Annotated in this window: 613 protein-coding genes, 3 tRNA genes, 4 pseudogenes and 1 CRISPR repeat array (1 of these 621 cut by a window edge); of the genes and pseudogenes, 404 read left to right on the top strand and 216 right to left on the bottom strand. The window is 34.6% G+C overall.

Annotation, left to right across the window (positions count from 1 at the left end; genetic code table 11):
• The 4 genes from ftsH to FNE73_RS02665 all read left to right on the top strand — a co-directional run.
• Positions 1-1,481: the 3' portion of an ATP-dependent zinc metalloprotease FtsH gene (gene ftsH / locus FNE73_RS02650; RefSeq protein WP_143883231.1), read on the top strand. Its footprint begins 532 nt before the window's first position; the window shows 1,481 of its 2,013 coding nt (coding positions 533-2,013); its start codon lies beyond the left edge, outside the window; the stop codon is at positions 1,479-1,481.
• Between the two features lie 135 nt (positions 1,482-1,616).
• The gene (locus FNE73_RS02655; protein WP_143883232.1) at positions 1,617-2,198 is read left to right on the top strand and encodes an LUD domain-containing protein; all 582 of its coding nucleotides are present in this window, start codon (positions 1,617-1,619) and stop codon (positions 2,196-2,198) included.
• Positions 2,199-2,220: 22 nt separating this feature from the next.
• Positions 2,221-3,081 carry a phosphatidate cytidylyltransferase gene (locus FNE73_RS02660; protein WP_143883233.1) on the top strand — a complete coding sequence of 287 codons (861 nt, stop codon included), beginning with the start codon at positions 2,221-2,223 and terminating at the stop codon, positions 3,079-3,081.
• 37 nt (positions 3,082-3,118) lie between these two features.
• Positions 3,119-3,772: a phosphatidylserine decarboxylase family protein gene (locus FNE73_RS02665; protein ID WP_089741683.1), complete on the top strand. Its 654-nt coding sequence runs from the start codon at positions 3,119-3,121 to the stop codon at positions 3,770-3,772.
• A gap of 220 nt (positions 3,773-3,992) precedes the next feature.
• On the opposite strand, the gene FNE73_RS02670 is transcribed toward FNE73_RS02665, so the two are convergent.
• Entirely contained in the window at positions 3,993-4,370 is a 378-nt protein-coding gene (locus FNE73_RS02670; RefSeq protein ID WP_228429846.1) for a helix-turn-helix domain-containing protein, read from the bottom strand.
• A 125-nt stretch (positions 4,371-4,495) separates the two neighbouring features.
• Here FNE73_RS02670 and FNE73_RS02675 point away from each other — a divergent pair, with 125 nt between their 5' ends.
• The 3 genes from FNE73_RS02675 (at position 4,496) to FNE73_RS02685 (ending at position 7,692) form a co-directional block, all read left to right on the top strand.
• Positions 4,496-6,067 (top strand): hypothetical protein, encoded by a 1,572-nt coding sequence (locus FNE73_RS02675; protein ID WP_143883234.1) that lies wholly within the window; start codon positions 4,496-4,498, stop codon positions 6,065-6,067.
• Between the two features lie 13 nt (positions 6,068-6,080).
• The gene (locus FNE73_RS02680) at positions 6,081-6,659 is read left to right on the top strand and encodes a DUF6705 family protein (protein WP_143883235.1); all 579 of its coding nucleotides are present in this window, start codon (positions 6,081-6,083) and stop codon (positions 6,657-6,659) included.
• A gap of 556 nt (positions 6,660-7,215) precedes the next feature.
• Positions 7,216-7,692: a hypothetical protein gene (locus FNE73_RS02685; RefSeq protein ID WP_143883236.1), complete on the top strand. Its 477-nt coding sequence runs from the start codon at positions 7,216-7,218 to the stop codon at positions 7,690-7,692.
• A gap of 189 nt (positions 7,693-7,881) precedes the next feature.
• Here FNE73_RS02685 and FNE73_RS02690 read toward each other — a convergent pair whose 3' ends face one another.
• The 4 genes from FNE73_RS02690 to FNE73_RS02705 all read right to left on the bottom strand — a co-directional run bounded on the left by FNE73_RS02690 (position 7,882) and on the right by FNE73_RS02705 (position 11,626).
• Positions 7,882-8,229 (bottom strand): DUF1801 domain-containing protein, encoded by a 348-nt coding sequence (locus tag FNE73_RS02690; RefSeq protein WP_143883237.1) that lies wholly within the window; start codon positions 8,227-8,229, stop codon positions 7,882-7,884.
• A gap of 19 nt (positions 8,230-8,248) precedes the next feature.
• Positions 8,249-10,087, bottom strand: coding sequence for an ABC transporter ATP-binding protein (locus FNE73_RS02695; protein WP_143883238.1), 1,839 nt, complete (start codon positions 10,085-10,087; stop codon positions 8,249-8,251).
• A gap of 50 nt (positions 10,088-10,137) precedes the next feature.
• A complete protein-coding gene (locus tag FNE73_RS02700; protein WP_143883239.1) occupies positions 10,138-11,064 on the bottom strand; it encodes a M28 family metallopeptidase in 927 nt (308 codons plus the stop codon).
• 172 nt (positions 11,065-11,236) lie between these two features.
• Positions 11,237-11,626 carry a DUF4293 domain-containing protein gene (locus tag FNE73_RS02705; RefSeq protein WP_143883240.1) on the bottom strand — a complete coding sequence of 130 codons (390 nt, stop codon included), beginning with the start codon at positions 11,624-11,626 and terminating at the stop codon, positions 11,237-11,239.
• Positions 11,627-11,771: 145 nt separating this feature from the next.
• Between FNE73_RS02705 and rho the strand changes: the two genes are divergently transcribed.
• Together rho and FNE73_RS02715 are read left to right on the top strand one after the other, a co-directional pair.
• Positions 11,772-13,613 carry a transcription termination factor Rho gene (gene rho / locus FNE73_RS02710; RefSeq protein ID WP_143883241.1) on the top strand — a complete coding sequence of 614 codons (1,842 nt, stop codon included), beginning with the start codon at positions 11,772-11,774 and terminating at the stop codon, positions 13,611-13,613.
• A 152-nt stretch (positions 13,614-13,765) separates the two neighbouring features.
• Complete coding sequence (locus FNE73_RS02715) at positions 13,766-14,362, top strand: superoxide dismutase (RefSeq protein ID WP_143883242.1); 597 nt, start codon at positions 13,766-13,768, stop codon at positions 14,360-14,362.
• Between the two features lie 58 nt (positions 14,363-14,420).
• On the opposite strand, the gene FNE73_RS02720 is transcribed toward FNE73_RS02715, so the two are convergent.
• The 9 genes and pseudogenes from FNE73_RS02720 to ileS form a co-directional block, all read right to left on the bottom strand.
• Entirely contained in the window at positions 14,421-16,223 is a 1,803-nt protein-coding gene (locus tag FNE73_RS02720; RefSeq protein WP_143883243.1) for a 3-coathanger stack domain-containing protein, read from the bottom strand.
• Positions 16,224-16,226: 3 nt separating this feature from the next.
• Positions 16,227-16,532 (bottom strand): annotated as a pseudogene (locus FNE73_RS17045) (hypothetical protein); the annotation flags it as partial.
• A 469-nt stretch (positions 16,533-17,001) separates the two neighbouring features.
• A complete protein-coding gene (locus FNE73_RS16810) occupies positions 17,002-17,958 on the bottom strand; it encodes a hypothetical protein (protein WP_228429850.1) in 957 nt (318 codons plus the stop codon).
• Between the two features lie 353 nt (positions 17,959-18,311).
• Positions 18,312-18,956 carry a SanA/YdcF family protein gene (locus FNE73_RS02735; RefSeq protein ID WP_143883807.1) on the bottom strand — a complete coding sequence of 215 codons (645 nt, stop codon included), beginning with the start codon at positions 18,954-18,956 and terminating at the stop codon, positions 18,312-18,314.
• A 14-nt stretch (positions 18,957-18,970) separates the two neighbouring features.
• A complete protein-coding gene (locus FNE73_RS02740; RefSeq protein ID WP_143883244.1) occupies positions 18,971-19,612 on the bottom strand; it encodes a lipoprotein signal peptidase in 642 nt (213 codons plus the stop codon).
• Entirely contained in the window at positions 19,612-19,803 is a 192-nt protein-coding gene (locus FNE73_RS02745; protein ID WP_143883245.1) for a hypothetical protein, read from the bottom strand. Before FNE73_RS02745 ends, FNE73_RS02740 begins: the two co-directional genes overlap by 1 nt.
• 15 nt (positions 19,804-19,818) lie before the next feature.
• Positions 19,819-20,064 (bottom strand): DUF6576 domain-containing protein, encoded by a 246-nt coding sequence (locus FNE73_RS02750; protein ID WP_143883246.1) that lies wholly within the window; start codon positions 20,062-20,064, stop codon positions 19,819-19,821.
• Positions 20,065-20,150: 86 nt separating this feature from the next.
• Complete coding sequence (locus FNE73_RS02755) at positions 20,151-20,531, bottom strand: TraR/DksA family transcriptional regulator (protein ID WP_089741706.1); 381 nt, start codon at positions 20,529-20,531, stop codon at positions 20,151-20,153.
• Positions 20,532-20,590: 59 nt separating this feature from the next.
• Entirely contained in the window at positions 20,591-23,980 is a 3,390-nt protein-coding gene (ileS, locus tag FNE73_RS02760) for an isoleucine--tRNA ligase (protein WP_143883247.1), read from the bottom strand.
• Between the two features lie 400 nt (positions 23,981-24,380).
• On the opposite strand from ileS, the gene FNE73_RS02765 reads away from it, so the two are divergent.
• Positions 24,381-25,673: a phenylacetate--CoA ligase family protein gene (locus FNE73_RS02765; RefSeq protein ID WP_143883248.1), complete on the top strand. Its 1,293-nt coding sequence runs from the start codon at positions 24,381-24,383 to the stop codon at positions 25,671-25,673.
• Between the two features lie 34 nt (positions 25,674-25,707).
• Here FNE73_RS02765 and FNE73_RS02770 read toward each other — a convergent pair whose 3' ends face one another.
• Positions 25,708-26,952, bottom strand: coding sequence for an NAD(P)/FAD-dependent oxidoreductase (locus FNE73_RS02770; protein WP_143883249.1), 1,245 nt, complete (start codon positions 26,950-26,952; stop codon positions 25,708-25,710).
• A 97-nt stretch (positions 26,953-27,049) separates the two neighbouring features.
• On the opposite strand from FNE73_RS02770, the gene FNE73_RS02775 reads away from it, so the two are divergent.
• The 10 genes from FNE73_RS02775 (at position 27,050) to FNE73_RS02820 (ending at position 37,645) form a co-directional block, all read left to right on the top strand.
• Positions 27,050-28,570, top strand: a complete 1,521-nt coding sequence (locus FNE73_RS02775) for an HAL/PAL/TAL family ammonia-lyase (RefSeq protein ID WP_143883250.1) — start codon at positions 27,050-27,052, stop codon at positions 28,568-28,570.
• Positions 28,571-28,613: 43 nt separating this feature from the next.
• Positions 28,614-29,345 (top strand): 3-oxoacyl-ACP reductase FabG, encoded by a 732-nt coding sequence (gene fabG / locus FNE73_RS02780; protein ID WP_143883251.1) that lies wholly within the window; start codon positions 28,614-28,616, stop codon positions 29,343-29,345.
• 87 nt (positions 29,346-29,432) lie between these two features.
• Positions 29,433-30,653, top strand: coding sequence for a beta-ketoacyl-[acyl-carrier-protein] synthase family protein (locus FNE73_RS02785; RefSeq protein ID WP_143883252.1), 1,221 nt, complete (start codon positions 29,433-29,435; stop codon positions 30,651-30,653).
• 3 nt (positions 30,654-30,656) lie between these two features.
• Positions 30,657-30,908: an acyl carrier protein gene (locus FNE73_RS02790; RefSeq protein WP_143883253.1), complete on the top strand. Its 252-nt coding sequence runs from the start codon at positions 30,657-30,659 to the stop codon at positions 30,906-30,908.
• A 77-nt stretch (positions 30,909-30,985) separates the two neighbouring features.
• Positions 30,986-31,870 (top strand): LpxL/LpxP family acyltransferase, encoded by an 885-nt coding sequence (locus FNE73_RS02795; protein ID WP_143883254.1) that lies wholly within the window; start codon positions 30,986-30,988, stop codon positions 31,868-31,870.
• Between the two features lie 280 nt (positions 31,871-32,150).
• Entirely contained in the window at positions 32,151-33,680 is a 1,530-nt protein-coding gene (locus FNE73_RS02800) for a phytoene desaturase family protein (RefSeq protein ID WP_143883255.1), read from the top strand.
• Entirely contained in the window at positions 33,680-35,341 is a 1,662-nt protein-coding gene (locus FNE73_RS02805) for a C45 family autoproteolytic acyltransferase/hydolase (protein ID WP_143883256.1), read from the top strand. Before FNE73_RS02800 ends, FNE73_RS02805 begins: the two co-directional genes overlap by 1 nt.
• A 197-nt stretch (positions 35,342-35,538) precedes the next feature.
• Entirely contained in the window at positions 35,539-36,507 is a 969-nt protein-coding gene (gene trpS, locus FNE73_RS02810; RefSeq protein WP_143883257.1) for a tryptophan--tRNA ligase, read from the top strand.
• A gap of 35 nt (positions 36,508-36,542) precedes the next feature.
• Complete coding sequence (locus FNE73_RS02815; RefSeq protein WP_143883258.1) at positions 36,543-37,418, top strand: SDH family Clp fold serine proteinase; 876 nt, start codon at positions 36,543-36,545, stop codon at positions 37,416-37,418.
• A 2-nt stretch (positions 37,419-37,420) separates the two neighbouring features.
• A complete protein-coding gene (locus FNE73_RS02820) occupies positions 37,421-37,645 on the top strand; it encodes a hypothetical protein (RefSeq protein ID WP_143883259.1) in 225 nt (74 codons plus the stop codon).
• Between the two features lie 42 nt (positions 37,646-37,687).
• Here FNE73_RS02820 and FNE73_RS02825 read toward each other — a convergent pair whose 3' ends face one another.
• The 5 genes from FNE73_RS02825 to FNE73_RS02845 all read right to left on the bottom strand — a co-directional run bounded on the left by FNE73_RS02825 (position 37,688) and on the right by FNE73_RS02845 (position 42,453).
• On the bottom strand, positions 37,688-38,383 hold the full coding sequence (locus FNE73_RS02825; RefSeq protein WP_143883260.1) for a YjjG family noncanonical pyrimidine nucleotidase: 696 nt from the start codon (positions 38,381-38,383) through the stop codon (positions 37,688-37,690).
• Positions 38,384-38,585: 202 nt separating this feature from the next.
• Complete coding sequence (locus FNE73_RS02830) at positions 38,586-39,173, bottom strand: RNA polymerase sigma factor (RefSeq protein ID WP_143883261.1); 588 nt, start codon at positions 39,171-39,173, stop codon at positions 38,586-38,588.
• A 189-nt stretch (positions 39,174-39,362) separates the two neighbouring features.
• The gene (locus FNE73_RS02835) at positions 39,363-39,851 is read right to left on the bottom strand and encodes a hypothetical protein (protein ID WP_143883262.1); all 489 of its coding nucleotides are present in this window, start codon (positions 39,849-39,851) and stop codon (positions 39,363-39,365) included.
• Positions 39,852-39,999: 148 nt separating this feature from the next.
• A complete protein-coding gene (gene metK, locus FNE73_RS02840; protein ID WP_143883263.1) occupies positions 40,000-41,280 on the bottom strand; it encodes a methionine adenosyltransferase in 1,281 nt (426 codons plus the stop codon).
• Between the two features lie 222 nt (positions 41,281-41,502).
• Positions 41,503-42,453: a LysR substrate-binding domain-containing protein gene (locus FNE73_RS02845; protein ID WP_143883264.1), complete on the bottom strand. Its 951-nt coding sequence runs from the start codon at positions 42,451-42,453 to the stop codon at positions 41,503-41,505.
• Positions 42,454-42,560: 107 nt separating this feature from the next.
• Between FNE73_RS02845 and FNE73_RS02850 the strand changes: the two genes are divergently transcribed.
• The 5 genes from FNE73_RS02850 (at position 42,561) to FNE73_RS02870 (ending at position 46,830) form a co-directional block, all read left to right on the top strand.
• On the top strand, positions 42,561-44,048 hold the full coding sequence (locus FNE73_RS02850; protein ID WP_143883265.1) for a catalase: 1,488 nt from the start codon (positions 42,561-42,563) through the stop codon (positions 44,046-44,048).
• A gap of 106 nt (positions 44,049-44,154) precedes the next feature.
• The gene (locus FNE73_RS02855) at positions 44,155-44,922 is read left to right on the top strand and encodes an enoyl-CoA hydratase-related protein (protein ID WP_143883266.1); all 768 of its coding nucleotides are present in this window, start codon (positions 44,155-44,157) and stop codon (positions 44,920-44,922) included.
• Positions 44,923-44,954: 32 nt separating this feature from the next.
• Complete coding sequence (locus tag FNE73_RS02860) at positions 44,955-45,380, top strand: deoxycytidylate deaminase (RefSeq protein ID WP_143883267.1); 426 nt, start codon at positions 44,955-44,957, stop codon at positions 45,378-45,380.
• Between the two features lie 20 nt (positions 45,381-45,400).
• Entirely contained in the window at positions 45,401-46,315 is a 915-nt protein-coding gene (xerD, locus tag FNE73_RS02865; RefSeq protein ID WP_143883268.1) for a site-specific tyrosine recombinase XerD, read from the top strand.
• Complete coding sequence (locus tag FNE73_RS02870) at positions 46,312-46,830, top strand: NUDIX hydrolase (protein WP_143883269.1); 519 nt, start codon at positions 46,312-46,314, stop codon at positions 46,828-46,830. The genes xerD and FNE73_RS02870 overlap by 4 nt, the downstream gene beginning before the upstream one ends.
• On the opposite strand, the gene FNE73_RS02875 is transcribed toward FNE73_RS02870, so the two are convergent.
• The 13 genes from FNE73_RS02875 to FNE73_RS02935 all read right to left on the bottom strand — a co-directional run bounded on the left by FNE73_RS02875 (position 46,827) and on the right by FNE73_RS02935 (position 58,015).
• The gene (locus FNE73_RS02875; RefSeq protein ID WP_143883270.1) at positions 46,827-47,285 is read right to left on the bottom strand and encodes a heme-binding domain-containing protein; all 459 of its coding nucleotides are present in this window, start codon (positions 47,283-47,285) and stop codon (positions 46,827-46,829) included. The genes FNE73_RS02870 and FNE73_RS02875 overlap by 4 nt on opposite strands.
• On the bottom strand, positions 47,285-49,057 hold the full coding sequence (locus FNE73_RS02880; protein WP_143883271.1) for an Ig-like domain-containing protein: 1,773 nt from the start codon (positions 49,055-49,057) through the stop codon (positions 47,285-47,287). Before FNE73_RS02880 ends, FNE73_RS02875 begins: the two co-directional genes overlap by 1 nt.
• 25 nt (positions 49,058-49,082) lie before the next feature.
• Entirely contained in the window at positions 49,083-50,342 is a 1,260-nt protein-coding gene (locus FNE73_RS02885) for a serine hydrolase domain-containing protein (protein ID WP_143883272.1), read from the bottom strand.
• A 132-nt stretch (positions 50,343-50,474) separates the two neighbouring features.
• Entirely contained in the window at positions 50,475-51,425 is a 951-nt protein-coding gene (locus FNE73_RS02890) for a 2-hydroxyacid dehydrogenase (RefSeq protein WP_143883273.1), read from the bottom strand.
• 42 nt (positions 51,426-51,467) lie between these two features.
• Positions 51,468-51,725 carry a phosphopantetheine-binding protein gene (locus tag FNE73_RS02895; protein WP_089741758.1) on the bottom strand — a complete coding sequence of 86 codons (258 nt, stop codon included), beginning with the start codon at positions 51,723-51,725 and terminating at the stop codon, positions 51,468-51,470.
• Positions 51,726-51,828: 103 nt separating this feature from the next.
• The gene (locus tag FNE73_RS02900; protein ID WP_143883274.1) at positions 51,829-52,365 is read right to left on the bottom strand and encodes a 3-oxoacyl-ACP synthase; all 537 of its coding nucleotides are present in this window, start codon (positions 52,363-52,365) and stop codon (positions 51,829-51,831) included.
• Positions 52,366-52,375: 10 nt separating this feature from the next.
• The gene (locus tag FNE73_RS02905; RefSeq protein ID WP_143883275.1) at positions 52,376-53,509 is read right to left on the bottom strand and encodes a beta-ketoacyl synthase N-terminal-like domain-containing protein; all 1,134 of its coding nucleotides are present in this window, start codon (positions 53,507-53,509) and stop codon (positions 52,376-52,378) included.
• Positions 53,506-53,928: an acyl-CoA thioesterase gene (locus FNE73_RS02910; protein ID WP_143883276.1), complete on the bottom strand. Its 423-nt coding sequence runs from the start codon at positions 53,926-53,928 to the stop codon at positions 53,506-53,508. Before FNE73_RS02910 ends, FNE73_RS02905 begins: the two co-directional genes overlap by 4 nt.
• Before the next feature lie 143 nt (positions 53,929-54,071).
• Positions 54,072-54,452: a GxxExxY protein gene (locus FNE73_RS02915; protein ID WP_143883277.1), complete on the bottom strand. Its 381-nt coding sequence runs from the start codon at positions 54,450-54,452 to the stop codon at positions 54,072-54,074.
• Positions 54,453-54,609: 157 nt separating this feature from the next.
• Complete coding sequence (locus FNE73_RS02920) at positions 54,610-55,869, bottom strand: ABC transporter permease (RefSeq protein ID WP_143883278.1); 1,260 nt, start codon at positions 55,867-55,869, stop codon at positions 54,610-54,612.
• Positions 55,859-56,611, bottom strand: coding sequence for an ABC transporter ATP-binding protein (locus tag FNE73_RS02925; protein ID WP_143883279.1), 753 nt, complete (start codon positions 56,609-56,611; stop codon positions 55,859-55,861). Before FNE73_RS02925 ends, FNE73_RS02920 begins: the two co-directional genes overlap by 11 nt.
• A gap of 1 nt (position 56,612) precedes the next feature.
• Entirely contained in the window at positions 56,613-57,608 is a 996-nt protein-coding gene (locus FNE73_RS02930; protein WP_143883280.1) for a BtrH N-terminal domain-containing protein, read from the bottom strand.
• A 2-nt stretch (positions 57,609-57,610) separates the two neighbouring features.
• Positions 57,611-58,015, bottom strand: coding sequence for a hypothetical protein (locus FNE73_RS02935; protein WP_143883281.1), 405 nt, complete (start codon positions 58,013-58,015; stop codon positions 57,611-57,613).
• Positions 58,016-58,841: 826 nt separating this feature from the next.
• Between FNE73_RS02935 and FNE73_RS02940 the strand changes: the two genes are divergently transcribed.
• Both FNE73_RS02940 and FNE73_RS02945 read left to right on the top strand, forming a co-directional pair.
• Positions 58,842-61,754 carry a M16 family metallopeptidase gene (locus tag FNE73_RS02940; RefSeq protein WP_143883282.1) on the top strand — a complete coding sequence of 971 codons (2,913 nt, stop codon included), beginning with the start codon at positions 58,842-58,844 and terminating at the stop codon, positions 61,752-61,754.
• Positions 61,755-62,024: 270 nt separating this feature from the next.
• The gene (locus FNE73_RS02945; RefSeq protein WP_143883283.1) at positions 62,025-62,531 is read left to right on the top strand and encodes a hypothetical protein; all 507 of its coding nucleotides are present in this window, start codon (positions 62,025-62,027) and stop codon (positions 62,529-62,531) included.
• A 42-nt stretch (positions 62,532-62,573) separates the two neighbouring features.
• Here FNE73_RS02945 and FNE73_RS02950 read toward each other — a convergent pair whose 3' ends face one another.
• The 5 genes from FNE73_RS02950 to FNE73_RS02970 form a co-directional block, all read right to left on the bottom strand.
• Positions 62,574-63,014 carry an ABC transporter permease gene (locus tag FNE73_RS02950; protein ID WP_143883284.1) on the bottom strand — a complete coding sequence of 147 codons (441 nt, stop codon included), beginning with the start codon at positions 63,012-63,014 and terminating at the stop codon, positions 62,574-62,576.
• A 98-nt stretch (positions 63,015-63,112) separates the two neighbouring features.
• The gene (locus tag FNE73_RS02955) at positions 63,113-63,544 is read right to left on the bottom strand and encodes a hypothetical protein (RefSeq protein ID WP_143883285.1); all 432 of its coding nucleotides are present in this window, start codon (positions 63,542-63,544) and stop codon (positions 63,113-63,115) included.
• Positions 63,544-64,683: a beta-ketoacyl-ACP synthase III gene (locus tag FNE73_RS02960; RefSeq protein WP_143883286.1), complete on the bottom strand. Its 1,140-nt coding sequence runs from the start codon at positions 64,681-64,683 to the stop codon at positions 63,544-63,546. Before FNE73_RS02960 ends, FNE73_RS02955 begins: the two co-directional genes overlap by 1 nt.
• A 1-nt stretch (position 64,684) precedes the next feature.
• The gene (locus tag FNE73_RS02965; protein WP_143883287.1) at positions 64,685-65,599 is read right to left on the bottom strand and encodes a dialkylrecorsinol condensing enzyme DarA; all 915 of its coding nucleotides are present in this window, start codon (positions 65,597-65,599) and stop codon (positions 64,685-64,687) included.
• Positions 65,600-65,638: 39 nt separating this feature from the next.
• A complete protein-coding gene (locus FNE73_RS02970) occupies positions 65,639-69,298 on the bottom strand; it encodes an MMPL family transporter (protein WP_143883288.1) in 3,660 nt (1,219 codons plus the stop codon).
• 185 nt (positions 69,299-69,483) lie between these two features.
• Here FNE73_RS02970 and FNE73_RS02975 point away from each other — a divergent pair, with 185 nt between their 5' ends.
• The 5 genes from FNE73_RS02975 (at position 69,484) to topA (ending at position 79,261) form a co-directional block, all read left to right on the top strand.
• Positions 69,484-70,473, top strand: coding sequence for a hypothetical protein (locus FNE73_RS02975; RefSeq protein ID WP_143883289.1), 990 nt, complete (start codon positions 69,484-69,486; stop codon positions 70,471-70,473).
• On the top strand, positions 70,474-71,613 hold the full coding sequence (locus tag FNE73_RS02980) for an EpsG family protein (RefSeq protein ID WP_143883290.1): 1,140 nt from the start codon (positions 70,474-70,476) through the stop codon (positions 71,611-71,613).
• Between the two features lie 257 nt (positions 71,614-71,870).
• Positions 71,871-75,314: a T9SS type A sorting domain-containing protein gene (locus FNE73_RS02985; protein ID WP_143883291.1), complete on the top strand. Its 3,444-nt coding sequence runs from the start codon at positions 71,871-71,873 to the stop codon at positions 75,312-75,314.
• Between the two features lie 183 nt (positions 75,315-75,497).
• Complete coding sequence (locus FNE73_RS02990) at positions 75,498-76,643, top strand: hypothetical protein (protein WP_143883292.1); 1,146 nt, start codon at positions 75,498-75,500, stop codon at positions 76,641-76,643.
• Positions 76,644-76,690: 47 nt separating this feature from the next.
• The gene (topA, locus tag FNE73_RS02995; protein ID WP_143883293.1) at positions 76,691-79,261 is read left to right on the top strand and encodes a type I DNA topoisomerase; all 2,571 of its coding nucleotides are present in this window, start codon (positions 76,691-76,693) and stop codon (positions 79,259-79,261) included.
• A 50-nt stretch (positions 79,262-79,311) separates the two neighbouring features.
• On the opposite strand, the gene FNE73_RS03000 is transcribed toward topA, so the two are convergent.
• Positions 79,312-79,812 (bottom strand): hypothetical protein, encoded by a 501-nt coding sequence (locus tag FNE73_RS03000; RefSeq protein WP_143883294.1) that lies wholly within the window; start codon positions 79,810-79,812, stop codon positions 79,312-79,314.
• 232 nt (positions 79,813-80,044) lie between these two features.
• Here FNE73_RS03000 and FNE73_RS03005 point away from each other — a divergent pair, with 232 nt between their 5' ends.
• From FNE73_RS03005 to FNE73_RS03065, 13 genes are all read left to right on the top strand, one after another.
• Positions 80,045-81,115 (top strand): formimidoylglutamase, encoded by a 1,071-nt coding sequence (locus FNE73_RS03005; protein ID WP_143883295.1) that lies wholly within the window; start codon positions 80,045-80,047, stop codon positions 81,113-81,115.
• Between the two features lie 3 nt (positions 81,116-81,118).
• On the top strand, positions 81,119-82,120 hold the full coding sequence (locus tag FNE73_RS03010; RefSeq protein ID WP_143883296.1) for a glycosyltransferase family 2 protein: 1,002 nt from the start codon (positions 81,119-81,121) through the stop codon (positions 82,118-82,120).
• Positions 82,121-82,210: 90 nt separating this feature from the next.
• Positions 82,211-83,341, top strand: a complete 1,131-nt coding sequence (locus tag FNE73_RS03015) for a glycosyltransferase family 4 protein (protein ID WP_143883297.1) — start codon at positions 82,211-82,213, stop codon at positions 83,339-83,341.
• Positions 83,342-83,373: 32 nt separating this feature from the next.
• Positions 83,374-84,219, top strand: a complete 846-nt coding sequence (locus tag FNE73_RS03020; RefSeq protein ID WP_143883298.1) for a polysaccharide biosynthesis/export family protein — start codon at positions 83,374-83,376, stop codon at positions 84,217-84,219.
• A 3-nt stretch (positions 84,220-84,222) separates the two neighbouring features.
• Positions 84,223-86,721, top strand: a complete 2,499-nt coding sequence (locus FNE73_RS03025) for an exopolysaccharide transport family protein (protein ID WP_143883299.1) — start codon at positions 84,223-84,225, stop codon at positions 86,719-86,721.
• A gap of 210 nt (positions 86,722-86,931) precedes the next feature.
• Positions 86,932-87,825 carry a type IX secretion system protein PorG gene (gene porG / locus FNE73_RS03030; protein WP_143883300.1) on the top strand — a complete coding sequence of 298 codons (894 nt, stop codon included), beginning with the start codon at positions 86,932-86,934 and terminating at the stop codon, positions 87,823-87,825.
• 7 nt (positions 87,826-87,832) lie between these two features.
• Positions 87,833-88,582 carry an isoprenyl transferase gene (locus FNE73_RS03035; RefSeq protein ID WP_143883301.1) on the top strand — a complete coding sequence of 250 codons (750 nt, stop codon included), beginning with the start codon at positions 87,833-87,835 and terminating at the stop codon, positions 88,580-88,582.
• Between the two features lie 29 nt (positions 88,583-88,611).
• Positions 88,612-91,149 carry an outer membrane protein assembly factor BamA gene (gene bamA / locus FNE73_RS03040; RefSeq protein ID WP_143883302.1) on the top strand — a complete coding sequence of 846 codons (2,538 nt, stop codon included), beginning with the start codon at positions 88,612-88,614 and terminating at the stop codon, positions 91,147-91,149.
• A 4-nt stretch (positions 91,150-91,153) separates the two neighbouring features.
• Positions 91,154-91,702 (top strand): OmpH family outer membrane protein, encoded by a 549-nt coding sequence (locus FNE73_RS03045; RefSeq protein WP_143883303.1) that lies wholly within the window; start codon positions 91,154-91,156, stop codon positions 91,700-91,702.
• 73 nt (positions 91,703-91,775) lie between these two features.
• On the top strand, positions 91,776-92,279 hold the full coding sequence (locus tag FNE73_RS03050) for an OmpH family outer membrane protein (RefSeq protein ID WP_130914299.1): 504 nt from the start codon (positions 91,776-91,778) through the stop codon (positions 92,277-92,279).
• Between the two features lie 61 nt (positions 92,280-92,340).
• Positions 92,341-92,826 (top strand): acyl-CoA thioesterase, encoded by a 486-nt coding sequence (locus FNE73_RS03055; protein WP_143883304.1) that lies wholly within the window; start codon positions 92,341-92,343, stop codon positions 92,824-92,826.
• Between the two features lie 3 nt (positions 92,827-92,829).
• The gene (gene rfbD, locus FNE73_RS03060) at positions 92,830-93,693 is read left to right on the top strand and encodes a dTDP-4-dehydrorhamnose reductase (protein ID WP_143883305.1); all 864 of its coding nucleotides are present in this window, start codon (positions 92,830-92,832) and stop codon (positions 93,691-93,693) included.
• A 1-nt stretch (position 93,694) separates the two neighbouring features.
• On the top strand, positions 93,695-94,381 hold the full coding sequence (locus FNE73_RS03065) for a hypothetical protein (RefSeq protein WP_143883306.1): 687 nt from the start codon (positions 93,695-93,697) through the stop codon (positions 94,379-94,381).
• A 217-nt stretch (positions 94,382-94,598) separates the two neighbouring features.
• Here the strand turns inward: FNE73_RS03065 and FNE73_RS03070 are convergent.
• From FNE73_RS03070 to FNE73_RS03075, 3 genes and pseudogenes are all read right to left on the bottom strand, one after another.
• Positions 94,599-95,543 (bottom strand): annotated as a pseudogene (locus FNE73_RS03070) (IS256 family transposase, variant Zn-binding type); the annotation flags it as partial.
• Positions 95,544-95,754: 211 nt separating this feature from the next.
• Entirely contained in the window at positions 95,755-95,916 is a 162-nt protein-coding gene (locus FNE73_RS16665) for a hypothetical protein (RefSeq protein WP_160811848.1), read from the bottom strand.
• Positions 95,917-95,958: 42 nt separating this feature from the next.
• Positions 95,959-96,786 (bottom strand): ion transporter, encoded by an 828-nt coding sequence (locus FNE73_RS03075; protein ID WP_143883308.1) that lies wholly within the window; start codon positions 96,784-96,786, stop codon positions 95,959-95,961.
• A 58-nt stretch (positions 96,787-96,844) separates the two neighbouring features.
• Between FNE73_RS03075 and FNE73_RS03080 the strand changes: the two genes are divergently transcribed.
• Positions 96,845-97,942, top strand: a complete 1,098-nt coding sequence (locus FNE73_RS03080) for a Nif3-like dinuclear metal center hexameric protein (RefSeq protein WP_143883309.1) — start codon at positions 96,845-96,847, stop codon at positions 97,940-97,942.
• A gap of 2 nt (positions 97,943-97,944) precedes the next feature.
• Positions 97,945-98,721, top strand: a complete 777-nt coding sequence (locus FNE73_RS03085) for a zinc ribbon domain-containing protein (RefSeq protein WP_143883310.1) — start codon at positions 97,945-97,947, stop codon at positions 98,719-98,721.
• 168 nt (positions 98,722-98,889) lie between these two features.
• Here FNE73_RS03085 and FNE73_RS03090 read toward each other — a convergent pair whose 3' ends face one another.
• Entirely contained in the window at positions 98,890-100,668 is a 1,779-nt protein-coding gene (locus FNE73_RS03090) for an AMP-dependent synthetase/ligase (protein WP_143883311.1), read from the bottom strand.
• A gap of 239 nt (positions 100,669-100,907) precedes the next feature.
• Here FNE73_RS03090 and FNE73_RS03095 point away from each other — a divergent pair, with 239 nt between their 5' ends.
• Positions 100,908-102,047, top strand: coding sequence for an acyl-CoA dehydrogenase family protein (locus tag FNE73_RS03095; RefSeq protein ID WP_143883312.1), 1,140 nt, complete (start codon positions 100,908-100,910; stop codon positions 102,045-102,047).
• A gap of 26 nt (positions 102,048-102,073) precedes the next feature.
• A complete protein-coding gene (locus FNE73_RS03100) occupies positions 102,074-102,439 on the top strand; it encodes a hypothetical protein (protein WP_143883313.1) in 366 nt (121 codons plus the stop codon).
• A 136-nt stretch (positions 102,440-102,575) separates the two neighbouring features.
• On the opposite strand, the gene FNE73_RS03105 is transcribed toward FNE73_RS03100, so the two are convergent.
• Positions 102,576-103,499 carry a DUF4349 domain-containing protein gene (locus FNE73_RS03105; RefSeq protein ID WP_143883314.1) on the bottom strand — a complete coding sequence of 308 codons (924 nt, stop codon included), beginning with the start codon at positions 103,497-103,499 and terminating at the stop codon, positions 102,576-102,578.
• A 280-nt stretch (positions 103,500-103,779) separates the two neighbouring features.
• On the opposite strand from FNE73_RS03105, the gene FNE73_RS03110 reads away from it, so the two are divergent.
• Both FNE73_RS03110 and FNE73_RS03115 read left to right on the top strand, forming a co-directional pair.
• Positions 103,780-104,268 (top strand): hypothetical protein, encoded by a 489-nt coding sequence (locus tag FNE73_RS03110; protein WP_143883315.1) that lies wholly within the window; start codon positions 103,780-103,782, stop codon positions 104,266-104,268.
• Between the two features lie 19 nt (positions 104,269-104,287).
• Positions 104,288-106,666: a reprolysin-like metallopeptidase gene (locus tag FNE73_RS03115; protein WP_143883316.1), complete on the top strand. Its 2,379-nt coding sequence runs from the start codon at positions 104,288-104,290 to the stop codon at positions 106,664-106,666.
• A gap of 99 nt (positions 106,667-106,765) precedes the next feature.
• On the opposite strand, the gene FNE73_RS03120 is transcribed toward FNE73_RS03115, so the two are convergent.
• A complete protein-coding gene (locus tag FNE73_RS03120; protein WP_143883317.1) occupies positions 106,766-108,361 on the bottom strand; it encodes a peptide chain release factor 3 in 1,596 nt (531 codons plus the stop codon).
• Positions 108,362-108,515: 154 nt separating this feature from the next.
• Here FNE73_RS03120 and FNE73_RS03125 point away from each other — a divergent pair, with 154 nt between their 5' ends.
• Positions 108,516-109,346 (top strand): CPBP family intramembrane glutamic endopeptidase, encoded by an 831-nt coding sequence (locus FNE73_RS03125; RefSeq protein WP_143883318.1) that lies wholly within the window; start codon positions 108,516-108,518, stop codon positions 109,344-109,346.
• Between the two features lie 64 nt (positions 109,347-109,410).
• On the opposite strand, the gene FNE73_RS03130 is transcribed toward FNE73_RS03125, so the two are convergent.
• From FNE73_RS03130 to fbp, 4 genes are all read right to left on the bottom strand, one after another.
• Positions 109,411-110,634 carry an MFS transporter gene (locus FNE73_RS03130; RefSeq protein WP_455423419.1) on the bottom strand — a complete coding sequence of 408 codons (1,224 nt, stop codon included), beginning with the start codon at positions 110,632-110,634 and terminating at the stop codon, positions 109,411-109,413.
• A 94-nt stretch (positions 110,635-110,728) separates the two neighbouring features.
• A complete protein-coding gene (locus FNE73_RS03135; protein WP_143883319.1) occupies positions 110,729-112,402 on the bottom strand; it encodes a glutamine--tRNA ligase/YqeY domain fusion protein in 1,674 nt (557 codons plus the stop codon).
• Positions 112,403-112,629: 227 nt separating this feature from the next.
• Positions 112,630-113,652, bottom strand: a complete 1,023-nt coding sequence (locus FNE73_RS03140; protein ID WP_143883320.1) for an o-succinylbenzoate synthase — start codon at positions 113,650-113,652, stop codon at positions 112,630-112,632.
• The gene (gene fbp / locus FNE73_RS03145) at positions 113,652-114,668 is read right to left on the bottom strand and encodes a class 1 fructose-bisphosphatase (RefSeq protein ID WP_089741916.1); all 1,017 of its coding nucleotides are present in this window, start codon (positions 114,666-114,668) and stop codon (positions 113,652-113,654) included. Before fbp ends, FNE73_RS03140 begins: the two co-directional genes overlap by 1 nt.
• A gap of 314 nt (positions 114,669-114,982) precedes the next feature.
• On the opposite strand from fbp, the gene FNE73_RS03150 reads away from it, so the two are divergent.
• The 6 genes from FNE73_RS03150 (at position 114,983) to recA (ending at position 120,822) form a co-directional block, all read left to right on the top strand.
• Positions 114,983-116,221 carry an aspartate kinase gene (locus FNE73_RS03150; protein WP_143883321.1) on the top strand — a complete coding sequence of 413 codons (1,239 nt, stop codon included), beginning with the start codon at positions 114,983-114,985 and terminating at the stop codon, positions 116,219-116,221.
• Positions 116,222-116,244: 23 nt separating this feature from the next.
• A complete protein-coding gene (locus FNE73_RS03155; protein WP_143883322.1) occupies positions 116,245-118,086 on the top strand; it encodes a lysophospholipid acyltransferase family protein in 1,842 nt (613 codons plus the stop codon).
• Positions 118,087-118,176: 90 nt separating this feature from the next.
• Positions 118,177-118,249: transfer RNA gene (locus tag FNE73_RS03160), tRNA-Phe, on the top strand.
• 52 nt (positions 118,250-118,301) lie between these two features.
• Positions 118,302-118,374, top strand: a tRNA-Phe gene (locus tag FNE73_RS03165).
• Between the two features lie 76 nt (positions 118,375-118,450).
• Positions 118,451-119,647, top strand: a complete 1,197-nt coding sequence (locus FNE73_RS03170; protein WP_143883323.1) for an oxygenase MpaB family protein — start codon at positions 118,451-118,453, stop codon at positions 119,645-119,647.
• 173 nt (positions 119,648-119,820) lie between these two features.
• Complete coding sequence (gene recA / locus FNE73_RS03175) at positions 119,821-120,822, top strand: recombinase RecA (protein ID WP_130915321.1); 1,002 nt, start codon at positions 119,821-119,823, stop codon at positions 120,820-120,822.
• A 127-nt stretch (positions 120,823-120,949) separates the two neighbouring features.
• On the opposite strand, the gene FNE73_RS03180 is transcribed toward recA, so the two are convergent.
• Together FNE73_RS03180 and FNE73_RS03185 are read right to left on the bottom strand one after the other, a co-directional pair.
• Positions 120,950-122,164 (bottom strand): hypothetical protein, encoded by a 1,215-nt coding sequence (locus FNE73_RS03180; protein WP_143883324.1) that lies wholly within the window; start codon positions 122,162-122,164, stop codon positions 120,950-120,952.
• 19 nt (positions 122,165-122,183) lie between these two features.
• A complete protein-coding gene (locus tag FNE73_RS03185) occupies positions 122,184-124,817 on the bottom strand; it encodes an outer membrane beta-barrel protein (protein WP_143883325.1) in 2,634 nt (877 codons plus the stop codon).
• 189 nt (positions 124,818-125,006) lie between these two features.
• On the opposite strand from FNE73_RS03185, the gene FNE73_RS03190 reads away from it, so the two are divergent.
• The 5 genes from FNE73_RS03190 to FNE73_RS03210 all read left to right on the top strand — a co-directional run bounded on the left by FNE73_RS03190 (position 125,007) and on the right by FNE73_RS03210 (position 129,392).
• On the top strand, positions 125,007-125,684 hold the full coding sequence (locus tag FNE73_RS03190) for a response regulator transcription factor (RefSeq protein WP_089741930.1): 678 nt from the start codon (positions 125,007-125,009) through the stop codon (positions 125,682-125,684).
• A 45-nt stretch (positions 125,685-125,729) separates the two neighbouring features.
• The gene (locus FNE73_RS03195; RefSeq protein ID WP_143883326.1) at positions 125,730-126,761 is read left to right on the top strand and encodes a sensor histidine kinase; all 1,032 of its coding nucleotides are present in this window, start codon (positions 125,730-125,732) and stop codon (positions 126,759-126,761) included.
• 132 nt (positions 126,762-126,893) lie between these two features.
• Positions 126,894-127,490: an IS1096 element passenger TnpR family protein gene (locus tag FNE73_RS03200; protein ID WP_143883327.1), complete on the top strand. Its 597-nt coding sequence runs from the start codon at positions 126,894-126,896 to the stop codon at positions 127,488-127,490.
• A 97-nt stretch (positions 127,491-127,587) separates the two neighbouring features.
• The gene (locus tag FNE73_RS03205) at positions 127,588-128,934 is read left to right on the top strand and encodes an alpha-amylase family glycosyl hydrolase (RefSeq protein ID WP_143883328.1); all 1,347 of its coding nucleotides are present in this window, start codon (positions 127,588-127,590) and stop codon (positions 128,932-128,934) included.
• Positions 128,935-128,951: 17 nt separating this feature from the next.
• Positions 128,952-129,392, top strand: coding sequence for a GreA/GreB family elongation factor (locus FNE73_RS03210; RefSeq protein ID WP_143883329.1), 441 nt, complete (start codon positions 128,952-128,954; stop codon positions 129,390-129,392).
• A gap of 163 nt (positions 129,393-129,555) precedes the next feature.
• On the opposite strand, the pseudogene FNE73_RS03215 reads toward FNE73_RS03210, so the two are convergent.
• The 3 genes and pseudogenes from FNE73_RS03215 to FNE73_RS03230 all read right to left on the bottom strand — a co-directional run bounded on the left by FNE73_RS03215 (position 129,556) and on the right by FNE73_RS03230 (position 133,959).
• Positions 129,556-130,598 (bottom strand): annotated as a pseudogene (locus FNE73_RS03215) (DNA polymerase beta superfamily protein).
• Complete coding sequence (locus FNE73_RS03220; protein WP_143883330.1) at positions 130,595-132,250, bottom strand: hypothetical protein; 1,656 nt, start codon at positions 132,248-132,250, stop codon at positions 130,595-130,597. Before FNE73_RS03220 ends, FNE73_RS03215 begins: the two are co-directional and overlap by 4 nt.
• Positions 132,251-132,576: 326 nt before the next feature.
• The gene (locus FNE73_RS03230; protein ID WP_143883332.1) at positions 132,577-133,959 is read right to left on the bottom strand and encodes an RtcB family protein; all 1,383 of its coding nucleotides are present in this window, start codon (positions 133,957-133,959) and stop codon (positions 132,577-132,579) included.
• Positions 133,960-134,182: 223 nt separating this feature from the next.
• On the opposite strand from FNE73_RS03230, the gene FNE73_RS03235 reads away from it, so the two are divergent.
• From FNE73_RS03235 to FNE73_RS03245, 3 genes are all read left to right on the top strand, one after another.
• A complete protein-coding gene (locus FNE73_RS03235) occupies positions 134,183-138,184 on the top strand; it encodes an AAA domain-containing protein (protein ID WP_228429854.1) in 4,002 nt (1,333 codons plus the stop codon).
• Positions 138,184-138,516 carry a HopJ type III effector protein gene (locus FNE73_RS03240; RefSeq protein ID WP_143883333.1) on the top strand — a complete coding sequence of 111 codons (333 nt, stop codon included), beginning with the start codon at positions 138,184-138,186 and terminating at the stop codon, positions 138,514-138,516. Before FNE73_RS03235 ends, FNE73_RS03240 begins: the two co-directional genes overlap by 1 nt.
• 253 nt (positions 138,517-138,769) lie before the next feature.
• Positions 138,770-139,780, top strand: coding sequence for a helix-turn-helix transcriptional regulator (locus tag FNE73_RS03245; RefSeq protein ID WP_143883334.1), 1,011 nt, complete (start codon positions 138,770-138,772; stop codon positions 139,778-139,780).
• 53 nt (positions 139,781-139,833) lie between these two features.
• Here the strand turns inward: FNE73_RS03245 and FNE73_RS03250 are convergent, their stop codons facing one another.
• Together FNE73_RS03250 and FNE73_RS03255 are read right to left on the bottom strand one after the other, a co-directional pair.
• Positions 139,834-141,195: a hypothetical protein gene (locus FNE73_RS03250; protein ID WP_143883335.1), complete on the bottom strand. Its 1,362-nt coding sequence runs from the start codon at positions 141,193-141,195 to the stop codon at positions 139,834-139,836.
• 57 nt (positions 141,196-141,252) lie between these two features.
• A complete protein-coding gene (locus FNE73_RS03255; protein ID WP_143883336.1) occupies positions 141,253-142,179 on the bottom strand; it encodes a helix-turn-helix domain-containing protein in 927 nt (308 codons plus the stop codon).
• A gap of 234 nt (positions 142,180-142,413) precedes the next feature.
• On the opposite strand from FNE73_RS03255, the gene FNE73_RS16955 reads away from it, so the two are divergent.
• The 7 genes from FNE73_RS16955 (at position 142,414) to FNE73_RS03285 (ending at position 148,223) form a co-directional block, all read left to right on the top strand.
• Positions 142,414-142,542, top strand: coding sequence for a hypothetical protein (locus FNE73_RS16955; protein ID WP_262711329.1), 129 nt, complete (start codon positions 142,414-142,416; stop codon positions 142,540-142,542).
• Positions 142,543-142,847: 305 nt separating this feature from the next.
• Positions 142,848-143,420 (top strand): hypothetical protein, encoded by a 573-nt coding sequence (locus FNE73_RS03260; protein ID WP_143883337.1) that lies wholly within the window; start codon positions 142,848-142,850, stop codon positions 143,418-143,420.
• 113 nt (positions 143,421-143,533) lie between these two features.
• Positions 143,534-144,583: a glucokinase gene (locus tag FNE73_RS03265; protein ID WP_143883338.1), complete on the top strand. Its 1,050-nt coding sequence runs from the start codon at positions 143,534-143,536 to the stop codon at positions 144,581-144,583.
• 106 nt (positions 144,584-144,689) lie between these two features.
• Complete coding sequence (locus FNE73_RS03270) at positions 144,690-145,256, top strand: YceI family protein (protein ID WP_143883339.1); 567 nt, start codon at positions 144,690-144,692, stop codon at positions 145,254-145,256.
• A gap of 78 nt (positions 145,257-145,334) precedes the next feature.
• Entirely contained in the window at positions 145,335-145,946 is a 612-nt protein-coding gene (locus FNE73_RS03275; RefSeq protein ID WP_143883340.1) for a YceI family protein, read from the top strand.
• An 85-nt stretch (positions 145,947-146,031) separates the two neighbouring features.
• Complete coding sequence (locus FNE73_RS03280) at positions 146,032-146,673, top strand: alpha/beta fold hydrolase (protein ID WP_143883341.1); 642 nt, start codon at positions 146,032-146,034, stop codon at positions 146,671-146,673.
• Positions 146,674-146,804: 131 nt separating this feature from the next.
• On the top strand, positions 146,805-148,223 hold the full coding sequence (locus FNE73_RS03285; protein WP_143883342.1) for an L-serine ammonia-lyase: 1,419 nt from the start codon (positions 146,805-146,807) through the stop codon (positions 148,221-148,223).
• Positions 148,224-148,341: 118 nt separating this feature from the next.
• Here the strand turns inward: FNE73_RS03285 and FNE73_RS03290 are convergent, their stop codons facing one another.
• The 4 genes from FNE73_RS03290 to FNE73_RS03305 all read right to left on the bottom strand — a co-directional run bounded on the left by FNE73_RS03290 (position 148,342) and on the right by FNE73_RS03305 (position 152,113).
• The gene (locus tag FNE73_RS03290; RefSeq protein WP_143883343.1) at positions 148,342-149,988 is read right to left on the bottom strand and encodes a serine hydrolase domain-containing protein; all 1,647 of its coding nucleotides are present in this window, start codon (positions 149,986-149,988) and stop codon (positions 148,342-148,344) included.
• Positions 149,989-150,113: 125 nt separating this feature from the next.
• Positions 150,114-150,686 (bottom strand): YIP1 family protein, encoded by a 573-nt coding sequence (locus FNE73_RS03295; protein WP_143883344.1) that lies wholly within the window; start codon positions 150,684-150,686, stop codon positions 150,114-150,116.
• A gap of 5 nt (positions 150,687-150,691) precedes the next feature.
• The gene (locus FNE73_RS03300; protein ID WP_185147278.1) at positions 150,692-150,958 is read right to left on the bottom strand and encodes a DUF2089 family protein; all 267 of its coding nucleotides are present in this window, start codon (positions 150,956-150,958) and stop codon (positions 150,692-150,694) included.
• A 309-nt stretch (positions 150,959-151,267) separates the two neighbouring features.
• Positions 151,268-152,113, bottom strand: a complete 846-nt coding sequence (locus FNE73_RS03305; protein ID WP_143883346.1) for a prephenate dehydrogenase — start codon at positions 152,111-152,113, stop codon at positions 151,268-151,270.
• A 157-nt stretch (positions 152,114-152,270) separates the two neighbouring features.
• Here FNE73_RS03305 and FNE73_RS03310 point away from each other — a divergent pair, with 157 nt between their 5' ends.
• Positions 152,271-153,260, top strand: a complete 990-nt coding sequence (locus FNE73_RS03310) for an NAD(P)H-dependent flavin oxidoreductase (RefSeq protein WP_228429856.1) — start codon at positions 152,271-152,273, stop codon at positions 153,258-153,260.
• A gap of 9 nt (positions 153,261-153,269) precedes the next feature.
• On the opposite strand, the gene FNE73_RS03315 is transcribed toward FNE73_RS03310, so the two are convergent.
• Together FNE73_RS03315 and FNE73_RS03320 are read right to left on the bottom strand one after the other, a co-directional pair.
• Entirely contained in the window at positions 153,270-153,890 is a 621-nt protein-coding gene (locus FNE73_RS03315; protein ID WP_143883347.1) for an HD domain-containing protein, read from the bottom strand.
• Positions 153,891-153,932: 42 nt separating this feature from the next.
• Positions 153,933-154,211 carry a rhodanese-like domain-containing protein gene (locus FNE73_RS03320; RefSeq protein WP_089741980.1) on the bottom strand — a complete coding sequence of 93 codons (279 nt, stop codon included), beginning with the start codon at positions 154,209-154,211 and terminating at the stop codon, positions 153,933-153,935.
• A gap of 106 nt (positions 154,212-154,317) precedes the next feature.
• Between FNE73_RS03320 and queG the strand changes: the two genes are divergently transcribed.
• Positions 154,318-155,265, top strand: a complete 948-nt coding sequence (gene queG, locus FNE73_RS03325) for a tRNA epoxyqueuosine(34) reductase QueG (RefSeq protein ID WP_143883348.1) — start codon at positions 154,318-154,320, stop codon at positions 155,263-155,265.
• Positions 155,266-155,337: 72 nt separating this feature from the next.
• On the opposite strand, the gene FNE73_RS03330 is transcribed toward queG, so the two are convergent.
• Positions 155,338-156,516, bottom strand: a complete 1,179-nt coding sequence (locus FNE73_RS03330; RefSeq protein WP_143883349.1) for a carboxypeptidase regulatory-like domain-containing protein — start codon at positions 156,514-156,516, stop codon at positions 155,338-155,340.
• A gap of 416 nt (positions 156,517-156,932) precedes the next feature.
• Here FNE73_RS03330 and FNE73_RS03335 point away from each other — a divergent pair, with 416 nt between their 5' ends.
• The 11 genes from FNE73_RS03335 (at position 156,933) to FNE73_RS03385 (ending at position 168,913) form a co-directional block, all read left to right on the top strand.
• Positions 156,933-157,334 carry a hypothetical protein gene (locus FNE73_RS03335; protein ID WP_143883350.1) on the top strand — a complete coding sequence of 134 codons (402 nt, stop codon included), beginning with the start codon at positions 156,933-156,935 and terminating at the stop codon, positions 157,332-157,334.
• A gap of 403 nt (positions 157,335-157,737) precedes the next feature.
• Positions 157,738-158,703, top strand: a complete 966-nt coding sequence (locus tag FNE73_RS03340; protein ID WP_317129863.1) for a mechanosensitive ion channel family protein — start codon at positions 157,738-157,740, stop codon at positions 158,701-158,703.
• A gap of 136 nt (positions 158,704-158,839) precedes the next feature.
• Positions 158,840-159,559 (top strand): pyridoxine 5'-phosphate synthase, encoded by a 720-nt coding sequence (locus tag FNE73_RS03345; protein ID WP_143883352.1) that lies wholly within the window; start codon positions 158,840-158,842, stop codon positions 159,557-159,559.
• Between the two features lie 92 nt (positions 159,560-159,651).
• Complete coding sequence (locus FNE73_RS03350) at positions 159,652-160,446, top strand: alpha/beta fold hydrolase (protein WP_143883353.1); 795 nt, start codon at positions 159,652-159,654, stop codon at positions 160,444-160,446.
• Between the two features lie 108 nt (positions 160,447-160,554).
• Positions 160,555-160,752, top strand: a complete 198-nt coding sequence (locus tag FNE73_RS03355) for a microviridin/marinostatin family tricyclic proteinase inhibitor (protein WP_130915351.1) — start codon at positions 160,555-160,557, stop codon at positions 160,750-160,752.
• Positions 160,753-160,835: 83 nt separating this feature from the next.
• Complete coding sequence (locus FNE73_RS03360; protein ID WP_143883354.1) at positions 160,836-161,795, top strand: MvdC/MvdD family ATP grasp protein; 960 nt, start codon at positions 160,836-160,838, stop codon at positions 161,793-161,795.
• Complete coding sequence (locus FNE73_RS03365; RefSeq protein ID WP_143883355.1) at positions 161,785-162,792, top strand: MvdC/MvdD family ATP grasp protein; 1,008 nt, start codon at positions 161,785-161,787, stop codon at positions 162,790-162,792. The genes FNE73_RS03360 and FNE73_RS03365 overlap by 11 nt, the downstream gene beginning before the upstream one ends.
• Before the next feature lie 7 nt (positions 162,793-162,799).
• Positions 162,800-164,956 carry a peptidase domain-containing ABC transporter gene (locus tag FNE73_RS03370; protein WP_228429860.1) on the top strand — a complete coding sequence of 719 codons (2,157 nt, stop codon included), beginning with the start codon at positions 162,800-162,802 and terminating at the stop codon, positions 164,954-164,956.
• Positions 164,957-164,959: 3 nt separating this feature from the next.
• Entirely contained in the window at positions 164,960-165,976 is a 1,017-nt protein-coding gene (locus FNE73_RS03375) for an NAD-dependent epimerase/dehydratase family protein (protein ID WP_143883356.1), read from the top strand.
• Entirely contained in the window at positions 165,976-167,745 is a 1,770-nt protein-coding gene (locus FNE73_RS03380) for an AMP-dependent synthetase/ligase (RefSeq protein WP_143883357.1), read from the top strand. Before FNE73_RS03375 ends, FNE73_RS03380 begins: the two co-directional genes overlap by 1 nt.
• Positions 167,746-167,851: 106 nt before the next feature.
• Positions 167,852-168,913, top strand: coding sequence for a diphosphomevalonate/mevalonate 3,5-bisphosphate decarboxylase family protein (locus FNE73_RS03385; RefSeq protein ID WP_143883358.1), 1,062 nt, complete (start codon positions 167,852-167,854; stop codon positions 168,911-168,913).
• A gap of 575 nt (positions 168,914-169,488) precedes the next feature.
• Here the strand turns inward: FNE73_RS03385 and FNE73_RS03390 are convergent.
• Positions 169,489-170,637, bottom strand: a complete 1,149-nt coding sequence (locus FNE73_RS03390) for a methionine aminotransferase (protein WP_143883359.1) — start codon at positions 170,635-170,637, stop codon at positions 169,489-169,491.
• 75 nt (positions 170,638-170,712) lie between these two features.
• On the opposite strand from FNE73_RS03390, the gene FNE73_RS03395 reads away from it, so the two are divergent.
• The 5 genes from FNE73_RS03395 (at position 170,713) to FNE73_RS03415 (ending at position 177,285) form a co-directional block, all read left to right on the top strand.
• On the top strand, positions 170,713-171,495 hold the full coding sequence (locus FNE73_RS03395) for a TIGR00266 family protein (RefSeq protein ID WP_143883360.1): 783 nt from the start codon (positions 170,713-170,715) through the stop codon (positions 171,493-171,495).
• A 148-nt stretch (positions 171,496-171,643) separates the two neighbouring features.
• Positions 171,644-173,527 carry a DNA topoisomerase IV subunit B gene (locus tag FNE73_RS03400; protein WP_143883361.1) on the top strand — a complete coding sequence of 628 codons (1,884 nt, stop codon included), beginning with the start codon at positions 171,644-171,646 and terminating at the stop codon, positions 173,525-173,527.
• 29 nt (positions 173,528-173,556) lie between these two features.
• Positions 173,557-174,039 (top strand): hypothetical protein, encoded by a 483-nt coding sequence (locus FNE73_RS03405; RefSeq protein ID WP_143883362.1) that lies wholly within the window; start codon positions 173,557-173,559, stop codon positions 174,037-174,039.
• Between the two features lie 3 nt (positions 174,040-174,042).
• A complete protein-coding gene (locus FNE73_RS03410) occupies positions 174,043-176,628 on the top strand; it encodes a DNA gyrase/topoisomerase IV subunit A (RefSeq protein ID WP_394366293.1) in 2,586 nt (861 codons plus the stop codon).
• Between the two features lie 3 nt (positions 176,629-176,631).
• Entirely contained in the window at positions 176,632-177,285 is a 654-nt protein-coding gene (locus tag FNE73_RS03415) for a rhomboid family intramembrane serine protease (RefSeq protein WP_143883363.1), read from the top strand.
• Positions 177,286-177,324: 39 nt separating this feature from the next.
• On the opposite strand, the gene FNE73_RS03420 is transcribed toward FNE73_RS03415, so the two are convergent.
• From FNE73_RS03420 to FNE73_RS03430, 3 genes are all read right to left on the bottom strand, one after another.
• Positions 177,325-177,762, bottom strand: a complete 438-nt coding sequence (locus FNE73_RS03420; RefSeq protein ID WP_143883364.1) for a hypothetical protein — start codon at positions 177,760-177,762, stop codon at positions 177,325-177,327.
• A 123-nt stretch (positions 177,763-177,885) separates the two neighbouring features.
• Entirely contained in the window at positions 177,886-180,081 is a 2,196-nt protein-coding gene (locus FNE73_RS03425; RefSeq protein WP_143883365.1) for a DUF2339 domain-containing protein, read from the bottom strand.
• Between the two features lie 73 nt (positions 180,082-180,154).
• Positions 180,155-180,565 carry an acyl-CoA thioesterase gene (locus FNE73_RS03430; RefSeq protein WP_143883813.1) on the bottom strand — a complete coding sequence of 137 codons (411 nt, stop codon included), beginning with the start codon at positions 180,563-180,565 and terminating at the stop codon, positions 180,155-180,157.
• Positions 180,566-180,701: 136 nt separating this feature from the next.
• On the opposite strand from FNE73_RS03430, the gene dnaA reads away from it, so the two are divergent.
• From dnaA to FNE73_RS03450, 4 genes are all read left to right on the top strand, one after another.
• On the top strand, positions 180,702-182,156 hold the full coding sequence (dnaA, locus tag FNE73_RS03435) for a chromosomal replication initiator protein DnaA (protein ID WP_143883366.1): 1,455 nt from the start codon (positions 180,702-180,704) through the stop codon (positions 182,154-182,156).
• Positions 182,157-182,250: 94 nt separating this feature from the next.
• Positions 182,251-182,712 (top strand): low molecular weight protein-tyrosine-phosphatase, encoded by a 462-nt coding sequence (locus FNE73_RS03440; RefSeq protein ID WP_143883367.1) that lies wholly within the window; start codon positions 182,251-182,253, stop codon positions 182,710-182,712.
• A 26-nt stretch (positions 182,713-182,738) separates the two neighbouring features.
• Positions 182,739-183,452, top strand: coding sequence for an SAM-dependent methyltransferase (locus FNE73_RS03445; RefSeq protein WP_143883368.1), 714 nt, complete (start codon positions 182,739-182,741; stop codon positions 183,450-183,452).
• A gap of 54 nt (positions 183,453-183,506) precedes the next feature.
• Positions 183,507-183,887, top strand: coding sequence for a hypothetical protein (locus FNE73_RS03450; RefSeq protein ID WP_143883369.1), 381 nt, complete (start codon positions 183,507-183,509; stop codon positions 183,885-183,887).
• Positions 183,888-183,942: 55 nt separating this feature from the next.
• Here FNE73_RS03450 and FNE73_RS03455 read toward each other — a convergent pair whose 3' ends face one another.
• Positions 183,943-185,148: a metallophosphoesterase gene (locus tag FNE73_RS03455; protein WP_143883370.1), complete on the bottom strand. Its 1,206-nt coding sequence runs from the start codon at positions 185,146-185,148 to the stop codon at positions 183,943-183,945.
• Positions 185,149-185,224: 76 nt separating this feature from the next.
• On the bottom strand, positions 185,225-186,292 hold the full coding sequence (locus FNE73_RS03460) for a 3-oxoacyl-ACP synthase III family protein (protein WP_143883371.1): 1,068 nt from the start codon (positions 186,290-186,292) through the stop codon (positions 185,225-185,227).
• Positions 186,293-186,392: 100 nt separating this feature from the next.
• Between FNE73_RS03460 and FNE73_RS03465 the strand changes: the two genes are divergently transcribed.
• From FNE73_RS03465 to FNE73_RS03545, 17 genes are all read left to right on the top strand, one after another.
• Entirely contained in the window at positions 186,393-186,962 is a 570-nt protein-coding gene (locus FNE73_RS03465) for a hypothetical protein (RefSeq protein WP_143883372.1), read from the top strand.
• 3 nt (positions 186,963-186,965) lie between these two features.
• Positions 186,966-187,697 (top strand): bifunctional demethylmenaquinone methyltransferase/2-methoxy-6-polyprenyl-1,4-benzoquinol methylase UbiE, encoded by a 732-nt coding sequence (ubiE, locus tag FNE73_RS03470; RefSeq protein WP_089742038.1) that lies wholly within the window; start codon positions 186,966-186,968, stop codon positions 187,695-187,697.
• Positions 187,698-187,700: 3 nt separating this feature from the next.
• Complete coding sequence (gene porT, locus FNE73_RS03475) at positions 187,701-188,483, top strand: type IX secretion/gliding motility protein PorT/SprT (protein ID WP_143883373.1); 783 nt, start codon at positions 187,701-187,703, stop codon at positions 188,481-188,483.
• 134 nt (positions 188,484-188,617) lie between these two features.
• Entirely contained in the window at positions 188,618-188,920 is a 303-nt protein-coding gene (locus FNE73_RS03480; RefSeq protein ID WP_130912961.1) for a hypothetical protein, read from the top strand.
• Positions 188,920-189,207 (top strand): cell division protein ZapA, encoded by a 288-nt coding sequence (locus tag FNE73_RS03485; protein ID WP_143883374.1) that lies wholly within the window; start codon positions 188,920-188,922, stop codon positions 189,205-189,207. Before FNE73_RS03480 ends, FNE73_RS03485 begins: the two co-directional genes overlap by 1 nt.
• 307 nt (positions 189,208-189,514) lie before the next feature.
• Positions 189,515-191,086 (top strand): ribonuclease Y, encoded by a 1,572-nt coding sequence (gene rny / locus FNE73_RS03490; protein WP_143883375.1) that lies wholly within the window; start codon positions 189,515-189,517, stop codon positions 191,084-191,086.
• A 181-nt stretch (positions 191,087-191,267) separates the two neighbouring features.
• Positions 191,268-192,704: a helix-turn-helix transcriptional regulator gene (locus tag FNE73_RS03495; RefSeq protein ID WP_143883376.1), complete on the top strand. Its 1,437-nt coding sequence runs from the start codon at positions 191,268-191,270 to the stop codon at positions 192,702-192,704.
• A gap of 234 nt (positions 192,705-192,938) precedes the next feature.
• The gene (locus FNE73_RS03500; RefSeq protein WP_143883377.1) at positions 192,939-193,358 is read left to right on the top strand and encodes a hypothetical protein; all 420 of its coding nucleotides are present in this window, start codon (positions 192,939-192,941) and stop codon (positions 193,356-193,358) included.
• Positions 193,359-193,403: 45 nt separating this feature from the next.
• Positions 193,404-193,979 carry a hypothetical protein gene (locus tag FNE73_RS03505; RefSeq protein WP_143883378.1) on the top strand — a complete coding sequence of 192 codons (576 nt, stop codon included), beginning with the start codon at positions 193,404-193,406 and terminating at the stop codon, positions 193,977-193,979.
• Positions 193,980-194,193: 214 nt separating this feature from the next.
• The gene (locus FNE73_RS03510) at positions 194,194-194,547 is read left to right on the top strand and encodes an MliC family protein (RefSeq protein WP_143883379.1); all 354 of its coding nucleotides are present in this window, start codon (positions 194,194-194,196) and stop codon (positions 194,545-194,547) included.
• Positions 194,548-194,573: 26 nt separating this feature from the next.
• Positions 194,574-196,481, top strand: coding sequence for a hypothetical protein (locus tag FNE73_RS03515; protein WP_143883380.1), 1,908 nt, complete (start codon positions 194,574-194,576; stop codon positions 196,479-196,481).
• 32 nt (positions 196,482-196,513) lie between these two features.
• Positions 196,514-196,867, top strand: coding sequence for an MliC family protein (locus FNE73_RS03520; protein WP_143883381.1), 354 nt, complete (start codon positions 196,514-196,516; stop codon positions 196,865-196,867).
• 26 nt (positions 196,868-196,893) lie between these two features.
• Positions 196,894-198,141 carry a hypothetical protein gene (locus FNE73_RS03525; RefSeq protein ID WP_143883382.1) on the top strand — a complete coding sequence of 416 codons (1,248 nt, stop codon included), beginning with the start codon at positions 196,894-196,896 and terminating at the stop codon, positions 198,139-198,141.
• A 36-nt stretch (positions 198,142-198,177) separates the two neighbouring features.
• Positions 198,178-199,638 (top strand): hypothetical protein, encoded by a 1,461-nt coding sequence (locus FNE73_RS03530; protein ID WP_143883383.1) that lies wholly within the window; start codon positions 198,178-198,180, stop codon positions 199,636-199,638.
• Positions 199,639-200,030: 392 nt separating this feature from the next.
• Positions 200,031-201,989, top strand: coding sequence for a hypothetical protein (locus FNE73_RS03535; RefSeq protein ID WP_143883384.1), 1,959 nt, complete (start codon positions 200,031-200,033; stop codon positions 201,987-201,989).
• Positions 201,990-202,194: 205 nt separating this feature from the next.
• On the top strand, positions 202,195-203,307 hold the full coding sequence (gene prfB, locus FNE73_RS03540; RefSeq protein WP_143883385.1) for a peptide chain release factor 2: 1,113 nt from the start codon (positions 202,195-202,197) through the stop codon (positions 203,305-203,307).
• Positions 203,308-203,393: 86 nt separating this feature from the next.
• Positions 203,394-204,110, top strand: coding sequence for a DedA family protein (locus FNE73_RS03545; RefSeq protein ID WP_143883386.1), 717 nt, complete (start codon positions 203,394-203,396; stop codon positions 204,108-204,110).
• 27 nt (positions 204,111-204,137) lie between these two features.
• Here the strand turns inward: FNE73_RS03545 and FNE73_RS03550 are convergent, their stop codons facing one another.
• On the bottom strand, positions 204,138-204,998 hold the full coding sequence (locus FNE73_RS03550) for an alpha/beta hydrolase (RefSeq protein ID WP_143883387.1): 861 nt from the start codon (positions 204,996-204,998) through the stop codon (positions 204,138-204,140).
• 142 nt (positions 204,999-205,140) lie between these two features.
• Here FNE73_RS03550 and FNE73_RS03555 point away from each other — a divergent pair, with 142 nt between their 5' ends.
• The 17 genes from FNE73_RS03555 to gldG all read left to right on the top strand — a co-directional run bounded on the left by FNE73_RS03555 (position 205,141) and on the right by gldG (position 229,897).
• Positions 205,141-206,049, top strand: a complete 909-nt coding sequence (locus tag FNE73_RS03555; RefSeq protein ID WP_143883388.1) for a DUF808 family protein — start codon at positions 205,141-205,143, stop codon at positions 206,047-206,049.
• Positions 206,050-206,466: 417 nt separating this feature from the next.
• Positions 206,467-211,134, top strand: a complete 4,668-nt coding sequence (gene dnaE, locus FNE73_RS03560; RefSeq protein WP_143883389.1) for a DNA polymerase III subunit alpha — start codon at positions 206,467-206,469, stop codon at positions 211,132-211,134.
• A gap of 303 nt (positions 211,135-211,437) precedes the next feature.
• Positions 211,438-216,591, top strand: a complete 5,154-nt coding sequence (locus tag FNE73_RS03565) for a T9SS type A sorting domain-containing protein (RefSeq protein ID WP_143883390.1) — start codon at positions 211,438-211,440, stop codon at positions 216,589-216,591.
• A gap of 169 nt (positions 216,592-216,760) precedes the next feature.
• On the top strand, positions 216,761-219,379 hold the full coding sequence (locus FNE73_RS03570; protein WP_143883391.1) for a fibronectin type III domain-containing protein: 2,619 nt from the start codon (positions 216,761-216,763) through the stop codon (positions 219,377-219,379).
• A gap of 136 nt (positions 219,380-219,515) precedes the next feature.
• Positions 219,516-219,971: a DUF1569 domain-containing protein gene (locus FNE73_RS03575; RefSeq protein ID WP_143883392.1), complete on the top strand. Its 456-nt coding sequence runs from the start codon at positions 219,516-219,518 to the stop codon at positions 219,969-219,971.
• Positions 219,972-220,002: 31 nt separating this feature from the next.
• Entirely contained in the window at positions 220,003-220,473 is a 471-nt protein-coding gene (locus FNE73_RS03580) for a hypothetical protein (protein WP_143883393.1), read from the top strand.
• Between the two features lie 103 nt (positions 220,474-220,576).
• A complete protein-coding gene (locus FNE73_RS03585) occupies positions 220,577-220,948 on the top strand; it encodes a VOC family protein (protein WP_143883394.1) in 372 nt (123 codons plus the stop codon).
• Between the two features lie 81 nt (positions 220,949-221,029).
• Positions 221,030-221,476 carry a VOC family protein gene (locus tag FNE73_RS03590; RefSeq protein ID WP_143883395.1) on the top strand — a complete coding sequence of 149 codons (447 nt, stop codon included), beginning with the start codon at positions 221,030-221,032 and terminating at the stop codon, positions 221,474-221,476.
• A gap of 123 nt (positions 221,477-221,599) precedes the next feature.
• Positions 221,600-222,274 (top strand): DUF2490 domain-containing protein, encoded by a 675-nt coding sequence (locus FNE73_RS03595; protein WP_143883396.1) that lies wholly within the window; start codon positions 221,600-221,602, stop codon positions 222,272-222,274.
• Between the two features lie 10 nt (positions 222,275-222,284).
• The gene (locus FNE73_RS03600; RefSeq protein WP_143883397.1) at positions 222,285-223,289 is read left to right on the top strand and encodes a bestrophin family protein; all 1,005 of its coding nucleotides are present in this window, start codon (positions 222,285-222,287) and stop codon (positions 223,287-223,289) included.
• A gap of 80 nt (positions 223,290-223,369) precedes the next feature.
• The gene (locus FNE73_RS03605; protein ID WP_143883398.1) at positions 223,370-224,395 is read left to right on the top strand and encodes a glutaminyl-peptide cyclotransferase; all 1,026 of its coding nucleotides are present in this window, start codon (positions 223,370-223,372) and stop codon (positions 224,393-224,395) included.
• A 91-nt stretch (positions 224,396-224,486) separates the two neighbouring features.
• Positions 224,487-225,410 (top strand): hypothetical protein, encoded by a 924-nt coding sequence (locus FNE73_RS03610; protein ID WP_143883399.1) that lies wholly within the window; start codon positions 224,487-224,489, stop codon positions 225,408-225,410.
• A 21-nt stretch (positions 225,411-225,431) separates the two neighbouring features.
• Positions 225,432-226,046 (top strand): deoxynucleoside kinase, encoded by a 615-nt coding sequence (locus tag FNE73_RS03615; protein WP_089742080.1) that lies wholly within the window; start codon positions 225,432-225,434, stop codon positions 226,044-226,046.
• A 16-nt stretch (positions 226,047-226,062) separates the two neighbouring features.
• Complete coding sequence (locus FNE73_RS03620; protein ID WP_143883400.1) at positions 226,063-226,410, top strand: arsenate reductase family protein; 348 nt, start codon at positions 226,063-226,065, stop codon at positions 226,408-226,410.
• Between the two features lie 458 nt (positions 226,411-226,868).
• On the top strand, positions 226,869-227,417 hold the full coding sequence (locus tag FNE73_RS03625) for a CopD family protein (protein WP_143883401.1): 549 nt from the start codon (positions 226,869-226,871) through the stop codon (positions 227,415-227,417).
• 79 nt (positions 227,418-227,496) lie between these two features.
• On the top strand, positions 227,497-228,225 hold the full coding sequence (locus FNE73_RS03630) for an ABC transporter permease subunit (RefSeq protein ID WP_143883402.1): 729 nt from the start codon (positions 227,497-227,499) through the stop codon (positions 228,223-228,225).
• Positions 228,226-228,229: 4 nt separating this feature from the next.
• Entirely contained in the window at positions 228,230-229,897 is a 1,668-nt protein-coding gene (gene gldG, locus FNE73_RS03635) for a gliding motility-associated ABC transporter substrate-binding protein GldG (protein WP_143883403.1), read from the top strand.
• A gap of 188 nt (positions 229,898-230,085) precedes the next feature.
• Here gldG and FNE73_RS03640 read toward each other — a convergent pair whose 3' ends face one another.
• The 6 genes from FNE73_RS03640 to FNE73_RS03665 all read right to left on the bottom strand — a co-directional run bounded on the left by FNE73_RS03640 (position 230,086) and on the right by FNE73_RS03665 (position 234,121).
• Positions 230,086-230,841 (bottom strand): DUF6882 domain-containing protein, encoded by a 756-nt coding sequence (locus FNE73_RS03640; protein ID WP_143883404.1) that lies wholly within the window; start codon positions 230,839-230,841, stop codon positions 230,086-230,088.
• Positions 230,842-231,062: 221 nt separating this feature from the next.
• Positions 231,063-231,566, bottom strand: coding sequence for a hypothetical protein (locus FNE73_RS03645; protein ID WP_143883405.1), 504 nt, complete (start codon positions 231,564-231,566; stop codon positions 231,063-231,065).
• Between the two features lie 62 nt (positions 231,567-231,628).
• Positions 231,629-231,928 carry a hypothetical protein gene (locus FNE73_RS03650; RefSeq protein WP_143883406.1) on the bottom strand — a complete coding sequence of 100 codons (300 nt, stop codon included), beginning with the start codon at positions 231,926-231,928 and terminating at the stop codon, positions 231,629-231,631.
• Between the two features lie 293 nt (positions 231,929-232,221).
• Positions 232,222-232,713 (bottom strand): VOC family protein, encoded by a 492-nt coding sequence (locus FNE73_RS03655; protein WP_143883407.1) that lies wholly within the window; start codon positions 232,711-232,713, stop codon positions 232,222-232,224.
• Positions 232,700-233,338 carry a DUF3267 domain-containing protein gene (locus FNE73_RS03660; RefSeq protein ID WP_143883408.1) on the bottom strand — a complete coding sequence of 213 codons (639 nt, stop codon included), beginning with the start codon at positions 233,336-233,338 and terminating at the stop codon, positions 232,700-232,702. The genes FNE73_RS03655 and FNE73_RS03660 overlap by 14 nt, the downstream gene beginning before the upstream one ends.
• Before the next feature lie 162 nt (positions 233,339-233,500).
• Positions 233,501-234,121 carry a hypothetical protein gene (locus FNE73_RS03665; RefSeq protein ID WP_143883409.1) on the bottom strand — a complete coding sequence of 207 codons (621 nt, stop codon included), beginning with the start codon at positions 234,119-234,121 and terminating at the stop codon, positions 233,501-233,503.
• A 226-nt stretch (positions 234,122-234,347) separates the two neighbouring features.
• Between FNE73_RS03665 and FNE73_RS03670 the strand changes: the two genes are divergently transcribed.
• Positions 234,348-235,025, top strand: coding sequence for a YceI family protein (locus tag FNE73_RS03670; RefSeq protein WP_143883410.1), 678 nt, complete (start codon positions 234,348-234,350; stop codon positions 235,023-235,025).
• 74 nt (positions 235,026-235,099) lie between these two features.
• On the opposite strand, the gene FNE73_RS03675 is transcribed toward FNE73_RS03670, so the two are convergent.
• Positions 235,100-236,017, bottom strand: coding sequence for a tetratricopeptide repeat protein (locus tag FNE73_RS03675; RefSeq protein ID WP_143883411.1), 918 nt, complete (start codon positions 236,015-236,017; stop codon positions 235,100-235,102).
• 223 nt (positions 236,018-236,240) lie between these two features.
• Positions 236,241-236,669 carry a DUF4268 domain-containing protein gene (locus FNE73_RS03680; protein ID WP_143883412.1) on the bottom strand — a complete coding sequence of 143 codons (429 nt, stop codon included), beginning with the start codon at positions 236,667-236,669 and terminating at the stop codon, positions 236,241-236,243.
• A gap of 101 nt (positions 236,670-236,770) precedes the next feature.
• On the opposite strand from FNE73_RS03680, the gene FNE73_RS03685 reads away from it, so the two are divergent.
• Positions 236,771-237,178 carry an RrF2 family transcriptional regulator gene (locus tag FNE73_RS03685; protein ID WP_143883413.1) on the top strand — a complete coding sequence of 136 codons (408 nt, stop codon included), beginning with the start codon at positions 236,771-236,773 and terminating at the stop codon, positions 237,176-237,178.
• Here FNE73_RS03685 and FNE73_RS03690 read toward each other — a convergent pair.
• The 11 genes from FNE73_RS03690 to FNE73_RS03740 form a co-directional block, all read right to left on the bottom strand.
• On the bottom strand, positions 237,175-237,738 hold the full coding sequence (locus FNE73_RS03690; RefSeq protein WP_143883414.1) for an RNA polymerase sigma factor: 564 nt from the start codon (positions 237,736-237,738) through the stop codon (positions 237,175-237,177). The two genes, FNE73_RS03685 and FNE73_RS03690, sit on opposite strands and share 4 nt — an antisense overlap.
• 99 nt (positions 237,739-237,837) lie before the next feature.
• On the bottom strand, positions 237,838-240,237 hold the full coding sequence (gene pheT / locus FNE73_RS03695) for a phenylalanine--tRNA ligase subunit beta (protein ID WP_143883415.1): 2,400 nt from the start codon (positions 240,235-240,237) through the stop codon (positions 237,838-237,840).
• Between the two features lie 226 nt (positions 240,238-240,463).
• On the bottom strand, positions 240,464-241,093 hold the full coding sequence (gene def / locus FNE73_RS03700) for a peptide deformylase (RefSeq protein ID WP_143883416.1): 630 nt from the start codon (positions 241,091-241,093) through the stop codon (positions 240,464-240,466).
• A gap of 4 nt (positions 241,094-241,097) precedes the next feature.
• Positions 241,098-241,970, bottom strand: a complete 873-nt coding sequence (locus FNE73_RS03705; RefSeq protein ID WP_143883417.1) for a ChaN family lipoprotein — start codon at positions 241,968-241,970, stop codon at positions 241,098-241,100.
• Between the two features lie 285 nt (positions 241,971-242,255).
• Positions 242,256-243,284: a hemin-degrading factor gene (locus tag FNE73_RS03710; RefSeq protein WP_143883418.1), complete on the bottom strand. Its 1,029-nt coding sequence runs from the start codon at positions 243,282-243,284 to the stop codon at positions 242,256-242,258.
• Between the two features lie 2 nt (positions 243,285-243,286).
• Positions 243,287-243,937 carry a class I SAM-dependent methyltransferase gene (locus FNE73_RS03715; protein WP_143883419.1) on the bottom strand — a complete coding sequence of 217 codons (651 nt, stop codon included), beginning with the start codon at positions 243,935-243,937 and terminating at the stop codon, positions 243,287-243,289.
• The gene (locus FNE73_RS03720) at positions 243,937-244,710 is read right to left on the bottom strand and encodes a heme ABC transporter ATP-binding protein (RefSeq protein WP_143883420.1); all 774 of its coding nucleotides are present in this window, start codon (positions 244,708-244,710) and stop codon (positions 243,937-243,939) included. Before FNE73_RS03720 ends, FNE73_RS03715 begins: the two co-directional genes overlap by 1 nt.
• On the bottom strand, positions 244,710-245,750 hold the full coding sequence (locus FNE73_RS03725) for a FecCD family ABC transporter permease (protein WP_143883421.1): 1,041 nt from the start codon (positions 245,748-245,750) through the stop codon (positions 244,710-244,712). The genes FNE73_RS03720 and FNE73_RS03725 overlap by 1 nt, the downstream gene beginning before the upstream one ends.
• Positions 245,734-246,612, bottom strand: a complete 879-nt coding sequence (locus tag FNE73_RS03730; RefSeq protein ID WP_143883422.1) for a heme/hemin ABC transporter substrate-binding protein — start codon at positions 246,610-246,612, stop codon at positions 245,734-245,736. Before FNE73_RS03730 ends, FNE73_RS03725 begins: the two co-directional genes overlap by 17 nt.
• A 12-nt stretch (positions 246,613-246,624) precedes the next feature.
• Complete coding sequence (locus FNE73_RS03735; RefSeq protein ID WP_143883423.1) at positions 246,625-247,710, bottom strand: HmuY family protein; 1,086 nt, start codon at positions 247,708-247,710, stop codon at positions 246,625-246,627.
• Between the two features lie 23 nt (positions 247,711-247,733).
• Entirely contained in the window at positions 247,734-249,869 is a 2,136-nt protein-coding gene (locus FNE73_RS03740) for a TonB-dependent receptor plug domain-containing protein (protein ID WP_143883424.1), read from the bottom strand.
• Positions 249,870-249,977: 108 nt separating this feature from the next.
• On the opposite strand from FNE73_RS03740, the gene FNE73_RS03745 reads away from it, so the two are divergent.
• The 3 genes from FNE73_RS03745 (at position 249,978) to kbl (ending at position 253,776) form a co-directional block, all read left to right on the top strand.
• Positions 249,978-251,276, top strand: a complete 1,299-nt coding sequence (locus FNE73_RS03745) for a T9SS type A sorting domain-containing protein (protein WP_143883425.1) — start codon at positions 249,978-249,980, stop codon at positions 251,274-251,276.
• A 268-nt stretch (positions 251,277-251,544) separates the two neighbouring features.
• Positions 251,545-252,459, top strand: coding sequence for a T9SS type A sorting domain-containing protein (locus tag FNE73_RS03750; protein ID WP_185147279.1), 915 nt, complete (start codon positions 251,545-251,547; stop codon positions 252,457-252,459).
• Between the two features lie 120 nt (positions 252,460-252,579).
• Positions 252,580-253,776 carry a glycine C-acetyltransferase gene (kbl, locus tag FNE73_RS03755; RefSeq protein WP_143883427.1) on the top strand — a complete coding sequence of 399 codons (1,197 nt, stop codon included), beginning with the start codon at positions 252,580-252,582 and terminating at the stop codon, positions 253,774-253,776.
• A gap of 114 nt (positions 253,777-253,890) precedes the next feature.
• On the opposite strand, the gene FNE73_RS03760 is transcribed toward kbl, so the two are convergent.
• The 3 genes from FNE73_RS03760 to FNE73_RS03770 form a co-directional block, all read right to left on the bottom strand.
• Positions 253,891-254,817 (bottom strand): malate dehydrogenase, encoded by a 927-nt coding sequence (locus FNE73_RS03760; protein ID WP_143883428.1) that lies wholly within the window; start codon positions 254,815-254,817, stop codon positions 253,891-253,893.
• A gap of 119 nt (positions 254,818-254,936) precedes the next feature.
• Complete coding sequence (locus FNE73_RS03765; RefSeq protein WP_143883814.1) at positions 254,937-255,485, bottom strand: biliverdin-producing heme oxygenase; 549 nt, start codon at positions 255,483-255,485, stop codon at positions 254,937-254,939.
• Positions 255,475-257,694, bottom strand: coding sequence for an ATP-binding protein (locus FNE73_RS03770; protein WP_143883429.1), 2,220 nt, complete (start codon positions 257,692-257,694; stop codon positions 255,475-255,477). Before FNE73_RS03770 ends, FNE73_RS03765 begins: the two co-directional genes overlap by 11 nt.
• Positions 257,695-258,004: 310 nt before the next feature.
• Between FNE73_RS03770 and FNE73_RS03775 the strand changes: the two genes are divergently transcribed.
• The 3 genes from FNE73_RS03775 to FNE73_RS03785 all read left to right on the top strand — a co-directional run bounded on the left by FNE73_RS03775 (position 258,005) and on the right by FNE73_RS03785 (position 260,690).
• On the top strand, positions 258,005-258,574 hold the full coding sequence (locus tag FNE73_RS03775; protein WP_143883430.1) for a cob(I)yrinic acid a,c-diamide adenosyltransferase: 570 nt from the start codon (positions 258,005-258,007) through the stop codon (positions 258,572-258,574).
• Complete coding sequence (locus tag FNE73_RS03780; protein WP_143883431.1) at positions 258,564-259,193, top strand: thiamine diphosphokinase; 630 nt, start codon at positions 258,564-258,566, stop codon at positions 259,191-259,193. The genes FNE73_RS03775 and FNE73_RS03780 overlap by 11 nt, the downstream gene beginning before the upstream one ends.
• Positions 259,194-259,298: 105 nt before the next feature.
• Positions 259,299-260,690, top strand: coding sequence for a type III PLP-dependent enzyme domain-containing protein (locus FNE73_RS03785; RefSeq protein ID WP_089742150.1), 1,392 nt, complete (start codon positions 259,299-259,301; stop codon positions 260,688-260,690).
• Between the two features lie 148 nt (positions 260,691-260,838).
• On the opposite strand, the gene cdd is transcribed toward FNE73_RS03785, so the two are convergent.
• Positions 260,839-261,321: a cytidine deaminase gene (gene cdd / locus FNE73_RS03790; RefSeq protein ID WP_143883432.1), complete on the bottom strand. Its 483-nt coding sequence runs from the start codon at positions 261,319-261,321 to the stop codon at positions 260,839-260,841.
• 106 nt (positions 261,322-261,427) lie between these two features.
• Here cdd and namA point away from each other — a divergent pair, with 106 nt between their 5' ends.
• From namA to FNE73_RS03820, 6 genes are all read left to right on the top strand, one after another.
• Complete coding sequence (gene namA / locus FNE73_RS03795; protein ID WP_143883433.1) at positions 261,428-262,477, top strand: NADPH dehydrogenase NamA; 1,050 nt, start codon at positions 261,428-261,430, stop codon at positions 262,475-262,477.
• Between the two features lie 26 nt (positions 262,478-262,503).
• Complete coding sequence (locus FNE73_RS03800; RefSeq protein WP_143883434.1) at positions 262,504-262,791, top strand: DUF2752 domain-containing protein; 288 nt, start codon at positions 262,504-262,506, stop codon at positions 262,789-262,791.
• Between the two features lie 22 nt (positions 262,792-262,813).
• Positions 262,814-263,146 (top strand): CCC motif membrane protein, encoded by a 333-nt coding sequence (locus FNE73_RS03805; protein WP_143883435.1) that lies wholly within the window; start codon positions 262,814-262,816, stop codon positions 263,144-263,146.
• A 153-nt stretch (positions 263,147-263,299) separates the two neighbouring features.
• Entirely contained in the window at positions 263,300-263,683 is a 384-nt protein-coding gene (locus FNE73_RS03810) for a DoxX family protein (protein WP_143883436.1), read from the top strand.
• Between the two features lie 109 nt (positions 263,684-263,792).
• Complete coding sequence (locus tag FNE73_RS03815; protein ID WP_143883437.1) at positions 263,793-264,125, top strand: hypothetical protein; 333 nt, start codon at positions 263,793-263,795, stop codon at positions 264,123-264,125.
• Between the two features lie 302 nt (positions 264,126-264,427).
• Complete coding sequence (locus tag FNE73_RS03820; protein ID WP_143883438.1) at positions 264,428-265,435, top strand: cytochrome-c peroxidase; 1,008 nt, start codon at positions 264,428-264,430, stop codon at positions 265,433-265,435.
• A 19-nt stretch (positions 265,436-265,454) separates the two neighbouring features.
• Here FNE73_RS03820 and FNE73_RS03825 read toward each other — a convergent pair whose 3' ends face one another.
• Positions 265,455-266,762, bottom strand: a complete 1,308-nt coding sequence (locus FNE73_RS03825) for a DEAD/DEAH box helicase (protein WP_143883439.1) — start codon at positions 266,760-266,762, stop codon at positions 265,455-265,457.
• 77 nt (positions 266,763-266,839) lie between these two features.
• Here FNE73_RS03825 and FNE73_RS03830 point away from each other — a divergent pair, with 77 nt between their 5' ends.
• Positions 266,840-267,262, top strand: coding sequence for a PaaI family thioesterase (locus FNE73_RS03830; protein ID WP_143883440.1), 423 nt, complete (start codon positions 266,840-266,842; stop codon positions 267,260-267,262).
• Positions 267,263-267,312: 50 nt separating this feature from the next.
• Positions 267,313-267,654, top strand: coding sequence for a phage holin family protein (locus FNE73_RS03835; RefSeq protein ID WP_143883441.1), 342 nt, complete (start codon positions 267,313-267,315; stop codon positions 267,652-267,654).
• 75 nt (positions 267,655-267,729) lie between these two features.
• On the opposite strand, the gene FNE73_RS03840 is transcribed toward FNE73_RS03835, so the two are convergent.
• Complete coding sequence (locus tag FNE73_RS03840) at positions 267,730-269,949, bottom strand: NADP-dependent isocitrate dehydrogenase (protein ID WP_143883442.1); 2,220 nt, start codon at positions 269,947-269,949, stop codon at positions 267,730-267,732.
• Positions 269,950-270,118: 169 nt separating this feature from the next.
• Here FNE73_RS03840 and tpx point away from each other — a divergent pair, with 169 nt between their 5' ends.
• From tpx to FNE73_RS03920, 16 genes are all read left to right on the top strand, one after another.
• On the top strand, positions 270,119-270,616 hold the full coding sequence (gene tpx, locus FNE73_RS03845) for a thiol peroxidase (RefSeq protein WP_143883443.1): 498 nt from the start codon (positions 270,119-270,121) through the stop codon (positions 270,614-270,616).
• 69 nt (positions 270,617-270,685) lie between these two features.
• A complete protein-coding gene (locus tag FNE73_RS03850; RefSeq protein ID WP_143883444.1) occupies positions 270,686-271,897 on the top strand; it encodes a DUF763 domain-containing protein in 1,212 nt (403 codons plus the stop codon).
• 153 nt (positions 271,898-272,050) lie between these two features.
• A complete protein-coding gene (locus tag FNE73_RS03855) occupies positions 272,051-272,641 on the top strand; it encodes a Crp/Fnr family transcriptional regulator (RefSeq protein ID WP_143883445.1) in 591 nt (196 codons plus the stop codon).
• A 102-nt stretch (positions 272,642-272,743) separates the two neighbouring features.
• Complete coding sequence (locus FNE73_RS03860; RefSeq protein WP_143883446.1) at positions 272,744-273,115, top strand: DoxX family membrane protein; 372 nt, start codon at positions 272,744-272,746, stop codon at positions 273,113-273,115.
• Between the two features lie 11 nt (positions 273,116-273,126).
• Positions 273,127-273,651, top strand: coding sequence for a DinB family protein (locus tag FNE73_RS03865; protein ID WP_143883447.1), 525 nt, complete (start codon positions 273,127-273,129; stop codon positions 273,649-273,651).
• Positions 273,652-273,667: 16 nt separating this feature from the next.
• A complete protein-coding gene (locus FNE73_RS03870) occupies positions 273,668-274,099 on the top strand; it encodes a VOC family protein (protein WP_143883448.1) in 432 nt (143 codons plus the stop codon).
• Positions 274,100-274,162: 63 nt separating this feature from the next.
• Positions 274,163-274,576 (top strand): SRPBCC family protein, encoded by a 414-nt coding sequence (locus tag FNE73_RS03875; protein WP_143883449.1) that lies wholly within the window; start codon positions 274,163-274,165, stop codon positions 274,574-274,576.
• Positions 274,577-274,607: 31 nt separating this feature from the next.
• A complete protein-coding gene (locus FNE73_RS03880) occupies positions 274,608-274,844 on the top strand; it encodes a helix-hairpin-helix domain-containing protein (protein WP_228429862.1) in 237 nt (78 codons plus the stop codon).
• A gap of 61 nt (positions 274,845-274,905) precedes the next feature.
• Positions 274,906-275,772, top strand: a complete 867-nt coding sequence (locus FNE73_RS03885) for a VOC family protein (RefSeq protein ID WP_143883451.1) — start codon at positions 274,906-274,908, stop codon at positions 275,770-275,772.
• A 136-nt stretch (positions 275,773-275,908) separates the two neighbouring features.
• Positions 275,909-276,742 (top strand): SDR family oxidoreductase, encoded by an 834-nt coding sequence (locus FNE73_RS03890; RefSeq protein WP_143883452.1) that lies wholly within the window; start codon positions 275,909-275,911, stop codon positions 276,740-276,742.
• A 29-nt stretch (positions 276,743-276,771) separates the two neighbouring features.
• Complete coding sequence (locus FNE73_RS03895) at positions 276,772-277,200, top strand: SRPBCC domain-containing protein (RefSeq protein ID WP_143883453.1); 429 nt, start codon at positions 276,772-276,774, stop codon at positions 277,198-277,200.
• Between the two features lie 25 nt (positions 277,201-277,225).
• A complete protein-coding gene (locus FNE73_RS03900; protein ID WP_143883454.1) occupies positions 277,226-277,669 on the top strand; it encodes an SRPBCC family protein in 444 nt (147 codons plus the stop codon).
• Between the two features lie 107 nt (positions 277,670-277,776).
• Positions 277,777-278,232 (top strand): DoxX family protein, encoded by a 456-nt coding sequence (locus tag FNE73_RS03905; RefSeq protein WP_143883455.1) that lies wholly within the window; start codon positions 277,777-277,779, stop codon positions 278,230-278,232.
• A gap of 122 nt (positions 278,233-278,354) precedes the next feature.
• The gene (purB, locus tag FNE73_RS03910; protein ID WP_143883456.1) at positions 278,355-279,782 is read left to right on the top strand and encodes an adenylosuccinate lyase; all 1,428 of its coding nucleotides are present in this window, start codon (positions 278,355-278,357) and stop codon (positions 279,780-279,782) included.
• A 157-nt stretch (positions 279,783-279,939) separates the two neighbouring features.
• Positions 279,940-280,413 (top strand): transposase, encoded by a 474-nt coding sequence (locus FNE73_RS03915; protein WP_143883457.1) that lies wholly within the window; start codon positions 279,940-279,942, stop codon positions 280,411-280,413.
• Between the two features lie 331 nt (positions 280,414-280,744).
• Entirely contained in the window at positions 280,745-284,443 is a 3,699-nt protein-coding gene (locus FNE73_RS03920; protein ID WP_143883458.1) for a phosphoribosylformylglycinamidine synthase, read from the top strand.
• Positions 284,444-284,499: 56 nt separating this feature from the next.
• Here the strand turns inward: FNE73_RS03920 and FNE73_RS03925 are convergent, their stop codons facing one another.
• Positions 284,500-284,865 carry a diacylglycerol kinase family protein gene (locus tag FNE73_RS03925; RefSeq protein WP_143883459.1) on the bottom strand — a complete coding sequence of 122 codons (366 nt, stop codon included), beginning with the start codon at positions 284,863-284,865 and terminating at the stop codon, positions 284,500-284,502.
• 168 nt (positions 284,866-285,033) lie between these two features.
• Between FNE73_RS03925 and dnaN the strand changes: the two genes are divergently transcribed.
• Complete coding sequence (gene dnaN / locus FNE73_RS03930; protein ID WP_143883460.1) at positions 285,034-286,164, top strand: DNA polymerase III subunit beta; 1,131 nt, start codon at positions 285,034-285,036, stop codon at positions 286,162-286,164.
• 163 nt (positions 286,165-286,327) lie between these two features.
• Here the strand turns inward: dnaN and FNE73_RS03935 are convergent, their stop codons facing one another.
• Genes FNE73_RS03935 through FNE73_RS03950 form a run of 4 tightly spaced genes read right to left on the bottom strand, consistent with a single transcriptional unit; the run spans position 286,328 to position 289,578 of the window.
• Positions 286,328-287,665: a UDP-N-acetylmuramate--L-alanine ligase gene (locus FNE73_RS03935; RefSeq protein WP_143883461.1), complete on the bottom strand. Its 1,338-nt coding sequence runs from the start codon at positions 287,663-287,665 to the stop codon at positions 286,328-286,330.
• A gap of 7 nt (positions 287,666-287,672) precedes the next feature.
• Positions 287,673-288,107, bottom strand: coding sequence for a hypothetical protein (locus FNE73_RS03940; RefSeq protein ID WP_143883462.1), 435 nt, complete (start codon positions 288,105-288,107; stop codon positions 287,673-287,675).
• Between the two features lie 6 nt (positions 288,108-288,113).
• Positions 288,114-288,920 (bottom strand): lysophospholipid acyltransferase family protein, encoded by an 807-nt coding sequence (locus FNE73_RS03945; RefSeq protein ID WP_143883463.1) that lies wholly within the window; start codon positions 288,918-288,920, stop codon positions 288,114-288,116.
• Positions 288,921-288,948: 28 nt separating this feature from the next.
• Positions 288,949-289,578, bottom strand: coding sequence for an NUDIX hydrolase (locus tag FNE73_RS03950; RefSeq protein ID WP_143883464.1), 630 nt, complete (start codon positions 289,576-289,578; stop codon positions 288,949-288,951).
• Between the two features lie 247 nt (positions 289,579-289,825).
• Between FNE73_RS03950 and FNE73_RS03955 the strand changes: the two genes are divergently transcribed.
• Genes FNE73_RS03955 through FNE73_RS03980 form a run of 6 tightly spaced genes read left to right on the top strand, consistent with a single transcriptional unit; the run spans position 289,826 to position 295,594 of the window.
• A complete protein-coding gene (locus FNE73_RS03955) occupies positions 289,826-291,085 on the top strand; it encodes a hypothetical protein (protein ID WP_143883465.1) in 1,260 nt (419 codons plus the stop codon).
• Between the two features lie 57 nt (positions 291,086-291,142).
• Positions 291,143-291,535: a hypothetical protein gene (locus FNE73_RS03960; protein WP_143883466.1), complete on the top strand. Its 393-nt coding sequence runs from the start codon at positions 291,143-291,145 to the stop codon at positions 291,533-291,535.
• Positions 291,536-291,537: 2 nt separating this feature from the next.
• Entirely contained in the window at positions 291,538-292,269 is a 732-nt protein-coding gene (locus FNE73_RS03965) for a CsgE family curli-type amyloid fiber assembly protein (RefSeq protein ID WP_143883467.1), read from the top strand.
• An 11-nt stretch (positions 292,270-292,280) separates the two neighbouring features.
• A complete protein-coding gene (locus FNE73_RS03970) occupies positions 292,281-292,694 on the top strand; it encodes a curli production assembly/transport component CsgF (protein ID WP_143883468.1) in 414 nt (137 codons plus the stop codon).
• An 8-nt stretch (positions 292,695-292,702) separates the two neighbouring features.
• Positions 292,703-294,088 carry a CsgG/HfaB family protein gene (locus tag FNE73_RS03975; protein ID WP_143883469.1) on the top strand — a complete coding sequence of 462 codons (1,386 nt, stop codon included), beginning with the start codon at positions 292,703-292,705 and terminating at the stop codon, positions 294,086-294,088.
• A 3-nt stretch (positions 294,089-294,091) separates the two neighbouring features.
• Positions 294,092-295,594 carry a carboxypeptidase regulatory-like domain-containing protein gene (locus FNE73_RS03980; protein WP_143883470.1) on the top strand — a complete coding sequence of 501 codons (1,503 nt, stop codon included), beginning with the start codon at positions 294,092-294,094 and terminating at the stop codon, positions 295,592-295,594.
• Between the two features lie 62 nt (positions 295,595-295,656).
• On the opposite strand, the gene FNE73_RS03985 is transcribed toward FNE73_RS03980, so the two are convergent.
• Both FNE73_RS03985 and FNE73_RS03990 read right to left on the bottom strand, forming a co-directional pair.
• A complete protein-coding gene (locus tag FNE73_RS03985; RefSeq protein ID WP_143883471.1) occupies positions 295,657-296,925 on the bottom strand; it encodes a DEAD/DEAH box helicase in 1,269 nt (422 codons plus the stop codon).
• A gap of 163 nt (positions 296,926-297,088) precedes the next feature.
• Complete coding sequence (locus FNE73_RS03990; RefSeq protein ID WP_143883472.1) at positions 297,089-297,577, bottom strand: DUF6438 domain-containing protein; 489 nt, start codon at positions 297,575-297,577, stop codon at positions 297,089-297,091.
• Between the two features lie 141 nt (positions 297,578-297,718).
• On the opposite strand from FNE73_RS03990, the gene FNE73_RS03995 reads away from it, so the two are divergent.
• Positions 297,719-298,450 carry a class I SAM-dependent methyltransferase gene (locus tag FNE73_RS03995; RefSeq protein WP_143883473.1) on the top strand — a complete coding sequence of 244 codons (732 nt, stop codon included), beginning with the start codon at positions 297,719-297,721 and terminating at the stop codon, positions 298,448-298,450.
• 65 nt (positions 298,451-298,515) lie between these two features.
• Here the strand turns inward: FNE73_RS03995 and obgE are convergent, their stop codons facing one another.
• The 3 genes from obgE to hpt all read right to left on the bottom strand — a co-directional run bounded on the left by obgE (position 298,516) and on the right by hpt (position 300,873).
• Positions 298,516-299,499, bottom strand: a complete 984-nt coding sequence (gene obgE, locus FNE73_RS04000; protein ID WP_143883474.1) for a GTPase ObgE — start codon at positions 299,497-299,499, stop codon at positions 298,516-298,518.
• A 111-nt stretch (positions 299,500-299,610) separates the two neighbouring features.
• On the bottom strand, positions 299,611-300,189 hold the full coding sequence (locus FNE73_RS04005; protein WP_143883475.1) for an adenylate kinase: 579 nt from the start codon (positions 300,187-300,189) through the stop codon (positions 299,611-299,613).
• A gap of 129 nt (positions 300,190-300,318) precedes the next feature.
• Complete coding sequence (gene hpt / locus FNE73_RS04010; RefSeq protein WP_143883476.1) at positions 300,319-300,873, bottom strand: hypoxanthine phosphoribosyltransferase; 555 nt, start codon at positions 300,871-300,873, stop codon at positions 300,319-300,321.
• Between the two features lie 288 nt (positions 300,874-301,161).
• Here hpt and FNE73_RS04015 point away from each other — a divergent pair, with 288 nt between their 5' ends.
• Both FNE73_RS04015 and FNE73_RS04020 read left to right on the top strand, forming a co-directional pair.
• Positions 301,162-302,064: an ABC transporter ATP-binding protein gene (locus FNE73_RS04015; RefSeq protein ID WP_143883477.1), complete on the top strand. Its 903-nt coding sequence runs from the start codon at positions 301,162-301,164 to the stop codon at positions 302,062-302,064.
• Between the two features lie 2 nt (positions 302,065-302,066).
• Positions 302,067-302,912, top strand: coding sequence for an ABC transporter permease (locus tag FNE73_RS04020; RefSeq protein WP_143883478.1), 846 nt, complete (start codon positions 302,067-302,069; stop codon positions 302,910-302,912).
• A gap of 146 nt (positions 302,913-303,058) precedes the next feature.
• On the opposite strand, the gene pruA is transcribed toward FNE73_RS04020, so the two are convergent.
• The 5 genes from pruA to FNE73_RS04045 form a co-directional block, all read right to left on the bottom strand.
• A complete protein-coding gene (gene pruA, locus FNE73_RS04025; RefSeq protein ID WP_143883479.1) occupies positions 303,059-304,684 on the bottom strand; it encodes an L-glutamate gamma-semialdehyde dehydrogenase in 1,626 nt (541 codons plus the stop codon).
• Positions 304,685-304,775: 91 nt separating this feature from the next.
• Positions 304,776-305,174 carry a hypothetical protein gene (locus tag FNE73_RS04030; protein ID WP_143883480.1) on the bottom strand — a complete coding sequence of 133 codons (399 nt, stop codon included), beginning with the start codon at positions 305,172-305,174 and terminating at the stop codon, positions 304,776-304,778.
• Between the two features lie 78 nt (positions 305,175-305,252).
• Entirely contained in the window at positions 305,253-306,356 is a 1,104-nt protein-coding gene (locus FNE73_RS04035) for a DNA topoisomerase IB (protein WP_143883481.1), read from the bottom strand.
• Positions 306,357-306,367: 11 nt separating this feature from the next.
• The gene (locus FNE73_RS04040; protein ID WP_143883482.1) at positions 306,368-306,535 is read right to left on the bottom strand and encodes a phosphatidate cytidylyltransferase; all 168 of its coding nucleotides are present in this window, start codon (positions 306,533-306,535) and stop codon (positions 306,368-306,370) included.
• An 84-nt stretch (positions 306,536-306,619) separates the two neighbouring features.
• Entirely contained in the window at positions 306,620-307,057 is a 438-nt protein-coding gene (locus tag FNE73_RS04045) for a DUF6526 family protein (protein ID WP_143883483.1), read from the bottom strand.
• Positions 307,058-307,406: 349 nt separating this feature from the next.
• Here FNE73_RS04045 and FNE73_RS04050 point away from each other — a divergent pair, with 349 nt between their 5' ends.
• A complete protein-coding gene (locus FNE73_RS04050) occupies positions 307,407-309,176 on the top strand; it encodes an aminopeptidase P family protein (RefSeq protein WP_143883484.1) in 1,770 nt (589 codons plus the stop codon).
• A 231-nt stretch (positions 309,177-309,407) separates the two neighbouring features.
• On the opposite strand, the gene FNE73_RS04055 is transcribed toward FNE73_RS04050, so the two are convergent.
• Positions 309,408-310,400, bottom strand: coding sequence for an IS110 family RNA-guided transposase (locus tag FNE73_RS04055; protein ID WP_228429864.1), 993 nt, complete (start codon positions 310,398-310,400; stop codon positions 309,408-309,410).
• Positions 310,401-310,796: 396 nt separating this feature from the next.
• Here FNE73_RS04055 and mnmE point away from each other — a divergent pair, with 396 nt between their 5' ends.
• From mnmE to FNE73_RS04075, 4 genes are all read left to right on the top strand, one after another.
• On the top strand, positions 310,797-312,248 hold the full coding sequence (mnmE, locus tag FNE73_RS04060; RefSeq protein WP_143883485.1) for a tRNA uridine-5-carboxymethylaminomethyl(34) synthesis GTPase MnmE: 1,452 nt from the start codon (positions 310,797-310,799) through the stop codon (positions 312,246-312,248).
• Positions 312,249-312,285: 37 nt separating this feature from the next.
• Positions 312,286-314,775, top strand: a complete 2,490-nt coding sequence (locus FNE73_RS04065; RefSeq protein WP_143883486.1) for a PIG-L family deacetylase — start codon at positions 312,286-312,288, stop codon at positions 314,773-314,775.
• Between the two features lie 100 nt (positions 314,776-314,875).
• Positions 314,876-316,567 carry a sodium:solute symporter family transporter gene (locus tag FNE73_RS04070; RefSeq protein ID WP_143883487.1) on the top strand — a complete coding sequence of 564 codons (1,692 nt, stop codon included), beginning with the start codon at positions 314,876-314,878 and terminating at the stop codon, positions 316,565-316,567.
• 39 nt (positions 316,568-316,606) lie between these two features.
• Positions 316,607-317,125: a DUF2911 domain-containing protein gene (locus FNE73_RS04075; RefSeq protein ID WP_143883488.1), complete on the top strand. Its 519-nt coding sequence runs from the start codon at positions 316,607-316,609 to the stop codon at positions 317,123-317,125.
• A 72-nt stretch (positions 317,126-317,197) separates the two neighbouring features.
• Here FNE73_RS04075 and FNE73_RS04080 read toward each other — a convergent pair whose 3' ends face one another.
• Positions 317,198-318,412 carry a hypothetical protein gene (locus FNE73_RS04080; protein WP_143883489.1) on the bottom strand — a complete coding sequence of 405 codons (1,215 nt, stop codon included), beginning with the start codon at positions 318,410-318,412 and terminating at the stop codon, positions 317,198-317,200.
• 439 nt (positions 318,413-318,851) lie between these two features.
• Here FNE73_RS04080 and FNE73_RS04085 point away from each other — a divergent pair.
• The 13 genes and pseudogenes from FNE73_RS04085 to FNE73_RS04145 all read left to right on the top strand — a co-directional run bounded on the left by FNE73_RS04085 (position 318,852) and on the right by FNE73_RS04145 (position 329,178).
• Positions 318,852-319,647: pseudogene (locus FNE73_RS04085) on the top strand (sulfite exporter TauE/SafE family protein).
• Positions 319,648-319,845: 198 nt separating this feature from the next.
• A complete protein-coding gene (locus tag FNE73_RS04090) occupies positions 319,846-320,409 on the top strand; it encodes a YeeE/YedE family protein (RefSeq protein WP_143883490.1) in 564 nt (187 codons plus the stop codon).
• Positions 320,410-320,420: 11 nt separating this feature from the next.
• On the top strand, positions 320,421-320,903 hold the full coding sequence (locus tag FNE73_RS04095; RefSeq protein WP_143883491.1) for a DUF6691 family protein: 483 nt from the start codon (positions 320,421-320,423) through the stop codon (positions 320,901-320,903).
• A gap of 97 nt (positions 320,904-321,000) precedes the next feature.
• Positions 321,001-322,392, top strand: a complete 1,392-nt coding sequence (locus FNE73_RS04100) for an MBL fold metallo-hydrolase (protein WP_143883492.1) — start codon at positions 321,001-321,003, stop codon at positions 322,390-322,392.
• Between the two features lies 1 nt (position 322,393).
• On the top strand, positions 322,394-322,708 hold the full coding sequence (locus FNE73_RS04105) for a rhodanese-like domain-containing protein (protein ID WP_143883493.1): 315 nt from the start codon (positions 322,394-322,396) through the stop codon (positions 322,706-322,708).
• Entirely contained in the window at positions 322,708-323,319 is a 612-nt protein-coding gene (locus FNE73_RS04110; protein WP_143883494.1) for a class I SAM-dependent methyltransferase, read from the top strand. The genes FNE73_RS04105 and FNE73_RS04110 overlap by 1 nt, the downstream gene beginning before the upstream one ends.
• An 8-nt stretch (positions 323,320-323,327) precedes the next feature.
• Positions 323,328-323,561 carry a hypothetical protein gene (locus FNE73_RS04115; protein ID WP_143883495.1) on the top strand — a complete coding sequence of 78 codons (234 nt, stop codon included), beginning with the start codon at positions 323,328-323,330 and terminating at the stop codon, positions 323,559-323,561.
• A 12-nt stretch (positions 323,562-323,573) separates the two neighbouring features.
• The gene (trxA, locus tag FNE73_RS04120; protein WP_143883496.1) at positions 323,574-323,870 is read left to right on the top strand and encodes a thioredoxin; all 297 of its coding nucleotides are present in this window, start codon (positions 323,574-323,576) and stop codon (positions 323,868-323,870) included.
• The gene (locus FNE73_RS04125; protein WP_143883497.1) at positions 323,871-324,581 is read left to right on the top strand and encodes a thioredoxin domain-containing protein; all 711 of its coding nucleotides are present in this window, start codon (positions 323,871-323,873) and stop codon (positions 324,579-324,581) included.
• Positions 324,582-324,585: 4 nt separating this feature from the next.
• Positions 324,586-325,194, top strand: coding sequence for a TlpA family protein disulfide reductase (locus tag FNE73_RS04130; RefSeq protein ID WP_143883498.1), 609 nt, complete (start codon positions 324,586-324,588; stop codon positions 325,192-325,194).
• Between the two features lie 178 nt (positions 325,195-325,372).
• On the top strand, positions 325,373-326,005 hold the full coding sequence (locus tag FNE73_RS04135; protein WP_143883499.1) for a Crp/Fnr family transcriptional regulator: 633 nt from the start codon (positions 325,373-325,375) through the stop codon (positions 326,003-326,005).
• 514 nt (positions 326,006-326,519) lie between these two features.
• The gene (locus FNE73_RS04140; protein ID WP_143883500.1) at positions 326,520-327,932 is read left to right on the top strand and encodes an MBL fold metallo-hydrolase; all 1,413 of its coding nucleotides are present in this window, start codon (positions 326,520-326,522) and stop codon (positions 327,930-327,932) included.
• 328 nt (positions 327,933-328,260) lie between these two features.
• Positions 328,261-329,178 (top strand): acyltransferase family protein, encoded by a 918-nt coding sequence (locus FNE73_RS04145; RefSeq protein WP_143883501.1) that lies wholly within the window; start codon positions 328,261-328,263, stop codon positions 329,176-329,178.
• Between the two features lie 114 nt (positions 329,179-329,292).
• On the opposite strand, the gene FNE73_RS04150 is transcribed toward FNE73_RS04145, so the two are convergent.
• From FNE73_RS04150 to rbfA, 3 genes are read right to left on the bottom strand one after another with little or no spacing between them, the layout of a single operon-like run.
• The gene (locus tag FNE73_RS04150) at positions 329,293-331,077 is read right to left on the bottom strand and encodes an endonuclease (RefSeq protein ID WP_143883502.1); all 1,785 of its coding nucleotides are present in this window, start codon (positions 331,075-331,077) and stop codon (positions 329,293-329,295) included.
• A gap of 49 nt (positions 331,078-331,126) precedes the next feature.
• The gene (locus tag FNE73_RS04155) at positions 331,127-332,332 is read right to left on the bottom strand and encodes an ABC transporter permease (protein ID WP_143883503.1); all 1,206 of its coding nucleotides are present in this window, start codon (positions 332,330-332,332) and stop codon (positions 331,127-331,129) included.
• Between the two features lie 6 nt (positions 332,333-332,338).
• Positions 332,339-332,698 (bottom strand): 30S ribosome-binding factor RbfA, encoded by a 360-nt coding sequence (gene rbfA / locus FNE73_RS04160; RefSeq protein WP_089745576.1) that lies wholly within the window; start codon positions 332,696-332,698, stop codon positions 332,339-332,341.
• A 250-nt stretch (positions 332,699-332,948) separates the two neighbouring features.
• Here rbfA and mce point away from each other — a divergent pair, with 250 nt between their 5' ends.
• Together mce and FNE73_RS04170 are read left to right on the top strand one after the other, a co-directional pair.
• The gene (mce, locus tag FNE73_RS04165) at positions 332,949-333,344 is read left to right on the top strand and encodes a methylmalonyl-CoA epimerase (RefSeq protein ID WP_143883504.1); all 396 of its coding nucleotides are present in this window, start codon (positions 332,949-332,951) and stop codon (positions 333,342-333,344) included.
• A 64-nt stretch (positions 333,345-333,408) separates the two neighbouring features.
• A tRNA-Ile gene (locus FNE73_RS04170) sits at positions 333,409-333,482 on the top strand.
• A 106-nt stretch (positions 333,483-333,588) separates the two neighbouring features.
• Here FNE73_RS04170 and FNE73_RS04175 read toward each other — a convergent pair.
• Positions 333,589-334,113 carry an antirestriction protein ArdA gene (locus FNE73_RS04175; RefSeq protein WP_143883505.1) on the bottom strand — a complete coding sequence of 175 codons (525 nt, stop codon included), beginning with the start codon at positions 334,111-334,113 and terminating at the stop codon, positions 333,589-333,591.
• 1,088 nt (positions 334,114-335,201) lie between these two features.
• Between FNE73_RS04175 and FNE73_RS04180 the strand changes: the two genes are divergently transcribed.
• Both FNE73_RS04180 and FNE73_RS04185 read left to right on the top strand, forming a co-directional pair.
• Complete coding sequence (locus FNE73_RS04180; protein WP_228429866.1) at positions 335,202-337,067, top strand: ATP-dependent nuclease; 1,866 nt, start codon at positions 335,202-335,204, stop codon at positions 337,065-337,067.
• A complete protein-coding gene (locus tag FNE73_RS04185; protein WP_143883506.1) occupies positions 337,064-338,710 on the top strand; it encodes a UvrD-helicase domain-containing protein in 1,647 nt (548 codons plus the stop codon). Before FNE73_RS04180 ends, FNE73_RS04185 begins: the two co-directional genes overlap by 4 nt.
• Before the next feature lie 29 nt (positions 338,711-338,739).
• Here the strand turns inward: FNE73_RS04185 and FNE73_RS04190 are convergent, their stop codons facing one another.
• On the bottom strand, positions 338,740-338,931 hold the full coding sequence (locus FNE73_RS04190; RefSeq protein ID WP_143883507.1) for a hypothetical protein: 192 nt from the start codon (positions 338,929-338,931) through the stop codon (positions 338,740-338,742).
• Between the two features lie 19 nt (positions 338,932-338,950).
• Here FNE73_RS04190 and FNE73_RS04195 point away from each other — a divergent pair, with 19 nt between their 5' ends.
• Entirely contained in the window at positions 338,951-339,637 is a 687-nt protein-coding gene (locus FNE73_RS04195) for an NgoBV family restriction endonuclease (RefSeq protein WP_143883508.1), read from the top strand.
• Here FNE73_RS04195 and dcm read toward each other — a convergent pair.
• From dcm to FNE73_RS16670, 3 genes are all read right to left on the bottom strand, one after another.
• The gene (gene dcm / locus FNE73_RS04200) at positions 339,618-340,946 is read right to left on the bottom strand and encodes a DNA (cytosine-5-)-methyltransferase (RefSeq protein ID WP_143883509.1); all 1,329 of its coding nucleotides are present in this window, start codon (positions 340,944-340,946) and stop codon (positions 339,618-339,620) included. The two genes, FNE73_RS04195 and dcm, sit on opposite strands and share 20 nt — an antisense overlap.
• Positions 340,943-341,221, bottom strand: a complete 279-nt coding sequence (locus FNE73_RS04205) for a DUF6471 domain-containing protein (protein ID WP_185147280.1) — start codon at positions 341,219-341,221, stop codon at positions 340,943-340,945. Before FNE73_RS04205 ends, dcm begins: the two co-directional genes overlap by 4 nt.
• A gap of 89 nt (positions 341,222-341,310) precedes the next feature.
• Positions 341,311-341,457, bottom strand: a complete 147-nt coding sequence (locus tag FNE73_RS16670) for a hypothetical protein (RefSeq protein ID WP_185147281.1) — start codon at positions 341,455-341,457, stop codon at positions 341,311-341,313.
• A 348-nt stretch (positions 341,458-341,805) separates the two neighbouring features.
• Here FNE73_RS16670 and FNE73_RS04210 point away from each other — a divergent pair, with 348 nt between their 5' ends.
• The 8 genes from FNE73_RS04210 (at position 341,806) to FNE73_RS04250 (ending at position 348,675) form a co-directional block, all read left to right on the top strand.
• The gene (locus FNE73_RS04210; RefSeq protein WP_143883510.1) at positions 341,806-342,252 is read left to right on the top strand and encodes a hypothetical protein; all 447 of its coding nucleotides are present in this window, start codon (positions 341,806-341,808) and stop codon (positions 342,250-342,252) included.
• Positions 342,253-342,257: 5 nt separating this feature from the next.
• The gene (locus FNE73_RS04215; RefSeq protein WP_143883511.1) at positions 342,258-342,617 is read left to right on the top strand and encodes a hypothetical protein; all 360 of its coding nucleotides are present in this window, start codon (positions 342,258-342,260) and stop codon (positions 342,615-342,617) included.
• A gap of 7 nt (positions 342,618-342,624) precedes the next feature.
• Complete coding sequence (locus FNE73_RS04220) at positions 342,625-343,083, top strand: hypothetical protein (protein WP_143883512.1); 459 nt, start codon at positions 342,625-342,627, stop codon at positions 343,081-343,083.
• Between the two features lie 731 nt (positions 343,084-343,814).
• A complete protein-coding gene (locus FNE73_RS04230; RefSeq protein WP_143883514.1) occupies positions 343,815-344,699 on the top strand; it encodes a DUF3347 domain-containing protein in 885 nt (294 codons plus the stop codon).
• 10 nt (positions 344,700-344,709) lie between these two features.
• Complete coding sequence (locus FNE73_RS04235; RefSeq protein ID WP_143883515.1) at positions 344,710-345,231, top strand: DUF305 domain-containing protein; 522 nt, start codon at positions 344,710-344,712, stop codon at positions 345,229-345,231.
• Positions 345,232-345,269: 38 nt separating this feature from the next.
• The gene (locus FNE73_RS04240) at positions 345,270-345,929 is read left to right on the top strand and encodes a DUF3347 domain-containing protein (RefSeq protein ID WP_143883516.1); all 660 of its coding nucleotides are present in this window, start codon (positions 345,270-345,272) and stop codon (positions 345,927-345,929) included.
• A gap of 1 nt (position 345,930) precedes the next feature.
• A complete protein-coding gene (locus FNE73_RS04245; RefSeq protein WP_143883517.1) occupies positions 345,931-346,380 on the top strand; it encodes a heme-binding domain-containing protein in 450 nt (149 codons plus the stop codon).
• A gap of 24 nt (positions 346,381-346,404) precedes the next feature.
• Positions 346,405-348,675, top strand: coding sequence for a multicopper oxidase domain-containing protein (locus FNE73_RS04250; protein ID WP_143883518.1), 2,271 nt, complete (start codon positions 346,405-346,407; stop codon positions 348,673-348,675).
• Between the two features lie 349 nt (positions 348,676-349,024).
• Here the strand turns inward: FNE73_RS04250 and FNE73_RS04255 are convergent, their stop codons facing one another.
• From FNE73_RS04255 to FNE73_RS04275, 5 genes are all read right to left on the bottom strand, one after another.
• On the bottom strand, positions 349,025-349,366 hold the full coding sequence (locus FNE73_RS04255; protein ID WP_143883519.1) for a hypothetical protein: 342 nt from the start codon (positions 349,364-349,366) through the stop codon (positions 349,025-349,027).
• 109 nt (positions 349,367-349,475) lie between these two features.
• Positions 349,476-350,882 carry a DNA primase family protein gene (locus tag FNE73_RS04260; protein WP_143883520.1) on the bottom strand — a complete coding sequence of 469 codons (1,407 nt, stop codon included), beginning with the start codon at positions 350,880-350,882 and terminating at the stop codon, positions 349,476-349,478.
• A 199-nt stretch (positions 350,883-351,081) separates the two neighbouring features.
• A complete protein-coding gene (locus tag FNE73_RS04265; RefSeq protein WP_143883521.1) occupies positions 351,082-351,420 on the bottom strand; it encodes a hypothetical protein in 339 nt (112 codons plus the stop codon).
• 158 nt (positions 351,421-351,578) lie between these two features.
• Positions 351,579-352,493 (bottom strand): hypothetical protein, encoded by a 915-nt coding sequence (locus tag FNE73_RS04270; protein ID WP_143883522.1) that lies wholly within the window; start codon positions 352,491-352,493, stop codon positions 351,579-351,581.
• Between the two features lie 16 nt (positions 352,494-352,509).
• Positions 352,510-353,733 carry a site-specific integrase gene (locus FNE73_RS04275; RefSeq protein ID WP_143883523.1) on the bottom strand — a complete coding sequence of 408 codons (1,224 nt, stop codon included), beginning with the start codon at positions 353,731-353,733 and terminating at the stop codon, positions 352,510-352,512.
• Between the two features lie 484 nt (positions 353,734-354,217).
• On the opposite strand from FNE73_RS04275, the gene FNE73_RS04280 reads away from it, so the two are divergent.
• Positions 354,218-355,207, top strand: a complete 990-nt coding sequence (locus tag FNE73_RS04280; RefSeq protein WP_143883524.1) for a hypothetical protein — start codon at positions 354,218-354,220, stop codon at positions 355,205-355,207.
• A 48-nt stretch (positions 355,208-355,255) separates the two neighbouring features.
• On the opposite strand, the gene FNE73_RS04285 is transcribed toward FNE73_RS04280, so the two are convergent.
• Positions 355,256-355,543, bottom strand: coding sequence for a hypothetical protein (locus FNE73_RS04285; protein ID WP_143883525.1), 288 nt, complete (start codon positions 355,541-355,543; stop codon positions 355,256-355,258).
• Positions 355,544-355,667: 124 nt separating this feature from the next.
• On the opposite strand from FNE73_RS04285, the gene FNE73_RS04290 reads away from it, so the two are divergent.
• The 22 genes from FNE73_RS04290 to FNE73_RS04395 all read left to right on the top strand — a co-directional run bounded on the left by FNE73_RS04290 (position 355,668) and on the right by FNE73_RS04395 (position 382,063).
• Positions 355,668-357,233 carry a primase-helicase family protein gene (locus FNE73_RS04290; RefSeq protein WP_143883526.1) on the top strand — a complete coding sequence of 522 codons (1,566 nt, stop codon included), beginning with the start codon at positions 355,668-355,670 and terminating at the stop codon, positions 357,231-357,233.
• Positions 357,234-357,251: 18 nt separating this feature from the next.
• Positions 357,252-357,752: a ribonuclease H-like domain-containing protein gene (locus FNE73_RS04295; RefSeq protein WP_143883527.1), complete on the top strand. Its 501-nt coding sequence runs from the start codon at positions 357,252-357,254 to the stop codon at positions 357,750-357,752.
• Position 357,753: 1 nt separating this feature from the next.
• Complete coding sequence (locus FNE73_RS04300; protein ID WP_143883528.1) at positions 357,754-359,025, top strand: DNA polymerase; 1,272 nt, start codon at positions 357,754-357,756, stop codon at positions 359,023-359,025.
• A 32-nt stretch (positions 359,026-359,057) separates the two neighbouring features.
• Positions 359,058-359,771, top strand: a complete 714-nt coding sequence (locus FNE73_RS04305; protein ID WP_143883529.1) for a hypothetical protein — start codon at positions 359,058-359,060, stop codon at positions 359,769-359,771.
• Between the two features lie 93 nt (positions 359,772-359,864).
• Entirely contained in the window at positions 359,865-360,878 is a 1,014-nt protein-coding gene (locus FNE73_RS04310) for a hypothetical protein (RefSeq protein WP_143883530.1), read from the top strand.
• Positions 360,879-361,007: 129 nt separating this feature from the next.
• On the top strand, positions 361,008-362,255 hold the full coding sequence (locus FNE73_RS04315) for a site-specific integrase (RefSeq protein ID WP_143883531.1): 1,248 nt from the start codon (positions 361,008-361,010) through the stop codon (positions 362,253-362,255).
• A gap of 963 nt (positions 362,256-363,218) precedes the next feature.
• Positions 363,219-363,857 carry a hypothetical protein gene (locus FNE73_RS04320; protein ID WP_143883532.1) on the top strand — a complete coding sequence of 213 codons (639 nt, stop codon included), beginning with the start codon at positions 363,219-363,221 and terminating at the stop codon, positions 363,855-363,857.
• A 548-nt stretch (positions 363,858-364,405) separates the two neighbouring features.
• Complete coding sequence (locus FNE73_RS04325) at positions 364,406-365,053, top strand: hypothetical protein (RefSeq protein ID WP_143883533.1); 648 nt, start codon at positions 364,406-364,408, stop codon at positions 365,051-365,053.
• 164 nt (positions 365,054-365,217) lie between these two features.
• Positions 365,218-366,831 (top strand): hypothetical protein, encoded by a 1,614-nt coding sequence (locus FNE73_RS04330; protein ID WP_143883534.1) that lies wholly within the window; start codon positions 365,218-365,220, stop codon positions 366,829-366,831.
• A gap of 20 nt (positions 366,832-366,851) precedes the next feature.
• Positions 366,852-367,139 (top strand): hypothetical protein, encoded by a 288-nt coding sequence (locus FNE73_RS04335; RefSeq protein ID WP_143883535.1) that lies wholly within the window; start codon positions 366,852-366,854, stop codon positions 367,137-367,139.
• Between the two features lie 54 nt (positions 367,140-367,193).
• Positions 367,194-367,613 (top strand): very short patch repair endonuclease, encoded by a 420-nt coding sequence (locus tag FNE73_RS04340; RefSeq protein WP_143883536.1) that lies wholly within the window; start codon positions 367,194-367,196, stop codon positions 367,611-367,613.
• 271 nt (positions 367,614-367,884) lie between these two features.
• The gene (locus tag FNE73_RS04345; protein ID WP_143883537.1) at positions 367,885-369,006 is read left to right on the top strand and encodes a DNA cytosine methyltransferase; all 1,122 of its coding nucleotides are present in this window, start codon (positions 367,885-367,887) and stop codon (positions 369,004-369,006) included.
• Positions 369,007-369,014: 8 nt separating this feature from the next.
• Complete coding sequence (locus FNE73_RS04350) at positions 369,015-370,079, top strand: DNA cytosine methyltransferase (RefSeq protein ID WP_143883538.1); 1,065 nt, start codon at positions 369,015-369,017, stop codon at positions 370,077-370,079.
• A gap of 7 nt (positions 370,080-370,086) precedes the next feature.
• Complete coding sequence (locus tag FNE73_RS04355) at positions 370,087-372,183, top strand: GmrSD restriction endonuclease domain-containing protein (protein ID WP_143883539.1); 2,097 nt, start codon at positions 370,087-370,089, stop codon at positions 372,181-372,183.
• Positions 372,173-373,348 carry a DUF3696 domain-containing protein gene (locus FNE73_RS04360; RefSeq protein WP_143883540.1) on the top strand — a complete coding sequence of 392 codons (1,176 nt, stop codon included), beginning with the start codon at positions 372,173-372,175 and terminating at the stop codon, positions 373,346-373,348. The genes FNE73_RS04355 and FNE73_RS04360 overlap by 11 nt, the downstream gene beginning before the upstream one ends.
• A gap of 3 nt (positions 373,349-373,351) precedes the next feature.
• Positions 373,352-374,173 carry a hypothetical protein gene (locus tag FNE73_RS04365; RefSeq protein WP_143883541.1) on the top strand — a complete coding sequence of 274 codons (822 nt, stop codon included), beginning with the start codon at positions 373,352-373,354 and terminating at the stop codon, positions 374,171-374,173.
• A gap of 316 nt (positions 374,174-374,489) precedes the next feature.
• Complete coding sequence (locus FNE73_RS04370; RefSeq protein ID WP_143883542.1) at positions 374,490-376,274, top strand: histidine kinase; 1,785 nt, start codon at positions 374,490-374,492, stop codon at positions 376,272-376,274.
• A gap of 23 nt (positions 376,275-376,297) precedes the next feature.
• Complete coding sequence (locus FNE73_RS04375; protein WP_143883543.1) at positions 376,298-377,032, top strand: LytR/AlgR family response regulator transcription factor; 735 nt, start codon at positions 376,298-376,300, stop codon at positions 377,030-377,032.
• Between the two features lie 111 nt (positions 377,033-377,143).
• Entirely contained in the window at positions 377,144-377,689 is a 546-nt protein-coding gene (locus FNE73_RS04380; protein WP_143883544.1) for a lipocalin family protein, read from the top strand.
• A gap of 159 nt (positions 377,690-377,848) precedes the next feature.
• Positions 377,849-380,110, top strand: coding sequence for a glycoside hydrolase family 3 C-terminal domain-containing protein (locus FNE73_RS04385; RefSeq protein ID WP_143883545.1), 2,262 nt, complete (start codon positions 377,849-377,851; stop codon positions 380,108-380,110).
• Positions 380,111-380,260: 150 nt separating this feature from the next.
• Positions 380,261-381,064 (top strand): patatin-like phospholipase family protein, encoded by an 804-nt coding sequence (locus tag FNE73_RS04390; RefSeq protein ID WP_143883546.1) that lies wholly within the window; start codon positions 380,261-380,263, stop codon positions 381,062-381,064.
• Positions 381,065-381,244: 180 nt separating this feature from the next.
• Positions 381,245-382,063: an OmpA family protein gene (locus tag FNE73_RS04395; RefSeq protein ID WP_143883547.1), complete on the top strand. Its 819-nt coding sequence runs from the start codon at positions 381,245-381,247 to the stop codon at positions 382,061-382,063.
• A 108-nt stretch (positions 382,064-382,171) separates the two neighbouring features.
• Here FNE73_RS04395 and FNE73_RS04400 read toward each other — a convergent pair whose 3' ends face one another.
• Together FNE73_RS04400 and FNE73_RS04405 are read right to left on the bottom strand one after the other, a co-directional pair.
• The gene (locus FNE73_RS04400) at positions 382,172-383,182 is read right to left on the bottom strand and encodes a cytochrome d ubiquinol oxidase subunit II (RefSeq protein ID WP_143883548.1); all 1,011 of its coding nucleotides are present in this window, start codon (positions 383,180-383,182) and stop codon (positions 382,172-382,174) included.
• A complete protein-coding gene (locus FNE73_RS04405; protein ID WP_143883549.1) occupies positions 383,179-384,522 on the bottom strand; it encodes a cytochrome ubiquinol oxidase subunit I in 1,344 nt (447 codons plus the stop codon). Before FNE73_RS04405 ends, FNE73_RS04400 begins: the two co-directional genes overlap by 4 nt.
• 253 nt (positions 384,523-384,775) lie before the next feature.
• On the opposite strand from FNE73_RS04405, the gene gyrB reads away from it, so the two are divergent.
• The 8 genes from gyrB to gcvP all read left to right on the top strand — a co-directional run bounded on the left by gyrB (position 384,776) and on the right by gcvP (position 396,240).
• On the top strand, positions 384,776-386,710 hold the full coding sequence (gene gyrB, locus FNE73_RS04410) for a DNA topoisomerase (ATP-hydrolyzing) subunit B (RefSeq protein WP_143883550.1): 1,935 nt from the start codon (positions 384,776-384,778) through the stop codon (positions 386,708-386,710).
• 132 nt (positions 386,711-386,842) lie between these two features.
• Positions 386,843-388,735 carry a DUF3857 domain-containing protein gene (locus tag FNE73_RS04415; protein ID WP_143883551.1) on the top strand — a complete coding sequence of 631 codons (1,893 nt, stop codon included), beginning with the start codon at positions 386,843-386,845 and terminating at the stop codon, positions 388,733-388,735.
• Positions 388,736-388,779: 44 nt separating this feature from the next.
• Entirely contained in the window at positions 388,780-390,714 is a 1,935-nt protein-coding gene (locus FNE73_RS04420) for a transglutaminase-like domain-containing protein (protein ID WP_143883552.1), read from the top strand.
• Between the two features lie 240 nt (positions 390,715-390,954).
• Entirely contained in the window at positions 390,955-391,509 is a 555-nt protein-coding gene (locus tag FNE73_RS04425; RefSeq protein ID WP_228429868.1) for an RNA polymerase sigma factor, read from the top strand.
• Positions 391,510-391,517: 8 nt separating this feature from the next.
• Positions 391,518-391,865: a hypothetical protein gene (locus FNE73_RS04430; protein ID WP_143883554.1), complete on the top strand. Its 348-nt coding sequence runs from the start codon at positions 391,518-391,520 to the stop codon at positions 391,863-391,865.
• A gap of 79 nt (positions 391,866-391,944) precedes the next feature.
• Positions 391,945-392,214 (top strand): hypothetical protein, encoded by a 270-nt coding sequence (locus FNE73_RS04435; RefSeq protein ID WP_143883555.1) that lies wholly within the window; start codon positions 391,945-391,947, stop codon positions 392,212-392,214.
• 132 nt (positions 392,215-392,346) lie between these two features.
• Positions 392,347-392,994, top strand: a complete 648-nt coding sequence (locus FNE73_RS04440) for a J domain-containing protein (RefSeq protein WP_143883556.1) — start codon at positions 392,347-392,349, stop codon at positions 392,992-392,994.
• A 387-nt stretch (positions 392,995-393,381) separates the two neighbouring features.
• Complete coding sequence (gcvP, locus tag FNE73_RS04445; RefSeq protein ID WP_143883557.1) at positions 393,382-396,240, top strand: aminomethyl-transferring glycine dehydrogenase; 2,859 nt, start codon at positions 393,382-393,384, stop codon at positions 396,238-396,240.
• A 123-nt stretch (positions 396,241-396,363) separates the two neighbouring features.
• On the opposite strand, the gene FNE73_RS04450 is transcribed toward gcvP, so the two are convergent.
• Positions 396,364-396,933 (bottom strand): hypothetical protein, encoded by a 570-nt coding sequence (locus FNE73_RS04450; protein ID WP_143883558.1) that lies wholly within the window; start codon positions 396,931-396,933, stop codon positions 396,364-396,366.
• Positions 396,934-397,258: 325 nt separating this feature from the next.
• On the opposite strand from FNE73_RS04450, the gene FNE73_RS04455 reads away from it, so the two are divergent.
• The 5 genes from FNE73_RS04455 to FNE73_RS04475 are packed head-to-tail and all read left to right on the top strand — an operon-like array spanning position 397,259 to position 401,694.
• On the top strand, positions 397,259-397,615 hold the full coding sequence (locus FNE73_RS04455) for a hypothetical protein (protein WP_143883559.1): 357 nt from the start codon (positions 397,259-397,261) through the stop codon (positions 397,613-397,615).
• Positions 397,616-397,641: 26 nt separating this feature from the next.
• Positions 397,642-398,007, top strand: coding sequence for a BlaI/MecI/CopY family transcriptional regulator (locus FNE73_RS04460; protein ID WP_143883560.1), 366 nt, complete (start codon positions 397,642-397,644; stop codon positions 398,005-398,007).
• 2 nt (positions 398,008-398,009) lie between these two features.
• Positions 398,010-399,962 carry a M56 family metallopeptidase gene (locus tag FNE73_RS04465; protein WP_143883561.1) on the top strand — a complete coding sequence of 651 codons (1,953 nt, stop codon included), beginning with the start codon at positions 398,010-398,012 and terminating at the stop codon, positions 399,960-399,962.
• Positions 399,963-399,967: 5 nt separating this feature from the next.
• Positions 399,968-400,798, top strand: a complete 831-nt coding sequence (locus FNE73_RS04470; protein WP_143883562.1) for a GLPGLI family protein — start codon at positions 399,968-399,970, stop codon at positions 400,796-400,798.
• Positions 400,798-401,694, top strand: coding sequence for a GLPGLI family protein (locus FNE73_RS04475; protein WP_143883563.1), 897 nt, complete (start codon positions 400,798-400,800; stop codon positions 401,692-401,694). Before FNE73_RS04470 ends, FNE73_RS04475 begins: the two co-directional genes overlap by 1 nt.
• A 54-nt stretch (positions 401,695-401,748) precedes the next feature.
• On the opposite strand, the gene FNE73_RS04480 is transcribed toward FNE73_RS04475, so the two are convergent.
• From FNE73_RS04480 to FNE73_RS04500, 5 genes are all read right to left on the bottom strand, one after another.
• Complete coding sequence (locus FNE73_RS04480; protein ID WP_143883564.1) at positions 401,749-403,605, bottom strand: M61 family metallopeptidase; 1,857 nt, start codon at positions 403,603-403,605, stop codon at positions 401,749-401,751.
• A 66-nt stretch (positions 403,606-403,671) separates the two neighbouring features.
• A complete protein-coding gene (locus tag FNE73_RS04485; RefSeq protein WP_143883565.1) occupies positions 403,672-404,082 on the bottom strand; it encodes a hypothetical protein in 411 nt (136 codons plus the stop codon).
• 150 nt (positions 404,083-404,232) lie between these two features.
• The gene (locus tag FNE73_RS04490; RefSeq protein ID WP_143883566.1) at positions 404,233-405,879 is read right to left on the bottom strand and encodes a M1 family metallopeptidase; all 1,647 of its coding nucleotides are present in this window, start codon (positions 405,877-405,879) and stop codon (positions 404,233-404,235) included.
• Positions 405,880-406,019: 140 nt separating this feature from the next.
• Complete coding sequence (gene tatC, locus FNE73_RS04495; RefSeq protein WP_185147284.1) at positions 406,020-406,844, bottom strand: twin-arginine translocase subunit TatC; 825 nt, start codon at positions 406,842-406,844, stop codon at positions 406,020-406,022.
• Between the two features lie 103 nt (positions 406,845-406,947).
• Positions 406,948-407,907 (bottom strand): KpsF/GutQ family sugar-phosphate isomerase, encoded by a 960-nt coding sequence (locus FNE73_RS04500; RefSeq protein WP_143883567.1) that lies wholly within the window; start codon positions 407,905-407,907, stop codon positions 406,948-406,950.
• Between the two features lie 143 nt (positions 407,908-408,050).
• On the opposite strand from FNE73_RS04500, the gene recQ reads away from it, so the two are divergent.
• From recQ to FNE73_RS04535, 7 genes are all read left to right on the top strand, one after another.
• Positions 408,051-410,255, top strand: a complete 2,205-nt coding sequence (gene recQ, locus FNE73_RS04505; RefSeq protein ID WP_143883568.1) for a DNA helicase RecQ — start codon at positions 408,051-408,053, stop codon at positions 410,253-410,255.
• A gap of 215 nt (positions 410,256-410,470) precedes the next feature.
• Positions 410,471-411,553, top strand: coding sequence for a glycosyltransferase (locus FNE73_RS04510; protein WP_143883569.1), 1,083 nt, complete (start codon positions 410,471-410,473; stop codon positions 411,551-411,553).
• 57 nt (positions 411,554-411,610) lie between these two features.
• Complete coding sequence (locus FNE73_RS04515; protein ID WP_143883570.1) at positions 411,611-411,961, top strand: hypothetical protein; 351 nt, start codon at positions 411,611-411,613, stop codon at positions 411,959-411,961.
• Between the two features lie 35 nt (positions 411,962-411,996).
• Complete coding sequence (locus FNE73_RS04520; protein ID WP_143883571.1) at positions 411,997-412,479, top strand: hypothetical protein; 483 nt, start codon at positions 411,997-411,999, stop codon at positions 412,477-412,479.
• A 118-nt stretch (positions 412,480-412,597) separates the two neighbouring features.
• Positions 412,598-414,001, top strand: a complete 1,404-nt coding sequence (lpdA, locus tag FNE73_RS04525; protein ID WP_143883572.1) for a dihydrolipoyl dehydrogenase — start codon at positions 412,598-412,600, stop codon at positions 413,999-414,001.
• A gap of 118 nt (positions 414,002-414,119) precedes the next feature.
• Positions 414,120-416,348 carry a reprolysin-like metallopeptidase gene (locus FNE73_RS04530; RefSeq protein ID WP_143883573.1) on the top strand — a complete coding sequence of 743 codons (2,229 nt, stop codon included), beginning with the start codon at positions 414,120-414,122 and terminating at the stop codon, positions 416,346-416,348.
• A gap of 138 nt (positions 416,349-416,486) precedes the next feature.
• Positions 416,487-417,311, top strand: a complete 825-nt coding sequence (locus tag FNE73_RS04535) for a CvfB family protein (protein WP_143883574.1) — start codon at positions 416,487-416,489, stop codon at positions 417,309-417,311.
• Between the two features lie 74 nt (positions 417,312-417,385).
• Here the strand turns inward: FNE73_RS04535 and nadE are convergent, their stop codons facing one another.
• Both nadE and FNE73_RS04545 read right to left on the bottom strand, forming a co-directional pair.
• A complete protein-coding gene (nadE, locus tag FNE73_RS04540) occupies positions 417,386-418,177 on the bottom strand; it encodes an NAD(+) synthase (protein ID WP_143883575.1) in 792 nt (263 codons plus the stop codon).
• Between the two features lie 52 nt (positions 418,178-418,229).
• Positions 418,230-418,763, bottom strand: coding sequence for a GNAT family N-acetyltransferase (locus FNE73_RS04545; protein ID WP_143883576.1), 534 nt, complete (start codon positions 418,761-418,763; stop codon positions 418,230-418,232).
• Between the two features lie 42 nt (positions 418,764-418,805).
• Between FNE73_RS04545 and gldB the strand changes: the two genes are divergently transcribed.
• From gldB to FNE73_RS04570, 5 genes are all read left to right on the top strand, one after another.
• The gene (gldB, locus tag FNE73_RS04550; protein WP_143883577.1) at positions 418,806-419,792 is read left to right on the top strand and encodes a gliding motility lipoprotein GldB; all 987 of its coding nucleotides are present in this window, start codon (positions 418,806-418,808) and stop codon (positions 419,790-419,792) included.
• 34 nt (positions 419,793-419,826) lie between these two features.
• Entirely contained in the window at positions 419,827-420,153 is a 327-nt protein-coding gene (gene gldC, locus FNE73_RS04555; protein WP_143883578.1) for a gliding motility protein GldC, read from the top strand.
• 77 nt (positions 420,154-420,230) lie between these two features.
• Positions 420,231-421,370 (top strand): cystathionine gamma-synthase, encoded by a 1,140-nt coding sequence (locus tag FNE73_RS04560; RefSeq protein ID WP_143883579.1) that lies wholly within the window; start codon positions 420,231-420,233, stop codon positions 421,368-421,370.
• A gap of 60 nt (positions 421,371-421,430) precedes the next feature.
• A complete protein-coding gene (locus FNE73_RS04565; protein ID WP_143883580.1) occupies positions 421,431-421,877 on the top strand; it encodes a GNAT family N-acetyltransferase in 447 nt (148 codons plus the stop codon).
• Between the two features lie 78 nt (positions 421,878-421,955).
• Entirely contained in the window at positions 421,956-422,459 is a 504-nt protein-coding gene (locus tag FNE73_RS04570; protein WP_143883581.1) for a DinB family protein, read from the top strand.
• Between the two features lie 17 nt (positions 422,460-422,476).
• On the opposite strand, the gene FNE73_RS04575 is transcribed toward FNE73_RS04570, so the two are convergent.
• Positions 422,477-422,851: a winged helix-turn-helix transcriptional regulator gene (locus FNE73_RS04575; RefSeq protein WP_143883582.1), complete on the bottom strand. Its 375-nt coding sequence runs from the start codon at positions 422,849-422,851 to the stop codon at positions 422,477-422,479.
• A 194-nt stretch (positions 422,852-423,045) separates the two neighbouring features.
• Between FNE73_RS04575 and FNE73_RS04580 the strand changes: the two genes are divergently transcribed.
• From FNE73_RS04580 to lpdA (FNE73_RS04625), 10 genes are all read left to right on the top strand, one after another.
• Positions 423,046-424,107 (top strand): NADH:flavin oxidoreductase, encoded by a 1,062-nt coding sequence (locus FNE73_RS04580; RefSeq protein WP_143883583.1) that lies wholly within the window; start codon positions 423,046-423,048, stop codon positions 424,105-424,107.
• 254 nt (positions 424,108-424,361) lie between these two features.
• Positions 424,362-424,880, top strand: coding sequence for an RNA polymerase sigma factor (locus tag FNE73_RS04585; RefSeq protein ID WP_143883584.1), 519 nt, complete (start codon positions 424,362-424,364; stop codon positions 424,878-424,880).
• Between the two features lie 10 nt (positions 424,881-424,890).
• Positions 424,891-427,239, top strand: coding sequence for a T9SS type A sorting domain-containing protein (locus FNE73_RS04590; protein WP_143883585.1), 2,349 nt, complete (start codon positions 424,891-424,893; stop codon positions 427,237-427,239).
• A 74-nt stretch (positions 427,240-427,313) separates the two neighbouring features.
• Complete coding sequence (locus FNE73_RS04595; RefSeq protein WP_143883586.1) at positions 427,314-430,085, top strand: hypothetical protein; 2,772 nt, start codon at positions 427,314-427,316, stop codon at positions 430,083-430,085.
• Between the two features lie 49 nt (positions 430,086-430,134).
• On the top strand, positions 430,135-434,661 hold the full coding sequence (locus FNE73_RS04600; RefSeq protein WP_185147285.1) for a TonB-dependent receptor plug domain-containing protein: 4,527 nt from the start codon (positions 430,135-430,137) through the stop codon (positions 434,659-434,661).
• 151 nt (positions 434,662-434,812) lie between these two features.
• Positions 434,813-435,316 (top strand): GbsR/MarR family transcriptional regulator, encoded by a 504-nt coding sequence (locus FNE73_RS04605; protein ID WP_143883588.1) that lies wholly within the window; start codon positions 434,813-434,815, stop codon positions 435,314-435,316.
• A gap of 140 nt (positions 435,317-435,456) precedes the next feature.
• Complete coding sequence (locus FNE73_RS04610; protein ID WP_143883589.1) at positions 435,457-436,269, top strand: DCC1-like thiol-disulfide oxidoreductase family protein; 813 nt, start codon at positions 435,457-435,459, stop codon at positions 436,267-436,269.
• A gap of 6 nt (positions 436,270-436,275) precedes the next feature.
• Positions 436,276-436,599, top strand: a complete 324-nt coding sequence (locus FNE73_RS04615; protein WP_185147286.1) for an SRPBCC family protein — start codon at positions 436,276-436,278, stop codon at positions 436,597-436,599.
• A 56-nt stretch (positions 436,600-436,655) separates the two neighbouring features.
• The gene (locus FNE73_RS04620; RefSeq protein WP_143883590.1) at positions 436,656-437,552 is read left to right on the top strand and encodes a TIGR01777 family oxidoreductase; all 897 of its coding nucleotides are present in this window, start codon (positions 436,656-436,658) and stop codon (positions 437,550-437,552) included.
• A 184-nt stretch (positions 437,553-437,736) separates the two neighbouring features.
• On the top strand, positions 437,737-439,125 hold the full coding sequence (gene lpdA, locus FNE73_RS04625; RefSeq protein ID WP_143883591.1) for a dihydrolipoyl dehydrogenase: 1,389 nt from the start codon (positions 437,737-437,739) through the stop codon (positions 439,123-439,125).
• 85 nt (positions 439,126-439,210) lie between these two features.
• Here the strand turns inward: lpdA (FNE73_RS04625) and FNE73_RS04630 are convergent, their stop codons facing one another.
• Entirely contained in the window at positions 439,211-440,572 is a 1,362-nt protein-coding gene (locus tag FNE73_RS04630) for an aldehyde dehydrogenase (RefSeq protein ID WP_143883592.1), read from the bottom strand.
• Positions 440,573-440,751: 179 nt separating this feature from the next.
• On the opposite strand from FNE73_RS04630, the gene FNE73_RS04635 reads away from it, so the two are divergent.
• From FNE73_RS04635 to FNE73_RS04675, 9 genes are all read left to right on the top strand, one after another.
• Positions 440,752-441,252 (top strand): hypothetical protein, encoded by a 501-nt coding sequence (locus FNE73_RS04635; protein ID WP_143883593.1) that lies wholly within the window; start codon positions 440,752-440,754, stop codon positions 441,250-441,252.
• A 211-nt stretch (positions 441,253-441,463) separates the two neighbouring features.
• Positions 441,464-442,078 (top strand): outer membrane beta-barrel protein, encoded by a 615-nt coding sequence (locus FNE73_RS04640; protein WP_143883594.1) that lies wholly within the window; start codon positions 441,464-441,466, stop codon positions 442,076-442,078.
• 427 nt (positions 442,079-442,505) lie between these two features.
• Entirely contained in the window at positions 442,506-442,874 is a 369-nt protein-coding gene (locus FNE73_RS04645) for a DNA glycosylase family protein (protein WP_143883595.1), read from the top strand.
• A 231-nt stretch (positions 442,875-443,105) separates the two neighbouring features.
• A complete protein-coding gene (locus tag FNE73_RS04650; RefSeq protein ID WP_143883596.1) occupies positions 443,106-443,720 on the top strand; it encodes a TetR/AcrR family transcriptional regulator in 615 nt (204 codons plus the stop codon).
• A gap of 75 nt (positions 443,721-443,795) precedes the next feature.
• Positions 443,796-444,311, top strand: coding sequence for a carboxymuconolactone decarboxylase family protein (locus FNE73_RS04655; RefSeq protein ID WP_143883597.1), 516 nt, complete (start codon positions 443,796-443,798; stop codon positions 444,309-444,311).
• Positions 444,312-444,637: 326 nt separating this feature from the next.
• Entirely contained in the window at positions 444,638-445,231 is a 594-nt protein-coding gene (locus FNE73_RS04660) for a TetR/AcrR family transcriptional regulator (protein WP_143883598.1), read from the top strand.
• Between the two features lie 69 nt (positions 445,232-445,300).
• Complete coding sequence (locus FNE73_RS04665) at positions 445,301-446,653, top strand: TolC family protein (RefSeq protein ID WP_143883599.1); 1,353 nt, start codon at positions 445,301-445,303, stop codon at positions 446,651-446,653.
• Between the two features lie 7 nt (positions 446,654-446,660).
• Positions 446,661-447,722: an efflux RND transporter periplasmic adaptor subunit gene (locus FNE73_RS04670; RefSeq protein ID WP_143883600.1), complete on the top strand. Its 1,062-nt coding sequence runs from the start codon at positions 446,661-446,663 to the stop codon at positions 447,720-447,722.
• A gap of 6 nt (positions 447,723-447,728) precedes the next feature.
• Positions 447,729-450,917 (top strand): efflux RND transporter permease subunit, encoded by a 3,189-nt coding sequence (locus FNE73_RS04675; protein ID WP_143883601.1) that lies wholly within the window; start codon positions 447,729-447,731, stop codon positions 450,915-450,917.
• Between the two features lie 224 nt (positions 450,918-451,141).
• Here FNE73_RS04675 and FNE73_RS04680 read toward each other — a convergent pair whose 3' ends face one another.
• A complete protein-coding gene (locus tag FNE73_RS04680; RefSeq protein WP_143883602.1) occupies positions 451,142-451,588 on the bottom strand; it encodes a KTSC domain-containing protein in 447 nt (148 codons plus the stop codon).
• A gap of 319 nt (positions 451,589-451,907) precedes the next feature.
• On the opposite strand from FNE73_RS04680, the gene FNE73_RS04685 reads away from it, so the two are divergent.
• The 8 genes from FNE73_RS04685 to FNE73_RS04720 all read left to right on the top strand — a co-directional run bounded on the left by FNE73_RS04685 (position 451,908) and on the right by FNE73_RS04720 (position 462,134).
• The gene (locus FNE73_RS04685) at positions 451,908-453,338 is read left to right on the top strand and encodes a tetratricopeptide repeat protein (RefSeq protein WP_143883603.1); all 1,431 of its coding nucleotides are present in this window, start codon (positions 451,908-451,910) and stop codon (positions 453,336-453,338) included.
• Positions 453,339-453,465: 127 nt separating this feature from the next.
• A complete protein-coding gene (locus FNE73_RS04690) occupies positions 453,466-454,104 on the top strand; it encodes a hypothetical protein (protein ID WP_143883604.1) in 639 nt (212 codons plus the stop codon).
• Between the two features lie 77 nt (positions 454,105-454,181).
• Complete coding sequence (locus tag FNE73_RS04695) at positions 454,182-455,378, top strand: hypothetical protein (protein ID WP_143883605.1); 1,197 nt, start codon at positions 454,182-454,184, stop codon at positions 455,376-455,378.
• Positions 455,379-455,452: 74 nt separating this feature from the next.
• Positions 455,453-456,379: a hypothetical protein gene (locus tag FNE73_RS04700; protein ID WP_143883606.1), complete on the top strand. Its 927-nt coding sequence runs from the start codon at positions 455,453-455,455 to the stop codon at positions 456,377-456,379.
• 3 nt (positions 456,380-456,382) lie between these two features.
• Positions 456,383-457,363, top strand: coding sequence for a hypothetical protein (locus FNE73_RS04705; RefSeq protein WP_143883607.1), 981 nt, complete (start codon positions 456,383-456,385; stop codon positions 457,361-457,363).
• An 86-nt stretch (positions 457,364-457,449) separates the two neighbouring features.
• Complete coding sequence (locus FNE73_RS04710; RefSeq protein WP_143883608.1) at positions 457,450-459,897, top strand: lectin-like domain-containing protein; 2,448 nt, start codon at positions 457,450-457,452, stop codon at positions 459,895-459,897.
• A gap of 246 nt (positions 459,898-460,143) precedes the next feature.
• Positions 460,144-461,556, top strand: a complete 1,413-nt coding sequence (locus tag FNE73_RS04715) for a hypothetical protein (RefSeq protein ID WP_143883609.1) — start codon at positions 460,144-460,146, stop codon at positions 461,554-461,556.
• A 41-nt stretch (positions 461,557-461,597) separates the two neighbouring features.
• Positions 461,598-462,134: a hypothetical protein gene (locus FNE73_RS04720; protein ID WP_143883610.1), complete on the top strand. Its 537-nt coding sequence runs from the start codon at positions 461,598-461,600 to the stop codon at positions 462,132-462,134.
• Between the two features lie 99 nt (positions 462,135-462,233).
• On the opposite strand, the gene FNE73_RS04725 is transcribed toward FNE73_RS04720, so the two are convergent.
• From FNE73_RS04725 to FNE73_RS04745, 5 genes are read right to left on the bottom strand one after another with little or no spacing between them, the layout of a single operon-like run.
• Positions 462,234-462,632, bottom strand: a complete 399-nt coding sequence (locus FNE73_RS04725; RefSeq protein ID WP_143883611.1) for a hypothetical protein — start codon at positions 462,630-462,632, stop codon at positions 462,234-462,236.
• Between the two features lie 12 nt (positions 462,633-462,644).
• A complete protein-coding gene (locus FNE73_RS04730; RefSeq protein ID WP_143883612.1) occupies positions 462,645-463,193 on the bottom strand; it encodes a hypothetical protein in 549 nt (182 codons plus the stop codon).
• A gap of 25 nt (positions 463,194-463,218) precedes the next feature.
• The gene (locus tag FNE73_RS04735; RefSeq protein WP_143883613.1) at positions 463,219-464,139 is read right to left on the bottom strand and encodes a TIGR01777 family oxidoreductase; all 921 of its coding nucleotides are present in this window, start codon (positions 464,137-464,139) and stop codon (positions 463,219-463,221) included.
• A gap of 7 nt (positions 464,140-464,146) precedes the next feature.
• Positions 464,147-464,488 (bottom strand): hypothetical protein, encoded by a 342-nt coding sequence (locus FNE73_RS04740; RefSeq protein WP_160811663.1) that lies wholly within the window; start codon positions 464,486-464,488, stop codon positions 464,147-464,149.
• A 2-nt stretch (positions 464,489-464,490) separates the two neighbouring features.
• Entirely contained in the window at positions 464,491-465,087 is a 597-nt protein-coding gene (locus FNE73_RS04745) for an HPP family protein (RefSeq protein WP_143883615.1), read from the bottom strand.
• A 299-nt stretch (positions 465,088-465,386) separates the two neighbouring features.
• Here FNE73_RS04745 and pnuC (FNE73_RS04750) point away from each other — a divergent pair, with 299 nt between their 5' ends.
• On the top strand, positions 465,387-465,980 hold the full coding sequence (gene pnuC / locus FNE73_RS04750) for a nicotinamide riboside transporter PnuC (RefSeq protein WP_143883616.1): 594 nt from the start codon (positions 465,387-465,389) through the stop codon (positions 465,978-465,980).
• A gap of 251 nt (positions 465,981-466,231) precedes the next feature.
• Positions 466,232-467,242, top strand: coding sequence for an acyl-CoA dehydrogenase family protein (locus FNE73_RS04755; protein WP_143883617.1), 1,011 nt, complete (start codon positions 466,232-466,234; stop codon positions 467,240-467,242).
• A 68-nt stretch (positions 467,243-467,310) separates the two neighbouring features.
• Here the strand turns inward: FNE73_RS04755 and FNE73_RS04760 are convergent, their stop codons facing one another.
• The 7 genes from FNE73_RS04760 to FNE73_RS04785 form a co-directional block, all read right to left on the bottom strand.
• Positions 467,311-467,859: a hypothetical protein gene (locus FNE73_RS04760; RefSeq protein ID WP_143883618.1), complete on the bottom strand. Its 549-nt coding sequence runs from the start codon at positions 467,857-467,859 to the stop codon at positions 467,311-467,313.
• An 81-nt stretch (positions 467,860-467,940) separates the two neighbouring features.
• On the bottom strand, positions 467,941-468,624 hold the full coding sequence (locus tag FNE73_RS04765; RefSeq protein ID WP_143883619.1) for a hypothetical protein: 684 nt from the start codon (positions 468,622-468,624) through the stop codon (positions 467,941-467,943).
• 121 nt (positions 468,625-468,745) lie between these two features.
• On the bottom strand, positions 468,746-469,369 hold the full coding sequence (locus FNE73_RS04770; protein ID WP_143883620.1) for an FEKKY domain-containing protein: 624 nt from the start codon (positions 469,367-469,369) through the stop codon (positions 468,746-468,748).
• A 139-nt stretch (positions 469,370-469,508) separates the two neighbouring features.
• Positions 469,509-470,222 carry a hypothetical protein gene (locus tag FNE73_RS04775; protein WP_228429870.1) on the bottom strand — a complete coding sequence of 238 codons (714 nt, stop codon included), beginning with the start codon at positions 470,220-470,222 and terminating at the stop codon, positions 469,509-469,511.
• 3 nt (positions 470,223-470,225) lie between these two features.
• Positions 470,226-470,363: a hypothetical protein gene (locus FNE73_RS16675; protein WP_185147287.1), complete on the bottom strand. Its 138-nt coding sequence runs from the start codon at positions 470,361-470,363 to the stop codon at positions 470,226-470,228.
• Positions 470,364-470,514: 151 nt separating this feature from the next.
• The gene (locus FNE73_RS04780; protein WP_143883621.1) at positions 470,515-471,177 is read right to left on the bottom strand and encodes a hypothetical protein; all 663 of its coding nucleotides are present in this window, start codon (positions 471,175-471,177) and stop codon (positions 470,515-470,517) included.
• 292 nt (positions 471,178-471,469) lie between these two features.
• Positions 471,470-472,486 (bottom strand): serine hydrolase domain-containing protein, encoded by a 1,017-nt coding sequence (locus tag FNE73_RS04785; protein WP_228429871.1) that lies wholly within the window; start codon positions 472,484-472,486, stop codon positions 471,470-471,472.
• A 269-nt stretch (positions 472,487-472,755) separates the two neighbouring features.
• Between FNE73_RS04785 and FNE73_RS04790 the strand changes: the two genes are divergently transcribed.
• The 4 genes from FNE73_RS04790 to FNE73_RS04805 all read left to right on the top strand — a co-directional run bounded on the left by FNE73_RS04790 (position 472,756) and on the right by FNE73_RS04805 (position 476,202).
• The gene (locus FNE73_RS04790; RefSeq protein WP_143883622.1) at positions 472,756-473,088 is read left to right on the top strand and encodes a single-stranded DNA-binding protein; all 333 of its coding nucleotides are present in this window, start codon (positions 472,756-472,758) and stop codon (positions 473,086-473,088) included.
• A gap of 24 nt (positions 473,089-473,112) precedes the next feature.
• On the top strand, positions 473,113-473,571 hold the full coding sequence (locus FNE73_RS04795) for an HRDC domain-containing protein (protein ID WP_143883623.1): 459 nt from the start codon (positions 473,113-473,115) through the stop codon (positions 473,569-473,571).
• Positions 473,572-473,709: 138 nt separating this feature from the next.
• The gene (gene hisS / locus FNE73_RS04800) at positions 473,710-475,077 is read left to right on the top strand and encodes a histidine--tRNA ligase (RefSeq protein ID WP_143883624.1); all 1,368 of its coding nucleotides are present in this window, start codon (positions 473,710-473,712) and stop codon (positions 475,075-475,077) included.
• Positions 475,078-475,209: 132 nt separating this feature from the next.
• On the top strand, positions 475,210-476,202 hold the full coding sequence (locus FNE73_RS04805; RefSeq protein WP_143883625.1) for an aldo/keto reductase: 993 nt from the start codon (positions 475,210-475,212) through the stop codon (positions 476,200-476,202).
• 120 nt (positions 476,203-476,322) lie between these two features.
• On the opposite strand, the gene FNE73_RS04810 is transcribed toward FNE73_RS04805, so the two are convergent.
• Both FNE73_RS04810 and FNE73_RS04815 read right to left on the bottom strand, forming a co-directional pair.
• Positions 476,323-477,087 carry a succinate dehydrogenase/fumarate reductase iron-sulfur subunit gene (locus FNE73_RS04810; protein ID WP_143883626.1) on the bottom strand — a complete coding sequence of 255 codons (765 nt, stop codon included), beginning with the start codon at positions 477,085-477,087 and terminating at the stop codon, positions 476,323-476,325.
• Between the two features lie 379 nt (positions 477,088-477,466).
• Entirely contained in the window at positions 477,467-477,655 is a 189-nt protein-coding gene (locus tag FNE73_RS04815; protein WP_143883627.1) for a hypothetical protein, read from the bottom strand.
• A 276-nt stretch (positions 477,656-477,931) separates the two neighbouring features.
• Here FNE73_RS04815 and FNE73_RS04820 point away from each other — a divergent pair, with 276 nt between their 5' ends.
• The 7 genes from FNE73_RS04820 (at position 477,932) to FNE73_RS04855 (ending at position 484,415) form a co-directional block, all read left to right on the top strand.
• Positions 477,932-478,393, top strand: coding sequence for a hypothetical protein (locus FNE73_RS04820; protein ID WP_143883628.1), 462 nt, complete (start codon positions 477,932-477,934; stop codon positions 478,391-478,393).
• 101 nt (positions 478,394-478,494) lie between these two features.
• Positions 478,495-478,878 carry a hypothetical protein gene (locus FNE73_RS04825; protein WP_143883629.1) on the top strand — a complete coding sequence of 128 codons (384 nt, stop codon included), beginning with the start codon at positions 478,495-478,497 and terminating at the stop codon, positions 478,876-478,878.
• 787 nt (positions 478,879-479,665) lie between these two features.
• A complete protein-coding gene (locus tag FNE73_RS16680; RefSeq protein ID WP_185147288.1) occupies positions 479,666-480,634 on the top strand; it encodes a KGG domain-containing protein in 969 nt (322 codons plus the stop codon).
• 72 nt (positions 480,635-480,706) lie between these two features.
• On the top strand, positions 480,707-481,330 hold the full coding sequence (locus FNE73_RS04840) for a YciE/YciF ferroxidase family protein (RefSeq protein WP_185147289.1): 624 nt from the start codon (positions 480,707-480,709) through the stop codon (positions 481,328-481,330).
• 66 nt (positions 481,331-481,396) lie between these two features.
• Entirely contained in the window at positions 481,397-482,194 is a 798-nt protein-coding gene (locus FNE73_RS04845) for an SDR family NAD(P)-dependent oxidoreductase (RefSeq protein ID WP_143883632.1), read from the top strand.
• A gap of 32 nt (positions 482,195-482,226) precedes the next feature.
• Positions 482,227-483,750 carry an FAD-dependent oxidoreductase gene (locus tag FNE73_RS04850; protein WP_143883633.1) on the top strand — a complete coding sequence of 508 codons (1,524 nt, stop codon included), beginning with the start codon at positions 482,227-482,229 and terminating at the stop codon, positions 483,748-483,750.
• Between the two features lie 65 nt (positions 483,751-483,815).
• A complete protein-coding gene (locus tag FNE73_RS04855; RefSeq protein ID WP_143883634.1) occupies positions 483,816-484,415 on the top strand; it encodes a hypothetical protein in 600 nt (199 codons plus the stop codon).
• 21 nt (positions 484,416-484,436) lie between these two features.
• On the opposite strand, the gene ccoG is transcribed toward FNE73_RS04855, so the two are convergent.
• Positions 484,437-485,894, bottom strand: coding sequence for a cytochrome c oxidase accessory protein CcoG (ccoG, locus tag FNE73_RS04860; RefSeq protein WP_143883635.1), 1,458 nt, complete (start codon positions 485,892-485,894; stop codon positions 484,437-484,439).
• Positions 485,895-486,247: 353 nt separating this feature from the next.
• Here ccoG and FNE73_RS04865 point away from each other — a divergent pair, with 353 nt between their 5' ends.
• Together FNE73_RS04865 and FNE73_RS04870 are read left to right on the top strand one after the other, a co-directional pair.
• Positions 486,248-487,510, top strand: coding sequence for an SDR family oxidoreductase (locus FNE73_RS04865; RefSeq protein WP_143883636.1), 1,263 nt, complete (start codon positions 486,248-486,250; stop codon positions 487,508-487,510).
• A gap of 12 nt (positions 487,511-487,522) precedes the next feature.
• Positions 487,523-488,998 (top strand): alpha-amylase, encoded by a 1,476-nt coding sequence (locus FNE73_RS04870; RefSeq protein ID WP_228429873.1) that lies wholly within the window; start codon positions 487,523-487,525, stop codon positions 488,996-488,998.
• Between the two features lie 19 nt (positions 488,999-489,017).
• Here FNE73_RS04870 and FNE73_RS04875 read toward each other — a convergent pair whose 3' ends face one another.
• Both FNE73_RS04875 and FNE73_RS04880 read right to left on the bottom strand, forming a co-directional pair.
• Positions 489,018-489,425 (bottom strand): hypothetical protein, encoded by a 408-nt coding sequence (locus tag FNE73_RS04875; RefSeq protein ID WP_143883637.1) that lies wholly within the window; start codon positions 489,423-489,425, stop codon positions 489,018-489,020.
• A 24-nt stretch (positions 489,426-489,449) separates the two neighbouring features.
• Positions 489,450-490,715, bottom strand: coding sequence for an NAD(P)/FAD-dependent oxidoreductase (locus FNE73_RS04880; RefSeq protein WP_143883638.1), 1,266 nt, complete (start codon positions 490,713-490,715; stop codon positions 489,450-489,452).
• A 273-nt stretch (positions 490,716-490,988) separates the two neighbouring features.
• Between FNE73_RS04880 and FNE73_RS04885 the strand changes: the two genes are divergently transcribed.
• Positions 490,989-491,600 carry a DUF4142 domain-containing protein gene (locus FNE73_RS04885; protein WP_143883639.1) on the top strand — a complete coding sequence of 204 codons (612 nt, stop codon included), beginning with the start codon at positions 490,989-490,991 and terminating at the stop codon, positions 491,598-491,600.
• Between the two features lie 63 nt (positions 491,601-491,663).
• Here FNE73_RS04885 and FNE73_RS04890 read toward each other — a convergent pair whose 3' ends face one another.
• From FNE73_RS04890 to FNE73_RS04925, 8 genes are all read right to left on the bottom strand, one after another.
• Positions 491,664-492,311 (bottom strand): MarR family winged helix-turn-helix transcriptional regulator, encoded by a 648-nt coding sequence (locus FNE73_RS04890; protein ID WP_143883640.1) that lies wholly within the window; start codon positions 492,309-492,311, stop codon positions 491,664-491,666.
• Positions 492,312-492,343: 32 nt separating this feature from the next.
• Positions 492,344-493,042: an SDR family NAD(P)-dependent oxidoreductase gene (locus FNE73_RS04895; RefSeq protein ID WP_143883641.1), complete on the bottom strand. Its 699-nt coding sequence runs from the start codon at positions 493,040-493,042 to the stop codon at positions 492,344-492,346.
• Positions 493,043-493,269: 227 nt separating this feature from the next.
• A complete protein-coding gene (locus tag FNE73_RS04900; RefSeq protein ID WP_143883642.1) occupies positions 493,270-493,551 on the bottom strand; it encodes a TIGR03643 family protein in 282 nt (93 codons plus the stop codon).
• Between the two features lie 152 nt (positions 493,552-493,703).
• Entirely contained in the window at positions 493,704-495,179 is a 1,476-nt protein-coding gene (locus FNE73_RS04905) for a cryptochrome/photolyase family protein (RefSeq protein ID WP_143883643.1), read from the bottom strand.
• Entirely contained in the window at positions 495,167-496,462 is a 1,296-nt protein-coding gene (locus FNE73_RS04910; protein ID WP_143883644.1) for a DASH family cryptochrome, read from the bottom strand. Before FNE73_RS04910 ends, FNE73_RS04905 begins: the two co-directional genes overlap by 13 nt.
• Positions 496,414-496,569, bottom strand: coding sequence for a DUF2256 domain-containing protein (locus tag FNE73_RS04915; RefSeq protein WP_143883645.1), 156 nt, complete (start codon positions 496,567-496,569; stop codon positions 496,414-496,416). Before FNE73_RS04915 ends, FNE73_RS04910 begins: the two co-directional genes overlap by 49 nt.
• Positions 496,570-496,738: 169 nt before the next feature.
• Positions 496,739-498,055, bottom strand: a complete 1,317-nt coding sequence (locus tag FNE73_RS04920; RefSeq protein WP_143883646.1) for an ABC1 kinase family protein — start codon at positions 498,053-498,055, stop codon at positions 496,739-496,741.
• Between the two features lie 416 nt (positions 498,056-498,471).
• Positions 498,472-499,131, bottom strand: a complete 660-nt coding sequence (locus FNE73_RS04925) for a TetR family transcriptional regulator C-terminal domain-containing protein (protein ID WP_143883647.1) — start codon at positions 499,129-499,131, stop codon at positions 498,472-498,474.
• Between the two features lie 97 nt (positions 499,132-499,228).
• Between FNE73_RS04925 and ribA the strand changes: the two genes are divergently transcribed.
• Together ribA and FNE73_RS04935 are read left to right on the top strand one after the other, a co-directional pair.
• Entirely contained in the window at positions 499,229-499,819 is a 591-nt protein-coding gene (gene ribA / locus FNE73_RS04930; protein ID WP_143883648.1) for a GTP cyclohydrolase II, read from the top strand.
• A gap of 48 nt (positions 499,820-499,867) precedes the next feature.
• Complete coding sequence (locus FNE73_RS04935; protein WP_143883649.1) at positions 499,868-501,298, top strand: SDR family oxidoreductase; 1,431 nt, start codon at positions 499,868-499,870, stop codon at positions 501,296-501,298.
• A 57-nt stretch (positions 501,299-501,355) separates the two neighbouring features.
• Here the strand turns inward: FNE73_RS04935 and FNE73_RS04940 are convergent, their stop codons facing one another.
• Positions 501,356-502,243 carry a Ppx/GppA phosphatase family protein gene (locus FNE73_RS04940; RefSeq protein WP_143883650.1) on the bottom strand — a complete coding sequence of 296 codons (888 nt, stop codon included), beginning with the start codon at positions 502,241-502,243 and terminating at the stop codon, positions 501,356-501,358.
• 156 nt (positions 502,244-502,399) lie between these two features.
• Entirely contained in the window at positions 502,400-504,292 is a 1,893-nt protein-coding gene (gene dnaK, locus FNE73_RS04945) for a molecular chaperone DnaK (RefSeq protein WP_143883651.1), read from the bottom strand.
• 290 nt (positions 504,293-504,582) lie between these two features.
• Between dnaK and FNE73_RS04950 the strand changes: the two genes are divergently transcribed.
• The 17 genes from FNE73_RS04950 (at position 504,583) to FNE73_RS05025 (ending at position 526,518) form a co-directional block, all read left to right on the top strand.
• Positions 504,583-506,739: a glycoside hydrolase family 97 protein gene (locus tag FNE73_RS04950; protein ID WP_143883652.1), complete on the top strand. Its 2,157-nt coding sequence runs from the start codon at positions 504,583-504,585 to the stop codon at positions 506,737-506,739.
• A 216-nt stretch (positions 506,740-506,955) separates the two neighbouring features.
• Complete coding sequence (locus FNE73_RS04955) at positions 506,956-507,792, top strand: cyanophycinase (RefSeq protein WP_143883653.1); 837 nt, start codon at positions 506,956-506,958, stop codon at positions 507,790-507,792.
• Positions 507,793-508,464: 672 nt separating this feature from the next.
• Entirely contained in the window at positions 508,465-510,447 is a 1,983-nt protein-coding gene (locus tag FNE73_RS04960; protein WP_185147290.1) for a PAS domain-containing sensor histidine kinase, read from the top strand.
• A 91-nt stretch (positions 510,448-510,538) separates the two neighbouring features.
• Positions 510,539-511,888 (top strand): sigma-54-dependent transcriptional regulator, encoded by a 1,350-nt coding sequence (locus FNE73_RS04965; RefSeq protein ID WP_143883655.1) that lies wholly within the window; start codon positions 510,539-510,541, stop codon positions 511,886-511,888.
• 157 nt (positions 511,889-512,045) lie between these two features.
• Complete coding sequence (locus FNE73_RS16685; protein WP_185147291.1) at positions 512,046-512,207, top strand: hypothetical protein; 162 nt, start codon at positions 512,046-512,048, stop codon at positions 512,205-512,207.
• A gap of 81 nt (positions 512,208-512,288) precedes the next feature.
• Complete coding sequence (kdpF, locus tag FNE73_RS04970; RefSeq protein ID WP_143883822.1) at positions 512,289-512,366, top strand: K(+)-transporting ATPase subunit F; 78 nt, start codon at positions 512,289-512,291, stop codon at positions 512,364-512,366.
• 77 nt (positions 512,367-512,443) lie between these two features.
• Positions 512,444-514,141, top strand: coding sequence for a potassium-transporting ATPase subunit KdpA (kdpA, locus tag FNE73_RS04975; RefSeq protein ID WP_143883656.1), 1,698 nt, complete (start codon positions 512,444-512,446; stop codon positions 514,139-514,141).
• A 15-nt stretch (positions 514,142-514,156) separates the two neighbouring features.
• On the top strand, positions 514,157-516,178 hold the full coding sequence (gene kdpB / locus FNE73_RS04980) for a potassium-transporting ATPase subunit KdpB (protein ID WP_143883657.1): 2,022 nt from the start codon (positions 514,157-514,159) through the stop codon (positions 516,176-516,178).
• A gap of 113 nt (positions 516,179-516,291) precedes the next feature.
• Positions 516,292-516,852, top strand: a complete 561-nt coding sequence (locus FNE73_RS04985) for a K(+)-transporting ATPase subunit C (protein WP_143883658.1) — start codon at positions 516,292-516,294, stop codon at positions 516,850-516,852.
• A gap of 15 nt (positions 516,853-516,867) precedes the next feature.
• Positions 516,868-517,956: a porin gene (locus tag FNE73_RS04990; protein ID WP_143883659.1), complete on the top strand. Its 1,089-nt coding sequence runs from the start codon at positions 516,868-516,870 to the stop codon at positions 517,954-517,956.
• Between the two features lie 152 nt (positions 517,957-518,108).
• The gene (locus FNE73_RS04995; protein WP_143883660.1) at positions 518,109-519,230 is read left to right on the top strand and encodes a sensor protein KdpD; all 1,122 of its coding nucleotides are present in this window, start codon (positions 518,109-518,111) and stop codon (positions 519,228-519,230) included.
• A gap of 17 nt (positions 519,231-519,247) precedes the next feature.
• Positions 519,248-519,610 (top strand): four helix bundle protein, encoded by a 363-nt coding sequence (locus tag FNE73_RS05000; protein ID WP_130913210.1) that lies wholly within the window; start codon positions 519,248-519,250, stop codon positions 519,608-519,610.
• Positions 519,611-519,646: 36 nt separating this feature from the next.
• Positions 519,647-521,377, top strand: coding sequence for a sensor histidine kinase (locus FNE73_RS05005; RefSeq protein ID WP_143883661.1), 1,731 nt, complete (start codon positions 519,647-519,649; stop codon positions 521,375-521,377).
• A 191-nt stretch (positions 521,378-521,568) separates the two neighbouring features.
• Positions 521,569-522,093 carry a DUF421 domain-containing protein gene (locus FNE73_RS05010; protein ID WP_143883662.1) on the top strand — a complete coding sequence of 175 codons (525 nt, stop codon included), beginning with the start codon at positions 521,569-521,571 and terminating at the stop codon, positions 522,091-522,093.
• Positions 522,094-522,156: 63 nt separating this feature from the next.
• On the top strand, positions 522,157-523,380 hold the full coding sequence (locus FNE73_RS05015; RefSeq protein ID WP_143883663.1) for a DUF2254 domain-containing protein: 1,224 nt from the start codon (positions 522,157-522,159) through the stop codon (positions 523,378-523,380).
• A gap of 142 nt (positions 523,381-523,522) precedes the next feature.
• Complete coding sequence (locus FNE73_RS05020; RefSeq protein ID WP_143883664.1) at positions 523,523-525,544, top strand: BCCT family transporter; 2,022 nt, start codon at positions 523,523-523,525, stop codon at positions 525,542-525,544.
• Positions 525,545-525,795: 251 nt separating this feature from the next.
• On the top strand, positions 525,796-526,518 hold the full coding sequence (locus FNE73_RS05025) for a fatty acid desaturase (protein WP_143883665.1): 723 nt from the start codon (positions 525,796-525,798) through the stop codon (positions 526,516-526,518).
• 63 nt (positions 526,519-526,581) lie between these two features.
• Here the strand turns inward: FNE73_RS05025 and FNE73_RS05030 are convergent, their stop codons facing one another.
• On the bottom strand, positions 526,582-526,959 hold the full coding sequence (locus FNE73_RS05030; RefSeq protein WP_185147292.1) for a response regulator: 378 nt from the start codon (positions 526,957-526,959) through the stop codon (positions 526,582-526,584).
• A 363-nt stretch (positions 526,960-527,322) separates the two neighbouring features.
• On the opposite strand from FNE73_RS05030, the gene FNE73_RS05035 reads away from it, so the two are divergent.
• From FNE73_RS05035 to FNE73_RS05060, 6 genes are read left to right on the top strand one after another with little or no spacing between them, the layout of a single operon-like run.
• A complete protein-coding gene (locus tag FNE73_RS05035) occupies positions 527,323-528,795 on the top strand; it encodes a hybrid sensor histidine kinase/response regulator (RefSeq protein ID WP_143883667.1) in 1,473 nt (490 codons plus the stop codon).
• Positions 528,796-528,799: 4 nt separating this feature from the next.
• Entirely contained in the window at positions 528,800-532,405 is a 3,606-nt protein-coding gene (locus FNE73_RS05040; RefSeq protein ID WP_143883668.1) for a response regulator, read from the top strand.
• 15 nt (positions 532,406-532,420) lie between these two features.
• The gene (locus FNE73_RS05045; protein ID WP_185147293.1) at positions 532,421-532,786 is read left to right on the top strand and encodes a response regulator; all 366 of its coding nucleotides are present in this window, start codon (positions 532,421-532,423) and stop codon (positions 532,784-532,786) included.
• A 1-nt stretch (position 532,787) separates the two neighbouring features.
• Positions 532,788-533,615 carry a CheR family methyltransferase gene (locus FNE73_RS05050; protein WP_143883670.1) on the top strand — a complete coding sequence of 276 codons (828 nt, stop codon included), beginning with the start codon at positions 532,788-532,790 and terminating at the stop codon, positions 533,613-533,615.
• A gap of 7 nt (positions 533,616-533,622) precedes the next feature.
• Positions 533,623-534,204, top strand: a complete 582-nt coding sequence (locus tag FNE73_RS05055; protein WP_143883671.1) for a chemotaxis protein CheB — start codon at positions 533,623-533,625, stop codon at positions 534,202-534,204.
• Between the two features lie 32 nt (positions 534,205-534,236).
• Positions 534,237-534,593, top strand: coding sequence for a response regulator (locus FNE73_RS05060; protein WP_143883672.1), 357 nt, complete (start codon positions 534,237-534,239; stop codon positions 534,591-534,593).
• A gap of 41 nt (positions 534,594-534,634) precedes the next feature.
• Here FNE73_RS05060 and FNE73_RS05065 read toward each other — a convergent pair whose 3' ends face one another.
• From FNE73_RS05065 to FNE73_RS05085, 5 genes are all read right to left on the bottom strand, one after another.
• The gene (locus FNE73_RS05065; RefSeq protein WP_143883673.1) at positions 534,635-534,919 is read right to left on the bottom strand and encodes a hypothetical protein; all 285 of its coding nucleotides are present in this window, start codon (positions 534,917-534,919) and stop codon (positions 534,635-534,637) included.
• A 335-nt stretch (positions 534,920-535,254) separates the two neighbouring features.
• Positions 535,255-536,055: a hypothetical protein gene (locus FNE73_RS05070; RefSeq protein ID WP_185147294.1), complete on the bottom strand. Its 801-nt coding sequence runs from the start codon at positions 536,053-536,055 to the stop codon at positions 535,255-535,257.
• Between the two features lie 181 nt (positions 536,056-536,236).
• Positions 536,237-537,247 carry a DNA topoisomerase IV subunit B family protein gene (locus tag FNE73_RS05075; protein WP_143883675.1) on the bottom strand — a complete coding sequence of 337 codons (1,011 nt, stop codon included), beginning with the start codon at positions 537,245-537,247 and terminating at the stop codon, positions 536,237-536,239.
• Between the two features lie 150 nt (positions 537,248-537,397).
• Positions 537,398-538,651: a glycosyltransferase gene (locus FNE73_RS05080; RefSeq protein WP_143883676.1), complete on the bottom strand. Its 1,254-nt coding sequence runs from the start codon at positions 538,649-538,651 to the stop codon at positions 537,398-537,400.
• A gap of 426 nt (positions 538,652-539,077) precedes the next feature.
• On the bottom strand, positions 539,078-541,240 hold the full coding sequence (locus FNE73_RS05085; RefSeq protein ID WP_143883677.1) for an outer membrane beta-barrel protein: 2,163 nt from the start codon (positions 541,238-541,240) through the stop codon (positions 539,078-539,080).
• Positions 541,241-541,546: 306 nt separating this feature from the next.
• Here FNE73_RS05085 and FNE73_RS05090 point away from each other — a divergent pair, with 306 nt between their 5' ends.
• The 4 genes from FNE73_RS05090 to FNE73_RS05105 all read left to right on the top strand — a co-directional run bounded on the left by FNE73_RS05090 (position 541,547) and on the right by FNE73_RS05105 (position 545,868).
• Positions 541,547-543,349, top strand: coding sequence for an Ig-like domain-containing protein (locus tag FNE73_RS05090; protein ID WP_143883678.1), 1,803 nt, complete (start codon positions 541,547-541,549; stop codon positions 543,347-543,349).
• A gap of 18 nt (positions 543,350-543,367) precedes the next feature.
• The gene (locus tag FNE73_RS05095) at positions 543,368-543,901 is read left to right on the top strand and encodes a hypothetical protein (RefSeq protein ID WP_143883679.1); all 534 of its coding nucleotides are present in this window, start codon (positions 543,368-543,370) and stop codon (positions 543,899-543,901) included.
• Between the two features lie 362 nt (positions 543,902-544,263).
• Positions 544,264-544,680 (top strand): nucleoside-diphosphate kinase, encoded by a 417-nt coding sequence (locus FNE73_RS05100; protein WP_089741181.1) that lies wholly within the window; start codon positions 544,264-544,266, stop codon positions 544,678-544,680.
• 561 nt (positions 544,681-545,241) lie between these two features.
• A complete protein-coding gene (locus FNE73_RS05105) occupies positions 545,242-545,868 on the top strand; it encodes a DUF4082 domain-containing protein (protein WP_143883680.1) in 627 nt (208 codons plus the stop codon).
• Between the two features lie 72 nt (positions 545,869-545,940).
• Here FNE73_RS05105 and rpe read toward each other — a convergent pair whose 3' ends face one another.
• Both rpe and chrP read right to left on the bottom strand, forming a co-directional pair.
• Positions 545,941-546,591 (bottom strand): ribulose-phosphate 3-epimerase, encoded by a 651-nt coding sequence (gene rpe / locus FNE73_RS05110; RefSeq protein ID WP_143883681.1) that lies wholly within the window; start codon positions 546,589-546,591, stop codon positions 545,941-545,943.
• Positions 546,592-546,926: 335 nt separating this feature from the next.
• On the bottom strand, positions 546,927-548,003 hold the full coding sequence (chrP, locus tag FNE73_RS05115) for a chryseobasin maturation metalloprotease ChrP (protein ID WP_143883682.1): 1,077 nt from the start codon (positions 548,001-548,003) through the stop codon (positions 546,927-546,929).
• 53 nt (positions 548,004-548,056) lie between these two features.
• Here chrP and FNE73_RS05120 point away from each other — a divergent pair, with 53 nt between their 5' ends.
• On the top strand, positions 548,057-548,761 hold the full coding sequence (locus FNE73_RS05120; RefSeq protein ID WP_143883683.1) for a DUF4294 domain-containing protein: 705 nt from the start codon (positions 548,057-548,059) through the stop codon (positions 548,759-548,761).
• Between the two features lie 8 nt (positions 548,762-548,769).
• Positions 548,770-549,183, top strand: a complete 414-nt coding sequence (locus tag FNE73_RS05125; protein WP_143883684.1) for a hypothetical protein — start codon at positions 548,770-548,772, stop codon at positions 549,181-549,183.
• Here FNE73_RS05125 and FNE73_RS05130 read toward each other — a convergent pair.
• Both FNE73_RS05130 and mnmD read right to left on the bottom strand, forming a co-directional pair.
• Positions 549,170-549,592: an NUDIX hydrolase gene (locus FNE73_RS05130; protein WP_143883685.1), complete on the bottom strand. Its 423-nt coding sequence runs from the start codon at positions 549,590-549,592 to the stop codon at positions 549,170-549,172. The genes FNE73_RS05125 and FNE73_RS05130 overlap by 14 nt on opposite strands.
• Before the next feature lie 122 nt (positions 549,593-549,714).
• The gene (gene mnmD, locus FNE73_RS05135; RefSeq protein ID WP_143883686.1) at positions 549,715-550,389 is read right to left on the bottom strand and encodes a tRNA (5-methylaminomethyl-2-thiouridine)(34)-methyltransferase MnmD; all 675 of its coding nucleotides are present in this window, start codon (positions 550,387-550,389) and stop codon (positions 549,715-549,717) included.
• Between the two features lie 84 nt (positions 550,390-550,473).
• Between mnmD and FNE73_RS05140 the strand changes: the two genes are divergently transcribed.
• From FNE73_RS05140 to FNE73_RS05160, 5 genes are all read left to right on the top strand, one after another.
• The gene (locus FNE73_RS05140) at positions 550,474-551,544 is read left to right on the top strand and encodes a branched-chain amino acid aminotransferase (RefSeq protein ID WP_143883687.1); all 1,071 of its coding nucleotides are present in this window, start codon (positions 550,474-550,476) and stop codon (positions 551,542-551,544) included.
• Between the two features lie 191 nt (positions 551,545-551,735).
• Positions 551,736-554,567: an excinuclease ABC subunit UvrA gene (gene uvrA, locus FNE73_RS05145; protein WP_143883688.1), complete on the top strand. Its 2,832-nt coding sequence runs from the start codon at positions 551,736-551,738 to the stop codon at positions 554,565-554,567.
• A gap of 138 nt (positions 554,568-554,705) precedes the next feature.
• Entirely contained in the window at positions 554,706-554,990 is a 285-nt protein-coding gene (locus tag FNE73_RS05150) for a GIY-YIG nuclease family protein (RefSeq protein WP_317129873.1), read from the top strand.
• A gap of 198 nt (positions 554,991-555,188) precedes the next feature.
• Positions 555,189-557,105: an AAA family ATPase gene (locus FNE73_RS05155; protein WP_143883689.1), complete on the top strand. Its 1,917-nt coding sequence runs from the start codon at positions 555,189-555,191 to the stop codon at positions 557,103-557,105.
• Complete coding sequence (locus FNE73_RS05160; RefSeq protein ID WP_143883690.1) at positions 557,098-558,036, top strand: HNH endonuclease; 939 nt, start codon at positions 557,098-557,100, stop codon at positions 558,034-558,036. The genes FNE73_RS05155 and FNE73_RS05160 overlap by 8 nt, the downstream gene beginning before the upstream one ends.
• Before the next feature lie 71 nt (positions 558,037-558,107).
• On the opposite strand, the gene FNE73_RS05165 is transcribed toward FNE73_RS05160, so the two are convergent.
• On the bottom strand, positions 558,108-558,917 hold the full coding sequence (locus tag FNE73_RS05165; protein WP_089741198.1) for an enoyl-ACP reductase FabI: 810 nt from the start codon (positions 558,915-558,917) through the stop codon (positions 558,108-558,110).
• A gap of 124 nt (positions 558,918-559,041) precedes the next feature.
• On the bottom strand, positions 559,042-559,341 hold the full coding sequence (locus FNE73_RS05170) for a hypothetical protein (RefSeq protein ID WP_143883691.1): 300 nt from the start codon (positions 559,339-559,341) through the stop codon (positions 559,042-559,044).
• A 294-nt stretch (positions 559,342-559,635) separates the two neighbouring features.
• On the opposite strand from FNE73_RS05170, the gene FNE73_RS05175 reads away from it, so the two are divergent.
• Positions 559,636-560,778 carry a hypothetical protein gene (locus tag FNE73_RS05175; RefSeq protein WP_143883692.1) on the top strand — a complete coding sequence of 381 codons (1,143 nt, stop codon included), beginning with the start codon at positions 559,636-559,638 and terminating at the stop codon, positions 560,776-560,778.
• Between the two features lie 48 nt (positions 560,779-560,826).
• Here FNE73_RS05175 and FNE73_RS05180 read toward each other — a convergent pair whose 3' ends face one another.
• On the bottom strand, positions 560,827-561,681 hold the full coding sequence (locus FNE73_RS05180; protein ID WP_143883693.1) for a nucleoside phosphorylase: 855 nt from the start codon (positions 561,679-561,681) through the stop codon (positions 560,827-560,829).
• A 269-nt stretch (positions 561,682-561,950) separates the two neighbouring features.
• Positions 561,951-562,274: a translation initiation factor gene (locus FNE73_RS05185; RefSeq protein WP_130913245.1), complete on the bottom strand. Its 324-nt coding sequence runs from the start codon at positions 562,272-562,274 to the stop codon at positions 561,951-561,953.
• A gap of 80 nt (positions 562,275-562,354) precedes the next feature.
• Between FNE73_RS05185 and FNE73_RS05190 the strand changes: the two genes are divergently transcribed.
• From FNE73_RS05190 to FNE73_RS05215, 6 genes are all read left to right on the top strand, one after another.
• Positions 562,355-563,590: a DUF2268 domain-containing putative Zn-dependent protease gene (locus FNE73_RS05190; RefSeq protein WP_185147295.1), complete on the top strand. Its 1,236-nt coding sequence runs from the start codon at positions 562,355-562,357 to the stop codon at positions 563,588-563,590.
• Between the two features lie 108 nt (positions 563,591-563,698).
• Positions 563,699-565,240, top strand: coding sequence for a 2,3-bisphosphoglycerate-independent phosphoglycerate mutase (gpmI, locus tag FNE73_RS05195; RefSeq protein ID WP_143883694.1), 1,542 nt, complete (start codon positions 563,699-563,701; stop codon positions 565,238-565,240).
• A gap of 223 nt (positions 565,241-565,463) precedes the next feature.
• Entirely contained in the window at positions 565,464-566,441 is a 978-nt protein-coding gene (locus FNE73_RS05200) for an acyl-ACP desaturase (RefSeq protein ID WP_143883695.1), read from the top strand.
• A gap of 93 nt (positions 566,442-566,534) precedes the next feature.
• A complete protein-coding gene (locus FNE73_RS05205; protein ID WP_130913247.1) occupies positions 566,535-566,966 on the top strand; it encodes a BT0820 family HAD-type phosphatase in 432 nt (143 codons plus the stop codon).
• 131 nt (positions 566,967-567,097) lie between these two features.
• On the top strand, positions 567,098-567,907 hold the full coding sequence (map, locus tag FNE73_RS05210) for a type I methionyl aminopeptidase (RefSeq protein WP_143883696.1): 810 nt from the start codon (positions 567,098-567,100) through the stop codon (positions 567,905-567,907).
• Entirely contained in the window at positions 567,908-568,675 is a 768-nt protein-coding gene (locus FNE73_RS05215; protein WP_143883697.1) for a class I SAM-dependent methyltransferase, read from the top strand.
• Between the two features lie 34 nt (positions 568,676-568,709).
• Here FNE73_RS05215 and FNE73_RS05220 read toward each other — a convergent pair whose 3' ends face one another.
• A complete protein-coding gene (locus tag FNE73_RS05220; RefSeq protein ID WP_143883698.1) occupies positions 568,710-569,411 on the bottom strand; it encodes a T9SS type A sorting domain-containing protein in 702 nt (233 codons plus the stop codon).
• Positions 569,412-569,450: 39 nt separating this feature from the next.
• Positions 569,451-569,777: a DMT family transporter gene (locus FNE73_RS05225; protein ID WP_143883699.1), complete on the bottom strand. Its 327-nt coding sequence runs from the start codon at positions 569,775-569,777 to the stop codon at positions 569,451-569,453.
• Positions 569,778-569,900: 123 nt separating this feature from the next.
• On the opposite strand from FNE73_RS05225, the gene era reads away from it, so the two are divergent.
• Positions 569,901-570,776: a GTPase Era gene (gene era, locus FNE73_RS05230; protein ID WP_143883700.1), complete on the top strand. Its 876-nt coding sequence runs from the start codon at positions 569,901-569,903 to the stop codon at positions 570,774-570,776.
• A gap of 66 nt (positions 570,777-570,842) precedes the next feature.
• Positions 570,843-571,271 (top strand): DoxX family protein, encoded by a 429-nt coding sequence (locus FNE73_RS05235; protein WP_143883701.1) that lies wholly within the window; start codon positions 570,843-570,845, stop codon positions 571,269-571,271.
• A gap of 71 nt (positions 571,272-571,342) precedes the next feature.
• On the opposite strand, the gene fsa is transcribed toward FNE73_RS05235, so the two are convergent.
• Positions 571,343-571,996 carry a fructose-6-phosphate aldolase gene (fsa, locus tag FNE73_RS05240; RefSeq protein WP_039372485.1) on the bottom strand — a complete coding sequence of 218 codons (654 nt, stop codon included), beginning with the start codon at positions 571,994-571,996 and terminating at the stop codon, positions 571,343-571,345.
• Between the two features lie 124 nt (positions 571,997-572,120).
• Between fsa and pepE the strand changes: the two genes are divergently transcribed.
• The 11 genes from pepE to FNE73_RS05295 all read left to right on the top strand — a co-directional run bounded on the left by pepE (position 572,121) and on the right by FNE73_RS05295 (position 583,410).
• A complete protein-coding gene (gene pepE / locus FNE73_RS05245) occupies positions 572,121-572,813 on the top strand; it encodes a dipeptidase PepE (RefSeq protein ID WP_143883702.1) in 693 nt (230 codons plus the stop codon).
• Positions 572,814-572,875: 62 nt separating this feature from the next.
• Positions 572,876-574,249: a D-alanyl-D-alanine carboxypeptidase/D-alanyl-D-alanine endopeptidase gene (dacB, locus tag FNE73_RS05250; RefSeq protein ID WP_228429875.1), complete on the top strand. Its 1,374-nt coding sequence runs from the start codon at positions 572,876-572,878 to the stop codon at positions 574,247-574,249.
• Between the two features lie 5 nt (positions 574,250-574,254).
• Positions 574,255-575,409 carry a sensor histidine kinase gene (locus FNE73_RS05255; RefSeq protein WP_228429877.1) on the top strand — a complete coding sequence of 385 codons (1,155 nt, stop codon included), beginning with the start codon at positions 574,255-574,257 and terminating at the stop codon, positions 575,407-575,409.
• A gap of 52 nt (positions 575,410-575,461) precedes the next feature.
• Entirely contained in the window at positions 575,462-576,130 is a 669-nt protein-coding gene (locus FNE73_RS05260) for an ABC transporter ATP-binding protein (RefSeq protein WP_143883703.1), read from the top strand.
• Between the two features lie 22 nt (positions 576,131-576,152).
• Complete coding sequence (locus FNE73_RS05265; protein WP_228429879.1) at positions 576,153-576,710, top strand: murein L,D-transpeptidase catalytic domain-containing protein; 558 nt, start codon at positions 576,153-576,155, stop codon at positions 576,708-576,710.
• Positions 576,711-576,736: 26 nt separating this feature from the next.
• On the top strand, positions 576,737-577,414 hold the full coding sequence (radC, locus tag FNE73_RS05270; RefSeq protein WP_143883705.1) for a RadC family protein: 678 nt from the start codon (positions 576,737-576,739) through the stop codon (positions 577,412-577,414).
• Positions 577,411-578,319 carry a hypothetical protein gene (locus tag FNE73_RS05275; protein ID WP_143883706.1) on the top strand — a complete coding sequence of 303 codons (909 nt, stop codon included), beginning with the start codon at positions 577,411-577,413 and terminating at the stop codon, positions 578,317-578,319. Before radC ends, FNE73_RS05275 begins: the two co-directional genes overlap by 4 nt.
• A gap of 70 nt (positions 578,320-578,389) precedes the next feature.
• Positions 578,390-579,322, top strand: coding sequence for a phytanoyl-CoA dioxygenase family protein (locus FNE73_RS05280; RefSeq protein WP_143883707.1), 933 nt, complete (start codon positions 578,390-578,392; stop codon positions 579,320-579,322).
• A gap of 36 nt (positions 579,323-579,358) precedes the next feature.
• Positions 579,359-579,871: a DUF7935 family protein gene (locus FNE73_RS05285; protein ID WP_143883708.1), complete on the top strand. Its 513-nt coding sequence runs from the start codon at positions 579,359-579,361 to the stop codon at positions 579,869-579,871.
• Positions 579,872-579,892: 21 nt separating this feature from the next.
• Entirely contained in the window at positions 579,893-580,504 is a 612-nt protein-coding gene (locus FNE73_RS05290) for an inorganic pyrophosphatase (protein ID WP_143883709.1), read from the top strand.
• Between the two features lie 170 nt (positions 580,505-580,674).
• On the top strand, positions 580,675-583,410 hold the full coding sequence (locus FNE73_RS05295) for a sodium-translocating pyrophosphatase (protein WP_143883710.1): 2,736 nt from the start codon (positions 580,675-580,677) through the stop codon (positions 583,408-583,410).
• Positions 583,411-583,459: 49 nt separating this feature from the next.
• On the opposite strand, the gene FNE73_RS05300 is transcribed toward FNE73_RS05295, so the two are convergent.
• Positions 583,460-584,599 (bottom strand): aminotransferase class I/II-fold pyridoxal phosphate-dependent enzyme, encoded by a 1,140-nt coding sequence (locus tag FNE73_RS05300; protein ID WP_143883711.1) that lies wholly within the window; start codon positions 584,597-584,599, stop codon positions 583,460-583,462.
• A gap of 127 nt (positions 584,600-584,726) precedes the next feature.
• Here FNE73_RS05300 and FNE73_RS05305 point away from each other — a divergent pair, with 127 nt between their 5' ends.
• From FNE73_RS05305 to purF, 7 genes are all read left to right on the top strand, one after another.
• Entirely contained in the window at positions 584,727-585,779 is a 1,053-nt protein-coding gene (locus FNE73_RS05305) for a M28 family metallopeptidase (protein ID WP_143883712.1), read from the top strand.
• A 21-nt stretch (positions 585,780-585,800) separates the two neighbouring features.
• Positions 585,801-586,166, top strand: coding sequence for a VOC family protein (locus tag FNE73_RS05310; protein WP_143883825.1), 366 nt, complete (start codon positions 585,801-585,803; stop codon positions 586,164-586,166).
• 7 nt (positions 586,167-586,173) lie between these two features.
• Positions 586,174-586,680, top strand: a complete 507-nt coding sequence (locus FNE73_RS05315) for an endonuclease V (RefSeq protein ID WP_143883713.1) — start codon at positions 586,174-586,176, stop codon at positions 586,678-586,680.
• Positions 586,681-587,032: 352 nt separating this feature from the next.
• The gene (locus FNE73_RS05320; RefSeq protein WP_143883714.1) at positions 587,033-587,638 is read left to right on the top strand and encodes a SatD family protein; all 606 of its coding nucleotides are present in this window, start codon (positions 587,033-587,035) and stop codon (positions 587,636-587,638) included.
• A gap of 1 nt (position 587,639) precedes the next feature.
• Entirely contained in the window at positions 587,640-588,335 is a 696-nt protein-coding gene (locus tag FNE73_RS05325; protein ID WP_143883715.1) for a DUF3307 domain-containing protein, read from the top strand.
• A 30-nt stretch (positions 588,336-588,365) separates the two neighbouring features.
• Positions 588,366-589,085: a phosphoribosylaminoimidazolesuccinocarboxamide synthase gene (purC, locus tag FNE73_RS05330; RefSeq protein ID WP_089741268.1), complete on the top strand. Its 720-nt coding sequence runs from the start codon at positions 588,366-588,368 to the stop codon at positions 589,083-589,085.
• 90 nt (positions 589,086-589,175) lie between these two features.
• Complete coding sequence (gene purF / locus FNE73_RS05335; protein ID WP_143883716.1) at positions 589,176-590,675, top strand: amidophosphoribosyltransferase; 1,500 nt, start codon at positions 589,176-589,178, stop codon at positions 590,673-590,675.
• 89 nt (positions 590,676-590,764) lie between these two features.
• Here the strand turns inward: purF and FNE73_RS05340 are convergent, their stop codons facing one another.
• Positions 590,765-591,634: a mechanosensitive ion channel family protein gene (locus FNE73_RS05340; protein WP_143883717.1), complete on the bottom strand. Its 870-nt coding sequence runs from the start codon at positions 591,632-591,634 to the stop codon at positions 590,765-590,767.
• 93 nt (positions 591,635-591,727) lie between these two features.
• Here FNE73_RS05340 and FNE73_RS05345 point away from each other — a divergent pair, with 93 nt between their 5' ends.
• On the top strand, positions 591,728-592,363 hold the full coding sequence (locus tag FNE73_RS05345; RefSeq protein ID WP_143883718.1) for a peroxiredoxin: 636 nt from the start codon (positions 591,728-591,730) through the stop codon (positions 592,361-592,363).
• A 106-nt stretch (positions 592,364-592,469) separates the two neighbouring features.
• On the opposite strand, the gene FNE73_RS05350 is transcribed toward FNE73_RS05345, so the two are convergent.
• The 3 genes from FNE73_RS05350 to FNE73_RS05360 form a co-directional block, all read right to left on the bottom strand.
• Positions 592,470-593,060 (bottom strand): porin family protein, encoded by a 591-nt coding sequence (locus FNE73_RS05350; RefSeq protein WP_143883719.1) that lies wholly within the window; start codon positions 593,058-593,060, stop codon positions 592,470-592,472.
• A gap of 161 nt (positions 593,061-593,221) precedes the next feature.
• Positions 593,222-593,737 (bottom strand): hypothetical protein, encoded by a 516-nt coding sequence (locus tag FNE73_RS05355; protein ID WP_143883720.1) that lies wholly within the window; start codon positions 593,735-593,737, stop codon positions 593,222-593,224.
• Between the two features lie 78 nt (positions 593,738-593,815).
• Positions 593,816-596,098 carry a TonB-dependent siderophore receptor gene (locus FNE73_RS05360; protein WP_143883721.1) on the bottom strand — a complete coding sequence of 761 codons (2,283 nt, stop codon included), beginning with the start codon at positions 596,096-596,098 and terminating at the stop codon, positions 593,816-593,818.
• A gap of 179 nt (positions 596,099-596,277) precedes the next feature.
• On the opposite strand from FNE73_RS05360, the gene FNE73_RS05365 reads away from it, so the two are divergent.
• Positions 596,278-597,333 (top strand): Gfo/Idh/MocA family oxidoreductase, encoded by a 1,056-nt coding sequence (locus FNE73_RS05365; RefSeq protein ID WP_143883722.1) that lies wholly within the window; start codon positions 596,278-596,280, stop codon positions 597,331-597,333.
• Positions 597,334-597,454: 121 nt separating this feature from the next.
• Here FNE73_RS05365 and FNE73_RS05370 read toward each other — a convergent pair whose 3' ends face one another.
• The gene (locus FNE73_RS05370; RefSeq protein ID WP_143883723.1) at positions 597,455-599,347 is read right to left on the bottom strand and encodes an ABC-F family ATP-binding cassette domain-containing protein; all 1,893 of its coding nucleotides are present in this window, start codon (positions 599,345-599,347) and stop codon (positions 597,455-597,457) included.
• A 144-nt stretch (positions 599,348-599,491) separates the two neighbouring features.
• A complete protein-coding gene (locus FNE73_RS05375) occupies positions 599,492-600,706 on the bottom strand; it encodes a cation:proton antiporter (protein ID WP_143883724.1) in 1,215 nt (404 codons plus the stop codon).
• Between the two features lie 119 nt (positions 600,707-600,825).
• Between FNE73_RS05375 and FNE73_RS05380 the strand changes: the two genes are divergently transcribed.
• The gene (locus tag FNE73_RS05380; RefSeq protein WP_185147296.1) at positions 600,826-601,968 is read left to right on the top strand and encodes a GNAT family N-acetyltransferase; all 1,143 of its coding nucleotides are present in this window, start codon (positions 600,826-600,828) and stop codon (positions 601,966-601,968) included.
• 95 nt (positions 601,969-602,063) lie between these two features.
• On the opposite strand, the gene FNE73_RS05385 is transcribed toward FNE73_RS05380, so the two are convergent.
• On the bottom strand, positions 602,064-603,665 hold the full coding sequence (locus tag FNE73_RS05385) for a S8 family peptidase (protein WP_143883726.1): 1,602 nt from the start codon (positions 603,663-603,665) through the stop codon (positions 602,064-602,066).
• Positions 603,666-603,812: 147 nt separating this feature from the next.
• Here FNE73_RS05385 and FNE73_RS05390 point away from each other — a divergent pair, with 147 nt between their 5' ends.
• The 4 genes from FNE73_RS05390 to FNE73_RS05405 all read left to right on the top strand — a co-directional run bounded on the left by FNE73_RS05390 (position 603,813) and on the right by FNE73_RS05405 (position 606,917).
• Positions 603,813-604,937, top strand: a complete 1,125-nt coding sequence (locus FNE73_RS05390) for a DegT/DnrJ/EryC1/StrS family aminotransferase (RefSeq protein WP_143883727.1) — start codon at positions 603,813-603,815, stop codon at positions 604,935-604,937.
• Positions 604,938-605,372 carry a hypothetical protein gene (locus tag FNE73_RS05395; protein WP_143883728.1) on the top strand — a complete coding sequence of 145 codons (435 nt, stop codon included), beginning with the start codon at positions 604,938-604,940 and terminating at the stop codon, positions 605,370-605,372.
• Between the two features lie 16 nt (positions 605,373-605,388).
• Positions 605,389-606,411: a UDP-glucose 4-epimerase GalE gene (galE, locus tag FNE73_RS05400; RefSeq protein WP_143883729.1), complete on the top strand. Its 1,023-nt coding sequence runs from the start codon at positions 605,389-605,391 to the stop codon at positions 606,409-606,411.
• 65 nt (positions 606,412-606,476) lie between these two features.
• Positions 606,477-606,917, top strand: a complete 441-nt coding sequence (locus FNE73_RS05405) for an adenylyltransferase/cytidyltransferase family protein (RefSeq protein WP_089741295.1) — start codon at positions 606,477-606,479, stop codon at positions 606,915-606,917.
• A 50-nt stretch (positions 606,918-606,967) separates the two neighbouring features.
• Here FNE73_RS05405 and FNE73_RS05410 read toward each other — a convergent pair whose 3' ends face one another.
• From FNE73_RS05410 to pnuC (FNE73_RS05430), 5 genes are all read right to left on the bottom strand, one after another.
• A complete protein-coding gene (locus FNE73_RS05410) occupies positions 606,968-609,529 on the bottom strand; it encodes a TonB-dependent receptor domain-containing protein (protein WP_143883730.1) in 2,562 nt (853 codons plus the stop codon).
• A 165-nt stretch (positions 609,530-609,694) separates the two neighbouring features.
• On the bottom strand, positions 609,695-610,720 hold the full coding sequence (mltG, locus tag FNE73_RS05415) for an endolytic transglycosylase MltG (RefSeq protein ID WP_143883731.1): 1,026 nt from the start codon (positions 610,718-610,720) through the stop codon (positions 609,695-609,697).
• Between the two features lie 37 nt (positions 610,721-610,757).
• Positions 610,758-611,525, bottom strand: a complete 768-nt coding sequence (gene dapF, locus FNE73_RS05420; protein ID WP_143883732.1) for a diaminopimelate epimerase — start codon at positions 611,523-611,525, stop codon at positions 610,758-610,760.
• Between the two features lie 97 nt (positions 611,526-611,622).
• Positions 611,623-612,168, bottom strand: coding sequence for a hypothetical protein (locus FNE73_RS05425; protein WP_143883733.1), 546 nt, complete (start codon positions 612,166-612,168; stop codon positions 611,623-611,625).
• Complete coding sequence (gene pnuC, locus FNE73_RS05430) at positions 612,165-612,842, bottom strand: nicotinamide riboside transporter PnuC (protein ID WP_143883734.1); 678 nt, start codon at positions 612,840-612,842, stop codon at positions 612,165-612,167. The genes FNE73_RS05425 and pnuC (FNE73_RS05430) overlap by 4 nt, the downstream gene beginning before the upstream one ends.
• A gap of 161 nt (positions 612,843-613,003) precedes the next feature.
• On the opposite strand from pnuC (FNE73_RS05430), the gene FNE73_RS05435 reads away from it, so the two are divergent.
• From FNE73_RS05435 to FNE73_RS05475, 9 genes are all read left to right on the top strand, one after another.
• Positions 613,004-614,512, top strand: a complete 1,509-nt coding sequence (locus FNE73_RS05435) for an APC family permease (RefSeq protein WP_143883735.1) — start codon at positions 613,004-613,006, stop codon at positions 614,510-614,512.
• 59 nt (positions 614,513-614,571) lie between these two features.
• The gene (locus FNE73_RS05440; protein WP_143883736.1) at positions 614,572-615,606 is read left to right on the top strand and encodes a WD40/YVTN/BNR-like repeat-containing protein; all 1,035 of its coding nucleotides are present in this window, start codon (positions 614,572-614,574) and stop codon (positions 615,604-615,606) included.
• A 103-nt stretch (positions 615,607-615,709) separates the two neighbouring features.
• Positions 615,710-617,068, top strand: a complete 1,359-nt coding sequence (gene hemN / locus FNE73_RS05445) for an oxygen-independent coproporphyrinogen III oxidase (protein WP_143883737.1) — start codon at positions 615,710-615,712, stop codon at positions 617,066-617,068.
• Between the two features lie 285 nt (positions 617,069-617,353).
• Complete coding sequence (secD, locus tag FNE73_RS05450; RefSeq protein WP_143883738.1) at positions 617,354-620,248, top strand: protein translocase subunit SecD; 2,895 nt, start codon at positions 617,354-617,356, stop codon at positions 620,246-620,248.
• Positions 620,249-620,373: 125 nt separating this feature from the next.
• Positions 620,374-621,591, top strand: a complete 1,218-nt coding sequence (locus FNE73_RS05455) for a TCR/Tet family MFS transporter (protein ID WP_143883739.1) — start codon at positions 620,374-620,376, stop codon at positions 621,589-621,591.
• A 61-nt stretch (positions 621,592-621,652) separates the two neighbouring features.
• Complete coding sequence (locus tag FNE73_RS05460) at positions 621,653-621,991, top strand: Sec-independent protein translocase subunit TatA/TatB (RefSeq protein WP_143883740.1); 339 nt, start codon at positions 621,653-621,655, stop codon at positions 621,989-621,991.
• 2 nt (positions 621,992-621,993) lie between these two features.
• Positions 621,994-622,563, top strand: a complete 570-nt coding sequence (locus tag FNE73_RS05465) for a phosphatase PAP2 family protein (RefSeq protein ID WP_143883826.1) — start codon at positions 621,994-621,996, stop codon at positions 622,561-622,563.
• A gap of 60 nt (positions 622,564-622,623) precedes the next feature.
• Positions 622,624-623,439, top strand: coding sequence for a tetratricopeptide repeat protein (locus FNE73_RS05470; protein ID WP_143883741.1), 816 nt, complete (start codon positions 622,624-622,626; stop codon positions 623,437-623,439).
• Positions 623,440-623,472: 33 nt separating this feature from the next.
• Complete coding sequence (locus FNE73_RS05475; RefSeq protein WP_143883742.1) at positions 623,473-623,928, top strand: tRNA (cytidine(34)-2'-O)-methyltransferase; 456 nt, start codon at positions 623,473-623,475, stop codon at positions 623,926-623,928.
• 370 nt (positions 623,929-624,298) lie between these two features.
• Here FNE73_RS05475 and FNE73_RS05480 read toward each other — a convergent pair whose 3' ends face one another.
• On the bottom strand, positions 624,299-624,772 hold the full coding sequence (locus FNE73_RS05480; RefSeq protein ID WP_143883743.1) for a 23S rRNA (pseudouridine(1915)-N(3))-methyltransferase RlmH: 474 nt from the start codon (positions 624,770-624,772) through the stop codon (positions 624,299-624,301).
• A 31-nt stretch (positions 624,773-624,803) separates the two neighbouring features.
• Between FNE73_RS05480 and FNE73_RS05485 the strand changes: the two genes are divergently transcribed.
• On the top strand, positions 624,804-625,799 hold the full coding sequence (locus FNE73_RS05485; RefSeq protein ID WP_143883744.1) for a YihY/virulence factor BrkB family protein: 996 nt from the start codon (positions 624,804-624,806) through the stop codon (positions 625,797-625,799).
• A 3-nt stretch (positions 625,800-625,802) separates the two neighbouring features.
• Here FNE73_RS05485 and FNE73_RS16815 read toward each other — a convergent pair whose 3' ends face one another.
• The 14 genes from FNE73_RS16815 to FNE73_RS05560 form a co-directional block, all read right to left on the bottom strand.
• Positions 625,803-626,723: a VOC family protein gene (locus tag FNE73_RS16815; protein WP_228429881.1), complete on the bottom strand. Its 921-nt coding sequence runs from the start codon at positions 626,721-626,723 to the stop codon at positions 625,803-625,805.
• A gap of 11 nt (positions 626,724-626,734) precedes the next feature.
• Positions 626,735-627,931 (bottom strand): Na+/H+ antiporter NhaA, encoded by a 1,197-nt coding sequence (nhaA, locus tag FNE73_RS05500; RefSeq protein WP_143883745.1) that lies wholly within the window; start codon positions 627,929-627,931, stop codon positions 626,735-626,737.
• Positions 627,932-627,942: 11 nt separating this feature from the next.
• Positions 627,943-630,147 carry a RelA/SpoT family protein gene (locus tag FNE73_RS05505; RefSeq protein ID WP_143883746.1) on the bottom strand — a complete coding sequence of 735 codons (2,205 nt, stop codon included), beginning with the start codon at positions 630,145-630,147 and terminating at the stop codon, positions 627,943-627,945.
• Positions 630,148-630,273: 126 nt separating this feature from the next.
• A complete protein-coding gene (locus tag FNE73_RS05510) occupies positions 630,274-630,636 on the bottom strand; it encodes a hypothetical protein (protein ID WP_143883747.1) in 363 nt (120 codons plus the stop codon).
• Positions 630,637-630,817: 181 nt separating this feature from the next.
• Entirely contained in the window at positions 630,818-632,749 is a 1,932-nt protein-coding gene (gene acs, locus FNE73_RS05515) for an acetate--CoA ligase (RefSeq protein ID WP_262711332.1), read from the bottom strand.
• A 241-nt stretch (positions 632,750-632,990) separates the two neighbouring features.
• A complete protein-coding gene (locus tag FNE73_RS05520) occupies positions 632,991-634,877 on the bottom strand; it encodes an AMP-binding protein (RefSeq protein ID WP_143883749.1) in 1,887 nt (628 codons plus the stop codon).
• A gap of 101 nt (positions 634,878-634,978) precedes the next feature.
• Positions 634,979-635,338 (bottom strand): response regulator transcription factor, encoded by a 360-nt coding sequence (locus tag FNE73_RS05525; RefSeq protein WP_143883750.1) that lies wholly within the window; start codon positions 635,336-635,338, stop codon positions 634,979-634,981.
• 139 nt (positions 635,339-635,477) lie between these two features.
• Positions 635,478-635,981: an IS200/IS605 family transposase gene (gene tnpA / locus FNE73_RS05530; RefSeq protein ID WP_228429883.1), complete on the bottom strand. Its 504-nt coding sequence runs from the start codon at positions 635,979-635,981 to the stop codon at positions 635,478-635,480.
• The gene (locus FNE73_RS05535; protein WP_394366294.1) at positions 635,978-638,680 is read right to left on the bottom strand and encodes an ATP-binding protein; all 2,703 of its coding nucleotides are present in this window, start codon (positions 638,678-638,680) and stop codon (positions 635,978-635,980) included. The genes tnpA and FNE73_RS05535 overlap by 4 nt, the downstream gene beginning before the upstream one ends.
• Positions 638,673-638,867, bottom strand: coding sequence for a hypothetical protein (locus FNE73_RS05540; RefSeq protein WP_059137151.1), 195 nt, complete (start codon positions 638,865-638,867; stop codon positions 638,673-638,675). The genes FNE73_RS05535 and FNE73_RS05540 overlap by 8 nt, the downstream gene beginning before the upstream one ends.
• Before the next feature lie 95 nt (positions 638,868-638,962).
• A complete protein-coding gene (locus FNE73_RS05545) occupies positions 638,963-639,187 on the bottom strand; it encodes a DUF6814 family protein (RefSeq protein WP_143883753.1) in 225 nt (74 codons plus the stop codon).
• Between the two features lie 45 nt (positions 639,188-639,232).
• Positions 639,233-640,813, bottom strand: coding sequence for an MFS transporter (locus FNE73_RS05550; RefSeq protein ID WP_143883754.1), 1,581 nt, complete (start codon positions 640,811-640,813; stop codon positions 639,233-639,235).
• A 35-nt stretch (positions 640,814-640,848) separates the two neighbouring features.
• Positions 640,849-642,228 carry a porin gene (locus tag FNE73_RS05555; protein WP_143883755.1) on the bottom strand — a complete coding sequence of 460 codons (1,380 nt, stop codon included), beginning with the start codon at positions 642,226-642,228 and terminating at the stop codon, positions 640,849-640,851.
• 418 nt (positions 642,229-642,646) lie between these two features.
• Complete coding sequence (locus FNE73_RS05560; RefSeq protein ID WP_143883756.1) at positions 642,647-643,063, bottom strand: IS1/IS1595 family N-terminal zinc-binding domain-containing protein; 417 nt, start codon at positions 643,061-643,063, stop codon at positions 642,647-642,649.
• A gap of 160 nt (positions 643,064-643,223) precedes the next feature.
• On the opposite strand from FNE73_RS05560, the gene FNE73_RS05565 reads away from it, so the two are divergent.
• The 8 genes from FNE73_RS05565 to argH all read left to right on the top strand — a co-directional run bounded on the left by FNE73_RS05565 (position 643,224) and on the right by argH (position 652,330).
• Positions 643,224-643,820 (top strand): GNAT family N-acetyltransferase, encoded by a 597-nt coding sequence (locus FNE73_RS05565; RefSeq protein ID WP_143883757.1) that lies wholly within the window; start codon positions 643,224-643,226, stop codon positions 643,818-643,820.
• The gene (gene argG, locus FNE73_RS05570; RefSeq protein WP_143883758.1) at positions 643,792-644,985 is read left to right on the top strand and encodes an argininosuccinate synthase; all 1,194 of its coding nucleotides are present in this window, start codon (positions 643,792-643,794) and stop codon (positions 644,983-644,985) included. The genes FNE73_RS05565 and argG overlap by 29 nt, the downstream gene beginning before the upstream one ends.
• 114 nt (positions 644,986-645,099) lie before the next feature.
• A complete protein-coding gene (gene argC, locus FNE73_RS05575; RefSeq protein WP_228429885.1) occupies positions 645,100-646,089 on the top strand; it encodes an N-acetyl-gamma-glutamyl-phosphate reductase in 990 nt (329 codons plus the stop codon).
• A 319-nt stretch (positions 646,090-646,408) separates the two neighbouring features.
• Positions 646,409-647,548 carry an aspartate aminotransferase family protein gene (locus FNE73_RS05580; protein WP_143883759.1) on the top strand — a complete coding sequence of 380 codons (1,140 nt, stop codon included), beginning with the start codon at positions 646,409-646,411 and terminating at the stop codon, positions 647,546-647,548.
• A gap of 288 nt (positions 647,549-647,836) precedes the next feature.
• Positions 647,837-648,793 (top strand): N-acetylornithine carbamoyltransferase, encoded by a 957-nt coding sequence (locus FNE73_RS05585; protein WP_143883760.1) that lies wholly within the window; start codon positions 647,837-647,839, stop codon positions 648,791-648,793.
• 55 nt (positions 648,794-648,848) lie between these two features.
• Positions 648,849-649,643 carry an acetylglutamate kinase gene (argB, locus tag FNE73_RS05590; protein ID WP_143883761.1) on the top strand — a complete coding sequence of 265 codons (795 nt, stop codon included), beginning with the start codon at positions 648,849-648,851 and terminating at the stop codon, positions 649,641-649,643.
• A complete protein-coding gene (locus FNE73_RS05595; protein ID WP_143883762.1) occupies positions 649,618-650,700 on the top strand; it encodes a M20 family metallo-hydrolase in 1,083 nt (360 codons plus the stop codon). The genes argB and FNE73_RS05595 overlap by 26 nt, the downstream gene beginning before the upstream one ends.
• Positions 650,701-651,025: 325 nt before the next feature.
• Positions 651,026-652,330 carry an argininosuccinate lyase gene (gene argH / locus FNE73_RS05600; protein ID WP_143883763.1) on the top strand — a complete coding sequence of 435 codons (1,305 nt, stop codon included), beginning with the start codon at positions 651,026-651,028 and terminating at the stop codon, positions 652,328-652,330.
• Between the two features lie 115 nt (positions 652,331-652,445).
• Here the strand turns inward: argH and FNE73_RS05605 are convergent, their stop codons facing one another.
• Positions 652,446-652,907: an Lrp/AsnC family transcriptional regulator gene (locus tag FNE73_RS05605; protein ID WP_143883764.1), complete on the bottom strand. Its 462-nt coding sequence runs from the start codon at positions 652,905-652,907 to the stop codon at positions 652,446-652,448.
• A 243-nt stretch (positions 652,908-653,150) separates the two neighbouring features.
• Between FNE73_RS05605 and FNE73_RS05610 the strand changes: the two genes are divergently transcribed.
• The 13 genes from FNE73_RS05610 (at position 653,151) to FNE73_RS05670 (ending at position 669,753) form a co-directional block, all read left to right on the top strand.
• On the top strand, positions 653,151-654,041 hold the full coding sequence (locus FNE73_RS05610; protein ID WP_143883765.1) for an aspartate carbamoyltransferase catalytic subunit: 891 nt from the start codon (positions 653,151-653,153) through the stop codon (positions 654,039-654,041).
• 187 nt (positions 654,042-654,228) lie between these two features.
• Entirely contained in the window at positions 654,229-655,302 is a 1,074-nt protein-coding gene (locus FNE73_RS05615) for a carbamoyl phosphate synthase small subunit (RefSeq protein WP_143883766.1), read from the top strand.
• 42 nt (positions 655,303-655,344) lie between these two features.
• The gene (locus FNE73_RS05620) at positions 655,345-655,698 is read left to right on the top strand and encodes a four helix bundle protein (RefSeq protein WP_143883767.1); all 354 of its coding nucleotides are present in this window, start codon (positions 655,345-655,347) and stop codon (positions 655,696-655,698) included.
• A gap of 59 nt (positions 655,699-655,757) precedes the next feature.
• Entirely contained in the window at positions 655,758-658,940 is a 3,183-nt protein-coding gene (gene carB, locus FNE73_RS05625; protein ID WP_143883768.1) for a carbamoyl-phosphate synthase large subunit, read from the top strand.
• 327 nt (positions 658,941-659,267) lie between these two features.
• The gene (locus tag FNE73_RS05630; RefSeq protein WP_143883769.1) at positions 659,268-662,018 is read left to right on the top strand and encodes a S8 family serine peptidase; all 2,751 of its coding nucleotides are present in this window, start codon (positions 659,268-659,270) and stop codon (positions 662,016-662,018) included.
• Between the two features lie 11 nt (positions 662,019-662,029).
• Positions 662,030-663,682 (top strand): amidohydrolase family protein, encoded by a 1,653-nt coding sequence (locus FNE73_RS05635; RefSeq protein ID WP_143883770.1) that lies wholly within the window; start codon positions 662,030-662,032, stop codon positions 663,680-663,682.
• 132 nt (positions 663,683-663,814) lie between these two features.
• Entirely contained in the window at positions 663,815-664,300 is a 486-nt protein-coding gene (locus tag FNE73_RS05640; RefSeq protein WP_143883771.1) for a hypothetical protein, read from the top strand.
• Between the two features lie 79 nt (positions 664,301-664,379).
• Complete coding sequence (locus tag FNE73_RS05645) at positions 664,380-665,531, top strand: ABC transporter ATP-binding protein (RefSeq protein WP_143883772.1); 1,152 nt, start codon at positions 664,380-664,382, stop codon at positions 665,529-665,531.
• Positions 665,532-665,550: 19 nt separating this feature from the next.
• Positions 665,551-667,425, top strand: a complete 1,875-nt coding sequence (locus FNE73_RS05650; RefSeq protein ID WP_143883773.1) for a hypothetical protein — start codon at positions 665,551-665,553, stop codon at positions 667,423-667,425.
• A 66-nt stretch (positions 667,426-667,491) separates the two neighbouring features.
• Entirely contained in the window at positions 667,492-668,016 is a 525-nt protein-coding gene (locus FNE73_RS05655) for a Crp/Fnr family transcriptional regulator (RefSeq protein ID WP_143883774.1), read from the top strand.
• A 59-nt stretch (positions 668,017-668,075) separates the two neighbouring features.
• Positions 668,076-668,615 carry a DinB family protein gene (locus FNE73_RS05660; protein WP_228429887.1) on the top strand — a complete coding sequence of 180 codons (540 nt, stop codon included), beginning with the start codon at positions 668,076-668,078 and terminating at the stop codon, positions 668,613-668,615.
• A 67-nt stretch (positions 668,616-668,682) separates the two neighbouring features.
• Positions 668,683-669,288 carry a DUF2911 domain-containing protein gene (locus FNE73_RS05665; protein WP_143883776.1) on the top strand — a complete coding sequence of 202 codons (606 nt, stop codon included), beginning with the start codon at positions 668,683-668,685 and terminating at the stop codon, positions 669,286-669,288.
• Positions 669,289-669,381: 93 nt separating this feature from the next.
• A complete protein-coding gene (locus FNE73_RS05670) occupies positions 669,382-669,753 on the top strand; it encodes a cupin domain-containing protein (RefSeq protein WP_143883777.1) in 372 nt (123 codons plus the stop codon).
• A gap of 84 nt (positions 669,754-669,837) precedes the next feature.
• On the opposite strand, the gene FNE73_RS05675 is transcribed toward FNE73_RS05670, so the two are convergent.
• Both FNE73_RS05675 and FNE73_RS05680 read right to left on the bottom strand, forming a co-directional pair.
• Entirely contained in the window at positions 669,838-670,581 is a 744-nt protein-coding gene (locus tag FNE73_RS05675; RefSeq protein ID WP_185147297.1) for a dienelactone hydrolase family protein, read from the bottom strand.
• Between the two features lie 240 nt (positions 670,582-670,821).
• Positions 670,822-671,253 carry a type I restriction enzyme HsdR N-terminal domain-containing protein gene (locus FNE73_RS05680; RefSeq protein ID WP_143883778.1) on the bottom strand — a complete coding sequence of 144 codons (432 nt, stop codon included), beginning with the start codon at positions 671,251-671,253 and terminating at the stop codon, positions 670,822-670,824.
• A gap of 9 nt (positions 671,254-671,262) precedes the next feature.
• Between FNE73_RS05680 and holA the strand changes: the two genes are divergently transcribed.
• Together holA and trxB are read left to right on the top strand one after the other, a co-directional pair.
• Positions 671,263-672,300: a DNA polymerase III subunit delta gene (gene holA / locus FNE73_RS05685; protein WP_143883779.1), complete on the top strand. Its 1,038-nt coding sequence runs from the start codon at positions 671,263-671,265 to the stop codon at positions 672,298-672,300.
• A gap of 191 nt (positions 672,301-672,491) precedes the next feature.
• Positions 672,492-673,433: a thioredoxin-disulfide reductase gene (trxB, locus tag FNE73_RS05690; RefSeq protein WP_143883780.1), complete on the top strand. Its 942-nt coding sequence runs from the start codon at positions 672,492-672,494 to the stop codon at positions 673,431-673,433.
• Between the two features lie 98 nt (positions 673,434-673,531).
• Here trxB and FNE73_RS05695 read toward each other — a convergent pair whose 3' ends face one another.
• Positions 673,532-675,949: a hypothetical protein gene (locus FNE73_RS05695; protein WP_185147298.1), complete on the bottom strand. Its 2,418-nt coding sequence runs from the start codon at positions 675,947-675,949 to the stop codon at positions 673,532-673,534.
• Positions 675,950-676,279: 330 nt separating this feature from the next.
• Between FNE73_RS05695 and cas9 (FNE73_RS16985) the strand changes: the two genes are divergently transcribed.
• From cas9 (FNE73_RS16985) to FNE73_RS05730, 8 genes are all read left to right on the top strand, one after another.
• Positions 676,280-677,524 carry a type II CRISPR RNA-guided endonuclease Cas9 gene (gene cas9 / locus FNE73_RS16985; protein ID WP_317129871.1) on the top strand — a complete coding sequence of 415 codons (1,245 nt, stop codon included), beginning with the start codon at positions 676,280-676,282 and terminating at the stop codon, positions 677,522-677,524.
• A complete protein-coding gene (gene cas9, locus FNE73_RS05700; protein ID WP_317129872.1) occupies positions 677,451-680,477 on the top strand; it encodes a type II CRISPR RNA-guided endonuclease Cas9 in 3,027 nt (1,008 codons plus the stop codon). Before cas9 (FNE73_RS16985) ends, cas9 (FNE73_RS05700) begins: the two co-directional genes overlap by 74 nt.
• 10 nt (positions 680,478-680,487) lie before the next feature.
• Complete coding sequence (cas1, locus tag FNE73_RS05705; protein ID WP_143883782.1) at positions 680,488-681,381, top strand: type II CRISPR-associated endonuclease Cas1; 894 nt, start codon at positions 680,488-680,490, stop codon at positions 681,379-681,381.
• A 168-nt stretch (positions 681,382-681,549) separates the two neighbouring features.
• Entirely contained in the window at positions 681,550-681,888 is a 339-nt protein-coding gene (gene cas2, locus FNE73_RS05710; protein WP_007842732.1) for a CRISPR-associated endonuclease Cas2, read from the top strand.
• A gap of 57 nt (positions 681,889-681,945) precedes the next feature.
• A CRISPR array of direct repeats spans positions 681,946-682,684; the repeat unit is 47 nt; unit sequence GTTGTGTCATATCTCAAAGATACTCAAAAATGAAAGCAATTCACAAC.
• Between the two features lie 345 nt (positions 682,685-683,029).
• The gene (locus FNE73_RS05715) at positions 683,030-683,305 is read left to right on the top strand and encodes a helix-turn-helix domain-containing protein (RefSeq protein WP_143883783.1); all 276 of its coding nucleotides are present in this window, start codon (positions 683,030-683,032) and stop codon (positions 683,303-683,305) included.
• 518 nt (positions 683,306-683,823) lie between these two features.
• Positions 683,824-684,465 carry a DUF6266 family protein gene (locus tag FNE73_RS05720; protein WP_143883784.1) on the top strand — a complete coding sequence of 214 codons (642 nt, stop codon included), beginning with the start codon at positions 683,824-683,826 and terminating at the stop codon, positions 684,463-684,465.
• Between the two features lie 130 nt (positions 684,466-684,595).
• A complete protein-coding gene (locus FNE73_RS05725) occupies positions 684,596-686,164 on the top strand; it encodes a type I restriction-modification system subunit M (protein WP_143883785.1) in 1,569 nt (522 codons plus the stop codon).
• A 40-nt stretch (positions 686,165-686,204) separates the two neighbouring features.
• Positions 686,205-687,404, top strand: coding sequence for a restriction endonuclease subunit S (locus FNE73_RS05730; protein ID WP_143883786.1), 1,200 nt, complete (start codon positions 686,205-686,207; stop codon positions 687,402-687,404).
• A 61-nt stretch (positions 687,405-687,465) separates the two neighbouring features.
• On the opposite strand, the gene FNE73_RS05735 is transcribed toward FNE73_RS05730, so the two are convergent.
• On the bottom strand, positions 687,466-688,674 hold the full coding sequence (locus FNE73_RS05735; RefSeq protein WP_228429889.1) for a restriction endonuclease subunit S: 1,209 nt from the start codon (positions 688,672-688,674) through the stop codon (positions 687,466-687,468).
• Positions 688,675-688,749 lie beyond the last annotated feature (75 nt).

Here is a 688,749-nt window from a genome sequence, read left to right on the forward strand (position 1 = left end):
TTGATGAAAAAGAAAGAATTCAGGTGACATTCAAAGATGTTGCAGGTTTAGAAGGAGCAAAAGAAGAAGTACAGGAAGTTGTAGATTTTCTTAAAAATTCTGAAAAATATACAAAACTGGGAGGCAAGATTCCTAAAGGAGTACTCTTGGTTGGTCCTCCGGGAACGGGTAAAACATTATTGGCAAAAGCAGTAGCTGGTGAAGCGAAGGTTCCTTTCTTCTCGCTTTCAGGTTCAGATTTTGTGGAGATGTTTGTTGGTGTAGGAGCTTCCAGAGTAAGAGATCTATTCGCTCAGGCAAAAGCCAAGTCTCCGGCAATTATTTTCATTGATGAGATTGATGCCATCGGAAGAGCAAGAGGAAAAAATAACTTCTCGGGCGGAAATGATGAAAGAGAAAACACTCTGAATCAGCTTTTAACAGAAATGGATGGTTTCGGAACAGATACCAATGTAATTGTAATGGCAGCAACCAACAGAGCAGATATTTTAGATAAGGCTTTGATGAGAGCCGGTCGTTTTGACCGTTCGATTTATGTGGATTTGCCGGAACTTCATGAAAGAAGACAAATTTTCGATGTTCATTTGAGCAAGATTAAAATGGATGATACTGTAGACAGAGAGTTTTTAGCTAAACAGACGCCTGGTTTCAGTGGTGCAGACATAGCAAATGTTTGTAACGAAGCTGCTCTTATTGCAGCAAGAAACAATCATGAAGCTGTTACTAAACAGGATTTCCTTGATGCGGTTGACAGAATTATCGGTGGTCTTGAGAAAAAGAATAAAGCAATCAAGCCTTCGGAAAAGAAAAGAGTGGCTTATCACGAAGCGGGACATGCAACAATTTCTTGGTTGGTAGAACATGCTTCTCCGCTATTGAAAGTAACAATTGTTCCGAGAGGGCGTTCTTTAGGAGCGGCTTGGTATCTTCCGGAAGAAAGGCAGTTAACTACCACAGAACAAATGCTGGACGAAATGTGTGCAACATTGGGCGGAAGAGCTGCAGAGCAGGTGATATTCAACAATATTTCCACAGGTGCGCTTTCTGACCTTGAAAGTGTAACGAAAAGAGCTCAGGCTATGGTGACCATTTATGGTTTGAGTCCAAATATCGGAAACATATCCTACTATGACAGTTCAGGACAATCTGAATATTCTTTCGGGAAACCTTATTCTGAAGAAACAGCGAAGAAAATTGATGTTGAGATCAAAGGAATTATTGAAAATCAATACGATAGAGCAGTTCAGATTTTAACAGAAAATAAAGATAAGCTTGATGCTTTGGCAAGTAAGCTTTTGGAAAAAGAAGTTATTTTCCGTGAGGATCTTGAAGAGATTTTCGGAAAAAGAGCGTGGGATCCTGAATTAACAGAAAAGCCGGTTACCAATACAATTCCGGAAAACAGACTGGAGCCAAATAATGACGAAGGCAATATAGCAGAAGGTGAAATTAAGGCACCGGAAAGCCCTACACAGATTTAAAAAACTGGTTAATATTGTACAGAATTCCCGATAAATAAATATTTGTCGGGAATTTTTTGTTTTTAAGTCATATTATTGGATTCTTTAAGATTATATTTTCTATTTTTGTACTAAGTTGACTAAAAATATACTAAGTTGAGTTTATTTAAAAGAATTGTAAGCAAACTTACCAATCAGCCTGAAGATGAGGAGAAGCAAAGCCTGGAAAAACTTGGAGATTCGCTGAAAAACGCCGATCTTGATTACAAGTTTGCACAGTTGTTTACTCATTCGGGTGGGTTTTTCAACTACTGTGCAGATGAGGCCGAAGCATTGCAGACTTTGAACCAGATTATTAAAATTGAGGGAATCAGCTCAATGTTTTGTTGTGATAAGGATTTACAGGGTTTTCTGAATGTTTTGAAAACAAACTATAATGCAGAGCTTCAGCAGTCGAATGATGCAGCATTTATTACGTGTGAGTATTTAATTGCTTATGACGGAAGGATTATGCTTTCTCATAATAACATTTTGCACTACCATTCTTCCAGGCTTCCCGGTAAGATTATCATTATGGCAAATGTTTCCCAGATTGTAAATAATCTGAATGATGCAATGGGCAAAATAAAGCGCACCGGGAATATTAAAAATCTTACATCAATCAGCGGAAATCATTCTAAACTGGATGCAGCTGCCAATAACAATACGAAGCTTTTTTTACTTCTATTGGAAGACTAACAAGCAGATTAAATTTTAAATTTTGGACAAAAATCTTATTCAGAGAACACTTTCGGGGCTTGTTTATGTAGCAGTAATTTTTCTTTGTACAACTCCGTTCGGAGCGCAGCTTCTGGATGGAATTGTAAAGCAGCAGTATCTGTTTTATGGCTTGATGAGTTTCTTTTTGCTCGCAGGAACTTGGGAATGCATCAGGATCATGCAGTTTGGTAAAGGATACGAAAAATGGATTGTTTTTCCGATTGTATTATTCATCTTTTACACTTTTTCCAAAAGATTTTTCCATCATGATTTTTACTTTAATTTCAGGTTATACGAAATTCTTGCGTTATCATTGGTTTTAATCGCTGTCGTTACTTTATTTAAATTTTCAAGTGAATTGTATTTTGACAGCGGAAAACTCATTTTTACCGTTATTTATGTAGGATTGCCGTTTTCATTAGCTTTGGGTCTGCCTAAATTTTCAAATTTTGATGATACTTTTACTCTGGAAGTATTTTTTCTTTTTCTCCTGATATGGAGCAGCGATACTTTTGCGTATTTAACAGGAAAATTTTTTGGAAAACATAAAATGGCACCTAAAATTTCACCTAAAAAAACGTGGGAAGGTTATGCAGGTGGAGTAGTTCTAACTTTAGTGCTGTCTTACTTTGTGGAATTGTATCAGCCACAGCTCCGCGGGAACTGGATGGCCGTAGGTTTTCTGATTGCAGCATTTGCGCCTTTGGGAGATCTTGTGGAAAGCCAGCTGAAGAGAAATTTCGGGGTGAAAGACAGCGGAAATATTATTCCGGGACACGGGGGAATTTTAGACAGGCTTGATAGTTTTATCATTTGCGTTCCTGTCGTATATTTGTACTTTATTTTAGAAAAATTTATTTAATCGTAAAAGATCATCATCGACTTATAAAAATCTACACATGAAACTACATAAGGAATCAAAAGGAACAATTGCAGTTGCAACCATACTCTTTGCCATCATTGCAGCAGTCTCTATCTATTATCTGGAAATGTTTTCCTTGTTGATTATTGTGCCTTTGCTGGTAGTTTACAGTCTGGTTTTCTGGTTTTTCAGAGTTCCTAACCGGGATATTCTGGATCATGTTGAAAACGTAATTGCCCCAGTGGACGGAAAAGTCGTTATGATTAAAGAAGTAGAAGAATCAGAATTTTTAAACGAAAAAGCAATTCAGGTTTCTATTTTTATGTCACCTCTTAATGTCCATATTTGCAGATTTCCGGTTTCTGGAAAAGTTATTTATAAAAAATATCATCCGGGAAAATATTTGGTGGCATGGCACGAAAAATCTTCTACAGAAAACGAAAGAACAACGGTTGCCGTAGAGAGTTTAACCAATCATAAGGTCGTTTTCAGACAAATTGCAGGATATGTTGCCAGAAGAATTGTATTTTACTGTAATGAAGGAGATAATGCAAAGGCAGGACACGAATTCGGGTTCATCAAATTCGGGTCAAGAATGGATATATTTTTACCTTTAGATACAGAAATCATCTGCAAGATTGGGGATAAGACTAAAGGCGGAATTGATGTGATTGCTAAAATGAGAGATTGATTTTATAAAAGATACATTTGAAAAAGCCTTGTCAAAACTTCAAACTTTGACAAGGCTTTTTTTGTATAATATCGCACTCTTTCTATTTTTCCGAAAACTTCTTGCAGGGATGGAATGACTTTTCGGATGTTTCCGAAAACCTCTTGCAGGGGTGCGACAAGCTTTCGGACGTTCCCGAAAGTCTGTTGCACGGGTGCAGGAGCCTCTGCGGAAGAGTGTTTTATGAGTTGCTGTCCTGCGACCGGCTTTTCCAGAATTCTACCTGCTCTTTCAGCTCTTTGATGCGTTCTTCGTATTGCTCAATCAGTTTTTCCGATGTATTGATTGTGGCATAATTCTGTGCTATGGCGATCTCATTATCATTTTGATTAACTGTAATATTATCACCACTCAGAAAATCGAGTACGCTGGTCTGCAGTGCCTGTGCAATGCTTTCTACCTGCTGAAAATCGGGCTTGCTTTTATCGTTCTCAAAATTGGAGTAGGTCTTTTGCGAAACCTGCAGCAGATCGGCAAGGTATTCCTGCGTAAAGTTTTTGCTGATTCTCGCTTTTTTCAGTTTTTCCCCTAATGTCATAGCACCATGTATTTTTTTCAAAAGTACATAAATTTTCTTTTAGTAAAATAATACGGAAACCAGTAATTTTCTTCCGTTTGTTTTTTAGATTTTTGTCACAGAGTAATAAAATTATTATATATTTAAACCTTTAAAAACTACAAAGCATGAAGAAAAAATTATTTCTCAGGCTCTGCCTGATGCTCTTAGTCGGTGTCTCGGCATTCTCCTGCCGCACCGAAGAATTTCACAACGAAGAAGAAGCGCACGGCAACACGGGCTTGCTACTGACTTCCAAAAGAATTTCCCTAAGCGAAGCTAAACACAGAACCCAGCTTGTACCTGAGCTTCAAAAAGCAGAGATTGGGATTAAAGCCTTTGCACAGAAAAATGCAAAAAGTAAAATTAATTACGCCAACGGAGTATCTATTGATACCGATCAGGTAACGTACATTGAGAACGGTCCCAACTTTCACACCTACACTTTTCATCTTAGCCGTCAAAACGCTTTGCCTACAGATCCTGTAGAAAATCTTGTGCTGTTTCCCACTACAGACGGAACCTACAAAGAGCTTCTGGTAAGCTATGCTCTTAGCGTAACGGAAAAAGAGACCCTTAAAAATGGTGGTTTTGTTGATACAAAAGGAAAAATGAGCATTACGGAATTAGCCTCTGGGACTTACAATCCGTTATCAAAAGGGATGACCGCCTGCGGATGGCAGGAAGAAAACACCTTTGTAACGGTATGCAGTGAAAACCAGCACGGGATGTGGAATACGGAATCGTGGGGAAGCTGTAGTGCAGACCGTAAACCGGGTTGGCATACGACAATGGTGTATAAATGTGATTTTATTTATACCGGGAATGAGACGGGTGGTACCGGCTGGTGGGCAGGTCCGGGAGGCGGAACAGACAACGGAGGTGGAGAGCCTTGCCCTACCTGTCCTACCGATCCTACACAGCAGCCCTGCAACGGGAATGGAGTATCAACAGGTTTAATAGACCCCAATACCAATATTGGTGAAGGAGGTTGTGCGGGGATTCCTACGGTGATAGAGGTGCCTTTATTTAGTTCGTGTGGAAAAATTAAAGGAGTTACAGATAATTCTTTTTTTAAAGATAATGTTACAGATCTTCAGAGTAAAACTTGGGAGAATCGTGAGTGGGGATATACATTAGGGAATCCTGTACAGGGAACTTCGCAAACCGGTGTACAAAATCAGCTTCTCGAAAGCAAGTTTGGATCTAAGTCTGTAAAGTTTACTTTTCACTACAGTACATTTGCATTTATGCATACCCATTATAAAGGAATTTATCCTATCTTTTCTCCGGGAGATGTGATTGAATTTAACAACTGGCTTATCTGGGCAAAAAACTGGAATGCAAACCCAGCAAATGCCAATAAGCAAATAGATTTAAGCAAACTTAGCTATACTGTAGTAACGGATGACGGAAATTATATGATGACCTTCGACGGTACAGATATTGTTCCTTTTCCAAATTACACTAAACAAGATATTGAGAATTTAAATGTTGAGTATCAAAAAAATTTAGCTTCTAGCTACACAGTAGGTGCTTCGGGACCAATATACAATATGGACAAGCTGGAATTAGAATTTATGAAGTTTTTGCGAGATAAACTCAATATGACAGGCTTGAAGCTTTATAAAATTGAGAGTGATGCCAATTATGAGCTCTATCTTCAAAACGGAAGCAGAAAAAAAGTAAAATGCAGATAATTAAAAAACAACAATGAAAAATAAATTAATAATTTTAGTAATGTCTTTAGTGGCTCAATTATTCCTTTCACAGGAATATCCATTAAATACGACTCCCAGCGATGTACCTAATAATGCATATATAAAAGATATGTTCGGAGAATTAGATAAATATGTAGGATTGTGGAAAGGAAACTGGAATGGAAAAATTGTTTATATAGAATTCAAAAAAGTCAAATTTTACAATTCAATAACAGGGGCAACACATACTTATTATTCAGATGATATTTTTGGAGAAAGAAAAATCATTAGTTCTAATGGTATTATAGAAGTAGATAGAATAAGTAATTTTGGTATTGACGGTGCGGAATTTCGTGGAATTTTTAAAAGCTTAAAGTACCCTGGAAAAGAGACAATAAGCTTTTTTCCAAAAAATATGTGTGGAAAAACAGCAACTATACACATAACGAGCTTTACCACAAATCAAATGACCTTACATTTAGAATATGACCCAAGCTTTTGGAAAGAAGATTGTATTCATAATGCCTACGTTGATCAATATGACGATTGGCCGATAAATTTTCCTAAAGATATTGTTTTGACAAAGCAGTAAAGTGTGAAAAATATCTTAATTATATTCGTTTTAAGTTTTATTAGCTGTAAAGCATAGCAGCAAATTTTACCACTAGAAACACGGAGAATTCCTATCGAAGGAGCATATTATAAAGATCTAAATAATGAGTTAGCTCTTTACATAGGAACTTGGAAAGGAACTTTTGAAAATAAGACTTTTACCATCACGTTTACAAAATATAAGGACCTTGGTGGATTATAAAACTTTTATAAAGACCGCTTAGCAGGAAAGTATACGATGCTTGACAGTAATGGAAATATCTTGTACTCTACCTATAATCTGCTGATGAAGATGCTAAAGTCAGCAGTTTAGGTTTTGTTGAAAATACTAATCATACAAAACTGAGATTTCAGTTTTCAGATTTATGTATTGATGGTGAGATTCATATCAGCTTCAACAATATACAGAAAACGCAGATTTACTGGAAGTATTTTACGTATCAGGAGTTTGTTACTGATGATTCCGGGTGTGCTCCTTACAACGAAATGCCAAGAGGTGAGTTTGTGTTGACAAAACAGTAGAAAATGCACAACCTATGCAAAAAAATATCTTCTATATAGTTTGTATCTTTTTAATTAGTTGTAATTCTAATAAGAAAATCTTAGAATCCAATTTTTACGAAGAAAATAAAAATATCAATTTATATTGCTTTGTAGGTGAGAGAGTATCTGTAGAATATTTTGATCCTAATGTCAATTATAAAAAAAAGGTTAAAGATCCTACATCGGGTGACTCAATTATTGTAACCGAATATTATATGGATGAAGCTTTTTTATGCAAATATATTGTTCGTCAAAATGTATTTAATAAAATAGATCATGATACAATTCATTTTGAGGCTTACGACCATTATGGAACTCCTGAATTCAAAAACTATAAATATGCTCTACTTTATTTGTCGAAAAATGATAAGGGTGAGTTTATTCATATGAAATATCAATTTGATGCCATAAAAAATACCAAAAAGGCTTCAAAGGAAGAAATGGAAAAAGTATTAAAAGATTATTTTTAGATAAAAAGAAAACTTATTTAAAGAAAGAGAGACATCTTTTTTAGAAATTAATAACCTTTACAATAAATCTGCTAAAATCTATGGTATTCCTGTCAATCAGCAGTTTGATATTAGTATTTTGTTAAGTAAAAGAAATGCTTAAATGAGATAAAAGAACAAATCCTCCCGAAAATTTCAGGAGGATTTGTCTTAACGTGTATGCTTTTTTACTTCCTCAACAATATTCAAAATCAGCTCCACAGGCAAATCGGCATTTTCATCAATTAAAAGGATTTTAAACTTTTTTCTTCCTTCACTGATGAGTTCAGGATAGTCCAGCCGATCACCGTGATAAAAACTGATATAATGTTTTTTGTGCTTTTTGCTGAAATAAAAATAACAGAGCATCTTCTTTTTATACTTGAAAAAAGGAAGACCAAAGCTGAATGTCTCGGTAATGTTGTCAGGATCAGATTCCAGAATTTTCTTTCTTAAAAACAAAAGAATACTTCTTTCAGGTTCACTGATTTTGTAGAAGTATTCTTGTATAAGGTTCATTTAAACGTAAAGAAATTGATTAATCGAAATTCTGAAGTTCCACCAATTTATGGTAAACGCCTTTTTGAGCCATTAGCTCTTGATGACTTCCCTGTTCCACGATGTCGCCTTTTTCCATTACGACAATCCAGTCAGCTTTCTGAATGGTTGAAAGGCGATGGGCAATAACCAGTGACGTACGGTTTTCCATCATTTTTTCCAGGGCATCCTGCACAAATTTTTCAGATTCTGTATCCAAAGCAGAAGTTGCTTCATCCAAAATCATAATCGGTGGATTTTTAAGAACAGCTCTTGCGATAGAAACCCTTTGCTTCTGTCCGCCGGAAAGCTTCCCGCCATCATCTCCGATATTGGTTTCGTAACCATTAGGAAGCTGTGAGATAAAAGTATCCGCATTCGCAATTTTAGCAGCAGCAATCACTTCATCTCTTGTAGCCTCGGGTTTTCCCATCAGAATATTGTTGTACACCGTATCGTTGAATAAAACAGATTCCTGAGTAACCATACCTAAAAGCTTTCTGTATTCTTTAAGCTTCAAATGTTTGATGTCGGTCTCATCAATCAGAATCTGACCTTCTGAAACATCATAAAATCTTGCAAGAAGATTGGCAATAGTTGTTTTTCCGCTTCCGCTTTGTCCCACAAGAGCAACTGTTTTTCCTTTAGGAATTGTAAGATTAAAGTTCTTTAAAATTAAATTAGATTTATCATAGTAGAACCCGATATTTTTAAACTCAATATGGTTATTCAGTGTAGAAATAGAAACAGGTTCGGCGATTTCTTCAATCTTTACATCAGCTTCCAGAATTTCCAATACTCTTTTGAGTGAAGCTTCGCCTTTCTGTACATTAGAAATAGATGAAGATAATGTTTTTACAGGAGGTAAAATCTGGAAGAAAATTCCTAAAAAAACAAGGAAATCTGCTGGAGAAATACTTTGATCTACAATAATTTGTTTTCCTCCGTACCACGCAATAATCAGGAAGGTTACAGAACCCAGAAACTCGCTCATAGGAGAGGCTAATTCTTTCTTTCTTCCTAATCTTATAGAACTGTTGATCCACTTCTGCATTGAACCCATAAACCTGGTATTCATTATCTTTTCTGCACTGAAAATTTTTATCACCTTTGATGATTTTAAAGTTTCATCTACAATAGAAAATATGGTTCCCATTTCGTGTTGAGCTTCATGCGAATCTTTTTTCAGGCTTTTACCAATCAAAGCAATTAAAGTTCCCATTACCGGTAAAACCAAAAGAGAAAAAAGTGTCATTTCGGGACTTAACCAAAATAAAGTTATCAGCGTACTTATCAGCATAAAAGGAGCATTAATAAGTTCCACTAAGCTTCCTAGTATATTACCTTCTACGTCGCCAACGTCATTTGACATTCTAGACATCATGTCGCCTTTTCTGCTGTCGGTGAAGAAAGAAACAGGAAGAGACAAAACTTTCCTATACATTTCGCCACGAAGATCTTTAGTAACTCCTACACGATAATTAATCAAAAGAAAAGATCCCAAATATCTGAATACATTTCTCAGAAAAAACATAAATGCAGTAACGATGCAAAGCCATGCCAGAACTTTAAGAGATCCGTAATCTGCTACTAAAGTCTGGATGTAGTAGTTGGAATAGTCTTTCAGATATGAAAATAAATCCAGAACATTACCTGAATAAACAGGAGCAGAGTCGTACTTTTCTGGTTTTATGGTGCCAAACAGCATCCCTAAAACTGGCAGAATTGTACCTAAAGATGCAATCTGAAATACCGAATACAAGAGATTGAAGAACAAACTTCCGTAGATGTATTTTTGATGAGGTTTTGCGAATTTTAATATTTTTCTATATTCGTTCATTCAATAAAATTGGATAGCAAAATTACTTAAAATATAATGATTAGACGTTTTTAATCAAACTTTACTTTATTGTTGTATTTCGGGCTGAAGTTTTTAGGGGTAAGCTTCTCAACCGTTTTTGAAAAGTTGTTGATAATCTGCGCCATGTTGGTGAAATTTACAATACTTAAGTCATCATTCGGTTGATGATAATGCTTGGCTTTCGTCATATCTACTGTGGAAATAGAATGGGCGATAATTTTCTTTTTTACATAGCTTACATTGTCGGAGCGATAAAATAATTGCTGTTTAGCATACGGATCAGGATGAATTTTTAAACCGTCTACAGCATATTTGTTAAAAAGCTCGTCCAAATCAGAGAATTCATCACCGGTAATAAAGACCGCATTTTTTCCGAATTGAGATTCTGTAGCAACCATTTCAAAATTAAATAGGGCAGCAATGTTTTCATTAATGCGATTCATGTTGTCGTCTTCTGAAATTGCTTTAGAACCCAACATTCCCTTTTCTTCTCCGTTAAATGCCATAAAAACCATAGAAAATTCTGGATCCTTATCTTTGAAATAATCTGAAATACCCACTAATGCGGTAATTCCGCTTGCATTGTCATCTGCTCCGTTATAAATATTGTCACCGCCAGATTTATTTTTTGTGCTGATATGATCAAAATGTCCGGAAAATCCTAAAACTTTTTCTGATTTTCCTCTCTTTATTCCACATACATTGTAAGCAGTTTTGCCTTTGTAGTCAAATGGGATTAAATAAGAATTTCCTGTACAGTATTCCAGATTATTTTTCTCAAAAAGTTCTGCGATATATTGTGCAGATTTGTCGTTTTCCGGAGTTCCGATTTCGCGGCCTTTCATTTCGTCTGAAGCCAAAACTGAAATGATGGTTTTTATTCTTTCTTCAGACACCTCTTGTGCAAAAGTAGATATACTGAAAAATGAAAGTAATACAAAGGTTAATTTTTTCATGTTAATTTTTGCTTTTAATTTATTTAATCTGTATATGTCGCAAATTTCAGCAAATTGTTTCTGAGATATAAAAATAAATATTATTTATTTAAAGTTGATGCAGCCAACGCTGAATATTAAAAAAACAGCTCCTAATAAAGAAGCTGTTCTCACTCAAAAAATCGTTGTTAGGTTATCGGAGTCTGTCTACAGATTTTACGAGCCTCTCATCTTTTCTGATAAAAATATTTGCCATAAGCAAGCAGATTATCGAAATAAATGGAAAAACCGGCTCAATACCCTTCTCAGGAAAATCTATTCCTCCGGATAAATTTTGCAGCCAATACACCAAAATACCAATCAACAAAGCGTTTATAATCATGCTGGCTGTATTAAGCATGATTTGTCTTTTTCTGTTTTTATAACTGAATAAACTGAATGCTCCAATTAAAACAAGAACTACTGAAGAAGCATCAATCACCGGGAAACTTCCGAAAACATCAACATCCTGTCCTGTTATAAAAAGAAATACTGCGCCTAAAACCGCAAGTAAAATCCAAACCGTCTGTATTCTTTGTAGCATAGAATTTAAAATTCAGAAGCAAAAATAATATAAATTTTGCACAATTCAAAAATAAGTGTAGATTTGCAATATACAATGTACTTGAAAACAAAAGTCACCGGACTTACTTTTCTTACTCACAATTAATTACATTTTTACATAAAATATGTTTAACATAGAAACGTTAAGGTCAAAATCCGTTACGGAATTGACTAAAATCTTGAAAGATTTAGGCGTGAAGGTTGCAAGAACAAGCAATGAAAACGATAAAATCTTTGCTATTTTAGATTTTCAGGCTTCCAATCCAAAAGTGACGAAAGAGTATTTCAACTCTACGGAAGTTTCTGAGAATAAAGAAGAACCACTGCCGGAAAAACCGGCAAAAACAACCTCCCGAAAAACAACAGCTCCTAAAAAAACTGCTAAAAAGGTACTGCCTGAAGCTGAAGCTGAAAAAAAGGAAGAACAGGAAACTCCTGAAAAGGAAATCAAAAAAGAAGAAATTCTCTCTCCTGAAGCTGCTGAAGAGGATAAAGTAAAGGAGGTTGCTGAAGAAAAGCCAGCAAGCGCACCCAAACAAAAAAGAAAAAGAGTTTCTGCAGCACCTAAAACAGAAACCGAAATACAGGAGAAAACAGAAGCTCCGGTGAATACAGATTCTCAGCCTGTTCAGGCAAAAGAAGAAAGACCTAAAAGACCGCAGGGTCAGCCTCAGAATACAAAAGGTCAAAACCATCCAAATCCCAATAACGGAAATTCTCAAAACAGAAACCAGAATAATAATCCGAATCAAAATCAAAATCAGAATTCGGGTCAAAACCAGAATACTAATCAAAATCCTAACAGGCATGCTGAAAAGCAGGAAGAAGCTGAACCAAGGAAAGAGTTTAGTTTTGACGGAATGGTTAGCATTGAAGGAGTTTTGGAAATTTTACCGGATAATTACGGTTTTTTAAGATCATCAGATTTCAGCTATATTTCTTCACCAGATGATGTGTATGTTTCTACAGCTCAGATCAGAAATTTCGGCTTAAAAACCGGAGATACCGTAAAAGGAATCGTACGTCTGCCTAAAGAAGGTGAAAAATATTTTTCTTTACTAAAACCTACTGAAGTTAACGGACGCGATTTAGCTTTCATCAAAGATCGAGTTGCATTTGAATATCTTACGCCGCTTTTTCCTGAAGAGAAATTTAATTTAGCCGGAAATAATTCTACTATCTCTACAAGAATAGTTGATCTTTTTGCTCCTATTGGTAAAGGCCAAAGAGCGATGATCGTTGCACAGCCGAAAACCGGTAAAACCATGTTGCTGAAAGATATTGCCAATTCTATTGCGGCCAATCATCCTGAAGTGTATATGATGGTACTTCTGATTGATGAACGTCCTGAAGAGGTAACTGATATGGAAAGAAGTGTAAATGCTGAAGTAATTGCGTCTACCTTTGATGAAGCTGCCGATAAACATGTGAAAGTAGCCAATCTTGTTTTGGCAAAAGCCCAGAGAATGGTAGAATGCGGACATGACGTAGTTATTCTTTTGGACTCTATCACGAGATTAGCTAGAGCTTACAATACGGTAACTCCGGCTTCTGGTAAAGTTCTTTCCGGTGGAGTTGATGCCAATGCGCTTCACAAACCGAAAAGATTTTTCGGAGCGGCAAGAAAAATTGAAGGCGGCGGATCTTTAACGATTATTGCAACAGCTCTTATTGATACAGGATCTAAAATGGATGAGGTTATTTTTGAAGAATTCAAAGGTACCGGAAACATGGAACTTCAACTAGACAGAAAAATCGCCAACAGAAGAATTTATCCGGCAATTGATCTTGTAGCTTCCAGTACACGTAGAGATGATCTTTTAATGGATGATGTCACTACTCAAAGAATGTGGATTTTAAGAAAATATCTTTCTGAAATGAATCCTGTAGAAGCAATGGAATTTGTGAATAAAAACATCAGAGGAACTTTGAATAACGAAGAGTTTTTAATGTCAATGAATAAATAAGATTTTTTATCTTAAGAAACAAAGCAGTCAAATTTTTTGGCTGCTTTTGTATTTGTTATTATCAATGTTAAAGATTTATTAAAATAATCTCTATTTTTTGAACTTGGCTTGAATATTGGCTAAATTTACATATTAACATTAAAAACAAACTTATGTCATTTGAATTACCAAAATTAGGATACGCTTACGAAGCTTTAGAACCAACAATTGATGCAAAAACAATGGAGATTCACCATTCTAAGCATCATCAGGCTTATGTTGATAATTTAAACAAAGCAATTGAAGGAACAGATTTGGAAGGTCAGTCTATCGAAGATGTTTGTAAAAACGGTTCTGAAAAACCAGCTGTAAGAAACAATGGAGGTGGTCATTTTAATCATACACTATTTTGGGAGATTTTAACTCCGGGCGGTAGCAAAGAACCTGTAGGAAGTGTAAAAGCTGCTATTGAAAACTACGGAGGTTTTGAAAAATTCAAAAATGATTTTTCTGATGCTGCCAAAACAAGATTCGGTTCAGGGTGGGCTTGGCTGGTAAAAAATGAAGACGGATCTGTTTCTGTAACTTCTACTCCAAACCAGGATAACCCACTCATGCCGGTTGCTGATGTACAGGGAACTCCGGTATTAGGATTAGACGTTTGGGAGCATGCTTACTATTTGAACTACCAAAACAGAAGACCTGATTATGTAACTGCATTCTTCGATGTGGTAAATTGGGATAAAGTTGAGGAGTTATTCAACAAATAAATCTTCAGTTTATATAATTAAAAAAGGTTCAGAATTTCTGAACCTTTTTGTTTAGATTTTAGTTAACAATAACTTTTTTAGTAATTATTTTATTATTGATATTAATATTTAATAGATAAGTTGCCTTAGGCAAACCTTGTACCTTTATCTGAGTAGAACTGCCTTTTAGAACACTTCTTCCTGAAATATCTAATAGTTCCCAAGAAGTTAGTTTCTCATTTCCTGAATCTATACTCATGAAAGTAGAAGCAGGGTTAGGGAAGACTTTTAATTCAATTGAATTAGCTCTAGTTTCTTTAGCAAAATTATTTGCAGATGTATTGCTATTTTTTGCGAAGTTTCCAATTATTCCATCACATGGACCAATGTATGCATGGAATAAGCCATTTTCTGTAGCTCTAACATAAAAACCAGGAAGTAAAGTGACATTATTTCCAGCTTTGTAATTAACAGTTAAGCCGTCATTAATTACTGATGAAGCTGTGATTGATTGACCTGCTTGGAAATTTTGTGAAGAGCTAACTTGATAGTTTATGTTTAAGTTATCAGGACAGTAATTCAACGTAGGGATTAATTGTGGAAATGAAAATCCGTTTTTTGTATCTCGTGGTGGGGGTATACTACTTAGGGGAGAGATGGTAGAATTCCAGATATTTGGATTGTTAATTACTCCCCAATTATAAGAAGTGTAAACTCCTGTGCTAGGAGGATTAGTATATCCAAATATTACCTCGCGATAACCATTTCCAGTAGTATCATTGAGGACAGCTTTATAAAGTAAATATATCTTACCATTTTTAGCAAGTTGCATACCAGCGACTAGACCATCAAGTGAAAATTTGTAAGTAGGAGCTGTATTTACAACACCAATTAAACTACTTGTACTAATATTATACATGGATAATCCAGACCAAGTTACATTATATATGCAATATGGATATGTGCAAAGATTTGAACTTGAACTAATAAAATATATAATATTACTGTCGGGAGAAAATTCAGCACTATTGGGACCTTGACTGTGGTCAGCATAGTATGATGTAAAATTATTATTGGGAATAATATTGAAAGGGTTTGTAACAGTTCCTGTATTATTATTAAAATCATACAATAAAACACTGTTGTTTTGACGTGTTAAAAGTTTTTGAGAATTAGGAGAAATCTTAATAAATGTACCATAATTTGTTCCTTGGCTTACCACAGGATTAGTATTAAGACCATTAGTACTTAATTTATAAGATAAAAAATTGCCATTATTTGCTGTAACAATCCAGTATGAGTTACCATCACTTGCTAATGTTGAAGTTAATGCGTTAGTTTCTGAATTATTAAATAATAAATTGTTTTTAGAAGTTACAGCTCCTAAACCTCCAGATAAATTCATATCAACAATCGCATATCTTAGACCATAATTAGTGGTTGGTGTTGGTGCTAAGAAAAAAGTCTGGTCTCTCATTGTTCTATTTCCATTAATATAAAAAACATAATACAATGATGTAGAATTTGGAACTGGTACTATAATAGAAGATTGGTCTGATGGGTTGCCGAAATAATCATATTGATAAACTGTGGTATTAGTAAATAGATTATCTCCATTTGTCATAACCGCTCCATTCTTATTATAAATCTTATATCCATCACTAAAAAAAAGAAGTTCTCCTGTATTTTTGTCACTAACTACAGAGCTGCTATATCTAATATTGGGCGTAAGATTTGTAGTATGTGTAAAGCCATTTGGCATTGAATTATCGAACTTCCATTTGTTATTGCCAAATAACCAATTGTCATTTTCATGTTGCGCAAGTAAAAGATTGCTTCCAAAACATAAAATTATAAATAATAAATAAATTTTGTTTATCATATGTTATTTGTTTTTGTTTTCAAGTTTTTCAATTCTCTTCTGCTGTTCTTTAATCAACTTATTCTGCTCAATCGTATAAAGAGTAAGCTCTTCAATTTTCTGCAACAGTTTGATTTGAAATTCACCTACATTTACACCTTCTTTTTCCATTTCTTTGGCAGAAGCAATTTCAGGTAAGTGTCTTTTCTCTTTAATGTGTTTTTCAACATCTTCTAATTTCGGAAGATTATAAGATTCTTCAAACACAAAATCTGCGGTTGGTGTAAGGGTTACTTTTATTTCTTTGGCTTCGAATTTTCCTTGTAAAGAAGCGTTATCACCCTTTACCAGAAAAGTGGTTCCTAATTTAGTGCCCCCTGTAAAATCATTATGATAATTCAAGGTTAATATATTACCATTGTCATGAACAATTGCTCTACCACCTGATCCTCTAGGTTCAAATCTTAAAAAGATGTCTGCTAATCCTTCATATGACATGATATTATTGTTGTTTACTATTTTAAAAATACCATTGGTTACTTCTACATTGCCATGTAATTTTATGGATCCTTGAGTTTTTAAATTTATACCGCCCCACCAATTTGTATCCAATACCCATCCATATGGTGTCAGGATATTGGATATCTTATAATTTTGATGTTCTGACGGTACATCTTTGAACTGTCTAGCTATTAAATTTGTGAAGAATATGTCATCATATGTCCCAGTTTGTGCATTCACAAAAATTGCCGAAATAGTAAACATTAATGTTATTATGAATTTTTTCATAGTTTAAAGTTTAGTTTTTGTTAATTTTAGATTCTAGCTCTTTTATTCTTTTATCCTGCTCAATCGTATAAAGAGTAAGCTCTTCAATTTTTTGCAAAAGTTTAATTTGAAATTCACCAACATTTACACCTTCTTTTTCCATTTCTTTAGCAGAAGCAATTTCAGGTAAATGCTTTTTTTCTTTAATGTGTTTTTCAACATCTTCTAATTTTGGAAGATTGTAATCTTCTTCAAAAACAAAATCTGCGGTAGGGATGAGAGTTACTTTAATTTCTTTGGCTTCAAATTTTCCCTGAAGGAAAGCATTGCCATTAGTGTTAATAAAAAACTTAGGATTTGATTCACCTCCTGTAAACATTCTTATCCCTTTAAACGCGGCCATCCATAGTTCGGCACCGCCTGATACTGATGGAGATAGAATGCCGTAATGTGGCATGGATATAGTATTAGTAAGAACAGGAACATCAGATGCTGTAACATTAAATCTAGTGTCGTCTTGAAGGCTTATTGCAGAACCTCCAATTGCATAAATGTCACCATTTACTGTCAAGCTTCTTGTAGGGTTTACAGTGTTAATGCCGACATTTCCTAAACGATCAATTCTAATTCTTTCCTGGGTACCTGTAGATAAGCTTACACCAAAATATCCAGAAAGATTAGTTCCGGGACCTTGGTCATTCTGAATTCCTGTGGGATATATTCCTAATAGTGATAACCCGTAATTTGAAATACCGTTTGTTTTATCGGTAGTATTAAATCCAATATTCAGAATTGAATTTTGAGGTAAATTCCAACCTGTAGAATTTATATCTCCATTAACATGTAGCTTGGAATTTGGTGAAGGTACACCTATACCCACATTTTCGGTTAATGGATTTGACGTGATAGGCGCACCATTTGGAGAATAAAGTTGTGCGGATAGAGTTGCTGAGGTTAAAATAGCCAATGCCAGAATTTGTTTTTTCATGATTTATTAAGATTAGATAAATATATGTTCTTATCACTCTTTTTACAATTTCGCTTGTAAAAGAGTAATGGAAACCTATAAGGTTGTAGCTTTTAGGTTTGAAGTATTAGTTGAAGTAGTTTGAATGGAATATACGAATGTATATAAATGAAGATGTCATAGTATAATAAATTTTGAGTTTGGTTTATATTAGTCTTTGAAACAAAGATAGCAAAATTTTGGTACGAAAATAACTTTTGAATTAAAGACTGAATTTGTTTTCTATAATATAACGAATCAGTTATCAATAAAATCAGATATTTTAAATTGAATTATTTTCTTAATTCATTGGCAGAGTGCTATATCTTAATCTACTACGGAATCAAAATCTTATCACCGCCAAATTTAGGTTCAATTTCAAAGAGTAAATCCCAATACGCTTTAGATTTTGCAAGATATTCTCTGAGGTTTGTTTTGAGACCTGCGTATTTATTAACATTTTCAGCATTATAGCCATACGCTTCAATATTATTTTTTCTGGCGAGAAAGACAGCTCTTTCGTTATGGAATTTTTGTGAAATGATAATCAGTTGCTTCTGACTGAAGATTTCTTTGGCTCTTACTACTGAATCTAAAGTTCTGAATCCTGCAAAATCAAGAAATATTTTATCCTGTGGAATTCCTTGCTGCATCAGAGCCTGTTGCATATCTTCAGGCTCATTGTAATCTTTTCTGCTGTTGTCACCGCTTACGATGATATATTTAATTTTTCCGCTTTTATATAAGTCTGCCGCAGCTTTTATGCGGTTGGTGAAATACGCATTCGGATAACCGTTGCTCAGCGTTTTGCTTGTTCCTAAAAGCATGGCAGTTTTAGTCTGCGGAATCTGTGAAGTTTCATCATAGAGAAAAGTTTCAGTGCTTTTCTTAATGCTGTAATTGGCAAAGACAACAAAAATAAATCCTGCCACAAAAAGAAGCAGGAAAAATTTAAAAAAGTTTTTCAGTATTTTTTTCATCATGTGATTGTATTTTAGAACTCCAATCCGTTTGGAAATGCTTTTTTTCTGAAAATTAATAACAGTGCAGCTCCCACGGTAATTGCAGAATCGGCAATATTAAAAATATATTTAAAAAACTCAATGTGCTTTCCTCCAATCAAAGGCCAGCTTTCAGGTACATTCCAGTCAACAATAGGAAAATGCAGCATATCTACCACACAACCTTTCATAAAAGCAGAATATCCTTCTCCAAAAGGAACCAATTTAGAAACTCCGCCATAGCCGATCCATCTTCCTGTATTTTCGTCGAAAACAGTTCCGCTGTCAAAGATTAAACCGTAAAACATTCCATCAATCAAATTTCCGATGGCTCCTGCAAAAATCATTGCCATAGGAATCAGAAGATAATTAGATTCTCCTCTTTTCAGCCATTTTTTAAAGAGATAAATCATTCCGCCAATCAAAAACAGTCTTATGATCACCAGAAAATATTTGCCGATAATTCCGCCAAAATGAAATCCGTAAGCCATTCCGGGATTTTCAACAAAAGTTTTATTAAAAAAGCCATCAATTACAGGAACGCTTTCGTTTAGCTGGAAATTTGTTTTTACATAAATTTTAGAAGCCTGATCTATCAATAAGATAAGAAAGGTCACCAAAGCAATCTTCTTCATTACAATCCTTTTGGTTTTGATGGGTTATTAATTTTTTCGTTTTTCTTTTCAATTACTTTTTTAATCGTTTTCTGATTGTGAAAAGTATTTTTTGTGTGAAATTTTTCATATTTAATTCCCATCTCCTTCAATACGCTTTTCAGCGCATTCAGTTCCATAGAATTTTTGGTGTGTACGATGATAGATTCCATTGTTTGATTTTAAAATTATTTGCGGGAAAGCTCATCCAGTCTTTTTCTGTCTTTTGCAGAAAGATCATTGATGCCGTTTTTGCCCATTTTACCCAGAAGTCTGTCTATTTCCTTCTCTCTTTCGCGTTTGTCAGAATTAAATTTGTCGTCAATCGTGTAATTTTTTTCCTTTTCAGGAAAAAATTTCTCTTTCAGCTTTTCTCTGTTGAAAAATGCCAAAACAGCAATGATGATTACGGCTAAAATCACAAATTCAGTCATAGCTATAATTAAAAATTAGGTTTATAAAATGCTGTAAAAACATTATATAAACCCAATTAATTATTTACAAAAATAAGATAAAATAATTATCTCTGCATATTTTTAGCTTCAATACTTAATGTAGCATGCGGAACCGCCAGAAGTCTTTCCTTCGGAATCAGCTTTCCGGTTACTCTGCAGATGCCATACGTTTTATTTTCAATCCTGATCAGTGCATTTTTCAGATCGCGTACAAACTTTTCCTGTCTTCCGGCAAGAATAGAATTCTGCTCTTTACTTAATGTTTCAGCACCTTCTTCAAAAGCTTTGAAGGTAGGCGAAGTATCATCTGTACCATTGTTCTGGTCATTGATGAAACTTTCTCTGATCAGCTGAAGATCTCTTTCAGCTTTATCTATTTTTTCTTTGATTACTTTTTTAAATTCCTGTAAATCAGCGTCGCTGTATCGCACTCTTTCGTCTTGCATGGCTCTTTTTCTTTTTAATAAAATTATGAATTGGAATTTGAAAAAACAACAATTAAATATTAATTTTTTTCAACATTCACTTTAAAATTTTGGTCATCAATGTCGAATTCGTTAAAATTTGAAAGTGAAGATACAACTTCTATTTTGTTTGACAACACCTCAGATGAAATATATTCTTCATTTTGTCTGATTTGTTCAAGAAAAGGATTATTTTCTTCCAAAATAATGCTGATTTTATCTGTTAAATCAAAATCTTTTTCTTTTCTAAGATTCTGAATCCTGTTGATAAATTCTCTTGCGATACCTTCAGATTTCAACTCATCTGTCAGCTTCAAATCTAATGCCACAGTTGTTTTTCCGTCTGAAGTTACCGTCCATCCCGGAATGTCTTTGGTGGAAATTTCAACATCCGCTGTTGTAATTTCATAGCCTTGAATATTGATGCTTCCGTTTTTCTCTAAAGTAGAAATTTGTTCTGCTGAAAGATTAGTAATTTCATTACCAACCACTTTCATGTCTTTTCCAAGTCTGGAACCTAAGGTTTTGAAGTTAGGTTTTATCTGTTTTACGATTAAATGAGATGCTTCTTCCGCATTGATTAATTGTAATTCTTTAACGTTAACTTCTTGTTTAATTAATTCTGCAACCGCCAAAATCTGTTCTTCAGTTTTAGAATCCAATACAGGAATCAAAACTTTTTGCAACGGTTGACGCACTTTCACATTTTCTTTCTTTCTCAGAGAGAAAACCATACTTGTAATATTTTGTGCCAAATGCGTTTTCTCTACCAGATCCTGATCGATTAAACTTTCATCCGCAACCGGGAAATCTGTTAAATGGACAGATTCATTGCTGTCTTTTCCTGTTACTTTATTCAAATCCTGATACAGCTGATCCATAAAGAACGGAGCGATAGGAGCCGATAATTTGGCAACCGTTTCCAGACAGGTGTATAAAGTCTGATAAGCAGAGATTTTGTCGTCAGAATAATCTCCTTTCCAGAAACGTCTTCTGCACAATCTTACGTACCAGTTTGATAAATTGTCATTCACAAAAGTACTGATGGCTCTTGCTACTCTTGTCGGCTCATAATCTTCGTAGAATGCTTTTACTTCTTTAATTAAGAGATTTAATTCAGATAAAATCCATCGATCGATTTCTGGTCTGTTTTCAACTTCTTTTTCAGAATAATTAAATCCGTCAACATTTGCATACAAAGCAAAGAATGAATAAGTATTGTAAAGTGTTCCGAAGAATTTTCTTCTCACTTCATCAATTCCGTCTTTATCGAATTTCAAATTTTCCCAAGGATTTGCGTTAGAAATCATGTACCAACGTGTAGCATCGGGACCGTAATCTCCAAGCGTTTCAAAAGGATCAACTGCATTTCCGAGACGTTTAGACATTTTCTGACCGTTTTTATCCAAAACAAGTCCGTTACTCATTACATTTTTATAAGCAACAGAGTCAAAAACTGCTGTTCCGATTGCGTGAAGTGTATAAAACCATCCACGAGTCTGGTCAACGCCTTCAGCGATAAAATCTGCCGGAAATGCTTTATTGTTATCAATTAATTCTTTGTTCTCAAAAGGATAATGTAATTGTGCATAAGGCATCGCTCCGGAATCAAACCAAACGTCGATTAAATCGCTTTCGCGCTTCATTGCCTTTCCTGAATCTGAAACCAAAACAATTTTATCAACAATATTTTTGTGTAAATCAACCGAAGAATAATTTTCTTCAGACATATTTCCGATTTCAAAACCTTTGAAAGGATTTTCTGTCATTAATCCTGCAGCTATTGATTTCTCAATTTCATTGTATAATTCTTCTACAGAACCGATGATTTTTTCATCTTTTTGATCTTCTGTTCTCCAGATTGGCAACGGTATTCCCCAATATCTTGATCGCGAAAGATTCCAGTCATTTACATTTTCAAGCCAGTTAGCAAAACGACCTTCTCCGGTAGATTTTGGTTTCCAATTGATGGTTTCGTTGAGTTCCACCAAACGGTTTTTCACCTGAGACATTTTCACAAACCATGAATCGAGCGGATAGTACAAAACAGGTTTATCGGTTCTCCAGCAATGTGGGTAGCTGTGAACATATTTTTCTACTTTGAAGGCTTTGTTTTCTGTTTTCAGCAAAATCGCCAATTCTACATCCCAGGATTTTTCAGGAGCAGTTCCTTCATCGTAATATTCGTTTTTAATATATTTTCCTGAGAAAGTTTCCGGAACATTTTCTCCTTTAATAAATTTACCCTGCAAATCTACAAGAGGAACCAGATTATCATTTTCATCTTTTACCAACATTGGTGGAATTCCCGCATCTTTCGCTACTCTCGCATCATCCGCACCAAAAGTAGGAGCAATGTGAACAATTCCGGTACCGTCTTCCGTAGTTACAAAATCTCCGATAATCACTCTGAACGCCTTCTCAGGATTTTCATTTGGAGTAAACCAAGAAATTAGCTGTTCGTATTGAGTTCCAGCTAATTTTTCTCCGGTAAATTCTTTTAGAATTTTAAACGGAATGGTTTTGCTGTCTGAAGTATAGTTTGCCAAATCTTCATCAGTTCCTTCAACGAATTTTTTACCAAAATTTTTCTCCAATAGAACTCTCGCCAAAACAACGGTTACAGGCTCAAAAGTATATTGATTGAAAGTTTTCACCAAAACATATTCAATATCTCTTCCTACCGCCAAAGCTGTGTTTGAAGGTAAAGTCCACGGAGTTGTCGTCCATGCTAAAATATTTACATCTCCGTCAACATCATTGAATAATTCTGAAGAATCTTTTTTTACTTTAAATTGGGCAACAATTGTAGTATCGGTAACATCACGGTAAGTTCCCGGCTGATTCAGCTCGTGAGAAGAAAGTCCGGTTCCCGCTTTTGGGGAATAAGGCTGAATTGTATACCCTTTATACAACAATTCTTTGCTGTACAATTGTTTTAGCAACCACCAAACGGTTTCCATGTATTTTGATTTGTACGTGATATATGGATCTTCCAAATCTACCCAATATCCGATTTTTTCGGTAAGGTGATTCCAAACATCAGTATAACGCATTACCGCTTCACGACAAGCTTTGTTGTAATCTTCAATCGAAATTTTTTTGCCAATATCTTCTTTAGTAATTCCGAGTTCTTTTTCAACTCCTAATTCTACGGGAAGTCCGTGTGTGTCCCAACCAGCTTTACGGAAAACCTGTTTTCCGTTCTGCGTTTGGTAACGGCAGAAAATATCTTTCAACGCTCTTGCCATAACGTGGTGAATTCCGGGCATTCCGTTGGCTGAAGGCGGACCTTCATAAAACACAAACTCAGGATTTCCCTGACGCGTTTCCACACTTTTTGCAAAAGTGTCATTTGCTTTCCAGAACTCCGAAACATTTTCGGCTACGTCTATAAGGTTGAGGTTTTTATATTCTTTAAATTGGCTCATTGTAATTTCTCAATTTCGTTGATTAATCAAGTTGGCAAATTTAGTGAATTTTGTCGGTTTATAATATATGTTTTATTTTGATGTCGTCTAATAAAAAGTTGGCAAAAATTGATGTAGCGAAGAATGTGAAGTTTCAACAGTGAAATATGAAATTTTTAATCAGTTTATCCGATTTGTAATTTATTATTTTATCAATAGGAATGGGTTTTAACCCGCTTTCAATGTTGCGTGCTATGGCTTTAGCCAAATTTACTTTACTCTTGCAGATTTGCAGATAATGCAGATTTTTAATTTAATCTAAAAGATCATCTGTAAAAATCTGTGCAATCTGTTGGAACAAAATTTTGCATCCGACTTTTAATTTTAATTTAAATAAATTTGTCTTTTAAAATTTAAATCATTGGAACTCTTCCCACTCATCGAAAAATCAGACATTCAAGACATCAAAAAGTTTCAGGAAGAAAAACTGAAAGAGCTTTTGAAATATCTTGAAACTCATTCTCCTTTTTATCAGAAGTTATTTAAGGAAAAGAATATTAATATTTCTACCATTCGTACGTTAGAAGATTTGTCTAAACTTCCAACCACTACAAAGACTGATCTGCAACTTTATAATGATGATTTTTTCTGTGTTCCGATGACCGAAATCGTAGATTTCAGCACAACATCAGGAACGTTGGGAGACCCCGTTACGTTCGGACTGTCTGAAAAAGATATGGAACGAATTGCCTACAATGAAGCAATTTCTCTCTCTTGTGCAGGGATTTCCAAAGGCGATGTTGTACAGATGATTACGACAATTGATAAGCGGTTTATTGCTGGTTTGGCATATTTGCTTGGTTTGAGAAAAATTGGTGCGGGAGTTGTGAGAATGGGACCCGGAATTCCGGAATTGCAGTGGGATTCTATTTTCAGGTACAAACCGAAATATTTAATTACCGTTCCGTCTTTTTTGCTGAAAATGATTGATTATGCTGAGAAAAACAATGTAGATTATAAAAATTCAGGCGTAATTGGTGCGGTCTGTATTGGTGAAAGCATCAAAAATCAGGATTTTTCGGATAATATTCTTTCTCAAAAAATTAAAGAAAAATGGAATATTCAACTGTATTCAACCTATGCTTCAACAGAAATGAGTACAGCTTTCACAGAATGTGAATTTCAGAATGGCGGACATCAACATCCGGAATTAATCATTACCGAAATTCTTGACGATGATGAAAATCCTGTAAAAGAAGGCGAAACCGGAGAATTAACGATTACGACTCTTGGCGTAGAAGCACTTCCTTTGTTGAGGTTTAAAACTGGAGATATTGTGAAAGCACATTACGAACCTTGTCGATGTGGAAGAAACACGATGAGACTGGGTCCAGTTATCGGTAGAAAACAGCAGATGATTAAATATAAAGGAACAACTTTATATCCACCTGCGATGAATGATATTCTGAATGATTTTAATGGAATTTTGTGCTACCAGATTGTTATTCAATCAAATGAAATAGGGTTGGATGAAATTATAATCAAATTAAGCACAGAAATCAGCGACGAAAATTTTGAAAACGAAGTTCGGGATCATTTCAGGGCAAAATTAAGAGTAAGTCCGAAAATTGAAATAGTAGATTTTGATATTTTATATAAAACAGTTTTTAATCCGAATAGTAGAAAGCCAATCAATTTTGTGGACTTAAGATAAACAAAAGCGGTCTGAAAATTATCAGACCGCTTTTTTATGCTTGTATTTTTTCTGTTTTAATAAATTCTGCCAGATTTTTGATCGCTGTATCATGTATTCTCACAAAAGTATTTTTCTTGTTCCAAACGTAACCCGCCAAAACTGCACAGATTTTTCTTTTCACGTCTGGATTTTCAGGTTGATGAAAAAATAATTCCTGAAGATTTCCGGTGTACCATTCTTTTACGTACGTTGTGAAAACATTAACGCCATATAAAATATAGTCCGAATATTCTTTTTGCCAGTCGATTTTTTCTCCGTTCAATTGTCTGATAGCCAATTTTGCAGCCAACATTCCGGATTCTGTTGCGAATGCCATTCCCGATGAAAAAACAGGATCAAGAAATTCTGAAGCATTTCCCGTTAAAGCAAATCCGTCACCGAATAGTTTTTTGACGGAACACGAATAATCTTTCAGATGTTTTGGTTCAAATAAAAATTCTACATCCCCGAAGCGTTTTACATAATAATCTGAAAGAGAAATTGCTTTTCGTAAAGCTTCGGCAGTGTTACCATTTTCAGAAAGTTTATCGATATAATCAGTGGGTCCTACAATTCCTACACTTGTGTTGCCGTTGGAAAAAGGGATTACCCAAAGCCAGACTTCGGTTTCAATAATGTCAAAAGAAATTAAAGTTCCTTCCGTACCTTCTTCTCGGTTAATATCTTTTACGTGAGCAAAAATAGCAGAATGCGGAGACAGTTTTGAAGGTTTTTCTAAGTTTAAAAGTCTCGGTAAAACTCTTCCGTAACCGCTGGAATCAATCACAAACTTTGCGTGGATTTCTTTGGTTTCTCCGTTTTTATTTTTTACGGTCGTAACAGAATCTGTTCCGTTAAATTCAATTCCGGTTACTTCTGTTTCAAATTCGAGATCTACACCTTTATTAATGACTTCCTGAGCCAAAACCTGATCAAAATCTGCTCTCGGAACCTGCCATGTCCAGTCCCATCCTTCTCCAAATTTATTACTAAAATCAAAAAGACACACTTCATCACCTCTTAAAAAACGGGCGCCAAGTTTTTTTTCAAATCCCATTTTATCCAGAGCAGGAAATAGTCCCGCTTCATCAAAATGATCCATCACTCTTGGAATTAAGCTCTCGCCTACAACCAATCTGGGAAATCTGGTTTTTTCAACCACTTTTACATTGATGTTGTTGTTCTTTAAGTATGAGGAAGATACACATCCTGATGGACCAGCTCCTATGACAAGAACATCAACAAATTCTTTGCTCATCTCCGATTTTTTATTTTATAAATAACTTCTATCTTTGCCGCAAAATTAATTACAATTAATTTTAGATCTGCAAAATTATACATTATTACTTTACTGAATGAAAATAAATAACTTTTTAAAGCTCAGTGATTTTCAAAAAATCATTATTGGAAATGAAAAAATTGAATTGGATGATGAGCTTTTATCTCGGGTAAAAAAAAGTTTTGAGTTTCTGAAAGAATTTTCAAAAAATAAGGTAATTTATGGAGTCAATACAGGTTTCGGACCGATGGCTCAATTTAAGATCAGTGATGAAGATACCCATCAGCTTCAGTATAATTTGATCAGAAGTCATTCTTCTGGTATTGGAAATCCTTTACCGGCAGATGAAGTGAAAGCCTGTATGTTAGCAAGAATGAATACGCTTTCGAGAGGAAATTCAGGAATTCACGTTTCAGTTGTTAATTTACTTAAAGAATTAATTAACAGAGATATTACACCATTGATTTTTGAACACGGCGGTGTTGGAGCGAGCGGAGACTTGGTTCAGTTAGCACATTTGGCTTTGGTTTTAATTGGTGAAGGCGAAGTTTTTCATCAGGGTGAAAGAAAATCTACAAAAGAAGTTTTTGCAACAGAAGGTTTAACGCCTATTAAAGTTGAGATTCGTGAAGGTTTAGGTTTAATGAACGGAACTTCTGTCATGTCGGGAATAGGTGTAGTTAATGCATATAAAACCAATCAGTTAGTTGATATTTCCTTAAAACTTTCTTGCGCAATTAACGAGATTGTTCTGGCGTATGACGATCATTTGTCGGAAGCTTTGAACCAGACAAAACTACATTCCGGACAGCAAAAAATTGCTGAAAAAATGAGAGCGCATTTGTCTGACAGTCAATTGGTAAGAAAAAGAGCAGATCATTTATACACTCATTTTGAAGAACAGGAAAAGGTTTTTAAAGAAAAAGTACAGGAATATTATTCTATTCGATGTGTTCCCCAAATTTTAGGACCTGTTTTGGATACATTGGAATATACAGAGAAAGTCCTTGAAAACGAGATTAATTCTGCCAATGACAATCCGATTATAGATGTTGAAAATCAGCACGTTTATCACGGCGGAAACTTCCACGGAGATTATGTTTCTTTAGAAATGGACAAGCTGAAAATTGTGGTGACAAAACTAACAATGTTGGCGGAAAGACAATTAAATTATCTTCTGAATTCTAAAATCAACGAAATTTTGCCTCCTTTTGTCAATTTAGGTAAATTAGGATTCAATTTCGGGATGCAGGGAGTTCAGTTTACGGCAACTTCTACAACGGCAGAAAGCCAGATGTTGTCTAACCCGATGTATGTTCACAGTATTCCTAATAATAATGATAATCAGGATATTGTAAGCATGGGGACTAACTCTGCTGTGATTTGCAGAAAAGTCATTGAGAATGCTTTTGAAGTGTTGGCTATTGAAGCCATTACCATTGTTCAGGCGATTGAATTTTTGGAGTATCAGGATAAAATTTCTTCTTCTACAAGAGAGCTTTATGATCATATTCGAGAAATTATTCCTGCATTTTCAGATGATATGGTGATGTATCCGTATCTGGAAAAGGTGAAAAAATATTTAAAGACAACGTAATAATTAAGACCATAAAAATGTCTTATCATAAAAACAAGTAACGATGAAATGTGCAATTGTAACAGGAGGTTCCAGAGGTATTGGTAAAGCGATTTGTATAAAACTGGCTGAAGAAAAGAACTATCATATTTTAATCAATTATACTTCAAACGAAACTGCAGCTAAAGAAACGTTGGCTAAAGTGGAAGAATTGGGATCTACAGGAGAAATTCTAAAATTTGATGTAGGAAATACCGAAGAAACACAGAAAGTTTTAACGGAATGGCAAGAGAATAATCCTAAAGCGATTGTAGAAGTCATTGTCAACAATGCCGGAATCACAAGAGACGGATTATTTATGTGGATGCCAAGTGAAGATTGGAACTCTGTTATTAACACGAGTTTAAATGGTTTTTACAACGTCACCAATTTCTTTATTCAGAAATTACTGAGAAATAAATACGGTAGAATCATCAATATGGTTTCGGTTTCCGGAGTGAAAGGAACGGCAGGACAAACCAATTATTCGGCAGCGAAAGGAGCTTTAGTAGGAGCTACAAAAGCTTTGGCTCAGGAAGTTGCCAAAAGAAATATCACTGTAAATGCTGTTGCGCCGGGTTTTATCAAAACAGATATGACGCAGGATTTTAATGAAGACGAATTAAAAGCAATGATTCCTGTGAACAGATTTGGCGAAGCCGAAGAAGTTGCAGATTTGGTGGTGTTTTTAGCCTCAAGAAAATCTTCTTACATTACAGGAGAAGTCATTAATATCAACGGTGGAATTTATTCATAAAATAATGTAACAATGTAATAATGTACCAGTTTACCAATGTTTTTAATTGATACATTATTAGACTGATACGTTGTTAAATTTAAAAAAATGGAAAATAGGGTAGTCATTACCGGAATGGGAATTTATTCTTGCATCGGAACTTCTTTGGAAGAAGTGAAAGAATCCCTTTATCACGGTAAATCCGGAATTGTTTTAGATGAAAACAGAAAAGAATTTGGTTTCAGATCCGGATTAACGGGTGTTGTGCCAAAACCAGATCTCAAAAATCTTCTGACTCGCAGACAGCGCATAAGTATGGGCGAAGAAAGCGAATATGCTTACATCGCAACACTTGATGCTTTGAAACAGGCAAATATTGACCAGGATTTTTTAGATACTAATGAAGTAGGAATTCTTTATGGAAACGACAGTGTTTCAAAAGCCGTGGTAGAATCCATCGATATTGCCAGAGAAAAAAAAGACACCGCGTTGATGGGTTCCGGAGCAATCTTTAAATCTATGAACTCTACGGTAACGATGAATCTTTCTACTATTTTCAGATTAAAAGGAATCAACTTAACAGTGAGCGCGGCTTGTGCAAGCGGTTCTCATTCGTTAGGATTGGCTTTTATGATGATTAAAAATGGTTTTCAGGAAATGATTATTTGCGGAGGAGCTCAGGAAACCAATCATTATTCAATGGCGAGTTTTGATGGATTAGGCGTTTTTTCGGCAAGAGAAAATGAGCCTACAAAAGCATCCAGACCTTTTGATATAGATAGGGACGGCTTAATTCCCAGTGGAGGAGCGGCAACTTTAATTGTTGAAAGCCTGGAATCTGCCCAAAAAAGGGGTGCGAATGTTATTGCTGAAATCGTAGGATATGGTTTTTCATCAAATGGAGGACATATTTCTACGCCTAATGTTGACGGACCCGCTTTAGCAATGAACAGAGCTTTGAAGCAATCCGGCTTAGAAGCAAAAGACATAAATTATATCAATGCTCATGCTACTTCCACGCCAATTGGTGATGCCAACGAAGCGAAAGCAATTCACGAAATTTTCGGGAGCGAAGTTCCTGTGAGTTCTACGAAATCAATGACGGGGCACGAATGCTGGATGGCAGGAGCCAGTGAAGTGATCTATTCTGTTTTGATGATGCAAAACGATTTTGTTGCACCTAATATCAATCTGGAAAATCCTGATGATGAGGCAAAAAAGATAAATCTTATAGCTGAGACAAAAAGTCAAAAAATTGATGTATTTTTGTCAAATTCTTTTGGATTCGGAGGAACAAACTCCGCGTTAATTGTTAAAAAATTTGAGTAAGAAATGGAAAGAGAAAAAATTGTTGACATTGCTAATGATTTTTTGATCAATGAATTTGAAGTCGATGGCGATGAAATCAGCAATGATGCTCATTTTAAAAAAACTTTGGGTTTAGACAGTTTAGATTATATAGATTTGGTTGTTGTTATCGAATCTAATTTTGGGGTGAAACTAGGTGAAGCTGATTTTAAAAACATCATCACTTTCGATGATTTTTATTCAACAATAGAAAACAAAATCAACTCTAAGATGTAACAATTTTCCAGTTTAGCAATGTGCCAATGATTTAATTGTTACACTGTTACATAAGTAAATTGTTAAATTAAATTGTTATGAACAAATGGAAAGGTAGATCTAAGGGAACGATTCTGGGTTATCAGATTTTCGTTTGGTGTATTAGAAATATCGGAATCAGAAGTTCGTATTTTGTTCTCTATTTTGTTGCATTCTATTATTTTTTGTTTGAAAAAAACAGCAACAGATATTATACTTATTACTTTCGCAAAAGACTTCATTACAGCTATTGGAAAACAAAACTTTCGCTGTTTAAGAGCTATTTTACTTTCGGACAGACCCTTATTGATAAAACTGCAATTTCTGCAGGACTGCGTGAAAATTACACTTATGAATTTGACGGAATTGATACATTGCGCCAGCTTTTAGCGGAGAAAAAAGGAGGCGTGCTCATCAGTGCGCATATCGGGAATTTTGAAGTGGCAGAATATTTTTTTGCTGATATAGATTTTGACTGTCAGATAAATTTAGTCACTACAGACCAGGAAGTTACAGTGATTAAAGAATATCTGGAAAGCGTTTCTGTAAACAAAAGCAGCATCAAATTCATTTACATCAAAGAAGACATGTCACATATTTTCGAGATTAATGAAGCGTTATCCAAAAACGAACTCATCTGTTTTACCGGAGATCGTTATTTTGAAGGTTCTAAGTATTTAGAAGCAGATCTTTTAGGTAAAACGGCAAAGTTTCCGGCAGGTCCTTTTCTTATTGCCTCAAGATTGGGAGTCCCTGTTGTTTATGTGTATGTGATGAAAGAAAAAAATCTTCATTATCATTTATATGCGAGAAAAGCCCAAAACATCAAAAAACGTGATGCACAGGGACTCTTGAATTCTTACATCCAAAATCTTGAATTAATGATTCAGAAATATCCGCTTCAATGGTTCAATTATTTTGACTTTTGGGATGATGTAGACTGATTTTTTTCCTCCTTTGACATTTGTTGAAGACTTTTCCAATTTTTAGGGCAGCTTTATCCGTCTTCCGCTCCCAATCTTTTTTGCTTTGCAAAAAAGGATTTCCGCTCAAGTCGGGCTGCGTTATTCGGTGTTTATTCTTTCGCTTTACTCAAATGGTAAGTTCACCATTAAATCCTTGTCAAGGTTCAAAACCTTGACAAGGATGATGTAAAATAACCAATATCCATTTTCAAGTAAATAAACTTTTGTACCTTTTGCAATTAAAAACGATAATCAAAATTTGAAAAAGCACTACGAAATATTGGTAATCGGAAGTGGTATTGGCGGTCTTGTTTCAGCACTTATTTTAGCAAAAGAAGGTCTGAAAGTCTGTGTTTTGGAGAAAAACAACCAATATGGCGGAAATCTTCAGACGTTTTCACGCGACAAACTCATCTTTGATACGGGAGTTCATTATTTAGGCGGGCTTTCAAAAGGTCAAAATCTTCATCAGTTTTTTTCCTATCTGGAAATTATGAAGGATCTTAATCTTCAGAAGATGGATGAAAACGGCTACGATAAAATTACTTTTGGAAATGATAAAACTGAATATCCGCACGCTCAAGGTTATGAAAATTTTGTCGAGCAATTGTCAAAATACTTTCCGGAAGAAAAAGAAAATTTAGAAAATTATTGTGAAGAACTTCAAAGAGTATGCAGCAATTTTCCGAGATATAATTTAGTTGGAAAAGACAATTATAACGAAGAAATTTTACATCTTAATACCAAAAGATTTATAGAATCCATTACACCAAACAGAAAATTACAGTCCGTTTTATTGGGTTCCAACTTTCTCTATGCAGGAGATTCCGAAAATATTCCGTTTTACGTTCATGCGTTAACGGTTAATTCTTACATTCAAAGTGCGTACAAATGTGAAAAAGGCGGAAGTCAGATTTCAAAACTGCTCGTCAGAAAACTGCGTGAATACGGAGCAGAAGTTTATAAACGGACAGAAGTTTCAGAATTTGTTTGTAATTCGGAAGGAAATCTAGTTGCTGCGAAAACTAAGGAAGGAAATGAGTTGTATGCCGATAAATTTATATCAAACATTGAAATCCGCTCTACAATCAAAATGATTGGGGAAAAACAGCTGAAAAAGTCATTTGTTAATCGGGTTTTGAGTTGGGAACCTGTTTCCTCGTGCTTTAGTGTTTATCTTGTTCTGAAGCCGGAAAAAATCCTGAATTTCAATTACAATTTATATCATTACGCTTCTGAAAATATGGTTTGGAATGCTTTTAAATATACCAAAGACAATTGGCCACAAACCTATATGCTGTCGTCAACGCCTTCTAAACAAAATTCTTCTTTTGCAGAAAGCCTAACGGCAATTTCTTATATGGATTTTGAAGAAGTGCGTAAATGGGAAGATACATTCAATACTGTTACGGATGAACGTGATAGAGGAGAATTATATGAAAGATTTAAGATTGAGAAAGCTTATAAAATGATTGATGCACTTGAAAAAAAGTTTCCTGATCTGCGTGCTTCCATTAAAAATATTTATACATCTTCTCCGCTTTCCTATCGTGATTATATCGGCAATTTTGAAGGGAATATGTATGGTTATGCAAAAACATCTGAGAACCCTTTAAAAACAATGGTTTCTCCGCGAACAAAAATTAATAACCTTTTTCTTACCGGACAGTCGGTGAATATGCATGGAATTTTAGGCTGTACTATTGGTGCATTTAATACTTGTACAGAAATTTTAGGTAAAGAAATAATTGATGAACGGCTCAATGAAGTTTTAAATAAGACAAACTAATGAAAAGTAAATTTCTGCTCTATTTATTTCTGAGTTTAAATCTTATTTCCTGCGGTGTTCGGAAGTCAATGAAACATCTTCCTGATATACAGCAATATTCACTTGAAATTCCAAAAGTTGATAAAATTAATGACTCTACTTTTAGTTTTAAACAAAATTATTTAACGAAAAACAAACAGCAGCTTTGGGAATTGTACATTAAAGGAAATTCTTTGCAGCTGGGATATAATAACGGAGCTTTAACTAAAGATTTAATGCAGATACAAGAGAATATTTTCTTTTCTAAGGTAGAAGATATTGTTCCGTCAAAACTGAAGCAAAGCCTTCTGCGTGGTTTTCTGAAATGGTATAACCGGAAAATGCATCTCAATGTAAGAGAAGATTTTCAGGCGGAATTGTATGGTTTGTCCCAATATTCATCAGATCAGTACAATTTTATTGCTCCGAAGTTTCACCGAACTCTATACTTACACGGAGCTCACGATATTGGTCATGCAATGCAGGATCTGATGATGGTGGGATGCAGTTCTCTCGCAGCATGGAATGATAATACAGAGGATGGAGATTTGCTGATCGGAAGAAATTTTGACTTTTATGCGGGTGATGATTTCGCCAGAAATAAATTGATACAGTTTGTTGAACCAGAGAATGGGATTCCGTATTTTTCTGTAAGCTGGCCCGGAATGATCGGAGTGGTTTCTGGGATGAATAAAGAAGGAATTACCGTAACCATCAATGCCGGAAAATCCCAAATTCCTTTTACTGCAAAAACGCCAATTTCTTTGGTGACAAGAGAGATTTTACAATATGCTGCAACAATTGATGAAGCAATCAAAATTGCCCGGAAAAGAAAAGTTTTTGTTTCGGAATCTATTTTAGTAGGAAGTGCAGCTGACAAAAAAGCAGTCATTATTGAAGTTTCACCTAAAAACTTCGGTGTTTATGATGTTGTAAATTCTGATGCGATTGTTTGTACTAATCATTTTCAGTCAGAAAATTATCAAAATGATAAAAGAAATCAAAAACATCAAAAAGAAAGTCATTCAGAATACCGGTACAATAAACTTCAGGAACTCTTAGATCTCAACAAAAAACTAAATCCGGAAAAAATAGCTTCAATTTTAAGGGATAGATCAGGATTGCGTGGAAAAAAAATAGGTTATGGAAATGAAAAGGCAATCAATCAGCTTTTGGCTCATCATGCGGTAATTTTTTCTCCAGAAAAAAAGCTTGTTTGGGTTTCTTCAAATCCTTATCAGCTTGGAGAATTTGTGTGCTATGATCTGAATGAGATATTTTCGGATAAAAGATTAGAGAATGGAAAATTTTTAAAATCTGAATTGAATATTCCCGAAGATCCGTTTGTAAATTCTAAGGAATTTGAAGATTACGAAGTTTATAGATTGATGCAATCGGAAATTCTTAATGCCATTGAAAAAGATAATATAGTTTTGAGCGAAGATTTTATATCAGAGTTTCAGACTCTGAATCCGGATCTTTGGTCAGGTTATTTTTTGGCTGGAAAGTATTATTTTAAGTTTAAAGATTACCAACGTGCAAAGATTGAATTTGAAAAAGCGTTGACCAAAGAAATTACGACTTTACCTGACAAAAAACAGGTTGTAAAGTATTTGAATCAAACTAAAAGAAAATTAAGATAGTTCTGGTAGTTTTCCACAGTTGTAAAGTTAATTTTCCATCTTGAGGGTTAATTTAGAGTATTGGTGGAAAATCATTACTCCATCGTTTAATTAAATACAAAACGAGCTCTTAGTTTAGATCAAAATCTTCGCTACAATTCTACTAATCTGCCGGAGAAATAATTAAATTTGCACTTTGTTAATTTAAAAATTAAAAAATGTCAAGAATTCTTACCGGCATTCAAGCCACCGGAACACCGCATTTGGGAAACCTTTTAGGTGCAATTATTCCTGCGATTGAGCTTTCAAAACAATCGGAAAACGAATCTTTTTTATTCATTGCCAATCTGCATTCTTTAACGCAGATCAAAAATGCTGATGAACTGAAACAAAACACCTACGAGATTGCTGCGGCTTGGCTTGCTTGTGGATTAGATACCGAAAAAACTTATTTTTACAGACAAAGCGATATTCCTGAAACCTGTGAACTTTCTTGGCATTTATCATGTTTTTTTCCGTATCAGAGATTAACTTTAGCGCATTCGTTCAAGGATAAGGCAGACAGACTACAAGATGTGAATGCCGGATTATTTACCTATCCTATTTTGATGGCTGCAGATATTTTGCTGTACGATGCAGAAATTGTTCCGGTAGGAAAAGACCAGCTGCAGCATTTGGAGATTGCACGTGATGTGGCTTCAAGATTTAATAACCAGATGGGAGAAGTTTTTGTGCTTCCACAATCTGAACTGCAGGAAAATACCAAATATGTTCCGGGAACTGATGGAAATAAAATGTCTAAATCAAGAGGAAATATTATTAATATTTTCTTGCCCGAAAAAGAATTAAAAAAGCAGGTAATGGGTATTGAAAGTGATTCTAAAACTTTAGAGGAACCGAAAGATCCGTCAACAGATAAAACTTTTGCAATTTACGAACTGATTGCAACTCCAGAACAAACTGAAGAGCTAAGAGCAAAATACTTAGCAGGAAACTTCGGTTATGGTCATGCTAAAAAAGAGCTTCTGGATCTGATTCTTACAAAATTTGAAAAAGAAAGAGAGTTGTTTTCTTATTATATGAACAATCTTGATGAACTTGAAGCAAAACTTCAGGAAGGTGCATCCAAAACGAGAGTGATTGCTGTAGATACATTAAAAAGAGTTAGAAAATATTTGGGACTGTAAAAATTTAATATATATTTGGAATATAATTTGTTGCGATGAAATTAGATCACATCATTACTTTAGCAAAACAAGATTTAACAAATAAATTAAATGATTTAGCAAATCATTTTAATGCAGATGTTATTTCATATACTGGACATTTTTTCAATGGTATTGAGAAAACTTTTTTAAATATTATAGAATCTTTAGTAGCAGACGGAGATAAAAAAGATAAAATTTATATTATATTAACATCCACGGGAGGTTCAGCAAATGCAGTGGAAAGATGTGTCAATATATTAAGATATCATTACGAAGAAGTTCATTTTATAGTTCCTGATTATGCATATAGTGCTGGAACAATCTTTTGCATGAGCGGAGATAGCATATTCATGGATTATTATTCTGTATTAGGACCAATAGATCCACAAATTCAAAACAGGGAGGGTAAATTTGTTCCAGCTTTAGGTTATTTAGATAAAATTAATGAAATGTTAGAGAAATCAAAAACTGGAGACTTAACACAACCAGAGTTTTTAATCTTAAAAGATTTTGATTTAGCTGAATTAAGAAGTTACGAACAAGCTAGAGAATTGTCAGTTGCTTTATTGAAAAAATGGCTTGTTAAATTCAAATTTAAAAATTGGGATAAACATACTACTACGAATATTGGCAGTCCTGTAACTGATGAGGATAAAGAAAGAAGAGCTGAAGAAATCGCAAACGACTTAAGTAATAATAATAAATGGAAATCACATGGAAGACCAATTAATATTGAAACTTTAGAAAAGGACATCCGACTCAAAATAAACGACTATTCTTTAGATCCCGTGTTAAGTAATCTTATAAGGTCATATAATGAATTATTAAACTCATTTTTAGAATTCACTAATAATCAAGGTATATTTATACACACAAAAAATCATTTTTAAATATGGAAAAGTTAGAGAAAAAAATAGAAAAAATTGCTTCTGAGCAAGTAGTAAAAGGGAATCCTAAAGAAAAATTAGAGGAATATTTAGCAGCTTCTAAAGTTTTTGATGATTTAGTAAAAAAAGGATTGGCAAAAAGAAGAGGTTTTAATTTATTAAGTATTGATAAAAAAAATAATTTTCAATCAAATGATATTTCTCTTAATGATTATTTATTTAAATTATAAGAGTTTCGGCGGCACCAAAGATGCCGCCGAAATTTTTAGTGTTTATAAATAATCCTTTATCTGTAAAAGATGTTTTATTACTTTAAGATTTTCCTCTTGTGGATTGTCATTTAATGCATCAAAGAAAATTACATCTATTCCGAACTGTTTGGCTCCGATAATATCAGCAATCCAGTCATCACCAATCAGTATGCTTTCTTCCTTTTCTGCCTCTGCAAGCCCTAAAGAATATTCAAAAATAGCAGGATGAGGTTTTCTTACGCCTACAGAATCTGCGCTGGTAATTGATTTGAAATAATGATCAATTCCTGAAAGGATACATTTTCTTTCGGTAACTTCCTGAAAACCGTTAGAGATTACATGAAGCGTATAGTTTTTACTTTTTAGATAATCCAAAATATACGCAGCGCCTTCTACCAGATGATTGTGATTTAAAATTTTATCCAGAAAATGCTCCTCAAAATACATAGATAACTGCGGATCATCAACTCCGAAACGGATGAACGCATCATAGAAACGATGTTTTCTTAAATAATCTTTATCTATTTCGCCGTCTCTGATCTGTTCCCAAAGCCTTTCATTTATCTCATGATAGATAGAATGAAATTCTTCAAAATCTATATTGTATTTTAAAGTAATTTCTTCTTTATCAAAAAGATCTTTAATTGTAAGATATGCATTTCTGCGGTGATCCCAAAGTGTATTGTCTAGGTCAAAAAAAATGTGCTGAATTTTCATACAGCACAAATTTAGATATTTTTAATTTTTTGTCAGGTGAAAATTTTTATTTTTTACCTTTACGACTTGCAGGTTTTTAGAGAAACTCAGAAGAAAATCAATAGTTTGTTTTTTTGGTTTCAAGCTTTTCAATTTTAAAGAATCGTTATTTTTCATAGGCGAAAATTGTAGTTTCTTTAAAAACGAAAATTGTACCAAAATATTATCTAGTCAGAATAATATTATTGTCCTCCATTATTTTTCTAAGGTTAATAAGAGCGTACCGAACCCTTCCCAAAGTTGTATTGATGCTCATATCAGTGTGTTCTGCAATTTCTTTAAAGCTTAAACCGTCAAAAAACCTGAGTTTTATCACCTCCTGCTGATTTTCAGGAAGAAAATGGAGCATTTTCAGCAGATCCTCATGGATTTGTCTTGTTATCAGATGATCTTCAATATTTTCTGATGGCTCTCTGATAAGATCAAATATAGAAAACTCATCATTTTCAAAAGTTGTTTCGGATATTTTTGTGTTTTTTGCTTTGGCTCGATAATAATCAATAATCAGATTCTGAGCAATTCTTTTTGCCCAAAGGATAAATTTTCCTTCCTCGTTGTAACGTCCTTCTTTCAGCATCACAATGATTTTCATAAACGTGTCCTGGAAAATATCATTTGCCAGATCCTGATGATTTATTTTATATAAAATAAACGTAAAAAGCTCTCTTTGATGTCTGTGTATAAGGATAGATAATGCCTCTTCGCTTCCTTTTTGGTATAAGGATATTAGTTGACTGTCTGTAGATTTCATAACTCTTCTCAAAATTTATTATAGTACAAACCTGTTCCTGATTTAGTTATCAAGCTGTATATGGTTTGCCGTAAAACGGATTTTAAAGTAGAGTATATTCTATAAGCATTAAATTATGCTGTAAATATAATAAAATTTTAATAAGTATTAAATAAATATTAAATATTTACTAATTTTTTACAAGAAAAATTACTTTAGCATATCATGTAAGAATGTGGTAGGGATATTTAATGTGAAATTGATATTCAGTCCTTTTAATTCTTTTCCGTTCAATCCTTTATCTCCTATAGGGAATGCATAGCCTCCGGTAAGATCCAAAAGTCCGAAAAGGGTAATTCCTATTTTAGGAGCTACATACTTATTGGTGCCTTCCACACCGGCTATAAAGTAATAGGAGTGGTAAAAATCTACATTTCTTTCAAAATTGAGCATTACATCTGCCTGTACTTTTGGCATGATCGCAAAATCTGAGTTTGCAGAACCCATTAGTGCAGAAGCACCTAATCTGTATATAACATCATCGTTTTTCAGAAATAAAAGCTTACCGCCTAACTCTCCAAAACTTTGATTTTGGTATACATAGCCAACATTTACCATTTTGTGAACAGTATATTGTGCTTTTATTGCAATGCTTGCCAAAGAGAAAAATAAGATAAAAATAGCAGATTGTATTTTCATGTGTAGATATTTATTTGTTTTATAAGCAGTATGTTTCGCTGATCTTCATCTGTTTTTAAACTTCATACTGGAACTATTGAGGTGTAAAAATAAAAAAAACTGCTTTAGCATCTTCATGTTAAAGCAGTTTCTATACCGAAAACCTGAATTAAATTCCGAAAGCAGATTTTATTTCCTCTACTTTGTCTAGTTTTTCCCATGTAAAGAATTCCAAACCTTCAAGAGTCAATTCATTTTTTTGTCCTTTATTGAACGTTTTATCAGCAATATAATGCTCTCTTCCCATGTGTCCGTAAGAAGCAGTTTCCTGATAAATTGGGTTTCTCAATTTTAAGTTTTGCTCGATAGCATAAGGTCTCAGATCAAAAATGGTTGAAACTTTTTTAGCAATTTCACCATCATTTAAACCAACTTTAGAAGTTCCGTAAGTATTGATATACAAACCGCAAGGTTCAGCTACACCAATTGCATAAGAAACCTGTACCAAAACTTCGTCGGCAATACCCGCAGCAACGAGGTTTTTTGCAATATGTCTTGTAGCATACGCCGCACTTCTGTCTACTTTTGAAGGATCTTTCCCGGAGAAAGCACCACCACCGTGAGCACCTTTACCACCATAAGTATCCACAATGATTTTTCTTCCTGTAAGACCTGTATCTCCGTGAGGTCCTCCAATTACGAATTTTCCTGTAGGATTGATGTGATATTTGATCTGATCATTAAATAAAGCTTTAATCTCTTCAGACTGTTTAGAAACAACTCTTGGAATCAGGATGTTTTTAATATCTTCTCTGATTTTGTTTAGCATCTCTTCTTCAGATCCGAAATCATCATGCTGTGTTGAAACAACAATAGAATCTATTCTGATAGGTCTGTGGTCATCAGAATACTCAATAGTAACCTGAGATTTTGCATCAGGACGAAGGTAAGTAATTTCAGAGTTTTCTCTTCTGATTGCAGAAAGTTCTTTAAGAATAGTATGCGCAAGATCTAAAGCCAAAGGCATATAATTGGCTGTCTCGTTGGTTGCGTAACCAAACATCATTCCCTGATCTCCTGCTCCCTGAGCATTTGCTTTAGCTTCAAAAGATTCGTCATTTACAGCTCTGTCAACACCTTGGTTGATATCCGGCGACTGCTCATGAATTGCAGAAATAACACCACAAGAGTCACCATTAAACATATATTCGCCTTTGGTGTAGCCAATACCATTGATGACTTCTCTGGCAATAGTCTGTACATCAAGATATGCATCAGATTTTACTTCACCTGCCAATACAACCTGTCCTGTTGTAACCAGTGTTTCACAAGCTACTTTAGACGCTTTGTCGTATGCTAAAAAGTTGTCAATTAATGCATCGGAAATCTGATCGGCAATTTTATCCGGGTGCCCTTCTGAAACTGATTCAGACGTAAATAAATAAGACATATTATTCTTTGTATTTTTATTTTAATATGTGAAGAAAAAAATGAATAATTGCCCGTAAATAGCTAAAAGAATTACTGTTTTAGCATTTTTTTAGAGAGGTTGCAATCAGGTCAAATTTTTCCTCGTTAATAATCGAACGCAAATTTAAGCACTATTTTTTTAATACTCAAAAGTTTTGCAGAATTATAGTAATTTTCTTTAAATTAATGATTTAAATCACTTTTATTGTGGTTTAATACTTACAAACTCTTTAGGGTTTTCATTAAAGTTAAGTTTAGAATCTAACGAGTTTTTAATGAAAGATCCCAGTTCATCAATAATTTTTTGCTTAAAAGTAGGCTTGTAGTAAATAATGCTGATCTCTCTGTAAGGAAATGGTTTCTTGAAACGGAAAACTTTGTTTTTCTGCTCTTCTGAAAGTTGATTCAGAGCCAGTTCCGGTAAAATGCTTATTCCGCCCACTTTATCAACCATTTGTATCAATGTCTGGATGTTTGAAGCTAGAAAGTCAAGATTTTTAGGTTTAAGTGTGTTTTCTTTCAGGTGACAAATGTTTTCAAACTGATTTCTTAGGCAGTTTCCTTCCTCCAGAAGCCATACTTTTTCTACATTGAGTTCATCAGGTACGATAAATGTATTTTTTTTGTTGGCTTCGGTATCAGAGCTGTAAATCATCAATTCTTCATTGAAGAGAAAGTCATGATAAAATTCGGAGGCATTGTCATAAGGCGTAGAGATAATACCCGCATCCAACTCACCGGTTTTCAAAGCTTTGATAATGTTATCTGTAGTCATTTCCTTTACATTCATCTGGATCTTCGGATTATTCTGCAGGAAATTAAAAATTTCGGTTGGTAAAATGAAAGATGAAACTGTTGGAATGATACCGAGATTAATAGTTCCGCCTAAAATATTATTAAGAAGATTGGCTTTATTTTTCAGTTCGTTTACAGATTCTATAATTACCTTTGCCTGGTCTATAATTTGTACACCTACGTCTGTTGTCCGGATCGGGTGGGTGGTTCTGTCAAAAACTTTGACATCCAGTTCGTCTTCAAACTTTTGTATCATTGCGCTCAATGTAGGCTGGGTAATAAAACAAGCCTGAGCTGCCTTTCCGAAATGTTTGTACTTATCAACAGCGATAAGATATTCCAATTGCTGAATGTTCATTTGATTAATATTATCTATGACAAAGATATGACGTTTTTGGCAGAAGCAATTAAAAATTCAACTAAATTTGAAAGATTAAAGTAGAAATAAAACTCAAATCATAATATATGGATAATAAAAAACTTACAGCGAGCAACGGGGCTCCATATTATGAGCATCAGGATTCTCAGACAGTAGGAGCCAGAGGTCCGGTTTTGCTGCAGGATTTTATATTACAGGAAAATCTGGCTCATTTTGTAAGAGAAAGAATACCTGAAAGAGTGGTGCATGCAAAAGGAACAGGAGCTTACGGAACCTTTACCGTAACCCACGATATTTCACAGTATACTAAAGCAAAATTATTTTCAAAAGTGGGAAATTCATGCAGAATTTTTGCAAGATTTTCTACGGTAGGAGGAGAGAAAGGGAGTGCAGATACAGCAAGAGACCCTAGAGGTTTTGCCCTGAAATTTTATACAGAAGAAGGTAATTGGGATTTGGTGGGGAATAATACGCCTGTATTTTTTATAAAAGACGCTAAAAAATTTCCGGATTTTATCCACACTCAGAAGCGTGTTCCTAAAACCAATTTAAAAAGTGCTACCATGATGTGGGACTTCTGGAGTCTTAATCCGGAATCTTTGCATCAGGTTCTTATCCTTATGTCAGACAGGGGTACACCTTACGGTTACCGGCACATGCATGGTTTCGGATCTCATACTTTTTCCATGATTAATGATAAAAATGAGAGAGTGTGGGTTAAGTTTCATTTCAAAACAAAACAGGGAATTAAAAATTTCACAGATCCTGAAGCGGTAAAAATGGCAGGTGAAAACCCGGATTTTGCTCAGGAAGATCTTTGTAATGCTATTGATAAGGGCGATTTTCCTAAGTGGACAATGTATATTCAGGTGATGTCGGAAGAACAGGCAAAAGAATTTCGCTGGAATCCTTTTGATATTACGAAAGTTTGGTTTCAGAGTGATTTTCCACTTATTGAAGTCGGCGAAATGGAGTTGAATGAAATTCCAGTAAATTATTTTGCGCATGTTGAACAGTCTGTTTTTTCACCAAGTCATTTAATTAACGGAATCAGCTTTTCACCAGATAAAATGCTTCAGGGAAGATTGTTTTCTTATCCGGATGCACACCGATATAGGGTTGGAGTAAATGCGCATTATCTCGAAGTTAACAGATGTCCTTTTGAAATTAACAATTATCAGAGAGATGGTTTTATGGCAGATTCAAGCCATTATCGGGATAAGCCGAATTATTACCCGAACAGTTTTGATGATATTAAACCCGATTCATCGTATAAAAATTTTGAATATGAATTAGACAGCAATCAGGTTGCCAATTTCAGCAGAAATGAGAACGATGATGATCATTACACTCAGCCCGGGCTTCTTTACACAAAAGCAATGAATCAGCAGGACAGAGAAAACTTGGTTAATAATATCATTGGAAGTATGAAGGGAATTGACGGACTTAAAAGAGATGAAATCATTAACCGCCAGCTTTGCCATTTTTTCAGAGCAAATATAGAACTGGGAATGAAGGTGGCAATGGGATTAAATATCAATATAGATTCCAATATGATGAATCATTCGAAATAAAGGATGCTTAAACAATAAATGCTTATAAAAGGAAAAAATACACATTTTTTCCTTTTTATTTATAATTTTTCTTTAATTTGCATTTTATTTTAGATTAAAGTATATAATGACTTACGAAAATATTCTTATCAGTAAAGAAGAAAGAACTGCTGTAATTACCATCAACAGACCGGAGAGCCTCAATGCTTTGAACGCTTTAACGATTAGTGAAATCAGTTCCGCACTGGATGAATTACAGAATGACCACGAGGTAAGAGTAATTATTTTGACTGGAAGTGGAGAAAAATCTTTTGTTGCCGGTGCAGATATAAAAGAATTTAGTAACTTTAATCAGGAAAAAGCAGAAGAATTAGCGAGAAACGGGCAAAACAGTCTTTTTGATAAGATCGAAAATCTGAATAAGCCTGTAATCGCTGCCGTAAACGGATTTGCTTTAGGAGGAGGCTTGGAACTTGCAATGTCTTGTCATATAAGATACGCATCAGAAAACGCCAAACTTGGTTTGCCTGAGGTAACGTTAGGATTGATTCCAGGCTACGGAGGAACTCAAAGACTGCCTAAACTTGTAGGGAAAGGTATTGCCAATGAAATGATTTTTTCTGCGAAAATGATTCCTGCACAAAAGGCAAAAGAAATTGGCTTGGTAAATGAAGTTTTTCCTGTTGAAGAGCTCTTGGCAAAGACAAAGGAATTAGCTTCCACAATTGCAAAAAACTCACCGATGGCAATTTCTAAAGCAATTAAAGCAACTAACCTGTCAGATACAGATAAAGGTTTTGAAACTGAAATTAAATCTTTCGGAGAACTTTTTGATATGGATGACAAAAAAGAAGGAGTTTCTGCCTTTCTAGAAAAAAGAAAGCCGAACTTTTGATTATACAAAAGCAAATTATTTCGTAAACACCAATGCAGATGTATAGTAAGTTTGATAAAGCTTATCTGAAAATGGCTCAGGAGTGGGCAAAACTTTCCTACTGTGAAAGAAAACAGGTGGGAGCGCTTATCGTAAAAGATAGGATGATTATTTCGGATGGTTATAATGGTACACCATCAGGATCTGAAAACTGCTGCGAAGACGAAAATGGTAAAACCCATTGGTACGTTCTTCATGCAGAGGCAAATGCAATCTTGAAATTAGCAGGCTCCACACAATCAGCAAGAGGAGCAACGCTTTATTTAACACTGTCGCCATGCAAAGAATGCAGCAAGCTGATTTTGCAGGCAGGAATTTCGAGAGTTGTCTATATTAATGCTTATTCAGATGACGAAGGTATAGACTTTTTAAGGAGTCACCATATTGAAATAATACAAGTGTCAGAAAATGAATTATAAATAATTAAAAACAAAACACAATGACTTGGGATGAAAAAATTAAAGATTTCGAAATTTTTTTAAGATTCGAGAGAAATTTCTCAGAAAATACACTGGATGCTTACATACGTGACATCAAAAAGCTAAAGGATTATGCTGTAGAAGAATTGGATGGTGTTGATCCTAAAGCAATTACCTACGATAACCTTCAAGAGTATATTTTCAAATTATCAAAACAAAAATTCAGCGAACGATCTCAGGCTAGATGGATTTCTTCTATCAAGGCTTTTTTTAAATATCTTGTTGAGGAAGAAGTAAGAGATGATAATCCTTCTTCTTTGCTTGAAGGTCCTAAACTCGGATTATATCTGCCGGATACTCTGAGTCTTACCGATATTGAAAAAATTATTGATGCAATTGAGAAAAATTCAGATCTCGGGAAAAGAAATCACTGCATTATAGAAGTTTTGTATGGATGCGGACTTCGTGTTTCAGAATTGATTGATATTAAAATCTCTAATATCAACTTTAAGGAAAGATATATAAAAGTAACAGGAAAAGGTAATAAAATACGTTTGGTTCCTTTGGCTCAATATACCGCAAAACTGTTGAAAGAATATATCAACGAAGTACGCTCAAAAGTTAAAGTGAATAAGAAACATGAAGATACTCTTTTCCTTAACAGTAGAGGAACTTCAATGTCAAGAGTAATTGTCTTTATCATTATTAAAGAACTTACAGATAAGGCAGGAGTAAGCAAGAAGATATCTCCCCATACATTCAGACACTCTTTTGCTACTCATTTATTACAAAACGGCGCAGATTTACGTTTCATTCAGGAAATGCTGGGACATTCCAGTATTACAACGACGGGTATTTATACCCATTTAAAAACAGAAGAACTTCGCGATGTGATATTGAATTTTCATCCGCGAAATGCTAACTTTGCTGGATGAAAGCATTAAAATTTTGTCCGAACTGTGGAAAACAGACCCTTCACTGGGATCAGGAAAAAAAGTGGAGCTGTCCCGAATGCAGCTTCACTTTATACAATAATGTAGCAGGAGCTGTTGCAGTAGTCATAAGATATAAAGATGAAGTTTTTCTCACAAGAAGAAATCAGGAACCTAAAAAAGGAAAGCTGGATTTAGCCGGAGGATTTGTAGATCCTAAAGAAGGCGCAGAAAACACCTGTAAAAGAGAGCTTTTTGAAGAGCTGAAATTAGATATTAATAGTGATGACCTTAAATATCTAACAAGTTTACCAAATATATATACTTATAAAGAAATAGATTATAATACGATTGATCTATTCTACGAATATCAAGTTACGAGTAAATTTGAGGTTGATATAGAACTGTCGGAGATTTCTGAAGCAGTTTGGATTCCTTTAAAAGAGCTGCATCTTGAAGATATTGCTTTTGATTCACAGAAAAAGTTTTTTGAAAAATATCTGAAAGATTTTATCTAATAACTTCGTGAGTTTAGGATTTCCTGAAAATAATTTTTAAGTAAAGTTTTTTCAACATCAGTAAGATTAGCTTCGTTATGGTAGATAATGTAAGCAGGCATTGGCATTGACTTATTTTCAATAGTCTGAATTGATTTCTCGAGCATTCCTTTTTTTAAATCGTCATTATAAGTATTCCATACAGAGAAATTAAGGTGTTCTCTGCCTTCATTAATGTGGCTTTTTACAGACCAGGAAAACGGAGCAATATAAGCATAGCCAGGATATTGGGTTTCATTGGAATGACAGTCATAACAAGCATTCTTCAGAAGTGAAGTAATATTTTCTGGTGTTTTCTGCACATCTGTGAAATTTTCACTTTTTTTTACCGGCAGATTCTCTTTGTCAACAGGGATTAGCTGAATCACAATAAGGCACACAATAACCCAGAAAATTATCTTTATGGTCTTATTCATTATCTGGTATTTTGGAGATTACGTCCTCTTGTGGCACCTCCCGGAACTGTGTTTTGAAAAGGAGTATTATTTTGAGGAATATTCTGAGGATTAGGATCTTTCTTATTCTGATTTGGCTTGTTGGTATTGTTGTTTATGAGTTTGCTGGCATCCAGAACTCTTGTGTCTTTCAGATCCCAATCTTCTTTTGACTGCCATAAAGGTCTTGTAATTACTGTTTTGTAATATATATAGGATTCTTCCGCAAAAATTCCATTCTCAAAATCTGCTTCATCCCAAAATCTGTTTTCGTTGTTGTCTACCAGAATTCGTACAATGTACTCTGCAGGTTTTACAATGTCAAAAGTAACCTTATTTCCGTTGGTGTACTTTTGATAAACAGGTTTTTCTGATGAATCTAAAAGCTGAATCCAGTATTTTGTAGCAGGAGCATTTGTCAGATTAAAAGTCAGACTGCCGTAATTTTCAATTTTATCCACTTCAAAATCAAATCTTTTAGATTCAGGATTTTTATCATAATAGGAAGAAACGGTCGTTTTTGGTACTGTCAGCTGATATTTTTTTCCTTCCGCAAAGTCAGAACTTATCAGGATCTCATAAGGATTGGTTGACGAAATTTTTGCAGTAAAAGGCTGCGTTGTCAGACTGTCAATTTTAAGAGTCCATTTTTCCGTATTAATTTTATCAATCACATAATTAGAAACCAGCCTGAAATCTGATTTTGGAGCTAAGGTTCCGCCACCACTATCCAGAGTCATGGCGTTTTTCTTATTATACCTGTAAAAAACGGTTGCGGTATCTTTTTTAGTCTCTGTTTCATAGGCAAACTGAAGTTTTTCATTTGCTGTCTGTCCTGCATCAGCTTTTACAGCATCAAACCAGATTTTTACCGTATCAGATTTTTTATTGTGAGTTACTTTAATATCATTCAGCTTTTCGCCGATAGGAGACACTTTTACTTCTTCCGGATTTCCTTCAAAGAGCATCAGAATTCCGCCTGGTATTTCCTTCAGTTCAGGCTTTTTAAAAGGTTTTTTGGATGGGTATAGTTTTAAATTTAATCCTGAAATAGATTTTTCAATGACTACCGTATCTTTCTGAAAAGCTATTTTTTCTTTTCCGGGATTGAAGATCGAATTTTCGTTTTCGTCATCAAATGCAATAATTTTATATTTTCCCGGTGCAAGATAATTCAGTTCATAATATCCATCGTCATCTACTTTAGTGATATAGTAAGGCTTTTTCTTATAATCCATACTGTCTTTCAGCTGATAAAGACCAACCACCATTTTGTTTTGTGCATTGGTCTGTTTTTTTATTGCCATTGCGTCTTTTACCTCACCACTGATGTAAAGATCATCAAGCTTTTCGCCGGTTGAGAAAGCAAAATTATAATATCTTAAAGGATTGCCTTCACTATTATCTACAATTGCATTTCCAAAATTAAAATTGTAGGTAGTATTTGCCTGTAAAGTGTCGGTCCACTGGATCACCAGAAATTTATTGGCAATATTGGAAGGCAGGATTCTCTTGATATTATTAATGGGTGGTGATATATTGAGATTTTTGTTGATATCTTTTAAGGTGATGTATTCATCGAAATCAATTCTCAACTCTCTGATGTCTCTTCTTATATTAGTTCTGGAAGTGTCTATATTGGATCCCACAACATTTGGGGCGAGCGTATCTTTTGAACCACCGATAGGCGAACCTACTCTTGCACAGGATTGTACAAGTATACCGATAATGAATAGAAGAAATAATCTTTTCATGAAAATATTTCAACAAAAATAAACATTATTCTCCAAAAACTTCAGTTCCTGATTTTAAAGTATCTTCATTATCTTTCATCACACTGTGAAGTTTGTCTTTCTGAGCCGGAAAATCCTCAAACAGACCTGATAAAGCAAGTGCAGAATACACTCTTCCTGAGTATTTATTTCCTATAGCAACAATGGTTACTTTAGATTTCAGAAGATGGGCAAAAACAGAATTGCTTCCGTGCCACCATCCGTTATGATAAGTTAGTTTTTCACCGTTATCAAATATTTTCATTCTGAATCCTAATCCGTAATTGTTTTGTCCTGCTTTTTCGTTGCTATAGGGTGTGAAAACCATTTCCATCAATTCAGGTTTCAGAAAATCTTTTGAAAACATTGCTTTTGAGAAATTCAGAAGATCTCTTGGAGTAGTATACACATTTTTGTCACCATAGATTAAATCTAAACGATCTAAAGGATATAAACGGTTTCCGCCAAAGTAAAAAGACTGGGAAGCCGTCGGAATGTCTTTTTCCTGAAAGATAAAAGTGTTTTTCATTTTCAAAGGAGTAAACACCATTTCTTCCATTGCCTGCGGAAAAGGGATGTTGGTAAGTTTTTCAATCAGTAAAGCCAAAAGAGCGTAATTTGTATTGCAATACATGAATCCAGTGTCTGTTTCTCTTGCGAGATCCGGCTTATATTTAATAATCATGTTCAGAATGTCCTGATTGGTTAAATAACTTTTTGAAAGTTCTGCAGGTGCCGGTTGAATTTTTGTGATAAAATATTCGTATTTTGGAAGACCGCTCCTTTGATCCAAAAGACTTTGCACGGTCACATTCGGATACGGAAACTGCGGAAAAAATTGGGTGAGATGATCTGAAAGCTTTATTTTGCCTGCTTCTACCAGTTTCATCATTGCCATTGCCGTTAATGTTTTGGAAACTGAAGCTACATGAAGCGGAGTATTTTTATCGATGGGTTTCTGGTTGTTTTCTCTGGCAAAACCTCTGTAATTTTCATAAATAATTTCATCTCCCTGTGCTACCAGAATGCTTCCGCTTAGATTACCCTGCTCCCAGATTTTTTTGTAATACTGATCTATGTACCCGGCAAGAAAATTTTTATTGGAAATATGAATACTCTCATTTTCAAAAATTTTATTCAAATCTACATTTCCAAAATTAGGCAGATTGGTTGTCGGTTCTTCAGCAGCAGATTCTGCTTTATCTTTTTTACAAGAAACAAGAAATATAAATAGACCTAAAAGGAGTAAAATGCTAAGCTTCTTCATGAGTTTTCAAAAAAATGAGTGGCAATTTAATAAAACTCAAAACAAAAGATAAAACTTGAGAATAAATTAAGATTAATTTAACATAATCAAAAACTGGAAATAGTTAGTAAGCGTAGAGATATTTATGTACAATTAGCAAAAGGATGAAATAATTTTATCCACAATAAACTGCGCCAGCTTTTCTTTACTTTGATGCGTCCAGCCTGCAATGTGGGGAGTTAATATTACTTTTTCTGAGTTTAAAAGATATTGCAAGTCTTCATTTTCTCCTGTATTGAGCGAATTTGAAGTGTCGAGATTTTCAAATGAGGATTTTTCGTATTCCAAAACATCAAGGCAAGCACCTTTTACTTTTCCAATCTTTAAAGCCTTTACCAGACTTTTAGTATGTACATTTTTACCTCTTGCTGTATTAACGAAATAAAAATCATTTTTCATTTCATTAATAAATTCAGCATTGATATGATAATGAGTGTCTGATGTAAGAGGAATATGTAGGCTGAGAATTTCTGCTTTTGCTTTCAATTCTTCCAGACTTACCTGTTGTGCATATTTATCAGAAAGGTTAGGCAAAATATCGTGGAAGATCACCTTACAGCCAAAACCCGAAAGTCTTTTTGCCGTTGCTTTTCCCATGTTGCCGTAACCAATGAGACCGACTGTTTTTCCTAAGAGTTCATCACCACGGTTTTCTTCACGCAGCCAGATCCCGTTTTTTACCTCGTTAGAAGCTATAAATAAACGGTGCATAATGATTAAAAGCATCCCAACTACATGTTCTGCAACAGAATCCCGGTTTCCTTCCGGAGAATTGATGAGCTGTATTCCCAATTTTTCGGCTGTCGGGATGTGTATATTTTCCATTCCGGCTCCAACTCTTGCGATAAACTTTAGGTTTTTTGCTTTTTCTAGAAAGTTTTGGTCTAAAGGAATTCTGCTTCTGATGATAATTCCGTCATAAAGTTCAATTTTTTTTAGAACCTCTTCGTAGGTGGAATAAAAGTCTTCTTCAAGAATAAAATTTTTAGCCAAAAGCTGCTCTGTAATGAGCGGATGGTTTTTATCTAATAGTAAAATGCGCATATTCTGTTCTTAAAAAAGACTTTTAAATTGAAACAAGAGCAATTATTTCGTTCTGTTTTCTTCAATATACTTTGCCATTGTTTCGATGGAAGAGAAAATCTCTTTTCCTTTTTTCGGATCTGCCAGTTTGATTCCGTATTCTTTATCCAAAAGAACAATCAATTCCAAAGCGTCAATAGAATCCAATCCAAGACCACCTCCGAATAACGGATCTGTATCTTTAATTTCTTCTACTGCAATATCTTCCAGGTTAAGTACTTCAATGATTTTGTGTTTTAATTCTTCTTTCAAGTTTTCCATAAATAAATTTCATTTATAATGTACCTATGTATAAGTTTAACAGTAGCAATAATTATTTGCGTATTTAAAAATTGGTAAACCGGTACATTTTTACATTGTTATATTACGTCAGCAAATATACAAAAGCGCGGTAACTTTCACCATATAGTTCTACCCACCCGCACAATACTTTTTCGGCTTTTCCTGACTGCAAAATCTGTTCCGAGTAAGTGTTCAAAAACTCTTCATCAAATTCATCCAAGACAAAAAATGCATTTTCAGTCTGCATTTTGTGTCTGATGCTGATTTCACCTACACAAATATTGGGTAAAGTATACACAAAAACCGCAGGACTCGGAAAATAATTTTCCTGGGAATTAATGCTTTCCTGATATTTAGAATCAGTATCTAAACTTGATGATTTATTGGCAAAAACCAAAGCTGTGCTGCTATGGTCTTCCTCTTTGAGAATGATTTCTGAAGCAAGAAAAGCAAGTTTACTTAAGTTATCCATTTTATGAAACTTTGGATAGTTTAATTCTAAACTTTTATAAGTTTCTTTTGCGAAATCTGAAAAATTTTGAGTCGGAGTTTCAAAAACAATGTCATTATTGAACACTATTTTTGAATTTTCTATGGTGCAAATGTCTGTTTTCTTCATTATTTTCATTTCAGCATTTTTCCAAAACAATCGCCGCATTACATCCTCCAAAACCAGAAGCCGTTTTCAGAATATATTTAATTTTTGCCGGCTGATTTTCTTTTATAATATTCAGAGGTTGTGATGTTCCGATTTCTACAAAGTTCTTTGATGGAATTAATGTATTTCGCAAAGCAGATTCCATTGAAATGATGCTTTCTAACAATCCGGAAGCGCCAAGACAATGTCCGTAATAAGCTTTCAAACTGTTTAAAGGAACGTTTTGCAAATCTATTCTGTTGAAAGCAATGGCTTCCATTTCATCATTGTAAATTGTAGCTGTTCCGTGTGCAGAAATGAAATCAATTTGCTGTGCCGAAACATTGGCTTCTTTCAATGCGTTTTTGATACTTGCAAACAGTCCATCTCCAGTCCTTGAAGGTCCGGAAATATGGTTTGCGTCATTGATGGCAGAATCTCCTGAAACTTTGAAACTAAAACTTCCGTTTTGAGTTGGTTCTGAAGTCATATACACCGCTGCTGCTGCCTCACCAATATTGATTCCGTTACGGTTTTTATCATAAGGTTTACATATTTCAGATCCGATTGCCTGAAAAGAATTGAATCCTGAAATCACAAACTCCGAAATTTCGTCTCCGGCAATAACAAAAGCATCTTTATATTTTCCAGCCTGAATCATATTTTTGGCAACAGCAATTGCCATTACTCCGGAAACACAGGCATTGGAAACCACAATCGGTTTTGTTTTAAATCCGAAAAAATCAGCAATCTTTTGAGCTAAACTGGAAAGAAAAACGCTTTCCGGTAAAGTATCCTGATTTTTTAGTAAGCTGATATTTCCTTTTGTTGTTGATAAAATAAAAGCCGTTTTATCTGAAATGTGATTCTTTTCAATCAGTGGTTTTAAGCTTAGCAAAAACATTTTTTCAAGCCTTGTAAAATTCTGATTGTCGAAGTTTTTATTAAATTCTTCATTCAGTTTTTCAGAATCAATCATTGAGGCATAAAAAGGCTTCTGGTTTTCTATGATTTTATGTAAACCTACACCAGATTTCCCTTCCAAAAGAGCACTCCAATTGGATGAAACATCAAAACCTAAAGGAGTGATGCAGTTGTAATCTGTGATGTGAATTTCCTTCTTCATGATAATCCCATTTTATCTTTCCAGTCCTGAAAAAACTCTGGATTATACAGGCATAAATTGTTGCCGGAATCCAAAAAAACCTGAATGGTTTCTCCCGAACAGACCAATTTATTGTCTTCGTTAAAAAGTTCGTATTTGTAAATTAATTTCGCTGACGTTGAATTTACGAAAGTGGTTACAATTTTAAATGTCTCTCCATATCTTAACGGGAGAAAATGTTCACAGGTACTTTTTACAATCGGTGTTACAAATCCTGCTTTCTGAATATCAAGATAGGTTAAACCATGCTGTCTTCCGAAAGCTTCTCTTCCGTCTTCAAAATACACAATATAATGACCGTGCCACACAATTCCCAGCGGATCTGTTTCATTGAATCTTACGCGTACTTCTTCGGTACAAGTTAAATCTTTAGACTGCATTCTGTTTTATTTTTTACCACAAAGGCACAAAGTTTTTCACAAGGTTCACAATAATCTTCATATTTCCGCTTGTGTTCTTTGTGGGAAATCATTGCGTTCTTATTGGATAAAAACTACAAAGTATACAATGATTATTTAAAATTTTATATTGTTCCGTTGATTAATCTTTTAACACCATTCTTAAACAAAACTGAATTAAAATTAATCAATAAACCTAATTTGCAATTGCTTAATTTTAAATACGTTAAAACTTGAGCAATATGAATATTATTTAATGATTCTACAGATTTTATTTCTACAACAACTTTTTTTTCAATCAAAAAATCAAGTCTGTAGCCTATATCAAGTTTTATATCCTCATATATCAACGGCATCGGTTTCTGTTTCTCTATCAATAGTCCGGATTTCTGCAATTCAAAATATAGACATTCTTCATATGCACTTTCTAAAAGTCCAGCTCCTAGTTGGCGATTAACTTTTAATCCTGCATCAAATATAATCCTTGAAACATCATTTTCATTCATATTATTTGTGTTTTTTAAGTTTAAATTTATTATGTTTAAACTGTTCATTTTTACCACAAAGCTCACAAAGGATTTCATAAGGAACTCAAATTTATATAAATTTTTAGAAACTTATTTTATTTGTGCTCTTTGTGAAAAATCTTAGTGTTCTTTGTGGTTAAACCGCATTCTGTTTCCTTTCGTAAAATAATGCAATGGCAACCATCGTTACATAGAATAAAAATAAGAAAATCAATTCTTTGGCAATATCGCCGATTCCACTGTTTCTTAAAATGATGTCGTAATAGGCATTCAATCCCCAATTCATCGGGGAAAATGCGGCGATTTTCTGCATAAATTCAGGCATCAAAAATACCGGAACCCAAATTCCACCGACTGCTGCCAAAACTACTACCGAAGTTGCACCAAACGGAGCAGACTGTTCCTGAGTGTCGGCAATTGTTCCCAATAAAACACCGAATCCTATGGCGGCTAATCCGGCAAACAATGTAACAACAAGAAGATTAAACATTTTTCCGGTCACGTCAAATTGCGGTAAATCCAAATAAGGAAAAAGGTAAATTCCTACTGCAACCATGAGTAAAAACTGAATGATGCAGATGATAAGATATGTAAATGTTTTCCCTAAAATATGAATATAATACGGAGTCGGACTTACGCGAACTCTCACGCTCGTTCCCTGACTTTTTTCTTTTACTAAATTAATCGACAAAGGGACAACAATGAAAAATATAGCAAACAAAGCCCATGCAGGAACATTATGCTGCACAGAGTTGGGTTTGGCTTCTAAAGCGGATTCCGGAACGATTTCTTTAAAAGTAATTAAACTCTTGTTATCTAGATCTTCTGTTGTTCCAAGTTGGTCTTGGAATGCTTTGTAGATTTTTTTATTTTCAATCTCAAAAACCATTTTGTTAATGGCATTTATCACAGAGTTTTTAAATCCGGCATTGGTTGCAGGATCGAAATATAAATGAATATCTTTTGCTTTTGAAATTTGTCGGTTAATTGTGGCAGAATCTGTTTCCAAACCAAATGAACTAACAACAGTCTGAACTTTTGAATCAATATTTGAATTGATATCTTTTGTAAGATTCTTGGGAATCACAATTGCCATTTGATATTCTCCTGAAAAAACAGCTTCTTTAGCCGAATTTTCATTATAGTAAGTCAATAATTGAAAACTTTTGCTGGCATTCAGTTCGGATTCTATTCTTTTTGAAATTTCAGAATGGTCTTTGTCGATGAAAATAATCGGGATTTTTGAACCTTCCAGATTTTTAAACGTTGAATCCTGGATCAATGTAATGGTAATAATCAGCAGCAATGGCATTAAAAAAATAATGACAATTCCGCCAATATCACGCTTGAGCAATAGAATTTCTTTAAAAAAACTTCTCCACAGTTTATACAACATCTCTCAGTTCTTTTCCGGTTAATGATATGAAAACGTCTTCCAGATTTTCGGCGTTATCAACTTTTTGAATCAGTTCTTCGGGAGTTCCGGCTGCATGAATCTTTCCGTGATCAATAATAGCGATTCGGGTACAAAAGTCTTCTGCTTCCGATAAATGGTGCGAAGTGTAAATGATGCATGTTCCTTTTTTGTTTAAATCTAAAAGGTAATCAATAATCGCTTTTTTGGACTGAACATCAACACCAACAGTTGGTTCGTCCAGAAAAAGAACTTTCGGGTTGTGAAGTGTTCCTGCCAGAAGGTTGCAACGGCGTTTCATTCCTCCAGAAAACTGGTCAACTTTTTTATCGGCAAACTTTGATAAACCCATCAATTCCAGAGATTCATCAATAGACTTCTTTAAATTTTTATGGCTTAAACCGTATAAGCTTCCGAAAAACATAAGGTTTTCTTTTGCGGTTAAAGTCGGATACAATGCATATTCCTGCGGAACAACACCAATGCTTTGTTTCAATTTTCTGCTGTTTTTCTGAGGCGAAAGTCCATTGATGGTAAAACTTCCTGATGTTGGTTTAATTAAACCTGAAAGCATAGAGATCAAAGTAGTTTTTCCAGCTCCGTTAGGACCAAGAATTCCGTAGATTTCGTTTTTATCAATATTCAAAGAAATATCATTTACAGAGAAATCTTCTGCATTTTTGTACTTTTTGTATAGGTTTTTTATTTCGATGATATATTCCACCTTAGATTGCTTTTCTCAGTTTCTTATAAAAAGCCTCCTCCAAATCAGCAATATGCAGCATTGATTTTGATAGCTGATTGTAAATGTCACTTTTTGAATTTCTGTTTTTATACACTCTTGCAATATCCACGGCGAAGTCTCTCCAAAGATCACCAATGGCGGTAATTTCTTTAGAAAGTTCTCTCAATTGATCATTTTTAAGAATTTCTGCTGCTTCCTGAAGAAAAGCTCCGTAAATAAAGCGGAATCCTCCACCGCCGGTACCGATTTCTTCCTGCATTCTGATCAATTGTCCGAGATAATGATTGGTTGTTTTTGTACCTTTTTTCTCAGCCCATTTCGGAATGCTTTTTGCAACCCATCTCATGGCTTTAATACCGATAATAGGGACAGGAGCGAGCATATTTTTACAAGTGTCTTTGATGCCTTTTTTAATGGCTTCTTCAAGATTTACAGTTTCCGGAATATAAGTTGGGAAGTACATATGACCTTTTGGAGCTAAAGCACCCTTTGCATACCTTACTTTTTCTAATTCTGCTTCGGAAAGAGTAGTGGTGAAGTCCATTACTGGATCACTGATCAGAAATTTGCCATTTTCTTTTCCGTAAACCACAAGATTGTGAGCGTTGAAGTGGAATTTATATTCTTCAGGGAAATATGTCAGGTTGAAAACCCCAACCTGTAAACCTGTAGGAATATTTTTTTCTAAATTTTTTTCTAAAGCAGTCTGCGCTTCTTTTGGATTAGAAAATTTTTGTCTTTTGATTTTAATTCCCAATCTTTTTGCAGCTTTGCTGAAAATTGCACCCGGCATAGGACGGTAGCTGAATCCCGGTGCAAAATTTACTTTTAAAAAAGGTAAATACACAAAAAATAATCCGGAACCTATTCCGAAAATCATAGGTTCGCTGATTTTTAAACCTTTATTAAGCAATAAATTAGAAGCTACACCGTTTTCACAGTGTGCAGTCTGATGATGTTTAAAGTTGATTTGCATAACTATTTACCGTCGAAGTTTTTTAGTTCGTCTACTGAAATTCCGAAAGTGTCGGCATATTTTTTCAGGGTTGAATCACTAAGTTTTTTGAATTTATTGGGTTTAGCATGGCGTTTTACCGTCCATTGCCACATCCCTACGTAGGAAGCAAGTACCTGAAAATCCATTTTATTGAGTTCCATAAAATAGATAATTGGACTTACCAAATTGTCTGCCACTTTTTGTTTTGCCTCTTCAATTCTTTCATTAATGAGTGAAAGCGACTCTTCGAGAGCGGCTTTTTTAGCATCCCAGCCAATACTGTTGGCGGTGGTATAATTATCATTTTCATCAGTAACGTATAACACCTCGGTCATATTTGCTGATTTCAGATTACTTTCGTCTTGTGGCAGATCTTGTTTTTTCACAAAAAAATCTATTAAATAATTATGTTATTAATTGGCTAAAATAAGAAAATTGCAGGACATGGATTTGTCTGTGTTATAATTAGCTTTATTTAAGCTTTTAAGAGAATATATTTTACATTAATTCGGTAGCTAAATAAAAAAGACTGCCTTTTTGGTGGCAGTCTCTTTTTTGTTTTGATGATTTCTAAATTTTGTCTTGTAATGTAATTTTCTTAAAACTTATAAAAATTAATGTGACTGAACTAGTTATGAAAATTAAAAAAGGCAATAAAAAGTATAAGTTTGAGTAATAGGAATTAAAAATTCCAGAGAACATTACTAATGTAATTAGTGCTAGAAAGCAAAATATTTGTAAGTACTTATCTGTATAGTGCTTACATTTAAAAAAGACAAATAGGGTTGCAATTGTTAATGTGCTGAGGATAAAGGAACTCCAAGAGATTCCTAAATTATTGTAAGTGAAGCTTTGAAAAAAATCTACTAAATATATTAATAACATTATAATGATTGGAAATCCCTTTTGATCTGTACTACAGATCAATAAATACGATACAATGGATATGATTTTCAGTGCTTTCATAGTTGTCTTAATTTAATTGCATGTTCTTTTAGCAGGATGTTCCATTTATTTTAAATTAGCTTGCTAGAATAGAAAAAGAAAGGTAAAAAGAAATATTTTTAGCCGTTTAATTTGTTGTTTCGTTACTTAAATTTTTTTAATGTTGGTAAAATTATATAAAATTTTCAGGCAGTGGTGAAAAAATAAAGATTCTGTAACATTCCATTCATTTATAACACTAATCTGTTTTAAAATTTTAAATTCAATATGAAGAAATTTTTTATATCTGTTTCTCTTTTTTGTACCATCATTGCAATGGCTCAAAAGTTTGAAACTCAAAAACAGATCGATCCACAAGGTTACAGCTACGAAACCGTAAAAAATGATCTTGCCGGAGTAAGAGTATATACTCTGAAAAATGGTCTTAAAGTGTATCTTGCTAAAAATGACGATGCACCAAGAATTCAAACCTATATTCCGGTAAGAACGGGATCTAACAACGATCCGTCAGATAATACTGGTCTTGCTCATTATCTGGAGCATATGGTCTTTAAAGGAACTTCTCATTTGGGAACTTCAGACTGGGCAAAAGAAAAAGCTTTATTAGCGCAGATTTCAGATCTTTATGAGCAGCACAAAGCTGAAAAGGATCCTGAGAAAAAGAAAGCTTTATACAAAAAAATAGATGAGGTTTCTCAGGAAGCTTCAAAGTATGCCATTGCTAATGAGTATGATAAGGCTATCTCCTCTTTGGGAGCAACCGGAACCAACGCTCATACTTGGCTTGATGAAACAGTTTATAAAAACAATATTCCTTCTAACGAGCTTGAAAAATGGCTTAAAGTTGAAAAAGAACGTTTTTCTGAGTTGGTTTTAAGGCTGTTCCATACAGAATTAGAAGCTGTGTACGAAGAATTCAACAGAGCTCAGGATAATGACGGACGTCTGGTAAATTATGCATTAATGGATGCGCTTTTCCCTAAACATCCCAACGGTCAGCAAACGACAATCGGAACTTCCGAGCATCTGAAAAGTCCTTCTATGAAGGCGATTCACAAATATTTTTACACCTATTATGTGCCTAATAATATGGCTGTAGTTTTGGTGGGAGATTTAGATTTCGACAAAACGATAAAATTAGTTGATCAATATTTTGGCACATTCAAATACAAAGAATTGCCGATGAAGAAAATGGTTTCTGAAGAGCCAATGACTAAGATTGTAGAAAGAACTGTAAAAAGTCCGTCAACTCAAAGAATGACAATGGCTTGGAGAACAGATTCTTACGGAACTCAGCAGGCAAGACTGGCCACAATGGTTGCGGAGATTTTAAGCAATAATGGTGATGCAGGTTTAATTGACCTTAATATCAATCAGAAACAAAAAACATTAGGAGCGGGAGCTTATGCGAGTCCTTTGAAAACTTACGGATCTTTCAGCTTATCGGTTACTCCAAAAGAAGGACAAAGTTTTGATGAGGCTAAGAAACTTCTTTTGGCACAGATTGACCTTGTGAAAAAAGGTGAATTTCCAGACTGGATGATGAAAGCTATTGTGAATGACATGAAAGTTCAGCGTATGAAATCCTGGGAAACTGCAGATGGATTGGCAACAGAACTTTACGGAAACTATATCAATGAAAGAACCTGGGAACAGGAGCTGGATGAGATCAATCAGTACGAAAAGATTACAAAAGCTGATATTGTAAAATTTGCCAACGATTTCTTTAAAGATAACTATGTGGTTATTTACAAAGAAAAAGGAGTGAATGATAAGTTGGTTCGTGTAGAAAATCCGGGAATTACTCCGATCAAAATCAACAGAGAGGCACAGTCACCATTTTTGAAAGAGGTTTTAGGAATTAAGCCTGCTGAAATAAAGCCTCAGTTCGTTGACTATAAGTCTGCCATTGCAACCAGTCAGATCAAAGACAAGAAAGTAAGTTTTGTAAAGAATAAATACAATAAAGTAGCTCAGGTAAGCTATATTTTTCCTTTTGGAACTGACAATGATAAGGAACTTTCTTTAGGAGTGAGTGTCCTGCAATATTTAGGAACGGACAGATACACACCGGAACAGTTAAAAGAAGAGTTTTACAAACTCGGAATCTCCAATAGTTTCAGAACGTCAAATGACCAGATTTTCATCACATTAACGGGTCTTGAAGCAAATATGAAAAAAGGGGTTGAGCTTCTTAATCATTGGATGAACAACGTAAAAGCAGATCAGGCTATTTATGATCAGACTGTAAAAACTATTCTTGAATCTCGTGAAGCTGCCAAAAAAGATAAAAACAGAATTATGGCTGCTCTTGCCAATTATGCTAAATATGGTAAAGAATCAAGAATGACTGATATTATTTCAAAGGAGCGTCTGAAAAGCATCAATGTTAATGAACTGATGTCTAAAATCAAGGCAATGAATAAATATCCTTATGAAATATTTTTATATGGAGACAGCCAGTCAGATTTAGAAAAATCGGTTAAGCCATTTATCAGCAATGCATCTTTACAGCCTTCAAAAGCAAAAGATTATCCTGAACCGGCAGCGCAGGGAAAAGTTTATTTTACCAATTACGACATGGTACAAATGGAAATGTCTAAAGTTGCCAAAGGCAGCGATGTAAACATTTCAGATTTTGGAAAAGTGAATGTTTTTAATGAATATTTTGGAAGAGGTTTGTCGTCTATTGTTTTTCAGGAAATCAGAGAGAGTAAATCACTGGCATATTCTGCTTACGTTTCTTTTGCAAATGCATCTGAAAAAGGGAAGTCTAACTATGTGACCAATTATATCGGAACTCAGGCAAATAAATTACCTTTAGCAGTAAATGCAATGAATGATTTAATGGCAGATTTCCCTCAGATTCCGGCGCAGTTTGAGAACTCAAAAGGTTCAGCTTTGAAACAGATAGCATCAAACAGAATCAATAGAACAAATATCTTCTTTAATCAAATGGCTCTTAAAAAATTAGGAGTAGATTATGATATCAGAAAAGATATTTATGCTGAAATCCAGACACTGACTTTACCTCAACTCACCAATTTCTACAACACAGAAATAAAGCCGTTGAAGTACAATACAGCTATCATCGGAAAGAGAGAAAATCTGAATATGGAATCAATCAATAAAATGGGAGAATTTAAAGAAGTAACTTTAGAAGAAATCTTCGGATATTAATTTCATTAATATAAATTGTTTGAAGTGAGGCAGAAATGTCTCACTTTTTTTATAATAATTATGAATGTGTTGAATAAATATATCAGAAAATATGGCTGATTAAAAAGATAATGAGAGCGTTTTATATTACTAAAAATTAACAATGTGGTATTTTTTTATATTATATGGTTGTGATAATGGAATATTGTTTAATTTTATTTAAAATTAAGAAGTATTTATGTGAATTTAAAACATTGCTAATAGCTTAAACTCATCATTAAAAATTATATTATGAAAAAACTAGTATTCTCAACACTATTTATTATGTTGTTTTCTCTAACAACTTTTAATGCACAAAAGATTACCGACGGCTCCACTGTCGATGTGAATGGTATATCGGTAACATTTAATATTTTAAATAAAGAATCTATCAGTGTCGGAGGTAAAAATTTTGACCGGTATAAAGTTTCAGCAACCGCTACCAATAACAGTGGAAAAAGTATTAACATGAGAATGGCAACCGCACCACAAATTGTAACCAATATTGCTTTAGTTGAGGTAAACTGCATCAATGCGACCGGAGCAAAATTAACCTCAAAAAAGATTGATTTAAAACCTAAAGCACATAACCTTAACGTAACTTATTGGGCATATAACAAAGAGGGTAAGTATGTAAGTTCGGTAATTCCGGTAATTGCTGGTTATTATCTTGATCCCGGTGACACGGTAAGTGATAATGCAATCTTCATTGTTCCTCAAGGCGAAGCACCGGATGTTTCTGTAAGAAAGTTACAATAATAAATTGAGTTGTATTATGGTAGAAATTTTTGCAGATAATATTTATACAATTTCCTGAATAAACAAACTCATTTCCGTACGAATTAATAATTTTTCATCTAAAAAGGTTTCACAGGAAATCTGACAGATATTTTCGTATTTTGAAATTAAAGAAGCTTTGGAAATAATTTTTTCACCAGCTTTTGGAAGTTCAAAAATTTCAATTTTTTTAATGTTGGTGATAAATCCGATAACTTTGGTTTGTGTGTTGGGGTTTTCAAAAAAGCTCTGTCCCAGAATGGAAGAAGAAGTCTGTGCCGAATGTTCAATCAGTCCCGCTTCTATAAATTTATTATGGTAAACGAAAATATTTTCCGGTTTAATCTCAAAAGAAGTAACCACTTTCTCCGGAGTAAGTTCAAGAATAAAATCTACCATCAGCATCGGCTCGCGATGCGGTAAAAAATGATGAATGTTGATCAGGTTTTCTTGTTGTAACTCCATATTTGAATTTATTAAACCTAACGGATTTCTGAGCCCGTTAGGTTTTTTTATATAAAAGTTGATTATTAAGTATTAAATTATAATATTCCTCTTTTTGGCTACTTTACCACTGTTTTCATCTGCGATTTTACAATCATTTTACCGTTGATACTGGTTGTAATTTCTACCAGAGTTACACCCAGCATTTCGTTGAGAATATGAACTTCTGTTTTCAGAATGTCGCCCGTTTTGGGTAATGCTTCAGCCTCAAAAGATTTGATCGCACCAATATATCCGGTTGGAGCTTCTTTTCCCAACAGATAAAACTGATATCCGGTGTGAAGTGCAACACTTTGAGCCTGATGCTCAATCAGTCCTGAAGCCTGAAAAATTCCGTTGCTTACAAAGATGTTGTCTTCATTAATTGTAAAGCCCGAAACCAGATGATTTTCAGAATACTCCGTAAGTTCACTCACCATTACAAAAGGAAATTTCTGCGGAATAAGGCTTTCCACAAAATTTTGATCGGATAAAGGTCGCTGATTTATCATTAAACGACTGTTAGTAATGAGCAAGAATAGGCAAATCTTCCGCTTTCGGGAATACAAAGGAGTACTTTTTCACCCTTTTTGAGCTTACCTGAATTCATCAGCTGTTCCAGCGCAATAAAAATAGAACCGGCACCGATATTTCCTACTTCAGAAAGGTTGTAAAACCATTTTTCCCAAGGAAAATCAAGACCCACGTTGGCAAACTCTTCTTTCAGACCTTCTTTGAAATAGCCGGAAGAAATATGAGCGAGTACATGATCAATAGAATCAGGATCAAGCTCGTGTTTATCAAAAGAAGCTCTCAGACTCTCTGCCCCTTTTACCAGAATGTACTGGTCTAAAAGTTTTGTATCTTGTTTTAGTGCAAAAATAGATTGGTTCAGCCATTCTTCTGCGGGATATTCTGCCCAGGATTTCAAACTTCCGTCTTCCTGCTTTTCACAGCCAGAATACATACAGGCTTCAATCTGATGAGCATACGAATAAAAATCAATCCATTCTACTCTTAAAGAAGTGCTGTTTTCTCTCGGTTTATTTTCAAGCAAAAAAGCGCCCGCACCATCAGAAAGCATCCATCTTAAAAACTCTCTTTTGAAAGCAACAATGGGTTTTTCTTCTAAAAGTTTAAGATTTTCAGCTTCATGATTGAATTTGTCGGCAGTCATCCATGCAGAAAACCTTTCAGAACCTACACAGACAGCGTTGTTTTTTACTCCGGCTTTTACATTTAGAAAAGCATAGTTGAAGGCATTCATTCCGGAATTGCACAATCCTGTTGAAGTATTAATTTCTACTGATTTTCCGATATTCAGCTCGCCATGCACCATAGAGGCATGAGAAGGCTGGATCTGATCTGCAGAAGTGGTTCCGCAGGAAAGAAGTTCCATGTCCTCTTTTTTGAAATGTTCATCAAAGAGACCTTCCACAGCTTTTGCGGTAATCTGTGCGTTGGTATGTGTGGGCTTTCCGTTTTTATCTAAAGCGTAGTATCTCGTAGTGATCTTATTGTTTCTAAGAATTAAAGCACGAGCTTTAGAAGGTGTATTATTGACCAGGCCAAGATAGCTTTCCATTTCATCATTAGAAATCGGCTCATTTGGCAAGTATGTAGATGCCTTGGTTATAAATACTTCGTTCATTTTATTGTTTTAATTTTATACCTTGTAAATATTCTCTTTGTTTTTGTCTCTTTCTCCACAACAGCGGAGCAAGAAGTATGTGAAATATAAGAACAATCGGAGAAATAATCCAAATCGCCGCCATCAAATATACCTTAAAGAATTTGATCAGCAAAGGACGCTTTTCTTTTTTCTTGATAATAAGATGAGACCATACTGTGAAGATTTTGTTGCCTACTTTTTCTACTCTTACCAGGAAAGGGCGTATTTCTACAGCTCCGTTTTGTACGAGTTCCGGCTGTAAGTTTTCAAAATTGTTTTCAAAATGCTTTTCAATAATTCTTCCATACTTTACAGAACCCTGTATTTCTTCAACCGAAACTCCGGCTGCAGGAAGCATTCCCGATTTTTCTTTTTTTCCGGTGGTCATCCATCGCAGGATTGTCAGAACGCTGGTGTAATTATCGTGTCTGTCCACCAAAGCAATATTTCCTACCAGTTTTGCGCCTAGGTTTTTCAGGTAGACTTTTAGTTTTTCCTGAGAAAGCATCCACATATTTCTGGTTCCGGAAATGGTTACCACGGGAACATCTTTCATAATGCTTTCGGCATAACCGCTTTTCAGAAAAGAAATTGTGGGAATGGAAGGAGTAAGATACCAAACCTGATACCCAAAAAGAATCAGATCAAATTTTGTATTGAGCACTTCTTGCGGAGGAGGAAGGATTTCGCTTGGAATCTGCAGGTAAGACTCGGGAAATGTGTTGAAAAAAACATCACTTGGCCACGGAAAAGGAAAGTCTTCTTTAAGCTGAATAGAATAGTAAGTTACGTTGTATTCGTCTTTTTTTTCTTCAAAAGGACGGGCAATATTCTTTACAATATCTTCCAGCTGACCGGTTTGTGTATAATAGATGACAAGTATGTTCTTTTGCATCAAAATATTTTAATAATTACAAAAATAAGATTTTAAAATTTATTTTTTCACGCGGAAAATGCTTACAAATTCAGAGCCATATTCTTTTGTGTAATTTAAATTTTCAAAATTTCTATTTTTAATGTTGAATAAAATAATGACAGGATAATTTTCTTTAATTTCATCAAAATAAAAAGCGGGATCTGAAATTAAAAGAATGTCAGCTTTTTTGGTGATTTCAAATGGGTTTTTAATATAAAAAACTGATCTTTTCTGAACTAAGTAATTGTTTTCGGCAATATTTCTCTTCTCTTCATCACGAATCCATGAAAATATCTTTCTTTTTGCCTGCTGAAGTGAGAGAAGAATATCTTTCTGCCCAAAATCATCGGCAATATGAAAAACAACGGCATCTTTAGGAATTGTTTGATTCAGTTCAGAATAAACAGATTTATTTTGGTTAAAATCTTCTTTTATCGATTTTACCACCTCATTTTCCTTATATAAAAAGCTTAGAAATAATTTGTATCTAAAGTAGTTTTCATCTTCAAGCTCATGTCTGAGTGCAGCAAACTCTTTACGGAAATAGGCATTGATTTTCTTGGTTCTTTCAGAATAAGTTGTTCCGAATGATTCGTCCCGGAGCGGGATTCTTTCACCAATTTTTATTGTGATTTTTCCATTGTAAATAATAAAATCTCCCTTCGGCAGAACTTCTGAATTTCCATGGATGTATACGGGTAAAATATCAAGCTGCAGCTGTTCGGCAAGGTAAAATGCGCCTTTATGGAAACGTTTTACATCATTATCATACGATCTTTCTGCTTCAGGAAAAACGATGAGAGAATACCCCTGATCTGCTTTTTCCCGCAGTTTTTCAAGTCCGTTCTCAATTCCCTGAGAAACAGGATAGAAGCCTAAAGCTCTTACCATTTTTCCGAAAACTGGAGAATTGTACACCCAGTCATTCACTAAAAAAACAATTTTAGGCGTAACCAAAGCTACTGCTAAAGTATCCAGAAACGAAGTATGATTGGCAATAATCACAGCAGGTCTGCTAAAGTCTTCTTTTGGATTTCTGATGATTTTTTTCTTCACAAAAAAATTGGTGTACAAAACAGATCCCAAAAATTTTGCAACGAGCAATTTAATGATATATAAAGATTTTCCTTTGGCGTTTTTGGCAAAAAAACTTCCGAAAACCGAAATGATAAAACCGAATAAGCCGTAATATAAAAACGATGCAACAGAATGTAAAAAAAGTCTCAGTGTAATAGGTGAGAGTCCTTTTTTTGTGCGGTTAATAATTAAAAATCTAAACCAGAAAGGATATAAAGTTGAGGTGATAACAATTACGGAAAACATCCCTATTAAGGCAACCAAAGCCAGAGAATGCAAAGCTGGATGCTTCGCAAAAATCAATGATCCGATGGATAGAACCGTGGTGAAAACTGCCAGAATAATTGAAATTCTGTATGTAGGAAGTTCGTTTTTTCCTGTTGTATGCTCTTTCTGCATTGCTTTTGTAAGAAAAATGCTGAAATCGTCTCCCACACCAAAAACCAGCGTGCAGACTACCGTGCTGAAAATATTGAGTTCCAGTCCTAAAAAATAAAGAAGCCCTGCAGTTACAATTCCTGTTAAAACAATAGGAAACATTGTAAGAAGTGAAAGTTCAAAGTTTCGGAAGAACAGGATAATGGTAAGAATAATGGCAAGAAGAGAATAGTTGATCAGCGTATTAAAATCGTCTTTCAGTAAACCCAGAAAATTCTCGTTCATCTGCTGTCGGTCGATTGCTAAAGCCTTCTGATTGTTTTCAACATCCTTTATGAAAGCATCTCTGTTATTTTCATCTACTTTCACAACATTTGAAATGGTGTAAAAACCATGTTCAATACTGAGAAATTCTTTCATCTGAATTGCTTTAACTGAGGAATAATCTTTAAGGTTTAAAAGAGCGTAATTTTTGTTCAGATTTTCATCAAACCGACTGAATGCTGATGAATTAAAGCCAAACTTATCTCCGTTTTTAACCAGTTGATGAATGGTTTCTGTTTTGCGGTCTGAATTCCAGAAACGGTTCCACTGTTCTAATTTTTCACGTTGTTTTTTTTCAGATAAAACAATGTTTCCGATGGAATTATAGCTGAGGATTTTACCGTCTTTTTTTTCTTTTTCTAAAAGCTGTGATAGCTGAGAGTTTTTTTCTAATGCTTCCTGTTCAGAATTGCCGTAAGAGATGGCGTAAACAGATTTGGAAGTTATATCTGAAAGTTTCTGAATTTTAGCTTCGCTTATTTTTAATTCTTCAGGAATATAATTTAAATCTCCAATGTTTTTATTAAAGCCAACATATCTGAAACCAAAAAGACAGGCAATAATAATTAGTGTGCAGATGATAACAAGCGGGTTGTTTTTTTCATACGGATAATTTCCGATAGCATCAATAAAATTTGTTTTAGAATTTTGGCTTTCAGATTTGGGATGATACAGCTGCGGAACAATGATAAGCGCAGCAACAGAAGATATAAAAACCGTCATAGCAGCGAAAAGCCCGAGGTCTTTGAGTGCTTCCGATTTTACAAAAACAAGACATAAAAAAGAAACCGCTGTTGTAACACTGCTTAAAATAACAGGCTGCGTAATTTCTTTATAAAGTTCCTCAATATTGTTATTGTGTTTGTAATGTGTAAGAATGTGCAGCGCATAATCAATCGTAATTCCGATGAGAATAGCGCCAATTCCCAGCGAAATGGCAGAAACTTTATCTTTTATAAAATAAAGAATCATCAGAGATATAAAAACTGAGACAATCGTGGGTAAAAATACAATCAGCGGAGTGAAAAAGTTTCTGAAATAATACATCAGCAAAATCAGGAGAACCGTCATCGAAATAATGACCGTATTCTGAATATCTTTCTTAATTTGCTCTGCATTGGCAACCGCTATTACGGGCGAACCGAAATAACTGATTTCTGTTTTTCCTTTGAATGTATGATTGAGGCTTTTTTTAATTTTATTCAGTTCATCAATAAAAAATTCGTTGTTTTTGGTTTCGCTGCCCTTGTTTTTGGGACTGATAAACAGCAGCAGGTTTTTCCCGTCTTTTGAAATGATATAATTGTCTTCCAGCTTAAAATCTTCGCTAATGTTGAGAGCATTCAGTTTTTTTAAACCTAAAAAAGTAATTCCTAAAGGATCTTTTTTGATAAACTCTTTGGTCACCAAACTCGTAGGAGAAACCAAAGACCTGTAATTGTTTTCTACCTGTTTTGCAATGCTGTCATTATTGAGCTTATACTCAATCTCTTTATAATCTTCTTCATCTAAAAAAAGCGGCAGGTTCTGATTGACAAAATCAAACGTTTCGGAAATCTGGTTTTTATCAACTTTTCCTTCTACAGCATCAATATAATTTTGCAGAGGTTTGATTTTATTCAAAAATGTATCTGCAGTTTCTGAAAGCCGGAATTCATCATTTAGATTATTTTTCTTTTCGATGATGACAACGATTTTATCTGAAAAGTTGAGCTGTCTGAGTACTTTTGCGGTGAGATCAGATTTTTCGTTTTTCGGTATAATCTGACTGATGTCTTCTTCAAAATTAATTTTTGAAGTAAAAAATCCGCAGAATAATAAAATCCCCACCGTCAAAACGGCGGATAGGAAACGGTTTTTGGAAATTAGATAATATAGATAAATGAAAATGCGGTGCATTGCCTGAGAAAATCAAGTTGCAAATTTAATTTTTTAAGAGTTAGATTAAACTATTAATTCGTAAGTTTTAATTGAAAATCAGTAAAATATTCATTATAAAAAGAAAAAAACTTATACTTTTGCATAAGTTCCCTTTTTGGCAAGAAGTAAAAAAACAAATTCATCTTAAAAAAGATGCTGATCGTATGTTGAAAACGATTGATGAAAAATTTTCCGGATTTCTGTTTGTAGTAATTTTACCGTTTCTGCTGTTTTTCATGTCGTATTATGGCTTTGAATCTGTCTATGTCGGTTTAAAAACTATGCAGAAAGCTCCCGACTTTATGTTTTCGTCAGTATATGCATATCGTGTCATTCCGAATTTTTTAATGTTGGAAGTTTTTGATGGTCTTAATTTTCTGATAAAGAATTATTTTGCGTCACAGGAAAGTTTTATTCTGAAAAACGGCACTGTTTTTTATCACAGTATTTTTTTGATCAATGCTTTCTTTTTTATTCTTTCATCTATTGTTTTAAACAAAATTTTAAACGAAAATTCAGCGGGGATTATAGATGGAAGGTTTAAAAGAATTTTTCATCTGCTTGCCGTTTTTTTTATCGTTATTGTGCAGTACGTTCCAACCAATTGTGACTTGATTGCAATGTTTTTTTACCTTTTGGGAGTTTTACTGACAATAAAATATTATCACAACAGAAAAATATCAAATTTGCTGTTGCTTTGTTTTACTGTTTTTATTTCAACCTTTGTAAGAGAAACCGCTTGTCTTAATATTGCTTTTTTCGGAGCGTTGTTTTTAGATATTAAGAATCCGAAAAAAACTGAGTTTTTAAAAGAAACTGTACTTCTGATTATTTCGTTTGTGCTGCCATATTTTGCATTAAAGCTGATGATTCCTCAGGAGACTTCTTTTTTTGAGGGTGTTTATATCATCAAAAATTTCATCAGCCCTTTTAATCTTGCAGGACTGATGTTCGGAGTGTTGGGATATTATTTTTTCTTTCAACTGGGGAATTCTGAGCAAAAAATCATAATGAAAAAGTATTTGTTTTTTTCACTGCCTTATTTGCTTATGATTACTTTTGTTGGGCTTTTTTGGGAGAGCCGGCTGTTTTTGCCGATGATTCTTACGTCTTTTATTATTGTTTCTTACCGAGTTAACACTTATACTGTATAAATGAGTTTATTACATCCATATTATATCATTGCTATCGTCATTATGATATTTTTTAGCTTTCAGGAAGTTTACGGAAGAAAAGTTGAAAAAAAATGGCTTTGGTTTTTGGGTGGGTACCTTATTATTCTTGCCGGTTTGAGAAATCAGGTTGGTCCTGATTATGGCAGTTATGTAGGTATTTATAATTATTCGGATACTAAGTCTTATATAAGTATCATCATGAAGGCTTTGTATATGGAAGGCCCGCAACCAATGGAACTTGAGTGGCTGTTTGTCCTTATTAATAAACTTTTGCTTAATGTTTTTGATGCTCCTTTTTATATGCTGACTCTGGTTATTGCGGTAATAACAATTATATTGAAAGTAGAGTATATTGAGGATAATACGTTTTATCCTTTTACATTTATGCTTTTCATGTTTATTCCGGGGTTTTTTATTGGGGAAAGTGGTCAGATAAGGCAATGTCTGGGATCTTTTATTGTTTATTACGGTATAAGATATATAAAGCAGGAAAATCTGCTGATGTACCTTTTGTGTATTTATCTTGGTGCGGGCATCCATAATGTCTGCTATGTTTTTCTTCCGATGTATTGGGTAGCAAGAATTCCGATTAATAAATTCTGGATGCTTATTTTTATTATTGCATCTATTTTTGCCTCACCTTTTGAGGTGTATCGTATTTTCGGAAGTTTTATGGATAGTGTAGCAGGAGATGTGATGATTGTAGAAGGGTTTAACGGGTATATAGATGAATCCGTTGAGCGAATCAACGGAGGTGTTGGTATACCGGAGGCAATGATGGCAATTCTTACTTTCTTCCTGTTTTATTTTGATAAACCTATGAAAGAGAAGTATCCTTATTATGAATATCACAGGAATTATGCGGTTGTAGGTATATGTTTTTATTTTATCTTTAGGAATAATCCTATTTTCTCCTCCAGGCTTGCAGGTGCTTTTATTGGTTTTTCCTACATCATTATTCCTAATGCCATGTATGTTGTTTCATATGGCACCAAAAGGCTTATCCATACATTTATCATTACTCTGTTTTTATTCAACTTTATTGTTTTTGCCAGTTTCCGAAATATTGTTAATGGTAATTTCACAGTTGATCGCTATAAGAATTTTTTACTTCCGTAATCATATTCATAATACTTTCATTATTTTGCGAATGAATAAATTTTTATTAAATCTTAATAAAAATTTATTTAATCATATTGTAATTTCTTTCATTATTGTAATTTTGTATTAAACCAAATCGAAATTAAATTTATTCTTAAAAGAATTTATCTTAACTAATTTTTTATTTATTCAAATTGATATTTAAATAATTTTTATTAGTTGTGGTATGTTAGTTATTATATTAATAAATTTAAAAATCGCAAAATTATTACTTTATGAAAAAGCATTACTTGTTTTGTGTTGCGGCAGCTCTATATCTTTATTCTGCCGATGTTTATGCCCATAATCCACGAAAAAATACAATAAAATTTGTCTCCGATATGTCTGAAAAAGACAGTCTGGAAAACAAAGTTCGGGAGACAGAAGTTCTTAATGCCAGAAGAACTGCAGGAAAAGACTGGATGAAAGCTCCAAACAGCTATTGGTTTGACCCCTCTCAGGCAGAAGATGGATTATATATTCCTGTAAAAAAAGCTTATGCAATGTGGTTGGGTTACAAATATTTGGGATACTCCGGTGTCCCTTCGGGTGCTGTTACAGCCGATGTTCTCTGGGAAGATAACCACGGATTAATCAAATCGGGAAATAATTATGCATTGGAGGTTGAAGGTTCAGGGGAAGATGCTAAAATCAAAGTTCTCGTTAATAAGTCTAAAGAAGGGAATGCAGTGGTAGTATTCCGTGTCAACGGAGAAATTTTCTGGTCTTGGCATATCTGGGTAACAGATAATCCTGCAAACGGATCTTCGTATAAGAGTTTTACTCAGGTAAAAAGACAAAAAAGTGACGGAACAATAGAAGTAATTCCTGATGATGAATGGAAATGGATGGACCGCAATCTGGGAGCTCTCAGCAACTCCAATACCGCAGATGACTGGAATAAAAATGGCGGACTGCTTTATCAATGGGGAAGGAAAGATCCAATTCCGCCGTTGGTTTACAAAGGAAATGATTTTTACGAAGTTTCAGGATCTGTGGGAAGAGTTCGTCACAGAGGAGCGCGAAATTTTACCAATGCAATCAATTTTGATAATTTAAGAAGATTTGTTTTATTGTCTAATGCTACTCTTGATAATAATATCCGCCTTTCTGTAAAAAATCCGTTAAGTCTTATTTACGTTAATAAAGACGATAATTCAGGACCTGCTTTTTATAACAATAATAGTAATTTAATGCTCAATTGGTTTGGCAGATCGGGAGGTTTGTCTGATGACCGTCTTACAGAGCTCAATCTGTGGTCAGACAATTCCCGTGGAAGACTTGAAGGCGATTATGCAACAGATGCTGCAACGGCTCCTTATAAAGATAAATCGGGCTTTGATCCCTGTCCGAATGGTTGGAGGCTTCCTTCTGTTTTAGTAGCTAATCAGGCTTCCGGCAGTTATATTGATGATATAAGAATTGATTTTTCGCCGTTTGGAGTAAGAACCAATTTAGGAAAAAATACTTTTGAATCTAACGGGTATCATATCATAAAGCCTAATGATAATGGAGTTCCGTCTTTTATGACGGGTTTTAAAGTCTATCCAAATATAGGATTTGATTTATCGAATGCAGGTGGCTATAATATGGGCGTTTTTCCGGGAACCGGACAATTGGCAGTCAATTCACAGGCAGGTCAGTATACAGATCAGCATCAGGTCGGATTATGGACAGCAACAATGACAAGGTTTTATGATACAACTCCTGCTGTTGGAGCAAGAACGCTGTTTATGGTTCCGGATCAGTATCAGCCAGATACTCCGGATCCTTCTAATCCCAATATTAAAGGGAGATATTGGTATAAGCCCCTTTCTGTGGCTAAAACTTCCGATGCAAATGCATGCCGTTGTATAAAAGATCCGCTTTACCTTCTTAATAATTATGATTTCCCGACTGAGTTTATTACTGCTTCCAATAGTTTTACCGAAGGTTTAAATAATCCAAATACTTATCAAGTGGTAAAAAGTACTGTTGCAACAGCAATAGAAATTCCGGTTACGAAAGCATTTTCTGCTCAAAGTCAGTTGCTGAACAATCCTGATGTTTTAAATCCGTCAAGCTTTAATGATCTTAAAGCAAATGTTTTGTGGTCCACCAATACAGCTTTAATCAGCACGGTTAATATTATTAATCCTTCTCCCGGATCTGTCTCAGCATTATCAAATTCCAAAATTGTTGTCAATATTGCTCCCAACCAAAGTGGAAACGCTGTTGTTACTCTGCATAATGGCAATACTGCTAATCCTGTTTACTGGTCTTGGCATATTTGGGTAACCGATACTCCTGTAGGAACATATAATTACACTACCGAAATGCCTAATTCTTCTGCTCCAAATTATATAAATTATGTAGGAAAAGGAGATGTTTTGAAAACAGAGTTTATGGATCGTAATCTGGGCGCTACAGACGCTTTTCCAATTGTTGCAGATCCTGTGACTCCTACAGCTGCAGAGTATGCCAAGATAAGAGCTTCTACCGGTTTACAGTATCAATGGGGAAGAAAAGATCCAATTCCGACGTTTCAGCATGCTGATACAAGGGCTTCCTATAATGTTTTTTTAGGAACAGTAGGTTCATCAGGATCTGTGGCTTATACTACACTTACTCCGGCAACGTATAATAATTTATCAGGTAATTATATTGTGCCTTACAATACATATACCAATTCCGCAAATGCGAATGTTTTAGCAACCGATAAAGTAAATGAGAAAATAGCAAAAGTTTTGTCTTATTCAGTTAAGAATCCTCTGGTTTACATGATTCCAAGTTCATTTGCGCCATATAATTCAGCTGTGCCGAATTACACCAATGGCACAGACTGGCTCTTGAATGAGCCTAATGCAGCTCCCGAAAGATGGGGCAGAGGCGGAGAAAAATCTCCATTCGATCCTTGTCCTGAAGGATGGAGAATTCCTGATCTTACAGGTGTAGCCATTATCACAAATAAAGATTATGGAATTTCACCTTGGTATAAAAAGGATAAAAAAGTAGCGACAAGCTATAGTGTAATTACTGATTATGCAGGAGTAAGAGTCAGAAATACCACCACAACAACAATTGGTTATATGTTTAATGATCCTACTTATTCCGTAGGAAATTATCCCAACTCAGGTTCACGCGGGTTCAGAAGTGTTACTGCTAACCAGATAGCGACAGGAACTTTCAATGTTAATAATTATCAGTTTCCGGGAGTATGGACAGCGGCTTTGAATTCGAATTATATCGGAAGACCGGTGAATATCTTATTTAATGCCGCTTCTACAGCCAATCGGCTTATCGCATTTCACGACAATAATGATCCTTATTTTGGAATGAATTGCCGTTGCGTAAAAGTAAAAACCAATCAGACTGGTTTTGAAGAAGGTCCTATTCCTGCAATACCTGTTTCTCCGGGAATTTCTTCTGTAAAAGCCTCAAATATTTTTACAGAGAAAGAAATTGAAACCAAAGTGAAAGAAAATCAAATTGTTTTGTTTCCAAATCCGGTGAAAGATGTTTTATATATTAAAGCAACTGAAGCCAAAGATTATTACTACCAGATTTATAATGTTTCAGGACAGCTGATACAATCAGGAAAGTTTGAAAGCATGAAGACAGACGTTTCGTCACTTGTTCAGGGTGCTTATCTGGTAAGAATCAACAATTCTGAGAGTATTGTTAAAATAATTAAAAGGTAGAATTAAGTTATGTAATGCTAAATATTTAGTCATTGAAATTATAGCAATTGAACTAAATTTAGCTACATTCTGCATAAAATAGCTTTCAAGTACGGCAAATTTCATAATTTTGGAACTGAATATGAGATTGTCCGGATTTGAGAGCTATTTCTTTTTTGTGACAAACTTAGAAAACACAAAGACTTGAAGAATATTCTGTCTTATATCAGTATTAAAATTTTAATCTATCTTGTTATTATTGCAACAGCATTGTTTGCAATTGTATTTACGTATAATCACAATGCGAATTCAGACGGCTATATTTTAGGTGACTGGCTTATTAATTATCAGGATGGCGGTTTTAAAAGAAGAGGGCTTTCCGGAAGTTTTTTTTTCTTTCTTCAGGATGTTACAAGCTTTAAGCTCCAGTATTTAGTGTACGGCTTTCAGGTAGTTATTATAACCTCTTTTTTTTATTATTATTTTAAAACCATTCAATATAAAGAGGTGACCTTTCTATATCTCTCACTATTGCTGTCTTCCATTGGTTTTATTGGGATTTTCAACTGTGTGGATTATGTTGGAAAAAAAGAATTTATCGTATTTTTTCTTTTTGCCTTTTTTGTTTATCATCTTAGCAAAAATTCATTATCAGAGCTTAAAGAAAAGTCCGTAGTGGCTGGTCTTTTTATTGCCATGTTTTTTCATGAGATTACACTTTTTTTTATTCCTTATTTTTTAATTGCCTTATATTTAAAAAATCAGAAATGGGAATGGAAAAGATACATAAAGTATATTGTGGCAGTTTTACTTCCTGCAGTGATTATTATTTTGTTCGGGAAAGAAATTAATGAAGGTCAGTCTTTAAAGATTCTGCAAGATCGTGGTGTGGTTCTCACGAAAGGTATTTTCTTTTGGGATATTGATGAAAGACAGTACATCAAAGAGCATTTTAATGAATATAGATTGTATTTTCTGAGTTTGTTAATCAGTGTTTTTCATGTAGGATATTATTTAAAAAATCAAACTCAGCAAAAGCATCTGTCTATTTTGTTAACAGGAGCTTTTTTATTCTCATTACCATTGTTCTATCTAGCTATTGATTGGGGAAGATGGATGTACATTCATATGATATTCCTTATTGTTCTTTTCTCTTTGTTATTGAGAGATTCGGCACATTCATCGTCTTATAAAAAGTTAGTTGTCAACAGGAAATTCTGGGTAACATTGTGTATTGTTTTGTTCTCGTTAATGTATCGTGTTGAGATGTCGGGAAGAGGGTTTACTTTTGAAGGATTCTTCTACAGAACGCTATTTGTACCGTTTGAATTATTAAATAAAATGATTTGACAAAACCCATCTAATAAAAAAGCTTTACTTTTGCAAAAATTTTCAGTATGTCGAAAAATTTAGTAATCGTTGAGTCTCCGGCAAAAGCAAAAACTATTCAGAAATATTTAGGAAAGGATTTTGAGGTGAAATCCAGTTTCGGTCACATCCGTGATCTTCCTAAAAAAGGAATGGGGATTGACTTGTCTACATTCAGTCCCGATTACGAAGTTTCAGCCGACAAAAAGAAATTGGTTGCAGAATTGAAAGCAGCCGTGAAAAAAGCCGATCTGGTTTGGCTGGCTTCCGATGAAGACCGTGAAGGAGAGGCTATTGCATGGCATTTGGCAGAAGAATTAAAACTAAAGCCGGAAAACAGAAAACGGATTGTTTTTCACGAAATCACCAAGAATGCTATTCTAAAAGCCATTGAAAATCCAAGAGATATAGACCAGAACTTGGTCAATGCACAACAGGCAAGAAGAGTTCTCGACAGAATTGTAGGTTTTGAGATGTCTCCTGTGCTCTGGAAAAAAGTAAAACCGGGGCTTTCTGCGGGAAGAGTACAGTCGGTTGCGGTACGTTTGGTCGTAGAAAGAGAGAAGGAGATCCGCAGTTTTGTTCCGAAAGCCAGCTTTAAGCTTGATGGTGTATTTTTAAATAAAACCGGTCAGGAAATTGCAGCAAAGCTTAAAAAAGATTTCGATAAAGAATCGGAAGCTGAAAATTTTCTTGAACTGGCTAAGACAACCGAATTTAAAGTATTAAATGTTGAAACCAAGCCGGGAAGCCGTTCTGCATCTGCTCCTTTCACAACTTCTACTTTACAACAGGAAGCTTCTTCAAGATTAGGTTATAATGTGACCAATACGATGCGTCTTGCTCAGAGATTGTATGAAGAAGGATACATTACCTATATGAGAACTGACTCGGTAAACCTTTCTCAGGAAGCAATTGAGGGTGCAAAAAATCAGATTATTTCAGAATACGGAGCAGAATATTCTTCTCCAAGAAATTATACTACAAAATCTTCTTCTGCACAAGAGGCGCACGAGGCGATCCGTCCGACAGACTTTTCGGTAAAAACAATTGGTGATGCTCAGTTGAGTAAATTATACCAACTCATCTACAGAAGAACATTGGCTTCGCAGATGTCGAATGCTAAAATTGAAAAAACGACCATCGAAATTGGAAATTCTAAACTTCCGCAGCATTTTGAAGCGCAGGGTGAAGTGATTATATTTGATGGTTTCCTAAAGGCTTACGGAATCGTAAAAACGGAAGATGAAGATGAAGAGAACAACGAAAAGCTGCTTCCAAAAGTAAGTGTTGGTGAAGTTTTAAGTTATAAAAAAATTACAGCTACAGAAAAGTTTACCAGACCAAGCGCAAGATATACCGAAGCGGGATTGGTAAGAAAGCTGGAAGAATTAGGAATTGGGCGTCCTTCTACATACGCGCCGACCATTCAGACCATTCAGAACAGAGAATATGTTGATAAAAGAGAGATCGAACCACAAATAAGAGAAGTGGTGAAGATTTCTTTAGCCAATGATAAGGTTAAAAAAGAAGTTCTTGACGAAAAATTCGGGGGCGATAAAAATAAATTTGTTCCTACAGATATTGGAGAAGTGGTAAACGACTTCCTTACTGATAATTTTACAGAAATTCTTGATTACGGATTTACCGCAAGAGTAGAAGAAAGTTTTGACGAAATTGCCAATGGCGGTCAGAAATGGAAGGAAATGATGACGGATTTCTACTCCAAATTTCATCCAAAAATAGAAGATGTAGAAGAAAATGCAGACCGTGCCACCGGAGAAAGACTTTTAGGTGTTGACCCGAAAACGGGTAAAAATGTACACGCCAGAATCGGAAGATTTGGCGCCATGATTCAGATTGGTGAAACGGATGATGAAGAAAAGCCGACTTTTGCGTCATTAATGGCAGGGCAAAATATCGCAACCATTACTTTAGAAGAGGCTTTGGAACTTTTTAAACTTCCTTTCGATCTGAAAGAAGTTGACGGAAATCCTGTCTCGGTAGGTGTAGGCAGATTCGGACCTTATGTGAAATGGGGCGAAACGTATATCAGTATTCCTAAAGGTGAAGATCCGCTTTCTGTAGATCAAAACCGTGCAGAGGAAATTATTGCCGAAAAGAAGAAAGCTGACGCTCCTATTGCGACTTATAAAGGCGAACCGGTGACTAAAGGAAGCGGTAGATTTGGTCCGTTTATTAAGTATAAAGATATTTTTGTGAATGTTCCGAAGCGTTATGACTTTGATAACCTTTCTCAAAGCGACATCAACGAACTTATTGATGCTAAACTCGAAAAAGAAGCAAACCGTTATATTCAGCAATGGGAAAGCGAGAAGATATCTATTGAAAACGGAAGATGGGGACCTTTCATCAAATTCGGAAAAGCGATGTTTAAAATTCCGAAAAAAGCAGATGATACGAAGTATGAAAGCGATGAGCTGAAAGAAATTTCCCTGGATGACGTAAAAAAATGGATTACCGCCCAAGATCCAAAAGCGTTTGCTGAAAAGAAAAAACCTGCAGCAAAAAAGCCAGCTGTAAAAAAAGCAACAACAGCGAAAAAGCCTGCTGTTAAGAAACCATCAGCGAAAAAGTAATATGATTTTAATTTACATTAGCATAAAACACACCTTACCACGGTGTGTTTTTAATTGATTAAGTTTTTTAGTTTCCATTTTGAACCATCTTCAAAAACAATTTCCTCAGGTCTGCATCCTATGATATTTTTCCCATCGTTGCTATAGTTGTTCCAGCTAACAACTGCTTCTTCATTTGGTTTTACTAATTGCTCAGACGATCCACCTCCATAACCTTTGTATATTCCCATGTCAGCTGGATCACCGTAAATATTTTCACCATACCATTTAAATCTAACAGCTACAATATTTTTTTTAGAGACATTCTTGTAAAATAGTTCAATATTTCTTTGTGTAGAGGTAGAATCTTGAACAAACTTACAGAATAAAATTTTTACAGGAGCATTTTTTATTTCATTATTATTGAAATTTCTTTCAATGAAATTATCTCCCATCTCATCCATTAAGACATTCATTATGCTATCTTTAATCTGCTGTTCTGATGCTTTTTCTATTTCTGTTTTACATGAAAACAAAAATATCAATATAAGGATTGGTAATAGTTTTTTCATAAATATTTAATTAAAAGTTTGGTTCTTTTGTTTTTATTAATTGAATACCTTCATTTGAAATAAATCCGTTTTGAATATCAGATAAAAAAATGTTAAAAAGTTAATGTGATTAAAAGCGAAATATTTACTGATAAAAGATTTGGTTTTGCTGTAATATTAGGATTTTTTCTTTGATTTTTCTAGTTCATAATTTAATTTTAATATTTTTGACGATCAATAAGCACTCACAGACATGAATTTTGAAGACTTTATCATTCCGCCGCGGAATTTCAGGACAGAAAATTGGCAAATCGGGCATAAGATAACCAAAGAAATCAAAGAAGACAGCATCGTTCTTCTTTTTGTTTCTGATTACAGAGGAGCTAATGGTGATGCAGAAGTTCAGGATTTTACAGCTGTCAGAAAAGAGTTTTATAAGCTTTCTCAGCTTGATTTTGAAATTCCGGTTGTTGATTTGGGGGACTTAGTTTCCGGTAAATCTGTAGAAGATTCTCATTATATTTTGCAGGAAGTTTTATCGGCATGTCATTACAAAAGAGCAATTCCGGTAATTATCGGCGGATCCAACGATCTTGCTTTTTCGCTTTTTTCTGCGCTTCATTTTCATCAGAAAAACATCAGTTACACACAGATCAGCAATATTATTTCGTTAAAGCAAGGCGAAAATATTAATGAAAATACTTTTTTGAGTAGAATTTTAGGTTCAAAAAATTTTCAGATTAAAAATTATCATCATTTAGGCTATCAGAAGCATTTGAATGAAACAGATTCTGTAAAGCTAATCAAAGAAGTAGAATTTGATATTGTCCGTTTGGCAGAAATGATGAATTCTACAGAAAAAACAGAACCTTTTTTTAGAAAAGCAGACTTGGTAACCGTAAATTGTGATGCTATTGAAAGTTTCAGTGACGCTTTTTCAATGAATCCTCAGGTAAATGGTCTCAACCGAAGAGAAATCTGTGCATATATGAAAGAGATTGGTTTGAGCGAAAACCTTAAATCTGTAGGTATTTTTAATTATAATATTTATTCGGAAAATCAGCTCAATCACCAGCTTTTAGCACAAATGATCTGGTATCTGATTGAAGGCATCAATATACAGCACTCACATCCGAAAGAAAGAAAATACGAAATGTTTTATGTATTGATAGAAGACCGGCAATATGCCTTTAAGCGAGATACGTTTAGCAATCTTTGGTATTTTGGCGATGATGATAATATTGAAAACTGCATTCCGTGTTCCAGAAAAGATTTTGATGAAGCCAAAAAAGGCTGGCTGAGTCCAAGATTTACAAAATCATAAGCAATGATGAATGTTCCCCCCAAAGTTTCAGTAATTGTTCCGGTTTATAATGTAGAAAATTATTTGGCTAAATGTCTGGATTCTCTTGTTAATCAGACTCTTGTTAATATCGAAATTATAGTCGTGAATGATGGAAGTATGGATGCTTCGGAAGGTATTATTCAGCAATATTCAGCAAAATATCCGGAGAAAATTAAATCTTTTACCAAAGAAAATGGTGGACTGAGCGATGCAAGAAATTTTGGAATTGATAAGGCAACGGGAGATTATTTCGGATTTGTAGACAGCGATGATTATGTTAATGAAACTATGTTTGAAGAAATGCTGAGTCTGGCTGAACGGCATAATGCCGAAATGGTGATCTGCAACATTCAGAAAGTTGATGAGAACGGAAATATTACCCAAAAGCTTACACAGATCCCAAATATGCCTGAGAAGATTGATTTGGAAAATAATTTTTCGGTCTTTTCAGATTTAAGTTATTTTGCGTGTAATAAATTGTTCAGAAAAGAACTTTTTAAGAGCAAAAGATTCAAAAAAGGAGTTCATTTTGAAGATATTCAGCTCATTCCGCAGCTTTTGCTGGAATGTGAAACTTTAGCGCAGACTCAAAAATTTCATTATCAGTATCTTGAAAGAACCGATTCTATTACAAAAACTCATAACGAAAGAGGTTTGGATATTCTGAAAGCTGTAGAAGATGTAGAACTGGCTTTTCTCCATTCAAAATATTCTGATAAGCAGAAAGAGATGAAAGGATTTCAGATCCTGGAAGGAATTTATACTTATCTGGCTTATCTGGCTTTTGTAAAAAATGATCATGTATTTTATAAAATGTCTCAGGAATTAGCAGATTTTACACATAAAAGGGGAATTAATTTGAAAGATATATTGACTTACAGTCGTTTCGGTAAGAATTATATTTTATCTTTGCCCCTGAAAAAAAAGATTTTCTATCTTCTGTTTTTTGCAGGACAGAAAAAATTGATCAGAAAATTGATGTAACACAGAATGAAGTTCATTATTTTTTAATGAAAATAATGACTTTTTAATCTTTGCTTTCCCAATCTGGCGAAGAAACTAATAAAGACAACGATGAAAAATTTTGAATTGTTCTTAACCCAGACAGGTATTTCTATTTTTTATGTAAAAGTAGGGTTAGGTTTTTTATTCTCTTTTTTAATTACTTTTTTTTCAATTCCTACAATTATTAAGATCTCCCGGAAAAAAAACCTGATGGATGAACCGGGTGTAAGAAGCTCACATCTCAGAAAAATACCGAATCTGGGAGGAATTGCCATATTTTATTCAATCGGAATATGCATGTCTATTTTTGCATATGAAATTTTTGATTTGTACAAATTTCTTTTTGCCTCACTTATCATCCTTCTCTATATAGGAATCATGGATGATATTGTAGTTATGCGGGCTTACAAAAAACTGATTGCCCAGATTGTTGTTTCTGTGTTTATTGTCATTGGTTCAGATGTGAGAATCAGAAGCTTGTTTGGTATTTTTGGCATTTTTGAAATTAATTATTGGATTAGTGTATTTTTTTCAATAATTACTTTTATTATACTTATCAATGCATTTAATCTCATTGACGGAATTGATGGACTTGCAGGAGGTTATTCTATCATTTGCAGTGCTATTTTCGGCATCAGCTATTACAGATTGGGCGAATATAATTATCCGCTGGTTGTACTTTCTTTTGTAATTATTGGTTCTGTACTGGCTTTTTTATACTATAATTTATCCAACTACAGAGCAACAAAAATATTCATGGGAGATACAGGGTCTATGCTTTTGGGCTTTTTACTTGCCTTTACCTGTATTTGCTTCATAGATATATTCATAGATAAAAATCGTGTAGATGTTCCCAGATATCACCTGAAATCTGCGCCGGTAATTGCTGTCGCTATTCTTATTCTGCCTATTGTCGATACTTTAAATGTAATTATTGTGAGGCTTTGGAAGGGAAAATCTCCATTTGAAGCAGATAAAAATCATATTCATCATAAATTATTAAAGCTGAACCTAACTCATAGGAGATCAAGTTTTTATATTGTGACTTACTATCTTTTTATTATTGGCGTGACTTATTTTCTGCGTCATTCCAATGTTAACCTTCTGCTTTTTACAGTAATGTTTTTGGGATTTGTCGGAGCATATATTCCGGATGCTGTATCTGCATTACAAAACAATAAACAAAAAAGTATTAATTAAATTTCTATTTTTGCAAACTACATTTTATTACGATGAAAATTTATAAAAATTTATTATTTCTCATAGTGCTATTTTTTCTTACTTCTTGTATTACTTCCAAAGATGTAAAATATATGCAGGAAAACGAAAGTCTGGTTATTAATGAAGAAGGCCTGATTCCTTACAATATTCCTGTTTACAGAGTCACCAAAAATGATATGTTAACTTTAGACATTGTTACCACGCCTAAAGGTGATGCAGCTCAGTTTTATTCTAATTTAAATGCTTCGTCTGCAGGAGGCGCTTCTATTACCATGGCAGGAGGTGCCGGCGGTGCAAACGGAGGGGGCGATGCAATTATCTATTTTAGAGGATTGAAGGTTGACGCTAAAGGCGAGATCAATATTTTTGGAATAGGATTCATTAAAGCAGAAGGAAGAACGATAGATGAAATAAGTGCTGAAATTCAGGAAAAAGTAAATGAGAATTTCCAGGAAGGAAAATCTCAGGTAAGACTAAATACTGATGGGATAACGTATTTTGTTCTGGGTGATATCGAAACAACAGGAATGACGGGTGAGAAAAAAGCTTACAAAAATACCCTTACACTCACCGAAGCTATTGCAATGAACGGTGGCCTGAACCGTACGGTTGACCGAAAAAATATTGTTATTTACAGGAAGCTTCCTGAAGGAATAAAAAAAGCAAAAATAGATCTCACCCGTGAAGATGTAATGAATTCTCCATATTTCTATGTGCAAAATGGTGATGAAATTTTGCTTACTACAAACAGAAGAAGTTTGAACGGATTTGGAAAAGATCCTCTTCAGACTATCATAAGCGGAGTATCTGTAATTACTACGGCTTTATCAATTTACTTACTCATTAAAAATCTTTAAGCTATGATTCCTGAAAAGCAGAATGCAAAGAGTAAATCGGATGAGCAGAAAGAAAAATACGGATCATTTGCGTTGTTTGATGTAGAGCATTTTTTAAGAAGGGTTCTTAAAAACTGGTATTGGTTTGCTTTAATGCTTTCCATAGGTTATGTAGTTTCATGGTTTTATGGTAAATATTATGCGCAGAATATATATTCGTCAAGCCTGTCATTAAGTATATCCAATAATACTTCAAGTTATTTTACCCCCAATCAGTCAATTAATTTTATTTGGGGACAAGGTGGTAACCAGGATGGTATCTATCTCAAAAAAATGCTTTTGTCCAGATCTCATAATGAATATCTGGTAAAAGAGCTTAATCTGTTTGTGAATTATCAGACTAAAGGTACGATCAAGGCAACTTATCTGGATAAAGATGATTCACCGGTGTTTTTAGAAGTTGACAGGAAGCATTTGCAGCAGGTAAATTATCCCATAACACTTATTCCTAAAGGAAAAGACTCTTATGAAGTAGTTCTTCCTGAAGAAGATCAGTCCACAAATCTTTATTCTTACGAATTTGAAGGGTTTCAGAGTATTGATGCTTTTCCAAGACCTGCCAATAAAATTATTAAGGTAAATGAGTGGTACACTTCTCCGAATCTTCGTTTCAGATTAATAAGTAATCCTATAGAAAGCAGAATCAAACTAGATAACGTTATTGTAAATCTTTCTACGGTTAATGATGCCGTGAATGGGATTATTAACTCTGTTGGAGTTGAATTTGATAAAGAGATCAATACGATAATGATTGTTTCCAAAACAGGATATAATCTTAACAGTACCGTTAATTTCCTCAATACATCCATTGAGGAGCTCCGTAAAAAAAGATTTCAGGATAAAAATACCGTTGATAAAAGAACTGAACTTTATTTGAAGGAAAGTTTGGATTCTATAAGAAAAAAGCTCGATTCAAGTGCAACTTATCTTAATTACCTTAAGGTTTCAGAAAAGCTATACGATATTACAAACAGGGATGAAAAGTCTTTGGAAAGAATAAAAGATCTGGAAGCCAAAAAAGCAGATTTTCTAAGTAAAATGAATTCTCTTAGAAACATTAGAAATTCTGTAGATTCAAGAAATTTTGATAAGATGATTAGTCCTTCTGCAGCCGGATTTGATGATGGTATGTTTTCCGCATCTGTATCAGAATTGAAAGCATTGTATGCTAAGAAGAGAGAGATCGCTACAATCTACACGCCGAACTCTGAGCCGATTAAAGAAATCAACAGACTGATAAATGAAGCAATGACCAATTCTTCGGGATCATTACGAAATGTTTACAATGTTTACACTTCGGAGATTAATAAAATTGACCAGCAAATTGCAGAAGCCAGCTCAGAACTTTCAACTTATCCGGAAAAACAGCGAAAATATCTGGATGCCGAAAGAGGGTATAACATGATTGAAGCTACTTACAACAGTCTTCTAAACAGGCAGAATGACAGTAAAATGAGACTTGCTACCAATCAATCGGATATTACTGTGATAGACCCGGCAAAAAATCTTGGTCAGGCTCCTATTGGTCCTAATATCAAAGGAACAAAAATGGCAATTTTCGGAAGCCTTTTTGCCCTTCCGCTTTTAATTATATTGTTGGGAAGCTTGTTTGACAGTAAGATTAGAAATATTAAGGAACTGGTAAGTGTAACGAGAATCCCTTTACTTGGAGTCATCGGTAATAATTCTACAGATAATATGCTTACCGTTTTAGATTCGCCAAAATCTTCTGTTTCGGAAGCCTTTAGAGGAATTCGTGCCAATGTGAGATTTTTATCAGGTGAGGACAATAAGAGTAAAGTGATTTTGGTTACGTCTTCGGTCGGTGGTGAAGGGAAAACCTATGTGTCAATTAATTTAGCTTCAGTTTTAGGATTAAGCGATAAAAGAACCATATTATTGGGTATGGACTTAAGAAAGCCTAAAATTTTCGGAGATTTTAATATTGATAATAAGTTTGGTATATCTAATTATCTTACAGGTGAAACCACTATTGATCAGATTATCAATAAAACGAATGTTCCGAATCTTGATGTTGCCACTTCAGGGCCAATTCCTCCCAATCCGTCAGAATTGCTTATGAGTGAAAGAAATATTCAATTTATTGAAGAGCTTAAAAAAATCTATGATTTTATTATTATAGATTCTCCACCCGTAGGATTGGTTGCAGATTCCTATGAACTGATGAAACATTCTGATGCCAACTTATATATTGTTCGTCATGAATATACCGAGAAATATATGCTTAAAATGATTACAGAAAAATATCATAATGATGAAATTAAGCATTTAGGATTGATCTATAATGATTATGTAGCTAAACAAGGTTATGGTTACGGTTATGGATATGGTTATGGCTACGGATATGGCTATGGATATGGCTATTTTGATGAAGATAAAAACTACAAGGAGCCATTTCTGATCAAACTGAGAAATAAATTTAAAGCAATTCTCAACAGATAAATATGTAAACCCTGTTCAGCGGGGTTTATTTTTTTATTTTTTTAGGCATAAGTATTAAAAAAAGAATAAATTTGCTACTTTGTCGTTTACTTTATAACAAATTATATTTTTTTGTTTATTTTTAACTAAACATTAAGAATATCATTAATATAAAAATGTTTTATATTTGCAAAAATTAAATTTTAAAATAACCATAAATCCGTATTCTTTATGAATAAAAAATTATTGTTTAGCTTTCTTACCCTTTTAGGAACGGTGGTAAGTATGAAAGCACAAAGAAATGAATTGGGAATTCGATTGGGGATGAGTAATCTTGTTGGAGATATAGGTAAAACCAATTACATTTTGCAGCAGCCTTTGGATTTGAACAGGGTTTCAGATTTAGGCTTTCCGTTTTATGGTGGTATTTTATATAGATTTAATTTTAATCCTCACCAAACTGTAAGATTAGATCTGGGATACAATCAGGTGCAGTTTAGCGATAAAGCGGCTAAAGAGGAGTATAGAAGAAACAGAAACTCTTTTGGGAAGAATAATATTTATGAAGCGAGCTTAGTTTTTGAATATAACTTCTTTCCGGTAAATAATGAGCAGATGAGTATGGTAAGTCCATACATTTTTGGAGGTATTGGAGGGGTGATGTTTGATGCTCCGAAAGCAACTGTTAGACATGATTTCAGAAGGAATTCTGATGGCGTTGCGCAGGCTCCTATTGATGAATTGGATTTTGTGACTACAACAGAATATTCTTTAGGAAAGAAAACGGTAGCTCAGATTCCTTTTGGAGTGGGTTTAAAATATAAATTTAATCATGGATGGGCAATATTTGCAGAAGCAACTTTCCGATATGTTTTAACAGATCAGTTAGATCATAGTAAAGTATTGTCTAAAGATGTTGTCTCAAATTATAATGCAGAAATTTTGAGCCCGAATACAGGAGGATCATTATTGGAAACGGGGAATTATTACATTGTGTCTAAAGAAAGAGAAGCTGCAATTATCAACAGAAGAGCTTTGGGTGATACAGAATCCCGAGACTGGATGAATACATTTAGTGTAGGACTTACGTATTCTTTCGGAAGACCGCCATGTTATTGTGATTAAGAAAAAGATGTCATTGATAAAAGAAAAGATTAATTCTGAGAATTTGCCGAAACATGTGGCTATTATCATGGATGGTAATGGAAGATGGGCAAAATCAAAAGGTAAAGAAAGGACTTTCGGTCATAAAAATGCGATTAATGCAGTAAGAAATGCAATCAACGCATGCAACGAGATTAATATCCCTTATCTTACGCTTTACACGTTTTCTTCGGAAAACTGGAAAAGACCTAAAGATGAAGTAAACACACTGATGGCTCTGCTTACAGAAACCTTACTGCTGGAAGCAGATGAGATTTTCAGTAAAGGATTAAGAATGCACGTGATAGGTAATTTAGATAAATTGCCTCCATTGGTAAAAGATCAGCTGCTGAAGGTGGTAGATCTCACAAAAGAAAACACAAAAGGAAACTTGGTCTTGGCAATAAGCTACGGATCGCAAAACGAAATACTTAATGCTGTAAAAAACATCAGTAAAGATGTGAAAGAAGGCAGAGTAGAAATTGAAAAAATTGATGAAAAACTTTTTGAAGATTATCTTTATACAAAAGATTTTCCTCCTGTTGATTTGCTTATAAGAACAAGCGGCGAAATAAGAATCAGCAATTTTCTCCTTTGGCAGATAGCTTATGCAGAACTACAGTTTTTAGATGTTCTGTGGCCGGATTTTACCAAAGATATTTTCTTTCAGTGTATTGTAGATTATCAAAACAAGGAAAGAAGATACGGTCTTACCGGCGATCAAGTTCAAATCCAATAAAATTTTAAGAAAAGAAAGATTACGATAAAATGAAGTTTAGACTATTACCCATCATTATGTTTGCGGCTTCTGCACATTTTTATGGACAGGTAACTCCACAGGACAGCACAAAGGTAAGTACAACTGCCGTTCTTGCAGAAAACCAGACAGGAACATACATTCTTAAAGATATTGTTGTAGATGGGGTAAAAAAATTCTCGACCGCACAAATTTTAAGATTTACAGGACTTTTAAAAGGAGAGGAAGTAGATATTCCGGGGCAGAAAATCAGTAATGCTATTAAAAAACTTTGGGATTCTCAATCTTTTTCGGAGGTTGAAGTGTATATAGAAAGTATTGAAGGAAAGACTGTTGTTTTAAGATTTTATCTTCAGGATCTTAAAGAACTTGGAGAGGTGAAATTTGCTGGTAAGGGAATCGGAAAATCCAAAAACGAAAAACTAACAAAAGATAATAATCTAAAACCCGGTACAAAAATTACCCAGAATTTAGTTTCCAGTCTTAAAACCAATATTCCTAAAGATTATGTAAAGAAAGGATTTGCTGATGCCAAGATTACAATTGAAGATAAAATCAATGCAAGTGATCCTAATCTTGTGGACTGGACAATCAATGTTGATAAAGGAAAAAGAATTAAAATAAGCCACATTGAGTTTGAAGGAAACGAAAGTGTAAGCGATTCTAAACTAAGAAAAAAAGCCTTTAAAGAAACCAAACAAAAAAGATTTGGAATCGGCGGGATTTTAAAATCTTCAAAATTTATTGAAGAAAAATATCAGGAAGATAAACGTAACTTAATCAATTATTATAATTCATTAGGATACAGAGATGCTAAAATTGTATCTGATTCTGTCTGGAGAAATAAGAAAGACAATTACGAAATCAACGTAAAGCTTGAAGAGGGTAAAAAATACTACATAGGAGATATTACTTTTGTAGGTAATACAGTTTATCCTACAGAATATCTTCAGCGTTTGCTGGGTTACAAAAAAGGTGATATTTATGATGCTGTTGGTTTTAACAAAAAAGTAGGTGAAGACGGAGGTAAGGAAGATGATTCCGACCTTAGATCTTTATACATGAATAATGGTTATTTATTTTCCAATGTAGTTCCGGTAGAGAAATCTGTCAAGGGAGATGCTATTAATCTGGAAATCAGAATTACAGAAGGGGAGCAGGCAACCTGGAATAAAGTTACCTGGTCTGGTAATACAACTACTCATGACCACGTGATTTTAAGAGCGTTAAGAACCAAACCTGGGGAATTATTCAAGAAAACTGAAATAAAGAGAACTTATTTTGATCTGGCATCCATGTCATTCTTTGATCCGCAGCAGATTGGTCAGGACATTCAGCCAAATCCACAGGATAATACCGTTGATATCGGTTGGAAATTAGTGGAAAAAGGATCGTCTCAGGTACAACTTCAGGCAGGTTATGGTGGTAACAGCTTTATCGGAACTTTAGGGCTTACATTTAATAATTTTTCATTGAAAAATTTCCTTAAGTTTAAAGATTTCAGACCGGTACCACAAGGTGATGGGCAAACCTTATCTATTCAGGCTCAGGCAGGACAGTTTTTCCAGAATTATGGAGTTTCTTTCACAGAGCCATGGTTATTCGGAACCAAGCCGACTGCATTATCTGTAAGTTTAAATAATTCAAGAGTAAATTACAATCAGGTTTCAGGACCAGATCAAAGATTAAATATATTTTCTGCTACTGTTGGTTTAAACAGGTTATTAAGATGGCCGGATGATTACTTTTCTCTATACACAGGGATTCAGTATCAGAAATATAATTTTAGCAATTATCCATTTGAGTTTGGTGACTCTACAGAGTTATACGGTAACGCAAATAACTTAAGTTTGAATGTTGGTTTAAGCAGGAATTCTGCGGGTATTGATCCAATATTCCCTACAATGGGTTCTAATATAGAATTGTCAGGTAAATTTACACCTCCATTTTCTCTATTCAGCAATAAAAACTACTCTACAATGACTCCTGTCGACAAATACAAATGGATGGAGTTTTATAAAATTAAATTCAAGGCAGATATCTATAATGAGGTAGTGGGAAAATTGGTGTTACGTTCGTCTGCAGAAATGGGCTTTATGGATGGCTACAATAAAGAATTGGGAGCACCGCCGTTTGAAAGGTTTTATGTAGGAGGAACTGGTCTGTTTGGAGGTAGATTTGATGGTAGAGAGCTTATCCCGTTGAGAGGTTACGAAAATGCTTCTACTTACGGAGGTCAGGCAGAAGATATTACTCAAAGAGGAGGAGGTACTATTTATAACAGATTTACGTTAGAGTTAAGATATCCGATTTCATTGAATCAAACGGCAAAGATTTACGGACTTACTTTTGCGGAAGGAGGTAATGTTTGGAACTCATGGAATAAATACAATCCTTTCCAGCTTAAAAGATCTGTTGGTGTGGGAGTAAGAGTGTATATGGGAGCATTTGGTTTAATAGGATTTGATTTCGCATACGGATTTGATAAAACAATTGACGGAAATGTGTCAGGAAACAAAACACACTTCCTGATGAACCAATCTTTATAACGATATGAAAAAGTTTAAAACATTCTTCACCATTTTCGCTTTTTTGTTATTCGGCTTTACCCATGCTCAGAAAATTGGTGTGGTAGATACTGAATATATATTAAATAAAATGCCGGAATATCAGGAAGCAGCAGCAAGACTTAATGCTCAGATTGATACATGGGAGCAGGATTTGCAAAGATTGCAGGCTGAATATGATCAAAAAAGATCAGCTTTTGAAAACGAAAGAGTTTTGTTGATCGGAGATCAGCTTAAGCTGAGAGAGAAAGAAGTTTTAGATTTAGACAAAAGCATAAAAACGACCACCAGCTTAAGATTTGGTAAGAATGGAGAAATTACTCAGCTAAGAACTAATCTGGTGCAGCCGTTTCAGGATCAGATTTGGACTGCCATCAAAGAGATGTCAGAGAAAAATGGCTTAGGTATCGTTTTTGATAAAAGCAATGACGTAAATGTGATATTTCTTCAAAAAAGATATGACTATACAGATAAAGTATTAGACATTTTACTAAAAGGAACGAAAGACAAAGAGAAAAAATCAAATAAAAAATAGTAAAAGTTTTTTCGGAACTTAACTTTTACTTAAATTTAAAATCTAAAAACAAATTAATTATTTATTACCCGTTATGAAAAAATTAAGTGTATTATTTGCAGCAGTAATGATGGTTGTATCTGTAGGTATGGCAAAAGCTCAAAAAATTGCTACTTTGGATGTTGCAGCGATTCTTAATGCAATGCCGGAAAAGAAAAAAGCAGATACAGAGTTGAATACTTTTGCAGATACTAAGCAAGCAGAGATTAAAAAGAAAGCAGATGCAGCTCAGGCAAAATTCCAACAGTATCAGACTGAAGCTCCTAAAAAAACAGCTGAAGAAAATACTGCAAGAGAAGCAGAAATGAAGAAATTGGGAGAGGAAATCCAGCAGATGCAGGATAAAGCGCAGAAAGACTTTTTAGCAAAGCAAACCGCTGCTTATGATCCGATTGAAAAGAAACTAAACGCAGCTATCGAAAAAGTAGCTAAAGCAAACAGCTATGAATATGTAATGGACTCAAATTCTACAGGTATTCTATACAAAGCCGGTCCGGATGCTACTGCAGCAGTAAAAAAAGAATTAAACATACAATAATATTGTTGTTAAAAGATTGACAAACCACCTTTTTTAGAGGTGGTTTTTTTATTTTTGCATTATGAATAAAGAAGTTTCTACAACCGTAAAAGTAAGATTTAGTGATTGTGATCCTATCGGACATCTTAATAATGTCAAATATCTTGAATACATGTTCAATGCAAGAGAAGATCATGTAGAAGAATTTTATGGATTTACCTACGAAGAATATACTCAAAAGACCGGCTGTACATGGATAGCCATTCAGAATGAAATAGCTTATCTTAAAGAAGTGAGATATAATCATCAGGTAGTAATCAGCAGTAAAACAATTGAAGTAGGAGACAGGACCGCAAAAGTTGAAATTCTGATGAAAAGTCAGGACGAGAAAACAATTCATGCTGTACTTTGGGTTACGGTGATCTATTTTAATGTAAAAACAAGAAAATCTGAAGTGCATCCGAAAGAAATTAAAGAAACATTTGGGAAATTCTTTGTTGATTTAGATCAAAAAGATTTTCAGTCCAGATCAAAATTTTTAAGAATACAAAACGCAAAAAGTTCATAAACAATGCAAAAAAAAATACTTGTTGCAGGAGCAAACGGTCAGCTCGGAAGTTGTATCAGAAAAATAGCCCCTGATTTTGAATTGGACTACGATTTTATTTTTGCTGATTCTCAGACCTTAGATGTTACAGACCAAGGAAAAGTGAATGATTTTTTTGCAGAGTATAAACCTGATTTTTGTATTAATGCATCTGCATATACTGCTGTAGATTTGGCAGAGAAAGAAGAAGAAAAAGCTTTTGCTGTAAATGCTTATGGCGTTGCAAATCTTGCATCCTCATGTGCTGAACACAATACAGTTCTCATTCATATTTCTACTGATTATGTTTTTGACGGGGAAACCAATTTAGACTATTCGGAAGATGACTTCACCAATCCTGTAGGAATATACGGGAAATCCAAACTTTTAGGTGAAGAACTTGCCTTAGAAAATAATCCAAAAACAGTTATTCTGAGAACGTCATGGCTATATTCGGAGTTCAATAAAAACTTTGTAAAAACAATGCTCAATTTATTTTCCCAGCGTGATGAACTTGGAATTGTTGCAGATCAGTTTGGTCAGCCAACCAATGCCAATGATTTAGCTGAAGCGATTATGACTATTGTAGAAAGTCCAGATAAAAATTTTGGAGTTTTCCATTTCTCAAATTATCCTGAAACAACGTGGTTTGATTTTGCAAAAAAAATTGCAGAATTTTCACATTCAAAAATAAAGTTAAATCAACTGAAAACAGAAGAATATCCTACCCCGGCAAAAAGACCTCAAAGAAGTACAATGAATTTGGATAAAATTGAGAAAGTATACCAAATTGAACCGAAACATTGGGAGAATAGTCTTGAGGATTGTGTTAATTTATTAATAAAATAATATGAATTTGAGAAAATTTGTAGTTTGTATATTATTTTTGTTAGGATTGTTCTTACATGCACAGAATGTTTATCTATCCAAAGTTGAAAAGACGAATGACAATAATGATAAATATTTATTTCAGATAGGAAAAGATATTACCAATGCGGAATATCTAGGGGAAATCGATGTGATAGGTTACTCTGATAATGATTTGGCGGTTTTTGCAAATGTTTATAAAAAAGCAAAAGATATTGGAGCTAACTCATTTGCCTACCAACCGATAGAAACGATTGATGGAAAAATTCAGCCTTTTAATCCGGCTAATTATAAAATTAAACTTTATTATTCTTCTAAAGAAGAACTTTCAAAACCATCTGATCTCGTTTATATATTTTCCTCGTCACAGAAGCCACAAAAGATAAGCATTAATAAGCAGGAATATGTTCTGCAGCCAAGATCATTTATGTCAATTAAAACCATTTCTGGAGATACATACGTAATTTCTACTAAAAAGCTGTTGGGATCGACCATAAAAATTTCTGGGCAATCTGGATCTTCTGCTCAATATTTTCAGATGTCTTCACTCAGAGTCCGTTCAAATACTTATGGCGAACCTGGAATTAATCTTAAATCAGGAGATATTACCGTTTTGGATCGCTCGTATGGAGATTTTTTAAGAATGATTTATACTGAAAACCAAAAATAAGAATCTTTTAAATATAAGGTAATGTGGTCAAAAATAGTTGGTGCTTTTGACAAAAATAATTTGTAATATTCTGCGGTTGATTGGAAGAGGAAATGAGCAATGCAAAGGTGCAACTCATCAGCAATACAATCGACGCTGTAAACAATAGTTTAGAAGGATGGTTTTGCCATCCTTTTTTTGTAAATTATTGGAACAGCTCAATGGCTAATAAAACCTTTTACGAGTTGATATTTTTATAAAAAAGATACCATTGGATAAACTTTTTTCTCCGACTTTTGGTGAGCCCCCGATGAATGTTGAGATTACCTTTCAGGTGACCGAAAAACGACTCTATTCCGTTGGTTGTTTTCGGGATTTTAGGATTTTGAAGGAAGGTAAACATATTGGGTAAAGCCTTTCTGATAACCGAAAAACATCTTCGCACCATCTTATGAGTGTACCAATATCTCCCGGTTTCCTGGCTGTATGATTTTTCATTCAAAAATTCGTGATGCTTTTCAGTCCAATCTAAAAATTCCCTGATCCAGTATTGTTTTTTAACTTCATTATCAATAAAATGAATCTTGCAGACAATTTCACGCAGCTCAAAACCCGCTGCAGACTTTGGATAGGCAGAAAGCCATATTTTGCACATCCTCTGTATATGAACCAGGCATCTCTGAACAGGAACTTTCGGACAGACTTTACGGATAGCCTTCAGCAAAGATTTATCGCCATCGCAGGTTATTCCGCCAATTTTTATTCCCAGATTCAGAATATTCTCCAAATCCTCTTTCAGTTCTTCATAATGCTCACCGTCGGTAATTCTGTAGAGCTGAGTTTGTTTAAAAACATTGTCCCGGTACACGACCAGGCAGATCTCATTAGAAAAGTAAGTGCCATCAATGAGCAGGTAAACCTCCTTGTTTTGGCTGTAACTTAGCTTTGGAGCTTTCTCAAGCATTACATTAAAATACCGTTGAAGCGTACTGACAGAATATCCGGACTCTATTGAAATCTGCTCATAAGTCTGTTTTCCAACAATCCATTTTTTGAACCAGATTTCTTTGTTTTTCAGGCTCACAGATTTATTTTCGGAAGTAAAATAAATGTCACAATTTTTACATTTAAATCGACGCTTACCCTTTTGCTTCCCCCAAGAAATCACATCTAGACTTTTGCAACTCCAGCAACGATTTTTTTTGAATTTTCAGCCATAAAAAAAATTATTGAAACAAAGTTCAATAAACTTTCTATATCATCACTAATTATCAGCATTTCAAAGAATTTTACCAACTATTTTTGACTATTAAACCTATGTTAATATCTACAATAACTAACTTAAAAGAGTTATATTACAAATAACAAAACTTTAAGACATTCAGATTTAAGAATTATTCATTAGGTCTTACAGGTTGTATTTCGCCTGTATTCATATTTTCAAAAACGGCTGGGAAAAACATAACGAGTACGCCGTATATAATAATCATTAATGCTGTCAAAGCAATTAAAACAAGAACTAAATTGTTGGGTCTGTTTCTTTTTTGTGGTTCCATGATTTTGGTGGTATTGAATTAATAGAATTTTTATAAAAACTACTAAGCCAATTTCTTGCCACACTGTTTGCAATATCTTGCATCATCATCAATATCTTCATTTCCGCAGCGTTCACACACCTTTTCCAGATTCTGTCTTTTATTTCTCATTTCTGCAGTTACAATTCCCGTAGGAACAGCAATGATAGAATAACCAGCAAGCATCAGAATAACTGCGAAAATTTTTCCGGCAGGAGTAATCGGTGAGACATCGCCATATCCTACAGTAGTTACTGTCACCACTGCCCAATATATAGATTGAGGGATCGATTCAAATCCTTGTCTTCCACCTTCCACCATAAACATTAAAGAGCCTACGATGACAGAAAAGATAACCAGAAACAGAAGAAAAATATAAATTTTTCTTGAGCTGTTTCGCAATGCTCTTACGATCACAAACCCGTCATTCATAAAATCCAGAAGATTAAAAATCCTGAAAACTCTCAGCATTCTCAGCATTCTGAAAATCAGGAAATATTTGGTGAAAGGGAAGAAAAAACTAAGATAAAAGGGAACAAGTGAAAGAAAATCTATAATTCCGAAAAAGCTGAAAATATAATTCTTTTTATTTTTAACAACGGCTATTCTCATTCCGTATTCAATGGTAAAAATGATAGAAATAATCCATTCAATTATTATAAAATAAAGATTAAACTCCTTATTGAGCTTCGGAATACTTTCCATCATGATGATAGATGTACTCAGCAAAATAAGAATCAGCAAACCCACATCAAAAAGTTTTCCCATTCTGGTATCTGCCCGATAAATAATGCGAAACCAGATTTTTTTCCAAAGCTTGTCTCCGGCAGCCAGATCGTGTTCTCTTTCCATGAATGTTTTTTGTTTTAACTAAATAATAACTAATTTCGTAACAAACTTACAGAATAAAATGACAATAAAAGAAGTAATTTCTATCATAGAAAAGCAGATTGCCATTCCGCAGGCAGAAGATTTTGATAACGTCGGATTATTATGCGGAGTTCCGGCAAGAAACGTCAGCGGAATCCTTGTTTGTCATGATGCTCTGGAAAATGTGGTTGATGAAGCTGTCTCTAAAAACTGTAATCTTATTGTTTGTTTTCATCCTATTATTTTTTCAGGATTAAAATCAATTACCGGAAAAAATTATGTCGAAAGAGCGGTTTTAAAAGCCATAGAAAACAAAATTGCGATTTATGCCATACATACAGCCTTCGATAATGATTTTTTTGGGGTGAATGCAGGAATATGCAACCATCTAGGTCTTAAAAACTTAAAAATTCTTCAGCCTAAGAAAAATAACCTGAAACAGTTGACAGTTTTCGTTCCGAATGATTATGCAGAAGCTGTAAAGGAAGCATTATTTGAAGCGGGAGCCGGGAATATTGGTTTTTATGATGAATGCAGTTTTACTATCGAAGGTAAAGGAACATTCAGACCCAATGAAGGTTCTAATCCTTTTTCAGGACATCAGAATGTACGTGAAAATGCGGATGAAAGCATGATTTCTGTAATTTTTGAAGCTTATAAAGAAAAAGCAGTTACGTCAGCCATGATAAAAGCGCATCCTTATGAAGAAGTTGCGCATCAGATTTACAGTCTGGACAATCATAATCAATATTCAGGTTTGGGAATGTTTGGCGAATTTGATGATGAAATGGACGAAAAAGATTTTCTGAGATTCATTAAAGGTAAACTCAATGTAGATGTTATCAAACATTCAGATTTCATAGATAAAAAAATTAAAAGAGTAGGGGTTTTGGGTGGTTCCGGAGCCAGCGGAATAAAATCTGCTTTGGCAAACCAGTGTGATGCTTATATTACGGGAGATCTTAAATATCACGACTATTTTCTGGCGGAATCCCGGATGCTGATTTGCGATGTGGGACATTATGAATCTGAACAATGGGTTGCTCAACAAATATTTGAAATTTTATCACAAAAAATTAGTACATTTGCAATCTTAAAATCTAGTGAAAAAACAAACCCAGTAAATTATTTCCTTTAGATATGGCAAAAACCACCGAAATTTCAGTCGAAGAAAAATTAAGAGCTTTGTATGATCTTCAAATCATCGATTCAAGATTGGACGAAATCCGTAACACAAGAGGAGAATTGCCAATTGAAGTAGAAGATCTTGAAATTGAGATTGAAGGTCTTGAAACGAGAGCTGAGAAATTTCATGCAGAAATAAAAGATCAGAACGATCAGATCAATACAAAAAATGAAGTGATCAATCACGCCAAAACGCTTATTGAAAAATACAAATCTCAGCAGGATAACGTAAGAAACAATAAAGAATTTGAAGCGTTAGGAAAAGAAATAGAATATCAGGAACTGGAAATTCAGCTTGCCGAAAAAAGAATCCGTGAATTTGGCGCTAAAATCGGTCATAAAGAAGAAACATTAGCAGAGCTGAACAACAAGATTAATGATCTTAAAAATCACCTTAAATTCAAGAAGGAAGAATTGAACGGTCTGATTTCAGAAACGCAGAAAGAAGAAGAATATTTAATAGAAAAATCTAAAGAATTTGCTTCTAAAATTGATGAAAGATTGCTGGCTTCCTATAACAGAATCAGAAGCAACTCTTCTACAGGTTTAGCAGTTGTAGGCTTGGAAAGAGGAGCTCCGAAAGGTTCATTCTTCACGATTCCGCCACAAAAGCAAATGGAAATCGCTCAGAGAAAGAAAATCATCATTGATGAGCATTCAGGAAAAATCCTTGTGGATGACGAATTGGTAATCGAAGAAACAGAGAAAATGAAATCTGTGATTAAATTCTAATAATACTTCGTTTTAAAATATAAAAAAGCTGCCTTAATTTAAAAAGGCAGCTTTTTCTTTATATAACTATAATGTACACCAAAACAAGCTGAAAAGCATCAAAATTCCCATCTTGTTTTTAATTAAAAGATAAATTATAAAACCGCTTCTTTTGAAGCGGTTTTATATTTATTCCTGATATCCGTACATCTTATTATAAAGATCTATAAATTTTTCTTTAATTGCTTTACGTTTTAGTTTTAAAGTAGGAGTGAGAAGCCCGCTTTCAATACTCCATACTTCAGGGGTGAGTTCAATTTTTTTAATTCTTTCCCAATTGCCAAGATGTTCGTTTATCTTATCAATCTCTTTTTCAATTCTTGCCTTCAGTTCAGGACTTTTGGCAATTTCCTGTGGCGTTGTTCCCAGATTCAAGTTGTTTCTCAATGCCCAGTTTTTGGCAAACTCAAAATCGGGCTGTACAAAAGCTGTCGGCATTTTTTCGCCATCACCTACAACCATAATCTGCTCAATAAATTTTGATGCTTTCGCCAGATTTTCAATTGTTTGGGGAGCAATATATTTTCCGCCTGACGTTTTGAACATTTCTTTCTTACGATCTGTAATCTGAAGGAAGCCTTCGCTGTCGATGTGACCAATGTCTCCGGTTTTAAAGAAGCCATCTTCGGTGAATGTTTCTCTGGTCATTTCTTCATTTTTAAAATAACCTTTGAAAACAGAAGGTCCTTTTACCGTAATTTCGCCATCTTCCTGAATTTTCACCGTTAAATTATCTAACGGATGACCCACTGTTCCCACTTTCATTTTCCCGAAAGAGTTAACGGATATTACAGGCGAAGTTTCGGTAAGCCCATATCCTTCCAGAATGGGAATTCCTGCGTTCTGAAACATCAGATTCAGTCTTGTTGACAGTGCTGCAGATCCTGAAACTAGAGTAATGATTTCGCCGCCAAGTCCTTCTCTCCATTTTTTGAAGACCAATTTATCGGCAATGATTTCCTGTAGTCCGGAAGGTTTTGAAATCACTTTTTTCTTCTGAATTAAATTCAGTGCCCAAAAGAATATTTTTTGTTTTAATCCGCCTGCATTAGAGCCTGTATTGTAAATTTTATCATACACCTTTTCTACAAGTCTGGGAACTACGCTCATGTAGTGAGGTTTTACCTCTTTTACGTTTTCACCCATTTTTTCGATACTCTCCGCAAAGTAAATAGAAAACCCATTGTATTGAAACAAGTAGAAAAGCATCCTTTCGAAAATATGACAGATGGGTAAAAAGCTTAAAATCCGGGTGTCTTTATAGTCCAGACTTTTATTTTTAGGAATTCTGGGAACAGAACCCAAAACATTCGACACAATATTTTCGTGAGTAAGCATTACTCCTTTTGGTTTTCCTGTAGTTCCTGAAGTGTAGATGATGGTTGCAAGTTCTTCAGTATTAATTGCTTTGGAAAGGTCTTCAACTTCTATTTGGGTAGAATCATCTTCGCCCAGATCAAGTACTTCTTTCCAGTTGGCTGCGCCGTTGATGTTGTCAAAAGTAAAAACACCCTGTAAACTCGCTACATTATGTTTTATTTTCATCACTTTATCCAGCAATTCTTTATCAGATACAAAACAATATTTTACTTCAGCGTTATTAAAGATAAAATCGTAATCTTCCGGAGAAATACTAGGATACACAGGTACCGAGACAACACCGATTTGTGAAAGTCCAAGATCCATTACTGCCCATTCCGTACGGGAATTGGTGGTGATCAAGGCGATTTTGTCTCCGGGTTTTATGCCAAGTTTCAGAAGTCCGCGCGAAATTTTATTTCCCTGATTAATAAACTCCTGTGTGGATGTTTTTTTCCATTCACCCTGATATTTTGTAACAAACATATCATTTTTAGGCAGGTTTTGCAGCGCATAATAAGGGATATCGAATAATCTTTTTATAGTCATGATTTTTTTTATAATAGTTTGAAACTTAAATATAAGAATTTTTTTTAATTGTGGAATTGTTTCGTATTAATTATAAATATTTAAAATGCGCACCATAATACCGAAGATAATTGAATTGATTTTTATTTTTGTTGAATATTTAAAAATTATTGATGATATGTGTTTTATCTGCAATCATTAATTTTTTTTAACATTAGCCTAAAAAGTGTAAATTTACAGACATATAATTCTTACATTTTATGGACTTTAATTTATCAGAAGAACAGCTGATGATTCAGCAGGCAGCAAGAGATTTTGCACAAAACGAACTATTACCGGGAGTTATTGAAAGAGACCGTGATCAAAAGTTCCCAACAGAGCAGGTTAAAAAAATGGGAGAAATGGGACTTATGGGGATGATGGTGGATCCTAAATACGGTGGTGCAGGAATGGATAGCGTTTCTTACGTTCTTGCAATAGAAGAAATCGCAAAAGTAGATGCTTCTGCTGCCGTAGTAATGTCTGTAAACAACTCATTGGTGTGTGCCGGTCTTGAAAAATTTGCTTCTGAAGAGCAAAAAGTAAAATACCTTACTCCTCTTGCAAGTGGTGAAGTGATCGGAGCGTTTGCTTTATCTGAGCCGGAAGCAGGTTCTGATGCTACTTCTCAGAAAACAACAGCAGAAGATAAAGGAGATTACTACTTGTTGAATGGTATCAAAAACTGGATTACCAACGGTGGAACAGCGACTTACTACATTGTTATTGCGCAGACTGATCCTGAGAAAAAACATAAAGGAATCAATGCTTTTATCGTAGAAAAAGGCTGGGAAGGTTTTGAAATTGGTCTAAAAGAAGATAAACTGGGAATCAGAGGAAGTGATACTCATTCTTTGATTTTTAATAATGTAAAAGTTCCGAAAGAAAACAGAATTGGTGAAGACGGATTTGGTTTTAACTTTGCAATGGCTGTATTAAACGGAGGAAGGATTGGAATTGCTTCTCAGGCTTTAGGAATTGCTTCAGGAGCTTACGAGTTGGCTCTTAAGTATGCTAAAACCAGAAAGGCTTTCAGAACTGAGATCATCAATCATCAGGCAATTGCTTTCAAACTGGCAGATATGGCAACTCAGATTACTGCTGCAAGAATGCTGTGCTTTAAAGCTGCTTCCGAAAAAGATCAGGGTAAAGATATTTCTGAAAGTGGAGCCATGGCAAAATTATATGCTTCTCAGGTTGCAATGGATACTACCATCGAAGCGGTACAGATTCACGGCGGATACGGATATGTAAAAGAATATCATGTAGAAAGAATGATGAGAGATGCAAAAATTACTCAGATATATGAAGGAACTTCTGAAATCCAGAAAATTGTGATCTCAAGAAGTATTTCAAAATAATTAAACAAAAACTCAAAAACACTACTATGAAAAAACCTTTGTGGATTACGGTCGGAGTCATTCTGCTTTTATTAGGAGTTTTCTTCTGGTATAAATTTTTCTTCGTCTTCGGAGAGGGGGTGAAATCTGGCTATCTGAACTATGCCATCAAAAAAGGATATGTTTTTAAAACCTATGAAGGCAAGCTGATCCAGGAAGGTTTCGGAAAAGGAAAGACAGGAACAATTACCAGTTATGAGTTTGAGTTTTCCGTTTCTGATCCAGAAGTTTTCAAGCAGTTGGAACTCAACAGCGGGAAAGTTTTTGATCTTCATTACAAAGAGTACAATGGTGCTCTTCCGTGGAGAGGAAATACAAGGTATGTTGTAGATAAAGTAGTGAATATGAAATAAACAGTAAAGGCTCTCAATCTGAGAGCCTTTTACTTTACCAACCAAATATTTAATAAATATTATGCAACAAAAATAATATGTTTTTTTATAATTTCATAATTCTTATCATTAAAATCTGATTAAAATTAACTATAATTTAATTGTTTTTTTTATCAGAGCTGTTTCGCAGTCTTTTTTTATAAAAATGATAGGCTGTTCCTAAGATTAGGAATAACGGCCAAAACGGCAGCAGGAAGAGAAAAACAGAAGTAATTACATTCCATCCGGATGACACTGCTGCTAAAGATTTTCCTCCAAAGCTTTGAGATTCTTCTGGTTTTATAGTGCTTTCTGTTTTGCCGTAAATGGTAATTTCTACATCACATAAAATATCGTTTTTGTAAGTGCTGCCATTTGTTTCTACAGTTTTGTTTTCAACAATTCCGATATTGTAGCTGAGATCATCCATCAGATAATCAAATGTCCGGATAGGAACCTTCGCTTTCAGATAAGCAATTTTGTTTTCGGTGTTATTGAGTGAAGTATTTTCACTTTTCAAAATTCCGTCATATTTACTGATAAACTGTTTTACCTTTTCTTTTGATGCTTCTGTATTTTCCGCATTGATTTCAATCACTCCATTTTTAGTAATGATATCTTTTACAGGAATATTTTTAGGCTTTGATTCTGTTTTATAGACAATTCTAGTTTCTTTTATAACCTTTGGTGCCGGAACATTGCTCGTAATTTTATCATTTTTCTTTTCTGAAGAATCTTTTTTTGATAACGATTCAAGATTTAAAGAAGAAATTTTTTCGGACAAAGAATCTATACTTTTTGCAGTTTCTTCAATCGTATGCATTGCCTCACTTTTAGTTTTATCCAATTCTTTAATTTTGATATTTGCAGAATCAAAATCAGCTTTCGATTCTTGCTGTGTCTCATTAACTTTGCTGTTGACATCAGCAACAGTGCTGTCTACCTGTTGTGTTATACGTTCAGATGATAGATTTACAGATTCTCCTTTTTTACACATAATAAAAGTGCTGCATACCATGATGGTAATAATGTTCTTTTTCATAATAATTATTTTTATGGATATTGTACGATTACCAATCAAAATCTATAGATGACGGTAATTGTAATTTTGTTGTTTACTGGTGTAAATCTACTCTCAGATTTTTCGGGAAATTTGTAAAAGAAATGTATGATTCTGGTAAATTCTTATGTTTTTGTAAATGAGTGTTTTGTAAAATTTATTTTTTTATTTTACAAAAAATTATGTTAATACCACATTATATCTAAAAAAAACTTTTTTTGTAAATACAATAATAATTACCTTTGCTTTTTGAGACATTTAAATGAAAAACTCTTTTTTGTTAACAGTATCGTTTTTACTGATGGCTGCATTCGTAAGCTGCAGTAATTCTGGTGTATATAATAATGTAAACAACAAGTCAATAGTGAATTATCAGCAGGATAAAATTGAGTTTTCCGAAGTTAAAAGATTTAATAAAGATGTTTTTCTTCCGGAAGTAACCCTTATTACTACATTTAAAAAAACGGTTGAAATTTATGGCAAACTGAGTAATAAGAATTTTTCAAGATCAGAACCCATTCCGACTTTTGAAGAAGGTGAATATTTGCTTGTGCTTAAACCAAAACTCAATAAAATTCTCTACGGAGATATTGAAGTTAAAGAAATAGAAAGTAAAAATCAGGATCTCATAATCAAATACAGAGAAGTAGAAAGTGAAGAATACAAATCTGATAAACTAAAAAATCCGGTTTTAATAATAAAGCTAACAGGTGAAACTCCGGGAAATATAAAACTGTTAGCAATCAATTGAAAAATTAAAAGAAAATTATATGAAGAAAAAACTATTGATTCTGGGTACAGTACTTGCCTTTTCGGCAGCGGGATTTGCCCAGCAAAACCAATGGAAAAAGCTTGGCTCAAATCCCATTGGGGAAGTTCGTGAGAGTAATGTAAGAATTTCAGATTCATCTCTCTTTACGCTTAATGTTGATGAGATTCAGAATAAGCTGAAAGATGCTGCAGACAGAGACTATAAAAACTACAGAAAAGGGGTTTTGCTTAGTTTTCCAACTCCTGCAGGAACATTTGAAACTTTTGAAGTTTATGAATCTTCAACCATGCATCGTGATTTGCAGAACAGGTATTCTGATATAAAATCTTATATCGGTTTTAAAAAAGGTGATGAATCTGTAATTTTAAGATTTACGATTGATCCTTATTTTGGTTTTAACGGTATGATCGGCAATAACGAAGGAACTTATTACATAGACTCTTATACCAATGACAATAAGGTGTACAGATTGTATAAAAGAAATGATGCGTCTCCGCTTGGTCAGTTTAATTGCCTTTTCGATGGAAACAGTGATATGACAAATCCTTCATCACTTGTTCAGAAAACGGTTATTGACGGACTCAACAGGAAATACAGACTTGCTATTTCAACAACGATAGAATATACTGCTTATATTGCCGGGCAGGCTGGTGTAGGAAGCGGAACTGATGCACAGAAGAAAGCGGCAGTTTTAGCAGCGGTAAATTTGGTTGTTACCCGTCTCAACAGTGTTTTTGAAAGAGATATCGCAGTAAGACTGCAGCTTATTCCGAATACTGATGCTTTGTTTTTCATTAGTAGTGATACTTTCGACACTTTAAGTGCACCACAGATGCTTAACGAAAATATAACAGTTACCAATAATATTATTGGTTCTGCTAATTATGATATCGGACATTTGTTTTTTAGAGCAACAGCAGGCAATGATAACGGATTAGCGGCTACTCCTGCTATTTGCGGGAACAGCAAGGCAGGTGCAGTAACAGGTTCTGCAGTTCCGGTAGGAGATCCTTTTGTTATTGATTTTGTTGCACACGAAATGGGTCATCAGTTTGGGGCAATGCATACACAAAATAACAACTGTAACAGAAACCCTCCTACAACCATAGAACCGGGAAGTGCCAGTTCTATCATGGGATATGCAGGTATCTGTCCGCCAAACGTACAGCAAAATTCTGATGCTTATTTTCATGCAGTAAGCATTAATGAAATGTATACCAGACTTACAACAGGAAATACATCAACTTGCGGTACCAAAACGCCAATTGCCAACGCAGAGCCTGTGGTAAATGCAGGTTTAGACAAAAGTATTCCTAAAAGTACACCGTTTATGCTTACGGCAACAGCCACAGATGCCAATAATGATCCGCTTACGTATACATGGGAGCAGATTGATGCAGGTGTAGCACCAATGCCGCCTCAGCCGGCAAGTACTGTTGGTCCGCTTTTCAGATCTGTAATGCCTTCAGCATCGCCGTCAAGATATTTTCCAAGACTATCAACCATTGTTTCCGGATACGATCCTGCAATTGTAACTCCTACGGATTACAGAGCATGGGAAAAACTGCCATCTGGAGCTAGAGAACTTAATTTTTCTGTTCTGGTAAGAGATAATAATGCATTGGGCGGGCAGACAGGACGCGATGATGTTAAACTCACAGTAGTAAACTCTGCTGGTCCTTTTGTTGTTACTTCGCAAAATACTCCAGGTATCGTATGGACAGAAGGTCAGTCACAAACCGTTACTTGGAATGTCGCAAACACTACTGCTGCACCGGTAAGTACACCTAATGTTACTATATTATTATCAACAGACGGTGGATTAACTTTTCCTTTCGTATTGGTGGCAAGTACGCCGAATGATGGGACTCATACATTTACAGTGCCGGGTAATTTAGGAAACAGTACGAATGCAAGAATTATGGTAAAAGCAATTGATAATGTTTTCCTAAACGTAAATTCACAAAATTTTACGGTTAATTCTTCTGCTGTTGTTGTACCTCCGATCCCTAACCCGGGAACGCCTGGAACACCGGGAACACCAGGAACGCCGGGTGTACCAGGAACACCTGGGAATCCTGGTACAACTCCATCTACCTTCTTTGAAGGGATGATGATTTATCCAGTTCCATCTTATGACGGATATGTATATATTAAATTAGACTTCCCGAGACTGACTCCGCTTCGTCCGTATGCATTTAACTATACCATTTATGCAATGGATGGTAAACTGGTAATTCCTAAAAGATCAAGATTATTCTTCTCTGATCATTTAGAAAAAATTGATTTAAGACATCTTCCTACTGAAACGTATATGATAGAGGTTGAACTGGAAGGTAATCAGATCGTTAAGAAACTAGTAATGTTTAATAAATAATATTTATATCATTAACATAAAAACCGTTCAGCAACTTAAGCTGAACGGTTTTTTATTTTTAGATTGTTTATTGTTTCTCAACAATAGTGTATTCTGCTTTTATGAATTTTGAAACTCACTGATAAAATGCAGTTTCACATTAGGAAATTTTTCCTGCGTCATGTGTATGGTAAAAGAAGAATCTGCTAAAAATACAAGCTGATTGTATTTGTCTCTAGCCAAAAATCTCTGTTTCAATCTGGCAAATTCCTTGAATTCATCAGATTTTTCATCAGCTTCCACCCAACATGCTTTATGCATAGAAAGTGGCTCGTAAGTACATTTTGCACCGTATTCATGCTCTAAACGGTATTGTATTACCTCGTACTGAAGCGCACCAACGGTTCCAATGATTTTTCTGTTGTTCATTTCGAGGGTAAAAAGCTGAGCAACACCTTCATCCATCAATTGGTCAATTCCTTTAGCAAGCTGTTTTGCTTTTAAAGGATCATTATTATTGATGTATCTGAAGTGTTCCGGAGAGAAATTCGGAATTCCCTTGAAACTCAATTTTTCACCGCCTGTCAATGTATCACCAATTCTGAAATTTCCGGTATCATGCAAACCTACAATATCACCAGGGAAGCTTTCGTCTACCACTTCTTTTTTATCTGCAAAGAACGCATTGGGAGAAGAAAACTTCATTTTTTTCCCTTCTCTCACCAACAGATAGTTTTCATTTCTTTTGAATGTTCCCGAAACAATTTTTACGAAAGCCAGACGGTCTCTGTGCTTAGGATCCATATTTGCGTGGATCTTAAATACAAAACCTGTAAACTGATTTTCTTCCGGTTTTACTAAGCGCAAATCACTTTCTTTGGGTTGTGGCATTGGTGCGATATCAATAAATGCATCCAGTAGCTCACGAACTCCAAAATTATTTAAAGCAGAACCAAAAAATACAGGCTGAAGATCTCCTTTCATATAATCTTCGCGGCTAAATGCAGGATAAACAGACTGTACCAGATCTAATTCTTCTCTTAGAGTAGCGGCTGCTTTTTCACCGATTACTTCATCAATAGAAGCATCATTAATATCATCAAACTTGATTGCCTCACCAACTTTCTGTTTTTTCTCTTCCAAAAACAGCTGTATATTATTTTCCCAGATGTTGTAAATCCCCTGAAAATCGCTTCCCATACCAATTGGTAATGAAAGTGGACAAACGGTTAATCCAAGTTTTTGCTCTACTTCATCCAGAAGATCAAATGCATCTTTACCTTCACGATCCAGCTTATTGATGAAAACCAGCATCGGAATATTTCTCATACGACAAACCTGAACAAGTTTTTCAGTCTGTTCCTCAACCCCTTTAGCTACATCAATAACAACAATCACAGAATCTACTGCAGTTAAAGTTCGGTAAGTATCTTCAGCAAAGTCTTTGTGACCGGGAGTATCAAGAATATTAATTTTGTGATCTCTGTACTCAAATGCCAAAACGGATGTTGCTACAGAAATTCCTCTCTGTCTTTCAATTTCCATGAAATCGGAAGTCGCTCCCTTTTTTATTTTGTTGGATTTTACGGCACCAGCTTCCTGAATTGCACCTCCGAATAAAAGCAATTTTTCAGTAAGGGTGGTTTTTCCGGCATCGGGGTGAGAAATGATCCCAAATGTTTTTCTTTTTTGTATTTCTTTGATTAAGTCTGACATATCGTATTTTGAAGTTGCAAAAATCGTGAATTTTAATGGATTGTGAAAATCAAATATTTCAGAAGAAGGCAACATGCACCTCTTGTTAATTAAAATCAAGATTAAAGTGTTTTAAACAACAAAAAAATTATCTTTGTTACTGTAATTTTTAGACATGGAAAAAAGCAGATATCCGAAATTTATTTTTGACTGGGTTGGAGGTTTAATTCTCTTTGCGGGTTATATTGCAGGGAGTATGTTGGCCGGTTTTTTTGTATTGATGATAAAAGTTCTTTTTCAGATTGATGTAGCTCAGAAACCGTGGTTTTTAATGATGGCAAATGCTTTGGTTTTCCCTTTAATTATTGCGTTTTTCGATTTTTTTGTAGTTCGTCCTTCTACTAAAATGAAATTAAATTTTAATTTTTCTCCCACAAATTTCTCCACTTATCTTCTTATTTTCCCCATGATGTTCGGAATGATGCTGATAGGAGAATTCACGACTTCGCTTATTCCTACAACAGGACCTTTTTTTGGTGATATTTATCGCTTTTTTGAAAATGTGATGAAGAGTTTAACCGATGATCCGGCTGTCATGATTATAGCAGCGGTGATTATGGCACCTGTTTTTGAGGAAATCATTTTCAGGGGAATCATCCAAAAAGGAATGATCAATAATGGTGTAAAGCCCTGGAAAGCAATTTTTATTGCATCTTTATTGTTCGGTCTTATTCATGGAAATCCTTGGCAATTTGTAGGAGCATCTTTATTGGGAATTGTTTTGGGATTAGTTTATTATAAGACAAAATCTTTGCTTTTGCCCATTCTTTTGCACGGTTTTAATAATTTAACCTCATCAATTCTGATTTTTTACACTCAGAAAGAAAGTTTTGCTGAGGTTTTCCGTTTGGAAGAATGGATGATTTTAATTATTGGAATTGTACTGTTTGCATTATTTTATTATTTATTTATGAAAAAATATAAAATACATTATTCTGAAAATTGATTTCTAATGAATTTAGGAGTACAGTATAAAAAAGCATATCACGATAAAATGATATGCTTTTTGCTTATAAATTTTTAGGCTTAATCATCCATGGGATAAGAAAATAGAATGCTGTGGCGGTTGCTGTAAGCAGAATACCGGTTCCGATCCATAAAATTGTAAAACCAAATTTTTCAGCGATTAAAGTTCCCAGATAGGGTGTGATAATGAAGGCGATAGAAAAAGCAATTCCATTCAGTCCCATATAAGCTCCCTTATTGTTTTGTCCGGATCTCAAGGCTGTAATTGTTGACATGAACGGCAATGCCCAGATTTCTCCAACCGAGAGCAAAGTCATCGAAATAATCAGCGTTATTATGCTGTAGTCAAAACCAAGCATGGCGTAAGAAAGTCCGCAAATAAAAGTTCCGAGAAACATCGTTCTTGCTAAGTTGAGGTATTTTTCTGCAGCCTGTACCAATCCCATTTCAAGCAAAACTACAATAAAACCACTGTAACCCAAAAGATAACCAATGTTCTGCTGGCTTAGATGCGCTGTTTCTTTGTAGAAAATCGTTAAAGTACTGAAAAGCTGAAAAAAACATATTGAAAAAAGCATACACAGAAAGCAGTAAATCAAAAATTTACCGTCTTTATAAGGCGAGTTCTCTTTTTTTATCTCAATAGCTTCTTTTACTTTTCTAGCTTTCAGTTTTGCTAATTTATTGCGTTTATTGAAAAAGATAATGTATAAAATACCTGCCGAGAGAGCAGCAAAAGCATTAGAGTAAAATAAAAACTCGTAAGATATTGCCGACAAAATTCCACCTAAAGCCGGACCGATTGAAAACCCCAGATTAATTGCCATCCGGTTCAGGGAAAAAGCCCGTGTTATATTTTCGGGTTTTGCATATTTGGTAATGGCAACTGAGTTGGCAGGACGAAAAGAATCGCTTACAATACTCTGCAGCAAAATAATTGCTGCCACTCCGATTTCTGTTTTGAATAATGGAATTAAACAAAATAACGGAACACTCAACAATAAGCTAAGATATTGAACTCTGTATTCCCCAAATTTGTCGGTAATAAAACCTCCAAACCACGAACCGATTACCGAACCGATTCCGAAAAAGCTAAGTACAATTCCTGTATTTTCGATACTGAATTTTAAATGAGCAGTCATGTACACACCCAAAAAGGGAAGTACCATGGAGCCGGAACGGTTGATAAGCATAACCAGTGCCAACATCCAGCTTTCTTTAGACAGTCCTTTGAAGGAGTTGGTATATAAATGTATAATTTTCACAATTTCTAAAATTTAATAGTTTATAGTCTGGATTTATAAAACAAAAAACAGGACTTAAAAAATAAGCCCTGTTTTATTTATTTGAAACAAACAAATTTTACTCCGGCTTATAAGAGTCCTTTAATGTCACAGTTCTGTTGAATACAAAATTGGTATCCGTAGAATCCTGATCCTTTGTAAAATATCCAATTCTCTGGAATTGAAGAGGTTCTCCAACTGCCACATCTTTTAGACTTGGCTCAGCAAACCCCTGAACTGTAGTTACAGACTCAGGATTGATGAAATTTAAGAAATCCACATCTTTCTCAGCATCAGGCTGTTCCACAGTAAATAGTTTATCATAATTTCTTACTTCCACAGGAATGGCATGCTTCGCAGAAACCCAGTGAATTGTTCCTTTTACTTTTCTTAAACTTTCTTCAGTTCCGCTTCCAGACTTAGATTTTTCATCATAAGTAGCATATATGGTCGTGATGTTTCCGTTTTCATCTTTTTCTACTCTTTCACCTTTAATGATATAAGCAGATTTCAGACGAACTTCTCCGCCTAACTTTAGTCTGAAGAATTTGTTGTTTGCTTCTTCCTTAAAATCTTCACGCTCAATATACAATTCTCTGGAGAACGGAATTTCTCTTGTTCCAGCATTTTCCTGTTCAGGATTATTTTCTGTTTCCAGCCATTCTTCCTGTGCTTCAGGATAGTTTTCTATGATTAATTTCACAGGATCAACCACCGTCATTACACGTTTTGCGACTTTATTCAGGTCTTCACGAACGCAGAATTCCAATAGCTGAAGTTCAATTAAGTTTTCTCTTTTGGCAACACCTACTTTTTCAATGAAATTTCTAATGGAAGTTGGGGTAAAGCCCTTTCTTCTCATTCCGGAAATCGTAGGCATTCTCGGATCATCCCATCCATTCACTACTTTTTCAGCGATAAGCCTCTGTAGCTTTCTTTTCGAAGTAATCATGTAAGAAACATTCATTCTTGCAAATTCCCTCTGTTTGTTTTTTACCTTGCCTTCTTCGTACACCTGATCCAGATACCAGTTGTATAAAGGTCTGTGGTTTTCAAACTCCAGAGAACACAGTGAGTGAGAAATTTGTTCGATATAATCAGACTCGCCATGTGCCCAATCGTACATTGGATAGATTTTCCATGCCGTTCCTGTTCTGTGATGAGGTTTATTCAGAATTCTGTACATCACAGGATCGCGCATGTTCATATTGGGTGAGATCATGTCAATTTTTGCACGAAGAGACATAGAGCCGCTTTCAAATTCTCCGTTTTTCATCCTTTCGAACAAATCTAAAGATTCTTCCAAAGGACGGTTTCTGTACGGCGATTCTATTCCCGGTTCTGCGGGATTTTTTCTCTGTTCGGTAATCACTTCAGAAGGCTGCTCATCTACATAAGCTTTTCCTTCTTTAATGAGCTGAACTGCCCAATCGTAAAGCTGCTGGAAATAATCGGAAGCGTACAATTCTTTATCCCATTTAAAGCCCAGCCATTCAACGTCTTTTTTAATTGAATCTACAAATTCCTGTTCTTCTTTTTCAGGGTTTGTATCGTCGAAACGAAGGTTTACAGGAGCATTGTATTTTTCGCCCAAACCAAAGTTGATGCAGATAGCTTTTGTGTGTCCTACATGCAGATAACCGTTGGGCTCAGGCGGAAAACGGAAACGGAGCTGGTCTTTTTCCAGACCGTTTGCCAGATCTTCTTCTATAATTTGCTCAATAAAATTGAGTGATTTTTTTTCTTCTTCCATTAATTTCGCTTTAAAGTCGTACCAAACGACAGTTTGCAAATTTAGTAAATTTAGATGTCTAAAAAAAGCAAAGATTTTTTAAATAAAACTCACAACTATTGGAACTTTTTTACGATATTTGCTAAACCAAAAAACTAAATATTACCTGTCGCTATGAATAAGTTCAAAAAGAAATTTTCTGAATTTTTAAATTACATCAAAAAATCAATCTTTATTGATGGAGTAATTTAACTATTTTCAAGGATATACGTTTCAAAAAAAAGTTTATCCCCATCTAAATGTAAGGGACTTGGAAAGTTATTTGTAAATAAATTTCCTGTCCCTAATCCTTGTGGCATATTGCTTTTTTTTGTGAAGGTATATTGAGAAATAGCATTCAAACCTATGTTGCTTTCCAACGCAGAGGTGATCCACCATTTAATATTTAATTGTTCAGCAAGGGATATCCACTCATCCGAACCTGAAAATCCTCCAGCTAATGCAGGTTTTAGGATGATGTACTGAGGTTTTACTGTTTCTAAAAGCTTTTTCTTTTCAGAATAATCAATTATACCAATTAATTCTTCATCTAATGCAATTGGAGTTGGAGTATGGGAGCATAATTCAGTCATGTCATCCCATTTTCCTGCTTTTATGGGCTGTTCTATGGAGTGGATTTGTAAGTCTGCTAATTGTTTCAAAACAATTTTTGCTTTATCTTTAGTAAAACCTCCATTAGCATCTACCCGAATTTCAAGTTGATCTTTTGTGAATTTTTTTCTTAACTTTTGAAGAATTGTATGTTCTGATTGCCAGTTTACACCAATTTTCAGTTTAATACAATAAAATCCTTTTTCCAGCTTATCTGTTATTTGTTCCTGCATGTATTCAATATCACCCATCCAGATCAGCCCGTTGATTGTTATTGCTGATTTTCCTTCGGTAAACTCACTCGGAAAATAAATGTTTTTCCCATGTTTCAGATTGAGCAATGCCTGTTCATAGCCAAACCAGATGGAAGGGGACTCTTTCAATTCATCCTTTAAAAACTCTGGTTTTTGGTTGATGTTATTACAAAGCCATTGCAGTTTTTCTTCATAATCGGGTCGGTCATCAAAACTTAATCCACGGAAAATTGCACATTCACCAATTCCTTTTTTATCGTTGTCAAAAACTTCAAGAATGTAGGTCTCTTTATCAAGCAAAACGCCGCGAGCTGTTCCACTCGGGCGTTTGAAGTTTAATAAATATCTGAAATATTTTGCTGTCATTATTTTACACTGTCAATTCGCATAAATTCTTCTGCTTTTTCTACCATGTCAACACTTCCACAGAAAAATGGTATTCTTTGGTGAAGTTCCGTTGGTTCAATTTCAAGGATTCTTCTAAAACCGTCTGATGCTTTTGCGCCTGCCTGTTCTGCCAGAAAAGCCATCGGATTGCATTCATACAGCAACCTTAGTTTTCCATTCGGAGCCTGAGAATAAGAAGGGTAGATGTAGATTCCTCCTTTCAGCATATTTCTGTGAAAGTCTGCTACTAAAGAACCGATATATCTTGATGTATAAGGTCTGTCGCCTTCTTCCATCTGACAATATTTGAGGTAGTTTTTCACTCCCTGAGGAAATTTTATATAGTTTCCTTCGTTGATAGAATAAATTTTTCCTGTTTTCGGAAACATCATGTTGGGATGCGAGAGATAATACGTTCCCAAAGAAGGATCAAGTGTAAAACCATTTACACCATTTCCTGTTGTGTAAACAATCATGGTTGATGAGCCGTAAATCACATAACCGGCTGCAATCTGATTGATTCCTTTTTGTAAAAAATCTTCAAGCTGTACAGGGGTTCCGGGTTCTGTAACTCTTCTGTAAATGGAAAAAATTGTACCTACAGAAACATTTACATCAATGTTTGATGAGCCGTCAAGAGGATCAATTAGCACAACATACTTACTAAGATGCCCGTTTTCTCCGCATTTGATATCAATAAAATCATCATTTTCTTCAGAGGCAATTCCGCAGACTACTTCTCTTTGTGATAATGCTGTGATGAAAATTTCGTTGGCAATTACATCCAGTTTCTGCTGCTCTTCGCCCTGTACATTTTCATTTCCTGCTTTTCCGATGATATCTGCAATACCTGCTTTATTAACTTCCCTGTTTACAACTTTGGATGCTAATCTTATGGCACTCAGAAGACGCGAAAACTCTCCTGTGGAATATTGGAAGTCATCCTGTTTGTCAATAAGAAATTCTCCTAAAGTCTGTAATGGCTGATCTGACATATTTTATCTTTTTACGATTTGCCCAAATTTCGGAAAATTTATTGCAAATAAAAAATAAAATGCATAGAAGTGTAATGTTATGAAATTCAGTGTTTTATTGTTTTATTCTTTCTGTTGTTGCCAAATTTGCATGAATTAAAAAAAACTAATTTATTGATTAATATTGATTATTTGGGGGATATCCGGAATTTTAATAAAATCTTAATCCTATTACAATACTAGGGTATTTCATATCTCGGTGTAAATTTATAATTTTGTGACCCGTAAAAAACGATCTTCAATTTTTATCTAACAATTTTATTTCTAACTATTTAATGAAAATTTTTAAGTTTGGTGGAGCGTCGGTAAAAGATGCCGCAAGTGTAAAAAATGTATCTATGGTTCTTGAAAGCCAAGGCTTTGAAAAATGTCTTCTGGTGATTTCGGCTATGGGTAAAACAACCAATGAGCTGGAAAAAGTGGTGGAGCACTACTTTAATAAAGAAAATTACCAAACTGAAATTGAAAAGATAAAACGAAAACACATCGAAATTGCGAAAGGTTTATTTTCTGAAAATCATGCAGTATTTGCAGAAATTAACTTGTTTTTTGATGATATAGATTCATTTTTAAGAAGAAATAAATCTCCTAATTATAATTTTGTCTACGATCAGGTAGTGAGCTGCGGAGAAATGATTTCTACAAAAATCGTGAGCGAATATCTGAATGAAATTCAGTTTAAAAACCAATGGCTGGATGCGAGAGATTTCATCAAAACAGACAATTCTTACCGTGAAGGAGTGGTTAATTGGGAAAAAACGGAACAATTTATTTCACACCTTAGTAAGGAAATCTGTTATGTAACACAGGGTTTTATAGGTTCTGATGAGAATAACTTTACCGTAACTTTAGGAAGAGAAGGATCAGATTATTCTGCGGCTATTTTTGCTTATTGTATGAGTGCAGAAGCTATGACGATATGGAAAGATGTTCCCGGTGTGATGACAGGAGATCCCAGAAAATTTGATGACGTAAGTCTGCTTTCTAATATTTCCTATGAAGAGGCTATTGAGATGGCATATTACGGAGCAAGTGTTATCCACCCAAAAACACTTCAGCCGCTGAAACAGAAAAATATTCCTTTCTTTGTGAAGTCTTTTGTAGATCCTTCAAAAGCAGGAACCAAAGTAGGTATTTCAGATAAAAATCAGAGTGAGGAATCTTATATTTTAAAGGAAAATCAAACATTGCTGAAAATTTCAACCAGAGATTTTTCTTTCATTGCTGAAGATCATATGAGTTTGATATTTAATAATTTAGCTAAATATAAAATTAAGGTTTCTTTGATGCAGAACTCGGCAATTTCTCTCGAACTGTGCCTTGAAGATAAATTTAATACTGTAGATGATCTGAATGATGAGCTTCAGAAAGTTTTCAAGACAGATGTTATAAAAAATGTATCTTTATTTACGGTAAGAAATGTAAAAAAAGAAAATATCGATAAATTTTACCAGGGAAAAAGTGTATTATTGGAGCAGATTGCAAACAATACACTGCAAATGGTAACACAATAAAACTAATTTCGACTAAAAAACACATGAGCTTAATCTCGAAAAACGATTTAATACAAGCTGCCGGTCTGAATAAAATAGGTTTTCTAAAGAATCCTGTCGCTTCTGCTGTGATGAATATTACAAAAATAAATGAAGTCAACAGGCTTTATGATAAACTAAAAGATAAAGAAGGTAAAGATTTTTTTGATTCGTTTGTTCGGGAAAGAAATTTAAGCTACATCGCATTTGAAGAAGATCTCGCCAAAATTCCGAAAACAGGACCGTTTATCTTGGTTTCCAATCATCCGCTTGGCGCAATAGACGGTATTTTGATGTGCAAAATTCTGTCAGAAATCCGTCCGGATTTTAAAGTAATGGGAAATTTCCTGTTAGAGAAAATAAAACCGATGGAGCCTTACGTGATTCCTGTCAATCCTTTTGAAGGAAGAAAAGAAATCAGAAACAGTGCCACCGGAATGCGTGAAACGCTTAAGCATCTTGGAAACGGAGGCTGTGTAGGAATTTTTCCGGCAGGAGAGGTTTCCAATAAAAATAATCCTTACGGAGAGATTTTAGACCGTGAGTGGGAAAAACCTGCTTTGAAATTGATCAGGATGGCGAAAGTTCCTGTAGTGCCAATGTATTTTCATGCTAAAAACAGCACTTTATTTTATCAGGTTGCCAAAATTCATCCCAATTTACAGACACTTATGCTTCCGACAGAGATGATGAACGACCGTGAGAAGCCAATAAGGATAAGAATAGGGCGTCCGATTACCGTAAAAGTAATGGATGAAATGGAAAGTATTGAAGAGCTGGGTGAATTTTTGAAACGCAAGGTTTATATGATGAAATCTTACTACGAAAAAAGAAAATCTATTGCACAGTCTATCAATCTCAAAAATCTATATGTAAAGTTTCCTTTGCTGAAAGAAGAAAATATTGTACAGAATATCATAGATGAAACGCCAAAAGAAGACATTCTGAAAGATATTTCCAAACTGAAAGGAACAGACAGAATGCTTTTCAGTAACGGGAATTATGAAATTTATTTTACTCCTTACGAAGAAATTCCTTCGGTAATGAGGGAAATAGGAAGACAGAGAGAGCTTACTTTCCGTGCAGTGGGTGAAGGAAGTAATCTGCCTTTTGATCTGGACGAATATGACCAGCATTATCATCATCTTTTTTTATGGGATAGTGCCGCTGAAAAACTTGCAGGAGCCTACCGTATGGCATTAGGTAAGGATGTGATGAAGAAATTTGGAATAAAAGGATTTTATACCAGCTCTTTATTTGAATTTGAGCAGGATATTCACCCATTTTTCAAGAAGGTGATAGAAATGGGTAGAGCCTATATCAGCGAAGAATATCAGCAGAAGCCGCTTCCGTTATTTTTGCTTTGGCGTGGAATTGTACATGTGTGTTTACGGAATCCCGACCACAAATTTCTGATGGGCGGAGTAAGCATATCTAATAAATTTTCTGAATTCTCCAAATCATTGATGATTGAGTTTATGCGTTCTAATTATTATGATTCTGCAGTTGCTCAATACATCACTCCGAAAAACGATTTTAAAGTAAAACTGAGAGAGCGTGATAAGCATCTTTTTCTGAATGAAATGAACGCAGATCTTAACAAGCTGGATAAGTTTATTGATGATCTGGAACCTGAACTCAGAATGCCGGTTTTAATTAAAAAATATATTAAGCAGAATGCAAAGGTAATTGCCTTCAACGTCGATCCGAATTTCAATGATGCGATTGATGGTCTTATGTATATCAGGATAAGTGATCTTCCGGAAAGCACAATAAAGCCGGTTTTGGAGGAAATGAGTGAGCAGATAAGAAAAGAACAGGAAAATAATCAGACTGAAAATCAGTAAGTTTTTATTTTCATTGAAAAAATGTTGCGTAATACTTGCTTCATATACCAAAACTTCCTACTTTTGCATCACTTTAAAACAACGAAGTAAGGTTTCTTAGCTCAGTTGGTAGAGCAACGGACTGAAAATCCGTGTGTCCCTGGTTCGATTCCTGGAGAAACCACAAAAACCGCCTGTAAAAAGGCGGTTTTAATTTCAAAAGTTTTAAATGGTAAGGTTTCTTAGCTCAGTTGGTAGAGCAACGGACTGAAAATCCGTGTGTCCCTGGTTCGATTCCTGGAGAAACCACTCAAAACCACTCTTCTCAGAGTGGTTTTTGTTTTTTTGGTCAGAAAGGTAATATTAATGTTGTAATTTTGTTTTAATGAAAGAATGCAAATTACAGCCAAGATTTAAAGATTCATCTCATTTTAAAAATTTTTGGGAAGAAGGAAATGGTAAACAGCTGATTGAGTTGTCCGGTGCTGAAGTGAGTTTGAAAGACTTTGACCAATTTTCTGAATTCTATTATCATATCGACACAGTGGGTGATGAAGTCGTAAAGGATATTTATTTCACAAAAAACTTTCATGAAGCATCCAGAGAAATAGAACAATATATCAGAAATGGAGTTTCTATAAATGAAAACGTACCTGAAAGCGTAAAAGAATTGTTTGAGCAAACACAGAAAATACCCGACTGGCTCAATTATGACCTTCTGAAAAGCGGAGCAGAACTTTGTATGAGAAGCAATCTGGATTCGCTTATTTCCTTAAGAGATTATTGTCTGATCGGGGGCTACGACTATGCTTATCTCAACAAGCCTCTTATGGCTACGGAAGCCCTAAAAAAAGGTGCGGTAAAGAGACTTTCGGAGACGCTTGATTTTTGGGTGAATGTTACCCGTTACAATGCACTGGAAGTTCATCATAAAGGATACGAATTTGCGATTAAAACAAGACTGATTCACTCTTTTGCAAGGCTTTCCATCAAAAGAAATTATAAAGATTGGGATACTGAAAACTGGGGAGAGCCGATTAATTCATGGGATATGATGGCAACCTATATTGGTTTTAGTCTGGTGTTTATGCACAGTCTGAAAAAACTTGGAAATGTGGTTTCTGATGATGAAGAAAAAGGGCTTTTTCACCTTTGGAAATATGTAGGATATCTGTTAGGAATTCCCGAAAAAATCCTTCCAGACAATAAAAAACAGGCAACAGAATATTTTTATTTGTGGACTTCCGTTCAGCCATCTTCAGACAATGATTCTATATTGCTTGCTCATTACCTGCTGAATGAGTCATTAGAAAATCCGATATTAAAATATCAGTTCCAGCGCAGAAATCTCCGTTATCTGCATATTTGCTGTACCTGGTATCTGCTTGGCGATGAGGTCTGCAAACGATTGAAAATTCCGGATGTGCCTTTTAAGGGAGGGTTTCCAGTAACTAAAAAAATTCTTAACAAGGTGTACAATAATGTGGTAAGTCGTGAAGCAAGAATTAAAAGAGGAAACAAAGATCAGATGAAAGTTCTTGAAGATTATCTGAGCATAACACAGAATTCCAACTTTCATTAGGATGGTTTATGATTTGGATTTTATTAATTTGAATGCTGAAAAAAATAAATGTTTTAATCAACGGATTGGTGAAAAATTATAATTTTTTTAACATCAAAAAACATTTTCAGACCCAAATAAAATTAGATTTTAATAGTAAAATTTCGTATTTTTGATAAATTATATTTAATCGAATGAGTAATATTGATGATAAGAAAAAAGCACTTGCATTGGTGCTTGATAAATTAGATAAAACGTACGGAAAAGGTACGGTGATGACATTGGGAGATGATTCTGTTGATAATACGATTGAAGTTATACCTTCAGGCTCATTGGGATTAGACATCGCACTAGGAGTGGGAGGTTACCCAAGAGGAAGGATTATTGAAATTTATGGTCCGGAATCTTCTGGTAAAACAACTTTAACCCTGCATGCTATTGCAGAAGCTCAGAAAGCCGGCGGAATTGCTGCTTTTATTGATGCTGAACACGCTTTTGACAGATCTTATGCTTCAAAGCTGGGTATTGATCTTGAGAATCTGATCATTTCGCAGCCAGATAACGGAGAACAGGCTTTGGAAATTGCAGACAACCTTATCCGTTCCGGAGCTATTGATATTGTAGTAATTGACTCTGTGGCTGCATTGACTCCTAAAGCTGAAATTGAAGGCGAAATGGGGGATTCTAAGATGGGTCTTCATGCGAGATTGATGTCTCAGGCTTTAAGAAAGTTAACGGCTACTATTTCCAGAACTAAATGTACTGTGATTTTCATTAACCAATTGAGAGAAAAAATCGGGGTGATGTTTGGAAATCCTGAAACAACAACAGGTGGAAATGCCCTTAAGTTCTATGCTTCTGTAAGAGTCGATATCAGAAAGGCAAGTGCTCCTATTAAAAACGGAGATGAAGCTATCGGAAGCCGTGTAAAGGTGAAGATTGTGAAAAATAAAGTCGCTCCTCCTTTCAAACAGGCTGAATTTGATATTATGTACGGTGAAGGAGTTTCTAAAGTAGGAGAGATTCTTGATACCGCAGTTGACTTGGGTGTTGTTAAGAAAAGCGGATCATGGTTCAGCTACGAAGATTCTAAGCTTGGACAAGGAAGAGATTCTGTAAAAGATGTTCTGAAAGACAATCCTGAACTGGCAGAGGAAATAGAAGGGAAAATTAAAGAGGAACTGAAAAATAAATAAATTTTTAGTCATATATAAAGAGGATTGCTTTCAATAAGCAGTCCTTTTTTTATTTGAAAAAATAACAAAAAACACGTCTGAAATTCGAGACGTGTTTTTTGTTAATATGAAGAAACTAATTATTATCTTATAATGCAGACAAAAGATTGACACCATCAACAGTTGCCCATGCTCCTGCTGGAAGTGATACTTTGGTTACGGTTGTAGAATTGGTGAAAGTCTTTCCTCCATTTGGTGTGAAAGCATACCCCCAAACACCGGCATTGTCAGAGTCAAGATAAGAAAGAGGTGAAACAGAAATTTTATTATTGTTTACTTGATTGTTTTCTGTTGCTGCATCCTGAATTAATACTGAATAAGCTTTTTGAGCGCCAATATTTTTATATCCGCTGATATAAACATTACTGAAAATCCCTGAACCCTGTTTTTTAAACTGAATAGCAGAAATTTCTGGAGAATTTGCTGATTCAGGATTTGTTCCTGTTGCTCTCATCAAGGTAAGGTTGGTAATTTTTGGAGCAACGTTATCTGCATTACTAGAAGCTTCGATTTCCATTCCGAAATTTCCTGTTCCTACTTGATAAGCAAACCAATTTGAATTGTTTTGTCCGCTCCATGCATCCTGCCAGTCGAAAGAATCATCAAAATTTCCATAAGAAACTAAATTTTTAGCACTTACAGTTCCACCGAACCATTCAAAACCATCATCTGTACCTTTATAAGCTACAAGGTTTTCTAAAACGGTTCCAGCTCCTACAGAGTAAAACGTGAACGTGTTGGTTTCGGAAGTACCATCTCCAATTTTCTTACCAGCATATTCTACACGTACGAATTTCATGATTCCAGAAAAGTCATTTGGATTATTGCCTCCATATGAAAGAGCATTTCCATCTTCTGAAATAGCTGATGTATTTCCATTAAGAGCTTTGATAGGAGCTTCACCATAAATGGTAATTCCACCCCAATCTCCCGGAGTTTTTGTAGATGTTGTAAACACAATGGGTTCATTGGCGGTTCCTTGTGCATCAATCAATCCATCATTTAAAATTACCAATGCACTAGTTTTATTCGTTACAACATTAAATATTGCACCCGGTTCTATTGTTAAGGTTGCTCCATTTGTAATTTTTACAATACCATCTAATGTATAGTTTCCTTTTTTAATAAGTAGATCTTTTGATATTGTTCCTTTTAGAGTTCCGGTTCCGCTTAATACGCTTTCTGATGTACCTGGGACATTTGTATTTGTATCTTCGATGCCGTCATTCACTTCAATTGTACAAGAAGTCATGCTCAATCCTGTGATCATTGCAATTGCTAATGGTAAAAGTATTCTTTTCATTTTATTTTTATTTATTTTTTTAGAATGTATAGCCTACAGTAAAATTGAAGGTTGTACCTCTGTAGTAGTTAGTGTATTGAAAGTTGTTGTTAGTGTTTACATTATAGTAGCTGCTGTCTCCAAGCTCAATTCTATATTGAGTATTTAAAATATTTTGAACACCAAATTTGATATTCCAGTTTTTAGTCAACTGTTCTTGGTAAACAAAATCTAATTGATGAAATGGTCTTTCGTAGAAATTATCTGTTCCTGAAGTACCTACTGCAAATATTTTGGATCCTGAAACATTGTAAACAAGAGACAATGTCCTCGGCAAAGAATTTTGTTTTTTAAATTCGTACTTTAAATCTGCATTTATTGTATAAGGAGCAGCACCCTGTAGTCCTCTTTTTCGTAATTGGTCATCTGTAAATCCGTTTGGCTTTTCAAGCGCCAATTGATCTGTGCTTCTCTCTACATTGGTATGCATTATCGTTGCATTAGCCCCAAATGTAAAATTGTTTAAAGATTCTGAAATTCTTGCTAAATCAATAATTCCTTCTAACTCAAATCCATAAAGATCTGCTTTTTTGGCATTAAAGAAGGTTACTGTAACACCGTTTGAATTTCCTGAAGTAGTGAAAGATCTTTCAATAGCATTGTCAATTCTTTTTGCAAAAAGATTGACTGAAAACATTTCTTTTCTTGTAGGAAAATATTCCCATTTCAAATCAATGTTGTAATTTTCGCTGTTTAGGATATTAGGATTACCTAAAATTGTTTCATTATCTGGATTTATGTAAGGAATTGCCATAGTCTCTATCAATACAGGTCTTGTTATCGTCTTACTGAATGCAAGTCTCAGATTATTTCTATCATTGATAGCTTTTTTGATGGCTAATGAAGGAAGGAACATATTTCTGTCCTTCTCTATATTTTCAGTTTTCTGTTGACCCTGAGGATTAAAACGAATGAGACTTAAATCATTTTCATATCTTGCTCCTAATAAAATATCCCAAGAATCGTTTGGTTTATAGTTAATATTTGCATAGCCAGCATTTACAAACTGATAAATAGATGTGAATGATTGATATGCATCAGATTCTTCTTGAAAGAAAAATAAATTGTTTGCCATATCCTGATCAAAACCTTGTTGTGGCTTATTTCTATCAATAATAAAATTTTGTCCTGCTGTTCCATTTGGTTTTCCAAAAATAAATCGGTAAGAAGTTCTTCTAAGATCAGCGAAACCATTATATCCAATGCTTAACTGGACTGGGTAATCTTTTCTGTCGCCTTTTTCACCAAATGCAATATTATACTCGCCAAATGCTGAACCATAGAATCTAGAATTTACATCCAGATATTGTCTGATGATATTATTACCACCGTAAGTGATTAATAATTGATCATCATTAAGCATATTGCCTTGATTGTCTTGTCGGGATCCCTCCATGATTTTACGGTCTGGCTGCTGATAATTATTCAGCACGTAACTTCCACCAGCTTTTATGCTTTGTCTGTCATTTATTTTGTGCGATCCAGTAAGCTGAAGATCCAAAAATCTTGATATATCAAGCTGATTTACTCTGAAAAAACCAATATCTTCATTTTGTACCTGTTGATTTTTATATCCAAAGTAGTCTTCTATGATATTATTTGCACTTTGCAAATAAATAGCATTGAGGTTAATTTGAGTTTTTCTGTTTTTATAACCAAAACCCATCAAGGCTGAAGATTCCGACTCGAAATTGTATTGCTTTCTGTTAAGCTTATTATTAAGGACTATACTCTGTCCTCCGTTATCCAAAAATTGGTTTTTTGCACCTTCTCTAAAAGCAAATTTTGAGCTTTGATTTAATGAAAATAAAATCCCAATGTTGCCGTTTTCTCCAGTTTTTATTTTTTGTGCAGTAGTAAATCCAATACTCGTATTAGGCATAGATTTTACCTCATCTACATTCCAAGAATCTTTAAAATACCTTTTTGATTCTTCGGAATTAAAACGATAGTTAGAGGGTCTTAAACCATCAAGATTATCAGGGAGCTGTCTATCTTTGCTGTTTAATCCTAAATATCCTTTCATGCCATCAGCATTTTCAGATACAAAAAAATTGTCTTTAAAGTTACTGATTGTATTTACTCCAACACTGAATTCAATCTTAGAAAAAGAGCGATCCATCGTCAGCGTTTCAATATCAAATGTAGCTCCTGCAAAATCTCCGTAAAGATTAGAGTTGAATGTTTTATAGATATTTAATTTTCCAACTACATCAGTAGGGAACTGCTTCAGCGCGATGATTTTTTGGAAAGGATTATTCGATGGTGATCCCAACCCATTTATTAGCAGGTAATTATATCTCTCTTCTAATCCTCTTACAAATAAGCCTCGTCCATCTACAGTTGTAATACCCGTTACTTTAGTAAGTCCTTGCTCCACATTAGATATACCTTTTCTTGAAATTTCCTCTGCACTTACTGCTTGTTTCTGAATGATAGCCTTCTTTTGATCGAATAATACGGCTGTTTCTGTTTTTTTGTTTGTGCTTCCCTTAATAACAACACCTTCAATACTTCTTTCGTTTTTTAAAGTGTCGTTTTTTTGTTGAGCGTAAAACAATGTTCCTGATGTAGTAAGGAATAGTGCAGCGATACTCAGTTTTCTATAATTCATTTTCTTTTTTACTAGATTACTTTCGGTGCAAAGGAATGAAAGTTTAGTATTGTAAATGGTTTAGTAAAATTTAATTTTTTTTTAACTAAACATTACGAAAACGCTATTATTGTTAACTTTATATGAACGATAAATATTGAGTTAATTCATCATTCAAAATTTGTTAACTTTGAAACGTAAAAATTAAAAATGAATCAAAAGAAAATACTTCTGATAGACGACGAATTGGATATTCTGGAAATTTTGTCTTATAATCTGGAGAAAGAAGGATATGACATCTACACCGCTACAAACGGGAATGAAGGAATTGAAAAAGCCAAAGAGATCATTCCAGATCTTATTTTGCTGGATGTCATGATGCCGGAGAAAGACGGAATAGAAACCTGTCAGGAACTTCGGAAAGTAAAAGAACTTCAGAAAACACTTATTGTGTTTCTTTCTGCAAGAAGCGAGGAGTTTTCGCAGTTGGCTGGCTTTCAGGCAGGTGCTAATGATTATGTAGTGAAACTAATCAAACCGAAAATTCTTATCTCTAAAGTAAACGCTTTACTGCAGCTCACTTCACAGGTTTCAGACAATTCCAAATTAATAGAAATAGGAGATTTGGTAATTGATAAAGACAATTTCAGAGTTTCTAAAAGCGGACAGCAGTTTTTATTGCCCAAAAAAGAGTTCGATCTATTGTATCTTTTGGCATCAAATACCGAAAAAGTATTCAAAAGAGAAGAAATACTTGAAAAAGTTTGGGGCAATGATGTCATTGTAGGTGAAAGAACTATTGATGTACACATCAGAAGGCTGCGCGAGAAATTAGGCATCAATACCATTCAGACCTTAAAAGGAATAGGATATAAACTTATTGTTTAAGTTTTAAATTCCTACATTTACACCTAATCCAAAAATATTGTAAAATTGAAGTTTTACAGGCTTACTTTTGTTTCTTCATGTCTTTTAACGATGGCAATGTTTATATTGGTCATCACTTTCGATACACTAAAAGACATTTACTATCCAACTTCCAAGTTTACGATAGGACTTATTTTTGGGGTTATTCTGATGTTTTTTATCAATTATGTGGTTTTAGAGCTTTTATTTAACTACTATGCCAAAAAACAGGTCAGAAAAATATCCAAAATCCTTCCCGAAGAGATCGTCTACAGCGACCAGAATAATATTACCCTGAAAGAACTGGGAGAAAGGTTTTCTGATTTTAACCAGCAGAAAGTCACAGAAATGGACATGATGAAGGAGATGGAAAGCTATCGTAAAGAATACATCGGAAATGTTTCCCACGAGCTGAAAACACCTCTTTTTTCAATTCAGGGATATGTAGAAACTCTAATGGACGGAGGAGTTGAAAATCTGAAAATCAGAGACAAATATCTGGAAAGAATCGGCACTTCGGTAGAGAGACTTATTGCCATTGTCAATGATCTGGATATGATCAACAGGCTCGAAGCAGGGGAAATCAATCTTAATATTTCAAAATTTGATGTCAATATTTTAATCAAAGAAATTTTTGACCTTCTTGATCTTGAAGCCGAGAAAAACAACACCATGCTTCAGATTCAGACCCTGCAGCCGCAGATTTTTGTAGAAGCGGACAAACAAAAAATATCTCAGGTTTTTATCAATTTAATTTCAAATGCCATTCACTATGCCAACAGACAGGAAGCCAAAGTGATTGTGAAAACCAGTGTTTTGCGAAATAAAGTACTTATTGAAGTGATTGATAACGGAATGGGTATAAAAGCTGAGCTTCTGCCAAGGATTTTTGAAAGATTCTACAGGGTGGAAAGCAGCCGCAGCAGGAGACAGGGCGGTTCTGGTCTGGGACTGGCAATTGTAAAGCATATTCTGGAAGCACACAACGAAAATATCACCGTAGAAAGCGTCTATCTTGAGGGTACAACATTCAGCTTTATGCTCGAAAAAAGTAAATGATTTCGGCGAAATGTAAGAAAAAAAACTTTCTAAAAAAAAGCATAAATATTTTTGACGAAATATCAATTATTATATATTTGCAACAAGAATTTATCATAATAAATAAGGCAAAAAAGTAATTGAAATACTGATATGGTTTACAAAATCCGGGTAATATTAGATACGAAAGAAGACATTTTCCGCGATGTAGAAATCAAAGGAAAACAAACACTCTGGAACTTACATTTGGGAATTAAAAGTGCGTTCAATCTCAGCGGAGATGAGTTATCTACTTTTAATCTTCTGGAAGAAGACGGTACTGTGATAAAAAGCGTACCTCTTGAAGACATGAGTGATGATGGCGATGGCGAAATTATGTCAGACGTTTACATTGATGAAGCATTTGAATCTGTTGGCAATAAGGCTCAGTTTCAGTATGGTCTTTTAGATCTCTGGGAGTTTTTCTGTGAGCTTATTGAGATCAGCGATGAGACAAAAGGAGTAAATTATCCTATCACTACGTACAGATTCGGGAATGCTCCTCTGAAAGCTCCTGTGAAAAGCGGAAATTCTTCCGGTTCAAAAAACAAAAAATCTGCGATGCCTTTGCTGGACGATGATTTTAGTTTTGATGATGACTTTAGCGGAGGTGCTAACTTTATAGATGAAGATGATGATTTCAATGACGATGAAGACGACTTCGATGATGATGTTTTTGACGATGAAGACGATGATGATAACGAAAGATAAGCAGTAAATATACAACCCTGAAATTCTCAGGGTTTTTTTATTTCAAAAAACTAAGCCGTAAAAATCTTTATTAGTATTTTTGTGTTAAAATACGATTATGCGAAGAGTTATTTTTGCCGGAATAATTAGTTTGGGACTGATATCCTGCGCTACAAAAACAAATGTAAAAAAGATGAATTTACCACAAAACTGGAAACACACCACCAATATTTACGAAGTCAATGTAAGACAATATACTCAGGAAGGAACCTTTCAGGCTTTTGAAAAAGAAATGCCGCGTCTTAAAAATATGGGGATAGAAACTTTATGGTTTATGCCGGTTACCCCAATTGCCCAGAAAAATAAAAAAGGAACTCTGGGAAGCCAATATGCGGCGGCAGATTATGTCTCCATTAACCCTGAATTCGGAACAATGGATGATTTTAAAAGACTGGTAAAAAAAGCCCATCGTCTTGGCTTGAAAGTCATCATAGACTGGGTTGCCAATCATACAGGCTGGGATCATGTCTGGACAAAAACGCATCCTGAATTTTATCTGAAAGACGAAACCGGTAATTTTAAAATAGCATCCGGAATGGATGATATTATTGAACTGGATTATCAGAATCCCGAAATGCGGAAAGAAATGATTGAAGCCATGAAATTCTGGATCAGAGAAACAGATATTGACGGATTCAGATGCGACTTGGCATCCTGGGTGGAAGTAGATTTCTGGCAGGAAGCAAGACCCGAAGTGGAAAAAATAAAGCCTCTTTTCTGGATCGGGGAATTTGATGAACTGGAAAATCCGGATTATGGAAAAGTATTCGATGCAAGCTATTCCTGGAAATGGATGCACAAATCAGCCGATTTTTATAAAAACAATCAGCCTATTCACGAGCTTACAGATTTGCTGAGACAATATTCGCAGATAGGAGATTCATCCATGAGAGCCTGGTTTACAACTAATCATGATGAAAACTCTTGGAACGGAACAGAATATGAAAAATATGGGGATATTGCTTTGCCAATGGCAGTTTTCTCGGTAACATGGAATGGTATTCCGCTTTTATATTCCGGTCAGGAGCTTCCGAATCTCAAGAGACTTGAGTTTTTTGAAAAAGATCCTATTGCATGGACCAACAATTATAAAATGGCAGATTTCTACAGAACACTGCTCGAGCTGAAATCTTCCAATCTGGCTTTGCGTGGAGGAGATCCTAATGTTTCCACATATCTGCTCAACACTACCGCCAACGATAAGATTTTCGCCTACATCAGGAAAAATGGTAAAAATGAAGTTCTTACAGTATTAAATTTCTCAAAACAGCCGGTAGAATTCAGCATTGAAGATGATCAGGTTTCAGGAACCTTCAAAAATGTATTTGACGGAAGTAAAAGAGATTTCAGCAACGGTAAAAACTTCAGCTTTAAAGTTTCTGATTATGCTGTTTTTGAGAAGTAACGGAGTGAAATTGAAGAATGAATAAACAGGAGATTATTGATGTTTTGCATCAAAAAACAACAGAGAAAATACAGGGTCTGGAAAAGCTCATTGATGAAACCCGTGCTTCCAACAACGATACCAAAAGTTCAATGGGAGACAAGTATGAAACAGGAAGAGAGATGCTGCAGCAGCAGATCAATAATCTTCAGATTCAGCTGAATGAAGTGATGAAGCAGCAGGCTTTTCTTAAAAGTATCGTTGCAAAATCTTCCCAAAAAGTAGAAAAAGGAGCGGTAGTAAGTACAGAAAGAGGAGTGTTTTTTATTTCTGTTTCTTTGGGTGAAATTACCCTCAATGATTATAAAATCATGTGTATTTCTCCCGAATCTCCTTTGGCTAAAGCAATGAATGGTAAATCAGTCAATGATATTTTTACTTTGAACAATGTAAACCATACAATTATCAACATCGAATAATTTTTTAATGATTGTCCATAATTTATCATAATTGAAAAAAAACTTTGAGTTCTTTGCTGAGTCAAATGCCTTTGCGAACTTAAAAACAGTTGGTATATAAAAAAGCTTTTGCGCTCTTTGCGTGAAAATTAAGCAAAAAACTCCATCAAGCTTTTTGATGGAGTTATTTGTATAGCTGCGTCCTGATTTCAATTAAAAGTTTTTCTGCTTTTTTCTGATCAGGATAATCAGGCAGAGAAGAATTTTCAGACAAAAAGTTTAATTCTTCGATCAGTTGGTCTGAAAACAGCAGCAAATCATCATAATCCCATTTTCCGGCTTTGATGTCGAGCAATTCTTCCCGGTTTTTTACCCGGATTTCGAGCTGATTATTCCTGAAAATATTAACTGCAGACTGTAACAGGCGAATCGTATGCATCATGTTTTTGCTGTCGTAGTTCTTTCCGTGCTGTTGATTGGTGTTGTATCGGTCTTCGTTTCGTTTGGCAACCCAATCCCAGTATTCTTTATAATTTTTGCAATATGTAGAATAGGCATCCTGGTTGAAAAACAAATAAGCATCTGATTTTTCACCTTTGGCAATAGAAGATAAACTCACCTCGTTAGAATCTTCACTTTTGAAAATTCCTTTGTAGTTTTTGTTTCCTGTTTTGTCATAAAACAATGCAAAAAGACCTTTAGAGTGAGGCATTTTTACCAGACCACAAAGCTCTTGTAGAAAATTCCTTTTTTCCAGCCAGTTTTTTGCAGGAATGGAATTTGAATTTTCCAGAATCACACAGAAATCCAAAATTCCTTTTCGTTCTTTTTCAACCGGATTGACAATTTTTTTATTCAGCCCTCTCGCTTTCTGAATTTGGGCAGAAGCATATCCGCCAAAAGTATCTTTACACAATTTTGAAAGAAAATCCTCCTGCTGATAAAGATCCATCAAAGGATTTTTATACAAAATACAATCTTCGGGAGTGGCGAGAATTTCCAGAATATTGGGATTGTTTTTCAGCAAAAGTTCGGTGAACCGTCCGATTTCGTAATACGTAATATCATTGGTTTCATTAGAAATCTGCGGAATATAATTGAGTCCGAAAAAATTTCTTTCCGTAAATAATATACTCCTTTTATATCGGTATCTGAGTTTTCTGTTGCCAAACCGAAAGAGCGGCTTTCGGAGATGGCTTGGAAGAGGAGGAGGTTTTGAATGGTTATTTATTATTTCGAATTGATTTTAGATAGGGATACTCTATTCTATATGGATAAATTATATTAGAAGCAGTTTGTTTTTGAAATTCTATATCTTCATATGGTTTCATATTTATAAGAATCTTTTTTAGAGCACCTAATGTATAGATTGGAAATTTTGAATCACAATACATGTACAATGTTGGAGTGCTTATTATAAAACAACCTATTATATTATAAGTTGATATATCAATATTTTGATCTTTATATTTAATTTGAAAATGTGTGTTTAATAAATCTATATTATCACAGATATACTCTACTTTATTTGTCAATTGTGGCTCAAGTTTAGTTATGAAACTGCTGAAGTCCATTTTATAACCAACATTTTCTGTTCTTAATCTTAAAAATTTAGCATCAGCCACATAGATGTTCTTTTTAATTACATCTAAGAAAATGAAATCTATTTCTCCACATTTTTTAATTATATCTATATTTTGATTATTTATAGTTTTAAGGCTCGTAAGATTCGTATCATAAAATTTATCTTTTAATTTTAGAATATCTTCAATATTTCTTTCTAATGATCTACCAGTTATATTACTAATGTTTTGGACATATTCTTTCATTTTTCTATTACTTTTCCATTCGTCATACATTTCATTCCATGGATAAGCTTTTAAATGAAGCATTAGGCTAGTTTCTGTAATTTTATTTAATGATGATAATACTCTTTTTTCATTATTTATTTTATATACTAAAAGAGGTTTGTAATGAAATCTATTTATATTATGAGGTCGTCTTACAGCTTCTTTGATATTTTGTTTATTATCACTAGACATATACAGTCCATTATAAAATTGTCTAACTAAAGTTTCATCTCCACCATTTTTAATAAGGTTTTGTTCGAGAATACCAAATTCAATATCCTCTAAATTTGAATATAATGGATTGTGATGTTTTTGAATTTCATTCAAAAGACCTAATGCAAAATCATAATTAAAGCCAAAATTATTTTGAACTTCAGTTTTGTAATTATTAATTCTTTCAATACTTGCATTATGTTGTGCTTGTTCAAAATGATAATCTGATTCTTTATAAAAATGCTCGTATATTTTTTCAATATCCGAAGATTTATATTTTATTTCAATTATATTTTCTTTATCAATATCAATATACAAAGAGTCTCCTAACATACTTTGTATTGCTATGAAATCGGAGATAAAATATGCCCAACTTCCTATATATAATAAATCTTCTAATGTCTCTCGAAAAATTCTTTTTTTAGAATCATCATATTCAGTTCGAGTAATATCTACATCACATCCTTGTTCTAAAATAAGACCTAAAACTCTTCTATTTATTACAAAATTTTTATAATTTATTTGTTCAAGTTCTTTTCCGAAATTACTTTTTAATAAAAGATCAATATAATTGTTGTTGAAATGAAATACATATTTGAAAAACCATACATCCTTTTGATTTTGAATGATAGAAGTAAAAAGATCTGTAATCTCATCAAATAAGCAGTGTAAAATAGTCTTAACTTTTTCATGCTCCTCAATATTTTGATTACCAAATTTTTCACATATTTTATGCGAAAATAACTTCCAATACTTTTCCCAAGATCTATCATCCCAATGTAAAATGAAGATTCCTTGTTCGTTTATTAATGCCATATTCTTTTATTTTCCAATTTATTAATATTTTAGTTTAGTCATTTCAATAAACAAATATACTTTCTACTTATAGAAAACGACTATGGATTCCCGTAATCGTTTAATTTATAATGCTAATATCTCCCTAAAAACCCTCTCCATCTCATACTTATCCGAATTTCCAGAAGAAAGCGTTTTAGATTTTTCTTCGTTATCCAATATCATTTTCCCCCGCTGCGCAAAGTCTCCCGACTTTGAGCTAATTATATATAGTTTTAATTTGAAATTTAGCAAATATAACTTAAGCCAATACAAAAAAAAGATTACGGCAACCCGTAATCTTCTCATTATTTCCTAAACTTCTTCTTTTTCTTCCACGGCGCATTCTTCTGAACATCACCCGCCATAATACATCCGTAAGGCATCACTTCATCCAGAACTTCACACAACCCATATTCTTCAATCTGCGCTCTTACGTTTTTGGCACTTTTATAAGCGGTCGGCAGCTCAGAAATATCAATTTCATTGGTGAAAAAACGGATATCTAATCCTTTTGTTTCTTCTTCAAAAACTTCGTCAATGGTTTTGTGTGCGAGAGATTTTTTATGAAAACTTCTGCTGAAATTTCTTCCTGCACCGTGAGGAGCAAAACCAAGATTTCTTTCATTGGTTGTTCCCTGTACAATCAATACAGGTTCCGCCATATTCAGAGGAATCAGTCTTGGACCTGTAATATCCGGCAAAAATTTGTCATCCAGCGGAGTTGCTCCTTTTGCGTGGTAGAATAAATCTCCGTCCCGGAATACAAAGTTATGTTCGTTCCAGTATCGGTTTAGCTTTTCGGTGTTTAATTTTTCCAATGTCGCATTGTGAATAGATTCGTGGTTTTCTTTCGTCCATTTTCTGATGAGCTGCAAAGCTTCCCAATATTGTTCTCCCTCTTCAGTCTCAAACGGGATCCAGGCATTTTCTTTCAACGTTTCCGGTGACAGTTCCATTCTGAAACGGTTGGCTACTTTCATACCTTTATCATACAGTTTCGCACCCGGCGCTCTAGAACCGTGATGGGTTACCAGCATTGTATTTCCGGTATTTTTAGAAATTCCGACAAACAGAAAATGGTTTCCGTCACCCTGAGTTCCCATATGTGAACGGGCGATGCTGATTAAATCTTCATCTTTCAGAAATTCATTTTCCCTGAAAGCGTCCATCAGCTCTTGTGACATCGGCATTTGTTCGCCTCTTGGTCTTCCGCCGTAACCGAAATGGGTGATAGAATGGGCTGCATCCAAAACATCTTTCGGCTCCATTTTTCCAAAATCTGTGAGCATAACCGAGCAGCAAATATCTGCTGAGTGAAATCCCGGGTGAATGGCATTTTTCGCCACCACAACACCGCCCACCGGAATATGACCTTCCGGACCAGTAGGACAGGCATCGGGCATAATTGCGCCATTGGTTAATGTCGGCGTTTTCATCAGGACATTCATCGTATTGATTACTTTTTCCACATTATCATTTTCACTTTCGTGTTCTGCGCGGATGTTGATGACGAAATCTTTTGGGGCAGAATGCAGCGGAATCGGTTCCGGAGATTTGAATTGTTCCAGATAATCTTTCATTTGATTTTCGTCTAATTGATTTTCGTTAATATATTCTAAAGCTTCAGCAAACCATTTTTCCGGTCTGTATCCCAAAGCGATTAAGTTATTTTCTGTAATTGTTTTCATTTCAAAATTTATTTTTGATTATTGGGCAGCTATTCCGCCTTCCACTCCCGCTTTTTTATTCGTCGTTCCTCCTTATAAAAAGAGCTCCGTTCAAGTCGGGCTGCGAGCCATTCGCTGTTCCAGTTTCATTGTTTGATGATGCAAAGTAAGGAGACAAGTGCGCAATGTTTTTGCATTGTAGAAAATTTTTATACATTTAATGAAAATTTTTTAAAAACGCAGAATGAATAATTTGAATTCAGAAATATTCCAGGCCTTTCAGACCAAGCTGAAAACCGGTAACAGAAGAGGCGTTCACCTCAATGCTATTCCGGGGAATTCCCGATACAAATTTGATTTGGCAAGGTTGTCTGAAATTCAGAAAAGTCTTCCCGAACATTTCATTATTGATCTTCTTACGCAGAAAAACATCAGTTTCAGGTTTTCAATTCTGGATAAAAAGCAGGAAGCTGCTCCTAAAACTGAAAAGAAAGACAGCACTTATCTTTACGCAGATGAAAAGGAAAATCTTCAGAAAAAAACTGTTGAAAGTTCTGATAATCCTATCGAAAGCCGTTCCAAAATTCTGGATAAACTTTCGACAGGTTTGGAAAATCTGGTGTTTCAGAACGATGTCATTCAATCGGAAAAAGGGATCAATTCTTTGGGTTTTGGTTTTCCGCTGCTTATCAGGAGAGATCTGGACGGACAGCTTACTTCGGCACCGGTTCTCATCTGGTCTGTAAAAATAAAGCCTGTTAATGAACTTAACACGTGGGAAATCAGCAGAACAGAAGATGATCCGATTTATATGAACGAAGTTCTGGTCAATCATCTGCAGAACGATTCCGGAATTACATTAGAACAGATTCCTGAGGAAATGTTGCTGGATGGTAAAATCGACAAGCCTGAACTGCTTCAGATCTGCCAGAAACTTCTTGAGCAGCTCAAAATTTCGCAGAATCTGGATTTTATTCTGAATAATTATGAGGAAATACCATTTATTAAATCAAAATCGACCTTTGAAAATCAGCTTCCTGAAAAAGGCGATGCGGTTATTGTAAAATCCGGTCTTTTTTCATTGTTTGAGGTTCAGAAACAGAATATTATCAATGATTATGAAACTCTGAAACAGGAGTACAAACCGATAGAGAATTTCGAGAAAAAAGAATTTCAGACGATAACTTCCGTAGAAACAGATCCTTCGCAGCAGGAAATCTTAGAATCGCTTCAGTCACAGTCCAAAATTCTGATCCAGGGTCCGCCCGGAACAGGGAAAAGCCAGACTCTGACTGCCGTTTTGCTCAATGCGCTGGAAAATAAACAGAAAACCATTGTGGTGTGCGAAAAGCAAACCGCATTGGAAGTGCTCTACAATGCGCTTCACAAACTAGGACTGGAACGCTATTGCATTATGATAAAAGATTCGGCGGCAGACCGCAGACCGGTTGTAGATGCAGTTCGGAATACGATAGATTCTGCAGATTTCAAAAAGACCGTTCAGCCATATTCTGTGCAGTCTCTGCAAGCTCAGCTTACGGAAATTTCTTCTCATAAAAATGTGATCAACTCGGTTCATGAACTTTTAAATCAGGATATTTTATCCGGAAAAAATCGTACGGAAATTGTGGCAAATCTACTTTCTTATCAGAATCTGAAAGAAAGTATTGATTTGAATGATATTCAGTTCTCGTTTTCGGAAGAGGAGTTCAGTGCCATTGAAAATATTCTGAAAAACGGTAAGGAGCTGTATCAGGAGTTCCAGCCTTTTAAGGGAAATTTTTTTCTCAATCCCGAAAAATTGGTTCAGAAAGATTTTTACAGCAGTCTGCAAAATCTTGATTTATCATTTCAGAATTATGAAAAAGATCTGCACGAGATTCAAAAACTGATTGCGGAATTTAAACCTGTTTTCGAATCAAAAAAGAAAAAAAAATTCTCGGAAAACATCAGCAAACTCCATTCGTTGATTGACGAAACGGAAGTAGCCACCGCTGTTTTAAATCAAAATTCAGAAGAATTTCATCCGGAAATTACGAGTGGTTTTTTCTATCGGTTAACAGCATTTTTTTCAACATCAAAGAAAAATAAGATCAATACGCAGAAGCGTTTGAAGGAGATCAGCGGATTGATAAAGCAGATCAGCCTTACCGAATTTTTCCCACCAGTTGAATTGTCTGATAATCTCTGGAACAATAGAAACGAGATCATCAGTTACCGTCAGAAAATTCAAAATATATCGTTTTCAATCGAATCAGATCTGGAAGCGCAGTTTGGGAAAACTGATTTTCAGAATGTTTTTGATTCTGTGATTTCAGGAAAAGAAACTGAACTGATTTCACAGAAAATTCAACAGTTAAAACAAAATATCAGCAACGAAAACTGGTTAAAAAACACCGATTTCGGAAATTCTTACCAGACTTTTGAGCAATTTTTAACGGAGACTTTTGAATTATTTAAAATTTACAGAAATCATCCTGAAAACCCTTTGCTGAAGGCTTATAACTGGTATTCTTTTCATCTTCCGCTTACAGTATTCCAGAAAAAAATTACTGAGAAATTATTTGCAGTTGAGAATTGGTCGCCATCATTCTTTGCGGCATATTTTCCTTTGGTTTTGAGCCATTATTCAGATCCCGGACTTCACTTTAATGAAAAAAATTATGAAGATCTTGGTAAGAAAATAAAACAGTTCGGAACATTTCAAAAATCATTCATAGAATATTTTTGGAATACTTCTCAGCAGGAAGCCGTGAAAAATTTTGAAAAAATCAATAAGGATATTACAGTTGCCAATCTTTATAACAAGAGAAGCAGTACTAACTATAAAAAACTGACGCTGAGACAAATAGTGCAGAAAGATATTGATCTGTTTACCAGCTTTTTTCCGGTGATTTTTACCACACCAGATGCGTGCAGCAATCTTTTCCAAGGCAGAAATTTTTATTTTGATAATGTGGTTTTTGATGAGGCAAGTCAGCTGAAACTGGAAGATAATCTTCCGGCGATGCTGAAAGCTAAAAATATTATCATTGCCGGAGATGAACACCAGATGCCGCCTTCCAGTTACTTCAGTAAAGTTTTTGACGGAACAATTGAAGATGAAGAAGATATGGAATCTGAAAATGAAGTGATTACTTACAAAAATGCATTGCTGAACATTGAGTCTTTGCTGGATTTTGCAACAGAAAACCAGTTTGAGAAAAATCATCTTGATTTTCATTACCGTTCCAGACATCCTTACCTGATAGATTTTTCCAACCATGCATTTTATCATTCCAGACTGAAACCTCTGCCTTCAAAATCTGAAGACAAACCCATTGAGTTTTTCCAGACAGACGGTGTTTTTGATGAGCATATCAACAAAAAAGAAGCAGAAAAAGTTATTGAAATTCTTGAAAATATTCAACAAAAAAAAGACGGAACGTATCCTTCAATCGGTATCGCAACCTTCAATATTACACAGCGAAATTATATCAGGAGAATGATTCTGCAAAAGGCTGCTCTGCCTGAAAATGAAGCTTTCCGAAATAAAATTCAAGCATTGGAAACCGCCGGATTTTTTATAAAAAATCTTGAAAACATTCAGGGAGATGAACGGGATATTATCATCATATCAACTACTTACGGAAAAAAGCCGGGTGGTAAATTTGTTCAAAGTTTTGGACCGGTCAATCATACGAAAGGATATAAGCTTCTGAACGTGATCATAACAAGAGCCAAAGAGAAAATTTATATCTGCAACTCGGTTCCTGAAGAAATTTTTACCCGTTATAAAGAAGCTCTGGAACTTGAAGGAGCCAACAACAGAAAAGCAGTTTTCTATGCTTATCTTGCGTACTGCAAAGCGGTGAGCGAAGAAAATGAATCTCAAAGGCAGGAAATTCTGAATACTCTGAATGTTTTTGGACATCAAAATAGTCATAAAAATGAAAAGGCAGCTGATCTTTTTATTGATGAAATTTACAGCCGACTGACCGACAGTTTTACGGATGTAAAGATTTTTAAAAACCATCATTTCGGAGGTTATGAATTTGATATTCTGATCGAAAATAAAAATGGAAAGTCACTGGTCGCCGAATGTATGAGCAAAGAAAAATACTCGGGAAATCTTGGATATTTGGAAGATTTGCACAAGGAAAAAGTCGTTGTAAATTCAGGATTTGACTACATAAGAATCTGGAGCCAGAACTCTTGGCAGAATCTGGATGCAGAATTAGAAAAAATTAAAAAGAAAATAATATAATGATTTTAGAACAGCTTAAAAATTCACCGGAAAGTATTGATTTTAAAGACGTGATTGCTTTTATAGATGAGCATTACGATTTCACGCCAACGAAATTTGCCAACGGAAATACGGTAAATGAAGCCAATCAGAATAACGGTTCGTGTAAAGTTTTCAGTTTTGCAAAATTGAATAAACTTTCAAAAGAAGATACGTTGGCTTTGTTTGGAGATTTTTACAGGAAAGATGTTTTACAGAATCCGGAAGGGGACGACCATCAGAATATCCGTAATTTTATAGAGTTTGGCTGGGATGGGATTTCTTTTGAAGGGACAGCTTTGGTGAGAAAGTAAACTGTCATTGCAAACAGGCGGGAGGTCTGCGAACCCAGTTCAGAAATAAGGAAGCAATCTCAAATAATTTGGAAGAGATTGATTTGAGTGCTTCCTTAGTAAGAAAGAGGTCATGAAAAATGGCAACTTTTACCACCCCGTCAAAAAATCAAATATTTTTCGCCACCCCTCCAGAGGAGGGAATTTCACTGCCTTATATTAGATTCAACATCAATCTAAATTTAAGTGTTAACCTAAAACTTAACCTCATCGTATGTCATCCAACAAAAACGCTCTCATCCGGTACAAAACACTGGACAAATGTCTGAAAAACAAGTATAAAAAATATACGCTGGAAGATTTGATGGACGAATGTTCCGAAGCTTTGTTTGAATTTGAAGGAAAAGAATCTTTCGTAAGCAAAAGAACGGTTCAACTCGATCTGCAGAATATGCGAAGTGAAAAATTCGGGTATGAAGCGCCTATTGAAGTTTATGAAAGAAAATATTACCGATACAGCGATCCGGATTACAGCATTCATAATATTTCTGTCAACGAAAGTGATCTGAAAGCGATGAATAATGCGGTGCAGATTTTAAAGCAGTTCAAAGATTTTTCGATGTTCAAGGAAATGAACGGGGTGATTCAGAAGCTTGAAGATTCGATCCATTCAACGAATCAGAAATCAATTATTCATCTGGATAAAAACGAGCAGCTGAAAGGTCTTGAACATATTGATATTCTGTACGAAAGCGTTCTGCATAAAAAGGTTTTGAAAATTTTATATAAAAGCTTCAAAGCGAGGGAATCCAATTATTATATCGTTCATCCGCAATTGCTGAAAGAATATAATAACCGCTGGTTTTTGATTTGCTGGCATAAAAGCAAAATAATGAACCTGGCTCTGGACAGAATAGAAGAAATTTCGATGGAAGAGCAAACCGAATATATTGATAAAGATTTCGATGCAGATCGTTATTTCGGTGAAGTGATCGGCGCTACGGTTTCTGAAACACAAAGACCTCAAAATGTAATATTCTGCATCACTCCAAAACACGCTCCTTATGTGAAAACCAAACCTTTTCATCATTCTCAGGAGATTCTAAAGGAAGATGAGGACGGAACGGTATTTAAAATATGTGTACAGCTTAATTTTGAGCTGGAACGGCTGATTTTGGGAATGGGAGAGTGCATCACCGTTCTCAAACCGGATAAGCTTAAAAAGAGGATTTACAAAAGTCTTACAGAAGCTGTGCAGAATTATTCCGAAGATAATGACAGTTGATTTTAATTAAAAAGCTTACACCGCAAAAATCAGAGTAAGCTTTTTGATGTATTTTACTTTAGTCTTGTGAAACTGAAATAAGTACCAATCCCGCTTCCTGTAGCTCCTGTAGGACTAGCAACTAATGTCATAGATTTATTTACCGGTGCTGCTAATCCAAAATAGTAACTTGTACCAGCTGTTAGTGTAACTATACCTTTGGCTAAAAAGTATCTTGTGTCTGTGGAGTTTTCTATATTAGCTCTGGCTACCCATAAGTTAGTTGAATTACTGGCAACGCCTATTACAGCTCTCTCTGCGCTTACTCCAAAGTCATTGTCAACAGCATTGGTGCCAAAATATGATGTTGCAAATTCCCATATATATACACCCGTTTCTAATGGTGTAAATAGTCCTGTAGATGTATCATATTCATTTTCAAGGTCAATCTGCTCATTGTCTATAATTACTTTAGCAATTGAATTTCCAGTTGACGGCTGTGACATGGAGAAGTTTGTTGTAATGTAGCCTCCAAATTTTATTCTTTGAAGGAAACTGGTTTTTACTACACCGCTGGGATCAATTACTAAGCTGCTAACATTTGTAGCATTTGTATTTTGTACACCTTCAAAGCGTACCGGATCTGATGTATCTACCACATGAAACTTATTTGATGGAGATATTGCACCTATGCCCATTTTACCGTCACCTGTTATCCTTGCTTTTTCAGTGCCTAGAGCACTGCTTCCCGCGCTTGTTATAAATCTGATAGGTACGGAATTAGTAGTTGCATTAGAGCCTATATCTAAAGATATGGCATCTAATCCTGCAAAAACCTGTGTGTTTGACTCTGGGAAAGCCTGCAGGCTCAATCTAGTCTCTACATTGTTGCTATTTCTATCCGGTGACACTATCAAAATATTTGAAAGACCCGTTGAAGATGAAGCTAATGATTCCTGACGAATACCTGATCCTGAATTAATAATAGTTCTTTGGTTATTTCCTAGAAAGGTTAAAGTTTTACCATCCATTGTCATTGTTCTGTTTGAGGTAAGAGTTCCATCATCTTTATAGATGTTAATGTCCGGACTAATTTTAATCCACTCCGTTCCGTTAAAATAATAATAACCTACAGATGTAATGTTTACTCTTTGTGAAAGTATGTCTCCGCCAGAAATGTCAGTAATGTATATCAATGCTCCTCTTTGATCCTGAGTATATAGAGTATTGCCTTTATTTGTAAGTTCAAGTCTCGTAAGTCTTGGAGCCTGCAAACCTGTGATGTCATTTGTTAAAGATACACCATTGCTGTCAGATCTTCCGTTAACATCTAATGATGTTTTAGGGGATTCTGTATTTATGCCAACCCGCCCGGTTTGAGCAATGAAGAGTGATGCCGCAAGCAGAAGTTGGGCAGTAAATAGATTTTTTTTCATAATTTTAAAGTTTACTAATTATATAATAAAGCTTTCAGGTAATATGTTTTTTAATTTTTACAGTAATGCTTTTTTTCTAAATTGGTTCGGGGTTATATCTACGTTTTTTTTGAAAAAATTTACAAAATGTGAGGGCTCATTAAAATCCAAAACATAGGATATTTCTTTTATTGATAGATTGGTCTGCCTTAGAAGGGATTTTGCATCGTGGATAATAAGATTATGAATATGCTCTTTAATTGTTTTACCTGTTTCTGTTTTTAGTCTTCTACTTAAATAGTTGGCATTTATTTTAAGTGAATTAGCGTAAAAATTGACAGTTTTTTCGTATTTGAAGTCTTTGTTTTTCTTTTCTTTATTAAGAAGTTTTAAAAAAGAGACAACAATATTTTCATCAGAGTGAGTTATTTTTCCTACAAATTGTGAATCATAGTATTGGTCATATAATTCCTTCACCTTTAACAAAATAATATGAAGGCATGAAGCAAGAACTGTCCTGTTTTTTATGCTGTATTTATTATATTCTTTATTGAAAAATTCAAAAAGTATAATTAGGTCATCTATTTCTTCAGGAAGGATTTTAATGGGAATTGATTTATCTAATTGAAAGTACTGATAGTTGCTAATTAGTTTATTCAAAAAAGGAAATTCTTCTATAAAATTTTCAGAAAAAAACACACCATACTTTATAAGTATAGACTCTTCTAATTCACAAGACACAGTTTGTCTCGGGGGACAGAGATACACGCTTGGAAACTCCATTTGTTTTTCCCAGTGTGCAATTTTTATTGTACCGGTACCTTCAATAAATAAATTGACAGCAAATAAATCTGATTTTAAAGGAGATATAGTGAGATTGGGAGCTACCCAAACCTGCTTTACTTTGTCCAGCCATATGTCTGAACATTTTGGTGGCGACACATTAAGATAATTGCAAACATCATATATGTTTTTGAAATAAACGACTTCTTGCTGGGAATTCATAATAATTATTTTTCAGATAGGAACAGTTTTCATATTACAAATTTAACTACAAAATTTTATTTGTAATTGCGAAAAAAAAGAATATTATTGCAAAAATCGTTTTTGTAATAAAGTATTATTGATTAAAATTATTTGTTTTATCTATTATGTTGTAAACGGCATAATGTATCTTTAACAGGTGAGTTTATTGAAAGATTGGCTTGCTTATTGTAATGTTTTTCTAAATTTAAAATTATGAGATCAAGAATATTAAGAACAGCGCTTACGCTTTTAGCCCCAATTGTGATAGAATTTTTCATTAAGAAAATTACAGGAAAAAAAGAGGTGAAAAATGCTAATAAACAGATTCCTTCGCCTCATTAAAGCTTTTCCTTACTTATAAGACCTTACTTCGGTAGGGTTTTTTGTGTATTGTTTTTTGTTTCAGTCTCAGTGCTTATTCTATGATAGTGAATCCATTGCAGTCTTTCTTTTTTAAAGGAACAATAAATCATCTTAACAATCTAATGCGTTTACTATTAAATGGAATTAGGCTGAAAATATTTATCTTTTGCTAATTTGTTGTCTAATAAAGCTTTAATACGTATTCAGAACACAATACTGATCGCAGTATTTGCTATTGGCATGATTTTTACATCCAGCAAAATGTAAAATTTAAAATCAGAGTTATGAAAATGATTAAACAAACCATTATAGCAACAGGAATTTTAACTGCAGGGTTAGTAAGTGCGCAGGATGCAAGTATGAATAACATGATTAAAGTAGGAGCTACAGCAGGTTTGGCAGTTCCGGCAGATAATCTCTCTGCGGCAATAGGAGTAGATGTAGCTTATCAGAACCTTATCACTCCGGGGTTTGGTCTTGGTATCGCTACAGGATATACACACTATTTTGGCAAAGACAATAATGGCTACAAAAACAATGATGTTGGAGTAGTTCCTGTAGCAGCGCTTATCAGAGTGTATCCGAAACAGACAGGATTTTATTTCGGAGCAGATCTCGGGTACGGATTTTTGATAGGAGATGACATGGTAGCAAGCAATTCTACCGTAAGCAGACCGGATGGCGGCTTTTACCTGAAACCTGAAATCGGGTATCACAACAGAGACTGGAATTTCTTTCTTCAGTATCAGAAAGTATTTGCAGGAAGTAATGGTGATATTGCCGGTCCGGCTTCACAAGACTATAATGTGGGAAGCATCGGAGCAGGATTTTCTTACAATATTCCTCTAGGGAAATAATTATTAAAGATACAACCAATTATTAACCAAACCTTTTCGACTTTTTGAAAAGGTTTTTTGTTAGGATACAAAAAATACCAAAACAATTATTATATTTGATAAAATTTGCGATTATGAACTTAAATCCAAAATTTCCTCTCTATTTACCAGGGGTGAAAAACAGCAATAACGACCATGTTTCTATTATCGGAGCAAACCTTAGAGAAGACACCACAACTATTGGATATTATCTTTCGGGAAATGCAGGAATAGAACTTCAGCTTAAAAAAACATATATTACAAAAGAATATTCATCTTTTTCGGATGTTCTTGCTCAGTTCATGCAGGAATCACAGCTTGAAAACATTAAAAGACTGGGAATTTCTGTTCCGGGTCCGGTCATTGATGGTAAGAGTTATCCTGTAAGACTTAACTGGAATCTGGATATTGCCGAATATCAGGAAAGATTTGGTTTTGAAAAAGTCTATATGCTGAATGATCAGGAGGCAGCTGCATATGGAATCGGTCTTTTGGAAGATTCTGAACTGGATGCAATTTATACCAGCGGACATCTTGAGAAAGGGAATGTTGCCATTATAGCACCCGGAAATGGATTGGGAGAGGCAGGATATTTCTTTGACGGAAAATACCTCAGACCTTTTGCTACTGAAGGCGGACATTCTGAGTTTTCTCCAAGAACTAATGTTGAGGTAGAATTTTATCAGTTCCTTAATAATATTTATGGAATCGTAAGTTGGGAAACTGTACTTTCAAAAGCAGGATTATTCAATATTTACAGGTTTTTGAGAGATGTGAAGAGACATCCTGAACCGGAATGGCTTTCTGAACGTCTTGCTAACGGAAATTTTACTGAAGAAATCTTTAAAGCTGCCATGGAAGAAGATGTGATGATCTGTAAAATTGCACTAGACACATTCCTGGAATTTTTAGCAAGGGAAGCAAATAATCTTACCCTAAAGCTAAAAGCTACCGGCGGACTTTTGATTGCTGGAGATATTACGCAGATAGTGAGAAATTATATTAATAAAGATAAGTTTTACGAGAAATTCAAAATCAGCGACAAGATGGAAAATATGCTCAAAAATATTCCTATTTATCTGATTAATACCGATAATATAAGCATTAATGGTGCTGCACTTTACACTGCTTACTTTACAGAATAAAATCAAGCTCCGAAGATACCGGAGCTTTGTTTAATTTATTGATGTAGATCAATAGCAACAGCAGACAAAGATGATTATCTTTGCTTCGTTAAAATTTATTTAAAACATGAAAAAAATAATATTATTGGCTGTTTTGGCGAGCGGACTTGCTTTTGGACAGACTAAAAAAGTAGTAAGTTCAGATGTACACTGGTGGGGTTATAAAGTAGCTAAATCTGCGGCAAGTTCGCACGATGGTACTGTGAATGTTAAATCCGGAAATCTTGTAATGAAAGGGAATGAAGTTGTGGGCGGTTCTTTTGTGCTGGATATGACTTCCATTAATGCTACTGATCTTTCGGGCGAGATGCAGGGTAAACTAAACGGACATCTTAAAAACGGTGATTTTTTTGAGGTTGAAAAATTTCCTACGGCAAATTTTAAAATTACTTCTGTAAAGAAAAATAAAGATAAGAATTACAACCGAACTGTTACGGGAGATCTTACTGTAAAGGGTAAAACAAGCTCTGTTTCTTTTCCTGCAAATATCACGGTGAAAGATGGTTTGGTCTCTCTCACATCAGACAAATTTTCATTTGACAGACAAAAATTTGATGTGGCATACAAATCTTCCATGAAAGATGTATTTGTGAAAGATGAAGTAGATATGACTGTAAAGCTTACTGCGAAATAATTTATTTAAAAAAAGATTGTTAAAAGTGTAGAAGTTCTACACTTTTTTTTATTTTTGTTGAATTGTAAATAAAATATAATGAAAAGATTACTATTGTTTGTTATGATGTGTTCATGCATATCATTGGTTTTTGCCCAAAAGAAGGGAGATAAAGTTTCTAAGGTAATAACTTCTGAGATAAAATGGTGGGGACACAAAGTGGTAAAAACTAAGGCTACATCACATTACGGTACTGTAAAGCTGAAAAGCGGTAAGTTTAATTTTGATAAAACTGTGCTTGTTGATGGTGAATTTATTATTGATATGAGGAGTCTGATGGTTGCCGATTTATCTGGTGATGACCAGACAAAGCTTACCAATGATCTGAAAGGACCTACTTTTTTTGATGTTAAAAAATTTCCAACAGCTAAATTTCATTTAAAAAGAATCATTCCGCTGGCGAATGAAGAGTATAATTCAACAATCGTAGGTGATATTACGATAAAAGGAGTAAGAAAAACAATTTCTTTCCCGGCCAATGCATATATTACCCAATTTACGGTAGAGATAGAATCTTCAAGATTTTCTTTAAACAGAAGAGATTTCAAAGTATTTTACCAAAGCTCTGTAAAAGATTATTTTATTAAAGATGAAATGGAGATTCAGTTTAAGCTTTCTACAGAGAAAGTGGATAACGAAAGACCAAGATAAGGTTAAACTTATGATAAAAATCAAAGGACTGCTTTTCATTGAGCGGTCCTTTTTTTATTTTAGCTGATTAAAAAATGGTTTTTAAATGAAAATTTATGTAGTAAGCGGTCTTGGCGCAGACTTCAAAGTTTTAGAAAGGCTTCAGTTTCCAAAACATCATGAAGTTGTTTTTATCAGCTGGCTGATTCCCGAAGCCGGGGAAAGCTTTTCCGCCTATGTAGAACGTATGAGTGCAGTAATTGATGAGTCTGAACCTTTTTTTCTTTTAGGCTATTCTTTCGGGGGGATTATGGTGCAGGAAATCAATCGTATCAAGCCGGCTCAGAAAGTGGTTATTTTGGGGAGTATAAGGTCAGATAAAGAAAAATCGCGCCTAATAAAAATGGGAGAAGTTACCAAAATTCCTAAATTTCTTCCGGTAGGTTTTTTCGGAGAGAAAACTTCTCTTCTTTACACCCGACTCCGAAAAATGATAGATCCGAAAAATCCGAAAGTCATCCAGTATTTTCAGGTTCGGGATCCGTACTATTTAAAATGGTCTGTAGAAAGGATTTCGGAGTGGAAGTTTGAAGAAGATCCCAATGTTATTCAGATTTTGGGAGATCGTGATATTGTTTTTCCGATCAAAAACTGCAGACCGGATTATGTCATTAAAGGCGGAACTCATCTTTTTCCTGCTACCAAACATAAAGAGGTTTCGCTTATTTTAAACAAAATTTTTGAATAATACCTTAGGCTTAATGTTTCTTGAGGTGTTCATGAATGAAAAGAAATAATGAAATTATTATGATAAATTATTCTTCCCATTCTAAAATATTTTCCATGTATATTTGCTTTTAGCGAAAATGGAAAATATATATGGAGTCAATATCTGTATTTGAGATTATAAAAGTAGGAATAGGTCCTTCAAGTTCTCACACAATGGGACCGTGGAATGCTGCTGCGGCATTTGTCAGAATTATCAATCGTGAAAGATCTGTTGCGGAGGTAAAAGAAGTTTTTCTGGAATTTTTTGGCTCGCTGGCAAAAACGGGAATCGGTCACGGAACCGATATTGCCGGAATGCTTGGTCTGAATGGTGAAGATTTTAAAACTATTGATACTACGAAAATTGATGAAATTGTTGACAGGATAAAAAAATCTCAGATCATCAATTTGGGAGGCGAAAAAGAAATTCATTTTATTTATGGACATCATTTAGTTCTCAATATGTCTCAGACGCTTGATTATCATCCCAACGGAATGATTTTCAAAGCGGTTTTTGAAGATGGAACCGAACTTGTGCAGGATTTTTATTCTGTCGGCGGAGGTTTCATTATGAGCCAGGAAAAAAAATCTATTGATAAGCACTGTGTGCGCACTTTATATCCGTGTCATAAATCTTCGGATATTGTAAAATACTGTGACAAATTAGGATTTGAAAAGATTTCAGATTTAATACTAATTAATGAAGAAAGCTGGAGAACGCAGGAAGAAACCAGAAAAGAGGCTCTTTATATATGGCAGCAGATCAAAGAATGTATTTATAAAGGCGTAAATAAAGAAGGAATTTTACCGGGCGGGCTCAATGTAACCCGTCGTGCCGCAGGAATCAACAGAAAACTTTTAGGCGATAAAATTTATAAAAATAAAGATGAATGGTTTCAGCTTGTGGTTGATGCAGAAGAAAATTTCACCAATATCAATAAATGGATTTCCTGTTTCGCATTGGCCGTGAACGAAGAGAACGCTAGTTTTGGGAGAATTATTACTGCGCCAACCAATGGCGCAAGTGGGGTGATTCCGGCAGTTTTGATGTATTCTCAGGCTTTTACCCATGCGACTACAGAAGATGATATTGCAAGATTTATTTTGGTTGCGGGAGAGATCGGAACTTTATTTAAAAAGAATGCTACAATTTCGGCAGCAATGGGCGGCTGTCAGGCGGAAGTAGGAGTTTCTTCCGCAATGGCTGCAGCGGGCTTAACGGAGATTTTGGGAGGCAGCGTCGGTCAGGTTTTAATGGCGGCAGAAATTGCGATGGAACACCATTTAGGACTTACTTGCGATCCGATAAAAGGATTGGTACAGATTCCTTGTATTGAAAGGAATACAATGGGAGCTATAAAAGCGATTACCGCTGCAAATATTGCTCTGGAAAGTGATCCTGCGAAAGCAAAAGTAAGTTTAGATCAGGTAATCCAAACAATGTGGGAAACTGCTTTGTCGATGAATGACCGTTTCAAAGAAACTTCGGAAGGTGGGCTGGCTATTGCAGTTAATGTTCCGGAGTGTTAAAAATAAAAGTCAACAGCATACTATAAAAACGTGCGCATCTTTCAAGCAAAAGATGCGCACGTTTTGAGTAAAAGATACGGGCGTTTTAGATGAAACGTCCGTATCTTTTCTACATAGATTATTTCTTATCAAAAATAAGGCTATTTCCGTTTTGAATGAGAGTAAGCTGTTTCTTTTCCGGCGTAAAGATTATTTTCGCACCGGCATTATCAGATTTAAACTGATCTTTTTCAACATATTCCAAAGGGAATTCAGGTTGATTTGTACCCTGCGCAAAAAGACTGTCATCTTCAATAAATATTTTTAAACCTAATGGAATTTCTTTAGAACTGTACTCACCTGTATATTTTTGCAAATCTGAAGCAGGTATTTTTTCATTGTTCAATTTGGGATATTCATATTCTTTATTGTATAAAAGACTCAGAACACCAATGGCAAAATTATTGGCACCAATCCGGTCTGCATTCAGAGAATACGAAAAAGAAATTTTGTCTTCGGGATTATAAACCATCAGGGAATTGGTTCCGTAAGTACCGCCACTATGCCCGTAGTATTTTTTGGAGAAAAAAGGAACAGTTATAATTCCTTTTCCAAAATTGTCATTTCCTTTAGGCATCATTTCAGAAAGTGAAGCTTGGGAAACAATTTTACCTTCAAAAATATGATTAATGATGATATTCAGCGTTGTAGGGTCGGTTGCAATATCTCCAACACCTACTACATTATTAAAATCGAAATCTTTTTTGCTTATCCATTTTCCGGTAAAATCATAAGGCAGATAAACATTAGCAGGATTTTGGCTTGCAGTATAAAAATTATTTAATTGTAAAGGGGTTGTAAATGTTTCTTTCAGATTTTCGGCATACGTTTTTTTAGTGACTTTTTCTAAAATTTTAGTCAGAAGATAATATCCTGTGTTTGAATACCTTTTGTCTGTACCCGGCTCAAAAACAGAACCCTGTTCTTTGATATGAGCCATTATTTTTTTATCATCAGATTTATTGATGAGCCACATTATATCGTCTTTTCCCTGCACATAATCTCCCAGACCTGAAGTGTGGTTCAGCATCTGGCTGATGGTAATTTTTTCTGCATTGGGAACCTCCGGGAAAAACTTTGAGAGTTTATCATTCAGATTCATCTGTTTTTTTTCAATCAGTTTAAAAATCATGGAAGCCGTCATGGTTTTGGTAACAGAACCAATCTGAAAAGCAGAATGTTTTTCTGAGCTGGAAGGAAGATTCTGCTGCCCGAAATTTCTTTTGTAAATTTCTTTACCGTTTTTGAATAAAGAAATTTCTCCGGCTTCTGCATTGTTTTTTTCAAGGTAAGAAATGAAATCATCAATTCTTTTAATGCTCTCATTCAGATTTTGAGGCAGCTGCAAAGTTTCATTTTTCGCAGCATAATTGCCTTTTTCACTTGAAGGTTCTAATATTAGCGGAAGCGAGATACCATTTTGACTGAATGTTCCTGTAATTTTTTTTCCTTCCAGCATACCTGTGTAAATTCCTCCGATAGCTGAAATCTCAAGTGTTAACTTATTTTTTTCAAAAACAGTTTTGTCGACAGGAATATCTTTTACTTGCTGTAACGGGCTGTCTGCAGTAGAAGTATAACCTTCTTTATCTTTTTTGATATTAAAAATCAGTGGTAGTTTTGAACCCTGAAAGTTGAGCTCGCCTTTCCACGTACCAGTAATTTCCTGTGAAAAAAATGACGTGAAACAGATCAGCATCAGAAATATTGAAAGTTTTGTTTTCATATGGATGTTTTTATTGGTTTTTTACGAGAATCGACAATTTTCATTGGTTTGTTTCATATTATAAGGTTGATCAATTTTATTTGCTAATCAGGTAATTTAATTCCTGTTTTTCAAAATACTATAATTCAGACTAAAAATTGCGAAACGATAATCGTTATGATAACTGTAAAAGCGAATAATATAATTTTTTTCACATCTTTTATATTAGTTGCAGTTTTAAAGCCGTTATAAAGTAAAGTGAATCCGTGGGCAATGGTGATTAATGCAAAAAATGCAAAAAAGCAGAGAATAATGAGATCCGAAGCTGGAATTTGAGGTGTTTTATCTTTCGGAAGTTCTGCGGTGGTCAATATTGCCTGTTCTACAACCGGAATTTCTCCTATTAAAATAAGCAGTAGACCCGGAATTTGCGCAATAATGACGGTATTGATGATATCAATAAGTCGTGTTCTCCTGTTGAAAATTTTTCCCAGAGCGAAAAGAACAGCAATAGCGATTAGGTAGCTTTTCAAAGTGATAAGCACCGTTCTCAATAGAGAATCATTTTCCCCGATGTATCCGTAATGAAAAATACTGTCCATATGAAACCCCAATAAATAAGTAACAGTAAAATTTATCAGCATAAAAATAAGACCGGCAGTAATCAGCTGTACTTCACTGAATTTTGAGAAAGGATTTAAAAGAATTTTCCACTTCATGAGTTTTATTTTTTTAGTTGATTAATTTTCTGAATAAGATCGTCCATTTTATTCCTCATAGTCGGATAAGAGAGTGCAGCCTGTTTTGCCATTTCTTTGATGCTTCCGCTGGAAAGAAAGAAATTAAGGATAAAATCCTGCTCATCTCTGTTGAGTTTTAAGAAAATGGGTAGTTCATAATCGCCGTTTACATTTGTGCCGCAGTCAGGACATTTCATCTGACTTACGTTGAGAGTATGATCGCAACTTGGACAAAATATTGGAAGTTTCATTGAAATTTATTTTTTACAAATGTAATATTTGTTTTAATAAAATTAAAATATTTTTTAATAAAATTAAAATAATATTGAGTTTATAATAAACAATATTCAAGAATAAATTTGGATTAAGTAGATTAAAACCTAAAACAAAGGTAAAATTTAAGCACAAAAATTTTTTCTGCTCACATTTAAAAAAGCGAAAACAAACAAAACTATCTTCGTTATGTTATAGATTTAAGTTTAAGTAAATCAGTAGGTTAATTCAAATTTTCTTTAAGCCTTAAAATAAAATTTTTGTGTTGGAAAAATTAAAATTATGTTTTATTTATTCAGAATTTCCCTTATTCTGTTAGCATTAACGATAAGTTCTTCCAGATAGTCAAAATTATCTTTTTCCAAAGCCGATTTGAATTTTCGGAGCTGGGAAATATGTTCGTTTAAGACATCCAGAACATTGTCTTTATTTTGCTTAAAGATTGGAACCCACATTTCAGGATGGGATTTTGCCAAACGAACAGTGCTGGAAAAACCCGAACTCGCCAGCTGAAAGATGGTATCTTCCTCTTTTTCTTTTTCCAGAACCGTGTTGGCTAATGCATAAGAGGTGATATGTGAAATATGTGAAATATAGGCAGTATGGATGTCATGATCTTCTGCACTCATATAAATCGGATGCATGTCAAGGTTGGTTACCATGTTTTCTACAAGCTGTAATGCGTCATCCGCTGAATCTTCACGGTTACAGATAACGCCGGCTTTTCCTGAAAAACTCTCTGCAACAGCTGATTTCGGACCATGATTTTCTGTTCCCCACATCGGGTGAAATGCCACAAATCTTGATCTTTTAGGATGATCTTTTACCGAATTTACGATTCCTGATTTGGTAGAGCCAACATCCATTACCGTTTGTTGATCTGAAATTAAATTTAAAACTTCCGGCAGAATCTCTCTTGCGAAATCTACAGGAGTTGCAATGATAATCAGATCTGAATTTTTTATTCCATTTTCAAAGTCAGCTTTTCCGCTGATAATATTTAAAGATAATGCTTCGTTGAGATTGTCTGTATTGTTGTCAATTCCGTAAATAAAATCTACGGTGTTTTTCTGTCTTAATTTTAATGCAATCGAACCGCCGATTAATCCTACGCCAATAATGCTTATTTTCATATATAAGTCTATATTTTTTAGTTGTCATGTAGATGTCAGATTTTAAAGCCTGAGTTTTCCGGTCATGACCATTTTCATAATTTAAATTTAAAAAAATAAACCCCGCCAAAAAAGTTTTTTGTTTTTTGACCTCAATAAAATTTAATATTTTTACGCTATGAGTAATTTTATAGATTTTAATGCAGCTAAAAAGCTTCACGATATGCAGGAAAATAAAAACAGGCTTACCGAACTTTTCAAAATACAATATCCGATCATTCAGGGCGGAATGATCTGGCATTCTGGGTGGCGTTTGGCTTCTGCAGTTTCCAATTGCGGAGGATTGGGAATGATTGGTGCAGGAAGCATGTATCCCGATATTTTGCGTGAGAATATTCAGAAATGCAAAAAAGCTACAGACCGGCCTTTTGCCGTTAACGTTCCGATGCTTTATCCTAATCTTGAAGAGATTATCAATATAATTTTAGAAGAAAAAATAAAAATTGTTTTTACATCTGCCGGAAATCCAAAAACTTATACTGAAGCATTGCAGAAAGAAGGAATAAAAGTAGCTCATGTAGTTTCTTCTACAAAATTTGCGGTGAAGTGTGAAGATGCAGGTGTGGATGCTATTGTTGCAGAAGGTTTTGAAGCCGGCGGACATAATGGTAGAGATGAAACCACAACACTATGTCTCATTCCCAATGTAAAGAAACATATTTCTAAACCATTGATTGCAGCGGGCGGAATTGCATTGGGTTCTCAAATGAAAGCTGCCATGATCCTCGGAGCAGACGGAGTACAGATCGGAAGCCGTTTTGCAGCCACTTTAGAAGCGAGTTCCCATGATAACTGGAAAAAGAAAATTACCGAACTTAACGAAGGAGATACTCATCTTACGCTCAAAGAACTGGCACCTGTAAGAATGGTGAAAAATAAATTTTTCAATGAACTGGAAGAAATTTACAATGCTGGAAGAAATACAGAAGCATTAATAGCTTCTTTAGGAAGAGCGCGGGCTAAAAAAGGAATGTTTGAGGGTGATATGGAAGATGGTGAACTGGAAATTGGTCAGGTCTCCGCTTTGATAAATGAAATACTACCCGTTGAAAAAGTTTTTGAAAATCTTCTGAAAGAGTTTAATGAAATTAAAAATCCTGTTTTGTAAACAGGGTTTTTAATTTAAGTTTTTTAGCTCATCCATCATATTTTTCCTTGCAGTTGCTTCGTATTTTTCACGGAAAAATTCTGTTTTGTAAATGTTTTCCAAATCGAGAAAATGCTGTAAAACTTTCTTTCTGCCCGGTTTGTACACGAAGTCAGGATAGATTGAATATTCTTTTCTTATCTGTTGTATATATTGGCTGTAAATTTCAGAATTTTTTCCAAGAATAGACAGATCAGCGTCCAGAAGATAATTGGTATCCGTATCGTTTGATTTTTGATGAGATTTTGTTGCTAAAATCTGGCTGCAGATTACCTCAATATCATTTGTATTCAGATCTACATCAGTCAGTCTTTTTGCAGCATAATCTGCACTTTTTTCTTCATTAGATTTCGAAGTTGCATTATAAATCACATCGTGATAAAAAATTGAAAAAGAAATAATTTCAAATTTTTTAATATGCTGTTTTACATGCCCGATTTCTTCAAAAAGTTTTTTTATATGCAGAAGATTGTGATAGTGTCTTGACTTTTCAGCATAATTTTTACTGACCTCTGTCCATAGTTTTTCTATTAATTTCTGGTCATCATAATAATGAAAACATAGATTTTTAAATGTTTCTTCTAAAATCATATTCTTATTAACAAAAAAAGGAACCTGAAGTTCCTTTAATATTTACAGTTGAGATTTCAATTCTGCCCAGCCTCCGCCGTTATATCCTTCTTTCAAACCCTGTGAGTTCAGATATTCCAAAGCTTTTCCGCTTCTGTTTCCGCTTCTGCAGAATAGGATTACAGGCTTTTCGATAGATAAAATCTCATCTTTTCTGTCTTCCACTTCTCCGAGCGGAATATTTTTTGCGCCTTCTATATTTCCGTCCATTTCCAGTTCCATAGGTTCACGAACGTCAATTAATTCATAGTTTCCTGATTGTAATACATCTGCTAATGACATAATGCTTATTTTTTTATTAAATTAATGATTTTGAATAACTGATTATTGATGAAATTCAAATTCAAACAAATTTATAAAATAATCTTAGTTTTGCAATGCGAAATCTATGAATTCAAAAGCCGAACAATATTCAAAGCTCATAAAAACCAAAGCTAGCAGTTTTGGATTTCAGAATTGTGGAATTTCAAAAGCTGATTTTCTGGAAGAAGATGCAAAACATCTTGAAAACTGGCTAAAAAGGAATTATCATGGCGAAATGAAATACATGGAAAATCATTTCGACAAAAGACTTGATCCGAGATTGCTGGTAGAAGGTTCCAGGTCTGTTATTTCTCTTTCTTACAATTATTTTCCCGAAGAAAAAATTCCTTCTCTGGACAATTTTAAAATATCTAAATATGCATATGCCGAAGATTATCATGAAGTCATTAAGGATGTTTTAAGAGAAATGGTCACTGAGCTTCAGCAAGAAATAGGTGAGTTTTCTTACAGGGTTTTTGTAGATTCTGCTCCGGTGATGGAAAGGAGCTGGGCAAAAAAATCAGGAATAGGATGGGTGGGAAAAAACGCTAACCTGATTACTAAGCAAAGCGGCTCATTTTATTTTCTGGCTGAAATTATTTGTGATCTGGAATTAATTGCAGATCATGAAACAACAGATCACTGCGGAACGTGCAGAAAATGTATTGATGCGTGTCCAACAGATGCAATTGTCTCAGATAAAATTATAGACGGAAGCAAATGTATTTCTTATGCAACCATTGAGCTAAAAAATGAAATTCCGGATCATTTTAAAAATAAAATGGAAGACTGGATGTTTGGCTGCGACATTTGCCAGGATGTTTGTCCGTGGAATCGTTTTTCAGTTCCGAATTTTCAGAATAAGTTTAAACCGAATGATCAGCTCAGAAATTTCAGAAAAGGAGAGTGGAAAGAGCTTACACAAGATCTGTTTTCGGAAATATTCAGAAAATCCCCGGTAAAAAGAACCAAGTTTTCAGGATTGAAAAGAAATATAGATTTTCTTGCTCAGTCTGAAGAACACAAACTTTAATTCAGAAAAAAACCGGAAAATAATTTCTCCCGGTTCTTGGTTATTAGTAATCAGTCTGAAGTGTTCAATTTTCTAAAGGTTCAAAATCACATACTGTAAAATTACCCCTGCATTTCCGATGTTTCCGGTAGCATGATTGTGAAAAGTGGTATAATAGATATATCCGCTGTTGGTAGTTCCGGTACAAGAGCCTACAGTAGCTCCTAAAGCCACAAGATAAGGTACTGCAATTTGTGGAACAGAAACACTAATTTGAATATTGCCGGGTAGCGTTATGCAAACTGTGGTAAAGGTCGAGTTGGAGGAATTCCCGATAGGTGTATTGGGAAGCCCTGTTGCTGTAAATTGATTGGTTCTCAGCATTAATGCATCATTGCTTCCTGCATCTTTTACCATAACTTCCCAGTAATTTGCATCATAATTGATGATTTTCTGCCATGCTCCCATGTCATAATCAATATTCAGGGTATTGAAGCCTAAAGCGGTTGATAAACCCGTATTATTAACGGATGCAGCAACCATTCCCGATGAGCCGGTGTTTTTAGAACAAAGTTTTGAGTCAGGAACAAAACCTCCGGGAAGCGCACAGTTGTTGGTATTGTCATTACCTCCTACAAGATAAGAAACATCCCAGTCTGAAGCATAAATACTTCCTCCGTTTGCCACAAAAATAGCTAAATTATTGTCTATAATCGGATAAAGAGAAGCATTGGTGCTGTATTTTCTGGATCCGCAATTAAGGAATATAATGTCGTACTGTGCAATAGTAAGCATATTGGCAAGATCTGCATTTGTAATTTCAGTTGCGGTATAACCAAGATTTTGAATAATATCTTCAATTTTATCGAAACTTCCCTTTACATAAGCAATTTTAGCAACCTGATTGAGTTTGGTCTGGGCAGAATTGAGACTTAAAGTTTCATTTTCTTTAATTGTTGCAGAGATCTCTGTGCGGAAATTACTTCCGTTACCGGTCTGAATGTAGATGGTATGATTTCCTGCAGGGGCGTCCATTGTAAAGTTTCCATTGGCATCAGAAGTAGTATGATAAATCTTGTATTTATCGTCGAAAGTAAAAACAGAAGCACCACCAATTGGTTTGTTTCCGTTTTGTGACATTACTCTTCCGGATATTTTTCCGGTTTTTACTGTGTTGTCTATAACAGTTTCTACGGCTGTTTCGGATTCCGAACGGCAGGAAATCACCGCCAACAGGAAGATTAACAGAAAAAGAAGATTAAGCTTTCTCATAAATGTAAGTTTTTTAGGTTAGGATTACTAAATTAGTTAATTTTTATTAAGTTGTTAATTTTATCATCTTATTTTTATTATTAAATTAATTTTTTATAATTTTTATTAATAATAATGCCTATTGGATGAGCGATTAGCGACGGATAATTTATTAGTTTTGTGAAATGAAATATTCAGAAGTATTTTTTTATTTTTATTATGAAAAGGTATGATTATGGGTATTTATTTGATAAATAAATTTAAGGATGAAAGACGAAATAAAAGATACCAAAAGTTTCTACACGAATTATGCGAGCGTTTTACATACGCAATATTAAATCAGTAAAATTATTTGATGTAATAATTTTTTTAATTTTTTTTGTTTTTTAATTTACAATTTATTAGCTTTGAATTACTAATCAAAACAAATTAATATCATGAAAAATTTCTTATTGAGCTTAATTGCTATTTTTATTTTGTCAGTCTCTGTCTCTGCAAGACTAAATAATGATGATAATAGATATATCAATGAAAAATTAGCTGCGAATGTTAAAAATAAAGTAACCAAGGAGCCTATAGTAGATAGTTTTGAAGTTGTTGAAGATGCAGAGGAGGCAAATGGAAGTAATAATAGTGCAGATGCAATAAAACCTTGTAGAATAACTGTTAACTATTATTATGAGGGGCATTTTGTTGCACAACAAACATATACTGGTAATACATGTCCATTATATGGACAAACCACCTGTAGAGAATGGAAGGCAGATGTTATGAAAATGATTTGGGGTCACATTCGTGAACATGAGACAATGATGCCTACTGGAGGACTTACATGTTAAGAGAGTTAAAAAAATAAAAAGAGCTGCTTTCATTTGAAAACAGCTCTTTTTATTTTAAATAATAATATTTAGAATTTGAAAAAATATTTAAAATACCTTAAAAAAAATGAAAGAAGAAATACAAGGGACTAAAAATTTTTTAGAAAACTTCAGTGACGAGATTCATTATTTCATAAAAGATAATGTTCACCATGACTTTGTTCTTTCACTGCAAATATTTTTTAAATTTATTTTGCTGATTAGTATAATCTTTGTAGTTGATTTAACTATTAAGCTTTTTTTAAATACGGTTTTTAAATTTTTTTTCAATAAAGATAGATACCCTGTTTTAAAATCTATTTACTCTTCTAAAATAACAAATTCATTTAGTCATTTAATTGCTCTAAATATCGGAAGTTTTTCGATGTTATCTATTTTTTGGAGACATACAAAGAGTCCTGAGTTTTTAGAAAAAGTAATTAATTTAGCAATTGTTTTCATTATTGCAGGTCTGTTTTATAGATCTTTAACAACTTTTAGATATTATTTCACTATAAAGCAGGATTATTATAAAGTAATGGCAATCAATGCAGTTTCCGAGACTATTAAAATTCTTGGGATTTTTGTGTTTTCTGTGGTGGGTATCTGTGTAATTTTTGGAATCAAGGGTACTACGATTGTCGGTAGCTTAGGAGCAATTACTGCAGTGTTGGTTTTGGTATTCAGAGATACAATTTTAGGATTTGTTACCGGTATTCACGTAGCAACATCTAAAAGTCTGAAAGTTGGCGACTGGATCGGAATTCCGAAATATAACATTGAAGGAAATATTTTAGATATAAGTCTTTTAACAACAAAAATTGCCAATTTTGATAAAACGATTTCTTCTATTCCTACTTACGATCTGCTTACAACTGAGATTAAAAATCTCCAGGTAATGTCAGAATCCAATACCAGAAGAATAAAAAAATCAATATTCTTTAATATTAATTCGTTTAAATTTCTGAGCAATGATGAAATTGAAAAATTAAAAGAAATCAACCTGCTTTCAGACTACCTCAACCATAAAACTTCTGAAATTAATTTTGAAAAAGAAAATATAAAACATAAAGATAAAATTATTAACGGTAGGCAGCTTACCAATATTGGTGTTTTCAGATATTATACACAAAAATATCTTGAGCAGGATCCGCAGGTAGATAAAAACAGCCCAATTATGGTGCGTCAGCTAGAAATTACTACACAAGGTCTTCCAATGGAGGTCTACTGTTTTGCCAATGACTCAAAATGGGAGCATTTTGAAGAAATCCAGGCTGATATTTTTGATCATTTACTGGTAGCTTCCAAAGAATTTGATTTACAGATCATGCAGATTGGTTTGCCAAAATAATCATCATTTTTGTGATAATAATTTTCATTCATTCTGAGATAAAAAGAACTTTATAAAGAGACTTTGAAGAGGTTTCTTTATTTTTGTATATTAATAAAAAGAGGTAGTGATCATAATCCTCAAATTTTAAGTAAAAATGACAAAACTAAGTGTAAATATTAATAAAATAGCTACCTTAAGAAACGCAAGAGGCGGAGAAACGCCCAGTGTAACGGAGGCAGCAGTTAAAATTCAGGAATTTGGAGCGCACGGAATTACCATTCATCCCAGACCTGATGAAAGACATATTACGAGAAAGGATGTCTATGATCTGAAACCTTTGGTTCATACCGAATTTAATATTGAAGGAAACCCGCATCGTGAATTCATCAATATGGTTTTAGAAATAAAGCCGGAACAAGTAACATTGGTTCCTGATGCTGATGATGCTATTACCTCAAATGCAGGTTGGGACTGCGAGAAAAACCTGGATTTTCTGAAATCGGTTATTGCTGAATTTAAAAACGCGGGAATCAGAACTTCTATTTTCCTTGATCCGAATCCGGAAATGGTGAAATTTGCTGCAGAAACAGGCACTGACAGAATTGAATTGTATACAGAAGCCTATGCTAAAAATTACTCTGTGAATAAAGAACAAGCGATCAAGCCTTATGTTGAAACTGCTGAAAAAGCGGCTGAATTTGGTTTGGGAATCAATGCAGGACATGATTTGAGCTTAGAAAATTTAAAATATTTTTCAGACCATATTCCAAATCTCCTGGAAGTTTCTATCGGACATGCTTTGGTTTCTGAAGCTTTGTATATGGGAATGGAAAACACGGTTCAGGCATATCTGAAAAGATTGGCAAAGTGGTAAATTCATAGACATCAGATGTTAGATTCAGATATTAGACTAAAACGTCATAATTATAATCTAACATCTTGTGTCTGAAATCTAATATCTAAAAAATGGAAATTTTACATTCAAAAATATTTGGCGAAAATTTATCGTCAACACCGCTCTTAGTGTTTCACGGATTATTCGGAATGCTCGATAACTGGGGAAGTTTTGGGAAAGAAATAGGCGAAATTATGCCTATTCACTTAATAGATCTGAGAAATCATGGCAGAAGTTTTCATTCCGAAAATATGTCACATGATGATCTTGCAGACGATATCGCTAATTACATGAGCCATTACGGCATACAAAAAGCGCACGTTTTAGGACACTCATTAGGCGGAAAGGCGGTCATGCAGTTTGCTGTCAATTATCCCGAAAAGGTTGAAAAACTTATTGTTGTAGATATTTCTCCAAAATCCTATCCGCCACACCATCAGGGAATTATAAAGGCTCTGGAAACGGTAAATTTTGATGAGATGAAATCTAGAAGTGAAGTAGAAGAAGTTTTGAGTCAGTATATTCCTGAAAAATCTACTATTCAGTTTTTGGCTAAAAATCTATATTGGGAAGAAAACGGCGATTCTAAAAGGCTGAACTGGAGATTTAATCTTAAAACTTTAGCAGAAAAATACAGTCAGTTTGTATCTAATGCCATTAAATTTGGTGTTTTTCAAGGTGAAACTTTATTTATTGCCGGGGAAAAATCAAACTATATTTTACCGCAGGATGAATTTTCCATCAAACAGCAGTTTCCTAAGGCGCAGTTTGTGAAAATTAAAAATGCGGCGCATTGGGTTCAGGCAGATAATCCTGTTGATTTTGCGGTTATAGTAAAAGATTTTTTAGATTTAGCAAAAGTTTAAATGGCGGTGAATTATAATGTTAAAATTTTCTTAAATAATGTATTTTGCTTTTATTGATCACTAATAATTATTACTTTAGTAAAGTCAAATCAATAAAAATATTTCATTATGGAAAAGAAAAAATTAAAAAAACCGTTTTTTGCTTCGTTTTTAGAAAATCAAATAAAAGATACTAAAGCGGTAAAAGGAGGTGCATCGGGAACAGGACTTACAACTCCTTTGAAAGATACGGTTACGAAGCCTGTTTATGATACCCATCAAACAATGAAGTATCCGTCAGACGGAGATGAAGGAAGTGATATTTAAATTTTCTCTTAGAAAAGCATATTAACAACTTTATATTGAAAGGAAACTTAGACGTCAAGTTTCCTTTTTTATTATGATTAAAGATGATTCTCTGTATCACTCATTCTCAGGACTTTTACAATATTGATCTTTTTTTTGAATATCTTGCATCGAAAAATATTCCTTTTTTTCGGTTAAATTCTGATTGTTTCAACCATCAGATGAAGTTAAGTCTTAATACTAGTTCGTTTACAATAACGGATGAATCGGGAAATCAAATCAGTTCTGAGGATATAAAAGCGGTCTGGCACCGCAAAACCTGGAGTATTAAATTCCCCGAAGATCTTGATGATCATTACCGGTCTATTTTTTTAAATGAATATCAAAGCTTAAGATTAAATGTTTTCACGACACTCGAACATCTTCCATGGATCAATCCTTTGCAGTCTGAAAGAAACATTGAGTCCAACAAGATTTTGCAGCTGAAAATTGCCAAAAAGAATGGCTTAATAATTCCTGAAACACTTTTTTCAAACAATGAAGATGGGGTAAAAGATTTTTTCCGTAATTTCTGTAATGGTAAAGCAATTGCAAAACTTCACGGAACGATTTCTGCGTCTATGAATGGTCAGGAAATGATTTCGACTATAGTTTTTGATGAAAATAGTCTTGAGCATCTGTCTGATATTACTTCTTGCCCAATGATTTTTCAGCCCTATATTCACAAGCAGTATGAGCTGAGAATTGTGTATGTAAATGGTGAATTTTTTACCGGAAAGATCAATAACAGCATTCATGCTGACTGGCGGGTTTCCCGGTCAGACTTTTTCTGGGAAAAATATGATTTGCCGGAAGCTGTAGAAAACAGTTTAAACTTAATGATGAAAGAAATGGGATTGATTTTTGGAGCTATTGATATGATTAAAAGTACTGATGGAAATTACTATTTTCTGGAAGTAAATCCGCAGGGAGAATGGGGAATGCTTCAGAAAGAATTAAATTTTCCTATTGCAGAGAGAATCGCAGATTATCTTATAAACAGAATATACACCAATGAACAATAAAATATTAATTATTACACATACACAAGACAGTTTTTCCTTAGAAAAAGTTACAGAATTTATCGCTCAGAATAACTTCGAGGTTATCCGTTTCGATGTAGATCTATATCCTTTAAAAAATCAACTTTCTACTGTTTTTGAGAATGGAAAATGGATTTCATATTTAAAAACACAAGACACCAAAATTAAATTAGATGATCTTTCTGCAGTTTGGTACAGAAGAGCTTACAATATAGGGACTGGCTTAAAAGAAGAGCTGGAAGCTAAATTTTTTGGTCCTGCTATGGGCGAAATCAGACATACACTTTTTGGTTTTATAGAATCTCTGGATTGCTATTCATTAGGAAAGCCAAGTGTGTACCGCAGAATCGACAGCAAAGAAGAACAGCTTAAAATAGCACATAAATTAGAATTTAAAATTCCTGAAACCTGCATTACAAATGATCCGGAAGAAGCTAAAAGATTCATTATGCAGCATCAGAATGTTGTTGGGAAAATGCAAACAGGTTTTGCAATCTACGAAGATGGCGTTGAAAATGTAGTTTTCACCAATGTTATTGATGAAGAAAGCCAGGAAAGATTAGATTCACTGGTGTATTGTCCGATGCAGTTTCAGAAGAAGATTGAAAAGAAAAAAGAGCTGCGGATTACGATAGTCGGGCAGGATGTCTATGCGTTTGAAATTGATTCGCAGCAATCTGAGGATGCAAAAATAGACTGGAGAAAAGATGGCATCAATTTAATTGACAAATGGAAAAAAACGAATATTCCGGCAGATATTGAGCAGAAACTTCTGAATTTACTTGATGTTTATCATGTAGATTATGGTGCCGTTGATATGATTGTTTCGCCCGAAGATGAATATTATTTTATCGAAATCAACGCCGCAGGAGAATTTTTCTGGTTAGATAATCTTTTGGATGATCATGCAATTTCAAAAAGCATTGCCGATGTTCTCTGCGGAAAAGTGCCCAGAAGAAACAATATGGTTTTAAAATAAATTTTTCGTGGCAAAAATTACCTTTTACAGGCAGCTCGATTCGATGGATTGCGGACCGACATGTCTTAGGATAATTACAAAATATTTTGGAAAGAATTTTTCAGCGGAATATCTTCGCCTGATTACGCTTCAGTCCAGAACAGGGGTGAGCTTTCATGATCTCATTTCCGCTTCTCATGAACTGGGTTTTGAAACTCTTGCGGTTGAAACTGATTTTGAAAAGCTGATGTCTAAAGCTCCTAAACCCTGCATTTTACACTGGAAGAATGAGCATTTTGTGGTTTTGCCTCCACAGGAAAAAACGGATAAAATTCTGATTGCTGATCCTGAATATGGAAAAATATTGCTCTCTGAAGATGAGTTTAAAAGCAGTTGGCTTCAGAACACTGAAACAGGGAAAGCTCTTTTGCTGCAGCCTGCTCAGAAATTTTATGATAAAAAAGAAGAGAAAATTCAGGAAGGCTTTGGTTTTCTCATCTCATACCTCAAGCCTCACAGACAATCTTTGGCTGTGTTGGTTTTTACTTTGCTTTTGACCAGCATAATCACGCTTGCTTTTCCTTTTCTTACACAGAATCTCGTAGATAAAGGAATCAATTCTAAGGATAAAAATCTGGTTCTGATGATCATTGCTGCGCAGATTTTTCTTTTTTCCGGAAACAGTTTTATGGAATTGATAAGGAGCTGGATTATGCTGAAAGTCAATACCCGGGTAAATATCAAACTGATCAGCGATTTTATAGAGAAACTCATAAAGCTTCCCGTTTCTTATTTTGAATCTAAAAAGCTGGGTGATATTCAGCAGAGGATTTTAGATCATCAGAGAATCAATTCTTTTCTTTCAACCAATACGCTTTCAATTCTTTTTTCATTTTTAAACCTTATTGTATTTTCAGTGGTTTTGGGAGTTTATAATCTCGTCATTTTACTGATATTCTTTGTCTTGAGTGCACTTTCGGTCATCTGGATTTCTGTTTTTTTAAACCGGAGAAAAATTTTAGATCAGAAAGAATTTGTTCTTAACAGTAAAAATCAGAATATTCTGAACGAAATGGTTTTGGGAATGTCTGAAATCAAAATCAATCAATCAGAAAATTTCCAGAGAACTAAATGGGAAAATCTGCAGCATGATGTATTTGAAAGAAATAAAAAAGCGCTGAAGCTTTCGCAATATCAGATGATTGGGGCGGGTTTCATCTCTCAGCTTAAAAATATTCTTATTACAGGATTTGCAGCCTTTTCGGTTATTGATGGTGATCTTACTTTGGGGATGATGCTTGCCATCAGTTTTATTGTCGGTCAGATGAATTCGCCTTTCGATCAGCTTCTGTATTTTATAGAGATTTCTCAGGATGCAAAATTAAGCCTGGAAAGAATTGCTGAGGTTCATACCAAACCGATAGAAAATACAGCCCAGCATTTTAAAGAAATAAAGAACAATAATGATATTGTACTCAATAATGTAAGCTTTGGTTTTGGAGATTTTGATATTCTGAAAAACTTGAATGCCGTCATTCCGCATGGTAAAGTAACGGCAATTGTAGGAGAAAGCGGAAGCGGGAAAACTACACTTTTCAAGCTTCTTCTTCGTTTTTACGAGCCAGATTCAGGACAAATTGATTTTGGCGGAACTTCATTATCGGACATTTCACTTAATGAATGGCGTAAGATCACGGGAACTGTTCTGCAAGAAGGTTTTGTTTTTTCTGAAAGTATTCGGAGAAATATAACTTTGAAGCAGGATAATATTGATGAAAATCTGCTGGATTATGCTGTAAAAGTTGCAAATTTGCAAAAACTGATTCAGCAGCTTCCGCAAGGTATGGATACCATTGTCGGAAACGACGGAATAGGTCTGAGTACAGGGCAAAAACAGCGTATTTTGATTGCAAGAGCCATCTACAAAAATCCGTCTGTTTTTCTTTTGGATGAAGCAACGAGTGCTTTGGATGCGCAGAATGAAAAGGAAATCATGAGCAATCTTTTTGATTTTTTTAAAGGAAAAACGGTGATTATCATTGCACATCGCCTTAGTACGGTAAAAAATGCAGACCAGATTCTTGTTCTGAATGACGGAACTTTTATTGAAAAAGGAACTCATGCCGAACTGTTGGAAAAGAAAAATTTTTATTTTAATTTAGTAAGTAATCAAGTAGGAATATAATTAATGGTTTTCGTAACAGGTGCTACAGGGATTTTAGGCAGGGTAATCGTTCTGGAACTTTTGAAAAAAGGGAAAAAGGTACGGGCAGCCAAAAGACCTACCAGTAATTTAATTGAGGTAAAAAATTCTTACCGTTATTATACTGAAAATTCTGATGATTTTTTCAGCAAAATTGAATGGGTAGATATTGATTTTGAAGATATTCTTTCTGTTGAAGCTGCATTAAACGATGTTACGGAAGTTTATCATTGTGCCGCCAAAGTAGGGTATAACCCAAAAGACAGTAAAGAAATTTATCGTACCAACACAAAAAGCACTGGAAATCTTTTATATGCATGTGAAAATTCCACTGTTAAAAAATTTCTTCATGTAAGTTCTATTGCAGTCTTAGATTTATTCAACGAAAACGGAGAGCTTGACGAGAGCTCAGATTTTAATCCTAAAGAAGATCATTCTGCATATGCGATTTCAAAACATATTTCAGAAATGGAAGTCTGGCGCGCTTCTGCGGAAGGATTGAATACGATCATCATCAACCCCGGAATGATTATAGGAACCGGAAACTGGGGAAAAAGCAGCGGAGATGTTTTTCCTACTTTTGAAAACAACAGCTTTACATTTTCCGGAGGCACAAGCTATGTAGATGTGAGAGATGTTGCAGAAATTGCTGTACACCTTATGGAGAAAGAAAAGTTCGGTGAGCGTTTTGTGATTGTATCAGAGACTAAAAAATATGCTGAAATAGGAGAGCAGATAAGAAAAAAATTAGGTCTGAAAGAAGCTAAAATTCTTTCAAAGAATATTCTTCAGATCGGCAGAGTTGCCAATGTATTGTTCAGCTGGCTTATTCCTCAGCTGAGAATGGCAACAAAAACTAATATAGAAGCTGTTTCAAACCTGAATTTTATTTCAAATAAAAAAATAAAAGAAAGACTGGGGTATCAGTTTATTCCTGTTTCAGAAAGCATAGACTTTCATCTTAATAACTATATTAACGACAAAAAGCTGAATAAAAAGTAATGAATCTTGCAGAGGCTATCATCAGAAAAAATGTAGAAAAACATCCTTTAAAATCAGCAGTCGGCTTTAAGAAAAAAGATTCGGGATGGAAGGAACTGAGCTGGAATAAATTCAGTGAAATTGTTTACAAAACCGCCAATGCACTGAAAAATTCAGGAATTGGAGAAAATGATAAAGTTGCTATTTATGCAGACAATTCAGCAGAATGGATGATTTTTGATCTTGCTGTATTATCTGTAGGAGCCATTACTGTTCCTATATATTCAACCAATAATGGTGAACAGACAGAATTTATCCTTAATGATTCGGGTTCGAAAATGATTTTGGTGGGAAATCAGTCTCAGTATGATGCTTGTCTGGAAATTTTACAGAAACAAAATACTCAGTTCGCAACCATTATTGTTTCTAAAAAAGCAGTCTGGATTAAAAAAGAGTTCAGCAGTTTTTATCTAGAAGACTTTATTGCTAAATCATCTCCAAAATTTGACTTTATCAATAAAGATGATGAGGACACTGCAACATTGATCTATACATCAGGTACAACGGGAACACCAAAAGGGGTGATGCTCTCGCATGGTAACTTTATCAAAGCTTTTGATGCACATTTTGATTATTTTAAATTCAGGAATTTTGAAGAAGAATTGTCGCTGGCATTTTTACCTTTAACCCACGTCTTTGAAAGAAGCTGGAGCTTACTTTGCCTTTACGGCGGTGCAAGAGTTTATTTTCTGGAAGATCCGAAAGATATTGCCAAAACTCTGGAAGAAGTAAAACCGACGATGATGTGCGCTGTTCCAAGATTTTTTCAGAAAATTTATGCAGGCGTTTTAGAAAAAGCAGAGGAAGGCCCTTCTTTGAAAAAGAAAATTTTCAGTTGGGCACTGGAAACAGGATGGCAAACTGCTGAATTAAGAAGAAATGAAAAAGCTATCCCTTTTGGATTAAAGATAAAAGAAACTTTTGCCGATCTTCTAGTCTTTAGTAAAGTAAAGGAAAAGATGGGCGGCAGACTTTGGTTTCTTCCATGCGGAGGAGCATCTTTGTCACCTGAAGTAACCCGTTTTTTTGAATCTATCGGCATTCATGTAACGGTTGGTTACGGCTTAACAGAGACAACCGCAACATTAACGGCTATGCCTTTTACTCGTTTTGAACACGGCAGTTGTGGAAAGCCTTTGCCCGGAGTTGAAATAAGAATTGGAGAGCAAAACGAAATTCAGGCAAAAGGTAACGGTATTATGAAAGGTTACTACAATAAAGCTGAAGAAACCGAGAAAGTTTTTACTGAGGACGGCTGGTTTAAAACCGGTGATGCAGGAAGATTTGATGACCATGGAAATCTTTTCATTACAGATCGCATCAAAGATCTTATGAAAACTTCCAACGGAAAATACATTGCTCCGCAGCAGATAGAAAATCTTCTTACCAACAATAATTTTATTCAGCAGATTACTTTAATTGCTGAAGGACGCCAGTTTGTTTCTGCTCTGATTGTTCCGAATTTTGAGTTTTTAACAGAGTTTTTAAAGAAAAACGCCATAAGTTTTACCAATTGGGAAGAAATTGTCAACAAAAAAGAAATTATAGATTTTTATAAAGAGAAAATAAATGAACTTCAATCTCATCTTTCAGATTTTGAAAAGGTGAAAAAGTTTACTTTAATGCCGGCTGAATTTGAAATTGGCAGCGGAGAGATTACTCCTACTTTAAAAGTAAAAAGAAATGTTGTCTTGAAAAAGTATGCTGATGTGATTGAAAAAATGTATTAATGTAATTATAAGAAAGCTCCAAAAGGACAAAATTACCAATAACAGGTTAAATCTGATTTAGAAAAATAAGCAAAACGATGAAGCCCTGAAAAGGCGAATAAAAATTATGACAACAAACGAATTTTTAGGAAAAGAAAATTTCACAGTAAAAAATATATCAGTTTTGGAGAGCTGTCCGTCTAATATTGCTTTAATTAAATATTGGGGCAAATATAAAGACCAGATTCCGGCAAATCCGAGTATCAGTTTTACTTTGAACCATTGTAAAACCAATACTGAAATAGAGTTTTTTGCTAATGAACCATTCTCTGTTCAGACTTTTTTAGCAGGGAATGAAGAAATTAAATTTGCTGAAAAAATAGAAAAATATTTTAAGAATATAGAGCAGTATTTGCCTTGGATTCTAAAGGGAAAATATATCATCAAAACAGAAAATACATTTCCTCACAGTTCGGGAATTGCAAGTTCAGCTTCCGGTTTTGGAGCTATTGCAAAATGTCTGATGAAATTGGATGAGTGTTTTTCTTCTGACATTCAGGATCCATCATTTATAACAAGAAAAGCTTCATTTTTGGCAAGATTAGGAAGCGGAAGTGCATGCAGAAGTTTGTATGACGGATTGGTTGTTTGGGGAGCAACTGATGAGGTGGAAGGTAGTTCAGATCTGTTTGCAGTTAAATATTCTGATGCTGAAATTCATCCTGTTTTCAAAGATTTTAATGATTGGGTTTTATTAATTCATGAAGGTGTAAAAAGTGTTTCTTCCACTGTGGGTCATGGTTTGATGAATACTAATCCTTATGCTGAAAGGAGATTTCAGGAAGCCCGGGAGAATTTTGTTCCGATGAAAAAAATATTGAAATCAGGAAATATGGAGGATTTCATTAAACTTGTGGAGCATGAAGCATTGACCCTTCATGCGATGATGATGATGAGCGATCCGGCTTTTATTTTAATGAAAACCGGAACTTTAGAAGTTATCAATAAAATTTGGGATTTTAGAAAAGAAACAAGTTTGCCATTATTTTTTACTTTGGATGCAGGAGCGAATGTTCATTTATTGTTCCCGAATGATGGTTTCGAAGAGCAAATTAAAACATTTATTGAGTCTGAATTGCTGCAGCATACTCAAAACTATGGAGTTGTGAAAGATGTGATGAAATGGTAATAAACTTCCATATTAAGAAGCGGCGAATGTCTAGAATCAAAAACCATTTTTTTAAGGAGCAAATTCCGGATAAAGTTGTGATTGAAAAAAGTAAAATTTCGTACGCACAATATTTCATTATTCCATCAATTTTTACTTTTGTAGGTTTACAATATTTTAAACAAAGTGATTATAATCCTACTTTTTTGTTTTTGATTCTGCTTGGTGGTTTATTTAGTTTTGGACTGAATATTTTTCTAACAAGAAAATTCAGAAAAAATCCCGAAATTGTTTTAAACAAAAAGGGAATAACTTTCTCAGACAGTCGAACAATTTTTTGGAATGAGATTGAATTCTATCATCTACAGCATAAAAATTCAATTTTGAGAATTTTTTTAAAATGTAAAAATGAAGATTTTGCTTTTGAATTTAATTATTTACCAATTTCAAAGGTTAAATTAAAAGTTCTGTTGAACTCTTTTTATAGAAAATCTAACAATCAGAAACCTGCTTATAAGCCCATTGTTAATAATGTTTTGCAAATCAATGATGTAAAACTTAATAATTATTTAAATTAAACCTGTAAGATTGTTTTCTTAAAGCTTTTGTAAATTCTCAAGCGCTTTTTCGAGCGTTTCATTCTTCTTTGCAAAGCATAATCTGATTACATTTTCATTCATCTTGTCTTTGTAGAAAGAAGAGAACGGTACGGTTGCCACTTTATGATTAATGGTAAGTTCATAGGCAAAATCAAAGTCTGTTTTATCAGAAATTTTATCATATTTCACCGCCTGAAAGTAGGTTCCTTCACAATCCAGAAGCTCAAAAGACGTGTTTTTAAGACCTTCTCTCAGAAAGTCACGTTTTTCCTGGAAGAATTGACTGAGTTGAAGATAGTTGTTTTCATTTTTCATGTAGTCTGCTAATGCCAATTGTAAAGGGGTATTCACACAAAAGACATTGAATTGATGTATTTTTCTGAATTCATCAGTCAGTGATTTTGGTGCTGCGCAGTAGCCGATTTTCCAGCCGGTAATATGGAAAAGTTTTCCGAAAGATGCAATGAGAAAGCTTCTTTCTTTCAGTTCGGGATATTGGCAAATGCTCAGGTGCTGATTTCCGTCAAAAACCATGTTTTCATATACTTCATCACTTAAGATTAAAATGTTTGTGTCTTTTACAATTTTTATTAATTCCTGAATGTCATCTTCCTTTAAAATCTTTCCGGAAGGATTGTTTGGATTATTCAGAATGATGAGTTTTGTTTTGTCTGAAATCAGATTTTTAATTTCATTCCAATTGATGGTATAATCTGGTGCCGTCATCCTGAATCTTTTAACAATTCCTCCGAAAAGCTCTACGGTTGGTTCATAGCAATCATAAGCGGGTTCGAAAATAATTGCTTCATCACCATCTTTTATGATTGTGGCAATAGCTGTGAAAATTGCCTGTGTTCCGCCTGCGGTAATGGTGATTTCTGTATCGGGGTGATAAACAGAACCGTGAGAATTTTCAATTTTTTGTGCAATTTGCTCTTTCAACGGTAACATTCCGCCTAGTGGCGCATACTGATTAAATCCATTTTTGATATAATGATCTGCAAGACTTAAAAGTTCAGGATCTGCAGGAAAATCAGGGAATCCCTGAGATAAGTTAATGGCTTGGTTTTCATTGGCAAGCTGGGTCATCAAGCTGAAAATTGTGGTTCCTACATTAGAAAGCTTAGATAAAGGAAGTTGTATCATAGATCAATATGGATTTATACAACTAAAATAGGTTATTTTTAGGATTAAAATTGAATAAATTAAAAAAATAAAATTATGAATAATCACGAAATTGATTACAAGATTCACGGCGAGGAAATGCAGTGTGTTGAGATTGAACTTGATCCACAGGAAAGTGTGATTGCTGAACCGGGAAGTTTTATGATGATGACAGAAGGTATAAAAATGGAAACTCTTTTTGGTGACGGCAACGAAAAAGGATTGATGGGTAAACTTTTCTCCGCCGGAAAAAGGCTGCTTACAGGTGAAAATCTTTTTATGACTGTTTTCACCAATATTGCTCACGGTAAAAAGCATGTCACTTTTGCAGCTCCTTATACAGGTAAAATTATTCCTTTGGATTTAAGCCAGCTGGGCGGGAAAGTAATCTGCCAGAAAGACTCATTTCTTTGTGCAGCAAAAGGTGTTTCTGTGGGAATTGAATTTCAGAGAAAATTGGGAACCGGGCTTTTTGGTGGCGAAGGATTTATTATGCAAAAGCTTGAAGGAGACGGGATGACATTCGTACACAGTGGTGGTCATGTTATTGAAAAAGATTTGCAGCCGGGAGAAATTCTTAAAATAGATACAGGCTGTATTGTCGCATTTACAAAAACGGTTGATTATGATATTCAGATGGTTGGCGGAATTAAAAATACTCTTTTTGGCGGAGAAGGTGTGTTCTTTGCCCAGCTTCGCGGACCGGGAAAAGTATGGATTCAGACACTCCCTATTTCACGTCTTGCCGGCAGAATTCTTCAGTTCGGAACCGGACAGCGGAAAGAAGAAGGCGGGATTCTCGGAGGTTTAGGCAATATTCTTGACGGTGACCGTTTTTAATACAAAAAGACATAACTTTTGGTTGTGTCTTTTTTTGTACCTCATTATTTATAAAGCTTTTAATTGTGATACTCTGAGAAAAAACATCTCTTAAAATTCGTCTTTTTTTGTTCTAATTCGTATTTTTGTCTGTTTACTGAATTTATATATGTCACAAGATTTACAGCCCAACTATTCCGAAGAAAATATCAGAACCCTCGATTGGCAGGAACACATCCGTCTGCGTCCCGGTATGTATATTGGGAAGCTTGGTGACGGCTCTTCTGCCGATGATGGAATTTATATTTTGCTGAAAGAAATTCTGGATAATTCAATTGACGAATTCAGAATGAAAGCAGGAAAAAGGATTGAGATCAAAGTTGATGAAGGGAAAGTCCAGATTCGTGATTTCGGTCGCGGTATTCCGTTGGGAAAAGTTGTAGATGCGGTTTCAAAGATGAATACCGGAGGTAAATATGACAGTAAGGCTTTCAAAAAATCAGTCGGTCTGAATGGGGTAGGTACAAAAGCTGTAAATGCCTTATCAGATTATTTTCGGGTACGTTCTTTCCGTGACGGAAAAATGAAAATTGCAGAATTTTCCCGAGGTTTAATTACAGAAGAATTTCCGGAAAAAGAAACTTCAGACAGAAACGGAACCGAAATCTCTTTTACTCCTGATGCGGAAATTTTTCTTCATTACAAATTCAGAAAAGAGTATATCGAGAGAATGCTCCGCAATTATGCATACCTAAATCCTGGATTGAAAATTATTTTTAACGGTGAAACTTTTTTCTCGGAAAACGGTCTTAAAGATTTGCTTGATGAAGAGCTTGAAAATGAGACGCTTTATCCGATCATTCATTTGAAAGACAATGATATTGAGGTAGCCATTACCCACACCGATAAATCTCAGACGGAAACTTATTTTTCTTTTGTAAACGGACAGAATACAACACAGGGCGGAACTCACCTGAATGCATTTCGTGAAGCTTTTGTAAAGACAATACGGGAGTTTTTCAACAAAAATTTTGATGCTTCGGATGTACGGAAGTCAATTGTTGCTGCTGTCTCTATTAATGTTGAAGAGCCTGTTTTTGAATCTCAGACCAAGACCAAACTTGGTTCAAATGATATCGGACCAAATGGTCCGACTGTGCGTACTTTCATTATTGATTTTCTTAAAAGCAAATTAGATAATTTTCTACATAAAAATCCTGAAATTGCAGAAGCAATTCAGAGAAAAATTTTGATTTCTGAAAGAGAAAGAAAAGAGCTTTCCGGAATTCAGAAATTAGCGAGAGAAAGAGCCAAAAAGGTTTCGTTGCACAATAAAAAACTCCGTGACTGCAGACAGCATTACAATGACCAGAAAGCAGAAAGAAAAGCGGAGACACAAATATTTATCACTGAGGGGGATTCTGCTTCCGGATCTATTACAAAATCCAGAGATGTAGAAACTCAGGCTGTATTTTCACTAAAGGGTAAGCCACTAAACTGTTATGGCTTAACCAAAAAAGTGGTATACGAAAACGAAGAATTCAACCTTCTTCAGGCAGCTTTGAATATTGAAGAAAGTCTTGAAGACCTGCGCTACAATCAGGTCATTATAGCTACGGATGCCGATGTTGACGGAATGCACATCAGACTTTTGATGATTACATTTTTCCTTCAGTTTTTCCCTGATGTAATCAAAAACGGGCATTTATATATTCTTCAGACTCCGCTTTTCAGAGTAAGAAACAAAAAGGAAACAAGGTACTGCTATACAGAGCAGGAAAGAATAAAAGCTTTAAACGAATTGGGCAAAAACCCTGAAATTACGCGATTCAAAGGTTTGGGAGAGATTTCTCCTGATGAGTTTAAGCATTTTATCGGGAAAGATATTCGTCTGGAGCCAGTAGTAATTGGGAAAGATCAGACGATTGAGCAGCTTCTTGAATTTTATATGGGTAAAAATACTCCGGACAGACAGGTTTTTATTCTCGAAAACCTTGTGGTGGAAGATCCCGATATTGATAAGAAGGAAATTTTGGATGAAATAGAAATTTAGAAAGATTTAAAGATAAAAACACAAATAGAATGAGACTTAGCAACAAAAATAAAATTCCTGTTTATAACTTTTTCAATACATTATTATTAATGTTGTTTTCGGCAGGAATTATCGGCTTTATTTTCAATGAGCTTAAATTTGATATTTTAGGAAATATAAGCTATGTACTGATTGCGGCGCCGATGTTATTACTGGTTATTTTTCACCTCGTAGGACGCCAGATTTTTGAGTATGACAGTGATGGTGAAGCTTTAAACTTTAAAAACAGAAACATCATTCCGTTTATACATAAAGAGCTGAGTGATGAGTTTCCTAAATATAAACTGATAAGATTTGAAATTGTTGCTATATTTTTTATTAAACGGCTGTATATTACGGTATCAAGTAAAAATAATGGTGCCACACTTCTGAAATATGAAATTTCATATTTGACCAGAAAAGAAATAAGTGATTTAAAAGTTTCTCTCAATAAAGTGGTGAAAGCCAATCAGGAGAAAAGACATCAAGAATAGACAATGATAGAAGAAAACGCTCACGAAGGCGAAAGCTTAAAAAAAGTTTCAGGACTGTATAAAGACTGGTTTCTGGATTATGCATCTTATGTAATTTTAGACAGAGCAATTCCGTCTGTGTATGATGGTTTCAAGCCAGTTCAGCGAAGAATCATGCATTCTATGCGTGAACTGGAAGACGGACGTTACAACAAAGTTGCCAATATTGTAGGAAATACAATGAAGTATCATCCTCACGGTGATGCTTCTATTACCGATGCAATGGTAGGAATCGGGCAGAGAGAACTTCTGATTGATACGCAGGGAAACTGGGGAAATATATATACAGGAGATTCTGCCGCAGCTGCAAGATATATTGAAGCCAGGCTTACTCCTTTTGCGTTGGAAGTGGTTTTTAATCCTAAAACAACCATTTGGTCTAAATCTTATGACGGAAGAAACAACGAACCCGTAGATTTACCTGTAAAGTTCCCTTTGCTGTTGGCACAAGGTGTTGAGGGGATCGGAGTTGGTCTTTCCACAAAAATTTTACCGCATAACTTCAACGAACTGATCAATGCATCCGTTGCTTATCTGAAAGGGAAAAAGTTTGAGATTTTTCCGGATTTTCTTACAGCGGGTTATCTTGATGTTTCTGAATATAACGACGGTGCAAGAGGTGGTAAAGTAAGAGCAAGAGCCAGAATTTCTCAGGTTGACAAGCATACTTTAATGATCACTGAGCTTCCTTTTTCCAAAAATACCGGCGATCTCATAGATTCTATTCTGAAAGCCAATGAAAAAGGTAAGATTAAAATCAAAAAAATTGAAGATAATACTTCGGATAAGGTAGAAATCCTCATTCATCTTCATAATGATGTTTCGCCAGACAAAACGATTGATGCTTTATATGCATTTACAGATTGTCAGGTTACTATTTCTCCGAATGCATGTGTCATTGTAGGTGATAAGCCTATGTTTATGAGTGTATCTGAAATTCTTAAAATGAATACAGATCATACTGTTTCCTTACTTAAAAAAGAGCTTGAAATAGAACTTCATGAGCTTCAGGAAAGCTGGCATTTCTCGTCTTTGGAAAGAATCTTTATAGAAAACAGAATTTATCATGATATTGAAGAAGTAAAAAGCTGGGAAGAGGTTCTTAAAACTATTGAAGAAGGTCTGAAACCACACACTGCACACCTTTTAAGAGAAGTAACACAGGAAGATATTCTGCGATTGACGGAAATCAGAATTAAAAGAATTTCCAGATTCGATCTGGATAAATTTAAAGAAAATATTGCAGCTTTAGAAGGAAAAATAGAGCAGGTGAGATTTAATCTGGCAAATTTAATTGCTTATGCAATAGATTATTATACCAATATTCAGAAAAAATACGGTAAAGGAAAAGAGAGAAAAACCGAATTAAGAATTTTTGATACGATAGATGCTACAAAAGTAGCGGTTGCCAATGAGAAATTCTACGCCAATTTCGAGGAAGGTTTTATCGGAACTTCACTTAAAAAAGACAAATATCTTTTTGACTGTTCAGATATTGACGATATTATTACTTTCCGAAAAGACGGAAGTATGAAAGTAGTAAAGGTAGAAGCCAAAACGTTTATCGGAAAAGATATACAGCATGTAGCAATCTGGAAGAAAAATGATAAAAGAACGGTATATAATATGATCTATCGCGAAGGCAGAGAAGGACCATATTATATGAAAAGATTTTCTGTAACAGGTGTTACCAGAAATACAGATTACCCTTTGGCATCAGACAAAAAAGGTTCTGAAATGCTTTATTTTTCGGCAAATCCGAATGGTGAAGCTGAGGTGGTAACTGTTCTTCTGAAACCTAATCCAAGAATCAGAAAAAATAAAATGGAAATAGATTTTTCTGAATTGGCAATTAAAGGTCGTGATTCTAAAGGAAATCTCGTAACCAAATATTCCATAAAAAAAGTGGATCTGAAAGAAGAGGGTGTTTCTACTTTGGCTCCAAGAAAGATTTGGTTTGATGACACAGTACGAAGGCTGAATGCCGATGCAAGAGGAAGTTTTCTGGGGAACTTCAAAGGTGATGATAAAATTTTGACCATAAATTCTCAGGGAGAAGCCAAGCTGGTAAGTTTCGATCTTGGCAATCGTTTTGATGACGAATATATTGTCCTTGAAAAGTGGAAACCGCAACAGGCTGTCACCTGTATCTATTATGATGGTGAAAAAGATATTTATTTTATCAAACGGTTTTTACTGGAAAACACAACAAATATTCAGACCTTTATGCCGTCTGAACATCCGAAATCTTTTATAGAACGTATTATTGTATCTGATAATGCAACGGCAGAAATTATTTTTGCAAAAGATAAAGGAAAAGAGCGTGAGCCGGAAACGGTGAATATTGACGAATTTATTTCTGTAAAAGGAATAAAAGCTATTGGAAATCAGTTTACCAAATTTAAGGTTAAGAATATTAATATTACCATTCCTGAACCTGCAGAAGAGGAACCGGAAGTATATGAGGAACCTGATTTCGGATCTTCAGCTGATGATGAAGGAGGAACAATCGGAGACTTGTTTGAGAATGGGGCTAATCAAGAAAATTAAGAAATGAATATTATTATATTAATTATTGCAATTACAGCTATTGTAACATTTATGGTTCCTAATGGGAGCAGTAACTTTGAGAAATACAAGTTTAATGTAGGGGCGATTATGTATAGAAAAGAGTATGTAAGATTGCTTTCATCGGGCTTTTTGCATGCAGATTTTATGCATCTTCTGTTTAATATGATGACGTTATATTTTTTCGGACCTGTCATCCTGCAGGGTTTTGGAAATTTAGGATTTCTTTTAATCTATTTTGGGGCGATACTTCTGGGTAATATCTTCTCTTTATTTATTTATCAGAAGCAATCCTGGTATTCTGCAATCGGAGCGAGCGGCGGTGTTTCAGGGATCTTGTTTGCAGCAATTGCATTAGCTCCTCAAATTGGAATTTATTTCTTTTTTATACCAATTCCTATTCCCGGTTTTATCTTTGGATTATTATATTTCAGTTATTCTGTTTATATGATGCTCAACCCTCGAATGAATGATAATATAGGTCATGCAGCCCATTTGGGCGGAGCATTTTTCGGATTGGTGTATGCGATTATTATTCAGCCAGAAAGCGCAATTCAGAATTCCTTATTTACAGGTATCATGTCTCTTCCGCTGATCTATTTGGCTTACGAAATATTTATAAAGAAAAGAATCGGTTAGTTTTCTAACCGATTCTTTTTTATTGTAACTTTTTTTAGATTATTTTCTAACAGTAGTAATTACTAGGGTTTTTGTCCCGTTTACTACATCTACTTTCGTAGAAGCAATCATATCAGCATAAATCATGGTCTCAGTATCTTTAAATTCGTAGCCTTCAATCATTACCGGAGTTTCTTTCGGAAGACCGTGCTGAGAATTATACATAGCAAGAGACATGATATCCAGAGTTCCTACATCTTTTTTAAATTTTACTTCAGCCAAACCATTGTCTGCCAGATAATCAAATTTTTTAAGGTTTTGAGGGATGTTTGCCTTTGTTTTGAAAACATTTACACTTTGCACAAATTCCTTGTGAGCGTCAAACATAGCAACCGTACCTACAGCATTATTGGAAATGGCAAATTTTACATTAGAATTTTTTTGTGCAAAAACTGTTGCAGATGCACAAATAAGGATAGAATATAGAATTTTTTTCATAGTAAATAAAATAACTGTTAAAAACTTGATAAATATACTTATTTTTTATAAAATTTCATTAAAAAAAATGAATAATTTAAGAATATTAAATAAATAGTTGGTTTTATTGATATTTAATCATATTTATATTTGTTCTCTTTTGTCTTTCTCTATGAACGTCTTTACCAGGTTTTTAAAATACTGGAATAGAAATGAGCTTACCAGTAAAATTATTCCTAATATTGTAAAAGCAATAATTCTTGACAGGTGATCCATTTGCCATACATCATAAACGTAAAGTTTTATAATGGTAATTCCCAGCAATGCAAAACCTATTTTAAGCCATTCTTTTTGGTCCTTTTTTAAGCTTACATAAATAGCAATACAGGAAATTATTCCCCATATAATGGTCAGGTAAAGTATTCCAAAATGCTTTTCAAGAGGAGATATTTCTGCAAAATTTACCGCATTCAGAAGAATATAAGATCTGCATAACTCAAAGCTTATCGTTGTAACGATGGTTAAAAATACAATCCATGATGAAAATTCCTCTCTAAGAAAAGATGATTTTGGAATAATGCTTCTTAATAAAACAACAAAAGGTATGATGTATAGTAAATGTATGAAATAAAAATCTGAATCTATTTCCTTTCTGTAGACTGAATTCAAGAGTTGTGATGTGACCGCAAAAATAAGATAGAGAAACAAAAGAATGTAAATCAAAATTCTCTCAATATTTTTATCTGTATCAAGTTTTTTTCTAAATATTAACAGCAAGGTAAAAAAGACAAAACTGTACAAAAAACTATAAGTGTAAACTGCTGTTAAAGGCTGAGCAGAGATCTGGAAAATGATTTCAAAGAGAATGGCAAAATAAATTACTGCAAAAAACAGAATTTTAAAAAATCTTTCAAACAAAGAAACAGGATGTTTTTTGGGTGAATTGTTTTTAAACATTATCAGATTGAAAAAACAGCTTGCAATAACTACAAAACTGGTCAGAAATACAGGGTTAAAAACAACTATAAAGATTTTTTGATCTAAATATTTTGTCCACGTAATCATTTGTGAAATAATGACCATTGGAAATAGCACGTAAAAAAACAGCTTAAAAATGCGGTGATCAGTTTTTCTCCAGATGAATAGCAGAAGAGAGGCTTCTACAGCCCAAACACTGGTAATAATGTGAGTTTTAAATTCTAAAGCAATGGCTATGGTAAAAAGACTTATCGCAATACCTGAAAATATGGAATAGTTTCGGTCGGGTTTGTTATTTTTAAATTCTTTAAAGATAAAATAAAAGTTTATTACTGCAAAGCTGAAAGGAAATATGCTTAAAGGGCTGTAATTTAAAGTATTAAATAAATAAACGAGTCCGATAATACTCGAAAAATTGATGAAAATAAGCATAGCAATATCAGATACGATCAGTTTTTTAGACTTGAAGTAATTCTGTAAAGCAAACGCATAAAAAATAGTGTAGGTTATGATGTAGAAGATAATACTTTTAATATCAGGTTGATTTGCCGTCCAGAAATACAGATAAACTGCAGTAAAGAAAAAAGCTATCCAGCCGACGCTTTTCCAGTTTTTTAAATAAACCATTATCAGCATTCCTGCATTCAGAAGTGTAAGATAGGTAAACAGGAAAATATAATTGCTTTGTCCGGTACTGATCATCAGTGGAGCCAGAAAACCGCCAAATAATGAAAATATAATTAAAGTTTCACTTTGATAACGGTAAGACAGGACTATGGAAAGTATAGTAATAAAGCACGTAATAATAAATGCTGTGTTCTGTAAAAACAGATGGTACTCTCTGAATGCAATGGTAGTTGTAAAATAAAGAACAGCAATGCCTCCTCCGGTTATGATTGAAGCAAAAATTGTGTATTTCTTTCTGATAAAATGCGCGGCAATCATCAAAACCACTCCGGAAACAAAACCTATTGCCGTTCTGCTGTTTTCGCCAACCCAGTTTTTATCAATGGCATATTTTACGAAATATCCTATACCTAAAACCAATGTGAAAATTCCGATTACGGTGAGAATATTCTGTTTTACAAAATCAAAAATAGGATTTATCCAGTCTTTCTCAGTAACAGGTATATCGGTTTCCTTATGTGCCGTATTTTGGTATAAATGATCTTGTGCAGCTTGGTCTGAAAGAAAAATTTCTTCCGGAACATCATCTTTATCTGGTGTTATGCGTTTTTTCTTTTCATCTAATTCATCATTCAGTTCAGATACCTTCTTTTCCAGAATCCCGATTTTTCTGTAGAGATTCAGATAAAAGACGATCATTAGAATGACTAAAATGATGAACCAAAGATTATTCATGAACTGGATTTAAAACCAAATATAGACAAATTTGTTCTTTGAAGTTATACAATTCCGGCATTGTATTTTTTAATCACTCTTTCCAGTTCTTTTCAATCAGTTTCATAAGAAAGTCGGGACATTTGATGATTTTGCTGTTTTCTGCATTCAGAAAAAAAAGAGTAGTAGAAGCCTCTGTAATTTTTATTTTTTCCTCATTGTAGATTTCATATTCAAACTCAATTCTCACTCCCGGAATTTTTTTCAAGTAAGTATGGACTTCCAATTTCTGATCGTATAATGCTGGTTTTAAATACTTAATTTTATAATCTGAAACCGGAAGCCAGATTCCCTGTTTTTCAATTTCATCATACGAGATTCCTATGCTCCGGAAAAGCTCTACCCTCCCGAGTTCGAAGTAGGTTGCGTAATTTCCGTAATATACATATTTCATGGGGTCTGTTTCTGCGTAACGTACTCTTAATGAGTGTGTTGAGTGTATCATTCGAAGTGGTAAATTATTCATACAAATATATTTTTAAATAATCAATATGAGAAATATTTTTTTTTGAAAATAAAAAATTAGACCTTTGTCTTCCTTCTAAAAACGAATAATCATAGTATAAATCAGGGCATAAAATATGGATGAAAATTTAATGATGGTTTGGCAGAAATGCCTTCAGTTTATGCGGGATAATCTTAACGCAGCCGAAGACAATTCTGATCTTAAAAAGCTTGAAAAATCGTTTGATTTACTGTTCGATAAAGTTCAGCCGATTTCATTGGTTGAGAATAATCTTACGTTGATGGTTCCGAGCGATTTCTATAAAGAATATATTGAAGATAATTATCTGTCATTGCTTTCTGCTGCCCTGAAGAAAAACATTGGCAAAGGAGTGAAACTTTGGTATTCTGTGATGGAAAACAAACCGGCAGGTCTGGAAAAACCTGTTACGATGAATATGAAGGGGAAATCTGTTCCTACGCCAAAGGTTCAGGAAACTATGCCACAGGGTTTTTCATCCAATATTGTCAATCCTTTTGTTGTGCCTGGAATTAAAAAAGTAAATATTGATTCTAATCTTAAGGCTGATTTTTCGTTTGATAACTATGTAGAAGGTGAAAGTAATAAATTTGCGGCAACTGTAGCAAAATCAATTGCTAAAAGACCCGGAGCAACAGCTTTCAATCCATTATTTTTATACGGAGGTTATGGAGTAGGGAAGACGCACTTGGGTCAGGCTGTAGGATTGGAAGTAAAAAGTCAGTTTCCGGATAAGGTGGTGCTTTATCTTTCTTCAGAAAAATTTATACAGCAGTTTATTTCAGCAGCAAAAGCCCATAAACAGACAGAGTTTGCTAATTTTTACCAAATGGTGGATGTTCTGATTATTGATGATATTCAGTTCCTTTCGGGGAAATCTGCAACACAGGACAGTTTCTTCCACATTTTTGATTATCTGCACCAAAACGGAAAACAGATTATTCTTACATCAGATAAGGCTCCTGTTGACATTATGGATATTCAGGACAGAATTGTTTCCCGATTCAAATGGGGACTTTCTGCGGAAATTAAATCTCCGGATCTTGAAACAAGAAAGAAAATTATTGAAGATAAACTGAGCCGTGACGGAATTGTACTCACAGAAGATATGCTGGATTTTCTTGCTTCGGAAGCCAAAACCAATGTAAGAGAGCTTATTGGGGTCATTAATTCTGTAATTGCGTATTCTACGATTTACAAATCTGATCTAAGCTTGGAGTTGTTGAAAGAAACAATCAATAAAATTGCAGCCAATCAGAAGAAAATTATCAATATTCCTTACATTCAGGAAGTGGTTTGTGATTATTTCGGAATTAAAAGAGAACAGCTTTTATCTAAAACCAGAAAAAGAGAAATCGCTCTTCCAAGACAATTGGCAATGTATTTTGCAAAAGAGTTTACCAATGCAACATTCACCAAGATTGGTGAAGAAATGGGCGGTAAAGACCATTCTACTGTGATGTATGCCTGCGAAACTATTAAAGATGTTTCTAAAATTGATAAGGAGGTAAAGAAGTATGTGAAAGAACTTACTGAAAAGATAAAAAGCTGATTGCTTTTTTGCAGATATATAAAAATGGAGGATAAGATTATTCTCCATTTTTTATTTAGTTTTGTGTTCAATTAGTTTTAATAAATTTTTTTCAATGAAAATTTTAATGGTCTGCCTTGGGAATATATGCAGAAGTCCGCTTGCCGAAGGAATCTTAAAATCTAAACTTCTTGATAATTTTGAAGTACACTCCGCAGGAACAATCAATATGCATGAAGGAAGCAATCCAGATAAAAGATCTGTTGAAATTGCGTCTAAAAACGGAATTAATATATCAGACCAATGCTCAAGACCTATTAATCCGGAAGATTTGGATTATTATGATAAAATTTACTGCATGGATAAAAAAAATCTGCAGGACGTACTTTCTCTGGCTAAAAATGAACAGCAAAGAAACAAGATAAGTTTATTAATGCATGGCTTAAATCTTGAACAATATCCTGATGAAGTGCCGGATCCTTATTGGAGCGAGGCAGAAGGTTTTGAGAAAGTTTTTCTTCAGATTAATGATGCCTGTGAAATTATTTCAAAAAAACTTATCCGATCTCAGCTTTAATTTTAATCTTGTTATAAGCCATAATTATGTTATTTTTAATTCCAGCATATCTTTCAGAAAATACTTCTGTTAATCATTTTGCACCGGTCATCAAAGATTATATCATGCAGACCGATTATTTTTTCGTGGAAAATGAAAAAACAGCAAGAAAAGTAGTTAAATTTTTTGCTCCCGAAAAAAAGCAGGCAGATCTTAAGCTTTTTCTTTTAGATAAATACACAGAGAATTCAGACATAAAAGAAGCGCAGCAACTGATGCTTCAGGGACAGGATTTCGGTCTGCTTTCAGAAGCCGGGCTTCCGTGTATTGCAGATCCGGGAAATTTGATGGTGAAATGGTGTCACGAGAAAAATATCAGGGTGATTCCTATTTCAGGACCTTCATCTATTATTTTGGCTTTAATTTCCAGTGGTTTTAATGGGCAGGAATTTACTTTTAACGGATATCTCCCTATTGATAAATCAGAAAAGAAGAAGCAGATCCTCCATTTGGAAAGTTTGGTTCAGAAAACAGGATATTCACAGATTTTCATGGAAACTCCGTATCGGAATAATCAGCTTTTGGAAGATTTGGTTAAATTTTTATCACCGAATACCAAGCTTTGTATAGCAGCCAATATTAATGATCCTGAACAGGAAATGATTAAGACAAAAACGATAAAGGAATGGCAGAAACAAAAGCCTGAACTTCACAAAATCCCGGCTGTATTTGTATTGGGAAATAATTTTAACAACTATTAACATTCATTTTGCATTATTCTTGTCTTATCACGGCATAACCAAAATCAAAATATTATGTCAGAAAAAAGATTAGCAGGAATCTGGATGGATAGCCGCAAAGCTGTTGTTGTTAAAAATCATGATGCTCAAAATGCTTTTAAGTTCTTTTTGTGCAGTCCTGTAGAAGCAGTTGTGCAGCACGGTAATTCGAGTGAAAACGCAGGAAATAATGCCGAACAGACCAATAAAGCCAAATTTTTTAAAGAAATTGAACATCTTCTGATTAATTCCGAAGAAGTTTATATTACAGGACCGGGAAATATTCAGGAAGAGTTTAAGCATTATCTGCATGACACGGCACAATTTAAAGACCTTAATGTTACGCTGGATACAGCGCAGCAAATGTCAGATGAGCAGGTTTTAGAAACGGTAAAAAATCATTTTAATGCTTCTTAGCTCCACAAATAAAAAATCCGAATCTAATTTTTATGATTCGGATTTTTGCTGAATATTACGCAAGTTCCAGAAGGGTAATTTCTGGTAGAACACCTACTCGTCCAGGATAGCCAAGGACTCCGAAACCTCTGTTAACATACAGTAATTTCCCTTCACTTTCGTACAAATCTGCCCATTTCGGATACCGATACTGTACAGGTGACCATTTTATATTTTTTAAATCTAATCCAAACTGCATTCCGTGTGTGTGTCCGGATAAAGTTAAGTGAATATTGGAAGGGTGCTTTTTCACAACAAAATCAAAATGGGTAGGGTCGTGGCTCATCAATATTTTTGCAGCTTTTACAGGAACATTTTCCAAAGCATCATCAAGCCTGCCAAATTGCGGAAAGGGCTTTAATCCCCAATTTTCAACTCCTAATATATAAAGTTTTTCGCCGTTCTTATCAATAATTCTATGCTCATTACGAAGCATATCAAATCCTGCTTCTTTTTGGTAATCGATAAGGGTCTGTAGATTGTTTTTCTTTTCATCAAGAGATTTCCAGGTAACATAATCACCGTAATCGTGATTTCCCAAAACAGAAAACTTACCGTCTTTTGCCGAAATTTTTGAAAAAAGCTGAATAAATGGTTTAAACTCATCTGCAACATTATTCACCATATCTCCGGTGAATAAAACCAAATCGGGTTTCTGTTCGTTAATTAAATCAATAGCATGAGCTAATTTATTTGGGTCATTAAAACTTCCGCTGTGAACATCCGAAATCTGAATGATTTTATATCCTTTGAAACTTTTCGGAAGATTGGCAATCTTTACTCTTACTTTTCGCACTTTGTGGCGGTATTTACCAAAAGCTGCTCCATCAATAAATAATGCAGAAAGCACTCCTCCTAATCCGAGTCCCATTAAACTTAAAAACTTTCTTCTTTCAGGGAAGAAATTTTCTGATTCACGGGTAAATCCTACAAGATAGCTTCCGATTCTGAAAATGTCATCTACCAGAAGAAATAAAATAACAAATAACTTAGGAATTATAAACACCAGAAACAAAATACTGATAATGTGTGCTCTGGTTGCATCGCGGTCGCTTCTCTGGAAATTCAGAATTTCATAGGTGAAAAGTCCATAAATGATAAGGTAGAGGAGAATATAACTCCATCGGATCCATGAATTATCGGTTAATGTTCTGATTGCCTGATAAACGTAGATTTCCAGAAGAATAAAAATTCCGGTAATAATCAAAAAGTTTCTTTGCATACAATAAATTCTATAAAAAAGCACAAAAGAATAACTTCCTTTGTGCTGCTTTATCTTTAATTAATAAATATATATTCTAAGGAAATTTGTAAACAATCGCATTGATGTTCATTCCTGCACCAACAGAAGCCATCACGATGTTGCCTTTATCTTTAAACGAATGACCGTCCATTTTTCCTTTAATTATCAAATCAAACATGGTAGGAATAGTCGCAACCGAAGAATTGCCAAACTCCTGAATCGTCATTGGAGAAATAGAGTGATCATAATTTTTTATATCATAAAGCTTGTGAAGTCTTTCGATCATCGCATAATCCATTTTTGCATTAGCCTGATGAATAAGAATTTTATCAATATCAGTAATAGAAAGCTGCGCATCATCAATGGTTTCCTTTATTGCAGGAGGAACATTTTTCAGAGCGTACTCATAAATTTTTCTTCCCATCATTCTGATATATACACTTCCATCATTGAACTCCTTATTCAGAGAGCAGCCGTTTCTGAGATATTCAAGCTCAGGACCATTGTCGCAAATCGTATTATGGGCAATGATTCCTACATTTTCCTGTTCTGTAGCCTGTACAACAACAGCGCCTGCTCCGTCTGCAAAAATCATTTTATTTCGGTCGTAAGGATCTGTCACACGGCTTAATGTTTCCGAGCCAACTACCAAAATTGTTTTTGCGGCTTTTGCTTTGATTAGCTGATCAGCCAGTATCATAGATTCAACCCATCCCGGACAACCGAAAATCATATCATAAGTGATGCATTTTCTGTTTTTTATTCCTAAATGATTTTTTACTCTTGCTGCCATATTAGGCATAAAATTAGTTGCTCCGCTTATGCTTACTTCTCCAAAGTTGCTTGCATAAATGATATAATCCAAATCTTCACCATCAATATTCGCATCTTCCAAAGCTATTTTAGCTGCTTCATATCCGATTTTTGAGTTAGAAAGATCATCTTCAATAAATCTTCTGTTTTCTATTTCCGTAATTTCTACAAATTTCGAAATGGTTTCTTCAGCAGGCTTGTCAATCTTCAGCCCATCTTCTGTATAGAACTCTGAATCTAAGAAAAAATCTCTTCCGATAACTCTGTTCGGAAGATAAGATCCGGAACCTATAATGATTGTATTCGGCATTCGTTTGTATAATTTTTTAAAGATGCAAAGTTAATAATTAATATTAATAAGAAAGAATTAAAAATATTATTAAATTTGCAAAAATTGTTTCAGACAATCTATGAAAAACAACCCTTCATTAAAAGGCTTACTTGTTGCAATTCTGGTATTTATAGGTGCTTTTGCGATCTATTATTTCTTTTTGGCAAAAAAAAATTATTACCTTGTAGATAATCCTACTCCTGATACGTATTATTTCAGAATAAATAACGGGAAAGAAAATATTATCTCAGGTGGTCAGTACGTTCAGGTAGATTTACAGAAAGGCAAAAACTCCATTAAAGTTTTTGATCAGAACAAAAAAATGCTTTACGATTCTGCCTTTGATGTAAACAAGATTCGCGGGCTTATCAATATCACTCATAAAGATTATTACATCAATGATCAATATTATGGCTACAATCTTAAAAAAGATTCATTACTTTTGGCATTGGATAAAACCATGATAGACGGGAAACCTTATTTTGGCGGGGCAAAGCATTTTAATAAGCTGTATACAGAAGATTTTTATTACAATATTGATGAAGATTATGATCAGCTGATCAAAAATATTCAGAAAGTAGAGTCCAGATCCAAGATTTTCCGTAAGCAGGATTATCTCAATTATTACAAAGAATATTATAAGTTTTAAGTTTTGACAAAAGATACTACACAAGTTACGCCCTACAATTCTGACTCCAGCAAAAAAAGTCAGGTAGAGGACATGTTCGACAATATTGCACCCAAATATGATTTGCTCAACCACGTTCTGTCTATGAAAGTAGACGTGTTGTGGAGAAATATTCTGGTAAAATGGATGAAGCAAGACAACCCGAAAGAAGTTTTGGATGTGGCTACCGGAACCGGAGATTTAGCTATTGCCGTAGAAAAAGGTACTGATGCAAAAGTTGTAGGATTAGATTTATCGCAACAAATGTTAAATGTTGGCGTTATTAAAATAAAAAAACTTAATTTAGACGGCAAAATTTCCATGCAAAAAGGAGATGCGGAAAATTTACCTTTTGAAGATAACAGATTTGATGCAGTTTCCGTAGCTTTCGGTGTAAGAAATTTTGAAAACCTTACCAAAGGTTTGGCAGAGTTAAGAAGAGTGGTAAAAGAAAATAAAAGTGTTTATATTCTTGAGTTTTCTAAGGTAGAAGGTTTTTTAGCGCCTTTTTATATGTTTTATTTTAAAAATATATTGCCGGCAATCGGCAGATTGGTCTCTAAAGATAACAGGGCGTATACTTATCTTCCTGATTCTGTAAATGTTTTTCCGTATGGAGAAAAAATGAAACAAATTCTTATAGACACAGGATTTAAAAATGTAGAATATAAAAAGCTAAGTTTAGGTATAGCCACAATTTATAAAGCAACAAAATAACCTATGAATAAATTTCTATTAAAAGCTCTGGTTTTAGCCTCAGTAAATATTGCAATTTTTGCAGATGCTCAATTTAGAACCCGTAACAGGATGGATAAGCTGGAAGATTTTGACCAGCAGACATTCAGCTGGGGTTTTTATTTGAACGGAAACAGGCTGGATTACCGCATTGTTCTTGATCCCAGATACGGAATGTTTGAGAATCATAATTTGGTAAAATCTACAGAAAGCTACAGTTTCGGAGCCGGTTTAATTGCAAAATTCAGATTAAACGATTATCTGGATGTAAGACTGGAGCCAGGTTTGCAGTTTGCTCAGAGACAATTGACTTTTAATACTCAGACCAATGATATTTATAGAGACGGAAGTTTGACTAATGCTCCGTTTATTCCTATTGCACTTCAGGATAAAGACAGAATAAGAGATATAAAATCTACATTGGTAGATGTTCCTGTTCTTCTGGAGTTTCATGGTGACAGATGGTACAATTCCAGACCTTACGTGGCGGCGGGTGTAAATTATATTGTGAATTTACAGTCAAACTCAGATTCTCAGGATGATAATTTGCAGCAGACTTTCAGGTCTACAACTCACAATTTTGCCTGGTCTGCAGAAATGGGTATTCAGTTTTATTTTAATAAATTTAAGCTGACTCCTGCAATCAGAGGTACATTTTTTATGAATAACGAAATGGTGGCAGATAATCCCACAACACCTCCTTATTGGTCTGCAGCAATTTCTACTTTACAGACAAGAGCAATCATGTTTGTACTTAAGTTTGAATAAAAATAACAGAAAATTAATATAAAACGGGGTTGCATGGCATCTCCGTTTTTTGTTTTGTCAAAATATAGAGACATTTATTTTTGTTGATGGTAATATTTTCCTATTTTTGCTATTAGTTAGAATAAAAGCCTGAAATGCTTCAAGAATTAGAAACTCAATTTTCAGAACTGGAAAAAAAGATTTTGAATCTTCAAAAAAGTTATCAAAGTCTTTCTGATAAATTCTCTGATCTTAGCACGGAGCATCAAGCGCTGAAGAAGAAATATGAAGAGGAAAGAAAGAAAAATCAGGTTTTAGCAGAAGAACAGAAAAATATAAAATTGTATTCAGCAATATCAGGAAATCCTGAGCACAACAGACTCATGAAAAACCATATCAACAGATTGGTAAAAGAAGTAGACTTTTGTATTGCACAGCTTCAAAACAGCGGATTATAATGGAGGTAAGGAGAATAACCATCAATATTGCAGGAAGAATATATCCTCTGAATGTACCCGCAGCTGAGGAAGAAACTTTGCGTAAAGTGGGGAAGCAAATCGAAAATATGATTAAAGATTTTGAACAGAATTTTGATGTAAGAGATAAACAGGATGCTCTGGCAATGTGCGCCCTTAAACTGGGAACCAATGCTGAAGTTGTTGCTCTGAATCATGAAAGAAATATAAAATCTTCCACCGAAAGGCTAATAAAGATTAATCAGTCGCTGGAAGAGTTCGGAAAATAATTTCCGGGAAAATCTGCCTACAGTAATTCTAACACATTAAAGGTAAACTCAACGCTAAACAATTACCGAACAAATGTCCATTGAATGGCGTGCCGGTTCGTCCGGATTACAGACAGTGGAAATCAGTTCAAATCGTGTTGATTAGGAGTTTACTCTAAATCACTGGATTGCTGTAGGTTTTTTTATGGATTATTGTTAAAAGAAATAGCGGAATTTATTAACAGGTTTATAATGATTAATATTTTTCTAGTATCATTTTTTTAATAGTATGAAAAGATAGTTAGACAATTAAAACTCAATATATATTATGACAGCAACCGCTATTATTATAGGCGTTATTTGTCTGGTAATAGGAGCTGCAGTAGGGATGTTTTTCTCTAAAAGCTCGCTCAATACCAAGGCAAAATTTATCATAGACGATGCAAAGAAAAATGCAGATAACTTATTGGAAAAAGCCACAGTACAGGCAGAATCCATAAAGAAAGAAAAACATCTTCAGGCAAAAGAGAAGTTTTTGGAGCTTAAATCTCAGCATGATGCAGATATTCAGGTTAGGGAAAAGAAAATGCAGGAGGCAGAGAAGAGAATCAAAGACAAGGAAAATAAGCTTAATGATGAGCTAAGCAAAACCGGAAAACTTGAAAAAGATCTTGACAGACAAATTGCAGATTATGCAAAGAAGAATGAGATTTTAGATAAAAAACAGCAGGATCTGGATTCTGCAACTGCCAAAAAGGTTGAAATGCTGGAGAAAATCTCCAACTATACTGCAGAAGAAGCCAAAGCAGAATTGGTAGAGACAATGAGAGCTGAAGCGAAAACAAGAGCTCAGGCGCATGTTCAGAGCATTATGGAGGAAGCTCAGCTTAATGCAAAAAGCGAGGCTAGAAAAATCGTTATTCAGACAATTCAGAGAATCGGTACAGAACAGGCAATTGAAAATTCTGTTTCTGTATTTAATATAGAATCTGATGAAGTAAAAGGACGAATCATTGGTAGAGAAGGTAGAAACATCCGTGCTTTGGAATCTGTAACAGGAGTTGAAATAATTGTTGATGATACACCGGAAGCCATTCTTCTATCATGCTTTGATCCTGTAAGAAGGGAGATTGCGAGACTTTCTCTTCACAGATTGGTAACGGACGGAAGGATTCACCCTGCGAGAATTGAAGAAGTTGTAGAGAAAACCAGAAAGCAGATTGAAGAGGAAATTATTGAGGTTGGTAAAAGAACGATTATTGATTTAGGAATCCATGGTTTGCATCCTGAATTAGTTAAAATTGTGGGTAGAATGAAATACCGTTCATCTTACGGACAAAATCTTTTACAGCACTCACGAGAGGTTGCAAATATTGCGGCAACAATGGCTGCAGAATTAGGCTTAAACGTAAAATTAGCTAAAAGAGCAGGTCTTTTGCATGATATAGGAAAAGTTCCGGAGCAGGAATCTGAACTTCCTCACGCTCTTTTGGGTATGCAGTGGGCTGAGAAATTTGGTGAGAATGCAGAAGTTGTGAATGCAATCGGAGCTCACCATGATGAGGTTGAAATGACTTCGCTTTTATCACCAATTATTCAGGTTGCTGATGCTATTTCAGGAGCGAGACCGGGAGCAAGACGCCAGGTTTTAGAATCTTACATTCAAAGACTAAAAGATCTGGAATCTGCAGCATTAAGCTTTGACGGTGTTTCTTCAGCATACGCAATTCAGGCAGGTAGAGAATTGAGAGTAATGGTTGAAAGCGGGAAAGTAAACGATGAAGTTGCCTCTCAGTTGTCTTACGATATTTCAGAAAAGATCCAAAACGAACTGACGTATCCGGGACAGGTGAAAGTAACGGTTATCAGAGAAACAAGAGCGGTAAATATCGCAAGATAATTTATGCTCTTTCATATAAAGAATCCTTTCAGAGTAATTTGAAAGGATTTTTTATCTTTAAATAAAATATTACGCTTTGTTAAAAATAATTTTATTGAATAAATTTTATGATGAATAAAATTTAAAATTTGATATTTTTATTTGCGTAATTATTTTCTTTTCTTTAATTCTTTTCTTTATTATGAAATATCTTTTTTTTATTTTATTATTTGCTGGTTTTTCTTCGTTTTCACAATCAAAGAAAGACTCAGTTATAAAGAAAAATCTTGCAGAAGCCGAATACTATTTAGACAATTTTGATGATTATAAATGCTTTGCTAAAGCTTATGAAGCTTATAATCTGGCGAAAAATAATAAAAAATATACTGCAGAAAGTTGTATATATATGGCTTCCAGCAGTGTAAATTTAAATTTATACAGTCTCACCCTAAAATACACGAAAATTGGATTGCTAAATTGTAATGATGAAGATTATTTTCGCAAATCTTTATTATATAATATCGAAGGTGCTACATATTATGATTTAGGAATGTTTAATCAATCATTAAAAAGTTTACACAAAGCAATTGCTATTTTAAGAAATACTAAAGATGATTATTTGAAAACGTCTAGTGAGATTAGAAATTATCAACATCTTATAGTGGTTCATGAAAAAATGAATAATATAGATTCTATAAAGCTATATGATTCTAAAGAACGTAGCCTTATTGATAAACTTCCAATAAATACGTTTGCAGATCTTCATGTAAACTCTCATTATCTAAGGGTTCTAAGAGCTTTGAATTTTAATAGAAGATCAGAAGCGTTACAATCCTTAAATAGCAGTTATGATATATGCATGAAATATGATGATAAGTCTTTATATATCTATTACCACGGTATGGGCAAATACTACGCTTCAATAGATAAAGAAAAAGCCCTGAATTTCTACTTAAAATCAATAAATGCGATGGAAAAATATAATATTCAGGCTGGTTTTTCAGAACCGTACCATGATGTTTCAAAGCTTTATGAAGAACTTGGAAATAGAGCGAAACAAAACCAGTATCTCAAAAAATATGTTTATTATCAGCAAAGAGAAAAGGCTATTAAGGATAGAAATGTTGATTTGGTATTAGAAATGACATTGAATGATCAGAAAAAGAAAGACACTCAATTACTTAAAAACATCATGTGGCCTGCAATATTTTTACTTTTGATTATTACGATTGCCGTTACTTTTTTTATTAGAAAATTGAAACTCAAACAAAGCAAATTGAAGAACCACCTTACTGAAAAATATAATGAAGTAGAAGAGTTACAGGTGAAAGCAAATGTATCTTTTTCTGAGGTTGTGGAATATGCAAAAAATAATGATCCTCTTTTTTGGGCAAGATTCCAAGAGTTGTATCCTAATTTTTTAAATAAAATGCTTGTTTTAAATTCTAAACTAAAAGTTTCTGAGCTAGTTTTGTGTGCTTATATCTATTTAGGGTTTTCTAATAAAGAGATTGCAGAATATACTTTCAGATCTTTAAGAACAATAGAAAACAACCGTTACAATCTCCGTAAAAAATTAGACTTTTCCAAAGATGAGGATTTTACTGTATGGATCAGAAAACATATTGATTCTGATTAATTATTTGATTATCAATTGTTTAATAAATCAAGTACTCGTTGAGTAGTTGATTTTTTTTGTTTATACAGCTATTACTGTTTCTTTGCTGTCAGAATATTTATGTTCCCAAATACGATATAATTTAAAGGTGAGCTGCATGATTTAGTTTCTCACAAATACAAAACAAAAACAAAGAAACAATGCCAATATTTGATAATGAGAGAATTTGTTTCTTGTGTAATATTTAGAATTAAAATGGATAATTTAAAAATCAAAAGTTTTTTTTGTATTCTTATAATTATTTTTTCGTTTTCTTGCGCCTCAGAAGATGAAACGCAGACTATAGATCCGCCTGTTTGGATTCTTGGAAACTGGGCAGAAAAGAGTTTTATAAGATACCGCTTTACCAATAACGATTTTATTACGATAGATAGCAACGGAAAAGATTATAGTTTTTCCAGCTATCTTACAAGAGGTAGATTTTTTCTGAAAACTAAATCTGATACTGAATATGCTTTTTCTTTCAGAGGAAACATTGTAAACGGTACAATTGGCTCTCATAATATGCCAAACTCAAACTTTCAGAATCAAGAAGATTTTACTTTTTACTTTAAAAAAATCAACGAAAATACAATTGTTGATGCTCAGGGAAAAGTTTATGAAAGATTTCCGTGATCAATTAGAGAGTTAAAAAAGACTTCATAGAAGATATATAAAACAATGATTAATAAAATAGCTTTTGTTATAAGAATAAATAGTAACAGTAAGTATAGGATACTTATTGCTGTTTTATTATTGTTAATTGGGAATAATTTTTTTGGGCAAGTTTTGTATGTTACAGGTCATACTTTGGTGCACGGCGAAAACAATATCACAATAATCAATGCTGATTCAATTCAAAGCCCAATAGTTGATACTTATGCTGAAGTACAAATAAAAAAGGTTTATTGGAAAACCAATGATCCAAAGAAAAGATTGCTAAGAAAATTAGCCAATATTACAAAAAAGGATAAGATAAACGAGGTTTCTCAATCTATCAAAAAGCAAACAAGCAATTATACTATACTACCGTCTAAAACGAATAGTGACTTTTCGTTTGTATATCTTTCATTATCAGAAAAAGGATGCGTAACAGACCAATTAAAGAGATACCAATCAGGTACTCTAAATAATTATAGCAAGCTTTTTATTCATTTTTCCGGCTACTCTGTATTGCATTATCTGAAGTATCAAAATAATTTTGCTTCAGTAAACCATCGCTCGAGTTTTTCAGTAAGACCTCCGCCATTTTCATAATTTCTTTTATGGTGCATATATCTTCCCAGTTAATGCACTTTTTACATATTTGTAAATCATTGCAAGGCTTTTTTATTAAAAAATAAGCACAGTCAACTGTTGTCTATTGTTAAATTATTTTTCATAGATCTACAATAATAGTTAGACTTGGCTTTTATTTCAAAAATGGGTTATTAATTTATACTCTAAAGAATTGCTAAAATACTGAACACAAATGAAGAAGTTATCAATAATTGCAATAAGCATTTTGCTGTTATCCTGCAAACGTAACGAGCAATCAAAATCATTAGAAATTTCCAGAAATACTGATATGATTTCATCTGGAAATATTATTCCTGATGATTTAATACACGATACTTTAACCACCAACAAAGGGTATCTGGTGAATATAGTTTTCAATAATGCTACCAATACGGTTTCAATATTTTATGAAGGAGGTCATGTTGAGCTTAAAGGTCAGCAAACAGCTTCAGGAATAAGATATACAGGTGACGGTTACGAATTGCTAGGCAAAGGAAGTTGCTTAGAACTAAGAAAAGACAATAAAACCATCGCAAAAAAACAATAAACGTAACCTTTTTACAATTTAACACAATGAAAAAACAATTATTAGCAGTAGCACTTCTTGCTACAGGTCTTTTTTTTGCCCAAGAAGGCAGAGTGGGGATTAATACCACAACACCACAAGCTACTTTAGATATCGTAGGGAAGCCTGCGGTAGCAACAAATGTAGATGGTATCATCGCACCAAGATTAACAGGTGCTGAGTTAAGTGCAAAAGATGCAGTTTATACCTCAGCCCAAACAGGGGCATTAGTTTATGCTACAAGTGCAGCACCCAATAGTGGCAAAACCACTAAAGTAACAGCAGCAGGATATTACTACTTTGATGGAACAGAATGGGTGAAAGTAGGAAGTGGATTGCCTGTTACTGACATTAATCTTTATAAAGATAACGGGACACTTACTTCTAACAGAACTGTTACTTTAGATGGTAAAACCTTGACGTTCGATGGAAGCAATGAAAAAACTACTATTTCTCCTACTGGAGGTTTAACACAAGAAGGGAAAGTTAACGTAGCTAATATTACACTTAGATCTCCTGATAACAATTCGAATGGAAAATCATCAAGTTTATTCATACAATCTTTTTCAGAAACTGCTGCACAGATTTTAGCAGGAGACGATGCTTCTTCTCTTACTATAGGAACACATTTTACTAGTGCTCCAGCTCCCATCATTTTTAATACTACTACAGCAACCAATGTTCTTGGAACTGAAAAAGCAAGAATTACTAGTAGTGGAAATATGGGAATAGCCACTAATCTTCCTACTCAAAAATTAGATGTAAACGGCAATGTGCGTTTTAGAGGTGTGCCTACCACAACTAGTTTAGCAGCGGGTGATACTTTTTTAGTATTGGAATCAGACGGTACTGCTAAAAAAATTACGAATCCTGCAGGCAATGCAGTTATTACCGCAGAAAATGGTCTTAATAAAACTGTTGCAGGGGCAGTACGATTAGGCGGAACGTTAGATGCCAATACAATAATTACACAAGCCGATAAAACATTAGCGCTGACAGGAACAGCAGCCAACGCATTTTCTGTTGATGGAAATACATTTTCTGTAAATGCAGCTAATAACAGAGTTGGTATAGGAACAACTACACCAGAAAGGCCCTTAGAAATAGTAACAGGAGATGGCACAGGTTTTCAACACTCTAATGGCACAATAAAACTAAGTTCTTATGTAGATAATACTGGGGCTACTTTTGGTACAAATACTAATCATAATTTTAAATTGATGACCAATGCGAGTACAAAAATGCTAATTACTCCAACAGGTAATGTAGGGATTGGTACCGAGTCACCAAACACCAAACTACATATAGCAAGTACAGCCAATCCGCTTACGATGACAGGTGTACAAACCGCTGCAATAGCAGATGATATCTTAACGATAAGCAACACGGGTGTAGTAAGAAAAAACTCTTTAGATAATTTATTGAACGAAAAATCAATCCCTACCCCTGCTGTTTGGTTTTTAACAAACCAACAGAATAATTTTTTAAATGGTATTGCTGCAGGAAATACTGTTGTAACACCTATGACTTTATTAAAGAATAACATCCCTGGATTAACCTATAATGCATCTACTAGTACTATAACATTCCCAGCTGGTCTTTTTCAGATTTCTTATATCTATGAAGGTCTTCATAACAACACAGGCTGTACTATTAGCTCATACATAGTAAATTTTCCTGATACAACTGCGGCAGGTGATGTAATACCTGCTGGAACTAGAATTCACTCCACAAGCTCTCATAATCAAGGAGGACAATCTAACCATGGGGGTACTGTAACCTATACAGCAAGACTTAATGCTGGGCAAACATGGCAAATAAGATTCGGAAGAGGACAATCAGGAAATTGCACTGGTACTGGCGGAGAACTCTATGCAAAAAGAACCCAATTAAGTATAATTAAAATTGGTGAATAAAAAAATACATTCTAAAAACAAACCATACACAAATGAAAAAAACAGTATTTCTTTTGGCAAGCATACTTCTAATGTCTTGCACAAAAACAGAAAAAAAAGAACCACTAAGCAATTCTAAGGATACAGAAAATTCTGTAACTAAATCTGATATTTCAGAAGATTTGGTAATGGATAGTCTTTTCACTAAAGAAAAGGAAAAAATAGATATTATTTTCGATAATTCTAGCCAAACAGCCACTGTACTTTTTGAAGGTAATCAAGTACAACTAGAAGCACAAAAAACCGCTTCAGGAATAAGATATACAGGTAGCGGTTACGAATTACTAGGCAAAGGAACTGCTCTAGAATTAAAAAAAGACAGTATAACCATCGCAAAAAAACAATAAACATAATCTTTTTAAAATTTAACACAATGAAAAAACAATTATTAACAGTAGCAATTCTTGCTACAAGTCTTTTTTATGCGCAAGAGGGCAGAGTGGGTATCAATACCACTGACCCTAAAACTACACTTGATGTGAGAGGCAAAGTGGGCTCCGATGGTAAATCTCCTTCAACTGAAATTACGGGTTTGCAAGCACCAAGATTAACCAGAGAAGAATTGACCAATAAAGCAGCCATCTATGGTACAGATCAAAGAGGTGCATTAATCTATATTACAGATATTACAGGAGGAAACGCAGATTCAGCCTCACCAAGAAAAAATGTAACCTCTGTAGGATATTACTACTTTGATGGGATAGAATGGATAAAAATAGGCTCTGGTTCTGGAACAACCAGTATAACGGCTGATAATGGTCTTACGATGTCTACCACGAACAATGCGCAATTAGGAGGTACACTATTGAAAAATACAGATGTTGCGTTAGGTAATTTTAAACTTAATTTTACTGAAACAGCCACAAACAACGGAAGTATTCTTGTCGGAACTTCTGCACCTACAGGAACGGGAGGTGTAGGTGCACCAACCGAAAAGTTAAGATTAGATGTAGATGGTATGACCAGAACTGATAAGCTTACTGTAGGAGGTTCTACCTCTCTTACAGTTGCTGCTGCGCATATCAGAAATGAGAAATCTTCTGAGCCCATTTTGGTACTAACAGGAACAAATTCTAATGCTTCAATAAATACAGGACTCCCTCTAAGAAAATTTGAGGTAACAGATGATGGTAAAGTAGGGATTGCTGCGCCAAACAGTTGGATTCAGACCTCTGGAACAACTCGCCCAACAGAATCTTTAGATGTGGGTGGAAATGTACGTTTTAGACAAGTGCCTTCTGGTACAGAAACAGCAGGAGACAAAATGATGGTGTTGGCTTCTGACGGCACAGCTAAGTTATTACCACTGCCATCACCATCAACAAGCTTAAATATATCTCCTGTAATTACAGCAGGTAGTGCAACACCTGTTTCAGCAACTTACGATGTTTTATTATTAGATATAAATGTCCCAACTCAAACAGTTACTTTACCAACATCTGCTAACGGTATTGCTGTTGGTAAAGTTGTGTATATATCACAAAAAGGCAGTGCGACAGTTACTATTAAGCCGCTTGTAAGAGAAGGAAGTCATGCAAATTTAGATGGTAGTTCAGGGGGTACTTATATTTACATAGGAGGTACGGGAGATGGCTCTTGGATTCGTGCTTCAGGTTACTAATTCTATTGATAATCATTCAATTAACAACATAAAAAAATGAAAAATAATTATATTAAAATAAAATTTTTAGTTTCAGGTCTTATTCTTGCCACAGCAAGTTTGTCGTCTGCACAAGTTAGAATTGTAAATACTACTACACTTCAAGAAGCAGTTAATAGTTCTGCTTTTATTGATGCTTCATCCAATTTTACTCTAAATGAAACTCCAAACATTGGAAAAGGTATGCTTTTTCCCAGAACAGATTTATCTAGATTTACTTCTTTTGGGGGTGCGCCTATAGGAATAGGAAATTCTTATCCTACTCGTTATGATGGATTGATTGTCTATAACATCAAAGACGGTGGTAAAGCAGGGGTAGGTGCTACTGAAGGCGAATTAAAGCCGGGTTTTTGGTTTTATGAAAACAAGTCTACAACAACCAATGGTGGTACTTGGAAACAAATAAGTAGTCCTACTACCAATTTGCTTACTATCGCAGGAGCTACACTTACCAGCACCGTAAATGGTGTTACTAGTACAGTTACTTTACCTGCCGCAAACAGTGGAGTAGATAACCCGGCCAACAACGGTCTTAGCAAAGATGGTACTACTGTGCAGCTTGGTGGTAGTCTGCTAAAAGATACTTCTATTGAGCTAAATGATAAGAGCTTAAATTTTACTGGTGCACAAGGAAAAATTGGGGTTGGTACCAATAATCCATTGTCTAAATTCAATATTCAAGGAGGCGCTTTAAGTATTGGAGACCTAACAAATTATTCTGGTGGTTTACAAGTGGTAAACCAAAATGCTGATAGAGCTATTATGCGAGTTTATTCTTCTAATAATACAGAAAGATTTACGATACAAGAGAACGGAAATATCGGTATAGGAACTAATAACCCTACTAGAAAATTACATATTGATGGTAATATAAGGATAGAAAATATGATTGAGGGTGATGTAAATAATGGAGACAGAGTCCTTGCAATAGCTATCGATGGAAACGTGAAAAGCGTAGCTGTTAACGAAATTCTTAACAGTGAACCTAGATTTATCAATGCAGGGAATATAGAAGGAGAAAGAGTTATAGCAGAAGGGGTAACCAATCTAATTGATGGCGCACAAATTAATGTAACAGTACCTGCAAATACAACTTATAAAGTAGTAGTTTCAGGAAATGCTGTAGTGCAACACCCAGTAAAGGTTAATGATCCTCAAGCGCCAAACTTTACCTATGGAAGTGGGCAGTTTCAACTTAGAGTTAATGGGTCTACTGTAGCAACTGTAGGTACAGGATTTTCAACACGGAAAATAACCGAGTTAAATCCTACTCATTGGCAGTCTACAGGTAATGCTACTACATTGAACCACGTTATCGAAATCAATAATACAAGCGGTTCTCCAATAACCAGAACCATCAATGTTCATTATTGGGCAAAAAATACTACTACAGGATTAGCTAATAAAAATCATCAAGCATTTTTTAAAGGAACTTTCCAAACGTATAGAATGCCATAAATCAAAAATTAAATAATGCTGTTCCTGCAGTCGGTATTGTAGGGACAGTTGAGAAAACATGTATAATTAATTTTTATTTATATTTTAATTATTTGTATTAATTTAAGTGTATATTTTATAATATGTGGTATTTATTTTTGTTTTTTAAAAATTATATTGCTAATTTTACATCTAAATTATAATGATTATATGTTTTTATTATTAAGACATATATATAAACAAATAGGTTAATAATATGAATTTATTCGGTAGAAGAAATAAGAATGACCTATATAGCTGTTTACATAAATAAAAATTTAATCTTTTTTCTCAAATTTTTATTAGTCTGTATAGTATTTCTTATTCAATTATTTTGAATTGTAATGATACGTCTAATTAAAAATTTGAGAAAAATGAAAAAAGTTTTATTTTCAATTATGTCATTAGTATCTGCTTTATGTTTGGGACAAGAAGGCAGAGTAGGTGTTAATACCACAGATCCCAAAACTACAATGGATGTACGAGGCAAAACAAATGCCTTAGGAGTTTCCTTAGCAACAGACATTACGGGTCTGCAAGCACCAAGATTAACAAGAGAAGAATTAACCAACAAAGGAGAATTGCTCTACGGAACAGATCAAAGTGGCGCTTTAGTTTATATTACAGATGTTACAGCAGGTACAGCTTCAGGACAAAGAATTAACATGACTACATCCGGTTATTACTATTTTAATGGATCGCTTTGGGTTAAAATAGGAGCAGGAGATCCTGCTCCAGAAATTAATCTTTACAAAGATGATGGCACTCTTACTAATAACAGAACGGTAACACAGAATGGAAATAGCCTTGCCATAACAGGAACCAACCAAAGAACAGTTTTTTCTCCTAATGCAGGAATTTCACAAGAAGCTCTAGCTAGCTCAACCACTGGATTGGCTAACATCATTATTACTTCTCCCGATAGAAATAGTAATGGAACAGTCTCTAGACTTAGTTTGCAGTCTTTTCCAGAATCAAATGCACAAGTATTTGCAGGATTGGATGCTTCCACATTAGATGTGGGTTCAAACGCAACTACTAACCCTGTTCCACTTCGTTTCTTGACGAGTTCGGGATCTGGTGCATTAGGCACAGAAAAAGCAAGAATTGGCGCTGATGGCAGAATGGGCATAGGGGTTACTATACCTTCAGAATTATTAGACGTAAATGGTAATGTAAGATTCAGAAGCGTACCTACAGCAACTGCCTTAGCAACTGGCGATGAATTTTTGGTTCTATCATCAAATGGAACTGCAAAAAAAATTACCAATCCGGCAGCCAGTAGCATTGTTGATGCTCAAAACGGACTCACAAAAACCCCAAGCAACTTCGTAGAACTAGGTGGTGATTTAACCAGAGCTACAACGGTTTCTAATCTTTCTGCAACCAATACAATGCAATTTACTGGTACTGGTATTAATGCTTTTTCGGTTGACGGCACTACTTTTTCTGTAGATGCAGATGCAAATAGGATCGGGATAGGGACTGCTGCTCCTACGCAAGCTTTAGATGTAAGAGGAAATATAAATGTAGAAAATGCAAATGCGGGAGTGGTGGTTAACTCAACAGATTCTACACCTTCTAGATTGGTTCTAACAAGAAGCAATGGAGGAGTAAATCTTGCTGCAAATGATGAAATAGGCAGAATTAATTTTAATGGGAGAAGAAATGGAGCTGTTGCCACACTTAGCACAATACTCTCTACTTATGAAGGAAACGGAACTACTAATCTTACAGGATATGAATTTTACAATAACGGTATTCTCACTACACCATCTTTGGTGCTTCGATCTACAGGAAATCTCGGTGTAGGTGTTGTTTCTCCTTCTGAAAAATTAGATGTTAACGGGAACATCAAATTTTCTGGTGCCTTAATGCCTAATAATGATCCTGGAACAAATTTTCAGATCCTAAAAAGTACAGGTTCAGATAGTCCGCCTGTTTGGTCACCAGATGTTAATACACTTGGAAATGGAGCAGGCCGGGTAAGTTCTGCAAATGGGGTAAGCACTACTATTACACCATGTAATACTTCAGCAGCAAATAAAAATGTTACTTTAATTAGAGTGTTTTCTAATTTAGATGGTCTTAATAATGGATTGTACCTTGAACTTCTAGTTACAACGGGAGCCAATACGGGTGTTCAGGAGTTGCATAACTTGAGGTTTAATGGTGGTACAACTACTGCTGATACATCTACTGCGGGTACTTGGACGTATAACTTAGGAAATGGTATTTTTAGAGTGATACTTTCTGGTACAAACAGACCTTTTACGGTTAGATTTGAAGGCGCATCGTTTGCAGGGAATATTGTTTACGAATGTTTGAGATAAATTTTTTAAAATAGTCGCTTAATAGCATTAAAATTATCTTATACAAAATCAAGCCCATTGCATTTGTGATGGGTTTTATTATTTGTTAATTAGTCTTTTATGTTTTTTTATTCCAAAAGTATAAACGGAAAACTTAAGTAAAATACCTTGCAGTCATCTGTTTTCACTCTTAAATTATCCGTATTTTTGCAAAAATTATAGAATCGTGATTAATAACGACCAGATAAAAGAAGTACAGTCAAGAATTGAAGACCTTCATAGGTATTTGCAGATTGACAAAAAAAAGATAGAAATCTCAAATGATGATGAAAAAACTGCTGCTCCGGAATTTTGGGACAATCCCAAGACTGCCGAAGTTTTCTTAAAACAGCTTCGCTCTAAGAAAAAGTGGGTGGAAGATTATGAAGAAATCAATACACAGTTTGAGGATCTTCAGGTTTTGATGGAATTCGCTAAAGAAGATTCCGATTCTGAAAAAGAGCTTGACGAAACTTTTCCAAAACTTTTGGAAAAAATTGAAGATCTTGAGTTTAAAAATATGCTTTCTAATGAAGGTGATGAGCTTTCAGCAGTTCTGCAAATTACAGCAGGAGCAGGAGGAACCGAAAGCTGTGACTGGGCTTCAATGCTGATGAGAATGTATACAATGTGGGCAGAAAAACAGGGGTATAAGATTCGGGAACTCAACTTTCAGGAAGGTGATGTCGCCGGAGTGAAAACGGTGACGCTTGAAATAGAAGGTGAGTTTGCTTTCGGATATCTAAGAGGTGAAAACGGTGTACATCGTTTGGTAAGAATTTCACCGTTTGATTCTAATGCCAAACGTCACACAAGTTTTGTTTCCGTATATGTTTATCCTTTGGTAGATGATACGATAGAAATCAATATCAATCCTGCAGATATTTCTTTTGAAACCATGCGAAGTTCCGGAGCAGGAGGACAGAATGTAAACAAGGTGGAAACAGCGGTTCGCCTTCGTCACGCCCCAACAGGAATTATTATTGAAAACTCCGAGTCCCGTTCTCAGCTTCAGAATAAAGAAAAAGCAATGCAGTTGCTTCGCTCCAGATTATACGAAATGGAACTGGAAGAAAGAATGAAAGCACGAAATGAAATAGAAGCCAACAAAATGAAAATAGAATGGGGAAGCCAGATCAGAAATTACGTAATGCATCCTTATAAATTGGTAAAAGATGTACGCTCAGGATATGAAACTTCAGATGTAGATGCAGTAATGAACGGTAATCTGACTCCGTTTCTGAAAGCATTTTTAATGGCAGATGGAACAGCCGTTTCAGATAATGATGTAGACTTATAAATCTCATGTCAGAATTTTCGTTAAAAAGTGCTAATATATTTCCTTTTCAAAAGGATTAAGCTTATTTTTGCTACTTATCATTACATATGGAAGATATCAATAGCTGGAAAGATTTATTAAACCCGGAACTCTACATTAAAATGGGTGGGTTTTGGCTGATTTTATTTATTGTTTTTGCTGAAACAGGCTTGTTTGTAGGGTTTTTCCTTCCCGGAGATTCACTGCTTTTTGTTTCAGGAATTTATGCGGTAGAAATCATCAGAGAGACTTTCGGTTCTACCGGTAGTGATTTTTTAGATACTACATTACTGGCAACAGCCGTTGCAATTGCTGCCATTGTCGGGAATCAGGTAGGATATTGGTTTGGGCGCAAAACAGGTCCTGCTTTGTATAATAAGAAAGATACCATGCTTTTCAAGAAAAAATATTTGTATCAGGCGCATGATTTCTTTGAGAAAAACGGAGCTTTAGCAATTATCATGGCAAGATTTTTACCGGTCGTAAGAACTTTTATGCCGATTGTTGCGGGAATTGTACAGATGGACAGAAGGCAATTTGTAAGAGATAATGTGATTGGAGGTATCTTATGGTCTTTTATTCTGATTTTTGCAGGGCACTACCTGAATGAGCTGTTTAGAGCACAATTTGGAATTGATCTGAAAGATAAACTTGAATTTATTATTATTGTAATCGTATTAATTACTACTGTTCCGGTAGTTCTTAAATTTGTATTTGGAGCACCAAAAGGAAATCCTAAACTGGAAGATGAAAGATTGGATGAATTGATTGATAAAGAAGATTAATATAATTTAATAGCCTGCATTTGCAGGTTATTTTTTTATCCATTCCAAAATTGCAGGATAAATGATGCTGTCTCTCTTTTTACGGTTGAAAAATCTTGGAGCGTGTCCCGTTTTATCCATAAAAACCAATTGGTGCGAAATATTTTTTTCAGTAAGTACAGAATCTAATGCTAAACCTTGTCTGTAATTAACCAGAAAATCCCGATTACCCTGAAACAGCAATGTAGGAACATTACTTACATTTGCAATCGGACTGGCTGTTTTAAATTCTTCAGAAAGATTTTTTCGGTTAAATTTTGTTCCCACCATTTTCTGTACAGTTCCGGATGTGTACCGGGAATAAAAAGAGTTGAGATATTCGTCTGTATAAAAATCTGTTGGACCGCTGAGTGAGATGATTTTTTTTATTCTTTCGGGGTTTTTATAACCATAGAGCAAAGCCAGATGTCCGCCTGCACTTTCTCCTAGAATAATGTAGTTATCAGGATTGAGTTCTGCTTTTTCAGATAGCGAATTAAATTTTTCAATGGCTGACTGTATATCTTCCAGCTGCTGTCGGTAAGTAATGCTTTTTGCAACCAGCCTGTAATTTATATTGATACTTGGGATATTGTTTTCAAAAAGGAACTTCTGAATTTTAATCATGTGTTCTTTTCTTCCGTATTTCCATGCACCACCATGCACTATAAGTACCACCGGAGAATCCTTCGGATATTCTGCGGGCAAAAAAACATCCATTTTCTGGCGCTTATGTTCGCCGTATTTCAAATTGTAAATTTTCTGACTATCGTTTCCCACCCAAACCCGGAATTTAGTGTTACAAGAATTAAGAATAAAACCAATAAATCCAAGAACAAAAATAGGGTATTTCGGGATTAGTTTTTTCATACAGTAAAGGTAAGGAGAAATATGAATCTATTGTGATCTGCAAAATAGTTTTCCGGAAAATAAATCTATCCCGTCATATATTTATATACCGAAAAATATATACTTTTGCATCACTTAACAAAGATTAAAAATTTATTAAAATATGGCATCAGGTTTTTTTGCGATTTTAGATGATATTGCTGCTTTGATGGATGATGTAGCCGTTACAAGTAAAATTGCGACTCAAAAAACAGCAGGAATATTGGGAGATGATCTGGCTGTAAACGCAGAGAAAGCAACAGGTTTTCTTTCATCCAGAGAAATTCCGGTGTTGATGAAAATTATGAAAGGCTCCTTCATCAATAAGCTTATTATTGTTCCTTTTGTTTTTCTTCTGGAGTGGTTGTATTCTCCGGCGATTAATATTATTTTAATCATAGGTGGATTTTATCTAGCTTATGAAGGTGTAGAGAAAATTGTAGAATTTTTATTTCACAGACAAAAAAAAGGGCATGAGGTAATTAAGGAATCTGATGATATTGTTGAGGAAGGCGAAGTGGCAGAAAAAGCTAAAGTAAAATCTGCGGTAACCACTGATTTTATTCTTTCACTGGAGATTGTGATTATTGCTCTTGCTGCTGCAAAGACCGGGTATGAAAGTCTTAAATCACAATTTGATCCTTTGCTGGTAGAAATTGTTACTGTTTCTGTGGTTTCAATTATTGCAACAGTAGGTGTTTATGGTATTGTAGCATTAATTGTGAGGATGGATGATGCAGGTTTTAAATTAATTAAAAAAAGTAATGATAAAGGTTTTTTTGCAAAACTAGGGCATTTGCTTGTGAAAGCACTTCCTTGGGTTATTAAAGCTTTGGGAGTAATTGGTACTATTGCGCTGATTTTGGTTGCGGGCGGAATCTTTGACCATAATATTGATTATCTGCATCATGCATTGCCAACTTGGAATGAAATGCTGAAGCAAGTTATTTTCGGTTTAGCGGGTGGCTTAATTGCTTTATTGATCATCTCAACGGGAAAAAAAATATATTCTTTGGCAACTAAAAAAGCATAGAATTATTTTAATTGAAATATCATCCTCTTTCCTTTTGGTAAGAGGATTTTTTTTGCCTTAATTTTAACTAACCTGAGTTCGGGATAAGTTTTCTTAAACGCAATGTTAAACAAAGAGATTCAATTATCAAGAATTCAGCTTTTAAGATATACAAAGGCGTAAAACTTATCAAAATAATACCATTTTTTGTCTTTTTTCAATAAACGAAGTGTCTTTGTTTAGCTTAAAAACTTTCAAAAAGTAAAAAATCTTTTGTTTTTTTTGCGATAAATTAATATGATGCTATAAATCAGTTATTTAAATTTATTTCTTATCCCGAACTGAGGTTAACTAATAACTGTCAGGTCATATCTTGTTATAACTAAAAAAATACCCTAACTTTACATTCTTTTTTAATTAAAAAGCTAAGAAAATTACATGTATTTAGTTTTTGATACCGAAACAACAGGATTACCTAAGAATTTCAACGCACCGCTTTCAGATTCAGATAACTGGCCCAGAATGGTTCAGATTGCATGGCAGCTGCATGATGACGACGGAACTTTAGTTGAAAATCAGGATTATATTATAAAACCGGAAGGGTACGATATTCCCTTCAACGCTGCCAGAATTCACGGGATTACCACGAAAATTGCCAATGAAGAAGGTCGTGATCTTGAGGAAGTTCTGAATGAGTTTGCAGAAGTTCTTCAGAAAGTAAGAGTGGTCTCCGGACACAATGTGGAGTTTGATTACAATATTGTAGGAGCAGAATTTTTCCGCAAGAGTATAAAAGACAACCTTCAGGATAAGCCAAAAGCAGATACCATGATTCTGGGAACAGAATATTGTAAGCTTGGAGGCGGAAAAGGCGGAAGATACAAATCTCCAAAACTGGAAGAATTATACGAAAAGTTATACGGTCATAAATTTGATGAAGCCCACAATGCAGCAGCCGACGTAAATGCTACAGCACAGGTTTTCTTTGAAATGATGAGAATCGGCGTGATTCCGGCTGAAGTTTTAAAGATTTCTGAAGATCAGCTTTCTTATTTTAAAGCACTTCATCCGGATCCGGTCAAGCCTTTTAATATTGTTATCAGAAGGCAGGTTGCAGATTTTAATAATAAGAAAAAACAGAAAGATTTCGGAAGTATTGATGAGATTGATCTCGGAAAATATTTCAACTTTGATAATCACAGTGTTTTTTCCACTTTATCGGCGACTTCAAGTATTAATGATTTGATCAAAAAAGCTACAGATGATCAGTTTCCTGCGGTCGGAATGGTCGATCTGGGAAATATGATGGGAGCTTTTAAATTTGTTTCGGCAGTAGAAGCCGCAAATGGCGACAGAGCAAAAAAGCATAAAGAATATTTAGCCAAAAAGCAGGAAGCAGAAGAAAACGGAATTGAGTTTAATGAACCTGAACCAGTTTCTGAACCTTTAATTCCGGTAGTAGGCTGCGAGTTCTATATTTCAGACCGTTATGAGCAAAAACAATTTACCAAAGACGATCCTGACCGCAGAACACAGGTTGTTTTGCTGGCAAAAGATTTTAACGGATATAAAAATCTGGCAAAACTTTCCAGTATAGGATTTTTAAAGGGTTTTTACTTCGGTGTTCCGCGTATCAGCCGTGAATTAATTGCTGAATATAAAGAAGGAATAATCGCATTAACGTCGGGAATTAACGGAGATATTCCTGATGCGATTTTAAATACCGGTGAACAGAAAGGGGAGGAGCTTTTCAGATGGTGGAAAGGTACTTTTGGTGATGATTTTTATGTTCAGATCCAGAATCATAAGCTGCCAGAAGAAGAGCATTTGAATGATGTTTTGCTGCATTTTGCAGATAAATATAATGTTAAAATATTAGCTCAGAACGAAACTTTTTACACCAATAAAGACGATGCCAATATTCAGGATATTGTAAGCTGCATTAAAGATGGTGAAAAACTGACAACACCTGTTGGAAAAGGTTTTGGAAAAAGAAGAGGATTGGCAACAGGAGAATATTATATCAAAAACGCAGATGAAATAAAAGAAGCTTTTCTGGCTTATCCTGATGCATTTGATGCTTACGAAGAATTTACATCGAAATTTAAACCTTATACTTTAAAAAGAGATGTTCTTCTTCCGAAATTTGATATTCCACAGGAGTTTGTGCATCCTGAAGATGAGATAGACGGCGGAAAACGAGGTGAGATGGCTTATTTAACCCATTTAACCTACGAAGGAGCCAGAAAAAGATATGTTGAAACCGGAATTACGGATGAAATAAAAGAACGTCTGGATTTTGAGCTCGAAGTTATTGCCAATACAGGTTATCCGGGTTACTTCCTAATTGTTCAGGATTTCTGTAATGAAGCTAGAAATATGGGTGTTTGGGTTGGTCCTGGTCGTGGTTCTGCAGCAGGTTCTGCGGTAGCTTACTGTATTGGAATTACCAATGTAGACCCTATTAAATATGATCTCCTTTTCGAGAGATTTCTAAATCCTGAAAGGGTTTCCATGCCCGATATTGATATTGACTTTGATGACGAAGGAAGAGACCGAATCATCAAATGGGTAATTGATAAATACGGACAAAGTCAGGTAGCACAGATTATAACTTATTCTGTATTGGGAGGGAAATCTGCAATAAAAGATGCGGGAAGAGTACTGGATGTGCCAATTCCCGATACGAACAATATTGCAAAGCTGATTCCTCCGAGTCCGGGAATGAATATCGCCAAAGCTTTATCAAAATATGATAAGCTGAAACCAGAAGAGCAGCAGCTCGTGGATGAAATGAGACTTGTTTTAGACAGTCCTCACGATCCCCGTCATGATGTTTTGGCAAGTGCGAAAAAAATGGAAGGCTGCATCAGAAATACCGGAATCCACGCATGTGGAGTAATTATCACACCGGAAGATGTAAGTAATCTTGTTCCGGTCACAATTGCCGCAAAAGATGCAGATATTCTGGTTTCTCAGTTTGATAACTCGGTAGCGGAAAGTGCCGGTCTTCTGAAAATGGACTTTTTGGGGCTGCGAACTTTAACCATTATAAAAGATGCATTAAAACTTGTAAAAGCCAGATATGGGATTGATATTAATCCGGATGAAATCCCGTTGGATGACACAAAAACGTATCAGTTATTCAAAGAAGGAAGAACAGTCGGAATTTTCCAATATGAAAGTCCCGGAATGCAAAAATACATGAGGGAGCTTAAGCCTACGGTTTTTGCCGATCTTATTGCTATGAACGCATTATATCGTCCTGGTCCTATTAAATACATTCCTAATTTTATTAACAGAAAACACGGTATTGAGGAGATTGTCTATGATTTACCGGAAACTGAAGAATATTTAAAGGAAACTTACGGAATTACTGTTTATCAGGAGCAGGTAATGCTTTTATCCCAAAAACTGGCAAATTTTACCAAAGGTGAAGCTGATACGCTGAGAAAAGCAATGGGTAAAAAGCAGATTGATGTTCTTAATAAAATGTACCCTAAATTTATAGAAGGCGGAAGAAAAAATAGCCTTAATGAAGAAAGATTAGAAAAAATCTGGAATGACTGGAAAGCATTTGCCGAATATGCCTTTAATAAATCTCACTCTACCTGTTATGCATTGATTGCCTATCAGACAGCATATCTTAAAGCCAATTATCCTGCGGAATATATGGCGAGTGTGATGAGTAACAACATCAACAATTCAGATTCTATTACCATGTTCATGGAAGATTGTAAGAGTATTGGTGTAGACGTTTTAGGACCGGATGTAAATGAATCTCAGTATAAATTTTCAGTAAACGAAAAAGGACAGATTCGTTTTGGTCTGGGTGCGATTAAGGGAATTGGCGAAGGTCCGAGTGAAGCGATTACGAAAGAAAGAGAAAATGGAAGATTTAAAAATATTTATGATTTTTTTGAAAGAATTCTGCCGTCTCAGATGAATAAAAGAGTAGCTGAAAGTTTGGTTTTGGCAGGTGCCTTTGATGAATTGGATTCTTATCATCGAGGACAGTATTTTGATATTGATATGTCGGGAAGAACAAATCTTGAAAGACTGATCCGTTATGGACAGAGCTTTCAGGAGAGTAAGAATGAAATGGAAAATTCTCTATTTGCTGATTTTGCTGAAGAAGTTCAGATCGAACAGCCTAAGTTGCTGCCTTGTCCTGAATGGCCGAATATGCATAAATTAAATAAAGAAAAGGAAATTATCGGATTTTATCTTTCTGCACATCCGCTGGATGAATTTAAATTTCAGTTTCAGTTTATACAGGGAGAGCTTTCAAAAAAAGCAGTACTCGAAAAAGGGGATGATGTAAAAGCAGTCATTGATGAAGTGCCGATTCTTGAACAGGAAGCACCGGAAGATGTAGCTGATCTGATAGAAATAGTTTCAGATGAAGTCTTGACAGGTGAAGAGGAAATTATAGAAGAAATCGTGAAAAAAGCTGAGCCTAAAGGAGTGTTTGGTTTTCTGAATCTTGATGAAGTAGATGCATATAAGGAACAGGCTTTTGCCAATAAGCAGGAGGAATTGTTTGAGGAAAAGAAAAAAGACTGGAAAACCATACAAAAAGAGAGGGAAAATGGTGGCGGAGGAAAAGAATATACTGTGGCGGGTTTGATTACAGAATATGTTGTAAAAGACGGCTTTCGAAGTGGAGAAAAAGTAGCATTTCTTACATTGGAGGATTACTCAGGATCATATTCTTTCAGGCTGGGAGACCGGGATTATATGAAATTGAAAGAAAAACTCGAAGTACAGCGTTTTGTGATTTTAAAAATAAAATTTGCTCAGGTAAAAGACGGAAGGGTATTTGTAAATGTGGTGGATGTGATAGAACTTCAGGAAGCATTTGAGCGTTATGCAAAAAGTATTTCTTTGGTAATGGATGTAATGGATTTCCGTCCTGAAGATCTCAATTTTTTCCGTAGAGTTTTAGAAAAAAATCAGGGATCGCAAAAAATCAAATTTTATATTAAGAATATTGAAGATGACTCACAGATTGAATTGCAGTCTATGAAACAATCTGTAAATCTTAACGGAGAACTGATAAAGGAAATTCAGCTGTTAAATAAATATGAGTTTTATCTGAACTGATTTATTTAATAATTTTTTGAGTGGCTTTAAGCCACTTTTTTTATTTAGAATTTTAATAAATTATCTTTCTGATAAAAGTTACTTTTTTAGTTTTAAAGATATTTACCATGGTTTAAAGTTATTGATAATCATTATTTTATATTTTTAAGAATACTTAAGTTTGAAAAATAATTAAATGTTTGTTTAATGAATATTTAATTTATTACACCTTTTTAACATAATGTTTATAAAATATTAAGACTTTTTTTGATTTGTATTATAAATATTTAGTAATTTCATCCCCTAATTTTAATTTAACTGAATATGAAAAAGGCTTATCTTTGGCTCTCGTTGTCCTGCAGTTTTGCAGCAATGAAAGCGCAAACCACGTATTATTCCAAAGCCTCGGCGACGGATTTTACGGCTGTTAGCAGTTGGGGAACTGCAACGGATGGTACAGGCACATCACCAACAAGCATTAGTAATGCAGACAATTTTGTTATCCAAAACAATGCTGCATTGACACTTCCAAGTAATGCTTCAGTGAGACAGCTTACTATTAATTCTGGAAGTTTAACTGTTGCAAGTAACAGTCTTACGGTTTCCAGAGCTGCTGGGAATAATAGTACTTTACTTATTGCTGGAGGTTCATTAATACAGACAGGAGGATCAATTATTTTAAATGGTAATTTCTTAATGACTTCTGGAGCGTTCAACCAATCTGGCGGCGGTATTGTCTTGGATGGAAATGATAATAATACAGCAGCTACTTCGGTTGCTTCTGGCACGGCTTTATTTGCATTAACAGGAGGAACTTCAAATTGTTCTGCAGGAACGATTACGTTAGTAGATCCACATGTAAATACATATTCTGCTGGATCTGGTACTAATAGGTCTGTAAATATAGGTCTCAATACGTCGGTTACATATTTTACAGGGACACATACCTTTATTTTTGGAGATGGTGTGAGTACAACAGCTGGGAATGCGGATGGATTTGTTTTAGAAACTTATTCTAATGGATATGCACCAGTACAAAACGTTATAGTAAATGGCGGCGCAACTACGGGGAGATGGCTTACTGCATCCAATAATAATTCGACAATTTATGGAACTCATATAAAAGGAGATTTAACGATAAATGCCAATGCTGAATTCAGACAGAATTATACTTCAGGATTATTGGCTGTTGGTGGAAATATAATCAATAATGGAACGATGACGGTGCAGGGCTCCACATCGACTTCTGCTTTGGTTTTAGGAACAAACAGTGCATTTACAGTAACGGCACCTCAAAATATTTCTGGCTCAGGTGTTTTTAGAAACCTTACAGCTTCACCGACTGCTAATTTCTCTAATTTAACAATTAATAACCCAGGAGGAGTTACTTTCTCTAATGCAAATTCATTATTAAGTGGAAGTAATACAGGTACGGTATCAGGAACATTGACTTTTACCAATGGAGTTGTGAATACAGGTTCTAATACTTTTGTATTAGGAATATCGGGCACAACAGTAGGTACATTATCGTATACTGCAGGTGGATTTGGTTCAGGTTCTACATTTAGCAGATGGTATGGAACAGCTGGCTCTGGAACTACTATAACAGCTTCTACCATCCCATCTCCAGGTGCAGGTACTTATCCTTTTGTAACAGGTGCTGCAGGTTCTTACAATGTAAATCATTTTCATAGAGCTACAGCGGCTTTAACGGCTGTAGGTCAAATGGCGGTTAAATTTAATGGGGGTGTTGGTACTTCTGCAATAACTCCAATAACTGAGGGTTCATTGACTTATGATAGACAGACAAATGCTAACTGGGTTGTAACAACTTCGGCAGGATATGCTTCTTCCGCAACACATACTATTGCAATTCAAGGTCAGGGAACATTTACGGCTATTACTCCAAATGTTACGATATTAAATAATGGAGCTTTGGCAGGTACTGCACAGGCAGGTACAAACCAGCCGATTGGGCAAAGAGCCGCAGTGCCTGCCGCAAATATAGCTGCAACATATACATTAGCTTCTATTACATCAGAAGCTGCTGTAGAGTCTGCACAATCAGGTCCATGGGAAAGTGCAAGTACATGGGTGGGCGGAGTAGTACCTTCTTCTTGTGCTAGTGTTGGTATTCTTTCGGGGCATACAGTTACTGTCTCTTCTTCTACAACTGCAACGCCAAGTAATGTAATTATTAATCCGGGAGGAGCTTTAGCTGTTACTGGAGGTTCTATAACTGTAGGTTGTGTTAATAGAAATAATTATGTTAACAACAACGGTAGCTTATCAGTATCTGGAGGAACGTTAGTAGTAAATGGTAATATTAATAATGTATCAGGTTCTACTTTTGCCCAAACAGGAGGAAATATAAATGTAGATGGAAACGACGCAGGTGCTACTGCAACAAGTGTAGCTTCGGGTACGCATTTAGTGAATATAGCTACCGGAAATGTAACACTTACTGGTGGAACAATGACCGTAGTAGATCCTCATGCAGCTAACAGTACCAGTTCATTTGCATTTTCTTATTCTGGCGGAACTGCTATAGATAACACGGTTGGTTGGACTTTAAAATTTGGTGATGGATCCTCTACAGATGCAGGAGGAACAACGGCCACTGCTTCAGCTGCAGGAGGATTTATCTGGAATAATGCAGGAAGCAAAATCTATTTCAATAATGTAATAATAGACGGAACTTTAGGAACAAATAGATATGTGTCAAATTCTTCAACAACGATTGGTATTAATACATTAACTATTAATGCAAATGGAGAATTTAGAATGCCTACTTCGGGAATAAGTATTGCAGGTAACTTTACCAATAACGGTACATTTACTCATACTGCTTCTACTTTGAGTTTCCAGGATTTTAAAAATTCAACTGCTTCTGCTTCTACTACACCTCAGACTATTTCAGGAACTGGTGTATTTAGAAATAATATTGTTACTGCAAGCTCTACGGCTAATTTTAATTCAATTACAATTAACAATAGTTCTTCAACGGGTGTTACTTTTGCTAATGCCAATTCGTTATTGAGCGGAGCAAATACAGGAACATTATCAGGAACATTAACATTGACAACAGGTTTTGTAAATACAGGTGCTAATACTTTTGTTTTAGGAACTTCAACTTCCTCCAATGGAACTTTATCTTATACTGCAGGTGGTTTTAGCACAGGTAGTACTTTTGCAAGATGGTGGCCTACTACGACAGGAGGAGCAACTATTACAGCTAATACTACTCCTTCTGGAACAGGAACGGGAGTATATCCTTTTGCTGCAGGAACCTCAACCGCTCTTGTTGCAAGAAATCTTTACTTAAACCAGACAGCAGCTGCAACAACAGGTGGAAGAATTGCAGTAAAATATAATGACGTTGCAGGAACAAATGCCGTAAATATTGTAGACGGAGCATATACCGTAGATACGCAGGCAAGATCTAACTGGGTTGTTTCTCAGTCTGGTATTACAGGAACGCCTACTTATAGTATGGCAATAAACGGACAAAATATTTATCAGTCTGCTAACGGAAACAGCAGAATTACATTGGCTTCGGCTCCGGCTTCAGGGACACATCAGGCTGGAACAACTTACGTAAATGCACAAAGAACAGCTGTTCCATTGTCTAATTTAGCTGATACCTACTATTTAGGTATTGCAGCTTCTGATATTCCTTTTATATCTGTAACAAATGGTAATTGGAATACTGGTTCTACCTGGAACAAAGGAACATTACCATCTTGTACAGATGTAGTGCAAATTGCAGCGGGTACTACAGTAACTGTAAACTCAGCAGGGAATGTGTCTAGAAATATTACTATTAATACTGGAGGAACATTAGTAAGTACTTCAGGAGATTTAACAATAGGTTGTACTCTTAAAAACAATTCATTAGTAAATAATGGAACACTAACAGTTTCAGGTGGTATACTAAACGTAAATGGTAATGTAAATAATGCAAATGGATCAACATTTAATCAATCAGGTGGAGAGATTATTGTAGATGGTAATGATGCAGGTGTGGTGGCTAATTCTGTTGCTTCTGGTACCAATATATTTGGTTTTGGTACTTCAGGAACAGGTGCTGCATTAAATTTAACAGGTGGTAAAATTGTTATTGTAGATCCGCATGCTGCAACTTCAGCAGCAGCAGGTACTTCAAATGGACACGCTTTTGCTTATTGGGGTAATGGTTACCGTGCAGGAGTAAATCATACAATTCAATTAGGAGACGGAGTTTCTACTGATGCAGGTGGACATACAAGTGGTCTTCAGTATAATACTTGGCCAGGCAGTGGATATTTTATTGCTGGTAATTTAGTTATTAATTTATCTACAGGTACAAATAGATTAGTTGTAGCTCCTTACACAGTAGGTATTGAAAAAGATTTAACAATTACTTCCGGTGAGTTAAGATTACCTAGTTCAAAAATTAATGGTAATATTGTAAATAATAGTACACTTACTTCTACTGGTACTTTAGAATTAGCATCATGGGGAGCAGATTTAACATCTTCTGCCTCTAGCGTGGCATCTACAAATGCACAAGCTATATCTGGTACAGGTGTATTCAGAAATTTAGCTACATCCTCTACTGCTAATTTAACTAGTTTCGCTGTAAACAATACAAGCACAGGTGGAGTTACATTAAGTGTACCATTATCAGTAAGTGGAACTTTAACACTTACGGCAGGAAAAGTAAATACAACTTCTGCTAATTTATTAACATTAGGTACAGCAGCAGCAGCAGGTACATTATCTGGAGGTAGTGCAACAGCGTATATTGCTGGACCTTTTGCAAGAACGATTGCAAATGCAAATGCTGCCACTAATTATATATTATATCCTGTAGGTAAAGCGGCTTATGCTCCTATCTGGTTAGCGCCTGTAACTACGGCAGTAACTAATATGCAAGCAGAAGCATTTGATACTAATTCAGGAACTGGATCTGCTACAATCCAGAATTTATCTGCTACAAAAAGATGGGAAGCGCCTTTAGTATCAGGAGCGTTCTCAACAATTAATGTAAGACTAGGAGGTAATGCAATTGCAAGTACGAACTTCCCGGTAATTGCACCAGCTGCAGGTGGGGTATATGATAGTTTATTTGGTACTACAGGTACTTATGTTGCTGGTACGCCAAATACAACACAGTCTACAACTGCATTAGCATTTGCTGATTATACGGGTTTCTTATCTTTTGCTGAATTATCTGCTGCACTTGGAACAGGTGAGATCTTAATTAAAGAGAAATCAATCAAAATTTATCCAAACCCATTCTCTGATGTATTAAACATTTCAGATATCAAGAATGTAAAATCAATCTCTGTAATTGATATTGCAGGTAGAGTGGTTAAATCTTTTGATAAACCTTCGGCTACTCTTCAGTTAAGAGAACTAAATTCAGGAATGTATTTAGTGGTACTTAATATGAATGATGGTACTAAACAAACTTTAAAAGCTATTAAAAAATAATTTTTAATGTAAATTAATGAGAAGGTGGTCTGAATGACCACCTTTTTTTGCTTTTATAATGTCTATAAATATTTATATTATTTTGAATAATGCTCAAAAAAATATCATATTGTTTGTTGATGTGGTATTTATTTTTTATTTTTAACTATTAAATTAAAAACTTGTAGACATGAAGAAAACTTATCTTTTGTTTGTGCTTTTTTCTGCCATCTGGATGAGTGCACAGACTTATTGTACACCAAACTACGCCAGTGGCTGTGACGGTGGAGATCAAATTAATGACTTTAAAATCCCTACCGCTGGTTTCACACATTTAGGAACCGGATGTTCTGCAGGAACATATGGTGATTTTTTTGCAACTCAAACAATAACCTTGTCACCGACAATTCCTTACGCTTTTGAGGTTGTGCATGATTATGCAAATCAATATGTAAGGATTTACGTCGACTTTAACAATGACGGAACTTTTGATGAAACTTCAGAATTGATTGGTTCAGGCAATAGCGGAACAACCATGATTACAAACGGAACTATCAATATCCCTTCAGCAGTTACTCCCGGAAATTATCGAATGAGAGTAGCAGACAGATGGAATACCGCTCCCACATCTTGCGATACATCAGGTTACGGCGAGGCGCATGATTATAAGCTTACTGTAACTGCACCCCCTTCATGTATTGCTCCTACTTCGCTCACAGTATCTGGAATTACTCCAACAAGTGTTACTGTTTCCTGGGCAAGTCCTTCCACAGTTCCGTCCTCCGGATATGATGTGTTTTATTCAAATACAGGTGTTGTTCCTACGGCTGCTACTGCACCATTGCTGAATGTAACAAACCCTACCGTTACAATCACATCGCTTACACCGGGTAGTAATTATTGTGTTTGGATTCGATCAAAATGCACGGCAACAACTACCAGTAACTGGGTAAATGTTTGTTTTGTTACAAGCTGTGTTGCTTCAAATGTACCTTATATTCAGGATTTTGAAAGTGCTGCTGTTCCAGCAATGCCAAACTGTACTTTAGCTGTTAATACAGGCTCAGGTAACAATTGGATCATCGAAAACAATCCTGGAAATGGTTTTACGAATAAAACACTCACCTATAAATACAACTCGCAAAATGCTGCCAATGCATGGTTCTTTACCAATGGAATCAATCTTACGGCAGGTACAGTATACAGAATTAAATATGCCTACGGCAACAATAGTTCAACTTATGCTGAAAAATTGAAAGTTACTTATGGTACAGCGGCCAATTCGGCTTCGCAAAATACCACAATACATGATTATTCCAATATTGTAAATATATTAACACCGCAGACAGATTTTTACACATTTACCCCAGCATCAACCGGAGTTTATTATTTCGGATTTAATGTGTATTCTGATGCAGATATGTTTAATTTGTATGTGGATGATATCGTTATTGAGGTAAACCCTACTTGCGTAGAACCTTCTGCTCTCACATCAAGTGCAGTTACGCCTTTTACGGCTACGGTTTCATGGATGGCTCCTGCTTCAGCTCCTGCAAACGGATATGAATACTATCTTTCCACAAGCAATACTGCACCTACAGCAACTACAACAGCAACAGGTACAGCGACTTCAACAAGTGTAAATCTTTCATCGCTTAACTCCTCAACACAGTATTATATCTGGGTAAGATCATTATGCAGCGCAACCACTAAAAGCTCTTGGTCACCAATGGCAATGTTTACAACTCAGAGTTTTTGTCCTACAGTAACTAGTCCTGCAAACGGAGTAAGCGGAACTTCTATTACACCAACAATTACATGGAGTACTATGAGTGGAGCTACAGGATACAGAATTACGGTAGGAACTACTTCAGGAGGATCAGATGTTGTAAATAATGCAGATTTGGGTAATATGACAACTTATACATTTGGTACTTCGTTAGCTTATAATACCACATATTATTACACTATTAATGCATACAATGCCGGATCAATTTCCAGCAATTGTTTAGTGAGAAGTTTTACCACACAATGTGATGCTATTACTCCAACTTATACCAACAATTTCTCATCAGTCAATACAGCTTGCTGGAATCAAGGATCTGGAGGATCTGTTGCAACAGGACCTTCAGGAAACTCAACTTACTGGTATGCTGATGGGTTTGCAAACGTAGGAAGTACTGGGGCGGCAAAAATCAACTTGTACAGTACCAATATCACAGGATGGTTGATGACTCCTACATTCAATTTAGCAGGTGGAGTTTATACAATTTCTTTTGATTATGCAATGACAGAATATAGTTCAACTAATGCAGGTAGTCTTGGTTCTGATGATAAAATTGAGGTTCTTATGTCAACAGACAATGGTGCTACTTGGACTTCTATTCAGTCTTGGAATGAATCTACCAATATTCCGAATGTCTCTACTACATTTACGTATACTATAACAGGGGCGACAGCTCAGACAAAGTTTGCATTCTATGGTAGCTCTGGAACTGTTAATGATACCGCAGATAACGATTTCTTTATTGATAACTTCTCAATAACTTCTACATTGTCAACCGTAGAGAATTCATTAGATAGAAATAAAGTTCAGGCATATCCGAATCCGTTTGTTGATGTCTTAAATATTTCAGACATTAAAAATGTAAAATCTATTTCTGTCATAGATATTGCCGGAAGACTGGTGAAATCATTTGAAAAACCAAGTAACATTCTTCATTTAAGAGAATTGAATGCGGGAGTTTACCTTGTTGTTCTTAATATGAACGATGGTACTAAGCAAACCATTAAGGCGATTAAAAAATAATCTTTAAATAATAGTTTAAATAAACAGAGCAGAAATTATTCTGCTCTGTTTTTGTATTCGACTGATTGCCGTATTTTATGCTGATATTTCACACCACAAAAAAAACTGATATATTTGTTTAAAAGAATAAACCATTATGGAAAATGTATTTGACCCGAAAGATGCTCAGAATTATATTAACAGAATCAATAATTTGGTAGAAGATACCCATGGTTTGTGGGGTAGAATGACGGTCGACCAAATGCTGGCTCACTGCTCTGTAACCTACGAAATGGTTTATGAGCCTGAAAAACATAAAAAGCCGGGCGCAATAGCAAAGTTTATACTCAAAACATTTGTAAAACCAAAAGTGGTTGGAGAAAAATCTTATCCTAAAGATTCTCCCACTGCACCACAATTTTTGATAAAAGAAAGAAAAAATTTTGATGAAGAAAAAAGGAGACTGATTGGTTTTATTCAGAAAACTCAGCAATTGGGAGCTTCGGCTTTTGATGGTAAAGAATCTTTTTCTTTCGGAAAACTTACTTCCCAGGAATGGAATAATATGTTTGCTAAACATCTTAACCATCATTTGAGCCAGTTCGGAGTTTAATATCCGGTTTCATTGAATAAAACAAAACCCTATGAAAAAATTTTTATTTTTCTTATTACTCATGCCTTTTTTTCTGCTTTCGCAGATGCCGGATATTTCCAAAGTCTGGCTCAATAATTCCAACCCTTATATCGGGACGATAGGCAATGATAATCAGAAAATTAAGCTTAAAATAAATATTTCTGAGCAGAATAAGAAAAATGACCAGGAATATTTTGTTTCGGGATATTCTCTTGTTGATAACAATTATACAAAGTTTGAAGGGAAATTTACCATTATCAAATACAAGGATGGTAAGAAAGACGGAGCGGTATATGGCGATTATGAATTAGCTGAAGAAAGTAAAGGGAAACATTCCGGTATTTTTTCGGGTATGTTTATTTATCATTTTAAATGGAATAAAAAGACAGAAAAAATTGAAAACCATTCTATTGAATTGACAGGTGACTGGAGAAGCTATGACAGAAGTTTAGATTTTAAAACAAAACTTAAAAATTTTTGATTACATTTTTAAAACCGCAAAACTTTAATTCGTAAAAATATTTGCGTATTTTCTGTCAAATTTCAATATAATTAATAACTGAAAATCAATTAAAAATAAAGCAATGAAATTAGGAGCTTTCTCTATCAGTTTAAGTGTAAAAGATTTAGCTAAATCCAAAGAATTTTACGAAAAACTGGGCTTTAATGCTATGGGCGGCAGTATGGAGCATAATTATCTTATCATGAAAAATGAAGACACCTTAATTGGTCTATTTCAGGCGATGTTTGATGGAAATATGCTGACTTTCAACCCGGGATGGGATCATAACGCTCAGAATTTGGAATCATTTGACGATGTTAGAAAAATTCAGAAGCATTTAAAGCATCATAATGTTGAGCTGGAAAAAGAAGCCGATGAAAATTCATCAGGTCCCGAACATATCTATCTTAAAGATCCGGACGGAAATATGATTCTTATTGATCAGCACAGATAGATCTTTTTGTAATGGCTAATCAATGATAAAGAATAGTAATAATAATTAATAATCATCAATAAAAACCTATATCAAACAATTATGGCAACAGTAAACGTATATCTTACATTTAACGGAAATTGCAGACAGGCTTTCGAATTTTATCAGTCAGTTTTTGGAGGAGAAATTCCTTACATGGGTACCTTTGGCGATATGCCGCCTGCGGAAGGTAAAGAAATGCCGGAAGAAGAAAAAAATAAAGTTATGCATGTTTGCCTCCCTATTTCTAATGAAACAATGTTAATGGGAAGTGACACAGGCGGAGAATGGGCTTCTCAGTTTAAAGAAGGTAATAATTACGCCATTTCAATAAATGCAGACACAAGAGATGAAGCAGATAAGTTATTCAATGGTCTTTCAAATGGCGGAAATATTACAATGCCAATGGCTGATACATTTTGGGGAGCTTATTTCGGAATGTTTACCGATAAATTTGGAATAAACTGGATGGTTAATTATGACGATCCTGAAAAGCAGCAACATCCTTAGCAATAAAGCCGGCAGATTTGTTCTGCCGTTTTTTTATTGAATGAATGCAGAGCATTATATTTTGTTTGATAGGTAATTATAATTAGATTTGTGCTGATTGATAGGCAATGTAAATAATAAACTATGATATTTTTTAAGAAGTCGATATTGGTGTTGATGTGCGCTCTGGGAGTTACTGCTATTGCTCAAAATAGTGATTTAGGAGCTTGGTATATGTATTTCGGAAACAATAAAATCAGTGAAAAGTTTAATTTTCATAACGAAATCCAGTACAGGAATTTTGATGCAGGGACAGATTTGGAACAATTGCTCATCAGAACCGGGATTGGCTATGATCTTACAGAAAACAACAATAATATCTTGCTGGGTTATGGTTTTATTTTAAGCCAGCCTTATATTAGAGGTGAGAAATCTGAAAATATTGAACACAGAATCTTCCAGCAGTATATTACAAGACAAAAATTCGGCAGATTTTTCGTTCAGCACCGTTACCGCCTGGAAGAGCGTTTTTTACAGGATGATTTCAGAATGCGTTTCCGGTATTTTTTAGGATTAAATATTCCGATCAATAATAAAGAAATGCTTCCAAAAACATGGTATGCTTCCGCTTACAATGAGATTTTTCTTCATTTTGACAACCCTGTTTTTGACAGAAACCGTGTCTATGGAGCTGTAGGATTTGTTATCAACAAAAATATGCGGATTGAGGCAGGATATATGAATCAGATCCAGGAAAATAGAAACCGGGGACAGATACAGATAGGATTTTACAACAATATTCCTTTCACAAAGAATTAATTAATAGTATATGCATTCAGGAAAAAAATTTAGTGCGACAGAATTTATTGTCTGGACGAAGAGAAGCATTTTTGTTCTTTCGCTTTGGGCGGCAGTTCCTACGATACTTTATTATTTAGGACTTACTTTTCTGTCATTTCCGTGGCAGCCGATTGCAATTATGGGAACTGCGGTAGCTTTTATCGTTGGCTTTAAAAATAATGCAAGCTACAGCAGGCTCTGGGAAGCAAGGCAGATTTACGGATCAATCATCAATGATAGCAGAAGTTTCGGCTATATCTTAAGAGACGCATTGTCCGGAAAAAATCCGGCTAAAGTAAAAATGATGTTTGAGCGGCATTATGCATGGCTTACAGCACTTCGTTTTCAGCTGAGAGAACATAGGGATTGGGAAAAAGTGAATTTGGCACAGTTTGAAGAATATGCAAAAAAATATGAAGTTGAGGAAAAAAAGTTTAAAGTAGAAAATGAGCTTAAAAAATTTCTTTCTGAAAAAGAGCTGGAGTACGTTTTAAGTAAAAAAAACCGTGCAACACAGTTAATGGCAATTCAGAGCAGAGAGCTTTCCGAGGCTTATTCAAGGGGAGAAATCAATGATTTTCAGTGGACACAGATCAATCAGCAACTGGTGAAATTTACGGATAATCAGGGAAAGGCAGAAAGAATAAAAAATTTCCCCTATCCAAGGAATTTCTCATCCATAACCACTTATCTTCTGCATCTCTTTATCATATTTGTACCTTACGGATTGGTAAAAGAATTTGATAAAATGGGAGATGGAACTTTACTGGAAAATTATACACTCTGGTTTAATATTCCGTTTTCACTATTGGTTACATGGTGTTTTCATACTTTAGACAGCGTAGGAGAGGCTTCTGTAAATCCGTTTGAAGGAAGTCCGAATGATGTTCCGATTACGCAGATCAGCAGAACTATAGAAATAGACATGCGAGATATGCTTGATGAAGACAATCTTCCGCCGCCTATTACGCCACAAAACAGTATTGTTTTATAGTGTAGTATAGATCAAACAATAGAAACAATTAGCAAAGCGTTATAAATTTTGCTATTTTTGAAAAAATTTTAGGAATCATAATGAAAAATAAAATAATAGCGGGGTTTGCAGCATTATTACTGATCGTTTCATGTAATAATAATGATAAGATGCTGTCTTCTCTTGCAGATTACAACAATGGAATGGAACAGAAAGGTTATCATTTTGGTGATAAGCTCAATCTTCCTGATGAAGTTCTGGAAAATGCAGAAAGCATTACCATAAGTTTTGGCGAAAAAGAATCAAACAGTCTTATCATAGATCCTAAATATTTTACATTAGGTGATAATGCGGTAACTTTTAACATCAAAACCAAAGGCGGAGAAACTTTATATCAGGATGCGACCATTAATGTTTACAGCAAAACTCCTGAAAAGGCTATCAATTATGAAATTGTTGCTGAGTATCCTCATGATCCTGCTAATTTTGTTCAGGGATTTCAATATGACGGAAGTTTGATCTATGAAAGTGAAGGGCAGTACGGATCTTCCAGATTAATTGCCTATAAACTGGGCGATACAATTCCTGTAAAACAAACAAAACAGCCGGATGATGTTTTTTCGGAAGGAAGTACAATTGCCGGCGACAAAATCTTTCAGTTAACCTGGGAAAACAAGAAAGGTTTAGTATATGATAAAAATTCATTGAGCCTGAAGTCCGAATTTCCTTATACAAGTATGATGAATCAGGGTTGGGGTCTTACGTATGACGGGAAAAACCTTATTGCTTCAGACGGAACCAAAAACCTTTATTTTCTTGATGTAAACGATCCTTCCAAAATGGTAAGATATATTTCAGTAGCAGGAAATACAAGCGTTTATGATCAGCTTAACGAGCTTGAATACTACAAAGGACATATTTACGCCAATGTTTGGCACAAACCGATTATCTTAAAAATCAATCCCGCCAACGGAGAGGTTGTGGGAAGATTTGATTTTTCTAAAATTGCACAGCCTTATACAGATGACAATAGTGAGCATGTTTTGAATGGGATTGCCTTTAAAGGCGATAATATGCTGATTACCGGAAAAAACTGGTCGAAAATTTATGAAGTAATCATTAAATAGTTGAAAACATCATCATAATTTTTTCTGCAATAAAGTAAAAATAATGTAAATTGGTAGCGTTCCTTAGGAACGCTATCTTAGTAAAGAAGATTTGAGATTATTACAATTTTTGTTCGTTATTCTGTTCTGTACCATATCGGCGCAGAAAGTACTTCCTTTTGACAGTTTAAAGCTAAAGGAAACCAGAGATATGTTTGCTGATGACTACGGGAATCTGTATCTATACAAAAACAAAGATTTCAGCTTTACTAAATATGATTCTTTAGGAAGGCAGCTGGGCAAAATGATGCTCACCGTTCCTTTTAAAGTTCAGGGAGTGCAAAATCCCCTGAGTATAGCTTTGTTTTCGGAAAATGCTCAGGAAATGAAATTTGTAGATCAGAATCTCAATGAGATTCAAAGGCTTGATTTCAAGCAAAAGTTTGGCTTTATCAAACAAGCCTATGCGGAAGATCTGCAGCAGGTCTGGCTGATTGACGAAAGCAGTAAAAGGCTGCTTCAGTATAATTTCAGGAATGATATTACCATCAATTCTTACCCTTACACGGTAAATATGGATGAGATCATTGATCTGCTTGTTTTTGAAAATAGACTCTACATTTTATCTAAAAATACATTCAGGGTTTTTAATCTGAAATTTGATAAGCTTTTTGAAGCTCCGGTAGAAAATGCCAAGAGATTTCGCCGTGAAAATGAAAATATTCTGATTGTCACAAAAACTGCGGTTTTCAAATATATTCAGAACAAAGAGCTTTTAAAATTATTTGAAGATCCCGAAACACAGATTGTGGATAAAAACTCACTGGCATATTTTGAAATAAAAGGCAACAAACTGTATCTTTACAGCCTTGAAAATTTACGTAAAGCAAAGCCTCAGAAATCTTTGGAAGAACTTGAAAAAACTAAACAGGAACTTGAAGAAGAGATAGAAAAACTGGAAAAGGAGAAGACTGAAAAAGGTGATATTTTAAAAATCATCGAAGAAATTTCCAACGTAGAATCTTTTGGTATTTAAACAAAAACTCTCATATACAATATGCACATTGCTGTCACAGGAAACATCGGAGCCGGAAAAACGACACTTACAACCATGCTTGCCAAACATTACGGCTGGGATGCGCAGTTCGAAGATGTAGATCATAATCCTTATCTGGAAGACTTTTATGCCGATATGAGCAAGTGGAGTTTTGCACTTCAGATTTATTTTCTTGGAAGCAGATTTCGTCAGGTAAAAGAAATAAGAGAAAGTGGCAAAAATATTATTCAGGATCGTACGATTTATGAAGATGCTCACATTTTTGCGGAAAATCTTAATGATATGAAACTTCTTTCAGACAGAGATTTCAAAAATTATGCTTCGCTTTTTGATCTGATGAAAACTTTTGTTTCGGCACCCGATTTGCTTATTTATTTAAAGTCTGATGTTCCTAATCTCGTAAAGAAAATTTACAAAAGAGGAAGAGAGTACGAAGCCTCCATCAGCATAGAATATTTATCTAAGCTAAATCAGAAATACGAAAAATGGATCGACGGTTATACAGAAGGAAAACTTCTGGTAATTGAAGTAGATGATCTGGATTTTGTAGAAAAACCTGAAGATTTTGGATTTATTCTTGAAAAAATTGATGCGGAACTCAACGGTTTATTCTAATCAGTAAAAATTTAACATGATAAAGGTCTTGCATAACGGAAGCTGTTCAAAATCCAACGCTATTTTAGAATATCTGGATGAAAATGGTGTTCAGTTTGAAATCATTAATATTATGGAAGATCCTCTAAGCGTTTTGGAACTCAAAACAGTTTTGAAGAAACTCAATCAGCCTATCTCCCATATTATCAGAAAAAAAGAGAAGCTTTATCTTGAAAAATTTGCAGGTAAAAATATTTCGGAAGAAGAATGGCTGAAGATTTTATGTGAAAACCCGTCTCTTATTCAGCGACCTATAATCATCAAAGGTTCTGTAGCTATGCTTGGAAGACCTATAGAAAATGTAAAGTTTTTTATTGAAAAGTAGGCTAAGCTAGTTAATACTTCCAGCTTAGAATCAAATAATATTGCAACAAATAATATTCAGTAGTTTGAAAATAACTGCTGTTTTTTTATATTTTATTATTCTACGTTTGTAGAATATGTTTATGGTATTTACATAAATATTTACGATGAAAAATAATATTGTTATCTTAATCTTGAATCGGCTTTATCAAAAAAATAAAACCAGAACAGAGTCTCCAATACCAAAATATTTCATTCTTATGGCAGAATAATGGAAAAAAGTCAGTCCCGGCTGGATGTTAAAGAAAACGGAAAACAACTGATATTACTACGGTGACTGGAAATGTTATGATGAAAACGGAAAGCTGGAAACTATTAAGAAATATGATAATAGTAAAAAAACAGACAGCGTCGCTATTAAACGGTAATTTTTGAATACATCATCTGCAAAATCATTATCTTTGCAGACAAATTAAAAGGATGCTGTATACCATCATCAAAGCATTGCACATTATTTTTATGGTAAGCTATTTTGCGGGGATTTTTTACCTCGTGAGAATTTTTGTGTATTATAAAGATACCGATGCGTTCTATGATGAAAAAAAACAGATCCTCAGAGAGCAGTATACTTTTATGGCTCGAAGACTTTGGAACATTATCACGGTTCCTGCAGGGGTTATCATGGCAGTCTGCGGATTAATTTTGATTTTTCTCAACTTCGGATTGATGAAAACTCCATGGTTCCATCTCAAGCTCACCTTCTTAATCGGGCTTGCCGCTTATCATTACTGGTGCTGGCAAAAAGTAAAGCAGCTGGTAAAACTCAACGGAAATACTCTGGAAACAGCTAATCTGAAACTAAGACAGGCGAATGAAATTGCTACATTTATTTTGTTCCTTGTTGTTTTTACGGTCATATTAAAATCTTCAGTTATTGAATATTGGTGGCAATTAATTACCGGATTTTTCGTTCTGGTATTTTTGATCATGATGACCGTGAAGCTGGTGAACAAGAAAAAGAAAAAATAATAATGGCTTTAGGCTAAAGGTAATAAAAAATAAGCTTTGCCTGCTGCTTATAGCATATTCTTACTGCAAATTAAAAACTATGATTGCAATACTTAAAAAAGAACTTTGGAGTTACTTCGGGAACTGGAGCGCATGGGTAATCATTGCGGCATTCAGTCTCATCACAACATTGTTTTTGTTTTTTTTCGAAAATGACTCTAATATTTTTGACATCGGACTTGCTTCACTGCAAAGCTATTTCGTTTTGGTTCCGTGGCTTTTGATGTTTATCATTCCGGCATTGTCTATGAAAACCTTTGCTGAAGAGCAGCAGACAGGAACTTTAAACTGGCTTTTTTCACAGCCTATGAAAGTGTCTGATTTGGTATTTGGTAAGTTTTTTTCTGTTTGGATTGTCGGAATCCTTTGCCTTATTCCATCACTTATCTATTTTTATACTGTTTTTGTTCTGGGCGTTCCGGAAGGAAATATTGATATGGGAATGACTTTTGGCAGTTACTTTGGTCTCATTATGCTCATTGCGGCATTTGCAGGAGTAGGTATTTTAGCATCGTCGCTTTCACAAAATCAGATTATGGCTTATTTATTAGGCGTTTTTATGTGCTTTATCATGTATTTCGGAATTGAGCAGTTGGCGAGTTATAAATTGTTGGGAGGAGCAGATTTTATTTTACAGAATTTAGGTTTTTATCATCATTTCTTAGGATTTACCAGAGGATTGATAGACTTCAGAGATGTTGCCTATTTTATTTTCGTCATCGGTTTGAGTTTAGCATTATCTAATCATTTTATCACCAAAAAGAAGTAAGAATATGAAGAAGATCAACCTAAAATCTCCATTCGGAATTTTGCTTATCATTATTTTACCATTGGTAGTAATCATGATGTTTTCCGGAATCCGTTTAGATCTAACCAAAGAAAAAAGATACACGCTTTCTGAAAGCACCGTAAAAGTTCTGGAATCTATAAAAAAACCTTTAACTGTTGAGGTATATCTGGAGGGCGATTTCCCTGCAAGCTTCAAGCAGCTGCAGAACGAAACTAAATTTATGCTGGAAGAATTCAGAAAAATAAATCCTAAAATAGATTTCAAATTTATTGATCCTATTAAAACCAAAATGTCTCAGGATACTTTGATGGCAATGGGAATGCAGCCTTCCATTCTTCCGGATGTGAAAGACGGTAAAGTAACTCAGATCCGTTTGTTTCCTTATGCCGTAGTAAAATACAACCAGAGAGGCGTTTCTATTCCTTTGGTGGTAGAGCAGGCAAACATCAATGCTGATGAACAGCTTAGGAAATCTATTGAGAATCTTGAATATAACTTGGTTTCCAATATCAAATCTGTTGCGGAAGATAAAAGAAAAAAAGTAGGTATTCTAGTAAATCAGGATGAGCTGGGTCCTCGAGAATTTGAAGGATTTATGCAGCTTGCTCTGGAAAATTATGACGCCGGTCCTGTAGTTCCGCAGAATAATGTTGAGCTGACGATGGCAGATCTTCCTTTGCTGAAAAAAATGAGCGCACTGGTGATCGCAAAACCCAGAAAAGCTTTTACTGACAATGAAAAAGTAATTTTGGATCAATACATCATGAATGGTGGGAAAACACTTTGGATGATTGATGCTGTGAATGCTGAAATGGATACTTTAACAAGATCTAAAAAAGTAATGCCGTTTCCGATTGATATTAATATGACCGATTTTTTCTTCAATTATGGTCTTAGAATCAATTCTGCGCTGGTAAAAGATGTAAAGAAATATGCACTCCTCAAACTCGTAACCGGTGAAGTAGGAGGGAATGCACAATATACAAGTCTTCCATGGCCGTATTTTCCTTTGGGAATTGCAGAGCAGGAGCATCCGGTTACCAAAAATATCAATCCGGTAAAACTGGAATTTCCGACTTCCATTGATACTTTGGGCGGAAAGAAATTTAAAACCCATGTACTGTTTGAATCGAGTGAAAGAACTTTGCTGAAGCAGGTTCCGAACTATGTGGAGCTGAAAGAAATTGCAAGTGTAGACAGTCTTGGACAAATGGAAAAACCGAGTACGCCAAAAATTTTCGCTGTTGCTCTAGAAGGAAAATTCAGTTCTGCATATGCTTCAAGAATAGAAAGAAAATCATATCCTGGCTTTAAGGCTACAAGTCCTGAAAACAAAATGATTGTCATTGCAGACGGTGATGTGGGAAGAAATAAGGTCATTAAAGGTCAGCCTTTGCCTTTGGGAGTTGATATGCTGACTGATGAGCAGTTTGGTAATGAGCAATTCCTCAGAAATGCGTTAGATTATCTTCTGGATGACAGCAATATTATGGATCTCAGAAACCGGAATATTGAAGAACGTCTTTTGGATCGTCACAGAATCAGTGAAGAGCGCTCAAAATGGCAATACCTGAATTTAGTTTTACCTTTAGCGATTATTGCATTATTAGGAGGATTGTTCTTCTGGTTAAGAAAGAAAAAGTTCGGATAAAAAGAAAAGAGAAACTGTTGAGGTTTCTCTTTTTTATTTTAATTCAGATGTCTAGAAAATTTATAAAATATGCTTTGTTATTATTTAAATTATTTGTTAAAATTATTCCAAAGTCAGACTGATCGTTGAGAATACTTTCTTCAAATGCAGAAATTAAGAGTTCAGGGTATTGTCTAAAGGTGTAGTTTTTAGTTTTGATTTAGCCTTTTAATTTCGAAATAGCAGTTTTCACAAATTAATTTTATCTGTGCAAATTTTTCTGATTCTGCGTTCCATTCTCCGTATTTCTGTCTTATTTTTTCACATTCATTGCACCAAGCTTGTAAATCTTCATCATTATCTAATTCCATACCCGGATAAGTTTCAAAAGCTTCTTCAAATCCCAGAGCAGTTTTTATGTTTAAATGCTTACATACAAAAGCTGGTCTTTGAAATCCGTGATTGTCACAGTCTAAGGTTCGTTGTTTTAACAATTTAATTTCAGGATGATTTTGAGGTTCAATTTTTTCTGTTAACAGCAAATAATAATTAAGATTTTCAGTTTGAAGATTATAAACACCAATTCCATTTAAGAGTTTAAAACTGATTGCAAGAAATTCCCAACCATCATATTCATCACTTTGAAATGTCTCTTCAGACAATTTTTTGTACTCATTTTCAAATCCAAAATTCTTGATTTTCAGCGTTTCAGTTTTACTTTTTTCATTGAGATGGTTATTAAACCAACTCCACATCCATGTTTTTGTGTTTAAGGAAAATGTTCCGATGGGAATATATTTAAAGTAAATTTCGTCTCCTGCATCATTATATAATCTCAGAATTTCCAGATCACTATCATAAAACCAGTTTGTAAAGGAATCAATTTTATATTGTTCTTTAAATTCTTGTTGAAAAGAAATCAGATTTTTTAATTCAAATTCTGCAAATTCTCGGTAATCCTTCATTTAGTTATTATTGTTTTTTGTCACATTTAATGACTTAAGCATATTTTCATGCTATCCAAATTTTATTGGATATTTTATGAAATTTCGTAATCATAATAGCAGCTATTTGTAGATGAAATTTAGTTGTATATTGCTTGGTATCGTTATAACCACGAGCATTCAATTATCATTAATCGCCATTTTAGCAAAGCATTTTTGTGCTTTAAGCTTAATTTGTTTTTTTAATATTTTCTAAAAAATTTAATAGGATCTTCCAAAAAACGGTATGCATTTGAGTTCTTTATACTATTTTTGATTTCTTCAAAGTCTGGTTTCATAAGTTTTCCTTTTCTGTCAAAGAATAACCATTCATTTTCTATAGCTAACTCTATCATATTTTTCAAAAAAAATAGTTTTTTTTCTCTTAAATCAGCTCGGAAAGAAAACTCTCTAATTGTTAAAGATTTTTCATCCAAATTCATATAGGCATCATTGTCAACATCCTCTGAGTAGGTTTTCCAATTATAGCTTGTATTGTCGTTTCCCCACTTTGCTCTTTTAACAATTAAATCAATTTTCGTAATAAAATCGTCCGCTTTCATTTCGACTTCTTCCCAGTAGATTTCAGCATCAGATTCAAAATATTTTGTTTCCATACTAACACCAATTTGATCTGGAATAGAGCCATGCTTTTTTTTAATTCCTTGTTTTGGAACTACTCCTAAATAATATTGATATACTGCCATTTTTTAGGTTTAAGCTGATGCATTATGTTTATCGTAAAGCAAATATTAGCAAAAGTGATTTATTAAGGTTTTTCTTTGCAAATTAAAGTATCAAAATCTACATATAATTGTGTTGACCCCGTATTACCCATTGGTATCCATTTGTAATTTGTAAGAACAAATGTATTTCCTTTATCAAGTTCAACCCATTCGTCAATACCTTTTGCAGCATTTTTCAAGTCATTTTTTGCAAATAATCCTACCGGAGCGGCGTAACTTCTTCCTTTGGTTATGTATTTGCATTTTTCAGATGAAATTAAGTCTGGGATTTCACTTTGCAAAACAAAATTTGATTTTGTGAGTGTCGGTAGAACTTTATTCATTTTGGAAGGCGTGTAAGAACCTTGACATTTAAAAAATGAGGTTGGAAAAGCTAAAAATAAAATTAAAAAAATAAATTTCATATCTTCATATATTTAGTTAGATGTACGATTCTATATACTATATTTTTCAATTTTACAGTAATTTCTTTATGTAGCCAAATTTTTTGTCTGCCAATAATATGATTTTTTCTATTTGCTGTTTCAGTATTTCACTCATTTTTGTGTTAACGTTGTAAATTTTGATGCTAATTGATGTTCTTGTTTTTATCTGATATTGCTTACTATAATTCTTATCATTTTTTAGACTGATATAATGCTATTCTGTTTCCTTCTGTATCTTCAAATTCGGCAACAAGCCCAATTCCGTTATCTGTTTTGGGATATAAAATTTTTCCACCATTTGATGTAACCAATTTAAGTGTTTCATCAATATTTTTTGTATTGAAGTAAATCACAACTCCGTTTATTGTAGGTTTGTAAATTTCCCCTTTTGCTAATGCACCTGAAATGCCTGAATTTTCTTCCACCAAAGGAAATAATGCCATTTCATTATTGTCAATATTTTCTCTCTTGAATTTGAAGCCAAATACATTCTTATAGAAGCCGATTGCTCGATCAATATCCGTCACCGGAATTTCAAAATATACAACAGGATTTGTTTTTTCTGTGATAGTTTTTTTGTCATCTTGCTGAATTGTTGTTTTTGGATTATCATTACAAGAAGTTAGCAGTTGAACTAAGACTCCAAAAGTTATGGTTGTCACTATATTTTTAGTTCTGTTCATTCTTCTTATCCTGTTTTTTATAAAAATATGTTTCACCTTTTTCTTTGTCATCATAGGTAACCATTTCTTTATTCGAGGCTAAATAATTTAATAATGTAAAATCACCACTGCAAAAAATATTATGAATAAATAAAAAAATCACTGCTGTTAATTGAAATTCTACCGATAAAAACGGAAATGATATTAAAGTTCCAATTAATACTAAAGTAAAGGGTAGAATGGCTATAAATGTAAATTCAGATAAATTGGTAACAAACTTGTCTGCTATTGTGGCAAAATAGAATTTTTTAAAATTTAAAAAGAAAGAAACAGATTTAGCTCCAGTAATTTTATAAGCAAAGTAGTGTATTAACTCGTGTATAGGAATAAAGAGAATAGAAATAATGATGCCCAGAAAAACATATATTAAAGAATTAACAATGGTTAATTCTTTAGTAATTAGATTTTTTGTAATTGTATATGAAATTATACATAAAGGACTTATCAATATAATCATATAAATATTGAAAAACCATTTTTTATTCAATTTTAGTTTTTCATTTAAGAATTTATGTAGTTCAGAGTGTTTTAGTTTGTCTTGTAAAATATAATTTTTATTACTTAATTCGGAGATTTCAATTTTCATAAATTTCAAATTATTATTCAGTTCAATTTTTAATTAAACAAAATTCTTTTAAGGCTTTGATATGGCTTATTCTGGCAAAAAAGATCAATAGGATTGCTGCTGTTGAACTTTGTAGGGATTTCTATAACCCGTCATTTACAAACTGTTGGTATGCATAATACTTTAGTGTTTTAAGTCGATTACTAATTTTTCAATTTCTTTTAGAATGTCTGATTGAGATAAATTATTACCAATTCCCAACGAGTAGATATTGTCACAAATCTTAACAAGTCTTCCGAGTAAAGATTTCTCAGCAGGAGACCAGGTTTCACCAATTTTTAACTCACCGTTTTTGTCGGTTGTTGCAAAATAGTATGTTATTCCGTCAAGCCCCATTGATTCATGTTCTGGCTTTTTTGTCTGTTCTTCTAATAATTGGAATAAAGCAACAATTTTAAGATACAAGTCATTTGTTAATTCTGTCTTGTTTGAAATTAGTTTAACCTTATTTTTATTTTTTGAATACCAATAACTTTCAGACAGTTTATTACTTACTACATAATTTTTACCATCTAATGTTTCTACCGAATAGGAGTATTCATTGGAGAAAGATGGCATTGATGTATATCTCGCAATAGGTTTTTCAGAATATCCTTTATATAATCGTAGAAAAATGTTATCATAATATTCCTTTAAAACACCTTCGTATTGTTTAAAGTCCTTTGCAGGCTCCAAATGTTGTTTTTGTCCAAAAAATAAAGATGTAGTCATAATAAAAGCTGATATTAAAATTGTCTGTTTCATTGTCGTTTTACTATTATATACACCTTTAATTCACGCATTGTCTTCCAGTTTATGGATGTTAGCAAGTTTTTATTCATCAATCAAATATAAATAAATTAGCTGCTCACAAATAAAATTATTTACGTTTTCTTATCCTATGTTAATGATTTCAATCATAATTTTTACGAGGTTTGCAAAGTCAAATATTAACAAGAAAAAGATTCAACAATAATTAAAACTTAAAGAAATGAAAAAATTTGGTGTAATTGCTTTGGCTGGATTAGGATTGCTTTTAGCATCTTGCGGTGATAAAAAAGCTGATAATGCTGCAACTTCTCAGGAGCAAACCGTAGCTGAAAAAAACGGTGATGTTTTCGCAGTAGATACAGCGGCTTCAAAAGTAAACTGGAAAGCTTTCCACAAAGGAGGTTTTGCTCCACGTTGGGGAACTCTTAATGTAAGTACAGGTGAGCTTACCGTAGCTGAAAACAATCTTGCTTCAGGGGAATTTGTGATTGATATGAAATCTCTGAAAGTAGATCCTGCTTCGGTAACGGAAAAAGATAAAAAATATACGGATCTTGAAGGGCACCTTAAAAATGCAGATTTCTTTGATGTAGAAAAATTCCCTACCGCAGATTTTAAAATTACTAAAGTGGAAGAACTGGCTGCAGGTGCAACCAACGCTATTGAAGGAGCTAATAAAACCATCAGCGGAAATCTTACACTTTTGGGTAAAACTATGAATGTAACTTTCCCTGCTAAAGTAGAAGTAATGGAAAACTCTGCCGCTATCAAGGCGATGTTTACTGTAAACCGTGCAGATTGGGGAATCAAATTCGGAACGGATGAAACAGATCCTGCAGAATGGATGATCAGCAAAGATATTGAGATCAATATTGATGTAAAAGCTGATAAAAAATAAATTTTTTCTTCAAATATAAAAAAGACATTCGTTTTTGCGGATGTCTTTTTCATTATTCAAAAAATGTAAAAATGTTATAAATTTTCAAGATCTGAAAGCAGATTTCTAGGATCGTACTCATAATCTTTCGGCAATTCCGTACCATACATGAGATGCTCAAAATAGAGTGGTGGCAAACCTACTAATTTTCTTCTTTTATCAAGATTTTGAATATCTATATAATGATTAGATCCAACACTTCCCAACCCACCGATAGTATAAATTGCGCCTTTGTTTGATTTATTTGGCAAATTTTCTGTTGCATTATCAAATTCTTCAAATTCTACAAAGAAATCTTTATTTACATTATCTTTTTCAATCTCTTTTTTGATGAAAGGTATAAAAAAATTCCAAACAAATTCATTGTCTTGTGAACGACCTCTATGATGCCAAAGTAACAGCCATGCCCGATCTTCCCAACCGTATTTTCCGGTAAGCTCAATCAATCTTGTAATGTTTGCAGAATCAATTTTTTTAGCTAATTCACCGAAAACTTTATTTTCCTGTCTTATTAACTGGTCTTTCGCAATAAGCCTCTGAATTTCCATATAAGCAGCCGGATTTTTAAGTTCTCTATAGTATTGGTTTTCTAAAGAATCGTAATCTGACAATACATCTTTCATTTCTTTAAAATCTTTGAAAGGCTGAAGACTTTTAAAATCCCGGATAAAATCTAAAGGAGCCAGTTGTTTAGTGATACTTTTGGTAATAAGCTCTTTGGCAGTTTCGTTTTTCTTAAGTTTAAATGCAAGAGAAGCCGCTTTAAGATAATCGTAGCTATTGGTCTTAGGATTAAGATGTACTGCTTCAAGATAATAATCAAGGGCTTTTTGATCATTTTTTAGATGAATGTAATATTCGGCTAAATAAATTTTCTTTTGAGATTTGAATACATTTTGACAAAATATGCACTGAGAAATGAATAGGTAAAAAATCAAAATTATTTTTTTCATTGTGTTTTATTTTGGATTTTATAAATAGTTTCTTTTGAATCTTACACGAATGTTGCAAGCTTTACGGTAAATATTTTGATACTTAAGAGTTTAGCTAAGCATCAGGGACGAATTTTATTTTTCTTCAAAAATAGCATTTTTACTTTCCGATAAATAAAAACGGGAAGTTTAAAAAAAATTAATTCAAATAAAATTTCTGCTATTATTTCGAGAATCATATTATTTATACATCTTTTATAAAATCCTCATACTCATAGTAAAATCTTTCAAAGCCATCCATTTTTTCAATAAAAAATTCAAAAATTTCCTGCCATGTATTTTTATTAAAGACAGAGACATTGTGCTTTTCAACCCAGATTCTACTTATTATTTTTCCGTTTTCGAGCGTGTAATATTCGTCTTTTGAGAATTCACCCACAAAATCTTTCAGAATATCTTCCAGAGACCAGATTTTTTCGTAATACGCATTCCGGAAAATTTCATCCTTCATTTCAATGTCTATAGAAACTTCGGCTTTCTTTTTATCTGCGTAAAATTTGAACGAAAAATCTTTTATTTTCGTATCATATAAAATCCATTTTCTCGGAAATGATTTTCCAAAGGCGATCCAGAATTCTTTTTTTAATTGTTGGGCTTCCTGTTTGCTAAACATGATACAAAGATAAGTTTTTTGATTTATAGCATTGGATATAAAACATCACCCATCATCATTATCTATCCTTTATATCCCAACTTTTTATTATTTTTGCTGTAATGCTTTCAAAAAAATCACAATACGCATTCAAAGCCCTTTCATATCTTGTAGAAAAGAGAAATGAAGGTCCCATTCTTATTTCTGAAATAGCTGATGCCAAAAAAATTCCGCTTAAGTTTTTAGAAAACATCCTTCTTCAGCTGAAAAAAGCAGATATCCTGGAAAGCAAAAAAGGAAAAGGCGGCGGTTATTTCTTCAGGGAAGATCCTGAGAAAGTGAATCTCGCAAGAATCATCAGACTGGTGAACGGACCTATAGCGTTACTGCCCTGTGTAAGTCTTAATTTTTACGAAAAGTGTGAAAATTGTACCGAAGATCACTGCGGTCTTCATGATGTTTTAATTGAAGTAAGAGATGCTTCGCTAAAAATTTTAGAAGAAAAGACACTTCTGGATTTGGTTGATTAGCTGTGATCTCCCAATCCGTTATTTTTCAGAAGTTCTGCAAGTACTTTTTTGGCGCGCATCACACGGACTTTTGTATTAGCAACCGAAATGCCGAGTTCTTCAGCAATTTCTTTAATGCTTTTTTCCTCGAAAAATCTCAGCCGGATGATGTCCTGATAATTGGCGTCCAGAGATTCTATGGTTTTGATGATTTTCTTTTGTTCTTCTTCTGAAATCATCAGTTCTTCAGGAGATTTTGCAAACTGATTTTTTACTTCTTCGAGATTTTCCGTAGGATCCTGATTTTCTCTTGATTTTTTTCTCCAGAAATCAATAATCGTGTTTTGTGCAATGGTTAAGATCCATGTTTTAAACTGAAAATTAGGATCATACATATCCAGTTTTGATAAGACCTTAGAAAAAACATTCACCGTAATTTCATCAGCGTCATTTTCGTCCTGCACTTTTTTCATTACAAAAGAAAAAACATCCACCCAAAATATATTAATGAGCTGTGTCTGTGCTTTCTGATCCTTATCTATTGCTTTTTGGATGAGCGGAAATAGCTGTTCGTTTTTCATAAGTAAGCAAATATAGCAATATTTATTCCTGTTGCTGTCTCTTCAAAAAAAGAAAAAAACGGACAAAAGCCCGTTTCTGTATCATCAAGATGTATTGTTTTATCTTAATTCAGCATTGAATTCTTTCTTGAATGTTTTGATCAGAGAATCCATTACCTGAGTGATTTCTTTTTCTTCCAAAGTTTTTTCTTCATTTAAAAGTTCAAAGCTCATAGCGTATGATTTTTTGCCTTCGGGAAGATTTTTTCCTTCATATACATCAAAAAGATTGATGTTTTTGATGAAAGGAGATTTGTTTTTTCTTGCAGACTGATACAATTCCTGATATGTAATGTTCTTATCAATCAGCAATGCCAAATCTCTTCTGATCTTGTTGAATTTTGGAATGTCATAAAATTTAAGCTGATTGGCAGCACGCAGCTTTTGAGCCAGTTCAAGTTCAATTTCTGCGTAGAAACAGTTCTGGTCAATATCTGCATCTTTCATCAACTGTGGCGCTACTTTTCCGATTCTTACCAACGTTTTACCGTCAGCTTCATAAGCAATAGCATCAGAAAATCTGTCGTCCGCTAAAGCAACCTCCTGATAATTGATTGCAAGTCTCTCCAAAAGAACTTTTACAAAAGATTTCAGATTATAAAAATCGGTAGCAGATTTTGGCTGCAGCCAGTTTTCGGCAACATTTCTTCCGGAAACTAAGATAGCAAGCTGCTTTCTTTCTTCGTACTTTTCTTTTTTGTGATAAATTTTTCCGAACTCAAAAAACTTGATGTCCTGATTTTTTCTGTTGATGTTGTACACCGCATTCTGCAAAAGACCCTCCAGTAAAGATTTTCTCATAAAAGCCAAATCTCCGCTTAAAGGATTCAGGAGTTTTACTGCATCCGTTTCATCTTTTACGGAAGTAAGAGAATTATTCATCACTTCATTGAAGCCTAAGCTCTGCAATGTTCTCGCCCAGGAGTTTTCCAGTTCATCCTGATCATTGGCGCTCAGTTTTACAGGAGTGAAGGAGATTTTCTGAGGCGCATCAATTTTATTGTATCCGTAAATTCTTAGAATTTCCTCAATCACATCTATTTCTCTTGTCACATCTGCTCTGTATGCAGGAACCGAAATTTCAAAACCATTCTGAATTTCGTTCAATACCTGAATTTCCAGAGCCTTCAGAATTTCTTTTACTTTTTCCCTGTGAATCTTTGTTCCTAAAATCTGTTCAATTTTAGAAAATCTTAAAATAATATACTGATCTTCAATTTTCTTAGGATATTCTTCAAGCAATTCTCCCGTAAGTTTCCCTTCTGCAAGATCTTCAATCATTTTAATAGCATGAGTAACGGCGGTTCTTGTGATATTCGGATCCACACCTCTTTCAAATCTGAAAGAAGCATCAGTATTTAGACCATGAAATTTTGCCGCTTTTCTTACTGCAACAGGATTAAAATATGCGCTTTCCAGGAAAATATTTTTTGTCTCAGAAGAAACTCCTGAATGAAGCCCTCCAAAGACTCCTGCAATGCACATTGGGTTGTCTTTACCGTCTTTAATGATGATTTCGGAACCGTTTAATGTTCTTTCTACACCATCTAAAGTGGTAAATTTTGTTCCTTCTGCCACAGTTCCCACTTTTACTTTCTGATCTGCAATTTTATCTGCATCAAAAGCGTGAAGCGGCTGTCCGTAGCCGTGAAGGATATAATTGGTAATATCTACAATATTATTGATGGGGCTTAGTCCGATCGCTTTCAGCCTGTTTTTCAGCCAGTCGGGAGAATCTGTAACTTTTACATTACTGATAACGGCTCCGATGTATCTTGGGGTAAGCTCGCTGTCTTCTACCTCAAGCTTGAAATTGTGCGAACCCTCATTATTTAAAGCAACACTTGAAATTTTTTCAAATTCAGATTTTTGCTGATTCGTAGACAGATAAGCATGAAGATCTCTTGCTACGCCGTAATGCGACATCGCATCTGTTCTGTTGGGTGTTAAACCAATTTCAAAAACTTCGTCATTCGTCAGTTCAAAATAATCGGCAAAATTCTTCCCGATTTCATATTGAGTTTCGTCCAGAACCATAATTCCGCCGTGATCATCGCTCAATCCCAGTTCGTCTTCTGCACAAATCATTCCCTGAGAAACTTCACCTCTTATTTTGGCTTCTTTAATTTCAAAAAAACTTCCGTCTTTTGCATATATTTTAGTTCCTACAACGGCTACAGGAACCGTTTGTCCGGCAGCAACATTGGGAGCTCCGCAAACGATGTTCAGGATTTTTCCGTTTCCGATATCTACGGTAGTCTTATTCAGCTTATCTGCATTCGGATGCTTTTCGCAGGTCAGAACTTTTCCTACAACAATACCTTCCAGACTTCCTTTTACACTTTCAAATGCTTCAATTCCTTCTACTTCAAGACCTATATCTGTAAGAAATTCTCCGATTTTTTCGGTTTTTAAATCTGTTTTGATGTAGTCTTTCAGCCAGTTACCTGATATTTTCATTGGTAAAATTTTAAAAATTTAATCTTCAGAGGGTATATTCATTACTTTTTATAACACTGCATACCTCTGAATTTTGCGTGTACAAATGTCGTGTTTTTTTAAGAAATACCGAAATCGACTGTAGCTAAAATTATATTTAAATCAGTAATGATGATTTAAAAGTCTATCATCAAAAGCAGATATAATTTATCGCGGAATTATATCCTCGTATTTTTATTTTGAATAATCACTTTCCTACTGCATCACTTTTCTTAAAAGCATCAACTTTATAGTATTCATCACCCGATTCTTTTTTCTTTTTATCTGAAATTAAAATTCCGAAAAGATGGTCGATTTCATGCTGAAAAATAACTGCCGTAAAACCTTCAACAATTTCGGTATATTTTTGTCCTTTTAAATCCACATATTCCAGCTGAATGGCTTTACTTCTATAAAACTGATCCCTGAATTCAGGAATAGACAAATCTCCTTCCGGACCGAGATTCTGAAGTTCAGACTTCCAGGTAATGACTGGGTTTATAAAATATTCAAGTGGCTCGTTTGGTTTATCAAAACGCTTTACCCAGATAATTTTTCTGTTGATTCCTACTTGCGGTGCTGCAATTCCTACACCGCCATCTGTAGACAGCAGAGATTTTTTCATTCTCTTAACTAAAGTTGCAGTATTTTTATCAAGCGGATCAATCTCTTGCGAAACAGCCAGTAAAGTATTGTGCTGCTGTTTATCCGTTGTCTTATAAATTGGCAAAGCTGAATTAATATCACCCTGATTGATGAGCGCAATTTCAGGTTCTGAAAGTTTTTGCGCATTGATAATGCCGATGAACAGAACTAAAAATAGAGAAAGTTTTTTCATTTTTTTAATATGTTTTGGTCATATCGCTCGGAATAATCAGATTATAATCTGTAGGAAAGTAATCTTTTTCAGGAATTTTCAATTCGGAATCTTCAGTTTCAAAAACCGAAATGACCGCCATTTTCAAATTGGGATTTTTCTTTTTCAGATACCAGTAAATTCCGCCAAATTCTTTGGTGTGAAAATTTCCGTTGTAGTGTATGAATGTTTTTCCGGGCTGTAGATTTCTCAAAATAGATTCTGCCATTGTAGCATCTTTTATTGCCTGTGCAGAAATAAAATTCATCACTTTGGTGCCTTCCGCATGGTCGCCCATCATTTTTTTCATTTCCGGATAACCTGGAGTGTCCAGTGTAACTTCTATAGGCAATTCTGCGATATAAGATTTTTCTTTTTCTGAAATTTTACTGAGAGATTCAATACCTTCTTTTGCTGTTTGTGAAGCATATTTTCTCGGAACATTGGTAGCAATGAAATTCAGGTTTTTATCTTTCGCAAAATCAAGTAATGGCTGGTAATCTGTTGTGTAGTTATTCCACAAACGAACAGAATCTTTCAGGCTTTTGGCGTCAATTTTTCCGGCTAAATACTGATTCAGCTGCGGCTGATTGTCTCTTTCAAACATTTCTGCGCCTAAAGTAATTTCTTTGTTCTTTTTTTCATACAAGGCTGCAGTTACTTTAAGCTGAAGCCAGTGAATGATAGAGTTATTGTGAAATTCCCCAAAAAACACAACATCATAATCTGCCAAATCTTTGATCATTTTTTCTGTTTTTACGGCTTTTCCTTTTTTGTCGTAAAACTGATACGGCTTGAAATTTTGTGATTTTAGAAGAGAAAATCCTAATACAAAGACAGCAACAAGAATATTTTTCATTGAATATTTTGATTGTTTAATGGTTGTAAAGTTCGTGAAGTTTTTTTTCAATCCGAAGATTTTTTAGTTGAAATTCTTTTAATGTTAATTTAATTGAAGTTTGCCGGGTATTTAATAGTAACCAATCAAAGGCAAGCTGAAAAATTAAAGCTAAATATCATTTAAAATTTGTAAAATAAATTAAATTGAATCTCCGTTACTTTAATTATGGTATTACGGATAATCAGTCAAAATAAAAGACCGCTTTGCATTACTTACAAAACGGTCTTTGCACAATATTTAATCTTATTTTTCTAATGCTGCTACAAGATCTTTCCATTCCTGAAGCTCCGGAATTCCGGGTTTTCTTTTTCCGAAAAACTGTACGATAAATTCGCCGTCTTTGTTGAATACTTCAATGGCAGTTACTTCGCCGTCTTCGGTAGGCTTTTTTACAATCCACGATTCTGCAATTTTTGTAACGTCAAGATGAAGATTGAAATCAGGATCCATTACATTAAACCATTGCTGATGCCACAATGTCTTTTTTACATTTCCTGTATGAATCTGAATAATTCCTCTGTTTCCGACAAAAATCATGATCGGGATCTGTTTTTCAGAAGCATCTTCCAATACATTTACGACTTTAGATGGGTCAATCTTTTTGGCAAAACCTTCAGGAGCAAGCCTCAAAGCCTGTGTTCTGCTTACTCCGAATTTTCTGGTCATCATAAAGAAATCGTGGGTGTCTTTCAGATCAGTCCATGCTTTTTTGAATCCTTCCACATCAATATCTTCATCCGGTTTTTCGGCTGCTTTTGGAGCAGTATTTTCAAAATCAGGTGCTGCATCCTGATCTTCGGCAGCAAATTTCTCAACCAAATGATCAAATGCTTCCGGATTGCTGTCTTTTGTAAGATAAATTTTGTGTAAAGCCAAACCGTCTTTTCCGAAGAACTGAAAGCTCTTTTTATCTCCTTCTACAACTGCAAAAGCAAATTTCCAATGATTAAGAAAAATTCTAAGGTCAATATCTTCACCTACGAAAAGCTGTGCATGCGGACTGCTGAAGTCACCGTTTTGGTAAATACCTTTGCGCTCATGTACACATTCGTCATTTCTGGTAAGAGCCATTACTTTTCCCAGTTTTTCAACTTCGGAAAGAATGTTGGAGAAATCGGTTTTTAAAATAGTAACTCCTTCATTAACATTGGTCAAAAGCAATTCTGCCTCACTTACTCCAAGCTGATGAGCTGCATTGCGTATTCTTATGTGTGGATTTTCTGTCTGCAGAGCTTCCCATTTTTCTTTTAGGCCGTTGATTAGTGTATTCATTTTTATTTTTTTATGGTTAAAACTGTATATGTTCTTTTAATTAATCCGTTTCCGGTTTTGCTTTTTATTTCTTCTTGTTTTTCAGATATTTTCATCCGTTTAAAATGGCTTTTAGAAACCAGTTCTGCTAAATCTTCGTTGCTGTAGAGCGTAAAATGATAAGCCGTGAAAGGCAGATTTTTCATAAACTCTTTTTGCCCGAAAGTGAGAACAAAGATTCCGTTATCTTTCAGGACTCTGTAGATTTCATTGAGGTAATCAACAGGATTTTCCCAGAAATAAACCGTATTAACAGTAAATATTTTGTCGAAAACCGTATCCTCGAAAGGCAGCTTTTTTCCTTCGTACAAAATAAATTCAGTCTGATCCGAAAATTCAGCATTTATTTTTCTGGCTTCTTTATTCATCGTTTCAGAAATGTCGATTCCGGTATATTTTACTTTCTTAGCTCTATTTAAAATATTTTGAAGATGTCCTGCATTTCCATGACCAATTTCTAAAATCGAATCATGATCTTCTATAACGAGAGCTTTAATACTTTCCAGGGTCATTCCGATATTGGTTGCATTCATCATTCCGCCAATCTCAATTCCTTTTTCTCCTTGCGGATTGGCAAGGTTTAGGGCTAATATTTTTAATTCATTCTCTTCCATTATCCAAAAATAATCATCGGGTTTGCATTGACAGGGTGCGAACATATAGTACATGGAAAATTATAGGCATAGGAAATATTTTCCGAGGTGAAAACTTCTTTGGGAGTTCCGTATTTTGCTACTTTTCCGGATTTCATCAGTAAAATTTTGTCAGCAAACTGAGCGGCAAGATTCAGATCGTGAAGAACAACAATGGCTGAATTGGCTTTTTGCGTAAATTTTTTAATGATTTCCAAAGTTTTATACTGATATTTAATATCCAGATTATTAAGTGGCTCATCCAAAAAAACCAGTTTATGTTTAATCTCGTTTTTGAGCTGTGCCATAACCCTGGAAATATGTACTCTCTGCTTTTCGCCTCCTGAAAGAGAATTGTAATCTCTTTCCTGAAGGTGAGAAATTTCTGTTTCCTGCATCAATAGTTTTGTCGCTTCAAAATCTTCCTGATGTGGCTGTGCATCGAAGTAGGGATATCTTCCCATCATCACTATATCTTTTACCGGCAAAGGAATCTCTACGGCATTGTGCTGTGAAAATTTAGATTTATGTTTAGAAAGTTCCCTTACATTCCAATCTGAAATTGGTTTGTTTTTAAACAGAATTTTTTCTTTTTCAGTTTTTACTTCATTAGCCAGAATGCTCAACAAGCTTGATTTTCCTGCACCATTCGGTCCCACTATAGCTAAGAACTCGCCATATTCTACAGACACATTTACTGCATCCAGAATATGAAAATCTTTAAATTTATAATTAATGTGATGTGCTTTAATCATTAGAGTGTCTTTTTGAATTTAACTAAAATGGCAATGAAGACAGGACCTCCCATCAATGCAGTTAAAATCCCGATAGGTAATTCCGACGGAGCTACAACGCTTCTGCTGATGGTATCTGCGGATAAAAGAAGTATGCTTCCCATCACCGCAGACAGCGGAAGAATAAAAACGTAATTGGATTTGAATAATAGTCTTAATATATAAGGAACAATTAATCCCACAAATCCTATTGTACCGGAAAAAGCAACGCAGGTTCCTATCATGAGTGCGGTGGTGATAACAATTTGCTTCTTCAGCTTTTCTACATTGATTCCCAAATGTTCTGCATCTTTTTCGCCCAGCATCATGGCATTCAGAGCTTTGCCTTTTGGTAGCAAAATGGAGTAGGAGATGATTAAAACAACAGTCAGAATCAGATTTTTGGTCCAGGTTGCTGCGGCAAGACTCCCCATATTCCAGAAAGTTAGATCTCTGAGCTGCTCATCTTTAGAAATATAAATTAAAAACCCGGTGATGGAAAACCCGATAGCAGTTATGGCAACTCCACTCAACAGCATCATCACGACATTTGTCTTTCCGCTGCTTGTGGATATTCTGTAGACCAAAATCATGGCTAATAAAGCTCCGATAAAAGCGGAAATTCCAACCAATGAAAACTGAATGGCTTCCGGAAGGTATTCTTTAAAATATCCTCCCAAAACAATCGCAATGGCAGCCAGTAAAGTTGCACCTGACGTTAGCCCGATAAGATCGCCTGTTGCCAGAGGATTTTTGAACATTCCCTGAAGACTCGTTCCTGAAACAGCAAGCAGGCTTCCCACCAAAATTGCCATTATGATCCTTGCACTTCTCACTTCCCAAATCACATAACGATCGCTGAGAGAAACCTCGGAATTGCCAAGAATTATATCTTTCAGAATGATGAATGGTGAATTTCCGCCGAAGTCATAAACTCCGACATGAAGTGACCCGATTGCCAGTACAACCAGCAAAAGGGCACTTATAAAAATGTGAATATATAATTTATTTTGTGTTTTCAACTAAAAGTTTATTTAATGCAACAGCTGCTTCTCCTAATCTTGGTCCGAAAGAAGATACCAAGCCTCCTTCCATTGCGATAATTTTTTTGTTTTTGCCTGCATTGGTCTGCGAAACTCCCGGCATTTTCAGCACTCCTTCATTTCCACCTGCTCCCTGCAGACCGGATGAAAAGAAGAATAATACATCTGGATTGGCTTTTACTACACCTTCAGGAGTCAGAGGCTTGAAATCTTCAAAATCGGTCACGGCATTTTCTCCGCCTGCAATTTCAATCAGAGAAGCCATTGGTGTATTTTTACCGGAAACCATCATCATATTTCCTCTTGCGTAGATGAATAATACTTTAGGTTTTTTAGCAATCGGCTGAATCTGCTGTAAGTCTGCATCAATTTTATCATTAAGTTTCTGATAGTCAGAATTTCCTAAAGCTTTTGCAACCTGCTCAATCAGTTTTTTGGTTCCGTTTACAGAATATTCCTGACTGAAAAGCTCTGTTTTTATTCCTGAAGATTTTATTTTTCCTAAAAGTTCGGGATTGATATCTTTATCTGAGGCTAAAATCAAAGTGGGATTTACTGCCATTATAGGCTCAATGGTCATTGATCTTACATGACCTAAATCTTTTGCTGTTGATTTAAGCGTTTCAGGGTATGTACTTGTTACATCTGTGCCTACAATTTCGTTTTCATGACCAAGAGCGCTTACAATTTCTGTAATTCCACCGCTTAGAGAAACAATTTTCTGATTGGATTTCGGTGTTTCGGAAGAAACAGAAATTTCGTTTTCTACAGGTTTCTGAACTTCTTTTTTGCATGAATATACCATTGCAAGAAAAGATACCGTAAGAATAAGTTTTTTCATTTTATATTATTTTTATAAAGGTTTGTATTCAAATTGAGGAAAACCGCGTTCTCCCGAAGTATTGGTAAGACGGGTAAATTTCAGTTTGAAGTAATATCCGTCTGCATCTTTAATGATGTAAAAACGATCGCCATAGACTTCAAGACCGTTGGTTCCTACGGGATTTCTCCAGTTTCCGCCAATAATGCGGTGGTCATTATACACTAGTTTTGAAGGGTCGATATTTTCAGATTTGAAATTATTATACGCTTCGGTTCCCGAAGTCTGTGCAGGAACTTTTACTTCATAAGCGCCAACACCTCCTACATTATTATTGAGGACAAAATCTGCGAAAACATAACTCCCTGCTCCGGTAATGGTATTGGTAAATACGGTGAAACACAGATCCCAGTCTTTTTTTTCAGGCTGTATATAAACTTCTTTTCCCTGCGTAAGACTGACGAAATTATAGTTGTAGGCAGTATTTTTTTCTATAACTAATTCTCTATGGGAAGTTTCGTTAATCTTTGCATATTTAATTTTATAACCTGATGAATTTCTGGTTACCTGAATTTTCATCCAGCCTCTTAAGTCTCCACCGGTTGCAACCGAACCTACAGCAACATTTCCGCTGTAGATTTCTCTTCCCATATTGACAAGATAAACAGCATTTTGAGAATCATTTTCTTTTACCGATTCTATTGCGGTATATCCTGAAGGAAAATTTCCGTTCACATCATCAATATATGCTTCATTATCTGGTGTAAAAGTTCCTACCTGAACCAGATTCATCAGTCCGGCAACATCAGATTGGGTAACCAGGTCAATATTAACTGCATTAGGAATTTTTGCAGCAGCCATCATGATAGAAGAATTTAAAATAACCTTAAATTCATTTCCTGTATACAATGCAATATCCCAATTGGTACGTTTTGTATACACTTCTTTTCCTTTGCTTAAATCAAACCAAACCTGATTGGGCTGTGTAGCTCCGCCTACATTTGGGTTTACAATAGATCCCTGAATAGGTGCTACTGCTACCGGATCTTCATTGTCATTAATGCATGACTGCGTGATAAATGCGCTGCTGAAAATGAAAGCGATAAGTATTTTTTTCATGTGCTGATATTTTTATTCAAATATTAAAACTGATAATTGAGTCTGGCGAAATAGCTTCTTCCGTAGAATAAATTCTGAGAACCTGCAGCTGAATTGTGAGCACCGCCCGATAGTACGGTATTTCTTACATCGGAAACGTCAAAAATATTCTTTACACCCAGACTGATCTCCAGATGATTGTTGAAAAAGGGCTGACTTACAGTAAAATTCATCATATTGAATGCGCTGATTTCTCCTAAAACATATTGCGGATTTTCACCCGGATTCTGGGATGCTTTCTGTGTGAATCTTTTTTGCAGTCCGGTGTATTTATAATATAATGCAAAAAGAGTGTTCAGTTTCGGAAGGGTATAGTTTGCTGCAAAATTGGCTTCTGCATTGAAATTGTAATCGTCAGGAGAAGTCAGATTTCCGGTGTTTAGATTTTGTGAAATTCCCAGCACCGAAACACCGCCGTTGAATGAAATATTTTCTTTTTTCAGGCTGAAACCTCCTCCAAAAAGCAGAGATTTATAGCTGTCTACATTCAGAAAGGTGTATTTCAAAGGACTGTTGCTTACAATTATGCTTTCTATTCTGTCTTTTACATCAAGGTACATTGCAGAAAAACTGAGATTCATTTTCCATAAATTATTCTGCGAGTTGGTAAAATCATAAGACAATCCTAAAAAATAACCTGTTTCGGGATTGAGATTTTCGTTTCCTCTGATGTCATGGTTGTTATCAACAACGAAAGTGTAAAGCTCTTCGTAAGTTGGAAATCTGTTAGATGATCCAAAAACGGCTCTGAAATCTGATTTTTCTGTAGGATTGAACCTTGCCGTGAAAGAATAATTATACTGAGAATCGAACCTGTCGCTCAAAGCAAGTCTTACACCGGGACGAAAAGATAATTGACTGTTGATTTTCCATTCAGCAGACAGAAAGTTGGCATAATTGAAAATTGATCTGCTGATGTTGATTCCGTTGTTATTAAATTCAAAAGTTTCTGATCCTGCAAAACCGCTGGTGCGGTCTAATTCGTATCCTAGCTGAAAGTTAATTTTGTCACTATCCAGAAAGTTGCTGAACATCCCTCTTGAATAAAAAACTTTAGATTCATAAAAAGATTTTTTTTCATTTTCTGTAAGCTTTTTTCTGTTGGGAATATCATAAGTAACATCCTGCGATTTCCTATCCTGTGCCTGGTAAGAAAAATCTCCGAGATAGTTGATTCTTGATCCTATTTTTGTCTGAATATTAAACTGATGGATCCATCGTGTGGTAAAATAGTTTCTGTCGTTTCCGATGTAGGTGCGGTTTCCGTTTCCTAAAGGAAGATCTTCTATAACCGGATTGTAGAAATTAACAGTTTCGGTCAGAAAATTAGATTTAAAGAATAAAGACGTATTGTTTTTTGCATATCGTAAGGCAGCATTAGCAGTGATCTGATCTTTCGGAAGCCAGTCGTAACCTCTTTTTTTATCATTATTTTCATTGAAATATTTGTAACCTTCCAGATTGCCTTTATATCCCTGAAAATCATTGCGGTTAAAATCAGCTGTTATATTCCAGTTTTCTGAAATTTTATATCCTAGATTCAGGTTCTGCACATGGCGTCCGTTTCCTTTTTTGTACCAGTCGTAATCTTTTCCGACTGTTTCTTCCTGTAATGACAATAATGCCGTTAATTTTTTAGCATAATTTTTTTTAGTAATGATATTAATGACTCCCGCAACCGCATTATTTCCGTATTCAACGCCCATAGCACCTTTTACGATTTCTATTCTTTCAATATTATTAACATTGATTTTGCTTAAATCTACCTGATTCCCCATTCCCTGATCACTTACAACAGGAATATTATCAATTAGAATTTTGGTGTAAGCGCCTCCCAATCCCATAATTCTGACATTAGAATCGCCGTTTCCGCTATTTGGCTCAATTAATATGTTCAGGTTCTGATTCAAAACTTCCGAAGCTGTAGTTGCTGCCATGTTTTTAATCTGCTGTGCATCAATTATCTCAACTTTATAGATTGACTTATTGATCGACTGCTGTTTGTACTGACCGGTAATTACCACCTCGTCAATTTTTGATAATTGTAAAGAGTCTTGAGTCTGTGCATTAGCCCAAATTACAGCTGATAAAAGACCGACAGATAAAACCTTCTTGTTCATTACTCCAATAATTTTCAGCAAATATATAATTTTATTTAGAATGAATAAAAATTAATTATTAATTTTGTGGAATAATTCTAAATAATAAATTTTAAACAATAAAAAATTATGAAAGCAAAGCTACTTTTAGCCTCAATGATCAGTTTAGGAATTCAGCAAATGAATTTTGCCCAGGTAGATTCTAATGGATACACAACCGTAAATATGTCGATGGGAAATTCTTATCAGAACAGAGTTTTTTTTGATTTTTCTTCCAATACCAGTATTTCGCAGGCAGCAGATACGTGGGATATTGCTTTTTACAGAAACAGCGCAATGGATAAAGGTATCAAGGTAAATGATGCTAAAAATATTACTGTTTACCAGATTTCAGCTAATCCTTCAGATTTTGATGCCGTGCTTCCTTCTCAGAAAGCGACATGGGGAAATCCGATTTATAATCCAGATCAGACAACGAGAATTCAGGACGGAGCCTTCGATTCTGCAACTTTACTTCCTTCTGGTCCGTTTAATTTCGGATGGGGTAATTACAATATTGCCACTCATAAAGTACAGGGGCAGGTAGTTTTTGTTCTTGATTATGGCAATGATAATTATTATAAATTTTTTATCAACGAATTTTCTGCAGGTTACAGCTTCAAATATGCTCAATGGAACGGAACCTCCTGGAATCCTACTCAGTCTAAAATTTTGACCAACGGATCTGATGACGCATTTTTTAACTATTTTTCTTTCACAACAGGCGAAAAAGTAAATAATATGGAACCGTCTAAAGCCAATTGGGATCTGATGTTTACCAGATATTACACTAATTATGTGTATCCTGGAGGCGCTATGATGTATAAAATGGCAGGTGTCATTCAAAATCCGAATGTTACCGTTGCAAGAGTACAGCCAGAAACACAGGCGACATCCACGGTAAATCTGCCGGCTTCATCAGCTTTTTCCAGCACCATTACAGCAGTAGGTCATTCCTGGAAGCCAACGTCTGGAGCTCCTTTGGCAGATGTAGTATATTATGTGAAGCAGGGATCAGATTATTACAGAATGTATTTTATTACCAATGAAGGAACTTCTACAGGAAATATGTATTTTAAATATAAGAATATTACTTCGACTTTAGGAGTGAAAGAAATTGGTAAAAAAGCAGCGTTCGGGATTTATCCTAATCCTACTACAGCAGATAAAAAAGTGACTGTTTTATTTGATGTGAAAGAAAAAGCTGAAAATAAAGGTAGTGTTGAGGTTTTTGATATCTCGGGTAAAAGGGTATATCAATCTGAACTTACAAATCGGGAAGGGTTTTATAAGCAGGATTTAAACTTATCTCATCTTGCAACAGGAAATTACCTTGTAAAAATTACTTACGGCGGACAGACTGAAACCAAAAAACTGATCGTAAAATAATCTGCTATTCCAGAAAATTTTAATACTTTCTATTTTTTCTAAAGACAGGATCGTTAATTCGGTTCTGTCTTTTTTGTTCAAAATATCTTCATGAATAAGTATTAAAAGTTATAGATATAGTTTTATATGAATTAATTTTAATGTATTTGTTTTAAATGTCTTAATAAATTTAATTATATTTATAAATATTTATTTATTGCTATTAATTAATGTGGTATTTAGCTTTATTTAACCTATTCACAATATTTTAATTTTAAAAATGATTTTTATGAAAAAAAAATTACTTTTTCTAAATGCAGTTTTTCTGCTGAGCTCATCTTTATACAACGCACAGATCAACAGAATTTCTTTTGAGACCTCAGAAGGATATACTGTAGGAAATCTTGGCAGTCAACAAGGCTGGACTTATTGGGGTGGAATACCGCCTGCAAATGCACAGATCGTTAATAATAATGCAACGCACGGGGTAAATTCTCTGAATGTAATCAGTAACGAAGATGTACTTGATATGTGCGGAATCGAAAAAAACATTGCTTCTTTGGTAACCAGTAATGATATTGAAATTTCTTTTGATTATCGTTTTAGTGGTCTCGACGGATCCGATTATGAAATGGCAGTGTATAATGATGGTACAAATTATTATTATACCGCAGCTTTTAAGATCAATTATCTTACGGGAGCATTAAGCTACAGAACATCAACCGGATTTGTGTCAGGTCCTGTTTTAGCCCCTAATCAATGGCATAATCTGAAAATTGTCATTAAAAAATCTGATGATACATTACAATACTTTGCCAATGGAAGTCAAATTTATACCGGCGCACTGGGAACATATAAGAATTCACAGATTATAGATTTTGTTTACGATGATTATGGTACAGGTTTCAGGGTAGATAATATCAGTATTAATAATCTTTCCGTACTTTCTACTCAGGATATTTCAAAGAAAGAGAGGGTTAATGTTTTTCCAAATCCGGCTACAGAAAAAATAAGCATTGAAACCGAGAGTAAAATTGAAACGATTGCCATTTATGATGCTCAGGGAAAAATGATGAGAAATTACGCTGAAAATGGAATTTCGAACGGTAAAATTATTGATGTTTCAGATTTTGCATCAGGAATGTATCTGGTGAAAGTGAAAACCAAAACGTCTGAATTTACCAAAAAAATCATTAAGAAATAATATTGGTAAACTGTAATCAGCTGTCTTTTAAAAGCTCATAGTTTTAATTATGATAAAATAATTTTTAAACAATTTGTTTGAAGGCTTTTTATTAAATTAGCACCAATAAAATTTTATTATATGATTTCCGGAAAATATCTAGAAAACCTACAGAACGAGTTGAAAAATATTGAGAATGACGGTCTTTATAAAAGAGAAAGGATCATCACATCTCAGCAAAGTGCCGAAATTGAAGCTAATGGAAAAAAACTGCTGAACTTTTGTGCCAATAATTATTTGGGACTTTCCAATCATCCGGAAGTAATGAAGGCTTCACAGGATATGATTGCTTCTCATGGTTACGGGATGTCTTCTGTACGTTTTATTTGCGGAACTCAGGATATTCATAAGCAGCTTGAAGAGAAAATTTCTACTTTTCTTGGTTTGGAAGATACTATTTTATATGCTGCTTGTTTTGATGCTAATGGTGGTGTATTTGAACCTTTATTTACAGAAGAAGATGCGATTATTTCAGATGAACTGAATCATGCTTCAATTATTGACGGAGTTCGTCTTTGCAAAGCGGCAAGATACCGTTATAAAAACAACAATATGGAAGATCTGGAAGCGCAGCTGATTGCAGCTTCTGAGAAAAATCACAGATTTAAAATCATTGTTACGGACGGCGTTTTTTCTATGGACGGAATTGTTGCTGATCTGAAAGGAGTGTGTGATTTAGCAGATAAATATGATGCTTTGGTAATGGTAGATGATTCTCACGCTACAGGTTTCATAGGGAAAACAGGGCGCGGAACTCATGAAGCTAATGAAGTAATGGGTAGGGTAGATATTATTACCTCTACTTTAGGAAAAGCTTTGGGAGGTGCTTTGGGCGGATTTACTTCTGGTAAAAAAGAGATCATTGATATGCTTAGACAGCGTTCCAGACCTTATCTTTTTTCAAATTCTCTGGCTCCGGGTATAGTTGGTGCAGCAATGAAAGTTTTGGATATGATTTCCGATGATACAAGCCTTAGAGACAAAGTGATGGAGAATGCAGAATATTTCAGAACAGAAATGAAAGCAAAAGGTTTTGATATTCCTGATGGTGATGCAGCTATTGTTCCTGTAATGCTTTACGATGCTCCTTTATCGCAAAAAATGGCAGAAAAACTGATGGATGAAGGTATTTATGTTATCGGATTCTTTTACCCTGTTGTTCCGAAAGGAAAGGCAAGAATCAGAGTTCAGCTTTCAGCGGCTCATACACGAGAGCATCTTGATAAAGCAATAGCAGCTTTTGAGAAAGTGGGTAAAGAATTGGGTGTCATTTCATAACAAATTGCAGCGTATCTAATATTTGAGAATAATAATATCAAAGATTATATTGAAACAATAAAGCCAAAGCTGAATTTCAGCTTTGGCTTTATTTATATTGTAATATTTTTTAAACTAGAATTTCAAATCTCCGTTTACTTCTCTTACCGCTTTTGCAGCTTCAGCAAACTTCGCTTTTTCTTCTTCTGTTAAAGTAATGTTTACGATTTTTTCTACTCCGTTTGCACCGATGATTGCCGGAACTCCAAGGCAGATATCGCTTTCTCCGTATTCTCCGTCAAGCATCAGTGAGCAAGGGATCATTTTTTTCTGATCACAAGCAATTGCCTGAACCATTACAGAAACTGCCGCACCGGGCGCATACCATGCTGAAGTGCCTAGAAGTTTTGTTAAAGTAGCCCCGCCTACTTTAGTTTCTTCAATAACATATTTCTGCTTTTCATCATCAAGAAATTCTGTTACCGGAACACCATTTCTTGTAGCTTTGCTTAATAATGGTAACATTCCTGTATCACTGTGAGCAGCGATTACCATCCCGTCTACATCAGAAATCGGAGCTTCAAGAGCTTCTGCCAATCTGTATTTGAATCTGGCAGAATCTAATGCACCACCCATACCAATGATCTTATGCTTAGGAAGACCGGAAGTTTTGTGTACAAGATAAGTCATAGTATCCATTGGGTTAGATACCACAATAATGATTACTTCAGGAGAATTTTTTACTAAGTTTTCTGTAACTTCTTTTACAATTCCTGCGTTGATACCAATTAATTCTTCTCTTGTCATTCCTGGTTTTCTTGGGATACCAGAAGTGATTACTGCTACATGAGAACCTGCTGTTTTGCTGTAGTCTCCTGTTGTACCTGTAATTTTTGTATCAAATCCGTTCAAAGATGCAGTCTGCATCAAATCCATTGCTTTTCCTTCTGCGAATCCTTCTTTAATGTCTACTAAAACTACCTCTGAACAGAAGTCTTTCATTGCGATGTATTCTGCACAACTTGCTCCTACCGCGCCTGCACCTACTACAGTTACTTTCATAATGTGTACTTTTTAATTATTTATTTTTGTTTAGTCTTTCTTTTTATTTGAACTTCCCAAATGTACAAATTCCCGAAAAATTGAGCAATTTTTCAGGAATTTTAATTTTTATTTAAGATCTAACCGATGTTGATAAGAAATTCATACATTTTCTTTGCTCCGGACAAGACCTTATTATGGTTTTCTTCTTTTATCTGATTATCCAGAACTTCTTTAAAGCTTTTCCACATCGTTCCGGTCTTTTCCTGATAACATCCAAAAAAATAAAAGCTTATATCTTCAAATCCTTCAGTCTTAGAAAGCTGTTTAGCAATAACATTTCCACCCAAAGTAGATCCTTCAATTACATATAGAGCTCCTAAAGCTTCAGATTCATTAGAAATATCAAACGAAAATGTTGAATCATTTTTCAGCTGAAGGGTTAAAAAATCCTTTTCGATAAGATGAAATTTTTTTCTGTTTTCCAGCTGAAGCTTTTCGCTGTATGTTTCATTTAAAAGATTAAAGATTTTTTCTTCACTGTGAAGAAGCATCAGGTAATTGTTGTAAATGATTTTTTTGTAATCGTTTAATGTGAAAGTTTTGGTGAATATTTTATGCGATTGAAAAAGTTTTTCGGCAGTATCGTGATATTCGGCAGTATTTTTTTTAAGATATTCAGAGAGCATTATTAACTTCGTTTTTGATGATGGAAGGTTTTTGAAAAGTAAGTATAAAACAGGTTCCGTTTTTATTGCTTTCATAATCTACACTTCCTCCCAGTCTCATCATGATTCTGTGCACGATAGATAATCCTACACCATTTCCTTTAAATTGTTTGGCATTATCCATCCTGTTGAAAATCTTAAACATTTTGTGTTTGTTTTCTTCAGGTATTCCGATCCCGTTATCTTTTATTCGGTAGATAATTTTATCACCTTCATCAGTTCCTTCAATCTGCACGACCGGCTTTTCCTGATTTGATGAATATTTTATTGCATTGTTAATAATATTTAAAAATACCTGATGCAGCATGGTTTTATCTGCGAGAACTTCAGGACATTCTTTTATAACGATCAGACTCTTCGGACTACCAAAAGTGATTTTGGCGTTTTCGGTTATTTTTTGAATGGTAGCATTCGTCTCAATTGTTTCCAGCTTAATCTCAATATGTTTTGCTCGGCTTAGCTGAAGGACATTCTGCATCATTTCCGCCATACTGTCAATTTCTTCTATGATCGAATTGATTTTGTTTTTCTCGGCAGTTTCGCCAAGAGATTTTAAAAGCATCTGTGCATTAAGTTTCATTACCGTAAGCGGAGTTCCCAGATCATGCGAAATGGTGTACGAAAAACTGTCGAGTTCTTCGTTTACCCTTTTGAGCTGATCATTAAGTTTTTTTATGGTAATGTATTGCTTGTGCGAAGTCTCCAGAATTACGTCCCTGATCAGACTAACAGAAATAATGTTGTTTGAACTCCATTTTTTGGAGCTTCCTTTAATGTTTTCAGTAAATACTTCAAAAGATTTTCTTGGTGAAACGGTATGTTTTTCTATACCGTTATCCAGAAAAACATCAATTTCTTTCTTTGGATTTCCTGCCCAGTTAATATGTTCGTCAAATTCTTTTCTGAACCAGATCATCATTTCGCGTTTTGTTCTTTCTACAAAATAAATGATGATACCTGCTGTTTTATAATCTAATCCTAGCTCTTCTCCGTGATTCTTCAGAAAACTGTTGCTGCTGAAAATATTATCTGTGGTATTTTCGTAAGCCCATTCTATAATTGAGAATATTTTTTTCTTATCAGGAGTAATTCCTTCAAGTACTATATCCTGATCCGAAACAATGGCGAGTCCGTCTGCTTTAGGGATTTTTCTTAGCTCTGCTTTGTTGGCATCAAGAGCTTCAAACAAAGTTCCGTGCTTCAAAAATTCAGATTTAAGAAAGTTTAGTTTTTCGTTTAAATTAATCCTGTATTCCAATTCTCTTTTAGATTTAAAAGAAGAATAGGCATTAGAAGCTAAAACGGTAAAAATTCCGGCCTGCACTCGATCTTCAAGATCAATATGTTTTGGATCTTTGTTTTGGCAGGTTACCAATCCCCAAAGCTGATCTTCTATAATAATAGAAATGCTAAAACTGGATGAAGATCCTGAATTTTTGATATATTGCCCATGAATAGGTGCCATGGCTCTTGTTGCGGCGAAAGTAAGATCAATATCTTTTTTGGTATGGCTTAATATTTTTACCGGTTCGGAATAGACATTAGAAAAAATTCTTTTTCTCTTTTTTTTGTACAATTCTCTGGCTTGTCTAGGGATGTCATATTCGGGATAATTCAGCCCCAGATAACTTTCGAGGTTGCCGTTGTTTTTTTCAGCAACAACTCTTCCGGAACCGTCTTCCATAAACTGATAAACCATCATCCTGTCATAATTTATGATCTTCGAGATGGTTGTAAGAAGCTGATCCCAGATTTCCTGTTCAGTGTCAATTATATAAAAATTATCATATTTGCTGGTAATTCTTTTATTTCTGTTTTCAATAACCGCTTCGAACTCTAAAAATATATATTGATTGGATCTGAATACAGAAAAATGATAAATTTTCTCATTAATGGTAATTTTGTCAAAATAAGTTTCGTTTTCTCTTCTTGAAAGAAAATCTGCATTTTCAAATATATCTGATGCCAAAACTGTCTGAAAAGTTTCAGGGAAATCTGAAATTTTTTTACCTAAGAGAGAAGATGTGTTTTCAATTTTGAAAACATCTTTAATATTTTCGCTAAAAAAAGAAATGGTATGATAAGCTGTGTCAACGCCAATCAGATAACCAAAACTTTGGATGTAACCCGGTGTATGTATGGGTTCATCGTGGCATTCCACAAAATTCATATTAATATAATAATTACCAAAGATAAAAAAATATTATGCAAAATGACATATGGATAGTATGTAATATTAGATCTTTAATAATAATTAACAAAAATTAAAATTTATAAATATATTTTTGGTGGTTGAATTAGATTTATTATACATATTCTTTTATCAAAGTTAATTATTTATAAAAATAGATAAAAGAATGCTCTTAATAATTCATTAAAAATATTTAAAAGCTACAATATTTGCCTGCAATATCATAAAAGGCTATTTTAGTCTAAAATTTTTCAAAACATTTTTTTAAGAAAAATAAATCAAATTTAAAATGAAAATTTATACTAAAACAGGAGATAAAGGCGAAACAGCTTTGTACGGAGGAACAAGAGTTTCCAAAGCCAGTGCAAGAGTGGAAAGTTATGGTACTATTGATGAACTCAATTCTTTTATAGGAATTGCCAAGAGTCATATTGACGATGAGGAGGTTTTGAAGCAGCTTAAAAAAATTCAGTTTGATCTATTTACTGTGGGCTCTGAAGCCGCAACGCCCGTTGATAAACTTTTTTTGGCAAATGGAAAATCAAGGCTGACACTTGTTATTTCGGATAAAGAAATAGAAGAACTTGAAAACTGGATGGATGTTTTTGATGATAAGCTTGAACCTCTACAGTATTTTATTCTTCCGGGAGGCGGTAAATCTGCAACTTTTTTGCATGCAGCACGAACGATTTGCAGAAGAGCGGAGCGGTCTTTAGTTTTCTTAAATGAGTCTGAAGAAGTACGTCCTGAATTGATTAAGTATCTCAATCGTCTTTCAGATTATCTTTTTGTTTTGGCGAGATATATATCAAAATTAAACAACGAACCGGAAGAATACTGGAATCCGAATGAAAGATAAAGCATTACTTTTCATTAACGGAGAAGCTCCCAAATCTCTTCCGGATTTAGAGGACTATTCTTTTATCGCCTGTACAGACGGGGCTTTTCATTATTTGAAGCGATTAGGTTTTCCTTTAGACGAGCTAGACTTTATCTCCGGTGATTTTGACTCGCATTCCGGAGCAGACGAAAATGTATATGAAGATAAATTTATTTATACTCCCGATCAGAACAAAACAGATTTTCAGAAGGCTTTAGAAATTATTTCAGAAAAAGGCTTTAAAAATATTGATGTTTTGGGCGGAAGCGGCGGTGAGCAGGATCATTTTTTGGGAAATCTCACAGTTGCTTTTTCTTTTAAAGAAAATTTAAACATAAAGTTTTACGACGAGTTTTCTGAATATTTTTTTATTCCCGATAATTTTGTGTTGGAAAATGTAAAAGATAAAATGATATCTCTTTACCCTTTTCCCTATGTTGAAAAGATTTCTACGTCCGGACTTAACTGGGTTTTAGATAACGAAAACCTGAGCATGACCTCAAAAATCGGAAACCGTAATTTTGCGGTAGAGAATGAGGTGAGCATTAATTATGAAAAAGGAAACCTGCTTGTTTTTATAGGAAAAAAGTATGTGTAGATGCTGCAATTACAGTATTTTATTTTTTGAAAATTTTAATAGAATTTAAAACCCAAAAACCAAACTTTTTTAGCAATTTTGCATTCTTAATTTACTCGTTCAAAAATGAAGATAAAATACTCGGAACTTATTGATCAGACCTTATATTTTCCAACGGAAGAATTTAATGTTTCTGAGAACAATTTGTTGTTTCATGATATTCCGCTGATGGATGTCGTTGAAAAGTTTGGAACGCCTCTAAAGGTAAGTTACCTCCCGAAAATTTCTCAGAATATCCAGAAAGCAAAAGGCTGGTTTAAAGAAGCTTTCGAGAAAATTGATTATAAGAAAGAATACAGATACTGCTATTGTACCAAATCCAGCCACTTCAAGTTTGTAATTGAAGAAGCGCTAAAAAATGATATTTCTATAGAAACTTCATCGGCTTATGATATGGATATTGTAAAGTCGCTTTATAATGAAGGAAAGGTTTCTAAGGATATTGAGGTAATCTGCAATGGTTTCAAAACGGATGATTATCTGGCGAAAATTTCAGACATGATCAACAGCGGTTTTGAAAATATTACCCCGATTCTTGACAATTACCGTGAGCTTGATAAACTTACGGAAAGTATTGATACTACTTTTGATATCGGAATCAGAATAGCTTCTGAGGAAGAACCGAAATTTGAATTTTATACTTCCAGATTAGGAATCGGATACAAAGACATTATCCCATACTATAGCCAGAAAATTGCGGAGCATCCTAATGCAAGACTGAAAATGCTTCACTTTTTCATCAATACCGGGATAAAAGATACAGCTTATTACTGGAACGAATTATATAAGTGTCTTCGTGTATATGCGCGTCTGAAGAAAATTGCACCGGAAGTAAATTCTCTGAATATCGGAGGTGGTTTTCCAATCAAAACTTCTCTCAACTTTGATTATGACTACCAGTATATGGTGGAAGAAATTGCTTCCCAGATCAAAAAATTCTGCGAAGAGGAAGGAGTGGAAGAACCTAATATTTATACAGAATTCGGAAGTTTTACGGTAGGAGAGAGTGGTGCTAATTTATACAAAATTATTTCTCAGAAACGCCAGAATGACAGAGAAAAATGGAACATGATTGATTCTTCTTTCATGACTACACTTCCCGATACATGGGCAATTTCGAGACACTTTATCATGCTTCCTTTAAATCGTTGGGAAGATTCTTATGAAAGGGTTTTTCTCGGTGGATTAACTTGTGATTCAGACGATTATTATAATTCTGAGCAGCATACCAATGCTATTTACCTTCCTGTTTTCAGCGATACTAAACCTCTTTATATTGGCTTTTTCCATACCGGAGCTTATCAGGAAACGATAGGAGGTTATGGAGGTGTGCATCATTGTCTGATGCCACAGCCAAGACATATTCTGATCCAGAAAGATGAAAACGGTGAGTTTCAGTATGAAATTTTCAGAGAAAAACAGGAGCCGGAAGATGTTTTAAAATTATTGGGATATTAAACAATCTTCTCAACTACATAGTTTCTAAAAGGAATTTATAAACAGCCTTTATCATCAATAAAATTAAATTATCAGGTTTAGGCTGTTTATGAATAATACTTTAAAAAGGATTTTCTATCCTAAGTAATGTCTTTTGCAAAGCTGCAGTTTATAAAAAAGTAGAATCAAAATAAAACGGAAGCAAATCTTTTATAGATGAAACTTTGATGATATCATCATTCAGATTCGCAAAATACAGTTCAATATTTTCATTCTGTTTGGTTTCATATTCCATAATGCTCTGTCTGCAAGCACCACAGGGAGGAATCGGTGGATTTTTTTCTGAAAATTCTTTCGGTCCGCCCACAATAAATATTTTCTTAATTTTTTGATCCGGATAATTAGCTCCAATCCAGAAAAGTGCTGTTCGTTCTGCACATAACCCGGAAGGAAAAGCTGCATTTTCCTGATTGTTGCCGGAAAAAATCTCACCATTCTCCAAAAGAACTGCACAACCGACAAAAAACTCAGAATAGGGAGCGTAAGCATTTTTTCGTGCGATTTTTGCCTGCTCGAAAAGTTTTTGTTCTATTTCTGTCAGTTCAGTTTTGCTTTTAAAATGATTGTACTTTATTGCTATGTTTTTTTCCATAATGTATTTAAAAAGGGGGCGTAAATGTAAACTATTTTAATGACTTGGGCAATAAACCTTTCTCAATCTATTTTTTGTATTTTTAGTGCATTAAAAATTAAGCTTAATGTTATATTCTCCAATAAAATTCAGAAATGTAGAACTTAAAAACCGATGGGTAATGTCGCCTATGTGTATGTATTCTTGTGAAAACGGACTTGCAAATGATTTTCATTTTGTACACTACGGCAGCAGGGCTCAAGGCGGAACAGGACTTTTGATCGTTGAAGCAGCTGGTGTAGAACCGAAAGGAAGGATTACGAACCACTGCATGGGAATCTGGAATGACGAACAGGCTGAAGAATTAAAAAAAATTGTACAGTTTGTACATCAGCATTCAGAGAGTAAAATAGGTATTCAACTCGCTCATGCGGGAAGAAAGGCTTCAACGTGGAACAATGTTCAGACTTCGTTGGAAGATGGCTGGGAAACTCTAGCTCCGAGTGCAATTCCTTATCAGCAAGGAGAAAGAGTACCTCATGTATTGACTCTGGAAGAAATAAAAGAACAAGTTCAAAATTTTAAAGAAGCTGCAAGAAGATCTGTAAAAGCAGGATTTGATGTGATTGAAATTCATGGTGCGCACGGCTATCTTATACATCAGTTTTTATCACCATTATCCAATATCAGAAATGATGAATATGGCGGGAGTTTTGAAAACAGAATCAGATTTCTGATTGAAATTGTGGATGCCGTGAACGAAGAGTTAAATGAAAATGTTGCGCTTTTTGTAAGAATTTCGGGTACAGAATATGCCGAAAACGGTTGGAGTATTGATGACAGCGTGAAACTTGCGCAGGTTTTAAAGAATCATGGAGTAGATTTGATAGATGTTTCCAGCGGAGGAAATATCCACGGAGCTAAAATCTCTGTATTTGACGGTTATCAGGTGCCTTTTTCTTCAGCAGTAAAAAATCAGGCAAATGTACAGACAGGAGCAGTAGGATTGATCACTACAAGTCAGCAGGCAGAAGAAATTCTTCAGAATGGTGAGGCAGATCTTATTTTTGTAGCAAGAGAGATCCTAAGAAATCCTTATCTTGCTGTTCAAGGCTCATTTGAAATGAAAGAAGATTGTTTTTTTCCTCATCAGTATTTGAGAGCAAAAATTTCTTAGATTTGTGAAATAATAATTAACAGACGATGCACATAGAAGATTTTATGCTTCCGTGTCCCAGCAAAAAGTTTTTGGGAATAGAATGTTTTGGCTGTGGAACGCAGAGGGCAATTGTTTTGGTATTTCAGGGGAAGTTCTCAGAAGCATTTCAGATGTATCCTGCGGTGTACACTCTTCTGATGTTTTTTGGCTTTGTAATACTCAATTTTTTAGACAAGAAAAGAAATTACGGTCAGATATTGATATTTTTAGCCATAATTAATGCAGTCATTATGGTTTTTTCTTATTTTTATAAACATTTTTCAGCTTTTTAAACTAAACATTAAAAATTATATTATGAATCAACAAAAATTACCCAATGCTACAGCTGTTCTTGTTTTAGGAATTGTTTCCATTGTGGGGTGCTGCTGTTACGGAGTTTTAGGGCTTATTGCAGGTATTGTAGGACTTGTGCTTTACAAGAAAGATATTGCACTTTACAATGCCAATCCGTCTCTTTATTCTGATTACAGCAATCTGAATACGGGTAGAATCTTATGTATCATCGGTTTGATATTAAGTGCTCTTTACTTAGTAATTAATATCATTTTCATTGCGGTGTTTGGTCTTGAAGCAATTTCTGATCAGGAATTGATGCAGGAAAAAATGAGAGAGCTTTTAGGGCAATAAGATATTATAGATAGATATAATGGCTGTTTTATTCTAAATAAAGCAGCCATTTTTTTTGAGTAATCAGCCATTTTATTTAGTTGTTAATACATTGAATTTATACTTGTTTTTCTTTTTGGAATAATTATTGGCTTTTTATCAAAAAATTATTTTATGAATTCAGACACTATTAAAACAATCGCGAAATACGGATTAGGAGCAATGTTGATTACCGCAGGAATCGGACATCTGACCTTTGCAAGAAAAGAGTTCCAGGCGCAAGTTCCGGAATGGGTTCCGCTCGAAAAAGATGATACTGTTGTTTATTCGGGAATTGTAGAAATTGCGATGGGAACCGCCATTATTGCAGCACCCAAAAAATATGAATCTTTTGTAGGAAAACTTGCCGCAGGATTATTCACCGCTGTTTTTCCGGGAAACTATACCCAATACAAAGAAAGAAGAGATGCTTTCGGACTTGATTCTGATAACAAAAGATTAGCCAGACTTTTTATGCAGCCACTTCTTTTGCTTTGGGCGGTTAAATCTACGGATTAATCAATTAATGTTTTAATATATTGACCTGTTTTACAACAGGTTTTTTTATGATTGATATATAATATTGATTATATTTGTATCAGTATTAGACATTAAAATAAATAAGATTATGATAGCTGAAATTGAAAAATTTATTGAAATACAAAATAATATAGATGAGATTTTAAAAAAATCTCCTTTTAAAATGTCTTATATCATTGAAAAATCAGGAATTAAAAAACCAACATTTTTTAAAAAGCTAAAAGAGAAAAGATTTACTCCTGAAGAGCTTTTAAGAATTTCAAAAACTATTGAGCCCATTTGGAAAAATGAAACTAAAGAAGAGATTCTTGAATCACTAAAAAAAAGTGAAGAAGATTTTCGAAATGGTAGAGTTCATGATTACAAAGAGGTAATGAAAATGACAAGATTACGTTTGGAAAACTATAAACATGGAAATTAATTTTTCTGACGAATCACTTTCTGATTTAAAAAATATTGAAGAATACCTTCTCAAAAAATGGAATATCAGCGTTTTTGAAACTTTCTAATAAAATTAGATGAAGTTATTGATATTATTACTGAAGGTAATGTAGTTTTCCAAAATTACGAAAGTACTAAAGACCATAAAATTTTAATTACGAAACATAATACTTTGATCTATATTGTTGAAGACAATGTTTTAAAAATAATCAAAACTCTCCAAAATTATCAGAATCCATCAGAAAACTATAAATCCATTAAAGATTAAAAACTTTATTAACCGTGAACTTAAAATTTAAACCGATTATTTTTATTTTTCTTTTTGTACTGATGGGATTTTATGGTATTCAGGATATGAAGTTAATGTATCCATCATATTTCCCCAAACCTGTTTATAATTTCAGGAAAAATCCGCTCAAGAGTTCTACGGTAGAACTGGGAAGAAAGCTTTTTTATGATCCGATTTTATCCCGGAATAATACCATTTCCTGTTCATCCTGTCACAATTCTAATCAGGCATTTTCCCACGCAGGAAATCATTTAAGCAAAGGAATTGAAGAAGGAATCGGAGAACGAAATTCACCGGCGATCTTTAATCTGGCGTGGCAAAAAACTTTTATGTGGGATGGAGTGGTGACTAATATTGATGTGCAGGCTTTAGCTCCGATCAATCATCCTAAAGAAATGGGAGAAGACATTAATGCGGTAGTAAGAAGACTGAATAAATCAAAAGAATATAAAACGCTTTTTTACAGAAGCTTCGGTGACAGCATTGCAACGGCAGAACGAGCCATGAAAGCACTTTCGCAGTTTCAGCTCACGTTTATTTCAGCTGGCTCAAAATATGATAAAATAAAGCAGAAAAAAGCCCAGTTTAACCAATCTGAGCAGGCTGGTTACGAGCTTTATAAAGCAAATTGCAGCTCATGTCATGCAGAGCCGCTTTTCTCAACCTATGATTTTGCCAATAATGGACTTCCTATTGATCCCACACTTAATGATTACGGAAGATGGAATAAAACGATGGAACCGAAATATAAACAGATGTTTAAAATTCCGAGCCTTAGAAATCTGGCATTTACTTATCCTTACATGCATGATGGAAGGTTTCAAACTTTGGACGAAGTTTTGGATCATTACGAAAAAGGAATTGAAAAATCTTCCACTTTAGCAAGCCAGCTTCAAAAGCCAATTATTTTTAGTGCAAAGCAAAGGGCTGATCTTCTGCAATTTTTGGCAGCTTTGAATGATTCTGCATTTATTTCTAATCCTGCATTTCAAAAAAAATAGATACATCAGTTAAAGAAGATCAGTAAGCGATCTCCATTTTTACCTTTTTATTTTTCAGTCTTTCAGAGCTTAGTTTTTTGAGTAGTGCATTGACTTTGCTTCTGGAAACGGCAACATAAGAAGTCGTGTCTTTTACTTCAATCAATCCTACATCATCTTTTTGGAGTTCACCTTTTTTCATCAGAAATCCTACAATATCTACTTTGTTAACTTTATCTTTTTTTCCTGCGCTGATGTATATCGTCTGAAACGAAGTTTTTTCCGGAACTTTGGTGAATTCTTTTACGTCTTCAACCGGAACATCGTTTTTGATGAAAGGAAAATTTTCCTCTTCCGTCATAATGAGATATACAAAACCTTTGGCATTCATTCTTGCAGTTCTTCCGTTTCTGTGAATAAAAGCATCTTCTTTGGGCGGAAGCTGATAATGAACAATCGATTCCACTTCAGGAACATCCAGTCCTCTTGCTGCAAGATCGGTTGTAATTAAAACTCTCGCAGAATCGTTCCTGAATTTCAGCAGAGCACGCTCTCTTTCATCCTGTTCCATTCCGCCATGAAAAGTTTCACGGTCTATACCTTTATCTTTTAAAAGCTCAGAAATACGGTCAACAGCTTCTCTGTGATTGCAGAAAATAAGCGTTCTTTTGTTTCCTATTTTGCAGATGAGGTGAAATAAAGTATCCAGTTTCTCTTCTGAAATGGTCATTACTTTTCTCAGCTGAATATCAGGTTTGTTTTCTCCCAGTTTCAGGAAATCAATTATTTTTTCATTCTGAAGTCCTGTAAATTTTGGGATTTCGTTCATTGCTGTGGCAGAAGTCAGGATTCTTTGGGATAAACCTTTTAAATTTCCGATAATATATTCCATATCTTCCTGAAAGCCCAATTCCAAAGCCTTGTCAAATTCATCCAGAACTAAAGATTTAATGGTGGAAGCATCAAAGTTTCTGTTTTGAAGATGATATTTAATTCTTCCCGGCGTTCCTATCAGTACAGCAGGAGCTTCAGTCAGATTATTGATTTCAATTTTTTTATCGTGTCCTCCGTAGCAGACGGAAACTTTGAAATCTGTTCCCATTGCTTTAAAAACCTGTTCAATCTGTAGTGCGAGTTCTCTTGCAGGAACCAATATCAAAGTCTGAACTCCAGATATGTTTTTTTTAAGATTTCTGAGAACCGGAAACAAAAACGCCAGTGTTTTTCCCGAACCTGTCGGAGACAATAAAATAACGTCCGTATTGTTTTCTGTTGCTTTGAATGCAGATTTCTGCATCTGATTCATCTCCTGAATTTTAAGACTCTGATAAATTGACTGTAATTCCATGCTGCAAAGGTAAGCGAAAGATTTTTACTGTAAATTGAATAAATTTAAAGAAATTTGCTAAACCTTAAACCTTAAAAATGTCTCCCGAAAAAAGAAAGCTCATTACCGACAGTTTCAACCGTTCCGAAACCTTAAAATTCTACAAAGCAGAATTACTGGAAGCTGAAACCGATTTTATTTCCATTAAAATTCCGAAAATGGAACTCATGACCAGAAAGGCAGGAATGTTTAACGGAGCTATGATTGCTTCTTTAGTTGATGTTTCTTCCGGTTATGCAGCAGTAAGTCATTACGAAGAAGATTGCTACGTTGTGACGGTTGAGCTTAAAGTTAATTATCTGCGTCCTGCGATTGGTGATGCGTTGGTTTCAAAATCTTATGTTGTAAAAGGAGGTTCTAAAATTAGTGTGATCAGAACTGAAATTTATATCGTCAACGATAATAATGACCATGAAAGTCATGTGGCTACTTCTCTGGTAACGATGATGAAAATCAAATAACCGCCGTAATTAAAAAGTTTTTTATAATTTTAATAAATAAATTTCAATATATGAATCTGATTATCCGTTTGCTTATTACTGCAATAGTTGCATTTTTTCTCACAAAACTTTTGCCAGGTGTTCACTTTCAGAGCTTTTCAGCGGCAGTTATTTTTGCAATTGTGCTGGGAATTTTAAATCTTATTGTAAAACCGGTTCTGAGCCTTTTCAGTCTTCCGCTTACGATCATTACATTAGGTTTTTTTGCATTGGTTATTAATGCCGTTATTGTTCTTATCGCAGATTACTTTATAGACAGCATGAATGTTGACGGATTCTGGTGGGCTTTTATATTCAGTATTGTTTTGTCATTTATTACTTCTCTGGCAAATTCCATGTTTTCAAAAGATTAATGGTAATTTTCTTCAAAGTTAAAAATAAAAAGTTCGGCAATTTTGCCGAACTTTTCTTTTTATATGTAACAGGAATTAAATTCCGTCAATGATTTCATTCAGAACAGTACTTGGTCTCATGGCTGCATAAGTTTTATATGTATCTGTCTTATAATAACCGTCAATTTCCTGCGGTTTACCTTGAGCACCGATCAATTCAGCATTGATTACGTCCTCATTTTCCTTCATTGCCTCTGCAATCGGAGCAAACTGTTTAGCCAATTCAGCATCAGAAGTCTGGTTTGCTAATGATTCAGCCCAATACATTGCCAAGTAGAAGTGAGAACCTCTGTTATCAATCTGTCCTACTTTTCTTGCCGGAGATTTGTCTGTAGCTAAAAACTTAGCATTGGCTTCATCTAATGCATCAGCTAAAACCTGAGATTTTGTATTTCCCTGAGTTTGTGCCAAATGTTCCAAAGAAGCCTGCAAAGCAAGAAACTCACCTAAAGAATCCCATCTCAGATAACCTTCTTCGATGAACTGTTCAACGTGTTTCGGGGCAGAACCACCCGCTCCTGTTTCGAATAACCCACCACCGTTCATTAATGGAACAATAGAAAGCATTTTTGCAGAAGTTCCAAGCTCCAGGATTGGGAAAAGGTCTGTTAAGTAATCTCTTAAAACATTTCCTGATACAGAGATCGTATCTTTTCCTTCTCTTGCTCTTTTTAAAGTTTCGGTCATGGCATCTTTTACATCAAGGATTTTGATATCAAGTCCGTTTGTATCATGATCGGCTAAATATTTTTCAACTTTTTTGATCATTTCTCTGTCGTGAGCTCTTCCTTTATCCAACCAGAAAATTGCCGGAGTATCAGAAAGTCTTGCTCTGTTAACCGCTAATTTTACCCAGTCCTGGATTGGAGCGTCTTTTGTCTGACACATTCTGAAAATATCTCCTTTTTCTACTTTCTGAGAAAGAAGGATATTTCCGTTTTCGTCCTGAACCTCAATACTTCCGTCAGCGGATGCCTGAAATGTTTTATCGTGAGAACCGTATTCTTCAGCTTTCTGAGCCATCAAACCAACATTCGGAACAGAACCCATTGTCGTAGGATCCAATTTTCCGTGAGTTTTCATATCATCAATTACAGCCTGATAAAAACCTGCATAAGAACGATCCGGAATAATGCACACCGTATCTTCTTCGTTTCCGTCTTTATTCCACATTTTTCCTCCGCCTCTTACCAATGCAGCCATAGACGCATCAACAATAATATCAGAAGGAACATGGAAGTTGGTAATTCCTTTGTCTGAATTTACCATCGCTACTCTTGGACCGTTGGCTAATGCAGCTTCAATATCGCCTTTGATATTAGCTTCCTGCTCATTTCCTTTGATTTTTTCAAATAAGTCAGCTAGACCGTTATTTGGATTGATGTCTAAAGATTTAAAAGTATCCGCATATTTAGCAAAAACATCTTTGAAGAAAGTTTCAACAATAGCTCCGAAAATAATAGGGTCAGAAATTTTCATCATCGTTGCTTTCAAATGAGCAGATAACAAGACGTTTCTGTCTTTAGCTTCCTGAATTGCTTTTTCAACGAAAGTTTTCAGAGCATTCAAATTCATTACTGAAGAATCAATAACTTCTCCAGCCTGAAGAGCAGCGAAATCTTTTAATTGAGTTTCAGAACCATCATTTCCTTTAAATACAATTTTAAATTTTGTTGCGTTTTCTACTGTTGTTGAAGTTTCTGTTCCGTAGAAATCTCCGCTTTCCATGTGAGCAACATCTGTTTGGCTGTCTGAAGCCCAGTTGCCCATTCTGTGAGGATTTGCTTTTGCATAGTTTTTAACGGCTTTTGGAGCACGTCTGTCAGAATTTCCTTCTCTTAACACAGGGTTTACAGCACTTCCTAAAACTTTAGCGTACTTCGCTTTGATCGCTTTTTCCTCATCACTTTTAGGCTCTGCCGGATAATTGGGAACCGCAAAACCTTTGGACTGCAATTCTGCGATTGCTTCATCTAACTGAGGTGCAGATGCAGATATATTGGGTAGCTTGATAATATTTGCATCAGGTTGAGTAGCCAATTGCCCCAGTTCAGCCAAAGCATCACCAATCTTTTGATCTTCTTTCAAAAACTCCGGGAAGTTGGCAAGGATTCTTCCAGACAAAGAAATATCAGGAACGGCAATCTCAATATTTGCAGATTTTGTAAACGCTTTTACAATCGGTAAAAACGAGTGTGTTGCCAACATAGGAGCCTCATCCGTAAGTGTGTAATAGATTTTTGATTTTTCTGACATTATACTGTTCGTTTATTGTTTGAAATTTAAGATTCACAAATTTAGTTAAATTTTAAATTCTTTAATTTAATTATCAAGGAGATTTTCCAATTTAAGATTAATTTAACCTTTATACCATAGGAAAAATTTTCTTTTATGACTAAATTTGAAAAACTTTAAAAAATAAATTATGTCAAAAATTACCCTGAAAGGAAACGAAGTAAATACTATAGGAAATCTTCCTGAAGTTGGTTTTACAATCAGAGATTTTGCTTTAGTAGATGCAGGTCTGAATGTAAAAACTCTTGAAAATTTTGAAGGAAAGAAAAAAGTATTCAATATTTTCCCAAGTATTGATACGCCTACTTGCGCATCTTCTGCAAGAAAGTTCAATGAGCAGGCTTCTGCATTAGACAATACGGTAGTTATTAATGTTTCTAGAGATTTGCCTTTTGCATTAGGAAGATTTTGTGCTGCCGAAGGTTTGAATAATGTAGAAACTTTGTCAGATTTCAGAAGCAGTTTCGGAGATGATTATGAAGTAACAATCACCGATTCTCCAATGAAAGGACTTCTAAGCCGTGCCGTGATCGTGACGGATGAAAATAATAAAGTAGTCTATACTGAGCAGGTTTCGGAAATTGCTGACGAACCAAATTATGATGCAGCTTTAGCATCATTAAAATAAAAACTTAAAATAGAAAGCCTTATGAATAGATTCGTAAGGCTTTAATTTCCATAATCAAAAATCTAGACAGTGAAACGCTCCGGAACCGCTACATTACCTCTTCACTACGGCAAAGTACCACCTTGGCTGTATGAGCGTATGTCGATTCTCGGGCTTTCAATTGTAGAAGTCATTCTTGCAGATTACGGAAAAAACGAAGTTCTCAAAAGGCTCGCAGATCCGTTTTGGTTTCAGAGTTTTGGTGCGGTGATGGGCATGGATTGGCATTCCTCAGGAATTACAACGTCTGTGATGGGCGCTTTGAAACGAAGCATCAATCCTCATTCTAAACAGCTTGGCATTTATATATGTGGTGGTAAAGGAAGGTTTTCAAAAGAAACACCCAACGAATTGTTGGTGATTGCAGACAAAACCGGACTCAATGGAAATGAGTTGATTAGAGCAAGTAAGCTTTCTGCAAAAGTTGATAACACAGCAATTCAAGATGGTTATCAGCTGTATCTTCATAATTTCATTTTGTCGGATGAAGGGAGCTGGTCGGTTGTTCAGCAGGGAATGAATGACTCCGACGGAACAGCAAGACGTTATCATTGGCATTCAGAAAATATGGAATCTTTTGTTGAAGAGCCTCATAAAGGAATTCAGGGAATCAATCGTGGAAATATTCTGAATCTCACAGCCAGTAAAGCTCAAGAAAACCGCAAAGGTATTCTGGAGATTTCGCACACCAACTCAGAGAAAATCATGCAGGATTTTGCAAATCTGATTCTGCCTGCTCATCACGATGTACGTGCTTCGGATGTAGATCTGAAAAAACTGGGAACACTTCTTTATATGACCAGAGAAAATCAGCCCGAAAATTTCGAAGAATTGCTGCTGTTGAAAGGCGTTGGTCCCAGAACTTTACAAAGTCTTGCTTTGGTAAGTGAAGTTATTCATGGTGCTCCTTCAAGGTTCAGAGATCCGGCGAGATTTTCTTTTGCACATGGCGGAAAGGATGGTCATCCGTTCCCGGTTCCTATTAATGTGTATGACGAAACAATTTCAATTTTACAAAAGGGAATTGAAAAATCAAAGTTGGGAAATTCAGATAAATTAAAGTCTGTCAATCATTTACATAAGATAATTTCTGATGCTGAGAAAAATTTCACTCCGGATTTTGATATTAATGATGTAATTGAAGAAGAAAGGCAAAACTCATGGCGTTTCGGAGGGAAAACCGTTTTTGGTGATGCTAAAAAACCTGCCGACACAAAATCTATTCAGCTTTCTCTGTTTTAGTTACGCCTTTGCTGAATTTATGTCTATTTTAAATTGAAAAACATCTATGTTTTTGGAGAATTTATAGTTTTTCGATAAAATTAAATCCGACGGTAAAATATTTCACGCTCTATTCCAATAAAAATTTTAATTTTAAGACTCAAAAAACTAATTGTGAGTAATAAAGCTTTAGAAATATGTTATGATTTCCCGTTTTTCTTAGAAGAAGAGCTTGAAGAGATTTTTCAGGCACATCAAAGAGTATGCTTTCAGAAAGGAGACTTTATTTTACAGGAAGGAAAAACAGCCAACGAGTATTATATTTTGGAGAAAGGTTTAGCTCGTTCTTTTGTAAATGATTTCAACGGAAATGATGTAACAATCAGCTTTTTTACAGAAAATGAAATTATTATTGAGGTCTCATCACTTTTTCAGAGGATTCCGACTCAGGAAAATATTGTCTGCATTACAGACTGTGAATGTTGGAAATTTAGTTTTGACAGTTTTCAGGAGCTTTTTCATAAAATTCCTAATCTCAGAGAATGGGGAAGAGCATGGATGTCGCAGCAGCTTTTCATCGGAAAACAGCGTTCCGTTGAAATATTTACGCGTTCAGCTACCCAACGTTATCTTAATCTTTTAGAGCAAAAACCTCATGTCATCCAGTTTGCACCTCTTAAGCAGATCGCCTCTTATCTTGGCATTACAGATACCTCATTAAGCAGGATCCGAAAAGAATTGGTTTCTCATCCCACAAAAAATTAAAACTTGTCTTATGGCAAGTTATTTTTTTGGATTAAACTCTAAATTTGAATTAATAAAATACAGTATATCATATAATTTTTATCAATTAAAATTTATATAACCATGAAAATAATTAAAACAATAGTATTCGCCATTTTCGCTTTGATGTTTATCAATGCTGGCTTAGATAAATTTTTACATTATATGCCTGTTCCGCCAATGCCGGAAGCGCTTCAGAAAGTGAATGAAGCAATAATGTCTCTCCATTGGCTTATTCCGTTAGTCGGTTTTATAGAACTGCTCAGCGGAATTCTGATTCTGATTCCTAAAACAAGAGCATTGGGTGCTGTTATGGTTTTTCCGGTAATGGTAGGGATTATTTGCCACAATGCGACTTTTATGCCTGAAGGATTGATGATTTCAGGAATTTTCTTTATCATTAATCTATGGATTCTTTTTGATAATAAAGAAAAAATTAAAATGCTGATCAATTAACTGTTAATTCTATGGATACACCACAATCAACAAAATTAGACATTATCATTCCTGCATTTCGTGGTCACAGCCAAAATTTTCTGATGGCTCTGGATCAAATTTCTGAGGGAGACGCTTTAAAAAGAATAGAAGGAAAAACCAATCACATCATTTGGATGGCTGGGAATTTTCTTGACATGCGCTATGCCATGGGAAATGTTTTAGGGCTTAATGAGGAGTTTGAATTTAAAGATTATTTCTTTCAGGGAAAAACTCTGGATGAAAATTTAGATTACCCAACCTTGAAACAGCTTAAGGAAAGTTTTCATAAGATTTCTCCTTTGGTATACAGGAAATTATTGGAAGTTTCGGATGAATATTTAGATAAAGCTTTTCCGATGGGAATGAATATTGATTTTTTTCCGGAAACTGTGCTGAATTTCGTTGGAATGTGCATTGGAAGAGAAGATTATTTGTGCGGACAAATAGGATTGATGCGCAAAATCTTAGGATATGAAGGCATGAAATATGATTTTGACGAAAATATGAAATATTAACATTTAAAATAATATCATGGCTAAATTAAACCCTTATTTAAATTTTGATGGAAAAGCAGAAGAAGCCTTCCGTTTTTACAAATCTGTTTTTGGAGGCGAGTTTGTGGGAGAAATTCATAAGATGGGAAATGCTCCGGGAACTGAAAATCTATCAGATGAAGAGAAAAACAGAGTAATGCACATTGCCCTTCCAATCGGGAATGATCTGTTGATGGGATCGGATATTATTCCGGGTTTCGGACAAACACTGAATATTGGAAACAATAATTATGTTTCGGTTTTCCCGGAATCCAGAGAAGAAGCAGAGTTGCTTTTTAAAGGACTTTCTGAAGGAGGAAATATAGAAATGCCTTTAGAAGATCAGTTTTGGGGAGATTATTTTGGAAGTTTTCAGGATAAATACGGAATTTATTGGATGATTAATTATAACGAAGAATACACAAAATAACCCTATATTTAAAACTAAATGATAAGAATTGTACAGAAATAAAAATCAATTTAAAATAATATTATGGAACCTATAAAAATAGATATTACCATTTTGGCTCCCGTGGAAAAAGTATGGAATTATTATAATGATCCGCAGCATATCACCCAATGGAATTTTGCTCATGAATCATGGGAATGTCCACACTCGGAAAACGATCTTCGGGTAGGTGGAAAGTTTAAAAACAGAATGGAAGCAAAAGATAAAAGTTTCGGATTTGATTTTGAAGGAACTTATGACGAAGTAAGTCCTTATCAGAGAATTAAATATCATCTGGACGATGGAAGAAAGGTTGATATTGTTTTTGATGAGCTTGATGCCAATACAACAAATATTGAAATAACTTTTGATCCCGAAAATCAAAATTCTCCGGAAATGCAGCGTGAAGGCTGGTATGCCATATTGGATAATTTTCACAAGCATGTAGAAAACAATTAGCATTTCTTACCACATGATCAATTTAGTAATCATGGCAAAAAGTTTACGTTTGTTTTCACAGGCGGAGCAAGAGCAATATGGTTTGTTTTTAGAAGGACTTATTGCGGCGCCGGCAAGGCGTGCATTGGCAAATGAGAAAATAGATTCATGGGAGAAACTTGCAAAATATTCAGAAAAAGAAATTATGCAGCTTCATGGATTTGGGAAGAATACGATGAAAAAACTCAAGATTTATATGCAGGAGAATCAAATTTCCTTTAATAACTAATACTGTTAGTTAATGTCGAAATACTATTTAAATAAACGATACTAAATTCAAACTAAGCAATATGAACAACAATATTTTCCCTTGTCTGTGGTATGATGGGGATGCAAAAGAGTCAGCAGACTTTTACTGTAAAGTATTTAACGGGAAAATTACTGCAGATACACCTATGGTAGTCAATATAGAAATCTTCGGTCAAAAGTTAATGTTGTTGAATGGAGGACCGCATTTTACAAAAAATGCGTCAGTTTCGTTCATGGTTATTTGCGAAACGGAAGATGAGGTACAGAAATACTGGGATCAGCTGACAGATGGGGGAATAACTTTGATGGAGCTTGGTGAATACCCCTGGAGTAAAAAGTATGGTTGGGTTCGCGATAAATTCGGTGTTACTTGGCAGGTTTATCTCACCGGAAACAATGATGTGGAACAGAAAATAATCCCAACCTTGATGTTTATTCATCAGAACAACGGTAAAGCGATGAAAGCGATGGCGTTTTACACGAATATTTTTCCTGATTCCAAAATTGGAAATATTCTGAGATACGGAGACGGAGTAGGAAACGAAACTCATGAAATTCCTGAAAATATACAGCATGCCCATTTTGAGATCAATGGATATTCATTCTTTTGTATGGATAATTCTTACGATCATCAGTTTGATTTTAATGAGGGAATTTCTATGGTTGTGATGACAGATAATCAGGAGCAGACAAATCATTACTGGAACAATTTAATAAGCGGCGGTGGGAGAGAAAGTATGTGCGGATGGCTGAAAGATCAGTTCGGATTCAGCTGGCAGATTGTTCCTAAAATATTGATAGAGTTAATGAACGCTTCAGATCAGGAAAAAGCACACAAAGTAGTAATGTCAATGATGAAAATGCAGAAAATTATCGTTCAGGATTTGGAAAACGCTTACAATTCTTAAATATTTGGCTGAAAGCTTGATTTTGGAGGTCGGAATTAACATTAAGTCTGAAAATAACTTCCAACATCCAGCTTCAATCATCCGACTTTTTTCTCTTCGGCTTGCTGTTTGATAGCATTCATGAAAAGATTTGCTTATGAAAACACAGAACAAGTCAGACGCTAAGTCAGAAGTTCCGCAGGAAGGTCTGTTTCCTGAAATTATTCGAGAAAATTACAGAGGAAGCGATAAATTACTCAACAAAAAAGCCCTGATTTCCGGTGGAGACAGCGGAATCGGACAGGCGGTTGCAGTACATTTTGCAAGAGAAGGAGCTGATGTTGCCATTATCTATAAAGAAAGCGATGACGATGCTAAAGAAACCCAGAAACTGGTAGAAAAAGAAGGTAAAAAATGTCTCTTGCTTAAAGGAGATATTTCCAAAAAAGCTTTTAGGAATAAGTGTCTGGATAAAATTAAAAATGAATGGGAAACATTGGATATTCTCGTCAATAATGCTGCAATTCAGTTTCCGAAAAGTGATGTTGATCAAATTACTGATGAGCAGATTAAAGAAACTTTTGATGTCAATATACTTTCAATGATTTCTTTTACCCGCGATTCTTTAGCATTGATGAAAAAAGGCGGAAGAATTATCTGTACAACTTCTGTTACAGCGTATAGGGGAAGCGATCATTTAATTGATTATTCTTCTACCAAAGGTGCAATTGCAACTTTCGTACGTTCTTTAGCAACAAGCATTGCAGAAAAAGGAATTCTGGTGAATGGAATTGCTCCCGGACCAATCTGGACACCCCTTGTGAAAGAAACTTTTGATGATTTGTCAACTTTTGGAAAAGACAATCCGTTAAAAAGAGCAGGACAGCCTTCTGAAGTTGCTCCGGCTTATGTTTTTCTCGCTTCGGAAGATTCAAGTTTTATTACAGGAGAAATTATTCATATCAATGGAGGAGATTTCGTAGGAGGATAAATTAGTTTGTAGTAACCAAATATTATTAAATGAAAAAATTACATTACGAAATAAAAATAAATGCCGAACCGGAAAAAGTGTGGACTACACTTTGGGAAGATATGCATTACAGGCAATGGAGTTCTGCTTTTTGTAAAGGATCATTTTATCAGGGAACTTTGGATGAAGGGTCAACCGTAAAGTTTTTTGACCCTGAAAATAATGGAATGTTTAGCAGAGTGATAAAAAATATTCCCAATCAGGAAATGGTTTTTCTTCATCAGGGTGAAATTCATGATGGGATTGAAATTCCTCAGGATTGGGAAAACGCTACGGAATCTTATATTCTGGAAGAAACTGAGAACGAAACAGTTTTGAAGGTTGAAGTAAATTCTTCCGAAGAATTTGAGAGTTTTTTTGAGGAAGCGTTTCCAAGAGCATTGCAAAATGTGAAAAACCTTGCAGAAAACCAGCTTTAATTTACAATATCTAAAACAAATAATTATGGAAACTCTATCGTACGAAATTATTATCAACGCTTCTAAAGAGAAAGTATGGGATGTTCTTTGGAGCGGAAATACCTATGCTGAATGGACTCAGTTTTTTGGCGCAGGTTCCCAAATGAGAACGGATTGGAAAGTAGGAGGAAAGACCTATTTTGTGAATGCTGAAGGTGAAGGAATGGTTTCTACCATTGATAGTCTCGAAAAACCTGATCAGATTATTTTTAAGCATTTGGGAATGGTTGATAAAGAAGGAAATGAAGATACTCAAAGCAAAGAAATTATGGAATGGAGCGGATGTTTTGAAAAATATATCCTGATTGATTATGAAGGAAAAACAAAACTTCATGCCGAGGTACAGACGCATAAACAATGGGAAGATCACATGAATTCGGGATTTACACAAGGTTTAGAAGTCGTAAAAAGACTTGCAGAGTCAAACTAATATGGCTTGAATATTTTATATAAAGAGGTTTTCCCGAAAAGCCTCTTTTTTTATTTATCTTTAAAAAATATTGTCGTATAGATGATGATTATCAAAATTATAAAATCATGAAATTGTTACTCATTCTTTTCATCACCTTTATTGCCGCACTTTTAGGAACCAAAATTTTTCAGGATAACTGGGATTTTCTCTTTTCAGGAAACCTGGGCATGGCAGTTTTCATCATTTTCACAGGATTATCTCACTTTAAATTTCAAAAAGGAATGGCAATGATGATACCTGATTTTATTTCGGCAAAGATGTTTTGGGTTTATTTTACAGGAATTCTGGAAATAGCAGCGGGAATAGGATTAATGATCCCTTCTTTAAGAATGATGACGGCAATATTTTTGATTATTTTTTTGATATTGGTATTTGTTGCAAATATTAATTCTTCTCAAAAAAACATCAATATTTTCAAAGCAGATTTTTCAGGACCTGGTATGAATTATTTATACAGAGAACGCATCCCTATGCAGATTATCCTTATTTTGTGGACTTGGTTTTTTGGAATTTATCTGTAATTAATGATAATAATCATAAATAGCCTTGCCCGATTTTAATAAGGTTGAAATCGGTTTTTTTCAATTTTCAACTCTCGCAGAAATTCTTTATTTTTGCATATCTAAAAAAGTAAAAGTAAAGAATGAATTCCTACAAAAATCCATTGGAAGAACGCTACTCCAGTGAAGAAATGTTATTTAACTTCTCACATAACAACAAATTCCAAAATTGGAGAAAGCTTTGGATTGCTCTTGCTGAAATCGAAAAAGACCTTGGTCTTGACATTACAGATGAGCAAATCGCCGAATTGAAAGCCAATGCAGAAAATATCGATTACGAAAAAGCGGCAGAATATGAGAAGAAATTCCGTCATGATGTAATGGCTCATGTTCACGCTTATGGTGACGTAGCACCTTCTGCAAAAGGAATTATTCACTTGGGAGCAACTTCCGCATTTGTAGGAGATAATACCGATTTAATTCAGATCCGTGACGGACTTTTAATCTTAAAGAAAAAGTTGGTGAACGTAATGAAAAATCTTTCAGATTTTGCCATTCAATATAAAGATTTACCAACTTTAGGATTTACACACTTTCAGCCGGCTCAGTTAACGACTGTCGGAAAAAGAGCAACACTTTGGTTGCAGAGTTTGGTTCTTGATATAGAGGAACTTGATTTCTTTTTAGAAACTCTGCGTTTCAGAGGTGTGAAGGGAACAACGGGAACAGCAGCAAGCTTCTTGGAGCTTTTTAACGGAGATTATTCTAAAGTTAAACATTTAGATAAAGAGTTGTCTAAAAGATTTGGTTTCGAGAAAGTTTTCGGAGTTTCCGGACAGACTTACGACAGAAAAATTGATGCAAAAGTTGTGGCTTTATTGGGAAATATCGCTCAGTCGGCTCATAAATTCACCAACGATTTACGTCTTCTTCAAAATCTGAAAGAAATTGAAGAACCTTTCGAGAAAAACCAGATCGGTTCATCGGCAATGGCTTACAAGCGTAATCCGATGAGAAGCGAAAGAATCGGAGCATTGGCAAAATATGTAATGTCTTTAACGACAAGTTCTGCAATGGTCGCTTCAACTCAGTGGTTCGAAAGAACTTTAGATGATTCTGCAAATAAGAGATTGACGATTCCTCAGGCATTTTTAGCGGTTGATGCGATTCTATTAATCTGGAACAACGTCATGAACGGAATTGTGGTGTATCCAAACAGAATCAACAAACATATTATGGAAGAATTGCCGTTTATGGCGACAGAATACATCATTATGGAAGAAGTGAAAGCCGGTGGTGACCGTCAGGAAATCCATGAAGTAATCAGGGTTCATTCTATGGAAGCGTCCAAAAAAGTAAAAGAAGAAGGGAAAGAAAATGACCTTATTGAAAGAATCTTAAATGATGATTCTTTAAAATTAGATAAATCAAAATTAAAAGAAGTGCTTGATCCTAAAAACTTCATCGGTTTTGCACCCATTCAGACGGAAGAATTCATTGCCAATGAAGTTCAGCCGATTATTGATGCCAACAAAGATTTGATAGGATTGGAAGCTGATCTTAAAGTATAATTTAATATGCAGTCTTTTTGGCTGCATATTTTATTTAATTTTTGACTTACGATTTAATTTATTCCGTAGGAATAAAATCTGTGTAGAAAGTTAGTTGCTGTGAGGGCGGCATTCCGTAGGAATGCTATCTTTGTAAAGATGATGAAAATAAAATTTTATGCCCAACACCTATACACAAATTTACATTCAGGTTGTTTTTGCTACAAAAGGACGTGTTATTAAAATTAAATCAGAGGTACGAGATGAAATTGAGAAATATATTTGTGGAATATTTCACAATAAGAAACAAAAGGTATTAGCAATTTATGCAAATCCTGATCATTTACATATCTTTTTCAGTTATAAAAATTTGCAGATTACAATTCCTGAATTGATAAAAACGGTTAAGATTGAGTCGACAAATTTTATAAATGAGAAAAAACTTTGTTTAGGCAAATTTTCCTGGCAGGAAGGTTACGGTGCTTTTTCTTATGCAAAGAGTCAGAAGGAAAAAGTTATCAATTATGTTATGAATCAGGAAAAGCATCATTTAAAAAAGAGTTTTAAAGAAGAATATCTTGAAATGTTGAATGCTTTTGAAATTGAATTTAAGAACGAATATTTGTTTGAATTCTATGATGCTGGAGAATGATTTGTAAGATGAAAAGAAAAAAATAGCAGTCCTACGGACTGCCTCATCCTTACAAACGGGATTTCTACACAGATATGATTCCTACCGGAATCAGCTTGCGGCAATCGTAGTAAAAGAAACATTCCGTAGGAAGGTTATGTGTGTAGCAAGAAATGAATAGGATCAGATTTGCAGTCCGTAGGACTGTTATCTGTGTAGCAAACAATAAGTATCAATGAATTTGCAGTCCGTAGGACTGCTATTTAATCAATGGTTTAATGATTTTAAATCAATGTCAATTAAATTTGACAAAAAAATAATTAAAATAAATCTAATAAATATCTGACATCTAATGTCTCAAAACAAAAGAATTTTCGTAGAAAAAAGAGGAATTTTCGATGTAGAAAGTCCAAAAATTTTTGATGAAGTAAAAGCGGTTATTCCGTCCATCCAAAAAGTAAAAGTATACAACGTGTACGATATTTTCGGATTAAATGACGGTGAATTCGAAAAGGTAGTCAACAGCACTTTCGTAGATCCGGTTACTGATATTTTAATCGAAGAAAATCCTGCACAGGGAATTTATTTCGCATTGGAATTTTTGCCGGGACAGTACGATCAGCGTGCAGATTCCGCGCAACAGTGCATCGCTTTATTGACTGGAAATGAGAAATCTAAAGTAAGAAGCGGAAAACTGATCGAGTTCGAAGGAGTTTCCGAATCTGATTTAGCAAAAATCAAAGACCTTTTAATCAATAAAGTGGAATCTCAGGAAAAAGATTTAACCATTTTAGATATTCCTGCGGAAGAAACGCCGTCAAAAGTGATTGTTCACGAAGGTTTTATCAGTTTTGATGATGCTCAGTTAGAGGAATTTTTTAACAATCACGGTTTTGCATTAGGTTTAGACGATTTGAAATTCATTCAGGAATATTTTAAATCTGAACAAAGAAATCCAACAGAAACTGAACTTAAAGTTTTAGACACCTACTGGAGCGACCATTGTCGTCACACAACATTTGAAACAGAGTTGTCAAATATTGAATTTGAGGGACAGTTTAAACATACATTAGAGACCATTTTCAATGATTATATTGAGAAAAGAAAATTCTTAGGACGTGAATTGAAACCTATTTCCTTAATGGATCTGGCGACCGTTTGCGGAAGATATTTCCATAAAACAGGTCAGTTGGAGAACTTGGTGGTTTCTGACGAGATCAACGCCTGTACAATCCAGATTGAAGCGGAATACGACGGTAAAAAAGAACCTTGGTATTTATTATTCAAAAATGAAACACACAATCACCCGACAGAAATTGAACCTTTTGGGGGTGCTTCAACTTGCTTAGGGGGTGCAATCAGAGATCCTTTGTCCGGACGTTCTTTCGTTTTCCAAGCGATGAGATTAACCGGTGCTGCAGATGTCTTGGAACCGGTTGACAAAACTTTGCCGGGTAAATTGCCTCAAAAAACAATCACAAAACAGGCTGCAAATGGCTATTCTTCTTACGGTAACCAAATCGGTTTGGCGACTACAATGGTTTCTGAAATTTATGATGAAGGCTACAAAGCGAAAAGAATGGAAGTTGGTTTCGTTGCCGGAGCCGTTCCTGTAGACTGGGTAAGACGTGAAAAACCTGCAAATGGTGATTCCATCATTATTTTAGGAGGAGCGACTGGTCGTGACGGTGTTGGTGGAGCAAGCGGAAGTTCGAAAGAACAGGACGAAACTTCGATTCACACGATGAGTTCTGAAGTTCAGAAAGGAAATGCCGTTGAAGAGCGTAAAATCCAGAGATTATTCAGAAATCCTGAAGTGACGAGATTGATTAAAAAGTCTAATGACTTCGGAGCGGGAGGTGTTTCTGTAGCTATCGGTGAAATTGCTGATTCTTTGGAAGTTAATTTGGATGTTTTACCTTTAAAATATGAAGGTTTGAACGGAACCGAGCTTGCTATTTCTGAATCTCAGGAAAGAATGGCAGTTGTGGTTGAACCAAAAGATAAAGAACAGTTCATCAAGTTCTGTGAAGCTGAAAATATTGTGGCTGTTGAGGTTGCAAAAGTGACAGATTCCGGAAGGATGCAGATGTTCTGGAAAGGTGATAAAATTGTTGATCTTTCGAGAGCGTTTTTAGATACGAACGGTTGTTCAAAAAGTCAGGAAGTTAAGATTACTCACTTGAATGAAGTAAAAGAAGAAACTCTTGCATTCAATGAAGAGAATTTTTTAAAAGTATTAAGCGATAAAAATGTTGCTTCTCAAAAAGGATTGCTGGAAATGTTCGATTCATCAATCGGTGCAACTACAGTTGCGATGCCTTTAGGTGGAAAATATCAGCAGACTTTGATGGAAGGAAGTGTTCAGACATTGCCGATTATCGGAGCAAAAGACATCGAAACCGTTTCTTTAGCGAGTTGGGGATTTGATGCCGAAATTTCTAAGCAGAATTCTTTACTGGGAGCTTCTTATGCCGTGGTTGAAAGTGTGGCGAAAATCGTTGCGATGGGTGGTGATTATAAAAATATAAGATTCAGTTTTCAGGAATATTTTGAAAAGTTAGGTCAGAATCCTGAAAAGTGGGGGAAACCTTTAGCGTCTCTTTTGGGTGCTTATGATGCTCAGATTAATTTTGGTTTAGCGGCAATTGGAGGTAAAGATTCAATGAGTGGAACGTACCAGGATTTGAATGTTCCGCCAACCTTGATTTCATTTGCTTGTGCCAATGGAGAAAAGAAAAATATCATCTCTCCGGAATTTAAACAGGCAGGTAATAAACTGTATTTCTTCAATCATATTCCGCAGGAAAACGGACTGCCAAACTATAATAAACTGAAAGCAGTTTACGAGTTAATTTTCGAAAATATCAAAGCTGGAAAAATCGTTTCTGTGAAAACTGTAAAAGATGGTGGAGTTGCAGTTGCTTTGGCAAAGATGAGTTTTGGAAACAGATTGGGAGCTGACATAAATATTGCTGATGAAAACATTTTACTAGCTAAAAATATTGGTAGTTTAATTATAGAATCGACTGAAGAATTAAGTTCTTTTGAACTTCAATTAATTGGTGAAGTTAAAAATTCAAATATCCTAAAAATCAGTAATTTTAGTTTTGAAATCGAAAAATTACTTGAAGCAAATGTAGTTACTTTTGAAAACCTATTTCCAACCGTTGAAAAAGAAAAAATTACGGTTAAAATTGATGAGAAATTAAACTCGATCAATCCAAGAAATATCATTATCAAGAAACACGGATTGGCGAAGCCGAGAGTTTTCGCACCTGTGTTTCCGGGAACAAACTGTGAGTATGATACATTGAATGCCTTTGCAAAAGAAGGGGCAATTGTCAACAGTTTACCATTGAAAAATATCAATCATCAGCTGCTTGATGAAAGTATTGATGCATGGATTAAAAAAATTAAACAGTCACAAATCTTAGCATTCTCCGGAGGGTTTTCTGCGGGTGACGAACCGGACGGTTCTGCGAAGTTTATCGTGAATGTTTTGAAGAATGAAAAGATGAGAAATGCCGTTCACGAATTGCTTGACAGGGACGGAATGATTGTCGGAATCTGCAACGGTTTTCAGGCATTGGTGAAATCAGGATTGCTGCCTTATGGAAGAATTAAGGATTTGGATGAAAATTCTCCGACTTTAGCTCACAATGCTATCAGAAGACATATTTCTCAGATGGTGAATGTGAAAGTATTGAATGACGAATCGCCTTGGCTGAAAGGAATGAAAGATCAGGTATATACAATTCCTATTTCTCACGGTGAAGGGCGTTTTATAGCTTCGGAAGCGGAAATTCAGAAGTTGTATGAGAACGGACAGATTGCCACGCAATATTTGGATTTAGAAGGAAATATTGCTCACGGAATGCCGTTTAATCCAAATAATTCCTTATTCGGGATTGAAGGAATAACATCTCCTTGCGGAAAGATATTTGGCAGAATGGGTCATCCAGAACGTTTTGCAGAGGGACTGATGAAAAACATTCCAACTGTGAATTATCACAATATCTTTAAAAATGGGGTGGAGTATTTTCAGTAAGAACTAGCCTTAAAATTATAGTTTTTATCCTAACGGGTTCAAAAATCCGTTAGGATTTAAAACAGATTCGCAAAGACATATTTCCAATAAACTATCATTCCAACAGCTACAGAAAGTACTGCTGTCAAAATAACTGCTCCTGCTGAAATATCTTTGATAAAACCAATTCTTTTATCAAATTCCGGCTGAATAAAATCGCAGATTTTTTCTATGGCTGTATTGAATATTTCTGCCGCCAAAACGGCAAAAGAAACAATGAGAATGAAAATTGCATCAGTTTTGGATAATTGAAGGTAAATAATGAGAAAAATATTAGCAGCAAATGCCAACAGTTCAAGCTGAAAATTTCTCTCGGATCTGATCATTAAAAAAAGACCACGAAAAGCATTCAGAAAACTTTTATGAAGAGGCGGTTTGCGCATTTTTGTTATAAAATAAGTCTTTTTAAAGGGTTTTTAGATATCATTCTTCTATCTTGCAATATTCTGCATCAAAGATAAACTTATTTTGATGTTTGTTAATAACTCGTTATATTATTTTTCTTTATCTGTTTTCTATTTGTTATATTTGTAAAAACTTATTTTAAATCTATGAAATTTATTGTTTCAAGTGGTGAACTGCAGAAGGCTTTACAAACTGTAAGTGGTGTAATATCAAGTTCTCAGTCGAGACCGATTTTAGAGAATTACCTTTTTGAACTTAACGAAAACAACCTTACCATTACTGCATCTGATGGCGAAACAACCTTAATTACTTCTTTAGAAGTAAAGTCTGATGATTCGGGTAAATTTGCTGTTCCTGCGAAAATTTTTCAGGATTTTATAAAAACTTATGGCGAACAGCCTCTTACTTTGGCGGTAAAAGACAACGCTGAAGGAACTGGAAGCCAGCTTGAAATTTTAGACGAAAAAGATAACTTTGCTGTTGCTCTGGATAACGCAGATGATTATCCTGATATTCCTGAATTTGACGCTTCACAAAGTGTTACGATGGCTGCAGGAATTTTGTCTGAAGCTTTAACCAATACTCTTTTTGCAACCAGTAACGATTCTCTTCGTCCTGTGATGACTGGAGTTTTGTTTCAGTTTGGTGAAAATGAGACCAATTTTGTGTCTACAGATTCCCACAGATTGGTGGTGTATAAAAGAACGGATCTGATGAATGCCGAACCAATGGAATTTATCATGCCTAAAAAACCATTGAATATTTTTAAAAATATATTGGCTTCTTCCAACGAAGATGTGACGATAGATTTTAACGAAAATATGGCTAAGTTTACTTTTGGTCAGCACATCTGGATTTGCCGTCTTATTGATGGAAAATACCCGAATTATACTGCGGTAATCCCGAAAGAAAATCCTAATGTATTAACAATTAACAGAAACCTTTTATTGAGTGCGATCAGAAGGGCTTCTATCATGTCTAATAAATCTACCAATCAGGTGAGATTTAAGCTTTCAGGAAATATTCTTCACCTTCATGCAGAAGATACGGAATACGCAAACAAAGCAGATATGCAGATTCCTTGCGATTATAACGGTGAAGATATCAATATTGGTTTCAGTTCTAAGTTTCTGACAGAAATGTTGGGGATTTTAGGAGCAGACGATATTACGATGAAAATGTCTCAACCAAACAGACCTGGAATTATTGAGCCGCTTGACGGGCTTGAAGAAAACGAAAATATCTTAATGCTTTCAATGCCTGTAATCGGATTGTAAGATTAATAAAACAATATAATAAAAAAAGGATTTCAAATTTGGAATCCTTTTTTTATTTTAATGATTGTTTGTCATATCTAAAGCTTAATTTTAGTATGATTATTACAAAACAAAAATCCGTTTCAATAAATTTGAAGCGGATTTCATTATATTTTATTAAAGTTTATTTCGTTAAATCAAGTCCTCCGAAATTTCCGGAACTCATCATCATATAAACTCCCTGCGTTTTGTCTAAAGTGTTCCAGTACTGATGTAATTCTTCCGCATTGGTAAATACGGTGAGATTTTCATTTTTAAATTTCTCTTTGATCAAATCGGGAGAAATAGGTTCCATTCGCTTAATTTTAAGCGCATCTTCAGAATAGAATACGATAGCATGTTCTAATCCGTCCATAGCATGGTCATACTGCTCAAGAAAAACAGGATTGAGGCTTGAATAGGTGTGAAGTTCAAGGAAGCCATATTTTTGCTCATCTTTAAATTGTTCACAAAAAGCTTTCACTGCAGCTTTTACTTTACTTGGAGCGTGCGCAAAATCTTTATATAAAATGCCTTTATCGTCTCTTTCTACTTTTTCCAGACGTTTTGATGCTCCTTTAAAGCTCATAATTGCCTCATAAAATTCTTCGTCCATAATCCCTAAAGTCTGACAAATATGTCTCGCTCCCTCAAGATTCAGCAAATTATGGGCTCCGAAAACAGAAAGCGGAATGTCTCCCATTTCAGTTTTCAGTAAAACTTTTCCGTTGGCAATCTCATATTCCGGGGTCTTGTAGGGCATTTTTCTGAAATAATTTTCAGCATTTTCTACTACTTTCACAACCTCAGGATCTTCTTCGTTATAGACTAAAACACCACCCGGCGTAATACTGGCAACAAATTTTCTGAATTGTTCCACATAATCATCAAAAGTTTTAAAAACATTGATATGATCCCATGCAATCCCGCTCAGCAAAGCAATATTTGGCTGATATAATAGAAATTTGGAACGCAGATCAATAGGAGAAGACAGATATTCATCACCTTCCAGAACCATAAAATCATTATCCTCCGTCAATTTTACCATACAGTCAAAACCTTCAAGCTGTGCACCTACCATAAAGTCGACTTCTTTCTCATGAAAATTCAGAACGTGAAGAATCATAGAAGTAATGGTGGTTTTACCGTGTGATCCGGCAATTACAACTCTTGTTTTGGTTTTTGACTGTTCGTAAAGAAACTCAGGGTATGAATAAATTTTCAGACCTAATTCTTTTGCTCTTGCCAGTTCGGGATTATCCTGATGAGCATGCATCCCCAAAATAACAGCATTAATATCTGAAGTGATTTTTTCTGGAAACCAGCCCAATTCTTCGGGTAAGATTCCCTTTTTATCCAGTCTGGATTTTGAAGGTTCAAAAATAGCATCGTCTGAACCTGTTACATGATATCCTTTGTCTTTCAGAGCAATGGCAAGATTGTGCATGGCGCTTCCGCCAATAGCGATGAAATGAGTTCTCAAATTTGTGTTAATTTTTGATTTTTTTATTGATAATTTTCTGGAAAGCTGTTACAATATTTCTCCAGTTAGTTTCATAATTCGGCATTATTGCACTTCCGTCATTTTTGCTACCTTCATTTGCTCCTTTCTTTATATTGATAGACGTGGTGATATTATCATACATTTTTTTATGATCTTCCTGAATCTGTCTGAAATTATTTTTAGACAAAACTTCATTAAGATTTTTAATTTCTGAATCTGAAACTTTAAACGTCTTCTTTACCTTTTTTTCCTGTCCTTCAAAAGAATAAAAAGCTTTGTTGTTTTTAATCAAAAGATTTTCGTAGGTAGGAGCAAAGCCGCCGCTACGGGAGAAACTGATGTCGTAATCCGAGTAAATTTTCTGGTTATTACAGGAAACTGCGAATAATATTACTAAAATAATTCCTAAAATCTTTTTCATCGATCTTTAGTTTTGAGATTTATTCTGTTCAGATTTTTTAGCTTTAATCTCTTCATCATAAGTGTGAAGCACATTGAAGTCTTCCGTCTGCTCAATAGCAGTCATGATTTTGTGAAGGATTTCCTGTGCATTTTCGTTGTCATAATCAATGTCTAATGGTTTTTTAAATTCCATTGTTGGTTTTACACCGGTTACTTTTACACGGAGTCCTTTTTTATCGAATGCTCTTCTGAATCCGTTTATTTTAATCGGAATAACGATCGGTCTCTGGTTTTTGACTAGCTTTGCGGTTCCCTTTCTGCCTTGTGCAAAAGCAGCAGTGGTTCCCTGAGGAAAAGTGGCAACCCAGCCATTATCCAAAGCTTTCATGATATTGTCAATTTCATTAAGGTCAACCATTCTGTTGACATTTTTGCCTTCTGCTCTCCAGGTTCTTTTTACCGTTACTGCGCCTGCAATTTTAAAAATTTTAGGAAGAATGCCCTTATTCATGGTTTCTTCCGCTGCAACGTAATAAAAATCGACTCTGGGATTCAGCAGATAAATAGGATTTTTAATCGTATTGAGATATCCGTTGTTTACGGCACAAAATGCATGATACATTGCCGCCACATCTGCAAAGTAAGTCTGGTGGTTGGAAACAAAAAGCACATTGGAATCGGGAAGATCTACCAAATTTTCTGTACCTGTGATTTTAAGTTTGTTGAAACCATTAAATCTTCTGTAAGAAATAATTCCCAGAATAAAAATGATTAATCTTTTTAAAAAATAAGGTGTTCCGAATGAATCGGTGAAAATGTTTTTCTTCGCCATATTTCAATTAAACATAATATTTGCAAAGTTACATTTTTTTAATCAACTGGCTGAATTCACTTAGAATCATTGCTGTTGCTCCCCAAATGATGTATCCGTTGAAATTAATTACCGGAACCTCGTGTCCTCCTGCTCCCGGAAGTGCCATTATTTGAGGTGTATCAGAAAGATTCAGAAACGATGTTATAGGAAACTCAATAACTTCAACTGCTTCAGATTCCTGCAAAATAAATTCAGGATTTCTTTTGGTGTAAGAAATATAAGGATAAACGTAAAAATTACTCGGTGGAATATAGATAGGTGACAAATCGCGGATGATCTTCACATAAGGTTTTTCAATACCGATTTCTTCGGAAGTTTCTCTGATGGCAGTTTCAGCAAAATCCTGATCCATTTCTTCTCGTTTTCCTCCGGGAAGAGAAATTTGTCCGCTGTGTCTGTCATGCTGATTCACAGATCTTACAATTAGAGGAAAATGCCATTCATTATTTTTAAGGTATAAAACAATATTTACTGCTGCAAATTTTGGATTTTTTTCTAAAATCTGCTCATGACTGAACAATGGTCTGTAAGGCGGAGAGAAAATTCCGTGTGCATTCTGACCTTCAAGAGAAGCATTTTTTATTTTTTGTAATAAATCTTTTCCAAAACTTTCCATATTCAAATTTACTAATATATCCTGATAAATAGGGAAAAACTGTGGCTGACTAATTTAAAATTTTAGAAACTACCGGCCATAGTGTTTTCACGGTATATTTTGTAACTGTAATATGGTATAAAGGATTTCTGTAAATGGTTACAAATAGCATGGTAATTGGTGATTTTGTTAATTTACAAGATTTACATGATTTTTGTCATGTTTTATAGTTCTAGCTTTGTATCACTAACCAACAAAAAATTTCACCATGAAAAAATTAGTTACCGGAGCTTTCGCTTTATTATCAGCCAGCTTCATCTATGCACAAAGTACTAATAGTTCAAACACGGTTTCCCAAGACGGAAACAATAATTCAGCTACAGTCTCGCAGAAAGGTCTCGAACAAATTAACGAATCTACACAGACCGGAACTCTCAATTCTGTAAATGTAACCCAAAAACATCAGTATAATGAAGCTGCGACTGTACAAAACGGACTAGGAAACAACGCGACTGTTGTACAGGGAATTGCCTGGGCAAACAAAAACTATGTAACGCAAAATCAGGATGGTATTTTGAATAATGCTAGTGCTACTCAGGACAAAACCTACATGAATGAGATCAATCAGGAGCAAGACGGAATGCTAAATGAAGCTACAGCTTCACAAAGCGAAGGTTCTAGAATGTATATTGACCAAATTCAAAACGGAATGGGCAACTCGGCTACTGCTTCGCAGGTCGGAGATTCAAGCCCGGCAAGCTTAAGTGCAGATGCTAATGATATTTATCAATGGCAGGATGGTCTTTTCAATTCTGCATCTGCTACACAATCCGGATGGAAAAATGATCTGGATCAGATTCAGGATGGAAATTTTAACTCTGCAAACTCAAGCCAGACTGGTTATTTTAATATCGCCAACCAATCTCAGACCGGAAATTTGAATGACGCTGATGTAATGCAGGAAGGAGATGAGAACTCTTCTATGCAGACTCAGGCGGGAAATAATAATGATGCTGAAGTTCTTCAGGATGGTAACAATAACATGGCAACACAAACTCAGACAGGAAACGGAAATGATGCTTATCTTTCTCAGGTGGGAGATATGAATTCCGGCACACAAATTCAGAGTGGGAATAATAATGATGCTACCGGCGAACAGCAAGGTAATTCAAATATGTTATCTTCTACACAAACAGGAAATGGCAATGCAGCGTATGCTTCCCAAGTTGGAAACTCAAATTCAGCAATGCAAATTCAGACAGGAAATAACAATAACGCATCCGGCTATCAGTTAGGAAACGGAAACTCATTATCATCTTCACAGATCGGAAATGGTAATATGGCTTACGTTTCTCAGGATGGTGATTCCAACCAGTCTTCTTCTGTACAGACAGGAAATAATAATGACGCTTGGGCTTATCAGACAGGACTTTCTAACCAGTCTACTCTTATCCAGACAGGTAACGGAAATTATCACATGGGCACACAAACAGGTAATGGAAATTCTATCACAGTAACACAAAACTAGAGTTTCTTTCAAATGTATAGGAGAGCAATCTCCTATACATTATACCAAAAAAAGGCTATGAAATCAATTGTCATCATATTATTGCTATGTTTTCCGATGGTGTTTTTTGCACAGCAGAATATTTCTTTCGAGAAAATCAACAGCCAGAATATTCTTCACTTATATAGTGAAGGAAAGATAATTGATAACTCCGTTAATACAGTTGTGCAGATCGGAAATTACAATGATGTGAAAGTTTATGATAAAAATCCTAAAGAGCTTACGATTGTTCAGCAGGGAGATTATAATACAACACTTTACATCAATGCAGGAAATAATCCGACAAAAGCATCTGTAAGCACAAGAGGAGACAATAATTATATTGATATTACGGGAAGCAACAGTATTTCCGAAAAGATGAAAATCAATATCAATAACAGTAACATGACCATTTTTGTAAGAAATTACTAGCCATGAAAATTCGTTTTTACTTTTTCGTTTTGTTTTTGCTTAGTATGAGCAGCATTTCTGCACAATACGAGAATCTGAGCGGAAAAATGAAAGCGAGAATCATTTCTGAAAACGCAGATGGTCTGTATAATTTTGCGGCAACAGCCGAAAACAATTCGGAAATCCATTACCCAATCAAATACATTCTTTTAGCTTTAAAAAAAAGCAGTACCGGAAATACATCTACTAACAAACAGGAAGGCAAATATGTGGTGAAGCCCGGCGAAACCCTTAAGCTTTCTGAAATAAAAACCAATCTTGATAAAAATGATGCATTGAAGGTATACCTTTTTATAAAAGATGAAGAAAACGACAAAGTTATTTCTAAAGACAGCATTGAAATTAATCCTGAAAAATTAGCAGCTAAAAAACCTCAGTATATTCCTGAAAATGATATAGAATTAGTAGGTCTTACGATAGATGAAACCCGTACCAAAATAGGGAAACATTATTACGATCAGTTTTTTATGTATTATCTTCAGAACGACAGAAAATTTCCGGGAACCGTAAAAATTGTAGAAATTCCGGGACTGGCAAGAAGTACAAGAATATCAGTTTTTTATAACGATCAGGAAATTTACAATTTCAATACAACTCCGGATGAGGAGACTACAGAAAACGAAGCCAGAAATACTTTGGAAATTTTAAAAAGAATCACATTACCTAAAAACGAATTGTTAAAAAGTTCAACTTAAAAACTTTAATCATGAAACTCTTTTTTAGCGGATTACTATTTCTTGTTACCACAAGCAGTATATTTTCCCAGCAACTGGTTTATACACCAGTCAATCCGGCATTCGGAGGCAATACATTCAATTATCAGTGGCTGCTCAGTTCGGCTACTGCCCAAAATCAGTTTGATAACGATAAAGGGAATCTCTTTTCTAATCAAAGTTCATTAAGCAGTTTTACTGAGAGTTTAAACAGACAGCTTCTCAGTCAGCTTTCCACAAAATTATTCGGTGAGCAGTTTGGCGACGGAGATCTTAAACCGGGAACGTACGTTTTTGGTTCTATGTATCTTGAAGTTATCCAAACCAGCAGCGGAATGATGATCAAAATTCTAAACACCAGTACCGGTGAACAATCTGAAATTGTAATTCCCGGTGCTAACAAATAATTTATACCATGAAAAATCTAGTTCAATATCCAAAATTTTGGGTAACGATACTGTTGATTTTTTTGGTGTTAAACAGTTGCAGTACATTATTTAATTTACCAACAGACAGCGAAAGATCAACTTTAGGAGAAGTTACTCAGTACACATCCAAGATTAAAAATCTTCCATTACCAAACGAAAAAATAGTTGTAGGGGTGTACAAATTCAGAGACCAGACTGGTCAGTACAAGCCATCAGAAACAGGAGCCAACTGGAGTACCGCAATTCCTCAGGGAACAACCACAATACTTCTGAAAGCTCTTGAAGACAGCAAATGGTTTACACCCATTGAGAGAGAAAATATAGGAAATCTTCTCAACGAAAGACAAATCATCCGTACCACACGAAAAGAATATATGCCGAACCAGAGTAATGAATCTGGCAATCTTCCTCCGCTTTTATATGCAGGAATTATTCTTGAAGGCGGCGTTATTTCTTATGATACCAACATTATGACGGGTGGAGTGGGAGCAAGATACTTCGGCATCGGAGCGTCAACGCAATACCGTCAGGACCGTATTACTGTTTATCTTCGTGCGGTTTCTACTCAAAGCGGAGAAATTCTTAAAACAGTATATACTTCAAAAACAATTTTGTCTACCAGTATCAACGGAAGTTTTTTCAGATACGTGGATACCGAAAGGCTTTTTGAAGCTGAAGCAGGTTTTACACAAAACGAACCGGTGCAGCTTGCGGTAACCGAGGCTATTGAAAAAGCAGTACATTCTCTGATTGTGGAGGGTGTGAGAGACAGAGTTTGGAGCAAAAGAGTACATGATCCCAATAAATTTACACGAATTATTGAAGAATACAATGCTGAACAGAATAAAAATAATGACCGGCTGATTAGTGATAGATTTCCTGTGAGCCAAAGAGGAAAATCTTCTTTATTTGTGATAGGAGAAGGCACTCAGATCAAAGGTGATTATGCCAATCCTAAAATGAATATTGGTGGAAAAGCGGGCTTTAAATATTTTATTACAGATCATCTGAATGCTGAAGCCAATGTTGGTTATCTTACTTTTGAAAACAAAAATATTTATCAGGCAAATGTTTTTACTACAGAAGCTAATATTGAATATCTTTTATTTCCTAAATATAAAGTTACACCTTATTTGTACGGAGGTTTAGGCTCATTGTTTTTTAAAAATAAAAATGAATTTAAGATGCAGCTTGGTGGTGGAATAGAATATCTTTTTTCTAAAAGCTTGGCGGTGAGAATAGGAACGCAGTATGATTTCGGATTCAACGACGGATGGGACGAATATGTCGGCGGAAAACGAAATGACCAAAGTATAAGAGTTGGTCTTGGATTGAACTGGTACATCAACAACAGACCTTTCAAAAAAAACTAAATCATGAAAACTTTTAATCTATTCTTATCATCAATTATATTCTTGTTCTTCGTTGGATGTAGCGAAGATCTGGTTGAAAAAGAACTCAAAGGCACTATAAAAGGAGTTGTGGTAGCAAAAGGAACCAATACGCCAATTGCTAATGCTAAAATATCTACAAGTCCTTCTACAAGCAGCCTTTTTACAAAATCTGATGGAACATTTGAAATTACCGATGTTGCTTTGGGCGACTATTCTGTGAAAGCAGAAGCTTCAGGATATGTAGCATCTTTTCAGGGAATCAATCTGAAAAGTGAAGCTCAGACAGTTAATATTATTTTTGAACTGGCAGATGATAATTCCCTCAACTCGCCTCCTACAATCCCGGTTTTGGTTTCGCCGGCAGATAATTCTGAAAATCAGCCACTTTCCGTAAACCTCACCTGGACCTGTACAGATCCGGATCAGGATGATGTTTTAAAATATGATCTTATCATTAAAAACAGCATCAACACCAGTGTTTTAAACATCAATGATATTTCTGCAACCAATTATACATTAAATAATCTTCAGTTTGGGGTTACCTATTTTTGGCAGGTTGTTGTTTCTGATGGTGTCAATCCGAAAGTTTACAGCGAGATAAAGCAATTTAAAACCAGCAGTACGCCCAACAACAGATTTCATTATGCAAAAAAAGCAAACGGAAATTATTATCTGATATCTACTGATGAGGCAGGAAACAACTTTTCGGTTACTTCACAGTCTCAAAACAGTTTCAGACCACGATTGAATAATGATGCCAATAAAATAGCATTTTTGAGAAATGTAGGCGGAAACTTTCAGATTTTTACGGCAAAGAGGGACGGTTCAGATATTACACAAGTTACCAATCTTCCCGTAACAGGTTTCAATAATGCGGAAATAGATTTTTCCTGGAATACCAACGGAAATCAGTTTATCTATGCTAATTTTAACAAGCTGTACCGAATTAACAGCGATGGAACCGGTCTTACCTTATTGTATACTACGACAGACGGAAGCCTCATTTCGGAATGTGACTGGAGCTATGACGGCAGTAAAATAGTTTTGAAAACGAATGGATTGAATGGTTACGGCGTTAAGATTTTCATCATAGATATGGCAGGAAATGTCATCAAAACAGTTTTATCTTCTGTAACAGGCGGAGCAGGAGGAATCAATTTTTCAATTGACGGAAAAAAACTTTTGTATACCAGAGATGTTTCAGGGTTTGAAGACGTTGCTTACCGACAGTTAGATTCCAGAATATTTATATACAATCTTGAAAATAATACCGAAATAGATTTATCAAATTTAAGTCAGAAATCCAATGGAACCAATGATCTGGATCCCAGATTTTCGCCTAATGATTCGGAAGTAATCTTCGTCAATACTTCCAATGATAATATTTCGCCAAAAAATATTTTGAAAATTACCATTAATTATAACAACAATACCTATCTAAGGACCACACTTTTTACCAATGCAGAAATGCCCGATTGGGAATAAAAGTCAATCACCTTATCTATTCTAGGAGAAGTGCCTTCCGTTTTTGGAAGGCACTTCGTATTTTATTTTTTGCGGGAAAAGTTACTCTTGTTTTTTGGTTTTTTATAACCGGCTTCTTTCCTTTGCTGAACAGGATTTGCGGGTTTTGGCTTTGGTATAAAAGGTTTGTTGTTAGAATCTCTTTTTTGTACTACCAGATCATCTGTATGAAAAGGATGATCTTTTATTACAGGAATTTTCATCCCGATCAGTTTTTCGGTATCTTTTAGGTTCAAAAGATCCAATCCGTCTACAAAAGAAATAGAGCTTCCTCTTGCTCCGGCTCTCCCGGTTCTTCCGATTCTGTGAACATACGTTTCAGCGACATCAGACAATTCGTAGTTTACGACGTATTTCAATTCATCAATATCAATTCCGCGGGCTGCAATGTCGGTAGCAACCAAAATTCTGGTTTTCCTGGATTTGAAATTGTTCAAAGCATTTTGCCTTGCATTCTGGGATTTGTTTCCATGAATGGCTTCTGCCGTAATTTTGCTTTGCTGAAGTTTTCTTGCAATTTTATCGGCACCGTGTTTTGTTCTGGAAAAGACAAGTACAGAATCCGAAATATTATTTTGTAAGATGTGCGTAAGCAAATCCAGCTTATTTTCCTTCTCTACAAAATAGACCGATTGTTTAATGGTTTCAGCAGTAGAGGAAATCGGTGTTACCGATACTTTAATCGGCGTATTGAGTATAGAATCTGCAAGTTTCTGAATTTCACCGGGCATTGTTGCAGAGAAAAAAAGAGTCTGCCTTTTCTGAGGTAAAAGTTTGATAATTCTTTTTACATCGTGCACAAAACCCATATCCAGCATTCTGTCGGCTTCATCCAATACAAAAATTTCAAGATTTTTTAAGCTGATGATTCCCTGTGCGATAAAATCCAGTAATCTTCCCGGTGTTGCTACCAGAATATCAACACCTTTTTTTAAAGCGGCTTCCTGATTGCCCTGTTTTACGCCGCCGAAAATCACCAGCTTTCTGAGAGGAAGATTTCTTCCGTAGGCATTAAAGCTTTCTTCAATCTGTATAGCAAGCTCTCTTGTAGGCGTGAGGATTAATGCTTTTATGTGATTGTTTTTCGGAGCTTTTCTTTCGGTAAGATTCTGAAGGATAGGAATGGCAAAAGCTGCCGTTTTTCCTGTTCCTGTTTGGGCTGTTCCCAAAACATCTCTGTGTTCTAATATAGAAGGTATTGCCTGTTCCTGAATGGGTGTTGGTTTTTCATAACCCTCGTTTTGAAGCGCATCCAGGATGGGCTTAATCAATTTTAAGTCGGTAAATAACAAATTCTTAATGTGTATTTAAATAATGCGGTCGAAGCAGTTTACTTCATCATTTTTAGCAGATCTGCTAATTTTCGTAACAGAATTTTTAAGTAATATCAATTACTTTCTGGCTGAGAATGCCGCCGAATATTTTGCAAAGATAATGTAAATTAATTAAAGCCCGTTACTGTATCTTTTGCCATTCCTGATTATGCTTTAAATCTTCAAAAAACTGATAAACAACAATCAGTTCTTCGGTTCCTCTTTTACCATAATCTTCAATTGTTTTTGCTGTGCCATTACTGGGTTTTATTCGAAGATAAGATGTTGGCAGATCAGTTACGTTTCGTGTGCCGTATTTGTCTTGCAGATTTTTGATTTCCAGTTCATCAATAAGTCTCACCAGCTTCAGATAATCTTCTTCTTTGATTGTTGTTTTAAAAGTTCCTTCTCTTGGTTTATCAAACTCACCTTTAGAAAAATCTTTTGAAAAGTTAAAATGTTCAGCTTCCAGAACAGCAGTTCGATCACCCTGAATGGTCATTTTATAAATCGGACAAGATCCGAAACAGGCTCCGGCTTCATATTCAATTTCCGAATATTTTGCTGATATTTTTTGAGAATTGCAAGAACACAAAAAAAGAAGTGCACAGATAGCAAATAAATATTTCATTGTAAAATTTTTCTAATGTCTTCCAATAGTTATTCCAAAAAACAGATGTTGTTGCCCAGATCATTATTTTGTCTGCAGATTCCTTCTAAATGGGTGAATTTGTATAAATTTTTGTTATTTTGAAGTCAGAAAAAGTATTTCATGTATAATTTCGTAAAAGCGGTTGTAAAAAATATCATTCCACAAGAAATTCTCATCAAGAATGAGGACAGGTTCAGAAAGCTTCTCAAGCCTTTTTATCAGGGGAAAAATCATGAATGTACCATCTGCTCTGCACGTCTTAAAAAATTTGCAGTGCTGGAAAACGGTCAGCTTATCTGTCCTGTTTGTGGAAGTTTACCCAGAACAAGAAGACTCAATCAGCTTTTAGATCAGGAGTTTTTAAAACCCGGGATGACTTTTCTGGATTTCTCACCTTCCAGAATGCTGTATAAAAAGTGGAAAAAAAGAAATGATATTTTCTATTATCCTACCGATTTTGAAAATGAATTTCTTTCTGATTATCAGTTTGATATAACGAACATAAGCTCTGAAAGCGAAAAATTTGATCTCATTGTATGTTATCATATTCTGGAACACATTATTGATGATAAAAAAGCAATGAGCGAATTGTACCGTGTCCTGAAAAAAGGGGGTACAGCTTTAATTCAGACACCTTTTAAGGATGGTGAAATCTATGAAGATTACAGTATGGTTACTCCGGAAGATCGTCTGAAACATTTCGGGCAGGAAGATCACGTGAGAATTTATTCGGTTTCAGAATTGAAAGAACGGCTGCAAAATGCAGGATTTAAAACCGAGGTAAAAGTTTTGGAAGAGGATAGTTATCAAGGGTTTGCGAACAATGAAATTGTGATAGTCTGTAAAAAATAAAGGAGAAATGTCATATTTCTCCTTTTACTTTTATTTAATTTTAAAATGAAATCACTCATTTATTTTTATCCGTGAAGTCTTTTCCAGATCGCGTCTTTCAGCTCCATCAATCCTTCTCCGGTGACTCCTGAGAAAAACAGCGGTTTTCGGTTTTCAGGAAATTCTGCAGATATTTCTTTTTTTAGTTCATCGTCCAGAAGATCAGATTTGGAAACTGAAATAATGAAATCTTTATCCAAAAGTTCAGGATTGTATTCTTTCAGCTCATTTTCCAGAATTTTAAACTCCTGAAAATGATCTTCAGAATCTGCCGGAATCAGAAACAATAAGATTGAATTTCTTTCAATATGTCTTAAAAAACGATGTCCCAAACCTTTCCCTTCAGCTGCTCCTTCAATAATTCCCGGAATATCTGCCATTACAAAAGATTTGTAATTTCTGTAATCTACAATACCCAGATTGGGTGTTAAAGTGGTGAATGCATAATTGGCAATTTTAGGTTTTGCAGCAGACACAGACGATAAAAGGGTAGATTTTCCTGCATTTGGGAAACCAACCAATCCTACATCTGCCAGAATTTTAAGCTCGAAAACTACATAGCCTTCCTGGCCTTCCATTCCCGGCTGTGCAAATCGGGGAGTCTGGTTGGTAGAGGATTTGAAGTGTTCATTTCCTTTTCCGCCCATTCCACCTTCCATCAGAATGATTTCCTGACCGTCTTCCATAATTTCACCGATGATTTCGCCGTCTTCGTTTTTAGCGATCGTGCCAATCGGAACCTCAATATAAACATCGGCTCCGTAAGCTCCTGTTAACTGGTTTTTTCCTCCGTTTTCACCACGTTCGGCTTTTACGTGACGGGTATAGCGTAAAGGAAGTAAAGTCCATTCATTAGCATTTCCCTTCATGATTACATGGCCGCCTCTACCGCCGTCTCCGCCATCAGGACCACCTTTGGGAATATATTTTTCACGGCGAAGATGGGCAGAACCTGCACCTCCATGACCGCTTTTACAATGAATCTTTACGTAATCTACAAAATTTGACATAATTTTAATTCAAGGTTTAATGTTGAAGGTTCAAAGTTTTAACCTTGAATTTGTACTTTGAACCTTGAATCAAAAAATTTTAATTTTTGAATTTGAATATTGAATCAAAAATTATGAAAATTTTTGAACTTCAGCAAAAATTTTTTCGGAAATTTCATTGATGTTTCCGACACCGTTGATCTCTACATATTTTCCTTGCTGCTTATACAACTCGGCAACTTCTGCTGTTTTTGTATAATATTCTTTTATTCTGTTTTGGATGATCTCTACGTTGCTGTCGTCTGATCTTCCGCTGATTTCTCCTCTTTTCAGAAGTCTTTCAACTAAAATTGAATCTTCAACAACTAAAGAAAGACAAACATCAATCTCATCATTCAGTTCTTCTTTTACAATTTTTTCTAAAGCTTCTGTCTGAACTGCCGTTCTCGGATAACCATCAAAAATAAATCCGGCTGCATCAGTAGGTTTTCTGATCTCGTCAATCAGCATATCTGTAGTTACCTGATCCGGAACCAATTCTCCTTTGTCGATATAAGATTTTGCCAGTTTTCCAAGTTCAGTATCATTTTTCATATTGAATCTGAAAAGATCGCCTGTTGAAATCTGCTTCAGATTAAATTTCTCAATCAGGTTTTGAGCTTGTGTACCTTTTCCGCTTCCCGGAGGACCAAACAGAACAATGTTTATCATAATTTTCTTTCGCTTCCGGCAATGGGCAGTTGGCTTCTTGCTTTAGCTTTATTTAGTTATTATTAAATTTATTTCTTATTTATTTCACTTTTTTAAGCTAAAAGCTATCAGCTAATAGCCAACAGCGTTTTAATGATTGATTTGTCCGTCTTCCAATTGGTACAAATTCGGTAAGTTTCTTCCGAGCTCATCATAATCTAATCCGTAACCCAGAACAAATTTGTTCGGAATTTCTTTTCCGATATAATCAAGCTTGAAATCTTTCTTATATACTTCAGGTTTTAATAAAAATGAAGCTAATTTTACAGATTTCGGACGCTGTGTTTCTTTAAAATATTTAAAAAGACTCTCAACCGTATTTCCTGTATCCACAATATCTTCTACCAGAATAATGTGGCGGTCTTTTACATCCTTGGTAAGTTCCATTTTCTGGTAAACGATACCGGTAGATTCTGTTCCTGCATAAGAACTCATCTGGATAAATGCAATCTCACAAGGACCCGGATAATGTTTTAAAAGATCTGAAAAAAACATGATGACACCATTTAAAACTCCAATGAAAACCGGTGTTTCATCTTTGTAGTCTTCGTATATTTTTAAAGCGGTTGCTTTTACGATTTCCTGAATTTCGGCGTCCTTTAAATAGGGTACAAAAGTTTTGTCGTGTACTTGAATACTTTCCATAAAATTTTTCGTAGAGTGCAAAGTTACATTTTTTTGATTAAAAAATAAGGACGTTTAGTATTGCAGTTTTTACACAATTACTTGTAAAGTGTTTGGCTAAGCTTATTTAATCAGCAAAAAGCTTTCATTTAGAATTACTCAATACAAATATAATCTTCAAATCAAAATATTCAGAATAATTTGATTTTATGTTGAAACATGTTTTGATATTTTAATATTGATAATAATTTACATTTTTTGTAACAAACAATGCAAAAGTGAGACTTTTTAGTATATAACTCAATTTACATGGAAAAAGTTTTATCAGTAAAGAATCTGACAAAAAAATTCAAAAGAGTAGTGGTAAACAATATTTCTTTCGATGTAGAAAGAGGTAATGTATACGGACTTCTCGGTCCTAACGGAAGTGGAAAATCTACTACGTTCGGAATGCTGCTTTCCACCATCAATCCTACAAGCGGCGACTGGTTTTGGTTTGGTAAAAAAGGAACTGATCCCGAAACGCTGAAAAAAATTGGTGCGATTATAGAACAGCCTAATTTTTATCCTTACCTGAGCGCAGAAACCAATCTGAAAATTGTTGCGGAAATTAAAGGAACTCCAGTATCAAGAATTGATGAAGTACTGAATACCGTTAAGCTTTTAGAAAGAAAAAAAGATAAATTCAAAACTTTTTCTCTGGGAATGAAGCAGCGTTTGGCAATAGCATCAGCTTTGCTGAATAATCCTGAAGTTCTGATTTTGGACGAACCGACCAACGGCTTGGATCCTGAAGGAATTATCCAGATCAGAGAAATCATCGCAAGTATTGCAAAGCAGGGAATTACGATTATTATTGCAAGCCATCTTCTGGACGAAATAGAAAAAATATGCAGCCATGTGATTGTTCTGAAAGAAGGTAATTCTATTTATTCCGGAAGAGTAGATGAAATGACCAGTAATCAGGGCTTTTTTGAACTAAAGGCAGACCAGAATACAGTTCTTTTGAGTGCGCTGGAAGATTTGCAGTGGTTTAGTTCGGTTTCTGCTGAAGGGGATATCATCAAAGCTTATATACGTGATGATGCTTCAATTTCTGCTTCTGCACTCAATCAAAATCTTGCCGAAAAAGGTATTTACCTTTCTCATCTGGCTAAGAAAAAGAAATCTCTTGAAAATCAATTCCTTGAACTTGTAAAAAACAATAACTGATCATGATGAAATTATTAAAATTAGAGTATTATAAAAACCTGAATTATACGCCGTTTAAGGTTTTTACTATGATGTATTTTGCTATTCTGATCATCTTCCTTTTTATGGGTTTGGCAGATTTTGAACTGTTTGGTGGCACTATTAATCTGAAAAAAGAAGGAGTGTATAACTTTCCTGAAATCTGGAACTTTACGACCTGGACGGTGGCATTGCTGAAAATTTTTCTTGGTTTTATCATCGTATTTTCTATTTGTCAGGAATTTAGCAACAGAATGTTCAAGCAAAACACAATAGATGGTCTTAGCAGAGAAGAGTTTATCGGCTCAAAGCTTTTAACCATTACTGTTTTTACGATTATTTCCACCGTTCTTGTTTTTGGGATTACGCTATTTTTAGGATTAAATTATTCTACAAAAACAGATTCAGCTTTAATCTACGAAGAAATCTATTTTATAGGAAGTTATTTTCTTAAATTATTTACTTTCTTCTGTTTTCTGATGTTTCTGTCTATACTTTTGAGAAAATCAATGTTTGTATTCTTGGCGTTTTTTGTTTTATGGGTAGGTGAAAATATCATTGGTGGACTTGAAACCTTTATGAAAGTAAAAGGAACACAAGCGGCAGAACGAAATGAGATTCTTCAGAATGATTTTTTTGTTAGCAAATTGTTGCCTCTGGAAAGTATGTCAAGTTTAATTCCTAATCCAATGTTGAGGCTTAATATGGCTAAAGCATTGGGATTAAAATATGAGTTTACCTATCCTGTAGAAAGTATTTTTGTTTGTTTGGTTTGGTGCGGTTTATTCATTTTGGGATCTTATCTGATTTTAAAGAAAAGAGACTGGTAAAATTTTCTCAATATTATTCAAACAAAAAGTGATTCCATTATTGGAGTCATTTTTTTTATCTCGTCCTTTTTTCAGCGAAATCATTAAAGCAAAAGCCCCGAAATTAAAATTCCGAGGCTTTATTAAATTATTTTAATGATAATTTATTACCCAAGATATGGATACTTATAATCTTTAGGCGAAACAAAAGTTTCTTTAATTGATCTTACTGAAGTCCATCTCAGTAAATTCATTTTAGAACCTGCTTTATCATTTGTTCCGGATGCTCTTCCTCCTCCAAATGGCTGCTGACCAACAACAGCACCGGTTGGTTTGTCGTTGATGTAGAAGTTTCCGGATGCATTTTCTAATGCTTTGAAAGCTTCATTCACAGCATATCTGTCCTGCGCAAAAACAGAACCGGTTAATGAATAAGGAGAAGAAGAATCTACCAGTTGTAAAGTTTCAGCCCATTTTTCGTCTTCATAAACGTAAACAGATAAAATTGGACCGAAGATTTCTTCTACCATACTTTCATACTGAGGATTTGTGGTTTCAACAACTGTAGGATGCACGAACCAGCCTTTAGAATCATCGCATTTACCGCCGATAATTACCTCGGCTTCGTCTGAAGCATTGGCTCTGTCGATATATCCTTTACATTTTTCGAAAGAATTTTTGTCTATTACAGCGTTTACAAAGTTAGATGGGTCTTCCGGAGAGCCTACTTTTATAGAAGAGATCTGAGTCTCCATTACTTTTTTCACATCAGCCCAAATAGACTGAGGGATATAAGCTCTTGAAGCTGCGGAACATTTTTGTCCCTGATATTCAAAAGCTCCTCTTACCAAAGCAGTAGCAACCGCTTCTACGTTTGCAGACGGATGGGCGATTACGAAATCTTTTCCACCTGTTTCTCCAACGATTCGTGGATAGGTTCTGTAATTGTGGATATTATCGCCAATCATTTTCCACATTCCCTGAAAAACTTTTGTAGATCCTGTAAAGTGAAGTCCTGCAAAATCTCTGTGTGCCAAAACTTTATCCGCAGTTTCTTTTCCGTCTGTGAAAATCATGTTGATTACCCCTGCAGGAAGTCCAGCTTCTATTAAAACATCCATAATTACTTTTGCAGAATAGATTTGTTTATCAGAAGGTTTCCAAACCACTACGTTTCCAAGCATTGCCATACAAGTTGGTAAATTTCCTGAAATTGCTGTAAAGTTGAACGGAGTTACCGCAAAACAGAAACCTTCCAAAGGTCTGTATTCTACTCTGTTCCATATTCCTGCATCAGAAACCGGTTGTTCCGAATACATTTCCGTCATAAATTCTACGTTGAATCTTAGGAAGTCGATGAACTCACAAGCGGCATCAATTTCAGTCTGGTGAACATTTTTAGACTGTCCGATCATGGTTGCCGCATTGATGATATCTCTATATGGACCTGCCAAAAGATCTGCTGCTTTTAAGAAAATTGCTGCACGGTGCTCCCATCCAAGCTCATTCCACTGTTTTTTTGCGGCTAAAGCTGCATTGATGGCATCATCCACATGCTGCATGGTTCCTTTGTGATAAAAACCGAAATCGTGAGCATGATCCTGTGGAGACTGTAACTGAACTTTGTCACCTGTGGTTACTTCTTTTCCGTTAATGATCATTGGGATTTCAATCTTTTCAGACCACATTTTTTTGTAAGTAGCGAGAAGTGATTTTACTTCTGATGATCCCGGTTCGTAAGAAGTTACCGGCTCATTTACTGCAAATGGTACTTGCGAAATTGCTTTTGACATATCGTTGTATTGTTTGTTTTTGCTTTTTTACAAATTTACAACATTTTAAAATTTATTATGTTATAAAGTACGAATAGTCTATTATCATTGATTATTGATTTCCATTTATCAGTTCAGAATGATTTTTAGCTGCTCTCAAATCTGACAGCCATTTTTCACTATGCTTATCCTTTTCTAATTCTGAAACGCGGTCGATTAAATATTTTCGCAATTTTTCAACTGACCAGTTTTTTCCGGTTGATTGAAAAATAATTTCTCGCTTCCATACATTGGGAATGAATCGTAACCAGTGTCTCCATTTTCCTTGCAATTCATATTTTCCAATGGGAATAAAGATATTTCCATCACAATCAATAAAATGTTGATTTCTATAGAATTGGTTAAATATTGATTCGTTGTCAGAATATATAAATTCATCAAAAATAATATATTCAAGCAGATATTCTGCATCCCATTTTTCAGCAGATATATTAATTATTGGAAAGTTCATCATAAAATGGTTACCACCCAAAAATACATCAAAAATTAATAATGGAGTAATTATGATTTTAGATATTAGAATTTTTCCTTACATCTTCTCTGTTTCCAGAATTTTCAGAACCAGTTTTTCTTCATGGGTAAGATCTGCTTTGTCGTCATTTTTTTCAATAACTTCCAGTTCATCAAGATATTTCTTGATTGTATTATTTTCATAGAGATTGATGACCAGAGGATGCACATAATATTTTCTGCATACGGTACTTGTATTTCCCAGATGTTCAGCCACAATTTCCAGAGCCTCTTTTACTTTTTTCTTGTATTCTTTGTTGGTTTCGGCATAGCCGATTTCCTTAAAAGCAATAAGCGCATTTACAGTTCCTGACCAGGTTCTGAAATCTTTTGCGGTAAAATCTTCACCACTGATTTCTTTAATGTATTCGTTAACCATTCCGGAATCAATTGTATGTCTCTTTCCTTCTTTGTCAATATATTGAAAAAGCTCTTTGCCGGGGATTTCTTTACATTTCATAATCAGCTTTGCAAGACGTTTGCTTTTAAGGCTTACATCATGCATTATTCCTTTTTTTCCTTTAAATGAAAATCTTATTTTCTGCCCTTCAACTTTCACATGTTTTCCCTTCAGGGTTGTGAGTCCGAAAGATCCGTACAGTTTTTCGTAGATGCTGTTCCCGATACGAATATTGGTACGCTGCATCAGGCTTACGATTAAGGCTAAAATTTTTCTTTTCTCAAAATTTCTTAAAGCAAGATCCTTTTCCAGATGAAGGCGCATTTCTGGTAGAGCATAGCCAAACTGAAGCATACGGTAAAACTTGGTGTGATTTCTCAAAGCACTCCATAAAGGGTGGTAGCGGTATTGCTTTCGTTTTCTGGCATCCAGACCGGTTGCCTGAAGATGACCGTTGTCTAAAGCGCATATCCACACATTTTCCCATGCAGGCGGAATCACCAGCTTGTTGATTCTGGCAATCTCTTCCTTGTCTTTGATTTTCTCTCCGTCCCTAAAATACTGAAATTTTTTTCCTCTTTTTTTTCGGATAATACCGGCAGTTTCCGCATCAGAAGTATAAATAAGGTTTACTGCTTTTGCAGAAGCCACCGGATCTTTCATAATTTTAATAATCTTTGAAGGCTTCAGATGAGAAATAATCTCTAATTCCGGCTGATCCATAAAAATTTTGGTTAAGAGTTTCTACCCCTTGAAAACAGCCATAGTAATAAACCTATAACTCCGACAACCAGAATGATTCCCCACCACATTCCTGCTTTAAAAATAGTTTCTACTGCTTCACAGCTTGTTAAAAGCATTAAACTCATTACGGTAATACTGAATAGTGTTATTTTTTTCATAAGTAAATATTTTATTGTTTTAATTTTTCAGGTTGATTGGTGTATGATAATTATTATCTATTTGATTTTATTGATTTGAATTATTTAAATTCTGTGGTAATCTCCTTTCCAGTTTTTGATGGCTTTTTTTATTTCATCACTGGAGATTTTTTCTGTTAAAGCTTTATTCAGGAGTTCCTTAAATTCATCATCGTAAGCAAAACGCAGTGCGGCAATCTGTCCGAAGCTTAGATTTTCTTCTGCTTCATCTGATCTTTTACCATAAATCTCAAAATATCTTTGCTTAAATTCAAGTCTTACCAGGCGGTTTTGTAATCCTAAAGCATAATGCTGACGAACCATAATAGATAAATACAGCAGCAGAAAAATAATAACTGAAAACAAAATCCATACAAGTTGGTTTTCATCATTTTGCAGAGATTTATAAATTCCGTAAATCTGTAATGCCAGCAGAAGCGGAAGATAGATAAAATGATGTGCCGGATAGAATTTTCTGTGATTCTGATAATTTTGGGTGTTCATATATTGTATTGTTTTAAAAATATGGTTTGAATTAGTCGGGTGCAAAGTCTGTAGTTTAGTAACAGCGATACACAGAACTATAATAGCAAGAATCTTTCCAATTTTTTTTGATTTGCAGCAGGGAAGAGGTGGGAAGAAGGATACTATAGGCCGGAAGTGATTTTAGATCTGCAATTTATGGTCAGTTTTGTTATAAGAAATTTACCGAATAAAAGAAAATCTTAATAGGGTATTTAGTCAGACTCCGCATCCGGGATCAGAAAACACTTAAACTTTGTATATATTTTAACTTTAAGGTTTATCTGCAAATCTTAAAAATCCGTAACTTTCCGTTTTTAAATCATATAAAATGACTTCAAAAGATAGAGTAGCTGCGCTTCGGGAAGAAATGCAGAAAAATAATGTAGATGCATTTATTGTTTATTCGGCAGATCCTCACATGAGTGAATACTTACCCGAAGAATGGCAGGAAAGGGCGTGGCTTTCAGGTTTTATGGGTTCGGCTGGTTTTGTTGTAGTTACAAAAGATAAAGCAGGTTTGTGGACCGATGGAAGATACTTCACGCAGGCTCCTATAGAATTGGCAGGCTCCGGAATTGATCTTTTTAAAGACGGTATGGAAGGAACTCCTCATTATATTGACTGGATAATTTCTGAAATTGCGGCTGAAGGAAAAGTGGCGGTGAATGCTTTGGCAACTTCTCATGCCAACTGGGAAATGCTTCATTACAGATTTAACGAAAAAAACATCCAGCTGGTAGATCTTCCGTTATTAAAGGAAGTCTGGAAAGACCGCGGAACTCCATCTCAGAATCCTGTTTTTGTACACCCTGTAGAAAGGGCAGGCAAATCTGTGACCGATAAAATCTCATCCATTCGCCAGAAAATGGAAGAAATGGAAGCAACAGTGCATGTTATTTCCAGCCTTGATGATGTAGCCTGGACCTTAAATCTGAGAGGAAGTGATGTAGAAAGCAATCCTGTGTTCCTTGGTTATATTATCATTACTAAAAATGACGCTATCCTGTTTACCGGACTTGAAAAAATGGAAGTGGAAGCCAGAAAACAACTGGATGAATCTTTCGTGAAAATGATGCCTTATGAAGAATTTTACAATCATCTGAAAACTTACAAAAACGAGAAAGTTTTAGTCTCACCCAACAGCAACCAATCAATTTTTGAAGCCTTGAAAATTGATAATACATTTATAAAAGCTGCGCCTCCGGGAAATCTTATGAAGGCTCAGAAAAATGAAACCGAGCTGGAAGGTTTCAGAAAAGTAATGGTGAGAGATGGAGTGGCGATGGTGAAATTTCTGTATTGGCTAACCCAGACTGCGGGAAAAGAAACGATGAATGAATATTCTATTGGTGAAAAGCTGCGGGAATTCCGTGCTGCAGGAGAAAATTTTGTAGGTGAAAGTTTTAACAATATTATCGGATATAAAAATAACGGCGCTGTAATTCACTATTCAGCAAAACCGGAAGGAAGCAATGAGGTAACCAATGAGGCCAGTATTTTGGTAGATTCAGGAGGGCAATATCTGGAAGGAACGACGGATATAACAAGAACTTTGGCATTGGGAGCGGTTTCGGAAGAGTTTAAAATTAATTCTACATTGGTTTTACAGGGAATGATCCGTTTATCAATGGTGAAATTTCCAAAAGGAACAAAAGGAGTACAGCTTGATGCTATTGCAAGACTTCCTTTGTGGATGAACGGAAAAGATTACAATCACGGAACCGGACATGGTGTCGGAAGCTTTATGAATGTACATGAAGGTCCACAGAACATCAGAAAGGATATGAACCCTCAGGAACTTTTGGCAGGAATGGTTTGTTCTAACGAGCCGGGGTATTATGTAGAAGGCGAATACGGAATCCGTCACGAAAATCTGATTGCCGTAAAAGAAGCTGAAACAACAGATAACGGAATTTTTTATGAGTTTGAAACCTTAACGATTTGTCCGTTCTTTAAAGATACGATTGTGAAAGAAATCCTTTCTGGAGAAGAAATCAACTGGCTGAATGCTTATCATAAAACCTGCGAGGAAAAACTTGCTCCGCATCTGGAAGGCGAGGTGAGAGAATGGTTTTTAGACTTAGTCAGTCCTCTGTAATGGTATAATAATCACTATTGATGTTGAATTGAGATTAGAAGTGTTTCTAATAGAAAACTTTGTGTTTTTCAGTAAAAAAACCTGATGTTTTATTGAATAAATGATTCTATTTTTGACACCGTTAAGCCCAATAAAAGTATAATTAATTTTTGCAATCATCTTTTCGAAGGTGATTGTTTTGTTTTTAGGGATGAAGTTAGCCCTGATGTTCTATGTTAATATGCAAATTCTTCAAGTTAAAATTTTAAAGTTTTTCTGATAATCTTGTTGATATTTAATTCTATTTTTCACTACACCAAAGCAGATTCTTAAAAGTTTATTGCAAACAGCGATCAAAGCGAATTTCTTTGGTTTGCCTTTTGCCAGTAGACGAAGGTAGAGCTCCTTACAATGAACATTATGTTTCATTGCAGTCCAGGAACATACATATAGCAGACTTCTGATATGGGTTTTCGATGTTCTGCACTTTCCGGGCGAATAAGATTTCTTGCCCGATTGGTAAATCCTGGGAGCCAATCCAAAATATTTGACCAATGATTTTGCCGAATCAAAATTCTTAAAACCCGAAGTGGCTGTCATCAGTTGTAATGAGGTCTTCTCTCCAATTCCGGACACACTTTGTATTAAATCCTTTACTTCTTTAAATTCCTCATCCTGAAGCTGTGGAAGACGGAGCTCTACTTCTTTAATCTCTTTTTCCAATTGCTTCAGCCGCCTTTCATAATGCTTTTCCGTGTTGGGATTGAGATAAGGATTAAAACGAAGCGCTTTTAGCTTTACTGCATACCTGCGCTTTTCTTCCTCCAAATCGTTCAAAAGCTTAATCTCCTGATCCAAATATTCAATCTCAGTACTTTTTGGAATATAATTCTCTGGACGGAACATCTCACCATAAAGTCTGATTAATTTAGCATCTTCGGCGTCAGTTTTTGCAATGATGTTCTTCATCCTTGCAAAATGCTTGACAGACATACAGTTGATCAGGCTCGTTTCAAAACGCTTTCCTAAAGAAAGATGAAGTATCCTGCTGCTGTAATTCCCGGTAGCTTCGATAACCAGACAATAATCATCTGACGATATTTTCTTTAAAAATGATAAAATTGAGCGCTGATTGTTTTCGATATTACAAACCTGATCCTGATTATTAGAATCCTGGAAACTCATTGTTAAAATCTTTGCGCCTACATCTACTCCAATCACTTTTTTTGGTAATTTTGTCATCATAAATCTTTTTTATAAAGAGGTTTTCTTCTGATCCATCATGGTAAAAGTTTTTACCAACAATGTTCTATCCGGATTTGGAAGAAAACAGCAGCAGGGGAATAATATCAGGGACGATATCTAAGTATCATTGAAGCGTCTGCCTTTATCCTGCTGCTTTTCTTTTAGTTAATTTTTTTAACTAATTTAATAATCAATGAAGTTTAATGCAAACTTACCATTGAACGGCGTGTCTGAGCTCTTTTTGCAGAAAGGATAAAGAAATGGCGCAAAAAAGCGAGTAGTGAAAGCAGGTTCCCGGCTTCCAAAAAGAAATATATTTAGTATGGCTAAGTTCTGTTCTGTATCTGTAACTTTAATTTTAAATGTTTGCCGGTGAAAATTCCTTAATTTTGCAGTATGAATCAGGATACCATCTGCGCATTGGCAACAGCCAACGGAATAGGAGCAATCGGAATTATAAGAGTTTCGGGAAACCAGTCTATTGAAATTGTAAACAAAGTTTTTCAGGGTAAAAATCTTGAAAAAGCCGATTCTCATACCGTACATTACGGGTTTATTGTTGATGATGAGATTAAGGATTCGAGATTTGAGATTCGAGATTCTGAAAATTTCAACCAACAACCAACAGTCAACAACCAAATTGACGAAGTGATGGTTTCGGTTTTTCGTGCGCCCAAAACTTTTACCACAGAAAATTCGGTGGAGATTTCCTTTCACGGTTCACCGCATATTGCCAAAAAAATTCTTGAAGTACTCATCAAAAACGGAGCAAGAATGGCAAAAGCAGGCGAATTTACCATGCGTGCGTTTATGAACGGCAGAATAGATCTTTCGCAGGCGGAATCTATAGCAGATCTGATTGCTTCGGAAAATGAAGCATCCCGAAAAGTAGCTTTAAACCAATTAAAAGGCGGAATCACTAATGAAATTTCTGTTTTACGGGGAGATTTGCTCAATTTTACGTCTCTCATTGAACTGGAACTCGACTTTGCAGAAGAAGATGTGGAATTTGCAGACCGTACTGCTCTGAAATCACTGCTCAAAAAAACTGAAGAAAAATTACGCTCATTAATAGACAGTTTTCAGTACGGAAATGCCATTAAAAATGGAGTAGATGTTGCTATCATCGGGAAACCGAATGCCGGAAAATCTACTTTGCTGAATACTTTGCTGAAGGAAGAACGCGCGATTGTTTCGGATATTGCAGGAACAACAAGGGATACTATTGAGGAGGTTCTGCACATCAAAGGAACAGCTTTCCGTTTTATTGATACGGCGGGAATCCGTGAAACGACTGATCTGATCGAAGAAATCGGTGTTAAAAAAGCCAAAGAAAAAATAGAAAGTGCCAAAATTCTTCTGTATCTGTATGATGAGACAGATTCTACACCGCAGGAAGTTATTGATTTTATAAAAGAGTTTTATCGGAAAGATCTGAAAATCATTCTTCTTCATAATAAAATTGATCTTCAGAACGGTTATTTTGAAAACGAATTTGACAAAGCATTGAAATCTGCACTTTTTCCTGATTACACTACCCAGATCATAGGCATTTCTGCCAAAAACCAAACAGGAATTGAAGCTTTGAAATCAGAACTTTCAGAATATATTCAGAATCTGGAAACTCAGGAAAATACCATCATCACCAATCAGCGTCATTACGAGGCTCTGCAAAGATCTCTGGAATCTGTAAAGAAAGTGGAAGATGCCATTTCCGGAAGTATCTCTACGGAATTACTCGCATACGAACTTCGTTACGCTTTGGAATATCTCGGCGAAATTTCCGGTGAGTTTACGAATGATGAGGTTTTAGGGAATATTTTTTCTAAGTTTTGTATCGGGAAATAATTTTACCGTACGTATATTTGTCAGCAAAGCAAATTTAATGTTCAAAAAAGCAATCCTTGTATTTATTCTTGGTTTTTATGCGGTTTTTTGTTCGGCTCAACAGGTTCGGCCTTCAAAATCATCTGAAATTTACCGTGAAATCAAAACCCTGAAACACTTACCTAAAGTTCTGTATCTTGCGGCACATCCCGATGATGAAAACACAGGATTGCTTTCCTGGCTGATCAACGATCAAAATGTGGAAACAGCTTATTTATCATTAACACGAGGTGATGGCGGTCAGAATTTATTAGGCACAGAACAAGGTGCTGCATTGGGATTAATCAGAACCCATGAGCTTTTAGAGGCAAGAAAATTAGACGGAGCCCAACAGTTTTTTACCAGAGCAATTGATTTCGGGTTCTCAAAAAATACAACCGATACTTTTAAACAGTGGAACGAAGACACTGTTATTGCAGATGTAGTCTGGGTGATCCGGAAATTTCGTCCTGATGATATTATCTGTCGTTTTCCTCCGACTTCTGCGGCAGGTCACGGACAACACGCGGCTTCTGCTGTTGTTGCGGAAAAAGCTTTTAAGTTGGCAGGTGATAAAACTGCTTTCCCAGATCAACTAAAATATGTGAATGTATGGCAACCAAAAAGAGTATTGTGGAATACTTTCCGTTTTGGTTCGGTAAACACAACCGCTGAGAATCAACTTAAAGTTACGGTTGGGCAATATGATCCACAACTGGGAATGGGATATGGCGAATTGGCAGGATTAAGCAGAAGTTTACATAAAAGTCAGGGTGCAGGAACACAATCTGTTGCAGGAATTAAAACGGAATATTTTTCCCACGTTATCGGAGATCCTGCAAAATCAACACTTTTTGACGGTATCACTAAAACATGGACTTCGCAGGGAAATGCAGACATTGATCAGTCTTTAGATAAAATCATTTCAGACTTCAGTTTCAATAATCCGGAACGGAGTTTACCATTTTTACTTAGTTTGAGAAAAAAAGTGATGACACTAAAAGATTCAGACCTAAAAAAGGATAAAATTAAATCTCTTGACAACATTATTCTTAGCTGTGCAGGATTTATGGGCGAAGTGGTTACAAACAAAGCGGAAGCTGTTACCGGAGAAAGTCATAATTTTAGATTAAATCTCATTTCAAGAGTTACAGATCCTGTTGTTTTAGAAAAAGTAAAATGGCTGAACCAATCTGAAAGTTTGAACAGAAACCTTTCAAAAGATTCTTTAATTACCATTCTGCATACTATTCAGATTCCTGAAGATGCATCGCTCACAGAACCTTACTGGTTAGCAAAACCAGCTGTAAATGCGGCAACTTTTTCTGTCCCGAATGATACTTTAGTCGGTTTGCCTGAAGCAGAATCACCTCTGAATGTTTTGCTTGATTTAAAAATAGGTTCAGAAAAGTTTCAGGTTAAGCTTCCATTGTCTTTCAAGAAATTAGATCCGGTAAGAGGTGATGTGGTAGAACCTTTGCGCATTGTTCCTGCTCTGGAACTGAAATTTACACAGCCGCTTTATCTTGCGAAAGATAATGAAGATCTGCCTGTGAGTTTAAATTTTAAAGTTAATTCAGACAAACCGTTCAGTAATGGTAAAGTCAATCTTATGTCTAACGGAAAAAGCTTAGGCGGAGGCGATTTAAAATCAATCAATGGCAAAGATTTCACGGTTGATTACATAATTCCAAAAAGTGAACTCGCTAAATTCTATTCGTCCCGTTTACAATTGGAGGCTAATTTTGTTGCAGACGGAGTTACTTATAATAAAAAGCAGGTATTAATTCAATATCCTCATTTACCTTCTTTACAGTATTTTGCACCTGCAACGGTAACCGTAATGAAAGGTGATATTCAGACAAAGGTTAAAAAAGTAGGATATATAGAAGGGGCAGGAGATTTTATTCCTGAATTTCTGCGCATTGCGGGGATTCAGGTTGATGTTCTTAAAGATGAAGATTTTTACAGCGGAAACGGAAGCCAAAATAAACTTTCACAGTATGATGCCATTATCTTGGGTGTTCGAGCCAATAATACAGAGAAAAAGTTAGGTCGTTGGATGCCTTTTTTATGGTCTTATGTAAAAGCCGGAGGAAATCTGGTGATGCAATATAACACCAGTCAGGATACGACAGTCGATCAACTGGGAATCTACAATTTCAGTATTGCCGCAAGTAAACGCGTTACTGAAGAAAATGCTGAGGTTACATTTTTAAATCCGAATCATAAACTGCTGAACTTTCCGAATAAAATTACCGCAGAAGATTTTAAAGGCTGGGTACAGGAACGGGGGGCTTATTTTGCGGATCAGTGGGATCCTGCATACGAGCCGCTTTTTGAAATGCATGATACCGGTGAAGCCCCTTTGCAGGGATCTACTTTATATACCAAATACGGAAAGGGTAATTTTATTTATACACCGTTGGCATTTTTCAGACAGTTGCCTGCAGGAAATGTAGGTGCGGCACGTTTATTTTTAAACTTTTTATCTGCACAGAAAAACTGATGAATAAGCCATTTAAAAATTGGAATACGTTGTATCTGTTATTAGCAGCTGCATTGGTTATTCAGATCGTATTTTATTATTTATTTACTAAATTCTGGGCATGAGTACGATAGACTGGACGGTTCTTATTGTGACACTTGTTGCAGTAGTTGTTTACGGCGTATTCATCGGGCGTGGACAAAAAAGCAACGAATCTTATCTGAAAGCAGATAATAAAATGCCGTGGTACATTGTGCTTATCGGTATTATGGCAACACAGGCAAGTGCCATTACCTTTCTTTCCGCACCGGGACAGGCTTATACAGACGGAATGCGTTTCGTTCAGTATTACTTTGGTCTGCCTTTGGCGATGATTGTGATATGTATTACTTTCATCCCGATTTTTCAGCGGTTGAATGTTTACACGGCTTACGAATATTTAGAAAACCGTTTTGATAAGAAAACAAGGGTTCTTACTTCGCTGCTTTTTCTTTTTTCGAGAGGTTTGTCGACAGGAATCAGTATTTACGCGCCGAGTATCATCTTATCAAGCGTTTTAGACTGGAATATTTACCTGACTAATGTCTTAACAGGCGGAATTTTAATGATTTACACTTATGTTGGCGGAGCAAAAGCCATTGCGCATACCCAAAAACTACAGTTTCTGATTATTCTGGGAACGATGGCTTTTGCAGGATATTTACTTATCGAAAATATGCCGAACGGAATCGGTTTTAAAGATGCACTTTATCTGGCGGGAAAATCCGGAAAGCTGAATGTCATCACCACAGAATTCGACTGGAAAGATAAATACAACATCTGGAGCGGATTGATTGGTGGTTTTTTTCTGGCATTGTCTTACTTCGGGACAGACCAGAGTCAGGTTGGAAGATACATTACTGCGAAAGACAATACCAACGCAAAAATGGGCTTGCTGCTGAACGGTTTGGTTAAAATTCCGATGCAGTTTGCCATTCTTTTAATTGGTGCTTTGCTTTTTGCGTTCTTTTCTCTGAAACCGGCTCCGATTTATTTCAACGAACGTTCTTATCAGTATTTAAAAGAAACAAAACCTGAACAGGCTGTAGTTTTCGAAAAAGAACATCAGGATTTACAGACAAAATTTAATGCAGAATCGCAGGAAATTTTAAAGTTAAAACAAAACAATTCTTCTCAGCTTGAAACAAAAATTCAGGATTTTAAAAATACGCAGTCTCAGGTAAAAGCACTTCACGGAAGGGTAGAGGAAGCCATCAATCAGTCAAACTATAATGCGGAAAAAACCGATACCAATTATATTTTCCTGTATTTCGTAAAAAATACGTTGCCTGCAGGAATGATCGGGTTGTTGTTTGCTGTCATTTTTCTGGCAAGTTGGGGCTCTATTTCGGCGGCGCTTAATTCCCTTGCTGCGTGTTCTTTGAAGGATGTTCATCTGATCTTTAAAAAAGAAATTCCGGATGATACCACTGAATTAAAATACAGTCGGTTACATACTTTAGCATGGGGAATTTTCTCCATTGGAGTAGCTATGTTTGCCACACAGATGGGTTCTCTTATTGAAGCAGTGAATGTATTGGGTTCTCTTTTCTACGGTCCGATATTGGGAATTTTTCTTGTTGCCTTTTACTTTAAAAAGATCAATGGAGCGAATGTATTTATATCTGCCATTTTATCTGAAATTACGGTGATTGCCGTTTATCAGTTCGATATTGTTTCCTTTCTGTGGCTCAATTTGATCGGTGCAGCGGCAGTGATTATATTTTCGGCAATCGGACTATTGTTTTATAAGCCGAAAGCAGTAAATTCGTAAAGGAATAACAACAATTAAATTAACAAACAAAAAAATAGTATGAAAACAATTTTTAAATCTGCTACCGTTCTTGTGGCTGCCATGACGCTTTCTGTAAATGCATTTGCACAGGAGACGAAAAAACCTGCGAGTCCGGCAATGACGGCTACAGGAAAAATTAAAGATGCCAACATCACCATTGCTTACAGCAGTCCGTCTGTGAAAGACCGTAAAATATGGGGAGATTTGGTTGCTTATGATCAGGTTTGGCGTGCGGGAGCGAATGAAGCTACTACTTTTGAAACAGATAAAGACATTACCGTTCAGGGTAAAAAGTTACCTGCAGGGAAATACAGTTTTTTCTTAATTCCTAAAGAAAGAGGAGTATGGACTGCCATTTTCAACAAAGAGCCAAAACAATGGGGTTCTTATAAATACGAACAGGCAAAAGATGCTTTGCGTGTAGACGTAAAAACAAAAGCGCTGCCTGCAAAACAAGAAGCTCTGGTTTACAAAATAAATAAAAATGGATTTACTGTGGATTGGGATAAAGTTTCTGTTCCTGTAGAGATTAAGTAAATTTATATTTGAAAGTTTAAAATCCCGGTTGTCCGGGATTTTTTTTTTGAACTTCAAGCGAAAACGAAGATTTTATTTTCTATTTATTAAAGCTTCATAAATTACATATCTTAAATATTCGGAAGCTTCTATATCTTCATTTGCTAAAACTTGGATATTATTGAAAAGATGTAAGAGATCAAGAATGTTTTTCGTCGTAGTTTTTGTTAATTCATTTAGGATAGATACTCTAAATTTTTTAATATCTTCATTTTTAGCATTATCGATTTTTCTACGAATTAAGAATTTTATTTGTTCCGTGTCCTTGATCTTTTTTATTGTCTTAATATCTTCATAAAGTTCCTTATGTACATTATCTACATTTTCAAAATCAGCAAGACTCTTTAATCCATTTGCTGGTTTTTGATTATGCTTAATTGTTAGAATTTTTGACTTTATATCTCTTGGCTTAATATAAATTTCATTTTTTTTCTTGTTAACATCATAAACAATTGTGCAGACACCTGAAAAACGTAATGCTTCTCTTTTAATTTCATCATTTGAAATCTCAACGATATTTCTTACATTTCCGATTCCTTCAAGTTCTTTTTCGACAGTTGTATCAAAAAACATTCTGATATTTGATTCGTTATATTCGCATAATTTAAGAGCATAAGCAATTCCAGAAGATTTTACTTCCTTATAAAGTGTCAACAGCGCAATAACTACAGCAATTGAATTGTTGTAATCATGGTAATTATCAGTCGAAACGATAGCACGTAAATAGTAATTGTTGTCAGGCTTATAATGTATTAATCTATATTTTTTGTCTTTGATCTTTTGTGCCTTTAACAACTCAAGATTTGTTTCAACAATTTTCTTAAAACCTTTATCTATAAGTTTTTTTGCATATTTATCCATGCTGAACAAGCTTCCAAAAAAATCACGTTGCGCAGAATATTTTGGATATGTTGTAAGTGTTATATTTCCTTCAAATTTTTCTCGATCAGTAATATTATTAAAGTTAATTGTGAAATTGTTATCCGAATAGAAAGAAATGTTTTCAATACTAGAAATTAAATCTTTTTTGATATAACTTTTGTTTTGAACAATTTGAGAATTGACAAGAGTATAAGCTCCTGGAATCGGAATGAATTCATCTTGTTCAAATTGTTTAATTAGCACTTCTTTAATCTGACTTGCTGTTTCATCTGTTGAAATTAATAATTTAAATAGATCTCTAATTAATATCCCTTTATCAGATTTAGGAATATCTAGTTTTAATATAGATCGTTTTTTTGTTTCCATTAGTTGATTTTTTTAAATTTCTAATTTTCAGATAGATAGTAAAGTAAGTTTTGTAATATTCAAATTTACATATGGATATTATTATTTGATTACGGTTTACCGCAAGTAGCAAAAATAAAAATCATTACACGATTGTAAATCAGTATTTTCCCTGAAATTTTTAATAAAACAAAAGCTCAACATTCATCAAACTCCCAAATTTATTTTATAATCAATCTTTCAAACACAATGAAACTATACTACAATCTATACCTATGAAATCCCATCTGAAATTGTATATTTGAAAGAACTTATTGATGATGAATCTTGACGTAAGCGAATTTTTAACAAGATTTCGGAAGAATAAAATTACTTTCAAAACAAACTTTAGTTCTTATGTAACAAAAGTAGCGGTACAGCTTTTCCGATATGTTCAACTTTGCATCATAAAGTTGAGAATATGGAAGTTTTTGGATATATCGCTTCGGTTTTAATAGGCATTTCATTAGGTTTAATCGGTGGAGGTGGAAGTATTCTCACCGTTCCCGTTTTGGTTTATCTTTTCGGATTAGACGCTTTTCTGGCTACAGAATATTCACTTTTTATTGTCGGGATCAGCAGTATGGTTGGTTCCGTTTCCTACTTCAAAAAAGGATTGGTCAATATAAAAACCGCTTTAGTTTTTGGGATTCCTTCTATTATTTCAATATTTCTGACCAGAAATTATATTCTTCCGTTGATTCCCGATGAGGTTTTTACCATCAGAGCTTTTGTGGTAACCAAAGATATTTTTCTTCTTTTGATTTTTGCGGGATTAATGATTCTCGCTTCCTATAAAATGATTCAGAAAAGCACGGAGTTACACATCGAAGCAGTTCATTCTAATAAAAACAGCGCGATTTTGGCAGCAGGAGAAGGTTCGGTTGTAGGAATCTTGACAGGCTTAGTCGGAGCAGGAGGCGGATTTATGATCATTCCCGCTCTTGTTAATCTTCTCAAAACCCCGATGAAAGTTGCTATCGGAACATCGCTTGTCATCATTTCCCTCAATTCCCTTATCGGTTTTTTTACCTCAATGCACAATGTTGCCATAGACTGGAAATTACTTGCAACAGTATCATCTATCGCTATTGTCGGGATCATTATAGGATCACAATTATCCAAAAAGATTGACGGAAAAAAAACTGAAACCGGCTTTTGGATGGTTTATTCTCGTAATGGGAATTTACATCATCGTAAAAGAAGTTTTTCTCTAATTATTTTTTGGGCAGCTATTTCCGTCCTCCGTTCCCGCTTTTTTGTTCCGCTCCGCTGCACAAAAAGAGCTCCACTCAGGCCGGGCTGCAAGAGATTCGTTTTCTGGTAAAGAATAACATAATATCAAACTTCTGTAACAAAAATAGCGGAGCAGCAAATTCTAAAAATATAATTTTGTAATATAATAATCAATAACAATGGTAGAAATCATAAAACAACCCTGGCCGTGGTATGTTGCCGGACCGTTAATCGGGCTTACCGTACCGGCTTTGCTCATTTTGGGCAACAAATCTTTCGGAATCAGTTCATCTCTAAGGCATATTTGTGCAGCCTGCATTCCTGCCAACATCGGCTTTTTCAAATACGACTGGAAAAAAGAACTCTGGAATTTATTTTTTGTCCTCGGCATTTTGCTGGGCGGCATTATCGCATCTCAATTTTTGATGAACCCCGGAGAAATAACGGTCAATACAAATCTGAAAACCGAACTTGCAACTTACGGCATTACCGATTACAGCAATCTCGTTCCTGTTCAGCTGATGAATTTTGCGAGTCTTTTAACGCTTAAAGGTTTCATTACAATGGTTGTCGGCGGATTTTTGGTAGGTTTTGGAACCCGTTATGCAGGTGGTTGTACCAGCGGACACGCCATTATGGGATTGGCAAATCTGCAGTTACCATCGCTTATTGCGACAATATGCTTTATGGCAGGCGGTTTTTTAATGGCGAATGTTATTTTGCCGATAATTCTTTCACTTTAATTTTAAAAAAAATGGCAACAGAAAAAGATATACGTCATCAGGACAGCGTTTGTACCAACGAAAGTCATCTGACGCACCAATGGTATTACAATCTGAAATACCTTGTAGTGGGTATTCTATTCGGGATTGTATTTGTAAAAGCAGAGATCATCAGTTGGTTCAGGATTCAGGAAATGTTTCGTCTGCAATCGTTTTTTATGTATGGTGTGATAGGAAGTGCAGTATTAACAGCGATGATTTCGGTTTTCATCATTAAAAAGTTCAATATTAAAACAATTTATGGAGAGAAGATCTCTATCGCATCGAAAAAATTCAATAAAGGTCAAATCTATGGAGGGCTGATTTTTGGATTTGGCTGGGCAATGACAGGTGCTTGTCCGGGACCGCTTTTCGCACAGATCGGAACAGGTGCTTTGGCAGTTGTGGTTACTTTGCTTAGTGCTATTTTCGGAACTTGGGTCTATGGATATTTGAGGGATAAATTGCCCCATTGATTCTGCACTTATGTAACAAAAGTAGCGGTATAGCATTGTGCAAAACCCGAAATTTGTACTATAAAATTAAAAAAGTATAACCCTAAAAGATTACATTATGTTTTTTCAGCATATTTATGATAAAAGCCTTGCGCAGGCAAGTTATTTAATCGGATGTCAGGCAAAAGGCGAAGCCATTGTTATTGATGCCAAAAGAGATATTGACACCTATCTTCAGATTGCCAAAGAAAATAATCTGACAATCACACACATTTCCGAAACCCACATTCACGCCGATTTTTTGTCGGGTTCCAGAGAACTTGCAGAAGTAACGGGAGCTAAAATGTATCTTTCGGATGAAGGTGGGGAAGATTGGCAATATCAGTTTCCGCATATCGGATTAACCAATGGAGACACTATCAAAGTCGGAAATTTAACTTTAAAAGTCATTCACACGCCGGGACATACGCCGGAAAGCATCAGCTTTTTATTGACCGATCATCCTGCAACGGACGAACCGGTAATGATTTTCACGGGAGATTTTGTTTTCGTCGGCGATATTGGAAGACCAGATCTATTGGAAAAAGCAGCAGGAATTACCGGAACTCAGGAAAAAGGAGCGAAAGAAATGTTTCATTCTGTTCAGAATTTTAGCAAGTTGCCGGAATTTATTCAGGTGTGGCCAGGACACGGTGCAGGTTCGGCTTGCGGAAAAGCTTTAGGCGCAGTTCCGAGTTCTACTGTGGGATATGAAAAAATCAGAAACTGGGCTTTTCAGTATGAAGAAGACGAGGATGGTTTTGTAGAATACCTGTTGGAAGGACAGCCGGAACCTCCGAAATACTTCGCAATGATGAAGAAACTCAACAAAGTGGATAGACCTTTATTGACAGAAGTTCCAAAACATCCAAAACTTTCCAAAGAAGAATTTTTGAAAGCTTATCAAAACGGTGTTAAAATTATAGACACGAGAAATAAAGCAGATTTTGCCGATGGTTTTATACCAAACAGCATTAATATTCAGGGTAATAATTCGTTTTCTACCTGGATGGGATGGATGGTCAATTATTCTGAGTCGTTTATTTTAGTTGCGCACGAAGAACAAATGGAAGATCTTACCCGAAAACTAATGAGAATCGGGATGGATCAGATGATGGGCTATATTGATGATGTGGAAAGTTTGGAATTTGAGTTACAGACTGCTGATATTATTGATATTGAAGATTTCAAATCATATCTGAACAGAGATGATATTCAGGTGGTTGATGTAAGAAATAAAACCGAATATGACGCAGGACGTATTGAAAATGCTGAGAATGTCTTTGTGGGAACTTTAGTGGATAATCTGGATAAAATTTCCCGTGAAAAGCCAATCGTAATTCATTGCCAAAGTGGCGACAGAGCGGCGATTGCCTATTCTCTACTGAAGAAAAACGGTTTTGAGTACGTGAAAAATTTCTCCGGCGGAATGAAAGAATGGATGGAAAAAGCGAACCCTATAAAAAATTAAGATGGATATTTTATCAATGTTATTCGGAAAAAAAGACAATGCAGCACTGGACAAAGCGTTGGAAGAAGGCGCTTTTTTGGTAGATGTAAGAACGACCGGAGAATTTGCTTCGGGAAGTGCAGAAGGAGCTGTTAATATTCCTTTGGATGTTCTGAAAGATCAGATTTCCAAGTTCAGGAACAAGAAAAATATCATCGTTTTCTGCAGAAGCGGAAATCGCAGCGCAATGGCAAAAGGCACATTGGAACGAAACGGATTCACAAATGTTCTCAACGGTGGCAGTGTACAGAATATGATCAAACTTTTGGAACAATAATGAAAGATTTTTGGGATGAAAGATACCGCCAGTCGGATTTTGTGTACGGAGATCAGCCTAATGTCTATTTTGAGGAAAAATTGGCTGAACTCACTCCCGGAAAAGCTCTTTTTTCTGCTGAAGGAGAGGGCAGGAATGCTGTATACGCCGCAACTCAGGGTTTTGAAGTCGAAGCTTTTGACCAAAGTGAAGAAGGCAAAAAGAAAGCGATGAAACTTGCTGAAAAGAAATCTATGAAAATAAATTATACAACGGTTTCGGCAGATACAATAAGTTATGAAAAAGAAAGTTTTGACCTTTTAGTAATGGTATTTGCCCATTTTCCTGAAACATTTAGACGGGATTTGCACAGACGGTTTTCATCGCTCGTGAAGAAAGGCGGTAAAATTATTCTGGAAGGTTTCAGTAAAGAGCATTCTAAATTTCAAGACGAAAATCTAAATGCAGGCGGACCAAAAAATTTGGAAATGCTTTATGATCTGGAGGAATTGAAAGCTGATTTTTTAGATTTCGATTTTCAGGAAGCATATATTTCCGAAACCGTACTGAATGAAGGTGCTTATCATCAGGGAAAAGCTTCGGTTGTACGCTTATTTGGTACAAAAAAATAAAGAAAAGTATGGATAATTTATTTAAAAACTGGAACTTTGTAAGACTGCTTCGTTTGGCAATGGGAGTTTTCCTTGTAGTAGAAGCCGTACAATCTGGAATGTGGATTTTAGTAGCTGTCGGAACAGTTTTTGTGGTAATGCCATTATTGAATATCGGCTGTTGTGCTGCGGTAAATTGTTCGGTATCAACTCGTGATCCAAAAAACAGCAGTGATGAAGTACATTATGAGGAAATTAAATAAAAATTGAGAAAAATGAATAAATTTCAGGAACTAATCAGTCAGGAGAAACCCGTATTGGTAGATTTCTTTGCAGAATGGTGCGGTCCGTGCAAAATGCAGGCTCCCATTCTTCAGGATCTCAAAAAAAATATAGGAGATGCAGCAAGTATCGTTAAAATTGACATTGATAAAAATCAGGCAATTGCTGTACAGTTTGGAATCAGAAGTGTTCCGACTCTGATGATTTTTAAAAAAGGTGAAGTGAAATGGAAACAATCTGGTGTTTTTCAGGCAGATGAACTGGAAAGATTAATTAAACAAAACATCTAAATGTATAAAAACCTAATCGTTTTATTTTTTGTCATCCTATTGACAGGTTGTGGAAAAGCTCAGAATAATGGCGAAAGCAATCTTTCTGCTACAGAATTTTCTAAAAAATTAAACCAGACCAAAGATGCACAGTTGGTAGATGTGAGAACACCGGGAGAATTCTGGAACGGACATTTGAAAAACGCAATGAACATCGACTGGAATGCCGATGATTTCGCTGAAAAAGCAAAAGCTTTAGACAAAGAGAAACCTGTTTTTCTGTACTGTATGAGCGGACCTAGAAGTACGGCTGCAGCGGCAAAACTTCAGGAGATGGGTTTTAAAAATGTGTATGAAATGCAGGGCGGAATGATGAAATGGAGAAATGCAAATCTTCCGGAAATCAAGGCTTCTACTTCCGCAGGAATGAGCCTTTCTCAATACCATGAATTGCTGAAAAGCGATACGCCGGTTTTGGTAGATTTCTATGCAGAATGGTGTGCTCCGTGCAAAAAAATGGAGCCGTATCTTACGAAAATGTCCACCGAAATGCCTGATAAGGTGAAAATTATCAGAATTAATGCTGATGAAAATACAGAACTTTGCAAAACATTAAATGTTTCTGCACTTCCTGTTTTAAAACTTTATAAAAATGATCAGTTAGTCTGGGATAACCTGGGTTTTGCCGGCGAAGAGCAGGTAAAAGCGCAATTGCTACAGATAAAAAATTGATAATTTGGAAAAATTTAAAATATGGTTTCGGAAAAACTGGAGTACAACGATTCTGGTTCTAGTATTTATCGTATTGCTGGTAAGTCCGGATGCAAAAGCCTGGCTGATGAGACAGATTATTTCAACTGGTCTTCTGAATTCAAAGATTGAAAAAAAGAAAGCAGAACCAAGTTCTGAGTCGAGTTCTTTAGCCATCACTGAAAATTTCAGCATCAGAAACGAAAAAGGAGAAGTTATCAATACTTCTGAACTCAAAGGAAAAGTGGCTTTCATTAATTTTTGGGCATCGTGGTGTCCGCCTTGCCGGGCGGAATTTCCATCAATTCAGAAGTTTTACAATCAATATAAATCAAATAAAGATTTGGTTTTTCTAACGGTAAATTTGGATGAAAAGCCTGCTGTAGGTAAAATGTATCTCGAAAAAGAACAGTTTACAGTGCCATTTTTAGTTCCGGAAGGTTCTATTCCGTCTTCATTTTTTAATGGCTCACTTCCTACGACGGTAGTTTTGGATAAATCGGGAAAAATCAGGATGCATCACGCAGGAATGGCAGATTACAGCAAAGATTCTTTCTATAAAGAGATTGATCAACTTTTAAATGAACATCTTTGACAATATGATAAAAGTAATGATTTTGTCTGTTTTCCTGATCGCCTTCACAAGTTTTTCCCCAAGATAAAACCGTTTGTGAATCTGTAATTCGCAAGGGTTCATATTTAAATTTATTTATAAGTCAATATTAACTATTTTTGTGTCAGAGATTTTTTAATTAAATACATTACTATAAAACATGCAGCCCTCCATACTTGCTTCAGAATTCACTTCTTCACCTGAATTGCTTGAAAAACTCTATAAGTATGGAGTAACAAAAACCTATCAGGAAGGAGATGTAATTTTAGATGAAAATTCATCTATCCGTTCCATTCCTATTGTGATGAAAGGGATGATGAAAGTCATTCGTACGGAAGAAGACGGACGCGAAATTCTCTTGTATTACATCAAAGCAGGGGAAAGCTGCATCATGTCTTTTCTTGGTGGTATGCACAATGAAAAAAGCATCGTAAAAGCCGAAGTAGAAGAAGATACGGAAATTCTTTTTCTGCCTGTTGATAAAGTTTCGCTCTTTATCAAAGAATATCCGGAATGGCTGGATTATATTTTCAGACTCTATCATAAAAGGTTTGAAGAACTGTTGGATATTATCAACGCTATTGCATTCAAAAAAGTAGATGAAAGATTATTGAATCTTCTTCATAAAAAATCTGAGAATCTTAATTCAAAAACCATTAATGTCACCCACGAACAACTTGCCAACGAACTCGGTACGGCAAGAGTTGTTGTTTCAAGACTCCTCAAACAGCTTGAGGATTCAGGGAAACTTATGCTCGGACGAAATAAAATCACGCTTTCAGGTAATCCTTAGACTTTCTGTAACAAATTAGCAATATATCTTTCCGAAATTCAATTTCGGGTACATCGCCTCGGCTTCAATAGAAATTTTATTTGGCTTAATTTGCGGTAGCGGAAATATTATTAGCTTTCCTATTTTTTGTTTATATTTTTTGTTAGACGTGTTTTAGCGACATCACTTTTAGATAGGCTTAGTACGACTTATGATTATTCCTGTTATTGTCTATTCTAAAAAATCCAGTCTGTGTTCCCGTTTTTTCCGTTTTACTTTATAAATAGAGAACTATTCATGCAGGATTGCGAAAGATTCAGTATTAAAAAGCATCAATATTGCCCAGCATAATGAAAATTAATTAATAGTTCTTTTATAAAGATTATCTGCTTTATGAACTTAAAACAACGAAAGTCAAAAACTCTGGCAAATTTTAAAAAATAGAAGTCTTTTATGTAACAAAAGTAGCGGTATATAAAATCTCAAACTCAGAAATTTGTATCAGAAAAATAATTAAAATTTAAAATCATAAAAAATGAAAATAGAACAGATTTATACAGGATGTCTTGCACAAGGTGCATATTATATCGTTTCAAATGGTGAAGCAGCAATTATAGATCCATTAAGAGAAACGCAGCCTTATATTGAAAGATTGAAAAAAGATGATGTTACTCTTAAATATATTTTTGAAACACATTTTCATGCAGATTTTGTAAGCGGACATTTGGATTTAAGCAGAAAAACAACAGCACCTATCGTTTATGGACCGACTGCAAAACCAGAATTTGAAGCCATTGTTGCAGAGGATAATCAGGTTTTTGAGATCGGAAATATCACCATAAAAGTTCTTCATACACCTGGTCATACAATGGAAAGTTCATCATTTCTTCTTATTGACGAATATGGCAAAGAGAAAGCATTATTTAGTGGAGATACTTTATTTTTAGGAGATGTAGGCCGTCCCGATTTGGCTCAGAAAGCAGCCAACATGACACAGGAAGAACTGGCTGGTTTACTATACGATAGTTTGTATCAGAAAATTTTGCCACTTGATGATAATATTACCGTTTATCCGGCTCACGGAGCAGGTTCAGCATGCGGGAAAAATATGCAGAAAGAAACGGTAGATTCATTAGGAAATCAAAAGAAAACCAATTATGCGCTCAATCAGAAAGATAAGCAAAGTTTCATCAAAGCGGTTACAGACGGACTTCTTCCGCCACCTGCTTACTTCGGGATGAACGTGGCAATGAATAAAAAAGGCTATGACAATTTTGATGAGGTATTATCCAAAGGTTTGCAAGCACTTTCTCCAGATGAATTTGAAGAAACGGCAGCACATTCCGGAGCTTTGGTGTTAGACGTGAGAAATGATGAAGATTTTGCGAGGGGATTTGTTCCGCAATCCGTTAATATCGGTCTGAACGGAGATTTTGCACCTTGGGTCGGCGCTTTGATTGTGGATGTGAAACAGCCAATTCTTCTCATAACCAATAAAAATGAAGAAGAGGAAACTGTGACCCGATTAAGTCGTGTAGGATTCGATAATGTTCTTGGATTTTTAAAAGGCGGATTTGGAGCGTGGAAAAATAGCGGAAAAGAAACCGATTTCGTAAAAAGAATTTCAGCACAACAATTGGAGGATGAAATTAAAGAAAAAGAAGTCAACATCATTGATGTGAGAAAAGAAAGTGAGTATAATGCAGAACACTTAGATGGAGCATACAACAAACCTTTAGCTTATATCAATAATTGGATACATCATATCAATCCGGAAGAACATTTTTATCTGCATTGTGCAGGAGGTTACAGAAGCATGATGGCAGCAAGTATTCTACAAGCAAGAGGTTACAGAAATTTTACAGAAATAGAAGGCGGATTTAACGAAATTTCCAAAACAGAACTTCCGAAAAGTGATTTTGTTTGTCAAAGTAAAGTTTTAAAATAAATTAAATCGCAAAAGATACAGAAGATTTATCTTCATTAAAGTAAATCATAAGCCGAAAGAAATGGGAATATTTAAAAATTTTCATTTTGTATTTCATATTTTTTATTTAAAAATCAATAGTTTGTCTTCTGTTTCTTTTGCGATTTAAATTCAATTTACAGGTACAATAATATCTTAAAATTAATAATGATTTAATACATCATCAATGTTAGAGAAAAACATCGAAAAAACCATTTTCATAGTGTTTAAAGGACTTTTGATAGAAGTATTACTTTTTTAATATCATAGAATAATTTTTCGCAAATTTGCAGATATTTATTCCAGATATATGGGCAGAAATTTATCAATAGATGTACTTAAAATTATTCTTGCTTTTTTTGTTGTCTTTCTGCACATGAATTTCCTTAAAGAGAGCAATCCGGCCTTGAGCTATGTTTTGGTTAACGGACTTTTCAGGGTGGCTGTTCCTGTTTTTTTAATTATTACAGGGTTTTATTTTTTTCACATTGATGATACAAAAAAGCTTAAAAAATGGCTTTTCAGGACATTTGTTCTGTACATTATCTGGATGGCGGTGTATTATTCTTTCTGGAAAAGCAGTGAGAATGTTCTTCTTACTATTATTTTCGGATATCATCATTTGTGGTATCTCATAGGAACTTTTTTTTCAGGAATTATACTTTATCTTTTGAGAAAAAGCCCTTCTGCTTTTTTATTGAGTATTGCTCTGGGCTTGTTTATCACAGGTTATATCATTCAGGTTTTGGGTAATCTTCATTACTTCGATAAGGAAAATGATTCTTTACTTAATAATTATTTAATATACCGTAATTTTCTGTTTGTCTGTTTACCATTTTTAAGTATTGGTTTTTTAATTCATAAAGAAAAAATAAACCTTTCACAAGTCAAAAGTTCCACACTCGTGGTAGTTCTTTCCTGTGTTTTGGTGATTGCTGAAGCGTATTTTAACTATAATAACATCAGTAAAGAAAGCACCGATATTCTGCTGTCGCTTTTTTTAATAAGTCCCGTTCTGTTTTTGTACGGACAGGAAAAATATATCAAAAGCAGTTCAAAAATTTTAGCAACATTATCTACAGCTATTTATTTTGTACATCCTTTTCTGATGAAATCTGAATGGTTCTCCAAAATAGAATCTTACAGGGTTTTAATTTTTATTGTGGTTCTTATTCCGGTAAGTTTAGGATTGGTCTTAATCAATAAAAGAATCAAATATTTATTATGATTAAATAACCGAAGCCTGCTTAACAAGAGATTACATATTAATAAAAAAGAAAACGATTATCCATAAAAAAAGACCGAAACAGAAATTCCGGTCTTTTATATATTTATTAACGTATTATTCTACAATAAATTTCGTAGAAAAACGCTCAGTTTTCAAAATATATACACCTTTCACTATTCCGTGTAAATTGATTTTATTAGAATGTCTGAAAGGATTTTCAATACTTCTGATCATTTTTCCTGAAAGATCATAGATTTCAGCTTTTGTAATGTTTTTAAGATTTTCTCCTTTTACAGATAATTCCTGATTTTTTACCGGATTAGGATAGATTGTAAACTCAGATTTATCTTTTGATACTTCTGAAGTTGATAACGATGAATTGTAGCAAGTCCAGCTTAAATCATCAATAGAAATTCTTTTTCCTTGTTCTGCATTGATTATCTTAATAACAACATTATTGGAAACATTAATATTGTTGATTGTGGTGGTCGTAGCTGTGGTGCTAAAAGGGATAGTTCCCACATTATTTCCGTTGATCTGTATAATAAGATTGCCAGCTGAATCCGAGAATGGCAATTTGGTAGTAACTGTTAAACTGCCTATACCTCCAGAAATGGTAGAACTTGTAAGATTTCCGTTTCTGATAGTGATTGCTTTACCGTTAATTGTTTGGTCAATTCTTGCGTCTGTTGCAGTCCATGTAATGTTATTGTTTGTCCATATCTGTGTACTGTAAGCAGGGTTGCTTGTAGCAGGGATATTTGAGAAATCTTCTGTACCGCACGTTCCGCTTCCGCCGCCGGATCCTGCGAGAGTAGTCTCTGTGGCAGTATTGCTCTGAGCGGAAGAGTTTCCGGCTGCATCTTTAGCAATAATATAGAAACTGTATGTTGTTGACGGATTCAGGTTTGAAATAGTTGCTGTTGTTGTAGTAACGGTGGAATGTAAAACTCCGTTTACATAAATTGCATAGCCTGTAACGCCCACATTATCGGTAGAAGCTGTCCAGCTGAGAGATATTGTGCTTGAAGTAGGGTTATTGGCAACCAGGTTGGAAGGAGCTGTCGGAGCCTGAATATCTGTTGTAGGACTTCCCCAAACTAAATTTACGTAATTTGGATTGTCAATATAAGGATTTCTGTTTCCCTGATAAACATAAGAAGCATTATTTCTACCGATTTCAGTAGAAGAAACAGGATCTAAAGCATGCCAAGCCAGTAATTGATCCAGCTGCCATTGCTGAAGTCCTGGATAAGCAGAATTTCCAAGCATATTTCCTGAGCTGAAGCCAGATAATTGTGTTTCGTATCTGGTCACAAAATAAAAAATCATTCTGGCAACATCTCCTTTAAACTCATCAATAGGTTCAAAAACGACTCCTGAGTATCCCGGTGAAATAGAGTTTCCTCTTTTTGATCCGTTATTTGAAATATAATTGGTAACTCCAACTTTACCAAAAGGAAGACTTCCTCTCATGTTGTTTACATAGCCGTCTGTAGCACGTATAAAATGCACATCAGAAACCATAGGTGATGCTTCATTGAACAAACTTTGAGGAACGATGTGCTCTCTGTTATAGCAATCAGCTTCGCTGTTGTAGCTACCACACTGATTGGCTCCCACAGTATAGTTGTAAGGATCTGCAGCCGTTGGATTTTCAGAGTAGATATCTAAAATTGTTCCGTCATTTTCGTAGTAATAATCGCGGTCTGTAGTTTGATAGGCCGTCCACAATCCGTTATAAGAACCGGGATTGTGTCCTGCGGTAATGATGTTTTTCAGTTGAGTCTTTAGCGTAGCACCTGTCCCGGTAGCTGTGCTGTAATAATTAGCAGGAGCCTGAGCCGATATACTTACTGCTAAAAGACTTATAAGAAGAGAATAAAAAATTTGCTTCATTTTTTTTGAATTGGACGGCAAATTTACGAATATTCTTACTATATAAATATTAATTTTTGGTAATATAATTTTTACTGATTTTTGAAAAAAACCAGGAGATTAAAACTCCGAATAGAGCTGCAATAGCGGCTACCGTAAAATAATTTTTTGTGACAATCTTCACCGGAAATGGTAAATCTTCTACAGCTTTAAATAATTCGGTGTAAATCTGAAAATAACACAGGGCTGTTCCCAGAAGCAATCCTGTAACAATACCTGTAATAACGATCAGAATACCGGTATAGAAATAGGTCATTCTAAGATGGCTCAACGGAAAACCTAACGAAATCAGCGATTTTGCCTGTTCTTTTTTATCCAGCTGAAGAATGATAATAGCTCCTGCAAGATTAAAAGTAGTAATGAAAATAACCAGAGCAAAAATAAGATAGATAAACAGCTTTTCGGTGTTAATCATCTTCCAGAATGCTGCATTTTCTTCTTCTTTTGTTTTAATTTCAATATTTCCGCCAATTTTTTTTAGTAAATCTTGCTTTACCGAATCTGCATTTTGCGGATTTTTTAATTTAATAACTATTTGATACGCTGAGTTTTTTGGAAGACCCAGAAGTTCCTCTGTAAGCTCAACTGGAGCAATGATGTAACTGTTGAGCTGTTCATTTCCAGGAAAAATACCGGTAACGATAATCTCTCTTTTATTGTAAATGTCTTCTTCTTTATTGATGATTCCCGTCCCTGATTTAGGCATAAAAACAGTGGTGAAATCAGTTTCAGAATCTACAGCTATTCCCAGTCTGTTCTGTAGATTATGTTCCATGATCACCTCATTGGTATATTCAAAAGATGGGTATTTACCGTAGAAAATATTTTTGTTGACAGGATTTACTTTGGTATAATTGGTATCTACTCCCCGCAAATATGCAATATCACCTTTACCGTTAAAGCTTACGTAAGCTTTCTCTTCTATAATTCTTGAAAAACCGGCAATTTCTTTTTCTTTCTTTAAAATTTCATTGATTTTGCTGAAATTCTGGATGGTCTTACCAGATGTACTTTTAATTGTAAGATCAGCATGAAGATCGGAAATAAGATTTTTATTAAAATCTTCGAGTCCTGAAAAAACCGATATAATCACAAACATTGCAGCAACCGCAACACTCATCGCCACGGCAGCAAGCCAGGTAATAAATGTTACAGCAGTACTTCCTTTTTTTGATAAAAGGTAGCGTGAGGCAATATAAAATGCAATGTTTCTCAAAGCGAGTTATAAAACCGGGTTTTCGCCTTCTCCACGTAATTCTTTCTCAATTCTCTCTACATCATCCAGTGTAGTGTCAAGATAGAAATTCAATTGAGGAATGATACGCACTTGTTTTGCCATTTTCTGACCTATAAAGTTGCGGTATTGTGCTTTGTTTTCTTCGATTTCTTTCATTACTGCAGTGCGAAATTCCTGTGGAAATATGCTGAGATAAATTTTAGCAATCCCAAGATCAGGAGTTACTTTCACGTCAGATACAGAAACAAGAATATTTTGTTTGCTTTCTGACGACTGCTTTCGGAAAAGTTCTGCGAAATCTTCCTGTATAATCTGTGCTACTTTTCTTTGTCTGTTACTTTCCATAATTTATGCAAATTTAGTACTTTTGTTTGAATTGATCGGCTGAAATTGGAATACAAGATAATAAACTTGTTTTAAACTTTTAGGACAATCACAAAATTCATATTGTTTTACTTTGAATCCTCTTTAATAAAAGCCTATGATACAATGTAAACAATGATATGATTTCGTAAAAAATAGTTTATCGGTCATTTTTGCTATAAGTACCGATGAAACAACGAATAATAAACAATAAAAGAAATAATATTTACGTATGAAATTAGAGCATATTGGTATTGCTGTGAAATCTTTGGGAGTTTCAGATGAACTTTTTGCCAAACTTTTGGGAAAAGAATCCTACAAAAAGGAAACAGTTGAAAGGGAAGGCGTAACTACATCGTTTTACGAAACTGGCGAAAGTAAAATTGAACTTCTGGAAGCGAACAATGATGAAAGTCCTATCGCTAAATTTATTGATAAAAAAGGGGAGGGCATTCACCATTTGGCATTTGGTGTCGAAAATATCTTTGAAGAAGTGGAAAGATTAAAAAAAGAAGGATTTCAGTTTATTTCAGAAGAACCTAAAGAAGGTGCTGATAATAAATTAGTTGTCTTTCTACATCCTAAATCTACCAATGGCGTGCTTGTAGAACTTTGTCAAGAAAAGTAAAAAAATATTTTGTAGAGAAATAATTTTTACTATTTTTGCAAACACAAAATTTAACCAGTTTTGCGGTCCTATAGCTCAGTTGGTTAGAGCACCTGACTCATAATCAGGTGGTCCCTGGTTCGAGCCCAGGTGGGACCACAATCATAATCAAGCACTTACATATTTGTAGGTGCTTTTGTTTTGTAATGGGTCAAGGTACAGGTCAAGTTTAAAGGTAAACACAAGTAAACTTAATAATCTTTATTTAACTACGGAAATAATGCCCGTTACTTTCAAAATAATCAAACATTATGCTTCTGGCGGTTGCTTTCCAATCAATCACAACCCAATTTGGAATATTAAACGTATCATCTTCATATAAGTATTGTACAAAATCTTCATCACTCGAAAATTCACCGTAATAAAAATTGTTTACATATTCGTATAGGCTTTGGAAGTCCATTTTCCCGAGATTATCTAAACACGCTTCGTAAACCTCTACATCATGCCCTGAATCATTGATTTGTTCCAGTACATCGTATATATCATTTGATATATGGCACTCGCTTAACAATCCTAGTTTTTCCAGAATCGGACATTCATAATCCTGAAACATAAATTCGGGGTCGGCTTCGTCAGAATGAAGCTCATACATTGCAGTAAGTAGTTCGTCATAATCGGAATAATCTGAAAGATTCAACCATTTGCCGTAAAGGCTTCCGTTGTTATACTTGGCATACGTGCCACAATAGATACTAGTAGTATCAAGACAATTTTGTAACTTTGTCATGTCGATAAGTTTTAGGTATGTTAAAATTTATTGATTCGCCTAGCAGTACGCCAATACTTCTAGGCATTTTTGTTTTTATATTGAACCTTGTATCCAAAGATAAAAGTAGCTTGTAAAGATGTATAAATATACGTCAAAAAGCCCATAAAAACAAGTATTTACAGCAGTTTTTAACCAAAATATCAACGTAAGTTAAAAACTTTTTAATCACTCGGAGCGCAGGACGACAAAAACAGCCGTCAAAAAACAAAAATCTTTGACAGGGGGCGCAACGAAAAAACCTCGCTGACGGGGTGTTAAATCCGTATAGTAGGTACAGTCCTAATGCCTATATAAAATTTTTGAGATACGGTATAGGGGTGTATTTTTACAGCAAAAATTTGGAGGGTGGTGTAAATAGTAACCTAAGTATTATACATTCTCCCTGTATATCCGTAATTGAATTAAGTATTGAGCCAAACATCACAAACCGTTTACCCTAGCCACCCGAAATGTTGGTTTAGAGTTGTTAGAAGAGAGTTAGGTGTGATATAATTTGTAGAATATTTTTAGGATATATAGATACTATGTAGCAGAAACTCTGAAAACACTTCTGTTTATGGTAGTTTGAGTAGACTGCACGTTAAGATTGCATGAACCAACCAAAGGTGATATATTAATCCCAGAAAAATATTTTTTTTCATCATTTATGTTTTTAAAGTCTTTCGTTTAATCGAGGGACTTTTTTTGTTTTGGGGTAAATAGGTAGATATATATTGACAAAAGTACACTTGCTATGATTACAGCTTTTTTACATCCCGACCAAACCACAAAGATTACTTACCTAAGCCACAATAGACTTGTAACAATTTACAAAAATGAATCAAATTTTGTAGTTTACAGCGAATATATAATAACTTATAAAACTATTGCAGATAGAGTCATACCCCCAGTTTCTCACAGTACAGATGTGATATAATTTCCATTAGTGTGTTTTAATCAAAAATAGTATAAATATGCGCCTACACAAAAAGAGCATAAAAAACAATTCATATTTTATCAATGAAAATCAAATAATTACATACATGAATTCATAAACGTTAAAAAAATTGGCGCAATATCTATTGTTAATATTGGCGCAATGCGTAAATTTAGATGTTATAGCCAATACTAGCAAAACCACACAACAAAGTGAGAAACCAAGACAAACAATTATGATTTTAGCTACAGTAAAACTTCAAGGATTTAGAAACTTCAAAAAAGCAAAAATAAATCTTGCGAAAAAATCTCTAATTATTGGTGCAAACGATGTTGGGAAAACCAATTTACTTTGGGCTGTAAGACTTTTATTAGACAGAAGTTTATCGGATTACGACATTGAACCTAAAGACACAGACTTTTATGCTTTTGAAGAAACAAATTCTTTTACAATTCAACTACATTTTGACGATGTAACAGAAGATTGTGTTGTTTCAAAATTAAAAGGCAAAATTGGAGATGACAACAAACTTGTTTTATCATACAAAGCTTTTCGTGATAAAATTACAAAAGTCAAGACATATCAGTTGTTTGCAGGACCAACGGCAGACCTACTTGAAGAAATTGAAGACAGATACTACAGAAAAGTATTAAATGTAAAGTACATTAGTAGTAGACGAGATTTACATAACTACATAAACCGAGAAAAAGGATACTTATTTCAAATTGCGAAAGAAAACAGAGAGGAAGACGAAATTGCTCAAGACGAAAAACTTTATTCTGAAATTCAATCGCAACTAAAAAATGTAGATGAAAAAATACCCAAACTGAATTTTATATCTTCCGCAACAAACACAATCAATGAGGAACTTTCCAAATTATCACTTCATCACACCAAACAAAAAATTGTATTTGATGCAACCTCTTCCAATGTGGACAATTTTATAAATAGTGTTTCTATTGCTTCAAAAAGCAATGAACAAAGCGTTTTAATAGGCGGTGATGGGCGATTAAACCAAATATACCTTGCATTGTGGGCTTCAAGAAATGAACTAACTAAGGACAGTTTGAAAGAAGTTACAATCTTTTGTATTGAAGAACCAGAAGCTCATTTACACCCACATCAACAACGTAAACTTGCAGATTACTTAAACACATCAATCAAAGGTCAAGTTTTACTAACTTCTCATTCTCCTCAAATTGCATCGGAATTTAGTCCTAATTCGATTGTCAGATTATTCAATAAAAAGGGAGAAACTAAAGCTGCTTCAAATGGTTGTTCCGAAATCATAGATACAGCATTTAAGGATTTTGGTTATAGATTAAGCATAATTCCTGCTGAAGCTTTTTTTTCCGATGTAGTTTTTCTTGTGGAAGGTATTTCCGAAGAATTATTCTATAAAACCTTATCAACTCAATTAAAATTAGATTTAGACAGACTTAATATCAGTATTTTAATGGTTGACGGAGTTGGCTTTTCTACCTTTATTAGAATACTAAATAGCTTAAACATAGAATGGGTTATGAGAACGGACAACGATATTTTCAAAGTTCCCAAAAAAGTAGAATATCGTTTTGCAGGTATTCAGCGTTGTATTGACATTTACCGTGAGCATTTTAAAGAAGACGCTGATACAGAAGGTATTTTGAGTTCAAATGAAATAAATTTGAAAGGTTTCACAACGGAAACTCCCGAAGAAGTCAACACTAAATCAGCATTATTAATTACTAAAGACCTTGAATTGTATAAAATGTATTTATCGAAAAAGGATTTAGAAAATGACCTCTTTAACACAGATATTAAGGAAGATTTGAAAAAGCATTTTGCCGACTTTGATGAAACTGAAATTGTGTTTGAAATGCAAAAAAGAAAAGCTTCTTTTATGTATGATTTTTTGCGAAATAATAAAGAATGTCTTGCGAAATTGGCTAAAGACCCAATTGCAAAGCCCTTAATTAAATGCCAAGAAATAATTGAAGAAATACAAAAGAAATGAAACCAACTGAACAACAAAAACTTATTCTTGATTATGATGGCAATGCAGTTGTTATAGCTGCTCCAGGTAGCGGCAAAACATTTGTCATATCTGAAAAAATAAAGGGAAATTTAAAAAACATGCTTGAACATCAAGGTGTAATAGCAATTTCATACACCAACAAAGCAAGTACGGAACTAAAAAATAGAAGCCTTTCAAATGGCGAAAACCCAATGAGTTCTTTTTTTGGAACTATTGATAAATTTAATCTTTCGGAAATAATAATTCCTTTTGCGAAACATCTTTTTGGAATTCCAAAAAATCAAATTAAAATCACAAAACTCTCATCATTACCAAAAGATGAAAGTGAAAATTTTGAATGGTTCGATAGAAATCTAACTTTAGAAAAACTATCAGACGCAAACATTGATATTTTAAAATCATATTTTCTTAATGGCTCAATTTTCATTGAAACTATTGGTTTACTGGCAAACTATGTTTATACAAATTCTATTGCTTGTCAAAATTATATTCGTGCCAGATACAAGTACATTTATATTGACGAGTACCAAGATTCAGGATTTGAGCAACATCAAATTTTTCAAAAAATAAAATTTTTAGATATAAAGGCAGTTGCAGTTGGCGACTTAAATCAATCTATTTACGCATTCTCGGGTAAGGATGCAAAATACTTGGAAGAATTGACCAAAGATGAAACTTTCAAGTATTTTAAATTAGACAAAAATCATCGTTGCCACCCGTCAATAATTAATTATTCAAACTACTTACTTAATCCTAAAACAGAATTAATTTCTACGGAACAAAATCTGATTTTCTTTTGCAGAGTTGAAGGTAATGAACAAGCGATTGCAAATTGGTTAGACCAAAAAATAAAAGTTATTCAAGAGGCTTTTAAAATTGAGAAACGAAACCAAATTGCAATATTGACAAGAACAACAAGAACTGGAGAAATTATAAACACAGAACTTAAAGAACCGCATAAACTATCTGTAAGCAATAAATTAGACACAAATCTTAATGTTTGGTCATCAATTTTTTCAAATTTATTGCATTTTGGTTACGATAAGAATTTTAAATTTATTGAAGTTATTGAAGTTTTTACATCATACGATAATTTCAGTAATAGTAATTTAGAAAAACTTAAAACTGCGAAGGAAAATATTGAAAGGATTTTCTCTGCAACCGTATTGAATAAGCAAGAACTTACTACGGAATTTATCAATATTGCTAACATTATTGCTCCACATTCAAAAAGCCAAGAATCTATAGACTTATTAAAATTTGTATTAGACAATTCAATAGAATTAAAATCTTACGAACCAGCAAATGAAAACGAAGTTAATATATTGACTTTACATAAGTCGAAAGGACTTGAATATGATTTTGTCTTTCATTTGGACTTATACGAATGGGTTTTCCCAAACAAACAACCTGGAAAAAATAATGACTTTAACAATCCTCTTTTTGGAGATTGGACACAGGACTTGAACTTACATTATGTAGGAATAACAAGAGCAAGAAAAGGATGTTGGTTATTATCAAGTACAAAAAGAACGAATAATGAAGGAGAAACAAGGAATGGCAAAGACTCTGAATTTATATGGAAGGACGAAATAGAAAAATTGAGATTTAAAAGAAATTGAACCAAGGATTGATTAACAAAAAGCACTGGCTATAACAGCATTTTGGCAAAAGGCGGATTCAGTACTAAATTCAAGACCAGTTCTTCGATTAAATTTTGTGCAAAACTGAACATTTGCGCTACGATTTCCGTCACTTCGCCAAGCTGCAAATCGTTACCTGCCATATTACCCAACCAAACGCCAAAACTGAACATCAGAAAAAAATTAATAACTTTGCACAAAATTTAACAAACTGACAGAATGAAATTATCGGGACAAGAGCTACACAACAAATTGGTAAACGAATACAAGATTATCGGAGAAAAAGGAATTATCAATTTTTCGCTCAAAGACCTTACAATTTCAATAGAAACTAAAGACACCGTTGGAAACCTTTTGCAAGAATGGTTGAAAGCTTGGCTAATGAAAGAAAGTATTGAGTTTGAAGAAAACTCCAACTCTCAAGTTTTTCCTGACTTTTATCTTGACAAACATAACAAAAAATTAGGGCTTCTTGAAGTAAAGTCATTTGATTGGGACAGAGGTCCAGGTTTTGACCTTGCCAATTTCGACTCCTACTGTAATTCTTTACTAACTTCGGCTTATCGCTTAAATTCTGACTATCTTATCTTTGCTTACCAAATGAAAGGAAGCGAACTGACTATCAAAGATGTTTGGATTAAAAAGATTTGGGAATTAGCTTGTCCAAGCGGAACTTATCCATTGAAAGTACAAGAAAAGAAAAGTGTAATTTACAACATCCGACCAGGCATCTGGTATTCGGAACGCTCTAAATTTAAACCGTTCAATTCATTGGAAGAGTTTCTTTCTGCACTCAATGAAACACGTTACCAATATCCACAAACTCGCCACGGAAATGGTCATTGGTTACAAAATGTGTTGAAAAATTATGAAGAACATACAGGTATTAAACTGCAAGTTCGCTAACATAAACTTCGGCTAATTTATTTGCTACAAATTCCACAACAGGCACAGCAACCGTGTTACCCAATAAATCAAAAGCATCATATTCTTTTGTAGGGATTTCGTACCATTCGGGATAGCCAAACAATCGCAATCCTTCACGAATAGTCAATCTGCGTAAACCTTTACCATCAGGAACAGCTAAACGAGAAACGTCTGTTGCTACCAAAGTTGGGGCAATATCTTTCGGGTCAAGAACTTTATTAACCTCAAAACTTAATTTTCCAGCTACAATGTTGTAACCTTTCGGTTTGGTTTCGTCATACTCACGAGAAGTTGCAATTCCGTTTTCTGTTTGAATTTTAACTAACTTTTTTGGATGTTCTAATTTTAAATACCCTTTTGAGGTCAAATCATCTAGCAATGATTTTAATTCCTTTTTAGGTAAATCTATAAAGGTATTGATTTGCTTTAAAGTCAAAGCCATTCCATCCATCCAATCAATTCCAATTTCTTCTGCCCATTGCTTTTTACGCCTTTGCTTAAACAATTGATTGAGAATTTCGGCTTGCTGTTTAGACACACTTCCTTTTATTTCAATATCCCAACTATGAATATTGTTATTGCCACCACGTTTGTCTTTTATTGATTTTCCGTACAAATCTTCGATAGAAAAATGAGACAAAAGTTTATCAATAAAATCAGATTTCAGAGTTGGTAACCCTTTTTCTAAAACACTTTCCAAAGCATTAAACCGAGGTTCGTTACCATTCAAATCTATCTTTTCATCTTTTGTACCAACGATAAAAATTCTTTTACGAGATTGTGGCAAACCAAATTCTAAACTATCAAAAACTTTCCAACTTGTTTTATAGCCCAATTCATTTTCAAGTGTGTACAAAATGGTTTTCAGTGTTCTGCCAATTTCGTCATTCTTATTTTCCAAATCGTGCTTTACCAAACCTTCTACATTTTCAAGAATAAAACCATAGGGCTTTTTCTCTCTCAATATTCTTTCTATTTCAAAAAACAAAGTACCTCTTGTATCTAAAAAACCTTGACGTTTTCCACCTGCACTAAAAGGCTGACAGGGAAAACCGCCCAACAAAAAATCAAAATCGGGAATAAATTCATTGTGTACTTTAAAAATATCGCCTGCTAAAAATTCGTGACCAAAATTGTGTTTAAGGGTTTTTACAGCATACGGTTTTATTTCCGATGTCATCACACATTCGGTGTCTACTCCAACCTCTTTAAATGCTTTTTCAAAACCTAAACGGATACCACCAAGACCTGCAAAAAGGTCAATAAATCTTACAGTATTACTTTTCATTTTTTAGAAGTTTTATAAGGTTCGCTTGGTTCGGCAACCATTAACAATTGACTTTCATAATCTTCAATTTCTAATTTATGACAACCTATAACAGTAAGACATTGTAGCAGAAAAGTAGCACTAAAACTGCCTCGACTAATTTTACTGTCGATACTTGCTTTCGTTTCCTCGACACCAATTTCGTTCAGTAATCCTACCAAATCGGTATTTGTATAACCACGTTTTACCATTTCCGACTTTAATAGTCGTTTTGCTTTATCGTCCCAGTTTGACATAATTGAGATAGATTTATTTTGCAATATTCGATAATAATTATCATATTTGCAAATAAAATAACGAAAATAAAAAATACGGCAAGTAATAGCTAAGTTTTCGTTGGGCTTGCAAAGCCAACAATGAAAACCCTGTTGAACCCTTCGGCAAGCTCAGAATAAACTTCAGCTTCGGGAGCTTTTTCTGCTATTACAGGTTTATCATAGAAATATTTTAAAGAGATAGAAGAGACTTTCATAAGAGTCTCTTTTTTTGTTTGATGATACACTAACGTGTACATTCCACTAAAAAAACAAACTGTCACATAATTACAAAAATTCTTATATTAGCATCTCAAATTTTATCGAACAACGAAAAAGCGTTAATAATTATTCTGCTAATAGGAATCTGGTAAATTCAAAAAGTAGTGCAGAATGGTGAGTTGAACGCTCACGTCCTTTATAACTATTGGGCGTGGGTTTCGCTTACTTGCACTACAAGGCTTACCAGAGCCTCTATTAGTAAGTAAGAATTACGAGCCTACGTCCTTTTTCTATTTTACAACCCAAAAACAAACTTTTAGGCTCGGAGTGAACAGCACTCATTTATGAAAAAGATTCTGCTCTCTGCACTACTGTTACTCACGGTATTATCCTGTGAAAAATCCAAACCCACTAGAGAACCCGACCCTTATATTGATTCTATACAGGCACGTATGAAAGCCAATGAAAAGATTCAGTTTGAAGAAATCGACCGCAAACTTGAAGCACACGCCAAAGCTCAAAAACAATACGTATTTGTTCGGTTGCTTGTTGAAGAAGATTACGGAATGGATACAAGACAAGCCAACTTTGTCTCAGGAATCCAGGATATAACCACAGACTTGAGCGAGGATGAAAAAGCACAGATGGAAGACCTGATAATTTCAAACTATCTCAGTTCATCCGATGCGAAAATTCGTAATGGCAGGGTCAAAAAGAAAGAAATGTTTGTATTTGGCAGTTATGCAGAAGCAAGCGAAAAAAGAAACAGTTTTTTAATAATCACCGAATAACAAGTATGAAAAAGATTTTACTAGGTCTAGCAGTAAGCCTGACATTACAACTATCTGCACAAACAAAAACATTCAGTTACAATATGGTTCAGATTGTCAAAAACATGAATGTAACGGAACTCGCCACACGGAAAACAAAGATTGTCGTGAACAAAACGAAAAACACAATCAGTGTAATAGATTCTGAATTTCCCACTCCCTATGTTTTCAAGATTGACAGCTATTGCGATATTACCACCCCGTCTATCAATTGCATGATACGGGACAGACAAAACAAACTCAACTTTTTTTCTTATAACAAAAACAGGTTAGAGATTATGAATCTCGCAGGAGACGGAACAAGATATATTAACATAAAACCTTGATATTATTATGAAAAAAAACTATTTCAAAGCTGTTACGATAGCATTATCCCTAACCGTATTATCATTAGTAACCGTAAACTGTTCTAGCAGTAACGATGACGATAACACCCCAACCAATCAACAGACACCTGCAACAACCCAATATTTTCATCCGCCAACATGGATTCAGGGAACTTGGGGCGTGACTAATGGAACAACCTCAAACAAGCTGTTCAGATTTACAGCAGATGATTTTATATTAGTCGTAACAGGTGTAAGCGAACAGAGTATGACGGGAACAGTTAAATCAAGTCCAAACGGTGGAAGTGTTGACGAAACTGTTAACAGTGGTACACAATATAACTTTACTGTCAAATATAACATCACAACCACAACACAGAGTTTTGAGTTCAGGAAAGTATCAGCTACTCAGATTCAGTGGAAAGATAATAGTAACGGAACATGGTTTGACTTGGTGAAAATGTAGAAAAAAAACAAAGCCTTGACCTTGTGGGTTCGGGCTTACTTTTTATCTTTGTAAACATTAATGAACAAAGGGGTTAACAAAGAATCTGCTATATAATACCAATACTTATATAAATTTATATCAATTATTATTGTACTTTAACTATTACTCGCAAATTTATTTAAACGGGAAATTTAAAAAAAAATACTTAAATCAGGAATTGATGAAATCCAATTATTAAGATAAAATTCATAATTTTGTAGTGTTGAAAACTTTGAGTAAACATATCAGCTTTATTATTTTATTGTGTGTAGGATTTTTTCTTGCGCCGAGCATATGCTATGCTTGTGCTAAAAAAACAGTGAACACAGAACAAAAATCCTGCTCAAAAGAAAAATCTAAAAAATCAAACCATAAAGAAAGTTGCAAGGACAAGTCCTGTAAAAAATGTAAGAATGGTCACGATTGCTGTGGCGATTGTAATCATAGTTCTTGTAGATGCAGCACTTCTTCATCTTTTGTGAGCCTACCAATTCCCATTGATTTAAAAGTAACAGACCCTTTTGCTGAAACTAAAAAGCAAAAATTCGGTTTTAAACAAGTCTATTATTCTTTAGACTACTCATCCATTTGGCAACCGCCTAAAATAAGCTAAAACGATGGCTTGATAGCCACAGGTATGTCTTGTCGAGAACCCAATGAGGTTGTCGCACCCCTTTAGTATATCTTATTCAATTTAAAAAATTTTAAAAATGAAATCATTATCAAAAATAATGATGGTAATCGCTGTATTATTATCATCAATAAACAGTTTCGCTCAAATAAAGAATGCGAAAACAGAAACCGTAAAAATTTACGGTAATTGCGGTATGTGTAAAACCACTATTGAAAAAGCAGGCAACGAAAAAAAGGTAGCCAATGTGGAATGGAACAAGGATACTAAAATGGCTACGCTCACTTATGATAGGGATAAGACCAATCAGGATGAAATATTGAAACGTATCGCTTTAGCAGGTTACGACAGCGAAAAATTCTTAGCACCTGATGACGTGTATGCAAAGCTGCCGGGATGTTGCCAGTACAGCAGAGAATTAAAACCAATCGCAAAATCTAATGATGCGGGTATGGATATGAAAAACGGACACACCAACCATAGCCATAACGAAATGATTGCAACAAATACTGCTGATACCCAAAATGCACCACAATTAAAAGCTGTTTTCGACAATTATTTTTCAGTGAAGGATGCTTTGGTAAAAACTGATGCAGGAACTTCATCTGTAAAAGCTGCCGAATTGGTAAAAGCTATCAAATCGGTAGAGATGGCAAAACTTTCGACTGACGAGCATACAGCTTGGATGAAAGTAATGAAAGACTTAATGGCAAATGCCGAAAAGATTGCCACTTCCAAAGATGTTGCCAAACAAAGGGAAACATTCGCTTTGCTTTCTAAGAATATGTACGAATTAGCTAAAGTATCAAAACAGGAAACACCTGTTTACTATCAGCATTGCCCGATGTACAATAATGGGAAAGGTGCTAATTGGCTAAGCAAGCAAGAAGCGGTAAAAAACCCATACTATGGTAATCAAATGCTAACCTGCGGTAGTGTACAGGAAACAATTAATAATAAATAAATTCCCAGTTATGGAAAATATAGAAAACAAACAAGGTATGCAGCGCCATACGCCTAATGAGGGGCATAACACCAAACATTCTTCGGCAATGTATAAGCGGTTTGCTATAATGGCTGTTGCGATGTTCGCAGCAATGTATTTCCTTATGTATGCAATGATTGACGGGTTAGATAATCTTATCCCAAACATTAATAATTTATATATGACCCTGCTTATGGTTTCAGCAATGTTGGTCATTGAATTATGGATAATGAAAGGAATGTATCAAAACAAAAAAATCAACTTGGCAATTATTATAGCATCTCTTGTGATTGGCATCTTCTCTTGGTTTGGTATTAGGGAGCAAATAAACGTGGGCGATAAACAATTTGTAAAAGGAATGATACCGCACCACGCAGCAGCAGTATTAATGTCTGAAAAAGCAAAGCTAACCGACCCCGAACTGATAGAGCTACAAAAAAATATACTCGAAACACAGGCAAAGGAAATAGAATTTATGAAGCGAAAACTGAAGGAATTTAATAACAAGTAATACAACAAAATCTTTAATAACATTAAATAGCAATTAAAATGAAAAATATATTTTTTTCCATCATCGCATTGGTATCAGTTGCGGCAATAACAGTTTCCTGCAACCAAACGAATAAAAATAACGAACAACAAGCTAATGATAGTACAATAGTATCTGCAAATCAAAATTTGCAATCATCAGAACAAAATGATACAGTAATTTCTACTGTCCCAGTTGATACATTAACTAAAGTAGCAGAAAATTCAGATGTAAAAGAGCAGGCAAAAAACTTCTCTATTGCACCAATTGTTAAGGATTATTTGGCTTTAAAAAACGCACTTGTTGCAGATAATGACAAGGCAGCAGCCAGTGCAGGCAAACAGTTGTTCAGCACTTTGAAAAATGTAGATATGAAATCCATACCAGCAAATAAGCATCAACAATATATGGAGATAGCTGAAAATGCAAGAGAAAATGCAGAGCATATTGGCGACAACGCAGGAAAGATAGACCACCAAAGAGAACATTTGGCTTCGCTTAGTAAAGATGTTTCAGACCTTATAGCGTTATTTGGAACTAATCAGAAATTGTATAAAGACTATTGTCCTATGTACAATGATGGTACAGGTGCTGTTTGGATTAGCGAAACAAAGACAATCAAAAATCCATACTATGGAAGTCAGATGCTTACCTGTGGTTCTGTAAAGAAAGAGTTGTAAAATGAAAAAAGTATTAAAGATAATTTTGACAGTAGTCTTGTTAATTTTTATTGAAATACAATTTTATCAACCTGCCTTTAATGTAGATGAGGGGCAGGCTTACACTACAGATTTTACACAGGCATATAAAATGCCTATCGAGGTAAAAGTAATGCTTCAAGCTTCGTGTTACGATTGCCATAGTAGTAATACAAACTACGTTTGGTACGATTACATTCAGCCAGCAAGAGCATTGGTAGAAAATCATATCAAAAAGGGTAAAGAAGAGTTGAATTTTAACGAATGGGGCAATTATTCTAATCGAAAACAGGAAAGATTAATTAACTCAATTAAAGAACAGATTGAAGCAAAGCAAATGCCCTTATCATCCTATACTATAATGCACAATAATGCAAAACTGAATGATGCGCAAATTAAAATATTAACCAATTGGTTAAAAGAACAAAATTAAGTTTCTTATAAAAATTACGATAAAATGGATATACCCAAAAATATAAAAATTAGATTGTTTCAGGCAGTTATTTTACTGCTTTATGCACAATCTCTTTTTGCACAAAAAGTGGTTCGCTACGATTTGTATGTAAAAGATACACTGGTAAATTACGCAGGCAAGGAAAAAAAAGCCATAGCAGTAAACGGACAAATACCAATGCCTACGCTTACATTTACGGAAGGTGACACCGCCGAAATTGTAGTACATAATCAATTAAAGGAAAGTACTTCATTGCATTGGCACGGAGTATTTTTACCAAACAAAGAAGATGGTGTGCCGTGGTTAACACAAAAACCGATAGAACCAGGAGCTACCTACACCTACCGTTTCCCAATTATCCAACACGGAACGCATTGGTATCACTCGCATTCGGGTTTGCAGGAGCAAATAGGGATGTATGGGAGTTTTGTGATGAAAAAACGAACTGATGATAAAACCTTTAGAAAAGGAATTGATGATTTGCCCACAGTACCTATAATCTTGAGCGAATGGACTAACCTTAATCCTGATAACATCAACCGTATGTTACATAATGCAAACGATTGGGCGGCTATCAAAAAAAATGCGACACAATCTTATGTAGAAGCTATAAGGGAAGGACATTTTAAAACAAAGCTTACTAACGAATGGAAGCGTATGTTGGCAATGGATGTTAGCGATGTGTATTACGATAAAATTTTAATCAATGGCAATAATGCCACAGACTTAAAAACAGTAGATGGCAAGAAATTAAAAGCGGGGGACAAAGTAAGATTACGAGTTTCCAATGGTGGTGCATCTTCATATTTCTGGCTGCGATATGCAGGCGGAAAAATTACCGTTGTAGCCAATGACGGCAATGATGTAGAGCCTGTAGAAGTAGATAGATTAATCATTGCGGTTTCAGAAACGTATGATATTGTAATTACCATTCCCGAAGACGGTGTATCCTATGAGTTTTTAGCCACAACAGAAGACCGTACACAATCTGCAAGCTATTTTGTGGGTAATGGCATCAAACAGCTCATTTCGCCTCTTCCTCGCCTAAAATATTTTGAGGGTATGAAAATGATGAACGATATGATGAAGATGAATGGCGATTTAGATGATATGGGAATGAAAATGAGCCTTAACCAAATGGACATGAATGTAGTAATGTATCCTGAAATTACGGGCGATGCAAAGCAAAAACAAGACCATAGCACGCACAATATGAAAATGGACGAAGACCCAAACCGCTACAATGCAAATGCTTTGGGAGATATTAAAACCTTGAACTATGCAATGTTACAATCACCATACAACACATCACTTCCCAAAGATGCACCAGTAAAGGAAATAAAATTTACCCTTACTGGAAATATGAACCGCTACGTGTGGAGTATGGACAATAGAATACTTTCTGAAACAGATAAAATACCTGTTAAAAAGGGAGAAATTTTACGCATTACCATTTACAACAACTCAATGATGCGACACCCAATGCATCTACACGGGTTCGATTTTAGAGTAATTAATGGCAAAGGCGAAAAATCTCCATTGAAAAACGTATTGGATATTATGCCAATGGAAACAGACACCATAGAATTTTTAGCCAATGAAGAAGGCGATTGGTTTTTTCACTGCCATATCCTTTATCATATGATGTCGGGAATGAACAGGGTTTTTGCGGTAGATGATTATCTAAATCCATATTTGCCCAATAAAAAGCAAGCATACAATAAACTGCAACGAGAAAGCAATATGCCACACTTTATGGCACAAAACGATTTTGCAACCAATGGTAATGATGGCGAAGCAATGTATCAGAATGCAAGATGGAGTTTAGGTACAGAATGGCGATTAGGCTATAACGATATGCACGGTTATGAAGTAGAAACACATTTAGGAAGATACATCGGAAAAATGCAATGGTTTATGCCTTTCATCGGGTTTGATTGGCGTTATCGTAAAATGGGAATGGACGAACACGAAATCAATCTATTCGGACAGAAAAATGAAAAAGACACACGCAGGGCTTTTAGTTTAGGATTTATGTACACGTTGCCTATGCTTGTTAATTTTCAGGCAGAAGTTTATCACGACGGTATTGTGCGACTGTCATTAATGCGTGAAGATATTCCTATTTCCAAGAGATTAAGAGCGGGCTTTATGTTGAATACAGATAAAGAGTATATGGTAGATTTAAAGTACATCATCAATAAAAATATGGGTATTCGTACACACTATGATAGTGATATGGGGTTTGGTATAGGACTTTCTCTTAATTATTAAAGATGTAAATATCAAGCTTAAAAAATTATAGTGATAACGAAAACCGCTTCCTATATGTCACTTGGTTTAACAAGGATGCTTATTATGATGGTAGTAAAGCTATAATGACATCATCAATTGAAAAATCGAGTTTTATAATTAAATTTTAACCCAAATATAAAACAGCATTTTTAGAGCAAACTGAAGAACAGGTAATTTGAAGAAACAAAAAAGTATAATAATATTATTTTAAAATTTGGCAACACTGAAATTTTAATTTCAATTTGCAAAATATAAATGATTGGTTCTACCGCAAATAGGTAAAGCCAATCATTTTAATTTTAGAGTAATTCAAAAATCGATTTATAGATTAATTCCAATAAATATACCCAACACTATCTTTCCATTTTGACATACCTTGACAAACAATGCGAATATCCGAAAGATATTTTTTAGAGGGATTCCATAGAGGGTCATCCTCATTATCTAAAAAATGCAGTAAGTGTATTTCTACCTGTAACGGCTGGATTTTGTATACCGGATTAATATCTATTTCCAGCCAACCCTCAAATTTATTATACAGCACACCCATTATCGAACCGTCTTTTTTGTCATACAAGACAATGGTATAGTCTGATTCTATGTAAAATCCAATCTCATTTTCAAAATCCTGTACCGTTTTTCTGTTGATGATATATTTTTCTCTAATCATGTTTATAATATTTGTTTGAAAAAAAATGTTTAAAACGAGGTTCAGAAATTCAGTTTTTCATAATTCTCCGAAAAACTGAAAAACTGAATCTTAAAAACAAATCTTTTTTTTAGAAAGGCAAAAAGTCATCAATATTATCTGATTGAGCGGAAGCCATACCGAAACAGATAGAACCATTACTCGCTCTGGATTTTTCAAATTTTTTGCTTTCCAGTTTCTTTGAAAATTTATTCTTTCCAAGTGGCTTATAGCCATCATCCTGACAAAACTGCTTATAGTCTTTGTACAGGTCGGATAGATGTACTTTGTTTGTATCCGATGCCGTATAGTTGAATTCATCAATGAATAAGTTAACCTTATCTGATTGCCATTTAAACTCATCTATGGCATTATTGACTTTTTCGCTATGGGTAAATCTTCTGTTTTTAACAATTCTGTCCAATCCCTGTAAAAGCCAATTGAAAACTCCTGCTAATTCATTTGCAATTATTTTTTTAGACAAATCAATATCTTTTTCCTCTTCACTGATTTGAACTTCAAAAGGAATAATAATCCATCTTCTGAAAAAAGCATCTGTAAGCTCAATTTCACTCGGAAGCTCATTAGCATTAATAATAAATCTGACGGTATTATGCAAAGTGAAACTTCTGCCATAAGGTTCTCTTGCCTGTAACGGTTCACCGCTGACTAATGCTTTAAAGGTATCGGGGTTTACATCAGTCCCTTTTTCACTGCTGTAATTAAGCAATACATCTGTCAATTTTGCTCTGTTGTACTCACTTGAAAATGCTCCGAGCGTATATTGTAAAACATTCTCTCTGCCAAGCAAAGCACATATAATATCAAAAAATACACTTTTCCCGTTTTGTCCTGAGCCTGTGAGCATCAACATTTTTTCAAGATTCAGTTTGGTGAAAATATATCCGGCAAACTCCTGTAATATCATCTGACTGTCTTTATCAGGCAAAACTTTATCCAGATAGCTGTTGAACATAGGACAAGTGGCTGTCTCATCATAGCAAAACGGGAGCTGATAGGTCATAAAATCTGCTGAATCGAAGTCACGAAGCGTCCACGTATCATTTTCAAATTCAAAAGTCCCATTCTGGAGGTTGATTATCATTTTATTTTCATCGGGAACGGGCTGTGATAAATGGCAGTCGGTCAGGAACTGCTTTAACAGTTTATCTTTGAACTCATAATGAGCGGCATCATAATCAGGGCAACCCATTTTAGCGGCACATTTGCCCAGAAAGTCTTTTAATTCGTCTTTATCCAACTGTTTCCAGTACTCTCCGTTATAGATATAAGTATAATCAAAACTTTTGCATAAGCTCCATTTATTAGCCTTTGCAACTTCGCTCAGATTTTTTATAATACCTACTAAAAGATGTTTTTGTTTAGTGTTTTCGTTTTCGGGTAAGTTCAAAAACGTTCTGAAATCTACTCTATTGATTTCATTTAATAATTGCTCTAAAATCTCATGCTGAGATTGTACTACTTTTTCTTTACTCATTTTTTATTCTTTGTTTCTTAAAAAAAGACACAGCAAGGGCTATACACAGCTTTTTTTGCTATGTCTTTAGGGTTTGTTATAAAAATTGTTTTAGGGGATTTACAAGGCTATCACGGTGTTCACGCACAGAGTTTTAGTGCGGTGTAATAGTAAAAAGATTCTGCTTTCCCAGCCTTGTACACTAGCGCATAAGGTTTTATTATGCTGCTTTTTTACCTTTTTTTGAGAAATAATCATCTACCTGATTCTGAAAATCATTGAAATTATTTCTTTTGTGTTTTGTCATCCATTCCAATAACTCCAATCTTTTAAAGTAAAGTTTTCCGTTTCCTGAAGATGAATAAATGGGTAAATCTGTTCCGACACTACTAAGTTTATGAAGATAGCTTACCTTATACCCTGTAAGTACGGCAGCTTCGTTTACGTCTAATACTTCCTTATTCAAAATAGTTGACATTCGGACTGTTTCTTTCAGTTCCTTTAATTCGCTCAAAATGCTCATCAGCATTTCTTTGAATTCTGTTAAAATTTTTACCATAATCTTTTTTGTTGTTTCTATACTCAGCTTCGTTGCTGAATGTGTTTACAAAAGTATGGCAGGAAATGCGGAACGGTCGAGGAATAAAGCATTCCGCAAAAAACAAAAACTCCCTGTATAAAGGAGTTTCAAAAGTTTTACGTTAAGTTTATGCGGAATTACTGCGGAACGGTTTTGAGATTTTCGACAATTTGATTGATTATACATTCTTTTGCTGACTTTCTATTGCCTACTTTCACTTCACTAATCATCCTGCTGATACCATTTTTATCTTTGACTTTTGGAGTCCGAGCGTCACCATTAGTCTGAAACTCGAATCTTTCTGCCCAGAATGTGTTAAAAAGAGTTTTGTCCTGATAATCTTCTTTGAAGAATTCTCGTAAGGAATCAATCAAATATCCGATGTCGGATTGGCTTCTCCCATGCAATACTATCCGAGTTTCAGGAACAGTATCTACAAAAAAATGCTGTAAAAACATTTCTTGCGTACTGGATTCATGAACAAAACCCTCTATCAAAAGGTTATCATATAATTTTCCGATAAAATCAAAGTTCAGCCCAAAAACAGTTTGCTTGACTAGGGGTTGTAACCGCTCATGTCGAGATACCGCTGTTCTGGTCGTGGCTGTACCTTGAGTTTGTGGTGTTTCAGGAATGTTATTGCTTTTTACCCTGCTGATAATCTTTTCTATCAAAGATAATTCTTCCAAAATAACATGAAAATATTCATAACATGTATCGCTATGCTGTTGTTTTTGCAAGGTTTCTTTGTAAACACTTATTCTCGTTTTGCAGTGGTCTATCTGTGCAGCTCGATTGGTAAAAGATTGGTCGTAATATTTCAGAATCTCCTCTGTAAAATGGGTTCGGAGGTATTTTTGAAAATGTGTTAAAAGTTCCTGTTTATCTTTCGCCCTTGTAGCAGGAAGGTTTTTATTGATGAATCTAGTCAAATCATCGTCAGATATGACTTTAAGTAATTTATCTAGTTTTTGGTATCGGGTATCTGTATTTTGTGCAGGGTCAAGTCCAAGTTTTTCTGCTAATATTGTTGTAAGGCTTTTTTGTTCCATTTTGTTTGTACTTTGGTTACGCTAATTTACTGAAAGCATCATCAATAATATCATCCTCAAAATCTTTCAAATATGAGTTTGTGACAGCAACAGAAGAATGTCCCATTACTTGACTAATCACATCTGAAGAAACATTATTGAATTTTAAATGTGTGGCAAAGGAATGACGGCTTACATAGCTGGTTATATCTTCGTCAATTCCTATTTGCTCTGCTATGAATTTCAGCCCAGAATTAAATATTCTTAAACATCTTCTGTATCTCCCGTGTAACTGCTTATCAACAAGTCCATTTTTTAGGATAACAGGAAAGATATATTTTGTTGCTTCTGGTCTTACATAGCTTCTGTAATACTCCAAAATTTCTAATGCTTCTGCCCGTAAAGGAACATTAAAATCCCGACCTGTTTTGCTTCGGGTGTAATGCAGGCGGTCGCCTTTTATGCTATTCCATTCTAAAAATGCCATGTCCTTAAAATTCATTCCTCCAACATAGTAAGAAAACAGAAACATTTTGTAAGTGTCTGTATATTTGGGGAACTTTCCACAATCAAAACTTTTGAACATTGCAAACTGCTCTGTACTCAATGCGATTTTGCGAGATTGCATTTTTAGTCTTTTCTGAATACTATAATTTTTGAATGGGTAATCTTCTTTTTTTGCATATCCTGACCGTATGGCAAGGTTAAATAATGTCCTTAAATCAGTCATTCTAATTCTTATAGTTGCGTTATTGCACGTTTTTGCTAAGAAATTTTCGTATTTTACTAAATATTCAAAATCAATATCTTTAAATCTAAGGTCTTCGTTTTTATCAAATCTGAACAATGCTTGCATAGATTCTTTAATTGCTTTAGCATATCCAAATCTGGTTAATTCATCTAATGAATCAACTCTCTGCTGAAAAAAATCTTTCACAGAAGTAGATTTTATCTTGTTACCTGCTGATTGTGTTAAGAATTTTGTAACAATATCATTTAAATTGTAATCAAGCTCTTCGGATTCCAGTTCTATTATTGCTTCATTAAGACGGGTATCTAGTTTTTTCAGAGTTTCGTTAATTTCACGTGCTTTGCCATGAGACGATTTCACTTTTTTATTTTTGGCATCCCATTGATTCTCCTGTACGGAAAATGGTGTAGTCAAAATTTTAGATTTATTGCCTAGATATACTTTAAAAACAATTGGAAGACTTCCGTCTGCTTTAGGTTTATTTCGTAGCATTAGTTGTGTTGTTGCCATAGGTCAAGTTATAGGTCAAGGTTGAAAGTCAAAAATAGTAAAAATAAGTCAAAATTCAAAATGAATTCTTGTTATAAGTGATTGAAAAACAGTATTATTGTAAATAAAAGTAAGCTAAAGTAAATACCGTGACCCCTTACTCATAATCAGGTGGTCCCTGGTTCGAGCCCAGGTGGGACCACTACAAAAATTCGACAAGCCCCTATTTATGGGGCTTTTTTATTTGCCAAAATCGCAACGCTGAAATATACGCTTAAACTTCCCCGGAAAAGCCTTGCTGGATTGACTTTGCAAGAATGTGTTTCTTTTTTAAAATAAATATTAAAATGATTATGTGATAATAAAAATTAAGAAGTCATTTTACAAATTTATCTCAGAAATGTGTTTGTCTAAAGAGCATTAAAAAGTTTCCGTTTTCGTCAACTTGCAATATTTCCTTAAATTTCCATGAATATTTTTACCTTAGCCCTTCCAAAAGTCTTCTATGCCAAAATATGAACGTATAAAAACTCATCTTACAGATCTTTCTCCTTTATCTGTTTCAAAGGTATTTGAGTTCTTGGATCAACTATATAGAAACGATTTGGAAAAAAGCTATTTCAGTGATAGCATTAAAAAGTATACGATTCAAGAACAATATTTTATATGCTATTACGCTAAAATTTATTTCGGGGAATTAGATAACAGTTTTTTAAGTATAGAACTGGATAAAATATTTAAAACATCTGATGGTGAAAGAAATTCTGAAATTAGAAAATTAAAACATAATGCAGTTGATCTTTTACTGTATATTGATAATACACAATTTAAAACTCTGCAGAGAAGAGCAAAACTTATAAAAAAAAGAGCTACTGGCTTTGAAAAACATTTTTTTAAACCTAAAATGAGTAATTTAAGGTTTAGGCTTCCACTCTATTCTGTTCCTACAAAAATTACATACAAAGAAAATCCAGAGTTTGTTAGTAGCTTCTATTCTGAAGAAGATAAAGAATATGCTTTATCGACCGGAACAGAAATGTCAGTTATTGCATCTTCTGAATTTTTTGAGAATTTTAAAAATTATTTTTTTAGTGCTTTTGAAAATGAGTTAGATTATGAGCAGATAGGTATGTTATTTATCAATTCATTTTCTTTTACAGGTAATAATGATATTGTAGAGTTATTGGATTTAGAGTTTGATAATAGCACTGTAATTCACAATATTTTTTTCAAAATTTATAAAAAATATAATGAAATCCAATCAGAATTAACTGATCATATAGCGAACCAGAGGGAAGCTACTAAGAACTTTAAAAAAGCACGTAAAAAATTGCTGAATAAAGTTCGAATATATACTGCTACAAAAAAGGATTTTATGAAGGTTATGTATAATGCATTTCCTCAGATTCGAGAGTCTTATTCTTCGTTTAAGAAAAAAAATACTAAAATTACTCTGGAGCAATACTTGACTACCAAAAGCAGAAACATAAAATAGTTATTAGACTAGGTTTCAGAATTTTCTCAATCCCCCTCAAAAGGATTTTTACTTTTTATAAGTGCGTAAAAAATTCATTAAATTTTTGATTTTACGCATTTCACTTAAAATTTTCATTATTCTATATAAACTTGCATCAGCAAAATTGAGTAATGGATACCAACGCACTAACATATCATCTAGCAAAAGTTTTTTCAGAACTGGAAGTTCGGATTGCGGAGAGAGTACTATCTCTGCTAACGGAGCAAGGTTTGGGATTGGCAGGGACGCCTGTGGGTCAGGAGAAGCTTTTGACTGATAAGCAGTTATGCGAACAGCTTCAGATCTCAATTTCACACTTCCACAATTTTAAGAGAACTCATTCCGGCTTTCCTTCTTATACGATCGGTAAGAATGTTAGGTATAAGCTTTCTGAGGTTTTGGAGTTCACTAAAATTCAATCATTAAAAAATAAGAAATAATGCGTAAAGTAAAAATACCCGCAGGGATCATTCTTGTGCCTTGGTACATAGTTGATGGGAAATATGTCAGAATAAAAACCATTGATTTTCTGAATTTCCTTGTCTTTCTAAATATTATGGTCGCTAAAATAGGCAAAGAAAGAGAATATGTATTTATTGAGAATAATATTATCAGAATCATTGAAGTGTCAGACATTGTACAGATGTTACTCCAATGGCTGGATGAGAATTTTGTAAAATTTGAAGCAGAAGTTCCTATAGATGATGTTAAAGAGGCTTTTATCATTAAATCAAGCATGTTGTTCGATAAGACAACGCTTTTTTTTCTGAAAGAAATTGAGTTCAAACAGAAATTTGACTCTAAGGATGAAAGCTATCTTTATTTTCTAAATACGGCTGTAAAAGTTAACAGGGATGGCATTGATCTCATAAAATACAAAGACTTAGAATGGCTGATAATGGATGAGCAAGTTGTAAAACGTAATTTTTTCCTTCCGAAGAAAGCGATTACTAGGCTCATTATTCCATATCAAATATTTATCTGGAATATCGCTGGACAAGACGAAGTAAGATACAAGGCTTTTATGTCCGTTATCGGTTATCTGCTTCATCGGTATCAGGATGCAGCTAATGCTAAAGCTATTAATCTTCTTGATGAAACAGAAGAAACTGATCTTGCAGAAGGAGGTAGAGGAAAATCGTTGTTTGTCAAAGCAATTGGGTTTATGGTTGCTGTCTGTGCGTTATCAGGTAAAGATTTTACAGGAAACAACATTTTTGCTTTCCAAAGGGTCAGCCGTTATACAGCTGTTTTATTAATAGATGATGCAGGGCATAACCTGAGATTTGAAGTTTTTTATAATCGGATCACTGACGGCTTTACAGTTAATGTCAAATATAAGCAGGAATACCACATTCCTTTCGAGGAATCCCCTAAGGTTGTGATTACCAGCAACCACATCTTGAAAGCTCTCGCTGGGAACAGTACAGACAGGAGAAGATATGAGATAGAATTGAGTTCACACTATGGAAAAGATTTAACTGTATATGATGATTTCGGACATTATTTCTTTACAGACTGGGATCAGAGGCAGTGGGACGAATTTACTTTGTATATGCTAAGCTGTGTTCAGCTGTATTTAACAGAAGGATTAATAGAAGCTCCATCTATCCACCTAAATGAGCGGAGATTGGTTTCTGAACTTGGAATTGAATTCTTGGATTTTATGGAAGAGGAACTACAAGGAAAAACCAAGCTTCATAAAAAAGAGCTGTTCAGCAAGTTTTCAAAAGGTGGGTATGTCAATCAAAGGTATCTCCCGAATCAGAGGACATTTACCACAAAGGTTAAGAAATATCTTGAATACAAGCAGATTCCTTACAGAGAGATTCCTCTGAATACCAAAATGTACTTTGAAATTCTAAGTGAAAAGGACTTAAAGCCAATGATTACTATTGATAGCGTTGATACCGACTACAGGACAGTTGATACCGCTAATAAATTGACACGGCTGGTTAATCAGTTACAGAAATTTTTCAGTACTGATAATACCACTAAAAATTAATTATTAAAACGTAACAATATGAATAAAAGAAAGATCCTTGTCATGGACTTGGAGACTACGGGATTAGACCCATTTACAGACCATATAGTGAGTGTTGCTGTATCTGTTGAAAAAGGAAAGGGATTTAATATCGTTCTCCCTTTTTATAAAAATAAAGCCAAGGCTAAAGAGTTCTTACAGCCATTGCTTCCGATACTTGAAGATGAAACGATTACCAAAGTCTTTTCCAATGCTAAGTTTGAATTAAAATTCTTTCATCAGTACGGAATTGAAATTAAAGGTGAAATCAGGGATACCATGATTTTAGATTATCTCTTGGATCCTAACCGTAAAACCCACGGACTAAAGGAAATTTCAGAACGACATCTGCAATACCACCAAATTTCCTTTGAAGAAATGTTAAACGGTAGGGTTATCACCGAAGTTCCGAAAGAAGAACTCTCCAAATATGCCTGTGAAGATACAGACCTGACTTTACAATTGTATCATTACTTAACTCAACAACTAAATCATAACTAAAATGGATATAGCTATTAATCAGTTAGAACACGATTTAATACGTGTTCTCGCTAAAATCGAATTCAGTGGTGTAAAAATAGACACGAAGAAATTAGAACGTGTAGAACATCAGCTATTGAATCGACTACAAATGACCACTGAAAAAATATCAGAAATCGCGGGATCAGAAATTAATCTTAACAGCAATGAACAGCTGAGTACTCTGCTTTTTGAAACGTTAGAAATTCAACCGAAAGTTACTACCAAAGGTAAATCGGGATTGATTTCTGTTGATAAATCACACTTAGAGAAACTGAAAGAGGATCACGAAATTGTATCACTCATCTTGGATTATAGGAAAACCAACACTCTGTTAAACTTCTGTAATCAATTGAAAGAAATTCACCCGAAAACAAAAAGACTTCATTGCAACTTAAATCAGATAGAAACAGCTACAGGACGATTTAGCTGTAGTAATCCGAATTTACAGAATATTCCTAATGTAAAACTTAAGGACAACGAAACTGATGAACTTAAAATTATCGCTTCCAAGTTCAGAGAGGTTTTTATTGCTGAAAAAGGATGTTTATTGATTGGTGCAGATTATTCGCAGATTGAACTTAGGGTTATGGCTGAGATAAGTCAGGACAGCTTTTTACTCCATGCTTATAATAATGGTATCGATATTCACGAACTAACGGCTTCTAAAGTGTTTAATTGTAAAATTTCGGAAGTAAGCGAAGAACAGAGGAAGATTGCCAAAACAATCAACTTTGGACTAATCTACGGAATGTCAGCGGTAGGTTTAGCGGAATCTCTTACAGCAATTACAAAGAAACATCATTTTAAGGAAGATGCTGAAAAAATGATGTCAGATTATTTTGCCGAGTTCAATGGAGTAAAATCCTGCTTGGAAGGATTAGTGGATTATGCAGATCATCATGGTTATTCCAGAACATTGTTCGGACGTACTAGGCCAATTCCCGAACTGTCTTCTAATGATTTGAGTACTCGAGAGAAAGGAAAACGCCTTGCAATGAATTCTCCTGTACAGGGAAGCGCAGCCGATATTATCAAAATGGCAATGGTTAACTGTGACAAAGCGATGTCAGCAAAGAGGTTGCATTCAAAAATCATACTTCAAATTCATGATGAACTACTTTTTGAAGTCCCTGAAGATGAAGTCGCGATTATGGAAAAAGTGATAAAATATGAGATGGAGAATGTTGTAAGGCTGTCTATACCTCTTACAATAGAGCTTGGTAAAGGTGAAAATTGGGCAGTAGCTCATTAAATAATATTATTAATTCTAAAATCATAAAAAAAATGACAGAAGTAAATTTTAAAACTGTAAATATTGGTAATGTAACCAATGTACAACAAAACAATTCGAATATGTCAAAATTCGAGACAGCCGACGATTTGTTATGGATTTCGAATATACAGCTAATCGTCAAAAATGTGAACTTAAAAAATATTTATTGGCGAAATCTAATAAAAAAGAAGTCTAAAGAAGAAGCTTTTAAGCTTGATCCTAATGTATATAGTTCGTATGAATATGACCTACTTGTAAAATTCTCAAATGAAAAAATAGTACTTGATTTAGAAATGCCGGCATATTTCATTGATCTTATAGAAAATAAAACTGACAGGAATTTGTGGGATAATCTAAGACATGTAATTATAAAACTTCTGAATATTGATATTTCTAGTGCTAAAGTGAAAGGTTTAAGATTTATATTGAGTAAATCGATTGAAGATGAAGCCCACTTTAATAACAAGATTGAACTTGAAGGATATACACAAGACTACGAAACAGCAAGTTCCAGAAAATTTATTAGTGTTGATAGAAAAATAGAATATAATATATATAAATATTCTGTAAGCAATGAAATTGTTATTAATGAAGCTGTTACAATAAAAAAGAGACATGAATTTTTAAAATTACGTAATTACTCAGATTTTATGAATTCATATTTGGAAACAGAAATGCGAGAAATCATTTTCGAGCATAGAAAAATGCTAAAAATCCACAACTAACTCCTAAGGCTTTATAAAATATTAAAATTTCAGCCTAATCTCACATTAGGTTAGGCTAATTATTTTCAAAAATATAAATAATTAAATACATACATGACAACAAAAGTAGAATTCATAGGTAGTACAGCCGATTTGAATACCAACAAAGCAATTAACAACCACAAAAATTTTACAGCAATGGAAAAGTCAAAATCAATTAATTTCTACAATAATCAGGTAGATTTTATCTCACTACGAATCTCAAAAGAAGATTCAGCATCAATAAAAATGGAAAACCTTACCGAACATCCTGTTTTGAAAAACCAATATACCATCAACAGTGAAGATGATGAGCATCTTAAAAATATTGCGCTGTACTTTAAAAAAGACGGAAGCATCATTTTGAAATCCAGCATGCCTTATTTTTTGTATGGACACAATCACGTTAGATTTAACGAAGACAAAATCGCTGAATTTGCAAATAAAATCAGAGAGATACTGAATATTGATATTGAAAAATCAAAAATACTTGAGTTTGAATATGGTGCGTTTGAAAAGGTATCGATAGATATGAAATCATATCTAAATAATCTAATTGGACTTAAAGAATGGGACTTAGAGTATAATAAAGGTGGTATGAAAATGTTCGGAAATTCAAAATTAGGTTTGCACTACAAAATTTATAATGCTGTTGCCAATGCTAAAATGAAAGGTACATTGATTAAAGGCTGTTTTCCTTCCGAGGGAATTATGAAGCATGAATTAAAATTCAGCAATCCAAAAAAATATTTTGGAATTGATCTTTATTTTGAAGATTTGATGATTAACGATTATACTGAAGAAGATTACATTATAGTTAACAGACTTAGTCGTTTATTATGTAAACTGCGAAATAGCTTAGTTGAGAAAGCAGATTATCAATTTTTTCCGCAGAAAACAGATGTATCAAACATTCTTTATGCTGTTCTTAAAAATATTGAACAAATGAAAGACGTAGCATTCCAAATACCTATTTACAAAGAGATTTTAGAGCTTATTAATATGATGGACTTATCACCGTCACAAAAAAGCAAACGAAAAAAATCTATAGAAGAGCTTGAAGATTCTTACGATCCTGCACCCTTTTAGATAATTTTCAAAAAGTTAATGAAGAAACTTTAGCCCTAACTGTTGTAGCGCATAGTGGTTTAGGGCTAAAGTTACCACAACAAAACTATGTCGCAAAATTTACAGTTAGCAATCTAAAAAATTAAAATAATGGCAACATTTAAATTTATCCTGAGTAAGCTTGATTATCAGAAGAAAAAGAAAAGTCCTGAATCCCTTCTGATGCTGAGGTATACTCATAAAAAGAAGACAACTCATTTTTCAACTCATAAGAATATTGACGAAAAATACTGGGATGAAAGAACACAAATGGTAAAGAGAAGTTATCCCGGTTCTGACAGATTTAATATTTACATTAAGGGAATTCGTCAGAAAGTGGAAGATATCGTTAATGGTATGCTGATCGATGGCAATGATCCTACCACAGATTATGTAAAGTCTGTTTACAATGCTGATAAGAATGGAACGGAGAAAAAGAAGCAATATACGTTCTTTGAATATGCTGAAAAGTACTTAGAAAATGGTAAAAATCGTCTTACAGCAAGTACGATTAAAAGCTATCGTACTGCTTTACATAAGCTTGAAGATTATCAGGACTATAGCAGAAACAAATTAGACTGGATGAGTTTTGATATTGATTTTTATTATGACTTCATGGATTTTTATACAGGAATTGAAGGGCTGACTAATAATGGTTTTGGTAAAATCATTAAAAATCTTAAAGCGATTTTAAACTCAGCAACTGAGGACGGTTATAACACTTTCACAGGCTACCAGCATAAAAATTTTAAAACCGTAAGAGAAGACGTCAATAATATTTACCTCAGCGAAGAAGAGATTTCCAAGCTTTTAAAATTGGATTTAAGTAGTGATAAAACAATGGAAAGAACGAGGGATTTATTTGTCTTCGGTTGTTATACAGGGTTGAGGTTTAGTGATTTTAGCCAAGTAAAGCAGGAACATATTGTTGGTGATATTCTTAGAATCAAAACCATAAAGACGAGTGAATGGGTAAATATTCCGATTCTTCCAGCAGTAAGGGAGATCATGGATAAGTACAAAGATAATCCGAACAATCTTCCGAAATCTGTATCTAATCAAACAATGAATAGAAATTTGAAAGTGTTGGGTGACTTGGCAAAAATTAATGATAAAATTCTAAAAATTAGAAATAAAGGTAAAGAAAGGATTGAGGAAAATCTTTTAAAATATGAAATGATTTGTACTCATACAGCTAGAAGATCTTTTGCTACTAATATGTTTAAAAGGGGTGTTCCAACAAGGGTAATTATGAATATCACGGGGCACAGAACTGAAAAAGCTTTTAATAGCTATATCAAAATATCGCAGGATGAGAATGCAGAATTGTTAAAAGAATACTTCAGTAAATCAGCATAGATTTTTACATTAATAGTAAAACCTGCCAAATAAGCAGGTTTTTACTTTTTGTTTTCTTTCAGTGTCTTTTTTTTTAGGAGGAAGGCACTCAAAGAAACTTGGGCTTACCTGCGGATCCAAAACTTAAGAACAAACAAACTTAGAAAGAAATATGACATAACCTCCTGTTAAATATAGTTTGCAAACCTTTGATTATTTAACACGACGAAGTCCAGAAGTACTTTTGAATTACACAACATCAGTTAATTATAATTCCAAAATATTGAAAAAGAATCCAAACTGAAAATTTAATAATTTCTTTTGTAGGAAATGTTTTCAGCGATGTTCTACATAATCATATGTAAAATCCAATAGAGATTCTCAATTAAAAGTTTTCCAATGGAGAATAATGTTTAAAATCAATGACGTGATTTGTTTAATTTCATTTATTCAAAGGAACATTATTAAAACAGTTCAATACTATCTAATTCCAAGAGCTACTAATTGTTAAAACGACAAACCCTTTTATTGATATTCCGAAGGAGAAAAAAAAGAGAGGCGGTTTTACCGCCTCCAGTCAGTTAACAGTCATCTTTTTTTTAATTATGGTTTTTAATTGAACTGTTTAATTATGTCATTAATTATAAGTGCATGATTGGTGAAAATGTAATGCATATTTGGTAAGAATGAAATGCAAATTTGGTGATATTGAAATGCAAGATCGTTCAGATTGAAATGCAATATTAGGTGAATTAAAATGCACAATTGGGTATAAAGTAGTACTGTTACTCCCTGAAAAAAGTAATAATGGTAGTAGTTTTTACGAAAGTAGTCATATTAAACCTCTCAGATACAACAAAGGAATCGAGTGGTACTACAATGAAAAAGGACATGAATTTTTTGAGTCTGTAGTAAATTAAACCTCTTGAACTCACTACTACTATCAGTAAGGAAACAGAATTTATCACATAAAAAAATAGTACAGTGAAAAGATATACTGAAGGGAACTTTGAAGATGAGTTCGCACCGCATTTAGGATTTACAAAGAAATTGATAATAGAAATTCCTTTTGAAATCTTATCAAATAAAGAATTGTCCCTAAATGAAAAGCTGATGTTGGGCTTGGATTTTTCCCTGAAAAAGAAACTCGGATTTAATCAAATGACAAATAAAAAGATTGGGGAATTACTTAATTTACATCCTAATATTGTTGGGAACTGTCGGAAAAATCTCGTAGAAAAGCAATATTTACTTAAGAAGGGAAGACAATATTTTTTAACTGACCACTATAAAAATATTCAGGAGTTAGAAATTAATGATGCTGAAAGAGTAGAAAATAAAGACAGGAGAAACATAAAGCTACCTATTGAAATTTACTCCCATAAAGATTTAAAAACAGGAGAAAAACTGCTTTGGGGAGAGTATAATTCAATTAGCAAAGGAATTATAGAGTATTTTGCAAAAAGGGAGTATACTGCAAAACGATTAGAGGTAAGTGTGGAAAGCATTTCAAATTGGACAAAAGCTCTTTATGAAAAAGGTTTACTTGAGGAATACAAAGTTATAAGTGGATACTGCGTTAGGCGAAAAATAATTATTACTTGCAGCTTTGATAAAAAGTGAAATTAAAATACAAAACTGGTGCTTTAAAATGCTCCTTTATATAAACATTGTTTTTAACAAAGTAGATTAATTTATAACTGGGTTTGATGCCAGACACCCAAATTGAAATAAAACCCGATTTTTGAACCGAGAACACTACTCAAATTAAGTTTTATCCTTATTGAGATTGAAGAATATTGAATTGTTATTAAGGTTAAAACATAAAAATGTTGTTTGAAACTGTTAAAATTAATAGCTTTACAACAGTAAAAAAAACAAATTATATAAGATTAGAAATATTTAAAAATTAAATAAACATATTACATTTCGCAAACTGACGTCTGTCTTTGAAAGGTCGAAAATTCAAAAGTACAACAGGATAAAGTTTAGCAAAATGTTCAGGCTTGGGCTTGGGCATTGCTTTACTTTGTTGTACAGGGCTTCGACCCCCTCAAAGACAGGTAGAGATAATGTTTCAAGCCTGTTTTTTGTTTTCATATATCATTACGGGTTTCAGTAAGGAATATCAGATAAAAGTCTATAAGATTGAAAACCTAATAAATAATAAAATGAAAACGAAATTTTCTACATTACTACTTATTCTATTTACTTCATTAGCCCTCATCAACTGCAATAAACAATCAACCAATAATGAATTAGATACCTCATATCTCAATGAAGATGGAACAGAAAAATTTTTAGTCGAAAAAAATAAGTTCAGTAATTTCATTGTATTAAGCAGTTCGATAGGAAGAAATAACAATCCTGTATCTACACTATATGCATTCAAAGGCATTCTAAAAAATAATACCAAAAATATTTACAAAACTGCTACTATTGAAGGAGAAGTTATTCTTGTTCTTGATAATGGGAATGAACTTAATTGCAGAAGTATGTCTGATTCTTTAGATCCCGTCTTGAGTTCTATTGCAAATTCCAAAACTAAGTACAACTGGAAACCAAATGAAAACTGGGTAATAGATGAGTTGAAATCATGTATTATTCCTGTAGAATATTTCAGTTATCCAGTGAAACAGGTATTTACCCAGTACTATATCAATACAGAAGACCAAATCAATGATACCTCCGAAAGAATACTGGTGTCTCAAAGAGATGTAACAGACCGATGGTTAAAAGCAAAAAAGAAAGCAGAAAAAAATATTCCAGACTCTGATGATTATTCATTTAGTATCTCAGAGTATCTTGAAACCAAATGATGCTATCAAAATACAATAGCGTTATTGTTATATAGACACTATCATATTCAATATGAAAAAATTAGTAATTGCTTTTTCTCAATGTATTTTTGGGTATTCAAATTATATATTCATGAAGAACTAATTTTATTCTTAATTTAGTATGTAATATTTAAAAAAATCTCATGCAGTTAAATCCTAAACAATATGACATTACTCTTCAAAATTTTTTATCTTCCTGGAGTCTGGAACGAATAAAAGTCATGACAATTGATGAATATGCTGACTTGTCAAATCACGATTCATTGTGCTACTGGTTAGAGTATGGGACTAAAAGTCTAGGAGAGATTGGTGGTATGCAAAGCAATAAATTTGAATTGTGGAAACCACAAGCAGGTGAAAATAAGCAATTCAAGGATGGTCGATTTACTATGGAAGGTAAATATGCTTACAAGAGTAAACGTGGGGCTACATTAAATCAAGCTTTTGAAACTATAAGAAATTTAATTATTGATATTGTACATAATTCTTTAGAAGAGAATTGGGAGGCTATAGTTGATAATGAATTTCATGCAATTGTTAAATGGAAACTTGCATGTCTCTTTTCAAAAAAGCAGCTACTTTCAATATATAGTAGAAGAGCATTACTATCTATTGCTAGAGGACTGGGTTATTCCTTTACCAATGGGGATAATATTTTAGTTATTCAACAGGCAATTATCAGCAAAAAAACTAATGATGAAGATATTGTAGATTTTGCGTATAGAGTTTACTCAGAATTTGCAGAACGTGATAAGACCGATAAAAGGAATTATTTTATAATTGGTAGTAAGTATAGCGACGATGAAGGCTACGATACAGTTTCTGTTATAGATAAATTTATTGATAATCGTTGCATCGCAATAGGCTGGTTAGATTGGTTAGATTTTAGTAGCTATATGGGAAAGAAGCATAAAGAAGTTGACGACTTTGTTGAGAATAATTGGAACAGTGGCTCGCCAGCTATTAGTAAAATCAAAAGTTACTTTCGACATTTATCTGATATGAAAGCAGGTGATATTATAGCTGTCAAATCTCAAGGAGCCTACGGAAAATTGACAATAATTGCATATGCACAGGTGGTAGAAAGGGAAGGGGGAATTTATTGGCATGATGATAGCCTTTTAGGACATCATATTAATGTTGAATTTTTGGAGGTGGGTTTTTCTCATGAAACTGGAGAAACATATGCAGGCACAGTTCATAAGCTAACTGCTGATAAGGATGGTGAGAGGTTTAGTAAAGTATTCGGATGGCACGCTGCTGATTGGCAAGAGGATAGTGAGGAAGAGGATGAATACGGAGAGATTGTTGTTTTTGATGAACCTGATGATGAAGGATATAGAGTTAAAATAGAAACAAGTTTTCAAAGAAGTGCAATAGCTTCAGTCACAGTAAACCGTATACACAATAGGATTCAAAATCGTTTTGTTGAATATTTGAATACACAATATCCAGATGATGCATGTTCGGGAGAAAAAAGATATATCGATGCCAAACGGATTACTGCAGATAAAATCTTTATATATGAAATAAAGCCTTTTACTAGTGCATATTCTTGTATTAGAGAAGGTTTAGGTCAGTTGTTTGATTATATGTATCGAGAACATACTAGTAAAGAAAAAAGGCTTGTTATAGTGGGCCCGAACGAACCTAATCCAACAGATGAAAGATTCCTGAAACATATTAGAGATATTTTAAAAATACCATTCTCTTATATTGCTTTTAATGAATCAGAAATGATAGCAAAGGAATATTAGATAATGACCAATATAATCATATGGATACAACTGATTTAAAATTGAAATTTGAATTTCAACTAGCAAAAAATGTTTCGGAAATGAAAAAGATTCATTCATTTAAGCAATTGCAAAGAATGTTAGATGAATATGGGTATTTTGAAGGGGCGACAAAATTGATAGATGGTCATGGGACCTCTGGACTAGCGGACTTGCTAATGGCTGGTAGAGAAGATTTATCAATAGAGCATTTAGCTTTATCTGAAGAGTTTCAGTTATTGTTTAATGAAAATCAATTAAAGAAGTGTAAACAAAAGCTTGGTTTTTGATCTACTTTTAATCTATCAGGATCTATATTACTTTTCATAATCAAAATTAACAGCATGAAAGATAAGTTTTCAAAAGAAAAGAGAAGTGAGATAATGAGCAAAATTAAAAAGACAAATACGAAGCCTGAAATGATTGTTCGTAAGTTTCTCTTTAGTCAAGGATTGAGATATAGAATTCATAATAAGAAATTAATTGGAAATCCAGATATCGTGCTTCCAAAATATAAAACAATAATTTTTGTAAATGGTTGCTTTTGGCACGCTCATAATAACTGCAAATTGAATAGGATGCCTAAAAGCAATACAGATTATTGGATACCAAAGATATTGAGAAATGTTGAAAGGGATGAGATAAATAGAGTTGAGTTAGAAAAGTTAGGTTGGAATGTGATTACAGTTTGGGAATGTGAACTAGGCGTTAAAAAAAGAGAAGATACATTAATAGAATTATATAATAAGATTAAAACTGAATAAGATTATAAATTATTTGAGATTGAGGAAATACATTTAAGTTTCTTTAATATTATACATCGATAGCCAAATAATTATACAATGCTATTTTATCATTACATTAAATTCTAATTTATTTATAAAGCGACATGTTTTGTCGCTTTACTATTATAGCTTTGTTTTTACCAGTCTAAAATTAATAGCTACAGTGATTTTGTCATGAAGAATAAAAATCTTAGTCAAGATAAAACGCTTATCTTTGTTGGTTATAATTTAGGAATAGAGGTTGAAGAGTATGAGAAATATAAAAAGAGATGACTTTAACGATAAAAACTTTACTGCAAATGATAAGGATACTTTTGAAAAAAGTGCTGAATCAAAGATTAATGCAATTAGTTTCTTCTCAGGGGCAGGAGGCTTAGATATAGGTGCTCAGTTGGCTGGAGTAAATGTTATTTCAAGTTTAGATTTTGACAAAGATAGTGTTGAAACAATGAGGAGTAATAAAATTTTTAAAAATTCTACTCACTTTCATGAGGATATAAGAAATGTTTATGGCTCTAATTACTCAAATATATTAAAAGAAAATAGTTCTGATAAGCTAATATTGATTGGAGGACCACCTTGCCAGCCTTTTTCGAAGGCAGGATATTGGGCTAATAATAGATTGGGAGATAAAGATCCACGAAATATGATTGGTGAATATTTAAGAATTATTTCTGAATTGCTTCCAGACGGATTTTTGTTAGAAAACGTTGAAAGTATTTTACATCCCAAGAATAAAATTGCTGTTGAGCAAATCCAAGAATTTGCAGACTTACTGGGATATAATTTAATTGTTTATAGGGCTAATGCATTAGATTTTGGTGTTCCTCAAAAAAGAAAAAGAGTTTTTTTTATTGGTACAAGAAAAAAAATTAAAGGAGAGCCTCAAAAGACGCATGGTTCTCAATTGGAGATATTTGCTAAGAATGATGTAAAGCCCTATGAAAAGGTTGTTAATTGGATTGGTAAGTATGATGAAGAAAAATATTTTGAAAAAGAAGAGTTGACTATTGGTAAAACGTATGATGAAGCATTAAAAATGATACCACCTGGCGAAAACTATTTTGCTTTAACAGAGCGTAATGGAAATCCAAACCCAATGTTTAAGGCAAATACAAGATTTTGGAACTTTCTGCTAAAGCTTCATCCTGAATTGCCTTCTTGGACAATAGCTGCTCAGCCAGGACCTTGGGTAGGGCCATTTCATTGGAATGATAGGAGGTTGCGAGTTCCAGAGATTGCAGCTATACAAACCTTTCCAGAAGATTATATTTTCAAGGGAAGTCGTAGATCAATTCATAAGCAAATTGGTAATGCCGTGCCACCATTATTAGGAAAGTCTATGGTGGAATTTTTAATTAAAAACATTTAGTTAGTAATATGAACCCTAAAATCGTAAGTGTTTTTTCAGGAGTAGGAGGTATAGATGAAGGATTTCACAAAGCAGGATTTGACGTAGTTTATGCCTCAGATATATGGGATGTTGCTTGTAAGTCCTTAAAAGAGAATTTTCCAAAAACAGAGGTTGTATGTGATTCAATAGAGAATGTGAATTTTAGTGAAATTCGTGAAAAGTATGGTGCTATTGATGGTCTTGTAGGAGGACCGCCATGCCCTCCATTTTCTAAATCACGATTTTATAGGACTGAAAAAAAGAGAGGTATAAATGATGATGATGGATCTATGACTGTCTCAAATTATTTTAGAGCAGTAGAAGAATTGAATCCATCGTTTTTTTTATTTGAGAATGTTCACGGATTTATCTATAAGCCTCATAAGGATGCTCTTGAGTTTGTTGAAGCTGAGTGTGAGAGGCTTGGGTATAACTTATATTATGACGTATTAAATGCCGCAGATTATGGCATTCCTCAAACTAGAATGCGATTCATAGCAATTGGAGTTAAAAAAGGAATGAAAGAGTTTGTATTTCCTGAGAAAACAAACTTTGAAAAAGCAACACCCCGTTGGGTTACTGCGGGTGATGTATTATTTGATATTGATTTTGATTTAGATGAAGATAGTAAAATGCAAGCAGGATCAAAGCATAAGCATTTGTTAAAAGAAATTCCTCCTGGAGATAATTATCTTTTTTTTACAAAAGAAAGAGGACATGAGAATCCAGCTTTTAAATGGAGATCAAGATATTGGTCTTTTTTACTAAAGCTTTCACCAGATAGACCGTCTTGGACAATTCAGGCTAGCCATTCTAATAATATGGGACCTTTCCATTGGAAGAATAGGTTTTTAAGAATTTCGGAAATTAAAAGATTACAATCGTTTGATGATGAATATATTATTTTAGGCTCCTTCAAGGATCAATGGAGGCAAGTGGGAAATGCTGTTCCTCCTAAGTTAGCTTTAATTTTGGCAAGTCAGATAAAATCTTTATATTTTGAAGATGTTTTGGAGGTTGTTAAAAAAAATAATGTAAAAGAAAAAGCTTAATTAAAAAATGATAAGATATGAAGCTAATTTAGACGGTACTTTAGTTATAGGAGAGCCGTTTACTGATTTTAGTGAGTTGGAGATATTAAAGGATATTTTCGATGAATTAGGCTGGAAAAATTCATTGCGTGGAGACGGAAGAGGTGGGTATTATGTATTCGATATTGAATTGAGGAACGAAAAAAAAATCAGACTACATATTTATCTAAAGAGAGTGACCTTTGGAGGACGAGAGTCAAGACCTAAAGAAAAAAGAGTTCAATTTTCTGCTGCATTAGAAAGAAAAGGGTTTTTAAATTATAATGAGGAAACAGAAAATGAATTTAGTCTTATATTAGGTATCTATAAAAATAAGAATTATTCTGACGTTATAATTTGTGCATGGGACATACATGACTGGGGTCATAATTTTGGAAGAGCCTTCAATTGTTTCGTTGATGTGACTACTATATCAAAAGCTTTGAAAAATGGTTTTGCCCAACATAAAACATCTAAGGGGCAGATTGTTTGTTGTTTTAGACCACAAGAGTTTAAATACTATTTAGATAATCGTAAAATATTACATTCTGAAATTCAAAAAGATATTCACAGTGAATATTTTGAAAAAATGGAAGAATTAATAACTGATCTGAAAAGTTATTCTGATGAAATTCCTAATTATCCAGATTTATTTCAAGTAACAATTGATATTCTAAAAAATCATAATGGAATTACGAATATTAATAGAATAGAACTTGAGGCAGGTGATAGTTTAAAACTAACAGATGAAGCAAGATTTAAAATTCATAATCATAATGAAGGTTTTAGAACTGAATTAGGATATCAGTTGGCCTGGGCTAGATTTTATTTAAAAAAAGCAGGATTAATATCTAGTCCTAAAAGAGGGATATGGGAATTGACTAATAGTGGATGGAATCAAATTGTTAATAAAAGCTTTATAATGAAAGCTGCCACTCAAAGAGAAATTCAAAATGAGATTAATCAAGATATACAGTTTGAAGATGATATTGAGATAGAGACAAATATTGACAATCAAATAATAGAAAATCCTTTTAATTCAAATGATGTTGACATTAGAACAAAGACAATGTCTTTAGATCTTCTTATTAAGCGTTTAAGAACAGATGCGATTGATATGAACACAAGCTTTCAGAGAAAAGCAAATTTGTGGGATATAACTAAGCAAAGCCGATTAATTGAGTCAATTTTAGTTCGATTTCCTCTACCCGCATTTTATTTTGATGGTTCTGATGATGATCATTGGCTTGTAGTTGATGGGCTTCAGAGATTGAGTTCTTTGCATAATTACGTTAATTTGGAGGCTTTTGGATTAGAAAACTTAGAATTTTTAACTCAGTTTACAGGAAAGAAATTTTCAGAATTGCCTCCTTCTCTACAGCGTAGGATTGAAGAGTTTGAAATAACTTCTTATATTATTGCTGCAGGTACTCCAAAAGTTTTGAAATTTAATGTGTTTAAAAGAATTAATACCGGAGGACTAACGCTAACTACTCAGGAGATTAGAAATGCATTATATCAAGGCAAAGCTACAGAAATAGTGCAGAGACTTGCTGAATTACGATCATTCAAGGTTGCCACAGCCCACACAATATCGGAAGATAGAATGTTGGATCAAGAGTTTGTTACTAGGTTTTTAGCATTTTATATCTTTTCGTATGATAGTTATAATGCTGATTTGGATTCTTTTCTTAACAATGTCATGGATAGTATAAGTTCAGGTGTTATAAATTTTTCTGCGGAAGAAATAATATTAGATTTTGATAAGGCTATGAATGCAGCTTTTGCTATTTTTCAAAGTCATGCTTTTAGAAAAAGATATGAAGTCAATGGAAGAAGAAAGCCTATAAATAAAGCTTTATTTGAAGTGTGGTCAGTTCTTCTTAGTAAGCTTGAGCAAGACGAATTAGATTTTTTAATAATAAATAAAAATCTTGTTGTAGAAAAGTTTATTAACTTATTAAATACAGACGATTACTTTAACCAATCTATTACATCTGCTACAGGGGATAAATCTAGGGTTAAAAAGCGTTTTACAGAGATTAAAAAAATTATTGAATCAACATTATTGGAATATGATTACTAAAATACAAGTTCAAAATTTTAAATCCTTAGAAAACCTCTCTTTGGATTGCAGTTATTTAAATGTGCTAACAGGACTTAATGGTATGGGTAAATCCTCAATAATTCAAATCCTTTTATTATTGAGACAATCTTATGAAAGAGGATTACTTCAAGAAGGATTAGCTTTGAATGGAGATTTAGTGCAAATTGGACTGGTTAAAGATGCTTTATACGAATTTGCTGATATTGAAGAACTAAATTTCAAGCTTGATTTTTTTGTCAATAATCAAGAAATTAAAAAAGACTGGCGTTTTATAAGAGATGTAAATGACATTGATAATCCAGAAGAAGAAAGGACATATTCAGGCTCTGACTTTATGCCTTATTCTACAGAAGAAGATGCCGATAAATTTAGAGATTTAAAAGATCTAAATATACTTTCCCTCTTTAAGCATAATGCTTTCAAATATTTAAATGCTGATAGATGGGTTAAAAATGAATATGAAACATCAGATTTTAATGTTGTAAGAAATAAAAACTTAGGAAAGCACGGTCAATATACTGCTCATTATTTGGATTATTTCGGAACGCAAAAAGTATCTGATGAATTAGTTTTTGAGGGTACTGATAATAATGAATTAGCATTTCAGGTATCTGCTTGGATGAGTTATATAAGTCCTGGTACAAAAGTTAAAACAGAGAGGGTTTCTGGTTCTGAATCTATAAAATTGAGATATGTATTTGAAGAAGATGGAATTAATACAACTGAATTGAAGCCATTAAATGTTGGCTTTGGTATTACTTATATTTTACCAGTTCTTGTTGCGCTATTAAGTGCCAAAAAAGGGGATATTCTTGTGATTGAGAATCCTGAATCTCATGTTCATCCAAAGGCTCAATCCATAATAGGGCAGTTAATTGCAAAAGTTGCTACAATTGGTATTCAGATTTTTGTAGAAACTCATAGTGATCATTTATTGAATGGAATTCGAATAGCTGTAAAGAATGGTGTATTTAATGAATCGATTAAATTATTCTTTTTTGACAGAATAAAATCTAAAGAAAAAGCTAAAATATATTCTACTTATCAATCACCTGTAATAGAACAGGATGGTAATGTCAGTTTCTGGCCTGATGATTTTTTTGATCAAGCAGTAAAAGATTTAAATTATTTATTTGATATATAATTTATGGAGATTTTTTTAAACGAATCTTCATTAGATTCTCAATATAAAAATGAGTATGAATTTGCGGAAGCTATAAGATTCTTTGTAAGTTCAATATCGAGAATAAGTAAACACTCTGAAACACAGCGAAAAACATTTAACAGTGATTATTTGTTTTATCGTATAGGTTTTTCGGATACTATGTTAGGGTCAATGCTTAAAAAAAATCATGCAATAAATTCTCTTTTTATTCAAAATCTTAATCTTATTAGTCCCAAAATATGGCAAAAAGAACAACAGCACGATTCAGATATTTTATATGAATATAACGATATTCCATATCAAGGTTTTTCTCCTGCTGAATTAGCTGAACGTAAATTACAGAATAATGATTTAAAAGGATTTCTCTTAAACTTTGTCAATTCTGAGTTTAAGGATTTTGATAATATCAAAGTTATAAAAAATAAAGTTGATACTATTGAAATTGACTGTGTAGTTTATGAATCTAATGTAGAGGATTGGCTTATAAAAAATGGATTTTATAATCCTGATGATCAATATGATATTAAATCCGGAATAGCTCCAAGAGATTCACAAACAATACTCAAAAACGAAAAGGTGTTTGTTAAAACTAATCATAAAAGAAATAAGGGAAGGGTTGTATATAAGAAAATTGGAACTAATCAATTATGGGTAGTAGATGGATCTTCTAAGCATGCTGGAGTAAAAGCGCACATTGAAGTTTTTGATGAGAATACTAGAAAACATTTAGGTACATCACTATACTTTGAGGATAGCTTAAATACTAATTTTAAGGTTGATAATAGAGAAATATTTTTAGAATAAGTATTATTTTCTTAAACACGCTTAAACCCATCTACATCTACAACACTCCATACAACTCCAATATTTTTATAGATAGTTGATATAAAGTAAATATAACTCCATCTAATACCACATAAATACACGGGGGACATTACAGGTGGGACCACTACAAAAACTCGACAAGCCCCTATTTATGGGGCTTTTTTATTTCCCAATCATACGCTGAAATATAAAGCATATTCAGATACCACAATTTTACATCATCAGACTTGGTTAAAGCATCTTTTCACTTGGTGAAATTGTTTTTCGGTAATATAGATATGTATATCTTTGTGTTATGAAATGTTTTCGAATAATTCTTTTAATCATCCTGATCTTTTCTGCGAATAATCTTTATTCACAGGAGGATGTGGCAAAGGAGGTTGTAGCAGAAACATCTAAACTGAAAAAGGCAGTAAGAACCAAAGACGAACCTGCAGAAGCTGAATCGTATTATAATATTGGGGAATCATATTTTAAAACCGGAAACTACTCTAAGAGCGAAGAATACTTTTTAAAATCAAAAAATATTTACGAAAAGATCAACGATAAAAAAAATCTTGAAAAAGTAACCCGGAAACTGGCACAGTCACAGGAAAATCAAAATAAACTGAAGTCTGCACTCAGTAACTATGAATCGGCATCAAAAATAGGGTACTCCAGGACAGGCAGAAATATAAACTCTAATGATGTTTCCAGAATTTCGGCTCCTACTTCTGTGCAGAAAGCTGAAGCAATCCGCAGTAATCTTGTCATCAGCGAAAAAGAAAATAATAAAGAAGATCTTGCTACCGGTTACAGCCAGATGGCAGATGTCAATATCGAAAATAAAAACATTCCTAAAGCAGAAGAAAATCTTAATACTGCGTATAAAATTTCAAAGGAAGAGGCGCCACAGCAGGCGTTGGCGATCAATCAGAAACTAACCGATTTTTATGTTGAAAATAAAAATTTTGATAAAGCCATTGAAGCAAAAAAATCGGTTTTAGAGGAAAATTTTGTAAAAGAAAACTCGCAGAAAAAAGTTGAGCAGATTCAGGAGCTTGCCGAAATTTATATCATGAAAAATGATCCAGAGGAAGCAATAGCTTTATTGAAAAATGCGTACAAAATTGCTTTACAGAAAGGGCATACTTTGGAGGCACAGAAAACGGTTAAAAAGCTCGATAGCTTATATCAGACATCACAAAATATTGATGCTTCTGTAAATTTGTATCGTGATTTTTTGGGAAAACTGCCCGATTTGGTTTCTAAAGATAAAAGTCTGGTAGATGAAAAAATTTTGGAAGACACTGAAATGAAGATTGAGCAGCTGGAACAGGAAAAAAAGCTTAAAGATGAACTAATCCGAAAGAAAAATATGTTCAATTACAGTTTAATTGCGGCATTAATGATTTTATCAGGATTAGTAATCTTTATTTTCAGAACACTTAAAAAAGTACAGGTCAAAAACAAAAAAATCGCCCTTCAGTCGCTTCGACGTGAGATGAATCCGCATTTTATCTTTAACAGCTTAAATTCTGTAAATCATTTTATCGCTACCAATAATGAGCTGGAAGCTAATCAGTATTTGACAAAATTTTCAAAACTGATGCGTGGTGTTATGGAGAATTCTACGGAAGATTTCATTCCGTTTCAGCAGGAGTTAGACTTGCTGCACAACTATTTGTCTTTAGAGAAAACCCGGTTTACGGATAAATTCGATTATGAGATAGAAGTTGATGAAAGCCTCAATGTTCAAAGTTTAAAAGTTCCCGGAATGTTGGTGCAGCCTTTTCTTGAGAATGCAATCTGGCACGGTTTAAGATACCGCACGGAAAAAGGGTTTTTAAGTTTAAAGTTTGAAAAAAATAATGATTTTCTCAATATTTTGATAGAAGATAACGGCATCGGAATTGAAGAAAGTAAAAGGCAAAAAACAGAACATCAGAAAAGCCGTAAAGGTCGCGGTATGAAAAATACGCTGGAGAGAATTGCTTTACTGAATGATCTGTATCAAAAGAATATTGATTGTGCCATTACTGATAAGAAAGATATACCGGGAGTACGCGTTAAAATTTCTTACAAGTTGATAAATGGTTGAATCTCAATTTTAATCTCAAAGAAATGAAAATAAGAGCTGTAATTGTAGACGATGAAATGATCGCAAGAGAAGTTTTAAGAAACTATCTCATCAAATACTGTCCGCAGATTGAGGTTTTAGGCGAAGCGGAAAATATTAAAGAAGCTGTTCCGCTGATTGTCGAAAAACGGCCACAGCTTGTTTTTCTAGATGTAGAGATGCCTTTCGGAAATGCTTTTGATGTGTTGGAAGCAACGAAAGATTTCTCTTATGAAACGATTTTTATTACTGCATTTTCTCAATATTCTTTACAGGCTCTGAACAAATCTGCCAGTTACTATATTCTGAAACCGATTGATATACAGGAATTGATTGTTGCTGTTAATAAAGTGGCAGAAAGTATTCATAATAAAGAAGAAATCAACCGTAATAAAGTTCTTCTGGAAAATCTGAAGCTGAAACCGGAAAAGCAACAGCTTATTCTTCCTACTTTACAAGGATTTGACGTAGTAAAAACAGAAGACATTCTCAGGTTGCAGGCAGATGGAAATTTTACGCAGGTGTATCTCACAGATGGTTCCAGAAAAATGGTGTGCCGTTTTCTTAAACATTTTGATGATCTGCTGGAACATCCTTTTATCAGGGTACATCGCTCTCACATCATCAACAGCAATTTTGTGAAATCATATCATAAAAGTGGTACAGCAACGCTTTTAGATAATACCGAAATAGAGGTTTCGGGAAGTTTTAAAGATCAGTTTCTTAAAGTTTTTTCTTAATGACGAATGTGTTCGACTGATCCAACATTGATGATTCATTTAATGTTGATTATCGTATTAAGATCATCTAGGCATCATTTTTGAATTTTTATCTCTATAAAAATAGACGATATGAAAACCCTACAAAAAGTTGCCATTCCTGTTTCTTTAGGAATTTTAGGATTATTTATTCTTAGTTCTTGTTCAGTAGGAATTCCTAAAGGAGCGACTGCGGTAAAAAACTTCAACTCTAATAAATATCTGGGAAAATGGTACGAAATTGCCCGTTTTGATTATAAGTTTGAAAAAAACATGGATAATGTAACGGCTACCTATTCATTAAATCCTGATGAAACCATCAAAGTACAAAACAGAGGGTATAATTATGTGAAAAAAGAATGGAAAGAATCGGTTGGCGAAGCGAGATTTGTCAATGGTAAATCTGAAGCCAGACTTAAAGTTTCTTTTTTTAAACCGATATGGGCTGGTTATAATGTAATTGATATTGATGAAAATTATCAATACGCTCTCGTTGTAGGAAACAGCACGAAATATATATGGATTCTTTCCCGAACTACACAAATTCCCGAAAGCTATAAACAAAGATTTATTGAAAAAGCTCAGAAATTAGGATATAATACAGATGATTTGATTTGGGTAAAACATGATAAGCAATAGTTTTTCTTTTAAAGTAACAAGATAAATAGCTTAGAATATTCGCCCTTATAAGATAAATGTAAGCCGTAATTAATTTTATTTTAACATTTTAATTTTATTTTCTCAATTTGAGATAATAAAATTTTTTGTAATTTTGAAATTAATTAATAATAGTTTTTTATGCTGAAGAAAACTGCCTTTATTGGCTTATTTGCTTTGATGACAAGCCCTCTTATGGCTCAAGATACAAAAACTCCTGTTTATCTGGACGAAACTAAACCTGTGGAATTAAGGGTGAAAGATGCTCTTTCAAGAATGACTCTTGAAGAAAAAGTAGCCATGCTTCACGCACAGTCAAAATTCAGTTCACCCGGCGTACCAAGATTGGGAATTCCTGAATTCTGGACCACAGATGGTCCGCATGGAGTTCGTCCGGAAGTAATGTGGGACGAATGGAATCAGGCAGGATGGACGAATGATTCAATTATAGCTTATCCTGCTCTCACTGCTCTTTCTGCAACCTGGAACAAAAAAATGTCATGGAATTACGGAAAAGCTTTGGGTGAAGAGGCGAGATACAGAAAGAAAGATATACTTTTAGGTCCCGGAGTAAACATTTACAGAACTCCTCTTAACGGAAGAAATTTTGAATATATGGGCGAAGATCCGTATTTAACTTCCAAAATGGTGGTTCCTTACATTAAAGGGGTACAATCTAATGGCGTAGCAACTTCTGTGAAACATTTTGCGATGAACAATCAGGAAATGTTCCGTCATACGAGCAATGTAATTGTAGATGACAGAGCATTATATGAAATTTATCTTCCGCCGTTTAAAGCCGCAGTTACAGAAGGCGATTCCTGGACGATTATGGGAGCTTATGATATGTACAAAGGTGAGTATGCGAGTCAGAACAAATATCTTTTGAATGATATTTTGAAAGGTGAATGGAAATACAAAGGAGTGGTAGTTTCTGACTGGGGTGCGGTAAATGACACACAGCAGGCTATTCATAACGGATTGGATCTTGAATTCGGAAGTTGGACCAACGGACTTTCGGCAGGGACAAAAAATGCTTACGATAATTATTATCTGGCAAAACCTTACTTAGATTTAATTAAATCCGGAAAAGTAGGAACCGCAGAGCTTGATGATAAAGTGACAAGACTTTTAAATCTGGCTTTTAAGACGACAATGAATACCAAAAAACCTTTTGGGAATATTGCTTCTGAAGAGCATAAAGCTATTGCCAAAGAGATAGGAGAGGAGGGAATTGTATTATTGAAAAATCAGGGAAATGTTCTTCCGATTGATATTAATAAGGCTAAAAAAATTGCAGTAATTGGGGAAAATGCAATCAAAATAATGACTGTTGGAGGTGGTTCTTCTTCGTTAAAAGTGAAATATGAGACCCTTCCTTTAGACGGAATCAAATCAAGATTCGGAAAACAGTCTGATGTACAGTATGCAAGAGGCTATGTAGGAGATATTGGCGGAGAATATAATGGCGTAAAATCTGGTCAGGATCTTAAAGATGACCGTTCTCCGTCTGAATTGCTGAATGAAGCAGTAGAACTGGCAAAAAATTCTGATTATGTAATTTTTGTAGGAGGCTTAAATAAAGCTGATTTTCAGGACAGTGAAGGAAACGACAGAAAAAGCTACGGACTTCCGTACAATCAGGATAATGTAATTTCGGCATTAGCTAAAGCGAATAAAAATCTTGCGGTAGTTCTTGTTTCAGGAAATGCAGTGGCAATGCCGTGGATTAAAGAAGTTCCTACTGTTGTTCAGGCTTGGTATTTAGGTTCAGAGGCTGGAAATTCAATTGCATCAGTTTTAGCAGGAGATGCTAATCCGTCCGGAAAACTTCCGTTTACTTTCCCTGTAAAACTGGAAGATAATTCTGCTCATCAATTAGGAGAATATCCGGGGAATAAAGAAGAATTGGCTGCCGGAAAAGGAAAAGATCAAAAAAATCTGATCAATATTACGTATAATGAAGGAATATTGGTGGGTTACAGATGGCATGATACCCAAAAAATTAAGCCTTTATTCAGTTTCGGACATGGTTTAAGTTATACGACATTTGAATTTGGTAAAGCTAAAGCTGATAAAACTGCCATTTCACAAAATGATCAGATAACTTTTACGGTTTCAGTTAAAAATACCGGCAAAAAAGCAGGTTCAGAAGTGGTTCAGTTATACATCAGTGATTTAAAATCATCATTGCCTCGTCCTTTGAAAGAACTTAAAGGTTTTGAGAAAGTATTTCTAAATCCGGGAGAAGAAAAGCAGGTTTCGATTACTATTGATAAATCGGCTTTAAGTTATTTTGATCCTGAAAAACATGACTGGATTGCAGAGCCGGGCGATTTTGAAGCACACATCGGAAATTCTTCAGACAATATTAAGACAAAAATAAAATTTACGTTGAAATAGTCGGTAAATCATTAAAATTCTGATTATAACGAAAAATTATCATAAAGTTTATTGAGCATTCTGTTCAGTAAACTTTTTTTTATAGGTGAAATTAATAGTTAAGATTAAATTTAATTTTGAAAGTTTGCAGCATTTTTATAATTTTATTCAATGAAGGATGAGAAAATAGGACTTGTTTTATCAGGTGGCGGAACCAAAGGCATTGCTCATGCAGGAGTTTTAAAGTTTTTGTCTGAGAAAAATATTGATATTGATATTCTTTCCTGTTGCAGTGCAGGTTCAATTGTGGGTTGTTTATATGCAGTCGGGAAAAAGCCGGAAGAAATTCTTGATTTTTTTCAGTCAGTATATTTTTTCAACTGGAAACATTTTGCTTTCAATCAGCCGGGATTGGTTTCATCAGTGATTTTTAATAATTATCTTAAACCTATTTTTAAAGACATGAAAATAGGAGATCTTCCAAAAGAAGTTAAAATTGTTGCTACAGAATTGGTTTCGGGGACAGAGAAAATATTTGAAAAAGATTTTCTGGTTTCTGATGCAATTATTGCTTCGTGTTCTATTCCCGGAATTACTACGCCGTATGTATTGGCTGATGAAATGTTTTGTGATGGCGGTGTACTCAATAATTTTCCGGCAGATATCATCCGTAAAGACTGCGATCAGCTGATCGGAGTGTTTGTATCTCCGCCCAATGATATAAAAATCAATGATTTGAAGACTATTAAAGCTATTGTTTCACGATCTTATGATTTGCTTTCCTACAGAATAGAAAAAATAAAATTTGAGCATTGCGACTGGCTGATTTCTTCTCAGGAACTTTCAAAATACGGAACTTTTGAACGTAAAAAAGACAGATTGGAGCAGATTTTTAATATTGGCTACCAAGCAGCCAGAGAAAGTTTTTCAGAAAGTCATTTTTTTAGTTCTTTAAAGAATACAGCTGAAAATTAATGATACTTCAGTTTAATTCAGCATAAAAAGTCGGCAGCGTATTTTTATAATTTGTAATCCATATTCTCTCATTGTCAGTAAGAAGTTTTTTGCTGAAAAGTTTCAGGCAATAAAATGTTTTTTTTATGGTTCTAATAATAATAGTGAGATTTAATTAAATCAAAAAACTTACGAATTGCCATGAAATATGTTATCTTATTTTTGATTGTATCAATGAAACTGTATGGTCAGATGATGACATCTGTTTATTTTCAGACTAATTCTTCCGGGCTTGATAACGAATCAATCAGAAAACTAGATAGTTTGTCGCTGCTTAATAAAAGTCTGAAATTTAAAATTTTTGGTAATTGTGATTCTTCTGGAAGTGATGCTTACAATATGAAGCTTTCTGAAAAAAGAGCATTGGCTGTTGCAGAATATTTAGCAATAAAAAGTAAGGATAACATAAAAGTAGTAAGCATTAAGGGGCTGGGAGAGCAAAAGCAGATCAACGACAACAGTACAGAAGAGCTTAAAAGTAGAAATAGAAGGGTTGATATTTTCATTGAAAAAATTTTTAAAGACAATGAAAAAATTCAAAAAAAGCTTTTACCGGATTTCATAAGTACGGATGTTTCAAAAATGAAAAAAGGTGATACTCTCTCTATACAGAATATCAATTTTGAGGGTGGTCGTCATATTTGGCTTCCAAAAGCTAATCATTCGCTGATTCTTTTTGTAAAGAAAATGCGTGAAAATCCTTTGCTTAAAGTGGAATTGCAGGGGCATATTTGCTGTGATTATGATAATTTTGACGGGCAGGATCTTGATCTGGGAACCTACAACCTTTCTTTCACAAGAGCAGATGCAATTAAAAAATATCTGGTAAAATACGGCATCAGTCCGGAAAGGATTCAGGTAAAAGGATTAGGACATCTCAATCCTATAGTTTATCCCGAAAAATCGGAAGCTGACAAAATAAAAAACAGAAGAGTTGAAGTCTTAATTGTTGATAAATAAATTTAAAATCGCTAAAACTTCAATTAATGTTAATGCTTTTGCAGATAAAAATTTGAAAAGGTTACGTTAAAAAAATCTTCAATATAATTAAAATGGATATCATAAAAATTAATCTTTCGCATGTCTTCTGCTAAATGAAAACATCAGATAAAACAAAAACGGCAGAATAAAAACACAGCCAATCATCAAAGCCCAGGCTAAAAAATTAATTGTTTTTTCGGGAGCAATGTTTTCAGTTAAAGATAAATGATTGCCATTCTGAAGAAGGATGATATCCGGATAAAGCTGATAGGTTGCGGCAACAAGAATCATCAGAATCTGCGCGCCTGCCAAAACTCTTACCAGAAGCAGTCTTTTGGTTTTAATAAAGAGAAAAAGCATCGCCAGAAAAACACTTGCGGTAACAACCGCAGAAATGCCAATCCAATGTCCGAAAACTCTTTCAAGTAAAGGAATTCCCGATACATATGCTGCAATAAATACTAAAATACCTGTTACTACTACAAAAATCATCGATTGTTTTGCTTTTTTTATCATCAGATTGAGATTGTAGCCTGCTTTTGTTTCCCGAAGACTAAAAATAGATGCGAGATAAAAACAAATAGCAACTGTAAACAATCCAACACTGATTCCAAAAAAATTAAACCAGTTCAGTATATATAATTCCACAAAACTGTTTGCGTCTGGATTCAAAGTTCCTGATATGGAGGATGCACCAATCATTCCTAAAAAAAACGGTGTCAGAAGACTCGAAAAATAAAAAATGTGTGTATAAACCGTCTGCCATTGGTCTTCTACAGCATCATAATGTCTGAAAGTAAAAGCTGTTCCTCTTGCAATGATTCCCACAAGCATTAAAACCAGAGGAATATGAAGATAGGTGGAAGCGAAGCTGTAAATATCAGGAAAACCCACAAACAGAATGACAATTGCAATAATCAGCCACATATGATTGGCTTCCCAGATAGGAGCAATAGATTCATACATTATTTTTTCGGTAAATTTTCTTTCTTTTTTCCGGCTGAAAAACTCAACAATTCCCGCTCCGAAATCGGCCCCTCCTAAAATGATATAAAGACATATAGAAAGCCAGAGAAACCCAATGACAATATAACTCATAATTTTTTGTTTTTAGAAATAAACTCACTATCGGTAGGATCATACAGTTTCGGAACCATTTTAATCTGTCTTTTCAGAAGAAATAAAATAATTAACGATAGCGAAACGAAAATAGCAGTAAAAAAGTAGAAAGAATACTGTATTCCCGGCATTGGAGTGACTGCGTCTGCGGTTCTCATAATTCCGTAGATAATCCAGGGCTGTCTTCCGACTTCGGTTACTGTCCATCCCGCTTCTAAAGCGATATAGCCGAAAGGAGTTGCCCATAAAAAAGTTTTCAGGAGCCAGTTTTTAGTAAGCCATTCTTTTTTGAAAAATGATGCATATAAATAGATACTGCCGATAATAATCATCACAACGCCAAAGAAAATCATAATCTGGAAAGCATAATGAACAACTGCTACAGGCGGCCATTCGTCTCTGGGAAAGTCATTTAATCCTTTTACTTCAGAATTGAAGTCACTGCTTACCAGAAAACTCAATACTTTAGGAATTTTTAATGCGTAATTGATTTCGCCTTTTTCTTCATCAGGAATTCCGCCAATGACAAAAGCAGCACCTTTTTCAGTTTCAAAATGAGCTTCCATCGCTGCCAGTTTTATTGGCTGTCTTTCCGCAACAGATTTCGCAGCTACATCACCGCTCAGCGGCGCACCAAAAGCCCCGATCAATGCAAAAGAAGCTGCAATCCTGAATGCTTTTGTATGAAATTCAACGTTTTTCTTTTTTAAAATTAAATAAGCATGCACTCCTGCAACTGCAAAACCTGTTGCGCAAAATGCTGCAACCGTCATATGCAGCGCCTGTGAAAACCATGCATCATTGAACATTGCTTTTACAGGATCAATATTAGTATACTGTCCGTTTATATAATCGAAACCAGTAGGAGAGTTCATCCAGGCGTTTGCTGCAACAACCAGAATTCCGGAAGCCAAACCGCTCAAGCCTACCAAAAAGCCACAAAACCAGTGAAACCATTTGTTAAATTTATCCCAGCCATAAAGGAAAAAGCCGATGGCAATTGCTTCTATAAAAAATGCGGTTCCTTCCAGAGAAAAAGGCATCCCGAAAATTGGACCGGCATGTTTCATAAAGCCGGGCCACAATAAGCCTAATTCAAAAGAAAGCATTGTTCCGGAAACTGCACCCGTTGCAAAAAGAATAGCAACACCTTTGCTCCATGCTTTGGTGAGACCTTTATACATCTCATTTCCTGTTTTAAGGTATTTCCAGTGAGCAAATGCCATCAGAAAAGGCATAACCATTCCTACACAGGCAAATATTATATGAAAACCTAAAGAAAGAGCCATCTGCGCCCTTGCCGCAATAAAATCATCCATAAGATTAATTTTTCACAATAAAGTTATGCATAAATTATTTTGCTTCAGTATGATTTAAAACATTCTCAACTTTTCGTATTTTTCTTATAACTTTAATGGTTTTATATTTTCTTTAGGCATAGAATTAATGATTATACAGATGCTTTTTTATCTTTCACAACTCGAAAAAAATCACGATATTTGTAAGCATTTTTATTAAAAAAATAATCTAAAGAAGCTGCAGGCAAAAACCAGGCAGCGGTTAGCTAAAAATATGAGTCAAAAACAATATACAGCAAGTAGTATTCAGGCATTGGAAGGAATGGAGCACGTTCGTATGCGTCCTTCCATGTACATTGGTGATGTAGGTTTCAGAGGTCTTCACCATTTGGTTTATGAAGTAGTAGATAACTCAATTGATGAGGCTTTAGCAGGATACTGTGATACAATTTCCGTAAAAATCAAAGAAGGAAATGCCATTGAGGTGATGGACAACGGTCGTGGTATTCCTGTAGATTTTCACGAAAAAGAGCAGAAATCTGCGCTTGAAGTAGTAATGACCAAGATTGGTGCGGGTGGTAAGTTTGATAAAGATTCTTATAAAGTTTCCGGAGGTCTGCATGGAGTTGGGGTATCTTGTGTGAATGCTCTTTCCAATGAGATGGTGACTACAGTTTACAGAGACGGAAATGTTTATCAGCAGATTTACTCTAAAGGTAAAGCACAAACTGAAGTAGAGGAAATAGGGAACAGTGACATCAGAGGAACGAAGCAGTTTTTCAAACCGGATGATACTATTTTTACTGAATTAGTTTATAATTATGATACACTGGCTACTCGTTTAAGAGAGCTTTCATACCTTAATAAAGGAATTACGATTACGCTTACTGACGAAAGAGAAGCACTTGAGGACGGATCTTTCAGATCTGAAGTTTTTCATTCTGAAGGCGGATTGAAAGAATTTGTTGAGTTTATTGACGGAAACCGTGAATCAATCATGGAAAGTGTGATTTTCATGGAAGGTGATCGTGATGATATTCCTGTGGAAGTTGCCATGCGTTACAACACATCTTTCAGCGAAAACCTTCACTCTTACGTTAATAATATCAATACCCATGAAGGGGGAACTCACTTAGCGGGTTTCAGACGTGCTTTAACGAGAACACTTAAAAAATATGCGGATGATTTAGGAATTCCGCAAAAAGAAAAAGTAGAAATTACCGGCGATGATTTCCGCGAGGGATTAACGGCTGTAATTTCTGTAAAAGTAATGGAGCCTCAGTTTGAAGGTCAAACGAAAACAAAGCTTGGGAACTCTGAGGTTTCCGGAGCGGTGGATAAAATTGTTGGGGAAATGCTGACCAACTTTTTGGAAGAAAACCCTAACGAAGCGAAGCAGATCGTACAGAAAGTTGTTTTGGCAGCTAAAGCAAGACAGGCAGCAAAAAAAGCCAGAGAAATGGTTCAGAGAAAATCTCCGATGGGAGGTTCTGGTCTTCCCGGGAAACTTTCTGACTGTTCTTCAAAGGATCCGAACGAATCCGAATTGTTTTTAGTAGAGGGAGATTCGGCTGGTGGAACGGCTAAACAGGGCCGTGACAGACATTTCCAGGCAATTTTACCATTAAGAGGTAAGATTTTGAATGTTGAAAAATCTATGCTTCACAAAGTGTATGATAATGAAGAGATTAAAAATATCTACACGGCACTTGGTGTTTCCGTAGGAACTGAAGAAGACAGCAAAGCCTTAAATATGTCTAAGCTGAGATACCATAAAATCGTTATCATGACCGATGCGGATATTGACGGTTCTCACATCTCGACATTGATTCTTACATTTTTCTTCAGATTTATGAAAGAATTGATCGAAAATGGATATGTTTATATTGCACAGCCACCTCTTTATCTTTTGAAAAAAGGAAACAAGAAAGTTTATGCTTACAACGAAAAAGAGCGAGAAGAATTAACTCTGGAAATGTCACCGGACGGAAAAGGAGTAGAAGTACAGCGTTATAAAGGTCTTGGAGAGATGAATCCTGAACAGCTTTGGGAAACTACTCTTAATCCTGAAAACAGAATTCTGAAACAGGTGACTATTGATAATGCAGTTGAAGCTGATAATGTATTTTCTATGTTGATGGGTGATGAGGTACCGCCACGAAGAGAATTTATCGAAAAAAATGCTAAATATGCCAAAATTGATGCATAGCGTTTTTTTAAAATAATAATTGAAAGGTTTCACAATTCTGTGAAACCCTTTTTTATTTTCAGTCTTAATTATTTGATTTTATTTAACTTTTTCTTAAGAATTTTTTTATTTTTGGGAAAAATTCTAACCTTGATGAAAATTTGGTGTCTCGGGGCGCTTTCAATGGCGTCATTATACTATGCTCAAAATTATCCTGTTTCTTCAATCAGTGATGTTTTAAAGAAAAATGCAAGTGCGGTAATCAGAAATGAAAGTACTGTACTTGAAATTAATAAAATTGATGAAATAGTTTATCATAATTCTTCTGCAATTACGGTTATCAATAAAGATGCAGTCGGATTTTCTACTCCCAAAATTTATTATGATAAAGGGAATTCCATTTCAAATATTAAAGTGACTTTATATGATGAAAAGGGAAACAAAGTAAAAACTTTTTCTAAAAGCGACTTCAACGATATAGCTGCCAATTCGCAGGGATCGTTCTATTCAGATAACAGGATGATGTATTTGTCTTTTACTCCTACATCGTTTCCGTACACAATAGAGTTCAGCTACGATCAGAAGGATCAGAATACGGTTTTTATTCCGGACTTTACTCCATACCATGATTTTAATATTTCACTGGAAAAAAGCAGTTTTAAAATCATTAACAAATCAGGAATCAATCTTCGCTCAAAAGTGTATGATTCTCCTTTCAAATTTGCCGCCGTAAATTTATCTGATGAAAATGGGGCTAAAATTTACAGCTATCAGAATATTCCTGCTATTGACAATGAAGATATGGTTCCCAATCCTCAGAAAATATTGCCTAAAGTAAGTTTTTCGCTGGATCAGTTCAGTCTTGTAGGGAAAAAAGGGAATATTACAACTTGGAAAGATTTTGGACTTTGGTATTACAATAATCTATTAACTCCGGTTTCGGTTTCCACGCCACAGATTAAATCTGAAATTGCTGCGCTTAATTTATCGGGATCTACAGAAGAAAAAGTAAAAAAAATCTACCAGTATATGCAAAGTAAAACACGATATGTTTTCGTTGCATTGGGAATTGGAGGTTGGCAGCCGATGATGCCGGATGAGGTTCAAAGAAAAGGATATGGCGACTGTAAAGGTCTTACCAATTATATGAAAACGCTTTTGGATGAAGCCGGGATAAAATCTTACTACGCAATTATTAATTCTAACTCATCGCCGATAAGCTTCGATACAGAGTTTCCAAAAATGGGAGGCAATCATGTCATCCTTGTAATTCCTACCGAAAAAGGAAATATCTGGCTGGAAAATACTTCTCAGGAAATTGCGTATAATCATTTAAGCTACAGTACCACCGACAGAAATGCTTTAGCCGTAAAGCCTACGGGAATTGAGATTCTTGAAACCCCAAGTTATAGTTCTGAACAAAATAAAGAAAAACAGATTTTAAACATCAAGATCAATCCTGATAAAACCATTTCAGGAAACGGAAAATTTTCCTATACAGGAAATCAGTATGATTTTAATCTCTCGTATGCTTCTCTGGGACAGCAGGATAAAAATAATGCAGTAAAAAATGCCATTTCTACACTGCATTTGGAAAATGTTGAAATGTCTAATTTCAAAAACAACAGAGATCTTGCAACTATTGATTTTGATCTGAATTTTAAAGCAGTCAATTATTCTAAAATGGTGGGTTCCAGCTATATTTTCCGTGCTGTTCCTATTTACGCCAATGCTGCTTTTCATAAAGATGAAAACAGAAATCTTCCGTTTGAAAACAGATTTGCGTATCAGGATGAATATGAAATCATTTACGAAGTTCCGAAAGACTACATTATCGAAGAAATTCCTGACAACGGAAACATCACTTCCGATTTTGGAAATTATAAAATTTCTTTTGAAAAGAAAGATGATAAGCTGATTGTAAAAAGGATATTTGAAATGAAAAAAGGGCTTTATTCGAAAGAAAAATATAACGATTACATCAATTTCAGAAAAAAAGTTCTGAATGCAGATAATGCAAAAATTCTTATTTCTAAAAAATCTTAATCAGATACAATATTAAAACAATTAACTACGATAACAAATTATACATGAAAGGTTTTATTAAAGTTTTCTTCTTTTCTATGAGCATTACTTTATCTGCACAAAATCAGCAGTTTTTGAAGATGCCTAAATTTAATAAAGAAGATTTGACCAAAGAAAAATCGGCTGTTGATCCTAAAGCTCCTGCCGAATTGCTTTACCGCTCAGTACATTACAGGATTGATAATAACAACGGATATCTAAAAAAGAAAAATGTTTACAGGATTAAGATTTATGAAAAAGATAAATCTGAAGAATGGCACAATCTGGAAATTCCTTTATATGATAATAATTCCGGTGACAGAGAAGTTTTAGATAATATCAAAGCGGTTGTTTATAACCTGGAAGGAGATAAAGTCACCGAAACGAAAGTTGAGAAGAGCTCTAAATTTAAATCTAAAGAAAATAAATATTATACTGTCAATAAATATGCATTTCCTAATATCAAAAACGGATCTGTAATAGAATATCAGTATGAAGTTTCTTCTCCATTCACTTATGAAATTCCGCTGACTTACATTGAGTTGGATATACCTTCGGTTTATACAGAATATGTTTTTGATACTCCGATTCAGGTTTCTTACAGTGTAGATTTTACAGGAAGTTTAATGCCTAAATATAAGGTTATGAAAGAAGACGTTCTGTACGGTTCACAGCATAAAACATATCGTTTCGGATACGATAATTTAAAAGGATTTAAGACTGAAAAATATGTAAAGAATAATGATAACTACAGAACTAAAATCAGAGCGGAACTGCATTCTACTTATTTTGGAGAAAATTTAAAAATGTATACTTCAACATGGGAAGATATCAGAAAAAAATTATGGGATCACGAAGATTTTGGCTCGCAGTATAAGAAAGACCGTTTGGTAAAAGACGTGATGCCCGCAGGAATAATGGATGAGAAAAACGAACTCAACCGTGCCAACAAAATTTTAGATCATGTAAAAGCAAATTATACATGGAATTACAACAACGGTTTTTATGCAGAAAACGGAATCAGAGAGGTTCTCAAAACAAAGACAGGAAACACAGCCGATCTTAATCTTTTATTGATTTCAATGTTCAGAAGTGCAGGAATCAGCTCTAGTCCGATTTTAATTTCCACGGTTAAAAACGGAGCGCTGAATCTGGGTTTTCCTAATTTGGGTAACTTTAATTATGTAATTGCAGGAGCAGAAATTGATGGTAAATTTTATCTTTTTGATGCTACTTCAAAACAATCTCAGGCAAATCTTTTACCTTCAAGAGTGTGGAATAATAATGGACTTCTTATAAAAGATGATAAGGCAGAGGTGATTAGTATGTTTAATGCAAAAATGAGTTACGCCAACCTTACAGCAAAAGTGAAATTCAATGAAGATGGCTCAATATCCGGAAGATATTTTGACCGTGACGCCGGACTTTTGGCATTGAATGCTAAAGAAAGCTACGACGAAAATCCTGATAAATATAAAAAGCAATACAAAGAGAACTTTTCACAGGATTTTACCGATATTACTTCAACTGTTCTGGCTAATGGAGACTTTGAGTCTAAAATGAGCTTCAGTTCTCAAAACCTTATTGATAATGTTGGAAAAAAGAGAATTTTCAATCCTCTTTTGTTTCTTAATCAGTCTGGAACAGATTTTAATGAAACCGAAGAAAGAAAATATATGATCAACTTTGTGTCGCCTTTTGTAAGAGTGAAAAAAGTTGAGATAGAAATTCCTGAAGGTTATACCGTTTCAGATCTTCCGAAAAGCAAAAAGATTACAACAGATGATAAAGAAATTTCCTACTCTTATATTGTAGAAAATAAAGACAACAAAATTTTTGTAACATCAGAAGTGAAGATTGCAAGTGCAGATTATCCTAAAGAATATTATCCCGCATTCAAGCAAATCTGGAAAGTTATTTCAGAATCTGAAAGTCAGGTAATGAGTTTGATCAAAAATTAATAATTTCATGTTATATGTGAAAAACTGTTTAGATTTGCTGTATATTAAAACACTAAAGATATCTTTGGTGTTTTTTTATGTAAAAAATCTCAGATCAGATTCGTGAATAATTTGAAATATTTTATCTTAAGAACTTTATAACATCTTAGATTGAGAATTATCAAAAATATTTTAATTTTAATAAAGTAAAACAAAAACTACAATCGTCATAGCAATATGGAGGTTGTCGAAAAAATATCAATGCCGCAAAAGGAAAAAGAAAGCATCATTTCTCAGACTGTATCTAGTTACGGAGGTAAACTGATGTCTTTCATCCGTCCTAAAGTAAAAAATACCGAAGATGCAGAAGATATTCTGCAGGAAGTCTGGTATCAGTTCAGCAGTCTTACCAACCTTTCTGAAATTGTGAATGTTGGTGGATGGCTCTATAGAGTAACGGCAAATAAGATTACCGACAAATACAGGAAGAAAAAAACAGAAAATCTGGAAGACTTTGTTTATGAAGATGAAAACGGTGAATTTTCTATTAAAGATATTCTGCTGATGGATGAAAGTGCCGGTCCGGAAATCAAGATGTTTCAGGATGAAATCTGGAAAAAACTTTTTGAGGCGCTGGATGAGCTTCCCGAAAAACAAAGGCTGGTTTATACAGAAAACGAGCTTAATGATAAAACTTTACAGCAGATTGCAGATGAGCAGGGTGAAAATATTAAAACAATTATCAGCAGAAAAAACTATGCGGTAAAGCATCTAAGAAACCGATTGAGAAAATTATACGAAGATTTAAACAATTAAAACTGAAAATGAAAAATAAAAATAAATATCGAAAAGGTTGGTGGTTCTGCATTATTTTATGTCCTCCGATTATTTTCTTGTTGATTTCATGGATCGTCATGTTGCTTTGGAATTGTCTTTTGCCGGAAATTTTAGGTGTTAAGGCAATCAGTTTTTGGCAGGCAATGGGAATTTTGGTACTAAGTACAATTCTGTTTGGCGGTTTTCATGGGAAATTCGGACAGGGGATGAGACAGATGAAAGAAAAACATCTTCAGCATAAAATGGAAGGAATGACACCGGAGGAAAAAGAAAAATTTAAAGAAGTCTGGAGACAAAAATGTTCCGGAGGTTTTTTTAACAAAAATAACGAGTGATTTTAATTTTTGAAGTAGTAAAAGTAAAATTAAAACAGATTCGTCTTTATAAAAAAGTAGTAAAATTTAAAATTAAGAAATGAAAAATTCAGTAGTAAAAGGTGCTTTAGGAGCACTTGCTGTAGCAGGTATTGCTATGATTGCTAAAAAAGCAATTCAGAGAAAAAAAATTGTGAAAGGTATTTTTGAAGAATACGGAATCAAAGAAAAATCTCCTTTTGGTTTTGCGGATAAAATCAGAGAGATGAATGATGAGGATTATCAGGAATTAAAAGGAAAACTGAAAAAAGAATTTGCTTCAAAATGCTGTAAGAAAGAGTTTAAAAAAGAAAATTTTGTTGAAGCATAATTTTTTTAATAACTAAATTGAAATTGTTGATTTCGCCCCGAAAAGCTGAGCTTTCGGGGCGAATTTTTATAAAAATTACCATATTCAAATATGCTTACATAAAAATGAAATTCCTTATTTTTGTAGGATTCAATGAAAGATTACTATTATTTTCTCGGGATTTCTCATGATGCTTCAGAAGAAGACATCAAAAAATCATACAGAAAACTTTCACTAAAATATCATCCTGATAAAAATGAAAACGATGTTTTTTTTGCAGACCGTTTTCGTGAAATTCAGGAAGCTTATGAGACGCTGAATGACAGAGATAAAAGAAAGACTTACGATCAGAATCTGGAAAATCATCAGAAAAGTTTCAGGTATAATATTCCGCCTTCTATTAAGACATTTACCGCCAATAAAATTCATGCTAAGAAAGGGGAGGAGATTATCCTCAACTGGCAGACTCAGAATGCAGATGTGGTGAAGGTTTTGCCTTTCGGACTGGAGAAAGCTTACGGTGAAAGAATTTTCAAAATTACTGAGTTTAAAGACGGGAAATTCCAGATTCTGCTTCATGCAACCAATTCACTGCTGCACAAAACTGTGGTGCAGGGAATTACCATTACAGAAGTTTTTGAAAACGACGGGGAGAAATTCAGAGATAAGGCAGAAGATTTATTCAAATCTCAGCCAAAAACTGCTGCAAATCCATCCGGTCAACCGAAAGTTTTTAGAATTATTGCGGCTGTAATTTTGCTTTTGCTGGCAATTTATTTTCTCATCAAAAGCTTTAATTAAGCCATTTTTTTCCTTCCTGGGCATTTTTTGCATCTTTTGCCTTTCTTAAATTTTTTACAGCAGGATTTTTTTTCACAAAACATCTCTTCGTTTCCGGATGACAATGCCGGAGTCAGAGTCGGAACTTTAAAAGGAATAATTGCATTCATGTGACAAATATATTAATTTAGAATAAATATAATTAATTTTTTTTACTGATTTTTCACCATGATAAATCTATAAGAGCTATTGACGAAATTTAACTGTAATGATCTGATTGTTAACTAAACATTCATCTATCATTTCCGTATTCATAATCTATTTTGATTGTATGATTCTCTATTGTATAGTCATCGGAAAAAGCGTAATTTTACGAACCTTTTTTACAATCAAAATCTAATATAAAAAATGAATACAGAACAGTTTGTGAGCCGTCACATCTCCCTTAATGAAGCCGATAAGCAGGCAATGTTGGAAAGAATTGGCGTTTCAGATATTGAGGAATTAATTTCTCAGACCATTCCTTCGTCTATCCGTTTAGAAAAGGATCTTGAAATTTCGGAACCGCTCTCGGAATACGAAATGTTGAATCATTCTAAAGAGCTGGCTTCTAAAAATACAGAATTTACAAGCTACATTGGGTTCGGATATTACAACACCCTTCTTCCTTCAGCTATTCAGAGAAATATCTTTGAAAATCCGAGCTGGTATACTGCTTATACACCTTATCAGGCAGAAATTGCACAGGGCAGATTAGAAGCTCTTCTTAATTTCCAGACTGTTGTGTGTGATCTTACGGGTTTTGCTTTGGCAAATGCTTCATTGCTGGATGAATCTACAGCTGCTGCAGAAGCAATGCATATGTTTTTCAACAACAGAAGTAAAGACCAGAAAAAGTCAGGAGCCAATAAGTTTTTTGTATCTGACCTGGTATTACCACAAACCGTTTCTGTTCTAAAAACTAAAGCACAAGGTTTGGAAATCGAAATTGTAATAGGAGATCACCAAACTCATTCTTTTGATGAGTCTTATTATGGTGTTTTGTTACAGTATCCGGGTAAAAACGGAATTGTTCTGGATTATACCGAAAATATTTCTGAATATAAAAAGCTGGATTTGCAGGTTGTGGTTGCCTGTGATCCGATGGCATTGGTAAAATTAAAATCTCCTGCTTCTATGGGAGCAGATTGTGCTGTAGGAACTACTCAAAGATTTGGGATTCCAATGGGGTACGGTGGTCCTCATGCGGCTTTCTTTGCCTGCAAAGAAGATTATAAAAGAGATATTCCGGGAAGAATCATCGGAGTTTCTCAGGATGCTTACGGAAAACGTGCGTTGAGAATGGCATTGCAGACCAGAGAACAGCACATTAAAAGAGAAAGAGCTACATCTAATATCTGTACAGCCCAGGTACTTCTGGCTGTAATGGCGGGAATGTACGCTGTATATCACGGACCAAAAGGTTTAAACTATATTGCAGACCAGATTCATTTTAAAGCAAATGCTTTGAATAATGGTTTGAAAACTTTAGGCTATCATACTGTCGAAGAGCCGATTTTCGATACTGTAAAAATCCTGATGAGTGAAGATGATAAAGCAAGACTGATGAGAATGATGAAAGATCATAAAATCAATCTTAATTATTTCACTGAAGGAGTGGTAAGTATTGCCATCAATGAAAGTACAACCATTGAAAAGCTTAATTATCTGATGACTTCTTTTGCTAGTTTTAAGGATAAACAGGCTTTTAAATTAGAACTTAAAGAAGAATACAGCATTCCTTCGGATATTCTGAGAAAAGACGAAATTCTTACGGAAGAAGTATTCAATAAATATCACACGGAAACAGAATTGATGCGTTACATCAAGCGTCTCGAAAGAAAAGACTTGTCTTTAACGCATTCTATGATTTCTTTAGGATCTTGTACCATGAAACTAAATGCGGCTACTCAGATGCTGCCTCTTTCTTGGGATAACTGGGGAAGTGTGCATCCTTTTGTGCCGGTAGAGCAGGCGAAAGGATATCAGGAAATGATCCATGAGCTGGAAAAAGATCTTGCAGAAATTACAGGTTTTGCAGGAACTTCTTTACAGCCAAATTCAGGAGCTCAGGGTGAATATGCAGGTTTGATGGTGATCAGACAATATCATATCTCAAGAGGTGAAGGTCACAGAAATGTAGTTTTGATTCCTCAGTCAGCGCACGGAACCAATCCTGCGTCTGCTGCAATGGCAGGAATGAAAATCGTAGTTGTTAAGAATCTTGAAAGTGGTGAAATTGATTTTGAAGATTTGAAAGCTAAAACAGAGCAGCATTCTGCTAATTTATCTTGTGTAATGATCACTTATCCTTCTACTTATGGTTTCTTTGATGCCAATATTAAGGATATTACAGGTTTGATTCACGAACATGGCGGACAAGTGTATATGGACGGAGCCAACATGAATGCTCAGGTTGGTTACACAAGTCCGGGAAATATTGGAGCGGATGTTTGTCACCTGAATCTGCACAAAACTTTTGCCATTCCTCACGGTGGAGGAGGTCCTGGAGTGGGTCCGATCTGTGTTGCGAAACATTTAGTTCCATTCCTGCCAACCAATGCTAATATCAATGTAGGATCTAAAGATGCTATTGACGGAATTTCAGCAGCGCCTTACGGATCTGGTCTGATTTTGAATATTTCTTACGCTTACATCAAAATGTTGGGAACTGTTGGCTTGAAAAAGTCAACCGAACATGCAATTCTTAATGCTAATTATCTGAAAGAAATTTTGGCTGAACATTTCCCTATTTTATATTCTAACGAAAACGGAAGAGTAGCTCATGAATGTATCGTAGATTTCAGACAGTTTAAATCTTTAGGAGTTGAAGTTGCAGATGTAGCGAAAAGATTGATGGATTATGGTTTCCATGCTCCTACAGTTTCTTTCCCTGTTGCAGGAACATTGATGATTGAGCCTACTGAGTCTGAAGGCAAGGCAGAAATAGACCGTTTTGCAGAAGCTCTGATTGCTATTAAGCATGAAATTGATGAGATTGCTAACGGAGAAGCAGATCCTTCAAACAATGTATTGAAAAATGCACCTCATACAGAGCAGATCGTTGTTTCAGATTCTTGGGACAAACCATATAGCAGAGAAAAGGCAGCTTATCCTCTAGATTGGGTAAGAGATCACAAATTCTTTGCTTCAGTTTCCAGAGTAGATGAAGCGTATGGCGACAGAAACCTGGTTTGTACCTGTGAGCCTATTGAAGCTTATATGTAATCAGATTGCAGATAATTAATAAATTGAACCCTGAAAATCAATATTTTCAGGGTTTATTTTTTAGATTTAATGCTAAAAAAATCCGGGAAAAACCGGACTTTATAATTAATAAAAATTATTTTTTTATTTAACCAAAGTATCGAAAGGAGCCAGTTTAAGATCATCAGATTTTACCTGCTCAAAATAAGAAGATTTGCTGTTGCCTTTCAGTTTTTTCATTGCTTTAGAAGCTGCAAGAAAGTCGGTATCAACTTTGGTAGCAATTTCTGTCGGCTTAAAATCCAGCTTTACAGATTCGTCTTCTACTCCCAGATAGCCATTTTTCTTTGTAATATAATTTACGTAGTTATTATAGTTACCTAAAGTATTTCTGAAATACAAAGTATGATAATTCATGCACTTTGTAGATTTTTTTGGCTTGTTGACAATGCAGCTCGCCATATTGCCTCTGTAAAGGTCAAATTCCAAAGCAACAGTTTCATATTCTTTTTTCAAAGCAGCTTTACCATTCGTATAAATAGAACTATCACCTTGCGCTTCACTTATTTTTTTAAGATGTTCCAATACGACAGGAACGGTGTTTTCAATTTTTGATTTTGCTTCAGTTACAGATCCAAAAACTGAGGATGACTGTGCTGAAACCACATTAAAAAATAATAGTAATAATACAGAAAATAGCGAATATCTTTTCATGAGTAATTTTTAAAGCACTAAAATAAATATATTTTCTCATTTTAGCCGTATTCATTTTGATTTTATTTAATATAATTTAACAAATTTTAAGGATTTTGCCTAAAAGTGTGTGTTTTTATATTAACTTGAAATTAGATTAGCCTTAAAATCAGATATTACCTTTAATTTAATTATTTGATAATCAGCAAAATATGTAATTTTAACAATTTATAACTATAAAAATAGTTGTATGGATTAAAATAATTTCTACATTTGTATAACTAATTGATTAGTGATAATAATTTGAAAGAATAAAATATTACAATAATTAAAAACTTTAACCATCATGAAATATTTAACAATTTTAGCTTTATATTTTGGATTGAATGCTGACACTAATTTTGAATATAAAAATCTTTTGGGCTCATGGAGTCAGAAATCTATTGCCAATACAAAAGATACGGGAGTATTTATTTTCAGGGCAGACAGCACAGCTTCTTTCGAAATGAGAAAAGGAAATACAGATCATCTCATTGCAGGAATGGAAGGTCCTTACAGCATTGGCAGATCAAAAGGTATTTTGAAAATTTCAATGTTGGGAAAAGAAAAAGTTTTTAAACTAATCAAGTTATCAAAAGATTCCTTAATTTTTACCAACGTACTTGAGAACAGAGAACCGCAGATTTTCGTGCGAATCAAATAATCATTTAATATAATTTAATTAAAATAATGAAAATCCAGACTTTAACAAAAGCAGAAGAACAGGTAATGCAGTTTTTATGGAAAATACAAAAAGGTTTTCTGAAAGATGTTTTGGATTTGTACCCAGAGCCAAAGCCTCATACAAATACGGTTTCTACGATCCTGAAAGTACTGAAAGACAAAGAATTTGTAGATTATGAAGTTTTTGGAAGACAGCACCGGTATTTCCCTTTGATTACAAAAGAGCAGTATTCGGGTAAAACTATGAAAAATCTTGTGAAAAATTATTTCAAAGGATCTTATAAAAGTGCCGTTTCTTTTTTGGTTGAGAAAAACGAAATGAGTGTTGAAGATCTGGAGATGCTGCTTAATGAACTTAAAAACAAAGATTAACGATGGAAACTTTCTTTTTTTATTTAGGTAAAGTAATTCTGTGTTCCGGTGTAATGTTTCTGTATTATCAGTTGTCTTTAAAAGACAGAACATTTCATCATTACAACAGGTTTTATCTTTTATCGGCAATGGTAATCTCCATTTTACTGCCTTTAATAAAAGTAGAAGATTTTACCATTGAGGTGAGCAATAATCTGTTTTTGCTGATCAGTCAGTTTCAAAATATAAACCAGGAAAAAACTATAAACAATGACTACATTTATCTTACAATTATTTTTTCAGCTCTGGGAGTGGTTTCTCTCTATTTTTTAGCAAAATTTCTCTACGGAATTTTCAGAATCCGACAGCTGAAATCCCAGTTTAAAAAGGAAAGCTTTGAAGGGGTAAACTTTTATCAGACCGATCTTTCGGAAGCTCCTTTTTCTTACTTCAAAAATCTTTTTTGGAAAAATACCATTATGCTGAATTCTGATATAGGAAAACAGATTCTGAAGCACGAAATGGTACATATTGAGCAGAAACATTCTGTTGATAAAATTATTGTGGAAATCATTACTTCTGTATTTTGGTTCAACCCGTTTTTTCACATCATCAAAAAAGAAATTAACCTTATCCATGAATATCTGGCTGATAAAAAAGCCGTAAAACAATCGGACACTAAAGCATTTGCGCAGATGCTTTTGGCAAGTCACTTTTCCGGAACACAGTTGCCTGCAACAAGTCCGTTTCTTAGTTCAAACCTCAAAAAAAGACTTAAAATGTTACAGAAACCTAAAACAAAATTCGGGTATGCGCGAAGGATTTTTGCCTTACCAGTGCTATTTACCGTTGCTTTTGCCTATATGGTAAATGCTAAAAATAAAGAAATTAAGGAAACCAATACTGAAATTGATAAAGCAGTTGCAGAGATTAAGAAAGATACGCTGTCTCCCAAAAATGAAATTGATCAGATCGTAAAACTGCAGCAGGAAAAAATTTTAAAAGCCAGTGAAAAGCTGAAAGTTCAGTCCGAAAAGCTGAAAACATTAAGTGAAAAATCAAAGGAGAAAGCATCTGAACTTCAGAAAATTGCCAAAGAAAAAGGCGATAAAAGTTATGAATTTGAATTGAAAGCTAAAGAATTAAAACAGCTTTCTGGTGAAATGGATAAAATTGCCCGCGACAAACAGTTTTCTGCAGATTTTGAAGATTTACTTAGCAGAAGAGATAAAATACTGGCAGAAAAAGATGCAAAAGTTATTCTTAAAGATCTGAGTTTTAAAAGAGTTTTTCCAGATGGAGATAATTATAAAATAAGTGTAAATGGAGAAAGTATCGACTTTGATAAATTGTTTGATTCTAAAGAGTTTAAAGATTTAGGTTTAAGCGAAGATAAAATCAAAGCAATAAAATCAAAATTTAATTCACCTGAATTCAAAGAGAAATTTGATCGTATAAATAAAGTTTATATAAACGGGAAGGATCTGTCTCCCAATGTTGAAGAATTAAGAAAAATTTCCAACGGATTTAATCTTTTTGACGGCACAAACAGCTTTTCTAAAAAAGAGCTTACCAAAAAAGAAAAAAGAAAACTTGAGAAATTGACTAAAGAAAGAGCAGAAGCTGAGAAAAAACTCCAGGAAATAAGAAAGCAGCAAAGAGAATTGCAGGGAAACCCATGGATGCTTTCTGTTGATGCTCATGCGCCTAAAAATATAGTGAAGTCAAATTATTCTATAAATTTTGAGAATGATAATACTAAACTACTCGCCGCTGCAAAAAAATATAAGGAGATAGAGAGAGCAACCATTCTCAAATCTAATTTTGAAGATGATGCCATAATCTATATCAACGGAAAAATTGCTACAAGAAATGAAGTAGACGCTTTAAGTCCTAAAGAGATTTCAAAAATTAATATTAATAAATCGAACAATAATGGTGATAGAAAAAATGAAATTCGTATAGAAACAAAATAACTTTAATGATACAAAAACTATTTGCCTTCCCGATTTTATTCTTAATTCTGTTTTGCAATGCTCAAAATAAACGCTTCAGCTACGAATACCGCTTTATTCCGGATTCTGCTAATATTTCCGATGTAAAAACCGAAATGATGAATCTTGATGTTTCATCTGAAGGATCCAAATTCTACAGTTATACTGTTCATGAAGGTGATTCTGTGGCAAAAGCCGAAATTGCAAAACAATTGGAAACAACGAGAATGATTAAAATGAGAGCAGATATGCATAAAGGATTAATTAAGTATTCGGTTACTAAAAAATATCCTAGCTATGATGTGGCTTTGCATTCTAAAATTTTTCTGGATCAATATAAAGTGGCAGAAACAAGACCGATGAAATGGAAGATCATTTCAGAAAACCAAAAGATCGGGAAATGGAATGCTCAAAAAGCAGAAGCAGATTTTGCAGGAAGACATTGGATAGCTTGGTTTACAACAGAAATTCCTATTCAGGACGGACCTTACAAATTTCACGGTCTTCCGGGACTGATCGTAAAAGTTGAAGACCAAACAAAGTCGCACCAATTTACATTAAGAGCTATCAAAAGCATTGGTTCAGCACCTATAATTTTAAATTTTAATAAAGAAATTCCTGTTAATTTAAAACAGTTTGAAAAACTTACTAAAGACTACGAAAAAGATCCCACAAAAGGATTGAAACAAATGCAAATGGGAGGCTTTACAATGATTATGGAAAGCGGACAGAACAATCATATGAAAGATCATGAAGCCCGTTTAAAAGAAAGATTTAAAAAAAATAACAACAGAATAGAGCTTAATACCGTACAATAATGAAAAAAATATCTTTAGCTTTAATGATCGTATTCGGATTTTTCAGTTTTGCCCAAAACCGTTTTTTCTATGAGTACAAGTTTATTCCGGATTCTACTAATAAAGCTGATATAAAAAAAGAAATGATGCTTCTGGATATTGATAAAAACGGCTCAAGCTATTACAGTCAGGACAAATTTATCGCAGATTCTACCATGAAAGCTGATATGGAAAAACAGCTGAAAGCAGCTTCAGGAAATTTCACCATCAACCGTACCGAAAGACCGGGACAGGTTGCGTATAAAGTCACTAAAGCTTATCCTGACTTTAAAACTTTTCTTTTTCTGAAAATTTCTACAGACAGTTATAAAATTGAAGAAGATCAAAAACCGGAATGGAAAATACTTCCGGAAAAGCAGAAAGTAGGAGAATACAATGCCCAGAAAGCGACTACGACATTCGGGGGAAGAGAATGGACGGCTTGGTTTTCCACCGATCTTCCTTTTCAGGACGGACCATATAAATTTTACGGGCTTCCGGGTCTGATTGTAAAAATTGAGGACAAAACAGGTTCGCATTCGATGACTTTGGTAGGAAATAAAACCTTTCAGATCGCAAATAACGAAGAACCTCAGCTTCCGCAGGGAATTCAGCTCTTCGGAATGGGCGGAAAAGATGTCGAAACCAACAAAAAACAGTTTAAGAAAGTCTGGAAAGCGTATGTAAATGATCCTGCAAAAAACATGCGTGAAATGATGATGAAAAATACAGACACCAATAGAGTTGTTTTTAAAACACGATCGGCAGACGGAAGGGAAATTTCAGATCCGAATCAGGTTTTCAGGGAAATGGAAAAAAGAGCAAAAGAAGGTTTTAAAAAGAATAATAATCCTATAGAACCGGATTTGTATAATTAATTTTGAAGTAGTAAGAAAAAGGCTGTCCAAAGATTTTTGAACAGCCTTTTTGTTTTATTTTTTTCCGGTCAGCCACTGATTTTGCAGTTTTTGCTCTACAGCCGTAGGATTAGGTTTAAACTCCAGAGTTTCTAAAACTGTTTTTTCAAGGACGGCTTTGCCTTTCAGATCAATTTTATCAGTTTTATCTCCATTTTTGCGAAGAACAGTTACGGTAACGTTTTGTCCGTCTTTGATGGATTGCGCATAGCCGATAAACTCCTGAATGTTCTGCACATTCACCGTTTTTCCGTCTAAAGCAACCACTTCGTCGGTAATCTTGAATCCGATGCTTTTTGAGAAAGCCGAAAGTGCAGAGCTTTCATCAAAAACAAAGGTGTTGTTTTTCTCATCATAACCGGTCTGCTCAGGATTTTTAATAAACCAGAACATTGGCGGTGTTTCCTGTTTTTTGATGTCGACACCCACCATATTCAGATATTCTGCATACGGAGTAGGCTGGCTTCCGGCAATATACTTATTATAAAAATCTTTTACCTGCGGATAACCAGTGATAGAAACCAGTTCGTCAATCAGCTTATCATCTTTAAATGGCTTGTTTTCTCCGAATCTTTGTGAAAGCTTTCGGATCATGTCACGATAACCCATTTCTCCGTTAGAAAGTTTTCTCAGCTCAATATCCAGACACATGGTAAGAAGCGTTCCTTTTTCGTAGACGTTTCTGTACTGGTCTTTATATTCATCCAAAAGAATATTTTTGCTCATCACCGTAAAAGGCATGGTGTCGTTATAATTTTTGGAGTTTTTAATTTTATCGCTCATTCTCTGCAAGAACTGCTCTTTGGAAATCAAGCCCTCCTGTATCTGAAATAAATTGGCAAAATATTCGGTTCCTCCTTCGTACATCCAGAGATGCTGAGACATTTTCGGATTGGCATAATCGAAGTAATGAATTTCTTCAGAATGCGTTTTCAGAGGATTTACCGTATGGAAAAACTCATGGGAAACCACATCTACAATCGCTTCGTCTATCGCTTCTTTCGGCATCATCTCATGAAGCACTACGCTGGTTGACTCATGATGTTCCAGCGCTCCGAATCCTTTGATCTGCGGACCGGTTAACCCGCCCAGATAAAGCATGATGGCGTATTTTTTATTGGTATTCATATCACCCAGAAATTTTTTCTGAGCGACGACCATTTTTTCTAAATTTTCTTTAAAATCAGCAGCTTTATATTTTCCGGTTGGGGAGTAAACACCTAAAACCAGATCCATTCCGCCTGCATTGAAGGTAATATAATCGGGTTTGGAATACATCAGCGGAGAATCGGTAAGCTTAGCATAATTTGCCAGTGTAAACGTATCTGTCGCTTCAGATTGATCTTGGTCTACCAAAGCGGTAGTTCCGTAAAAATCTGTTGGCTTTTTGATGATCAGCTGATAAGGAACATCCTGCATATTTTCAATATATCCTACAAAACCATGAGTATTGATAAGATACACTTTGCCTTCTTCAATATTGGTTCCGGATGGTGAGAATACGGCTTTGTGTTTTGATGTGTCCTGTTCTTCATCAAAACTGTCATTTACAAGATAGGTTATTTTGCTTAAAGACTGCGCATTTTTCAATGAATAGGTGTTATCATTTACTTTAGTAAAAGCCAGCTCTTTTCCTTTATTGTCAAAAAATTTTATTCCTTCTACAAATCTTCCGTAATCATCTACCGAATAGGTTCCGGGAACGGTTTTTGGGAAATGAAACTTTACATCTGCCGATTTCATTTTCGGAAACTCCATGGTTACGGCTACTTTATCATCTTTTACATTCACAAGATCAATATTGGTCTTAATTGACTGTGCATTAAAAAACAATGCGCCCAATAACGCCAAGCTTATTGCTGTTTTTTTCATGTTACATTAATTATAGATAAGTAGTTGACTGTAAATTGAATTTGTTACAGAATATCTTTAAAGTGATTATTTTTTCTTTAAAAAATTTTCTACTTCAGTAAAATAATCAGAACCGTAGTATTTCAAAAATTCACCAGTGGGCTTTAATATAAAAAATGCTCTGCAATTTTCCTGCAATGTAAATATGGTTTGAGCAAAGAAACCGGAATCTTTTATGTAATTTTCTCTTTTTTCAAATCTCTCTTTATTCAGTGCATCGTTTGTGAAAACAAAAAAATCAACAGCATGATAAGTTGTACTCATTTTTGATGATAACTTAATATAATTATCTATCAATTGGTTGGCATATTTTTCTTTCAGATTGTATTCGCTGCAGTTTTTTCCGTATTGAAAATAATTGATAAGTATTGATTTATCTTCTTCAATTTCTACTTTTAATTCATTGCTAATTAAAGTCCTGATTTGTTTTAACTGCACAGAGTCTAATTTTCCATGAAATTGTTTTCGGCTTAATAAATAGCTTTCGTTAATTTTTGTGTTTATTTTATCTGGTTTCTTTTGTGCTTTGTAACTAATAAATAAATTTAAAATAAGAATTAATAATAATTTTCTTTTCATTTGTATTAATTAAACTTTTTTATATCTGATATAATAATTCCTGTTAAACTGTACCGGGTTTGAGCTGGTAAGTTTTAAGCTTTGCCATTCTTCTGTAGGAGAAATGGTCTGATCACCAACTTTTAGGGGAAGCTTTAGGTTTTTTACAGTATTAGCATATCGGAATTTAAGCTGATTACCCTTTTGAGAATATTCCAGAACGGGAACGTTTGTTGTTCTGAGATATTGGTCGAAAACAGTCGAAAAATCAATACCCGCTTTTTCAGAAATATAATTTTCAATTTGCTGTGTAGTAACGGTCTGATGATAAAAATCTTTATTGATTCCTCTCAGAATCTGACGGAATTTTTCGTCATTATTGATCATTTGCCTGATGGTATGTACCAGACTTGCGCCTTTAGGATACATATCGCCGCTGCCTTCATTGTTTACGCCATATTTTCCGATAATCGGAATGTCGTTTTCTATATTATTCTGAATTCCCTGCGCATAAATTTCTGCTGATTTTTTATCCATATAACTTTCGGTAAACAATACTTCAGAATACATGGTAAATCCTTCGTGAATCCACATGTCGGCTTTGTCTTTTGCCGTGATATTATTGGCAAACCACTCGTGTCCGCTTTCGTGGATAATGATATAATCCCAGTTGAGTCCCACTCCTGTACCGGAAAGATCTGTTCCCAAATAACCGTTTGTGTAGCCGTTTCCGTAGGCAATGTTGCTTTGGTGTTCCATTCCAAGATAGGGAGATTCCACCAGTTTATAAGAGTCTTCGTAAAACGGATAAGGGCCAAACCAATATTCAAACGACTGAAGCATGGGTTTTACCTGCTGAAATTGCTTTTTAGCTTTATCTAAATTATAATCTATCACCCAGTAATCCAGATCAAGTTTTCCTTTCTCACCTTGATAAGCATCTTTAAAATTTACATATTTACCAATATTTGGAATGATAGAATAAGCATTGATAGGGTTTTTCACTTCCCATGTCCATACCATTCGGTTGTCTCCGATAGAGTTTCCGATTTTTACTTTTTCATCAATTAATCTTCCGTTTCCGATACCTACCAATCCCATGGGTGTGATGATATTCATAACTACTCCTTCATCCGGTTCGTCACTCCAGATATCTTTTACAGGAAGCCAGACAGAAGCACCAATCCCTTCATCGGCAACACTCATCCAGGGATTTCCTTTTTCGTCTGTTGTAAATATCCATCCGCCATCCCACGGAGCATTTCTGGCAATAGTTGGCTGACCCGAATAATCTACATTAATGGTAAATTTCTCTCCTTTTTTAAAGTTTTTATTGGATGGTATAAAAATAAAATCACCTTCTCTTGTAAATGATTTCGGTGTAGGAAAACTGCACTGCACTGCGTCAGCTTTCATAGGCTGTTGAAGATCAATCTGGAATACAGGATTGGAAATGTCTTTGGTGATCTCAAACGTAATTTTGTTATTTCCTGAAATGCTTTTTTGCTCAAAATCTGCTTCAACGGAAAGCTCATATTTTTTTACGTCCCAAAAGTTCCGATATTCAGTGTTGGAACCTTTTAAAGTATCAGATTTGGTAAAGGATGTATTATGGCTAAACAACTGACCAAAATAAAGGCTTGAGCTGAGTATTAAAGCAAAGGAAATGATTTTCATCTTAAATTTTATGAATTTGTCGTCCAAAAATAAAGAATATTATTTAAAGGAATGCAAAATCAGTAATGATTGATTCACTTTTTTATGAAAAGAGCGGTAAAATATTTGATTTTACCGCCCATAAGTATATTTTTAAGAAATTATTTTGCTTTTTCCAGCCCCATTTCACGTTTAAGAACTTTCTTGTAGGTGTAAGAACACATCACGATACTGAATTCGTAAAGCAGCAAAAGAGGAAATGCTGCCATAAGCATACTTAGAACATCTGCAGGAGTAATGATGGCTGCAATAACCATAATAAGTACAATAGCATGTCTTCTGTAAGTTTTCATAAAAGTGGGGTTCAGAATTCCGATATTGGTAAGGAAATAAATAAGAACCGGAAATAAAAACACAACTCCCATTCCTAAAACAACCTGCAGGAAAAGAGTGGTATAATCACTCAGATCATACAAAGGAATAATGATATCTGAGATTTTAAATATAACCCCAAAGTTGACTGCAAATGGTAAAATAAGGAAATATCCGCATAAAACTCCTGTCATAAAGAGAATCCAGACCGAATTGATGATAAAAATAGAGTTCTTTCTTTCATTAGGATGCAGGGCAGGACTTATAAATCTCCATAATTCCCAGACTATATAAGGAAAAGCAGCTACAACACCTCCAAAAATAGAAACCGCCATCATTACATTAAACTGCTGATATAAACGCTGTACACGAACGGGAAATTCTGCGGGCAGAGTAATGCTGTCTTCTCCCAAAACCCAGCGTGAAAACTGATTGACAATTTTAAAAGTTGGAAAATCATTTCTGGTAGGACCGAAAAAAATATGATCCATAATCCAGTTAATATTAAACCCAACAACAATTGCTGCTATAATTATGGCAAGAATAGATCTGATAAGATGTCCTCTTAGTTCTCCAATATGTCCAAGAAAGGACATTTCTTTTTCTTCGCTCACAGATAAAAATTTAATGTTTCAAATTTAGTTAAAAGTTTGTTTATACCGGAAGCAGAATATTTGATTCCGGAAATTGCAAATCTTGTTTAATCTAATACCAAATCTAATTAATTCCCTCATCCAACAATTTGTGCAGATCAATAATTCCGAAATATTTTCCGTTTTCTGTGACTACAAGCTGTCCTATATTATTGTCTTTTAAGATTTTCATTGCTTCTTTTGCCAGTGCATCTTTCTCAATTGTTTTTGGCTGTGAAGACATAATGTCTTTTGCCAAAGTTTCAGATATGTCATTGCCGTTTAAAAGCATTCTTCTTAAATCTCCGTCTGTGATAACGCCTACAAGCTTTTCACCGTCTGTTACAACCGTTATTCCGTGGCTTGATGCACTGATAGATATAATTACATCTTTTATTGACGCATTTTCAGACACATACGGTTTCTGTGAAGATAAAAACTGCTCAACTTTTGCCGTTAAATTTTTTCCCAGGCTTCCACCCGGATGAAATTTGGCAAAATCATTTTCCTTAAAATCATTCAGCTCCATCAGGCAGACTGCCAAAGCATCTCCCAAAGCCATTTGGATGGTGGTTGAACTTGTAGGAGCCAGTTTATTGGGACAGGCTTCCAGATCAACATGTGTATCCAGAATTACATCAGCATATACGGCTAATTTGCTTGTTCGGTTTCCGGTCATCCCAATAAGTGCAGAAGAATAATCTTTAAGATAGGTAACCAGATTGGCAATTTCAGGAGAATTTCCGGAATTGGATATGCACAAAACAACATCCTGTTTCTGGATAACCCCCAAATCGCCATGAATCGCTTCAGAAGCGTGTAAAAACTGAGCAGGAGTCCCCGTCGAATTTAATGTTGCCACAATTTTATTGCCTACATGAGCAGATTTCCCGATTCCTACCACAATTAATTTTCCTTTAGCCGAATGAATAATTTCTATGGCTTTCACAAATTCGTCACCAATTCTGTCTTTCAGTTTTTCTAATTCGGAGATTTCAATTGAAAGGGTGTTTTTTGCAATTGAGATAATCGAGTCTCTTTCCATTATTGTTTAAATTAAAATGCAGATTACCAAAGTTTTTAGTTTATACACTGTATAAATAGAGGGCTTAAAAAATCTATTGCTTTTGTTTTAACTAAAATTTTTATAACTTTGGATTGGATGCAAATTTAGCAATACAAAATTAGATGAGTGCAAAAAAAGCCAATTTATCAGGCGAATTGAAAAAATACTTTGGGTTTTCTACCTTTAAAGGACAACAGGAAGAAATCATCAGTAATCTTTTGGATGGAAAAGATATTTTTGTGCTAATGCCTACCGGTGGCGGGAAGTCGCTGTGTTATCAGCTTCCGGCTCTTATTTCCGAAGGTACTGCAATAGTTGTTTCACCTTTAATAGCCCTGATGAAAAATCAGGTAGATGCGGTGAACGGATTATCGTCAGAAAGCGGTGTTGCGCATGTTCTGAACTCTTCTCTGAACAAAACACAGACCAAACAGGTCTTTGATGATATTAAAAGCGGAAAAACAAAACTTTTATATGTAGCTCCGGAATCACTGATTAAGGAAGATTATCTGGATTTTCTGAAAGATGTAAAAATTTCTTTCTTTGCGATAGACGAGGCTCACTGTATTTCAGAATGGGGACATGATTTCAGACCCGAATACAGAAATTTAAAATCAATAATAGATAAAATTGCCAATGTGCCGGTAATTGCCTTAACGGCAACTGCAACTCCTAAAGTACAGGATGATATTCAAAAAACTTTAGGGATGACCAATGCTTTGGTTTTTAAAGAAAGTTTTAACAGACCCAATTTGTTTTACGAGGTAAGACCGAAAGTAAATATTGATAAGGAAATTGTAAAATTCATCAATAAAAATAAAGGAAAATCGGGGATTGTATATTGCCTGAGCCGAAGAAAAGTGGAAGAATTTGCCCAGCTTCTTCAGGTAAACGGAATCAATGCGCTTCCTTATCACGCAGGTTTAGACCAAAAGGTAAGAGTTGCCAATCAGGATAAGTTTCTGATGGAAGAGGCAGATGTAATTGTAGCAACCATAGCTTTTGGAATGGGGATTGATAAGCCGGATGTCCGTTTTGTAATTCATTATGATTTCCCGAAATCTCTGGAAAGTTATTATCAGGAAACGGGACGGGCAGGACGCGATGGAGGCGAAGGGTACTGTCTTGCCTTCTATGATCCGAAAGATATTGAAAAGCTTGAAAAATTTCTTGCCCAAAAACCAGTCTCCGAAAGAGAAATAGGTTTGCAGCTGCTGAATGAAGTGGTAGGTTATGCAGAAACGTCAATGAGCAGAAGACAGTATATTTTGTATTATTTTGGTGAAAAGTTTGATCCTGTAAACGGTGACGGAGCCAATATGTGCGATAATTCTGCAAATCCGCCTAAGCTGAAAGAAGCAACAGAAGATCTGAAAAAAGTTTTACAGCTGATTGATGAAACTAAAGAGAAATTTAAAGCAAAGGATTTAATTTCTGTTATTGTCGGAAAAGAAACCGCTGTTACCAAATCTTATAAATTAGAACAAAGCTCTTTTTTCGGTTTTGGAAAAGAAGAAAAAGACAACTACTGGAAAACTATCCTAAGACAGGCAACGGTTCAGAATTTTTTAACCAAAGATATTGAAACATACGGCGTTTTAAAGATTGCCGAAAAAGGAAAAAAAGTATTAAGCGGAGAGTGTAAAGAAGCATTCCAAATCGCTGAAGACCGCGAATTTGATTTAACGCAGAGCAAAGCAGAAAGCGATCAGGTTCAGATGCAGTCAGGAGGCGGATTAGATCAAAATCTTTTTGCCCTTCTGAAAGACTTGCGGAAAAAAATTGCTAAAAAACATGAGATTCCGCCGTATACGGTTTTTATGGATCCAAGTCTGGAAGATATGACCGTGCAGTATCCTGTCACTGTAGAAGAAATTGCAAAAATTTATGGAGTAGGAGAGGGAAAAGCCAAAAAATACGGGAAAGAGTTTGCTGATTTTATAGCAAAATATGTGGAAGATAATAATATTGAACGTACTCAGGACATGGTTCTGAAGCAGGTTGCAAACAAATCCAGCCATAAAGTTTTTATCATTCAGAATACCGATAAAAAAATTGACCTTGAAGATATTGCAAGAGCCAAAAATCTTTCGATGAGTGAGCTTCTTAAGGAAATGGAACGTATCGTTTATCAGGGTACAAAGTTGAATATTGACTATTATATCGAAGAGAATTTTGATGAAGATATTGTGGATGATTTTATGGAGTTTATGCGTGAATCGGAAAGCGACAGTATGAAAGTCTTGCTGGATGAGTTTGGTGATGAGCTATCTGATGATGAGGTAAGAATACTCAGAATTAAATTCATTTCTGATGTCGCTAATTAGACATGATTTTAATTTCAATGTTAGAAATACGACAAAAAAATTAATATAGTTTGGTAAAAGTTTTTACGATACAAAGCAAATAACAATCCTTCTTGTAAATATTTTTTGACCAGAAGAAGAACCGATTTTTAATTAATTATATCATCAATAATCATTCTTCAAAATTTGAGGATTTATTTTAAAGTCAGTAAATTTATCATTACTAATTTTGCAGGATGAACAAGAGAATTACCGTCATATTTATTTTGCCCGATTTGGAAACCGGTGGAGCAGAAAGAATTGTTACCACTATTGCCAATCACCTGTCAAGAGATTTTTTTGACCCTAAAATTTTATTGTTGAGAAAACAGGGCGGTTACTTGGATTTACTGAAAAAAGATGTTGAAATTATTGATATAAAAACTGAAAGAATAAGACACTCTTTAAAGCCAATTCTGAAAGAAATTTACAAACGAAAGCCCGATATTGTTTTTTCCGGATTTGGTGAAGTTAATGCTTACCTGTCATTATTTATAAAGCTTTTTCCTAATACAAAATTTATTGCCAGAGAAACCAATGTGGTTTCAGAGCACGTTACCCGAAAAGAAATCAGATTTTTCTATAAATTTTACAACAATTATCATCAGATCATTGCCCAAAGTGACGATATGATGAAAGATTTAACGGGTAATTTTGATGTAAAACCATCTAAAATTGTTAAAATTAATAATCCTGTCGATTTTGATTTTATTAATTCTAAACTTGCCATTTCCAATAAACCGGAAAGTTTCAGATACAATTACAAAAACGTTGTGGCAATCGGTAATCTATCTGCCAGAAAAGGTTTTGATAATTTGCTGAAAGTTTTTTCCCGGCTCAAAAATGAAAACATTCTGCTTCATATTTTGGGTGATGGGCGAGATAAAGAAATACTTCATCAGATGAAAGATTTTCTTGGTTTGAAACATGTAATTTTTCACGGTAGACAAGAAAATCCGTATCGGTTTTTGAAATTTGCAGATCTGTTTATTCTCTCTTCAAGGTATGAAGGGTTTCCCAATGTTTTGCTTGAAGCCGGAGCTTGTGGCACATACGCCTTAGCGAATAACTGTCCGGGAGGAATTAATGAAATTATTCAAAACGGAATCAATGGCGAAGTTTCGGATATTGATAATCATGAAGAGTTTTCGCAGATGATTTTGCAGGCTTTACATCGGGAACATGATGCTGATGCTATTAAAAATTGCATTAAATCAAGATTTTCTAAAGAAATTATTTTAGATCGTTATGAAAATGTTTTAAAAGATGTTTTGAATTAGATAAAACATTTAATATTCCTAAATTTACGCTCAATTTCGTTAAACATTATTTCGAGTATGAAAAAACTTCCGAAATTAGGTTGTGTCTGTGAAAAACACGATCTGATTGAATCTGAATACAGAACTTCAACGGTGGGAACTGATTTCACCGATGGCAGAAATGCTGAAATAAGTATTATTCAGTGCAGACTTTGTCAGAGAATCTGGCTTAAGTATGAAATTGAGTCTCCGGATAATCCCCAATATTCAAGATGGTACAAAGGAATTATTGCCAAAAAAGAAGTTGCCGTAATGAAACCGGAAAACGCAGTTGAATATTTGGAAAATCTTGACTGGTACATTTGTGGTGGTCCTTATTTTGGAAATAAAGAAGTTTTTAGACAGGGTAATCTCAGTTTTGATATTTAAAATTCTCTTTTAAATAAAGTTGTAATTATTTTCAAATGAATGCAAAATTTTTACTAATAATCTTTGGAACTATTATTTTAGTCGGATGTAAAAGTCCAAAAGATAAAATCACAGATACTGTTCTTTATCAAGATAGTGTTGGTTATTGGAACTATGAATGGGATAGAACAGGAGTTGAAGATTATGGTTTTACTTTTAAATTTTTAAGGAAAAATAAGCTTCAAAAGTTATCATTTAATAAAATTAAGAACAAAAGATGGATGTGGAATGATTATCCATATGATGAGTCTATTTATAGATGGGGCGTTACTGATGATTCAATTTTCACTTTCATGAATTATGACTCAAAAATAAAAATTACCAAATACAATAATGATACAATCTGGCTTAATGATAAAGAAAGAAATAGGAAAATGCTTTTAATTAAGGTAAAGGGAGAATTAAATATAGAAAAGTCTATTGAAGTAAAAGCTGGGGACGGAGATGCAGGTAAAGAAATTCAACCGCTAGATATTTAATTCCCGTCATCTGACATACCGCTCAAAAAAACCTGACAAAACTTACTTTGCCTGTTCTAAATTATTCAGTAAATTTGTAAGAATCAGTCAACAGATAATAAATAAATTAAAATATACAATGAGTCAATTCGATGTTACCGTAATCGGTTCTGGTCCTGGAGGTTATGTTGCTGCTATTCGTGCAGCACAATTGGGTTTCAAAACCGCAATTATTGAGAAATATCCAACTTTAGGCGGAACTTGTCTTAATGTTGGGTGTATTCCGTCAAAAGCACTTTTAGACAGCTCTGAGCATTTTGAAAACGCAAAACACAATTTCGAAAATCACGGGATTATCATTAATGAGCCAAAGGCAGACATCGCAAGAATGATTGCCAGAAAAAACGAAGTGGTAGAGCAGACAACAAAAGGAATTAACTTCCTGATGGATAAAAACAAAATTACTGTTTTTGAAGGTGTTGGAAGCTTCGAATCTGCAACTCAGATTAAAGTTACAAAAAACGATGGTTCTTCTGAAACTATCGATTCTAAATATACCATTATTGCAACAGGTTCTAAACCGTCATCCTTACCTTTCATCACTTTAGATAAAGAAAGAGTAATTACTTCTACTGAAGCTTTAAATTTAAAAGAAATTCCTAAGCATTTAGTCGTAATCGGAGGGGGGGTAATTGGTCTTGAATTAGGTTCGGTTTACTTAAGATTAGGTTCTCAGGTAACTGTCGTTGAATTTATGGATAAAATCATTCCTACAATGGATGGAGCTTTAAGCAAAGAATTGACTAAAGTTCTTAAAAAGCAGGGAATGAAGTTTATGCTTTCCACAGCGGTTTCTGCAGTGGAAAGAAGCGGAGATTCTGTAAAAATTACAGCAAAAGACAAAAAAGGAGAAGAGGTTACAGTTGAAGGAGATTACTGTTTGGTTTCTGTAGGCAGAAGACCTTTCACAGATGGTCTTGCTCTTGAAAAAGCAGGTGTTGAACTAGATGAAAGAGGAAGAATTAAAACCAACGATCATTTACAGACAAACGTTGCCAATATTTATGCAATCGGTGATGTGATAAAAGGTGCGATGCTTGCTCACAAAGCTGAGGAAGAGGGAGTTTTTGTTGCTGAAACTTTAGCGGGACAAAAACCTCACATCAACTATAACTTAATTCCCGGAGTTGTGTACACTTGGCCGGAAGTTGCTGGAGTTGGAAAGACAGAAGAGCAATTGAAAGAAGAAGGAGTTGCCTATAAAGTAGGAACTTTCCCGATGAGAGCTTTAGGCAGAAGCCGCGCAAGCGGTGACGTGGATGGTTTGGTGAAGATTATCGCTGATGAAAAAACAGATGAGGTTCTTGGCTTCCACATGATTGGTGCAAGAGCTGCCGATTTAATTGCTGAAGGAGTTATTGCAATGGAATTCCGTGCAAGTGCAGAAGATATTGCAAGAAGTTCTCATGCGCACCCAACGTATGCAGAAGCTATTAAGGAAGCTGCTTTGGATGCTACAGGCAAAAGAGCGCTTCATATGTAAGAATAACAAAAGAACTGTTATTTACATTTTAAAATTATATAGAATGCAGAAATATTTTGATGTTTCTGCATTTTAATTTCAAATTATGTAGTAATTTTGATAGGTTAAAAATTATTTTATGAAAATAAAACGTTTACTCTGTTTATCAGTAATTATATTCTTATCTTCTTTAACGAAAGCACAAGATTTTTTTACTGTATTTAATGAAAGAAGTATTTCAACCGATTCTAAATCCAGAACGGTACAACCGGAAAAATATCTTACCTATAAGCTCAATGTTGAAGATTTGAAAGCTTATATTAAATCTGTACCGCAATTAAGTGATATGGATTCTAAAGAAAATGCAAGCATTATTGTATTACCGATGCCAAATGGAACAAAAGCCAAGTTTAAAATTTGGAAATCTTCTGTTATGGAGAACGAACTTGCAGCTAAATTTCCGAATATCGTGACATTTACGGGGCAGGGTGTGGATGACCGTTATGCAACAGTAAAATTAGATTTTACTGAGCTTGGATTCCACGCTCAGATAAAATCTGTGGTAACCGGAGATTTATATATTGATCCGTATGCACAAAATGACAATACTCATTATGTTGTCTATAAGAAAGAAGACTTAAGGGATAATCACGCTAGAAGTTGTAAAGTTCAGGATGATCTGCATGTCGAAAAAAAGATCGAGCAGAAAAGCGTAACTCCAAGCGTAGGTAATCAGATAAGAATTTTTAGACTAGCTGTTGCGTGTACAGGTGAATATGCCATTGCAGCAACCGGAAACCCTTCACCTACTGTAGCGCAAACTCTTTCTGCGATTGTTACTACAGTAAATAGGGTTAATGGTGTTTATGAACAAGATTTGGCGGTACGATTAATATTAGTGGCAAATCAAACGAGTATCATTTTTACAAATCCTTCTACTGATCCCTTTACCGGAAATAATGATGCTTTTACATTAATAGATGAAAGCCAGATAAATATTGATGCGTATATTGGTAATGATAATTATGATATAGGACATACCTTTAGTACAGGAGGAGGAGGTTTAGCAGGATTAGGCGTAATCTGTAATAATTCTTCAAAAGGAAGCGGAATTACAGGCTCACCATTTCCTGTTGGTGACCCTTATGATATAGATTATGTAGCACACGAAATAGGACATCAGTTTGGTGGACCCCATACTTTCAATGCTACAACAGGCAGCTGTAATGGTAATAGGTCTGCGGCTAATGCAGTAGAGCCGGGAAGTGGGGTAACTATTATGGCATACGCAGGAATTTGCGGATCTACAAATGATCTAGCTAATAATAGTATTGCAATTTTTCATACGCGTTCATTTCAATCAATAACTACAAAAGTTCAATCAACATTTTGTCAGGTGACAACCCCTGTGTCAAATACAGCTCCGGTAGTTAATGCCGGAAATGATTACACTATACCAGTTAATACACCTTTTAAATTAACGGGTTCTGCAACTGATGCACAGGCAAATGCGCTTACCTATTGTTGGGAGCAAAATGACACTGGACCTGCGGGAAACTGGAATGTTCCGACAGGAAATGCACCTTTATTCAGATCATATTTACCAACGACAGTTCCACACCGTTACTTTCCAAGACTTCAGGATGTTTTGAACAATCAGGTAACAATAGGCGAGTTTTGGCCAAATTATGCAAGATCTATGGAGTTTAGATTAACCGTTAGAGATAATAATGCCGGCTGTGGCGGAGTGGCAAATGATGATGTTATAATTACTGTTAATGGTACTTCTGGTCCTTTCAGAGTAACATCACCTTCTACAGCAGTATCATGGGCAGGTAACAGTTCTCAAACTGTAACATGGAATGTAGCAAACACAACTCTGGCGCCTGTAAACTGTGCAAATGTTAGTATTTTACTTTCCACAGACGGAGGTCTTACTTATCCTATTACAATTCTGGCTTCAACACCAAATGATGGTTCTCAGGTAATTACTGTTCCAAATGTCAACACATCTCAGGCGAGAATTATGGTGGCAAGCGTAGGAAATGTTTTTTACCATATTAATCCGGCTACATTTAGTATTACCCAGACATTAAGTGTGGATGAAGCTTCAATGGATGATGATGCATTTGTAATATATCCTAATCCGAGCAAAGGGATTTTAAATGTAAAATTCACTAAGCAGAACGATAACCATGATATCACTGTTTATGATATGAGTGGTAAATTGGTTTTCAGAAAATTAAACAACACAGTAAACAAAGAAAGAATTGCAACATACAATTTAAGCAGTTTGATAAAAGGTGAATATATAATCAGCATTAAATCTAAAACGATTGACAAATCAATAAAATGGATTAAAGAATAGTTGATTTAAAATTAAAGCTAAACAGAAGAGAAGTATTTTTTGCTTCTCTTTTTCATTTTAAATGATCTCTAATTGAATTGATTTAGATTAAACTCTCCAACTTATTTTTCCTTATCTTTGTCAGCTAAATAATCATTAATGCAACCCGGAAAAACTCAGACTTTAAAAATTTCAGAAAAAAACAATTCAGGATGGATTTTAGAAGACAATAGCGGTGAAAAAGCTTTTTTGTCTAAGATTTTCATTGATGAAGAAAAAGAAGTTGGAGAAGAAGTTGAAGTATTTATTTATCAGGATGATAATAAGCTGAAAGCAACAACAGAAATTCCGTTGGCGGAAGTAGGCGAGTTTGCGGTAATGAGCTGTGTGCAAAGCCTCCCTAGCGGAGCATTTATGGATTGGGGAATTATCAAGGATTTGTTTATTCCTTATAAGCAGCAGAAAACCAAAATTATTGAAGGTAAAAGATATCTGGTGTATTTGTACATAGATGAAGATTTTGAGTTAATTACCGGAACTACAAAGTTTAAACGGAATCCTCAATACGAAAATCTTCCATTTCAACAAGGGGATAAAGTGGATTTGATTATGATGAACGAAAGCGAACTGGGCTGGAATGTAGTCATTAATAAAAAATACATCGGTCTGATCTATGCCTCTGATGTTTTCAAAAAATTGTATCCGTTATCTGAAGAGCAGGGCTACATCAAAGAAATTCGTGAGGACGGAAAAATAGATGTTTCTCTTCAGCCTCAGGGTTTTGAAAATATTGATGAATTTAAGCAGAAAATTCTTACAAGACTTGAAGAAAATTTCGGATTACTTCATCTTTCAGATAAGTCTTCACCGGAGGATATCAAAGATGAGGTTCAGATGAGCAAAAAGAATTTCAAAAAAGCAATCGGCGGATTATATAAAGATAAATTAATAGAAATTCTTGACGATAAAATCAGGCTTCTGTGAAAATTTTTCAGCATAAAAATAAAAAGGCTCAGATTGTATTGTCTAAGCCTTTATTTTATTTCTAAGATTGGCTCTTAATTCCGCCATTCTTCATTGATGTCGCATATAGGAATAGGAACCATTTTATGTTTTGCAGCCTTATGCATTCTGTCGAAAATTATAAAAACTTCTTTATCCCGACCTTCATAATCATCAGCTGTTTTTGTGCCGTATTCTTTCTGAATTTTTTCCAGCTCCGGATAAGTTGCGCCAATTTGCTGCTCATCGGTTCGGTCTACATCCCACAATCCGTCTGTAGGAATTGCATTTTTAATGCTTTCAGGAAGATTCAGCGCTTTTGCCAGTTCATAAACTTCCGTTTTATAAAGGTCAGCAATTGGCGAAACATCTACGCCCCCATCACCGTATTTAGTATAAAATCCGATTCCGAAATCCTCTACTTTATTTCCTGTTCCGCACACCAAAAGTCCGTTAATCTGCCCGTAGTAATATAATGTAAGCATTCTTAATCGTGATCTTGTATTGGCAAAAGCCAGTTTTTCATTGGGGAATTCGTCATCTTTTACATCAAAAATATTGTGTAAAGCTTCAAAAGGAACGTTGAGATCTACCGTAAATCCTTCTACATTGGTAAAGTTTTCTTTAAGGAAATCAATCTGTTCCAGAGCTCTTGAGATCTGATCTTCCTGCTGTCTGATCGGCATTTCAATAACCACAGTTTTCAGCCCTGTCATGGCACATAGTGTGGAAACAACACCGGAATCTACACCTCCGGAAACTCCTATAATATATCCTTGTGCGTTAGCTTTTTTTGCATAATCTTTCAGCCATTCAATGATGTGGTCTATAACCTTTTGTGTTTGCATATTTTATTTTTTAGGGCGAATCTTATGATTTCAATGCATTCGCTGTTATACTTTATTTTAAAAATTTTATTCTGTCAATTTCATACCAAAAACATTTGTCTCCTTCATCGGTGAAAGTTTCTTTCTCCTCGAAACCTAATTTTCTCAGCACATGATTGGATGCATCATTATTTACATCTGCATACGCATAAATTTTCTTAAGGTTCATGGTATTAAATCCAAAATTTAAAACGGCTGAAGAACTTTCAGTAGCATAGCCTTTTCCCCAATGTTCAGGTGTGAAGCGGTAACCAAGATCATAAATGTTTTTATGATTATTGATTTCTTTAATCAGTTTAAGTCCGCTCCAGCCAATGAGCTGATGATTTTCTTTTTTAATGACAGCCCATCTTCCGATTCCGTTTTCATGGTATTGGGTTCGGATATTTTTTATCATTTCTACACTTTGGCTGATATCGGTAAGTGGCTTTATACCAACATATTTTACGACTTCAGGATTGCTGTCCATAGCAAAGAAACCTTCTGTATCTTCAGGAATTATTTCTCTTAAAAGAAGTCTTTCGGTTTCAATGAATATTTTTGCCATTAATTTTCCTTATTTTTGTATACTTAATTCTATGTAAAAATAATGAAGATTTTTAAAATTGCTATCCTTTCTCTTGTTTTAGTTTTAAGTTTAAATTCCTGTAAGAAAGATCAGGAAAAACAATGGAAAGTAGAAATCAAAAATCCTGCTGAAAAAGTGGAAGTGACCGATATTTCCAAAATATTTTACGATCCTGATGTTCCGTTGGAAAAATTTAAGGCTCAGTTTCCGTGGTTTCAGGGAACAGTTTCGGATGAAGACTTTGCCAAAAACAAAGTAAACCAAACCGAAATAAAAATTTATAAAGAAGCAATTTCCAAAATTGATCAGGCGAAATTACAGAAAGAACTTCAGGATCTTTTTTCGCATATCAAATATTATTTTCCCGAATTTAAAACACCGAAAGTTTTCCTGTTTTCATCAAGTCTGCAGATGATTCAGGATCCTATTCTGTATGATGATAAAACCAATTTTCTGTTTATTGACGTATCAGGATTTATGGGGAATAAAAATCCTAATTATACAGGTTTGGAAGAATATTTTCAAAAATCTATGAATCCGAATAATATTGTTCCTAAGATTTCTAGAGTTTTTGCGGAAAATATTGTTCCATTCTCTACAGATCACCAGAAATTTATAGATTTACTGGTTTATAACGGCAAAATGATGATTCTCCAGGATGCTTTCCTTCCGGAAACTCCTGATCATCTGAAAATTGATTATGATCAGAAACAATATCAATGGGCTTCTTCCAACGAACCCAACATTTACAATTATTTTGTGGAAAATAATTTAATATTTGGGGATGATCACCGTTTAATTGACCGTTTCATCAATCCTGGACCTTTTTCCAAATTCTATACAGAAATTGATAATGAGTCTTCTCCAATGGTAGGAGTTTTTATAGGATGGCAGATTTGTAAAGAATTTTTAAATAAAAACCCTGAAATTAAATTGGCAGATTTCCTCAAAATGGATGCAACAGAAATTTTTAATAAATCAGGATATAAACCAAAATTAGAAGAGTAAATGCAACTCACTAAAATATAAGAAAATAGATAAAATGAGAAAAACTCAGATTACAATAGATGTAGAGCTGGACGAGAACCACATCCCTGAAAATATGACATGGAACGCTCAAGATGGCGGTGTTGAGAAAGAACCAACAAAGGCAACCATGATTTCAGTTTGGGATGACAAAGCGATGGAAGCTTTAAGGATAGATCTCTGGACCAAAGATATGCCCGTAGATCAGATGAAAATGTTTATCCATCAGATTTTGGTTTCTTTAGGAAATACTTACCAAAGAGCTACAGGTGAAGAAGATGTAGCACAGTGGATGGAACAGATGGCTGAAGAATTTGCGGTAAAATCTGCTATTAAAATGTAAACAATGAATGTAACAGTCTACCAAAGTACCAATCATTGGTGAACTGGTATATTGATACATTGCTAAATTATAAAATAATGAATTTCAATACAAAAGTTATACACGGCGGGCAACATCATGAGTCTGCAACAGGTTCTGTAAATGTTCCTGTATTTTTAACCTCAACATTTGCACAAAAATCTCCGGGAGTACATTCAGGATATGAATATTCAAGAGCAGCAAACCCGACCAGACAGGCTTTGGAAGACTCTTTGGCAAGCATCGAAAATGGTGCGAAAGGCTTGGCTTTCGGTTCTGGTTTGGCAGCAATCGACTGTGTTTTAAAATTATTGAATCCGGGTGATGAAGTAGTTGCAGTAGACGATTTATACGGCGGTACTTACAGAATGTTTACAAGGCTTTTTGAAAAATATCAGTTGAAATTTACCTTTGTAAGCTTTGATGACGTTTCTAAAATTAATGATCTGATCACTGATAAAACTAAGTTGATCTGGGTTGAGACTCCAACGAATCCATTGATGAAATTGGTAGACATCAAAGCGGTGGTAGAAATTGCAAAAGGAAAAGATATTCTGGTTGCGGTAGATAATACCTTTGCAACACCTTACCTGCAGAGACCCATTGATTTGGGAGCCGATATTGTGATGCACTCAGCAACAAAATATTTAGGAGGACATTCTGATGTAATCGCAGGAGCTTTGATTGCCAAAGATGCAGAATTGGGAGAAAAATTACACTTCATTCAGTTTGCAAGTGGCGGAATTTTAGGACCTCATGATTCTTATTTGGTTTTGAGAGGGATTAAAACATTGGCTTTGAGGGTTCAGAGACATTCTGAAAACGGAATGGCTGTTGCAAAATATCTGGAATCTCATCCTGCTGTTGATAAAGTAATTTATCCCGGATTGGAATCTCATCCGCAGTATGAACTGGCAAAATCTCAGATGAAAGATTTCGGAGGAATGGTTTCTTTCACTTTTAAATCGGGTAAAAAAGAAGATGCGGTCAAATTTTTAGAAAGAGTAAAGGTTTTCACTTTGGCAGAATCTTTAGGCGGAGTAGAATCTCTTGCCAATCATCCTGCTTTGATGACTCATGCATCTATTCCGGCGGAAAAACGTGCAGAATTAGGAATTACAGATGATTTGGTTCGTTTAAGTGTTGGAATCGAAGATGCAGAGGATCTGATTGCAGATTTAGAAAGAGCATTTTCTTAGATAAATAAAGCCTAAACATCCGTTTTTAGCGGATGTTTTAGGTTTAAATAATAATTATCAATGAGAATTACAAGAAAGGCTGATATTAAAGATATAGATCAGTTAGCAGAGTTATTTGATCAGTACAGGAGTTTTTACCATAAGGATTCGGATATTCAGAAAGCTGCAATATTTTTAACAGAGAGAATTGAAAATAAAGATTCTGCAATTTTTGTAGCTGAATCTGAAGGAAATTTAGCTGGTTTTGTGCAGCTGTATCCGTTATTTTCCTCAACCAGAATGAAGCGTTATTGGTTGCTGAATGATTTGTTTGTAAATGAATATTATCGTGGAAGTGGTTTTTCAAAAGCATTAATTGAAGAAGCAAAGGATTTGGCAAAATCAACAAATGCCTGCGGTATTCTTCTTGAAACCGGAAAATCTAACGACATCGGAAATAAATTATATCCAAGCTGTGGTTTTGAGTTATACGATGAAGTGAATTTCTACGAATGGACGACCGAATAATTATTTAACAATATATCATTTAACAGGTTGCCAAAAATTGTTATACTGATACACTACTAAATTGCTAAATTCAATTTGATGACTGATTTTCAAAAATACATCCAAAGATATTTAGACTTAATTCCATCTGAAAGCTGGCTGGAAGAACTTAAAAACTGTGGAGAAAAAACGTTTAAAATTTATTCTGAAATTTCAGAAGAACAATCGCTTTTTGCTTATGCTGATGGAAAATGGACCCTGAAGGAATTGCTTTTGCATCTTTCGGATACGGAAAGGGTCTTTCAGTACAGAATTCTGGCTATTGCGAGAGGAGATCAGAATGAGTTGCCGGGTTTTGACGAAGAACTTTATGCTAACCAGTCTTTTGCAAACGAAAGAACACTGAATTCTTTGCTTGAAGAATATCAGCTGATCAGAAAATCTTCACAGATTTTACTGGAAAGTGCTCATTCTTCTGCATTGAAAAATATCGGAACAGCAAACGGAAACAGAATTTCCGCAGAAACCATAGGACAACTGATTGTGGGGCATAATATTCACCATTTGAATATTATTGAAGAGAGGTATTTACCAAGCTTATAAGTAAAAATTTCTATTAATTAAGTCGAAGCAGCTTTCTCCTTTTCTAACGCCATTTGCATTTTTTTGCATTCAGGACTTTGGTATTTTGATTCCCATTCTTCAAGAAGATAAAGAATCGGCAATAACGCCAAACCTTTTTCAGTTAAAGAATACTCAACCCGGGGAGGAATTTCTTTAAACTCTTCACGGATAATCAAACCATCAGTTTCCATTTCCCGAAGCTGATCTGTCAGAACTTTTCTGGAAATTACATTAATTCTCACAGCAAGTTCTCCAAAACGTAATTTTCTGTCTTTAATTACCAAAGCAATAATAGGTTTCCACTTACTGCCCAATGCTGACATTGCTTTGCCGAGCGGACAGTTATATTTCATCATTTCATTTTTTTTCATAATCAGATATTTTTAAGGTACATACAACAGCTTGTTCTTACTCAGATTTTATTTTTAGTGATGTTACATCTAATCGTTACTTTATGGTTACCATCACTGGTTACTGCAAAGTTACTACTTTTTTTTATTGAAAGATACAAATGTGAACTATTATTAGTTACTTTGTGTAACAATTAATATTTAAGCATAAATAAATGAGTACAGAATCACTATTCAAGCCATTCCGATATAAAAACCTGGAACTGAAGAACAGAATTGTCATGGCGCCTATGACCAGAGCTCAATCTGATAAAGGTGTTCCTACACAACAGATTGCAGATTATTACGCAAGAAGAGCAGCTTCTGAGGTGGGATTAATCCTTTCTGAGGGAACCGTGATTAACAGACCAGCCTCAAAAAATCTTCTAAATATTCCTGACTTTTATGGAAATGAAGCATTAAACGGATGGAAAAACGTCATAGATGCAGTTCATGAGAATGGCGGAAAAATGGGACCGCAGATCTGGCATGTAGGTGATACAAGAATGTCTGAAGAATATCCGGCTTTTGATATGGAGAAGGCTTCTTCAATGACTTTAGAGGATATTCACGATACCATTGCTCAGTTTGCTGCGTCAGCGAAGTCAGCTAAAGAATTGGGATTTGATGTTTTGGAAATTCACGGAGCTCACGGCTATCTGATTGACCAGTTTTTCTGGGAAGTAACCAACACAAGAACTGATGAATATGGCGGAAAAACGCTTAAAGAAAGAAGCCGTTTTGCTGTAGATGTTGTAAAAGCGATCCGTAAGGCAGTTGGAGAAGATTTCACCATTATTATCCGTCTTTCTCAATGGAAGCAACAGGATTACTCAGTAAAACTTGCCAACACACCACAGGAAATGGAGGAATGGCTAATTCCTTTAAAAGAGGCAGGAGTAGATATCTTCCACTGTTCTCAAAGGAGATTCTGGGAACCTGAATTTGAAGGATTTGATCTGAATTTTGCAGGTTGGGCAAAGAAAATTACGGGGCAGCCAACTATTACTGTAGGTTCTGTGGGTCTTGAAGGAGATTTTATGGAAGCATTTTCAGGAAAAGGTACAGGAAAAGCCGATCTTTCTGAACTTACCCGAAGACTGGAAAGAGGTGATTTTGATCTTGTAGCGGTGGGAAGAGCGCTTTTGCAAGATCCTGAATGGGTAAAGAAACTCAAAGAAAATAAAATTGATGAGATAAAAGATTTCTCTGCTGAAAGTATGGCAATACTCTATTAAATTTAAAGCATAATTTTACCTATAATTTTTTTGATTTTAACCGTTTTCAAGTTTTTGAGAACGGTTTTTTCGTAGGAATATAGATATTGATATTTTTTACTGAAACCATTTTCGGGGTTTAATAATATTCTAAACAAAGTATAAGTAAGAAAAAATGATTGTTTTATTACTTTTTAGATTATTTTTAAAAAAAGTTTATCATGTTTCCAACCAAGATTAAAATTCCTGCATCTATTAAAGTATAAAGCCAGACTATGGAACAAAAACTACTAATAGAATGCCAGCAAAACGACCGCAATGCACAGCGCAGGGTTTATGAAAAAATGGCGGGCAAACTATACTCGGTTTGCAAGCGCTACCTGAAGAATGATGAAGATGTTGAAGAGGTACTCGCAGATACTTTTTACAAAATTTTCACCAAACTCAATCAGCTGAATAATCATGAAATTTTCGAAGCCTGGGCAAAAAAAATTGCGGTGAACGAATGTCTGCAAAAATTGAGAAGTATGAAAGCACTGAATGTTTCTTTGGAAGAAGAGTTTATCGAATCAGCGGATTCTCCTACAGACAGTATTTCTTTCGAGAAAGATATTTTGAGGCTTCTCAATTTTCTTCCGGAAGGTTGTCGGGCGATTTTTAATCTCTTTGCAATTGAAGGTTATCCACACAAAGAAATTGCAGCGATGCTTTCAATCAGTGAAGGAACTTCAAAATCCCAGCTGAATTTTGCGAGAAAAAAACTTCAGGAACTCTTGGTTAGTCACAACATTTAAACTTTATACAATGGAAAATAATCACGATATAGATAAAAAATTCAATAAGGCTTCTCAATCTCTGGAAGAGCCTGTTACTTTTCAGGGTTTTGATAAAGTCTGGGCTAAAGTTGAAGAAAAATTAGATAAAAAAGAAGACAAAAAGAGAATCCTTCCAATTTGGTTTCCTTACGGAATTGCTGCGAGTTTAATTATCGGTTTGGGTGCATTTTATTTTATTAATAAAAATGATGTTTCTGAAATTGAAAAACCAGCTATCGTTCAAAATACAGTTTCACCTAAAACGAATTCAAACGTTCAGACGATTGACAGTACGGTGAAATCGAATATTGAAAAGGAAATTGATGCTCAAAAACAAGTACAAAATCCTGAAATTTTGGCTTATGAAGATGTAAATATTACAAATTTTGATAAAGGATTGAAATTAATAGAAAAAGGATTAATTACTACAAGCGAGAGCAAATATATTAAGCCGGCAGAAATTAATCTAATATTTCCTCAAGTTCCTGTAGATAGTGGTTTTAAAGAAAAGAATATTGAGGAGGTTTTAGTTTTAGGATATAGTAAAACGGCAACTAAATCTTCATCTGTTTCTTCTTCAGCAGGGAGCGGAAATCTTATTGCAAGTAATTCACCGAGTGCAGGATTTTTAAATTCTATAAGTGGAGCAGCTCCGGGAGTATCAATAAGTTCTTCTTCTGGAACTCCGGGATCTTCCAAAAATGCTATTCTTATTCGGGGAGCTGCATCAATTAAAGAACATTCAGAACCATTATATGTCATTAACGGTGAAATCGCAAGCGGCGAAAAATTTAAAAAACTAAAACCGGAAAATATCAAGGAAGTTTCAATAATTAAAGATGCGACAGCAACTTCTATTTATGGGAGCAGAGCCACAAACGGCGTTATTGTAATCTCCACAAAAGATGCTTTAAAATCAAAGAATAAAAAGTTTAATAAATTTTTAAATAAACTTTTTCCCAAAGCTAAAACGGATATCACAGATAAGCCAGAAGAAAAAGAGGAAATACTCCCAAAAGCCGGACAATTGACTGCAGGAGAAGCAAACGATTTTTCTAAATGGAGCTATTGGATGGATATTGCTGTGCCTGCTTTAGAAAGATATAAAGACGAGTGGAAATTTTTTCCTGAAAAAAGAATATCTGTACAATTGGTAAATAAAAATAAAAAACCGATTGTTGGAGAAAAGCTAAAATTGATTAATGATAAAAATGAAGTTGTTTGGGAATCCATTACAGATAATCTAGGAAATGCAGAATTATGGATTAATCCAATGAATGGTTCTGATCAGAATCCAGAAAAATATATTTTGAAAGATCAATCAAATAATATAATCAGTAATAATCCCAAAGAATTCAAAAACGGACAAAACCTTATAGTTCTTGACAAACCATGTCTTGAAAAAAGAGCTTTAGATTTAGCTTTTGTAGTTGATGCAACAGGTTCGATGGGTGATGAAATTGCTTATTTACAGGCTGAACTTTTGGATGTTCTTAAAAAGGTTGAATCTAATCTTAAAAACACAGAGGTAAGATATGGTTCTGTTTTTTACAGAGATAGAGGGGATGAGTATGTAACCAAAAAATTTGAATTTAATGATGATGCGAATCAGCTTTTGAAATTTATTAAAGAGCAGAATGCTTCAGGTGGAGGTGATTTCCCTGAAGCTGTGGTTGAAGCAATGGATGTTTCTGTGAATGAGCTGAAATGGAGCAATGAAAATTCCACTAAAATCATGTTTTTAATTCTTGATGCACCTCCACATCAATCAGAAGAAAATATTGATAAACTTTTTAAATATATAAAAACTGCTGCTCAGAAAGGAATTACCATCATTCCCCTTTCTGCAAGTGATATTGATAAACAGACAGAATATCTCATGAGGACTTTTGCATTGATGACGAACGGCACTTATACATTTCTGACCAATCACAGTGGAATTGGGAACAATCATATTGAGCCTACTGTAGAATCTTATGAGGTAGAAAAGTTAAACGATCTCTTTCTAAGACTTATTTTACAACGGGCATCGCTCACCGAATGCGATAAAAATATCTCTCAGAATTATCTGAACAAAAAATTGGAAACAGAAGCGGGTAGCCAGGTTGAGCATCAGATAAAAATTTTTCCGAATCCAACCAATGGTCCCGTAAACATTATTTCGGAACTACCAATACATGAATTATTTGTTTATGATTTAGCAGGAAAAATTATCATGAACAAAGAGAAGCTTTCCGGAAAAAGTGCGATTGATATTTCATCTTATCCTCAAAGTGTTTATCTCATTAGAGCCAAAACAGAAAAAGGATGGGAAACATTTAAAATCATTAAAAACTAATAAAAGATGATTTCACAAAAAAAGAAATTTCTTCGGGGATTTCTTTTTTTTCTCTATTTTTAGACATATTATCTATGATGAAAAAAGTTTATCTGTTTTTACCTGTATTTATGGTTCAGTTTGTCTATGCGCAGGATTCTCAACGTTATTTTTCGGGTACATTTTATAATGAAAAAAAGAAACCTCAGAATTTTCTAAAGGTTTTTAATAAGAATAAAGGAGTTTATGAATTAACCGATGAGAAGGGTTTTGCGATTATTCAGGCTGATGTAAGCGATACCTTGGTCTGGAATAACGGCAAAAATATCCAGGTGGTTTATAATGTCTATGAACTAAAAAATATTCTCGAAAGACAGATAAACAGGAAATATGTAGAAAGTATCAGTTCCAAAGATTATGACAATCTGATTAAAAAGCCTGAATCGGATAAATTCAGCGTTGAGAAATCTTATGATTCTATTAGGAATTATTCAGATTACAGTCTTTCTGCGGTCAGAAAACTGAAATTAAAATCAGATTCTACCTACAAACTTAAAAGGCAGCCTGAAAAATTTCTCGTTTTTAACGGGAGTTTCAGCAGTTCATTAGATATAAAAAACAGAAACCGTATTCCTAACACTCAGAACAGATATGTTCAGGGAAGATCAGAAAATGGGTTTTTAGTTTGGAAAGGTCCAGAGACAGGTGAAATGTTCAGTTTCGGACCGGATATTTCAACTTTAGGCTATAACGGACAGCCTTATGAATATGATGTTAACGGACAATTAATCAATTTGTCCAACGGAATTTCTCCTGCAAAAGCTTACAATAACAATCTCTTTAGAACTACAGTTGGTTACAGCAATCAGCTGAACGTCAATGCAATTATTAGGAGTAACGGTTACAGCGAAAATGCAAGACTTTCTTTGAATATTGTACAGCAAAAAGATCAGATGTATTTTATAGATCAATTTGATATTGTAAATTCTTTTAAGGCGAAATTCAGCACTGAACTTTTAAAGTTTAAAATCAATGCAGGATTTAATTATGAAGAAAATAAAGCAACCAATACCAACAGAATCGGACTTTTCAACAGGGTGTATCAAAATTCTCTTTTAACGCCGGTTTCATTTTCAAATCAGCAAAATGCTTTTTTAAGTAATGGCTTACAGAGAAGTTACAGTCCAACTGCAGACAACCCTGAATTTCTTTTTAAGCAGGATAATAAATACAATTATTACGAAAATGTGCGACAACTTAATTTTGATGTAAGTAGACAATGGAGAGGTTTTAAACTCAATATCAGTCAGGCTTATGACGATCAGGAAATTGCGCATCGTGATGTTTATAAGATTTCAACAACTGGTTTTCAAAACGGATTATACAATATAAGAAATCAGAAAAATGAATTTTACAATTCAAATATTTCAGCGAATTATGATTTGCAGGGTGGAGATTTGACGAATAAATTCAGTCTAAATCATATCTTAAATGACCGGAAAATCAATATTGGTCATAGTTTAGATACAAATTATTTTTATCAGCGAACTTCTCAGGATTATATTTTTAATTATAATTTGGATTTCGAAGATTATAATAATATAGAATTCGGGGTTAATCTGGGAAACTCATTTTATATTTCAAACACTTCTATAAAAAACAATTATTGGCTGCCAAAAGTAAATGCTTACTTCACTTTTAAAGATGTTTTAGGTTGGAATAATTTGGATATTCAATTCATGGGAGCGCATACTCAGTTATCTACTGAAGCTGAAATTGCAAAATCATATTCATCATATACTACTACACAGTTTTCTGCACAAAACGCATATCAATATTTTCCCATTAAAGAAGTTCAGACCTTTAATAATCTCTTGAATATTAATATCAAAGAGTCTAAAACAGGTTTTAAAATTATTTTATTTAATCCACGACTCAGTTTGATTGCAGAATATTTCAACCGAAAAATTTACGATGATGTATTTCCTGTCTTTGAAAACCAGAATTTAGTCTTAAAAAATCTTGCAGACCATACATATGACGGGTATGAAGTTAATTTTAATTACGATAACATCATTCGTAGTCAAAGTATCAGTCTAAGCAGTAAAGCCTCATTCTTTAAATACCGGGATATGGTGAATCGTGTTAAATCAGGATATAATAATCTGATGATTTCAGGCTTCACTGATATTTATAAAACTTTGACTGAGGGTGAGGTTTTAGGTGCAGTTGCGGGAAGTTATTATGAAAGAAATACAGATGGAAATGTAATCATTGATAACCATGGTTATCCGGTAAAAGCTTCAGGAACGAAAATTATTGCAGACCCGACTCCGGATTTTGTGATGAAATTTTCCCATAGTCTCACCTATAAAATGTTTGCTTTGGATGTGAATTGGGAATGGAAAAAAGGTGGTCAAATCTGGAACGGAACTCAGGCTGTTCTTGATTATTATGGTCGTTCTCAAACTTCGGCAGACGAAAGAAATATTAAAAATTATGTTTTCGAAGGGGTTAATTCTAATGGAAATGTCAATCAAATTCCTGTTGATTTTTATAATCCTAATTTGTCAGTCAACGAGAATCGCTGGACGAGATATGGTTTTCTTGGTGTTGCGGAATATTATGTGCAAAAATCTGATTATATAAGAATAAATGATATTGCACTTTCTGCCTATTTTGATGTTGGAAATTTGAGAAGAGCTTTGGGCGTGAGTTTTTATGTTAACAATATTTTTATTTGGCAGGCAAATACTGGTGTGGATTCTAACCAGAATTTTTATGATTTTGATAACAGCAGAGGTTTGGATTTTTTCAATCTTCCGTCTTTTAAAACGTATGGTTGTACGGTTTCTTTTAAATTCTAATTGAATGTCACCAAAACCAAAAGTATTTTCAAACTTAAAACGAAATTCAATGAGATTCAATATTTTATCTTACATAATCCCTGTTTTAATTCTACTTTCAAGTCCTTTTTGTAAAGCGCAAAATAAATTCAGCGACTTCAAAAAGGAAAAAACATACATACAGACCAACCATGTTTTTTACAAACCGGGAGAGGAAATGTATTTTAAAATTTATATTGTTCAGGCAGAAAACCAACTTCCGACAGAGCAATCTAAAGTTGTCAATTTTGAAATTGTCGATCCTAGCGGAACGGTGGTGAAAAAATCTAAGTATGAAATTAAAAATGGTCATGCAGAAGGATATTTCTATTTCGATAATGACATGAAAGGCGGAATTTACAAGGTAAGAGCTTTTACAGCCTGGATGCAGAATGAAGCTGGAAAAAATGTTTTTGAAAAAGAAATTACACTTCAGAAAATTGTTTCTCCACGAATTTTAATGAAACTTGATTTTCCTAAAAAAGGTTATGGAGCCGGAGATGAGGTTTTGGCAGATTTTTCAATAAGAAGTTTAAGCAATCTCCCGATTCCATTTTACGAGGCTAATTTTACAGTAATGCATCAAGGCGAAAAAATTACTGAAGGTAATTTAATTACTGATAAAGAAGGAAAATACTTGTTGAAATTTCAGCTTCCTGACGTTTTGAAATCTCCTGACGCTCTTTTGAATATTAAAGTTAATTTTGACGGTTTCACAGAATCTATTTCCAGAAATATTCCAATAGTTTTAAATAATCTTGATTTAAAATTTATGCCTGAAGGCGGAACTTTTATCAATGGAATCGAACAAAACATCGCTTTTAAAGTTTTGGATGAATTTGAAAAGCCTGTAGACGCTGTTTTAGGGATTTATAACCAGAATAATCAGAAAATTTCTGAAGTTTCAGCCTACAATTTCGGGATGGGAAGCTTTTATTTAACTCCAAAAAATAGTGAAACGTATTATGCAAAAATTTTAAAACCGGAGAATATCAGTCAGATTTATCAGCTTCCTGCCGCAAAAGATGATGGAATTGTTTTTAATGCTAAAAAAGAAAATCAAATTATCCGTTTGATCGTCAACTCGACCTCCGAAAGAAACATTTTAATCTCCGGGAATTTTCGTGAGAAAGAAATTTACACTAAAAACTTAAGCTTAAAAAAGGGCTTAAATCAAATTGATATTTCTGAAAAAGAATTCCCAATCGGAATCTGCAGGTTTACGATTTCAGAGAATAATATACCACTTGCCGAAAGAATTGTTTTTACGAATGAAAGTAAGCAGATGAAAGTAAAGGTTACTCCGGTCAAGAAAAATTATTTACCGAGAGAAAAAGCGATTGTTAATATTGAAACTTCCGATGAAAATAACAATCCAATCCCTGCAAATCTTGCCATATCAGTGATTGACGATAAATTGTGGACTTATGCAGATGATAAACAAAATCATATTCTGTCATGGCTTTTAATGGATTCTGAATTGCGAGGGAAAATTGAAAGACCTCAATTTTATTTTGATAAAAAAGAAGAAAAAGCGGTAAAAAGTTTGTACTTGGTTATGTTAACAAACGGTTATCGATACTTTGAAATGAATTCTGAAGTGAAAAAGACAGGAAACTACAAATATCTTCCTGAAAAGAAAAACCCGATTTACGGCATCGTTGAAGATGAAAATAAAAAGCCTGTGAAAGCAGAAGTTTATTTGGTCAGCAGTAATTCCAAAATAAAAAAACAGATTACTTCCGAAAACGGATTGTTTTATTTTTCAGATTTGAATCGGAATGAATATTATTTTGTTATTGCAAAATCTGCAGATCAAAAACAGAAAGTAAAAGTGAGAATGTTATCTTATAAACTCAATATAAATCCTTTAGTAAAGCAATCTTTAGAAAATATTGATGTAGATGAGATTATTAAAGAAGCAGAGATTAACGAGAAAAAGCCTTCAATTTCTCAAGAAATAGAAGGTTTGCGGAAAACTTTACCTTCAGTGAATTCTAAATCGGATACAATTAATAAAGAACAAAAAATTGAGGAAGTTGTAGTTGTCGGTTACAAAACGGTAAAAAAAAGTGTAGCAACTTCATCAATTGTGAATTTAAACCAACGACCGAACTCAAATGTTCTCAATATAGCTCAAGGGCAATTAGCTGGAGTCAATATTTCTACAGGAACAGGGCAACCAGGTACAACACCGTCAATTGTTGTAAGAGGACTTGGTTCTTTAAGTGGAAATACTGAGCCTTTATATGTAATTGATGGTTTTCCAACAAATACTAATGCTTTTAGAATCCTAAATCCGAACGATATCAATTCGATGGAAGTTTTGAAAGATGCAGTAGCCACATCAGTCTTTGGTAACCGCGGCTCAAACGGAGTAATCATCATAAACACAAAAAAAGACAGAAACTCAAACCTAAAATTCAATATCACGCCCCAAAGTTATTTTGCGGTAAAAAATATTCCAAATGACAGTTTAGTCAGTTATGAATATTCACGGCAGTTTTCATATCCTGTTTATGAGTCAACCAATACCGGATATCGTCATGATTACAGGGAAACTTTATATTGGAATCCAGTTGTTGAAACTGATAAAACCGGAAAAGCTCAGATTGAATTTTATCAGTCTGATGCCAATTCAGCTTTCAGAATTATGACGGAAGGAATTTCCGCAAACGGATTAGTCGGAAGAGACGAAACGACTTATGCTGCGCAAAGTTTAATTTCCATTGATGCTAAAATTCCGCAATATTTAACACGGACAGACCAAATGACAGTTCCTGTTGTTGTCAAAAATAATTCTTCGGAAATCCGAACTTTGAAAATGGATGTGATCGTTCCTAATAATATTAAATTGATGAAAGCTGACAGTTTAATTACTTTAAAACCTTTGGAATCCGGAAGATTATTTGTAACCATGCAGACCGATAAACTGATTAATTCTAATATTCAATTTGCTGTAAAGTCTGGAGAATCCAGAGAAACAATGATTTTGCCTTTGAAAGTTGAGGAAAAAGGTTTTCCGTATCATTTTTCAATAATAAATAATAAAAATGAAAATTTTAAAATTAATATTCCGGAATATATCAACGGAAGTTTTGTGTCGTCTTATTACGTTTATGAAAATTCGGCATTGCAGATGTTTGAAGATTTAGAAAGAATAAAGCAAGAACCTTACGGATGTTTTGAGCAGCTCTCATCAACGGTGTATCCTAATATTTTTATTCTGGATTATTTGAAGTCTACGAAAAAAATTGATCCGAATACTGAACTTAACGTTATTAAAAATATGAAAAAAGGATATCAGAAAATGCTATCCTATAAAAATAAAGATGGCGGTTTTTCATATTTTGGAGGTAATGAATCTGATGTTGCGTTGTCTGCATTTGCTTTGTTAGAATTCAGAGATTTGAAAAAATATGTGAATGTAGATACAAAATTAATTCAGAATTTAAGTTCATTTATTTTATCAAAAAAGAATGCAAACGGACTTTTTGAAGTGAGAAAAAGCTACGAAATGACAACTGTCTATTCCGAGTATTCATGGTCGAGAAATATGTATGTTTTGTACGCGCTTTCTAAACTCGGATTTAAAAATGAACTGCTTCAAAACTATGATTACAGCTTAAAAAGAGTTTTAGCAACAAAAGATTCATATCAATTGGCTTTGATGGCAAATACAGCAAAAAGTCTCGGAAAAAATGAAGATTATACTCATCTCATTGAAATTCTTAATAAACAGTATGCTGATAAAAATATAAACGTAAAAACTACTTTCACAGGTTCAGCAGGGATTTCAGCCAATGCAGAAACGCTTTCGCTTTATATGATAGCATTGCAGAAAAATGAGAAAAATAATCAGCTGAAAATCGCTGAAGTTGCGGATGAATTGATTAATTATAATGGTTATTACGGCTTTGGTTCAACTCAGGCAACATCTTTGGCATTAGAATCATTATCCGATTTCTTTGCTAAAAATGAGAAGCTCTACGGAACTGATCAACCTACTATTAAGGTAAATAATGTAGTTGTTTCAGATAAAAACAACAGCTTTGCATCAGCTTTCAGAAAAGGAGAAAATGATTTGAAAGTTGACTATAGCTATGAAAAAGGTTTACCATACAAATTAGATTATCAATATTATACTTTAGAAGCTCCAAAGAGTGAAAATATTCCGATAATCTTAGAGACAAAGCTGAAATCTCAGGTTTCTAAAGTAGGAGAGACCAACAGAATGACAGTGACGATAAAAAATAAAATCAATAGTCAATTGCCGATGACAACAGCAAAAATCGGAATTCCTGCAGGCTTAACTCTTCAAAATGCTTTGATGAAAGATTTAATTGATAAAAAGCAGGTTTCCTATTACGAAATTTTTGATAATTATCTTGTTTTGTATTGGGAACATTTCGATAGCAATGAAACGAAAACAATTAATCTTGATTTAAAGGTAGAATTTGCTGGAGAATATACAGGAAAAGCAAGTAATGTATATCTTTACTACATGCCGGAATCTAAGTTTTGGAATGAAGGAATCAAGGCGGTAATATATCCGTAATTTTAAAGATTTAATTATATAGAAGTGGCTGTTTTAAAACTAAAATCAGCCACTTTAATTTAAAGGCTAAGATTTTAAAATAAATTTTCAAAAATTATTGAAAATTCAAAAAGTATTGTTATCTTTGTAATAGAAATTTAAATATAAAAAGATGCAGCTTTCAGAAGCCAAAGAAAAATATATTCAAACTTGGGGAACATTTGCAACCAATTGGGGAATCAATCGTACAATGGCACAGGTTCACGCTTTGCTTTTGGCAAGTGGAAATGCACTTTCTACGGATGAGGTGATGGAGCAACTTGAAATTTCCCGAGGAAATGCCAATATGAATTTACGAGCTTTAATGGACTGGGGAATTGTAAGAAAAGAATTTGTAAAAGGTGAACGAAAAGAATATTTTGTTGCTGAAAAAGATGTATGGTTTTTGTTTAAACAAATTACCAAAGAAAGAAGAAAACGGGAAATTGAACCTGTTATTTCTTTTCTGGAAGAACTGAAAAATATTGAAGATAAAGATTCTGAAGAAGCAAAGGAATTTATTAAGCTGATGAACGATTTTAGCACTGTAACGGGAAAAATCAACAATATAATGGATCTGGCTATTAAAAGTGATGATCATTGGCTGGTTGGAAAAATCACTAACTTATTAAAATAGAAAGGACTAAAATCCTTTTTTATTTCATAAAAACTTTCAAAAATTATTGAAAATATTATAATTATGAAAAATTTAATCATTCATTTGTTTCTGATTTTATATTTCGGAATTAATACAAAACATTAAAAAAACAAATAATCATGAAAACTCTCAACAACCACACGCTCATCTACGATAACGAATGTCCATTGTGTAATCTTTATTCAAAAGGTTTTATAAAAAGTGGAATGCTGAGTGAAAATGGAAGGGAAGCCTTTACTGAACTAAGCTTAAGCAACGAAAAACTCATTGATCTCAACCGTGCAAAAAACGAAATCGCATTAGTTGATTATAAAAAAAATACGGTAATCTACGGGTTAGACAGTCTTTTGCTTATTATCGGGAATTCGTTTCCGACATTAGAAAAAATTGCCAGAATAAAGCCTTTATATTGGTTTTTCAAGAAATTATATTCTTTCGTTTCTTATAACAGAAAACAGATTATTCCTTCTGCTAAAGATCATTCTGTGAAAGCTTGTGTTCCAGATTTTAGCCTCAAATACAGATTAGCTTATATTACTTTCGTTACATTTTTTTCTTCCTATATTCTGAGTGCTTTCAGTGGAAATTTAGGGTTAAACCTGCAACAGAATTTTGGCAGAGAACTCTTCATTTGTTTGAGTCAGATTATTTGGCAGACCATATTTTTAAAATCATATTTAAAAGAAAAATTCTGGGATTATCTTGGAAATATGATGACCGTTTCTCTTATCGGAACTTTGCTGCTGATTCCAGGTTTACTTTTCAGCTTTAATTCATTATCAGCAATAGTTTATTTTGGAATTGTAGTTTTCATTATGTTTTTAGAGCATTTAAGAAGGTGTAAAGTTTTACAATTAAATTTTCTTCCCACTATTTCGTGGATGATTTTCAGAATAACAGTTTTGGTCATCCTTATATTGATTAATTATTAAAGTAAAATGTCAAAAATTCACTTAAAAACAATCATAAAAGCTGATATTGAGACCGTTTTCGATTTGGCGAGGGATATTGATCTCCATCAAAAGTCAGCTTCACAAACCAATGAAACAGCAGTTGCAGGAAAAACTTCAGGACTTATTGAGGAAGGTGAAAGCGTGACTTGGAGAGCTAAACATTTAGGTTTTTACCAAACGCACACATCAAAAATTATTGAAATGCAAAAACCTCATCAATTCACGAGAAATCAACTTATAAAATCAATTGCCGAAAATGAATTTGAAAAAAGGAAAGTGCAAAGCAATCGTGCAAATATTAATTACTAGAGATGCCGAAATATCTCAAGACGACAAACCATTAATCTATATAACTTTTAATTAAAATGAAAATAATCATCGCAGCCGGAACTGGTTTCTTAGGCAAAAATCTTGAAGAATATTTTATGCAAAAAGGAGATCAGGTTTATATTTTAACCAGAAATCCAAAACGTAAAAACGAAATTTTCTGGGATGCAAAAACTTTAGGGGAATGGAAAAATTTACTTGAAAATTCCGATGTTCTTATAAATCTTGCAGGAAAATCTGTAGATTGCCGATATACAGACAAAAATAAGAAGGAGATATATTCTTCACGTATTGAAAGTACTAAAGTTTTGCAGCAGGCGGTCGATTTATGTACCAATAAACCTAAAATTTGGTTAAACGCAAGTTCAGCAACGATTTATATTCATTCAGAAAAACAGTTAAATACAGAAGAAAATGGTATTATCGGGGACGATTTTTCTATGAACATTTGTAAAAGCTGGGAAAGTGAATTTTTCAGATCCAAAACAGAATATGTAAGAAAGGTGGCTCTGCGAACTTCAATTGTTTTAGGAAACAACGGCGGCGCTTTTCCAAAGCTTAATATCCTGACTAAAATTGGTTTGGGTGGTAAACAGGGAAGGGGAAATCAGAAAATAAGCTGGATACATATTGACGATTTTTGCAGAGCAGTTGAGTTTGTTATTGCAAACGAAGATCTTACGGGTGAAATCAATATAACTGCGCCCAATCCTTTATCTAACAATGATTTTATGAGAAATTTAAGAAAGGAAATGAAAGTTCCTTTTGGGCTAAATGCTGCGGTTTGGCAATTGGAAATCGCCTCTTCGGTCATGGGAACTGAAACCGAGTTATTACTAAAAAGCAGAAATGTATATCCGGAAAAGTTGATTAAAAACGGTTTCAGTTTCAATTATCCGGATGTTGGAAAAGCTTTGAAAAACCTTATTAAATAAGTTTTATATAGGTTTAAGCCGAATCTGATTTTGTTTTGGGAAATTGAGAAAAAAACAAAACCGAATGAAATTGAGCCAGATTCTGCAGGGTTTGAATTAATTTGAGACAGCCTTAATTGATGAAAAAACCGTAGGGCGTAACATCCAATATTTTTCCTTAAATTCGCATAAAAATTTTAAGCTAATGAATTACGATATTATTGTCATCGGGAGTGGTCCCGGTGGATATGTTACAGCAATCAGAGCGGCGCAGTTGGGTTTCAAGACTGCAATTATCGAAAAAGAAAACTTAGGGGGAATCTGCCTGAATTGGGGTTGTATTCCAACAAAAGCTTTATTGAAATCTGCTCAGGTTTTTCATTATATTAATCATGCTGAAGATTATGGATTAAATAAAGTAGAAGCTAGTTTTGAGTTTCCAAACGTAATTCAGAGAAGTCGTGGGGTTGCCTCAAAAATGAGCAAGGGAATTGAATTCCTGATGAAGAAAAATAAAATTGATGTAATTCTTGGTACAGCTAAAGTTCAGAAAGGTAAAAAAGTTTCTGTAACGGATAAAGAAGGAAAAGTAACCGAGTATACAGGTACTCATATCATTATCGCTACAGGTGCGCGTTCAAGAGAATTGCCAAATCTTCCACAGGACGGTAAAAAAGTAATCGGATACAGACAGGGATTATCTCTTCCTGAGCAGCCAAAATCTATGATCGTAGTAGGTTCCGGAGCTATCGGGGTAGAGTTTGCTGATTTCTATAACACAATGGGAACAAAAGTTACTGTTGTTGAATTTATGCCAAACATTGTTCCTGTAGAAGATGAGGAGATTTCAAAACACTTGGAAAAATCTCTGAAAAAATCAGGAATTGAGATCATGACCAATGCTTCTGTAGAAAGTGTTGATACAAGCGGAGAAGGTGTAAAGGCTAAAGTGAAAACAGCTAAAGGAGAAGTTACTCTGGAAGCAGACATTTTACTTTCAGCAGTTGGTATTGCTGCAAATATTGAAAATATCGGACTTGAAGAAGTGGGAATTCAGACAGATAAAGGAAGAGTTTTGGTAAACGAATGGTACGAAACTTCAGTTCCTGGATATTATGCAATCGGAGATATTATTCCAACTCAAGCTTTGGCTCACGTTGCTTCTGCGGAAGGAATTACCTGTGTTGAAAAGATCAAAGGAATGCATGTTGAAAAAATTGATTACGGCAATATTCCCGGATGTACTTACTGTCATCCTGAAGTGGCTTCTGTTGGTCTTACAGAAAAGCAGGCAAAAGAAAAAGGTTATGAAATCAAAGTGGGTAAATTTCCTCTTTCTGCAAGTGGAAAAGCAACAGCAAACGGCAATACAGACGGTTTTGTAAAAGTAATTTTCGATGCTAAATACGGAGAATGGTTAGGCTGTCACATGATTGGAGAAGGAGTTACAGATATGGTTGCTGAAGCAGTTGTCGCAAGAAAATTAGAAACGACAGGTCACGAGATCATCAAGTCTATTCACCCGCACCCTACAGTTTCAGAAGCAATTATGGAAGCTGCTGCAGCTGCTTATGGCGAGGTAATTCATATTTAATAAATAGTTTTGACCTATTTTCAGGGAAAAAATAGAAGGAGAATCAATAATGGTTCTCCTTTTTTATGGACCTGTATTTATTTATCTAAAACATTTTTTTGATCCAGTGAAGTTTTTTCTCAGAGTAAGGAGGGTATTTGATGTTGGGTTCGCCCCAGTTGACTCTTTCAAGAATAGCTTTCTGATGCGAGAAAGTTTCAAAACCAAACTTACCGTGATAGCTTCCGATTCCGGAATTTCCGACACCTCCAAAAGGGAGATTTTTATTGCCTAAATGCATAATCACATCGTTGATACAGCCACCGCCAAAAGAAATTTTTTGGGTGAAATGCTGTTTTTCTTCCGAATTGTTGCTGAATAAATATGCTGAAAGAGGTTTTTCTTTTTCAAGAATATCATTAAGAGCAATATTAAAGTTACTGAATGTTAAAACCGGAAGTATAGGTCCGAAAATTTCTTCCTGCATTATATCATCTTCCCAATTTGTATTTGAAAGAATTGTGGGTTCAATATAGAGATTTTCACGATCATAATTTCCGCCATAATAGATTTTTTCTGTATCTACTAAGCTAAGAAGTCTGTCAAAATTTTTATCGTTTATGATTCTTGTATAGTGTTCTGCATTAGGCTGATAATTAAATTGCTTAATATATTTTACCAGAGTTTCCATAAACTGTTCCTGTATAGATTCTTCTACCAAAACATAATCAGGGGCAACACAGGTTTGTCCTGCATTCAGAAATTTTCCCCAGACAATTCTTTTGGCTGCAACTTCAAGATTGGCGTCTTTGGTGACAATTGCGGGAGATTTTCCTCCAAGCTCCAGAGTAACAGGTGTAAGGTTTTTTGCAGCGGCTTCATAGACTATTTTTCCGATCTTGGTACTTCCTGTGAAAAATATTTTGTCAAATTGCAGTTTTAGAAGTTCAGTAGTTTCATCAACTCCGCCTTCGAAAACATACAGATATTCAGGAGGGAAGTTTTCGTTGATAATTTTTGCCATCAGTTTCATGGTATTTTCTGCAATTTCGCTTGGCTTCAGAATACAGCAGTTTCCGGCAGCCATTGCAGCGATAAGAGGGGAAAGTGATAATTGATAAGGGTAATTCCATGCTCCGATAACAAGTATATTGCCTAAAGGCTCAGGATAAATTCTGCTTTTTCCAATTTGGTTGGTGAGATTGGTGCTTACTTTTTTTGGCTTGGAAAGTGATTTTAAATTTTTCAGATAATATTTAATATCATTCAGAATAAATGAAATTTCAGTAGTAAAGGTATCAAACCTGGATTTTCCAAAATCTTTTTTGATTGCTTCATATAAAGAATCCTCATTCTTTTGAATCAAATCTTGCATTTTCTCCAGATACATCTTTCTGAAATTAAGATTTTTTGTTTTATGTGTTTTAAAAAAGTCTTTTTGAAGCTGTACTATTTCTGAAATATTCATAAATATAAATTTAGATAATCAGAAGCAATTTTTCTGCCTAAAAAATTTAAGAATATAATTCAGTAAATTCCATTACAGCATTAAAGTTATTATTGCCGGGTTAAAATTAGATAAAACTGCTGTGGCATTGTGTTTGCTCCCAAAAGAATATTGAGTTAACAACGAAAAATAGAATCATTATGAAAAAACTATTATTATTAGGAGCTTTTGCATTATTTGGAACAATCAATGCACAAAGCGGCTTTAAGCTTGGTGGTCATATTGGTGCTCCTGTAGGAGATGCCTCAAAAGTTTCAAGCTTCACACTTGGAGTAGATGCTGCTTATATGTGGAACATTATAAGAGGACTGGATGTAGGAATTGCATCAGGATATTCTCACTTTTTCGGAAAAGACAGATGGGATGATTTTGGTTTTATTCCGCTTGCTGCATCAGGAAAATACAAATTTGCAAGTGTTCCTTTGTTTGTAGGTCTTGATCTGGGAGGTGCTATTTCAACCAAAGATGGTGTAGACAGCGGCTTGTATGTTTATCCTAAAGTTGGTTATCAGATGTCTAATGCAGAATTGTATCTGGGATATCAGAATATCGGAAGTGAAAGAAGAGATTTTGACAGAGACAGAAGGATAGATTCAAATTTTGGTGCAATTAATTTGGGTATCAACTTTTTCCTTAAGTAAAATATTTTTTTAGTTATCATATCATACTCCAATTGCAAAGTTGGAGTTTTTTTTATTTTATTTTTAAATTTTATACAATTAAGTCTCGTTAAAGCGATTTTAGTCCATAAAACCTCAGTATTGGTGAGTGATATTAATCATGTTAACAAATTTTAATATTGCAAATATCACTTATAAATTTGCAGTCAGAAAATATTAAATAATTTAAAACATGAAAAAAATATTATTAGCAGCTGCAGTAGTAGCTTTTGGTTTATCAAACGCTCAAATCGCAAAAGGAACTACTTATGTATCAGGAGTAGTTGGATATTCTTCTACAGAAAATAACAATGATGATACTAAAGTAGAAAACTTCGCAGTTGTCCCAACAGTGGGTTATTTTGTTGCACCAAACTTGGCAGTAGGTTTAGGAGTTGGTTATGCATCAGCTAGTGAGAAAGAAACTTTTCAAAATGGTTTCGATAAATATACTCAGTCTGCATTTGTAGTTGAGCCTTTCGTAAGAAAATACTGGACTTTAGGAGATAAATTGTATATCTTCGGTCAGCTTTCAGTTCCTATGCAGTTTGGGAATGAAAAAATGGAAGAAAACTTAAACAACACTACAGTTTCAAACAAAGTAAACTATAACTCATTTGGTGTTTCTGTAAAACCAGGTTTAGATTATTTCTTAAACAAAAACTGGACTATTGAAGCAACTATCGGAGAGTTCGGTTACAATACATCAAAATATGATGTTGACGGAGCAAAAAATGTAAACAACTTCAACTTCGGATTGAACCTTGCTAACGTTGGTATCGGTGTGAAATATGTTTTTGCTAAGTAATAAATAATTTCTGAACATTTGTTTAGAAGTAATCATTACATTAAATAATATAATAGTCTGGTAATTTTTGCCAGACTATTTTATTTTGCTATTGTTTAAATCAACTTGATTTTGCATTAATTATAATGCTTTTTTAATGTAAAAGGTTGTCAGGATTCTTTTATATACTAACTATTTCTAAGTTTGCAAAGGCGTTTGACTTCGTCGAATCTTCAATTTCACTCAGCAAATAACTCAGAGGGTTTTCAATGATGACAAATTACGAACAACCATTAAAATAAAAGGAATAATGAATATTGAAAATGAATTATTTTTTCACAAAAGTTTTTAAATGGAAATATTTATCATCCAGAGACAAAAAATATCAGTAATTTTATCATAAAACATTTTTTTATCTTAGTTTTTTCTACATCATCAAATTAAGTTTATGAAATTAAGCATAGAAAATAATTTAGCTAAGTCAGATCCTGTTCTTGAAAAGATTATTTCCCAAATACCCAGTATTATTATCAATTCCACAAATAATATTTTTCACGATGTAATAAGCTGTATTATAGAGCAGCAAATCCATTACCGAAGTACTAAAAAAGTCTTTGAAAAAGCTTTGGAGCGAGCAGGAATTGAATTTTTAACTATAGAGAATTTTCATTTAATTGAAAAACATTCTCTTTCAAAAATCAGACTCTCAATGGGAAAGTATGAGACTATGATGGCTTTTATAGAATATTGGAATGCAAATACAAAAGACTTTAGTAAATTATCTGACGAAGAAATAAGAAAAGAGTATCTGCTGTAAAAGGAATTGGCAGATGGACTATTGATATGATTTTGCTTTACACTCTGCAGAGACCAGATGTTTTTCCCTATGATGATTTCCATCTAAAAAATATCATGGTTTCACTTTATAATCTAGATCCTAAAATTAAACTGAAAACACAAATGTTGTCAATAGCACAACATTGGGGAAATCAAAAGTCATTAGCTGTATTATATCTACTTAGCTGGAAAAACTTACAAAAACAATACAATGCGAAGAGCCAGAACCGAAATATCTAAAGAAAACCGTAAACAATTTATTTTAGATTGTGCAGAAGAGCTAATTCTTGCAGAGGGTTTATCAAGTTTAAGTTTAATAAAAGTATCTAAAAAAACCAAGCTTGCCGTTGGTACTATTTATCTTTATTTTAGTAGCAAAGAGGATATCATTGCAAATCTTACAATTAAATCCAGAGAAATTTTACTTGAAAAGTTTATACAATATACCAGCGAAAAAGAAAATGCCATTGAAAAAATAGCTGAACTTCTTAAGGCATTTTATTCTTTTTATAAAGAAAAGCCTTTCTATAATCAGCTGGTGTCCTTCTATGAAACCAATTCAGGTCTTGAAGAAACTGAAGAATTAAAAGCAGCAAGCTTCAATATAACAAAACTAGTGTCAGATATTATAAGAGAAGGAAAAAAAGAAAATATCATTCAAAAAGATTTAAACGAAATGGAATTTTCGTTCTGGCTTTGGGCAACTACCATCGGTGTTATTCAGCTTTTAGAAATAAAAGGGAATATAGTGACTGATACATTAAAACAATCTGAATCTGAATTTTATAAAAACCATATTAAAATGATAATCAGTTCTTTAGGTTAATAGTTTAAAAATACAAAAATAAATGAATGTAGTTCATTTATTTTTGTATTTTTGTTCTTATTAAAACTTAAAGAAATGAAAGAAACAAAAATTAGATTATTTCAAGAAGCTGAAAAATTAGGAATGTTTGTAGTTGGTCAAAAAAGACCAGACATTTTTAATGCCTTTTTGAATCTGGCTCATGAGGTTATGCATCCCGAAAGTGCTTTTAGTCCCTTAATTAGAGAGTTGCTGGGTTCCTATGTATCAAAGAAGTTCGGGTGTAGTTTTTGTCATTTAGGACATTTAGAAACAGCTTTTGCTATTGGCGGAGATAAAGTAAGAACGCTTGTAGACAATCCGTCAGAAGAATTAAAACCAGTATATTCACTGGCTGATAAAATAGTTGATAACGCTGTAAAAGAACAAGACGTAGTAGATTTTCTTAATTTAGGCTATACTGAAAAGCACTATGAAGATATTGTTTTTGTATGCGCTTTATTTGGATTTGCTAATCGAATGGTTACCGGCTTTGGAATTGAATACAATCCAACACGAGATGAATCGTCTTCTCGCTATTTAGCAAGAGGATATAAAATGATAAATAATTAAACTGACTCTGGTAATTTTCATAATGCTTATATTTCTTACATTAGAATAAGCTTAACCAAATCTAGACAAAGCCGCTTCGCTTATTAACAGTAATTTACATAATCCTTAATTGATAAGTGTAACGGCTTTGTATATTAGGATAAAGAATATTATAGTGCTAGTTTCTTTATTCCTGCCTTATCATTCTGATCTATAGTCTCACTTTATTGTATAAATGATATTGACAATATATGATGCATATCATAATAATTTTATTAATATTTTAGTTTAACAATTTTGTCAAAACATTTGTTTGGTATAAATTTGCACAAATTTGTTTAACAAAAATGTCAAATCAAAATAAGAAAGATCAAACTCAGGAATTAATAAAAGATACTGCCAAGAATTTGTTTTTCGTACAGGGAAAGTTCAATTCAACGACACAGGAAATTGCAGATGAAGCAGGAGTAAACAGAACTTTGATTAATTACTATTTCAGATCAAGAGATAACCTCATTCAGATTATTTTTAACGAAGCACAACGTGTGGAAAAAGAAAAATCTGAAATCATTATGAATTCTGATCTGCCACTCAAGCAGAAAATCAGCGAGTTTATAGAAGGAAGTCTGTCAACAAGCCTGCAATATCCATATCTTGAAACTTATATTGTTTCTCAAATCAATAAAGGAACCTGTCATCAAAAAGATATTGAAGAGAGAGATCTGAAAAGGCTGTATGACGATATTGAAAAGGAAATGGATAAAGGCAATATCGAAAAAATGGCTCCCGTTCAGTTTCTGATCAATATGGTTTCGCTACTGGTTTTTCCAAGTGCAGTGAGACCTTTATTCATGGAAAATCTTATGCTTAGCGAAAGTGAATTTAATAAAATTATTTCCGAGCGAAAAGAAATTATCATCAATATGCTTTTTAAGAATTAATTTTTAAAGTAAATGAAACAGTATTCCGTCATTTAATAATAACATAGAAAAATAAACGAAGTATAAATTATGAACAGAAAACGTATAACTGCTAAAAAACTCAAAATAGGAGTTGCTGCAGCATTTATGTTGTTTACCTCTTCTTCTGCATTTGCCCAGCAGCAGGTTTCTTTACAGGAAGCCATCAAACAGGCTCTTCAGAATAAAGCGGAAGCCAAAAAGGCAGCTTTGCAGGTAAAAAAAGCAGAGTACAAGATCAATGAAGCAAAGGCAGGAGCCTTGCCTCAGATAAGTGCTAATGCGGGTTTAACGTATAATCCCATCATTCAGGAGTCTTTGCTTGAATTTGGAGGTCAGCGTTTACGAGCACAGTTGGGTCAGCCTTGGGTTTCTCAGGCAGTCGTGCAGGTTCAGCAGGCAATTTTTGACCAAAGAGTTTTCACCGGACTGAAAGCAGCAAAATCAACCAGAGAATTTTATATCCTCAATGCACAGCTTACCAACGAACAGCTTATAGAAAATGTTGCAACCGCTTACTATCAGGTTTTTGTACAGGAAGAAAATCTTAAAACCATTGAAGCCAGCTACGCTAATACCGAAAGAGTACGCAATATCATCAAAAGTCTGGTAGATAATGGTCTGGCTAAAGGAATTGATTTGGACAGAACCAATGTGCAGCTTACCAATATAGGTTCTAATAAGCAGCAATTGATCAATGCAGTTGAACTTTCAAAAAATGCGCTGAAGTTTTATATGGGAATCCCTATTGACACAGCAATTGAACTGGAAGAGAAAACGATAGAACCACAGCCTCAGCTTTTAGAAAATACAGTAAATCTGAATAACAGAACCGAGCTGAAAGTCCTTAACAAAAACAGAGAACTTTTGGTATTCAATAAAAAGGCAACGGAAGCATATCTTTATCCAACTGTCGGACTGCAGGCAAATTACGGATGGGCAGGAATGGGTTCTAAATTTCCTTTAACCAATGGTTTCAACAACGGAGTTTTGTGGAGCGATTATTCTGCAATCGGATTGAATATCAATATTCCGATTTTTACAGGAGGATCTACCAAATCTAAAATCCAACAGGCGGAAATTGATATTCAGGATCTGGATCAGGATATTCAGAACACGCAGCAAAGTCTTGATCTTGATTATAAAAATGCAGTTACCAATATTGAAAACTCTTTAATCAATATCGAAAGCATGAAGAGTAATGTAGCACTTGCCGAGAAAGTACAGAAAGATACACAGGCAAACTACCAATATGGCCTTGCTCCTCTTACAGAAGTTTTGGATGCTGAAAATGCACTTACCCAGGCAAAACAGAACTACGCCAATGCACTTTTGGACTATAAGCAGGCAGAAATTAAATTAATAAAAGCTAAAGGAGAACTCAATACACTACAAAACCCATAATTAAACAATGAAAAAAACTTTAATATACATTATCGTAGCTGCTGTACTGATAGGTTTGGCAGCATGGAAAATTGCTGATAATAAGAAGAAACAGGAAACAGAAGTAAAAGAAGTAGCAAAACAGGTTGATAAAATCAATGTAAATGTAGTTACTGTTTCCAGAGAAAATATCAATACAGATTACTCAGCCAACGGAACTTTTATTCCAAAGCAGGAAATGAATCAGTCAGCTGATATTTCCGGACGTATTGTAAGCGTGATGGTAAAAGAAGGAGCAAGAGTTGGTGCAGGTCAGGTTTTGGCTACAATAAAAAGAGACGCTATTGAAGTAGATGTTACTCAGGCTCAGAATAACTTACAAAACGCGATTATTGACAATCAACGTTACGAAAACGCTTTCAAAACAGGCGGTGTTACCAAACAGCAGCTTGATAACTCCAGATTACAGCTTAAAAATGCACAGGCTGCAGTAAGAGCACAAGGTGTGAGAGTAAATGATACAAGCATCAGAGCGGGTATCAGCGGAACAATCAACAAAAGAATGGTAGAGCCGGGAAGCGTAGTTGCTCCGGGAACTCCTTTATTTGAAATTGTGAATATCAATACTTTAAAACTTTCAGTTTTAGTAGATGAAAGCCAGATTGGAAGAATTTCATTAGGTCAGGATGTTGCTATTAATGTCAATGTTTTACCAGAAGAATCTTTCAGCGGAAGAATTACTTTCATTGCTCCGAAAAGTGATGCTTCTCTGAATTTCCCGGTTGAAATTGAAGTTCAGAACAGAGGAAATCTGAAAGCAGGGATGTACGCGACAGCAATATTCAAAACCAATAACGGAGCTGAAACACAAAATATGCTTACCGTTCCTGCAGAAGCATTTGTAAACGGAGTAAGTTCAGGGCAGCTATTTGTTGTAAATAATGGAACTGCGAAACTCATTAAAGTTCAGACCGGAAAAGTGTATGGTGATAAAGTACAGATTTTAAGCGGACTTAACGGTGGTGAACAAGTGGTAACAAGTGGACAGATCAATCTGGACAACGGTTCAAAAATCAATATCGTAAAGTAAGAGAAGATGAAGTTAGCAGAAATATCCATTAAAAGACCATCCCTTGTCATCGTATTGTTTACGATTCTTACATTGGGAGGTTTATTAAGCTACTCCATGATGGGGTACGAGCTGATTCCGAAGTTTGAAACCAATATGGTAACCATTTCTACGGTATATCCGGGAGCTTCACCGAGCGAGGTAGAAACTTCGGTAACCAGAAAGATTGAAGATGCTGTTGGTTCTTTGGAAAATGTAAAAAAAGTTGAATCATCTTCCTATGAGAGTTTGTCGGTAATTATGGTTCAGCTGAATACCGGAGCCGATGTAAACTATGCTTTGAATGATGCTCAGAGAAAGGTAAATGCGATTCTGGCAGATCTTCCGGAAGATGCAGATCCGCCTTCTTTGCAGAAATTCTCATTAGATGATTTACCAATCATGACTTTGAGTATTACCAGTGGTAAACTAAATAATAAAGAGCTTTATGATCTTTTAGATAAAAAAATAGAGCCTATTTTCTCAAGAGTAAATGGTGTTGCTCAGGTTGACCTTATTGGCGGACAGGAGAGAGAAATTCAGGTAAATCTGGATGAAAAGAAAATGCAGGGGTACGGCATTGCTATTGGAGATGTGCAGCAGGCAATTTTATCTTCCAATTTAGATTTCCCTACCGGAGCACTGAAAACAAGAACTTCAAGATCAACGATCAGACTTTCAGGAAAGTACCGTAACATTGAAGAGATGAATAATCTTGTGGTTTCCAATAAAAACGGAGCACAGGTTCGTTTGTCTGATATTGCTATGGTTTTTGATACTCAAAAAGATGTAGAAAAAGTAGCACGTTTTAATCAGAATCCTACGATTTTACTTCAGGTAAAAAAACAGTCTGATGCCAATGCGGTTTCTGTTTCGGAAGCTATTCAAAAAACAATTGCTCAGGTTCAGGAAGATTACAAAAATCAGTCACTTAAAGTGAATATCGTTGATGACAGCACCAATTTCACGTTAGATGCAGCAGATCACGTAATATTTGATTTATTTCTTGCCATTATTCTGGTAGCGGTTGTAATGCTTTTATTCCTTCACAATATCAGAAACGCATTTATTGTAATGGTTTCTATTCCGGTATCATTGATTGCAACGGTTATTGGAATGTATTTGATGGGATATACTCTTAACTTAATGAGTTTACTTGGTCTTTCGCTTGTGGTGGGTATTCTTGTGGATGATGCCATTGTGGTATTGGAAAATGTTTACCGTCACATGGAGATGGGGAAAAGCAGAATCCGTGCAGCATATGACGGAGCTTCAGAAATTGGCTTTACGGTAACGGCAATTACTTTGGTAATCGTTGTAGTATTCCTTCCGATAGCAATGAGTTCAGGATTAGTTTCTGATATTCTTGCGCAGTTCTGCGTAACGGTGGTAATTGCAACAATGTTCTCATTATTGGCATCATTTACCATTATTCCTTGGTTATCTTCAAGATTTGGTAAATTAGTTCATTTGACAGGTAAGAATCCTTTCGAGAAATTCATTCTCTGGTTTGAAAAGCAATTAGAAAAGTTTACTCAGTGGATCAGCGGAATTCTGGAATGGTGTCTTAAAACAACTTTAAGAAGAGTAATGACTGTGATCGTGACTTTCATTATTTTAATTTCTTCATTTATGCTGGTAGCGTTCGGATTTATTGGAGGTGAATTTTTCCCTAAAATGGACAGAGGACAGTTTCTTGTTCAGATGGAATTGCCAAAAGATGCTTCTGTAGAAAAAACCAATCAGGTAACTTTGGAAGTTGAAAAGTATCTCCGAAATGATAAAGATGTAGTAGATATGATTACCACAGTAGGTCAGCAGTCTTCCGGATTTGGTGGAGTTCAGGCTACTTTGTATCAGTCAGAAATTCAGGTTATCTTAGTGGATAAATCAGAACGTAACGAAAGTACCGATATTAAATCTGCCAAAATCAAGAGAGCTTTAGAAGAAAAATTTACAGGAGTTGAGTTCAAAACAGCGCCAATCGGTTTAATGGGGGCAGACAATGCGCCAATTGAGTTGGTGGTAACTGCTCAGGATAACGAAACGGCGAATAAAGAAGCCAACAGAATTTTGGAATTGCTTAAAAAAGTACCGGGATCTGTTGATGCAGAATTATCTACCGATTCCGGAAATCCTGAAGTTCAGGTAAATATCGACAGAGATAAAATGTCTTCTTTAGGATTAAATCTTGCAAGTGTAGGACAGACTATGCAGACGGCATTCAGCGGAAATACAGATGGGAAATTCAGAGCTGGTGAATATGAATATGATATTAACATCCGTTTTGGTGATGCCAACAGACAATCTATTGAGGATGTAAGAAATTTAATTTTCACCAATCCTCAGGGAGAACAGGTAAGACTAAGTCAGTTTGCTGAAGTGAAAATGGGATCTGGACCAAGTTTGCTTGAACGTAGAGATAAATCACCTTCTGTAAAAGTAAAATCTAAAGTAGTGGGTCGTCCTGTAGGAGATGTAGCGAATGAATGGGCAGCTCAGTTTATGGATAACGAAAAAACAAAACCTGCTGGTGTAAGTTATATTTGGAGTGGAGATATGGAGAACCAGACAGAAGGTTTCGGTACTTTAGGAATCGCTTTATTGGCAGCTATTGTATTGGTATATCTGGTAATGGTATCGCTGTATGATTCATTTGTGTATCCTTTTGTGGTATTATTTTCTATTCCTCTGGCGTTAATTGGAGTAATGGTAATTCTTGCTATCACAGGAAATTCTTTGAATATCTTCACCATGCTCGGAATGATTATGTTGATCGGTTTAGTAGCGAAAAATGCAATTATGATTGTCGACTTTGCCAATATGAGAAAAGCAGCGGGGGCAAATACACATGATGCGTTGATTCAGGCAAACCACGCCCGTCTTCGTCCGATTTTGATGACAACAATTGCGATGATTTTCGGGATGATTCCGATTGCTATTGCAAAAGGAGCGGGAGCTGAAATGAATAATGGTTTGGCATGGGTAGTAATCGGTGGTTTAACATCATCTTTATTCCTTACATTGATTATTGTACCGGTAGTTTATTCATTGTTTGATTCTATCTTAAGAAGAATGGGTAAACATGAAAAAGTAGACTACGATGCGGAAATGAAGGCAGATTATGAACACAGAGAACTGAGTGAGGATGGTTTTACTCCTAAACACGTAGATTAAATTTATAACAGCCATTAATTAACCTTAAAACCGTATCAGAAATGATGCGGTTTTTCTATTTATGTATAAGAAAAGTGATTCATAAAAATTATACATTTAGTAAAGAAAGTAATTTCAGCAGAATTTCGTAGAAAAGTTCAATCATTTTATTGGTATTCGTACCAATCAATAAAAAAAGCTTCCAGAATCCTCTGAAAGCCTTAATTTGTTTCTTGAAAAAAAAATTAATCTGCCATTACTTCGCCTGATTTTCTGTACAGAAAATTTCCGTAGATATGTCTTCTTGCAAAACGGCTTGGAGAATCAGAATTAACCATTTTAATATACGTATTTCTGGGTACTCCGATGTATTCAAACATTTTCCCATTCAAATGCTGTACTTTCAGAATTGATTTTTCCAGATAAAAATCTGTAATGATTGATTTTGTAATGGTTTCTGTATATTCCTCTTTGTACTTTTCCTGAGTTTCTTCGTTAATGCTTACCAGAAAATGGTAGGCTTCAATCACAGATTTGCTTTTCTCCTCTGCTTCAATTTTTCCTGCCTCATTATTGATAAATTTATCAGGATGAGTATCCTTCATTACATTTCTGTAAATATTTTTAAGTTCCTTCAGTGTAACATTTTTATCAACTTCTAGAAGCTTTCTGTATTCGCCTAATTTTTTCATATGGTTGAATCCTTATTTCGGAATGCAAAATTAAGCTTTTTTAATTGATAAACTGTAAGTTATGTATTTTATTAATAATGTGTTTCTAGAGTCTTAGATATTGTAATGTATAATTAACGTAAATTTAATATTACGGGAATAATTTTTTATAAATGATACTTTTTTCAGAAAAAAAACCAATATACCACAATTTTGAATTAAATTTGCAAACCACCTTAAAGTTCTAGTATTCTTAAAAGAGATTGTCCGTTTTCTAAACGGTCTCATCATATATCACCATTTCACAAGCTTTATTTGCACGACATAAAAACGAAATGTGATGATAAAATTTAAGCTGTTATTTTTACTGATACTTTTTTTTGCTAAAGTAAATTCGCAGAATTCTTGTGTGATATTGGATTCTTTGATGATGAAAGAGCCTGATAAAATGCTGGCTGATAATATTTCCAGACAAAAAATCATCAACTGGAATCTATTGATGATGAAAAAGGCTCAAAAAGAAAATTGCAAAAAGGCAATAGTTTGGGGGAATATTAATCTGGGAGTACAACATTACAATCTGGCAAAACCGGATATAAGTCTTACATATCTTAATAAGGCTAAAACGCTTGCAGATGAAATATCTGCTGATAATGAGACTTATAGCAGGATTTTTCAGGAGTTTTCACAAACTTATTATACATTGGGAATGTACGATGTTAGTTTAAAATACAATTCCAAAGCAATGTATTATGGAAGAAAAATTACAAATATTAAATATAAAAACTGGTTTTTAAGTTTTGTTTACAATTCTCGTGCAAGTAATCTGATACAATCAAAAAAAGATTCTGCTCTGTTTTATCTACATAAGGCATCAGCTGCTTTAAAAAATCCCGTAACATATTCAGCTTTAGCAGGATATTATATTAATAACAATATTCATACAGATTCTGCCAGGTTTTATTTGAATAATGCTGAAAAACTTTTTAAAGAAAAAAAAGTTAATCCTTACAATTTATCTGTATTGTATTATCGTTATGCCTGTTTATATGCAAATGAAAAAAACAACGAAAAATCTCTCGAATATCTGGAAAAATCTCTCGATTTAGCATCCAACGGTAAGAACAGACAGCATCTTTTAAACGTATATAACCTGCTTGGAGAGATGTACAGAAAAACTGGCGATATTGATAAAGAGAAAAAAATACTGGAGGAGTACAAAAAATTTAATGATTCTTATAAAGATGCCCAGGCAAAAAGTGTTGATATAACAATACAGAATTTAGAAAAAGAATTGTCAGAGAAACAAGATAAACAAACTAAAAAAATAATTATTATTTCTTCAGTTTTATTATTAATCTTGTCATTATTACTTCTTTATTATAGTAAAAACAAAAGAAGATCTGTTAAATTGGAAAATACTATTGATGAAGTCTTTACAGTTGCTGAAAAAAAAGAAGAAGTACTGCCTTCTGTTACCTTGGATGAACTGTATGAATCTGCAAAATCAAGAGATCCTAACTTTTATAATAAATTTCAAATCTTTTATCCCGAATTTTTCAAAAAACTTACAGAGTTCAATTCTGATTTACAAAAAAATGAACTTCATATTCTGGCTTATATTTATTTAAATTTTGAAACAAAACAGATCGCTGATATTCTTCATTTGTCTACAAAAACTATTCAGAATAAAAAATATAATATCAGAAAAAAGCTCAATATGCAGACTAATGAAGATATGTATATATGGTTAAAGGTCTTTTATCAATAAAATTACAGAGTTTTTTGATTACGTAACTGTCTAACTTTCAGTATTTTATTTTGTAGGGTAGATTAGGGGTAGGCGTTTTTTTTGTTTTCATATTCTGCTTTTATTTCTTTGCATCAGATATACACAGATGCACAGTTGGAAAAAAAATATTACGGCAACAAAACATTACACTGTTTTTACAACAGTTGTAGTGTTTTTTGTTTTTTTGTTTCCTGCTTCATTATTTTCACAAAAGGCTAATCCCGACTCACTTACTCAAAATAAAGAATTAAAACCGGCTGCAAAAGAAAAACTTACTTCCGATAGAAATGCCATAGTAAAATCTCAGGATTCTAATCCTGTCTTGTATGTAAAGGAAGGGGTTACAGTGTATAATTTTGATAATATCAATAATATACGTATTGTAGAAATTCGGGAAAATTCTGAAAAACCTGTAAGAGTTGCTAAGATTTCGGTTCATAAAAAACAGAAAAAGAAAGAACATATTAGAATAGCCGTAAAAAAGGCTACTGTACCGAATAAGTTTACTTATAAATCATTTCCCAATCATTCTCGTTTTACTGTAGAAAGTTTAGTAAAAAACGTTGCTGTAATCATCAGTAATAGCTCCAATCATAAGAATGTTTCTGGTCTTGCTACTATATATACTCCTTTTATTGCTTTTTATGCAATTCCAGAAAGTAATTTTGGGGAGAATTCTTTTTTATATTACAATATAGTCTCACAAAATAATTTTGCGAGACCTCCTCCTGTGAAGATTTCATAAAAACGATCATTTTTTAATTATTCAACATACTAATATGTTGATGAGTTATTTATTGTTTAAAAATTAAAAATAATTAAATGAAATCTCAGATCTTTATCTTATTATCACTTGCTGTATCTTCATATGCATATTCTCAAACAGGAAGAGTAGGTATCAATACCGAAAATCCGCAAAATACCTTTCATATAGATGGGGGAAAAGATAATCCTCTAACCGGAACACCATCGGATGCTCAGCAAGCAAACGATATAATTATTACCAACGATGGCAAAATTGGAATCGGAATGACAGTTCCAAAAAATTTGCTGAATATCAGCAAAAAAGGAAATGCAACAGGGATAGTAACTCCTTTTGTAGATGGAATTACCATTACAGCTGATACAAATAGCCCTGGTTGGTCTGGTCCCGGTTTATATTTAGAGGGCGCAAATGCTACAGCAGGACAAAAGCTTTTTAAATTAAATTATACCAGAAATACAGCCGGAAACTCTTTCTTAAACTTTCAGGCAGTAGCAGATGATGCTTCTAACAGTACTAGACAAATTATGTCTGTATACCATAACGGCAATGTCGGGATTGGTGGCAATCCTAATACTACGCCTGCAGCAGAGAGACTTGATGTGGTTGAAGGTAATGTAAGAGTAAGAACCATAAATACTAATGTAGGTGCAACTACCGACAAAGCAGTAGTAGCAGATGCTACCGGAGTTTTAAAAACAGTAAGCCTACCGGCAGGAGCACTTATAGGTGATATAAAGCCAGGTTTTCAAACCGGAGATCATTCTGGCTGGGTAAGATTAGACGGCAGATTAAAAAGCAGTTTATCTGCATCTCAGCAAACGGCAGCAACTTCTTTAGGTTTCGGAACAAATTTACCCAATGCAACAAATTCTTATTTATCCCAAAACGGCACAACACTCGGAAGTATCAGCAGTGCCAACACCAAAGTGATTAATCAAAATAATCTTCCCAATGTAACTTTGGGTGGGAACACCAATACTGTACAGCCTGCTATAAGATATGATATTAAAAATGGTTCGGGAGCTAATCAGGCACAAATTGCTAATGGTCCATCAGTTACTTTTCTGGCTGCTGACGGCACCAATGGTATAGGGGTTTATAATGACGATGTGGTTAATAATAATATTTTATCTCAAAATTCTCATAACCACACGATCACTACTGAAAGTATAAATGGGGGAGTAACACAGCAGGCACTTAATATTCAGCCACAGACAATGAGCGTTAATATGTTTGTTTATCTAGGACAATAATTTAATGAAAAAATACTTACACTATCCCTGTCAACCACAGGGATAGTATGATAACACAAAATTTATAACACAAAATGAAAAAAACAATTTTATCACTATCAATAGTGATATCAGGAATTCTTTCTTCTCAGGTAGGAATCAACGAAAACAATCCATCTGCAACATTAGACATCAAATCCAAAGGAAACACCAGCGCAACAAAAGCTTTGGAAATCAATAATTCTGATGCCAAAGAACTGGTCACCGTATTAGACAATGGCAATGTAGGAATAAATGTTCCGACACCAACAGCAAAACTGCATACCGATGGAGGAGTACGATATGAAAATCTACCACAGATAAGTACAGGTATTACTCCTATTGCAATAGATGCCAATGGCTATGTAGGCACTTATGTGCCATCGGTACTTTATTCTTATCTTACTATTGACAACACTCAAGCTGTAGATAGTTTTCCTTTGGCCAGTAATACTTCATTTACTCTACTACCTTTTCTCACTTCAGGAATCCAAAATAATCCTTTGGGTGTTTCCATAGGAACAGACACAAATTCTATGCTTACCAGAACCAATGGAACTAATATTATGGGAGTAAATGCACGTTATATTACGATTCCAATTCCGGGTGTTTATAAAATTAATTTAAATTATTATACCTCTTGTTCAGGAAATAGGACAGGAAATAGTGGCGGTGTAAATCTCTTAGGAATAGGAACAGGTATCTACAAAGCGAATTCAGGAAGCACTAACTATTCAGAACTTACTACCATTCGATATAATGCTTTGCCAAGAAGAACAGATGCAGGAGCTTTGGCGACAGGATATTATAATTATCCATTTGCTCACAATATTTTTTCTATTGTAGAAACTACTACAGCCAATGAAAAAGTGGCGTTTTTTGTGAATTGGGGAACTGGTGATCAGTATAGTGGTGACTCCTGTACATTTCCTGCACCTGCTGGTTTGGATAAGAGGGTAACATTAATTATTTCAAAACTGTAGAAGATGAGAAATGTTAATATTATAGCCTGTTTTTTTCTATTTGGATTTACATTTGCACAAAATGATAAAGTAGGAATTGGTACAGAGACTCCGTCTGCAATGTTGGATATTGTTACAAAAGGAAATAATGATGCTGCGAAAGCTTTAGAGATTAATAATTCTTCTAATACAGAGCTTTTAAAAGTAACGAATGACGGGAAAGTAGGAATTAATATAGGTGCAAATATTCCTGATGCACTCCTTCACATTAATTCCCAAGGAATAAAAAATATCAGACACCAGAATTTACCTGTACTTAACGAAACAGATTATACACCTCCTTTTAACAATTTAGGTGTATCTTCTAACGGTAACGCCGTAGGAATTCCTACCACAGTAAAATATCTCTATTACCAAAATGGAAGTGCATTTCCTGCAACCTATAACAATACTAATAATACAGGTGGATTTTCATTGTCAAATACAAATCAATACATTAATTTACCCATACGAAATGATGCTGGTCTAAAAGGTGATACTATCGGAATGACCTTTGGTACAGATACAAACGCTACCATCAATGGTCAGTCGGTAAGCAACGTGCAGTATATTACGATTCCGGAGCCGGGTGTTTATTTGTTTGAATTTTATGGTACAGCAAGATGTAACAGATTTAATGATACCCAAAACTACACATTCAACGGACAAATTGAAGTCAATACCATTTTTGCTTCTGCAAGCGGAACGATTTATACTACAGACACTATTTTTAGAGGCAGACTAGATGGGATGAGGAATGATAGTGGCAGTACTTTTAACACATCATACAGTTTAGCAAATCCTCAAACTCTTACTGTAGCCTACCAGACAACACAGGCAAATCAAAAAGTAGCGTTGTTTTTTAATTATGCAGGTGGTGATAATGACTTCAGTAAAGACGAGTGTCTATTCAATATTCCTGCAGGTTCAAACTTCAGTTATTATTTTATTATAACAAGATTATAAATTTCAAAACAACATATTCTAGTTAAATGAAATTCTATTAAAATAAAAATTAAAGAATAGTTCTTTTAACGAAAAAAACAAAAAAAATGAAAAACAAAATTTTTATACTTATTCTAAGTATGATGAGCGTAATTGGATATGCTCAGTGTGTCCCATCTGCCACCAATCCTGATTCAGACGGTGACGGAATTGCAAATGTCTGTGATTTAGATGATGATAATGATGGGATTTTAGATACAGTAGAATGTCCTACTGTAAATAATAAACCTCTTTTTCACCTTTTTGATTACACCCCTACAAATTTAGCTGATCCTTTATGGCTTTATAAACAGACAAATGGTATTGCTTCAGCATATGTTTGTGCGAGTGGTACAGGTTGTAGCACAGCACCAAATGGACAACCTTATTTAAATGCTAATGTAACAGGAACTGTTGATAACTTAGCGTATGATGATGGTAAATATTATATCATAAATTCTGCTGGTAATTTGCTTTATTCTGCCAACATCATAACAGGAAACTTTGTCAACCTAGGGAATGCAAATATTGGCAGCGGTTATAAAAATCTGGGTTATGATAATGGTGTATTTTACCATTGGAAGAGGATTGGTACAACCAACAATATAGAACTATATCGTACAACCAATCCCGTATCTGTTCCATGGACTTCTTTAGGTACAATAGTAGGAGGTACATATACTTTTGGAACCGGAGGTTTCAATTATTTATTGAAAGATATTGCTGTTAATGATGGTGTTTTCTATTTTTTGTATGACGGTACTGATGTCCCTACTGATGAGTCGTACAGTAGTGTTCGCTCTATAGTTTATTCAAACAGTGCTCCTACGACTGCTGCTTCTAGTTGGCAAAATTTAGGTTCTGCCAATTTTGGTGTAGATGTTTACAATATAGCTTATGGCTCTGAAGATGTATTAACTCTCTGTGATACTGATGGTGACGGAATCCCTAATCATTTAGACTTAGACTCTGATAATGATGGTTGTCCGGATGCAATTGAAGGTGGTGCGGCTTTCACATCTACTAATCTTGTCAACTCTTCAATGTCGGGAGGTAACTCTGGTGCTACAAGCGGCACTTTCAATCAACCAATTACTCAGAATTTAGGTAATACCGTCAATACAACTTCCTCTTCAACGCGTTATGGTGTACCTACTGTTGCAGATTCAGGACAGACTTTAGGAACTTCACAAACTGCGAATCCTGTTTTAGCGGCAGGAACTGCAGGAACAAATCAAACTATAACTTCAGGAAGCACACCAACAGCGTTATCGTTAACAGGTGCTACAGGAAGCGTTCAATGGCAGCTTTCTAATGACAATACTACATTTACAAACATTTCAGGAGCAACTAATACAACTTATGCTCCGGGAACATTAACGGCTACAAGATATTACCGTGCAATTGTTACCAGTGTTGGTGGATGTACTTCGATAAGCAATACGGTAACAATTACCGTAAATAATCCTTGTTTAATTTCTGCAACTAATCCTGACTCAGATGGAGATGGTATTGCTGATGCATGCGATTTAGATGATGATAATGATGGAATTTTAGATTGTGAAGAAAATCTTTTAAATAGACCAGTTAATGAATTTTTTAAGATTAACGGTAATGCTCAGATGGTTAATAGTACAGAGGTACGATTGACACAAAATGCACAGGCACAATCAGGACAACTGTGGTCTTATGGAAAAACAGATTTTACAAAAAGTTTTACAATTTCTTTTCAGGCTTATTTAGGTGCTGATAATGATGGTGCTGATGGAGTTGCTATTGTTTTTCACAATGATCCGGCAGGAGTTAATGCTACTGGTCAGATAGGATCTGGTATTGGGGCAAGAGGTATTCAAAACGGAATAGTTTTAGAACTTGATACGTTTGAAAATTGGTGGGAGCCAATTTCAGATATTACTGCAGACCATGGTCATATATGGCGATCTAGTAATCAAGCTTCATTATCAACCCCTGTCGCTTTGCCAAATTTAGAAAATGGTGCATGGCATGCGGTAATTTTAACTTGGAATCGTTCAACAAATACGCTTTCTTATACTGTAAATGGCACATTGGCAGGATCTTATACAGGAGATATTATTAATTCTATCTTTGGAGGAGCTAATAAAGTATATTTTGGTTTCACGGGATCAACCGGAGTTTTTACCAATGAGCAAAAAGTAAGGTTTTCTCAAACCTGTTCCTTACCTTTTGAACTTGATACCGATGGTGACGGTATTCCTAATCATTTAGATTTAGACTCAGATAACGATGGCTGTCCGGATGCAATTGAAGGTGGTGCGGCTTTCACATCTACTAATCTTGTTAACTCTTCAATGTCGGGAGGGAACTCTGGTGCTACAAGCGGCACTTTCAATCAGCCGGTTACTCAGAATTTAGGAAATACGGTCAATACAACCTCAACCTCTACAAGCTATGGTGTGCCTACTGTTGCAGGTTCTGGACAGACAATTGGAACTGCGCAAACGGCTAATCCCGTTTTGGTGGCAGGAACAGCCTGAGCCAATCAGACCATAATTTCAGGAAATACGCCAACAGCGCTTTCATTAACAGGAGCTACAGGAAGCATCCAATGGCAGGTTTCTACCAACAATACATTATTTACAAATATTTCAGGAGCGACCAATGCTACTTACGCTCCGGGAGCATTAACGGCTACGAGATATTACCGGGCAATTGTTACCAGCGCAGGTGGCTGTACGGCAATAAGTAACACGGTAACTGTCAATATTACAACGCTTTGTAGCGTGAGCACTTTACAGCCAACAGTTTCCGGTACGCTTACCAATACCTGTCCTGCCAATTTTGCAGATTTGAACACAACGTATTCAGGAACTCTGCCTCCAGACTCAGAGATGAAATGGTTTACGAATAATACCCATAGCGGAACAGCATTAACATCGGTGCAGGTTTCAAAAGCAACTGCAGGAACTTACTATGCATTCTTCTATGATACAGTAAACAATTGTTACAGCAATGCTTCTGCGCCTGTAACAGTTACGATAACTCCTTGTTGTCCGTCTTTTACAAGTTACAGTACGACGGGCTGGTCTGCAAGAGTATTTGATGCTCCTGCCGGAACTGATGCTTGGACAGAGATCTCAAATGCTAATAACTTTCCTACGAGCAGCTATTCTCAGGTAGCTACATTTAATTATAATGTAAAAGCAGGAACCAGTGATGCTTACAGTATAGATTTTCAAACATTAGGTACAGGTTTAATGCCTTCTAATCCACAAATTCAAAATTATGTCGGAACTCAGATCAACAATGATCCAAGCTGGCCGGTTGGTGATCCCAGAATTAATGAAGATTATGCTGTTTTATTTAGTAAAACGGTTGCGAGTGGAGAAGAAGGAACTTATCAATATGATTTAACGTATGGTGATGATCATATCTTTATTTATAAAAACGGTGTGAAAATTAATCAAATGGATAATGCTTACTATCTGTATCCTTTTGTCAATTTTGCAACGGTAAACTTAGCGGTGGGTGATGTTATTTCTGTTCTGATGGTAGAGGAGTTTGAGTTCAATACAGAAGTACAGATATTTGCCAATAAAATTCCGACAGTACAAAATATCACCAATACCTGTCCATCTACAACGGTTAATCTGAATGATGCCTATACAGGAAATACTGCACCCGGAGCAAATCTTGTATGGTTCAACAATAATACGCATAGCGGAACGGCTTTAACGGCAGCACAAGTTGCCAATGCTGGTGCAGGAACTTATTATGCTTTTTATTCTAATGGTTCAGGATGTTACAGTCCAGCTTCCAATGCAGTAACGGTCACTATTAATAGTTGTGTTTGCTACAGAGATCCTGTAAATAACGGAAGCGGAACAGAAACAAAAATGGGAATTACATTATTAAAAAGAGCAGGAAGTAATGATCCAAGTAATTGGCCAATGGTAAGAAAATCGGGACATATCGCTCTGGAATCTAATACACAAGGTTTTGTAGTGACAAGAATTGCTAAGGCAGATTTAGGAAATATTACCAATCCACAGGAAGGAATGATGGTGTATGACACAACAGATAAATGTCTGAAAATATATTCTGACAATGCCTGGAAATGTTTCAGCACGCCTGCTTGCCCTGATGAAAGCCCAATTCCGCCTGTAGTTAATCCCAATACTTCTCCTCAAACTTAAATCTTAATTGGATTGATTTAAATTATTAATACAACAAAAAAATGAAAAAAATATATTCAACAATTTGTCTGGTCATAGCATCTCTTTGCTTTTCACAGGTAATTATAGGTAACAATATAGGAACGACCAACGACAAAACATCCGTTTTATTAGAATTTGCTGACCAAAATAAAGGTATCATACTACCTTACAACCGAACATTACCTTCTGGTTCTGGCTTGGTGGAAGGAACAATTCTCTTAGATGCTACAGATCCGGTCAATGCTAAGGTAAAATATTATAATGGCACTTGGCAGGATTTGAGCAGTGGTAACGGAGCAAATGTAAGTTCTTATTTGTCGATACAACCTTCTACAATAGAAGATACAACAAAAGGTGCAATTATAGGTGCTCCAACATCTTCAGCAAACGGTGTACTTATCTTGGAATCTGCCAACAAAGCAATGGTTTTACCAATGGTAGAAGATACAGACAATATTCCTGATCCTGCTCCTGGAATGATGGTGTACATCAACAAAGCAGGAGCTAAAAGATTAGCGATTTTTAATGGTTCTAAATGGACTTTTTGGAAATCATAATTGTATTAAAGCTTAATAAAAAAGAGGATAAATATTTATCCTCTTTTTTTGTTATCAGTTGAATAAACTGACGTATTAATCGTTTGATTTTCAATGTAATTATATAAAAGTCTTTTTTGAACGTTGATATTCTGCAAAAGCTTTATAACTTTCAGAAAATCCGAAATGATAAATAGCATCAGCATATACAAATATCATTACATATAAAGGAATTTCCTGAAGAGGAGAAAAATTTGAAGAAAATATAAATGAAACTGCCATAATGACGGCGAGTGAGAAAAGAATGAGAGACACCGTTCTTGCCCATTTTTTACCAATGAAAACCAGATACATCAGTCCACAGGTAAGTATAAAGCGGATAATCTGCGAAATAAGTTTTAAAAGCTTAAATTCCGGAACAACAGATTGATAAATATAAATAGAGTAGAGACTGACCAAAAGTATACTGATGATGACAGCAATTGTTCTTTTCCTGCCTCGTTGCTGTAGTGATGTCAAAAGATATAATATTTAATTTCCGATGTATGAAAGTTTCGATCCTTCTATAAAAGTTTCCAAAGGCATTTCTTTTGTTGCAGCATTATTAATGAGTTCAAAATAATACACTGAATTTATTTTAAGACGATGATCTCTGAAATCAGTTTTAAATCTTTTTACTTTTATATTTTTGTTGCCACTGCTAATCTCTGAAGCATTACTTAGTTCAATATTATTGACATCAAAGGCAGCTCGGGGATCTTTCTGTAGCTTCAAAAACCTTCTTTGGGTTTTGTCTGTATTTTCATCAAGAAATTTCTGCATTTGGTAATCGGTCATAAGCTGTGGATAGATAAGCCCTTGTTTCAGGACAGAAGTAATGATCTTATCTTTGTTATCATAGTAAACCGTTTTGTTGTCAAAAACAACCGCTTTTTCCTGCATATTGATCTTTCCGGAAAATCTTTGATAGTTTTTCTTTTTATAATGATTTTTAAAATGTTCCACTGCTTTTATGTCATTTATAACGTCTGTCTTTTGAGCGTAAAAGCATAAAGACAGCAATATAAACACTATCATCATACATTTGTTTTTCATAACCATTGTATTACTTTTTATGTTCTTGTTTATTTAATAAATCTTCCAATGTTTCTTTCAGATTCGGAAACTTGAATTCATAGCCTGCTTTTTGTATTTTTTCAGATGATGCTCTAGACCCTTCCAGTAAGACATTTGAAAGTTCACCAAAAATTAATTTCAGCATAAAACCCGGAACATTCGGCATAAACAATGGTCTTTTCAGCACATTTGCAATCGTTTTTGTAAATGTTTTATTGGTTGCATGTTGCGGTGATGAAGCGTTAAAAGCTCCTTCCATATCAGGGTTTTTTAAGGCAAATTCATAAATTCCGCAAATATCGTCAATGTGTATCCAAGGCATATATTGTTTCCCGCTTCCAATAGGTGAACCAAAGCCTAATTGTATCGGGATCATCATTTTACTGAGTGCGCCATCATTTTTAGATAAAACAACAGCAGTACGGATTTTCACAACCCGTTCTGCCATATTTTCGGTTTTGAACTGGTCTGCAGCATTTTCCCATACAATAACGACGTTGCTGAGAAAATCGTGTCCGGGAGGATCATTTTCGGTAAATATTTTTTCGGAAGTTATGGTGCCGTAATAATTAATCCCGGATGCAGAAATAAATGATTTTAGTCTGATGTTTTTTTGCTTTAAGTATTCCAGAATAAGATTTGCAGATTTCACCCTGCTCTCAATAAGTTCTGTTTTACGGTCTTCACTCCATCTTTTTTCAGAAATATTGGCTCCTGCAAGGTGGATGATGTGATCTACATTTTCAAAAGCTTTTTCATCTGCAATATTATTTTCCAGATCCCATTCAAACTCATTTTCAGCCTCTTTTTTTCGGGTAAGAAATCTTATAGAATAGCTGTTTTCCAGTTTTTTTGAAAGTGCTCTTGCAATAGCTCCGCTGGCTCCTGTAATGAGTACAATTTCTTTCATTGTGAAATTAATTTTTAACGATTAAAACAAAATCTTCTTCCAGTATTTTGTATCCCTGGTCGTAAATAAATTTGTATTCCGAACCGTTTTTATAAATTTTTAAATTGGTAAAGTAATTAAAATCAAAACCTAAGCCATCAAGCTTCTTTTTCGGAATTTTTGTTTTCCCTTCTGTATTGATTTCGCTCAGGATTCTGTAGTTTTTGCGCAGTTTATTGTTTACGTTGCGCATCAGGTTGGTAGAATCTTTATTTTGTTTGTTATTGTAAGCGTTTCTGCATGCATCGTTGCAGAATTTTTTATCAGATCTTCCGATAATTTTTTCGCCGCATTCCATACATTCCATAATCATTAATTTTTCAATTTGTGTTGATGTTTTTTCCTCAGCATATTTTTTATTCTGCTGTGATTTGGGTAAGTTCTGTTTTGGGTTAAATTGTTGAATACCAATGCAACTGCCAAAAGTATAATACATCCCGAAAGAACAGGAGAAAGTACATACCAGTATCCCAGGTCAGGAATTTTTCCTGTTGAACTTACCGCAATAAGTGCTGTAGCGCCACCTGGAGGATGCAGAGTCTTTGTATACTGCATAATGACGATAGAGGAGGCTACCGCAAGGGGAGCAGACAGCCAGATAATATCCGGAACAAACTGATAAACAGTAACTCCTGCCAAAGCAGATAATACATGACCGCCGATCAGATTTCTCGGCTGTGCGAGCGGACTCTGGATCGCTCCATAAATCAGTACGCTGGATGCACCGAAAGACCCGATAAGAAATATATTTTCCTGCTCAAATAAATATTGCGACTGAAGAAATGCAATAATGCCAATTCCGAAAAATGCGCCTAAAAATGACCATAAATGTTCTTTTTTGTCAATCAGCGTTTCACGGTAAATTACATATTTTGAAACTCTTAATGTTCTTTTTATCGTTTTTTTCACAACTTTATTTGAGCTTTAAAAATACAAAAATATCCGTTTGTAAACGGCTAATTTAAAGAAATAAAAAAATATGCAGATTAAAATTTCTTACGCTGTAATTCCACAACGGGTATTTAACAGTTTAAAAAAATCAAAAGATTTTCATTTTCCAAAAAAAAGTCTCACATTTGCGCCATCAATGGGGTGCTGCAATAGCGGCTGAGATGATACCCGGGAATTTTTTTCACACCTGATTCGGATAATGCCGACGTAGGGATTTTTTGATTTATCATCTCATCATTTAATTTATATAAGTTAATTTGATGCAGGAAATTTTACAGCAGACTACATGGCAGGAATGGCTCGGTGTTGTCTTTTCAGTATTTCAGGTGTTATTGGCACGAAAAAATAACTCCAATAACTATCTTTTCGGAATTGCCGGAATTTCACTTTCGCTTTATGTGATGTTTTTCGCAAAACTTTACGCAGAGTTTACCTTAAATCTCTATTACCTCGTCATGAGCATTTACGGATGGCTGTACTGGAAATTTGGTAAAAAACAAAAAGAAACAGCGATTTCAGAAACCACCAATCATGAGAAAATAATTACGGCAGCAATTGTAATTGGGACATTCTGCCTTTTCTGGTATTTTCTAACCCGGTTTACAGATTCAGATGTTCCAATTTGGGATTCTTTGGTCAGTGCTTTTGCGTGGGCAGGAATGTGGCTCATGGCACGAAGAAAAATAGAAAACTGGATTTTACTGAATATGAGCAACATCATTGCAATTCCGTTGTTGATCCACAAAGGTCTTTACTTGTATGCTGCTTTAACGGCTTTTTTATTCATCGTGGCGATCTTTGGTTACTTAGAATGGCGGAAAATTATTAAATCGAAAGTGGTCGTTGCGTAATCTTTAAATGAATAAAATAATTAAACGCAAAGATTTAAATAAGAATCAAAGATTGCGACACGTCGCTTGATGAAGCTTCAAAATAGATGCACGTTTAAAATTAATTTTATTGATTATCCTTTGCTGACTGGAATAAGCAGAGTGTAAAATAAATGTTTGCGTTTAAAATAATTAAAGTCAAACACGGGTTTTATTAATCATAAAAATTTTCAAGAGAATGATTAAAATCCATCCATACTAATTTAAAAGATATGTTGAGACCTCAGGAAATCAGAATTAAAATGCAACAAGTTTCAGAAGTTCCTGCTGAAATTATTGAGCAAATTCATCAGGAAAGACTGCTTCAGATCTGGGTTCCGAAAATATATGGCGGATTGGGATTGCGCTTGAATCAAGGTTTAAAAGTGCTTTTTAACTGGTCAAAAATTGATGGAAGTCTGGGTTGGATGTTAACTTTATGTTCGGGAGCCAATTTTTTTTCAAGAAATTTAAAGCCTCATATCGCAAGTAAACTTTTTTCGGATCATAAAACCTGCTTCGGCGGAAGCGGAATGATTGGCGGAACAGCCGAAAAAGAAACTGACGGAACTTTTTTAATCAACGGACTGTGGCATTTTGCAACCGGAGCACCTCATTTAAGCCATTTTACATTAAATGCAAAGCTTACGGATAATGAAATTCCTTTGCTGGATGAATCAGGAAATAAAATGATTCGGTCATTTATTATTTCTAAAAATCAGGCTGAAATTATCCCGAACTGGCAATCAATGGGAATGAAAGCAACTGGAACCTATTCTTTTAAGGTTGAAAATGTAAAAGTTACAGAAGATTATAGTTTTGTGTACGATGAGTTTTTTACGGATGATGTTCTAGATAGAATTCCGTTCAGGATTTTTGCTGATCTGACTTTATTGGTCAACTATCTTGGCATGGCTTCTCACTTTGCAGAAGAAGCTCTTAAAATTAGACCTCATCTAAATTTGGATTTATTCAATAAGAAAATAGAAGAAGCAATGAAAAAGGCTGTTGAATTTGCAGATGAAATTGAATCTCTGCTTACTAATTCTAAGTTGGTTATTTCTGAAAAACAGTCTGAAGTTCATGATTACTCTTCATCTTTAGTGGAAAGCTTATCGCATCAGATTCTTGAAATTTATTTTCAGCTGGGAATAAGAGCAAGTCACACAGATTCTGCAGTTTACCAGGTTTTTTGTGATTATTTTACAGCAACGCAGCATGCCAATTTCAGGAGGGAGTTTTGATGTTTATAATTGAAAAATATTTAAAATTATTAGACTTTCAGATTTTTTCATGAAACTTAATATGTTATTTATTCAACTTTACTTTCTAATTCAATTATTTCAGGATACTTTATCGAATAAAGAATTTTGTATTGATCTCCTTTCTGGAATTGGTTTCCATCATTAAAAATCCCCTTTTGATAAATTTCATTTTCGGAGGTTTTATATCTGAAAATTGCCCAAATTTTCCAGCCTCCTCTTGTATATCTGCTTTCAAGGTCTATTACTTCGGCAATCGTTTCATCATTTGGTTGTGTATAGAGTATTTCTTTTATTCTTTTTTCAGTGAAATGTCCGGTAACAATAATTGAGAAGATAATTCCAACGACACTTAATGTTATTATTCCGGTATTTTTTATCGTTTGGTTCAGCCACAGAAATTTATTTGAAAAGAATTTTGATTTATTAAAAGTGTAAAATTTCCCAAAAATTGAAAAAATTACTATAAGCCAACCAAAAAAGAAAGTAAAATAACTTATCATCCTTAAAAGATCACTGTCTTTATATCCCAAAAAATAAGTTACTGAAAATCCAATTAGGATTAATAAAATTCCAAAAACTATAGTTTTATTTTTCACTTTAATATATTGAGAACTTTTTAAAATTGTCGGAATGTGACTTAAATAAACTGTTTAAAAGTGTTATAAATTTTTTTTAATCTACTTTTGAGAATATTTTATTGGAGGCAGTTTTTCATATTTCTCAATGTATTCCCAAATGTACTCCATATTAGGTAGGAAATATCCATCTTTTTCTAAATTGGCAAGTTCATTGTCTTTTATATTTCTAATGTCAAATGGTTCAAGTTTATTTTCCCGTAAGATTTCTAGACCTCTTGAAATCTCATTCTCTATTTTTGTACTTTTTGTCCAAGGATAATAGTTTATGAATATTTTTAATCGATCAAATGCAAAAATTGTTCTTTTAGTTTTTGACCAAAAAGTTTTATCATATTTTTTATTTAATTTGTTAATTTTTACGTCGTCTATAATATTGTTGAATATTTGAGGTCTAAAGAAAATGTCAATTTCAATATCGCCGAAACTCATAAAACCCTCTGCTACTTTATTCCAATTATAAAATATTCTTATTGTTCTTCCGTTTTCGGTCTTTATTAAGCCTTCATATTTGTCTATTTGCTCTTTTTGAAAATTTCTAAACTTTAAATCTTCAAAAATTTTTTTTGAAAAAATTTTGTTATGTACATTTTTCCCGACGTAATCATTTACATCAATTATTATACAAATGAATATCCAAAAAATTATAAAACAAATTAACGAAAAGACTAGTTTTTTTGATGAGAAATATATTGCAGGAAAAATAAGAATAAATGAAATAATCATGTTTATTATGTACTGATGAAAATCAACATAATATTTACCGTTTTTAATTTTTTAATGGTGATTAACTTGTTTTCCATAAAGTTTATAAGAGTTGTAATTCTGTTTTTTGGGTAAACACTTATTATTTGCAGTTTCTTTTTATTATTTCAATTTCTTTTGCCATTTTCTGTTCCCAATTTTTTCCATTTCTTTTTTCAAGATACGGTTTTACAATTTCTGCATATTTTTCTTGAGCATTAATTTCACGTTCCATTACAATACAACCTGTATTTACGAATATTAATCCATATCTTTTGTTGATACTGTCAATTTTATTTTCAGTATTTTGATTACATTCCGAAATTGTTAAACCTCCTGCATATCTGTACGTAACTCGATCATTTTTAATATCCAGATTTGCTTTATTAACGTATTCTTTTTCTAATTTGAGATACTCATTTTTCATCGTTTTATATCCTGAAATACCTTCAAATATTATAAAGGCTAAAAATACTGTATTAACTAGAGCAAAAATTCCTAAAAATTTATTTTTAAAATTCAGATTTTTAAAGTTTAAAGTCGAAATGAGGGCTGTAGAAATCGCAATTATAACTAAAATAATGATTATGTATTCAAATTCATATTTATTAAAATTGAACAAAAAATTAAATTTTGTTGGATAATTAATTCCATAAAACGTTATAATATTTGAAAAAAATATTAAAGTCAGAATTATAATATTTATTATTGTGAATTTTTTTGTCACGGCATTTTTTTATGGCTTTATCTACAGCCGTTTTCGGCTTTGTTCAGACATGAAGTTGAAATATAATGTTGATATTATTACTAAATTTCAATTGAAAAACTACACTTGAGTTTGTACTTCAGTCGCTACGTAAAACTTGCTACTGATTGTTATTCTTTTTAGTTCCATCATTATTTATAAATGTAAACTCGTGGTCTTGATTGATAATTTCTCCGCCTACTTGCAAAAAAAATTCAAACAAACCTAGCCAATCCTCAAAGTCATTTTCTTTTTCAGTATCCCATCTAATTAAACCATATTCATTTCTGCCATCACTTTTATCTATTACAACACCAAATTTATTATGAAGTGAAACTTTTGTTCCTAATAAGAACTCTTGGTTTCTTTTCCACTTGTCAGTAATACGAAAAACATTGCGCCCAATTTTTTGTCCTTTATCACCAAGCAAAATTTCCCATTCTTTTGTTGGTGTGAACCATTCCCAAATTCTTGTGAAGTCTGCAACATTATCTCCTTCAATTTCATATAGCTCTTCAATAAATTCGTTCTTGAATTTAATGAGTTCGTCATCATTTTTTTTATCTAAAATATCAATCAGAAAATTTTCTGCTTTATGCAACTCGTCAAACAATTCAAACAGCTCCCATTTTTTCCAATAGTCAATTTTGGAAATTCCGTCAGATTTACGTTTTTGAAAAAATCGTTTGTGCATAATGTTGATTTTTAAGCTTGCTAACGGTTGGCGGGTTTCGGAGCAGAAACTTTCAATTTTAGCACTAAAATTTAATTGGAAAACTGAACTTGAATTTTGCACTAAACCCGCCATTACGCAAAACCGTTGTGCTTGTTGCACAACTCAAATATACGTTAAAACTCTTATATTTAAGAAATTACTGAAATTTACTGCCCAAAAAGTGAAAAAGTAAAGCTCAGATACTGAACCTTCCAAAAGCAAAGTTTGTGCTTCTTCGGAATCTCGCAATACGTCCTTCATATCCTTGAATTAAGCGCCTCAAAATTCTAAAAAATTTCCTACTGAAAATACAGAACCTCTTTTAAAGCCATTTAAAAGAGGTTGTATACTTTTAATGATTTTTTAAAAATGAAGGTTGTGCAACGGTTACCGATGTTATGCACTGTTTTTTTTAAATTATTGTTATTACAAATGGGAAATCAACTTCTCCAATTTTTGTCGGATTTTGATTTCCTTTTGTCAATTCTACAACTTGTTTTTTTGTTTGTTCAAATATATAGGTTGCACCTACAATTTCTTCTCTAAAATATTCGTGAATGTAAATTGAAATGTCTATAATAATTTGCAGAAATAAATAGCCACTCGCACTTTCGTCAATACTTGCAGCGAAAAGATACAATACTCCTTCTTCTGATTTTAATAATGATTGATTAAACTTTAAAACTGCTTCCTCACGTGTTAATGGTCTTTTAACAATACCTCCATATTTATATTTTGGTATAAGTCTGTTTATTCTTTTTATGTCAAGTTCAAAGTCAATTATATTTCTGCAAGTTTCAAGAATATGTAATTGTCTTTTGCATTGAAATTGTATTTGTCCCGGTTGAACAAATAAATTTTCCTGCATTTGGAAAACTTGTACACCATCTTTATTTGCACCGTGTCCGATAAGCAATATAACTAAATAATCATTTTCATTTAAAAAATCAAGATTGTTGAGTGTATCTAATTCGGGTTCTTCATAAATAAATATTTCTTTGTTAAAGTCAAATGCTCCTCCTGCATTGCTACAAAAAAAGTCAATATATAATTGAATGATTTTTCGGTCATTCAATAATTAAATGTCTGTTTTGCTGTGTCCTTTGATTATTAAAATTGATTTCTTCATTTCGGTTTATGTCGGTCTTAAAATAGTGCATAACGGAAAAAGTATTGGCGAAGTGCGGGCTAAATTGGACGAAAAGTTCAATTTCGACCAATCTTAGCCGATATTTTTTCCATGAAGTAAACTAACTAAAAAACTACGAAATGGAAAAATAGCGGCGACAAAAAAATGCACAAAAGTTCAACTATAAATTCAACCCCGCATTTTGCCAATGCTATGTTATCTGTAGTGCCAATTTCTGTCAATTTTTTTGTAAGATTTTTTTAATTGCATCCGAAATTTCAAAAATTTTGCCTTTATAATTATTGCTCAAAAGTATTATATCGAAGTTCTTTTCTAAATCCGAAATTAAAATTGCTTCGTAATTTCCTGCTCTTCCATCGTGAGAATGTTCAATCATTTCTTTATTAACAAATTTTGCTTCACCTAAAGCAGATTGCGTATCTTCTTGCTTAAATCGTTGACCTAATTCAAACAAAGAATTTTTATTTATTAGCTTTTTCGAATGTAGAGATTTTAAAAATTTTAGCAGTTCTGTTGTTGTAATAAAAGTTCCTCCAATTAAGAAATCGGGATTATCTTCAACAAGTTTATTATTAAATCCTTTTGCAATAAAATTTACATCAACGATTGGGGTGATTTCTGCAGATTTCATTTTGCTCGGTTTGAAAATATATTTTTTCACATATTGTTTATATGACATTCCTGTAATTTTTTCGACAATAAACTGTCTTAAAAATACATTGTTCATATTGTAATCATATTTTGTTCCAGGGACAAAATCAAGTGTGTCAATTAATTTTAAATCTGCAAAAACATCTGGATTACTCTTAATTTTTTTCCAATTTACGTTTGGAAGTCCACTTGTATACTGTAATAAATCTTTTATGGTAACTTGACTTGACCATTTTGGTAATTCTGGAAAGAACTTGGAAACTTTATTGTTTAAATTCAGTTTTCCTTTTTGCTTTAACTGTTGTAAAGCAACCGCACTAAATTCTTTGGTTATTGATCCAATATTAAATTTATAATTAGGTGTTAATTTGATATTTTTACTAGCATCAACAAACCCAAAAGAAGAATTATAAATTATTTTGTCATTTTTAGCCACAAGAATATTACCATTAAACATCTCATTTTTACTCGACCACTCCATCAAAGAGTCGATTTTGTATTGAATTTTTTCTTGTGAATAAATTTTATTTGTAAAAAGTAGAAGAAGTATAAATAATAAAAACTTGTATTTAATATTGAGCATATTTTTATTTTTAATTATTTGTACGTAATGCTTTTATGGCATTACAGATAACATCCAAATTTACGCAATTACCAATAATTATAAACAATTACTAATTTATTTTTATTCATCTAATATTCAAAAAAATATCCATTTTCAAACGACTACAAACGAATTTAAATAGTTTTCTACCGAATAAATTTCCCAGGCTGATGAATCTTTGCAACAGAGATTTGAGAAAACAAGTGAACGTCTCTTATCTGAATTGTTAATCTAAAAAAAATAAAGTTATGTCACTAAGAAACAAAGTAACCTTAATCGGGTTCACAGGAAAAGAAGTTGAAAAGGTAAACTTCGAAAACGGAGGAATGAAAATTTCAGTTTCCCTTGCTACAAACGACCATTATACAAATGCAAAGGGTGAAAAAGTAGAAGAAACGCAATGGCATAATCTGGTTGCTTTCGGAAAGACTGCGGAGATTTTTCAGAAATATGTTACCAAAGGAAAAGAAATCGCTATTGAAGGGAAACTGACGTACAGATCATACGAAGATAAAGATGGTGTGAAAAGATATATTACTGAGATAAGAGTGGATGAACTTCTGCTTTTAGGCAGCAAATAATTCCTCAACTTTAAAATGACCGAGATGAATGTAAAAGTTTTAAAAATCAGAATTGCTGATGAATTTCTGTTGCAGGATCAGAAGATGATTGATAATTTTCTGAACAATCACGAGATTATAAAAGTGGAAACCGCTTTCGTACACGAAGAAAACTTTTGGTCAGTGGTTTTGTATTTCAACGAATATAAGACAGAGATCAGTAAAAACACGGTGAAAGATTCTAAAGCAATGAAATATTCTGCGGATGATGAAATGCTGACCAGTGATGAAATTGAAATTCTGGAAGCCCTGAAACTATGGCGTTCCGAAAAAGCCAAAGAACAAAATCTTCCGTCCTACTTTATTGCGACCAATAAAGAACTGATATCTGTGGCTAAATTTAAGCCTGCCAAAAAACAGGAATTATTGGAAATAAAAGGATTTGGTAAACATAAAATCGAAAATTATGGCGAAGAAATTCTTGAAATATTAGAAAGTGTATAATATGATTCAAAAAAGCATAAGTGATTACAGGATGCCGGAGAAATTATAATCTCTGGCTTTTTATTAATTTAAAAGTCTTTTCAAATCCTTATTTTTGCAGTCTATATCATTTATAAAACATCAATTATCATTCATACAATGAAGCCGAGCTTAGCAAAAGGAACAAGAGATTTTACATCTTTGGAAGTATCCAGAAGAAAATATATTATCAATATTTTACAGAAAAATTTTGAATTGTTTGGTTTTCAGCCTTTGGAAACCCCAAGCTTTGAAAATCTTTCAACTTTAACAGGAAAATACGGAGAGGAAGGAGACCGCTTGATTTTTAAAATTTTGAATTCCAGTATAAATGAAGCCAAAGAAGATAAAAAAATGCAGATGCTGAATGATTTTCAGAAAGCTTTAGACAAGCCTTTTAGTTCAGAAAATCTTACGGATAAAGCCCTTCGTTACGATTTAACCGTACCTTTTGCGAGATTTGTAGCGATGAATCATGGGAAACTTACTTTTCCGTACAAGCGCTATCAAATCCAGCCCGTTTGGAGAGCAGACCGCCCGCAAAAAGGAAGATTCAGAGAATTTTATCAGTGTGATGCCGATGTGGTGGGAAGTGAAAGTCTTTGGCAGGAAGTAGAATTGGTGCAATTATATTTAAAATCTTTTGCAGAGCTTAAAGTTTCCGTAACGATTCACATCAACAACAGAAAAATTCTTTCCGGATTAGCGGAGTTTGCCGGAATTACAGATAAATTAATTGATTTTACGGTTGCATTAGACAAGTTGGATAAAATAGGGAAAGATGGAGTAGTGAAGGAGCTTTTAGAAAGAGGAATTTCTCAGGAATCTATTGATAAACTGGATTTCTTATTTACTCAATCTGATGATGCTCTGGAGAATCTTCTTCAATTAAAAGAAAAATTTGCAGGAAACGAAATCGGCTTAAAAGGTGTTGAAGAATTGGAATTTGTCATTACTCAATCATTAAATCTTGGTGTTGATATTCAGAATCTTGTTTTTGATATTACTTTAGCCCGAGGTTTAGATTATTACACCGGGGCAATTTTCGAGGTGAAAGCAGATGAAGCGCAGATGGGTTCTATTGGAGGTGGTGGAAGATATGATAATCTTACGGAAGTTTTCGGAGTGAAAAACGTTCCGGGAATCGGGATTTCTTTTGGTCTGGACCGTATTTATCTGGTGATGGAAGAGCTGAATCTTTTTCCTGAAGAAGCAGCATCAAATGTAGAATATCTCTTTGCAAATTTTGGAGGCGAAGAAACTTTGGAAGCACTAAAGCTCATCATACAGCTGAGAGAGAAGGGTATTTCTGCTGAACTTTATCCTGAAAATGCAAAAATAGTAAAGCAGTTTACGTATGCTGAAAAAAAGGGTATCAAAAATCTGGTGTTTTTGGGTGAAGAAGAGATAAAAAACAAAACAGTTACTTTTAAAAATCTTGAAGCAGGAGAGCAGAAAACAGTTTCTCTGCAGGATTTTTTAGGATAATTGATCTGAAACTGAACACATATTACAAATCGCCGGTCTTTACGCTGGCGATTTTTTATTATCTGAAGTAAAACATCAGTTTAAAAACTCTGCATGAAGTTTGTACTGTTTCATCATCACAAAAAATATAATATGAGTAACAGTATTTTAAAAAAAGAACATGAATTGGGTTTGGGAGGCGTTGCGATCGGAACGGCTTTTGAAAAATTAACAGACGAGCAGTCACACGAAATTTTGGAAAAAGCCTGGGATGAAGGAATAAGATATTATGATACCTCCCCATGGTACGGTCTTACTAAGAGTGAGAGAAGGTTTGGTGATTTTTTAAAGGAAAAAAACAGGGAAGATTTTGTTTTTTCAACAAAAGTAGGAAGGCTTTTCACAGAAGTGCCTTCTTCTGAAGTTCCTGAAACCATGTGGCAGGATCCGCTTAATTTTGATTTTGAGCACAATTATACAGCAGACGCAATTAAAAGATCCATAGCTGACAGTTTACAGAGAACAGGTCTTGGCTATATTGATATTGTTTATATTCACGATCTGTCCGAGGATCAGGTAGGTGATAGGTATCCGTACTTTATGGATCAGGCAAAAAAAGGAGCTTTCAAAGTCTTATCTGAATTGCGCGATGAAGGGATAATAAAAGCTTGGGGAATGGGCGTTAATAAAATAGAACCGATTTTAGATTGTCTGGAATTTGCGGATCCCGATATCTGCCTTTCAGCAACTCAATACTCTATTCTGGAACATGAGGACGCTGTTGACAGATTACTTCCGGTAGTAAAAAAGGCTGGGATCAAACTTGTTTCGGGAGCAGGATACAATTCAGGATTCATCAATGGCAGAAACCGTTATAATTATAAAGAGGTTATTCCTAAAGGGATGACCGAAAAAAGAGACAAAATAGCAGCAATAGCTTCTAAATATAATATTGATATTGTAGATGCAGCTCTACAGTTTGTGCTCGCAGCCGATGAATTCGTTTCTATCATTCCCGGTGCAAGCAAACCCGATCAGGTTTCCGATAATATCAGTGCATGGAAAAAAGAAATCCCTCAAGAATTCTGGCGTGAGATTCAGGAACAAGGTCTTGTTTATGAAAAAGCACAGTTGCCATTATACTGATTTTAATGAAACGAAAACTTACCTCTTTCCGAAGGGGTATTTTTTTAAATAAAACTTAGAATGATCTCCAGCAAAACCAAAATCTAATTTCATGGTTTAATATAAAAACACCTGATTGATTTATGGCTCTTTGCTCATCCACGCATTCATATATTCTCTGTTGAGTCTTGCAATATTATCAAGCGAAATATGTTTTGGGCATTCAACTTCGCAGGCTCCGATTACAGAACAGTTTCCGAAACCTTCATCATCCATAGCTTTTACCATATTCAAAACCCGTCTTTTAGCTTCGGTTCTGCCTTGTGGAAGGAGAGCAAAATGAGAAACTTTTGCACCTACAAAAAGCATTGCAGCACCATTCGGACAGCAGGCAACACAGGCTCCGCAACTGATGCATGCGGCAGCATCCATGGCTTTGTCTGCATCTTCTTTAGGAACAGCAATTGCATTGGCATCTAAAGTATTTCCAGAAGTATTTACAGATATAAATCCTCCTGCAGCCATAATTCTGTCAAACGAACTTCTGTCTGTGATAAGATCTTTAATGATAGGGAATGCCGCACTTCTCCAAGGTTCAATTACGATAGTTTCACCATCTTTAAACATTCTCATGTGCAATTGACAGGTGGTAATCCCTGTATCAGGTCCGTGTGCTCTTCCGTTGATATACAATGAGCATGTCCCACAAATGCCTTCTCTGCAATCGTGATCAAAAGCTATCGGCTCTTCATTTCTGGTAATCAGTTGTTCATTTAAAATGTCAAGCATCTCAAGAAAAGAAGCATCCGTTGAAATATCAGAGACTTGATATATCTGAAATTTTCCTTTTGTTTTGGAATTTTTCTGCCGCCATATTTTAAGCGTAAGATTAAGATTTCTCTTCATAAGATTGTTGTGATTTGTTAGTTATATAATAATCTGATAATCAGGATAAAATACAGTTTTTATTCCTGATATTTGGATCTGTATTAATATAAAACCCCAGTTCGGGATAAGAAATAAATTTTAATAATTGATTTATAGAATCATTATTAATTTATCTCAAAGAAAAACAGAAGATTTTTTTACTTATTGAAAGTCGTTAAGCTAAACAAAGGCACTTCGTTTATTGAAAAAAGACAAAAATGGTATTACTTTGATAAGTTAAAGTTTATATTGAGCGTAGTCGAAGTGCCTTTGTGTATATTACAGAATTACAGATAATTTCAGAATAATTTACACGCAAAATTAAAAGCTGTAATTAAACTGAAAAAACAAAATAGTTTTAATTTTTGTGACTTCGATCTTGATTGATTTGTGCAGTATCAGAAACTTCCTGTAAGGTACGAATGCTATCACTTTGAGGATTGTTAACCGATTGTTTTTTGTTTTCCTTATCAATATACTGAGTTTCAGATTTTGTACATGAAGCAGCGAAGGAAATAATGATCATTACTGATAATAACTTTTTCATAGGTAAATATTTATTGTTTTTATTTCTGATATTTAATCGCATGATATTGATGATGAATGTTTTACAGTCACAGCGATACAATATAGAGGATTTGGTATTCCAAATGTAATCAATATCTTCTATAGATCTTATGACAGCGATCATAAGAAATTTACCACTACTGATGAGATATGCTTTGGGTCATAATTTAAACAACGGTTATATTGATAGTTTTACAAAAAATATGTTGTGTTCTTTTTTGTAATGGTGAAGCGGACAACATTATAAACCGGTATAATGATTAAAGCCTATATTCTCGTTCTTTCGTTTTTGTGTGTAAATTTTTGCTTCTGCCAACAGCTTAGTATAAAAATTCTGGAGGATGCCGCAGAAAATGAATTTCTGTTGCTTGATGAATTGATGAGGAATCATCAGTACACCAGAGAATACGATCCTGAAGAGACAAAGTACAGAGTTTACAGCAACAGTTCTAAAGATACAGAAAAGCTCGTTGTTCTGACAGTAATTGCTGTAAAAGATAAAACGTGTAAAAATATAGTGAGTGCAGTTTCCGGAAAAAAGACAGATATGAGGGACCTTAGAAAACAACTGTCGGATTCAGAATATATTTTTCAGGGAGAAAAAAGTCTTACAGATCAGATAAAGCTTCTGCATTATTCTAAAAATAATAAAGGAATATCTTTTACAGAAGAAATTACGCAATCTGGTGGTTATCAGATTTTATTTACCTGCAGATAAGCTTATAACTGATTTATGTTTACCGTAACAGGCATTTGTTTTTACTAAAAGCATTTGTATGGCATACATTCTGTAATATAACAGCCAAGCAAATATTATTTATGGAACAAATCAACATTAAGGTAGCATTCTGCCTGCAGTGCGGAGGCTATCATTCATCGGCACCTGCTGATTTTAGCCAGGTTAATGATCCTGAAGTTACTGATCATTTTTTCTATCATGGGGAACCGTGGTTTACATTAAATAAGGAGACTTTCGAAAAGACTCTGCTGCTTGAAGACACAGTAGTAAAAACATTGAGCTTATCAAACCATAAAATAAACGATAAAAAATACTGTAAGTGCACACGGTCGCCAAAACCTGTCAATAAAATACAGGTCTATTCATTTCCTGTGTCTGACGAAATTTTAATGAATAAAAATCAGGTTTCGGATAGTGAGCTTTATTTTACAGAAGTGTACAGATTATGCTATAATTTTCATTAATTTTTTTATATTCTAATTTTAATGAGAATCTAAAGAAAGATTTAAATTATTACAATTACATTAATTGAGGTTTATACTCGAAATAATCCGTCTTGTAAAACGATACAGGACGGATTATTTTATTTGAAAATGCTTAACACGTATTGCGGAAGTTATTCTAGAATCTATAAACTTTTAATCTCTTTTGTGTAAATTAATCTTTACTACAGCTTAAATTTTTTGTAAGAGAAAGTCATATTTATGAATCTTCAGAATTTCTTTTTTTATGATCAGACTAATACACATTATTTGTTTCAAAAATTAATAATTTTTAGAAATAGGTTATTGTTTTTATGTTGAAAATCAGTATTTTACTATAGTATTAAGTTAATAAAAGCTAAAAACGTTAAAATTATCAAAAAACTTTAATATATGACTTTGATCATAAATAATGGTAAGTATATTCTCGTAAATTTGGTATACCAAACCAGATATATTATGAAAACAAGTAATGCTACAGCATATTTGCTTTCTGCATTTTTATTACAAAAAATTGCAGACCTATTAGAGAAGTCCCAATTTTCTACCCAAAATTCAACAGGGTAATTACCATAATTTTCACGGTATATTTTAAAGATTTTTGATTGAACGTCAATAATCTTTCATCGTATGCTTTCATTATATCATTGATCATCCTGAACGAGAATACGTTCAAGGCTGTCAACTAATGCTTAAAAAAAACAGAAATCCGAATACTAGTCAAGGGTTTTTGAAATCACTCAATATTTAATATTTAAAAAATTCAGTTATGAACAACAGAAATTCAAACAGAAGAAATTCAGGTAACCGATCTTCGCAAAATGACAGATCAACACTGGAAGAAGTTTATCAATTAGGTTATGATCACGGTTTTACCGATGCATCGGAAGATGAAGATTATGATGATGATTTCTCAGATTATGAGGATTATTATGATGATGACAATGAGGACGACGATTATGAAGATTACGATAATTATGATGACGACGATGATTATGATGATGACGAAGACTATGACGACGATGATTATGACGACGATGACTATGATGACGACGATGATGATAATGGTGGAAGTCGTGGAAGATCTGGACGTTCAGGAAACAGAAATCCAAACAGAGACAGTCAGGGCAGATTTACTTCAGGTGGAAGAGGCTCCAGAGGCGGAAATTCAGGTTCTGGATCAGGATCTGGAAGAGGAAGATCAAATAGCGGCAGCTCCGGCAACTCAGGACGAGGTTCAAATTCAGGAAGGGGTTCCAATTCAGGAAGATCTGGAAATTCAGGGAATTCAGGTAGAGGTTCCAATTCAGGTTCAGGAAGACAGGGATTTGCATCTATGAGCAAATCTGAACGTACCAGAATCGCACGTATGGGAGGCGAAGCTTCTCACGGTGGAGGAAGAGGTTCAAATTCAGGTTCTGGAAGATCTAACAGCAGTAACTCGGGAAGCAGTTCTAGAGGAGGAAACTCAGGTTCTGGATCAGGATCAGGAAGAGGCAGATCAAATAGTGGCAACTCTGGTAATTCTGGAAGAGGTTCCAATTCAGGAAGATCTGGAAATTCAGGTAACTCTGGAAGAGGTTCCAATTCAGGTTCAGGAAGACAGGGATTTGCATCGATGAGCAAATCTGAACGTACTAGAATCGCACGTATGGGAGGTCAGGCTTCTCATGGTGGAGGCAGAAGTTCAAATTCAGGATCAGGAAGATCTGGTTTTGGAGGAAGAAGAGATTCATAATTTATAACCCAGACTGCCTTTTTTATAAGAAAGGGCAGTCTTTCATTAATTAATCTTAAAATTTATAATAATATGGCAACTAAAACAAACAGTACAGCTGCTCAGACCACTGATACACCAGATATACAAAGCAAAACAGCAGAAAAAGATTCTTCTACAATGAAAGTAGATAATGCAACAGTAGAAAAAGATCAAATGAAAAACGCACCATTGCATAAATTCTTTGTAGACGCTTTAAAAGACATTTATTATGCAGAGGAAGCAATAGTTTCTGCATTGGGAAAAATGCAGGAAGCTGCAACAACAGAAGAACTGAAAGATGCATTTGAGGATCATCAGCTTCAGACTAAAAAACACATCAGTCGATTGGAAAAAGTTTTCAAATCTATTGATGAAAAACCAGAGAAGAAAAAATGTGATGCTATCGAAGGGATCATTAAAGAAGGTGAGGAAGTAATCAAATCAACTCAGGAAGGAAGTATGACAAGAGATGCAGCTCTTATTATAGCTGCACAGAAAGTTGAGCATTACGAAATTGCTACTTATGGCGGTCTTGTACAGCTTGCCATTACGATGGGTCACGATAAAGCAGCAGATCTCCTGGAAAAAACGCTTCAGGAAGAAGAAGATACAGACTATGATCTTACTGAAATTGCAGAAACGTATATCAACTTTGAGGCAGAACAAGAAGATTAAGTCCCACTTTATTCAGCCATACGGTCAATGATTTCGTATGGCTTTATTTTTTAATACTATGAATTTATGAATCAACAAAAAAAATATGCTCTGATTACCGGAGCTACAAGTGGTATAGGATACGAACTTGCAAAGTTATTTGCCAAAGAAGGCTTTAACCTGATCATTATTGGAAGGAAAAAAGAAATTCTGGAAGATAAAGCTAACGAATTCAAAAAGTTAGGGGTTGAAGTAATTCCATTGGTCAAAGATCTATTCAACAGTGATGAGGCAGGTTCTATTTACGAAGATCTGAAGAAATTAAATGTGAGTCCGGAAATATTAGTTAATGATGCCGGTCAGGGAGCTTACGGAAAGTTTCAGGATACAGACATCAATAGGGAAACAGATATCGTAAATCTCAATATTTCATCAGTTATTATTCTTACCAAATCATTTCTAAAAGACCGCCTTCCGCAAAAATCTGGTAAAATACTGAATCTTGCATCTATTGCCAGCAAGGCTCCCGGACCATGGCACTCAGTATATCACGGGACAAAAGCGTTTATTCTTTCATGGTCTGAAGCTATCCGCGAAGAGCTTAAATATACAGGAATTTCTGTGACAGCTCTTTTACCGGGACCTACAGATACAGATTTCTTTAATAAAGCGGATATGAACCGAAGCAAAATTCTCGAAGACAGAGATAATCTTTCTTCACCAGAAGAAGTGGCAGAAGATGGGTTCAAAGCTTTAATGAATGGCGATGATAAAATTATTTCAGGAATGAAAAATAAGCTTACTGTGGCGATGTCTAACATCTCTCCAGACAGTATGGCAGCTCACCGCATGAGCGAAATGCAGAAGCCTGCAGATGAGAAATAACAGTTTTTTTACAATAAATAAAATCAGACAAAATGTTTAGAGACGGAGCAAGAAAAAGTGCTTGGCAGGAAGAAATAAAAAGATTTTCTTCTGTGAAAGTAAATTCAGATCATATTAAATTTGACGTTATTATTGCAGGTGGCGGAATTACAGGGATTTCGACTGCACTGCATCTTCAGAAGCTAGGGAAAAAATGCCTTCTTATAGAAGCTTCAAATATCGGATTTGGTACAACAGGCGGAACAACCGCTCATCTCAATACTTTTTTTGATACTACTTTTGATGAAGCAATCAGCAAATACGGTGAAGATCAGGCTAAGTTGCTGGCCGAGGTTGGGAAGGATGCTATTGCAATTATTCAGAATAATATTGCGGCACATGAGATTGATTGTGATTTTGAGACAAAATCGGGATATGTTTTTGCTCTGGATGATGCACAGAATAAAAAGCTGGAGAAAATGGTAGAAGGCTCAAAAAAAGTAGGCGTAAATATGGAATTTTGTAAGGGAATTTCGTTTCCTGTTCCGTTTATAAGTGTTGCTATGGTTCCTAATCAGGCTCAGTTTCATCCGGTGAAATATATCAAAAAACTAGCAGAAGCGTTTATTTCTTCAGGCGGTACTATATTAGAAGATTGTATCTGTATAAGCCATCTTGAAGAAGATTCCACTATTACTGTGAAAACTTCTCAAGGCGAATTTAAGACAGAGAATCTTGTTTACGCCACTCATACGCCACCCGGAGTCAATATTCTTAATATGATGACGGCTCCTTACAGAAGTTATGCAATAGCTTTCGAAATTAAAGATAATAAGTATTCTGACGATCTGATTTATGATCTGGAAGATCCTTATCATTATTACCGAACCCATATTATCAATGGACAAAAACTTCTCATTGCAGGTGGTGAGGATCACAAAACAGGGCATGAGGATACGGGAGTCTGTTTTTCAAACCTGGAAAACTATGTTAGAAAATATTTTGATGTAGGAGCAGCGGCATACAGTTGGTCAAGTCAGTATTACGAATCGGTAGACGGCTTGCCTTTCATAGGAAAACTGCCCGGAAGCATCGGAAATGTTTTTACGGCAACAGGTTTTATGGGTAACGGAATGATTTTCGGAACCATCAGTTCGCAGGTTATTGGTGATTTAATTATCAGAAAAGAAAATAAATATGAAAAGCTTTTTGGTCCGGGAAGAGTGAGACCTGTTTCAGGCTTTAGTGATTTTGTAAAAGAAAATGCAACATCAGCATTTGATTTTATTAAAGATAAGCTCTTTATGACAAAAATCGACAGTCTTGCGGAAATAAAAGATGGTGAAGCTAAAGTAGTGAAGTATGAAGGTGAATCTTATGCCGTTTACAAAGAATCTTCTGACAAGATTCATGTACTCAAAAGTACCTGTCCTCATACCCGCTGTGAAGTACGGTGGAATTCCGCAGAAATAAGCTGGGACTGCCCTTGTCACGGCTCCAGATTCTCTGTAAACGGAAGACTTCTTACTGCGCCCTCTACCCAGGATTTGCAGAGAATAATGCTGGATGATAAGTAAGTATTGAGCATATCTGAATTCTTTTAAATAATTAAATATATTACTGAATTATTTATAATAAAACCATGAAACCTAAGAACATCCCCGGAGTTCCCAAACATTATAAGGGAAGCTACCATGATACTGAAAGTGTAAAAAATATTGAAAAACATGAAGATATTGATTTTCAGTTTAATATTCTGAAACAACGTTTTTTTGCAATTAATAACTGGCGGAAATATTGTCCGGAAAGCACTACAGATTTTAAACTTTTCGATTCTGCGGGAATCAGTACAGAACGGATTCCCGAAATTGGAGATTACATCAGAATTGATATTCCCGGACCTGGCGGAAGTGAAGGCAGATCATTCGATTGGGTTCAGATCGTAATGTTGGATAAAGAATCTGAAGATTTTGTATTAATGCAATGCAGACCCTGTCATGATCCTGCAAAATCAGGAAGCAGAAAAGTTGCCCATTTTTATTCTAATGCGGCAACTTCTACTTTTGTTGTTTCAAAACATACAACCTTTATAAAAGCCGGTATTTATGGCAGAAATGAATCGCCTAATTTCAATTCCGGTTTTTTTAACAGTTTAAGAAACCTTTTGGTCGCTATCGGAGGAATGCTTGGTTTTTCAAAGATACAATGGAAATGTCTGAGCAACGGTCTTGTTGATTTTTGATAAAAAAACACAGCTTCATTTTCATTTAAATTGCAGCCTAAACGGACCTTCAAAATACGTTTCATAAGAATCTACCAGATTTCCTTTAAGGTCGTAAACACCAATTTCTATATTTTGTTTGGATAATTTCATCTCATTCTCAGGGAATGAGATTGTAATTGTCCCTTTGGCTATTTTGTCTCTTTCTACTGTAATTTTTTCTGATTGCGTGAAGCTGATTCTGCCATGTTCCGGCGAAATAACTTTGACTGTCAGAATTTTCTTGTCATTCGATTTATTCAGAAAAGTATAATTGTATGAGTTAGTAATCATGCCATCTCTTACAAAAAAGGTACTTCCTGCAGGCTTTATGAATTTGGCTTCAAGGTCTCCTCTGCTGTAAAGCAAAAAGCCTAATAGAAGCTGTAATCCAACCAGCAGAACAACAAAAATCTTCATTCTTCCGGTAAATCTGGTTGGTTTTCTGGTTTCAATTTCTTTTTCTGAAGCATATCTGATAAGACCTTTAGGCAGACCCACTTTTACCATTACCTCATCACAGGCATCTATACAGGCGGTACAGTTTACACATTCAAGCTGTTGTCCGTCACGTATATCAATACCTGTAGGACATACTACTACACACTGAAAACAATCTATACAGTCTCCTTTTCCGGCAGCTTCACGATCTTCGCCTTTTCTCCATTTTGCTCTGTTTTCACCTCTTTTATAATCATAAAATACATTGATGGTTTCTTTATCTATCAAAACTCCCTGCAATCTTCCGTAAGGACATACCAATGTACATACCTGCTCTCTGAACCACGCAAAAACAAAATAAAAAGCCAGGGTGAAAAGCATGATAACAATAAAATTGGTAGGATGTGCCAAAGGTCCTTCTGCAATAGTCTGAAATACTTTTTCGTATCCAACAATCGTCATCATCATAAAATGCGTAAAGATTAAAGACAGAATAAAAAAGATGGTCCATTTTAGTGATCTTTTCCAGATTTTCTCACTGTTCCATTCCTGCCGGTCGAGTTTCATTTGTCTGTTTCTGTCTCCTTCAATAGCAAATTCAATTTTTCTGAAAACACTTTCCAGAAAGATGGTCTGCGGACAAATCCATCCGCAGAATATTCTTCCGAAAGCGATGGTAAATAAAATAATACAAACTAATCCGACAATAGCTCCCAAAGTAAGAAGGAAAAAATCCTGGGGATAAAACGGCTGTCCTAAGATAAAGAATTCACGATCTATCACGTTCAGCATCAGAAAAGGATTTCCGCCGATTCTGATAAATGGAATAATTAAATAGATGGCAAGAAGAATATAGGCAACAATGGTTCTGTAATTGGTGTATTTACCTTTAGGTTTTTTAGGAAAAACCCATTTTCTTTTTCCGGACTGTTCCATAGTTCCAATGGCGTCCCGATAAGTTTCCGGATCTAAGACCTGACCTTGTCCACCGCGTATTTCTGAGTTTTCATTTAAAGACATTTGTAATTGGATTGTTTGGTGTGAAATAATAAAATCTGTAAAGCCTAATACAATTATAAGACCACATTATCTTAGTGAAAACAATAATTATTTGATAGTCTGTGGTTTATGATTTCAGTCATAATAATTTATGTGAGAATCTTTTAAAAGAAAAATTAAACCGCTGTGATTGTAAGCATAAAGAGAATAAATCTAAATTATGTAATTTCGATTAAAATCAACTTAATCACAATCATTGTACGAACTATTAATATGGAAGTTTATTCTGGACAGCCTTATAAATGGATATGCCGTTTTCAATTGAGAAGTGATTCAATCTAAGGAATATATTTCCTGCTTAATTCTTATATTTTATGGAACTTGAAAAAAATCTTCTTTCCGAAATCGGACAGTTGTTAGCAGATATTGATGAAACTGTAGCTGTTGCAGAAAGTGTTACCTCTGGTTATCTTCAGTTTTGCCTTTCTCAGATGAAAGATGCCTCAAAATTTTATTGGGGCGGAATTACCACTTATACCCTTGATGAAAAAGTAAAATTTCTACAGATCAGCAGGAAAGAAGGCGAGAAATGCGATTGTGTATCAGAAAATATCTCTGAAGTAATGGCATTGAATGTTGCAAAATCTTTCCAGACCGACTGGGGAATATCAGTAACAGGTTATGCTACTCCTGTAGAAGAATCAGATTTTAAACTTTTTGCCTACTTTAGTTTTAGTCATAAAGGCAAAATTGTTTACAACAAAAGATTAGACCTGCATCCGCGTACACAGTCTCAGAATGCGCAGATTTGTTATGCAGAATATATTTTAGGATGCTTTAAAATACAATTGGAAAAACATCTTTCACAACAATATGATAATACTATGGAAAATTTAACTTTAAAAGATAAAACTGCACTTATTACCGGTGGCAACAGCGGAATAGGAAAAGCCATTGCTCTTCTTTTTGCAGAACATGGAGCCAATGTTGCCATTATGTACTATGATGGAGATGATGAAGCAAAATCTACTGAGGAAGAAATTGTTGCATCCGGTAACAAATGCATGATGATGAAGGGAGACGTCGGTGACAGCAGTTTCTGCGAGCAATCTGTGCAGAAAATAATGGATGAATGGGGACAGATTGATATTTTGATTAATAATGCAGGAACACAGATTCCTTCAGATAATATTGTCAATCTAAAAGAAGACGACATCCGCAAAACTTTCAATTCAAATATTATCGGGATGATATTGCTTACAAAAGCTGTTTTTCCACACTTGAAGGAGGGCGGATGTATTATCAATACAACATCAGCCGTAGCGTATCAGGGACACGCAGAATTACTGGATTATTCTGCGACAAAAGGAGCAATAGTTTCATTTACCCGTTCACTTGCTTTACAGGCAAAACCATTGGGAATAAGAGTAAATGCTGTAGCTCCCGGTCCGGTAGCAACACCGCTTACAAAAAAAACTTTCGGAGAAGAGGAAGAAGATCAAAGCCAACCGCCTTTGCAGAGAAATGCTTCTACAGAAGAAATTGCTCACAGCTACTTATTTCTGGTTAGTGACGGATCCGTACAAATGACAGGTCAGGTTTTGCATCCGAACGGCGGAATTATTGTAAATGGCTAAAAATCTGTAACCATGATTAACGGAGTTATTTTTCAGTTTTTTCACTGGTATCATGAGGGCGATCTCTGGAATGAATTTGCAGAAAAGGCATCATATCTGAATGAATTAGGAATAACGGCTGTTTGGCTGCCGCCTGCAACAAAGTGTTTTCTTGGTACGGAGGGAAGGGGTTATGATGTTTACGATCATTATGATTTGGGGGAATTTTTCCAGAAAGGAACGGTGAGAACAAGATACGGAACTAAGCAGGAATATCTTAATGCTATTCAGAAAGCACACGAGTGCAACATTCAGGTATATGCCGATGTGGTGTTAAATCATAAAATGGGCGGTGATAAAACTGAAAGCGTAACTGTGCATGAAGTTGATGCTGAAAACCGGACTCAGAAAATAGGAAATCCTTTTCAGGCGGAAACTAAGACATATTTTAATTTTCCAGGCAGAAACGGAATGTATTCTGATTTTGTATGGGATTATCAATGTTTTAGCGGAATTGATATTATTAAAGTAAACGGAGAAGAAAAAAAAGGAATTTTTAAGATCCACAATAATTCCGGCACCGAATGGGATGATTCTGCAAGTCACCAGTTCGGAAACTATGACTATCTCATGGGTGCAGATGTTGAATATCGAAACCCTGAAGTAGCAGAGCAAGTAAAAAACTGGTTAAAATGGTATTTGGACCTTACCAAAGCAGATGGTATAAGGCTGGATGCGCTTAAGCATATTTCATCAGATTTCCTTATACAACTTATTGATTTTATTAAGAATGAAATTAATGAAGATTGTTTTATAATAGGTGAGTACTGGAAAGATAAGCCTGATATGATGTCTGCTTTTTCGGAAAAGATTAATCATCAGATTTCATTGTTTGATGTGCCTCTTCATTACAATTTTCATGAAGCTTCAAAAAAATACAGTAAATATGACCTGCGAACAATTTTAAAAAACAGCTTTTTAGAAGAGCATGCCCGGATTTCTGTATCATTTGTTGAAAATCATGATACACAGCCTTTGCAGGGATTAGAATCTTCGGTTAATGAATGGTTTAAACCTTTAGCTTATGCGATAATATTACTTATGGAAAAGGCATATCCGTGTGTTTTTTATGCAGATTTTTATGGAGCTGAATATTGTGATGCTAAAGATGGCGCAATTCAGAGAATAACATTAAACAAAGTTGAAATTCTTCCGAAATTACTTGAAGCCAGAAAGAGATTTGCTCTGGGCAACCAGATCAATTATTTTGATCATCCCAACTGTATCGCATGGCTTAGAAAGGGGAGTGATATCTCTTTATCCTGTCTGGTTATTATTTCTAATGGTAATGTTGATCGAAAAGCAATTACCCTTGGAAGCTGTTTCGGCAAAAGTAAATTTGTTGATTTTTTAGGTTACAGATCCGAAACTGTTGAGTGTGATGAAAATGGCAAAGGAACCTTCATGGTAAACCCCAAATCTGTAAGTATTTGGGTAATGGAATCCTAAAAGTTCCTTTGCCTTGTAATTATTTTATTCTGTTGTATATCAATTTGGTAACTATTGCTCCAAATGTGTAATATCCTATGGTCATTAGCTTTTTCTTGTTGTTTTCGGCTACAGGTGTATCGTCTAATCCTAATTTTTCGGGAAGCATTATAGCACCAACGCCTGCTGCAATACCGCTGAGAACTTCATGATTGGTTGCCGTTCCTGCATAATAAACTGCATTGCTGATAACGTCACCAGCTAACGTAGCTGCGTAAATAGTATCAGGATCAGATAATTGTATATCATTGGCTTCAGCAGCTTTTTGCAATGCTTCTTCTCCAATTTCATTAATGTGCGGAACGTCTTCAAAATTCTTTCTGATGACTTCATGCAGGATGTTGAGGGCGATCGCTCCTCCCAGTCCTGCGATTAATTTCTTAAGCATAATATATTTATTTTAAGTGATAATTTATGATTTACTGTTCTTTCCGGGCTGCATGATCATTCTGATAGAAGGATTATTGGTAATAAACAATCTGAACCATTCTGTAGCCAGTCTTATTTTAGTTCTGAAACCGGTCAGCGGAATTATATGGATAAAAAGCCAGGTAAGCCAGGCAAAAAATCCGGTGTAGGAAAAAGCCGGGAGATCTACTACGGCTTTAAATTTAGATATAATAGCCATACTTCCTTTATTCTTGTAGATAAATGGCTGCATAGCCTCTCTTTTTCTATGTTTCTGAATATTTTTAGCAGCCAGTTTCGCCTGTTGAATAGCGACCTGTGCAACTTGAGGATGACCTTTTGGATATTCTTTATCATTAAGCTGCAGGCAAATATCGCCTAATGCAAAAATATTTTCAAAACCGGCAACACGGTTGTACTCATCAACCAGGATTCTTCTTCCTTTTCCTAAAGCATCTTCAGGAATCCCCGGAACTTCTTTTCCTATAACTCCTGAAGTCCAGATCAGGCTTTCTGTCTGGATTTTCTTTCCGTCAGATAAGATGACATTTCCGTCAATATAGTCTTTCACCGAGACATTCAGAAGGATGTTTACACCAAGTCTTTGTAGATTTTCATAAGCTGATTTTTGTGCCTCATCACTCATAGGAGATAATAGAGTAGGGAGCGCATCCACAAGGTAAAGGTGAGAAAGATTAAGCGGAATCTCCGGATATTCTTTTTCGGCAATATAAGATCCCATCTCTGCGATCATTCCGGCAAGTTCCACACCTGTTGGTCCGCCTCCTGCAATTACAATATTCTGCAGACGTTCTGCTTTTTCTGGATCTTTGTTTCTGGATGCCTCTTCTAAGGTTAGCAAAATATGATTTCTAAGATATAACGCTTCATGGATAGTTTTCATCGGAAGAGCGCATTTTTTTACATTTTCCATACCAAAAAAATTGGTCTCGGTTCCCATACAGATTACCAGATAATCATAAGATATAATGCCATTGTCGGTCTCAATAGTTTTTGTTTCAGAATTAATTTTTTTAAGACTTCCCATGTGAAAATTAAAATTTTCATAGTCTGCAAAAAGCTTTCTGAAAGGATAGCTGATGTGTGAAGGCTCTATAAAGGCTGTAGCAACCTGGTAAATAAGAGGAGGAAAAAAGTGGTAATTATTTCTGTCAACCAAAGTTATTGTGAAATTCTTATTATCAGCAATATTTTTTATCAAATTAATTCCGGCAAAACCTCCTCCAAGTATAACGATGTGGTTTTTCATAAGTAAAATAAAATGTGAGTAGTGTATAATGACCGCTTCAATAATAAGACCAAAGAAGATTGCAATAGGATCATTTTAATACATAGGTACTAATTATTGCTTTAAATTTTAATTTTTAGTAATGAAAAATTGGATTTGAATAATTTATTTCAGGATATTTTCAGGGATAGATATTATTAAAATAATTGATTATTTTTAAAATTCTGATAATTTGGCAGCAAAATTGTTAGTAAAACACAAAACAAATTACATTAATCAACCAAATAAAATATTATGAAAAATTCAATTCTTACAGTTCTGGCTGTTGCAGCTATGGTTTCATGTAACAAAAAAGAAACAACCACTGCAGACAATTCTTCTGATACTATGATGATGACAAATTCTGATTCTATGACAACGCTGGATGACTCGGCTACAACTGCAGGTACAATGGGAACAGAAAACTCAATGCTTAGCTCGCAGGACAAAATGTTTGCAGATGCAGCAGCAAGCGGAGGAATGATGGAAGTAATGATGGGAAAATTAGCTGAAACCAATGCAACCAGCGAAACTGCAAAATCTTTAGGGGCAATGATGGTAAAAGATCACAGTGCAGCTAATGAAGAGCTTAAAAAATGGGCTGAAGCAAACAATTACACATTGCCTACGTCAATGAAAGCAGAACATCAAAAAAAATATGATGAACTGAAAATGAAAAAAGGAGCAGAATTTGATAAAATGTATGCCGACATGATGGTTACAGATCATAAAAAAGATATTGCTGAATTCAAAAAGCAAGCTGCTGAAGGAACTGAATCTTCTCTTAAAACATTTGCAGGTAATAAGGTTTCTACCTTAGAGCATCATTTGATGGAAGCTGAAAAAGCAAAATCTACTTTAAAATAATTGATTAGTCAGATAAAAAAAGCCGTTGTTTAAATATAAATAACGGCTTTTAATTTTTAAAATTTATTTGATTATTTCATTAATTTTAGAAATATTTTCGTTTTTGTATTCTGTATAAACATGAGAATGAAAATCATTTAATTTTCTGAGTAATTCCAAAAGCTCGGTCTTCTCTTTATTTTCAAGTTTTCCGGCGAGAATTCTGGAAGTCATATTCACTTTTTCAACGGAACGGTGGAAATAATCTTCGCCTTTTTCGGTGAGGTTCAAACGTTTGCTTCTTTTATCTTCGCTGTCGTTTTTTTCCTCAATTAAGCCATATTCCAGCAGACGTTTGATGATTTGAGTTCCGGTTTGCTTTTCGTGTCCGTTTCTTTCAATCAACTGAATTTTAGTAAGATTAGGCTCATCTTTTAGTCGGTAGAGATAGGTAAATTCTTCATTGGCAAGTTCTGGAAAATCATTCAAACCTTTTCGAATGAGTTGTTTAGAATATCGTCCCAAAAGCAAAACCTGTTTGCAGATCTCATTTTCTGTGAACGAAACCTGATGCTGTTCTTTCTTAAAAAGCTTGGTCGGACTTTCTTTTCTGTATTTTTTATCATTCAGCCATAACCTGAAATCCTCAACGGTGGAGTGAGGTCTGTAAGCATCGGAATTTTCAAATTCTTTAACCTGATGAAGCAGATCAATGAAAAAGTCAGTATTCATAGTACAAATTTAATATAAATATTTTTTCTTTTTTACAGTTTTACACTTCCCATTCCGCCATCAATTCCAAAAATCTGTCCCGTAATCCACGATGACTTATCGGAAACAAGGAAAGCTGCCATTTCAGCAATTTCTTCAGCAGTTCCTACTCTTTGCAAAGGATGTCTTTTCGCAGAGGCTTCCCTTTTCTCGGATGTTGCTAAAAGCTGTGAAGCTAGGTTCGTATCCGTTAAAGAAGGTGCAATTGCATTCACTCTGATTTTTTGTACCGAAAATTCTGCCGCCAGACTTTTCGTAAGACCTTCTACTGCGTTTTTGCTGGCTGCAATTGAAGCGTGAAAAGGCATTCCCAGTTTTGCCGCTACGGAACTGAAAAGCACAACCGAAGCTGAATCTGATTTTTTAAGATTCGGTAACAGTTTCTGAATCAATTTTACCGCTCCCAAAACATTGATCTCAAAATCATTCTTAAAATCATCCACAGAAAGTCGGTTAAAAGGTTTTAAATTAATACTTCCCGGTGCATAAATCAATCCGTCGATAATTTCCGGAAAACTGATTTCCTCTAAATTTCCCGAAAGAATATCCATTGTGTGGAATTCGATATTCGGATGATTCAATTCAGGATTTTCCGTTCTGGAAATTCCGATAATTTTGTTTTGTTCTGAAAGGATTTTTGCCGTTGCCAATCCAATTCCTTTTCCGCAACCGATGATGACGATATTTTTCATAATGATTTATTTTTATGTTTTTGAACACGAAGTTCACAAGGTTTACATTTTGAGACACTTCGACAAGCTCAGTGTGACATCTCTAATACTAACTGTTTTTACGTTGTCAGGCTGAACTTAGTTTATCCTGAGTCTGGCGAAATAAAGTCTCTATTTACAATGCTTTTTTGCTCTTTTACAAACTTTATTTTCAAACAATTCTTTTGTGGCTTTTGCGGTTAAATCAACTACCTTTTCGAAATTTTATTATTGCTGATAACTCTCTGTCTGCTGCATTTAAAGCGGTTAATCTCTTCACTTCTTTTTTTCAAATGTTTCTGGCTCACTCCCGAATTCACTCTTTTTCTCCAAAGCTTAAAACTCGATTCCTTCAGTTCCGAACGCATCAGTTCAATGACTTCCGAGTCACTGATTCCAAACTGAAATTGTATCGCTTCAAACGGCGTTCGGTCTTCCCACGCCATTTCGATGATTCTGTCGATTTGCTGTATGTTGAGGTTTTTGTTCATTTTTTATTTTGATAAATATTCTATCAATTGCCTCGGGCTTTAGCCAAAATATATTTTAAGTTTTGGCTAAAGCCAACCATTTTATTCCTTTTTTGCAAACGGGTTAAAACCCGTTCCTATTGATATTAAATTCTTGTATGATTAAAAAATCATTACAGATTTTCAATAACTTCCTTCGCTGTTTTAAAATGCTGTTTTCGTTTTTCTTTCGGCATTTTTTCCAGTGTTCTCAGCATCATTCCCAATCTTGGATTTTTAGCAAAAAATTCTTGGTTATCGTTGATGAAGTTCCAAAAAAGCGCATCCCATTTTTCATTCCATTCTCCGTCGGGATAATCGCTCATTTTTTTGATGTAATTGCTTCCGCTGATGTACGGTTTCGTACTCATCTTTCCGCCGTCCGAAAAACTGCTCATTCCATACACATTCGGAACCATTACCCAATCGTAGGAATCGATAAACATTTCCATAAACCATTGATAGACTTCATCCGGATTGAACTGAGCAAGATTCATAAAGTTGGCAAAAATCATCAGTCTTTCGATGTGATGTGCATAACCAGTTTTCAGGATTTTCTGAAGCGAACTGTCAATCGGTCGGATTCCTGTTTTGGCGGTGTAAAAAGATTCCGTAAGTTTTTGCTTGTGTTTCCAGTAATTTTTATTTCGTTGATACGTTCCCTGATAGATGTAAACACCACGCACAAATTCTCTCCAACCCAAAATCTGGCGGACAAAACCTTCCAGAGAATTCACTGGAATATCATTGTCTTGTGCAAATGAAATCGCTTTTTCCAGCACATTTTCAGGTGTTAAAAGTCCGACGTTCATTAATGGAGACAGCACGCTGTGATGAAGGAAATGTTCCTTTTCCACGATGCTGTCTTCGTAAACGCCAAATTCCATAAAACGGTTTTCAAGAAACTGTTCCAGCCAATGTTCAGCTTCTTTAAAAGTCGTTGGATAGAGCTGTTCATCCGTAAGAGTTCCGTAATTCTTGGTGAAATGTTTTTCGGTGTAATCTTTTGCTTCCTCGTAAAATTCATTGCTTTTCGGAAAATGAATGGCAGGCGCTTTTTTGTTTTTTGGGTATTTTTTTCGGTTTTCCGTGTCGTACGTCCATTTTCCACCCAACGGTTTTCCGGCTTTCATCAGGATATTTCGGGTGATTCTCTGCTGCTTGTAAAAATCAGTCTGATGATAAGATTTTTTACCCTCAAAATAATCTTTCAGGTCATCTTTGGTATTGATGAAAAGCGGACTGTCAAGAATTTTGAGTTCCAGTTTTGTTTCCTTTAATCTTTTTTCCAGCCAATTGTCGCAAACATCCGTTATTTTTATCGTTGTAAAATTTTCTTTTTCAAGCTTCGGAATTAAATTTCGGATGTCTGAATATTTCGAAGAACTTTCAATATATTCAACTTCAAAACCTACCTTTTTTAGTTCATTTTCATAAAATTTCATTGTCGCACGATGAAACGCAATCTTCTGTTGATGAAAAGAATACTGCTTAAAAAACAGAAATTCCTCAATCAAAAACACAGGCTGACTTTTATCCAGATAATCCGTATCCTCAAAAAGCTGATGCGGAAAGATTAATTGGGCGGTATGTTTTACTACTTTAGCCATAATTTTCTGAATTCTTTATTAGAATCATACATTTCTGCCTGTTTTTCAGGGTTAAAAGTCCGGTCACGATTGTCATTTCCGACTCCGGCGAGATACATCCAGTTTCCGTAATTGCTGTGAACATCATAATCAATCAGCATTTCCTCAAAGTAAGCCGCTCCGATTCTCCAGTCCTGTTTCAGAATTTTGCAGAAATACGAAGCTACATTCTGTCGACCACGATTGCTCATCCAGCCGGTATTTTTGAGTTCGAGCATATTTGCATTCACAAAATCGGAATCTGTTTCTCCGTCTTTCCATTTTTCAATCAATGTTTTATTGTTTTCAACGAAATATTTCTGATGATTGATTCCGCTTTTCCAGAAAATCAAATCTTTGTACTGTAAGGAAATATATCTGAAAAAATCCCGCCAGAGCAATTCGAAAATCAACCAATAGGTCGAATCATTGGCTCCGAATTCCTCTTCATATTTCTTAATTTCATAGTAAATCGTTACCGCAGATATACTTCCGTCCGACAACCAAGCGGAAAATTTTGAACTATAATCTGTTCCTACCAAACCGTTTCGGGTTTGTTTGTATTGACTCAAATTTTGTGTTCCAGAAAAATATTGATGCAGCCTTTTCAGAGCTTCATTTTCTCCGCCCGAAAAAGGAAAAGCAGTTCTTTCATCCATTCCAAAATCTTCAAAACCGAGCGATTTCAATGAAATGATATCGCTTTTAAAATGAATTTCCAATTTATTGTACACCAAGTCTTCCGATTCAAATTCTGGACGAATCAGCAGATTTTTTTCAATTTTTTGTCTAAAACTGGTAAAAAGCATCGGGATTTTATCCAAAGTTTTAAATACAAAAAGCGGATGAACCAAAAATTGTGAATACGATTTTTCCCAAACGGCTTTCGGAATTGCTTTTTCAATTTTAGCTTGTAAATCAACTTCTTCCTTCGTCCATTCTTCCTGACAGAAAATTTTCACGATTTCAAATTCCTCGGAAATTTCTTTGAAAACATCCTCTGTTTTGCCGTATCTGACTGAAAAAGGAATTTTCTGTTTTGCTAAATTCTGTTTTAAATCTTCTATACTTTCCAGCAAAAATTTTACACGGTATTTTCCGATTTTCCTGAAACCAAATTGTTTTTGAGCAAAAAATTCAGTGTCAAAAACATACACCGCAAGAAAAGGCAAATCTTCCTGCATCGCTTTGTATAAGGAATCTGAATCTCTCGTTCTCAAATCTTTGGTGAACCAGAGGATGTTGATTTTTTGTTTTTCCGGCATCTTTCGCTGCAATATTTTACTTCGTCCCAGTTTTTCTTCCACTTTTTGCGCCAGTTGAAGGGTAGTCCGCAGACTTCACAGATTTTGGAAGGTAATTGTGAAGGCATATTTTAAACTTTTTATTTATTATAACCACAAAAGACACAAAAGAAAGTATAAATTGAAAAGGCAACTGAAAGCTAACAAAAATCTTGTGAATATCTATTTTCAGCCTTTTTTGCTCTTTTGAATAACTTAAAATTCATTAAAATCTTTTGTTACTTTTGCGGTTAAATATCATTTACAATAATTTTTAAAATTATTTATTGCCACATCTTTCGATTTCAAATCGTGCATCATATTATACAATCCGAAAAATGTTCGGTTCAGGTAAATGAAATGTCTGGAACCACGATTGGTATTCATTCCCTTCATATCACTGGCTTTGGCGTATTTTTGTCCCAAATCGGCAATCTCCTGAAAGAAAGATTCGTCTGAAAAATCAAACATTTCTTGATTGAAAGGTCTTGTAAATAGTTCCAACAATTCGTAGAATAATTTTGCAAAAAACTCTTTTTCCTGTGGCGAATCATCTTCACGCAAAATTTCCAGTGTAAACAATTTCTCACGGAAAACTTCAGGATTTTTAAGATTTTCCTCTTTTGCCAGTTCGAAATACGGAATGTAAAAATCTTCCGGAATTTCTTTGATACAGCCAAAATCGATAACCAATAATTCCTTGTCTTCAGAAATCAGGAAATTTCCCGGATGCGGGTCGGCGTGTACTTTTTTTAGAATATGCATCTGATACATATAAAAATCCCAAAGCGTTTGTCCGATTTTATTCAAATCTTCCTGAGAATTTTGTTTTTTGGTAAACTCAGAGAAATGAATTCCCGACATCCAGTCCATCGTAATGATTTTTTCGCAGGAAAATTCAGGATAATAATGTGGAAATTTTACATTCGGAAGGTGACTGCATTCTTCTGCAAAATGTTGACTGCGTTTCAGTTCCAAGTTATAATCTGTTTCCTCAAATAGTTTGTCTTCTACTTCCTGAAAATAAGATTCTGAACCTTCTTTTTTGATGTTGAACATCTTCATCGCAATCGGTTTTACCATTTTCAGGTCACTCGAAATGCTTTCTCTCACACCGGGATACTGGATTTTAACCGCCAGTTTTTTGCCGTCTTTTTTTGCGGTATGAACCTGTCCGATGCTCGCTGCATTAACCGATTCGGCGGAAAATTCATCAAAAATATCTTCCGGATTTTTCCCGAAATATTTTCTGAATGTTTTCTTCACCAAAGCACCCGACAAAGGCGGAACGGAAAATTGCGAAAGCGAGAATTTTTCCACATATTCCACCGGAAGAATGTTTTTTTCCATACTCAGCATTTGGGCAACTTTGAGCGCGGAACCTTTCAATTCTTTCAGTGAGTCGTAGATGTCGGTTGCATTGTCCTCGTTCAGAATTTTGCGGGCTTCATCTTCATCTTTTGTTATTTTATTTCCGTAATATTTCAGGTAATTAACACCAACTTTCGCTCCTGCTTTGAGCAGGCTGCTTGTCCGTTCTAATTTTCCTGTAGGAATTTTATCTAATGTTTTCATTTTTAAATTTTGTTTGTAATGTGTTTGATGTACTAAGCTCCTTTGGGAGCTTTATCTGTGTAGCTTAAAGCATTTGTTCTTGGCGGCACTCCGTAGGAGTGCAATCTATTAATCTTAATCTTTTTTCATTTTAAGATTGAACTCCTACGGAGTTCTCTTCAATACGATTATTCGTAATTTCTAAACAGATTCCGCTCCTACGGAGCGCAACATTCTGCTGTCTATTTTCTTTCATTTTGCATCCGAAGTGCTTTATTCTTTTACTTTTACTTTTGAATTGGCAAATCTCGCAGCCCGACCTGAGTGGAGCTCTTTTTGTAAGACTGGCAAAAGCATTGGCACAAAAAAGCGGGAACGGAGGGCGGAAATAGCTGCCCAAATAAATATTAGCTTTATTTGAAGCCAAAAGCTATACATCAACTCATTTTAAACTTTTCCTTCCACAGAAATTTCCCAAGGTCGAAAACTTTTCTTAACGGTTCATTATCCATTAATTCAAAACCGGTGTCGATGGTTTTTTCAATAAAAATATCGGTCTTTTCAAAATCCGGCGAAGTGTCTTTTTTCCAGAAATCAATAGCGGAAATCAAATGGAGCCAAAGTGCTTCCTGTCTTGATTTTTCGTTGAATTTTCGGATGTCTTCCTTCGCTTTTTCAATCATTTCCCATTCGTTGAAATTAAGGGTATTGACAAATTGTTTGTGGGTTTCCCTAAGATTCTGAAGCGTTTTGATGTTCTGAATTTTATTGCTTCCCAAAATTGATAATACCAGAGAACGGTTCATCGTCATATTTTCAAAGAAAATATAATAGACATTCAGGAGTTTTTCTTTGGTTGTCACTTCGCTCGAAGAATTAACTTCCGAAGCGAGTTCCAGAGATTTTGTGAAAAGATGATTCACAATTTCTCTTTCGATTTGCTCAAATCCTGAAAAATAATGGTAAAACTCTTTTTCCTCAAAATTATTTTCTTTGGCAAAAAGATAGACGTTTTTAGGTTTTTCTCCGTGATTCAAAAGATAATCTCCGTATAATTCAAATATTTTTTCCTGCGTGATATTGGCTTGTTCTTGCATAATAGAATTTATTTATTGACAAATTTAGTAAATAAATTTACATTTAATTAAAATAAAGTATAAATTTGTACTATATAAACCATTTAATTTTTGAATTATGTTGACAATACAGGCACAATCGAATATACCTACAGATTTTGGAATGTTTACTGTTTATGCGTTCTCAGAACACGAAGAAGACTGGAATCCGCACTTGGTTTGGGTGGCAGAAAATACAGATTTCAGCAAAACGGTAAACGTGCGTTTTCATTCTGAATGCATCACAGGCGAGATTTTTCATTCTAAAAAATGTGAATGTGGACAGCAGTTGGACGCAGCAATGAAATATATGTCGGAAAACGGCGGAATGATTATTTATCTTCGACAGGAAGGGCGTAATATCGGAATCATCAATAAATTAAGAGCGTATGCGCTTCAGGAAAAAGGTTTTGATACGGTGGAAGCAAATTTGAAATTGGGTTTGCCTGCGGATGGAAGAAATTTTGATGTGGCAGTTGAAATGCTTAAGATTCTGAACGTTAAAGAAATTAACCTATTGACCAATAATCCGGATAAGCTTAAATCTTTGGAAAACAGCGGAATTAAACTTAACCATCGGGTTTCTTTGGAAATAGAATCGAATGAGGTGAATGAAAGTTATCTTTCAAAAAAGAAAGATTATTTCGGGCATCTGTTGGAAAAGGTATGATTTTCTCACTAGCTGAGAAATAATTTTACACACCAAAACTCAAATCTAATGCAAAAAATTCTGCTTACCGGAGCTACCGGATATATCGGAAAACGAATGATTAACGTAATCGCTGCACAAGGTTATCAGGTAATCTGCTGTTGCAGAGATAAAAACCGTTTTTCTAAAAGTGTGGATATTGATGATGCACAGATTGAAGTGGTGGAAGTGGATTTCCTGAAACCTGAAACGCTGGAAAAAATTCCAAAAGATATTTCCGGAGCGTATTACCTGATGCATTCGATGAGCAACAGCAATGATTATGCAGAAATTGAAAAACAATGCGCCGTTAATTTTTCAGATTATATTGAAAAAACCGATTGCAAACACATCATCTATCTTTCGGGTTTGGCGAATGAAAAAGAATTATCTCAACATTTGAGTTCAAGATTTGAAGTTGAAAAAATCCTGATGAAATGTAAAGTTCCGGCAACAGTTTTACGGGCTGGAATTATCATTGGCTCAGGAAGTGCCTCGTTCGAAATCATAAGAGATTTGGTGGAAAAATTACCAGTGATGGTGGCTCCGAAGTGGCTCCATACAAAATGTCAGCCGATTGGAATTGCCAATGTGCTGGATTTTCTGATTTTTACTTTATTTAAAGAACAGGCATATCATAAAAATTTCGATATCGGATGCGATAATGTTTTGACATATAAAGAAATGCTTTTGGAGTTTGCCAAAATCAGAGGACTGAAACGAAAAATTTTTACGGTTCCTGTAATGACTCCGAAATTGTCTTCGTACTGGCTCTATTTTATTACTTCGACATCTTATAATTTAGCTTCTGCATTGGTGGGAAGTATGAAGATTGAAGTCATTTGCAGACCGGAAAGCCTTGCGGAAATTAAACAGATTACCGGAGTTCAGCCATTTTCTTATGATACGGCTCTGAGAAGAACGCTGGCTAAAATTCAAGACAACGAAATTGCCTCAAGCTGGAAAGACAGTTTTATCAGCAGCAGAAGCGATTCCAGCCTGAAGGATTATCTTGATGTTCCGAAGTATGGCTGTTTTACAGATTTGAGAACTGAAGAATATGATGACCGTGAAAAATGTCTCGACAGAGTTTTTTCGTTGGGCGGCGCAAACGGATGGTATGGTCAAAGTCTCTGGAAGATCCGTGGATTTATGGATTTACTGGTGGGCGGACCCGGATTGAGACGCGGAAGAACACATCCCGACAAGCTTCACGAAGGCGATGCCCTGGATTTCTGGCGTGTTCTTTATGCCAATAAAGATGAAGGAAAACTGATTCTTTTTGCTGAAATGAAACTTCCGGGTGAAGCGTGGTTAATGTTTAAAGTCTACAAAGGTAAACTTTGGCAAAAAGCGGTTTTCCGACCGCACGGATTATCTGGAAGATTATACTGGTATTCCGTTTTGCCGTTTCACGGAATTATTTTTAAAGGAATGGTGAAGAGATTGGTTGGCAAATAGTATTTCCTGTAGCATTTACTTATAAGTAAAACAATCAATCTCTATATCGGTTGTTGATTACAAATTTTTCGAGCTTACTTTGTTATAAATATGATGGATAAGACCGTCTGCAACAGATATTTTTGGAACAAAAATCTTCGTGATTTCTGACCATGTCATAACATTGTTGTAAATTTTGAGAGCATGAACCAAAACGTCGGCTCTGTCTTGTCTGAAACCATATTTTGTCATTCTTTCTTCCACCGTAAGCTCATTAAACTCTTTATAAACTTTTTTAAGGTGAGCCGAAGAAATTGGTCTGCCGTCTTTTGTTTTGCTCATTGAGAAAACTTTATTGATATTTCCGCCGGATCCAATAGCCACAATAGGTTTTTTGCTGGAAATATTTTTCTTTATTTCTTCTTTCATTTCCTTCCAATTGCTCTCTGTAACGAGATTATTAAGCAATCTTATAGTCCCAATATTGAAGGATCTTTCGTAGATCATTTCACCGTTTTCATAAAAAGTAAGTTCTGTGGAGCCACCACCAACATCTACATAAAGGTAAGCAAAATTTTTATCAAGTCCTTCTGCCACGTGGTTTTCATAGATAAGTGTAGCTTCTTCGTCCCCCGAAATAATTTCAATATCTATTTCTGAAGTCTGCTTCACCTGCTGTATAATTTCCTGACCATTGGCTGCATCACGCATTGCACTGGTTGCACAGGCTCGGTAATGATCTACTTTATAAATTCGCATCAGATCACTGAAAATCTTCATAGAATCAATGACCATTTTTTTTCGTTCATCACCAATTTTTCCTATGGTGAAAACATCCATTCCCAATCTCAAAGGAATTCTGAGCAGATTAAGTTTAATAAACTCAGGTTTACTGTTCTGAATTTTCACTTCATTGATTAAAAGTCTGGCTGCATTACTTCCTATGTCTATCGCTGCAATGATCATATCTGATGATGAATTTTATTGAAAACTTTAAATATTACACAAATATAGGATAAATGGTGAAAAGATTATTGCCATGACATTCTTTAAGGCAACTTAATAATATAAAAAATCCCCAAGCTTTCGCTCAGGGATCATATTTAATAAGTTCTAGACTTCTTATTTCACTTCTTCGAAATCTGCGTCCTGTACATCTTCTGCACCTCCTGCATTTCCTGCGTTCTGTGCTCCTGCATCAGCTCCCGGCTGTTGACCTGCTGCATACAATTCTTCTGAAGCTGCCATCCATGCTGCGTCTAAAGCTTCTGTTTTAGCTTTTACATCGTCTGCATTTTTAGCTTCAAAGGCTGTTTTTAATTCTCCATGAGCAGTTTCGATGGCTGCTTTTTTATCCGCAGATAATTTCTCACCAAACTCTTTCAATTGCTTTTCAGTCTGGAAGATCAATCCGTCTGCTTTATTAAAGATTTCAACTTCTTCTTTTTTCTTAGCATCGGCAGAAGCATTTTCCTGAGCTTCTTTCTTCATTCTCTCAATTTCTTCGTCAGAAAGACCAGAAGAAGCCTGAATTTTGATAGACTGCTCTTTACCAGTTCCTTTATCTTTAGCAGAAACACTTAATATACCGTTTGCGTCGATATCGAAAGTTACCTCGATCTGAGGAACTCCTCTTGGCGCAGGTGGAATATCTGTAAGGTCGAATCTGCCGATTTCTTTGTTATCGTTGAACATTGGTCTCTCTCCCTGTCCAACTCTGATGCTTACAGCCGGCTGATTGTCAGACGCTGTAGAGAATACCTCAGATTTTTTAGTTGGAATCGTAGTGTTTGCTTCAATTAATTTAGTGAAAACAGAACCCATTGTTTCGATACCTAAAGAAAGTGGCGTAACGTCTAATAAAAGAACATCTTTTACATCTCCTGTCAATACACCTCCCTGAATTGCAGCACCAATCGCTACAACCTCATCCGGGTTAACTCCTTTAGATGGTTTTTTACCAAAGAATTTTTCAACTTCTTCCTGGATGATCGGGATTCTTGTAGAACCTCCTACCAAAATTACTTCGTCGATATCTGAAGTAGATAAACCTGCATCTTTCAACGCTTTCGCAACAGGCTCCATAGATCTTCTTACCAAATCAGCAGACAATTGCTCGAATTTAGCTTTCGTTAAAGTCTTCACTAAGTGTTTAGGACCTGTAGCGGTAGCGGTAATATATGGAAGGTTGATTTCAGTTTGTGGAGAAGAAGACAATTCGATTTTAGCTTTTTCAGCAGCTTCTTTCAATCTCTGTAATGCAATTGCATCAGATTTTAAATCTACACCTTCTTCAGATTTGAATTCATCTGCCATCCAGTTGATAATTACATCATCAAAGTCATCACCTCCTAAGTGTGTATCTCCATTTGTAGACAATACTTCGAATACACCATCTCCTAAATCAAGGATAGAGATATCGAAAGTACCACCTCCTAAATCGTATACAGCAATCTTTTGGTCTTTATGATTTTTATCTAAACCGTAAGCTAATGCCGCAGCAGTTGGTTCGTTGATGATTCTTTCTACTTTAAGACCTGCGATTTCACCTGCTTCTTTCGTAGCCTGTCTTTGAGCATCGTTGAAGTATGCAGGAACAGTAATTACCGCTCTTGTTACTTCCTGACCAAGATAATCTTCAGCAGTTTTCTTCATTTTCTGAAGCGTCATTGCAGAAATTTCCTGTGGAGTATATTCTCTGTCGTCAATTTTTACTTTTACCGTATCGTTTGGTCCTGATACTACTTTATATGGTACTCTTGTGATTTCAGAAGCATCATCTTTAAAATGCGTTCCAATAAATCTTTTAATAGAATAAACCGTTTTTGTTGGGTTGGTTACCGCCTGTCTTTTTGCAGGATCTCCTACTTTTCTTTCACCATCTTCTGTAAATGCCACAATAGACGGTGTTGTTCTTTTGCCTTCTGCGTTAGGAATAACAACAGGGTCTTTTCCCTCCATTACAGCAACACAAGAGTTGGTTGTTCCTAAGTCAATTCCAATTATTTTACTCATAATATTTTATATTTTTTCTAAATTTTAAATTCAATTTACACTCACACTTTCTCAATATCTGTACCATTCATTTTTTTGTGACAAATTGACATATTAAATTAAAATAGCCTGATTAAATAATTCTAAAAGTAAGCTTATTCCAAACAGAACAGCGTTTTTGCTATGAGAACAAAAAAATAAATATCAATGGCGATTATTTAAAAAATGGATTATTATCAGTTTATTAAGTTTAAAATTAAAGCTGGTATCGTACTTGTACTCTTCACAAACCTTTCACAATTTATACCGATATGAAAAAATATAATCTCACCATTGTTGTATTTTTATTCAGCCAATTTCTTTTTCATGCTCAAAAACTAAAGTCGCCGGACGGAAAACTGGAAATGACTTTTACGATTACAGACGGAGTTCCATTTTATAATCTGAAATATAAAGGGGATTTGGTAATTGAAGATTCAAAATTGGGATTAAGAATATTCGACGACACTTACGTACATTTTGCTTCCGAACAGGAGAAAGCAACAGATAACAATTGGGATCTCAACCGTGGTTTCATTAAATTGTCGGAAAAAAGGGATAATAAAAATGAAGAATGGCAGCCGGTCCTCGGAGAAAAGAAAATGTATATCAATCATTATAATGAGCTGAGCGTGACATTGCATCAGTCATCTTCCGACAGAAATATGATTATAAGATTTCGATTGTTTAATGATGGTCTAGGGTTCAGATATGAATTTCCTTATCAGAAAAATTTTGAGCATTTCAGAATTAAGGAAGAAGATACTGAGTTTGATTTTCCTTCAGATATGAAAGCATGGTGGATTGTTGCAGATTACGACTCACAGGAATATCAACCGCAAACGACATTAATTTCTGAAATTCCCGGACGGTGGGACAAAGCCTACGATAAACATTCATCCCAAACTTTAGTAAAAAATGCTGTGCAGTCGCCGCTACTTTTGAAAAAAGAAGGGAAAAATGAATTGTATGTCAATGTGGCGGAAGCTGCTGTCCTGAATTATCCGGCATCTCATTTGGAAGTGGATGCAGAGCGTTATAAATTTAAAACCCATCTTACCCCTAACAAACTAGGCATTAAGGCGTATCTTCAGACACCATCTGTTACACCTTGGCGAACCGTTATTGTATCTGATAAAGCCGCACAAGTTTTAGATTCTAAACTTTTATTCAACCTTAATGAACCTACGAAGTATAAAGATACTTCTTACATTCATCCTACAAAGTATATGGGAGTTTGGTGGGAAATGATTATTGGAAAATCAAAATGGTCTTATTCTACCAATACAAGTGTAAATTTACAGGAAACCGATTTTTCTAAACTTACGCCAAACGGAAAGCATGGCGCAAACAATGAAAAAGTGAAAGAATATATTGATTTTGCATCAGAAAACGGTTTTGACGGGCTATTGATTGAAGGCTGGAATATTGGGTGGGAAGACTGGATGGGACATGACAAAGAATTTGTCTTTGATTTTATTACTCCTTACCCTGATTTTGATATTAAAATGCTGAATGAATATGCACATTCTAAAGGATTAAAGCTCATTATGCATCATGAAACGTCTGCTTCAGCAACCAACTACGAACATTGGGCAGATGAAGCCTTCAGGCTGATGAATAAATATGGTTATGATGCCGTGAAAACAGGCTATGTTGGTGATATTATTCCCAGAGGAGAGCATCACTATTCTCAATGGACTGTTAATCATTATTATCGAATTGCAGAGAAAGCCCATGAATACAAAATTATGGTTAATTCCCACGAGTCAATAAGACCGGGTGGAGAAAGCAGAACTTATCCCAATTGGATTACCTCCGAAGCTGCACGAGGAACTGAGCATGAAGCTTTTAAAGGAAATAATCCTGATCAACAGACTATTCTTCCTTTCACCCGATGGATAGGGGGTTCTATGGATTATACACCTGGAATATTCCAGACTAAGCTAGATTATTATTTCCCGGGAGATAAACGATTTGTAAAAACAACTTTAGCAAAACAGCTTGCTCTGTATGTTGTCATGTATATGCCCTTGCAGATGGCTGCAGATTTGCCGGAAAATTACAAAAAACATATGGATGCTTTTCAGTTTATAAAAGATGTAGCAGCAGATTGGGACGACACAAAGATTCTTGCAGCAGAGCCGGGAGATTATATTGTGACTGCGCGTAAAGAAAAAAATACTGAAAACTGGTTTGTAGGAGGTATTACAGATGAAAATCAAAGAGAATTTATGGTTGATTTTTCATTTCTCGCCAGCAAAAAACGATATGAAGCTACGATATACGAAGATGGGAAAGATGCCGATTATATTGATAATCCCCAAAGCTATCATATTTATAAAAAAGATATTACCAGAAGTACTAAAATCAAAATTAAAATGGCACGCAGCGGTGGTTTTGCTATCAGCATTAAGCCTAAAACCTAATGGTTGTATGATTGGATTTTTTAATAGCAACTTATATTGTCATTTAAAAATTCAAATGGTTAAAATATTCGGGTTAGCCGGACATTTTAAAATTGTTTTTCTATTGGAAGTGATTAGTATCATAAGATTTTAGATCACTTATTTTATAAGTTTGATGAGCCAACAAATCAATTTGGCAAAATTGATAAGGAGACCAATTTAAAAGACTTATAAATTATGAATGCAAAAGGAAAATTGCTGATTATTGGGGGGCATGAAGATCGAAGTGACAACCATATTGATATGGAAGAAGCTAATAATCATTTCTCACCTTATGAAATTCTTAAACTTTTAGCACAATTTAAAGATCACAGGATCGAAATTATTACAGCGGCAAGTTCTGAACCTGAAGATATGAGGAAGACGTATAAGGAAACATTTTCTAAAATCGGATTCACCAACTTTGGATTTATGCATTTGTCTGATGAATCTAAAATTGAAGAGTATATTGAAAGAATAAAGCAGGCAAAAACTGTTTTTTTTACAGGCGGGGATCAAAACAATATCTGTAAAAAGCTTAACAATTCGCCTATAAATGCTGTATTAAAGGAGAGATACTATAATGATAAAGATTTTATGGTGGCGGGAACAAGTGCTGGAGCTATGTGTATGCCGGAGATCATTATCGTTGAAGCAGAGAACGGCGAAGCAATTATTGATAATGATATCCAGCTTGGCAAAGGTCTTGGTCTGTTGAATAGTTCTTTGGTAGATACTCATTTTATACATCGCGGGAGGTTTGGGCGTTTAGCTCATGCCGTACTGAAAAATCAGGAATTATTTGGATTGGGTCTTGGAGAAGATACCGCGCTTCTTATTGAAAATGGAAATCGTGCTATGTGCAAAGGCTCCGGAATGGTAATCGTGATTAGTGCAAAAGAAGTTATGCAGACCAACGTTGAAACTGTTGATAAAGATTGTCCGATATATGCTGAAAATTTGAAGGTAAATCTTTTAACTGACGGATGTATCATTGACTTATCCAGCGGTAATATGGAAAATACACAATGCTAAATGAAAAACAAATAATAGATTTAATCATTGTCTATTGGAATTGTAGACTATTTGTTGTAAATTTGTACCCAGATTCTCATGTTTAATTTGAGTTTTCATGGTTATTAGTTTTTATCCTCGGCATTGCCGGGGATTTTTTATATTATTACTAGTAATAAAACAAAATGAATCGGGTGAATGATTAATTGTTTCCCTTTTTATATCTTAAAAACACATGTTATATAAATATTTATGTATTAGTTACTTATATTTATTAGTTCATGTGATAATTTCAAAATTTTTACGTCGATATTGATAAATCATAACCACATACGTTTGTTATTGCTCTCAGATCATTCTACTTTTGTCTAAGAAATCAAGGACACCAAATTACAAATATATTTTCATCATTCAGTTTTCATGTAGATCAAGGGTTCAGATCACTAGGGAGAGCGAACCCTTTTTTCTACATTTCTTACTAAATCAATAACACAATAATTGTATATAAATGGTAAAGCGAATCCAGATGGAATTCGCTTCCATTTTTTCATATAAAGAGAAACAGTTATTATTGATCCTGATTAAGTATCATAATAGCTTTAAAAATTCATTTATTCTTAAAAAAATGAATAAGTAAATTAGGAGATAATATTAATGGCAATAATGGTTCTTTTATATATATTTGTCAAATTTATGATCCCCGAAGAAAATCCTTTCAATAATAACTTTAGTTCTGATTTAATTATTCAGGCACTAACTTCTTCTTCTGCACCAACAGCTATTTATTCAGGCGAAAATATGGTCATACGTTTCGTAAATGAAGGTATGCTTGCAATTTGGGGCAGGGATTCTTCGGTGGTAGGAAAACCATTAATGGAAGCAATTCCAGAGTTGGAAGGTCAGCCTTTTTTAGGATTGCTTCAGGAAGTTTGGCATACTGGTAAAACTTATTCCGTGTCTGAGGCTCCTGCCAAACTGATCATCAATGGTAAAGAAACGCTTGATTATTTTGACTATGAATACAAAGCACTCACTGATGCTCACAATAAAACATGGTGCATTATCAATACAGCTCTTAAGGTAACTTCAAGACGTGAATTTTTACAGCAGATACGTAAAAAAGAAGAGCTAGAACAGGCACTCAACAGAGAAATGGCAGCAACTCTTGAAGAACTCACTTTAACTAATAAAGAGCTAAACCATTCTTTAAAGCAACTTGCGCACAGCAGAGAATATATCCGTACAATCATTGAGCAGGCTCCTGTAGGAATTGCTATGCTGAAAGGACCCGAACATATTATTGAAATTGCTAATCCGGCAATTCTTAAGATTTGGGGACGCACAGAATCAGAAGTAATTGGTTTTCCACACGAAAAGGTGCGTCCGGAATTACGTGGGCAGCCGGTGAATAACTGGCTTAGAGAAGTTTATCATAGCGGAAATCTTAGAATAAATACAGAATTCCTTGTCAGATTGCGTCATAATGATGGTTTGAGAGATGCTATAGTAAATTCTGTGTATCAACCCATACGCTCCGCTGACGGAGATATTTCAGGTGTTCTGGTAATCCTTGAAGAGATCACCCAACAGGTTTTACAACGCAGAAAAAACGAAAATGATCAGCAAATGCTTGCTCTTGCTATAGATGCAGGGGAACTGGCTACCTTTTATTATCAGCCTTCAACAAATCTTTTTTCGGGAAATACGCTGCTTAAAACTTGGTTTGGACTGGCTTCCCATGAAAATATTGATCTTTCACTTGCATTAGCTGTTATTTTGCCGGAAGATAGAGACCGTGTATTTGAAGCTATCAACAAAAGTCTCAGTAAAGATTCTGACGGAAATTATTTTGTAGAATATCGCATCAGAAATAATACAGATAAAAAAATAAGGCTGCTGCAGGCTAATGGAAGAGTTTTCTATGATCAGCAGGGCAATCCTTTGAGCCTTAATGGTACGCTTAGAGATATCACCGAACAGAAAAAAGAAGAAGAAAGAAAAGATGATTTTATGGGAATGGTAAGTCACGAACTTAAAACACCTCTCACGTCACTTAAAGCGTATCTTCAGGTTTTGCAGCGTATGTCAATGAATACAGAAAACCTTTTTCAGCAAAATACACTTGAAAAATCTTTAAAGCAGGTGGATAATATGAACAGCATGATTAATGGTTTTCTTAATGTATCAAGACTTGATTCTGGACAGATGTATATAGATAAAACTCTTTTTGATGTGGAGTTGTTATTCTCTGAAATTAAGGATGAAGTTCTGGCAACTAACCATACGCACCAGATTATGTTCAAAACATCCGGGCAAATATTTGTACTTGCAGACAGAGAAAAAATATCACAGGTGCTTCATAACCTTATTGGGAATGCAGTCAAGTATTCTCAGCCGGAAACTATAATTACAGTAGAATATCAAACCATTGGTAATACTTTAAAGATTAGTGTTCATGATCAGGGAAAAGGAATTTCCCTAGAAGATCAGCAGCGGATATTTGAACGATATTACCGGATAAAAGGTATCAATAGCGAATCTATTGCAGGATTTGGTATCGGACTTTATCTTTGTAAAGAAATTGTTGAGCTTCACAGCGGTACCATTGAAGTTCAAAGCTCAGAAAACAATGGGAGTATATTTTCATTTGTTTTGCCACTGAATGAACAGAAATAATATATTTTTGAAGTAATCCTAAAGATAAAGTGTTCAGTTTAATATTATTTCGATAGGTAATAATTACATTTGCAACACAATTTTTCATCCATTGAACAAAATTCTCATCATTGACGACGAAGAAAAGATCAGGACACTGCTTTCCAGAATTATCGGTCTGGAAGGTTTTGAGGTTTTTCAGGCTTCTGATCTGAAAAATGCCAGAAAAAGACTTGAAGTTTCTGAAATTGATGTCATTATCAGCGATGTGAAGCTTCCGGACGGAAGTGGTGTGGAGTTTTCTAAAATTATCAAAGACAATTATCCTGCTTCAGAAGTGATTCTCCTGACAGCATTCGGAAATATTCCCGACGGTGTACAGGCTATCAAAAACGGTGCTTTTGATTATATTACTAAAGGTGATGACAATAACCGGATTATTCCGCTCGTGTATAAGGCTTTGGAAAAGGTAAAGCTCAACAAACGTCTTTTCCAGCTGGAAAAACAGTTGGGTGACAAACAGTCTTTCGATAATATTATCGGGAAATCTTCGCTTATAAAATCTGCCATTGTTTCTGCAAAAAAAGTTGCGGTGACAGATGCTACGGTGCTTTTAACGGGCGAAACAGGAACAGGAAAAGAGGTTTTTGCACAAGCCGTTCATAATGCAAGTAACCGAAGCAGACAAAATTTTGTAGCCATAAACTGTTCTGCTTTTGGCAAAGATCTACTGGAAAATGAGCTGTTCGGACACAAAGCCGGAGCCTTTACAGGCGCAATGAAAGATTCTAAAGGTATTTTTGAGGAAGCTAATAACGGAACGGTTTTCCTGGATGAGATCGGAGAAATGCCTTTGGATCTGCAGGCAAAGCTGCTTCGTGTTTTGGAATCCGGCGAATTTCTGAAAGTTGGCGACAGTAAACCGACGAAAGTCAACGTAAGAATAATTGCTGCAACCAACCGGGATTTGCAAAAAGAAATTGATAACGGAAACTTCCGGGAAGATTTATATTATCGGATCAATATTTTCAATATAGTTTTGCCATCTTTGAGAGAAAGACCTTCAGACATTGAAGAACTTGCCTATTTTTTTCTCAGAAAATTTTCAGGTAAGATCGGAAAAAAAACAACCGGTATTTCCGATGAGTATCTTAATTCACTCAAAAAACATTCCTGGAAAGGAAACATCCGTGAGCTTAGAAATATTATTGAAAGGAGCGTGATTTTGGAAGAAAGTCAGGAATTGTCTGTCAGTAGTCTGCCGTTTGATTTACAGCAAAATTCCAGCACAAATTTATCTGAGAATAAAATTTTATCGGCTTTTTCAATGGCAAGTGCAGAGAAACTTCATATCCAGAAAATCCTCAATCACACCAAAGGTAACAAAGCTGAAGCCGCTCGTTTGCTGGAAATCGGCATTGCGACACTTTACCGTAAGATTGAAGAATATAAAATATCATAATCAGCCTATCATTCTGATAACGAGCCTATCATTTTGATAGGTTTTTTTATTTATTTAAATCTCAAAATTTAATGTATTTAATTGTAAATGAATATATTAAATTCAATTTAATTAAATCGGAATATATCTTGGCATAGTTGATTCAAATAATTAAAGAATGAATCATCGAAAAACATTACATCCAATCACAAGATTTACTCCACAATCTTCACAAAAAGAAACTGAAAATCCATTAAAGGTTGTTCCCTGGAATCTGTTGGTTACATTTTACGGAATAATCATTTGCGCTGGAATTATTTACAGAACATTCAATCCATAAAATGATGACATTTATACTCACGTTATCAGGAATTTTCCTGTTTATCATCTTTTTTTTAACAGTTAAATATTTTGAAAAGATATGATTGCATTATTCATCATTGCGATAGCCGTATTCGGATATATGTGCTACGTGCTGATAAAACCAGAAAAATTTTAAAAAGTAAAAATGTGAGAAGTTAAAATTTAAGGTCAATCCTTCGTACGTTTTACATCTCACTTCTAACGAATATAATTATGAATACAGAAATTTTAGGAATTATCCTGATGTTTGCTATCACCGTAACTCTGGCGATACCCTTAGGAAGATACATAGGAAAGATCTTTACCAAAGAAAAAACCTGGCTGGATGGGATTTTTAACCCAATCGACAAATTATTTTACAAAATTTCAGGAATTGATCCCGAAAAGGAAATGAACTGGAAGCAGCATCTTGCCGCATTGCTTACCATTAATGCGGTTTGGTTTCTCATTTCAATGTTTGTACTTACCAATATGAGCTGGCTTCCCCTGAATCCCGACAACAACCCTTCAATGAGCGGAGATTTGGCTTTTAATACCGCCGTAAGTTTTGTGACCAACACCAACCTTCAGCATTATTCGGGAGAATCCGGATTGTCTTACTTAGGACAATTAACCTTAATGCTTTGGCAGTTTATTTCTGCAGGTTGTGGTATTGCGATTGCCGCTGTGGTTTTCCTTGCCATGAAAGAGAAAACGACTGATAAATTGGGGAATTTTTATTTTCTATTCATCAGAACCTGCACCAGAATTTTATTTCCGGTTGCAGTAATTGTAGCTTCATTATTGGCTCTAAACGGTACTCCGATGACGTTTGAAGGTAAGGAAAAAATTATTACTCTTCAGGGAGATGAGGTTGAGGTAAGCCGTGGTCCGGTGGCAGGATTTGTAGCAATCAAACAGTTAGGAACCAATGGTGGGGGTTTTTTTGGACCTAACTCTTCGCATCCGCTGGAAAATCCTAGCTATTTTACTAACATGGTCGAAACCATATCGATTATGCTGATTCCGATAGCGATGGTATTTGCAATGGGTTATGTTTTAAAAAGAAAAAAGCTGGCGTTGACTGTTTTCGGAGTAATGACCGTTGGATTTTTACTTTTATTGATTCCAACAGTAATTAACGAAATGAATGGCAATTCAGCTATTGAAAAAATGGGAATTACTCAGAATTTGGGTAGTATGGAAGGAAAAGAAGTTCGATTCGGACCGGCTGCTTCCGCATATTGGGCAATCAATACAACGGTGACGAGTAATGGTTCCGTTAATTCCATGCACGATTCATTAACCCCGCTTTCCGGAATGAATGCTATGCTCGGGATGATGGTGAATGCATTTTACGGAGGTGTTGGTGTTGGTTTTCTTAATTTTTACATCTTCATTATCCTGGCGGTTTTCATCAGCGGATTGATGGTCGGCAGAACACCGGAATTTCTTGGTAAAAAAGTCGAAGCCAAGGAAATGAAAATTGCCATGATGATTGCACTTCTTCATCCTTTTCTAATTCTTACAGGAACTGCCATCTCCAGTTTTATGGTTGCACACAATCCCGATGAATACGGAAGCTGGCTAAATAATCCTGGGTTTCACGGTTTCAGCGAAATGTTGTATGAGTTTACCTCATCCAGTGCCAACAACGGAAGCGGTTTCGAAGGATTGGGAGACAACACACCATTCTGGAATATTGCCTGCGGAATCGTAATGCTGATGGCAAGATATTTACCGATTATCGGTCCGGTAGCTATTGCAGGAAGCCTTGCTGCCAAAAAATACATTCCTGAAAGCGCGGGAACTTTAAAAACAGATACCGCAACATTCGGCTTAATGGTATTTGTAGTAATTGCTATTGTAGCAGCTTTATCATTCTTCCCGGCTCTGGCTTTGGGACCTATCGCTGAATATTTTTCAATGTAATTAATTATTAAAACAATGAAAGGAAATAACAATTTGTTTCAGGCAGAATTAGTCAATGAGGCACTGAAACAATCAATTATAAAACTTCACCCTTCAAAAATGTTCCGCAACCCGGTGATGTTTATGGTATACATCGGAACTCTGGTAATGACCGGAGTATGTATCTGGATTGCGATGGGTGAAAAAAGCCAGGGAAGCCTGGGGTACAATATCATCGTAACCTTTATTTTATTCATCACGCTTTTTTTTGCCAATTTTGCAGAGGCTATCGCTGAAGCAAGAGGTAAAGCACAGGCGGATTCTTTAAGAAAAACAAGAGAAGAAACTCCAGCTAAAATACTGGCTTCAAATGGAGAAGTTAAAATAGTTCCGTCCAATCAGCTTAGAAAAGGAGATGTATTTGTTTGTGAAGCAGGAGACATCATCCCGTCTGACGGAGAAATTATCGAAGGTTTGGCTACGATTGACGAAAGTGCCATTACGGGAGAATCTGCTCCGGTAATCCGTGAATCTGGCGGAGATAAAAGCAGTGTAACCGGAGGAACAAAAGTGCTTTCTGATAAAATTAAAGTAAAAGTAACAACAGAGCCTGGGGAAAGCTTCCTTGATAAAATGATTGCTTTGGTGGAAGGTGCTTCCAGGCAGAAGACACCCAATGAAATTGCTTTAACCATTCTTTTGGCAGGTTTCACATTGGTTTTCATCATTGTAACGGTCACTTTAAAACCTTTCGGTGATTACGCCAATACACCGATCACGATTGCGGCGTTCATCTCCTTATTTGTTTGTCTGATCCCAACAACGATTGGAGGATTATTATCAGCCATCGGTATTGCAGGAATGGACAGAGCTTTAAGAGCCAATGTGATCACCAAAAGTGGTAAAGCGGTAGAAACTGCAGGAGATATTGACGTTCTTTTATTGGACAAAACAGGAACTATCACGATCGGAAACAGAAAGGCTACTCATTTTTATCCGGCAAACAGCATAGACGAAGCCGTTTTAGTTAAAGCAGCCGTACTCAGCTCAATGGCCGACGATACACCGGAAGGAAAATCAATTATTGAACTCGCAGGTATCAATCCTTTGAGCTATGAAGTAAAAGAACCGCAATTCATCAGTTTTACGGCAGAAACAAGAAGTTCGGGAATTGATTATGAAAACATACGAATCAGAAAAGGAGCAACTGACGCAATTAAAAATATTGTTACAAATTCGGGCAATCTATTTCCGGCAGAGGTTGAGCAAAAGGTCAGAGAAATCTCGCAAAACGGAGGAACACCGCTCGTGGTTTCAGAGAATGAAAGAGCGCTTGGGGTTATAGAACTTCAGGATATCATCAAGCCGGGAATCAAAGAACGTTTTGACCGTTTAAGAAAAATGGGAATCAAAACCGTTATGGTTACGGGAGACAATCCTTTAACTGCCAAATTTATTGCTGAAAAAGCCGGTGTAGATGATTTTATCGCAGAGGCAAAACCTGAAGATAAAATGAATTACATCAAAAAAGAGCAATCGGAAGGAAGATTGGTAGCGATGATGGGAGACGGAACCAACGATGCTCCAGCTCTTGCTCAGGCAGACGTAGGTGTTGCGATGAACAGCGGAACACAGGCTGCCAAAGAAGCCGGAAATATGGTGGATTTGGATAACGACCCGACTAAACTGATTGAAGTGGTTGAAATCGGAAAGCAGTTATTGATGACCCGTGGAACGCTTACAACATTCAGTATTGCGAATGACGTAGCCAAATATTTTGCAATCGTTCCGGCATTGTTTATTGCTTCGATTCCGGCATTGCAGGGTCTTAATATTATGGGACTTCATTCTCCGGAATCAGCGATTCTTTCTGCAGTAATTTTCAACGCGATTGTCATCCCGATGCTGATTCCTCTGGCTTTGAAAGGTGTAGCTTATAAACCAATTGGAGCTAGTGCATTATTGAGAAGAAATCTTCTGATTTACGGTTTGGGAGGTGTTTTAATACCATTTATCGGAATCAAATTAATTGATTTACTCGTGTCAGTATTTATTTAAACTAAAAATAATTAATGTTAGGACACCGGTACAGGTGGATTTATCTGAAATTTTAATAGTAAATTACTATCCATCTGCCCGGATTCTAACAATCAATTTTAACAATAAAAGAAATGAAACAAAATATATTACCAGCCATCAGATTAACACTTTTCTGCGCTGTATTTTTCTCAGGAATCTACACATTTCTCATCTATGGAATCGCTCAGACTGCCCCGAATAACGGAAAAGGAGAAATCATTGAGCATAATGGGAAAAAATTTTACGCTAATGTAGGACAGAAATTCGATAAAGACGAATATTTTTGGTCTCGTCCGTCGGCTGTAGATTACAACGCTGCGGGAGCAGGGGGAAGTAATAAAGGACCTTCAAATCCTGATTACCTAAAAGAAGTTGAAGGCAGGATTGAAAACTTTATGAAGCACAATCCAACGGTTAAGAAATCTGAAATCCCTTCTGATATTGTGACGGCGAGTGGAGCGGGTTTGGATCCGAATATTTCGGTTCAGGCCGCTAAGGTTCAGGCTCAAAGAATTGCCAACGTTAGAAAAATTGACCTCAGCAGGGTGAATTCACTCATCCAAAACAGTATCGAACCTCCTTTCCTTGAGATGTTCGGAACAGAAAAAATCAATGTTTTAAAACTCAATATCGCATTAGACGGTTTGAAGTAAATTATATTACTAAAAATGAAGAAATTATCATTACTTGCATTTGCAATGCTTGGCGCATTTTCTACACTGCACGCTCAGGAAGAAACAGAAACTAAAAACCCTTTAAAAATCTCTGGATATGCAGAGGTGTATTACCAGTACGATTTCAATAATCCTGAAAACAACACAAGACCCGGATTTGTGTACAGCCACAACAGAAACAATGAGGTAAACCTTAATTTGGGATTTGTAAAGGCTAATTACGAAACCGAAAAATTCAGAGCCAATGTAGCTTTAGGTGTGGGAACTTACATGAATGCCAATTATGCGGCAGAACCGGGTGTTCTTAAAAATATTTATGAGGCCAATGTTGGGGTAAAAATATCAAAAAACAAAAACCTCTGGATTGATGCGGGTGTAATGCCATCACATATCGGTTTTGAAAGTGCAGTAAGCAAAGATTGTTTTACTTTGACCAGAAGTATGTTGGCAGACAACTCGCCTTATTTTGAAAGCGGTGCCAAAATCTCTTACACCAGCGACAGCGGAAAATGGTTTGTAAGTGCTTTAGTTCTTAACGGATGGCAAAGAATCCAGCGTGTAGACGGAAATTCAACCGTAGCGTTCGGACATCAGTTGACTTATAAACCTAACGATAAAATTACCCTGAACAGCAGTTCTTTCATCGGTAACGATAAGCCGGACAGCATCAGACAGGTGAGATACTTTCACAATCTGTACGGAAGTTTTCAAATCAGTAAAAAGTTTGCTCTGATTACAGGGTTCGACATCGGAGCTGAGCAGAATGCCAAAGGCAGCGAGCAATATAATATTTGGTATTCACCTGTGGTTATTGCAAAATACAGTCCTGCAGAAAAATTGAGTTTTGCTGCGAGAGGCGAATATTACCAAGATAAAAATGGTGTTATTGTGCCTACAGGAACAGAAAAAGGTTTTCAGACTTTTGGATATTCAATGAATGTAGATTACTGGATTCTTCCTAATTTGGTTTGGAGAACGGAAGTAAAAAACCTGAACAGCAAAGACCAGATTTTCTTTAACAGAGATAATGAATTAAGGAAAAATAATTTATCGGCTGTTACATCACTGGCTGTTAGCTTCTAATAAGTGAGAAGTTTGAAGTGAAAATGTAAAAGTGGAAACGGTATTTATTGGTAAAAATTAAAGTTTTTTTTCTCACTTTAAGTCTTAATTTCTCGTTCTACATTACATATCACTTTTTTACTTCTAACTTTTTACTTCTAACTGAAAAAATTATGGACGAAAAAAAATCTGCTCAGGATTTCCTCAGTCTGATCAAAAAATCAAGACGCGGAAAATTCAAGATCTATATCGGGATGAGTGCAGGCGTCGGAAAAACTTATCGGATGCTGCAGGAAGCGCATTCACTTCTGTCAAACGGCATTGATGTAAAAATCGGTTATATTGAAACGCATCACCGTAAGGAAACACACGCATTGCTGGAAGGTCTGCCAATCATTCCCAGAAGAAAATTGTTTTACAAAGGAAAAGAGCTGGATGAACTGGATGTACAAGCAGTCATTAATCTTCGTCCGGAAGTAGTGATTGTGGATGAATTAGCACATACCAATATAGAAGGCAGCAAAAACCAAAAACGATGGCAGGATGTTTTAGAAATTCTGGAAGCAGGAATTAATGTCATTAGTGCGGTTAACATTCAGCATATCGAAAGCCTGAATGAAGACATCAAAAGCATAACGGATATCGAAGTAAAAGAAAGGATTCCCGACAGCGTTTTGGCTCAGGCGGATGAGGTAGTGAACATCGACCTGACCGCAGAAGAGCTGATTGACCGACTGAAAGCTGGAAAAATATATGATCAATCAAAAATCAATTCTGCACTGAGCAATTTCTTTAAAAGTGAAAACATCCTCCAGCTTCGTGAATTAGCTTTAAAAGAAGTGGCATCACAAGTGCAGCGAAAAGTGGAAACAGAAGTGTCGGTCATTAAAAATATCCGGAAAGAACGTTTTCTGGCCTGCATCAGTTCCAATGAAAAAACCGCAAAAAATGTGATCCGAAAAGCGGCAAGACTTGCGAATTATTACAACAGTCAGTGGTATCTGCTGTATGTTCAGATTCCAAAGGAAAAACCGGATAAAATTGCGCTGGATAAGCAGAGATATCTTATTAATAATTTTAAATTAGCAACAGAATTGGGAGCAGAAATTATCAAGGTTGAAGGCTCAAATGTTGCACAAACCATTATGCAGCAATGCGAGGATAGGAAAATTACGACTGTATGCATCGGGAAACCTCATCTCAGTATCTGGAAAATCATTGCTGCAACAGATACTTTCAATTCACTGCTCAATAAATTATCAAAAGAAAATATAGACTTAGTTATATTAAGTTGAAAATTTAAAATTGAAATATGAAAAATCAAAATATTTTAAAAGATAAGTCTTACCTTTTTGCGGTAAGAATTGTAAAGTTTTATAAATTTTTGAAAGACGATAAAAAAGAGTTTATTCTATCAAAACAAGTTTTAAGGAGCGGAACTTCTATCGGTGCAATGGTGGAAGAAGCTTTGCAGGGAGAAAGTAAAATGGATTTTATTCATAAACTTTCAATTGCAAACAAGGAAGCAAATGAAACGAGATATTGGATAAGATTATTGAAAGATACAGATTTTATAGACGAAAAATTATCACAGTCTCTTATTTTTGATTTGGAAGAATTGATAAAACTTTTGGTTTCAATCATTAAAACAACTAAGAATTCTGTTGCTAAGTAATTTCAATTTCTAATTCACAATTATCAATTTATTAAAGTGAAAATTAAAACAAAACTCAATATTGGTGTCGGTTTGCTCTTTATCATGATTTTTGTATTGTCGGTTCTGAGCGGATGGTACATTAATCAATTGAAAAAAGATACCAATAACATCCTGAAAGCCAACTACAACACATTAGAATATTCCCGAAATATGCTTTTGGCGCTGGAGGAAATAAATTCTGACCCGCTTGCTTATCAGGTTTTTCAGAAATATTTACACAAACAGCAGAAAAATGTAACAGAATCCGGTGAGAAAGAAGCCACAGATAATGTTTCCGTACATTTTGAAGCATTGAAAAAAGACACCGGAAATATATTTCTTCAATCATCCATAAGAAAGGATATTGCAGAACTGATGCAGCTGAATATGAGTGCGATCGAACACAAAAGTAGCATTGCAGATTCTACTGCTGAAACTGCGATAATGGTAATTTCCGTTACGGGAATGCTGTGTTTCATTGTTGCGTTTATTCTTTTGGTAAATCTGCCGTCTAATATTGCGGATCCTATTAAGATTCTGACAGAAAGCATCCGGCAGATCGCCAATCAGAACTATAAAGAAAGGGTTCATTTCCAAAGCAAAAGTGAGTTTGGCGAACTGGCAAAATCCTTCAATACAATGGCGGAAAAACTTCAGGAATATTCTGAAAGTAAGCTGGATAAGATCATAAGAGGCAAAAAACGTATTGAGACTTTGATTGATAATATGCACGATCCCGTAATCGGTATTGATGAAAATAAAAAAGTGCTTTTTGTGAATGATGAAGCTCTTAAAATTACAGGATTGAAAAAAGAAGCTTTTGTAGGAAAACTGATTCAGGATGTAGCAGTAACCAATGACCTTGTGAGAGATTTGATCAGAGAATTGATAAAGCCTGACAATATCAATCCAGATAAAGAACCTGTAAAAATATTTGCTGACAGTAAGGAAAGTTATTTCGAAAAAGAAATAATTGATATTAACGTAGTTCCAACCGGAGAGCAGGAAAGCCGCTTTATTGGTCAGGTAATAATGCTGAGAAACATTACCCCTTTTAAAGAATTGGATTTAGCTAAAACCAACTTTTTAGGAACAGTCTCGCATGAATTTAAAACGCCAATTTCTTCTATTAAAATGGGCTTACAACTCTTAGAAAACGAACAAATCGGAAACCTGAATAACGAGCAGAAAAATTTGGTGAATGGAATCAAAGAAGATGCTAACCGACTTCTGAAAATTACTGGTGAACTGCTCAATATTACTCAGGTAGAAAGCGGTTCCATACAGTTGAATATAAAGTCTTCGGACATCAAAGCAATTATTGATGATGCCGTAAAAGCCAACAAGTCTGCCTCGGAACAGAAAAATATTCACATTAATGTTACAATTGATGATAATATTACAAACGTCTTGGCAGATAGTGAGAAAACATCCTGGGTTTTGAATAATCTGTTGTCTAATGCCATCCGCTATTCATATGAAAATGCTGAAATTGATATTGAGGTTTTCGGTGATAGTGAGCATATTTGTTTTTCGGTGCAGGATTATGGAAGAGGGATTGAAGAAGAATATTTAGACAGAATTTTTGAACGCTACTTTAAAATTCCGGGAACAAAAAAACAGGGGACAGGTCTTGGATTAAATATCAGCAAACAGTTTATTGAAGCACAAGGTGGAAAAATTACTGCTAAAAGCGAATTGGGAGCAGGAAGTATATTTACTTTTTTGTTGAAAAGAGATAAGTAATTTACTGAATAAAGCCGCTTAAAATTAATCAGGCTAAGATTTGTTATTAAAAGTACCTTTTAAGGAACATTAATTGCACTATAATTTTGCATTCATAATACAATTATGAAGTTTAACTATTAATTACAAAGATAGTTTGTCATTAGAATGAACATCTCATGATAATCTGTTATAAAAATCACAAAATTATTATGGAAAATTTGTTTTTTGACAATTGGGAAAGTCTTGTCAGAACTTTTATAGTGGGATTATTAGGCTACTTCGCATTGATATTGATGCTTAGAATATCTGGTAAAAGAACATTATCACAAATGAAAGAATTTGATTTTATTGTTACCGTTGCTTTAGGCTCTACGTTGGCAACATTGTTATTAAGCAAAGAAGTTTCACTGGCAGACGGTATTTTAGCTCTTGCAATGCTAATCTCATTACAATACCTTTTGGCATATCTGTCTTTAAGATCCAATAAAGTTTCTAAACTCATCAGCTCAGATCCAACATTGTTGTTTTACAAAGGAGAATTTCTTTGGAGCGCATTAAAAAAAGAAAGAGTAACAGAAGCAGAGGTGCGTTCTGCATTGCGTAGCAATCAAATTACTTCTCTGGAAAATGTTGAAGCTGTTGTCATGGAAGCAAATGGTAAATTCACAGTAGTGAAAACGGGTTCGCTTTCAGATAAAGATTCGCCTTTGTCCAATGTAAAGAGAATTGATTGATCTTCAATATTCCAAAAAAATTGTAATCATAGGTAAGTTGATTTGCTTATAAAAATTTGAACCATGAATAAAAATATATTCAAGTCTGTAAGAAAGATCTATAAAAATATTACCAACAGTATCGCATTTATTCCCGGAACAGTAGCATTTGCGTTTTTGGTATTATCGTTTTTTATGGTTCAGTTTGATTTTTCTGATGCAGGAAAAGAAATAAAAAGCAATGCATATTGGCTTACATTAAAGGACGCAAGTACCGCAAGAACCATCATTTCAACCATTACAGGAGGAATTATCTCTTTGACTGTTTTCAGTTTCAGTATGGTAATGATTTTACTCAATCAGGCGGCATCGCAGATGAGCAACCGCATTTTAGACAAACTCATAGGAAATCGTTTTCAACAGACTATCTTAGGCTTTTATATCGGAACAATTGTGTATGCACTTTTTTTGTTGAGTACCATAAGAGATATAAATTCAGGTATTTATGTACCGGCTATCAGTACTTATTTTTTGATCGCTCTTACAGTTGTAGATATTTTTTTATTTATATATTTCCTGCATTATGTTACTCAATCGGTGAAATATGATACAATTATCCATAGAATTTATGATGCTGCCTGTCATTCACTTAAAGAAAATTGTATTTCGGAAGATATTTCCGATCCTAGCTTTTCTGTAAATGACTACTTTCCAATCAACGCATATAAGTCCGGCATATTTCAGGGATTTCTGCGTGACAGCATGTTGAGAATCTGTGAAAAAGAAGATATCATTATTGCTTTTAATTATCCTGTAGGAACCTTTGTTATACAAGATACACCATTGATGAAGGTTAACAGAGACGACATTTCTGAGGATTTGCTGAATGAGATCAATAGTTTGATAGACATTCATCGGGGTCAGAATATTGATTCATCATACCATTACGGATTCCGGCAGTTAATGGAAGTTGCTATCAGAGCTTTAAGTCCGGGAATAAATGATCCGGGAACTGCTGTTTTGAGTTTACAATCACTAAGTCAGTTATTAGCATTTCGGTTGAAAAACAATCCGTCAAATCAAATTAAAGGTGACAATGGTTGGGTAAGGATTATAACCAAAGAACGCTCGTTTACTGATCTTTTTAATGAATATATCTATCCTATATGGGACTATGGTAAAGATGACCGCCTTTTGATCAACGAGATGCATCACATTCTAACTCAGCTACAAGAATTGCACGATACAAAAGCAATACGTGAACTTTTAGCGGTTGTAAAGGAGGCTAAAATTAAAAAGGGTATTTAGGCCGCTCGCAATAAAAATTACACAAGCCTTTACTAAATAATTTTTTTTGAAAATAAAAATTCAGACAGAATTTAAAGTCTGTTAAGAAAAATATTGGATATTCCATTTATGTTTTTTTGTTTTTTCCTCGTAAATTTAGTCAATGAATATTTTAAAAAAATATAAAATAAGAAGCACTCTCAAAAAAGGGATCATTGTTCCCAGTATGATTTTTATTGTCGGAATCTGTCTGGTTTCAGCAATATATCCTAAAATAACCGACGGTTTATTAACAATCGTTAAAAATTTTATTTTTGTGAATCTCAACTGGATTTACGTTTGGGCAGTAACGATATTTGTGATTTTTCTGGTATATATCATGACAAGTTCATACGGAAATATCCGTCTTGGCAGAAATGACAGCAAACCGGATTACAGCTTTTTTTCGTGGCTCTCTATGCTTTTTGCTGCAGGAATGGGAATTGGTCTGATGTATTTTAGTGTGGCAGAGCCAATGCAGCATTATTCTAATGATATTTTTTCAGGAAAATCTTCTGTTCAAAGAGCTCAAAATGCTCAGCTTTATACTTTTTTCCATTGGGGTATTCATGCCTGGGCAATTTATGGTGTTGTCGGGCTGGCTCTTGCTTATTTTTCCTACAGGTACCGGCTTCCATTGTCACTGAGAAGTTGTTTTTACCCGTTACTTAAAGATAAAATTAAAGGAAAATGGGGAAATGTTATTGATGTTTTTGCATTATGCAGTACTTTTTTCGGAATTACCACAACATTGGGATTTGGTGTTGTACAGATCAATTCGGGACTTGTAACGCTTGATATTTTACCTGAAACCAGTTTTTTATATCAAATTCTGATCGTCGCTGTTTTGGTTTCACTTGCCATATTATCTGCAGTAACAGGATTAGATAAAGGAGTGAAAATTTTAAGCAATGTCAATATTATTGCTGTCGTAGTTCTGTTGATTTTTGTATTGGCTTTGGGACCAACGGTTTATCTGATCGGAAGCTTTACTGAAGGAATTGGGACGTATATCAACAGCTTTTTCAGCCTTACTTTTAATACTCATGTTTATGAAGAAAATACCCAGTCATGGTTCTATGACTGGACGATTTTGTACTGGGCATGGTGGATATCATGGTCGCCGTACGTAGGACTTTTTATAGCAAGAATCTCAAAAGGAAGAACAATAAGAGAATTTGTATCTGCGGTGTTGATTTTACCAACTCTTTTCAATTTTATTTGGATGTCTGTTTTTGGTAATAGTGCAATATGGTTTGATGCCAATGTTGCCGACGGATTTTTGAGTAAAATGGCTAGAGATCCGGACGGATTGATGTTCCAGTTTCTTGAATATCTTCCTTTTACTCAACTGGTAAGCTTCTTAGTCATAGGCATTATTATCATTTTTTTCATAACGTCTGCAGACAGCGGTATTTATGTGATGAATAGTATTGCTACAAAAAATTCGAGAGTTTCACCAAGATGGCAGACCGTTGGTTGGGGATTATTGCTGGCAGTATTGTCATTAATGTTGCTCAATGCAGGCGGTTTAGCTGCTTTGCAAAGTATGACACTTATTACGGCACTGCCTTTTTCAATCATTATGCTCTTATTTATCATAAGTCTTGCCAAAGCATTGATCATAGATAAAAATTATTACGAAAAAGATTTTTCATCAACAACGGTTCCCTGGTCGGGTGAGCACTGGAAGGAAAGACTGAAACAGATTGTCTCATTTAATGATGCTCAATCAACCGAAAAATATATCCAAACCACCGTAATGCAGGCATTTGAGGAGCTGCTTTCCGAATTTGCGGTAAATAAAGTGGAGGCAAAGATCAATTCTGAAAACATTCCGCAAAGTATTGAAATTGAAATCAGGTATGATATCATCAACAACTTTATCTATGGTGTAAAAAGTGAGCCTAAAGTTGTTTCAGAGCATTTGCTGAATGAGGAAAATCTTCCCGGATCTGAAGAGGATCTCATTTATTTCCCAAAATCATATTTTGGTGACAACAGGGAAGGATATGATGTAAAACTTTTTACAAAAAACGAACTCATTTCCGATGTTTTAAAACACTACGAACGCTTTTTAGAAATAATTTCTGAAGAAAAAAATACAATGTTTATCAGCAGTGATGCTAATCACCGTTTCAAGTAAAATAGGCAAACGCAAGATCAGTTTTTCACTTGCTACAACAGAAAGTTTATTATAGTTTTCTAATTCTTTCATAAATAATTTTTAATTCATGGAAAATTAGCTGTCAACCAGTTTATATAACCTATCTTTGTTAAAACCATATATTAAATTATTTCGTATATGATATAAGTTGTCGGGCAATTTTATGTTTAGGTATTTCTATTGCACTGCTGACCATATTCAGAGTTCAATTGATATATAAACAAGATTTCATGGCTATACTTATTTTCATTATCATTCATTGGTATGCATCACTTTTTTTTCAGTCGGTATTTCATCACAGATATGCGGCACATAATCTCTTCACGATGTCAAAACTTTGGGAGAGAGTGTTTTATTTTGGATGTTTTATAACGCAGGGGTCGTCTTATATCAGTGCCTATACTTACGGTCTTATGCACAGGCTTCATCATGCTCATACAGATAAGGCAGAAGATCCGCATTCGCCGCATAATGATCCCAATCCTTTTTTGATGATGTGGACTACGAGAAACAATTATTTCAATTTACATATCGGAAAAACCGGAGCCGAAGACAAATACAAAAAAGATCTGCCGGATTGGGAAAAGTTTGATAAAATTGCTCACAATTATATTACCAGATTTATCTGGATCGGGATTTATGTTTTTATTTACTGGCTTTTAGCAACAGCTTGGTGGCAATGGTTGTTTCTTCCTGCTACAATTATTATGGGTTCTTTGCAGGGTATGGCAGTTAACTGGTGGGCTCATAAATTTGGTTATGAGAATTATAAGATGAAAAATACTTCAAAAAATATTCTTCCATTTGACTTTATTTTCTGGGGTGAAGCCTATCATAACAATCATCACAGACATCCACAGAGACCCAATAACGCATCAAGATGGTTTGAATGGGATATGGGATTTCAGACCATGGTTATTTTACATAAACTTCGCGTAATCAGAATTAAATAACTTTTGGAACAATCAATAAAATAATAAAACCTACTGGAAATCGGTAGGTTTTATAGTGTCAAATCAATTGGTTACTGATTTGGGTTTATTGATCAGATTTTCAATTTTTACCAGAACATCGTCAATATCAAATGGTTTACCGATAAATTCATCCGCTTCACAGGCATTAGTTACCTGTTCTGCTTTAGCGTGGGCACTGATAATCATTACAGGAATATCAGAAGTTGAAGGATCTTGCTTTATTTCATTGCACAGATCTGTACCGAGTCCGTCAGGAAGTTTCACATCTAAAATAAAGATATCTGGAATTACCGATTTGTCTCTGCTGTTAAACAACGCTGCAGTCGAAAAAGAGCGTACGTCATAATTCTCAAATGACAGGAGTAGTTGCAATGCATCTCTGATGCCTGTCTCATCTTCTACGATAAATATTGTTTTCATATCACCATCATGACAAAAACAAAGCCAACCCAGATTGAAATTTAAAAATTTGTTCAAAATTTAAGATGCAACCACACAACTTTGAACAATAAAACAAAAATATAACTGAAGATACGCACACCTTAGATAAAATGATTTTTATCATAAAATACACTATAGAAAGCCTTTTCCTGCGATTTGGGGGATTTGGCAGAATTAATTAAGCATTAGGATAAAGTTTTGTATAATTTTTGCTTCTAAAATTTGATTAAATTTTAAGAATATTAAAATATAGATAAAAATACACTATTCATAAGTTTTTATCTGTTAGTTATAATTATTTTTGAAATGTAGATCCTGTAACTAAACTGAATTTTTTCTGTTATGATTTTAATTGTTGACGACAATCCAAGCAATCTTTATTCACTAAAAAAACTTTTAGAATCAAAAGATTTTGAGGTTGATACAGCAGATTCCGGTCAGCAAGCATTGGGGAAAGCACTGAAAAATGATTATGCACTGATTATTCTGGATGTTCAGATGCCCGAAATGGATGGTTTTGAAGTAGCAGAAGCTTTAGCGGGATACAGTAAAACAAAGGATATTCCTATTATATTCTTATCTGCAGTAAATACTGAGAAAAGATTTATCACTAAAGGATATGCTTCGGGAGGTAAAGATTACGTTACAAAACCTGTAGATCCGGAAATTCTGATGCTGAAAGTAAAAACTTTTTACAATCTTCAGGAGAAAAATGTAGAGATGAAAAAAGCTCATCAGAGTCTTGAGCTGGAGGTAAAAGGCAGAAGAGAATCTCAGGTCACCATGAAATCGCAGATAGATCATTTTCATCTGATGCTTGAGTCTCTTCCACAGATTGCTTTTACCATGAATGAAGAAGGATGGGTAGATTTTGTCAACTGCAAATGGTACCAGTATTCTAAATCGGAAAAACATTTTCCGGAAACTCATCCTGATGATCCGGATATAAACGAAGAACTTGAAAGGTGCAGAAAAAAAGCAAAAGCATTAGATTTAGAAATAAGAATTAAAAATATTGAATCTGGTGATTTCAGATATCACTTACTTCGTATAACTCCTGTACTTGAAGATAACATTGCAAAAAAGTGGGTGGGAACTTTCACTGATATTGATGCTCAGAAAAAAGTAGAAAAAGAAAAAGATGAGTTTTTAAGTATTGCAAGCCATGAGCTTAAAACCCCTTTAACCAGTATTAAAGCCTACATTCAGTTATTAGACAGAAAGCTGAAGCTCAGCGAAAGCAGTACAGAATCTGGTTTTATGGTAAAAGTACACGATCAGATCGAAAAGCTTAATATGCTGATAACAGATCTTCTGGATGTATCTAAGATTGAAAATGGCAAGCTTAAAATAAGTAAACAGCCTACCAATCTTGAAAATCTTATTCAAAACACCATAGAAAATATTCTTCAGACCAACGAAAACAAAGTGAAGATTGAACGTCACGGTGTAATTACCGATATTCTCATTCCATTGGATGCTATAAGGATAGAGCAGGTTCTGATCAATTTTTTAACCAATGCCATCAAATATTCTCCACAGAACAATCAGGTAATCGTTACTACTTTTGTAGATGAGGAGGAGCAGGAAGTGAAAGTGAGTGTTACCGATTTTGGAATTGGTATTCCGGATTACAAACAGGAATCGGTTTTTCAGAAATTTTACAGAGTAGATGAGTCGTCGCTTCAGTTTCAGGGAATGGGAATCGGGCTTTATATTTGTTCGGAAATCATCAAGCAGCATCACGGAAATATTGGAGTTTCCAGCATTGTAGACGAAGGTTCAACATTCTATTTTACATTACCATTAAATTAATTTTATGCCTAAAAAAATACTTAGGAATTTACAGTTTGGAGTAGGTTTTTCTTTGATTATTTTGATTGCGAGTTCTATCTCGTCCTATCTAAGTATTCAGAATCAGATGAATCACCGCGAAAGCGTTGGAAAAAGCCGGCGGTCTGTAACGGCTGTAAAGGATATTCTGGTATCGCTTCTGGATGCCGAAACAGGAAACCGGGGCTATCAGCTTACAGGTAAAGAAAGTTTCTTAGAACCGTACAACCGAAGTATGCGCGAATATTCGCAGGCTATAGAACGTGCAGAAAGTTTGGATATTGAAGATCCAAAGCAGGAAGAAAGACTGATGTATCTCAAAAAAAATGTAGAAAGTAATATCAGTAATCTCAAGCTTTTTGTAGAAAACAGGAAAAAAGGTATTGTGATGACTCAGGATCAGATTTTACAAAGTAAAATCTACATGGATCGTTGCAGGAAAATGGTAGATGAATTTGTGAAATATGAAGATTTTAATCTTGAGAAGAAAACAATATCGCTCAATAACTCTTCCAATACAACAGTTCTTTTCATTATTTTTTCAGCGCTTTCTGCCATTGCTGTTACTGCGTTTTTTTATTTTAAACTAAGATCAGATCTTATAAGGAGAGAAAAGCTTGAAAACGCATTAAAGCTTAAAGATATAGAAATTACCAGAAGGGTAAGTGCTATACAACAGATAGCCAACAGAGTTGCCAACGGAGACTACAGCCAAAAAGCAGAAGATGATTCTCAGGATGATTTGGGTGATCTTGCAGATTCGCTGAATCACATGACAGAGTCTCTTAAAATTTCGTTTGATAAAATTAATAAAAGTGAATGGAGGCAAAAAGGACTTGTTATTCTGAATGAGTCTTTGGTTGGAAACAAATCTGTGAAGGATGTATCTGAAAAGTCTCTTCAGCAACTCTTAGAATACGGAAACTGCATCAACGGTTCGCTGTATTTATATGACGAAGGAATTCTCAGACTTTCTGCTGCGTTCGGCTTAGAAAATAATATGAAGAAAACCTTTGATCCGGGAGAAGGCATGGTAGGACGGGTTTTCATGACTGAGAAAATGAAGGTTTATAATAATCTGCATCAGGATGATTTTGTGGTAACTTTTGCCAGCAGTACAATCCAGATTTACGGAATTATGCTGTTACCTGTTTTTGGAGACGGATTCTGTATTGGTGTTATTGAATTAGGCTCTACCGTAAATTTTGAAGAAGATAGAATTGATTATTTTATTGAATGCAGCAGAAACATCGGGATTGCTCTAAGTGCAGCAAAAAGAAGAGAAAAAGAACAGCAGCTGCTTGAAGAAACACAGGCGCAGTCAGAAGAATTGCAGGTGCAGCATTCTGAACTTGAAAATCTGAATACAGAACTTGAAGCACAGACTCAGAAACTTCAGGCTTCGGAAGAGGAGCTGAAAGTACAGCAGGAAGAGCTGATGCAGGCAAATGCCGAGCTGGAAGAACGTTCCAGATTATTAGAAGAGAAAAACCACCTCATTGCCGAAAGAAATATTGAGATTCAGAAAAAAGTAGAAGAGCTTGCGCTGAGTACAAAGTATAAATCTGAGTTTTTGGCAAATATGTCTCATGAATTGCGTACACCGCTGAATTCTATTCTCTTGCTGTCAAGACTGATGGCAGAAAATCCTGAAGAAAACCTTAATGAAGATCAGGTAGAATCTGCCAAAGTTATCCAAAGTTCAGGAAGCAGTTTGCTTACACTGATTGACGAAATTTTAGATTTGGCTAAAATTGAATCCGGAAAAATGACTTTGGAATATGAAGATGTAAATGTGATTGATGTTGTGAAAGATCTGCAGAGTCTGTTTAATCCTGTTTTCCAGGAGAAAAGGCTGCTGTTTAATATAGACATTGAAGATAATTTAAATAAAATTATCAAAACAGATCGCCTGAGAGTAGATCAGGTATTAAGAAATTTACTTTCTAATGCGTTGAAATTTACCAGAAAGGGAAGCATCAGTCTTTCCATCAAAGCAGATACAAAAAAGAAAGATTTTGTCGTGTTTTCGGTAAAAGATACGGGAATCGGTATTCCGGAGGACAAACAGAAAATCATTTTTGAAGCCTTCCAGCAGGCAGACGGATCTACAAGACGGAAGTTCGGAGGTACGGGTCTTGGGCTCTCCATCAGCCGTGAGATTGCAAGATTACTGGGTGGTGAACTTGTATTGGAAAGTAAGGTAGATGAAGGAAGCGAATTCAGCCTGATCATTCCGGTAAAAGAAATATCGGAGATCGTTCATCTGGAAACTGATCAGGATATTGTAGAAATTATCCGTGAAGATGTAGAGCAGATACAGCATATTCTGGAAGATGGCGAGCAAAAAGAGATGGTAAATACGCTGGAAATTCCGGAGGATGTGGAAGACGACAGAAATGATATAGGTGAAGATGATAAAGTAATTTTAATTATTGAAGATGACACCAATTTTGCCAAAGCTCTTTTAAAATATTCCAGAATGCAGAATTATAAAGGAGTAGTTGTTGTAAGAGGAGATTACGGACTTTCTTCTGCGTTAAAATACAATCCGAAAGCAATTTTGTTAGATGTTCAGCTTCCCGTAAAAGACGGATGGCAGGTAATGGATGATTTAAAATCTAACCCTAAAACAAAGCATATTCCCGTACATATGATGTCGGCGTTGCACGTAAAAAAAGAAAGCCTGATGAGAGGTGCAATTGATTTTATCAATAAGCCTGTTGCTTTGGATCAGATGGATGATATGTTCCGAAAGATTGAAGATGCGCTCAAAAAAGCTCCGCAAAAGGTTTTGATTGTGGAAGAAAATGCAAAACATGCAAGTGCACTTTCTTATTTCCTCAGCAATCTCAACATTTCTTTATCTGTAGAAAACAATGTGAAAGATAGTGTAAAGGCTTTTAAAGAAAATCAGATTGACTGTGTGATTCTGGACATCAGTGCTTCTAAAGGCAATGAATACCAGATTGTAGAATCTATAAAAAGTTTTGAAGGACTTGAAAATCTTCCGATTATTATTTTTAAAGAGAATAATTTATCTAAATCTGAAGAGCTTAAAATAAAGCAGTATGCAGATTCTATTGTTGTAAAAACTGCGCACTCTTACCAGAGAATTTTGGATGAGGTTGGCTTATTCCTTCATTTGGTGGAAGAAAAAAACAGCGCACTTGAAGTAGTGAGAAGCAAAACATTAGGTTCACTGACAGAAGTTCTGAGCGGTAAAAAAATACTGATTACCGATGATGATGCAAGAAATATATTTTCGCTTACCAAAGCTCTGGAGAAATATAAAGTGGAAGTTGTTGTCGCAATGGATGGGAAGCAGGCTTTGCAGCAGATAAAGGAAAATCAGGATGTGGATGTGGTATTGATGGATATGATGATGCCCGAGATGGATGGTTATGAAACAATAAAAGAGATACGGAAAATGCCTAAGTTTGCAAAACTTCCGATTATTGCCATCACCGCAAAATCTATGATTGGTGAAAGAGAAAAATGTATTACTGCAGGAGCATCAGATTATATCTCAAAGCCGGTAGATATAGATCAGTTGCTATCCTTGCTTCGTGTTTGGTTATATGAAAGTTAAACAGCTAAAATTCTGATGAATAAGAAAGTACTCATTGTGGATGATGATCCACGTAATATATTTGCTCTTACACTTACACTGAAGGCAAAAGGCTATCAGATAGAAAGCTGTACAATGGCGCAGGAAGCAATTGATATTTTGAAAAAAGATAATCAGTTTTCTATTGTCTTAATGGATATGATGATGCCGGAAATGGACGGCTATGAAGCGGTGAAAATTATCCGTGAAACTCCGGATATCAGCCATATTCCAATCATAGCTGTTACCGCACAGGCGATGCCGGAAGACCGGCAGAAATGCATTGATGCCGGAGCACAGGATTATGTCTCAAAACCTATTAATGTAGATCAGCTGATGGCTGTTATTCAAAAATATTCTTAAAATGCTGGAACCAAGTATAATAAAAGATGAAGAAATTGAATATCTTATAAAAGATGTTTATGATCTCTACGGATATGATTTTTCTGAGTACAGCAGAGCATCTTTTAAAAGAAGGGTAAACCGTATCTGTCTGATCGACAGATTTACAAGTTTTGCTGAACTTCGTTATACTTTGATCAACGAACCTGAATATCTGAAAAGATTTATTGAAGAAATCACAGTAAATGTAACAGAGATGTTCAGAGATCCTCATTTTTTTAAAGCTTTGCGGGAAAAAATTCTTCCGCAGTTGGGTACATATCCGCTGATAAGAGTTTGGGTTGCGGGCTGTTCTACCGGTGAAGAAGCATATTCAATGGCAATTCTCCTGAAAGAAGCCAACCTTTATCATAAATGTCTGCTGTACGGAACAGATCTGAATCCTTCCGTTTTGGAATCAGCCAGAGCAGGAGTTTTCCCGTTACATCAGATGAAGCTGTACTCTGAAAACTATATGCTTTCGGGAGGAAAGAGAGATTTTTCAGATTACTATACCGCCAATTATGACAGTGTAGTTTTTGATAAAAGTCTGAAAGAAAAATTGATTTTATCTACGCACAATCTGGTTTCGGATAGCTCGTTCAACAGCTTTCAGTTGATCATTTGCAGAAATGTTCTGATTTATTTTGACAGAGGTTTGCAGGAAAGAGTTTTCCGCTTGTTTGATAACAGTCTGGAAAATCTCGGATTTTTAGCTCTTGGAGCAAAAGAAACACTTAGATTTTCTAAGCTGGATAAAAATTATCAGCAGATAGAAGACCAGAGAATCTGGAAAAAAACTGATTCATAAAACTAGTATGGAAACAAAATTCAATACCACAGAATTAGTATTAATAGGAGGATCAGCAGGAAGTCTGCAGGTTATCCTGGAATTTATTAAAAATCTGAACAGAAAAGTTTCGTTTCCTATCGTTTTGGTGCTTCACAGAAAGGCTCATTCCAATAATGTATTACAGGTTTTGCTGCAACAGTTTACAGATTCTGAGGTGGTTGAGATTGATGACAAAACAGAAATAATGCCCAACAAAATATACATTGCTCCTGCAGATTATCATTTATTATTTGAAAACAAAAAAACCATGTCTTTAGACGGCTCCGAAAAAATGAATTATTCCCGCCCTTCAATAGATGTAACTTTTAAATCCGGTGCTGAAGTTTTCGGTAAAAACCTTCTGGGAATTTTGCTTTCCGGAGCCAATGCAGATGGAGTGGAAGGATTGGTATACATAAAAAAAAACAACGGAAAAGTATGGATTCAAAATCCGGATACAGCCGAAGTAGATTATATGCCGCGACAGGCAGCAGAACGGGTTGCTTATGATTTAATGATTAGTCCTCAAGATCTTGCAGAGCAGATTAATCTTCTTGATATAAACTAATTTAAACTAATAACTGAATAATTTTCAATTCTATGAATAAAAAAATATTGATTTTTGATGATGATAAAACCATTTTGGAGGTTATAACGATCATTTTTGAAGAAAATGGCTATCAGGTCGAAATTTCTGAAACTTCTCATGATATTTTGGAGAAAGTTTCCCAATTCCGTCCGGATGTTATTTTAATGGACAACTGGATTCCGAAGATTGGTGGAGTAGAGGCGACACGGCTGCTGAAGAACAGTACAGATTTTAAAGATATCCCTGTCATTTATGTAACGGCAAATAATGATATTGTAGCACTTGCAAAAGAAGCAATGGCAGATGATTATGTTGCCAAGCCATTCAATCTTGATGATCTCGAAGAAAAAGTAGCAAAATATATATAAGAAAGATCCTGCAACATATACTGATGCAGGATTTTTTTTGATTAGCTAATCTCTTTTAAGTCCTGTGAGCTTTCCAGCATTGTTCTGATGCGGGTTTCAATAACAGATTGATCACAGTTTTCAAGATTAATCTCATTAATCATCGCCGTGAAAAATTGTTTTAAATCCGAATGCTCTGTAATTTCGTCACTAAAAGTTGGGGCAACAATTACTTTCTTTGATACTAGATTTTCAATAAGAGAAAATTCACATTCTGTATTCAGGTCTATATTGAATTGTTGTTTTATACTCAGCTTAAAATAATCATTCAGTAAATCTTTTTCCATTTTCGTATTTTTGTTTATATACATATAACTTTTATGCCACAAATGGTATTTTTCAGTTATTTGTTAAAAATAATTGGTTCTTCGCCAAAACTGTGAAATGGGATTTTAAATATTTGTTTTAATAATCGGATATATTTATCAAATTCTGAATACGCTAGCTCTATGCATATTTTAGTGTTATCATTTAGATTTTTAATTCAGGGTTCATAAATAACGGTTTAGGACTTTAAGTTCAAGCAGGAAATCGAAGCACAAAAGCTTGTATTATTACTAAAGTTCAATTGAAAAACTGCAATTGAACTTTGTACTTCAGCCCGCCTGACGCAAAACCCTTGTTACCTGCCGTTTTTCTTCTGTCCATTTTGTATTACTTCTATTTTCGTGTATCTAAAAACCTTTCCTTCTTCGTCTTTTTCAACTTTACCCAATTTCATTTTTGGAAATCCGTTTTCAGTTACAACTTGCCCTGTAACTTTAATAATTATGGGTAAATTTTCTCCATTGAAAAGTGTGTCAGCATTAATTAGCTTTTCCTTTGCTGGTTCTAACCAATAATTTTGTTTTCTGTTTTTATTTTCTGTTTTTCGAGTATCACTCCATTGAGCACAAGTACAAGAAATTGCATTGTAGATTAAAGTTAATGTTTCAACTTTACTGTTGGGTTTGAAGTTTGGATTGTCAATTACTTCAATTTTTGTATATCTAAAAACCTTTGCTTTCGGCATTGGTTCTTCCATTTCAATTGTTCCTTTAGGATAATCTTCTTTTTCATAAAATTGTCCTGTAACTTTAACTTTGTGTCTGTATGGTTGAAAATAAATCGGAATTTTTAATGTGCTATCTGCTGGTTCAATATAAAAATGTTTATCAATAAATTTTGTAGTTGTATCTTTGATTTTAAGGTCTTTAGACTTTGTCCATTGAGGACAAGCACAACCCCAAATTGTGTATTCAATTTCTAAATTTTCAACTTTATCATTAAGTTTGTTAGTCGGGTCAGAAATTACTTTTGTGTAATTCTTCTCGACTTCTTTAGTCATTGTAACTTCATCAACTCTTTTTTTAGTTTCTGCCTGTCCACAAGAAATCAATATTAAGCTACAAAGTAAAATTGTCAATATGTTTTTATGTCTCATCATTTTATTTGGTGTGTCGCTCAGAAATTGCAGGTAAGGTTCTACGGCTTTGCGATGTGACGGCTTTTTAGCACAAAAATTCAACAGAATTACTGCTGTTGAACCTTGCACAAATGTTTCATAGAAGCACTTCCGCCGCTATATTGCCAAACCGGTGTTAGCGGTAGTTATTTTCATTTCGTTAATACATTCCACTTTTCAATTGTGTTGTGTCAAACCGCCAAAGAAACTTATCTGCTTTTTCCTTTTGGTTGTTAAAAAAGTCTAAAGCTAATTTTTTCACCAACTTTTTAGCTTCTTTCTTTACTACAGCATCTTCTAATGTTTCTTTCCAACTACCACCATATTTGTAATCTTCTCCACGAACAGCACAAATAAGAATAAGTCCGTTTACGAATTTCTTTTTATTGATTTTATAGGTAGTCAAGTTGTTTTCTTTTGCATAAATTTTACAGGCATTTATTAAGCCTTCTAAAATTCCATTAACCAATGAACCACCACAAATAGTGTAAACATTGTTTGCAAAACTTATAACGTTTGCTGATGGAAACCAGTCTGTGCGATATGCAAGACCTATTTGATATTTGTTAGAATTTATCTTATTGTCAAATGTTAACTTAAATTCTGGTTTCCCTAAAACCTCTGTTGTTGCAAGGTCGAACAAATAGAAAACACCTTGTGGATAGTGATAATAGTTTTGAGTTAAATATTTCTGTCTTTTGTCAATTGTAATTACTTCGCATTGTCGGTTTAACAAAGCAAATTGTAACACTTTTTCGGTGAGTTTTAAGTAGTCAATATTTGTGTTTGAAATTACTGTTTTGTCAAATGAAAAGGCAACTTCTGTTTTTGAATTCTCTTTGGTTATTATCTCAAATGTCTCTGAAACGATCTTGAGAACCTTAGGGAAATAATTTGAGAACTCTTTACTTACATCCGTGAACTGTTTAATAAATGGATTTATGTCGTGCCGTGATGTCAGCCCGAAAGTAAAGTCGTTTTCCCCTGATATTATTATTTCAAAAGTGATTTCGTCAGTCTTACAAAGTTTAATGCAGTCTGTTAATAGTCCTTCAAAAAGTCCAACAATACCGTCATTGCCGATATACATAAAAGGTCGTTTCCTAACGTGTTCTGAAAAATTAAGAACTTTTATGTCGTCAGAGGAATATTTATTGTCTGTGTCTGTCATTATAATGGCTTGTAACGTTTTGGGGCTTTGCGAATGTGGGGAAATTGAAGCACATATGTTCAATTTAGAACAAATGATGATTAGAATTCCAATGCTCAAATTTAGCACAAATGCCCCACTTTTGCAAAACCCCTGTTATAGCCAGTGCTTTTAGTTCATAATTGATTCATATAGTTCATTTTCAAAATTTTCTCGTCCCATCTTTTCGGCAATTTCACTTGCCTTTAATTTGTATTTTTTGTTCTCTAATAAATCTACAATAAGAGGTTTTAAATTTTGTTCAGTGATTTTATTTATAGCTACCCCTTTTGGACCTAAGTCTTTTTTTGCTATTAAATTATTCCAACCGAATTGGTCAAAAATATGGGGTAAAATCATTGAAACGCAACCATACTTTATACTGCTGTGAGTTGTTCCCGAACCACCGTGATGTATAATCCCATAACATTTTTCCAAAACCCAATCGTAGGGGATTTGCTTTGTAAAATAAAATAAGTCGTTTTTTTTAAACTCTTCCAGTTGGACTAGACCACCCGCAGCAAGGTTAATAATAGTTGGAACTTTCAGTTGGTTAAGTACATTTAAGATAGTTTGAGTGGTCTTTTCTGGATTTGAATTAATCATACTTCCAAATGTCAAAAACAGTATTTTCGTATGTTTTTTTGTAAACTGTATAATCATTTCGTCAGGTAGCCAATCCATTTTTTTATCTCTCTCGTGGTATCCTAAAACCTGAACATTTGAAGTCCAATTCGTAGGTTTGGTAAATAATGAAGGTGATATAGCATATATTAATTTTTCTGAAAACAACTTCTCTTTTATTACATTTTTAGTTACTTTATTACTTGTGGATGGTAGTATTTTTTGTGCGTCATAAATGGTTTTTACAAGTCCAAAGTTGGCGATTTTGTATGTTAATTTGTTTATGAACTCTCCATAGTAAAAACTAAACCCTGTATGTCCGAAACCTTTTACATAGTGAATGAAATATGGAATAGGGCTTATTAAAACTATTTTTTTACCTGTTGATAAATTCCATAGTAAAGGATAATTGCATTTTCCATTATGTATGACTAGTTCAGGCTCTTCGGTTTTTAAAATATTGAATTGTTCGATTACCAATATTTTATTGACAGTCATTCCTTCTTTGTAAAGCCTTACGATTGCATTCAATTTTTTTAATCCCATAGAACCACCCATTACAATTTTTCCATCTTCTCCTTCAATAAGGTCTAAAAATCTGGAAGTAAAACCATAGCTTTTAGCATTGTCTGGCATCAAATGATTGTATTGTTCTGGAAAGGCATAAGTAATACTATGCCCTTTTTTAGATAGAATTTCTCCAATTGCCAAAAAAGGTTCAATGTCTCCACGTGTTCCAATTGACATTAATAGTATTTTCATTCTTCGGTGTTGTTTTTTAGCATTGGCTATAACGTTTACATTGACGCATTGCGTCAAACTATCAATAAACTCTGGTATTGACGCAATTCGTCAATCCAAATTATCAATTCTCAAATATAAAAAAAACAATTCAATAAAAAATTGCGGTTTTCCGTAATTAATTTTATACTTCATGGGTGTTAATGAGTTATTAAATTAATTAATGGGATGAAATAACTGATGATTCCTTAATCCGGATTTTTTTTATCAAATTTCCTTAATGCCTCCGTTTTCTGTGTCGAGACAAATCCAATCAATAATAATTTAATTTTCATATTTTTTGGTGAAAAGCTAAACAGTTTAATAATTTTTTAAAACTTTTCAAAAACAAAAAAAGAGCAGTAATACATGATGATTACCACTCTTTTGAACAAGATAAAATAAAATCTATTTACCGCCGCCGCCGTTTTTCTCGACATCGGTTTTGGAGTTTTCTTTAACTTTCTGGTTTCCAAATCTTTTCACAAAAGATAAAGAAAATCCGTACCAGTCTGATCTTACAGAATTTCTGAAAGTTCCTGTCTGGCTGAATGTTGTTACATCAAAATTGGGTCTCTGAAGAATATTCATCAGCTGAAGACTGATTTCCATCTGTGTTTTAGGGAAAATTTTAGTTGCTGAAATATTATGGAAAACATTGGTGAGGTTGGCGTAAGAGTTTCCGTTGTTCTGATTAGAAACTTCTACCCATGCACTCAGATTGATATTTTGGTTGAATAAATTGGTATATGAAACATTGGCAGAACTGCTCCAGAAGCTGATGTAGTCTCTGGCTCTGAGGTCATTTCTCTGGTTAAAATCACTGTTGTCAATATAATTCCAGCCAAATCCTACATTTACATTAAGCTTGTTTTTGAAGAATGTCTGGTTGGTATTGGCATTGATAAAGTATTTATGCACTTTTCCATTAAAATTTTGTGGCTGTGCAATAGTTTTATCAAATTCCGGAGTTGCTCCTTTTTCGGAAACATAGGCAGTCCAGTAATCCTGATTGGTAAATGAATATCTTGCAGAAAGGAAATACTTCTTGAGAATCCCAAATTTCATATAAAGCCTGTCACTCGGATTAGGATTAAGATTCAGGTTGCCACGGTAATAAATTCCGTCATTATTCGGAATAAGAAAAGGATTAAATTCCGAATACCAAGGTCTCCAAAGGTATCTGTTGTACGTTAAACTCAGATCGTAGTTTTTGGAAAAAGAATACTTCAGCAACAAGTTGGGTAATAATGTTCCGTACGATTCTTTTCTTTTTGCTCCTGAAACATCCTGACCTACAGAATAGTCAATATGTTCATAGCGCAATCCGACTCTGGTTTCTAATTTTTCAAAAAAAGTTTTACTGAAATTTGCATAAAGAGAATTGATGTTATCTTTATAACGGAAGATGTCATAAGTCGGCAGGTTGCTCAGGTTATTCCCGTAAAGCTGATAAGGAATGACATTATTATTAAAATCCATTTTACCTCCTACTTCCATATTTCCTCCGGATTTTCCCAAAGGCTGTGTGTAATCTACTTTAATATAGTAATTTCTTGACTGCTGTTCAGACAATATTCCTATTTTGTTGGCTTCAGTAAGAGCAGAAGATGTTTTGATGAATAAATTGTCTTCATTGGAACCATCATAGTTTGACCCGATATTAACGTCCAGAATTTTATTCTTTTCTTTATCGTAATATTTGTAGAAGAAGTTTGTTCCTAAAGTTTTATTCAATACGGATGCGTTTTGGCTTTGACTGTATGAACTGTTGAATGCTCCATCCAAAAATCTTGTTCCATCTGCCTGAGAATAGCTGTTTCTGTTACCTTGATACGCTTCAAGGATGATTCCAACAGAGTTTTTATCATTAAGTTCGTATTCCGATGTAGAAGAAAGCGATGGATTTTTGCCTTTAAAAATATTTTCAGAGTCAATTTGTGTAACATCATTATTTTCGTACAGAGTATTGATGATAGAGTTTTTCTGAACGAAAGTATTATCACTATAGCTTCCGATTAAAGTCTGTGTGAATTTATTTTTATGGTAATTCAGGTTAAAATTGGTGTATTGCGAGTTCTTGGTATTCTGACGGTTGTTGACGGTTACACTTCCTTTAATTCCTTCGTCATCACGTTTTTTTAGAACAATATTGATCACAGATCCCGATGTTTCATATCTTGATGACGGACTTGTAATGACCTCAATTTTCATTAAATTATCAGCAGGGATGGTCTGCAGATAATCTTTCAGTTCCTTTCCTGTAAAAACAGATTTTCTGTCGTTGATATAAACAGTAACCTGTTCGCCTTCAGCTTTCAGAGCATCATTATTGTCAACACTTACCAATGGAGTCATTCTCAATACATCCCAAGTAGTATTTCCAGCCAGTATAGAGCTGTTGGCAACATTGAAAACTGTACGGTCTACTTTGGATTCTACGGTGGGTTTGCGTGCGGTAAAAGTTACAGCTTCAATCTCTTTTTCTTTAGTTTTTACCGTATCGGTTTTTGCCTGAGCAAAAGTAAAGGTACCTGCCAATAGTGCAATAGGTACGAAAATGTTTCTCATGAAAACTTAATTTTATAAATAAGACACTTTAAAGGGAATATTTGTTACATGAAAGCACTCATAAAATTTGTTAAATTTTTATTGTTAACCAAAAACCGTGTGGTATGTATTCGTTTTTCAGATAGATATTGATTTTAATTCAAATATTAATGATAAATTTTAAAAAAAATAATTCACTATTGCGAATTGTTAAACATATTGCGTTTTTCGTATGACATAAATCATATAATCATAATATGTATGATAATTAATATGTATTAAATATCAATTTCTATATTTTTACGATTCCTAGAAAACTATTGTGTGATGATAAAGTCTCTCTCAGCCCTTATCGGGCTAAGCATATCTATTTGCGTCTATTCTCAAAAACCGGTTTCAACAATTTATTCTGACTTCGGCGGCTTTTGGCAAAGTACTACTTCTCCGGCTACTCCCAATAACAATCATAATCTACTGGCATTCACATGGGATGCTGATGGAAGCGGAACGGTTTATTCACCGATTACTTACAGTACCGGCGTGAATGATGCTGTTCTTAATACAAATGGAGTGGTTTTTCAGGCGGGAACTTTCATTTCTTTGCCAATTTATAATATTCCTACTCCGGGAAGCAATACTTTTATAGGAGTAGGACAAGCATTTGGAGGGAATGGCAATGTTTCTCCTGTTCCGGTAAATAATAATCTTGTGGAATATCTCTCTGACGGATTGAATGGATTAGGACTCGGAACTGCTATCTTTAATATTCCTCAGGGTTCAAGCATCAGCTTAAATACAATGGGCATTGTGCCGTCGTCAATAGGTGACGGTATACCAGATCTTATTTTTACACAAATGGGGGAGCCTTCCGGAGCTAATGATACTTTTTATTTTACAGATGCAAGTAATAATATCATAGGAAATACGTATTCTGTTGCATTTAATAGTGTACCCGTAATAGGTAACGCCTGCTGGAAGTTTTATAATGCCAATACAACTCCTCCGACTTATAATTCAAGTATTTCAAGTAACTGTACCCGTGCGATAAGAGTTTTGGCAGCTGACTGGTCAGAATTTGGTATTACGAGTGCTAATTATTCTCAGGCGATAAAATTGGTACAGACTTTTTCCGGTACTTCAGATCTTGCTTTTATTGGAGCTTATAATGAAGATTCTATCACCTTTGCGGCGAGTATCAACGGTTCTGTTTATAATGATAATAATGCTGGGGTTCCTGATGGAAATGCTTATCAGGGTGCAACGGTGAGATTGTTTAATAATGGTACTGAAATCAGGTCAACGGTTACTGATGTCAACGGATTTTATTATTTTGATAACATCAATACCAATACTTATCAGGGACCTTATGCAGTAACGCTTACTGTACCTTCAGGATTTGCTGTTGTAGGGAATAAAAGTGGTACAACCAGTAATAGTCTTAATGTTAATCTTACCAATAGCTCCTCCAGCGGAAATAATTTTGGAATCAATCGGCCACCGGTGGCTGTAAATGATAATTATTCTGTGCCAAAAAATACGCCGAAAACCTTTAATATTCTTGCGAATGATTATGATTTTAATTCAGGCTTATTAGTCGCTTCGACTATTAATTTAGTACCGCCTTCCGGAGCTTCATCAGTCGTAAGTCAGAGTGGTGCTGTAAAAAGTTTTTCTGTGTCAGGACAAGGATCCTGGAGCGTGGATAATAGTGGTTTATTAACTTTTACGCCAGAAAATAATTTCTTCAATAATGCTTCTGTTGTAAACTATACAGTGAAAGATAATGCGGGACTTACCAGTAATATTGCTTCAATTAATATTGCTGTTGATTACTGTTTCAAACCTGGAATTGGCGGTACTCCCGATGCTTATACAAATGTGGGTATTTCTACGCTTTCTCAGAGATACAGAAACTGGCCTGAAGGTCCGGGACTGAATCAGGGCGGAGTTCCTAATGGCTTTTTAGCATTAAATTCTACCAACAAAGGAATGGTCATAACCCGGGTGGCAAATACTGGACTGATTAGCCAGCCTCAAAAAGGAATGATTCTCTACGATATTTCTGCTCAATGTGTGAAACTTTATGATGGTAATACATGGAAGTGTATCAAACGAAGCTGTAATGATTAATACTTTTAAATTTTTATAATGATTAAATATATTCTTCCTCTATTAGTTGCAGGATTGGCAAACGCACAGGTAGCAATAGGTAAAGCTGAAGTGTCGGGAAGCAGTTCTATTCTGGAATTTGCCGGAAATGTTACGAATACCACAAATTCTCGCGGAATAATTCTTCCTGCAGTAAACTCTTCACCTGTTTTTCCGGTGGTTTCACCATCTACCAATAATCCTCAGAACGGCACATTTATTTTTGACAAACAATCAAGAAAAGTCAGAATGTTTGAAAATGGAAGTTGGATAGATTTGTCTGATGAAGGAAATTCTGGCAGTATTATTCCTGTTGCTGGGTCAGAGGCAGGATCTGGTGTGATTATCGGTGCTCAGAATACCACTGCGCAAGGCGTTCTCGTACTTGAGTCGGCAGACAAAGCGCTTGTATTGCCCCATATCAGCAATCCGCATCTTACAGTAAAAAGTCCATATCCCGGAATGATGTGTTATGATATTGTAAGTGATTCTCTGGCAGTCTATGATGGCATCAACTGGAATTTTTGGAAATAAACTAAAAATTCGTTTCAAGGTTATTGATTATCATTAAAATAAAAACCCAGCCGAAGCTGGGTAAAAACTAATAACCATGAAAACTCAAATTAAACATGAGAATCGCTATAGTAATAACAATTTGTATGCCAAAAAACCAGCAGTTTTTTCATAATAAATGTTATAATTTGTTAAAATATTTTAAAGTTTTAAACTGATACTTATTTTACGTTAGCCAGTTATAATAAAGGTTTTCTTTTATTAATATTTTAATTTAATTATGCCGAAATCATAGCAGGTTTCTTTAATAAAGAAAATAACAAAACCGGAAATATTTCTTTCATTATTTTTTGTACTTTTGCGCCATTAAAAAACATTTATTTATGTCAAATATTACGTTTACAATGATTAAGCCTGATGCAGTTGCAGATGGTCATATTGGTGCTATTTTAGGGAAAATCGCTGAAGGCGGATTCAAAATTAAAGCATTAAAACTTACGCAGTTAACTGTAGCAGATGCAAAAAAATTCTATGAAGTGCATGCCGAAAGACCTTTCTATGGTGAATTGGTTGATTTTATGAGTTCAGGGCCAATCGTTGCGGCTGTTTTAGAAAAAGAGAATGCTGTTGAAGATTTCAGAACATTAATTGGTTCTACAAATCCTGCAGAAGCTGCAGAAGGTACTATCAGAAAAATGTTTGCAAGAAGTATAGGAGAAAATGCTGTTCACGGTTCAGATTCTGATGAAAATGCACTTATTGAAGCTCAGTTTCACTTTTCAGGCAGAGAAATTTTCTAAGAAAAGATTATTTTACATACTACATAAATCCGGAATTTTTTTCGGATTTTTTATTTAACCTGAGTTCGGGATAAGTTTTCTTAAACGCAATGTTAACAGAGGGATTCAATTATCAGGAATTCAGTTTTAAATATACACAAAGGCACTTCGACTACGCTCAGTATAAACTTTAACTTATCAAAGTAATACCATTTTGTCTTTTTTCCAATAAACGAAGTGCCATTGTTTAGCTTAAAACTTTCGAGGTTGTTTTAAATTGTCAAACTGCTTGTATGTGACAATTTGTCTTCACAAAAATACCGTGTTTTTACGGATAGTTTTCAATCTCAAATTTGCGCATCTTTACGAAGTAAAAACAAATAAAAGCTAAGCATCAATTTTCAAAAACTAATAACCATATAATTCTCTTTTATTTGTGAGAAAAGACAGTTTTTTTAAGCTGTCTTTTTCTTTTGCCATAGTTTTTTGGGGTAAACAACTGCTCCTGAAAAGGTGTTTTTCCTTATGATATAGTTTTGATTTTGAGTCAACTTTGTCTCATTAATTTTAAAATAAAAAATCATGAAAAATTGGAAACACATTCCGGCAAAAATGTCCTTAGTTAAAAATTTAATTTTATCATTAAGCATATCTGTAGCTGCAATTTCGGTAAGCTGCAGTAAAGATGATGAAGCCGAACAGCCTGTACCAGTAGTTTACGCAGAAGAAAATCCTTTGGCGAAATATTATGAGAATACAGGATTTACGACATCTTCAGATTTTATTAATGCAGGAGATTACGAATTCGGACTCGCTTTTACACCGAAAGTGAAGGGTAAAATCAACGCTTTGGTTGCAAAACTTCCTGCGGCAAACTCAAGTCTGAGGGTTACTATATGGGATTATGCCACTAAGACAGTAATAAGATCTGAAACAGTGAATGTAGGATCTGCCAATACCGAGATTGTAAAAAGTATTCCTGAACTGGTTTTGGAAAAAGATAAAATGTATCTTATATCAATGAATTCAAATGATTGGTATAAAAGAAATAAACCAGATAATTCTAATACGGTATATCCTGTAACCGCCGGAAACATTGTTTTTTCTGAATACAGATGGGTTTCAGGTACAGCACAAAACTGGCCTACCAATGTATCTTCTAATTACAATGCAGGAGATTTAAGCTTTAAATTCCAGCAAATTGATTAACCAATTATTCTTATATATTAACAAAAAGGCTGTTTCAACATTGAAACAGCCTTTTTAAGTCATAAAATCATATTAAACTTTCAGTAGTTCAATAGTCCGTTCCGGAGATTCTGCAGAGAAAACTGCATTTCCGGCAACTAAAACATCTGCTCCTGCATCAAATAATTTCGAGGCATTGTCCAGATTAACCCCGCCGTCAATTTCAATCAACGCTGTGGAATTGTTGCTGAGAATTAAATCCTTAGTTTCAGCGATTTTTTTGTAGGTGTTTTCAATAAACTTTTGTCCGCCAAATCCAGGATTGACACTCATCAGCAAAACAAGATCTACATCTGCAATAATATCTTCCAGCATAAGAACAGGCGTAGAAGGATTCAGTACGACTCCTGCTTTCACCCCTTTGCTTTGAATATGGTGGATGGTTCGGTGAAGATGGGTGCATGCTTCATAATGTACTGAGATAAGATCTGCTCCGTGATCAATAAATTCATCAATATATTTTTCTGGTTCTACAATCATCAGATGGACATCTACAAACTTACTGGCATGCTTCTGCACAGTTTTCATGACCGGAAATCCAAATGAAATATTCGGGACAAATCTGCCATCCATTACATCAATGTGAAACCAGTCTGCCTGAGAATTGTTCAGCATTTCGATATCTCTTTGCAGATTCCCGAAGTCTGCGGATAAAAGGGAAGGAGCAATAAGCTTCGTTTTCATTTTTACTTTTTATACTTAATTTAGATTTATATTTTAAAAAGGATTAACAAAAATAAAATAATACAGTAAAATACTCACTGATACAATTACTTCGATTACTGTTAATTTAATGTTGTTAATTTTAATCACTAACAGTCTGTCAATTATATAAAGTACTAATGGAACGACACTAAAGATCAGCAAGATTTCCAAAATCATATTGTAAGCCGAACCAATTTTAGGAGGATCAAACAGTTTATAAAAAATTAAGAAAATGATATAAGTAAAATATAGCAAACTTACAATTGATATAAATGTTGGCTTCCTAATTAAATAATAAAAGACAGTTTTCACTATTAATGGTATTTCAGCTTCATTTCCGGTGTGATTTTCAGAATCGTTTCATAAATCAGCTGAATAACATTTCCCACATCTTCTTTCGCAACCATTTCTACTGTTGTGTGCATATAGCGCAAAGGTAAGGAAATCAGCGCACTCGGCACACCGCCGTTAGAATGGGCAAATGCATCAGTATCTGTTCCGGTTGCTCTGCTTGCAGCGGCTCTTTGAAAAGGAATTTCTTTTTCTTTTGCAGTTTCGATGATCAGTTCCCTTATCTTATGATGTACACTTGGCGCAAAAAATACTACAGGACCATTTCCACATTTTTGATCTCCTTCTTTTTTCTTCTCAATCATTGGAGTAGTTGTGTCATGGGTTACATCAGTAACAATAGCAATATTGGGCTTGATGGTATCCGCAATCATATCAGCTCCGTAAAGACCTACTTCTTCCTGCACAGAGTTGGTAATATATAATCCGAATGGAATTGTTTTTTTATTTTCTTTTAGAAGTCTTGCTACTTCTGCGATCATAAATCCGCCGATTCTGTTATCCAAAGCGCGGCATACAAAATACCGGTCATTCATTTCAAAAAACTCATCGGGATAGGTAATCATACATCCTACAAAAATTCCCAGATCTTCTACTTCCTGTTTTGATGTAGCTCCGCAGTCAATAAATATATTTTCAATTTTAGGAGTAGGTTCGTTCTGGTTGGTACTTCTGGTGTGTATAGCAGGCCAGCCAAAAACTCCTTTTACAATTCCTTTTTCTCCGTGAATATGCACAACTTTTGACGGTGCAATAGTCTGATCAGAGCCACCGTTTCTTATAACATATATCAATCCGTCATCTGTAATATAGTTTACATACCACGAGATTTCATCGGCGTGAGCCTCAATCACAACTTTAAATTCTGCTTCAGGATTGATGATTCCGTAGCAGGTTCCGTAATGATCAACTTCAATTTTATCTACAAAAGCAGTGATGTATTCCATCCATATTTTTTGTCCTTCATGCTCATAGCCTGTTGGTGATGAGGTGTTTAAGTATTTTTCAAGGAATTTGATTGATTTCTTTTCAAATTTCATATAAAAGGAATGATTTTTGTTGTTAAAATTTGCTATTAATACCTGTAAAAATAATGAAATTTCATAAAATTGCCCTCCTTTTTCTGATCTTTTTGGGAGTGCATATATTTGGGCAGCGAGATTCTGTAATTACTAAGTCATTGGATCAATATCCTCAAGACCTGCTTCAGAAGGATGAATTTGGAAATCTGTATTATTACGATGAAAGGCAGAAAGCAAAAATCTACGAAATCAACGGTGAAACGGTGGTAGTAATGGATGAGCTTACGCTTTTAAACAAACCCAGATTCAATAATCAGTTAGATAAAAATTATTATTTCTTTCTTAATAAAAAACTGTACAGAGTATATCCTCTTTTTTTAACAGCATTGCAGCAGTACCGCGATATTAAAGTGGAAATGGATGATATGAATACTTCAGCAAGACGTAAATATGTAAAAGACAGGCAGAATATGCTTGCTGATCAGTATGAAAAGCAGTTAAGAGATCTAACCACAACAGAAGGCCAGGTTTTTGCAAAGCTGATGAACCGTGCTACCGGTAAAAATGTTTTTGAGATTATAAAGGAACTTCGTGGAGGATGGAGTGCTTTCTGGTGGAATCTGAAAGGTAAAATGGCAGATATTGATTTGAAAGATCAATACAATCCTCACAGAAACCGAACTGATGAATATCTGGAGTCTTTGCTGCAATCTAACTGGAACTCGGGTTATTTGGAACCCTATCCTGGAGCAAAAGATTTTAGAGTTTCAAAATAAAGCGTTTAATGAAAAAGATAATTATTGTTTACCTTGTCACATTTGTAGCAGGCTCTTTATTTTCCCAGCAGCTAGGAAGAGGGGATAAGAATTCTGAAGTTGATAAGAATGATTGTATCACTTTCATAGATGAAGAAAAAATCAAAAGTAAGGTTGGATCTGACCGAAGATTGATTGGCTTTATTCCCGGAACTTTAGGCAGGGATAAAAAGAACAGACCTCCGCTGAATTGTGAGACAAGTCACGGAAAAATTACAATCTTCTACATTGTAAATAAAAATGGTGTTGTAATTTATGCAAGAAGAGATGCCAGTCTGGAAGATGTGTGCGTAGTTTCTTCGGTTGTCGGCTGGGTTCAGAAATACGTAAAAGCAGAGAGGTCCTCAGACTTGTCTTATGGCAGATATACTATTGATATTTAAATCGTTTTTTTAGTTTGTCAAAAACTATTCTGTCAACCGGCAGTGTGAAAGGATTTTCTTCCTGATCAATAGGAATCCATTCTGTTTTTTCGATGCACGGATCCAAAATAATAAAGTCTTCTTCGTTAATGATGTTGACAAGATAATACACTGTGATCAGCTGTTCATTATCCCTGAATCTCGAAACCAGAAAATCTTCCTGAGTATAAAGATGTTCAGCAATTTCTATGTTTACATTCAGTTCTTCCTCAAATTCTCTTTTAAGACATTCCGTCAAGCCTTCGCCATATTCCAGTCCGCCGCCGGGAAATTTCATTAAAGGCTGTCCGGCATATTCTTCAAAAAGGGTCAGAACTTTCATATCCTTTACAACGCATGCATACACTCTTACATTAAAGCTGTTGATCATAATAATAATTTGTAGAGCTAAAATAAGGAAAAATATTTTGAAACATATACCGAAAGCTGAAAGTGAACGTATATTATATACCTGATAAAAGAATGTCCGGGTTATAAATTTTCGGTTCTTTACTATAATTTAACAGCGTTAATCATCTCTCTCTTTCCTGGAGGTCCCTGTTTTTTTTCTATTTTAAAATTAAGCTCTTCCAAAATTCTTCTCACGCTGCCTTTTGATGAGTAAGTGGTAAGCAACCCGTTTGAATCCATTTTCTCTGAAACCATTTCAAATAAAGGTTTTTCCCACAAATCAGGCTGTACTCTTGCTCCGAAACAGTCAAAATAGACCAGGTTAATTTTTGGTAAATCAATATTTCTGAGATCAAAGAAGTCACATTGAATCTTTTTCAGGTGGAAACCTTTAATGATTTCTACTGAATTTTCCCATTCGCAGGTATGAATTTTATGATAAATATTTTTTAATTCAGGATTATCAAATAATTCAAAATAGGCAAGATCCTTAATTTCCGATTCATTTATGGGATATTTTTCAAGAGAATAATAATTGATGATATGATTTTTGTCAGTTTTTAAATATTCATTAATTGTTACTAAAACATTCAAACCTGTTCCAAAACCGAGTTCTAAAATGTTAATTTCGTAATCATAAATTAAATTCAATCCATTTTTAATAAACACGTGTTCTGCTTCCTGCAATGCTCCGTGGTGAGAATGGTAGTTTTCATTTAATTCGTTGATGAATAGGGTTTTACTGCCGTCTTTTGTGGTTTTTATTTCTCTGTTCAAGGTATTTTTTTTCAAATTTAACCTAAAATTTTTATATTTAAAAAATTATGTTAAATTTGTAGAACATCATAAAAATTTTAAGAAATGATAATTCAAAAAACTGAAAACTCCAGAATTTCTGCTTTCGATCCTAATAATTTTTCTTTTGGTAATACTTTCATCGATCATATGGTGATCTGTGAGTACGAAAACGGAAAATGGGGCGAGGTAAAATTGGTTCCATACGGTCCTTTGCTATTCACACCGGCGATGATGGGAGTAAATTACGGACAGGCATGCTTTGAAGGAATGAAAGCCTACAAAGACAAAGACGGACAGGTTTTCCTTTTCAGGCCTGAGAAGAATTTTGAACGTATCAATAAATCTGCAAAGCGTCTTGCAATGCCAGAAGTAACTGAAGAAATGTTTCTTGAAGGATTAAAAGCATTGGTAGATATGGATAGAGACTGGATTCCTCAGGGTGAAGGAATGTCTTTATATATAAGACCGTTGATCTTCGCTACCGAAGAAGCTCTGAAAGCAAGAGTTGCCAATAAATATATGTTTGCTATTGTAGCTACACCGGCAAAAATGTACTATACGGAACCTGTTTCTGTAAAAATTTCAGATCATTATTCAAGAGCGGCTAATGGAGGAGTAGGATCTGCGAAAGCGGCAGGAAATTATGCAGCAGCATTTTACCCTACGCAATTAGCCATCGAAGAAGGGTATGAGCAGATTATCTGGACAGATGATGCAACACACGAGTATTTTGAAGAAAGCGGAACTATGAATGTTTTCGTAAGAATCAATGATACTATTTTCACACCGCCTACTTCAGAAAAAATTCTTGACGGTGTAACAAGAGACAGCTTTATTCAGCTTGCGAAAAAGAGAGGAATAGAAGTGAAGATAGAGCCTGTAAAAGTAAAAGACGTAATAGAAGCTCAGAAAAATGGAACTTTAAAAGAAGTGTGGGGAGTTGGGACCGCTGTAGTTACCACTGTTTTCCAGGCGCTGGGTTATAATGGAGAAAAACTTGAACTTCCTAGACTTTCGGATGAAGAAAGTTATGCAGTAACACTTAAAAATGATCTTGTAAGCTTGCAGACTAATCTTTCAGAAGACCCTTTCGGATGGAGAGTATTGGTAGATCATGCTATGGAAACTGTATAATCTCTAATAAAATATTGATTGAAGCCGGAATTTTCCGGCTTTTTTTATTGAAGCAATGCTGTTTTGGATTGTAATTTGTTTTAAACTCCAGTATTTTTTCAAAGAGAATAACCGGAAAGTTTGACATCAAAATTACCATAAAATTCCGTAATTTTGCACAGCGTGATTTTCTGGTAAAATCGCTCCAAATTATGAGTAAATCAACAGAATATATAGAAGTTTACGGTGCACGTGAACACAATCTTAAAAACATCAATGTAAAAATTCCGCGCAACGAATTGGTCGTTATTACCGGGCTTTCCGGCAGTGGAAAATCCTCACTGGCTTTCGACACCATTTTTGCTGAAGGTCAACGCCGATACATTGAAACTTTTTCTGCTTACGCAAGGCAGTTTTTAGGCGGGCTGGAACGTCCTGATGTAGATAAAATTGAAGGACTGTCTCCTGTAATTGCCATCGAACAGAAAACCACCAACAAGAATCCACGTTCTACCGTAGGAACGGTTACTGAACTGTACGACTTTCTCCGACTTTTATTCGCAAGGGTTTCAGATGCATATTCACAGACTACCGGAAAAAAACTGGTAAGCTATACCGAAGATCAGATTCTGGAAACCATCAAACAAAATTATAAAGGCGAAAAAATTATGCTGATGGCTCCCGTGGTGCGTTCCAGAAAAGGACATTACCATGAGCTTTTCGTACAGATGGCAAAAAAAGGTTACGGACAGGCAAGAATTGACGGCGAATTGCAGGATATTGAATACGATCTGAAACTTGACCGTTATAAAACCCACGATATTGACATCGTAATCGACCGCTGGATTATTGGAGAAAGTGCTTCTGAAGCCAGAATGGAAAAATCTCTACGTACCGCCATGGAAATGGGAGAGGGCTTGATCGGCATTCAGAAATTAGGCAGCAATGAGATAGAATATTTTTCTAAAAATCTGATGGATGCAGAAACCGGTCATTCTTTGGCATTGCCGGAACCGAATACGTTTTCTTTTAATTCACCGAAAGGAAGCTGTCCCAATTGCAAAGGTTTGGGAACCATCAAAAAAATCAATACCGATTATTTTGTTGAAAATCCTAAATTATCAATTAATCAGGGAGGTTTGCTGCCTTTGGAAGATATTAAATCAAACAAATATATTCTTTCCCAAATTAAAAATATTCTGGAAATCTTTGGACTGGATTTATCAACAGCTTTCAAAGATATACCGGAAGAGGCGCTGGATTATATTTACAACGGATGTCATAAAGAATTCAATAAAGATCTTAAATACGCAGGAATTACCAAAAAGATAAAGGTAAGTTTTGATGGGCTGATTCCTTTCATGGAAGAAATCATTGAGGAACGAGAATCTTATGAAGCCATCATGCTGGAAAGACATTTTACAACGGAAGAAACCTGTCCGGTATGTAAAGGAACCCGTCTTCAGCAGGGAAGTCTGAGTTTTAAAATTGATGGAAAAAATATTGCGGAAGTCAATGCTTTGAGTTTAATTGATCTAAAAGAATGGCTTGCTGACGTAAAAGATAAATTTTCTGAGAAAAATAAAATTATTGCTCATGAAATTTTAAAGGAAATAGAAACCAGATTGCAGTTCTTGTTGGATGTAGGTCTGGATTACCTGAGTCTGAGCAGAAGTTCCAGAACGCTTTCCGGTGGAGAATCCCAAAGAATCCGCCTTGCAACACAGATCGGTTCGCAGCTGGTAAATGTTCTTTATATTTTAGACGAGCCAAGTATCGGGTTGCATCAAAGGGACAACGAAAGGTTGATTAATTCATTGAAAAATCTTCGTGACATCGGAAATTCCGTTTTGGTGGTAGAACATGATAAAGACATGATTCTGGAAGCTGATGAAGTTTTAGATATTGGTCCGAGAGCCGGGAAATTTGGCGGAGAAATTCTTTGGCAGGGAAAACCTGAAGATCTGGTAAAAGCTGATACGATTACAGCGCAATACATCAACGGAAAAAGAAAAATAGAAATTCCTGCGGAAAGACGAAAAGGAAATGGTAAAAATATTGTGTTAAAAGGTGCAACCGGAAACAATCTTAAAAATGTTACGCTTGATATTCCTTTAGGAAAACTGGTGGTGGTTTCAGGGATCTCCGGAAGTGGAAAATCTTCATTGATCAACGGAACTTTGTATCCTATTCTTAACAAGCATTTTTACAGAGCTGTTCAGGAACCTTTGCCGTATAAAAAAATTGAAGGTCTTGATAATATTGATAAAATAGTAGATGTAGACCAGACTCCGATTGGAAGAACCCCACGTTCAAATCCTGCAACCTATACAGGAATGTTTACCGATATCCGAAATCTTTTTGCCGAATTGCCGGAATCTAAAATCCGAGGCTACAAGCCGGGAAGATTTTCTTTCAACGTAAAAGGCGGAAGATGCGAAACCTGTCAGGGAGGCGGTTTGAAGGTTATTGAGATGAATTTTTTACCCGATGTGTATGTTCACTGTGAAACCTGCAACGGAAAACGTTTCAACAGAGAAACGCTGGAAGTCCGTTACAAAGGGAAATCAATTTCTGATGTATTGGAGATGACGATTGATGAAGCCGTAGAGTTTTTCCAGCCGATTCCTAAAATTTTCGCAAAAGTAAAAACGCTGCATGATGTAGGATTAGGATACATTACTCTTGGACAGCAGTCTACCACGCTTTCGGGAGGCGAAGCGCAGCGTATCAAGCTGGCAACAGAACTTTCGAAAAGGCAGACCGGAAACACTTTATATATTCTTGATGAACCGACAACCGGACTTCATTTTGAAGATGTAAAAATTCTGATGGAAGCCATTAATAAACTAGTTGAATTGGGCAACTCATTCATTATTATTGAACATAATATGGATGTCATTAAATTGGCAGATCATATCATCGACGTGGGTCCAGAAGGTGGAAAACACGGCGGACAAATTGTTGCACAGGGGACACCTGAGGAAATTGTAAAGTCTAAGAAGAGTTTGACGGGGAAGTTTTTGAAAAAGGAAATGGAATGATAATATTTCCTTTTTTAACATTTCATTACCACTCTTCGTTTTGTTTTGCTCGTAAAGACTCGCTGCTTTTATTAGGAGGAGCAAAACAAATAACTAAGTAATCCAAAGAATAAATACTATGAGCCCGGTTTTATATATATTCTTACAAACAAAAATCACACAACCCTATATGTAGGAGCTACCTCACATATTGTTCAAAGAATCAACCAGCATAAAGACAAAATTTTTGAAAAGAGTTTTACGGCAATGTATAATTTAAACAAATTAGTTTACTATGAAGCTTTTCAGGAAATTGGTGATGCAATTAGTAGAGAAAAACAAATAAAAGGTGGCTCTCGTCAAAAGAAACTTGATTTAATCAATTCTAAAATCCAGAATGGCAATATTTGTATGATGAGATTATTGAAAATTATTCCAATCTAAATTTTCCTTTTTAGATTTGGATTGCCACGCTTCACTTCGTTTCGCTCGCAAAGACGAGTCGCTGTCATTGCGAGTCTCGGAACGGAGTGAAGAGAAGAAGCAATCTTCTAAATAAAATTCTGTAAACTGAGATAAATTACGGAAAACCACAATTCTAGTTGTGGTTTTTTTATTTACATTTGAGGAAAGCGAATAAACATGAGACTTGCAGCTGTTTATGTAAAAGAACACTTCTTATTTTCTGAACCGCAAACCATAAATTTAGGTGGAAAATATCTCTACACCATTATTCCAAGAAAAGGAACAGAAAATGAATACGATATTACAAGAGTAGAAAACCTAAATTTTATAAAGGGATTTTGGGGAGAAAATATTTCTTTGGTTTCTGCTATTGTTGGAGAGAATGGAGCAGGAAAAACGAGTGTCTTAAAAGAGTTTTGCACTTATGAAAATAATTATCCTAATACCTTTTTTATTTGGGAAGAAAACGAAGAAATGAGTTTTACACAAATATATTATAATTCTAATACAAGAAATAAAGTTAAATTATTTGAAAACAATTTTTCAATAAATGATAAAAGTAATGAAATTTTAAAAGAGACACAACAAATATGTTTCAGTCCTTTTTTTGACTATGATATTGAGAAAGTCTTAGGAAACGGTTATTACTCTCGATATATAAATAGATTGAATAATATAAATTCATTTGATATGTTAAATAAAGGAGGCATTACTGTTAAAACATTATTTCTAACTTTTGGAAATCTTTTAAATGAAAATGATCCTATAGATTTGATGTCATTTATAAATAATGATACAATAAAAAACGTTAAATTTTGTGAAAAATTTAATGAATTTAAAGAAAAATTTGGTTTTTTAGATTATAATTTGGTTTTTACAAATTCATTTATTTCTGATGAAAAAACATTTGATTTTTATCGTTTAAGTAAAGGTGAAAAAGAAGATATTAATTACACTCAAGATTATTTAAAAAAAGCTTTTGATTCAAATGAAAAAGAGCTTATAATAAGATATTATGATTTGAAATTTTTTCTACAGGATAAGATGAATTACTATTCAGAACGTTTTGTTTCTGATTTTTATGCAAATTTAATTATTTATATAGATTATTATTTTGATGGTTTTCATGATTCCGTTTTAGCAAAAGTAAATGAAAGCAACAATATTAATCTTGACAAAATAATAAGAGAATTATTAGCTGAAAGACAAAACAATATTTCAGAAAAAATTTTAGATTTATACAGTACTTTGTATAATGACGAAAGTAGTGGAAGAATTGATCTTAAAACTATTATTAATGAATTTTATCATTATAAAAGAGCTGATGCTATTAAGATAATTAAATTGCAAAAGGAAATTTCTAATCTATATAAAAAGGGTGAAAATGCTGTTGCTGAAAAAAAATTATTGTATTATTATCCAGATAGAGTTTTATCATCGGGAGAAAAAACAATGATTAATCTATTTGCAACAATTTTTCATCCTGTTTCTGAATATATAAATAATGTAAAAGATATTGATAATCCTTTAAAAAATATAAAAAATATAATTCTCCTTTTAGATGAAGCTGATTTAGGATTTCATCCACAATGGAAGAAAAAATATGTTAAAATTCTTACGGATTTTTTACCAATAATGTTTGCAGAAATCCCAGGTTTTGAAAGTGTACAAATTATTTTCACTACACACGATCCTTTAACATTGTCAGACATTCCCAATAGCAATGTTGTTTATTTAAAAAAAGAAGGAGAAAAAACAAAAGTTCTTAGCCAAAATGAAAAACCTAAAAAATCTTTTGGAGCCAACATTACCGATTTATTAGCAGATAGTTTTTTTATAAATGATGGCTTGATTGGAGATTTTGCAAAAGGGAAGATTGAGGAAGTGATTAAATTTCTGAAGAAAGAAAAATCAGAAATTAATTCTAAAGAAGAGTGTAAAAAAATAATCGAACTGATTGATGAGCCTTTAATGCGAGAAAAATTATTGGAAATGTATTATGAAGCTTTTGATGAAGAAAAATTAAAGGAAAAAGAATTGAAAATCTTAGAAGAATTGGCAAAAAAACATAATAAAAAAATTACAGATGCTTAAAATTAATCCAACACAAGAAGCATTAGATTTTCACTACGAAAAAGTTTCTAAAATATTTGATAAAATAATTAATAGGGATATTGGAAATGGATTATTAGAAGACACTACAATTAAATTTATTAAAGGATATAAAAACATTCTTATAAAAGGAAAACCAGAATTACTTTTGAAAGTTCATCAGAAATTCAATAGAATAATTACAAATCAGGACTTTGAAAATTTGAAAACTTGTTTTAATAGAGCTTATGAAAATCAATTGCAAAAAAAACATGGTAAAGAATTTTTAGAAAAACTTAAAATAGATACTTGCATATATTGTAACAGAAATTACACCTTATATTTTGATGGAAATTTTGCAAGAGCAGAATTAGACCATTGGTTTCCGAAAGAAAAATTTCCTCTTTTAGCATTAAGTTTTTATAATTTAATCCCGAGTTGTCATTCTTGTAACCATAAAAAAGGAAATGGAGATAAAATAATTAAATCTAAATTCTTATATAATGAAAATGCTACCAATATTGAAATTCAAAACTGGTGGAATAATAAAGCATTGACAAAATTAATACATCCATATTCTAATAAAATTGATTTTAATTTCAGTTATAATGTGGAAGGTATAAATACATATAGCTCGAAGATTAAAGTCCAAAAAGATTCAATATCAGAAGAAACACTTAAGTTTAACAAAACAAAAGAAATCTACAGTGCCCACTCCAATAAAGAACTAAAAGATCTATTGGATTTGCGCTACAAATACTCAAAAAACTATTTAGACATTCTTTGTAATAAAACTTTTGAAGGATTAAATTTATCACAAGAAGAAGCGTACAGAATGATTTTCGGTATCGAAATCAACGAAGAAGATTACCATAAAAGACCTTTCTCAAAATTTAAACATGATATCATTGAAGAACTTAAAAAAAGTTTTTAAAATAATTTGAATTAGTATAAAAAAATCCGTCATCAAATGACGGATTTTATATTTATAAACAAAAACAGAAATTATTCTGTATCGTATTTGCTGATTACTTTTTGGGTAACTCCGGAGCTGCTGAATCCACCGTCGTGGAAAAGATTCTGCATCGTAACTTTTTTGGTAAGATCTGAGAAAAGCGTTACACAGTAATCTGCACATTCCAAAGCAGTTGCGTTACCAAGAGGAGACATATCTTCGGCATAACCTAGAAAACCACCAAAACCTTTCACACCGCTTCCTGCTGTGGTTGGAGTAGGAGACTGGGATACAGTGTTGACACGCACTTTTCTTTCTCCCCAATAGTTTCCGAAAGTTCTTGCAATGCTTTCAAGATAAGCTTTGTTATCAGACATATCGTTATAATCCGGAAATGTTCTCTGAGCAGCAATATAAGTAAGTGCTAAAATACTTCCCCATTCATTCATACAGTCTTTTTCGTACGCTACTCTCATTACTTTGTGGAAAGAAACAGCAGAGATGTCCCATCCTTTTTCCAACCAGTCATAGTTCATTTCTGTGTAATGTTTACCTTTTCTTACGTTGATAGACATTCCTATGGAGTGTAGAATAAAATCAATCTTACCAAATTTTGCGATAGCGGCATCAAAAAGCTTTTCAAGATCTTCAATAGAAGTTGCATCTGCACCAATTACTTCCGAGCCAGTTTTTTCTGCTAATCCGTTTAGCTCGCCCATTCTCAGAGCGATGGGAGCATTAGATAAAATGAATTCAGCACCTTCTTCGTGGCATCTTTCAGCAACTTTCCATGCGATAGATTGTTCATTAAGGGCTCCAAAAATAATTCCCTTCTTGCCTTTAAGTAAACCGTATGACATAATTTTTTAATGTTAATTTGATTACAAATGTAGCAATAATTTGTGTTTAGAGCATAATAAAAACGAAGCCTTCGTAAAAAAGACTTCGTTTTTCTCTGATAATATATAAAAGACTAAAAAACTATTAATTTGTTTTCTTGTTCCATTCTGCTTTTACATCTTCAGCAGCATCTTTGGTTTTTTCCCAAGCGTCATTCGCTCCGTCTTTAACGTTTTCCCAGGTTTCTGATGCGTTGGCTTTTACTCTGTCGAACCAATCTTCCTGAGTCGCTTCCTGATCATTATTTCTTTTTTCGTTGATATAATCTCTCGCTCTGTCAGCTAAATCACTTACTTTCCATTTTGCATCATTAGCTGTATTTCTTAAAGAATTTTCTGTGTTGTCAACCGCTTTCTCAGCTTTGTTGTAATCTTGATTTTCCATAATATTGATATTTAGTGTTAATTGAATTACAGTAAAACAGACAAGAAGTGTTCCTAAAAGAAGAATTATTTTGTTAAACTTTTCATAAATCTTCAGTTTCTGGCAGTAATTGTCAGTAAACATCTATTTGTATAATTTCTATTCTAATTGTAGCACAGTTTAATTTATCAATAGGAATTGCTGAAATTGTGAATTTATTTAGTTTTTATTGAATTTTATATTAATAATTATATTTTATGGTATTTTTATTCAATTTATTACTAATTTTCCTATTTTTGTATTAAATAAAAACTAATGAAAACAAAATTTTTAACTGTTGCATTTATTGCTGTTCTTAATTTAAGTAATATGTTTGGTCAGGTTGGGATAGGAACAACAGCTCCTCATTCATCATCTATTTTGCATCTTAACAGCACAAATAAAGGTCTTTTGCTGACAAGTATTTCTTTGTCATCTGTAACGGATGCCTCTACCATTCCATCACCTGCAACAGGACTCTTGGTCTGGAACAATGGGACTGGTGGACTTTCTCCCGCCGGATTATATTATTGGAACAATTCTCAATGGAATTTTATATCCAATACTAGCAGCGGAAGCTCATCAACAGGATGGAGTACAAACGGAAATAATGCAGGATCATATTCCGGTGCTTCTACTACGCTGTCTATCGGAACTTCAACATTTGATGATTTGGTTTTTAAAGTGAATAATGCAAATGCAGGTCGTCTTGGAACTAACGGATCGGTTCTTTTTGGTACAGGAACTTCTTCTTCACAGAATGGTGTTGCTATAGAAACCAACTCGACAGCAAACAACAATGAAAGTACAGCAGTAGGAGCAGGTTCAAATGCCGCAGGTTTTCAGTCTGTGGCTTTGGGATACAATGCAAAAGCAACTTCAAATAATGCAACTGCTGTTGGTAACGACGCACAAGCCGGCGGACAAAATTCTACTGCACTGGGTACAGGAACCAATGCATCGGGTCAAAATTCTACAGCATTAGGATTTGGAGCGTCAACAGCACAAGCTAATGCTATTGTTATAGGTAATAACAATGCTAACGTAGGGATCGGAACAAATACACCCAATACTTCTGCAAAAATAGATGTAAACGGACAATATAAGCTTGGAGAGAGGGGAAGCATTCACAAAAATCAGATAAGTTTTGAAGTATTTCCATCAGTTTCAATTGCTGGTTTGCAGTCAGGAAGAACTACAACAATCAATATTCCAATTCCTGCAGCATTACAGCCAGCTTCTACACGTGCAAGTATTGTAGTTTCTCCGGCATCAGATTTTGCAGGAATTTCAGAATTTGGAATTAATAACCCACGCCTTACTTCCACTTCCAACATAACGATCAATGTCACCAATATTACCAACGGAACGGCCAGTTTAAACTCAGGACATTTTTATGTAACAATCAATGAATTTTAAACCAAAATCAATATAAATGGAAAAGGATTGCAACCAGCAATCCTTTTTTTACTTTATAATCCTTTCTAAAACCCATTCAATCAGTTTTCTTTCGGAAGCCTGATGGTCGGAAGAAAATTCACCGCGCCTTCTGTTGGCAATAACATTATTAACTGTAATTGCTTTATGACCTAATAATTTTGAGAATGCATAAATTGCAGAAGTTTCCATTTCGAAATTGGTGATTCCCAGATCATTTAAGTTTTCAAGAAATTTTTCATCTAAAGCTTTTAAGCGAAGCTGTCTTCCCTGCGGCGCATAAAATCCCGGAAAAGTAGCGGTATTGCCGTGATAAGCTGCATCTTTATACAATTCGCCCAATTCTTCAGACCATTCGGAGAAATAAAGCATTGGCTTAATATTCAGATAAGGGAAATTTTCATAAAAGTTTTTAGAAAAATCATTTTCAAAATGATAATCCTGATAAAAATTCATCAATCCGTCTAAACCTACAACATTCTGGGTAACCAGCATATTATCTACCTTTACATCCGGATTTACACTTCCGCATGTTCCCATTCTGAAAAGACTTAACGACTGATGTTCTTTTTTGAATTCTTTGTTTTTCAGATCAATATTCACCAAAGCATCAAGCTCATTCATGACGATATCAATATTTTCTGTACCAATTCCTGTAGACATCACAGAAATTCGTTCACCACGCAAAGTTCCGGTATGCGTATAAAATTCACGTTTATTCTTTTTGATTTCAATCGTATCAAAGTACTGCGAAACTTTCGGAACTCTGTCGGGGTCACCTACCAATATTATTTTTTCAGCAATATCTTCAGGTAAAAGATTCAGATGATAAACACTTCCGTTCTCATTAAGCACCAGTTCTGAAGCAGCAAGTTTATTAAGCATAATTATTATAAGTTTATGTATTCAGTTTAATTTTTTGGGGAGTTAAAATTACTAAATTTTAGGTGAATAAAAGATAAACATTATTTAATTCGCTGTTAAAACTGCTCAGGAAAAGAAACTGCTAACTTCTTTTTTAATTTATTTACGATATAAGTAAACTTAAAAGGAAAATATTAATAGATACTTGGGTTTTAGCGGGAAATCCGATGAATCATGAGACTATTGAGAAATTAAAAAAATAATGCCTCACACACAAATCTATTTTTAGATTATCCGCCGACTCTTTTGGTTTTATAGCCCATTTCTTTCAGGATATTCATTATTTTATCCCGGTTGTCACCTTGTATGATAATCGTTCCGTCTTTTTCAGAACCACCTATTCCCAGCGTGGTTTTTATTTTTTTTGAAATTTTCTTCAAGTCTTCTTCACTGCCTTCCCATCCTTCAACTATGGTTACAGGTTTTCCGTTTCTGCCTTTTTTTTCAAACTTACAAACCAGAGGTTCTTTTTGCTTAAATTCTTCTTCAGGCATTTGAAAATCCTGTTCTTCATGTTCCGGGAAAAGGTTTTTGAGTTGATCACGTAAGTCCATAAAGCAAAATTAAAAATTATTGTTAATTTGATGTAACCTTTCCTTATATTTATTTGTCTTTTTATAATAATTCAACCACTATGAGAAATATTATCTGCATTTTAACGACAATATTATTGTCCTTTGGCATGGCAAAAGCACAGTCAGGGTTTTCAGAAAGTCCTCTGAATGCCATATTTGAAACTAAAGATGTTGACAACTTCTGGAAAGCATTTGATGCTATGGAAACTTCAAAAAGCAATCCTTTTGAAGAATATATGAGCAGCGGTTCGCCGGGAGTGAAAGGGTTTACACCATACAGGATATTGAATGCCGACTCATTATACCTTATGGTAAAAAACAGAAAAGAAGATTATATAAAAAGTAAAAATGTTCTGTCTGAAATCGGTTATAAAGAAAAAAGAATAAAAGCTATATACAGCGCATTGAAATATTGGTATCCGGAAGCTAAATTTCCGCCAGTATATTTTGTTTACGGACGTTTTAATTCCGGAGGTACGATTTCCCAGGACGGAATAATCATCGGAACGGAAATGCTTAAAGATCTGAACGGAATTACCGGGCTTATTGCACATGAGCTGATTCATTTTCAGCAGAATATCAAGGGAGACCATTCTTTATTGAGACAGTCTCTGGTTGAAGGCAGTGCCGATTTTGTAAGTGAATTGGTGTCCGGAGAAAACATCAGCAATCCACACTTTAAGTACGGAGAAGCAAATTCTGAGCAGCTTTATAAGGAGTTTGTAACAAAACTGAAAGAGGACGATTTGCAGGACTGGCTTTATGGAACAAGCGGGAAGGATAACAGACCCAATGATTTGGGGTATTGGATTGGTTATAAAATTACCGAAGCATATTTTAACAAGCAATCGGACAAGCACAAAGCAATTCAGAATATTCTGAATATAGAGAATCCTCTATTATTTCTCAAAGAAAGCGGATTTTTGGATCCTTACATCAGAGAATATGTTAAAAAAAACAATACGAAATTCGATGACTTTTTTAAAGAATATTCTGACGAAACTCATGAGGTAACCTTTATAGTCAATGTTCCTGATAAAAATGATGAAATTTATATTACCGGAAATCAGCCGGAACTGGGAAGCTGGAATCCATCTTCTTTGAAAATGAACAGAAAAAACAACTACCAAAGATACATTACCTTAAAAATTCACCTTCCTGCACAATTAAAATTTACAAAAGGAAATTGGGACAAAGAAGCTGAAGTTTCAGGAATTGATAAAGGCAGCAATATAAAAATACAAACATTACCTTCAAAAACAATACGTTATCAGATAAAAGGGTATCGCAATTAAGCAATGATTTTAATCTTTGTAGTCAATAATATTTCGTCGAAATTTAAGTCTTTCAAATTCTTCAATTCGCTTTAAAATCAATAAATTTGTTTGTTAAATAAATTTAAAATGTCAAAAAAAGCAATATTAGCAATACTTGATGGTTGGGGTTTAGGAACAAATCCTAATGTTTCGGCATTAGCTCAGGCAAATACACCATTTATAGACAGCTGTTATCAGAAATTCCCACACACAACTTTAGAAGCAAGCGGTTTGGCAGTAGGACTTCCTGCGGGACAAATGGGAAATTCCGAAGTAGGACATATGAATCTGGGAGCAGGAAGGGTTGTTTATCAGAATCTGGTAAAGCTCAATATGGCAGTAGAAAACGGAACTTTAGGACACGAAGAAGTTATTCAGCAGGCATTTGCTTATGCAAAAAGAGAAAATAAAAATGTGCATTTTATCGGTTTGGTTTCTAATGGTGGAGTGCATTCACATATCAATCATTTAAAAGGCTTATTATCTGCGGCCAAAGAGTTTGGTTTAAATGAAAACGTATTCGTTCATGCATTTACAGACGGCAGAGATTGTGATCCTTACTCAGGGCTCGGATTTATTGAAGAACTTCAGAATCATATGCTTCATACTACTGGAAAGCTGGCTTCCGTGATCGGAAGATACTATGCGATGGACAGAGACAGAAGATGGGAGAGAGTAAAGCTGGCTTATGATGCTATGGTGGAAGGTATTGGTCTTCAGACTACAGATGCTGTTACGGCAATAAAAGCTTCATACGAAGAAAATGTAACAGACGAATTCATCAAACCGATTGTAGTTGTAAACACTACACAGCTCGGAAATATTGTTCCGGTAGGAAAAATTGTAGATCATGATGTGGTAATCTGTTTCAACTTCCGTACAGACAGAGGAAGAGAAATTACCGAAGTACTTTGTCAGCATGATATGCCTGAGTATTTTATGCATAAACTGAATCTCCATTACATTACACTTACCAATTATGACAAGACTTACCAAAATGTAAATGTTGTTTTTGACGAAGAAGTTTTGAGAGAAACAATGGGTGAGGTTTTAGAAAGAAATGGCAAGACACAAATCAGAATTGCTGAAACCGAAAAATATCCTCACGTTACATTTTTCTTTTCCGGAGGTAGGGAAGAAGAGTTTCACGGTGAGAAAAGACTGCTGTGTCCAAGCCCAAAAGATGTTCCTACCTACGATCTGAAACCGGAAATGTCAGCTTACGAAATTACCAATGTTATTTTGCCTGAATTGAAAAATCAGACAGCAGATTTTATTTGTTTAAATTTTGCCAACACAGATATGGTAGGTCATACCGGTGTTTTTGAAGCTGCTGTAAAAGCTGCCGAAACTGTTGATCAATGCATTGAAAAAGTAGCAACAATGGCTTATGAGAATGGCTACACAGTCTTTATTCTGGCAGATCATGGCAATTCGGATGTCATGATAAATGAAGACGGATCTCCAAACACACAGCATTCTACCAATCTTGTTCCGTTTATTGTAATGGATAAAGATAAAGAGTGGACTCTGAAACCAGGAAAACTGGGTGATGTGGCTCCTACTATATTACATACAATGGATATTGAAATTCCTGCAGTAATGACAGGAGATATTTTGGTATCTTGATACAAAATAATAATCTTAAAATAGCGTTACAATAAGAGCGTGTTTAATTTGTTTGCATAAGACTTTTGAAATATTATGTTAATTAAAAAGTTTTTGATAAGCAAACTCAGATAGTAATGCTATTTTTAATGATTTATATCAGGCATGGTATGAGATACATACGATATTATGCCCCAAATAATAAATAAATCATATCTTTGTAAATTATAAATTTTATTTTTAAATGTACAATCAGCTGGTAAGAAAAGAGGTAATGAGTATTTTGGAGAAGGAAGTCAGTTCTTTTCTTGATAAATTTTTGACTCCGATAGAAAAAATATGGCAACCTTCAGATTTTTTACCTGATCCGTCAAGCGAAGATTTCAAACACGATTTAGACGAAATACAGACCTTTGCACGAGAAATGCCTTATGATCTTTTTGTAACCTTAATTGGTGACTGTATTACAGAAGAAGCTCTACCGTCTTACGAATCATGGTTAATGGGTGTTGATGGCGTTAATCAGGAAGAAAAAGTAGGCTGGGCAAGCTGGGTAAGATCTTGGACTGCTGAGGAAAACAGACACGGAGATCTGCTGAACAAATACCTTTATCTCTGCGGAAGAGTAAATATGAGAGAAGTAGAAATTACAACTCAGTATTTAATCAGTGACGGTTTTGATCTGGGAACAAGTATGGATCCTTACAGAAATTTTGTCTATACCAGTTTTCAGGAAACAGCAACCAATATTTCTCACAGAAGAGTAGGTACACTGGCTAAGCAGTCAGGAAACGGTAAACTGGCAAAAATGTGCGGAGTAATTGCAGCAGACGAAGCAAGACACGCAAAAGCTTATAAACATTTTGTAACTAAAATTTTAGAGCTTGATCCTTCAGAAATGATTTTAGCGTTTGAAGATATGATGCGGAAAAAAATCGTAATGCCTGCTCACATGATGAGACAGTCTGGTCAGAAAGCCGGAGAACTTTGGGGGCATTTTTCAGATGCAGCGCAAAGATGTATGGTCTACACAGGTCAGGATTACATCAATATTATGAAAGAGCTTCTTGATGAATGGAAAATTGAGCATGTAACAGGTCTTACCGAAAAAGCAGAAAAAGCACAGGAATATTTAATGAAACTTCCTTCCAGATTGCAAAAAATAACAGACAGATTATCCACACCGGATTTACAGTTTGAATTCAGCTGGGTGAAGAACTAAAATATTTTAATTAAATTATAAATGAGAGTGCTGATTGTTTTTCGGCACTCTTTTATTTATTTCTTATCTTTGCACAGCTAAAAACGCAACAAAATGTTAAATAATAAAAAAATTGCTGTAGATTTTGACGGAACGATTGTAGAGGATGCATATCCTTCAATCGGTAAACCTAAAATTTTCGCATTTGAAACCCTCAAAAAACTTCAGTCACAAGGCTTTAGATTGATACTGTGGACTTACAGACACGGGAAAACTTTGGACGAAGCAGTAGAATTTTGCAGACAAAACGGGATAGAATTTTATGCTGTCAATTCCAGTTTTGACGGAGAAGTTTTTGATCCTCAGACACAATCAAGAAAACTTGATGCAGATTGGTTTATAGATGACAGAAATCTGGGAGGCTTTCCTGGTTGGGGCGAAATATACAATATCATCAACGAAAGAATTGAATTTCGCGTTGAAGGTAAAGAAGTTTTAGCTTATTCAAAACTTAAAAAAGAAAAGAAAAAAGGACTGTTCTGGTAAATCAAGAAATTAGAAGTTAGTAATTAGAAAATAGTTCTAAACGGTGCTTCAAATTACTGGTCAGAAAATATAGATGTTTGCTGTTATTTAAAACTAATATCTAACATCTAATATCTAACATCAAAAAATAAATGATTCAATTAAAAAATATAGACGAACTTCGTCTGATGAAGCAAAGTGCTCAGTTGGTTTCCAGAACCTTAGGAATGTTGGCAAAAGAAATCAAACCGGGAGTTACTACTTTGCATTTAGATAAATTAGCGCACGAATTCATAAAAGATCATGGTGCACAGCCCGCTTTTTTAGGATATGGAGGTTTTCCTTATTCACTGTGTATTTCACCTAACGAACAGGTGGTGCATGGTTTTCCTAGCAAAGAAGAAATAAAGGAAGGAGATGTGCTTTCTGTAGATTGCGGCGTTATTCTCAATGGTTTTGTAGGTGATCATGCATATACTTTTGAAATTGGTGAAGTAAAACCAAAAACCCAAAAGCTATTAAAAGTTGCTAAAGAATCTCTATATAAAGGAATTGAGCAGTGTGTAAAAGGAAAAAGGATAGGAGATATTTCTCATGCTATTCAAACACATTGTGAAAAAGAAGGATACGGAGTGGTAAGAGAGCTTGTTGGTCATGGAGTCGGAAGACAAATGCACGAAGATCCTCAGGTTCCGAATTACGGAAGACAGGGAAGCGGAAAAGTAATCAAAGATGGTTTGACTATCGCTATTGAGCCGATGATCAATCTCGGAACAGAAAAAGTAAAGTTCCATAACGACGGATGGACGGTTACTACGCTAGACAATCAACCTTCTGCACATTTTGAGCATGATGTGGCGGTAATTAACGGTAAACCTGTTTTATTGTCTACTTTCCAGTATATTTATGATGCTTTAGGAATTGTAACAGATGAGGAAAAAGCTTTTCAACTGGATTTTTAAATGAAAAAGCTGACTAAGTTTTTGCTCAATAAAATTCCTCGTCCGATGCTTATTCAAATGAGTGTTTGGGCGAGACCGCTTATTTATCAGTTTTTTAAAGGAGATCAGTTTTTTGATCCTATTGACGGAAAATCATACAGGAAATTTCTTCCTTACGGCTATGGTAAACAAAGAGAAAATGCTTTATCTCCGGGAACTTTAAGTCTGGAAAGACATCGGCAGATGTACCTTTATCTGCAGAATGAAACCGATTTTTTTATTAAAAATTATAAAGTACTTCATATTGCTCCCGAACAGGAATTTTTAAGGAAATTCAAAAGAATGAGCAATATCAACTACATATCGGCAGATTTATATTCTCCGATTGTAGATGTAAAAGCAGATATTTTAGATTTGCCCTTCCCGGATGAAAGTTTTGACATCGTTTTTTGTAATCATGTTTTAGAACACATTCAGGATGATACCAAAGCTATGAAAGAGCTCTATCGTGTTATGAAGCCTGGAGGATGGGGAATTTTACAGGTTCCTATGAAAAACTCTTTAGAAAAAACTTATGAAGATTTTTCTATTACAGACCCAAAAGAAAGGCAGAAACATTTTGGACAGTATGACCATGTCCGATGGTATGGAATGGATTATTTTGACCGTTTGCGAAATGCCGGATTTGAAGCTGAAGCTAATTATTATTCTCAAAAGTTTTCTGACGAAGAAATCAAAAAATATGGTTTGAGAAAAAATGAAATTCTCCCGGTAGTATTTAAAAAATAAAAAACAGGCTTTAGAAATTCTGAAGCCTGTTTTTTTATTTCTTGATGATAAATTCAGATGTATGATTTTCAATACTCAGGATATATTGTCCTTTTGCAAAATTGCTCATATCTATTTTCTGCAGCTGTCCGGAAGTAAGTGTTTCAAACAATATTTTACCTGAAACATCATAAATCTTCAGAGCAAGATTTTTTTCTGAAGAATCTATCATAATATAATCTGATGTAGGATTCGGAAACACCTTAAATAATTTCTTTATGGAAGCTTCTTTGGTGCTGAGAAAAGAATTGTTGTAAAATACTTTATTTCCGTCAGCAGTATTAGTAATGATCAATGTTTTTGCAGTTCCGTTATTCAGAATTTCATAATTAAAAACAGCTCCGTTTGCCACTAAATAAAAATCACAATTTTTCTGATCATAAGGTCTTGCGTTTTGCCAATTGGTTCCCCAATAATCGGCTAGAGTACAAGCTCCGCTGGTTTTAGTAAAAGAATTTTGAGTTGCTGAAAAAACTATTTGTACACCTGCAGTATTAAAATATCTCGAGCTGAAGGTATATAAAGATCCGTTCTGCACAAATGATGATGTCGTAAGACTTTGATCCATCATGGGTGAGTTGGTAGTCTGTCCGTTCATCTGAATTTGGGAAATATACCAGCTATTGTTGAAAAGCTCAGGATTTTGTGCAGAAATCAGTCCGCCAATCAGAGTCAGACAGAGTAAAGTTTTTTTCATGGAATTATTTTTTTAAAGTTACAAATTTTTTTGAAAAAATTAGTGTGAAACAGCTTTCAATCCAATTACAGAACCAATTAAGGTACTGATGAAGAATATTCTCCAAAAACTTACTGGATCTTTGAAAAAGAAGATCCCAATCAAGACGGTTCCTACAGCCCCAATTCCGGTCCAGACTGCATAAGCGGTTCCGATAGGCAAAGTTTGGGTAGCTTTGATTAATAATAGCATACTGATCGTTAAGCAGACCAAAAACCCGGCGAACCATGCATACATTTCGTTTCCGGTGGTTTCTTTTACTTTTCCGAGGCACGATGCGAAAGCTACTTCGAACAGTCCCGCAATGATTAAAATAATCCAGTTCATAATTTATCTCTTATTTTAATGTCAAAAATAAACCTTTTAAATATAATGATGAAGGCAGGCAAATTTTGTTTTAGTAACTTTGTAAAACTTTAAACGTAGAACATTAAACTTTAAACAAAATAAATGCACAAAGCAGGATTTGTAAACATCGTTGGAAAACCAAATGCAGGAAAATCTACTCTTCTTAATCAATTGATGGGAGAGAAGCTGGCAATTGTAACACAGAAAGCCCAAACAACACGACATAGAATTTTTGGAATTTATAATGAGGAAGACTTACAGATTGTATTCTCTGATACACCAGGAGTTTTAGATCCCAAATACGGTCTTCAGGAAAAAATGATGGATTTTGTCAAAGATTCTTTGCAGGACGCTGATGTTTTTCTTTTTATTGTAGATGTTACAGATAAAGCCGATCCTTCAGAGTTTCTTATAGATAAACTGAATAAAATTCCTGTTCCGGTATTGCTTTTATTGAACAAAGTAGATCAAACCAATCAGGAAGGTTTGGAAAAACTGGTAACGGAGTGGCACGAAAGAATTCCGAAAGCTGAAATTCTTCCAATTTCGGCACTAAATGCTTTTAATACAGATATCATTCTTCCAAAGCTAAAATCTATGCTTCCGGAAAGTCCGGCATACTACGATAAAGATATGTACACAGACAAACCGGAAAGATTTTTTGTAAACGAAGCCATCAGAGAAAAAATTCTTTTAAACTATGATAAAGAAATTCCTTATTCGGTAGAAGTAGTGACCGAAATGTTCAAAGAAAAAGAAGGAATTATTTTTATTGATTCTATTATTTATGTAGAGAGAGATACCCAAAAAGGAATTTTAATTGGGCATAAAGGCGAGGCGATCAAAAAAGTAGGAACCGAAGCTAGAATTGATTTAGAAAAATTCTTTGACAAAAAAATTCATCTGAATCTTTTCGTAAAAGTAAAGAAAGACTGGAGGAAAAACGATCGTGATCTTAAAAATTTTGGCTACAGATAAACTAAAAAACCAATATCCATCGCTGTATTAAAAGATTTTATTATCTTTAATTTTAAAATTTATTCAATGATCTATTTTAACTCGAAAACCACTCCTGTAATTTTTGATATTGTTATTTTTATAGTAAGATTATTGGTTGGATTTGCGATGATTTCTCACGGATTTCCCAAACTTCAGATGCTGATTGAGGGCGGAGATATCCAGTTTTTTGATTTTATAGGACTAGGTCCGAGAATAACTTTAGGATTAACGGTCTTTGCTGAATTTGTTTGTTCGATTTTTATCATATTAGGACTTTTCACCAGAGTTGCGGCAGGTTTTCTGGTTTTTACTATGATGATAGCAGCGTTTGTTGTACACGGCTCAGATCCTTTCAATAAAAGAGAGATGAGTCTTTTGTATCTTTCAATTTATCTGATTATCATTTCATTGGGAGCCGGGAAAATTTCAGTAGATCACATGATCGAAAAAAGGAGAAGAAATTCAGAATGGTAAACTTATTTGATATAAATAAAAATCCCGAAGCATTTAAAAATGTTCCGGGATTTTTTATTGTGAAAATAAATTTAAGCTAATTTCTGAGAATCTGCTACAAACTGAGCCAGTCCGCTGTCTGTCAAAGGATGCTTCAGCAGACTCAAGATCGGAGGAAGCGGTGAAGTGATAACATCTGCACCGATTTTAGCACAATCTATAATGTGCATAGAGTGACGGATGGAAGCTGCTAAAATTTCGGTTTCATACATATAATTATCAAAAATCAATCTGATTTCCTGAATTAAATTTAAACCGTCTGTCGTAATATCATCTAATCTTCCTAAAAATGGAGAAACGTAAGTTGCGCCTGCTTTTGCTGCCAAAAGAGCCTGTCCCGGAGAGAAAATGAGTGTACAGTTGGTTTTGATTCCTTTATCTGAAAAATATTTTAAAGCCTTAATTCCGTCTTTAATCATCGGGATTTTCACCACAATATTCGGGTGGATTGCCGCAAGTTCATCACCTTCTTTGATCATTTCTTCATACGTAGTAGAAAGCACTTCTGCAGAAATATCTCCGTCTACAATTTCGCAGATCGCTTTATAATGATTTTTGATTGCTTCCGCTCCCTGAATTCCTTCTTTAGCCATCAATGAAGGATTTGTCGTTACACCATCCAGAATTCCAAGATCTTTTGCTTCCTTAATCTGCTCCAAATTGGCAGTGTCAATAAAAAATTTCATTCGTTTATAGATTTATTCGCACAAAGATAATCATTCCTTTGTAATTCATGGTTTCACTAATAAAATGATTAGTTTTAATTATCTTTGTTTTTGTCAGAAAAATTAATTAAACATTAATCATATCATGAACATCATATTGGCTTCGACCTCTACACTTTTCGGCGGAAATTATCTGGAATATTTAAAAGAAGAATTAGTAAAGCTCTACGATGGAGTAGATGAAATTATTTTTATTCCTTTTGCCAGACCGGGAGGAATTTCTCATGAAGAATATACCCAGAAAGCACAATCTTTTTTTGAAACATTAAATATTAAAGTAAAAGGTCTGCATGAATTTGAAGATAAAACTGAGGCTGTGAATGCTGCAAAAGCATATTTTACAGGCGGCGGAAATACTTTTTTGCTGGTTAAAACTTTACATGAAGAAAATTTGATGTCTGTTTTAAAGCAAAACATAGAAAGCGGAAAGCCTTATTTAGGATGCAGCGCCGGAAGCAATATTGGCGGACAAAATATGAAAACAACCAATGATATGCCGATCGTTTATCCACCGAGTTTTGATTGTATGGGGTTGGTTCCTTTTAATATAAATCCTCATTATCTTGACCCAAACCCCGACTTGAAACACAATGGAGAAACTAGGGAAACCAGAATTAAAGAATTTTTAACACAAAACGATGTTAAAGTTGTAGGGCTTCGTGAAGGGAATTGGATCAGAAGAATAGCAGATGAAATAACCGTTGAAGGCAGCGAACTGACAAAAATTTTTGAGAAAGGAAAAGAGCCTTATGAAATAGAGGCAGGAAGTAGATTGTAGTTTGATTTCTGTATTTGATGTTCAGCAAAGTGTTATTATGACAAATTTTTAAATTATTTTTCGTGAAAAACGTACTCATCATATCTATTCTTTCCACGCAGATTATTATTGCTCAAAATATTGCGCAGAAATTAGATAATGCCACAAAAAATCTGATGAACTCACCTTCAGCCATTTCATCAAACTTATCGTTGTATGTAGCTGATGAAAGTGGAAATCTCATCTATGAATTCAACGGCAATAAAGGACTTTCAACCGCCTCTACCCAAAAGATTTTTACCGCTGCAGCTGCTCTGGAAACTTTGGGCAGTAATTATACATACACAACAACTTCTTCATATTCAGGAAACATTTCAGATGGAAATCTGAATGGGAATCTGTACATTTCTTCCAATGGTGATCCTACTTTAGGAAGCTGGAGATATGACGGCTATAAGCCGGAAAACTTTAAGCAAAAGTTTGTGGAAGCTGTGAAAAAGTCAGGAATTAAAAAGATTTCGGGGGATTTGATTGTTGATGATTCTTATTTCGATCATCAGACTATTCCGGGAGGCTGGCCTTGGGATGATTTAGGAAATTATTACGGAGCCGGAGTCTGGGGGGTAAACTGGCGCGAAAACCAGTTTGATATTAACATCAGCGGAACCGATTTCAAAAGTTTTTCATATCCTTTGGAAGGAGTGAGATGGCTGAATGATTTAACAGCTGCCGGAAGTTCTGATCAAAGTCTGATTTTTACGGCTCCTCATTCTGATGTTGCTTTAATCAACGGAAGTTTGCCCGCCGGAAAAGTGACCACCGTTTCAGGATCTGTACCCAATCCGCCTTTGCAGCTGGGCGCTGAAGCAGTAAAATGGCTGCAGGAATCGGGAATTGAAGTTTCAGGAAAAATAATAACAAGTTCCCGGCTGGAAATCGAAGGTAAAAAGATGCAAGAAGCATCTGTAAATAATGTTATCTTAAACTACAAGTCACCAACTTTAGACAAAATTGTCTACTGGTTTTTAAGAAAAAGTGTGAATCTTTATGGTGAAACTTTAGTAAAAACTTTAGGTAAAGAAAAAAAGGCAAATCCAAGTTTCAGAAGCGGGATTTCTTTTTTAAAAGAATTCTGGACATCAAAGGGAATCAATTCCAACATGATTAATTTTGCAGACGGAAGCGGACTTTCTCCACAAAATTATGTTTCGGCAAAAGCTGAAGTTCAGGCTTTGATATATGCTAAAAAACAACCTTGGTTTGAAGCATATTATGAAGGCTTTCCAACGCAGGACAATGGGATGAAAATGAAAAGCGGGACAATAAGAGATACCAAATCTTACGCAGGATATCATACCTCAAAAGACGGAAAGAAATATGTATATTCTATCATTATCAACAATTTTCCGGGAAGCGGAAGTGCGGAGCTGCAGAAAATTTTAAATGTTTTAAAATAAAAATATTGAAAAAAAGAACCATTTTAGGCAGGTTAAATAATTGGTTTATTTTTATGATGATGACTATTGTGGTGATCGCAATCGTTATATCTTCCACTCTGGTTATCAATTATCTAAAAAGAGAAGAGATCAAAAGGGTTGATATTTTGGTCAATGCCATCAAATTTCAGCAGGATGCAGTCACGCCCAGTCTGGAGGTTCAGGAGTTGCTGCTGAATATTTACAGTTCAAATACCACCATTCCGGTTATTATTTTAGATAAAAATGATCAGGTAATTGAGTTTAAAAATTTACCCAAAGAAGTAGGATCTGAAGCCAAAGATGTGATTGCTCTTGCCAAAAGCATGGCAAAAAAATATCCGGTGATTGAAATAAAAGTAGCGGGAGGAAATGATCAGTTTGTTTATTATGACAATTCAAAAGCACTTAATTACCTTCAATACTCGCCTTATTTACTAGGTTTATTTGTGTTGAGTTATTTTCTTTTTTCATTTTGGTTTTTAAGAACAGTTAAAAAAACGGATGAAGGCTATTTGTGGGCGGGACTGGCAAAAGAAACTGCGCACCAGATCGGAACTCCGTTATCATCAATGATCGGCTGGATGGAAATTATGAAGCTGGAAAACCCGGATTCAGACGGAATTATAGAAATAGAAAAAGATATTGAAAGACTGAGAACCATTTCAGAAAGATTTTCAAAAATCGGTTCGGTTCCGGAGCTTAATGACATGAACTTCAATGAAACCATTCAGGAAAACTTTGATTATCTAAGAACGAGAATTTCAAAAAAAATCAACTTCACCCTGCAGATTCCCACTTATAATATTCTGGTTCCTCACAATAAAATTCTGATGAGCTGGGTAATCGAGAATCTGGTAAAAAATGCTGTAGACGCAATGAAAGGAGAGGGTACTTTGAAGATGTCGGTTTTTGAGCGTAATAAAAATATTCTGGTAGAAGTAAAAGACAATGGAAGCGGAATGACAAAATATCAGGCAAATAATGCTTTCAAGCCAGGTTATTCCACTAAAAAACGAGGTTGGGGATTGGGGTTAAGTTTAGCTAAAAGAGTAGTGCAGGAATATCACAACGGCGATATCAGAATTTCTCAGACTGAAGTAGGAAAAGGCAGCACTTTCAGAATTCTGATTAAGAAGTGAATTAGGATAAAAGCTACATAAAAAAAGTAAAAATTTTCACTATTTTTGAAACATGATTAAAGCTAAAAACATCCATAAATCATATGGAAATCTGGAAGTACTGAAAGGAGTTGATATTCACATAAAAACTGGTGAAGTAGTGTCTATTGTAGGAGAATCTGGTGCGGGAAAATCTACGCTTCTTCAGATCTTAGGAACATTAGACAGCCCGTCTAATCCTAAAAATTACGATACTGAAATCACACTGAACGGAGAATCATTTATCAACATGAATGATAAGCAGATCTCAAAATTCAGAAATCAGAATATTGGTTTTGTTTTTCAGTTCCATCAGTTACTGCCGGAATTTACTGCTTTAGAAAATGTATTGCTGCCTACCAAAATTGCGGGAAGCATCGAAAAAGAAGCCTTAGAAAAGGCACATCAGCTTTTTGAAGATCTTAAAATTGCCCAGAGACTGCATCATAAACCAAATCAGCTTTCAGGAGGAGAAGCACAAAGAGTAGCAGTGGCAAGAGCGTTGATCAATTCGCCTAAAATTATCTATGCAGATGAGCCAACCGGAAATCTGGATTCAAAAAATGCAGATGATCTTCACCGCCTATTCTTTGATCTGAGAGATAAGTACAACCAGACTTTTGTCATTGTAACTCATAATCCCCAATTGGCGGAAATTACTGATCGTAAATTGGTAATGAAAGACGGAATGATTATAGAATAATTTTTTGTATGAAATTTTTAGTGTGCATTTTATCTTTTTTACATCCTTCAATGCCATAAAAGCTCAGGATACGAAGGACGTTTTATCAAAAGAGAAAATAACTAAACTGAAAAACTATCTGAAAGATAAAAATTATAATCAGGATCTGGCAATTTTCATCAATTTTAAAATTCATTCAGGTAAATACAGATACATTGTTTATGATCTTAAAAATGATAAAGTTTTGCAGAAAGCAATCGTTTCTCATGGATCGGGTTCTGTGATTTCCAATTCAGATAAGCTGCGTTTTTCAAATACAGAAAACTCTTACCAGTCATCTTTGGGAAAATATGAAATTCAGGAAAGTTACGAAGGAAAATTTGGTAAATCATATCGGATGAAGGGACTGGATTCCAGCAACAATAATGCGAAACAGCGAGCCATTGTTTTGCATTCTTACGATTGTATTCCTGATAAAGAATCTTATCAACCGTCTTGTTTAAGCTTAGGGTGTCCGATGCTTTCAAAAAAAGCCTTTAAAGAAACCGCTAAATTTCTGGATTCATCAAAAAAACCTGTGATTTTATATGCATTTTACTAAATTTGTGTTGATAAAAACACAAAAAGATGTCTATAAAATTTTTAGCTGAAGATGACCGACCAAGGGAAAAGTTCCTGCTGAAAGGCAAAAATGCACTTTCTGATTCCGAACTTTTAGCGATTATTATGGGTAGCGGAAGCCGTGATGAGACAGCTGTTGAACTGGCAAGAAAAATTTTGGGTTCGGTAAATAACAATTGGCATCAGCTTAGTCTGCTTACGATTAAAGATTTAATGAAATTTAAAGGCGTAGGAGAAGTGAAAGCAATTACAATTGCGTCATCTTTGGAGATCGGAAGAAGAAGAGCCAGTCAGGAAATTCCCGAAAAACCTCAGATTTCCGGAAGCTTAGATGCCTATAATGTTTTAAAATTCCATTTGTCAGATTTAAGAACGGAAGAATTTTGGGCTGTCTTTCTGAATCAGAGCAATAAAGTGATACATATTGCACAGCTCACACAGGGCGGAATCAGTCAGTCGATTGTAGATGTCAGAGTTTTATTTAAAACAGCTTTAGAACACTTTTCAACCGGAATTATTGTGGCGCACAATCATCCTTCGGGAAACAAAAAACCGAGTACTGAAGATATTAATATTACTAAAAAAATAAAAGATGCCGGAAACCTGATGAATATTCAGCTTCTGGACCATTTGATTATTACTCAAAACGCTTATCTTAGCTTTGCCGATGAAGGTTTATTATGATTAGAAGATTAAAGTATCACGAAATAGATTTTAACAAATATTCAAGTTGTCTTGAAAATTCATTTCAGCGGAAATATTCCGCAGCAAGACTATTTTTGGATATTACTTCTGATAAAAAATGGGAGCTTTTGGTTTACAAAGATTACGAAGCTGTAATGCCGGTTCCTTATGTTTTTAAACTGGGAAAGAAAATTGTTCATAACCCGATGCTTTGTCAACAGCTTGGTATTTTTTCCAAAACAGATGATGTTGAAATCAATGAAGCTTTTCTGCATTTTCTGGAACAGAACTATCTTATCAGAATTTATACTTTTAATGAACACAACCAGTTTAAAACCTCTTTAAAAACCAAAAAAAATTTTCTAATTGCTCCTGATGATTATGAGAGAGTATATTCCAGATATTCACCCAAAAGAAAAAGAAAGCTGAGACTTGATGAGGATGTGGTCAATCATTCTGAAATAAGAAAAATAAGTTTTGCTGAAGCTGAAGGTTTTATTAGACAAAACTTTTTGGGAGCAAGCAAAGAAGAGGATATTGATTCTTTTTTGAACATTTTTAAAAAGATGGCTGATGAAAATTGTATTGAAATTACGGCATTTTTTCTTCATGGAAAAATAATCAATACCATTATTACCTATATTGATGATTGTACAGCTGCGCTTTTAGGAACTTTCAATGATAAAGAATATGTGAAAATTTCAGGAGCTTCGGTATTGATAGATCATGCCATAAAAGAGAATATTGGCAACAGAATTTTCGATTTTGAAGGAGGCGAAATTCCCAATGTGGAAGAGTTTTTTCGGGGCTTTCGTCCGGAATTGCGTCCCTATCGTTTAATAGAATATTCCAAAAAAGAGCTTATCAGAAAAATGATCACGTTGAAGTTTATCATAAAATCGTAATTTAATGTACTCTTAAACTTCTTTGTGAATATTATTTCCTACATTTATATCTGTTTTTGAATCATAGAAAATGCTTAATAAAATTCGTCAGTATAAGCTTCCTTACATCATCTATAATTTTTTCAACAAAAAAAAATTGGAACATAATATTCCGCTTTATAAAAAATACGGAATTGATAAAAGCTATTTTTCCAGCATTTCGAGCAAAGATTTTGCACACCTTCCACATCACGAAAGGAAGTTTGACGCTCAAAAACTTTATAATACAGAATTTTACAAAAATTTATCCGAAGAAAATAAGCTGAGCGCACAGGGTTTTGATGAAAACGGATTTTTGGTACTCAGGAATTATCTTTCACCTGAAACTGCGGATCAGATCAACAGCGAGATAGACCGGCTTCTGAAAGACGGAATCATTAAGTTCCGATATGCCGGAAAACTGATGTTTGTCATTCATCATTCTGAAATCTTAAAAAATATCGGAAATGATAAAAAACTACTCGAATTTTTATCTGTTTTAATGGACGGTGATGCTAAACTATTTCAGAGTATCAATTTTATCAACGGAAGCCAGCAGAAGACTCATTCAGACAGTATTCACATGACAACTTATCCTTTAGGCGGATTGTTGGGAGTTTGGATCGCTTTGGAAGATGTGGAGGAAAGCAATGGTGCATTACATTACATTCCTAAAAGTCATAAACTTCCCTATTTTTTGAATTCTGATTATGATAATGAAGGAACATCGCTTAAAATCGGTAAAAAAAGCTACAAAGCCTACGAAGAATTTCTTGAAGAAAAAGTAAAAGAGCTGGGACTGAAAAAAGAGGTTTTCAGAGCAAAAAAAGGAGATCTTTTGATATGGCATGCTAATATTTTACATGGCGGAGAACCCCATCTAGATAAAAACAGAACAAGGAAAAGCCTTGTTTACCACTATTTTGATGCAAAAAGTGTGTGTTATCATGAGGTTACCCAAAGACCTGCATTATTTGAGCTGTAAATTCATAAAATATTATTAATTTTGCATCCTTAAATTATGTCAGACTTCTCAGAGTATTTTCCGTATGCTGCGGCATTAGTTATTGCAATTCCTTTTTTGGTTTTGCTCAGACAGTTTGTTTATACTTACATTAATTTAAAAAATCAGGAATTAAAATTACTTTCCGTCAAGTCAAATTCTGAAAACAAGACTCATTCTTACGAAAGAATGACTTTATTTTTAGAAAGAATAAAACCATCCAATCTTATTCAGAAATTCGACAAAGATTTGGCGGTACACGAGTTTATTTTTCTTACTGAAAAAACCATCAGCGAAGAATTTGAATATAATGCGTCACAGCAGTTGTATATCACCAAAAATTCATGGCAGAATATTGTAGATTCTAAAAACGCTATTATTGATCTGCTGCACAAAACGTATGAAAGTCTGAATAACAATCCTGATCTTAATGAATTTAAAACTGTTTTCATTATGAATTATATGAATGAAAACGATTTTATCGGAGCAACGATTGAGGATTTAAGACGAGAAATTTTAATAATTGCCTAATTAAAAAAATAAATATAAATAATGATTCCAAATTTTAAAGCGCATCCATGGCACGGAATTTCTGCAGGGGAAGATTCGCCAAACATTGTTAATGTTTTTGTTGAAATTGTTCCTTCAGATACGATCAAATATGAAATTGATAAAGTAACAGGTTATCTTAAAGTTGACCGTCCGCAAAAGTTTTCAAACATTATTCCTGCATTATACGGGTTTGTACCGAGAACATACTGCCACAATGAAGTAATGAAACTTGCTATTGAAAGCGGTGCAAATGATGTAACAATGGGTGATCACGATCCATTGGATATCTGCGTTTTAAGCTCGCACAACATCCATGCAGGAGGGCTTTTGATGGAAGCTATTCCAATCGGCGGATTTAAAATGATTGACGGAGGTGAAGCAGATGATAAAATTGTAGCGGTAATGATCAACGATCATGCTTTTGGTCATTTCAGAGATATTTCTGAACTTCCGGCTGCTGAAGTTAACCGTCTGATGCACTATTTTCTTACATACAAAAACTTACCGGATGAGCCTGCAAAATGCAGAATTCAGGAAGTTTACGGAGCAGACCACGCCAAAAAAGTGATCGAAGCATCCAAAAGAGATTATTCAGAAAAATTCGGAGGTTAAGTTTATTTAAGATTTCGAAATTGTATATATGGCAGATGAGCAATCATCTGCTTTTTTTATGTAGTAAATTAAAAATTTAGCATTATTATTAATAAGTCATAAATTTTTAGAATGTTTTATGGAAATAATTGATTATATTTAAAAATATATTACCAAAAAAATATTAAACTATGAGCTTATTTATGTTAGTGCCAATTTTTGGCGTTATTGCATTACTTTACACTTTTCTTCAAAGCAACTGGGTGAGCCGGCAAAATGCTGGAAACGAAAAAATGAAGCAGATCAGCGGATATATTGCTGATGGCGCAATGGCTTTTTTAAAAGCTGAGTATAAAATTCTTACTTATTTTGTCATTATTGTTGCTATTCTTTTAGCATTTATGGGAATGAGCAATGCCAATTCTCACTGGAGTATTGGAGTTGCTTTTGTAATCGGAGCGGTATTTTCTGCTTTGGCAGGCTTTATCGGAATGAAGATCGCCACAAAAGCCAATGTACGAACAGCAGAAGCTGCAAAAACTTCTCTATCCAAAGCTTTGAAAGTTTCCTTCACAGGAGGCTCTGTAATGGGTATGGGAGTTGCTGGATTGGCAGTTCTGGGATTGGGAGCTTTATATTTGATTATTAAGCAGATTTTCGCACCCAATTCATCTGTAGATTCTCACGAAATGGAAAAGACGATAGAAATCCTTACCGGATTTTCCCTGGGAGCAGAATCTATTGCATTATTTGCAAGAGTTGGTGGAGGAATTTATACAAAAGCTGCCGATGTGGGTGCAGATTTGGTAGGAAAAGTTGAAGCAGGAATTCCAGAGGATGATCCTCGAAATCCTGCGACCATTGCAGATAATGTAGGTGATAATGTAGGTGATGTTGCAGGAATGGGTGCTGATTTGTTTGGTTCTTATGTAGCAACGGTTCTGGCAACAATGGTTTTAGGACGAGAAACGGTTTCTGTGGATGATTTCGGCGGATTTGCCCCAATCTTATTACCAATGCTTATTGCAGGAACAGGAATTTTGTTTTCTATTATCGGAACTTTTTTTGTTAAAATAAGTGATAACGAAGGTGCGTCTACTTCTAATGTACAGAATGCTCTTAATCTCGGAAATTGGAGCAGTATCATCATTACAGCAATTGCATCTTATTTTTTAGTGACTTATTTGTTACCGGAAAAAATGGTTCTCAGAGGGTTTGAATTTACTAAGAATGGAGTATTTGGAGCTATCATTGTGGGTCTGGTTGTAGGAACCTTAATGAGCATCATTACAGAATATTATACAGCGATGGGGAAAAGACCTGTTTCCAGTATCGTAAGACAATCTTCAACAGGTCATGCAACCAATATTATCGGTGGACTTTCCGTGGGTATGGAATCTACCTTTTTACCAATAATCGTTTTAGCAGGCGGAATTTATGGTTCGTATTTATGTGCCGGACTTTACGGAGTTGCTATCGCCGCAGCAGGAATGATGGCTACAACTGCAATGCAGCTTGCCATTGATGCATTCGGACCTATTGCAGACAACGCAGGTGGAATTGCTGAGATGAGCGAACTGCCAAAAGAAGTTCGTGAAAATACAGATATTCTGGATGCGGTAGGAAATACAACTGCAGCTTCTGGAAAAGGTTTTGCCATTGCTTCTGCAGCATTAACAGCATTGGCGTTGTTTGCAGCATTTGTCGGTATTGCAGGAATTGACGGAATTGATATTTACAAGGCAGATGTTTTGGCGGGACTTTTTGTAGGCGGAATGATTCCTTTTATTTTTTCTTCACTGGCTATTACAGCGGTTGGTCAGGCTGCGATGGCAATGGTAGAAGAAGTAAGAAGACAGTTCAGAGAAATTCCTGGAATTTTAGAAGGAAAAGGAGAACCCGAATACCAGAAATGTGTTGCTATTTCTACTGATGCTTCTATCAAAAAAATGATGCTTCCCGGAGCTATCGCTATTGCATCTCCATTATTGATAGGATTTATTTTCGGACCTGAAGTCTTAGGCGGATTTCTTGCCGGAGCAACGGTATCCGGAGTTTTGATGGGGATTTTTCAGAATAATGCGGGCGGAGCTTGGGATAATGCCAAAAAATCTTTTGAAAAGGGTGTTGACATTAACGGACAGACTTACTACAAAGGTTCTGAACCTCACAAAGCTTCTGTAACTGGTGATACAGTAGGTGATCCTTTCAAAGATACTTCAGGACCTTCTATGAATATTCTGATCAAATTAATGTCAATCGTTTCACTGGTTATTGCGCCTACTTTGGCAGTTTTACACAAAGATAAAATTGATGCCAACCGAAAAGCAAAAATAGAAAGCCTTACCGGAGTTAATTCAAATTCAATCATAAGTACGGAAAATGATAATTCTCAGGAAATGTCATCTCCTGAAATTATGAAAGGTCAGCTAAATGAATTTGGTGATTTTGTTTATGAAACAGGACAAATGAGAGACGTAAAACTCAGCAATGGCAATACAATTTCTTTAGGCGAAAACAGTCAGCTTTTCTATTTGAATAATAAATTGACTAAAAAGGATAAAGAATTGTTAAATCCTGAAAAATGGTTTACAATAGAAAATTTATATTTTGAAAGCGGATCAAGCGACTTAAGAGCAGGTTCGGAAAGTCATCTTAAAAATCTGGCAGAAATAATAAATGCTTATCCTGAATTAAGAATTAAACTGGGAGGCTACACCGATAATTCAGGAAGCGAAGAAACCAATCTGAAGCTTTCTAATTTACGAGCTCAAACAGCAAAACTCAAATTACTTGAAATGGGAATTGCGGGAGACAGAATAGAAGCAGAAGGTTATGGTTCACAGTTTCCTCTTTGTACGATGGATGAAAGTGATGAATGCCATGCTAAAAACAGACGTTTAGATGTACGGGTTTTAGCTTACTAAATAAAAAATAATTAATTATAAAGCACTGCTTATTGGCGGTGCTTTGTTTTTAAAGGTTTTTCCTGAGATGTTCTAATGCATGAATGATAAGTTCGTCTTTTTTTGCGAAGCTGAATCTTATATAGTCTGAATTTTGTCTGGAGGTGTAAAAAGCAGATAAGGGCAGACAGGAGACTTTCTTTTCTACCGTAAGCCATTTTGAAAACTCAATATCTGTCATTGTTTTATTCAAGTTTCTGAAATTTACAATCTGGAAAAAACCGCCTTCTGCCTGAGATTCAATTTGAAGCGGAGTTTCCTTAATTAGACTGATAAAGATATCTCTTTTATGCTGCAACATTTCCTGGTTTTCTTTAGGATCGAAAACTTTTAGGTATTGTGCAATGGCATACTGACACGGCGCATTGGTGCTGTAAGAGATATACTGCTGATAACTTCTGAAATTTTTGAGCAGATTCTCATTGGAAATAAGATAGCTTACTTTCCAGCCGGTTGCGTGAAACATTTTTCCAAAAGAAAAGATACAGAATGTTCTTTTTTTTAATTCGGGATGAAGAAACGAGCTGTAATGATCTACGGAATCATAACAGTAAAGATCATAAATTTCTTCTGAAATTAAATAAATTTCTCGGTTTTTAATCAATTCATAAAGCTGATTCCAGTCTTCTTTTTTCCAGATTTTTCCTGTAGGATTCTGAGGAGAGTTAACTATAATTGCTTTTGTTTTATCTGAAAAACATTTCTGTAATTTTTCCCAGTTTATACTAAAATCAGTTTCCAAATCATAATAAACAGGAATTCCGCCATTGATAACAATAGATGGTGCATAAGTATAATAAGAAGGCTGAATAACAACAACTTCGTCGCCAATATCTAAAATGGACTTTAAAGAAGTAAAAAGAGCAAATGTAGAGCAGGGCACAATATTAACCTCATTTCGATTAATGATTAAACTGTGCTTTCTTTTAGCATGAAGATTTATAATTCCCTCAATGAGCATTTCATTTCCTGCAAGTGATTCATAACTGTGCGAACAATCATCTGCAGCTTCTTTGAGATAGTTACGTAAACGTACATCTACTTCAAAATCGGGCAGCCCTAATGACAAATCATAACTTTGATGTCTCGAAGCGAGTTCAGACATCTCAGTGAAAAATGTAAAATCATTAAATCCGTAATTATTTACCATAGGCTTTATCAAATATATAAAAAAATAGTTTTGCTAATACAGCTAAAATATTTTTAGTATTTTTAAACCAATAATTCTTAATCTGCTATTTTTTATTCAAAGCAGTCGTTTTTAAACAAATATTTATATGAGAAAAATACTAATACCACTTTTATCTGTAGTTATTTTAAGCAGTTGTGGATCCGCAAACATTTCAGAAAGTACGAAAAAAACTGATGTTTCAAATTCAAGTAGTTTAAAAAATAATAAGGCTTTTAATTCTGCATATCAGCAAATTAAGATTGATAATTTGAAGAAAAACTTAACAGTAATTGCTTCTGATGAAATGGAGGGAAGAGACACCGGAAGTCCGGGGCAGAAAAAAGCGGGTGAGTATATGATCAACTTTTATAAAGATTTAGGTATTTCTTATCCTAAACAACTAGGTTCATATTACCAGAAAGTTCCGGCTTCATTTATGAAACAGAGAGGCGGCTGGAATTTGCCCGACTCAGAAAATATTCTTGCTTTTATTGAAGGAACTGAGAAACCGGAAGAAATTATTGTTATTTCTGCTCATTATGATCATGTAGGAAGTAAAAATGGTGTTGTTTATAACGGCGCAGACGACGATGGAAGCGGAACTGTTGCTGTGATGCAGATTGCAAAAGCTTTTCAGGCTGCTAAAAAAGCAGGAAACGGTCCTAAAAGATCAATTTTATTTCTTCATGTTACAGGAGAAGAACATGGGCTTTTCGGTTCTGAGTATTATGCAGATCATCCTGTTTTTCCATTAGCAAATACCGTTGCAGATCTCAATATTGATATGATTGGTCGTGATGATCCAGAAAACAGAGGCAAAAATTATGTCTATGTAATTGGTTCGGAAATGTTAAGCTCAGAACTGAAAGTAATCAATGAACAAGCTAATAAAGCAACGAATAATCTTGAGCTGAATTATAAGTATGATGATCCTAAAGATCCGGATAGATTATATTACAGGTCAGATCACTATAATTTTGCCAAAAACAATATTCCTGTTGCATTTTTCTTTGACGGAATTCATGAAGATTATCACAAACCTACTGATGATGTGGACAAAATAGATTTTTCTTTATTACAGAAAAGAACTCAGCTTGTTTTTGCTACTGCTTGGGAACTGGCAAACCGAAAAGATAGAATTGTGGTAGACAAAAAATAGATTTTACTAAGTCAGAAGATGATGAATCAGCAAATTAAATCAGTCCGTCCATTTATTGGAGCTAAAAACTTCACCGTCAGCAGAGAGTTTTATAAAGATTTAGGGTTTGAAGAAAATATTCTTCAGCCCAATCTTTCTGTTTTTAAAAAAGAAAATTTTGCCTTTTATCTACAGGATTATTATGCAAAAGAATGGATTGATAATACAATGATTTTTGTAGAAGTCGAAAATACTGATGATTTTTGGAAAGAATTATCTTCATTGAATTTGCAGGAGAAATACTCTGATGTAAAACTGGTTCCTGTGAGAATAATGGATTGGGGTAAAGAATGTTTTCTGCATGATCCTTCAGGTATTTTATGGCATTTCGGAGAATTTTTTAATTAATGATCATATGATTTACGCTTTCGATACGTATTATTATGACAATTTCGCTAAAACAGTCTGTATCGCTTTTGAAAATTGGAATTCTGAAAAGGAAACTTCTGTTTACTCAGAAAACATATCTATTACTGCTGATTATGAAAGTGGTGCGTTCTACAAAAGAGAATTGCCGTGTATTCTGCATTTATTGAAAAAAATTACTTTAAATGAAGGAGATGTGATAATTGTTGATGGCTATGTGAGCTTAAACTCAGAGGGCAAGTTAGGCTTGGGAGGTTACCTGTTTAAAGAACTTGATGAAAGATACCCTGTTGTTGGAGTTGCAAAAAATAAATTTTCGGAAGAAAATATCAACAGAGCAGAAGTTTTGCGAGGTGGAAGCAAAACACCTTTATATGTAACTGTTGCCGGAGCAGATATTTCAGAAATTCAAATAAAGATTCAGGAAATGCATGGTGAATTCCGAATCCCGTCACTTCTCAAAAAGCTGGATCAGCTAACCAGAGTCAGCCAATAAAAGAATCCGCTCTTTAGAAGCGGATCCAGTAGATAAATACATCTCATTTTTTAAATTAGACAACAACAAAAAAGCACAGCCGACGATGCTGTGCTTAAATTTTTATTTTAAATTTAATTGCAATTCCGGAATCGAAAAAAGCAAAATTTAGATACATTGGATTTGTTTTACATAGTAAATTTAGAGATAAATATTGATAAAATATGTAAACTGAATGTTAAAATTCACATTTTATCAACATAAAAATATGAATAATTATTTTTAAATATAAGTGAAATACATAATAAAAGATTATTATTAGCTTTTTAACTTATATTTTTTATTTATAAGTATTAATGATTATATTTGCAGAATGATTGCCGTCATCACCGGAGATATTATCAATTCGCAGCAGTCTGCGACAGAAGTATGGATTACCAGACTTAAAAACCTTCTCGAAAATTGGGGAAGCACTCCGCAAGCATGGGAAATTTACAGAGGTGATGAGTTTCAGCTGAAATGTAAAATAGACGATGTTTTCTGGTATTTCTTAGCCATAAAATCATTAATCAAGAGCCAGGAGAATTTAGATGTAAGAATTGCCATTGGCATCGGACATGAAAATTTTTCGTCCGAAAAAATCACAGAATCTAACGGCTCTGCGTATGTAAACTCGGGAAGACTTCTGAATGAACTTAAAAGTGACGGACATACTGTTTCAATAAAAACATCTAATGACCGTGTGGATCGTGATCTGAATATTCTATTGAAATGGGCATCCAAAGATTTTGATAACTGGACAATGGCTACTTCGGAAATTGTTCACGAAATGATCATGAATCCCAACAGTACACAGGAAGATTTAGCAAAAAAATTTAACATTTCACAGTCTTCTGTAAGTCAAAGGCTGAAACGCGCCAATTACGAACTCATTGTAGAGACTAATCAATATTTTAAAAAGAAAATTTCAGAACTGTAAAATGATTTTTGTTCAGCTCATATTGGCGCATTTACTTGGAGACTTTATTCTTCAGCCAAATTCATGGGTTGCAGAGAAAGAAAGCAAAAAGCTGAAAAGCAAATATTTATACCTTCATGTTCTCATTCACACGATTCTGAGTTTCATTTTCCTTTGGAATACCGAACTTTGGTGGATTGCCGTTTTGGTAGGGTTTTCACATTTTATTATTGATGCTGCAAAGCTGAGCTTCCAGACGGTAAAATCTAAAAAATCATGGTTCTTTATTGATCAGGCTTTGCATATTGCAGTGATTGCAGGAATTTCCTTTTATTTCAATGAATTTAATTTTGATTTTCTTAAAAATCAGGAGTTTTTAAAAATCATTATGGCAGCTTTGTTTTTAACGACACCGGCTTCCATTTTCATCAAGATATTATTGTCTTCGTGGACTCCGGTTTCCGAAACTCAAAACAATATACAGACTGAATCTTTATCAAGTGCCGGAAAATATATCGGGATTTTAGAACGATTATTGGTTTTCACCTTTATTGTAGTCAATCATTGGGAAGGCGTAGGTTTTATGATCGCTGCGAAATCTGTTTTCAGATTCAGTGATCTTGCTCAGGCAAAGCAGAGGAAGTTAACCGAATATGTTCTTATCGGAACTCTTTTAAGTTTCGGAATGGCAGTTTTAACAGGAATTTTAGTTAAGTAATATATCAATCTAATAAAAGTAATTGTAGAAATGGAAAAGAAAGAAATGTTGTACGAAGGTAAGGCAAAACAGGTTTTTGCAACCGATAATCCTAATGAAGTAGTGGTGCGTTTTAAAGACGATGCTACTGCATTCAATGCTCAGAAAAGAGGGTCTGTAGACCTTAAAGGAGAGATGAACAATGCGATCACCACTCTTATTTTTGAATATCTGAATGAAAAAGGGATTAAGACTCATTTCATTAAACAACTGAACGAAAGAGAGCAGTTGGTAAGAAAAGTATCTATCATTCCTTTGGAAATGGTGGTAAGAAACTATTCCGCTGGAAGCATGGCTCAGAGATTAGGAGTGGAAGAAGGAATAAAATCTCCGGTTACCATCTTCGATATCTGTTACAAAAAAGACGAATTGGGAGATCCGCTTATCAACGATCACCACGCAGTGTTCTTAGGTGCGGCAACGTATGAGGAACTTGATGAAATGTATGAATTAACTTCAGACATCAATGAAATCTTAATTGATCTTTTCGATAAAATGAACATCATCCTTGTAGATTTCAAAATTGAATTAGGGAAAACTGCAGATGGTGAAATTATTCTTGCTGACGAAATTTCTCCTGATACATGCAGGCTTTGGGACAAAGATACTATGAAGAAACTGGATAAAGACAGATTCAGAAGAGATCTTGGTGAAGTTACCGAAGCGTATGTTGAGATTTATAACAGATTGAAAGCTGTTCTTAACAAATAAATGTAGAGTAAGCAGATGTAAATTTATTTAACATAATATTTAAATTTACATCTAACTGAAGATCTACAAAAAATCTATATAGAAATAAAAATGAAAAGTTTAGACATTCATAAAAGTGAATATTTAAAACAATTTGAAACTCAAACCTACGGAAGAAATCTTTTCAGAACGCAGGAAGAAGAAAGATTAGACGCTCCCAACGAAGAGTGCGGTATATTCGGAATGTATTCTGATAATGATCTGGATACATTTTCTCTTTCACAGTTCGGGCTTTTTGCACTTCAGCACAGAGGGCAGGAAGCTTGTGGTATTTCTGTTCTTAAAAACGGAAGAATTACCAATATGAAAGATGAAGGTCTGGTTTTGGATGTTTATAAAGAGATCGCAGATCCTGAAACTTTTATGGGAAATTCTGCCATCGGCCACACCCGTTATACAACTGCAGGAGACAAAAAGAAATATAATTTCCAGCCTTTTTTTGCTAAAAACGAATATGATCAGATTATTCTTTCGATTGCTCATAACGGAAATTTAACCAATGCAAAAGAGCTGAAAGCTGAGCTTGAAGCTGAAGGTGTTGTGTTCAGAGCAACTTCCGATTCTGAAGTGATTTTAAGATTGATTCAGAAAAATCTTGATCTTGGGCTTCGCGGAGCGATCAAAGCGACAATGGAGAAGATTGAAGGAGCTTATTCTGTAGTCGGAATGACGAGAAACAAATTCTTTGCATTCAGAGATTTCAATGGAATCCGTCCTTTGGTTTTAGGAGCAATTAACGAAAATTCTTATGTGGTTGCTTCTGAATCTGTAGCGCTGGACGCTGTTGGAGCACAATACGTACGTGATATTTTACCGGGAGAAATTATTTATACCAATGAAAATGAGCCTGGAAAACTTCACTCCATTATGGTTGATGAAGCAAAAGCAAAACAAAGAATCTGTTCTTTTGAATATATTTATTTTGCAAGACCCGATTCTTCACTTGAAAACATCAATGTTTACGAGATCAGGGAAAAATCAGGAGAAAAAATCTGGCATCAGGCTCCTGTAGAAGCAGATGTTGTGATCGGTGTTCCGGATTCCGGAGTACCAGCTGCAATTGGTTTTTCCAAGGCTTCAGGAATTCCTTTCCGTCCGGTTTTAATTAAAAACAGATACATCGGAAGAAGTTTCATCGTACCGACTCAGGAAATGAGAGAAAGGGTAGTAAACCTTAAACTGAACCCGATTATTTCTGAAATTAAAGATAAAAGAGTGGTTATTATTGATGACTCCATCGTACGTGGAACTACTTCAAAAAGACTGGTTAAGATCCTGAAAGATGCAGGAGTGAAAGAAATTCATTTCAGAAGTGTTTCTCCACCGATTATTGCGCCCTGTTATTTAGGAATTGATACTCCTTCAAAAGACGATCTTATTTCTGCCAATATGACTACGGAAGAACTAAGAAAATATTTAGGAGTTGATTCTTTAGAATTTTTGAGTGTTGAAAATTTAAAAGAAATTTTAGGTTCTGCCAATCACTGCTTCGGATGTTTTACTGAAGAATATCCGGTGGGAAAAGGAGAGGAAGTGGAATTATTTAATTAAAAAGATCTCAAAGATCAGATATTCCTATAAAAAAAGTTTATTGAAATTGTTTCAATAAACTTTTTTGTTTGTTGTTCTTTTACATATAATTAATCATTCGCTTGTTTATCACCCACAATATTGATGCTTGTAGGAGTTACCAAAGGAATTTTGATTTCGTCTAATTTAGTTTTAATCTGTGATAAAGCATTACTTTTTACCTGAACTATATTGGCTCCAACAGCTAGCCAGAATTTTACCTGTAAAGTGAAATTTCCTTGTTTGTAATTAGTAAAATTCACCTCTGCTGTTTCGGGACGATCAGTATTTGGCAGATTTCTGATCACTTCTAAAATGCTGTTTTGTGCCTTATGGATATCTTCATCTGCCGGAATTTCAAAATCTAATATGATTCTTCTTTGCGGAGAAGCAGAGATGTTGTAGAAAGGTGCATTGAATATGACCTGATTGGGAATATATGCTTTTTTACCATCATCAGTAATAATTTTTGTTGTAAGAAAGCCAATATCCTGCACTGTTCCGGAATGATTTCCTATTGTGATATAATCGCCTGTTTTAAATGCTTTGTCTATACCAATCAGCATTCCTGAAAATATACTTGATACAAGATCTTTCAGGGCAACTCCTGCAATAACTCCTGCCACTCCAAGGCTTCCGATAAATTTCCATAAAAAGCTGCTGAATCCCATGATTTCCAATGCAACAAAAGTACCCAGAAGCATGATGATGAATCTGAAAATTCCGATAATAGTGACTACAGAACCTTCCTTTTTACTGTTAGGAAAAATTTTGTGCATAAGATTTACTGCAGCTTTACTCAGGTATTTGCTGAACATCAGAAAGAATGAAAAGACGATGATTCCGACTACCAGTTTCGGAGTAAATTGTGCAAATTTCACATACCAGTTCTCTAATACTCGGTAGACCATGTCAAAATAGCTGCGACTGGTTTTTTCCATATTTTTTTTTAACAAAAATATAAAATTCTTTAAAATTGTTTTGTTGGTTTCAGAAAGTCTATTAAATTTGTAGACTAATAAAAGCAAAATATTATGTCAATTAAATTAGGAGATACAGCACCGGATTTTCAGGCAGAATCCAGTTTGGGAATAATCAATTTTTATGATTACTTAGGAGATTCCTGGGGAATTTTATTTTCTCATCCTGCAGATTTTACACCTGTGTGCACTACGGAACTTGGTTTCACTTCAAAACTTCAGTCGGAATTTGAAAAAAAGAATACGAAAGTTATTGCATTAAGTGTAGATGGAGTAGAAGATCATAAAAAGTGGATTAAAGACATTAATGATACCCAAAATACGCAGGTACAATTTCCTATCATAGCAGACAAAGACCGGAAGATTTCTGAGCTTTATGATTTCATTCATCCTAATGCTTCAGCTACGGCAACCGTTCGTTCTCTTCTGATTATTGACCCGGAAAAAAAAGTAAGACTTATTATTACCTATCCAGCTTCTACAGGCAGAAATTTCAATGAAATCAGCAGGGTTTTAGATTCATTACAATTGGTAGATGAATATAAAGTGGCAACACCTGTTAACTGGACAGATGGTGATGATGTAATTATTCCACCTGCTGTTTCTACTGACGATGCAGAAAAGCTTTATCCAAAAGGTGTTAAAGAAATCAAACCTTATTTAAGATATACACCTCAGCCAAACAAATAGCAATTGTTTTTTTTATTTATTATATAGTTTAGTTTTAATTGAAAAAGCGGCTCGGAATAATTTCCGAACCGCTTTTGTTGTTTATTTAATAATAGTTTATTCAATATTATTGAGCATCGTTTGCTATTTGCTTAGCTTTTGATGTTGGGATAAAGATACTGAAACCTACATTAAAAGTAATATTAGAGTTTAAACCTTCATTACCAAAACCTGTTTGTCCTCTGTATTTTACCAAACCTTCCAAACCAATGTTCGGGGTGATAAAATAAGAATAACCAGGACCTACACCAAAGTCAAAACCTGTTGTAGAGTTTCCGTTTTCTACGCTGCGACCTCCTAAACCTGCATTAGCTTCGAAAAACCAACGACCATGATTTAATAAATTATCAACTCCTTTTTCACCTGGTGAAAGATAATATCTTCCTAAACCACCAACTCCGTAAATGAACTCAGTCGGGCTGCCGTTCGTAACTTTATTGATACCTAGATCTACATATCCACCGACAGCAACATTATCTTCAATGAAATATGCACCTCTTGGCTGAATCTGAATGTTATATCCACCTCCTGTATTCAATCCAAAATTACTTGAAATCAAGCTGCTTCCAACCATCCAGTTACCTCTTTGGATCTGTGCATTTGCTGTAGTAGCTAATCCTGCAACGGCTAATATTCCTGTAAGAATTAGTTTTTTCATAATTTATAATTTAATAATTAATGTTTACTATTTTGAATAAATTATGAAACACAATTAATGTGCCAAACCATCCTGTTATGAAGCTTTTTAATAAAAAACAGTCAATTTTGTCATAATATACTTATGTGGAAAATTGAAGTTATTTTTAATGATATGATAATTTAAATCAACAATAAAACCACAGCAGCAACAAGCCCTGCAACTGTGAATTTAATTCCACGTTTGAATGCTTTACTTTTTGGGTTAAACATCCAGAAGCTTGATATAACGAAGAAAAAGAGACAAATCCCGAAAAATGCATTTAGAGGCGAAAATCTATCTTTAGACTGAGATTTGTGAAGTTTTGCCATTTTATCCAAAATGAAAGGCAGCTCTTTTTTTGTGTATTTTGCTTCTCCTGTTACAGAGTTATAAGTTCCCTGTTTGAATTTAAGAATGGTTCCTTCTGTTTTTTCAACCTCAAAATTCTTAATTTTCAGTTCTTTACCAAGCGCTTTTTCATCAAGATTTTTTTCGATGATTTTTTCATATTTTTTTTCTTTTTTAAGAAAGTCGGTATCTCTGTAAATGAGCAAGACGCCACTTACAGCGTAAATTGTCATAATGCCTGCCATGAAATACCCCAGATATCGGTGGGTAATTCTCATGAAACTTCTTGTGTCTTTAATCTTATCCATGTATTGTTTTATTTCAAATAGTAAAAGTGGAAACCTCAAAATTCAGTTACCACTTTCCAATAATTTATCTTGTTGAACTTAGAGTTTATAGGTTAATGTAAAATAATAGTTTCTTGGTGCAATTGGGTTTACAGAATAATTTTCGTGTACATTGTAGTTTACTGTGTCAAAAAGATTACCCACTCTTGCCTGGATCATGAATTTTTTCCATTCATAAGCTGCTGATAGTGATACAGTAGTGTAGTCATCCAACTCAAAAACTCTGCTTATACCGTTTCTTTTTTGTAAGCTGTTGGCACCGGTTTTTGTGTCGTTCCATCCTGCAAGTCTGTCACCTATGTAATATATTCCGGCTCCAAATTTTAATCCGGGAACAAATTTTGTGAATTTATAAAATACAGATGCATTTGCTGTTGTAGCAGGAGTTCTTACTAATCTTTGGTTTTCAACATACCCAAACATTTCCGGAGTATCCAGATAAACAGAATGGTTATATGAAAAACCACCAATAATAGATAAATTTTCATTAGGATTCCCTGTAATATCCAGTTCAACACCTCGGCTTCTCATTTTTCCTGCAAAATCTTTTGTAAGACCTGTAGGATCTATAGGGTTGCCATTGTCATCCAATGCATTCTGGTAATAATTTCTGTAGAAAATCTGATAAACTGTCAGGTTAACTGCTAATGAATTATTCCAAAGATTTTTTTTGGCACCCACTTCGTACTGATCAATATTAGTAGGAGTAAGAGCTTCATTATTTCTTAGCTTACCAACATTGGCTGCAAACGAGTTGGTATATGTGGCAAATGCAGAAAAGTTATCATTAGGCATATACACGAAACCTAATTTTGGAGATATTGCCTGATCTGATGAAGCTGAATTATCTACCAGCTTTTTAACTTCTTTAGAATCAATATTTACCAAACCGTTTGTTACGGTTTTAAATGCAGTATTAATGGTAGGCATATTTTCAATATATGACCAACGTAATCCGGCAATTACTTTGAATTCTTTAGTTAGGCTGATAAAATCCTGAGCATAGACACCTATTCTTCTCGTATTGATTCTGTTTTTTTCTAATTTTTCTGATTCAGGCATATTTCCACCTATCCAGGATTCTGGGTTGTCAAGATAAAGCAGACCATTGCTGTTCCCATTGGTTCCGTAAAGATAACTTGTTCCGTAAGCACGTCTGGTGGTGGGATTATAGTAGCTGTAAGCGTCGGCTGTACCATAATCTGCATCAGTTCCGAATAATACTTTATGATTAATTTTTCCCGTATTAAACTCTCCATTCAGATTTACCTGTGCAGACGTATAGTTTTGTTCATTATAGGTTCTGTTCAATGGTCTCTTCCATGTCAGTCTGTCGCTTACATAGCCCCACTGAACTCTTTCTGTTGAAAAATAATCTTTTGTATAGTTCTGATAAGAAGCTGTAGCATTCAAAGTCCATCTTTCGCTGAACTGATGATTAAAAGTAATATTGGTAGTAGCCTGTTCTACATTTTGAAATTGCCAATCTGTTCCTAAAAACGAATTTCTTGGCAGAAGATTATTTAATTTAAAAGTATAACCATCTCGCTCGGTAATAGCTCCAATTCCAAAATCAGGAGTGAAATTATTCTTAAGATAATCAGCTTCAATGATTAATTGAGATTTTTCACTCAAATTAAAAAGAAAAGAAGGATTAAAATAATATTTTTCCGATTGTACTACATCTCTGAAACTTTCAGCATATTCATAGGTTCCATTAACTCTGAATGCTGCGTTTTTTGAAAGCGGACCATAAATATCAACCATTGGTTTATAAGAATTCCAGCTTCCGGCGTTCATTCCTACACTTCCTCCGAAATTAAATCTCGGTTTTTTAGTAATCATATTAATAACACCACCTGCAGCAGTATTTCCGTACAGCATTGCATTAGCACCTTTTAAAACTTCCACTCTTTCCAAGCCTGTTACTTCTGGAAAAACACCGCTGTTGACTCTGGAACCATTTTTGAAAATATTATCATTTCCTAAAATAAAACCTCTTCCTCCAAAGCTATCCTGTGAATTTCCTCTTGAGGAAGTTACATAAATACCATTTACATTCTGAAGAACATCACTTAGCTGTTTTGCCTGTTGCTGCTCAATGATTTCGTGAGTTACAATAGCGATCGGCTGAGGAGTTTCCATCATCGTAAGATTAGACTTTGTAGATAAAGGTCTCGCTTTGTTGGGGTTTCCTGTCTTATGAAGATTCACATCTTCAATAGTTTGAATTTTAAGGGTATCACTTTCAATATATTTCAGCTGCGCATCCAAAGAAATGGTTGCGAATATTAATCCTATTGTTGCAAGCTGCTTTTTCATGTTCGTTTTATTGTTATTTAGAGCGGTTTTAAATAGTACGCAAATGTAAATTATTATTTAGAATTAATAAAAACTATAAAATGATATTTATCATTAATTGGTTATTTAGAGAAGAGGATGTTTCCTGCTTTTATGAGGATTCAAAGGGAATTATAATATCTTTGTTAAAAATTTAGAGTATGCAATTAATTAAAGCAGGACTGTGTGCGTTTGGAATGAGCGGTAAAGTTTTTCATGCTCCGTTTTTGAAAGAACATCCTGGCTTCTTTATTTCAGCAATTGTTGAGAGGAATAAGGAAGAATCTAAGGAAAAATATCCTGATGCAACTATTTACCGCTCGGTGGAAGAGATGCTTAATCATGCAGATATTGATCTGGTTATCGTAAATACTCCCGTTCAGACACATTTTGATTTTGTTAAAAAAGCTTTACAAGCAGGGAAAAATGTTGTTGTTGAAAAACCTTTTACTGTAAATGCTGCTGAAGCTGAGGAATTATCGGAATTAGCCAAAGAAAAAGGTTTGTTTTTAAGTGTCTACCAAAACAGAAGATTTGACAGAGATTTTCTAAAGGTGAAAGAAATTTTGTCGGGCGGAAAGCTTGGAGAATTGAAGGAGGTAGAAATTCGTTTCGACAGATTTAGAACTGAAGCAGGAGGTAAAGAACATAAAGAAAGTCCGAAGCATAAAGGTTCTGGAACACTTCATGACTTAGGAGCACATCTTATAGATCAGGCAACTTTGTTTTTTGGGTTTCCTGATAAGATTTTTGCTGATGTTTTTTCGATGAAAGGGGAGAATTTTGCCAATGATTATTTTGAAATTTTACTCTATTATAAAAATCATTTTATCGTACGATTAAAATCAAGTACATTTTCTAAAGAAGCCCATTATGCTTACAGTCTTCATGGTTCCAAAGGCAGTTTTTTGCAGGAGCGAAGCGACAATCAGGAAAATGAACTGATTGCAGGAGCCATTCCTGTTTATGGAAAAGACTGGACAAAGCCTTTACAGCAACAGGATGGAATTCTCAATTTCGTTGATAAAAATCAGAAAACCGAGCGGATTCTCACATTAAGCGAGCCGGGAAACTATATGAACTATTATCAGCAGATTTACGAACATATTGTTTTTGGATACCCGCTTCCATCGCCAGCCGAAGAAATTATTCAGAATATGAAAATTATTGAAGCAGCGATAGAAAGTGCTAAAGAAGAAAAAGTGGTTTATTTATAAGGTTTTAGGGTTGGGATAATAAGAGAGTTTTGATTTATAGAAAAATAATTGATAAACAAACTCTTTTGGTCTAAAAAACAGCCTTTACGACTCTAAAACTCTCAAAAGCCCTTTATTTCAACTATGCTTCTCCTAAGATTTCCTGAAGTTCCAGCCATCTCATTTCGTGATTTTCAAGCTTTTCTGAAATTGTTTCGAGTTCTGCTGACAAACCTGCTATTTTTTCATAATCGGTTTCATTATTAAGCTTTTCTAAAATTTCAGCTCTGTTTTTTTCGAAATCCGGCATTTCCTTTTCAATTGTTTCTAGCTCTCGCTGCTCTTTGAAAGAAAGTTTCTTTTTTGCGGTAACAGGAGGATTGGTTGCAGGAAGTTTTTTTTCAGGAGTTTCGGTTTTATCCTCTGTTTTTTGATTTCCTGATTCAGTTTTTTTACTATCTCTGTATTCGGAAAAGTTTCCGGTAAAGTCTTTAATTTTTCCGTTGCCTTCAAACGCCAGAATATGATCTACGATTCTGTCCATAAAATAACGGTCGTGGGAAACGATAATCAAAGAACCCTGAAATTGCTGTAAAAAGTTTTCTAATACCGTTAAAGTAGGAAGATCCAGATCATTGGTAGGTTCGTCAAAAATCAAAAAGTTTGGATTCTGATACAGGATATACATCAGGTGCAGTCTTCTTTTTTCGCCTCCCGAAAGTTTGGAAATAGGAGAGTACTGCGTTTGGTCATCAAAAAGAAATAATCTTAAAAACTGCGATGCAGAAAGACTTTTTCCGTTGGCTAAAGGATAATGTTCTGCTACTTCTCTGATGAAATCAATCACTCTTTCATCTTCTTTATACTGAAGTCCTTTTTGTGAAAAATATCCAAAATGGATGGTTTCTCCGGTTTCGATTTCTCCGTTGTCAGCTTTTTCAAATCCCTGAATGATATTTAATAAAGTAGATTTCCCGGCTCCGTTTTTACCCACAATACCCACTTTTTCACCTCTCTGGAAAGAATAACTGAAGTCTTTCAACAAAACTTTGTCTCCAAAACTTTTATCAATATTTTTGAGCTCCAGGATTTTGTTTCCTAATCTTTTCATTTCAAAATCAAGTTCTAGACCTTGTTTCCTGGTATCAGTTTTAGCAACTTTTTCCGTTTCGTAGAAAGAATCAATTCGTGATTTTGACTTAGTGGTTCTGGCTTTCGGCTGTCTTCTCATCCATTCCAGTTCCTTTCTGTAAAGGTTGTTTGCTTTATCAATGGTGGCATTCAGATTATCTTCACGAATCATTTTATTCTCAAGATATGTTGCGTAAGCACCGTTATGAACATATAAGTTCTGATCTTCCATTTCCCAGATAGTATCACAAACACTGTCGAGAAAATAACGATCGTGAGTAACCAACAGTAATGTTATTTTTGCCTTATTCAGATAGTTTTCCAGCCATTCTACCATTTCAACGTCCAGGTGATTGGTTGGCTCATCCATAATCAATAGAGTATGGCGGTGTTCAGCTCTGGTCTCTGTTAAAAGTTTTGCCAAAGCTACACGTTTAATCTGTCCTCCTGAAAGATTTCCCATTTTGGCATTCAGGTCTGTAATTTTGAGCTGGGAAAGAATCTGTTTCATTTCGTTTTCCAGATCCCAGGCTTTATGCACTTCCATTTGTGCCAAAGCATTTTCTATAAAATCGGTATCAGTAGAATGCAGAGATTGATGATAGTTTTTCAGTGCCTGAATCGGTTCAGAATCCAGCGTCATCATATATTCATCAATGGTGAGCTGAGAATCAAAATCAATTTCCTGATCAAATAAAACTACCTGAATATCTTTGTTGATAATTACAGTTCCGCTGTCGGCAATTTCTTTACCCATCAAAATTTTAAGAAGAGTAGATTTTCCGCTGCCGTTTTTGGCAACAATGGCAATTTTATCCCCTTCATTGATATTAAAACCGATGTTTTTAAATAAAGTTTTTATTCCGTACGATTTGGTAAGATTCTCAGCAGCAACGTAATTCATCTGATATATAAATTTTGTGGCACAAAAGTACAAAATATAAAAATCTGCCGACAACAAAAAACATTTTAGTTTCGATTCGTTAGTGTTTAAATCTAACCTTAAAAATAATTATCCCGAAAAACAATATTAACTTATAATGAACGATCAATCTGCTTTTTTCATCGCAGCACTTGCGGTAAATCCGTGTATGGCAATAGAGAGAAGAATGGTAAATAAAACCAATGTCCATAATTCATTTTCATTTTCAAAATCAAATTTAGAAAGAGCAAAAGAGAGATAAAACACAGATCCCATTCCACGGATTCCGAAAAAACCGACTACAAGTTTATCCCGAAAATTGAGTGTGTTTTTTCTGAGTGCTATCCAGCCGAATAACGGACGTACTACCAGAAGAAATACAAGACCAAAACCTACTGTTTGCCATGTTATATTTTCTAAACTTCCCATCACCACACTTCCTCCAAGCAGAATAAGCAAAATACACAACAGAAGTCTTTCTATCTGATCAGTAAAAGAATGAAGCTCATCATGATATTCATGTTTTTTCTCGTAATGACGGAAGGTGACGGCACATACAAAGACCGAGATGAAGCCGTATCCTGAGATGAGTTCGGTACATCCATAAACTAAAAGTGTCGCAGCTACCGCAAGAAGTCCGTCACTGGTTTTCAGGAATTGGTATTTTTTTGCAGCATCAAATACTATATATCCCAGAGTTTTTCCTGCTATAAATCCGATAAGGAGTCCTATTCCTATACGGTAAATTACATCATACGTAAACCATTTGAAAAAGCTTACGTCATGCCCAGACATTGAAAAACCGATAACTACGGCAAGCCATGAAAAAGGAAATGCCACTCCATCATTAATTCCTGCTTCTGCTGTAAGAATAAATTTTGTCTTACTTGTATGTTTTTCATTGGGAGGTCCCACCTGTACATCAGATGCCAAAACGGGATCTGTAGGAGCCAGAACTGCTCCCAGTAAAACTGCTGAAGCCAAACCTAGACCTAATATATAATATCCTAAGAGAAATACAGCAGAAATACATAAAAGCATTGTTATAAAGACCAGCTTTAGCGGAGAAGACCAGTTTTTAAAAGAAAATTTCTGATCAATTTTTAATCCTGTGCCCATTAAGGAAATAATAACAATAAGCTCAGAAAGGTGAAGCGTAAAATCAAGATTATCTCCGGGAATGGGGTTGGGTAAATGTTGTGGAAAAAGTAAATAAATAAGACCTCCAAATAAGACGTAAAATACAGAATAAGAAATTCCTGTATATTGAGATAGTTTTGGCATCCAAACCATTAAAAATGCTGCAAGACCTGCAAAAGTTAATATTAATACATAATCCATCCTGTAATTGTAATCTGGTTTAAAACAATATTCCAAGCAAATTTTCAGCCACAATAAATAAAAATATTGATGATTGTATATTGAAAAACAAACTACATTATAATTTAAAGACTACATTTGTGGACATTTTTATGGCTTATCACTTTAAAATTTTCACCTCTGTTTCAGAACTTCCGGATGACTGGGATTTTACTATAGGACAATACAATGTTATGCTGTCAAAATCCTACTTTTATACTTTAGAAGAGTCTAAACCAAAGAACATGAAATGTGTTTTCGCAGGTTTTTTTGATCGTAATGAATTGATTGGAGGGGCTTTGATTCAGTATCTGAGTTTTTCAGAACATAAAACATTTCAGAAAAACGAAATTTTATGCAGCATCAGAAATTTTATTACAAAACAGTTCAGCCGCGATTTATTGATTCTTGGAAATAATATGCTCACCGGGCAAAACGGATTTTATTTTAATCTTTCAAAAATCACCTCAGAAAATGCAATACTGTTATTGGATGAAGCCTCACTGGAGTCTCAACACCTGTTTGGTAAACCATCCCTTGTTTCGTTCAAAGATTATCAGAAAAGTTTTCTAAAACATTTTGAAACCAAAAACTTTGAGAAGTATTACAGATTTTCTGTTCAGCCCAACATGATTTTAAACATCAGGAAAGAATGGAAGAGCATAGAAAATTATTCTCTTGATTTTTCTAAAAAGTATAGAGCAAGATTTAAATCTGCCAAAAAAAAGCTGGACGGCATTCATAGAAATGAATTGATTATTGAAGAGATTAAAAAATATCAGCATGATATGAATGCTCTTTATCAGAATGTAGCTGAAAATGCACCATTCAACACTTTTTTTCTTCGTGAAAATCATTTTGAATCCATGAAGTTTCATCTGGGTCACAAATTCAGGGTATTCGGGTATTTTTTAGAAGGAAAACTGATTGGTTTTTATACTTTAATCATCAATAATAAAGATGTTGATACTTATTTTCTTGGGTACGATAAAGAAATTCAGAAGGAAAAACAAATTTATCTGAATATGCTTTTTGATATGGTAGAATTTGGCATCGAAAACCGTTTTGAAAGAATAATTTTTGGCAGAACGGCTTTAGAAATAAAGTCTACGATTGGTGCAGAACCTGTTGAAATTTTTGGATTAATCCGGCATAAAAACAAATGGGTTAATTTCCTGATGGAAAAGATTTTTACTTCAGTTAATCCAAAAACCGAATGGATTCAGCGCAAACCGTTTAAATAAAAATATTTCTAAATTTGGTTAAAAAGGTTTTAAGCTTTCAAATTTCTTATCAATGATAATGAATATTAATTCAGAAATATCATAAAACTTCTAAATTATTCTTTGATAAATTTTTCATAGTAAATATTGTTCTTGGTTTTTACTTTCAGATAATAGGTGCCTTTTGCAAAGTCTTCCACCTGAACAGATTTTTGAACAGATTTTATAATAAATTTACCCAGATTATCATAGATTTCGACAGCCGTTACTTCTTCTACAGTTGCAATATTCAGGATGGTTTTTACAGGATTCGGAAAAATTGCAATTTTATTTCTTTTTACAAGTTCAGAAGTATTTAATGTTGAATTATAAAAATTTCCAAAATTTAAAATTCCGTATCCCATCTGATCAGTATGAGTGGGATAGAGTGAAGCAGTCTGCCGGAGTTTGGTTCTCATCAAATCTCTGTTCATGGTAGGAAACGCCTGTATGAGACAGGCAACGCCGCCTGCGGCAACAGGAGTTGAGAGAGAAGTTCCTGTAGAAGTTGTCACAGAATTGTTGTTAACCGTTACCGTATTGGTACCTCTTGCACTTGCATCTGGTTTTACAGCACCGAGAGAATTGGGTCCGTAGGAAGAAAATCCTGAAGAATTTCCTGCTGAATCTACGGCTCCTATAGTAAAAACTTTGGTATTATCTGCCGGTGTTGTAAGGTAATGCCACGAATTCTGCCCGGAATTGCCTGCTGCAAATAAAACAAAAATGCCTTTGTTGACAGCAATTTCGCTTCCTCTTGCGATGAAGGATGTTGATCCGTTCAGATGAGCATAGGTATAATTGTATTTAGGATCATCAAAGATATTGTAGCCCAGAGAAGTCGTAATGATGTCAACTCCTTTTCGGTCGGCTTCTTCAGCGGCTTCAATCCAATATAATTCTTCTTCCGGAATCTCAACAGCCGCATTTTCGCTTCTGTAAAGATAAAAATCAGCATCAGGAGCAGAACCAACAAACGAATCTGCGATATATCCGCCGATTGTTCCTAAAACAATTGTTCCGTGATAATTTAAAGACGGATTGTAAATGTCGGTATTTTTGGCTACAAAATCATAGCCGCCTTTAATTTTATTCTGAGTCCATAATCTGGAAAATGCAGAACCGGTATTTACGCTAGGAAATCCGGTATCAATGACGGCAATGGTAACGCCCGTTCCCGTATATCCTGCAAGATGAAGAGGTCTGAGATTGATCTGATCAATCTGTTCGGAACCTGCGCCGTACCCAAAAACAGTTAAGTTTTTTTGTTGAGCTTCAAAATCAGACCATTTATTTGTTGTCTGATTTTTTAAAACAAGAGAAGAATTTTTAGCAAAACTTTCAACAGACTGCACGAAAGGCTGAGCTTTTATGATATTTACCTGAGCCTGATTGGCATTCACTGCAACACCATTCAGCCATTTAGAATAATCGGTAATGGTAAATCCCAGATTTTGTAAATTTTGAATATAAGACTGCTCAATAGGAGCGTCCTGATCGTTAAGCGGAATTCCCAAGGCAGTTCTTCTGTCAATAGATTTTTGTGAAAGCTCGGAAAGCGGATTGGCATAAAATGCAGCTTTGTTTGGTTTCCCTGTAAAATAGACAAATACCAATTCCGATTGTGCATGTGTAATGGAATAACCCGCTAAAAAACAAAAGAGTAAAAACTTTTTCATTTTATAATTTTGCATAAAGATAAAACAAAATCAATAAAATTTTTGACAGGATTTTAAATTCCTTATTTTTACACAAATATTTGTTGATAAACCCACACACAATTTAAATTTTAAATGTGACGGTACTTTCAAAAAAAATTAAAAAATATGAAGAAAATTCAGATGGTTGACTTACAAAGTCAGTATTACAAAATAAAAAATGATGTAGATAATGCAGTTCTTAATGTGATGGATTCTGCTGCTTTTATCAACGGACCTGAAGTGAAGCTTTTTCAAAACGAAATGGAAACTTATCTGGATGTAAAACACGTAATTCCTTGTGCTAACGGAACAGATGCTTTGCAGATTGCTTTGATGGCACTTGATCTGAAGGAAGGCGATGAAATCATTACGTCAGATTTTACTTTTGCTGCAACTGTAGAAGTAATACACTTATTGAAACTGAAATCGGTTTTAGTAGATGTAGATTACGATACTTTTACCATCTCTACTGAAGCTATTAAAAAAGCGATTACTCCAAAAACAAAAGCGATTATTCCCGTACATCTTTTCGGGCAATGTGCCAATATGGAAGAGGTCTTAAAAATAGCTGAAGAAAACAATCTTTTTGTTATTGAAGATAATGCACAGGCAATTGGTTCAGAATTTACTTTTTCAGACGGAACGGTAAAAAAAGCGGGAACCATGTCTACTGTAGGAACAACTTCTTTCTTTCCTTCCAAAAATTTAGGCTGTTATGGAGACGGAGGTGCTATTTTTACCAACAACGATGATTTGGCGCACAGATTAAGAGGAATTGTCAATCATGGGATGTATGAAAGATACTACCATGATGAAGTTGGAGTAAATTCCCGATTAGATAGTGTTCAGGCTGCGATTTTAAGAAAAAAACTTCCCCATTTGGATACTTACAATGATGCAAGAAGAAAAGCGGCAGATTTTTATGATGAAGCTTTTGCAGGGAACGAAAATATACTGACTCCCAAAAGAGCTGAATACTCAACGCATGTATTTCACCAATATACTTTGAGAATTCTTAATGGAAAACGTAATGAACTACAGAAGTTTTTAATTGAAAAAGAAATTCCTGCAATGATTTATTATCCTGTAGCTTTAAGAAAGCAAAAAGCTTATTACCAGGAAAGTAATGATGCTGATTTTGTGAATACAGACAAACTTTTGGATCAGGTAATATCTCTTCCGATGCATACAGAGCTGGATGAAGAGCAGTTGAAGTATATTACGGATGCTGTGTTGGAATTTATGGGATAAATGAAGAAGAGAGTTTTTAAGTATAGAATTATCGGGATTTTACTATTTTTAATAGAAGTCTTTATATTTATTTTATTTAGCTTTGGAAGTTATGATAGCTTTGCTAACTTTACTTCACAAGAAATATTTTCACAAGAAAGTTGTCTTTTTCTGTTTGCTGTTGCAGTAGCTTTTACTTCTTTTTTAAGTTTAATTTCGCTTCTATTTAGATCTAGATATACAATTTTATTTTTAAACATTCACTATTCAATTATTTTATTACTTTTTCTAATTGGAATGATGCAATTAATTTACAGAAATGATTACTATAAGGAGGATAATTGGAAATTTATTACAATAATTTCAATTATTTTAATTCTCATATTCATGGTGAATTTCTTTAAGATTAAACGTATTGATTTCTTGGAATTAGATGAAATAGGAAAACCAAATTAGCATTACATATAAGACAATGGCAATACTCGTTACAGGCGGACTCGGATATATCGGTTCTCACACGGTTGTAGAACTCATCAATAATAATTTTGAAGTGGTAATCGTAGATGATTTATCCAATTCGGAAAAATTTATTTTACACAATATAGAAGAAATTACAGGTAAAAGACCTGTTTTTTACCCTTTCGATTTAAAAAGAAAAGAACTTCTTAATCAGGTTTTTGAAGCGCATCAGATTGACGGATGCATCAATTTTGCTGCTTTTAAAGCAGTAGGCGAGAGTCAGGAAAAACCAATAGACTATTATGAAAATAATTTGTTTTCGTTAATTAACATTCTTCAGGAATTTAAATCAAGAAATATTTCTAACTTTATCTTCAGTTCATCATGCACAGTTTACGGACAGGCAGATGAAATGCCGATTGATGAAAACACGCCGCTCAAAATGCCGGAAAGTGTGTATGGGAAAACAAAGCAGATGGGCGAAGAGATTCTGAAAGATTTTGCAGTTGCTTATCAGAAAAAGGTATGTCTTTTAAGATATTTTAATCCGATTGGCGCTCATCCTTCTTCATTATTGGGAGAGTTACCGATCGGAATTCCCAATAATCTGGTTCCTTATGTGATGCAGACAGCAGCCGGAATTCGTGAGAAACTAAGTGTTTGGGGAAATGACTATCCTACGGAAGACGGAACAGCCATCAGAGATTATATTTATGTAGTAGATCTCGCAAAAGCGCATGTCGCAGCTCTAAAAAATCTGATGAATAAAAATTCAGATGAGACAGTTGTTGATATTTTCAACTTGGGAACAGGAAAAGGTTCATCGGTTTTGGAAATTGTGCAGGCTTTTGAAAAAGCAAACGGAGTTTCAGTTCCTTATAAGATCTGCGATAGAAGGGAAGGTGATATTACCATCGCTTATGCTAATGCAGATAAGGCAGAAAAAGAGTTAAAATGGAAATCTGAAACCTCTTTGGAACAGGCTTTGAAGACAGTATGGGAATGGCAGAAATATCTGCAGTCAAGAAACAATTAACAAAAAATTGCTGAATTTATGTTTTCAAAAATTCAGCAATTATAAACTTAAAAAAATAACTACTTATGAAAACACAAAGAATAGGTATTACCTTTTCCTCATTTGATTTGCTGCATGCAGGTCATATCAAGATGCTGGAAGAAGCAAAAACTGTTTGCGATTACCTTATTGTAGGTCTTCAGATAGATCCTTCGCATGATCGCCCCAATAAAAACAAACCTACTCAGACGATTGTAGAAAGATATATCCAGCTAAAAGCAGTGAATGCAGTAGATGAGATCATTCCGTATTATACAGAAGAGGATTTGGAAGATATTCTGAAGTCTTTTGTAATTGATGTAAGAATTATTGGTGATGATTATTTAAACCGAGATTTTACAGGAAAAAAATATTGTGAAGAAAAAGGAATTGAAATTTTTTACAACAAAAGAGATCACCGTTTTTCTTCCAGCGATTTAAGGCGAAGAATCTACGAAGCCGAAATGGCAAAAGAATTATTAAAATAAAAAAAAAATCCGAAAATTAATTTTTCGGAATTTTTTGTTTGTAGTACCATTTACATCGGACCTTGCTGATCGTCTCCGGAAGCATTTGAATTCACATCCTTTTTACGTTTAGGTTGTTCAACCTTTTCTCCTTGTTTAAATCTGTAAGTAAGAGAAACAGCAAACTGTCTTGGCTGCCACTGCATATAAGAATCTCTAACAAAGTTTTGCCCGAAGGTAGTTGATTCCATCGCTCTGGTATTGAAAATATCCTGAATATTGAACGATATTGTTCCGTCACCTTTCCAAATCGTCTTAGAAGCTCCAAAATTTAATGCATACATATCTTTTCTATCCTGAAAAGCTGTTTTTTGCCCACCTCTGTAAAAACCTTGCAATTGGAAGCTAAAGGTTTTATCAACTTTAAAGGTTGTCGTAAGTCTGGATCTTGCAGCAAAACCGCTTCCGTTAAAATTTGCAGTTGCAACGATAGGGTCTCCGTTGTTATCTAATGTGTCATATAAGGTACTTCCTTTAGTTTTATATCCAAACAAATCAATATTTCCAAGAAACTTAAGCCAAGGTGTAGCATCCCAACTGAAATTCAGATCTAAACCGTAACGATCATCAGTTCCTAAGTTGATTGGTTTGGTATGAAAAACTATTCGGTCTTCTTTTTTACCAAGACTATTAGTAAATGTTTCCTTTTCATTATAAACCAGCATCTTTGTGTCATCTGTCTGGTGTCTGAAATATAGTGTCGGATTAATAGTAAGCTTCTTTTTAGAAATACTGTATCCAAGCTCAAAAGAATCTACATAAGAAGGATTTAAATCAATATTTCCATCGAAGATATTCTGGTTGTCATTGTAGCTTGGATTGGGAATAAGAAACCACGATCTTGGTCTGTCAATTCTTCTGGAATAATTGAGCAACAGCTGATTGTCTTTTGAAAACTCATAGCTCAAAAATACGCTTGGAAATAAGTTGTTGTAGGATTTTCTTCTTATAAGCGGTGCTTCATCTGGTACAAGATTAGCATAATCAATATCAATAGTAGAGTGTTCATTTCTTAACCCCAACTGATATCCAATCTTACCGATTTTACTTTTAAACTGTATGTAGCCTGCATTGAACATCTCTCTGTACAATGCATCATAAGTATATAAAGGTAGAAATCTTAATGTTTGAATAGCAACAGTGCTTTCTCTTACATCATTATTATAGTTATTTTCATTAATGTCTAATCGGTAACCTGCTTCTATTTTAGAATTTTCACCAATTGGAAGTTCATAATCAGCTTTTCCGACTAAAGTTTTATTCTTTGTTTGCTGATTAATAATATTTTGTAATTCAAAATTTCCATTTTTGGTTTCATCAATATAAGTATCATTGTAAGAACGGTTACTTTGTAAACTTAATGACAAAGCAAGATTTTGTCCTTTATCATCAAATTTATGATCCAAACCAAAATCGCCCTGAAAAGCGAGATTGTCATTCACTCCTGTAGTAATCCTATTTCTAAAAATATCTGCAGCGTTTAATAATTTATTGTCATAAGTTACGTTTCCGTTACTTGTATTGTTGAATGTTCTTACAGTTCCTGATGCATTAACAGAAGTTTTATCGGTAATATCATAAACAATACCGGTCGAGAAATTATAATTATTATTCTGGCTGTCATTGATGTTTTCCTGATTAGTTCTCAGGATAGATTCATCTTTTGTAACATTATTGAAAACGCTATTTGTTCTATTCGTATTTCTGGATTCTCTGTAACCGCCGCCACCGTTTAAAAACCACGTTAAATTACCCTTTCTCCAGCTTAAATTAGTATTCAAATTGGTTTGTGGTAAATAGCCTAAAGTTCCGATAACACTACCATTAAAACCTGTTTTCTTTGATTTTTTTAAAATGATATTTAAAATACCTGCGGTTCCGCTTGCCTCAAATTTTGATGAAGGATTGGTAATTACTTCTATTCTTTCAATCTGATCTGCCGGAATACTTTGCAGGGCATTGGCTCCGTCATCAATTCCTAAAAGCGCAGAAGGCTTACCATTGATTAAAAAACGTACATTAGAACTTCCTCTCATAGAAACAGTTCCGTCTGTATCAACAGAAACCGAAGGTACATTAGACAAGACATCCTGAAGATTTCCGCCTTTACTTACGATGTCCTGAGAAGGATCATAAGTTCTTTTGTCTAATTCAACTTTGTATGGCTTTGTAGTAGCTGTAATTGTTACTCCCTGAATATCCTGAGTTTTCACATTCGTTGCAGAAGATTCTGCCTCAATAGAAAGGGCTCCAATATTTCCGGGTCTGCTGATTTGCTTATTGATCACACTTTTTTTATAATCTATAGCTTCAACTGAAATGTCGTAATTTCCCGGAGTAAGATCTAGTTTATAATTACCTTTTTCGTCAGTAAGAGTAGCGTCACTGAAGAGCTTATTCTGTTTGTGGCTGAATGTTACTGATGCATAAGGTACAGGCTGATTACTCTTGTCTACAACTGTTCCCGAGATTCCCACTTTTTCCTGTGCAAATGCTAAAGCTGCTGCTGAAAGTACAAAAGTAAGTCCTAAGGTTTTTCTGGTGAAAATACTGATTATTTCCGTTTGATTCATAGATATTCTTTTTATGAAATTGTAACAATAATGCTTTATGATTAAATTCTAACTAAAACATAAATTGAGCCAATTTCATGGTTTGTTTAATGTTTATAATTTATATGTCGATTAATAATAATAAATGTTAATTACAAACTTGTTAAAAAAAGTTAAATATTTTTATTATTTGATATTTTTAGAATTCAGCCAGTCCTGATAGGCTTTCGCATTCACTGCATGTTCCTCTGCACTTGCTGTGAATTTGTGATATCCTAATCTCGCAGGATCTGCACACATAAATATATAATTGTTGTTTTCTGCATTCAGAACAGCATCTACAGAATTTTTATCTACCACACAAATTGGTCCTGGTGGGATGCCTTTATTTGCGTAAGTATTATAAGGAGATGGTGTTGTAAGATGTTTATAAAAAACTCTTTTTATAGATTCTTTAAAGTTTGTCTGTTTATTGATGGCGTAGATTACGGTAGGATCAGACTGCAGTTTCATGTCTTTTTTATAACGGTTAAGATAAAGACCTGCAATGGTTTTCATTTCATCTGGCTTTCCTCCGGATTCTTTATACACTATCGAAGCCAAAGCGTAGATTTGATCTCTCGTTAGTCCCGACTGTTGTTCTTTAGATTTTCTTTCCTCGTTCCAGAATTTTTGGTACTGATCATCAAATTTTGTGAAAAACTCCTGCGGAGTTACCGTCCAAAAGAACTGATAAGTATCTATGAAAAAATATTTTTTAAGATCTTCTGCATTTTTATAACCCTTTTCGGTAGCTATTTTATTCAAATCATTTACAAATCTCAGCGAATCCAGCTCTGTTTTTCGGCTCACTTTTCCAACCATCTGATAAATATCTCCAAAATCCCCGATTCTGAAAGAGTTCGCGGTCTGGTTACCTGCCTTTATCATATTTACCAATGAGGTATTATTGGCTCCTTTTTGAAAATGATAACGACCAGGCTTAAAGTAGTTGTCCATATCTTTATCTTCTGCTACTTGTTCAAAAGATTCCTTATTTTTAATATATTGGCTTGCAGAATCTAAAATCTGTTTAAAGTTGGCACCGTGAGGAATAAGCACATATCCTTCTTTTGCCACATTGCTGCCATAATATTTTTTATAAAATTTAAAACCAAAAAATCCTGCAACAGCAAGAATTAAAAGGATAATAATAAGAATAGCTTTTTTCATTCCTGAAATAAGATTAATAGTTTTTAAAGTAAAAAAATTAAATGAGATCTATTTTGCCTCTGAAAACCTGTTTAGCAGGACCTTCCAGCCATATTTTTTGAAATTTACCTTCATTTTTTTCTGCATAAACTTTCAGGTTGCCTCCTAAAGTTTTTACTTTGATGGAGGTTAGATTGTTTTTTTGCAGAAAAGTTAAAGCAGAAGCTGTAACTCCTGTGCCACAACTGTAAGTTTCATCTTCAACGCCTCGTTCATAGGTTCTTACAAATATTTCGTTATCAGAAATTTTTTCTACAAAATTGACATTAATGCCTTTTTCACAATAATTTTCGGAGTTTCTAATCCTATTTCCTTCAGCAAAAACATTGTAGTTGGCAATATCTTCAACGTATTTCACGTAATGAGGGGATCCTGTATTCAAAACAAAATCTTCTCCGTCAGAAGAAATGCTTTCAACATCAATCATTTTTAGTTTGACAACTCCGTTATGTATTTCGGCTTCATGTTCCCCGTCAATAGCTATGAAAGTGCATTTTTCCTCGAAAATATCCAGAAAAAAAGCAAATGCGACCAAGCATCTGCCACCATTTCCGCACATGGTGCTTTCTCCGCCATCCGAGTTATAGTAAACCATTTTAAAATCGTACCGGTCATCATTTTCTAAAAGAATGAGACCGTCTGCGCCAATTCCGAATCTTCTGTCACAAAGTTTTTCAATTGTTTTTTGATCTTTAGGAAACTGTAGATCCCGGTTGTCAATCATTACAAAGTCGTTTCCGGTTCCCTGATATTTATAGAATTCCATTACACTTGAATTTTGTTATAAAAACCTGCAAAATTACTTTATTTTATATGAAAAAACGAACAGCAGATCTGTTCGTTTATTTATTATTTGATGAATGCTATCTTCTGAATCCGCCATTTTGATTATTTTGATTATTTTGGTTGGTGTTTTGCGGTGCTTCTGATCTGTTTCCTGCCGGATTGCTGTTTCTAAAACCGCTTCCATTGCTGTTTCTCGGTGCCTGTTGCGGAGGCTTTTGAGGAGATTGATTTCTGTAGCCGCTGTTTCCCTGTGTATTTCTGTTAGGGTTTCTGAATCCGCTGTTGTTGGTATTATTTCTTGGGTTGTTATTATTGGGGACATTTCTGAAACCACTATTTTCCCGAGGTATATTGGAGTTTTGACGTTCAAGATATATTCTTGTTCTGTTGTTCCCATAATAATAAGGAATGCCGTTATCATAATAGTATCTCATGTCATTACGATAATAATAACCATCATTTCCAAAATATCCGCCGTTGCCGTAATATCCTTGCGGAGCGTAATAATATCCGTTATCATAGTAAGGTTCTCCGTAAGTTGCATAACCTGTATTGTAAGCGGAGCATGCCGTGAGACTTGCGGTAAGACTTAATCCTAAAACTATTTTTATTATATTTTTCATAACTGTATTGTTCTTTTATTAGTATAACTATTCTTCCAGGCAACAAATCCTACGATTGCCATAACAGTAAATACCAAATATTGAACCGAAGTGATTCCGTACCCTTTATAAATATACATAGGGATAGATGCAAGATCTCCTACAATCCAGAAAATCCAGCTCTCAATACGTCTTCTCGCCATAAGCCACATTCCCACCAAAAAAATGGAGGTAATAAATATATCCAGCCAGTTTGCCCAGTCAAGATGATGAACTCCTACTGTGACCTTATCAATAGAAAAGCCGTTTTCAATAAAAGGCTTATAATAATAAATGAGAGTTATTAAAATTAAGCTCACCATAAAAAGAGCAAAAGATAAAATCCATTCTTTTTTTGAAGCCCAGTCTACGGTTACATGAATCTGATCCTCAGAATTTTTAGCCCACAAAATCCAGCCGTAAATACTCATTACCGTATAATAGATGTTGATAATGCAGTCACCAATCAATCCGGCGATATATAAAAGATAAACATAAATAACGGTGGAAACAATTCCCGTAGGATAAACCCAGATATTTTTTTTAATAGAAAAAAATACACTCAAAATTCCCAATAGAGTTCCTGTAATTTCAAGAGTGATTTGCAAAATGTCTGCAGTTTCATAAGGCTTTATGAAAAAATCATATAAATTCATGGTTTAAAAATAACTAAAAAAACAGATAATTAAAATGAATAGAAATGGGTGTAAATCAGTTTTTTATATTTTTAAAGTTAAATTAATTTGCGAAAATCAGTCATTAAATGTTAATATCTCTAAATTTTTTATATTTTCGTAAATCTTTAATAAATAGAAACATGTCGAATATTTGGAAAACTAAACCACTCGGAGCCTATGAGGCGGATATGAAAAAAAGTGAACTCAAACGAGTTCTGGGCAAGTGGAGTTTAACTGCCATAGGTATTGGAGCAATCATTGGAGGCGGTATTTTTGTACTTACGGGAACGGGAGCTTATTATCATGCAGGTCCCGCATTAGCATTGTCTTTTGTAGTTGCAGGTATTGCCTGTATTTTTGCTGCGTTGTGTTATGCAGAATTTGCAGCATTATTGCCTGTTGAAGGTTCTGCTTATGCGTATGCTTATGGTACAGTGGGTGAAGTTTTTGCATGGCTGATTGGATGGGGATTAGTTCTCGAATATGCAATGGGCTCTATGACGGTTGCTGTTTCATGGTCGGGATATTTTAATAAATTCCTGAAAATTATCAATGTTGAACTGCCGTATTATCTTACCAATGACTTTGCTACTGCAAAACAATATGCGGTGAGTCATGGTCTTACGGAACCTTCATTTGCATTCAACCTTCCTGCGTTTCTGATTGTTTTGATCGTGACGTCTATATTGGTAAAAGGCACAAAAGAAGCTGCAGGAGCAAATAATATGATTGTAATTCTGAAAACTTCTGTTGTAGTTTTTGTAATTGTTGTAGGTGCACTTTTCATCAATATGGATAATCTTACACCATTTATTCCGGACGAGAAAATGATCATTCAGTCTGATGGTAAATTAGGACCGGCTTACGGTTTTAATGGTATTATTGCCGGTGCAGCTGCTGTATTTTTTGCTTATATAGGCTTTGATGCTGTTTCAACTCAGGCTGCGGAAGCAAAAAATCCAAGAAAAGATATACCATTTGCGATTATTGTTTCGTTATTAGTATGTACAGCTTTATATATTCTTATGTCTCTTGTACTTACGGGGATGATGAGTTACAAAGATTTCGGAATTGTACCGGATGCGTTAACAGCTCCTGTTGCTGTTGCTTTTGAAAAAGCTACCGGAATGGATTGGGCAGTAATATTGATTACAGTTGCTGCTACGATTGGATTAATTTCTGTGCTTCTTGTAATGATGTTGGGACAGTCAAGAATATTTTTAGGAATGGCTAAAGACGGTTTGTTGCCGAAAATGTTCAAAGAAATTCACCCGGTGAGAAAAACTCCTTATAAAAATACTATACTATTAGGAATTATTGTAGCTACTGTGGCAGCCCTTACACCTATCAGTACATTAGTTCATATGTGTAGTTTCGGAACTCTTTTCGCATTCACAATGGTTTGCTTTGCTGTTTGGTTGCTTAGAGTAAAAAAACCTGAATTAAAAAGAGGATTCAAAACTCCGATGCTTCCTGTAGTAGCATCATTGGGAATTTTAATCAACATCTATCTAATTGTCAATCTGGAAATCACTGCCATTTACATGGCGATAGGCTGGCTGGCTTTGGGACTTCTTATTTACTTCTTATACGGAAAACGAAATAGTGTTCTAAACCAGGGTGGTTATGATGAATTTATAGAAAATTAAATTATCAATATACATATATAATCCGCAGTTATTTCTGCGGATTTTTTATTTTTACAGATATGAAAAAAATAATAATTCTTTTTTGTCTGACTTTAAATCTCTTTTTGTTTTCTCAGAAAATTGAAAGTTTTAAAACTATATTCAATGACAAGATAAGCATCAGAGCCATTGAACTATACGATAACAAAATTTGGTATAGCGGAACAGATTCTAAATTTGGGTATGTTGACTTAAAAAAGCCGCAGAACCAAAAACAGATCAGACTTTCTGAAAAGAAACTTCAATTTAGAACTCTGGCTCAGGATATAACATCATTTTATGCTGTCAATATTGAAAGTCCTGCTTATTTTTTCAAGATCAATAAGAAAACACTTACTTCGGAAATCATTTATACAGATACAACGAAAACAGCTTTTTATGATGCTTTACATTTTGTAAGTGATGACTTGGCTTTTTCATTTAGTGATACCGATAAAAGTTTAAAATTGAGATTGCTGGAAATTTTTCCTAAAAAGAATAGTTATAAACCTTCCGGTTTCATATCCCGGAATGGAAAATTAATGATGAATGAAGGTGAAGCTGCTTTTGCAGCCAGTAATACCAATTTGGCATCTTACAAAGAATATTTATGGCTGGGAACAGGAGGTGGTTCAGCAAGAATTTTTAAATTTAATTTGAGATCTCAATATGCGGAAATCTTTGAAACTGGATTTATTCAGGATTCAGAATCTCAAGGTATCTATTCCATAGATTTTGCCGATGCAAACTTCGGAATTGCTGTAGGAGGCGATTATACAAAACAGGAGGCAAATGTTAATAATATTGCCACTACGCAAAATGGCGGTAAAAGCTGGAAGATTCAAGCATCAGGAAATAATGCAGGTTACACTACTTGTGTGAAAATAAAACCCGGATCAAAAGGTAAAGACATCATTTCTGTCGGAGATCAGCATATCAGTTATTCATCGGATTATGGAAAAACATGGCAGAAAATTTCTGATGAAAAAGGTTTTTACGTCTGCCGTTGGATTGATCAAAACACAGTAGCTTTTGCAGGAAAAAATAAAATTTCTATAATGAAGCTTATATTCTAGATGCTCAAACTCATACGGATTGATAGTCTTTATTTCAGAAGTATTGGTTAATTTTGCAGGATGAATTTTTTTAATTCATATTAATCATTTATTTTAATTCTGCATGAGTTCATTAGTTGATAAATATAATATTCCCGGTCCTCGATACACTTCTTATCCTACTGTTCCTTATTGGGACGAGTTTACTTTTTCCCGCGAAGAATGGAAATCAAGTGTGATAAAATCTTTTAATGAAAGTAATTCGGAAGAAGGAATTTCAATTTATATCCATCTTCCTTTTTGTGAAGCACTGTGTACTTTCTGCGCTTGCCACAAAAGAATTACAAAACAGCACAGCGTGGAAATTCCTTATCTGGAAAGTGTTTTGAAAGAATGGACGCTTTACCTGCAGTTGTTTAGTGAAAAGCCAAAATTAAAAGAGCTTCATTTAGGAGGTGGAACTCCCACTTTTTTTTCACCTCAAAACTTAAAAACTTTGCTGGAAGGAATTTTTGAAACTGTTGAAATTTCAGACAAGCCAGAATTTTCTTTTGAAGGGCATCCGAATAACACCACAAGAGAACATCTGCAGACTTTGTATGATCTTGGTTTCCGAAGAGCAAGTTTCGGCGTTCAGGATTATGATCTGAAAGTACAGAAAGCCATTAACAGGATTCAGCCTTTCGAGAAAGTAAAAGAAGTTACAGAATTGGCAAGAGAAATTGGATACACGGGAGTGAGCCACGATTTGGTTTTCGGACTTCCGCACCAGCATTGGGATGCAATGGAATATACCATTCGAAAAACTTTAGAACTGAAGCCAGATCGTCTTGCATTTTACTCTTACGCTCATGTTCCGTGGGTAAAAGGGGTGGGACAGCGTGGTTTTGATGAAAATGACCTTCCAAGCGGAGAAGAAAAACGCCGTTTATACGAAGATGGTAAAAAGCTTTTGCAGGAATTGGGATATATTGAAGTCGGGATGGATCATTTTTCTCTTGAACACGATGATCTTTACCAGTCTTTAATTCAAAAGAAATTACACAGAAATTTCATGGGCTATACGTCAAGTAAAACTCAGCTTATGGTAGGATTGGGTATGTCATCTATTTCAGATTCATGGTATGCTTTTGCACAAAACGTAAAAACAGTGGAAGAGTATCAGAAGATGGTTGAAGAGGGAGAAATTCCTGTAGTGAAAGGTCATATACTTAATGATGAAGATTTGCTGATCAGAAGAAATATTTTAAATCTGATGTGTCAGCTGGAAACAACATTTCAAGACATTAATGCAATTCCCGAACTTCAGAATGCTTTTGCTATGCTGGATGAAATGCAGCGGGATGAATTGGTGGAAATCAACGGGAATCAGATAAAAATAACAGAAAAAGGCAGAGCTTTTACCAGAAATGTTGCAATGGTTTTTGATCTCAGAATGATGAGAAATAAACCGGAAACAAGAATTTTTTCAATGACTATTTAATGAATTTAAAATTGATTAAGAAACATATACAAATTAATTGCTTGGATAATCTCTGAGCAATTTTTTATTTTACGTGCTTAGGTATTCTCTTAAATACAGTTTTGAAAACTGACAATTTATATGAAATTTACATTAAGTTTCATTTAAACATCAAAAATACTTTCACATTTTATCAAAAATATGCCTGAATATATCTGAAAATAAACGATTTCTACCGTTAAAAATTCATAAAATATCAATAAAATCATTATATTTGCCGACTTAATTTAACGTAGTTATAACAAAATGCAAGGAAAAGGACTTATTACAATTGTTGCTATTGTATTAGGGCTAATATGCTTAAATGAGCTATTGCCAACCTGGTACGCAAGCAAAATTGAATCGCAGATTGAAGCTGCGAACGGGAACGAGAAAGAGATCAAACGATTAAAAGAAGATACTCTTCATCTGGGTTTTACAGATCTTTATTACTCTAAAGCGAAAGACAAAGAAATGAAACTTGGTCTTGACCTGAAAGGAGGTATCAATGTACTTTTGGAGATCAATCAGAGAGATTTGGTAAGTGATTTAACCAATTATTCTACCAATCCTGTTCTTATTGAAGCTCTAAACAGAACAGATGAAGTACAGAAAAACTCTTCAAAATCATATATAGATAACTTCTTCGTTGAGTTTGATGCAGTAAATAAAGCTAAAGGAGCTAACCTTAAACTTGCGGATCCTGAGATTTTCGGAAATACCAATCTTTCTGAAATCAAATTCAATACAACGGATGACCAGGTTAAAAGCATCGTTAAAAAAAGAATTGATCTTTCTGTAGGTACTGCTTTTGAAGTAATCAGAACCAGAATTGATAAATTAGGAGCTATACAGCCCAATGTACAGAGAGTTCCCGGAACAGCGAGAATTTCTGTAGAAATGCCGGGAATGAAAGATATTGATAAGGTGAAAAAAATGCTTCAGACTTCCGCAAAACTTCAGTTTTGGGAAATACAGCAGATCCCGGAAGTGGCACCTTATTTCCAGACTATTACCACAACAATTGCCGCAAAAGGAGATTCTATGGGAGTTGCAAAAAATGTAAACTTCATGAATCTTTTGCAGTTGGACAAACTAAAAACCAATGGTGTTGCAAGTGTGAAATTATCTGACACTGCAACTGTAAATAAAATCCTTAACAGCAAAGTAGCACAGTCTTTAAGACCGGCAAACATTAAATATACCCAATTTATGTGGGGATATAAGCCGGAAGCTACAGACGAAAACAGTCTTGTTTTATATGCTATCAGAGGAAATATTAATCAAAAAGCACCTGTAGACGGAGCAGTAGAGACAGCTAACATCAGCTATGATGAATTGGGCAGAGTAGTTGTAGATATGCAGATGGATTCTAAAGGCGCAAAAGACTGGAAAACGCTTACAGAGAAAAACGTAGGAAAACCGGTTGCTGTAACTTTGGACAACAGAGTGTATACTGCACCTAATGTTGTTGGTGCAATTCCTAACGGAAGAACTCAGATTTCAGGGAATTTTTCTCAGGATGAGGCGAAAGAATTAGTAGATGTTTTAGGAGCAGGTAAACTTCCTGCAGGAGCAAAAGTAGTTCAGGCAACACAGGTTGGTCCTTCTTTAGGTCAGGAGTCTATTGATGCCGGTGTGGTTTCATTTGCTATTGCATTCCTTATTATCATTGTTTATATTATTTTCTATTATGGAGGAGCGGGTGTTTATGCAGTAATTGCAATGATCATCAACTTATTCTACATTTTTGGAATTATGGATTCCGGAGACTTTACATTGACACTTCCTGGTATTGCGGGTATAGTACTTACTATGGCAATGGCAGTAGATACGAATGTTATTATTTACGAAAGAACAAAAGAGGAACTCTTCGCAGGAAAAAGTATATTTGAGGCATATAAAGACGGTTTCAAGCATGCTTTAAATGCAATTATTGATGGTCACCTTACAACTTTATTAACGGCAGTAGTATTATTTTTCTTCGGAACGGGACCTATTAAAGGTTTTGCATTGACGTTGATGATTGGTATTGTAATGACATTATTTACTTCAGTAGCATTATCAAGAGTAATGATCTTTTCAAGACTGGAAAAAGGAAAAGGTCTTTCCGTTTGGACAGCTCCTACTAAAAATCTTTTTAGAAATACGTGGATTGACTTCATTGGAAAGAGAAAAATTGCTTACGCTGTTTCAGCTATTTTAACCGTAGTTAGCTTAATTTCAATTTTTACAAGCGGTTTCAAATATGGTATTGATTTTACTGGTGGTAGAAATTATATTATAAGATTTGATAAGCCGGTAAATGCGGAGGATATTGAAAGAAAATTGGTTCCGTTCTTCAAAACTGAAGATGGTAAAAACTCTTCGGTTGAAGTGAAAACTTTTGGTAATGACAATCAACTGAAAATCTCAACAGATTATCTGATCAATGATGAGTCTTTGAGAGCAGACCAGACTGTTGAGCAAAAATTATTTGAAGGATTAAAAGGTGATTTCTCATCATCGACTACTTTGTCAGATTTCAAGAGCGCAGATAAAGGAAATACAGGAATTGTTTCATCAGAAAAAGTAGGACCTACCGTTGCTGATGATATTCAAAATCATGGTATTTTGGCAGTTGTTGCAGCTTTGGGAGGTATCTTTATTTATATCTTATTCAGATTTAGAAAATGGCAGTTTTCTTTGGGAGCGGTTGCGGCTTTATTCCACGATGCGATCATCATTTTGGGAGCTTATTCTCTACTTCATAGAATCATGCCTTTCAACATGGAAATCAATCAGGATTTCGTAGCTGCAATTCTTACGGTATTGGGTTACTCCATTAATGATACGGTAATTATCTTCGACAGAATCAGGGAATATCTGAGAGAAAAGAAATCTGCAACCTTGGCAGGGCTTTTTGATGATTCTATCTCAAGCACTTTAGGAAGAACGTTCAATACAACACTTACTGTGTTATTGGTAATTCTTGCGATTTTCATCTTCGGAGGAGACAATTTAAGAGGATTTATGTTTGCTTTATTAATCGGTATTGGTTTCGGAGCTTACTCGTCTATCTTCATTGCTTCTGCAATTGCTTATGATTTCCTTAAAACAGGCAAAGAAGAAGAAGTAAAAGGCAGAACAACAACCAACAAAGAAGTTCTTTCTTCAAAATAATTTAAACTACATTAAATACTAAAAGAGTCTTTCAATTGAAAGGCTCTTTTTTTATGAGCTATTTATTTTTTAAACGGTAAAGTTTTAAAACAATAATCAAAATATTAACTAATTTTGCATCCGCAATGGAAAAATCAAAAAAGAAAGCAGCAATAGGTTTTATTTTTGTAACGCTTTTGATAGATATTATCGGATTAGGAATTATTATTCCTGTAATCCCGAAACTTATAGAAGAACTTATTCACGGAAGTGTAAACGAAGCTGCAAAATATGGCGGATGGCTCGGTTTTGTATATGCTTTTGCGCAATTTATCTTCGCTCCGGTTATTGGCAATCTAAGTGATAAATATGGAAGAAGACCAATAATTTTAATTTCACTTTTCGGGTTTGCCGTAGATTATATATTTCTTGCCCTGGCTCCTAATATTATGCTTCTTTTTTTAGGACGAATCATTGCCGGAATTACAGGAGCAAGCTTTACTACAGCCAGTGCATATATCGCCGATATTTCTACAGATGAAGACCGTGCAAAAAACTTCGGAATGATTGGTGCTGCATTTGGTCTGGGATTTATCATCGGACCTCTTTTGGGTGGCGGCTTAGGATATTTTGGTCCAAGAATACCGTTTTATGCAGCAGCAGTTTTATGTTTGCTTAATTTTTTATATGGTTATTTTATTCTTCCTGAAAGTTTAGACAAAGATAAAAGACGTGATTTTGACTGGAAAAGAGCAAATCCTGTAGGTTCATTTAAATTTATTTTGAAACATCCTGAACTTTCCGGGCTCATTGTTTCACTTTTTCTCGTATATATTGCTGGACATGCAGTGCAGACCAACTGGAACTATTACACCATGGCTGTTTTCGGATGGGATGAACTTATGGTTGGAATTTCATTAGGAGTAATTGGTATTCTAATAGCTTTGGTTCAGGGCGTTCTGATCAGATGGACAACGCCGAAATTAGGTGAAAATAAAAGCATCTACGTAGGTTTGTCATTGTATGCATTAGGAATGTTGCTTTTTGCTTTTGCCACAGAAGGATGGATGATGTTTGCTATTTTAATTCCGTATTGTCTGGGTGGGATTTGCGGACCATCTTTACAATCGGTGATCAGTAAGAATGTTTCGGCAACAGAACAGGGAGAGCTTCAGGGTGCACTTACAGGTTTGATGAGTGTAACTTCGTGCATAGGTCCACCTTTGATGACGTATCTTTTTTATCATTACAGTGAAAAAAGTGCTGTCGTAAAATTTCCGGGAGCTCCTTTTTTTCTGGCATTTATTATGATGTCTGTAAGTGTTGTAATAACGTACTATGCTTTTCAAAAAAAGAAGTCTTAAAATTTGTTTAAAAATGCCGCATAATATAATTTGTATGTATAATCTTTTGTAATTTAGCCTTATGGAATTAAGCATTGGAGAAATGGCACTCGTTGCCATCGCAATAGTAGTTTTGTTCGGTCCCGACAAACTTCCGCAGATTGCCCGAGATTTGGGCTCTGGTGTGAGAAAAATGCGTGGAGCCGTAGAAGATATCAAAACCGAAATTTTGAAAGAAACCGATAATCCTGTTTCCGAAATAAAACGTGAGATAGAAAAAGTAAAAGATGCTGCCAAAGATTTTAATCCCATGCAGAATATTGAAGAAAATATTTCGAAAAAACCTTCTGAATCTGCCCCCCAACAACCTATAATAAAGCCGGCAGATGACGAAGCATACGAAGGTCCTGTAAGCAGATAATGATGGAGGAAATTATTCAGGAAGATAAAGAGCTTTTCCTTTATCTAAATAATTTGGGCGATACGCCATTTGATCAGTTCTGGATTATTGTTTCTGATAAGTGGATCTGGATCCCGCTTTACGTTATCTTTTTTTATTTTTTATATAAAAATTTCAAGCTGAAATCGCTTTTATATATCTTGATTTTTGCAGCAATCGGAATAACAGTTTCAGATCAGGTATCAGGAATTTTTAAATACGGTGTTGCGAGACTTAGACCCTGTAATGATCCTTCTCTTCAAAATTTAATGAGAATTGTAAAATGTGGCGGACCTTACGGTTTTTATTCCGCTCATGCATCCAACACTTTTTTTTTGGCAACGTATCTTGGCTTACTTTTGAAAGATAAGTTAAAATGGTTCCCTTATTTCATTTTTATCTGGGCAATGGTGGTAGCTTACAGCCGTATTTATCTAGGAGTACATTTTCCGATGGATATTCTTGCAGGTGCCGTTGCAGGAACTGTATTCGGATTGATGTTTTTTCTTTTGGTGAAAAAAGTAATGAGCAGACAAGCAGTTTCCGGAAACTGATATGATTCCATATTAAAGAAAATAGTAATTTAGCTTTCAATAAACAACAAAATCCTAAGTATGAAAAAACAACTACTATTTTTTTCTATAGCTTTATCCGCTCTTCATTTTGTATCTGCACAAGACAAAAAAACAGCTGAAGAATGCTTTAAAAAAGCTGACTATCAATGTGCAGAAGAGCAGTATTCAAAGCTTGTTTTAACCGAACATATCCAAAGATATCAATCCGAATACTACAATCTGCTTGGAACGTCTCAGCGCAGATTAGGAAAAACAGCACAGGCTTTTAAATCTTATGAATCTGCATTAAGATCTGATCCGAAATCTGTTTCGGTGTACGAAAATCTGGCATCACTTCATAATCAGAAAGGCAACAGAACAAAGGCGCTGGAATATATTAATACCGGTATCAGAATTGAGCCTGAAAATGCTGAACTGTATCTCACCCGTTCCAAAATTTACAATAATTTGGGTAAAAAAGATCTGGCAATGGAAGATTTGAAGCATATTCTTACGTTTGCTCCGGATAATATTTTTGCGAGAACAGGTTTGGCAAACCTCAAAAAAAATAACGGAGATCTGGATGGCGCACTGAAAGATTATAATCAGCTTCTTTCTGAAAAGCCAGAATCTCTTTTATATAACGGAAGAGCAGATATTTATCTGAAAATGAAAAAAACAAAAGAAGCTCTTGCAGATATTAATAAAGCCATAACTATAGATCCTAAATTTTCTCAGTCATACGTAACGAAAGCTGCTATTTTGTTTGAAACCGGAAAAGATAAAGAAGCTTGTACTAATTTGGAAAAAGCTGTCGCAGCAGGTTATGAGAAAGTGCTTTTACAGGAATATAATGCCAAATGTTCTAAAAAATAATCAGTTTTAATTAATTAATCATTCAAAATATTCATGTTAAATATCGTTCTGGTCGAGCCGGAAATCCCAAACAATACCGGAAATATAGGAAGATTGTGTGTGGGGACCGAAAGCAGGCTGCATCTCATTCATCCGCTAGGATTCTTAATTGACGATAAAAATTTAAAAAGATCAGGTTTAGATTACTGGGTTCATCTGAACGTTACGGAATACAAAAATGTAGACGAATGGATATCTGCAATTCCTGACTTATCAAGAGTATTCTTATTTAGCTCTCATGCTGATAAATCTTACCTCGAAAATGATTTTCAGGAAGGTGATTGGCTTGTTTTCGGAAAGGAAAGCGTGGGTTTAAGTAAAGATGTTTTAGACCGCTTTGATAATCATTTAACGATTCCGATGTCTAAACTCATCAGAAGCTTCAATATAGCCAATTCTGTTGCTTTTGTTGTAGGTGAAGCCAAAAGACAGCTTAGTCTGAAAGTTTAATTCACAGATAAGAAATTCAATCATTATATAAATTAAATAATAAGCTTTAATGATTAGCAAACAGATTTTGTATATTTCAAAATCACTAATTAAAGATTTATTTAAATTATGAAAATACTTTCCAAATTTTATCAGCAACTGTTGTAATGACTTTGGCAAATTCTACCAATGCTTTTGCGCAGAAAACCAAAAACGATCTTGAGATTCAAGCTAATTCATTATTACAAGAAACAATTAAGAGGCATTAAGTGATCTTAAAGAGTTAAAAGGAAATGATGTAAAAAACGTAAGGGTTTTGATGAATGATTCTGTAAAAAAGAAATACAAAGAAAAAGGGATTAAAGAGTTAATTTCTGTAACTACAAAATAATTAATCGTTGTGATAAGGTTTTCCCTGCAAAATCTGATCTGCACGGTAAAGCTGTTCCACAATAAATAGACGAATCATCTGATGGGTAAATGTCATTTTAGATAATGACATTTTTTCATTGGCTCTGCTGTAAATTTCGTCTGAAAATCCGTAGGCACCACCAATCAGAATGTGGATCTTTTTTACCGAAGAATTCATCCAGGTATCTATTTTCTGAGAAAATTCTCTGCTTGTAAACTGTTTTCCTTTTTCGTCTAAAATAGTAACCCAATCATTCTTATCAATATGGTTGAAAAATAATTTAGCTTCTTCCTTTTTCAAAAGATCCGGAGAAAGATTCTTGGCATTTTTGATGTCGGGAATTTCTGTGATTTCAAAATTCCAGTGTTTTGGAAGCCGGGCAAGGTAATATTTGATCAAAGAGGTAATTTCTTTATCATCTGTTTTACCGATACAAACTAAACTGATTCGCATTTCTTATATTTGCTAAACACAAATATACTTTATGGCTATAAAAATTCCTAAATTTATCCTGAAAATTCAAGAGTTTCTTGATGATTTGCATATTCCAGTACTCGGAATATCGCTTTGGCAGCTGTTTCAGATTTATTTTGCAGGAGTTTTTAAAGGAAAAATAGGGAAGAAGGCAGCTGCAATCTCCTGGAGTTTTACGCTGAGTCTTTTTCCGTTTCTTCTGTTTCTGCTTTCCGTTTTGCCTTATATGCCGCATTATGATAAACTTCAGTTTTATATTTTTGAAGTTTTGATGAGTAATATTTTTCCGTCTAATATTGAGGGAGATGTTAGAGGATATATTCAGGAAAATATTATTCCTAACATGAAGGGAATAAGTAATTTGACTATACTTATTGCTTTGGTTTTTGCCACAAACGGAACTTTTTCCATCATCAGTGGCTTTAATGAAAATTCTAAGGAGAAATTACCGGACATCAAAGAATTTATTCTTTCATTCTTTATTACGATAGGCTTTGTAAGTGTTGTTTTTTTATGTCTGTTTGGAGTCTATTATGCTGAAGTTGTTCTCAAACAATTTAAGCCGGCTTATGATTTGTCATGGTTTGTGAAAAACCTTTCCAAGCTGATTGGTTTCGTTTCATTTCCTATATTTTTCTTTTTACTCTTAACTTTATTTTACTGGTTAGGAACAGTGAAAATTGCAAGATTCCGACAGGCAATTCCGGGAGCGATCCTTACAACTGTTTTGTTTATTCTTACAACCTATCTCTTTACTCTTTATGTAAAAAATGTGGCACGATACAACGTATTATATGGTTCTATTGGAAGTATGATTTTGCTGATGATCTGGATCAATGTAAATGTTTATCTTCTTCTCTTTGGAAATGAACTGAATATGGCACTTCGCAAATTGAGAATAGAGAAGCTTCTTTCGGATGAGATCAAAAGAAAGACTAAAAGTTATCACGCCGAAACTACCGAGCCAAATCTTGAAAGCGATGAAGAGCACAGGAGAGAAAAATAGCAATTACTCCTGTAAATTTCTGATACATTTTTCCCTTATATCCCATATTTCATCAAAACTTCTGTCTATTTTATTATTGCTTAGCCAGTCTTTTATAAAACTCTGATGGTATTCAACTTTAAAAATCTCTACTTGTTCAGGTTCAATTTCGATTTCCTGAATGATGTACTTTTTGAGATTGTTAATATCAGAATTTTGAGTGGTAACATCAAACCTTTCATTATTGATCATTAAATAGCAATGTGCTTCCGGGATAAAATCCAGATGATGATCCTGTAATATATTTCCAATTTTAGGAGTATTCAGATGATTCATTTTGTACATTCCTAAAATGAGCTTCACATTATCAATATGATTAAGCTTGGCAATTTTTCGTAAAAAAGCATGTTTTGAACTGCAGGTTCCTCTGTTCTCTTTTAATACTAATGATAAGTCATATCTGTTTGAATTTCTACCGTAGGGAAGCTGTTTTATAAAGTTAACTGCTTCGCTCCAAGTTCTGATGTTTTTTTGTAATATTAAGCTTGTCAGTTCATCATCAGAAAATAAAGCAATTTGTTTAGTAGAAATAATGATTTTGTATCCATCAGGATCAGAAAATAATATTCCGTTATTTTCCCAATAAGGATTTCTTGGTTTTTCCTGCTGAATATGATTGCTTTTTAATTTTCCTATAAAATTTTGATATTCCAAGTCCGAATTTACATAAAACACCAAAGCATCGTCTTGATCAAAAACACTTTTGGGTGACTCTTCCGATGCTGTAAACTCTAAATGCCAATCTGTATTTTCGAGTCCTAAAAATATACCGTTATATCCGTTATGGTTTTCAAAAGATCCTAGTTTGTTAAGACCAATAATTTTGGTATAAAAAATTTCAATACAATGAAGATCCCGGGTGTGTCTGGCAAATCTTAATATCATTTTGGACAAAATTAATTTTGAGCCAATTCCATCTCTTCATCATCGTCTTCTTCAATATTTTTTGATCTGCTCAGAATAAAATACCCTAAAACAGCTGCCAGAAAAGAGGCTATCAATATCGCAAATTTGGCTTCATCCTGAATGTCAATCTGATGTTTAAATGAAAGTAGAGCAATAAAAATTGACATCGTAAATCCTATTCCTGCCAAAAGACCTACACCCATCATCTGGCTCCAAGAACTATTGTGCGGGAGCGAACTGATTTTTAATTTAACCGCAATAAAAGAAAGAAGATTAATACCAATCAGTTTACCTAAAACAAGCCCACAAATGATTCCTAATCCCAAACTGCTGAATAAGCCATCTGTCATTCCGCTTTTGAATGCTATATTGGTGTTTGTCAACGCAAAAATAGGCATAATGATAAAACTTACCGGAAAATGCAGAGATCGCTCCAGCTTTTCTAAGGGAGAAATTTTTATGTTGGAAACATTCGTAGGAATGCTAAACGCCAGCAAAACTCCTGCAATAGTCGCATGAATCCCTGAATGGTGCAGATAATACCACAAAAAGATTCCCGGAATAATGTAAAAGATAATTCTTTTAATTTTTAAATAATTAAGTGCAAATAAGAATGCTGTAATGCCCAGCGAAAGCCAGAGGTTCATCCATTGTATTTCATCAGTATAGAAAATAGCAATAACCAGAATGGCTCCAAGATCATCAACAATTGCCAACGCAGCAAGAAATATTTTCAGCGAAGAAGGAACTCTTTTTCCCAACATGGAAATAATTGCCAATGAAAATGCAATATCTGTTGCCATAGGAATTCCCCAGCCTTTGCTGTAAGCTGTACCATTATTGAAAAGACTGTATATCACCGCGGGAACCAGCATTCCGCCAATGGCGGCAAAAATCGGAAGAGAGGCATTTTTAAATGAAGATAATTCGCCTTCTACCAACTCTCTTTTGATTTCTAATCCTACCAGGAGAAAAAATACAGACATTAAGCCATCATTGATCCAAATACTTATCGGATACTGTAGATGAAGACTTTCTATCCCGATTTTTGTATCTAAAAATATCTGAAAATGTTCACCTAAACCTGTATTGGCAATGATGAGCGCCAATATTACACAGCAAATAAGCAAAATACCTGATGACTGGCTGCTTTGAAAAAATTTTTTGAAATATACAGATAACTTCATTCTTTATGATTTTACAGCCTTCTGATACGGGAAATTCCGTCGATGGCTTTCAATTTTTTAAAGGTTTCCTCAAGCTGACCTTTGTGTTTTACTTCTAGATTGATGGTTCCGGTAAAAATTCCGTCATTAGACTCTATAGACATACTTTTCATATCCATTCCCATTGCGCCGCTGATAACGGTGGTAATGTCATTGATCATTCCCATCCTGTCGAGTCCTTCAATCTCTATTTTGATACGGTTTTTAAAACTTTCCTCATTTACCCATTTTGCAGGAATTACCCTGTAATCATACTGAGCTCTGAGGTTGATCGCATTCGGGCAGTTGTCATTATGTACCTTAATGCCTTCGGAAATGGTAATAAATCCGAAAATTTTATCTCCCGGAATTACCGTACAGCATTTAGCATACGTATAATTGAGTTTTTCTTCATCCTTTCCGAAGACAATCATGTCGAGATTTATTTCTTTTGAGTCTTCGTAGTTCGGATTTTTGTTGGAAGTTCTCTTGAATCGCGAAAGCAGATTGTTGAATACGTTTTTGCTTTCAATATATTTTCTCAGACTACTTGCATCAAGCTCATTGGTCTGAAATTTAAGAAATAATTCCTGCGAACTTTTAAGATTAAAGAATTTCTGAAGTTTGTTGATTTCCTCATCATTAAAATTAATTTTTGCATGGCGAAGTTTTCTTTGTAAGATTTCTTTCCCTTCTTCTACAAAAGAATTTTTCTGAGAATTAAGGAAACTTTTTATTTTAGATTTTGCTTTTGAAGTCACCACAAAATCCAGCCAGTCAAATTTTGGTTTTTGATTTTGTGAAGATAAAATATCTACCTGATCTCCATTTTGCAATACGTAAGAAATTGGAACAAGCTTTCCGTTGATTTTGGCTCCCAAACATTTCATTCCCAGATCGGTATGTACCGAAAATGCAAAATCAAGCGCTGTTGCATTGGTCGGAAGAATCTTAATTTCCCCTTTTGGTGTAAAAACAAAAACTTCTTTAGAATAAAGATTTAGTTTTATATTGTCTAATAATTCTGTGGTAGTCAGATTTTGCTGCTGTTCAAGAACTTCACGGATCTCTGTTACCCATTTCTCAAAGTTCCTGTCATCATGACTTTGTTTGTAGCCTTCTTTGTATTTGTAATGTGCGGCAACACCTTTTTCGGCAATATCATCCATTCTTTCCGAACGGATCTGAACCTCAATCCATTTTTTATCAGGACCTAAAACGGTAAGGTGTAAACTTTCATATCCTGTGGAACGGGGCTGTGTGATCCAGTCTCTCATTCGGGAGGGATTGCTGTGATATACGTCGGTTACAATAGAATAAATTTTCCAGGCAAGGAACTTTTCGTTTTTCGCATCTGATTTGTAAATAATTCTAATGGCGTAATTATCAAAAACTTCCTCAAACGGAACACCCTGTTTCAGCATTTTTCTGTAAATAGAAGAAATTGCTTTCGCACGGCCTTTAATGCTTACATTCAGACCTTCTTCCTGCAGCCTTTCGGAAACTTCTTTTTTAAATTCTTCAATATATCTTTCCCGATTTTCCTTTGCCAGTTCAAGTTTTTCGGTAATTTCGCTGTAAACTTCGGGGTTATTATATTTCAGAGAAAGATCTTCCAGCTCAGATTTTATGTTGTACAATCCCAGTCTGTGAGCCATTGGGGCATAAATATACACCGTTTCAGAAGCAATTTTTTTCTGCTTATCGGGTGCCATGCTTTCCAGAGTTCTCATATTATGAAGACGGTCTGCAATTTTGATCAGAATTACTCTGAAATCTTCTGAGAGAGTCAGTAAAAGTTTTCTGTAATTTTCAGACTGCACAGAAATATTCTGATGATTCATAATAGAAATCTTCGTGAGACCGTTTACAATACCTGCAATTCTCTCTCCGAATATCTTTTTTAAATCTTCATACGTATAATCGGAATCTTCAATCACATCATGCAGTAATGCACAGGCAATAGAAGTAGCACCCAGACCGATTTCTTTTGCAACAATTTTTGCAACTGCGATAGGGTGGTATATATAGGGTTCGCCCGATTTTCTCCTCTGATCTTTGTGCGCATCCAGCGCAATATCAAAAGCCTTACGGATAAGCTTGTTGTTTTCCTCATCCAAAGTCCTATATGTATTAGAAATCAGGTCTTTATACCGTGCTAAAATTTCTTTGTTTTCTTGCTCCAAATCGTAACTCATCTGTGTAAAAGCTTTATTGGAACGAAAGTACGAAAAAATAAGGATTTTCCCGGGTTACACAACAAAAAATCCGCAGAAAAATATCTACGGACTCCGGTTAAAAGTTTTTATCTTTTGGTTAGTTTTTTAGGCTTTCACTTCAGAGGTAATTCCATCATGCTGAACTTTTATTCTGACATTCGGGCTGTTGTGAATTTCGGCTTTGCACCGTGCATCTATCAGTTTTTTAAGATGACTGTACGAAGCCTGGTTGATACTCATGTTTTCAAATAAATAAGTCTTAAGAACCTGATTCTGATCAAAAATGTGCCTGATTTTTTCGGTCAGATCTCTGTTCTTTATTTCTACACTCACCAACAACTGGGAGTTATGATCCTCACTAAGATAAACAATATACTCGGAATCCCGAATGCCTGAACTTTCCAGTTCCAGCTCGAGTTTTTTGTAATCATTCTGATGGCTGAACATTCCTGCTAAGATACTCGACATATTACTTTTGTTTTGGTATCTAAAGGTAGTAATAATTTTAATATCATTAAAAAATTTTTAATAAAATTTATAATATTTTATTTTATCTATAAAAAATTAATAAAATTTAAGATGTTGTCTATTTTCGCAAATAAAAAACTCTGCTCAGCAGCAGAGTTTAATGTTTATATCTGAACGGATTTTAAATCCTTTCGTTTTTGATTTCTTCAACGATTTCAGGATTCAACAAAGTGGTGATGTCTCCAAAATTGCTGAAATCTCCTTCAGCGATTTTTCTTAAGATTCTACGCATAATTTTTCCTGAACGAGTCTTCGGAAGTCCGGAAACAAATTGTATTTTATCAAGCTTAGCAATCGGACCGATCTGGTCTGAAATCAGTTGATTAATTTCTTTTTTCAGATTGTCCTTATCTCTGCTTTCTCCGGATTCTTTCAGAATAACAAAACCATACAGTGCGCTTCCTTTAATATCGTGCGGGAAACCAACAATCGCTGATTCTGCAACTGCAGGATGTTCATTAATGCTGTCTTCAATAGGAGCGGTTCCCAGATTATGTCCGGAAACAATCACTACATCATCTACACGACCTGTGATTCTGTAATAGCCAACCTCATCCCGCAAAGCACCGTCTCCTGTGAAATATTTCCCTGGAAAAGCCGTAAAATACGTTTCCTTGTATCTTTGATGATCTCCCCAAATAGTTCTTGCAATTCCCGGCCACGGAAAACGGATACAAAGATTTCCTGTAACCTGATTTCCTGTAATTTCATTGCGTTTATCATCCATCAAGACGGGTTGAATTCCCGGTAAAGGAAGCGTTGCATAGGTTGGTTTTGTAGGCGTAACGAAAGGGAGAGGAGAGATCATGATTCCTCCGGTTTCTGTCTGCCACCAGGTATCAACAATCGGACATTTTTTGTTACCCACATGATCGTTAAACCAATGCCAAGCTTCATCATTAATAGGTTCTCCAACAGAACCGATTACTTTTAACGAGCTTAAATCGTGTTTGTCTACCCATTCTGAACTTTCTTTGGCCAGAGAACGGATCGCAGTAGGAGCCGTGTAAAATTGTGTAATTTTATGTTTTTCAATCACTTCCCAGAATCTGTCAGGTTCAGGATAGGTAGGAACGCCTTCGAAAATGACCGTTGTTGCCCCGTTAAGAAGCGGTCCGTAAAGAATGTAGGAATGTCCTGTAATCCAGCCGATATCTGCGGTACACCAATAAATATCATTTTCTTTATAATTGAATACATTTTTAAAAGTATACGCGGTGTACACCATATATCCGGCGCAGGTGTGAAGCATTCCTTTAGGTTTTCCCGTAGAACCGGAAGTATACAGGATGAACAGCGGATCTTCTGCATCCATAATTACGGTAACGAAATCCGGAGAGGCGTTTTCGTAAAGATCTTTCATCCAGAAATCTCTATGCTCCTTCATTTTTACTTCATTATGAGTTCTTTTTACCACTAAAACTTTTTCTACACTTGGTGTTTTTTCCAGAGCTTCGTCTACAATGCTTTTCAGATCCAGAACTTTGTTTCCTCTGTAACTTCCGTCTGAAGTGATGACCATTTTTGCTCCGCAGTCATTTACCCTTGAAGAAACTGCTGAAGCAGAAAATCCTGCGAAAATAACGGAATGAACAGCTCCAAGTTTTGCACAAGCGAGCATTGTTATAGCCAGTTCCGGAATCATCGGAAGATAAATGCAGACTCTGTCGCCCTTTTCGATGCCCATTTCACGAAGAACATTGGCGGTTTTGTTCACTCTTTTGTAGAGTTCGTTGTAAGAAATATGCTGTGCTTCTTCTTTCGGATCGTTCGGTTCCCAGATGATTGCCATTTTATCGCCTCTTACCGCTAAGTGTCTGTCGATGCAGTTTTTGGTAATATTTAATTTTGCATTTTTAAACCACGAAATTTTGGCTTCATTCATATCGTATTTTACGACCTTGCTCCATCTCTGGTACCACACGAAATTTTCATCTGCAATTTTGTCCCAGAATTTTTTAGGATTTTTGATCGATTTTTTATACTCTTCAAAATATTGCGGTAAGTTTTCTATCTGATAGTTTCTCATATCCTTTCTTTTTTGAAATTTTATTATTTAAATTTTTAGTCTCTTTTAAAGTCTGTTTAAACTTTTATTTAACCGCGAAATTCACAAAAGATGAACTAAACCTTTATTTAAAGTTGATCATTATACATCAAAAAGGTAACAATAGTTTTTAAAAATCTTTGATTTTTATTCTTTTGAGCACTTTAATTATTATAGAAATTCACTTTAATACTGTCTTTTGCGACTTTTGTGGTTAATCCTGAAATAGTTTAAACAATTTTATATTTTATCTCCTGTAGTCTCCAATTTTCTCCTGAATCTCTTCAATAATCTTTTCGTCATCAATCGTTGAAGGAATCTGAAATTCTTTTCCGTCCAGTAAAGTTCGGATCAGTTTTCTTAAAATTTTTCCCGAACGGGTTTTAGGCAAGCGTTTTACAACCATCACATTTTTAAGACAGGCAACAGCGCCTATTTTTTCACGGACTATTTTTACGATGTCTTTTTCTACCTGATCTTCAGAAACAGCAGATCCATTTTTTAAAACAACCGTTGCAAAAGGAATCTGCCCTTTCAGTTCGTCATCAATTCCGACTACGGCACATTCTGCAACATCGGGATGAGAGGAAACAATTTCTTCCATTTCGGAAGTGGAAAGGCGGTGTCCTGCAACATTAATGACATCATCCACTCTTCCGGTAATGAAAATATAGCCGTCTTCATCTTTTATGGCTCCGTCTCCGGAAAAATAATAGCCTTTGTACTGCGAAAGATAACTTTTCTCAAAACGGTCATAATCTTTCCAGATTCCCAGCAAAGCTCCGGGAGGAAGCGGTAATTTTATAACTAAATAACCTTCATGATGCGCATCCAGTTCATAACCGTTTTCATCGAAAATTTTAATATCATAGCCGGGAATTGGTTTTCCTGCGGAAGCTCTTTTGATTTTGTAGTCTTCATTAAAAGTCATTAAACCCAGCATTGGCGAACCAGATTCTGTCTGCCACCAGTGATCGATTGCCGGAACGCCGATATGTTCAACAAACCAGTCCAGAGTGGCGACATCACATCTTTCTCCTGCTAAAAACTGTTTTTTGAAGTGGCTTAAATCATACTTTTTCACCAATTCTCCGTTCGGATCTTCTTTTTTGATGGCTCTGATAGCAGTTGGAGCGGTAAACATTGCTGCTACTTTGTATTCGGAAATAATTCTCCAGAATGTTCCGGCATCGGGCGTCATAATTGGTTTTCCTTCAAAAATAATAGTGGTATTTCTGTTAATTAGCGGACCGTAAACGGTATAACTGTGACCAACTGCCCATCCAAAATCGGAAGCTGCCCAAAAAGTTTCTCCCTGTTCGATTCCATAAATATATTTCATCGAAAACTTCAGCGCAGTTGCATAACCTCCCGTATCTCTTGCAACGCCTTTTGGCTTTCCTGTCGTTCCGGAAGTATACAGCAAATAAAGTGGGTGAGTGGATTCTACTGAAACACAACCCTCAGGTTCTGAATTCTGAACCAGATTTTCATAATTAATTAGCCCATCAAACATTTCATGTTGATTGTCAACTAATTTTCTGTTGTAGACAATAATATGATCCACTTTATCCTGTGCCAGTTCGATCGCTTTTTCTACCAAAGGCAGATACGGAATTCTTTTTGCAATTTCGACTCCTGCGGTTGCTGTAATTAATGCTTTTGGTTTACAGTCATCAATTCTCACCACCAGTTCATGTGGCGCAAAACCTCCAAAAACCACATTATGAATCACCCCGATTCTCGCACACGCAAGCATGGAAAATAATGTCTGCGGAATCATCGGCATATAAATAACTGCGGTATCGCCTTTTTTTAAACCTAAAGAAATTAATCCTCCTGCCAATTTTGAAATTTCCTCTTTGGCTTCATTGAATGTGTAGGTTTGCTTTTGGTTCGTTACCGGAGAATCGTAAAGAACCGCAACCTGATCTCCAAAACCATCTTCAATATGTTTATCAATGCATAAATAACACATATTGAGTTTCCCGTCCGGAAACCACTGATTGTATTGGTTTTCATCACTAGAAATAATGGTTTTCGGGAACTCAAACCAACTGATTTCCTGAGCCTGTTCTTTCCAGAAATTCTCTTTATCTTCTATGCTTTGTTTAAATAAAATATCTGTATTCATATTAGTTTTTTTGTTTGAAACACGAGTGCCACTAATTTTTCTCACAGTATAAATAATGGTTACGTTATTAGTGTAAATCTGAGTTCTTATTTGTGTTTACATTAAAACATTTCTTCTATTTGCTGTATCAGTTTCTTTATCGAGTAAGGTTTTGTAATGTATGCATCGGCTCCCATACTCAGACCTTTTTCAATGTCTTTCGGATTGTTTTTAGCACTTAGGAAAAGAACTTTTGTGTTTTTTAGTTTTTCATCCTGTTTAATGATTTCTAAAGTGCTGTATCCGTCGAGATTCGGCATCATAATATCCAGTAAAATGACATCGGGAGTCATTGTTTTCAGAAATTCCAGGACTTCTGTTCCGTCTCTTGCAATAAATACGTCGTATCCGTTTTTCTTAAAGCTGTATTCCAGCGACATTAATATTTTGTGCTCGTCATCGGCAATGATTATCTTCTTCATATTGTGGTTGTCTTATTGTTCAACTGCATTGTTTTTGTTTTGGGAGAACCCGAAGGGTTCAATTTAAATAGCCGTAGGTAAAACCTATGGAATGAGGATTGTGATTCGCATCATACCATCCCGTAAGGGTTGAATTTTATTAATTTAATTCCGACTCAATTCCATGTTCTGTTAAAAGTCTTTTAAATTCATCATCAAAAGTTTCTGTTTTATGGTGATGTTTTTGATTTTTTATATAATTTATAATAATTTCTTTTTCTTTTATTGAGCTGGTAAAGGCTCCATATCCTTCCTGCCACCCTGAGAATTCAGGAAACAGCCCCGTTTCTTTCATCCATAAATTAGAGACAACTTTTATATCCTTTACAAGATTGCTGAGAGTGATATTCGGATGAACGTCACAAAAAATATGGATGTGATCAGGCATTCCGTTAATTCTATATAATTTACATTTTTTATTTTTTAAAATTCCCCAAATATATTTGTATAACTCTGATTCATTTTCTTCATTAATTGTTTGTTCCCTATGTTTGGTTCCGAAAACAATATGATAAAATATTTGTCGATACGTTCCCATTTTCTCATTTGTGTTTATTTTATTTCCATAGGTTTGGCTTCGCCGAATCAAGTTCCTTGATTTCACCTACGGCTACTGTTATTGAACTCTTCGCGTTCTCCGCCTTTTGGTAGAGCAATTGTAAAAGTCACACCCAATCCGCTGTTTTCAGCTTTTATGATTCCGGTATGGGCTTCAATAATTCTTTTTGAAATAGCAAGTCCAAGACCGCTTCCGGAAGGTTTTCTTATGTTTTGGTTCTTTGATTGATAAAACTTATCAAAAATAAGCTCAAGATCTTCTTCGGGAATAAGTTTCCCGGTATTGAAAATCGTTATGTTCAGATCATTATCTTTCTCAAAAAACTTGGTCTGAATAGTTCCCTGTTCGTCTGTAAATTTCAAAGCATTTCCTAAAATATTCTGAAATAACTGAATAATTCTTGCTTCATCATATTCAAATAAATACTGATTAAGAAGATTGACTTCACTTATATGAATGTTTTTCTGCTTAATAAGATGGATAATTGGATTCAATGCTTTTTTATACGTTTCCAGAATATTATTTTTCTGAATGTGCAAAGCAATTTCGCCATGCTGAAGTTTATCCAGATACAGGATATCATTAATAATTTCGCTCAAACGGTCAGATTCAGTGATGATATTGTTTAAAAATTCTCTTTTAATTTCTAAAGGAATATCGTCGTCATCGGCTAAAATTTCTCCGGCTGATCGAATGGCTGTAATCGGAGTCCGCAATTCGTGGGCAACAGAATCTAAAAAGTCATCTTTCTGTCGGTCTTTGATGATTAAATTCTCATTGGCTGCAGTAAGATCATGAGAAAGCTGTTTGAGTTCTTCAGATTTTTCGGTCAGTTTTTTATTCAGAATGATGTTTTCCTTAGACTCTTCAAGGATATTTAAAACTTCTTTCAGAGAAATTTTATCTTCTTTGGTAACGCCTTCAATTAAAATTTTAGCAGAAGCTGTCCCAATTCTTCCTGCCAGAAGATTTTCAGAAAACTTAATAAATCTTGAGTCTGCGGTTTCTTCCTGAGTATCAATATTATATTTGATATTGAAGATCCGCATTGCCTGTTCGGTCTTCTTTTTACCTAAAAAACGTTCCAGAATATTTTTAATATCAGAAACATAAGCCGTTCCTCTCCAGATAAAAGCATTTTCATGATTTTGGATGTATTTATCAATGTCAACATATAGTTCGGCAAAATTCCTTTCACGATAGTTTCCTTTCATGCTTACCGACAAAATTGTGAATAAACCTGTGTTTACCAGAATAGACCAAAAGAAAATTTCCGGAATACGGTCTAAAAATGCAATATCAAAAAACTGGAAAGCATCATACATATCCCGTAAAATTACTTTCAGTTCTTGATTGTAAGAAAAATAATACTGAGGAATAATTAAGCCGAAATAACAGATAATTAAACCAGCTATAAGTCCGGTAATTGCGCCTTTATAGCTTCCTCTTCTCCAGAATATCGCACCGAAAAATGCGGGAGCCAACTGTGCGATAACCACAAAAGAAATCAATCCCACAGAATCGAGCGAAGTCTTCAGAATAAAATATTTATAAAAAACAAAGGCTAAAATAATTAGTCCAAAAATTGAAAACTTTCGGATATTGGTAATGTTTCGTGTGTTTTGAGTTTCATTTTCTGCTTTAAATTTGCCTAATAATCCATAAGGAATAATCAGGTTGTTGGAAAGCATGATGGATAATGTAATGGACGAAATAATAATCATCGAAATTGATGAACTTAAACCACCAAGAAATACCAAAACGGTGATTAAAGTATTATCAAAATATTGCGGAATTAAAATGGAATAAAACTCCGGATTCACATTCTGACCATCAAAAAGCAATCTTCCGCCCCATGCAATAGGAAAAATAAAAACAGTGAAAACCAATAAATACAATGGGAAAAACCAAATGGCAGTTTTGATGTGTTTTTCCTGTCTGTTTTCTACAATAGCCGTATGAAACTGTCTTGGAAGAATACAGATTGCTGTTCCGGAAATCATACAGAGAACCATCCAGTTCATGGCGTCTTCCAGTCCGTTGAAAGTGTTTTTAGCCTTAAAATCAGGGAATTTACTTGCCTTGCTGTAAAGATCTGAAAATCCGTCAAATGCGAAATAGATCACAAATAAACCTAAAATAATAATGAAAAACAGTTTAAGAAAGCTTTCTAAAGCTATTGCTGAAATAATTCCTGATCTCTTTTCTGAAGCATCCACATATTTTGTTCCATAATAAGAAGAAAATACCGCAATTAAAACAACGACAAAAGTTGCGCTGTCATTTAAAATGTTTTTAGATATTGCTGTTTCGGTTACTAAATGAAAGGTTTCGGAAATTGCTCTTATCTGTAATCCGATATATGGAATAATTGCTAAAATACACACCAAAGTGATAATAGCACTGAAACTTCTGCTATTTCCGTATCGTAAAGAGATAAAATCTGCAAGACTGCTTATTTTGTTGATTCTTGAAATACGGACAATCCTTGTGTTGATATAAATCCATGCCGGAATAATGATAACCGGACCAATATAAATAGTAAGGTAATTGAGTCCGCTTGTCGCAGCAACGCCAATGCTTCCATAATACGTCCATGCAGTACAGTATACAGCAAGAGACAAAGCGTAGATGTATGGATTATTGATCCAGAACTTACTTTTTTTCTTCTCAGCAAAATACGCAACAAGAAACAGAAGAGCCAGATAAATAAGAACAACAGTAAATAATGCGAAACTATTCATCATATTTTTTTACAATGAAGAAAGAAATCATAATAGAAATCATCCAGACAGAAAAAACATACACCAGAATTCTTGGAAAACCTAAAACCTCTTTCTCGCTGTTGAAAAGCAGGGAGACAGGAATACTGAAAGCAATCAGCAGACCTATACACAGGATAATCAGTTTTTGTTCGTGACGTTTTTTCATGATTGAATGATGAATTTATTATAATTGGTAAACATTGATTAGAAAGATAATTGATGAATAGAATCATTCATCAATTATCATCTAACATTTATAATTTACTTATCGTCAGAATATTCTCCTGTCAAAGAGTAATATCCAAAAATTGCCATTCCGCCGGAGACGATAGGAACCAGAATGAAAAGTATAATGATTCCGAATACAAGATCTTCCTGCTTACCCGATGTTATTTTTGGGACACCCATTACTGTTATTCCCAGATAAGCTACCGCAAGAGCGATAAGGATCCATACAATGCCTAATATTTTTTTTAATCCGTTCATTTTAGTTTGATTTAAAATTAGTAATTTTTTTGATGATAATTTCTGTTAATCGTGGATATTGCTGTTTTTATTTTTGAGATAAATCAATCCGATGATTAAACAGACTCCTGCTACACCGATAGGATACCAAAGTCCTTCAAGATACCATGTTGCATGTCCTGCTTCTTTTCCGGTAGTTACAAGATAAGTGGCAACAGCAGGAAGCAAGCCCCCAAATACACCATTACCAATGTGGTACGGAAGAGACATCGATGTATAACGAATTCTCACAGGGAACATTTCAACCAGGAATGCCGCAATAGGCCCGTAAACCATCGTTACAAAAATCACCTGAATAAAGATAAGGAAAACCAGATACCATTTTGTGCTGTCACTTAAGGTAACGGATTTTGATACTTTAGGCTCTTCAGCTTTTCCATCCTTCATTACCGGACCGTTGATCGACCAATGAACAATACTGTCTTTTTTAATTAAAGTTCCGTCGGTATAAACTGTTTCTTTATGGAAAGTGATCAGGCTGTCTGCTGCAATTTCTTTATGAACTTTGGCGGTTCTGTTTTCAGTAATACCATTATCGGCAACTGTTTTTGCTTCTATATTAATGCTTTTGTACATAGCGTCATAAATCGGTCTGTACGCTAAAATAGCAATCAGCATTCCAGTCATCATGATGGCTTTTCTTCCTACTTTATCAGACAGCCATCCGAAAAACACAAAAAACGGAGTTCCTAAAAACAATGCGGTTGCCATTAAAGAATCTACCTGTGCAGATTCCACATTCATCACTTTTTGAAGGAAGCTCATGGCGTAGAATTGTCCGGTGTACCAGATTACTCCCTGTCCCATTGCTGCTCCAAATAAGGCAAGCAAAACAAATTTGAAATTAAATTTATTTCCGAAGCTTTCTTTTAAAGGGTTTTTTGAAGTTTTCCCTTCACTTTTAGCTTTTGCAAACAAAGGAGATTCTTTCATGTTTTTTCTGATGATATAAGAAACACCCACCATAAGAATCGAAATCCAGAACGGAACTCTCCATCCCCAAGTGTCAAATTCTTCTGCTGAAAGTGAACTTTTCGTAACAAGAATAACAATCAGAGAGATAAAAAGTCCTGCTGTAGCGGTAGTCTGAATCCACGATGTCCAGTAACCTCTTCTGTGTGGCTGTGCATATTCTGCGACATACGTTGCAGCACCGCCGTATTCACCTCCTAAAGCCAGACCTTGTAAAAGTCTTAAAATTAAAACCAAAACAGGTGCTAAAAACCCTATAGTTTCATAGCTGGGAATACACCCGATCAGGAATGTTGAGAAGCCCATAATTAATAAAGTGACCAGAAAAGTATATTTTCTGCCAATAATATCTCCTAATCTTCCGAAGAATAAAGCTCCGAATGGTCTTACGACAAAACCTGCCGCAAAAGTTGCCAATGTAGATAAAAATGCTGCGGTAGGATTGTCTGCAGGGAAAAATTTGGTTGCCAAAACAATGGCAAGACTTCCGAAAATATAGAAATCATACCATTCTATAAGGGTTCCGAGAGATGACGCTGTAATAACGCTCCAGATGGTGCGGTTTTTCTGCTTTTCAGTCATATTCTCATAGCTGTCGTGATGTTGCTGGTTCATATTACTAGATTTATTTTTTAATTAAGAATGAAATTTTAGAGATAAATTTGGAGCTGGATAATAAACTCTCCTTTAGAAGTCGGGCTTTCAGTCGGACTTGTGAAAACAGGTCTCGTAGAATATTGAGTGGTAACCTTTGCATGATGCCCATCTAAAAACCAGTTGGCTCCTACATCAAACTGAGAAGAAGATTTCTCATAAGCATCAAAATTTTTGTGAGTATAAGCTGCGAACGGCTGAATTCTGATTTTTGGCTTTTCTGCCTGACTTGGCAGTAATAATCCCGCCTGAGCGTAGATGATGTCACCTGTACCTATCATCGGCTGTAGATTTCCCGGTCCGGCTATTGCACGTTGACCGACAAAGTTGGGATCATTGGCTGCAACGTTCATGATTCCTAGGTTTCTTACATAATTAGGTCCGAATTGATAGTTAAAATAACCTGCGTATGCAGAAACAGCCATTTTGTTTTTAGCATTTCCCAAAGGAATATCTGCAAAAGCATCGGCAGAAAGTAAGGTGATATCGTGTTTTTCAATATTGGAATTTACTGAAGTTCTGGTTCCTTCTTTTTGATGATAAAAGCCGGCACCCAAATTGAAAACTTTTTTGGTTCCCAGATAAGAACCTACTTTATACGGCAGTATATTCGATTCTGAATCTAAGAACTGATATTCAAAATAACCTGCTTTAGACCAGTTGGGGTTTCCGTTATTATCAACAGCAACAGCGTTGTTGGGATTTAAAGTGTTGGCTGGAGTAAGATCGGTTGCAAATGGTTTATTCAAACTCATTCTGTACTCAAATTTTCCGTATTTTCCTTTTGCAAAAATTCCCATTTGTCTTGCAAACTGATCAGAATTATCAATTAAAGGCCAACTGAAAATAGGGGAGTCTACGGTAAGAAAATTTAATGTTGATCCCATGGTCATACGAGAAAGTCCCATGTAATAGTGAAGTCCACCTCCTAAAGTGAGACTGAATTTTCCTGCTTCTCCCGGTAAAATAACAGCATATTCATTCCAAGCATCATGAAAGAAAAGCTGGGGTTTTTTACCGTTTCCATAGCTTCCTGTTCCTGATGTTCCAGTTGCTCCGCCGTTGATAAAGGTTTGGTTGTTGATTCCAAAATGCGTTAAAATCGTATAACGCTTCGTAATTTGAGCGTAAGCCAATGCTCTCAGTCTTCGGTTTCCCAAATTCCAGGTGTTGTCAGTAGGTTCGCCACCAACCATACTTCCGGGGTTCATGTCAGAGTTTCTGATCCAAAACTGATCCCACAGAATAAAACGTACATATTTATCTCCATTAGGATTGAGATTTATTTTTAAACCACTCCCGTAATCTGGAGAACCTTGTGAATATAAAGAACTGCTGATTAAAGCTAATCCAATAAAACTTAATATTTTCTTCATAAATTATTAATTTTTTGGCTATTATTTTGTGAAAGCCAAATTGGAATTAATAATTTAGTTATAAAAATTTAATATATATTTATGCTAATAGTATAGTTTTTAATTTTAAATCATTAATTATGAGCTGAAAAATTGTTCTTATAAATTATCTTTTTAAATTAATAAATAAAGATTTTTGAATGTCCGTTTTTAATCATAACGCTAAAATCAGCAGTCATTTTGTCATTCCGGAGGAATCTCAACACACTGAAAATAAAGCAGTTTAGATTCCTCCGGAATGACAAACAAACTGTTAAAAACTAAATTATTACTAATTACGGACATTCATATAAAGTTTTGATTAATAGTTTTTTAAATGAATTAATTCTATTTTAATAGAACTTAAAATTTATACTTAATAACTTATAACTTCTGAAAACTATTTTTTAAATCTCTCCCATTTAATGAGCATATATTTGTCTGCAAACTGAGTGATAATTAATCCTGAATTTTTCAGATTTTCTTCTTTACTCATATATTCAATCAGCTCATTTTGTTTTAGGATTTTATATACCGGATGAAATTCAGAATGCGGGGGTCTTGTAATATTGTATTTCTTGATCCACGAACTGACTGTCACATGAGAAACGCCAATAATTCTTTCAATTTCACGAAAACTCAATCCCTCGAGATAGAGCTGTAAAGCTTTGGTTACGTAGTAATCGTCTATTTGTTTTCCCAGTTTTTTTACCGTGAAATAATAGTTGCAGTCTTTGCATAGAAAGCGTTGTTTGTTGTTTACAATTCCGCTTTTAACCACTTTGTCTGTGTTGCATTTCGGACAGCGATTTTCCATAGCTATATCTTTTTAGCAAATATATAATAATTTAGCAAAATATTAATTTCATGTAAAGATAAAATTACCTGTTTATTAACTTTATTCAATAAAATTATCTTTTTTATTTGTTTTTTATAGAAATTATATTTTAAATTTACCAAAAAATTTAGATAAATAAATGGAAATAGAAGTTTCCTCATCCATACATCTGAAGTATGTGAGTGAAATACAGCAGGAAATGTACGATTCTGCACAGCGCAGAGGAACGGGGATTGCCAAACGTTCCATCAAGTATCTCAGTAAAAAAATTACTGAAGGTAACGCTGTAGTTGCCACTGATAAAGGAAAGTGGGTAGGTTTCTGTTATATAGAAACATGGTCTCACGGACAGTTTGTTGCTAATTCCGGGCTTATTGTCTCACCGGAATTCAGGCATTTGGGAGTGGCGACCTTAATCAAGGACAAAGTATTCGCTTTATCCCGAAATAAATATCCGGATGCTAAAATTTTCGGTTTAACTACAGGTTTGGCGGTTATGAAGATCAACAGCGATTTAGGATATAAACCCGTTATTTATTCTGAACTTACTCAGGATGAAGAATTCTGGAACGGCTGCAAAAGCTGCGTGAATTATGATATTTTAATGAAAAAAGAACGGAAAAACTGCCTTTGTACAGCAATGCTTTTCGTTCCCGATAATACAAAAAACAGCACTGAAAATAATCAGTCTGAAAACAGATACAATAATGAGCAAGAAAGTAGTTTTAGCATTTAGCGGAGGTCTTGATACCTCTTACTGCGCCAAATATCTCAGCGAAACACTGGGATATGATGTGTATGCAGTTACTGTAAACACCGGAGGTTTTTCCAAAGATGAAGAGAAAGAACTGGAGAAAAAAGCCCTGAATCTTGGGGTAAAAGAATACAGGTGCGTTGATGCTCAGGAAGATTATTACAATTCTTGCGTAAAATATCTGATTTTCGGAAATGTTCTGAAAAACAACACCTATCCTTTGTCTGTAAGTGCAGAGCGTACCATTCAGGCGCAGGAAATTGCAAAATATGCGATCGAAATCGGAGCGGATGCAATTGCCCATGGAAGTACGGGAGCGGGAAATGATCAGGTTCGTTTTGATCTCATTTTTCAGGTAATGTGTCCGAATGTTGAGATCATTACGCCGATTCGTGATATGGCTCTTTCCCGTGAAGAGGAAATTGAGTTTTTGAAAAGCCACGGTTATGAAATGGAATTTCAGAAAGCACAATATTCTGTCAATAAAGGACTTTGGGGAACTTCAGTTGGCGGAAAGGAAACGCTGACTTCAAGAAATTATCTTCCTGAAGAAGCTTTTCCTTCACAAATTAAAGAAAATCAACCTTCCGAAATGGAAATTGAATTTAAAAATGGTGAAGTTGTAGCAGTGAATGGCGAAAAATTTGAACATTCGGTTTACGCAATTCAGAAAATCGAAAAATTGGCTTCTGCTTACGGAATCGGTCGTGATGTTCATGTGGGAGACACCATTGTCGGAATCAAAGGAAGAGTAGGTTTCGAGGCTGCAGCAGCTTCAGTGATTATTAAAGCGCATCATTTATTAGAAAAGCATACGCTTTCAAAATATCAGCAGATGATGAAATCCCAATTATCAGACTGGTACGGAAACTGGCTTCACGAAGCGCTTTTCTTAGATCCTGTGATGAGAAATATCGAGTCTTTTCTTATTGATTCTCAAAAAACAGTCAGCGGAAAAGTATTTGTAACCCTTCATCCTTATCGATTTATTTTAAACGGAATTGAATCTGAACATGATTTGATGTCAGACAAATTCGGAAGCTACGGAGAAGCAAACAGGGCATGGACAGGCGAAGATGTGAAAGGCTACACAAAGATTGTTAGCAATTCCCTGAATATATATCATCAGATTAATTCAGCATTATGATGATGAACCCGAAGGGTTCAATATGAGTAGCCATAGGTGAAACCTATGTATTAAAAAGATCAACATAAACAAAGAACCCGAAGGGTTCAATAGCAGTAGCCGTAGGTGAAACCTATGGCAAAAATAAAAATGATTGAAATTAACAAAACAGCAGGAATCATCGGAGCCAACGGTTACACAGGAAGCGAACTGGTTCGTCTGCTGGCTTTTCATCCCAATGTATCATTGAGCTTTTTATATAGCCGTTCAAATTCAGGAACAAAAATTTCAGATTTGTACCCGGATTTAACGATGGTTTGTGAAATGATTTTGACTGATCAGTCTGAAGAAGTCGATATTTTGTTTCTATGCCTTCCTCACAGAGAAAGTCAGAATTGGCTGATTCAGAATTCCGTAAAAGATGAAACATTGGTGATTGATTTAGGAAACGATTTTCGCCTCGATGGAAACTTTGGAAACAGAAATTTTATCTACGGATTGCCTGAAATCAATAAAAAACAACTTTCAGGAGCAAAAAGTATTGCCAATCCGGGATGTTTTGCCACAGCAATTCAGCTCGCTCTACTTCCTTTAGCTAAAAAAGGTTTGTTGAATGAAGTCTACACAACGGGAATCACAGGTTCCACAGGTGCAGGTCAGTCTTTACAGGCAACCACGCATTTTACTTGGAGGAACGATAATATTTCAGCGTATAAAACTTTAACACACCAACATGTGGATGAGATTTTACAGCAATTAATTTCTTTTAATAACCAGAAAATTAGTCTCAATTTTATTCCATGGAGAGGAGATTTTGCCAGAGGAATTTTTACGAGTTCTACAATAAAGACAGATTTAGAACTTTCACAGATCTATCAGTTGTTCGAGGATTTTTATGCAGATGAGCCTTTTGTACAGGTAAGCGAAAAAGCAATTGATTTAAAGCAGGTTGTCAATACCAATCGCTGTGTGATACAGGTTGAAAAATGTGGGAATGTTGCGGTCATTCACTCAGCGATTGACAATTTGTTGAAAGGCGCTTCCGGACAGGCAGTTCAAAACATGAATATTGCCATGGGTTGGGAAGAAAATTTAGGATTAAACTTAAAACCAATTGCGTTTTAAAAGAAAACTTTAAAAGTCAATTGTCAAATGGTCAATCGTAAATTTTTTGCAATTCGAGTTAAACTGACTTAGGAAAATGGAGCGTTAAGAAAATTTAAATTTAATCCGTTAAGAAATTCCCACTGTTTGGTTTTGGGAATTTTAGGATTCAATTTAAATTTTTAGCGAAAGTTTCCAAGTCTTGAACTTTTGTTTCTTTTGCTTCAAGGCAAAAGAAATTAATTAAAAATAAAGATGAAGCTGTCAATAAGTCAATAATGAATTTTAAAAAATTCGAATTGCAAAACCAGCAGCTGTCAACCAAAAACCATCAACTAAGATGAATTTATTCAACGTATACCCATTATTCAACATCAATCCGGTAAAAGCGCAGGGATCATTTCTCTGGGACGATAAAGGAGAAAAATATCTTGATTTTTACGGAGGTCACGCGGTGATTTCTATCGGACACAACCATCCGCATTATAAAGCTCAGTTAAAAAATCAATTAGATAAAATATCTTTCTATTCAAATTCAGTTCAGAATGAATTGCAAACTGAATTGGCTGAAAAATTGGGAAAACTTTCAGGTTTGGAAGATTACAATTTGTTTTTATGTAATTCAGGAGCAGAAGCGAACGAAAATGCTTTAAAACTGGCTTCTTTCCACAATGGAAAAAATAATGTGCTGTATTTTTCCGGTTCATTTCACGGAAGAACTTCGGCAGCAGTTTCGGTAACGGACAATCCCAAAATTGTAGCTCCGGTGAATTATGATGAAAGATTCATTAAATCTGAATGGAACAATATAGAACAGCTTGAAGAAGTTTTTGAAAAATGTGGAAATGAAATTTCATCCGTCATTATTGAAGGAATTCAAGGGGTTGGCGGAATTATGATTCCAACGGTTAAATTTTTAACTAAAATCAAAGAATTGTGCGAAAAATACAATGCTGTTTTGATTTTGGATGAAGTTCAGTCAGGATACGGAAGAAGTGGCTATTTCTTTGCCCATCAGGAATTTGGAATTGAAGCAGATATCATCACCACGGCAAAAGGAATGGGAAATGGTTTCCCGATTGGCGGCGTTTTGATTCACCCGAAGTTTCAGGCAAATAATGGTTTATTGGGAACGACTTTTGGCGGAAATCATTTAGCCTGTGTTGCGGCAATTGCGGTTTTAGACGTCATGAAAGATGAAAATCTTATCGAAAATGCTCAGAAAATGGGCGAATATATTGAAAATGAAATTAAGAATTTTTTACATATCAAAAACATCCGAAGGAAAGGCTTGATGATTGGGATTGAACTCGACAGAGACTGCTCGGAAGTGAGGAACAGCCTCTTGTACAATCATCATATTTTCACAGGAAACTCTAATGATAAAGCGGTCTTAAGGATTCTTCCGGCGCTTAACATTAAGAAAGAAGAAACGGATCTTTTTATTAATGCTTTGAAAGAAGTATTGGAGAATATTTAAGCTGTGAAAATTTTACGAGATGTCATTCTGACAAAGGAAGAATCTGTTAATATTATAAATTATCAAAAAGAGATTCCTCACTACAATTTGTTTCGTTCAGAATGGCAAACACAACTATCATTAGCCGAGTGAAACGCCCTTGCGAACGAAAATGTTTTTATTTAATAAAACAAAGCTTTGCGACCATAGCGTTAAAAACTCCGAATAATAGATAAGAAAAAAAATCCTTAAAAACAATTCAAAATAAAATGGATATTCCATTTTTCCATTGAAAAAAGAAATTATCAAATGAAAAAATTCACCTCTGTAAGTGACGTTGAAAACTTACAGCAAATCATAAAAAAAGCTTTACAAATTAAAGAAAATCCTCTTTCAGAACCCGAAAAAGGAAAAGGAAAAACAATAGGACTTGTCTTTTTAAATTCAAGTTTGAGAACCCGTTTAAGCAGTCAGATTGCGGCTCAGAATTTAGGATTAAATGTTTTAACCTTAAATGCAGCACAGGAAGCATGGAATCTGGAATTTGCAGACGGCGCAGTAATGAATGGCGATACAGTTGAACATATCAAAGATGCAATTGAAGTTTTAAATCAGTATTGCGATATTATTGCAGTTCGTTGTTTTGCAGGAATGAAAAGCAAGGAAGATGATGTGAATGAAAGCATTCTCAGCCAGTTCGAGCAACATGCAAAAGTCCCAGTTATTTCTCTTGAATCTGCGACACGTCACCCTTTACAAAGTCTGGCAGATTGCATCACCATTACTGAAAACTGGCAGGAAAAGCGTAAACCGAAAGTAGTTTTAACCTGGGCGCCTCACATCAAGCCCATTGCTCATGCGGTGGGAAACTCTTTCGCTGAATGGATGCAGGGAATGGATGTGGAATTGGTAATCGCTAATCCTGAAGGATATGATTTAGATAAAAACTTCACAAAAGATGTAAAAGTAATCCATAATCAGGAAGAAGCATTGAAAGATGCCGATTTTATCTATGTTAAAAACTGGTCGTCTTTTGATGATTATGCTAAAATGCCTGAAGTGAAAGAAAACTGGATGCTGACGAATGAAAAATTAGTAAATACCAATCAGGCAAAGGTAATGCACTGTCTTCCGGTTCGCCGTAATGTAGAGTTGAGTGATGAGGTGATGGATGGTGAAAATTCAATCATTTATCAGCAGGCAAAAAACCGAATTTTCTCTGCACAGGCTGTTTTTTCTGAAATTTTAGATGAATTGAATTCTTAATAAATCAAACCTCATAGGTTTTTAAAACCTATGAGGTTTCCAAAAAAGATTTGTAATGAAAGAAAAGTTATACATCATAAAAATTGGCGGGGCATTAATTGATGACGAGGAGTTGTTAGAACAATTTTTAGAGCAATTTGCAGAAATTCAGGAAAAGAAAATCCTGGTACATGGAGGAGGAAAACTGGCAACAACTTTAGCCGATAAACTGGGAATTGAACAGAAGCTCATAAACGGAAGAAGAATAACCGATAAAGATACGTTGGATATTGTTGCAATGGTGTATGCGGGAGGAATCAACAAAAATATTGTAGCAAAACTTCAGCAGAAAAAATGCAAAGCCATTGGATTTTCTGGTGCGGATGCGAATTTAATTAAAGCCAAAAAAAGAGAACACGCCGAAATAGATTTCGGATTTGTGGGAGATATCACAGAGAAAAGCGTGAACAGAAAATTAATTTCAAAATTGCTGAAACTGGAACTTGTTCCTGTATTTTCGGCAATTACCCACGATAAAAAAGGACACCTTTTCAATACCAATGCAGATACAATCGCTTCGGTAATTGCACAGGCTTTATCTGTAAAGTATGATGTGGAATTGTTATACTGCTTTGATAAAGAAGGTGTTTTAGAAGATGTAAACAATCCTGAATCTGTTATTAAAAATATTTCCGAAGTAGAATTTTCAGCCCTAAAAGAGGACGGAAAACTTCATAAAGGAATTCTTCCCAAACTTGAAAATGCTTTAGGAGCGGTGAAAAATAATGTCAATAAGGTATTCTTAATTAAAGACACCGAACTAAAAAACCATATAGAAAACGATCATGCAGGAACTGAAATCTGTTTATAGCAAAGAAGAATTGCGGGATAATGCCATTGAATTTTTAAAAAAGCTGATTGAGATTCCGTCATTCAGCAAAGATGAATACAATACGTCAGTGGAAATTGAAAATTTTTTCAAAAAACATCAGATTCCTACAAAACGTTTTAAAAATAACGTTTGGGCGGTAAATAAAAATTTTGATGTCTTCAAACCGTCAATTTTGCTGAACACGCATCACGATACCGTAAAACCCAACAAAGCATATACTTTGGATCCGTTTGTTCCGATCGAAAAAGACGGAAAATTATTCGGACTGGGAAGTAATGATGCGGGAGCTTCTCTGGTTTCTATGGCGCAGGTTTTTTTACATTTTTATCATCAGGAAAATTTACAATATAACTTAATTATTGCTTTGACGGCAGAGGAGGAGATTTCAGGTTTTGACGGGATTGAAGCCTTATTTCCCCAATTACCCAATATCGAATTCGCCATTGTAGGGGAACCCACGCAGATGAATCTGGCGATTGCAGAAAAAGGACTTTTGGTAATTGATGGTGAAATGAAAGGCACTCCTTCTCACGCCGCTCATCCAAACAATGATAATTCTATTGTGAAATGCATGGAAGATTTGCAGAATATTCTGAATTTCAGATTTCCAAAAGTTTCAGATTATTTGGGTGAGATTAAAGTGACATTGTCAGGAATTCATGCCGGAGTTCAGCATAATGTCGTTCCGGAATCCTGTACTTTCACTTTGGATGTAAGAGTTACAGACGAATATTCCAATAAAGAGGTATTCGAAATCATCCAGTCGCAGATGAAATCTACTTTAACGGCAAGATCTTTCCGATTAAATTCTTCTAAAATTGAAATGGATCATCCTTTTGTAAAAGCAGGTTTGGAAATCGGGAGGACAACGTATGGTTCGCCAACCTCATCGGATCAGGCAATCATTCCCTGCACTTCCGTAAAGCTCGGTCCCGGTGATAGTACCCGTTCTCACACCGCTGATGAATACATTTATATAAAGGAAATTGAGGAGGGAATTGAGATTTATATTCAGATTTTGGAAAAGATTTTATAGGCTGGAAGCGGGAAGATTGATGATGGAAGTCTATGAAGCATAAAAATATCAACCTAGGAAAATGAAGCGTTAAGAAAAATAGTTTTATGAACGTTAAGAAAATCCCACTGTTTGAGTGCGACGGAAATATCGAATCGAAGAACCAATATTCAATTCGCACGAGTTTTGGGATTTTTAGAGAATAAAAATATTTTTTAGCGAAAGTTTCCAGTCTTGAAATAACATTCGCCGAATTTATGGAGGCAATTTTTGTTTCTTTTGTTTGACTACGTCGAATCTTCGATTTCAAGACAAAAGAAAATTTTAAAATCAAAAAAGAAATTTTATGAAAAAAATATGGCAAAAAGACGATAACGCCACTAATATATTAGTCAACACATTCACAGTTGGAAAAGATCTTGATTTTGATGAACGTTTGGCAAAATACGATGTCAAAGGTTCAATGGCGCATTGCAAAATGTTGTCGGAAGTCGGGATTATTTCTGTTGAAGAATCAGAGCAAATGTTATTTGTTTTAAAAGAAATTTTAGACGATATCGAAAACGGAATCTTTCAAATCGATAAGAATGCAGAAGATATTCATTCTCAGATTGAATCAATTTTAATTGAAAAATTAGGCGATATCGGAAAGAAAATTCACACGGCGCGATCTAGAAACGATCAGGTTTTACTGGATATTAAATTGTATTTATTAGATGAAATTCGTGAGATTACATTATTAACAGACGAATTCTTTCAGATATTAATCAAACTGGCGGAACAGCATAAGAATGTTTTGCTTCCGGGATACACGCATTTACAGATTGCGATGCCTTCTTCATTCGGATTGTGGTTTGGAGCTTATGCAGAAGCATTTTTAGATGATATAGAAATGTTGTTTTCGGTTAAAAATATCATCAATAAAAATCCTTTGGGCTCTGCGGCAGGTTACGGTTCATCGTTCCCGATTGACCGTGAAAGCACAACATATAATTTAGGCTTTCAGTCGATGAATTACAATTCGGTTTACGCTCAGATGACGCGTGGAAAGTCTGAGAAAATGCTGTCGATGGCAATGGCGACTTTAGCCGGAACATTAGGGAAATTTTCTTACGATGTTTGTCTGTATTTAAGTCAGAACTTTGATTTCATCAGCTTTCCGAAGAAATTTACCACAGGAAGCAGCATTATGCCTCACAAGAAAAATCCGGATATTTTTGAGTTGGTTCGTGCGCGCTGCAACAGAATACAGTCTTTGCCGAATGAGTTTATTTTGCTCACAAATAACCTTCCTTCAGGCTATCACAGAGATATGCAGCTTACAAAAGAAATTCTTTTCCCTGCGATTGATTCTTTAAAAGAATGTCTGGAGATTTTAAATTATACGTTGCCTAATATTCAGGTGAAAGACGGCATTTTGGAAGATGAAAAGTACAAATATCTTTTCAGCGTAGAGAAAATCAATGAAGAAGTAAAAAACGGGAGTTCATTCCGTGATGCCTATGTAAAAGTAGGGCAGGAGATTGAAAATAATGCGTTCGATTTTGAAATTGGAAATTTAAATCATACACATCAGGGAAGTATCGGAAATCTTTGTTTGGATAAGATTGAATATCAGTTTAATAAATGGAAAAATAAATTGTTGAGTTGATTTATTTTAAACCATTAAGATTCATTTAAGGAGTTAAAAAAATTAAGAGATATAGGATTTTTGATATAATTCGCTTAAAAATTTAATTTCTTAATTAAAATCTTAATGGTTCAATTTAACCCAAATCAATCTTAAACTTAGTAGACTTCTTCACCTCATGAAGCACAATAGAACTGTGATATTGCCCAATACTCGGAATATTAGAAATGACATTTACGGTAAACTCGTTATAAGAGTTGATGTCTTTGGCAATAATTTTTAGCATATAATCGTATTCGCCGGAAAGACTAATGATTTCCTGAACTTCATCATGCTGCATAATGTTTTTCTCAAAAGTCTCTAAAACTTTTTTAGACTGTTCTTTAAGACGGACATTACAGTAAACGACAATATTTAAGCCCAGTTTTTCACGGTTGAGAAGACCCACATATTTTTCGATGATTCCCTGTTTCTCCAGCTGTTTAATGCGTTCGTAAGTCGGCGTAAAGGTGAGACCGATTTTTTCTGAAATTTCCTTAACAGAATGCGTAGAGTCTTCCTGAATGATGCTGAGAATCATTTTGTCTTTTAAATCCATATATAATGAAGGTTGAATGGTAACAAAAATAATATATAAAAATGAAATAGGAAAAAGAATATTCTAATTAAATCCACTTTAGAGTTTTGTCATTTTACAGAATTGTTATATCTTTGCACCTAATGAATAACACAGTATTTATATCATTAGAATTACCGGGCGTAGACGCCCTTTACGATATTTATTTATTTTAAGCGAAGATATTTTCTTCGCTTTTTTTTTTGTAAAAAATTTAAAGACAATATGTTTACGATTACAGAACTAAGCAACGAGAGAATCAACAGTATAGTAACAGAAGCTTTGGCTTTTGCGAACGGAAAAACTGCCAAAATTGATGGAGAAGTTTTCTGTTCCAATCTTTTCTTCGAAGACAGTACCAGAACGAAAACAAGTTTTGATATTGCCGAAAGAAAATTAGGATTGCAGGTCGTTCCTTTTGATGCATCAAACAGTTCTGTGAATAAAGGGGAAAGTCTTTATGATACAGTAAGAACAATTGAAAGTCTTGGAGTAAATCTGGTGGTGATCAGAGATAAAAAAGACCGATATTTTGATGAATTAAATGATATTAAAATTCCCATAATCAACGGGGGAGACGGAACGGGAAATCACCCTTCACAATGTATGTTGGATTTGATGACGATTTATCAGGAATTCGGAAAATTCGAAGGGTTGAAAATAGGAATTGTCGGAGACGTTAAACACAGCAGAGTTGCCAATTCCAATGCCGAAGCTTTAAGAAGACTGGGCGCAAAAGTTTACTTTTCAGGACCTGAACAATGGTTTGATGAAGGTGCTTTAATCAACGGAACCTACTTATCTGTTGATGAAATGATAAAAGATGTTGATGTGTTGATGCTATTGAGAATTCAGCATGAAAGACACGATGCAAAAATGAGTTTTTCTGCTTCGGAATATCACAGAAAATATGGTTTAACAAAAGAAAGAGAAAGAGCCATGAAAAAAGAAGCTATTATTATGCATCCTGCACCGATTAACAGAGGAGTTGAAATTGATGATGATTTAGTAGAATGTGAACGTTCAAGAGTTTTCAAGCAAATGCAGAACGGTGTTTTCGCAAGAATGGCAATTTTAAAAGAAGCTTTGGAAAAAGAAGGCTATACTTTTAAATAAACGAGATTCACGATACGAGTTTCAAGTGTAAATAAAACCGACCACAAATTCCCATCCAAAGGAGGGGGGCGGAAATTCAGAATGAATTTTTGACGGGGTAGCTTAAAAGTAAAATAGAAAGAAATAAAAATAACAGAATGATGAAGTCTAACTTCTAATTTCTAAAATCTAATATCTAATTTAAAAAATGAAGAAAAAGTTAATACTGGAGTCCGGTGAAGTGTTTCATGGAGAAGGTTTCGGAGCAGACTTGGAAACTGCAGGAGAAGTAGTTTTCAATACCGGAATGACAGGGTATCAGGAACTGATCTCAGATCCGTCTTATTGTGGTCAGATTGTTTGTATGACTTACCCGCTGATTGGAAACTATGGGATTAATAGAGATGATTACGAGAGTATTGAGCCGGCTATTAAAGGTCTTATCGTAAAAGAACTTTGTGATCTGCCATCTAATTTCCGTACTCAGATTACTTTAGATGAATTATTTAAAAAGAAAAACCTTTCAGGAATTTCAGGAATTGATACAAGAAGACTGACAAGAATTCTTCGTAATTCCGGAGTGGTGAAAGGAAAAATTGTAAATGCTGATGCCGCCGCAAATACTGTTGTAGCAGAATTAAAAGGAACAACGTTCCCAACTAATCAGGTGGAACAGGTTTCAACAAAAACATCTTATGCAAATCCGGGAAGAGGTTTAAAAGTTGTTTTAGTGGATTTTGGATCAAAATTGGGGATTATCAGAGAATTATCTCAAAGAAACTGTGATATTACAGTGGTTTCTCATGATACAACGGCGGAAGAAATTCTATTGATGCATCCAGACGGAATCATGCTTTCAAACGGTCCCGGAGATCCTGAAGATAACCAACCTGCTTTAGAAATGATTCGAGGTTTATTAGGGAAAGTTCCAATTTTCGGAATCTGTTTAGGGCATCAATTGATCGGTTTGGCTTGTGGAGCGAAAACTTTTAAGTTGAAATTCGGACATAGAGGTGGAAATCACCCGGTTTTAGATTTAGTAAAAAACAAAGTAGCAATTACTTCTCAGAATCACGGTTATGCCGTTGATCAGGAAAGTTTGAAAGATACAGAATTAATCGAAACGCATATCGCACTGAACGACAGAACAAACGAAGGTCTGAAACACAAAATTCACCCGTGCTTCTCAGTTCAGTATCACCCTGAAGCAAGTCCGGGTCCTGAAGATGCGAATTATTTGTTTGATGATTTCATTACTTTGATGGAAGATTTTAAAAAATAATTTAGATTTCAGACATTAGACATCAGATAACAGACTTTTTATATGCATAATTTTGAGAGATTAATTTTTTGGCAGAAATCAATAGAACTTGCAAAAGAGGTCTATATTATTTGTGCTGATTTACCAAGAGATGAAAAATTTGGTTTGATTTCTCAGATTAAAAGATCAGTTGTTTCTATTCCGTCAAATATTGCGGAAGGAGCAGGAAGAAACAATGATAGAGAATTTTACCATTTCCTTGGAATTGCAAATGCTTCCTCTTTTGAATTGCAGACACAATTAATATTAACAAGAGAATTGGGTTTACTTAATGCAGAAAAAGTCAACAGTTTAATATCAGATCTGAATGAAATTCAACGAATGATTTATACATTTAAATCTAATCTTAAAAAGTAAACACAATATTGGAAGTCTAAAATCTGAAATCTGACTTCTAATATCTAAAAACAAAAAAAATGGCAAAACGTAACGACATAAAAACAATTTTAGTAATCGGTTCAGGACCCATCATCATTGGTCAGGCGGCGGAATTTGATTACGCAGGAACGCAAGCTTGTCTGTCTTTGAGAGAAGAAGGCTACAAGGTAATTTTGATCAATTCAAACCCTGCAACGATTATGACAGATGTCGAAATCGCGGATAAAGTATATATTGAGCCGATTTCATTTCAGTTTGTAAGTCACATCATCAGAAAAGAACGTCCCGATGCACTTTTACCAACGCTTGGCGGACAAACCGGTCTGAATATGGCGGTAGAACTGGAAAAATCAGGGATTCTTGAAGAATGTAAAGTTGAGGTTTTGGGAACAAAACTTTCAGCCATCAACAGAGCGGAAGACAGAGATTTGTTCCGTGAATTGATGAGAGAACTCAATGAACCGGTTCCGGAATCTGATATTGTAAACACAGTAGAAGGAGCATTAAGATTTGCTGAAGAAATTGGTTATCCTGTAATTGTTCGTCCTGCCTTCACGATGGGTGGAACAGGTGGAGGAATTGCTGCCAACGAAACAGAATTAAAAGAAATTGCCGAATTAGGATTGAAGCATAGTCCTGTTACCCAATGTTTAATTGAAAGATCAATCGCGGGTTTCAAAGAAATAGAATATGAAGTAATGCGTGATGCAAATGACAATGCGATTGTAGTTTGTAACATGGAAAATATAGATCCTGTAGGAGTTCACACAGGAGATTCAATTGTTGTTGCACCATCTCAAACGCTTTCAGACAGAGAATATCAATTGTTGAGAAACGCTTCTTTGAAGATCATCAGAGCTTTAGGAATCGAAGGTGGATGCAACGTACAGCTGGCTTTAGACCCGCATTCATTCGATTATTATATCATTGAGGTGAATCCGAGAGTTTCCCGTTCATCAGCTTTAGCATCAAAAGCAACAGGGTATCCGATTGCTAAAATTGCGGCTAAAATTGCAGTAGGATTGACTTTAGATGAAATCATGAACCCAGTTACGGGGAAAACATATGCTTGTTTTGAGCCTGCTTTGGATTATGTAGTCACTAAATTCCCAAGATTCCCTTTCGATAAATTTGAAACAGCGGACAGAAGATTGTCAACACAAATGAAAGCAACAGGTGAAGTGATGGCAATCGGAAGAAATTTCGAGGAATCTTTACAGAAAGCAATTCGCTCATTAGAAACAGGAATCAGACATTTAGGTTTAAAGAAAAAACAGGCAGAAGCTTTAACAGACGAAGAAATCGAAAGAAGAATCAGAGTTTGTGATGACGAAAGATTATTCATCATCGGTGATGCTTTAAGAAAAGGGTACGATTGGGAACAGATCGTAGAATGGAGCAAAATAGATAAGTTTTTCATCTGGAAAATCAAAAAATTAATTGATTTTGAAAAAACAATTGCTGATAATAAATTTGATGTTAAAACTTTAATTGAAGCTAAAAAATTAGGTTTTGCAGACTTAAATATTGCTCATCTTTGGGAAGTTTCTCAGAGAGAAGTATTCAACTTCAGAAAAGAAAACGGAATTATGCCGGTGTACAAAATGGTAGATACCTGCGCCGCAGAATTCGAGTCTGAAACTCCTTATTTTTATGGAACTTACGAAGAAGAAAACGAATCTGTAGTTTCAAATAAAGACAAAATTATCGTTCTGGGTTCTGGTCCGATCAGAATCGGGCAGGGTGTTGAGTTTGATTACGCAACGGTTCATTCAGTTTGGGCAATCAAAGAAATGGGTTATGAGGCAATTATCATCAACAATAACCCCGAAACAGTTTCAACTGACTTCTCGATTTCAGATAAATTATACTTCGAACCTTTAACGGAAGAAGACGTAATGAACATCATTGAGTTGGAAAAACCAAAAGGTGTTGTGGTACAATTCGGAGGACAGACAGCGATCAATTTAGCAGATAAATTAGCCGCTCACGGAGTACAGATTTTAGGAACTTCTCTGGAGGATCTAGACAGAGCGGAAAACAGAGATAAGTTTGAAAAAGCACTTCAGGAAATGCAGATTCCGCAGCCGTTAGGAAAAACGTCCACTTCAAAAGAAGAAGCGATAAAAATTGCCAACGAGATCGGTTATCCGGTATTAGTTCGTCCGAGCTATGTTTTAGGAGGAAGAGCAATGGAAATTGTGTACACGGAAACAGAACTGGCGCACTACATGGAAAATGCAGTTGAAGCAAGTCCTGAACATCCTGTCTTGGTCGACAAATATATGGTTGGAAAAGAAGTAGAAATTGATGCGATCTGCGACGGTGAAACGGTAATCATTCCGGGAATTATGGAACATATCGAAAGAGCGGGCGTTCACTCCGGAGACTCAATTGCAGTATATCCTCCACAGAATATTTCACAAAGCGAGATCGAAACTTTGGTTGACTATACAAAGAGATTGGCAAAAGGATTAAACGTGATCGGATTGATGAACATACAATACGTTCTTTTCGAAGGAAACGTTTATGTGATCGAGGTAAACCCAAGATCATCGAGAACCGTTCCTTTCTTATCTAAAATAACGGAAGTTCCGATGGCAAATTTAGCTACCAAAGCGATCTTAGGTCAGAAACTGAAAGATTTAGGCTACGAAAGCGGACTGGTTCCAAATAAAGAAGGTGTTTTTGTGAAAGTTCCGGTATTCTCTTTCTCAAAATTAACAAAAGTAGATATCTCTTTAGGACCTGAAATGAAGTCTACAGGAGAAGTTATGGGGAAAGACACGACTCTGGAAAAAGCTTTATACAAAGGATTGGTTGCAGCAGGAAGAAAAGTTCCGATGCACGGTTCAATCTTGTTCACAGTTGCAGATAAACATAAGCAGGAAGCAGCGGATCTGGCAGCAAGATTCCACGAAGTTGGTTTCAGAATCTGGGCAACGGAAGGAACGGCAAAATTCTTTGAAGAAAAAGGAATTCCTTGCAAAATAGGATACAAAATCGGGGAGGAGAGTGTCAACCTGATCGACCTGATCCAAAAAGGAAAAGTACAATATGTTGTCAATACCATGACGAAAGGAAAACAGTCGGAAAGAGACGGTTTCCAGATCAGAAGAATGAGTGTGGAAAACGGTGTTCCTTGTTTAACGTCTATGGACACGGTTGAAGCCATCTTAAAAGTAATCGAAAGCATGAGTTTTAAAATGGAGACGATGTAATTGTCGGAAATTTTAATGATTTACCATAAATCAACCTTACAGATTTTTAAAGTCTGTGAGGTTTTTTTATTTGAATTACCGAAAATTCTGAAAAAGGAATACAAATTATTTTTGATTCTGAAAAAGGAATTCATTGATGTCTCGGAAGAAGATAATCAACAAGCATCAAAATATCACACAAAAGTGCTATTTTTTACAAAGTTGATATTGAATAACTTCGGATAAATATTTCAGGAAAATGTTGTGAATTATTTTAAATTACAGTAACTTTTTTTCTGTAATTTATAAGTGACTTTTTATTGACTAATAACCTTTAAAACTTATATTATGTTTAACTCTTTTAATGCTGCCGAAACAAAAGCAATTATTGTTGATAAGCTTGTGAATCAATACGGTCAGATTATCAAAGATCAAAGCAAGCTAGAAGAAGCAAGGCTGCTGAATCACCCGCTTATTGATCTTGAAGATAATCAGAAGCGTGTAGAAACCAGAATAGCTCGTGAGAATCTTAATTTCAATCTTGGAATTGAAAGGATTATTGAAGAAAATGATTTGGTTGACATTGTCAATCTTTCTAAAATACTAAAAATATCTCAGTCTGTCTGCCGAATTTTACATAATAACAAACCTGTGGGAACGGGTTTTTTAATCAACGGAAATATTTTAGTTACCAACAATCATGTGATTTCCAGTGAAGTAGAGTGTACAAATATTAAGGCTGAATTTTTCTATGAACTTGATGAGGAAGGTAGAATACTGAATCCGGTACAGTTCAGACCAGAACCTAAAGCTTTCTTTTTTACTTCACACATCAAAAAGAGTCCTGAAGATGAATTTTCCGGACTAGATTTTACCATGGTTGCGCTTGAAGAAATTAATCTTAGAGGAAAAAAAATTACAGATATTCCTTCTTTAGAACTGGATGGAAATATTGGTAAAATTATCAAAGGTGAAACCTGCATAATCATTCAGCATCCTAATGGTCAGCCAAAAAAGATTTCGCTAAACAATAATTCTTTCTTTTCTGAAAATCAGGATCAGATTATTTATGAAACCGATTCTTTGCCGGGTTCATCAGGTTCACCGGTTTTAGCATTAGGAACGTGCGAAGTGGTAGCACTACATCAGACCGGGGTTCCAAAAATGGATGAAAACGGAAATCCTCTTACCAAATACGGAACTGTTGCCAACTCAGAAACTCCTGATGAGGATATTGAATGGGTAGGAAATGCCGGAATCAGAATCAGCAGAATACTGGAGTTTCTTCAAAAGAAAAATTTTGATAAGCCGGCTCATAATACTAAAAAAAATGAAATTCTTGCAAGAACCAATAAAGCTAAAAAAGAGTTGGACGAAGTAGTAGAAAATCAGCCTGAAATATCTCTTACAGATGTTAAGAATGAAGCACAGAAGCTAAAAAATTCTGCATCAGATGCTAAATTGAAAGATGAAAATAAATCTGCAGCCGCTTTTGAAAAATTTCCGTTTATTATCCTGGCAAAAAACAACCCTGAAAATTTCGAAAATCTTGAAGCTGAACTGAAACTTAATTATGGTAATGACTTTAGTCTTTACCTTGCAACTCCTGTCTCTGCAAAAGAAAATGAAGAAGAACTTTTTGTATTGAATATTTCTTCTGAAGGCAAAAATCCAAACGAATTTGCCAGAGAATTACTTTCATTAAAAGAGATTATTCATGCAGAATATGATAGTGAGATTTATCTCAACATGGAAGTAACGTATGACAATGATTTGAAAGCTTTTGAAAGCTCTGGTTCTAAAGATTTTAATAATGAACAGCATTTTCTTGAGCTGTATAGCCAAACCAGCAAATATGTAAAAGGTAAAACCAAAGAACAGTACAGACAATGGAACTGGAAAGCTGTGAATTATAACTCAGCGATTACCGATACTATAGGAGATTCCATAAAAATTGTTCAGTTTGATACCGGATATTCTCATCATCCGAAAAATCATGGTGCTTTTAATCTTTCAGAAGATTTTGATTTTGTAGACGATGATGATAATTCCAGAGAAGAGGAGCATCGCAAGATTACTTTGGCAGATTACGGTCACGGAGCCCGTACAGGAAGCATTATTATAGGAAATCTTTATTCTGATGCAGAGGAAAACGGCAATTGCGGATTACTGCAGCAAAACGGAATAAAACTTATCCCTTATCGTGTTGCCCAGGATGTCCTGATTTTAGGAAGACAGGCAGAACTGGCAAAAGCTGTAGATGCTGCTATTGCCACGGGCGCAAAAGTAATTACCACGAGTATGGGACTTCCTCCAACGATGACAACATACAATCTGGCAAAAAAAGTTTATGAGAAAGGAATTATATGGTGCTGTGCTGCAGGAAATGAAGTAAGAGAAGTGGTAGCACCGGCAGTACATCCCGGAACTATTGCAGTCGCCGCCTCAAATCCGGATGATAAAGAATGGAAAGGCTCTTCAAGAGGGAAAATGGTTGATATTACAGCACCGGGAATGCATATGTATGTTCCGAAGTTTTTAAAAGAAAGCACAGGCTTATTCCGCTACGGAATGGGGTATGGTCACGGTACAAGTTATGCAACACCTCACGTTTCATCTGCAGCTGTTCTCTGGCTTTACAAAAACAGAGAAAAACTGAAAAACTATCATGGCTTTCAGATTATTGAAGCTTTCAGAACTTGTCTGAAAAGTTCGGCAAGAACACAGCATCATCTTCCTGTAAATTTTGGAGCAGGTATTTTAGATATTGATAAACTTTTAAAAACAGAACTCCCGGATAGCTCAGACTTGATTGATGCTTACATAGATGAAGACATCAGCAGAGTTGCGATGACATTCAGAACCGTAGGAGAAAGCCTTAAAATGTTATGGAATGGAATTTTGAGAGGAATCAAAAAAGGAATTACTAAGGAAGAAAGCCTTATTGCCGAAGAATATGAAATGTCTGATCATGCTAAAAAAATTATTGAGCAGAATTCACCAACAGGATATTCAGCAAAGGAAAGCATAACAAATCCTAATGTAAACAGAACTCTTGAAACATTCAACCTGATAAGAGAAAAAGTAGTTAATTCTTAAAAAATACAGATATGAAAAATATTTTTGATTTTCATTTTCATTTGTTATTCAAGCATTTGATCAGTATAAAAGATAATGGTCGTCTTCCTCTTGATTCCAACTTCAAAACAAAAGGATTGATGAGTGCGATAGATGAGTTTATGGGAAATGCATTCGACAGTCAGTCATCACCTCAGATGGTAAAAAACAGCCAGCTCGGATATGGAGTAACAGCACTGATGGCGATGGAATATGCTTTTGCAGAAAATATCAATGGCTTTTTCAAAGGGTTCAGTCCGTCAAAACTTCCCATCAACTGGAGTTTTATAGACCGAGTAAAAAACAGGGAAACCACCTATTTTGATTTATTTAAAGAAGAAATTGCTTATTATCAATCAAATTTTACCAATTTAGAAAAAGATTTCAATATCCGCTTTATCAGCAGGAAACAAAAACCGGCAGAAGATATTTTCAGCAACCAGCAATATACTTACCTTGCGTTTTCTGTAGAAGGAGCACACAATTTTTCTGATGCAAGAATCAGAGAGTCTGGAGCTGTTACAGATCCCGGAAAATGTTATCGTGAGATTCAGGATGATAAAAATAATGTAGATTTATTCAGTATCAATCTTGTTCATCTCAGCGAAATTCCCGAGCAGCATATGTGTGGTTTTGCTCAGGCTCTCAACGGAACAGCTCAAACAGCATTCCGGAGCGAAGATTTTATCCCGAAATCCGGCTTTGGAATTTCAGATAAAGGTAAAGATTTTATCCGTTCAGTTTTTCTGCATCCTTATCCTTCTCTTATTGATGTAAAACATATGAGTGTATTTTCCCGCCACAAATTTTATCAGTTTCGCGAAGAATTGGGAGAAGAACATCCCGAAACGCTCAGACTTCCGATTATTTCATCGCATACAGGTTTTACATTTTCCTCGATCAAAGATTTTGTAGAGCAGAAAAATTACCGTTCAGGTTTCAGGTATGTTCAGGGCAAAACAATTTGTGAAATTCAGGCTAAAAACAGATTTATCGGTAAAACAGATTTTCTGCTGAATAATAAACTGTTTGCCAATCCCTGGACCATTAATTTATTTGATGAAGAGATAATAGAAATTATGCGCAGCAACGGACTCATCGGAATTTCGATGGATCAGCGTATTCTGGGTGCAGCCAAAGGTACTGCAGATGGAATAAGACCTGAATATTTTAAAGATCCTGAAGCTATCCCGCTCTACGAATGGCGAAAATGGTTCAAAGAGGGAACTTTTGACCTGAAAGAATCTATGACAGCCACTCAGGGATATAAAACCGACCGTCAGATAAGACATATTTATCTTTTATGTGCACATATTATTTATGCAGTACGGTTGGGATATGCTGAGATGAATTGGGTGGGAGAGCGTAGTCCGTGGGATCACATCTGTATAGGTTCTGATTATGACGGATTGATTAATCCCATAAATCCGTATGATGATATTACCAATATCGGAAAACTAAGAAATGATCTGCTGGTTTATTTGCCAGTTGTCGATAAACGTCTGGAGCCTCTTAGCGAAATAAAAGTTTTTAAAAATACAGGTTCAGAATCAATTCAGGACAGTTATCTTGAGGAATGTGTTGACAAATTTCTTTCTGAAAATGGCAAAAAGTTTTTGAAAAGATACCTCAATAACTGGTATTAATATTAAAAATGAATTTAATCTGATGTTTAATTGAAAACTTATGTTAACTCCCAACCAATATTTTTTAGCCCTGTGATTATATTACAGGGCTTATTTTTTATAAATCTGACGAAATTTAACTAAATTGGTGTTATGGAATATAATGCAATATCTCAGAATACATCATTTGAAATTAAAGCAGGCAGCCAGATTCTTGGTAAGCTCACTTATGGTAATTGGTTTAAATTTAATGCAGAAATGGAAATTGCCGGTGAAAAATATGATGTTGAACCGAAAGGCTTCTGGAAAAAGAATATTGAAATAAAAAATGATGCAGAAATTATCGCTGATATAAAGATGAACTGGGACGGAGATTTAATCATAAGAATGAAATCATCAGGTAAAGAGGAGGAATTTGTATTAAAACACTCGGGCTTTTTTAAGGAGAAGTTCATTCTGACCAATGATCAAAACGAAGATTTACTCATCTTTAAAGCATCCTATCGTTGGGTAGACATGATCTATAACTATCACATCACCAGTTCAGAAAATTTTGAGGCTATTCCGGGTAAAACTTTATTGCTTTTCATCACTTTATATGCTGCCAATTATTTTATGTGGATCTCTGCATCAATTTAATTGTGACTACACTAAAAATATTAATTTTCTCTCACATTTGAATTAAAATAATTATCTTCGGATCATCAAATAAAACCTAATGACGAAACACCAACAGCGGGTCGTTGAAGTGAAGCATTTTTTCGACAATAAAGATACTGTTCTCGGGTTCAGAAAACTGATGGATTGTGCCATGGATACCCAAAACATGGACATCTACAAAGAAGCAATTGAGCTTACAGACTGGAAGGAAAAATATCCTGACTATACCGAAGAACTTATTCAGAAATCAAACGATCTGCTTCTCAAAATTGAAAAAATCCCTGTTCAGGAGCATCCGTTGGAACCCTCTGTTCTTCGGGCAAGAAACATTATGAAATCTTACGGAAGCAACCGCTTTTCGCTGGGACCGGTTTCTGTAGAAATCAACAAAGGTCAGGTATACGGTTTGGTAGGGGAGAACGGTAATGGCAAGACGACACTTTTGAGAATTTTAGCCAAAGAAATTTCTTACAATGAAGGCGAACTCAATTATTCATTTAATAATCAGCCCGAAAATGATTTCGATCTTCGTACGAAACTGGTCTATATTCCGCAGCGAACAGAAAAATGGTATGGAAGCCTGAAAGACAATTTGAAATTTGTACTTTCCAATTACGGAATTTCTCCTGAAGAAAATGAAACCAGAACTCTGATGATGATTGCCCGTCTTGGTTTGTGGAATTATAAACATTTGAAATGGAGCGAGCTTTCTTCCGGTTATAAAATGCGGTTTGAGCTAGCAAGGACGCTGTTGAGAAAGCCCGAGATTCTTTTGCTGGATGAGCCTTTGGCAAATTTGGATGTTTTGGCGCAGCAGGTCATTCTGGAAGATTTAAAATCAATTGCCAATTCTGTAAATAATCCCATTGCTTTGATTCTCAGTTCGCAGCAGCTGTATGAGGTGGAGAAGATTTCAGATAAAGTCATTTTCCTGAAAAATGGGCAGTACAAAGATAATTCTGAACTTCAGAATACCGAAAATTCCCATCTGATCATCGAAATTGACACCCCGGAATCCCGTGAAAAACTGCTGGAAATTTTCAGAGATTTTAATCCTGAAAAACTGAACTTCAACGGAGGTATTTTTGTAGCATATTTCCCTTCTGAAACTAAGTTTTCGGAGGTGATGAAAGCCTTAGGAAACGCCGGAGCAGAAATTGTGTATATCCGAAATATTTCTTCTTCTACCAGAAGATTTTTCGTGAGTTAATCTTCCTTAATCTAAAAAAATGCAAAAAATAAATCAATTCAATCAATATCTGCTTGAAAAATATCCTACAATCTGGAATACCAGAATCGTGTGGATGCTTTTAGGAAGCTTAGCAGTACATATTCTGTTTTTCGTGATAGGTTATCTTTCACATATAGATCCTGTTTCACTGCAAAAATACAGCGTGAAAAATGATTATTATACAGATGGAGTTATCTTTATACATCTTATTATCTCTATTCTGATGATTGTAGGCTGGCTTCTCATGATGTTTAAAAACAACGCTTTCAAAAATTTTTATCCGTCCTCAAAGGGTAAACTTTTTGTCCAGTTTGTACAGTACTTTATCATCATTTTCGCAAGTACAACTTTTTTCTTTTCCTATATGGTTGGCTTCAGATTGTTTATTAATCAGAAGTATTCTGACGAGGAAATGTCGAAAAATATTGATATCATCAACAGAGTACATCCTTTTCTTTCACAAAATCTGGAAAGTTACACGCTGGAAAACCGTCTTTTTCCCAAACCTTTCAACGATTTGTATTGTGAAACGGATATTGATGATATTGACAGAAACAAAAAATATTTTGTGTATTATGACAGGGTTTATCAGTTTAACTCTGTATATTCCAAAACTTCATTCAAGAGAAACAAAAAAAATGAATTTATCATTCCTGAACCCGAAGCTTCACTGAAAACACCTATTGCATATTCCGACACAAAAGAAAAATCTCAGATTTTTTATTTCAAAAAAGAGGTAGTGGACGTTTCTCCTTATATTAAAACAACAGGACTTACGTATTACAATTTCTCAAATATACTGTATGACCATAACTTTCAAGCTTATGATGATGGAGTTTCAGCGATTGAGATCGATTATTATTACAACAAAGACTCTCCTGATCATACTTTAAAAAACAAAAAAGCCATAATCAACCAGAAAACCGCAGAACTTCTAGACAGAAAAAATCCTGCTGAGCTGGAAAAATTACTGACAGATTTTCTTGTCATTTCTAAAAAATATAGAGTTAAAAATAATCTTGAGGCAAAAAGCTGGGTAAAAATGATTTATACTCCCCAAAATCCTGATTTTGAAGTGCGGTATTTCATTAAAGACTATCAGCCTCGCATAAATGAAGATGATGAATACTATGATTCTGATATTGTAGTTGATTCAGTTTCTAATGCTATAGATGAATATGGAAATATTGTGACTGACAGTGTGAAAATACGTCAATTTAATCCTGAAATTAATAATCAGGTCTCTCCGCAGGATTATTTTAAAAACAATGTCACCGATTATTATTACTGTACAGATCATATGAAAGAGCTGTTGGAAAATGTAGACAGGGTAAAAAATGAAGACTTCTTTTCAGAAAATGTTCATATTTATATCTGGATTGCATTTTTTCTTTCAACTTTTATTTTCAGTTTCAGAATTACAGGACTTAAATCCCTTCTGTTCAGTGTAATCAGCGCAGGATTACTTGTTTTGGCGATTACGTTGGTCATCGTAATGTACACTGCAGTTACAGGGCTTAAAGAAGAGTTTTTCGTTTTATATTTTTTGCTGCTGGTTTCACTGGTCATCCTTCTTATCCCGATTTTTAAAATAGAATCTTTAAGCAAAGTGGTTTCTTCTATTTTTGTTAATATTTCTATGAATGGTTTTGTGCTCTTTCTTCTTTTGATTTTTGGAATTATCAATATGCATCAAAAAGCAATGTGCGGTGTAGAGATTTATGACAGCTATGATATTTCTCAGACTAAAACCTGTGTCACGGTATTTGATTATTTAGGACTTGGAATAAGCTATATTCTACTTCTCGGAGGATTTATCTTTATGTATTTCTATACCTCTGTTCTCCAAAGATGGAAGGCGATGCCGGAATAATTTTATCAATAACAATATTTAAACCTCGTAATTCATGTATGAGGTTTAATTTTATTTACAACAGCCATGAATATCATTAAAACACTTCTTGACGCTCATATTTTTCAGACTAAAAAAACGGTGAAGCGTAATCAGTTTTTGAAGTTAAGCGGAGAAAAAGACACGAATATTTATTTTATTGAAAAAGGGAGTGTCAGAATTTTTATAAATGATCAGAACGAAGAGCGTATCATCCGTTTTGGCTATGAAGGAAATATCATTGTATCTTTAGACTCATTCCTGTCTGGAAATCCTTCTGATTTTTGCATTCAGGCAATCAAAAAAACCGAAGTCCTCATTGCCGGAAAAAAAGACTTCTACGACTTTATTCAGTCTTCAGGAGAAAACCTGAAATTGTGGATTGTAATTCTGGAAGATCTTGTCCTGCAACAAATTGAAAGAGAAAAAGACCTGCTCATCAGCTCTCCAAAAGAACGCTATGAAAGGGTACTGAAAAGAAGTCCGCAGCTTTTTCAGCAAATCCCGGATAAATATATTGCCAATTATCTCAGAATGTCACCTGAAACTCTTTCAAGGCTCAAAAAATCTTGATTCCGATCAATATTTATCATTTCTCAAAGCCGGATCTTTGCCATAAAATTGACATGAAAATGAATACACGACAATTGATTGATGACCTGAAAAGTATTACGCAGGATAATCTGAATTTTGCTGAAAAACTTCTCAGTCAACCTGATGAGAAACTCAATTTCAGGCTTTCAGAAAAGAGCTGGAGTATTTTGGAGTGTCTGGAACATCTTAATTTGTACGGAAGATTTTACCTGCCTGAAATAAGAAACAGCATTCAGAATTCTGATACCAGATTTACAGAGGTTTTCAGTTCCGGAATCTTGGGAAATTATTTTGCTAAATCAATGCTGCCGAAGCAGAAACTCAATAAAATGAAAACTTTCAAAAGTATGAATCCTATTCACAGCAATCTGGATAGAAAAGTGCTAAACGAGTTTATTGCCCAGCAAAAACAGATGACAGAACTTTTAAATGATGCTGAAAATGTAAATTTAAATACAATAAAAACCAGAATCAGCATTTCAAGTTTTATAAGGCTGAAACTGGGAGATACCTTCCGCTTTGTCATTTATCATAATCTGAGACATATCGAACAGGCAAAAAGAATTCTAGAAATTTAACAAATTTTATCAAAACCAAAAAGCTATTTATGAACTTGATTTTGTATTTTTAAGCAAATTTTAAAAAGTGAAAAAATTATTATTTGCAGTTTGTATATCAGCTTCTGCCATGGCTTTTGCACAGGATTATTCTGTACCGGCAGCAAGCCCGCGACAAAAAGTTGAGCAGCAGTTTTCGATGTCTAAAATTACCGTAGATTACGGAAGACCGGGAGTAAAGGGAAGAAAAATATTTGGTGAGCTCGTTCCTTATGGTCAGGTTTGGAGAGCAGGAGCCAACTCATCTACAAAGATCACTTTCGGGCAGTCGGTTAATTTTGGTGGTAAAACAGTTCAGGCAGGAACGTATGGATTATTTATCGTCCCAACTGAAAAAGAATGGAAAGTAATCTTAAACAAAGACTTCCAGCAATGGGGAGCTTATACGTATGATCCAAAACAGGATGTGGTAGATGTTACGGTTCCGGTAAATACATTGGCAGACAAACAGGAATGGTTTGAAATTACTTTAAATCCTACTGATGAAAACTCTGGAAATCTTGTCATTAAATGGGATATGGCTCAAGCTGAGATTCCTTTAAGACCGGCCAAACCAGATGCGGTAACCAAAATTGCAGAAAAGCTGAAAGAGATTAAAAAAATTGAATCTGAGGCGGCAAAATCTAAAGGATAATGCTATAAACAATACAGATCCCCTTTACAACGAGGGGATTTTTTGAACCTTGAATCTGTCATCATAATATTTAGTTTTTAAAAATATTTATATATGAAAAAATATAAAATCCAGAAATCACCCTTTGTAGTTCCCACCAACGATGGTAAGCTTATTCAGGAACATTGGGGAAACTCAACAGAAAATCCCAATATTTCTATTGCGCACATGATTGCGCCTCCCAATTGGAGCGAACCGCACCAAACTCCTGAATTCGATGAATTTACACTTATCATCTCCGGGAAAAAACAATTTGAAATCGACGGCGAAATAGTAGTTTTAGAAAAAGGACAAAGTATTATGATCGAAAAAGGAGCAAGAATACGTTACAGCAATCCTTTTCCGGAAGAATGCGAGTATATTGCTATCTGCCTTCCTGCATTTTCTATGGAAAAAGTAAACCGGGAAGATGAAGGAGTAGATTGATGTAAAATAATATAACAGTGCAGCAATTATTTTCTATTGTTACACTGTTAGATTTCTACTTTGTTATATTGTATAGTTGTTTTATTACTTAAGGATTTCTTTCAGAAATAAAAGTGTATGATTCCATGCTCTTTTTGCCATTACAGGATTATAATCAGGAGATTTCGGGTCTGTAAAAGTATGTTTTGAATTAGCATACGTAATGATCTGCCAATCTGCTTTTCCGGCTTTCATTTCTTTTACGAGATTATCATAATCTTCTTTGGTAACGCTTTGGTCTTCCGCAGGATTTTCAACCAGAACTTTTGTCAGAATCTCCCTGTTTTCTCTGGATGGGTCTTTTCCGATACTTCCATGAATAGAGATCACACCGGCTACGGGAAGCTGTCCTCTTGCAGACTCCAAAGCGCCTGTTCCTCCGAAACAATAGCCAATTACTGCAATTTTTTCAGGAACTGCACCATTTTTCTTCAGCTGTTCCAAAGCTAATGCAATTCTTTTCTGATAATCGTTAAAATTCTTCTTGTAATAGCCTGAACTTTTTGCTGCCGATGCATTATCCGTCGGAATATTTCCTTCACCGTAAATATCAGCAATGAAAGCAATATAACCTTGTTTTTCCAGATCTGCAGCCGCTGTTTTGGCTTCATCGTCAATCCCTTTCCAGGCGGGGAGAATCAATACTCCTGGAAGTTTTTTCCCTGCATTTGCAGTAATCATTCCGTTCAGCTTTTGCGAACCATCCTGGTAAGAAACATTTTTAAGATTCTGACTCAAAACACTTCCTGATGTCATCATAAATGCAGATAGTAAAATTGTGCGTATCATATTTTGTTATTTTGTTGATGTCAATCTTTTCATTACAGCTCCTGAAATTTTGATGACTGTATTTCAGGTTCATTATTTTCAGGAGCTTTTTCCCGCTTTCCGCTGTATCTTTTTTAAACGAACTCCGCTTTGCTTCGTTCGCTCAAAAAAGGATGCCGCTCCAATTGGGGCTATTTAATTTCGGTGAATGAACAAGCAAAAATCGTACTCAAAATTTTAAAAAAACATTTCTTTGAGATTTCATCTAGGCTTTATAAAAAGATACTCGCCGTTTTCATAATATGCATGAATATGCTGTAATCCGTTTGTAAGAACAATTTCTGAAGCTCCGATAACAGAGTTGTATCTTGCAGTTTGCTCAAAGGTTTTTTCAGTCAGTTTAATCTGAGGTGCTTTGCATTCGATCAAAATTTTAGGTTCTGTTTTTTCGGTAATCAGAAGATCTATTCGTTTCGTTAAGCCATTCAGCAAGATCTTTTTTTCCGTAATCAAAGCAGAAGCAGAGTAAGCTTTTACCGTAAGATAATAGTGAACCCAATGCTGTCGTACCCATTCTTCAGGAGTAAGCAAAAGATAAGTTTTGCGCACCAGATCATAGATAAAAAACTTATCTTTGTCTTTCTTGAATTTAAAATCAAAAGTTTCCTGAAAATTCAGTTTGGGAAGTTCCATTAGTAAAAGATGAAAGAATTAGATTTAATCCTCAAAAATATTAAAAATAAAGAAGTTCTGCCGATTTATTTTTTTCATGGAGAAGAACCTTACTTTATTGATCTTGCCGTAAAAGCTCTGGAAAATGATTTTCTGGAAGAAGACGAAAAAGCTTTCAACCAAACTGTTGTTTACGGAAAAGATACCACATATCAGGAAGTTCTTTCACTGGCAAGGCAGTTTCCGATGATGGGTGATAAGCAGGTTATCATCGTAAAAGAAGCTCAGGATCTGAAATTTACCGAAAATGAAAGCAATGCATTGGAAGCGTATATTCAGAACGCAGTTCCTTCTACTGTTTTAGTTTTTGCCCATAAACATAAAAAGCTGGACAGCCGTAAAAAGGTTACCAAGCTTCTTGAAAAATCCGGAACATTGTTTCTGAGTGAATCTGTAAAAGAAAATCATCTCCCGAAATGGATTGCAGACGAATGCATTAAACTGAGCATTAAAACGGCTCCCAATATTTCGCATCTTCTTGCAGAATATCTTGGTAATGATCTTTCCAGAATTGCCAATGAACTGAATAAGCTTAAAATCATCCTTAAGCAAGGGGATATTTTAGACGGAACGGTGGTAGAAAATCACATCGGAATCAGCAAAGAATTTAATGTTTTTGAATTACAGAAAGCTTTAGGAACAAAAAATGCCAATGCAGCCTTTAAGATTGCTCATTTTATGGGTAAAAATCCGAAAAACAATCCGTTTGTGATGATGCTGGCGAGTTTATACAGCTATTTTTCCAATATAATTATCTACAATACTATGGCAGGACAGCCTCCGCAGGTTATAGCTTCTCAAATGGGAATCAATCCTTATTTTATTAAAGATTATGCCGAAGCAGCCAGATTATATCCGCTAAAGCATTCTACCAGAGTTATTTCTATTTTACGGGAGTTTGATATGAAAGGAAAAGGACTTGGAGCAGTTAATATGACTGAAGCTGAACTTATTAAAGAGTTAGTGTACAAAATCATTAATGTGGATAAAATTAAGATGAAAGTGTGAAAATGAATAGTGAATAGTTAATTCTTTCATTTTGACATTTCTTCAAATGAAAATTCACAATTCATTCATTAACTTTAAAATCGACCATTCGCATATCAGATATTGACAACTATCATCAAAATAAATTTAATTAGAAAGTAAAATTTACGAACTTAGCATCCGAAATTTTTAAAATTATTGATAAACAGATTATGGAGCAAAATATTTTAGATTGTATAATAGTAGGATCCGGACCTTCTGGTTTTACCGCAGCAATTTATGCCGCAAGAGCAGACCTGAAACCCGAATTATACACAGGTCTTGAGCCCGGTGGACAATTGACTACCACTACTGAGGTGGATAATTTTCCGGGATATCCTGCAGGAATTACCGGTCCTGAAATGATGATGGATCTTCAGAAACAGGCGGAAAGATTTGACACAAAAGTACATTACGAACTGATTACAAAAGCCGAATTCTCCCGTGAAATCGGCGGAGTTCACAAGTTGTATGCAGGAAATAAAGAGATTTTTGCAAAAACGGTTATTATTTCTACCGGAGCTACAGCAAAATATCTAGGTCTTGATGATGAAAAAAAATACGCAGGAGGAGGAGTTTCAGCTTGTGCAACCTGTGACGGTTTCTTTTATAAAGGAAAAGATGTTGTAGTAGTGGGAGCAGGTGATACTGCCGCAGAGGAAGCCACTTATCTTGCGAAATTATGCAGAAAAGTGACTATGCTTGTAAGAAAAGATGTCTTCAGAGCCTCTAAAGCAATGATTCACAGAGTGGAAAATACTCCGAATATTGAAGTGAAATTCCATCATGAACTGATAGGAATAGAAGGCGCCAATAATCTGGTAGAAAAAGCAGTGATTATCAATAATCAGACACAGGAAAAGTCTACTGTTGATGTAGAAGGAATTTTTATTGCTATCGGCCACAAACCGAATACCGATGTATTTGTTGGTCAGGTTGATTTGGATGAAAACGGATATATCATCACCGAAAAAGGCTCTACAAGAACCAATCTTCCGGGAGTATTTGCAGCAGGAGATGTACAGGATCACATCTACAGACAGGCAATTACGGCAGCCGGAAGCGGCTGTATGGCAGCAATGGATGCCGAAAAATATCTTGCCGAACTGGAATAATATAAGGATACTCTTAATTATATAAGCAAAAAACCGCCTTTCAAAAGATTGGCGGTTTTATACTTTATTAAATTAAGTTACACATGCTTTTCGAGTAATTATTTACTCTGATCAAGCACTTTATTATAATACAGAAGATCATTATTTTCATCAAAGCCAATAATAATTACTTTAAACTTTTTTGCATCATCGTTATTATACCATTGGATAACAGTTGACTCAGACGGTTTACTTTCCACATACGGATTCCAGTAAAGAACATCTCTTTTATCCTGAGCAATGTTCCTAAGACGTTCATCCTCGTAAATATTATTGATAAAAGGCACTTCTTTATCGTAGCCGGTAAGTTTGATTTCAGTTAGTGTAGATGGCAGAGTAGGATCTATGGTTGCTCCCGTGGTACCGCCGCGTTTGGTATAAATTGCAATAGCTCCGTCTCCGCCTCCAAAGTTTCCTGCAAAACTTCCACGGATAACTTTTATCATCGCAATAGAAGGAACCGGAATGGTGGATATCTGTGATGCATCCATTCTCATTTCATCAAGAAAAAATGCAATAGGACTCCCTCTGAAACTGGCAGTATAATTTCCTCCCTGCATTTGAATCTGCAAGCCGGCAACCCGTCCCTGTAACCATTGTAATATATTAAAAGAAGCCTGTGCTCCCATATTATCATTTACAAAATCAAAAACCACCTCATTATTACTTTTAAATAACGGACTGCTGAGTTCACTATTAAGTTTTTTTGTAAGATCTTTCTTTTGAGCTTTTATAGTAACTTCCTCAATTAATGTTACTTTTTCATTAATCTCTGCTGTACTGCTTTTGTTAACAATAGCTCTTTCTATCTCTTGAGAAATTTTATCACCTTTATTACGGGGTACCAGCTGATATTGTGTTTTTGGAAGGTTTATGTTCAGTGGCAGAAATGAAAAGTTTGGCTGAAAATAAACCTGTACTGCGTTTTTTGTAGCTTTTTCACTATTCAGCTGATAAGAAAATTTCATGTCCTCTTCAAAAATCAAACCGTTCAAGGTAAACAGACCATCTTTATTGGTGGTAACAACATTATATTTTATCCCCTGATTCGGCATTTTAAATATAAGGTTTATTTCTGCTTCTGAAGCAGGTTTTCCCAGCTGCATAGCTTTTCCTTTATAGGAAAGATACATTTCAGGTTTATATTTGATAAATGGGAAATTCCCCGCTATGATTGTTTGCCAGCTAAAGCGGTTCCACTTTTCAGTGATGAGCAAAGCATCTAAAGCTTCAAAATTTCGGTCAGAAGTAAAATATTGTGAAGGTTTGTAAATCTTTGAAGTAAGATCACCCGTAAGCCATAATTTAGAAGGAAGACTTTCTTCTGATTCATTATTTTCTGCCTCACCATCCATAACAGCAATAGTATAAGAGTCAATTGCTTTATTCTGATCAATATTAAAAGAATTGCTGTCTCTTGTTTTGGTACTGAGCGTAATATTTTTTAAAGAGGGCTTATTGATTTTCAAAATTTGCGGTTGTACGAAACAAAGTCTTTGGGCAACAATGCTTTCCTTATCGTCAAATACTGTAAGATTCAGAATGCCATTGATCAATTGATTAGTAGGGATTGAATATTCCAGATCTGATATTTTACTGATTTTAGCTTTGTATACAAGCTGATTGTTTATTGTACCTAAAACTTTAAATTGAGAATCAGCGGTAATATTTTTAGATTTAAGGGTAAATTTTATAGCATCATTGTCGCTCTTTACCTGCAGATTAATGCCCGAAGAAGCTACCTGAGGTAGGCTGATTATCTGTTTTTTTCCACTTGTGTCTGATATATTTACCTGATAAACTTTTCCTGATTGTGGTATGAAACTAAACGATCCTACATTTTGGTCGAATCCTTTGAAACTCACAATTTTCTTATCGGGATTTGAAGATTCGGTTACATATCCTTCCCATTCTGACGGAGTTTCACCTTTAGACTTCAATCTTACAGCAAATTTGGTCTGAATACCGTCAATAAACGTTCCGCTTTCAGGAAAAACTTCACCAGTCCATGGTGATATGGTGTCTTTAACAAGTTTTTCCGGCGAAGATGGATTATAGACCAAAATTGGCTGTATTTCATTAAAATCATCGCTAAAATTACCCATCCAGGTAGTATAGGCTCTTAGATAATATACATCTTCTTTCAGATCTTCCGGTAATGTGATGCTTCCGCTGCCTTTACCTTTGATCAGGGGATATAGCTTTTTGCTGATTAACTTTTTGTTCTGATCGTATAACTCAATAAAAATGCTTGTGGAAATTGTGGATGGACTGTATCCTTCAAAAACGAAAGAAGTAAACCACAGATTTTCACCGGCGACAAAACTGTTTTTACTTAATAGAAGATGTATTTTTTCCTGTGGATAATTTTCTTCAAATTTCTTCAGGGCGGCTTCAGCTTTATCCTGGGCAAAACAGAAATTGGCAGTTGCCATAAGAACACCGAGACTGATTTTTCTTGAAATACTAAAATTCATAAACTGTTGTGTTTTTTTAATCCCACAAAAATACATTTTATCTTTCAATAGAGAAATAGAGTATTTTATTTTAAATAAAGCGAAAAGGGTAACAAAGATACCGGCTATACTGAAGCCTTCAAAAAACCGTGCTAATTAAGAATTGCTTAGTATTCAATAAAAGAAGGCGAGTTGCCCCGCCTTAAATGTTTTCACAACGGAATAATCCTTATTGTGAATTGCTTTCGGATACAAATTTAGAAAAATAATTTTTTATCTTGTTTACGGTTTTCCGTATTTTAATAAAAAATATTCTTTTTACTTTTATGCAATTTCAAAAACTCAATAATTATGACTAAAAATATACTTGGACTAGACTTGGGAGTTTCTTCAATTGGCTGGGCTTATGTTCAGGAAGATACTAAAAATCCTGAAAATAATAAAATAGTAAAGCTGGGAGTTCGTGTAAATCCATTAACCGTTGATGAACAATTAAATTTTGAAAAAGGAAAGCCAATTACAACCAATGCAGGAAGAACTTTAGCCAGAAGTGCGAGAAGAAATCTTCAACGGTTTAAGTTAAGAAGAGCCAATCTTATTGATGTTTTAAAGAAAAATAATATTCTTAAAGAATCTGACTTACTTGCCGAAGTTGGCGAAAATTCAACATTTCAGACTCAGGAATTAAGAGCAAAGGCAGCAAGAGAAAAAATAGAACTTTCAGAATTTGCCAGAGTTTTGCTTCTTATCAATAAAAAAAGAGGATATAAAAGCAGCCGTAAAGCTAAAAATGAAGAGGAAGGACAGATTATAGACGGAATGGCTGTTGCCAAAAAATTGTATGAAGAGAATATAACACCCGGAGAATATTCATTTCAACTTTTACAGCAGGGAAAAAAACAGTTGCCAGATTTTTACCGTTCAGATTTACAGGCTGAATTTGATAAAGTATGGAATTTTCAGAAGCAATATTATTCAGAAATCTTAACCGATGACCTTTATAAAGAATTACAAGGCAAAAATAAAAATGCAACTTGGGCAATTATGAAAGAGCCATTTTCTCTAGTTGGGATTAAACAAACCGGAACAATGCAGGAGAAGAAAGTTGAAAAATACTTTTGGAGAAGCGAAGCGGTAAAAAAGCAATTGGATTTTGAAAGTCTCGCTGTTGTATTTCAGGAAATTAACAGCAATCTGAATAATTCTAGCGGTTATTTAGGGGCGATTAGTGATCGAAGTAAAGAGCTTTATTTTCATAATCAAACGGTCGGAGAATATTTATTTCAGCAGTTGAAAGAAAACCCTCATACAAAGTTTAAAAATCAGGTTTTCTACAGACAGGATTACTTGGATGAATTTGAGAAGATATGGGAAACTCAATCAAAATATTATAAACAACTAACGAAAGAATTAAAGGAAGAAATTCGGGATATTATCATTTTCTATCAGAGGAAGCTCAAATCACAGAAAGGTTTAATCAGTATCTGTGAGTTTGAAAACCGAGAAATTGAAATTATAGAAAATGGAAAAAAAAAAAAAGAAAACTGTTGGGCTAAAAGTGGCACCAAAATCTTCTCCTTTGTTTCAGGAATTTAAAATCTGGCAGGTTCTGAATAATTTACAATTTCAAAATTTAGATACAAAGGAAATATTCCCAGTAGATTTAGATTTCAAGCAATCTATTTTTGATGAGGTGAATATCAAAGGAAAGCTTTCTGCAAAAGATGTTTTAGATCTTGTTGGTTATTCAGGAAAAGAATGGAAAACTAATTTCAAAGATATTGAAGGAAATTATACTAATGAAAATTTATATACTGCTTTTCTAAAGATTATTGCCAGTGAAGGAATAGAATTCCCAAAAGAATTTAAATTGACCATTGATGACGAAATTAAAGTTTCTAAAGTAAATGCTTCTGCAGAAATTATAAAATTATTTGTCAGAGAAAAGTTTTCAGGATTAGGAATTGGTACTTCTATTCTGGATTTTAATCCGGAATTGGAAGGAACTGATTTTGAAAAACAGGCTTCTTATCAACTGTGGCATTTACTGTATTCTTATGAAGGCGATGATTCCCCTTCCGGAAACGAAAAATTGTATGAATTGTTGGCAAAAAAATTTGGTTTCAAAAGAGAACATTCCAAAATATTAGCTGAAATTGGTTTTTCTCAGGATTATGGAAGTTTGAGCTCTAAGGGAATGCGAAAGATTTATCCTTACATTAAAGAGCATAAATACAGCGTAGCTTGTAATTATGCAGGTTACAATCATTCTAAAAATTCTTTGACCAAAGAGCAATTGGAGAACCGGATTTTGAAAGAACAATTGGATATTCTTCCTAAAAATTCTTTACGAAATCCAGTAGTTGAAAAGATTTTGAATCAAATGATCAATCTTGTCAATGAAGTTTCAAAGGAATATGGAAAACCTGATGAAGTAAGAATTGAGTTATCGCGAGAACTCAAACTTAATGCGGAAGAACGTGCTACGATGACTTCTGAAATTAATAAAGCGACTATACAACATCAGAAATATGCAGAAATTTTGCAAAGAGAATTTGGCATAAAAAGTCCTTCAAGAAATGATATTATCCGTTATAAATTATACTTGGAATTGGCAAATAACGGCTTTAAAGATCTGTATACAGATGTAAAAATTGAAAGAGAAAATTTATTTACAGATAAGTACGATATTGATCACATCATTCCTCAGTCCCGATTCTTTGATGATAGTTTCTCCAATAAAGTCTTAGTTCCGAGAAGTGCTAATCTTAAAAAAGGAAATTTTACGGCTTTCGATTATCTTGAGAATGAAGGAAAAGAAAAATTAGAGAAATTTCTTAATGTCATAAAAGATCTTTATGATAAAGGTTTTATAACCAAAGCAAAATATGAAAAACTTCAGAAAAAAGGCATTGAAATAGGAGATGGTTTTATCGAAAGAGATTTACGTAATACTCAATACATCGCCAAAAAAGCTAAAGAAATACTTTTTGGGATAACCAATGCTGTTGTTTCTACTTCGGGAAGAATTACCGATAAACTTCGGGAAGACTGGAATCTTGTTAATACAATGAAAGAACTTAATCTCGAAAAGTACAGAAAATTAGGTTTAACGGAATTAATTACAAATTCCAAAGGAGAGGAAAAAGAAAGAATCATTGATTGGACGAAGAGAAATGACCATCGTCATCACGCAATGGATGCTTTAACGGTTGCTTTTACTACCCACAGTCACATCCAATATCTGAATTATTTGAATGCAAGAAAAAATGAAGCTCATAAAGAACATAAAATAATTACAAATATTGAAAATAGCATTACAGAAATTGTAGAAAAGAAAAACGGATCAAAAGAAAGAAGATTCAAATTACCGATTAAAAATTTCCGTATTGAAGCCAAAAAACAATTGGAGGAAGTTCTGATTTCTCATAAAGCTAAAAATAAAGTAGTTACCAAAAACATTAATAAAATTAAGAAAAAAGGAAGTATAATTGCAAAAACAGAATTGACTCCTAGAGGACAGCTTCATAAAGAAACAATTTACGGAAGTTCGAAATTTCTTAAAACAAAAGAAGAAAAAATATCTGGAAAATTTGATTTAGAAATGATTCAAAAAGTTCAAAATGAAAAATATAGAAATGCTCTACTAAAAAGATTACAGGAGTTTGACGAAGATTCTAAAAAAGCATTCACCGGAAAAAATGTTATTTCTAAAAATCCAATATTTCTTAATGCTGAAAAAACGGAACAATTACCTGAAACCGTAACTTTAGCTTGGTATGAAACAGGTTATACCATCAGAAAAGTTGTTAATCCGGATAATTTTAAAGATTTTAAAAATATTGAAAAAGTTATTGATAAAGGAGTTCGTGATATTCTAACCGAAAGGTTAAAAGAATATAACGGCAACTCTAAAGAAGCCTTTTCAGATTTGGAAAAGAATCCGATCTGGTTTAACAAATCAAAAGGAATTTCAATAAAGACCGTTACTATTACAGGAATAAATAATGCCGAAGTTTTACATTACAAAAAAGATCATTTAGGAAGAGAAATTTTAGATGAAAATGGTCAAAGGATAGCCGTAGATTTCGTAAGTACAGGAAATAATCATCACGTTGCAATTTATGAAGATGAAAATGGAAACCTACAGGAGAAAGTTGTGAGTTTTTATGAAGCTGTTGAAAGAGTAAATCAGAATTTACCAATTATTGACAAAGAATATAATTCTGAGTTAGGTTGGAAATTCTTATTTACAATGAAACAGAATGAAATGTTTTTATTTCCATCAGAAGATTTTGATCCGAAAGAAGCAGATTTATTTGATGATAAAAATCTGAGTTTGATTTCTAGAAATCTTTTTAGAGTGCAAAAGTTCGGATCATTGCTTTCTGGATTTTGGTTTAGACATCATTTAGAAACAAGTGTAGATGTAAACTCTGTGTTAAGAGGTACGTCATATAAAGTAATTCAAAGCTCTAATAATTTGAGATCTATTGTAAAAGTAAGGCTTAACCATTTAGGCAAAATTGTTCAAATAGGAGAATATTAAAGTTTAAGATATGATCACCCGCTCCATCTACATCGGCAATCCTGCCTATCTTAAGCTCAAAGACGAGCAGATGAAAATCCTATGTCCGGAAACCAAAACGGAAAAGGGGAGTGTTCCTGTGGAAGATTTGGGATTGTTGATGCTGGATCATTACCAGATTACTATTTCTCATCATCTGATTCAGAAAATGATGGGAAATAATGTTGTGGTCGTAAGTTGTGACGCACATCATTTGCCACACGGAATAATGCTTCCGCTATATGGCCATACCGAACATTCCGATCGTGTAAAAGATCAACTGGAAGCCAGTGAACCGCTGAAAAAGCAGCTTTGGAAACAGACGGTGGAATGCAAGATCGAAAATCAGAAAAATGTTCTTATGAAACTGGGGAATTACTATGAACCGATGATTGAATATCAGAGAAATGTAAAATCCGGCGACGTTACGAATATGGAAGGGATTGCGGCGCAGCATTACTGGAAATACCTCATTAGTCTGGACTTTTTGAGACAGCGTTTCGGAGATTCACCCAATCAGTTTTTCAATTTTGGATATGCCGTACTCAGAAGCGTTGTCGCAAGAGCCATCGTAGAAACCGGACTGTTGCCTGTTCTCGGTATTTTTCATAAAAATAAATACAATCCGTATTGCCTTGCCGATGATTTAATGGAACCTTACCGTCCGTTTGTTGATCTACTCGTGATGCAGTGGCTGAAAGTTCATCCGAATACTGAAGAACTGACGAAAGAATTTAAAGCGCATATTCTCCAGATTGCGACCAAAGATGTGCGTATTGATGATAAAACAAGACCGTTGCTGGTTGCAGTAAAAACAACGGCTTCGTCGCTTTACAAATGTTACACAGGAGAAAAGCGACTGATTTCCTATCCGGAATTGATGTAATTTTTTTATGGCAGCTTTATCCGCCTGTAGTTTATCCTGAGCGGAGTCGAAGGGTTCCCGCTTTTTTGCAGATTTCCCACCGCATTTTTCCAACGTTAAAATCTGCAAAAAGAGCTCCACTCAGGTCGGGCTGCGACCATTACGATAAACAAACAATAGTCACCAAAAATGAACGCCGAAAGGTTTAATGCATACCGAATTATGTGGGTTTTAGTATTATATGACCTCCCGACCGAAACGAAAGCGAATATGAAAGATGCAAACCGTTTTCGGAAGGCTTTGATTGATGATGGGTTTACGTTATTCCAGTTTTCGATGTATGTGCGTCACTGTCCGAGCCGCGAAAATGCAGAAGTACACATCAAAAGAGTAAAATTTATGCTTCCGAAAGCCGGGAAAGTAGCCATTATGTGCATTACCGATAAACAGTTTGGAGACATCGAAATCTTTTTTGCCAGAAATAAAGAAGAACCTCCACCGACCTTCCAACAGCTCGAATTATTCTGAATTTTAAATCCTGCAAACAAAATAAACCCACTGTAATTCAGTGGGTTAAATTTTGAGGTTGTGTCATATCTCAAAGATACTCAAAAATGAAAGCAATTCACAACGGTATGCAACTCAAACTCCTTAAACTTGAGTTGTGTCATATCTCAAAGATACTCAAAAATGAAAGCAATTCACAACCAGAAAGCCTCAATCTTTAAAAAGTTTGCAGTTGTGTCATATCTCAAAGATACTCAAAAATGAAAGCAATTCACAACGTAACCGATGGCACAGGCACAAGGTTAGCAGTTGTGTCATATCTCAAAGATACTCAAAAATGAAAGCAATTCACAACTAAATTCTGTAATGTTTGTTTCTTCGGTCGGTTGTGTCATATCTCAAAGATACTCAAAAATGAAAGCAATTCACAACGAGGAAAGTTAAAACCACTAATCATCAAGTGTTGTGTCATATCTCAAAGATACTCAAAAATGAAAGCAATTCACAACGCTTCTTGTAATTCTAATCGTGAAAGCTTAGTTGTGTCATATCTCAAAGATACTCAAAAATGAAAGCAATTCACAACAACGTATATAATTCAAATTTTTTTGAAGTTGTTGTGTCATATCTCAAAGATACTCAAAAATGAAAGCAATTCACAACATAAGGCTTCAAGAAACAAAAACATAAAGAGTTGTGTCATATCTCAAAGATACTCAAAAATGAAAGCAATTCACAACAATTTTTAACTTCAAGAAGAATTTCAACCCGTTGTGTCATATCTCAAAGATACTCAAAAATGAAAGCAATTCACAACGCGCTAATCTGCCATGTAGAAGACCCGCCCGTTGTGTCATATCTCAAAGATACTCAAAAATGAAATCTAGCTTGGCAATTAGCGTTGGCGATTCGGCGAAGCCAAAGCAATTCAGAGCCTAGCCGATCAATTCACAATTGACTGATTCACAAAATAAGCTCTTGTGTTACGTGATAAATATAAAATCAGAAAATTAAAACAACTGAAAAGATTCAGCAATAAATAAAAATAGCGAGTCAAAACTGTTTTTAAAGCAATAAAAATAATAAATAGGTATCACTTATCGTTAAAGGATCAAAACACTTTGATATGACATAGAAATACTTTGTTTAAAAATGCTTTACAATGATGAAAATAAAATCAGCCAGCCAGCTCACGGATGAGCAGTTTAAAGATATGGTGCTTCTTATACTTTCAGAACTGCTCAATCTCAATCACAAAACTAATCATACTCACCCTGAATATTATGACAGCGCAGATGTAAAGCAGCTGCTCAAGATCAGTGACCGCACTTTGCAGCGGTTGAGAAAATCAGGTGAGATACCGCATATCAAGATCGGAGGGAAAATATACTATCCAAAATCATTTTTCACTGAAAGATCAAAAAATCACTCTAAATAATAATTTAGCAGGAGGTTCAACCGGTATATAATACAGCCTAAATTCTATTGAGGCTGTATCATACAATTCCAATAAATTAAACATTTTTCGTTCATCCGACTAAGAAATATAGATCAGAACAATCATAAGTTGAGGATTACAATTCTTATTCGAAACAACCGTATTAGGAATTTATTCTGAAGCCATCAAATGATTTCTAAAATACATCCATACGCTGCTCATTTGTCGAGTGGAACGCCCTTGCTTACTCAGACATTCTTAAGAATTTTAAAAAAATTAGCGACATAGTGTTACCATAAATCCTTTTAAGTTTCCACTATCAACTAATCCACCTTCGGAAAAAGGATGTTTTTTCCGAAGAATACCTGAGTAATTCCCGAAGAACACCCGAAACAACCACGACTAAGCCAGAAAAAATAAGTCATTCAAAGCCAAATACAGCCAAACCTGTTCAGACTGGTTTAAAAAACCATTTTCTGTGCTACCTTCGTGTCACTAATCATAAAAAACAGAAAAAAATGGCAAGAATAACAAAAGGAATCCTTGGAGGATTTTCAGGAAAAGTTGGAACCATCGTAGGAGCCAACTGGCGCGGTCAGGACATTATCCGAAGCATCCCGAAACCCAGCAGCAGACCGCCGAGCGAAAAACAGCTTTTACAGCAGAACAAATTCAAACTGGTGATAAGTTTTCTGCAGCCGCTCAGAAATATCCAGTCGAGATATTTCGGGTCGGGGAGTGGTTCTAAATCGAGAGTCAATATGGCGGCTTCGTATACCATTAATGAAGCGGTACAAGTAACAGCAGATGTTCCTTCTCTGGTGTACAACAAAATTCTGATTACCAAAGGTGATCTTACCGGTTTTCAGAATGTGACCGCTTCAGCGCAGTCCGGCAACCAGATCAGCCTGAGTTGGGAAGACAATTCTCTACAGGGAAATGCTTCTACAACCGACAGCATCAGCATCGTCTGTTATGGTGAAGAACTCGGCAGATTTGAAATTTTTGAATCGGTGGCGTTGCGTCCGGATCTCAGTGTAAATATCACGCTTCCGTCTGACTGCAACGGTAAAGCGATGGAAGTGTATGCCTTCATCAGCAACGAAATGCAGACTTCAGCATCCACGAGTTTCTATCTCGGACAAATTCAGATGATTTAAACTAAAAAAAATTCACTCGAAAGGGTGAATTTTTTTATGCTAATACGGTTTTCCGTAGTGGTCGCGTTTGGTTTTTTGGTTATATTTGGCGAAATATCAAATAACCAAGAATTTTAATTAAGGATTATAAATGTCAGAAGAACAGAAACGTCAGTTGCAGCAGCAACTTTGGAATATAGCGAATACTTTAAGAGGTAAAATGGATGCGGATGAATTCCGTGATTATATCTTAGGATTTATTTTCTATAAATATCTTTCAGAGAAAATACATTTTACGGCTAACAAAATTTTATTAGATTCGGGTGAAGATGTTGATTACAATGATGTTGATGAAAATACTGAAGAAGGAAAAGAAATTGTAGAAGCCATTTATGAAGAAGTCGTTGAAGACTTAGGGTATTTCCTGAAACCTTCGGAACTTTTCAGTAATATTGCCAAAAAAGGACATCAGAAGCAGGAAGGGAAATCTAATTTTATTCTGGCTGAACTTACAAAAATCCTTAATAATATTGAGCAATCCACATTAGGGACAAACAGTGAAGATGATTTTGAAGGGCTTTTCGATGATTTGGATCTGACTTCGGCAAAATTAGGAAGGACAGAAGACGAGAAAAATACTTTAATCTCCAAAGTGCTGTATCATTTGGATGATATTGATTTCAATTTATCAGATACCAATGCCGATGTTTTAGGAGATGCTTATGAATATCTGATTGCCCAATTTGCCAGTGGAGCAGGGAAGAAGGCGGGGGAATTCTATACTCCGCAACAGGTTTCCTCTATATTGGCGAGAATTGTAACCAGCAGAAAAGCACATTTAAAATCTGTATACGACCCGACCTGCGGAAGTGGTTCGTTGCTTTTGCGGGTTGCGCGTGAAGCAAAAGTAAGTGATTTTTACGGTCAGGAAATGAATCGTACGACGTACAACTTAGCGAGAATGAATATGATTCTTCACGGGGTCAATTACAGCAATTTTGATATCCGTCAGGAAGATACGCTTGAAAAACCTCAGCATTTAGATAAAACATTTGATGCAATTGTCGCCAATCCACCTTTCTCTGCAAAATGGAGTGCCAATGAGCTTCATCTTTTGGATGAAAGATTTTCACAGTATGGAAAATTAGCACCATCTTCAAAAGCAGATTTTGCTTTTATCCAGCATATGATTCATCATCTGGATGAAAACGGAATTATGGCTGTCGTAATGCCTCACGGCGTTCTGTTCCGTGGTGCAGCCGAATTGGTGATTAGAAAATATCTGATTAAAGAAAAGAATTATCTGGATGCCGTGATTGGTTTGCCTTCTAACATTTTCTTTGGAACAAGTATTCCTACCTGCATTTTAGTCTTTAAGAAATGCCGTGAAGCTGATGAAGACATTTTATTTGTCGATGCCAGCAAAGAGTTTGAAAAACAGAAAAATCAAAATGTATTGCTTAATGCTCATATCAATAAAATTGTTGAGACTTACCAAAACCGTACGATAACTGAAAAATTCAGTCATAAAGCGACATTGCAGGAAGTGGCTGATAATGATTACAATCTAAATATTCCTCGTTATGTTGATACTTTTGAGGAAGAAGAGGAAATTGATATTCAAGCGGTAATGGCAGAAATTAAGGAGCTTGAAGCAAAGCGTTCTCAACTAGATTCTGAAATTGAAGTTTATTTGAAAGAATTGGGACTTGTTTTTTAATAATCCTTAATGTTTATAGCTAATACAAAGAATTATTAAGATGAAAAAACAAGATACAAATATGGGTAATTTTCCTAATTTACGATTTCCGGAGTTTGAAGGGGAATGGGAAATGAAAAAGTTGGGTGATGTGGGAGATGTAAAAATGTGCAGAAGAATTTTTAATGATGAAACTTCAACTATTGGAGAAATTCCCTTTTTTAAAATTGGATCTTTTGGAAAAAAAGCTGATGCATTTATATCTAAAAATTTATACTTGGATTATAAAAATAGGTTTCCTTTTCCAAAAAAAGGCGATATTTTAATTTCCGCTGCAGGAACTATTGGCAGAACTGTTATATATAATGGAGAAGATGCATATTATCAAGATTCTAATATTGTTTGGATTGATAATGATAATGCAAAAGTTATAAATGAGTTTTTATTTCATATTTTGCAAATTGTTAAATATAATACAGAAGGAGGAACTATTCAAAGATTATATAACAATATTTTAAAATCTACAAAATTCAATTGTCCTACAATTTTGGAACAAAAGAAAATTTCAAATTTTTTAGATATAATTAATACAAGAATCCAAACCCAAAAGAAAATAATTGAACAATTAGAAACCTTAATGAAAGAAAGTCGTGAAAATATATTTTTACAGAAAATAAGATTTAAAGATGATGATTTTTCAAAATGGGAGGAGAAAAAGCTTGGTGATATCTTGATTGAATCAAATGAAAAATCAATAAAAAATAATCAACATAGGGTTATTTCTTCTACTGCAAAAGGATTATTTCATCAAGATGATTATTTTACACGAGATATTGCAAGTCAAGACAACACAGGATATAAAATTTTGAAAAAACAACAATTGGTTTTTAGTCCTCAAAATCTATGGCTTGGAAACATAAATATTAATATGGATTTTGAAATAGGTTTAGTATCTCCATCGTATAAGATTTTTAATTTTAATACAAATTTAACTTCCCATAATTATTGTAACTTTTTCCTAAAGACTTCCTTAATGCTATTTGAATATGCGCAATCTTCTATACAAGGTGCAAGCGTTGTAAGAAGAAATTTGGATTTAAATATGTTTTACAATATTAAAATTTTATTACCTTCAAAAAAAGAACAAACCAAAATCGCTAATTTTCTTTCTTCTATTCAAGAAAAAATAGAAATGGAAAAACAAATTTTAAAAAAGTTAGAACTTCAGAAGAAGTTTCTTTTGGCTAATCTATTTGTTTGATAAAAAATAAGCCTTGTCAAGGTTTTAAACTTTGACAAGGCTCTTCCGAAAACAAAAAATTTTAAACAAAAAGATTTTGTAATAAATATTTTTTCTGATTTTCGTATTGAGCAAGTAATTCTTTTTCCAAATTGATTTTATCGTCCAATCTTCTAAAAAAGTTTACTATTTCATCTTGTTCTTCTAATGAAGGAATTTTAAATTTTTCGTTTTTATAATCTTTAAAATAAATGTGTGGAATTGTACTTCCAGTTATGTACTTTTTAAAATTGATTCTTGAAAGAATTAAAAACAAGAAATATAAATTTACATTTTTAGATTTTATTATATCCAAAGTTCCTAAAACAGATGATTTTCCTTTGCAATAATGTAATCTTCCAACACCAGCTCCATCTTTAATGATTGATATATAATCATTTTCAACTTCATAAAAGTTAATTTGCTTTAAAATTCCTGTTGCACTGTAAATTGGATAATCTCCATAATTATCTTCTATTTTGTTTGCGGAAATACTAGAAGACTGTTTTTCGCAAATATTTTCCAATTTAACTTTTTGCCAATTTGGAAACTTATTTCCTTTCTCATCTTTAAATCTCAATTGTTGCTCAAACAAAAAATCTTTTAGATTTGACATTAAGGTTTCTAATTGTTCAATTATTTTCTTTGAACATAATATCCTTTTATCTAAAAGAGACAGAAATTCAGAAATCTTTTTTTGTTCTGAAATTGAGGGAAAGGATAAGTAAATATTACAAATCCTACCTACATTAATACTTAATACCTTAGAACCCTGAGCTTCCCTTTTTATTTGATTTCTAACAAAATCAGATTTTAATAAATACCCAAGAAAGCCTTTAGAGAAATTATTTTTTTGTGGTCGTGCTAAAAGAGTATGCAAACCAGAAAGTAATTTTTCTCCGTTAAGATTTGTAATTTCAATACTTTTCCCAACATCGTTCAAATCTTCAGATGCATCTGCAAAAATTACATCCCCTTCTTGACAATAAAAATCTTTTGAAATCCTATTAAGAGAAATATCTTCATTTATATAAGGAACATTTTCTTTTTCTAAGTCAAAAAGAGTTTGAAATTTAGTATGAATATCTCCATAGTGAATATTTTTTACAATTCCTGATTCATAATTGAGATTATCTCTTGAATAAGAATTAGTTACTTTGAAAGTCATTAGGTCTCCAAGTTTCTTATTTTCCCATTCATCACTAAATTCCGAAAACCTCAATTTAGGTACGCTTCCATAATTAGGAAACATAAAGTTCAATTTTCCCCAAGTACATTAGGGAGTTTTTATCTCATTAATTCTCAGTCTTGACGATTTTATGGTAAA

The organism is Chryseobacterium binzhouense (assembly GCF_007474545.1).
GTDB classification, from domain to species: domain Bacteria; phylum Bacteroidota; class Bacteroidia; order Flavobacteriales; family Weeksellaceae; genus Chryseobacterium; species Chryseobacterium binzhouense.

Excerpts from the sequence above, each read along its gene's own strand:
- FNE73_RS03960 (WP_143883466.1), top strand. The coding sequence starts at position 291,143 with ATGAAATCAATTGTCATCATATTATTGCTATGTTTTCCGATGGTGTTT.
- FNE73_RS03895 (WP_143883453.1), top strand. The coding sequence starts at position 276,772 with ATGAAAAAATTACATTACGAAATAAAAATAAATGCCGAACCGGAAAAA.
- FNE73_RS03920 (WP_143883458.1), top strand. The coding sequence starts at position 280,745 with ATGTCTCAAAACAAAAGAATTTTCGTAGAAAAAAGAGGAATTTTCGAT.
- FNE73_RS04335 (WP_143883535.1), top strand. The coding sequence starts at position 366,852 with ATGGATACAACTGATTTAAAATTGAAATTTGAATTTCAACTAGCAAAA.
- FNE73_RS04695 (WP_143883605.1), top strand. The coding sequence starts at position 454,182 with ATGAAATCTCAGATCTTTATCTTATTATCACTTGCTGTATCTTCATAT.
- FNE73_RS05615 (WP_143883766.1), top strand. The coding sequence starts at position 654,229 with ATGAAGAAAAAGTTAATACTGGAGTCCGGTGAAGTGTTTCATGGAGAA.
- FNE73_RS03135 (WP_143883319.1), bottom strand. The coding sequence starts at position 112,402 with ATGGAAGAAGAAAAAAAATCACTCAATTTTATTGAGCAAATTATAGAA.
- cas1 (WP_143883782.1), top strand. The coding sequence starts at position 680,488 with ATGATCACCCGCTCCATCTACATCGGCAATCCTGCCTATCTTAAGCTC.
- FNE73_RS03545 (WP_143883386.1), top strand. The coding sequence starts at position 203,394 with ATGGAAGATATCAATAGCTGGAAAGATTTATTAAACCCGGAACTCTAC.
- FNE73_RS03555 (WP_143883388.1), top strand. The coding sequence starts at position 205,141 with ATGGCATCAGGTTTTTTTGCGATTTTAGATGATATTGCTGCTTTGATG.
- FNE73_RS04900 (WP_143883642.1), bottom strand. The coding sequence starts at position 493,551 with ATGAACAAAAACCTCAACATACAGCAAATCGACAGAATCATCGAAATG.
- FNE73_RS05640 (WP_143883771.1), top strand. The coding sequence starts at position 663,815 with ATGGAATATAATGCAATATCTCAGAATACATCATTTGAAATTAAAGCA.
- FNE73_RS03750 (WP_185147279.1), top strand. The coding sequence starts at position 251,545 with ATGAAAAAAAAATTACTTTTTCTAAATGCAGTTTTTCTGCTGAGCTCA.
- FNE73_RS04675 (WP_143883601.1), top strand. The coding sequence starts at position 447,729 with ATGAAGTTAGCAGAAATATCCATTAAAAGACCATCCCTTGTCATCGTA.
- FNE73_RS05485 (WP_143883744.1), top strand. The coding sequence starts at position 624,804 with ATGGCTATAAAAATTCCTAAATTTATCCTGAAAATTCAAGAGTTTCTT.
- FNE73_RS05520 (WP_143883749.1), bottom strand. The coding sequence starts at position 634,877 with ATGAATACAGATATTTTATTTAAACAAAGCATAGAAGATAAAGAGAAT.
- FNE73_RS03740 (WP_143883424.1), bottom strand. The coding sequence starts at position 249,869 with ATGAACAAGAAGGTTTTATCTGTCGGTCTTTTATCAGCTGTAATTTGG.
- FNE73_RS05370 (WP_143883723.1), bottom strand. The coding sequence starts at position 599,347 with ATGAATTACGTTGCTGCTGAGAATCTTACCAAATCGTACGGAATAAAA.
- FNE73_RS03530 (WP_143883383.1), top strand. The coding sequence starts at position 198,178 with ATGAAAAATAATTATATTAAAATAAAATTTTTAGTTTCAGGTCTTATT.
- FNE73_RS04440 (WP_143883556.1), top strand. The coding sequence starts at position 392,347 with ATGAAAGATTACTATTATTTTCTCGGGATTTCTCATGATGCTTCAGAA.
- FNE73_RS04090 (WP_143883490.1), top strand. The coding sequence starts at position 319,846 with ATGGTAGAAATCATAAAACAACCCTGGCCGTGGTATGTTGCCGGACCG.
- FNE73_RS05140 (WP_143883687.1), top strand. The coding sequence starts at position 550,474 with ATGATAATTCAAAAAACTGAAAACTCCAGAATTTCTGCTTTCGATCCT.
- trxB (WP_143883780.1), top strand. The coding sequence starts at position 672,492 with ATGGAGCAAAATATTTTAGATTGTATAATAGTAGGATCCGGACCTTCT.
- rny (WP_143883375.1), top strand. The coding sequence starts at position 189,515 with ATGACAGCAACCGCTATTATTATAGGCGTTATTTGTCTGGTAATAGGA.
- FNE73_RS03310 (WP_228429856.1), top strand. The coding sequence starts at position 152,271 with ATGAGTAATTTTATAGATTTTAATGCAGCTAAAAAGCTTCACGATATG.
- FNE73_RS03440 (WP_143883367.1), top strand. The coding sequence starts at position 182,251 with ATGAAAATTTTAATGGTCTGCCTTGGGAATATATGCAGAAGTCCGCTT.
- FNE73_RS03150 (WP_143883321.1), top strand. The coding sequence starts at position 114,983 with ATGAAAATTTTTAAGTTTGGTGGAGCGTCGGTAAAAGATGCCGCAAGT.
- FNE73_RS03710 (WP_143883418.1), bottom strand. The coding sequence starts at position 243,284 with ATGAATACACTAATCAACGGCCTAAAAGAAAAATGGGAAGCTCTGCAG.
- FNE73_RS03595 (WP_143883396.1), top strand. The coding sequence starts at position 221,600 with ATGATATTTTTTAAGAAGTCGATATTGGTGTTGATGTGCGCTCTGGGA.
- FNE73_RS02835 (WP_143883262.1), bottom strand. The coding sequence starts at position 39,851 with ATGAAAATACAATCTGCTATTTTTATCTTATTTTTCTCTTTGGCAAGC.
- FNE73_RS05220 (WP_143883698.1), bottom strand. The coding sequence starts at position 569,411 with ATGAAAAAAACTTTACTCTGTCTGACTCTGATTGGCGGACTGATTTCT.
- kdpB (WP_143883657.1), top strand. The coding sequence starts at position 514,157 with ATGAAAGGAAATAACAATTTGTTTCAGGCAGAATTAGTCAATGAGGCA.
- FNE73_RS03380 (WP_143883357.1), top strand. The coding sequence starts at position 165,976 with ATGAATCTTGCAGAGGCTATCATCAGAAAAAATGTAGAAAAACATCCT.
- FNE73_RS03870 (WP_143883448.1), top strand. The coding sequence starts at position 273,668 with ATGGCTAAATTAAACCCTTATTTAAATTTTGATGGAAAAGCAGAAGAA.
- FNE73_RS04710 (WP_143883608.1), top strand. The coding sequence starts at position 457,450 with ATGAAAAACAAAATTTTTATACTTATTCTAAGTATGATGAGCGTAATT.
- FNE73_RS02870 (WP_143883269.1), top strand. The coding sequence starts at position 46,312 with ATGAAAGCATTAAAATTTTGTCCGAACTGTGGAAAACAGACCCTTCAC.
- FNE73_RS04565 (WP_143883580.1), top strand. The coding sequence starts at position 421,431 with ATGAGAATTACAAGAAAGGCTGATATTAAAGATATAGATCAGTTAGCA.
- FNE73_RS03050 (WP_130914299.1), top strand. The coding sequence starts at position 91,776 with ATGAAAAAATTAAGTGTATTATTTGCAGCAGTAATGATGGTTGTATCT.
- FNE73_RS05675 (WP_185147297.1), bottom strand. The coding sequence starts at position 670,581 with ATGATACGCACAATTTTACTATCTGCATTTATGATGACATCAGGAAGT.
- FNE73_RS05670 (WP_143883777.1), top strand. The coding sequence starts at position 669,382 with ATGAAAAAATATAAAATCCAGAAATCACCCTTTGTAGTTCCCACCAAC.
- FNE73_RS04215 (WP_143883511.1), top strand. The coding sequence starts at position 342,258 with ATGAAAAAGATTTTACTAGGTCTAGCAGTAAGCCTGACATTACAACTA.
- FNE73_RS03400 (WP_143883361.1), top strand. The coding sequence starts at position 171,644 with ATGTCACAAGATTTACAGCCCAACTATTCCGAAGAAAATATCAGAACC.
- FNE73_RS03230 (WP_143883332.1), bottom strand. The coding sequence starts at position 133,959 with ATGAAAACAATTACAGAAAATAACTTAATCGCTTTGGGATACAGACCG.
- FNE73_RS05040 (WP_143883668.1), top strand. The coding sequence starts at position 528,800 with ATGCCTAAAAAAATACTTAGGAATTTACAGTTTGGAGTAGGTTTTTCT.
- FNE73_RS03410 (WP_394366293.1), top strand. The coding sequence starts at position 174,043 with ATGATAGAAGAAAACGCTCACGAAGGCGAAAGCTTAAAAAAAGTTTCA.
- FNE73_RS04690 (WP_143883604.1), top strand. The coding sequence starts at position 453,466 with ATGCACAGTTGGAAAAAAAATATTACGGCAACAAAACATTACACTGTT.
- FNE73_RS03335 (WP_143883350.1), top strand. The coding sequence starts at position 156,933 with ATGAAAAATTTCTTATTGAGCTTAATTGCTATTTTTATTTTGTCAGTC.
- FNE73_RS05395 (WP_143883728.1), top strand. The coding sequence starts at position 604,938 with ATGAAGAAGAGAGTTTTTAAGTATAGAATTATCGGGATTTTACTATTT.
- FNE73_RS03885 (WP_143883451.1), top strand. The coding sequence starts at position 274,906 with ATGAACAACAATATTTTCCCTTGTCTGTGGTATGATGGGGATGCAAAA.
- mltG (WP_143883731.1), bottom strand. The coding sequence starts at position 610,720 with ATGAAAAAAGCTATTCTTATTATTATCCTTTTAATTCTTGCTGTTGCA.
- FNE73_RS05165 (WP_089741198.1), bottom strand. The coding sequence starts at position 558,917 with ATGTCATACGGTTTACTTAAAGGCAAGAAGGGAATTATTTTTGGAGCC.
- FNE73_RS04245 (WP_143883517.1), top strand. The coding sequence starts at position 345,931 with ATGAAAAAAGTATTAAAGATAATTTTGACAGTAGTCTTGTTAATTTTT.
- FNE73_RS05325 (WP_143883715.1), top strand. The coding sequence starts at position 587,640 with ATGATTTTTGTTCAGCTCATATTGGCGCATTTACTTGGAGACTTTATT.
- obgE (WP_143883474.1), bottom strand. The coding sequence starts at position 299,499 with ATGTCAAATTTTGTAGATTACGTAAAGATTCATTGTAAAAGCGGTCAT.
- FNE73_RS02770 (WP_143883249.1), bottom strand. The coding sequence starts at position 26,952 with ATGAGCAAAGAATTTGTTGATGTTCTTGTCATAGGAGCTGGTCCATCA.
- FNE73_RS05315 (WP_143883713.1), top strand. The coding sequence starts at position 586,174 with ATGATTTACGCTTTCGATACGTATTATTATGACAATTTCGCTAAAACA.
- FNE73_RS03140 (WP_143883320.1), bottom strand. The coding sequence starts at position 113,652 with ATGACAGCAAAATATTTCAGATATTTATTAAACTTCAAACGCCCGAGT.
- FNE73_RS03690 (WP_143883414.1), bottom strand. The coding sequence starts at position 237,738 with ATGAAAAACGAACAGCTATTTCCGCTCATCCAAAAAGCAATAGATAAG.
- FNE73_RS05090 (WP_143883678.1), top strand. The coding sequence starts at position 541,547 with ATGATAAAGTCTCTCTCAGCCCTTATCGGGCTAAGCATATCTATTTGC.
- FNE73_RS03810 (WP_143883436.1), top strand. The coding sequence starts at position 263,300 with ATGAATTCAGACACTATTAAAACAATCGCGAAATACGGATTAGGAGCA.
- FNE73_RS03355 (WP_130915351.1), top strand. The coding sequence starts at position 160,555 with ATGGAAAAGAAAAAATTAAAAAAACCGTTTTTTGCTTCGTTTTTAGAA.
- uvrA (WP_143883688.1), top strand. The coding sequence starts at position 551,736 with ATGAGTAAATCAACAGAATATATAGAAGTTTACGGTGCACGTGAACAC.
- FNE73_RS03955 (WP_143883465.1), top strand. The coding sequence starts at position 289,826 with ATGAAAAAATTAGTTACCGGAGCTTTCGCTTTATTATCAGCCAGCTTC.
- FNE73_RS03815 (WP_143883437.1), top strand. The coding sequence starts at position 263,793 with ATGATAGCTGAAATTGAAAAATTTATTGAAATACAAAATAATATAGAT.
- FNE73_RS03345 (WP_143883352.1), top strand. The coding sequence starts at position 158,840 with ATGACAAAACTAAGTGTAAATATTAATAAAATAGCTACCTTAAGAAAC.
- FNE73_RS05130 (WP_143883685.1), bottom strand. The coding sequence starts at position 549,592 with ATGATCAACAGCTTTAATGTAAGAGTGTATGCATGCGTTGTAAAGGAT.
- FNE73_RS05475 (WP_143883742.1), top strand. The coding sequence starts at position 623,473 with ATGTTAAATATCGTTCTGGTCGAGCCGGAAATCCCAAACAATACCGGA.
- FNE73_RS05125 (WP_143883684.1), top strand. The coding sequence starts at position 548,770 with ATGAAAAAGATAATTATTGTTTACCTTGTCACATTTGTAGCAGGCTCT.
- FNE73_RS03975 (WP_143883469.1), top strand. The coding sequence starts at position 292,703 with ATGAAAAATCTAGTTCAATATCCAAAATTTTGGGTAACGATACTGTTG.
- gldG (WP_143883403.1), top strand. The coding sequence starts at position 228,230 with ATGAAGAAGATCAACCTAAAATCTCCATTCGGAATTTTGCTTATCATT.
- FNE73_RS05645 (WP_143883772.1), top strand. The coding sequence starts at position 664,380 with ATGACGAAACACCAACAGCGGGTCGTTGAAGTGAAGCATTTTTTCGAC.
- FNE73_RS05305 (WP_143883712.1), top strand. The coding sequence starts at position 584,727 with ATGAGAAAAATACTAATACCACTTTTATCTGTAGTTATTTTAAGCAGT.
- FNE73_RS05510 (WP_143883747.1), bottom strand. The coding sequence starts at position 630,636 with ATGTCGAGTATCTTAGCAGGAATGTTCAGCCATCAGAATGATTACAAA.
- FNE73_RS04925 (WP_143883647.1), bottom strand. The coding sequence starts at position 499,131 with ATGCAAGAACAAGCCAATATCACGCAGGAAAAAATATTTGAATTATAC.
- FNE73_RS02775 (WP_143883250.1), top strand. The coding sequence starts at position 27,050 with ATGAAAATAAATAACTTTTTAAAGCTCAGTGATTTTCAAAAAATCATT.
- chrP (WP_143883682.1), bottom strand. The coding sequence starts at position 548,003 with ATGAAATTTGAAAAGAAATCAATCAAATTCCTTGAAAAATACTTAAAC.
- FNE73_RS03185 (WP_143883325.1), bottom strand. The coding sequence starts at position 124,817 with ATGAATTATAGAAAACTGAGTATCGCTGCACTATTCCTTACTACATCA.
- FNE73_RS05360 (WP_143883721.1), bottom strand. The coding sequence starts at position 596,098 with ATGAAAAAGCAGCTTGCAACAATAGGATTAATATTCGCAACCATTTCT.
- FNE73_RS03570 (WP_143883391.1), top strand. The coding sequence starts at position 216,761 with ATGAAGAAAACTTATCTTTTGTTTGTGCTTTTTTCTGCCATCTGGATG.
- FNE73_RS03330 (WP_143883349.1), bottom strand. The coding sequence starts at position 156,516 with ATGAGAAAGCTTAATCTTCTTTTTCTGTTAATCTTCCTGTTGGCGGTG.
- FNE73_RS04370 (WP_143883542.1), top strand. The coding sequence starts at position 374,490 with ATGAAATGTTTTCGAATAATTCTTTTAATCATCCTGATCTTTTCTGCG.
- FNE73_RS05035 (WP_143883667.1), top strand. The coding sequence starts at position 527,323 with ATGATTTTAATTGTTGACGACAATCCAAGCAATCTTTATTCACTAAAA.
- FNE73_RS05375 (WP_143883724.1), bottom strand. The coding sequence starts at position 600,706 with ATGGATTATGTATTAATATTAACTTTTGCAGGTCTTGCAGCATTTTTA.
- FNE73_RS03915 (WP_143883457.1), top strand. The coding sequence starts at position 279,940 with ATGCCCAACACCTATACACAAATTTACATTCAGGTTGTTTTTGCTACA.
- FNE73_RS03875 (WP_143883449.1), top strand. The coding sequence starts at position 274,163 with ATGGAACCTATAAAAATAGATATTACCATTTTGGCTCCCGTGGAAAAA.
- FNE73_RS03840 (WP_143883442.1), bottom strand. The coding sequence starts at position 269,949 with ATGTCAGAAAAATCAAAAATCTATTACACACTTACGGATGAGGCTCCT.
- FNE73_RS04405 (WP_143883549.1), bottom strand. The coding sequence starts at position 384,522 with ATGGATGATTTTATTGCGGCAAGGGCGCAGATGGCTCTTTCTTTAGGT.
- FNE73_RS03905 (WP_143883455.1), top strand. The coding sequence starts at position 277,777 with ATGAAATTGTTACTCATTCTTTTCATCACCTTTATTGCCGCACTTTTA.
- gldC (WP_143883578.1), top strand. The coding sequence starts at position 419,827 with ATGAGAAAAACTCAGATTACAATAGATGTAGAGCTGGACGAGAACCAC.
- FNE73_RS04260 (WP_143883520.1), bottom strand. The coding sequence starts at position 350,882 with ATGAGTAAAGAAAAAGTAGTACAATCTCAGCATGAGATTTTAGAGCAA.
- mce (WP_143883504.1), top strand. The coding sequence starts at position 332,949 with ATGAAATTAGAGCATATTGGTATTGCTGTGAAATCTTTGGGAGTTTCA.
- FNE73_RS04105 (WP_143883493.1), top strand. The coding sequence starts at position 322,394 with ATGGATATTTTATCAATGTTATTCGGAAAAAAAGACAATGCAGCACTG.
- FNE73_RS04905 (WP_143883643.1), bottom strand. The coding sequence starts at position 495,179 with ATGGCTAAAGTAGTAAAACATACCGCCCAATTAATCTTTCCGCATCAG.
- FNE73_RS05455 (WP_143883739.1), top strand. The coding sequence starts at position 620,374 with ATGGAAAAATCAAAAAAGAAAGCAGCAATAGGTTTTATTTTTGTAACG.
- argH (WP_143883763.1), top strand. The coding sequence starts at position 651,026 with ATGAAAAAAATATGGCAAAAAGACGATAACGCCACTAATATATTAGTC.
- FNE73_RS05280 (WP_143883707.1), top strand. The coding sequence starts at position 578,390 with ATGCTTAATAAAATTCGTCAGTATAAGCTTCCTTACATCATCTATAAT.
- FNE73_RS04615 (WP_185147286.1), top strand. The coding sequence starts at position 436,276 with ATGTCAAAAATTCACTTAAAAACAATCATAAAAGCTGATATTGAGACC.
- FNE73_RS04150 (WP_143883502.1), bottom strand. The coding sequence starts at position 331,077 with ATGAAGCAAATTTTTTATTCTCTTCTTATAAGTCTTTTAGCAGTAAGT.
- FNE73_RS05365 (WP_143883722.1), top strand. The coding sequence starts at position 596,278 with ATGCAATTAATTAAAGCAGGACTGTGTGCGTTTGGAATGAGCGGTAAA.
- FNE73_RS04390 (WP_143883546.1), top strand. The coding sequence starts at position 380,261 with ATGAAGGATGAGAAAATAGGACTTGTTTTATCAGGTGGCGGAACCAAA.
- FNE73_RS05275 (WP_143883706.1), top strand. The coding sequence starts at position 577,411 with ATGATTAGAAGATTAAAGTATCACGAAATAGATTTTAACAAATATTCA.
- FNE73_RS03250 (WP_143883335.1), bottom strand. The coding sequence starts at position 141,195 with ATGAAAAAAAATCTATTTACTGCCCAACTTCTGCTTGCGGCATCACTC.
- FNE73_RS02830 (WP_143883261.1), bottom strand. The coding sequence starts at position 39,173 with ATGAAATCTACAGACAGTCAACTAATATCCTTATACCAAAAAGGAAGC.
- FNE73_RS05725 (WP_143883785.1), top strand. The coding sequence starts at position 684,596 with ATGTCAGAAGAACAGAAACGTCAGTTGCAGCAGCAACTTTGGAATATA.
- FNE73_RS03065 (WP_143883306.1), top strand. The coding sequence starts at position 93,695 with ATGAATTTGAGAAAATTTGTAGTTTGTATATTATTTTTGTTAGGATTG.
- FNE73_RS04475 (WP_143883563.1), top strand. The coding sequence starts at position 400,798 with ATGAAAAAAATATCTTTAGCTTTAATGATCGTATTCGGATTTTTCAGT.
- FNE73_RS04645 (WP_143883595.1), top strand. The coding sequence starts at position 442,506 with ATGAAATTAAGCATAGAAAATAATTTAGCTAAGTCAGATCCTGTTCTT.
- FNE73_RS03075 (WP_143883308.1), bottom strand. The coding sequence starts at position 96,786 with ATGGAAAGAGAACACGATCTGGCTGCCGGAGACAAGCTTTGGAAAAAA.
- FNE73_RS03010 (WP_143883296.1), top strand. The coding sequence starts at position 81,119 with ATGATGAATGTTCCCCCCAAAGTTTCAGTAATTGTTCCGGTTTATAAT.
- FNE73_RS05320 (WP_143883714.1), top strand. The coding sequence starts at position 587,033 with ATGATTGCCGTCATCACCGGAGATATTATCAATTCGCAGCAGTCTGCG.
- dcm (WP_143883509.1), bottom strand. The coding sequence starts at position 340,946 with ATGAAAAGTAATACTGTAAGATTTATTGACCTTTTTGCAGGTCTTGGT.
- FNE73_RS03720 (WP_143883420.1), bottom strand. The coding sequence starts at position 244,710 with ATGATTAAAGCACATCACATTAATTATAAATTTAAAGATTTTCATATT.
- cdd (WP_143883432.1), bottom strand. The coding sequence starts at position 261,321 with ATGGAAAAAAACATAGCAATAAAGTACAATCATTTTAAAAGCAAAACT.
- FNE73_RS03365 (WP_143883355.1), top strand. The coding sequence starts at position 161,785 with ATGAACAATAAAATATTAATTATTACACATACACAAGACAGTTTTTCC.
- FNE73_RS04920 (WP_143883646.1), bottom strand. The coding sequence starts at position 498,055 with ATGAAAACATTAGATAAAATTCCTACAGGAAAATTAGAACGGACAAGC.
- FNE73_RS02930 (WP_143883280.1), bottom strand. The coding sequence starts at position 57,608 with ATGCAAATCAACTTTAAACATCATCAGACTGCACACTGTGAAAACGGT.
- FNE73_RS03360 (WP_143883354.1), top strand. The coding sequence starts at position 160,836 with ATGATTCTCTGTATCACTCATTCTCAGGACTTTTACAATATTGATCTT.
- FNE73_RS05175 (WP_143883692.1), top strand. The coding sequence starts at position 559,636 with ATGAAAACAAAATTTTTAACTGTTGCATTTATTGCTGTTCTTAATTTA.
- FNE73_RS05020 (WP_143883664.1), top strand. The coding sequence starts at position 523,523 with ATGAATATTTTAAAAAAATATAAAATAAGAAGCACTCTCAAAAAAGGG.
- FNE73_RS03055 (WP_143883304.1), top strand. The coding sequence starts at position 92,341 with ATGAATAAAGAAGTTTCTACAACCGTAAAAGTAAGATTTAGTGATTGT.
- FNE73_RS05010 (WP_143883662.1), top strand. The coding sequence starts at position 521,569 with ATGGAAAATTTGTTTTTTGACAATTGGGAAAGTCTTGTCAGAACTTTT.
- FNE73_RS05550 (WP_143883754.1), bottom strand. The coding sequence starts at position 640,813 with ATGAACCAGCAACATCACGACAGCTATGAGAATATGACTGAAAAGCAG.
- FNE73_RS04795 (WP_143883623.1), top strand. The coding sequence starts at position 473,113 with ATGAATGTAAAAGTTTTAAAAATCAGAATTGCTGATGAATTTCTGTTG.
- FNE73_RS04275 (WP_143883523.1), bottom strand. The coding sequence starts at position 353,733 with ATGGCAACAACACAACTAATGCTACGAAATAAACCTAAAGCAGACGGA.
- FNE73_RS04455 (WP_143883559.1), top strand. The coding sequence starts at position 397,259 with ATGAAATATTTAACAATTTTAGCTTTATATTTTGGATTGAATGCTGAC.
- FNE73_RS05635 (WP_143883770.1), top strand. The coding sequence starts at position 662,030 with ATGAAAAATATTTTTGATTTTCATTTTCATTTGTTATTCAAGCATTTG.
- FNE73_RS03685 (WP_143883413.1), top strand. The coding sequence starts at position 236,771 with ATGCTTTCAAAAAAATCACAATACGCATTCAAAGCCCTTTCATATCTT.
- FNE73_RS04575 (WP_143883582.1), bottom strand. The coding sequence starts at position 422,851 with ATGAAAAAAAATGAAATGATGAAATATAACTGTCCGCTCGGCAAAGCA.
- FNE73_RS03020 (WP_143883298.1), top strand. The coding sequence starts at position 83,374 with ATGAAAATTTATAAAAATTTATTATTTCTCATAGTGCTATTTTTTCTT.
- galE (WP_143883729.1), top strand. The coding sequence starts at position 605,389 with ATGGCAATACTCGTTACAGGCGGACTCGGATATATCGGTTCTCACACG.
- FNE73_RS04880 (WP_143883638.1), bottom strand. The coding sequence starts at position 490,715 with ATGAAAAACCACATCGTTATACTTGGAGGAGGTTTTGCCGGAATTAAT.
- FNE73_RS05100 (WP_089741181.1), top strand. The coding sequence starts at position 544,264 with ATGTCAAATATTACGTTTACAATGATTAAGCCTGATGCAGTTGCAGAT.
- FNE73_RS02900 (WP_143883274.1), bottom strand. The coding sequence starts at position 52,365 with ATGAAGAAAACAGACATTTGCACCATAGAAAATTCAAAAATAGTGTTC.
- FNE73_RS04655 (WP_143883597.1), top strand. The coding sequence starts at position 443,796 with ATGAAAGAAACAAAAATTAGATTATTTCAAGAAGCTGAAAAATTAGGA.
- FNE73_RS02815 (WP_143883258.1), top strand. The coding sequence starts at position 36,543 with ATGAAATTAGATCACATCATTACTTTAGCAAAACAAGATTTAACAAAT.
- FNE73_RS04020 (WP_143883478.1), top strand. The coding sequence starts at position 302,067 with ATGATGAAATTATTAAAATTAGAGTATTATAAAAACCTGAATTATACG.
- FNE73_RS04730 (WP_143883612.1), bottom strand. The coding sequence starts at position 463,193 with ATGATGATAGTGTTTATATTGCTGTCTTTATGCTTTTACGCTCAAAAG.
- FNE73_RS03200 (WP_143883327.1), top strand. The coding sequence starts at position 126,894 with ATGGTTTACAAAATCCGGGTAATATTAGATACGAAAGAAGACATTTTC.
- FNE73_RS05025 (WP_143883665.1), top strand. The coding sequence starts at position 525,796 with ATGGCTATACTTATTTTCATTATCATTCATTGGTATGCATCACTTTTT.
- nhaA (WP_143883745.1), bottom strand. The coding sequence starts at position 627,931 with ATGAAGTTATCTGTATATTTCAAAAAATTTTTTCAAAGCAGCCAGTCA.
- cas9 (WP_317129872.1), top strand. The coding sequence starts at position 677,451 with ATGGAAAAAAAAAAAAAGAAAACTGTTGGGCTAAAAGTGGCACCAAAA.
- FNE73_RS04450 (WP_143883558.1), bottom strand. The coding sequence starts at position 396,933 with ATGAAAAGATATTCGCTATTTTCTGTATTATTACTATTATTTTTTAAT.
- FNE73_RS03650 (WP_143883406.1), bottom strand. The coding sequence starts at position 231,928 with ATGAATAAAGTTCTACCGACACTCACAAAATCAAATTTTGTTTTGCAA.
- argG (WP_143883758.1), top strand. The coding sequence starts at position 643,792 with ATGAGCAAGAAAGTAGTTTTAGCATTTAGCGGAGGTCTTGATACCTCT.
- FNE73_RS03305 (WP_143883346.1), bottom strand. The coding sequence starts at position 152,113 with ATGAAAATAAGCATTATTGGCGTAGGATTAATCGGCGGTTCGATTGCA.
- FNE73_RS04790 (WP_143883622.1), top strand. The coding sequence starts at position 472,756 with ATGTCACTAAGAAACAAAGTAACCTTAATCGGGTTCACAGGAAAAGAA.
- FNE73_RS05730 (WP_143883786.1), top strand. The coding sequence starts at position 686,205 with ATGAAAAAACAAGATACAAATATGGGTAATTTTCCTAATTTACGATTT.
- FNE73_RS04355 (WP_143883539.1), top strand. The coding sequence starts at position 370,087 with ATGATAAGATATGAAGCTAATTTAGACGGTACTTTAGTTATAGGAGAG.
- kdpA (WP_143883656.1), top strand. The coding sequence starts at position 512,444 with ATGAATACAGAAATTTTAGGAATTATCCTGATGTTTGCTATCACCGTA.
- FNE73_RS02745 (WP_143883245.1), bottom strand. The coding sequence starts at position 19,803 with ATGGAATCTATCATCGTACACACCAAAAATTCTATGGAACTGAATGCG.
- FNE73_RS03280 (WP_143883341.1), top strand. The coding sequence starts at position 146,032 with ATGAAAATTTATGTAGTAAGCGGTCTTGGCGCAGACTTCAAAGTTTTA.
- FNE73_RS03575 (WP_143883392.1), top strand. The coding sequence starts at position 219,516 with ATGGAAAATGTATTTGACCCGAAAGATGCTCAGAATTATATTAACAGA.
- FNE73_RS05715 (WP_143883783.1), top strand. The coding sequence starts at position 683,030 with ATGATGAAAATAAAATCAGCCAGCCAGCTCACGGATGAGCAGTTTAAA.
- FNE73_RS04360 (WP_143883540.1), top strand. The coding sequence starts at position 372,173 with ATGATTACTAAAATACAAGTTCAAAATTTTAAATCCTTAGAAAACCTC.
- FNE73_RS04290 (WP_143883526.1), top strand. The coding sequence starts at position 355,668 with ATGCGTAAAGTAAAAATACCCGCAGGGATCATTCTTGTGCCTTGGTAC.
- FNE73_RS04030 (WP_143883480.1), bottom strand. The coding sequence starts at position 305,174 with ATGAACTTTCCAATAATTAATATATCTGCTGAAAAATGGGATGCAGAA.
- FNE73_RS04420 (WP_143883552.1), top strand. The coding sequence starts at position 388,780 with ATGAAAGGTTTTATTAAAGTTTTCTTCTTTTCTATGAGCATTACTTTA.
- FNE73_RS03285 (WP_143883342.1), top strand. The coding sequence starts at position 146,805 with ATGGAGTCAATATCTGTATTTGAGATTATAAAAGTAGGAATAGGTCCT.
- FNE73_RS16810 (WP_228429850.1), bottom strand. The coding sequence starts at position 17,958 with ATGAAAAAACAAATTCTGGCATTGGCTATTTTAACCTCAGCAACTCTA.
- FNE73_RS02735 (WP_143883807.1), bottom strand. The coding sequence starts at position 18,956 with ATGAAAAAAATACTGAAAAACTTTTTTAAATTTTTCCTGCTTCTTTTT.
- FNE73_RS03835 (WP_143883441.1), top strand. The coding sequence starts at position 267,313 with ATGAATCTGATTATCCGTTTGCTTATTACTGCAATAGTTGCATTTTTT.
- FNE73_RS03025 (WP_143883299.1), top strand. The coding sequence starts at position 84,223 with ATGATTCCTGAAAAGCAGAATGCAAAGAGTAAATCGGATGAGCAGAAA.
- FNE73_RS05045 (WP_185147293.1), top strand. The coding sequence starts at position 532,421 with ATGAATAAGAAAGTACTCATTGTGGATGATGATCCACGTAATATATTT.
- FNE73_RS05355 (WP_143883720.1), bottom strand. The coding sequence starts at position 593,737 with ATGGATAAGATTAAAGACACAAGAAGTTTCATGAGAATTACCCACCGA.
- hisS (WP_143883624.1), top strand. The coding sequence starts at position 473,710 with ATGAAGCCGAGCTTAGCAAAAGGAACAAGAGATTTTACATCTTTGGAA.
- FNE73_RS04660 (WP_143883598.1), top strand. The coding sequence starts at position 444,638 with ATGTCAAATCAAAATAAGAAAGATCAAACTCAGGAATTAATAAAAGAT.
- FNE73_RS03385 (WP_143883358.1), top strand. The coding sequence starts at position 167,852 with ATGACAACAAACGAATTTTTAGGAAAAGAAAATTTCACAGTAAAAAAT.
- FNE73_RS03045 (WP_143883303.1), top strand. The coding sequence starts at position 91,154 with ATGAAAAAGTTTAAAACATTCTTCACCATTTTCGCTTTTTTGTTATTC.
- FNE73_RS02885 (WP_143883272.1), bottom strand. The coding sequence starts at position 50,342 with ATGAAGAAGCTTAGCATTTTACTCCTTTTAGGTCTATTTATATTTCTT.
- FNE73_RS03780 (WP_143883431.1), top strand. The coding sequence starts at position 258,564 with ATGAAAGATAAAGCATTACTTTTCATTAACGGAGAAGCTCCCAAATCT.
- FNE73_RS04125 (WP_143883497.1), top strand. The coding sequence starts at position 323,871 with ATGTATAAAAACCTAATCGTTTTATTTTTTGTCATCCTATTGACAGGT.
- FNE73_RS05060 (WP_143883672.1), top strand. The coding sequence starts at position 534,237 with ATGAATAAAAAAATATTGATTTTTGATGATGATAAAACCATTTTGGAG.
- FNE73_RS05610 (WP_143883765.1), top strand. The coding sequence starts at position 653,151 with ATGTTTACGATTACAGAACTAAGCAACGAGAGAATCAACAGTATAGTA.
- FNE73_RS04705 (WP_143883607.1), top strand. The coding sequence starts at position 456,383 with ATGAGAAATGTTAATATTATAGCCTGTTTTTTTCTATTTGGATTTACA.
- FNE73_RS03625 (WP_143883401.1), top strand. The coding sequence starts at position 226,869 with ATGCTGTATACCATCATCAAAGCATTGCACATTATTTTTATGGTAAGC.
- FNE73_RS03660 (WP_143883408.1), bottom strand. The coding sequence starts at position 233,338 with ATGAAAATTGAAATCTCCGAATTAAGTAATAAAAATTATATTTTACAA.
- FNE73_RS03585 (WP_143883394.1), top strand. The coding sequence starts at position 220,577 with ATGAAATTAGGAGCTTTCTCTATCAGTTTAAGTGTAAAAGATTTAGCT.
- FNE73_RS04895 (WP_143883641.1), bottom strand. The coding sequence starts at position 493,042 with ATGAAAAATATCGTCATCATCGGTTGCGGAAAAGGAATTGGATTGGCA.
- FNE73_RS04735 (WP_143883613.1), bottom strand. The coding sequence starts at position 464,139 with ATGAAAGAAATTGTACTCATTACAGGAGCCAGCGGAGCTATTGCAAGA.
- FNE73_RS03965 (WP_143883467.1), top strand. The coding sequence starts at position 291,538 with ATGAAAATTCGTTTTTACTTTTTCGTTTTGTTTTTGCTTAGTATGAGC.
- FNE73_RS04940 (WP_143883650.1), bottom strand. The coding sequence starts at position 502,243 with ATGATCATTGCAGCGATAGACATAGGAAGTAATGCAGCCAGACTTTTA.
- FNE73_RS05160 (WP_143883690.1), top strand. The coding sequence starts at position 557,098 with ATGCTTAAAATTAATCCAACACAAGAAGCATTAGATTTTCACTACGAA.
- FNE73_RS02695 (WP_143883238.1), bottom strand. The coding sequence starts at position 10,087 with ATGAACGAATATAGAAAAATATTAAAATTCGCAAAACCTCATCAAAAA.
- cas2 (WP_007842732.1), top strand. The coding sequence starts at position 681,550 with ATGAACGCCGAAAGGTTTAATGCATACCGAATTATGTGGGTTTTAGTA.
- FNE73_RS04720 (WP_143883610.1), top strand. The coding sequence starts at position 461,598 with ATGAAAAAAATATATTCAACAATTTGTCTGGTCATAGCATCTCTTTGC.
- FNE73_RS04665 (WP_143883599.1), top strand. The coding sequence starts at position 445,301 with ATGAACAGAAAACGTATAACTGCTAAAAAACTCAAAATAGGAGTTGCT.
- FNE73_RS04415 (WP_143883551.1), top strand. The coding sequence starts at position 386,843 with ATGAAAATTTGGTGTCTCGGGGCGCTTTCAATGGCGTCATTATACTAT.
- pheT (WP_143883415.1), bottom strand. The coding sequence starts at position 240,237 with ATGAAAATATCAGGTAACTGGCTGAAAGACTACATCAAAACAGATTTA.
- FNE73_RS02910 (WP_143883276.1), bottom strand. The coding sequence starts at position 53,928 with ATGCAGTCTAAAGATTTAACTTGTACCGAAGAAGTACGCGTAAGATTC.
- FNE73_RS02805 (WP_143883256.1), top strand. The coding sequence starts at position 33,680 with ATGAAAAGTAAATTTCTGCTCTATTTATTTCTGAGTTTAAATCTTATT.
- FNE73_RS04640 (WP_143883594.1), top strand. The coding sequence starts at position 441,464 with ATGAAAAAAATATTATTAGCAGCTGCAGTAGTAGCTTTTGGTTTATCA.
- FNE73_RS02970 (WP_143883288.1), bottom strand. The coding sequence starts at position 69,298 with ATGCACCGCATTTTCATTTATCTATATTATCTAATTTCCAAAAACCGT.
- FNE73_RS02825 (WP_143883260.1), bottom strand. The coding sequence starts at position 38,383 with ATGAAAATTCAGCACATTTTTTTTGACCTAGACAATACACTTTGGGAT.
- FNE73_RS03680 (WP_143883412.1), bottom strand. The coding sequence starts at position 236,669 with ATGTTTAGCAAACAGGAAGCCCAACAATTAAAAAAAGAATTCTGGATC.
- FNE73_RS02675 (WP_143883234.1), top strand. The coding sequence starts at position 4,496 with ATGAAGAAAAAATTATTTCTCAGGCTCTGCCTGATGCTCTTAGTCGGT.
- FNE73_RS02965 (WP_143883287.1), bottom strand. The coding sequence starts at position 65,599 with ATGCAAAAGAACATACTTGTCATCTATTATACACAAACCGGTCAGCTG.
- FNE73_RS04985 (WP_143883658.1), top strand. The coding sequence starts at position 516,292 with ATGAAACAAAATATATTACCAGCCATCAGATTAACACTTTTCTGCGCT.
- FNE73_RS02785 (WP_143883252.1), top strand. The coding sequence starts at position 29,433 with ATGGAAAATAGGGTAGTCATTACCGGAATGGGAATTTATTCTTGCATC.
- holA (WP_143883779.1), top strand. The coding sequence starts at position 671,263 with ATGAAAGAATTAGATTTAATCCTCAAAAATATTAAAAATAAAGAAGTT.
- FNE73_RS05680 (WP_143883778.1), bottom strand. The coding sequence starts at position 671,253 with ATGGAACTTCCCAAACTGAATTTTCAGGAAACTTTTGATTTTAAATTC.
- FNE73_RS05630 (WP_143883769.1), top strand. The coding sequence starts at position 659,268 with ATGTTTAACTCTTTTAATGCTGCCGAAACAAAAGCAATTATTGTTGAT.
- FNE73_RS04140 (WP_143883500.1), top strand. The coding sequence starts at position 326,520 with ATGAAAATAGAACAGATTTATACAGGATGTCTTGCACAAGGTGCATAT.
- FNE73_RS04910 (WP_143883644.1), bottom strand. The coding sequence starts at position 496,462 with ATGCCGGAAAAACAAAAAATCAACATCCTCTGGTTCACCAAAGATTTG.
- FNE73_RS03970 (WP_143883468.1), top strand. The coding sequence starts at position 292,281 with ATGAAACTCTTTTTTAGCGGATTACTATTTCTTGTTACCACAAGCAGT.
- FNE73_RS04080 (WP_143883489.1), bottom strand. The coding sequence starts at position 318,412 with ATGGAAACAAAAAAACGATCTATATTAAAACTAGATATTCCTAAATCT.
- FNE73_RS03665 (WP_143883409.1), bottom strand. The coding sequence starts at position 234,121 with ATGAAACAGACAATTTTAATATCAGCTTTTATTATGACTACATCTTTA.
- FNE73_RS03390 (WP_143883359.1), bottom strand. The coding sequence starts at position 170,637 with ATGATACAACTTCCTTTATCTAAGCTTTCTAATGTAGGAACCACAATT.
- dnaE (WP_143883389.1), top strand. The coding sequence starts at position 206,467 with ATGTATTTAGTTTTTGATACCGAAACAACAGGATTACCTAAGAATTTC.
- FNE73_RS16815 (WP_228429881.1), bottom strand. The coding sequence starts at position 626,723 with ATGATATTAAGATTTGCCAGACACACCCGGGATCTTCATTGTATTGAA.
- FNE73_RS05655 (WP_143883774.1), top strand. The coding sequence starts at position 667,492 with ATGAATATCATTAAAACACTTCTTGACGCTCATATTTTTCAGACTAAA.
- FNE73_RS05205 (WP_130913247.1), top strand. The coding sequence starts at position 566,535 with ATGTTAAATAATAAAAAAATTGCTGTAGATTTTGACGGAACGATTGTA.
- FNE73_RS04340 (WP_143883536.1), top strand. The coding sequence starts at position 367,194 with ATGAAAGATAAGTTTTCAAAAGAAAAGAGAAGTGAGATAATGAGCAAA.
- FNE73_RS03190 (WP_089741930.1), top strand. The coding sequence starts at position 125,007 with ATGAATCAAAAGAAAATACTTCTGATAGACGACGAATTGGATATTCTG.
- FNE73_RS03890 (WP_143883452.1), top strand. The coding sequence starts at position 275,909 with ATGAAAACACAGAACAAGTCAGACGCTAAGTCAGAAGTTCCGCAGGAA.
- trpS (WP_143883257.1), top strand. The coding sequence starts at position 35,539 with ATGTCAAGAATTCTTACCGGCATTCAAGCCACCGGAACACCGCATTTG.
- FNE73_RS02880 (WP_143883271.1), bottom strand. The coding sequence starts at position 49,057 with ATGAAAAGATTATTTCTTCTATTCATTATCGGTATACTTGTACAATCC.
- FNE73_RS03565 (WP_143883390.1), top strand. The coding sequence starts at position 211,438 with ATGAAAAAGGCTTATCTTTGGCTCTCGTTGTCCTGCAGTTTTGCAGCA.
- FNE73_RS03770 (WP_143883429.1), bottom strand. The coding sequence starts at position 257,694 with ATGAATTTTGTGGAATGCCACGATGAACCCATACATACACCGGGTTAC.
- FNE73_RS04015 (WP_143883477.1), top strand. The coding sequence starts at position 301,162 with ATGGAAAAAGTTTTATCAGTAAAGAATCTGACAAAAAAATTCAAAAGA.
- FNE73_RS03510 (WP_143883379.1), top strand. The coding sequence starts at position 194,194 with ATGAAGAAGTTATCAATAATTGCAATAAGCATTTTGCTGTTATCCTGC.
- FNE73_RS03670 (WP_143883410.1), top strand. The coding sequence starts at position 234,348 with ATGAAAAAATTTGGTGTAATTGCTTTGGCTGGATTAGGATTGCTTTTA.
- pepE (WP_143883702.1), top strand. The coding sequence starts at position 572,121 with ATGAACATCATATTGGCTTCGACCTCTACACTTTTCGGCGGAAATTAT.
- FNE73_RS04820 (WP_143883628.1), top strand. The coding sequence starts at position 477,932 with ATGATTAAAGCCTATATTCTCGTTCTTTCGTTTTTGTGTGTAAATTTT.
- FNE73_RS03260 (WP_143883337.1), top strand. The coding sequence starts at position 142,848 with ATGAAAATGATTAAACAAACCATTATAGCAACAGGAATTTTAACTGCA.
- secD (WP_143883738.1), top strand. The coding sequence starts at position 617,354 with ATGCAAGGAAAAGGACTTATTACAATTGTTGCTATTGTATTAGGGCTA.
- FNE73_RS03730 (WP_143883422.1), bottom strand. The coding sequence starts at position 246,612 with ATGAAAAAACTTATTCTTACGGTATCTTTTCTTGCAATGGTATATTCA.
- FNE73_RS03860 (WP_143883446.1), top strand. The coding sequence starts at position 272,744 with ATGAAAATAATTAAAACAATAGTATTCGCCATTTTCGCTTTGATGTTT.
- hemN (WP_143883737.1), top strand. The coding sequence starts at position 615,710 with ATGAGTTCATTAGTTGATAAATATAATATTCCCGGTCCTCGATACACT.
- FNE73_RS05470 (WP_143883741.1), top strand. The coding sequence starts at position 622,624 with ATGAAAAAACAACTACTATTTTTTTCTATAGCTTTATCCGCTCTTCAT.
- recA (WP_130915321.1), top strand. The coding sequence starts at position 119,821 with ATGAGTAATATTGATGATAAGAAAAAAGCACTTGCATTGGTGCTTGAT.
- FNE73_RS03950 (WP_143883464.1), bottom strand. The coding sequence starts at position 289,578 with ATGGAAAGTTTTGGAAAAGATTTATTACAAAAAATAAAAAATGCTTCT.
- FNE73_RS02690 (WP_143883237.1), bottom strand. The coding sequence starts at position 8,229 with ATGAACCTTATACAAGAATACTTCTACAAAATCAGTGAACCTGAAAGA.
- FNE73_RS04430 (WP_143883554.1), top strand. The coding sequence starts at position 391,518 with ATGAAAAATAAAAATAAATATCGAAAAGGTTGGTGGTTCTGCATTATT.
- FNE73_RS04375 (WP_143883543.1), top strand. The coding sequence starts at position 376,298 with ATGAAAATAAGAGCTGTAATTGTAGACGATGAAATGATCGCAAGAGAA.
- FNE73_RS05215 (WP_143883697.1), top strand. The coding sequence starts at position 567,908 with ATGAAAAAGCTGACTAAGTTTTTGCTCAATAAAATTCCTCGTCCGATG.
- map (WP_143883696.1), top strand. The coding sequence starts at position 567,098 with ATGATTCAATTAAAAAATATAGACGAACTTCGTCTGATGAAGCAAAGT.
- era (WP_143883700.1), top strand. The coding sequence starts at position 569,901 with ATGCACAAAGCAGGATTTGTAAACATCGTTGGAAAACCAAATGCAGGA.
- FNE73_RS05180 (WP_143883693.1), bottom strand. The coding sequence starts at position 561,681 with ATGCTTAATAAACTTGCTGCTTCAGAACTGGTGCTTAATGAGAACGGA.
- FNE73_RS04400 (WP_143883548.1), bottom strand. The coding sequence starts at position 383,182 with ATGAGTTATATTGTCATTGGGTTTCTCTGGCTTTCTATATGTCTTTAT.
- FNE73_RS04235 (WP_143883515.1), top strand. The coding sequence starts at position 344,710 with ATGGAAAATATAGAAAACAAACAAGGTATGCAGCGCCATACGCCTAAT.
- FNE73_RS03735 (WP_143883423.1), bottom strand. The coding sequence starts at position 247,710 with ATGAAAAAAATACTTATCGCTTTCATTTTCAGCAGCGCATTTATCACG.
- FNE73_RS03865 (WP_143883447.1), top strand. The coding sequence starts at position 273,127 with ATGGATACACCACAATCAACAAAATTAGACATTATCATTCCTGCATTT.
- FNE73_RS16675 (WP_185147287.1), bottom strand. The coding sequence starts at position 470,363 with ATGAAGGACGTATTGCGAGATTCCGAAGAAGCACAAACTTTGCTTTTG.
- FNE73_RS03580 (WP_143883393.1), top strand. The coding sequence starts at position 220,003 with ATGAAAAAATTTTTATTTTTCTTATTACTCATGCCTTTTTTTCTGCTT.
- FNE73_RS16955 (WP_262711329.1), top strand. The coding sequence starts at position 142,414 with ATGAGATCAAGAATATTAAGAACAGCGCTTACGCTTTTAGCCCCAATT.
- bamA (WP_143883302.1), top strand. The coding sequence starts at position 88,612 with ATGAAGTTTAGACTATTACCCATCATTATGTTTGCGGCTTCTGCACAT.
- ribA (WP_143883648.1), top strand. The coding sequence starts at position 499,229 with ATGTTGACAATACAGGCACAATCGAATATACCTACAGATTTTGGAATG.
- rho (WP_143883241.1), top strand. The coding sequence starts at position 11,772 with ATGTTTAACATAGAAACGTTAAGGTCAAAATCCGTTACGGAATTGACT.
- metK (WP_143883263.1), bottom strand. The coding sequence starts at position 41,280 with ATGTCTTATTTATTTACGTCTGAATCAGTTTCAGAAGGGCACCCGGAT.
- FNE73_RS03760 (WP_143883428.1), bottom strand. The coding sequence starts at position 254,817 with ATGAAAGTAACTGTAGTAGGTGCAGGCGCGGTAGGAGCAAGTTGTGCA.
- FNE73_RS02715 (WP_143883242.1), top strand. The coding sequence starts at position 13,766 with ATGTCATTTGAATTACCAAAATTAGGATACGCTTACGAAGCTTTAGAA.
- gcvP (WP_143883557.1), top strand. The coding sequence starts at position 393,382 with ATGAATACAGAACAGTTTGTGAGCCGTCACATCTCCCTTAATGAAGCC.
- FNE73_RS03375 (WP_143883356.1), top strand. The coding sequence starts at position 164,960 with ATGGTTTTCGTAACAGGTGCTACAGGGATTTTAGGCAGGGTAATCGTT.
- FNE73_RS03505 (WP_143883378.1), top strand. The coding sequence starts at position 193,404 with ATGATTAATAAAATAGCTTTTGTTATAAGAATAAATAGTAACAGTAAG.
- FNE73_RS04955 (WP_143883653.1), top strand. The coding sequence starts at position 506,956 with ATGAATGCAAAAGGAAAATTGCTGATTATTGGGGGGCATGAAGATCGA.
- FNE73_RS04280 (WP_143883524.1), top strand. The coding sequence starts at position 354,218 with ATGCCAAAATATGAACGTATAAAAACTCATCTTACAGATCTTTCTCCT.
- FNE73_RS04365 (WP_143883541.1), top strand. The coding sequence starts at position 373,352 with ATGGAGATTTTTTTAAACGAATCTTCATTAGATTCTCAATATAAAAAT.
- FNE73_RS02795 (WP_143883254.1), top strand. The coding sequence starts at position 30,986 with ATGAACAAATGGAAAGGTAGATCTAAGGGAACGATTCTGGGTTATCAG.
- FNE73_RS04580 (WP_143883583.1), top strand. The coding sequence starts at position 423,046 with ATGAGTACAGAATCACTATTCAAGCCATTCCGATATAAAAACCTGGAA.
- ccoG (WP_143883635.1), bottom strand. The coding sequence starts at position 485,894 with ATGTCTTTAAATGAAAACTCAGAAATACGCGGTGGACAAGGTCAGGTC.
- FNE73_RS03535 (WP_143883384.1), top strand. The coding sequence starts at position 200,031 with ATGAAAAAAGTTTTATTTTCAATTATGTCATTAGTATCTGCTTTATGT.
- FNE73_RS02740 (WP_143883244.1), bottom strand. The coding sequence starts at position 19,612 with ATGAAGAAGATTGCTTTGGTGACCTTTCTTATCTTATTGATAGATCAG.
- FNE73_RS04065 (WP_143883486.1), top strand. The coding sequence starts at position 312,286 with ATGTTCAAAAAAGCAATCCTTGTATTTATTCTTGGTTTTTATGCGGTT.
- argB (WP_143883761.1), top strand. The coding sequence starts at position 648,849 with ATGAAAGAAAAGTTATACATCATAAAAATTGGCGGGGCATTAATTGAT.
- FNE73_RS05650 (WP_143883773.1), top strand. The coding sequence starts at position 665,551 with ATGCAAAAAATAAATCAATTCAATCAATATCTGCTTGAAAAATATCCT.
- FNE73_RS03105 (WP_143883314.1), bottom strand. The coding sequence starts at position 103,499 with ATGAAAAAGAACATTATTACCATCATGGTATGCAGCACTTTTATTATG.
- FNE73_RS04220 (WP_143883512.1), top strand. The coding sequence starts at position 342,625 with ATGAAAAAAAACTATTTCAAAGCTGTTACGATAGCATTATCCCTAACC.
- FNE73_RS04590 (WP_143883585.1), top strand. The coding sequence starts at position 424,891 with ATGGAAAATAATCACGATATAGATAAAAAATTCAATAAGGCTTCTCAA.
- FNE73_RS03645 (WP_143883405.1), bottom strand. The coding sequence starts at position 231,566 with ATGGCAGTATATCAATATTATTTAGGAGTAGTTCCAAAACAAGGAATT.
- FNE73_RS02975 (WP_143883289.1), top strand. The coding sequence starts at position 69,484 with ATGTTGAAAACGATTGATGAAAAATTTTCCGGATTTCTGTTTGTAGTA.
- FNE73_RS03550 (WP_143883387.1), bottom strand. The coding sequence starts at position 204,998 with ATGAAAAAACTAATCCCGAAATACCCTATTTTTGTTCTTGGATTTATT.
- FNE73_RS05290 (WP_143883709.1), top strand. The coding sequence starts at position 579,893 with ATGATTCCAAATTTTAAAGCGCATCCATGGCACGGAATTTCTGCAGGG.
- FNE73_RS04680 (WP_143883602.1), bottom strand. The coding sequence starts at position 451,588 with ATGAAAAAATTAGGCGAATACAGAAAGCTTCTAGAAGTTGATAAAAAT.
- FNE73_RS05505 (WP_143883746.1), bottom strand. The coding sequence starts at position 630,147 with ATGAGTTACGATTTGGAGCAAGAAAACAAAGAAATTTTAGCACGGTAT.
- FNE73_RS03455 (WP_143883370.1), bottom strand. The coding sequence starts at position 185,148 with ATGCAAAGAAACTTTTTGATTATTACCGGAATTTTTATTCTTCTGGAA.
- purF (WP_143883716.1), top strand. The coding sequence starts at position 589,176 with ATGAAAAGTTTAGACATTCATAAAAGTGAATATTTAAAACAATTTGAA.
- FNE73_RS02850 (WP_143883265.1), top strand. The coding sequence starts at position 42,561 with ATGGATAATAAAAAACTTACAGCGAGCAACGGGGCTCCATATTATGAG.
- FNE73_RS04385 (WP_143883545.1), top strand. The coding sequence starts at position 377,849 with ATGCTGAAGAAAACTGCCTTTATTGGCTTATTTGCTTTGATGACAAGC.
- FNE73_RS05540 (WP_059137151.1), bottom strand. The coding sequence starts at position 638,867 with ATGAAAAAACGTCACGAACAAAAACTGATTATCCTGTGTATAGGTCTG.
- topA (WP_143883293.1), top strand. The coding sequence starts at position 76,691 with ATGTCGAAAAATTTAGTAATCGTTGAGTCTCCGGCAAAAGCAAAAACT.
- FNE73_RS03925 (WP_143883459.1), bottom strand. The coding sequence starts at position 284,865 with ATGCGCAAACCGCCTCTTCATAAAAGTTTTCTGAATGCTTTTCGTGGT.
- FNE73_RS03900 (WP_143883454.1), top strand. The coding sequence starts at position 277,226 with ATGGAAACTCTATCGTACGAAATTATTATCAACGCTTCTAAAGAGAAA.
- FNE73_RS03245 (WP_143883334.1), top strand. The coding sequence starts at position 138,770 with ATGTCATCCAACAAAAACGCTCTCATCCGGTACAAAACACTGGACAAA.
- FNE73_RS04425 (WP_228429868.1), top strand. The coding sequence starts at position 390,955 with ATGCCGCAAAAGGAAAAAGAAAGCATCATTTCTCAGACTGTATCTAGT.
- dnaA (WP_143883366.1), top strand. The coding sequence starts at position 180,702 with ATGGATGAAAATTTAATGATGGTTTGGCAGAAATGCCTTCAGTTTATG.
- FNE73_RS03495 (WP_143883376.1), top strand. The coding sequence starts at position 191,268 with ATGAAATATCTTTTTTTTATTTTATTATTTGCTGGTTTTTCTTCGTTT.
- fbp (WP_089741916.1), bottom strand. The coding sequence starts at position 114,668 with ATGTCAGATCAGCCATTACAGACTTTAGGAGAATTTCTTATTGACAAA.
- FNE73_RS04040 (WP_143883482.1), bottom strand. The coding sequence starts at position 306,535 with ATGAAAAAAATAACACTATTCAGTATTACCGTAATGAGTTTAATGCTT.
- ileS (WP_143883247.1), bottom strand. The coding sequence starts at position 23,980 with ATGAGCCAATTTAAAGAATATAAAAACCTCAACCTTATAGACGTAGCC.
- FNE73_RS04490 (WP_143883566.1), bottom strand. The coding sequence starts at position 405,879 with ATGAAAATCATTTCCTTTGCTTTAATACTCAGCTCAAGCCTTTATTTT.
- dnaK (WP_143883651.1), bottom strand. The coding sequence starts at position 504,292 with ATGAGTAAAATAATTGGAATTGACTTAGGAACAACCAACTCTTGTGTT.
- FNE73_RS05735 (WP_228429889.1), bottom strand. The coding sequence starts at position 688,674 with ATGTTTCCTAATTATGGAAGCGTACCTAAATTGAGGTTTTCGGAATTT.
- FNE73_RS05425 (WP_143883733.1), bottom strand. The coding sequence starts at position 612,168 with ATGAAAAATATAATAAAAATAGTTTTAGGATTAAGTCTTACCGCAAGT.
- FNE73_RS04605 (WP_143883588.1), top strand. The coding sequence starts at position 434,813 with ATGCAGCTTTCAGAAGCCAAAGAAAAATATATTCAAACTTGGGGAACA.
- FNE73_RS04755 (WP_143883617.1), top strand. The coding sequence starts at position 466,232 with ATGTTGAGACCTCAGGAAATCAGAATTAAAATGCAACAAGTTTCAGAA.
- FNE73_RS04185 (WP_143883506.1), top strand. The coding sequence starts at position 337,064 with ATGAAACCAACTGAACAACAAAAACTTATTCTTGATTATGATGGCAAT.
- fabG (WP_143883251.1), top strand. The coding sequence starts at position 28,614 with ATGAAATGTGCAATTGTAACAGGAGGTTCCAGAGGTATTGGTAAAGCG.
- FNE73_RS03090 (WP_143883311.1), bottom strand. The coding sequence starts at position 100,668 with ATGACTATAAAAAGATTATTCGATATCCCTTATTATGCGCTGCAAAAC.
- FNE73_RS03590 (WP_143883395.1), top strand. The coding sequence starts at position 221,030 with ATGGCAACAGTAAACGTATATCTTACATTTAACGGAAATTGCAGACAG.
- FNE73_RS05595 (WP_143883762.1), top strand. The coding sequence starts at position 649,618 with ATGCAGGAACTGAAATCTGTTTATAGCAAAGAAGAATTGCGGGATAAT.
- FNE73_RS04995 (WP_143883660.1), top strand. The coding sequence starts at position 518,109 with ATGGACGAAAAAAAATCTGCTCAGGATTTCCTCAGTCTGATCAAAAAA.
- lpdA (WP_143883591.1), top strand. The coding sequence starts at position 437,737 with ATGAATTACGATATTATTGTCATCGGGAGTGGTCCCGGTGGATATGTT.
- FNE73_RS04600 (WP_185147285.1), top strand. The coding sequence starts at position 430,135 with ATGAGATTCAATATTTTATCTTACATAATCCCTGTTTTAATTCTACTT.
- FNE73_RS03095 (WP_143883312.1), top strand. The coding sequence starts at position 100,908 with ATGGACTTTAATTTATCAGAAGAACAGCTGATGATTCAGCAGGCAGCA.
- tpx (WP_143883443.1), top strand. The coding sequence starts at position 270,119 with ATGTCAAAAATTACCCTGAAAGGAAACGAAGTAAATACTATAGGAAAT.
- FNE73_RS05105 (WP_143883680.1), top strand. The coding sequence starts at position 545,242 with ATGAAAAATTGGAAACACATTCCGGCAAAAATGTCCTTAGTTAAAAAT.
- FNE73_RS03240 (WP_143883333.1), top strand. The coding sequence starts at position 138,184 with ATGATTTTAGAACAGCTTAAAAATTCACCGGAAAGTATTGATTTTAAA.
- rpe (WP_143883681.1), bottom strand. The coding sequence starts at position 546,591 with ATGAAAACGAAGCTTATTGCTCCTTCCCTTTTATCCGCAGACTTCGGG.
- FNE73_RS03315 (WP_143883347.1), bottom strand. The coding sequence starts at position 153,890 with ATGATTTTAGAAGAAACATTTAAAAATCTATGTTTTCATTATTATGAT.
- FNE73_RS05295 (WP_143883710.1), top strand. The coding sequence starts at position 580,675 with ATGAGCTTATTTATGTTAGTGCCAATTTTTGGCGTTATTGCATTACTT.
- FNE73_RS05190 (WP_185147295.1), top strand. The coding sequence starts at position 562,355 with ATGAGAAATATTATCTGCATTTTAACGACAATATTATTGTCCTTTGGC.
- FNE73_RS05390 (WP_143883727.1), top strand. The coding sequence starts at position 603,813 with ATGAAGAAAATTCAGATGGTTGACTTACAAAGTCAGTATTACAAAATA.
- FNE73_RS03600 (WP_143883397.1), top strand. The coding sequence starts at position 222,285 with ATGCATTCAGGAAAAAAATTTAGTGCGACAGAATTTATTGTCTGGACG.
- FNE73_RS05410 (WP_143883730.1), bottom strand. The coding sequence starts at position 609,529 with ATGAATCAAACGGAAATAATCAGTATTTTCACCAGAAAAACCTTAGGA.
- FNE73_RS04045 (WP_143883483.1), bottom strand. The coding sequence starts at position 307,057 with ATGAACACCCAAAATTATCAGAATCACAGAAAATTCTATCCGGCACAT.
- FNE73_RS05585 (WP_143883760.1), top strand. The coding sequence starts at position 647,837 with ATGAAAAAATTCACCTCTGTAAGTGACGTTGAAAACTTACAGCAAATC.
- FNE73_RS05065 (WP_143883673.1), bottom strand. The coding sequence starts at position 534,919 with ATGGAAAAAGATTTACTGAATGATTATTTTAAGCTGAGTATAAAACAA.
- FNE73_RS05310 (WP_143883825.1), top strand. The coding sequence starts at position 585,801 with ATGAATCAGCAAATTAAATCAGTCCGTCCATTTATTGGAGCTAAAAAC.
- FNE73_RS04100 (WP_143883492.1), top strand. The coding sequence starts at position 321,001 with ATGTTTTTTCAGCATATTTATGATAAAAGCCTTGCGCAGGCAAGTTAT.
- FNE73_RS05350 (WP_143883719.1), bottom strand. The coding sequence starts at position 593,060 with ATGAAAAAACTAATTCTTACAGGAATATTAGCCGTTGCAGGATTAGCT.
- FNE73_RS02920 (WP_143883278.1), bottom strand. The coding sequence starts at position 55,869 with ATGTTGTATAAACTGTGGAGAAGTTTTTTTAAAGAAATTCTATTGCTC.
- FNE73_RS03945 (WP_143883463.1), bottom strand. The coding sequence starts at position 288,920 with ATGGCGAAGAAAAACATTTTCACCGATTCATTCGGAACACCTTATTTT.
- FNE73_RS04530 (WP_143883573.1), top strand. The coding sequence starts at position 414,120 with ATGAAAATAAAACGTTTACTCTGTTTATCAGTAATTATATTCTTATCT.
- FNE73_RS04950 (WP_143883652.1), top strand. The coding sequence starts at position 504,583 with ATGAAAAAATATAATCTCACCATTGTTGTATTTTTATTCAGCCAATTT.
- FNE73_RS03620 (WP_143883400.1), top strand. The coding sequence starts at position 226,063 with ATGATAAAGGTCTTGCATAACGGAAGCTGTTCAAAATCCAACGCTATT.
- FNE73_RS03615 (WP_089742080.1), top strand. The coding sequence starts at position 225,432 with ATGCACATTGCTGTCACAGGAAACATCGGAGCCGGAAAAACGACACTT.
- rbfA (WP_089745576.1), bottom strand. The coding sequence starts at position 332,698 with ATGGAAAGTAACAGACAAAGAAAAGTAGCACAGATTATACAGGAAGAT.
- FNE73_RS03350 (WP_143883353.1), top strand. The coding sequence starts at position 159,652 with ATGGAAATTTTACATTCAAAAATATTTGGCGAAAATTTATCGTCAACA.
- namA (WP_143883433.1), top strand. The coding sequence starts at position 261,428 with ATGTTATATTCTCCAATAAAATTCAGAAATGTAGAACTTAAAAACCGA.
- FNE73_RS03765 (WP_143883814.1), bottom strand. The coding sequence starts at position 255,485 with ATGCTCTCTGAATATCTTAAAAAAAATACTGCCGAATATCACGATACT.
- purB (WP_143883456.1), top strand. The coding sequence starts at position 278,355 with ATGAATTCCTACAAAAATCCATTGGAAGAACGCTACTCCAGTGAAGAA.
- FNE73_RS03155 (WP_143883322.1), top strand. The coding sequence starts at position 116,245 with ATGAGCTTAATCTCGAAAAACGATTTAATACAAGCTGCCGGTCTGAAT.
- FNE73_RS02915 (WP_143883277.1), bottom strand. The coding sequence starts at position 54,452 with ATGAATGAAAATGATGTTTCAAGGATTATATTTGATGCAGGATTAAAA.
- FNE73_RS05300 (WP_143883711.1), bottom strand. The coding sequence starts at position 584,599 with ATGGTAAATAATTACGGATTTAATGATTTTACATTTTTCACTGAGATG.
- FNE73_RS04620 (WP_143883590.1), top strand. The coding sequence starts at position 436,656 with ATGAAAATAATCATCGCAGCCGGAACTGGTTTCTTAGGCAAAAATCTT.
- FNE73_RS03270 (WP_143883339.1), top strand. The coding sequence starts at position 144,690 with ATGAAAAAAATAATATTATTGGCTGTTTTGGCGAGCGGACTTGCTTTT.
- FNE73_RS03265 (WP_143883338.1), top strand. The coding sequence starts at position 143,534 with ATGAACTTAAATCCAAAATTTCCTCTCTATTTACCAGGGGTGAAAAAC.
- recQ (WP_143883568.1), top strand. The coding sequence starts at position 408,051 with ATGAGTGCAAAAAAAGCCAATTTATCAGGCGAATTGAAAAAATACTTT.
- FNE73_RS04230 (WP_143883514.1), top strand. The coding sequence starts at position 343,815 with ATGAAATCATTATCAAAAATAATGATGGTAATCGCTGTATTATTATCA.
- FNE73_RS03080 (WP_143883309.1), top strand. The coding sequence starts at position 96,845 with ATGACAATAAAAGAAGTAATTTCTATCATAGAAAAGCAGATTGCCATT.
- FNE73_RS02980 (WP_143883290.1), top strand. The coding sequence starts at position 70,474 with ATGAGTTTATTACATCCATATTATATCATTGCTATCGTCATTATGATA.
- FNE73_RS03800 (WP_143883434.1), top strand. The coding sequence starts at position 262,504 with ATGCACATAGAAGATTTTATGCTTCCGTGTCCCAGCAAAAAGTTTTTG.
- FNE73_RS03110 (WP_143883315.1), top strand. The coding sequence starts at position 103,780 with ATGAAAAACTCTTTTTTGTTAACAGTATCGTTTTTACTGATGGCTGCA.
- FNE73_RS04785 (WP_228429871.1), bottom strand. The coding sequence starts at position 472,486 with ATGCTCAATATTAAATACAAGTTTTTATTATTTATACTTCTTCTACTT.
- fsa (WP_039372485.1), bottom strand. The coding sequence starts at position 571,996 with ATGAAATTTTTTATTGACACTGCCAATTTGGAGCAGATTAAGGAAGCA.
- kbl (WP_143883427.1), top strand. The coding sequence starts at position 252,580 with ATGATTTCCGGAAAATATCTAGAAAACCTACAGAACGAGTTGAAAAAT.
- FNE73_RS04460 (WP_143883560.1), top strand. The coding sequence starts at position 397,642 with ATGAAAATCCAGACTTTAACAAAAGCAGAAGAACAGGTAATGCAGTTT.
- FNE73_RS04310 (WP_143883530.1), top strand. The coding sequence starts at position 359,865 with ATGACAACAAAAGTAGAATTCATAGGTAGTACAGCCGATTTGAATACC.
- FNE73_RS04210 (WP_143883510.1), top strand. The coding sequence starts at position 341,806 with ATGAAAAAGATTCTGCTCTCTGCACTACTGTTACTCACGGTATTATCC.
- FNE73_RS04470 (WP_143883562.1), top strand. The coding sequence starts at position 399,968 with ATGATACAAAAACTATTTGCCTTCCCGATTTTATTCTTAATTCTGTTT.
- FNE73_RS05185 (WP_130913245.1), bottom strand. The coding sequence starts at position 562,274 with ATGGACTTACGTGATCAACTCAAAAACCTTTTCCCGGAACATGAAGAA.
- FNE73_RS03520 (WP_143883381.1), top strand. The coding sequence starts at position 196,514 with ATGAAAAAAACAGTATTTCTTTTGGCAAGCATACTTCTAATGTCTTGC.
- FNE73_RS05405 (WP_089741295.1), top strand. The coding sequence starts at position 606,477 with ATGAAAACACAAAGAATAGGTATTACCTTTTCCTCATTTGATTTGCTG.
- FNE73_RS04435 (WP_143883555.1), top strand. The coding sequence starts at position 391,945 with ATGAAAAATTCAGTAGTAAAAGGTGCTTTAGGAGCACTTGCTGTAGCA.
- FNE73_RS03655 (WP_143883407.1), bottom strand. The coding sequence starts at position 232,713 with ATGAACAGAACTAAAAATATAGTGACAACCATAACTTTTGGAGTCTTA.
- FNE73_RS05565 (WP_143883757.1), top strand. The coding sequence starts at position 643,224 with ATGGAAATAGAAGTTTCCTCATCCATACATCTGAAGTATGTGAGTGAA.
- FNE73_RS02875 (WP_143883270.1), bottom strand. The coding sequence starts at position 47,285 with ATGAATAAGACCATAAAGATAATTTTCTGGGTTATTGTGTGCCTTATT.
- FNE73_RS03340 (WP_317129863.1), top strand. The coding sequence starts at position 157,738 with ATGTTATCTATTTTTTGGAGACATACAAAGAGTCCTGAGTTTTTAGAA.
- FNE73_RS05560 (WP_143883756.1), bottom strand. The coding sequence starts at position 643,063 with ATGGAAAATCGCTGTCCGAAATGCAACACAGACAAAGTGGTTAAAAGC.
- FNE73_RS05080 (WP_143883676.1), bottom strand. The coding sequence starts at position 538,651 with ATGAAAATACTATTAATGTCAATTGGAACACGTGGAGACATTGAACCT.
- FNE73_RS04205 (WP_185147280.1), bottom strand. The coding sequence starts at position 341,221 with ATGTCAAACTGGGACGATAAAGCAAAACGACTATTAAAGTCGGAAATG.
- FNE73_RS05460 (WP_143883740.1), top strand. The coding sequence starts at position 621,653 with ATGGAATTAAGCATTGGAGAAATGGCACTCGTTGCCATCGCAATAGTA.
- FNE73_RS03295 (WP_143883344.1), bottom strand. The coding sequence starts at position 150,686 with ATGAAGTGGAAAATTCTTTTAAATCCTTTCTCAAAATTCAGTGAAGTA.
- FNE73_RS04545 (WP_143883576.1), bottom strand. The coding sequence starts at position 418,763 with ATGGCAAAAATATTCATTGAAACCGAAAGACTTCTTTTAAGAGAAATA.
- FNE73_RS05345 (WP_143883718.1), top strand. The coding sequence starts at position 591,728 with ATGTCAATTAAATTAGGAGATACAGCACCGGATTTTCAGGCAGAATCC.
- FNE73_RS03675 (WP_143883411.1), bottom strand. The coding sequence starts at position 236,017 with ATGAAAAAAATAATTTTGATTTTTTACCTATTCATTTCTCAGTGCATA.
- FNE73_RS05050 (WP_143883670.1), top strand. The coding sequence starts at position 532,788 with ATGCTGGAACCAAGTATAATAAAAGATGAAGAAATTGAATATCTTATA.
- FNE73_RS03125 (WP_143883318.1), top strand. The coding sequence starts at position 108,516 with ATGGAAAAAAGCAGATATCCGAAATTTATTTTTGACTGGGTTGGAGGT.
- radC (WP_143883705.1), top strand. The coding sequence starts at position 576,737 with ATGTCTATAAAATTTTTAGCTGAAGATGACCGACCAAGGGAAAAGTTC.
- FNE73_RS04195 (WP_143883508.1), top strand. The coding sequence starts at position 338,951 with ATGAAATTATCGGGACAAGAGCTACACAACAAATTGGTAAACGAATAC.
- FNE73_RS04855 (WP_143883634.1), top strand. The coding sequence starts at position 483,816 with ATGAAACCTAAGAACATCCCCGGAGTTCCCAAACATTATAAGGGAAGC.
- FNE73_RS05095 (WP_143883679.1), top strand. The coding sequence starts at position 543,368 with ATGATTAAATATATTCTTCCTCTATTAGTTGCAGGATTGGCAAACGCA.
- FNE73_RS05480 (WP_143883743.1), bottom strand. The coding sequence starts at position 624,772 with ATGCGAATCAGTTTAGTTTGTATCGGTAAAACAGATGATAAAGAAATT.
- FNE73_RS04305 (WP_143883529.1), top strand. The coding sequence starts at position 359,058 with ATGACAGAAGTAAATTTTAAAACTGTAAATATTGGTAATGTAACCAAT.
- queG (WP_143883348.1), top strand. The coding sequence starts at position 154,318 with ATGAATTCAAAAGCCGAACAATATTCAAAGCTCATAAAAACCAAAGCT.
- FNE73_RS04875 (WP_143883637.1), bottom strand. The coding sequence starts at position 489,425 with ATGCTTAAGAAATTAATCGCAGGACTGGGAGGAGCGATCGCCCTCAAC.
- FNE73_RS03035 (WP_143883301.1), top strand. The coding sequence starts at position 87,833 with ATGTCATTGATAAAAGAAAAGATTAATTCTGAGAATTTGCCGAAACAT.
- FNE73_RS04255 (WP_143883519.1), bottom strand. The coding sequence starts at position 349,366 with ATGATTAGAGAAAAATATATCATCAACAGAAAAACGGTACAGGATTTT.
- FNE73_RS05720 (WP_143883784.1), top strand. The coding sequence starts at position 683,824 with ATGGCAAGAATAACAAAAGGAATCCTTGGAGGATTTTCAGGAAAAGTT.
- FNE73_RS05525 (WP_143883750.1), bottom strand. The coding sequence starts at position 635,338 with ATGAAGAAGATAATCATTGCCGATGACGAGCACAAAATATTAATGTCG.
- FNE73_RS03995 (WP_143883473.1), top strand. The coding sequence starts at position 297,719 with ATGTATAATTTCGTAAAAGCGGTTGTAAAAAATATCATTCCACAAGAA.
- FNE73_RS02790 (WP_143883253.1), top strand. The coding sequence starts at position 30,657 with ATGGAAAGAGAAAAAATTGTTGACATTGCTAATGATTTTTTGATCAAT.
- FNE73_RS03170 (WP_143883323.1), top strand. The coding sequence starts at position 118,451 with ATGAAAGAATGCAAATTACAGCCAAGATTTAAAGATTCATCTCATTTT.
- FNE73_RS03300 (WP_185147278.1), bottom strand. The coding sequence starts at position 150,958 with ATGAAACTTCCAATATTTTGTCCAAGTTGCGATCATACTCTCAACGTA.
- rfbD (WP_143883305.1), top strand. The coding sequence starts at position 92,830 with ATGCAAAAAAAAATACTTGTTGCAGGAGCAAACGGTCAGCTCGGAAGT.
- FNE73_RS04990 (WP_143883659.1), top strand. The coding sequence starts at position 516,868 with ATGAAGAAATTATCATTACTTGCATTTGCAATGCTTGGCGCATTTTCT.
- FNE73_RS05170 (WP_143883691.1), bottom strand. The coding sequence starts at position 559,341 with ATGGAAAATCAAGATTACAACAAAGCTGAGAAAGCGGTTGACAACACA.
- FNE73_RS03605 (WP_143883398.1), top strand. The coding sequence starts at position 223,370 with ATGAAAAATAAAATAATAGCGGGGTTTGCAGCATTATTACTGATCGTT.
- FNE73_RS16665 (WP_160811848.1), bottom strand. The coding sequence starts at position 95,916 with ATGGAACCACAAAAAAGAAACAGACCCAACAATTTAGTTCTTGTTTTA.
- FNE73_RS04935 (WP_143883649.1), top strand. The coding sequence starts at position 499,868 with ATGCAAAAAATTCTGCTTACCGGAGCTACCGGATATATCGGAAAACGA.
- FNE73_RS05340 (WP_143883717.1), bottom strand. The coding sequence starts at position 591,634 with ATGGAAAAAACCAGTCGCAGCTATTTTGACATGGTCTACCGAGTATTA.
- FNE73_RS02685 (WP_143883236.1), top strand. The coding sequence starts at position 7,216 with ATGCAAAAAAATATCTTCTATATAGTTTGTATCTTTTTAATTAGTTGT.
- FNE73_RS04810 (WP_143883626.1), bottom strand. The coding sequence starts at position 477,087 with ATGAAGAGAAATCTTAATCTTACGCTTAAAATATGGCGGCAGAAAAAT.
- FNE73_RS05605 (WP_143883764.1), bottom strand. The coding sequence starts at position 652,907 with ATGGATTTAAAAGACAAAATGATTCTCAGCATCATTCAGGAAGACTCT.
- FNE73_RS04630 (WP_143883592.1), bottom strand. The coding sequence starts at position 440,572 with ATGAATATTTCAGAAATAGTACAGCTTCAAAAAGACTTTTTTAAAACA.
- FNE73_RS16670 (WP_185147281.1), bottom strand. The coding sequence starts at position 341,457 with ATGAAAGTCTCTTCTATCTCTTTAAAATATTTCTATGATAAACCTGTA.
- FNE73_RS02855 (WP_143883266.1), top strand. The coding sequence starts at position 44,155 with ATGACTTACGAAAATATTCTTATCAGTAAAGAAGAAAGAACTGCTGTA.
- FNE73_RS03485 (WP_143883374.1), top strand. The coding sequence starts at position 188,920 with ATGGAGGTAAGGAGAATAACCATCAATATTGCAGGAAGAATATATCCT.
- FNE73_RS04500 (WP_143883567.1), bottom strand. The coding sequence starts at position 407,907 with ATGGAAAGAGACTCGATTATCTCAATTGCAAAAAACACCCTTTCAATT.
- argC (WP_228429885.1), top strand. The coding sequence starts at position 645,100 with ATGGCAAAAATAAAAATGATTGAAATTAACAAAACAGCAGGAATCATC.
- FNE73_RS05435 (WP_143883735.1), top strand. The coding sequence starts at position 613,004 with ATGTCGAATATTTGGAAAACTAAACCACTCGGAGCCTATGAGGCGGAT.
- FNE73_RS04870 (WP_228429873.1), top strand. The coding sequence starts at position 487,523 with ATGATTAACGGAGTTATTTTTCAGTTTTTTCACTGGTATCATGAGGGC.
- FNE73_RS04685 (WP_143883603.1), top strand. The coding sequence starts at position 451,908 with ATGATAAAATTTAAGCTGTTATTTTTACTGATACTTTTTTTTGCTAAA.
- FNE73_RS03420 (WP_143883364.1), bottom strand. The coding sequence starts at position 177,762 with ATGAAAAAAATTCTATATTCTATCCTTATTTGTGCATCTGCAACAGTT.
- FNE73_RS04075 (WP_143883488.1), top strand. The coding sequence starts at position 316,607 with ATGAAAACAATTTTTAAATCTGCTACCGTTCTTGTGGCTGCCATGACG.
- FNE73_RS04035 (WP_143883481.1), bottom strand. The coding sequence starts at position 306,356 with ATGGATCAGCCGGAATTAGAGATTATTTCTCATCTGAAGCCTTCAAAG.
- FNE73_RS03015 (WP_143883297.1), top strand. The coding sequence starts at position 82,211 with ATGAAAAATTTTGAATTGTTCTTAACCCAGACAGGTATTTCTATTTTT.
- FNE73_RS05030 (WP_185147292.1), bottom strand. The coding sequence starts at position 526,959 with ATGAAAACAATATTTATCGTAGAAGATGAGACAGGCATCAGAGATGCA.
- FNE73_RS03500 (WP_143883377.1), top strand. The coding sequence starts at position 192,939 with ATGGATAATTTAAAAATCAAAAGTTTTTTTTGTATTCTTATAATTATT.
- FNE73_RS04635 (WP_143883593.1), top strand. The coding sequence starts at position 440,752 with ATGAAAAAACTATTATTATTAGGAGCTTTTGCATTATTTGGAACAATC.
- FNE73_RS04135 (WP_143883499.1), top strand. The coding sequence starts at position 325,373 with ATGCAGCCCTCCATACTTGCTTCAGAATTCACTTCTTCACCTGAATTG.
- hpt (WP_143883476.1), bottom strand. The coding sequence starts at position 300,873 with ATGGAAAGTATTCAAGTACACGACAAAACTTTTGTACCCTATTTAAAG.
- FNE73_RS05555 (WP_143883755.1), bottom strand. The coding sequence starts at position 642,228 with ATGAAGAAAATATTAAGTTTTATTGGATTAGCTTTAATCAGCAGTTCT.
- FNE73_RS03290 (WP_143883343.1), bottom strand. The coding sequence starts at position 149,988 with ATGAAAACAAAACTTTCAATATTTCTGATGCTGATCTGTTTCACGTCA.
- FNE73_RS04610 (WP_143883589.1), top strand. The coding sequence starts at position 435,457 with ATGAAAACTCTCAACAACCACACGCTCATCTACGATAACGAATGTCCA.
- pnuC (WP_143883734.1), bottom strand. The coding sequence starts at position 612,842 with ATGAATTTATATGATTTTTTCATAAAGCCTTATGAAACTGCAGACATT.
- cas9 (WP_317129871.1), top strand. The coding sequence starts at position 676,280 with ATGACTAAAAATATACTTGGACTAGACTTGGGAGTTTCTTCAATTGGC.
- FNE73_RS04330 (WP_143883534.1), top strand. The coding sequence starts at position 365,218 with ATGCAGTTAAATCCTAAACAATATGACATTACTCTTCAAAATTTTTTA.
- kdpF (WP_143883822.1), top strand. The coding sequence starts at position 512,289 with ATGATTGCATTATTCATCATTGCGATAGCCGTATTCGGATATATGTGC.
- FNE73_RS05620 (WP_143883767.1), top strand. The coding sequence starts at position 655,345 with ATGCATAATTTTGAGAGATTAATTTTTTGGCAGAAATCAATAGAACTT.
- FNE73_RS03990 (WP_143883472.1), bottom strand. The coding sequence starts at position 297,577 with ATGAAATATTTATTTGCTATCTGTGCACTTCTTTTTTTGTGTTCTTGC.
- FNE73_RS03255 (WP_143883336.1), bottom strand. The coding sequence starts at position 142,179 with ATGAATTCCCAGCAAGAAGTCGTTTATTTCAAAAACATATATGATGTT.
- FNE73_RS04070 (WP_143883487.1), top strand. The coding sequence starts at position 314,876 with ATGAGTACGATAGACTGGACGGTTCTTATTGTGACACTTGTTGCAGTA.
- FNE73_RS03630 (WP_143883402.1), top strand. The coding sequence starts at position 227,497 with ATGATTGCAATACTTAAAAAAGAACTTTGGAGTTACTTCGGGAACTGG.
- FNE73_RS04115 (WP_143883495.1), top strand. The coding sequence starts at position 323,328 with ATGGATAATTTATTTAAAAACTGGAACTTTGTAAGACTGCTTCGTTTG.
- FNE73_RS04380 (WP_143883544.1), top strand. The coding sequence starts at position 377,144 with ATGAAAACCCTACAAAAAGTTGCCATTCCTGTTTCTTTAGGAATTTTA.
- FNE73_RS04560 (WP_143883579.1), top strand. The coding sequence starts at position 420,231 with ATGAATTTCAATACAAAAGTTATACACGGCGGGCAACATCATGAGTCT.
- FNE73_RS05695 (WP_185147298.1), bottom strand. The coding sequence starts at position 675,949 with ATGAATTTTAGTATTTCAAGAAAAATCAGTCTCGGTGTTCTTATGGCA.
- FNE73_RS02955 (WP_143883285.1), bottom strand. The coding sequence starts at position 63,544 with ATGATAAATCAGCGACCTTTATCCGATCAAAATTTTGTGGAAAGCCTT.
- FNE73_RS05225 (WP_143883699.1), bottom strand. The coding sequence starts at position 569,777 with ATGAACTGGATTATTTTAATCATTGCGGGACTGTTCGAAGTAGCTTTC.
- FNE73_RS05055 (WP_143883671.1), top strand. The coding sequence starts at position 533,623 with ATGGAAACAAAATTCAATACCACAGAATTAGTATTAATAGGAGGATCA.
- FNE73_RS02820 (WP_143883259.1), top strand. The coding sequence starts at position 37,421 with ATGGAAAAGTTAGAGAAAAAAATAGAAAAAATTGCTTCTGAGCAAGTA.
- FNE73_RS02950 (WP_143883284.1), bottom strand. The coding sequence starts at position 63,014 with ATGGAGTTACAACAAGAAAACCTGATCAACATTCATCATTTTTTACCG.
- FNE73_RS03320 (WP_089741980.1), bottom strand. The coding sequence starts at position 154,211 with ATGTCATTAGCAGATGTATTACAATCAGGAAACTATGAATTAATTGAC.
- FNE73_RS04175 (WP_143883505.1), bottom strand. The coding sequence starts at position 334,113 with ATGACAAAGTTACAAAATTGTCTTGATACTACTAGTATCTATTGTGGC.
- FNE73_RS03705 (WP_143883417.1), bottom strand. The coding sequence starts at position 241,970 with ATGAAAAATATTCTTGTTGCTGTCTTTGTATTAGGATTTTCTCTTCTA.
- FNE73_RS02700 (WP_143883239.1), bottom strand. The coding sequence starts at position 11,064 with ATGAAAAAATTAACCTTTGTATTACTTTCATTTTTCAGTATATCTACT.
- FNE73_RS02890 (WP_143883273.1), bottom strand. The coding sequence starts at position 51,425 with ATGCGCATTTTACTATTAGATAAAAACCATCCGCTCATTACAGAGCAG.
- FNE73_RS05120 (WP_143883683.1), top strand. The coding sequence starts at position 548,057 with ATGAAATTTCATAAAATTGCCCTCCTTTTTCTGATCTTTTTGGGAGTG.
- FNE73_RS05465 (WP_143883826.1), top strand. The coding sequence starts at position 621,994 with ATGGAGGAAATTATTCAGGAAGATAAAGAGCTTTTCCTTTATCTAAAT.
- FNE73_RS04885 (WP_143883639.1), top strand. The coding sequence starts at position 490,989 with ATGAAAAATTCAATTCTTACAGTTCTGGCTGTTGCAGCTATGGTTTCA.
- dapF (WP_143883732.1), bottom strand. The coding sequence starts at position 611,525 with ATGGAATTCTATAAATATCAGGGAACCGGAAACGACTTTGTAATGATT.
- FNE73_RS04250 (WP_143883518.1), top strand. The coding sequence starts at position 346,405 with ATGGATATACCCAAAAATATAAAAATTAGATTGTTTCAGGCAGTTATT.
- FNE73_RS03415 (WP_143883363.1), top strand. The coding sequence starts at position 176,632 with ATGAATATTATTATATTAATTATTGCAATTACAGCTATTGTAACATTT.
- FNE73_RS02755 (WP_089741706.1), bottom strand. The coding sequence starts at position 20,531 with ATGCAAGACGAAAGAGTGCGATACAGCGACGCTGATTTACAGGAATTT.
- FNE73_RS04520 (WP_143883571.1), top strand. The coding sequence starts at position 411,997 with ATGAATGCAAAATTTTTACTAATAATCTTTGGAACTATTATTTTAGTC.
- FNE73_RS05535 (WP_394366294.1), bottom strand. The coding sequence starts at position 638,680 with ATGAATAGTTTCGCATTATTTACTGTTGTTCTTATTTATCTGGCTCTT.
- FNE73_RS16685 (WP_185147291.1), top strand. The coding sequence starts at position 512,046 with ATGAATCATCGAAAAACATTACATCCAATCACAAGATTTACTCCACAA.
- FNE73_RS04110 (WP_143883494.1), top strand. The coding sequence starts at position 322,708 with ATGAAAGATTTTTGGGATGAAAGATACCGCCAGTCGGATTTTGTGTAC.
- FNE73_RS04585 (WP_143883584.1), top strand. The coding sequence starts at position 424,362 with ATGGAACAAAAACTACTAATAGAATGCCAGCAAAACGACCGCAATGCA.
- FNE73_RS04570 (WP_143883581.1), top strand. The coding sequence starts at position 421,956 with ATGACTGATTTTCAAAAATACATCCAAAGATATTTAGACTTAATTCCA.
- FNE73_RS05235 (WP_143883701.1), top strand. The coding sequence starts at position 570,843 with ATGATCTATTTTAACTCGAAAACCACTCCTGTAATTTTTGATATTGTT.
- FNE73_RS04700 (WP_143883606.1), top strand. The coding sequence starts at position 455,453 with ATGAAAAAAACAATTTTATCACTATCAATAGTGATATCAGGAATTCTT.
- FNE73_RS03000 (WP_143883294.1), bottom strand. The coding sequence starts at position 79,812 with ATGAAAAAACTATTACCAATCCTTATATTGATATTTTTGTTTTCATGT.
- FNE73_RS03525 (WP_143883382.1), top strand. The coding sequence starts at position 196,894 with ATGAAAAAACAATTATTAACAGTAGCAATTCTTGCTACAAGTCTTTTT.
- FNE73_RS03445 (WP_143883368.1), top strand. The coding sequence starts at position 182,739 with ATGTTATTTTTAATTCCAGCATATCTTTCAGAAAATACTTCTGTTAAT.
- FNE73_RS05200 (WP_143883695.1), top strand. The coding sequence starts at position 565,464 with ATGTACAATCAGCTGGTAAGAAAAGAGGTAATGAGTATTTTGGAGAAG.
- FNE73_RS02895 (WP_089741758.1), bottom strand. The coding sequence starts at position 51,725 with ATGGAAAACTTGAAAGAAGAATTAAAACACAAAATCATTGAAGTACTT.
- FNE73_RS03465 (WP_143883372.1), top strand. The coding sequence starts at position 186,393 with ATGAAAAACAACCCTTCATTAAAAGGCTTACTTGTTGCAATTCTGGTA.
- FNE73_RS03220 (WP_143883330.1), bottom strand. The coding sequence starts at position 132,250 with ATGGCATTAATAAACGAACAAGGAATCTTCATTTTACATTGGGATGAT.
- FNE73_RS03825 (WP_143883439.1), bottom strand. The coding sequence starts at position 266,762 with ATGGAATTACAGTCAATTTATCAGAGTCTTAAAATTCAGGAGATGAAT.
- FNE73_RS04815 (WP_143883627.1), bottom strand. The coding sequence starts at position 477,655 with ATGAAAAAGTTATTATCAGTAATGATCATTATTTCCTTCGCTGCTTCA.
- FNE73_RS02945 (WP_143883283.1), top strand. The coding sequence starts at position 62,025 with ATGAAAAAACTAGTATTCTCAACACTATTTATTATGTTGTTTTCTCTA.
- FNE73_RS03805 (WP_143883435.1), top strand. The coding sequence starts at position 262,814 with ATGAATCAACAAAAATTACCCAATGCTACAGCTGTTCTTGTTTTAGGA.
- FNE73_RS04825 (WP_143883629.1), top strand. The coding sequence starts at position 478,495 with ATGGAACAAATCAACATTAAGGTAGCATTCTGCCTGCAGTGCGGAGGC.
- nadE (WP_143883575.1), bottom strand. The coding sequence starts at position 418,177 with ATGCAAACACAAAAGGTTATAGACCACATCATTGAATGGCTGAAAGAT.
- porG (WP_143883300.1), top strand. The coding sequence starts at position 86,932 with ATGAATAAAAAATTATTGTTTAGCTTTCTTACCCTTTTAGGAACGGTG.
- FNE73_RS03715 (WP_143883419.1), bottom strand. The coding sequence starts at position 243,937 with ATGGAAGAGAATGAATTAAAAATATTAGCCCTAAACCTTGCCAATCCG.
- FNE73_RS03405 (WP_143883362.1), top strand. The coding sequence starts at position 173,557 with ATGAGACTTAGCAACAAAAATAAAATTCCTGTTTATAACTTTTTCAAT.
- FNE73_RS03785 (WP_089742150.1), top strand. The coding sequence starts at position 259,299 with ATGAAGATAAAATACTCGGAACTTATTGATCAGACCTTATATTTTCCA.
- FNE73_RS04865 (WP_143883636.1), top strand. The coding sequence starts at position 486,248 with ATGGAACTTGAAAAAAATCTTCTTTCCGAAATCGGACAGTTGTTAGCA.
- FNE73_RS04265 (WP_143883521.1), bottom strand. The coding sequence starts at position 351,420 with ATGGTAAAAATTTTAACAGAATTCAAAGAAATGCTGATGAGCATTTTG.
- FNE73_RS03640 (WP_143883404.1), bottom strand. The coding sequence starts at position 230,841 with ATGAAGGATTACCGAGAATTTGCAGAATTTGAATTAAAAAATCTGATT.
- FNE73_RS04005 (WP_143883475.1), bottom strand. The coding sequence starts at position 300,189 with ATGATAAACATTGTTCTGTTTGGTCCTCCGGGAAGCGGAAAAGGTACA.
- FNE73_RS03980 (WP_143883470.1), top strand. The coding sequence starts at position 294,092 with ATGAAAACTTTTAATCTATTCTTATCATCAATTATATTCTTGTTCTTC.
- FNE73_RS05075 (WP_143883675.1), bottom strand. The coding sequence starts at position 537,247 with ATGACAGACACAGACAATAAATATTCCTCTGACGACATAAAAGTTCTT.
- FNE73_RS04345 (WP_143883537.1), top strand. The coding sequence starts at position 367,885 with ATGAGAAATATAAAAAGAGATGACTTTAACGATAAAAACTTTACTGCA.
- FNE73_RS03940 (WP_143883462.1), bottom strand. The coding sequence starts at position 288,107 with ATGAAAAAGATTTTAGGAATTATTTTAGTAATATTATTCGCAGTTTCC.
- FNE73_RS02940 (WP_143883282.1), top strand. The coding sequence starts at position 58,842 with ATGAAGAAATTTTTTATATCTGTTTCTCTTTTTTGTACCATCATTGCA.
- gldB (WP_143883577.1), top strand. The coding sequence starts at position 418,806 with ATGAAGATTTTTAAAATTGCTATCCTTTCTCTTGTTTTAGTTTTAAGT.
- pruA (WP_143883479.1), bottom strand. The coding sequence starts at position 304,684 with ATGTCAAAAGCAATTTCGCAAGTACCATTTGCAGTAAATGAGCCGGTA.
- FNE73_RS03275 (WP_143883340.1), top strand. The coding sequence starts at position 145,335 with ATGAAAAGATTACTATTGTTTGTTATGATGTGTTCATGCATATCATTG.
- FNE73_RS04055 (WP_228429864.1), bottom strand. The coding sequence starts at position 310,400 with ATGATGACAAAATTACCAAAAAAAGTGATTGGAGTAGATGTAGGCGCA.
- FNE73_RS05155 (WP_143883689.1), top strand. The coding sequence starts at position 555,189 with ATGAGACTTGCAGCTGTTTATGTAAAAGAACACTTCTTATTTTCTGAA.
- purC (WP_089741268.1), top strand. The coding sequence starts at position 588,366 with ATGGAAAAGAAAGAAATGTTGTACGAAGGTAAGGCAAAACAGGTTTTT.
- FNE73_RS02680 (WP_143883235.1), top strand. The coding sequence starts at position 6,081 with ATGAAAAATAAATTAATAATTTTAGTAATGTCTTTAGTGGCTCAATTA.
- FNE73_RS03450 (WP_143883369.1), top strand. The coding sequence starts at position 183,507 with ATGTCAGAAAAAAGATTAGCAGGAATCTGGATGGATAGCCGCAAAGCT.
- FNE73_RS03775 (WP_143883430.1), top strand. The coding sequence starts at position 258,005 with ATGAAAATTTATACTAAAACAGGAGATAAAGGCGAAACAGCTTTGTAC.
- xerD (WP_143883268.1), top strand. The coding sequence starts at position 45,401 with ATGACTTGGGATGAAAAAATTAAAGATTTCGAAATTTTTTTAAGATTC.
- FNE73_RS16680 (WP_185147288.1), top strand. The coding sequence starts at position 479,666 with ATGAACAACAGAAATTCAAACAGAAGAAATTCAGGTAACCGATCTTCG.
- mnmE (WP_143883485.1), top strand. The coding sequence starts at position 310,797 with ATGAATCAGGATACCATCTGCGCATTGGCAACAGCCAACGGAATAGGA.
- FNE73_RS04850 (WP_143883633.1), top strand. The coding sequence starts at position 482,227 with ATGTTTAGAGACGGAGCAAGAAAAAGTGCTTGGCAGGAAGAAATAAAA.
- FNE73_RS04465 (WP_143883561.1), top strand. The coding sequence starts at position 398,010 with ATGGAAACTTTCTTTTTTTATTTAGGTAAAGTAATTCTGTGTTCCGGT.
- FNE73_RS05260 (WP_143883703.1), top strand. The coding sequence starts at position 575,462 with ATGATTAAAGCTAAAAACATCCATAAATCATATGGAAATCTGGAAGTA.
- FNE73_RS02960 (WP_143883286.1), bottom strand. The coding sequence starts at position 64,683 with ATGAACGAAGTATTTATAACCAAGGCATCTACATACTTGCCAAATGAG.
- FNE73_RS04805 (WP_143883625.1), top strand. The coding sequence starts at position 475,210 with ATGAGTAACAGTATTTTAAAAAAAGAACATGAATTGGGTTTGGGAGGC.
- FNE73_RS03460 (WP_143883371.1), bottom strand. The coding sequence starts at position 186,292 with ATGCCGAATACAATCATTATAGGTTCCGGATCTTATCTTCCGAACAGA.
- FNE73_RS04515 (WP_143883570.1), top strand. The coding sequence starts at position 411,611 with ATGAAAAAACTTCCGAAATTAGGTTGTGTCTGTGAAAAACACGATCTG.
- gyrB (WP_143883550.1), top strand. The coding sequence starts at position 384,776 with ATGAGTCAAAAACAATATACAGCAAGTAGTATTCAGGCATTGGAAGGA.
- FNE73_RS04670 (WP_143883600.1), top strand. The coding sequence starts at position 446,661 with ATGAAAAAAACTTTAATATACATTATCGTAGCTGCTGTACTGATAGGT.
- FNE73_RS03100 (WP_143883313.1), top strand. The coding sequence starts at position 102,074 with ATGAAAAAACCTTTGTGGATTACGGTCGGAGTCATTCTGCTTTTATTA.
- FNE73_RS02860 (WP_143883267.1), top strand. The coding sequence starts at position 44,955 with ATGCAGATGTATAGTAAGTTTGATAAAGCTTATCTGAAAATGGCTCAG.
- lpdA (WP_143883572.1), top strand. The coding sequence starts at position 412,598 with ATGAGTCAATTCGATGTTACCGTAATCGGTTCTGGTCCTGGAGGTTAT.
- FNE73_RS04145 (WP_143883501.1), top strand. The coding sequence starts at position 328,261 with ATGGGCAGAAATTTATCAATAGATGTACTTAAAATTATTCTTGCTTTT.
- FNE73_RS04840 (WP_185147289.1), top strand. The coding sequence starts at position 480,707 with ATGGCAACTAAAACAAACAGTACAGCTGCTCAGACCACTGATACACCA.
- FNE73_RS04325 (WP_143883533.1), top strand. The coding sequence starts at position 364,406 with ATGAAAACGAAATTTTCTACATTACTACTTATTCTATTTACTTCATTA.
- FNE73_RS03515 (WP_143883380.1), top strand. The coding sequence starts at position 194,574 with ATGAAAAAACAATTATTAGCAGTAGCACTTCTTGCTACAGGTCTTTTT.
- FNE73_RS03395 (WP_143883360.1), top strand. The coding sequence starts at position 170,713 with ATGAATAATCACGAAATTGATTACAAGATTCACGGCGAGGAAATGCAG.
- FNE73_RS03120 (WP_143883317.1), bottom strand. The coding sequence starts at position 108,361 with ATGTCAGACTTAATCAAAGAAATACAAAAAAGAAAAACATTTGGGATC.
- FNE73_RS04295 (WP_143883527.1), top strand. The coding sequence starts at position 357,252 with ATGAATAAAAGAAAGATCCTTGTCATGGACTTGGAGACTACGGGATTA.
- FNE73_RS04270 (WP_143883522.1), bottom strand. The coding sequence starts at position 352,493 with ATGGAACAAAAAAGCCTTACAACAATATTAGCAGAAAAACTTGGACTT.
- FNE73_RS04050 (WP_143883484.1), top strand. The coding sequence starts at position 307,407 with ATGACTTCAAAAGATAGAGTAGCTGCGCTTCGGGAAGAAATGCAGAAA.
- FNE73_RS05085 (WP_143883677.1), bottom strand. The coding sequence starts at position 541,240 with ATGAGAAACATTTTCGTACCTATTGCACTATTGGCAGGTACCTTTACT.
- FNE73_RS05015 (WP_143883663.1), top strand. The coding sequence starts at position 522,157 with ATGAATAAAAATATATTCAAGTCTGTAAGAAAGATCTATAAAAATATT.
- FNE73_RS02985 (WP_143883291.1), top strand. The coding sequence starts at position 71,871 with ATGAAAAAGCATTACTTGTTTTGTGTTGCGGCAGCTCTATATCTTTAT.
- FNE73_RS03115 (WP_143883316.1), top strand. The coding sequence starts at position 104,288 with ATGAAGAAAAAACTATTGATTCTGGGTACAGTACTTGCCTTTTCGGCA.
- FNE73_RS05545 (WP_143883753.1), bottom strand. The coding sequence starts at position 639,187 with ATGAACGGATTAAAAAAAATATTAGGCATTGTATGGATCCTTATCGCT.
- FNE73_RS04480 (WP_143883564.1), bottom strand. The coding sequence starts at position 403,605 with ATGAAAAAAACAGCAATAAGCTTGGCGTTATTGGGCGCATTGTTTTTT.
- porT (WP_143883373.1), top strand. The coding sequence starts at position 187,701 with ATGAATAAATTTCTATTAAAAGCTCTGGTTTTAGCCTCAGTAAATATT.
- FNE73_RS04535 (WP_143883574.1), top strand. The coding sequence starts at position 416,487 with ATGCAACCCGGAAAAACTCAGACTTTAAAAATTTCAGAAAAAAACAAT.
- FNE73_RS04240 (WP_143883516.1), top strand. The coding sequence starts at position 345,270 with ATGAAAAATATATTTTTTTCCATCATCGCATTGGTATCAGTTGCGGCA.
- FNE73_RS03430 (WP_143883813.1), bottom strand. The coding sequence starts at position 180,565 with ATGATACACTCAACACACTCATTAAGAGTACGTTACGCAGAAACAGAC.
- FNE73_RS05285 (WP_143883708.1), top strand. The coding sequence starts at position 579,359 with ATGTCAGACTTCTCAGAGTATTTTCCGTATGCTGCGGCATTAGTTATT.
- FNE73_RS04395 (WP_143883547.1), top strand. The coding sequence starts at position 381,245 with ATGAAATATGTTATCTTATTTTTGATTGTATCAATGAAACTGTATGGT.
- FNE73_RS02720 (WP_143883243.1), bottom strand. The coding sequence starts at position 16,223 with ATGATAAACAAAATTTATTTATTATTTATAATTTTATGTTTTGGAAGC.
- FNE73_RS05660 (WP_228429887.1), top strand. The coding sequence starts at position 668,076 with ATGAATACACGACAATTGATTGATGACCTGAAAAGTATTACGCAGGAT.
- FNE73_RS04095 (WP_143883491.1), top strand. The coding sequence starts at position 320,421 with ATGGCAACAGAAAAAGATATACGTCATCAGGACAGCGTTTGTACCAAC.
- FNE73_RS04300 (WP_143883528.1), top strand. The coding sequence starts at position 357,754 with ATGGATATAGCTATTAATCAGTTAGAACACGATTTAATACGTGTTCTC.
- def (WP_143883416.1), bottom strand. The coding sequence starts at position 241,093 with ATGAAAAAACTTTCTCTATTTTTAGTTCTGTTCATCGGCATTATCAAT.
- FNE73_RS03425 (WP_143883365.1), bottom strand. The coding sequence starts at position 180,081 with ATGAATAATCTTTGGTTCATCATTTTAGTCATTCTAATGATCGTCTTT.
- FNE73_RS05385 (WP_143883726.1), bottom strand. The coding sequence starts at position 603,665 with ATGAAAAAGTTTTTACTCTTTTGTTTTTTAGCGGGTTATTCCATTACA.
- FNE73_RS03745 (WP_143883425.1), top strand. The coding sequence starts at position 249,978 with ATGAAAGCAAAGCTACTTTTAGCCTCAATGATCAGTTTAGGAATTCAG.
- carB (WP_143883768.1), top strand. The coding sequence starts at position 655,758 with ATGGCAAAACGTAACGACATAAAAACAATTTTAGTAATCGGTTCAGGA.
- FNE73_RS04350 (WP_143883538.1), top strand. The coding sequence starts at position 369,015 with ATGAACCCTAAAATCGTAAGTGTTTTTTCAGGAGTAGGAGGTATAGAT.
- FNE73_RS05580 (WP_143883759.1), top strand. The coding sequence starts at position 646,409 with ATGAATTTATTCAACGTATACCCATTATTCAACATCAATCCGGTAAAA.
- FNE73_RS02705 (WP_143883240.1), bottom strand. The coding sequence starts at position 11,626 with ATGCTACAAAGAATACAGACGGTTTGGATTTTACTTGCGGTTTTAGGC.
- FNE73_RS04595 (WP_143883586.1), top strand. The coding sequence starts at position 427,314 with ATGATGAAAAAAGTTTATCTGTTTTTACCTGTATTTATGGTTCAGTTT.
- FNE73_RS04845 (WP_143883632.1), top strand. The coding sequence starts at position 481,397 with ATGAATCAACAAAAAAAATATGCTCTGATTACCGGAGCTACAAGTGGT.
- FNE73_RS05000 (WP_130913210.1), top strand. The coding sequence starts at position 519,248 with ATGAAAAATCAAAATATTTTAAAAGATAAGTCTTACCTTTTTGCGGTA.
- FNE73_RS02845 (WP_143883264.1), bottom strand. The coding sequence starts at position 42,453 with ATGAACATTCAGCAATTGGAATATCTTATCGCTGTTGATAAGTACAAA.
- FNE73_RS02905 (WP_143883275.1), bottom strand. The coding sequence starts at position 53,509 with ATGAAGAAGGAAATTCACATCACAGATTACAACTGCATCACTCCTTTA.
- FNE73_RS02665 (WP_089741683.1), top strand. The coding sequence starts at position 3,119 with ATGAAACTACATAAGGAATCAAAAGGAACAATTGCAGTTGCAACCATA.
- FNE73_RS02750 (WP_143883246.1), bottom strand. The coding sequence starts at position 20,064 with ATGACTGAATTTGTGATTTTAGCCGTAATCATCATTGCTGTTTTGGCA.
- FNE73_RS04960 (WP_185147290.1), top strand. The coding sequence starts at position 508,465 with ATGATCCCCGAAGAAAATCCTTTCAATAATAACTTTAGTTCTGATTTA.
- FNE73_RS03205 (WP_143883328.1), top strand. The coding sequence starts at position 127,588 with ATGCGAAGAGTTATTTTTGCCGGAATAATTAGTTTGGGACTGATATCC.
- FNE73_RS03005 (WP_143883295.1), top strand. The coding sequence starts at position 80,045 with ATGAATTTTGAAGACTTTATCATTCCGCCGCGGAATTTCAGGACAGAA.
- FNE73_RS04915 (WP_143883645.1), bottom strand. The coding sequence starts at position 496,569 with ATGCCTTCACAATTACCTTCCAAAATCTGTGAAGTCTGCGGACTACCC.
- FNE73_RS04650 (WP_143883596.1), top strand. The coding sequence starts at position 443,106 with ATGCGAAGAGCCAGAACCGAAATATCTAAAGAAAACCGTAAACAATTT.
- trxA (WP_143883496.1), top strand. The coding sequence starts at position 323,574 with ATGAATAAATTTCAGGAACTAATCAGTCAGGAGAAACCCGTATTGGTA.
- FNE73_RS03880 (WP_228429862.1), top strand. The coding sequence starts at position 274,608 with ATGGCAAAAAGTTTACGTTTGTTTTCACAGGCGGAGCAAGAGCAATAT.
- gpmI (WP_143883694.1), top strand. The coding sequence starts at position 563,699 with ATGTCAAAAAAAGCAATATTAGCAATACTTGATGGTTGGGGTTTAGGA.
- FNE73_RS04315 (WP_143883531.1), top strand. The coding sequence starts at position 361,008 with ATGGCAACATTTAAATTTATCCTGAGTAAGCTTGATTATCAGAAGAAA.
- FNE73_RS03830 (WP_143883440.1), top strand. The coding sequence starts at position 266,840 with ATGTCTCCCGAAAAAAGAAAGCTCATTACCGACAGTTTCAACCGTTCC.
- FNE73_RS04510 (WP_143883569.1), top strand. The coding sequence starts at position 410,471 with ATGAACAAGAGAATTACCGTCATATTTATTTTGCCCGATTTGGAAACC.
- FNE73_RS04765 (WP_143883619.1), bottom strand. The coding sequence starts at position 468,624 with ATGATTATTTCATTTATTCTTATTTTTCCTGCAATATATTTCTCATCA.
- FNE73_RS05440 (WP_143883736.1), top strand. The coding sequence starts at position 614,572 with ATGAAAAAAATAATAATTCTTTTTTGTCTGACTTTAAATCTCTTTTTG.
- FNE73_RS03210 (WP_143883329.1), top strand. The coding sequence starts at position 128,952 with ATGAATAAACAGGAGATTATTGATGTTTTGCATCAAAAAACAACAGAG.
- FNE73_RS03480 (WP_130912961.1), top strand. The coding sequence starts at position 188,618 with ATGCTTCAAGAATTAGAAACTCAATTTTCAGAACTGGAAAAAAAGATT.
- FNE73_RS05070 (WP_185147294.1), bottom strand. The coding sequence starts at position 536,055 with ATGAGACATAAAAACATATTGACAATTTTACTTTGTAGCTTAATATTG.
- dnaN (WP_143883460.1), top strand. The coding sequence starts at position 285,034 with ATGAAATTTATTGTTTCAAGTGGTGAACTGCAGAAGGCTTTACAAACT.
- FNE73_RS03180 (WP_143883324.1), bottom strand. The coding sequence starts at position 122,164 with ATGAAAAGAATACTTTTACCATTAGCAATTGCAATGATCACAGGATTG.
- FNE73_RS04890 (WP_143883640.1), bottom strand. The coding sequence starts at position 492,311 with ATGAATACTGACTTTTTCATTGATCTGCTTCATCAGGTTAAAGAATTT.
- FNE73_RS03235 (WP_228429854.1), top strand. The coding sequence starts at position 134,183 with ATGAATAATTTGAATTCAGAAATATTCCAGGCCTTTCAGACCAAGCTG.
- FNE73_RS03085 (WP_143883310.1), top strand. The coding sequence starts at position 97,945 with ATGGCAAAAACCACCGAAATTTCAGTCGAAGAAAAATTAAGAGCTTTG.